The 679028-nt window shown below is 55.5% G+C and carries 532 protein-coding genes, 7 tRNA genes, 1 other RNA gene, 4 pseudogenes and 13 riboswitches (1 of these 557 running past the window's edge); of the genes and pseudogenes, 248 read left to right on the top strand and 296 right to left on the bottom strand.

Annotation, left to right across the window (positions count from 1 at the left end; all coding sequences use genetic code 11):
• Positions 1-285: 285 nt before the first annotated feature.
• The 3 genes from OHL22_RS14910 to OHL22_RS14900 form a co-directional block, all read right to left on the bottom strand.
• Positions 286-2685, bottom strand: a complete 2400-nt coding sequence (locus tag OHL22_RS14910; RefSeq protein WP_263338875.1) for a glycoside hydrolase family 15 protein — start codon at positions 2683-2685, stop codon at positions 286-288.
• 98 nt (positions 2686-2783) lie between these two features.
• Positions 2784-3299: a vitamin K epoxide reductase family protein gene (locus tag OHL22_RS14905; RefSeq protein WP_263338873.1), complete on the bottom strand. Its 516-nt coding sequence runs from the start codon at positions 3297-3299 to the stop codon at positions 2784-2786.
• Positions 3299-4309 carry an SDR family oxidoreductase gene (locus OHL22_RS14900; RefSeq protein WP_263338871.1) on the bottom strand — a complete coding sequence of 337 codons (1011 nt, stop codon included), beginning with the start codon at positions 4307-4309 and terminating at the stop codon, positions 3299-3301. The genes OHL22_RS14905 and OHL22_RS14900 overlap by 1 nt, the downstream gene beginning before the upstream one ends.
• Before the next feature lie 133 nt (positions 4310-4442).
• Here OHL22_RS14900 and OHL22_RS14895 point away from each other — a divergent pair, with 133 nt between their 5' ends.
• The 6 genes from OHL22_RS14895 (at position 4443) to OHL22_RS14870 (ending at position 12021) form a co-directional block, all read left to right on the top strand.
• A complete protein-coding gene (locus tag OHL22_RS14895) occupies positions 4443-5609 on the top strand; it encodes a M24 family metallopeptidase (protein ID WP_263338869.1) in 1167 nt (388 codons plus the stop codon).
• Positions 5610-5612: 3 nt separating this feature from the next.
• Positions 5613-6713 carry an enolase C-terminal domain-like protein gene (locus OHL22_RS14890; protein ID WP_263338867.1) on the top strand — a complete coding sequence of 367 codons (1101 nt, stop codon included), beginning with the start codon at positions 5613-5615 and terminating at the stop codon, positions 6711-6713.
• 72 nt (positions 6714-6785) lie between these two features.
• The gene (locus OHL22_RS14885; protein WP_263338864.1) at positions 6786-8537 is read left to right on the top strand and encodes a thiamine pyrophosphate-dependent enzyme; all 1752 of its coding nucleotides are present in this window, start codon (positions 6786-6788) and stop codon (positions 8535-8537) included.
• A 3-nt stretch (positions 8538-8540) separates the two neighbouring features.
• Positions 8541-9494, top strand: a complete 954-nt coding sequence (locus tag OHL22_RS14880) for a hypothetical protein (protein WP_263338861.1) — start codon at positions 8541-8543, stop codon at positions 9492-9494.
• The gene (locus tag OHL22_RS14875) at positions 9491-10288 is read left to right on the top strand and encodes a gluconate 2-dehydrogenase subunit 3 family protein (RefSeq protein ID WP_263338858.1); all 798 of its coding nucleotides are present in this window, start codon (positions 9491-9493) and stop codon (positions 10286-10288) included. Before OHL22_RS14880 ends, OHL22_RS14875 begins: the two co-directional genes overlap by 4 nt.
• The gene (locus OHL22_RS14870; protein WP_263338855.1) at positions 10285-12021 is read left to right on the top strand and encodes a GMC family oxidoreductase; all 1737 of its coding nucleotides are present in this window, start codon (positions 10285-10287) and stop codon (positions 12019-12021) included. The genes OHL22_RS14875 and OHL22_RS14870 overlap by 4 nt, the downstream gene beginning before the upstream one ends.
• A gap of 318 nt (positions 12022-12339) precedes the next feature.
• Here the strand turns inward: OHL22_RS14870 and OHL22_RS14865 are convergent, their stop codons facing one another.
• Positions 12340-12630 carry a TolC family protein gene (locus OHL22_RS14865; RefSeq protein WP_263338852.1) on the bottom strand — a complete coding sequence of 97 codons (291 nt, stop codon included), beginning with the start codon at positions 12628-12630 and terminating at the stop codon, positions 12340-12342.
• 52 nt (positions 12631-12682) lie between these two features.
• Between OHL22_RS14865 and OHL22_RS14860 the strand changes: the two genes are divergently transcribed.
• Positions 12683-13267: a hypothetical protein gene (locus OHL22_RS14860; protein ID WP_263338932.1), complete on the top strand. Its 585-nt coding sequence runs from the start codon at positions 12683-12685 to the stop codon at positions 13265-13267.
• On the opposite strand, the pseudogene OHL22_RS14855 reads toward OHL22_RS14860, so the two are convergent.
• Together OHL22_RS14855 and OHL22_RS14850 are read right to left on the bottom strand one after the other, a co-directional pair.
• Positions 13208-13879: pseudogene (locus OHL22_RS14855) on the bottom strand (LysR substrate-binding domain-containing protein). The gene OHL22_RS14860 and the pseudogene OHL22_RS14855 overlap by 60 nt on opposite strands.
• A gap of 89 nt (positions 13880-13968) precedes the next feature.
• A complete protein-coding gene (locus OHL22_RS14850) occupies positions 13969-14217 on the bottom strand; it encodes a LysR family transcriptional regulator (RefSeq protein ID WP_263338849.1) in 249 nt (82 codons plus the stop codon).
• Positions 14218-14568: 351 nt separating this feature from the next.
• On the opposite strand from OHL22_RS14850, the gene OHL22_RS14845 reads away from it, so the two are divergent.
• Entirely contained in the window at positions 14569-14847 is a 279-nt protein-coding gene (locus OHL22_RS14845; protein WP_263338846.1) for a site-specific integrase, read from the top strand.
• Positions 14848-14856: 9 nt separating this feature from the next.
• Here OHL22_RS14845 and OHL22_RS14840 read toward each other — a convergent pair.
• Positions 14857-14933, bottom strand: a tRNA-Met gene (locus OHL22_RS14840).
• Between the two features lie 673 nt (positions 14934-15606).
• On the opposite strand from OHL22_RS14840, the gene OHL22_RS14835 reads away from it, so the two are divergent.
• The 4 genes from OHL22_RS14835 to OHL22_RS14820 all read left to right on the top strand — a co-directional run bounded on the left by OHL22_RS14835 (position 15607) and on the right by OHL22_RS14820 (position 18675).
• A complete protein-coding gene (locus OHL22_RS14835) occupies positions 15607-15822 on the top strand; it encodes a YdcH family protein (RefSeq protein ID WP_263338844.1) in 216 nt (71 codons plus the stop codon).
• 114 nt (positions 15823-15936) lie between these two features.
• Positions 15937-16578 (top strand): phosphatidylserine decarboxylase, encoded by a 642-nt coding sequence (locus OHL22_RS14830; RefSeq protein ID WP_263338841.1) that lies wholly within the window; start codon positions 15937-15939, stop codon positions 16576-16578.
• Entirely contained in the window at positions 16575-17624 is a 1050-nt protein-coding gene (locus OHL22_RS14825; RefSeq protein ID WP_263338838.1) for a CDP-alcohol phosphatidyltransferase family protein, read from the top strand. The genes OHL22_RS14830 and OHL22_RS14825 overlap by 4 nt, the downstream gene beginning before the upstream one ends.
• 13 nt (positions 17625-17637) lie before the next feature.
• On the top strand, positions 17638-18675 hold the full coding sequence (locus OHL22_RS14820) for an Asd/ArgC dimerization domain-containing protein (protein ID WP_263338836.1): 1038 nt from the start codon (positions 17638-17640) through the stop codon (positions 18673-18675).
• Between the two features lie 269 nt (positions 18676-18944).
• Here OHL22_RS14820 and OHL22_RS14815 read toward each other — a convergent pair whose 3' ends face one another.
• On the bottom strand, positions 18945-20141 hold the full coding sequence (locus OHL22_RS14815; protein ID WP_263338832.1) for a deoxyguanosinetriphosphate triphosphohydrolase family protein: 1197 nt from the start codon (positions 20139-20141) through the stop codon (positions 18945-18947).
• A 191-nt stretch (positions 20142-20332) separates the two neighbouring features.
• Here OHL22_RS14815 and OHL22_RS14810 point away from each other — a divergent pair, with 191 nt between their 5' ends.
• Positions 20333-21322: a substrate-binding domain-containing protein gene (locus OHL22_RS14810; RefSeq protein WP_263338830.1), complete on the top strand. Its 990-nt coding sequence runs from the start codon at positions 20333-20335 to the stop codon at positions 21320-21322.
• Positions 21323-21393: 71 nt separating this feature from the next.
• On the opposite strand, the gene OHL22_RS14805 is transcribed toward OHL22_RS14810, so the two are convergent.
• Together OHL22_RS14805 and purH are read right to left on the bottom strand one after the other, a co-directional pair.
• Positions 21394-23661 (bottom strand): tetratricopeptide repeat protein, encoded by a 2268-nt coding sequence (locus tag OHL22_RS14805; protein ID WP_263338827.1) that lies wholly within the window; start codon positions 23659-23661, stop codon positions 21394-21396.
• Positions 23662-23850: 189 nt separating this feature from the next.
• Positions 23851-25428, bottom strand: a complete 1578-nt coding sequence (purH, locus tag OHL22_RS14800) for a bifunctional phosphoribosylaminoimidazolecarboxamide formyltransferase/IMP cyclohydrolase (protein WP_263338824.1) — start codon at positions 25426-25428, stop codon at positions 23851-23853.
• A gap of 193 nt (positions 25429-25621) precedes the next feature.
• Here purH and OHL22_RS14795 point away from each other — a divergent pair, with 193 nt between their 5' ends.
• Positions 25622-26509, top strand: a complete 888-nt coding sequence (locus tag OHL22_RS14795; protein ID WP_263338821.1) for a rhomboid family intramembrane serine protease — start codon at positions 25622-25624, stop codon at positions 26507-26509.
• A 17-nt stretch (positions 26510-26526) separates the two neighbouring features.
• Here the strand turns inward: OHL22_RS14795 and OHL22_RS14790 are convergent, their stop codons facing one another.
• On the bottom strand, positions 26527-26874 hold the full coding sequence (locus OHL22_RS14790) for a helix-turn-helix domain-containing protein (protein ID WP_263338928.1): 348 nt from the start codon (positions 26872-26874) through the stop codon (positions 26527-26529).
• Between the two features lie 327 nt (positions 26875-27201).
• Between OHL22_RS14790 and OHL22_RS14785 the strand changes: the two genes are divergently transcribed.
• Positions 27202-30417 (top strand): TonB-dependent receptor, encoded by a 3216-nt coding sequence (locus OHL22_RS14785; protein WP_263338818.1) that lies wholly within the window; start codon positions 27202-27204, stop codon positions 30415-30417.
• 56 nt (positions 30418-30473) lie between these two features.
• Positions 30474-32606, top strand: coding sequence for a VWA domain-containing protein (locus OHL22_RS14780; protein WP_263338814.1), 2133 nt, complete (start codon positions 30474-30476; stop codon positions 32604-32606).
• 49 nt (positions 32607-32655) lie between these two features.
• Here OHL22_RS14780 and OHL22_RS14775 read toward each other — a convergent pair whose 3' ends face one another.
• Positions 32656-32859: a DUF5522 domain-containing protein gene (locus OHL22_RS14775; protein ID WP_263338812.1), complete on the bottom strand. Its 204-nt coding sequence runs from the start codon at positions 32857-32859 to the stop codon at positions 32656-32658.
• A 185-nt stretch (positions 32860-33044) separates the two neighbouring features.
• Between OHL22_RS14775 and larE the strand changes: the two genes are divergently transcribed.
• From larE to solA, 4 genes are read left to right on the top strand one after another with little or no spacing between them, the layout of a single operon-like run.
• On the top strand, positions 33045-33926 hold the full coding sequence (larE, locus tag OHL22_RS14770) for an ATP-dependent sacrificial sulfur transferase LarE (protein ID WP_263338810.1): 882 nt from the start codon (positions 33045-33047) through the stop codon (positions 33924-33926).
• Positions 33923-35257, top strand: coding sequence for a nickel pincer cofactor biosynthesis protein LarC (larC, locus tag OHL22_RS14765; RefSeq protein ID WP_263338808.1), 1335 nt, complete (start codon positions 33923-33925; stop codon positions 35255-35257). Before larE ends, larC begins: the two co-directional genes overlap by 4 nt.
• Positions 35254-36003, top strand: coding sequence for a nickel pincer cofactor biosynthesis protein LarB (gene larB, locus OHL22_RS14760; RefSeq protein ID WP_263338806.1), 750 nt, complete (start codon positions 35254-35256; stop codon positions 36001-36003). Before larC ends, larB begins: the two co-directional genes overlap by 4 nt.
• Positions 36004-36060: 57 nt before the next feature.
• Positions 36061-37203, top strand: a complete 1143-nt coding sequence (gene solA / locus OHL22_RS14755; RefSeq protein WP_263338803.1) for an N-methyl-L-tryptophan oxidase — start codon at positions 36061-36063, stop codon at positions 37201-37203.
• A gap of 24 nt (positions 37204-37227) precedes the next feature.
• On the opposite strand, the gene OHL22_RS14750 is transcribed toward solA, so the two are convergent.
• On the bottom strand, positions 37228-37671 hold the full coding sequence (locus OHL22_RS14750) for a cupin domain-containing protein (RefSeq protein WP_263338800.1): 444 nt from the start codon (positions 37669-37671) through the stop codon (positions 37228-37230).
• 82 nt (positions 37672-37753) lie between these two features.
• Positions 37754-38953, bottom strand: a complete 1200-nt coding sequence (locus OHL22_RS14745; RefSeq protein ID WP_263338798.1) for a Gfo/Idh/MocA family protein — start codon at positions 38951-38953, stop codon at positions 37754-37756.
• A gap of 303 nt (positions 38954-39256) precedes the next feature.
• Here OHL22_RS14745 and OHL22_RS14740 point away from each other — a divergent pair, with 303 nt between their 5' ends.
• The 8 genes from OHL22_RS14740 (at position 39257) to OHL22_RS14705 (ending at position 55698) form a co-directional block, all read left to right on the top strand.
• Positions 39257-40432 carry a Gfo/Idh/MocA family protein gene (locus OHL22_RS14740; protein ID WP_263338796.1) on the top strand — a complete coding sequence of 392 codons (1176 nt, stop codon included), beginning with the start codon at positions 39257-39259 and terminating at the stop codon, positions 40430-40432.
• Between the two features lie 69 nt (positions 40433-40501).
• On the top strand, positions 40502-42382 hold the full coding sequence (locus tag OHL22_RS14735) for a CRTAC1 family protein (protein WP_377819482.1): 1881 nt from the start codon (positions 40502-40504) through the stop codon (positions 42380-42382).
• A complete protein-coding gene (locus OHL22_RS14730; RefSeq protein WP_263338792.1) occupies positions 42379-44142 on the top strand; it encodes a CRTAC1 family protein in 1764 nt (587 codons plus the stop codon). Before OHL22_RS14735 ends, OHL22_RS14730 begins: the two co-directional genes overlap by 4 nt.
• 371 nt (positions 44143-44513) lie before the next feature.
• A complete protein-coding gene (locus OHL22_RS14725; RefSeq protein WP_263338790.1) occupies positions 44514-48179 on the top strand; it encodes a carboxypeptidase-like regulatory domain-containing protein in 3666 nt (1221 codons plus the stop codon).
• 176 nt (positions 48180-48355) lie between these two features.
• Positions 48356-49546 (top strand): tetratricopeptide repeat protein, encoded by a 1191-nt coding sequence (locus tag OHL22_RS14720; protein ID WP_263338788.1) that lies wholly within the window; start codon positions 48356-48358, stop codon positions 49544-49546.
• Positions 49547-49550: 4 nt separating this feature from the next.
• Positions 49551-51191 (top strand): tetratricopeptide repeat protein, encoded by a 1641-nt coding sequence (locus tag OHL22_RS14715; protein WP_263338786.1) that lies wholly within the window; start codon positions 49551-49553, stop codon positions 51189-51191.
• A gap of 60 nt (positions 51192-51251) precedes the next feature.
• Positions 51252-52166 carry a tetratricopeptide repeat protein gene (locus OHL22_RS14710; RefSeq protein ID WP_263338784.1) on the top strand — a complete coding sequence of 305 codons (915 nt, stop codon included), beginning with the start codon at positions 51252-51254 and terminating at the stop codon, positions 52164-52166.
• Positions 52167-52368: 202 nt separating this feature from the next.
• Positions 52369-55698 carry an alpha-mannosidase gene (locus OHL22_RS14705; RefSeq protein WP_263338781.1) on the top strand — a complete coding sequence of 1110 codons (3330 nt, stop codon included), beginning with the start codon at positions 52369-52371 and terminating at the stop codon, positions 55696-55698.
• A gap of 79 nt (positions 55699-55777) precedes the next feature.
• On the opposite strand, the gene OHL22_RS14700 is transcribed toward OHL22_RS14705, so the two are convergent.
• A complete protein-coding gene (locus OHL22_RS14700; RefSeq protein WP_263338779.1) occupies positions 55778-56824 on the bottom strand; it encodes a LacI family DNA-binding transcriptional regulator in 1047 nt (348 codons plus the stop codon).
• Positions 56825-57271: 447 nt separating this feature from the next.
• Here OHL22_RS14700 and OHL22_RS14695 point away from each other — a divergent pair, with 447 nt between their 5' ends.
• Positions 57272-58303, top strand: a complete 1032-nt coding sequence (locus OHL22_RS14695) for an ROK family protein (protein WP_263338777.1) — start codon at positions 57272-57274, stop codon at positions 58301-58303.
• A 288-nt stretch (positions 58304-58591) separates the two neighbouring features.
• Here the strand turns inward: OHL22_RS14695 and OHL22_RS14690 are convergent.
• Together OHL22_RS14690 and OHL22_RS14685 are read right to left on the bottom strand one after the other, a co-directional pair.
• Positions 58592-58668 (bottom strand) — tRNA-Pro (locus tag OHL22_RS14690).
• Positions 58669-58781: 113 nt separating this feature from the next.
• On the bottom strand, positions 58782-59228 hold the full coding sequence (locus OHL22_RS14685; protein ID WP_263338775.1) for a DUF4112 domain-containing protein: 447 nt from the start codon (positions 59226-59228) through the stop codon (positions 58782-58784).
• 146 nt (positions 59229-59374) lie between these two features.
• Between OHL22_RS14685 and OHL22_RS14680 the strand changes: the two genes are divergently transcribed.
• From OHL22_RS14680 to OHL22_RS14655, 6 genes are all read left to right on the top strand, one after another.
• A tRNA-His gene (locus OHL22_RS14680) sits at positions 59375-59449 on the top strand.
• 55 nt (positions 59450-59504) lie between these two features.
• Positions 59505-60584: a YheT family hydrolase gene (locus tag OHL22_RS14675; protein WP_263338772.1), complete on the top strand. Its 1080-nt coding sequence runs from the start codon at positions 59505-59507 to the stop codon at positions 60582-60584.
• Positions 60574-61143, top strand: a complete 570-nt coding sequence (locus OHL22_RS14670) for a hypothetical protein (protein WP_263338770.1) — start codon at positions 60574-60576, stop codon at positions 61141-61143. Before OHL22_RS14675 ends, OHL22_RS14670 begins: the two co-directional genes overlap by 11 nt.
• A 37-nt stretch (positions 61144-61180) precedes the next feature.
• Positions 61181-61257 (top strand) — tRNA-Arg (locus tag OHL22_RS14665).
• Positions 61258-61300: 43 nt separating this feature from the next.
• Entirely contained in the window at positions 61301-62914 is a 1614-nt protein-coding gene (locus OHL22_RS14660; RefSeq protein WP_263338767.1) for an acido-empty-quinoprotein group A, read from the top strand.
• 167 nt (positions 62915-63081) lie between these two features.
• The gene (locus OHL22_RS14655; RefSeq protein WP_263338764.1) at positions 63082-64080 is read left to right on the top strand and encodes an aldo/keto reductase; all 999 of its coding nucleotides are present in this window, start codon (positions 63082-63084) and stop codon (positions 64078-64080) included.
• Positions 64081-64128: 48 nt separating this feature from the next.
• On the opposite strand, the gene OHL22_RS14650 is transcribed toward OHL22_RS14655, so the two are convergent.
• Together OHL22_RS14650 and OHL22_RS14645 are read right to left on the bottom strand one after the other, a co-directional pair.
• Positions 64129-64656: a DsbA family protein gene (locus OHL22_RS14650; RefSeq protein WP_263338762.1), complete on the bottom strand. Its 528-nt coding sequence runs from the start codon at positions 64654-64656 to the stop codon at positions 64129-64131.
• Between the two features lie 22 nt (positions 64657-64678).
• The gene (locus OHL22_RS14645) at positions 64679-65143 is read right to left on the bottom strand and encodes a redoxin domain-containing protein (RefSeq protein WP_263338760.1); all 465 of its coding nucleotides are present in this window, start codon (positions 65141-65143) and stop codon (positions 64679-64681) included.
• 216 nt (positions 65144-65359) lie between these two features.
• On the opposite strand from OHL22_RS14645, the gene OHL22_RS14640 reads away from it, so the two are divergent.
• Entirely contained in the window at positions 65360-66499 is a 1140-nt protein-coding gene (locus OHL22_RS14640; protein ID WP_263338758.1) for an MFS transporter, read from the top strand.
• Positions 66500-66807: 308 nt separating this feature from the next.
• The gene (locus tag OHL22_RS14635; protein WP_263338755.1) at positions 66808-70404 is read left to right on the top strand and encodes a TonB-dependent receptor; all 3597 of its coding nucleotides are present in this window, start codon (positions 66808-66810) and stop codon (positions 70402-70404) included.
• A gap of 472 nt (positions 70405-70876) precedes the next feature.
• Here the strand turns inward: OHL22_RS14635 and OHL22_RS14630 are convergent, their stop codons facing one another.
• From OHL22_RS14630 to OHL22_RS14575, 12 genes are all read right to left on the bottom strand, one after another.
• Positions 70877-71959 carry a LacI family DNA-binding transcriptional regulator gene (locus tag OHL22_RS14630; protein WP_263338753.1) on the bottom strand — a complete coding sequence of 361 codons (1083 nt, stop codon included), beginning with the start codon at positions 71957-71959 and terminating at the stop codon, positions 70877-70879.
• Positions 71960-72130: 171 nt separating this feature from the next.
• Positions 72131-73474, bottom strand: coding sequence for a glucoamylase family protein (locus OHL22_RS14625; protein ID WP_263338751.1), 1344 nt, complete (start codon positions 73472-73474; stop codon positions 72131-72133).
• A gap of 11 nt (positions 73475-73485) precedes the next feature.
• A complete protein-coding gene (locus OHL22_RS14620) occupies positions 73486-74994 on the bottom strand; it encodes a GH39 family glycosyl hydrolase (RefSeq protein WP_263338749.1) in 1509 nt (502 codons plus the stop codon).
• A gap of 240 nt (positions 74995-75234) precedes the next feature.
• Positions 75235-76806, bottom strand: coding sequence for an aldehyde dehydrogenase family protein (locus OHL22_RS14615; RefSeq protein ID WP_263338747.1), 1572 nt, complete (start codon positions 76804-76806; stop codon positions 75235-75237).
• A gap of 44 nt (positions 76807-76850) precedes the next feature.
• Entirely contained in the window at positions 76851-77648 is a 798-nt protein-coding gene (locus OHL22_RS14610; RefSeq protein ID WP_263338744.1) for a fumarylacetoacetate hydrolase family protein, read from the bottom strand.
• Positions 77649-77700: 52 nt separating this feature from the next.
• Positions 77701-79647 carry a YjhG/YagF family D-xylonate dehydratase gene (locus OHL22_RS14605; RefSeq protein WP_263338742.1) on the bottom strand — a complete coding sequence of 649 codons (1947 nt, stop codon included), beginning with the start codon at positions 79645-79647 and terminating at the stop codon, positions 77701-77703.
• Between the two features lie 82 nt (positions 79648-79729).
• On the bottom strand, positions 79730-81091 hold the full coding sequence (locus OHL22_RS14600; protein WP_263338740.1) for an MFS transporter: 1362 nt from the start codon (positions 81089-81091) through the stop codon (positions 79730-79732).
• Between the two features lie 206 nt (positions 81092-81297).
• Positions 81298-82134 carry a trehalose-phosphatase gene (locus tag OHL22_RS14595; protein WP_263338738.1) on the bottom strand — a complete coding sequence of 279 codons (837 nt, stop codon included), beginning with the start codon at positions 82132-82134 and terminating at the stop codon, positions 81298-81300.
• Between the two features lie 44 nt (positions 82135-82178).
• Positions 82179-84599 carry an alpha,alpha-trehalose-phosphate synthase (UDP-forming) gene (locus OHL22_RS14590; protein ID WP_263338735.1) on the bottom strand — a complete coding sequence of 807 codons (2421 nt, stop codon included), beginning with the start codon at positions 84597-84599 and terminating at the stop codon, positions 82179-82181.
• A gap of 259 nt (positions 84600-84858) precedes the next feature.
• On the bottom strand, positions 84859-86829 hold the full coding sequence (locus OHL22_RS14585) for an enterotoxin (protein WP_263338732.1): 1971 nt from the start codon (positions 86827-86829) through the stop codon (positions 84859-84861).
• A gap of 392 nt (positions 86830-87221) precedes the next feature.
• A complete protein-coding gene (locus tag OHL22_RS14580) occupies positions 87222-87710 on the bottom strand; it encodes an Lrp/AsnC family transcriptional regulator (protein ID WP_317890900.1) in 489 nt (162 codons plus the stop codon).
• Between the two features lie 164 nt (positions 87711-87874).
• The gene (locus OHL22_RS14575) at positions 87875-88930 is read right to left on the bottom strand and encodes a YihY/virulence factor BrkB family protein (protein WP_263338729.1); all 1056 of its coding nucleotides are present in this window, start codon (positions 88928-88930) and stop codon (positions 87875-87877) included.
• A 319-nt stretch (positions 88931-89249) separates the two neighbouring features.
• Between OHL22_RS14575 and OHL22_RS14570 the strand changes: the two genes are divergently transcribed.
• Both OHL22_RS14570 and OHL22_RS14565 read left to right on the top strand, forming a co-directional pair.
• Positions 89250-92126, top strand: coding sequence for an outer membrane protein assembly factor (locus tag OHL22_RS14570; RefSeq protein WP_263338726.1), 2877 nt, complete (start codon positions 89250-89252; stop codon positions 92124-92126).
• Positions 92127-92154: 28 nt separating this feature from the next.
• Complete coding sequence (locus OHL22_RS14565) at positions 92155-96207, top strand: translocation/assembly module TamB domain-containing protein (RefSeq protein ID WP_263338724.1); 4053 nt, start codon at positions 92155-92157, stop codon at positions 96205-96207.
• A 73-nt stretch (positions 96208-96280) separates the two neighbouring features.
• Here the strand turns inward: OHL22_RS14565 and OHL22_RS14560 are convergent, their stop codons facing one another.
• The 3 genes from OHL22_RS14560 to OHL22_RS14550 are packed head-to-tail and all read right to left on the bottom strand — an operon-like array spanning position 96281 to position 97817.
• Positions 96281-96931, bottom strand: coding sequence for a CoA transferase subunit B (locus OHL22_RS14560; protein WP_263338723.1), 651 nt, complete (start codon positions 96929-96931; stop codon positions 96281-96283).
• On the bottom strand, positions 96932-97633 hold the full coding sequence (locus OHL22_RS14555; RefSeq protein WP_263338720.1) for a CoA transferase subunit A: 702 nt from the start codon (positions 97631-97633) through the stop codon (positions 96932-96934).
• Positions 97617-97817 carry a hypothetical protein gene (locus OHL22_RS14550; RefSeq protein WP_263338718.1) on the bottom strand — a complete coding sequence of 67 codons (201 nt, stop codon included), beginning with the start codon at positions 97815-97817 and terminating at the stop codon, positions 97617-97619. Before OHL22_RS14550 ends, OHL22_RS14555 begins: the two co-directional genes overlap by 17 nt.
• 234 nt (positions 97818-98051) lie before the next feature.
• On the opposite strand from OHL22_RS14550, the gene OHL22_RS14545 reads away from it, so the two are divergent.
• Entirely contained in the window at positions 98052-99686 is a 1635-nt protein-coding gene (locus tag OHL22_RS14545) for a M28 family peptidase (RefSeq protein ID WP_263338715.1), read from the top strand.
• 87 nt (positions 99687-99773) lie between these two features.
• On the opposite strand, the gene OHL22_RS14540 is transcribed toward OHL22_RS14545, so the two are convergent.
• Positions 99774-101135, bottom strand: coding sequence for a protein kinase family protein (locus tag OHL22_RS14540; protein ID WP_263338712.1), 1362 nt, complete (start codon positions 101133-101135; stop codon positions 99774-99776).
• A gap of 271 nt (positions 101136-101406) precedes the next feature.
• Here OHL22_RS14540 and OHL22_RS14535 point away from each other — a divergent pair, with 271 nt between their 5' ends.
• A complete protein-coding gene (locus OHL22_RS14535) occupies positions 101407-101841 on the top strand; it encodes a hypothetical protein (RefSeq protein ID WP_263338710.1) in 435 nt (144 codons plus the stop codon).
• A 96-nt stretch (positions 101842-101937) separates the two neighbouring features.
• Here OHL22_RS14535 and panD read toward each other — a convergent pair whose 3' ends face one another.
• The 3 genes from panD to OHL22_RS14520 form a co-directional block, all read right to left on the bottom strand.
• Positions 101938-102291: an aspartate 1-decarboxylase gene (gene panD / locus OHL22_RS14530; RefSeq protein ID WP_263338707.1), complete on the bottom strand. Its 354-nt coding sequence runs from the start codon at positions 102289-102291 to the stop codon at positions 101938-101940.
• Between the two features lie 308 nt (positions 102292-102599).
• Positions 102600-102676, bottom strand: a tRNA-Pro gene (locus OHL22_RS14525).
• Between the two features lie 132 nt (positions 102677-102808).
• A complete protein-coding gene (locus tag OHL22_RS14520) occupies positions 102809-103984 on the bottom strand; it encodes an acyl-CoA dehydrogenase (protein ID WP_317890899.1) in 1176 nt (391 codons plus the stop codon).
• A 173-nt stretch (positions 103985-104157) separates the two neighbouring features.
• On the opposite strand from OHL22_RS14520, the gene rpsU reads away from it, so the two are divergent.
• On the top strand, positions 104158-104355 hold the full coding sequence (gene rpsU, locus OHL22_RS14515; protein WP_263338703.1) for a 30S ribosomal protein S21: 198 nt from the start codon (positions 104158-104160) through the stop codon (positions 104353-104355).
• 381 nt (positions 104356-104736) lie between these two features.
• Positions 104737-105021: a zinc-ribbon domain containing protein gene (locus OHL22_RS14510; RefSeq protein WP_263338700.1), complete on the top strand. Its 285-nt coding sequence runs from the start codon at positions 104737-104739 to the stop codon at positions 105019-105021.
• A gap of 131 nt (positions 105022-105152) precedes the next feature.
• On the opposite strand, the gene OHL22_RS14505 is transcribed toward OHL22_RS14510, so the two are convergent.
• The 5 genes from OHL22_RS14505 to ygfZ form a co-directional block, all read right to left on the bottom strand.
• On the bottom strand, positions 105153-105911 hold the full coding sequence (locus tag OHL22_RS14505; RefSeq protein ID WP_263338698.1) for a DUF4397 domain-containing protein: 759 nt from the start codon (positions 105909-105911) through the stop codon (positions 105153-105155).
• A 304-nt stretch (positions 105912-106215) separates the two neighbouring features.
• Positions 106216-107217, bottom strand: a complete 1002-nt coding sequence (gene ribF / locus OHL22_RS14500; protein WP_263338695.1) for a riboflavin biosynthesis protein RibF — start codon at positions 107215-107217, stop codon at positions 106216-106218.
• Positions 107214-108119: an MBL fold metallo-hydrolase gene (locus OHL22_RS14495; protein ID WP_263338693.1), complete on the bottom strand. Its 906-nt coding sequence runs from the start codon at positions 108117-108119 to the stop codon at positions 107214-107216. Before OHL22_RS14495 ends, ribF begins: the two co-directional genes overlap by 4 nt.
• Positions 108120-108123: 4 nt before the next feature.
• Positions 108124-108762 carry a DUF1844 domain-containing protein gene (locus OHL22_RS14490; protein ID WP_263338691.1) on the bottom strand — a complete coding sequence of 213 codons (639 nt, stop codon included), beginning with the start codon at positions 108760-108762 and terminating at the stop codon, positions 108124-108126.
• Positions 108763-108771: 9 nt separating this feature from the next.
• A complete protein-coding gene (gene ygfZ / locus OHL22_RS14485; RefSeq protein WP_263338689.1) occupies positions 108772-109899 on the bottom strand; it encodes a CAF17-like 4Fe-4S cluster assembly/insertion protein YgfZ in 1128 nt (375 codons plus the stop codon).
• 147 nt (positions 109900-110046) lie between these two features.
• Here ygfZ and OHL22_RS14480 point away from each other — a divergent pair, with 147 nt between their 5' ends.
• Positions 110047-111663 (top strand): hypothetical protein, encoded by a 1617-nt coding sequence (locus tag OHL22_RS14480; protein WP_263338687.1) that lies wholly within the window; start codon positions 110047-110049, stop codon positions 111661-111663.
• On the opposite strand, the gene OHL22_RS14475 is transcribed toward OHL22_RS14480, so the two are convergent.
• Both OHL22_RS14475 and OHL22_RS14470 read right to left on the bottom strand, forming a co-directional pair.
• The gene (locus OHL22_RS14475) at positions 111655-113232 is read right to left on the bottom strand and encodes an EAL domain-containing protein (RefSeq protein ID WP_263338684.1); all 1578 of its coding nucleotides are present in this window, start codon (positions 113230-113232) and stop codon (positions 111655-111657) included. The genes OHL22_RS14480 and OHL22_RS14475 overlap by 9 nt on opposite strands.
• The gene (locus tag OHL22_RS14470; protein WP_263338683.1) at positions 113229-114812 is read right to left on the bottom strand and encodes an EAL domain-containing protein; all 1584 of its coding nucleotides are present in this window, start codon (positions 114810-114812) and stop codon (positions 113229-113231) included. The genes OHL22_RS14475 and OHL22_RS14470 overlap by 4 nt, the downstream gene beginning before the upstream one ends.
• A gap of 362 nt (positions 114813-115174) precedes the next feature.
• Here OHL22_RS14470 and OHL22_RS14465 point away from each other — a divergent pair, with 362 nt between their 5' ends.
• From OHL22_RS14465 to OHL22_RS14430, 8 genes are read left to right on the top strand one after another with little or no spacing between them, the layout of a single operon-like run.
• Positions 115175-116041 carry an S-methyl-5'-thioadenosine phosphorylase gene (locus tag OHL22_RS14465; RefSeq protein ID WP_263338680.1) on the top strand — a complete coding sequence of 289 codons (867 nt, stop codon included), beginning with the start codon at positions 115175-115177 and terminating at the stop codon, positions 116039-116041.
• A 13-nt stretch (positions 116042-116054) separates the two neighbouring features.
• A complete protein-coding gene (locus OHL22_RS14460) occupies positions 116055-116996 on the top strand; it encodes a PfkB family carbohydrate kinase (protein ID WP_263338677.1) in 942 nt (313 codons plus the stop codon).
• Positions 116997-117051: 55 nt separating this feature from the next.
• Positions 117052-118755 carry a glycosyltransferase family 39 protein gene (locus tag OHL22_RS14455; RefSeq protein WP_263338675.1) on the top strand — a complete coding sequence of 568 codons (1704 nt, stop codon included), beginning with the start codon at positions 117052-117054 and terminating at the stop codon, positions 118753-118755.
• Positions 118756-118791: 36 nt separating this feature from the next.
• The gene (locus OHL22_RS14450) at positions 118792-119526 is read left to right on the top strand and encodes an MgtC/SapB family protein (protein WP_263338672.1); all 735 of its coding nucleotides are present in this window, start codon (positions 118792-118794) and stop codon (positions 119524-119526) included.
• 4 nt (positions 119527-119530) lie between these two features.
• Complete coding sequence (gene dapF / locus OHL22_RS14445; protein ID WP_263338669.1) at positions 119531-120433, top strand: diaminopimelate epimerase; 903 nt, start codon at positions 119531-119533, stop codon at positions 120431-120433.
• A gap of 5 nt (positions 120434-120438) precedes the next feature.
• Entirely contained in the window at positions 120439-121395 is a 957-nt protein-coding gene (locus tag OHL22_RS14440) for a S66 peptidase family protein (protein WP_263338668.1), read from the top strand.
• A complete protein-coding gene (gene mpl, locus OHL22_RS14435; protein WP_263338667.1) occupies positions 121392-122879 on the top strand; it encodes a UDP-N-acetylmuramate:L-alanyl-gamma-D-glutamyl-meso-diaminopimelate ligase in 1488 nt (495 codons plus the stop codon). The genes OHL22_RS14440 and mpl overlap by 4 nt, the downstream gene beginning before the upstream one ends.
• A complete protein-coding gene (locus tag OHL22_RS14430) occupies positions 122876-123586 on the top strand; it encodes a lysophospholipid acyltransferase family protein (RefSeq protein WP_263338665.1) in 711 nt (236 codons plus the stop codon). Before mpl ends, OHL22_RS14430 begins: the two co-directional genes overlap by 4 nt.
• 36 nt (positions 123587-123622) lie before the next feature.
• Here OHL22_RS14430 and OHL22_RS14425 read toward each other — a convergent pair whose 3' ends face one another.
• The 6 genes from OHL22_RS14425 to OHL22_RS14400 form a co-directional block, all read right to left on the bottom strand.
• Positions 123623-124366, bottom strand: a complete 744-nt coding sequence (locus OHL22_RS14425; protein ID WP_263338662.1) for an SPOR domain-containing protein — start codon at positions 124364-124366, stop codon at positions 123623-123625.
• A gap of 43 nt (positions 124367-124409) precedes the next feature.
• The gene (locus OHL22_RS14420) at positions 124410-125207 is read right to left on the bottom strand and encodes a slipin family protein (protein WP_377819306.1); all 798 of its coding nucleotides are present in this window, start codon (positions 125205-125207) and stop codon (positions 124410-124412) included.
• A 34-nt stretch (positions 125208-125241) separates the two neighbouring features.
• Positions 125242-126603, bottom strand: a complete 1362-nt coding sequence (locus OHL22_RS14415) for an NfeD family protein (RefSeq protein ID WP_263338659.1) — start codon at positions 126601-126603, stop codon at positions 125242-125244.
• 105 nt (positions 126604-126708) lie between these two features.
• Positions 126709-128427 carry a tetratricopeptide repeat protein gene (locus tag OHL22_RS14410; RefSeq protein ID WP_263338656.1) on the bottom strand — a complete coding sequence of 573 codons (1719 nt, stop codon included), beginning with the start codon at positions 128425-128427 and terminating at the stop codon, positions 126709-126711.
• A 62-nt stretch (positions 128428-128489) separates the two neighbouring features.
• A complete protein-coding gene (locus OHL22_RS14405; protein WP_263338653.1) occupies positions 128490-130232 on the bottom strand; it encodes an ArnT family glycosyltransferase in 1743 nt (580 codons plus the stop codon).
• Positions 130233-130398: 166 nt separating this feature from the next.
• Positions 130399-130701, bottom strand: a complete 303-nt coding sequence (locus OHL22_RS14400) for a DUF3467 domain-containing protein (protein ID WP_263338651.1) — start codon at positions 130699-130701, stop codon at positions 130399-130401.
• A 182-nt stretch (positions 130702-130883) separates the two neighbouring features.
• On the opposite strand from OHL22_RS14400, the gene OHL22_RS14395 reads away from it, so the two are divergent.
• Entirely contained in the window at positions 130884-131951 is a 1068-nt protein-coding gene (locus tag OHL22_RS14395) for a HoxN/HupN/NixA family nickel/cobalt transporter (RefSeq protein WP_263338647.1), read from the top strand.
• A 501-nt stretch (positions 131952-132452) separates the two neighbouring features.
• On the opposite strand, the gene OHL22_RS14390 is transcribed toward OHL22_RS14395, so the two are convergent.
• Positions 132453-132980, bottom strand: a complete 528-nt coding sequence (locus OHL22_RS14390) for a DUF190 domain-containing protein (protein WP_263338644.1) — start codon at positions 132978-132980, stop codon at positions 132453-132455.
• Positions 132977-134689, bottom strand: coding sequence for a chloride channel protein (locus OHL22_RS14385; protein WP_263338641.1), 1713 nt, complete (start codon positions 134687-134689; stop codon positions 132977-132979). Before OHL22_RS14385 ends, OHL22_RS14390 begins: the two co-directional genes overlap by 4 nt.
• Before the next feature lie 248 nt (positions 134690-134937).
• Positions 134938-135008, bottom strand: a riboswitch (Fluoride riboswitch).
• Between the two features lie 227 nt (positions 135009-135235).
• On the opposite strand from OHL22_RS14385, the gene OHL22_RS14380 reads away from it, so the two are divergent.
• The 7 genes from OHL22_RS14380 to OHL22_RS14350 all read left to right on the top strand — a co-directional run bounded on the left by OHL22_RS14380 (position 135236) and on the right by OHL22_RS14350 (position 147556).
• Entirely contained in the window at positions 135236-136420 is a 1185-nt protein-coding gene (locus tag OHL22_RS14380) for an MFS transporter (protein ID WP_263338638.1), read from the top strand.
• A 107-nt stretch (positions 136421-136527) separates the two neighbouring features.
• A riboswitch (Fluoride riboswitch) is annotated at positions 136528-136611 on the top strand.
• 132 nt (positions 136612-136743) lie between these two features.
• On the top strand, positions 136744-138375 hold the full coding sequence (locus OHL22_RS14375) for a UxaA family hydrolase (RefSeq protein WP_263338634.1): 1632 nt from the start codon (positions 136744-136746) through the stop codon (positions 138373-138375).
• 479 nt (positions 138376-138854) lie between these two features.
• Positions 138855-142550: a chromosome segregation protein SMC gene (gene smc / locus OHL22_RS14370; RefSeq protein WP_263338631.1), complete on the top strand. Its 3696-nt coding sequence runs from the start codon at positions 138855-138857 to the stop codon at positions 142548-142550.
• A gap of 88 nt (positions 142551-142638) precedes the next feature.
• Positions 142639-142720: riboswitch (Fluoride riboswitch) on the top strand.
• Entirely contained in the window at positions 142701-143531 is an 831-nt protein-coding gene (locus OHL22_RS14365; RefSeq protein WP_317890898.1) for a metallophosphoesterase family protein, read from the top strand. Its footprint overlaps the riboswitch before it by 20 nt.
• Before the next feature lie 40 nt (positions 143532-143571).
• Complete coding sequence (locus OHL22_RS14360; RefSeq protein ID WP_263338626.1) at positions 143572-144852, top strand: SAM-dependent methyltransferase; 1281 nt, start codon at positions 143572-143574, stop codon at positions 144850-144852.
• The gene (locus OHL22_RS14355) at positions 144849-145811 is read left to right on the top strand and encodes a HEAT repeat domain-containing protein (protein ID WP_263338623.1); all 963 of its coding nucleotides are present in this window, start codon (positions 144849-144851) and stop codon (positions 145809-145811) included. The genes OHL22_RS14360 and OHL22_RS14355 overlap by 4 nt, the downstream gene beginning before the upstream one ends.
• 44 nt (positions 145812-145855) lie before the next feature.
• Positions 145856-147556, top strand: a complete 1701-nt coding sequence (locus OHL22_RS14350) for a dynamin family protein (RefSeq protein WP_263338620.1) — start codon at positions 145856-145858, stop codon at positions 147554-147556.
• Between the two features lie 10 nt (positions 147557-147566).
• On the opposite strand, the gene OHL22_RS14345 is transcribed toward OHL22_RS14350, so the two are convergent.
• From OHL22_RS14345 to OHL22_RS14335, 3 genes are all read right to left on the bottom strand, one after another.
• Positions 147567-148313, bottom strand: a complete 747-nt coding sequence (locus OHL22_RS14345) for an AAA family ATPase (protein ID WP_263338617.1) — start codon at positions 148311-148313, stop codon at positions 147567-147569.
• Positions 148314-148340: 27 nt separating this feature from the next.
• Positions 148341-148868: an inorganic diphosphatase gene (locus tag OHL22_RS14340; protein WP_263338614.1), complete on the bottom strand. Its 528-nt coding sequence runs from the start codon at positions 148866-148868 to the stop codon at positions 148341-148343.
• A 51-nt stretch (positions 148869-148919) separates the two neighbouring features.
• Positions 148920-148988: riboswitch (Fluoride riboswitch) on the bottom strand.
• Between the two features lie 62 nt (positions 148989-149050).
• A complete protein-coding gene (locus OHL22_RS14335) occupies positions 149051-149482 on the bottom strand; it encodes a universal stress protein (RefSeq protein ID WP_263338611.1) in 432 nt (143 codons plus the stop codon).
• Positions 149483-149516: 34 nt separating this feature from the next.
• Positions 149517-149587: riboswitch (Fluoride riboswitch) on the bottom strand.
• A gap of 223 nt (positions 149588-149810) precedes the next feature.
• Here OHL22_RS14335 and OHL22_RS14330 point away from each other — a divergent pair.
• Both OHL22_RS14330 and metK read left to right on the top strand, forming a co-directional pair.
• Positions 149811-150410: a histidine phosphatase family protein gene (locus OHL22_RS14330; protein WP_263338608.1), complete on the top strand. Its 600-nt coding sequence runs from the start codon at positions 149811-149813 to the stop codon at positions 150408-150410.
• Positions 150411-150444: 34 nt separating this feature from the next.
• A riboswitch (SAM-I-IV-variant riboswitch) is annotated at positions 150445-150562 on the top strand.
• 70 nt (positions 150563-150632) lie between these two features.
• The gene (gene metK / locus OHL22_RS14325; RefSeq protein ID WP_263338605.1) at positions 150633-151793 is read left to right on the top strand and encodes a methionine adenosyltransferase; all 1161 of its coding nucleotides are present in this window, start codon (positions 150633-150635) and stop codon (positions 151791-151793) included.
• A 576-nt stretch (positions 151794-152369) separates the two neighbouring features.
• Here the strand turns inward: metK and OHL22_RS14320 are convergent.
• Both OHL22_RS14320 and OHL22_RS14315 read right to left on the bottom strand, forming a co-directional pair.
• Positions 152370-152669, bottom strand: coding sequence for a hypothetical protein (locus OHL22_RS14320; RefSeq protein ID WP_263338602.1), 300 nt, complete (start codon positions 152667-152669; stop codon positions 152370-152372).
• Positions 152670-152710: 41 nt separating this feature from the next.
• Positions 152711-152950 carry a hypothetical protein gene (locus tag OHL22_RS14315; RefSeq protein WP_263338600.1) on the bottom strand — a complete coding sequence of 80 codons (240 nt, stop codon included), beginning with the start codon at positions 152948-152950 and terminating at the stop codon, positions 152711-152713.
• Positions 152951-153146: 196 nt separating this feature from the next.
• Positions 153147-153222, bottom strand: a riboswitch (Fluoride riboswitch).
• Between the two features lie 347 nt (positions 153223-153569).
• A riboswitch (Fluoride riboswitch) is annotated at positions 153570-153640 on the top strand.
• A gap of 172 nt (positions 153641-153812) precedes the next feature.
• Between OHL22_RS14315 and OHL22_RS14310 the strand changes: the two genes are divergently transcribed.
• Complete coding sequence (locus OHL22_RS14310) at positions 153813-155345, top strand: MutS-related protein (RefSeq protein WP_263338597.1); 1533 nt, start codon at positions 153813-153815, stop codon at positions 155343-155345.
• Positions 155342-157033 (top strand): MutS-related protein, encoded by a 1692-nt coding sequence (locus OHL22_RS14305; RefSeq protein ID WP_263338595.1) that lies wholly within the window; start codon positions 155342-155344, stop codon positions 157031-157033. The genes OHL22_RS14310 and OHL22_RS14305 overlap by 4 nt, the downstream gene beginning before the upstream one ends.
• Before the next feature lie 133 nt (positions 157034-157166).
• Here the strand turns inward: OHL22_RS14305 and OHL22_RS14300 are convergent, their stop codons facing one another.
• From OHL22_RS14300 to OHL22_RS14250, 11 genes are all read right to left on the bottom strand, one after another.
• Positions 157167-157532: a HEAT repeat domain-containing protein gene (locus tag OHL22_RS14300; RefSeq protein ID WP_263338592.1), complete on the bottom strand. Its 366-nt coding sequence runs from the start codon at positions 157530-157532 to the stop codon at positions 157167-157169.
• Between the two features lie 3 nt (positions 157533-157535).
• Positions 157536-159305 (bottom strand): dynamin family protein, encoded by a 1770-nt coding sequence (locus OHL22_RS14295; protein ID WP_263338589.1) that lies wholly within the window; start codon positions 159303-159305, stop codon positions 157536-157538.
• Positions 159306-159333: 28 nt separating this feature from the next.
• On the bottom strand, positions 159334-159696 hold the full coding sequence (locus tag OHL22_RS14290; RefSeq protein WP_263338586.1) for a DUF190 domain-containing protein: 363 nt from the start codon (positions 159694-159696) through the stop codon (positions 159334-159336).
• 38 nt (positions 159697-159734) lie between these two features.
• Positions 159735-161498 carry a dynamin family protein gene (locus OHL22_RS14285; RefSeq protein WP_263338583.1) on the bottom strand — a complete coding sequence of 588 codons (1764 nt, stop codon included), beginning with the start codon at positions 161496-161498 and terminating at the stop codon, positions 159735-159737.
• Between the two features lie 5 nt (positions 161499-161503).
• Positions 161504-161851 (bottom strand): DUF190 domain-containing protein, encoded by a 348-nt coding sequence (locus tag OHL22_RS14280; protein WP_263338581.1) that lies wholly within the window; start codon positions 161849-161851, stop codon positions 161504-161506.
• A gap of 14 nt (positions 161852-161865) precedes the next feature.
• A complete protein-coding gene (locus OHL22_RS14275; RefSeq protein WP_263338579.1) occupies positions 161866-162615 on the bottom strand; it encodes a DUF190 domain-containing protein in 750 nt (249 codons plus the stop codon).
• Between the two features lie 10 nt (positions 162616-162625).
• Positions 162626-162859 (bottom strand): hypothetical protein, encoded by a 234-nt coding sequence (locus OHL22_RS14270; RefSeq protein ID WP_263338577.1) that lies wholly within the window; start codon positions 162857-162859, stop codon positions 162626-162628.
• A gap of 332 nt (positions 162860-163191) precedes the next feature.
• Positions 163192-163554, bottom strand: a complete 363-nt coding sequence (gene crcB, locus OHL22_RS14265; RefSeq protein WP_263338921.1) for a fluoride efflux transporter CrcB — start codon at positions 163552-163554, stop codon at positions 163192-163194.
• Between the two features lie 15 nt (positions 163555-163569).
• Complete coding sequence (locus OHL22_RS14260; protein ID WP_263338575.1) at positions 163570-165672, bottom strand: dynamin family protein; 2103 nt, start codon at positions 165670-165672, stop codon at positions 163570-163572.
• Between the two features lie 90 nt (positions 165673-165762).
• A complete protein-coding gene (gene eno, locus OHL22_RS14255; protein ID WP_263338573.1) occupies positions 165763-167064 on the bottom strand; it encodes a phosphopyruvate hydratase in 1302 nt (433 codons plus the stop codon).
• 277 nt (positions 167065-167341) lie between these two features.
• A riboswitch (Fluoride riboswitch) is annotated at positions 167342-167419 on the bottom strand.
• Between the two features lie 74 nt (positions 167420-167493).
• Positions 167494-167916 carry a DUF5990 family protein gene (locus OHL22_RS14250; protein ID WP_263338570.1) on the bottom strand — a complete coding sequence of 141 codons (423 nt, stop codon included), beginning with the start codon at positions 167914-167916 and terminating at the stop codon, positions 167494-167496.
• Positions 167917-168034: 118 nt separating this feature from the next.
• Positions 168035-168105, top strand: a riboswitch (Fluoride riboswitch).
• Between the two features lie 154 nt (positions 168106-168259).
• Between OHL22_RS14250 and OHL22_RS14245 the strand changes: the two genes are divergently transcribed.
• Complete coding sequence (locus OHL22_RS14245; protein WP_263338567.1) at positions 168260-168508, top strand: superinfection immunity protein; 249 nt, start codon at positions 168260-168262, stop codon at positions 168506-168508.
• A 329-nt stretch (positions 168509-168837) separates the two neighbouring features.
• Here the strand turns inward: OHL22_RS14245 and OHL22_RS14240 are convergent, their stop codons facing one another.
• From OHL22_RS14240 to OHL22_RS14150, 20 genes are all read right to left on the bottom strand, one after another.
• Positions 168838-170991, bottom strand: a complete 2154-nt coding sequence (locus OHL22_RS14240) for a phosphocholine-specific phospholipase C (protein WP_263338565.1) — start codon at positions 170989-170991, stop codon at positions 168838-168840.
• 100 nt (positions 170992-171091) lie between these two features.
• On the bottom strand, positions 171092-172120 hold the full coding sequence (locus tag OHL22_RS14235; RefSeq protein ID WP_263338562.1) for a metallophosphoesterase: 1029 nt from the start codon (positions 172118-172120) through the stop codon (positions 171092-171094).
• Between the two features lie 90 nt (positions 172121-172210).
• Positions 172211-172861 carry an urea amidolyase associated protein UAAP2 gene (locus OHL22_RS14230; protein WP_263338559.1) on the bottom strand — a complete coding sequence of 217 codons (651 nt, stop codon included), beginning with the start codon at positions 172859-172861 and terminating at the stop codon, positions 172211-172213.
• 415 nt (positions 172862-173276) lie between these two features.
• A complete protein-coding gene (locus OHL22_RS14225) occupies positions 173277-173828 on the bottom strand; it encodes a YncE family protein (protein ID WP_263338557.1) in 552 nt (183 codons plus the stop codon).
• Positions 173825-174211 carry a YncE family protein gene (locus OHL22_RS14220; RefSeq protein ID WP_263338554.1) on the bottom strand — a complete coding sequence of 129 codons (387 nt, stop codon included), beginning with the start codon at positions 174209-174211 and terminating at the stop codon, positions 173825-173827. The genes OHL22_RS14225 and OHL22_RS14220 overlap by 4 nt, the downstream gene beginning before the upstream one ends.
• An 88-nt stretch (positions 174212-174299) precedes the next feature.
• Entirely contained in the window at positions 174300-177371 is a 3072-nt protein-coding gene (locus OHL22_RS14215) for an efflux RND transporter permease subunit (protein WP_263338551.1), read from the bottom strand.
• Entirely contained in the window at positions 177368-178606 is a 1239-nt protein-coding gene (locus OHL22_RS14210) for an efflux RND transporter periplasmic adaptor subunit (RefSeq protein ID WP_263338548.1), read from the bottom strand. The genes OHL22_RS14215 and OHL22_RS14210 overlap by 4 nt, the downstream gene beginning before the upstream one ends.
• A complete protein-coding gene (locus OHL22_RS14205) occupies positions 178603-179832 on the bottom strand; it encodes a TolC family protein (protein ID WP_263338545.1) in 1230 nt (409 codons plus the stop codon). Before OHL22_RS14205 ends, OHL22_RS14210 begins: the two co-directional genes overlap by 4 nt.
• Before the next feature lie 134 nt (positions 179833-179966).
• Positions 179967-180030: riboswitch (Fluoride riboswitch) on the bottom strand.
• 568 nt (positions 180031-180598) lie between these two features.
• Positions 180599-182278 carry a dihydroxy-acid dehydratase gene (ilvD, locus tag OHL22_RS14200; protein WP_263338542.1) on the bottom strand — a complete coding sequence of 560 codons (1680 nt, stop codon included), beginning with the start codon at positions 182276-182278 and terminating at the stop codon, positions 180599-180601.
• Between the two features lie 64 nt (positions 182279-182342).
• Positions 182343-182822, bottom strand: a complete 480-nt coding sequence (locus tag OHL22_RS25090; RefSeq protein WP_377819302.1) for a DUF3830 family protein — start codon at positions 182820-182822, stop codon at positions 182343-182345.
• Between the two features lie 61 nt (positions 182823-182883).
• Positions 182884-184878 carry a proton-conducting transporter transmembrane domain-containing protein gene (locus OHL22_RS14195; RefSeq protein ID WP_263338540.1) on the bottom strand — a complete coding sequence of 665 codons (1995 nt, stop codon included), beginning with the start codon at positions 184876-184878 and terminating at the stop codon, positions 182884-182886.
• Complete coding sequence (nuoB, locus tag OHL22_RS14190) at positions 184868-185674, bottom strand: NADH-quinone oxidoreductase subunit NuoB (RefSeq protein ID WP_263338537.1); 807 nt, start codon at positions 185672-185674, stop codon at positions 184868-184870. Before nuoB ends, OHL22_RS14195 begins: the two co-directional genes overlap by 11 nt.
• Positions 185675-185684: 10 nt before the next feature.
• A complete protein-coding gene (locus OHL22_RS14185; protein WP_263338534.1) occupies positions 185685-187178 on the bottom strand; it encodes a hydrogenase large subunit in 1494 nt (497 codons plus the stop codon).
• Positions 187175-188638, bottom strand: coding sequence for a proton-conducting transporter transmembrane domain-containing protein (locus OHL22_RS14180; RefSeq protein ID WP_263338531.1), 1464 nt, complete (start codon positions 188636-188638; stop codon positions 187175-187177). Before OHL22_RS14180 ends, OHL22_RS14185 begins: the two co-directional genes overlap by 4 nt.
• An 8-nt stretch (positions 188639-188646) precedes the next feature.
• Positions 188647-189327: a hypothetical protein gene (locus OHL22_RS14175; protein ID WP_263338529.1), complete on the bottom strand. Its 681-nt coding sequence runs from the start codon at positions 189325-189327 to the stop codon at positions 188647-188649.
• Between the two features lie 10 nt (positions 189328-189337).
• Positions 189338-190285 (bottom strand): respiratory chain complex I subunit 1 family protein, encoded by a 948-nt coding sequence (locus OHL22_RS14170; RefSeq protein ID WP_263338527.1) that lies wholly within the window; start codon positions 190283-190285, stop codon positions 189338-189340.
• Positions 190286-190386: 101 nt separating this feature from the next.
• Positions 190387-190447, bottom strand: a riboswitch (Fluoride riboswitch).
• Between the two features lie 90 nt (positions 190448-190537).
• Entirely contained in the window at positions 190538-191383 is an 846-nt protein-coding gene (locus OHL22_RS14165) for a hypothetical protein (RefSeq protein ID WP_263338525.1), read from the bottom strand.
• A 19-nt stretch (positions 191384-191402) separates the two neighbouring features.
• Complete coding sequence (locus OHL22_RS14160) at positions 191403-195719, bottom strand: hypothetical protein (RefSeq protein ID WP_263338523.1); 4317 nt, start codon at positions 195717-195719, stop codon at positions 191403-191405.
• A gap of 37 nt (positions 195720-195756) precedes the next feature.
• Positions 195757-196293: a hypothetical protein gene (locus OHL22_RS14155; protein ID WP_263338521.1), complete on the bottom strand. Its 537-nt coding sequence runs from the start codon at positions 196291-196293 to the stop codon at positions 195757-195759.
• Between the two features lie 22 nt (positions 196294-196315).
• Positions 196316-196558 (bottom strand): DUF4258 domain-containing protein, encoded by a 243-nt coding sequence (locus OHL22_RS14150; RefSeq protein WP_263338517.1) that lies wholly within the window; start codon positions 196556-196558, stop codon positions 196316-196318.
• Between the two features lie 146 nt (positions 196559-196704).
• On the opposite strand from OHL22_RS14150, the gene OHL22_RS14145 reads away from it, so the two are divergent.
• Positions 196705-197928 carry a hypothetical protein gene (locus tag OHL22_RS14145; protein WP_263338514.1) on the top strand — a complete coding sequence of 408 codons (1224 nt, stop codon included), beginning with the start codon at positions 196705-196707 and terminating at the stop codon, positions 197926-197928.
• 355 nt (positions 197929-198283) lie between these two features.
• Positions 198284-199972, top strand: a complete 1689-nt coding sequence (locus OHL22_RS14140; RefSeq protein WP_263338511.1) for a hypothetical protein — start codon at positions 198284-198286, stop codon at positions 199970-199972.
• Here the strand turns inward: OHL22_RS14140 and OHL22_RS14135 are convergent.
• Positions 199969-200622 carry an HD domain-containing protein gene (locus OHL22_RS14135; RefSeq protein WP_263338508.1) on the bottom strand — a complete coding sequence of 218 codons (654 nt, stop codon included), beginning with the start codon at positions 200620-200622 and terminating at the stop codon, positions 199969-199971. The genes OHL22_RS14140 and OHL22_RS14135 overlap by 4 nt on opposite strands.
• 292 nt (positions 200623-200914) lie before the next feature.
• On the opposite strand from OHL22_RS14135, the gene OHL22_RS14130 reads away from it, so the two are divergent.
• From OHL22_RS14130 to OHL22_RS14105, 6 genes are all read left to right on the top strand, one after another.
• On the top strand, positions 200915-202210 hold the full coding sequence (locus tag OHL22_RS14130) for an alkaline phosphatase family protein (RefSeq protein WP_263338505.1): 1296 nt from the start codon (positions 200915-200917) through the stop codon (positions 202208-202210).
• Positions 202211-202339: 129 nt separating this feature from the next.
• Positions 202340-202699: a hypothetical protein gene (locus OHL22_RS14125; protein WP_263338503.1), complete on the top strand. Its 360-nt coding sequence runs from the start codon at positions 202340-202342 to the stop codon at positions 202697-202699.
• 36 nt (positions 202700-202735) lie between these two features.
• Positions 202736-202924: a hypothetical protein gene (locus OHL22_RS14120; protein ID WP_263338501.1), complete on the top strand. Its 189-nt coding sequence runs from the start codon at positions 202736-202738 to the stop codon at positions 202922-202924.
• A 30-nt stretch (positions 202925-202954) separates the two neighbouring features.
• Complete coding sequence (locus OHL22_RS14115; RefSeq protein ID WP_263338499.1) at positions 202955-203254, top strand: hypothetical protein; 300 nt, start codon at positions 202955-202957, stop codon at positions 203252-203254.
• Between the two features lie 188 nt (positions 203255-203442).
• Positions 203443-204012: a sigma-70 RNA polymerase sigma factor region 4 domain-containing protein gene (locus tag OHL22_RS14110; RefSeq protein WP_263338497.1), complete on the top strand. Its 570-nt coding sequence runs from the start codon at positions 203443-203445 to the stop codon at positions 204010-204012.
• A 38-nt stretch (positions 204013-204050) separates the two neighbouring features.
• Positions 204051-204785: a hypothetical protein gene (locus OHL22_RS14105; RefSeq protein WP_263338494.1), complete on the top strand. Its 735-nt coding sequence runs from the start codon at positions 204051-204053 to the stop codon at positions 204783-204785.
• Here the strand turns inward: OHL22_RS14105 and OHL22_RS14100 are convergent.
• Positions 204772-205107: a helix-turn-helix domain-containing protein gene (locus OHL22_RS14100; protein WP_263338492.1), complete on the bottom strand. Its 336-nt coding sequence runs from the start codon at positions 205105-205107 to the stop codon at positions 204772-204774. The genes OHL22_RS14105 and OHL22_RS14100 overlap by 14 nt on opposite strands.
• Before the next feature lie 319 nt (positions 205108-205426).
• Between OHL22_RS14100 and OHL22_RS25085 the strand changes: the two genes are divergently transcribed.
• From OHL22_RS25085 to OHL22_RS14085, 4 genes are all read left to right on the top strand, one after another.
• A complete protein-coding gene (locus OHL22_RS25085) occupies positions 205427-206647 on the top strand; it encodes a sensor histidine kinase (protein ID WP_377819294.1) in 1221 nt (406 codons plus the stop codon).
• A gap of 1783 nt (positions 206648-208430) precedes the next feature.
• A complete protein-coding gene (locus OHL22_RS14095) occupies positions 208431-208625 on the top strand; it encodes a hypothetical protein (protein WP_263338489.1) in 195 nt (64 codons plus the stop codon).
• 48 nt (positions 208626-208673) lie between these two features.
• Positions 208674-209447 carry a hypothetical protein gene (locus OHL22_RS14090; protein ID WP_263338487.1) on the top strand — a complete coding sequence of 258 codons (774 nt, stop codon included), beginning with the start codon at positions 208674-208676 and terminating at the stop codon, positions 209445-209447.
• A complete protein-coding gene (locus tag OHL22_RS14085; RefSeq protein ID WP_263338486.1) occupies positions 209444-210016 on the top strand; it encodes a hypothetical protein in 573 nt (190 codons plus the stop codon). The genes OHL22_RS14090 and OHL22_RS14085 overlap by 4 nt, the downstream gene beginning before the upstream one ends.
• A gap of 18 nt (positions 210017-210034) precedes the next feature.
• On the opposite strand, the gene OHL22_RS14080 is transcribed toward OHL22_RS14085, so the two are convergent.
• The 4 genes from OHL22_RS14080 to OHL22_RS14065 form a co-directional block, all read right to left on the bottom strand.
• Positions 210035-210868, bottom strand: coding sequence for a helix-turn-helix domain-containing protein (locus OHL22_RS14080; RefSeq protein ID WP_263338483.1), 834 nt, complete (start codon positions 210866-210868; stop codon positions 210035-210037).
• Between the two features lie 33 nt (positions 210869-210901).
• A complete protein-coding gene (locus OHL22_RS14075; protein WP_263338480.1) occupies positions 210902-211168 on the bottom strand; it encodes a hypothetical protein in 267 nt (88 codons plus the stop codon).
• A gap of 165 nt (positions 211169-211333) precedes the next feature.
• Positions 211334-212608: a S41 family peptidase gene (locus tag OHL22_RS14070; protein WP_263338477.1), complete on the bottom strand. Its 1275-nt coding sequence runs from the start codon at positions 212606-212608 to the stop codon at positions 211334-211336.
• 36 nt (positions 212609-212644) lie between these two features.
• Entirely contained in the window at positions 212645-215224 is a 2580-nt protein-coding gene (locus OHL22_RS14065; protein ID WP_263338475.1) for a CHAT domain-containing protein, read from the bottom strand.
• A gap of 874 nt (positions 215225-216098) precedes the next feature.
• Between OHL22_RS14065 and OHL22_RS14060 the strand changes: the two genes are divergently transcribed.
• Entirely contained in the window at positions 216099-217394 is a 1296-nt protein-coding gene (locus OHL22_RS14060; protein ID WP_263338473.1) for a PAS domain-containing protein, read from the top strand.
• Here OHL22_RS14060 and OHL22_RS14055 read toward each other — a convergent pair.
• Entirely contained in the window at positions 217381-219255 is a 1875-nt protein-coding gene (locus OHL22_RS14055; RefSeq protein WP_263338471.1) for an ABC transporter ATP-binding protein, read from the bottom strand. The two genes, OHL22_RS14060 and OHL22_RS14055, sit on opposite strands and share 14 nt — an antisense overlap.
• Positions 219256-219893: 638 nt before the next feature.
• Between OHL22_RS14055 and OHL22_RS14050 the strand changes: the two genes are divergently transcribed.
• The 8 genes from OHL22_RS14050 (at position 219894) to OHL22_RS14020 (ending at position 227126) form a co-directional block, all read left to right on the top strand.
• Entirely contained in the window at positions 219894-220394 is a 501-nt protein-coding gene (locus OHL22_RS14050) for a helix-turn-helix domain-containing protein (protein WP_263338469.1), read from the top strand.
• A 285-nt stretch (positions 220395-220679) separates the two neighbouring features.
• Positions 220680-220940: a PqqD family protein gene (locus OHL22_RS14045; RefSeq protein WP_263338467.1), complete on the top strand. Its 261-nt coding sequence runs from the start codon at positions 220680-220682 to the stop codon at positions 220938-220940.
• Positions 220941-221539: 599 nt separating this feature from the next.
• Positions 221540-222322 carry an aminoglycoside phosphotransferase family protein gene (locus OHL22_RS14040; RefSeq protein ID WP_263338465.1) on the top strand — a complete coding sequence of 261 codons (783 nt, stop codon included), beginning with the start codon at positions 221540-221542 and terminating at the stop codon, positions 222320-222322.
• Positions 222319-224370, top strand: coding sequence for a prolyl oligopeptidase family serine peptidase (locus OHL22_RS14035; RefSeq protein WP_263338462.1), 2052 nt, complete (start codon positions 222319-222321; stop codon positions 224368-224370). Before OHL22_RS14040 ends, OHL22_RS14035 begins: the two co-directional genes overlap by 4 nt.
• Entirely contained in the window at positions 224370-224750 is a 381-nt protein-coding gene (locus OHL22_RS25080) for a lasso peptide biosynthesis B2 protein (RefSeq protein WP_377819292.1), read from the top strand. The genes OHL22_RS14035 and OHL22_RS25080 overlap by 1 nt, the downstream gene beginning before the upstream one ends.
• Positions 224750-226636, top strand: coding sequence for an asparagine synthetase B family protein (locus tag OHL22_RS14030; protein WP_263338459.1), 1887 nt, complete (start codon positions 224750-224752; stop codon positions 226634-226636). The genes OHL22_RS25080 and OHL22_RS14030 overlap by 1 nt, the downstream gene beginning before the upstream one ends.
• Positions 226637-226728: 92 nt before the next feature.
• Positions 226729-226878 (top strand): hypothetical protein, encoded by a 150-nt coding sequence (locus OHL22_RS14025; protein ID WP_263338458.1) that lies wholly within the window; start codon positions 226729-226731, stop codon positions 226876-226878.
• A 98-nt stretch (positions 226879-226976) separates the two neighbouring features.
• A complete protein-coding gene (locus tag OHL22_RS14020; protein WP_263338457.1) occupies positions 226977-227126 on the top strand; it encodes a hypothetical protein in 150 nt (49 codons plus the stop codon).
• Between the two features lie 83 nt (positions 227127-227209).
• On the opposite strand, the gene OHL22_RS14015 is transcribed toward OHL22_RS14020, so the two are convergent.
• The 6 genes from OHL22_RS14015 to OHL22_RS13990 form a co-directional block, all read right to left on the bottom strand.
• A complete protein-coding gene (locus OHL22_RS14015; protein ID WP_263338455.1) occupies positions 227210-229531 on the bottom strand; it encodes a hypothetical protein in 2322 nt (773 codons plus the stop codon).
• Between the two features lie 98 nt (positions 229532-229629).
• Positions 229630-232809: a TonB-dependent receptor gene (locus OHL22_RS14010; protein WP_263338453.1), complete on the bottom strand. Its 3180-nt coding sequence runs from the start codon at positions 232807-232809 to the stop codon at positions 229630-229632.
• A 45-nt stretch (positions 232810-232854) separates the two neighbouring features.
• Entirely contained in the window at positions 232855-235824 is a 2970-nt protein-coding gene (locus tag OHL22_RS14005; RefSeq protein ID WP_263338452.1) for an RNA polymerase sigma factor, read from the bottom strand.
• 351 nt (positions 235825-236175) lie between these two features.
• On the bottom strand, positions 236176-236913 hold the full coding sequence (locus OHL22_RS14000) for a response regulator transcription factor (protein ID WP_263338450.1): 738 nt from the start codon (positions 236911-236913) through the stop codon (positions 236176-236178).
• A gap of 383 nt (positions 236914-237296) precedes the next feature.
• Positions 237297-237629 carry a helix-turn-helix domain-containing protein gene (locus tag OHL22_RS13995; protein ID WP_263338449.1) on the bottom strand — a complete coding sequence of 111 codons (333 nt, stop codon included), beginning with the start codon at positions 237627-237629 and terminating at the stop codon, positions 237297-237299.
• 130 nt (positions 237630-237759) lie between these two features.
• Positions 237760-237954: a hypothetical protein gene (locus OHL22_RS13990; RefSeq protein WP_263338447.1), complete on the bottom strand. Its 195-nt coding sequence runs from the start codon at positions 237952-237954 to the stop codon at positions 237760-237762.
• A 393-nt stretch (positions 237955-238347) separates the two neighbouring features.
• Here OHL22_RS13990 and OHL22_RS13985 point away from each other — a divergent pair, with 393 nt between their 5' ends.
• Positions 238348-238614 (top strand): helix-turn-helix domain-containing protein, encoded by a 267-nt coding sequence (locus tag OHL22_RS13985; protein ID WP_263338445.1) that lies wholly within the window; start codon positions 238348-238350, stop codon positions 238612-238614.
• 35 nt (positions 238615-238649) lie between these two features.
• Here OHL22_RS13985 and OHL22_RS13980 read toward each other — a convergent pair whose 3' ends face one another.
• Both OHL22_RS13980 and OHL22_RS13975 read right to left on the bottom strand, forming a co-directional pair.
• On the bottom strand, positions 238650-238970 hold the full coding sequence (locus tag OHL22_RS13980) for a helix-turn-helix domain-containing protein (RefSeq protein WP_263338443.1): 321 nt from the start codon (positions 238968-238970) through the stop codon (positions 238650-238652).
• Between the two features lie 181 nt (positions 238971-239151).
• Positions 239152-239364 (bottom strand): ribbon-helix-helix domain-containing protein, encoded by a 213-nt coding sequence (locus OHL22_RS13975; RefSeq protein ID WP_263338441.1) that lies wholly within the window; start codon positions 239362-239364, stop codon positions 239152-239154.
• 96 nt (positions 239365-239460) lie between these two features.
• On the opposite strand from OHL22_RS13975, the gene OHL22_RS13970 reads away from it, so the two are divergent.
• On the top strand, positions 239461-240879 hold the full coding sequence (locus tag OHL22_RS13970; RefSeq protein WP_263338438.1) for a toll/interleukin-1 receptor domain-containing protein: 1419 nt from the start codon (positions 239461-239463) through the stop codon (positions 240877-240879).
• A gap of 2 nt (positions 240880-240881) precedes the next feature.
• Positions 240882-242393, top strand: a complete 1512-nt coding sequence (locus OHL22_RS13965) for an argonaute/piwi family protein (protein ID WP_263338436.1) — start codon at positions 240882-240884, stop codon at positions 242391-242393.
• 42 nt (positions 242394-242435) lie between these two features.
• On the opposite strand, the gene OHL22_RS13960 is transcribed toward OHL22_RS13965, so the two are convergent.
• Positions 242436-243731, bottom strand: coding sequence for a YiiX/YebB-like N1pC/P60 family cysteine hydrolase (locus OHL22_RS13960; protein WP_263338434.1), 1296 nt, complete (start codon positions 243729-243731; stop codon positions 242436-242438).
• Between the two features lie 193 nt (positions 243732-243924).
• Between OHL22_RS13960 and OHL22_RS13955 the strand changes: the two genes are divergently transcribed.
• Both OHL22_RS13955 and OHL22_RS13950 read left to right on the top strand, forming a co-directional pair.
• On the top strand, positions 243925-246279 hold the full coding sequence (locus tag OHL22_RS13955) for a phospholipase D-like domain-containing protein (RefSeq protein WP_263338431.1): 2355 nt from the start codon (positions 243925-243927) through the stop codon (positions 246277-246279).
• Between the two features lie 2 nt (positions 246280-246281).
• Positions 246282-247790, top strand: a complete 1509-nt coding sequence (locus OHL22_RS13950) for a hypothetical protein (protein WP_263338429.1) — start codon at positions 246282-246284, stop codon at positions 247788-247790.
• On the opposite strand, the gene OHL22_RS13945 is transcribed toward OHL22_RS13950, so the two are convergent.
• Both OHL22_RS13945 and OHL22_RS13940 read right to left on the bottom strand, forming a co-directional pair.
• Positions 247784-248476: an RES family NAD+ phosphorylase gene (locus OHL22_RS13945; protein ID WP_263338424.1), complete on the bottom strand. Its 693-nt coding sequence runs from the start codon at positions 248474-248476 to the stop codon at positions 247784-247786. The genes OHL22_RS13950 and OHL22_RS13945 overlap by 7 nt on opposite strands.
• Positions 248466-249434 (bottom strand): hypothetical protein, encoded by a 969-nt coding sequence (locus tag OHL22_RS13940; protein ID WP_263338422.1) that lies wholly within the window; start codon positions 249432-249434, stop codon positions 248466-248468. Before OHL22_RS13940 ends, OHL22_RS13945 begins: the two co-directional genes overlap by 11 nt.
• 102 nt (positions 249435-249536) lie before the next feature.
• Here OHL22_RS13940 and OHL22_RS13935 point away from each other — a divergent pair, with 102 nt between their 5' ends.
• Entirely contained in the window at positions 249537-250478 is a 942-nt protein-coding gene (locus OHL22_RS13935) for a DUF2971 domain-containing protein (RefSeq protein ID WP_263338419.1), read from the top strand.
• 106 nt (positions 250479-250584) lie between these two features.
• Here OHL22_RS13935 and OHL22_RS13930 read toward each other — a convergent pair whose 3' ends face one another.
• Entirely contained in the window at positions 250585-251595 is a 1011-nt protein-coding gene (locus tag OHL22_RS13930; RefSeq protein WP_263338417.1) for a DUF4238 domain-containing protein, read from the bottom strand.
• A gap of 175 nt (positions 251596-251770) precedes the next feature.
• Entirely contained in the window at positions 251771-253840 is a 2070-nt protein-coding gene (locus OHL22_RS13925) for a tyrosinase family protein (protein ID WP_263338415.1), read from the bottom strand.
• 387 nt (positions 253841-254227) lie between these two features.
• On the opposite strand from OHL22_RS13925, the gene OHL22_RS13920 reads away from it, so the two are divergent.
• The 4 genes from OHL22_RS13920 (at position 254228) to OHL22_RS13905 (ending at position 257574) form a co-directional block, all read left to right on the top strand.
• On the top strand, positions 254228-254917 hold the full coding sequence (locus tag OHL22_RS13920) for a hypothetical protein (RefSeq protein WP_263338413.1): 690 nt from the start codon (positions 254228-254230) through the stop codon (positions 254915-254917).
• A gap of 64 nt (positions 254918-254981) precedes the next feature.
• Positions 254982-256127, top strand: a complete 1146-nt coding sequence (locus OHL22_RS13915) for a hypothetical protein (protein WP_263338411.1) — start codon at positions 254982-254984, stop codon at positions 256125-256127.
• A gap of 112 nt (positions 256128-256239) precedes the next feature.
• Positions 256240-256896 carry a hypothetical protein gene (locus OHL22_RS13910; protein WP_263338410.1) on the top strand — a complete coding sequence of 219 codons (657 nt, stop codon included), beginning with the start codon at positions 256240-256242 and terminating at the stop codon, positions 256894-256896.
• A gap of 90 nt (positions 256897-256986) precedes the next feature.
• Entirely contained in the window at positions 256987-257574 is a 588-nt protein-coding gene (locus OHL22_RS13905) for a class I SAM-dependent methyltransferase (protein ID WP_263338407.1), read from the top strand.
• A gap of 62 nt (positions 257575-257636) precedes the next feature.
• On the opposite strand, the gene OHL22_RS13900 is transcribed toward OHL22_RS13905, so the two are convergent.
• The 4 genes from OHL22_RS13900 to OHL22_RS13885 all read right to left on the bottom strand — a co-directional run bounded on the left by OHL22_RS13900 (position 257637) and on the right by OHL22_RS13885 (position 261641).
• On the bottom strand, positions 257637-258122 hold the full coding sequence (locus OHL22_RS13900) for a YybH family protein (RefSeq protein WP_263338405.1): 486 nt from the start codon (positions 258120-258122) through the stop codon (positions 257637-257639).
• 414 nt (positions 258123-258536) lie between these two features.
• The gene (locus OHL22_RS13895) at positions 258537-259676 is read right to left on the bottom strand and encodes a TlpA disulfide reductase family protein (protein ID WP_263338402.1); all 1140 of its coding nucleotides are present in this window, start codon (positions 259674-259676) and stop codon (positions 258537-258539) included.
• Between the two features lie 118 nt (positions 259677-259794).
• Entirely contained in the window at positions 259795-260529 is a 735-nt protein-coding gene (locus OHL22_RS13890; protein WP_263338400.1) for a LytR/AlgR family response regulator transcription factor, read from the bottom strand.
• Positions 260526-261641 carry a sensor histidine kinase gene (locus OHL22_RS13885; protein ID WP_263338397.1) on the bottom strand — a complete coding sequence of 372 codons (1116 nt, stop codon included), beginning with the start codon at positions 261639-261641 and terminating at the stop codon, positions 260526-260528. The genes OHL22_RS13890 and OHL22_RS13885 overlap by 4 nt, the downstream gene beginning before the upstream one ends.
• 369 nt (positions 261642-262010) lie before the next feature.
• On the opposite strand from OHL22_RS13885, the gene OHL22_RS13880 reads away from it, so the two are divergent.
• The 3 genes from OHL22_RS13880 to OHL22_RS13870 all read left to right on the top strand — a co-directional run bounded on the left by OHL22_RS13880 (position 262011) and on the right by OHL22_RS13870 (position 263713).
• Entirely contained in the window at positions 262011-263024 is a 1014-nt protein-coding gene (locus OHL22_RS13880; protein ID WP_263338394.1) for an alpha/beta hydrolase, read from the top strand.
• 168 nt (positions 263025-263192) lie between these two features.
• Positions 263193-263357 (top strand): DUF5996 family protein, encoded by a 165-nt coding sequence (locus tag OHL22_RS13875; protein ID WP_317890897.1) that lies wholly within the window; start codon positions 263193-263195, stop codon positions 263355-263357.
• A 92-nt stretch (positions 263358-263449) separates the two neighbouring features.
• Entirely contained in the window at positions 263450-263713 is a 264-nt protein-coding gene (locus OHL22_RS13870; protein ID WP_263338392.1) for a hypothetical protein, read from the top strand.
• A gap of 163 nt (positions 263714-263876) precedes the next feature.
• Here OHL22_RS13870 and OHL22_RS13865 read toward each other — a convergent pair whose 3' ends face one another.
• Complete coding sequence (locus OHL22_RS13865; protein WP_377819481.1) at positions 263877-267968, bottom strand: chemotaxis protein CheB; 4092 nt, start codon at positions 267966-267968, stop codon at positions 263877-263879.
• A gap of 347 nt (positions 267969-268315) precedes the next feature.
• A riboswitch (Fluoride riboswitch) is annotated at positions 268316-268377 on the bottom strand.
• A gap of 367 nt (positions 268378-268744) precedes the next feature.
• On the opposite strand from OHL22_RS13865, the gene OHL22_RS13855 reads away from it, so the two are divergent.
• On the top strand, positions 268745-269095 hold the full coding sequence (locus tag OHL22_RS13855; RefSeq protein ID WP_263338390.1) for a PadR family transcriptional regulator: 351 nt from the start codon (positions 268745-268747) through the stop codon (positions 269093-269095).
• A complete protein-coding gene (locus OHL22_RS13850) occupies positions 269088-270545 on the top strand; it encodes a S41 family peptidase (RefSeq protein ID WP_263338388.1) in 1458 nt (485 codons plus the stop codon). The genes OHL22_RS13855 and OHL22_RS13850 overlap by 8 nt, the downstream gene beginning before the upstream one ends.
• A 173-nt stretch (positions 270546-270718) precedes the next feature.
• Here OHL22_RS13850 and OHL22_RS13845 read toward each other — a convergent pair whose 3' ends face one another.
• Together OHL22_RS13845 and OHL22_RS13840 are read right to left on the bottom strand one after the other, a co-directional pair.
• Positions 270719-271438, bottom strand: a complete 720-nt coding sequence (locus OHL22_RS13845; RefSeq protein WP_263338386.1) for a formylglycine-generating enzyme family protein — start codon at positions 271436-271438, stop codon at positions 270719-270721.
• A gap of 230 nt (positions 271439-271668) precedes the next feature.
• Positions 271669-272601 carry an alpha/beta fold hydrolase gene (locus OHL22_RS13840; RefSeq protein ID WP_263338383.1) on the bottom strand — a complete coding sequence of 311 codons (933 nt, stop codon included), beginning with the start codon at positions 272599-272601 and terminating at the stop codon, positions 271669-271671.
• Between the two features lie 429 nt (positions 272602-273030).
• Between OHL22_RS13840 and OHL22_RS13835 the strand changes: the two genes are divergently transcribed.
• The 4 genes from OHL22_RS13835 (at position 273031) to OHL22_RS13820 (ending at position 276455) form a co-directional block, all read left to right on the top strand.
• The gene (locus OHL22_RS13835; protein WP_263338332.1) at positions 273031-273402 is read left to right on the top strand and encodes a PadR family transcriptional regulator; all 372 of its coding nucleotides are present in this window, start codon (positions 273031-273033) and stop codon (positions 273400-273402) included.
• The gene (locus OHL22_RS13830; protein WP_263338329.1) at positions 273399-274130 is read left to right on the top strand and encodes a hypothetical protein; all 732 of its coding nucleotides are present in this window, start codon (positions 273399-273401) and stop codon (positions 274128-274130) included. Before OHL22_RS13835 ends, OHL22_RS13830 begins: the two co-directional genes overlap by 4 nt.
• Complete coding sequence (locus OHL22_RS13825) at positions 274127-275200, top strand: esterase family protein (protein ID WP_263338327.1); 1074 nt, start codon at positions 274127-274129, stop codon at positions 275198-275200. Before OHL22_RS13830 ends, OHL22_RS13825 begins: the two co-directional genes overlap by 4 nt.
• A 178-nt stretch (positions 275201-275378) precedes the next feature.
• Positions 275379-276455 (top strand): alpha/beta hydrolase, encoded by a 1077-nt coding sequence (locus OHL22_RS13820; protein ID WP_263338324.1) that lies wholly within the window; start codon positions 275379-275381, stop codon positions 276453-276455.
• Between the two features lie 140 nt (positions 276456-276595).
• Here the strand turns inward: OHL22_RS13820 and OHL22_RS13815 are convergent, their stop codons facing one another.
• A complete protein-coding gene (locus OHL22_RS13815) occupies positions 276596-279253 on the bottom strand; it encodes an ABC transporter permease (RefSeq protein WP_263338320.1) in 2658 nt (885 codons plus the stop codon).
• Between the two features lie 11 nt (positions 279254-279264).
• Positions 279265-279609 carry a PadR family transcriptional regulator gene (locus OHL22_RS13810; RefSeq protein WP_263338317.1) on the bottom strand — a complete coding sequence of 115 codons (345 nt, stop codon included), beginning with the start codon at positions 279607-279609 and terminating at the stop codon, positions 279265-279267.
• Between the two features lie 610 nt (positions 279610-280219).
• Between OHL22_RS13810 and OHL22_RS13805 the strand changes: the two genes are divergently transcribed.
• A complete protein-coding gene (locus OHL22_RS13805) occupies positions 280220-281206 on the top strand; it encodes a DUF3500 domain-containing protein (protein ID WP_263338314.1) in 987 nt (328 codons plus the stop codon).
• A 178-nt stretch (positions 281207-281384) separates the two neighbouring features.
• On the opposite strand, the gene OHL22_RS13800 is transcribed toward OHL22_RS13805, so the two are convergent.
• The gene (locus OHL22_RS13800) at positions 281385-283094 is read right to left on the bottom strand and encodes a SulP family inorganic anion transporter (RefSeq protein WP_263338311.1); all 1710 of its coding nucleotides are present in this window, start codon (positions 283092-283094) and stop codon (positions 281385-281387) included.
• Positions 283091-283399 (bottom strand): ArsR/SmtB family transcription factor, encoded by a 309-nt coding sequence (locus OHL22_RS13795; protein ID WP_263338309.1) that lies wholly within the window; start codon positions 283397-283399, stop codon positions 283091-283093. Before OHL22_RS13795 ends, OHL22_RS13800 begins: the two co-directional genes overlap by 4 nt.
• 224 nt (positions 283400-283623) lie before the next feature.
• Here OHL22_RS13795 and OHL22_RS13790 point away from each other — a divergent pair, with 224 nt between their 5' ends.
• Positions 283624-283896, top strand: coding sequence for a hypothetical protein (locus OHL22_RS13790; RefSeq protein ID WP_263338306.1), 273 nt, complete (start codon positions 283624-283626; stop codon positions 283894-283896).
• A 794-nt stretch (positions 283897-284690) separates the two neighbouring features.
• On the opposite strand, the gene OHL22_RS13785 is transcribed toward OHL22_RS13790, so the two are convergent.
• On the bottom strand, positions 284691-287372 hold the full coding sequence (locus tag OHL22_RS13785) for an ADOP family duplicated permease (protein WP_263338303.1): 2682 nt from the start codon (positions 287370-287372) through the stop codon (positions 284691-284693).
• Positions 287369-287716 carry a PadR family transcriptional regulator gene (locus OHL22_RS13780; protein WP_263338914.1) on the bottom strand — a complete coding sequence of 116 codons (348 nt, stop codon included), beginning with the start codon at positions 287714-287716 and terminating at the stop codon, positions 287369-287371. Before OHL22_RS13780 ends, OHL22_RS13785 begins: the two co-directional genes overlap by 4 nt.
• 996 nt (positions 287717-288712) lie before the next feature.
• Here OHL22_RS13780 and OHL22_RS13775 point away from each other — a divergent pair.
• Positions 288713-289174: a helix-turn-helix transcriptional regulator gene (locus tag OHL22_RS13775; RefSeq protein WP_263338301.1), complete on the top strand. Its 462-nt coding sequence runs from the start codon at positions 288713-288715 to the stop codon at positions 289172-289174.
• 92 nt (positions 289175-289266) lie between these two features.
• Positions 289267-291192 carry a S9 family peptidase gene (locus OHL22_RS13770; protein ID WP_263338299.1) on the top strand — a complete coding sequence of 642 codons (1926 nt, stop codon included), beginning with the start codon at positions 289267-289269 and terminating at the stop codon, positions 291190-291192.
• Between the two features lie 43 nt (positions 291193-291235).
• Here OHL22_RS13770 and OHL22_RS13765 read toward each other — a convergent pair whose 3' ends face one another.
• From OHL22_RS13765 to OHL22_RS13755, 3 genes are all read right to left on the bottom strand, one after another.
• Complete coding sequence (locus OHL22_RS13765; RefSeq protein WP_263338296.1) at positions 291236-292249, bottom strand: ketopantoate reductase family protein; 1014 nt, start codon at positions 292247-292249, stop codon at positions 291236-291238.
• Positions 292250-292405: 156 nt separating this feature from the next.
• Positions 292406-292915 carry a hypothetical protein gene (locus OHL22_RS13760; protein WP_263338295.1) on the bottom strand — a complete coding sequence of 170 codons (510 nt, stop codon included), beginning with the start codon at positions 292913-292915 and terminating at the stop codon, positions 292406-292408.
• Between the two features lie 123 nt (positions 292916-293038).
• Positions 293039-295189: a S9 family peptidase gene (locus tag OHL22_RS13755; protein ID WP_263338293.1), complete on the bottom strand. Its 2151-nt coding sequence runs from the start codon at positions 295187-295189 to the stop codon at positions 293039-293041.
• A gap of 143 nt (positions 295190-295332) precedes the next feature.
• Between OHL22_RS13755 and OHL22_RS13750 the strand changes: the two genes are divergently transcribed.
• Positions 295333-296292 (top strand): LysR family transcriptional regulator, encoded by a 960-nt coding sequence (locus OHL22_RS13750; RefSeq protein ID WP_263338290.1) that lies wholly within the window; start codon positions 295333-295335, stop codon positions 296290-296292.
• A 39-nt stretch (positions 296293-296331) separates the two neighbouring features.
• Here the strand turns inward: OHL22_RS13750 and OHL22_RS13745 are convergent, their stop codons facing one another.
• Genes OHL22_RS13745 through OHL22_RS13735 form a run of 3 tightly spaced genes read right to left on the bottom strand, consistent with a single transcriptional unit; the run spans position 296332 to position 297850 of the window.
• The gene (locus OHL22_RS13745) at positions 296332-297237 is read right to left on the bottom strand and encodes a PhzF family phenazine biosynthesis protein (RefSeq protein WP_263338287.1); all 906 of its coding nucleotides are present in this window, start codon (positions 297235-297237) and stop codon (positions 296332-296334) included.
• A 23-nt stretch (positions 297238-297260) separates the two neighbouring features.
• Positions 297261-297641: a Rid family detoxifying hydrolase gene (locus tag OHL22_RS13740; protein WP_263338284.1), complete on the bottom strand. Its 381-nt coding sequence runs from the start codon at positions 297639-297641 to the stop codon at positions 297261-297263.
• Between the two features lie 23 nt (positions 297642-297664).
• On the bottom strand, positions 297665-297850 hold the full coding sequence (locus OHL22_RS13735) for a zinc-binding dehydrogenase (RefSeq protein WP_263338281.1): 186 nt from the start codon (positions 297848-297850) through the stop codon (positions 297665-297667).
• 277 nt (positions 297851-298127) lie between these two features.
• On the opposite strand from OHL22_RS13735, the gene OHL22_RS25075 reads away from it, so the two are divergent.
• Both OHL22_RS25075 and OHL22_RS13725 read left to right on the top strand, forming a co-directional pair.
• Complete coding sequence (locus tag OHL22_RS25075; protein WP_377819279.1) at positions 298128-298523, top strand: SDR family NAD(P)-dependent oxidoreductase; 396 nt, start codon at positions 298128-298130, stop codon at positions 298521-298523.
• Between the two features lie 721 nt (positions 298524-299244).
• On the top strand, positions 299245-299910 hold the full coding sequence (locus OHL22_RS13725) for an HAD family hydrolase (protein WP_263338277.1): 666 nt from the start codon (positions 299245-299247) through the stop codon (positions 299908-299910).
• Between the two features lie 118 nt (positions 299911-300028).
• On the opposite strand, the gene OHL22_RS13720 is transcribed toward OHL22_RS13725, so the two are convergent.
• The 6 genes from OHL22_RS13720 to OHL22_RS13695 all read right to left on the bottom strand — a co-directional run bounded on the left by OHL22_RS13720 (position 300029) and on the right by OHL22_RS13695 (position 305374).
• Complete coding sequence (locus OHL22_RS13720; RefSeq protein WP_263338275.1) at positions 300029-300367, bottom strand: DUF3175 domain-containing protein; 339 nt, start codon at positions 300365-300367, stop codon at positions 300029-300031.
• A gap of 18 nt (positions 300368-300385) precedes the next feature.
• On the bottom strand, positions 300386-301705 hold the full coding sequence (locus OHL22_RS13715; RefSeq protein WP_263338272.1) for a Gfo/Idh/MocA family protein: 1320 nt from the start codon (positions 301703-301705) through the stop codon (positions 300386-300388).
• A gap of 120 nt (positions 301706-301825) precedes the next feature.
• Positions 301826-302863, bottom strand: coding sequence for a DUF2252 domain-containing protein (locus OHL22_RS13710; protein WP_263338269.1), 1038 nt, complete (start codon positions 302861-302863; stop codon positions 301826-301828).
• Positions 302864-303063: 200 nt separating this feature from the next.
• A complete protein-coding gene (locus OHL22_RS13705) occupies positions 303064-303612 on the bottom strand; it encodes a YciE/YciF ferroxidase family protein (protein ID WP_263338267.1) in 549 nt (182 codons plus the stop codon).
• 111 nt (positions 303613-303723) lie between these two features.
• Entirely contained in the window at positions 303724-304884 is a 1161-nt protein-coding gene (locus OHL22_RS13700; RefSeq protein WP_263338264.1) for a Gfo/Idh/MocA family protein, read from the bottom strand.
• 58 nt (positions 304885-304942) lie between these two features.
• On the bottom strand, positions 304943-305374 hold the full coding sequence (locus OHL22_RS13695) for a PPC domain-containing DNA-binding protein (RefSeq protein ID WP_263338262.1): 432 nt from the start codon (positions 305372-305374) through the stop codon (positions 304943-304945).
• A 172-nt stretch (positions 305375-305546) separates the two neighbouring features.
• On the opposite strand from OHL22_RS13695, the gene OHL22_RS13690 reads away from it, so the two are divergent.
• From OHL22_RS13690 to OHL22_RS13665, 6 genes are read left to right on the top strand one after another with little or no spacing between them, the layout of a single operon-like run.
• Positions 305547-307292, top strand: a complete 1746-nt coding sequence (locus tag OHL22_RS13690; RefSeq protein ID WP_263338260.1) for a thiamine pyrophosphate-dependent enzyme — start codon at positions 305547-305549, stop codon at positions 307290-307292.
• A gap of 27 nt (positions 307293-307319) precedes the next feature.
• Positions 307320-308429 (top strand): enolase C-terminal domain-like protein, encoded by a 1110-nt coding sequence (locus tag OHL22_RS13685; protein WP_263338257.1) that lies wholly within the window; start codon positions 307320-307322, stop codon positions 308427-308429.
• Positions 308426-309088: a cyclase family protein gene (locus OHL22_RS13680; protein ID WP_263338255.1), complete on the top strand. Its 663-nt coding sequence runs from the start codon at positions 308426-308428 to the stop codon at positions 309086-309088. Before OHL22_RS13685 ends, OHL22_RS13680 begins: the two co-directional genes overlap by 4 nt.
• Positions 309085-310044: a hypothetical protein gene (locus tag OHL22_RS13675; RefSeq protein WP_263338252.1), complete on the top strand. Its 960-nt coding sequence runs from the start codon at positions 309085-309087 to the stop codon at positions 310042-310044. The genes OHL22_RS13680 and OHL22_RS13675 overlap by 4 nt, the downstream gene beginning before the upstream one ends.
• Positions 310041-310790: a gluconate 2-dehydrogenase subunit 3 family protein gene (locus OHL22_RS13670; protein ID WP_263338250.1), complete on the top strand. Its 750-nt coding sequence runs from the start codon at positions 310041-310043 to the stop codon at positions 310788-310790. Before OHL22_RS13675 ends, OHL22_RS13670 begins: the two co-directional genes overlap by 4 nt.
• Entirely contained in the window at positions 310790-312484 is a 1695-nt protein-coding gene (locus OHL22_RS13665) for a GMC family oxidoreductase (protein WP_263338247.1), read from the top strand. Before OHL22_RS13670 ends, OHL22_RS13665 begins: the two co-directional genes overlap by 1 nt.
• Here the strand turns inward: OHL22_RS13665 and OHL22_RS13660 are convergent.
• Positions 312481-313479, bottom strand: coding sequence for an SDR family oxidoreductase (locus OHL22_RS13660; RefSeq protein WP_263338243.1), 999 nt, complete (start codon positions 313477-313479; stop codon positions 312481-312483). The two genes, OHL22_RS13665 and OHL22_RS13660, sit on opposite strands and share 4 nt — an antisense overlap.
• Before the next feature lie 107 nt (positions 313480-313586).
• Here OHL22_RS13660 and OHL22_RS13655 point away from each other — a divergent pair.
• Positions 313587-313952 (top strand): annotated as a pseudogene (locus tag OHL22_RS13655) (trehalase-like domain-containing protein); the annotation flags it as partial.
• Between the two features lie 222 nt (positions 313953-314174).
• Positions 314175-315323, top strand: coding sequence for a glycoside hydrolase family 15 protein (locus OHL22_RS13650; protein WP_263338912.1), 1149 nt, complete (start codon positions 314175-314177; stop codon positions 315321-315323).
• Between the two features lie 19 nt (positions 315324-315342).
• Here the strand turns inward: OHL22_RS13650 and OHL22_RS13645 are convergent, their stop codons facing one another.
• Both OHL22_RS13645 and OHL22_RS13640 read right to left on the bottom strand, forming a co-directional pair.
• Positions 315343-316056 (bottom strand): MgtC/SapB family protein, encoded by a 714-nt coding sequence (locus tag OHL22_RS13645; RefSeq protein WP_263338240.1) that lies wholly within the window; start codon positions 316054-316056, stop codon positions 315343-315345.
• Between the two features lie 168 nt (positions 316057-316224).
• Complete coding sequence (locus OHL22_RS13640) at positions 316225-317022, bottom strand: histidine kinase dimerization/phospho-acceptor domain-containing protein (RefSeq protein WP_263338238.1); 798 nt, start codon at positions 317020-317022, stop codon at positions 316225-316227.
• A gap of 288 nt (positions 317023-317310) precedes the next feature.
• On the opposite strand from OHL22_RS13640, the gene OHL22_RS13635 reads away from it, so the two are divergent.
• From OHL22_RS13635 to OHL22_RS13620, 4 genes are all read left to right on the top strand, one after another.
• A complete protein-coding gene (locus OHL22_RS13635; RefSeq protein ID WP_263338235.1) occupies positions 317311-318468 on the top strand; it encodes a glutathione-independent formaldehyde dehydrogenase in 1158 nt (385 codons plus the stop codon).
• Positions 318469-318535: 67 nt separating this feature from the next.
• Entirely contained in the window at positions 318536-319546 is a 1011-nt protein-coding gene (locus OHL22_RS13630) for an SDR family oxidoreductase (RefSeq protein WP_263338232.1), read from the top strand.
• 57 nt (positions 319547-319603) lie between these two features.
• Positions 319604-320131, top strand: a complete 528-nt coding sequence (locus OHL22_RS13625; protein WP_263338229.1) for a DUF1440 domain-containing protein — start codon at positions 319604-319606, stop codon at positions 320129-320131.
• Positions 320132-320159: 28 nt separating this feature from the next.
• The gene (locus OHL22_RS13620) at positions 320160-320318 is read left to right on the top strand and encodes a DUF3309 family protein (protein ID WP_263338225.1); all 159 of its coding nucleotides are present in this window, start codon (positions 320160-320162) and stop codon (positions 320316-320318) included.
• Positions 320319-320404: 86 nt separating this feature from the next.
• Here OHL22_RS13620 and OHL22_RS13615 read toward each other — a convergent pair whose 3' ends face one another.
• From OHL22_RS13615 to OHL22_RS25070, 3 genes and pseudogenes are all read right to left on the bottom strand, one after another.
• Positions 320405-320803, bottom strand: a complete 399-nt coding sequence (locus OHL22_RS13615) for a response regulator (protein ID WP_263338222.1) — start codon at positions 320801-320803, stop codon at positions 320405-320407.
• A gap of 433 nt (positions 320804-321236) precedes the next feature.
• Positions 321237-324980, bottom strand: a complete 3744-nt coding sequence (locus OHL22_RS13610; RefSeq protein ID WP_263338219.1) for a chemotaxis protein CheB — start codon at positions 324978-324980, stop codon at positions 321237-321239.
• 1197 nt (positions 324981-326177) lie between these two features.
• A pseudogene (locus tag OHL22_RS25070) lies at positions 326178-326378 on the bottom strand (hypothetical protein); the annotation flags it as partial.
• Between the two features lie 241 nt (positions 326379-326619).
• Here OHL22_RS25070 and OHL22_RS13600 point away from each other — a divergent pair.
• On the top strand, positions 326620-327258 hold the full coding sequence (locus OHL22_RS13600) for a response regulator (protein ID WP_263338213.1): 639 nt from the start codon (positions 326620-326622) through the stop codon (positions 327256-327258).
• Between the two features lie 178 nt (positions 327259-327436).
• Here OHL22_RS13600 and OHL22_RS13595 read toward each other — a convergent pair whose 3' ends face one another.
• On the bottom strand, positions 327437-327928 hold the full coding sequence (locus OHL22_RS13595; protein ID WP_263338210.1) for a DUF4142 domain-containing protein: 492 nt from the start codon (positions 327926-327928) through the stop codon (positions 327437-327439).
• A 246-nt stretch (positions 327929-328174) separates the two neighbouring features.
• Between OHL22_RS13595 and OHL22_RS13590 the strand changes: the two genes are divergently transcribed.
• Positions 328175-328573, top strand: a complete 399-nt coding sequence (locus OHL22_RS13590; RefSeq protein ID WP_263338208.1) for a DoxX family protein — start codon at positions 328175-328177, stop codon at positions 328571-328573.
• 116 nt (positions 328574-328689) lie between these two features.
• Positions 328690-329973 carry a sigma factor gene (locus OHL22_RS13585; protein ID WP_263338205.1) on the top strand — a complete coding sequence of 428 codons (1284 nt, stop codon included), beginning with the start codon at positions 328690-328692 and terminating at the stop codon, positions 329971-329973.
• 1096 nt (positions 329974-331069) lie between these two features.
• On the opposite strand, the gene OHL22_RS13580 is transcribed toward OHL22_RS13585, so the two are convergent.
• Both OHL22_RS13580 and OHL22_RS13575 read right to left on the bottom strand, forming a co-directional pair.
• Complete coding sequence (locus OHL22_RS13580) at positions 331070-331456, bottom strand: transcriptional regulator (RefSeq protein WP_263338203.1); 387 nt, start codon at positions 331454-331456, stop codon at positions 331070-331072.
• Positions 331449-332159 (bottom strand): hypothetical protein, encoded by a 711-nt coding sequence (locus tag OHL22_RS13575; RefSeq protein ID WP_263338200.1) that lies wholly within the window; start codon positions 332157-332159, stop codon positions 331449-331451. Before OHL22_RS13575 ends, OHL22_RS13580 begins: the two co-directional genes overlap by 8 nt.
• A 603-nt stretch (positions 332160-332762) precedes the next feature.
• Between OHL22_RS13575 and def the strand changes: the two genes are divergently transcribed.
• Positions 332763-333365, top strand: coding sequence for a peptide deformylase (gene def / locus OHL22_RS13570; RefSeq protein ID WP_263338197.1), 603 nt, complete (start codon positions 332763-332765; stop codon positions 333363-333365).
• A gap of 122 nt (positions 333366-333487) precedes the next feature.
• On the opposite strand, the gene OHL22_RS13565 is transcribed toward def, so the two are convergent.
• Complete coding sequence (locus OHL22_RS13565) at positions 333488-335164, bottom strand: sensor domain-containing diguanylate cyclase (RefSeq protein ID WP_263338194.1); 1677 nt, start codon at positions 335162-335164, stop codon at positions 333488-333490.
• Positions 335165-335390: 226 nt separating this feature from the next.
• On the opposite strand from OHL22_RS13565, the gene OHL22_RS13560 reads away from it, so the two are divergent.
• The gene (locus OHL22_RS13560; protein ID WP_263338190.1) at positions 335391-335684 is read left to right on the top strand and encodes a hypothetical protein; all 294 of its coding nucleotides are present in this window, start codon (positions 335391-335393) and stop codon (positions 335682-335684) included.
• Positions 335685-335709: 25 nt separating this feature from the next.
• On the opposite strand, the gene OHL22_RS13555 is transcribed toward OHL22_RS13560, so the two are convergent.
• From OHL22_RS13555 to OHL22_RS13530, 6 genes are all read right to left on the bottom strand, one after another.
• On the bottom strand, positions 335710-336315 hold the full coding sequence (locus OHL22_RS13555) for a siphovirus Gp157 family protein (protein ID WP_263338188.1): 606 nt from the start codon (positions 336313-336315) through the stop codon (positions 335710-335712).
• A 66-nt stretch (positions 336316-336381) separates the two neighbouring features.
• Positions 336382-337590 (bottom strand): vWA domain-containing protein, encoded by a 1209-nt coding sequence (locus OHL22_RS13550; RefSeq protein WP_263338185.1) that lies wholly within the window; start codon positions 337588-337590, stop codon positions 336382-336384.
• Complete coding sequence (locus OHL22_RS13545) at positions 337587-338531, bottom strand: hypothetical protein (RefSeq protein ID WP_263338182.1); 945 nt, start codon at positions 338529-338531, stop codon at positions 337587-337589. The genes OHL22_RS13550 and OHL22_RS13545 overlap by 4 nt, the downstream gene beginning before the upstream one ends.
• On the bottom strand, positions 338528-339538 hold the full coding sequence (locus OHL22_RS13540) for an AAA family ATPase (RefSeq protein WP_263338179.1): 1011 nt from the start codon (positions 339536-339538) through the stop codon (positions 338528-338530). Before OHL22_RS13540 ends, OHL22_RS13545 begins: the two co-directional genes overlap by 4 nt.
• Before the next feature lie 122 nt (positions 339539-339660).
• On the bottom strand, positions 339661-340308 hold the full coding sequence (locus tag OHL22_RS13535) for a cation transporter (protein ID WP_263338177.1): 648 nt from the start codon (positions 340306-340308) through the stop codon (positions 339661-339663).
• A gap of 1940 nt (positions 340309-342248) precedes the next feature.
• Positions 342249-342479 (bottom strand): hypothetical protein, encoded by a 231-nt coding sequence (locus tag OHL22_RS13530; RefSeq protein ID WP_263338173.1) that lies wholly within the window; start codon positions 342477-342479, stop codon positions 342249-342251.
• A 125-nt stretch (positions 342480-342604) separates the two neighbouring features.
• Between OHL22_RS13530 and OHL22_RS13525 the strand changes: the two genes are divergently transcribed.
• Positions 342605-343138, top strand: a complete 534-nt coding sequence (locus OHL22_RS13525; RefSeq protein WP_263338171.1) for an NAD(P)-binding protein — start codon at positions 342605-342607, stop codon at positions 343136-343138.
• Between the two features lie 121 nt (positions 343139-343259).
• Positions 343260-344801 carry a hypothetical protein gene (locus tag OHL22_RS13520; RefSeq protein ID WP_263338168.1) on the top strand — a complete coding sequence of 514 codons (1542 nt, stop codon included), beginning with the start codon at positions 343260-343262 and terminating at the stop codon, positions 344799-344801.
• Positions 344802-344862: 61 nt separating this feature from the next.
• Here OHL22_RS13520 and OHL22_RS13515 read toward each other — a convergent pair whose 3' ends face one another.
• Entirely contained in the window at positions 344863-345174 is a 312-nt protein-coding gene (locus tag OHL22_RS13515; RefSeq protein WP_263338165.1) for a hypothetical protein, read from the bottom strand.
• Positions 345175-345203: 29 nt separating this feature from the next.
• A complete protein-coding gene (locus tag OHL22_RS13510; RefSeq protein ID WP_263338163.1) occupies positions 345204-345347 on the bottom strand; it encodes a hypothetical protein in 144 nt (47 codons plus the stop codon).
• A 103-nt stretch (positions 345348-345450) separates the two neighbouring features.
• Between OHL22_RS13510 and OHL22_RS13505 the strand changes: the two genes are divergently transcribed.
• The 4 genes from OHL22_RS13505 to OHL22_RS13490 all read left to right on the top strand — a co-directional run bounded on the left by OHL22_RS13505 (position 345451) and on the right by OHL22_RS13490 (position 349028).
• Positions 345451-346308 (top strand): hypothetical protein, encoded by an 858-nt coding sequence (locus OHL22_RS13505; RefSeq protein WP_263338161.1) that lies wholly within the window; start codon positions 345451-345453, stop codon positions 346306-346308.
• Positions 346309-346336: 28 nt separating this feature from the next.
• A complete protein-coding gene (locus tag OHL22_RS13500; RefSeq protein WP_263338158.1) occupies positions 346337-346969 on the top strand; it encodes a hypothetical protein in 633 nt (210 codons plus the stop codon).
• A gap of 14 nt (positions 346970-346983) precedes the next feature.
• Positions 346984-347535, top strand: a complete 552-nt coding sequence (locus tag OHL22_RS13495; protein WP_263338155.1) for a hypothetical protein — start codon at positions 346984-346986, stop codon at positions 347533-347535.
• Between the two features lie 794 nt (positions 347536-348329).
• Positions 348330-349028 (top strand): hypothetical protein, encoded by a 699-nt coding sequence (locus tag OHL22_RS13490; RefSeq protein ID WP_263338152.1) that lies wholly within the window; start codon positions 348330-348332, stop codon positions 349026-349028.
• A gap of 25 nt (positions 349029-349053) precedes the next feature.
• On the opposite strand, the gene dnaN is transcribed toward OHL22_RS13490, so the two are convergent.
• From dnaN to OHL22_RS13225, 53 genes are all read right to left on the bottom strand, one after another.
• Positions 349054-350214, bottom strand: coding sequence for a DNA polymerase III subunit beta (gene dnaN, locus OHL22_RS13485; RefSeq protein ID WP_263338149.1), 1161 nt, complete (start codon positions 350212-350214; stop codon positions 349054-349056).
• Between the two features lie 155 nt (positions 350215-350369).
• Positions 350370-350798, bottom strand: coding sequence for a hypothetical protein (locus OHL22_RS13480; RefSeq protein ID WP_263338147.1), 429 nt, complete (start codon positions 350796-350798; stop codon positions 350370-350372).
• Between the two features lie 41 nt (positions 350799-350839).
• Complete coding sequence (locus OHL22_RS13475) at positions 350840-351676, bottom strand: DNA methyltransferase family protein (protein ID WP_263338145.1); 837 nt, start codon at positions 351674-351676, stop codon at positions 350840-350842.
• Between the two features lie 92 nt (positions 351677-351768).
• Positions 351769-352356 (bottom strand): PRTRC system protein E, encoded by a 588-nt coding sequence (locus tag OHL22_RS13470; protein ID WP_263338143.1) that lies wholly within the window; start codon positions 352354-352356, stop codon positions 351769-351771.
• A gap of 65 nt (positions 352357-352421) precedes the next feature.
• Positions 352422-353246, bottom strand: a complete 825-nt coding sequence (locus tag OHL22_RS13465) for a PRTRC system ThiF family protein (protein WP_263338141.1) — start codon at positions 353244-353246, stop codon at positions 352422-352424.
• Positions 353236-353967 carry a PRTRC system protein B gene (locus OHL22_RS13460; RefSeq protein ID WP_263338139.1) on the bottom strand — a complete coding sequence of 244 codons (732 nt, stop codon included), beginning with the start codon at positions 353965-353967 and terminating at the stop codon, positions 353236-353238. The genes OHL22_RS13465 and OHL22_RS13460 overlap by 11 nt, the downstream gene beginning before the upstream one ends.
• Positions 353924-355051, bottom strand: coding sequence for a hypothetical protein (locus tag OHL22_RS13455; protein ID WP_263338135.1), 1128 nt, complete (start codon positions 355049-355051; stop codon positions 353924-353926). The genes OHL22_RS13460 and OHL22_RS13455 overlap by 44 nt, the downstream gene beginning before the upstream one ends.
• A 205-nt stretch (positions 355052-355256) precedes the next feature.
• Positions 355257-357926 carry an ABC transporter permease gene (locus OHL22_RS13450; RefSeq protein WP_263338131.1) on the bottom strand — a complete coding sequence of 890 codons (2670 nt, stop codon included), beginning with the start codon at positions 357924-357926 and terminating at the stop codon, positions 355257-355259.
• A complete protein-coding gene (locus tag OHL22_RS13445; protein ID WP_263338128.1) occupies positions 357926-358267 on the bottom strand; it encodes a PadR family transcriptional regulator in 342 nt (113 codons plus the stop codon). Before OHL22_RS13445 ends, OHL22_RS13450 begins: the two co-directional genes overlap by 1 nt.
• 106 nt (positions 358268-358373) lie before the next feature.
• Positions 358374-358586, bottom strand: a complete 213-nt coding sequence (locus OHL22_RS13440; RefSeq protein WP_263338125.1) for a PRTRC system protein C — start codon at positions 358584-358586, stop codon at positions 358374-358376.
• A 102-nt stretch (positions 358587-358688) separates the two neighbouring features.
• Positions 358689-360080 carry a hypothetical protein gene (locus OHL22_RS13435; RefSeq protein WP_263338123.1) on the bottom strand — a complete coding sequence of 464 codons (1392 nt, stop codon included), beginning with the start codon at positions 360078-360080 and terminating at the stop codon, positions 358689-358691.
• Positions 360081-360165: 85 nt separating this feature from the next.
• The gene (locus OHL22_RS13430) at positions 360166-360336 is read right to left on the bottom strand and encodes a hypothetical protein (RefSeq protein ID WP_263338121.1); all 171 of its coding nucleotides are present in this window, start codon (positions 360334-360336) and stop codon (positions 360166-360168) included.
• A gap of 1 nt (position 360337) precedes the next feature.
• Positions 360338-360586, bottom strand: a complete 249-nt coding sequence (locus OHL22_RS13425; RefSeq protein ID WP_263338119.1) for a hypothetical protein — start codon at positions 360584-360586, stop codon at positions 360338-360340.
• The gene (locus OHL22_RS13420; RefSeq protein WP_263338117.1) at positions 360546-361220 is read right to left on the bottom strand and encodes an HNH endonuclease signature motif containing protein; all 675 of its coding nucleotides are present in this window, start codon (positions 361218-361220) and stop codon (positions 360546-360548) included. The genes OHL22_RS13425 and OHL22_RS13420 overlap by 41 nt, the downstream gene beginning before the upstream one ends.
• Before the next feature lie 28 nt (positions 361221-361248).
• Complete coding sequence (locus tag OHL22_RS13415) at positions 361249-363546, bottom strand: SNF2-related protein (protein WP_263338116.1); 2298 nt, start codon at positions 363544-363546, stop codon at positions 361249-361251.
• Between the two features lie 169 nt (positions 363547-363715).
• The gene (locus OHL22_RS13410; RefSeq protein WP_263338114.1) at positions 363716-363892 is read right to left on the bottom strand and encodes a hypothetical protein; all 177 of its coding nucleotides are present in this window, start codon (positions 363890-363892) and stop codon (positions 363716-363718) included.
• Positions 363893-364077: 185 nt separating this feature from the next.
• A complete protein-coding gene (locus OHL22_RS13405; RefSeq protein WP_263338112.1) occupies positions 364078-364725 on the bottom strand; it encodes a hypothetical protein in 648 nt (215 codons plus the stop codon).
• A complete protein-coding gene (locus OHL22_RS13400) occupies positions 364691-365746 on the bottom strand; it encodes a DUF6094 domain-containing protein (protein WP_263338110.1) in 1056 nt (351 codons plus the stop codon). Before OHL22_RS13400 ends, OHL22_RS13405 begins: the two co-directional genes overlap by 35 nt.
• Before the next feature lie 127 nt (positions 365747-365873).
• Positions 365874-368081 (bottom strand): AAA family ATPase, encoded by a 2208-nt coding sequence (locus OHL22_RS13395; protein ID WP_263338108.1) that lies wholly within the window; start codon positions 368079-368081, stop codon positions 365874-365876.
• 323 nt (positions 368082-368404) lie between these two features.
• The gene (locus OHL22_RS13390; RefSeq protein ID WP_263338105.1) at positions 368405-369313 is read right to left on the bottom strand and encodes a Rad52/Rad22 family DNA repair protein; all 909 of its coding nucleotides are present in this window, start codon (positions 369311-369313) and stop codon (positions 368405-368407) included.
• 151 nt (positions 369314-369464) lie between these two features.
• Positions 369465-369971 (bottom strand): single-stranded DNA-binding protein, encoded by a 507-nt coding sequence (gene ssb / locus OHL22_RS13385; protein WP_263338103.1) that lies wholly within the window; start codon positions 369969-369971, stop codon positions 369465-369467.
• Positions 369972-370281: 310 nt separating this feature from the next.
• A complete protein-coding gene (locus OHL22_RS13380; RefSeq protein WP_263338102.1) occupies positions 370282-370521 on the bottom strand; it encodes a hypothetical protein in 240 nt (79 codons plus the stop codon).
• A 162-nt stretch (positions 370522-370683) separates the two neighbouring features.
• The gene (locus OHL22_RS13375) at positions 370684-371169 is read right to left on the bottom strand and encodes a hypothetical protein (protein ID WP_263338101.1); all 486 of its coding nucleotides are present in this window, start codon (positions 371167-371169) and stop codon (positions 370684-370686) included.
• Positions 371170-371223: 54 nt separating this feature from the next.
• Positions 371224-371901 carry a hypothetical protein gene (locus tag OHL22_RS13370; protein ID WP_263338100.1) on the bottom strand — a complete coding sequence of 226 codons (678 nt, stop codon included), beginning with the start codon at positions 371899-371901 and terminating at the stop codon, positions 371224-371226.
• Positions 371902-371913: 12 nt separating this feature from the next.
• Complete coding sequence (locus OHL22_RS13365; protein ID WP_263338097.1) at positions 371914-372885, bottom strand: TOTE conflict system archaeo-eukaryotic primase domain-containing protein; 972 nt, start codon at positions 372883-372885, stop codon at positions 371914-371916.
• A 136-nt stretch (positions 372886-373021) separates the two neighbouring features.
• Positions 373022-373384: a hypothetical protein gene (locus tag OHL22_RS13360; protein WP_263338095.1), complete on the bottom strand. Its 363-nt coding sequence runs from the start codon at positions 373382-373384 to the stop codon at positions 373022-373024.
• 14 nt (positions 373385-373398) lie between these two features.
• Complete coding sequence (locus OHL22_RS13355; protein WP_263338093.1) at positions 373399-373692, bottom strand: hypothetical protein; 294 nt, start codon at positions 373690-373692, stop codon at positions 373399-373401.
• Positions 373693-374203: 511 nt separating this feature from the next.
• On the bottom strand, positions 374204-374992 hold the full coding sequence (locus OHL22_RS13350) for a replication-relaxation family protein (protein ID WP_263338091.1): 789 nt from the start codon (positions 374990-374992) through the stop codon (positions 374204-374206).
• Complete coding sequence (locus OHL22_RS13345; protein ID WP_263338089.1) at positions 374989-375489, bottom strand: hypothetical protein; 501 nt, start codon at positions 375487-375489, stop codon at positions 374989-374991. Before OHL22_RS13345 ends, OHL22_RS13350 begins: the two co-directional genes overlap by 4 nt.
• Positions 375486-376169, bottom strand: a complete 684-nt coding sequence (locus OHL22_RS13340) for a hypothetical protein (RefSeq protein ID WP_263338086.1) — start codon at positions 376167-376169, stop codon at positions 375486-375488. The genes OHL22_RS13345 and OHL22_RS13340 overlap by 4 nt, the downstream gene beginning before the upstream one ends.
• 8 nt (positions 376170-376177) lie before the next feature.
• On the bottom strand, positions 376178-376939 hold the full coding sequence (locus OHL22_RS13335) for a hypothetical protein (RefSeq protein ID WP_263338084.1): 762 nt from the start codon (positions 376937-376939) through the stop codon (positions 376178-376180).
• Positions 376936-378732 (bottom strand): type IV secretory system conjugative DNA transfer family protein, encoded by a 1797-nt coding sequence (locus OHL22_RS13330; RefSeq protein ID WP_263338082.1) that lies wholly within the window; start codon positions 378730-378732, stop codon positions 376936-376938. Before OHL22_RS13330 ends, OHL22_RS13335 begins: the two co-directional genes overlap by 4 nt.
• Before the next feature lie 2 nt (positions 378733-378734).
• Positions 378735-378971 (bottom strand): hypothetical protein, encoded by a 237-nt coding sequence (locus OHL22_RS13325; protein ID WP_263338080.1) that lies wholly within the window; start codon positions 378969-378971, stop codon positions 378735-378737.
• Entirely contained in the window at positions 378968-379813 is an 846-nt protein-coding gene (locus tag OHL22_RS13320; protein WP_263338077.1) for a TrbG/VirB9 family P-type conjugative transfer protein, read from the bottom strand. Before OHL22_RS13320 ends, OHL22_RS13325 begins: the two co-directional genes overlap by 4 nt.
• A gap of 82 nt (positions 379814-379895) precedes the next feature.
• Complete coding sequence (locus OHL22_RS13315) at positions 379896-382487, bottom strand: hypothetical protein (protein WP_263338074.1); 2592 nt, start codon at positions 382485-382487, stop codon at positions 379896-379898.
• Positions 382488-382729: 242 nt separating this feature from the next.
• Positions 382730-383023 (bottom strand): hypothetical protein, encoded by a 294-nt coding sequence (locus tag OHL22_RS13310; protein ID WP_263338072.1) that lies wholly within the window; start codon positions 383021-383023, stop codon positions 382730-382732.
• 12 nt (positions 383024-383035) lie between these two features.
• Complete coding sequence (locus OHL22_RS13305; RefSeq protein ID WP_263338069.1) at positions 383036-383743, bottom strand: VirB8/TrbF family protein; 708 nt, start codon at positions 383741-383743, stop codon at positions 383036-383038.
• A gap of 35 nt (positions 383744-383778) precedes the next feature.
• Positions 383779-385557 (bottom strand): hypothetical protein, encoded by a 1779-nt coding sequence (locus tag OHL22_RS13300; RefSeq protein ID WP_263338067.1) that lies wholly within the window; start codon positions 385555-385557, stop codon positions 383779-383781.
• Positions 385558-385563: 6 nt separating this feature from the next.
• Positions 385564-386463, bottom strand: coding sequence for a hypothetical protein (locus OHL22_RS13295; RefSeq protein WP_263338063.1), 900 nt, complete (start codon positions 386461-386463; stop codon positions 385564-385566).
• A 12-nt stretch (positions 386464-386475) separates the two neighbouring features.
• Positions 386476-387300, bottom strand: a complete 825-nt coding sequence (locus OHL22_RS13290) for a hypothetical protein (protein ID WP_263338062.1) — start codon at positions 387298-387300, stop codon at positions 386476-386478.
• Positions 387297-389945 (bottom strand): TraG/VirB4 family ATPase, encoded by a 2649-nt coding sequence (locus tag OHL22_RS13285; protein WP_263338061.1) that lies wholly within the window; start codon positions 389943-389945, stop codon positions 387297-387299. Before OHL22_RS13285 ends, OHL22_RS13290 begins: the two co-directional genes overlap by 4 nt.
• Positions 389936-390136 carry a hypothetical protein gene (locus OHL22_RS13280; RefSeq protein ID WP_263338060.1) on the bottom strand — a complete coding sequence of 67 codons (201 nt, stop codon included), beginning with the start codon at positions 390134-390136 and terminating at the stop codon, positions 389936-389938. The genes OHL22_RS13285 and OHL22_RS13280 overlap by 10 nt, the downstream gene beginning before the upstream one ends.
• A gap of 5 nt (positions 390137-390141) precedes the next feature.
• Entirely contained in the window at positions 390142-390486 is a 345-nt protein-coding gene (locus OHL22_RS13275) for a hypothetical protein (RefSeq protein WP_263338058.1), read from the bottom strand.
• A 2-nt stretch (positions 390487-390488) separates the two neighbouring features.
• A complete protein-coding gene (locus OHL22_RS13270; RefSeq protein ID WP_263338056.1) occupies positions 390489-390944 on the bottom strand; it encodes a hypothetical protein in 456 nt (151 codons plus the stop codon).
• A 10-nt stretch (positions 390945-390954) separates the two neighbouring features.
• Entirely contained in the window at positions 390955-391617 is a 663-nt protein-coding gene (locus OHL22_RS13265; RefSeq protein WP_263338053.1) for a hypothetical protein, read from the bottom strand.
• Positions 391618-391629: 12 nt separating this feature from the next.
• Complete coding sequence (locus tag OHL22_RS13260) at positions 391630-392058, bottom strand: hypothetical protein (RefSeq protein ID WP_263338046.1); 429 nt, start codon at positions 392056-392058, stop codon at positions 391630-391632.
• Positions 392059-392757: 699 nt separating this feature from the next.
• Entirely contained in the window at positions 392758-394038 is a 1281-nt protein-coding gene (locus OHL22_RS13255; protein ID WP_263338041.1) for a TrbI/VirB10 family protein, read from the bottom strand.
• Positions 394035-394997: a hypothetical protein gene (locus tag OHL22_RS13250; RefSeq protein WP_263338037.1), complete on the bottom strand. Its 963-nt coding sequence runs from the start codon at positions 394995-394997 to the stop codon at positions 394035-394037. Before OHL22_RS13250 ends, OHL22_RS13255 begins: the two co-directional genes overlap by 4 nt.
• A complete protein-coding gene (locus OHL22_RS13245) occupies positions 394994-395482 on the bottom strand; it encodes a lytic transglycosylase domain-containing protein (RefSeq protein WP_263338034.1) in 489 nt (162 codons plus the stop codon). Before OHL22_RS13245 ends, OHL22_RS13250 begins: the two co-directional genes overlap by 4 nt.
• Complete coding sequence (locus tag OHL22_RS13240) at positions 395479-396399, bottom strand: AAA family ATPase (protein WP_263338031.1); 921 nt, start codon at positions 396397-396399, stop codon at positions 395479-395481. The genes OHL22_RS13245 and OHL22_RS13240 overlap by 4 nt, the downstream gene beginning before the upstream one ends.
• Positions 396400-396855: 456 nt before the next feature.
• Positions 396856-396939: transfer RNA gene (locus tag OHL22_RS13235), tRNA-Leu, on the bottom strand.
• Positions 396939-398030, bottom strand: a complete 1092-nt coding sequence (locus tag OHL22_RS13230; RefSeq protein ID WP_263338028.1) for a tyrosine-type recombinase/integrase — start codon at positions 398028-398030, stop codon at positions 396939-396941. The genes OHL22_RS13235 and OHL22_RS13230 overlap by 1 nt, the downstream gene beginning before the upstream one ends.
• Positions 398017-398256 (bottom strand): helix-turn-helix domain-containing protein, encoded by a 240-nt coding sequence (locus OHL22_RS13225; protein WP_263338026.1) that lies wholly within the window; start codon positions 398254-398256, stop codon positions 398017-398019. The genes OHL22_RS13230 and OHL22_RS13225 overlap by 14 nt, the downstream gene beginning before the upstream one ends.
• A 1025-nt stretch (positions 398257-399281) precedes the next feature.
• Here OHL22_RS13225 and OHL22_RS13220 point away from each other — a divergent pair.
• Positions 399282-400079: an FG-GAP repeat domain-containing protein gene (locus tag OHL22_RS13220; protein ID WP_263338022.1), complete on the top strand. Its 798-nt coding sequence runs from the start codon at positions 399282-399284 to the stop codon at positions 400077-400079.
• 85 nt (positions 400080-400164) lie between these two features.
• On the opposite strand, the gene OHL22_RS13215 is transcribed toward OHL22_RS13220, so the two are convergent.
• Together OHL22_RS13215 and OHL22_RS13210 are read right to left on the bottom strand one after the other, a co-directional pair.
• Positions 400165-402102 (bottom strand): hypothetical protein, encoded by a 1938-nt coding sequence (locus OHL22_RS13215; protein ID WP_263338020.1) that lies wholly within the window; start codon positions 402100-402102, stop codon positions 400165-400167.
• A 418-nt stretch (positions 402103-402520) separates the two neighbouring features.
• The gene (locus OHL22_RS13210; protein ID WP_263338017.1) at positions 402521-405298 is read right to left on the bottom strand and encodes a PIG-L family deacetylase; all 2778 of its coding nucleotides are present in this window, start codon (positions 405296-405298) and stop codon (positions 402521-402523) included.
• A 76-nt stretch (positions 405299-405374) separates the two neighbouring features.
• Between OHL22_RS13210 and OHL22_RS13205 the strand changes: the two genes are divergently transcribed.
• The 7 genes from OHL22_RS13205 (at position 405375) to OHL22_RS13175 (ending at position 414788) form a co-directional block, all read left to right on the top strand.
• The gene (locus OHL22_RS13205) at positions 405375-406838 is read left to right on the top strand and encodes an APC family permease (protein ID WP_263338015.1); all 1464 of its coding nucleotides are present in this window, start codon (positions 405375-405377) and stop codon (positions 406836-406838) included.
• A gap of 88 nt (positions 406839-406926) precedes the next feature.
• A complete protein-coding gene (gene proC, locus OHL22_RS13200) occupies positions 406927-407802 on the top strand; it encodes a pyrroline-5-carboxylate reductase (RefSeq protein WP_263338012.1) in 876 nt (291 codons plus the stop codon).
• An 18-nt stretch (positions 407803-407820) separates the two neighbouring features.
• Positions 407821-408963: an acyltransferase family protein gene (locus tag OHL22_RS13195; protein ID WP_263338009.1), complete on the top strand. Its 1143-nt coding sequence runs from the start codon at positions 407821-407823 to the stop codon at positions 408961-408963.
• Between the two features lie 85 nt (positions 408964-409048).
• On the top strand, positions 409049-409876 hold the full coding sequence (locus OHL22_RS13190; protein WP_263338007.1) for a glycosyltransferase family 2 protein: 828 nt from the start codon (positions 409049-409051) through the stop codon (positions 409874-409876).
• 218 nt (positions 409877-410094) lie between these two features.
• Positions 410095-412503: a phosphoketolase family protein gene (locus tag OHL22_RS13185; RefSeq protein WP_263338006.1), complete on the top strand. Its 2409-nt coding sequence runs from the start codon at positions 410095-410097 to the stop codon at positions 412501-412503.
• A 32-nt stretch (positions 412504-412535) separates the two neighbouring features.
• On the top strand, positions 412536-413771 hold the full coding sequence (locus tag OHL22_RS13180; protein WP_263338004.1) for an acetate/propionate family kinase: 1236 nt from the start codon (positions 412536-412538) through the stop codon (positions 413769-413771).
• Positions 413772-413831: 60 nt separating this feature from the next.
• Positions 413832-414788, top strand: coding sequence for a COX15/CtaA family protein (locus OHL22_RS13175; RefSeq protein ID WP_263338002.1), 957 nt, complete (start codon positions 413832-413834; stop codon positions 414786-414788).
• Positions 414789-414815: 27 nt separating this feature from the next.
• Here the strand turns inward: OHL22_RS13175 and OHL22_RS13170 are convergent, their stop codons facing one another.
• From OHL22_RS13170 to OHL22_RS13155, 4 genes are all read right to left on the bottom strand, one after another.
• The gene (locus OHL22_RS13170) at positions 414816-415970 is read right to left on the bottom strand and encodes a M24 family metallopeptidase (protein ID WP_263338000.1); all 1155 of its coding nucleotides are present in this window, start codon (positions 415968-415970) and stop codon (positions 414816-414818) included.
• 130 nt (positions 415971-416100) lie between these two features.
• Positions 416101-417528: an L-fucose/L-arabinose isomerase family protein gene (locus OHL22_RS13165; protein WP_263337997.1), complete on the bottom strand. Its 1428-nt coding sequence runs from the start codon at positions 417526-417528 to the stop codon at positions 416101-416103.
• 111 nt (positions 417529-417639) lie between these two features.
• Positions 417640-417858, bottom strand: coding sequence for a hypothetical protein (locus OHL22_RS13160; RefSeq protein WP_263337995.1), 219 nt, complete (start codon positions 417856-417858; stop codon positions 417640-417642).
• A gap of 10 nt (positions 417859-417868) precedes the next feature.
• Entirely contained in the window at positions 417869-419674 is a 1806-nt protein-coding gene (locus OHL22_RS13155; protein ID WP_263337992.1) for a sodium:solute symporter family protein, read from the bottom strand.
• A gap of 399 nt (positions 419675-420073) precedes the next feature.
• On the opposite strand from OHL22_RS13155, the gene OHL22_RS13150 reads away from it, so the two are divergent.
• Positions 420074-421291 (top strand): pyridoxal phosphate-dependent aminotransferase, encoded by a 1218-nt coding sequence (locus OHL22_RS13150; RefSeq protein ID WP_263337989.1) that lies wholly within the window; start codon positions 420074-420076, stop codon positions 421289-421291.
• Positions 421292-421320: 29 nt separating this feature from the next.
• Here OHL22_RS13150 and OHL22_RS13145 read toward each other — a convergent pair whose 3' ends face one another.
• A complete protein-coding gene (locus tag OHL22_RS13145) occupies positions 421321-421872 on the bottom strand; it encodes a chemotaxis protein CheX (RefSeq protein ID WP_263337987.1) in 552 nt (183 codons plus the stop codon).
• A gap of 356 nt (positions 421873-422228) precedes the next feature.
• Between OHL22_RS13145 and OHL22_RS13140 the strand changes: the two genes are divergently transcribed.
• Together OHL22_RS13140 and xylB are read left to right on the top strand one after the other, a co-directional pair.
• On the top strand, positions 422229-423575 hold the full coding sequence (locus tag OHL22_RS13140; protein ID WP_263337985.1) for a reverse transcriptase family protein: 1347 nt from the start codon (positions 422229-422231) through the stop codon (positions 423573-423575).
• Positions 423576-423640: 65 nt separating this feature from the next.
• Positions 423641-425116, top strand: coding sequence for a xylulokinase (gene xylB, locus OHL22_RS13135; protein ID WP_263337984.1), 1476 nt, complete (start codon positions 423641-423643; stop codon positions 425114-425116).
• A gap of 13 nt (positions 425117-425129) precedes the next feature.
• Here the strand turns inward: xylB and OHL22_RS13130 are convergent, their stop codons facing one another.
• The 5 genes from OHL22_RS13130 to phoU form a co-directional block, all read right to left on the bottom strand.
• Positions 425130-425765 carry a YceI family protein gene (locus OHL22_RS13130; protein ID WP_263337981.1) on the bottom strand — a complete coding sequence of 212 codons (636 nt, stop codon included), beginning with the start codon at positions 425763-425765 and terminating at the stop codon, positions 425130-425132.
• 8 nt (positions 425766-425773) lie between these two features.
• Positions 425774-427024, bottom strand: coding sequence for an NAD(P)/FAD-dependent oxidoreductase (locus OHL22_RS13125; protein ID WP_263337978.1), 1251 nt, complete (start codon positions 427022-427024; stop codon positions 425774-425776).
• Complete coding sequence (locus OHL22_RS13120) at positions 427024-428085, bottom strand: type III polyketide synthase (protein WP_263337976.1); 1062 nt, start codon at positions 428083-428085, stop codon at positions 427024-427026. The genes OHL22_RS13125 and OHL22_RS13120 overlap by 1 nt, the downstream gene beginning before the upstream one ends.
• A 132-nt stretch (positions 428086-428217) precedes the next feature.
• Positions 428218-429627, bottom strand: a complete 1410-nt coding sequence (locus OHL22_RS13115) for a class-III pyridoxal-phosphate-dependent aminotransferase (RefSeq protein WP_263337973.1) — start codon at positions 429625-429627, stop codon at positions 428218-428220.
• Between the two features lie 227 nt (positions 429628-429854).
• The gene (gene phoU, locus OHL22_RS13110) at positions 429855-430526 is read right to left on the bottom strand and encodes a phosphate signaling complex protein PhoU (RefSeq protein WP_263337970.1); all 672 of its coding nucleotides are present in this window, start codon (positions 430524-430526) and stop codon (positions 429855-429857) included.
• Between the two features lie 191 nt (positions 430527-430717).
• Between phoU and OHL22_RS13105 the strand changes: the two genes are divergently transcribed.
• Positions 430718-431365, top strand: coding sequence for a flavin reductase family protein (locus tag OHL22_RS13105; RefSeq protein ID WP_263337966.1), 648 nt, complete (start codon positions 430718-430720; stop codon positions 431363-431365).
• A 149-nt stretch (positions 431366-431514) separates the two neighbouring features.
• Here OHL22_RS13105 and OHL22_RS13100 read toward each other — a convergent pair whose 3' ends face one another.
• The 4 genes from OHL22_RS13100 to OHL22_RS13085 all read right to left on the bottom strand — a co-directional run bounded on the left by OHL22_RS13100 (position 431515) and on the right by OHL22_RS13085 (position 436995).
• Positions 431515-434163, bottom strand: a complete 2649-nt coding sequence (locus OHL22_RS13100) for an ABC transporter permease (RefSeq protein WP_263337965.1) — start codon at positions 434161-434163, stop codon at positions 431515-431517.
• Positions 434164-434208: 45 nt separating this feature from the next.
• Positions 434209-434541: a PadR family transcriptional regulator gene (locus OHL22_RS13095; RefSeq protein ID WP_263337963.1), complete on the bottom strand. Its 333-nt coding sequence runs from the start codon at positions 434539-434541 to the stop codon at positions 434209-434211.
• Between the two features lie 147 nt (positions 434542-434688).
• Positions 434689-435633, bottom strand: a complete 945-nt coding sequence (locus tag OHL22_RS13090; RefSeq protein WP_263337962.1) for a hypothetical protein — start codon at positions 435631-435633, stop codon at positions 434689-434691.
• Between the two features lie 90 nt (positions 435634-435723).
• Positions 435724-436995 (bottom strand): MFS transporter, encoded by a 1272-nt coding sequence (locus OHL22_RS13085; RefSeq protein WP_263337958.1) that lies wholly within the window; start codon positions 436993-436995, stop codon positions 435724-435726.
• Positions 436996-437267: 272 nt separating this feature from the next.
• On the opposite strand from OHL22_RS13085, the gene OHL22_RS13080 reads away from it, so the two are divergent.
• Together OHL22_RS13080 and OHL22_RS13075 are read left to right on the top strand one after the other, a co-directional pair.
• On the top strand, positions 437268-437843 hold the full coding sequence (locus OHL22_RS13080) for a YceI family protein (RefSeq protein ID WP_263337956.1): 576 nt from the start codon (positions 437268-437270) through the stop codon (positions 437841-437843).
• Positions 437844-438082: 239 nt separating this feature from the next.
• Entirely contained in the window at positions 438083-438580 is a 498-nt protein-coding gene (locus OHL22_RS13075) for a MarR family winged helix-turn-helix transcriptional regulator (protein WP_263337954.1), read from the top strand.
• Between the two features lie 93 nt (positions 438581-438673).
• Here OHL22_RS13075 and OHL22_RS13070 read toward each other — a convergent pair whose 3' ends face one another.
• The 3 genes from OHL22_RS13070 to OHL22_RS13065 form a co-directional block, all read right to left on the bottom strand.
• A complete protein-coding gene (locus tag OHL22_RS13070; RefSeq protein WP_263337950.1) occupies positions 438674-439432 on the bottom strand; it encodes a LuxR C-terminal-related transcriptional regulator in 759 nt (252 codons plus the stop codon).
• Positions 439433-439446: 14 nt separating this feature from the next.
• Positions 439447-439740 carry a PilZ domain-containing protein gene (locus OHL22_RS25065; protein ID WP_377819478.1) on the bottom strand — a complete coding sequence of 98 codons (294 nt, stop codon included), beginning with the start codon at positions 439738-439740 and terminating at the stop codon, positions 439447-439449.
• A 290-nt stretch (positions 439741-440030) separates the two neighbouring features.
• Positions 440031-441305 (bottom strand): hypothetical protein, encoded by a 1275-nt coding sequence (locus tag OHL22_RS13065; protein ID WP_263337949.1) that lies wholly within the window; start codon positions 441303-441305, stop codon positions 440031-440033.
• Positions 441306-441488: 183 nt separating this feature from the next.
• Here OHL22_RS13065 and OHL22_RS13060 point away from each other — a divergent pair, with 183 nt between their 5' ends.
• The 3 genes from OHL22_RS13060 to OHL22_RS13050 all read left to right on the top strand — a co-directional run bounded on the left by OHL22_RS13060 (position 441489) and on the right by OHL22_RS13050 (position 443219).
• Positions 441489-441779, top strand: a complete 291-nt coding sequence (locus tag OHL22_RS13060; RefSeq protein WP_263337942.1) for a hypothetical protein — start codon at positions 441489-441491, stop codon at positions 441777-441779.
• A gap of 439 nt (positions 441780-442218) precedes the next feature.
• The gene (locus tag OHL22_RS13055) at positions 442219-442689 is read left to right on the top strand and encodes a hypothetical protein (protein WP_263337940.1); all 471 of its coding nucleotides are present in this window, start codon (positions 442219-442221) and stop codon (positions 442687-442689) included.
• Positions 442689-443219: a hypothetical protein gene (locus OHL22_RS13050; RefSeq protein WP_263337937.1), complete on the top strand. Its 531-nt coding sequence runs from the start codon at positions 442689-442691 to the stop codon at positions 443217-443219. Before OHL22_RS13055 ends, OHL22_RS13050 begins: the two co-directional genes overlap by 1 nt.
• 79 nt (positions 443220-443298) lie before the next feature.
• On the opposite strand, the gene OHL22_RS13045 is transcribed toward OHL22_RS13050, so the two are convergent.
• The 3 genes from OHL22_RS13045 to OHL22_RS13035 form a co-directional block, all read right to left on the bottom strand.
• Positions 443299-444276 (bottom strand): aldo/keto reductase, encoded by a 978-nt coding sequence (locus OHL22_RS13045; protein ID WP_263337934.1) that lies wholly within the window; start codon positions 444274-444276, stop codon positions 443299-443301.
• 46 nt (positions 444277-444322) lie between these two features.
• Positions 444323-445363, bottom strand: coding sequence for an aminopeptidase (locus OHL22_RS13040; protein WP_263337932.1), 1041 nt, complete (start codon positions 445361-445363; stop codon positions 444323-444325).
• Between the two features lie 437 nt (positions 445364-445800).
• Complete coding sequence (locus OHL22_RS13035) at positions 445801-446259, bottom strand: DUF1772 domain-containing protein (RefSeq protein ID WP_263337929.1); 459 nt, start codon at positions 446257-446259, stop codon at positions 445801-445803.
• A gap of 108 nt (positions 446260-446367) precedes the next feature.
• Here OHL22_RS13035 and OHL22_RS13030 point away from each other — a divergent pair, with 108 nt between their 5' ends.
• On the top strand, positions 446368-446712 hold the full coding sequence (locus OHL22_RS13030; RefSeq protein ID WP_263337927.1) for a winged helix-turn-helix transcriptional regulator: 345 nt from the start codon (positions 446368-446370) through the stop codon (positions 446710-446712).
• Positions 446713-446739: 27 nt separating this feature from the next.
• Here OHL22_RS13030 and OHL22_RS13025 read toward each other — a convergent pair whose 3' ends face one another.
• From OHL22_RS13025 to OHL22_RS13005, 5 genes are all read right to left on the bottom strand, one after another.
• Positions 446740-447501 (bottom strand): hypothetical protein, encoded by a 762-nt coding sequence (locus OHL22_RS13025; RefSeq protein ID WP_263337925.1) that lies wholly within the window; start codon positions 447499-447501, stop codon positions 446740-446742.
• Positions 447502-447510: 9 nt separating this feature from the next.
• Entirely contained in the window at positions 447511-448380 is an 870-nt protein-coding gene (locus OHL22_RS13020) for an alpha/beta hydrolase (protein ID WP_263337923.1), read from the bottom strand.
• Between the two features lie 116 nt (positions 448381-448496).
• Positions 448497-450371 carry a glycoside hydrolase family 35 protein gene (locus OHL22_RS13015; RefSeq protein ID WP_263337920.1) on the bottom strand — a complete coding sequence of 625 codons (1875 nt, stop codon included), beginning with the start codon at positions 450369-450371 and terminating at the stop codon, positions 448497-448499.
• 170 nt (positions 450372-450541) lie between these two features.
• Entirely contained in the window at positions 450542-451318 is a 777-nt protein-coding gene (locus OHL22_RS13010; RefSeq protein WP_263337917.1) for a hypothetical protein, read from the bottom strand.
• Positions 451319-451404: 86 nt separating this feature from the next.
• Positions 451405-452514, bottom strand: a complete 1110-nt coding sequence (locus tag OHL22_RS13005; protein WP_263337915.1) for a carboxylate-amine ligase — start codon at positions 452512-452514, stop codon at positions 451405-451407.
• Positions 452515-452609: 95 nt separating this feature from the next.
• Here OHL22_RS13005 and OHL22_RS13000 point away from each other — a divergent pair, with 95 nt between their 5' ends.
• Positions 452610-453254: an alpha-ketoglutarate-dependent dioxygenase AlkB gene (locus OHL22_RS13000; protein WP_263337912.1), complete on the top strand. Its 645-nt coding sequence runs from the start codon at positions 452610-452612 to the stop codon at positions 453252-453254.
• A gap of 365 nt (positions 453255-453619) precedes the next feature.
• On the opposite strand, the gene OHL22_RS12995 is transcribed toward OHL22_RS13000, so the two are convergent.
• Positions 453620-454426 carry a nuclear transport factor 2 family protein gene (locus OHL22_RS12995; protein WP_263337910.1) on the bottom strand — a complete coding sequence of 269 codons (807 nt, stop codon included), beginning with the start codon at positions 454424-454426 and terminating at the stop codon, positions 453620-453622.
• Between the two features lie 489 nt (positions 454427-454915).
• On the opposite strand from OHL22_RS12995, the gene OHL22_RS12990 reads away from it, so the two are divergent.
• Positions 454916-456883, top strand: coding sequence for a glucosidase family protein (locus tag OHL22_RS12990; protein WP_263337908.1), 1968 nt, complete (start codon positions 454916-454918; stop codon positions 456881-456883).
• Here OHL22_RS12990 and OHL22_RS12985 read toward each other — a convergent pair.
• Complete coding sequence (locus OHL22_RS12985) at positions 456843-457916, bottom strand: AI-2E family transporter (protein WP_263337906.1); 1074 nt, start codon at positions 457914-457916, stop codon at positions 456843-456845. The two genes, OHL22_RS12990 and OHL22_RS12985, sit on opposite strands and share 41 nt — an antisense overlap.
• A gap of 373 nt (positions 457917-458289) precedes the next feature.
• Between OHL22_RS12985 and OHL22_RS12980 the strand changes: the two genes are divergently transcribed.
• The gene (locus OHL22_RS12980) at positions 458290-459906 is read left to right on the top strand and encodes a S10 family peptidase (RefSeq protein WP_263337903.1); all 1617 of its coding nucleotides are present in this window, start codon (positions 458290-458292) and stop codon (positions 459904-459906) included.
• 211 nt (positions 459907-460117) lie between these two features.
• Entirely contained in the window at positions 460118-460984 is an 867-nt protein-coding gene (locus tag OHL22_RS12975) for a universal stress protein (RefSeq protein ID WP_263337901.1), read from the top strand.
• A gap of 105 nt (positions 460985-461089) precedes the next feature.
• Here OHL22_RS12975 and OHL22_RS12970 read toward each other — a convergent pair whose 3' ends face one another.
• Entirely contained in the window at positions 461090-462310 is a 1221-nt protein-coding gene (locus OHL22_RS12970) for a glycoside hydrolase family 99-like domain-containing protein (RefSeq protein WP_263337897.1), read from the bottom strand.
• A 195-nt stretch (positions 462311-462505) separates the two neighbouring features.
• On the opposite strand from OHL22_RS12970, the gene OHL22_RS12965 reads away from it, so the two are divergent.
• On the top strand, positions 462506-463006 hold the full coding sequence (locus tag OHL22_RS12965; protein ID WP_263337894.1) for a (2Fe-2S)-binding protein: 501 nt from the start codon (positions 462506-462508) through the stop codon (positions 463004-463006).
• Complete coding sequence (locus OHL22_RS12960; protein ID WP_263337893.1) at positions 462993-465149, top strand: xanthine dehydrogenase family protein molybdopterin-binding subunit; 2157 nt, start codon at positions 462993-462995, stop codon at positions 465147-465149. The genes OHL22_RS12965 and OHL22_RS12960 overlap by 14 nt, the downstream gene beginning before the upstream one ends.
• A gap of 83 nt (positions 465150-465232) precedes the next feature.
• On the opposite strand, the gene OHL22_RS12955 is transcribed toward OHL22_RS12960, so the two are convergent.
• The 3 genes from OHL22_RS12955 to rimO form a co-directional block, all read right to left on the bottom strand.
• Positions 465233-466513 carry a pentapeptide repeat-containing protein gene (locus OHL22_RS12955; protein WP_377819249.1) on the bottom strand — a complete coding sequence of 427 codons (1281 nt, stop codon included), beginning with the start codon at positions 466511-466513 and terminating at the stop codon, positions 465233-465235.
• A gap of 91 nt (positions 466514-466604) precedes the next feature.
• On the bottom strand, positions 466605-466943 hold the full coding sequence (locus OHL22_RS12950; protein WP_263337890.1) for a hypothetical protein: 339 nt from the start codon (positions 466941-466943) through the stop codon (positions 466605-466607).
• A 20-nt stretch (positions 466944-466963) separates the two neighbouring features.
• Positions 466964-468478, bottom strand: a complete 1515-nt coding sequence (gene rimO / locus OHL22_RS12945) for a 30S ribosomal protein S12 methylthiotransferase RimO (RefSeq protein ID WP_263337886.1) — start codon at positions 468476-468478, stop codon at positions 466964-466966.
• A 47-nt stretch (positions 468479-468525) separates the two neighbouring features.
• On the opposite strand from rimO, the gene OHL22_RS12940 reads away from it, so the two are divergent.
• From OHL22_RS12940 to OHL22_RS12900, 9 genes are all read left to right on the top strand, one after another.
• Positions 468526-469203, top strand: a complete 678-nt coding sequence (locus OHL22_RS12940) for an XAC2610-related protein (RefSeq protein ID WP_263337883.1) — start codon at positions 468526-468528, stop codon at positions 469201-469203.
• A 129-nt stretch (positions 469204-469332) separates the two neighbouring features.
• Positions 469333-470307 carry a metallophosphoesterase family protein gene (locus OHL22_RS12935; RefSeq protein ID WP_263337881.1) on the top strand — a complete coding sequence of 325 codons (975 nt, stop codon included), beginning with the start codon at positions 469333-469335 and terminating at the stop codon, positions 470305-470307.
• Entirely contained in the window at positions 470307-470720 is a 414-nt protein-coding gene (locus OHL22_RS12930; protein ID WP_263338908.1) for a c-type cytochrome, read from the top strand. Before OHL22_RS12935 ends, OHL22_RS12930 begins: the two co-directional genes overlap by 1 nt.
• A gap of 22 nt (positions 470721-470742) precedes the next feature.
• Positions 470743-471291, top strand: coding sequence for a sigma-70 family RNA polymerase sigma factor (locus OHL22_RS12925; protein ID WP_263337879.1), 549 nt, complete (start codon positions 470743-470745; stop codon positions 471289-471291).
• A 1-nt stretch (position 471292) separates the two neighbouring features.
• Positions 471293-472012, top strand: a complete 720-nt coding sequence (locus OHL22_RS12920) for an anti-sigma factor family protein (RefSeq protein ID WP_263337877.1) — start codon at positions 471293-471295, stop codon at positions 472010-472012.
• Positions 472013-472105: 93 nt separating this feature from the next.
• An RNA gene (gene ffs, locus OHL22_RS12915) (signal recognition particle sRNA small type) lies at positions 472106-472203 on the top strand.
• 83 nt (positions 472204-472286) lie between these two features.
• Positions 472287-473315: a beta-ketoacyl-ACP synthase III gene (locus OHL22_RS12910; RefSeq protein WP_263337875.1), complete on the top strand. Its 1029-nt coding sequence runs from the start codon at positions 472287-472289 to the stop codon at positions 473313-473315.
• Positions 473316-473633: 318 nt separating this feature from the next.
• Positions 473634-474749, top strand: a complete 1116-nt coding sequence (locus OHL22_RS12905; RefSeq protein WP_263337874.1) for a WD40/YVTN/BNR-like repeat-containing protein — start codon at positions 473634-473636, stop codon at positions 474747-474749.
• Positions 474749-475096 carry a MoaD/ThiS family protein gene (locus OHL22_RS12900; RefSeq protein WP_263337872.1) on the top strand — a complete coding sequence of 116 codons (348 nt, stop codon included), beginning with the start codon at positions 474749-474751 and terminating at the stop codon, positions 475094-475096. The genes OHL22_RS12905 and OHL22_RS12900 overlap by 1 nt, the downstream gene beginning before the upstream one ends.
• A gap of 24 nt (positions 475097-475120) precedes the next feature.
• Here OHL22_RS12900 and OHL22_RS12895 read toward each other — a convergent pair whose 3' ends face one another.
• The gene (locus OHL22_RS12895) at positions 475121-475633 is read right to left on the bottom strand and encodes a DUF1697 domain-containing protein (RefSeq protein WP_263337870.1); all 513 of its coding nucleotides are present in this window, start codon (positions 475631-475633) and stop codon (positions 475121-475123) included.
• A 137-nt stretch (positions 475634-475770) separates the two neighbouring features.
• Here OHL22_RS12895 and OHL22_RS12890 point away from each other — a divergent pair, with 137 nt between their 5' ends.
• Together OHL22_RS12890 and OHL22_RS12885 are read left to right on the top strand one after the other, a co-directional pair.
• Positions 475771-476766 carry a M48 family metallopeptidase gene (locus OHL22_RS12890; protein WP_263337866.1) on the top strand — a complete coding sequence of 332 codons (996 nt, stop codon included), beginning with the start codon at positions 475771-475773 and terminating at the stop codon, positions 476764-476766.
• A gap of 27 nt (positions 476767-476793) precedes the next feature.
• Positions 476794-477921 carry a toll/interleukin-1 receptor domain-containing protein gene (locus tag OHL22_RS12885; protein WP_263337864.1) on the top strand — a complete coding sequence of 376 codons (1128 nt, stop codon included), beginning with the start codon at positions 476794-476796 and terminating at the stop codon, positions 477919-477921.
• A gap of 2 nt (positions 477922-477923) precedes the next feature.
• On the opposite strand, the gene OHL22_RS12880 is transcribed toward OHL22_RS12885, so the two are convergent.
• Positions 477924-478319, bottom strand: coding sequence for a hypothetical protein (locus OHL22_RS12880; RefSeq protein ID WP_263337861.1), 396 nt, complete (start codon positions 478317-478319; stop codon positions 477924-477926).
• Between the two features lie 124 nt (positions 478320-478443).
• Positions 478444-480423 carry a PP2C family protein-serine/threonine phosphatase gene (locus OHL22_RS12875; protein ID WP_263337858.1) on the bottom strand — a complete coding sequence of 660 codons (1980 nt, stop codon included), beginning with the start codon at positions 480421-480423 and terminating at the stop codon, positions 478444-478446.
• 128 nt (positions 480424-480551) lie between these two features.
• Between OHL22_RS12875 and OHL22_RS12870 the strand changes: the two genes are divergently transcribed.
• Positions 480552-482282 (top strand): alpha-L-fucosidase, encoded by a 1731-nt coding sequence (locus tag OHL22_RS12870; protein WP_263337856.1) that lies wholly within the window; start codon positions 480552-480554, stop codon positions 482280-482282.
• Positions 482283-482322: 40 nt separating this feature from the next.
• Here the strand turns inward: OHL22_RS12870 and OHL22_RS12865 are convergent, their stop codons facing one another.
• From OHL22_RS12865 to OHL22_RS12855, 3 genes are all read right to left on the bottom strand, one after another.
• A complete protein-coding gene (locus OHL22_RS12865; protein ID WP_263337854.1) occupies positions 482323-483105 on the bottom strand; it encodes an endonuclease/exonuclease/phosphatase family protein in 783 nt (260 codons plus the stop codon).
• Complete coding sequence (locus tag OHL22_RS12860) at positions 483081-484385, bottom strand: phospholipase D-like domain-containing protein (protein ID WP_263337851.1); 1305 nt, start codon at positions 484383-484385, stop codon at positions 483081-483083. The genes OHL22_RS12865 and OHL22_RS12860 overlap by 25 nt, the downstream gene beginning before the upstream one ends.
• A 208-nt stretch (positions 484386-484593) precedes the next feature.
• On the bottom strand, positions 484594-485298 hold the full coding sequence (locus tag OHL22_RS12855; protein ID WP_263337847.1) for a TetR/AcrR family transcriptional regulator: 705 nt from the start codon (positions 485296-485298) through the stop codon (positions 484594-484596).
• Positions 485299-485432: 134 nt separating this feature from the next.
• Between OHL22_RS12855 and OHL22_RS12850 the strand changes: the two genes are divergently transcribed.
• Positions 485433-487046 (top strand): DHA2 family efflux MFS transporter permease subunit, encoded by a 1614-nt coding sequence (locus tag OHL22_RS12850; protein ID WP_263337845.1) that lies wholly within the window; start codon positions 485433-485435, stop codon positions 487044-487046.
• Between the two features lie 166 nt (positions 487047-487212).
• Positions 487213-488451 (top strand): carboxypeptidase regulatory-like domain-containing protein, encoded by a 1239-nt coding sequence (locus tag OHL22_RS12845; RefSeq protein ID WP_263337842.1) that lies wholly within the window; start codon positions 487213-487215, stop codon positions 488449-488451.
• An 18-nt stretch (positions 488452-488469) separates the two neighbouring features.
• Here the strand turns inward: OHL22_RS12845 and OHL22_RS12840 are convergent, their stop codons facing one another.
• Positions 488470-489180, bottom strand: coding sequence for an esterase family protein (locus OHL22_RS12840; RefSeq protein WP_263337839.1), 711 nt, complete (start codon positions 489178-489180; stop codon positions 488470-488472).
• A 313-nt stretch (positions 489181-489493) separates the two neighbouring features.
• Here OHL22_RS12840 and OHL22_RS12835 point away from each other — a divergent pair, with 313 nt between their 5' ends.
• The 6 genes from OHL22_RS12835 to OHL22_RS12810 all read left to right on the top strand — a co-directional run bounded on the left by OHL22_RS12835 (position 489494) and on the right by OHL22_RS12810 (position 493732).
• On the top strand, positions 489494-490396 hold the full coding sequence (locus OHL22_RS12835) for an alpha/beta hydrolase (RefSeq protein ID WP_263337836.1): 903 nt from the start codon (positions 489494-489496) through the stop codon (positions 490394-490396).
• A gap of 589 nt (positions 490397-490985) precedes the next feature.
• Positions 490986-491234: a 30S ribosomal protein S16 gene (gene rpsP / locus OHL22_RS12830; protein WP_263337832.1), complete on the top strand. Its 249-nt coding sequence runs from the start codon at positions 490986-490988 to the stop codon at positions 491232-491234.
• A gap of 311 nt (positions 491235-491545) precedes the next feature.
• The gene (locus tag OHL22_RS12825) at positions 491546-491809 is read left to right on the top strand and encodes a KH domain-containing protein (protein WP_317890896.1); all 264 of its coding nucleotides are present in this window, start codon (positions 491546-491548) and stop codon (positions 491807-491809) included.
• Positions 491810-491881: 72 nt separating this feature from the next.
• Positions 491882-492532, top strand: coding sequence for a ribosome maturation factor RimM (gene rimM, locus OHL22_RS12820; RefSeq protein WP_263337829.1), 651 nt, complete (start codon positions 491882-491884; stop codon positions 492530-492532).
• A 157-nt stretch (positions 492533-492689) separates the two neighbouring features.
• On the top strand, positions 492690-493502 hold the full coding sequence (trmD, locus tag OHL22_RS12815; RefSeq protein WP_263337825.1) for a tRNA (guanosine(37)-N1)-methyltransferase TrmD: 813 nt from the start codon (positions 492690-492692) through the stop codon (positions 493500-493502).
• Between the two features lie 47 nt (positions 493503-493549).
• Complete coding sequence (locus OHL22_RS12810; protein WP_263337822.1) at positions 493550-493732, top strand: hypothetical protein; 183 nt, start codon at positions 493550-493552, stop codon at positions 493730-493732.
• 35 nt (positions 493733-493767) lie between these two features.
• Here OHL22_RS12810 and OHL22_RS12805 read toward each other — a convergent pair whose 3' ends face one another.
• Entirely contained in the window at positions 493768-495354 is a 1587-nt protein-coding gene (locus tag OHL22_RS12805; protein ID WP_263337818.1) for an L-lactate permease, read from the bottom strand.
• Positions 495355-495494: 140 nt separating this feature from the next.
• Here OHL22_RS12805 and OHL22_RS12800 point away from each other — a divergent pair, with 140 nt between their 5' ends.
• Positions 495495-495983, top strand: coding sequence for a GNAT family N-acetyltransferase (locus OHL22_RS12800; protein WP_263337816.1), 489 nt, complete (start codon positions 495495-495497; stop codon positions 495981-495983).
• Positions 495984-496070: 87 nt separating this feature from the next.
• Here the strand turns inward: OHL22_RS12800 and OHL22_RS12795 are convergent, their stop codons facing one another.
• Together OHL22_RS12795 and OHL22_RS12790 are read right to left on the bottom strand one after the other, a co-directional pair.
• Entirely contained in the window at positions 496071-496469 is a 399-nt protein-coding gene (locus OHL22_RS12795) for a VOC family protein (protein WP_263337814.1), read from the bottom strand.
• 407 nt (positions 496470-496876) lie between these two features.
• Entirely contained in the window at positions 496877-497374 is a 498-nt protein-coding gene (locus tag OHL22_RS12790; RefSeq protein WP_263337810.1) for a hypothetical protein, read from the bottom strand.
• 233 nt (positions 497375-497607) lie between these two features.
• Between OHL22_RS12790 and rplS the strand changes: the two genes are divergently transcribed.
• From rplS to OHL22_RS12775, 3 genes are all read left to right on the top strand, one after another.
• Entirely contained in the window at positions 497608-497964 is a 357-nt protein-coding gene (gene rplS / locus OHL22_RS12785) for a 50S ribosomal protein L19 (protein ID WP_377819244.1), read from the top strand.
• A gap of 176 nt (positions 497965-498140) precedes the next feature.
• Positions 498141-498935, top strand: coding sequence for a ribonuclease HII (locus tag OHL22_RS12780; protein WP_263337808.1), 795 nt, complete (start codon positions 498141-498143; stop codon positions 498933-498935).
• A 3-nt stretch (positions 498936-498938) separates the two neighbouring features.
• A complete protein-coding gene (locus OHL22_RS12775; RefSeq protein WP_263337805.1) occupies positions 498939-500153 on the top strand; it encodes a carboxypeptidase-like regulatory domain-containing protein in 1215 nt (404 codons plus the stop codon).
• 77 nt (positions 500154-500230) lie between these two features.
• On the opposite strand, the gene OHL22_RS12770 is transcribed toward OHL22_RS12775, so the two are convergent.
• The 6 genes from OHL22_RS12770 to OHL22_RS12745 all read right to left on the bottom strand — a co-directional run bounded on the left by OHL22_RS12770 (position 500231) and on the right by OHL22_RS12745 (position 506413).
• Positions 500231-500578 carry a hypothetical protein gene (locus OHL22_RS12770; protein ID WP_263337803.1) on the bottom strand — a complete coding sequence of 116 codons (348 nt, stop codon included), beginning with the start codon at positions 500576-500578 and terminating at the stop codon, positions 500231-500233.
• Positions 500579-500950: 372 nt separating this feature from the next.
• Positions 500951-501571 carry a protein-methionine-sulfoxide reductase heme-binding subunit MsrQ gene (locus OHL22_RS12765; RefSeq protein WP_263337800.1) on the bottom strand — a complete coding sequence of 207 codons (621 nt, stop codon included), beginning with the start codon at positions 501569-501571 and terminating at the stop codon, positions 500951-500953.
• Positions 501572-501658: 87 nt separating this feature from the next.
• Entirely contained in the window at positions 501659-502645 is a 987-nt protein-coding gene (gene msrP / locus OHL22_RS12760; RefSeq protein WP_263337796.1) for a protein-methionine-sulfoxide reductase catalytic subunit MsrP, read from the bottom strand.
• 176 nt (positions 502646-502821) lie between these two features.
• Positions 502822-503751: a sigma-54-dependent transcriptional regulator gene (locus OHL22_RS12755; protein ID WP_263337794.1), complete on the bottom strand. Its 930-nt coding sequence runs from the start codon at positions 503749-503751 to the stop codon at positions 502822-502824.
• A gap of 429 nt (positions 503752-504180) precedes the next feature.
• Positions 504181-504939, bottom strand: coding sequence for an ABC transporter ATP-binding protein (locus OHL22_RS12750; RefSeq protein WP_377819241.1), 759 nt, complete (start codon positions 504937-504939; stop codon positions 504181-504183).
• A 100-nt stretch (positions 504940-505039) separates the two neighbouring features.
• Positions 505040-506413: an efflux RND transporter periplasmic adaptor subunit gene (locus tag OHL22_RS12745; protein ID WP_263337793.1), complete on the bottom strand. Its 1374-nt coding sequence runs from the start codon at positions 506411-506413 to the stop codon at positions 505040-505042.
• Positions 506414-506658: 245 nt separating this feature from the next.
• Between OHL22_RS12745 and OHL22_RS12740 the strand changes: the two genes are divergently transcribed.
• Together OHL22_RS12740 and OHL22_RS12735 are read left to right on the top strand one after the other, a co-directional pair.
• Positions 506659-508470: a GWxTD domain-containing protein gene (locus tag OHL22_RS12740; protein ID WP_263337790.1), complete on the top strand. Its 1812-nt coding sequence runs from the start codon at positions 506659-506661 to the stop codon at positions 508468-508470.
• Positions 508471-508586: 116 nt separating this feature from the next.
• Positions 508587-510332: a carboxypeptidase-like regulatory domain-containing protein gene (locus tag OHL22_RS12735; protein ID WP_263337786.1), complete on the top strand. Its 1746-nt coding sequence runs from the start codon at positions 508587-508589 to the stop codon at positions 510330-510332.
• A gap of 13 nt (positions 510333-510345) precedes the next feature.
• On the opposite strand, the gene OHL22_RS12730 is transcribed toward OHL22_RS12735, so the two are convergent.
• Positions 510346-511869 (bottom strand): ArnT family glycosyltransferase, encoded by a 1524-nt coding sequence (locus OHL22_RS12730; protein ID WP_263337784.1) that lies wholly within the window; start codon positions 511867-511869, stop codon positions 510346-510348.
• 197 nt (positions 511870-512066) lie between these two features.
• On the opposite strand from OHL22_RS12730, the gene OHL22_RS12725 reads away from it, so the two are divergent.
• Positions 512067-512142, top strand: a tRNA-Lys gene (locus OHL22_RS12725).
• Between the two features lie 55 nt (positions 512143-512197).
• Here the strand turns inward: OHL22_RS12725 and OHL22_RS12720 are convergent.
• The 4 genes from OHL22_RS12720 to OHL22_RS12705 form a co-directional block, all read right to left on the bottom strand.
• Positions 512198-512887, bottom strand: coding sequence for a hypothetical protein (locus tag OHL22_RS12720; protein ID WP_263337781.1), 690 nt, complete (start codon positions 512885-512887; stop codon positions 512198-512200).
• Positions 512888-512965: 78 nt separating this feature from the next.
• Entirely contained in the window at positions 512966-514315 is a 1350-nt protein-coding gene (locus OHL22_RS12715; RefSeq protein ID WP_263337778.1) for a GntP family permease, read from the bottom strand.
• 9 nt (positions 514316-514324) lie between these two features.
• Positions 514325-514717, bottom strand: coding sequence for a RidA family protein (locus tag OHL22_RS12710; RefSeq protein ID WP_263337773.1), 393 nt, complete (start codon positions 514715-514717; stop codon positions 514325-514327).
• A gap of 28 nt (positions 514718-514745) precedes the next feature.
• Positions 514746-516200 (bottom strand): N-acyl-D-amino-acid deacylase family protein, encoded by a 1455-nt coding sequence (locus tag OHL22_RS12705; RefSeq protein WP_263337770.1) that lies wholly within the window; start codon positions 516198-516200, stop codon positions 514746-514748.
• 51 nt (positions 516201-516251) lie between these two features.
• Between OHL22_RS12705 and OHL22_RS12700 the strand changes: the two genes are divergently transcribed.
• From OHL22_RS12700 to OHL22_RS12690, 3 genes are all read left to right on the top strand, one after another.
• Positions 516252-517481 (top strand): amino acid deaminase, encoded by a 1230-nt coding sequence (locus tag OHL22_RS12700; RefSeq protein WP_263337768.1) that lies wholly within the window; start codon positions 516252-516254, stop codon positions 517479-517481.
• 259 nt (positions 517482-517740) lie between these two features.
• Positions 517741-518601, top strand: a complete 861-nt coding sequence (locus OHL22_RS12695; RefSeq protein WP_263337766.1) for an acetamidase/formamidase family protein — start codon at positions 517741-517743, stop codon at positions 518599-518601.
• A 155-nt stretch (positions 518602-518756) separates the two neighbouring features.
• Positions 518757-520796: a glutaminase family protein gene (locus OHL22_RS12690; RefSeq protein ID WP_377819477.1), complete on the top strand. Its 2040-nt coding sequence runs from the start codon at positions 518757-518759 to the stop codon at positions 520794-520796.
• 149 nt (positions 520797-520945) lie between these two features.
• On the opposite strand, the gene OHL22_RS12685 is transcribed toward OHL22_RS12690, so the two are convergent.
• Positions 520946-523363, bottom strand: coding sequence for a c-type cytochrome (locus tag OHL22_RS12685; RefSeq protein WP_263337761.1), 2418 nt, complete (start codon positions 523361-523363; stop codon positions 520946-520948).
• A gap of 493 nt (positions 523364-523856) precedes the next feature.
• On the opposite strand from OHL22_RS12685, the gene OHL22_RS12680 reads away from it, so the two are divergent.
• Both OHL22_RS12680 and OHL22_RS12675 read left to right on the top strand, forming a co-directional pair.
• On the top strand, positions 523857-525425 hold the full coding sequence (locus tag OHL22_RS12680; RefSeq protein WP_263337756.1) for a porin: 1569 nt from the start codon (positions 523857-523859) through the stop codon (positions 525423-525425).
• 236 nt (positions 525426-525661) lie between these two features.
• Entirely contained in the window at positions 525662-526996 is a 1335-nt protein-coding gene (locus tag OHL22_RS12675; protein WP_263337751.1) for a hypothetical protein, read from the top strand.
• A 10-nt stretch (positions 526997-527006) separates the two neighbouring features.
• Here OHL22_RS12675 and OHL22_RS12670 read toward each other — a convergent pair whose 3' ends face one another.
• Both OHL22_RS12670 and OHL22_RS12665 read right to left on the bottom strand, forming a co-directional pair.
• Entirely contained in the window at positions 527007-529475 is a 2469-nt protein-coding gene (locus tag OHL22_RS12670) for an ABC transporter permease (protein ID WP_263337748.1), read from the bottom strand.
• A gap of 186 nt (positions 529476-529661) precedes the next feature.
• Positions 529662-530237: a glutathione peroxidase gene (locus tag OHL22_RS12665; RefSeq protein WP_263337746.1), complete on the bottom strand. Its 576-nt coding sequence runs from the start codon at positions 530235-530237 to the stop codon at positions 529662-529664.
• Between the two features lie 192 nt (positions 530238-530429).
• On the opposite strand from OHL22_RS12665, the gene OHL22_RS12660 reads away from it, so the two are divergent.
• The 4 genes from OHL22_RS12660 to rfbD all read left to right on the top strand — a co-directional run bounded on the left by OHL22_RS12660 (position 530430) and on the right by rfbD (position 533454).
• The gene (locus OHL22_RS12660; protein WP_263337744.1) at positions 530430-530921 is read left to right on the top strand and encodes a MogA/MoaB family molybdenum cofactor biosynthesis protein; all 492 of its coding nucleotides are present in this window, start codon (positions 530430-530432) and stop codon (positions 530919-530921) included.
• 210 nt (positions 530922-531131) lie between these two features.
• The gene (rfbA, locus tag OHL22_RS12655) at positions 531132-532025 is read left to right on the top strand and encodes a glucose-1-phosphate thymidylyltransferase RfbA (protein WP_263337742.1); all 894 of its coding nucleotides are present in this window, start codon (positions 531132-531134) and stop codon (positions 532023-532025) included.
• The gene (rfbC, locus tag OHL22_RS12650) at positions 532022-532567 is read left to right on the top strand and encodes a dTDP-4-dehydrorhamnose 3,5-epimerase (protein WP_263337739.1); all 546 of its coding nucleotides are present in this window, start codon (positions 532022-532024) and stop codon (positions 532565-532567) included. The genes rfbA and rfbC overlap by 4 nt, the downstream gene beginning before the upstream one ends.
• On the top strand, positions 532567-533454 hold the full coding sequence (rfbD, locus tag OHL22_RS12645; protein WP_263337736.1) for a dTDP-4-dehydrorhamnose reductase: 888 nt from the start codon (positions 532567-532569) through the stop codon (positions 533452-533454). The genes rfbC and rfbD overlap by 1 nt, the downstream gene beginning before the upstream one ends.
• On the opposite strand, the gene OHL22_RS12640 is transcribed toward rfbD, so the two are convergent.
• The 5 genes from OHL22_RS12640 to OHL22_RS12620 form a co-directional block, all read right to left on the bottom strand.
• Positions 533451-534872, bottom strand: a complete 1422-nt coding sequence (locus tag OHL22_RS12640) for a hypothetical protein (RefSeq protein ID WP_263337734.1) — start codon at positions 534870-534872, stop codon at positions 533451-533453. The genes rfbD and OHL22_RS12640 overlap by 4 nt on opposite strands.
• Before the next feature lie 214 nt (positions 534873-535086).
• A complete protein-coding gene (locus OHL22_RS12635; protein WP_263337732.1) occupies positions 535087-536145 on the bottom strand; it encodes a glycosyltransferase family 2 protein in 1059 nt (352 codons plus the stop codon).
• Positions 536146-536467: 322 nt separating this feature from the next.
• Positions 536468-538711: a GumC family protein gene (locus OHL22_RS12630; RefSeq protein WP_263337730.1), complete on the bottom strand. Its 2244-nt coding sequence runs from the start codon at positions 538709-538711 to the stop codon at positions 536468-536470.
• A 94-nt stretch (positions 538712-538805) separates the two neighbouring features.
• Positions 538806-539861 (bottom strand): polysaccharide biosynthesis/export family protein, encoded by a 1056-nt coding sequence (locus OHL22_RS12625; protein ID WP_263337727.1) that lies wholly within the window; start codon positions 539859-539861, stop codon positions 538806-538808.
• Positions 539862-539978: 117 nt separating this feature from the next.
• Positions 539979-541166, bottom strand: a complete 1188-nt coding sequence (locus tag OHL22_RS12620) for a glycosyltransferase family 2 protein (RefSeq protein ID WP_263337723.1) — start codon at positions 541164-541166, stop codon at positions 539979-539981.
• Positions 541167-541772: 606 nt separating this feature from the next.
• Here OHL22_RS12620 and OHL22_RS12615 point away from each other — a divergent pair.
• Positions 541773-542324, top strand: coding sequence for a serine O-acetyltransferase (locus OHL22_RS12615; RefSeq protein WP_263337721.1), 552 nt, complete (start codon positions 541773-541775; stop codon positions 542322-542324).
• Here the strand turns inward: OHL22_RS12615 and OHL22_RS12610 are convergent.
• Entirely contained in the window at positions 542209-543681 is a 1473-nt protein-coding gene (locus tag OHL22_RS12610) for an O-antigen ligase family protein (RefSeq protein ID WP_263337719.1), read from the bottom strand. The two genes, OHL22_RS12615 and OHL22_RS12610, sit on opposite strands and share 116 nt — an antisense overlap.
• A 132-nt stretch (positions 543682-543813) precedes the next feature.
• Here OHL22_RS12610 and OHL22_RS12605 point away from each other — a divergent pair, with 132 nt between their 5' ends.
• On the top strand, positions 543814-544569 hold the full coding sequence (locus OHL22_RS12605) for a 4'-phosphopantetheinyl transferase family protein (RefSeq protein WP_263337714.1): 756 nt from the start codon (positions 543814-543816) through the stop codon (positions 544567-544569).
• Between the two features lie 84 nt (positions 544570-544653).
• On the opposite strand, the gene OHL22_RS12600 is transcribed toward OHL22_RS12605, so the two are convergent.
• Entirely contained in the window at positions 544654-545421 is a 768-nt protein-coding gene (locus tag OHL22_RS12600) for a thioesterase II family protein (protein ID WP_263337711.1), read from the bottom strand.
• Between the two features lie 568 nt (positions 545422-545989).
• Here OHL22_RS12600 and OHL22_RS12595 point away from each other — a divergent pair.
• The 11 genes and pseudogenes from OHL22_RS12595 to OHL22_RS12550 all read left to right on the top strand — a co-directional run bounded on the left by OHL22_RS12595 (position 545990) and on the right by OHL22_RS12550 (position 567945).
• Complete coding sequence (locus tag OHL22_RS12595; RefSeq protein WP_263337708.1) at positions 545990-547381, top strand: oligosaccharide flippase family protein; 1392 nt, start codon at positions 545990-545992, stop codon at positions 547379-547381.
• A 76-nt stretch (positions 547382-547457) separates the two neighbouring features.
• Positions 547458-549026, top strand: a pseudogene (locus OHL22_RS12590) (amino acid adenylation domain-containing protein); the annotation flags it as partial.
• A 42-nt stretch (positions 549027-549068) separates the two neighbouring features.
• A complete protein-coding gene (locus tag OHL22_RS25200; RefSeq protein WP_449489627.1) occupies positions 549069-549422 on the top strand; it encodes a phosphopantetheine-binding protein in 354 nt (117 codons plus the stop codon).
• On the top strand, positions 549419-557431 hold the full coding sequence (locus tag OHL22_RS12585; protein WP_263337702.1) for a non-ribosomal peptide synthetase/type I polyketide synthase: 8013 nt from the start codon (positions 549419-549421) through the stop codon (positions 557429-557431). Before OHL22_RS25200 ends, OHL22_RS12585 begins: the two co-directional genes overlap by 4 nt.
• A 46-nt stretch (positions 557432-557477) precedes the next feature.
• Positions 557478-558389 carry a hypothetical protein gene (locus tag OHL22_RS12580; protein WP_263337699.1) on the top strand — a complete coding sequence of 304 codons (912 nt, stop codon included), beginning with the start codon at positions 557478-557480 and terminating at the stop codon, positions 558387-558389.
• Positions 558390-558423: 34 nt separating this feature from the next.
• Positions 558424-559878 (top strand): alpha/beta hydrolase family protein, encoded by a 1455-nt coding sequence (locus tag OHL22_RS12575; protein WP_263337696.1) that lies wholly within the window; start codon positions 558424-558426, stop codon positions 559876-559878.
• A gap of 336 nt (positions 559879-560214) precedes the next feature.
• A complete protein-coding gene (locus OHL22_RS12570; RefSeq protein WP_263337694.1) occupies positions 560215-563046 on the top strand; it encodes a condensation domain-containing protein in 2832 nt (943 codons plus the stop codon).
• Between the two features lie 20 nt (positions 563047-563066).
• Positions 563067-563987 (top strand): cupin-like domain-containing protein, encoded by a 921-nt coding sequence (locus tag OHL22_RS12565; protein WP_263337692.1) that lies wholly within the window; start codon positions 563067-563069, stop codon positions 563985-563987.
• Positions 563988-564156: 169 nt separating this feature from the next.
• Complete coding sequence (locus tag OHL22_RS12560; RefSeq protein ID WP_263337690.1) at positions 564157-565113, top strand: hypothetical protein; 957 nt, start codon at positions 564157-564159, stop codon at positions 565111-565113.
• A 489-nt stretch (positions 565114-565602) separates the two neighbouring features.
• Entirely contained in the window at positions 565603-566406 is an 804-nt protein-coding gene (locus tag OHL22_RS12555; protein ID WP_263337688.1) for a glycosyltransferase family 4 protein, read from the top strand.
• On the top strand, positions 566407-567945 hold the full coding sequence (locus OHL22_RS12550; protein ID WP_263337685.1) for a hypothetical protein: 1539 nt from the start codon (positions 566407-566409) through the stop codon (positions 567943-567945).
• A gap of 170 nt (positions 567946-568115) precedes the next feature.
• On the opposite strand, the gene OHL22_RS12545 is transcribed toward OHL22_RS12550, so the two are convergent.
• Both OHL22_RS12545 and OHL22_RS12540 read right to left on the bottom strand, forming a co-directional pair.
• The gene (locus tag OHL22_RS12545) at positions 568116-573038 is read right to left on the bottom strand and encodes a chitobiase/beta-hexosaminidase C-terminal domain-containing protein (RefSeq protein WP_263337683.1); all 4923 of its coding nucleotides are present in this window, start codon (positions 573036-573038) and stop codon (positions 568116-568118) included.
• Positions 573039-574050: 1012 nt separating this feature from the next.
• Positions 574051-575379: an O-antigen ligase family protein gene (locus tag OHL22_RS12540; RefSeq protein WP_263337681.1), complete on the bottom strand. Its 1329-nt coding sequence runs from the start codon at positions 575377-575379 to the stop codon at positions 574051-574053.
• A 242-nt stretch (positions 575380-575621) separates the two neighbouring features.
• Between OHL22_RS12540 and OHL22_RS12535 the strand changes: the two genes are divergently transcribed.
• Positions 575622-576716, top strand: a complete 1095-nt coding sequence (locus tag OHL22_RS12535) for a glycosyltransferase family 4 protein (protein ID WP_263337678.1) — start codon at positions 575622-575624, stop codon at positions 576714-576716.
• 95 nt (positions 576717-576811) lie between these two features.
• Here the strand turns inward: OHL22_RS12535 and OHL22_RS12530 are convergent, their stop codons facing one another.
• Positions 576812-583069, bottom strand: a complete 6258-nt coding sequence (locus tag OHL22_RS12530) for a chitobiase/beta-hexosaminidase C-terminal domain-containing protein (RefSeq protein ID WP_263337675.1) — start codon at positions 583067-583069, stop codon at positions 576812-576814.
• 849 nt (positions 583070-583918) lie between these two features.
• On the opposite strand from OHL22_RS12530, the gene OHL22_RS12525 reads away from it, so the two are divergent.
• Positions 583919-585907, top strand: a complete 1989-nt coding sequence (locus OHL22_RS12525; protein ID WP_263337672.1) for a S9 family peptidase — start codon at positions 583919-583921, stop codon at positions 585905-585907.
• Between the two features lie 66 nt (positions 585908-585973).
• Here the strand turns inward: OHL22_RS12525 and OHL22_RS12520 are convergent, their stop codons facing one another.
• Both OHL22_RS12520 and OHL22_RS12515 read right to left on the bottom strand, forming a co-directional pair.
• The gene (locus OHL22_RS12520; RefSeq protein ID WP_263337667.1) at positions 585974-586444 is read right to left on the bottom strand and encodes a hypothetical protein; all 471 of its coding nucleotides are present in this window, start codon (positions 586442-586444) and stop codon (positions 585974-585976) included.
• A 120-nt stretch (positions 586445-586564) separates the two neighbouring features.
• Complete coding sequence (locus tag OHL22_RS12515; RefSeq protein ID WP_263337664.1) at positions 586565-587749, bottom strand: WecB/TagA/CpsF family glycosyltransferase; 1185 nt, start codon at positions 587747-587749, stop codon at positions 586565-586567.
• Positions 587750-588364: 615 nt separating this feature from the next.
• Here OHL22_RS12515 and OHL22_RS12510 point away from each other — a divergent pair.
• The 9 genes from OHL22_RS12510 (at position 588365) to OHL22_RS12470 (ending at position 599343) form a co-directional block, all read left to right on the top strand.
• Positions 588365-589636 carry a glycosyltransferase family 4 protein gene (locus tag OHL22_RS12510; RefSeq protein ID WP_263337661.1) on the top strand — a complete coding sequence of 424 codons (1272 nt, stop codon included), beginning with the start codon at positions 588365-588367 and terminating at the stop codon, positions 589634-589636.
• 235 nt (positions 589637-589871) lie between these two features.
• Entirely contained in the window at positions 589872-590483 is a 612-nt protein-coding gene (locus OHL22_RS12505; RefSeq protein WP_263337659.1) for an acyltransferase, read from the top strand.
• Positions 590483-591550 (top strand): glycosyltransferase family 2 protein, encoded by a 1068-nt coding sequence (locus OHL22_RS12500; protein WP_263337656.1) that lies wholly within the window; start codon positions 590483-590485, stop codon positions 591548-591550. Before OHL22_RS12505 ends, OHL22_RS12500 begins: the two co-directional genes overlap by 1 nt.
• A complete protein-coding gene (locus OHL22_RS12495; protein WP_263337654.1) occupies positions 591547-592140 on the top strand; it encodes an NUDIX domain-containing protein in 594 nt (197 codons plus the stop codon). The genes OHL22_RS12500 and OHL22_RS12495 overlap by 4 nt, the downstream gene beginning before the upstream one ends.
• A gap of 130 nt (positions 592141-592270) precedes the next feature.
• The gene (zwf, locus tag OHL22_RS12490; protein WP_263337651.1) at positions 592271-593644 is read left to right on the top strand and encodes a glucose-6-phosphate dehydrogenase; all 1374 of its coding nucleotides are present in this window, start codon (positions 592271-592273) and stop codon (positions 593642-593644) included.
• Between the two features lie 396 nt (positions 593645-594040).
• Positions 594041-594433, top strand: a complete 393-nt coding sequence (locus OHL22_RS12485) for a BlaI/MecI/CopY family transcriptional regulator (RefSeq protein WP_263337647.1) — start codon at positions 594041-594043, stop codon at positions 594431-594433.
• A gap of 19 nt (positions 594434-594452) precedes the next feature.
• Positions 594453-596555, top strand: a complete 2103-nt coding sequence (locus OHL22_RS12480; RefSeq protein ID WP_263337644.1) for a M56 family metallopeptidase — start codon at positions 594453-594455, stop codon at positions 596553-596555.
• A gap of 130 nt (positions 596556-596685) precedes the next feature.
• A complete protein-coding gene (locus tag OHL22_RS12475) occupies positions 596686-597402 on the top strand; it encodes a hypothetical protein (protein WP_263337642.1) in 717 nt (238 codons plus the stop codon).
• Positions 597403-597666: 264 nt separating this feature from the next.
• The gene (locus OHL22_RS12470; RefSeq protein WP_263337635.1) at positions 597667-599343 is read left to right on the top strand and encodes a DUF3300 domain-containing protein; all 1677 of its coding nucleotides are present in this window, start codon (positions 597667-597669) and stop codon (positions 599341-599343) included.
• Between the two features lie 42 nt (positions 599344-599385).
• On the opposite strand, the gene OHL22_RS12465 is transcribed toward OHL22_RS12470, so the two are convergent.
• Positions 599386-602112 carry a glycoside hydrolase family 3 C-terminal domain-containing protein gene (locus OHL22_RS12465; RefSeq protein ID WP_263337631.1) on the bottom strand — a complete coding sequence of 909 codons (2727 nt, stop codon included), beginning with the start codon at positions 602110-602112 and terminating at the stop codon, positions 599386-599388.
• Positions 602113-602355: 243 nt separating this feature from the next.
• On the opposite strand from OHL22_RS12465, the gene OHL22_RS12460 reads away from it, so the two are divergent.
• Positions 602356-603699 (top strand): TrbI/VirB10 family protein, encoded by a 1344-nt coding sequence (locus OHL22_RS12460; protein ID WP_263337630.1) that lies wholly within the window; start codon positions 602356-602358, stop codon positions 603697-603699.
• A gap of 24 nt (positions 603700-603723) precedes the next feature.
• Here OHL22_RS12460 and OHL22_RS12455 read toward each other — a convergent pair whose 3' ends face one another.
• Positions 603724-604518 (bottom strand): IclR family transcriptional regulator, encoded by a 795-nt coding sequence (locus tag OHL22_RS12455; RefSeq protein WP_263337628.1) that lies wholly within the window; start codon positions 604516-604518, stop codon positions 603724-603726.
• Between the two features lie 458 nt (positions 604519-604976).
• Between OHL22_RS12455 and OHL22_RS12450 the strand changes: the two genes are divergently transcribed.
• Positions 604977-606326: an alpha-L-fucosidase gene (locus tag OHL22_RS12450; RefSeq protein WP_263337625.1), complete on the top strand. Its 1350-nt coding sequence runs from the start codon at positions 604977-604979 to the stop codon at positions 606324-606326.
• A 108-nt stretch (positions 606327-606434) separates the two neighbouring features.
• Here OHL22_RS12450 and OHL22_RS12445 read toward each other — a convergent pair whose 3' ends face one another.
• A complete protein-coding gene (locus OHL22_RS12445) occupies positions 606435-609920 on the bottom strand; it encodes a TonB-dependent receptor (RefSeq protein ID WP_263337624.1) in 3486 nt (1161 codons plus the stop codon).
• Between the two features lie 864 nt (positions 609921-610784).
• Between OHL22_RS12445 and OHL22_RS12440 the strand changes: the two genes are divergently transcribed.
• Entirely contained in the window at positions 610785-612347 is a 1563-nt protein-coding gene (locus tag OHL22_RS12440) for a tetratricopeptide repeat protein (protein WP_263337622.1), read from the top strand.
• A gap of 13 nt (positions 612348-612360) precedes the next feature.
• Here OHL22_RS12440 and OHL22_RS12435 read toward each other — a convergent pair whose 3' ends face one another.
• Positions 612361-614238: a CRTAC1 family protein gene (locus OHL22_RS12435; RefSeq protein WP_263337620.1), complete on the bottom strand. Its 1878-nt coding sequence runs from the start codon at positions 614236-614238 to the stop codon at positions 612361-612363.
• A gap of 166 nt (positions 614239-614404) precedes the next feature.
• Between OHL22_RS12435 and OHL22_RS12430 the strand changes: the two genes are divergently transcribed.
• Positions 614405-616927, top strand: coding sequence for a tetratricopeptide repeat protein (locus OHL22_RS12430; protein ID WP_263337616.1), 2523 nt, complete (start codon positions 614405-614407; stop codon positions 616925-616927).
• 71 nt (positions 616928-616998) lie between these two features.
• Here OHL22_RS12430 and OHL22_RS12425 read toward each other — a convergent pair whose 3' ends face one another.
• On the bottom strand, positions 616999-618345 hold the full coding sequence (locus OHL22_RS12425) for an alpha-L-fucosidase (protein ID WP_263337613.1): 1347 nt from the start codon (positions 618343-618345) through the stop codon (positions 616999-617001).
• Positions 618346-618498: 153 nt separating this feature from the next.
• Positions 618499-618822 carry an L-rhamnose mutarotase gene (locus tag OHL22_RS12420; RefSeq protein ID WP_263337611.1) on the bottom strand — a complete coding sequence of 108 codons (324 nt, stop codon included), beginning with the start codon at positions 618820-618822 and terminating at the stop codon, positions 618499-618501.
• A gap of 162 nt (positions 618823-618984) precedes the next feature.
• Between OHL22_RS12420 and OHL22_RS12415 the strand changes: the two genes are divergently transcribed.
• From OHL22_RS12415 to OHL22_RS12385, 7 genes are all read left to right on the top strand, one after another.
• Positions 618985-619671: a GntR family transcriptional regulator gene (locus tag OHL22_RS12415; RefSeq protein ID WP_263337608.1), complete on the top strand. Its 687-nt coding sequence runs from the start codon at positions 618985-618987 to the stop codon at positions 619669-619671.
• Positions 619634-620428 (top strand): SDR family NAD(P)-dependent oxidoreductase, encoded by a 795-nt coding sequence (locus OHL22_RS12410; protein ID WP_263337605.1) that lies wholly within the window; start codon positions 619634-619636, stop codon positions 620426-620428. The genes OHL22_RS12415 and OHL22_RS12410 overlap by 38 nt, the downstream gene beginning before the upstream one ends.
• Before the next feature lie 8 nt (positions 620429-620436).
• Positions 620437-621687 (top strand): enolase C-terminal domain-like protein, encoded by a 1251-nt coding sequence (locus tag OHL22_RS12405; RefSeq protein WP_263337601.1) that lies wholly within the window; start codon positions 620437-620439, stop codon positions 621685-621687.
• The gene (locus OHL22_RS12400; protein ID WP_263337598.1) at positions 621688-622701 is read left to right on the top strand and encodes an L-rhamnose/proton symporter RhaT; all 1014 of its coding nucleotides are present in this window, start codon (positions 621688-621690) and stop codon (positions 622699-622701) included. It abuts the gene before it with no gap.
• Positions 622702-622798: 97 nt separating this feature from the next.
• Complete coding sequence (locus OHL22_RS12395; protein WP_263337594.1) at positions 622799-623149, top strand: DUF6596 domain-containing protein; 351 nt, start codon at positions 622799-622801, stop codon at positions 623147-623149.
• 357 nt (positions 623150-623506) lie between these two features.
• Positions 623507-629818 (top strand): HAMP domain-containing protein, encoded by a 6312-nt coding sequence (locus tag OHL22_RS12390; protein WP_263337590.1) that lies wholly within the window; start codon positions 623507-623509, stop codon positions 629816-629818.
• Between the two features lie 103 nt (positions 629819-629921).
• Positions 629922-631523 carry an ATP-binding response regulator gene (locus OHL22_RS12385; protein WP_263337587.1) on the top strand — a complete coding sequence of 534 codons (1602 nt, stop codon included), beginning with the start codon at positions 629922-629924 and terminating at the stop codon, positions 631521-631523.
• 442 nt (positions 631524-631965) lie between these two features.
• Here the strand turns inward: OHL22_RS12385 and OHL22_RS12380 are convergent, their stop codons facing one another.
• The 4 genes from OHL22_RS12380 to OHL22_RS12365 form a co-directional block, all read right to left on the bottom strand.
• Positions 631966-632622, bottom strand: coding sequence for a RusA family crossover junction endodeoxyribonuclease (locus tag OHL22_RS12380; RefSeq protein WP_263337584.1), 657 nt, complete (start codon positions 632620-632622; stop codon positions 631966-631968).
• Between the two features lie 35 nt (positions 632623-632657).
• Positions 632658-633953, bottom strand: coding sequence for a type II toxin-antitoxin system HipA family toxin (locus tag OHL22_RS12375; protein WP_263337582.1), 1296 nt, complete (start codon positions 633951-633953; stop codon positions 632658-632660).
• Positions 633953-634264, bottom strand: a complete 312-nt coding sequence (locus tag OHL22_RS12370; protein WP_263337580.1) for a helix-turn-helix domain-containing protein — start codon at positions 634262-634264, stop codon at positions 633953-633955. Before OHL22_RS12370 ends, OHL22_RS12375 begins: the two co-directional genes overlap by 1 nt.
• A 216-nt stretch (positions 634265-634480) precedes the next feature.
• The gene (locus tag OHL22_RS12365) at positions 634481-635086 is read right to left on the bottom strand and encodes a hypothetical protein (RefSeq protein ID WP_263337577.1); all 606 of its coding nucleotides are present in this window, start codon (positions 635084-635086) and stop codon (positions 634481-634483) included.
• A gap of 724 nt (positions 635087-635810) precedes the next feature.
• On the opposite strand from OHL22_RS12365, the gene OHL22_RS12360 reads away from it, so the two are divergent.
• The 4 genes from OHL22_RS12360 (at position 635811) to OHL22_RS12345 (ending at position 641994) form a co-directional block, all read left to right on the top strand.
• Positions 635811-638222, top strand: a complete 2412-nt coding sequence (locus tag OHL22_RS12360; RefSeq protein ID WP_263337576.1) for a DEAD/DEAH box helicase family protein — start codon at positions 635811-635813, stop codon at positions 638220-638222.
• On the top strand, positions 638219-639403 hold the full coding sequence (locus OHL22_RS12355; protein ID WP_263337573.1) for a restriction endonuclease subunit S: 1185 nt from the start codon (positions 638219-638221) through the stop codon (positions 639401-639403). Before OHL22_RS12360 ends, OHL22_RS12355 begins: the two co-directional genes overlap by 4 nt.
• Positions 639400-641334 carry an N-6 DNA methylase gene (locus OHL22_RS12350; protein ID WP_263337569.1) on the top strand — a complete coding sequence of 645 codons (1935 nt, stop codon included), beginning with the start codon at positions 639400-639402 and terminating at the stop codon, positions 641332-641334. Before OHL22_RS12355 ends, OHL22_RS12350 begins: the two co-directional genes overlap by 4 nt.
• A gap of 279 nt (positions 641335-641613) precedes the next feature.
• Positions 641614-641994, top strand: coding sequence for a hypothetical protein (locus OHL22_RS12345; RefSeq protein ID WP_263337567.1), 381 nt, complete (start codon positions 641614-641616; stop codon positions 641992-641994).
• Positions 641995-642222: 228 nt separating this feature from the next.
• On the opposite strand, the gene OHL22_RS12340 is transcribed toward OHL22_RS12345, so the two are convergent.
• Positions 642223-642390: a hypothetical protein gene (locus OHL22_RS12340; protein ID WP_263337564.1), complete on the bottom strand. Its 168-nt coding sequence runs from the start codon at positions 642388-642390 to the stop codon at positions 642223-642225.
• A 635-nt stretch (positions 642391-643025) separates the two neighbouring features.
• Here OHL22_RS12340 and OHL22_RS12335 point away from each other — a divergent pair.
• Positions 643026-643292: a hypothetical protein gene (locus OHL22_RS12335; protein ID WP_263337561.1), complete on the top strand. Its 267-nt coding sequence runs from the start codon at positions 643026-643028 to the stop codon at positions 643290-643292.
• Positions 643293-643318: 26 nt separating this feature from the next.
• On the opposite strand, the gene OHL22_RS12330 is transcribed toward OHL22_RS12335, so the two are convergent.
• Together OHL22_RS12330 and OHL22_RS12325 are read right to left on the bottom strand one after the other, a co-directional pair.
• Positions 643319-646339 (bottom strand): RNA-directed DNA polymerase, encoded by a 3021-nt coding sequence (locus OHL22_RS12330; RefSeq protein WP_263337559.1) that lies wholly within the window; start codon positions 646337-646339, stop codon positions 643319-643321.
• A gap of 131 nt (positions 646340-646470) precedes the next feature.
• Complete coding sequence (locus tag OHL22_RS12325) at positions 646471-647646, bottom strand: tyrosine-type recombinase/integrase (protein ID WP_263337556.1); 1176 nt, start codon at positions 647644-647646, stop codon at positions 646471-646473.
• 470 nt (positions 647647-648116) lie between these two features.
• On the opposite strand from OHL22_RS12325, the gene OHL22_RS12320 reads away from it, so the two are divergent.
• Complete coding sequence (locus OHL22_RS12320) at positions 648117-648698, top strand: nucleotidyl transferase AbiEii/AbiGii toxin family protein (protein WP_263337554.1); 582 nt, start codon at positions 648117-648119, stop codon at positions 648696-648698.
• A 181-nt stretch (positions 648699-648879) separates the two neighbouring features.
• Here the strand turns inward: OHL22_RS12320 and OHL22_RS12315 are convergent, their stop codons facing one another.
• Positions 648880-649497, bottom strand: a complete 618-nt coding sequence (locus OHL22_RS12315; RefSeq protein ID WP_263337551.1) for a LytTR family DNA-binding domain-containing protein — start codon at positions 649495-649497, stop codon at positions 648880-648882.
• Between the two features lie 159 nt (positions 649498-649656).
• Complete coding sequence (locus OHL22_RS12310; protein WP_263337548.1) at positions 649657-650277, bottom strand: TetR/AcrR family transcriptional regulator; 621 nt, start codon at positions 650275-650277, stop codon at positions 649657-649659.
• A gap of 444 nt (positions 650278-650721) precedes the next feature.
• On the opposite strand from OHL22_RS12310, the gene OHL22_RS12305 reads away from it, so the two are divergent.
• The 3 genes from OHL22_RS12305 (at position 650722) to OHL22_RS12295 (ending at position 652936) form a co-directional block, all read left to right on the top strand.
• Positions 650722-651996 (top strand): hypothetical protein, encoded by a 1275-nt coding sequence (locus tag OHL22_RS12305; RefSeq protein WP_263337545.1) that lies wholly within the window; start codon positions 650722-650724, stop codon positions 651994-651996.
• A gap of 336 nt (positions 651997-652332) precedes the next feature.
• A complete protein-coding gene (locus tag OHL22_RS12300) occupies positions 652333-652530 on the top strand; it encodes a hypothetical protein (protein WP_263337542.1) in 198 nt (65 codons plus the stop codon).
• 142 nt (positions 652531-652672) lie between these two features.
• On the top strand, positions 652673-652936 hold the full coding sequence (locus tag OHL22_RS12295; protein WP_263337539.1) for a hypothetical protein: 264 nt from the start codon (positions 652673-652675) through the stop codon (positions 652934-652936).
• On the opposite strand, the gene OHL22_RS12290 is transcribed toward OHL22_RS12295, so the two are convergent.
• From OHL22_RS12290 to OHL22_RS12270, 7 genes are all read right to left on the bottom strand, one after another.
• Positions 652893-656030 (bottom strand): efflux RND transporter permease subunit, encoded by a 3138-nt coding sequence (locus OHL22_RS12290; RefSeq protein ID WP_263337537.1) that lies wholly within the window; start codon positions 656028-656030, stop codon positions 652893-652895. The two genes, OHL22_RS12295 and OHL22_RS12290, sit on opposite strands and share 44 nt — an antisense overlap.
• A complete protein-coding gene (locus tag OHL22_RS12285) occupies positions 656030-657631 on the bottom strand; it encodes an efflux RND transporter periplasmic adaptor subunit (protein WP_263337535.1) in 1602 nt (533 codons plus the stop codon). Before OHL22_RS12285 ends, OHL22_RS12290 begins: the two co-directional genes overlap by 1 nt.
• Positions 657628-658890, bottom strand: a complete 1263-nt coding sequence (locus tag OHL22_RS12280; protein WP_263337534.1) for a TolC family protein — start codon at positions 658888-658890, stop codon at positions 657628-657630. The genes OHL22_RS12285 and OHL22_RS12280 overlap by 4 nt, the downstream gene beginning before the upstream one ends.
• A 92-nt stretch (positions 658891-658982) precedes the next feature.
• Positions 658983-659354: a hypothetical protein gene (locus OHL22_RS12275; protein ID WP_263337531.1), complete on the bottom strand. Its 372-nt coding sequence runs from the start codon at positions 659352-659354 to the stop codon at positions 658983-658985.
• 161 nt (positions 659355-659515) lie between these two features.
• Positions 659516-659740 carry a dienelactone hydrolase family protein gene (locus tag OHL22_RS25060; protein ID WP_377819476.1) on the bottom strand — a complete coding sequence of 75 codons (225 nt, stop codon included), beginning with the start codon at positions 659738-659740 and terminating at the stop codon, positions 659516-659518.
• A complete protein-coding gene (locus OHL22_RS25055; protein WP_377819226.1) occupies positions 659736-660086 on the bottom strand; it encodes an isochorismatase family protein in 351 nt (116 codons plus the stop codon). Before OHL22_RS25055 ends, OHL22_RS25060 begins: the two co-directional genes overlap by 5 nt.
• Before the next feature lie 42 nt (positions 660087-660128).
• Entirely contained in the window at positions 660129-660794 is a 666-nt protein-coding gene (locus OHL22_RS12270; RefSeq protein WP_263337528.1) for a hypothetical protein, read from the bottom strand.
• A 130-nt stretch (positions 660795-660924) separates the two neighbouring features.
• Here OHL22_RS12270 and OHL22_RS12265 point away from each other — a divergent pair, with 130 nt between their 5' ends.
• The 9 genes from OHL22_RS12265 to OHL22_RS12225 all read left to right on the top strand — a co-directional run.
• Positions 660925-661599 (top strand): response regulator transcription factor, encoded by a 675-nt coding sequence (locus tag OHL22_RS12265; RefSeq protein WP_263337525.1) that lies wholly within the window; start codon positions 660925-660927, stop codon positions 661597-661599.
• Entirely contained in the window at positions 661596-663032 is a 1437-nt protein-coding gene (locus OHL22_RS12260; RefSeq protein ID WP_263337524.1) for a HAMP domain-containing histidine kinase, read from the top strand. The genes OHL22_RS12265 and OHL22_RS12260 overlap by 4 nt, the downstream gene beginning before the upstream one ends.
• A 451-nt stretch (positions 663033-663483) precedes the next feature.
• Positions 663484-666534 carry a TonB-dependent receptor gene (locus OHL22_RS12255; RefSeq protein ID WP_263337521.1) on the top strand — a complete coding sequence of 1017 codons (3051 nt, stop codon included), beginning with the start codon at positions 663484-663486 and terminating at the stop codon, positions 666532-666534.
• Positions 666535-666794: 260 nt separating this feature from the next.
• Positions 666795-669362, top strand: a complete 2568-nt coding sequence (locus OHL22_RS12250) for a TonB-dependent receptor (protein ID WP_263337519.1) — start codon at positions 666795-666797, stop codon at positions 669360-669362.
• A gap of 391 nt (positions 669363-669753) precedes the next feature.
• On the top strand, positions 669754-672774 hold the full coding sequence (locus OHL22_RS12245; protein WP_263337515.1) for a TonB-dependent receptor: 3021 nt from the start codon (positions 669754-669756) through the stop codon (positions 672772-672774).
• 24 nt (positions 672775-672798) lie between these two features.
• A complete protein-coding gene (locus tag OHL22_RS12240; RefSeq protein ID WP_263337513.1) occupies positions 672799-674646 on the top strand; it encodes a YncE family protein in 1848 nt (615 codons plus the stop codon).
• Positions 674647-674712: 66 nt separating this feature from the next.
• Complete coding sequence (locus OHL22_RS12235; RefSeq protein WP_263337511.1) at positions 674713-675147, top strand: PepSY domain-containing protein; 435 nt, start codon at positions 674713-674715, stop codon at positions 675145-675147.
• Positions 675148-675214: 67 nt separating this feature from the next.
• A complete protein-coding gene (locus OHL22_RS12230; protein ID WP_263337508.1) occupies positions 675215-677950 on the top strand; it encodes a bifunctional YncE family protein/alkaline phosphatase family protein in 2736 nt (911 codons plus the stop codon).
• 80 nt (positions 677951-678030) lie between these two features.
• Positions 678031-679028, top strand: the 5' portion of a protein-coding gene (locus OHL22_RS12225; RefSeq protein ID WP_263337505.1) for a hypothetical protein. The gene runs 4 nt beyond the window's last position; the window shows 998 of its 1002 coding nt (coding positions 1-998); the start codon lies at positions 678031-678033; its stop codon lies beyond the right edge, outside the window.

Genomic DNA, 679028 nt, shown 5'->3' with positions numbered 1-679028 from the left:
TCATCCTTTGAGAGTGTCGCAGCTTCCATCCGGGAGTCAGTTATGCCACTGATGCAGCCTGAAATCCTGAATGGTGAAGGTCGCCTCCATTGGGAACCGTCAAAGTCTTGGGCCGCAGCGTGACCAGCGACGAAGCGCATGACACATCGCATGCTACATCGGTCCTTCGTGCCTGACGACAGCTTCTCAGAATTCTTCTGCTTATTTGAGTGACATGCCGGTGCAATGCCGCAGGTTCAATCCGAGTGGCGAAGTTTAGTCAAGTTGAGGCTCGTTAACAACGAATCACTGGATGGTCACAATGTAATCCTTTTCCTCCCAGCAGCTCGTTTGGGTCCAGAAGAAGGTAAAGCGAATGATGGTTGATGCGGAGGATGCGCTTTCAGGCAGATCGGCGTAGTCGATCTGAAGTGCGTTTCGAGTTGAGTGGGTGTCATGCACCGACTGCCAATTATCGTCCGACCAATGAAGAACAAATGGCGCATTCCCGTGTACTCTCAGGATTTCGCCATGCTGCATAAAACGTACGTGGCGGTTGGGCTTCCATACCTCCAACCGCTTTCGCCTGCTACGCTTGCCGAGATATCGTCTAGCAACTTCCGGAATAGCGTCGTAGACTTTGCCGTCCGCGGTGGATCGGAGGAGCTTTATGTATTCGGCATGAGCCCACATGAGTGGCATCGCTGAACCAGTGGGCTTGCCGAGCCACATATGGATCTCAGGGCGGTCAGCTTCATCCCACGATTGCTCGGGAAGCAGGCCCGTATTCGACGCGAACCCTTCCATCGCCCGAATGTAGGGCTCTGTACTTCGTCCAGCTGCCAATTCGTAATGACCACGCTCACCGGCGAGGAGGGGCCATATGCGCCCCACACCGTACTTTGTAAATGGTTCACCAGGGGCCTGCTGGCCATAACCGTCGTGGTTGTAGCGATGCCACGCCGGGCCCGCCGGTGTATCTGTTTTGAGCACTGCGTCGATAACCTTAATCGTGTCGACGATAATCGGATCATCGACGCGACGGATGCCATAGCGAACAAGTTCGAGAAACCCTCCGTCGACAACGTTGCGAGCAGGAAAGTCACAAGGTTCTCCGGGAGCATGATTGGCAATATGCAACATACGGAGTTCCTTGTCTTCTCCCGGATGCGGCTGCCCAATCTGTTCCGGCAGGATGCGCATGTAATAGGTTGATACGCCATCGAGCAGCGAGCCTGTACGGGTGACGGTCCAAGTCTCTATGTGACTCTCCAGGTAGTCGGCGTATTCCTCGATGAAGTTCGCAGTTTCTTCGTCGCTCTTATCGCGGCACATTGCAGACGCACAGATGAGAGCGGCGATATTTGAGGCGAGCGTCGAAGGCGAATATCCGGAAGCTTCTTCCCATCGTTCCTGCTGCGTGACCGGGCCATTGCGAATAAGGTATGCCGCTCCGTTTAGAACCATATTGGATGGATCGAAATCTGCAAGCGCCTTCTCGCGACGAAGACGCCACGCAAGCAGCATGGGAAAAGCCACCTCATCCAGTTGGATGCCGTGCAGGTAGGCTTCCCCGTTCACCCAGAAATTCTGCGCAAAGCCGCCGTCAGCGTGTTGCGCAACGGCAAGATAAATGAGGGCGCGGAGTGGTGTGGCGGTATCGCCCGCAGCGAGCAGTGCTGTCGCGCTGTTGACCATGTCACGTGTCCAAACGAGATGATAGCCGCCGTGATCGTTGTCCCCTTTCGCTTCGCCCCAGGGGATGGCGAGAGATGCGACGAGCGCGCCGGCAAACGACTTGTCCTCATGGGCAAGCAACAAACTGCAGCTGTTGTTGTACAGGTTGCCTTTGTCAAATGAAGCGCCTTTCAAGGGCTTCAAATGAGATGCAGCCTCATCCCACTGCCTCTTATACCGGTCCAGGTGTTTTTCAAACGGCGTAGCCAAAGACTGAAAAAGATTGGCAACAGCTCGCTGCTCACTATCGCCAAAGGCAAGCCCGAGCGTAAATTCGCGGGTCTCGCTGAGGTCGAGTTCGCCGGTCAATGCAACATTTCCATCGCTCGCAATTTCGAACTCCCAGTCCATGGAGAAGTCTTCGTGGAGATCAGTCCAGCCATCGCTTGCGCCGACGTATCCGCATGAGAGCCGGGAGAACGGAACGGTCGCAGCCATGGCCATCCATTTGCTGCCTTTCTTCGCCATCAGTATGCGTTGACCGTTGGCGACAGCTACGTAGCCGCAGTTGCCCGCACCTCCGGTCTCCAGGTGCGGAGCGCACAGGGTAAAGAGCTTCAGGTCTGCCAGGAGTTTCCGGTTCCTGCTTTTCAGCATTGTTCTTTGCAGGAGACACGGCAGGTGCGGATCGACGATGACTTCCTTGGTCAACGTGTACCGCTCTTCGGGGTCAGCGTTAACGACTCGATACCCTAAGGCATGATCGGAAATGCGCTCCGTGGAAACGGTGAGATCGCGCTTCTCTTCGTGAAAGAAGGTATGGCCGTCGGTTACGAGATACTGCAGATCGCGAAGCTGCGGGCGATCGACGGTAGGATGATAAACCTCAGTAACGATGCCATTCCAGATGGTGAACCAGAGATGGCTCGAAGCGGAGTAGGCAGTGCCCACGCCGGTTTTGTTGCTGTGTGTCCAACGAGGTTCAATCCCCGGTTTCCCGAAGGCTTCTTTGCCGATGACCTGTTGCATGATTGATCCTTACCTTGATACGAAACGCGTGATGCGTGCCGCCGTCGTGAAAGCGAAGAGGTCACTTCCCATGAATTGAATATTCGGAATCAACCATCTCAATTGGGAGGAAGATCGACGATCGTGTACTCGCAGGAAGTGGCACCTATCTTGCCGGTTGCAGCCGCTTTCAGCAAGGTATCCCGAATGGCAGTGCGTCCGGCATACGCCATTACTCCGGTAGAGATTGCGGTTCCGGTGCACCAGGAGCAGAGCTTTCCAAAACAGAACACCTGGCGGCCCACATTGAACGCCGCCGCCGATGCATCAAGGATGAGCTTCGCCCCAAGCAGGCTTCTCGCAGTTCTATGCCGCCGGGCGAGAATCGCCAGCGTGAAGGTAGCACTAAAGCTGACCAACCCTAGCAGCGCATCTGGTATGCCCATCGGGTGTGCGACCTTCGACATGGCTATCCGATTAGAGTCAAACAGGCTCATCGGCGGATCGGGAAGCCGCGATATGACACCGGTCTGATAGAGCCCAACAGGTATAAGCGTGGCAAGAGCGGAACAGCACGCCCCGAGTAAAAGCGCATCATGAGCCGCTGTCTTTCTTTCAACATCCAGCGGCGTCATCAGGAATCGCTCCGCCTTGCCAAGATCACTCCACCAACTGCAGCAAGCAGCGCCGTCACGCCCAGGGTGACGGTGTCCCGGTTGAGCGACAGGAAGATTTCGGCGCTTGTTTTCGAGGACCGGTCACCGAACTTACCCCGCGCGCTATGTCTACCCGGAACATAATCGTAAAGATTATTCGGTGTATTCGGATCCTTGGGTTCGTTTGGTATCTGCTGGGAATCATATCCAGTTCTGCCCAGATAGATATCCAGCAATCCTGGGAAAAGTTTTTGGCCGACGATGGCCATGACGGTGGGAGCTCCGACCCAGTATTCACGTCGTGGATTTTTCGCCAGTCCGGCGGTGATTACAGCCTTAGCGGTGAGCTCCGGATCATAGATGGGAGGCACAGGCTGCGGATCGTTCGGCAAGCGATTCTTCACCCAGTTGAACTGAGTCGTATTCATCGCAGGCATGTGCACCGCTGTCAGCTTCACGTGGCTTCCATCGTGATGAAGCTCGCAACGCAATGAGTCCGTGAATCCGTTGATGGCGTGTTTGCAGGCACAATAGGCTGACTGCAGCGGGATGGAACGATACGAGAGCGCCGAACCAATCTGAATGATGGTGCCGCGATCTCTAGGAAGCATCCGCTTCAATGCAGCAAGCGTTCCGTGGACGAAGCCGAGATAAAGCACATCGGTCACGCGCTTGTAGTCGGCAGCTTCCATCTCTTTAACAGGCGAGAAGACGCTGACCATCGCATCATTGACCCATACGTCGATCGGCCCGAACTCTTGCTCAACGCGGGCTGCAGCCGCGTCGACTGCGCCAGCATCCGACACATCTACAGGAACCGCGATTGCCCGGCCACCAAGCGCCTCGCACTCTTCCCTTGCTGCATTGAGTGCCTCGGGATTCCGCGCCAGCAACCCGATGTGTGCTCCGCGTTTCGCAAAGCCGTGGGCAATCGCCCGCCCAAGCCCAGCAGAGGAGCCTGTGATTACAACTACAAATGCATTGGACATGATTTCCCCAACGTTCATGCAAGAGAACGCGCTTTTCACTCTTCATTTGAGTAGGATGCCGATTTGTTCAAGCGGGACATCCCGCAGGGTACGAATTGTCGTCTACGTAACAGAAGAGGGATGTGAACACATTATGGCTATCGATACCGAGCGGCAGAAGCGGACGATGAGCCTGCTATCCCATTCTGGTTACGATGCGTTGATCTGTTCGTCGGCAACAGAAGTTCTATTGCTGACTGGCTATTGGCCAGTGATGGCTCAGACTGTTGTAGTGTTTTCTGCCGACGGCGCTGTCACGGCCATCGTTCCCGAGGACGAAGTGGGGTTGGCCAAGAAAACTTCGGCGACTGAGATTATCCCCTATCAACCGGCTACGCTAGACACCCTCGACAGCCCACTGTCTCGTCTGAGAGAACCTCTTCGCCGCGCTTTAAAGAGCTTCTCTGCATCAAAGGCAAGCGTGGGGATTCAGATGGAACAGGGGTTGCAGCCCGCCAGTTATGCAGTGTCTGCGGTATTCCGTCCTTCCTTCGCAGCTCTGCTCAGCGAGTTGCTGCCTGAGGCAAAGCTTTCAGGTTGTGACGAGCTCGTGGAAACAATGAAAGCGGTAAAGACAACCAGGGAGCTAGAGATACTGCACACGGCAAGCATCGTCGCGGCGGCTGGATTTCAAGTGGCGGAGAAATGCATCAAAACCGGACGGCGTGAGAACGAGATAGCCGCGGAAATTCAGACGGCCTTCGATACGGCGCACGCGGCCGAATGCTTGCAGCGGAGCTACGGATACTTCTTTTGTATGTCCGGACCGAATTCCGCCACTGCGGCCGCGGCCTATGCTCGAACCAGGCATCGGGTTATTCAAGAAGGTGATCTGGTGATGATCCACGCGAACACGTGTGCCGATGGTTACTGGACCGACATTACGAGAACATATTGCGCAGGAACTCCATCAAGACGCCAGGAAGAGATGCGCTCTGCCATCGACGAGGCGCGGGCAGAAGCTCTGCGCTCTGTTCGTCCCGGGGCGACAGGAAGTGAGATCGACTCGGCTGCGCGGTCAGTGATGGAGGCAGCGGGTTTTGGCAAGGAATTCAAACATGCGACCGGTCATGGCGTGGGCTTTGCAGCTGCAAACCCGAACGCCAGACCGCGTATTCATCCCCTGTCTAACGATGCGCTCGAAGAGGGGATGACATTCAATCTCGAGCCCGCAGCCTACTTCGAAGGCTACGGTGGCATGCGCCACTGTGATGTGATTGCGGTGACAGCTCGTGGCGCCAAAGTCATCACGGATTTTTGAGTCATGGTCATACAAGGAACACCGATCCGCGCGAGCAAAGTACTCGTATACAGAGTGCCCACGGACGCGCCTGAGGCGGACGGAACTCTTGCATGGGACAGTACAACGATGGTGCTTGTGATGCTGGAGGCCGGAGATCAGTGCGGCCTCGGCTATACCTACGCGGATAGCGCGACAGGCAAGCTGGTGAAGACGCTGCTTGAGAAGGTAGTGCAGGGACGGGACCCATTCGACCACGGAGCCATTCTTCAGGAGTTATACATGCAGGTTCGCAACGCGGGAGAAACCGGCATTAGCAGCATGGCAATCTCTGCGATCGACAACGCTCTCTGGGATCTTCGCGCGAGATTGCTGGATACGTCACTGGTCAGTCTGCTGGGTTCGGTGCGCGACGGCATTGCTGTCTATGGCAGCGGAGGCTTTACCTGCTACAACGACGCGCAGCTCAGCGGGCAACTCGGTGGATGGGCTGAGCAGGGCTTCGGCATGGTGAAGATGAAAGTCGGCTCCAACGCCGACGACGATGTGAGGAGAGTAACCGTTGCGCGCGCGGCGATCGGCGAAAACACAAAGCTGTTTGTAGACGCCAACGGCGCTTACACGATCACGCAGGCGCTGCAGTTGGCGAATGCCTTTGCTCACTCCGCAAATGTTCTCTGGTTCGAAGAGCCGGTAAGCTCAGACAACCTGCCGGGACTCAGCGAGGTGCGTGCGCGGTCTCCAGTGGGAATGGATATTGCAGCCGGAGAGTATGGATACACCGCGTGGTACTTCGATCGCATGTTGAAGGCGAGGGCGGTCACCGTGCTGCAGGCTGATGCCACGCGCTGCGGCGGCATCAGCGGGTTTCTGAGTGTAGGAGCGATCTGCTGGGCCGCGAATACGCCGCTTTCTTCCCATTGCGGACCAAGTATGCATTTGCATGTATGCTGTGCTGTCCCGCGCGCAATCCATATGGAGTTCTTTCACGACCACGTGCGCATCGAGCGTATGTTTTTTGACGGATTCTGTGAACCGGTCAATGGAGTTATGTCTCCCGATCGCACTCGTCCGGGCATGGGTCTGGCTCTGAAGGAAAAGGATGTCGAACGCTTTTTGACTTAAGACGCGCGCCGATTGCGTGCATGTTGCACTCTATGCGCCCCACGGCGCCTCAACAGAAGAAGAGGAAATGCAATGGCGAAGCAGGTATCGGATCTAATTGTGGAGCGGCTGGTTGAGTGGGGAGTAGACACGATTTTTGGCTTCCCCGGCGATGGTGTAGACGGCTTTTTCGAGGCGCTGAGGACGCATCAGGACAAGCTCAAGTTCATCCAGGTCAGGCATGAAGAGGCAGCCGCGTTCGCTGCGGTCGGGTATGCAAAGTACACGGGACGGCTTGGCGTGTGCTGCGCGACTTCCGGACCCGGCGGCGTACACCTGTTGAACGGGCTCTACGACGCCAAGTGCGATTTGCAACCAGTGCTCGCAATTACCGGACACACCTTCAGTGACTTGATCGGGATGGACTATCAGCAGGATGTCGATCTGGACAAGCTGTACATGGATGTTTCCGTTTTCAACGAACGTGTGATGGGCCCTGCGCACGCCGTCAACGTGGTGGATATGGCTGTGCGCACGGCATACGGCCGTAAAGGCGTGGCGCACATCTGCATTCCCAAGGATATTCAGGAGTGGGAAGTCACGGACAAACACCGCAGCGGCGCGAATGTGGCGCATCACAGCGGCGACTGGAGCGTCCCATCCTCTGCCAAACCGGCGCAATTGCTGATACAGAGAGCAGCCGATGTGATCAATGAGGGATCGAAGATAACGATCTTCGTGGGACGCGGCGCTTTGGCCTGTCGTGAAGAGGTTTCGCAACTGGCGAAGACGGTGGGTGGTCCGGTGGTGAAAGCGCTGCTGGGGAAAGCTGTGCTTCCCGATCGCAGTCCTTACACGACAGGAGGCATCGGTCTGTTGGGCACAGCGCCTTCTGTCGATGCGATGGAAGAGTGCGACACGCTGATCATGATCGGCACCAGTTATCCGTACATGGAATTCCTGCCCAAGCCAGGGCAGGCAAAGTGCGTGCAGATTGAGATAGACCCGACACGCGTCGGCCTTCGTCACCCGGTGGATGTGGGGTTGGTGGGCGATGCAAAGAGCGTCTTGACCGCGCTGCTGCCACTGTTGAAACCGAAGAAGGACAACTTCCTGAAGAAGTCACAGGAGCGGATGAAGAGCTGGTTCGATTTGATGGAAGAGCGCGGCACCCGTAGCGACATGCCGATGAAGCCGCAAGTCGTAACGCATACGCTTAACAAGCTGCTGAACGACGACGCGGTCGTCTCTTCCGATAGCGGCACTATCGCCACTTGGACGGCTCGGTATGTGGACATTCGCGGGTCTATGCAGTTCTCCCTGTCGGGATCGCTGGCTACCATGGCTAACGGCTTGCCATACAGCATAGGCGCGGCTGTGGCTTATCCGGGGCGGCAAGTGGTGTGCGTTGTCGGCGACGGTGGGCTGACGATGCTAATGGGTGAGATCGCCACTCTTGTGAAGTACAAGCTGCGTGTCTGCGTGATCGTGATCAAGAACAATGTGCTGGGGCAAATCAAGTGGGAGCAGATGATCCTCGAGGGCAACCCGCAGTTCGGCGTGGAACTGGAGCCCATCGACTTTGCGATGGTTGCGAATGCCTGCGGTGCGAGAGGTTTCACCATAGAACGGCCTGAAGATGCCGAAGGCGTGTTACGCGATGCGCTGGCGCACCAGGGGCCGACTGTCGTGCAGGCTGTCGTTGATCCCAACGAACCTCCAATGCCCGGCAAGATTACAACCGAGCAGGCGTTGCATTTTGCTAAAGCTCTGGCACGCGGGCAAAAAGATGCATTGAAGATCATCAAGACAATCGGCATCGATAAACTCCGTGAGGTCCTTTAAATCATGGCGAACGAACTATCCCTGACTCCGCCGGTGCTGGACATGAAGATGGTCGCGAATTATGTTCGGGAGGGCCGCTTTCAACGCAGCCTCGCGCTGCTTACGGCGGCCACCAGCGTCATCAGCGGGCTTGAGGTCGCCTATGAGCACTATCGGGGAAGCTATAGCCGCCGCGTGATGTATACCCCAGTGATATTGAGTGGGCTGCTGGCCATAGCAGGTGTGGCGGCATTTTTTAGCCGCCGCGCCGCGCGGACCGTACTGCGGCTGGTGTCAGTGGTCACTCTGATCGATGCACTCGCCGGATTTTACTTTCATGTGCGCGGCATTCACCGCAAGCCGGGTGGCTGGCGGCTGCCCATGACGAACATGATCATGGGGCCGCCGATCTTTGCCCCGCTGCTTTTCGGCACGAGCGCATACCTCGGCCTCATTGCTTCGTACCTGCAACGCGAAGAGAGTTCCGGCATGCCCTCTACATCGGGAAGAGATATATGGTTCGCGCGGCTTTTACCCCCTTCAGCGGGCCGCGAACTCTTGTCCGCCGAGCAGGACATGCGTGAAGGCAGATTTCAACGCCAGGTTGCCATAGTGACCGGAATCAGCGCACTTCTCAGTGGTTTCGAAGCCTACTACTCGCATTACAAGAATAACTTTCGCTATGCCATGCAGTGGTCTCCGGTCGTGATCGCGCCGGTGCTTGCTGGCGTAGCTTTCAGTTCGATCAAGAGCCGCAGGCTGGCCACTACTGCATTGCCGGCTGTATCGGCTATCGCGGGTGCAGATGCTGCTATCGGCTTTTATTACCATGTGCGCGGCGTGCTGCGCAGACCCGGTGGAAGAAAGCGTCTGCTGTACAACGTCATGTACGGGCCGCCGATCTTTGCGCCGCTGTTGTTCGGCGCTGCGGGAATGCTCGGCGTACTGGCAAGTCTGCTCCGCCGGAGGCGCGTATGAAGTCGCATTTCGACGGTGTAGATCCCATCCTTTGCCCGCGCGATCCGAAAACCGGCGAGCCGCTTCCACCGCGTTCGCAGCCCGGCTACTATCCAGGCTTCAGCACTCTTTCGCAAGGCGCATTCTGGGATACTGCGACACGCGCGGTCGTCGACAAACGAGTGAAGCATCCGCCGGAACCTAAATTCTTTGCGGCGGAGGCGTGGACCTTCTGGACCACCGTGTTTGCGCATCTGATTCCGCAAACCGATCGAATACCGGAGAGGCAGATACCGATCGTTGCTACTCTCGATCATCGTCTCGCGAACGATCAGACCGCCGGCTATCGCTATGAAACCATGCCGCCGGATCGCGTGGTGTACGAGATTGGGATTGAGGCTATCGATCGCGAGGCGCAACATCGGTATCGCGGCAAGTTTCTGGTGCTGCCCTATCTCGAACAGGACCTCGTGCTCAAGGCCATTCACGACGGCAAGCCCGAAGCCGCCCAGGAGATATGGAAGCACATGTCAGTGCACCGCTTCTGGCAGATGATCATGGGCGATGCGATTGACGCGTACTACGCGCATCCGTGGGCCTGGGATGAGATCGGCTTTGGTGGTCCGGCTTACCCGCGTGCATACACGCGCCTGGAACGCGGCGAGCCTGAGCCCTGGGAAGTAGAAGAGCAACGCTACGTCTGGCTCGCGCCGGCCAACTCTGCGTCCGCCGAGGTTGACTCTTCGCCAAGCCACCATGCCGAATCCGGACAGCACAGTCTTCCGGTTCGCTCATCCAAAGGAGCGCGGCGTTGAAGAAGCCTCTTCTCGGAGAATTCGAGACGCCCTCATCGAACAAGTATCGAGTGGGCCCGTTGCAATCCATTCACATGCCCATGCGACGTTTTCGCGAGTATGAGGACGTCGATTATGTCATCGTTGGCGTAGGTTCAGCTGGTGGAGTTCTCTTGCAGCGGCTGGCGCGTGCGGGCTTCAACGTGGTGGGGCTTGAGGCGGGTCCGTTCTGGGATACGGAACACGATTGGGTCAGCGACGAGGCCGGCTCGCATGAACTCTACTGGACGGAGCCGCGCGTGACAGGTGGTACTGATCCATTAGCTCTCGGAGCCAATAATTGTGGGAAAGGAGTCGGCGGAGGTTCCGTCCACTGGGCCGCATTTACGCCGAGGCTTCACCCCTCCGATTTCGAAATCTACACACGCGACAGCGTAGGTGCGGACTGGCCGATTACATACGACGAGATCAGACCCTACTACGAGCAGCTTGAGCTGGAGATGCCTGTTTCAGGACCCGCCTATTATCCGTGGGGACATCCGCATGGTTACGCCTACGGTCCACACCCGATGGGCGGCGTGGGCAATGCACTCATCAAAGGTTGTAGTGCATTGAATATTCCTGTCTCGATCGGTGGTCCGGTCGCGATCCTTTCCGGCTCTCACGGAGACCGCCCGCATTGCATTTATCGCGGCTTTTGCATACAGGGATGCAAGGTCGGCGCGAAAGCCAGCACTCTCGTGACCCATGTACCCGACGCTATCAGGACAGGAGCCGAGATTCGCGATCGCAGTATGGTTTCAAGGATCGAACTCGGCAAGGATGGCCGCGTCACTGGAGTCCACTATTTCGACAATGAAGGCCACTCGCACTTTCAACGCGCGAAGGCTGTCATCGTTTCAGGTTACGCGATTGAAACTCCGCGTCTTTTGTTGAATTCCGCTTGCCCAGGTCATGAAAAAGGACTTGGAAATTCGAGCGGAACCATCGGCCGCTACCTGATGGCGCAGGCTGGAAATGTTGTGTTGGGTAGATTCGAACAGCCTGTACGCATGTACAAGGCGCCCCCGGCGCATGCTCTCACGGAAGAGTTTTATGAGACGAATCCGAAAAATGATTTTGCTCGCGGCTTTGCCATCCAGACAGTCGGGCCGCTGCCAGTGGCTTTTGGTAAGCAGGTGCTCGCAGCCAAGAAGGCCTGGGGCTGGGGACTGCGCCGCGAAATGATGGATTACAACCACTGGGCGGCGTTCGGTCTGTTGGGAGAGATACTTCCCTGGAAAGATAACGCCGTCACGCTCTCCGAAGACAAAGACTGCTTCGGTCTGCCCATCGCGCACGTCACATTCAATCTTCACGAGAACGACAAGAAACTGATCAAAGCAGCAAGAGAAAAAACCGAAGAAGTGATGCAGGCAGCGGGTGCGACCGAGGTAGTGCAAGAAGCGCGATACGCACACCTGGTCGGCGCCTGCCGGATGGGATCAGATCCTCGCACATCGGTGGTCGATAAGTTTGGCCGCAGCCACGATATTCCGAATCTCTTCGTTTGCGACGGAAGTCTGTTTCCCACACAGGGCTCGGCAAATCCCGGACTCACCATCCAAGCTCTCGCCGCGCGTACTGCGGATTATCTGGTCTCACAAGGGGAGCGTATCTTCACCAGCAACGAACGCGACATGACTACGACGCCGATCCGACGAGAGCTAGCGCCCCCGGAGACGTGGGGCAAAGGCGTTCCGCGTCTCAAATAGTAGATGGTTCAATATGGCCACTGTTGCAGCCTTCTTGCCGTGAGAAATATCCCAGCGAGACCCAATTTTAGCGCGAGCTGCAGAATTCTTAAGTAGAAGGGATGAACGACAGATGCCGGGGATCTTTGCGCGCGACAGAAGATTCCTTAACCGGTCATCTGGATCACTACCCTCTTTGGGGTTGCGTTTCAGATAGGCGCGGTACCGTTTAACAACATCCGGAAGCCGAGTTTATTCAATTGACACAAATTTACTCGATGTTTTTCGATCGATCTACCCCTGCTCCAATAACAACAAGCTTGGAGAGTTGGTATTTGGTCACTTGTGGGCAACTTTTTTCTCGCTGGGCAACTCCGTTGCATTCCAATCTCCGCCCAAAGCAGTAACAAGCTGGACTGCCGCAGTCATCTGGTTGGTCTTGAGGGTTGTGAGAGTTTGCTGTGTCGTCAGGACGTTATTTTGTGCGGTGAGTACATTTAGATAGGTGTCGATGCCGAGCTTATAGCGCTTTGTGGCGATAGCCTCATACCGTTGTGCCGCTTTAACTGCAAGTTCCTGGCGCTGAATCTGCTCGACTAGGCGCCGATCGGCTGCGAGATAATCCTCCACTTCTTTGAACGCGTTTAAGACGGTCTGACGATATGAACATAGAGAAGCAGCGATGCGAGATCTGTTGTCGAATCTACCCAGGACAAACGAACATCCAACGCTCAAAACTCTGCTTGAGGTTGTCGATGTTTGCTCGTTGACCCTAGAGGGCGTGCACCGATTATTCGGCTACAACCTTGAAGAGCTAAGAAGTTTTGATTTTCGACTCAACGGTGGAAGGACGCACATTGAAAGTTTGCATGAGCGTTTGCGCACCAGAGAAGTCCATCGTCCCTTGTGCGTGAGCAGCTCCCGCGAACGAGAGCGCGACCATCGTCGGCCCTATCACGCGGATCACCCGAAGCAGTTGGAATGTGGAAACAAGGTTGCTCAGTCGTCTGCAGGGAAAAGCGACAAAAGCACCAAAGACGGAATTCTTATTGAGAAAGAATCGGCTGTTGCGGGACATCGGCACCTTCATCGACTGGTCTCAGTCGGGATATGCCGTGATCATTTGGCAAGTCCGATGTCGCATCCAATACTTCCTATTTATCGGGCGATAATCCGCAATTATCGCTCCGTCTTATCTGAAGTTGAATCAGATGATTTCTTTAGAAAAAGACAGTTGAACTGGCGTCTCTTGAGTCGGCTCAACTGATCTTGTCTTCGTAGGTAGTTGGGGTTGCGAGACCGGAGAGTGTGCGGATTTTCGATCGATTTTCATTATATGCCGCCTGAGCGCTCTCACGAGAGCGGGGATATTTCTTGAGTGATTGTCTTTGTGATAGATGGTGGCGGTATCGACCGTCCAGTCCACACTCGCAATCGGCCGAGTGACCAAATCATCGGGCAGCGTTGTTCCTTCGCGAATGAGAGCAATACCGTGCCCTTTTCTGACCAGACTCTGCACCTCGGACGGATGCGATGCGCGCGAGAATTCTTCTACAAAAACTCCCACACCACTCAGGAGTTCCAATAGTCTCTTGTGAGCTCCTGGATGACGCTGTGGGTGATAAAAAATCGTGAGATTACTCTGCAGATCTAATGCTGGGAGGGTAGCCTTCGAGGCCAATGGATGGTCTCTTCACAGGCAGACAACTATTCGCTCGCGTCGAATTTCTTCGATATGCAGTTCGGAATGCTTGAGAGGTAATGTAATGATCGCGGCATCGACGATGCCAGCGAGCACTTCTTGAGCAAGTTGGGTCGTATCCCCGTGGGTAGGCCGGATGACACAGGCCGGCAGTAGTTCCTTGTGTAGAGCACACACCCTTCGGAAGACGTTCTCGTCTACTAGCGGTGTTGTCCCCAAGCGCACTGAGTTGAACTCGTTTCGCTCGATAGCAACCACCGCATCGATCACTTCGTCTCGGTATTCAAGCAGGTCGCGAGCGAGAACGACGAAGGCCGTACCTGCTTTCGTCGGTAAAAGCTGGCCACTTTTCGTTTTATGAAAGAGCGCACGGATGCATTGTCTTGAAACTGCCGTGCCTGCACGGTCAAATTCGGTTGAGACGTAAACAACTCTTCTGCGGCGGGACGGAAGCCGCGCTTTTCAAGAATTTTCAACAAGTATCTAAAATGACGAAATTCGGCCCAATCGTACATAGCCCTTCAACTCAGCTGCAAAGAGCGATGCCACTCAGGAATCGGACAAAACTACGATCCATCTGTAGAAATCTTGCCTCCGCATCCTCAAAGGCGCAATAAGGGCAAGACATTTTGGCCAAATTTACGCCAGACTCTAGGGGTTTGCTTTCTGTAATGGCGTCCCCAAAAGATGTAAACATCAACGCAATCTTAGAGATAGTAAACCCCGATAACTCGCAGTTATTGGCCGATCAATAGGAAGTATTGGACCTCGGCCGGACAGAGGGACAGTCTGGTTCTATTCATGTTTCCGGTTGCCAAAGCTCCGCGGATGGGAAATCGCCAGAAGTGGCGCGGTAAGGGAGGTGATTGGGCATTCGAGGACCCGGATGGCATGCGCTGCGGCACACCTACCGCACGCTGCTTGACGAGACGGGGGCACCCGTAGGCGTCCAGCAGAAGCTGATGCGGCACGCCTACGTCAGCACCACGATGAACATCTATGGCTCATCGAGTCACAAGGCAAGAGCCGAGGCAAATAACCGCGTGGTTCGGATGTTTGTACCAGTAGAAAAGCCCTCCGATTCGGCGGAATCAAAAGGCAATGCGCACTCAGAATCCTTATTGTGGGGTTCTGTGGGGTCGTAATTTCCTAAATGGTTGCGGGGGTCGGATTTGAACCGACGACCTTTGGGTTATGAGCCCAACGAGCTACCGGGCTGCTCCACCCCGCAAATTGATTGTAACAATGGGGTTCCCGGTGGGTCAAACCTGGACATGAACAGGCAATCGAAGAGATCGGTTCACGAGTTCAAGTAGGGTGTTCCAGGGCACGGGTCTTCGATGTATTTGCGCGGCAGCAACCCGGTAAGCAACTGAATTCGAAAGCGATAATTGCTGTTCTGTTTATGCTCTGATCTGCCTTGGTAGTGCGGTCAATGATGATCGGAGGCTGGTGTGAGCCTTTGAGTGCAATGATTCGCATTGAATGGTGTGGCACAGATCATTGCTCGGGATTTTCTCTGTGTCTTTTGAATTTCTACGCGACTCGAAGGCAAGAATCTGACCTTGAAGCTGCGGTTGCGATCGTTGTGGGGTGGTTATCTCGCGATAATGCAAAGTTTCTCGTCTGTCTCATGTCTCGGATCAATACCGGCTCCATAGCCTACCGATTCCCTTGTCCTAAATCAGGAAATACGTATCGTGGGAGAGATGATGCAGAGCTGTTTGTGCCTATCGGGCGATGAGGGACTGAAACTGGAGCAGTTGTCGGCATTTCGCAGGTGAGAGGTCGGGTATTACGGAAGGGATATCCACATTTTCGATGTGAGATTAAGTGAATCTGGGGTTGCTCTCTGCAATTCATCGGGCGTATACATTAATGTTCGATATCAGACGAGGTGTCCTATGGATGAACTTCTCGAATCGCAAGCGAGCGCAGAGATTCACCGCCTTTTGACCGAACATCAACGGTACTCTCTGCGCTTAGACGAGCTTCAGAATAAGCCATATCTCTCATCGGATGAACAGTTGGAGGAGGTTCGGCTGAAGAAGCTGAAACTTCACGCCAAAGACCTGATTGCCGCGATCGAACACCACGCGGCAGTAGTGGTTTCGGCTTAATTATTTATTGATACTTGCTTGCTCGATCGCGATGACTCGGTTAACGGGGTGAACGCGTTCTGAGAGGATGAGTCTGCCGCTGGTGGTTCAGCACCCGTATAATCGTTGGGAACTATGGTTCGAGACGGTTACTTTTACGGGTTGGGTTTGTTGGCGGCGGCTGCGGTTGTTGTGTGGCTTGCGGGCTGGCCTTGGGCAATTATTCCTCTTCTGCTTGCTGCGTTTTTTCTCTGGTTTTTTCGTGATCCAGAACGGACCATTCCAGGGGAAGCCGGCCTCGTTGTATCTCCTGCTGACGGGCTGGTAACGGAAACAATTTGCTTGGAGACCGAGCATGGACCGAAGCAGAGGATAAGTATTTTCCTAAGCGTATTTGATGTCCACGTCAACCGGTCGCCTATTACCGGAACTATTTCTGCTGTTCTCTACCGGCGCGGCAAGTATCTGAACGCGATGAATCCGGCATCTGCGGGACAGAATGAGCAGAACATTGTTACGGTGCGCGGTGAAACCGGAGTCGAAGTGACATTTAAGCAGATCGCCGGTTTGCTTGCACGCCGTATTGTCTTTGTTCCTCGGGAAGGTAGCAGGGTCGAGCGCGGCGAACGAGTGGGTCTTATCAAGTTTGGGTCACGCGTAGATGTCTTACTGCCAGCGGAAGCAGTGCTTCAGGTCAAGCCCGGGGTCCGTGTGCGGGGAGGTTCATCGGTTTTGGCGACTTTGCCCAGAGGCATGAGTATAGAGGTACTTGCTTGAACTCGCCTTTTGTGAGGCTGGATAAAGAGCAACGTGCGGCGCGCGTACGTCGGGGTATGTTTCTACTCCCGTCGTTATTTACGGCTGGCAGTATCGGCGCTGGCTATATTGCCATTACACAGACTCTGGACTCGGTCAATGCCACCGGTTCTGTATCAGCCGCGCAGCATCTGGATTGGGCCGCGATTGCTATATGCATCGCGATACCGTTTGATTCGCTTGATGGCCGCATTGCACGCTTGACGAATACCGCCAGTGACTTCGGTAAAGAACTGGATTCGCTGGCCGACGCAATTACGTTTGGGGTTGCGCCAAGTCTGCTGGCGTTTGTGTGGGGATTTCGTGGACTGTCGACAGATATAAATCCCGATCTACGTAGAACGCTTTTGCAGATCGGCTCATTTGTCTGTTTCCTATTTCTCCTGTGTGGCGTGTCGCGGCTGGCACGGTTCAATACCAGCAACAACCCGAAGCCAAGAAATCCAGGCAGGCTGGATCGTAAATATTTTGTGGGTATGCCGATCCCAGCGGCTGCAGGCATGATTGCAACTACAGTGCATTTTTGCTATGGCTATCCGGTTCCATATGGGTGGTTCCCTCTGCTCTGGGCTGGGCTTGTCGGGCTGCTGGGATTTCTTATGGTAAGTACCTGGCGCTTTTGGTCAGGGAAGGAGATCAATCTTAGCAGCCGCCAGCCATTTCAGCTCTTGGTGTTGCTGGCGATTGTGCTATTTATCGTCTTTCGATTTTCGAGCGGAGCGCTTTTTATCCTGACCTTGGTGTATATGTTCTCGGGAATCTGGGCGAGGGCGGCTTACTCGTGGTCAAGACGCAGGCGTCAGATGCCGCGTAGTCAAGGTGCCGGCACTGTACCCGCTTTTGCGAGTGAATATGAGCAAATGGTTCATAATCCCGGTCAGGAAGAGGACCGCGACGCCAGCAGCGATGTTCGGCATGACGAATATACGCGCTCGCACGGATATCTGTACGGCGCTCCACATGCAGATGATTCGCAGCCGCATTCCAGCAATGGTGATGAGATTTAGGATTTGAAGCCAGATGACTATTGATTACAAAGTTGCGTTGGTAGGTGCTTCCTCACTGGTAGGCAAGGAATTGAAGGAATGCCTGACGGAGTCCCCGTTGGCTGGAGCACGATTTGTGCTGCTGGATGAGGCAGAGGCGCAAGGGCAGCTGGAGCAGATCGGCGATGAGGTTACGCTGGTGGAGGCTGTTAGCGATGATTCATTTGACCAGATCGACTTTACGTTCTTCGCTGGAAGCGAGGAAATGACTGCGCGCTACTGGAAGCGCGCAATGGCCGCTGGATCGACAGTCATCGATCTAACATCGACGTTGGATGGCGAGGCAGGAGTGCTGATTGAAGCCCCATGGCTGGGGGAGGGGGCCAAATCGCCAGACCTTTTGACCAAAGCGGTGGTACCTGCTAATTCCGCTGCGTTGACACTGGCTCTGCTAATGGATCGGCTTAGCATCCTGGCGGATTTACGGTTCGTAGCCGCAACCGTGTTACAACCGGCGTCTGAGTATGGCAAGAACGGCCTGGATGAGCTACATCAGCAAACGGTAAGTTTATTGAGCTTTCAAGGTTTGCCACGAGCGATTTTTGATACACAGGTAGCCTATAACGTGCTCGGCAGTTTTGGTGAAAGTGCATCGGCTAACCTTGCGCGGTCAGAAGCGAAAATCCGACGTCACTATGCCGCTCTAGCTGGTGACAGGTTGCCACAGATCCGACTGCAGGTGTTGCAGGCGCCAGTGTTCCACGCGAATGTTTTCTCCATCTGTGTGGAATTAGACCAGGCGGTGCCGATTTCGTCTCTTGAGGATGCGTTCGGAGGCGATCACATTGACCTGGTGCTCGAAGAGACCGATTCTCCGTCAAACCTGGCTGCTGCCGGACAGAACGATGTATTGGTGTTGCTTAAACCTGAGCCACCTGTGGACCGGTTGTCGGGTGAAACTAGCCGTTTCTGGCTGTGGGCTGCGAGCGATAATTTACGTTTGGCTGCGCAGAATGCCGTCGAGTGTGCGCTGGATATGCGCAGGCTGAGACCGCAGGGGAAAGTACAGTAACGGGTATAATCCCGAGTTTGTTGGTGCTGTAAGTTTTCAAATCACGCCGACCATGCGGTCTGTGCCGGTAAATCAATGCCGCAACTTCAGCAGTTGCGTTGTGGAACGCTGCCGGTGCTGAGATCCGGGACTTGCTTGTGGAGCTTGCATATCCACTCTGCAACTTCTTGGCGTTCTGGTTGGAATAGCCGCGTTGTTTGGCTGGATCAACGAGCGCTGGCTTGGATGCCGATCACGACCGGGACGATGTTGCTTCTTTGCTCTTCTCACTAGTTGCGAGAAATGAGGTAAGACTGCCATGCCTGTTCGATGTACGCATCGGTCATGCCAGCGATGTAGTCTGCCACAGCTCTTGTAACTCCCTCGGCTTCTACACGTCGCTGATGATCTTCAGGCAGATGAGAGGGATCTTTGACCCAGACGGTGAACAGAGTTTTTATGACTTCGGAGGCGTGAGCATGCTCTACGGCCAGGTCGGTTGAATTGTACAGGTGTTTATAGAGATATTGCTTGACCTGAAGCCGGTTGGATTCCATTTCAGCGCTGAATTGTGCCACTCTGCAGGGAGCCTGACGAAGTTGCTCCAGCGTCTCGATACCTAGTTCGCATGTGGTGCGATAGGTCTCACTCATCAGATCGGTTGCGAAGTTATTCAGCATTTCCTTGATCGCTTCATTGCTGCGCAAACGGGGAACTGCTGTGGGGTACCTCTGCGTTGCGGTATCGAAGAGCGTTGCGAACAAATGGAGCTCGCTGCGCATATGCTCAAGATCGAGAATGCCGGAGGCGAGACCATCCTCGAGGTCTGCGGTCAGATAAGCAATCTCATCTGCCAAGTCGATAATCTGCGCTTCAAGAGGAGGGAACTGATCCAGAAAGTACTCCTTCAGCTCAGGGAAATTAGCACAGGAATAATCACGAGAATGCTTAATGATGCCTTCACGTACGCCGAGAGTGAGATTGAGCCCAGGAAACGCCGGATATCGCTCTTCAAAGGTCGTGACGATGCGAAGGGCATGCAGATTGTGATCAAAGCCGGTTTGAGCACTGTATGCATCGTACTCGGCATTTGCGCGGAGGATTTCGTCAAGAGCTTTTTCTCCTGCGTGTCCGAAAGGAGGATGCCCGATATCGTGCACCAGCGCAAGAGCCTCTGCCAATTGCGCGTTTAGGCCGAGATTCGATGCAATAGTTCGCGCGATTTGCGCCACCTCAAGCGTGTGAGTCAGCCGGCTGCGGGTGTGGTCGCTCTCGGAGTTAAGCCGAGTGAATACCTGGGTCTTTCCGGCAAGCCTGCGAAAGGCCTTAGCGTGGAGTATCCGTCCGACATCTCTCAGAAATGGAGAGCGGTAGGAGTGATCGGGTTCTGGCCATGCGCGACGAGATAGCTCCACGGCGGAATTTGTATGAACGCCGACAGATGGCAGGAGAGTAAAGAGCGAATCGTCCGTTGGCATTTTCGTCATGGCTCAAGCCCCCTCTAGAGTACCGTGTTGCTGCGCGTGAGCGGAAACGCGTTGGACATTGTTTTCGAAGCGGAGTACACTTCCCGGTTCTTTGAAGCAGCGATCTAAGCCTGTTTCGAAAGAGCTATCACTTCTTACGGAGATCATGCTATCGAGTAGCGGCTTCATATTCAGCCAGGAGGGATACGATTATGCCATCGGTCAAAAGAGTGATTGCCTTTGTGCTTGCCCCAACGTTGTTATTGCTCACGAGCTGCAGCCGCCACTCTAAATCTGAAACCTACTATCTGATTGCAGCGAATCTAAATCTCGATTATTGGAAGACGGCAATTGGCGGATTCAATGCTGCCGCAGCGCGATACCATGTGACCGCACAAGTCGCAGGACCCGATAACTACGATCCTCAGGCGGAGTTGAAGGAGTTGAATCGTGTCGTCTCTGCGAAGCCCTCTGGCATTCTGATATCCGTTGCAGATGAAGCCCTGCTAAAGCCTGGAATTGATGCCGCTGTTAACGCCGGAATTCCGGTCATCACATTTGATTCAGATGCACCATCAAGCAGGCGACTATTTTTCATCGGCACAAACAATCTGGACGCTGGCCATCTGGGCGGCGAGCGCGTGGCTGAGAAAATCGGCGGTCGAGGAAATGTGGTCTTCTTCTCTATGCCGGGACAACCTAATCTGGATGATCGACTGAAGGGATTCAAGGATGTTTTCGCGCGCTATCCCGACATCAAGATCCTGGATGTGGTCGATATCAAAGGCGATGCGCGGAATGCATTTGACAATACGCAGCAGTACCTATCTCAAACGGGTGTGGCGCGTATAGCAGCGTTCGTTTGTCTGGAAGCTTCTTCGGGTAAGAGTGTTGCGGACGCTGTGCGCCGCCAGAAGGCCACTGATCGTACTGTACTCGCGTGGGACGTGCAGCCAGATACCTTGAGCGAGATCAAGGATGGAACGATTGAGGCGACAATTTCACAGAAGCCTTACACAATGGGTTTTGTTGGTTTGAAGGAACTGGATGAGATATTCCACAACAAACCCACCTCGTTGACCAAGGATTATTCTGTGGATGCGTTCTCCGAGTATCCAGTATTTATCGACACAGGTTCCGCACTGGTCGATAAGGCGAATGTGGACATCTATGCCAAGTCGGCGTCGGAGCATCAGCAGTAAGGATGCCGGGCGGTCAAATGAAAGAGCCGCGGTTAGGTTCGCGGCTCTTTACGTCAGGGAACGATTGAACTTTATGGATTCTTGTCGTTGCTGATGTTTTCTTGTTTGGCCAGTTTGACTCGTGCGCCTTCCAGCTTTTTCTGCACCTTGGCAACTTCGGATTGTTCCACATCGGCAGGCGCGGACTTCGAAAATTCGCTCAAGGAGATCTCCCATTGCGCAGCCGCGAGGCGAATACGTCCGGTTTTTTCGTACAGGTCGCCCAAATGATCGTGGACCGTGGGGTCGGTTGAGGTACGCTCGACAGCCTTACGCAGGTTGTCTTCCGCAGATTCGTATTCGCCCATCTTGAAGTAGATCCAACCTAAGGAGTCGAGGTAGGCTCCGTTCATTGGCTCCAATTCAACTGCTTTGCGAACATACTTCAGGGCATCCTGGTAACGATTAGTTTTGTCCGCCAGCATGTAGCCGAGATTGTTAAGCGTGATGGCATTGTTGGGGTCGATTTCCAGTACCTTGTGGAAGTACTGTTCGGCTTGATCGTAATGCTTTTCCTGTTCGGCTAGGGAGCCTTTCTGGAAGATCACATTGATCTTATCCTCGTCCTTCTGGGCGAGCGGTTCAGCCCTGGCGAGAGCATCTTCAGCTTCCTTCCAGTGTTTCTGACGAGCCTGCATCTGCGAGATCTGCAAGTAGACTTCGCGATCGGAAGGTTTGCCGTTTAAGACGCTGCTGGTAATGCTTATGCCTTCGTCAAGTTTGCCGGTGTCGGCCAATTCCCAGGCAAGCAGGAGTTTCAGGTCGCGGTCGTTCGGATTGGCTGCTACTGCCTTGCGGCAGACATCGGTCGCCTGATCGAACATCTTCGCATCGCGATAAGTATCGACTTCACCCTGATAACCACGTTTTGCATATTCGCCGCCCAGATCAATCATCTTCTGGTAGGTCGCAATGGCTTCCGTCGTCTTGTTTTCTTCGTGATAGACCGCGGCCAGACGCTCGAGGAAGATGCTGCGATTAGATTTCTCCTCCGCCGTGTAGGCGCCATTTGCATGCTCGGTAAGCTCCACCATCTTTTGATAAGTGGTGATCGCGTCGTCGTACCGGCCCAAAACATCAAGCAGTAAACCCTCGTTGTATCCTGCCTCCAGAGAATTCGGGTCTTTGGTACGCGCCTGACGGATGGTGGTGAGCGCTTCGCTGTATTTGCCCTCCCTGCGCTGGATCTCAGCGATTCGAACCAGCGAGCTTGTATCTTCGGGGTCGGCATCAACCAGTTGCTTGAACTCCTTAAGGGCCGCGTCGAGCTGGTTGTCATTCAAGAGAGCTTGAGCAAGGGCGTGAGCTGCGTCCAGATTGTCCGGCTCCATATCGATGGCGCGCTGATAGGCAGCGATCGCCTTCTTGGGCTGCTTAAGCTGCTCGTAAGCGGCGCCGAGAGCATACTCTTCCTTGGTGGTTCGGTCATCGACGGGAACCGACTCGACAATCTCGGTTGCATGCTTCAGGTCACCGGACTCAGCATAAAGACGAGCCAGGCTGAGCACAACCTCTTCGGAGGCCGGTTCTATATCGCGAGCAGCTTTGAACTGCGCCTCGGCTTCGGTGCTGTCGTGCTTAACGGTATAGAGTTGCCCCAGGAGTAGATGATCTTCAACACTTTTCGGTTCTAGCGAGACAATCTTCTGGAACTCCGCGATGGCTAGATTCAGCATTTCAGCGCCCGGTGCAGAGTTATCGCCGGAGTCCTGCTGGCCGAGGGAGCGAAGATAGATGCGTCCCAGAAGCTTATGAGCTTCTAGGTCATTGTCGTCCTTCTTGATCAGATCTTTGGCGGTTTGAATAGCCTCGGAGATATGGCCAGAGCGTAGGTATACCCCGGCAAGCCCGATCGCCAAATCTGAAGAATTGGGATCTGCATTGAGAGCGTACTTGTATTCATCGATGGCGCGCGCAAAGTAATCCGGACGGCCGTAGTTTGTGGCCATGTCCTCATAGGAATCTGCCAGCGTGGCGTGGTAATAGGCCGATGCGCGATCGACTGTTTGACCGCTGTTCCCGGAAGGAGTAGTTGCAGCAGATTTCGCCTGAGCTGGGGGAGTCGCAGGTTTACTAGGCGTTTGAGATGTAGAGCTGCTGCTTTGCGCAAAGGCAACCGGCATAAGGCATGTGGCCGTGATCGCGGTGGCTATTGCCCATTTCAAATTTTGGCTCGGGGAGGTGGTTGACTCGGAGTGCTGCAAGTCCGTCATCTTAGGCTGTCCCATACTCTCTTCCGCACTTAAGGATTGCTGCGGGGTCTTGATGGGTTTGCCGGGCTGGCGTGAGGCTGCAGCCACTGTTTGCTGGTCTGCTGGTTCAGGCCCACGAAGAATCTAGGCATACCCATCGTATTGGACGATTGTATCCCGCAAAAGGTTCAGATGGCTCGCTGGCGGGCAAATAGGCCAAACTGCCCTGAAGATAGGGCAATTTGGCGTTCCCAAATAGTACATATTTCGGCATGGATCGCCATATTAAGCGACGTCTCAATGCCGGAAGTGGCGAACTCCCGTAAAGACCATGGCAATTCCCAGCCGGTCCGCAGCGGCGATCACTTCGGCGTCCTTAACCGAACCACCGGGCTGAATGACTGCCGTAGCTCCAGAGGCTACGAGAACTTCGAGGCCGTCGGGGAAGGGAAAGAAGGCATCAGAGGCGGCGACACATCCGGTCAGAGGTAAAATCGCCTTCATTGCGCCGAAACGAGCTGCATCGACACGGCTCATCTGGCCAGCACCGATGCCAAGTGTCTGTCCGCCCTTTGCGTAAACGATCGCATTTGATTTGACGTGTTTGCAGATACGCCATGCAAAAAGAAGACTGGCCATTTCATCAGGTGTAGGCTTGCGTCCGGTGACAATCTTCAGGTCGGCTTCCGAAATTTGCGCTGCGTCGGAATCCTGCAACAACATGCCTCCTGAAACCTGCTTGACCACTGGAGATGCTGGGGCTGGTTTCACTTCCACCAGGCGCAGATTCTTCTTGGTGGCGAATACAGCTCTCGATTCGGATGTAAAGGATGGTGCGGCGATAGCCTCAACGAAGAGTTTTGCAATGACCTCGGCTGCCTCTGTATCTACTTCGCGATTGATTCCGATAACGCTGCCGAAGGCTGAAACCGGGTCGGCCGTGAGAGCTTTTTCATAGGCATCGCGGACCGTTGAGCCAGTGGCAGCGCCACAAGGGTTTGTATGCTTAATGATCGCGACAAAAGGATCAGGGAACTCGGAAGCAAGCGCCCAGCATGCTTCCAGATCGACCAGATTGTTGTAGCTCAATTCCTTACCCTGGAGCTGGATTGCGTTAGCGATGCCAAGTCCGGAGCCGTCGGCATAGAGAGCAGCCCGCTGGTGTGGATTTTCGCCGTAGCGCAATGGCGTAACCTGCGGCAGGTTGATGCGCAGAGTTAATGGAAGCGCAGATGTTTCGAAGGCGGCTGGAGCTTCAGGGGAGGGTACTTCTTGAACCCGGTCCAAAGCATTGGCGATGGCCGTGTCATACGCGGCGGTGAGAGCAAAAGCTTTACGAGCTAGACGCCACCGTGTAGCCCGGCCGAGGCTTCCCTGGTTTGTGTGAAGTTCTTCGGCCAAAGTGATGTAATCGCCGGGATTGGTGATGATGGCAACGTCTTCGAAATTCTTGGCAGCCGAACGCACCATTGATGGGCCGCCAATGTCTATGTTTTCAATGAGATGGCCGAAAGCGACTGCGGGCTGCGCGGCTGTCTTCTCAAATGCGTACAGGTTGACCACGACCATGTCGATGGGCTGTATGCCATGTTCGGCAACGGCAGATTCATGCTCGGCTTTGCCGCGGATATATAGTAAGCCGCCGTGCACGCGAGGATGCAATGTCTTGACGCGGCCATCGAGCATTTCCGGAAAGCCGGTTAGTTCGCTAATGTCGAGAACCTTAAGGCCGGCTTCGCGGAGAGTGCGGGCAGTGCCACCAGTGGAGATGAGTTCAACGCCATAGGCTGCCAGTGCCTGGGCAAAGGGAATGAGACCGGTTTTATCAGTCACGCTAAGGAGCGCGCGGCGTATGGGCTTCAGATCAATACTCATAGAAAATTAGATGATTTCTCTCGGAAACGATGCGGCTGTGGGGTGTCCTGCAGATACTTTAGTTCTGAGGGTGGCGGAGATGGATTATGCACTTCTCAGGGTACATCGAAAGAGCTGCCTGATTCTGGCTTGTTTGGTCTCATCTGGTAGGCGGTGCGTTGCCAGTCTTGCAGAAGGTCACTAGAGTAAAGTTATGGGCAGTTTTTCTCCAAATCCCTCACCGGGTTACCCGGCCCAGACACCCGAGATTCTGCCTCCGGAATCTCAGGCCGGCTTCGATTCTGTTCGCGATCCGTTGCCAGGCCAGACTGAAGCGCCTGTCCGAAAAAGCATAAAGCGCTCATGGGCCTATGCACCTGCAACTTATACGCTCGTTGGGATTAACTGTGCGGTGTTTCTCGGCATGCTGTTCACACATGCGTCCCTGATGGCTCCGAATGTCCGGCAATTGCTGCTTTGGGGCGCCAACAACCCCTATCAGGTTCTTTACTACGGTGAGTGGTGGCGTATCGTGACAGCGATGTTTGTTCATGTGGGCATCATCCATCTGGCTACAAACATGTGGTGTCTTTGGAACCTTGGCCTGCTGGGAGAGCCTCTTATCGGTCCATTTGGCGTGCTGGCAGCGTATGTACTGTCTGGAGCGGCCGGCAATCTGCTCTCGATTGGGGTCGATATGGCTTTCGGCTCGGGCAGCCTCGTTGGGGCTGGAGCCTCCGGAGCGGTTTTTGGTATCGCTGGAGTTTTGATTCTCTTGCTGAAGTCGCCGAGACTGCCGGTTCCGCCATCTGAACTGGCCGGGCTTCGGCGAATGGTCATTTACTTTGCTGCTATTAACTTTGTAATTGGTTTTGGCAGTCTTGCAGTGGGTACCGCAGTGCGCATAGACAATATGGCCCACCTGGGAGGTTTTCTCGGCGGAATTCTGTTTGCATTGCCATTAGTCCCGAAACTCGGCTCTCCCAAACCGCTGTTTCTGCTGCGCAGACGCGTTGCGATTGGGATGATGACAGCAGTGCTGGTGTTTTTCGGATTCTATCTGAGTTCCGTGTTTCCCAAGTCGGTCTGGATCACGCGGTAGCGGCAATCTGCGCTCTATCAATGCGCCGCGGTGGCAGCAAACTTTTTGACCATCGCGAGCAAAAGTTTCCGGTCGCTCTCATTCAGATTGGTGGAATAGCGGCGAATTTGCGTAAGAAAGCGTAGTTCATCATCCGAGAGCTTTTGCGTATTCAGTTCCCGGTTGAGAGAGTCTTCCGCAAAAAAAGAGGCGATGGGCAGGTCGAGCGCCAGGGCGATTTTTGCCAGTGTATCGAGCGAAGGAACGGTGTGCCCGTTCTCAACCCTGGAGAGATAACAGCGAAGCAAGCCGGTCTTCTTCTCGATGTCGCCCTGCGACAATCCTTTCTGCAACCGATGACCGCGGATAGTGGTGCCAATGTTCATAATGAAACCCCAGGTTATGTCTCGCGCCCGGAAATCGTAAGGGATAGCGATCTGTCCGGGTGTTGATTTAATAGTTAACATGTGATTTCGGCGAACGCAATAGCTCTCAAGGAACTTTCACGTGATCCGGTACCGGAGCGGCATTATTGGAGTAGGTCGCTGAGACAGTGGGGAGGTTTCACGAACCGTAAACCTTATTTGTGTCATGTACGTCAGACCAGAGCAGACGGGCTACCACTGGAGCGCAGATTGAGTTCAGCCAGAATGTGCGGCAATCGACACTACAGGAGTTCCCTATGCGGAACGCGCCTAATCAGCGCAGCCTTAATGCTTACAGTTATGCCGTACCTCTTTCCTGCGTTGGTTAAGGCCCAGACGGTGCCGCCAGTTTCGCAGACAACCGGTGCTGTTTCCGCAAATGCAGGAGGCGTGCTTCGTGGAACGATCAAATCGGGCAACGTTCCTTTGCCAGGCGTTGCCGTGACCGCCACCAATACCTTGACTGGCAAGCGCTTCGCCACGACGACCGATATCACGGGTGCGTGGTCGATGACGATTCCTCAGAACGGGCGTTACGTCGTACGGACGGAGTTTGCGGCGTTTGCTCCTGCGACACATGAGGCGCTGCTGAATGCGGCGTCGCACGAAGCTGTGTTGAACTTCGACCTTTTGCTTGCGTCACGAGCTGCACAGCAGACGGCGCGTGAGGACCAGCAAGCGCAGGCGCAGCAGGTTACACAGGCGATTCGCCAGCTAACAGGTAGTGGAGCAGAGAGCCTGAATTTGATTAATTCGCTGGCAGCAGGAACGGACGCGGCTGAGGGCGGCACGACCGCAACCGGTGCAGCTTTGCCATCGGCGGCTGAGAGCACGTCCGCCGGATCTGATTCGGTGGCAGTGAACGGACAATCGGGTCAGGTAAGCCCGTTGGCGGGACTCGACCCTGACCGGATTCGCGATGCCATTGAAACGATGCGCTCGCAGGGTGGCGGCGGATTCTTTGGTGGGCCGGGCTTTGGCGGACCCGGTGGATTCGGCGGTGGCCCAGGCGGGTTCGGCGGATTTGGAGGCAGAGGGAACTTTCGCGGCTTTCGTCCTGACCAGCCGCACGGAGCCATCTACTGGAACGGCAACAACTCGGCTTTGAATGCCGAGCCTTTCAGCCTGCGCGGACAGGAATCCACTCAGCCGAACTACGGTTCGAATCAATTCGGGATCACATTAATGGGAGAGCCGTTCATTCCCAAGCTGGTTAAGCCGAGCGGCAAAGATACGGTCTTTCTCAACATATCCGGAACGCGTAGCTCAACTCCCTTCGATCAATACGCGGTTGTACCTACTCAGGCCCAGCGCGGATCCTGTTCCAATACACTTACCTCGTCGCAGTCGGCGGCTTGCAACCTGCTGACATTCTTCCCGTTGCCGAATCTTACGAACAACGAGAGCTACAACTACTACTTCGCATCGACCGCACAATCAAACTCCACCCAGGCCGGATTCCGCTATATGCGAGCCTTCGGGCCGAACGCAAGTCTGCCGTCCGGCGGTGGCCGTGGAGGCGGCCGTCGTGGAAACAGCAATCAAGGGCTGCGTCAGAGCGTGAATGCGAACGTCAACTGGAGTGATTCAGCCAGCGACAACGTCAACATCTTCCCTGAATTGGGAGGCAAGACCGCATCCCATAATTACTCTGTTCAGACGGGCTATTCTCTGGGTTACAAGCGGATCAATGACAATCTGACCGCAGGCTGGAATCGTGCGGTAAGCCAGGCGACGAACTTTTTCACCAACGGCACGGATATCGCGACTCAGATCGGGGTACTCGGCCCGAGCGGTACGGCGCTTAATGCAAGCCCTCTCAACTATGGTGTGCCCAACATAGTTCTGAGTGGCACAACAGGTCTCAGCGAACAGCAGCCAAGCTTCCGTATTCAGCAGACAATCAGTGTTTCCGACGTTTTCAGCGTCCGGCACGGCAAGCATAATTACCGTTTCGGTGGAGATTATCGGCGTGTACATCAGGATGTGCTCGGCAGTTCCAATGCGACCGGAACGTTCAACTTTACAGGAGATACGCCGGACGACGCGATTGACGCTCTGCTGAATGACCAGCCCACTTCCAGCACAATTCAGTCAGCTATTGCCAAAGACTACCTACGCCAGAACACCTGGGATGTTTACGCGCTTGACGACTTCCGCGCTCTTTCATATCTCACGCTGAATTATGGTGTTCGCTATGAGTATTTCTCGCCTGTTTCGGAAAAATTCAACCACTTATCCGAGATTGCCGCGAATCCCGATTTTACGCAGATTACGGAGATATATCCCGGATGCACCGGACTCTATTGCGGCTCGCTGCCCAGCACGCTCGTCTATCCATTTCGCACTGGTTTCGCTCCGCGGGTCGCAATTGCGCTGCGTCTGCCGAAATCGACTGTGTTGAGGGCTAGCTATGGCATCAACTTCACCAACAGCCAGTTCGCTTCTTTCGCTACTTCGATGGCTCATCAGCCGCCTTTTGCAAATGTGCAGACCAATACCACTATCCCAATTACGCTAGAGAATGGATTTCCGGTGCCGGAGAGCGAACAGGCGCCCAATTACGCCGTTTCGCCACATTACACCTTGCCTTATATCCAGGTGTGGAACATAGATGTGCAGAAAACACTGCCGTGGGGCATCGTAATCAACGCGGGTTACAACGGTTCCAAGGGGACGCATCTGGACGACAAGATCGCGCCTTATCCCGTTACCCAGACTAGTTCGTTTGCTCAGAATCCGCTGCCTTTTCAGTATGAGTTCTCTTCGGCTTTTTCAAACTTCAACAACGCTACTTTGCGTGTGCGGAAGCGCCTGGAACGTGGTGTATCCCTCGGCGCTTATTACCAGTACTCACATTCGATTGACGACGCGGGCGCACTTGGCGGAGCCTCGACTGTAGTCGCGCAAAACTGGCAGAACATCGTGGAAGATGAAGGCAATTCCTCGATCGATCAGCGCCACCGCCTCACCGGCGACTATCTCATCGAACTGCCTTTTGGCAAAGACAAAGCGTTTCTCACTGGCGGTGGCTTCGCGTCGCGTGCCTTGGAAGGACTCTCGATTTCGGGAAGCTTTACATTCGCAACGGGTACACCTTTAAATCCGACATTTCAGGCGACAGGCTCAGAACTTCTCACAAATACCGCAGGTTCCGAGCGCCCAAATCGGACTCCTGGTATATCGTTTACCACTGGTGGCGGGTCGCAGCTTCGCTGGTTCAACACTGCGGCTTTCAGTACCAGTCCGCCCGCCAATGGCATCGGTAATGCATCGCGAAATTCAATTCCCGGACCGGGGACGGTCTCCAACAACATGTCGTTCTCAAAGACAGAACAACTGGGTGATACACGCAGCTTGGAAGTGCGGGCAACCGCTAACAATGTTTTCAATACAGTGCAGTTTTCTGGCGTTGATACGAATGTTCAATCACCGACCTTTGGGCAGGTCAGTACAACGACGGGCATGCGCTCGTTCCAGTTTCTGGCGAGATTCCGATTCTAAGTGCACTTGAAACCAGGACCCATAGGAGTGAGCAGGTGAGGCATCAGGCGAAAGCTATGGTCGCAGTAGGACTGGCGATGCTTCTTGCATTGCCGTTGCAGGCGCAGACGAGTGCGCAGCAGAGCTCTTCTGGCCAAGGCTCCACGAGCCAGGATTCTGGTTTCGTTTTGCGCGCTGAAACCGACCTCGTTCTCACCAATGTTGTTGTGCGCGATAGCAAGACAGGTAGAGTGGTTGAGGGGCTCAAACGAAGCGACTTCACCATTATTGAAAACGGCAAACCACAGCAGATTACAGATTTTGATTTTGAAAGCGTGGATATGGCAAAGCCGCTTGATGAGGCAACTATCAGTGGTCTTGCTTCGACGACAAATGGCAAAGGCGCTGTGGGAACGGTAAGACCTGAGGATCTGAAGAATCATCGGCTGATTGTGTTCTTTTTCGATCTCACCTCCATGCAGCCTGAGGATCTGGACCGCAGCGTGGATGCGGCGAAGGATTTCTTGCAGCATAAGATGCAGCCAGCGGATCTGATTGCTCTTGTTTCTCTGGACACTGAACTGAAGGTCGATCAGGATTTTACGTCTAACAAAGATCTGTTGATCGGCAAAATAGGCATGTACAACGGAACGGAAGGCGCCGCCTTTGCTCAGGGAGCCAACGCAAATTCCAATCAGGTTGAAGATGCCAGCGGTTACACGCCCGATGAAACCGAATATAACGACATCAATACTGATCGCGAATTATTTGCATTGAGGGCCGTTGCTCAATCACTGGAACGAATCAATCAGAAGAAGTCGCTCCTCTACTTTTCCGGTGGCCTGACGAGAGACGGTATGGAGAACCAGGCATCTTTACGCGCAGCAATCAATGCCGCGGTGCGCGCAAACCTTTCGATCTATAGCCTCGATACGCGAGGATTGCAGGCTGTTTCCGCACTCGGAGACGCATCGACAGGAAGCCTGCGCGGTTCAGGTGGATTCAACGGCGTTTCGATGCAGAACAATATGAACGCAAACTTCGACTCACAGGAGACACTGACAACGCTGTCGGCGGATACGGGTGGTAAGGCTTTCCTCGATAACAATGATTTTTCTCCGGCATTTGCGCAGGTTCAGCGAGATTCGGCTGAGTATTATGTCGTGGGATTTCACTCGAACAATCCAGCGCGCGATGGAAAGTTTCGCAAGCTGACGATAAAAGTCAATCGGCCGGGTGTGAAGCTTGAATATCGCCCCGGATACTATGCTCCGGCAGACTTTAAGCATTCTGGCAAGGAAGATCGGGAGCGTGAACTCGAAGATGAGCTTGCAAGCGATCTGCCAGCTACCGACGTAGCGCTTTATATGGATGCTTATTATTTCCGGCTTAATGAAAATCGCTTCTACGTACCGGTTTCCTTGCTCGTTCCCGGCTCACAGATTCCGTTCGTCAAAGGTGGCGACAAGGATAAAGCAACGCTGGATGTGATTGGTGAGGTGCTGGATGAGGCGAAACGTCCGATCGGGCATGTACGCGATACTGTCAAGCTTGCTGTAAATCAGCAACTAGAGGCGCGGCAGAAGAATATTCAGTATTCGACCAGCTTTAATTTGCCACCTGGCAAATATCATTTGAAATTCGTGGTCCGTGAAAACCAGGACGGCCACATGGGTTCATTCGAAGCGGATATAGTTTTGCCTGATATGCGCAAGTCTCCGATGAAGATGAGCTCGATCTTGCTGGCGTCGCAGCGTGTTCCAAGCAAAGCATCTAATCCTTTGGTACGTGAAGGCGAACAGTACATCCCAAACATCAGCCACGTCTTTCGACAAGGACAGCACTTATATCTGTTGTACGAAGTGTATGGACCCGCCAAAGAAAAGGCCGATGCTTCGGGGAACGGAACAGCCAAGACCGTTAAGGGAGCAATCAATCTTATCAGCAGCCTTGAGTTGATTCACGGATCGACTAAAGTCTTTGAAACTCCAGTGGTGCGAGCTACCAGTCTGAATGAAGCAAACCGCGATGCTGTCGCCCTCGAACTCGATGTACCGCTTGATAAGCTTGGACCAGGCTCGTACATCGGGCAACTGAACGTGATCGATGATGCCGGAGGCAGCTTTGCTTTCCCGCGCTTTGCGGTTCTGGTTCGTAGTAACCAGAATGCGACGGGCAATGCAGCCGATGGCAGCGCACAGAATCAATAGGCTGTCTTTACTTTGGGTGAATGAGCAGCATCTGAGCGAGAAATCGTGTTCATTTGAGAGCCGACGATTGCGTAGCGCCTTTGCCAAACCCGTAAGGGCAGTGGAGGCACCCGGATTCGCAGCACCAGCCACGCCGCAAATGGTAGGCGGCAGTGAACACCATATAAGGACCGTCCATGTAGTAATCCTCAGGCTGCAAATCAGATGTATTGCAGTCTGCTTCGGGAAGGTTTTGTGACGTCTTTGAATCCATATTCTTATTCGAGAATTACGTTCTAAGTGTACTCTCGGCACGATTTGCACCATCGCGGATCGAAGATTCGATACTCCAGCCTGCGAGTGCGAGATAGCTCATCTCGGAAAGCGTTCTTGGTGTGCAGGTAACACAAAACACAAGGCCAGCGTAAAATGATCTTTCGATGACGGGAGGGCTCAGCAATGCCTGCGAGCGAATGCTTATCGAACGAACTCGAAGCGAAGAGACATGCTCTTGATCTTAGACTGATAAGTGCCGGACGTTTGATGATTGCCTATTCAGGGGGGACGGATTCAGCCTACCTCGCACATGCGGCGCACAGAGTTCTGGGCTCTGAGATGCTGGCAGTGCTGGCTGATTCTCCCAGCTTGTCAAGATCGCATCTGCACGATGCTGTCGCATTTGCGGAGGACTGCGGGATCCCTTTGAAGGTCATCGATACGCACGAATTGCAATCTGATGCGTATGTCCGCAATGATTCGAACCGGTGCTTTTACTGCAAAGACGAGCTTTTCAACGTCATGGGCCGGTTGGGAAGTACCCTCGGATTTTCAGCTATTGCCTACGGGATGAACGTGGATGATCGCGGCGATTTCCGGCCTGGACAAAAGGCCGCGGCCGAGCATCAGGTGATAGCTCCGCTTATGGAGGCAGGGCTTACAAAACAGGAGATTCGGACCTTGGCGCAGATAGAAGGTTTACGTATTTGGGATAAGCCAGCCTCAGCCTGCCTGTCCTCACGCATTGCCTACGGATTACCCGTGACTGAGGAAACTCTGACGCGCATTGAAAAGGCAGAAGCCTCGCTCTCCACTCTCGGGCTCAAGCAATTTCGTGTGCGTCATCACGGAGATCTTGCTCGAATTGAGATTGCGCAAAGTGAGATGCCACAGTTTTTAATGTTTAATATTTTCAGCAAGATAAGCAGCGATCTCAAATCTCTTGGTTATAAATACGTAACACTCGATTTAGAGGGATACCGCTCTGGATCTATGAATGAGTTGTTGCCCATCTCACAGATTGCGGGTGCTTCCGCCCGCGATAGCTCAAATGGTGTTCAGTGAAAATTGCTTATCTCGATTGCTTTTCAGGCATCAGCGGCGACATGCTGCTGGCGGCTCTTGTGGATGCAGGTGTGCCATTCTCTATCCTCGAAGAAGCTGTCAGCGCAGTTGGGTTGGAAGCCCATCTTCAACTGCACCGCGTAAATCGCAGCGGTATCGATGCCGCCAAAGTAGATGTGATATTGTCCACTGGTGAATCAGCGGAAATGCATGCTTCGGATCATGCGCGCGCTGCGGCAGATCACGATCATCCTCATGCCTCCGAAAATATGCACTCTCACTCCCATGAACACAGCCATGCACATCAAGAATCACATAAGCACGATCATCCGCACGGACGTTCGCTATCGGTGATTCAAAGCATGATCGGTCAATCGAACCTTTTACCGGGAGTGAAAGAAGTTGCACTGGAAGCCTTTCGCCTGCTTGGAGAAGCGGAGGCGAAGATCCACAATGTTCCAGTCGAAAAAATTCACTTCCACGAGGTCGGGGCAGTTGATGCAATAGCCGATATCGTAGCTGCTGCTGCCGGCTGTGCGTGGCTCGGAGTGAACCGATGGTTTTGTTCACCGCTCAATGTCGGCGGAGGTCACGTGCATTGTGCGCATGGCATATTTCCAGTGCCTGCTCCGGCAACACTTGAGTTGCTCCGTGATATGCCTGTCTATTCTGACGGTCCGCAAAAGGAGTTGGTTACTCCCACAGGAGCTGCGTTGCTACGCGCGCTGCAAGCATCTTCATCAAATTTTCCGACAATGCAAGTGCGTATGACAGGCTATGGCGCTGGCTCCCGGGACCTGGAGGTACGGCCCAATGTGTTGCGGCTTGTGATTGGAGAGACAAGTGGACGGCAACAATCTTCTGAACTGGGAGCGTCGATTGCAAGAGTAGGCGTCATCGAAGCCGCGATCGACGATGCAACACCGGAAGTGCTGTCCTTCGTGGCTGAAAGACTTCTTGCTACAGGAGCGATCGATGTCTACAGGACTTCGTTACAGATGAAGAAGGGAAGATCGGGGACGCAATTAACGGTTCTGTGCGCTCCCGAAATGTCTGGCGCAATACAGGAGCTTTTATTTGAAGAGACTACGACAATTGGTCTGCGCTATCGCGAAGAAGAGAAGATCAGCTTGCGGCGTGAATTCGTTACTGTGGAAACGCAGTGGGGAGAGATTAGGGTCAAGATCGCCATACGTGGAGATGGGAGCGTGATCAACGTGGCTCCTGAATTTGAAGATTGCCGGCAAATTGCAGAAGGCCGGGGTGTACCACTAAAGCAGGTAATGCAGGGTGCGGTGGCTGCATATTGGTTTAAGGATTCGTGCGCATGAATAGAGAACAACTGCATCAGTTGATGAGTGCTGTTGAAAGCGGAGAAGTCAGCCCAGAAGCAGCCTGCGACAGGTTGAAGACGTTGCCTTTCGAAGATCTAGGATTTGCTAAGGTAGATCACCACAGGCCTATTCGCACCGGCATGCCTGAAGTGATTTATTGCGAAGGGAAAACAACAGAGCAGGTGGCAAAGATATTCAACAGTCTTGCAGCATCGGGTGTGAATGTTCTCGCCACGCGCGCCAATGCTGAGCATCGTCAGGCAATATTTGCAGCAGAGCCACGCTCAGTTGAACATGTTGCCGCTCGTTGTGTAACTCTCAAGCAAAATGATCTGGCTCCGCGACCGGGCAGGATTGGCATCGTCTGCGCTGGAACCAGCGACCTTCCGGTTGCCGAAGAGGCGCGTGTAACAGCGGAGCTAATGGGCAACCAAGTCGATCTTGTGGCCGATGTAGGCGTCGCGGGCTTGCATAGACTGTTGTCACAACATCATCGGTTGCAAGAGGCATCCGTGCTCATCGTGTGCGCTGGTATGGAAGGGGCGCTTCCTTCGGTTGTTGGTGGACTGGTGGGAGTGCCCGTGATTGCTGTTCCAACCAGTGTGGGATACGGAGCCTCCTTTGGTGGATTGGCGGCGCTTTTGGGTATGCTGAACTCGTGCTCACCAAACATTGCGGTTGTGAATATCGATAACGGATTCGGTGCCGCTTATGTGGCGACGCTCATGAATCGTGCATATTAATCAGCTAGTTCTTAGTTCCACCTTCGTGCTCATGGCTTGAAGGAGAGAACATCACGCATGAGAAAACCGAAGGTCGCAGTACTTGGGCTTGGTATAGCAGGAAGCAGCATCGCCGCGACACTGGCTACTCGTGGATACTCCGTTGTCGCCTTTGAACAATTCGTTCCTCTACATGAACGCGGATCGTCGCATGGCGACACGCGCATCTTTCGCCGAGTACCTCATGAGGGTGCCGTATATGTCGAACTCGCTGAGAGAAGTTACGAGGGGTGGAAGAGATGGAATAGCACGGCGCAGGCTCAACTCTTCTGGGAGTGTGGGGGCATCGACGCCGGACCGGATGGCAGTCCTATGGTGCAGGCTGCCGAATCATTGTGCCGACAGTACGAACAGCCATTCGAACTGCTTGATGGAAGGGAATTCAATCGTCGCTATTCCTATTTCCGGCTGCCTGATGCGTGGAGGGTTGTGTATCAGCCAGCAAGCGGTGTCGTATGCCCGGATGCAACGAGAGCCTTTCTGCACGAAATGGCTCGCAATGCAGGTGCGCGGCTTGTGCACGATGCCCGTATTCTCGATATAGTTGCCTCGTCTCATGGAGTGCGCGTTCGCACAATTTATGAGCAGGTTGACTGTGATGTGCTCATCGTTGCAGCGGGCAGTTGGCTGCCCAGGATTTTTCCAGAGCTGCGAATTCCACTTTTTCCAGAACGCCGTGTGATTGCGTGGTACCCATTTCAGTGTCCTGCGGGATCTGCATTTCAGCGCTCGCCTGCTTTTGTTTTTGATTCGGGCGGAGGATGGTACGGAATGCCAACGCCAGACGGACAGATCAAGATTGGCCACGACAAGCATTTCAATGAGCCAATCGATCCCGAAGTGCCTGTGCGCGATCCTGACCAGCGTGATGCCGAGTTGCTCTCTGATTGCATAAAGCAGTATTTCAACGGAGTAGACAACGTGCCGGCCGCCATAAAGTCATGCATCTACACCAACACTACAGATCGGCATTTTCTCATCGATCGTCATCCAGATCACAAGAACATATTGTTCTTCAGTTGCTGCTCTGGCCACGGATTCAAATATGCGCCGGTTTATGGAGAGATCGCCGAGAGCATGTTAACGGGTAACACCTGGTCCGGCATGGATTTATTTCAACTGGATCGCCGATCTACTGCTATCACGCGTTTCAGCGATTGATACATCTTTACGACGATAACGCTCCTATTCTTTTGGTGTTTTGTCCGTTCGCCAGCTGACGACGTGATATTGAGCGGGAGTTTGCCCCACGTTGCGCAGGCCGTGGAGCACGTTGGACGCGTTCAAGATAACGGAGCCGGGCCCGAGCCGCTTCCATTGGCCATTGATAAGCGCCTCTACCGTGCCCGAATCAACCAGGATCAGCTCTTCATTGGGATGGTGATGCGGAGGATGTGAGGCCATGCCAGGGTTAAGAGTCGTCACGTGCATTTCAAGTTCATCAAGTGTCGCAGTTGGACCTTTGACGATAGAGCGTACTTCGCCCACGGGCGTCTTCTTCGTAACGAGAGTATTCCAGTCCCACGCCGTCTCGCCAATAATAGGACTCGCCGCATCAGCCATTGCTAAGGCAGTTACGGTCAAGGCTACAGTCGCCACGCAAATTGCGAAATCGCGTCTAGTAAACATCGAGCCTCCATCGAAAGGGTTGGCATTGCATTCCAGTAGTCAAAATCTTCAACTTCCGTGAGCCGGAATCGAAGTAAAAATATCATGTGCTTAAGTGGACCATCGCTGCGTTGCGCTGCGCCTTGATTGCGAGTTCAGCGGCCAGCAGGCACTGCGCCTGATCCTGCGCGGTGTGAGTTCGATTAACGATATCGGAGACAAACTGAGGACCGAAGGGAAGAGTCACGTTATTGCAGTCGATGTAGCGCGCTTGATGCTTATCTACTATGAACAGATTGTTTCCAGTCTTGCTGACTGCGACGTTGGTGTATTTGCGGACTTCGATATAGCCCTCGGTTCCAAGCACAAACAGGCGTCCATCACCCCAGGTTCCCAACCCATCAGGCGTAAACCAATCAAGCCGGACATAGCCAACGCCCCGATTGCCGCGCAGCATCATATCGCCGAAGTCCTGAAAGCGGGGGTGTTCGGGATGTGCCACATTTGCAATCTGTGAGGCGACTACTTCGGCATCTGTGGAGCCGGTGTAGTAGAGAAATTGATCCACCTGATGCGAGCCGATATCGCAAAGGATGCCACCGTATAAGTCTGGATTCCAAAACCAATCTGGCCTGCTGCCACCGCCACCAGCGTCGCCTTGGTGCTGATAAATCTGATGAGGAGCGATGTTGATCGTTTGAATGACGCGACCAATTGCACCGGACTGGATCAACTCGCCGGCCTTAACGGCTGCTCGCACTTCAAACCGCTCACTGTACATGATTCCGTAGATGCGATTAGTTTCCGCAATCGTTTTACGCACCTCGGCAAGTTGTTCCAGAGTGGTTATGCCCGGTTTGTCGCTCAGATAGTCCTTGCCGTGGCGCATAACTCGAATACCGAGAGGAGCGCGGTGACTCGCGATGGTGGAGCTGAGGACAAGCTGAATGGAGGCATCGTTTAGGATCTCGTCTTCGGATCTGACGATCTTGACGCCGGGGAATCGTTTGATGAACGTCGCTAGCTTCTCTGGCTCCTCGCCATAGGCGGCGATGAGAATACCTCCGCCTCGCTGAATGGCGCCGACCATTCCGTAAATATGATCGTGGCTCATGCCACAAACGGCGAACTTGATGGAATACTTCGGAACTGCATCTTCAGCGGGATCGGGTGATGCAACTTCGCACGTTGTGCCAGAGTGGGCTGGATGGGAAGAAAAGCTACCTTCGGGTAGGGCGCTCAATAACCCTGTCGCGCCGACGGTGCGAAGAAAGATCCTGCGGCTCAGACCATTGGTATGCATAGTGTTGTGATCACGTCTGCAATAGAGGCCACCCGCTCCTTTGGAGCAAAATGGCAAAGATAGTTTGACGCTCGCGATACATTAGTTGCGATCTCAAACTAAAATTGCAGACAGCAAGCACTCTATTCCAGTCAATGTGACTTTAGCAATCACTCTTCCATTGAGATTGTCGCAACTGGCGGCGCCGTAGCCGAGAAGCTTGCTCGGCCCTCTCCTCGTCTTTCGATAGACTCATATGGCTAGTAGTGATTGAAACCGATTTCGATCCGAGACAGATTGTGCATCCGCGAAGGGGACAAAGACATGGCAGAAGCGGTTCGTGTGGGCATTGTAGGGGCGAGGTTTGCGGCAAGTTTTCATTACGATGGTTTACGGCGCGTTTACGGAGTTCCAGTAGAAGTCGTCGGTGTCTATTCAAAAACCACTGAGGCATGCGAAGCCTTTGCTAAAGCGCGAGGGCTTAATACTTTTGCGAGCATGGGTGAACTTTGCTCTGCAGTCGATGTAGTCGATCTATGTACGCCCCCTTCCACGCACGAACAACTAGCGACTCAGGCCTTCCAAGCGGGCAAGCATGTGGTTATCGAGAAGCCACTTACGGGCTGCTTCGGTGCGGGTATCGAGAAGTTTCGCGGGAATACTCACTCGAAAGAAGAAATGCTTCGCGAAGCAGTGGGAAGTTGCGAACGGATTCTGTCGGCTGCACGGGCAAGCGGCAAATGCGCTTGTTATGCCGAAAATTGGGTATACGCACCTGCAGTACAGAAGGAGCGCGAGATTATCGTGGGCTCCAGTGCACAGATTCTATGGATGCTGGGAGAACAATCACATAGTGGATCACATTCACCGTATTATGGTTCCTGGCGGTTTTCAGGCGGCGGTTCGATGGTAGGCAAAGGGTGTCACCCATTGAGCACGGCGCTGTATCTGAAACGCGTGGAGGGTCAGTCTCGCAACGGAGTTCCTATACGTCCGGTGAAAGTCAGTGCGCGTACCCACGAGGTCTCGCGGCTGAAAGAATATCGCGACGAAGGCTTTTTACGAACCGAATATGAAGATGTGGAAGACTATGCGCAGATGCACATCGTCTTCTCCGATGGCACTATCGCAGACATTTTTGCTTCGGAACTAGTAATGGGCGGAGTGAACAATTGGCTCGAGGTGCGTTCCAATAACCATCGCACACGGTGCAACCTCAATCCGATAAACGCACTGGAAACCTACAATCCTTGTGAAGCAGGATTCAGTAACATCTACGTGACAGAAAAGATCGGAACGAAGCAGGGCTGGAGCCATCCGGCTCCGGATGAACCGTGGATGCACGGCTATCCGCAGGAATTTCAGGATTTTGCGGAGAGCATTTACTACGGCCGAGAGCCCGCTTCAGGTCTGGAACTGGCGCGTGATACTATTGCGGCCATCTATGCCGGATACCTTTCTGCGGAACGCAATGGTGCTGAGGTCCATGTTCCCTTGTAGTGAACAGTCGCTGTTCGCTACTTTGCAGGGCCTCGATCGCAGGGTCGGCAGTGCGTTGGAGATCGAGTGGTGCGTTGGGTAGGTAAAGTCAGCTTCGGTACGGCGTTTATCATTGCATGTCACATATATATATGTTCTCCGCTGTTAGGCCTGCAGCAGGCAACGCAGGATTCGGCATCGAGTCAGCCAACCTCTGTCAACGCGCATAAAGCATCAGCGACGGCGAGCGGCTTCGTGGATTCCGGTACTGTCATATTTGAAGATGTGACAAAAGCGTCCGGTCTCTCAAATTGGAAGCATGTCATGGGAGCGGCGGACAAGCGGCTAATCATCGACACCAACGGCTCAGGTCTTGGATTGATTGATTACGATAATGACGGTTGGCTCGACATCTATCTCGTGAATGGATCAACGTTCGCGGCTGAAGACGGAAAAGAAACTCCCCCTCATGCAGCGCTTTTTCACAATAATCACGACGGCACCTTTACGGATGTTGCCGCGAAGGCTGGAGTGACGAATGATCGATGGGGCTTCGGTGTAGCGATTGCTGATTATGACAACGACGGCTGGCCCGACATCTTCGTTGCTAACTGGGGCAAGAATCGTCTGTACCACAACAACCACGATGGCACCTTTACAGATGTTGCAGAAAAGGCAGGCGTGACGCTGGGCAACTGGTCTGCCGGTGCTACGTGGGGTGACTACGACGGAGATGGTTTGCTGGATGTGTTTGTCACGGGATATGTCCATTTTGACCGCAACAATCTGCCTTACGAAAAGACCGAGGCCACAGGGTATTCCTACTGTGAGTTTCGCGGAGAACATGTTATGTGTGGTCCCCGCGGACTGCAGGGAGAACCGGATCACCTCTTTCATAACAACGGCGATGGTACGTTCACTGACGTAAGCGTGAAGGCGGGTGTTTCTGATCAGGTCAATAAATACTATGGAATTACACCGCTCTTTGCAGACGTAAACAATGATGGCAAGCCAGACCTGCTCGTCGCCAATGACTCCACTCTCAGCTACCTGTATTTGAATCGCGGTAACGGAACATTTGAAGATGCAAGTCTCTCATCTGGATTCGGCCTTAATGAAGATGGCAGGGAAGTTGCCGCGATGGGGATCGCCGTCGGCGACTATCTGAACAACGGCAACCTCGACTTTGCCATCACCGATTTTTCCGATGAAGAGAAGCTGTTGATGAAGAATGACGGCAAAGGCGCGTTTACTGAGGCATCCTTTGCAGCGGGTCTTGGTCATAAAACAGTTCCGTTTCTGGGTTGGGGCGATGGATTTCTAGATTTCGATAATGACGGTTGGCTCGATCTCATGTTTATCAATGGTCATATATATCCAGCGGCAGATCGTCTGGATTGGGGTACATCCTATGCGCAACGCCCGGAGCTGTTCCGCAACATGGGTGACGGCAAATTTGAAGAGGTGCTTCCGGTTAAAGGCTCGGGTTTAGCGCAGATCGTTTCGGGGCGGGGCGCCGCTTTCGGCGATCTGTTTAACAATGGCAAAATAGATGTTGTGATCAGTCCAATCGATGGCCCACCGGTTTTGCTCAAGAACGTGAATCCCGACCATCATCATTGGGTTGAATTAAAACTGATTGGCGGCTCAAAAAGCCCGCGTGACGCTGTGGGCGCGACCGTTTACTTGAGCGCAAATGGAATGAGGCAGCGTCAGGATGTCTTAAGCGGGGGTAGTTATTCCTCTACAAACGATCCTCGTGTTCACTTCGGTCTAGGCGATTCGACATCTGCAGCCTCTGCGGAAATACACTGGCCTTCGGGGGCAACGGAGAAGATCGTATTGCCGGCTGTTGATCGGATATACACCGTTACAGAAGATAAAGGGATTACAGCGAGTCTTTGTGAGGACAACCCATGTTCAGTCGCTATCTCGGCTATTGCTCCAGATCCCCGACGGGGCAAACCGTGAGGCGACATGCATTCCTGAAAACCGGGGCACTTTCGATTGCGCTAACCGCGGTCCTGCATATCAATGCAGATTGCCTCATCGGTCAGATCAAAGGCAGTGCGGGTTCCACTTCAACCAGTTCAGAAGATGTGCCGGGTAAGTTCGTCGATATTACTGCTAAAGCAGGCGTCCACTTCCTCCATGTAGCTCCCCATACTTCTCGCAAATATCTCATTGAAACGATGGGATCTGGTGCGGCGCTTTTCGACTGCGACAACGATGGCCGCCTTGATCTCTACCTGCTCAATGGAGCTCCTTACACAGATCCAACCCCCAAGGGATTTATTCCTAAAAAGAGCGGCCCACAGGATTGGAACCGCATGTACCATCAGAAGTCCGATGGAACGTTTGAAGACATTACCGAGAAAGCGGGGCTCGAGGGAGTCGGTTATGACATGGGCGTGGCTGTGGCCGACTACGACAATGACGGCTACGAAGACATTTTCGTAACTGGCTATGGCGGTAACCGGCTTTACCACAACAATGGCAACTGCACTTTTACCGATGTGACGGAGAAAGCAGGTGTCGCGGGAAGTGGCTGGTCTACCTCGGCTACGTGGATCGATCTAGATAACGATGGTCGGCTCGATCTCGTCGTCGACCGGTATGTGACGTGGGACTGGGACGATGTGTGGTGCGGCGAGCACCGCCCAGGCTACCGAGGGTATTGTCATCCCGATGTCTTTCCCCCCATCACCATGCTCGCCTACCACAACGATGGCAACGGCCACTTTACAGAGATCACGCACAAGATAGGTCTTGACAAGCCAGCAAAGGCGCTGGGGATTGCCATAGCAGATTATGATCACGATGGGCTTACCGATATTTTCGTTGCCAATGATTCGATGCCCGAATTCCTGTTTCATCACAAGGCGGACGGTACGTTCGAGGAAGTAGGCCTGGAGTCGGGTGTTGGCGTCAACGCAGATGGGCAGACCTATGCGGGGATGGGCATTGATTTTGCAGACTACGACAACGATGGCTGGCCCGACATTGTTGTGACTGATCTAGCCAATCAGCGGTATGCCCTCTATCGAAACAATCGCGACGGAACCTTCGATTACGCGACTCCGCAAAGTGGCCTTGGCAACATTACGCTCTTGCACTCCGGTTGGAGCCTGCGATTTTTCGACTACGATAACGACGGCTGGAAAGACCTGCTGATCGCCCAGGGGCATGATCTCGACACGATCGAGAAGACGATGCCTCAGCTTCATTACAAAGAGCCGATGATGCTTCTTCGTAACACCGGCAAGCGCTTTGTCGACGTTTCATCGACTTCGGGGGACATCTTTCATGAGGCGTGGGTGGGCCGTGGCATGGCGATCGGCGATATTGACAACGATGGACGCATCGATGCTGTCGTTACCACCAATGGCGGCCAGGCATACATGCTTCACAATGAGACGAAGTCCACCAATCACTGGATCACCCTCCATCTGACAGGGCACACCAGCAACCGGGATGGTATAGGTGCTGTGGTGAAGATGACTACTTCTCAGGGATCGCAGTGGGTTACCGCGACGACCTCAAGTGGCTATTTGTCTGCGAGCGATCCGCGGGTGCATTTCGGTCTTGGGGCGAGTCCGGTTGCGGATACGATTGAAATTCGCTGGCCGAGCGGAATCGTCCAAACACTCAAAAATGTTCAAGGCGACCGGCAGATACAGGTAGATGAACCATCGGCGAGTTCGGAGTCACGGCCGCAGAGCAGACCCTGATTTTCTTGCTTCTCTTGCTTTCGCTTTTTTGTAGAAAAAAACTAAGAGAATCCAACTTCTTGTAGCTTCAGGGGATCTGGATATATGTTATTTATAATCTTATACTTGCAGTAAGTAAATGCACGCGTCAAAAGGCGCTCCTTGTCTTTTTTTTAGGCTCAGGCAACCTTCTTGCGATTGGTGGTTCTTGATTATAAAAATTCCTTGACAGTCGATTTTTGGGGCAAGTATAGTTCCGCAGTGGAATCGGTACCACCATGAATGGTATCGATTCCACTGCGGAGCAGCGAGCGTGATAGGTATTTGAGCAGTCGTTGCCCGTGTTCCCATCCACGTTTGAACCAGAACTGAGATGTATGCAAGGAGATCCAGTGAGACACATTCCCATACCCAAGGAGCGCCAGCGACGACGTCTGCCCAGCCCACAAACATGGGCGGCATTCGCACTCGCAGTAGCTTTCGGTTTTCTAGCTCTGATGGCTCCGCGGACCGCCTCCGCGCAGGCCAGCTCGGGCGTAACCGGTACAGTCACTGACAGCAGTGGTGCCGTTATCTCGGGCGCCAGCGTAACCATCACCGATGAATCAACTTCGGTGACTGCTCATACCGTGACGGAAAGCGCCGGCACGTATTCGTTCAGAGGCCTTAATCCTGGCAAGTACAAGATAAGCGTGGACGCGCCTGGATTTAAAAAGGCAGTGAAGAGCGATGTGACGCTCGAAGTTAGCCGAGAAGGCACTGTCGACTTCACTCTATCGACAGGCGCCACTACCGAGACTGTACAGGTCACAGCCGATCAAATCGCGCTGAACACCACTCAGCCTGAATTGGGCAGCACCATCGAGCCTGTGGTCGTCGAAGCGTTGCCTTCTGAGGTTTCAGGGCGCGGCCGCCAGATCGATTCTTTGCAGTTCCTGGCCCCCGGCGTGACGGGCAGCACGTTCTCCCACCGCGTTAGCGGCGGCGCCGACTTTGAAGAAGAAATTGTCTACAACGGCATCCCGGTCCCGCAATCGGAGACTGAAGGTTATACCACCAACTACGATCCGCCGTACGACTTCGTGCAGGAGTTCCGCGTTGAGCGCACCACATTCTCGGCGCAGTTTGGCCTGGGGCAAGGCGCGCTGACGTATCAGATGAAATCGGGTACAAACCAGTACCACGGCAACGCGTTTGAAATCAACCGTAACAGCTTCTTTGACTCGGTTGGCTTCTTCAATGGTCCAAACTTTAACTCAGCCAACGTCGATGACAAGGCGCCTGTTGACCACGAAAACAACTATGGCTTCTCGGTTGGCGGTCCCATTCGCATTCCTCACCTGTACGATGGCCGCAACAAGACCTTCGGCTATTACAGCCAGGAGTGGTACAAACAGAACACCGAAAATCTTACGAACGGCACCGTGCCGACTGTGGCAGAGAAAACCGGTGACTTCTCCAATTACTTGGGAACTAATAAAGCGGGTGACCAGATCGTTGTCCCCATTTATGACCCAACGACTGGCAAGCAATTTCAGTGCAACGGCGTACTCAACGTCATCTGCCCAGATCGCATCAGCCCCATCGCTGCTTCTCTGCTTCAATACATTCCCGATCCCGACAATTCGGGCACGGGAGTTGGTGGACAGACCAACAACAAGAACTTTGTACCTTTCATCTCTCCGCAAATCCAGCACATCTGGGGTTTCACGGTAGACCAGACGCTCACTCCAACCCAGAGCCTGCACTACTCGGAGTGGCGCAACACGTTCCACAATTACGGCTTTGACAACGCCCCTATCGTGCAGCCATTCGGGAACCCAGTCAATCCGCTGGAGAGCCTGCGATATTACCCGAACGTCGGCACTGTTTTCTTGCTGAACTACAGCAACACCATCACGCCTCACCTCGTGATGACCGCTGGCGCTGGCTGGATTGGTGAAATCAACAACCAGTTCAACGTCAATAAGTTCGCTCCTGTGGCCGTGTTCTACGGCGTGCAGCAGGAAGACATCATGCCCAGCATCACCTTTGATGGCCAGCATGCAACGACTTCCTTCGGTACAGGCGGCTCGAACTCAGGTTCGGTCAACCGCAAACTGGGCCTTGCAGCCGTGAACAACTGGCTTTGGACCAAGGGCCGCAACACCTTCAACATCGGCGGTGAGGCTCGCCGCTCGTATCAGGACGATAACGAAGAGCAGACCGAGGGCGGACACTACGCTTTCAGCCAAAGAACAACGTCGATCGAAAATATCGCCGATCCCAACTTCAACAACTATGGCAGCTCCTTTGCCAGCTTCCTGCTAGGACTTCCGGACGAAGCAGACCGGTCCAATTCTCTGGAAGAGAGGCTGCGTAACTTCGACATTTCTCCGTATGTCATGGACGACATCAAATTATCGCCAAAACTCACCGTCAACATCGGTGTTCGTTGGGATATTCAGGTACCCTTTACGGAGAATCACAACCAGATTGTCTTCTTCAATCAGGACAATCCAGGAACAGATCCTTCAGCTATTGGACCTAACGGTCCCATTGCTGGATCGGCAAGCAAATTCGGAGACTGTACCGGCTGTGCAGGCTTCAATCGCGCCGATATTCACTGGGGACACTTCGGTCCGCGCTTCGGTCTGGCCTATAAGCTGAATGACAAGACCGTTCTCCAGGGCGGCTTTGCCATTGCCTTCCTGAACGGCGGCGCTTACGAGTACGGCACGAACAAGGTTGCAGTCAACGACGGCAATCTGCTCGTTGGTCAGTTCCACAGAGCCAGCTCTAGCACCTGGGTTTCTAACCCCGGATCTTGGGATATTACAGCGAACCAAATTACGCCAACCACCCCGGTGACTTTCGGTCCGGGCATCGGCGGAGGTAACCAGATCGAAGCGTTCAGCAAGAATGACGGTTACGCCCCCTACAGCCAACAGTGGAACATCAACCTTCAGCGTGAACTGCCATACAACATGCTGCTCACCGCAGCCTGGGTTGGCAACCGCGTTATCCATCTGCCTAGCCAGTTGAACCGCATCGATCAGATGGACCCTGCTTTTGATGCGCAATACGGAAATGTCCAGAGCAGTTGCAACCCGGGAACTTCGGTGCTGTCGGATAACTTCGGTCCTTACGATCCGATTCTCAATCCCTCCGGTTGTGCGGCCGCGGATGGCTTCTCCATGCCGTACACCAACTTCTACAACGACTTCGGCAACTCGTCTTCGGTAGCCCAGTCGCTGGTACCTTACCCGCAGTACAACTACATCTTCAACAACTTTGAAGCGAAGGGTACTGACTTCTACAACTCAGCGCAGATCGAAGTGGATAAGCGCTTCTCCAACGGTCTTTCCTTCCTCGCTGGCTATACCCTGTCACGGCTGATGGCCAACGCAAACAGCGGCTTCTCTAGCTTTGCCAATGGTGGCATAAACAAGTACAACCAGGGCGTAGAGTATACGATCGACAACAACGACGAGACGAACACCGTGAAGATCAGCGGAACTTACGAACTGCCGATCGGTCCTGGCAAGAAGTTCGTCAACAATCACAAACTGGGCAATGTCGTGGGCGGCTGGCAGGTCGGTTGGGTTCTCGACTATGAGTCGGGTACTCCTTTCGGGGTTGGTGAAAGCGGTACACCCTTCCCGAACGGCTTCAATCGTCCGAACCGCAACCCCGGTGTAGGTGTGCAAATCGCTTCCTATGACAGAGTGCGGGATTACTTCACCAAGCAGGGTGGTCAGGGTACTGGGCCATCGATGTTTAACTCGGCTGCCTTTAGTACTACGGCAACCCAATATGTGATCGGCAATGCGGTTAGAAACTACTCTGGACTTAGAGGAGCGCCATTACGACAGGAAGCCTTCAATGCCAGAAAGCATTTCTACATTGGAGAGAAGGTGCAGGCGATCCTCCAGGTAGACTACTTCAACGCATTCAACCGCACGCAATTCGGCGGACCGGACACTAACGCAAGCGACGGCACCTTCACCCAGGACACGTCCACGGGTTCAGGCCTCAGCAACCGTCAGGGTCAAGTCAAACTCGAGTTGCAGTTCTAAGCAACCGAAAGCAATTACGTCACATTCGTGACGCATGCTGTCTCCTTCCATACCGGACTGCCGCAAGGCAGTCCGGTTTCTTGTCTTTGGGGATCTCAAGTTTTCCGCCTGAAAGGCGGTGACGTCGCGCGAAAGGTCGGGTCCTGAAATTTACGAATCTACTATAATGGCAAGCTATGAAGAGGTACTGGGCACGAGGATCGCTCTATCGATTGCTGTCGTTCCTGACTGCGTGTTTTCTGATGATTTTCACGTCAACGCGTCTGGCTGCTCAGGGTGAAGATGAAGTTACTCCTGAGGTACAGCAACTCTACGCACAGGCAAAACAGGCGCAACAGCGTGGCGACGATACGACTGCGATAGAGAAATACAAAGCCATGCTGAAGCTGGCGCCGCATCTGGCTGCTGGTTATAACAATCTCGGAATGCTGTACTTCAATGAGCATGACTATACCCACGCTGCTGAGACGCTTAGACGCGGCCTGGAGTTGAACCCCAACATGCCATCGGCTTCGGCAATGCTCGGCATGAGCTATTTTCAGATGGGTGAAGATGGAAAGGCCGAGCCGCTTCTCATTAAAGCTCTCAAGGCGAAGCCCGATGATGACCAGGTTGAGATGCTGCTGGTACATGCTTTCATCAACGAAAAGAAGCTCGATGAGGCTACTTCGTATCTGAACAGCTTTCTGGCTCGCAATCCCAAGAATCAAGAGGCGTGGTATCTGCTCGGCAAAGCGTATCTACAGCTGTCGGAAAACGCACTCAAAAAGATCAATGAGATAGATCCGGACTCAGTCGTAGCGCATGAAATCACAGGTGAGATTGACGAAAGCATGCACAACTACGATCTCGCGCTGGTTGAATATAAGAAGGCAATCGATCTTGCGCCAAATCAACCGGGTACCCACATGCACATGGGTGATGCCTTCTGGAATATGAGTAAATGGGAGTCGGCGCAAGGCGAATTCCGAGCTGAGATCACAAACGATCCGAACAATTGCATGGCACATTGGAAATTGGCCGATGCGATTCTTGAGGGAAATGGCTCGAACGATGATGCCCTTAATGAAGCGAATAAAGCTGTCGAGCGTTGTCCTGCGCTCATGCAGGCTCGCGTAGATCGTGCCCGCGCGCTGGTCCGCCTCGGCAGACAGCCCGAGGCGCTTCCTGATCTGCTGATGGCCGAGAAAGATAGCCCTAACGAGCCATCAATTCATTTTCTTCTTGCCGCTGTCTATCGCGCGCAAGGCAAGAGTGCAGAAGCTCTAGCAGAGATGAAAACTTACGGGGCGCTCGATCGCGAGGCGCGCGCTACGGTGGCCACGCAGGCGCAAGAGGCAAACAGCATCAAGAGCACGTCTAAATAAACACATGTATCTGCGTCATGTAATCATTCCTGCGCTGCTGTCTTTATTGTGCGCGGCCTCACACAGCGAGCCGCCAAAGGCAACGTCTGTGCATGAAGCCGATGCGAAGTGCGCATCCTGCCATCGAGAAATTTATGACAGCTACTTGAAAACCCCGATGGCGAATGCCAGTGGTAGCGCGGCAGAGAACCTAAAGACGACGTCCTTTATTCATGCGCCATCGGGTATGAAGTACGTCGTTGGGGCCGAGGACGGAAAGGTCGAGCTCAGTTTTTACAAGCCATCTACTCCAGATCTAAAGACTACTGTTCAATTGGATTATTTTCTTGGCTCCGGGCATCTGGGGGTTACATATCTTTATCTGAAGGGTAAATACCTGTTTGAATCCCCGGTGGCTTGGTATGCCCGTAATAATGCGTACGATATGAAACCCGGCTACGGGCAGATTGCATACATGCCTCCGGCCCTCCCGATGGAGGCAAAATGTCTTCGCTGCCACATGAGTGCGGTTCAGGCAAGTGACGCTGGCACTTTCAATCGATACAGTAATCTGCCTTTTCTGCATACGGGCATTACTTGCGAAGAGTGCCATGGTGATCCACAAAGACATGTGGAGACACAAGGCAAGGCAGCTATCGTCAATCCAGTTAAACTTGCGGCCGAGCAGCGGGATTCCGTTTGCATCAGCTGTCATCTCGAAGGCGATGTCACTGTTGAACGCGCTGGGCAATCGGGTCTTAATTATCGCCCCGGCGACTCCATCTCGAAATATCTGACGTACTACGTTCGTGTTGGGGAAAATCTGACAACCCGCGGAGTTAGCGAAGTCGAGCAGTTAAGCGAAAGTACGTGTAAGAGAGTGAGCGGCGACAAAATGTCTTGTGTGACATGCCACAATCCACATTTCACGCCAACCGCAAGCGAGAAAATCGCATACTACCGCAGCAAATGCCTTTCCTGCCACACTCAGCCAGGCTTTGTTTCTACGCATCATCCCGAAAATCAGGATTGCACCAGTTGTCACATGCAGCGCCTAGCGGCAGAAAACATTCCTCACGTTGCATGGACAGACCATCGCATTCTGCGGGTGCCTGAGGCTTCAGATGTCGACCATGCTTTGAAGGGAAACATGACGCTGAAGGCCATTTTTTCTCCTGATGCCACTGCGCGCGATCAGGCTATGGCTTATTACCGAGCTCTTATGGAAGGTGATCAGTCATTTGAAACCACGGCATGGAATCAGTTGCGGCAACTTGAACCTCAGATTCAAAATGACAAAGAAGCTTTAGATGCTCTTGGTAATTTAGCCGCAGGAAGAAAGAATTTTGATGTTGCCCAGCGCTGTTTCGAGAGAGCCTTACAACTCGACGCAGTTGATTCAACGGCGCTCTCTAATCTTGCGGTTTTGTTTGCACGGCAGGGAAGAATTGTGGATTCGGAAGAATTATTACAAAGAGCCTTCGATCTCAATCCGGATGTGCCCGGTCTGGCAATGAACCTGGCAAGAGTGCAATGCAGTGCAGGAGACAAGCAGGCTGCAGTACAGACGTTGCAAACTGTAATCAGCTATAACCCGCAACAGGAATATCTGAAAAAGCAGCTCGACCCTGTTACGGGAATCTGTGGTGGAGAGGCTATCAAGTAGACGGCAATGCGACGGATTTATCAATGCTCGAACAGGTGTGTGATTCTTTTGATATTCGCAATGGCTCAGGGGGCTTGGTCACAATCGTCCTCTGATCAGCTTGCGAATGCGCGTGAGTACGCCTCTACAGGCCGGCTTGCCAATGCAGAAAATGCTCTTCACTCATATATCGCAGACAACCCATCCTCCGCCGAAGCTTATTTTCTACTCGGATATGTTCTTTTCCGCGAACAACGCGCCAAAGATTCCCTTGCAGCGTTTACTGAAGGTGCAAAGTATCAGCGACCAGGAGCAGGCGAGTTCAAAATAGTGGCATCTGATTACGTTCTGCTTGGCGCCTATAGTGATGCAGATAAATGGTTTTCTCAGGTCATTACGCAGAATCCGGATGATGCTGAGACTTGGTATTTGCTGGGTCGCACAAAATACAACGAAAATGACTTCAGCGCTGCGGCGACCAGTTTCGAGAGATCGTTGCAATTACGTCCAATGCATATAGAGGCGGAAAATAATCTAGGTTTGTGCTGGAAAGAGTTAGGCCAATTAGACAAGGCCAAAGCCGCATTCCAGTTGGCGATTGAGTGGCAAGGTGCTACACCGGCTGATGCGCAGCCATACCTTAATCTAGGGACGCTGCTCTCCGAGAATACAGACGAACCGGCGATGCGCCAGTCCCTCACTTATCTGGCCGAGGCAGAATCGCTGTCGCCCGATAATCCCAAAGTGCATGAAACGCTGGCAGATGCTTACTCTTCTTTGAAAAATCTCCCGCAAGCTCAGAGGGAGCTTGAAAAAGCGATTGAGCTTGCACCCGGAACCTCGGCATTACATTACAAGCTCGGGCAGATCTATCGAAAGCAGGGTATGCGTGAGCAGGCGCAGCAGCAGTTTGCCATCTGCGAAAAGCTAAGTAGTGCTCATTCCTCCAACAAAACCCCAAACCCTCTCGAACCGGATCATCCGAATTCAAAGTAGAAGCTTCCTGGTTAGAGCTTTGAGCGCTACGTTAGTAGTCCGAACTGTGTACAAGGCTGAGGGAGCGAGCAGGAAATCCGATGGTATCGTTTCCATTCTGTACTCATGGCTCGGTATAATTCGCGGAGACGTTCCGATGATGGCAGCATGGACGGAAACTGGGGACCATTGTCGTTCGCGTACTGGATCAGGAGATTTCACAATGAAGCAAGTGTTTGGCGTCGTGAAAAAGCGGCGCGGTTTTGGCTTCGGCCTGATGGCTGCCACGCTGTCGGCGATAGCAGCTGGAGCCTTGGTGAGCGTGGGTGCGCAGGCGCAATCGGCGCAGCAGGCGACCGAGATCGTCAAGGCTCTGGGCAGTGGCCCGCAGCTTGTGGTCACCAGGCTTTCCGAACTGGACAGCCTGCCTGCCGATGAGTGGCGGTTCCATGATGGCGACCTGCCGCACGGAGAGTCGACAAGTCTTGATGATTCTTCCTGGCAAACGGTGAACCTGCATTTCCAAACCGGTAAAGATGCCTCATGGTTTCGCCGCTGGATCGAGGTTCCGAAAGATCTCCATGGCTACGATCTCACCGGTACGAGAATCTGGTTCTCCTTCAGGGCAGACGCGGATGGCGCCATGCCGGAGATCATCTATTTCAACGGCCGTCGTGTTGCATTGGGAGAAGATCTGGAGCCGATCGTTCTCTTCGACAATGCCAAGCCGGGTGACAAGGTTCTCGTTGCCGTGAAATTGCTGAACAACAACGATAAGAAGACCTTCAATGGCACCGAGCTGAAGATCGACTTCGCGGAGAATCGTCCCAACCCTGAAGACATCCGCAAAGAGATTCTCTCCGCTGCACTCCTGGTCCCAAGTGTTTCCAAGAATGTTTCTGCCGACACGACAACGCTCCAGAAAGCTGTCAGCGATATCGATCTGAGCGCGCTTGATGCAAAGGATCAAGCTAAGTTTGATGAGTCCCTGAAACAGGCTCAGTCAGATCTGGATACTCTGAAGCCTGAGATACAGAGTGTAACGGCGCATATTACTGGTAACTCGCACATCGACGCAGCATGGCTTTGGCCATGGACTGAAACCGTTGATGTAGTGAAGAGGACCTTCTCAACTGCATTGCAGTTGATGAACGAATATCCGGATTACACCTACACGCAATCCGCTGCGGCGTACAACTCATGGATGGCGGATAAATATCCGGAGATCAACGACCAGATCAAGAAACGTATCAAGGAAGGTCGCTGGGAGGTCGTGGGCGGCATGTGGGTTGAGCCAGATCTGAATATGCCCGATGGCGAAGCTCAGGTACGGTCGATTCTTGTTGGCAAGCGCTTCTTCCAGAAGGAATATGGCGTCGATGTCCGCATCGGCTGGAACCCCGATTCGTTTGGTTATACCTGGCAGCTTCCTCAGATTTACAAGCGTTGTGGCATCGACTATTTCGTTACGCAGAAGATGACTTGGAGCGATACCAATCAGCTTCCATTCAAGCTTTTCTGGTGGGAATCGCCAGATGGTTCGAAGGTTCTCACCTACTTCCCGCATGACTATGCCAACAACAATCTGAACCCGGTTCGTCTCAGCTATGACCTGGCACAGGCTCGCGAGCGTGCGCCAGGCACGACCGAGATGATGGATCTCTATGGAATCGGTGACCACGGCGGTGGTCCGACCCGTTCGATTCTGGATGAAGGCGTGCATTGGTCGCAGCCGAATAAAGTAGCTCCGAAGTATCAGTGGGGCACTGCGCAAAGCTTCTTCTCCAGTGTTGAAAAGCAGATCGCGCCTGAGTCGAAGACTTGGGATTACACTTCGATTGCAAAGGGATATCAGTTTCCGGCGGCGCCGCCAGCAGGAGAGATCTCGATTCCGACGTGGAATAGCGAACTCTACCTTGAATATCATCGTGGCGTCTTCACCACGCAAGCCAATCACAAGCGCAACATGCGCAACAGTGAAGAAGAAGCGATTAATGCCGAGAAGTACGCTTCTCTTGCATGGCTTGATGGCAATCCATATCCCGGAGACCGCTTGACCGATGATTGGAAGAAGATCACGTTCAACGACTTCCATGACCTGGCCGCAGGATCTGGTATAGGCATTATCTACAAGGAAGCACAGGAAGATTACGACAAGGTTCGCCTCGACACGAACGATATCTCGGAGACGGCAATTAAAACGCTATCTTCGGATATCGACACAAAGACGACCGGTGAGCCGGTTCTCGTGCTCAACCCTTTAGCGTGGGACCGCTCAGGTGATGTAACGGTCGATGTGCAAATGGCTTCTCCCGCTACGGAAGTGTCAGTGCTCGATGCTGAAGGTCACGTACTTCCGTCCCAGATCATCAGCAAGGATGCAAAGACCAACAGTTTCAAACTTTTGATTCTAGCTGGCAAGGTTCCTTCGCTTGGATATAAGGTGGTGCATGTTGTTCCCGGTGTAAAACCGTACGCAAGCGATCTAAAAGCTGAGGGGTTGACTCTCGAGAATGCCAATCTGAAGGTTGTGGTCGACAAACAGAATGGCTGCATCACAAGCCTCTACGACAAGCGCACCCATTTTGAGTCGATCGCTGCGGGCAGCTGCGGCAATCAGCTGCAGACATTCAAAGATCTTCCGAAAGATTACGACGCGTGGAACATTGATCCTGGAACGCTCGATCATTACACCCCGATCGAAAATGTCGATTCGGTGGAGCTGATCGAGAAAGGACCGCTGCGCGCAGTGATTCGTGTAGCGCGCACCTGGCAGAGTTCCAAGTTCGTTCAGGACATCACGCTCGAAGCCGGCGCTGATGAAGTGAATGTCGTCAATGATTTCGATTGGCATGAGACGCATGTGCTGTTGAAAGCTGCGTTCCCACTGGCGGCCACAAGCAACGAGGCTACCTACGAGATCCCGTATGGCACGATCAAACGCGCGACAACTCGGAACAATAGCTGGGAGAAAGCGCAATTTGAAGTTCCGGTTCTACGCTGGGCTGATCTCGGTGACGACCAGCATGGCTTCAGTCTGATCAACAACTCGAAGTATGGCTATGACGGCGTAGGCAATATGTTGCGTTTGTCTCTGCTTCGTTCTCCTACATCGCCCGATCCTGAAGCTGATCGTGGTCATCATCACTTCACATACGCACTCTACCCACATGGCGGCGATTGGAAGCAAGCTCTCAGTGTGCGTCACGGTTACGAATACAATTACGTGCTCTCAGCTGCACAGGTTGAATCCCACTCGGGTAGTCTTCCCGCGGAGCATGCCTACGTGACTGTAAAGCCCGAGGACGTAGTATTGACGGCGCTCAAAAAGGCAGAAGATGCAAACGGGCTAATCTTCCGCGTGTATGAGTGGGCTGGCAAATCTGGCGATGTGACGATCCATGTTCCCAAGGGAGCCACTGATGCTACGGCCACGAATCTAATGGAGAAGCCAGAGGGCCAGCTCCTCAATGTTGTTGACGATACCGTTACCGTCCCCATTCACCCGTATCAGATTCTTACCGTTCGCGTTGATTACCCGACACAGAAGTAAGCAATCCCAAAAAATGAGAGGGCGTGGAGTCACCGACTGGCTCCACGCCCTCTTGTTGTATTTGAAAGAATCTTCTCCCCTAGATTGCTGGAGGAGTGCATCCGCAGGAACTGCGTTGGATCAGTCTCGTTTCCAAAGTGAGCCGTTTGGCTGTGCGTGCCCCGGTTGCATTTGCCGCTTTCCGGTCCGTCAGCAACAGATCAAATAAGAGTTCTGCAGACCGTCGGCCGATTTCCTCGGCGGGCTGTTGAATGACGCTGATAGAAGGTCGCAAGGTCGAGGCAAGTTCAAAGTCATCGAACCCCAACAGCGCGACAGTGTCCGGAACGCGGATATTGAACCGTTGCAAAACCTCGAAGGCAAAGATCGTGGTGCTATTTTTCGTTGAAAAAATAGCATCTGGCGGATTTGCCCCGTCCAGCAAGCTGAGAATGGCATATTCAGCGGACTTATAATCTTTCACCGATGCATCCAGAATGCAAGGCAGGTGTGCCGTTTCCATGGCTTTCCGGTAGCCCCGGATACGCTCATGAAGCGTATAGAGTGCCGACTCGCCAGTTAAACAGGCGATGCGCTTATACCCATGATCGATCAGATGCTTTGTGGCCGTGATAGCTCCTTTGTAGTTATCCACAACTACGGATGCGATCGAGGTGTCGGCAAGAGGACGGTCGATTGTGATGATTGGCATCGCGGCGTGAACGAGCACATCGCGCAAGGCAGGACTTTGTGAGTTGGCCGGCACGATCAACAATCCATCGACCCGATGACGAATGAGGACTTTCAGGCTGTCAAGCTCGGTCCGCGGGTCATTTTGGGTTGTGGTAACGATGAGCAGCGAATCATTGTTGCGGGCGATTGCCTGCGCCGCCTCAGCGCAACTCGAAAAAAATGGATCGGCGATCGAGGGAATGATCAGTCCGATTGTTTTCGTGCGTTGTCCTTTCAACGTACGGGCCGCCTGATTTGGCATGTAGCCCAGGGACTCAATGACCCGTCTGACGTGAGCCAGGGTTTCGGGACTGACTCGTTCCCCGCCATTGATCACCCGCGAAACGGTTGTCGTGCCGACGCCTGCTTCTCGCGCCACTTGGCTCAAGGTTGGATGCGTGTTCTTCTTTGTCATGCGAGATGTGTCCGTATCTCTTGCCGTATGACAAGTCTATTCGGTCTTGGTTCTGTTGGAAGCAAATGATTCGATCGATTGTGCACTCCATGTGGCCGGAGTTCGGCCATTTGATAACTATTACTTCCTGTGGAGTACGTCCTTTCGAAGGTCTAATCCGCGCGTTCGATTCATGGTCCGTACTTCGCTTTGTTTCTGTTCGAAAAAGAAGCTGCTTATCGCAGTATTTTTCTGCTTCTCGACACAGATCCAATCTGTGTGCCGAGGGATAGGTGATTGTGGTATCTTCGCACATGTGGTACCGTTTCCACGGGCCAATTTACGGTATGGACGAGGCAATTCCTGCGTGTGTCTTCCGGAAGGAGCGACCGTATCTTCTGGTTCCTCTGAAACTACCTAGAACGCATCGTTGCCGCACATGATCTTCCCTGATGCCCCGGAGTGGCCTTGAAGAAAGCGCAAGTACTGACGATAGGTGTAGACCTTGGTGGTACCAATCTAAGAATTGCCGCTTATATGCCTGAATTAGGCATCGTAGATTCTGTTGTTTTACCAACTCGTCTTCATGCTGGCCCTCTGGCTGTCGTTGATGACATGTGCGAAGTGGTTCACCGGTTCATCGACCAATACTCTGATGGAAGAGATGTGGTTGGCGTGGGCGTCGGCTCCCCGGGACCATTGGAGTTACCTGCTGGCCGGTTGCATCGTCCGCCAAATCTGCCAGGATGGGATGGCTTTGAGCTTCTCGCCGAAACATCGAAACGGATCGATCTTCCCGTCATGCTCGAAGGCGATGCGAATGTTGCAGCTCTCGCCGAGTATGAACGAGGATTGGGAAAGTCACTCGGTGTCGATTCGCTTTGCATGCTGACCCTCGGGACCGGGGTAGGCAATGGGATCATTCTGAATGGGAAAGTATGGCACGGGGCGAATGGCATGGGTGGGGAAGCTGGTCATATCACCGTAGTGCCTGATGGTCCGGTATGTGGCTGCGGCAACAACGGCTGTCTTGAAGCATGCGCCTCTGCAACCGCTCTGGTAAATGCGGCGGAGCGGTTGATTCAATCGGGCGCGGCTCCGGGTCTAGCGCGTCTCAAGGTTGCAGGCTCCGTGCTGACCGCTGCCGATTTGGCTGAAGCGGCAAAGCACGGAGATCCAGACGCGCAGCGAATCTATGCGGATATGGGACGCGCTCTCGGTCTTTGCATTGCAGACCTCATTAATGTGCTTAACCTGCCGCTTTATGTGGTGGGCGGGGGGGTAGCTAAGTCTTGGGACTTGATTTCGGAGTCGCTGTTTGAGGAACTAGATCGGCGTAGTTACGTTTACGCGTTGACGGCTCCTGGGAGACCGGCGGCAGGAGGCATCCTGGGTGGAGGGACTCGCGTTCTTCCCGCCAAGCTTGGTGCAGAAGCTGGTTTGCTGGGGGCCTGTATTTTACCGTTGCAGGTAACGAAAGATGTAGTCGTAAGTTTGTAGCTGCGGATGTGTGAGTGCTCTATTAGCTTGTGTAACTTCTAAGCGACTATTATGAGACAACCAGATATTCTCACATTTAGGTTTTGAAATGCCTTATAGGGTTTAGCGGAAAATCAAGCAGGTAAAGAAAAAAGAGAGCATGGGACTGATAGATTTAAAGCAATAATCAAGTGCCCGCTCGTAGGAACTTTAGCGAAGCATAATATTTCGAAAATGACTGTTTGCGATGTGAACAGTAAACAATTTGCAAAATTCAACGCTATTTCGCTAAATATCTAAGCCTTATATTGGTCGGGGCGGAGGGATTCGAACCCCCGACCCTCTGCTCCCAAAGCAGATGCGCTACCAGACTGCGCTACGCCCCGACGTGATGCTCTGCTGGCAAAGGCCGCAGAACCGTTCCTCTTTGATTGTACCCTGATCGCGTTTCTTAATGCAGCTTCGGCCAACCAACTTCAGATGCTCGCTTCTCGTCTGGCTACGATCGGAACAGCAACACAATCAGCCACGCCACCAGGATCAGCGGAATTGCAAAGAGTACGGTTATACCTGCTCCTAGAAGCAACAAAAATACCCAGTCTCGCCAAGTATGGCGGCGGGGTTCTGCAATCGAGCGAGTCAGCAATCGATAGTTGCGCCGGTTTGCTTTCCAAAAGACGTCAAACGCATCGCCCAAAATCGGAATTGTCCCGACGAGCAACCCGATCGCCACATTGATTAACATGCGGACGACTGTGACGTATGGCACACCGCGCACCCAGGCGGCAAAAGGGATAAGCAAGGAAAGCAACCCCGCAAGGACATCGCCTAATCCCGGGATCAGTCCGACTATTCCGTCGATGCCAAACCGGATATTGGTCCCTGGGACAACAAACGCCTCATCCAGCAGCACTTCCAATTGGCGCAAGCGTTCATTGCCGAGCAATCGTCCACCTCGACCCCATCGATCACTTCCGGCGGCGGATTCGGCCCTGATCTGAGGTCCTCCTGTTACCACGTGTTTTTTCCCTCCGAGGTTTGCAGGCGGCATTTCCATTCCTGCTTCGATGCTACAATCGATAAGTGCGCATGGCGGCTATAGTTCAGCGGCAGAACGCCTGACTGTGGCTCAGGATGTCGTGGGTTCGATCCCCACTAGCCGCCCCAATAGACACTCTCGGCGCACGACTCCTCAGCTCTCCCAGATGAATTTCAATTTCCCATGGCCAGCCTGATCCTGAAGGACACTCCTCAATCCAAGGCGAGCCCACGTATATCCGTTGCGGCCTGGCACTCGGAATTCCGTGTCTTGCCATGGCTTCGCTCCGGCCATGCTCAAACCTTGGTAGGTAATTTCTGGCGTCGTCAGCCATTCACGCTTGCTTCGGAAGCTATTCCGGTCGTGGTCGACCAAACAAACAATAGCCGCGTTTTGACCCACTGCCACTGGCAGCCGCAATCTGTCCGGGCCAGCCGCCTGACATTAGTTCTGCTCCATGGTCTCGAGGGATCGTCCAACTCCCGCTATATCACTGGTATTACTGCTCTCGCCTGGGCCGCAGGCTGCAACATCATCCGCATGAATATGCGTAACTGTGGCGGCACCGAATCCTGGACCCCGACACTCTATCATTCGGCTCTTTCCGGGGACGTAGCTGCAGTTCTCCAGCATTTTGTCGCCCAGCAGGCCCTCACGCGCGTCGCCTTGGTTGGCTACTCCATGGGCGGCAATCTCGTTCTCAAATGCGCTGGCGAGTTCGGCGAGAGTCATCCTGACTGGCTCCGCGCAGTTGTTGGTGTCAGCCCTGTCGTGGACCTGGCCGAAAGCGCCGACGCACTGCACGATCCGCAGAACCGCCTGTACGAGTGGCACTTCCTTCGCAACCTGATGAGCCGCTTCAGGCGAAAAGCCCAGCTTTTTCCAGAGATCTATGGCACCAGGTCCGCGCCCACTGTTCGCAGTATCCGCGAATTCGATGATTTAATCATGGCGCCTTTCAGCGGCTTTGCCGGAGCTGACGACTACTACTACCGCGCCGCCAGTGCCCGGGTAGTCGGCAAAATTGCCATTCCTACGCTTATTCTCCACGCACTCGATGATCCATTTATCCGTCTCACGCCAGCGACTCGGGTCTTACTTGAGACCAATCCATGGGTGACTCTTCTTGAATCCGCCCATGGCGGCCATTGTGCATTCCTCGGTCAGACTGATATCGCCTTCTTCCCAGCCAGCCGTCACTGGGCTGAAGCGACGCTCATCCGGTTTTTGATGGCGCAAGTCGGCCACGCTCATGGAAGCTGATTGGGAAATCGAGATCTCTCTCGAAACGCCGGTCATTGATGCGCACTGGTCCGGTTTTGTTGATCTGCGAACCCGTCCGGATATTGTCGCAACCCTTGAGGAAGTGCAGCACTTCCCGCCTCTCGGCATCATCCTGCTCCGCCTCAACGGCCCAAGTTCCGCAGATATTCCTAGCAAGCCGATCCTATTTTGGAGCGCCAAATGCGACCTCTGGACCCCCGAATCCATAGATCCCGACGAGATGGAGGCCAGTCCAGCTGAATCTGCTTTCGTACGTGCTTGTTACATCGATCTTATTCCCGAAGACGACACGCTATTTGCATCCCTTCCCAGCCTCGAATCACATGCCCGACGGATTGTTGCCTATCTCCGTACCACTCCCGTTCGTTGCAGCCGTGTTGACCTCGTTCTTCGCCAGGCGGTTACAAGAGACAGCCGTGGTTTTGGCATCACCGCATACACCACCGTTTGCGGCTCCGACGGCGCTGTCGCGGAACAGGCTCTGGAGACTGCCCTTGATGCTCTCGTTGAAGCTATTTGCAGCGTCAAAACGTCATAGCCCCGCACGAACGATACAATAACGAGTGTCGAGCCATGGGCGAGTAGCTCAATTGGATAGAGCATCAGCCTTCTAAGCTGAGGGTTACAGGTTCGATCCCTGTCTCGCCTACCATTCTCTGACCCCGGTGATTTACTGTGGTTCCTTGGATTTAACTATGCCGAAAAAACTTGCCTTGGATTCCGTACTGCGTCTGCTCTCGGTAGCGGCGCTCGGCTCGATTGTCACGCTTCCCAACCTTGCCGCTGCGCAGAATCTCACGAATCAGGATATCCTGCATCCCTCGAAAGACAGCTGGCCGAGCTACCATGGCGATTACACAGGCCGCCGCCACAGCAGCCTGACGCAGATCAATGCGCACAATGTGCATGATCTAACGCTGGCTTGGGCGTTCCAGACGGATCAGCCCGCCACGATCAAATCATCGCCGCTTCTGGTCGATGGCATTTTGTATTTCAGTGTTCCGGATAATGTATGGGCTGTGGATGCCCGATCCGGCCACATGATCTGGCATTTCAACCATCCCACTACTGAGGGAGACCACATCGGCCACCGTGGAGTGGCCATGTACAAAGATTCGCTCTTCTTTGTCACCCCGGATGCGCACTTGATCTCGCTGAATGCCAAGGACGGCACAATCCGCTGGGATAAGGTCATTGCCGATGTGAAAAAGGGCTATTGGTCTACAGTTGCTCCGCTGGTGGTGCATAACCACGTCATTGTCGGCGTTGGCGGCGATTTAGACAATATCACTGGTCTTCTAAGGTCTTTCGATCCGGAGACTGGAGAAGTGCAGTGGGAGTGGGATGCGACGCCACCGCCAGGCACGCCGGGAAAGACAACTGGCGGCATGACCTGGATCACAGGCACCTACGATCCTGAGTTAAACCTGCTCTACTGGGGGACCGGCAATCCTACCCCTGTGCTCAACGGCAAGCCGCGTCCAGGAGATGATGAGTGGACCTGCAGCATCGTTGCACTCAACCCGGATACAGGTAAACTCGCCTGGGGATTTTCCGCATCGCCGCACGACACGCACGATTGGGACGCTGTAGAAGTTCCAATGCTGGTCGACGCCAACTTCCACGGCCAGCCGCGAAAGATGCTGATGCAGAGTTCGCGCAATGGCTATTTCTTCGTTCTCGACCGTACCAACGGAAAGAGCCTGCTGACTACGCCTTTTGGACCGGTGAACTGGGCTCTCGGGATCGACAAGGATGGCCGTCCTATTCCTAATCCAGATAAAGAGCCCAAGCCAGATGGCCGCCTGATCGCTCCGGATGAGGGCGGCATGACAAACTATCGGTCTCCCAGCTTCGATCCTAAGACAGGACTGTTCATTGTCGACGCTCATCCGAGCTGGAGCGTGTATTTTGCCAAGCCGGCCGATGGCGATTATGGGTGGGCAGGCGCCGACTACGGCCTCTGGGGCAAAGGTGTGATTGAAGCCATCGATTATCAGACCGGCAAGATTCGCTGGTCGCATGATGTTGGCCGGGGCGGTTCTGGGGCCGGTGTGCTGACAACCGACTCGGGACTCACCTTTACAGGTGATGGTGAAGGCAACTTTATCGTTCTTTCCACTGACGACGGCAAGACGCTTTGGCATGCAGGCACAGGCTCCGGCATGCAGACGTCACCCATCACATACGAACTCGATGGGCGGCAATATGTGCTGGAGGGTTCGGGAAGTGTGATGTTCGCGTGGGCACTGCCGCAGAGTGTTGCGGGAAGCGGTGCACATTCTTCTGAGGCCCGCGGTTCAAGGTAACTCGGAACCTATCTTCCATAGGAAAGGTCCATCGCGTGGTGGGCCTTTCGTTTTGTGATGGACCTTTCGTTTTTGACATTCATCTTGTCTGCACATCTTGCTGAGTATGCCGAACATCCAACGGATCGAGTTCGACAGATCGCACAATTGTTTCTGGAGTAGCTTTGATGGACTATGTAAACCTTGGGACGACTGGTGTCAAAGTCTCACGCCTGTGTCTGGGCATGATGACCTACGGTGCCAAATCGTGGCGTGAGTGGGTGCTGGAAGAGGAAGAATCCAAGCCGCTGATCCGCCGCGCTGTTGAGGCTGGCATCAATTTTTTCGATACAGCCGATATGTATTCGCTCGGTGTCAGTGAAGAGATCACTGGACGCGCACTGAAAGAGTTCGCAGGACCGCGCGAAAACCTTGTCATCGCGACGAAAGTTTTCAACCCGATGTCAGACAATCCCAACGATCGGGGTCTTTCGCGCAAGCACATACTAACCGCGATCGATAAGAGCCTCAAACGCCTGGGAACCGACTATGTGGATCTCTACCAGATCCATCGTTTCGATCCCCGCACTCCCATCGAAGAAACCGTCGAGGCTCTCAACGATGTGGTGCGCGCAGGCAAAGCGCTCTACATCGGTGCGTCTTCTATGTACGCATGGCAGTTCCTCAAGATGCTTGAAACGCAGCGCAGCCATGGTTTCGCACGTTTCGTGACTATGCAGAATCATTACAACCTCGTCTATCGCGAAGAAGAGCGCGAGATGATTCCGCTCTGTCTTTCCGAAGGCGTCGGCTTGATTCCCTGGAGTCCGCTTGCCCGTGGCTTCCTGGCTGGCAATCGCAAACCCGATGAGGACAAGAAGCAAAGTGAAACCACGCGGGCCCGCACAGACGAGTTCGCACACAGTCTTTACTACCGTTCGTCGGATTTCACTGTAGTCGATCGCCTGTCAGAGATTGCTCAGGCTCGTGGAGTCAAGAATGCGCAGGTCGCCCTGGCATGGATTCTCTCCAGGCCCGGCGTGAGTGCTCCCATTATCGGCGCCAGCAAAATGTATCAGCTTGAGGACGCACTTGCCGCGCTCAGCACTCAACTATCTCCCGAGGAAATCGCTCGGCTTGAAGAGCCGTACGAGCCGCATCCCGTGCTAGGCCACAGTTACCGCTGATTATTGAGCACTAAATAGCAGGGCAGGGAATCGGGGATGCGGCAAAGCTTATTGTCTGATCGCGTCCTCGATTGCCTGTGACAAATGCTCGAAATCTTTTGGGCCATTAAATCGTTCATCGTTCACGAAGAACGTCGGTGTTCCATTCACGCCGCTGCGCACGCCTCCGGCAAAATCGTCCCGCACACGCTTCAAAAATACCTGTTGTTGCAGAGCATCCCGCAAGTCTGCGAGTTGAAGCCCGCACTGTTCCCCAATCTCCGCGTAAAGCGCATCTCCCAGCCGCAACTGGTTTTCAAGTAGTAGGTCATGAACTTCCCAGAACTTGCCATGCGCACCTGCAAACTCCGCTACCTGAGCAGCATTCTCAGCTTCAGCATGCAATCGGGTCATAGGAAAGTTCCGGAAAACAAATCTGAGCTGCGATCCGAAATGCCGCTGCAAGCGCTTCACCAGAGGATAGGCCGCGCCGCAATTCAGGCACTGATAGTCTCCATACTCCACGAGTGTGCAGCGCGCGTCAGTCATGCCCTCCGCATGATCCTCTTTACTGACAGGAACTGTAAGCTTTGGCATCAATTCCTCTATGCGTGGCACTCTAAGGCAGTTCTTCAAGCGCTTGCAGAATGCCCTCTGCCCCCGGATTTTCGCCTAGAGGAGCGCAATAGCTCCAGCGAATCACTCCGTCCTTATCGATAACGAACAGCGCTCTCTGTGAAAAGCCAGCCGGTGCGAAGTAGGCTCCATAACTGCGTGAAACCGCACCCTTCGGCTCAAAGTCGGCCAACAAAGGAAACTCGAGCTTATGATCCTCCGCATAAGCCATGTGGCACCACGCACCGTCGACCGAAATCCCGATCAGCTGTGCGTCGTGACGCTGAAACTCCGGGAGTATCTCGTTATACAGGGCCATCTGGTCTCCGCAAACCGGACTCCAGTCAGCGGGATAAAAGGCGAGAATCACCGGTTTTCCTCGCAGATCGCTCAGTTTCAATTTGCGGTCAGGGGTAACCGGCAGCTCAAAATCCGGCGCCTGTGTTCCTGGTGTCAGCAATTCGGACATAATGGTCTCCACCGATTACTCAGCGTGAATCCTAATTAAACGCGGACCTCCCTAATCTCCGCAAGCCGCTCGTGGAATCATGCATTGCCAGAATCTTCCAGTCCTTATCCATTCAGGCAACAAGAAGAGGATCTATCTCCTTTCGCTGTATCGTGTCCCGCAAAGTAAGATCGTTCAGGCGGCAACGTCACTGCTAGTTCACGAACACTACACACTATGTCCTTGCCCTTTCGAATCCTTTCACGGCTGATCATCTATCTCGGGTTTGCCGCGACTGGCATCGGCATGGCCTTACCCGGTTCTGTCATGCCAGTCATGATCGCCCGGTGGTCGCTGTCGGATCGCCAGGCCGGTATGCTTCTTTTTCTCGGCTGGCTAGGATCTTCACTCGGTGCGCTCGCCGTGCGTCCTTCCCGCAGTCAATCGCTTGCAGCAGGAGCATTCCTCTCCGCAGCAGGCGCATTAGGCATGATCTTCAGTGCTCGCTGGAGCAGCTTCCTGAGCATGTCCATCTTCGGCCTCGGCCTTGGCCTTACGATGACAGCAACCAGTTTGCTTCTGGCGGCACGATACCAGCATCGGCGCAGTGCTGAACTCAATCGCCTCAATCTCGTCTGGGCGCTCGGCGCATGTATTTGCCCCAGACTTGCTGAGCAGTCTCTCCGCGTCACGAGCATTACCGTTATCTTCGCAGGCGTCAGTTTCCTTTTCTGCCTTGTTGGCCTATGGGCGATGCTGGCTGAACAAGATACACCCCATTCAGATGCGGCAACAATCGCTCCCCGGCTTCAATGGAGTTTGACCGCATGGCCTTTGACTCTTATGCTTATCATCCTTCTGCCCACTGGCGTTGAAAGTTCCATGGGGGGATGGATCGCTGCATACGTGCAACGCACGCAACACACTGTGACTACCACCGTAACGGCAGGCACGTGCTTCTGGGCTGGTCTCATGATCAGCCGTACACTTGCCTCCACGCTGCTATATCTGCGACGTTACGAACGCCCCGTGCTGTTCGAGAGTTTCATCATCGTCATTGTCGGAGCTGCGCTGCTCGTTAGCATGCAGTCTAACCTTGCTATCCTCTGTGGTGTCTTTCTCACAGGTTTTGGATTGGGACCTATCTACCCGTTGCTGTTGGCCGCAGCTCTTCAATACTCAGAAAATACGCTCATCTTCTTTATCGCAGGCATAGGCTCAGCTTTTCTGCCCTGGGTCACAGGCATTGTCTCCACCACAGCATCTTCCCTGCGTGCAGGTCTCGCTGTTCCGTTCGTCGCCGCTGTCCTGATGCTCCTGCTGGGCATCGCGCTCCCGCGCGTACCGATAGCAGTCTCGCAACGCTCCATCCTTTGATGGATGACACTCGAAGTAATCGGTTCACGATTTTGCGAACAAATTTCTCGTGTGTGCATCTTAAAAGTACAAGCAGTTGAGGAGATGCCGACGGGAAATTAAGCGCTTTTTCGCTCGTCGCCCAATCGGCTGACCGATCAACTTGACTATCGTTATTTCCGGGTGCTATCACTTATATCCGGTTGCGCAATCGCTTGCGCATTAGGCTTCGTGCGCCGCCGCTCCTCCTCTTTGACCGAGCTTCTGCGACGCGACATAAGAACAAGAAATTGCCTGAGCAATTCCTGCTGCCAAATTACGGAGGTCCAATGCAACGCACAACGCATGTAACTTCGATTGCAAGTAATCGCGCCATCTTGCAGAGCAGGCGGATTAGCCTGAATACCCTGCCAGGATGGCTTATCGCCGTTCTTATCCTCGTCACTGCGCCCCTTGCGCAGGCTCAGTACCGCACATCCATTCAGGGCACCGTAACCGACACAACCGGCGCCGTCGTTTCGGGTGCTACCCTCACCCTGACGAACATTGGCACGAATGAAAAACAGGTTCGTACCAGCGATGCCAAAGGTATTTACAACTTCAACGCACTGCCCGCCGATACCTTTAAGCTCGAAGTCACTAAGACGGGGTTCCAGACCAAGGTTCTCGATCAGCTTCAACTCATTCCTGAACAGGCAAACGGCATTGATGTTGTTCTCTCTGTCGGAACTGTCGAAGCTACCGTCACGGTCAACGCGTCAACGACGCCAGCCATCGATACGGAAACCGCCAACAATGGCGCGGTTATCGATCAGAACCAGATCCAACATATGCCTTCCTTCGAACGCGATGTAACCAGCCTCATCCAACTCGCACCTGGCGTGCTCGCGGATGGCTCACAGGACGCAGGCGGCGGTGGCTTCCAGTCACCTGGCACACAGACGAATGTTGCCTCTAGTGGTGGCGGAAACCTGGGGCATTCAAGCAGCATCTTCGCTACGGAGAATGGCGCTTCCGCCAACACCAATGGCGGTCAGTTTCAAAACAACGGTTATACCGTGGATGGCATCAGCACCTCCAGTGTGGTCTGGGGAGGCTCCACGGTCATTACTCCCAGTGAAGACTCGATCAGCAATGTAAAGGTTGTAAGTAACGCCTATGACGCGGAGAATGGCCGCTTCAATGGCGCCATCACTGAAATCACCTCCAAGAGCGGCACCAACGATTTTCATGGAAGCTTTTTTGTTCAGGTCACGCGTCCCGGCCTCAATGCCTATCAGCGCTGGAATGGCCCGAACTCAGTGCAGGCCTACGATCCGACAACCGGGGATAAGCTCACTCCAGACGAGCGCGGACTGCTCCGCGATGAAGACCGCTACAACCAGTGGGGCGGTAGTATTGGCGGTCCCATCTGGAAGAACCGTATCTTCTTCTTCTTCAACTATGAGGGGCAGAGCCAGAACATTCCATCGACCAGTACTCAGTGGTTTCCCACCTCAAACCTCACATCGCTCGCACCCACCAGTAGCATCGCGGCCACCTATCTCAACTTCAAAGGCGCGGCTGTACTTGGAAGTCCAATCAGTTCGGTCAACTGTGCGAGCGCAGGCCTCAATGAGGACCCCACAAAAGGTCCCGTAACCTGCCATACCATCACCGGTCAAGGTCTGAATATTGGCTCGCCACTGACTTCGGCCCTGGGCACACAGGACCTCACTTATGTCGACAGCAGCAATCCCGGTGTGGGTAGCGGATTCTCCGGTACGGCCGACATCACGCAGTACACCATAAAGAATCCAACCGACAGCGACTTCAAGCAATACAACGGTCGTCTCGATGCGGATATCACGCAGAAGGATCATGCCAGCTTCGCCATCTACTGGGTTCCTTCGTCGGTCACCTCTTACAACGGTGGTCTCGGCTACCAGCTCTTTAATCACGATCAGGTCAACGATGCATTCTCCGTCATCTGGAACCACATCTTCTCGCCGACCTTCCTGAATGAAGCACGCGCCAACGCCGCAGGTTGGCGCTGGAATGAGCTCTCGACCAACCCGCAAGCTCCATTTGGCCTTCCGCAGGACAACGTCTCGGAGATTGGCAACATCACCCTTGGCAATCTCGGCGTCAGCTCTCCCTCCATTTACGATCAATGGACCTACGGCTATAAGGATGTCGCCACGAAGGTTTTCCACTCGCAAACCTGGAAGTTCGGCTTCGACTGGACTCGTCTTTACTACCTCAACGATCCCATCGGCGCACCGAACTACACCTTCTACAATCTCTGGGACTTCCTTAACGATGCCCCTGAAGCGGAAGGTGGCCCATTCCAGGCCAAGACCGGCCTGCCCGGCGGCTACCGCAACGACAACCGTGAGAACATGTTCGGCATCTTCTTCCAGGATGATTGGAAGGTTCGCCCAAACCTTACTGTGAGCGCAGGCCTTCGCTACTCCTACTTTGGGCCTCTCACCGACAAAGACAACAACATGGGTGTCCTTACCTTCGGTAGCGGTGATGCTCTGCTCACTGGCATTACCATTCGCACCGGTATCGATGCCTGGAATGCGCAGAAACTGAACTTCGGCCCTCAGGTCGGATTCAACTGGAGCCCGCTTTCATCCAACAACAAGATCGTTTTCCGTGGCGGTTATGGTCTTAACTACAACCAGCAACAGATCGCTACGGCAAACAACTATGACGGCAACCCGCCCGGAACCAGTTCTGTTCCCGGTACCAGTACGGGGCCCACGAACATCAACCCAAACATTCTGTATGCTGTGTCGAGCAGTCCAACCAGCATCACCGGTTATCCGGTGAATCCCAATGCCATCACCACGTTTAACACTGCCGGGCTTCCGACTGCCGGAGGAGCAAACATCGGAGGCCTGCCTCACAACTTGCCTACTGAGTACGCACATCACTACTCATTCGACATGGAGTGGGACATCGGCTGGGGTTGGGTTGCGAATGTAGGATACGAAGGTAGTTCGGGCCACCATTTGCTCTACAACTACGACGCCACAGCTCTAGGCCAGATCCTGGGCGCGCCACAGAACCCACTGGTCAACAGCGTCAATACCTTTGGCAGTCAGGGCAAGTCCAACAACAATATGCTTCTGGCTGGTCTGAAGCATGAATTCTCACACACCTTTTCCGCCGAAGCTCAATACACGTGGGGCAAGAGCCTGGATACCAACTCGGGTCCATACTTCCGCAGCGCGTATCTGTATAACCCTAACTACTCCTATGGCCGTTCCGACTTCGATGTCAACCAGAGCGTCAAAATCTTCGGTATCTGGCAGCCGGTCATCTTTCACAGCAACAACTTCGGACACAAAGTCGCGGACGGCTGGTCGATCAGCGGCATCTATACCTTCCATACCGGCTACGGTTGGACTCCGGTCTACACCGCACCGCATCAGATCTACTGCAATACCTGCAATTACGGCTACCAGAGTCTTCGCCCCATCTATCTCGGTGGGGCAGGCAACAGCACCAGCAACGAAGCCTTCAAGACTGGAAGCAATTTCACCAACCCTGGCACGGCGAATACTGGAACCAACAACGATCAGTTCGCCAACAACTACTTTCAAATTCCGAATTACGCCGCTGCCATCACAGACAATCCTGGCCAGTCAACGAATGCCTACATCCCAGCTCCCGGTGTAGGCCGCAACTTCTTCGGTGGACCGGACTACCGCAATGTCGATCTGAACCTCGCCAAGTCCTTTGGCCTGCCAAAGATGCCAATCCTAGGCGAGAACGCCAACGTGGAAATCAAGGCCAACTTCTTCAATGTCTTTAACCTCTTGAACATCAACCCCAGCAGCATCTCAACGAACATTCAGAATTCTAATCTCGGTCAGGCAACCTCCGCACTTGGATCGCGCACTATCGACTTCCAGGCTCGGTTCAGCTTCTAATCTTGAAGTCCATGGACTTGGCAAAAACAAGAATGGCCCGGCTTGCCGGGCCATTCTTCATGTGTGGAACAGCTTGGGACGCTGGTTAGGGGCCTGTAAAGACTCATTCACTGCATTCGCATATCAGATCCTCGAAAAGATATAGCAGGTGCTTCTGTCAGGACAATGCATGTGCGATGCCCAATTACCGATAATTATCCAGCCTTATTGCAAAATAGAAGAGACGTGGAACCGAAAGCAGAGAGGAGCGTATCCAGACGTCAATAGCTACTTGCAGATAAGTTAACCTGTGATCCCCAAAAATTTTCCTGGAAAATTAATTACCCCCTCCCCCTCCCACAGCTTATCTTCTTTCGAATGAACAAACGCAGCCTGAAGTGTCGTGCAAAACGATAAGAGAAGGAAAACGGTATTTGAAACGTCGTACGAGGAAAAGCAACTGTAGTGTCACCCTCGTGGCGGCAAACTCGCATCAGTGCTGCAAGCGTGCTGTAGACCTTCGCACCACGAGCTCCGGATACACAGTGATCACCGATCCGGCTGTCATTTCTCCATCGCCTCGAATCATTCCTAGCAGCGTGCTCGCTGCCATCTGGCCCATCTGGCGCAGTGGCTGTCGAATAGTCGTCAGTGGTGGATGGCTTGATGTAGCAAACAATACATCGTCGAAGCCCACTACGGAAACGTCACGCGGCACCTGCAGACCCGCTTCGCGAAGAGCACTGACAGCGCCAAACGCAGTCATGTCGTTGAAGCAGAAGAGCGCCGTAAATGGAACTTCCTGTGCCAGCAATTCCTGTGTCGCCAGATGTCCCGGCTCCGGTCCCGGCTCTGGGCTTTTCAACTGAACCGTCAGCCCTGGAATGATCGCAATGCCGAGCTCTCCTGCCACGTCTCGTATGGCCTTCCAACGCCGGCTTGTGTCGGAGCTGAACGCCTGCCCCTTGATAAATGCAATTCGTTTATGACCCAGCTTCTGCAGGTGCTCCAATGCCTGATGTGCGGCCATGCGATGATCCAGTTCCACACTGACGGCATGCTGATTGTGCCAATGACCAGAAACTGCCACTACTGGAACCGGTACATCCTCGCCGATCTTCGTATCGACCGCGATGATTCCATCCACAGCTCGCGAAATCATCAACCTCGGATACGCTTCCAGTAAATCCTCATGATGACGATGGCTTGCCACGAAATAGAACAGGCCTTCCTTCAACAGGCCATCTTCAATTCCAGCCAGCACCGCCGTCGAATAGCCTTCGCTGATTTCCGGAACAAGCACACCCACGGTAAATGTTCGCTTCTGCCGCAGACTGCGCGCAATGATGTTGGCCTCATAGCCAAATCGCGCTGCGGCTTCCAGTACTCGCTTCTGCGTAGCCTCAGCAATGCGATGTGCTTTCGCTTCACCGTTAATAACGCGCGAAACAGTCGATTGCGACAGGCCAAGATATGCAGCGAGCTCCTTCAGTGCGATCGATCGTCGCTTCACCGGGGCGCTATCGTTCTCCGTAATTTTCTTGGATGGACCGAAATTCAGCAGAGGCTTCTTCATCGAATTATTTCTGAATACATATCGCCGCGATCGCTGGCGTATCTTTCCACGTCAAAAAGGCGGATCACTTACGCAAACAGCACGGCGGTCAAGAGTAGTTCGTCTTGTGTGCTGCAATTCTATCCCAACTGCATTTGTTCCTGGCTGACAAACGGTCGTATGGATAGTCGTTTAACCCGCGACAAATCCAGCTTTCTTCATCGCTCCTACTGCTTCAGGATTGCGCATGAATGTCTCCCAAACGAGACTGCTGCGCAGATTCTCCGCCATGATTACCGAGATGCCGAGGTCAATCCCCAGCACGTCGGGGTCATACCAGTTTGCCTCTGGATGAAACGCGTCGCAGAATCCATACCGGCCCCACGCTAGTTTTCCCCACTTTTCCTTCATGGCCTTCTGCACATGCAGGCAATCCGCAGGCACAAAAGCGAGTGATCCAGCCGTCGCGTTGGGTACTACACTTCCATCAATCGGCCCTTGCGGTGGCGGACCACCCCACGCGGTATAACCGCCTTGATAATCCGAAGCACTGATACCCCAGTAATCCTCCGAGTACCACTTCGGCATCGAGAGGCAGAACGCTTTATGAGCCTTTGTAGCGGCCACCGAATTGCGGAAGTAGTTGGTATGCCGGTCATGCTTGTTGCGGAAATCAAACCATGCCTGTGAGTACTGATGTGTAAAGATGGGATCGTTGCCGCTGATGTAATGAAATCCTTTGTAGTCAATAACTGGCCGCGTCCACGCTTCCCAGGTCTTCGGGTCCACTGGATGCGTCGGAGATCCAATCGCCAGCAGATAGATCATCATCAATTCGCAGTAATGAACCCAGCGTGCATCCAGAAATCCCTTGTCCGGGAACCATCCCATCGAAAACGTCGTGCCGCCATTCAACATCCACGGCCAGTCCACGCGCTCGTAAATCTGGGTCGCGTACTTGTGAATTGCGTCATCCTGAAAATATGTCTGCGCAGTCAATACGCCGCACAACAGCAGCGATGTATCAATCGACGAAACCTCCGAACCCGGAAACGGTGTCCCATTTTCAATGTCCGTGAAGTGATAGAAAAATCCATGCTCCTGATGAAATTTCTCCGCATGCCATTGCAGCGTCGCGCGCACGCGTTCAACAACCTTTGCGTGTGGCAGCCATCCGCGCCGGTCTGCAATACACAGTGCCGTCAGCCCAAATCCGGTCGCCGCAATGCTTGCCATTCGGCGGGGATCGCGCGTTCCCGCAGCTAAATCATTCCGTGCCCGGTCCAACACCTGTCCGGTGATCGAGCTGGCCTGATCCCAGAAAAACATACACGCGCGCCGCTGCATCTCGTCGAGAAAAGTCTCATCCTCATGTGTCAACCGATAAGCCTTGACTGCTTCCTCAGGTGTTATTTCCGCCAGCGCCGCATGCTCTGCCAGCACGGATGCAGCCGCCACTCCTCCGATCAATCCGAGCGCATGACGGCGAGTTAACCGCATCAGTGAGTTTTCTCTCTTTTGTTCGTACTTTCGCATCTTGGCCTCCATCACTTTACTCGAATGGTTACAATCGCCAGTCCATTTACCGGTATGCTCACGTCAAGGATTCTCCCTTTCAACTGCACCTGCTCCGGTGCAGGCAGGGAAGATGCTTCATTCATTCTGGCGATCTGTACTTGTGTTGAATACTGTGGACTGCCCATCGTTTGATATGTTGGCAGAGGATTGCCATGCTTCTCATCTGTTCGCTCAATGGTTGCTGTTTGATTGTCGGCCAAGCCTTCAAATTCCAGGCGCACTGTCTTATCCTTGCCATCCTTTGCGCGGTCCAGATCAAGCAGATTCCACAGCGCAATCACCAGTGCTCCATCCTTGCGCCGCGTCACGATCACATCGTCAGCGGCGTTCTTCAACCGTTCGTCCCCCAGTTCGTGTAGCAATGAGAATCCATAGAAGCTAGGCTTTTTGATGCCATCTTCTGTAATCAGACCAAAGCCTCCATGAAACGGATCGCTGGGCGGTCCACCTTCTTCGAAGACATCGTCAAAGGTCCAGAACGACATTTCTCTGACGTATCCATTGCAGTCATGTACATCCTTCGCCAGCGCCGCACCGACATACCAGCTGTCGCGCGCATTCAGATCGCCATACGAAGGAACATTCCATTCCGTCCAAAACAAAGGCAGCTCCGGCAGAGCCGATTTCGCAATCTGCCCATGTACCATCTGGATCGCTCGGCACACACGGTCGCGCATTGGAATTTCTTCGTTCATCCCGAACATATCTTCGACTGTGTCATCCGCATACCCATGTGTTGAGATGAAATCGATTGGTGTGTGCTCCTGCGCTACATGAGAGATGAATTCGTGGATCCAATGCGCCGCAGCCGTCGCGGGGCCGCCCACGCGCAGCCGCGGGCTTACCGCCTTCAGATCACGAGCCGTATGGTCGTACAACTCAAAGTAGGTCGCCTGCTTCGGTTTCCCTGCCCAGAAGTCTATATTCGGCTCGTTCCATATTTCGAAGTACCACTGGCCCACCTCATCGATGCCATAGCGATCTACCAGGTGTTGTGCAAAGGCGCGAATCAGCGCGTCCCACTTCGAATAATCCTTTGGCGGCGAGACGTTCTGCTTATACCAGAAAGGATGAATCGCATCCTTATCCGAAGCCAATTTCTTTGGCATGAAACTGATCTCCACAAACGGCCGTACACCGCGAGACAGCAACCCATCGTAAATCTGATCTACATAAGTGAAGTTGTAGATCGGCTGCCCCTTGTCATCCTCGTCATACACTCCATTCTCGTCATGCAAAATCGCGTGAAACCGCACATAGCGCATACCGACATGGTCGTGAACTTCGGTCAGGTCTTTCCGATACCCTTCACGCAGTGACAGATTGGCACGCCCCGATCCGAAGACGGCCTCCCAAAAGTGAGGCAATGGTGAAACTGACGCGTGTACATCAATCGTCCGCACCTCTTCTTGCGCATGTGCTGAAAAGCAGAAGGCTAAGAGCAAAGTCGCAACGGAAAACTTACCAGTCGCTGACATCAGAGCCACGATCCTTCCTGGCGGGCGATAGATGGAAGAAACAATTAAGAGAGGAGGAAATCTCAGAAATATCAATGCGCAATCGCTTGCGCAAATCTGTTGATACCACTCTTCTCTCAACACTGTCAACTGAGAGAAGGGTAGTACGAACAGCCTAGTGGTTCATGCCGATTCGCCCATCGTTAATACGATGATTGTGAGTACAATGAGTGGTCAAGAATCTCGTAGAGACTTTACTTTTTACCCGCGCACCCACGCACCGTCTATCGATCGCCATGTCTCCGAGTTCTTGATCTTGTCACGCAGAATTTCCGGAAGCCGCCCTTCGCGCACTCCGTCATAGCATTGCAGCATTGCAAAGCGGCTAATCGATGCAGGAATGCCAACAGACGTAAACCCAGGATGCGACGTTGCGGGAAACGGACCGCCGTGATTCATCGCCGGACTTACCGCAACGCCAGTAGGCATCTTGTCGTTCAGCAACCGCCCTACCTTCTGGCGTAGCGTCGACTCGATTCGTGCGTATACTGCATCGTCTTTGCCCGACTTCGCCGAGTAGATGGTCCCTGTGAGATTTCCTTCCATTTTCTCCAATATCGCGGCGAGTTCCTTCTCATCGCTAACCGTGGTAATCATTGTGACATTGCCAAACACTTCGCGCTGCAATTCATGCGGCTTGGCAAGCATATCCTTGCCGCTTGTTCGCAATAGCGTATTGGTAAACCTGTAGCCCGGCCCTGAAGCATTCTTGCCACCAGTCACCAACTGCGCTCCGCCATCGATGAACGCCTTGGTTCCTGACGACAGTTGATGCGGCGCGTTCTGCGACAATAGCGGCTGCGGCGCTCGCTCATTAAAGATTGCCGCTACAGTGCTAATAAATTTCTCGCTCGTCTGGCCATTCCAGAGCAAGATCAAATTCGGGCTCGTACAGAACTGCCCAGATGCAGCAAGGCAGCTATCAGCAAGTTCCTTCGCAAGAACTTCGGCGTTCTCTTCCAGCGTGCCAGGCAAAAAGATCACCGGATTAATGCTCGACATTTCAAGATAGATAGGTTTGCCGGCTTCTTCCGCAGCGCGTTTTAGATGGATGCCAGCATTGCGGCTTCCGGTAAAGCCTATTGCACCCACGCGAGCATCGCTTACCAGCTTCAATCCATCTTCGTTGCTCACGTGATACAGCAATTGCACCAAGCCCTTTGGCATTCCAGTGGCATCGGCTGCCATCTGCGCCTGTTCGGCAAGCAACCTCGTCGTGTTTGGATGTAGCGGATGTGCCTTCGCAATCACCGGGTTTCCTGCGACGATCGCCGCAGCAAAGTCTCCGCCACTGATGCCGTTGAACGCCAGCGGAAAGTTGTTCGGCCCGAACACAACCACAGGCCCAATCGCCGCGAAGGATGAGCGGATATTGCGCGCCGTATCGATCGTTGCCTGCTTCCACGATTCCTCGCGTGCGGCCGCTGCGGCTTGCCGCAATTGGTTCGTCGTCCGTGGCAGTTCCACATCTTTCAAGCGCGGACTGGCGGGCAACCCAGTTTCTTCATTTGCTGCCTTCACGATCTCATCCGCAGCAGCTTCAATCGCCGCGGCATATTCTTCCAGAAACGCTGCAATCTTTGCAGGTGCGATATCGTGTAGTTCCTTTACAGCAAAAGCAGCAGCAGCGAGCGCCCGTTCGCAGTCTTCCCATTTGCTCACGGGAAACTGCATTGCAAGTGCTTCACCGGTTGCCGGATTGTTCGCACGAAAAAAGGAGCTCGCTTCGGCTTCTACCCACTTACCATGAATCAAAATGCGCGCCACGCTCATCTATTGTCTCCAAACTCTGATCAAGCAATATTGCATTGCAATCGTTAAGCTACCGTGTTTACGAGCGTGCCAATGCCATCAATCGAAATATGAATCTCGTCACCATGCGCGAGCGTAAAGTCATCGGGGGGCACAATACCCGTGCCTGTCAACAAAAAGCTCCCATACGGGAAACTCTGATCACGATAGAGGTATTCCACGAGAGACTTCGGATCGCGCCGCATCTCGCTCCACAGAATCTCGGCGGCAAATGCAATAACCCCTTCACGCCAGATCTCCAGAGCGATTCGAGTTTCGGCCGGCATGGGCTCTGACCGCACAAGAATACCTGGTCCCAGCGCACAACTCCGGTCATACACTTTCGCCTGCGGCAGATAGAGCGGATTTGTTCCCTCTATATCTCTTGAGCTCATATCGTTCCCAATTGTGTAACCAACGATCTCTCCGCGCGGATTGATCACGAGCGCGAGCTCCGGTTCTGGAACAGACCATTTCGCATCGTTGCGAATGCACACTTCGCTGTTAGGTCCAGCAACCTTGTGAGCGACCGCTTTGAAGAACAACTCTGGTCGTTCTGCCGTGTAAACACGATCATAAAAATCACCGCCGCCCGCGTCCTTTGATTCCTCCATGCGAGCGCTGCGGCTGCGGTTATACGTCACGCCTGAAGCCCATACTTCCTGGCTCTCAATTGGCGCCACAAGATCCTCAATCGCATCGCTCGTGACTGCATTGTTTGATGCTGCCACAGTATTCAGAAACCCCGCCAGATCATCCAGCGCCAGCAATTCATCCAGTGAGCTTTCTTCCAGTTCAAAATAGCTGCTATCTTGTTCCAGCATTAAACCGTGTTTCGTCTGATAGAGAATCAAAGCTTCGTCCCCCTATTTCACTCTACTGTCTTCCGATTCCTTTGTGCAGCGCGGCGATAATAGCATCGGTATCGTAGACGCACCCAGCCCACACACCACCGCTCGCCTGTACCAGTGCCGCCCACAGCCGCGTATCGTTCGGAAGTTCCGGATGCGGCCTGAGATCGCTTCGCGCCGGTCTTCGTTGCAACTCTACAGCTCCCTCCTCGGCATTCGACGTTCGCTGCGTTGTCCCGACAAGATTCACTGTCCCGTGCAGCGTCACGCGATCAATCACAATCTCAATCCAATCCCCGTCGACGATCTTTCCGAGCGGGCCGCCCGCCAACGCCTCTGGAGAAATATGCCCAATGCATGCCCCTGTCGATACGCCACTGAACCGCCCATCTGTCAGCACGGCCACGTGCTTGCCAAACGGCAGCGCCTTCAACGCCGACGTGATCTGATAAATCTCTTGCATTCCCGCACCCGCAGGCCCGCTGCAAATCAGCACCATTACGTCTCCAGCGGCAATTGCGCTGTTTTTGATTGCTTCGATTGCTGCTGCTTCCGTCACAAAGACCTTCGCTGGACCGGTATGCCGGTAGACTCCATCTGCACCGACCACGGAAGGATCGATCGCGGTGCTCTTGATTACAGAACCCTCGGGCGCGAGATTGCCAATCGGAAAACAGACTGTTGAAGTCAACCCACGCGATTTTGCGCGGTCTGGATTCATGATCACATCATCTGCATCAATGCCATCGCGTTCCATCAGCGTCTTCTTCAGCAACTGCCGGCGTTCGCTTTGCTCCCACCAATCCAGGTTCTCGCCCACCGTCTGGCCTGTCACAGTCATCGCACGCAAGTCCAGTAACCCCATGCGTCTAAGGTGCAGCATCGCCTCGGCAGCACCGCCGGCAAGAAATACCTGCACCGTCGCAAATCCAACCGGCCCATTCGGCAGAGCATCCACCAGTCGTGGAACCTGCCGGTTTACATGTGCCCAGTCAGCGGCTGCAGGCCGTTGCAGCCCTGCTGCATGTGCCACTGCTGGCACATGCAGCAGTAGATTTGTCGATCCGCCAAACGCCGCATGTACCGTCATCGCATTGTGTAATGCGGCCTGCGTCAGCACATCACGAGTGCCTATGCCCAAAACGAGCAATCGCAATATGGCCGTCGCAGAACGCCGCGCCGCGTCGAGCCAAATCGCATCTCCCGATGGAGCCAGCGCGCTGTGTGGCAGCGCCATACCCAGAGCTTCGGCCACTACCTGCGAAGTTGCGGCCGTCCCTAGAAACTGACATCCCCCGCCTGGCGACGCGCACGCGCGGCAGCCTACCTCTGCTGCATATTCGAGCGTGATCTGCTCCTGGGCAAACCGTGCTCCAATCGTTTGCACTTTGCCCGCGTCTTCCCCGTGCTCTGGCAGAAGCGTCACCCCGCCGGGTATCAGAACGGTGGGAATACTTCCGGCCGAAGCCAGCGCCATCATCATCGCCGGCAATCCCTTATCGCATGTCGCGACGCCGATCACGCCTCTCCGTGTCGGCAGAGAACGCATCAGCCGCCGCAGCACCACTGCTGCATCGTTGCGGTAGGGCAGGGAATCGAACATCCCTGTGGTTCCTTGCGTTCGCCCGTCGCAGGGATCGGTGCACGCTCCAGCAAACGGTACAGCATCCATCGCTGCAAGCTGTCGCGCAGCCTCGGCTACCAGCAATCCGACTTCCCAGTGTCCAGTATGAAAGCCGAGCGCGATCGCTTTGCCATCTGCATCACGCAGCCCGCCATGCGTGCTTAGTATGAGCACTTCCGGTCCCAGCAGCTTCGCTGGATTCCACCCCATGCCCACATTCAGGCTCAGACCAAACAGATTTCCCGATGGCTGATGCAGTAGCATCTCCGGCGTAATCGGCAACTGCCCTGCTGGCCCCGCCGCATGCGTTCGCACAGCGTCGAAGGACAACCCTTCTGTTTCGAGCACTTCTCTTACATGAATGGCCAAAACTCGCGAGCTCCCATTTGCAGTCTATTGGACGATTGCGCGCCTAGTCCCGCGCGGCATATCAATGCTGCGCCTCTTGCAGCCCAGGCGGCATCGTCGACAGCGTGTCCCGTGAGGCCGTATTCAACGCGTAGATGATGATTCCGGAGATCACCAGCGAAATCGACATAGCCAGAAATCCCGCGCGCCCGTTGCCTGTTTTCGCTTCCAGCACGCCGACAAGATACGTTCCTGCAAAGCCGCCTAATGCGCCGCAGCTATTCACCAGCGCTGTTACCTCACCGGCAACATTGCGCGGCATGATTTCGGGAACGATGGCGAAAAATGGGCCATAGGGTGCGTACATTGTTCCTCCAGCCACAATCAGGAACATATATGCCCACCAGAAACTTACGCCCGCCATCATGAATGAGCCAAACAATGCTGCTCCTGAAATCACCAGAAACGGCCAGATAAACCGCTTCCTTCGAAAGCTGCGATCAGAGAAATACGCTACCAGCAGCATCAGCACAATCGCGAACAGATACGGCACAGCGCTCAGCAGCCCCGTAATCGCAATCCCTTTTGCTGCGCCCTTTTGAATCACAGTTGGCAACCACAGCACAAAACCATACACGCCAATGCTCCAGAAAAAGTACTGCACATTCAACAGCGCTACGCTGGGGTGCTTCAGAGCTTCCGCAAAGCTGCCTATTTTCGGCAGCATCCACTGCTCTCGATTCAACTGGTCTTCAAGAGCGTTACATGTACTTTTATCGAGCCAATGCACTTCGTGCGGATGATCGCGCACTACCATCACCCAGATCACGCCCCACAGCACCGAAGGGATTCCTTCGAGTACAAACGTCATCTGCCATCCCACCGCGCGAATCAAGTATCCGGTAGCCACCGACATCCATAACACTGTGACCGGATTTCCCAAAATCAGTAGCGTGTTTGTGCGTGACCGTTCTGCGCGCGTAAACCAGCTCGTCAATAAGTTCAGCATCGCCGGCAAGATGAAGCTCTCGGCGACCCCCAGCAACATCCGGTCCGCCGCCAGCAACCAGAAGTTGCGAATCACTCCCGTCAGCGCAGCCAGCACACCCCAGCTGATCAACGCGATACAAACCAGTACCCGTGCGCTGCGTCTACGCGCAAACGCTACGCCTGGCACTTGAAACAGAAAATATCCGAGGAAGAACAGCGCGCCCAGCAATGCTGATTGCGAACCTGAAATATGCAATGTCTGAGCGAGCCCCGCCGCCGCTCCAAAGCCGTAATTCGCGCGATCCAGATACGCGAGGCTGTAGGTGATGAAAACAACAGGCAACAGAAACAGCCACCGTTTCTGTGCATCGGGGCCGGCTAAAGTTCGATTTAGTTCTTCTGAACTCGCCAGAGGCGCAGTCGAGGCCGCCGGCAAAGAGAGCTCGTCTGCCAATTTCACCTCCAGCTGCGAGAACGGTAAGGAAGCGTAAGCAACTCTCGTGATTCACCCGAAACCACTGGGAAGAAGTGCCGCCGTATCCGCGTATAAATCGCTTTATTTCAGAAGGATCTAACGCACTTACTCTATTCGGCTGGCCAGACTCTTGTAAACATCTTTAGCTTTCCGCGGAACGCCGGCATTCTACATAGTAAAAACGCTCAGGTTGTGGAGGCTTGAGAGCAGACAGTTCTTTTCCATCGGTTGAGAAATCTCCGCAACTCCTCAGGGGGCTTAATCCATGCCTGAGCTGCCGTAGATCGCCACACCTTCCGCACCAGTACGCTGAGGCCCTCATCGCCAAGCGCCTCAAATGCATCTTCGTCAGTCGTGTCATCGCCCAGGTAGGCAACAGCGGCATCATCCGAAAGTTCTGCGCGGATCGCTTTCACCGCATCGCCCTTATGATTGCCGGCGCGCAGCTCGAATCCACCATCGAATCTGAGCAGCTTGACCGTGGGGATATGTGTGTATCGCCGCATCAGATCCCATGCCTGCTCTTGCGCGATTTTCGACGATTCGAAAGCTTTTCCGCGCCAATGCACTCCCACAGAATTCAGCTTATGCTCGACGCGAAATCCAAGATGAGCTTCTTCAATCGCTTCTCGCGCGTCTTCTATGGCTTGCATGGCTACCTCAGCCTGCAGCATGCGTTCCAGCGTTCCGTCCGGCAACAGATGTTCAGCTCCATGCAGTCCCCATATCTCAGGCTTGCGTTTCAACTGCAACAGTCTTGCCGCCGAATGCGCGGGGCGCCCCGTCACAAATACGACGCGCGCCCCCTCACACTCTTGAATTGCCTCAATCAGCGCCTCAATGCCTGCCCAGGGCCGTGCTTTTGAAGCATCTACTCGAAATGGAGCCAGCGTGCCATCGTAATCCAGCAGCAAGGCACTTTCGGACGCCCTGGAAAGTTTTGAAAAGAAAGCGTCTAACCGCTTCGTCGATTCCTCTGCTTCAGGCGCGACCTGCATCTGTGTCTCAAGTAAGGTTGTCATTCGCAAATCGATCTTATATGGATCATACGCAGAATAAAGAAGCCTTACGCTGTTACCGGATGCTGGTGACGCCCGGGATCAGCAAGCACTTCACCCTCGATTCGAACCGCGCATACATCGGTCAATACCATTGCAGCCCAACGATACACGTTGTGTTCTTTGATCTGCTGGCGCATGCGGTCAATGCGCAGCCGCCGCTCACCGGGACTCATCTCCAGCCCGGTGCGTATCGCTTCTGCAACTTGTCTGACATCGTACGGATTCACCGTCAGTGCATCGCGTAATTCCTGCGCCGCACCTGCAAACCGGCTCAGGATCAATACGCCGTCACCGTCTGATCTCGCCGCAAGAAACTCCTTCGACACCAGGTTCATTCCGTCATGCAATGACGTCACCAGACAGATATCCGCAGCCTTGTAATAGCGTGTTACTTCTTTATGACTGCATTGTCGTTCAATCAGAATCACAGGCTTCCAGCCCGACTTCTCGAATTTGCGATTGATTCGCTCTACCGTCTCTTCCACCTGCGCTTTTAACGCGATGTAGCTCGGCACGCGGGTTCTGCTAGGCGCTGCAATCTGTGCAAAGACAATCTTTTCTAGATACCAAGGATGCTCATCCAGCAGATACTCCACCGCCAGCAACCGCTCGACAATACCCTTTGTGTAATCCATGCGGTCGACGCCGACAAGCAGATGTTTGCCTTCAATTCCAAGCTCACGATGCAAGTCGCTGTGCAGTCGCTCATCGCTGTCAGGCAGCCGGTTCCACGAGTCCTCCGCATCCTTCTTCAGGCCCGCGCCATTCAAACTTCCGTGATGCACGTTTTCTGCCTGCTCTGTCATGTGCTCGTCCCACGCTACGCTGATCGGGAACGGCTTCACCAGGGAAGTATGGCCGCCGCGCAGGATACTGAACTGCTCCCAATCTGTTCTTGCTTCCAGCGTGCGGTCCACCGTGTCCAGAAAGTTGTTGCAGTGTGACTGGATGTGGAACCCTATTACATCCGCACCCAGCAGACCATCAAGCAACTCTGCCTGCCACGGGCAAATGCTGAAAGCCTCTGCGTTCGGCCACGGAATATGCCAGAAGATTGCTACCCGCGCATCCGGTCGCAGATTCTTCACCATCCGCGGCAACAGCGCAAAGTGGTAATCCTGAATGAACACCACTGGATGTTCAGTATCGCGCATCTCTTCCACGAGCACTTCTGCAAACTTTGCATTCACCTGCTGGTAGTACTCCCAGTCTTGAACACGAAAGATTGGTCGCGTATGCGCCATGTGGCACAGGGGCCAAAGCCCTTCGTTTGAAAATCCTTCGTAGTGTCCGGAGACTTCTTCTTCGCTGAGCCACACGCGCCGCAACGTGTACCGTGGATCGTCCGGCGGCACTCGCAGATGATCATGCTCATCCACAAACGCTGCATCTTCACTGCCGCTTCCATGTGCAATCCACGTCCCGTCACATGCCTGTAGCACCGGTTCGAGCGCCGTCACCAGCCCGCTGGGGGGTACAACGCATTCCACGGTCGAGCATTGCTTCACATGCATATAAGGCTCACGATTCGACACCACATATAGCTTACCGTTACCCAGTTTCTCGCGTACATGCACTGCCAGCCGATGCGCTGTCCACACATGCTCTGCTGCATCGCGCAGTCGCGCTTCGGTTTCCGCTGCGGCACGCGCCTTCGTTAGGTGCTCCGCCAACGAAGTCACCTCATTTGCAATCGGAACAAGATAACCAAACTCCTTTGCCGCTTCGCCAATATGCACCTTACCCTGGCGCAACTGCCGCAGCCACTCTGCCGCGCGTGTCACAGGCTCCTGCAGGAACCACCGCACCATCAGCAGTGTCACTACAACAACCAGAATGACCATCGCTGCAATGTTGAGGAAGCTGCGTCGCCATACATCCACGCTGGCCTGGCGGATATAGTCGGCATCGGCCACCATGACTAGCGCGCCGACCGTAAGTTGTCCATTATGCAGAGGGATTGCATATTCATACCACAGCCGCACCGGACCATAGCCTGCCGGCTCTGCCGAGCGCTTATCTGAGGCTAGCGATAGCAAGCCCCTCGGAGGAAACTTCACAAACGCGGCAATTTCCTTGCCCTCGGTTAATGGCCGCTTCAAAAAATTCTGAGATATCGTGCGCAATGGCGTCACATTGCCCGTGGCTGCTACAAGCTGTCCATGTGTGTCATACACCGCGAGGCCTGGCTGATCGGGATATAGCCGAAGCCGTTGCAGAAGCTGCGGAACGGCCTCCGGATGGGCCATCGTCATCTGTTGTTCGACTTGCGGTTGCAGACTCGCCCCGTACCACTTTGTGCGCCGCTCCAAGTCCGTAGACAGATTGTGCTTATGCGTTAGCACATCAAAATACGTTGAGCCTACGGAGATAAGCGTTATGCCCACCAGGAGAGCCGCGACCAGACGTAGTCGAAAGAAGTGCATGCATGGCTCCTCTGGAAATGGCCGCGCCTGTGCGCGGTCCCGAAATCTTTATTTCTTAGTTTTGCGCCTGTTTGCGCGCATCTTGCTCCCGCGCATTAGATATGCATTGGATCCCCGAAAAAATTCCTGCTACCAACTCTATTAGATGCAGATTTTAACGAATGAGCTTCCTCGTCGCAGTCGATTGATTTCAGGTGACTTAGTGAAGTGAAACAACGGCTCTGAAGAGTCCTCGCGCGACCGCTGCGTCATACTCCATTCAATTCATTTGCGGAACGGTTTCCAGTGTCATTACCTGGAACGGAGCTAGCTCTATCGCTGTTGGATGCCCCGCCCACATATCTATTGCAGGCTTGGCTGCGTCGTCGCGCCATGGACTCTTGGCCACGAAATGCCCCGGTGCTCCCGCTGGCAGCTCAAACGCCTTTGCCACATCTAGTACAAACGTCTGCGGCTTATCGCTGGGGTTTCGCAGCGTGACAATACCCTTTTCGGGCGACCAGGCAGCCCATCCATATACCTCAAGCCATCGCGGATCACCGCCAATCCAGTGTGTGTCCTTCAGCGTCTCAGCATTCCTCCGCGACCACTTTGCAGCTTCTGCCAGCACGTCCCAATCTTCACTGCTCAATAGCGACGGCGTGATGTACATCTCCTGTAGTTGTGTTCCAGTTCCAAAATACGATCTCACTTCGTTACGAAAATCATGTCCCGGATCTGTCTCAAGATGTGGTGCTTTCTGTGCGAACACGATTCCGTGCAGCATCAGTGAATTGAGCGGAAATAGATGACCCTGTTTCACGATGCCGCTATACGTATCAGCGTCTCGATACGTAATCCATCGCTCGCGGTCAGTTCCCACTCCGGCAAACTCCGTGTCGTCGCCACCGCGCCAGATCGAATCCGCATAACGCAACCAGAACGGCGAGGGATAGGTCCCCGTCGTCAGGTTGATATACATATCCGGCTTTACTTTGCGCACATCTTCTATTAAATGAATCGCTGCATCGAAGTCGCTGCTGAACTGACTTCCTTTCACGACCTGATCCGCGTTGCCCGTGCCGTCAAATTTGAACTGGTTAACACCGTAGCGCGTTACCATCTCCATCACCGCATCGTGAAAACGCTGATAATACTTCGGGCCAGAGAGGGCCATGCCGCCATTCACAATCTCATATCCGTCGCGTTTAGCCGTTGCCACTCGCTCCTTCTTCGCTGGTCCGTAACCACCCCACGGCGAAAGCCAGATTCCTGGCGCAGTCCCATACTGAGCGGCTGCCTCCTTCAGCGGTGTTAAGCCATCCTTGAAGTCGCTGCGGATCTTCCACAAATCGTTATGATCGTCCCATCCATCATCGAAGAGATAGGAGTCTAGCGTTACGCCCCTTTTTACATGCAGCTCTTCACCGATTGCATGAATTCGGTTGAGCGCGTCTGCCTGTGTGTACGGCGTAAAGAACCCAATATCAAACCAGCTGTTGTAATGCAGAAATGTTCTGTATGGATGCGCTCGCTCCCGTTCTACGTACGCGGAAAACGCGCGCCGCATCTGTCCTGAAGGTGCGACGCCCATCACTGCCGAATATGTGACAGTCTGGCCTGCTGGAACCGGCACTCCACGATGCAGTTCGCATACTGCATGTCCGTGTACCACACTGCTCTCTGAGAGCGGAGATTCAAACCCAAGATAGTAGTTGCCTGCAATGATCGGAGTACCCAGTACCGTTCCTGTAAGCATCGCTTCTGGCGCATCGAAATCAACCATTCGCACGCCGCCCAGCATTAAGGGCGCGTCACCCGCATCAACGGTGAGCTCCTGCCGCACATACTCCGATGCGGAGCGCATGATTAATGACCATTCCACATGTACCGATCCGTCTGTCAGGGCAAATCGCACAACGCTTCCCGGCAAACGATCTGAAAGCCGCGAAGCGTTGGGCTGCTCCTCAAGCGCTTCTACAGAGGGCTTACCTGCGATTGAAAAATCTTCGGTGCGCAACACTCCAATTCCATGAATAGCCAGAGAGAACGGTTCACGCGTCTTGAGCGAAGCCTCTTCCTTGAGCCCGTGTATTACCAGCGTCGTAATATGTCCTTGTTCGATCTTCCACTCAGCAGAAATCGCATGGTCCGCAATCACCCCACCACGCGGACCGTCGACGTGCACAGCAACATCGTTTGGCGTCGCACCCAGCCCCCAGCCAAGACTGCAGTAAGCAAGCGCAAGCATTGAAATCAATGCTGCTTGTCGTGAGTGCGATCCCTTAAACACTGGTTTTCCTTTCAATACTCAAAATCGGTTGAGGCTTATTCACATATCGAGGAAAGCTCTTGGTTATCTCATCGCTAACGAACAGCACCGTCGGCCCGGTTTTCCTGCAACGCATATAAATCTATATCGCATTCGTCCGGTCGCGGGAGGCACACATCATTTTCATCTCATTTTGCAAGCCATATCTGCGATCTTAGACCATGAATACAACAGCTACCGCGTAGCAGGTGCTTACGAAAATCGTGTTTCGCGACGAAAGGAATCGTCGCCAGGACATGGTCAGGAAACATCTGTTCTATCAAGCGCAAGACCTTTCTACTTGCGCAAAAACCGAATATTCGTGGCATGAATCACAAGTGCTTCTCCAGCTTTTCGATCTCCACGCGGCAATACTCTCGCCGCTCCACCGGACACGACAGTACTGTTGAAGTTGCCGTTGTTCCCAATGACGAAAGCTTATCGATCAGCTCCTCGAGGTGCCGTACAGAAACCACATCAGCCTCGAGCACAAATGACTCCTGCCCTGTTACCCGATAGCATCGCGCCACCTCGGCCATCTCGCGGATTACAGCAATCGCTCGCTTCACCTGCAGATCGCCTCCATGAATCGTGAGGCGGATCAACACCCGAATAGGCAAACCTAGCTTTGTGATATTCAGCGCTGCGTGGTAGCCCGTTATTACGCCGGCATCTTCCAGTTTCCGCACGCGCTCGGCAACCGCAGGCGTCGACAAGCCAATCTTACGTCCCAACTCTGCGAAGGAAATCCGCGCATCTTTTTGCAATAGCTCCAGGATCTTCCATCCGGTTGAATCCATTCGCACGGGTTGTTGAATCATTCGAGTTGCTCATCTTTCTATTTACGGAAAAATATCGTAATCTCTTACAAATATTAAGTAAACATTGTTATTAACCTTTAAATTGTATTAAAAGCGTTCAGCTTATCGTAGGGAAGTCCGCAGAAGGCCGGCACGAAGTCATGCAGCGGACAGGGTTCCACGCCTCACAACACCGGTTCTAATCCTGTGGCAGTACTTGCTCTCAATGCTGAATCCTTAATCTCTCGATTGATCTCGGCGCCTACCAGTAACATCAGCCCGGAGATATAAAACCATGTCAGCAAGATGATTACCGCGCCCAGCGATCCGTAGGTGAGTGAGTACGAATTGAAAAAATGCAGATAAACACGCAGTCCCAGTGAAGCCAGAAGCCATCCGGCGATTCCAAACAGTCCGCCAGGCGTTAGCCACTGCCATCGCCTCTTCTTTTTCCAGTCCGGAGCCCAGTAGTAGATCACCGCAAAGAATAGTGTCAGCAGAATTGCTGCCAGCAGCCAGCCAAGCGTCCGGCTCGCAACTGCGACAATTTGTGCCACCCAAGGGGCGTGAATTCTTCCATAACTGCGCGCCGCGAAGAAATCTCCTACAAGCATTGAGCTCAAGGCAACCGTGAAAATGGCAACGAGCGTAATCGTGAGTATAATCGCCTGCATCCGCGCCATTACATACGACCTCGATTCTTGAATCTTGAACACGCCGTTTAGCGCGTCCTGAATTGCCGATACTCCAACCGAGGCGGACCATACAGCAACTACCAATCCAAATGTGATTTTTCCTGAACTAGCTCTTGCCGTCGTCTCATTAAACGTATTCACTACCATGCCCAGCGCCGAGGTCGGAATCACCAGTGCAAGGTACTGCAGCAAATGGTCATAAAATTGGCTCACTGAACGCGCCGCCAGACCAAGAATCGAACTCGCGCAAAACAGGGCAGGAAATAGCGCAAAGAGAAAATAGAATCCTAGCTCGGCGGCTCTATCGAACAAACGATCGGCTAGAATAGACCTCCACGTCCCCTGTACGATGGTAACCAATGGTACCTGTTGCAGGTTCCACGCAGATCGTAATGTTGAGCGCCAAATCAAGCCTCCCACCTCAAAACCAGTAACATTGATCTGAACGAATCGAAATCCGCTTCTTATCAAGTCTGACAATCCAATTGGATGAGCATAATTTGCGGCATCCTTATCTATGTGTACATTTTTTCTGATTCGATGCATCTGTCTCGATTCTGGCAAGAGGCAGATGCTCTATTGAAGCAACGAATTCTCTGAACGACACCCAATGCAAGTTCAACATCAGATCAATCCTCTCACTCAGACCTGCACAACAAACCACACGACTCTAACGTGCATCGAAATTCAGATGATGTTGCGCGCAGGCTCATCAGGTTCCTCTGCCGAGGAATCGGCGGATTCCTGTCTCTTCCGCAACGATGTGCGGAGAGCAAACATCATCGTTTTTTTTGTGGCTTTTCTTTTTTCTGTGTTACCGACTGTTCCAGCCTGGACGCAGACCAGTCAGTCTGCTGATGCGCAGATGCCAAAGACAGCGCCGTTCACCGAAGACACTCTATCCTCATACGAAGGTCAAACAGTCACTCGGGTCGAAATCGCTGGTCGCCCTGACCTTCAGTTTTCACAGATCGCTCCGCTCATTACCCAGCACGCCGGTGAATCTTTTTCCGCTGACAAGGTGCAGCAGTCTCTCCAGGCCGTCAAAACATCAGGTAAATACAAAGAGGTTCAACTCCAACTCACTCCAGATGCCAGCGGCGTCCGTGTCATTTTTGTTCTTGAGCCTGCTGTGTACATCGGGCTGTTTGAGTTTCCCGGAGCGCAGAATTTTGCTTACTCGCGTCTCGTACAGGTTTCCAACTATGAGGCTCAGGCACCCTACAACGCTGAAGATGTCAAACGCGAGCAGCAGAGTCTTCTGCGCTTTTTCCGTCAGGAAGGTTACTTCCAGGCCACCGTTGATCCAGAAGTCAAATTTGATGCTGACCATGATGTAGCCAACATTGTCTTTCACGTCGATCTCAAACATCGTGCTGAGTTCGGCAGTATCGTTATCGCAGGCGCTACGCCAGAGGATTCCGCCAAATTAAACCACGATCTTCAGACCTTCTGGGCGCGGCTGCACGGCGCTGCTATACGCCCTGGCAAAAGATACAATCATTCCACAATAAATCACGCCAACAATTACCTTGAGAAAAGACTTGCAAAACAGGGTAATTTAGCTGCTGATGTCAAGCTTTCAGGCGCTGAATATCACGCCAGTACGAATCGCGCCGACATTCATTTCATAGTTAAAACCGGCCCTGTAATCGATGTTGAAATCAAAGGCGCTCATCTCTTCAGTTGGACACGCAAGAATCTGCTCCCCATGTATCAAGGCATCCCAGTTGATGACGAATCTATCGAAGAAGGCCGCCAGGCACTGCTTTCCTACTTCCAATCAAAGGGCTACTTTAACGCTGCCGTCGGCGTGCAATCGAATGCTGGCACACAGCGGGATACGGTCGTCTACACCATAAATAAAGAGAAGAAACACCGGGTCCCGGATGTGCAATTTATCGGAAATAAAAATATTGCAGAAGACGAGCTTAGATCCCATGTCCCTCTTCAAGAGTCACACTTTCTTTCCCATGGAAAATACAGTGAAAAGTTGGTGCGAGACAGTGTCAAGAACATCAAGGCTCTCTATCAATCTGAGGGATTCAGTGATGTTGCCGTCGTCTCCAAAGTCAAGAATGATGGGGGCGACATCACAGTCTCTTTTCACATAACCGAGGGGCAGCGCGACATTGTCCGATCGCTCACGATCGATGGCGCCGATACCTTCCCGCGAAAGGATTTCGCTCCCGACGGTCTCAAGCTCGCTGAAGGTAAACCCTACTCACAATCGCTCGTCGAGTCGGATCGCGCCAGCATCATCGCACACTATCTTCAGGCTGGCTATCTCACATCGAGTTTTCGCCAAACCGCCACGGTTGCATCAAAAAATGATCGCCATCACATCGATGTTGTTTATCATATCTACGAAGGTCCACGTGTCTATACGGGCGCCATCGAAACTCTAGGTCGCTCGCACACCCAACAACGTCTCATCGATGAAGATGTAAACACTCTTCACGCTGATGCGCCTATGACCGAGAGTGCTCTTCTCACGGCCGAGAGCAGACTTTATAACCACACCGGCATCTTCGATTGGGCCGAGGTCGATCCTAAGCGCTCCATCACTACACAGACCAAAGAAGACGCGGTCGTCAAAGTTCACGAAGCGCAACTCAACCAGATCACCTACGGCCTGGGCTTCGAAGTCATCAATCGGGGCGGCAGCATCCCAAGTGGTACCGTTTCCGTTCCCGGTCTGCCACCTGTTGGCCTGCCATCCAACTTTCAGACCAGCCAGCAGACTTTCTATGGACCGCGCGGTTCATTCCAATACACGCGTAATAACATGCGCGGTAAAGGCGAGTCGTTCTCCTTTACAGCTTTCGCCGGCCGTCTCGACCAGCGGGGCGCCATGTACTACATCGACCCAAATTTCTTCTGGTCGAAGTGGCGGTCGACATTCTCTATCTCTTACGAGAAGAACGAAGAGAATCCAATCTACTCGTCGCAACAGGAGCTCGGCAGTTATCAGGTGCAGCGCACCATCGATCACGCCAAGGCTGATACCGTGTTCTTTCGTTATAGTTTTTCCAAAACCAATCTCACCCGCGTCCTCATCCAAGATCTGGTTCTGCCTCAGGATCGCAACGTACGCCTTTCTACACTTGCGGCAAATTTCACTAGAGACACGCGCGACAACCCGCTTGATGCCCACAAAGGGATGCTCGATACCGTTGAGATCGATGTGAACGATACGCATCTAGGCTCCAGTGTCGATTTCGCCAAGCTCACCGCTCAGGCCGCCTATTACAAGAGTTCCGTGCGCAAAATCGTCTTTGCTAATAGTCTTCGTATTGGCCTAGCGCAGCCTTACTCCAATAGCCGTGTGCCACTTAGTGAGGCGTTTTTCACTGGCGGCGGTAATACTCTACGAGGCTATCCATTGGATGGCGCTGGACCTCAGCGGTCCGTTGAAGTCTGTCCAAACGGACAGCCTGGCTGCAATCAGTTCATCAATGTTCCAAGCGGAGGTAATGAACTGCTGCTCGTCAATTCTGAGGCTCGCATTCCGCTGCCATTCAAGAAAGGCCTTGGCTTGGTTGTCTTTTACGACGGCGGCAACGTCTTCCCTAACGTTGGCTTCCATAACTTCACGTCTCTTTACTCAAATAACGTCGGGCTCGGTCTCCGTTACAACACGCCCGTAGGCCCTGTTCGCGTCGATATCGGGCACAATCTTAATCCTGTGCAGGGTATCAACTCAACGCAATACTTCGTCAGCATAGGGCAAGCATTTTAGGAATAGTCCAGAATAAGCGAGGGCAAACATGTCAGACGAAAAGCCCAACATTCATGCGAACAAGAAAAAGCGCTCTTTCTGGCTCAAGGTTGCGATATGGGCTGGAGCGTCCATTCTCTTACTCATTCTCATTGTTGGCGTAACGCTCTCGATCCTACTTCACAGCGAACGCTTCCACAACTATATGCTTCGCACTGCGCAACAAAAGGCCACGGAAGCGCTTGGCGTTCCTGTTCGCCTCCAGAACTTCGCCGTCAATCTAAGCCACCTTGATCTAGATCTTTATGGCCTCACGGTCGAAGGCGCCGCTCCCTACGCAAATCCAGCACTGCTTCAGGTAGATCATGCAGAAGCCGGCGTGCGCATCGTCTCATTCCTCCAGCGTACCTGGTATCTCAACAGTATTCGCGTCGACCGCCCCATTGTGCACCTCTATGTAGACAAGCAAGGGCGTTCTAACCTCCCGACATTTCAAAAGAGCAGCTCCAGCTCAAGTAATACCAGTGTCTTCGACCTGGGTATTCGGCATGCGATTCTCGATCGCGGCGAGGTCTACTACAACGATCATCGTAGCGATCTCTCTGCTGATCTTCATAATCTTGCTTTTGAAGCCTCGTTTAATAGCCTGCTCCAGAAATATTCCGGTAAGCTTTCCTACCAGGACGGGCACGTGATTTCGGGCGCATATCGCCCCATACCTCACAGCCTAGCCGCTGAATTCGATGCTACCCGCACTGCATTTCATCTCATGCACGCGGAGCTTCAATCTGGCCAATCGCGCCTGACTCTTCAGGCGTCCATGCAGAACTACTCGCAGCCCAACGTTCAGGCGCATTACGACCTCGTCACTATCGGTAATCAATGGGCGCAGCTACTCAAGCTGTCTTCCATTCCCTCAGGTGAGGTGCACGCATCCGGAGATTTTCAGTATCAGCAAAATCCTTCGCATAGTCTCATCGAGTCCATAGGTTTAAACGGAGAGCTGGACAGCAAGGCTCTTGTAGTTAAGACTGCATCACTACGCACACAGGCCAGCAATCTTGTAGCACATTACAGCCTTGCGAGTGGTAATGCGACACTCAACGATCTTCACTTCAACATTCTGGGCGGCTACCTGACTAGCTCTGGAAGCCTGACAAATCTAGTCGGTTCCCAACACGCCAACTTCAGCGCTAATCTTCGCGGAGTCTCTCTTGCTCGGCTGGAAAATATCGCCGGCCGGCCGACCTCTGTCCAGAATGTCGCTGTCAGTGGATATGTTAACTCAAAATTCACCGCCGAGTGGGTTAACAGCGTTAGCAGTCTTATCGCTCATGCAGACGTTACACTCGATGGCCAGGTGCAAAAAGCACATTCCGCCAGTGCGGCTGCTGCTAACAATGCGGCCTCGGGTGCGCAACCCACTGTTCCCATCGACGGTGTCGTTCACGCCGTTTATCGCAATGACGATAAGCAGCTCGCGGTCAGTAATAGCTACGTGCGCACGCCTCAGACAAACATCACACTCAATGGAACCATCAGCAAGCATTCCAGCTTAAGTTTTGATGTTCAGGCTCAAGATCTCGCTGAAATCGAGTCGATCGCAAATCTCTTTCGTACACAGTCTTCTGGCCAACCAAATCCATCGCTTGGCCTCTCAGGTGTGGCCTCTGTCCACGGTTCCATTGATGGTATAATTTCCGCGCCGCACATCACAGGAGAGTTCACTTCAACGAATCTGCACATCGCCGGCAGCGAATGGAGACTCATCCATACCAATTTTGCTGCCGATCCATCCAATGTTGTGATCCAGAATGCCGATCTGCAGCCAGCCCTCCGCGGTCGCATCACGCTCTCAGCCAGTGCGGGTCTCAACAAATGGTCCTTTGAAAAGACCAGCCCCGTACAGATCGATCTCAATGCTGCCCAACTCAACATCGCAGACTTTGAAAAGCTCACCGGAAAGGCCATTCCCGTTACTGGCACACTCAATGCAGCCGTCAAATTGCATGGCTCTGAATTGCATCCAGTCGGCAACGGCAACCTGTCCATTACCCATCTAACCGCCTACGATCAGCCTGTCGATTCGTTGAAGGTTGATTTCTCCGGAACTGGAGAAGAAGCGCAAGCCAGCCTCGACATCCAGCTTGCTGCGGGAACCATTCACGGTTCAGTTAGCACGCGCCCTGCTGACCGAACGTATAGTGCGCAGCTCGCGGCCGATAAGGTTGATCTCAGCAAAGTCCAGATCTTAAAAGCTCGAAATCTGGAAGCCACAGGTCAAGTTACTCTTCATGCCAAGGGGCAGGGAACTTACAATAATCCCGCCGTTGATGCAAATATTGAAATACCCAAGTTGGTCGTACAACACGAAACCATCTCTGGCATCACTCTCAACGCTAGTCTCGCAAATCACATCGCCAATGCCACGCTTGCATCCTCGGCGATTAGTACGAAGATTCAAGCAAAGGCCCGTGTTGAGCTGACGGGAGACTATCCAGCAGATGCCTCCATTGATACGCAGGCCATACCCTTTGCGCCACTACTAGCCGCATACGCTCCGGAAGAGGCTGCTGACATCACAGGCCAGACAGAGCTCCATGCTACTCTGCACGGCCCGCTCAAGAATCGAAGCCAGCTCGAAGCACACGTGACCATCCCTGTTTTAAATGCCAACTACGCCAAGACCGTCCAGATCGCCGCGACAAGTCCTATTCATGTGGACTACAAAGATGGTGTCGTCAACGTTCAACGCACGTCCATTCGTGGCACAGATACAGATCTCCAGCTTCAAGGTTCTATTCCAATCAACGGCCTAGCTCCATCGTCGGCTCAGATCGCTGTCATGTTGCAGGGAACAGTCAATCTGCAACTCATCCAGCTTTTCGACCCCGATCTACGTAGTTCCGGTGAGCTCAAATTTAACGTCAACTCTACCGGGGCTGCTAATGGCTCTAGCTTCGGTGGCCAGGTTGAAGTCGTCAATGCAGCTCTTTCATCCGTCGATCTTCCGGTAGGTCTTCAGCATGGCAATGGAACCATCACTCTCACGCCGAATCGCCTCAATATCAATAAGTTTGAGGGAACCGTCGGCGGAGGCACTGTGACAGCGCAAGGTGGCATCGCGCTTAGGCCGCGCCTTCAATTCGATCTCGGATTAAATGGCCGTGGCATTCGCATGTTATATCCGCAAGCCATGCGCGAAACTGCCAATGCCAATGTGCGCCTTTCTGGTTCACCGGAATCAGCCATTCTAAGCGGATCGATCAATCTCTCTGATCTTTCTTTCACTCCTGCATTTGATCTCAGCTCTTTCATCGCTCAGTTCTCTGGAGGTGTCGCCACTCCTCCCACTCCCGGCTTCAGTCAGAATCTCCAGCTCAATCTCTCCCTTCGCTCCAGCAATGACATCGATCTCGTCAGTCGCACTCTCAGCGTCAACGGCAATGCCAATCTTCAGGTGCGTGGTACAGCATCAAATCCGGTCATTCTCGGGCGAGTCAATCTCAATAATGGAGATGTCATCCTCAACGGGGATCGCTTCGTTCTCAACGGAGGAACAATAGAATTCGTCAATCCCTCGGAGACGCAGCCAGTACTGAATGTTTCGCTCAAGACCACCATCCAGCAATACGACATCTATCTCCGCTTCAACGGCCCATCGGATCAGTTACGAACCGAATACAATTCCGATCCCGCGCTCCCGTCTGCTGACATCATCAACCTTCTTGCTTTCGGTCAAACCACTGAAGCAAATTCTGCCAACGCATCCACGCCTGCCAATCAAGCCGCTGAGTCCTTGATTGCTTCACAGGTCAGCAGTCAGATTACGAGCCGCGTCGCCAAGATTGCGGGCATCTCGCAGCTTTCGATAAACCCAATTCTCAACGCTGGAAACTCATCAAGTACTGCTGATGCAACTGTCACGATTCAACAACGGGTCACAGGCAATCTCTTCGTCACCTTTTCCACTAATGTCGCGTCAACCCAAAATCAAACCATTCAAGGCCAGTATCAGCTCAATCGCCGGGTAGCTCTCAGCGCTACACGCGATCAAAATGGAGGCGTTGCCTTCGACGCGCTGATTAAGAAATCCTGGTAGCAGTCTCAACGTTATCCAGTTGTCAGAGGTTATGTTGAAACCTCAGCGGCCAGTTCATCTTTGATACCGTGCTTTACTGAGCAGTGAAATCTCCTGGTATCAAAATCGGAGCCTCAGTCCGGCTACGCACCATTTCTAATGTTCCCGGTTCTGCAAGTTCCACCAGCGACAGGCCCTGTTGCGTTACATCCAGTACACAGAGATCTGTGATGATCCTGTCCACTACTTCCGCTCCAGTTAATGGAAGCGTGCATTGTTTCAGAACCTTCGCCGCCCCGTTTTTCGCGGTGTGTTCCATCATCACGATGACGCGCTTTACGCCCGCGACCAGGTCCATCGCGCCACCCATGCCCTTCACCATCTGCCCCGGAATCATCCAATTCGCAAGATCGCCCTGTTCAGAAACCTGCATAGCCCCCAGGATCGCAAGATCGATATGTCCGCCACGAATCATTGCAAACGAGTCAGCGCTTGAAAAAAAGCTCGCTCCCTTAGTCGCCGTTACTGTTTGCTTTCCCGCATTGATCAGGTCCGCGTCTATCTCGTCGTCGGTAGGAAAGTCGCCGATTCCCAGCAACCCATTCTCCGATTGCAGCGTCACTTCCATTCCCGCTGGAATGCATCCCGCAACCATCGTGGGCATGCCGATGCCCAGGTTCACGTAGAATCCATCGCGCAGTTCTTTTGCCGCGCGTTGTGCCATTTCTTTGCGCGTCCACGCCATCTATGCCGCTCCTCGCGTCACTCGATGTTCAATCCGTTTTTCAGAACGTGGCGTCAACACGAGCCCGTCCACATAAATCCCCGGTGTATGCACGTGATCTGGATCAATCTTTCCGGCTGTTACCACTTCTTCCACCTCTGCAATCGTCACGCGTCCGCACGCTGCAACCATCGGATTGAAATTCCTCGCTGTCTTTCGATAGACGAGATTGCCGGCTGTATCCGCCTTCCATGCCTTTACCAGCGATATATCTGCACGAATCCATCGCTCCATGATGTACGTCTTTCCATCAAACTCGCGATGCTCCTTATCTTTCGCCACCAGAGTGCCGACACCGCTGCGCGTATAAAACGCCGGAATTCCCGCTCCCCCTGCGCGCATCCGCTCCGCCAGCGTTCCTTGCGGGCAAAACTCCAGATCCAGCTCGCCCGCGAGATACTGTCGCTCAAACTCTGCATTCTCACCTACGTAGCTAGCAATCATCTTGCGAATCTGTCTGGTTTGCAGCAGTAGTCCCAAGCCCCAGCCATCCACGCCTGCGTTATTGCTCACGGCCGTAAGGTTTTTCTTGCCGGTATCTCGCAGTGCTAGTATCAACTGTTCCGGAATCCCGCATAGCCCAAATCCCCCCACAGCGATCGTCATGCCATCTTCTACCAAGCCGACAAGCGCTTCGTGTGCATCGCTATAGACCTGCTTCATCGCTCATCTCCGTCACTGGCTGCTCCGTTGCGACGACACAAATGTATCGCGTCAAATCCACCCCATCTGACCGCCCCGCGAGTATATCGCTCATCCGTGAGGCTTCGCTAATCGTCTCTGTGCAGTTGGTAGCAACTACGGCATCAACCAAAAGCTGTAGGGCGAGCACCGGATAGTCCAGCACAGCGCTTCTTGGCGGGGAATTGTCAGATCAGTCCGCAGATTTTCCAACCCGCAACCTTCTAATCATCGCTCGATGTCACTTTTTGTTGCATTATCCACGCAAATTCAATAGCTTTTACCCATCTCGAAATTTACAGAGTCTGTCACATTCCCTGCCAAACGCACGATCAGGCCAGGTCTCTCTTCTTTTGCAACTCATCAGGAACCACACCTCATTTTGAAAGGGAGAATCATCGTGAACCTGCATCACATCAAACTGGCCTCCGCGGCGTGCACCGTGGCTCTGTTATTGGCCTCTGGTGCGCCTGGACAGCAACAAGATGGCGACAAAGTCGATCTCAACGCACTAACCCAAATCAAGAGCGAAGCCTTCGAGCACTCACAGGTCATGGAAAATCTCTTTTACATCTCTGAGGTCTACGGCCCGCGTGTGAACAACAGCCGTAATCATCGCGCTGCCGCTGAATGGGCCATGAAGCAGATGAAAGAGTGGGGTCTGCAGAATGTGCATCTGGAGCAGTGGGGACCCTTCGGTTATGGCTGGCAGATCAAGAAGTTCTACGGCGCACTTGAAACCCCAGCCTACGCCTCGCTCATCGGTTTTCCGCTCGCCTGGACCCCCAGCACCGACGGTCCCATCACTGCTGAAGCTGTGCTCGCCCCGCTCCATTCCGAAGCTGACTTCGCCAAATATAAAGGTAAGCTTAAGGGCAAGATTGTCCTCATCTTCGATCCTCGCGAGCTATCTCTCCATACCGAGCCCGAAGCCCGTCGTCTCACCGATGCGGAAGTAGAAGAACGTACCAAGACTCCCGATCCGTCGCACAACGGCTTCGGTCCGCCGATGCGCTCCAATGCACCTGCGCCGCGTCCCGGCGAATATACCCCGCAGTCGTTGTCCACTGCAGCACCCAGCGGACGCATCCTGCGCAACCAGGTCAATGCTTTCCTCAAGGAAGAGGGTGCGGCCGTAGCCCTCACACCTGGCTATAACGGCGACGGTGGCACCATCTTCGCTTCCTATGGAGGCTCGCAAGATCCCAAGGATCCCGTTGGTCCTCCCATGGCAGCCATCACGCCCGAGCAGTACAACCGTATCTGCCGCCTGCTTGAACATGGCATCACACCCAAGCTCACCTTCGACATCCAGACCGAATATCAAAAAGATGACCAGATGGGCTTCAATGTCGTCGGCGAAATCCCAGGAACCACCAAGTCCGACGAAGTCGTCATGGTCGGCGGCCACTTCGATAGCTGGCAGGGCGGTACCGGCGCCACAGACAATGGCACCGGCTCAGCCGTCGCCATGGAAGCTGTACGTATCCTCGCCACGCTCCACAAACCCATGGCCCGCACTGTCCGCGTAGCTCTCTGGGGTGGCGAAGAAGAAGGCCTCTACGGCTCACTTGCCTATGTGCAGCAGCACTTCGCCCCACGTGACACCATGAAGAAAACCCCCGAGTACGACAAGCTCGACGTCTACTTCAACGACGACTCCGGCTCCGGAAAATTCCGCGCAGTCTCCGCGCTCGGCAACGCTGAGCTCGCGGCCATCTTCCAGTCATGGATCAATCCCATTAAAGACTTGGGACTGGACGCCGTTGTCGGTCTCAGCTCAGGCCCCACTAGACAGCCGGGCGGTACCGACTCCACCAGCTTCTCCTGGATCGGTCTCGACGGTATCGGCTTCATGCAGGATCCCCTCGAGTACGGCTCTCGCACCCACCACTCAAACATGGACCTCTACGACCGCGTGCAGAAAGGCGACGTTATGCAAGGAGCCATGATTGAAGCCTGGTTCGCCTACAACGCCGCCACACGTCCTGATATGCTTCCCCGCATCGAAACCCCAGAACCTACGGCGAAATAGTATGCTGGAGCGATAATAGCAACAAGGGCGAGGCCGAAAGCCTCGCCCTTGTTACGTGTTCGCCAGCTGGTTTGGATGATCTCCATCTCACTTCGCACTGTAGTTCTGCGCATAAGTATCGTGCGGCAACCCCGCATTGCGTGACTGCCGCGCGAACGCGTACGCCTGATCCCTGCTCATCACCCCGCCAATCGTCACCAGATAAGGCGCACGGTGAGTCGGCGTAAATACCTCCGGCCGCAGCTCGGGATGCGCTTGCGCAATACTCTGCGCCTTCTTCTGTGCTTGGTCCTGGCGGTAGTATGTATACGCGATCACCCGCCACTGCGCGCGGTCTCCCACATTATTGCGAGCTGCCGAAGAAACAGTCGCCGATCCGGAAGTCATCACGCCGGCTGGAGATTTAGCTTGGTTAGTCGCATCTGCGGCCACTGTTGCTGGGGGAACAGACGCCGCTCGCACAGCATCTGCCTGATCGGCATTTTTCGCGTGAAGGAAATGCCACCCTAACCACAGCGTGATAACGAATACAACTACCGCGAACGCTAGGGCGCCGATCCATTTTGCTTTTGCTTCCTGTGTGACGCCGTCTAACAATTGCTCGATACGCAAAGGAGGCCGCTCGGCTGCCGTAGCCACAGGCATCTGTTTTGCGTTGGGCATTGCCTGTGCTGCTTCCGAAACGGGCTTTACCGCAGGCACTGCAACTGACCTATCCACGGAAGTCTTCGAGGATACGCTATTTACCGAGGCAGCCGTGGGTTGCTCGCCCTCGCCTTGTAATGCCTTCACGATCTCGCGAATACCCCACGCCCCATTCATGGCATTCGGCACGATTCGATCGAAAGGCGCGGGAAGAGGACGTCTGGTGACAGCCAGCTCCAGTGTTCTCGTCTGCGTCAAAGCATCGAGCAGCAGCACTGCCAGATCATGCACATCCCGCTGCTTCGCTTCCACTCCACTCTCACCCTCTGGAGCCTCCCGAATGCAGTCGCTCCGCACCTTGACAGTCTCCCCCACAGCAAACACATTCTCAGGAGCAATATGCTCGTGAACGAAACCATGCGTATGCAGCGTTTCGAGAGCAGAGGCAACGCTAACCGCCAACTCTGTCGTCTCCGTGACAGTCAATCGCCGTTCGGCCAGCACCTGCGCCAGATTCGCCTCTACCCGCTCAAGTACGGCATAAATCACCGTGACATTGTCCAGTGTTAACTGACCGCTTCGCTCCAACCTGACAAAATTGGGATGCCCCCAAGCTTCCACACCTCGCCAGCGCGCAAGAATCTCATCTTCGTCGAAGTGGCAGGCGATAAGCCGAATTAGTCTCGCGTCATCTTTGTCGATGAAGGTTGAGAAGAACGCGCTTCGACCCTCGGGCAGCAACAATTTGTTCAGTGGGAATGCGCCATCGATCGTGATGCCTTCGTAGTCCGTCCATAGTTCCATAGGTACTTCCTGTTTTAGGGGATGGAACCAAGACAGAATGCCGGTCGGCAAATCGAGCAGTAGGGGCGTCGCGCACACGATCGACGGGCACGCATCTTTAACCGCCACACATAATTATCATCCATTGCGGCCAAGTCAAACGCGAAGATATTTACCACCTGTGTGCCTTTCACAAACGTTGCAATCGGAAGCGGCTTCGCATCACTCGGTATTTCTCTGATTGTTCCCGTTGGAACATCTTCTACCGTCAACGATCCCTATACTGGCCTCAATGTCGACTACTCCGCAACAAATCGACTGGGTCACGAAGCAGGCCCAATGCAACGCACAGAAGGTCTTTCGTGAGCTTTGCGAGGGAATCGAAAGTGACGTCCAGCGGATGAATTCCATCGGACAATTTCCTCTGCGTGAATCCTTCGTTGTTGAGGTCAATCCCGAGGGCACAACCATAGGCGTAGGCAAACCTCACCTGACACCTCGCCGCAGGGTACTTCTCACGCTCGACGGAAACGCGGTCAAGGTGCACCTCGATGGCGTCGAGAGAGATTGGCAGGCCTGCGTAAGCCTCAACGATCAGTGGCGATGCGTTCTCAAACTCGACGACGGTACAGAATTGGAGCAATGGCAATTCCGCAAGAAGGCCCTCGAACAGCTGTTCTTTGACATAACTCCGTGCCCCGTACCTGCCGATTCTTCGAAAAAGTAGACCCTCTTACCAACCCTTCCACTCTACGAAGCCATCACGGCCACTGCAAAAGCTCATTGTTCCAGTGCAATCGCTATCTCACTCGGGCCTGAGCGTCTAATCCGGAAGAATCCGATTCTGTTCATCCAGCAGAACGATCCCAGGCTTGAAATCGCGAGCCTGGCCTTCTTCCATCCAGCAGAAGCTGGCCACAATGATCCGGTCGCCTGTCTGCACTAGGCGCGCTGCGGCACCATTGACACAAATCTCCGCCGAGCCACGTTCTAACTCGATGGCGTATGTCTCAAAGCGAGCGCCATTGTTCAGGTTCCACACGTGAACTGCTTCAAAAGGAAGAATTCCGCTGGCTTCAAGAAGAGTCGCATCGATGCCAATGCTTCCTTCGTAGTTAAGATCCGACTGAGTGACCGTGGCACGGTGCAACTTCGTCTTCATGAGCTTAATTAACATCGAGAAACCGCTACCTCAACTCCCAGTCTCGCATAGAACGTTGTCGCTCCATCCCGCATGCAGGCAAGCGTTTGCGTCCCAGAAAAACAATCCCTTGATGCTTTCAGCTTTCTCATGCGAGAACGCTGAAGCATGTGGCGGCGCATCTGGAAAAGAGGACAGAATCCACGACTCGCAGCCCTACCATAGCAACCGAGTAAAACCGGTTCAGGTTCACTCACGATTTCAACCCATGCGTAGTCACGCATGCCATAACTCACATGCCGTCCCGTAAAACTGGCTGACCAAATCAGGATTTGTGCGAAGAATGGTCGGGGAGAGAGGATTCGAACCTCCGACCCCCTGGTCCCGAACCAGGTGCTCTACCAGGCTGAGCCACTCCCCGAACACGCGTGGATCGCGACATCCATCTCTGCTTTCGCCTGGTGAATACGGCAGCTGGATGCGCTTTTACGAGTGTACCAGAATCCCCAGCCAATCGCCGGACCGCCCCAACGCGTTACCTGGCCCACTAGCCTTATTCGCCAAGCACCAGCTTCCCAATCGTCATCAGCTGCATATTCGACGTTCCTTCGTAGATTTTCCCGACCTTCGCATCGCGGTAATACTTCTCCGCTGGATAATCCCGCACATATCCATTTCCGCCGAAGATCTCGACGCACTGACTCGCTACCCGCTCGGCCACTTGAGAAACAAACAGCTTCGTCATAGCTGCCTCGGTGACAAACGGCAACCCCGCATCCTTCCGCCGTGCAGCGTTATAGACCATCAGCCGTGCAGCTTCAATCTCCGTAGCCATCTGCGCCAGCGAAAACCGCACCGCCTGGAATTCTGCAATTGCCTTCCCAAACTGTTTTCGCTCCTTTGCATACTTCGTCGCGTGGTTCCACGCGCCCTGCGCCAGCCCGAGCATCTGCGCGCCAATGCCGATGCGCCCTTCGTTCAGCACCTCAATTGCAATCTTGTATCCCTTGCCTTCCTCGCCCAGCAGGTGATCGGCCGGAATCTCGCATCCATCAAAGAGCACCTCACAGGTACTCGAAGCCCGAATCCCCAGCTTCTGCTCCTTCTTGCCAACCGTCAGGCCCGGAGTGCCCGCTTCAACCACAAACGCTGTAATCCCCCGATACCCCGCATCAGGATCCAGATTCGCAAATGCCAGAAACAGCCCTGCTTCGCGGGCGTTGCTGATCCACATCTTCCGTCCGTCCAGGCGGTAGCCCACTTCCGTCTTCCTCGCGCGCGTTTTCATCGCAAACGCATCCGACCCGGACTCCGCCTCGCTCAGCGCGTAGGAACACACCGTCCCCCCAGCCAACCTCGGCAGCCACCGCCGCTTCTGCTCCTCTGTTCCCCATCGCAGCAATGCATTGACGCATAAGGTGTTTTGAATATCCACCACCAGCCCGACGGAAGCATCCATCTCCGAGAGCGCCTCGACCGCAAGAATCGCCTCAAAGAAGCTCCCGCCGGCTCCGCCCAGCTCCTCCGGAACCTCAATTCCCAGCAATCCCAACTCTGCCAGTTTGCTTAACAGCCCCGGTGCATACGCTTCGGCTTCGTCCATCGCTCGCACCTGTGGACCTATTACCTCTGCCGCAAATCGTCGTACGTTCGCCTGCAGTAGCCGCTCTTCTTCAGCCAACTCTGTCACCGACAGCGATCGCGCATCCATAGCACCAAAAACAGGCAAGGGAACTACCTCCATCGCAAATCCCCAAAAATCACGGAAAACAATTCAGCCTACCACCAGCGACGGACCACCAACCACTGTTCGCTGCCAATCACTCGCTGCCCTCTCGCATAAATCTCCAATTTACCGTATTCTGTAATGAGCCACACGGCAGGTTGGGAGGTGTAAACCCATTGGCAGAAGTTCGCGTACAAGAAGGCGAGCCGCTCGAGAATGCGCTCCGCCGTTTTAAGCGCAAAGTACAGCAGGAAGACATCATCAAGGAAGTTAAGCGTCACTCCTACTACCTCAAGCCCGGCGAAAAACGCCGCGTGAAAGAGGCATTGGCGCGCAAGCGGAACCGAAAAAAGGCACGCAAAGAGCAGGATTAGCTCTCGATCTTTATGAACGCCTTATGCCCGGTCGATGTATCTTACATCGACCGGGCATTTTCATCCGTCGGTGAAAACCCTTCAGACGGGTAGCTGAACAATTTCTGGACCATAGACGATATGTGTCCTGACAGTTCCGTTAGTCACTCGTTCGATCTCTTCAACCGACCCTCCTTCACTCCACATGCGCGTCCATCTCCCGGGGCGAGGCGCCTTTTCCCATTGGTCTACCAGGGTGTGTCGTGGACCATGCATCGGCCGCCGCATCGAGTGTGGCCAGGACTCCAGTTGTGAAATCACAAGGGTGGTTCCGGCGGCTGGCCTTCCTCGTTCTCAACACTGTTCCATGGCCTGACATTCGCCGGTATCAATGTGCCGGAGATGGACTTTTCAGATCGAATCCTGAAGTGCGTAGTCTGCGGAAATGACTTCGTGTTTACCGCGGATGAACAGCGTTTTTTTCACTTGAAGCAATTCACCAACGATCCCAAGCATTGCAAATCCTGCAAGGCAAAGCGGGCCACTAAATCTGTGCGTGCCCGCCCTGAGACCCGCACCACCTGTGCCGAGTGTGGTCAGCCAACGACGGTTCCTTTTAGGCCGAGTCAGGGCAGGCCGGTTCTCTGCCGCGCCTGCTTCGAAAAAAAATCCACCCCACCTGCCTGACTCATCCGGCAACTCTCGATTCCCATCCGAATCTGGCAAAGGATTTGTCTCTCCATGCCGCAAAGCTCCGGACAAGAAAGCCTGCCAGTTGGCAGGCTTTTCTGATCTCCGGTCTTTATTTCTTGCCTTTTTCAATCCACATCGTCTGCGACGTATACCACCACCGGCTCCGTAGCCAACTGCGGATCGACGATCAGCACTGTGCGTACCTCGCCGCCGGTCAAAGCAAACGCAGCCGACGAATAGATAGTCGTCACGCTATTTTTAAGTGTCGTTCCCGTTGGTGCAATCACCATGTATAGAGTTGACGATGGAATAGTTACATATCCAGAGGTTGCTCCCACAGGTAAGCCGGTAATGACCGGTTTTGCCGTCGCATACACCTGATCGGAAGTGCCCGGCAGAAAGTACACATCCACAGCCCCTGTCGAAGGCGCCTGATTCAGCATTCGAAACTCGGAATGCCCCGTCGGAGCAGGTGTTGCTTGGTCTTCCAGCACCGTTACTTGATAGCCGGCATTCAAGTCTGAAATAAGAACCGACTGGCTCGTGCCGGCGCGAAGCGAAGTATTGGCAGAAGCCAGTATCGTCGTTGCAGTGGTCGCCGTCACTTTAATCAGCGCATTGTTTGTCGGTGCGAGCTGCGCATAATCCGTGATGCTGCCTTGTCCCAGATTTCCCGCCAGCAGCGTGCTACCGACGTACACATTGAGTGCAGGTGCATTGTATGAGGCATCTAGAATCCGCAATTGGCTAATAGAGGTTCCTCCCGCTACCGACTGGCATCCGGCCAGCATAAGCGAACCCGCGAGACTAGCCACCGAGACCACACCAAGCCAGAGCAGTCCTCGCCGTCCTTTTAGTCCGCGCCGGGTAACGTCTCTTTGCAATTCGCCTCGCTCCAAAACAGCTACATCAACCCAATCCAAATCTGTTTGCCGCAACCGCGCTCTGCATCCAAACCAGATTGCATACCACTCATTTTGCAGCCGTTTCTGCGATTGTATCGACTTCTGCCTGCCATCGCGTAGCACAACCGCTTAACGAACCAAATCCCTCATCATGGCGAGCGATGCGACAGTGCGTTGGGAAAAGAAACTGCTTCCAGGTTCGCTGTTCACTGATTGTTCAATTGTTATCTGATTGGCCGATACTGCAGATTCAGCCTCGTCGGCGCAGGTTCTGCGTCATTGGTTAGACCTGCATGCTGTTGCGGCTTGACTCCACCTGAGCTAGCCGGTGAAACCGCTTCGCCTTCGCTACATCCTTCATGATCTGCGCCTTCAGTGCCTCGGGCGAGGGCCACGTGAGCTCCGGCCTCAATCTATACAGAAATTCAAGTTCCAGCGGAGTTTCTTCCGTTAGCTCGACAGGTTCGAAATCGAGCAGGTGCGACTCGACGGAGAAAGAAGGTTCGCCAAACGTAGGCCGGTCGCCAACATTCGTTACCGCCTGAAAACAGCGTCCGGATTCGGCATCTGCGGACGCAAAAACGGTGAGCCGCGCCACGTATACGCCTTTGGCTGGCAGCAATTCCGGATAGGGAGCTAGATTTACTGTCGGCACCAGCAGCTTTGTGCCGATACCGCGCCCGCGCGCTGGTGTTGATCGGATAGCAAACGTATGTCCCAACATCCAGCGGGCACGCCGTATATCGCCCGCAGCAATGCGCTCCCGAATCGCCGAACTCGAAACCGTCAGTCCGTGCGAAACCACCGCCTGGTGCACCGTCAGCGAGAATCCAAACTCCTGCCCAAACTCGGCAAGCTCCACTACCCCCGCTTCAGCACAGTGCCCGAATCGAAAGTTTGCACCCTCATGGATCGATCGTATTTGGAGTCTCTCGACAAGAATAGTCTGGACAAACTCCCTCGCTCTCATCAGGGAAAGCTCTCTGTCAAACGAGAGCACCAGTACAGCATCGATTCCCGTCTGCGCCATCAGCCGGAGACGCTCCGGAATAGGCGCAAGAAGCTTCGGTGCGCGATCTGGCCGCAGAAAACATTCCGGATGTGGGTCGAAGGTAATGGCAATCGACCGCCAGCCGTTGATCCGTGCCTCGGCGGCAATCGCAGACAATACTTCGTGATGTCCACGATGAACGCCATCGAAGTTTCCTACCGCGACCGCGGATGGTCCAAACTCCGCAGGTATCTCGCCGAGTGAGCGAAAAACACGAATTGAATCAACCGTCATGCCAATGTCACCGGAACGGTCAAACCGTCATAAGCCAGCGCCATACCCTTAGGCATCCGCGCATTCGTTTCGGCATGGCCAAGCTCGTGTGAAATATGCGTAAACCATGTGTCCCGTGCACCGATTCGTTTTGCCCAGCGTACTGCCTGCTCTACATTAGCGTGGCTCGGATGGGGCGTATGCCGTAGCGCCGAAAGCACCAGCACCTCAAGTCCTTCCAGCAATGCGAAACTTGACTCTGGTATAGAGCTGACATCGGTAAAGTAAGCGGCGTTGCCAAACCGGTAGCCCATGATCGGCAAGTTGCCGTGCATTACCGGAACCGGAACAAACCGAACCTCATGTACCGCAACCGGCTCGCCGTCGCGTAGGTCATTAAGCTGCACACGGGCCCGGTTCGGATACTTGGCGTCTTCTGCAAAGGTGTAGTTGTAAATACGCTCTAGCACAGTCCGCGTTTCCGGATCCGTATGCAAAGGGATTGGCCCGCTTTCTCTGTGCATCAGGTAGCTTAACGGCCTCAGATCGTCCAGGCCAAAGATGTGGTCGGCATGCGAATGTGTGTAGAAGACTGCATCCACACGCTTCAACCCGGCAGTTAGCGCCTGCTGACGAAAGTCGGGACCCGTATCGATCAAAACCGCCCGTCCGCACGGTCCGCTCTCCTCCGGAAAAGGAAGCAGGCCCTTACGCGCCTTCATCGGCTTTTCCGTCCGCTCGGTTCCCTCCGGGCATGGCCAGCGCACCAGCACGGATGGTCGCAGCCGCTTGTCGCGTGTATCGGCAGAGGTGCATACCGCACAGGCACATGCAATCGTAGGCACGCCCATTGACGTTCCCGTGCCCAGAAAGGTCAGTGTTCCCTGCACGCGTGCCCTAGGATTGTTGCCTGCATCAGACATCCGATTAGCGCTTCACCCCACCTGGAGGTGGGGGCAGCGGTTGTGCCGAGATCATCCGCGTCAGCTCAAGGAAGGTTGCACGTAGCTCAAACAGCACTACCTCGAGACTGCGAGCCTCTTCTGCAGTCAGATTACCTTTGCATTTTGACTCCAGCACTCCGAGCAGATCGATTGTTTGGCGTGCGCCGAGAATATCGACACGTGGCCTTTGGCCCTCCGGAGTGCCTGCGCCCATCTGCATCAGTGCGGACAGATAAAGCTGCTGTACCAGATGTTCAAAGCCGATCTTTTCGGGGGCAGGCGCGCCAGGATTCTGAGCGCGGATCAGGTCATCGATTCGGTCGGCAGCGCGGCTGTAGTCATCCTTCAACTGGCTGATTTCCTCCTCGGTCGGCCCAAGCGGTGATTGTTCTTCTTCCGCTTCAGGCGTCACCAACACCGGGTCTGAATCAACAGGCTCTTCCGCCTTAACTGGTGTCTGTGGAATGCGCTCTACCAGCCGTGGTCCTGAAGAGGAAGCTGCTGCTGGCGGTGTGGCAGGTTTTTGTTCAGGCGTGGCGGCTATTTCAGCAGCGGGGGCAGCGTCGTCATCGGCGCGAAACTTGCGCCGGTCAACGACCGTAAATTTTGGTGTATCGCTCATACCGTCTCTCTAACGAATTTCAATCTCATTGCGCAGTTTCGGTGTGCCATCCAGGATGAGGGCAGCTCCATTGGCAAATTCAAGTGTTTTATTGCCCACTTCCGCTTCGGCGCGCAGCATGGCAATGGCAAAGATGCGCGAACTGCCTTTAAGATGCAAGGCGGCGGCGCTGGTGATTGTTCCAACTGATTTCGCGTCGGTTCCACTTCCCGCGATCCGCAGTTCCGTGCCTTTGACCGGAAGGGAGTCCGCATCGTCCAGGTTCAGCTCAAGAGAGCGCAGATGCCGGTGTACTTGACCGCGGGAGCGTACGCGCTCCACGATCTCCTGCCCCAAATAACAACCCTTAGCGAAGTTCAGCGCGCGGATTTGAGATGTCTCCTGTACCAGATCGCGGCTTTCGATATCGACTTCATACGCTGGAATTCCTTCCACAATGCGCAACGTCTCAAGAGCCTCTGTGCCAGCAAACGCTGCTCCAGCGTTGTGCAGAGCAGACCATAGTCGCGGAATCGCCTCGGTGGCTACCCACAGCTCGTAATGGGGAACCGTCGTGCCGTACGTGCGCCGGATCTGAACTTCTATTCCGGCCGCAATACCTCGTATCCAGGTCATCACTGATACTTGGGCGGTAAGTCCGAGAACACTGAGAATCCGTGCGGAATCAGGGCCGGTCAACCCCAGCGCCGATTGTCCTTCCATCGGAGCCAGTTCTACATCATCCATGATGATGTAGCGGTCGAAATGCTCAAGAAGCGCGGGCGACTGCGCGGCGGTTAGCTCAAGCTCCAGCGAGTCGCCATTGCGCCAAACCCAGGCATCGCCCTGAATCCGTCCCTGCGCGTTGAGGATGAAATTGTAGGCTCCGCCGTCTTGTGGCAATGTTTCAACGGCATTCGTGACCATGCCGCTCAACCAACGGAAGCGATCTTCGCCGCGTACCTCGATACGGCGGAGCCACCCGAGATCGTGTACCGCAGCGTCGAATAGAAGTGCTGCGGTTTCATTTCCGATAGCGTCTAACTGCTGTGGGGTGAGTGCGCCCAGGTAGCTCTGAAGCTGCGGCGGTGAAGAAAATGCAGCTCCGGCGAGAAAGTCGGCCAACGGAGTTGCTTTAGTTTCAATTAGTTGCGTCATGCCGGTCTCGCGGGTACAAAAGCTTCCAATAATGGCTTTGTACCAGGTTTGATTATAGCTTGGGGTATATTGCGGCATAAGGCATGCAATCGGCGGCAGGCATCCAGGTGCCGCATTTGAGTTCAGACGGAAGGTCGGGAAACCTAAATGATCGGCAGCAGATTGGAACGTGAAGTCGGGCATACGGATGCCGCTACGGGTCGCGCGCTAAACAGCGGTATGCGCAACATCGGCGTACTCGCCGTGCTGGGCCTTTCGGTCGTATTCGCCGCTGCGCAAATCACTCCGTCGGGTTCACCGAATACGGATAACGGCCAGAAATCAGAGAAGCCGCAGACGGAAACCCACATTACTCCCGATCAAGCCAAGCAACTCTTCCAGAGTGTCGATGAGCTTTTGCATTTTGCCTCCGACGATACGGGATTACCCATCAAACATGAGGTTAAGCGCACTCTGACTACCCGCGCCGATGTCGAAAAGTACCTCCTCGACAAGATGAACGACGATGAGGACGCCAAGCGTATGCAGCGCGGCGAAATCGTTCTCAAGAAATTTGGTCTTCTCGATCGCGACTTCAACCTGAAGCCGTTTATGCTTGCTCTCCTCAAGGAACAAATCGCCGGCTATTACGATTCAAAGACGAAGACGGTGTACATGCTCGACTGGGTCGATCCGGAAACTCAGAAGCCTGTGCTGGTTCATGAGCTGACCCACGCGTTGCAGGATCAACACACCGATCTGGAGAAATGGAACAACCAGACTCCAGATAATCCCTCGCATACTGTTGCGCAGGACAACGATCACTTGGCCAAAGATGAGTTGGACACTGCCCGCACGGCGGCGCTTGAGGGCCAGGCGATGGCGGTTTTTGTGGACTACTCGCTTAAACCCCTGGGCAAGAGCCTGGTGAAGGATCCGGAAATTCTGGATCAGATCAACAGCATGACCTCGGCCTCCACCGATGACTCTCCCGTACTTGCCCGCGCACCCCTTCTGTTGAGCGAATCCCTGCTTTTTCCATACAAAGAGGGCCTAAGTTTTGAGCAGGACGTCTGGATGGATAAAGGTAAACAGGCTGCCTTTGCGGGCGTACTCGACCGTCCGCCGTCATCCAGCTGGGAGGTGATGAACCCACGCAACTACGAGCAGCAGAAACCTTCTCCAATTCTCGTAATGCCCGACATTCATCCCCTCGTCGATAAAACCTACCGGGCGTACGACATCGGCCAGGTGGGCCAGCTCGATCTTCGCATCCTGGCTACGATCTATGGTGGTGAAGGCGCCGCGCGAGATCTGACGCCCGCTTGGGATGGTGGCATTTACTGGGCCGGGCAGAAACTTAGCGCAAAGACAGCAGCCGAACAGGCCTCTACCAACTCCGTGGCGCTCTTTTACCTCTCAGCGTGGAAGAGCCCTCGCGCCGCTGAAGCTTTCGCCCGGATATACGGCGAGGAGATTGGCCGCACGTACTCAGGTGTCAAGCTCGATACCGCAGATGCTCAGCCCGATTCCGGAGGCGGCCAGGAAATCATCTACTCAACCAATGAGGGACCGGTAGTTATCACGGTTCGAGACCGTTTCGTCTTCGTCTCTGAAAGCTTCGATCTGTCCACGGCGCGCAAGCTGGCTGACATGCTTATTGGCATTCAGGGTACTGGCGAGATTCGTACGGCGAGGCTATCGATCCCGGGCCACACCCTGTCGCAGAGCACCATCAGTTTCCTTCACTCTTGCGGCATCATGCGTGCGGCATTGTTACGCTAACAGCTTTTCTGCTTCTCGGCTCTCGAAAAGCCGCATAAGGTCTTTGGCCGGGATGGCTTCGCCGAAATGCCATCCCTGTGCAAGGATATGCTGCTGTAAAGCAGCAAAATAAGCTGATTGCTCAGCACGTTCCACGCCTTCCACCACTACCGTTACGCCCAGTGTGGCGGCCATGGAAAGAATCTGCGGCACAATGGCTGCTGTCAACGATCCTGTGCCGATGGCGTCGGTAAATGCACGATCGATTTTGATCGCATCCACGGCGAGTTGATTCAGGTAGGAGAGGCTTGAATAGCCGGTGCCGAAGTCATCGATGAAAAACTGATGGCCGCGCTCACGCAGCTTATGAATTGCCGAGATAGCCATGTGATGGTCAGCGGTCGATCGTTCGGTCAATTCGAGATTGATGCTTCTGGTGGCTATGTCATGCGTGCGCAGTACATTTTCGAGCGCTGGTAGAAACTGAGGATCTGCAAGATCCGCTGCGGCGATATTTACACTGATATAAAATTGCGGATGAGATCGGAGATGCTCGCCAAGCTCAGTGACCACGCAATCCAGCACAACGCGTGTCAGTTTTCCGATGATACCGAGTTCTTCCGCCGCAGACACAAAGACATCCGGTCGCACATAGTTGCCGTCTTCGTCTATCCATCGCGCCAGAGCTTCTGCTCCAACGATCTTCCCCGTTTTGATCTCAACAATTGGTTGATAGACAACCGTGATCTGGTTGTAACGCAGCGCGCGGCGTAACTGAGCCTGAAGGCTGCGATCGTTCCAATGCAACAGATTCATCGAGGCAAAAACTACACCCGCCAAAACTCCAATAAGAGCAAACCCCCCGATGAGTGAACTATTCATCAGCCAGGCTTTATGGAGCGTGATGCTCGTGACCATACATGGGGCAAATCGCTCGGAACAACGAGCGACGTAAAAGGTGTCGCCACGCAATAGCTCGCGCTCCGCAAGGACTTCCTGATTGGTCAGCTTCAGAGGATCGCCGGCTGTCGGGAGCACCTTACCCGTGACATGATTTGCCAACGTTGTCGTGTATCCCATGGGATCTTCCCGAAGATCGCCAAAGGCATTCTGCGCCGCAATAAAGTCCGCTTCACCGTATTGCGTGATGTCACCCCTCATTCCGGGAACGGAATAAAGTGACTTGTTTAGCCAGATACTTTTTCCTGAGGGAGTGACGAGATCGGCGGGAGTCTCCTGTATCGGATGATCGAGCCGGCCATTGACTGAGGTGCAATAGAGCATGTTGTTGCGGACCCGGCCTATCTCCTTCACGATGTGTCCGTGATACACAAGCTCCCGGAGACGGTTGATGTCCTGATCGGAGCAAAATGGGTGAGGTGATGCGTTAACTTCATCCAAAGTTGTGATGATTTCGCTGTTGTAGGCCTCAGCGTACGCTATCAACTGGCGTCCATAGTGATCGAGTTTCAGCTCAGTGGATTGGTAAGCTACCAGACCGCCCACAACAAGCCCTGTGACGGTGCAAGCACAAAGCACAGCCAGACTTCGTATCGCGATCGGAATTCGGTGGTTTGCAGTCATCCTCATTCCGACTTCTCCATACACAGATAGATCAACCCTCTTGCCGGCACAGGAAGGCCAAAGAACCATCCCTGGCCGAGGATGCTCCTGTCTTCTCCAGAAAAATATATTGCCTGGTCCTCGCGTTCGATCCCTTGCACTACTACTTTCAGACTCAACGCTTTGGCTACCCCGAGAATTTGCGGCACAATGGACGCGGTGACTGCTTCCGTGCCGATGGTGGCTATAAATGAGCGATTGATTTTAATGCCGTCGACATGCAGTTCTGTCAGATACGCGAGATTGGAATACCCGGTTCCGAAGTCGTCGATGAAGGTAGCGTGCCCGCGATCGCGCAATCGGCGGATTGCACCGATCGCTGTTTCACGATTGGAGGTAGCTCGCTCGGGCAGTTCGAACGCAATATTTGAGGGCCGCACTCGCTGGCCGTCGATACACTCATCAAGCAGCAAGAGCAACCGCGGGTCCGCAAGATCGGAAGGGGCTAAATTGATATTCAGCCGAAACTCTGGATCGATGTCAAAGATGGATTGTATCTCTGTGATCGCTCGCGTAAGCACAAACCGTGTGATTTCACTGACAAACCCTTCGGCTTCGGCAAGTTCAATGATCGTCTCGGGGCGGATACTGTCGCCCTCTTCATCGGTCCATCGCGCCAGCGCTTCGGCTCCTACGATGCGTCGCGACCGCATCTCTACAATTGGCTGATATACGACCGAAAGACTATCCATCAGGATTGCGCGCCGGAGCTGATTTGTATGGCTGCGTCGTTTGCGGCCCACGATCAGAAGCCCAACGGCACAACTCAGGCCAGCAATGCCGCCTGAAACAACGAATCCACTGAGAAGGGCTTGATTCTGTTGCCAAACCTCGTCGAGAGACATGTATGCGACAGCGCAGTCGGGATATTGACTCGAACACGAAGAACGATACAAAGATCCGTGGTCGCGCACCGTCTTGTTTGTTTTCAGAATGCCCTTTGGCAACGTTCCGAAATGAGCAACGCCTGCACGAAGGATTTCACTCGATGGTTCGTCAGGAGACGGGCCGATAATGCCCACGGCATAGTGGATCGGCGACTGAGGGTAATCGAGGAAGATATCGGGGCCTATCACCATGTCCGCATTGCCAGAAACCGCAACATCGGCTCTGTCGCCTGCGGGAACCATTAATGGAAGGCTGTTGTAAATATGATCTCCGCTGGGCAACACGAGATCGGGAACCGGCATGGAAATTGGCGCTGGCAGTTTACCTACCGTTGCCGAGCATAGAAATGCCCCATCTACCATGCGCCCTGCATCTTTGATGAACCGGGCCTGAAAGGTAATACGCCGCAAGAGGGTGATGTCGTCAGGCGAACATGGCAGGTAAGGAGAAGCGTTCGCATCCTTTGCAACCTGCACCGTCTCGGCGCTTATGGCCTCCTCATGATGCAGCAATCGATTGGCATAGTCATAAAGCCGCGCACCGGTTGAAATAAGGATCGATTCACGGCCCACCAGGAGCCCTGCCGCGATGCCGAGCACGATTGCAAGAGGTGCGAGCCAGTAGCGGTCGAAGCGGCGAAGCTGGCGGAAGACGAGCATATTTAAGCGCCTTCACCTTCTTGCAGCTCGCGCTTCGCAGTGCTGCTCACGTGTCCTGTAGTGGAACATAGTAGCGGTGGCTGCAGAAGGGTATGTGATTGCAGAGCTGATCGCGTCCGCACACCTGCCGTCGGCTTGCACCGGTTCCGCATATCTAGCGTGTCGCCCTTCCGTGAAAACACAAATGACCGCCAAACGCAGCCTGCAAACGTGAGGTGATAGATTGTTCCGCCGTCGGTATTGGAGGAACAAATCCCCTGATCCGGTGCAATGTGTTGGTAACCGGCATCAGTATACTAAGCTGTCGGAACTTATTCAGAAGCGCGAATTGCCCCACGTGGGCTTCGCGGTGGGAGCTCTGTTTGCAGGAAGCAGCGATCGGAATCATTGGAGGTAGTGGGCTTTATTCTATGCCCGGTCTTACGGATGTCCATGAAAAAAAACTGACTACGCCCTTCGGAGACCCTTCCGATAGTTTCGTTCTGGGCACCCTTGAGGGGAAAAAAGTAGCATTTCTGGCGCGTCATGGCCGCGGACACCGCTTGTTGCCATCCGAGTTACCTTTCCGGGCGAATATTTATGCCATGAAGATGCTCGGGGTCGAGAGAATCCTGTCGCTTTCCGCCGTTGGCTCGCTCAAGGAAGAACATAAGCCGACCGACTTCGTAATTCCAGATCAGTTCATCGACCGCACTTTCCTGCGTACCGCGACCTTTTTCGGCGACGGCATCGTCGGTCACGTGGCCTTCGGCGATCCCGTGTGCGGAACAGTCGCCTCGGTCGCCTCTGACGCTTGCTCTGCCAGAGGCGTCCCTTCAAAGAAGGGTGGTACCTATGTGTGCATGGAAGGTCCGCAGTTTTCCACGCGCGCAGAGTCGTTCCTGTATCGCAGCTGGGGCGCGGATGTTATCGGCATGACGAACCTGCAAGAGGCAAAGCTCGCCCGCGAGGCTGAGATTTGCTACGCCACAGTCGCCATGGTCACAGATTACGATTGCTGGCACGAAGCCCACGATGATGTCACGGTGGACCAGATCGTCGCCGTGCTGCACCAGAACGCGGCCAATGCGGCCAAGGTGGTTCGGGCAGCGGTGGTAGCCATGCCATCTGAGCGCACCTGTCCCTGCGCCAGCGCACTGCAACACGCAATCCTGACGCAGCCTGATGCAATTCCGGCTGCGACGCGCGAGAAAATGAAGCTGATCTTCGGCAAGTATCTTAACTCTTAAGCAAGGACATTACATGGCAATTACCGTTGTAGGTAGTGTTGCGTTCGATACGGTCGAGACCCCATCCGGGCGCATCGACCGTTGCCTAGCTGGAGCAGCGACGTATTTTTCACTCGCAGCTAGCTATTTCACCGACGTGCGTGTCATCGCAGTGGTTGGCGAAGACTTCACGGAGAAAGAAGAGGCTGTCTTTGCCACGCACGGTATCGATACGCGTGGCTTGGAGCGCGCCGAGGGCAAGAGCTTCTTCTGGCAGGGCTCCTACCTCGATAATCTCAACGAAGCAAAGACGCTGCAGACCGACCTCAATGTCTTCGCCAGTTTCAACCCCAAGATTCCCGATGTATACCGCGACTCGGAATATCTGTTCCTCGCGAATATTGATCCCGTATTGCAACGACGCGTGCGTGAGCAGATGCCGGATGTGAAGCTGGTAGGCGGCGACACCATGAATTACTGGATCAACGACCATCGCTCCAACCTGCTGGAAACGCTCAAAGGCGTCGATGTACTGTTGATCAACGACACCGAATCGAAGCTGTTGGCTGGTACACGGAACCCTGTAAAGGCCGCTCATGATGTGCTGACCATGGGGCCGAAGTCGCTGGTCGTAAAACACGGCGAGTACGGAGCGACAGCTTTCTTCAGCCCACGCTCCTTCCACAGCGGCGTCGCCCCGCATCCATTTCGCGCCCCGGCTTTGCCATTAGCCGAAGTTGTCGATCCTACAGGCGCGGGCGATAGCTTCGCTGGCGGTTTCTTTGGTTACATAGCTTCGCAGCCAGACCTGACGCCCGAGGTCTTCAAACGCGCTATGTTCTACGGCGGCGTAATGGGCTCATTCACTGTCGAGCAATTCGGCACGGGACGGCTACAGCAGCTGACTCGTGACGAAATCGAAGAGCGGTTCGCAATCTTCCGCGAACTGACGCATCTGGAGTCGCAGCGTTCGTGATCCAGAGCGCGGCAATACATCCGTCTTGCCGCGGCACCGCGTCAAACACCCAGTGATGGCAAATACTCCAACCAGCAACGGAGCCTCCGGGCGCGAAGTTCTCATCGTGTTTTTCACGACACTGATCGCTTCGCTCACAGCGCTCTGGTGGAGTTGGACAAACCACGCATTTCTGCTCTACGGCGATGCCGAGGCGCACATGCACATCGCGCGTCGCCTCTTCGATTCACATCGACCGGGAATCACTCAGCTCGGCTCGGTCTGGCTGCCGTTGCCGCATTTGCTGTTGGTTCCGTTTATTGCTGTCGATCCATGGTGGCGTAGCGGCTTCGGTCCTGCCATTCCCAGTGCCGCTTGCTATCTGCTGGCTTGTCTCGGGCTTTACAAACTCGCCCGCCGCTGGCTGGCGCCTTTATCTTCCAGCCTTGCGCTGATCCTCTTCGCCTGCAATCCCAATCTGCTTTACCTGCAGACCACTGCCATGACTGAGCCGCTGTTTCTCTGCGAGCTCATTTGGGCGGTGCTGCTGATGGTGCAATGGTACGAGGCGTTGGATGCGGATGAAAAGCGAACCAGCCGGATAATGTGGTCGTTGATCGCCGTACTGGTCGCGGCTGTCTACACGCGCTATGACGGCTGGATTCTCGGCTTCGGTGCATGGCTGGCGATGGCAATTTGCCTCTTCCGGCGCGGCAAGCTTTTCCGTCCTTCGTTTATTACGGTATCCGTAGTGTTGCTTCTTGCTCCTGTCAGTTGGATGATCTATAACGCTGCTGTCTTCGGCGACTGGCTGGATTTCATGCGCGGTCCCTATTCGGCCTACGCCATCGAGCAACGGACAGCTTCTTCTTCAGTCGATCCCCATCCAGGCTGGCATAATCTCTGGATTTCGCTGGTTTACTACGCCAAAGCTTCCGAGATGGATGTGGCGGCTTTAGGCTGGGGCGAATCCATCTTCACACTCGCTGCTCTTGGCACCGTCTGGGGATGGCTGCAGGCGCGTAAAGCAAAACGGCACTCCGGGGCAATTCAGCATCCGGCCGCACTTGCAAGTTGGTCATGGACACTCTTTCTCTGGCTTCCGCTGTCGTTTTATGACTATTCCGTCAGCTACGGTTCCGTGCCGATCTTCCTTCCCGTCTGGAAGCCGTTCTCCTGGTACAACACTCGCTACGGGATGGAGATGCTGCCGGGATTTGCGCTCTTCTTCGGCTTCGCGCTGGAAGCGGGATTCCGGTGGCTCGCTGCGAATCGTCCCCGATACCGTATTCCCGCAGTCGCAGTTCTTCTCGCATTGCTGACAGTAAATTTTGCTCTCATGCTGCGTGAGAAGCCTCTGGTCTATGAAGAAGGCAAGAAGAATTACGAAGCGCGTGGATACTATAACGCGATCCTCTCTGAGGCAATGGGGCATTTACACCAGCTTGATCCCAAGGGTCTGGTACTGATGGATACCTCTACATATTCCATGATCGTTCCGCTCGCTGGGATGACCTACCACGACACGATCAACGAAAGCGACAAGCAGTATTACAAAGCGGCGCTAGCAGCCCCCGCCGAGCATGTCGATATAGTCCTGGCTTATGCGGGGAGCGAGATCGCAGCCGCAGTGAAGGCTCATCCTGAACACCTGCGCGTGTATCGCCATTTTCATTCCCGCGGTCATGGCTGGGATCAGCTCGACGCGACCCTGTACGTAACAGATACCTTTCCATTGCCACCTGGCGACCCAGTCGAGTCAGCCCAGCCGGGCCAGTGATAGCATCGGGCATAGGAGTTCCACTCGCAAGACGTAATGATTTCTCAGGCCGCCATTCACGCGACGGTAATGCTCATGCAGCCCTTCAATTTTGGGGATCTCGAGCAGAAGCTGATGAGCAACGAGGCGGTGTTCCGCCTGCTTGTGGCCTGCGTCTTTGGCGCCCTTATAGGCATCGAACGCGAATGGAAAAACAAATCCGCAGGTGTGCGAACCAATCTGCTGATCTGCATGGGCTGCGCCTTCTTCACGCAGATGTCGCCGATCCTGGCTGGGGACAACGGCAACAATCGCGGTCAGGTTGCCGCCAACATAGTGCAGGGCATCGGATTTCTGGGCGCCGGCTTGATCCTGCACAATCGCAACCGCGTAAGCGGATTGGCTAGCGCTGCCAGTATTTTCGTCGTCGCTTCCATCGGCATGGCATGTGGAGCCGGCCTGTTTCTACCTGCGGCCATCGCCACTGGAATCGTGCTCGCAGCACTGTGGTTGGTTGGCATTGTGGAGTGGCGCATCAATCTGAAGACCTATCCGCTCATCTACGAAGCCAGGGGCACAGATTCAGCGCGCATGATGACATCGATTCTAGACGCGATGGACCTTGAGAACCAGCACTTGGAAGGTGTGGAGCGCGACACCATCGGTATCATCGAGCGCGCCTGTTTCACAGTACAAACGAGCAAGCGCGGCCATGAGCGGCTCAGGAAGCGTCTGGCCGAGGAACCCGCAATCGACGCATTGAAAACATTCCGCGATCCGGAGGAAGACTGATCCTTTGATTCCCTTTACCAAGGCGCATGCTTGCGGCAACGACTTTCTCATCATCAACCTGGAAGATGTGAAAGGCTACGACCTGGAAAGCCTTACGCAACGGCTGTGCGAGCGCAATACCGGCGTTGGCGCAGACGGCATTGAGTTCTTTGAATGGACCGGTGAAAGCTCCGGCAAGATTACTCTCTACAACGCCGATGGCTCCATCGCAGAGATCAGCGGCAACGGCACCCGCTGCGTGGCTGCGTGGATGGCGGAAGAGCGCAATGCGCAGTTGGGCGACGAGTTTGCCATCGAAACGGATGCGGGCGTTCGCGTCTGCACTGTCCGTGAGTTCCGAGATTCAAACGCCGGAGGCCCGACGGTATTGGTTACCACCGACATGGATGTGCCGGAGTTCGAGCGGATGACGATTGAGCTTGCCGACGGCACCAGCATCGATGGCGTGTTTGTATCTATGGGCAATCCGCATTTCGTTATCGTTTTTGAACCCTCGCCGCGTGACCTGTCCGGAGGCTACGATCCACTCGATGTCAGTGCGCGCAGCCTAGCCATGCTGGACTATTCCATCAACGGAAGAGATTGGGAAGAGCTTGGTCAGGAGATCTGCTTTCACGCTGACTTTCCAGATCAAACCAACGTCGAATTCGTGCATCCGCTCGGCAGCGTTTCGGAGCCATTGAATCAGGTGGCGCTCAGAATCTTTGAGCGAGGCGTTGGTCCCACTTCCTCGTCGGGTACTGGAACATCGGCGGCTGGTACCGCAGTGATCGCCTATTATGAAGGGCAGTCGCCGCTGGAAGTAGCCGCGCCGGGAGGCATCCAGACCGTTGAGTGGCAGGGCGAAGGAGAACGTCTCTATCTCACTGGCCCTGCGACGCTGGTCGCTCGTGGTGAGGCCTGGTGAGTGCAATGACCGATCTGCTGAGGCCGCGTGCAGCTGCCGTGGGAGTCAAAGCAGCAGTATTTTCGCCGGCCTCGACTCCTGACCCAGCCAAAGTAGAACGGGGTATGGAAGCCTTGCGCTCGCTGGGTTTTTTGCCGGCCGAGGCTCCGCACATGCTCACGCGCGGACCGCTCTACTTCGCCGGCACGACTGAGCAGCGTCTGCTCGATCTGCACGCGGCATTTTCCGATGAGATGGTGCGTGTCATCTTCGCCACACGTGGAGGCTATGGCGCGAACTACCTGCTCGAAGATCTTGACATGGATGTGCTCGCGCAACATCCGAAGCCGCTCTTCGGCTACAGCGATCTCACCGCATTGCAGGTGACGCTGCTCGATACACTCAATCTTCCCTCATTCCACGGGCCAATGATCTCCCCTGATTTCGGGCGTGAAGATGGTGTCCATCTGCCGAGCCTGTTGGCCGCATTGGCAGGCGAGCCGTACAAAGTTGGCTCAGCCGAGGGGCTGCGATTGTTACGTCCAGGCAGCGAACCAGATGAAGCGTCGGAGCCAGCGCGCGGAATTCTCTACGGCGGTTGCCTCAGCATTCTCACCGCTCTGCTGGGTACTCCATACGAGCCGCAGACAGAGGGCAAGCTGTTGTTTTTTGAAGATGTATCAGCCAAGCCCTACCAAATCGATCGCATGCTATGGCAATTGAAACATAGCGAGAAACTCGATGGCGTAAAGGGCATCATCTTTGGTGAAATGTTCGATTGCATTTCACCGGGAGCGAAGCCGGATCTATTGGAGGAAGTGATCCTCAACGCGCTCGAAGACTTTGAAGGCCCCATTGCATTTGGCCTGCGAAGCGGCCATGTTTCGCGGGGCAACGTCACGCTCACCTTCGGCGTCGAGGCAGAACTGGCCGTCTCGCCCGAACCGGAACTGCGAGTGCTCGAACCGGCGGTAGAGCGATGACGCTCGCTGGAGCGAAGCATATTCATCTAAGCGGCATCTGCGGCACTGCCATGGCGTCGCTGGCGGGGCTGCTGCTCGCAAAGGGCCATCGCGTCACGGGCTCCGATGCAGCAGCGTATCCGCCGATGAGCGACCTTTTGCACGAGATGGGCATTCCCGTCGCACAGCCGTACGCGGAGTCAAACCTGATCGATTCCTCCACTGGAAAGGCTCCCGATCTCGTCATCATTGGCAACGCGCTCTCACGTGGCAATCCTGAGGTCGAACGCATTCTTGACGAGCGCATCCCATTCGCATCGATGGCAGCTGCTTTGCACGAAGAGTTTCTACTGGGCCGCGAAACACTTGTCGTCGCTGGTACACACGGCAAGACGACAACCACCAGCATGCTGTCGTGGATTTTTCAAGCCGCGTCGAAAGACCGTCCCGAGCTAGAGCCATCCTTCCTCATCGGTGGCGTAGCGGAGAACTTCGGCACTAGCTATCAGTTGCGCCCAACGCGCAAGTTCATTCTCGAGGGCGATGAGTATGACACGGCCTTCTTCGATAAAGGGCCAAAGTTTCTGCACTATTTCCCTGACGGACTGATCCTCACCAGCGTCGAGTTTGACCATGCCGATATCTACGCCGATCTCGATGCGGTCAAGACTGCATTCAAGCGGCTCGTCAACCTGATTCCGCGGCGTGGCGTCATCGTCGCTTACGATAGTGCAGCCAACGTGAGTGAATGCGTAAGCCATGCGCTCTGCCGCGTCGAGCGCTACGGTTTCAGCGGTGATGCAGAGTGGCGCATTGCCAACCTGCGTCATGAGCAGGGCAGAAGCTTCTGGGAAGTGCATCATGCTGGCCAGCTCTGGGCTGAGTTCCAAATGCCCGTCGCTGGCGAACACAACGTGCTGAACACAACCGCCGCGGCTGCGCTTGCTTCGCATTACGGCGTATCTGTCAAAGCGATCCAGGAAGCGCTGGCCATGTTTCGCAGCGTCAAGCGCAGGCTTGAGGTCAAGGCCGTTATCGACGGCGTTACCATCATCGATGATTTCGCGCATCATCCCACGGCTATCCGCGAAACACTACGTGCCCTGCGCGAAGCATATCCGCATACCAACACCGATGCGGGACGCCTGATCGCTGTCCTTGAGCCACGTTCCAATACGCTCCGGCGTAACGTCTTCGAGCGCGAACTCGTCGAAAGCCTTGCGCTGGCTGATCGCGTCATCGTTGCTGCCGTGTATCAGCAGCAGCGTATTCCGGAGCACGAGCGGCTGCATCCCGAGCAGGTAGTAGCAGCCATCAATGCAGAAGGCACTCCGGCAGAACTTGGCGCAGACGTTGATGCAATCGTGAACACACTGGACGAAGAAGTCCGTCCCGGCGATGTGATTGCTCTTCTCTCTAACGGAGGCTTCGATGGCATTTACGAAAAGCTTCCAGCGCGGCTCCGGCAACGGACCTCATCGGCAGCGGCAACAGGCAGACGATGATCGCGTCGCTCGTGGTCCTCGCCGTATTTGTGGCGCTCGGATTGCCTGCTGCTGTCGTGCTTTTTCCGTACACGCTCATCACCGGCGACGTGATGCCGCTCTATCGCATCGGTACCGGCATCGCGAAGCTCGGCTTGCGCGCTGCAGGTATCCGGCTTCAGATTGAGGGCCGCGAGCGCGTGCCGCAAGGACGAGCGTGCATCTTTATGGCGAATCACATCTCCAATCTCGATCCGCCGCTGCTGATCCCAAATCTTCCCGGCCGCACGTCGGTATTTCTCAAGCGTTCGCTGATGAATATCCCCATACTTGGCTACGGCATGAAGCTCGGTGAGTTCGTGCCGGTTGACCGTAGCGGCAACTACGAAGCTGCAATCCAAAGCATGCGCCAGGCGATGCTAGTGCTTGAGAAGGGAATACACATCACGACTTTTGTGGAAGGCACGCGCTCACGCGATGGTCGCATGCTCCCATTTAAAAAGGGTCCGTTTTATCTGGCACTGGAGTCACGCGCGCCGATTATTCCCGTTTCCATCTCGGGAACAGAATCGATGATGCACAAAGGAAGCATGCGCATCTACCCCAGCACAGCACGCATCGTTTTCCATGCTCCAATCGATCCTGCAGGATATGAAGATCGCGACGCGCTGATGGCCGCTGTCCGTGCATCGATCGCTTCAGGTCTGCCTGAATGGATGCGTACATAGCAACTTCTGTTGTGACGAGGAAGCTGCTGACGCCAGCTATTTCAGGATCGCGTTATATCCCTCATTCAACAGCTTCTGCCGCATTGCGATCGCATCAGAGCGATTGGTAAACGGTCCCACCTGCACATGAATTAGTGAGTCGTTCGGCTCATGCCTCGGCACTGCATTGAAACCATGTTTCTTCAGGGCATCAATCAATACTTTGGCGTCAGCGGGGTTGGAGATTGCGGCAATCTGCACCATGATGCCTGAACCTGCAGCAGAAATAGCGGGCTGCGCGGTAGTTGTCGTATCAGGCAACGCTGGTTTTACGGTTGGAGTCGATTGCACGGGCTGTGCCATTTTTGTGGTGATGGCGGGTTTAGGCTGCGGCGCCGGGGTAGTCGCGGCAGGGATAATCGCTGGCTTGACCACCGGCTGGGGAGTCGTTTCCGTCTGAGGGGTCGCCGAGCCGTCTCCATCGGCTGTTCCATCCGCAGGCTGCGCATCGCTAGTCGCCGGCGTAGCCGCTGCGCCCGTCTCTCCCGCGGAGGGCTTCGCAATCGTATCGGCTGGGTGTGGAGCAGACGCGTTTGCAGCTGTTTCAGTGGTTACAGCCTCCGGCGCGGACCGGCGGCCAAGTGAATAGCCAAGAGCAAAGAAGAAGCCGCAAACCAGCACCAGGCCAAAAAAGATCGCCAGCAAAGTAGTCGAACTGATCGTCAGTTCACGGTCCTGGCCTTCTTCACGGTCAATTTCCGGTTCGGCAATATCCTCTTCTTCGTCAAAAACGGTTCGCATGCATTTGTCCTTCAGTTATTCGACTGCATCGGCAGCGCCAGGGTTATGGTTCCGTCGTCGGCTTCGCAGCCGGTTTGATTATGGTTCCTGCAGACTCGCGTATCAGTGAGAGCAGGTCAACAGGCAAAGGGAAGACGATGGTGGTGTTCTTCTCGACGCCGATCTCGGTCAGAGTTTGCAGATAACGAAGCTGCATCGTCAGGGGCTCCGTCGCGAGCAGATGAGCCGCCTCCACCAGCTTTTGCGCAGCGTTGAACTCGCCTTCGGCGTGAATGATCTTCGACCGCTTTTCACGCTCAGCCTCGGCCTGCTTGGCCATGGCGCGGAGCATCTGTTCGGGCAGATCCACCTGCTTCACTTCGACTGACAGCACCTTGACGCCAAACGGCTCGGTGCGCTGGTCAATGATGCCCTGAATACGCAAATTGAGCTTGTCGCGATGGCTCAGTAGTTCATCCAGTTCAACTTCGCCCAGCACCGAGCGCAGCGTCGTTTGCGCAAACTGCGAGGTCTGATAGGCGTAGTTCGCTACTTTTACGACCGCCGGAATCGGCTCGATTACCCGCAGCGTCACCACGGCATTCACCTTGATGGTGACGTTGTCGCGCGTAATCACATCTTGTGGCGGAACTTCCATCACTTCTTGCCGCAGCGAAACCCGCACCATCTGATCGAATGGACGGAAGACGAAGAAGATACCTGGCCCCTTCGGTTCCGGTAGCGCGCGCCCCAGTCGAAAGATTACTGCGCGCTCATACTCCCGCAAAATCTTGATGCAGTTCAGCAGATACAGAACTACAATCAGGACAACGATCAGCAGCGGATAGCCCACGAATCCCACAGTATTTTCCCCCGTACTGGAGGGATTGTACTCCTTACGAAGGCCAAGATTTCGGCGAAGAACTGACTGCAGATCCAGGCTGAACCTCAAGAATATCCCCATGGAATCCGGTCACTCGCACTGGAGCCCTCTCCGGGATCGGCTCACTGGAGGTCGCCTGCCATATCTCGCCCTGCACCTGGATGCGCCCAATCGGCTCCGTTCCGGGCAGCCAGATCGGCTCCATTGCCGAGCCCTCGGAACCGACCAACGCAGCCGGACCCGTTAGTGCCTTCATCCGCCTCGCCTTCACCGCCAGCCGCAGCAGCACGACCGTAATGATTCCAAAAGCCAGACAAAGCGAGATCGCAATCGTGGGCTGCACCCGCATCTCCGGAATCGGCGCATCGACCAGTGTCAGCGTACCAAACGCCAAGCAGACGATGCCGGCAATGGCGAGCATGCCATGGCTTGCAAATTTCACCTCCAGCACCATCAGCACTGCCGCGGCAATCAGCAGAAGCAGCGCCGTATGCCGTATCGGCAGCAGATTCAGTGCAAAGATAGCTACCAACACCATCACCGTTCCCAGTGCGCCGGGCACGATCGTTCCGGGAATGTTGAATTCGAGATAGATCAGCAGCCCCCCGCCCACCAGCAAAATCAGCGCAATGTTCGGGTTAGCCAGATAGCTCAATAACTGCTCGCGCAGTGTCGGCTCAATCGTGACAACGTGAGCTCCGCGCAGGTGAAGCGTCACATCGGTTTGGCCGTTGTCCGTATCACGGTGAATTGTCATACCATCGATCGAATCGAGCAACTGCGTCTCACTGCCGGCAACGCGGTCGATCAGGTGTTGGTTGAGAGCTTCATCGGCAGAAAATGATTTCGAGGTGCGGACAGCAGTTTCAGCGACCTCGGCGTTTCTGCCCCGGCGCGAAGTGTAGGAGCGCAGGAACGCCGCTGCGTCGTTCTCTATCTTTTGCCTCATTGTGTCGTCAGGCGTGCCGGACTCGAGCACGGGATGCGCCGCGCCCGCATTCGTCCCCGGAGCCATCGCTGCTACATCCGCCGATTCCAAAATGAAGAATCCGGCAGAGGCTGCCCGTGTGCCCGCAGGAGTCACATATACGATCACCGGCACACGCGAACGCAGAATGTCTCCCACCATTTGACGTGTCGAATCAAGCAGCCCGCCGGGAGTGTCCAATTCCACCAGCAGGGCAGATGAGCCATCTTTGCCCGCCTTCTCGATAGCACGGTCCAGCCTTCCCGCCGAGATCGGCTGAATCGTGTCGTGAATTTCAATCTTGTCTACCTGCGGCGCAGTCGCGGCAACGACTCTGGCGGAAGACCCAAATAGGTAAAGGACTGCTGGAGCAACAACAGTGCAGAGAGTGCTAAACCTGGGAAGCATGCGCATTTCGTTGCTCCTCCGTCATGGGCGAGAGCTGACAGGCCGCGACTCAGAATCTGTGACCGGCATCAGCGCGCTCTTGCCTGTTCGCAACTTTACCGCAGATCACGGTGTTGTAGGTCCAGATCCGCCGACAGGTTTCGGGTCCCCTGTGGGAGATCCTTGAATGCGCGCATCGATCGTTTTGCGAAGCTCCTTCGCGGCACGGTTGGAGCTGTCCAGCTTTACCGCTTGTCCCGCTTCGTCCCGGGCTTCGGTCAAATGATTCGCGGCCAGATCAAGCCGCGCGAGCACCAGGTACGCTCCCACGTTCGCCTGGCTTGCCAGTGAAGCCTGTGCTTCTTTCCGCGCCGCATCCACGTCGCCCGCCCGCTCGCGTACCTCTGCCAGCCCGGCATGTGCCTCGGCGCTGTGAGGGTCCGCAGACAACGCCGCCTGATAGCTGCGCTCGGCTTCCAGCAGCAGTCCGCGGTCAAGCTTTTCATGCGCCAGGCCAGCTAATTTCGCTGCACGCTGCGGCCCAGGCAATACGGCCAGCCGCGTTTCCTCTACCTGCTCGGCTATCAGCGATGCCTGCCTAAACTCGGCTCCGTTATAGGTGCGCTTGATACGCTCCAGAGGTTCCGGCCCCGGCGTCACCGGATTTGCCTGTCCCTGCCAGGCCACTTGCAGCGACTTTGCTTCGCTGTCGTTCGGGCGCAGCTTGACTACTTGCGCCAGCTCCGCGAGTGCTCCCGCAGTATCTCCGTGCCGGTGCAGCGTCACGGCAAGATTGAAGTGATAATCAGCGTCATTCGGATCGGCAGCTTCCGCCTGCCGGAACAATGCAGTTGCGTCATGCCCACGCCGGCTCTCGGCCACTCCCTGGTTATTGACCACCTCCGGCAATGGCAATTCACGCGCAACTGCCGCAAAGGCTTCGTCGGCACGCGGATAGTTGCCGGAGAAAATCAGGGACAAACCGCGATAGAATCCAGCCTCCAATGCCGCCGGATCATTCTTCGTCACCTTGTCAAAGGAAACAGCCGCCTGTTCATACTCGTTGGCCGCAAACTGCGCTTTGCCCAGCGCCAGCCATGCATCGGTAAAGTCGGGACTGAGTTCCAGGGTCTTCTTCAAATGGCTTATCTGCTCGGGAATGTCCGGATCAGTCAGACCGCGAATGTACTGCTCAAACGCATCCAGCCGAAGGTTCGTTCCAGCGGCTCGGAAGGTTTCTTCGGCCACTCCAAAGTTCGGATCGAGCTTGCGCGTGAGCTGCCAGGCCAACGTATTCAGCAACGGAATCAACTGTTGCAGCGGCCCGCTCTCTGTGACCGGATCAGAGAGCCGCAGTTTTGCCACATCGATAATCCGTGCTTCAAGAGTGAGCGTGTTACCGTTGACTCGGAAATCCCCAAGCAGCAAGGAGTTTGCGTCCAGTGTCTGTGCAATGCGTAGCGCCATCGCATGGCTCGGCTCAAAGGTTTCCGGCAGTCCCAGATGATCCAGTGCATACAGCCGGTCTTCGCGAGTAAGCGGCAGAAATCCCGCTGATGCAAAACGGCTGTTAAGCACTACAGGAACCGCCTCGCGAATCCACTCGAGGGTCGCTGGATTCGGAGCCTGACGTGGAGCTTGATTCGGCGCGGAGCCAGCGCTATCAGCAACGCTTGAGTTGTGATCAGAAGAGGTTTCCGTCAGATTATCGAACGGGAGCACCAGCAGGATGCGCCCATTTCCGACGGAGTCCGTGACATCGGAAGTGCTCGATCCGGAAGCCGAATTCTGCTGCGCAATTGCCTCTGGCGTCAATCCGGCGCAAAGTGCAGCCGTTGCAGTCAAAGCGATGATGAATCGGGTTCGGGAAAAAGTGAACACTACACCGTGATTATAGGCGTTGCAGACTATCGGCTCGCCGAGAGCGATGTGTCTGGGTGCTCTTGTTTTGCCTCAACGGCTCGCTGGAAACGCAGTACTGCGGCCCACTGCAGCCCATCGCTGGCTTGCCACGAAATCTCGCCATCCAGCTTGCGCGCAATCTGCGCTGGAGAAAGATCGCGGTGCATCCCAAAGTATTCCGCTTCCATTTTCGCGCTATCCAGACGTAGCGGCACTGCCGGCTCCTCTTTTGTCGAAAACACCAGAGCGGAGGAGTACTTTTCCGCTTCTTCTGCAGCCCGGTCGATTTGTCCTGACGTAAAGTCATCGATCGACTCGACATCGAACGGCGTCGTCACATATCCAAGCTCTGGCCGTCGCAACTCATCGCTCACCGGCCAAGCCGTTAACACCGTTGATCCCGGATATCGCGATACAAGCTGTCGGATTGCCCGCTGATGCAACCGGATCACATGCGCATAAGTCAGGTTGTCCTCCGGCGCAAATCCGTATGGCGGATTGATGAAAAGCGCCACCACAAAAGCCGCTGCGGAAAACACGGCCAGCAACTGCCAGTAGCGCACCCTGCGATTGAATGTGGAAACCGCAACCAGCAGCACCAACGGATACATCGGCAACAGATAGCGCGTAAGCAGCGCGCCGCCCAGGACAGAAAAAGCAAGTGCGTTGGCCAGCAGCAGAAAGTAAATGCGTGCCTGTACTGTGAAGCTGATGCGATCCGGAGATTGTCCGTAGGCATCTTTGCGCGGGTCTAGCACCATTGCCGCCGCCGTGCATAGCACCGGCACAAACATGTTCATATGCGCAAACAGATGCAGGAGCCGGTGTCCAAATGCGGCCAGGATGCGCAGCGGATCGAGAGTAGACGTCGCGTTGTAGCGTAGAAACTCTGGATTGCCGAACAGGAAGCCTGTTTTTGAATAGTGATAGGCGTACCACGCCGCCAGCGGCAGCAGACACACCAAATACCAGGCCGCAATCTGCAGTCCTCGCTTGCGCACGGGACGGGTCGCACGGAGCGCGGCTCCGATCTCAAACCCAGCTAGCGCAAGCGGCGTAATGATGGACGTCTCCTTTGCCAACGCAGCGACGGAGAACCAGACGGCAGCAGGCCAGAGACTGTGTGTGCCAGGCCTGCGCGCGCTGTCCGGCAGCGCATAAACAAGCCCCCACAGCGTCGCTGCAGCGGCAAAGATATCTGCATGGGCTAGTGTGCTTTGCGCGAACCAGATGGGATAAAGCGCCGTCAGCACCAGCGTCCAGAAAGCCACCAGCGGATTAGGATTGAGGCGCTGCGCGAGTCTCCAGACAGCCAGCAGTCCCAGCGACGCCACGATCAATACCGCTTCACGCGTCACCGCCGGATGAAACCCGCAGAGCTTCCACCACAACGCCAGATAGATCGACGGCAGCGGTGGATGCGCATTCGTCAACGTTGATGTTGGGATCAGCGTACCGGTACGGAAAAAGTCCCATGCCGCGGGTATGTAATAGCCCGCTTCATCCCAATAGTAGGGCAGGCGCAGCAGGCTCAGGTGCGTCACATAGAGCGCCACAAAGATGACCGGGAAGATCATCCACAGCGGAAACGGGGCATCTGGTCTCGGCGCAAGGTCGGCAAGAAATAACCGCAGCCGGAACCTGCGGCGCACGCGTGCTCTCTGCCGCATTCCATTGCCTGAGCCCTGCTCCGCGCCGTTGGAGTCGGAACAATTGCGCGCGGGTCCGGATTCAGGAGAAAGATTCATCGTGCTCTGCGAGCCGCGCGCCACTGCGAAAGCAGTTCTCCTTCCGGGGTAGATTGCGTAACACCGGGTTAGATTGTGTGACGGAGACCGTCGAGGTTTTCTCGTGAACGCCCGCACGTCGCAATATCGCGAACGCAACGTAGAGACAGAACCGCTCTAGCTGGCGTTAGTTTACGATGTTTTGCGGAAAGTCCGGAATCTGCGGTTCGAGGTTAAGCTCGCCAAACGCCTGCTCGTATTGCACAATGTTCTGTCCAAGCACATTCCAAAGCGCCTTCGCCTGCTGCGGGCTGAGATAGATTCCCTGATGGTTCTCGATACTCAATTGCTCAGGGCTCTCGCTGTTGGCCTGACCAAAAACAAGATGAAAATCCCATACGCTGACGCGGATTTGCACGCTGTTTGCGTAGGTATCGCGGTAATCGGAGGCTTTGACGAGCTGGACACGGGCTGGCAGGTTCTGACTCATGGTCTCCTCAGCTTACTCTTTATGGCGTCATATATGCGAACCAGTACCCTGCATATATTGTCGTCGTAAAACGGATTGTGATTGCGCAACACATCCTTCGGCACCGGTTGACCTATACAATCTGGCTTGACACGGTTTATGGCGCGCGTTGTACTGCGTCTACGCTCGGAAGGCAGATAGTGATGGGAGTGCTGAATATCTTCCGCGACAACAGCGGTGAAACCCGCGCGAAGGTTGTGTCTATCTATGCTTTCCTGCTGTCGTTCAATCTCTTCGCATGGCTCTGGACCTTTAATGTTTTTCGCGGTTATCCACTGCTGATCGGCACTGCATTTCTCGCCTACAGCTTCGGTCTTCGCCACGCAGTCGACGCCGATCATATTGCTGCCATCGATAACGTCACACGTAAGTTGATGCAGGAGGGCAAGAAGCCCGTAGCCGTCGGCTTGATGTTCTCTTTTGGCCACTCTACGGTAGTTGTCTTTGGATCACTCGCTATTGCCGCAACCGCGCTCGCCTTGCAACACCGCATAGAGGTTTTCCGCGAGATCGGTAGTCTGATCGGCACGCTCGTCTCAGCTCTCTTTCTCTTTGCGATCGCGTTCGTCAACCTGGTAGTCCTACGCTCTGTTCTGCAAGCCTTTGCCCGCGTGCGGCGCGGCGAACCGTATCTTGAAGAAGATCTCGACCTGTTGTTGAGTGGTTCGGGTTTCCTCGCTCGTATCTTTCGGCCTGTCTTTCGCATGATCCAGAGCAGTTGGCACATGTACCCACTAGGCCTGCTCTTTGGTCTGGGATTCGATACCGCAACCGAGATCGGAGTTCTCGGCATCTCCGCCGGCGAAGCAGCCAGGGGACTGCCACTCTGGTCTATCGCTGTTTTTCCCGTTCTTTTCGCGGCAGGCATGTCGCTGGTCGATACAACAGACAACATTCTCATGCTCGGCGCCTATGGATGGGCCTTCGTCAAGCCGGTACGCAAGCTGTACTACAACATCACCATCACGGCGGTTTCTGTGCTCGTGGCGCTGGTGGTTGGTGGTATTGAGGCGCTCGGTCTGCTGGCGGACCATCTGCATCCGAGCGGAGCCTTTTGGGATGCTGTCGCCTCGCTCAATTCCAACTTTGGTCTGCTCGGCTACTGCATCGTCGGCGTCTTCGCCGTCAGTTGGATCGTCTCTATCGCCGTATACCGCTGGCGAGGATATGACCGGCTTGAACCTGGACAGGCCGAATCCGTTGCCGATTGATTTGTAATTGGAGGGGTGGTGCGGAAGAGGGGACTTGAACCCCTATGGGTTTCCCCGCCAGATCCTAAGTCTGGTGCGCTAAGCCTCTATCCCTAGTAAATTCAGGCATTTGAGGGACTCTAAAAACGCAAGTGGCAGTTGTGATGGCACTTCGATTTTCAGAGGTAAAGCACGCAGACCCGCACGTCACGCCCACGAATCCCCGTTTCCACCAGCCCAGTTTACACCGCACCGTCAATCATCGCTGGATAGCAAGTCCGCAGGCGACGCTTCTCCGGGCCAAAATCGAAAAGCTGGAACTAGAAAGCAGCTGCTTTAGTGGGAAATCTGGGCCGGCTATTAGAAACCGGGCGTCAGCTCCCATCAACCCAATTTGGTGAGATGGGCGCGGAGAATACGTCGTATTCGCCGCGCCGGACAGTTTGGGGCTGCTGCAAGGGTGTCTAGTCTAGTGGCGTTCCAAGGAGCCCTCCCATCGTCTTTACACCAGGAGGCCCCGCTTTAGCGCTCGCTCTCGACCGTCTCCGCGTCGTAGTCGCCGTCGATGGCCGCTTCGATAACGTCTTCTTCAGCGTCCACATGCTCGACTTGAAGTTCCGTGTTGTCGGCGCCTCGGATGTACTCCACCGAGTGGGGGTGCTTCTCGATCGTCTCTTCGATCTCTGCCAAGAAGAGATCTGATATGTGGACTCCGTCGACCAACACGAGAGTGGTGTTTTTCAGGTGGCCGGCCTGCTCACGTATGAACTGTTCCAGCAGCCGCTTTGGCGCTAGGAGTTCAACGCAAACGGGCAGAGCGCTCACTGGGATCTCCGAATGATCATGGCTGACCCGCGTCGCGTCCCGAGTATACCCAACGTGCGAAAGATTCACCGCAGCGTGCGCAATCCCGGTCTGCATTGCGGACTCCACCAGATATGTGGAAAGAGGCTTCTCCACAAGGCGCTGCCACCAGCGCTGACTTTTCTTGACATCGCCTCTGCGAAGATAAATGCGAAGTGCTGATATTGAGCTGAAATGTTGATTCACTGGGTCTCCTTTGTATTGATGATGGTTTGTAATCCCGCCTTCGGAAGCGCTGCCTGTCTCGCACGCGCAGCGTCGTCGACGCGCATCCGCGCACGAAGAACATCTCTTGCAGAAAGAATGCCGATCAAATGATCCGTCGCGGGATCAACCACCGGCACATAGTCGTGAGACCCGTGGGCCAATTCCTGCTCCACAATCTTCATCGAGTGGTATGCGCAAACGGTTCTGGCTTGGCGATCGATGATTGACGTAACAGGCAGGGACGCCCATTTTTCCTGGGGCACCATCCTCAAAGACTTCATTGCGGCGATACCTAGGTATGTACCGTCCTTCGCAACGACTGGAAGTTCGTCGAACGTGTGTTCAAGAACCGCTCGATCATGAAAGTGAGCGAGCGTCTCGGTCGGCGACGCAACCACAATACGCCTTGTCATCCACTTGCTGCATGGCATTGTGGACAACTTGCCCTCATCTGTGATGCGATGTTCGCGTTGCGCTTCGGAATTGGAGATCCCTGCGGCAACAAGAAACGCCGCGGAGGATGCAATCAGTCCGGGAACAACCAGTGCAGGGCTTCCGGTGGCCTCCGCGACGAACACTGCCGCAAAGAGGAGGCTGTTATAGCTCGCGCCGGTGAAGGCCGCGATGCCGATCAGCGTGAACAGTCCCGGTTGGCTGGGATGAAACATCGCATCGCATGCGGCCCCAAGTGCCGCACCAATTGTCGCGGAAGGAACGAACAAGCCACCGACTCCGCCCATCCCGAAAGTGATGACTGTAGCCACTAGTTTGACCGCAAAGAGAAACAGACACGCCCAGAGAACGTATTTGCCGTTAAGAAGAGCATTGGCAACAGGCAATCCTGCTTGCAGCGTGGCTGGAGAGTGCACAACGTGCAGCGTGAGCAAAGCGATACAACACAGCAGGATTCCCCCAAGAAGATTCTTCACGACACGTGGAGCGGTCCACCTTGAGTATCGCTTCTTCATTCTGGCCAAGAGTGCGAGAAATAGGTGGGAAGCCAATCCGCCGAGGATTCCGACTGGCAGGCAGAGCAAGAGATCTCGAATGTGAATGTGATACGTAAATTCGATTGGGAAGTACGGCGTCGCTGGACGAAGAAAACTGAATGTTGCGTAGCTAGTCGCGGATGCGACCAAACCAGGGATCAAAGCCTCGTGAGCGAGATCATGCTTATATGGTGATTCGATGCCCATGATCGCTCCGGTCAGCGGCGCACGAAAGATCGCCGCAATTCCCGCAGCGGCGCCCACCATGAGCGTGATCTCGGACTTTGCACGTAGAAATTGCAACCTGGGACTTGAGTTGATCTTCCGTTGCAAGTATGAGGTGATTGTTCCTCCGAGCCACTTGCTCGCTCCCTCCATGCCCGCGCTCGCGCCAAAGCCCATGGTTGCCACGGAGGCGGTTAGTTTTGGCAATGCGGCTTTGTATTCCATCTGCTGGTCCGGCCGATGATAGGCACGGACGACCTCGTCGGCCATTGACGACGACTTAACCCGGAACAGGCTCATGATTATGCCCGTCAACAGCATCGCCACGATTGGCAAGAAACAAAGTGCGAACTCGGACAGGTGTTCGGTACAGGTTTTCCAAAGCAGCTCATTTACGACAAAGTCGTAGCCCGCGATAGCAGCACCCACGATAACGCCAAATGGAGCCGCCACCAGGAATACATGTCGAGCCATCCTGAAATGCTCGGTCAGATTGTCAGCGAATCCACTAGGGCGTTCGCCAGCAAACACGGATTTGAGAGAACGCGGCATGAGGTGTCCTTACGTACACTTCGGCCAATAGATGGATCCAGTCGGAGACACTCGTGCTATTCGCGGCCAAGGCCTCGCAGAGCGAGTTTATGAGCGCAAAAAGCACTGGTCCGGAGATCCAGCTCAGTGCCGATTCAATTGTCAGGTGGTAGGCGGGGAAACACTCCTACCGGGAAGTAGGAGTCATCAGCCGTTCCATTTCGGAGGGCGCTTGAAGGCGGATTCCTTCGCCTAGATGCAATATACGTGATGCGGAGCGACGGATCAACACGCGGTTTCGCTCTGTAAGACTGATCGAATGAGCGGAACCAAGACTGCAACCGCAGAGAGAGTGCAGAGGATGATTGGAGAACAATCTGAATCGCGTCCACGAAAAAGGAATAGAAATGTCATCTGGAATGGACCTGCCATTCCAAACCGCAGTACAGTGACAGAGATGTCGCTGGAATCAACTCGAGAGGGAATTGCGTGGCTGGGAAGGCCTATGACAACGAAGCCATGCGCAGGAGTGCGCTCAAATTTGTACTGATTACTGGCGTCGTGAGCCTATTCGCCGACTTCACGTATGAAGGCTCGCGCTCAATCACTGGTCCATTCCTCCAAACACTCGGAGCAACTGGCTCCATTGTCGGGGTCGTAGCCGGTTTCGGCGAATTGCTCGGATACGGACTCCGATTTATCTCCGGGCGGATCAGCGAACGTACGAGACAATTCTGGTCAATCACATTCCTCGGATACATCATCCAGATGGCCGCAGTTCCACTTCTTGCATGGGCAGGTGGATGGAAGACTGCTGCTCTTCTCATCCTGCTCGAAAGAGTGGGTAAGGCGATCCGCAATCCGCCTCGCGATGTGATGATTTCTCACGCGGCGAAGGAAATCGGTTTCGGTTGGGGCTTCGGAATTCATGAAGCGCTCGATCAGTGCGGAGCACTACTTGGTCCTTTGTTGGTCGCTTTCGTTCTGGCTCACAGGGGCCAATATCGACTTGCCTTTGGAACGCTCCTGGTTCCAGCGATTGTGACTCTCTTGATGTTATCGGTCGCAAGGATCCTTTATCCGCGACCTGAAGATCTAGAGACAGGCGTCTCGACCGTCAAAGGCGAGGGATTGACTCGGACTTTCTGGATCTACCTTGTTGGCGCTTCCCTCGTTGCGGCGGGATTCGCTGATTTCCAGCTCGTCGCATTCCACTTCCAAAAAGTTGGTGCCATGACGACCGTGTGGATTCCGGTGTGCTACTCGGTCGCTATGGCTGTGAGCGGCGCCGGGTCGCTTGTCTTCGGAAGACTGTTCGACCGCTTTGGGATTGTTGTGCTGATTCCGTTGACACTTGTTTCGACGTTGTTCGCGCCCCTCGTGTTTTTCGGCGGGTTCTCGCTGGCTCTTCTTGGTGCAGCGTTGTGGGGACTCGGGATGGGTGTGCATGAGTCGATTATTCCGGCCGCGGTCGCATCGATTGTCCCGGCAAATCATAGGGCCTCAGCTTATGGCTTCTTCACGGGGGCATACGGACTGTCCTGGTTCGCCGGGAGCGCTATAATCGGCTTTCTTTACGACCACTCCGTTGTCTCGGTAGTCGCGTTTTGCATCGTTTGTCAACTCGCCTCCGTTCCGGTTCTACTCGTCGTTCGGCAACGAATGGCCAACTAGTCCAAATTAGGGTCGAGCGTGAGAGAACGACTATCAATCCTGAGAATGCGCCGCTTTTCTTACGTCATCGATGGGAAAACTGATATGCTCGGGTTGCTGAAAATAACCTGATACAGGGCGAAGGGGTTCGCCAGAACCGCTGCTTGATCCCGAATCAATCCTGATCGGCAGATGATGACTCCTGATGCAAATTCGTCGGGGAGCCGTCTGCCCACTGAAGATTCCCCGCAACCTGAACGCCACAAAGTACAGTGGGCCGCGTGAGGCGCGCATAGGGTGAGCGATGCCTCAACCGTCATTATCTGACGATGGAGGACTCGGGAATGTCTCCGGCCACTTTGCAACTTGATCCGCGCGACAATGTAGGCGTCGCGCTCGCTACTCTGGCGCCAGGCACAACCATTAGAGTCAATCACGCTGACTGTCCTGTCGTTGAGTCAATACCAGCGAAACACAAGATAGCTTTAGTCGAACTGATGCCGGGTGATCTGATTCTCATGTACGGCATGGTCGTTGGTGAAGTTATGAGGCCAATCCCACAAGGAGGGCTGGTCTCAACCAGTAACGTCCGTCATCGAGCGGCCAAATATACAGAAGAGCGCCAACCGGCAGCCAATGAATCGGTGGACTCCTCGCTCTGGCGTAACCGCACTTTCATGGGCTATCGCCGTGCTGACGGCCTCGTCGGAACCCGCAACTATTGGATCGTTGTACCTCTCGTGTTCTGCGAAAATCGCAACGTTGAGCAAATGAGGGAGGCATTCGAGGAGGAACTGGGATACGGCCGCGGGCAGAACCAGTACCGGAAGCGCGTCCGTGAACTCATCCAGTCGAGATCGATGAGCCAAGGATTACTCGGAGAGTTCGCCAAAGAACGAGCAGAGCGTGTGTTTCCTAATCTCGATGGCATCCGTTTCCTCACTCATCAACTTGGTTGTGGCGGCACGCGCCAAGATGCCCAAGCGCTCTGTGGATTGTTGGCCGGTTATATTCATCATCCCAACGTTGCCGGCGCAACCGTCTTGAGTCTCGGATGCCAGAATGCGCAGGCGAGCATTTTGATGGATGAGTTGCGAGCGCGCGATCCCGAACTATCCAAGCCGGTACTGATCTTCGATCAACAAAAGTCGGGCCGCGAAGAATCTCTTCTCAACCAAGCGCTGGATCAGACTTATGAAGCATTAGTGGAAGCGAACCGAGCCACTCGCTCCGCTGCGCCCGCTTCCGAATTGACGGTTGGCCTACAATGCGGCGGCTCCGACGGATTTAGCGGCATTTCGGCTAATCCAGCTGTTGGATACGTGTCGGATTTGATTGTAGGGTTAGGGGGCAAGACCATGCTGTCAGAATTCCCAGAGCTACACGGGGTGGAACAGGAACTAATCAATCGGTGCGAGACAGACGAACTAGCGGAACGCTTTGCACATCTGATGCAAACCTATGCTCAACGCGCCAAAGCTGTGAATTCGGGATTCGATTTCAATCCGTCGCCTGGAAATATTCGAGATGGCCTAATTACGGATGCCATGAAATCTGCTGGCGCCGCGCGGAAGGGAGGAATTTCACCGATACGCGATGTAATAGACTACCCGGAGTTTGTGCGGCATCCTGGACTCACACTACAGTGCACGCCCGGTAATGACGTAGAGAGCGTTACCGCACAGGTGGGGGCTGGTTGCACCGTTGTGCTCTTCACCACAGGGCTTGGCACACCTACCGGCAATCCGGTCGCTCCGGTGGTTAAGATCTCAAGTAACTCGCAACTCGCCGAGCGGATGCCCGACATAATTGATTTCGACGCCGGCGACATCGTAGATGGCTCAATGACAATTAGCGCCTCCGCTGAGCGATTGCTCGATCTATCAATCCGGATTGCAAGTGGTGAATGCCTCACCAAGGCGGAACTGCTTTGCCAATACGATTTCATACCCTGGAAGCGCGGAGTCTCGTTGTAAGCTTGTCCAGCTTGCCACCAAGGTCCCGACTTCTGCTCCCAGTCGAGCGGCGGGTGGCCAACTAGCGAAAACACGGCGAAGTAGCCGGTATTTACTAGGTAGATACAGCCCTGACATCCACCGTTCGGACTCGCTTTTCAACAGCGCCGCCGAGCACAAAAACTGTTACGCTCATGGTGCATCGGCAACGTCTGATGCAGAGGGCGAAGGGGTTCGCCCAAAACGCTGTTCCATCCTGATTGTTGGGTGGGCGGATGATGACCCCTGGCGAGGTTTTCGTCGGGAGTCTCCTGCCTCCCAGACGAATTCCTTAGCAGAACTTAAGCGCATATTCGGACGCGATAGTCCGTCGTGCGTGCTGGGGGTTCTATGAACACCATCCTCACGGCTCTTATTCAGACTAAGCTCTCGATACCAACCTTAGCGGAGTTGCAGTCCCTCAGTTGCTCACTCTCAGCAGTCTCTGATGGGAGCTGTTCATGCTGAGACTGAAGAAAATCTCCTTCATCGGCTTCAAGACGTTCTGTGATCGCACAGAATTCATCGTACCCGGGAGCGGCATCGCGGTAATAGCCGGGCCAAACGGATGTGGGAAGTCCAACATCCTTGATGGGATGAGTTGGGTACTGGGTGAGCAAAGAGCGAAGAGCCTGCGTGGCGTTCAAATGCAGGACGTGATCTTCGCTGGAACGCCCGGCCGAAGACCATTGACGATGGCTGAGGTCACCCTGACTCTGATTGATCCTGGCGTGTACGAAGAACTTCTGCCAGAACAATCGAATTTCGAAGACGAGTCATCGAAATCGCTGGATTGGGATGAGGATGCGGTGCGACGGCAACGAGCCGCAGAGGCCGAAAGTATAGCGGCCTCCCCTGCCGAGCATCAGCCTCTTTTGCGGCAAAGAGAGATCGCAATCACCAGAAGGCTCTTTCGCTCCGGCGAGAGTGAGTACCTTCTCAATGGTAAGCTGTGCAGGCTTCGTGATCTTCAGGAGATTCTTCTGAGCACTGGGCTAGGACAGGACACCTACGCTGTCATCGGGCAAGAACAAATTGGGCAGCTACTCAGTACAAAACCGAACGACCGCCGGGCTGTGATAGAAGAAGCAGCCGGAGTTGGCGGATTCCAGACGAAGAAGAGGTCTATTGAGGCGCGGCTGAATGGCGCTACGGATAGTCTCGCGCGCGTGGATGACATTCTCGAGGAAGTCTCGAAACAAGTGATCAGCTTGAGACGCCAAGCTGCAAAAGCAGAACGTGTCTGTGTGGTGCGTGAGGAATTGCGTCATCAACTGATTGTCGTGACTGCGAGCCGCATCGCGCTCATTGACATACAGCTCGAACAGCTGCAATCGGGAGTCGTGGAGCTTAACACACAAATTCAGAAGGAATTGACAAGGACCGAAGAGAGCGAAACGGCGAGGCAGACCCTCATTCAAGAGGGCTATGAACTTGATCGAACAGTTCAGGAAACACAGAGCAGAGCAAACGCTCTTGAGGTGGAACTTGAACGTAACTTAGCGCGCCTGGCCGACAATACCAAACGACTTGAGGAACTCGACCGAGGTTTGTGCGAAACAGCCAGCGAAGAGAAACACGGCAACGCTGAATTAGCGGATGCGCTCCTGGAACACGAAGAACAAGAAGCATTGTCGACCTCCGCAAGCGCAATGTTCCTCACCTCTCGGGAAAAGGTAACGGCGCGGCAGGAAGAAGTGCGACGAGCAAACGCAGCAGTGTTTGGGATGGAGCAGCAGGTCGAAGTTCTTCGGCGACATGCTGCGCTACTCATGACGCGTACCGGGGAGATTCGCAATCGGACCATTCGCGCTGAGGAAAGCTTGGCGATGTTGGACCGGGAAGCGGATCGACTCACCTTCGAGATCAGAGACGCACGAGAGACCCTTGCAAACCTTGACTCTGAGAAAGTTACAACCACAAAGCGAATTGAAGAAGCCATCACTACGATCGGCAGGATCGAGCGTGAGACTGCGATGCTCGACGAGAGATTGCGAGGTAGCCGAGCCAATGAAGTGGCCGCGAGGACGAGGGCAAACATCTTGCGGGCAGAACAAGCTGCGGTTCTAGGACGGCATCATGCGTTGGATGCCCTACTTCGCGATCACGGGTACGCAACGGAAACGGTGCAGAAGTTGCTGCGGGTTGGAACCATTCTGAAACCAGCTTCCACTCTGGCAAGCTATCTGGAGGTGGACGAGCAGCACGAACGAATCGTTGACGATTTCTTGCTGGACGAACTTAATTATGTTGTAGTCCAGAGTTGGGATGCGGCCGAGGAGGGAGTTCGGCTTCTCAAGTCGACCATCGATGGGCGCGCTACTTTTCTGGTCCATCCTCAAGTAGTTGAGCAGGGCCCCAATAATAGAAATCATCATTTATTGCCGAGGCCGGGGATTACACCACTCAAAAACCAGATTCGTGTTCTGAATGGACTTGCGGAGTCTCTGGAAATTGCGCTGCCGAAGCTGAAAGATGGATACCTCGTGGATAGTCCGGAAGAAGCCCGCGATCTGGCAGCCGAGTTTCCAGATGCGTTCTTTCTGACCTCAGATGGTGAATGCTTCCACAACGCGACCGTGACTGGCGGCTCGCCCGCGCGTGAGGGGCCGCTAGCCCTCAAGGGCGAACGAAAGATCACAGAAATGCGGCTTGCCACTATCGAACACGAGCTGAACCAGGCCGAAGCGGATGGCGATGCGCAAACTGTCACGATTGAACAGATATCGGAAGAACTTAAGACTATAAATTCGAGAGGCCAAGAGGTAGAGACGGATCTTGCAAATCAGCGCGCCACTCTCAAACAAGAGGAAGTCTCGATGGCCCGCATAGAGCGGGAGTTGCAGGACCGTACATCGCAAGCAGCACGCAACGAAGAAGCTCGTGAGACAAAGCGAATTGGTATCGTCAATTCTTCCCAGGAAGCTGAAGCGCTGGAAACTGCCTACCACGAGGCGGAGACCACGGTTGAGCTGCGGACTGCCGAACTGGCTGCCCTACGCACAGTGCACGATGATTTGGTGCAAGTTCTTGCTGCCGATAATGCGGAACTTGCGAGACTCTCTGAGCGGCTACGCGCGACGGAAGCCTCTTCACAGAGTTCGAAGGATCGGTACACCAGCCTCCAGCAACGATTGCTTGCAATCAAGGGGCGTCAGACTGCGGCAGAATCGGAGCGCTTAGACAGATTGAGCAAGGCAGCAGAACTGACGAACCAGATTCAATTGCTTGCGGCAGACGTAGCGGAATCGCGCAGCCTCCGAGAGGGCGACGAGTCCAAGCTCAACTCATTGCGCCAGCATTTGGCTCACCTTGAGTCAGAGCTCAAAGCGTCCAGATCTGCGCTCGAGCGATTGCGTGAAGATCGGGACCGTCGTTCCCAGGAGATTGCCAGGCAACGAGCAGATTTGGAGCACTATGCGGCAACCTCATCCACAAACCTTGGTATCGACGCAGAGACGCTACGGAAAGATCTGTCCATCACACGCCTGTCGGCACATGATCTTAAGGCAGCAGAAGAAAGCTGCAGACAGTTGCGCATGCGGATAGAACAGATGGGGCCACTCAACATGATGGCGCTCGACGAATATAAGGAGACAGCCGTTCGCCACGAGTTCCTTCAGACTCAGCGCAGGGATTTACTTGCCGAAATTCAATGCGCTCAAGTGGAGGTAAAGGAGATTGATCGGGTTATAGAAACCAAGTTTGCCGAAGCCTTCGCCCAGATTAATGCAAACTTCGAGCAGGTATTCGCGCAGCTGTTCTCTGGCGGCCAAGCGGAACTGCGAGCGACACAAGCGGAGAACCAACGGGAGGCCGGGCTTGAGATCGCCGCATCACCCCCCGGGAAAAGACTCCAAAATGTCTTGCTGCTCTCTGGAGGAGAAAAGGCTCTGACCGCTCTCGCCTTACTGGTAGCCATTTTTCAGTATCGGCCAAGCCCCTTCTGCGTTCTCGATGAGGTCGATGCCCCATTGGACGAAAGCAACATCGGCCGTTTCGCCGATTTCATGAGGTTTCTCAGCCGGGACACTCAATTCCTGGTTGTCACCCACTCGAGAAGAATGATGCAGGTTGCCGATATGATCTTTGGCATTACCATGCAGGAGCCGGGAATCTCCAAGGTGTTGAGCTTACGGCTCCACAGCGAGGCCTGACAGACGAATCCGCAGCCAATCTTGCCATCGAGGGGTTGACGTCCATAGTTGAGAAACTGATAGACTTAAAGGTGCATCAGTAGTACTAGATGCGTAGGGCGAAGGGGTTCGCCTGAACCGCCGGGTGTCCATACTTGATGGACGAACCGGATGATGACCCCTGACGAGGTATCGTCGGGAGGTCTCCCGCCCGCACGAAAACCTTGCCAAAATCTGGACCGGTCGATTTGCTCGCGCACGAGGGCGTGCGCTGTTCGAACGGAGGTTTTTGTGAAGGTTGTCATCATTTCCGATATTCACGGGAACTTGTCTGCCCTAGAGGCTCTTCCCGAAAAAGACTTCGATCAACTTTGGTGCATAGGCGACCTAGTTGATTACGGACCTTGCCCCCATGAGGTTGTCAGGTGGGTGAAGCGAACAGCCACAATTACCGTCCGTGGCAATCACGATCATGCGGCGGGGCTCTCTGTCGATCCTCAATGCTCGCCACCCTACAAACACCTCGCAGCTGAGACATTGCGATATACGCAGACGATTTGTACGGAGGAGGACCTCCGGTTCTTGAGGAACCTTGAGATTCAATTGGAAACCAATGTCGACGCGACGCGCTTCTATCTCGTGCACGCCACACCGACTGATCCGTTGTTTGGATATTGTCCAGAGAATTCCGATCGCTGGGAAAATCAGGTGGAGTGGGCTGGCTCCGATGTTCTTGTCGTGGGGCATACCCACACTCCATTTATCCGACACGTTGGTGAAACGATCGTGGTCAATCCTGGAAGCCTCGGGCAGCCTAAGACTGGTAGACCGCTTGCATGCTACGCGGTCTGGGCGGATGGCCATCTGTCGCTGAAGGAATACGAGTATCCAATTGAGAATACGATCCGGCAAATTCGTACGATGCCGATCACTGAAGAAGATCAGGATGCGTTGATCGTGGTACTTAAGACCGGCTTCTTGCCTGCAGGTACGAGCGCGTAGCGAGGCTGGCTGTTCGCATTGCGCCTTGGAGGAAAGATATATGCTCCAGTCCGTCGCGTCGCAAATGGAGAGCACGCTGAATGCACTATTTGCGGGTTATGAAGGACCTGCATTTGCCATCCGGCTCTGGGATGGCTGGCACTGGTCGTCATCAGTTGTCGAAAGGCCGGTATGCACGATCGTGGTGCACAATTCACGTGCGCTAAAGACGTTGATCGCCGAACCGAACGAGGTTGCTCTTGGCGAGGCTTTTATACATGAGGATCTCGACGTGGAAGGAGATCTCTTCTCCGTTTTCTCCATCGGAGAACACCTGCTTGATCGTCCCCGTACTTTGCGCCAGAAAATCGGGGAAGCAGCAGTGCAAACTCTATTCGGCCTAGGCCAGCGCCTTAAGCACGGGGGGCGCCATTCCATGCGGAGAGACCGAGCATCGATCGCGTACCACTACGATCAGCCATGTGCATTCTATCGGCCCTGGCTTGGCCGATCGCTCGTTTATTCATGCGCGTATTTTCGTAGTCCGAACGACACACTCGATACGGCACAGGAGCAGAAGCTTGAGCTTATCTGCAAGAAATTGCGTTTGCAACCACTTGAAAGCTTCCTCGACATTGGATGCGGATGGGGCAGTCTTCTTCTGCACGCGGCGACCAACCATCAGGTCTACGCTCAGGGAGTAACTCTCAGCAAAGAACAGGCCGCTATCGCACAACAACGCATCGAAATGGCCGCTATGGAACGACGATGCACAGTTAAGATCAGAGACTATCGGATGTTGGAGTCGGTGACTCCATCCTTCGATAAGATCGCTAGCGTCGGTATGTTCGAACATGTCGGTCTCGAGAACCTTCGCCAGTATTTCGGGACGGTTCAACGATTGCTGAGACCCGGAGGAGCCTTCCTTAATCACGGTATCGCTCGTTCAGCACTGTCACCGATTCGCAAGTCCTCGTTTATCGACCGGTACGTCTTCCCGGATGGCCAGCTCGTGACACTAACCCAGGTCATCGATGCCGCCGAGTCACAAGGCCTTGAAGTACGAGACGTTGAGAACCTTCGAGAACACTATGAGCTCACTTTGCGCCGATGGGTTGAAGGATTGCGTCAGAACTCGGACGAGATTCTGCAGCACGTGTCCAACGTTACCTACAGAATATGGCTTCTCTATATGGCAGGATCTGCGGCCGCGTTTCATAGAGGCGACATTGCCATATACCAGGTCTTATTTACTCGTTCGAGCCGTGACCGAGTTCGACGTGCGCTGACACGGGAAGACTGGTACGGTTGCGCTTCCCCTCAGCTGGAGATGCAGACGTGACCGCGCCTCTGAGCCAGATGTCCGAAGAGCAGATCGAGAATCTTGTCGAATCTCTCGGTTCATTGCAAGATGGCGATCTTGCGGTCGACATGCTGGTTAGGTGTGGCACAAAAGCAATTCCGGCCCTCTCCGCATTCCTCCTGAAGCGCCCTCCCCGAACAATCGCGCTGCCGCGCTGTCGAGCGGTCCGTGCGCTTGGTGAACTTGGCGCATCTGCGACTTTGATTGCCTATTTCAAGCAATACACACGCCCAATTGATAGCGCGGTACTCTTCGCCGAAGACGGAGTTCGTAGTGAAGCAGCTCGTCAGTTGTCGAGATATCCATCGACCGACACTTTTCGAGTATTGCTCGAAGCGGCTTGGGATCGTGCCACGGGCGGGCTTGTCGTCGCCTTAGGTGAGTTTCACCGTCCCGAGGCAGTGCCACTCCTGTTCGAGGTTCTTGAGGACGATCTCTGCCGCGAAGATGCGATGCAGAGTCTCCGCAAGCTTCCCGAGGCCGTGCGTCAGTTCGGGATTTTGTCCGTGCGCGGATTGACGGGCGTGACTCTCGATGGTCCTGGGGCGGTCCGCCGGCGGCGTGCCACCGTACAACTCCTGAGTGAAGTTGGAGTCGCCCCAAGTGATTGGCCGGATCTGCGTGGGTACCTCCTCGTGGACGATGCGGCAACGGTAGTTGCCGTGGCCAAGATCGGGTTCGTCGAGACCGGCGAAGCCGATTGGCCCGCAATCATAAGGACTCTATTCAAGATTGCAGATCATGTGAACTCTCTTGAGGAAGAGGAGATCGAGGAGTTGCTGGATAAACACTCGGGGCCTTCTCATTGGGTCGCCATGGAGATCGCGAAGGAGAGGCAAAATCGCGGAGAGAATCCTCATTGGCTGTCTCCATTTTGGAGACTCCTCAATCACGCTCTGGGTGGGGCGCTCAATACGAGATCGCCTTCACGCTCATAAAGCTTGAAGTTTTTTCGGGTCAGGTCAACGCGAACTGGAGGCATATGGACCTTAAAGGTTACGAGCAAGAGAAATTTGGCATCGCCGATATCATCCGGTCGGCTCAGGCTGTCGATACCAAGGATCAGGATCTGGCCCAAGAATGCCGCGATCTTCTCACTCGGCTCGCAGAAGATCGGTTCAACTTGCTGGTTGTAGGCAGATTCAGTCGTGGCAAGTCGACATTGATGAACGCAATTCTTGGAGGCGATCTACTCCCAACAGGAATTGTCCCGCTCACATCCGTCATCACAACTGTGCGGTACGGAAGCAGAAAGCAGGTTGTCCTCCATTTCAATGGCCGCGGACTGACGCGCGATGTGCCACTGGCTCAACTAGGGGAGTATGTGACACAACAGTCTAACCCAGGCAACATCAAGAATCTTGCCTATGCAGAAATCGAGTTGCCGGTCGAAATTCTTCGACGTGGCTTCTTCTTCGTGGACAGTCCAGGACTTGGGTCGGCCATTGTCGAAAACACCGAGACTACGGAACGATTCCTTCCGGAAGCAGACGCCTTTGTTCTTGTGACGAGCTACGATAGCCCTCTATCCGAAGAGGAAGATCGCATTCTCCATCGGATACGAGTCACCAATAAGCGGCTCTTTGTGGTGGTGAACAAGCAAGACACCGTTCGCGAAGAAGATCGGAAGCAGGCTTTCACGTTTATTGCTGAACGGCTGAAGCGGTTTGCATTCTCCGAAGCACCTCAGATCTTTTCACTTTCCGCGCGTGAGGCGTTGCAGGCAAAGTTGGCGACTGATAAGTCGGCCCTCGAAGCAAGCGGCCTCCAATCATTTGAAGACGAATTGCTGAGATTCCTCACCGAGGAACGCGCTCAGGCCTTTCTTGCAAATCTTTATTCCCGCACAGGGACATTACTTGCGCAGTGGTCGCAACGAATGCAAAAGCCTGGGCTAGACGATCCATTCATGCCGCTCATGGAACGGTTGCGGGCCCTTAGGGAAACCGACGTCGTGCCGGCAGAGAGACAAGGATCCTCTATCGAGGGAGAAACCCCCAAGAGCTCCGTCTCACTTCAGTTTGAACGGCGCGCGGGATGCAGAATTTGTGGCGCTGTACTCAATGACATCTTCCAATTTCTCAGCAAGTACCAATACGAGATGACCATCAATCCTGAAGCGCAGCGGGAACATGCCGTGAGAGGCGGATTTTGCCCTCTGCACACATGGCAGTACGAGAATATTTCGTCGCCGTATGGCGTTTGCACTTCTTATCCCCAACTCGTTCATCGGATTGCCGGCGAACTCGAACACATAGCTGTCTCCGGGCAGGACGCAGGCTCACTATCATCCGAAATGAAAGATCTGCTCGCCACAGCGAAAACTTGTAAAGTCTGTGAAGTACGTGTTGGATCCGAGAGAAGGGCGATCCGATCGGCAGCCACTGCAGCTCATGAGGTAGCGTCAGCTGGAAGGGGTGGGTTGGGCGCGTGTTGCCTTCCTCACCTAGCGGCGGTCACTGCGGCTTTGGGCCCTGGGGAGGCGGCCCAAACATTACTTCACGCGCACGCCTACCTGCTCGAGAGAACCGCGGAAGACTTGCAGCGTTATGCTCTCAGGCACGACGCACTGCGGCGATATTTGACAAGCGAAGAAGAGCGCAGAGCTTCCGAAGTGGCGCTTTTACTCTTGGCAGGTCATCGTAGCGTGAACGCGCCCTGGTCCGTTGACACGATTCTCTGATGATGCTCGTTCAATAACGCCCCATACGGTAATCCAGGTATAGGATGTGCGCCTTAATCTGATCTCCAACCTGATACTGGGGTAGGCGCGCCATCTTCAGCATCTGGACGATCGCTCCCGGATTGCCGTCGCTCCACTCAACGAGCGATGGCAAAATCGAACCAATGTTCGCCGCCGATATTTCGTCTTTTTCAGCTTCACGCTGAGCGAACTCAAGGGCTATGTGATGAGGCCAGTTCTTTATCTCTAGTCGCTCCGATTTGAGGGCACAAAGCGGTTGCAGGGTCCCGATGTCTTCCATGTGAGGTGAGCGCGCGGCGAAGATCACGGGCGTGCGTCCTAAGTAGTGAAGGTCTTTAACGACGCCTGTCGCGACACGCGACGGGCCCTCGAGGTGATCAAGAACCATCTGAAAGGGCTTCGTATCGAGTGCGCGATGGATAATGCCCTTAAGCGAAGAGGACGACAGTCCAGAGACGTTTGCCGGCAGTTTGATTCGTGGGTCAGCCGAGCGCAGGGCGTCTAACAAAGAATGGAGTAATTCGCTGGGTGAACGCATCTGCGGTACGTACAGCGCCAGCGGTTCGTGCTGGATGAACTTTTGGAGCAAGCGAGTCTTGCCCACTCCCTGCGGTCCAAAAACTAGTAGCGATTTTCGAGCCTTTGCTTGAGCCAAAAGGCGTTCCAATTCCTCTTCGCGGTCGACATGAGCCGCGTACTCAAGCAAGCGACCATTACGTGCAGGCGATGTGGGCATGAGGCTGACCTCTTTCTCTAGGAAGGCCTAGCCAGTTTTCCGTTCCATGTATCGCTCGTGACTCGAACGGATCACCTGATGCGCCGCCTCGCGACCTTTCCAGCCAAGAGCCTTGGTTCGCTTGCCCTCCAGGTCTTTATAGACCGAGAAAAAGTGCTCGATCTCACGCAAAACATGGGGTTGAACTTGGGTATAGCTCTCCACATCCTGGAATCGGGGGTTACCTGTTCCGTAGGCGACGACCTTCTCGTCTGGTATGCCCTGATCCAGCATCTCAAAGAGGCCGATAGGGCGCGCGTTCAGCAGGCATCCTGGAAAGGTTTCACTGTCTCCCAGGATCAAGATGTCGAGGGGATCGCCGTCCTCAGCCAGTGTTTGTGGAATGAAGCCGTAATCACCCGGGTAGTGCACTGGCGAATGCAGGGTGCGGTCAAGCTTGAAGACATGCAACTGTTTGTCGTACTCGTACTTGTTGGTGCCATCGAGGGGAATCTCGACGACGACTGCAACAATGTCGGGAGACTGCTTGCCGATCGGAAGGTTGAGGTAGTCCATTGTTCTGCTCCTTTGCAACGAGAGAGCACAGGAGCAGGTGGCGCACTCCTACGCTTCGTAGGAGTCATTAGCCGCCTGTTTCAGGGGCAGTTAAAGGCGGATTCCATCGCCACTGACCATCATGCCATTGTCTGCTTCACAGTGGCAATAACACATCCCGGCCGCTCTCCGCAGCAAGCCAATCAGCGAGCGACCATCACCGAACAATGGGCTACCCGGACGACAGTCTCCGAAGTCGATCCGACGAAGAAACGCATCAGAGGAGATTTGCGATGCCGTCCGACGATAATGAGGTCGACATGTTCGGCGGCGGCGCGTCTTCGTATTTGATCAGCTGGCCTACCGTCCACAACATCCACATCCACGTCCATTCCGAGTGATTCTCCAAACTTCCTGAACCGCCAGAGACGATCCTCCAGCTTGCGCCGAAAGACCGCCGGGTTGTAACCCGGCGGTCCCATCATCGGATCGATGTTCTGGGGAGGGACAACACCGAGCAATAGAACATCCGCCTTTAGCCGGCCCCCGAGTTCCATCGCGGTATAGGCTGCGCGCTCACCCTCGGGAGTGCCATCGTCGGCAGCAAGAATCTTGTGGATCTCACAATCCGGCACTTCGCATCTCTCCGCGCAAACAAAAAACCCCTACATCACTGTAGGAGTCATCAGCCGTTCCATTTCGGTAGGCGCTTGAGGGCGGATTCCTTCGCCAATTAAGGTTTAGCACAAAGATCTTCAGCACCGCAAGGTGTTCAGTTCCGAAATGTCACTGTGTGCCAGATCTCTAGTCTGGAGGAGACAGGCAAGAAGAGTGCGCTACGCCTTCCTAATTTGTGGGAGCCTCGCAGTTTTGTGTAGTTGCTGCCGCTCCGGAAGGTCCGTTCAATTCATCAAATCCCAAGCAGTGGGAACAGAAAAGACAACAACTAGGAGGAGTTGATCGATGTCGGAACCCCTACAACTCTGGCTCATCCGTCATGGAGAAACACAGTGGAGCGCATCTGGAGCTCACACGAGCTACAGCGACATTCCGTTAACGCCCAGAGGCGAGAAGTCAGCAGCAGCGGTCGGTTCGTGGCTGGCAGGTAAGCCATTTTCATTGGTCCTGGTCAGCCCCCGGCAGCGAGCTTTGGAGACTTCGAGAATTGCGGGGTACGGTGCCCTAGCGCTTGTGGATCATGATCTCTCCGAGTGGAACTATGGAGAATTCGAAGGCCGGACGACTGCCGATATACGCTCAGAAAAGCCGGGGTGGTCGATTTGGACGGAAGGACCAACCAGTGGAGAAACAGTGGAGCAGGTCGGTGCCAGAGCGATAAGGGTGATCGAGCGAGCTGAGGCTGTAGGCGGATGTGTCGGCTTGTTCTCCCACGCTCATTTCCTTCGCATTCTCGCGGCAACTTGGGTTGGTCTTCCCCCCAGAGCCGGAAGCCTGTTCGCTCTGAGCACCAGTTCAGTAAGTGTGCTTGCTTTTGAGCGAGAGACACGCGTAATTCAGATGTGGAATAGATCGTTCGAGGAGGATCATCCGCCCTTGCAGTAATTGACAGCGGTTCCAAGCGACTCGTAGACTTAATGCGAAGCATCAGGAGTGACTCAACCGACAGGTGAGTCCGGCAACCGGTCTTGGAGACGTACGGTGCCTGGGCGAAAGCCCGATGCGCGGAATGGATTTTCCGAACAGAGTCTCCACCCTAGAGGGTTCGCTCGACTGTGGGCTTATAGGGTCTCCTGATGCATGCTGCGAACAATGGAGCGTGCGTCAATGGCAACAGTTCTTCCAGGACCAACCGCGGTTTCCCCTTCTTCTCTTCCAAAATCCTCAACTTACACGTTCACCTCCGAATCCGTATCCGAAGGTCACCCTGACAAGGTGTGTGACTTCATTGCAGATTCCATTCTCGACTCCTACCTTGAACAAGATCCCACGTCAAGGGTTGCTTGTGAAGTGCTCTGCAAAGAGGACACAGTCGTTCTCGGAGGTGAGATCAGCTCCCGAGGTCATGTCGACCACGATGCGGTGGTGCGTGAAGCGATACACCAAATCGGCTATACAGACTCGGGCGCTGCTTTTAATGCGGACGGAGTGAAAGTGTTGAAGCTCATCTCGAGGCAGTCTTCTGATATTGCGCAGGGTGTCGATGTTGACACCAACGCGAATCACGAACAGGGCGCCGGCGATCAGGGAATCATGTTCGGCTATGCTTGCAGCGAGACGCCCGGATTGATGCCCTTGCCGATCTTTCTTGCGCATCGCTTGACTAGAGGTCTCGCCGACGACAGGAGATCCGGAAATTATCCATGGCTTCGTCCGGATGCAAAGTCGCAGGTTTCTGTCCTCTACGAACACAACAAGCCAACCGCAGTGACCGATGTTCTCGTCTCGACGCAGCACAGTGCGGATATAGAGCGAGCCGAGATTGCTGATTACGTGCGAGGTGACCTCGGACCCCGAGTCCTTGGCGAGTGGTTCCAAAGCAAAATACAGTTCATCGTCAATCCCACAGGGAGTTTCGTTCTCGGCGGGCCTTCGGCGGATTGCGGAGTAACAGGCCGAAAGATTATCGCCGATACCTACGGTGGCGCAGCGCGTCATGGTGGAGGCGCCTTCAGTGGCAAAGACCCCTCGAAAGTGGATCGCAGCGCCGCGTATTTCTGCCGGTATGTCGCGCGACAGATCATCAAACAGGGTCTCGCAGCAGCTGTTGAGATCCAAGTTGCCTATGCGATAGGCATCGCTAAGCCGATCTCCCTCAAGGTTGAGACTTTCGGCACGGGAGACAGCCGAGAGGCTCTCGAATTCGCATATCGATTCGATTTCCGTCCCTCGGCAATCATCGAGAGACTAGGCCTGCTTGCGCCGATCTATCGCCAAACGACAAATTATGGCCACTTTGGCAGGCCTGGGTTGAGTTGGGAGAGCTGAAGCTGTGACAAGCTGCCGCACTCGGTTGAAGCACTTGGGCGCACTCCATTCCTCCAGTGGAGTGCGCCCATTTTGTCAGCGATGAGATCGTATGCCCCATGCGCTCCTGCTGGAGAAGCCGTGGCGGACGCAGCCAGGAGAAGCTTTTGTGGCCTGCTATCAGTATGTCGGCTTAGTATCGTGAGCCACGGAGTCGCAAACACGATGATGACCCGTCGCAGCAGAGTCCAGTTCGCCGGAGATACCCAGCTCCGCTATCGGGCCTACGCGCGCGATCACGGCATGACTCCGGAGCAGATCCGTTCCAATGACCGCGAGATTTGTCCTGATAGCCTATTGCTGCCATATCTTTCATGGCTCAGCAAGAAATGGTATGAATGGGGTAAATTGAACCCGGATCGAGCAATTCGCGGACCTAAAGAGCACGCAGACTTCGACAGATGGCTAGAGGAGTTGACTCCCGGCTTGAACGCAATCACTTGTGAGTGCCACATGAGATTGGCGCGGCGTAGGACGTAAGCAATTGCTACGCTTCCGATTCCAAGGTCTTCGCTGTCGGGAAAACCTCCGGAGCTTCTATGACTTCTCCTGCTCGGACATTGTTGGAATTTCCGCACAGTAAGCCTCCGCAAGGTCCGGATAGCGGGCAAGCCAATGAGTGATGTTGACGAGATGGCTCCTTTCTAACGCTCGCCTCAGCTTTTTGTTTCGCAAGCCGCGCCGCAGAATCATTCGTTTCACCTCGTCCTCATCTCCCATTTCGAAACAACAGTTGAATGCGCCTTCGTTGGTCACGCGGTCACGTAGGATCACCGTGATTGCGTACCGCACGCGATAGTCCCGTGCAGCGAGGTCGTAGATCTTTTGAAGGTACATTTGAACCGCCTCGTTCCGTATGGAAGCAAGGAAAATCCAGGTCAGAGTCCATCCATGCGATGAACTCCAAGAACCGCTCCGCGCACATCATACGCAGTGAATTGATGCCACTCCTCACCCGGCTCGCCTAGGCAATAGACCATCCAAACGATCTTGTCGATCTTCCGGCAGATATCCTCTGGCCACCAAGGTCGAGGATGATTCGTCTTCCCTGAAAGGCTGCCGGTTCGCGCGATCTGGCGAGCTCGCTCGTGGCCGAATGTGCTCTGTACATAGGGCATCGGCTAGCTCACACTTTCGGGAAGGCGGCTCGCGTGCGGGATAGTCGCAGCGTCCGAGGCAGTGCTCGGCTGCGAAGTTTGAAGTACTTGCTCGCGCAACCAAGCTGGCCAGGATCTCAATGCGCGGGAAGTAGCCCGGTTAGGGTCGTAGTGAGGGAGGTAACGGGTGATGGGCACGCAACAACTCCTCAGAAAGTGAGTTCGAGGAGTCATCAGCCAGACTTCGGTTTCAAGATCGGCGGTTAAAGGTGGACTTCATCACCCTTCAATTGCTATCAGTCTATACTTGACGCGTCTCCCATGTCATGGGTTTGCCTTGTTTGAGAACTCCCCATACTCATTTCGAACGCGGAACACCGTTGCGCATAATCCTGCGGGATGGCCGGACGCTGTATGACCATTACGAGGACCACGGTTCAGGTCACATGAGGCTGCGCAAAGCCGGCAAGCTGCAACTTCGACTAGTCAAGTCCGTTACGGTTTGGAAGGGCAAGGTGAACGTGGAGCCTCCTCCATCTGATCCCGTAAGGGCCCCACGAAAACGAAGCCCTTACGCACAAGAGGAGACACCGAGCAACGAGACCCTCCAAATCGATGCGGCGGACGAAGTGGGTGGTAAACTAATGAAGGCGAAGGAATCCGCCTTGAACCGCGCTCCGAAACGGAGTCGCTGATGATTCCTACCGGTCTGGTAGGAATCTGCATTCCCTACCAAAACTGAAATCGCGGTACGTGAGGAGGGGTCCGTCTTCAAGAATTGCGGGTTCTGGCTACCTCGTTCCGATTGAGATGTCTCGGAGCAACGGTAGCTGTCGGCGTTCAACTCCTCATCCTTGACTCAGTTGTATCCAAGGTATGCACTATGGCCTTTCGCAGCATACTGTTCAAAGAGACGAACGAAGCCGCGAAGACCTCTGAGGAAGAGCCTGCATTCTTCGGAGATCTGAATCTCGATCAATTTGTGAGCAAGATCACCAGCGATTTTCAGGAATATGACCTCGCGACTTTCTATTACAGCCAGTTGCCCGATCTCGATTCAATTCTCTACCGACAGGAGGTTGTACGTGATCTCGAAAATCAGTCGGTTCTTGCGTCGATAAAGTCATTCGCCGGGCAGATGCGACTAATGCGTCAACGCCTCGAGCAGGGGAAGAAGGCATTCTACAAATACGCCATTCAGAAGGGTTTCCTTACCGCTGTTGACATCTATTGCAGCGCGGTTGAGCGACTGGCACTCGATATTTGCGCACGAGCGCTTGAATCGACGGGCATGCGAGCCTTTCGCGGCTATCTTGCCAACTACGTTTCGTCGCCTCATTTTCGTGGGCTTGTAAATGAGATAAGCAACTTGAAGACGAGTCTAGCGAAGATTCAATACTGCCTGTTGCTACGCGGAGACGCCGTTACCGTTCGGATCCCGGAAGATGAGAGCGACTACAGCATCGCAGTTGAGGACACATTTGAGAAGTTTCGACGTGAACCAGATCAGCGGTATCGCGTGACTGTGCGGGAGATCGACCCGGTCAACCATATTCAGGCACAGGTCCTTGAGGGGATTGCGAAGTTTGATCCGGGGACGTTTGACGCTCTAGATGCGTTTTGCTCAAGCCGTGTCGATTTTATCGATTCCACGATTTCCCGCTTTGATCGCGAAATTCAGTTCTATTTGGCCTTCCTCAACTACGTCGGAAAGCTACGCGGCGCTGGTCTGAAATTCACTCTTCCGACGCTTTCAACGACTTCGAAGGAAGTCAACGCGCAGGAGACCTTCGATCTCGTACTCGCCGGTAAGCTGCTGGATGAGAAGGCCGCTGTCGTCTGCAATGATTTTTCGCTTTCGGGTGCTGAGAGGATTCTCGTCGTATCCGGGCCAAATCACGGTGGTAAGACGACGTTCGCCAGAACCTTCGGCCAATTGCACTATCTAGCGGTTTTGGGTCTGCCCGTTCCAGGGAGGAATGTACAGCTGTTCAAGTTCGATCAACTCTTCACGCATTTCGAACGGGAAGAAGATATCAGCAGCCTTCGTGGCAAGCTCCAAGACGATCTGCTTCGAATCCACGAAATCCTTCTGCACGCAACATCCCAAAGCATCGTCATCATGAACGAGATCTTCTCTTCGACGACTTTGCAGGACGCCATCTTTCTCGGCAAAAAGGTCGTTGATCAACTTTCAACGCTCGATGTGCTCTGCGTATGCGTTACGTTCCTCGACGAATTGGCATCTTTTGACGAAAAGACGGTGAGCTTTGTCAGCACTGTCGATCCTATCAATCCCGCCGTGCGGACATTCAAGCTGGAACGAAAGTCGGCGGACGGCCTCGCGTATGCGTTGGCTATCGCAGAAAAGCATCGCGTCACGTATGACCTGCTAATGGAGCGCATCAAGGGATGAAAACACTACTCATGCATCCCGATCGACCGTTCGACGCTCAATTCCCATTGCCATGGGGCGAGCCGCAGCTTACGCAGGATCTCGAGTTGAATACGCTGCTGGATGCCATGGCGGATGGAGACCGGTTCGTTTACGAAGTCAGTCGCGCGGCTCTTTTCTCGGGATTTCAAAACGACGTCAGCACAATCCTGTACAGGCAGGAGGTGATCAGCGACTGCCTTGCGAATCCGGATCAAATACGTGCTCTCTACACGCTGACTGTCGAGGCTACGGACAATACGAAGCGGATGTGGTGGGATTTGTCGAGTCAGTACCCTGACTCTGTTCTTTTCGGCGCGATTTCACTTCTCGAATTTCTGAGAAATTCGCTTCGAAAGCTTCGGCAGCTCGCGGAAGGCGCTGGCGACCAATTTCGCTCCAGGGCCTTCCTGGCACTGTTCGCGATGCTGAGAAATGAATTAGGCGACGAGTACCTGGCTACGATCGACCAGTACCTCAACGACATGAAGTTCCGGAATGGAACGCTGCTGACTGCGGAACTGGGTGAGAACAACGAGGGTACGAACTATACACTAGCCAGGCCGCCAAAAAGAGAACCCAACTGGTTCCGGCGAATACTCACCAAAGCTTCTCCCGGTTATACATTCCGTCTCGACCCTCGTGACGAAGGCGGCGCGCGCATCGTAGGGTCCATTCGCCAACGTGGAATCTGCAGAGTCGCGATTACGCTTGCGCAATCAGCCGGCCACGTCCTCAACTTCTTTAAGGCGTTGAAGACGGAGTTGGCGTTCTATATCGGTAGCCTGAACCTTCACCAAAAACTATCAGGCAAACAGGAGCCCGCTTGCCTTCCGGTTCCAGCTCCTTCCACAGAGCGGAAGCATCGCTTTACCGGTCTCTATGACGTTTGCCTGGCTCTTCACTTAGAACGGCGCGTCGTTGGCAATGATGCCAACGTCAAAGAGAAGAGTGCTGTGGTCATTACAGGTGCAAACCAAGGCGGCAAGTCTAGCTTCTTGCGGAGTATTGGTCTTGCACAGCTCATGATGCAGAGCGGCATGTTCGTTGGTGCGGAAAGCTTTGAAGCTGAACTATGTCCCGCACTCTTCGCTCACTACAAACGAGAAGAGGACGCGACTATGAAGAGCGGAAAGCTTGACGAGGAGCTTGCCAGAATGAGCGATATCGCAGATCACATCCTACCGAACTCGATACTGCTTCTGAATGAATCATTCGCGGCGACGAATGAACGAGAGGGATCGGAGATTGCAACACAGATCGTGGGAGCCATGCTAGAGAAAAGGGTCAAGGTGTTTTTCGTGACCCATCTCTACGAATTTGCACACCGCTTCTTTACGACAAGATCTGACGACGGGTTATTTCTCCGTGCCGAACGGCTTCCCGACGGCACGCGGACTTTCAAGCTGGTCGAGCGTGAGCCCCTCGAAACGAGCTACGGTGAGGACCTGTATCGCGAGATATTCTCGGATCATCAGCATTCACTCTTGCAAACTACAGACGGCTCCATTAATCCAAGTCGAGATCGGCTAGGTATCTCAGGAAGGTCGGCTTCGAACTTGAGCCGGGAGCACTTGGGTTCTGACCAGAGTGTGGCGGAGGCCCCAACGTCCGAAAACTACCCTTCGCATCGCGGCAAGGAGTTTGCGAAAATAATTGAGACACGATAAACGCGACTCTCGCGAGGCACGAAAAGAAAAGTCGGCGCGAAACGGCCAATCCACTGATACCACAATCGGAAGATGGCGATTGGATCGCTTCCTGAGACGCTTTATCGTTACTGTGTTGTTCATCTGAACGTTATCAGGTTCTCAGGCTCTTACTCGCAGCCACTGCAAGCAAGCGGTTCTGCCCTCTGCTCATCGACCGCAGAAACCTGTCAGAGCGCGGATCAGCGATCGCGCCTAGGGCCTCAACTGCGGCCTTCTGCACATAAATATCCGGATCGCTCTCCGCGATCTCCATCAAACGTGGAACCGCTCCACGGATGCTGTTTTCACCGATTAGCCAACAGATGCGGGCCCTAGCTTGCGGCAGCGGATGCCGAAGCGCATCGACAATCTTCTCATCGTAGGTCCGCAGGTCAGACGCCTGATTGGCGCCACAGGCCGGGCACTCTTTGATTCGATCGTCAATCTCTGTCCAGCAGCGTGTGCAGAAAGCGATCATTGCTTAACCGGCTCCAGTAGCAGAGAATTCGGTGGACAGGTTCTCTCCGCACAGCAGCGCAGAGCATTGAGCAATGATCGGATCGAGTTCCTCCAATGGAGAACCCGTCGTAGCTGTCTCATCTACTCGGCGGTCCAGCACGAGGCGAAGATTATCGGAGACGAATCCGACGGCTGACTTCAGATCGTGTTCGAAGGTCGCGACAGACCTTTCCAGCCGGTCGACGTAGTCGACGCGTATCCTTCCGGAGTTTCGCCTGAGTTCCAGATCAATGAAAGCGCCCATCCGGCGAAAGACGATGGGGCGCAACAGGAATCGCGGCAGCGCAAAGACCAACTTATCCAGCTGAAAGTGAAAAACCGGCTCTGTGTAATAGTGAAGGTGGCTTTCCATCGTAAGAGACGTAGTGAAGCCGATATGCGAAACGGGAACATCGAATAGAGCCCCGGCCGCGTTTTGCAAACGCACCAGAACAGCATTGGTTCGTTCGATAAACCTGTGTGAGAGCTCCCCCAACCGGGTTTGCACGTATTGATCTTCCCGGGCGCACCAACCGTCAAAGGAGAGCTCAACCTGATCTCTGAGGAATTGATCCAACAGCCTCCCAAGTCGGTGCCGGGTTTCAGTTGGATGTTCGTTCTTGAGCCTCAGCAAGTTCTCGCGTGCGCGTGGCGTCGTAGAGGCAACATGATCCTTAAGATCCTCCTCAACTGTTTTCGCGATAGTAGCGACGTCTTGTCGAAGCAAGTGTCGCAGGTCTGCGAATTCCTGTTCACACCTGGAGAGTGCGGATTCAAGAGCACGCCTCTTGGATTCGAGATCGTCGCCACTCATCGAGCGCGCTCTTTCCCCAACGAGAGCCGCGAAGCGTAGTGTGCCGGCCAAACGGAGGATATCGAGCCCAACGGACTGGAGAAACGTGTGCTCCCGCTCCTCGGCAGCAAAGTGATGCAATCGCTTAGTCAATTCGCGAAGACCGCTTAGGCCCTCAGAATTCTGAGATTCCCGCTCCTCCATCGCTCTTCTGGCGGAGAATGGAAAGAGCTCCGGGTTTTCTATACCTACGCGATTCCGAAGTTCACCTTCCAGGAATCGACGAACGGACTCTGACTCCGCGGGAGTGACAATGTCGGTCTTATTGATGACGAAGAGGAGCTTCGGTACATCCTTACGGATACGCCGAACAAAATCGGACTCAAGGGTTGTGATAGGCGGGTCGACTGAAAGGACAACAATGCCCGCGTCGATTTCATTCAGATAGCTCTCGGTAGTCGAGGTGTTATGCAAATGCGTTGAGCCTATTCCCGGAGTATCGATGAGATCGATCCCCATCCGCAAGAAATCGGAAGGGTAGGCCACCTCTGCGGATGCCACGTCCTTCCAGTTTCCCGGATTATTAGCTTCTGTGATGTATTCGCTGAGTCTGTGAAGCTCGATCGGTTCGGTGTGGCCGGATTTATACCGAATGGCGGCTTCTGCCGCTTGGCCGAACTTTACTCGGGTGATGACAGATGTGAGAGGGAGAATCCCAGTCGGCAGGATCTCGGCTCCCAAGAGCGCATTCACAAACGAACTCTTGCCGCGCTTCATTTGTCCCAAAACCGCAAGATTGAAGCGATCCTTCTTCAACTTTTCGGAGAGTGTGGTCAAAGACGTCTTCAGATCGTCGCTATTGTTGCGGAGGGCAAAAGCGGAAAGAACCTCAATCGAATTTAGGAGAGCTCGTCGATCGGTCCGCAGGGATGAGCGGATATCGTGTATATGGCCTGTCATGCTGTAGCCCTCAATATTCTGGAGTGCATCAACCGATTGGGAAATCCTGCGACCAGGTAGCCGATGGCTTCCTGGAATACCGTAAGACCTCCACAGGGGACATCGCGATGAGGCCTTCCTCGACCATCGCGTCGAGATGGGGAAGAAGTTTCTGAATCTGTTCGTTCCTATCGATAAGGCTGAGCATGATGGGGGCATTCCGCGAGAGAGTTCCGGAGTTTCGAATTCTCGCACTGGCGCCATAGCCCTCAATTCCTCGGTAGACGATGGCTCCGGCCATCTCCAGCTCTTTGCATTTCGCAACGATCGCCTCGTAGAGGGGCTTATTCTGCCATTTGTCGCTTTCGCCAAAGTGAATCCGTAACATGCGAGCGTGAAACTGTTCTTTCATGACCTACTCCATTCGCGTCGTTGCCGCTCTATATCTCTCTAACGGAACGACAAGAGCGCCAAAATGTCCCGTTCTATCCGGGCAAGCCGTTCAATTGCGGACCGGACAGCGGGAGCTCCTTCCTCTCGAACTTTCCGTGCGCGATCAAGCGCCTGCTCCGCGACGCGACTGATTTCGTGCAGCAGTTTGCGGATCTCGACTTCTAGGCGATCTCTGCTTTCCTGAATGCGGTTCAGGACGTCGTTTTGCACGCGGGAAGTGTTCGTTTCCAACAGATGCTCCAGAAATGCCCGAGCTTCGTTGGTGATTAGTTTGCGACCACCCACGAGCGGCAAAAAGACATCGGCGAGCCACCGTAGTGGAGATGGAGGATCTGCTGTACCGAGGAAGTCCTCAAAAGTGAACCTGGACCGCACGCGTAGACCCTTCTCCGCGTCAAGCGCGTGTGGCATCCGGGCCAGTTCGGTAAGCCCGGCATCGGTCAACTTCTTCAGGAAGCTGTTGCCCAGTTCCACAAATCGAGCGGCAACGGCCCGATATTGGAGTTCTCCTTCCTCTTGTTCCACTTTGAGCCAAGGGGTAACCCTGCGCCGCGACACTTCTTGGGCGAAGTGCATTAGTCTACGCCTGTAGCTAGGGCCAAAGCCGACGTGAACGGATCGAAGCTCCTCATCAAATTCCTGTTGAGATTCCGCCAAGGCGCTACCGACAAACCGGTGGCGCCTATCGACAAAGAAGTCCGAGATTCGCTGTTGCTCTGCCATAAAGAGGAAACCAAGCTCTCGCATCGACCGCTCGGCTTCGCCGATGGTTTCTTTCATCAAGGCGATCCGTCGTTCGGATTCTCCGATCGGGCGTTGAAGTGCATCGCGATCCTCACTGGCAATCGCCAGGAGTTGTTCGCTCAAGCGCTGGAGGCCCCGGTCACAGGCGGCGCGAACTAGATTTCTGCCAGAGTCTTCGACAAGATGATGGAAGCCCGCCAGCAACTTCTCCCAGTCACGCAGAGGACCGCGGTTTTCAATCCGCTCAACTGCACTGATCTCAAACACCTCTCCGATGGATCGTTGCAGCCGCTTCTCGAGAATCTCGCGCGTGAATTTCGCGGCCGCTGCGCGTTCAGCGTCGCTGGTGCGGTCGGCTTTATTGATCACCAGGATTAAGTCTTGAACCTGCTTGCCGACCGCCTCTACGAGCGCCAACTCTTCGCCTGCAATAGGGGGATCGGCCCCCACCACGACCAGGGCCGCATCGATGTGAGGAATGAATGCTTGGGTAGTTGCGGTGTTTCCGGTAAAGACTGAACCCAATCCCGGCGTGTCCACGAAACACATCCCGGAAGATAATAAGGCGCTTGGGACGAATACTTCGGCCCCCTCTACGGCCTTCCTGTTTTCCGGGTTTAGCTCCTCGGTCACGTATTCCTTCAAGTCAGACATGGCGATCACGCGCCAGGATCCGTCCTTCATGCGAACGCGAGCTTGGAGTTGATCGCCAAACCGAATAACCGTGGGCACAGCTGTGACTGGAATAAAACCGGTCGGCACGACTGCGTAGCCGACCAGAGCATTGAGCAAAGTGGATTTGCCTCTCTTGAACTGACCGATACAGGCAACATAGAAGCGTCCCTCCGAAACCCTTTTAGCGAGCTCCCGGGCCTCCTCCGCTACAGGTTCAGCACCGAGTTCCTGAGCCAATTCGGCGAGGCGCAGCAGACGGGACGCGCCATCCATTGCGAGGTCTTTCTGAGGGAGAACGCTGCCGTAATCTTGCAGTGTCGAACTGCTGTCGTACTCTTGCATCTCTCTTATCCCTGGGAGGGAGCACCTTTCGGACGAAAGAATCGAATGACTTCGACGTCCGAGATGGCGATGAGGCCCTCTTCAACCATTGCATCGAGATGAGGAAGAAGCTTCTTGATCTGTTCGTCTCGATCGATGATGCTCAGCATGATGGGGGCATCTCGCGAAAGAGCTCGGGCGTGCCGGATTCTCGCGCTTGAGCCATAACCCTCGATTCCCTTGTAGACAATCGCGCCAGCTAGTCCTAGCTCTTGGCACTTGGCAATGATGGCTTCATAGAGTGGCTTGTTCTGCCACTTATCGCCTTCGCCAAAGTGAATCCGTAGCATGCGAGCATTAAACTGTTCCTTCATGGTTGAGCCTCCTCTCAGGCTGAACCGGTTTCCGACCCAGAATGAGCCTCCGGCAATGCCACTTCCGAGGCACGGTAGGAATACTTGATGATGTCCACGTTGGACAACACCACGAGCCCCTCTTCGACCATCTGCTCCACAATAGGGAGAAAGGCCTGGAGCTTTTCTTCGAGGTCGATGACTGACAGCATGATCGATGCATCGTGAGACATATGCATCGCTTTGTCTCTGTGCACGCGCCCGTGCGCACCGTATCCCAATATCCCCCGATACACTGTGACTCCCGCGATATCATGCGCCCGCATAGCCTCCACAAGCGCAATATGAAGAGGCTTGTCCCGCCAACGGTCCGCTTCATCGATGTAAATTCGCATCAGCTTGGCTTTTCCCTCGATCTTTAGATGAGCCGGCATCGTCTGTTTTTTAGGCTTCGAGACTTGAGCAGCCTTTGCCACAGTTGTCTCTTGAATCTCGATCATCCCGGTTCCGCACAACTCCTCTAATTTGCCGAGCAGTTCATTGACCTTCTCGCGGGATTCGATGAACTCGACTTTGAGAGGCAAGTGATCGGAGATCTCCACGTAGCTGGCAGAATGCATGTGATGGTCGGCGCCAAATCCTGCGACGCCCTTCAACACGGTTGCGCCTGAGACGCCACGGTAGAACAGAAAATCGAGGATGCTCGAGTAAGTGGGCGCACCGTGGTGCGTCGACCCCTCACTCACATAGATCGTCACTTTCAAGGCTTTTCCGGGACTCAACATTCGAACTCCTTTATGCGTGCAGGCCACGTTGCGCAACCAAGAACTCTGCCGCTCTTCCTAGTGCGCCCCAGCCGGGCCTGTCCGCCTGTGGCGTATTGCGTAAGGTTTCCAACTCTTCGACCAACTGACGGCGGCTGTTTTCCAGAATCGTCTCAACCCGGGCGCTCAATACCAGCGGCAGCTGACGCCGCAGCTTCACTCCATGTGGGATGCAGAGTACCGCGTCCTGTCTCAACCAATCCACAACATTCCTTCGATGAACACATCCTACGAACTCACGAACTCGGCGATCCTCCTCCGCTGAGATTTCCAGACAGAGGTCGCACTCTACCTTGCCTTCAGCTTTGACTGATGCAGCCTCAACTAGGTCAATAAATACCTGTGCTGCCGTTAGAGCGTTTTGCACTGCTGCGAGTCCCCATGTGTGGAAGCTGCACAGGCTGCGGATACGGTTCTCAGAGTGATGCTGCAGCCTTGCCGCCTGGTAATCCTTCAGAAAACGGCAAAAGGGGCATCCAGGCTCTGAAAGTGGATCAAGGATCGACTGGTAAAAGGCAAGTTGTTTGTGGGTTCTCATTAGATCACCTCAGCGAGAACGGACCCGCCCCAAACCGCAATGAGTCCAAGAACAAGGCTGCTGATTGCATAAAGCAGCGCCATCAGGAAAGCTCCGGTTCGCAGTGTCGAAAGGGTCTCCCACTCATATGTGGAGAACGTGCTGTAGGCGCCGATGAAGCCGACCGGGATTAGGAACCTCCATGCTGGATTGAGTTCCGCTCTCTTGGAGAGCAACGTTAACGAGAAGCCGATAATGAGGCATGCCGTGATGTTGATAACGAACGTCCCATATGGGAACTTGGTTCCCAGGCGGCTAGCAACGTTCACTCCTACCCAATACCTCGCCATTGAACCAAGTGCTCCTCCTATCGCGATGAACAAGTATTTCTGCAACGCTTAGGCCCCCCTCACAATCATGTCGCGCATTTCAGTCCTCTCATCGGGCGCCCAAGTCTTTAGAAGAGACAGGTCTTTCTCAAGCTGGGGCGCGTCGACGGTGTCACTGGAGGTCCCTGCGATCCGGTGCAGTTGAACGCGGTATGCACTCGCATAGGAATTCACGAAGAGCACGATCTTGCTGACAAACTGTTCGCTCCACCGAGACAGAGCCTGGCCGTAGAGGTGCAACTCCTGCTTAAGAAGTTCCCCGACGCTCCCTTCAAGCGAACTTCGCACTTTATGGCGGAGGAAGCGCTGGCCCAATATCGTCCATCCTGCGAGATTGATGTTTTCAGGCAATGCGGCGAGCTCAAAACGCGGCACATCTCGCAAGAGGCTCTCGATCTCATCCGGGGAAGGTACGTCCGTTCGACCCATCTCTTGAGCGACAGTTTGGAGTGTGAAGATGGCGCGCTGGCAGACGGCGCGCGTCTCTTCGAGATTTCGCGCCATAGCCTTCCAAATAGCTTCATGCAGCCATTCTGAAAGCTGCATTGAGGTGAGGTGGGAATTCTTCGTGTCCGCAAACCAGGCAACTGCTGAGTCCGCCGCCTCAGAGAGAATTGCCTGAGGCATCTCAGCGAGCCTGAAGAATGCATGGCTAAGGATCGAGCGCTGTTCGCCGATTTCGCCGGTAATGAGGCGCAGTTGCTCTTCAGATTCGTGAAGGTCAGTTGGCGCTTCCTGACCTCTGCGTTTTGTCTGTTCGAGGATGGCTGCAAGGGCTGCGGCGATCGCATCCCGCAGAGCTCCAATCTTTCTTGCGATCGAAGCGTTTCTGAGAGACCGGGCCTGTTCGAAGCGCGGCAATAGCTCGCGCTCAAAGAAGTGATCAAGTAGGACGCTGCGGTCGGGTAGTGAACTGACTGCGTGTACCGCCATGTCCAGGCCGAGTTCTGCTCGTAGCTGCTCCTGGATATAATGCGTTGCCTGATGAAGGTCTCCGGATGCCAAAAGGTCAGCCTTGCTCAGCAGAACAATGGCGGGAATGCCCCCCTCGTAGAGTAGGCGCAGCGTTCCGATGTCTTCGTCATTCAAGGCCGTGCCGGCGTCGATAAGCAGCAATGCAAGGTCGCAAGAGGGGAGATAAGCGAGAGTCTCGGCGGCTCCGCGCCGGGCAAGAGAACCGAGGCCGGGTGTATCCACGAGGACAATGCCCTGCTTGAGCCGCGGAGAGGGTACCTCTACCACGGCTCGCACGACATTGCGAAGATTGCCGGGGTTTCCCTGTTCGGTGACTAGCTTTGAGAGCTCTTCGATTGTGACGATCTCCTCTGTGCCTGTTCCGAAGGCTACTGCTGCACGGAGGGTAGGTCCGTAGAACAATTTGGTTGGCACTGCCGTGATCGGGTTGATGCCCACGGGAAGAACATTCGTGCTCAGCAGTGCATTTAGCAGAGAGGACTTGCCGCTGCTGACCCGACCGAAAAGGGCGACTTCAAGATTGTTGTCCTCGAGGCGCGCGGCCAGGGATTCGATTCGAGCTCGAAATTCGACGAGTCCGTGACGTGTGACAAGCTCTTCAATGAGCCGCAGAAGAGCCACATCGTAGCCAGTCGTCTCGAGCTTGCGCAGGCGCGATTCGAGGTTGACCCCAAGTTCCTGGCGAACGTATCGATCCATGCCCAGAACCAGAGATCGGAGTTCATGAACCACGCCGTTAAGTTCCTCGACTGCATCATCAGGCACAGCGCCGCTTCCACGCATGTAGCTCGGCCGGAGTTCCTCGATCGCAATATCGACAAATGCCAGATCGGTTGTAATCGCCCGCGTTACCGGGATCTCCGCTGGTTCGGGCCTCATGTGCTGCCAATCAAGCGCTCGCAGCAACTGGGAACGGATTTTCCGAATGTGGTCTTCCAGCACCCGCGTTTGAGCTGGCGTGACATCGACGACATAGCGCGGGAAGGGTGAGAGAGAGGATGCCGAGTGCAGTGCGTGCTCGACACTGTTCAGCAACTTGTCGATGTACTTGCAGGTGATGGCTAGACGCCGCTGTTGCGCTTCATTTAACTCGCCGGGGCGTCGGGATGTGACGATCTCGAGGTTCGGTTTAGGCATTACCCCTCCAAGTGTTTGGCTCCCGAGGAGTCATCTGCCCTAGCGAGCGATCCGAGGTGGACTCCAACACCCAAATTGGTTTTGGCTTTCCTACGCCTTCACCGCCTGCCAGCGTTCATACACGCTGGCGCCTGCATAACGGGCTCTTGCCCCGAGTTCTCGTTCAATTTCGAGAAAACGGTTGTATTTGGCTATACGTTCTCCGCGACTGACAGATCCGGTCTTGATTTGTCCCATACCAGCAGCCACCGCGAGATCCGCGATGCTTGTGTCGTCGGTCTCTCCAGAACGGTGCGAAATGACCGCTCCGTAACCGTTCTCGCGTGCGATCTGAATGCATTCCAGAGTTTCCGTAACAGTGCCGATCTGGTTGAGCTTGATCAAAATCCCGTTGGCAATGCCGTCCTTGATCCCTTGCCTAAAGATCTTTGGGTTGGTCACAAAGTTGTCGTCACCGATCAACTGGATGCGATTGCCCAACGCCTTCGTCAACTGCTGCCAGCCACTTCGGTCGTCTTCTGCGGCACCATCTTCGAGCGCCCAGATTTCGCGATATTGATCGAGGAGTCGTGTCCAATACTCGATCATTTGCTCTGGAGACTTTCTGCTCTTATCAGATTTCGCGAAGACGTACTCTCCGTCTTCGAACAGCTCGCTGGTAGCTGGATCAAGCACGAGGACGACATCGATACCCGGTTGATGTCCGGCTTTGAGAATGGCCTCAAGAATCAGTTCGACGGGTTCCTCGTTGGATTTCAGCTGCGGCGCGAAACCGCCTTCGTCACCCACGGCCGTGCTGTATCCCCGCTTCTGCAGAATCGCTTTCAGGGCGTGGAAAGTCTCAGCCGCCACACGCAGCCCCTCGCTGTAGTTTGGAGCCCCGACCGGAGAGATCATGAACTCCTGAAAGTCGACGCTGTTGTTGGCATGTCTTCCGCCATTGAGCACGTTGAACCACGGAGCCGGAATCAGGTTTGCGGACTCATTGCCGAGGCTGGCGTACAAAGGGAGGCTGCGATCAGCCGCCGACGCTCGAGCCACCGCCAGGGAGACACCAAGGATCGCGTTCGCCCCAAGGCGCGCTTTATTGGGCGTCCCATCGAGATCACAAAGTGCCTTGTCCAGCGCAGCCTGGTCGTTTGCGTCAAAGCCGCGGACGCGGTTCTGAATTTCGGTTTCGACATGGGCTCTAGCTTTTAGGACGCCTTTGCCGTTGTAGCGCGCCAGATCGTCGTCGCGCAGTTCGACCGCTTCTCGTTTTCCCGTGGATGCACCGGAAGGCACCTTCGCTGTTGCCTTCACACCGTTTCCCAAAGTTGCGGTTACCGCGAGTGTTGGATTCCCTCGGGAGTCGAGAATTTCAAGGGCATCAAGTCGTGCAATCTCAGACATTGTTCTTACGCTTTCCCGGCCATGAGGCCGCCAGTTGTGAGACCTTCGATGGAATAGCAATCGCGTGCGCGAGAGACGCACGCCTTCAGCAGCGTTCTGGGGAAGCTCAAAACTAGGGAAATGGAGAAAGCCGCGGTTCCGACACGGACCGCTAGAGGCGAAGCCGCCAACCGAAAGTACATCCCGAAAGCAGACAAAATCCGGGCGCTCAGCATGAACGCAAACCTCTGGATTTTCTGATCAGGGATCTCGCCGTGACATGACTCCGCGACAGGACCACCTGTCAGGAGTCATCATCTGTCCGGCCTATTGGATGGGACAGCGGTTAAGGGTGAACTCCGTCACCACCGAAAACAGTATATCATACACCGCTGTAAGGCTGCGATCAAGCAAAACAAATCCGCGCTCTGGTCGACCTCCGGTTTCGCACTAGCCCAAGTACCAGGCGACGAATTTTCTCGTGTCACCGGGTGACCACCCGCTCAAGTCTGCCGTGATCGGCCTGTTTTGTTCCTGGGAATCTCGGACCATTGTCCAATCGATGCTCGCCAGACGGGCTTTGATCCGATTAATCCACTTGCCACTTTCTGCAGCGCGCCACGACAGGTAAACGAAGCGATCCTCGCGAGGGCCGCTCGCGAATGAGCCTGTGAATACGGGCTGCTCGCCCTCTCTTTCTTGCTTCACCTTCAGCGAAAAGTCGAAACTGATCGTTCCGTCGGTCTCTTGGGTCCCCGCGATCAAATTGCCTGTTGTGTTCTGCAGGCCGAACCGATAGGCCAAACCGAATGGATTGGTTGGCGGAACGTCATTGTTTCGCAACAGTCGAAAGCGCACCTCATCCTGATTCATGAATGCTCCAATCCACACCCTAAACTCTCAAAGTGCGCATATCTTCAAAACTACAACGCTGCCTTATGAGTCTTAAGCACTCGTCATCGGGTTTGAACTCTGGGCTTATCTGTCATATAGTGGGGGCGGCGAAGGAATCCGCCTTGAACCGCCTTCCGATACGGAACGGCTGATGACTCCTATCGATCTGGTAGGAGTCTGTATACCCTACCAAAACGTGATTTGAACTCTTGCCACGAGCAAACGATCATCTCGCTCGATTTGCGCTGTGATTGACCTTCGAGTGCACTGTGCCGCTCAGTCCGCGGAGCATTTCTGAGATGCACGGTTGGGATTTGCCTCTATGCAAACTGCAATGCTGTTGGCTTACCTACTGGCAATCGATGATGGCGAGACCACTTTTGCCCTCGGTCGTCGCCTCGCATCGCAAATCGTGATCGTCCTTGTGTATCTTGCACCCAGCATCATTGCGCAGCGCTACCAGCACCCTAGGCAACCTGCCATCCTCATGTTGAACATGGCGCTCGGATGGACGATTGTCGGTTGGGTAGCTGCTCTCATTTGGGCACTCAATGGACGGCGGCAGGAGTAGATGACAGCAGTCTGTCGCTCGCACATCTCCCGTCGCCATACTCAGGTTTCAATTGGAAAGAACTTTCATGCGATCTGATCTTATTTTTGATGCTCTTGGAAAAGTAGAGAGCCGCTACACCCTCTGTCGAGTATGTGCAAAGGGAACCCGAACGCTTCATACCCAGACTGGCCGTATTGAGGACACAATAAACGATGTTCTGATGATTCTGGCAAGACGCGCGATGTATTGCCGGTTGGATGCTCCCGAGAACTCCGTTTGGCTAAGCGCCGCCAGCGCGACTCTCGGCGCCTATACTGATGCGTGGGACGGGCACGGGACGGCCGGCTTCAGGCCTCTTCAGTAAACATGGCAGGATCACTTGTGCTTGATCGCCCTGTTTCGACGTGCCCGGCGAACCGCCGGAGAAATAGTGGAGCCTCGTCCGCGGTAATGGAGAGATCAAACCATCCTGAACTGGCGCCTAAAGTCCAAACGTCTATGTCCTCTGCGCCCGGCGAAAGATGATAACTGTGGATGGCACCGGGTTCAGAGTACTGATTGGCAATATGTACTGTGCATTGCGCGCTCCCGGCGTTAGATAACCGAAGCTGGATATTCTCAGCGTCGCTGTCATATTGAACAGCGACCTCTGGTTTTTGCTCCTGGAAGTTTGTGGCCACGCCTCGAAAATGCGCGTAGTAGCCGTTAGGACCGTGGAGAGACAGATCGTAGTCGGGCGTGGATCCGAGACCAGCCTCGGCGCAGTACCAGAAATCGGAGAGTGCCCTCGATGCCGAGACAGAATATCTGCGCGGTGGCTCCTGCGGAAGGAGTCCGTTGCGAATGCAGAAAGCGGCTCCCGTCTTCCCCACGTTCTTAAGATCAATCCACACCTTGCGATGATTCATTTCCAGCCGGCAGTGGGCATAGATTTCATAAGGCAGGGCGCGCGCCGGTCGAGTTCCCGGTTCCTGGCGAGGCATGGACTGCACGGTTGGGACCCGGTAGGGCTTCTTCTCAGACCTGAGAACGGCGGGCACATTGAACGATTTAATGGTAGTGTCGTTCGCACCAGAGAAATCGAACGCCGAGGTTAGATCGCCGCAGATGGACCGACGCCAGGCGCTGATGTTTGGTTCAGACACGCCGAAGCGGGCCTCGAGAAACCGCAGCACCGAGGTATGATCGAAGACCTGTGAACACACCCACCCACCTCGGGTCCATGGTGAAATAAGCAGGAGCGGTACTCTTGGACCCAGTCCGATGGGCTGAGGTCCGCCAGGGTCGGTACCGGGCACGATAGGGCTCAGTTCGTGAGGGTATTTGTCAGTATCGACGATTTCGTCGGCAAGAGATGCTAAGAGGTCATCGGAGACAAGCCCTCCCGAATTCTCATTCTGAACGAGTGGCGGCATGGGCGGCACAACATGGTCGAACAGACCATCGTTCTCGTCATAGTTAATGATCAGGACAGTCCTGCTCCAAACCTCGGGATTCGTGGTGAGTGCATCTAGCACGAGGTTGATGTAGTAGGCGCCATTGCGGGGGGAGGCTTCGGGATGTTCAGAGTACACGTACGGCGGGACTAGCCAGGAAACCTGCGCAAGTTGGTTGGATTCGATGTCCTTCCGGAAGTCGGCAATCGTGCGATCAGCGATTCCCTTGCTCACCAGCGGTCCATCGGGTGAGGCGCCTTCGCCCACTTGATAGGCGGCGAAGAACTCGAGTGAGTTGTCGGTGAAATTGTCCGTCGGAGTGCCAGGTTCGCCAGTGCCTCCCTGATAGAGCCGCCAGCTGATGCCGGCGGCCTCAAGGCGCTCTGGATAAGTGGTCCAGGTATAACCGTTCGTCTTATGCCGCTCGTCGAATCCGGGACCGTTCGCTCTCCTGCCCTTACTGTTCTGCGCGTCGATCGTCCCGGACCAAAGATAAATGCGGTTCGGCGCTGTGTCCGCATGCACGGAGCAGTGGTATGCATCGCAAATCGTAAAGGCATCAGCAAGGGCGTAGTGAAAGAGGAGATCATCACGGCGTAGATAGCCCATGGTGAGAACGTCTTGTTTATGGTTCACCCAGCCATCGTAGTGGCCGTGGTTCCAAGCTAGGTGACCGCTGCTCCATCCATGGTCAGTGCCTGCTTGAAACTCGGTCGTCCGCTTGGGGTTGATGTAAAAGGGCAACACGTATTTGGCATCCGAGCTCAAGCCGCGGCCATGGTAATGCTTCGTTTTGACGCTGGCTGTGGGTTGATACCAAACAGGCTTGCCATTAGGAAGTAAGGCGGGACGGGGATCGCTAAAGCCGCGCACTCCGCGCAAAGATCCAAAATAGTGGTCGAATGAACGATTCTCCTGCATCAGGATCACGACGTGCTCCACATCTTTAATCGTGCCAGAGGCTCGACTCGCGGGAATCGCCAAAGCTTTCTTGATACTCGCAGGAAATACGGCAGAGCCCGCAGCGGTAGCGGCTAAGCGCAGAAAATCGCGTCTAGTTCTCATCAATTGCCCTCTTGCTGAACTCAATCGGCTGGAACTCCATCCTGCCACGACAAAGGTGTATTTCCCGGCGAGACGATCTCGGCCGCTATGAAGCTCGTAGCTAGCTTGAAAGTAGGGCGACCTGGCCAGCCGGCGTTTTGGTGAAGGCGTGCAACAAACCACCGGTACTGTCGAAGTGGCGAAGAGTGAGTTCTTTTGGCGTAACGGAGAGGTGACTAAAACCGTACAACTTCTGTCCGTACGGACCGCGCTTACCCGGATCGATCTTCAAATCGTACAGGTCAGCTCCGCCGCCGCCGGAGAGAAAGAAGCTCGTCGGATGTCCCTCAAACTCCAGATGCTGCAAGTCGTGATCGTGCCCGGCAAGGTAGAGCGTGACGTTGTTCTTGCGGAAGAGCGGATCCCAATCCTGGATGAGCGTGGGGTGATCGCCGTGTGGTCCATTCGAATAAACCGGATGGTGCGCAAGAACCGCCAGATACGGCGTTGAGCGAGGACTCTTTAGCTCTTCCTGGAGCCAGATTAGCTGCTGATCTTTTTCCTCGCGAGTGAGAGTAAAATCGCGGCTTCCTGGGGCCAAGGGCTTCGCGTGTGGCATGTTGCTGTCGAGGGCAATGAAAGTGATGAGCGGATTCTGCTTTGGAAATTCGAAGGTGTACCAGCGCGAGGGCAGCGTCCAACGGGTTTTACTCGCGCGCGCGTAGGCAAGCTCGGCCTCAACTTTACTGTCGGGCCAACGCTGGTAGTCGTGGTTGCCGAGCACGGCGTAGGCAGGGCAGTCAAATATATCCGCCGGATACATAGTCTCGAAACCGGCGTGCCAGCGTGAGGACTTTACGCCGCCGTCGAGAGCCCCATACCAGTTATCACCAAGAAGAAAGAGAGCATCGGGACGAATCGAGTTCTTCCGAATGTAAGCGGCCATACCCGTCGCCACCTTAGCTTGGGCGGCCGTGTCCTCATACCCCCAATCGCCGATCATCAAGATCTCATTCGCACCGGGAGTTGTCGTAGGAACATCCGCAAAGCCAACTTGATTGCCAATCGCAGCTACCGCACTGAACGCTACGGTCTGCTTGAGAAAGCGACGGCGGCTGACGAGAGAAACTGAAAGCGCATCGGAATCCATACTTGTCTTTTACCCTCCTTCTGTTAACGGTTGACGTAAACGATTGCCCTTTGGAATCGCGGCGTCTCATTGCCGAAAGGCGCACCACGCCTATGCGTCCCAGATGAGAATCTGTAAGGGCGTGGGGTTGAATGCGTTACAAGGATTGTTCAACTGCGGGCAGTTGCTGACCAACAGCAGAACATCCATTTCTGCCCGGAGCTCGACGTATTTTCCGGGCCCAGACACACCGTCGGCAAAAGTAAGCTCGCCTTCTGGCGTCAAAGGGACGTTCATGAAGAAGTTGACATTGCTCGCGATATCTTTCTTCTCCAGTCCTCGCTTCCATTGCTGGATTCCTTTCACGAAGCTCTGTCGGCAAGCGTGCATGTGGCGCTTCTCGATCGCATACCGGACCATGTTGCTTTCGACCGAACAAGCTCCGCCGAGCGTATCGTGGCGACCACAGGTATCGGCCACGATCGTAAGCAGCAGGCCACCTTCGCTCGAGAGCAACCGGCTCCCCGTAGTCAGATAGACGTTGCCCTGTTCGCGAATCGTATCCTGCGCGCTGTAGCGATCCGAGTAATCATGAGCGTTGTAGAACATTGTGTCTGCGGACTGATTGCCCTCCACATCGACGATCCGAACAACCTGACCCCTGTGAACCTCACGTACAAATGGGTCACCAGCAAGGACGACAAAACTCGATGCTGCCTCTTCTGGCTGCAGCGAACTCCATTGAAACTTCAAACCGGACATGATTTAGACTCCTTCTGCGCGAACGCAATGGCTGACGAGCATTAATGCGCAGGCGGATATCTTGCTTCGAGAGAGGCAAGCCTGCGACACCAATGCAGATCGAGATATTTTCTTCGGCGAGGCACCGCCGATGGCGCGGCGCACGACTTCCTCAGCGCGCATGCACAAGTGCATCCGCCAATTTATCTCAACCCGAAAATAATCTGGATATAAGTGAGAGGCTAGGCGCGTGGGGGGCCGCAGCAAACGTCCATGTGCGTGATCCGCAACAGCACGCGGAGAGAGGTACGCCGGGAAGCATGCGGGACTGTCATATCGGCAGAGAGTAGCACAAAAAAGCATCGGCTGCCATGGGAAATATGGCATCGAATTGTAACGGCAATCGCTCAGGACGACACCTCCTCGTCGGACTCCTCTACTTATCGATCGTGAAGACCATTACGTGAGCCGACGAAGCAGTACTCGGCGAAGGCACCGCAACCACAAATCTTCGTTCAGAGCTGATTAGCATACCCGTTCTTGCCCCTGGGCCGGTCTTGACCTGTTGCAGAAGCCGGAGCCCTTCCGAACCGCTGGCATCGAAAACTGCGAGAGCGCCGTCTCCGGGAACGTATATCTGTTCCGTCGCGTCGTCGAAGCCGATGTCATCGGGAATTCCCGGCGTTGCTATGGAAGACTCCAGGGCTCCAGTTTCAGAGTTGAGTTCCATCAGAATCCCGGGGTCTGTAGCGACTACGAACAGACGATGGCGCCGAAGATCAAGCGCGATCGGGGAGTTCCTGTGCCCGACTGGCAGCTTCCAAGTCTCTAGCGCCCGCAAAGTGTTTCTGTCGTAGATCGCAATCGCATCCTGATCCGCCAAGTTTACGAACAGTCGATCTGTTGAGGGGTCGAGCGCCATGGGCTGAAGGTGAAGCGCTGCGACGTGAGTAGACACGAGGACGCGCCCCGTATCCGAGTTAATCAATTGGAGCCTCGAATCGGCCTGATGAACTCGATCCCCGCCAGCCGTGACATATGCTCGGTGTTTTGCGGATCATCGAGAATGCAATTCGCTCCGAGAGCAAGCGGAAGCTTCCGTATTACGCCTAGTTTCTTGCTGTCAACGAAAGCAGATGCGCCAGGTCCGCTGTCTGTGACGAGTATCCGCGAGTAGTCTGGTAAGACAAGAATGCTGTGCGGATTGGTGAAGCCACCGATGCGGCGGACTTGGTTGCCTCTAAGGTCGATCGCCGCTACTACGCCTTGGTCAGACGCTGCGAGAAACAACTCGCCAGTCGAGCTATCGAAAGCAAAATGATCGAAGTCACCCTGAATTCCTGGAAGCTCGATTACGCGATCGAGTTTCATTGGAGATCCTGAGTTCTGCCCAAATGACATGAAGCAAGACAGGAATAGAGATGCCCAAGAAGTAAATCGGACCAGACGCTTCATCACTTCAGAGCCCTCTCTTTCGCAGTGAGTAGAAAAGAGCTGGCGTCACTACAAGCGAAAGGATCATGGAGATCGTTACGCCTCCGATCACCGCAATCGCCAAAGGCTGAAGCATCTGCGCTCCGGATCCGATCCCGAAAGCGAGAGGAAGCATACCGCAAATGGTTGCGAGCGCAGTCATCAGAATGGGCCTGAGTCGGCGGCGGCCCGCTTGAAACACTGCGTCTGTCAGCTCACAGCCTTTTGCAGTGAAGTGGCCTTCGGCATCGAGCATAAGAATGCCGTTCTTGTGAACGATGCCAATCACCATGATGATGCCCATGAAGGACGAGATGTTGAGCGTGGTTCGAGTGATGAACAAAGCCAATAGGCTGCCGGAAGTGCACAGGACCGTGGCGATGAGGATCGCGATTGGATGCGAGAAAGAACGGAATTCGAAAACCAGAATGATGAAGATCAGCAGCATCGATGCCAGCAGGACGTGGAGAAGTCCAGCGAATGACTCCTGCTGGATCTGATAGAGTCCTCCGAATTCGACGTCGGTGCCGGGTGGAAGCTGAACCTCTTTGAAGAGCCGCCGTTGAATTTCGTTCATTGCTGATCCGAGGTCGCGGCCTTCGAGCTGAGCGGTCACCGCATCGAGGTTGCGGAGATTTTCCCGGCGAATCTCCGTCTGATCGGGCGCTACCTCCTCATGGGCTATCGTGGAGAGCTCTACCGTTTGGCCAGTCGGGGACGTTACAAGTTGATTTTCTAAGTCCGCGAAGGTGCTTACTGCATCTCTCGGATACTGAACGCGAAGGCCAATCAGGCGGTCGCCCTGAATGATGTTCGACGCGGGCTGCCCTTCCAACATGGCAGCCTGGATATTGGCGACATCTCGTGTGGAGAAGCCGGCCATCTCCGCCCGTGCGGGATCAATCCTCATGTTCATGCTTGGGCCAATGGTGACGACCTGATCTTCGACGTCAACTACGCCCTTTACTCTTGGAAGCCACGACTCGATCGCCTTTGCTGCTGCTTTATAGCTCGCTTCATCGTGGTTGGACACTTTGATCTCAATCGGTTCGGGAGACCAGGCGAGGTCACCGACCAGATCCTCGAGAATATGTGGAAACTCCACCTGAATTGCAGGCTCAGTGTGATTAATCTTCTCCCGCAACTGAGAGGTCACTTCTTCGAGAGACCGCGAGCGCTTTGCGCGCAGCTTGATCAGAAAGTCGCCTGTGTTGGGCTCAGCAATAGCCAGCGCCAGGCGGGCTCCGGTTCGCCGCGAGTAGCTTTCCACTTCAGGCGTTTCTCTCAGGAATTGCTCAATGTGTTTCAAGATGCGGTTCGATTCGGCGAGGGAGGTGCCGGGAGGCGTTCGATAGTCGAGAACGAAAGCGCCTTCATCCATATCCGGAAGGAAGCCGCTCCCAAGTGAGATAAACAAGAGCACACTCACGGCGAGCACCCCGCTGGCTAGCCAACCGACCTTAGTGGCATGTCCGAGAGCCCAATGCAAGATCCGCTCGTATTCAACAGACAGTCGACGCATTATCGGGCCCTCTTCAGACCGCTCGGCCTCTTCGAGAGTAAGGTTCTTCTCGATCTTTCTGGGACGAAGTAATGCTCCCGCGAGAACCGGAGTAAAGAAGATGGCTAAGACGAGAGAGGCTCCAAGAGCCGTAACCAGGGTCATAGCCAAGGCCCGAAAGAAGACGGCGGTGATTCCACCCAGAAAGACAAGTGGGACGAAAACCACCATCGGCGTTAGGGTCGAACCGATCAGGGCGGGGGTGAGCTCCTGGATTGCGATCGACGAGGCTTCCCACGGGGACTTGTTCATCGACAGGTGCAAGGAGATGTTCTCGACGATGACGATGGCATCATCAATGACGACACCGATGCACGCTGCAAGGCCTCCCAGCGTCATCAGGTTGAAGCTCATATGGAACAGTTTGAGAAATACGACCGCAATTAGTGCGGCAATTGGAATCACAACCGCCGCAACGAGCGTCGTACGCCAATTCTTCAGGAACAACGCGAGGACTCCAACCGAGAGCAGCAAGCCGATGACAATGCTCTCAGTCACGCCAGATATCGCATCACGGACAAGCAAGGACTGGTCGTAGTACTTGGTAAGATGAACATCGGGCGGAAGTGTCTTTCTCACCTGATCCAACTCCGCGTTCACCGCATCGGCAATCTGAACCGCATTTCCATCTGGCTGTTGAAGAACATTGACCAGAACTGCTGGCTTACCGTCCGCCGTGACTATGTTGTAGACGGGCTCTTCTCCCGGGATAACGGTTGCGATGTCCTTGATGGTGACAGGAGTTCCTTTCACGACATCAACCACGACACCTTCGATATCCGCCTCGCTCCGAAGCAACCCAGTAACTGTTGTCAGGTAGAGATGGTAGTTTTCCTGCATCATCCCGGAGGGCTCAATGATGTTGCTGTTCCGAACCGCTTCGACAACTTTGGTTAGCGGCAGCCCCAGACTATTCAGCTTTTGAGGATCGACGACAATATGGAATTCCGGCTTGCGGCCACCGACGATTCGCGCCTCGGCGACTCCGGGCAAACGATAGAGCCGCGGGGCGAGATCGTAATAGGCCAGGCTCCAGAGATCGGAGAGGCTTCGACTGTCCGATGTGATGCTGAAGCCGATGATCGGAAAGACAGAAAACGTCAGCCGATTAATGTAAAAATGCGTACCTGCCGGTAGCGTAGTGGAAATCTGACCGATGCGGCCCTGGACCAGGTGAAGCGCATTCAGGATATCCACGTCCCATCGAAAGAAGATATTGATCTCGGTCGACCCGCGCCCAGTGACTGACCTGACGGTCGTGATCCCTGGAACCTGGCGAACTGCTTCCTCAAGCGGACGGGTCACCGTCAGCATCTGGAGATCTATTGGCGTGATGCCGTTGTCGACAAGAATCACAACGCGTGGAAAATTGGTTTCCGGAAAGATAGAAACCGGAATAGACGGAATCATGAAGGCGCCGGCAAGCGCGAAGCTCAGGACAATCAGAACTAAGCCACGGCCTTGCGCATGAACGAAGCCTGCTAGGCGACCGGTCACTGTCGCACCTCGTCGAAACTCACCTTCGTCTCGTCCGGCAGGCCGTACTCCCCTTGCACGATCACGATGTCCCCCGGCTTTAGCCCGGAGAGTACACGGACGCGGTCATCATCGACATGCACAGCTACCACCTCTAAGAGATGGGCCACACGTTGAGCATCAACGGTATAGATTTTTCCTCTGTCGGTCCCCTCGTCGAACTCAATCGCCGATGAGGGAACAACGATCGCCCCGTGTGCCTGACCGACAATGACTTTCACGGAACCGAAGACGCCGGTCTTGAGCTCATGGTCGTTGTTTGGAAGCTCACACCAAACTTCTACCGCATATCGCGCAGGATCGACGGCCTGATTGACGACTGTGACTTTGCCAAAATGCGGCGGCTGAGGCGAGTTCTCGTTGCGCCTTTGCTCAAATTCACAGGCCTGTCCTTTAGAGACCGGAGCGGCCTGATCGGCGTTCACCTGCGCTCGCGCGACCGCTGACGAAAGATCCGCGACGGTGAATGCAGGCACGTCTGGTTTCGCCATATCGCCCGCGTAGATGGTCTGATCGGTAACGAAACCATCGGTAGGGCTTCGCAATTCCGAGAAGTTCAGGTCAGCCGTTGCAAGGTCGTGCTTTGCCTTGGCTTGGGCCAACGTGCTCTGCGCTATTTTCAGATCGGCTCCGCTTATTTGCCGCTCTAGGAGTTCCAGCCGCGTCTTGGCAGCATCAAAGTCAGCTTGAGCCTGGATCTCCGACATGTTGCTGACGTCGAGATCCCTCCCGGAAATCGCTCCCTCCGCAAACAGACGCTGCCGACGTTCGTGGACTTTCTTGGCGAGATCCAGGGCGGCAGACTTCGCGGTAAGATCGGCATGGGCTTGACTGAGTTGATCGGGAATGTGACCTGCCTGCGCTTGTTCTAATGCCGCCTCTGCGAGCGCCACCCCAGAGGTGGCGTTCGCTTGCTCCGCCTCAAGGTCACTCCTGTCGAGCACAGCCAGAAGTTGTCCCTTCTTGACCGCGTCGCCCTTATGAACCAAAACTTGGCGCACCGAGGCCGTGATCCGGGGCGCAATATGGGCTTCAGATCGGCCAAAGAGCGAGGCAGGCGCGCTGACCTCGAGCGGCACATCTTCGACCGCAACACGCTGTACGGTCACCGCAACGACGGGTTTCTCTTCGCCCTTGTCACCCGAGCGGCAGCCGGGCATCAGGATCAACAGTAGGAAAAGGGAGAAATACTTCATTGTCCGCTCGCTACTTTCAGCGCGGATTGCGCATTGAGATAGTTTGCTCGAGAGCTGTAAAAATCGATCTCGGCTTGGACCAGGAAGTTTTGCGACGTCACCACATCGAGCGCGGAGCCTTCACCGTTCTGAAATCGAAGCTGGCTCAGACGCAAGTTGTCCTTGGCCAGCGTCACTTCGCGCTCTGTCGTTTGAGTCTGCTGGTAGGTTGCTGTCACGCTCGAGAGGGCATCCTGGTACTCCTTCGAAAAAAGACGCGTCGCAATGGCTCGGTCCGTATCGACTGCCCGGGCCTGGAATTGGAACTGCCTCTGCTCTTTCTTCGCACTGAACCAATCCGAGACGGGAATTTCCAAATGCGCGAAGCCGGCATAGCCGCGGTTTCTGCTTGTCCATTGCGAGGCATCCAGCCCATAGTGGAAGGCCAAGTTGATCTGCGGCAGCATTCGAGCTCGAGCCTGCCGTGAATCCGCAAGGTATCCTGCCTTCTGCGCATCGAGAAGTCGGAACTCGGGACGCTTGAGGTAGGGTGCGTCAAGAGCTGCGATCTGCTGCGGCACTGGTTCGTGGTCAAGGTCATCCGCCAGAACCAGAGGCTGATCTACGTCCGTAGTCCAAAACGACGCCAGGTCATGGTTTGCATTCTGAGCTTCGAGGTCCGATGCTTGCGCGGTATTCTCGAGCACCACCACCTCAAGTGATGCTTTATCCTCATCGGCCCGCGATGCTTCCTCGCCGGCGACGAGTTTTCTGACTCTTTGTTCGAAATCCTGAGCCGCATTGAGATTTTCATGAGCTGAGGCCGCGAGACGTCGTGCGAGGAGGAGATGGTAGTAGGCAACCGCTATCGCGCGCGTGAGGTCTCGATCGGAAAGAGCCACGTCGGTTGCAGCAATCTGCTCATTTGCCCGGGCGCGATCCAAAAGCGCGCGGAGTCTGCCTGCCGAATCAACCTCAAGAGAGGAGGTCCCCAGAGTCGAATATTCATGAACTGCGTTTAGAGCGATGAAGCTGAATCGGTTTCTGTCGTAAAGAAGCGGGCTGTTGTATGTGAACGTATTCGAAATCGAAACCTTTGGCAGGAAGTTCGATTCCGCGGCAAAGACCTCTTCCCGGGCGGCGGCGAGTTGCTGTCTTGAATGCTGCACCGTCGACGGAGCGCTTTTTGCGAGGGAGATGCATTGATCAAGGGTGAGTGCTGCTGGCGCCTGAGATCTTGCCGCCACGGAAAGAAGACACGCCGCTAGTGATACGATTTTGGCTGCGCGAATCGCACTAGTGGATCTCGGGGCATGGCGGTGCACGGTCGGGAGAAGGGTTGCGGGATCGGCCAATCTACGCTGCATGAGGGCTCACCGTCAGCATCGTAGGAGCCATCAGCCAGCGCGCCGGCGGTTCCGGTGAGCCCCATCACCATGGATTGTTGACACTTTGAGTCTGAAGAGACCGAAAGAAGTAGACTTGAAGATCGAGAGGCGGTTAGAGGATTAGTGGGTTGCGTTTCATCCGTTCAGCAGCAAGGCTGGCACTCCTGGACAGTATGATCGTCTGAAGGAAGTTTCTAACGCCGCCTCACACAGTGTCTTCCTGTTCCAGCGTCTCTGCGCTGCTTTCTTGTCCGTTAGCCTGGACAAGTCTTCTTTTTCTATCGCGTCGATCCCATTATATCTCGACTTGTCACATGAGAAATTGAGCTCTGACGAGCCGTACGCGGAACATCAGGCGCTGGAGTCTCAACCGGTATGTCGTCGGCGACGAAAGACCGTACGCGGTGCGCGACGCAGTATTCTCGCCGCTGGGCCAAGGAACCGACGAGTGGGGGCTAACTTTTCAATGAGCGCATCGAGTATGAATTCCTCGACTGAGATACCTTCGATCGCAGTAATCTCAATGAGTCGAGTTTCGAGCGAACGCGGCAGCTCGAGATATAGCATCTCATCGTTTGTTCCGTTCTCCATGTTTTACCCCCTGCTCGTACCGTTGACCGCAAACCTATTCATCCGTAACACAGCCTAGGCTGGCATTCCTGACAGTGCGAATGTATCTTCCGAGTGTTCCCCGTTCGGCCTTATAGGGCGGCATCTTCCAATTCTTCCGTCTCTCGGCGAGTTCCTCTTCAGAAGCGCGTACTGATATTTCATTCGTGGTCGCATCGATGCTGACTATGTCGCCGGTGTTCAAGAGGGCAATTGGGCCGCCCTCCTGGGCTTCCGGTGTGACGTGACATACGATAAAACCGTGCGACCCTCCGGAGAAGCGTCCATCAGTGATCAAGGCTACATCTTTTCCGAGCCCAGCTCCCACGATAGCCGATGTGGGCGTTAGCATCTCTGGCATCCCAGGCCCTCCTTTCGGGCCCTCATATCGGATCACGATTACTTCACCCTTGCTGATCTTTCCAGTTTCAAGAGCTTCGAGCATCTGTTCTTCTGAGTCGAAAACGTTGGCGGGACCGGAGAAACTGAGTCCTTCCTTTCCGGTAATCTTCGCCACTGCTCCATCCGGGGCGAGGTTTCCTTTCAGAATCTGCAAGTGGCTGGTTGGCTTAATCGGGTCCGAAAGTGGGTGCACTATTTTCTGACCTCGCGGCAACTGAGAGGCATCCTGCACATTCTCCCTCAAGGTCTTTCCAGTCACGGTGATGCAGTCGCCGTGCATCAGGCCCGCATCGATCAGGATGCGGATGACAGCAGGAAGACCTCCGATTTCGTGGAGATCTTCCATTACATAGGGGCCGCTCGGCTTAAAATCCGCGAGCAGAGGAGTCTTGTTGCTGATTTGCTGGAAGTCGTCTATGCCCAAGGGCAAGTTCACTGATCTGGCCATCGCAATCAGGTGGAGAACGGCATTTGTCGATCCGCCCATTGCACACACGACCGTGATTGCATTCTCGAAGGCCTCCCGGGTCATGATGTCGCGTGGCTTCAGATCAAGCTCAAGGAGATTTTTGATAGCCTCCCCGGCACGAAAGCATTCATCATGTTTCTTGGAGTCCTCTGCCGGCGTAGATGCGCTATACGGCAAGGACATTCCGAGAGCCTCGATTGCGGACGCCATCGTATTGGCGGTGTACATTCCACCGCACGCACCGGCGCCCGGACAAGCGTGTCGTACGATTGCCTGGCGCTGCTCTTCATCGATCGAGTGCGCGATAAATTGGCCGTAACTTTGGAATGCTGATACAACATCCAACTTCTGATGATCGTGCATCCCGGCGCGGATCGTTCCACCGTAGATCATCAAACTCGGCCGGTTCAACCGGCCCATGGCCATGACGCAGCCTGGCATGTTCTTATCGCATCCAGGAATGGATATGTTCGCGTCATACCACTGAGCGCGCATCACGGTTTCGATGGAGTCTGCAATCAGATCACGGGATTGCAGTGAGAAACTCATGCCCTCTGTGCCCATCGAGATTCCATCGCTGACGCCGATCGTGTTGAACCGGAGGCCGACAAGTCCGGCTGCGGCTACTCCCTCCTTCACTCGCTCCGAGAGTTGAAGGAGATGCATGTTGCATGGATTTCCTTCGAACCACATGCTGGCGATCCCAACCTGAGCTTTCGCCATGTCCTTTTCGCGCAACCCAGTTGCATAAAGCATTGCCTGGGAAGCTCCCTGCGATTTTGGCTGAGTGATCGTCGCGCTGTATTTGTTTGTCGATTCTGTCATGGTCGAATGATGGTGCCACCTCTCCTAGGATTCGGTATTGAACGACGAAGTCCAACGTGCGGTGCTACCCCGCACTGATCTTCTCGATCGTGCAGTCCTGCGCTCCTTGCCAGAGCGCCAAGCGGTGAAGCTCGAGGAGCGCATTTCCTCCCTCCACGATTGTTGCAAAGTGGTTTCCACTCAGAACTCCGAATCTGCTGTTGAAGAGACACTGTCCGCAAGGAATGAGGAGTTCGGGTTCACTTGGATCTCCGGGGTAGAGCAGTAACTGTCCGGGCTTAGGATGACTCGTCTCCTGCTCTTTGGGCCAATGCGCGTCCCATTTCTCCAGGGGGACCCACACTCCCTCGCCGCTCCAAGAACAATGGATGATCTTCGCCCGCAAGGGAAGGAGCCCGCGGAAGAGATCGCAGGTTCTCGGGGCTCCTACAGTCTCCCACTGTGCAAAGAAATCCAAATGGCCGACGTGAATCCAGAGTCTACCCGCCGCGGCCGCAGCAGCCAGAATCTCGTCTTGTTTTCTGATTTCAGGCGCGCGCGACATTTTGTTCTCATTTCTATCGTTAAGGATCGCCAATCGGAAGGTGCTGGTTAGAATCGCGAAGCTATCGATAAAACAGGGCCACGCCGAGTATCAGCACAAGAAGCATGCCGATGAGGGCATTGTAGAAATTCAAATACCCGGATTGGAGGATGCTGACTTTGTCCGCCATTTTTCGCACCAGCCGCACGAGGGGCGCAAAGAGGTAAGGGCCGAAGATGGGAGCGACCTCTTGGTTGAAAATCAAGCGCTTCACAAAGTACGGGCCGTGATCATACTCTCTTTCGAGGTTGTGGGTTGGGCCGTAGATGAAGCCATAAAATGTTCGCAGCGCGTTGGAGAAGGCCAGAGGGGTTGTCGCAATGCGTCTCGCATCTTCGCGGCGACCGCCGGACCATACCGGCACACGGCGGAGATGAAACCTACGCCGGCTGATCAAGTAAAAGCCAATCGGAATCAGCGCCAGTAATGGACCGGCAATGACCAGTTTGGTCGGAGAGATAAACGCAAAGTGCCCGCTCAAAGGAACGAGCAGCCAGTCGTCCTTCATTGCACTCGGTGCATTGACTCCGAAAAGCGACTGACTCGCGGGTCCAAGGCTCTGCACCCACCACGGCATGCCTACCGCAAGCCCCAACACGCACAGTCCGAGTATGAAAACTGCACCGCATCTCAATCCGGACAGGTGCGTCGGCACCGAATGCCCGTCGCCGAGCAGGCCAACGCCAAAGAGTTTCGCAAAAGTTGCCAATGCAACAGCAACGACCAGGGCGAGTCCCGCTGCGGCGAGCGCAAGGGTCAGCCTTGCCGCGATCGTGTCCGACTGCATTCCATGAAAGAGACTCTGGAAGACATACCACTCACTCACAAAGCCAGATTGCGGAGGCAGCGCGGCCAAACTCATTGCGGCGAACAGTGCGCCAATACCGAAAAAGGCCGAAGTGTTTCGTAGCAGCCCCGTTTGGCGGATAAAGTAACTGCGGTTGACAGTAAAGACGCCGTCGGCGGTAAGGAACAACGTACCTTTGGCGAGACTGTGGCCCGCAAGGTGGATGAGGCAGACGATCCAGGCTAGCGCTGCAGGTCCAGGTGAACCGATGACAGCGAACAGCAGGGACGCGCCCAATACACCGACAGCGACGCCTGCATTTTCGGCCGAAGACAGGCTTAGGAGACGCCTCCAATCCTCTTCTTGAAAGGCCATGAAGATGGTGAGAATCGCACTGATGACGCCCACCGCGATCATGATGATCGCAACACTCATCGCCCATTCGCCGTGATGCGGCAACCACTGGAGCACGCCGCGCGACAGAGCAAAGAATGCGGCATTCAGAACGATTCCTGAGAAGATGACGCCGGTCGCCCCACTTCCCGAACCGTACGCAGCAGGAAACCATTCGTAGAAAGGAAGCATGCCGAGCTTCGCTCCGAATCCGAACAGAAGGAGCAGGCCGACGATAAGGGTTCCGACCGTTGAGTCTTGTTGCGTCGGTGCAAGGCCGACGAACGTCCACGATCCAGTCCGGTTCCCAAGCAGGAGCAAAGCAAAGAGTACCCCGACGGCCCCCACTTCAAGCAATGCGAGCATAAAAAGCGTGGGGCCGCCCCTGTTTTCAGCGACCCGTTCTCCCAGGATCATGACGGCCCCGCCTAGACTCATCACTTCCCAGGCGATGAGGAAGGACATTGAATCCTGCAGGCCGAAGACGCCGAAGGCGCCCAGCAAGGTCATGGAAAGACCGGCGAGCCAGCACCTCGAGCACGATCGTGACGATGCAGTTGTACCAAGGCCCGCCGCAAAAAATGCCGGCAAGAGACCGAACAGCAAGAGCCAACGGGCTCCATTATCGAGTTGAAATTGCACCGGAGTATCGCTGACACGGAATCCAAGCGAGACCGACGGTACTGTTCCGGGCAGGAGCATCAGGATTGATGCGACGCCGCAGGCACACCCAAGGGCAATCCCAACACGTGACGGCGTTGCGGTGGGCAGAAACAGGGCGGCGAGGAAGGACAATGCCCACAAAATGATCATCGCGATGAGCAAATCACTTGGCATAGTGCCCTCCCTGGACGTGCTGAGCGGCTCGGTTAAGGAGGACAAGCAGTGCGTGGATCATCGCTGCGGGATTCGGCGGGCAGCCGGGGACATAGATATCGACTGGCAGGACACCCTCGAGACCATGTGCGCAGCTATAGCCTCCTGCTGTTGCGCCCCCCGAGATTGCGCAGGTCCCCATCGCCATCACCCAGCGAGGTTCAGGCATCCCGTTGTACGTTTCGAGCAATGGCTCGCGCATCGCATAAGTGACCGACCCCGTAACCAGCAGGAGGTCGGCAAATCTGGGGGAGGGCGTAAAGAAGATTCCGAGTCTGTGAAGGTTGTAGTACGGATTATTCAGAGCCTGCAGTTCCGATTCACATCCGTTGCAGGAGCCGGCATCGACGTGGCGGATATGCAGACTTCGTCCGAAGCACTTCTGAATCTTCGAGGTCAGTTCCTGGGCCGGCTGGGAGGCTAGTGCTTCGGCCCAGACCAAGTCCTCGCGTTTGCGGACACCGAATGCCCAGTCACTGGATTTGTTGAGCGCATCGGTGGGACAGACCTCAGTGCAAAGTTGGCATGCGATGCATTTCCCGTAGTCAAGGGTCAGGCGTTCACCTGAGGAATCAGACTCAACCCCGATCGCCCCCGGCAGGCACGAATCCGCGCAGGCTCGGCAATTCTCCTGGCAGTGATCAGGGAGGAATTTTGGCATGCCCAGAAGTCCACTCTGGAGGTCCGGATCTTCTTTGCCAGGCCACGCACTCGTTGCGACTCCGCGTTTTACCCCGAACAGAGTCCAGATCGGCATATCGGTTCCTCTAGCGATCGCAGCCGGCCATTGTCAGGCCGAAGCTGGCTTCATTGATCGCATAATCCATCATGTTGGTGTCGTGCACCGTAAACGGAAATACACGCCAATTCGAAAACGAAGGCGACTTGACCTTCACACGCGCCAGCGCACCGTTGGCGCCAAAATGAACGCAATAATACATCGATCCCCGTGTTCCTTCGCACCAGCCGAGACCCTCAGCTCCTGCTGGCGCGCTTAGCTTTGTCTCCACCGGCCCCTCCGGCATGTTGTCGATCGCCTGCAGCAGGAGAGAAAGGCTGTTATTGATTTCCGCCATGCGAACTTGGGCACGAGCGTGTGCGTCTCCATCGGTTCGCACCGGTATGTCCATCGCCAAGCGGTCATAAGCGGCGTATGGATGATCACAGCGCAGATCCCGGTCGATTCCCGAGGCCCGTTTGATCGGACCGGTGGCGCCTTGGTCGAATGCGAGTTGACGGGGTAAATGGCCGGTCGTGATCAGTCGGTCGAGATGACTGTTGGTCACCTCAAGCTCCTGCATGTAGGTTGTAATTTCGGGTTCCAACATGCGGAGACGGTGGGGGAGGGCCTCTAAATCGATGTCGCGCCGCAAGCCGCCGGGCTTGATCAGACCGCGAAGAAAGCGACTGCCGGTGAAGATAGCATTCAGCTGCTTACACTGCTCCGCGAGAAGCTTTCCTTGTGCTTCGCCTACTTTGAGCGTCGTGGTGTGACAAAGGTGTCCAAGGTAGTGCAGGTGGTTGTAGAGACGTTCCAACTCCGCAAGGACGACGCGAAGATATCTGGCTCTCTCCGGAATTTCACACTCGCAAGCTGTTTCGACGGCCTGGCAAAAGGCGAGCGAATGAGCTACGCTGTCAACTCCCGATATGCGTTCAGCCAATAGTGTGGCCAGAAGTGGCTGAAGCCCTTCAAACCGCTTCTCCATCCCTCGATGCTTGAAGAAGAGCCGCGGGTGGCAGTGAAGGATCGCTTCGCCGATGTAGTAGAACACGATCTGGGCCGATTCGAGCACATCGCCGCGCACTGGGCCGAAGGGCAACACCTGAACATCGCTGCCTTCAACGGACGGCAACTCCCAGGGCTCTGAAGAGTAGGCAATCATCGATTCCTTGGGATAGCGAGGGTCGAGCGGTGGAATCGAGGGATGCGCGCCCTCGTGGAGCACAAGCGGATGAGGCTCAGGATGTCCCTGAAACGATATTCCGCAAAGGTCGGTAATCTCACGCTCATACCAACCGAGCAGTGGGATCTCAGGCGCCAGAGAAGCAAGTTGCTCTCCGGCAGCGCTCAACCGGCAACGCAGCAGTGGAAATGGCTCATGCGGTTTCCTATCAGCGAGGTAAAGCACCTCGGGCGGTTCACCGGGCTCGGGAAACCAAGCGTAGGCCATCTGCAGACGGGCGCCCTCCTCAGAAAGTTGCTGGCAGGCTCGCGGCACCGCACTCGGCGAAAGAGTTCTCTCGTCTGTACCGTTCACTGGGCGCCTCCCATCAGGTCGTGGCAAATCCTGGCGAACACATCCCATAGGCTGTGCGGCCACCAGAGTCCAAGCACCAGCAGCGGTATGAATGCCAGCCACATCGGAAGCGTTCTCCAAACGGTGCCCGAGAGTCGCGGAACCTCTTGTTCCGTGGCCTCGTCGAAGTACATTGCGCGAAAGTGCGAAAGGAAGCCAATGAAGACGACGATCAAGAAGATGACGAAGACGATCACCGCCCATCGATAACGGCTGCCAATACCTGCCCTCAGGATCGTGAACTCGCTAAGGAAGAGTGCGAAAGGCGGCGCTCCCGCGATCCCCACCGCACCTAGCAGCCAAAGCGTGCCACTCACTGGAAAGACACTCAGCACGCGGCGAATACCGGGAATGTCTTTGGTTCCATAAGCCCGCATCGCATTGCCGGCACCGAAGAACATGAGAGATTTGTTCAAAGAGTGATTGAGCATGTGATAGAGAGCCCCGGCAACCCCGAAGACACCACCGAAGCCAAGGCCCAGGGCCTGTACGCCAATGTGCTCAACGCTCGAATACGCCATCAGCCTCTTTATGCCGGTTTGCCGGACAATGAAAAGCGATGCGATGACAAACGAAAAGATCCCGAAGCCGACCACTGCAGAATGCGCAAAACCGTCGATGGACGCGCCTCGCACTACTCCCAAGAACCGCGCGATCCCGAGCATTGAGGCATTCAGCAGAGCGCCGGACAACATGGCAGAGACTGGTGCCGGAGACTCGCTATGCGCGTCGGGAAGCCATGTGTGCATGGGAGCCAAGCCGGCCTTGGTGCCATAGCCGACCAGCACCAGCAAGAAGGAAACCAATAGCAGGGGCGGATATACCTCCGGAGCAGCCTTGTGGAGGGCCGCCCACGTCATCGCGTAGCTTGGCCCCAGCACAAAGGAACCGCCCCAATAAAACAGCACCGTGCCAAGAAGCGCGAGGCTGATACCGCCAGAGACCACAACAATATACTTCCATGCGGCTTCCGTACTTTCCGCTTCTCGCTCAAAGCCCACAAGGAAGGTACTAATCAAGGTCGTGAGTTCGATTGCGATCCAGAAGACACCGACGTTGTTCATGATGCAGGCTGCAAGCATCGTAAAGGCGAAGCCCGAGAACAGCCCGTAAAAGAGAGGAAGTCTTTCGTCCTCGTTCAGCAGGCGCATGTAGCCGATCGCATAAATTGATGCGAGCGTGTAGACGATCGAGATGCACACGATCACCCATGCGCCAAGCGGATCAACCTGTATGTAGTTGTGGGCAAGTGTGATGGGCCCACCTAGGGCACTGATAAGCAGAGGAATGCTGATGACAAAATCGGTAATGGCCGCCAAAACCGTCACATACTCCGAAAGCCGCGACGAACGCACCGCAAAGGACAGCACAACGGCTGCCAAGGGGGCGGCGAACAGAATAAGGAGCAGATATTCAGCCATTGGGGCCTTCAGCCTACGAGCCGATTGAGTTGCCGGCTGCTTGTTGTGCCTGCATGAACTACCAAGAATCGAACGAGCATGCCGAAGCATGCGACGACTATCAACAGATCGAAAAGAATCACGATCTCAATCAGAAGTGGCATCCCGGGAACCAGAATCTGCGATCCGAGAAAGATTCCGTTCTCGAGAACCAGCAGGCCGAGTATTTGGCTGACAGCCTCGTCGCGAACGGCCAGCATTAGGAAACCGAGGAATTTCATCGACAGCATGATGGTGAGCGCCATCACCACGACGTGAGCAGCGAGAAACGATTGCCGGTTCATGTGATTGGCGATCACAAAGGCGAACATTACTAGCAGAGCCCCGAGAACCAAGCTGGAACTCGGTTGGAGCACCGCGTGCAGCTCGCGCTTCGCGTTGAGTCGCCCAATGATCCGCATGAGCAGATAGGGCAGAACCAGACCCCGGAACAACGCAGTGAGGACCGCGATGACGTAGAGCTCGGGATAGCCGGCGAAGTAACCCACCGACGCTGAGAGTGCTGCAATCAGCCAGGATTGCACTGCGAAGGCATAGACGTAGTTCTGCAGCCAGTGCGAACCCAGCATCACGAAGGTGAGAAGCAGGCTGACAACGGCAAGCGAACTGAAAATCGACGCCTGCAACGGGTTGACATGTTCGAGAAACACGCGCGTCACCTCACATGAGCTGGCTCGAAACAATCGCCAAGACGGCGAAGAGAAAGCCCGCGGCCAGAGGTTCCTGGTAACGGTAAAAACGCAGACGAGACTGGACAGTCTCGACAACGATCACGACCAAGGCTACGAGAAGGAACTTCACTAGCAGGGCGACAACAGAGCCGAATTCACCGAACGGTGTTCCAACCTGCGACATGCCCCATGGCAGCAGGAAGACGTTACAGAAGATCGTGTAGAGGATGAACTGCTTCATCATCGACGCCCACTTGAGCAATGCCAATAACGGGCCCGAGTATTCGAGAATCCGGGCCTCGTCGATCATGTAGATTTCGAGATGAGTTGGCGAGTGGATCGGTAGACGGTCCGTTTCAACCAGAAGAAGCACCAAGAACGCCAGGATCAAGAACAGGTGGGCGGGGCTCCAGTAGGTGGAAACGCTGCCAAGCAGGAGATGATTCACAACAAAGGGCAGCATCGCTTTGGCGAGCAAGCTGATTCCGACAAGAACCAAAATCAAAGTCGGCTCGGCCAGAATCGCCAGCATCACTGCCCGGCTCGAGCCAATTCCTCCGTAGACATTTCCAGAATCGAGCCCCGCGAGAAGGATGGCAAACGATCCGAGGGTCAAGATCATGCCTCCGCCGAGCATGTCTCCCATATCGGATTGAGGCAAAGGACGGTCCGTCAGGACAGGAATGAGGATCGGAACGATCAACATTGCCGTGAAGGCGACAAGCGGAGCGATCATGTAGATCCAGGAGGCCGACTCCGGCACAACTGTCTGTTTATGAAAGAGTTTCCAGAGATCCCGATAGGGTTGGAGTATGTTTGGCCCACGGCTACGCTGAATCCGCTCTTCGGCCTTCAGAATGAATCCCTGAAGAAGAGGCGCGAGCAGGAGAACGCATAGAACCTGGCAGATCTGAAGGACAACGTTGGGCAGGATCACGGCATTCTCCTGCCGTGAGATGGGCTCAATGTTGAATGGCCGGGAAGGACACAGTATGCTTCGGCGGGTGGTTCCAGGCTTTTGATCTTCACAAGACTCCTCCAGTGGTAGGAGTCATCAGCCTGGAAGGCGGTTAAGGTGGACCTCATCACCCACGCGAATTGTGTGACTTAGAATCTTGATTCAAAAGACCATGGCTTGTCAAGGCGAGGCGCGGCATCGAAGCCGCAGATCGAACATCTGAGTGCAAAATCACATCGGATATGGCACTCCATCCTTGGAATGCCCGACGAGTACGTTGTCATGAAACGCGATCGTCGCCAGCAAATGGTCGCCGTTGCGTAATTCGAAGTCCACATGACCACCCTGCTTGTAGAAGACCGTCTCGACATGCCAAATCTCGTCGACCTGCTCCAACAATGGAAAGCTTGAGCGCTGGCGCTTGATCTCGTTAAAGATCTGATCGGGAAAGAAAGTGAATTGATCGCGTTCGAGGAATAGCACGTGCCGATCGGCTTGCGTGTTTACAAGCTTCGGCAACTTCTTTCGCAGTGCCTTTTCGATCACTTTGTCGAGATCGTTCTTCACTTGCTGTCGTCGAACTAAAATGGAGCCCGGATCGGGCCGCGGAAGTCCGAATTTGACTTGCTCCACGTTGAGCGTCGCTGCGGGCATCCCCGGTACGTTGCACTGATACTCGTGTTTGCCCTCACGTAGATGTAGTCGGTTGGTTGCGATCCAGGAGTGGATTGCCCCAACGATCACGTTCCTATTTGCTGATTTTTGGCCATCGAGAATTCCGACCGGGACGTAGACAGTGATTCCAGTGTTCGGAACAGCAAGTGATTTATCATCTTCGATCTTCAGGAACGCCTGCTCGAACATCGCGTAGTCGCGTTTGTCGCCCACGAATGGCTCGATGAGCGTGTGTTCGATCGCCATTGTTTGGCCATCGGGCCGCGTGATCAGGGCCTCTATCGCTCCATCTTCTTGCTCGTCGAGGTGAATGATCTCCGAGCCAGCCCATGCGAAGTTCTCGTAAGCTGACACAAATAGTCTAATGAGGTCCTGTTCGTATTTTCCAGGCTTCGCAGGCACACGTTCTCCGATATCCAGCTCACTCCACTTCCTCGTCCTGCAATTCCTCGCGCAGGCCGGGGAACACAATCGGTCCAACGCCAGCCAGGCTAGAGTACAAGCGAAACGCAGGGCTGTGCGGCTCAAATGAAGCGAGTTGAGACTGGGCTCTCTCGCTCAGCCCGGCGTGAAATTGCATCGGCCCGCCACCTACCGCGAACGCACCTCGTATTTGTGTTGTATTCGCAACAAACGCATCGCGGACTCTCCGTTCGAGATCTTCGCCACGTCGCGCACAAATGTTCAAAATTCCCTCAACGAATTGCGGGTGCGTGAAGACGACCTGAACAGGCCCTTCATAGAGCAAGCCAATGACAACTTGCTGGTCAGCCTCGTCCTCCGACTCCAGAAGCGGATCGAGAACCGAGAGCGTGGTGTCATCCGCGGCTCCAAATCGCCAAAAGAGCTCCTCGAGGTTGACAGAATGATCCCGGTATCTTCGGAGCAGGTTAAGGAGTCTCTGGAGCGATCGAGCATAGTCCTGAGACTTGCGGACTGCGGTCAGAGTTGACCAGTGCGATGTTGATGGCGCTGGAATCGGTTGATAAATGGGGCCAGCGTCGTCGTCGGAGATGCGTTGTGCATGCTCGAGCCGCGCTTCAAAGAGCTCGACTACAGCTAATGGCGTGCGTCCGCAGATGTGGTAGAGGAAAGTGCCGAAATGATATCCGTCGAGTTCGTGCACCAAGACGAGCTTTCGGAGCATCGCTTCGATCGCCGCGAGGCTAAGCGCCTCGGGCCTCACTTTCATCGGTCCCGCTCCGACGATGTCGCAGTAGGCCTCCACCAGCCCATAGTGTGCGCCGATCTCGATGTCCAACATCAGAGATATTGCTTTCTCGGTCCATTGAGCTTGTCTTGAGAGAGCGCCCAGGCCATGGAAGAGATTCATGAGGATCCACGGCTCGGTCCTCTGTGCCAGAATCGAAAGGATCTCAACCTCAGCGGGTGTAGCAATCCTGTACGTAAAGTCCGAAGCTGCGACGGCGCCGGCAGCAACCGCAATCTGTTGGCGTGAAGATCGTGCGAATGCGGAACCATAGAACAAAAACTCCGTCGAGCTCCTGACCCTCCACGCTCGCAGCGGCACGGACGCGTAGCCGGACAAACGCGGGAGTTCATTCTCCTGAAGACGGCGAGACAATATCCTTAGAAAGCCTTCGTCTTCGCATAAAGCGGGCACAATACTCAGGCCACTGTTGATCTCAATGCCAGCTTCCGTTGCCTCTTGGAGGATAGCTTCGAGAGCCTCGACCCGCTCAGATGGAACAACGTAAGTCTCGGTCATTATGGCCACGGCCTCAGCATCGAGGCGGTGGCGATACTCCGAAACAAGGCCATCAGGCGTGCAATCCTCCCACTCTTGGGTGCAGAGCACATGGAACACCGTGAAAAGCGGGAACTGAGGGAGTTGTCCAATCAGCCTGCGCCCTTCCCCTTTCACTTTTTCGGAATGGAGCTCGCTTTCCTCCACGCAGCGCAATATCTTGCGGAGCATCCACACCTGCGGAAGTGAGATGTTCGAGGATTCCAATCGGGCTTCCAGCAAGCCGAGAGCCTTTAGCCTCTCGTCGTCCTGCCATGCCTGCTCTTCATCTGTCGGTCCGTTGCGCATCCTCGGTCGAAACTCCGAGATCGCTTTTCCGAGAGATCGAGTTGCACGGACTGCCACACAGGGATACTCGGAACTAAGCGCTCTCGAAATCAGAACAAGTGCACGTTCTCGAACTGGTTTGAAATATGCGGGATTGATCGGCAACGCCCCGACCCGGAAAGATCTGCCGACCCACTCTTGATCGTCCATCTCCCGATCAAGCAAAGTGTCGATAAGGTCGAACGGTGTGAACTTTTCTGTATAGGCTCCCGGGTCCAGGGCAAGTTCCTCGACAAATGACAAAATCCGCTCGTTGAACTCGACGTCCTTATATTTGTGGTAGCCAATTGAGCTCTTAAGCACGCCTTCAGCCTGACGCCGTATCTCTTCGTCCGAGGAATGAGCGAGTCGCCACAATCGATCAAACGCGTCTCTCGACACGTTGTCGCTGAGAATCGTGACGCCAAGAAATGCTGGCAACCGTCGCAGCACATCTCTTTGGTTCATTCGAAAGAGCACAGACCGCCTGGCGGGCAGCGCTTCGTTATCCATCGCTATCTGAACGATGGCGTGAATCCGTTCCGGCTGATACCGGGCGATTGTCTCCATCCGGTGAAGAAAACTCGCTCGATCGGCAGCATCCTGTTCGACAAATCGTGTCGTGACTGTTGACCAGATTCTGTCCAGCAGATGCGAACCGTTGTCGCGCTGCGTAATACGCCAGTCCAACCCTGCCAGATTCTTGAGCAGGTTTGGCAGATGATCCTCTCCGAAATTTTCAAACACGTCCTCTGGGAAACCGATAAGCGTCCCATCGGGCTCGAGTGAGGCACGCTCCAGCATATAGTCGGCCAGCAGGTCCGGAACGATCGCTGCTTTGCCGGCGCGGCGCAGCATTACACCGCCCTCTTCAAGTGCGGAGAGACTCCGGCGAGCCTGGCTCTCATGAAGCCCAAGGTAACTCTTGACTCCCTGATAAAACGACGGTGTGTTTTCCGAAACGGGCTGCAGCGCTGTTACAACTTCCATGAAGCTCTGCTTCAGCACGCCTCGTGTAAGAATCTGGCCTTCGTACTGGCTCGCAAGGTGGCCGAGTACAACGGTTGTGAACTCTTCGTCGTTGTTCAACAACTCCGGCTCGATCTTCCTGCGAGCAATCAGCCGTCCACCCGCGACTGTAATCAGTGGAGTATCGTGCGAGACTCGTGCCAGCTGGTCGGTGTAGTGTCCATAATCAGTTCCAAGGACCTCCGCGGCCAGATTTCTCACCTCTGGACCCCTCAGTGGCTTGAGCGGGTCGAATCGGGTCACAATGCTGCCGTCCATGATCGTTGCGAGCGCCTGTTTCAGGTAATCGTTGCCACTTGGTCTAAGGGAGATGATGAGCTTGATTGTGCCGCCAGCATGGCGTAAGGCGAGTTCGAGCAGACGTTCGAGGTCATCGTAACGATGCGCATCGTCCAGGATGATCAAAGTATTTCCGCTTGGAATCTCGCGCTCGGTCCCAGGATGCCACTGCGCAACTCCAGGCGCCGTCCATAGCACGTTCCATGGATTCTGCCGGCAGGACCAGTCCCGTAGCAATTTGGTTTTGCCGATTCCACCTCGTCCAGGAAGGACAGCAATCAGTTTTGACTGATCGGCAAGAAACTGATCGAGACTTTCCTGTATCAGCCTTCTGCCCTGAAGCTGCTGTTCAAAATCGTAGAGGAACTGCCCCCGGTGAGGGGCGCGAAAGAACTCGTCATGGGGATAGAAGGTGCGGCCTGCATTGGCAGTCTCTTCCGCCCGTTCCTGAACAATTGTCTGGATCGCGGCACCTTGATCGTGGACAGTCGATTCGAGCGTGGTGACCCTTCCCTCCAACTGGTCGAGACGAGTCATGAGGCGCAGTACCGACCCGAGATTCTCTTCGTCCTCCGTAATGCGGGTCAATTCCATCCGAAGGTTGTCGGCATCGAGAATCTTCTGTCCGGGTTCGCTGAGCCGACTGAAAACAGCCGCAAAAAGACGATCAAACATTCTTTCGGCTTCACGGACAGAACCGTTTGTCTTGGAGTGCTTCAGGAGGGTGATCACATCTTCTTTTGCCTGACGATGATTGCCGTGTGCCGTCGTCCACTCGAAAGCCCGGATGACATCCAGAAGCTCAGAACTGTCGGCGCTGTCGAGAACCGCTTTCAGACGGTGCCATGATCTCAGGGGAAACTTTGCTGGGCGATCGCAGGCGCGCAGGAACTCCCTGATTGCTTCCAAACCCAGCCGAGTCTCTTCCGGGCTTAAATGATCCTGCCTGATCCCTTCCCACATCTCAATCGCTGGGACTTCGCCAGACCATCCTTGCTCTTTGCCGACGGGTAGGGTCGTTATGAAGCGGAACCGGAGTTTCCAATCCGGATATGTCTCGCGGTGATAGCAGAAGTTGGCAATAGACTCCAACGAATCTCTGCTTCTGAGAGTCACGGACCCGCCTGTGCCATGATGCTTGGGTTGCAGGAACAACCGTTCGGGCGCGAACTCCGATTCGCCCGAGGCTTGACGGACAAGGTCGATGTCTTCTCCAGCTTCTAGCTCAAGATACTCATGGTCCGATAGCCGCAGCCAATGGAGAATCGTCAAGTTCACCTGAAAGACGAAGCCAGCGATCGTTGCACACGCATCGTTACCTGGCCTTGTGACAGTGTTTTCTCGAGGACTCGTCATGGTTCAATCCACCAGAGGCTGAAAACCAAACGGGAACTTAGGCGGCTGCCCTGAGATCGTATGTGTACCCGTCCTCAGCGTGATCCAATTGCATTTCTATTGGATTCACGTCGGGTCCGATCTCGCTTAGCCTTCGAAGGACCTCATCGTGGCGGCCCAGCCGCTTCAACTTCTGTACAAGCGTTGGATCGTGCACCAGAGCGAGGGTGCGCACTAAACGATCTGTCTGACGGCTTATCGCCATTGCTCCGTTTTCTACTCTTGAGAGATGCGACCGATCGATACCAAGCATCTTCGCAAACGAGATGCTTCCTTCGCCCAAGTACTTTCGAAGAAACCGGACCTCATCTCCAGCCAACTCATACGGCTTGTCCACAAGTGCCACCGCAATGGTTCGCATCAAGTCATCATGATTGGGAATTCTCGGGGATTCGCCCTTGCATCCCGCACAGACCACAATCTCAATGTCTTTAAGAAACACGTTGTTCAAGCCACTTTCGATAAAGCGATAGTCCTTGCGAACGACATGGGCTTTGCCGCCGCACTCCCGGCAGACTCTCTGCTTTGCTTTCATGACATTTCCCTCTTCATCCGTGTTACTGGTTATCCAGCATGACCGTGATGACGAGCACCTCATCCCTTTCCAAGAACGTGATCACGACTTTCAAGTTCTTCTCTGCGTCCGGCGGCTTGCCTTCGACCTTGTACCGCCACTCCTGAAAACGAACGTTCAACTCCGCTTCATCGTAGATCACTCCCTTCCGCAGGACGTACTGTGCGTCGAGCGGATCAATTCCACGATCCCGGCAACGCTGGGCGAAGTGGGGGTGGTATTCCACGATTCCGGTTTCCAGACACTCTCGCAACAGTTTCAGTGCATCCGATCTGCTGAGCCTGGGAACCATTCAATGTGATAATATATCACATAACCTGGGAGTCTGCAGAGCGGCGAGGCCGCCTGGCGACCGGGAGGAGAAGGTGTAACGTGGCATTGACCCAGTCCAGAACTCAATGGGCCGAACGGCAGGCGGAGGAACTGCTTGCAGTTCCGTTCATTTCGGAATTCGTTTTTCGCAGCCCGCAGATGATCGACGCGTCGCAGAAGGAAGTCGCCGATCTGCTTATCCTCCACAAGGGCAGCGGTTTGCTTGTCTCGCAGAAGGCGCAGGAAGATCCCGAAAGCAGAAGTGACGGCAAGAATGAGCTTTGGGTCTTCAAGGCGGCGCGCAAGGGGGTCAACCAACTCCTTGGGGCGATGCGCCCGTCATCGAAGGCAATCTGGTGCGACCATCCGCGACGCGGAAGGGTGGATTTTCCCGCAGGCCTTCCAACGATCGCGCACGGCCTGGTGACGTTGGAAACCCTCCGACCAGTGGATCTGCAGGCAGCGGCCAAGGATCTGCCACTTTCCAAGGACGGGGCGCCGATCTCGTATTTTTCATTGAGCGACTTCTTCAACGTGGCCCTGCAGCTCAGGACGGTGCCCGAATTGATGCGGTATCTCGATGCACGAAGGGATCTGCCAGAGGCCGCGCAGCGAATGGTAGGTGACGAGCTTGTCCTCTTCGAGTTCTACCTGCTGCGCGGTACATTCGCCGGTTGCCTTGGCCACGACCACGCCAGGGCGACTGTCGGCGCTGCCGCGGACGAACTCGATGCAATACTGGAGCGGTTCGAAGAGTACCGCTACTTCAGCGGACTACTCGAGCATGTCGCCGATTCCCTGGCGACCCGCTCGGAGACCTGCCTTGACGGCCTCAGTCCCGAACTGGCGGCCCATTTCGACGCGCCAGGCCAGAGAGAGAACTATCTTCTAATGCAGGAGGTGCTTGCCGACCTTCCGCTTCGCGAGCGAGCTGCCCTCGGGAAGCAGTTTGCAGAGGTCTGTGCACGGCTTGAACTCACTGGAGGGTATTGCCAGGCGACCGCCCACATCGATTCCAGGCCCGAGTGGATCTTCGTCTTCGGCGCGTCGCGCGGATGGTCGAGAAACGGGATGTTGAACTCCGTTGAGCGGGTCATGCGCGCCGCGCTCGCGCACTACCGGAAGGAAAAGTGCATGGTTCTCATCGATCGGGAGGGCCAGGGATACGAGGTCGCCATCAAGCGGCCCGGGGAACTCTTCCTTCCTACCGCAGAGGACCTGCTCAACGGCCGGACGCTCTTTTCACGGTTGAGCGTGAAGTCCGTAGCGCTCGAAGGATTCTGATCGGCCGGCCTGAAGCTCGCTATAATGAGGACAAGGCTTGGAGGTCCTTTACTCTTGACCAAGCTTTTGTCAACGCCGTGCTCTTCGACTTCACCCTTCAACGGGGTGTACTGACCTGGGCGGCTAATCACTCAGGGACGCCTTCGGGATAAGAGCTTACATGCTGCGAGAAGCCCGCCTTACCGCGGGCTTTTCCTTTCTGCGCGCGATCCCGCGTTCAGTCCTCCAGCCGGTTTTCGGATCTCTTCGTCCGGAAATGGGCCGATGGAGCGCTGCTTGGCTTAAGCTCATTTTGGGATCAACACGTATCGCGACCACGCCAAATGGTTGCGAAGCGCGGAAGGCGCTTCCTAGAATGGGAGACGGCTCGACTCAATTGCAGGAATGGGTGCCATGGTCGGTTCTAACGGGTACGCCACGGGCTACCTTGGCCGAGTTGCGGGCACTGTTGCGGAAGTATTCGCGAACTTCGCTCCTGACGGCGTGCGCGCGACTCGGAATCGGCTTCGGATTCGGCCCCGAAGCTGAAACCGCGGCGGATTTTGAACGGACCGGCTTCTGGGCAGGGCTCCTGCTGCCACCGGAGCTCATCCCGAAGGTATTCTCCTTCGCGAAGCAAGGCCGGCCAATATTCATGCAGGCACAAATCCGATCTCTCGCAGCCGAGGTAATGCGACTCCCCATCTCGGCTTCGGACGGCCTGGAGACCGTCCCTGACCAGCAGATCGGCGAACTCCTCCTGCGCGCCGGTGAAGCCCTCTACAAACCCCTGGTCAAAGTCGAGGGGCTGATGGAGCAGTTGGCGAACTACATCGCACTCTTCCTGCCGTATTACGAACTGAATGGTCCGGGCGATCCGATCATGAGCTTTCTGCGGTTCTATATATTCCTCACCATCAACATTCCCAGATTGCCGCAGGAATTGAGGAACTTTGATGTCTTTGCTCTCTTCGAGGCTGAGTTTGGCTTCTCGCTCACACTCTACTGCGAATTCATTTTTGCATTCATCAACCATGCCATCTTGGAAAGAAAGAACCTGACCGGTTCCGGCCGTCTGGATGGCGCGCTGCGCAAAACGTGGTTTCAGAAGACGACACTACTTGCCGACCAGATCGAGAAGATGTTTGCTACGGTGAGCTTCGGTTTGAACGACCTTCCCGACATAAAACCATCGGTCGGTTTTGCCGACTTCGAGTTTCTTCGTGACCGGCCGTATTTTGCTACGGACGAAGCGCTCTACTGCCTCGACTATGAATACGCAGTTGCGAAGCTCGAGAGCGGGGCTCTGTGGCGTGTTCTGCGAACGCTGCCCGAGAAGAAGAAGGGCGCCTACCTCGGGTTCTGGGGCAATGTTTTCGAAGACTACATTGCGTGGCTATTTGAAAGCTATTCCAATGGACAAGTCAACGCGTTTCACGCTTCGCCACTCTATAAGAACGGGGACAAGCCAATCTGCGACGCCATCGTGGTATGTGGCACAACTGCGGTTTTGATTGAGGCGAAGCTCGGGACGTGTCCTGCGAAGGTACGCTATGCCGGCGATGCCCAAGCAATGCAGAACTACCTCGAGCAAAAGCTTGTCACAGGGACGGATCGTCCCGTCGGTGTCGCGCAACTCCTTACCGCCGTTAAAAGTCTTACCGTAGACCCCATGGAAAGCATTCCCACAAATCTGCGCGGAATCACGAAGTTCATTCCGCTTATCATCACCAAGGACGAAATTGGATCGAGCTGGGTGATCAACAACTACGTAAACAAACGATTTCAGGAGCAGCTAAAGCCGGAGTGGACAGCCCAACATGCGGTCACGTCGTTGGTTACGATGAATATCTCGAGCCTTGAACGTCTCATGCACGCCCTGTCCAGCAATGCTCTGAGTGACATCCTCGAGCAGAGAATTGCCGAGAATCCGGAATTGAATCTTGCTTTCGAGTCTGCGTGCAAACATATCCCGGCCGGGGCAACGATAGGATTGTCACGACACGTGGAAATCATGAAAAGCCTGGCAGACGAAATCGTGAAAGATTTTGGCATGACCGACTAAGCCCCGCCTGTAACTTCCGCGAGCATGCCTTCGTAGAAATTTGCGAGCGCTTTTACGCGGACTACTGCAAGAGCCTGGCCCGTGGCTGTGGTGAAGTTGGCGCCGAGCTTGAGCAGCTTTTGCGGGAAGTGGTCGAGAGCAAAATGGCGGTCGTTGAGAGGGCGAGCGTTGGCGGTTGGATCCGCTGGGTTGTAGAGCTGGGAGTGCATGCGGCCGGCAGTGTAGAAGCAGCGTGCGATGCCAATGTAGCCGATGGCGTCGAGGCGGTCGGCATCCTGCAGAATACGGCCTTCAAGGGAAGTCGGGGTGCGGCCAGCTGAGTAGCCGTGGGTGCGGATAGCATCGCAGACGATCTCGGTACGCTCCGCGGACCAGCCCTGGGATTGCAGGACGCCCGCGGCCTCCTTAGCGGCGAGTTCGGATGCTTGGCTTCGTAGTGGCGATTCCTTGGGAACAAGAACGCAGTCGTGAAGGAGGACCGCGGCGGCCAGCAATTCCAGGTCGCCGCCTTCCTGGGCCTGGATGGCTTTGACGGTATTCCAGACACGAAGGAGGTGGTCGTGGTCGTGGGAGCCGTCGGTGGTCTGTGGCAGGTGGGGGATGATGGCTGCAGCCAGGGATTCGAACGGAGTGAAATGGGATGGGTGCATGGCTTCAATCAGGCTATCGCTACAAACTCATTGAGCCAACTTGCCCCGGTACCATCCATTTTCAACCTACTAAAGCAAAATGGACTGAGCGTGAACGCTCTGGATATCCGATTCACGTGGTTGCCATTCCGTGCAGCAGCGTCATTTTCATCTCACGTTCATGTCTTCCAGCTTCCTGAGACAATGTACTGTGATCATGATGTACCGGATTCGAAAATGTCTTAGTCCTGCCTTCCTGGCATTTGCGTTCCTCATCTTCTCTCTCTCGACGCTGCACGCGGCGCCAGTTCTGATGATCTCCATAGATGGTCTCAAGCCGGAGTACGTCACTCACGCCGCTGACCATGGAATGCACATCCCAATACTGCGCAGGTTTCTTCAAGAAGGCTGTTATGCCGACGGTGTGATTCCCGTTCTTCCTTCTGTAACCTATCCCGATCACACAACTCTGATTACCGGCGTCTGGCCAGCCGAGCACGGCATCCTGAACAACGCACTCTTTGATCCCGATCACAAGTTTGGCGGAGCATGGTATTGGTACGCCGGCGACATCCATGTGGCGACTCTCTGGGACGTCGCACACCGCGCGGGCATCGGGACCGCAAGTGTGAGCTGGCCCGTCAGCGTCAACGCAGATAGCGTTGATACACTCATTCCCGAGTATTGGAGAGGCACAAATGCCGCAGGGGGCTCAAATCCACAGGATCGCGAGTTGATGGCCGCGATTTCGCGGCCGGTAGGACTGCTTGGACAGATGGAGCAACGCCTCGGACCCTACATGATGGGAAACGACACCATGGTCGATGGTGATCGAACCCGTACACGCTTTTCGCTAGACATCCTTGAGCACCGAAAGCCGGGTTTCATGACGATTCATCTGAGTTCACTCGATGAGTCGGAGCACCTATTTGGTCCTTTCAGCCAGGAGGCTGATCAGACGCTTGAGGCCGTCGACGAAATGGTCGGCAAACTGATCGCAGCGGCAACGGCAAATGATCCGCGGACGGTTATCGTAATCGTCTCCGATCACGGATTCGCCAGCGTCGATCACGCTTTGAATCTGGCCATTCCCTTCATTCAATCAGGACTCATTCAGACCGGCCGAGATTCAAACGGTGCGAACACTGTGACATCTTGGGAAGCTGAACCCTGGTCGGCCAGTGGACTTGCAGCCATCATGCTTCATGATCCGTCTGACTCTGCGACACGTGAGAAAGTTCGTGCGCTGCTCACTAACCTTGCAGCCGATTCGGCGAACGGAATCGCCAAGATCCTTGAGCCGGCAGAGATCAAGGAGATGGGCGGTTTTCCTGACGCGGCATTTGTAGTAGCCATGAAGCCGGGATATACGATCGGATCAGCGACGACCGGCGCCCTCGTCAGCGAGAAACCCCCTGTCAAAGGTACACACGGCTATTTGCCGTCGTTCCCACAGATGCATTCGTCCTTCTTCGTCATGGGAGAAGGTATCGCGCATGGACGTGACCTCGGCATTGTTGACATGCGGCAGATTGCTCCGACTGTTGCTGGCATACTGGGCGTGAGTCTTCCCGACGCCAAACAGCCGAAGCTAAGCGTCGCGCAGTGATCCAACACTCCGACATCGCGCTCCTGCCCTCCGATTTGTCGCACGCGTCAGTTGAGCTCCCAATCGTTGAGAGGTTCATGCCAGGGAGGATCGGGTATAAGGCCTTGGTGATGATCTACGATCCACTGGATGCCGAAGTATGCCGCAGGACCAAGAATGATTGCCAAGGTGAGGGCGCAAGCCACGCTCTCAAGCACGTTCTTCCCTGATGTCTCGCGCGAGGCGGGAACGATCTGCCGGCAGAGTTCGCAGCGCCGCGCTGCGTTGGGATCGTTACAACTCGACGCGTTCATTCTCTGCCTGAAGGTCAAGATGATACCGGCTATCATCTTCCTCTTCATCGTCTTCTCCAGTTCCCGCGCTATCCTTCGTACCCCGCGACGCATCAAAGGACGCTCGTTCTTTCTTGTCTCGTCGCACACTCAACAGTTGCGTACCCAACGTGTGCTTTGGAGAGAAGCAATATTGAACGTAGGCCTCGAACAATGAGAGATTTCGTACGCCACGAGCCAAAAGATCAGACACATGGCGCTTAAACATTTCGTGCAGAGACTCGGGGGTGATGATGTGAATACGCCGCGAGCCGTGCGATTCAACCGCCGCTTGAAGCCATCCTTGATCGATCCAGAATTGAATCTCGCTCTTTCGAATGCGAAGCGCGATGGACAGACTTTCGAGAGAGAAACGGTCGCATCGGATGTCTCGAAGACTTAAGCGGTGACGCCGCAGGAGACTGCGAATCGCATGAGGTGTTCGTTTGTGCTTCTTGGCGACCTCTTCGACGGAATTCTGAACCAACTCTTCCCGAAGCTGGTCAAATTCCTCGTCGCTCCAGCGGCGATGGTCCGTCTGTCGCTTAAGACCGTGCTGAATGATAAAGCGCCAGCATTGGTCTTTCGTGCGTCCGCTCTTGCGCTGGAGGCGAACGACCAATTCCTCCAGTTTGTGTCCAGACAAGACCCTGGCCTGCTCCGCCATGGCATGCGCCTCGGGATTCCAGCCCGAAGCAGTTTTCGACGATTGCGCGCTCGTGGCCATGAGTGACTCGCCCTCGTTCGATCAAGAAAATGCCCTCTACAAATAAGCCGTCGAAAACGACGAAATCGAACATGTCAATCTGGAAATTTAGGCGGATTTGTGGAAAAGGAATAGGTTTTCGGGTAATGTGACTATACGAAGAGTACGCCGCCCGTCATTCCGGGCAGTTCGAGAATGCTGCTGCAGGCGAGCTTATGTTTTCACCTTCCCCGTCCGACCTCGTCTGGGTCATAAGTTTCACGCCCCAGGGCAAATGGATTGCGCCCATTGTTCGCGCCGCTGTCAGACTTGGGTGGCAGGAAGCACGCGACGTGGCCATCACGCAACTGGGCGACGATTCCCTTGCCCCGGAATTGATGGAGCTTGCGATTCAGCAGACCGCCGAGCATCTCGCGGGTCTCTCTCCGATCGAGGCCGATGAAGCGTCCGAGATCCTGCTGCACTTCTACCGGAATGCAGTCCGCAGAAGACAGCGCAGCGATGCCCATCTTCACTTCCTTGGCACCAATGCAGAGGTTGAAGTGCTATCGCGTTCAACGGACGGCTTACAAAAGTCTGTTGAAGCGGAAATCGATCTCGATACAATACTCGACGACACGCCTCCCGACGTCCGCTTGGCCTTGTTGATGCGCCTCGGCGCTCGTCGCAGTTGGAAAGAGATTGCCAGGACAACGTCAAAATCAGTGGACGCGATTCGAATGAGCTGCAAAAGAGAGCTTATTCGCATTCGGAAAAAACTCGGAATTCGGGATCCTGAGAATTAGTTTGAGTTCGGGTTGCCTCGGTTCCTCGAAGGTCTTCAGTGAGTAGCGAGCGGCGCTTTACGAAAGACGATGAAAATGACACTCTCCTGTTCGAGAGGTGGGAAGCTCATGTCATCGAAAAGCATCCAAATCCTGAACGCATCGGTTGCCCATCTCACGAGGTCTTGGCATCGTTTGTCGACAAACCTGGAAGCATTACGCTCGACGATCTGAATGACACTCACATCACAAGGTGCCGCGAATGCACCTTAGAGTTGAAGGAACTCCGCCTCCTTCGCGAAGAGAGGCTTGAGAAGTCCGCATCGCAACTACATCTTCGGTATTGGATGGGATGGAGATCGGCCGCTGCATTGACATTTTGCCTCGTACTGGCGGTTGCAATTGTCGTATGGCAGCGTCATCGGAGCGCCTCTCAATCCTATACGGTCGCTAACGAAGTCGTAACACTCACGGTCGATCTCAGTGGCGACGGCGTCAGCCGTAGCCCTGCCCCGGAAAGTCACGCAAGCCCCTTCGGACTTCCCAGGAAGATTGTCAATCTTAATCTGATTCTGCCGTACTTCAGTCCGGATGGTGATTACCAAGTCACAATCGCGAAGGACAGAAATGATCAAGTGCTTGAAACAGTCCACTCACGAGCTGTCGCTCAGGGCGCTCGTACGCAGGCACAACTTCAACTCGATCTCAGACTGCTCCAACCGGGACGCTATTACCTTGGCATTCTGAAGACCGGTGAGTCCGCGACCTACTTCTATCCCTTCACACTGAATTAGCACTCTCGGCTACCGACGTCGACTTTTTCGGCTTGCGAACGAAGAGGTGAGACTTGCGAGGAGCCTTAGGGAGTCGTGGCGGCATGATGCGATCGGGATCGGGGTCGAACAGATCCTTCACGCGCACCCGCAGGAACCTCGCGATCGGTTTCAGAGAGTTCACGTCCGGGAATGCCTTCCCGTTCACAATCCGGGAGATATTGCGCGGATCGATTCCAAGGAACGACGCGAGGTCTGTCTGGCGTTTCCCGGAAAGCAAAAGCAGTTCCTCGATTCGCTCGCCCAACTCTTGTTTGATTGTCTTTTCAATCTTGCGCGTCACTCATTCAGTCTTGATGAGTGAGGCCGAATATGACATGATGTGATACATAGATAAGAGGATGTAGCACATCATGTTATCTATGTTGATACGGCTTGTTGCGCACGAAGAGGCTCGCAAGAAGTAGAAGGCGCGGGTCACCGAAACTGATTGGCAGCGGTGAGAACGGGGGAGCCAAGGTCACAGATTGACGGCCTTCAATGATGAATCACATTCGCGTCGCGTTCACCGCAAGCCCCTATGATTGGACCTGCCGGCGATCCACCACTGTTTCCGGACCCTCTTCTGTGACGGCGCCAGAGATCTTCAGGTCGAACCGAGAATGATCATCTTCAGGCCATTTCGCTCTACGATCTTTCTTACCGTGCGGCCGAGGGAGACCTCCGCGTTCGGACTCATCGTCAATCGGATGCTTCATCGCTGGTCTCTTGGCTCTCTCAATGTGAGCAGTTGTACCTCTTGGTCTAGGAGTGAATCGAAAAACGCTGTTGCCCTGTTCCCGTGCCTTGGGCTAATCGTGTTTGATCCGCTCGAGGTGACGAGCCTGGAACTCGCTGTGCTCCTTGGCTTTGTTTTGTTTCTTGTTGCCGTCATCCTCGCACTTCATTGGCGTGCATATCTTCAGATTCGACGCCGCATACATGCTTTGTCCGAATCGTTGAGCAGGTTCGCTCCCCCGGCTGGCATCGATTCCTTGATCAATTCCCCAGCCGAATCTTCGCATTTGTCGGGATTCGTCCGGTGGTTAATCGAGCCAACCAGTGCGATTGGAACTTTGGAGAGAGCCGCCACGAACCTAGCCGATGGATTACAGGAGAGCAAACGGCAGATGCGGGAACGAGAGGCTCGTAATATCCTCTGGCTCTCGTTCCTCTGCCACGATCTGTGCGCACCGCTGGTTAGAATAAGGTCCCGCATTGAAGGGCTGCAGTCGTCGGGATATGCAGATGCTGAACAGCAGCGAGAAGTCCTCGAATCAGCACGTATCGACGTGCTCCAAACGACGGAACTGATATCGTCGGTCAGCGACTTCGCACAGACAGATCGAGACCTGGAGCGAACCTACGAGCCCACGGATTTGCGTCAGATTCTCGAATATGCTCTGACCGTGTTCGAGTTTGATGCGGGCCGCCGGAACATTGAGCTCGACCTTCGAGTTCTTCCGGATGTTGGCGAAGTTCGCATGCATCGGGTTCTCGTTCGTCGCGCTCTCGAGAATCTCATCTCAAACGCCCTCCGGTTTGCGCCCGAGGGAGGATTGATTTGTCTTCGCGCCGAGCGATGCGGAGAGGTGGTCCACATTCGGGTCTCGGATACCGGTCCAGGTATACCTCCGGAGCAAATGAGTCACATCTTCGATTACCGATTTCGCGCGGAAACCAAAGACACATCGTACCCACATTCGTCAGGCCTCGGTCTTAGTCTGGTTCACAAAGTGGCCGATCTTCATGATGGGGAGGTAAGCGTCCGAAATCTGGAACCGAACGGCGCAGAATTCACGATCTCGCTCCCACTGTCGGGGCCCTCTGGCTTGTCCCGTTGACTCTCACAACCGATACCCTCTACGGACTTACACCCCTCTCCCTCGATCCGTTGGGCAGCGAGATCCATCTGTCGCGCCATGACCCGAGCATAGCTTTGAAAAGAGGGCCACTGTCTTTGGCCGCCTGTAAGCCAATCTCGCCGACAGCAAAGAAGGGACGCCAGGGCAACCAAAGGCGCGAGCGTGAGGGCTTCTCGAAGTCGATCCACGGAAAGCCAATCCCCCCATACGCGCAAATACGTTCCCTGCAAAAGTGGAACAAGATTGCGGACCTCGTGATCCTGAGCGAATTGGCTGCAGAGGTTCTCGAAAGTGATGAATGGGTGCCCGACGCCTGCATGCGCCCAATCGATGAAGACGCATCCCGTGGGCCCAGCCAGAATGTTCTCAAAGCCGATGTCGCAATGGATGAGTGTATCCGGGATGCCTATACTTTCTAGCCTCTGTGTCGCTTCTACGATCAGATCGGCGATTCGGCGCAGACGGCCCGCATCGATGCGGGCGCCAATATGCTCACCAGGTTCGCACATCGCTTCTTCCAAACTGGGGAGGATTTCAGATATCTGCTCACGAAGTATGGGCAAGCGATGATCGTCAGCGCCTTGGAGAAGAAGCTCTCGGACGCAGGGTGCTGTCGCAACCTGTAGCTCGCCGAGCCGCCGTATGACCTCGACCGCGTGGTCAGACATGCTGGCTGACGATGACAATGGAACGCCGGCATCCCGCATAAGCCAGCCGTTCCACTTGTTATGAGAAGCAACGATCGCCGGAACATATCCTGAACAGCTTCGTGCGAGCGTTGTAGTGATGCTACGTTCGTTCGGGTGGGAACCTCCGCAGGCTTTGAACCAATAGCCGTCGCCTCTTGTTGAAGAGATGTGAACCAACGCATCCGCCGCGGCAGCGTTTAGTTGCACCGCCTCGTCAGAAAGCTGCGAGCGTTCCAGCCCGAGCTCTCTGCTGGTCCATGCCAAGAGCTCTTCGATCCAGCCGATTCGGGAGAATGGTCCCCGGCCCGTCGAACCTTCCGCAAGTAGCTTCTCAACGACAGCTCGTTCCTCCCTGCTCAACTCACTCGAGGGTACGGACCGCAGTGGACCCCAGGCGGTGCCAGATGCGCCGAGCCCCTTGTGCTCATCGGCACGGGTCGCGATGACAACATTACCTCCCCCAGGATGATCCCCGAGGAAGTCAATGATTATCCCTTTCGCGTTCCATCTCTCTTTGATTTGTATCGTGATGCTCCGCGCGGCTCGCGTCCAACGTGGGACGAGAAGCTGAGGAAGAGAGAGCGTGCTCATGTTCTCCTCGAGCAGAACCTTTCGCGTTCGAGGGGATATGAGGACGAGCCGATAACGGTCGAATTGTGGATTCAGAATCGACATGGGCCGACAGAGACTTGCATTTGCCCGAATCTCTCCTGACGGGCCAAGTCAACTCCATGCCGGCACCGATCGCTTTGAGAATGACACTGACTGATGAAACCAGACAATTCGTAAAAGCGGACTTTCGGAGCAAAGCGACCATCACCCCGCTAAGTTTTCACGCGCCCAATAGTCAATGGCCCTGTTCGACTCGTTGTGCATGGGCAACGCAGCTGCGAAATCGCTAGGTAATTGAGCTGACGTCGTGCACTCGCTCACCCGCCTCACAACACATCTACATCCGGACGCACAACATTGCTCACGTTTCCCATGCGAAACGGAGGATGTAAATCGGTCGGTTTTCGCGACATGAGTACCTAGTCTCCGCCCAGCGCTACCCGCGCTCAAGGAGACGACTCATGATCCGAAATGCTTCGCGCAAGTTTGCTCTGGCGATGACGCTTCTCGTCCTCGCCGCGCCAATCGGCCGCGCCGTCGCGCAGTCAAGTACAACCCAACCGGCTCCGACTGACCCGAGCGTCATCACGGGGACGAACCCGGAACCTCAAGATGACATCGTCGACGAAATACTTGCACTCCTGTTCTTCGCATAAGATAAACAGCAAGCGGGTATCGAGGGGCCGCTCGGCGGAGGAGTCCGGATGCATCTGAGCGGAACGATTCTCGTGTTCTGGGCGGCCGGCCTCGTAGGACACAGCCTGCTTCTGATCGTTCTCCTAGTACGCCACCGTACACGAGCCTTTCCCATTTTTACGGCGCTCATCCTCTGTAATGTTCTGAATGCAGTGGTTCTTTACCTGGTGGCGGTATATGGATCAAAACACGACTACCTCGTCACGTATTTCGGCTTCGCCATTATTGACTTCATCTTGCAGTTGGGCGTGACATACGAATTGGCTAGACACTTGTTTTGTCCGACTGGAACCTGGGCGCCAGACGTGCGGATGGGCATAATGCTTTTGTCGGGAGTAAGCGTACTGGTAGCTCTAGCCCTTGCCTCTCTGCCTGTGCCACCTGAGAGAACAGTACTTGGCACTCTGCTTGATCGCGGTAATTTGCTTTCCTCCGCCCTTCAATGCCAGCTGTTCGTGGGGATGATCGCTTTCTCGACGATTGCCAATCTCCCCTGGAAGACTCACGTGGCTCGAATTGCTCAAGGGCTGGGCCTTTATGAACTGATCGGCATACTGACGGAGGCTGGCCACAATTTGACAGTCCGGAACTCAATGGCGTTCGAGTCCCTGACGTATGTGAGGATGTCGGCATATCTGGCATGTCTGGCATACTGGATCGTCATGCTATGGCGCGATGCGCCTGAGCCGAGAGAGTTGCCAGAGGACATCAGAAAGTTCTTCTTCACTTTGCGCATCAAGGTGGAATACGATCTTCGGAAACTTCGGGCGTTCAAGAGATGATCACGATTCGCACCGTCTATTTCGTTGTTGTGCTAGTCGTCTTTCTAGTGGCACTCCTTGGCGCCGCAATGTACTACCTCATCAGAAATCGTCAACGCAAAATGTACCCCTACGGCAAGTGGGAAACGCTCATCCGAAGGCTCGCGGCAGTCGATCGCGACAACATTGTTCTTGTAGCTAGAGACCTTGTTGACGAACATGGCGAGCGGCGAACAGACGATGACGAACTGGACCTCGATCCATCTCAAATCTGGCCGCTCGTCGGCGGGATGAAAGGCCTTGAGATTCTTGAGCGCAACTGCCAGGTGCTCGTCGACCTGGTGTTCTATGCGCAGCAGTGGTATCCCGAGGTGATCGTAGTGACCGAACAGCTGCGTCAGCAGGCGCGTGAGATCGAGCTTCATATCCAACGGATCAAGGGAGCGGAAAAGCAGGGAGCGCTCGAGTCGTGGTATCCAAACTATGCGCAACGCGCCGTTGCCACGTACTACGTCATGACCCAGCGGGTGCTCAATCTGTACGAGCAATTGAATCTGCCAGGCTTGGCTGAGTTGCAGAAGAGCCTCTAGAGAGATCGACAGGATTTGTTAGTGCGATCTTCTGGCTCGTCGCGTGCAGAACCAGTCGACCGCTCCGATGACTTCAACTTCTCTCCTGTATCGCCAGCGCCGATCTCTCGGTGCGGGTGATAGGGGGTGCGGTACAAGTACGAGCCATTCCTGTTTCCTATCGAGTTCGCAGAATCCGCAAAAGTAGCCGTCATGAGCCAGAAGGAAATAGATCGGACGATCATAGTCGCTTTCCCAGTCTTTTCGACCCGCAATGGCGCGCTGCTGCGTGTCGATCATGACAATCGAGCCCGCAAGGAGTAGCGGTTCCATCGTGCGATCGTATCGCCCGATGATGCCGCGCTTGAAGTTGGCTGCAAATGCTTGCTGCTCCGATGTAAGCAGGGTTGTATTCTCCGGCGGGGACATCGACACTAAGGTGTCGGGAAGCCGGACACGTGCGTGTTGGGCCAACAATCCGTCTTCGAGAAGAAGAGTCGTGTTCGGGCTCGGCAATGGATCTGAGGGCGGTGGAGTGTCGCTCACGCCGGGGCAGAGGGCCAGGATCTGGTCGTTTGTCAGGTTGTACACGCATGCGAGAACGATGAGCTTCGCTCCGGCCAAGCCGCGGTTCTCACGCTCCACGCGGTCCAACCAACTGGCTGACATACGGTAGCCGGGAACTCCCACGCGTTGAGCGAGGCGGCCCGTGTGCTCTTCAACATCGCGCAGACTAAAGCCAAGACGTTGCCGAGCAGCGCGGAGTTGGCTTCCTATGCCGTCCATCCGAGTACCTCCAGTGGGATTCACATTCATCTTGTCGCTAAGAAGCACTTCAGGATCATCGACATTTGTTGAGTCGTCAGGGCTCAAGCACAGTCCTCAGGTACAGGCGATCCATCCGCCCTATTCTTCGGCAAATCCGGACAGCTTTCTTCCGAGATCGAGGATCGTCTCTGGGAATGCGAACGCGTCAGACGTGGTCAGGTTGAAGACACTTGCCATCGCGATCAAAGGCAGTGCTGATAGTATTCGGCTTTCATTCAAATCTTGATTAAAGGAGCTGTGAGACTTCGAGTTTCCGGAATGTGCTGTCGGGAATTCCAGCAGCTTTGGAGGGCGTCCTCGCGGACGATCACCTATATCGTGCACTTGGGAAGAAACTTCCTTCATCCGTCCGTCCCTCAAGGGTCTGAGCAGAAGACTCTATTGAACGGGCGAAAATGCTTCCGATTCGAGCGTAGCCCAGCTCAATGAACACAGAGCTCTCCGCCAGCATCGCACTCAAGCTCCAATCCGGCAATTCGTAAAAGCGGACAATCTGCAAATTCTCTCCAATCAGAGCTGGCGAGCCGTTGCCACTGCTTGGTCCATCTGCGGATCAAGACCTTCTCTTGCTAGGTCCGGATCAAAGGGAACTTCGATATCAGGCTGAATGGGGTGGCCCTCCAAAATCCAGTCCCGCGCCGTATGGTAAGCGGCGATGGGTAATGCGACTCGATAGCCGTACCCAACCCCGAACGCGCTTCCCTGCAGAACTCGTCCGGGAGTGGCTTCCCCTACCACTACAGCAAGGTCGTGCTCGCGCGCGAAGGCAACTAGAATTTCAGCGGCGCTTGCTGTGTGACGATCCGTCAGCAGCACGACGCGTTTATGAAATGGCTGTACACCCAATCCCTCAGTTCGTAGGAGGATAGGCTTCAGGAGCGAGCCAAACAGGAGGGGCTTGATATGAGGAAGAAACATCAGGGCACGAAGGCGTAGCTCTTTGGTGGTGGGGGGTATGCGGTCAAAGACCGAAAAGCGATCCAACTGGCCGACGAGCTTCAGTTGTTTGCGGTTGACGCTATACCCAACCGGCAAGCGCTCTGGAGTAAGCAGGCTCATCACTCGAAGCACGCCGGCGCCGCCACCGGTATTGCCGCGGACATCAATGATGAGCCGCTCGGTCTGGGACAATTCATCAACTGCGGCCGAGACAGCGTTCGCCACGTCCACACCTGCGATGCCGGGGAAGCTCGATATGCGGATGTAGCCGAGTGATTCATCCAGGCGCTTGTGGACAACAAGCGCTGCAGCCGCCTGTGGCAGTTGAAATCGCTTCCTCGCCGGGAGAGGCACAACCAAATGTCGTGTCTCGCGGCGCATTCCGCGCGTAACGATCTTGATTGCAAGTGTCTTTCCGGTTTCGAAGATCGGGTGTTCGGGAGGCTTGAACTCTCTGTCATCGATCGAGAGCAGAACGTCTCCAGGAAGCAAACCGCTCACTGACGCAGGCCCACCTTTGTGTACATCCTGGAATGTCCAGCGGTCTTCACCATTCAATGGGAACGGCGCATAGCTAGCGCTGATCGCCAACTTTGCGGTACCCCGAGGCGGATGCTTTCGGAAAACGCCCACGTGAGAAGCCTTCAGTTCAGACAGAAGGGCCGTTAGCTCGCGCTCAAACTGTTCTCCCGTCAGAGCGCTAAGGACTGCTTCGCGATGCGCTGCGACAGCGGCACGCCAATCAACTCCTCTCAAAGTAGGATCGTAGAAGCAGTCGGCAACCACCTTTTCGATTCTCTCCAATATCTTGGTACGCTGCGATCGGTTCAGCTCTTCTTCGCTCACTCTGGTTCTCCTTGTGCGAATCGTGGGCAACTCAATTTAGAGACCTCCTGCAGTGTCACCGGCGATCTCGAAACCGGCCCAATAGTAGGGCGCAAGCCCGTCGTACACAAAAGTGAGCTGTGCATTGCGGAGCGCCAGCTCTTTACTCTGACCATCAACGAGATTGCCGTAGAACTCAGTCATGAGTCTCCCCGTCGACCGATCTTCGAGATCCCATAGAGCTGCAACAACGGTTTCTGACCCGGCCTCGATGAAGGCGTTCGTCAGGTTCGATATATCTACTGCGCCGATTGGTCCAACTCCGGTGTTGCAGGCCGAGAGGGTTACCAAACGAGCGTCGAGCGGCAGTTGCCGAATCTCGCGTACCTCAAGAAGCCCATCATCCGGACCGTTCTTCTCGGGCGCAAATACGAGCGCAGAGCGGTCCGGATACTGGAGATCTGCGTAACCATGTAACGCGAGATGGAGAACCCGATATTGAGAGAGAGGTAGTCTCTTGAACCTCGTCTCAGTGGCGTCCGCTCCCAGCAGTAGTGTCTTTGAGGCTGGAAAATCGCGCGCAACCTTCTCCACCTCGTCTGCGCTGCCGGGAAGAGGAGCAAGTTGTTCGTTCGCTGCGGAATCCGCCGCTCGTACGACGAAGCTCTGTTTGGCAGACTGATCCGACGAAGCTGCAACTCCGACATACTGCAATGAGTCTTTCAATGTGCCGGCCTCCCGCTCACGGAGGAGACACAGAACCGTCGAGGAAGGACTGTTGCTCAGGTTGTGATCGCTCAGAATGTAAGAGCCGCGATTGACCAGCGCCGAAAACGGCAGCAGATGAAGTGCGCCGTCTGGAACAATGATGATCGACTCGCTAATTCGAAACTCGGGAATCGGCGCGATTAGCTTGTTGAAAAGCTCTTGGGCGAGCGCAGGATCGGCCTTCCTCGCGAGGATCGTCTTACGGTATTGGCTGGCATCGGCCTCGATGACCCCCTTTGGTGCAAGGTCATATTTGTGCACCGTGGTGCGATTGATTGCAAGGACCCATGAGGCAGGATCCGAGAGCACGTATTCCAGGATCAGTTCTCCGGGGCGGAGATGATGTTGGACATCCTTCACGGAGAGAGGTTGTGTAGCCGTCCTAGAGGCGAGTTGTGGACGATCGGATACGTCTTCCGTGCTGCGGAGAGCGGTCTCAACCTCGCCGGCGACGCCGGGATCGTCCGCCTTGAGCAACTGGAGATCCAACTGCGTAATTCTCTCTTCATGCTCCGTGCGAACATGAGGAAGTTGCAGGGCGTGATCTTCAAGCGCCTCAGCCTCAATTCTTCCACGCGCCTTCTCCACCGCTTCGAAGGCCCCTGCAAGGTCGCCTCGTCTAGCCAGTGAGTCGAAATAACCCGTGTACACTATGCCGAGTTCCGAGAGGACGTCTTCCTCCAATTCGGGTGTGGGCGCCGTAGCAATCAACGAGTCGATCAGCGCAAGGCTTCTCTCATAGAGCATGCCGGACTCGTTCGCGCGTCCTAATTTATCGAGGATTCTGGCTTTGATGGCGAGATTGCCGGGCGCGAAATAGAGCTCACGAGGAAGTTGCGCATTTGCCGCCAGCGCCTCATTGATGACGTCCAAGGCCGTGGTCAGCTGACCCTCCTCCATATAGGCCAGCGCCAGCAGACCACCGGTCTGGGCAATGCCGCGCCAGTAGTTTAGGTGTCGCGCATATTGGAGGGCCTTGTCATACTCGCTGGCGGCTTCGCTCCAGCGCTTCTGATCCGCGAAAATCTGACCTCTTGCGGTCAGAATCTGGAAGAGATGAGCGTCCAGTGACGCGTGCGGTAAGCGGTTAAGCGCTTCTGAAGAGAGAGCCAGCGCGTCATCATACCGATGAAGCCCCCTAAGGGCATCGATCTTCGCGTTAATGGCGATGCTTGGGTATGCCACTCCAGAGGAAGAGTCAGCGGTCTGTATGGCTTCATCCAGCGTCTTCAGGGCTTCGCCATAATGATGGAACTCAACGAGCCCTGCTCCGAATGCGCTTGCATAACGGACGTGGGCTGCTGGATCGTGGAGCAACTTCGATATCAACCAGGCACGGCTCACGAGCTTCTTCGCCGTTGCAATGTCACCGAGCAAAAAGGCGGCTATACCTTCTTCGCCCCAGGCGCGAGCCATCAACAAGTAATGTCCATGCAGTGCGGCGGCGTGCTCGATCTGCATCCACGTTGCCTTCGCCATCGATGCGTCGTAGTTGGTTTCGATCATCCCCTCGATCAGGAGAATCCGGAGATGCGTGTTCTGATTTTGGGCTTCCGGAAGATCTTCGTCCTTCCTGAGCTCATAGAGCAGATCGGGTAGCGATTCATTTTCCGCTCGAGGAATGAACTGGCTCACATGCGCATAGAGGGCCTCAGATTTGCGTCCTTGCTTGCGGAACAGTGCTTCGGCATTTGCGTATAGCGGCGCCGCGCGCATCCATTGGTTGTTCCACGCAAGCTCGTCCGCCTTATCCAGGATTAGATCTGCTGAATCCCGCCGGCGCAGCCATCGGTAAGCAATCACGCTGCCGAGCAGCATGAGAAGTATAGAGAGAATAACGACCCGGCGAGCGGCTGAGGACGTATGCATTGGAGCACCTCGTTTCAGTCGGGCTAGTCCAGAATTAGACGAAGTCGATACGCGGCTGGCGATCAATGACATTTAAGTCGATGTAAAAACTCGCAAAAGGGTTTCAGAGTTTGTTTGCGTTTAACTATATTGGCGAAGTTTTCACGAGTGACAAGCAGGAAGTGTTGCGCATAGGAAACAGCAGCCCCTAGCCGGACGACTGTCATGGAGCGGAGCCATAATGGAGTTACTCGACGCGTATTAAACAACTGATTACGTCAAGAGGATTCTAAGGATAGGAGGAAGCGCAGCGAGCCCCCGGTGGTGAATCGTCGGCCTAGCTTCGCGTTGCAAAAGAAAGCGATTTGCTGTTATCGTCTTTTGCAAGCGAGCCGAAATGCCCGCGAGCGAAGCAGATTCGATGCAAGCTCCGGACTTTCACCCTCGCACCGAAAGGCTCCATCAGAAGAGACATCGACCTACGCGAAGAAGCTGTCAAAGTCGGTCTTCATTCGACTGTAGTCCTCCCCCATCCCCTGATCTGCGTTGCGCAGGACACTAACACATCCTCCCGGACGATACGTCCTTTTCGCGACGAACGGACCCTTGAGATCGCGCAGATGTTAGCTCGGAGTATTCCACGGACTTTCTTGTAACGCTTCAACAGCTCGATCGACCATATCCATGTAGCGTACGGCTCAGCCTGCAACATTAAGGCGAGAGTCTTGAGCTTTAGTGAAGGAGCGTTGTCAAGCACGCGGTATTTGTCGGGCCCGCTTCGTAAGCGAGTGTGTCTCCGTGATGCGTTCCGTTGATGCCGGAGCGTGGCCGAAGCGACGTCGGGGGCGTTGCAATCAGTATGGGCTGAGAAGGGAGCGCATTTCTGAACGAGGCCATGTGTTCCATCGCGATGATTGGCGACCTGGGCTGGGTCCTTCCGTGGCTCGGAGAGGGGCCGGCGCTTTCGGCATTAGTATTCTTGTGCCTCGTCGCACTCAGTGCCTGCCTCTATCTCTACTGGAGGGTCAGCGCCTTCAAATCTCAGAACGACGTTCTTCGTGCGCTTGTCTATGATCGGCCTGATGTCGGAGTTGCGGAGTTCCGGTTCGGCCGCCTGGTGGAGCGCTGCAACGATGCCCTAGAGCGCATTTTCGGCATGAGCCGTGAGGAGATCATCGGAAAGGCTCTCCCACTACCGGACTCTCGGAAATCGCAATGGGAGGAGCTTGAGGCACGCCTGCGCGCTGGCTTTCCGTACTGGAATGTCGAGACCATCAGGGTTCGTGGAGATGGATCTGTCTTTCGAGCCTATATTTCCGCGTTCCCGATCTTCTCCCGAAATCGACGCGTTGTTGGCTATCTGGGGATGATTACGGAGGAACGATGGATGTCCAGCCTCGAGGCAGAAGCTTCGAGGCTTGCCGCACTCGCTGACAACAGTTCGGATTTCCTACTTCTCCTCGATCCAAACCTTCGCATCATCTATGCCAATCCGACGGTGGCGGCGATGACCGGCATCGACTTCGATTCGATCGACGGCACCGATGTTCTGGACTGCTTCGCCCCAGATGACCGCCATTCGGCCCGCCACTACTTCGATGTCTTGAAATCCGGTATGAACGATGAGTATTCACCGAGATTGAAGTTGAAGCATCGCGAGACCGGTAGGGAGACCCTCGTGCAGTTTGGGATCTATCCGCTGTTTGAATCTCCAAACGAGGCACCGTCTGCCATTGCGTGCGTCGCCAAGGATCGAGCCGATGAAGTTGCCCTCGGGAAGAAACTGCGATTGAAGCAGAGGGAAGTCCAGGTTGTACTGGAGCGGTTGCCAGTCGGCATTGTCATGGTCGATCTCAATGGAATCGTGGGGACGAGCAATAGACGCTTCCAGGAATTACTGGGGTATGCAACCGAAGAGATTAGCAGCACCCCTTTTGCTCACTTCGTACATCCCGAAGATCTTCGCGAAGGACGTCGTCGTTTTCTGGAACTTGCGGCTGGGCACCTCGACCACTACGAAGCGGCCAAACGGCTAGTCCATAAGGATGGGAGAGTCATTCGGGCCCGAATGACTGTATTGCTAGTCCGCCGAGAGGACGGCGCAGCCAATCACATCATCAACATCGTTGTCCCTGTCGAGGATGTGCCGCCGGCCGACGACATCGCAAAGGTGCTTTCTACTTTGAACTGACCCGCGATTGGAACGCGATCGTTTGCTCTGCGTCATTGGACCGGCCCCCAGCTCGGAGTACGCCGAGTCGGGTCACCGCCGTTTCTTCCACCGGCTCAGGGCCCTCGTCCTTCTCAAAGAGACGCCGATACGCTGCGGACTGACGGTAGAGCAGCTCGTGATTGCCCTCCGCGACAATCCGCCCCCGATCCAGCAGAATGATCCGGTCGACCCAGGTAATGGAGCGCACTCGATGTGAGATGAAGACGATCGACTGATTGGCGTTCCATCTTGAGATGGAGTTTAGTATCCGCCGTTCGGTGGGCATGTCGAGTGCAGATGTAGCCTCGTCGAGGATCAGAATCGCCGATTCTCGCAGCAGCGCCCTGGCGACTGCAAGGCGCTGACGCTCTCCTCCCGAGAGCGAGGATGCGCCGGGGCCGAGCAGGGTGTCGATCCCCTTTGGGAGTCGTTCGATCAGGGCTCGTAGCTGTGCGGCTTTGAGTGCGCTCTTCATTTCTTCTAGCGAGGCGTGCTCCCTGGCGTACTGGAGATTCTCTCGAATGCTCCCAGAGAATAGAACGGGATGCTGCGATACGTAACAGATCGCGCGCCGCACCGCGGCGAGAGTGTAATCCTGCAGCGGCATTCCCTCGAATTCGATCTCGCCGGCTTTAGGGTCCGCCATGCGAGCGAGGAGCAGAGCAAGTGAAGATTTGCCAGAACCGCTCTCACCGATAAGAGCGATCCTCTCTCCCGGCGCCAAGTGGAATGACACCTGCCGCAGCACTTCGTTATCGGAGGTGTAGCGAAACTCCAAATCTCTGCAGGCAAGTCCGAGGCGTAGGCGCGGCTCTTGCCCGATGTCAATGTGCCCGAAATCGGGGACGCTGGTGTCGGTCTCGAGGACATCACGGACACGACGGATACTCGCCATCATGCGCTGGGAACGCGAATAGAGCTCCATCGCCGTCGATACTGGGTCAAAGACTCGGGTGACGTACGCATAAAAGGCAACAAGCGTACCGATGGTCAACGATCCCTCAAGATATTCGTGGCTCCCGAGACCAAGCAGTAGCAAAATCCCGAAAGCCATTACGGCCGTGACTGCCACGGAAAAGGCGATTTCTGCCCGTCTCTGTGACCACTGGGCCCCCATCATGTCTCTGCGCACCTCGATGGATCTGTCGATGCACCGCTGTTCCGCGCCGAGCGCCTGGATCTCGGGAACCGCGTTCAGATGTTCGGCGAACTGACTCGACGCCTTGCCAAGCTCTGCCTGAGCCCTGTCGGCGCGGGATGCAATTAGCCTCCTGAACCGCCATCGCACAACGAAGAAGAGTGGCAGCAGCGGTAGTACGGTAAGAGCCATCCGCCAGCTTAGCGTGAACATAATGACGAGGTTGAGGAGAAAGAAAATCAGCGATCGCAGGACCGTCCCGAGAGCGTCGGCGGAGAACTGTGCGATCTGCTCGGTGTCTTGTTCAATCCGGCTCAGCTTCTCGCCTAGCAGCGTATTCTCATGCCAATCAGCCGACAACCGCGTCATGTGTTCGAGGAGTTCGCTGCGCAAATCGTGACCGAGCAGCTGACTCACGCGAAATCCAAGAAGGGATGCGAGGCCATTGATGGCCGTTCGCCCGATGAAGCAAAGAGCAATGAGAGCAACCATCACAAGCGAATTGACCAGCTGCCGCTGAGGAAGAGAAATGTCCAGCCAATGGCGCATTAAGAGAGGATCTGCATTCGCGATCAGCCCGGCCAGGGACGCAAGAAGGAAACTGAGAATGAGATGCCCAAAGTATTGACGGATTCGTTTTGCAATCCAATGCGTTGTGCTCAGCGGAGCGTCTCCCGGTGTTTTGCGAGCAACGACAGTCATCTGATCAATCTCACTTCACTGATGACTTCTGTCATCCCTTGCGTGAATCGGTAACGGTTCCCGCCGCGTCTAATATTGGATTTATGGACGTGAGAGCTGTCAGTCACAAGAGAGGCTGTTTCGCAAATGCAACATGACGATAGCTCACCGTTGCTTATAGGAAACACGAGCCTGTCACAGAGGCTGTCTCGGTGTTTCAAGATACTTTGCTTTCGTGTTGTTTCGCTCACTACATCGAACGCCATCCTGTGAGAGGAGAGCCAAGCGCTATGCAAGCTGCCAATGATTCTCCGGCAACATCCGGGAGGCACTCCGTTCAAGGCGAGATGCACGCGGGATTGGTTTGCACCGAGCGAGGCTCCCCGATGCAGCAGCCCCGGCGCGCTGATTGCCGCAATGCAAGAACGGTTGCTTTCTTGGACACCGGGCATAGTGAAGAGGCACGTTCTTTGTCGCGCAGGCTCAGGAGGTGTCGCATCACCATATAGCACGAAAAAGGCCCCCGGCAAGACTTCCGCAACAGCGAATTCGTTGGAGTACGATGCGCTGACCATCCGGAGAAGATTCTGGATCTGGCAGTTCATTCCGGGATTCCAACTCTGCTTGACCGCTGCTGATTGCGCGACAGGGGACCCTTTGTGGCCAGACAGAAGACGAATCATCCAAACAGTGTCGAGAAGAAAGTGATTGCAGAGATTCGCGAGCGTCGGCGGTATCCATCGGGAGATCCGAGACGTGGAGCACTCGACGATCCAGCTGCCCTCATCTATGACATCATCGACAGCGAACACGCGAATGCGCGGCTCACCATCGGTGTTATCGCGCGAGAGATGGGAGTCTCGGAGAAGACGTTGCGTCGAAGGTTTGAGACGCGATACGGCATGAGTCTGCAAAAGCGCCTTGCAGCTGTGCGGCTTGACTATGCATTGTCGCTGCTCTCCTGCTATCCAGTCACGAAAGTAGCTGAAGTCGCACGGGATCTCGGCTACGCCGACATACGAAATTTTTATCGTTTCTTCCAGGATCATATGCATATGTCGCCGATCGAGTGGTGCCGGCAGAGCCAGGCGCGAGCTGACGAGGAAATCGCCGAAGCGGCGCGCGAGAATGATGAGTCTGACGATCCAGACTTACTCTAACTCGACTCGCTTGTCGATCGAACAAGCTCTCTGCATTTTGTCCACTTCTACGAATTGTTTGTAAGTGTCTTCGAGTGGCACACTCCTTTGCACAGTTGGATCGATCGAGTTTGAGTTCCAGCACATGTCCGGAGTGAGAATCACGGGTCTATCGCTGCGGGCAGACTAAGGACCCACCACCCTTGCCATCTGGTGCGCGCCTCATCTTCTCACCGGCGCGGCAGATCGCAGCAATGCGTTCCCGCAATGACGTTGTGAGATTGATCTCCGATCCGGAGGAACGAAATGGAATTTCCAACCCCACAGCTTCGCTCGGTAGTCGACCAGGATGGCGGAGTCATCCTGGATATTAACTCGGACCAATTCTTCAGTCTGAATCCGATCGGGGCCCTGATTTGGACCCAACTCGCCAACGGCAAAACCCTCGAACAAATCAAAGATGCGATTGCAGGTCAGACCGGCATGGACCGCGCAGTGATTTCCACTGACGTGGACGAGTTCGTTGCGGACCTCAAAGCCAAACGCTTGTTTCACTTCTGCGTGTAGCGTACGACCTGTAGCAAAATGAGGCTCCCGTGATGACGATGTTCGACAGATCAAATTCAATCGAGTACAGGGTGGTCGTCATTGATCCGCAATCCATGCAAATTGTGGTGTCACAGACTGAGTCAGGACCGGTTCTGCTACGGAGCCCGATCCAACTACATGTTCGCACCGCGGATGCTTTAACAGAGTCCCTTGTGCAGAATCACGCTCTCCATACCCTGCAACTTGCGCTGCTGCCAAGTTCGCTCCAGCAGAACCACTGCGCGGTACATGAGTTAATTGATCCTCCGAAGATGATCTCTCGAGCTTACGCACTCACACCGCTCCACAGCGTACCGCCAGGCGAGCTGTCCGAGGAAGAACGAACAATGGTGCGCCAAATAATGCACGGGGAGGCCACTGAGTTGGGACGATTTGCTCGTTTGGGATGGATCAATGAATTATTTGCGATTCTTGGTTACAGGAATTGGCGTAACCTCTCTCCGCATTTCCGCCATATGAACCAAGGAATCAACTTTTGCCTTCTCTCGTTTGCGTTCGGTGGTGGGAGCAGCAAATGGTTCAAAGCGGTGGGACATCCCAACACACATGAGTACGCCTTGACTGCGGAACTGACACGGCGCTTTCCTCAGTATTTGCCGAAAACGTTAGCGACTATCCCCGAATGGAATGGCTGGCTCATGCAGGGTGTTCAAGGAGTTCCATTGAACGAGTCGAATGATGTGCGGCAGTGCGAACAGGCTTTAGCTGCTCTTGCCACGATGCAAAAAGAGCTCGCCGTCGATACGTGCTCCTGGTCAATCCTGGGTGCAAAGGATTGGACATGCCAGCGAATAGCGTCCTTATTGGAGCTCTTCTTTGAGGACGCACAGCAGGCCATGCTCGCGCAAGAAGTGACCATTCCTAAGCCTCTGACGTGTGTAGAGCTAGAGAGTCTGCAAGATGATGTGCGGTCGGCCCTTCAAGAGTTAACGAGTGCTGGCATACCGGAGACATTGGTACATGGGGACATTGGGCACGGAAACGTCATTGCCGCGCCTGGGGGGCCGGTCTTTCTAGATTGGGCTGAGACCTACATCGGTCACCCCTTCATGTCCGCGGAGCATCTATTGGCGGATCTCGCCCGATCGAGTCCGCTTGTTGCCGATAGCCATAGCGCACTGCGCCGATTCTATGCCGACTATTGGAGAATGCACACAGCGACCGCGCTTCTGGAAAAGACGATCTCAGTCGCTCCTTCCATCGCAGCATTCCTCTACGGTCTCGTCGCTTGGGCGGCAAATCGCAACCGGCCAGATCCCACTCTTGCGTGGCCTCTCTTGCGGTCGATGCTGCGGCGGACGAAGTGGGAGCTAGCAAAGGCGTCGGAGGTGGCCGCATGAGCGCAATGTTGGACCCCTCTTCTTATCGGCCCGAGGCCGTGTACGAGGTATTGCATGGGATCGAAGTGGAAGACACTTTCCGCTGGCTCGAGGAACAGGACTCTCTCGCTACGCGTGCATTTATTCGTAGTGAACAGGAAGCATATCGCAAGTACCTCCACGGTCACGATCAGCTCCGGTCTTCAATCGAGGAACGCGTGATGGAATTGCTGTCGGTAGAGGTTATTGATCTCCCAATATCTGACAGACATGGCGGGCTGCTCTATCTTAGGCGCAGAGCAGATGAAGAGCAAAAGGCACTCTATCATCGCAATGACGGTGGAATGGAGACACTTCTCCTAACGAACGAGATCCTTGGCCGGGACTCAAACACGTCCCTCGCAATCCTCCAAGTCTCTCCAGACGGCCGCTATCTCGCATTTGCCCTTCGAATTGGGGGAGAAGATGTTCAGGAAATTGCTTTCTACGACCTGGACAACGGACTGCTCTTGCCAGATTCGCTCCCACGGGGTTTCTACCGAGGTCTGGTATTTGACAATGACGGGAGCGGCTTTCATTACGTCCACGAAGAAATCGAGGGGGTATATCAGACCCGTCGTGCCGCCAGACATCATCGTTTGGGAGAAGCTTCAGTCTCGGACAGTGAGGTTTTTTATGCGGGAGATGGCCCCTCACTTCGACTGATCATACAGGGATCTGAAAACGGTTGTTCGCTGGGGTACACGGTGGTATCCCTGGAATCGGCGTCCCAGACTCGCTTCTTTTTTCACGAGGCTCCCTTTTGCCAGCCTCCTCGAAAGCTCGTTGATCTTGAAGGCAGAAGCTTCAGCGCCTGCCTCAGAAAAGACTCGCTGGAAGCGATGACAACACACGACGCACCGCTCGGGAGAATTGTATCTATTAGTCTTGAGAGACCTGAACCTAAGGCTTGGGACGATCTCGTACCGCAGTCTCGGAAACACCTCCACGCGTTTGAACACTGGAATGACTCCCTCGTAGCACACTATCTGGACGGCTGCGAAATGACGACCCGTCTATATTCGGCGACTGGCGAGTTTCAGCGGGAGATTCATTACCCACCAAGCGGCACGTCCAGGCTAGGCCAACTTGATACGCTTCATGGACGATTATTTTATTCACATAGCGATATCACGGCTCCTCCATCGATTTATGCAATCGACCTAAAGACAGGTGCGAGTTCTCTATGGTGGCGTCAGTCTATCCTGCCCACATTGACAGAACCAGATGTTGAGGAGCGATCGTATCCTTCGGTGGATGGAGTCAATATCCCAATCACGCTCATTCGTCCGTCCGGGTGTTTAGGTCCTCGGCCGACGCTTCTAAGCGCATACGGTGCTGCCGGTGTAAACAACACTCCAAAGTTCAGCGCTCTACTAACCATCCTCATTGAAGCTGGATTCTCCTGCGCAATCGCTCATGTCCGCGGAGGCGGAGAGGGCGGGCGACAATGGCATCTGGCCGCACAGAAACAACATAAGCAGACATCGGTCAACGATTTGATTGCTGCGGCGGAATGGCTGATGCAAAACAATTACACGGCTTCCGATCATCTCGGAATAGCTGGTCAGAGCGATGGTGCCCTGTTAGCCCTCTGCGCTGTAACTCAGAGGCCGGCTCTATTTCGTGCAGCCATGGCCCTTGGGCCGTTGGCAGATTTGGTTCGCTTTCATCTCTTCGGAGTGGCTCGTGGATTCGTTAGGGAGTTTGGATCGCCTGATGATCCGGAAGAATTCGCCGCTCTCTACGAATTATCTCCCTATCATCGGGTTGTCGACACTGTCAATTATCCTGCGGTGCTGATCATATCCGGCGACCGCGACAAACGCTGTGATTCGCTGCATGCGCGCAAGATGATTGCTCGGTTGCATCAATCCCCATCATCAGAGCGCCCTGTGCTGCTCGATTACTCCGAGAATCGTGGGCACAAACCTGTGCTTCCCCTGACGGAGCGAATTCGGGCACTCACTGCCCGCCTGACTTTTTTGATTGCAGAACTCGGCATGGTCCCACGAAGGGAAATCGGTTGATGAGAGACCTCCTTCTTTTTCTCGAAGCGTACGCTAGGCTTATTGGACATGATCTGTTCTTGTCTAAGAATGGCCTGGCGGCATTGCACGGGGCTATAAAACGATACCCGCTACGGTCACGAAGGCGACAGAGCATTTCCATCGAACACATGAGCTATTTGGTCGACCTTGCGTGCGCTTTTTATCCTAAACGGGCGATGTGCCTACAACGCTCTGCGGTGCTAGTGAAAATGCTTCGGAGACACGGAGTTCCGGCCCTACTAGTCATCGGTGCTCAGAAGCTACCCTTCAGAGCGCATGCTTGGGTCGAGGTAGAGGGCAAGATTATTAATGATCGACTCGCATTGCGTGAGACGTTCCTCGTGATGGAGGTATGTTGATGAGCGCATTGGCGGGTATCTTCAAATTTGATCCTCGTAACGTTGTTCACGAGTCTGACCTCGTGGCGTTAGCGGAGGGCATCCGGACAATTGGACCGGATGGCGGTGGGAGTATAAATCGCTCCAATCTTGGTATGGCCTACAGGGCACTCCATAGTACTCCGGAGTCGCGCTTCGAGAGCCAGCCCTTGGATCGTCCAGGAAGCACTCTCACATGGGACGGCCGCCTCGATAATCGAGATGAAATTCGGGAGACGGTCTCCGAGAAATTCGAGAGAATCCCAACCGATGTAGAGCTGGTGTCAGCGGCATACAGAGAGTGGGGTACAAAGTGTTTTTCACGGCTCCTCGGTGATTGGGCGATTGCGTTATGGGATGACGACAGAAAACAATTGATTCTTGCGAACGACTATATAGGTGTGCGACGGCTCTTCTATCGGGTAGACGATGACGGGGTCTCATGGTGTACTGTCCCTGAGCCCCTGGTTCTGTTGGCGCCGGCCAAGTTGCATCTCAATCTCGATTATTTCTCTGGCTGTTTCCATACACGACCTCCTTTGGGAACAACCCCTTACCGTGAGATTCGTGGAGTTACTCCGGCACACTTTCTGATCTTTCGTCTGGGAGGACAAATCGAAGAGGCTCGCTATTGGTCAATCAATCCCAATGCAATCATTCGCCACTCATCTGATGAGGGTTACGAAGAGGAGTTCCGAGCGGTACTGAGAAGGTCTGTCTGCCGGCGCATTCGCGCTGATGGAATCATCACGGCGGAGCTTAGCGGGGGCGTCGACTCCAGTTCCATCGTTTGCATCGCCGATGACATTCGACGTGCTGAAGTTGGGCCGGCCATCGAAACGCTGTCGTATTACAACTTGGATGAGCCTAGCGGGGACGAGCGTCCTTTCTTCTCGGTCATTGAACAATATCGAGGTCGCACTGGAGATCACATCTCCATGGACAAGGTATTCCAGCAATTGACCAATCGGGCGCTCGCTCCTCTCCCGAAGGAGCATTTCCTCGCCGCACCAGGTTACTTTATGAGGTCGCTGGCATGGAGCCGAGCAATCCAAGAGGTGTTGGAGAGATCGGGTTCTAGAGTCGTGCTCTCCGGCTTAGGTGGTGACGAGCTGCTGGGAGGTGTACAGTACGAAGCCCCTGAACTGGCGGAATATCTCGTAGAAGGAAAGATTGGGTTGTTTTGTCGCGCCTTGATTGCGTGGAGCGTCTCGAGAAAAAAGACTGTATATAGATTGCTTCGCGAAGCATTCGGGCTCCTCATGTCGCGGTACAACCCCTCTGCCTTAGTCAGCGGGTCCACAGATCACTGCAGATGGGTAAGACTCTCGCCCCCGAATTCGCGGAAGATAATTTCTCATTTCACAAACTGGAATAAGCTCGGGCCGACCCAAGCAAATGCGGAAGGCGTTCGTTATAGCATTGCAAGTCAACTAGCATGCACGGATCCTCCGCTGACAGGTGAGTTCGAGCGTCGCTATCCGTATCTAGACAGGGACGTTTTTGAATTTGTCGCGGCTGTGCCAAGAAACCAGATTGTCAGTCCGAATCTACGCCGATCCCTTATGCGACGGTCTTTGAAGGATCTTGTTCCGCACCAGGTATTGTTCCGTAAGACCAAATGGTTCGGCAGTCGAAGTCCCCTTGCGGAACTTCGCGACCAGATGCCCTATCTTCACCAAATGTTCGACACGCATTGGCTGTCGGATGGGATCCTGATTGATGCGGGGCACTTGCTCGATGAACTCGGCAATTCTGGTCATGGTCCGACGACGCCGAGTTCTCACACTTTGTTAGCTATAAGCATCGAGCAATGGCTTCGGGATCAAGTTGACCGAGGGCTACTGGATATGAAGGTTCCACCCTGATGCCTACGCAAAAGCTAAAGCTGCGCGTATTGCGACTGAAGCTCTGACATGTTAGCCAGAGGTACAACAATCCTAAGGAAAGGAGAAAAACGATGAACTACAGCAAGCCAACCGTTCTTGCGTTATCGTCTGCTTCGGCAGCGATTCAGCAAGTAGGCCACAAAGGCTCCGCGGATCCGGATACCGATACCAAGGCATCCAATCCGCAGAGCACCGGCGGCTCCTACGACCTCGATGAGTAACGAGGAGCGCGTGATATGTGGGTGGGCAGGCCTCGAGTGGATGCTCACTCGCATAGCCGCTTGTCTGAACTTTCATCGTTTCGACCACGGAGTGAGAGATGAAATATATGAAACCATCGGCCCAGCAGCTTATCTCAGCTACGGCTTTGATCCGGGGACTCGGCAACAAGGGCCTCGCTTCGCCTGAAGGTGATGTATCATGCTCTAACCCCCTCAGCAGCGGCGGTTCTTATGACGTCGATGAATAGACCTGGCGCGCTACATCAGCCCAAACGAGGGCCAGGCGGTTGATTGTCTTTCAGGGCGTCGAGGTACAGTTGACTACGATCGCCTATTGAGACGGTGTCCTATTCGCACTCGCTTTGCGAATGTCCCTCCATCGCCGATATTCTTCCGCTTTCGTCGGGTCTGGATCCTCATAGCCTTGTAGCCAGTAGCGGAACCAATCGACATTACCTCCCTGCGCTGCAAGCCGAATGGCGGGATCGGTAATCACATGTTCGTTCGTTTGAAGCTGCAAGAACTCCACCGGCCGGCCCATCTCGCGCAGCAGAGCGTAGGGTTCCCACATGGCTATGCTACCCAAAGCTCCTCGGGCCACTATGCGGGTAGGAGTCGTCACCTTGTCCAAGTTGAATTCTGGAGACCGAGCGATCCAATCGTAGAGGCCTGGACCGTACGGAAGAGCACCAATCATTGATGAGATTTGATCTTCCCAGGCAGTGGCACCCATGTTCGCCACTTGCTGAAAGTACCCTAGGTTGATGCCATCGTATACGGACGCTGCCTTGAAGTGGAGTGTACTCGTTGATAACGCAGCCAAGACGTAGGACACTGTTCGACTGAAGCCGATAATGCCGACGTTCTGGGGGTCAACAAGTCCGGAGTGGCTAAGCTGAGCAACTGCGGATTCATAGCCCATCACGTTACATGGGAGCTCTTGCGGGGTTCCTCGCCCGGCGCAGTCGCGCATCTGAAGAACCATGATTCCCGCCCCGGCGAGTTCTTGCGCGACGAACGCACTCGGAAATCCCCCACTGGGTGAGAACCGGCGCTCGTCAAAACCATGATTTTGTATCACGAGCGGATATCGCTTTCCCACCACGTAGTTGATTGGTGTGTATAGGAGAGCAGACCAGGCCCTGCCCGTTTCGTCATTCCACCTGTACGGCGAAACTTTCCCCAGTGCGATATCTCGAAGCTGCGGATTGGGATCCCATATTACCTTCGTGATCCCTGTTTTTGTGTCCTCGCCCACAAGGGTTGGTGGTTCGTCAAAACCCATCTTGACTTCGATTCGTAAAGATGAAGCCGAGTGCGGAATCGGTGCGTCTGATTCCACTCTCCAGTTCCCAGTTGCGTCTTTCTGATACGTCATAAAGCCATCCCGTGCCGCAGTGCCTTCGAACGCCAAGTAGGAAATGTCAATGCGATCGTTACGTCCAGGTTCAAACTTTACGCTCAGAATCCTCTTATATTCGGGTTCAAACCCATGAGACAGATTGCGCTTCAAGGGAACGACACATTGTAGTGAGCCTTTCGCGGACAATTCTCTGACGGCCACGCAAGGGGGCGTATCGTCGTTCGACCCGTTCGGAACAAAGGCACCCGGTAGGATGATCCATTGCCCATCGCTCGACCAAGCAGGAGGCGCGAAGTTCGCCCACCATCCCGCTCGCAGTGCAGTGGGTCCATCCGTCAGCAGCGTAACTATGCCTCTCTTTAGATCGATGGCCGCGTATTCGCTGACAAATGAGTACCCCCGATTGCTGAGTAGATTTTGCTCGCCTGAGACAATGGGAGTAGGGAACTCTCGATATGGTGGAAGATATCTTGTCTCCCATGCCCTCGGAATTTCTGGGACAGGGAGCGCGATGAGTAGTGTGCGACCGTCAGGCGACAACGTTAGGTTATCTCTCCCCTCAGGATAGACTGCAACAACGCGCCCAGTTGCCGTGTCGAATATAGGCGATGCCTTGCCGCCAACTGCAGCCCACAACTCGCTTCGGTCAACCGGCATCATCTGTGGAGAAAACACAGCGTCATATAGGGTGTCGGATGCTCCGAGCACTGTTTCTGCTTCTGCATCGCTATCTCTGTGCACATCGCCCGCTTCGGAGGTTACGGTGAATGCATAATGGTCCGGGCTTCGAATGTCATAAGCAGTGACGTCTTGTTCAGAGGGCGTAAGCGCGACCACGGAACGTGAACTAAGCTCTGCAATACGCAATTCCATATGACCGCTGGAGTTCTTTAGCAGATACGCAAACCCACTGGAGTCACTCAACCATCGAATATGTTGTACTAAGGTGCTTTCACCGCCGTCTTTGTAGGTAGCTTCGTGAATGGTCCAAATCGGCAGGGGTGCCCGATCTCCCGCACCGTCCACATAATCGCCCAATTGCGACATGTCGTAAACGCGCAGTTCGTCGTGAAGTCGATCGTCGTCAAGTGATCCATATTCCGATTGGATAACAACGAACTCGTCATCAGGTGACACCAACACTGGCGATGCCCCTTCGCCGTAAAGGTCACCGAACGTAACCAGGTCGATATCATCTCGCACATTAAGGCCTCTGCGCTGACCAAGCAGGTGGCTGTTGTTCCATGAAATCAGCGCGAGCACGCACAATATACTTGATAAGCCCTTCATCCATACATCCTTTAGTGAATTACGGTGGGACCGCGATTCGGCATCGTCTCAGCAACGGTGCCAGCTCGCACCAATGATTGGGACCGACATAGATCGAGTCAGAATAGGAGCTTGAGGGATAGCTGAAGCGACCGCGGGCCGCCTACTTGGTAAAGAGGGTTTAGTCCTCCAAGGAAACTGTTTAGTGTGCTGTACGCATAGCCAAACTCATTCGGTCCATCGTTAAGCGAGTTGTAGATCGCGCCGAAAATGGGGTGATTAAAGGCATTGAATGCCTCCGCTTTGAACTGAAGGCTAACACCTTTTTCAAGGAGAAACTCCCGGTGAAGCGCAGCATCTAATTGAACGGCATCCAAGCCATTGACGACGTTTCGCGGGAGGTCGCCGTTCGTATCTGCGGCTGCAGTTTGGAACGCACTATAGTTAATCACACGTTTCCCGGGGTATCGTTCCCCGTAGATGTAAAGAGGCTGTCCAGAAACATAGTTGGGCTGAAATGTCATGTAGTCGCCGCTGCTTGGATCTATGGTCAAAGAACCGGTAACGTTTACTGGGAGGCTCGACCTCGCCTGAAGGCGGAGATCTAGACCCCATTCACTGAGGAGCGCGCGCTGAAGGCGACTGGTTTGGATTATGGGAACATCGTAAGTTAATGCCGCCTGCAAATTATGACGAATATCAAAATCTGAGCTCGAACGAAGAAGCTCATACACGGCAAAATTACTCGAATCGTCGTCGATCGAATGCGACCAGGTATAGGATGCTAAGCCCTGTAATCCGTGAATGAGAGCGCGTTGATATTTAATTTGGAGTGAGTTGTAATTTGAAGAGGCCCTTCCCTGAGTCAACTCTAGCTCTCCGCTTGAAGCAAAGTTTGGATTTCCGACACGGCCTGGAAGTGAGGAGAACAGCGTGAGGAGTTTGCGGCCTCCTGAGCCTACATAGTTAAAGGTAACGCTCTGTTGCTTGCCGAGCGCTTGCTCGACGCCGAGATTGTACTGGAGTGAGTACGGAAGTCTCAGGTTGGGATCGAATGCAAAGACAGTGCTGGTATAAGGTGCTGCTGCACTTGCCGGAGGGACCTGCAGTTGCGACGAGGTCAAAGGAAAGCTCGCGGAAGAGAGTCTCGTCAGCGACCTAATACCTATTCCTTGATAACCTTCGGAGCCTTGGGTATTACCCATGTCATAGAAGATTCCGAAGCCCGCGCGCAATACGGTTGCCCGATTTGGGTCCTGGTGAAGTTGGTAAGCTACTCCAACCCGAGGCGCAAACCCCAGCCAGTCCGTGTGCCAGAGAGGTGTGCCTTCAGGCGCAAGTTCGGCTGTCAAAAGATCCGTGATCTGGTTCAGAGTGTACGGGGAGGGCCCTTCGGAGCTGTGAGGGGCCGGATTAATATCCCAGCGTAAACCGAGCGAGGTAGATAGCCTGCTACTTACCTTCCATTCATCCTGAACAAAAGTCGAGAACGCTGTATAGACCGGCTTGACAGCAGTGGGTGCCTGTTGCTGAACGACGGTTACAGCTGTTGTGCTCGCTAGTATCTGCGGCTCTGAACTGAAGACATATTCCGCTTCCGGGTTGATAGGGGTCAATGTTGTCGAAAGAAGACGCCAATCAAGACCAAATTTGAGAGCGTGTTTCCCTAAGGAGATTGTATGCGTGTCAGTAATGTTAAATTGATGCTGGCGGGAAGGAATGTTCTCGAGTTCGAATGTGGGCTCTCCGCCGAATTCAAAAAGCGCAACCAATTCAGACCCATCACTCGGGAACCCATTCCCATTTGGTCCCGGAAGGTTCGAGAGAGCCAAGGGCACTGCTCCGCCTAGACTGGTAGAAGTCGCAGCATAGCTGCCATCTGCCTTGGTGAAGTTAAACCGGAGTTCATTGGCTTGCCGGGCCGAGACAAGACTTGTTAGGCCAAGCGTGGCCGCATCATTGCTCGCGCTTTGCACCTGTTTGATGGCCGCGCTATAAGAAGTAGTATCGGAGGGGGTGGCTGCGAACCGACCAAATATCTTGAAGTGGTCGCCCAAATTCTGGTCAAGTCGGATACTGGTGTTGTTCAGGTGTGCTGGATAAGATATGGCTTCAATATAGTATGCAAGGCCGTCGCTAAGACCATCCTCGCCTCCATTAGCGACCGGAAATGCATTGAGAAGCGGCTGAATGGGTGCTGTGGATTGTTGTCGGAGATTGCTGTCGGGAACAGAAATTGCAGTCGCTGCTTGCGGCGCGTCTAGGCGAAGACCCTCGTAAGAGAAGAAGAAAAAGCTCCTATTCTGTCCGTTGTACGCTCCGGGAATCACTAGCGGGCCGCCGACTGTCCCACCAAAATCGTTTTGGCGCTCCTTCCCTTTTGGGTAGCCATAATAGTCGTTAAACCAGTTGCTGGCATCCAGTGCATCATTTCGGAGATAGTCAAATAAAGTCCCGTGCCAGTCGTTTGTACCTGATCGTGTACTGAATGAAAACTGGCCTCCAGGCGTGCGACCGAATTCCGCTGAGTATGTCGATGTTGTCGCACGAAATTCCTGAAGATCGTCGATGGATACTAGGCTTTGAGTTGTACCAAGTGCGGTCTCACCTGCTACTGCGCCTGATGCGCCAGCACCAGTCCCAAAACTGATTGGGGAAACACCTGTATTAGCGCTTACTCCGTCGACCGTGAAGTAGTTTGATTCAGTGCGTTGGCCGTTTACGACTATTTCACCGGTCATGCCAATAATACTTCCGGTTGATTCCGTCGACGGAGGTGGGATCTGAGAAACACCAGGAGCCAAGGTCATCAGGCTTTGGAAGCTCCTGCCGTTTAGTGGAATGTTCTCTACAAAATTTCTATCGATGACCGTACTGACTGAAGCATCCGTTGTATTGATGTTGAGGCCGCTGGCATCGACAGTGACATTTTGGCTTGCGCTCCCGACCTTGAGCACGAGTTGAATGTGCTTGTCGTCTCCGACGTTCAGGAGGATGTTTGCGACAGTGACATCCGAGAATCCGTTCTTGGATACCGTGAGGGTATAACGCCCCGGTTTCAAGAAGGGAAAATCCGCATTTCCGGTCTTACTGCTTGCGGACATCTGTTGTTGGTTGGTATCGCTGTTGCGAAGGGTCGCGGATGCGTCAGGGATGACGGCGCCGGAAGGGTCCGAGATTGTAATAGTGAGAGTAGCGGAGTTGGCGTCTGCATAGGAAAAGTTTGGAGCTCCCAAGCAAAACGCGGCTGCAAACATCCCGGAAAGAAATTTACGCACAAGCGCTGCAATGTAAGACATAAATCTCCTGAGGCTTTCACAGCCGAAACTGAAGGGTGCTGTTCGTTACTCTTTGACGTCAGCTCTCTCCGACAGATAGAGGCGCTCGATGGTTTCACGAAGCGACCGCTCTTCGGTTTCGAGATTGGATGTCAATTGCGTGACGGTAGCAAGGTTGACGTTCGCGGGGAGTCCGGATGGCGATAGCGTAAAGCCGGCCGTGAGCAGACGGTCCAGCCTTTCTGTGTTGTGGTTAAGGAGAACTGTGGCTCTACCTAGTTCGTCAGGGTTGGGCAACGGTGAGATCGCGATCGGCGTTGCGGGCGAACGTGCATTGGGGTCTTGTTGCACATGAGTGAGATCTGAGCGAAGGAGCGCGTTCTGCTGCTCGAAGCTTTGGAGATGTTTGTCTAGCAGCGTCAGCCAGAGCATCTGGTCTTGCGGCGCCATCTGTCGAAGCTCATCGGACGTGAAATCAGTAGCCGCGATTTGACAGATTGACCACGCTTCGCGATGGAGTTGAGCGCCGCGAGTGGCAATACTGCTTGCGACTACGCGAACGCGGTCATCGAGCTGGGTGCCCACGAACCCTTCAGCCGTTAGCCCTGTGCGAAGCTCCGGATCAAATGGAATTCGCTGTGACCCAAGATCGACAGGTGCCAGCGATTCGATACTTATCGGACGGGATGTGGCTGCTGCGCTTGTAGGCTCATCGCTCGCGTGAAGGGAGAGTCGGAGTTTCTGGCCTCCGTGAAGCGCTTCGAAAATATGCTCGACCGAAGATTTCTGGGATGAAGTCGGAAAGACTCCATTCAATGTAATTGTCCCATCCGGCTTGCGCTCCAGATTGACAATCTGCTCCACGTGCGATCCAAGATTGTCGAGGAGCTGCAGCGCTTCGAGAGCGAGGTGCGCTGAGTCTCCACCGGATCTCTGTGGATCGTGAGGACTCGTGGCACTGCTCTCCAATATCGAAGGGGCCGGCTCGAAATCACGATCAACCACTCTGTTGGAGGGGAGCACCTCGTATCTCAATTCACGGAACTGATACTGAAGTGTCATGTCTCCGTCGCGTAGGAGGAGCGTTTCGCGAACCGGGCGCATGGAGTCGGCAGTGAGCACTAGGTCAGCTGAGACGAGAGCCGTACTCCGATTCGCGATGTCATGATTCTCAAATGTGATGTCGAAGGCGTTCGTGTCGCGTTTGACGCGCAGGTCTTTCGCATCGGCACTCAGTTCCTCGAAGTCTTTGGCTTCGGGAACATGTGTCCATGCGTTGGACGAAGTAAGTTGGGTGGTTTCGCCAGAAGGACGGTGAATACCAGTTTTCCTTGAGTAGGTGGTTACGCTTCCCGAAGAATCCTCCCAACGGCCCGCGAGAAGGTTCCCATGAGCGTCGTGGTATCGGGCGGCGCTGCGCTTGGGGGAATTGCTGTGGAGTGTGTCGATCGTGCCCGACTCGATGACGCTACCATCTTGTGAGCGAATCTCAAGAGAGAACGTTCGATGAGCGGCTCCCCTGAGAGGGATCGCGCTGTCCGCTTTACGTTGAGACTCAGCGAGAAGTTCTATCGCCTGAGGTTGAACAGGAGATTTGTGTTCAGGTTGGCTGATCCAAAGAGCCCCGAACGCGATCAGACCGACTACGGTAGTAGCACCAAGCACACTCAGGGGCCAACTAGAATCAGACCTCGCGAACCACGAAGAGAGTATCGATCTGACTCTCCGTACCAGCGCGGGCTCTCGAGTAGGCGTTGCTGACGTATGTGTCTTGGGGTAGACCGGCGGGCGCAACTCGTCTTCATGCGCCCAATCGTCATTGAGGGGTTCGAGAATCGGATCGTAATAGCTCACATCTACGATCGGCACTCCACCTCCAAGATCGAGTTCGAGGGAGAGAACTCGATCATCACTCAGAGCGGCTTCAGCTTCGAGTTGAATGACTTCGGCCGCGTCGTAGTTCTGAACATCCAGGCACAATAGACGAACTCTCTGTTCGCTTCTCACCTCAATAAACCGCGGTATTGACGACGAGTTGAGCTTGATTTGGAAGTGGCTCTTCGCCGAGGTAATTTGCTGGGCGCTATAGACCTCGCCGTCAATCACCAGCTCGAGATTCCTCGGACGGTGTTCATGGACGTCCCGTGCCTTTTTCCGCATTCGGGTCAACGGTTCCTGCTTGGCACCTGAAGACCGTGGTGGTTCACCGTCATTAGGATCGTTGAAATCCGAGAACCATGGAGGAAGGCCTAGTAGTCGAAGCAAGTGGTTTGCCCTTTCAAGACATGTGCGACAGCTCGCCAGGTGGGCGACGTCCCGAGTCGTCAACTGTTCTTGAGAGTCTGAAGCATAGAGTTGCTCGAGACGGCCCGGAGCGAAACAGGCGCCTTCCGGCTCGGCGAAAATGCGCCGCTTTAGCTCGGCGAAAAGAGCGGTCGGTGACTCGGGAAGAAAACGCCGCGAGAATGAGCTTGAGGGGCGGGCGTTAGACCCGAGAAAGTGGAGCCCCTCTGGGCGTGTGAGGAACGCCTTCGCTTCGAGTCTCCCTGTTTCGGTCAGCTTGTAGACGGCAGCACTTGAAATCTTCAGCAGGCGTACGATCTCGGATGGATAGTAGTTGAGAAAGAATCGGAATATTAGAACACTCCCCGCACGAGATGTCTTGCGGCGTAGACAACAGTAGTCGCAGATTCCCGCGAGATCGCTACGAATATAGAGAAGGTTTGAGCGGTCCACGGATGTGAGGGCAAACTCCGCCGAGTCGTAGTCCACCACTTCAAGGCTGCTGAAGGCATCGCGCCCCTTGCTCTCGTAGTTTGAATGCGCCAAATGTTGAAGTGTCCGGTGAAGGTAGCCTCGCAAGCGGTCTTCGTCGTCCAACTGAATGTCGGAGGACGCCTGGACAAATCGGACATAGCAATCGTGAACCAGGTCCTCCGCTTCTGTACGCTCACCGCGAGAAAGTCGAAGGGCGCGGCGGAACAGCCATTCATACTGATCGAGAAAGACCTTTTCTCGATCCGCCGCTCGTTCCACTCGATGAATCTTGTGTGAGCCCAAGATTGTCCCCTTTACCTTCATCTACGGATTGGAACGCGTTTTCTGATGTTTTGCGAACACTGTGTACTCACACGTAGGTTGCTCGCGTCCGTCCTCTCTGGCTCCGCAAGAAGCGACAGTTCTGCAAGATCGTGAACTTTGCAACTCGAAGCAGTGCTCAGCCTCAAGGAAAGATCTATTTCGTCTGCTCGGGTGAGCAGGAGTCCGCGTCAGGTGAGGATGGAATGCCGAGCCTTAGGAGAGGGCGCACCGGTCTTGAAAGCGCGGATGATCCGGAGCAACCAGGCTTGCACCAGGAGGAGAATTGGAATCGGTTACTGAAGGCTGTTACTGGGCCGCTGCCACGCTGGTCACCGCCAGCCGGTAGCCCTGTCCCCGGACATTCTCAATCAGGTCCTGGACATTTGCCTTTTCGAACTTTTGGCGAAGGCGATAGAGAATCGTATCGAGCGCGGATGTTTCGCGCCGTACGTCCTTCCCCCATGCGATCGCGAGCAACTCTTCGGAAGTGAAGATCTTTGACGGACTCGCTGCGAGGGCGGCCATGATCTTCGTCTGCTGCACGCTCAATTCGATGAAAGTAGTGCCAACTGCCAGCTGCCTCTCCTGGCGGTCCACCTTGATCTGATTCGTCGCGACCCACCGCGTCGTGGGCGATTTTGTCCCAAGTAGTCGCTCATCTCGTCGGAAATGGGCTTGAATACGAGCCAAAAGCACCCGGAAGGATTCGCCGCGCTTGATGATGTATTCGTCGGCTCCTGCATCGAGCGATGCGGTCATGTGAAACTCACCTGACATCACGGAGTGGACGAGTATCGGCACATTGATGCCGGCGGCGCGAAACTGCCGCACTAGCCCGGTCCCGTGAGCAGGGTTAGGACTCCCCTCGTTTTCCTCTTTCAGGTTGAGGTCGAGGATGATCAGATCGAAATGGGTCTTATCTACCAGATCCTGGGCTGACTCAACGTCTCGGGCCAGCTCAACGTGGAATTTGGCCCTTTCAAGCTTTCGCTTAATTTCGACACTCATCTCCAACTCGTCATCGACGAGAAGCAGCGATTTCATAGAACTCCGTGCGGGGGAGTCGCAGTCTGGGTCAGGATCGAGCGGGATAGCCGATGCAATGCGCGTTGCCTGTAGTCGGATTATATCCGCAACTGGCAAAATACTACGCTTCAAGTATGCCAGTATTGCCAGAATCTGAGACACACTTCGGTGGCGCTTTTCAAAGATTTTTCACTTGTGCACACGCCGTTATCCTCTCAGTTCCCGGAGTCCGTGATAACCATGCGTTTCAATCAAAGACGTTTGGGGCAGGACTAAGAGCGGTGACTGGAAGTCGTATGAAAAGCGAGGCAGTCGCGCCCCGAAAATTTGGCACTGGGTACCGGCTGTGACCAGATTAGCGCTTTTGCGGTGGGCCGGCCGATGGGACAATTGTCTCAGGACTAACGGTCGCGGTATTTCTTTGGGCGCCGGCGATTGCCTTCTGCTTCGAGAATCTGTTGAATACGAGTCCGAGGCATGATCTCAAAGCCAGCCTCCCTTTCGATCCGCTTCATAACGGTCGACGGACTTAGGCCAAGGACTCCGAAGAGATTGAAAATCGCGGCCAGGGAGGCATTGCGGGTTCCATTCTCGATTTTTCTGATCGAGGATTGGTCGTAGCCGGCGAGGAATGCCAGTTGATCTCGGGACAGGCCCAGTCGATTCCTTCCCTTGATGATCACAGCCCGAACCGCATCTTGCGGGGTGATCGTTTGTCGTTCGCCCTGAGCCATAGATCAAGCATGGCCGGGCGGGGACAATTGTGCTGGGACAATTGTCCCACAGAATCGCAATCGATTCAGCGAGTTAGATTCTATGCGGAGTCGCTCATCGAATCGCTAAGCCCTATCTTCGAATGGCAGGTCAGAGTCCAGACTTCGCCTTTGACCATCTGCGCCGCTGCGCCTCCGCAATTCTGGCGCGGGCCTCCGGACTCAGGGTGCGCTTCTTTCGCCGCGTGGCCGGTTGCGAGGGGCTGTTTCCGGCCAGGAGCTCACGGACTTGCCTGAGCCGGTCGATCTCATTGTCAATTTCGAGCAGCAGCTTCGCCAGATCCATGCGCCTGATTCTAACGTGGATTCATTATTCCCGTGTGGAGAAGGGCACAAGTTGGCGCGCGCATACTGAGCGCAAGGCACCAAAGAGGATGTCAAAGAAGAGGGTTCGGGAATGCCGAACCCCCTTTGAACCTTGAGACGATGGAGAAGCCCGGCGCTTCACTCCCCGGAAGCCCTGGAATTCGGATCGTCACGACAGGTAGTAGCAAATCACTTCGCCCCCGCTCGGAACGAAGTGGCGCATGCAAGTATGTTTACCAGTCAGAGTCGCCAATTGTCTACATTTTCTCGACATGGCTTTTTCGAAGCAAGGAATTGCCGTTTGGTCGACAGACGCTCCCACGCGGGTAGTCCTTATTAGGTACTTTAACGTGGGTTGGCAAAACTGTCATCTGTGAAGAAAGCCAAGCCCGCAGAGACTCGAAAATCACGCAAAGCGAGGACGGCCAAGTTCCAAGGGGCCTACGACACGCTTTTGGAACGACTCATCGCTGCGCGCGAGAAGAAGGGTTTGACGCAACATCAGGTCTCCAGCATGATGGGTCGCTCACCGAACTTTATGACCAAGTGCGAGAGTGGCCAGCGCACGATAGACGTGACGGAACTGCTGGAATTGGCGCAGATTTACAGCAAACCTGTAAGTTACTTTTTCCCATCTTGAAGCGGCTAGGCGCCCACGAGGCTAGGCGGTCACGATTATCTCTTGAACTTGGCAACACGCTTTCGCTTGAGAAGGCCTATCGCCAGCTGCTGTTCGGAAATGAACTCGAACCCTGCCTCTGCCTCAATCGCCCGCATTGTCGCCGATGGCGTAAGGCGAAGCACGCTGCAAATGTTCAGGATTGCTGTGAAGGACGGGTTACGTTTGCCTCTTTCCACCCTGTTAATGTACGTGCGGTCGTATCCGGTGAGAAAACTAAGCTGCTCCTGGGTGAGTTCGAGGCCTTTACGTTTGTCGCGGATAATGGCTCGCAGAGAGTCCAGTGGAGCGATCGTAGTTTTCGGACTTTGAGCCATCTACCCAGCATCATGTCTGGATGTAGCCAATTGGTCAGTGGCCAATTGGCTACTCGACGACCGGCGACCTGCCCCCAAATAGCTCTTTACCCTTTTGATGTGTTTAGTATACGGACCTCGACTGAGCGGGGTGTGTGATCGATCCATGTTCCGAGCCGCCGCGATGATGCAGCTGGTTGTGTCAGGGCTTCTCCGCCAGATTTACCGGCAATCGTTCGACCGCCGCGTACCGCTCTGCCGCTTCACGGATCACCCAGGCCAGAGAGACCTTCTTGTGGTGGGCGATGTCTTCGAGCAGTTGATACAAGTCGGGAGGGAAGCTCACCGAAGCGCGAACCGCCGTTCCACCGGCAGCTGAAACGACTCCGCCTTTTCTGTGCTTTGAGGACGGCATTGTGCTCCGCGCTGATTCATGCACCACTTTACACCATAATGGTGTAATATTCAATTGAAGATCAAAACGACCTCGTACAGAAAGTTCAGGTGTGCGGTGGCAACAGCTCTAGCGCATGCACAGCGGGACACGCTCTTGCTGAGTCATGCCAACCCCGAAGATAACGAGTTCACGTTGTGGCTGGCGCTTCAGCTTGCCAATGAGGGATATAGGGTCTGGTGCGACCTCACTAAATTGCTGGGGGGCGAGGTCTTCTGGGACGACATTGAGGCGGTTATCCGCCAGCGGGCGGCCAAGGTGCTTTATGTCCTCTCCCGTACCTCAAATACCAAGGATGGCCCACTCAGAGAGCTGCATCTGGCGCAATCACTGGCTCGCAGGGAGCAGCTTAAAGACTTCATCATTCCTCTGCACATCGATGATCTGCCGTATGGAGACGTCACGATTGAACTGACGAGAGTCAACTCGGTGTCATTTGAGAGGTCTTGGGCATCGGGGTTAGCCACCCTCCTCGAGAAGCTGGAACTGGATGGTGTTCCGAAATCATCATCGTTCGATCGGTCCGCAGTCAACCAATGGTGGCGGACACAGTTCAGCGCTTCAGCTGGCATTCGGAGCGAAGAGGAAGAGCTCTGGTCCAATTGGTTCCCGATAGTTCAGCTTCCATCGGAGGTCTATTTCCACTCACTCAGCCGACACGGCATCGGCAAAGTTGAGGCAACGGAAGATCTCCCCTACCCCGCATTCCAAGATGGAATTTCCTTGGTGACGTTTGCCGACGCGTCCGACTTCGAAGGCAGGCTTGGGTCCGGCATCTACATCGCAGAAGAGTCGAAGCCATTTGAAGTGACCAAGCTACGCGAGGAGACCGACTTTGGGAAAAGTCTCTTTCGGCTTCTGCGAATGGCGTGGGAACAAATGATCGCAGAACACCTGTTTCCGATCTACGAGCTCGCCAACAAGGCAAAGAGCCTCTATTTCAGGAAGGATCATATCCCGTTGGATAAGGCCTTCTTCACAGGGACTCAAGGGCAAAAGACATATCGCTCGATGGTCGGATACAGCACGCGCAAGAATCCGACGACAGGTGAAACAAAGAAGCGATACTGGCACTTCGGAGTGCAATCCCGTCCCCTTGTTCATCCGATCTTTCCCTTGGCTTACATCATCAAGCCCCATGTTCTGTTCAGCAACGACGGTTCGAGCCTTTGGGAGAGCAAGAAACGCTTGGCTGCTGCTCGCCGAAGTCAATGCAAGGATTGGTGGAACGACACGTGGCGCGATCGAATGCTTGCCGCAATGGCACAGCTTGCCGACGAAGACGGTCTGATACGGGTGCCTCTGGGGAGCAACCGCTTTGCTGAGGTTTCTTCGAAGCCTTGCCTCTTTACGAGCCCCGTGGCCTACACCGATCCGCAGGATCTTGTGCCTTCCGCTGATGTTGAAGAACCTGTCGACTACGGTCGCGACGAAGACGAGGATGACGTCTTCGAAGATGAGCAGGAGGCTGTATAGCGATGAGAAACCTGCTTCGAATCGAGGAACCCCTCCTCCTGTTTCGCCACCAACAAGCACTCGAGGACCCACGCGACGGCCTCACCCTCTTCGGCCCTCTCGACCCCGGCAAGCCATATGGTGTACGCGCTGGTGTAATTGGCACGACGGCTGGAATCGCGTCATTTGAACGGTGGGTCAAGTGGGTACAAGGACCGGTCCTCACCGCGCCTGCTCAACGCGGACGTCCGCCGTTCCCCGGATTTTCCGCCGCATTCCGGACGATCTGGGAAGCGATACCCCTTTTGCGCGTAACGGTAACGGACGAGGAAATCGATCGTTTTCTCTATCTCGACGATCCACATCAGCGCGTATACGGAACGGTGAGTCTCTTCGCCGAGCGCATTCTGGAAGCTAAGCGTGAGGAGGAAAGCAAGCCGGAAGTCTGGTTTGTCGTTGTTCCGGATCGAATTTGGAAATATTGCCGGCCAAAGTCCTTCATCGAGCCCGAGATCAGGCAAGCGGCAATTCGCATGTTCAAGGGGCCGCGCAAAGCGAAAGAGTTTCTCTCCGCCGGCTCCCTCTTCGCTGACATGGAGAAGGATGCGCTGCCCTACGCGTACGAGGAGCAATTTCACAACCAGTTGAAGGCCCGTTTATTGAAGGACATGGTACTCACCCAGATTGTCCGAGAGAGCACGATCAGCAACGTGGCGCGGCCGAGCGATCCCAATGCTGACAAGCGACAAGTTGCGCGGCAATCCGAGATCGCCTGGAACTTGTGTACCGGCATCTTCTACAAGATCGGTGGCCGTCCGTGGAAGGTTGCCGATATCCGGGAGGGTGTGTGCTACCTCGGATTGGTCTACAAGAAAGATTCAACCTCCGGAACAGAGAAGAACGCCTGTTGCGCCGCGCAAATGTTCCTCGACTCTGGAGACGGCATCGTCTTCAAAGGAGCTCTTGGTCCGTGGTACTCTCCGGAAACCGGTGACTTCCATCTCAGCTATGCGGCGGCAAAGGAGCTCGCTGAGGTCGCTATCAAAGCCTACAAGAAAAAAGTGGACCGTCCTCCCAAAGAGATGTTCATACACGGCCGCGTGCGCTTTGAGGAAGAGGAGTGGCAAGGATTCGTCGATGCCGCCGGCAGCGAGACGAACATGGTTGGCGTGCGCATCCGCGATGAGAAGGATCTCAAACTTTACCGCAAGGGGTGCAACCCGATCCTGCGAGGACTCGCACACATCAGAAGCGACTGGAGCGCCCACCTCTGGACGAAGGGCTGGACTCCTCGGTTGCAGACATACCCCGGTCGAGAAGTTCCCAATCCGTTGCTGATTGAAATCAGCCGCGGCAAGGCGCCAATCGAACTTGTGATGCGCGACATTCTTGCTCTGACGAAGCTGAATTACAACACATGCATTTTTGGCGATGGCGTTCCCATCACTCTGAAATTCGCCGATGCCATCGGTGAGATCCTGACCGCCGGTCCAGTGAAAGATGTCCCTCCACTGCCGTTCAGTCACTATATATAAGGCTACGGGCGTTCGGAGATGAATGGTCCGCACCGGGCCTGCCTAACAATCCGATCCATCGAGAGGAATGAACGGTTCGCCCATTCCATGGCGGATCTCGAGACAATCTGAGCAGAGCCGCAAAGTATCCACGCCTCCTGCTGACCGATGCCTGGCCGGCAAATAGTAGACTTGTGCCGGATCGTCGCCGCAAATGGAACAGACATTTGGATTTCCTGCCAATTCAAGTACCCTGCGCGTCATCATTGCCTGGGGGAGATCCCACCGTTCCAGGACAGTGAACCATTCGGGCGAATGCGGCATGAGGTGCGATGACGCTTGCTGTGGCAAGCGGCCATTTGCTTCGAGCCATTTGGCAGCGATATCCACGCGCGTGCGATGAAGAGATGCGAGATGTTCGTAAAGGTCCAGCATGACCTGGAAAAACTTCAAATCGGACTGCAACGTAAAAAGCCGATAGCCACCCCGGTTGACGAAATACCGATTGGGTCCGGCCTGCTCATTTTTCAGAACGCTCCAACAGTATTCCTCGACCGAATCTGCAGGTCCGGCGCTTAGAAGCTCGAGGTCATACTGCCAGGGATTCTTCTCCTTCTCGATCGCCCAGATCGAGAGATAACCTGAAATCTGAAGCAATTGGCAGAAGTCGACATCGTCTTCCGGATGCTGTATCAAATGCGCGTGGATGTCATCGAAGGTTTGAATCGTGGGATTATGTCGTCGAGCCCCAAGGAGGACTGTATTGATTGCGTCTCGCATCCGCTGTGGAACGTCCTCGATATCCTCCCAGAAAGCGGCTTCCTTCGCCGAGACCATAACGGTCGAGTTCCCAACCGGTACCAAGAGAGGGCTATTTTTGATGTCGGCTGGAGAGCAATAGTTTGGATCAGGCACGAGAGCGATGCCGGCCGACTCGAAGGCTTGAGCGACGAGCCGGGAGCAAAATTGCTTGCTGGTCCAGGTACGTGCTCCTCCGAGAGCAGTTAGCACGGCTTCTTTTGTCGAATACTCTGCACCGACTTGGCCGCGTACGTAGGTGACGATTGTGGCGAGTTGAGTGGGGGAAATGCCGCCTCTGGGGCGCATCACATGGACGGCACATTCGTCCTCGAAATAGAGCCGCTGCGTGTTTCGTGCATGAACACCTTCCCCAGTTGCGTCCATGACGGAGCGATCTTCCACGTAGACCATAGCGTGCGAGATGTCGCTACGAGTTGCAACTCTGATGGTTTTGCTGACGGCCGCGGTTGTAGTTGTGAGTATGATGTCTCCGGGCGCCAGCACAGCATCATTCAGCCGCCTCAGCCCACTCAGCTCAGTTTTAGTAGACGGAATCATCGTCATACCTGTCAGCAAATGTATAGCAGGTCCCGCTTTTGTTCCGCTGAGTCCTCTTCCCCGCCTGGTTACCGTTGATGAGCTGCGGACGTAAGATCGATCGACAGAATCGCCCGTCACTTCCTGCCTGCGGCATGATCGTGCGAAGCTAAATTAGCTTCTTCCTTAAGAACCTCTCCGCGAAAGGCTACCGATGGCGGACTTTGCGGTTCGCGACCTGCTAGGCGCTCACAACTGGTCCCGACTGTTCTTCACTACCTATGCGCTTAGCGTCTCGTTCTTTGAAGCGGTCATTTTAGACGCGATTGTCCGCCAGCAGGTAGACTCGGCACTCATCCTCGCGGATGAGGCAGGCGTTCGAAGCGCGATGAACGAGTTCGGCGCGCAGGGCGTGGGCCGTTCGTACGATCTTGAGCCTGTCGTCATTTCCGGCGGCTGCTTCCATTCGAAGCTTTTGGCCCTGCTGTCCCACGATGAAGCCCATCTCGTTGTCGGTTCCGGCAATCTCACGTTCGCCGGTTGGGGTTCAAACCTGGAATGTGCAGAGCACTTACATCCGAGCTTTGCTGCAACTGCCTTTCTCGATGCGGCAAACTTCCTCCGACTGCTGGCTGCCTCTCCTCGCATTAGGCATGCTGCCTCTGAAGCGTGCGTTGAACTGGCGGACGATCTGGCCGGACGTGCCGTGAGCATTGCTAACCACAATCCTTCGATTCGATTGATTCACAATCTCGACCGCTCGGTTTGGGAACAGTTGGGGATGGCCGCTGCCGACATGGGCGGGGCGCGGCGCTTGACCGTAGTGTCCCCTTTCTTCGATCCAGGCGGCGTCAACGCTTTGTGTCTGGCATTGGGTCTATCCCACGCCTGTATCCATTCACATCCTGCCGGCTTCGTCGCGGGGACTGCGGGCAGCAATTGGCCTTCAGGAGCGTCGCTCGGTGTGGCGCGAGCGGTAGAGGTCGATCATATCGGCTCAGACGATCGAAGACTGCACGCCAAAATGTTTGAGATTGTGTGTCGGCGCGGCCGTCTGATTCTGTCTGGAAGCTCGAACGCGACGGCGGCGGGCCTTGATGCCGCCCGCAATGTAGAGCTTTGTGTACTTCGTATGCAGACTGAGCCATCGATCCGCTGGACAATGCGTCCCTCACAACCACCGACCTTGATCGTCGAGATCGAGCAAGGCTGCGATGACAGTAAGGAAGAGTTCGCGATCCTGCGTGCCACGGTCAGCGGTGGCGCGCTCGTCGGCCAGGTCTTGAATTCTTTCCCTGAAGGCCAAGCTGAGGTGTCATCGAGAAGTGCATTGCGCTGGTCGACACTAGGACGGACGAGCATTCGCTCCGACGGTCGGTTCAGCCTGAAGCTCAGGGACAGCTGGTCTATCGCCAGCTCCGGGCAGCTCCTGGTTCGAGTCGAGAGCGCATCTGGCTCGATTGCGCAGGGGTTTGCAGCGCTTCCAGAGCTTCGCGAATTGGCTCGACGGCTTGGCAGATCCGCGCCGCACTTCTTCAGTTTGTTGCAAGGACGTGAGACCGTCTCGGATGTGATTGCAATTCTCGAATATATCCAGTCGCACCCTGAATTCCTGCCGGAAGTGCCGGCTCATGCCTCCGGGGAGCGCATGGAGAAAGAGGCGAGTGAGGAGTTGGTGGATGTTGCCAAGACATTCACGTTGGGTGACTCGCAACCGCACAATACGCATTTGCCATTTCAGTCGGGAGGCGCGGAGAACTTTTTATATTCAGTCCTCGCAGCGTTTCGCGAGCGTCGAGGCCCCATCGACTCTGCGACCGACAAGCAGAGGGATAGCAACAGTAGTGACGATGATGAGGGATCGGAGGAGCAATCGCCCGATGAGACCGCCGAGCAAACCGCAGTTGCCACGAAGACACTGGACCAGCTTCTTGAGCGGTTGATCGAAGTCCCCGCCGAGGATCGGCAGCCTATGCGTGCCACCGATATAACGCAATACGTATGTGAGCGGTTGAAACTAGAACAATACCTGGTACGGGCGTACGTAGACAGGCTGGTCCGCGCGTTCGTGCCGCCCCTCCCCGAGAGAGAAGATCAGCTCGTTTATTCTGGCCTCGCGCTGCTCTGGGCGAGCCAATTGAACGGTGCGACTGACTTGAGAGCGAGAGCACTACGGCGGTTGATTCTGCGCGTAGGGTTGGAACCGGGTTTGGAGTTTCCGTTATCGGCCAGGTTAGGCGGCTTCGAGCGACTCCTTCCGACCCCGGAGGGTCTCGGATCACTCTCGGTCGCAGCCGCAGAATGCCGGACCATTCAGGAGGAAATGCGGCTCTTCTGGGCAAGTCCCGTTCCTCCTAGAAGTGACGAACTGCCGCTACTCAGCCGCTCGGAATATTGGCACTTATTGAGCAATGGCCATTTTTCTCGCGCCGTTTTCAGGATGAGCAAATATTCGGATTATTGTCCCCACTGTTTTACCAGGCTCTCTGCGGTTCAAGCTTCGCAGTTGAGGACCTCGGGGATCGGCACATGCAATGCCGGAAAGCTCATTCTTTGTGAGGAGTACTAGCGATGCCACAGCCGACACTAGTCGACCTCATCGAAAATGCAGCCGGGTCGAACGAGCCGCGATCTGCTGCAGAACTTAAGATCGCGACAGGTGGAGTCGACCCGCTCGGCCTTCGTCAAATTAACTTTCAACTCATGGACCTGGTCTTGCCGGGTCTAAACAATGTCGCCAGACACATCCGGCCTTACACGGTGATTGCATGGGCTTGGAGACGCGCGGCGCACTGCGCCCGGGCGACTGGCAGGGCCGTCATCCCAGACACTGAGATCGTTGATTTCGTCGATCGTGTCGAGGTGCTCTTCACCTGGTCGCAGTTACTTCGAGATGCAGGCGCCGATCTGCCCGGACGCGATTTTCTCTCGCATCTCAAGAACCGTGAACGTTTCGCGTTTGGTGGCACTGCGTGGAAGAAAATGTGCACAGCGCGCCGCTATTCAACGGCATTAAGCGCACCTGTAAACTACGGTCCCGCAGTCAAGTTTCTGGGGTGGATCGAACCCACAGATAAGCGCCGAATCTTCAAGAGTTCTGACAGAGTTCAGGCAGCCCTCGATGCTTTTGAAAAAGGACTCCGAAAAGACATCCACCATCCCGCTTTCAATCGGTTCGGCCCAGTTGAGGTTACACAAGATGAAGTACTGCGATGGTCCGACGTTTGGGATCTTACGGATCCCACGGATGAGGAAAAAGCAGCTATGCGGGCCTCCTTGGACGGAGTTGAGGGTAATTCCGCGCTTTCGCGCGCGTCGCGCTGCATTGCAGAGCAGGTGGAGTTCCGAAAGGGTAAAACCGGTGTTGCCGAAATTCGAAGTGATCTGTGCGGCGTTCCAAGTGCATTCCTGCCGAGTCCTGAATTGGCTGATCTGAGCGCACACTGGCGCAACATTCAACTACGTCAGCTTTTTCGGTTGTCTCTGGAGGCAATACTGTATTGGGCATCAGCGATGACCAGCGAGCGCCCGTATGAAACAAGCGAGCTGGTTCGGGCCTTCCTTGCGAAAGCGGGCTCAGCTCGCACCGCCTCGAAGTGGCTGCACATCGATGCCGATGACGAAGTTGATATCCCTGAGTTGCTCGAGACGCTTCAGGCCTGTCTATACCAAGGTCCTGAGTCGGGCAAGTTAGCGGTACAGATCCGGCGGAGTCTGGCGGTTAGCCTTTTTGAGAAGTGCGAAGACGTTGTCACGCAGAACCGGGAGCGCCTTCCGCTTTCGCGCGCCCGCGAAGAGATGGAGGCACTATCGAGCCAATCTTCCTCGGTATTCTTAGAGCACGTTTTTAATTCCTGGGTCTTCGGCCAACATGTCTATTGGGCAATCGGACGTGGTTTGGGAGACGCGAGGAGCCGAGGGAAAACGATTCTACGGCTGAGAGTTGTTCCCGATGAGGGCGGGTGGACGCTCGCTCCTGGTGCAAATGCGCGGTCAGTACCCCGGGCCACTCCGGATCGTCTTGAGACTGCTGTGTGCCTGATGCAAGAGGCAGGAATGATTGGCGCCAAGAGTCAGTGATCTATGATGCGAATGCTGGCCAGTTTCGCGACCTGCTCCAACTCAAGAAAGCCGGAGCCCGAATTGACTTCGATCGCGATCGGTTCGGCCCGCAACGCGCCTGTTCCGCATCGATCGCCAAAGAACATGTACGCCCACCCGATGCCTCCTAGTCTCGGTCGCCACGCCAGACCGTCGAGCATTGGCAGACTCTCGTGAAGAAATCGCCCCCAGGTACGCGTGTTCGGATATTCGGAGGCAGGTGTGTGAATCAGTTCGCTTTCGGTGAGAGAGATGGAACGGCCAGGAACCGGAATCTGCCGAAGATGCGGATTGGTCAGATCGAGGACCGTCAGCTCTCTGAGAGTCTCCAGGTGGCTATAGCGCCAGTCAGTTAGTTGACTCCGGATGTATGCAGGAGATGGCTCATGTTGAACAGCGTGGAACACGCTTTCGAGTGCTGCGGCCTGGAGGGTGTCCGCGGCGTAGAGCGTGGGCACATTCGAAGATGGATATCCCGGGAACGGGTTGAACCTCGAGCCGTGTTCGGGAAGATCGATTCTCTTACCCGTGTTGGGATTGAAGGAATCGGCTGGGTACGCCGTGCCGTGAAAGCGGACGAGTTGGGCCCCCACCTCGATCTTCTTGGTCTGGACCGTCAGGCGAGGGTCTGCATCGGCGGGTGCCTGCGGGCAATTAAAAGACATCGGCAGGGTGCGCGAATGCCTGCGCAAGGGAGAGAACCCGGTCGGGATTCGTTTTGATCAACTCGAGCGGCTTACGTCCTCCGATATTTGCATTCGGAGTCGTAAAGAAGAACGCAAGCTCCCAACCCGTAGCATGCTCGGGGAATGTTTTGATGACCTCGCCCACAATAGGAACCGGCATTCCGTCCTGAAATTGGAACTGCGGAAAATACTGCTGCGCTTGGTATCGTAGGCCGAAGATTCGGTTTTCCCTCTGCCAGCGCGAGGCAATTGCGGCGCGATTTCTCGCTGTGCTTGTGCTCTGTGTCGCAACCTCCGCGGAAGTCCAGGAAGGATAGTTCCGCATAAACTCCTGGCGCCATTCCAACGTATCTCGCGCAATCGCGTTCTCAACCTTCTCTTCTTGTGGCGTGACGAGCTCTTCGATTCTGGCAGGCGCGGAAACAGAGACTGACGCGGCCGGCTCGGTAGCGTTCTCCACGAGCATCACCAAGGGCAAGTCGCGAAAACGCGGAGGAAGTTGAGGAAGGTTCAGCGACTTAAGCAAGGTTGGACCCAGATGGGCAGTCATGATGTAAACGCCCGGAAATGCTTGGACCCTTTCTTTGAGGTCTTTTTCCGTTGCCCTGCCAAAGAAGAAGCGGACATGCTCGAATCTTTTCGCTTCGAACAACTCGAAATTTACTCCATTTGCGCGCCCGATGAAATCGGGAATCTGCTCCAGCGCCTTCCACGCCACGCGGTAGGCTCTTAAGAACGTCTGCACCGCAACCAGCACATTTTGCTGGGGCTCCGCCAAGGGCTGACCATACACAAGTACCCCATAAGCGGAGCCTGAGCTGGCTCTGTTCTTTAGAAGAGGGGCGACAACCTGCTTCATCGCGCTTCCTACATCAAGCGTTTGAATGCCCTCAGGCTCGAGCACCGTGGCCGATCCGAAAGCGGTGGAATTCAGCATATCGTTACACCCGTTATTTACATGATACACATGATTCTAGTAATGTCAATGATGCGGAATCTGGAACGGACAACCCATGGGAGCAAAAACTAGGAGATCAGCATGACCGAAAGCGGACACCATTTTCTCGCGCCTCTTGGGGAAATCTTCGGCACTAATCCAACGAAGCCTTTGTTTCACTACACCACGATTGCCGGGCTCCGAGGGATTATCGAATCGAGGACGATGTGGGCCACCGATGCCCGCTTTCTCAATGACTGGTCCGAAGTTCGCTACATCGCTTCAATAGCCGGTAGCAGTCTGGAGAGGCGAAGGGATCTGGAGCCCGAACGAGGCGATGATTTGCGAGCGCTGCACGCAGGATTGAACCGCTGGGTTCAATCACACTACAGATCTCACGGAGTCTACGTCTGTTCATTGAGCGAGAACGGGAACCAATTGAGTCAGTGGCGTGGATATTGCCCCGATGGTGGGGGAGTCAGCATAGGATTCGACTCCGTTGATCTTCACACATCCCTTTTTCTCCATGGGGTCGTCACGGTGAAGGTCTGCTACGAAGCCGTGCGACAGCAGCAGATTGTGGACGGAATATTGGACCATCTTCTTCACGATGAAATCTCAGAGGCATACATGGGCGCAGGCCGTCTGGAGTCCATGCAGGAGGAGTTTCTTCAACTGCTGTCAATGTCTGCTCCGCTGCTCAAGCATCCAGGGTTCAAAGAGGAGGCAGAGTGGCGACTCATCTATTCCACTCCGACGTATCTCCCGGTCTTTCGACACATCGCTGGGAAATACCCCGACGTTTTCGAGAATCCGCCGTCACCGCTCAAGACAGAATATCGCGTAAAAGACCAACGATTGATTCCATACGTGTCCCTGCCGCTTACTGGAAACTCCCAGGATCAAATGGCCTTTGATTCCGTCATTCTCGGCCCATCGGCGGAGCCGGAGCTCTTCGAGGAGACAATGAAAGGTTACTTGCGATCGGCAGAAGTCGTCATTCAATCAATGACATCTTCTGGAATTCCATTACGGGTGCCCTGAGCCCTGTCCACCAAGCCGCGGCTTGAAACCACGTGATGAGGAGTGATCGCGCTCTCCCGCTCCGAATTCGAGCGAATCCGGATTCCCTCGTCGACGGCGGCTGCGCCTACTTGACTTGCACGCCGTAGACGGACTGCGACGATGAGTACACCGCGTGATGACACTGATAGACAACATTCTGGTTATAGCGGGCCAGAGCGGCGAGGTCGTTGGTAAATGGGATAACCCGGACTTGCTTTTGTCTCGTCCGATACAGCTCAAGCACTCCGGGGGGAGGCTTGAATGGGAGATTTAATTCGTGAATCGCCGCAAACAGATAAATGATGAAAGCGGTTGAAGTGAGATTGAAGCTGAATGACAGATGAGGCTCTTGGGGTAATGGATTTGAAAAGCCTCGATCGGAAAGCAGGCATCTCTTGTCCGCGTGTTCGCCGCCGTAGCGATAGACACACACCATCGGAAACCCTGAGGGTCTCTCGAAGACCGCTTTGACGGTGCTCTCCATGAAATTCGGTCCCCCGGGGATGGGCTGCAACATCATCATGAACAACGCGGCCAACCACATTCGATAGCGCTCAGGATCGATGCCCAGTTGTGCACAGAGATGAGCCTGGTGTGGCTTCCGTCCCGTGAGTACAGCTTTGTATTGTGCTAGAAGGTCTGGATCCGTGGGCTCGAAACGCAAGAGGTCGCCGACCGTGTTCAGCACCTTCTCAACCGAGAATGGGTTCCGCAGAAAGTTCATAAACTTTGCCACGAAAATCTCCAGGATCTCCCGTTTGAGATCCGTTGAGCCTCCGTCCAATTTTCGTAACAAGGAGGAGGTATTGGTTTCCATATTTGCTTCGTATTGTTGAAAAAGTGTCTCGAAGTTCAGGCGCAAAGCGCCGGTGGGGATCACGTCGAAACTGAAGAGATCTCGAAGGGCAAGGGTCTTGGAGATAAGTCTTCCTTTGGCGGAATCGAGCGAAATGGCAAAGGTCTCTCGATCAACCAGCGTGTGGCAGTAGATACGCTGATTCTCCGGCGCCGCATTCGGGTTTAGTGAATTGAGGCGCTGTTCCACTTGAGAGACATAGTGTTGATTCGCAGTATCATTCGGGTGCTGAATGCCCATTTAGTCGCGAACCTCTCCTTCTAGATTCGGCCAACAGATTCCTTTTCACCATACCGAGAGTTCAACAAAGGCGTAGACAGGTAGTGCTTCCGTAGCTCCGAAGCCTCGATGGAATTCACGAGGTCTGAGCTCTTGGCGCCAATTGCGAGCAGCGTTTGCGATTTCGGACTGGATCTCAAATGTTCTTGCAGCGAATCCTAATGGGCCTCGACGACCAGTTGGAAAATGATTGGGCGGTGTTCCGGATTGGCATTCGGAACGGGCGGTCAAATGGATATCCCATCGCGGTCTTGTCGGGATATTCCAGACTTTGGAGACCACAATAGCTGATCGATGTGCAGCACTCTGGATGGTCCGGCATGATCAAGTCATCCCCGCTCGAACACAGAACGAGGAGTCGGAAGTCCATTCCTTCTCTAGTGCCTCGCGGAAGCAATACGGTGTACGGCCACCCGCAATCACACCATGCCTGCGCTTCGCGGGCCCGCGTCGCCCCATCCTCGTTGGTCAGGTCATCAGGTCGCAGAGCCGGCTTTCGGATCACGGACGACTGATCTGCAGAACGAAATACCACCACCCGCCCGCCAGCGCCGATTTTGGACGCGAACCGGTCCATTTCAATCCATGCTCTTCGGTCCGCGGACTCGGATTCCGGCGCCAGGAAGATCCTCACGGCAACTGTCTGATCGTGGTCATCATCGTTCTGCAATCGGATGAAGTAGTAGAAGTCGTCGTGTGAGAGGTATTGGATCGTCTCTTCCACCTTCTTCCCGCCGTCTTGTTCGAGTACAATTTTGCGGGTCAACATCTCTGTGACAAGCTCATCGGTTGTAGTGATGGTTTCGCCACTTTTGAGTTGAACGGAGCCGTGTGAGAAGTCATTGTGCCATTCCGCCCCACCGAACGCGGCCGCAGCAAGGTCGTTGTAGGCTCTGCTTCCGAACTTATGGCCCGCGATCGAGGCGGGCAGGCCGTCTCCGAGACAAAGGATGACGTCCGAGACGCCGCTCACATCCTTTTTGCGGATTGTGACCTTGGGACCGACGGAAAAGTCGTAAGCAGAGAGCGTCTCCTGATAGGAGAAGTAGATGTCGTCGATCAGCTTGTGCCAACGAAAGAAAATCGGATCCCTGATTGCCGTCGTTGTCGCAGCCATCACTCCATAAGGAGCGATGTTGTCGTACAGCATGAAATGGATATGGCCGTCATTATGAAGATTGCCGTAGAGAGGATGATTCGCCGGCGGATTGGTGTCGACGAAATCGACGGCATTGATATTGGCCTCGACAGTATTGCCGAGATTGTCAGCATTGACAGCCTTGCCCCCGGCCGAAGCGTAGGTGCCGGTCGTGGCAGCCACCATCGCTGCATTACCAAAGCTAACCTGTTGAGATAGCTTTGCTCCAGGCCGGATTTTGCCCCAATTCGGGCCGCCAGTGGAACTCTCATCGAGCGTCAGGTCGGAGATGGATGCTCCCGCGGGTCGTGCTCGGAAGGGATACGGTTTTTCCCCATCCCAGAGCTTGAGGGGTCCGGGATCGTAGCCTTCCGCAATCGGAACGCGGAATTGGGATTCTGTGTAAGGGGTCACGGCAAACGGGTTCACTCGCGCGTGTCCCAGTGCGAGGCGTTCTGCATCGTACCGCGCGATCATCTGTTGGTGCATGTAGAAAAACAGCTCCCCATGGCGATCGCCAATTGGATAGCCCGAGGCGGTTGGCGCAGGCAGAGGACTCAGGCTCGTGGGGTAGACCAGGTGCCAATGCTCATGGTGTTCATTGATCAATGGATCTTCGCGCCAGTAGCCAAGACCATCCGGGGGAGTTGGGCCTGGGGGAGAAGTTCTAGATCCGGCAGTGGATGCCGCCAAATTGGCAGAAGAGGAGGACAGAACGAGGTCCGGTTGGCGCATCTCAAGCGGCTTGATCTTAATCTTGCTGCGCCCCTGGGGATTGTGGGTAAGGAACAGCAGCACTGAATACTGCACGAGACCAACGACCGACTCTGCTCTGAGCGCTTCACCTATCGCCCCAATCGCTGCATCGAGACCACTTTCATTGGTTACCTGATCGAAGCGATAAGCGAGTTCGAGCGCCTGGCGAAGATGCTGGTCCACAAATGCGCTAAACAGGGGAGGGGGCTCGCCGGGCAGCGCCTCAAGGAATTGTCCGCGGGGGAGGCGAAACTCAGGGGCGAGTCCGCGGCCAGCCAGTACCGAGTCGATCGTCGCTTGCTGTTCTGCCATTGCAATACTCCCACCACGGCGTTCATCATGCGTTCACGAGACATTGGTCCAAACGGGCTATCAACTTGTGAATTGTCCGGGGGATATCAGTCTGGGCCCGGGGGAGGCAGAATGTCCAGAGGAAGTATCTATTATCTCTAACGACTTCCTGCCATGTTTCCCTTTTCTGGGGTGAATGTTTTCGAAAGATCGAGTTTCCGGGAGTCTCCCGCCGCGTTCAGAGGAGCAGAATCCGAAGCTAAGCGACGTTGATCCGGATCTGTTTCCGGGGCTGGTCTCTATAATTCTTCCTACTGGAAAACTAGCCAAGCAGACAGCTGGAACTCGATTAGGGTCCACTAGATGTGCTCCCTGTATCGTCGAGCTGCCCCAGCCTGGAGGTCTTCTGTGTCCGAGAATCAGCTGGGAACGAGTTCGATCGTCGAAAAGCACGTCGATCAAATGGAACTGATCGCGACCACGTTCATTGTTCCGGCTCTGATTGTCCTCCTGGCAGCAGCAGGAGTGACCAAGGGGTTCGATGTCCTCGGACTACATCTCGATACCGACAACGCCTATGGAGTGGTTGTCGCGATCTTTGACTGCTTGCTCCTCCTGTTCACCATCACTGGCTGGAAGGCTGGCGACTTCTTGAAGATGTGTCCGGAGTCTGAAGCTGGCCGCGCGATAGCCGCCGTATTGACTCACAAATGGTTCCTGAATCCCTTTTGCTACTCAGGAAGGGGTGTAGCGAGCGCCGTAACCTGCGGGGTCGGGTCAGGGCTACTGATAATGATCTGGTGTATCGGTCTCTGCAGCCTCCAGTTGCTTTCAACTGTGACACATGGCAGAGGCGGTGTTGAGAAAGTGCTCTTCGCCCTCTATTTGATTTTTGGAGTCACGTCAGCTCTCGGAATCGTTCGCTTGTTCAGGCTGATCCTCCAACGCATCGATCGCGCTGAAGACACTTCTGACGAGTTTGTCCCGTTGACGGTATCTGACATTAAACTCAACATCGTTTTGAAGTCGGCGTTTGCGGTAACGGCTATCATCGTTGGATTTTGGCTGTACTATTCGTTCGCCCACATTGGAATCTAAACGAATGCTTAAGTATCCGGCGAGTCGAAATTGAACGTCTGACAAGTGAGTTGAAGACAAGAGCATGCCACTTTTTGAAGTCTCGACCACACCGGTCGGTCAACGGCCAAAGCAATTCGGCGAATCTAGCTACCTCTATTATCGGGATAGCGAACGAGCATCGGTAAGGGTGTTGCGCGATCTGCTGGAACGGTGGTTCGAGGAAATACCAGTACAAGAAAGACTCGACCTGCAGCAACGATTTCGTTCGCGGAACGCTAGTCAGCATCGCTCTGCACTTTTCGAGCTCTTTCTCCATCATCTGCTGCTTCGTTCGGGATATCAGGTCAGCTTCCATCCCGAGATACGAGGCGTAACGACCCATCCCGACTTCCTGGTTAGCCGTGATGGGCAAGCGCAGTTCTATCTCGAGGCCATCGCGACGTCGGCTTCCGAGAGGGAGGAAGCTGAAGAGAATCGGCGCAATCGGGTCTATGACGCGCTGAACAACTTGCGTTCGCCCGACTTTTTCCTGGCTCTTCACATTGAAGGTGCTCCCGAAACCTCACCGTCGGGTGCTCGACTACGAACGGATCTCACGCGATGGCTTCAAGGACTGGATCGAGATGCAATATTGGATAGTTACATTGGCCAGCGATATGACGAAATTCCTAAGTATCCATGGAATCACGAAGGCTGGAGTATTGTGTTCGAGCCGATTCCGAAGAGCGACGACTCAAGGGGAACGACAACAGCGAGGCCGATCGGCCTCACGGCGCCGACCTGTGCCACGCAACTCACACTCGATGAAGAGTTGCGGGATGCGGTCATATTCAAGGACCGATACGGGAATTTGGCCCTCCCGTTCGTCGTCGCGGCGCAGGTTGTGAACGAGTTCGGAATTGACGAAATCGCCGTGATGGATGGGCTTCTGGGGCAAGAGACCATCTCGGGTCGGAGAATACCGAACGGTGCATGGACCTCGAACAGAGGCGCCAGACATACGAACATTAGTGCGGTAATGGTATGGCCAACGCTGGATCCATGGCATGTCGCGCTCATTGAGCCAATCCTCGTCCATAACCCTTGGGCCACACATCCACTTCCCAATGATGCGTTCAGCCTGACACAGCGTATCGTCGATCGACAAACTGGTAACCTGGTGGTTCAGCAGGGCACCGGGATGCCGGAACTGCTCGGACTTGAGCCGTACTGGTTCCCTGATGACTAAGATGGTGATTCGTCGGATGCCTCGTCATTGGAGTGTTTACCTGCCGTCGCCCGAATAGAACGTCAGGTCTCACACGGCTTATCGTGAGAAACCATGTGATCGGAGAGAGACTTTGACGGTCATCGTTGCATGCCGAGCGGCAAGCGGAATCATCGTCTTCGGCGCCGATCGTCAGATCACCGCTGATGATCAGATTCGTTACGGAACGAAGCTTTCGTTTCATGCCTTCCAGAACGGAAGAGCATTGATCGGGATGGCCGCGCGCGACGTCAACGTTGGATTTCAGCGCAAGGTCGAACTATTCCGAGCTATGCGTCATGTGAGCCTCGATCAAGATCCCGTCGAAGTGATTCAGAGGAGAATGACAAATACGGGTGAGAGTACGGACGCGGAAGTCCAACTTTTGTGTGCGGTTGCTTCACGCACCGTTAAATCGCCAAGGCTGTTGGGGATCTCCGATAAAGAAGTTTTCGATTTTAGTGAGCGGAAGTTCTGCTGTATCGGCAGCGGAGATGGCGCAGCTCTCGCCATCCTGAAACAGGCCGACCAACGCCTTCAGACTTTGCGTGATGTTCAGGTTGCCGTCTGCGCGTCTGTTTGGATAGCAAAAGAGTCCGACCCCCTTTGCGGAGGGCCTACTGACATCTGGTGGCTCACTTCCGATCTAGGTGAAGAAAAGCTTGGATGTGAGTGCATCCGAAACTGGGAAGACTACTTCAAGAGCTCATTTCCGAATGTTCTGGCTCGATGGCTGGAAGGCGCTCAATGAATCAATAGTCTAGCGAAGATCGGATATCATGCGGCCCCGCTTCTCTGGATCGGGTTGCCTGCTAGTTTTGAGCGCTAAACTTGTGGAATCATGTCACACCCTTCCTGGAATGAGAGCTATGCCTCGGGAGAGCTTCCCTGGGACACGGGCGAGCCGGAACCGTTGCTGATCGAGTTCGTCACCTCGGGTCGCATTCAACCCAGCCTGACGCTGGAGGTTGGTGCCGGTACGGGGACGAACGCCCTTTGGATGGCTGAGCGCGGCTTCAACGTCCTGGGCATCGATGTTGCCCCGCTCGCGGTCGAACGAGCCACGCAGAAACTGGATGGGCGCGCTCTCGATTGCCGTTTCCAAACCCTGGACTTTCTCACCGGCGCTCCGCCCGAGGATTCCTTCGAGTTCGTCTTCGACCGTGGCTGTCTTCATGTCTTCGATGAACCGGAGGAGCGGGGCCATTTCGCCGCACGGATCGGGACGACCCTCGCTCCCGGAGGGCTCTGGCTAAGCCTCATCGGCTCGACCGAAGGCGGCCCGAGGGAGTTCGGGCCGCCGCAGCGCTCGGCCCGTGAGGTCGTTCTTGCCATCGAACCGGCTCTCGAAATTGTCGAACTGCGTGCCGCCGAATTCCGCGATCACGGTGCCAAGGCTTGGTTATGCTTATCGCGGCGGCGGCTTTAGGACGGTAGCGAGCCCCTCTCTCGTCTTGCCGCCCATGCATTTGCTGAGTTTCTTTGAGATCTTCAGGAGGCTGGCTTGCGATCTTCCGAATAGTGCACGTGGACAAGTCGCCACTTTCCCTCTTCTTTTCGGTAAACCTGGGTCTCGACGCCGTGCGTTGTCACCGCCGAGCCGTCCTTGCGCAACGTGGCCTGAAAATCCCAGTGGAACTCCGACCACGCGGAATCGCCATTCACATAGATTGCCACGTCATGCATCTTAAGATCGCGCGCCGAGAACATGCCTCCCATGACAGACTCAAAGACATGTTGCTCAATCGCGTCGAAGCCGTGTTCTTCGCCTAATGGATAGATAAACGAAACATCGGGAGAATGGGACCAGATCTGCGCCAACAACTTGAGATCAACCGTGTCGACAGCTTGGGTATACTCCCCGAGCAGACGGTGAATCGCCGCGCCATCCGCGGCCGCGGATCCAGCACCAGCTTGGCCACAGGCAAAAGCCGGAAAAAGGAAACCAACGGCCGCTATAAGGATTCGGGCGCGCATGCGTTCCCTTTATCTTATTCCCAGAGAGCAGTGGGGGTGGTGGCGGGACTTGTACAGGGGATGGCAACGACTGGCGTACCCGTGTATGTTCCGCTGCCGCACAGTATCGCGGAAGATCTTCGCAACGTACCGCCCGGCCCAAACCGAATCCTCGGTACTTCTTCTGGAGTGGCAACGGGAAGCAGATCGCCCTTCTCGAAGAGAGGCTAGGCTTCATTCTCCTTGTGCGCAATTCAAAGAGCGTGGAGCTGACGGAAGCTTGCCGAGCTGACGTCGAAGAGGCCCGTGCAAGCCTTCTCCATACGGAGAAGAATCGAACACCACCTTGCTCTCATCATCAGGCCAAGACTCCCTGGGACAAAGATCGGGCGACTATCCCTCGTTTCCGCGGCCCGCGTTTGTCCTTCGAGCCGACTATCGTAGACCTATCTGCTGAAGGGCTCGTTTGAGTCCATCTATATCCATCCCCGCTGTCCGGTAAACGATGCGTCCCTCCGCATCAAGCAAATATGTTTGGGGGAACTCCTCGGAAACCTTGTAGTTTGCGAAAACACCGGGTCTTCCGAATTCCCCGCCCAGTGCGATTGGAAACTCCAAACCTGCTCTATGGGCATAATCGGACACTGTCTTTGCTGAGTCTCCACGGTTCACCGCCACAATCGTGAAGCCCTGTCCCCGGTATTGTTCATATAATTTTTCGAATTCAGGGAACTCAATACGGCATGGGGCGCAGTTGTAGTACCAAAAATTTACTAAGGTTGCCTTCTTGCCTTGCAGCTGGGTTGAGAGCGTCAGTGGCTTGCCCTCCGGCGTCGGTAACGTGAAGTCTGGAGCCTTTTCTCCAATCGCAAGCATGCCACTGGAGATCGACGCTGGTTCTTGGCCGGCAACGGGCACGAAGTGAAAGGACCTGGCCGAATAGGTCACGTTCACATGCACGTTGCTCAACTTTGCTTCGAATACCCCGGACTTTGTCCCCGAACTGAATTGCACGATAGTCCGTTCTAATACATCCCCGAAAAAATAGAACTGAGCCTTGTACTCGCCCATTGGGCCATTTCCGTGGGCCTGAAGAACACGAAACTGCCGCCCATCAACCGACTCACTAAGGACGGTGTCTAACTGTTCGGTCGCATTCGTAACAGTGGCGAATGGATTGAGGCTTTGCCCGAAGAAGAAGCGGAAAGGAAATCCCCACCAGGGCGTGTCTATCTTTTCCCCGTGCGGGTCGATGGGCTCCTGTGTATAGCTCTTGTCGTCTGGGGCAAGGTACCGAGTCGTCCCGTCGGAAGCGAGCAACCGTAATGGGTAGTCTCCGGTCAACTTGATCAGGGCATAGTTGGGCTTCATCAAACGGATGGTGCCGCTCGCCGCTTTCGTTCCGGTGCTCGTCTTCCAAATAAATTGGATGTCCGCATTCAGGGTTCGTTGGTTGTGGGCAGCCTGAGACATCTTCTGAACGAAGATCTGCGCCGACTCCTGCGCCTCACAACTGAGCGTTACGCTCATTGTCAACATAACGGCAACCGCTAGTCTCCACCAGATTTCTCGCACGATTGTCTCCTAAAAGCATACCCACTTCGTCGGCTGCCACTAAGGAGAGTAGGCTCTCAGGGCTGCTCCCTCTGAACTATTCGGCGAACAGGCTGCGAGCTTCGGTGACTGGCCAGGACTAGAGATGGAGGGCTTGAATTGCGGATGTCCGTGAGCGACTCGCGATCACTTGCGAACCATCCGAGAGCTCAATCGTGAATCGGCGGTCTGTCTGTACGGCTCTATGGATGTGATTCAGGTTCACGATATTGGAGCGATGCACTCGCAAGAACGATTGAGGATTGAGCCTCTTCTCAATCTCCCGCAACGGGATATGAATCAGGTATCGCTTGCCCTTCAAGTGAATCGCTGTATAGTCATCGTCGGCTTCGAATCTCAAGACTTCGGAGGCGAACACAGGCAAGGTCTGACCGCGATGTCGCACAAAGAAACGCTCCAGATACGCGCCTTGCAAATTAGCGTCGATACGTTCTTGAATCGTCGGCTCACTTTCAGTTGACCCGAGCCTCTCTGCAACCCGATCGATCGCGACGTTGAACCGCTCTGCTTGAAATGGCTTCAGAAGATAATCGAACGCTCCCAGCTCAAAAGCCGTAAGCGCATAGGTGTCGAATGCAGTTGTAAAGATAACCGCCGGATTCCTCTTAATTCTATGTAGAACCTCCACGCCGGAGCATTCCGGTAACGAGATGTCGAGGAGCACCAGATCGGGAATCAAATCATCGATTAACCGGATGCCGGCGAGACCATCCGTTGCTTCCCCAACGAGGTCGATGTCGGAACGCCTCGCAATAAACGAACGGAGAACGTTGCGAGCAAGAGGTTCATCCTCGACGATGAGCGTGCGCATCATGGATGGTTATCTCTCCCGACCGTTTCGCCAACCGATAAGTTCTCTTCGTCGGACGCGTCTAACGGAAGCACGATTGAAACTGCGAATCCACTTCCGGGTGTTCCTTCTATTTCAAGCGTCGCCGCCCCTTTGCTGTATAGCATCAAGCGTTGCCGCACCGTGCGAATCCCTGTACCAGCGGCGGTTAAGGCTCGCGCCGTCTCTGCTCCGACCCCGTCGTCAGAGACGACGATGGATAGAGCGTTCTGTTCTCGCCTAGCGGTCAAAGTCAAGGTTCCTCTTCTGGATCGCGGAGCAATTCCATGCCGAATCGCGTTTTCAACGAGGGGCTGAATCGTGAGGGCGGGCAACCTGCATTGCAATGCTCCGGGATCGATACAGCGCTCTACGTGTAGACGGTCGCCTAGTCGAAGCCTTTCAAGCGCGAGATACGCCTCGGCAAAATGCAACTCCTCGCGAAGGCTCACATCATCTTCGTTCCTTGCCGGATCGCTTCTTAGCGCGTAACGCAGCATATCGGCTAGTTGTGTGAGGGCCTTCTTGGCGTCCTCCGTGTTCTGATCCATCAAGCCCAGAAGCGAGTTCAAAGTATTGAATAAGAAGTGCGGATTGAGCTGCGCGCGAAGGGCCGCCAACTCAGCTTTCGCCTTGAGTGCTTCCGCAGCTTCACGCCTTCTTTCTTCCTCACGCAGGTTCCGGTTGACTTCCGAAACATAGGTGAAGCCTGCGATGTTTCCATAGACCATGAGGCCGCTGAAGAATTGCCACTGAAGAGCGTACGAGCTGAAGTGCCCGAAGATAAATTTGTGAGAGATGAGCGCGTTACCGAGACTGCTGACCACGAGAACGGCAATCAACCAGGTGAGCGAATAAATCGCCCCGGAGAGAATCTGCAGTGGGTAGAACCAGGGACGGCGATGGAGCCATGGGATTGCCTGACACCATCGCAACGCGGCCAGGCCCAAGAGGAAGGCCGGAGCGATGTTGTAGAAAGTTTCGACTGCGGCTGCACGGCGCAGCGAAGGATTCGCGGCGAACAGAATGTAGTAGCTGATGGCGTAGGGGGACCATGCGGCACTGTACAAGATCCAGAATCGGTAGCGTTTCAGCATCGCATCCCCTTTCTTATTGTGCTCGCTCACGGACCGTGCATGGAAGACATCGGCGAAATCGGCAGTTTGGTCGGTGAATGGGATGAGCTAAGCCCGGTCTTACCCTTGACGCTGTCTGGATAGAATCGTTCTCGCCTCCGTCGTCAACCCAGGTTTGCGATTCATGCGAGATGCTTGCTGAAGAGGTCAACCACGCTCTGGGGGCGGTATCGTCGAAAAACCGTCCAAGGTTCAGTGCATTTTCACGAGCAAACTTCTCACTTCGGGGGACCAACGGTGACACGTACCTACCAGAAGAGGCTCGACAATTGAGCGGAACTTTATTCCCCCCGTCTCCGTACAGGGAAGGAATGGAGGGAACGGAGAGGAATGGTCGTCGCTCGTTTGAAGGCCGGGCTTAAAATGGCGGTCCCTGCCACCGTCTTTGCCATGCTCTGTACATCTTTGCCGCTTGAGCGCAGCTTGGCAGCCCAAACTGGTGAACAAAAGGCAGGAGAGATTAGAGAGCGAATCGTCCAAGTTCAGACCAACGACAATGTTACCGATGCAGGAGCGCTCTTCACTCCGCCGAAAAACGAGGCCAAAGAAATCGCAGTCATTTGGGTACATGGAGCGACGATTAATTTTTATTCTCCAACATACGTTGCGATCAGCCGAGCCCTGGCAAATCGCGGTTTCACCGTTGTCACTGGGAATACCCGGATGCACGATCTTGGGAACGACGAGGCATGGCCAGGAGGAAAGCGAATCCGTGGTGGCACTTATTGGGGAATTCCCAGCGAACAAGTACGGGACATAGCAGCTTGGATCGACTTTGCGCAGCGTCTTGGGTTCAAACACGTCGTTCTCGTAGGCCATAGCGCGGGCGCGAATGCCGCACGTGAATATCAAGCGAAGACACAGGACCCCCGCGTCGCGGGACTGGTGCTGGCTTCAGGAGACGTCCGTCCCGACACCAGGATTCCGCCCCCTGAATGGGTCTCGAAGGCAAAGCAGGACATTAGTGACGGAAAACCGGAAGAACTGGTGCAAGGCCCCTTTCTGAGTGCCGGCACATTTCTGGATCTAGTCAACAGACCACCCGGATTCAAGGATTTTTTTGGAGCTCTGAGCAACGATGCTGGTGTCAGTCGTATCCAGTGTCCACTGCTCGTCCTTTTAGGAACAGACGGAGACGTTGGAAACGAAGAGGATCTGAAACAGATCAAAGCATCAATTGAACGGTTACCTACTCACCCAAGTCGCGTGGATACTTCTTTGATCCAGGGTGCCGATCATATGTATGACGGGCATGAGGACCGCGTGGCCCAGGTTATTGCGAGCTGGTCCGACACACTGCTATCAGCGAACGCGGAAAAAGGCGGAGCTCCCAACAATCCATAAGCAAATAGGAATACCTCGATAAGTGCCTCATACATCGCCAATTCGCTCATCGAGCGAATGTGGATAAGTGATTCGGGCTGTCAGTGCCAGTTGAGAACTTGCATTGGGCAGACAGAATGATGGAGCGACAAGCGACCGGCGTTCGATTTCGGACATCCGTTTACGTGAATGAACAAGATGGGTGAGTTTGTGCCCTATGAAGTGAGGCGTCTCTCTGCCGATCCTGATTCAACTCTGCTTGAGTTCCTTGAGAGCACCAATGATGCAGCAGCAAATTGTGGGCGCTGGGACCGGCTTGCTCTTGAGGTCGCAACAACAGCAGTTGTCTCCTAGGCGATTCGAAATGAGACTCTTGCAGTCTTGGGACGCGTCGACTGGAGCCGGGAGAGTTCGTGAGCGGAGTAGAATCGGGCAAGGAGCATCGCATGGATTACCGGAAAATCAACGTCGAAATCGTCGTATTCGCGGATGAAGCCGATGCAGTTGTTGCGGAGCTGAACTCGGCGATCGACCGGATGGAGGATGCGCACACCATTTTCGGCGGTGATATTGAGGCTGTCCCGATCGAGAAAAGCGTCGCGCGAAGGAAATCTGCGCTCGTACACACTCTGGCTGCAGGTGACGCAGTAGTGGCTGCGGTCAAATTGGCAAGCGACAAGATTGCCGGCGCCTACAGAAGAGTTATTTGACCTGACATGGTTCGTCAGATCGGAACCAAAAACGACTGGGCGTTCGGTCTGGAAACACGATAAGAACTGTGCGCGTCAATTGAGAAGGACCGCCGAATTCCTCTCATTCAACGGACCAGACGGTACAGTCCTTCGTCGCCCGCGTTAGGTTTACGAACTCTCGTCAAGATTTTGTGGGCAAAAAGATCGAAAAACAAGTTCCGTGCCTTCCAGCACGCACGCTGCTCCGGATCAGAATCGAACCACCCGAACGGTCTACAATCCCGCTCGCCACCCAGAGACCCAGCCCGGTTCCATTCTCACCTTTTGTGGTAAAGAATGGTTCAAAGATGCGAAGTATATTCTGCGCAGGAATGCCCATTCCGTTGTCGGCGATGGTCACCCTAACACCCCGAAGCGATCGCTTTTGCCAATGGGCGGCTTTACGAGCCCGGACAGCGATGGCGCCCCCTTCTTCGACGGCCTCTATTGCATTCAGGAGCAGCGTCGAGAGTACCTGGCGAATCTCGCCTGGATAGGTCTTGATCGTCGTACTGCCCACTTGGTATCTCCTTGTGACATTGATCCCCTTGGCATCAATTCGCTTGCGATAAATGCCCAGGACGTTGTCGATCAATTCTCCTAGATCAACGTTGGTTGGGGAGACCGACTCTCTGTAAAAGCTCAGAGACTGTTGAGTAAGATGGCTCACCCGGCGCAGTTCGCTCTCCGCCATCGCCGCATGTGCCTGACCCTGTGCATCCAACCCGGGAGTTTGCGCCAGCATGCTTACCAAATTCGTCACGGCTTGAAGTGGGTTATTTATTTCATGAGCCAGTGTGGCCGCCAGCCGCCCCGCAGCAGCCAGCTTTTCCGATTTGATCAAAGCAGCTTCCGCCATCTTGCGCGCGCTGATGTCACGTGCGATTTTCGATGCACCCACTATCTGACCGTGCGCATCCATGAGCGGTGAAATAGTTAAGGAGACGTCAAGCAACCTCCCGTCCTTGTGCCGACGGACCGATTCGTAGTGAGTGATATGCTCCCCGCGACGGATGCGTTTCAGAATAGCTGCTTCCTCGTCGACCCGATCTCGCGGCATCAACATCGTGATGGGCTGCCCGATGGCTTCCTTCTCTTTATATCCGAAAAGCAGTTCCGCACCGCGATTCCAAGTCTGGATAATTCCATCAAGGTTCTTGCCAATGATAGCGTCGTCTGAGCATTCGACGATGGCAGCCAGCCTTGCGAGGTCCATCTCTGTGTTCTTGCGTTCAGTGATGTCCTCGATGGCCAGCAAAATCATCGGCTGCGATTGGTCTAATTGGACGAGTCGTCGCGCGTTCAGAAGCATCTTCCTGTGGCCGATGCTTTCAAAGTCGTGGTTCACTTCAAAGTCCGTTACGATTTCCCTTTTGGGCAATACTCGGTCCAGCAACTTGCGTAGCTCCGGGATATTCCATTGGCCGTTGCCAAGCTCATAGAGCATCCTGTTGACGGTCTGCTCTAATGAAACCTCGAAGGTGCTCAGAAAAGATTCATTCACCGCAACCACTCTCTGCCCGTGGTCGAGGACCAGCAGTGGCTCCCGCACCGTGTCGATGATGCCATGGAAGAATGCCGCAGATTTCGCCAGTTGTTGGTTGGCAGATTTGATTGCGTGGATGTCCTGCACCGCCAACACCACGCCATCGATCTTGTTGTCCTGCGTCCGGTAGGGCAGGATGCTCAATCCGTGCCAGTGGCCTTCGAGGTCCCGCACTTCGCGCTCGATCGGCTGCAGAAGGTCCAAGACTTTTGCAATCTGCAGTTCGAGATCGTGAGATGTCATGTCGGATGCTTCGATATTGAGCTTGATATCGGCAAATGGTCTTCCGAGATCGGCAGGACGTGTCCTGAACAGGTTGGACTCCGCCGGCGTGATCCGTCGTATGTGAAGCTGTCGATCGAGCATGACGACCGGAATCCGCGTGCTGTTCAGAAGGTTCGAAATGTCGTTGTTCAAGTCGTGCAGCTCGTTGTTCTTGTTATGGAGCTCAGCATTCAGCGTACCCAGTTCCTCGTTGGCCGATTGCAGTTCTTCCTTCGAGGTTTCCAACTCCTCGTTCGTGCTCTGCAACTCCTCATTCGCGGAGAGAATCTCCTCGTTAGCAGACTGAAATTCCTCTTTTAGCGAGTCTTCGGATTCAATCGCGGAGCGCAGGGCATCGCGCGTACCAGCAAGCTCCTGGTTCAGTCGTTTGGATTCCTGATCATTCTCTCTGCGGCCTTTGGTTTTGCGTTCAGAAGTGGCATCGAGGGCCTGGGTCCATTGCGAGGTGACATCATCGAACAGAACCAGGAAAAAGTGCTTCTCCCGGGACTCGTTCTCTGTCGGTCTCTTCTCTCCTAGCGGCGTTATCGAGAGGTTCAGCATCCGCTTCTGTCCGCTCTCGAAGAACGCGATGCCGCTTTTTCTGGCGATTCCACCCTTTTTCTTCGCACTGAGAATCAAGGCGCGCAGCTCAATAGCCAGGCCATTCCGCGCCAGTTTCAAAACATTCACGCTGGGTCTGCCCGGCGGAGGCGCAAGATACGGCGCTGTTTGGCCGCGGAACTGGACAACTTCCATATCGCGGTTAATTACCACGCCGACAGGAGCGTGTTCCCGCAATACTATGCGGTCGGCCTCGGCCTGTATATCCACTTCATCCTTGTCGCTCGGCTGGACGTCGCGCACCTTGCCGGGGATACTGATCCCACTTTGCAGGGGATAATAGCTCTGGACAAAGTCGTAGTGTAGCCGTGATGCGATGGGCTTCTTGGCATAAATCTTGTGCTTCTTGTCCACCGTGGAGAACAGCTCGGGGAATGCGGAGACGCTTTCCGAGCTACCCAATATAAGAAACCCAGAAGGCTTCAACGCATAATGCAGGATGGGAATAATCTTCTTCTGCAAAGCCGGCTGGATGTAGATGAGCAGGTTGCGGCAAGCGACAAGGTTCATCTGCGAGAAGGGTGGATCGTTCGCCAAGTTTTGCCGGGCAAAAACGCACATATCGCGCACTGCTTTGTTGACGCGGTATCCACCCTCCACCTTGACGAAGAAGCGCGCGATGCGCCCCGGCGAGATCTCGTCTGCGATGCTTTCCCGGTAGACGCCGGCGCGCGCCTTTTGAATGCTTTTATCGTTGAGGTCGGTGCCGAAGATCTGCACCTGGAAACTGGAGGCTCGGTCACCCAGGCACTCCAGCAGGATCATGGCCAACGAATAGGTCTCCTCGCCCGTCGAGCATCCCGGCGCCCATATCCGGATCACGCCCTTGTTGCCCTTGTCCTTCACGATGGCTGGAAAGACCTGAGTTTTCAAAGTCTCGAAAGCCTCAAAGTCGCGGAAGAAGCTGGTCACGGGGATGAGCAAGTCGTCGTACAGCTTCTGACCTTCTTCAGCGTGCTCCTTCAGATAGTCGGCGTAGTCTCGAAGTGAGTCGATCTTGAGCAGCAGCATGCGACGCAAGGCTCGGCGGTGAATCGTGTTCGGTTTGTATTGGCTGAAGTCGACGCCGCTTGCCTTACGGAGTTGAGCAAGGACCGCGCTGAAATCTCTCGCGTGAGAAGACGGAGCTACGGATTCATCCAGTTCTCTGCCTTGTTCCTCTTTAGCTGACTCTTCAACAGCAGGCTTCTCTGCGCTTAGATCCTCAACATCTTGTTTTTCCGCACGCACGTAGGGATGGTGCTGGATACGCCGCAACTCTGTCGCTATGTCTCTTGGCGCAAGAATGAAATCGGCGCATCCGGAATCGATGGCGCTTCGCGGCATTCCATCATATTTCGCAGTGGCCGGGTCCTGGGCGAAAGTGATGCCCCCTTCCGCCTTGATGTTCTCCAAGCCCGCAGTGCCATCGGCGCCTGTGCCCGAAAGAATGATCCCAATGGCGCTCCCTTTTCGCTCCTCGGCGAGAGACCTCATGAAGAAGTTAACCGCGAGATGCTGCCCCGCCGCTTTGCGCCGCGGCGACAGTTGAAAGACGCCGTCTGACAACGCCATCAGGGAATTGGGCGGAATGACATAAACGTGGTTGGAACGGATGGAAGCACCCGATCGGACCTCCTCGACTGGCATCGTCGTAGCCTTCGCTATGATTTCCGTCAACATGCTTTCGTGGCTCGGGTCCAGGTGCTGGATCAGCACGAACGCCATCCCGGTGTCGGACGGCAGTGCATGGAAAAATTCTTTGTATGCTTCGAGGCCCCCCGCTGAAGCTCCCACGGCGACTACAGGAAAAAGATTCATCACCTTGGCGGTTTCTTTCCGCTTGCGCGGGGGGAGCGCGGAGGCTGGGGTTTTGGACGGACGGGATTTCATCTTCGCTTTGCTCCTGCTTCTCTCGCTGTATCTTGCAGCGCGCGAAGTTCTGAATCCCTATGCCGAAGAGACTGATTGGCCTGAGGATATCGTACAGAATCCCTGGGGGCAGGGGGCCGAAAGGAGAACGGATGGAAACTGACAGACTTGGCAGACAAGGGCTGATGGGATCACGGCACTCCCCTGCCGTGAGATTGGTTCAATCGGGGATGTGCGGAACTGACAAGGGCGGATTGCGGGAGCGTTTCGAGGCGTTTGATACTCACAAGACTCCTCCAGCGGTAGGAGTCATCAGCCTGGAAGGCGGTTAAAGGTGGACACCATCACCCACGCGAATTGGAACTATAAGCTTGATTCATAAAGCCTTACTTGTCAAGACACAACCTCTACGGGCCTGGTGAAGGACAGCAAATCACAAGCTTGCTCGCTCAGGAGTGATTGAGTCTCGTAAGCGACGGCGTCACTGCGATGTGCGCTCCCAACCAAAGTTCCGGAACATCGATTGATCAACGTATCAGTGGTTTCGATATCGCCCAATATCAATTAGCGCTCATCAAAAGGATTTAAGCTCCTGCGATCTTTGCTCGGTATCGGAGCACCGTTAAGTCTCAGGATGAACCTTCGCCGCAGGCTGAAATCGAGATTGACAGGTGTTTTACAATTCGCTATGCTCGATCATCGATATATCGATCATCGAGCAGAGCATGCCAAAGCGAAAACTCGACCCTCTGCCCTCGGCCGCGTTTCAGATTCTGCTTTCGCTCGCCGATGAAGACCTCCACGGCTACGGAATTATGCGAAAGGTGGAGGGACAAACGAACGGTCGCATGAGGCTGGGGCCCGGAACGCTTTACAGCTCCATCCAGGCACTGCTGGAAGATGGCCTGATTGAAGAAGTGATTCGGAGCAGGTCTGCGCGGGGTGGCGATGAGCGGCGCCGTTTTTATCGCATCACTTCGTCCGGTCGAAAGCTCGCACGCTCTGAAGCTGAGAGGCTGGCCGACTTGCTTCGCGTAGCACGAGCCAGGAAGATTCTCGGAGGCGAATATGTCTGAGAGGATATACGCCTGCCTGCTGCGTCTCTATCCAGCTTCGTTCCGCGAAGCCTACGGCGATGCTGCGATGGAGCTCTTCCGCGAACGCCTCGAAGATGAACGAGGATTCTGGTTGCAGTTGCAGCTCTGGCTCGATGTGCTGTTCGATCTTGTATCGTCAGTTCCGCGAACACACCGTTGCAGCCGGCGGGCGCTCGTCCACGGATCGGCACAGAAAGTTTGCGGGTCACCTTCGTTCGATGTTCTGGAAGACGCCCCCCTGCGACCGAGCGCAATCCTTTTCGGAGGCGCCCTGGCTTTAGCCGGGTTGAGCGGATTATCTGTGCTGATCGGCCGCACTGACGCATACAGGCCGTTGCTTGCAGAAACGCACAGTGCAGTCGCATCGCGCCGATTGAATTCACTTTTGACGGGAAAGCCCCCGCTACTTGGCTCCGACGACGACCCGGATCAGGCTCGAATGGCCGGTGTTCCAGGAGAGCCCCAACCTCGCTCAAAACCGCAACTGATCGAGGCACTCTTTCTGGTCGCGCCTGCAGAGACGAAGCTTGACGCTGCGGAACGCGACCGCGTCGTCGAGGCGGCCGCAAACAATCTCAAAGAGCACTACTTCGATCGAGGCGCGGCACAGAGGATGGCAGCGGCCCTGCTTTCCCATGAGAAAAATGGCGATGACAACTCCACCACGGACGGCTCCGCCTTTGCGGACCTGCTGACGAAGCAGATGCGAGAGGTAGGCAAAGATCCGCACCTGATGGTCACCTGGAGCGCGGAGCCGTTTCCGGCCGGACCACCCGCACCTCCGCCCGGAGCCATCGAGCGCTACCATGAAGCACTACGGCAGAACAACTGCACGTTCGAGAAGATTGAGATATTGCCGAACAACATCGGTTATCTCAAACTCAACTCGTTTCCGGACACTTCCGTCTGTGAATCAACGGCGGTAGCCGCGATGGCGCGTTTGAATAACGTAGATGCGATCATCTTCGATCTGCGCGATAACGGGGGCGGCTATCCCGAGATGGTTTCACTCCTCGCGTCTTATCTCTTCAATCACCCGGTTGATTGGTACGATCCGCGGAGCGATACGAGCGGGCCATCGCGGACGCAATCTCCTGTTCCAGGAAGCCGATTTGCAGACAAACCGGTCTACATACTGACCTCGGGAAGAACGATATCCGGCGCTGAGCAGTTCTGTTACAACCTGAAGATGCTGAAGCGCGCAACGCTGGTCGGCGAGACAACGCACGGCAGTGCACATATCGGCAACTTCTTCCGTCTCGACGATCATTTTGGGATGGGTATCCCGGAGACGAAGCCGGTCAACCCGTATGGAAGACCGGATTGGGAAGGCACCGGCGTTGAGCCGGATGTGAAGGTCAGCGCCGCTGACGCACTGGAGACAGCGGAGAAGCTGTTGCAAAACAATGCGAGTCAAGAAGAACAATAGGGTCGTTCAATCCCTTCTACAAAATGAAGCACGGCCACGGTGGCCTATCTTTGCGGACGACAAATCGCCGAGTCACGTTTCCAGACCGCAGCTGTTCTGGAAACGTGGTTTGGCCTGTAATCATCCACTGAGGCAGGCACACTCTCACCCGCGCAGGTTCTGGAGCAGTGTCATCACGGGCGCGTCGAATTTCCGGTCGGAAATGTCTCGGCAGGAATTGAAGACGAGGCGCAACGGAAGCCTAGATCGCGGTGGCGAAGATCGGGCGGCGCGCTCATCCGACCCGACACTCGCACATCCCGCGAGATGTTATAAAACGATCCGCCTTTGAGGATGTGCTCGCCGGGCCCTCTACCGGCGCCCTGCACCCATTCCCAAACATTTCCTAACATGTCGTACAATCCGTATCCATTTGGCAGCTTTGTCGCTACGGGATGGGTGCTGTCGCTGCTGTTCGCGTCGTACCACGCATAGGTCCCCAACGGTTGTTTGGGCAGTTCTGGAGTTCCTCCGTAGGCAGCCCATTCCCACTCGTACTCTGTCGGCAGCCGCATACCGATCCGGCTGCAGTAGGTTGACGCATCCTGCCACCCGACGCTGTCGACTGGGCGCTTGGCGCCCTTGTAACGCGAGGGGTCGGCATGCATGACCTGCATATATGCCGCCTGGGTCACCTCGGTGCGGCCGATCCAGAAACCTTGGCCGATTGAGACCTTCTCGCGGTGTCGTTCGAGACCATAGCAATCCACATCACCGGGCAGACAGCCCGTGTAGTAGCTGCCGGGCGGTATCCATTGATACGTCAGGCCGTCGCGGAACTTGATCTTGGAAGAGCCGTCGGGTGTTTCGGGAAGAGCAGCGATACAAACCGCCTCAATCACCGCTAGGCCCAATATGCAGAGCCCCCTCTTAAACTCAAAAACCACATTGCGATGTACCCTCCCGCGCGTTGGTGAAACAGGGAGGCAGTCTCCGCCTTCGAGCACACGGCGCGTTTGGCAGCTCCCAGGATAGGTCATAATACAACTTACGCCTCATCGCCAATTCGCTCATCGACAGAATATGGATGAGTGACTCGGCTGTTGTTATCGACGGTTGACATCCCGGATGACTAAGGCCAGACTCACTTCGTGTTCCGCTGGCTCTTGACGAAGACCTCTATATCTCGCACAACATCAGCTTCGTTGCTTCGAAAAATGTAGTGGTCTGCGTCAGCGATTCGAATAATCTGCGCATGAGGAACTTGAGTTTCGAAGGCCTTCACCTGATCTTCCATGGTGCGTCTGAATGGGGGCGAATGGGGGACGTTGAAGATCGCAAGCACGGGAACCTGAATTCGGGTGTACTCTCGCTGCCCATCGAGAACAGCGACGCTGACGGGATTGTCTATAGGATTAGGTTTGGAGAGTTGAGCAAGGTCGTCCTTTCGCTGTTGAAGGTCGCTTTCGACCTTTTGAACCTCTTTGAGCAGGTCGTCAACCTCTTGGGGCTCCCTCGGAAGCGTGCCAATATGCAATCCGACCAGTTGCGTTCGTAGCGCTATGCTGTCAAGGACCAGATCTCCGTGTGTCTCATCGTAAAGTGCGTATGGATACCCGGCATCGATGTATATCAGAGCTGAAACCTTGTCCGGATGACGGGTTCCGACCGAGCTCAGCACCTCACCAGCAACGGAATGTCCAGCAAGGATTGGACGATCAAGCCTCAGAGTGTCGATTACCGCGACAACGTCGTCTCCAAGCCGATCGGCAGAATAGTTTAGAGGTTCTGGTGGCGGCGCGCTCGATGTACCAAAACCACGGGGAGTGATTCCGAAAACGTGATACCTGAGCGTGAGCTTAAGTGCGAAGCTGTCGAAGACGTGCGCGGTGTCGCCTAAGCCCGGGAGAAGAATGAGCGGTTGTCCCGCGCCTCCCCAATCGAGAACTTCCAACTTAACGTTCTTTTCCACGCGGACATAATGAACCTTGTGAGGACTGGAATCGATTTGGGCTTGAACAGCTCCGACAAAACACAAGGCGGCGACGATCAAGATCCAGTTTCTGAACGACTTCAATTTGCACGCTCCCAGGAGGCGAGGTTTAACGAAGCGCAGCGGGACCGACCCTAGATGGCTCTCTCACATGGCCTCATCAGTTGTCCAGCAATCCAACTGCCGAAGCACGCTGTCCTATCTCTTTGAAAGGAACGTCTCGCGCTAGCTATTCGCTGCAGTTCTGCGCACGACTCCGTGCGCCACCGTTCGCAATTGGACAGAACGCCGATGAGTTCATTATCGCCAAGGCGCATTTCCAGGCAATCTCGGTCTGCAAACGTGCGTTCGCCTGTTGTCGCCACGTGATGTTGAAGTTGTCGACGATTCTTTCTAGGAAATCAGCTTTCGCCTTAGTAGCAGGGGCATTGCAAGTTACTCATTACAGATCGGCTCGGCAGACTGTCCGTCTCGTTTCTGGACCTTCTCGGAAGTGCTTCTATCGAGCCTGATTTGACAAGTGCGGCCGATTACAACCACAATGTAGTTCTTATTATGCTTGGAGAATTCGAATACCTCATCCTTACAGTTGCCGCCACGCTCGATGAAGACGCCTACGGCGCTGCCATCCGACTGCAGATCGAGCAGAAGACGGGGCGCCGATGCTCCATTGGGGCACTCTACACGACCATTGAACGGCTGGAAGCCAAGGGCCTGCTCAAAACCTGGATGGGCGATGCCACACCGCAACGCGGAGGCCGCTCCAAACGCATGGTGCGCGTCACGCCAGAAGGCACCCGCGCCGCCAAACAGTTTTACGAGGCCATTACGAAGATCAGCGTCGGGGCGGCCTGGGCCTCGCATCGGCCTGGAGCAAAAGTATGAACCGCGCGATTCTCGATCTCGTCGCGGTTCTGCTCCCACCCTGCGACCGCGAAGTCATCCTCGGCGACCTTGCTGAATCCAGCGCATCCCTCGTGTCTTCGCTGTTCGCAATCATTGGCTTCGCACTCCGTCGTCAGATGCTCTGCTGGCTATCGTGGCAGCCGTGGCTTGCTGCGATTGGTCTTGCTGCGACCACAACATGGTTGCTCATGAGCAATTCTCTGGATGTCGCCCTGGGCGCAATGCAATGGTACCGCGCACCTGCTTCCTGGCATTATGCGTCCCAACACCTGACGGACTTCACGTTCTCTCTTCTGCGGCTTTCTGCGGCTGCATGGTCTGCGGGGTTTGCTGCAGCTCGAATTTCACGCAGAACAGTTTGGGGCAGCATGCTGGTACTTGTTGGCCCCTCGATTCACTGTTTCAGATTGTTCCACGTAGAGACTCGCGTGGGTGATCACATCATCCAGCTCTCGCCATTCGTCCTGTTTCTTTATCTGCCGTTGATGGCTTTCGGCATACGCGCCGGGCTGCGTCGCCTGCGCCCACGCCCCTGGCCGGCGCTGCTGTTGATCATTCCCTACTGCGTGCAGTTGATTCTCATGACGAAAATCCAGCACGGGCCAACCTTTATCTTGTTGACTCTCATCCTGCTCTGGCCATGCTGGTATCTCGTATGGCTGACACTTCCCTCGATTCGCCATAACAAAGAAGCCTACTCGCTATGATTCGCGCTCCTCGCCTATTTGCAATCGCCGCGGCTTTTTTCTTGCTCGCCGTTTCGTCCTTCGCTGCAGACTCCGGCACTCTCGTGGACCGGGAAATTCACTCGGAGAATCTCACCCACAATCTCATCGGAGTCGATCCCACGCGCAAGCTCACCATCTATCTGCCGCCCGGATACAACACCTCCACGCAGCGTTATCCGGTCATCTATTTTTTGCCGAACCCCTTTGGCGGTCATCACGATATCTTCGATCAGCACCACGCCGCCGAACTCTTCGACCGCGCCATTGCCGCCAATCAGATCGGCAAATTCATTCTCGTCTCCGTAGACATGCGGACGCCCTTCGGCAGCACCTGGTACGTCAACTCGCCCGTCACCGGCAACTGGCAAGACTTTTACATCCGCGACCTCGTGCCCTACATCGACGCCAACTTCCGCACTCTCGCCACGCGCAATTCGCGCGCCCTGCTCGGCGACTATATCGGTGGCTACGGCGCACTTCGCTTCGGCATGGCGTATCCCGACATATTCAGCGTCGTCTACGCCATGCATCCCGTCGGCACCGGTTCCGGCGTACAAATGCTCGTTTCGCGCCCTAACTGGTCCGCCATCGCTAACGCAAAATCGCTCAGCGACCTGAACAGCGACGGCTTCACGCCCATCTTTGCCAGCATGTTTCAGGCGCATCTGCCCAACCCCGCCAAAGCGCCGCTCTATTTCGATCCGCCCGCGCATCTCATCAACGGCAAGCTCGTCATCGACTCCGCACAGATGGCCCGTCTGCGCGATAACTTGTTCATTGAATCCCTTATCCCAAAATACGCCGACAATCTCAAATCTCTCCACGGCCTGAAAATTGACTGGCCCCGCAGCGACGGCATATGGGACCATGTCTTCGCTAACGAGGCTCTTACCTACAAGCTCAATGAGTTCGGCATTCCGCACGAAGCGGAAGAGTTCAACGGCACGTGGATGAACGGCACATCGGGCGGCGATCCCTACTGGGACGGCGCTGATAGCCGTGTCTACAACGAAGTTTTGCCCTTCTTCCGCAATCATCTCGACTTCTAAGAATTTCTCCGCAAAGAAAACCCCACTCAGCCCATATCGATTCAGGCTCGCATCCGGCGGTAGCCCGATACAAGGGAACTGGTGATGGCGACTTGGCTGAGAACTTCCATTGCGTAGAACAATGAATGAAAAAGGGATCGCCATAATGGATACTCGGTGTCAAAACGAAAAGATGACGATGAGCCGTCGGGACTTTGGTATCGCAGCTTGCGGCACTACGCTCGCGCTTATGTTGCCGTTGGACACGGCGGCGCAACCTGGCCCTTCGCAAGCCGGTGGAAAGGAGTCCGAAGCGATCGATCCTGCCTCTCTAGTGGATCCGGAACTCTTACCGTTCTTACAGCCATTTATTGCGGCAGCCGCGAAGGAGCCGCATCCGGTTCGAACTCTCGCGAGTTATCGCACCGAATCCGCAGAAGCGCAGGAAAAATATGCTTTCAGCCCGTCGCCTCCTGTTGAAGACCGGACGGTATCCGGACTTCCGGGACAGCCCGATGTGCGCGTCTTTATCGTTGGTGCGGCACCAGGAAAACGGAAGCCTGCGATGTTGCACCTCCACGGAGGCGGCTACATAATTGGTCATGCAGGCGATGCTGTTCCCAACATGCAGAAAGCCGCGACTCGGTTCGGATGCGTGGCGATGAGCGTCGACTATCGGCTTGCACCGGAGACGCCTTTTCCTGGTCCTCTTAATGACAACTACGCCGCCCTGTTGTGGCTTCACCGCCACGCCGCAGAACTCGGTGTCGATCCTGACCGAATCATCGTGGCCGGAGAGAGTGCCGGAGGAGGTCATGCGGCGATACTGGCGATCGCGGCTCGCGACCGTGGAGAGGTGCGTCTACGCGCTCAAATTCTGACTTACCCGATGCTCGATGATCGCACAGGCACATCTCGTCCCGTTCCTCACCATATAGGTGCATTCGTTTGGCGCCCAGAAGACAACCGCCTCGGTTGGAGTTCGATGCTGGGACAACCCGCAGGAGGGGACACCGCGCCCTCCGGCTCAGTCCCAGCACGTGTGGTCGATCTTCGGGGACTACCTCCTACCTTCATTGGGGTCGGCTCTCTTGATCTCTTCGTTGAGGAAGACATGGAGTATGCACGGAGGTTGTTGGACGCAGGCGTTCCAACCGAGTTGTACGTGGCACCTGGCGCATATCATGGCTTCGAAGCCTTCGTCCCAGAGGCCGAGGTGTCGATGATCTTTCGCGAGGCGCGGGACGGAGCAATTCGGCGAGCATTTTCGACCTGAACAAGATAGCTAGATCGTCCTCCGGCAGCGACTCGCTGCTGGATCGGCGCTTCACTATAAGCGAACTCGCGTAGACATCCAGTCCGACCATGAAAATGCCGTCCCGAAGAGGCTCCGCCAAGAATTGCCCCGTGTCACTATCATTCGGCACGCAGAGTCTGCATCGGATCCATTCGCGACCCACGATGTGCTGGTACCCAAACCGCGATCAGCGCGACGCAGCTCAGAAGCATTGGCACCGTCAGAAATACAGCCGGATCCCAACTCTTCACCCCGAACAAAAAGGTCGCTATCAGGTGGGTAATAGTCAACGCCGCACCCACTCCAATGACTGCTCCAGCAAGCGCCAAACGCATCCCTTGCCAGATCACCATATTTCGGATTTTTTCGCGATCCGCTCCGAGCGCCATTCTGACACCGATCTCCTGCGCTCGCTGTTGGACGGAGTAGGCCATCAGCCCGTAAATGCCGACCGCTGCCAAAAGCAATGCCGATACGCTAAAGATGGAGAGCAATTGCATGTCGAAATTCTGCAGTGCGATCGAGCGGGATACGATGTCCCGCATGGTGCGAGTTTCCGAGGTTGGAATACCTCCGCTAGCCTCGAGCAACTGCTCTTTGACACTTGCGTTGAGCTGCTGCGGCTCGACGCTCGTGCGCAACACCCAGTGGATGGGTTCCATGCGATCGCTGATGTCCGTTATGCCGTCCGGAACCTGTGCCTGCGGAACGATCGCCATCGGCTGAACAGTCGCGTCTAGCCCATCGGTCAAAACATCTCCCACGATTCCGACCACCTCACGCGGCCGATCGGCGAACATCGGCGGCATTCCTTTTCCCAATAGGATCTGCTGGCCCAGCGGATTCTGCCTGGGCCAAAACATCTTGCCCATCGTTTGGTTAATGATCACGACTGGAGGCGATGTTCCGCTGTCGTTCTGGTTGAAATCTCTTCCGCGAAGAAGCGGTATCTCGAAGACCGAAAGGTATCCGGGCGAAACAGCGAGCCACTGGGTAGAGCCTGTATTCGGCGCGCTTCCTGCCGGCCGTCCCAGGACATCTACCGGAATCCGATGCACTGCTTGCAAGGGTAGAGAAGCGGTCGTAGCGGAGTTCATTACCCCGGGGAGTGCGTTTATCCGTTGGCGAGCTTCGCGCACCAGCTGCGCCACGGGAGCGGTCTGGTGAAAGCGTGGCCCGGTCAGCGCCATTTGCATTGTAAGGACGTTGTGCGAACTGAACCCCGGATTGACGGACTGGAGCGCGATGAATGTTCGGATAAACAGCGCAGCGCATACTGTAAGCACAACCGCCAGCGCTGCCTCACCGACTACGAGCAACGCTCTGGCTCGTTGCTGATGAAAACCAGTTCCCGCGGCCCGGCCGCTCTCTTTCAAGGCGGTGCTTAGATCGAAGTTAGATGCACCGCGCGCGGGAGCCAGACCGAAGGCCAGACCTGTGAGCACAGACAGAGTCAAGGTAAAGGCGAGTACACGCCAATCCAGCCCGACCGCTGAGCCGTTGACGCCCAGGCGAGGTATATCTCCCGAACTAACCGTCAGGAGCAGACGCACGGCCAGTTCGCCTAGCCCGAGCCCCAGCAAGCCGCCGATCAGCGAAAGCAGCACGCTCTCCGTCAGCAACTGACGGACGATTCTCCCTTGCGACGCTCCCAGCGAGGCGCGGATGGCGAACTCGCGCTTGCGGCCTGAGGCGCGAATCAATTGCAAACTGGCCAGATTCGCACAAGCAATCAAAAGGACGAAACCGACCCCTCCAAGCAAAAGCAGCAGAGAAGAACGTGAATTGCCTACGATGGCATCTTGCAGCGGGCGCACGACGAAGTACATTCGCCGATTTACCGCTGGGTATCTGCGGCGAAAGTTGACCGCCGCAAGCTTCAACTGAGCGTTCGCTTGAATAAGGGTGACACCCGGTTTCAGTCTGCCCACTACTCTGAAAAACGGCGTAACATCCGTGCTGTTGGGATCAGCCTGCAAGGGCAGCCAAAGGTCCGCCCCAAGTTCTGTCTGAAATTGCTGGCCGGCTACGCCGATCACGGTGTAGGGGTCGCCGCCCAACGAAATGCTCTTGCCCAAGATGCTTGGATCCGAAGCAAAGTGATTCTTCCACAGGTCATAACTCAAGACTGCTGTCCGGCCGCCGTTTAGATTTTCCTCTACCGTAGTAAAGGTCCGCCCGAGGACTGTTTGCGCTCCGAATAAATGAAAATAGTTCTCCGTAACGTGAAGCCCATGGACCACCTCGGGATGGTCGCCCGCAAGGTTCAAACCAACGCTATCCGTATCTGAGGCCGAGAGATCCTGAAACAGGTTGCTCTGCTCCTGCCAAAAGTGGAATTCAGGAATCGAGACGGCCGAGAACTCTCTCTGTCCATCGGTCTCAAAGAAGAGAGCGAGGCGGTCCGGATCGGGATAGGCGAGCGGTTTGAGAAGAACAGTGTTGACCACGGAGAAGATAGCGGTGGTCGCGCCAATCCCCAATGCGAGCGTGGCCAACGCGGTTAGAGTGAAGGCAGGCGATGCCATGAATTGTTGCAATGCAAGCCTCAGGTCCGCCCACACGCTTTCCAGTTTCGGCCATTGCCACACTTCACGGCTGCGCTCTTCAATTCGCGTCACGTTGCCAAATTCAAGCCGCGCCGCTCGCGAAGCCTCTTCCCGCGACATGCCCTTCTCCATCAAGACTTCGATCTTTTCTTCCAGGTGCTCTTGAATCGACTGAGAGACTTCGGCGTAAAGACGATCGCGACGGAAGATTCGATTCAGCCAGTCCATGAGGACATCTCCTAGGTTTTGCTGATCGCCAGCACTCGGTTGATCCCGGCAAACATCCTCTCAACGCTGGAGCGCTCCTGTTCCAGGTGTTTTCTGCCCAGCGCCGTAAGCTTGAAGATTCGTACCGGCCGGTCCCTGGCGGAAATGCCCATTGCGGATTCCAGCCAACCTGCCTTCAACATGCGCTGCAAGGCGGGATAGAGAGAACCTTCCTCGATTTGCAGCAAATCGTCGGACAGGTTCTTGATGTGCTGGGCAATGGCATATCCATGCATCGGCTTGGTGCGGAGCGTCTGCAAGATCATTATTTCCAGGGCCCCTGGAAACAGGTCGCGGTGTTGAGAGTCTTTCGTCATGCAGCACGTTGATACTCTATTCGAAAGACTATTGTCAAACCAGCCTATTCCCCGGTTACGCAACACAAAGGCCACACATCGGTCCCCAGCAGTCTCGTATTTACAGATAAGCCGCGGTGCGAATGGCCGAATCACCGGCTTCATGAACGGTGATCTTTGGCGATTGAGTCGCTACCAAGCTCTCGGCGAGTGGTACATCGCCAATCTCCTCATCGAGGGAATCTGGATGAGCGCCAGGGCCTGTGTGTAACGGCTAAGACTCAGAGCGAGAATTCGCGTCTATCAAGGCACGGGAAGAACGCCCCGAGGCCGTCACTTCCTCGCCTGCACCGTCTGGTATTGAGCGGCTGACGAATACCCCTAAATATCTCCGCACGAAGGTGCTCCAATGAATCGTCGTTCGTTTCTCATTTCGACCGCTGCCGCAGGGGGCTCGTTAATATTGCGGTCCTGGGCGATGGGCCGAGACTCGTCGCACGCTATGCAATCTTCCCATGCGTCCGAGCAATCGGATGCGATTCGCACTGCCGCATCGCGCTTCGTGCGAACACTCGCACCAGAGCGTCAAGCCGGGATCCTTTACCCATTCCCTTTCCATGAGACGCCCATTATGGCTAAGTTCACCAGACAAGGTGGACCGGGTGGTCCAGGCGCAGGTGGCGGTCCTGGCCCTGTTGGTCCCGGCGGACCAGGTGGACCGAGCGGTCCTGGTGCACCAGGCGGACCGGGAGGCTTCGCTTTTGTTGGCGAAAAGTATGGACAGTCGGTGTGGACAAACTTCCCAGTCAGTGATGTGCCACGGCCGGGACTCCGGATGGGCGGACTGACCGTCACCGAGCAGGACGCCGCTCATGGACTGCTGAAAGTCGTTCTCAGCCCGATGGGCTATCAGAAGGTGCTCGACATCATGGCTGCTGATCAGACGCTGGACGATGCGGGCACACCGTACGCCTCCGGTTACGATGCCTACACCGTCGCGCTCTTCGGCCAGCCGGTAGCGTCTTCGCCTTGGATGCTGCAGTTCGGCGGCCATCACCTGGGGCTGAACGTCACATTCGTGGGAGACAAAGCCGTTTGTGCTCCGCTCCATACGGGTATCTTGCCATCCAAGTTTGTGAAGAACGGGAAAACCATCCGAGGACTGGGCCGCGAGAACGACAAGGCGTTCGATCTGGTGGCCACGCTCACGCCAGATCAACTGAAAGCTGCCACGATTGACCATGACGTGAGCGACCTTGTCTTCGGCCCCGGCCACCCCGACGTGAAACTCGCTCCTGAGGGCCTGCTCGGCTCCGCTATGTCTGAAAAGCAGCGAACGATCCTGTTCAGCCTGGCCAGCGAATGGGTTGGCATATTCAACGATGCCCATTCCGCACAGCGCCTCGAAGAAATTCGACGATTGCTGCCCGATACACGGTTCGCGTGGAGCGGACCGACGACACATGAACCGGATATGAATGGCGAATCATACTTCCGCCTCCATGGTCCCAGCATCCTCATCGAGCATGCCCCACAAGGTAACCAGGGTGGATACAAGCTCCACGTTCACACCGTGATGCGCGACTTGGGCAACGACTACGCGAAGCAGCTAGTTTAGCCCGATTGTAGAGATTTCAACTGCATTGGCAGGCTCAGGAGCTACCCTGGTCGGGATCGTGCTGTTCTTCACGGCGGCGATGAGGGACTTCGCGATATTTCAGTGTCACGCATTCGCAGTTGAGAATCAGCAGCTCCTCGGGCCGGACAGTGACCTGCGTCTATGTCTCCACGTTCCTTCAGAGCTTCATTCGCTTGAGGTCTGCGGCCAGTTCCGGCCCGATTCCGCTAAAGGCGGCCGTTATTTCACGAGCCCGGCTCAGTGCCGTCTCGACATTTGGCAGAATGTTCTCCTCGCCGACGCGATTCACGAACTCCGATCCGGCAAGCAATTCTGCAGGCTGTTCGCGAGCCCCGCATAGCAGCAGAGTACGCCCCGATTTGTGCAGACGTCCCGCGAAGGTCTCGATAGCATGAAGCCCAGTCGCATCGAGGGCGGTCATATTCCGCAGCCTCAGAATCACAACCGATGGAAGAAACCGCAGCTCTCGTGTAGCCTCCACTAGCTTCTCCGTCGTGCCGAACAGAAAGGGACCATGAATGCGCAAGATCGTCACATCCGGTGGAATCTCTTTGTCATGCAGGATGTGGACACGTCCGTCGCGTAGGTATTCCTCCGTGACAGGAGCGACAGTCGTGGTTTCGGCGATCCGATAAATGTAAAGCAGCGCCGCAAGCGCCATCCCCACTCCAACGGCGACAGTCAGATCGGCAACAACAGTCAAAGTGAATGTAACCAGCCACACCGCGATGTCTGTCTTCGCCAGCCGGAGGATGGACGAAATCTCCCGCCACTCCCCCATATTCCAAGAGACGACGAACAGCACCGCGGCGAGTGTCGCTAGTGGCACAAAGCGTGCCAGCGGCGCTGCGACCAGCAGGATTGCCAACAGGGTAAGAGCATGGATCATCCCAGAGATCGGCGTGCGTGCACCGGACCGGATATTGGTTGCAGTACGCGCGATCGCTCCGGTTGCGGGAATGCCGCCGAAGAGCGGTGAGACGAGGTTGGCCACGCCTTGCGCGATCAACTCAACGTTCGAATTGTGCTTGTCTCCACTCATCCCATCAGCGACAACTGCAGAAAGTAGGCTTTCTACTGCAGCCAACATTGCAACCGTGAACGCCGAAGGTAGCAGCGGAAGCAGGTGTTCGATACGCAGATGCGGAAATGTGAAAGGAGGAAAGCCCTGCGGAATTCCTCCGAAACGCGTGCCGACCGTCTCGACTGGAAGATGCAGTAGCGGTACCGCGAGAGTCGCGACAAACAGTGCAATGATCGATCCAGGGATGCGTTTATTCCAGCGTGGCCAGAGCAGGATGATCGCGAGAGAAAGAGACGCCAGCGTCACTGTCTGCCATTGGATCGTGCCTAGATGCGCTACCAGCACCTCCATCCGCTTGAGGAATTCGCTGGGCACCGCTGGCGTGCGGAGGCCAAGAAAGTCTTTGACCTGGGTCGAGGCAATCAACAGCGCAATGCCGTTGGTAAACCCGATAATCACGGGCCTCGGGATAAACTTGACCGCTGTTCCGAGGCCGGTCGCTCCCATCACCACTAGGAGTACGCCAGCAATCAGTGTGACCAATGAGAGGCCCGAAATGCCAAATTTCGCGATGATGCCTGCGACGATGACAACAAACGCTCCAGTCGGCCCTCCGATCTGAGTTCGTGAGCCTCCCAATGCCGAAATCAGGAAGCCTGCGACCACAGCGGTGTACAGGCCGGCCTGCGGCGTTACCCCTGATGCAATACCGAAGGCCATCGCGAGTGGTAACGCGACAAGCCCAACCGTGATCCCCGCGACTAGATCATGGGTAAACTGCTCGGCGGTATAGCCACGCAGGCAGAAAATCGACCGAGGCAGCCAATCTTCTTTCCTGATCATTTCGAGGCTTCAACCTCCTCGAGCATGGTCAGGACTTCGCTCAGATGTTTCTGGAAGTAAGCGCGCATCAGGTCCAGGACCTGAATAATCAGGGGATCCCGCACGGAATAAAAGACCTGATTGCCCGCCTTCCTATTGACAACGATTTGTTTCGCCCTGAGCACCGCAAGATGCTGAGAAACATTGGCTTGTTCCATTCCAAGCCTTTCAATGATGGTTCCTGCGGCGAATTCTCCACCTCGGAGCTGCTCGAGGATCGCGATCCGGGTGGGGTGAGCAAGGGCCTGGAAGAACTCGGCTTTCAAGCGTCTTAGAGTCTCGGGCATTCAATTATATTAGCATATTCGATTGTTAATATATACTCTCGACGTCTTTCTCAAATTCGGGAATCTCTGGTCCGAACCGAGGTGATTCACATCACATTCGCTTCATCGATTCCCTCATATCCTTCCGCTACCTTTTGCCGAAGCATCTTGCTTCGCCAACTCGCTTGACCTTGTGCTTGAGAATTGGAGGTCTGCCAACCGAGATGGACGAGCTGCGAACAGTTCGTATGGTGATCCAGCAAGTCGGACTTGAGAAGCCGACGTATCACCTAGTCATTTACGGCGATCAGGAAAAGCCGCGGCATTCAGAATTCTTGAACGTTGACCGTCTCTTGGAGGCTCTGCGAACTGCTGTGCCCAGCCTCGATCTCTCCGGGTACTCACTCAACCCGGTGAGAGACGGCCTCGGTTCCATTGTCTTTGCCGGAGAACTGTTATTGAGCGCGACACAAATTGCCGCTTTGGGACTATCGTGAGTCGTTGGAGGAGTTTGGCTCGATAATGACAACCGCCGTCGAATGAACGTAGCTTGTGGCGATAATGAGTCATATGGCTCCGTTGATCTGCCTGGTCACCAGCTTTCTCCTATTTCTCCTTATGGGTCTCTTTGTTCCGTATTTCGCAGACTGGCATTACGCGCTCCGCGCGGCATTGGGCGCCATGTTCCTGCTGACTGCCTCTGCGCATTGGGGACCGCGGCGCCCAGACTTGATACGCATGGTTCCGCTCGGCGTCGGGAATGCAGGAGTCTGGATCACCATGACTGGCTTGGCAGAAGTTGCACTTGCCATCGGATTGCAGATTCCGCAACTAGCCAAATGGTCAGCCTGGGCTGGGATCGTCATGCTCTGCTGCCTCTTCCCGGCAAATCTAAGAGCGGCAAGAGAGCACCTTACAATCGGCCGAAAGCCGGTCTTGCCGACTCTGCCACGGTGGACTAGCTGGAATCGGAACAGCAAGGTCGGGACTCTGGGTTCTGGCTGCTGCTTTCGCCCTCTACGTGGTTTCCATCGTTTGGGGTGGACAGCTTTGGAAGCGCTCCCTGACTGCTTAGTCAAATAACTCGTCTCTGGTCGAGTTTTTTGAGCAGGCTACTCTTAACGAGGTTCGCGGAAATGACCGACGGGAAGGATTCATAATAGCCAAAGCGCGCTTTGAGGCGCGGCAATTCTGGAAACGAGGTTTGGCCTGATATCAACAGTTGAATTCGGCACCGCTGGATCATCTGCGTCTGCCCGTCCAAGTGTCATTGGCACCGGGTCAGCGCAAGTCATTCGTAACGCAGTGCGACGACCGGATCAACTCGGATAGCACGCAATGCGGGAAACAGCATAGACGACACGGCGGAACAGAAGAATAGAGACGCTGTGCCCAAGAAAACTACCGGATCGATCGGGCTGACGCCAAAGAGCAGGCCATTACTGGCCAGCAGAACGGCAGATCCGGCTGCGAGGGCAAGCCCAGCAACCAACCCGATGGCGACAAGCTTCACTCCCTGGCTAAGAAGCAGCACTAAGACATCATGACGCCGCGCTCCAAAGGCTATGCGGATACAAATTTCACGCACCCTCTGACTGGTAGCCAAAGAAACCACGCCTGTGACACCCACAACAGCAAGCACCAACGCCAGCAAGCCGAGGGCGCTCACTAGAATGGCACCACGGCGCGCGGGCTGGAGTTGTTCGCTGAGGATCTGCTGATAAGACTCGGTCGTAACCGTGACGTTGGGATCGATTTGTCGAACGACGGCCGGAATAGCGGAAACCGCACTCGAAGCATCTCCGTTTACACGGAGGAACATTTTGGCATCCGCTGCAGCGCCGGTGTCGGCAATGAGCCCATAGAAGAGAGGACCATCTTCCTGACCCAGATGCAGCGTGCTCACGTTGGGAACAATCCCAAGAACCTGATACCTCCGATTCTTCCCTGCCAGGAATTCCTTGCCGAGGGGATTCTCAGCAGGCCAGAACCGCTGCGCCATGGCGGTGCTGACGAGCGCGGGCAATGGACCACCAGCGTGAAACTCTTCTCCGGTAAATCCGTGCCCGCGGAGGATAGGGATCTCCATCGTTCTGAAATAATCCGCGGAGACGTAATTGGCAAGGACCTCCTCCTCTGGTTGGTCTCTGCCCGGAATCGTGACTCCGGTAAGATCGGCACTAATGCCAGGAAGCACGGTTGAGGTGGCCACCCCACCCGTCCCAGAAAAAGCTCCCAGACGCTCACGAAGTTTACGCTCGAATTCGAGAGCACGTGTTCCGTCGTAGCCGCGTTCGGAGAGATCGAAAGAGAGGACATAAACACTCTGGGTTGCAAAGCCTGGAGCGATGATCTCGGTACGACGCAAACCGCGGGCAAGAAGTCCGGCTAGCACCAGAAGCAAAGCACAACCTGCGACCTGCGCGATGACCAGAAGGTCACGGAGGCGCGCTCGCCGGCGACCGTGTCCCGCGGCTGCTCCACCCTCTTTCAATGCGGTGAGCAAGTTTGGGCCAGTTGCCTGGAGCGCCGGTGCTACACCGGAAAGAAGCGCCGCCGTGAGGGTTGCCACGAGAGCAAAAAGTAACGTTGCAAAGTTCGGTGTCAGATCCAGTGGTAGAGGGCCGGAGGGCATTCCCGGAAGTACATGGGCGATCACGTGCGTAAGCCAGAGCATAACGGCGACTCCGGCCAGTCCGCCAAGCGCGGACAGGAGCATATTCTCTGTGAGGAGTTGGGTGAGCAGCCGGCGGCGGGTGGCGCCGAGCGCCAGGCGAGTCACCAGTTCCGGCTGACGTCTTGCACCCCGTGAAAGGAGCAGGTTCGCAAGGTTGGTGCATGCCATCGTAAGAACCAGAGCTCCCAACATGAACACTGCAACGCCGATCCAGAGACCGTCGGCACGCTCTTCGGGATTGTTCACAAATGAGCCCGCGTTTATGATGACGACTGTTTGCCGGCCCGGATAAATTGCATCCATTTGGCGGGCTAGCACTGACAGTTCGCTCTGCGCGGCCCGGCGCGAAATGCCGGGTTTTAGATGGCCGATGACTTGAAGCCAGCTCACATTGCCCAAGGCTAGCCAGTCACGCGAACCGAACGTAATCGGCAGGAGTTGAGGAGCCGCCGTAACCGGGACCCAGACGTCCGGAACCTGGAGTTCCGTCCCGGAAAACCCGGCAGGTGCCACACCGGTGACGGTAACGGTCTGACCGTTGAGAGTGAGCGTATTGCCGATCACACTGCGACTTTCGCCGTAGTGGCTTCGCCAGAATCTGTAGCTTAGGATCGCAGCTGGCGCAGCCGAGGCGCGACAATCGTCTGAGTTGAATCCACGTCCAACGCTGAATTCGTCACCAAGTACAGAGAAATAATTGCAGGAAACCAATTGTCCTGATACGGGCTGCGGATCGGTACCCCCAAGCGCGAATCCAGTTTCGGCGTATGCGGCCAAACCGGAAAATGTGCTATTGCGATCACGGTAATTCGCGTATTCGGGATAAGACAAGTAATACGGTGAGCCGTAGACGCCGCGTGCATGGACCTGCCCGCGATACTGCTGATAGATGCTAACGAGGCTCGCCGAGTCTTTGACCGGCAGGTAGCGGATGCCCATCGCGTAGATCAGCGAAAACACGGATGCGTTCACGCCCACACCGAGGCCCAGAGTAATGACCGCAGCAATGGTGAATCCAGGCGATCGGGACAACAGGCGTGAAGCAAAGCGGATATCTCGCGCAAGCTCTTCGAGGAGTGGAAGCCCCTGTTCGGCGTGATACTTTTCGCGGACTGACTCCACGGCTCCGAACTTCAGCACCGCTTGGCGACGCGCCTCATCCCTCGGCATGCCGGCGCGAACGTACTCCGTGGCCTGCTCGCGTAAGTGCTCTTCCATCTCTTCCCGCAGCCGCAGATCGTCTCGCTGCGTGACAAAGTTGGCCGCGCGGGCCAAGAAGCGCCTCAGTATTCTCACGTCAAATCCTCCGCGGTCAATTCGAAGAAGCGCCCCAGCATTGCGGTCGTCTGCTCCCAGTCTCGAGTCTCAGCCTGGAGAAGTTTGCGCCCGGCTCGCGACATCCGGTAAAACCGCGCCCGACGGTTGTTCTCCGATGTGCCCCACTCAGACTCAATCGCACCTTCCTGCTCCAGCTTTAACAGCACAGGATATAGAGTGCCCTGATTGACGGCTAGCAAATCCCCACTGATCTGCTCGATTCGGCGGGCAATTGCGTACCCATTCAACGGCCCGAGCACGTCCAGGGTCTTCAAGACCATTAGTCCCAGCGTTCCGTGGGGAACATCCGTCCTCTGCCTCATGTCCTTCATTTTGTCTACCAACAGGAGAGTATTTCATAGCTCCAGTGGGAAGGCAACAGGTAGTGTACTTTCGCTCCTAGCCGCCTTCGCTCCTCTCTCCAGTCGATGCAGACTTGGAAACTTGGGGGCAGTTTGTCGTTTCTTGACTTGCGAGGCAGAAATTCAGGCGACAACGTTTCGACGAGCGAATTATCGCCAAGTCACTCATCGAGCGAACAATTTGTGACCTGTAATCGGTCTTCAGTTTTCGAACGTCGTATATCGCGATTGCTTGAAAGCCGTCCAGAGTCCCGCGGCCTTTAAGCGCGGCGATGGCAATTCTGTGTCTGATTCTCCGCCCAAGTTCCAAGACTTTCGCTCATTTGCGTATTTATATGCGGACCGGCATAGTGTTCGCTAGGTTAGCCTTCCACGGCACAATGCGCCTCGGTGGACGGGCGCACTTGGGGTTGCCCGCCATTGCATTCGATCTGCCCTTTGCAACGGTTCGCAGAGCGTACATGGTTTCCCCATTAGCCGTTCAGCGTGTACCGGCCACGATCTGTAAGTTTCGCGGTCGTTGCTTCTGCCCCCAGCTCGCCGGCCGCGCGCCGGGAGTCAAGCGCTTGGGATTCGTCGATGCATCTAAAGTTGTTGAGGACAACGATGCAGCGTTCAGCAGACTCACTCCCGGTCACAGGCACAATCACGAGACGGCAAGTCTTTGAGGATTGCGCCCTCGTCGCTACCTACCATCATCCAGGTTCACGACTGGAGAACCATCGACACGAGAGCGCCTTCTTCGTTGTAGTCCTTGAAGGAGCGTATTACCAAACTTGCAGAGGGCGGGAAGCTCTCTGTGATGTAAACTCTGTGCGTTACTTGGCTCCGGACGAAGTGCATGCGAGCAACTTTAGATTAGGATCACTTTGTTTGAACCTTGAAATTCGGCCGCATCACTTCTGCGAGATTGAGGCACCATTGTCAAAGATAGATAGTGGAGAAATTCGGCATAGTATGGCGACTAACATTTGCCGAAGCCTATGGAATGAGTTCAGCTCTCAGGACAACCTGGCTGGATTTGCAGTACACACGGCCATACTGGACCTGACAGGGCTCTTGAATCGCGTCAAAATCGGGCGCGCTATCTCGCCGCCCAACTGGTTGGAGAAAGCTCGTGAATACCTGGATGCATACTGTACCTCCTCCATGAGCCTGCCGCAGCTTTCGCGTGCAGTAGAGCGTCATCCGACTCATGTATCGAGAGAGTTCCGGCGTTGGTACGGCAAGAGCATGATCCAGTTCGTTCGGGAACGCAGAATACTTCGGGCGCGAGAGATGCTCCTTTTGCCCGAACGATCAATCGCCGATATTAGCTCTGCATGCGGGTTTTACGACCAGAGTCATCTGACGACCGCATTCCGGCGACAGTTCGGCTATACACCCGCTCAGTATCGGCTGACTCGTGTTCATGGATAGCGGCGAAGGCATTCTAATCTGGGATCGGCCCACGCTAAGAATTTCCAAGCTTTTCCATGGGCTCCCAGAGCAAAATCTTAGTAGGGTGATTCATGATCATTTCTTGGGTCAAATCCGGCTTTTATAACGCCTTTTTACTTTTTGTGGGGTACGTTCTGCTGCTTGACGGCCCTTTGTGTCGCATTCTAGACGCCCAGGATTCGGCACAAGCGCAGCAAGATTTCATCACGGCTCTGTCTGGAATTTCTCGCTGCCATATGCCATCGTTCTCGGCTGATAGCCGACGACTCGCCATGATCTGCGACATCAACGGCATTCCTCAAATATGGGTCACTCCGGCAGAGGGTGGCTGGCCGACCTTGGCCGTGGCCTCGAAGAATGAGGTGACCAGCGTCTACTGGTCACCGACTCAGGATTGGCTCGCATACTCAGAGGCGCCGGAAGGTGGCCTGAATGAACAGACCTTCATTGCGCGGCCAGACGGAACTCAAGTTCAGCGTGTCACAACGAGCGATAAAGCCGATAACTGGCTTGATGGTTGGAGCGCCGATGGGAAACGCCTTCTCATTGCCTCGAATATGGGTGGAAGCACCGGTATGAATGACTACGTTGTTGACCCACAGGCACCCACGTTTCAACCCAGTGCATACAACACGGGAACAGGGGATTTTTTGGACGTGACCGCAGATGGCAAGCTGGCGCTCCTATACCGGCTCCATGATAGAGGGAATGAGGATTTATACCTCGTTCGACTGGCGGACAAAAAGGAAACTCTGCTCACATCTCATACCGGATCAGGCCAGTTTTATGGGCATATCACGCCCGACGGGCGCACTGTATTTGCGCGATCGGACGCAGGACGCGATCGCTTGGCATTCGTGCGAATCAAAGTTTCCGCAGCCGGTGAACCCGGTCCGATGGAAGTCCTTGAAAGCCGCGATAATGCGGAATTGTGGAACGTGGTCATCAATCGCTCCGGCGATCTGGTCGTCCTTTTTTGGAATGTTGGTGGGCGTGCAGAGATCGAGTTCTTTCATCCGCAGACGGGGAAGTTCTCGGCTGGACCAACACTGCCCACAGAAGAAGCCGATGCGGTTGAAGTTTCCTTTTCCCCAGACGGTAAATTGCTCGCTCTGAACCTGTACGGCTCGACTCAGGCACCCAATATCTGGACGTTGAACCTCACCACCATGCAGCTTCGACAAATTTCGTTAAGCAATCATCCGGGCGTCGACACAGATGAACTTGTGCGTCCGGAACTGAAGCAGTTCAAGGCAAGCGATGGGCTGCCGCTTTCCGGTTGGCTTTACCTCCCGAAGCCCGGTTCAAAGCCTTTTCCGCTCGTTATCTCTATTCATGGCGGGCCAGAGACCCAAGAGTTGGCTACCTTCCACTCGGACTACCAATCGCTTCTCGCTCAAGGGATTGCCGTGTTTGCTCCGAACATTCGAGGTTCAGCAGGATTCGGGAAGGCCTTCATGAATCTGGACAATGGTGCTCTGCGCGTCAACGCCATACGAGACGTGAAAGATACAGCCGACTTCCTCGTAAGCGCAGGCATTGCGGATCCTAAACGCCTTGGCATAATGGGGGGCTCTTATGGAGGATACATGACGATGGCCGCACTCTCGACATATCCGCGCCTGTTCGCCGCGGGAGTGGATATGTACGGCATGGTGAACTTTGAGACATTTTTCAAGAACACTGAAGGCTGGATGGCGGCTGTCTCAAAGACGGAGTTCGGAGATCCAGACACGCAAGCGGACCTCCTGCGCTCGCTATCTCCAATCAACCACGTTGACAAGATCATCGCCCCGACCCTGATTTTGCACGGCGACCACGATACAAATGTTCCGGTTGGAGAAGCAAAGCAGATGGCGTCTGCGCTCGAAAAGAACAGAGTGCCAGTTCAGTTGGTGATCTTTCCTGGAGAGGGCCATGGATGGAATCAGACTTCGACGCGCATCAAGTCGAATCTTCTTGTTGTGCAGTGGTTCCACAAGTATTTGCAACATTGAAGAACGTGGTATCCACTCTTACTGGCGATTAACGCACTTTATTCTAGGAAGCCCTCGCGATGATTGCACTGAGGTGATCCGCTGATGGACGAGTATCTCCGCCAGCGATTGCCTTAACTATCGCAACAATCACCTCATTGAATTCAACGTTTATTCCGTTCTGCTTCCCAAGTCCGACGACATAGCCATTAATAAAATCGATTTCAGTCGAGCGGCCACGCTCAAAATCTTGGAGCATTGAAGGCTTGGTGTCGCCATAGTTATCAACTATCTTTTGAAACCAGCCCTCATACGCTTGAGATGTATCACCGCTTCCCGTCCTACACGGAGGAATCGGCTCGACCAGCATCGTTTCTGGTTGTTCTCCAAGGGCCAGCACGACATTGAGTACTTCCGAGTAGATCTTCTCGAATACCTCTCGCCCCAGTGGAAGCTGGACGTATTCCCGCATCGTGCAGCCAACGATTGCGCCAATGGTGGTTACAGAACAATTGAGCAGCAATTTCGACCACATGGAGCCACGGAAATTGCACGTTGTTCGGACACTAATCCCTTGAGCAAGCCATTGATCCACCGCGATGGTACGTCCGCTATTTCCTCCGCGAAGTTCGCCGATGAGAATGTGCCCCGCATTTCGCTGTTCATATACCCCATGAGTAATCATGGTGGCTCCGAGATTCGAAAGGCCTCCCAGAACGTATTCCTCTCCGACTTCGTCTGCCAAAAGACGCGGAATGCCACCGTTTTGGATGGGCAACAACGTCCCGCCCGGTGCAAGCAGAGGGATCAGTTGCGGAGCAAGTTCGATGGCCGACTGAGCTTTGGTCGCCAGCAGGACGAGATCGAAGGACTGGCCCCTGTAGTCTGACAATGGTGCAACGCGGTTAACATCAACCATGACGTCACCTTCTACTCCACTGATGCGTATTCCACTCGTCAGCAGCCGATCAGATGAAGTACGGTCTCGCGTCGCGAGCGCAACCTCAACGCCAGCATCTAGCAAGCGCCCCGTAATCACTCCGCCTAACGCTCCAGCCCCGACAATCAACGTATTCATGAAACCCAATCCTCCTCGCGTTCCATTCTGGCTTAAGCCAGATTCTCAAGCGTGAAGAACCGGGCATGAACTCCCAATAGGTTTAGGGGAAAGGGAGTTGTCTTGTGCGAAGTTGCGCGAACCTTCCCCAGCTCTCTGCTTTTGAGCTTGCTTCCCTTACGGTAGATATTCCTTGGGAAGTGGTGCAGTGGCCGACTCAGCCTGCACCAGGATGCTTGTAACTCGCCAGCCGCCGGTTTCTTTGATTGCTTGAATGCTGTTGATGCCGCGCGCGATTCGCTTGCCGTCGCTTTCGAGCGTGTAGCTGCTCCATAAGTGCGCGATGTTGCCGTAGCGCTCAATGCGAAATTTCAGTTGCTTTTCTTCGAGCACGGCGTGACCACGGGCTTTGACGCGGGCGATCCAATCGTCCAGGTTCTCGACCCTGTAGGTTGGCGCTCCGTCAGCGCCGAGTGAAACAAACATCAGGCGTGCTTCGGGTATTAAGAGGGCCTTCATGCAGCCTCGATCTTTGTCCGCGGGCCCGGTAATTGCCGCATCAAGCGCAGCGGGAATGTCCTTGGGGTCTGAAGGCAACGCACAGGCGGCATCTGGCGCCTGTGCCATCGTCGCAGTTCCGGGTAGTACGCCGGCCAGAATCGCCGTTGAAATTAGTGTTTGCAGCATTTTCTCTCCCTTGCAAATTGCGGGCAGTTCTGCCCATACCTTCCAAAGGCGCCATACCTGGTTTTTCAAAGCCTCAGCGAATGGCCCACACACCGTGGATCAAAACCGTAGTAATGGATCTGCTTACGGATCTGGCGCGCTCCGCTTGCCCAAATACCGATCGAAGTACACATCCGCCGCATTGAACAAAATCATCCACGATGAGTAGCGCGCGAGGTCATGAATCTCGTTCGGGATCATGATTACGTCATGGTCGATGTTGTGCGACCTCAAGCCTTCGATGAGTTCGGCGGCCTGCGGGGAGGGTACAACGTCGTCGTCGTCCGCCTGCACAAGCAGCACGGGCGAGTGCCACTGGTCGATGGTCGCGATGGGGGAGGATTCCACCGCCCGGCGGTTCGCATCGCCTCCGTCGATTGGGTCGCCCACCGAGGACAGGAACGTCGACCAGTTATGTATGCCCGCATAATCGACACCGGCCGCGAATGCATCTGAGGCGCGCGCGAGACCGAGAGCCGTCATGAGTCCCCCATAGCTTGGCCCCCAGATGCCTAATCTATGGGAGTCGACGTCCTGTCGGCCTCGCAGATAGGTGATAGCGCCGAACAGGTCATTGAGTTCGCTGCTGCCGCCGGGGCCGAGGTTGTCGGCCTCTCTGTAGTCAAGGCCATAGCCGGTACCACCGCGATAGTTGACTGACAGCACGATGTAGCCCTCGGCCACGAGGTACTGATTAAAGGCGTATATCCAGCTATACGAACGGTTGGTATTGAACCCCAGAAACATCTGTCTTTGAGGGCCGCCGTGAAAGAACAGAATCGCCGGGTGCGGCTTGGAGGTGGTTTCGCGTGGTAGGAACAGTTGCGCGTGCGCTTCCTGGCCATCCTTCGCCGTAAAGGTCACGGCCTGGGGCATGACGAGCTTGGAACTCGGGAAGGAGGACGGGATGGTTTCCGGAGCGAGCCGCTGCCATTGCCCCTCCGCACTCAACGCGATCGGATGCAGCGGTTGGTTGCCGTCGCTCTGCAATGCGAAAAGAGCGCCATCGGCGCCGATCTGCGGATAATCTTCGATGGCCTGGCTCTGGGCGGTGCGCACCGCCGAACCGTGCTCGGCATCGACCGTCCAGATATGCAACCTGTCGGTGTCATCCTGAGTGGACGAATAGACCAGGCGCTTGCGGTCCTGGCTGAAGACGACGTGTGTGACCTCGAACTTTCCCACCGTGAGTGCGCGGGCCGCGCCGCCCCGCACGGGGACGGCATATAGATGCAGCCAGCCGCTTTTCTCCCAGGGGAACACGAGATCATCATGGTTGGTCCAGAACAGGTTTGTCGCCGAGTCAACGTCGGGAACGTCGTTCGTCGCCGAGCGCGTTGGATGGAATACACTTCCGGGTCCAGCGTCGGCAATCCAGACACGTCGCCCCTGGCCGGTTTTCACGTCCGCCGTCCAGATCGACCACGGCCGTCCGCTGCGTTGGGAGAAGAATGCGGGGGGAGTTTTCTGGGCCGGCACATGAACAAAGGCGATCCGTGCGCCGTCCGGTGAGAACTCGGGAGAGCTGTCGTAGTCGAGACTCGGACTCAACCAGACGATGGTTTGGTCAACGAAATCGTAGACACCGATCAGCGAGTGGCTGGCTCGATGGCTCACGAACGCCAGGCGCTTGCCGTCCGGCGCCCATGTTAGCGAGTCCACTGTTCCCTGATCGATAAGCAATGGCTGCGCGGCGCCATCGCCGCTCGCGGCCACCGTCAGAATCGTCTTCTTGTCGACAAACAGCAGCCGCCTGCCATCGGGCGAGAAGATAGGAGAGTCTCCCGCGCCGACCTTATGCGGCGCGCCGCCGGCCGTAGCAACGACCCATACTTCCTTGGGAAGCGGGCCTTCCGGGGAGTTATTAACATTGGACGGAGTCTCATCCTCAAGACTCTGGCCCCGTGTGAAGGCGATCGACTTCGTATCCGGCGACCACGCCAGTTCGCCGATATCGAAACCGTCGTCCTCTGTGTACGGTGTGATCTGACGCGCTTTCGCGTGATTGGAAGGGTCTGCCACCCAGATATTACTGCAGCCCTTCGCGTTAACTACCCACGCCACGGATGTGCCCCTGGGCGCGGCCAGCATGTCCGACGCAAACGGCGCCTGCATCACATCGTTGAGTGTAAAAGCCGGTCGATGGGCGGTTTGTGCGCCGGCCAGCGTTACGGTCATCCCGAGCACCGCCAAGCCGGCGACGGCCACCATCACTCTATACACGGATCTGTTCACGCTATCTCCACTGCCCCTCCTCACCGGTTCTAACGGACAATCGATAATTCCACAAGTTCATTATTATCACTATGATATTGCTGTCAGCGCACGATTCTGCTATTCGTTGAGGGAAGATTCAGGAGTAATTTAGGAGGGCCCCCTTGCTCGATGATTTACACGCGCTCGTAGAGTTTGCCCAGGCTGGGTCCATTGCCGGTGCAGCCGATCGTCTATTCCGGACACCATCCGCGATAACCCGGCAACTGCAAAGGCTAGAGGCTGAATTGGGGGCTGAGTTGCTCGACCGCTCAGTAAAGCCGCCGCGCCTGAACTCGCTGGGCTCCAGGATACTTGAACAAGCGCGCGACCTGTTGCGGCGGACAGAGGCGATCAAATCTGTTGCGTCGCGCGACGCCGAACCTCACGGCCTCTTGCGCATCGGGCTCGCGCATGCCTTGGCCGAGGGGACGCTTATCAAACCTATTCGCGCGCTGACTGAAAAATACCCCAAGGTCCAGCTGCGGCTGTTGAGCGCACTTACCGGTGAATTATTTCAGCGACTGCTCGCCGGTGAACTCGACGTGGCTGTCGTGTTTTTGCCCGAAGGTAAAACCGCGCCTTCGCCTCTTGTAACGAACATCATCGCCAATGACCGCATGGAGATCGTTCAAAGCGCCGCAGGCGTCATTCATGGCGATTGGGAAAGTTTGAGCAGAGCCCCTTGGGTGCTCAACCCGTCTGGGTGCTTGCTTCGGGCGAGCCTCATCGATCAGATGGAACGCGCCGGCTTCACCCCGATAGTTGCGGCTGAAATCCACTACAACATACATTTGCAGCTGGCCCTGATTCAGTCAGGATATGGAGTCGGGCTGCTGCCGGCCCGCTTTATCGCCAGGAAAAATTGTCGAGACACGGTTGAAGTGCTGCGCCCCCCATCCTTTGACTTGCGCCTATCCGTAGCGATAGCGCGGATTGCACAACTGGGCGCCCTGGAGAAGGCCGTCGAACTGCTGGAAGACGGCACTCGACATTTGTTTGAGCCAGCCAAGACAACGAAAGCTATATCCGCGAGCCGAAAGCGTGTACTCGCGAGCCGGCCGACGTCGCGACCGCACAAGTAGCGGCCGAGCGGTTCACGTGCACTGAGCGCACTCGACGTTCTAAGACACGAGCGCGGACGGCGGCACCTCGATTTCGCCGCTTGCGATGTATGCCGTGGCGCCCCCCACGCTGACGGAGAGCACAACGCTGCCGCTCTTTCGCGCTTCGGCTTCAATTTCACTTGGGCGCCCCATCGAGACACCTTGCTGGATCGAAAGACGGTAGCCCGTCCCGCCAAAATCGGGCTTTAATGCCATCGCCCCGACGAGGGCTGCACACGCGCCGCCCGTCGCGGCATCTTCTTCAACGCCCAGCGCGGGTGCCCACATGCGAGCATAGAGCTTGCCGCCGTCCTGTAGATGTCCCGCAAAAAAGAAGATGTGGGGAGACCACGCGCGCGAGAGCGTTGCTGCCCAGGCAGACCGATTAATCGCCGCCCGATCGACAGCCTCGTTCGACTTCAGCTGCGCAAAACAGAGCGGAACACCGACGCCTGCGAAAAAGACTTGGCTCACCTCGGCGGGCTCGATGGATAGGACGGCGGCGAGATCAGTCGGAGAGGGTGCGCCGGTCGGTGCCTCAATCTTCCCCGATAACGTCAACGTGCCGTGGAAGCCCCCGTTTCGCTGGGCGACATCGACTATCACGGGACCGACATTCTCCTCAAGAATCAGCCGGATTGGATCACTAAGCCGTACGTGCTGCTTCATCACGAGTGCACAGGCTGTGCCGACCGAGGGATGCCCCGCGAAGTCAAGCTCCGTCCGAGGGGAGAAGATGCGCACACGATACGTATTGAAATCGTTCTTGGGCATGACGAAGGCCGTTTCGCCGAAATTAAACTCGCGAGCAATCTTCTGCATGCCCTCTGTCGAAATACCCGCCGCGTCCGGCAAAACCGCCAGTTGATTACCGCCGAACGGTGTCGAGCTGAAAACATCGACGATGTGAAATGTGTATTTCATGAGATCAGCCTCCCTGCGTCGCCTCAGGCCACGACGATGAGGTCCATCTCAACGCAGGCCCCAAGCGGGAGCGCGGCCACCGCGATCACTGTACGCGCGGGGAATGGCTGACTGAAATGTTTGGCGTAAATGCCATTCAAAGCCACATAATCACTGATGCTCGTGAGATACACACCAGCGCGGACGACGTCATCGAAACTCTTGCCAGCCGCCTTAAGAACTGCCGCGAGATTCTGGAAGATGCGCTCGGTTTCGGCCACAATACCTCCCTCCACTAGCCTGCCCGTCGTGGGGTCTTGACCGACCTGACCACTGAGATAGATGAAACCGCCGACTTTGATCGCTTGGGAAAACGGGCCGACAGGCGGCGTGAGTTCAGACGAGGTAATTGCGATTTTGCTCATGGAAAACTCCTATGAATACTGGGTTAGATGGTCAGGATGGTGGTGCCCGAGCTTGCGCCTACTTTCCATGCCTTGTGGGCGTCAGCAGCATCCTTGAGCGCAAAGCGCTGATTGATCTTAATGCGCACCTTTCCGGAAGCCACCACATTGAACAATTCGTTAACGGAAGCTTCAAGCTCTTCTCGGCGCGCGACGTAGTGGAGGAGCATAGGCCATGCAGAAAAGGCAAACCTTTACTGTTTCTAAGCGAGAATCGACAATTCCACAAGTTCATTATTAGCAGCATTATATTGCTGTTTTCGCACGATTCTAGGGTACAGGCGCATTCTGGCTCAGTAAGTGCGTCGCCCTGGAGTCACTGAAAAGCAGGTGCATGTATTCGGCCATTTCCATACCATAAAGCTGCACTAGGATTTCTTTGCGCCGGCGGTCCGGCGAAGCACGCTTGGTTGGAAGCGGGACTAGCCATCCAAGTCTGGTATACCGTTGGAACTGGTTCGCAACTATCAAGGCCGAGTCGCCGTAATCACCGGAGCGGGCAGCGGTCTGGGGCAAGCGCTGGCGACCGAGTTCGCGGCTCGCAATTGCAATCTTGCGTTAGTCGACGTCGATTCTTCCGTGATCGCGCAAACGAAGACGGAGCTCACGCGACCCGGTATTGTCGTGACGGATCATTGCGTTGATGTTGGTTGCGAACGAAACCTTGAGCTTGTCGCTAGGGATGTGGAAAATATCCACGGAGCCATACATCTGCTCATCAATAACGCTGGTGTATCGGCCTCCAGCACACCAAAAGCCGGTCCTAGGCATTGCATGTGCGGTCTAAGGATGCTGGTTCCCAGGGGTGAGCTTCACGGTTCTGCCCGCCCGGCGTTCTCGTAACGTCTCAACGAACGCCAGTGCTCATCGAGCGAGCATGGATGAGTGATTCGGCTTGATATCGACAGCGGCCAACCAGACGCATTTGTCAGGCTAGGCCGTTTTACGTCCACGTGGACTGGATTGGCGAACACTGGCCGACATTTCGTTCCTTATCTGTTCGTCTTCATATTCTCGATCGCTTCGCGACTACTGGTATTCGGCTGTTAACCGAGAGGTTGGGGGTCCGAATCCCTCCTGAGGAGCCAATCCCCTTTATATTCAATAGAATTGACTAGCTCTTAATTCGATGATCGTCGAAACAAAAAGACAGTTGGTCCAAGTTGGACCAAATCCTTTCAAACTGGGTTCGAACCCGAGGGCATACGGCTGTCTATCGCCTTCCTTTTCTTTGTCAGAAGGCACGAAGCCGAGACCCTCGGCTATCGAATTAGACTTTCGCCCGAATGGTTGTAAGAGAGTGGCGACAAGCACCATGTTCGAAGTCTATCTTCGAAGCCGGATAGGCTCGCTTCCGCTGATCTCGAAATTAGTTCGAAATACGGGAGGGCGGCGACCAATACGTCAGGGCTCGGGATCTGAGTCTATTCGACACTGCGGCTACATTGCGACAATCCAACGTCGCGACTTCCGACACGGCTATCACGAGACCGATCTCCTCACGCCAAGGAAAGTCGGCAGCTAGTCGAGATTCGCGTTGTCGCAGAGCGCATCCAACATCTCTATGAGTTTGAAGGCCGTATTGTTGGACATTGACGGCACGCTACTGGACAGCAACAGCTTTCACGCAGAGTCATGGATGCGCACACTGAAGCGTTTCGGATACAACGCCACTTTTGACGCCGTCGTGAAGCAGATCGGAAAGGGCGGTGAGTATCTGTTGCCCAACTTCGTTCCGATAGACAAACTGCGCTCTCAGGAAAAGGAGATTAACGCCTTCCGCAAAGCGTTGTTTCACCGCGAGTACATCGATCGCATTGTGCCCTTCGCGGACGCGCGCAGGCTGCTTGAACTCATGCGGAAGCGACATCTGCGGATTGCTGTAGCGACATCCAGTGAAAAGAGTGATCTTGAGGTGTTCAAAACGCTACTCAAGATTCATGACCTGGTCGAAGAGGATGCCACGGCAGACGAAGCGGAGAAGCCGAAGCCTGCCCCCGACATCTTCCAGGCCGCTCTTAATTTCCTCGGAGTGGAAGCGAGTGAAGCCTTGGCTCTTGGTGATACTCCTTGGGATGTGGAAGCAGCAGGTAAAGCGGGGGTCAGAGCCGTGGCCGTACAGTCGGGCGGTTGGCAGAAGGAGCAGTTGCAAGATGCAGGTGCGATCGCGGTCTATGCGGATGCTGCAGACATCGTACGGAATTTCGATCAGTCGCCGTTCGCACGTTGAATAGAATGAGATGTGCGGAAGCTCACTTGTCTACGTCGCAAAACGCGAGAGCTGAGATAACCGGAACGAGAAGGCACGGGCCGAGCGATAAATGAAGGCGCATCAGTTCTAAGGCAAATTAGCCTTTTGCAGGCGTTTTGTGAGTGGCTGCTTTCGACGTGGCCTTGCCTTCCTTGCTCCGAAGGATTGTCTTGGCCATTTCAAGTGCACGCTTGCGTTCTTCGGATAGATTCTTGCCACCGCGGTTCTCGTAGAAGCTCAACATCTGCATCGCTTGGCCGGGTCCTTTGGGGCTTACTGCTTTTTTGGCGAGACCCTCAGCGATGGCTTTACCACTCTTCTTGAAGAGACCTGGGCCTGGTTTGGTGGAATCGGTAGTGACTTTGGCGGACCAGCGCTTCGATGGTGGTGTGGAAGACTTCTTTGCGGATTTCTTCGCAGACTTTTTGGTTGCCATGGTTCCCCTCCATAACGACTACGATTCGCTTAAACCCGGACCCCGCGTTGGCGATGGCGGCTGCGGAAGTTTGACTGGCCGGTTAATACGCGCGGATTCATAAATCGCCTCGATAATCCGGATATCCTGGGCACCTTCCTCGCCCGGCGTATGCGGCTGCCGATCGCGCATGACGCATTCGGCCATATGATCCATTTCGAGTGCAAACTGATCCTTCTCATTGATGCTTGGAAGGAAATCAGTTCCGTGGCTTTCCAGAAGTCTGTTGTACTGTAACTTGAGGCCGCTATAGCCAAAAGATGGAGAGAGCTGAATCCAGCCTTCGGCTCCTTCCATTCTGGCGAATGAGCTTCGATGGGCAGCGTAGCCCGCATTGCAGGAAGCGAGGAGACCGGAAGGAAAGCGCAGCGTAAAATTGCAGGTCGCTTCGACCTCAGTGAATCGTGGATCGTCTTGTGGTTGAAATGTTTGACCGAATACTTCAATCGGCTCTTCGCCAGACCAGAAACGTGCGGCATTGAGGCAATAAATTCCCACGTCAGGAAGGCATCCGCCACCAGCCAGCGCTTTATGCAGACGCCATTGGCTTGGATCGCCCTGGTTCTGAGTAAGGGTGGCCAGAAAACTACGCAAGGTTCCGACCTTGCCTGCTCGTATCATCTTCAGGACTTCTCGGTTCATGGGCTCGTATTGCTGACGGTAAGCGACCATCAGCTTGACCTTCGCGGATCGGCAAGCCGCAATCATCTTTTCGCAATCAGCGACCGAAGTAGCCATCGGCTTTTCAGATAAAACGTGCTTGCCGATCTTCGCCGCTCGCGCGGTGTACTCAGCGTGCATGCTATTGGGCAGCACGATATAAACGACCTTGACGTCCGGATTTTGACCCAGCCGTTCGAAATTCGCGTAGCTATAGATCGACGTTGGTTTGACGCCATATTGAGCGGCTATTTTTAGCGCCTTGTCCGGACTCCCGCTCACGAGAGCCACCGGTTTGCAGAATTCGCTGCGTCCAAAAGCCGGAAGGATCTGATTGATGGTCAGATGACCGATTCCAACGATGGTGAAACCAATACGCTGGTCGGAGGATTCGAAGGGGCCTGGCGCTTTGTCCTCACCTTCCGTTTTGGGATCCTCAATAGGAGGAAGAGAGACGTAGTCCTGACCATTCGATGCATCCTGGAGATTTTGCCCAACGCCGAGTGGGCTGAGACCAGCAGCGGCGAGCATTCCTCCTGCACTGTGCAGGAACTGCCGTCGACCAACAGAATGGGAGACCGAAGCCTCGGACGGTGTCAGAGGGCGTTCGACATCAGGGCTGTAGGCATCAGCGCTCATGCGTATTCAGATGCCAATTTGAATATTGTGAGCATTTCTATACCCTCACAGGAAGCTCGAAAGTGGCTGCGCGCTTCACAAGCAGCAGGCCGTACCGAACAATCGTCCGAAAATACGCGGTCAAGTCTCGCGATACCGCTTCCAGTCTTTTTCGAGAATCCTCGCCATCCGAACAGCAGCGTCCTCAAGCCAATTTCGTTTTCGATCTTTCAAATCCATCAGAATTTTCGCGACTTGGTGCTTCGTGCCCAAATGCACATTTGCCGTTTCCGAACCCATGGCCGCAAGAAGCGTTTCTTCGTCACTGTGCTTGGGAAGCGTTTGTATATCGATGGGATTGGAATCGGGAGACAAACGGCGGATCAGCCACAATCCATCAATCACTTGAAATGGGTCAGGCGACCGGACGGCAGAACTGATGGCTTTTTCGTACCAGGGTTGGCCTTTCTCGCCCCGATCATGCAGCCACGAACATGCTGAAGGAACCATCAGCTTCGCTTCGCGTGCGATGAACCCACCTTGCCACTTCGCGATTGCGACGAATCGTTCCTGCCCAAGGCTCCCCAAGCCTGCCTGCCGCCTGACAACCTTGTGCTCGATACCGGCTTCGGGTAACGTCCTTTCAAGAGCGCGCTTCAGATCTTTGGCGAGCGGCCGGCGAACTGCGGGAAGCCGATTCAATTTTGCCCAGAAGTTGGAAGGCGGCTTAAAGCTATCGACTCCCAGCTTTCCGAGTTTCTGCTCTCGTTCGGCGAGAACGATCGGACATCCTCCCTCGTGAAGGGATTCCGAATACCCTCGGAGGATCGCATCGCAGCCGTCCTTGAACTTGATCGAAAGGCCATCTGCATCCACCACAATTTTCAGGCTGGCCGCCAGGCGAACCAGGTCATTTGTATAGGCCAACGGAAAGGCTTCGTCGAAGTCATCTACGCCCCAGCAAAGCCGTCCCTCGGCGTCTCTCCACGTACCGAAGCTGTTTACGTGCAGGTCGCCGACCGCGAGAACTTTGGGAGCGCCGCAGACATCGGCGCACACAGATGACCACAACTGAGCCCACCTATAGAAGGTGCCCCTCAGGAATCCAAACGGACTTCCTTTCATCAGGTCGTGCTTTGTGCGGAGATCTGACTGAATAACGGTCGAACAACTTCGCATCCATGCTTCGTATCGAGCAGTCGCGCTTTGAATGTCGCGGTCATGCGCTACCTTCTGGACTCGCCGTTTTCGGGCTTGTGATTGTCTCAAGGCTTACACCGAGAATGCTTGCGGAGAGATACCCGATGACGCACAGTTTGATTGAACCTGGACTTCGAATGGTGTTGCACTCGAAGCCCAGTAACCCGAGCTAGCTTGGATTATGCAGCGTGATGCGATGCCGTCTTCTTTGTCGATGCCTCGACCCTCTTGCTCTGATTCTGGCCGTCTGCGGCCGTTGGATTCACTTTCTTGGATAGAGATGTCAACTTAGCATCCGTTTCTTTCTCTTCTTCCAGCGTTTGTTCGAGCAGCTTGGCGTGGCTCGATTCGCCCAATTGCTTCGCCATCGCGATCACGGTTCCATAGCCCGCCATCTCGTAGTGCTCGACCCGTTGAGCGCCGCCGATGAGCGCGGCATCGCGAACCGCGCCTTCGTATTCCTCGATGGCTTCGGCCCCCTCTTCCACAAGCCCTTCCATCCCTTTGCATTTTTTCCCTTTGGGATCTTCTCCCAATTTCACGAAAATGCTTTCGAGGCGTTCTACGTGACCCTTGGTTTGCTCGAGATGTTCTTCGAAGCCTGCTTTGAGCTCAGGAAATTCCGACGCCTTCGCCAACTTCGGTAACGCTTTCACCAATTGGTTTTCGGCGTTGTACAGATCTTTGAGTTCGTCAATGAAAAGCTCTTTCAGTCCCTTTTCCGGCATAATGTGTCCTCCTCGGATCGCCGTGCATGTGGTTGGATGCGAAATTGCGCTTCTTGTGGGCCGGGATTCGAAGAAGAGCGAGACTCCGAGCCGGAGCGAGACGGGCAGCAATCAGTTCTTTGGCTTCTTGTCCGTGTCTCTGCCAGGATTGCTGGCATGGACGAGTTCGGGAGTGGAAACCGCCCTTAGATCGACCTTCTGGCGTTCGGTATCAATTCGCCGCGTTTTCTGAAACGGAGTCAGTTCGACGGACTTTCCACTCTCCAGCGCTGCCAGAATGCCCTCCAGCACACGAACGTCGGCAAAGCCCTCTTCTCCGTTTGGCTCGGGGTCCTCATTATTCAGAATGCAATCGGAGAAGTATTTGAGTTCACCGCCGAAGTGATCGGTATTCTTGAACGAATTCTCTTCTGTTTTTTCACCGATAGCGATTACCTGCTTCAGCCCCTTGCCGAAGGTGTACGAAGGATCGAGTTCCAGGGTCCCCTTAGTACCGACGGCGACCAGCGAACTCGATGGATTGCCGAAGTAAGACAGGTTGAATTGTGCCAGTCTGTTATTCGGGAAGCGCAGCGTTACCGCCACTGTGTCATAAAAGTCCTGCGGAAAGCCGGAATCCGTGTGTTTCGTTCCGACCGCGGATACGACTCCTACCGGCTCGTCTTCAAAGACGTAGCGCGATGCATTGACCGGGTAAGGCCCCATGTCAAAGACCGGACCGGCAAGTTCTCCATTCTTAACTCTATGATTCTCAGGGTCGACCAGCTGCGAGAAAGTCGATGCAAACAAATGGACTTCGCCCAAGGCACCGGATCGAATTCTGTCAATCGTGTCGAGCGTTGCCGGTTCGAAGTGAAGCCTGTACGCGACCATGAGCTTGGCCGTCGATGTGGCTTGTGCATCGAGAATTTCTTTGCACTTAGCAGTCGAGATTTCGAGCGGCTTTTCCGTAAGAACGTGGATGCCGGCCTTCAGAGCAGGGACAATGAATTCTGCATGACGCCAGTTCGGGGTGGCCAAATAGATCGCGTCGAAGGTTCCGGAGACTAGCGCCTCAGGGAACTGCTCATAGGCAAAGACCGCCCCCGCTTTGTACTTCTCTCCCAACTCTTTTGCTTTCACCGGATCCGAGGTGACAAGCGCGGTGATTTCCGAGTTACCCGTATGATCAACGCCGGGCATCATGTCCTCTTGAGCGATATCGCCGAGTCCAACGATTGCGTATCGAATCTTGCGGTCGGATTCCATTCCAATCAATTCTTTGATCCCCATAAATGTCCTCTTTTGATTCAAGGATGCTGTAAGCGCGCACGGGTGACCAGTTCATTGCTCACGGGCGAATCAGAGCAATACCAGATTCAGGATCGATCTCTTTCTGAAGATGTTTGGGGCTTTCGGTAATGACGATCTCGCAGGTTGGACGAACGGTTGCGCTCAGCAGGTGACCGCCATGAGCTGACCCATCCTGTCTTCCAATGACCAGATGTGCATGGACCTGCGGTTCACCGTCTTTGAGGGCGATGTCTCCAATGAGTGACAAAAGCTCAACCTGCTCCTGAAGGTTGACCGCAGTCTCATATTTCTTGGTCGTCCAATTGAACCAGCCCAATTCGACCGCACTGAGAGCGCCTATGGCCTTAAAGCTACTGGCTGCCAGATGTTCCACTCCCGCCACCGATTTGAGCGCGGCTAGTATTTCATCTCCGGTATCGAGGATGACGACAAGAGTTTTGGGATTTTCGGCAACCTGGCGTGATCGCATTCTTACTCCTGCGCCTTGGATGCTGAGGTTGGAAGCTGCGTTCGATCAGTCTTCTCGATTGATATTGAGGAGCTCACCAACTTTCCCGATTTACACGCAAATGACTTAGAAGAGGAAATGCGCATCCAACCGTCTGTCCGCACCGTAGGACCATTCTGTTCCGGAGAGCAAGATGACAAATGCATCGGACGTACTTGTAGAACGGCTACTCGCTTGGGGTGTTGACACCATCTTCGGCCTACCCGGCGACGGCATCAATGGGGTCTTTGAGTCGCTCCGCAAAGAAAAAGAACGGATTCGCTTCATTCATGTCAGGCATGAAGAGGCAGCCGCATTCATGGCGTGCGCTTATGCCAAGTTCACCGGCAAGCTAGGAGTGTGCATCGCAACCTCAGGTCCGGGAGGAATTCACCTGCTGAACGGGCTCTATGACGCAAAGATGGACCATGCGCCGGTGCTGGCGATCACCGGACTCCAGCACAGCGATTTGATCGGCACGTTCACTCAGCAGGATGTGGCCTTGGACAAGCTCTTCATCGATGTGGCGGTATACAACGAGCGGATCATGAGTGGAGCGCATATGGAAAGCGTGGCCGATCTGGCGATCCGCACCGCTCTGGCTTCCCGCGGCGTCGCACACATCACTATTCCAGTCGATGTTCAGGTTCAGGAAATCAAGAAGGGCCGGTCGGAGCGAAACCCTGTTCATCACACTTCGGCTGTGCCGGCCTACTTTGATCAGCTTCCGGCCCGAATCGAGCTGGAACATGCGGCGGGCATTCTCAATCGCGGAAAAAAGATTGCAGTTCTCGCTGGGCAAGGCGCGCTACATGCTACCCAGGAACTGGAGGAAATTGCTGAGACGCTCGGTGCGCCCATTGTCAAAGCTCTGCTCGGCAAGGCGGCCGTGCCGGACGACAGCCCTTACACCACGGGCGGGATAGGCCTGCTTGGCACCGAACCCTCACAGGATGCCATCGAGGCCTGCGACACATTATTGATGGTGGGAACATCATTCCCGTATATCGAATTCCTCCCTGAGCCAGGCTCGATCAAGTGTGTCCAGATCGATATCGATCCGCAACGCATCAGCCTTCGCCATCCAGCCGACGTTGGTCTGGTGGGAGACGCGAAAAATACCCTGCGAGCACTGCTGCCGCTGCTTGAAAAGCACGAGAAGGGCTTCCTCGAGAAAGCCCAGAAGGGCAAAGCGGAGTGGCAAAAACTCATGGAAGAACGCGGAACCCGGAGCGACAAACCGATGAAGCCGCAGGTCGTAGGTTGGGAGTTGGGAAAGCGCATCTCGTCGAATGCGATTGTCACCTCGGACTCAGGAACCATCACAACATGGTGGGCGCGTTATGTTCCAGCTTTGCGCGGCCAGAAGCATAGTTGCTCAGGTAATCTCGCCACAATGGCATGTGGCCTTCCTTATGCCATTGCCGCCGCCGTAGCTTATCCGGACAGGCCGGTGTATTGCGTCATCGGTGATGGTGGCCTGAGTATGCTGCTGGGCGAGTTGATTACCGTCGCCGCCTACAAGCTCAACATCAAGATCATCGTCATCAAGAACAATACACTGGGACAGATCAAATGGGAGCAGATGGTCTTCCTGGGCAATCCCGAATATGCGTGCGACCTTTACCCCGCCGATTTTGTCACGATTGCCCGTGGCGCTGGAATCGATGCGATCCAGGTCGAAGATCCGGCAACATGCGGATCTCAATTAGAGAGTGTAATGGGCCGTCCAGGTCCGGTTCTCATCGAGGCGGTTGTCGATGAATTTACGCCGCCTATGCCGGCAAAGATCAAGGCCGGTCAGGCACTGAAACTGGCTGAGGCTCTGGTTCGCGGCGAGCCAAACCGCATGAAGATCGTTCTGACGAACGCGCACGATAAGGTTCGTGAACTAGTGTAATCACGCAAATGAGGAGCCGCCGCCAATATGACAATGTCGGACGTTCCGGTAGGAAAAGTAGCTGTCTCCGCCTATACGATTCCGACGGATGCTCCCGAAGGCGATGGTACTTTCGAGTGGGATTCGACCACTCTCATCGTTTGCGAAATCCACGCTGCCGATCTTGTTGGGCTTGGATACACCTACGGCAATCAAGCCACCGCATTTGTGGCTGAACACCTCGCAAAGAAGTGCCTTTTGCATCGCGCGGCTCTCGATGTGTCGGCGCTTTACGCGACGATGCTCAGGCAGGTGCGAAACGACGGGAGCCGCGGGATTGCTTCGATGGCGATATCGGCTCTCGACATCGCACTCTGGGATTTGAGGGCAAAGCTATTGGGCCACTCTCTGGTCGATCTTCTCGGGCCGCTTCATTCGAGCGTGGCTGCCTATGGCAGTGGTGGCTTTACCACGTACAGCAATACGCAATTGGCGAAACAACTGTCCGGCTGGTCTGAACAGGGATTGAAGAGCGTCAAAATGAAGATCGGCGCGGAACCAGACGCAGATCTTGAGAGAGTTCGTGTGGCGCGCGAAGCCATCGGCGCTTCAACCAATCTGTTTGTGGATGCGAATGGCGCTTACGACACTCGGCAGGCAATCGCTTTTGCGCGGAAGTTTGTTGACTTCAATGTTAGGTGGTTTGAGGAGCCTGTCAGTTCCGATGACCTGGACGGTTTACGTCGGGTGCGCGATCATGCTGCCGGCGTGATGGAGATAGCCGCTGGCGAATACGGCTACGATTCCCTCTATTTCAGGCAAATGCTTGAGGCGCAGTCGGTCGATGTCTTGCAGTTGGATGCGACCCGCTGCAAGGGATTTACTGGTTTCCTTGAAGGCGCAGCCATCGCATCGAGCTTTGGCTATCCCATCTCGGCGCATTGTGCACCATCCCTTCACATGCACATCGGTTGCGCGGTTCCGAAGTTCCGGCACGTCGAGTACTTTCACGATCACGCACGCATCGAGGAGATGCTGTTCGATGGTTTCATCGCACCCAAGGATGGCGAGTTAAAGCCCGATCGTTCGCGGCCCGGCATGGGCCTGATCTTCAAGCATCACGATGCGGAGCGGTTCCTCGCCTGGAGGAACAAATGATTTACGACCTGAGCCAGCCGATCTTCAATAATGTTCCGCAATGGCCGAAGTTTCGTCCCACCACGATGACCATCCCGCATCTCACTGCCATCGAATCGGCAAATGTCGAGCACCTGGACTTGATGACCCACACCGGAACACACGTGGATGCTCCATTCCATTTCTTTCCAGAAGCAGAGACCATCGACGCCCTTCCGCTAAGCCACTTTCATGCGCCTTGTATTGCTCTCGACCTGCGACACAAAGAGCCCGGCAGCGACCTTGCCGCGAGAGATTTTGAACGGCATGCCGATCAAATCAAGGCGGGAATGATCGTGTTGCTCAAGACCGGCTGGGCTGAAAAGCGGGCTCTTACCAAAGAGTTTCTTACCGCGTGGCCCTATCTCACCGGCGAGGGAGCGGAATATCTGATCTCGCTCGGTATACATGGCGTGGGGATCGAAGGACTGAGTATCGGCGGGTATGACGATCCGGAAAAGGAGACGGCCGCTCACAAAGTATTGCTGAGTAGAAAAAAGCTCATCATCGAAGATATTCGCGTACCGGATGCCATGATTGACGGGCGAATACGCCATTTTGCTGCCTTTCCGGTGCTGATTCGGGGAGCAGGTGGGGCATGGACCAGGGCCGTCGCCTGGGACACAGGTGAGCTGGCATGACGTTTATCCTGACCGATACGTTGGAGCAGAGTGCAAATCGGAATCTGCCCGCTCCTTTAGCTGAAACACTCACGTCGGCGCTTGAGCATCTGCGCGAAGGCTGCTTTCAGCGCAGCCTCTGTCTGATCGTCGCCACGACGAGCGTCGCGAGCGGACTCGAAGTTGGCTACGAGCATTACAAGGGCAGCTATAGCAATCCGGTGATGTATACGCCGGTCGTTCTGAGCGGAGCGCTTGCCGGCGCCGGCCTCGTGGGAGTGTTTAGCCGATTCGCTGCTCGCACTGTTCTTCGTTGGATCAGTATTGTTACGCTCGCTGATGGGGTCATTGGATTCTTTTTTCACATCCGAGGCATTGCGCGGAAGCCGGGCGGATGGAGCCTGCCAGTCACAAACATCGTGATGGGTCCGCCGATCTTTGCGCCGCTGCTGTTCGGAACAAGCGCCTATCTGGGATTGATGGCATCGTACCTGCGTCGAGAAGAGGACTTGGAACCGACCGTAGAACGGGTAGGCGCAGCAATCGAGTCTGAAAGTTCCGGCTGGCGGAGTGACCTTCGTCATGGCAGATTCCAGAAGCATCTTTCTGCCCTTACGGTTCTATGGGCATTCTTCAGCGGCTTTGAGGCACTCTACTCCCACTACAAGTCCAACTTTCGCTTCAAGGCTCAGTGGACGCCAGTACTGTTGGCGCCCCTCGTTATGGCTGCAGCAGTCGGAGCAGTGAGAAGCCGCCGCATTGCCAACACCGCTTTGCCGGCTGTGTCCGCTTTGGCGTTGGCCGATGGCGCGATAGGTTTTTACTACCATGCCCGCGGCATTGTCCGCAGGCCGGGCGGCATCAAAAAGCCGCTCTACAACACGCTTTACGGTCCTCCCATCTTTGCTCCACTCTTATTCGCTGCCTGCGGCTTTCTTGGCCTGCTAGCCAGTCTTCTGCGAAGGGAGAGGCGATGACGAAGAAATCGCTTCCATATCTCGCGACAGGCGGCGACCTGAAAGATTTGGAACAACCGGGGTTTTACCCCGGCTATAGCACGATGGCGCAAAAAAGGAGTTGGGAAGATGCGACGCGAAAGACTGTTACCAAGCGCGTCACGGAGACGGCACCTATTCGATTCTTTTCTGAGAAGGAAGCAACTCTGCTCCGCGCGGTCATCGATCGCGTAATGCCTCAGGATGATCGCGCAGAAGAGCGAACGATTCCGATCCTTTCCGTTCTCGACGAGCGACTCTACAAGAATTCGCTCAACGGCTTTCGATATGAAGATATGCCGCCGGACCGGGAAGCCTATAGGCTTGCGATCAAAGCTATCGAAGAGATGGCCCAACATCGCTTTCAACAATCGTTCCATGCCCTCACCGTGCATTGGCAGGAGCTGATCCTGATGTCGCTCCACGATGGAAAACCGGAGCCCGCCAACGCGGCATGGCAAGAGATGCCGGTACGCCGATTCTGGGCAATGCTGATGGAAGATTGCGTAACGGCTTATTATTCGCACCCGTGGGCATGGGATGAGATCGGTTTCGGCGGTCCGGCATATCCACGCGGATACATGCGGCTTGAAAACGGTCTGCCGGAACCATGGGAGAAAGACGAACGTCGTTACGAGTGGAATGCGCCGGTCGATTCGCTATCGGAATTGCGGGAAGAAAGCGCTTCTAAGCGAGGCTCAGAGCACGATCACAAAGGAAGTCACTGATGCCGCACCGTCTGGGCGCCATGCAGACGCTTCCATCGCCAATGCGTCGTTTTCAGGAAAACGATCTCGTAGACTACTGCATCGTCGGGGTCGGCAGCGCAGGCGGAGTGCTGGTGCAGCGTTTGGCTCGTGCCGGATTCCGCGTGGTTGCCCTCGAAGCTGGTCCCTTCTGGGATACCGAGAAAGACTGGGTGAGCGACGAAAAAGGTTCGCATGAACTCTACTGGAACGACCTGCGCATCACCGGCGGAACAGATCCATTGGCGCTCGGTTCGAATAATTGCGGCAAAGGTGTCGGTGGAGGTTCCGTACACTGGGCCGCCTTTGCGCCGCGCTTTCATCCCTCCGATTTTCGGGTCTACTCTGAAGATGGCGTAGGCGTCGACTGGCCCATGTCGTATTGGGATCTGAAGCCCTACTACGAACTGCTGGAACGCGAAATGCCGGTTGCAGGTCCGGCCTGGTTTCCCTGGGGAGACCCACATGGCCATCCTTACGGACCGCATCCGCTGAGTGGGCGGGGTGACGTGCTGGTTCGCGGCTGCACGAAGCTTGGCATCCGTTCGGTTGCCGGGGGTCCAGTCGCAATTCTCTCCGCTTCTCACGGCGATCGCCCACACTGCATCTATCGTGGCTTTTGCATCCAGGGATGCAAGGTTGGGGCGAAAGCCAGCACCCTAATCACCCACGTGCCCAATGCCATTTCGCATGGCGCTGAAATTCGAGCCCATGCAATGGCGTCACGAGTGAGTGTGCGACAGGATGGCCGAGTCGATGGCGTCTTCTATTTCGATCGCGAAGGAAAAGAACAATTTCAGAGGGCGCGCGCAGTAATCGTCTCTGGCTATGCCATTGAGACGCCGCGCCTGCTCCTGAACTCCGCATGTCCCGGCCATCGTCAGGGTCTCGCGAACTCAAGTGGCACGCTTGGCAAGTATCTAATGGCCCAGGCCGGCAATGTTGTCGCCGGGCGCTTCGAAGAGCTGATTCGGCTCTACAAGGCCCCACCTGCGCACGCTTTGAGCGAAGAATTCTATGAGACTGATCCGCGTCGAGGATTCGCCCGCGGTTTTGCAATCCAGACGGTCGGACCGCTGCCCGTTGCATTTGCGAAACAGATGGTCGCGGCCATGGGGGCGTGGGGGTGGGGTATGCGCCGCGTCATGATGGACTATAACCACTGGTCGACTTTGGGGGTCCTGGGCGAGATCCTACCGTGGGAGGACAACTGCGTTGAGCTCGCAGAAGAGAAAGATCAGCATGGCCTGCCGGTTGCGAAGGTAACGTTCAATTTGCATGACAACGACAAAAAGCTCATTGAATTCGGAAAGCAAAAGGTGATGGAGATCATGTGGGCCGCCGGGGCGAAGCAAGTTGTGCAGGAATCTCGATTTGCTCACTTGGTCGGTGCTGCGAGAATGGGACGCGATCCCTCCACTTCGGTCGTGGACAAATTCGGTCGCACGCATGATATTCCGAATCTTTTTGTCTGCGACGGCAGTATCCTCCCGACGCAAGGCTCTGCGAATCCCGGCCTCACGATTCAAGCCCTGGCCGCGCGAACGGCCGACTACCTCATCAAGCAGGGCGATGCGATTTTCTTTTCAAACCGCCGCGATTTGAGTGAGCCGGGTATCCGTTATGATCTCAGCCCGCCCTACACTCGCTTCAAAGGCAATCCGCGTATTGCCTAGCGCGCGAAAAATCTCTTCGCGCAGAGCGCCGCACCAAGCAGTCCACATCCCAAGACAAACCAGCCGCGATGTTTCGACACTTCAGCCTGCAGGCTGAACGAACGCGATTTTCTATCAAACGGCCCATGCGCGCCGAGCGTCGTTGAAACAGGATGCCAAACATTGTCTTGCCGGTCGGGAGAATCCGGTTCCTCACGTTGCTGCGCTTTATACCCGGTTTTGCCAAGATAGTAGTCCAGCAAGCCTGGAAACAACTTCTGTCCGACAATCGCCTTTACAGTCGATCCGCCAACCCAATACTCTCTTCTCGGTGACGAAGTGCAAGCCGCATGCACAATCACTCTTGCACCAACTTCCGGCTCGTAAATTGGGGGCACAGGTTGCGGCAGATTCGGAAGTCGGCTCTTTACCCAGGTAAACTGCGGAGTATTCATCGCCGGCATGTGGACCACAATTGCTTTCACGTCGCTCTCGTCGTGATAGAGCTCGCAGCGCAGCGAATCTGTGAAACCCACAATGGCATGTTTGGTGGCGCAATAAGCAGACTGCAAGGGTATGCTTCTGACCGCGAGCGCCGAGCCCACCTGGATGATGCGACCCCGATTTCGAGGAAGCATTCTCCGCAGCGCCGCGAGAGTGCCGTGAACATAGCCAAGGTAATTTACCTCGGTGACGCGACGGAACTCGGGAGCCTCCATTTCTTTAATGGGGGAGAACACTGAAACCATCGCGTTATTAACCCAGATGTCGATAGGCCCGAGGCGTTCTTCGAAATAGGCAGCCGCCTTCTCCACGGCCCGATCGTCGCTCACATCGGCCGCATAGGTAGCTGCTGTGCCGCCAAAATGCTCGACCTCCACGCCGGTCGCTTCTAGCGCTGCATGGTCACGCGAGATCAGGCCGATTCGAGCGCCGATTTTGCCGAATTCATGAGCAACGGCGCGTCCGAGCCCAGCAGACGCTCCAGTAATGACCACCGTGAGGTTCGATCCCATCTCATTGCCTCCATATGCACGCGGCACAACGTCTTAGATGCGGGTCGTGCAGACCAAATCGGCATCTAACATCTCGATCGATTCCTGGATGAGCGAGGGTTGCGGCGATGTCTCTTGAAATCGAAGATTACGCCCTGATTGGTGATTGCGAGACAGCTGCGCTTGTGGGAAAGAATGGATCGATAGATTGGCTGTGCTGGCCCGATTTCTCTTCACCAGCCTGCTTTGCGGCGCTCGTCGGAACCGAGCTAAATGGCAGATGGCTGCTTGCACCGAGAGGCAGCTGCAGAAAAGTCACAAGGCGGTATCGGGAGCGCACGTTAATTCTTGAAACCCGATTCGAAACGGCTGCAGGCGTCCTCTTACTGACCGATTTTATGCCGGTGCGAGAGACTCATTCCGACGTTGTTCGGATCGCCACGTGTGTCGAGGGCTCAATAACCGTTCAGATGGAACTGTGCCTTCGATTCGATTATGGCCGCACGGTTCCATGGACGGGCAAGCGAGACGGAAATACTTGGACAGCAGCCGCTGGTGTCGGAATCGCATACCTCCGTACTAAGCAACCGATCCAGACAAAAAGCGAAATTGCGACTGCGGAATTCACGCTAAAACGAGGTCAGTACCGTTCTTTCGTTCTGACCTATGCCAATGCTCAAGAGGGACCTCCGCGACGGGTCAATGTGCAAAAGGCATTGACGGAAACGAAGCGGTTCTGGACGGAATGGTGTGCTCAAAGCAGCTATGACGGAGCATGGCAGGGAGTCGTAGAGCGATCTCTGATCACCCTCAAAGCGCTCACCTATCGGCCCACTGGCGGGATGGTCGCTGCTCCTACCACCTCTTTGCCGGAGTATTTTGGCGAGGGTCGAAACTGGGACTACCGCTACTGCTGGCTCCGCGATGCTGCGTTTGCGCTTGAGTCGCTACTCTCGGTTGGTTTGACTGAAGAGGCTAGGGCTTGGCAGGAATGGCTTCTTCAGGCTGTGGGAAGCGATGCGCAAAGATTACAGATCATGTATGGTATGCGGGGTGAGCGGCATCTTCCCGAGTGCGAGCTTCCATGGCTCCAGGGATATCGAGGGTCGCAGCCAGTCCGGTTGGGAAATGCAGCATCCGATCAGCTGCAATTGGATGTGTACGGTGAGGTCGCAGATGCCATAGTGAGCATGAAGCGGGCCGGTCTTAATCTAGACAGGCGCCTTCACCGTTTCCAAAACGACCTGACAAATTGCGTTGCTGCCAACTTTCGTCAGCCTGCCTCGGGTTTATGGGAGCAGCGGGATCACAAAAGGCACTATACCTACTCGAAGGCGATGGCCTGGCTAGCTCTCGATCACGGCGTCAAAAGCACAAGAGGAAGAAGCCAGGAGTGGAAGATGATTAAGGATCGCTTGCACCGGCAGATATGCCGCAGAGGATTCAACCGTCGACTCGGTAGCTTTGTTCAATCTTTCGATTCTGCGGTTCTTGACGCCTCCGTTTTACTCCTGCCGATCTTTGGGTTCCTTCCCTTCGGAGATGAGCGTGTCAGGAGCACGATGGATGTGATCCAGAAAAAGCTATCCAAAGACGGCTTGATTTATCGGTTCACGCCGAATTCTCGCAAGAATCGTGAATCCGCCTTTATCGCCTGCTCCTTCTGGATGGTCCAGAATCTTGCTGGAGCCAAACGATGGAGCGACGCGGAGAATCTTTTTGAGAGAGTCGTCGATCTGCGAAACGACGTCGGGCTTTTGTCGGAGGAATATGATCCGGATCGCGCTCAATTCATGGGAAACTTCCCCCAGGCGTTGTCCCATATTGCTCTTGTCAATGCCGCGAGAATGCTGGCCTCTCGTTAGATGTAGACGGCAGGCGTGACTACTCCTTCATCGGCTTTCCAGTACCGCTCCAATCGCACAATATTATCCCGGGCAATTGCCGCAGGCGCTCAATGACATCGGGCATGTCGGCGGGGTCTTCTCTGTGCCACCTTATTTCGAATTGGAACCTGTTCCGATGTTCTGTTTCCTCATAGCGTGCGGACGCGGACTTTATATGGATTCGTTCGGAACGCAGAAGGCGCGACAACGATTGGGCGGAAACATGATTGCCCTCGCTGACGACCGTCAATGCACCCCTCTGGTAGGTCTCTAAGCGTTGCTCCGCGAAACGGAGCGCCCAAAGAACCAGGTAGCCAATCACGGTTGCCGTGCTGCCCAGAACCAGTTGTCCCCCGCCGAGACACAACCCAACCACCGTTGCAAACCACATGGTTGCTGCGGTGGTGATGCCGAGCACCATCTCGCCCTTCCGAACGATCGCTCCCGCGCCAATAAAGCCGACACCGGTAAGGATGCCGAGAGGCAGACGCATCAGATCCATGACTGCGTAGGAATTCGAAGGTTTCCCGTTTGTCTGAATCAGCAGATTCATCTGGATCATGGCGATTGACGCGGCGAGCGTCACAAGAAGTGTCGTCCGCAGTCCGGCAGGATGACCGCTTTTGCTGCGCTCGGCTCCCAGTGCAGCTCCCGCGATGATCGTCAGGAGGAGCCGAAATGCAATCGCGGGCCAATGAACGTCAGTGGTCATAGTTGAGAATTGTATGACACGGCAACCAATGCCGAAGCGCCACGCGGCGAGAAGCGCAAAGAAAACATATCAAGAGTCTGATGCTGAATTCCTGTCACCAACACTCGCCCAGCGACGAGTCAGCGGCTTCAAGGTTACAGCCTGGGGGAAATTCCCAAGGGCGATTCCTTATTTGGACGACGCTGCGGGCCATGACTGTTTCTTACTCACTAATAGCGCGACAAGATCAGACAGCCTCTTTAATTGTTCCGCGGCAGTCTTGAGGAATTCCGAATTATCGCCGGGATTCTGTTCGGCCAAGAAAATTGTGTTGGAAATGCTCTGAAGGGGGTTATTGATTTCATGGGCGAGTTCCGAATTCCTCTCGTCCCGCCCCTCTTGCAGATCGTGATTTCGATCTGACCGATGTCTGGAATCGAATGCGACCGCAACGGAGACAATTTCAGCGACCATCGAAAGGAGCTCGAAGTCGCTCATATCGAATTCCATTGCTGAGCGATGGGAAACCAGCCATATCGTCCCCTCCCCATCAGGGCCGTGCCACGGGATTAAGATGCCGTCGAGGATCGGTTCGGCGTACACGCCGAGAAAGTCGTAATACGGCTTAAACAGCCGATAATGCTGCGGGGAGTTGCGATCGAGGCAGGTCCCGCAGGGACTGTATCCACGCGGAGTGGTCCCACCGAGATACCGTGAAAAGCTGCCGGCAACAGCAACCCAACGGAATTGGATCGTGCCATCCGGTAGCTGCTCTTCGAGGCTCACTCCGGCGCTGTCTCCGTTGCATTCCTCCACCGCGATGTTGACCAATTCCTGGAGTGCGTCACCTGGACGTTCCGCAAGGAGATGAGCAATTCGTCGAAGAACTCGAACCTTGCGCTCGGCATTGTCGGGGTGAAGATGTCGAGACAGGAAATCCTGCGACGAATAGAGATTCCGTGTGTCCATCCCGGTGTCTACGGTCATCGGCACACCGCCCTTTACCGGGATGTCCCGAGGCCATTCTTCCGTTGCAGCGCGGGGACAAAACTGGTTTGTCCAGCATATATCTCTTTGTCCTTGGAACTCACCTAGGAACACTCCTAGGCGGAAGTATCTCGATTGCATTTCGAATGAACGCCGCCGAGCCCGCGTGCATCCTATGCAGAAGCTTGGTGTGTTCTGGCCCTCTCCGAACTTCGCAGCGGACCCCGCTAAAGCTGAATCAGAATTGTCCGTGTTGGGTAGCCACCTGCGGGACTCAGGAGAAATGTCATGAAGGCACTTGTATATCACGGGCCTAAGAAAGTTTCGGTCGATAATGTTGCAGATCCGAAAATCGAAAAGCACACCGATGTGCTACTCAAACTGACGACCACCAATATCTGCGGTTCTGACCTGCATATGTACGAGGGGCGCACAAATGTCGAGAAGGGCAAGATTCTCGGGCATGAGAACCTCGGGGAGGTTGTTGAAGTGGGTGACGCAGTGGACACCGTAAAGGTCGGCGATAAGGTCGTCCTTCCTTTCAACATCGGATGCGGCTTCTGCGCAAATTGCGAGCGCGGTTTAAGCGGCTACTGTCTCACTTGCGCCGATTCGTCTGTGATGCCCGGCATGGCCGGAGCGGCCTATGGCTTTGCCGGCATGGGGCCATACAGCGGCGGTCAGGCCCAATTCGTGCGTGTTCCTTACGCTGACTACAACTGTTTGCAACTTCCCCCGGACGCAGACGAAAAGGAGACCGACTATGTGATGTTGTCAGATATTTTCCCGACAGGCTGGCATGCTACTCGCCTCGCTAACCTCGAGCCGGGGCAGTCCATCGTAATTTACGGTTCTGGACCAGTGGGGCTGATGGCCGCAATGTCCGCGCGCATACAAGGGGCGGCACAGATCTTCGTCGTCGATGATATCGAGGAAAGACTGGCACTTGCTGACAAGATTGGCGCCACTCCTATTCACACGAAGAAGGGCAATATCGGCGATCAAATTCGTGAGGCTACCGGAGGCTGGGGAGCCGATTGCGGGGCGGAATGTGTCGGTTATCAATGTACAAATGGCCGAGGAAAAGAGATTCCGAATCTCACCATGAATGCCCTCGTGGATGCGGTGAAAGCCACGGGACAGATTGGAGTGATCGGGGTGTTCATTCCGCAGGACCCAAAGAGCGAAGATGAGCTTGCGAAGAAAGGTCAGATCGCGTTCGATTTCGGCAAGTTCTGGTTCAAAGGCCAGAAGATGGGCACGGGACAGTGCAACGTCAAAGCCTACAACCGTCGCCTGCGCGACCTGATTCATCAGGACAAGGCCAATCCATCTTTGATCATCTCGCATGAGCTGTCGCTCGAAGAAGCTCCCGACGCTTACATGCACTTTGACAACCGTGACAAGGGATGGACCAAGGTGGTTCTCCATCCAAATGCGGCTTAGTTCTGTGGCTCTTCCCGAGACAAAACCAATACCCCCCTGCTGCACACCGGAAGTTCGGAGAGGAACGATGAGCCTTTCAGACAAATTTATTTCCCGGCGCAATCTCGTTAGCCATGTCGGAGCGGGTCTGGCCGGTGCTGCGCTCAGCTCTGCAATCCCCACGGCGGGTGCCCAGACTTCGACTCAGGACACAGCGGCGCCTTTTGTCGACCCCACCACGAAGTATCCAAAGCCACCTTATCCGGGCCAATCACAACCGTGGCCAGGACTAGCAAGCAAAATGAATCCCCGACCCGACCATGGCGAGACGAGCTACAAAGGCACCGGGCGGCTAAAAGGAAGAAAGGCACTCATCACAGGTGGCGATTCTGGCATGGGAAGAGCCGCAGCCATCGCATTTGCGCGAGAAGGGGCGGATGTTGTCATCAGTTACTATCCGACCGAAGAGCCCGACGCCGACGAAGTCATCCAGCTCATCAAAGCCGAGGGGCGTAGAGGGATTCCAGCGCCCGGAGATCTGCGACAAGAAACGTACTGCAAAGAACTCGTTGCTAAGGCGATCGCGGGATTAGGCGGCCTCGATATTGTCGTCTCCAACGCGGGCCGACAACAGCAGTGCGAAGACATCCTGCAACTCACGAGCGAAGCATTCGACGCAACCATGAAGACGAACATCTATGCGCCCTTCTGGATTATCAAGGCAGCCCTTCCTCACCTGCGTCCTGGCTCCGCGATCATTGCGACCACCTCTGAGCAGGCGTACGACCCAGCTGGCAATCTCTATGACTATGCGCAAACGAAGGCTGCGACGATGAATTATGTGAAGTCCCTTGCGAAGCAGTTCGGGCCTAAAGGGATACGCGTGAATGGCGTCGCACCTGGCCCAATCTGGACACCCCTGCAAGTTTCCGGTGGTGCGACGCAAGACCATCTGATCCATTTTGGTGAGACATATCCGCTTCGTCGAGCCGGTCAGCCGGCGGAACTGGCGAGCATCTATGTGCAGCTTGCCGCCAATGATGCCAGCTACACCACGGGGAATATCTATGGTGCTGGCGGCGGTGGGGGACAACCTTAGCATCGCGTAGCGAATTGAGAACGCTCTATTGGGTGCGGGACAGCAAGGGAGATTGTCATGGGTCAGGAGAGACATGTAGCGCGCGGGATCGTTGCGGGTTTGGCTGCCGGATTGGTGGCCTCATGGGTGATGAATGAATTCATGGCAGGCCCGGGACAAATATTGCAGCAGGCAGTGCAAACTCCAGAGGAGAATGAGCGCGAAGCAATTGAAAGCGAAGAACCGAAGGAAGACGCCACAATGAAGACCGCCGACGCTATCGCAAGTGCGGTGACGGGCGGCCAACACCTTTCCTGGGAGGAAAGGCAGAAATCGGGTCCAATCGTGCATTATGCATTCGGCGGTCTCATGGGAGCCCTATACGGCGCATTCGCTGAGCTCTGGCCCGGAATTCGGGCTGGATTCGGAGCAACGTACGGATCGCTTCTCTTTACCGGGGCCGACCTCATTGCTGTTCCCGCTCTAAAACTTGGGCCGTCACCAACGGATCAGCCCGCAACTGCGCAGGCTTCGCCACTTGCTGCTCACCTCGTCTACGGCATAACTACGGAATGCGTTCGACGCATAGCTCGAAGCCTTCTTTAGAGGGCGGATCACATAAGCGGAGGAATTCATGTTCATCATCATCTTGATAGTGCTCATCCTTGCGGTTGGCGGCGGCGGATATTACATGGGACCTGGAATTGGCTACTACGGTGGCGGTGGTCTCGATCTCATCCTGATTATCGTTTTGCTATATCTGCTGTTTGGGAGAAGCCGCACGCGACTATAAATAAATTCTAATTTCGGAGGATTCGCGTGGGCCTCCGTCCAGCACCCGTCGGGCGACTTTCGGGGCTCATTGTTGCGACGATGCTGTCACTTCCCATCCACCGCCTCAAGAGTGTCGATTGCCTCAATGGCAGCAAGCAAATCCGAGGGATGAACTGGCTTGGTGAGCAGGTTAAAATTATGTCCGTTTTTCCGGGCAGTCTCCAGCAGGTCCGAAGTCGTTGCTTGGCCCGAGAACAACAGAATCCTGCAACTGGGAAAAATCGCCTTGAACTGCACCCCTAAATCGATGCCGTTCAGCTTTGGCATCATGACATCCGAGATCAAGAAATCTGGGCATTGTGTCTCTGCGGCCCGCAACGCTTCCAGAGGGTCGGTGAAGACAGTCGCCGAAAAGCCGGACGAGTTCAGGATCATCCCGAGCGTGGAAGCAATCGTTGGCTCATCGTCAACTACGAAGATGCGAGGTTTTCCGTTTGCTGGCATTCATTGTCCTCTCGAGCCGGAAGCTTCGTTAGCACATCGTACTCGTGGAATTGGCAATGACAGGCCACGGCGCGCACTCTGATCCCAACTTCGAAAAAGAACTAATGGACCAGTGCTCCACTCCATCTGCCCTCATCCTATTTTCCATAGTCCCCAAAAGGTAACTAGGAGCACTCCTAGGAAAGGCTAGGGAAGCCGAGCCTTCGTGTTGTCGCGGTTGTTTCGACGCCTGGATGTCGGCGGGCTTTTTGACGATACGGAAGTCGCATCGGGTACTAGGGTTTTCCCTAGTAGGAGGGTATTGCATCTAAGCGTTTGATGGATGGTTGCAACGACGCTCGGAATGATCCTGCGGTTCACCCGAATACTCTTATCGAAATGGTCACAACGATACTCGAGAAGTGACTTTAATTGCGATCTCGCACAGAGCTCCTCAATGAGGCGTCTCTACGGGAACGCGCACAGTAACAGTAGTGCCGTTGTCCGAGCTTGATTCGATGCGAAGGGTTCCGTTCACCAGCCGAGCTCTCTCGTTCATGCTCAAAATGCCCAAGCCTCCTCCCAGCCTTATCTTGGCGATATCGAAGCCTGGTCCTCCGTCGCGAACTGTGAGTTGCACAGCGCTGTCTTCAACCGCCAAGGCGAGCTGAATTGGTGCTCCCGGCGCATGTTTAAGGATGTTTCTGAGTGCCTCCTGAGCCACGCGGTAGAGGGCCGTCGTCGCATCGACCGTGAGCGAAGGTATTTCGTCGGGCAATTTAATACTGACCTCAGTGCCGTCATCTCGGTATCCATCAATCAGGCTACGCAGGGCAGCCAGCAAACCAAGATCTTCAAGGACCGAGGGATGTAGGCTGTGCGATACCTGCCTTATTTCCTGGTTGAGTGTGGAGATTTCTGCGCGGATTCTCTGGAGCAACTCTTCCGCTTCCTTCGGACTTTTCTGCAAATGTTCGAGTGCACGATCGGTATGGAGGCTCAAAAGCGCCATGCGTTGACCGAAATCGTCATGCAGCTCCCGCGCAAGTCTCTTCCGCTCCTGTTCCTGAGTGTTGATGAGATAAGCGGAGAGCGCTCTGAGTTCGGCGCGTGATTGACCAAGTTCACCCGATGCCTTATGGACTTCGCCCTCCAAGCGCTCGCGCTCATCCTCCTGCGCTTGCTCTTGAAGCAATCGCTGAGTCACGTCTGCGAAGATTACGACAGCACCCTCAGGTTGACCCGCCACAACAATCGATGCTGACGAATCTTCGATCGGAGTGGTCTGCCCGCCGCGCGAACGCAAGAGGAAGCGCTCTTTGCTGGTCTTGAATGGAACCGAAAGCGCTTTCAGTGGTTGAGATTGCTCGACAGCCTGCCCCGTCATCGTGCGCAGGTTATAAATTTCGTCGATGTACCTGCCTAACGCTTCGGGTCGTCGCCAGCCGGTCAGATGCTCAGCTCCAGGGCTCAGATAACTGACTTTCGCTTCACCGTCGATTGCGATGATTCCATCGCTCAAGCTATCGAGCAACGTCCGAAGCCACGCACCTTCGGCGAACAACTCGCGCGCCGATGCGCGGACAGCGTTTTCTGCTCTTTTCTGCATGGTGATATCGATGAAGGTAAGGACGATCCCTTCGATGCGATCATCTGTACTGCGGTAGGGGAGAACTCGTGTGAGGAACCAGTGGCCGGAGTCGTCCTCGATCTCTCGTTCGACGGGAACCAATCGGCTCAGCACCACCTCCGCATCGCCTCGTAGTTCTTCATATCCCAACCTATGTGTCAAATCGGAGATGGGGCGGCCCCGGTCTGTCACGCGGATGTTGAACAATTCGGCGACGCGAGGCGTAAACCGCAGGATTCGGAGGTCGCGGTCAAGAAATAACGTGGCAATCTCCGTTGCGGAAAGGAGGTTCTGCAGGTCGCTCGATAGTTGAGAGAGTTCCTCGACCTTATGACGATTCTCCTGGTTTACGGTCTGAAGTTCCTCATTGATGCTCTGCAGTTCCTCCTTCGATGTCTCTAGTTCCTCCATCGTGGAGCGCAATTCTTCATTCGAAGATTGCATCTCCTCATTGGAAGCCTTCATCTCTTCGCGGCTGGTTTCATACTCTTCGATGATGGCCTGGAGGCGCTGGTGTGCGACGTTGAGCTCCGTCTCAAGCTGCGCAATTCGTTCGGCCTCATGTCCCGAGGGTAAAGCAGCACCGGGTTTTGCTGCCGCGTCCTCATTCTTGATATCGGGTCGCTCATCGAAGATAAGCAGGACCAATCCCTCCTGCTCTGTTTCCCGTGCTGGCCGTACGTGCATTACTACGGGAACGGGATGTCCGTTAAAACGTACCGGAATAACTCTCGAGTCCAGAGGCTCTCTTTTGTCTCTGGCCTGCTGAAGCAGAGCGCGCAATTCAATCCGAAGTTCTTCTCGAATCAATTTCACGACACTAGCGGTGAGCGTTCCACCTGGGTGAATCAGATATCGTCCCGCATGTTCGGAGAGATGAACCAGTTTGTCGTCGGGACCTACCAATATGCTTGGAGGCGCATATCGCTCCAGCATGTTTTGATGAAGGACCTCATAGGGTATCGTTCCCGGCGAGTATGCTGGCGTTGGAACAGCTTCTCCTCCTGTGCTGAGGCGGGCAAGCGGAAAAACTGGAAGGCGCGGTTCCGGCGCCGGCACATTGCGTTTGCGGAATAGGCAAGTTTTCTTATCCTCTGTCTTGAAAAGCTCAGTGGCTTCGACGGTCTCTGAAGTCCCTAAGAGCAGGTATCCGTCCGGACATAGTGCATAGTGAAAGAGATCGATCACATCGTGTTGAACGGAGCGATCGAGGTAGATTAAGAGATTGCGGCAGGAGATCAGGTGTATTCGGGAAAACGGTGGATCTCCAAGCAGGTTGTGAGGAGCAAATACCACCAGATCTCGGACTTCTTTGCGAATGCGATAGCCGCCGTTTTCTTTCTGGAAAAATCGCTTCAGCCGCTCTGGACTTACATCGGCTTCGATATCACCCGGATAGATCCCATCGCGAGCCGAATCCAAAGACCGTTTGTGCAGGTCAGAAGCAAACACCTGGATTTGTGGAGGCGCCTCTCTCCGCCCTGCTGCTTCGATCAAAAGCATTGCCAGAGAGTAAGCTTCTTCACCTGTTGCGCAACCGACCGACCAGGCACGCAGATGGTCCTTGGAACTTTTACCCTCGAATAGTTTCGGAAGGACCTCTTCTTCAAGTTTCATGAAGACGTCCGGATCGCGAAAGAAACTGGTGACGGTGATCAAAAGATCATCCGCGAGCGCGCGAGCTTCTTCGGGACTTTCTCTCAGCCTTTCCAGGTAATGATTAGAATCCTCAATGTAGTTCAGCTGCATTCGTCTGGCGATGCGGCGCAGAATCGTAGCTGGCTTGTAGCGGCTGAAATCTCGCTCCGTCCGAGTCTTGAGAATCGCCAGAATCTTCGGCAGAAGGATTCGCTCGTTTTGCTCGCCTTCTTTCCCATCCTCAGGCACTGCTACTCGCGGGTCGGTTCTGACATACCGGAGCAGCGCTTCGGGAATTTCTGCGAGAGGAAGAATCCGGTCAACCTGTCCAGTGGCAATTGCGCTTTGCGGCATTCCGTCAAATTCGGCCTCATTCGGATCCTGGACAATGATCAGTCCACCCTTTGCTTTGATCTCCTTCAGTCCCAGCGTGCCGTCGGAACCGGTGCCGGTCAAAATGACGCCTATGGCATTGCCGTCGTGAGTCTTTGCGAGCGTCTTGAAAAAATGATCGATCGGAGCGCGTCCACGTCGCAGTTCCTCCAGTTTCGACAAACGCAAGTGGGTATCGATGGCGCTCAGATTGGCGTTGGGGGGAATAACGTAAACGTTATTTGCTTCAATCAGCGTGGTCTCGGTGACTTGCCTTACCGGAAAGCGCACTTTGGGCTGAAGTAAATCGGGAAGGAAGCTCTTATGCTCCGGCGAAAGATGAACAACCACCACGAACACCAAGCCACTGTCGGACGGCACGTGCTCAAACAAGTGCTTCAGGGCGTTTAACCCCCCGGCAGATGCTCCGATCCCGACCACGATCGGTTCTTGTGGCGGCTGAGATGATTTCGCAGTCAGTTTTTTCTGATTTTTGGGCTTTTTGTTCACAAACCACCTTCCGAGCCGGAGCTGGCCCGGTCGCGCGGCCGTGGCCATTGTTGCCCAGCGAGGATTTCGCGACGACGCCTCGTACTGCGTCCCGATTTGCTTTGGATTCTAGCACTCGAACACAGGCGGAATCAGCAACCTGCGGTGCTCAGCACGGCAGGGAGAGGCTGAAGGGAAAGAGGCGTCAAGTCGCGTCTACCGGGTGAACTTAATGACTTGTATAGGAAATCACGCTGTTCGGCGAAAGAGGCCGCTCCGAGCAAAGACCAAGTCGCGACCCGAGAAGAGCCACCGCTAAAGGCTATACGAGGAGCATTTGTGGTCAATTTTATGATCGTGGATTTGCCGCCGAACATCGGCGAGCTCTCTTCGTGCGTCTTCGCAATCAGCCTTGGCTGCGAGAAAAGTTGTGTGGTTTTTCTCTATAAGGTGTGTCAGCCTGGTCGTCAAAGCAGAAAGCTTGCTGACCAATCGAATCCGGCGCTCTTCCAGGGAACATCTGGTTGAGCAATCTGCGGTATGAATTCCCATAGCTTGCTCCTCTTCAAGAGGAGCAAGCCGGGTCAGCGGTTAACGGCTCTTGATTGCAAGGTTAGATGCAGCTTGGGTGAAAAGCGCCGAAACTACGAAGGATCGTCAGCATTTGTCTAGAATTCAGCACACATATTCTCTCTTTTGAACACCTGAGCCGTCGTTATGAAAAGTTTCCAATACGGACGCCAAACGGTCGGCACTACACTCGTGCGCCTTCTCAAGAACGTCGAGTTCTTCGGCCCGGCGCTTGACTGAAACGACGGTCATGCACGTGCGGCAGAAAGAAAACACGGTACCATCGGGGTTCGAAACATGAGAAAACTTTTGGGGAGGGCGGATCATCGCGGAATCTCTTAAGCGAGCTGTTCACGGTCATCAAACATGGCAGTATTTCAGAACCCACCGCGAATAGAACCTAGGAGCATTCCCAGCTCAGCAATAGCGGCTTTGAGTGGACTTCACAGCTTTGAAGTAGCACAGAACGCGCGCGATCTGGCGATCGACATGTTTCGCAAGCGGAATGGGCTAGTGGAAGTATCCTGCGTGCGCCATGCTCTGCGGCAAGTGCTCGACGGTCACAGTGGCCTCAAGTTCCTTTATCAGGTCCTGCGGTCTGCTCGACAGTACCCTGTCGGTGAGGCCGGCTTGGAAATCCCCCGAAGCCGAAGAAACAGTACAAATTGGAACATGCGAACCGGCGGAGCGAATGAATCGGACGATTCGATCACGGTCGTTCAGCGGAAGGGAATGGCATAGAAGAATGAGATCAAAGTCGCCATTTTGAAACAATTCAATCGCCTCAGCAATGGTTGAGGCTTCCCGCGCCGCATAGCCTGCAGAGCGCAGGATCGAAGAGCGCGTTTGGAGGATTACGGGATCTTGGCCGACCACCAAAATAACGACGAGTGGCATAGGAATCTCCTGAGACGCGGATTCAACCCTCCAGTTTCACGAGGACTTGCCTTGATGTTGCAGATCCGATGCTGCGATTTCCTTTATCCTAGGAGTTGAAGACGCTCGAACGTAACTAGGACCGCTCCTAGGGATGATGCACACGGAGATCTAGAAAGACCAGTGACGGCAGATTGGCTTTCCGGCATCAGAGTAGTCGGGGCGGCGCATCGACTCGGGCATACTGGCGCGCTCTATGGGCATGAAGACAGTTCTCATCGCGGACGATCATCCTCTCCTTGTGGAAGGGATCTCCAGTCTGTTGCGCTCGGAGTTTCAAGTCCTCGGCAGCGCTTCAAATGGACGTGATTTGGTTCTCCAAGCGGAACGCCTTCGTCCGGATCTCATCACCCTGGATATCGGAATGCCCGCAATGAATGGAATTGAAGCAGCGACACGGCTGAAGGTCTCCTGCCCTGACAGCCGGATCGTTTGTGTCACTCAGCAGAATGACATCGAATACCTGTTGGCGGCGTTTCGCGCTGGGGCTGTGGGCTTTGTTGCCAAGCAGGATATTCTCGGTGAACTCGTCGATGCGTTCCGAACAGTGTTGCAAGGGCGCACCTATGTCACGCCTTCGCTACGTGAAGCCTACGCCAGGCTCGTACGCGAAAATTCTGACAAGCTAAGAATTGTCAGTTCCCCCCTTACTCCAAGACAACGCGAAGTTCTGCAGCTGATCGCAGAAGGCAAGTCAACAAAGGAGATTGCAGCAGCACTCAGCATCTCAGCAAAAACTGTCGAATTTCATCGCGGCGGCATTGCGGAAATCCTCGGGCTTTCTTCTATTGCGGACTTGACTCGATATGCGCTACACCATGGCATCACACAGCACCGTTAAACGCTGACAACGACCGATCGGACTTATTGGAATTGTCCGCGACGATACGCCGCAAATTTTCAGGCGTCGTCGCCCGGTCGCAAACTCCCCAAGCGAGAGTCTCCTTGGCACACACCCGTGGAACGCAACTTCGCACGCATTTTTCAGCAGGAAGTGGACGGTTCGGTCCGAATTCATCCTACATTGTGTTCAGCCATCCCAGATGAGCTGCCACTAGCGCTGCCGTATCGTGCGCAAATTGTTGATACGATGCACTCCCGTGCTGTGCTTCCTCGACAAACAGTCCGTGATCCTTGTTATGGATTTGCTTCATGTCATTCCAGTAATAAGAGTCAAACTGATCCGTAGCGACGGCTTTGAGCTTCGCAAGCCTTGCCGAGAATTCTGCGTTTAGCGCATTTGGAAAGGTAACGCCTGACGAGTTTGCCACACGTTTCAGATTTGCCCCTACACCCTCGTGGTCATGAGATTCCAGCACCCCAAAATTGCGAACTACAGCCACGGTCCCTCGGGTTGCTGCCACCTTGCCCGCCTCCACTTCGTACATCCCGCCCTGCGAAACCTTGGCCACAAAATCCCGATCAGTTTGTGAAGCTTTCTGCGCCACGACTGCCCCTGATCCCACGAGGCCCGCCACCATCACCAAGGCAACTATCCATCTCTGCTTCATGGGCCCTCCTGCACCGTAGGATGCATGCGCCTTATCCGCAGTCGTCGCGATGTGAGTCGTTCCTCGGCCTGCTCCGAACGTATCTGGCCATACAAATTGTCGATTCGCATAGAGAGTTCACCAGAACGGATAGTTTTTCCTCCGTGCTGACCGCACCTCATCACTCTTTGGCTGCTTTTCACGGAGTCGCTTCGCACCCTCAGCAAGTCCACGGTCTATGTCGGCCAAATCCGCATCCGAACCAGCATGCGGTTAGACCGGATTTCGCTTTATGCGCAAACATTGCTCTATATTCTCGGCGGTATGAACCATTTCTGGCATTCGGAGTTCTATTTGCATGTCATGCCTGACCACTATGCGCATCCAGAAGCCCTGGTGCGCGCAAGCGGAGTTGCGGAGATCCTGGGAGGAGTCGGGCTTCTCGTGCCAGCAACTCGACGGTTTTCCGCGGCGGGAATTGTATTGATGCTGATTGTGTTTTTCGATGTCCATCTGTTTATGCTCAGTCATCAGCGACGATTCCCGGAAGTGCCAATCTGGCTGCTCTGGGCGCGCATACCGCTCCAGTTCGCTCTGCTCGCCTGGGCGGCGATGTATTGCGTTACTAGGAGAACTCCTAGTGCACAGCGACCTTTGACGTACTGATAATAGAAGTTTGTCGCTGTCCGATCGGCCACGGACGGGATGAACATAAATTTGCCTCTTCAAGCCGCCTCGCGTTCGCGTTTTCGGTGTGGCTCTTGTCCCGGCTGGGTCTGGCAATGACTAAAACGCGGGACAATGACGATTCCTTGCTGTTGGAAAGAACTCGGCTGGGTGATGTGCAGTCGCTCGCTTGTCTTTATGACCGATATTCCGGTTTCGTTTACTCGATCGCTCTCCGGATCCTCCGCGATCAGCCCCGGGCGGAGCAGGTTGTTTCAGATTTATTTTTTCAGATTTGGCGCAGCCCGGACCGCTTTGAGCGATTCACCGCTAATCTCGCCCTTGCGCTCGTGGTAGTCGCTCGCAATCGGGCATTGGCTGTACTGGCGCAGAAATCATCGGATCTCGATTTCTTGGTTCCTGAATGGATCGCAAACTACCGTGCCAAGGATATTACGCGCGAACAGGCCCGCGCCGTCCTAGAGAATCTATCCGCGGATCGCCGGAGTATGCTCGAACGTACTTTTTACGAAGCTACAAGGCCGACGACCTCTAGCCGTTCGACGACGAATTCGACAATGCCTGGAGAGGCTCCGTCGACAACAACCGCAGTTTCCAAACTGGTAGGCACCGGCCTTGAAGTGATCGATCTTGAAGCCGATGACGCCTTTGCACGGCGCCGCTTGCACGTTCGCGATTCGATCCTGCACCTCCAGGGCATGAATCGCCTAACTCGAACCTTCATCGATGGTTCGCAGTCCATTCTTCAGGAGTTGGTGACCGCAGCTGTTGAGTTGTGCGGAGCAGACAGTGCAGGCATCAGCATCGTTCAGGAGAACAGCACTGAAGAGGACTATTACCAGTGGGTCGCGACCGCTGGTCAGTATTCCGGTTTCTTAAACGCGAAGCTTCCACGCTATCCCAGTGCCTGTGGCGTGACCCTCGAACGGCGTCGACCCCAAATCTTCCGGGTATCGCAGAAATTCTTTGATCTCATGGGCATTCAGGCTCCGATTGTTACCGACGGACTTCTGCTTCCATGGGAGGTTGAGAATGGACGAGGAACAATCTGGATCATGGCCCACGGCCGTGCGGAAGCCTTTGATAGGGAGGACTGCAAAATCATGGAGGTACTGTCGAATTTCGCAGCGTCAGGAGTGAGGCTTCAGCGCCAACAAAGGACACTACTTGAACAGGCACGAGTGGCCGGAGAAGCCGCACTGGCGAATAGCATCGCCCAGCAAATTAATCGTCCGCTCGAGGAGCTTAGGCGGAGCGTTTTTCTCCTCTCTCAAAGGGATCCAGGATCGGATTCTTTCGCTCAGATGATCTCCGGGGAACTCACGAAGCTGAGCGAGATTCTCAACCAACTTGTGCCAGGTCCGAAACCATGCAATTAGAACCGGCGCCAGGGAACTCAACTCACCGCGTCCACGGTTCCGACGAGTTCCAAGTGACTTGCCTGTCGAAAATGGGACCATTGATTTTCCACGAACTTGACAGAAGGCTCTTGCCGCGAAGGGACAAGCGTTCGTTTATAAGCGAGTTCACAGGATTCTTGACGAAGGCAGTTTCGTCCTCATCGTCGCGGAGGTACGCTCGACGGGAGCGTTCACGGGCATCTACGATCTCTTCCGTATCGAAGACGGCAAAATTGTCGAGCACTGGGACACGCTTCAGAGTATTTCAACCGCCGCCGACTGGAAGAATGAAAACGGAAAATTCCAAGCGTCGTACGGAGAGAAGGAAACTTAAGTCGCCAAATCGACAGCCGCCGCACACTCAAGACCACGGGTTCTCTTATCTTCACAATCGCGGCAAGACTCTCTTTCGGGCGATGAATGCGTTATTCGATTGGGCTGTAACCTTTCCCAAAACGGGCGAATCGTTCCGGCGTGAACCGAGAAGAGGTCAAACGATTTTTAAGCAGCCGAGGACTTACCCAGACAAGAGGTGGTTGCCGATTTCTCCACGATCAGGTAGCGAGAACCGGAACTTTGCTAGCTGGAACTTGGTCCAGAACTTGGTCCAATTGGTTGCCGAAAAGGCTCCGATAACGCCCATTCGTTCCTGTCTACTCCGTTGAAAACATTGATACTCCGGCCTTTAGTTCTCGGCTGTTAACCGAATGATCGTAGATGGGAAATACGAATTCATCCGATTACTCCCCTCAAACGGTCCAAGATTCCGCGATCCATCTTGCCGTAAAGTCGCCTATGGTGACTTGTGCGTGGCCCGGTCGGAGACTATTCATCACGCATTTGGACGAGCGGTAAATCGCCAAGTCACTCATCGAGCGAAGGATTTGTGATCTGAAATCCGTCTTGGGTTTAGTCTAGAACGTCGCATATCGTGATTGCTTAAAGCCGTCGCAGAGCCCCGCGACCTTTAAGCGCGGCGGTGGCAATTCTGCGTCTTATTCTCCGTCCCAAGTTCCAAGATGTTCGCCTATTTTGCGCATCTATTTATGTGCAGACCGGCATAATTTTCGCTAGGTTAGCCTTCCACAGGCACACTGCGCCTAGGCGGCCGGGCGTGCTTAGGGCTGTCAACAGTTGCCTTCGATCTGCCCTCTGCAACAGTTCGCAGGGCATTCATGCCTTCCCAGTAGGCGTTCAGCGTGCGCCGGCCGCGATCCGTAAGTTTCGCGGTCGTCAGGGTTCGTTTGTGTTCGATCTTCTTTTCAATTTCAATGACGTCGGCGTCCTCGAGACGAGTGAGTTGAACAGAGAGATTCCCTCGTGAGAGTTTCGTGGCGCGCTCCAGGAAGAGAAAATCGGCCTCTTCGCATGACGAGAGTACAGTGAGGATCGCAAGCCGCGCTGGCTCATGGATAACGCGATCAATCTCCGGCATCTGGAAGTTGTCGTCGTCTTTATTCATGGATGCCCTCCGTCGAATCACCATTGAGAAGGTGATTGAGTAGCCAGTGATCATAGAGGTCGAGCAACAGAAGGAAGCTTAGCAACAGAGCCATCCAGGTCCACAAATCTATCCGAGTGAAGCGATATTCGAGATAGATCCCGACCATGGCGATCAGCGCAGTAGTTGCGAGGATGCGGCGCAGAAAAACGGACCAGTTGTAGGGTACGGGATGAATACATCTCGGAAAGATTTGGTATGCCGCGAGTAGAAGGGCAAATAATCCGGGCTGGGCACGATGGCCAAGAAACATTCCTGGTATAAACATCAATGCCCACAGCAGTAATAACACCGCATTTATACCGCTGAGGTATCCATAACGCGGAGTCGGAGGATTGGAAGCACCCTGCGGTCGAGCTGCCGGATGCATGATCGAGATCAGGCCGGAGGGAACCGCCGGTTCCGGTTCTTTGACGACGCCATAACGTTGCTCATACCAGCGTCCGCCCAAATAAAGCCACCCAAATTGCACCCCTGTCAATACGGCTGCCGCCCAAGCCAGATGCACTCTCGAAAACGAACTTGTCGCCGCCAGGCTTACCAACACCAGAAGCGCTCCCCAGAAAGGCGCCATCCGAAGCCCCTGCAGATCTCGGAAGTGCGCCGTCACATAGCGAAGTTCTCGGCCTTGGCTCGAAGCATCATTGAGAGTCCCTGTCTGCATTCTCGCCTCCAATAGGTAAACCCTCACAAATCGATTTATATCATAAACCGGCAAGGCACAAATGCACGCGGGAAAGAATTTCTTCTCGTGACACCGCCAGCAGTTCCTCTATCCGCAGAGCAGCAACCACAAAGCCTGCAGGTTTTTCCCGCATCCCTCATCCGTGGCTTTTGGCCCCCCGCTCGCCGGCCGCGCGCCGGGAGTCGAGTGCTTGGGCCGGGAATCGGAAACGCTGGGGTCTGGGTCACCATGAACGAATTAGTAGAAGTTGCACTCGGTGTAAGATTCCAGTTTCCGCAATTGGCCAAAGGCGTGGCCCCCGCGAGAATCGCTATGCTCCGCTGCCTCTTCCCGGCAAACTTGAAGCCGCAAGGGTGCACCTGACAATCAATCGAAAACCGGTGATGCCCGCTCTGCCACGTCTGCTCTTGCAATTGATATTCATTGCGGCCCTGATCGCAGCGGTATGGGGTCGATGAATTCACGCTTCGAAGAAGGAGGGTATCAGGTCCCGCCAGCCCGACACCTTTCAGCTTCATGCTTTGGGAAACCGGCGTCGTGAGGTTCCGCTGGTAGTGTATTCGTGTGCAGTGAGGAGAAGTTGTGAAATTGAAGATTGTTGCTGTTGGGGAAGCGGTACTCAGGGTACCCACCCGCCCATTAACGAGCGAAGAGATTCAGAGTGCGCAGATTCAGGGACTCATCGAACACATGCGAGAGACTCTCTATGACGCGCCTGATGTGGGCCTCGCCGCCCCGCAAATCGGGTTGCCCCTCCAACTCGTGGTAATTGAGGACAAAATCGAGTATCAAGCGACGGCTTCTGAGGCGGAGCTTCGGGAACGTGAGAGGAGCCCGGTGCCCTTCCATGTGCTAATCAATCCTAAACTCGAACTGCTGTCGCAATCTGAGATTAGCTTCTATGAAGGTTGTCTCAGTCTACCCGGCTTCACCGCTGCGGTGCCTCGTACAAGAAAGGGGACGGTGGAGGCATTCGATCATGCGGGACAGCCAGTTCACATCGAAGCTACCGGTTGGTACGCGCGGATACTTCAGCACGAGATCGATCACCTCCGTGGCACGCTATATATAGACCGCATGCGCAGTCGTAGCTTTTCGACTCTCGACAACTACAACCGCTATTGGAAGACAAGACCGCTGGGAGAACTGCTGGAGCTGCTTGACAGCCACACTTCCAGAGAGTGATTTGCCCAGGCATTCCCGGCCACTTGTTGAAACCCCGATTTCCATTGCGTAGTGTTACCAGGAGGGTGTGCAAGCCAAAACAGGTCTCGGGGCGGCGCGTGGGACTGGCCATGCCGCTTGCGTCAAGCCATTTTGACGAAGCCATCGTTGCTGATACAAGTTCGGTTGCGCCCCTCGTTCTTCGCACGATAGAGAGCTGCATCTGCCTGCCGCAACAGCGAGTCAGAAACATTTCCGTGTGCTGGGAAGAGCGCCACGCCGATTGAGACAGTGACTTCGGAGTAAATGTCGCTACCCAGATTTGAATGCAGAGATTCAACCGACCTTCGAAGATTTTCCGCTCTCTCCATCGCGTGGTTCTCTGTGATTTCCGGAAGAATGACAGTGAATTCTTCGCCTCCATAACGGCACACTACGTCCTCGGCCCTCACAGCGCCCTGCAAGGTCTTAGCCACTTCGCGAAGCACGGTGTCGCCGGCGGCGTGACTGAAGCGGTCGTTAAACTCCTTGAAGTGGTCGACATCGATCATGAAAACAGCGAGACCGTTCTTCCGTCGAATCGCGCGTGCGAGCTCCCGATCAAGCGCGATCTGCATGAAATGGCGGTTGAAAAGGCCGGTAAGTGAGTCCCGAATCGATTGATTTTCCAGCTTGGATCGAAGTTCAAGCGATGCGTGAGCGATCGCCGTAAGGTGCACGAGCTGTCGAAGCGTCTCCGGGCGGTTCCCTATCTCTGAAGCTATTTCTTCTGTCGGGCACTCGATTGAGAGCACTCCGAGAGTTTCTCCCTGGGCTGCCAAAGGTATGCAAACGTACCGGTCAGGGGGCGGTCCTACAAAATGAGAACAATCGATCTCCGATTCACCTGGTCCCCGCCAGCGGACCTGACCGCCTCGTAAACCGCAGCACGCGTTTGGTGTGAAGATTTCCGACACAACACTGCCGGGATTGCCCCACGTAGCGAGCTTTTCAACAGTGTCCCTCGAATTGTTAATTACCGCGAACGCCCCATTCGTTCCCGGAAGCAATTGAGGGAAACGTACAGACGCGGAACTGTATACCTCCGAGAGAGTAGCGCAGAGCTGCAGTTCATCTCGGAAAGCGGCAAGCAATGTCGCTTGCTTCGCGTGTTGCTCAAGTGCAGTCATTGTCTGAGCTAGCTCACGGTTGCTTTCCTGCAACTGACGATTGGTCTCGAGCCACTGACGCGCAATGCGGGCGCGAAACAGTGCATCCCGAGCGAGCAGAGAGAATAAGACTGCTATCGCCGCGAGAGACAAAGCAGCGAGCGAGAGCTCAGTCACGACTGACATTTGAGATCGCTCCGATGACGTCGCAGTTCGTTCGCCGAGCAGCTCATTTTCCTGCTCCGTCATCAGGGCTAAGGCCTGCCGGCATCGCAACGTCTCTGCCTTCACTGCATCCAACTCGCCGGGAGCATTAAGGGTTCTAGTCAAAGCACTGGTACAGGAGAGAAGCTCTTGAATATTCGCATCTTGGTTGCGGTTGTCCGAGACGAGTTGCTTCAGGTGCAATGTGCTGGTCTGCAGACGGATTGCGTCTCTTTGGGCGGCTTGTACACTCTCAGCGTCTTTCGTCGCTATAGACCATTTCGTTTCAGCCTCAATTCGATCCGTCTGCTGGGAGGCTCGCTGAACAGAAAGCAGCACCTCTTGAGTGTGCTCGATCCACTCACGGGCTGAAACGAGCCTGCGGTCGTTGTGATACAGGAAAATTCCGGCGCCGATGGTAAAGCAGACCGCGCCAATCGCTGCCAGAATGATCAGCGTTATAGGCACTCTCGAGTTGGCCAGCCTCTCCATTCAACTACCCAGGGAACGCGGCCCTCCCGCGACAGATGCACACTTTTTCGTGCCATTTTCAGATTACTATTCAGGCCGCCGAAGTGGGAGAAAACCTTGAAATCCATGATGGTTGACAATCAGTGATCGAGCGTGGGCGCTGGAATCATGGACCAATCCTGTCTGTCGACATTGTCGGTGTTACGCTTATCGGGGAGGCGCAATGAGCATCGAAGCAGCAGCGAAGGAACTGACCAAGGAAATCGAACGGCTAACGAAAGAGGCGGAACGTCTCACTAAATTCAGAGACTCGCTTCTGTCGGGTGCTGTATCCGCAAATTCGACAAGCGTCCGAACTGCCTCTAAGAAGAGCGTTGCAAAGAAAGCCGCTAAGAAGACCGCGGTGAAGAAGGCTGCACCGAAGAAGCGCACGCTTTCTGCAGCAGGAAGAAAGGCCATTTCTGATGCAGCGAAGCGTAGATGGGCTGAGAAGAAAAAGGCGGCTGCGGCGAAGTAGAACAGCTTTATGAAGTACTTGAACGCTAGGCAACGCGGAGATGCTCCCCGCGCTTGACCTCGGCCCCCGGCACGACTTCATTCCTTGAGGCGGCAAGCCTGATCGCGTTGTTGTCGGGTGTTGACTCCTGGACGGCGCTTCTTAGTGCGTGCTTGAGTTCGCCAGGCACCGCTTCGACAATCGCGTTCCAGACCTTGCCATTGATGGCAATTCCAACGTTCTTGTATTCGATCGGAATTTGCTGTTCATCATGGATAACCACGCTGTCCTGTGAATTCGCCTGAATTCTCAGCGTGAATTCCTGGCCTTCGATCCTTCTCAGATTCCGGACCTTGAGAAAGTAAAGGACCATTGATTTTGTGCGGAGGGTCTTGTTTTCCGCGCTTCGTGCACGCTCGGAGAGTCGCTGTGCCTCGGCGCGGCAATGCTGAGTCCGCGCTTCCATCGAGCGCACAAATCGTCCGATCCGGTCGACCTTTTCGCCATGAGCCTTGCAGAATTCCTCGAAGCGCTCTACGAGTGCGGCGGAGGCTTCTCCCTTCGAGGAAATCTCTTCTTGGATCTCCTCCACGACCGTGTCGAGTTCCTCGTCGATCTCGAACAGAGAGATGGATGACGCAATGGATGACATGATGACCTCGCGGTGTGCGGTCATGCGCCCGGACGGAGTCGCATGACCGTGTGAGTTCGTTGGGGCTTATGCCGCTGCCATTGGAATGACCTGACCGAAGGGGGCTGCCAGCTTGGAGGTGGAGGCCCATAGAACCGGGTACATAGGTTCCTCGCGGGGAAAGGAGCCTTCGAGGTCGGTGAGAAAGACCATCGTCTGCGGAACGATCCCCTGCTCATCGAGCCACTCGAAGCACGGTTCGAACCTGGTGCCTCCCCCTCCAACCGGAGTAAGGCGGATCGGTTCTCCCGCTTCGTACGTGTCGACGCGGTGAACTACGGCATCGAAGTAGAGGACGTAAACCCGGGAAGGTCGTTGTCCTTCAAGGATCGACCGCGCCGCGGCCTCAAATAGACCAAGCTGTCGCTTACTGATCGATCCAGAACAGTCCACGGCGATTGCAACCTCGCCAACGCCTTCTCGAATCACGCCCGGGAGGTAAAGGCCGTTCCAGACGTGCCGGCGACTCGGCCGCATCCAGCTGTAATCGGCAGGCGTTGTCTCCGACCAGAGACGGCGGAGCAACTCCCCCCAATCGACTGCGGCGTCTGTTCCCGCGTCAAGCGTGCGTTGAAGTCCGGCGGGCGCCTTTCCGGCCAGCTTCGCAAGAGTCTCGGCCTGCTCGACGGCGATCTTCCAGTCCCTCGCTTGCTCTTCCGGTGTCTGCTCCTCGGTTCCGGGCTCAGGTTGCGGCGCATCGAGCACTTGCCCGACACCGCCAGGTGTATCGGGCGATTCGTCCCCAATGTTCCGCTCGCCGCCGGCTCCTGCGCCATCCCGTGGATCGCCCTGCTGGTCTTCCGTACCCGGTCGTTGCTGAACGTTCTCTTCTGACTCGATGAGATTGTAGATCTGTTCGGCGCTCATACCTTGAAATCGCCGATCGATGAGCACTCCTTGAGGCAGCGTGAGCCCCGCGTCCATAAGCAGGGGGTTGATGGCGTAATCGCATGCCATGTTCCAGCGCTCTTTGGAGCGGTTGCCGCGCCGTGTGTGGTGTTGGAGGGCAGGATGCATGACTTCGTGGGCTAGAGTCCCCCGGAGTTCCGTCTGCGTAAGCCCCGCCACAAAGTCGGGGTTGAAGAAGAGCGACACACCGTCTGTCGCCATCGTTTTGATCGAACGTCGCTCCTGCCCCTGTAGCCGAAACAGAAGCGTTCCGAAAAACGGATGATCGAGCAGCAGACCGGTACGCGCTTTCTGAATGAGGAGAGCGGCTTCGGTTACATGCTTCATGCGGCGGACTGTGCCTCCATATATGCGGACATGTGCGCGAAAATGTGATCCGCACTCGGCGCCTCTGGCATCGCTGGAACCTCGGCCGTCCTGCGCTCGCTAAGGACGGTATCTATCGCGGCAACGATGCCTGCAGCCTCCGAGGCTGTGGCGACGCGCAGGTCCTCATTCTTCTTCAGGTCTCGCGCCGAATGATTGCAGAGACTGTCCCGAACCTGGGTTGCGAAGCGATTCAAATCGGCATCATCGGCCACATTGAGCCGCGGCAGTATCTCCACCAGATCGATAACATTCGTGACAAGCGAGGAGTGGAAGCGGGACTCAGGATCGTTCAGTCGATCGACCATGTGCGACACAACTTCTCTGAGCCGCTTCCACAGATCATCGTTTCCGCGCGTCAGAGCTTCCCGAACACCGCGATCGATATCGCGCGCGACGCGGGCTTGTTCTTCGGCGGAAAGGTCTACGCGAAAATCGTTGCCGCTCGGGATCGGAAGGAATTCGAGCTTGACGCCAAACTTCTTTCTCAGCTTGTCGGCGGAAGGATAGTCCTCTGCCTGGAAGAGACCGTTCAGGCTGGGACGGACCTGTTCGATGTATGAAGGGTAGACCAGAAGGAATGCGTCCACCGCAGCCTGAAAGCTAGCGTCGAACTCTCGCATTGCTTTTGTGAGGTCGAAGTAGAGGTGTGCCGGCAGCAGGCGGAATCCTTCGTCCGACCATGGAAGAGAGACCTTGTAGAAGTGTTGTCGAATCTGTCCGGCCAACGTCCGGATTTCTTCGAGCTTCTCAGCCCCCATCAGAAGTTGCTTGTTGTACCGGCCGGCGCTTGTGCTGGCTCCATGGCTCCTTGCAACCTCGTTGCTAACTTTCTTGTCGTGTTTGACGGCTGTCCATATGCTGACATGGACGGCGGCGAGCATCGCTCGTTCGGTAATCATTGAATGACCTCCGCGTGTTCTACGCCGAAGCGAACGAACTCCGGCGTGAAGGTGATGGCGCGGTCGCGGGCAGAGGCGTCGCGCATGGCAAGCACGCGCATCTCAGTGGGCATGCGATTGAGGTACTTCATGCCCTTGGCGACCGAGTTGTCGGTGAGTACCCGGCCAAGAGCGGTGGAAATGGCAATCTGTGCCGACGGCTCTGCGGGAAGCGGGGCGCTCTCCGGGTTGAGCAAGATCTCGTCGATCGAAGGAAGTTGACGGAAGAGCCTTAGGAAGCCTAAGAACTCGGTCGTGGCCGCGGGTCCGATGGCTCCTTCGAGAAGCTGAGCTTCGATCTCGGAGGATACTGTCCCAACATGGCTCCTTCCATGCTGATCGAACGCTTTGATCACATTCGAAGCCATCTCCCACGAGCGTGGGGTAGGCCATGCATTGACGTCTGAGGTGGCGTCCGCATCGTGGAGCAGGTCTCTCTTGAATCGCAGAAAAGCGATTACTTCAGGACGGATCGATGCCCTCAGAGCCCAATGGCACCAGTCGTCGAAATCGACATCGAGCGTGAGATGCACGAAGCGGTTACGCAGCGGGCGTGGCATCGAGAAGTGAACTCCCCGTTCGGAAGCGGGATTGCCCGCCGCGATCACGACCCACTCGTCCGGGAGGATGTATTCTCCGAGCCTGCGGTCGAGGACCAGTTGATAGCAGCCGGCCTGGGTCATTTGCGGTGCCGACGTGAGTTCATCAAGAAAGAGGATGCCTTTGCCGCCGGTGGGGAGGAACTTCGGGGGTACCCATTGGGTTTGGTCGGAGAGGATGCGGGGCAGACCACGCAGATCGACGGGATCGAGTTGCGTGGCGCGGATGTCGCGGAATTCGTATCCCAAGTCCTGAGCGACCTGAAAGACGACCTTGGACTTGCCGACCCCGCACGCGCCCCAGATGTGGATTGGCACACGTTCGCAGATCAGCGCGGTCAGCGCCTCGTACAACTGGCTTGGTTTCATGAATTGTCCTTTGGGTGGATAAGTCTGGATGGGTGCATCAAACGGTACTGAACTGCGGAGGCCGCGGGGACGCGTCCTCTCAGGTATTCTTCAATCGCTAAAGACGAGGTTGTATAGACAAGTTATGGACAGCAATTACAACTGTGGCCCTTCCATGCGGACCTACCCTCTTTGAGCAGGATGGGAACTGCGGCAAGTGCAGCTAGGGCGTCAAACCAGCAGATGCGAAAAATCGCATTAACGGCAACGCCGATCAGCGCGATCAGAGCAAGATAAGCGCAGGTGGCGGACTGCGTTGCATCTGCAGCCAAAGCGGCGTTTGCAGATCGTCGGGCTTCCTGGCGCTTGAGCCATGCGAGGACGGGCATCGCGATCAACGCTGCGAGCGTAATCGCAATGCCAGCGCGGCTGGACTCAGGATGAAGCCCGAGCAGTAAGGACGCAAGTGCCGAACCTCCTACAACCAGAGCAAGTGTGAACAGGAGAACTGAGGCCGTGCAGGCCGCCTTGCGTTCCGAAATGGCTACAGCTGGAATCCACTGCAGAAGGACAACGACAGCCAACAATAGCTCCACAAGACTATCGGAGCCAAAAGCCAACAGAACCGGGCTATGGGCTGTCGCTGCAGCATACGCGGCAACTGCGAACTCTATAAGCATCCACATCAACGTCACGCCCTGAAGCCAGAAAACGCGCGTTCGCGGCTCCTTAGGAGCATATTCAGCTGATGTCTTAGTGGACGCAGCGCCAATTTGCACCACTCGCGTCATGACCTCATGATCTCCGTCTCGACGGACAGATGCAATACATGAATGTAATGCGGGCAATTCGGCCCGATGCCTCGCGCGTTGGAGCTATCGGCGCGCGAAGTAGCCGTATACGCATCGTGTGCCACTCCGGGAACAATTGTGAGTGTCATGCAACTGGCCGTCGATCACCGCCGTCAAGTGTCTCGAAACGCGCACGACCAAGGTTCCGGCGGGAAGTTCGGAAGTCCGAAGATGGACTCGGCAACCTGAGCCGACAGACATTGTTGGCGTCCAGTGCCAGCCCAGAGATTCGAGATAGCTACTGTACGTGCACCGAAAGACGCCGTCACGGCTGTTGGACTTCCTTTTCTTCCGTTTTCCGATCCTTTCTTTGGCCGCCAGAGCGTTTAGAGCGTCGTAGACTTCGCGGTAAGGCTTTCTTGTTGCAATGGCGATCGCACGCGTGACGCAGTCTCCAACGCTGCCGCTGAAGCCCGCTGCGGCTCGCCCACCGTCGTCGAAGATAAATTTCATTGGATCCTCTCGGGCAGGCTTTACGCGGTCTGCCTCTGTCGTCCCCTCCGCGCGAGATTTCGTAGGAGGAGTTGAGCGTCGGTTTGGCTCGCAAGACAGGCCAGTAGACACAAGGCTCTGCCCGGCAACCGGATTTTCATGATTCGTGGGTTAGGAATCGCTGTATAGTGGCTGTGCCAGGTCTTCTGCACGGTTGGGAAGCCGTGCCGCCCGGGTGACCTACCCGGCGCGCCAAGCTCACTGGGGAGGATGCTGGCTGAGGCTGCGGCGTGAGATGTGCCGTGTTTTGTTCGCGCCTTGCATTCTTCCGATACCTCTTGCGGTTTTTGGGGCAAACTCCCAGGTCAGTGCGGCGTCCGCGCAGGCCAAGAGCACCCAATCTGCCACCTCTGCTACCCGACGCGAGTCGCGCAGAGATCGGACAAGTGCTAGATGTCCACCGGCGCAGCGCAAAGTCTTGTATTTCCTTGTTCCAAAATCCCGGCCGATCGCTTCACGGGGAATCCAGGCCTCCACTCTCCATGGTTCACGGCGCGTCGTGTAACTTGGAAACGAAAACGGACGGACGGCGTCTTGGATATAAAGGATGTCTCCTACCCGGATAGTCCCAACCTTTCTGCCATCGGGAAGGCAGCGAAACCGTGAGGGATGATATTGATATTCCATCTTCTTCTCCGGAGTGCGCGAGAGCTCGCGTCAATGATTTTCAAATCTTGAGTGCGTGACGATTGCAGGTACTCTCGTGCTCCGCTAGTCCTTCATGAGCATTCGAAACAGCCGATCGACTCGAGCGGCCGTGCGTGCGCGAACCCTCTTCTTTCCGAGTTGGAGCGATGGACTCTGATACCCAAGTCTCCGAGCGAGTTCTGCTTTTGAAAAGCCTTCGGCAAGCAGTCTCTTGATCTGTCTCCACGCCACGTTGGCCCGGATAAGGGCCCCGTCACTCGGTGCTTGATTGCTAATTGCCAGAAGTCGTTCCTCAGTGCTCCTACGGACGTTGACCTGTTTGCCTGATCGAATATTGGCGATCACTCTCTCAGCCACATCAGAAGCTGCAGCAAGCGCTCGGCGCCCGACACCTTGCGCTGAGAGTTTCAGAATGTGCTTGCGCGCGGCCTTCGCAGGGACAAGATCATTCCAGCGCCCGGAAGTGCGGTCCTTAGCGCGTGTGGTTTCGTACCGCGCGTTCGCGGCCTTGCATAGGAGGCAACGGCAGCCAGCTACGTATCTCTGACGGCTACCATGCGGTTTCTCCTTTATGAGCCTTGGCGGGTTTGGGGATTTTCTGAATTGCATGGACATGGCTCCGCCCGTGGCGCATTGGGACAACGCACCCAGGTCGTAGGGATTCTTCGGTGAACGTCGGGATTGCGATAAAGGAGGGGAAGAGCTAGTTGAGTCTACCTTCTAGGAAAAGCCTCAAGCCATCACCGGGCGGTTTCACGCTCAGTTCCGACGGCAAGGCAAGCTGTCGATTCAGCTTCGAACAGAATTTCCAGTGCAGAGATGATGAAGAGGTGTTGTGAGCCTTGGTGCTTGGAATAATTCCGGGCCGCCTGCTCGGCAGAGTGAGGTGTGATCTCTTTGCCGCCTTTAAGCTGTTGGGTCGCCCAGCGTCTGCCTGCATTCATGGCCCTGCGTATTCGATCGGCCACCATGAAACTCTCCTTTTGGTCACGAGGTGATGTACCTTGCTCTACTTTCGAGTTGCAGTTTGAAGCTGGCCGATGCACTCGTATCCGGACACACGTTATGATTGCTACCATCCAGAGGGACATCACACATGCCAGAACGAATTGCAGTCCTCGGAGGAGGCATCGGCTCACTTAGTGCCGTTCTCGATCTCACCTCTGAGCCGAATTGGCAACAAAAGTACGACATCACGGTGTATCAGATGGGATGGCGACTCGGCGGGAAGGGAGCGAGTTCGAGAAACCCCGCCGCCGGCCAAAGGATCGAAGAGCATGGACTTCATATCTGGCTCGGGTTTTACGAAAATGCGTTCGAACTTATGCGTCAGTGCTATTCCGAACTGCCCTCGGGATCAGGCACATTCAATTCCTGGCAAGACGCATTTAAGCCCCACAGCCTCGTGGTCCTTGAAGAGAAAACCACGGAGGGTTGGCTCCATTGGCCCGCAGATGTGCCGACCAATGATTCCCTTCCTGGAGATGGCGCCCCCGTTCCGACCTTGTGGGACTACGTTCTGATGGCATTTGAGATGCTCGAAGATGCATTGGACCAGTTGCATCAGCACGTTCCAGCAAAGGGCAAGGTGGAGTTGGTCCAGTTGGTCGTCGACCATTATGGACGATGAGTTGACGAAGAAGGAGCAGTCCACTTTGCCGTTATCAACGCGGCTGCTAAAAGCCGCCCATCGACATGCTCGCAACGTGCGACGCCACCGAGAGCCGTCAAGACGCAAGGAAGTTTCGGCCGTGATCGACGACTTTCAACGCACAGTGAACAGTGCCGTCGACCCTCGCCTCCTTACGGACACAAATGTGAGGCGTCCATATATCTTTATCAACATCTTCAGCGCCATAGTAAGGGGCATCATCGCAGATGGGGTAATCTCCAGCGGGTTCGATGCGCTCGATGAGTTTGAGCTTCGTGATTGGCTCGCTCGTCATGGAGCGTCCCCTATCGCCGTGAACTCGGCCGGAATGCGAGCTGCGTATGATCTCGCGTTCAGTTTCGAGGACGGTGATCCTCTGAAACCCAACTTGGCTGCCGGCGCCGGTCTTCGCGGCACGTTGCGCATGCTGCTCACCTACAAGGGAGCGATGCTTTGGAAAATGCAAGCAGGCATGGGGGAGACTGTATTCACCCCAATCTACAAGGTACTTAAGAAGCGCGGGGTGAAATTCCAGTTCTTTCACAAAGTCGATGAACTCACTCTTTCGGCGGATCAGAGCAGTGTCGCGACGATTAAGATCACGAAGCAGGCAACGGTGCGATCCGGAGAATATCAGCCATTTCGCCGCGTTAAGCAGTGGGATTGCTGGCTCCGTGAGCCGGACTACTCTCAGCTAACCGAGGGAGAGGCGCTCAAGGCTTCCGAAGCGAACCTTGAATCAAACTGGTCCGCTTGGCCGGGCGTGGGACGTCTCGAGCTGAAAACTGGAGCTGATTTCGACAAGATCATTCTTGGAATCCCGATCGCTGCGCTTAAGACAATCTGTCAGCCGCTCGCAGAGGCTCGTCCCGACTGGAAAGCGATGCTCGCGAATGTGAAGACCACTCAAACCCAAGGGTTCCAGGTTTGGTTGAGCAAAGGTCTCACCGAGTGTGGGTGGAGTCTGGGAAGCCCAATCCTGGGCTCCTATATTGAGCCGGTCGATACGTGGGCAGATATGTCGCATCTCATCGATGCTGAAGACTGGCCGGCAGGCAACGCACCTCAGCAGCTAGCCTACTTCTGTGGCGTCATGAAAGAACCAACATCGGTGCCACCGTCAAGCGATGCGTCTTTCCCCGAAGCCGAATATGCGAGGACTCTCAAGCAAGCCACGGATTTTCTCGAACAATACGTCGGCTACCTCTGGCCGCACGCACTGCAAGAAGGCAAGTTCGATTGGAACATTTGCTTCGGGAGTGCCTCGACGGTCGGTTCTGCGAGATTGCAAACCCAATATTGGCGGCCAAACATCGATCCGTCAGAGCGCTATACGCTTGCGGTCGCCGGATCAACAAAGTATCGGCTCACCGCGGATCACTCCGGTTTCACCAATCTCATTTTGACGGGAGATTGGATCCGAAACGGATTGAATGCCCCAGGTTGCATCGAGTCGTGTGTGATTTCCGGTCGGCAAGCCGCGCGTGCGATCTCAGGGGTACACCGCGAGATCATTGGGGAATCTGATTTTCCACCAACTCCTTCACTCTTTGCGAGAGTGCTCATTTGGTTGGCAGACCTTTGGGTACATTTCACGTCGCGATCGCTGCGGCCCTCCCTCAGAGGTGCCAATCGGCAATGACGTGTCGGAGCGCTGTGTGAACGGCGGATCGGTCCAATTGCTTGTTGGACATGAAGAATCTTCAGGCGGCATCGATCAGGATCGAGGGTTGCGACTCGAAGAGCTGGGGCAATTTGGGATAGACCTCTTCTTCGGAAGCCAGTCCCTGCTCAAGGATTGCGTCCTGGATGTAATCGATCATGTTGAGCATGCCCTCTGCCGCTTCTTGCTGGTCGAAGGTGACAGTTGACCCTTCGCTCAGGCCGATTAGGGCGCGCTTCTGCTTTCGGACAAGCGAAAGGTCAATCGTGAAATCGAGTGTGACTTTGACGCCTTTCCCACTCCGTGCGTGGTTGCTGTCGTCGATGAGACGGCCTGCGCTGTTTCCGGACATGATGACACCTCTGATTTGAATGATGACGGCTAGTAGCCCGCATCTGTCATTGCCTCGCAGAATTGGTCGAGGGCTTCTTCGGCTCGCTTCAGCGACTCAACGTCCTTCTGGACTTCGCTGACAGTCGTTGAGTACATCGCAGCGATGAATTCGATGATGGCAGTTTTCAGCATTGGGGAACTCCTCACGAGTGCGGTGACCGCTGATCGTCCCGCGGCCCCCGCCCAAGATTTTGCGTATTCTTAAGTGATAACGATGAAGGTGGGATCGTAACCGATGTGGATCACGGAGTGGCAGGCGATAAGCGCGAGGATCACGGGGCTGGTGGGAGCGGGGACGTTTTTTCTCCAGACGCGGGAGAACGACGATTATTCCGTGTCTGAGGACCTCATTCAAAACGCCACGCGCACCGCAAAAGATGTGGTCGTTTTTCGCGATCGTTATGCAAAGGTTTTTCGACCTCAGGCGTTCCAGTGCATTGAGAATTTTGTCCGCGCCTACGACGGTCGGTTCTACATATTGCCGACGCAGAAAGTTTCCCCCAAGCCCAACGGGTTTTCTGGCGTTACGGTTGCCATTACGACCCTGGAGTCATTCCGCATTGAATTCGACCACTTGATTGCAGACGTCGATGAGCTCACTCGAAGCCTCGCCGTGCGATCCTTTCTCCATCTACAGCGCAGCATTGTGGCCGACGATGCTGTCCGTGAACGCTGGACAGCCGCGTACAAGGCAGGCGAAACAGCGTGCGAAAAGCTGGGAGCGTGCCAACTCCTCCTCCACGGCATCTGGGCTTTCAAGGCAGTCGGTACTGGTGAGCAGACGGATCTGGTTGTGAACGAACCGATGATAGTGAACGATGATATTAGGCGTTCTTCTCACGGGCTGGTGCTCACCGAGTGGAAGATTGTGCGATCCCAGGAACAGCTGAGGTCACAATGCGAGGCTGCATTCAAGCAAGCCAGAAGCTACACCGGAGGCATTCTTGCAGGCTTTCCGGTGGCGTCAACCCGATACCTGGTCATGGTGTCGGAGGATGTGTTGCACATGCAGGAGTCCATCGTCGACGGAGAGATCATCTACGAATACCGCAATGTGGCGGTGAACCCCAAGACGCCGTCGAAACGGAAGTAGCGGCCAGACAGGCACGGAGATTTGAGTCATGCTCGCTGCCACGGGTCTTAAGAGAATTCACCTTCTTTTTCGAGGCCATGCTGTCGCGATTCTTATTACCCTCTGCACCCTTACGTCCGCCGTCGGTGTGTCCGTTGTTTTCGGAGCCGGTTCACCACCGGTCCTCGTTTACAGTCTCGACAAACGGTCTGACAAGGCGGACCGCGATTATTATGGGATCACCTTTTCATATCGAAAGGGGGGATCGATCTTCGGCCACGCGCTCGTGTCCTGGTTCTATCGCCCCGCAACCCGCGCCGACGATCAGAACGAAAACCAGATGATCGGTTTTTATCCTTCACCCCTCTTTTTGCGAACGAAAGTCGCAACTGGCACCGCTGGTCAACTTGAAGACGACGCGGCGGGTCTCATCAAGCATCGGGATGTCGAGAGCATTTCCGAGATATTGATTGTGAGAGTAGATCGGGCAACTTATGAGGCGACTCTCAGCCAAGGCAAACTATGGGTAAATAAGCGATATGAGTTGTTGTCGTCTGACTGCGTGAGTTATCTGGCGTCAATCGTGCGCCAGATTGGAATCGCCGAGCCTACCCGATTCCTTTCTCCCACCCCAAGTTTGTATGTGCAAGGCTTAATTGAGAGCAACGCGTTCCAATACTAGGAGGGACCATGAATATGCCAGCCAAACCCCACGATACGAGCAGCTATCTCGGGTCCGTTGCTTTGGCGTGTTTTATCGCCGCATTCGAAGGACTCGCACTAACCCGCCATGACATCACTCCCGAAGTCGGAATGACACTCTGGATCGTCTTTACTCTCGTGCTTGGCCTAACTATCGATGTTCCGCGCCCGCCAACTGCGAAACAATTGACGGTTGCATCTTTGCTGCCCGCACTGTGCCTCTTTCTCGCCCTCGTGTTCAAGGGTGCTCTCCAAATTGTGTCGAAGAGTGTCTACGTCACTGTTGCCAGTATTGGCAATGTGCCCGACGATTTCTATCAGCAGCAGCAACATCTGCAACGCTATGGTCTTCTTTATGGTGTCATATTCCTGATTACCATTCCCGGAATCATCGCGGCAATCTATGCTCGGCAAAAGTTGATTGATCTGTTGTCGTCTCTCATATCACTTAAGCCAGACTCGGTAAAGCGAGTCGAAACGCTTACCAAACTGATTCTGGGGATTCTTGGGACCGTGGGTTCCGCGGCTGCAGCGTTTGTGAAGTGATCGATGCTTACATCCGAGCCAGTTGGTACTTCTGCGCCGGCCGATGCCGAGCCCGGCAGAGGGCATAGATGCCTCTGCCGTTGTGGATCGCGAAAACGACGGAGGCTGGAGGGGTGGGCATGGTCTGAATATGACGCCTTAAGCTGATGTCAGAGCATTCTGCTGGCCTCCCCCGAAGAATGTGCAATCTGGAGGCAAAAAGCAAGCGGCCCGCCTTCGGAGCGGGCCGCTAGAGATTGGAGCGGGGTGAGGAATCGAACCTCATTCGTTGCTCATTGGGCGGCCGCCACTTGGCGATTCAATGCAGTCCTTCGATTGGGGGAGCGCTGATACCACCACGGCCCCGCAGCAACGCCGCTCCCATCCACCCGGTTTTCGCGTTGCCAGAATTGCGTGCAGGCCGAGGCTGTCTCTTCCCGTGACTGCGCGCACCGTGATTGCTGGTTCTGCAGTGGGAAGTATTCCTCGAATTGCTTCTGACGTCGCTATTGATTGAGATTGTCATGTGTGCTGTCTCCTGTGCTTTTGCAGAAATATGCGCGGCGACGTGAGCAGTACCAACTCCCCCAATCGAGACCCACATCGAGGCTAGTAAGACGACCTTTGCCCCCAAGCCTCAGACTCCTAGTTTATCGCAGACCGCGGAGAGACTCGGGGCTGAGTCACGACGGCGTAGAACCTGCTGAAAGCGGGATAATAGTCTCAGCCCAATGATTGGAAAATGTAAGTTGTGCCTCACGGACGGTGTAGAGCTCCAGAGCAGTCATTTCCTGCCCGCGGCCGTCTACAGAGCCATGCGGAGCAAGTCCAGCCCAGGGAATCCAAATCCCTGGGAAGTCACTCCCAGCTCTGCAAAACAGACCTCACGTCAGGTGAAGGCGCCGCTGCTTTGCCGGGATTGTGAGCAGCGATTCTCAAGCAACGGTGAACGATGGGTTTTCACGCATGGCCTGAGGAACGATGGCACGTTTCCGCTCGCAGCCATTCTCGCGTCCCGGGTGCCGGTCGCATACAATCCCTCAATTTCCTCGACAAAGGTTTATTCCGCCGCGCAGATACCCGAAATCAACCAAGCCGCGCTGACCTATTTCGCGGTCAGCATGTTCTGGAGGGGATCGATTCATCCCTGGAAACGGGATGGAACCTGCCCGGTTCCGCTCGGTCCGTATGAGGAGCCCGTTCGGCAGTTCCTCCTCGGAATCGCTGGCTTTCCCGTCGACGTTACTCTGAACGTTGTCGTGCGTGAACCGAGCGGGATCCGTTACCTGACCCACGAGCCATTGGGTGAGTGGCGTGGCGATCTCTTTGTGTCAAAATTCCCGATGCCTGGCCTTGCATTCGCCCTGAACGCCGGCAAGGCGCTGCCGGCTCCACTGCGCAACACTTGTTTCGTGCGTGGCTCAGGGAATCCCATTGTGCTTAGCGGCACGCTGGAGCAGCCGATTCTCGATGAAAGTGTCAGGATGATCAAGAGCGGGCGCCGCAAGCCCTGATTGTCATGATCGAGCGTGGGGTCGTCTAGGTCCGCATCGGCATGACGACGTAGCGCTGCTGGTACTCGAGGTTCATGCTCTCTGGAACAAGCATCCCCGCGGTGTTCCCATCCTTGAATGAGAGTCGCATCGCCCCCTTCTCTCCGATGGTGCGGAGGAACTCCACCAGATAGCTGCCGTTGAACCCCACAGTGAGCGGCTCGCTGCTGTAGCTCACAGCCAGCGTCTCTTCCGATTCGCCAAGCTCCGGGGTCGAGGAACTGATGGTGAGCGTGTTCTCGGCGAGGTGAAGTCTCACCCCGTTCGAGCGAGCATCCGCGAACTCGAGCACACGCTGAATGGAGGTCAACAGGTCGGCCGACCGAACCACCGTCGAGTTGGGGAGGTCTTTCGGCATGACGCCCTCGTAGTTCGGAAACTGCCCTACGAGCTTTCGAGCACTTAACTGGCGCGAGCCAATGCGGAAGAAGAGGTTGGCCTCATCCTCGCTGAATTGCAGCTTCTCTTCCTTCGTCGCCGACAGCAGGGCGAGCAAATCGGTGAGACACTCGCGCGGGATCAGCGATTTCTGGACGTTTTCGACTGGAATGCCCTCTTCCGGAACCACGACGAACGACAGTCTATGCCCATCGGTCGCGACCATGCCTGCGCGGTCAGGACGCAAAAGCAATTGGGCAGCCCTCAACAGGTAGCGATCTTCGCCGGTCGAGACCGCGAAAAGACTCTGACGCACGAGCGTCCGCAGTACGCGGCAATTGAGACCGATAGCGTGCCCTGACGGGGAGGGCATCTTCGGAAACTCGGAGGGCGCGCGTCCCGGCATACGTGTACGTGAACTGCCGGCGTTCACCTGGAGATGGGAATTCGCCAGAACCTTGAAATGAACGGGGCCACTGGGCAGCAGTTTCAAGTAATCCAGGAATTGCTGCGCGGGCACGGCCGCGGTACCTGTAACCTTGATCTGCGCCGGGCATTCTGTCTTCAGCGAGCGCGTCAGATCAGTGGTGCTGATCGAGAGCCTGCCGTCTGCGCTCGCTTCGAGCAGCAAGTGCGTAAGGATCGGCTGCGTGGTCTTGGTCTCGCTGATGCGCGCTGCGATCGTAACCTCAGCGAGGAGATTGTTGCGGTCGACGCTCACTTCCATGAGCGGTGTGTCGGTCTTAGGTGTAGTGTTCGAAGAAGCCATTTGCGTGCTTTCCTTTCGATGGTGGCGGGACGAGCACAGCTCATCCACGCCGCGCGGGCTCCCGCCGTGCCGGCGCGAAGATTGGACAATGATTGACCGTTTTGGATGGTTGTTGATCGGAAGTGGCTAAGCGCTGACCGTACAGCCTCTGAGCTTCAGTAGCTGCAACGAGTGATCCGATGTACATCGGACTGAAACTCAGTTGCGGCGCGCTGGTAGACGTCGTCGAGCGTGACTTCGACCGTTCTGCCCGTATGATCGACGGCGACGGCGATTCCTGTCAGATAACGGTGCTTCTCTGCACCGATCTCCATGAGCACCGCGATCTGCTCCTCGGTGAGATGACGAGCCAGCTCTGCATAGAGATCGATTGAGCCGTCGCCTGTTTCTTCCTCGAGTTCAACATCTGAGGAGGGCCACCCTCCATACTCGTCTTCTGAGTAAATCCCAAGGAGAGCAGGTGATTCTGTGGTGCGGGGTGCTTCAAACACCTGCAGGTTGCGTTTCTCGGCCCATGCGCGAAAGGCGATTTCATCCCGAACTTGAAAATAGTTGCTGCGTGCAGTACCGCACCAATCGGCCATCGTATGCCTCCGTTTATGAAGTGTTCCGCCGCCGATCCTTCTCATGCTGCTCTCGGGAGAGTTCCGCGATCTTGCGTCTCCAACTCCCCAGAGGGAGCCCTCGAAGCGTCGAGGATCTTTTCCGGAAACGGGAAAGACAGCCAGGGCGCGTAGAAGGCTCCGTTGCAAAGGCAAATACTCACGACAAGTCTGTCGATGTCCATCCCGAAGAGGCGATACGAGTAATTGCTGGCGGAGAGCAGCATCCTGCCAGTTCCAACCGCCGGTTCCTGTACCAGCCGGAGGCGGGGATCACTACGAGGCGTCTCTCCGCCTTCGAACACCATCATCGCCATCGCATCGCACAGAGAGTGCGGCGTCGGATAGTACGCGTTGGGGTTCCACCCCTTGCTTCTCCGCTCGGCAAGATAGTGGCCCAGGTAGTCATGTGGGTGGAGGATCAGAGGCTCGAAATTGAAAGTGCGATAGAGAGCCTCCGAGGTAGCTTGCTCGATCTCGGGCATGACCTTTGAGACGGAGAGCCCCCACGCCAGCCATGCAACGAACTTCTCAAATGCGGTCCAGGATGAGTCGCGATAGGACAACAGCTCGACGCATTTTTCGATCATCTTCAGCCCGGCTGGGAAAGGCATCGAGCTGAACTCGATGCGCGGGATAGGTTCGTCGAGCAGGCGTCCTGCCTCGAAGGTGCGCAGGTAGTGAATCCACCGTCCAGGCGCTCCGGGATGTGCATCGGCGAATTGAACTTGAAACAGGAGCCAGCCTCGATAGCTCCAGGGTGGGATCGGGTCGCTCAAAAACGGCATCCGTCCGTGCTCAAGAACAAACCGGTTGACGTCGAATTCCGCGGGATTCTCCGCGTGCGTAGCAAGGCGCATGAGAACCTCCGCGGTGCGGCTTGAGATTAGTTCGGGAAGAGGATGAGGGCGCAGGCCTGACGGGGACGCTCCACACCTGCGGCTGCTTTAGATTAGGCGGCGGGATCAAGCTCGTCGTCCGACGGTTCGTTCTCCGCAATCTCAGCCAGAATCTCTTCGTCGTCTTGCGCGTCGTCGCTCGATTCGACCGGAGCGGCAGCGGACGTGGTGGCAGGCGCAGCAGCAACTGACGCAGCCGTTGGCGCCGCACCAAAATCGAACAGGTTGGCAGTCGTCGGTATCGCCGGTTTCTTCGGCTGCTCAGGCTTCACAGCCTCCTTTGCTGGCTTCGTCTCGGCGGTCTTTGCTCCCGGCGATCCGGAGGTCTCCGGTTTCGAAGCCGTCTTGGCCTTCGCTCCCTGCCGCGCAGCCTTGGCTGCTTCGGCCATCTCTTCTTTGGCGATCTCAAGGGTGTTCTTGAGGTCGAGGTGTGCTCCGACAAATTGCGTCAATGTGGATGGCAACTGCTCGTCGAGTTCCGCCGGCGTCCCAGTGACGCTGACTGGAGTGGAAAGCGCAGCGTTCTCGCTATCGTTGAGCCTCTTGGGCATGACGATCACGCGAATGACATCGCCTTCGAGTGGATTGGCCAGAATGACGAGGGAGCGCTGCTGAAGCAGAGGAGCCAGTTCCTTGAACATGGTTCTACCTTCCTGTGAATGGAATTGTGAAGTGGTGTTGTCTCCTGGGTGAGGAGGCGGCCCCGCTATGCGGCTCGCTTCTTCGCGGACTGGAGGAGTCTTCGAGACCGTCTCCGGATTGTTTTCCAGAGACCGGGGTCTACAGGAATCGTGCTCATACGGCCCGTGGCCGCGTTGTAGAACGCGCCGTGGTGCGCGATGGCTCCGTAACGGAAGAGTCGCGCCAGCATTGCTAGAGCGCTGGTTGCCAACACATGGTTGATGTAAGGCTCCTGGCGCTCTAACGCCTCGGCCGCGCTGCAACTGGGCAGTGGATCTTCTCCAATCTGGGGAGCAGCGATCTCGGGGTAAAGCTCAACGACGGTACGCAATCGTGATCCAATGCGACGATTGCGGCCGTTCGCGGGCTGGCCGAGAACGAATTGACCGCTGGCCGCATTGTTCCCGAGGTCGAGCCAATAGGTGATGTGGCTCCCAGATCTGGTTAGGACGTGCGCGATCGTTTCGCGGGCGGCGCGTGTGTCGACGCAGCTGATCACCAGTTGCGGCTGGGCAGTATGGTCCTTCAACGAATCCTTGCGAAAGTGGTGGGGAAAGGCTTGCCAGGTGAGGCCCCAGAAGAGGTTCACGCGATTCACCAGCACAATCGCTTTGTTTAGCCCGATGTCTGAGCTGGCAAATGGCTGACGGACACAATTGGTTTCTGACACCATGTCGCCGTCGGCAAGCGTCACGCTCAGGCCCGCATGTCCCCACACGCGCAGGGCTTGGTGCAGATAAGGGAGATGAAGGAAAACGGCGCTGCCGTTCCCTCCGGCGCCAATGACGAGAAGGCTGATCGGTTGCGAAGACTTGCGCAGCGATTCGGCAAGAGCGTGTTCAATAATCATTGCTGCGCCTCTTTTGTTGAAGAAACTCCTCAGCTGTTTCCGGGAGTTCAATCAGTTGCTCCACCGGGAACGCATCTTTGTCCGCCAATTCTTTCCACAGTCCCTCAAAACCGCCCGCATGACGTGTTACGCGTCCTACGTTGCCGTGCGTGAACTCGCTCTCATAGAAGCTCTTCTCCCATTGCCCGATAGAAGCGACGGTTGAGACCTTTGGAGCGCGCATCGATCCGATGCACACGCTGCCGCTTTCATAGAGATTCCAGTAGGGGGCAACCGAGAGCCCGCTTGCCGCGGAGGGGCGGCGGTTCTCCTTGAGCGCCCGCACGAAAAGCGAACTATCCTGGGTCAGCCATATCAGCGCCGGCTGCGGAAAGTTGCGGCCGTTGATCCCTTGAAGATCCCCCTGCGTGTCGCCAAAGAACATCGGCCGTATCTGCGCCGGCGTCCACCAGGCGATCGTTCGATCGGTACGTGCCATCACGTTGTCGGGGAGGAACTCGATGGGGATTTGGCCACCGAGCGAGTGGAGCAGCGACTGCAGAAAGTCGACAGTTAGCGGATTCGCTGGCCCCAACTCCGGCTTCTTCGTGCCCTTTGTCGCCACTGGATGGTGAGTCACAAACGTGTTCCCCATCTCCCAGTAGTGACGGTCCGTTGAGTGGTAGATCAGGAGAGCTTCACGCAGCTCGAAGTGCCGGTTCTGTCCGATCTCTAGGCTCACGTGCATGTTGCTTCTCCCAGTCGTTTAGCAGGTTGACCAGCCCGGCGAGTTCCATGTTCAGTCTGAGAAAGATGTGCATGGTGCGCAGCGCGGCATCGAACTCCTCCGGATGGTCTGGACGGAACGCTACCGTGCACGCCGGTTCGTTGCTGGCCTCGTTGTAGTGCTCCGCTTCGTAATCCCAGCACGCGTGGATCGCGTCGTTGTCTCGAAAGACGATCAGGACACTGGGAACGGGCAGGTCGTCATACTCCTGCTCGAGACGGACAGCGTCGCTCCTGAGGCGCGACAGACGCATGACGTTAAAGAGCTTCTCGATCCAGGCGCCATGGGCACCCTTCAGGTGTTGTCGCAAGAGCCTGCGGGCCGCCCGAATGTCCCACTGATCGACGATTTTCACTGAAGGCGGAGTTGCTTCCTCCACCGGTGGGAACTCGTAATTGTCGCGGCTTTCGGGGTCGTCCTCCTCCATCATTTCGTGAAGCCGCTCGTTGTACCACTCGGCAGCAAAATGGTCGTAGATGGGCATCCATCGCCGCAAGGCGCGGCCAAGGACAAGGTAGAAGGCCGCACCGAGGCACGGGTCCTGGTTATCGAGTTCCTGCATTGCCGCGCCGATGATGAGAAAGCCGGCCGTCTGTAGGTCGAATTGCGCCACGAGTTTGCCGGTGCCGACGCTCTCACCACGATGGTAGCCATCCCCGAAGTGATCTCGGATCTCACAGGCGTATTCAAGGTTGTCCTTGAAAATGTCGCCGCAAAGTTGTTCGATCATTTTGTCGATTGCGTTGCGCGCGAAGACGACAGGAATCTTTCCAGATGCGAGCCACAACTGTTCGTCGACAAGCTTCCGCTCTACAAGCGCAACGCACAAGCGGTAAAGAAGCTCTCCGTTTGTTTCGATTTGATATGTCGAGGGCACGGAGCCGAGAGCTGGCAGCGTCTCGCCCGAGCCAACTCCGAGAAGCATCAGGCCAGAGGAGGGAGTAGCTCGGTTGGAGCTGTCAGGATTGAGGCTGACTTGGCTAGGGACCTTCGTGCCGCTTCGGCGACGGCATGGGAGAGCCTGATGGATTCTTCGCATTGGAGGTGCCTCGCGATCAGGCGATTGGCCTTCTTCGGTGGAGTATGCTCGAGCGCACGAAGCTCGTCGAGGACTGTGCGTGACTTCGGCGGCCGTTTGTGAGGCATATGGCCCTTTCTTCGGAGCAGGGATCGATTCAATACTCCAGCGTCGCGGCTAACGCGCGCCGAGCGGGCATTCGAATCCAACCATTGATTTCCTCTCTCTACTCGGTGCGCAGGGCGCAAATCGGGTCGATCCTGGCGGCTTTCCAAGCTGGAAGGAGGCAGGCGAACGTTGCGGAAAGCAGCAGGGTTGCGATAACCGAGAGATATACCGCGGGGTCGAGCGGGCTTGTTCCGTAAAGCACGGAGCTGATAAGACGCGTCACGCCCAAACTGGCTGCGACGCCGAGGACGAGACCGAGCGCCGCAGGTCGCAGGCCGTCCAAGAGCATGAGCCGCAATACTCCTTCGCGTTTTGCTCCCAAAGCCATACGGATACCGATCTCCACGGTACGCTGGGTCACCAGATAGGCAAGCACGCCGTAGAGGCCCACCGCCGCCAGCAACAAAGACAGTGCCGCAAAGCTCAATACCAGGGTCGCGCTGAAACTCGAATTCGCCGTCGACTCCCCGACGATTTGATCCATGGTAAGAACATTCTTGACAGGAAGATTTCGGTCGAGTGACGCGATGAGCCTTTGAATGGGAACTCCGAGCGGCAATACATCTCGCGCCGAGCGCACCACCAGCACTGAGTCGCCTGAATTTCCTGGGATGCCCGAAAGAATCGGAAACCACATCATTGGGCGAACCGGCTTGCCAATCTCGTAGATCGTATTGCCGACGACACCGACAATCTCGTAGCTCTCGCCTTCCGGCGTCCTCCACTCGACACGCAGATGTTTTCCGATTGGATTTTCGTCGCCCGGAAAGTACTGCCTCACCAATTCCTCGTTCACAATCACGAATTTGTCCCGCTCCATGCGCTCATCGTCGGAAAAGAACCGTCCACGGACCAGACGAATCTGCATTGCGGAAAAATAGCCCGGATCCGCAGTGCGGTACGCTGCAAACCGATGGACTCCGGTTGCCTCCGCAGGATGCTCGGGAATCCAGACCTCATGATCGCCGTAGTATCCACCGCCCGGGACCACATTCGTCAGTCCGGCGGCTTCGACACCTGGCAGATGCCGCACTTTATCCAGCAACTGCGTATCGAAGTCGACAATCTGTTCCGGCTTCGAATACTTCTCTCCGCGCAGAAAATACGTCATAGTCAACACGTGCTTCGTCGTGCAGCCGAGATCGACCGTTCGTAGCCGCACAAAGCTCTTGAACAGCAGTCCGGCGGCGATGAGCAGAACGACAGTCAGTGCCACTTCCGCAGTCAGCAGGGCTCGGCGTAGCGAAACGCGCGCTGCATTTCCTCCAACACCTCGCGAACCATCCTGCAAAGCCGCCAGGATAGGACCGCCGGTCGACGAAATCGCTGGTAGCAGGCCAGCTAGAATTCCAGCCAGCAATGTGATCGCCAACGCGAAGCTGACGGCAAGCCCGTCGGGACGGACATCGTAGGCGCGTGGTAGCTCGGTCCAGTGCCCTACTAACCACCTTGTTGCACCCACTGCAAGCAGCACGCCGAGACCTCCGCCAGCGAGGCAAATCAAGAGGCTCTCCGTCAATTGTTGTCGGATCATAGAAAGACGGCTGCTTCCTAATGCGCTGCGAATGGCCATTTCACGCCTGCGTGCAGCTGACCGCGCCACAAGCAAGTTCGAGAGGTTGAGACACGCAATTGACAGTAAGCAGACTACCGCCGCCAGCAACACGTAGAGTGGGGTCTTCACATCGCCCACGACATCTTCAAGCAGTGGTATTGCGACGACGTCTTGCTCCATCGGCCCTGATCCGCGTAATCGCGTATAGAGCTGCTGCTCGACGGCGCTGACTTCCTGAAGGGCCGCAAAAGCGGAAGCGCCATCTTTGAGTCGCGCCACGACATGAAAGATGTGGTTGAAGTGGGTCAGAACCTGGTCCGTGGTTACATCGACTTGCCACGGAACCCATAGTTGAATCTTCGGATCGGGATATTGAAACCACTCCGGCAGTACTCCGATCACGGTGTACATTCGGCTGTTCAGGCGAATCGTTCTGCCGAGAATTCCCGGATCACCGTTAAACCGTCGTTTGAAGAAGCTCCAGGACAGGATCACGGTCGGTTCCGCACCAATCTGGTCGTCTGTCGGCGTTGACAATCGGCCCAGCGCTGGATTGACGCCAAGCGTCGCAAACAGATTCCACGAACAGGTGCCTGCGTTGAGGAACTCAGGAAGGTCCCCACCGTTGCTGGACATGTTGTACCCACTCCATCTCCAGATCGCCATCTGCTCATAGCCGTGCGAGACCTTCTCCCAGTCGTAGAAATCTCCCGGAGCTGTTAAATTACCGGTGCCGGGCTGCGATCGCTCGTCGTGACTGTACAGCGTGACCAAGCGATCAGGACGTGGAAAGGGCAGGGGGCGAAGGAGCACAGAGCGCACAACAGTAAACAGGGCAACGCTGGTTCCTATTCCAAGCGCCATGACCAGGATCGCGACGAGGCTGAAACCGGGCGTTCTCATTAGCGTACGCATGGCGTACTTCACGTCGCGTGCCCATCCTTCTAGGGAAGGTAAACCACGCCGGTCTCGAACCACCTGTCGAACCTGTTCCATGCCTCCCAGTTCGATCAGGGCTCTGCGTCGAGCCTCTTCCTCGGTTACTCCTGTACGTCGCAGATCGTCGATGTGCATTTGCAAGAGACTATCCAGTTCATCTCCAACATCGCCGTCCCGATCCTTGGCGCCGAGCGCCGTGCAAAGACGCCTCCACGCTCCTCGCAGCGTCATCATCAGACCTCCTCAGCCGGCGCAAGGAAACGGGCCAGAATCGCAGTCGTTTCCTGCCAATTGCGAGTTTCGCGCTCCAAGTGCTTTCGGCCCACTTGCGTGATCTTGTAGAACTTCGCCCGGCGATTATTGTCTGAAATTCCCCATTCCGATCGGATCGCACCATCCTGTTCCAGCTTTAGAAGGGCCGGATAAAGAGTTCCGTAATTCAGTTGCAGCTTGTCCCCGCTGGTCTGCTCGATCCGTCTGGCGAGTCCATATCCGTGTTGAGGCCCCATGGTCGAAAGCGTGCGAAGCACCATGAGCGACAACGTCCCCAGCCACACATCATTCTTGGTTCCCATTCTTTCCTCTTGGACTCCCATATATACCAAATTTTCATATGGGGGTGCAATAGGAGCTTGCAGGTTTAGTCGATGGGGTCGAGTCTGGTACGAAAAGAGAGTCGAGCTAGCCTTTGCTCCCAATCGCACGGCTGAAGGTGTAGCGGGCAGAGTCACTCTTGACTTCCGGGCCGGACAGCGCAGCGGTGGCGATCTCTGGATAGGCCGCGACCAGCGTATCCCGCACTTGCTCAGGGGACAGTGAGGGGTTGGGATCAGGGATGACGGTGCCGTTGTAGACGAACTCGCGGCGAAGAGCGGACGCAGTGAGACTGGCCATGCCAGAGCTCCTTTTCTGGTGTTTGGATTGTTGGGAATTGAACTGCTTCTTGCGATGGAAGCAGGTTTCTTGCGCGAACTGGCTGAGACTGTTCGCAGTGCGCTACTTGACCGAGCGATCGCGTCTCGGAAAGGTTTCTCCGAGCGACTCGCGTTCCTTTTTGCGGACTTCCTCGAAATCGACGGATATGCTCACACGGCTGCCATTGACATAAATCGTCGCTTCGTGGATGAGGTCCAGCAGGCCTGTGCGATGTTCACCATACTCGTGCAGTAGGTCGCGCTTGAATCCAGTGATCACCTGTGCGCGGCCGTCTTCGTGGATCTCTGCAACTTCATAGACATCGGCCAACTGGCCATACACGGCTTCGGCGACTATCGCATAGCGGCTCAGCCTCATCACTCGATCACGTATCTGTTGATCGTCAGAATCGTCGAGGCCTGCGGCTGGAACCTCCACCCTGAGAACTTTTCGCTCGGAGGAATATCTGATCCCTCGCAGCGGCATCTCTCTCAGAGAGCAATTCTTCTTGAGCACAGACATGAGCGCCTTGAGCTTGTCCTCAACACTCATGTCGTTAGCGCTTCTAATCTGATCGAGCGTTGCCTCGCTCTTTGCCCGCATCATGGCTTGTTCTTCCGGAGACGTGGCATAGTGAAGGGCTTGAGAGCGGAGTTCCCAGTCACTCTCCAACAGATCAACTATGTCGAGTCCGAAGATTCCCACGGCCGCGTCAATCGAGAGAATGCATTCGTGCAGGCTGGTGATGTTGTTAAGGAGCTCATCCTCCGTCCACTCAGCAGTGTCGACCGCACGCGCGGCTCCTCTCTTGATATTGCGGAAGAGCACGCTTCCCGATTGATACGTGACGCCGTGAGATCCGCTGTGCGAGACCGCATTTCGGACGAGCGGGCTATACCCGGACAATATCCGGACTTGGGGATCTTCGTTCTTGATCCTGGCCGTAAGGTACTCGTCCTTATTGCGTTCGCCCTGGCCGAAGTTTGCGGCCTCGAGATCTGTGAAGCTCCCTTCCACAAACTGATAGGAGGCTACAAGAAGGGTCAAGTACGGGTCGATCAGATCAGCCACGATGCTGCGATAGATATTTACGAGATGCGCATATTCTTCGTGCGTGCCCGGCGTGTAGGAGCCGGTCTTGGCGAATTCGTCAAGAATCCGATTTCGGTTGATCGCAAGCCGTCTACGGATTCCGACCCATGGCAGGAAAACCCCCAGGAGGAACTGTCTCGCATCTTTGCCGCGAGCTTTATGCAGGAGAGGGAGTACGAGGTGGAGATTGGCTAGTCGCAGTTCTAGGTCACCAGGTCCGTAGACATCGCGCAACAGCTCTTTGCGTTGCATCTGGTCCAAATCGTCAAGACTCTTTCGGAGATAGAGCAACGAACTGGGGATCAGCGCATTCAGCACAGCGTCAAGCTCGGCTTTGGACCGATCTGCGCGAGATTCCTGGTTCTCCGGGGGAACGTCCATTGAGGGCCTTCTCCTTCATTCCAGCATGCCAGGAGCCGAATCTACAACAGTCCAGACCACACCAGGGGAAAGCTGGTGCAAATCCTCAGGTGGTGGAGTGAAGGGAGTCTTCGTTTTCAAGCGGGACACCCCCCACTTCAAGATAGGCGTCGCCGCCGATTTCAATTAGAGTGAGCCCACCCTCATCAATTGCGACCTCGGAAGCCTCAGGAAGGGATTCGATCCATCTACGCAGTTCCGCCGCCCCGATTGCCACACTAGCCTCCTACCTGACGCGCAGGCCGATTTCCTGGTAGAGCGAGCAGCGGCGTGTCAAAGAATTTCGAAGCTTCCCGATCGCCCATCAGGTCGAGGTACTGGAGTTCCATCTTGCCCGACTCGATGAGCTTGCCAGCTGCCTCGCTGATCGCACGTGCGCGGTCGACGGGCATTGGGTTTTCGTCGTCTTTGAGCGCTTCGATCGTCTCAAACAGATGATTGCGAAGATCCGTCAGCGTGTTTCTCATCGTGTTCTCTCAGTCTGCGCTTGAGTGCTCCGTTGAGCCTTATGGCGTCAGCCAACTGCGGCGGGAAGCGATGGATGGTGTTGCGCCGCATCAATTCGCGCCGCGAGATAAGCTCGAAGTTATCGAGCGCCAGGTGTGCTTTGTTGCCGTCCTTGAAGGCGACGGCAAAGCCTTCCGGCACCGGCCCATGCGCCTTCCTCCACATCAGGATGTGCTCCCCGACCCAGTCGCGTGGGGGATAGCCGGTGTCCGAAACCTTTCGTTGGAGATAACCTTCTTTCGAGTAGCGGGTCGTGCCGATCGGCTTCCAGGTGTGCGGTTTGTTGCCCGGTTTGAATTGCGTCTCGGCCATGCGGCCGCGAGACCATCCCGGCCTTCGCAATCCCTTGTTGGCCGGGACATGGCCTGGAAGAAAGCGGTGCGCGGCTCCGACATTGTCGCCTCTCCGCAGCCGGCAGGCATCCCGACTGGCTAGATACTTTGCGGACTTGCGCAATCCCAGGAGGATGGCGCGCTGGTAGACCGAGGTAATGCTTCGCTTCAACGTCTTTGCAAGCCTTGCCGTTGGTTTGTGCGGATAGTCTGCACGAACCAGATCGATTTCCCATTCCTTCCAAGGGCGTCGCTTGCGCATGCAGGCCTCCTGGGTTTTTTCGAAAGACTCAGCCGAAGAGTCTCAGCTGCTCTCCGATGACGTAACCGGTAGGCCAGATGGAATCGGGCTCCTCTTTCTTTTGTTGCTTGGAGTGAACGAGCGTGAGGCCGGAAGGATGAGCCTGCGGTGAGTCAAACAAGCCCTCGCCAAATCCCGATGCTTGCTCGTCAGTTCCATCAGATAGTTGGGGCTTTGGAGTGGCTGCTAGTTGCGAGGCTCTCTCTCGTTTCAGCTCCTGCCAGACGGCATCTGCGGATTGCCCCACGTCGCTTTGTTCGACAAGTTCACGCGCCATCGCAGCGACTAGGTCCTCCTCGATGCCCATGGAGTGGATCCCTTCGCCTGAGAACTTGCCCTCGAGCATCAAGGCTACGAGCATCTTGCGGCCCATGAGGCGCAGGCACGCCATCTGTGTGGTGCCTGCGTAGACGAAGAACTTCACGTGCACATCGAGGAACTGGCCGATCCTCCACGACCGGCGAGACGCTTGTCTCAGTGTGTGCAGCGAATATCCGGTCTGGTAGAAGTAGATCGTCGGGAACCAAAGAAGGTCGAGGCCCGTCTCCACCAGTTTCGGGTGACAAATGACGACGTCGACTCCCTCCTTGATCTGCTTCTCATACCAGAGTTCTCTCTGGAGAGGCGGGACGGTGGGCCGAAGCACGGCCACGCGGAAGCTTGCATTCTGCAACACATGCTGCAGTCGGGCAAGAACGTCATGTTCGTGGGTAAACGTCGCGTAGATCTGGCACCGTCTGCCGCGGCTCAACTCACTCCGAATGTCGTCGATGAGCTGTTGTTCTTTCGGGTAGACGACGCTGCGAGGCAACTCGGGTGCCGTTGTAACTAGGAACGGCACCATTTTCTTCTGCTTCGGGTCAAACACCTTGCCCCAGATCTCTCCGATGCCGAAGGGATGATCCGGATAGAGAATCAGCCGATGCATCATGAGGCTCATCAGGCTTCGATTCTTCCGGTTTTCCTTGAGCGCGGCCCGGATATCCTCCTCGATCTTTCGATAGGCCGCGGATAGGGTGTCATCCATCTCAACCTGAAGCACGCTCTCCTCGTAAGGAGGCAGGAAGTCCGCAATATCTTCCAGCGAGACGAACACGGTCGAAGACATGAGGAAGCGGCCAAAAAGAAGCGGAGACGCACCGGGCCTTCGTACCAGCCGGACCGTGCTCTTTTCAGCATTGCTGCAGGCGTTGTCGGAGTCCGGGATACGCTCGATCGATTCGAGCACCCCATAGAGCGCCTGGAATTCAGTTTCCCCCGCACTGGAGGCCTCAAAACCCTCCTCGACCATCTTGCGAGGATTCATGCGGAACAGAAGTCGAAATAGATCCGAGGCATACCCGCCCATCAAAGTTCCCGTGGCGCCGATCAGTTTCCGCGCGCAGCGGCGGAGAACATCGAGGTTGTTACCTTGGGCCGTGTCGTTCGCAAGCTGATGCAACTCGTCGGCGATCGCATAGTCCCAGTAATGCCGCATATAGCGGCTGATGAAATCGAGGGGCGCCATCCGCTGGATCTTGGCGTTGTCTGCCTGCCAGAGAGCGGCGTGCCCCTTCGTCCCAACGCGCGCTCGCTCAAACTTCTCAGAAAGTTTGACATCTCCAAAGTCCGCTTCATGGAGATAGCCGCCGTCGGCGTTGGGGATCGGCAAACCAGTGTCTGGATTTGTGACTAGCCTTCGTTCAAGCCGCGAGGCGCGTACGGAGTAGGCGTGTTTCCAGTAGTAGCTGAGTTTGCCCGTTTCGCGACTGACGATGAAGTAGGTTGGCGTGGCCCACCTGCGCCGCCAGGCTCTGCGCCCGATGCGACGAAGATCGGAGAGCGTCGTCTTCTCTCCCTTGGAGACTGCGTGGCCATTGCGGAGCCGCATTTCTACTACTCCGTGAGGCTTCTTTTCATCCCCTCCGTTGCGAAAGTCGTAGATAACGAACACGCGTGCATTAGGAACAGTGATGAAAATCTCACGCGCCCACTTGAGTACCAGATGAGGAGGGCACATGACGATCGTGCTGTAAGGCTTCCCTGCGGCGTGCGCATGAACAATGCCGGCCGACATAAGTGTCTTTCCCGTGCCACACTCGCCCACGATGTTCACGGACTTCGCTGTCGTGAGATACTTCGCACATCCCGTGATTGTCATTGCCTGCACTGGGAGCGGCTTGCGCAAGAGCGTCTTCAGCTCAGCCGCCAGATCATCTTTCGGGCCCTGCAGGGGTGGATACATCTCGACAATGCGTGAGCCCAGCTCTGATGCGTAGGCGCGGAGATAGTCGTAACAGGTTTCCACGCGACTCTCCTTCGACTAGTTTTCGGTAGCGAACGAAAAGCCAGCTTTTGCTGGCTTGGGGACGTGACTGGTGAATGCAGCAGAAAGTCTCGAAAATCGAACTCGGCATTGGCTGTCGCCCGCGCGTATCTCCGAAACGGCGGCCATCAACGCGCACCTGAGTGGAGAGCTATGGCCTAGCCTGGTCGCGCCTCTCGATCAGATCCTGGTGAAGATGATTCAGTTCCTCGATCGCGTCGGCTCCGCTGACCGCTTCGTTTTCATTGCCGAGCCACGGAAATCTGTCTTCTAGAAGGGCGAGCACCATCTCGACGAACGTTGGCGTTTCGGGATTGTCTTTGGACATGAGCGACCTCCGTGGGGCGGGAGCTGTCGGGTAACTTTGTGGCAGTCTGTAGAGAACCCAATCGCGACCTCGCCTCGCGAGGTTCCTCGCGGGTCCGGTTTCGATTTCACGAGAAAGGTGTGGTGCGCGTGCCGGATCGGCACAGTGCGCGAGAGGATGAAGCTGGGATGAGATGATGGTCGCGCTTAGGCGACGCGAAGGAGCTGCTCCAGCGAGAAAGTCGGCCACTGGACGGGACCGTTCTTCTCTGGAAAAGGCAGCATGCCGTCAATGAGTGCTTTGCCAACGCGCGCAAGAAGATCGGCTCGCGTGGCTTGGATGATCACAGGCTCGCAACCGATACCCGTGATTCGCCGTACGCGATCGTCGACATCAAGTTGAGCGAGGATGTAACCGGCCCAGCGCGGATCGGCAGGCAGGCCGAGCAAGCTAACGAGGGTCGACCACGCAAGATCGAGTGTTTCCTCTTCATAGTTCATGAGGATGGTTTTCCCGGCACTGCCATTACTCTGAAGCGAATGCGAGGACACCAGGAGGTGTCGTACGGGGCGAGGATATCCGGCCGGTTTGAGCAGTCCTTTGTGGCATGCAACGTGTTTACCAAAGCGTGCGGTGCTCTTCGAGCCATCCGGCGAAATCAGTTCCAGTTCGTGATCTTCATGGATTGCGGCAGTCACCGCTCCGACCTCAGCGTCGTTGCCGAATGCGCTAAGCAGGTGAGCCTGTTGTCCCTCGCCAATGTACCGATCGACGTGCAGCCAGATTCTGGTCTGCTGCTTACCGCTATTGCGTTGATACTCAAGCCTCCCGAGTCGCAGGTGTGCATTCTCCATTCTCTTCCCCCTTCCTCTTATCAGTGAGTACAAGGGTTCTCCCGTCTTCATAAACGAGGGCGACCTCATTGGAGAACCGCTCCTGCCGATGGACTTCGGTATATCCCTCCTCTTTTTCGGTGAACGTCGTTTCGTATTTCCTGGTCTGCCAACGCGCGATATGGCGATCAGCACCTGCGCCAGCTACTCCATTCAACATCCCAGCGGTGCAAAGGAGCCCGACATGGCCAGCATGGAGCGGCGTGATCGGCCTCTCGATCGGCATCTGTTCTTTCGGGAGAAGCTGTGCAGCGACTCTCCTCCATGCGGAGGATTGCACGGCCAGATCTTCCAACTCATCGAGTGGGAGCCCTCGATAAGCAAGGTGCGCCGCGCGCGTTGACGGCAGCGCAAACTTTGGTTCATTGCCGGTGAGGATCGGCAGTGCATTCGCATAAATTGCGCTTTCAAGCGCTTTGCGGTTGCTTTCCTGAGCATCGGCAGCGATGCGCCTGCGCACCGCCATCAGTACAACTTGATTGAATCGTACAGACTCTGGTTCTGTGAGTCGCAAAACACAGAACCATCCAAAGTGCGCCGATAAAAGAGGTATGCACTGTTCAAGCTGTCCCTGCTGAACCACAAACACGAGTACGCCGCTGAGCGCAAGCCATCGATAGGTGTGCTTCAGAAACAGATACTCCATACGCTTGTTTTCGAATGTGCCTATCTCCGAGTCGTAGGGCGGATTGAGATAGAGGAGCGAAAAGCTCTCGACTGGTGCGCTGGCTCCAAAGAGGTTGCCGTGGATGGTGAAGATGCCCGCTTCGCTGGCCCGCTGTGCGCGAGTCACATCCAGTTCGACGCCATAGCGCGAAACAGCGGCGCCGGAGGTGATCTCTAAGAGCGGAGCCCCAGTCCCCACGCATGGGTCGAGTACACTGGCTCCTTCTGCTGGAAACTCGAGCAGGTTGCGTAGGCGTACAGCCTCCCTGTCAGGGAGGGGGTAGTAGCCGAGTTTAAGCCTGCCTGCGTTACGCATGGAGCCTCCAATGAATGTTTTCTCTCATGGTGTTGGTTTATGAGTATGGTCGGAGCGGCAGGGATGGCGGGTATTCAGGAAGTGCTCGGGTCTCGTGCAAAGTCCGAAGCCCGATCTTCCGATCTGGTTAGGTCTGGCTGTCGTACAGGATCTCGAAGTCTTCCAGATCGATCCGCAAATGTTCCGGTCCGCCATCTCGAATCGCCCTTGTCAACGCTCGTTGTTCCGCAGCCTGGACGTATCGGGCGAGGTCGCCCGCGCTGGAGTTGCTATCATTGAACCTTTTTGACAAGGTAAGAACTCCGTCCGCCAGCAAGAAGCCTAGCTTCTTGCCTCTAAGCAGGGCAGCCAGCAGGCGTACACGCAACTGGGCGTTCGGCAATGGAACCTCGATTTGTTCGTCGAAGCAACTCAAGACGTCTTCATCGACAAGATCGGCATTGCGCGTGGTTCCGATGAGGAATACGCGACCACTGGCATTTGGTGATGAGTTCATCTCCTGCTGGATTTGGGAAGCGATCTCCTCGGAGAGGCGATCTCTGTGCTCGTACGATGATTGCTTCGGCGTCAGCTTAGCGAGGTTGTTGAGGAAGATGACGACCGGAGCCATTGAGCGCCCGCGCTCGAAGAGTTGCTGAACCGCATTGGCGCTGCCGCCCAGGATTGTGGCCTTCAACTGTGCGATGGTGGGCGCTAGAAAATTCAAACCACCCTCTCGTGCGAGGGTTCTTGCGGCGCGTTCCTTTCCTGTTCCCGGCTCGCCAATCATTAGGAGGCCCTTCGGGACAGATACTCCGTGCGCGCTCCAATCGTCCGCACGCTTCAACAGAGCGCATAGAATCTTGAGACGCTCGAGGATGGCGTCCTCAAGGATAAGATTCTCCCAGGTGAACTGCTCGTCGACGCTGCTATTCCGTAATCTTCGGATTGAGGTGACCGCTTTGCGAATTTCTTCCTCAGTTGGATCATTGGACGCACGGTCCGAGCACAGTGCCGCGGCGAGATTCAATAGATCGCGGCCACTCATCCCCTGTGTCAGCGCTCCTATGTCTGCAGTAGGCCGTGCGGTCACTCCAAGCGCTCGAACTTCCTGGGCGAATATCTCGCTGCGGTTCTCGCTGTCGGGAAGTTGAATTTCCACCACCCACCCGAAGCGGGAGACAATCGCATCGTCCAACAGATCGGGCCGGTTTGTTGCCCCAATCAACAGAATTCGGGAGCGTTCGCGCGCTCCATCCCATTCAGGAAGGAAGGACTCTACGATTTCCTCGCTGATTTTGTCTGCCTGATTTGCACCACGGCGCGTGAGAACGCCTTCGCAATCGTCTACGAACATGATCGATGGCTGGTGACTGCGAGATTCATTCCACTTTGCACGAACCTCTTGTGCACTATCGCCAAGATTCGGTCGCTTGAAGTCAGGAAGCGAAAGAATCTGGATGTGGCAGTTCAAAGTCTCAGCAATCGTGCGCGCGATCCAGGTTTTCCCGGTACCGGAAGGACCTTTGAGCAACAAGCCACGTGGTGCGGCCGGATCACTATCCTCGAACAGTTCCAGCCGCCGGAGTAGTTCGACCTTCTGGTGCTCCGGAATATGGACGCGCCCCCAGAGTTCGGAGGAGCGGTCGATTCCTTCAAGTTGCTTCCTGGCAAGCGCCAACTGATCCGCGGCTTCCCACGTCCGACGCAGTGCGGCAAAAGCGTGTTCCGCAGCGTGAAGGTCGCCGCTGACCTCCGGAAGTACGGAGAGGAAAGCGCGCGGAAGGATATCAGCTGTGTTCCAGCTTGCCTTATCTACGTTAACCACGAACGTATCTAACTCCACGAACTCCAAGGAAGGCAGGAGCAGTGCAAGGTCCCGCCCCTTCCAATTCACGGCAATGACTGGCTTGCCAGGTTCTGAAACCGTGTCGTATCCCCCGTACTCGACAACGTCGTAAGAAGTGTGGACGCCAGGCACGCGTACAACACGGCTCAGATTGTGGCCGAGAGGTATTCGGATTTCGAGTCTGGCGTCTCGCTGGAAAAGCGAACGCGCGTCGCGAGCGAAACCGCGGTTCCAGTGCAGCTCAGTCAAGAGTGCTTGCTCGAAGGCCTCCGCACCAGTTCGGATCAGCCTGGTCAGAAAGCCGAGACGCTGGCGGCAGTACATTTCCCAGACGCGCCCGGCCTCGTTATTCTCGGCAAGCGCCTCCAGGCGCTCGACGGCCTCTACGCGGGAGGCCTTCCGCTGGATCCAATATTGGTCAAGTGCTGCGCTCATGTCATCCGGCTCCGCGATGACATAGCTATTGTAGGACGGATCGGCGATTGCGTTCTGCGCTACTGTTTCCATCGCACCCTCCCCAGTGTTTCCGATGAGCAACAATTCAGGCGGCCCGGAGTAAATGCTCAAAGGCGGGTGTAGGAATAACTGGCTGTGCCGGCGCCGGTCCTGAGTCCGGTCCATCTGGTGGATCGCTCGTAGGAGCGATAACTTTCGAAAGCGTTTCGCCACCGCAACCACCGCAGCTGTCATTGGCCGAGTTGTTGACCGCGTTGCATCTGGAGCAATACATCGCTTCTTCGATGGGAATGGTCACAAAGTTCGGCTCCGCATGGAACCGGTAAACATTGGCCATAATCACCTCGTGAGTTAGAGAATTGCGTGCCTCGTCGCTAGGCGATTCGTCGTGCGGCGATGGTTCCCAGATGCTGAACCAATTGCGCCAGCACCTCGAGGCTTGGGATTTCCGCGACAGTGCGAATGTTGAGATCTTCCATCTCTGCCATTAACTGGCCCGTACCGAGTCGGCGGGTCAATGCTCCGACCCGCCGTACAAGGCCAGCCGCTGTCTGCATTTTTCGGAGCACTTGAAGCTGGCGCAGACGGGTACGGATCCCACGGGCAACATCACATTGCCCTTCGTTAATCAGAATCTCGGCATAAATCGCATCCCCGAGCGTGCTCCTGAAACTCTCGATCTTCCGGGTCGTCCCCATATTAAGAAGCGCGGGACTGCTCGTTGAAATCGGAACCACCTTGAGTTCGGGAGCGCCCGACACACGATCCCTCCTTGGCCACGCCCACTGTGGGAGTTCCGGCACCACGGTCGGTTGTCCATCGCGGTCAAGGGGAACCCAGCATGGCCCGAGGTCGTAGAGATAGCGGCCCAGCCCAAACCGGCTGCAGGCACGCTTAAGCGCCTGGGCGTCGGCCTCCATCATTGCATTCGGGTCATCTGCCCAGCGTTCGCCAGTACCGGATCGGGTGCCCAGACCATCGATCCAAAGCGTACAAGCTGCGAAGACCTTACCGCTTCGAGCCGTTTCTCCGTTGCGCACTCTTGATAGTCCATCGAGTGTGCTGACGGAGTAATTTTCGCTCCAACTTGCTGCGCCAACCACATCGTTCAGACGATCCGTGTATGCGCGGGCGTCGGCGTAAGCGAACAATTTGCCTTTGGCGCCGTTAGCAGCCTTGTCGACTACGAGCCATCGGATGAGGGAGACAGGAAACGGATCGCAGAGATTCTCGATCAGCTTCGCCCGCTGATCAGCGGCAAGCCGGCGTTCTTTGCCCTTCATGGGTCTACTCCTGGAGGTTGACGTCGATCACGGGGGAGTTGGTCGAAATGCCTGTCTCGTAGCACGGCCCGTTGTTGCGCTGTCCGGCTGCCGAACTTGGACGGGGGGGATTCAGTATCGAGTGCATTGCCTCAGGAGAATGCTTCTGTCCTCAGAATGGTATTTCGTTCGGGTCTCCGCCCTGTTCTGAGTACGCGTAGTCCTGCCCGGGATGCTGCTGTGTGTTGGATCGCCGCACTTGTCTTGCGCCATTCCCGTTCTCGCTGCTGTAGTCTGCTCCGTTCTCGTTGCCGTTGTTGAACGACAAGAGGGTGAGATCCAGGATGACGATCTCCGTCCGGTACTTCTTCTGTCCGGTTTCTCGGTCGTCCCAGGATCTTGTCCGGAGCTTTCCCTCAACGTAAATCCGAGAGCCCTTCTGGACGTAGTCCCTCACAACTTCGGCCGTCCTGCCAAACGCCACCAAGTTGTGCCACTCGGTGGTTTCATGCGATTCGCCCATCCTGTCCCGGTAAATGTCGTTGGTGGCGAGCGTGAAGTTCGCCACAGTGTTGTCGGCTTGCAAAACGTGAATCTCCGGGTCTTTGCCAACATGGCCCAGAAGAATGCTCTTGTTGACCGTCTTGCCCATATCTTTCCTCCTCTTGTCGGATGGCATAACTTCTCTGGCTCTGCTTTTGAAAATTCAGGTCTGCTCGTAGGAATCTGCCCGGCATGGAGTAGACTTCGCGCACAGCTACAACTGGCTGAGCAGTACAACAAAGCCTGTTGCACCAGTTCAATCAGTAACGAAGCTCTCATCCGTAGTGCGCTTTTCGGGGAACGTTGTCCTTGTGCACGGGGCATTTATGTAATCAACTGGCGCGCAGCGATCGCCGCACAATCATGTGAACGCGTTGCAGGGCGGACTGCTCACAAATGGCCGCGAGCAGCAGTGCGTCGGCCTGAAGGCGTTCCACTCAGATCGGTCAACTGTAAACGTGCTCGAGCGCTACGTCGCGTCCGATCTCAGACATCCCCTTCTCGTCATATCGATAGAAGCGTCCCGTGATCCGATCGATATTGAGGTATCGACGGGTGCGCGAGTGCTTGTACAGAATGATCTGGCCGGACCTCCCCACATACATGAACTCGGCGCATTTTTCGGACGAAAGCACCGACTCCAGTGGCTTCCAGTCCGGTACGTTGACTGCAACAATAGGCTCCATATTCGGTCTCCGAAGCTACCCGTAAATGAATCGATAGAAAATTCCGTTCTTCTCCGCCGTTACGACCCGCGTGAGCGGTCCGGATGAATCGTATTCACCCATAGAAAAGCGAATGTTGGCGTATCCGAGTTTTTCAAGCAATGGCGTTGCCGTTTCGTCTTCTCATCTCCAGTAGGACCGGGAGCAAAATTCCGGTTCTTCGGCGGCGGCGTCTCCGATCACCTCGAGGAGGTCGAGTATCTCCGGCCCCTCCGTTGCGCTTTCATTCGTCTCCGTGCGGGAGTGGATTCTCATCATGGCTCGCCTTACCACAGTCATGAGGCGAGTGCTCGGGCTATGAACTCTATCGCGTGCCGGCTCGACTGTGTAGTGCTCCACTCGGTTGCCGACACGCTGCGCCTGATCCGACTTCACTTCGGTGAACATTACGTCAGGAGCGTCGATACCAAGTTGCCGCAGCACTGGTCTGAAGTAGTCGACATCCTGAAGGTCTGTTCCGGCCATCTCGTCATCCAGGTTTGAATAGATAACGTCGCCGTCTGCGTCCATGACCGTGCAGAAGACATAATCCAACGGTCGGTCATACCCCAATGTGACGGTGACCTCGCGTCCACGGCTTGCTGTCGTCGACAGGATGTGTTGCGACATAGAGTCTCTCCCCTCTTCGCTGTCAGGCCGCAATGTTCTTGATGTATGGCTGCGTCAGGAGCTTTGATCAGCGGGGCCGGAAGTTGCGGTCTTCGGACGAACTGCAATGTGGGTGTGCTTGCAGCGAATACACGAAACCGCTGCGGTTATGGCGCAAATTGCCTTATGGAATTCCGATGGAGCCAATTGCAACTCGCCCGCTACGGTATAGAAAGTCGGCTGCACGTCGCGCCCTGATTGTCCGCCGCCCGCGAGGAGTTCTGGCGACAGCGTTCCTGCCTTGCCCCGGAAGAGAACCGTCGAGCGTAGGTGAGGGCGGGTGGCGCCGTTCGATGGCTCGAGAGCATGGCGCGAGATTAGTAGCTCATAGGTGCGCTCAATCCGCAGCATTTCGATTCGAACAAGTTCGGCCGCGATGACAATGGCGTGCCGTCCACTGCCGCCGAATGAGTCGAGTGGCTGCAGCCACGGGATCGGCTGACCACCCTTATTGAGGTAGCCGCAGTAGCGTCCCATACCCTCGACCGCTCCGCCGGATTCGGTGCCCTTGAGAACAAACCGGTGGGCGAGATGCTGGTGCTCGACCGAGACTCCAGGGAAACAGTAGATCCCGTTCTTCTCGAAAGCTCGCAGTATGGCTTGCGGGAGCGAGAGCCCATGCCGCCCCAGCCGCTCGTTGGCGGCTGCATGCAGGTCCTTCGGCGGATTCTTATGCGAACGATTGGGTGTCATACGCATCGCTCCCTATGCCGTGTGGCGGCGACGGATGGGTCTGCCGAGTGCTTCGCGGATGTCTTCTTTGCGGCAACCGGCGAAGCACTTGTAAACGAGCGGATTGGATTTCAGGATTTTGAGATTGTCGCCGTGGCGGTCCCGGCCCGCACTTGCGCACGATGGACAGCGTGCAACCCAGTTCTTGGGATCGCGTTCGCGCGTGTTGATCTGGACATGTTCGAGAATCCGGAACTCCTTGTATCCGGGTGGGAGGACCGGGGGAATGTATGGCTCACGCTTCGGCGGCAAGTACGCCTCAGGCAGCGTCATCCCTTGGATGAACGTTTGAAGTTCGACTTCTGTCAGCTTCTTGAGGCCACGGATGTAGTCGATCTGCGCTTCCGGATTCGGAGCCGACTCATAAAACCAGTAACGCCGGTTAGACTTCCGATGCACGCCCATCGGTGCGCGGATGGCGTTCCCGTACTCGCCATCTTCAAGGCGATCCTGTTTGGGAAAGACTTCGATGCCCCGTTTAAGACCCGCACCAACGATCGGAACGCCGAGACGCAGGGCGAGATTGTATATATAGATGCGCGCCTCGGAAGCCAACAGTGGCGAATGCCCAAATATCCAAAGGTGGCCACCGCGCCGGGACTGTTCTAGGGCCGCTTCGACGCCGTCCTGCTTCAGTTCCCACTGCAACCTGGAAAGTGCCTCAATTGCGCCGTCGAAATCCGCATCGATGGCGACCCACTTTGTACGCTGGGTCACCGGGTTGATGGAAAACAGATTGATAGTGATGTCGCCGTTTAGATGCATCCGAATAACATCGGCATTGAGTGGCTTAGGTTCGTCCGTGGTTTTATCCTTCGCGAGAAAGTAAGGGAAGCTGCCGTCGGCTGCCGGACGTATGAACTGCATCCCGTACGCCAAGCGGTTCACGAAGAGCTGGATGTACTCTCGAGCCGTTTCGCGGCTAACGCAGAAGTGTTCGTACATGGCGGTCCCTCCCGATTCCGGCAGTGTTTGTAACCCGCTTCCAAAACTCGGTCAAATTCGTGCGAATTTTGTAGTTTGCACGCCTCGGGAGGGGCCGTTGTTGGCTACAGACCGGCGGACATGCGGTGAGATCGGCTCAGGCCTCGGCCAGTTCCCGCTCCTCGATCAGCAGTTCGGGGCGATCGACAAATCGGAACAGGTCGTACATTTTGAAGGTCAAGTCGAACGCTTCGGCGCTGAACCGGTCGTCGTAGATGTCGTCGAAGGAGAGCATGAACATGTCACCGGATTGCCGATCATAGACGTAGATCGCGCCCGATTCCGCATCGCCCGGAACCATGGAGAGGATCATTGCTCCCCGCGGTCCCTGGATGAGGCGGGAGAGTACTGCCTCTCCGGTTGTGAGAAATGCGCTAACAGTTTGCTCGATGTTGTGGCCGATAGCGTGGCGCCAGTTGAGTAAGTGGTGGGCTGACAGCGTTCCGAATGGACCGTTCATAGAAACTCCTTTCCTTAGGTGCAAGGTGGTTCGTTGAGATGACGGATCCGAATGGCCTCACGGAATGCGCGAAACGTAAGGACCCAGAGATGCAAAAGGGTTGTGAGCGCGCCGGCTAACAGGACCGGCAGCAGTGCGCGTTCAAGGTGGTTGAGGTACGGAGCGACGTCCGGCTCGCGCATCAATCGGAACCCGTACCAGTCGAAGACGGTGAGTCCCAGAGTGGTGGCAAGCCGGACAACGGCAAGTTTGGTAAGCCGGGACGCGGTCTGAAGGTGCATGGAAGGCCGAGCAATGTTGCTAGGCATAGGTGTTCTCCTGGGACTGTTGTGTGCGGTTAACGGGCGGTAGATTGTTGCAGATCGGCGGTGTAGCGATGAGACTTCGAATTATTTCGAGGTTCGGTGAGGAGTAATGTTCGGCAGCTTCGCCGCTGGCCCCTGCTTGCGAGAGGTCATCCGTGCGGCTTCTCGATAGGGTTTGAATAGAGATTTGTGCAGTAGAGTGCTGTGCTGCGGGTCCCTGGAGTCGTGGTCTGGAGTGCCGAACTTCAAGACACGTCGCAGGTGGGTTAGGGTGTTTCTCTAATGGAGCGTGATCGCCGCGCCAACCCGCACACGGTTACCGCACCATCACGGCCAGCCCTTCCTCTCAATGGCCTTGTGTTCCAAAGCCTCCAAAAACAACGGGTAGTCAGAATGTATGTTCTTGCAAGAACAAGAGATGGCGGGAGTCGTTTCCGCTCAATGGGAAGAAGCTGGCAGGCAATGGGAAGTCAATCGAGATGAGACACCGTGCAGCCACTGGAGCGAAGATGCTCTACGAATTGCGAACGGCGGGAACGGCAAAAATCATTCTGAACGGCACAACTTCGGATTCTTCGCCGCTCAAAAGCGTGTTCGCATCGAGTGGATTCTGTCGAAAGGATTCGCTCAGTGCAATACCCACTCTCTTCTTCGCCGTGCGCATTTCGTCGGCCAGCAGGTACAGCACATTGCGATCCGATGCCAGATAGAGCGCAACATCGACGGTCTTGTCGCGGTCGAGCATCTGCCGAATCTCCCTATACCGGGTTGCGCCCTTCGGCGTTCGCTCGTATTCAATGCCCACTGCACGCAATTGCCCGTCGACAACAATCTCGGCCACTGCGTCGTAATCCTTCGACTCCCCGGCGGGCAAAACCGTATTGCGGGAAGACACTTCCAACTCGCTGAGCCACGACCGGAGGATGCCGTGCTGCGCGAGCGCAAGACGAATTCGCACCAGTTCGATTGCGTGCGGCACCTGGGAATGGTGGAGGATCTGTTCGGCAGAAGAGGGCAGGGACACGAGAGAATGCCCGCGCGACTCGAGGACCCGCAGCCCATTCGGAGTGATCACGAAGAACGGCTCGCCGAGAAAACCGTCTTCTTCGATCCGTTCGACAAGGCCATGATGCTGCAGCCGAGTGACACGCCAGTCGGCGCTGCGGCGCGTCTTCTCGATTCCTTCAAGGAGCAAAAGCAGCCTCAGCTGCCGGAAAGAGATCGCGCGCGCATTCCGGATATGAATCAAGACGGGCAGATCTCGCTCGTTCGAGATGTCGATGAAGCCCTTGAAGTATCTCATGCGCACTCCTGGCCAGAGGCTTCTATCAGGCTCAAGGCGCGGCTGCGTGGAACCATCCGCCAGGTTCCTAACTCGCTCCTGATCCAGGCATCCGGCCGCATGAGGAGCATGGCTTCGAACCGCGTTCCCCTTCGGCTGATCGAGATGGGTTGCACGCCGGGCGAACTCCAGTCCGAGTTGTCGAAAAAAACCTGGCCTTGTATACCGTCTGTGACCGTGACCAGATACTCGTCGGGTTCGGCGTTCGGGCACTTTTCCCTCACCAGCAGGTGGGTTCTGCCTCCGTAGATTTTCGGGATCCCACAGACAAAAGTCGCGCCAACGGCGCGGAGGGGGAACTCGGGATGAAAGCCGCTCGAACGGTTGAAGCGAACCTGCCCGGCCCAGATCCAGTTGTGATCGATTCGGCTTCCGTGACGGATTCCAGCCGAGTTGAACCAGGCTGGCTGGCGGCCGGCTCTACGGCCAGCCCACCAGTTGCTCCCGAAACCGATCATGCACACGCGCACGGTGCGATCGCCTCGAGCAAATCCTGCACCAGGAGACGGGCCGCAAGATTGCGTTCCGCTCCGGCCCGCTCGCGCCCAATGGCGAAGAGCCTGATCTTCAGGAGTGAATCGACGGTTTTGTCTTGCTCCTGAACCTGGCGCAGCAGTTCACCTAGTTGTCCCATGAGAAGGATGAATTCGGCCTCCTCGTTTTCCTCGCGCGGTACTAGCGTGCACACGTATTCGCTCCACTCCGGGACATGCGAATCGCTCAGCCGCGCTCGCTTATAGCTACGCCAGATCGCGAAAGCAGGGCTTTCTTTTTCGAGGCGAAGGATTAGCCTCTCCATCACCAGCTTGGGTGACTCCGCTGTGATCGCCGCGGGCTCGGCGGGCGCTGCCTGCATCATGAGTCGCGTCATGTCGGCAAAGATCCTGTTATTCAGCGTCACCAATGCCCGGGTACGCGCAGGCTCATCGAACGCCTGGAGGCGATGCAGTTCTACATCCACTTCCAAGGGTACGGCCAGGTTGCGTACCGCATAGAACTGCAGATAGAGCGTTGTCATCCCGAATGCCGTGATGTACCCGCGGTCCTGGGACGGAACATCTGTTTCGATATAGGCTCGCCATGATTCGGCATTCTTGAATTCGAGGCGAGAACGGAATGGAGAGGGGGATGTCGGCATGCCGTAGTCTATGCTCCCTTGAGCGTTCGATTTCGCTGCCGCTCCTGTTCGAGCAGGGCCGTCGTTTGGTTCAAACGCTCCCTCAGATTCTGCTCCGTATTCTGCATTGCTTCAATTCGCCGCTCGAGCAAAAGAGCCTGCTGTTCGAGATCCGAAGTACTCGCCATATCGTGAGTCGCTGCCGACTTTCGTGTGCCAGCGGGTGTGGGAATCATCTGCTCCGTCCTGGCAGCAGCTCTTGGCCCCTCGATCAGGCGCTCGACTTTTCGCTGCGTTCGCACGTCGGCCCGGCTCTCTGAGGATGATTTCCCAGCAGCTTGGTCGGCGGCCAGAGCTAGAGCGGCGTTGTGTTTCTCGACAAGAAGGTTGTATTCCTTTGTCCGCCGCGCAATCTCGGCGTGGTCGCTGACTCTCCCATTCCAGAGTTCCGTGATCAGACAGGCCGCAATCAGTTCCTTCTTCTCATTCGATCCGAGGCTGAGGATGTACAGGGTTGCGACCGAAGCGAAAAGAGAGAGCCCAATTGCGTTCGACCAGAAGAGAAGATTGTCCAGAGTTTTCGCGACGACGGCCGCGCGCTCCGCCGTTACTTGCCCGCCGTAGTCCACTTGGCCGGGATTCACTTTTCCGAGAGCATAATCGAAGAATCCCTGATGGCTCTTGGCCGATTCTCCCGCAGCCTGCGGAGTTAGTTGCGTCTGCGCGAAGGCTGCCCCATGTAGCCAGAATCCCGCCAGCACCACAAACAGGGTCGAACGCGCCCAATTCATTCTCGACCTCCCGTCAGCCTGGACAGCGACACTCCCGACGATCTCCGCTTTGCGCGCGCTTCACTTTCTTCTTTGAAGCCCAGATTGGCGCCGATATTCGGATCGACAATGCTGTTCATGCGCGGGTAGAGGTCGAGGTCAAAGCCCGTCAGGTGGAACGACGGTTGACGGCGTGCGTGAAGATGAGAATGTAAAGTTCCTTCCCGCGGATCGGCCATTAGAATCTCCATCTGGCCGACAGGAAGATTCTTGATGTGCTCCTCCCGGGCGCGCGTTTCGCGTGCATCGCTCTCGCTGCCCATCCCGGTCTCCATATACTTTGTGGCAAAGATGCCCGTACGGCGAACCGAAAGTGTACGCCGCTTGGTCGCCACGCGCGACGACGCCTTGAGGAACCACTGTACCGTGTTCTCTTCTGAGCCGTGCATGATCATCTTTGTTGCAGGCGCGGAGATCACTTCGTCAGCAAATGCTTGGCCCAGTTTTTGGAATTGGGGAACGGCCTGCGTGGAGAAAAGCATCATGACTCTGGCGCCGCGCGCGGTCTGAAGACCGTGGGGAAAATCCGGAAAGACGAAAGGGCCGATCTCATCGAACAGGACGCTCAGGTACGGTTCGTTGGGGTCGCGCTGCGCGCGGGACTGCGAGTATCGTTTGCCGATCGTCAGTTGGATGTTCTTGAGAAGGATCTTTCCGAGCGCTTCGCACGCCCGCTTGTTCTTGTTCAGATTGAGCGCAATCCACAGAATCAGCCCTTCATCGACAACCTGGTCCGTTGTGAGATTGTCCTGATAGGAGCCGGTAATTATGGAGAGGTTGTCCTCCAGAAATGTGACCAACTCGTTCAGAAGGCCCTGAATCTTCTCGATTCTGTCCCTGTCCTTGAAGGACCGGAGAAGCATCTTTGCCGACATCTCGAAGGTTTGACGCGCCTGAACAGAGATATTGGGAGTGGATGCGATCCGTTTTCTGGCGATCTCGATTTGTTCTGTCAGGACGTCTTCTTCGAGTGCCATAACCAGAACATCGAAGGTGTTGAACACCTTTCCGGTGTAATGGAGGATACGCACGAGATCGTAGAGGTAGGCTTCCTGATGTCCCTCAAAGAAATCTTTGGCCAAGCCAAAGCTCTGAAACACGAAGTTCACATGCTCCTGATAAAGGTCTTCTGGAGAGACGAAGGGGTTGTACTTGGCCGACCTCTGAGGACTTGTCGGGTTAATCACCCGGAGGTCCTGCATCCTGCCGGCCGCAGTAATTTCCGGCAACAGATCTTCGAGAAACTCCTCGTCACCCTTGCCGTCGAAGACGATCATGGGCATCGGGCGGCCTCCGTAGGTGCGATGCAGGTCCTGGACGATGATGTTTTTGAGGAAGGTCGACTTTCCCGCGCCGGTTCCGCCGGCGATGATCCCATGCCGGGTCCGTACAGCATCTGGCCAGAGCCAGGGTTCCCCGTGGACGTTGTATCCGAGGACAGTGGCTCCCGTTTGCCGCGCGTCGTCGACGATTTTCTGGTCCTTGCTCGCCGCAATAAAGAGAGGCGGATGGGGCCAATGGGACTCCTTGCGCATTCTCCTGCCGATAAAATGGCTCAGCACCAGCATCAGTCCAAATAACGAAATGATGGCGTAACAGAAGATTTCAAGGCACTGCGCATTTGTCATGTGCAGCCGCGACATCGCAACATACCAGAGCCCAGCACAGATCGCGCAGCCCAGAAGGATGACAGCGCCTGTGAGATCGTCAGCGGATGGCGTAGACGGCCGGCCGGATTGGTACTCGGGACTCATCTTTATCTCGTAACACTGAAGTAGACGAATACACCGGCAGCAGTGAGGCCGACTCCTGCCAGAATGACGAGCAACTTGCTGGGTCTCCACCTTCCACGCGTATCGATGGGTGTAAGGTCATCTTCGAAAAGGCGCAGCAAGCTGCTCTTGGCGCTGCTCTCGGGGTCTTCGCGGTAGAGCAAATGGAGTGCCCGCCGAACATCCGCCAAGATTACATAGCTTTGGCCTTTGGCCGTCACAATACGACCTCGGCTGTCAGCGCGTTATTTTGAAAACTCCCGAAATCCAACTCGTAAAGCGTCGGCGCACTTTGCTCGCTGCCACTGATGGTGATAATGCCAGTCGTGGCTTGCCCCGGTTCGAGGTTCGGAATCAGCACCTTAGCCTGGATCACATCGATGGGGGATCCCTTCGTTGCCTTGAAACGGGAGGCAGTTTGCTGGTTGAGTTGGTGATCGCGGAGGCTCAGAAGCGAAATCGGGATTTCTGTCGGGCGGGGCTGAAACACGTCGGGCGTGTTCACGCGGAACGGATCGGTCGATTGATTGCGGAGAGAGAAGCGAATAACAAGTTGGTCTTTCGAACGTAGGACCTCTTCAATGCGCACGGCGATTTCGCCGGGGTGCTGCTTTTGATCGTCCAGAGTGATATTCTCCGAGCGCATCAATGCCTCGTCCTCCTCTTGCATCGATAGTTGGCGGCGATTTTCAGCTGAAAGGGAGGCGGTTACCGCACTCTGCTGTGCGGTATGCGCTGACGGCGGAATCCGCACGAGCATATCCATCTTCGACAAATCGCCGGCGGGGTCGATCTCGTAGATCAATTGACGCGTTGTCGTCCAGATGAAGAGGTTTGTGGCTGCATTTTCCCGCAGAGGCTCAACGAAGAGCTTGTCTCCGCTACGCTCAATCGCGAAGCTGCTGTGATCGGCGATCGCGAACATCGAGATTGGTTCACCTGGGTCGATCACAGTGAAGTGATTCAGCGTCGTGTGAATGTGGGGCGTCTCGGGGAAGGTCGTGGTCTGGGCAGCGGCAACCAAAGAGAAGGCGCCGATCGCAATCGTGGCGATAACTTTCATAACGAACTCCTCTGCCTTCACACCGAGCGTGGAAGGCTGCCCGGAGAAGCTGCGCAGTTGGCCAGCTTCTCCGACGCAGGGGTTAGGCGCTTTCCAGAAATTGCGGAATACGCGTGTCTTCGAATACAAGTGTGCGCTGTCCCGTGTACTGCCACAGGAAGAGCCACTTCTCTCCAATTGAGCCATCCGCATTCTCGATACGCTCGACCAGATAGGCTCTCTGCTGGTCGTCAAATCGGACGTATCCGTCGACAGTTTCCGGCATCCGCACGGGCACACTTAGGCCGTTCGTTTGTCGAGCAAACGCATCAACGATTTCCTGCGGAAAGGCGTGAAAGAGTACAGCTCCAGTGCCCTCGCCATTTGAGATGACGGTGTTCAGCGCCTGAGCCCAGCCGTTTCGATTCTCAACCTTCCCCTGGGCCCAATAGTGGAGCCAGAGGTGAAGGTCGCGGAAACGCTTCCTAGAGTACTCTTCGTTCTTCCAGAATGCGGCCTGGGCCTTGTTTCGTGCTTCCCATGCCTCAGTCCGGAGCTTCTTGTCCTCACACTGACGCAGCTCATTCCACTGCGCTTGCGTGGCTTCAAGGGTGTCCTTGAATGGTTGTGCTTCGTTAAGAATCTGGTGCACAACATCTCCGTAGATCGAGTTGACGAGTTGGCATTCCGTGAACATCTGTTCGGTATAGAAGTTCCCCTCAAAGAGTCCGCGGAAGTCCTCGATGTTCCTCTTTTCTTCGAAGACGTTGCCTAGTTCCTTGCGAAGGTAGTTGTACAGCCTGCCGACTTTGTCGGTGCCCGCGATTTCGAGGTACATTGGTAGATCGGTTACGCGCGTCGCCTGTTTCAACTGCAGCCAGGGGGCATCGGCAACCTCTCCACGAATGCGGTCCACTACCTCTTCTTCGACCTTGACGCCCCACTTCAGCGCATCGAGAGCATTCTGCAGCTGAACAGCGAGTTCTTCGGACTCCTGAACCCGTCCCGCGGCAATACAGGAGGTCTTGAGGTTGGTGATGGCACCAATGCTGTACCTCCCGCTTCCGCGAGCATTCATTGCAATATGTTCCAGATTCCACCAGAGTGCGTGGGCCTTCTTGGTCTTGTTTTTTCCGGTATTCTTCTCGCCGGCATCGAATTGACATTCGGCTGCAAACCGCCCCTCGACGAACTTCGGGAACATGTCGGAAGGAATGGCGCAGACGGTGTCGAAGTCGAAGTCTCCTCCATTGCGTTTCGCGGTTTCCGAGTGGAGGATGTACGCTCCATCCATTCGAAGCTGCCGCTCAAGGATATGGGTGACGAGATAGTCCGGGAGGTCGTTCGATCCCAATGCCTGTTTGAACAGTGGGATCAGTTCGCTGTCGCTGAGATGCCGAACTGGAAGCAAATCGCGTTCGGATCGCACTGGGTAGCGGACACACAGACTCCTATCCGCACTCAGCGAGGTGATGGCGCCATCTCGCGGTAACCAATCGGAAGCCGCAAAGATCTTGCCTTCATGCTCGATGAGTATCCCGTCATCTACGAGCGCAAACGAGGGCAGAAAGAATCCGCTGCTCACCAGCATTCGGTAGATCTTGCGTGCGAATTTCCGATTGAGATGGTTGAGGACGTGAGGGATTCGAATTGCGATTCCACTCTTGTCCGCCATCAGCACTGCGTCAACCGGATCCCAGGTTTCGATTTCAGTCTCTGATTCCCGATCAAGTGCGTCCGGGTCGAAACTGGTGTCGTCAACTTTGACGTCCAGATTCGGGCTCTCGGATTTCCCAAGGAGCTTCAACAGACCGCTGTAATCGCCGGTGTCGAATGCCTTGGTGATGGATCGGATATTCTCGATCCCTCTGACTTTGATTTCAGTCTCGAAGGATTCGAGCGATGCGTTCTCGACGAGAGATGCGCTCGAGGAAAACTCTGATTGTTTCGACCACTGCCGAAAGCCGAGCACTGCCGGACCATTGAATAAACGGCCCGAAGTGCGCAGCTTGGGTAGGAGCCGTACGGGTTCCTTGAGTTCAGGTTTGCAGGCGCTCTCAGGAAGAATCATGTCCACTTCGAGCAGATCGGCAGCATGATCGCTGAAAGGCTTGACCGCGCCCTTAAACTGGAGTTTGTCGCCAAGCGTGTAGCCTAACCGGAACTGGGTGAACCAGGTCGGGAGAAGCTGCGCTTTGCGATAGAGGGATTTACGAAGCCAGCCGCGGCAGTCGTTTGTTCCAAGAACGTGATCCTTGACAACCACGACGCGAAGATCGGCCTCCTCCAAGATGACCCGGCAATCGGAGATCAGGACGGAGAAGTACGTCACCATTGCCTCTGGCCAGCGCTGGTAACGTTTCGCAATTGCCTCGTGATGTTCGGCGTCGACAAAGTAGAAACGTGTTTGCTTTGCCGAACCGCTTACCCCTGCCAACTTGAACAAGATGCCTTCGTAGTCGAAATTCTTCATGCGCTTCTCGACTTCGGCTTCTTCATACGCTGACAGGTATTCAGGCGTCGTGACGCGCGCCACTCGGATACCCGGATAGAGTCGTCCGAGTAGTTTGTCGTCAAGCCTGTCCTCACGGCCAGGTTTGACTTCTTTCGGCTTGACGTCTCCAGTTGCATCGATTTCAAGTTCGACAATCACTTTCCAATCGTCTGCAATTTGCTGAGTCGTTTGCGTAGTCATCGTTATCTCCTCACTCATCTGGCGCATCAGAAGGCTGAGAGACTGTGCTGGACCAGCAATGTCTCCAGACGCCTGGCGCCCACGTTTTGGGTGGGTGTTTACTGAGCCAGGCTTCAGGTGCCAAAGCTGGTCAGCGGAATTCCTCGCCACACAAGTGACAAGGTTTCAAGAGAGGCAGACATCGACCGGATGTTCAGGCGTGTTTCCTCTTTGAATCCCGTTGCTGACCGTTATTGTCCCTGCTATTTCTGCAGCGGACGCTTCACAAGAGTTGGGGTACCTCCCTGTATTTCTGCTTCCACGCGGTAGGACATGAGCACATGGATCACGCCTGATTGCTGGAATGCCTTGATTAACGCCTGATTCTCATCTCCCGCTTCTTCACCCAGTTCCGGGCGTCCATTTTGTCCTCCGGCTTTGCTGAGAAAAAAGCGTGGCGTGCCCTCGGCCGATTGCTTTGATTTCCGCTTCTTTCGAGTATCAGACGAAACGTGCTCCGGCTTTACCTCGGGCAGTTTAGCGATGGTTGTATCCATGAATTCGCCTTTCTACTGCTGGGAATTGGGCGTGTCCTGTGCGGCGAGGATCTGATCTCTGCGTTCTCCGTCAAGCTGGCGTTCGTTGTATCTCGAGATCCAGAGTCCGTCCGGATTCGTCTTCGAGCGCTGATCGGTGACCAACTGGATCTGGTACTCGCCGACGAAGTGATCCGTAGTTTCCGCGCCGTTTACGACGTGATGCACGTCTTTGACGCCGTATGCGACATAGGTAAGGTATTGGCCGGAGACTTTGTCGAGTTCCCGAAGATGGAACACCGATTGAATCTGATCGCTGTCGATCTCGCCGCGGGCATTTGCATCGGTAAGTGCCTTCCTCGTCATGCCGCGGAGATTCTTCTCCATCATGTTGAGGCTGATCATCCAATGCTCATCGACGTTCGCAGGCGTGTAGTTGAGGTAGTTTGTGAGGAATCGCTGAACGAACGTCTGGTTCAGGAACTCGTCATTGCCCGGCTTTACCGTCGCAGCGACATTCTGCGAAGCATCATTCCCGATGACCGTTGTCTCTCCATGCGGACCGATTCGGATCACCGTCTCCGGTTTCATCCGGACACAGATCGCGAACACTACGGCGATCACCGTGCTCAGAAGGGACAGGACGGTGATGACCCACCACCGGTTGCGGCTCGCAATATCGGTGCCGTTCACTTCGTAGTACTCCGGGCGGACGTCTTCAACAGTGCTTCTCGTGGCCATCTTTGGCTCCTTCCATCTGAATCTCGAATCAGAGATCATCTCTGCTCGTCGCGTTTCTTTTCGTAGGAACTGGAGAACTCACTGCCCACCTTGGTTGCGGCGTCCCGTGCGGTGGTACCCGCGTGCTTGGCTGCGGATACTACGGCCGCACCGGCGTTCTGAATGCCGCTCCGGATCGTGCCGCCCATCTCACCAGGGTGGGTAACTGCATGGGCCACGGAGCTGCCGGTCTTTCCCATGCTGGCTGTTGCGTTGACAACTGCACCTGACGCGGTCCCAGCCGCTGCGCCGAATCGACCGGCGGTTTCGATCGGATGAGTAATCGCATCGGCAGCACCGCTAACTGCCCGGCTTGCCTGATAACCGCCCTTGACCGCGCTAGATGTCGCAAGGCGCGCGATGTGATAAGCGCCCCACGTCGATAGGCGGTAGGGAAAGATAGAAGGGCGCTGACTCGATGAACCCCGGCCTGCCGCTCGCCCAGATCCTTGCCGCGGAGTGGTGCTCCCTTTCAGACTGCCAGGCTGTCCCGTTGTTGCAGCACTAGTTGCGGCAGGCTGCGCAACACCGGATGTACCCAGCGATGATTGGGGGGCTCGAGGTTTTCCTGCTGCTACTCTCATGCGTTCTGCATGCTCTTCGGCCATGCTCGGAGAAGAGTCCTGCGCGAATGCATCACTACTTCCACGAACCGCCGACGAGCTATTCGTCGTTGTTGCAGCCGGCGCGCCTGGCGCATTTTGCCCAGTCGGGGACAGCCTCTGCTGTGGTGCCGGCTGATTGCCCGGCGCGCCTGCGAGTGTCCGAACGGTCGAAGCGCCAATCGTTGAAGAGGCGGTGGTTCCTTGCCCGGAGGCCAGTCCTCCAGACGGCAGGCTGGCTTTTCCTGCTGTTACGCCGGCAACTGCCCCTTCCGTAGCGGCAATACCCGCCGTCAACGCAGTTGCAGCGGCCCCCATTAAAGCAACGGCGCTCGATCCGACCTCACCTGAGACGATGCGCTTGGCAATGAAGGGAATCACCGCGATAGCCAGCGAGTAGATAATGCTGGCGAGTCCTATGAGCACAGATCCCTCGAGGTTCCCGAGAGCTCCGAGAAAGTCATTTTGACTGAGCATCTGGCCGATTTGACCCATTTGGATGGCGTTCAGCAACGCTCCGAAGCCTGCATAGAGGATGGCCCAGGCATTCCAAATGAACACGTTCTCGGCGTAGGACTTTGCGAGCCGATTCACGGCCCCGAGGGGCAGAAGTGCGATGACGATCGGTCCAAAGATATAGAGGATGCTGCCGTAGAGAATATAGAAGAACCCGAAGATGGCAACGACAAGCGGATAGAGGACATAGGCAACGATGATCAGCAATGCATCGATCAATGCTGGTAGATCGGCTGTTACCAGGCCCCACAGTTTCTGGAATCCGACTTGGTTGAACTGTGTCTGGAGATCGTTCGCCCAGTTGTCGAAGAGATTTCCGGCGCCGGAAGCGTCGTTGATCCAATTGCTCGCGTTGACAAAGCCCTGATTGATGGTGGTAAACACGGCATGGTAGTTCATCACTACCACCGCCGTTGCAACGTACTTGATAAGATTGGTCCCCAGGCCGCGCACGTCGCCGCCATGGAGAGCCGATTGGTAGACCTGCCAGAGAAATCCGATGACCAGGACAACGTAGGCAACATTCTGCATGCCCGCGGTGATGCTCATCGAGTCGATGCCTGAGACAGCCTGTGTCAGGAACCGCTCAAAGAGGTTCAGCTGCGTGCTTTGGAAGAAAGCAAGCAACGATGCCGCGGAATGAAGAAAAGCTGTCATGGCGAATCAATGCTGCGTCAAAGCCCCGTTGATTAGACCGTTATTATTCTGATTGTCTGCCGCCCCAAGTTTTGCGAGCTTGCTCTGGTTGGCGATGTCAATGCCGCGTGTACGCATCAATTCGGAGAGCGCCGCTTGCGTGTAGGCGTTGGCGCGCACTACCCAGACGTCGGCTTCCGCCTCGAGGATCGGCGCGCTTCCGGGCGCAGCTGCGGCAATCTGCTGCCCCATCTGGTCAGCTTCCGCCAACTCGGCATCGGCCAGGGCATCGATTTCGATGGCACGCTTCATGGCGTCCTGGGCCTGCGCATCGGTCATGTCGGTCATATTGCGCACTTCGGGGGAAGCCGCGTTCTGTGCCATGACCACTCCGTAGACGTTCTGAAACTGCGAGGACACCGACGGTACATTGCCCGCGTTCCGGGACAGAAGCAACGATTCGAGACTCTGCGATTGCGGCAGCGTCGCGCTCGATACATTCGTGCGGAACAGACTGCGGATCTGAGTGAACTGGTTCTCGAACTGATTGACCGAGTTCTTAGCCTGATTGATCGCCGCAATCGGGTAGATGACCTCTTGTTCATACTTCGTGATGCTCTGCTGCGTCTGGTTGATGTCCTTGAGCGGAGCGGCGACAAATTTGCTCATCAGCGATTCGACCTTCGACAGAGCCGCGATGATCGCCGCAAGATCGATACCGAACTGCCCATGGGCAGCTGCTGGAAGAAAGAGGGAGACGAGGAGTGCGGCGCCTGCCACCTTGACCGTGCAGGCGCGAAACCATTTGCGGCCGGGTTGCGAAGACAACGTTGGCGACGGTTTCGCACACTCTTCGGCCGCCCGTACCTTCCGGCGCCAGAAGAGCGGTTTCCTGATCTTGTCTGTGATGCGTTTGAGGTCTGCCATTCTGCTCCTCCGTTACCGGTTGTTAAGCGCTCCCGAGATGAGTTGGTTGAGGTTGCCTGCCGCCGCGGCTCGGCGCTTCACGCGAGCATTGTCGTGAGCGATGCGCCCGGCCTCCTGGCGTAATTCGGCGGCAAGCATCTTCTGCATGAATGCCTGGCAGCGGAGATTCGCCACCTGGGCTTGCGCCGTGAGATAGGGATTGGAGCCGGGCGTGCTCACCGCAAGCTGGTTTTCCATCTGGTCGGCGGTCTGAAGAATCATGTCCTGGCCTTGATCGGCGATCAATGTCGTCTTGAGGCTCTCCTGCCCCAGCGCGTCATCGATGTCCATCATGATCCGATCCTGCGGTGAAGCATTGTTGACCTGCGGAATCGAACCGTAGTTGGTCGTGAAGCTGGTCTGCAGCGCGGACGTCTGGGCCGAAGACCGGCTCTGAAGGATTGTTTCGAGTTGCTGTGGATTCGTGAGGGTAGCACTCGGGGACGAGAAGTGAAAGACCTGGGTCATGTATCCGCGGTAGCTGGTAATGGAATTCGAGACGAAGCCACGCGCCTGGTTTACGACCGCCAGTGGCCAGACAACCTCCTGGCGGAGCTGCTGCATTTCCTGGGTCATCTCGTTGATGGACTTCAACGAGGAGCCCATGTCGTCCTGAATGGTGTCGAAGATTTCGTCGAAGACTCCGAAGATGCTGGCGTGAGCCTTTGTGGGGAGCGCGAGCACAACGGTGACCGTCAACAGTGCCGTAACGGCGTGAGCGCGCCAGCGCCCACAACCTCGGTGCGCAGCCTGATCTTGAGTCCGTTCGGTTGTTTCCTGTTTCCTTGTGTCTGTCATACTGTGGCTGCCTCCAGCACCTCACCCGAAAGTTCTTCCGTAAGCGGCGCGAACTCCGCAAGACCGCGAGGATAGCGGGCTGCCAGCTCCTCATACACTGACAACAGGGGCGCGTTCTCATGCGTTCTTAGCCACCACTTGCGATAACTTCGCTCTCGCGGATACGTGGTCGTGATCCAATAATCGACAGGCGTCGGGACGATGCGAATGACGTGGGTCGATTCCGCTTTTTCGCCGATGGCGATCAGGAACTCGGCGCTTTGTCCCTTCTTTGGCTGCGCGAAGGCCTTGATCTGATTGATGGTGGTTTCATTCAAACTGAGATGCTCGCGGTGCGCCGCCATTGAGCCATGCTGTTTGCCGATGATCTTCGTGGAAGCGCTCTTGATGATTCCGAGGCCGTGCGGATTTGGCTTCTCATGGGTGCCGACGAATTGTTCAGGGATCTGGCCGATAGCCCAGACACTTGCGTAGCGTTTGCGCGCAGTGAGAAAGTCACGTTCAACCTGCTGCGCGAGAATGGGTGTGTCGAGGATGATCTTGCACTCGTCCATCATGCTCAGGCTTGGCCGGCCGCTCTTGCCCGAGGTGCGGTGAATGGCTGCGTGGGCTATCTGAAGACTCATGGCGCCTTCGAGGCGCGGATCGCTCTTGAGCTTCTCGATGTTGAAGTAAAGCCACGTGCTGTCGAGAGGGACAGTTGTTGGCCTGTCGAATAGACGCGCATAAGGGCCATCGTCTACCCACGCTCTGAGCTTGGCAGCAGCAATCCTGGCCATCTCGTTGATTCGCTGATTGCGATCGCGGTCCTGCCAGTGAGCGAGTTCGGCGACAAAGTCTCCATAGACAGGAATCGGATTGGCGGCCTTGGCGCTGCAGCGCTTATAGGTTGAGATCGTCGCTTCGAGCAGGACGCTGTCCAGCAGGTCAATATCGAAGTCCGAGGGGGTGTTTTCACCCAGCATGTGCCGAGTAAGATTCTTCAGGTAGGAGAGCTGGTCGTTCGATGGTCTGAACTCTCCTTTGGGCAAGTCCCAGGGGTTTATCGTTGCGTCGCTATCGAGCGACACCTCGATCATCCTGCTGCCCATCAGTTCGATGAGCGGCCGATAAGAGTCTCCACTTTCGATTATCGAAATCAGCGCGCCGCTGCGCGCGGCCATCAGCAGTAGTTGTTGCGCCAGAAGGGTCTTGCCCCCGCCCGTGCTAGCCATGAGCACTCCATTGGCATCCGGCAGATCCGGATCGAACATGGAGTACGGGATCAGCTGACGGTATGGAGTTTCGATGAGGATGAGCGGACTCCGGCGCGTACCACGCCAAGGCATTTCGATTGGAACCAGATCCGCTGCATTTGGCGTGAGTAGGTCCTGCTCGCGCTTGTCGGTCTCGCCCATGCCGGGTAGCGTACCGATGAAAATGCGTCGTTTGGCCAGAGTTTCGAGTTGAGCTTTGGCGCCGTTCATCTGCGTGAAAGCTGTAAGCGCCTCTTCCACGCGGTTGTTAAGTTCCCGCTCGCAGATCTCACGATCGGCTGTTGTGATCTCCGGCCTCGATGTGCGGACGACAATCGATACGGATACAGCCGCTGTCTTTAATGAACTTGAGATCAGATCTCGCTGAACCTGAAGAAGCTGCGCCTGGGAAACTTCGGCCTCCGCGTTGAACTTGAAATTGCCCTCGGCGTCTTTCTGCGCGGCCACCATCTTCTGCATCCGTTTCTTGTAGGCCTTGAGAACCTTCACCTGATTCGGGATCACGACCTGCCCGCTGATAACCAGCGGGAAGCCGAGGGTTGAGAACTTTTGGAGCATGCCCGGGAGCGTCGCATCCGGCAGCTCTTTCAAAGTGAGAACGGAATAGAGATAACCGTCGATGTTGAGGTAGGTCTCGGTCTCTCTCCGGATGCTTGCCTCAGCGGCTTGCTCGCGCGCGCTCCGGTAGCGCAACCAATCTTCCGCAGCGATGTACGGGCGGACATCGCGCCTGGTCGGGTGCTGGGCATTCTTCAGATTTTCGAACAGTTCCTGACGGGATAGCCGTCTTGGTCCCAGTGAAGCCGCCTCCATACCGCTTTCGACGCCGCGCAGGATCGACTCAAACTCTGCCACGTAGTTGTCATGCTGTTGTCGGCTGCGCTGAATGGCCTTTTTCTGGCTCAGCGTGAATGAGCCGGCCGAGTCTCTCTTCTGTGCCGGGTGGTAGAGCTTCGCGTGAATGCGCGGGTCCCAGATGAAGTAGATGTGTAGCCGGTTGTCGAAATAGAAACCTGCGCGCTCTTTTTCGCGCCACATCTCAAGCCGATGCGCATCGAGCGCCATAACTTCAGCCTGCTCGGCACGCTGTTGCGTAACATAGCGCTCGAGCAGATCGCCAAGGTGCTCGGATATCTCGTACCGGAATTGAATTCGCATACTGACATCGGGAACGACACGGAACAGCGCCTCGATTCTGTCTTTCGCCTCGTTTCGCTCATCATCTGTAGCGAAATAGGAGAGCACACCTTTAAGCTCATAGCCGGCAACGAAAGCGCCGTTCGTTCTAACGAATATGTTGTCGCGCCGGGGGATATCTCGCAGCGGCAGCAATTCACAGATGCCGGGCAGTTTCAGTCTCTTATCGTGTTCGACATAGGTCATCGGCATAGGGATCTCCCCGAAGTCACCGGCGCAGCCCGCTCTAGTTCCAGTCCCTGCTCCGCAACCGCCGCAAGTGGTGCGATGTTCTCGCTAAACCGGGAAGCGAAGAGGATACTGGCGAATACAGCGCGGGCAGCCTCGTCATCAAGCTGGAGAGCGATGGTTCCGTCGTTCCTGGTCTGAAATGTGGCTCGCATCCTGGTCACTCCGCGTCGTCGTGAATGTAAGGATGGTCCAACTCTGAATCTCGCTCAAGTGCGCTCCAAGCTTTGGGGGCGATGAGCGAACGCGCCAAATCGGTCAGATATCCGCGTGGACGGCCGTACTTGAACAGAATCAAGAAAGGCACAGCGAGGAGAGGCACCACGAATTCCATAAAAATGTTCAGAGGTATCCCGAACACGTGCGCCGTATTGCTCACGAAGTGGGCGAGCAGGTTCATCAGTGCCGCAATGGCGAGTACCAGGATCAGGTCCTCGAACTCCAGTCCGAGAAACTGAACCTTCGTGTGAAGGTTTCTATGCACCTGCGTGATGTTGAGACTCATGTTTAACCCCCGATCCCCTGTGCGTGGCTCACCAGCGATTCGGCAAGGCGAAGAATGCCGGATACACTCAACGCTCCAATCGCTGCAATGAACTTCCGAATCCATGTAGAGCCCGGGTAAATCTCTGTAAGGACGCCACCCATGTGAAGTGCCATTGCGCCCAACTGAGTCAGAGCAAAGACGGGAAGGATTACGTTGGCGGTGTAGTCGGTGAGCGTCATAAGGGCGATCCAATAGCCGTCGGAACTGGTTGGTCCGGCATGTTGCACGAATCCCTCGAGTGCGCGGAGAATGCCCGAACAGGTGAGCGAGGCAAAGCCGCCATAGAGGAGCTGTTCGAAGGCCTCTCCCTTGCTGTACCGGTAAACGGCCCCAGCAAAAAACAGCCCGGCCATGGTCGGCATGATCGTGTTCCCCGCCCATGAGGCGAGATTCGTGATTGCGCCGTCGAGACTCATCGGCAAATCCTTATGCGGCCATGGCCTGCAGAAGCTTGAGAAGCCCGGTTACGGTCAGGAATGCTATCGCTGCGAAGATCAAGCGCACCCAAGGCCTATGACGGACGTAGTTGATGACGGCGCCGACGCATGCGAGCCCCGCTGCTGACGGCATGATCTTGCCCGCAACGTAGTTCCAGAGCGAACTGAGCATGTCCGTAGTCGCATATTCGTCGCCCGAATTCCATCCCTGAAGGAGCTGCATCGTCGCAGAGATCGACATCAGGAAGAGCGCGGCGATAGCGGAGCCGAGCGGGCTCTCGCCCGCGGCGCCATCGAGAGTCGCTTTCAGGACGAAATAGCCGGCAAGTATCGGAACAAACTTGGCGACGACGATATCGCTGACAAAACTTTTGAAGACTGTTTCCATGCTCGCGAGCCAACTGGTGCCGACCGAGCCGCTTGCAGAGGGAACCGTGATGCCTTGTGCCGCAACCCAGGAAAGAATCTGGGGAAGAGTAAGCAGAATGACGGTCCACAGAATCCACTTGCCGAACCGTCCCCCGACGTGAAAATTCGTTCCTCCCTCATACCGCAGGCTGACGCCGGCGGCTGCGAGAGTGCAGAAAGCCGCGGGAACGGCTAGGTCAAACAAGAGTTGCAGCAGATCGAGAAGGAATTGCGGCACAGGCATCTCGGTTCTCCGCTACTGAATGCCTTGCGCCTGGGTGATGAAGCCCTCGGCCATGCGCCCGAGACCGGAGATGACCATGAGAGCGACGCCGGTGACGCCCCAGCCGAGATACCCGCGGCCGGATTTGAAATGCCAGCCAGCCACGCCCAGGCATGCCACGGCAATCACGGGGGCGATCACATTGCAACCCCAGTTCACTATGTTCAGGACTGTGCCTTCCACAGTAGTGGCCTGCTGGCCTTGGACCGCCTGGCCGAATTGTGGAGATGTTCCCAGATTTTGCGCGGTGACCGTGAACGGCGCGATCGCGTAACCCAGCAGCATGAACCCGAGAGCGACTTTCACGGCCAGTTGAATCCAGTTGATTTCTTTCGGCCGGTAGATAGTTGAAGTTTGGGCTGACCCGACGGAGCCGCGCCAGACTGCGGATGCAGTTCTCATAGGTTTTCTCCTGGACTCGGCTGCTCGGGGCATCCGTGTCGAAGGAGAAAGTGCGGCCAGTTGAAAACTCGGTCAAACCAAACGCTGCGCCGTGAATTACTTCAATAGGGATGGAAGAATTGCAATTCGATGAGCAATATGGGCAACTGCCTCCATCGGCAATGTCTCTAAGAGAAGCGTGATTGTTGGCCCATGTATTAGTCGGAGCCCCGGAGTAGACGTTTATCGCCCTATTCGTTCGAGAGCAGCCATGTTTATGTGGTTACGAGCATGTTTCTGGCCCATATGATGTGATGTTGGACCGATGCGCGCAGTGATACAAACCGCTCGATGCTGGCTCAACGGAGCAGTGACACAAAAGCTACGACAATACGTCGCCGGGAGCAGTGAATCATTCTGCCCGATGCCGCAGCGTGATTAGCAGTGACACATCGAGGCCAAACTTGGGTGGAGTCGTGCAGTGACATAGAACGTGCGAGGATGGACCGTTGACGAGACGATACCCACCGTTGAACGTGCCAATAAAAGGCAATAAGGCGGGGAATGGTGCAGTGGCTCCGGCGGGGGCGGGTTTAATGGCTATCGGCGAATCGGGATCTCCGCATCGGTCACACGATTTCACGCTTCTGTGTTCGGATGCGCGAAAAAAGCCCCTGGCGAGGGGTGCCAGGGGCGTTGAAAGCATTCATTCGGAGTGTTCTAAGGGCCGACCTTGTGCAGAGTGGGTGAACCTTCCTCGTGCTTGGTAAACACGACGTAGATCCTCGTTTCAGCGGGAACGGAAACGTATTCGCGGCTGTTGAGGGCCATGTTCATGATTTCGGAATCCCCGGCCGTCCCGATGTTCTCCGCCAGGCGTTCGCGAATCAGGTCGTCCTCAGAGAATGCTGAGCTCGTGTTGTTGCCGAAGACCATCGCGAGAGTGGAGCCGATCCCGGACACGCTCCTGACCAGCAAGTTCTTGCCCGTGTTCTTTCCGTAGACCTTCCCCTTGATTGGTCCCATGTCGAGCCCTTTCCCGACGGCTTCGATTTTTTCTCTGCTGCCATCGAGAAGATCGACCTCTTCAAATTTCACGGAGACGTTCCCGGCGCGATCCGCCTGTTGAATATGGCCGTAGATCTCGGCGCCAGCGGGAAGGATCGTTTGATCTCCAATTGCGTAGGTATACTCCACCTGCGCGACAACCAGAGTTGCGTCTGCGGTAGAAATCTCTGTCTTCAATTTGGCAAGGATTCGGGAGCCCGGAGTGACGTCGAGAAAAGGCTCATCCATTGTCCCCAATCCCGTCGAAGAGTTCGGAATTGTCTGTGACTGAGTCTGCGTTCGCACAAACACGATGGATGATTCCTTGAGAAGCGCCTGTTCCTGTTGCGCGGCCGGGGCCCTGTTGTCGCGGCTTTCTCCGTACGGGCGAGGTTCTTCCCATTTCTGTTGCGTCTCGGCGAAGGAAGGCACTGCCGCAAGAGATTCGTTGCCGCCAGCTGCTTTTGAAGTGTAGGGCGTGCGCTTCGCCTGCGGCGCACTGCTGGAGCTATCTGGCGAGCGCATCCGCTTGATGTCGTCGAGCGTGAGTTGGCCGTCATTGTCCGCCGTTTCCGGTTTGTTCACCGGCTTCATGAGTGGCGCAATACCGGCAAGCGGTTTCGCGCCTCCTTGCTGCGGTTGCTGAATCAGCGTGGCGGCCCCCTTGTGGGGCTGCCGCGCCACCAGCATCGTGAAAACAAAAAAGAGCACGGCTGTGGCGAGGCCGCCGCCGAGGAGCAGCGCTCTGTTCTTGTCGAGGCCAGGCTTGATCTCGGAAATTGCCGCGGGTTCGAGCACGGACGGTTCCGATTGGGCGACCTGGTCAGCGGCCGTTTGAGACTCCGCCGGAACTGCTGGCGGTTGCGGACGCGGGACTTCGTTTGCAGGCGAAGCGTGCAACGCTTCCTCCGAAGAGGCGCTGTGCTCGTTGCGATTGAGTTCGCTAGTACTCATCGTTGTTCCTCCTTGGCTGGATTCCCGGAGAACGGCGGTGTGAATGGAAGGTGGATGAGAATGGGGCGATCCACCTGGTCCGCCTGTGAGATCTGGAGGAAGAGCTTCTCGGTCGACTGCTTAAAGTTCGGCCGATCGAAGACAACTACCCCGTCGGCTCTTTCGCCGGCCCCGAGCCTTGTTGCGCTGAGTCGGTAGTCCCGGATCTCCAACTGGTCGGAGATCACTGTCGCACCCTTCTTCTTTTTCTTCTGTTTGCGTCCAGCGATCTGGATCTGCGGCGGAACGATCTCAACTGGGCGAGCCGAGCGGTTCAGGACCGAGAACGAAACGGCGGTGCGATTGCCCAATTGCCGAATGTCTCCCAGCGACGTCTCAATCTGCTCGCCATCCCAGTGAGCCCATGAGGGAGCGTTGACCCGCATTTCAATCGCGTATTCTTCGTCGAGTTCCGACCTCGGCAGCGTGGCTCCTCGATTGCCGCCGTCTGCATTTCGCGTGCGCGCTTCGGCAGCGCCGGCACCAGTAGAATCGGAATCCGAACTGGCGGAGATGAGGAAGCTGTGTGGAAGGTCGTATTCCAGGAGAAAATCAACTGCGAGATCCGAACTCGGGTCCTTATCTCCATCGCTGATGAGTTCGAGCGTCACGTGCAAGCCTGATTTCGTCGCGATGACCAGGTTCGATTGCGCCGGCTCCTTGGTGATGGGCTTGACGTAGACATATCGCGGCTCGCCTTCGCTGTGGTCCGCCGAGAACTCCGTACGACTGCCGAGGGCCACGGAGTTGATCTCCTCCGGCATGCGAATGGTTGAGATGAAGCCGGGCCGAAGATGAAGCGGCGTTATCGCAGCCGGATCGATAAGGACCGTCTCGATCCGCGCCTTGACGGGCGTCTCCAATGCGCTAAGACTCAGCGGAACCAGTATTACTAGCAGAATCATCCAGCGATATCTCATCTTGCTGGTACCTCCTTGAGAGAATTCGATTGCTGCAATCTGCGGGCGACGTATCGTCGCCGGACAGCGCGGACATAGGAGATGACATCTGGGTTGCGGTAGTTGAGTTGGGCCTCGCCAACCCAGCGGTCGCCTGCGTAGTACGCCGCTGTCACCAGTCGAAGATCGCCGTGAAACTCCCACATCAGGGTGGTGACGTAACGGGTGCCTGCCGCGACGTTCTGTTCAATGTCGAAAGGTTGCGCAGCTCCGAAACGGCGTGCCGTGGACGGCATCAATTGCATGAGTCCCATGGCACCCATGGCGGACACAGCACGGGGATTCCAACCGGATTCGATGTCGATCAAAGCGGCGATCAGCTCCGGAGGAACGTTATAGTGCCTGGCATAGTGTTCTACACACCGCTCGGCGAACGATGGTCCTGTTTGGCTGTGCGCCGGCATGCTAAGCAAAAAAACGCTGAAGATTGTCAGAATACGGGTCATGCGTGCGATCCTCGCGTGGTTTCAATTTCCCGGGCATACTTGGCTCCATCGGCGAGAAGGCTGGTGAACCCTTCACGTAGTAGCAGGTGACGCCGGTCCTTCTCCGTTTTGGCCAGGAAAGGCAGGAGCCAGTCTCGATCATCCGCCTGAATGTTTGGGGCTCCCAGGAGTCTCAGCGCGAGCGCGGTGTCGATAATCTCAGAGACCGATGGCGGCTTCTCCAAGCTGTAATTCCTGAAGGCTCGCGCCAGACCGGCGATCTCGCGATGAAACTCAGACGTGGCGTCCGGAATGCGATTGGAAATGATCTCGGCTTCCCGCTCCGGCGTGGGGTGCTCGACGCGAATGTAGAGGCAGCGACGTCGAATCGGATCACCTAGTCGCCGCTCTTCGTTGCTCGTTATGATGACGATGGGGATGCTTTTCGCTTCGACCGTGCCGAACTCCGGAATCGAGAGTTGCCAGGCCGAGAACGCTTCCAACAGCATCGCCTCGATCTCTTCCGGTACCTTGTCGAGTTCATCGACGAGCAGCACGCAGGGCGATGACATTTCGAAGGCTCGCATCACCGCGCGGGGGCGGTAGAAGTCTCTGCCTGTTAGGTTCGCGACAATTTCCTCCCAGGACATGCCCTTGTCCCTGCAGAACTCCATGTGGAGTCGCTGAAGACCGTGGTCGAATTCGCCGATGACTTGCTTATCGGTGATTCCGGGGTAGCACTGAAGGCGCTCCACATGTGTTTTCGCCGCACGCGCCAACGAGACAGCAAGTTGGGTCTTCCCGCTGCCAGCCGGACCTTCGAGCAAGATCGGTTTCCGCAACGCGACTGCGAGAAACACCACCTTAGCCATCAGTGGATCGATGAAGTAGCCGGTCGCTGCGAGCTTTACCGACAGAGCCTCAACGGAATCAAACATGGTGCTCTCCTTCCGACGCCACCATCGAGAGCTGCGGGGCTGGCGGGATCGTAGTAGGGGCTTTAGGTCGCGACGATCGCCATGCGGCCTCCCAAAGGTTGGCAAGCGATTTACCCAAGGCGAATAGGAGGACCGTTATCGTAACCATGAACGGACGGTTTGTCTCCGACGCTTCACATGCAAGTGGAAAGTAGTGAAGGAATACTGCTAGGTCTGCTGCCGTGACAGTACAGGCTAACGGCCGATAGAAGGCGCTCTCGGACATACGGAACCCTCCGCTCGTAGGTGTTGAGCATCAGGGCAATCGAAAACTCAGTCAAATCGACTGAAACTCTGCTTGGGAGGCACAATGAAGCCGCAGTTGAGAAAGGGCCGCTGAACTGGGCCAATGGAGGGGCACAAAACGAGGAAAAGACTCAACTAAGGGAGATGTATTTACACAAGACTATAGAAAGTTGGTGCGGGAGAAGGGACTCGAACCCCCACGGATTTCTCCGCTTGGACCTAAACCAAGTGCGTCTGCCATTTCGCCACTCCCGCTAAGCCGCCCTCCGCGGAACCCGTTTGGCTGAACGACCTTTACTGGTTGTCCTGTCCAAGCGAGACACCGCCTCGTGCTTGTGATCTGCCGCTAGATGAGCATAGCGCATAGTCATCTGAAACGTTCGATGGCCGAGGAGCTCACCAACTGTGCGGAGATCGACGCCTTTCATAACCAGTCTACTGGCGAAAGTATGCCTGTTGCAATGCCAGGTATAATTCGGAAGTTTTGTTGCTTCGAGAACTCGGTCGAACCAATCTCGCTGGCTTTTCAACTGTCCTCCTTCGGAATTCAGGAAGACCCAGGGCAGTTGGGACCGTTTCTTAGAAAGCAAGGTTAGCGCAGCGAATGCGGTTTCATTGAGAGGGAGGTAGCGAATGTCGCCGTTCTTGGTTTTGGGTATCGTTAGGATTCTTCGTTCGAAATCGATATCATTCCATTGCATCCGAAATTGTTCCCCGGCCCGGATTCCGGTGTGAACGCTGACGAGAAACGCCGGTACGTGCGCGGGATAATGTTCTTCGATGTATTGAAGAAGGATATTCTCCTCGCTGTCGGTGAGGAAGCGGATGCGGCCATTATTCTCCGTTCTCTTCTTGATTTTTGATGCCGGATTCAGAGCAATCTTTTCATTCTCGACTGCGACTCGGAAGACGAGAGAAATGGAAGTCTGCCAGCGATTGTAGCTGGCGGCAGACCATTCTCTTTCGTCTGCGAGATCCATGAGAAAGCGCACGATCTCCTGTTTGTTGATGCTTTCCGCCTGGCGATCGCCGAAATACTCGCGGAGCACTTCGAACTTCAGGCTGTGGTTGTAAGTTGTTTCGACCCCGTTTTCTGCCCGGCTGACTTCGAGCGCATCATCGAGCAGATCTCTAAATAGGACAGGTCCTCTCCGAACGCTCTCAGGAAGCTTTTTCCCTTGAAGCTTTTCCGTCTTTCTCTTGGCGAGGAGCGTGATCGCGTCGGATCGGCGTCCGGCCTTCTCTCGTCGGCGATTCCCGTTGATATCGAAGTACTGGATGAAATAGATTCCCGAATCAGGAGGCATCTCATAGATGCCCCGGAGCTTCTGCTCATTGCGTGCCATATAGCCGTTCCTCATGTCGGACTTTGCCGCTGGTTCGAATGCGTTCCGGGTGGTCCGCGCGGGCGAAGCGCTTGACGTCGCCGACGGGAATGAGGGTTTTTCTGCCGACCCTGCGCTTGGTTAGCTTTCCTTCAGCGATCAGGTAATCCACGGATCGAACGCTGATGCTGAGCGCGGCGGCCGCATCTTCGCGCGAGTAGAGAAGCTTCTCAATCTGGTTATCCATAACCCCTCGCTTCGAACAGTCGGAATCGGACCGCTCGGGCGACTCGAGTGTCCGAGTCCTGGAGTGTGATCCGGAATGTGCGGTAGGTATAGGGCGATCCGGGGATTCAGTCAATTCCCGAGCTGACCCGCTACCCCACTCGAGCACGATTTGACGGGTATGGATTGTTTGAGAAACTCGACCTGCTCTCGGGCGGAGGGATGCATTAAGGTCGTCACCCTGTCGAGGTGTTCTCTCGGCGATGCCTGCGATTCGCCACTAGGCGTTTGTTCGTTCTCCAGTCCAGCCGCCTGCACGCGCGGCAGCGAACGAGAACATTGTTCCCTCGGCGTTCGACGACCGCATTATCGGCGTCGATGAGGTGGCCCTTGGGACAGATGCGGCGCGCGAACTTGATCTCGTTGAAGCTCTGCTCGACCGTAAGGTGGGCGGGACTGCAGCATCGTGCCCCGATGCACTTTTCGGGCGCAAGAGCGTGCTTGAGCCGAGCACGTTGGGGAAGCGGGCCAACGAATACCTCAAAGTAAACTCGTGGAGCCTTTCTCTCTTTACCGGCGATGAAGACCCGTCCGTACCCGTTGGCATCGCAAGGGCCACAGTACTCCCAGCATCCGGTCTTGGGATGAAGGCGAACACGGGCGCGCAGAGTCTCCTGAGTGAGTTCCATGGGGTTAATCGTACTATCACGTACTATCCACCAATTGCCACTGTCCGAGTGGCAGTTTTGGTGGCAGTTGGGTTCGGAACTGTGTGCGCTTGGGGGCGTCTCGGTGCGAGGCATGATCTTCTCCTAAACATACGATTTTTTGTGGTTTAGGAGGTCCGGTGCGCTTCGGTGCGGGTCAGTGCTAAGGACGAAAATTCAAGTCCTAAGTCTGGTGCGTCTGCCAATTTCGCCACTTCCGCTCGATTCCCAGTTTACACCGCCCGTGAATTGCGGATCGAGATTGCGCTCCCTTTGTCTGTTTCTGTGCGCGGCGACACCGGGCGGTCCTCGGGAGTAGTCTTGCAATGGGGACGAAGCAATGGCCATAAGACGGCAGCGAATCGCCGATATCGTGACTTTAATGGCGGCTATGGGAATTCCGGGGATCATCTCTCCTATTTATGCGAAGTCGCTTCCTCCGCCCGGAGGAACATTTGCTCTGGTAGCTGCAGCCGGCAGCGATGACGATGCAGATGCCGCCCCAGTGCTGACCGTTGTCGCGAATCTCGACAAAGACGGCATTCCTGATCTGGTGGAAGCACGAGCTCCTCAGCCCGGAGTGCCCGGTAATGGCGAGCTTATTGTCCTTCTCGGACGCAAAGACGGCAGTTATGTGAGGAGTTCAGTTCTGCCTTTATCAGGAAGTGATCCCACGTCGATTGTTGCAGGTGATTTCAATCGCGATGGTGTTTCAGATGTGGTGATCGGGTACGGCAATGGATCGTTGACTGAATTTCTTGGCGATGGCAAAGGCGGTCTTATCTCTGCGGGCGAGATCGCTCACGTTTCATCCGTTGTTTCGATCGCAACCGCGGACTTTAATCACGACGGCAAACTCGATTTGGCGGTTTCCGATTCACACACCGGCACGGTCTCAATTCTGCTCGGAGACGGCGCAGGTTCTTTCGGTGTCAGCTGGTCTTTCCGCCTGCCGATGCCCGGCTCCATCTATCGCCTCGCTGCCGCTGATTTCAATCACGATGGCCTTGTCGATCTTGCCGTCACGAACGATGACGGAGATGCTTATGACGTGATGCTGGGCAACGGCAACGGCACTTTCACTGAGTCGCCGGAACTAAGTCATCTCAAAGATCCAAATGCTCATTGCGTCGCGTGACGAAAACCCCGCTCTAATCAATTCTGTGGGCAAAAGAAGAAGGGCGCTCCTGTTGGAGCGCCCTTCGCGTCTCAAGCCAAACAGGCTATGGGATGTAGTAGCGGAAGCTGGTCCAGACCATGTTCTCGATGCCCTTTGGCGAAACATTGCCGGGAGTAAGGAGCAGGTTGTCCCAGATCAAACGCTCGCTGTAGCTGTACTGGATGCCCTGGCGCAGGCGGCCCTTCGGTCCCTTGTAGAAGTCATACCAGTAACCGATGGTGCCTTCCTGTACGTCGCGGGTCTGGCCCGTGCAGCCAGAGTTGGCAGCGGGGAAGCTTGTCGAGGTCGGCAGGCCTTCCGTTCCGCAACCCGTGAATGCTTCGCCGAGGCCATAGCCTTCCACCTTGCCTGAGGCTGTCGTGTAGAGCGTCTTGTAGATGTAGTCCCCACCATAGTTGGCATAGATATCCAACCGTGGCGTGGCGTGATACTCCAGTGTGCCCAGTGCCGAGAAGGCGTGTAACGGCGAGAAGCTGCCATCCGGACGAACCGTAACGTCGGCGATCGTGGTATTGCCGTAACGGCCAACGCCGGTGCCCCACAGACCCTTCAGACCCACATCGAGGTGCTTGGCAAACAACGGCACGCGAAGGCTACCGCCGAGTCCGCCACCCACTTCGGTGTCGTTGTAAGCATTGTTGACGGTGTTTGTGGTGACGCCGTTCGTTGTTGTGCTGGTGTAGTTGAAAATACGGTCGCGGAAGAGACGGCTGATGCCGAAGATTTCATAGTGACCCCAGCCTGGATCAAACGTGACCTTTGCGAGAAAGTCAGGAGCCGGGTTGATCGCGTAGGTCGTCAGCCCAGAGGGAACAATCGGGCTGCAGGTGGTGGTAGCGACTAGAGTGGTCGGGTTGACAGTCGTCGTGCAGGAGGGCGAGATCGTAGAACCATCGCTCACTGCGCCATTATAGAGACCACCGTTTGCACCCGGCTGGCCCCAGAGGTAAGCAACTCCGGAATTGAGGGTGATCGAACCACCAGGTCCAAGTACCTGCGGGTTCTCAGCGGAGACGCCGATGGCCCACTTCTTCTGCGAGTACGTCGCGCGGAAACCATACTGACGCGTCCAGACGAAGCCCGCGTTATAGTTCGGGTCTATGGTCTGAGGAGTAAGGATGTCGCCCGACAGATTGGAAATGCCTGTCTTGTCTTCCGTCGCCAACGACCAGAGTTGACCACCCGTGAAAGCCAATCCATTATTCAGAGCAGCCTGACCCCAAATCACGCGCTGGCGAAGTACATAGCTGTTCGACTGATTGTTATTCGAGGTAGTGCCGCTGCCCAGCCAGTCAGCCTCCCAGTAGCCACGAAGAGTTCCCCAATCCGTCTTGCCGGTAACCATCATCGAAACACGGGACTGGCGTGCGGTCGAGTACCATTCGCTCATGTGCGCGGCGTTCGTTCCATCAAATGGAATGGCGCTGAACGGCGTAGCGATGTCACCGCCGGTTGCACGGCTGCGGTACACAGTTTCAGCTGCGGTGTAGCCGCCCGGCGTAATCAGTACTCCCTTGTAGTGGAGCGCATCTGGCGACTCTATTGCCTTCTTGACGGCAGTCTGATCGTCCTGAATCGTCGTTACCAGATTGGTCTGATTGGTTTTCAGATCGCTGACCGTCGATTGCAGCGTCGAGACCGCGCTTGCGTTCTCCGTCAAAGACTGTTGCTGCTGATTCGCCGTTGCCTGGGCGGCCTGCGCAGCGGCCTGGGCAGCCGCTGCTGAATCCTGCGCCTGCTTGAGCTGGCTATCGCGATCGGAAAGCTGCTGTTTCAGCGTATCGATCTGCGTCTGCATCTCCTGCTTGAGCTCCTGAAGCTCTGCGGCAGTCGCGGCCGGTACTGGCTTCGGCTTGGGAGCCCGATGGGTGACATGCTTCTTCGGCGCGGGCGCCGCAGTATTGTCCTGCGCCTGAGCGAGCGAAGTGGTGAGTCCCGCCGCGAGCAGCACAGCGGTCATCGCTTTGATTGAAATATTCATTGAGCCTCTCTGGATAGATTGCATGTTGACAATGCAACGTCTGCGTTGAGTGCGGAGTTACAGATACCGCGCAAAATTCCGCCGGAATAACAAGAGCGCATCCGAAAACCTAAAGCGCCGTCCGGGGGTGAAGACGCATCGCTGGCAAAAGTTCAAAACAAGCTTCCCGCGCGATCGAGCCGCACTCTTTGCATGAAGAGGCGCGGTTGTAGATGACATCCCGTCGCTTGGGAATCCTTTTCGAGAATTCCAGAGTTGTGTGAATATTTAACGAACCTGAAGCAAGGCCATGTTGCAGCTATATGAATTTACCGTCTATTAAAGATGGTGGCGCCGTGAGTGTTACGGGGATGTAAATAAGTGCACTGGTTTTTCAGCTTGCCGGGCAAATCAGCTATATGTTCTGGGTGCTGTTGTCTTATCGGGGCGCTTTTGGCGCGCTCAATAGATTCGCGAGGATGCGATAAGCTCCTGGAACAAGCTCAGGCAGTTGCCGGTAAATTGCGTAGGAGATATATACGTATGTGCCCTTGCCTGGATGCGCAACCAGCCAGCCGCCATGCTGCGGATTCTGCCCATGATCTGCGGTTTCGGTCAATGCGGTATACGCCGGATCCCAGGTATCAAGGAAAGAGTGTCCACGCTCTTCCACCCATCCATCGAAATCATGCGCCGTTATCTGGTTTGGCCAGCTGAGCTGCGTGTCACTTGCATCCAGAATCTTGACGGGTGCATCTTCCTCAACCACCCGTTCCGGTGTGCGGCCCATCTGCAAAGCAAATGGGGCAGGGAAGGTGTTGCTCTGATACTGCACGACGAGAGTTCCGCCATTCTCAACCCACGCGTTCAGCCGGGTCTGCGCCGCTGCCAGCTCCGGCCGCACCGAGTAAGCGCGAATGCCAACCATAATCACGTCGTAAGCTGAAAGATCGCCCGACGTCACTTCGCTGGCAGAAAGCAGATGCGGTGTAATGCCGAGCCCTTCAATAGCTTGCGGCACCATATCGCCCGTCCCCATGATGTATCCAACACGAAGTCCTGGAGCCAGCTTCACGTCGACAGCGCGCGTCTTCATCTCCGCTTTACGATACAGGTTATAGGGCCGCAATCCTGGGTAGCCAACCGTGCGCCATCCGCTCGTAAATGCGTGACCGTCGATCCGCGCCTCTGCCTGAATATTGATCTCACCATCGGGAGCTTTAGACGCGTCCGACGGCTTTACCTGAAACAGTGACGGCTCACTGTCTCCCGCAGAACTGCGCTTGAAGGTCGCTTCTTCTGGAGTGGCCATCCATCCCGCTGGCAAGGTCAACCGTACCGTACCTGATGCCGCGCGTTCGGTATGTACGGTCACGCGCACGGGAAGAGCGCTGCCATCCAGCGGCAGAATACGCTCAGCTGGCTCGACAATTACCCCAACTTCAGGAGTAATCACAAGCGGTTCGAAAATGCCGCCACGGCCTGGCTCGCGGCGCATCGTCTGCACCACCTCACTCAATCGAACCGGTACGCCTTCGTAGTCGAACTCAGCCCATGCAGCTAATGGATAAGGAGAAAACGGCTGATCACGATATGCCGCATTCGCTACATCGTAATAAGGCTGCTCAATCGTTGGCCGGGAGAAATACGGCTCCGTAGGCTTCGCATCTTCCGGCACCGTGGCCTTCACCACCTGGTCTGCGCCGGGATTCTCCACGGGCTGCGACTTCCATGGCTCTCCGCTTGCCCCATCCAATTCGTCCCCAAGCCAAACCCGTCTCAGTTTCGCTTTTCCAAACCCATTGCCCGTGTGAATCACCACCTGAATCTGCTGCCCCGGAACCACGCTACGCGGCGTCTCTTCCACGCCGCTTCCGCCACGCGTAGTAAATGCCTGCAGGTCGAGACCGAGAGCGTTGCCCAGCGCAGCCTGAAACTGCTGCATCTTGATGCTCAGCTCAAACGCAAGGTCATATTTCTCCAGGTCTTTCAGTTCACTGGACGCAACGCGATCATCAAGCGCCTTGGTCGCCTCATATCCAGCCTTCAATACAGGCGCAATTGCATCCGGCTGTTCCGGCTTGTACTCCCGGCTGGCTCGTTCCACATCTTCTGCAATTGTCTTCAGCCCACTAGCGAGCCACGTTGGAGCGGGGCCAGATACGAGCGACGTCATTCCCTCGATTCCGGTTGGAATGCCTTCAAAATAGCTGCTCTCTTCGCCGCCTTTTTCAGCCACACGCGAGCCATAGCGGTGATACTCTGACCCACCGCCGCCAGAGAGCGTTGGATTCGCGCCACCATACTGAGACTTCTGTTCGCCCCACCCCTCGCGCGATATCTGGACATAGCTGCGTCCAAGCACCGGATCAAGCTTGCCCGAAGGAATGCTGACGTCGGCAGATGGCGCTGTCGTCGTCCACTGCTTCGTCACGTAGTTGTAGAACTTTGCCGGAGCCCACTTGCCGGTGGCGTAGTCGAACATTCCCTTGTCCGTCACTGGCGCAAAAGGCGCCCGCGCATACACCTTGCGAGGCGACCACGGCTTCAATCCTGCGGCAATCTGCTCCGGGCACACCTTCGGATTACCTGCATCGAGATATGCCTCTTGGCTCACCTCACCCGATACCTGATGCTGTCCGTGTCCGTCCGTGATGCCACCGACAAACGTCGAAACCAGAACTAGCGGCCGCTCTTCGCGCACGGCCAGCACCGTATCGCACAGCACGCGTTCATGACCCCAGCGCTCAAAAGACTCTTCCTGCGTCTTTGAAAACCCAAAATCGGCTTCCGTCCCGAAGTACTGCTTCACTCCATAGAACTCGTCGGCACGTAGCAGCTCATTGGTGCGAATCAGCCCCAGCGCATCGTAATCATCCGTACCCATCGCATTTTGCCCACCCTCGCCGCGCGTCAGCGTCATCAGCGAAGCACGCACACCCTGCCCGCGGCTCTCATACGTCAGCATCGCTCCGTCTTCGTCATCGGGATGCGCCACGATATCCATCACGCTGGCCCAAGTGCTCAGCCGCTTCAGGCTCTGCTCCAGAGCCGCTGCTCCGCGATCTTCCGCGAGAGGCAGTGCAATCGGCGTCGGCTCATGATCTGCGGCAGTGTGAGGCGTGGCCGGCGACTGTTGAGCAGGCGCGTAAACGGAAAGCAGACTGGCCATGGCCAGCCACGAGGCAAGCTGTTTGGTGACGGTAGGAAAGCCCATGCTTCCTGTCAGTGTACAATCCGGGCAGTCCTGCAGCGTGTGAGCCGGCTTGTGGACTTATTGCATCTCTCAAAATATGAATTCCCAGCCAGACTCGCACAAGCCGGTCCTCACCATGCGTGACCAGGGCGGACATGACTTCGGCTTGTCCCGGCGCATTGGCCTGTCCTCAGCCGTCGTCCTCAACATGATGGACATGATCGGCGTTGGCCCCTTCCTCACGCTGCCCCTGGTCATCGTTGCTGCAGGCAGCCGCTACGCCATCTGGGCGTGGCTGCTCGGTGCGGCAATCGCTGTATGCGACGGCCTGGTCTGCGCTGAACTCGGCGCCATGTTTCCGCAGGCCGGTGGATCATACGCATTTCTCAGCAACATTTATGGACCCAAGGGCGCAGGCCGCTGGGTTTCGTTCCTCTACGTCTGGCAACTCAGCTTCTCCGCTCCGCTCTCCATCGCCTCTGGATGTATCGGTCTCGCGACTTTTCTGGCGTTTCTCTTTCCATCCCTGGCCGCGCAGCCGATTGCGGCATTGCCCTTTCTGCATGGAACCAACTTCATAGCAGCCGCCACGTGCGTTTTCGTTACTGCACTCCTCTATCGCAACCTGACATCCATCGCTAAAACCGCATGGATTCTCTTCGGAGGTGTTCTGCTCACGCTGATTGGAGTCATCGTCTCCGGAGCGGTCACGGGCAGCCGCATGCAGGCGGGCGCTTGGCATCTCTCGCACCTTGCCGCATGGCCTTCTGCCGGATTGCTGCCAGCCCTGGCGCAGGCCACGCTCATCACCTGTTACGACTATTGGGGCTACTACAACATCTGCTTCCTGGGCTCAGAAGTGAAGCGCCCGGAGAAGACCATTCCCCGTGCAATCCTCATCTCTATCCTTATCGTCGCAGCGTTCTATGTCGCGATGAACCTAGCCGTGTTGCCCGCCATGGGCAGCAGTTCTCCGCTTGCACTGAAAGGCGATGCACACGGCCGTCTCGCTCTCGTCGCCGAAATCGCCCAATCCGCCTTTGGACGCACCGCAGGCCAGATCCTCGCAGCGCTTATCCTCTGGAGCGCCTTCGCTTCCGTCTTCTCGCTTTTACTCGGTTACTCTCGCGTGCCATACGCAGCCGCCCGCGATGGCAATTATTTCGGCAAGCTCGCCGCGCTGCATCCCCGCCATGGATTCCCCCATCGGTCGTTGCTGGCGCTCGCCGGGGTGGCTACCATCTTCTGCTTCTTCTCGCTCAGTCAGGTCATTGCGCTGCTGGTCGTTATTCGCATCTTGCTGCAGTTCCTGCTCCAGCAGGCCGGTGTCCTCTGGCTTCGCCGTACCCAACCCAACCTAAAGCGGCCCTTCCGCATTCCGCTCTATCCGCTGCCGCCATTGGCAGCCATGGCTGGATTCTTCTTCATCCTCATCTACCGGCCCAATCCCCTGCTGGAACTCGGTGCTGCCGCCGCTATCGCTGCCAGCGGAACCGTAATCTACATGATCCGTGCCCGCCGTCGTCGCGAATGGCCATATCGTCCGCAAGAACTTGCCTGACCTCTTTCCTTCGAGTCTGAATCAACGCGCCACAGAAGGTATCCTGAATAGAACGCACCGGTGTTATCTCCATCTGCAACGCGCCGGAATGAGCGAAAAGGAACCGATCGTGTCAGAAATCCCAGTCGTACCTCAAGAAATCCCCGCGCAATTGCCCAATGTGCGCATTGCCGTGCTCGGCACAGGCAAAATGGGCGGCATTCTTCTCCAGGCATTCCTCAAGCAGAATCTCTTCGCTACCGACCAGATTCACGCCACCGTGGCTCACGAGGAAAAGGCCATGGCTCTCTCCACGCAGTGGGGAGTCGATGTCTCGACCGATAACCTGGCCGCCACCCGCGATGCCGACCTTATCCTCCTCGGCGTCAAGCCATTCCAGGTACCGGATCTTATTGCGCAGATCCGTCCCGCGCTGACAAAGAAGAAGACGATTGTTTCTTTTGCCGCGTCGGTAAAAACCGCTGCCATCGAGGAGGCGGCAGGTATCGACATCCCCGTCATCCGCGCCATGCCTAACACTCCCTCGGCGCTCGGCGCTGGCATCTCCGGCCTCTGCCGTGGCCGTTACGTTACAGACGAGCAGATGGAACTCGCCCGCCGTATCTTCGAGACAGTCGGCCGCACCGTTACCGTCGACGAGAAGCACATGGACGCGGTCACCGGCCTTTCCGCCTCCGGCCCGGCTTTTATCTACATCATTCTCGAATCATTAGCAGAAGCTGGCGTGAAAGTCGGTCTCCCGCGCGACACAGCCACCCTGCTGGCGGCTCAAACCACTCTCGGCGCAGCCAAGATGGTCCTCGATACCGGTTACCACCCCGCCCTTCTCAAGGACGCCGTAACCACCCCCGCCGGTTGCACAATCGACGGTATTCTTGAGCTCGAAGAAGGCGGATTGCGCGTTACTCTCATCAAAGCAGTTATGCGCGCCACGCAGCGGGCTAAGGAGCTTGCTGCGGGGTAGCGCCCGTTTTCCCACAGCATGTCCCAGATCGCCGTTCAACGTCCGCTTCACAATCCGGAACTAGGCGCTGCGCCCGAGACCACTACATCGCCTCAGGTGCAGCGTCCCGCGTGGCTGCCATCCTACATTCCAGAACTGCAGGGCCTGCGAGGTATCGCCGTGTTGGGTGTGGTCATTTACCACAACCATCCGCTGCTCACAGGTACGCCGTTCTATTACGCCTCTCTCTGGGGATGGGCCGGCGTCAATCTCTTTTTTGTTCTATCCGGCTTCCTCATCACCTCAATCCTGATCGAGGCCCGCGACAAACCGCATTACTTTCGCAACTTCTACGCCCGTCGCGCTCTGCGTATCTGGCCTGTTTACATTCTGTTGCTGATCCTCTGCTACTCCATCCCGGACTGGTTCCTCGGCGACAAGCTCGCCAACCAAACCCACTGGAAGACACTCGTCGCCTACGCGCTCTTCCTGCAAAATTTGCGCCACACACCGCTTCCCGGCACTCTGGGTCCTACATGGTCGCTGGCGATAGAAGAGCAGTATTACTTCCTCTGGGCTCCAATTGTCCGCATCAGTAAAGGCCGCATAGGACGTTGGCTCCTGCCCATCCTTTTGCTTTCTCTCGTCGTTATCTCTCCTCTCATACGGTTCAGTCACGCGCACTGGCTCAATCCGACGCACACACTGATTCATCTTGACGGCATCGCCATGGGCAGCCTGCTTGCGCTCGGCATCTACAGCCTGCGTTTCACTCGTCGTACATGGCTCTGGATCGGCGTCATCGCCAGCGTTGCAGGTATTGCGCTCGCCGCGACGTATGCCGGAGGAACATCTTTCCTCGATTCAGCTCTGGCATTGGCGTTTACCGGCGTCGTGCTTCTTGCCATCGGCGGTACAGGAGCGCGCAATCCTCTGGCCCTTGTATTTCGTCGCGGCCCACTCGCATATTACGGCCAGATCAGCTACGGCATGTACATGACACACATTTTGGTCTTCGTATACTTCGGCTCATTCGATGCGCGGCTTGACCACATGGGCATCACCGGAAACCTCATCATCCTTGGCCTCCGCATCGTAGTCGCAACGGTTGCGGCAACTATCCTGTGGTACGGATTCGAATCACGCATCCTGAAGTTAAAGCGCTATTTCATGACGAAGTAGAACATTACCTGCGTTCTCATCTCAGCATGGTCTGGCCACTCTCTGCGCCGGATAAATCTGCCGTATCGAATACCATCGAAGTTATATGCGTCCATCTGTCATCGTACTTTCATTTAATTCTGAAGAAACGCTGGGCGCCACGCTGGCCAAAGCTCGAGAGGTCTCCGACGAAGTATTCGTTGTCGACTCTTTCAGTTCCGACGGCACAGTCGCGCTCGCCGAGTCCTGCGGCGCAAGAGTGGTACAACATGCCTTCGAGAACTACGGAGCGCAACGCAACTGGGCAATTGATAATCTGTCGATCACCAATTCGTTTCAGCTTCACCTCGATGCTGATGAAGTAATGGACGCGGAATTAATAGCGGCCATACGCGAACTCCCCGACAATCCCGAACACGCCGGATATTTTGTACCGCGGTATGTAAAGTTCCTCGGCCGAGTCCTGCGTCACGGCGGCATAAGCCCCACTTGGCATCTTCGTTTGTTCCGGACAGGAGTCGGCCGATGCGAAGATCGCAAGTATGATCAGCACTTCATGTTGCTGTCCGGCTCAACAGGCCAATTGCGCGGGGTCATGGTTGACGACATAGCCATGAGCCTTTCCGAATGGACAGCCCGGCACAATCGTTGGGCTGACGGCGAAGTAGCGGAGCTGGATGCAAGGCAGGAAGCCGGTCGTCTGGTTGCCGACGCAAAGGGCAATCCAGCACAGCGCAAACGAGCGTTGCGAGAAAAATACAACAAGCTGCCGCTCTTTGTTCGCCCATTTGCTCTCTTCGCATATCGCTTCATCTTCAAGCTGGGCTTCCTTGACGGTACGGAAGGCTTTATCTTCTGGGTGCTTCAGACTTTCTGGTTTCGCTTTCTCATCGACGCCAAGATTTGGGAAAAACGAAACTTACGCCGCGCTTAAGAATCATAGGCTTGAGAATCCTGGAAATGCCCTGTCGGCAGAATGTTCGGCTGAAGCCCAACCGCAGCCCCGCGAGAACACAGCGAACTGTCTATCGGTCTTGTGGCTAGACTCGATGTGAGCGTAATCACACAAACCTTTAATGCAACACTGTTAGCATCTGCTTGAACAGACAAGGCTGGGATCCTCCAACATCTTTCTGTCCGGCGAGGTGGCGTGTGACCAATGAAACCAATTCCAATGTTGAAGTTCCGACCCAGGCCCCGCGGCAGCTACTGAGCCCGGAGCTGCTGAACAAAATGGACGCCTATTGGCGGGCAGCCAACTACCTCTCCGTAGGCCAGATCTATCTCAAAGACAATCCGCTGCTGCGGAAGCCACTCACGCTCGATGATGTGAAGCCGCGTCTGCTCGGCCACTGGGGAACCACACCCGGCCTCAATTTCATCTATGTGCACCTCAATCGCGCCATCTGCGAACGCAATCTCAACATGATGTACATCATCGGTCCTGGTCATGGTGGCCCCGGCATCGTTGCTAACACTTATCTTGAGGGCTCCTACACCGAGCTTTACCCCGCCGTCGAGCAAAATGCGGACGGCATCAAACGCCTTTTCCGTCAGTTCAGTTGGCCGCTCGGCATTCCCAGCCACGTTGCTCCGGAAACGCCTGGCTCCATCCATGAGGGCGGCGAGCTAGGCTATTCGCTCGTGCATGCTTATGGAGCCGCACTCGACAATCCTGATTTGATCGTCACCTGCATCGTCGGCGATGGTGAATCGGAAACCGGCCCTCTTGCAACAAGCTGGCACTCTAACAAATTCCTCAATCCCGCCACCGATGGCGCGGTGCTACCCATCCTGCACCTCAACGGATACAAGATCGCCAACCCCACGATCCTCGCGCGCATTCCGCACGCCGAGCTCGAAGACCTGATGCGTGGCTACGGCTATGAGCCCTTCACGTTGGAGGGGCACGAACCGCACACCATGCACGAGCAGATGGCCCAGGTGCTCGACACTATGCTCGATCGCATCGCCGCGATTCAGAAGGCCGCGCGCGAAGAGGGCAATACCGAGCGTCCGCGCTGGCCCATGCTCATCTTCAAAACGCCCAAGGGATGGACCGGTCCCAAGACCGTCGACGGCAAGCCTGTAGAAGGCACTTGGCGCGCGCATCAGGTACCATTCGCGGAGCTCTTCGAGAAACCCGATCACCTGCGCCTGCTGGAAGAATGGATGCGCTCCTATAAGCCGCAGGAGCTTTTCGATGAAAAAGGCCGCTTCCAAACAGAGTTCGCTGATATTGCGCCCAAGGGTCGCCATCGCATGGGCATGAATCCGCATGCCAATGGCGGCCTGCTGCTAAAACCGCTGGTTGTACCCAGCTTTCGCGATTTCAAAGTTCCAGTCAATCCCACCAGTCGTGGCGATAAGCTCATCGAATCCACGCGCGTGCTCGGTGAGCTGTTGCACAGCACAATGGAAGCCAATCTCGCCGAGAAAAACTTCCGTGTATTTGGTCCCGATGAGACGGCCTCGAATCGTCTGCAGGCCGTTGAAGAAGGTGTAGGCAAAGCATGGATGGCCGAGACGCTTCCTGTCGATGAACTGCTTTCGCCAACCGGCCGCGTCATGGAAGTTCTCAGCGAACATCTCTGCCAGGGATGGCTCGAAGGCTATCTGCTCACAGGCCGTCACGGCTTTTTCTCCTGCTACGAAGCCTTCATCCACATCGTCGATTCCATGGTCAACCAGCATGCAAAGTGGCTTAAAGTCACGCGTGAAATTCCCTGGCGCAAGCCGATCGCATCGCTCAACTATCTCTTAAGCTCCCACGTCTGGCGTCAGGATCATAACGGATTCTCACATCAAGACCCCGGTTTCATTGATCATCTCTTAAACAAGAAATCAGACATTGTCCGTATCTACTTGCCGCCCGACGCCAACACACTCTTGTCGGTTGCCGACCACTGCTTGCGCAGCCGTAACTACATCAATCTCATCGTCGCCGGCAAGCAGCCTGAGCCGCAGTGGCTCACCATGGATGAAGCAGTTCAGCACTGCATTGCCGGTCTCGGCATCTGGAATTGGGCATCTGACGAAGGCGAGCCCGATGTCGTGATGGCCTGCTGTGGTGATGTTCCGACGCAGGAAACCCTGGCCGCAGCAATGCAACTGCGTGCTGACGTTCCTGGCATCAAGGTTCGCGTCGTCAATGTTGTTGATCTCATGACATTGCAGCCAAGCTCCGAGCATCCGCATGGTCTGAGCGATGAAGAGTTTGATCTGGCCTTCACAACGGATAAGCCCATCATTTTTGCGTTCCATGGGTATCCCTGGGGCATTCACAGCCTCACCTATCGACGCCATGGCCATGACAATATCCACGTGCGCGGATACAAGGAAGAAGGCACCACAACCACTCCATTCGATATGTGCGTGCGCAATAATATTGATCGCTATCAGCTCACGCTTGACGCCATCAAGCGTATTCCGCGCCTGGCAGCGACAGCTGAAAATGCAAGCGAAACCTACTATGAGCGCATTCAGAAGCACCGCCTCTACGTCGCTGAATACGGAGAGGATCTCCCTGAAATTCGCGACTGGAAGTGGTCGTTCCGATAGCTGCATCTAACGATTTGTTGCAAGGACTCTCTATGCCCGGTCTTCCCGTACTGGTTCTGAACAGCGGCTCCTCTTCTATCAAGTTCTCCATGTACGAGTCCGGAGAGAGTGCACGGCGCAAGTTGATGGAAGGAGCAGTTGACGGAATTGGAAGCGGCGAGAAAGAGGGCAAATTCTGGATCAAAGATCCAAATGACAGAAAGATCGTTGACCAGTCATCTCATGTTCCCGATCTCGCCTCAGCTTTCAAGCTCGTAGAAGACGCCTTGCTATCCGCGGAGAAGCATTCAGGGGGTGAGCAGACATGGCCTCATCCCGCAGCCATCGGGCATCGCGTCGTATGTGGCGGTCCCACCATTACCGAGAATCAGCGTGTCAGCCCAGAGCTGATCGAAGAGCTGGAGCGTTATGTTCACTTCGCTCCGTTGCACAACCCGGTTGCGCTCTTCATCATCCGCGAAACGTTGAAACTCTTTCCGGAGGTGCCCAACTTTATCTGTCTCGACAGCTACTTCCATCGCAATCTGCCGGAAGTCACGCGACGGCTTCCGGTCCCGGCTAAATATACAGAGATGGGCGTGCAGCGCTTTGGTGCTCACGGCATCTCGTATGAATCGATCATCGAGCAGCTCAAGCCCAGCGTGCCATCGCGGCTCATTGTCGCTCATCTCGGCAACGGTGCCTCCATCGCCGCAATTCGTGATGGCCAGTCCATCGACACATCCATGGGTCTTACTCCCACCGGCGGCATCATCTCCGGTACACGCACAGGAGATATCGATCCCGGAGTTCTCCTCTTCATTCTGCGCGAACTTCTGAAAGCATCCGACGACGGCAAGCACGCAGCCGATGAGCTTGAAGACGCGGTCAGTAAACAGGCCGGCCTTCTCGGTGTAAGCAAGACCACCAACGATATGCGCGATCTTCGCAAGGCGATCGTCGCTGGCAATGCAGACGCGCGGCTCGCCGTCGATCAGTTTACCTACACCATCCGCAAGTTCATCGGAGCTTACATCGCCGTTCTCGGTGGCCTCGACATGCTCGTCTTCACCGGAGGCATCGGCGTCAACGATTCGGATTCGAGAGCCGAAATTTGCTCCGGCCTCGAATGTTTCGGCATTGTTCTCGACGCGCAACGCAACAGCGCGCGCGGCGACGTTACGATCTCTCCCGATGATTCATCTGTAACAGTCCGAGTCATCCCACCGGAAGAAGACCTCATCATGGTGAATCACGTATACCGGCTGATGGCCGAATCATCTCACTAGCTGCCACACAGTCTCAGCTACCGTGATCTAAACTTGAGAGGTGCGGGAGCCGCATAATCCATGACCATTGCAGCCATTCGCATCTCCGACCGTATGCCATCGGCAGCGCTGCGCCGTTTTGCGTGGGGAGTGCTGGCCTACTTCATTGCGACCATCCTCTGGGGAACCATCGTTCGCGCCACCGGCTCAGGTGCGGGCTGCGGCGATCACTGGCCGCTCTGCAATGGCACCGTCATCCAGCAGTCGCCGACTCTGCAGACCATCATTGAATTCACGCATCGCATCACCGCCGGCCTCGATCTCATCTTCATCGTAGGCCTGCTCATCTGGACATGGCGTCGCACCGTGCAGGGCCATCTCGCGCGATGGGCCGCAGGCTCTGCCCTTTTCCTCACCGTCACGGAAGCCATACTCGGCGCGCTCCTCGTCAAGCTAGGCCTCACAGCAGGAAGCCGCTCGCCGCTGCGCCCACCGTTTGAAGCGCTGCATCTTTCAAATACCCTCCTGCTTGTCGCCACACTCGCGGCAACCGCCCATTTTCTCGGCCGCCGCATAGGTTATCGCTGGCGCGATGTGCACATCACAGCGCCCGTCGGCACCACAATCGGCATGCTGTCCATCATGATCGTAGGTGTAACAGGATCGCTGGCTGCTCTCGGCGACACGCTCTTTCCCGCAACCTCCCTGAGCGAGTCACTGAAGCAGGATTTTGCGGAGAAGAGCAACTGGCTGCTGCGCTGGCGATGGACCCATCCCACCATTGCAATCCTTGCCAGTATTTTCCTCATCTGGCTACTTATCCGTGCTGTGCGGCGCAGTGGCCCATGGGATAACCGTGGTCTTTCGGCGCTTGTTGTCGGTCTGCTCGTGTTGCAGTACGTGCTCGGCGCGCTCGATGTCTACCTGTTGGCTCCGATCTGGATGCAGGTAGTCCATCTGCTCGGCGCCGACCTGCTGTGGTCAGCCCTCGTAGTGCTCACTATGAGAATGACGCTGCTGCCAGCCCATACACGCTAGTACGAAGCCTACGCTCAGTACACAAACCTACAGAATCAATACACCCGTAGCTGGATAGCTGTTCCCATTCGCGCTCGATGCAAGGGCAGGCAATTCCGGTGTCAATGTAAGCACCTCGATCTTGCCATCCGTCAGCAGCGCTGTGTCTTCCACCTTGCCGCCGCGCACACTCGGGTTCCACGCAAAGACCTGGTTGTTCACGACTTGCTCACTGCCCGTGGGTGTCGCAACCCACTCACGCTCCCAGTAGCCCGTCGCCCCGCCCTGGTGATGCAGCTGCTCGTCTCCGGCAAAGCCCTCGTGCGCGTACGCATCCGCCGCTACTTTGAAGAGCTGTGCTGAAGTCACGCCCACACGCGTCGCGTCCAGCAACGCCGCATTCACCTGCGCAGATGCATGAAACTTCTGCTGCAAATCCTCCGGCACCGCACCGAAGTGTGCAAACCGCGTAATGGAAACCGTAAGCCCCCACTTGCGCGCACAAAGATTGATCATGCCGTACTTCTCAAGCTTCTTTCCGCGAGCGACCGCATGTTTGTATTTCACAATGCGCTCGTCTACGGCCATCAGATATACCGAGGGCAGAATGCCGCGGCTCAATAGTTCCTCCGCGACGTGACCCTCCATTTCGTACTCGGTGATACCCGGCTTCAGCTGCTTTAACACCTTCGTCACCGCATCTGAGGTCTGCTGCCCAAGCCAACGAAATCGCGCAATCTCGGTCGGCTGCAGTGATGCTCGCAGGGGATAAACATGCGCATGCGCAAAACCCGTACCGGGCACATCGCAAGCTACTTGCCCACGCGCAAGCTCCAGTGCCTGCTGGTCAGTATCGTTGTCATACCAGGGAAAAATCACCGGCTCAAAATCTAGCGCGCCAAACTCTTCATCATGCAGCCGCGGAGCTTCATTCGCCGTTGTGAAGTAGTAACGCCTGCCCTCAGCCGTAACCAGAATCGCAGCCACGCCCGTTTCACTCGGCGTCAGCACACGCAGCTCAACGGCGCCGCCCGTGAGCCACGCAATATTCTCGTTGCGCTTCAGCAGCAGCCCATCCAGTCCTTCGCCCCGCAGCCACTCGACCACCTGGTTGTGCTTCGCTTCTAACTCCGCGTTCCACGCCTCTTGTGTCACCAGCGTTGTTCCGTTCACCACCAGGCTCTTACTGATTCTTGCCCCCATCGCACCCTTTCCTTTTCAAAGCACTACCAATGTACCAACCGCGCCCGCACTTACGGAAACGGTTTACTAGGGGCAAAAATAAAAAGCGCTGGCAAACATCGCCAGCGCCTCTCTGCTTCTTTGTCTCGATTTAGTCTTCCAACTCCGGGTGGTAGTAGCTCTCCCATCCCAAATATCGCGTCGCCGCCTCATGTACAGCCTTTGAAACATCACTGAAGTTCGCCGCCACATGATGCTCAAAACCCTCGCGGCAGATATGTTTCAGCAGTTTCTGCAGCTTCGGAATCTCCGCAACACCCGCGCCGCCAAAGGTAAACAGCGGATCGTCAGTGAATTTGCCCGGCCCCGTATAGCCGCGAATCACGCCGCGCCGGTCATCTGTCGAGAAGCGCGCATAGCTCATCGCCCCAGCTTTTACACGCCCTACGCAGGTGCCGAATGTGTTGTCCTTGCCCACTGTTCCGGCAATGATCTCTTGGTAATCCATCTTCACATCCTGGAAGAAGTGCTTCGGCAGATTCGAGCAGTGGAAGCACACGCACTTGTCCGGATTGTTGCCGTAGTTGTTGTTCCAGTCCAGTAGTGCGGACGGCGTGCCCGACGCCAGCGCAAGCATGTACATGCTCAGCGTTCCGGGCACATCCACTTCACAGGCCGAAGGAATGAGATCGTTCGACATCATGCTCATGATCGTGCACGGCACCACGCCGAAATATTCTTCCAGCGAAGTCCAGCACTGCACCGCTGAGATCGTTGCTTCCACTTCTTTCATCCAGCCGTCAATCACCGCGCCCAGCTTGGCCATCTTTAAAAGCGCCGCCTCCGGAATACCCGAAGTCGTCACGTAACTCTTGATCGCCGCCAGCTTGCCCTGCGCCGCATCGTCCATATCGCCCATTTTGTTGATGCGTCCCAGAATCTCTGAAAGATCAATCGGAATCACCGAAATGCCGCTGGTCTCCAGAATGCGCTCCGAGTAGCGAACAGTATTGAACGCCTGCGGCCGCGCGCCGATCGATCCGATGCGCAGATTCTTCAATCCCTTCACAATGCGGCAGACCGCTCCAAACCACTCAAGATCAGCCTTGAACTCCGGCGAAGTCGGCGCCTCTGTGTGCAGTGTCGTCAGCGAGTAGGGAATGCCATACTGCATCAGGTTATTGCACGCGCTCATCTTGCCGCAGAAACTGTCGCGCCGCGTTGCAATCGTCATCGCATCGGCGCGGTCCGGCGTCGCCTGCACCAGCACCGGAACCTTTAGCCCAGAGAGACGCAGCGCATCAGCCACGCCGCGCTCATCGCCAAAGTTCGGCAGTGTCACAATGAGGCCATCAATCTCTGCCGCATGCTTGTTAAACAATTCCGCGCAGCGCTTGGCTTCCGCGAATGTCTCTACCGCTCCAAACTTCGATTCTTGCTCCGTAAGAACAATGGCTTTATCGCCAGAGGCTTCGATCGCCGCTATCATCTCTTCGCGGCCCGTCTTCGCCAGGTGATCGGGGAAGAATCCGCGATTCCCCACCACTACTCCGTAAGTCATCGTTCGTTGTGCAGCCATTGCCATTGCTCCTTGTTGTAAGCGCGAGGTTATATTGCGCGCATGAATTCAAATCAATTGGTGGAGTGCATCATGAGGATACCGGACACACCGCCTGCTGAGAGTTTCATCCTACCTGCCGGGCCTGAAACGTACGGCATAGAACAGTCCCAGCAGCAGCATTAAAGCACCCCACCACACAGGCGCGTGCAGCTGGTTCAGAACCACGTTGGCCATATTGTTCGTTGCCCACTCCCAGATCCCGTAGCACAGGATGATCGCGCCGTAAGCCGTCAACAGCACGCCGATAAAAAACCAGATTGAGATTTCGCCTTCAGCGCCGGTATGCATCGCCTGCTCCTTACCAGAAAATCACTTGCAGCACCAGGAAGATCACGATAGCTATACTCGTCCAGAACCATTCATTTTTGTAGAACGGTACCGGTTCTTCCTTGGGCAGCTTGGTTGCTCCATAGACCAGCCCATCGAGTTCCGCAATAGCCTTAGGCCGCGTTGCTAGGCTTACTACAACCGTAACAATTGCCGTTACGCCAAAAGACCACAACGCGCGATACATATTCTCGGCCATGTCTTTCGCATCGGGTGATAACGCGACATAGCGCAGTGCTGAGGGATCAAAATGAACCCACAGAAATAAGCCCACCGATGTCAGCGTGCCTATCAACAAACCCCAGAATCCACCCTCTTTCGTTCCTCGCGTCCAGAACATACCAAGCAGTACCGCACCCAACAGTGGAGCAATAAAGAAGCTAAACAGCGCCTGCACATAATCCATAATGCCCGGTGCATTCTGTACCGAGTAAGCCGCGACAATCGAGATGATCACGCCGAGAATCGTCGCCCATCTGCCCACCGCCACATAATGCTGATCGCTTGCCTTTTTCACGATGTGCGGCTGATAGAGGTCGTATGTCCACACCGCGGAGAAGGCGCTCACATTGCCTGCCATGCCGCTCATGAATCCTGCGATCAGCGCCGTAATGCCAAGTCCCAGTAGTCCAGGCCCAAGATAGCGCACCATCATCAGCGGCAGCACATCGTTGTAGCTGTGCAGTCCCTGCCCCGCATGCGCCGCAACATAGTTTTCGCCGTGCAACAGCATGTGGGTTCCATCGGGATTCTGAAGCACCACCAGTCCCAGCAGGCCCGGCAGTATGACGATGAACGGTACTGCCATCTTGAAGAACGATCCAATCACCGGAGCCAGCCGCGCTGATCGCAGACTGTTCGCCGCAAGCACGCGCTGCACCACCAGAAAGTCCGTGGTCCAGTAACCGAAGCTGATCGCAAATCCCAGGCCAAAGACGATGCCGGTCCAATGCACGCCCATCGGGTTATCCGCAAAGTGGCCCATGCTGCGCCACATATGCGTGTAGTCACCGGCGGGAATCAGCTGCTGCTGAATATTCGTCGCAATGCGTGCCTTCAATCCCGTCCAGCCGCCTGTCTCCCACAGTCCAAGAATCGGTACCAGCAGCGCGCCGCCCCAGATCAGCACAAACTGCAACACCTCATTGAAGATCGCAGATCGCAAACCACCCAGTGCTACGTATGCTGCCACAGACAGCGATGACACAACGATGGAGAAGGTCAGGTTCCACCCCAGAACAATCTCCATCACCTTCGCCATCGAGAACATGTTCACGCCGCTCATCAGCACCGTCATGAACGCAAAGGAGACAGCCGCGACAGTGCTCGATCCCTGTCCGAACCGCAGCTTCAGATATCCCGGCACCGAGTGCGTTTTGCACACGTAATAAAACGGCATCATCACCATGCCGAGAAAGAGCATGGCCGGAATAGCGCCGATCCAGTACCAGTGCGCCGCCAAAATTCCGTATTGATAGGCAGACCCCGCCCATCCCATCAACTCCAGCGATCCCAGGTTTGCCGAGACAAAGCTCAATCCCGCGATCCACGCCGTCATCTCGCGCCCAGCCATGAAGAACTCTTCACTGGTGTTCGCGCGCTTCTTCAAATAGAAACCGATCCAAATCACCATCGCGAAGTAGATGGCAATGACCGTAATGTCGAGCGGTCCAAGATGCGCCAGCGACGGCACTCCTCCGGTCTTGAGCGCCAATGCGTCCGTACTTGGGAAAGCAAATCCTGCTGGATTGTTTGAGACGGCAGTTAAACCGAGCATTCTGTCACCTGCAATAGGTCGTACGATTCCGGAACAACGGGGACGTTCTGGAGGCGCGAACCTTAGTAAATGGGTTTACCTCAATACCTGTCAAGGAAAATGCGAGGTTTTCCGGTAAACTTCTCGCACTGTCCATAGCGTCAATTCTCTCCCAGCCCGAAAACGCGAAAACGCCGGATTCGATTGGAGAAACATTTGAGAAATCGTTTACCGAACCAAGCCTAACATGACGTGATTCAGTCTGGCGTGGTCTTTCCCAATTTCTTCCTTGTCTTCCACAATGTCCGGCGATACCTTGAGGTATGGGGCACAATCTCTCCGTCTCGCATGGCTGTTTCGACAGCATTGCCGCGCCTCTCCGGCGTCATTCCTCACCGAATACATCCAGGAGCCACATCTATGCCCACTCCCACTGATCTCGTTGACTGTAGCGGCGTCTCTCGCCGTTCCTTCCTTCGCCTCGCCGCAGCCACCTCCGCCGTTGCTTCTATTCCGATGTTTACTGAGGCTCGTCTGGCCTACGCCGATCGGCCCAAATTCGCCGACCCCAACAAAGGCATTCACATCGATGCGAACGAGAACCCGCTAGGACCCTCGGAAGGTGCACGTGCTGCCATGGCCAACATCCTTCCCAAGGGAGGCCGCTACGAATTCTCCATGCAGACGGAGTTGGAGGAGACCTTCGCCAAGATGCAGGGACTTGATCCAGAATCCGTCAATGCCTATGCCGGCTCTACAGAACCCCTGCACTACACGGTCCTGGCTTACACCTCAGCCAGCAAACCATTGGTGATTGCAGATCCTGGTTACGAAGCCCCCATGTGGGCCGCCAAGGCTTCCGGTGCCGAGGTCATCAAGGTGCCGCTGGCCGATCCTCAGGGTGCGGCAAGCCACGACATAAAGGCCATGCTTGCGGCGTCTCCAACTCCGGGTGTTATCTACGTTTGCAACCCCAACAATCCTACCGGCACAGTTACGCCTAAGGAGGAGATTGATCAACTGGTCGCGGGCGTACCAAAAGGCACCATCGTCCTGATCGACGAAGCCTACATCCATTTTTCCGATACGCCCAGCTGCCTGCATATGGTGAAAGAGGGCAAGGATGTCATCATCCTGCGTACGTTCTCCAAGCTCTACGGTATGGCCGGTATCCGCATGGGCTTCGTCATAGGCCGTCCAGACCTGATTAACAAGCTTCCGTCACTCGGCGGTCAGAACTCGCTGCCGATCACAGCCATGGCCGCCGCCAAGGCCAGTTTGGAAGATCCGGAGCTGGTGCCAACCCGCAAAAAACTCATCGGCGAGATCCGCACTGAGAATCTCAACTGGCTCAAGAGCAAGGGTTATCACGTTACGCCGTCCGACAGTAACTGCTTCATGCTCGACGTAAAGCGCCCGGGCAAGGAAGTGCTTGCCGCTATGGCCGCCAAGGACGTTTACATCGGCCGCATCTGGCCAGCATGGCCCACCAGCGTCCGCATCACCGTCGGCTCCAGAGAAGAGATGGCGATCTTCCGCAAGACCTTTGAAGAAGTTATGAACTCTTCAACCGCCGGTCTTGAGCCGCAACCGCTGCATCCGCGCATGCGCGAGACGCCATTCAGCTACCTCTCATAAATTGCCAGATGTTCCAAGATATTGATACTTCAAGGTGATGAAGAGCCCTGGGTCGCACCAGGGCTCTTCTGCGTTTCCAATGCATATCCGGCAGACATTGCTTCGGAATTCTGCAGCTTCTCTCGAACCTGAACTAGCATCTCACCGGCATCGTGGCGCAGAAAGACGTTCATCGTGTCGGGTGTTCGGGGAATCACGCAGAAATCGTCGTCTTCAATCCGAGCTTCCGGTATCGTCATAAGACAGGGACGAGGCAAAGCCGATTTAACTGCGCCTGCAATCATGTTCGTGATCTCGCGGACGGCGTCCAGCATATCTGCCGGATCAACGGTCTCTGCCGGTAGCATCAGCATAGCTGCAGTGGCAGCGCGTGCCAGATTCCCGGAGAGACGCACCTCAATCGATCCATTCCATTGGCCGCTCAGCCCGCATCGGCCCACCAGATGTTCTTTGCCAATGCACCTATGCGCGCCTTCATCATCCGCGGTCCACGGAATTCGCTCCATCTCCATGGCCAGCATTTGCCCCCAGAACAGGACGTTGGCTCTCTCGATACTTTCTTCGCTGATAATCGCTTGCACCGAACATGATCCTTAAATTCGAGAGTGTTTTCCCGAGGGAGTGTTAGCCACATCGAAGTGACAACTCACCTGATTCATCGGTTGGGAACGATCTCTCGTTAGCTGCCGGAGGGAGCAGGAATATCCGCACTGCCAACGCAAACGCGATTCAAGGATTTCCGTTGAGGTATGATCGCTGACATCGGCGGCGCGGCTCCAAGCTCCGGCGCAATAGGAACGCAAGTTCGATTTCGCCTCTCCGGGGTTACCCCGGAGCATCGTCTCTACTGGCATTGCAACTCGTGTCATCACAGGGCGCGCATGCGCCCAACTTGCCACGACAGGTTAGACTCGTTGGAGCCGGTCCGCTGATAGCAATGACCAAGCAGTTTCTCGCCTCAATTGTTGCCCGCGCCATGCTCGCCGGTCCGCAAGAGATCGGCAGCATCATCGAGCGCGTCCGGCAGACAGCCGGCCATCGCGGATTACCCGGAATCTCTCGCCGCTATCTTGAAGCCTTCGCAAAGCGGTCTCATCCGCGTCGCCGCGAAGTCATTCAATTCCTGCTCAACGATCCCGGTTTCCAGCGGCTACGTGTGTCATCCCGCAAGGCCAACGTTTCAGCAATAGAAAGCTGGCCGCAGCCAGTCATGCGTCCCTCTGAGGCGGCGGAGGCTTGGTCCATACCGCCCATCCTCACAACGGGCGATCTAAGTGCGCGTCTCCGCCTCACGCCCACGGAACTCGATTGGTTAGCCGACAGCAAGCAACTCACCGTCAGACCCAGCGCAGCCAGACTTCATCACTACTACTATTCAGCAGTGCGCAAGCGATCCGGAGCTTCACGCCTTATCGAATCTCCCAAGCAACACCTCAAGCTCCTGCAGCGCCAGATCCTGCGCGACATCCTCAATGGGATCCCGTCGCACCCCGCCGCTCATGGATTCATCCGTGGCCGATCGATCCGCACCTTCGCCTCACCACATGTCGACCAGCGCATCGTCCTGCGCATGGATATCGAAAACTTCTTCCCCTCAATCACCGCATCTCGCGTTGCCGCATTCTTCCGCACCGCCGGCTACCCTGAGCCGGTTGCGGATGCACTGGCAAATCTCTGCTGCAACGCGGTGCCTGAACACGTCCTGAAGAAGCTTGAAATTGCTCAAGAAGACAAGTCTCGCGACGCGGACATCAGGAGCATGTATCTTCGCACCCATCTTCCGCAGGGAGCACCCACTTCGCCCGCACTCGCCAACATCTGCGCATATCGGCTCGACTGCCGCCTTCAAGGTCTCGCGGCGGCCAGTGGGGCCGTCTATACGCGCTATGCCGATGATCTGGCTTTTTCCGGAGGGGAAGTCTTCGAACGCTCTGTCAACCGGTTTGCAGACCACGTTGGCGCAATTCTGCTCGAAGAAGGCTTCTGCGCCAACTACCGCAAGACGCGAATCCAGCGCCGGTCCACGCGCCAGCAACTCGCCGGTCTCATCGTTAATCAACGGCTCAACACACCCCGCCGCGAATTCGACACACTCAAAGCAATCCTCACCAACTGCATCCGGCTCGACCCCGCCAGTCAGAATCGCGATCAAGTCTCCGATTTCAGAGCCCACATGCTTGGTCGCATTGTCTTCGTCGAAAGCATCCATCCAAGCCGCGGCGCAAAGCTGCGCAACCTCTTCGACCAGATCATCTGGTCTGACTCCTTCCGCGCAGACAGTTAAAGCTGCTATCCTTTCCCCGCATCTTCATCAGGTTCTAGAAAACCGATTTACGAAAGGCGGCTGGCATGTGGTTTCTCGGAATGGACGTAGGCACCGGAGGCACCCGTGCGGTGCTTGTCGATGAGAAGGGAAGAGTCATCAGCTCCGCATCCGAAGAACACGCACCATTCCGCACGCCGCACCCCGGCTGGGCTGAGCAGGATCCAGAAGATTGGTGGCGTGCCGCCCTCGTCGCCATCCGTGCCGCTATCGCAGCCGCTCCCGAACCACGCCAGCCCATCGCGGGCGTAGGCCTCACCGGCCAGATGCACGGTGCCGTTCTGCTTGACAAAGATGGCGTCGTCCTTCGCCCCTCGCTCATCTGGTGCGACACCCGCACTCAGCCTCAGTGCGACTGGCTCACAGAAACCATCGGCTACGACCGTCTAATCGAGCTAACCTGCAACCCAGCGCTGCCCAACTTCACGCTGACAAAACTGCTTTGGGTCAAAGAACACGAACCCGAAATCTTTGCCCGCACCGCACACATTCTCTGTCCCAAGGATTACGTCCGCTTCCGCCTAACCGGCGCCTACGCGATCGACGTTCAGGAAGCCAGCGGCACGTTGCTGCTCGACGTCACGCATCGCCGCTGGTCCTCCGAGGTCGCCGCTGCTTCAGGCATCCCCGAAAGCTGGCTTCCCGAAGTCTTCGAGTCGCCCGATGTTTGCGCTCAGATCTCAGCCGAAGCAGCAACGCTAACCGGCCTCGCCATCGGAACACCTGTCGTCGCAGGCGCGGGTGATCAGGGTGCGGGAGCCGTCGGCATGGGCATCCTGCAGCCCGGATCGGTCTCAGCCACGATCGGCACCTCCGGCGTTGTCTTCGCGGCCACAGCCAGCCCTGTCAAAGACCCCAAAGGCCGCCTGCACACCTTCTGCCACGCCGTTCCCGGCCGCTGGCACGTCATGGGTGTCACTCAATCCGCTGGACTCAGCCTCCGCTGGCTCCGCGAAACCTTCTTCACAGGGCAGGACTACGACCAGCTCACCGCCGCTGCGTCCGCAATCGCGCCCGGCAGCGACTCACTCGAATGGGCGCCCTACTTACTCGGCGAACGCACTCCACACCTTGATCCCACAGTCCGCGCCGCCTTCACTGGCATCTCCACCATCCACACCGCCGGACACTTCGTTCGCTCTGTCCTTGAAGGTGTAGCGTATTCGCTCAAAGACACCTTCCATCTCTTCGACGGCCTCGGCATCCCCGTCAGCGGCATTCGCCTCGGCGGCGGCGGCGCACGCGGCCCCCTCTGGCGCAAAATCCAGGCCGGCGTCTATGGCCACGCGGTAGAAATCCTCACTGCCGAAGAAGGCGGAGCTTTTGGAGCAGCCCTGATGGCAGGAGTTGGCGCCGGAGCCTGGCCGGATCTCGACGCAGCCTGCGCCGCCGGCATCACCGTAGCCGAAACTGTCCAGCCAGATCCAGCATGGCTGGCGGCATACGCCTCGGGCTATGAACACTGGCGCAAAGTCTACCCTGCACTGGCAACACTGCGCTAAGTCCGGGGGAACGCTACTCGCTGGTCAGCGTCCCCTTCGCCTTCACATCTATCCCTACTTCCTTTTCCACCCGTACAACCGCAAAGCTCGGGTCCTTGATTCCCCAGGCCACGTACGGAATCAGAAAGTGCGTCGTGGCCATAGCCTGCTGTCCGTCGTGCTGCACCAGAAATTGCATGACCATCGCGTGGCTCGCCCCGTGCAGCGTAAAGTTTCCGCTCACAGAAATCGTCTGGGTTCCAAACTTCTCGTCAAAAGCCACCCCGGTGCTGCCTGTGACCAGGTGCGGCTCAAACATCGCAACTGGAAACTGCCCCACTTCCAGATATTCGCGCTTCATCTTCCCATCGCGCGTATCATTCCCGCTCTCTCCAGAAGTTGCATCCACCTCAATCTTTCCATGCGCTTCGCCCGTCTTCGGATCGAAGTACACGTCCCCAGCGTGCATGTGAAACGTGCCATGAACCGTATGAATCGTATCTTTAAGCGTGAACTGTACTGTAGTCGCAGTCGGGTCAAGATGCAGATGCAACTGCTTCGCCGTACCCTGCCCGGAACAAATCACTGGTACGGCGGTCAGCATAGCCGTCACCACGATAAGCCACGCTTTCAATCGCTCCGCCCGCATCATCGTTCTCTTAGTCTTCATGGAGCCTTTCAAAACTTTGCCGCAAGAGCTTCCTTGCCATAGCCATCATCGTCGGTCCGTATAGAAGCCAGTCTCCAAGCCACCTCAAACCCTTTCGCAGCCAGAAAACGTGGCATCGCCTCAACACCAAGATGGACGCCGAGCATGCGCGCAAAGAGTCCGGGTTTTTCTCCCAGCACTGCAATGGCGCGATCCCGAAAACCCTCCCAACGGTCCATCAGCAGCATAATGCGCGCCATCGTCTGCGGTAGCTGCAGTATCTTCGGATGCAACTGGTTATACCGCGCCATGCCGCCGCGATCCCAGTCTCCGATGCACTCAGCCAGCAGCAACCCTTGCCGAAAACCCATCCCCATACCTTCGCCGGTAATGGCATCCGCCGACCCCGAAGCATCGCCCACCAGCGCCACTCGTCCGCGCGCTACTTGCCGCAATCGCCGCGTAGTCGTCAGCGCGCCCCGCTCCGCATCCAGAGCATCCAGCGGCATCTCCAATCCGCCGGCCAGTCTTTCCCGTAGGATCGGTAGATCCTCCAAAATTGCGCCAAGGCGCAACCGGGGATGTCGCGTCATCACCGCCACGCATACTTCGTTCTCGGCGACCGGTGTTACATAAGCCTGCCCCATGCGTCCCCAGTGCACCTCTACGTACGGGCTCCATGGCTTTACGCGAAAATGCTGCCGGAACCCAAACCGCTGCGTCAGTATGCGTCCGCGATCCAGATCCGCCCACGCTCGCACCGGTGAGCTTTGGCCATCAGCCCCGATCAGCCATCCATACTTTGCTTGGCAGCCATGCGCTATCACATGCCCGTCGCGCTTCAGTTGTGCCTGCGTCTGCCAGCGCAGTTCCACGCCGGCGCCCTCCGCGGCATTTACCAGCTTCTCGTGCAATCGCAGCCGATGCAGGCCCACACCAACATTGCTCGGGAAACGCTTATCCTCTGGGAACTCCGCTGTAGCCATTCCGCGAATACGCATCGTTCCCGGCTCGCTGCCATGATTCACAAACCGAATCCCCTGAAATGGCGCACCATCTTCCGGTGTCAGGTCTACGCCCAGAGTTGCCAGTTCACGCAGCGAGTCCGGCATGATGCCTTCGCCGCATGCCTTATCGATCGGAGGTTTGCGCGCATCTGCCACCGTCACTTTCACGCCACGCTTCCGTAGCGCCAACGCTGCCGTCAATCCTGCGGGGCCGCCCCCAATTATCAGCACATCTGTTGTAATACCGCTCAAATCCACCCTCGTAGTTTTCATCACCACTTCAAAAGCAACATCTCAGAACAAAACCCCGGTCCCATTGCCATAAGCACGCTATTCGTCCCCGGCTTCGGACGATGCTCCCGCATCACATCATTCAGCACCATCAGCACCGATGCCGATGAAAGATTGCCCGCGCGCCGTAGAGCATCCCAGCTCAGCGCAAAATCCTCGCGCTCCAGCCCGAGAGCTTCCGCATTCGCCTCCAGCACCTTCGGACCACCCGTGTGCATGATCCAGCACCCAATATCGCCGCACGTTAGGCCGTTTGAACCCAGAAACCGGTCCACATCTTTCCCCACGTTCTGCTTCACCACCGTCGGCACATCTGCCGACAGCACAATGCCAAATCCCTTCTCCGAAATCTCCCAGCCCATCACATCCTGCGAGTCCGGATAAAACGTCGCCTCACTTGCCACTACGCGCGGTCCTTCTAATCCTAGGTCTGCGGCAAGATCAGCCCCGGCCACGAGCGCTGCTCCACATCCATCGCCAAACAGTCCCGACGAGATCAGGTTCGGCATTGAGATGTTGTCCCGCTGCCACGTCAGCGAACACAACTCCACACTTAATAGAATGGCGGCCTGATTCGGATACGCCCTTACGTAATCCGCCGTACGCGCAAGCCCCGAAGCGCCGGCCACACACCCCAGCCCAAAGATCGGCACGCGCTTGATATGCAGTGGGAGCTTCATTCGGTTGATCAACCGCGCTTCAATCGACGGGCAGGCAATCCCTGTGACGGAAACAGTAAAGATCGAGCCAATCTTTTCAGCCGGTACGCCGCTTTCGCGCAACAGCGTTCCAAGCGCCTGCTCGCCCAGATTCATCGCTGTCTCAATCCACACATCGTTTGTCTTACCCCAGGTGTCGAGTGCGTAATACTCCTCGAGCGGTCTGCTGAAATAGCGTCCTTCCACGCCCGTCCGCGAGTGTAACCTCTCCAGCACTGCGGCATTCTCCAGGCCTTTGTCCCAATAGGTCTTCAGCGCTGTTAGCACTTCACTCTGCGTGAAGTAATGCGGTGGAAACGCCGTCGTCGTCGCAACAATCTTCATCTTGTCTTTTCACTCATTTCAAGCAGCCCAGATGTCCGCACTTTGCGGCGGTGGCCGCTGCCTAATTCTAGGCGTCTATTGCGCGCCATCATTCCTTATAAACAGGAGAATGACAATGCTTTGACAATCGCTTCAGATACGTGCCGCGCGTGAAGCAAGGCGCAAAGCATCTGCCCAGAAGCTCCGCCCCTTATGCACAAACTCCATCGTGCTCCGCATCGCCTCGACAAACGCTTCCAGCGAAGATCCTGACGCATTCAACGGTGGAGCAGCTTTGAGCACCAGAAAGTTATTCCCACATATCTGGGTCAAAATTCCATGTTCGCGATACAGCCGCATCACCAGCATCTGCCCAAACATAGCCGGATGGACTCGCATAAACGCCTCAAAACTCAGCCGCAGCGTAAGTGATTTTGGTGGCCCGAAAACAATGCCCGAGAAGTACCCAATTCCGCGCACTTCCTGCACCATCTCAAACGGCTCCAGAGCCGCCCGCAGCGCTCGGCGAAACGCCTCGCCCTCACGTAGCGCATGCTCTCCAAGCTGTTCACTCTCTAGTACATCCAGCGTTGCCAGCCCCGCGCGCATAGCCAGCCCGGATTCCGAATAAGTGGACGTATGCACGATCGCCCGCTTCAGCGAGTCATACACGCTGTCATAAATAGCGTCCGTCATCAGTACTGCGCCCACTGGCACCAGTCCCCCACTGAGCGCTTTCGCCAGCACCACCATATCCGGCTCGACACCATAATGATGCGCCGCCAGAAACCGCCCCGTGCGCCACAACCCGGTCTGCACCTCGTCCAGTACAAACACCGTGCCATACTTGCGGCACAACTCCTGTGCGCCCTTAAGATACCCCTCCGGAGGCAGCACAATGCCCGCCTCGCCCATCACCGGCTCCAGAATCAAAGCCGCATGTTTGTGTGTCGCGAGCTTCGCCTCAAGTTGTGCCAGATCGCCAAAGTCCACAAACTCCGCACCCGGAATCATGGGTCCAAAACCCGAAGACCAAAACCCCGAATCCATCAGCGCCAGCGCCCCGCAGGTCAATCCGTGAAAAGCGTCCCGCGCGGCAATTAGCCCAGTCCGTCCCGTATGCGCCCGCGAAAATTTAATCGCGGTTTCCACCCCATCGGAACCGGAAGTTGAAAAGTACACCTTGCTGACCTTGCCGCCTGCCAGCTTCAGCAATCGCGCTGCTAGTTCTCCGGCCGTCGAGTTCACATGGCTCTGCAGCATCGACGGACCGGCTTTATCTAGCTCACGGTGCAGCGCATCAATAATCCGCGGATGATTATGCCCAGCGTTATAAACGCAGTAGCCGCTCAGAAAATCCAGGATCTGTCGCCCATCCGCCGTGTGCAGCACCTCACCCCTGCACTCCGTGTAACTGGCGTTCATCTGCAGCAGTTCCAGCAGCCGCACCCACTGCGGATTCACATGTCGCTCGTATTCCTGGGTTCCACGGGCTATCTGTATAGTTTCTTCTATCTCGGGCTCAGGGATGGTGCCGGAACCAGCCGGCGTAAAAGACTGCATGGGAAATCCTCTTTCTCAAACGGCCGGATCTGCACTTCTGTCCTTACCGAATGGGCAGCCATCCTGTCTTCGCCGTTGCAACGTGCCGGAAAGCCTTCGCTGCGCCGCTCGTCGGCTACGCATGGAGGATTTTGGCGTCACTAGCAGCTATAGACGTACGACTAAACTTTACGTCACAAAGCTAAAGCCTACACGCATGAGAAAGGAAAAATTCGTTTTTGACGTGGTTAATCGCTCGCCAGGCTCAGTTCATGCCGCACATCCGCACCTCGGATCCAGAAAATCACGTCCGTCGCGATGTTCGAGGCATGATCCGCAATTCGTTCCAGATTCCGCGCAATCAGGAGCGCATTCAGCGCTTGCTGCGTATCCTCCGGCTTGCGTTGAATCCGCTCCAGCAGGTCCCTCTGCGCCGCGTGGTTCATGCGGTCAATCTCGTCATCCATCTCCCGCACCAGGTCCGAAAGCTGCGCGTCCCCATCCAGCAGCGCCTGCAGCGCCGACCGGATCATCCGGCTCGCGTAGTCACCCATGGCCGCGATATCCACCGGAAGATCCATCACCGGCAGGTCCATCAGATCCTGCGTGCGAATCGCGATACTCATCGACTGGTCGCCGATCCGCTCCAGATCCCCATTAATCTTGATCACCGCCAGAATGAACCGCAGGTCGACCGCCATCGGCTGCTCTTTTGCCAGCAGCTCGTAAGCCATTTCGTCCAGCTCCCGCTGTGCCGTATTGATAGCTGTCTCGTTCTCGCGCACATACTGGCACAACCCGGCATCGCGCCGCACGTAGGCATCTACTGAAGACTCAACCGCCTGCTGAGCCAGGGCGGCCATCGCCAGAATCTTGTCTTTCAGCTCCGCGAGCTGTTGTTGAAAATGAATCCGCGGCACCCCGGCGTCTCCCCCTGTAGAGAACGGGTCCGCCCATCAGCGGCACCCTATTCATACGATTGTGCATGATCGGTTGTTACCAGATCGCTAATTTCCATCTATGGAATGCTTTCAGCGCATCAAATCGGTCATACTTTCCGTCCGTCGACTCGCGATAGTTCCAATCGTTACTGAAACGTTAATCTAAATATATGTCGTCCATTCTTCGCCCTATCGTCAGCATGCGCACCGTGGACCCCGCCGTCCACAGCATGATGGACACCTATAAGCTCATGGTGGGCCTCATCGTTCCTCGCCCGGTAGCGCTTGTCTCCACGATCGACCTCGCCGGCGTCCCAAATCTGGCGCCTTTCAGCTTCTTCAGTGGAGTCGGCTCCAATCCCCCTACCGTCATGTTCTGCCCCACCCACAAGCGGGGCGAAGAGCACCGCAAAGATACCCTCCGCAACGTCGAACAGACCGGCGAATTCGTCATCAACGTAGTCTCCGCCGCGCTCGCCGAGGCTGCCAATATCGCCGCCGCGGACGTAGGCCCCGAGGTCGACGAGTTCGAGCTTTCCGGCCTCACACCAATCCCCAGTGAAGCCGTCCGCCCACCCCGCGTCGCCGAATCCCCAGGCCACATCGAGTGCAAGCTCCTTCAGATCATTCACACCCGCAAAGACCCAGCTCCGGGAGCAGGTGTTATCGTCCTCGGTGAAATCGTCCGCATCCACATTGACGCCGAGATCGAAGACAACTTCCGCGTAGACGCCGACAAGCTAGATGCCGTAGGCCGCATGGCCGGTAATACCTGGGCTCACACCCGCGACCGCTTCGATCTTACCCGCCCGAGATAAGCGAATAAGAAATCGAACTCGAAACATTGCGCGACGAGAACCATGGTCGAACGGTGTCTTTTCAGGGCCAAAGGCCCGACAACATCCCAGCCCATCGGGCTGGGTGTGAGATACCTTTCCGGCGTTAAGGGCTGAAAGCCCGTCCTAAACTACTCCTCCCGCAGCGTTGCCGCCGGATCGATCTTCGCAATCCGCAGCGCCGGAGCAGCCCCCGCAGCCACTGTCACCAACGCCAGCACAGCAACCGTTGCCATAATCGTCGGCCCGTCGTACACGCCCACGCCATACAGCACACTCCGCATTGCCCTCAGTGCCACGGAGCACAACAGCAGCCCCAGCACCAGTCCCGCTGCCGAGGCTCTCACGCCAGGCGCGCCTACATGCACCATCGCCCGCTTCAGCGTCGAGCCCAGCGCCATCCGGATACCGATCTCCCGTGTCTTCTGCGCCACCACATTCGCCACCAGCGCAAAGATGCCGACTGCGCTCAGCAGCAGCGCCAGTCCAGCCATCGCACTCAGCAGCGCTACCTCCACCCGCTGCGTAGCCAGCGCCTTCGCCTGCAGATCCTTCATGCTGTAGAACCCCGAAAACGGCAGGTTCGGATCAACACTCGCCAGCGCTTTCTGCATCTGCCCCGTAAGCCCATCCACCGGCCCGCGTGTCCGTACAATCCAATCGGGTTGAAACCACGTATGCACCAGCGTCAGCCCTTGCGCATTCTGCTGTGCCGCCGGCTCATAGATCGACTCCTCGCTCATCAGCGGAGCCAGCACTTCCAGCCCAGGCTCAATCGGCACATCCGCCACCACTCCGACAATCCGCATGTTCTTTTCGATGTGCCGCCCAATCGGGTTCTCACCATGAAAAAACTTCCGAGCGAATGTCTGGTTCACAATCACCACTGGTTCCGTATCCGGCCCATCCGAATCGGTAAAGTACCGCCCGGCCAGCAGCCTCATCTGCAGCGCCTGAAAATACTCCGGCGTCACATAAACCATCCCCGACATTACCTGCGTTCCCGCATTCGGACCCTCGCTCAGCGTGATGCCGTCATTCAGCGCACGCTCATAAGGCACGCTCAACCCCACCGCCGCATACTTCACTCCCGGAATCTGCCGCATCGCCGCCGTTCCTTCATCCATCAACTTGCGAAACTCCGCGCTATCCCGATAACGCACATCGTCCAGCGGCGCCTTCGCCGTCATTACGCCCGTCGCGTCAAATCCCGGCGGCAGCGTCTCCAGGTGTACCAGCGAGCGAATCAGCAATCCCGACCCCGCCAGCAGCACTACCGTCAGCGCTACCTCACCAGCAATCAGAGCCTGCCGCACGCCAATGCGGTCACCGCCATGCATCCCACGGCTGGCCAGCGCCGACCGCAGGTCAAAATCCCGCAAAGCGAGCGCCGGCAGCATGCCAAACAGCACACTTGTCACCACCGATACCGCCAGCGTAAACAGCAGCACCCGCCCATCCAGCGGCACGCTCGCCGTCGGCAGATAATGCTCCGGCAGCAGCACTATCAACTCACGCAGGGCTCCATAGCCCACCAATACTCCCGCAGCACCGCCCAGCAGTGCCAGCATCAGATGCTCTACCCATATCTGCCGCCGCACCTGCCATCGCGAAGCACCTAGCGCCAGTCGTGTCGCCATCTCCGGCCCGCGCCGCATCATGCGCACCAGGGTCAAGCCCGCAAGATTTGCGGACGCAATCAGCAGAATGAACCCTGCCGCCAGCATCAGCCCCGTCGCCTGAGGTCTCACCGCCTCCGTCTCACCCTTTTGCAGCGGTACCGAGTAATAGCTCACCGCGGCTCCCTGCGGCTCATAACGGCTGTGCCGTGCGAGCCATGCGCGATTGATCTCCGCATCCGCCTCCTGCCACGTCGCCCCATCGCGTAACCGCGTGATATCCGTAAAATTCGTCCCACCGCCCTCACCGTTCTGGCTCGCCTGGATCGTCGTATACAGATCCGCCTCGATCGGCGTCGTTGCCCCTTGTGGCAGCACGCCAACCACCGTATACGGCTCGCCCTTCAACAGAATCGGCTTGCCAACAATATTCGGATCAGACTCGAACGTGCTCTGCCAAAGGCCATAGCTCAGGATCGCGACCTTCGCTCCATTCGGCAGATCTTCAGTCTTCGTAAAGTTGCGCCCCATCAGCGGCTGTATCTCCAGCACATCCAGATAGTGCGCCGATACCCGCGAATAGTGCAGATACTCCACATGCGATCCTGCCCTCATATCCACGCCCGTCGCGTGTCCATTCGAGATCGCCGAAATCAACGCCGGCACGCGGTCGCGCAGCAACTCCCACTGTTCGCCATTGATGTGGTGCCGCTCATCCTCGGATATAGGTCCAGTGATGCGCGTATAAATCGTTCCCAGCCGCTCCGGATGCGCATACGGCAGCCGCGTCAGCATCAGCGCATTCACAATCGAAAAGATCGCCGTATTCGCACCAATCGAGAGCGCCAGCGTAAACAACACCGTCGCCGTAAATCCAGGGCTCCGCCATAACTGCCGCGCACCATAGCGCATATCCATCCAAAGCTGTTCCATACCTGCCCCCGCGCGCCGATCACGCACCGCCTGCTTCACCTGCTCCACACCACCAAACTCACGCATCGCAGTCCGATGCGCCTCTGCACCGGACATGCCTTTGGCAATACGCTCTTCCTCAACCATCCGCACATACGAGCGCACCTCCGCATCAAGTTCCAATTCCGCCTCACGCCTGCGAAAAAGATTGCGAAGGATTCTAAGAATGCCGCGTCGCTGTCGTTTCATGCTTTCCTCTGCTGCGTTATCAGCAGTTCTTCTTGTCTTTCACGCTCAAACAGCTTTCAGCGCACTAGCCATCGCGCCAGCCACCTTCTGCCACTGTTCCGTCTCGACTTCCATCTGCGCCTTGCCGGCTTTGGTCAGCTTGTAATATTTCGCGCGTCGGTTATTCTCCGACTCACCCCAGAACGAGCTGAGCCATCCTGCCTCTTCCATGCGATGCAGGGCAGGGAAGAGCGACCCTGGTTTCACCAGGAACGTCCCCTTCGTGATCTGCTCAATGCGGCGCGAAACCCCCAGTCCATGCAGCTCACCGGTCGCAAGCGCCCGCAGAATCAGCAGATCCAGCGTTCCCTGTAGTAAATTCGTCGCGTTATCGCCCATGCCACCCATTCCTATCGTTCGTCTATACGAATCACTCCAAAAGAATCTTCCATCTCCTATCGAATGTCAATAGGGGATGGCACTGCTAAGTTATGGCCGATAGACAAGTGGTGGTATTTAGTCCGGGATCGACGCAGACTGTCTCGGTTAATGCGCGCTCGCCGCACCCTGTGCAGGATCCCGTGCCGGATTGCAGGAAACTTCGTGCATACTCACCGTTTTCACGGAATAGTTTTCTGGAGGAGCAAAGACAGAGATATCGGGCTCACTCAAATTCAAGTCAATCAACTCGTATTTAGTCGAGATAATTCCCAACGAAGAACTTGGACGTTCGGTTATCCTACGTAGCGCAAATTGCGTGTTGTGCTTCACCGTACCGATCTTAGCCAGCCATAGTTCTGAGTGATAGGTTCCATCCGTTGCGGTGACGGTAACACGGCAACCATGCGCTACAACATGGTTTATCGTCTCGTCGCCGAGATCGTCGTCCTTCTCCGAAATCTTTTGTGTCGGCATGTTCTCGGAATGCACATGCTTCAAACAGTCTTCATAGCTGGGTTCAGGTACAGGTAAATCCCCATCCGGCGGTGGCACTGCTTCGCCATCTTCATGGCAATACGGAAATTGGTGCTGTCCCTCAGGCATACAGTGCGCCGAAATCATGCCGAATTGAGCTTCTCCACGTGTCAACCGCTGGTCGTCAGGCGCAATTTCCCAACAGGATTCACGCCCCTCAACAGGCGTTGGAAACAGCAAAAGTTTTGTCTGCGGGCTGCTTGTATTCCATACCGTGCGAGTTCCCTTTACCGGATCGTCAGCAACCGAAGAACTAAATCCGTTCGCCAGAGAGGTTGTTCGCAGCAGATGGCGCCACTGCGAGTCGAATGCGTTTACTTCGTCCATTTCTTGGGTCACGATTGTGCCGTCGCGGCTTGTCTGCACTGTGGTAATTCGAAACTCCGTGGTGAACGGTATCTGCGTCCAACGCGAAGTTTTTCTGGATGCATTGGAAGAACGCTCTCGACGCGTCTGACTCGTCAAGGGGAGGGTCAACGACGCCAGGGCAAGAACCACTACGATAAGAGATTTCATGCGCATATCTTCCTCCGCAGTCGTTAGTCGCACGATGTCGCTAGTGTGGCGCGTGATGCGAGTCAGATCAAGCGGAATGCGCAATTTACCTCACACCGCCTCCAACTCCACCCCACGGCTCTCCCGCCCCAGCGCCGTAACAATGGCCAGCGTCACGGCCACCACCACCACCGTCCCCGCCAGCACCGGCGAATAGCTCCCAAACCGCACCGCCAATTTGTCCTGCACATACAGGTTGCGTGACGTAACGAGATTCCCAAGCTGATAAGCAAACCCCGGCAGAATCGCCCGCACCGGCCCCGGCGAAAGCTCCGTCAGATACGCCGGCACCACACCCCAAGCGCCCTGCACCATAAACTGCATCAGAAACGCGCCCACCCCCAGCCACAGCGGAGAATGCCCATACGCAAACAGCGGCGCAATCGGAATCGCCAGCAGCGCCGCGCAGATAATCGCGCGCTTGCGTCCCCATTTCTCCGACAGCGTTCCAAAGACAAAACCGCCCGCCAGCGACCCCACGTTATAGACGATTCCCAGCAGTCCCACCATCCCCGCCGTAAACCCGCACTCCTTCGTCAAAAACGTCGGATACCCATCCTGCGTCCCATGCGAAAAACTGCAGAACGCCGACATCAGAATCACAAGAAAAATAAAGTTCGGCGCATACGATTTAAGCTTCGGCAGCACCGGCTCTTTCCTGCCCTCTGCTTTGCGCAGCTTCGCTTCCTTCCATGCAGGCGACTCCTCCACGCGCGACTCGACAAAGAAGACCAGCAGCGCCGGCGCGGCGCCCACAATAAACAGCCCGCGCCATCCGATCGGCAGCGAGAATCCACCTATGTGGATGCCATTAAACAGCAGCCCAAACAGTGCCGCTGCCAGCAGATATCCAACTGCGTATCCCTCCTGCAAAATCCCCGAAAACACTCCGCGTCCCTCGCGCGGCAGCGACTCAAAGGTCAGCGCCGCGCCTACCCCCCAAACACCACCCATAGCGATGCCAAACAGCGCTCTCAAGACCAGCAGCGCAGTCAGCGAAGGAGCAAATGCGCAGCTCAGCTCTACGGCCGAATAACAAAGGATGTTGATGATAAGCGTGGGCTTCCTGCCGATCCGATCCGCCAGCGCTCCAAACAGAAATGCACCCAGCGGTCGAAAAACCAGCGTCAGAAACACCGCATCCGCTACCGCTGAAACGGGCACGCCAAAATCCTTCGCGATCGCCGTCCGGCACATAATCAGCAGAAAGAAATCCAGCGAGTCCAGCGACCAGCTCAGGAACGAAGCCCAGAAAGCATAACGCTGCGAAGGAGTGAGACGGGCAAAGTGCTCTCCCACGGCGCGAAACGAGGCAGACGGCATACGCCGGAGCATACCAGACAGATCAGACTATCCACTGCCCACTCTCTAGGGTTCGTACATTGGAAAATATTTGTTGCAACAACTATTCCTATGCTGCATCCTATCCACCAGAGTTCATGCGGCACGGATACACTCATCCAAGGTTCCGCCCGCTACGCAGTTTTGTTATATTCGTCCGGCTCATCGCCATCATTCGGGTGCAGGCAGGGACGCGAACGATCAACACCGAATACCCCGGCCTTGCCGCCGGTCTTTGCACGAAAGGAACATCCATGAAGCTCGTGAAAGTAGCCTCTGCGATACTGGCCCTTGCGGCCCCTCTCGCTATCGCGCAACCCTCCACCTGGAAGTCCGATTCCGCCCACAGCGATGCTGAATTCGTCGTCAAGCATCTCGGCATCTCCAATGTTCATGGTCGCTTAGGCAAAGTGAACGCCACCATCACGCTCGACGATACGGACATCACCAAATCCACGGTCAATGCCATCATCGATGTGACCGGTCTGGATACCGGTAATTCCTCACGCGACAACGACGTCAAGGGAGACAACTTCTTTAACGTAGTCAAGTTCCCGACGGCAACCTTTGTCAGCACCAGCGTGGCCAAGGGTGGGCTCGGCTTGTTGGTCACTGGCAATCTCACCATCAAGGGCGTGACCAAGCCAGTTGTGCTGAATGTTGCTGGCCCTAGTGCTCCCATCACCGGCATGGACAAGAAGCCGCACATTGGCTTCGAGGCCACCACCACGCTCCATCGCACCGACTTCGACATCGCTGCCAAGATGCCCGCCGCGGTAGTGAGTGATGACGTAGCCATCACCATCGACCTCGACGCCGCCAAGCAGTAACTTCTGCAGCACCGGCTTTAGTGTTTCCGTGAGAACTTGTGAATCACTACAAATCGGAGTGGGCTGCCAATAGGCCGAAGTTCAAAATCAGTTCTCACGCAACCTCTGAAGCCGCATTCCTTCAGCCGAATCTAATTCAACGGCGAACAACATCAGAGAAATGGGGCTGACGAAACTCGCAGCCCCATTTCCACGCGGTTGGCATCGAGCTTATTTCCACACCGCGATCAGGAGTAATCATGAGCGCAAATTCTGAGGACAACAGCCGAGCCCCAGGCTTTTCCGGTCCTGAAGAAGAAGCGCTCATCAATCTCATGCGCACCGCCGACCAGCTCCAGCGCGAAATGCAGCATCGCCTCAAGCCCGTCGGCCTCACCCTCACCCAGTTCAACGTCCTGCGCATACTGCGCGCCGCTCGTCCGGCAGGACTCACATGTTCCGCCGTCGGCCAGCGTATGATCACGCCGGAACCGGATGTCACGCGACTTCTCAATCGCCTGAAATCACAGGATCTGATCGATCAGGAGCGCGATTCTTCCGATCGACGCGTCATCTGGAGCCGCATCACCGCGGATGGTCTCAAATTACTTGCCAAACTCGATCCCATCGTCGAGCGCGCCCCGCGCGAGATCCTTGGGCACCTCACCCGCGAAGAACTTCAATCGATGACACGGCTGCTGAAGAGTGCCCGCTCAGGCCCGGAACCACCCAGCAGTCCGGCAGCAATTCTCCTCTGATATCAGGTTCCCGACAGACTAAGTTCCCAATCAATCCACAAAGCAAAAGGGGCGAACCTCGCGGATCGCCCCTTGCCATGATGTGCTTTGTTCCTAGTGCGATACGACCTTGGCGACAATTTGCTCCTCTTCGCCATCTGCGTGAATCAGCTTATGATGCAGGCAATAAAGCGCCAGCTCCAGGCGGTCCGATACGCCCAGCTTGTCGTAAATCTTGCGCAGGTAGTTCTTGATCACCTGCTCCGTAGTTCCAAGTTGATAAGCGATCTCTTTGTTTCGCTTACCCTGCGTAATGCAGGTGATGATCGCCATCTCTTTCGGCGACAGCCGAGGCTGGCTTCGCGGGCTCACCAGCGCCGCTGCCTGCGAGCGGTACGCCTCAATCACCAGGTTGATGGACTGGTTATCGATCCAGGTCTCCCCTGATGCAATCTTGCGCACGCATTTCACCAGCAGATCCGGCGAAATAGCTCGCGAGATAATGCCTCGCACGCCTCTGCGGTAGAGTTCCACCGTGTGGTTGTCGTCCGTTATAGAGGTCTGCACGATGATCTTGATGTTCGGCGCGAGCCTCAGCAACTCTGGAATCGCGTTGGCCACTCCAGCTAGCATGCCGCCCTCCAGCAGTACCACATCCGTTGGGTAGCGCTGAATCGCGGCCTGCAGATTCTCAAGCGAGTCTGCCTGTGCGACTACGCGGACATCGTCTTCCAGAGCGAAAACCTTGCGGATACCCACGCGATAAATAGCCTGTGAATCCGCGAGGATTACGCGAATGGCGCCAGGCTTGGCGGAATCCTGAATTTCTCCCTCTGGTGTATCTTCCAGAAAGTCCATCTTAATGACTGCCATGTGTGCCTATCGAGTCACTGATCCGCAAATCGGTACTCGTCAATTGTCGCAGCGGTGTGAAAACCGGGTTGGTTTGGAAAACAGCGTACCACACGCCCGCTGCAGTGAACTAAAACATCTCGCGGAGTGCCTAGGATCGTACTAGGCATCCGCAGCGAAAAACCAATTTGCGCTCCCGTCGTCACTCTCCGGTCGGTATGGAAAAGCACTCCGCTGGCTGACACATTCACTGTTGCAGCGTCGAACTCTTCCTGGTCGGTGGACAGAACCACGGGCAAACTTAACGGAAACCGTACTGCGCAACGCACTTCTTGCCGAGTTGACTCGTCGGTGCTTGCAGGCGAAACAGACAACGCGGTGATCGGTGGATTCGTCAAACGGAAACCCTCCCAGGATTCGATAACCTACTCTACCGTAAACCTGATGCGGAGAGCCGCAATCCTGGATGCACCAAAGTTTGTTCTACTTTGCCTCACCTTATCGCAATTCGCACATACCTACTATCCCTCAAACGGGTTACTTATGCGCGGAAAATGGTAACAAATTTTCTAGAAGTGTGTTTCATATTTTGTCAATAGACTCGGTCGGGGTACTTTGCTTAACGCCAGAACGCCGCCGAGGCGCCCACCCACTCCAGATCACGGTTATGGTCCACGCCCATCATCTTCCCGCGCCCCAGCCGAACCAGCGAGAGCGCAGGGGTCAAATTTCCTTCATCGGGCCATATATATAGGATGCGGATCTCGGCCTGCGTCCGGCCGTGGGGAGTTTCGATCGTCGGCGCAAAATGCATCCGTTGCTGTACCAGATAGTTCTTCCGCTCCGCTTCGGGAATAGCCTCCAGATCCGCTCGGGTCGGGGCGAACTGAATTCCTTTGCCCGCAAACGAAAACAGCGGTTTTAGCAGAAGTGATTCATAGACCGTTGCCCGGTCATCTCCGGCCCGCAGCGGAACCCCCGCCTCAGCCAGCCTCGTCAGCCCGGGTCCTGCCAGGAAGTCATCCACAAACGCCGCCGGCGGTATAGTTCTGCGCGCATCCGTCACCTTCCCCGTCGCCGTCAGCCAGGGCAGGGAAAACTTGCTCACCAGGAAATACCAGTTCGGATGCCCTGCCCATTCCACATCCCAGCTGGAGGTCAGGTCGAAAGGCAGCTCGATCCCTCGCACAATAATTTCGTCCGCAATCGCCCGGTTGTAGATTCGGTGAATTGGCGTCAGACGTCCCGCTTCGTCTCGGTAATACAATTTCCGTCCCGCAGGCTCGATAGTGGCAATGTCCACAACCGGAATTCCTAATCGCTTCGAAGTCAGCAGAAAATCCGGCAGAGTCTTCTGGTGCAGCGGATCCACCTCGGCCAAGACCACATTTTCAGGCGCATACTTGCCCAGCACCGCCCTGCCCATAAGCTCCCAGAACCCATCTTCATCCAGCCCACTCAGAAAAGTTCCGAACGACCGGTCAATCCCGAAGACCTCTCTATATTGATGGCAGAGTAGCGCCTGGTATCCGAATACCGAAGGAAACGCTTGTATCTCCACTAGCTTTGGCTCTAGTTTTCTGTCCGTTCCCTCGACCAGAGCGAAGTCTGCGGTCAAAAAGTGCGGATGCGCTGAATCTCCAGCCACGTCATAACCGGCCGGAATCGCCTTTCGCGCCGCTGTCAGATACTCCGGCCAACTCATCAGCCGCTGCGTAAGCTCTGCTCCGGCGTTTGCCATCTCATCCAGCATTTCTCGGGTCAGAAATATCGGCGTCTCTGCCACCCGGAACCCGATGTGCGTACCGGCCTCCAGCTCCAGATTCTCAAGCAAACGCAGGTATTTCTCTGGACGAAATGCCCGATTATATGCGGCGCGAAATTCAGGAATCAAAGTAACCCTCACGCATCTCGAAAGTAATTCGATTTCGCGGATCAAAAGTGCATTACCACGTTCCGTCCGTAAAGTGAAGACGATTTCGAACAAAAACGATCAATTTGCGACTATCGTTGTATCCCAAACGCAACATTTAGGTTACTCTTTTCCTAGCTTCCAGGCTAAATAGGAGATTTTGCTATGAAAAATGTATTCGTTTCCGCCGCCGCTACCATTAGCTCTTTAACTTTATTAGTCGGCTCCGCCGCTGCTTTTGCTGGCCCTGGCACCGTTCCAGTCGATCCTTCCACGATTAAGTCAATCGCCGCAGTGAGCTTTGGCCCCGGCACCGTACCTGTCGATCCGTCGACCATCAAGTTTGGCCCTGGCACCGTTCCAGTTGATCCTTCCACGATTAAGTCTGTCGCCGCAGTGAGCTTTGGCCCCGGCACCGTTCCGGTTGATCCCTCTACGATTAAGTCAGTCGCTTAAATTAAAGTTTGGTTGATAACCCGGCTTTGGTAGAACTACGGGGCAATAGTTGTAGATTGACAAATAGCTTGGGCTGCTAGACTCTTTTCTGGAGGAGCCTCGTGCTCGATCCGAGAGGTACACGGCCATCGATAATCTACTCCTGATCGTAGCGATTCTTGCAGAGATCGCTGTATTTGGCCTTCTGCTCCACCGTAAGGTGTACCGCACTCTTCCTGTATTTACTGCTTATATTGCTTGGACCATCCTTACAGACGTAGCTAACTACTTGATTGCGCATTGGTTCCCTGGACTTTACCTAAAGGCTTATCTCGCAGAAATCGTTCCGGATTCCATCCTTCAGCTATTTGTGCTTATTGAGCTGGCATGGTCAGTTCTCAGGCCCAGCAGATCCATACTTCCTCGTGGAACCGTATATCTGATAGCAGGTCTGGTTTTAGTGGCCGGTCTGATCGTATGGCCCTTGGCCGGTATGACAATGCCGCCGGGACTCTCCAAACATGGGGAACTCTATGTCCATTTCCAGCAGACAGTTGCAATTCTCCGCGTTGTCTGCTTCCTCTTCATGGCCGGATTTAGCCAGGTTCTTTCTATTGGCTGGAAGGATCGTGAGCTGCAGGTCGCCACTGGCCTTGGTTTTTTCTCGATTGTCACTCTCATCGTCGCTGTCCTCCATTCACACCAGGAGGCTGGAACCCTTTACTATCATTGGCTTGATCGTGCCACTACCTGCAGCTACATTGGTTCACTTTCGTATTGGATCGTCAGTTTCGTTACTAAAGAGCAGGAACGCAAAGAATTCAGTCCACAAATGCAAGAACTTCTGCTATTAATGAGTGGAGGTGCCCGTGCGAGTAGAATCGCACTCGGCGAACTTCCCTCAGATCAACAGAGGAAGAGGATTAAGTAATGCTGCTTCCATTGCTGCAAATCGCAATTGTCAGTGCCTTGCTGATCTACTTCGGTAAATGGCGCAAAAATATGCGCCGTCGCAATGTTCAGAGCTGGGATAGCCTGCTCTGCCAGTTGCGTACCGATTGGAGCGCCCGCGATCTAAGCGACCAGTTCCTCTGGAAAGAGGGCCTGAACGCCACGACCGAGGATATCTGGCAGCGTCTCAACGGACCTCATGGACTCTGGGCCATGTACCAGAACGCTCGCGTTCTGCTCGAGATGGCTGACTATGCCAATCGCAACATGTTGCCCGGTGCCGAGCCAATCGATCCGATGGTTCTCGAAGCGCTCCGCAGCGATGCAATGCAAATTCGACTCTGTGTTCTGATGGCCCTCGCGCAATACGCTCTGAGCCAGGCCACTGAGGGGGTCAAGGTCAATGCCTTCCGTGCCGCCAATATCTACAGCAGCATGGCGGCCCGCATGACCACCCTACTTCAGAACCACGCTGCCACGGTTCTCCCGGATTTCGTCGCCGCGATGTAATCGCCGCCGATCCAATAACCAAGGCCCGAGTTCTTCTGAACTCGGGCCTTTTGGCTTTTACCCAAATCTGAAGCGTGGCTTAAACAGGATTCGCAGCTAAAAACGCACCGATCTTCGCAAATTCCTCATCGTTCAGCCGCAAACGCAAAGCTGGAGCCAACTCTTTCACTTGCTCTTCGCTGCGCCCGCCCACAATCGCCGCCGTAATCGCCGGATGATGCAGTGTCCATGCCACCGCCACAACCCCAGGCTCAACGCCATGTTTCGAGCCAATCTCCCGCAGTAGCTCCACCAACCTCAGATTTCGGCTCAACCGCGGCTCGTTAAACTCCACCGCTTTTCGACGCCAGTCATCCGCAGGCATTGCGGCTACGCGCTGTGGTGTCATCTTTCCTGTCAGCAGTCCGCTCACCATCGGCGAGTAGTTGATCACACCAATCCCTTGCTCCTGGCAATACGGCAAAATCTCATGCTCAACCGCCGGCCGCAGCATCGAGTAAGGTGGCTGTAGCGAGGTAATAGGAGCAATCGCCTGCGCACGCTTCATCTGTGTCACATTAAAATTCGACACGCCAATCCAGCGGATCTTCCCGGCCTTCTGTTGCCGGGCCATCTCCGCCCAGCCTTCTTCAATCTCGTCCTCCGGATTGGGCCAGTGAATCTGGTAAAGGTCGATCGTTTCCACGTCAAGCCGTCGCAGAGAGTTGTCCAACTCCTCAGCCACCGACGCCGCCTTTAATGATCGATAGATCTTACGTTCGGCATCCCAGCGCATCGAGCACTTGGTAAAGATCAGCGGCCTCTCCGCCAGTCCTTTAACCGCCCGTCCGACAATCTCTTCCGAGTGTCCCAGCCCATACACCGCCGCCGTATCAATCCAATTGATACCCATATCCAGCGCCGCATGGACCGCTTCAATCGAAGCAGCGTCATCCTGCGCTCCCCAACCGAAGTCCCAGTTGCCGCCGCCGATCGCCCAAGCCCCAAAACCAATCGGGGTAAGCTTAAGATCGGAGTTGCCTAATGTGCGAAATGAATTCGAAGACAAGGTCGCCATGCAGTCATCATAGACCGCGCAACCCTTCTGTTTTCTGTCGCAATTCTTACGCCGCGATCAAAAATCGCCCGTCGCGCATGATCTGTTCTTCTCCGGCCTCCGACTCCAGCCAGATATTGAATCCCAGACCCACAACGTCAATGTGTGTGCTCGACCGCCAGGGCGCGCCCGTATGTTCGCCATACGGATTTCCAAACGCAATATGGATTCCCGGAAACTTTTCATCCTGCAGAATATTCCCGATCACCCGCTCTACCCCTAGATTCGTCCCAATGGCAAACTCGCCCACTCGGTCCGAATTCTCGTCCGTGTGCGTATACGCCCAAAAGTCCTGCTCCAAAGCCTTGTTTTCGCTCGAGCAGCTTACAATCCGGTTCCCCTCAATCTCAATCGTCAGCGGTGCCGCATGCAGTAGCCCATACCGTGCGCAGAGCCAGTCACCCACCACACCATCTACTACAAATGTTCCATTTACCTCACCAGGCGAAGTAAAGCACTCCCCACCCGGTAGATTTCCCCACTTCTCCGGACTGATAATCCCGCTCGTCTTAAACCACTTGTAGCCGGGATTCATTTCCGCAGTAATGTCTGTCCCTGCTGCCGTAGTCGCCCGGATGCGCGTCGCCTTTCGCACCCGCTCCAGCACCTGCTGGCTCAGCCGGTCTACCCGGTCAAAATCTGCCCGCATGCCCTGGCACATAATCTCAGGCGTAATGTTCACCATGTGCGCATGCCGCATTCGCCGCCGGTTGACCACATCCGTCATCTGCATGCGTGACCGCAGTTCGTTCTGCTGCACCTGCACAGCAAAAATCGAAACTTGAGAGCTCTCCATGTCTTCGAGCACTGCCTGCGGCATATCTACCAGCGGTCGTGGCGCAAGATCTTCCAGCCGAAACGCATTCCATTTGCATCCACGTTCTGCCAACTGTTCTGCGATTGATGCCGCAATCTCTTCTGTTGCCTGATCGGTTATCAGCGTCACTTTTTCCGCAGGATCAATCCGCAGGCAAGTTGTCACTGCCGAACGAGCACCATCTGCAAATTCGGCGGGATAATCGATTCGCAGCAGTTCGTTCGTGGTCATCGTTCCTCGCAAATATTGGTGAAATCAAAGAGCGTAGCCACCCGGCCCGCATAACCTGAGCGTAACTGAAAATTCATGTGATTGAAACCGAGAAACCTGCGCAAATTATCTCGTCAGCAATGATTTCCACGGTAGCAGGTCAATACGCGAAACGCGTATCTCATATGTAAATGACGAAATAAGAGCAACTTAACCGTGCTTTTCACCAGCCTCAGAAGCGGCCGATTAATTGCCATGGGATTTTAAAATTGCCTCAGGGTGGGATGAAAAGAATCGCAGTACAAGGCCTGACTCTTGAGCCGGTGTGCCATTCCCGAAGGGAATCGCTTCACCTTTACGCATGGTGCGAACCTATTGACTTGCCCCAACCACAAACCGGAGTGACTCATCCATTCAGCGCACTTTACTGAATAAGTGGGTAACAGCGGTTGATCGATTCATGCGCACTTCACTGCGCCAATAGCGACAAGCAACAGCACCGTCGCCACCATCAGCGCCGCAATCCGCACCCGATGCCGCAAATCCCACACATGATGCTCCGCCTTCATTGCCCGCGCAAACGCCCCATCCGGCATCGCCGCGATCCGGTTATTAATAGGCACCAGAAACATCAGTGTCAAAGCAATCACTGCAGCCCACACTCCGCACGCCGCATATAAAAAAGCAGAGCCGCTCTGCCCATGCCGCATCACCGCTTCGCCGGCGAGCAACAGCATATTCCCCACATACCAGAACGGCATCATCCGCCCCAGCAGCCGCGCAAACGCCCGCGTCGCAAAGGCCTGAGCCCCATCCTCCATCGTCAGCACCACCGGATTCACAAACGCGGAAACCGCAAACTCCACGCCCGTCATCATTCCCACGCTAACAATCGTTGCAATGTCCAGAATCAGCATCGTCCACTCCTAACCATGCGATAGCATCGAAGCGTCCGCCGATGCAGAACCACGTACTGACAAAGTTGTCAGCAGCCGCACCGCATCAGCCCTGAGAGGATCAAAGCAGTGCCTGTTTCGAAAAAAGAGATATCGCCATGCCCCCTCGACGCCGCTCTCTCCATCGTCGACGGCCGCTGGAAAGGCACCATCCTCTGGCGTCTCTCACAGCAACCTATGCGCACCAGCGAACTGCGCCGCAGCATACCTGGCATCACAGAACGCATGCTCATCCGCCATCTGCAAGACCTTGTACGCGACGGCATCATCGAGCGCATCGAGGAGTTAGCCACCCCCACCCGCGTCCGCTATCAGCTAACAGCCTACGGCCTGACCCTCGCCCCGCACCTCGAAGCCCTATGCGCCTGGGGCCGCATCCATCTGGAGAGAACCAAGCCTGTGAATCAGAAGTAGTCTTTTTTCGCTTGCCAGCATTGCTTTCTACGACTCGTGCTTCTCCAGCCACACACAAGATCGCGTGAAGTAATCTCTAACCGCCGTCTCCAGATACCGATCCCACACGGGCTTACGCTCACCTCGTTCTCTAGCAAACTTAGCTAGCGCATACCCAAACACCTGCTCTGGAAGATATCCGAGCTTCTGCATCGACCAGCCCTGCTTCTGACCATCCTGATACTGGCTGAATCGCGCCGCCGCGTTAGCAGTGAAGACTCCGAAGCCAAGAAACACAGTGAGAAGATCCGTCATCGGTTCATGATCCACCACATCTGGATCGATCAGCCCACCTTCAAGCAGAATCACATGACATAGCTCATGCGCGATCACAGCAACCAGACCCACTGGATCCTTCAAGCGGCCCGCATTTACAGCAACAACGCAGCGTTCGCTAGTCTCCGCATCGGGCGCACTCGGCATATACAAGCCACCGGTATTGGATTCAGGTCGAGCACTCCATTCTGGAAGCAACTCGCGCAGGCTCCGCTGATCATCTCGCATGAGTTCAAAGTCAATCTTTTCGCCGTCAACTTCCATGTAACCGCAGATCCGCTCAAACATTCGCTCCGCTGCCGCTTCACTTCCATCAAAGCGATCCGGAAAATCCGCATCGACAGGCAAGCGCACCTTCGCATCCAGCATTCTCTGCCGTCCCACCATTCCTTCAAGCCGCGCAAATCCCTCATCCACCCATAGGCGATCTTCATCGGTCACCGGCAATTTCACGCGAGACGAAAATAGAAACAATCGGCCTTCCTATGTGCGGGGTGTTCGCACTACAGATTTATCTTTAGCGCTAAACGAGTCAACACTTACGAACTTCCGAAACGCCTCCAACCCTTGCTCCGAATCCACAGCCTCGTTATGCCCGGCACCCGGCACACTCACAAACTGTTTCTGTTTCGCTGGACAAGCAGCAAACACTTCGCGCCCTTGCTGAATCGGCACCAACGAATCATTCTCACCATGAATCATCAATAACGGAGCGTTACTGCGAGCAATCATCCCCACTTCATCAAATGCAGTCTCCGCATCCGAGGAAGGCGTCATCCTCGCAATCGAAGAAGCACTAAGTCCGGTAGCCCGCGCAAACACAGGAAACTCTTCATCGGCTCGTGCAATCGTCCCGGCAAGAATCAATCCCGCAATCTTCCGCTGTGAAGCCACGTATGTCGCCATCGCTGTTCCGAGCGAAAACCCATATACAATCACAGGTCCAGCGGCAGCTTCCTTGTCGTAAATGGCCAGTGCGTCTTTGCGGAACTGCATCACATCAGCTTTGCCCTCACTGAATCCATAGCCACGATAATCAAATGCCGTTACTTCTGGCCCCTGTATCGCAAGCTGGTGATAGACAGACTGCGCTGTATCAATTTCCATCGCATTACCGTTGAAGAACAGCACATGAGGCCGTCGGGTATCGTGCTTGCCAAGATAAAACGTCCACCCTCGCAGTACTGCACCGGGCACTTGCAGCGATTCAACATCCCGTCCCACTGCTGCAGTCCAATGCGCTAACGGAGCAACAGGTGGAGATGATGGCAGCACCTCATTCACAGGCACCGTAACCTTCACATCAGATGAGCAGGCAAAAATTGCCACACTCATCAACGTTAGGGCGGTCAATCGAATTGCTCGTGTATAGCCAGAGCGTTTGAGTTTCATCTAACCAGGACTAGGGCTCGTATTCGAAATGATCACAAACGACGCAAAGGTTCGAAACAAAGTTTTGAAGAAATCCACTACTCCTGTATCGGCGCATCCAAAATTGGCTTATCCAACCCCGGCAGCCCAGGCGCATTCGTCAGGTTCAGATCCAGCACCGTAAGCTCATTCGCTCCGGGCTTCAGCCACACTCCCGGCACATACAGCGTCTCCTGCGGACCCACCTTCCACGTCCGTCCCAGCGGCCTGCCATTGAGCCACACAAATCCCTTCGTCAGCCCCGCTGAATCAAGAAAAGTATCCGCATCCGCACCGCCCGCATACCCCGGCGTAAACCGCCCGCGAAAGACACACGGCGCCGCCTTGCACCCGCCCGCGCTGAACTTCCACCCATCCACATCCGTCAGCGGCAGCGGATAAATCCTCCAGTCATGCAGCACAGTTCCGGCCACCGTCACTGATCCCAGAATCCCCTTGCGTTCCCCCCTAAGCTCCTTGCTGAAATTGATTCGCCCCGAGTTCTCTACCAGCAGATCGATCCGTGCACCCTTCACCACAGCCACCGAATCCAGCTTTGACTGGTTCAGCCGGCGATCCACCGTTCCCGCCAGCTTCCCATCCACATACACCTGCGCATAATCATGCAGCCCATCAATCGCCAGCTCGCCCTTCGCGTCCGCATGAGCAGTCGTGCGATACAGAATGTACCCATACGCCTGCCCCAGATCCTCCATACTCTTCAGCTCATGCGAAATCACCGGCTGCGGCAGGTTGTCCCACAGCGAAGCTGACTCAGTCAGCGCAATTGGCGCAACCGCCTGCGGAGCCGCCACACTCGGTACTACAGGCAGCGCCAATCCCGTAGCCTTCACGATTGCATTGCGAAAAGCGAAGTACTTCGCACGCGGCCTCCCGCTCTCATCGATCCCTGTGTCGTAGTCGTAGCTGTTCACGTCGGGCTGATAGTGCTTGCCATCCCAATTCGCCCCATTCATCCAGCCAAAACTAGTGCCGCCATGCACCATGTAGAGGCTCACCGAATACCCCTGCTGCAGCATCCAGCCCAACTCTTCTGCCTGCTTCGCTCCATCGGTCGTCTGGTGCTTCTCACCCCAGTGGTCAAACCACCCCGCCCAATACTCCCCGCTCATAAACGGGCCCTCCGGCCTCAGCTTGTGCAGCACCTCAAACCCATGCTTCGCCTCACCGGTTCCGAAATTGATCACCGCAGGCAGTTCCGGCAAGCTCCCATTCGGTATCTCTTCTGGACCATCCGCCGTATACATCACCGACTTCCCAAATCCAGCATCGATCAGCGCATGGTGAATCTGTTCCATGTACGCATGATCCTTATCGAACGACCCATACTCGTTTTCTACCTGCACCGTCAGAATCGGGCCGCCATTGGCCAACTGCAGAGGAGCCAGCTCTTTGCCCAGCCGCATTAACCATCGTTTTGCCGGCTCCATAAACTTCGGATCAGAACTGCGCACCACAATTCCCGGCGTCTTCAACAGCCAGTAGGGATAGCCACCCCACTCCCACTCCGCGCACGAATATGGCCCCGGTCGCAGCAACACCCAAAGCCCCTCCTGCTGCGCCTCGCGAATAAACTCTGCTACATCGTTCTGCCCCGTGAAGTCATACTTGCCCGGCTCCGGCTCATGCACGTTCCAGAAGACATACGTCGTCACCGCATTCAGTCCCATCGCTTTCGCCATCCGCAGCCGCGCCCGCCAGTACTCCCGCGGAATCCGCGGATAATGCATCTCGCCGGAGATGATCTGAAACGGCTTGCCATCCAGCTCAAAATGTCCATCGCGCACAGCAAATGTGTGCGCACGGCCATCGTTAGACTGCGCTCGCAACGGAGAGCACGTGAGCGCCAAAACCACAGCGCAGGAAGCGAGCAAAATCCATTGCCGCAAACGAGACGGAAGCACATTCGGCATAAAGCAGTCCTGTGAGATAGAGATAGATAGATCAAGAGCCGCGATAATCCAGCAAGCCCAAATGGGATTGTAGAACGCAGCTTCAAGAGAGGTCAGGCATACATCCGACTAGTGACAGGGCCATAGCGAGGTACAAGTCACTCTCCAGAGCGCTCGGCGCGGAATCTTCTTTACTCGACGCCACTTATGATCTTGTATTCGCGTCCGAGAATGTCAATTGCACCTTTTACCAGCACCACATTGAACCGCTTGAAGTACTTGAAGAATTGTTCAAGAGTGAGTTCCACGCGGACCTTCTTAACTTTAATTGGCGCGATCTGATCTTTCTGAAACTGTTCGTTCAACGATGGATACCAACCACTCCCGTTTTCTGCTGGTTTGGGATGGAAGTACCCAGACACGTATAAACTCCCCTCGATGTTATAGAACTCAAATCCGATCATTATTTCTTCTTCGAGATCTACGTTACCCGTTGCCTCGAATAATTCATCAAATGAGCTATCCGCACCGAATTCATCCGCCGCCGCCGTTCCCTTCCAATCTCCATATTGCGTAGATGCCTGAAAACTTTCCGACATAGCGGAACTCCTTTTTGCGATTGTGGTTAATTCTGAAATGCTCTGAGCGCCTTGTAGACTTTCAGCAATCTTGATGGCGACCTTGGATGTAACACCGTACATTTCTAGGAACGCAATCAATTCCGGCTCTTGTACATGTTGCGGGTTTCCAGGACCTCCGCTTCCTGTTGGCCCAACTGGAGAAAATATCACCGTTAAGTCTTTGCTGTGAGACGAGGAACGAAGTACATGCACAAAGACATTCATCAGCTTCACCCTTTCTCTAAGAAATTCGGTGAACAGCGCAGAGATACTCTGGCCCAGTTGTGCTTGTGCCAAATCCCATAAACCAAGATCGCTGTCGCGAACATATAAAGTTTTGTTTGCCATATGATTATATTTGCACGTATACGTATATTTTTCAAGAGAAGCTCCGTGGTAAATGCAGTTTATGAATTTTTTTGCATACGGGAACCCTAAAACAACCCCGCTGCAGTCTCCTCAGCCATGTAATCCACCACGGCCTTCAAGTCCTGGCCCGACTTCTCAAACACTGCAAGCTGCCGGTCAGCGCCTGTGCCCGTCTCAAGGATTGTTCTGATTCCGTTGATCGCCTCGCGGCTTCCTAACTCATCGACCACCGGATCGATCATCTCCAGATACTCGCGGATCAGATCCCGCTCCGGCACTTCAGCCTCTTTGCCAAAATCGATCAGCTGCCCATCCAGCCCATACCGCACCGCGCGAAACTTATTCTCCATCAGCAATGGGCGTGAGTAGTGCCGAAAGTCCTGGTTGCGCTCATGCAGGCGGTACAGGTACGCCGCCGTCGCCTGTATCAGCGCCGCCACCGAAATCGTCTCCTCTGCCCGTAGTGGAATGTCGCACGCCCGCACCTCCACCGTGTTGAAGTACGGATGCGGCCGGATATCCCACCAGATTTTCTTTCCGTTATCGATGCAGTTCGTCTTGATCAGCAGATTGACGTAGTTGTCGTACTCCGAATAACTAGAGAAAGCATCCGGAATTCCAGTCCGCGGAAAGTTCTCAAAGACCTTCGCGCGATAACCCTTATAGCCAGTATTCAACCCCAGCCAGAACGGCGAATTCGTTGTCAGCGCCATGATGTGCGGCAGAAAATACCGCATCGAGTTCATGATCCGGATTGCCGCCTCGCGGTCCTCGATGCCGATATGCACATGCAGACCAAAGATCAGGTTCGACCGCGCCACTAACTGCAGATCCTTCACCACCTGCCTGTATCGCGGGTCAGGATAAATCTCCTGCGTTCGCCAGTCCGCAAACGGATGCGTTGCCCCGGCAACCAGCGTGAGGTTGTTCTCCTTCGCGAGGTGAATCATCTGCCGCCGCAGGTCGTAGAGGTCCTCACGTGCCTCTTCCACGTTTCGGCAGACCCGCGTTCCCACCTCCACCACCGACTGGTGCATCTCGGCCTTTACGCGCTCTTCCAGCCGCATCTTGCCCTGCGACAGCATTTCCGTCGCAATATGTGACCGCAGATCCCGCGTCACCGGATCGATGGTCTGATACTCCTCTTCAATGCCCAGTGTGAAAGATGGCCGCATGGAGTCTCCAGATTGGTTTTGGCACTGCGTTGGGGCAATTGTACGAGTCCGAATTATTTTCGCCTAATTTTCGCTTTTTGGATTAGAATGCGTTCATGAGCAGTCTCGCAATGAATCTCTTCTCCCAGCTCCCCGCTGAACCCACTCACGAAGAGCTCTTCCCCGGCGCAATCCTCATGCGCGGTCTCGCTCTTGACCAGGACCGCGAATTCTTCGCCGCGGCTGAAGAGATTATGGCCGCCGCGCCCCTTCATCACGCTGTTACGCCCACTGGCCTGCCAATGCAGGTCATGGTCACTGACAGCGGCGACCTTCGTGCTTTCAACCATCGCTGGGTTCCTGAGCGCGACTCGGGCAAGCTTTGGCCGCCGATTCCCCGCATTCTCCGCGAATTCGCCATCCGTTGCGCCGTCCGCTCCGGCTTTCCCAACTTTCGGCCTGACTCATGCCACATCAACCGCTACCAGGCGGGCACCAAACTCGGCCTCCACCAGGACCGGCACGAGTGCGACTGGACCCAGCCCATCGTCTCTGTCTCTTTCGGCCTGGAATGCGTCTTCCTGTTAGGTGGTCTCAACCGCACCGACAAGCCCAAACGCATCCTGCTGGAGCACGGCGACGTCATCGTGTGGGGCGGACCATCACGCATGCGTTTCCATGGCGTCCAGCCGCTCAAACCAGGCCACCACCCGCTCACCGGTCCCTACCGGTACAACCTAACCTTCCGCAAAATCGCGTGAAGGTGGATCGCGCGACTCAGCATGAAAATTGCTCCACGTGGAGCAATTTGGGTTGATATGGGCTGGACGCAGAAATTGCTCCGCGTGGAACATTTTGACCTGTGAGCCCGATGGATGGAGAGCGGTGTCAAGTAGAGATGAGGGTAAGTTATTGCCGAGGGGAGGAAGAATGTTGCGTGGAATTATGAGGTTTTGTGCATGCGTGCCGGCGTTGCCTGGAAAATATGTCTGTTGTGGTATGTTTCACGCGCGACGATGCTCAAGATGCAGGAACGAGATGATGAGAGTTAGATGTCAGGTTTCAGGGATCAGGTTTCAGGATTCGTGCGCAGCACGGACCCTCCACGATCGGCCCACCAACTTCATCATTGCCCCGGCGCGGCCTCATGGTCATAACTGATAGCCCGTGTCATCTGCCAAGTACCGTCCTTATAACGCCAGATCGTGATGAACTTCGCCTGACCCACGCCATCCGACGGATTGTTCGGATGCGTAAACCGGTGCATCCCGATCTCCACTGCGCCAAATCCCGCCAGCCGGTGTACCTCCAGTGTTCCCGGCAGCAACTCCCTGTGCACCTTGCCGCAGATGTTGTTCTTGATCGCATCCAGAAACACCTGCTTGCCCACTGCGAGCCCAGTCTTATCGTGATAAAACTCGAGATCGTCCGCCGTCAGCTTGCTCATTGTCGCCAGATCGCAAGAGTTGTAAGCATCGAATAACTCTTTGTCGAGCGCGGCGACATTGGCGAATAGCTGATCAGTGGTATGCGGTACCGGCTCCGCGGTCTTCCAATCCGCGTCCGCCTTCCGCGTTTCCACAACAATCCGCGTTCCCGCATCCGCTGGCAATCCCGTCGCTGTCCCACTAAGCCGGTCACCGGCAAGCGTCAGTGCAAAATGCACTACGTTGCCAGACCCCGCAGGCACGTCGAACCGTACATTGTTTCCATCCACGCGCGCATTCGCCACATTCGACATCTTATTGAGCGCGCTACCCGCCGAACCTGAAAGCGCACTGTTCTCGATCTTGAAATCAAAAAACGCATTGTCCGGATCGACGGTTCCATCCCCATGAACGCTGTCCAGCACGCCAACCCACTTGCCAGCGAGCGAAGAAGAGGAAGACTGGCTAATCGCCGGCACAGTGGCCGCGACCAACAGGCAAGACAAGAATCCGCGCAAAAGCAACATAGCCACCCCGCGATGCAAGGTAGCTACGTGCAATGCGACTCAAATGTTCCGTCAATCAGGCGGCCGCATCCAGGTCTTATCGATTTCGCCCACAAAATGAGAATGCCTAATTGCCTCTATCCATAACCCTCACAGGTTTCGATAACCCAGTGAACAACGTCGGCCTGCGGTCTGCCGACCGGGGTGCACGATCAATTGTGCTCATCGATCGATCCCAGCTTCGCCGAGGCCAGAGGGAACTTTATGCCATCCCATGATCAATCCCTTACCCGATTCTCGCTTGAGCTGTTGGACGGCCGTCTCCAGCTCTCCGCGTACCAGTTCCGCGTTCCAGGTGCCCCGTCAAGGGTGCTCGACAGGACGTGCTTTTGTTGCGTCTGTGGTTGGATGGCCATAAGTTGAACAGTGTGGCGCGATATGCTGCTTGGGAAATAGTGTGAGTTGATATCGAGCGATGATTGGAGAGGCATGAGGGCATTGGTTATTGTGTCCCTGTTGGTGGGGATGTGTGGTGGCGCGGTTGCGCAAGGGAGTGGAGCGAGTGTCGAGAGCGCATGGAAGCCTCAGGGGATTTTGCAGGCGGTGGAGAATGCCTCGGTTACTGCGACAGGGGATGAGCTGCGGGTTGTGCGCACGGATGCTGATGCGCCGGTGAAGATGGTGTTCGCGCATTGCACGGGGATTGGTGTGGAGCGGGAAGCGGATCAGTGGTGGGTTTTGCCGATTGGCGTGCTTGCGGGAGAAGAGCATGCAGAGATTCGCGCGAATGGTGCACTTTGGGTGTTGCCTTTAGATGCGGAGTCAAAGGATCACTCGTGGTATCTGAAGCTGGATGGCGGCGAAGTGAGTGCAACGAAAAGCGATGCAGGGTTAACGGTGCTGGTGAATGCGGACCATGCAACGCTGCGTGAGGCTGAGGCGCGGCCGCATAGCGATCCGTTGGGGAACCGGTTCTCGATTGCGATTGCGGGCGGCGAGGGGTTGGAGGATGCGCTGGCGGGGTTTTATTGGGGCACGATGCTGCCTTCGGTCGTGGAGAAGACGATGGCGGCGCATTTCAAATACAGCAGCGGATATGTGCTGAGCACGCTGAATGTGAAGTCGTATGCGGGATCGTATCCGGCGGTGGATCACGAGTTCCAGATCAAGGGGCGGCTGGCGATGGGGTCGGAACTGGATCTGGATGTGGTGAAGCGGATGATCGGTCTGCAATTTCAGTTGATGAAGGACGATCCAGAGGGGTTGTTTCGCGCGCCTTGTTCGGTGCAGCCGGATGGCAGGCGCGAGTATCACGTGCGCAGAAACAGTGAAGACAATCGCGTGAATGCGGCGATGTTTCCGGTGACGGGGAATATCGAAGTAGTAGAAGAGGCCTGGCGTTACTACGAGGCGCGCAAAGATGCGGCGTGGCTGAAGGAGAACATCGGCAACCTGGAGAACGCAGCGGGATGGACGCTGGCGCATGTGGACCGGTATGGACGCTTGTGGAGCGATGTGTATTACGAAGACCAGGTGATGAAGGATGGCCGCGTGACGCAGGCGCAGGGATTTGCGGCGCGGAGCTTTGCGTTGATGGCGAAGATGGAACGTGTGGCGGAGCGCGAGGCCAAGGCCGCGGAGTATGACGGCATTGCTGGGAAGATGGCGAAGGTGCTGGTTGCTCCGTTGCCGATGGGGTACTGGGATGAGAGGAATCAGCGGTTCATCGACTGGGTGGATCGCGATGGAAGGGTGCATGACCATATTCACCTGGTGGCGAATGCGCTGCCTGTGTTGCTGGGATATGCGACGAAGGAGCAGGCGGCTGCAGTGCGGAAGCTGATTGAAGAGAATGCTGGGCAGTTTGAGCGGTTCCCTAGCTTTTTGTCTGCAGATATTGCGGGATATACGAGGTCGGAGATTGGCAGCGGCGGACCGTATGATCTGAGCGCGGCGGGGCGGTATTGGTACTGGGATGCTGCGTACCGGGAGTCGCAAGGGGAGGGCGCCGTGCTGCTGGATCAACTAAAGAAAGTTGCCGCGGAGGGCGCGAAGAATAACTACCTGATGGGCGAGCGATATGACATGGACTATGTGTATTACATCGACGGCAAGAATGCTCATGGGGCGGAGAGATATTACGAGTATCCGAATGTGTTTACGGCGGTGTTGATTGGGAAGTGGCTGGGAGTGACGAAGGCGGCGGATGTGGATGCGGCAGTGGCTCCGCACATTACAGGGTATGGAGATGTGGAGTTACGGCAGCCTGAGTATGCGCTGCGGTATCGCTACAGCAGCGACGGATTTGTGCTGCGGAATTTGTCGGACAAGACTCGGCGGTTTGCCGTGGATCTGTCGGCGTTTGGTGGTGCACACTTCAGGTTGATAGGAAAGCACGGCGATACGCGTGGTGTGATTACGCTTGGTCCGCAGGAAGAGGCGCACTGGGTGCAGTGAGTTGGCTGCGCCAGACGGCGATGAGACTGTCGGCCAGTGAGAAGATGAGCGGGCCGAGGATGATGCCGGATACTCCGAAGAGGCTTACACCGCCGAGGATGGAGAGGAAGATGATGGCGGTATGGCTACGGAGACGGGAGCCGACAACAAGTGGGTAAAGGATGTTGTCGATAAGACTGACGCATCCTCCTCCCCAGATGACGAGGATGGCGGCTTTGATCCAGTGATCGCTGAGGCCTAGATAGAGCGCAATAGGTCCCCAGATGAGCAGAGCTCCGAAGCCCGGAATAAGGCCGGTGAGAGCCGTGAGGAATCCCCAGAAGACAGCGCCGGGAACACCGAGGAGCCAGTAGGCGAGTCCGCCGAGGATGCCCTGGGTGGCGGCTAGTACGAGGCGTCCGAAGCCGGTGGCGAAGATGGTGTCATGCAGACGATGGAGGACGGTATCGGCTTCTGATTCGTTCATGGGAAGAAGCATACGCAGAACGCGGATGGCAATCTGCTGGTCGCGCCAGAGGAAGAACAGCAGAAAAAGCATAACGACGACTTGAACTACGAGAGAGGTGGAGCTGCCTATGAAGCCGAAGAAATGACTGGCGCTCCAGACCGCTGCGGAGTGTGTCGTGGTGTTGACGTCGACGAGGTTGATGAGCTCTTGTAGTCTGTCGGCGAAGACAGGGTGACGGCCAGCGAACGTCAGGATCCAGTCGCCTGCGGCTCCGTTTTGCAGTGCGGTGATGAGAGACGCGGCTTGAGAGATGAGTTTCAGGCCGATGATGACCATTGGGACGATGCCGACGAAAAGCAGCACCATAAGGGCAACGGAGGCGCAGAGGGTTCGATTGCGAATGCGCGCGGCAAGCCAGCGGTAGGGATGTTGTGTGCAGACAGCGATGGTGACGGCGAAGGCGATGCCGGCAAGAAAGGGCTGGACGATGAACGCGCACAGCACAATGGCGGTGAGGGTAAGGAGGAAAAACGCCCACATTTGCCATCGGGAGCGGCTGCGGATTGTCTGGTCTTGCTGGGTCAATGAATATCTATCCTGGCAGTTCTGTACTTAGGGGTGATGCTGTCCTTACAGGAGTTGGATGCGGGATTGAGGATTTGGTGGAGCAATGATGCTAATTGTGGAGGCGATGTGAGACTTACCGTACCGGTCAAACCGTCCATGACGGAAAGTCCGTGTTTCGGTGAGACGTTGTTATGGGAGGCAGAGATCTGTTGTCTTTGACCTCGCTACGATCTGTGAAGTCTGAAAGTGCCTTAGAAGGCATAGCAGAGGCGGTAGCATCCGGGCGCGGCTGGAAAGACAGTGCAATGAGGAACAGGTGTTGCGGCGCACTGTTTGCCGCGGCATTTTGTTGTGCGTTGTTGATTTCATAATCTCAAAGGAGACCGGGCGTATGAAGTGGAGCAATGCAGTGAAGGCCGGCGCAGCGTGCGTTGGGATGCTGATGATGGTGAGTGTGGCGGGAGCACAGGCTCCGTCGACGGAGCAGAGACCTGAGATCACGGTGCCTCCGGGGCAACAGCCGCAGCAGGGCGGACAGCGGCAGCAACAGAGGCCGCGCGGTGAACAGGCGGCTGCGGAGAATGAAGGCGGGGCTGCGGGAAGGCGTGAGGGAGCGGCAGCTCCAGCGCCGGAAGAGAAGACGGTGGTGACGCACCACTCGGCGAGGATTGGCGGGCAGACAATCAACTATACGGCGACGACGGGAACGTATGTGATTCGCGCGGACAATGGGACGCCGAAGGCTACATTCTTCTACGTGGCTTATACGAAGGATGGGGTGACCGATCCGGCGTCGCGGCCTGTTTCGTTTGTGTATAACGGCGGGCCAGGGTCAGCGTCACTGTTTACGCATATGGGCTTTGGGCCGAAGCGGGTGGTGTTGACTCCGGATGGGCAGGGGATGGAGCAGCCGTATCGCACGGTGGATAACGAGGACTCGTTTCTGGATGCGACGGATTTGGTGTTTATCGATGCGGTATCGACGGGGTATAGCCGGCCGGTGGCGGGGCAGACGCCCTCGCAGTTCTACGGGATCATCGAGGACGCGAATTACTTCTCGGACTTCATTTATCAGTATCTGAACCGCGCCGAGCGATGGCTTTCTCCGAAGTACCTGATCGGCGAGAGCTATGGAACGACGCGGTCTGCAGAGCTGTCGGGCGTGCTGCAGGAGCGGCATGAGATTTATCTGGATGGCATTGTGCTGGTGTCTTCGGTGGCGTTTACGGATGTGAGCGGCGATGACCGCAGCGCGTTCTTTTTGCCAACGTATGTGACATCGGCCTGGTATCACCATTTGCTGGCGCCGGATCTCGAGAAGCTTTCGATTGAGGAAGTGGCGCAGCAGGCGCGGGATTTTGCGCATGGAGAGTATGCGCAGACGCTGGAGAAGGGCGACCTGGCGACCGCGGATGAGAAGCAGAAGACGATAGCGGATATGGCGCGGCTTACGGGGCTTTCGCCGAAGTATATCGAGGAATCGAATCTGCGGGTTTCGCCGCAGCGGTGGTTTAAGGAGCTGGAGCGCGACAAGCGGAAGACGGTGGGACGGCTGGACTCACGTTTTGAGGGCTACGACGTGGATGCAGCGGGTGAGCGCGTGGAGTACGACACGAGTGAGGCTTCGTATCTGGGCGCGTATGCAGCGACGTTCCATGACTATGTGAGGCGCGAGCTGGGATGGAAGTCGGATGAGTATTACACGATTACGGCGAATGTGAGGCCGTGGGATCAGACGGGGAACACGCAGGTAGCGGAGGTGCTGCGGTCTGCGATGACTTCACAGCGGCATCTGAAGGTGCTGGTGGTGTGCGGGTACTATGACCTGGCGACTCCGTTTAATGGCATTGAACGCACGGTGGACCATATGCATCTGGAGCCGGAGTTCCGGAAGAACTTATCGTTCTCTTATTACGAGTCGGGGCACATGGTGTATATCGACGAGAAGGCGCACCACAAGCTGCATAAGGATGTGGATGGGTTTATTGAGTCGAGTTATGTGCACTGAGAACAGAGTTCAGAGTTCGCTGCGTGCGGAGCTTTGATGTAAGCGACTGTGGTTCCCATCTTTTCTGCAAATCACGGAGAGGATGGGAGCCCGAAGGTTTGTGGTCTTCCGGGTCTCAACGGTGAGACATTGAGCGCCCGATGCCACTCTGAAAGCAGGAAAATGCGCCGAAATGCTGTCAAGGCGAATCCGAGGTTATGGGAGGAAGTGGATGGCCCTGATCTCGAAGATTCTTTTTCCGGTGGACTTCTCGACATCGAGTATTGCCATGGCGGCCTATGTCAAAAGGGCGGCGGCAATTCTTGGGGCGCGTGTGTCTTTGGTGCATGTTGTCAATCCGGGCAGTTATAGCGGATTGGAGCTTTATGTAAGGCCGCTCTCCGAGGTTGAGGATGAGCACCTGAGCATTGGCAGGGAACGGCTGGATTCGTTTCTGACGGAGGAGTTTTCGGCGGCTGAGTGCTCGAGAATCGTCCGCTTCGGTGATCCTGCTACGGAGATCGCTCAGGCTGCTAGAGAGGGTGCGTTCGATCTGATTCTTATGCCGACGCATGCGGGGAAATTCCGGCAGATGCTGCTGGGTTCGACGACGGCGAAGGTGATCAATGATTCGGATTGTCCAGTGCTGACGAGCACGCATGCTGAGACGATTGCGCCGCGGCCTCTGCAGCACCGGGAGTGGTTGTGTGCGGTGGGGTTGAGCGCGAATTCGGAACGGGTGCTTCGCTTTGCCGCGCGGGGTGCTTCGCAGGCTGGCGCCAGGCTCACGATTATCCATGCTGTACAAGGGGTCGATCCCGAATCGTCGCTGGTGCTGGATCTGAAAAAACAGGTCTTTCTGGCGGAGAGGAAAGAGGCCAGCCGGCGCATTGCCGAACTGCAGCAGAGGGTAGGTATGGATGCGCCGGTTCGCATTGAAGTGGGACCGCTGAAGGAGGCGCTGCTGCAGGCTGCGCTGCAGTCGGATGCGGACGCGCTGATTATTGGCAGAAGCCCCCAGCCCGGAGCTCAAGGACGGTTGCGGGATTTGACGTATGCCATGGTGCGGGATTCACCGTTTCCGGTGGTGAGCGTTTGATGGGCTGATTGCGAACGCCGGGATTGCTGGATTCGGGCGATTTGTGGTTTACGCCAAAGAGTTCGCATGGCGGAAGTGAGAAATGGGTCGCGTGGCTCTTGGTAATCAGGATGTCGAAAAGACTTTGCTAATGGCTCCCAGGTAGGCAGTACCGTGCTCTCTGTCCGGCTCCAGGTAGCTTCCCTCTGTCCACTCATTCCAGGAGTTGATGGTGATGAGGCGTTTGCCTTGCGGCAGTTGCGTGGCTGCGAATCGTTTTGCCGAAACGAGGGCTTCTTCAAAGGCCTGCGGAGTATTGTTGACCACGACGGAGGTGTATGGATACGCAGCGCGGCGGAAGTTGTCTGTCTGGCAGGTGCGCGGTGTGGAATCCCAGCCTACAGTGACGTTGGGAAAGTAGGGACGGCTGAACTGGGCTGCGGCTTTGTCGCGGTAGCTTTCGTATTGGCTGCGAATGTCGGAGTATTCGGTGATATTGGCGTCGGCGAATCGCGTGTGATGTATCCAGACATACGAGGTGGTACTGTCGATCTCAAGCCGCTCCAGTAGCTCTGGCAGATTGCTGACTTCACTCTGGCCGGGCAAAATCTGAACTCCCCAGGTGACGGCATTGACATGCACGCCGGGAAGGCCCACTGCTTTGGCTTTCGCGCGAAGAGCATTGAGTGCATCCGCTGCCTGACGAACGCCGCCAAGCCCCGAGATGAAGCGGTAAAGCTCATAGATGGAGAAGTAGGGTGCGCCGTCGATGGTGAGATAAGACGGATGTTGGAAGAGCTGGAGAAAGCGGTCTGAGATTGTGTCGAAAGTTGCGCGAGTGATGGCACCGGGGAACTGGAGGCTGGGCGGCGCGGTTAGCTTGGCGGGATGAATGTCGTACCAGTCATGATTGGCCCACATCAGGGCAAACTTGAGATCGCGGTTATTGGCCGCACCAAGGAAGCCGCGGTCGAGAGCGCCGTTTAAGAACGGACCGTCGTTGTACCAGTACCAGTCAAAGATAAGAGCGCTGAGATGGTTGGCGTGGGCGGAGGCGATCTTGTGTTCGAAGACGCGGGGATCGGACTCGTCGGCGTAGCCCCAGAGAGGAACTTTGGGCTGGTGATGGCCGGGGAATCTTGGCATGGCGGCGCGGACGAGGTTCCACTCGGTCCATTGCGGGCCGTGGGCTTTTTCATTGCGGGGGTCGATGTGGAAGTTGCCGAAGTAGTAGGCAGCGGTGATGAAGTCGCTTGAGTCGGGTGACGCGGCGGATGCGGAGCTTGCCTGAAGGCTTTCGTTGAGAGCGAGCGCGCTGGCTGCGGTTAGGAATTGGCGGCGATTCATTGAATGTCCTTGGGGTGAGCTTATGGTTTCGACTCAGCCGAAGGATAAGTTTTTCATAGGCGGGCTACGCCGATTGCCCGATGCGCTGCGCTGAGGCCATGCTGCTGTACAAAGCCGAGCATCGGCTGTCGTGTGGCGGGCGTATGCTGTTGGCGCACGGATTTCGATTCTTTCCGCAAGAAAAGGAGCATCGCTATGAACGATTTCCTGCTGAAAATCAATGGCGCAGATGTTCCCGTGCGTGCTCCGGGCGAAGAGACACTGCTGTCTGTGCTGCGCAACCGGCTCCATCTTACCGGCACGAAGTATGGTTGTGGCGAGGGCCAATGCGGCGCGTGTACGGTGCTTATCGACGGTGTGGCGACGCGCTCATGCCAGGCGAGACTGGCGACCAGCACCGGGGTTTCGATTACCACTATCGAAGGGCTGGAGCATGGCGGCTTGCTGGGCCCTGTACAGCAGGCCTTCCTGGACGAGGGCGCGTTTCAGTGCGGGTATTGCACTTCGGGTATGATCCTTTCGGCGACCGCGTTGCTGCACGATCATCCGCGCCCGACAGATGCGCAGATTGTCGGCTATATGGATGGGAATGTTTGCCGCTGCGGGACGTATCCGCGCATCACGGCTGCGATCCATCGCGCTTCGCAACTGGCGGTTGCAGGCGAGAAAGGAGGGTCTGGGCATGCCCACGAGTGAGTTGATGAACGATTTACTGGCCGAGGCCGCGCAGCAGGAGGTGATCGGGCGATTGCACCGGTTTCAACTCGACCGCCGCGATTTGCTGAAAGCGCTGGGCGGCGGGTTGTTAGTGAGCCTTGCCGGAGGATCGGCGCTGGCGCAGGAGTCCGGACGCAGGTCTGGCGAGCATGAGCTGCCACAGGACGTGAGCGCGTGGATTCATATTGGGGCAGACGGCAGGGTGACGGTGTTTACCGGCAAAGTGGAGGTAGGACAGAACATCCGCACCTCGCTGGCTCAGTTGGTGGCTGAGGAGCTGCGCGTGCCTTTTCGCGCGATCACGATGGTGATGGGCGACACCGATCTGACGCCGTGGGATATGGGCACTTTCGGCAGCCGATCGACACCGACGATGGGGCCGCAGCTGCGCAATATGGCGGTGACAGCGCGGCAGATGCTGATGGAAGCCGCGGCGCAGCGATGGAGCGCTGATGCATCGGGACTGGCTGCGGCGGATGGGCGTGTAACCGATCCGAAGTCGGGGCGGTCGCTTGCTTACGGGGAGATTACTCGAGGGGAGAAGCTGGAGCGGGTGGTTTCCGGCGATCCGCCGTTTACACCGGCTATCGAGTGGAAGATAGCGGGGACGGCGGAGCCCAAGGTGAATGGGAGGGATTTTGTCACCGGAAGGCATCAATATCCTTCGGACATCGTGCGGCCTGAGATGGTCTTTGGCAAAGTGCTGCGCCCTGCGGGATTCAACGCGACGCTGGTTTCGGCTGATACGGCGAAGGCCGCGAAGATGGACGGCGTGCAGGTGGTGCGAGACGGCGACTTTGTCGGTGTGACGGCGGCCGATCCATGGGTTGCGGAGCAGGCGCTGGCGGCGATCGATGCGAAGTGGAATGTTCCGCAGCAAATCTCGAACCGGGAGCTTTTTGAGTATCTCAAGAACAACCCCGAAAATGGCGGCCATGAGCGCGATGACGTGGAGCAGGCTACACCGGCTGAGTTGCAACAGGCGATGGCCGGCGCTGACGTAAAGCTGGAGCAGAACTACACGGTGGCCTATATCGCACATGCTCCATTGGAGCCGCGAGCTGCCGTGGCGGAGTGGAGCGGCGGGCGACTGACGGTGTGGACGGGGACGCAACGGCCTTTTGGTGTGCGGGAAGAACTGGCCGAGGCTTTTCGTATTCCGGAGTCGCGGGTGCGAGTGATTCAGCCGGATATGGGCAGCGGATACGGCGGGAAGCATACGGGTGAATGCGCGATTGAAGCTGCGCGGCTTGCGAAGGCTGCGGGCAAGCCGGTGAAGTTGGTGTGGACGCGAGAAGAGGAGTTTACCTGGGCGTATTTCCGGCCGGCTGGATGGATCGAGATTCGCAGCGGAGCTCGGCGCGATGGGACGATCGTGGCCTGGGAGCACCATAACTACAATTCGGGCCCGGCGGCTATCGCTTCGCCGTATAACGTTGCGCATCAAGTGAGCCAGTTTCATCCCACAAAGTACCCGCTGCGGCAGGGGTCGTATCGCGGACTGGCGGCGACGGCGAACCACTTTGCACGCGAGTCGCACATGGATGAGCTGGCGCATGCGGTGGACATGGGGCCGCTGGAGTTTCGTTTGAAAAATCTGACCGACGAGCGACTACGCGCTGTGCTGGAGGCGGCTGCGGAGAAGTTCGGGTGGGGGCATGCGAAGGCTGCGGCTGGGCATGGATTTGGTATTGCCGCCGGGGTGGACAAGGGCGGTCATGTGGCCGCATGCGCCGAGGTAGAGGTAGATGGGGGCGGCACGGTTCGCGTGCGGCGTGTGGTGCAGGCATGGGAGTCGGGGGCGATTGTGAATCCCGACGGACTGCGGAACCAGACGATGGGCGCGATGGTGCAGGCGCTGGGCGGGGCGCTCTTTGAGGCGGTGCAATTTGAGAACGGGCGGATTTTGAATCCGCACTTTGCGCAGTACCGCGTGCCACGATTCAAGGACATGCCGGAGGTTGAGGTGGTGCTGCTGGATCGGAAGGATTTGCCTTCAGCGGGCGCGGGCGAGACGGGGATTGTGGCGGTGGCGCCGGCAGTGGGCAATGCAATCTTTGCGGCGACTGGGAAGCGGGTGCGCTCGATGCCGATGGCGGCGGGAGGGGAGCTGAGTAGTTGAAGACTTCTGAGATGTACGGCTATTTGGTGCGTTTGCGCTGAGAAATCAGGGAAGCTGTGACGATTGGATAATTTCTCTTCGTTTCAGTGAAGATGATGGATAACTTCGCCTAATTGGCGCAAGAGACTGAACCAGTCGGCTTCGGCGGCTTTTTCGCCGAGTTTGCCTGCGCCTTTGAGGATGGCTTCTTTGGGGATGGTTTTGAGGAAGTCATAGAAGCCGGATAAGCGGGATTTCTGCGGTTCGGGCTTTTGAAGTTCGGCTTTGGCTTCTTCTACTTCTGAGCTTTGAGCTGCGGTTAGTTCGGTGTTGCGGGTGAGGAGTTTGTCGATTAGCTGGATGAGAGCGGTGTTGTCGTTGAAGGTTTGGTGAAGTTCTACTTTGGCGTTGCCGCTGGGGATTGCGGCTGTGTGGACGGGAGCGTTGAAGGTGATTTGTGGCGCGCTTGAGGCGAGCATGAGGCGGATTGTTTCTCGATGCTGTTCGCGCAGGAGATCATTTTGAATCTGGAGGCGAAGATTTTCGTTATCGCGCAGTGATAGCTGGGCTCTGACTATCTGCACAGCGTCGGCTTCGATCTTGTCTTTAAGGGATTCGTCCGCATCTCCGAGGCTGATTGTGATTTTGGCTCCTCCACCAGTTTGTTCGATGGTCTTGAGATGAATGCTGGTGTCTGGATGTTTTGAGGCGAGGTGTTGCAGTAGAGCGGGAAGAGTGTTGAGCTCAAAGGAGGAGATGCCGCCTTCGTAGAAAAGCTCGATGGTGGTCTGGTCGGAGTAGAGGTGCTCGAACTCGCCGGGTTTGTATACCGTTGGTGATTTGGCGAACTGATCCCAGAAGACGCTTTCACATACGACGTCATCGATGTTCCATTCTGCACGCTGTGCCTCCCATAGCTTTGCACCGGTTAGAGTGGCCTTTGACAGGCCGGTTCCCTGAAGGTTGGCATTTCGCAGGTCAGCGTTGGAAAGGTTCGCTTCATACAGGGTTGCCCAACGTAGATTTGCACCATATAGGTCCGCGCCGCTTAAATTGGCCCACCAAAGATTAGCTCTGTGTAGATTGGCTTGTCTCAGGTTAGCTCCGCTCAAGTCTGCGTGATTGAGAGTTGCTTTGACCAGTTTGGCCTTGAATAGATCTGCTTTGGGCATTGTTACCCCAGCCAAGTGGACGCCGATAAAATCGGCTTCTCCGCCAAAATTTACTTTAGAGAGATTCACATCGTGCAGATTGGCGCCGCGTAGTCTTATTCCACTTAAATCTGCCCCAGAAAGATCGGGTTTGATCTCTGAATTCTGTTCACGCCAAAGATTCCAGGCCTGCTGCCCTTGTTTAATTTTTTCGAGATGCTCTGAATTTGCCACGCGGGAAGGATAGCAAAGAACGGAAGTAGATTCCTTGCGGAAATAACGGTATGGAGTACAAAGCAAGAGGATTTCAGTGGCTATCAAAGACCTATTCAAGCTCTTTGATTTTTCGGTATCTGAGCCACGCTCTCGCGACTGCGAGCATCTGCAACATCCATGCCAGGTGGATAACTAGGAAGACTGCGAGAAGGGTGATCGCCCATGGTGCGTGTTCGCGAAGTGCACGGCCAGACATGGGGGTCAGGAGCAGCCCACAGTTCAATAGCCATGCCAACGAGACATAGAGGGCGCGTTTCTGCTGCTTGCGGAATGTTTTGTGAGAGCTCTGGATTGCGGCTACGACCTTCTTTTCGCGGCGAACTCCATGGGATGACAGGACGTCTGCCAGCGTCACCTCATCGTTTTTGTCGCGTTGCAACGGGCTCATCGAATTACAGCCTCATGGAGTTATTTGACGATGCGCGCGACTACGTCGTAGTGGTGGCTCTCGGTGATTTCGCAGCGGTAGAAGGTGCCGGGGATCAGGTCTTTGTGGGGGCCGAAGTCATTGATGAGGACTTTGCCGTCGATCTCCGGGGCGTGCATCTGGGTGCGGCCTTGCCAGAGGAGCTCGGTTTCGTCGCTGGGGCCTTCGACTAAGACGTCCATCTGCTTGCCGAGCCAGTGGAGTTGGCGGCCGGCGCTGATGGTTTGCTGCAGCTTCATCAGGCGCTTGCGGCGGGACTCGATGGTGCGCTTGGGGACTTTTTGATCGAGCGAGAAGGCGGCGCTGCCTTCTTCATCGGAGTAGGGGAATGCTCCGACCCAGTCGAGTTTGGCTTCGGCGAGGAAGGTGTGGAGCTCGTTGAATTCTTCGTCTGTTTCGCCGGGGAAGCCGACGATGAAGGTGCTGCGCAGGACGATGTTGGGGACGATGCTACGGGCCTTTTCGATGAGGCGCATGAAGATTTCGGGGCTGCCGCCGCGCTTCATGCGTTTGAGGACGGATGGACTGGCGTGCTGCAGCGGGACGTCTAGGTAGCTGGCGATGTTGTCGTGGCGCGCGATGGTTTCGAGCAGATTGTGGGTGACTTTGTTGGGGTAGGCGTAGAGGAAGCGCAGCCATTTGAAGTCGCCTGAGTCGGGGAGGCGCGTGGCGAGGGTGTCGAGAAGCTGGGCGAGACCGTCTTTGAGGCCGAGATCTTCGCCGTAGCAGGTGGTGTCCTGGCCGATGAGCGTGATTTCGCGGACGCCCTGGCGGACGAGGTTTTCGGCCTCGGCGACTACGGATTCGAAGCGGCGGGAGCGGAACTTGCCGCGTAGCTGCGGGATGATGCAGAAGCCGCAGGGGTGATCGCAGCCCTCGGCGATCTTGATGTAGGCCGAGGAGCGCGGGGTGGAGAGGATGCGCGGGGTTTCGTCGGTGTAGAGGTAGTTGGGGAGCTGGGCGATGGCGCCCTGCCAGTCTTCGCGGCTGAAGCGGCCCTGGGATTCGCGGAGATCGCCTTCTGGGCGGCTGTGTTTGTTGACGGCGCTTGAGGCGCGGTCGACTAACTGACTGCCGCTGAGGATGTTGAAAGGTGACGGGTTCTGAATAGGCGCGGGGCGGTTGAGGCCTGCGGCTTCGAGGATGGATTCGAGCTCGCCAGTGCCGACTACGGCGTCGACCTCGGGGATGTTTTTCTGAATTTCGTCGCGGTAGCGCTCGACGAGGCAGCCGGCGACGATGAGTCGTTTGGCTGAACCTTCGGTCTTGAGGCGGGCCATCTCCAGGATGGCGTTCACGGACTCCTGCTTGGCGGAGTCGATGAAGGAGCAGGTGTTGACGACGAGGATTTCAGCGTCTTCGGCGCGAGGGGTGAGGCGGGCGCCGGCGCGGTCGAGCAGGCCCATCATGACTTCAGAGTCGACGAGGTTTTTGGGGCAGCCTAACGAAACAAAGCCCACGGATGGCGCCGTGGGAGTGATAGATTCCTTGGACACTCTTCTATTGTACGGGGAAGTGAATTTTGGCGCTGAGGGAGGGCTAGATGCGGCTCTGGATGGCAGCGGTGGCGGTGCTAGCAGTGTTGCAGGGGGCGACGCCAGGGAATATGCGTGAATTTTCGGGGCGGGTAGGGCCGGAGATGCCGAACTGGACCTTTCGCAGCACATTTGGGGGAAGCACAGCAGCCTCTGAGGATCAAATAGGGGATTTAACACGCGTTGATGTTTTAAGCGGAGGTCAAACCCTGCAGTCTATTGAGTTTTCGGATGACGAAAGCCCAGCAAGTTTCGGTCCGCCGGAAGAGCAGGTTGAGTTACGAGATGTGGATTGTGACGGGTACAAAGATCTGCTGATTCTTAAATCGGTTGGGTATGGCGGCGTAAATACCTGGAATTACCTGTATCGCTATAACGTGCACAGTGGCAAATTCGAGCGCTATCCACCTTTTGAAGAGCAGCCTTTTGTGGACGTGAACTGCAAGACTAAGACCGTCCACTTCTACGATCGCGATGGCTGGGCTGGATGTCTTTATGAAGAGCAGTATTCGCGTTGGGTTGGTGGTGAGCTTAAGCCCGCGAGGCTCGTAATACAGGATCCTGAGGGAGACGACCGAGTGATGCGCACGATCTACATCTGGCGAGGTGGAAAGAAGGTCGTGCTGTCAAAGAGGTCATATCCGGTGAAGGATTGCCATGCGAACGAGAGCAAGTTCATGAAGTGACGCAATCGTTGTGCCGGCTTTCGTTTCTGTTTTCAAAAAATCTCCACAACTCTGGGAATAAATCGCGCGGAAGTCAGTTTTCGTCTGTGAGCAGTTGAGATTCATGGACGAAAGTTGAGGGATGGTGCGATGGAAGAATTGTTGTCTTCAGCAGAAGCGGAAATGTCGCGTGATGGCGATGTCTCCAACGATGGGATTGACCGGCGTGGGTTTTTGAAGTGCATGGCATGGGCTGGGACTGGGTTGGTGTGGAGTTTTGCTGGCGGAGTGCCGACATCGCGGTTGTTTGCGCAGGGTAGAGGGCATGAGAAGGCTGCGGACTTTACGTTTGTGCAGATCAGTGACAGCCATCTGGGTTTTAACAAGCCGGCTAACACGGATGTGGCGGGAACCTTGCAGGTGGCGCTGGATCGCATCGACGGACTGAAGGGGGCGATGAAAATGGCGCCGGATTTTCTGATTCATACGGGCGATTTGACGCATGGGTCGAAGCCTGCGGAGTTTGACCAGGTGGCGCAGATGCTGGGCAAGCGGCAGGTGTTTTATGTGCCGGGCGAACATGATACGTCGATTGACGATGGCAAGGCGTATCTGGAGAGGTATGGCAAGGGGACGAAGGGCTCGGGTTGGTACAGCTTCGACCATAAGGGTGTGCATTTCATTGGGCTGAACAATGTGCTGCAGCTTGAAGGGATGGGAAAACTGGGCGAGGAGCAGCTGGCGTGGCTGAGGCAGGATCTGGCGGCGGTGAAGAGCAGCCAGCCTGTGGCGGTGTTTGCGCACATTCCGCTGTGGGCGGTGTATCCGGAGTGGGGATGGGGTACTGCGGATGGCGAGCAGGCGCTTGCGATGCTGAAGAAGTTTGGATCGGTTACGGTGCTGAATGGGCATATTCACCAGGTGATGCAGAAAGTGGAGGGAAATGTCACGTTTCACACAGCGATGTCTACTGCGTTTCCGCAGCCCGCTCCTGGTAGCGCTCCGTCGCCGGGCCCGATGAAGGTGCCGGAAGAGAAGTTGCAGAGCATGCTTGGGATTACGAATGTGAGTTTTGCGGCGCAGCGTGGAGAGCTGGCGGTGGTGGATGCGCCGCTGGGGGCGTGATGCTTAGGGTCGGGTTGGTTTTTCTTGCGGTGCTGGCGTTGGCCGCATCGACACCTGGTTGGAGTGGGCAGTCTGATACGGATGCGAGTGTGATGCGTGGAAAGGCTGCATTTGAGCGGCGGTGTACGGGCTGCCATGCGTTGGATCGGAACCGCGAGGGGCCAAGATTGAGGGGTGTGATTGGAAGGCCGTCGGCCAGCGTCGGAGATTTTCCGTATTCAGATGCGTTGAAGGCGTTGAAGATTACCTGGGACACAGCAAAGCTGGAGAAATGGCTGAGCGATCCCGATGCGATGGCACCGGGGACGGACATGGATTTTCACGTTGCGAATGAGTCGGAACGAAAAGAGATTGCGCGTTATCTCGATGCGGCGTCGCACACGATGGTTTCGGGAAGCGAGTCGGTGCGATGATGGCTGAACGGAAAGCGTAGGTATGGAACGCGAGCAGTTCGAACAGTTGACGATGCCTCTCTTCGATCAGCTTTACAACTTTGCGCACTGGCTGAGCCAAAACCGGGCGGACGCGGAGGACCTGGTGCAGGAGACCTATGCCAAGGCGCTGAAGGGCTGGAAGAGCTTCGAGGAGGGCACGAATCTACGGGCGTGGATGTATCGAATCCTGCGGAACACCTTTTTGACTTCAAAAAGCGGGCTGAAGGCTTTGGCCACGATGCAGCTGGATGAAGAGGAGGTGGGGGCGACGGGCGTGCTGACGCATGGCAGTACGCCCGAGTTGCTACTGCTGCAGCAGGAGAGTCACGATGCGATGCTGGAGGCGCTTGCGGGGCTGCCGGTGATCTATCGCGAGGTGGTGCTGCTGTGCGAAGCAGAGGAGATGAGCTATCGCGAGATTGCGCAGGTGGTGGCGATCCCTGTGGGCACGGTGATGTCGCGCTTGGCGCGAGGGAGGCGGATGCTGCGGGAGGCATTGACAGCGCGAGTTTCGAGTGGGGCGACGGAGGCGCGGCACGATGCAGTGTGAGATGACGGAAACAGCACGCGCTGCTTACGTGGATGGCGAGAGCAGCGGACCAGATGCAGCGGCATTTGAGTTGCATCTAGCGACCTGCCCAGTGTGTGCGGCTCAGGTAGCCCTGCTACTGCGCATGAAGCGTGAGATGCGCGCGGCGCGCGGAAGATATGCGGCGCCGGCGGCACTACGCAGTACGATCAGGCGGCAGATTGCGGCGGACACGGGTAAGCCCGCGCGATGGCTGTGGCCAGTGCTGGCGACGGCGTGCTTGGTGGTGTTGGCTGCGGTGTTGACGGTGGGCTTTGAGCCTCGACAGGGGGTGTGGAACGAAGTTGCGGACCTGCATGCGTCGGCACTGGCGAGTACTAATCCGTACGACGTGGTTTCGTCGGACCGGCATACGGTGAAACCCTGGTTCCAGGGGAAGATTCCGTTTTCGTTCAACATTCCGGAGCTGGGTGGGACTGGCTACGCGTTGCTGGGTGGGCGGATGGTGTATCTGAAGCAGGAGCCTGCGGCACAGTTGATTGTGGGGATGGGGCAGCACAGAATTTCGGTTCTGATCGTGCGTGCGGGTGTGGGGGCCGATCCGGCGATGTTTGGCGGGGGACATACAGGGTTTCACACGGAAAGTTGGCGCGAGGGGGAGCTGCGGTTTTACGTGGTGGGCGATGCGGAGGAGGATGCGATTCGGAGGCTGGCAGAGCTAATTCGGAAAGCGAATTCATGACGAACCGGAGGCGCTGCTTTCAAGACGTGGAGTGCCGGCTTCGAGGAGAAACCAGCGGGTAGTGCACCCTTGGCGGATGGTATCATCAGATAGTGCCGGGCCCTACGCGACGCAATCCCGCCAACCCCGCCAGGTCCGGAAGGAAGCAACGGTAACGGGCTAGTGCGGGCGCAGTAGGTCACCCGGTACTTTTTTGGCACGCGTGACCGAAGCGGTTGCGGCTGAAACTTCTCCGCTGTAGCTGCCGGGGCGTTTGTCATGAGGAGAGTTTCGATTGAGCTCCAGCTCGAGCAAAGATTTTCGCTCGCCGGTTTGCACTCGCGCCAAGATCAGCGCACTCGGCACTTACGTTCCCCCCAAAGTTTTGACTAATGCGGATCTCGAGAAGATGGTCGAGACGAACGATGAGTGGATCGTCTCCCGGACAGGGATCAAGGAACGGCACATTCTGGAAAAAGGGCAGGGCACGAGCGATATGGCCGCGGAGGCTGCGCGGCGCTGCCTGGCTGCTCGCGGGATTGAAGCTTCAGATGTAGAGGCGATCGTCGTTGGAACGGTGACGCCGGATATGTTGTTCCCCTCGACGGCGTGCCTGGTGCAGACGAAAATTGGAGCGCATGGTGCCTGGGGTTTTGACGTTTCGGCTGGATGCTGCGGGTTTGTGTTTGCGCTGCAGGCTGGGGCGAAGCTGGTGGAGAGCGGTGCTCACAAAAAAGTGCTGGTTATCGGCGGCGACGCGAACTCGACGATTGTGAATTACAAGGATCGCACGACTTGCGTGCTCTTCGGAGACGGTGCCGGTGCGGTGTTGCTGGAACCTGCCGGTGAGGGCGAGATCGGGCTGATCGACTTTGTGCATGAGATCGATGGATCGGGCGGTCCGGCGCTGAATCTGGCGGCGGGCGGAAGCCTGAATCCTGCGAGTGCGGAGACGGTGGCGGCGGGAATGCACTTCATCCACCAGGATGGGCAGACGGTGTACAAGTTTGCCGTGCGCAAGATGGCTGAGGCCACAGTTAAGGTGCTGGAGCGGAACGGCGTTGAGGGCAAGGAGCTTGGATGTTTCATTCCTCACCAGGCGAACAAGCGGATCATTACGGCGACGGCGGATCGGCTGGGCATGGAAGAAGACCGCGTGATTATCAACATCGAAAAGTATGGCAATACTTCGGCGGGGACGATTCCGCTGGCGATGGGAACGGCGCTGGAGCAGGGGAAGCTGAAGAAGGGTGATCTGGTGCTGCTGGCTGCTGCCGGTGCTGGGTTTACTGTGGGGGCGGCGCTGCTTCGGTGGGAGATTTAGGAGCGGCGGAGTTAGCTGAGCTTCGCGTGGTTAGCAGGTTGGCGAGTTAGCGGCCTTTGTCCCTTTGGGATGAGGGCCGTTGCATTTGCGACGGGTTCGCGCTGACGCGCGAAGGTGAAGCGGATTCCCTTCGGGAATGACAGAAAGAAAAGCAAAGACAACTGCAAAAGCAGATCCTTCGCTTCGCGAGGATGACAACCTTTAGATGGCACGATTCGTGAAGGAAAGGAATGCTGGACTGTGTGGTTTGGGGTTGACTGGGGCTGGGATTGGTTGATATCAACTCTTTCGTGAGAAAGTTGGGTTGAAGGAGAGCGTATGAGCAAGGTGCGGTTGCTGGTGGGGACTAAGAAGGGCGGGTTTGTGCTGACTTCGGATGAGCGGCGGAAGGAGTGGAAGGTTTCGGGGCCGCACTTTGCGGGGTGGGAGATTTATCACATGAAGGGCTCGCCGGTGAATCCGGAGCGGGTGTATGCGTCGCAGAGTTCGGGGTGGTTTGGGCAGGTGATGCAGCGGTCGGATGATGGTGGTGAGACTTGGGCGGCGGCGGGAAACAAATTTGCGTATGAGGGCGATGCGGGGACGCACCAGTGGTATGACGGGACGCCGCATCCTTGGGAGTTTAAGCGTGTATGGCACCTGGAGCCTTCGCTGACGGAGGCAGATACGGTGTTTGCTGGTGCGGAAGATGCGGCGATGTTCAAGTCGACCGATGGCGGACAGAACTGGGTGGAACTGAGCGGGCTGCGGAAGCATGGTACCGGGCCCGCCTGGCAGCCGGGTGCGGGTGGGATGTGTCTGCATACGATTCTGCTGGATCCGACGGATGCGGAGCGGATGGTGATTGCGATTTCGGCGGCGGGGGCGTTTCGCACGGATGATGGCGGGGCGAACTGGAAGCCGATCAATAAGGGGTTGTATTCGAAGTACATTCCGAATCCGACGGCGGAGGTGGGGCATTGCGTGCATCACATTGCGCGGCATCCGGGGAAGCCGGAGGTGCTGTTTATGCAGAAGCATTGGGATGTGATGCGGTCGGATGATGCGGGTGAGAACTGGCGCGAGGTGAGCGGGGATTTGCCGACAGATTTTGGATTTGTGATTGATGTGCATGCGCACGAGCCGGAGACGGTTTATGTGGTGCCAATCAAGAGCGATCAGGAGCATTTCCCGCTGGATGGGCAGTTGAAAGTGTTTCGAAGCAGAACAGGTGGAAATGATTGGGAGCCGCTGACGAAGGGGCTGCCGCAGAGCAATTGTTATGTGAATGTGCTGCGTGATGCGATGAGCGTAGACACGATGGATGAGTGCGGCGTGTACTTTGGGACGACGGGCGGGCAGGTGTATGCGTCGACCGATGCAGGCGATAGCTGGGAGGCGGTGGTGCATGATCTGCCAGCGGTGCTGTCGGTGGAGGCGCAGGTGATTCCCTGATGGCTATGGTGCGCGTAGAGCTGCCGTATGGGTTGAGGGTGCTGGCGGGTGTGGAGCGCGAGATTGCTGTTGAGGTGGAAGGACCGGTGACGATTCGTTCGGTGCTGGATGCGATTGAGATGCGGTATCCGATGCTGGAGGGGACGATACGGGATCATGGGACGAAGCAGCGTCGGGCTTTCCTGCGGTTCTTTGCGTGCGAGGAGGATTTGTCGCATGCGGGAGCGGATGAGTTGCTGCCGGAGGCGGTGGTTTGCGGGGAAGAGCCTTTGCTGGTGATTGGGGCGATTGCGGGCGGATTGATGGGTTCGCGTTTTGAGGGAGAAGCAGATCCCCTACGGGGATGACAGACAGAAAAGCAAAAGCCTGGTCTACAGGGCGGCGGCCATTTCGGCTAGTTTGGCTACGGTGTTCATGTTGCGGGCTGTGCCGGTTTTGGCTGCGGGGATCTGGAGTTTCGATGTACCTTGACCGTCGGGGTAGTAGGCGTAGATTTCGCGGGTGCCCAGGCGAAGCTCTTCGCTGACCTGATTTTTAGCGGTGGAGAGCGCATTGGCGGCTGGTGGGCCGTCGAGGAAGATGGCGACGGTTTTGTTGCCGGGCATTTCAGAAAAAGGATTGTTGGAGCCGACGGCGGTCATTTCTGCGGCGGTGCGGACGAGGACGCCGACGGGCTTGCCGGCGTAGGCTTCGAGGGCTTTTTCGAGAGCTTTCTTTACCTGCGGTTCGGATTTTGCGGAGAGGAAGACTACGTTGCCGCTGGCGATGTAGGTCTTGACGGATTTGAAGCCGAGTTCTTCACACATGGCTTTGAGGTCGGTCATGGGGAGCTTGCCGGTGCCACCGACATTGACGGCGCGGAGAAGAGCGATGTAAGCGGACACGTGCGTTCTCCTTTGGGCTACGAGCCATGATCGCACAGGCAAAATGCTTCCGGTTACGGAGTTTGCTTCGAGTTTGTAAGACCGCTTCTCGCGGATGATGTGGGGAGTTATGCTGTTGGACACCGGAGAATGGCGCGATGGCGGGGATCAAGCTGGAAGGATTGCGGCTACAGGCTTACGAGCATCCGAGCGATGCGGCGGCGTTGAATGCGCTGACGCATACGGCTGGATTTGACACGCTGATCACGAAGCTGAATGCGTGGGGGATCGAGCGGTTTCTGCGCGTGCAGTTGACGGGAAGCTATCTGAAGGTGACGCAAGATAGTTTTCCGGATCTGTACCAGATCTACCTGGTGATGAAAGAGCGGCTGGATGTGCCGATCGAGGTGGATCTGTATATCGCTTCTGGCGGTGAGATCAATGCGTTCACGGTGGGCGTGGAGCGACCGTTGATTGTGCTCACCACAACGGCTGTGGAACAGCTTGCTCCGTATGAGATGGCCTTTGTGATTGCGCATGAGCTGGGGCACATCAAGAGCCGGCATGTGCTGTACTACCAGATTGCCGAGTTTCTGCCGCTGATAGCTGGTGTGGTGGGCAGCATGACGTTTGGCATTGGCGAATTGTTGAGCGCAGGAATGCAGATGGCGCTGCTGAACTGGAAGCGTATGTCGGAGTTTACAGCGGATCGGGCGGGGCTGCTGGGATGCCAGGATGCCGAGGTGGCGTGGCGCACGATGATGAAGCTGGCGGGATTGCCGCCGAAGTATTTTGCCAGCGTGAACACTGAGGATTTTCTGAAGCAGGCGCGGGATTTTCAGGCACTGGATGCGGATACGATTTCGAAGATTGCGAAGTGGCTTAACTCGGTGGGCGCGATGCATCCGTGGACGGTGGCGCGGGCGCAGCAATTGCTGCAGTGGATCGAGAGCGGGCAGTATGAGGAAGTGCTGAAGCATCCGCAGGGGCCGGCGTATGGAGCTGCGCAGGCGATGAAGTTTTGTAATGTGTGCGGGAATCAGTTGAAGGGCACGGAAGCGTATTGTCCGCGATGCCGGAATGCGGTGACGGGGTATGGGCCACCGCCAGCTCCGCCGTTGCCACCGGGGATGCCACCGCCGTTTGTGCGGTAGATTTATCTTTCAAAGCAATATGAGGGAATGGCGTTGCTGCGAGCATTAGCGGTGCTGGCGAATCCGACGGATCTTTACCGGTACGATGCGGATTTTCTATGGCAGCAAATGGCCGATGTGCTGGAGGGGTTGCGCAAGCGCGGCGCGGCTGCGTATGAGCGGCTGCAACCAGCTACGGCGGCAAAGCTGCGCGAGCGGCTGGAGGCGGTGGAGCGCGATGTGGTGCATATTGTGGTGCACGGACAGGAGATGGCCGCGGCACACTATGCGACGGTGGCGCTTGAGGCTTCGGACGGGCGCGCGGGTAAGATGTCGGTGCAAGCTCTGGCTGCAGTGATGACGGCGAAGAAGGCTCCGGCGCTGGTGGTATTGCAGGCAGCGGCGAGCGGGCCAACGAATCTGGAGATTGCGGCGCGAGAGATGCTGGCGCATGGAGTGAAGCATGTGGTGGTGGCTCCGCGATTGAACGAGCATGCGCAGGGAATTTTGCTGGCGAAGGTGTATGGTGCGATTGCTGGGGGATTGACGCCGATTCAACTGGCAATGGACTTGACGGCGGCTGCGTCGAATAGCGGTGCGCCGGGGCTTGGGCTGGTTGCTGTGAAAAGCGCGGAGCCGCAGAGTGCGATTTTGCCATCAAGGGCGACGGACGAGAAAACGCAGGCGCCGGGTGTGGGGCAGACGGCTACGTCGCGGGTGTTGGCGGAGTGGCGCGAAGTGTTGCGGCGCAAGCGTGATGCGAATGCGTTTGATGTGTTCCTGTGCCATAATTCGGCGGATAAGCCAGCGGTGCGGCGAATCGGGGAAGAGCTGAAGCAACGTGGTATATTGCCGTGGCTGGATGTGGAGGAGCTGCCGCCTGGAGTTCCGTGGATGCCGCTGCTGGAGCAGCAGATTCACCAGATTCGTGCGGCTGCGGTTTGCGTGGGATCGGCGGGGATTGGGCCGTGGCAGGAGCAGGAGATCATGGGGTTTCTACGGGCGTTTGTGAAGCGGGGAGTGCCGGTGATTCCAGTGGTGCTGGCGGATGCGATGATGACGCCGGAGCTGCCGGTGTTTTTGTCTTCGATGACGTGGGTGGATTTCCGGAGGGTGGATCTGGATCCGATGGAGCGGCTGGTTTGGGGGATTACGGGGAAACGACCGGATGCGTGAGGTCAACTTTCGTCGGCTCGAGGATAGTTTCTAGCTGGCCGGTTATTCGGGATTGGATCAATATCGACATGAGCAAATCCTGTGATGTCTGCAGCAGCGATCACTTTGCCTAAGACATTTCCCTTGTCTTCATTGTCGAGACCTTTATCTACTTCGTCGGGTAAAGATGGCTGACCTTTAAATGCGCAGACATGGGAGTGACTCCAATCGTTTCCCGCAATGATCGGAGACAAAAATACCCACATCGATGCGAGCGGATGCGAAGGTTCCTCGACTCGGCCTAATACTCTTTTGAGCCCGTAATTCTCAGCGATCACTACGTCCAGGATAAACGGCGGCGGCACCCTTGCGGTCACTCCATTACGGTAGGACCAGCCCCACCCGTAAATTGGATCCACGCGGATTCTCACGACTTCGATAATAGCAAGGTCGCATGGGCGGCATATTCCGAGTGAATGAACGGCTAAACGAAGATTTCAGCTTCTGTTGTAGCGAGAAGAGAGCCTTGCGGAAAGGATTGTGTCATGCGGGGATGAGGTAGACGGCATTCCAGTCGAGGGTGATGACGGTGATGTCGTCTTCCTGGCCGAAGTGGTGGGCTGTGTCGGCGATTTCAGAGGCGGGACGGCGGCTAAGCTCGGAGGTGCGCTCGAAGCCAAAGAGCTCGCCAGTGCGTGAGCGGGCTTCTACGACTCCATCGGAGAGCAGGGTGAGGCGTGCGACAGCGGGCAGTTCGAATTCGCGCTGTTCATAGGAGACTCCGGAGATGATGCCGAGCGGAAGGCCGCTTTCGACGAAGATTTCTGCCCCGTCGAGGTAGGGGGAGAGATGGCCGGCATTGGCGATGGTGACTTCGCCCAGTTCCGTGAGAACCATGCAGAGACAGGTGATGAAGCCCTCGCTCTGTGTGCGCAACAGAACCTGGTTGAGACGCTCGAGGGCAGCGGCGGGTGGCAGGAGCTCATCAGCTACGGAGCGCAAGGCGCCAACGGCTAATGCGCCGAGCATGGCTGCCTGCAGGCCCTTGCCGCTGACATCGCCGATGGCGACGAGGATGGAGCCATCGGGACGGGGCAAGACCTGGCAGAAGTCTCCGCCGACTTCTTCGGCGGCTCGATAGACTATCTCGGCGCGGAGGCCGCCGATGGTTGGAATGTCGACGGGAACGAGCTTGTTCTGGATGTCGTGCGCGGCCTGGAGCGCGGAAGCCAGACGCTGCTTTTCGCGGCTGGTGATGGCGAAACGATAGACGAGGGCGGCCAGAAATCCAAAAAGAGCGATGAGGGTCTCGAGCTGCGCGAAATTGAAGGCGAAAGGATGATGGAACACGAAGTAGCGAGTCGGGATCAGCTTGAGCCCGAAGCGGATGTTCAAGTCTAGGAGGAAGTAACCGATGTTGTTTCCGAGATCGCCGAGGGTGTGAATTGCGAGCGGGAAGATGAGGAGCTTCGCGTAGAAGTTACCGGATCGGAGGCTGCGGATGAGGTACCAAACGAGGACGAGGCTGGAAGATCCTTCGCAGACGCAGTAGGTGATATCGGCAGCGGTCTTTGAGAAGTTGAATGCCAGTACGAGCACGATTGCACCGTCGGCGATGAGCATGAGGAGCGCTGGAAGGATGGCCGGCTTCCAACTGCCGGGATAGAGCGCGTCGACGATGAAGAGGATGAAGAAGACGGCGGTGACGATGTCGAGGAGGATGTTGGAGTAGGTGTAGAGGGAGAAGTCCCACGCCTGATGCGCGGAAATGAGGTCGCTCAGGAAAAAGCATGCGTCAACAAGGAGGGTAATGGCGTACCAGAGATAAAAGCGTTCGCGGGTGAGCCAGAAAAGTATGGCAGCGGAGAGACCGACGATGAGCTTGACGACATCGATGGTGTAGATGGAGCCATCGGAGAGCAGGTCGGCGGATTTGGTGGCGGTGAAGTGATCGAGAATGGTGTCGGAACTGCCGATGAATACTGAGCCTTCGACGATGCTGGGGCGCGTGCCGGCGAAGTGGGGGTCCTGCCAGAGGCGCAGAGTGATGGCGACGTCTTTGGGGTGTGGGCCGGAGTTGACGGGTATGGTGAAGACCCGGTACGCGCCGATGACGTTGTGGGCTGGTCCTGGAGGCAGCGTGCCGACCTGAGCAATGAGCTGGCTATCGGCGAAGAGTTGATAGCTTTTGGGGATGGTGGGGAGCTCGATTACGAGAGAGCCTGTGTGTGCCGCGACGCGGAGATGGAAACGGAACCAGACAAACTCGGTCCCGGTAGGAATGCCCTGGGTTGTCCAGTCTTCGGTGGGCTTGAGTGTTTGCCAGGTTGAATCGTCGAAGGCCGGCTGCGACCACTGGGGATTATCTCCGAGATGGAAGCGCCACGCGGAGTCGATCTGGGTAATGGGAAGACGGCCGGAGTCGAGATCGAAGGTCTGCGCGCGTGATGGATGAGGTGCGAACGCGAGGCATAGCAGGACGGCGATGAAGAGACGCAGCGATCGAGATGCGGATGGTTTCATCGTCTGGCCCAGGATGACGGGAATTGCACGCGGAACTGCGGTCCGCAGGCGGTGGGTTTGGACCTGCTGCGTTAGGTAAGGTTAACTCGCCAGGGCGGGGATGCGAAGGAAATCCTGTATGGTGATCGATGTTAGATGGACGTGACTTTGTGGTGTTGCCTGGAGTGATTGCGATGGAACGATTGAGGGATGGTGTTGTTGCTTTGTCGTTGGGGCTGGTGATCGGGGGTGTCTGGGCGAGGCCGTTGTTGGCGCAGCAGGTTTCTTCGGGGACGGTCGCACCGGGGTCGATTGCTTTGGAGAGCGATCCGGAGAAGGGATCGCTGAATAAGGCGGAGCGGCTGGAGTGGTTTCGCGATCAGGGATTTGGGTTGTTTATTCACTGGGGCGTGGATGGGCAGCTTGGGGTGGTGATCAGCCACTCGCTGGTGGGAGCTTCAAAGGAGTATACGGATCGGTATTTCAGCGAGTTGCCGCAGACGTTCGATCCGGATCAGTTTCGTCCGCTGGACTGGGCGCGGCTGGCGAAGCTGGCGGGGGTGCGATATGTGATGTTCACGACGAAGCACCACTCGGGCTTTGCGATGTGGGATACGGCGACGACTCCGTTTGGCGTGATGCATACGCCGTTTCATCGCGATATTACGAAGGAAGTGTTTGATGCGTTTCGTTCGCAGGGGATTGCGACGGGGGTGTACTACTCGCCGGATGATTTCTGGTGGCTGCATCAGCATGGGATTCGGATCGAGAGGGCTGTGCCGGCGGTACAGCCGAAGAGCAATCCGGAGTTTATGAAGTATGACCAGGAGCAGATACGGGAGCTGCTGACGAAGTATGGAAAGATCGATGCGCTGTTTCTGGATGGGGATGCGACAGGGTTGCGGGATCTGGCGTGGAAGATCGACCCGAACATTATCGTGACGCGCGGAGCGATCAAGACGCCTGAGTTGACGGTACCGGGGATGCCGATGCCGGGGGCGTGGGAGACGTGCATGACGATGGGTACGGCGTGGCAGTACCAGCCGCAGAACGAGCACTACAAGAGTGGTGGAGAGCTGATTCGGCTGCTGGTGGAGACGCGCGCGAAGGGCGGCAACCTGCTGCTGAATGTGGGGCCGAAGCCGAATGGTGAATTGCCGATTGAGGAAGAAGAGCGGCTGCGCGAGATTGCGGAGTGGATGTTTGTGAACTCAGATGCGATTTATGCGGTGAGGCCGTGGGTGATCACGAACGAGGGGAATATCTGGTTTACGAAGAAGAAGGATTCGAGCGCACTGTATGCGACGGTGGAGAGCGACGCGCCGTGGCCGCGGGCTACGTGGAAGGAGTTTGTGCTGCACTCGGTGAAGGCTACGGATAAGACGCAGGTGAGCGTGCTGGGGCAGAGCGACGAGGTGGTTGAGTATCACCCAGAGATTGTGCCGAAGACGACGTGGCACCAGGAGAAGGATGGGCTGCATATTCGTGCGCTTGCGGCGCAGAGGCTGCAGGATAACTTTCGCTGGCCGAATCCGGTGGTGTTGAAGATTACGAATGCGGAGCCGGCGCTTGCGCCTCCGCGGGTGCAGACGGTGAGTGCGGCGGCTTCGGGGCAGGGCGAAGTGTTTACGGGTGATGTGCTGGATATGGGGGATCAGTCTGCGCTGCAGGTAGGGTTTGAGTACCGGTCGATTGCGGGGGAAGATGCGAATTCGCGGAATGCGGTGTGGGTGGCGACTCCGATACAGACGGTGACGAAGATTGGGCAGTTTACGACAACGGTGAGCGGGCTGGATACCAAGGGGACGTATGAGTTTCGAGCTGTGATTCAGCATCCGCTGTTGACGTTGTATGGGGCTGAGGTGCGGACGAAGCGGTGAGGTAGGTGTTCTTCGGAGCGGACTTCGATGCCATGGTTGATCAGGAAACGGAAAATGCAGGAAGCTGGAAATCTGCCAGCAGCGGCAGGTGATCGGAGGCCACGAGTGCGGTCCTGCTTCGCCACAGCATCGTTTCCTGCAGTTCGAGCGGGGGCTCGTAATAGCAGTGATCCAGCGTGGTGAAGGGCAGCATGCCTGGGAAGGTATTTGGGAACTTCAAGGCATGCCGAGGCTGGAAAGTGCTGAAGCTCTCGCGCATGAGTCTTGTTGTCAGGCCGTTTGTCCACTCGTTGAAATCTCCGAGTACGAGGCGGGATTGGTGCAGTTGCGGATCGCCAAGGATGTCCTGGCTCATCAGACGTTTTGCCTGATACCTGCGCTCCATGTAACCGGTGCCGAGATGGACGTTGAAGGTGTGCAGGAGCCGGTCTCCGCCGAGGGACAAATCCGTTCGCAGGACGCCGCGGGGTTCACGCTTTTGCGTGATGTCGGTGTTTTTCCATGCAAGTACTGGAAGACGACTGAGCGTGAGATTGCCATAGGTGCCGTTATAAATTTTGCGATTGGCTCCGAAGCAAGGCGTGAAGTCAGGAAAAGCGCGTGCAATGTCGCCGGCCTGATCATAGCGGAGACCGTGGTCCGGAGCGTTCACTACTTCCTGTAGGCACATCACGTCCGCATTCAACTCTTGAAGGACTGAAATGATGCGTTTCGGCAGAACCCGGCGATCGAAGCCGCGGCACTTGTGGATGTTGTAGGTGACTACTCGCAACCGGCTCGATTGTGCGCCTTGTTTCATTACTGTTGCCGCTCGATGATCCATCCCAGCAACTCCGTGGCGCGTTCCGTCAAGGGCCGATGTTCCCAGTCTGCCAATGATACGCGCCTGCTTTCCGTCAGATCATGATCCATGTCACGATCCAGACGCGCTGCAAAATCCACATCACGCACGGCCATGTTGACTTCGTCGTTGATGCCGAAGGAGCGGTTGTCGAAATTAGTTGAGCCGACGACTGCCCAGGACCCGTCGACGACCAAAATCTTGGCGTGAATCATCGACGGCCGATATTCAAAAACTTCAGCCCCTGCGCGCAAGAACGGCCCATAGCCACCTCGGCTTGTGCTTCGCGTGAGCGCATGGTCTGACTTGCGACCCGGCACGAGGATCCTGAGGCGCACGCCTCGCTCGATGGCGCGACAGAGCTCCTGCACCAATCCTTTGTCAGGCAGGAAGTATGGCGTGGTGATGGAAATAGTTCGTTGCGCCGATGCGAGCAACATCTGAAAAAGAACCCTGGCGCGGGTTGAGCCCCCAGGTGTCGGTGTGCTGTTGATAATCATCGCAACGATTTTGTTGTCGCAGCGAATTTCCGGAAAGTATCGCGGGCCGCAGAGCAGTTCGCCATGGCTGGTGAGCCAATTTTCAGCAAAGGTTGCCAGAAGATTCGTGACAGCCTCTCCTTCCACGCGAACGAGCGTATCACGCCATCGGGGGCTCTTTCCTACTCCTTTCCACCATTGATCTGCTACGCCCGCGCCACCGATGAAGCCGATGCGTCCGTCCACGATCAGCAACTCGCGGTGCGTGCGGTTATCTACTCGGGACACGTTGTACCAGCGAATCTTGTTGTACCGCTCGATCCTTCCTCCGGCATCTATCAACTGCTTGAGAAATGCTGTGTTTGTTTTCCAGCTACCAAAGGCATCAAGAACCAGATTGACCTGAACGCCGGCCCTCGCGCGCTCTGCCATGGTCTCAATATAGAGACGGGCGATCTCACTGGGCTGAAAGACATAGGCTTCAAGACAGATGCTCTGTTGCGCCGAGCGCATGGCATCCAGTGCAGCGGTGTAGAAAGATGGCCCGTTGGTCAACACGTCCAGAGTGCCTGTCCTGTTGATCCTGGCGTCCACCAATGACTCCAACACATTCAGAAAGCCATCGGAGCCGTTTGCAGGCAGATCATCCGGACAGGAGATCGAGTACTGAGGTACGGGCCCGATGACTCCAGCGAGCAAAAAAAGGAGAACAAAAAGCAGGCAAAGGCCACCAACAATAGCCCAACCGGTGGAAATTACGATGCTCAGCAACAAGGCTGTCATTACGCTGCACCTCCCATTTGGCGCAGAAAGAACTCGGCCTGTTGGATGCCGCGAATGAACCTGAGGGCTTTAGAGATGGGTGATGATTGTTCCGATTGGGTTACATGCAGAGTCAAACGCGGCTTCGATCTCGAGAGAGCGTGGGGGGCGAGCAGTATTGAGCATCCCTGCTGAGGAATATCCAACCCCCGCGTGGAGCACCTTTCAATCATTGTCCTGCGTGCGAATACTTCGTGGGGCCACCAATGCGGGTGGAGTAGGCACGCAGGAACATTTCAACGGCGGCACTGACGCGACGTTTTTTTTCTTTCAGACTGACATTGTCGGGAAGCCCGAGCATTGTCCAGCGAACGTATCCACCGGTAATGAGGCTCATCAGATGTTCTGCCATCATCTGAGGGCTTTCCTTGACCAGGCGGTGGCGCCTGATTTGTTCTTCCATGTAGCTGGCGAGGAAAGCAACGCCGCGGCCAGGGCCGAGCTCATAGAAGCGCTTTGCCAGATGCGGAAACTTCGATGATTCCATGCTTATCACCCTGACCATTCCGCGTTGGTTTTCGGAAAGAACCAGTTGAAGAAGATCGAAGCCATATTCGTTGAGCGTCTGTTCAATGGGTGGATCAGGCTGCAACGTTGTTGCAAACTCACTCAGAATCGACTCCATGCGTCGTTCCACTACGGCGAGAAACAGCTTTTCTTTGGTGGGGTAGCGGGCATAAAGAGTCGTTTTTGAGCAATTGCCACGGCGTGCGATCTCGTTGGTGCTGGCTCCCTCGAAGCCATGCTCGATAAATACTTCCGCAGCCACATCCAGAAGCTCGGAAACACGGTCATCATCAAGCCGCGTTTGAATGGACGCACTCGCGCCTTTTTTACTTTCGGTTTCTCTTTTCGCTGGTGAGGTTGTTTTCATCGGTATTTATCTTACCGATGTTTTTCTGCATCCGGTCATTGAGGAATACATCAGATACAGTACCATACGGTATCGTTGCGTGGAAATGGATCCTCTTGCATGCAGCCGATGCCGATTCTGAGGGCTTTTCATCGATGGCAACAGAGACTCTGGTATTGGAACAATCGGTTACGGTCACACAGCAATGGAAGCCAGCAATCAATCCGTGGCTGATCGCGGCTACCGTAGCTCTTGGCGCATTTATGGAGGTGCTGGACACCTCGATTGCCAATGTAGCGCTTCCTCATATTGCGGGAAGTCTTGGCGCGAGCGAGGACGAGAGCACCTGGGTGCTTACGGCCTATCTTGTTTCCAATGCTGTCGTGCTGCCAATGGGTGGTTGGGCGGCAAGCATTATCGGACGCAAGCGTTTTTTTCAGCTATGCCTGATCGTCTTTACCATCAGTTCTTTCTTGTGCGGGATTGCGCCCACGCTGCCCATACTTTTGCTATGCCGCGTCATTCAGGGGGCTGGTGGCGGCGGTCTCCAGCCGATGGCTCAGGCCATCATGGCTGATTCCTTTGAGCCTCATCAGAGGGGACTGGCCTTTTCTCTCTATGGGCTCGTTGCCGTGCTTGCTCCGTCAATTGGACCAACGCTCGGCGGATGGATTACCGATAACTACAACTGGAACTGGATTTTCTATATCAACATTCCAGTGGGAATATTGTCGATCCTTCTGACGCAGCGTCTGGTCGAGGACCCGCCGTGGATGAAGGCCGATAAGAAGAATCTATCCAGGATCGATTCGCCGGGGCTGATTTTGCTTGTCCTGTCGATGGCGTCTTTGCAGATCATGCTGGACAAGGGCGAGGAAAAAGACTGGTTCCAGTCATCCTTCATTCAAGTCTTCGGTATTACTTTTGCAATTACGTTTCTGGCGCTGATTATCTGGGAATGGCGCCCTAAACAGCCACTTATGGACTTGAAGCTTCTGAAATCCAAGAACTTCGCGGTGTGTTGTTTTCTGATGCTGATCACCGGAGGTTTGCTTAACGCATCCACGGTGCTGCAACCGCAATTTGAGCAGGCAAGCCTCGGATACACGGCAACGGTCGCCGGCCTGTCTCTCTCTGCGGGAGGCGTTATTCTGCTGGTTTTGATGCCGATGGCTGGGCAGGCTCTTGCGAGAATCCCGGCGCGCAATCTTATTCTCTTTGGTTTTGCAGTCTATGCCGCGGGGTATTTCTATACCGCAACACATCTCAACCTGGGATTGAGCTTTGAGACCAATTCGTGGCTGAGGGTGATACAGGTCGTGGCTATTCCGTTTGTATTTATTTCCGTGACGACTGCTGGTTATTTCGGGATGCCCTCGGAGAAGAGTAACCAGATCTCCGGTCTCATTAACTTTGTCCGGAATATTGGCGGAAGCATCCTGATTTCCTTAACCGGGGCTGCAATAACGGAGAGGGGACAGTTCCACGCTCATGAACTGCTGAAGTATGTAACGCCCAGCAGTCCTGTATTTCAGACTCAGCTCAGGTCATTACAAAATTCCCTCTCGGGCTTTTTCGGCACGGCAAATGCAAACTATCTTGCCCAGGCGCAAATCTACAATCGGCTGCAAGCCCAGGCAAGCCTTCTTGCATACGTGGATGTCTACTTTATTTTGTGCGTACTCTCGCTGTTGATGATTCCACTGACTTTGCTGCTTCGGCGGAATAATCCGAAGGAGAGCGCGAAAAATAAGGTTGCTATTCACTAGAACCGGTCTGGTTGAGGTGACACGGTTGAAGCGGGTCGGCTGCTGATGCAGTACGGGGCTGAGGTGAGGACGAAGCGGTGAGATTGAGTGCGAAAGAGATGTCGTCCAGCTGAATTGCAAAGGTATAAACTTCTTCTGCTAAACGAGACTGTTTGAAGAGGTTCAAGTGAAGGCACTTCTACTTGTCGCGATCTTCTGTGTTACTGCATCGCTCGCAGCTGCTGATACACATCCTGGTCTTTCCGGTACAGTTGTCGATGCGAATGGCGATCCTCTTGCGGGTGTGACCGTCATGGTTTATCACGCAGGTGTCAAGTTCGGTTACAGCACATTCTGTCCGAGTTGTTACATTGACTGTGGCAAGCATGCCATCACCGATGCCAAAGGTGCATTCAAATTCAAAGATCTTTCACCGGACCTATGGTTTACACTGCTGGCCGCGCGCGACGGATACATTCCAGAGATTACCCAGCATATCGATCCGTTCAAAGCTCCGACGGTGACCTTGAAATTGGCCACCAAGCCCGCCGTCACCGATTTCAGCGGGACCGTGCGCGGGCGAGTTGTTGATGAGGACGGTTCGCCCATTTCGTACGCAGTTATCAATCCCACAGGTCTAATTATCGGGAAAGGAAGCACCTACGGCACGGTGCCCGGGCTTGAACCCATCTCCGTTTCTAACAAACAGGGCGAATTCGAAATTAGCTACGCGAAGCCCACGCCAAAGATGCTGCTGGAAGTGGAAGCGCGTGCTTTCGCCCCGAAGTTTGCCGTTCTAGAGACAGGGCCGGAGCGCCATGCTGTAGCTCTTAGTGTTGGGGGAACCATCACGGGCCGTCTAATGCAAGATGGTAAACCAGTGTCGGGCGCGCAGATCGGTCTCATTGCCAAGGACGGTGGTGGTTTCGGCATGGATCTCAAACTAATCGGCAATCCATATGAAGTGGTGCGCATCGGCACGGACGAGAAGGGAAACTTCTCTATTCCTAATGTTCCTGCGCCCGTGGATTGGTATGTTTATCCCACGATGGATTCCGTTTCGAGCCGTGGCGCGGTCAGCCCGATTGGGGTTCGCATCAGCAAAGACGAAGAGCATGTGCAGACTGCGGACATGGTTATTGAGCCCGGCTTGTATATTCGTGGCACAGTCATTGCCAGCGATAAAAAGGCCATTGAGGAGGGGATGCGGGTGACGCTGACATCGGAAACGGTGTGGGATTCGCAGACCGTCCTGATTGGCGCAGATGGGCACTTCGAGTTCAAGAACGTTCCGGCTGGGAAATACGCTGTCGGTGCGTCTGTGCGCGGCTACCATGAAAACACGCCGCGGTACGGACCAGAGCCTTTTGAGGCCGATCACAACATTGATAACTTGAGCATCACCGTCTATCCGAATGTTCCCTAGATTGGGAAACGAGGATTGTCAGAGATACTCGTTCATCATCATCTTCCAAGTAGGCCAGTCGTGGCTGTTCCATGTGTCCCAGATGTAGAGCTTGTGGGGGATTTCTTTCCAGCTCAGGATGCCGTCGAGGTATTGGTTGTCGCCGAGGCATTGGTCGTCCCAACCGGTGCCGAGGATGTAGGTGTTGCGGCGGTAGCGCTCGAAGAACCACGGGTCGGAGAGGTTTTTGAGGTACTGAGGCGGTGTGTTGAAGTAGACGTCGTCGTCGTGGTAGCCATGCATGAATCGCGACATGTCGAATGCGCCTGACATGGAGAGCAGGCCGGTGAAGACGTCGGGATGGCGGAAGGCGATGTTGGTGGCGTGGAAGCCTCCGAAGCTGCAGCCGAGGGCGACAAGGTTCGGGTTCCAGTTTTTGTTGCGGATGAGGGGGACGACTTCGTGGATGAGGTAGTCCTCGTACTGGACGTGGCGGGCGATGCGCCAGCGTGGCGAGACGTTACGGTTGTACCAGCTTTCCATATCGACGGAGTCGACGCAGTAGAGCTGGATTTCGCCGCGGTCGATTTTTCCACCGATGGATGAAACCATGCCGCGGTCTTCGAACTCAAAGAAACGTCCGCCGGAGGTGGGGAAGACGAGGACGGGCACGCCGGTATGGCCGAAGACTTGCAGCTCCATGTCGCGGCCGAGGCGGGATGAGTACCACTTGTGATATTCACGGTTCATTGAGTTACCTCGTTGCCGGCGGTTTTGTGGAGATAGATTGGATCGTTGAGAAAGCCCGGGGCTAAAGCCCTCGGTCGTTGCGAGAGCTGATTCCGGGGGTTGAAACCTCCGGCTCCCTTCACTTCCATTCCGAGGAGGTTCGTCGATTGACGTTTCTCATGAAGACCGATGGAGGAGGCTGCCGGGATGGGCGTGTTTTGCACGGTTTGGGGCATTTCTGCAGGACGGCTGTTTTTGATACTGTAACAGCCACAGGCTACGAAAATTCACATTTGCCGGCTGGTGTTGCCGGTTGAGTGTGGGGTTTGAGCCGATGCCTAAAAAGAAGCCGGGACGGAGGAAGACAGGGTTGGAGCAACGCGGGGAGTTTGAAGCTCAAGTTTCATCGATTCCGTTGCCGGGGTGGCATGCTCCGACGGAGCGGATGGAGGCTGAGACTCCGCATGAGCGGCTAAAGGTGCACCGGGGATTTCGGAGCCGGTTTTTGCCGGATGCGCGGGATGTGATTGTGTATTTGCCGCCGGGGTATGAGGACGATGTGCGGCGGATGTATCCGGTGCTGTATCTGCATGATGGGCAGAATCTGTTCGATCCGGCGACCTCGTATGTGAAGGGTAAGACGTGGATGGTGCGGGAGCACGCGGACGCCGCGATTGAGGCTGGCGAGGTTGAGCCGCTGGTGATTGTGGGCATCTACAACACGGGCGACCGGCGGCTGGCGGAATATACGCACGAGCGCGACTGGCAAATGGGCGGAGGCGAGGCGGACTCGTATGGGGCGCTGCTGACGCTGGAGCTGATTCCGTGGATTGCCGAGCAATATAGAGTGCGCGTGGAGAGGGAGTTTACCGGGCTGGGTGGGTCGTCGCTAGGTGGACTGGTGACGATGTACCTGGGATTGAAGAATGCGGAAAGCTTTGGGAAGCTGGCGGTGCTGTCGCCGAGCGTTTGGTGGAATCACCGGAGCATTCTGGGTGTGGTGAGCGAGCTGGGGCCACTGCTGGAGCATAGGCCGAGGGTTTGGCTGGACGCCGGGGATCATGAAGGCAGGATGACGCTGAAAGATGCGCAGGCGCTGGCGGAACGGTTGCGGGATAACGGCTGGGTGGATGATGAGACGCTGCACTTTGAGCGGATTCGTGGCGGGACGCATGACGAGGCCAGCTGGTCTACACGTGTGCGGCCGATGCTGAGGTTTTTGTTTCCGGCGAAATAGACAATTTCACGGAAAATCAGTGCAATGAGGCAGTCTCGGCGATGGGTTTGGGTGGACTGCGTCGAAGAAGGAAGGCGACGCTTCTTGTGACGGTAGACCGGTCAGTGGACTATCATGCAGAGCCAAGGATGGGGGAATCCAATGAGCGTCTCATGGCAGACGGAAACAGGCCGTCTCGAATGCCGGTGGTCCGGTATTAGAAACAACCTCCGATACAGCGCGCCGTGGATTCAAGAGCCATACGAGGTCGAAAATATAACAGCGCAAAGCCCAGACTTCGCCGCGCACAGCCCCTTTGGATCAGGGGAGTGGTTCGCGCCTTGGAATCTGCGATGGAGTCTGGCGGCCAGAGAACCCATTTACCGGCCCTGAAAGGCAATTCATACGGACCTACTACCCTGCGCTGTGAATGGTTGCTAGAACGACCGATTTCAGCGATACTTAGTTGTTGTGTCTTGTGCGGCTTACGTGTGATCGGTTGGGCTGCGCGACCGGCGGAGGGCTTTCGCGCCTATCCCCGCTTCCTTGGTAAGGATTTCCAGGCACAAACGTATTTGCAAGATTCGAAAGGACAAGCATCACTGTGGTCATGATTCGCCTGGCGCGCGTAGGCGCCACCAAGAAGCCCTATTATCGTGTGGTTGTGATTGAGAAGGATCGTGCTCGCAATGGGCGTTCGATCGAAGTGGTTGGCACGTACAACCCCCGCACTAACCCGGCAACCGTTGACTTGAAGCACGACCGCATCCAGTACTGGGTGGGCGTTGGCGCGCAGATGTCAGAGACGGTCGGGAAACTGGTGAAGAAGTTCCCGGCTGCGGCGCCCGCTGCTGCTTAAGACAACGGATTTTTTGCAAGATTTGCTTTTGCAAAGATGTAATCGTGTATGATTCCGAAAAATCCGTTCTTTTTGAGGCACTTAAGTTCCAGACAGAAATGTCATGGCAGCTTCCGAATGCTGACGGCGGAACGGAGATGCTGTTAGTATTTCGCGCAGTCAATCGAAGCTCAGATCCGGGAGCTTTGTTGTGTGGTCATCAGAGAGTGGTGTGCTTTGATGGCGTGCGAACGGGAATGGAACGGTATGCGGTTTCGTTGGGTGTATATATCACTTGAAGTGCTGGTTGGCTTTGGGGATGGAGCACGTGCATGACCCAAATGGATATGCTTTCTGTGGATGATCTGGTGCGGGAGATCGCCAAGGCCTTGGTGGACGCGCCGGAAGCGGTGGAAGTTGAAACGGTCAGCCGGGAAGAGAACACAGTTCTTCGGTTGCGCGTAGCTCCGCAGGATGTGGGCAAGGTGATCGGGAAACAGGGCCGGACCGCGCGATCGGTGCGGACTATTCTTGGCGCGGTGAGCATGAAGATGCATCACCGGTATACGCTCGATATTCTTGAAGAAGAAGACTAAGCTGCCGCCGGGTTGGCTTCTTTGACTGCGGTAGCCGCGTGATTCGACGGATCTGGATTCGGCGAGTCTGGGATGGGCGGCGCGGTCTGTTGTGTCCCGGGGTGTGACGGCGCGATGACGAGTGAGCCGCAGCAGATGGACGCGTGGGTGTGGCTGGCGCGGATTCGCAGGGCGCAAGGGCGCAAGGGCGAGGTGCTCGCCGAAGTTCTTACTGATTTTCCCGAAAAATTTGCTGAGAGAAAACGGGTCTGGTTATTGCCGGGCGAGGGCGGTCGTGTGTCTGGCGCGAAAGGCTTAACCGGCGTGGGACGGCCGCGTGAGGTGGAGCTGGTTTCGTACTGGATGCACAAAGCTGGACAGACGGGCGATGTGGTGCTGCACTTTGCCGGGGTGAATTCGATTTCGGAGGCGGACGAGTTGCGGGGGCTAATTGTGGCTATTCCGCGAGGCGAACGAGCAGCACTGGGTGAGGATGAGGTTTATGTTGGAGATCTGATCGGCTGCCGGCTGGTGGATGTTTTTGGTGGGATGGAGCGGGTTATCGGTGAGATTGAGGATGTGGACCGCGAATCTGGGCCGGTGGCGCTGCTGGTGGTGAAGGGGGCTGGCTACGGGGAGATCCTGGTTCCGTTTGCGAAGGCTTATTTGAGGCGCATCGATCTGGATGCGAAGCGGGTGGAGATGGCTTTGCCTGAGGGGCTGGTGGAGTTGAACGCGAGTTGAGAGAGAAGCAGATCCCCCTGCGGGGATGACAGACAAAAAACAAGAGCAAAGACGGTCGTATGGTAGTGCAAGCTGAGGTGGTACCCACCCTTTCGGCACAGAACGCCGAAAGAATGGGGCACCCGGAAATGCGGGCTGGAATGGTGGCGAAATTCCGATGCGATTTGAGATTCTGACCATTTTCCCGGAGTTCTTCCGGGGAATTTTCGAGCATGGAATTGTGCGCCGGGCGCAGGCTGCGGGATTGGTGGAGATTTCCATCGTCGATCTGCGGGAGTTTACGCATGACCGGCACCGGACTGTGGATGATCGTCCATTTGGCGGCGGCGAGGGAATGGTGTTGAAGCCGGAGCCGCTTGCGGCGGCGCTGGCTTCGATTGGCGTGCTACCGGTTTCCGATCGTGGCGAAGGCTCGAACGAGAGTGTGATTCTGACTTCGCCGCAGGGGCAGCGGTTTGCGCAACCTGTTGCCCGGGAACTGGCGGGGCTGGAGCGAGTGCTCCTGATCTGCGGGCGGTATGAGGGCGTGGATGAGCGGATCAATGAGATGTATTGCGACCGCGAGATTTCGATTGGAGATTATGTGCTGAGCGGCGGGGAACTGGCGGCTGCGGTGGTGGTGGATGCAGTGGCGCGGCTGGTACCGGGGGTGCTGGGAAATGAGGCTTCGAGCGAATTTGAGAGCTTTGGGGCGTCGGATACGGAGATTGATGCGGATGGGGGGGGGGTGCCACGGTCGCAGTATGGGGCGGGCGGATTGCTGGATTATCCGCATTACACACGGCCCGCGGAATGGCGGGGGATGGCGGTGCCGGAGGTGCTGATGAGCGGTGATCATGCGGCAGTGCGGAAGTGGCGGCGGGAGCAACAGCTTAAGAAGACGCTGAGGAATCGGCCGGATTTGCTGGAGAACGCGGAGTTGACGCGGGAAGATGAGGAGATTCTGACGCGATTGGGGGGAAACGTGTAGCTGTTGTTTTTTCAAGCTGAAGTCACATCATGATAGGATCTTTCTCCATGCCGAAGATCATCCGCTATCAGTTCATGGGGAATTGGTTTATTTTCTGGTTCCTTTGCATTACTGGAGTGGGTATTCCTTTGGCCATCTTGTACCTGCTGAACGGAACGCTCAGAGTAGAGCATGAGATGGCTGACCCCGAGCAATTCATTTCTGATTACAGGGCGGGCAAGCGGAATTAAGGTTGCTCCGAAGCGCGGCTAGGTGATCTATAGGTCTATGGGATCATCCATTGGAGCCAGTAGGCCTGAGCGAAGGCTATGCAGCTGATGATGGTTGCCAGCAGAAGGCTGTGGAAGAAGGCTGAACGGAGGACTTTGCCTTCCTGGCCGATGAGGCCGACGGTAGTGACTCCGACGGCTATGTTCTGGGGTGAGACCATCTTGCCGGCTACTGCTCCGCAGGTGTTGGTGGCGGCTAGCAGGATGGGGCTGAGGTGAAGCTGGTGTGCCGCGGCGACCTGCAGGTTGCCGAAGAGCAGGTTACTGGCGGTGTCGGAGCCGGATAGGAAGCAGGCGATCCAGCCTAAAAATCCACTTAAAAATGGGAACGCGGGGCCGACCTGTGCGATGGCTGCTCCTAGCGTGTAGGCCATGCCGGAGTAGTTGTAGAGGTAGGCGAGCGCGACGATGATGAGCACCGTCAGGCCGGGCTTGAGAAGTTGGCGGAAGGTTACGAGGCCGCTTGAGAAGAAGCTGCGGGCGGAGGCGCGCAGGCAGATGGCGGTGAGGATGGTAGCGACGAGCGCTGCGGTTCCGGCGGCGAATGGTTGAAAGGTATAGAGCGCGGCGTAGGGCCGGTGGTAGAGGGTGATGAGCACTCCGTTGTGCAGGTTGGGGATGGGCCAGAGGAACTGCGCGGTAGGGATGAGCTTGAGCCAGGTCCAGAGGATGACGATACCGGAGAGGAGTGCCCAGGGAAGCCAGGCGAGAAAGGATTCGCGCGCGGTGAGTGGTTGGGCTTTTGGGGCGGATTCGGCGACGGTGCTTTGCGGGCGGAGCTTGAGGAAAGCGACAGTTGCAACGATGGAGATGCAGGCGGCGAGGACATCGGCAAGGTAAGGACCGGCGAAGTTGGAGACTAAAAATTGGGTGAGTGAGAAGCTGAGGCCGGTGACGAGGGCGATGGGCCAGCGTTTGCGCAGACCGGTGCGGCCGTCTGTGACGAGGATGAGATAGGCGGGGAGCAGCAGCGAGAGGACGGGGACCTGGCGGCCAGCCATGGCGGAGAGTTGGTTGAGCGGGAGTCCGGTGACGCCGGCGAGGGCGAGGATGGGGATGCCGAGCGATCCGAAGGCGACTGGGGCGGTGTTGGCGATGAGCGCGGTGAGGACGGCGCGGCGCGCGGGGTGGCCGAGGCTGACGAGCAGGAATGCGGTCATGGCGACGGGCGCGCCGAAGCCGGCGGTGCCTTCGAGGAGCGCTCCGAAGCAAAAGGCGACGAGCAGGACCTGGACGGCGGGGTCGCCGGAGGCATGCTGCTCGATCCAGCGGCGGAGCAGGTCGAATTTGCCGGTGGCCTGGGTGAGGTTGTAGAGCCAGAGCGCGGTGAAGACGATCCAGAGGATGGGCCAGATGGCGTAGAGGACGCCATAGAGGGCGCTCCAGGCGATGAGCGGCGCTGGCATGTGCCAGAGGAATAGGACGAGTGCAGCGGCGGTGGCGAGGGCGCAGAGGGCGGAGAAGAGTCCGCTGCGGCGGAGGATGCCCATGAGGATGAGGATGACGGCGAGCGGAAGGGCAGCGGCGAGCGCAGAGAGCGGGAGCGAGCCGAGAGGGGCGATGGGCTGCGGCCAGGGATTCATGGGTGTTGGGACGAGGAACGGACGGGCGACTCCATCCTAACGCATGAGGTTGAGCTGGATCGGATGGACGGGAGGTTCTCGCTTGAATTCCCAACAGTCTCATGCTTGTTTGCGGTATAACGCCATGTTCAAATCGAGTGGTGATTGACATTCGCGATGAAAGCTCCCGCGACTGGCAGGCCGTTTTCCGGGTCATTTCATTGGCCTTTGGTCAATCGGCTGAGGCGGAACTCGTTGAAAGATTACGAGCAGCCGGTGACAGCGTGATTTCGCTCGTCGCCGAAGATGACGAAGAAGTTGTTGCCCATGTTCTGTTATCGAAAATGGATGCTCCATTCCCGGCATTGGCTCTTGCACCGGTATCGGTAATTCCCGCAAGGCAGCGCAGCGGTATTGGAACAGCTCTGATTCAGAGTGCGATTGAACGCGCCCGCAGCGAAGGCTGGAGTGCAGTCTTCGTTCTGGGTGATCCAAATTACTACAAAAGGTTCGGTTTTGAGCGGCCAGCCGCCGCAGGCTTCACGTCTCCATACGCCGGACCCCATTTCATGATGCTCAGACTCTCGCTGTCGCTCACGGTTACGACAGGTGAGCTGAAACACGCGCCTGCGTTCGCCGCCGTCGATTGAGTCAGCTGGTTTCGAGGATGCAGGCTGAGAGGCGACGGAACCGTCCATGGGAATCGCGGGACTCGGCGTGAGGAATGTTGTATCGGCTCAGGCTGCGGGCGTGTCAGGGCGGCCGAAGAAGAGGATGTACTGATCAGGGTCGCTGATTTCGAAGCCTAAGAGGTTTTCGGTGGTGATGCCGAGGGGTTTGAGGAAGATGGCGCCGTTGGTGGTGAATTCGGCGGCTAAGGCTTCGGGATCGGGGACCGAGAGGTAGGCGTCCCACTTCATGTAGTGGTGGTTGAGGTGGTTTGGCTGGGGATGCGCTTCGCGGTCGCTCTTAAGGAAGAGCATGATGTTGCCACGTTGGACGATCGCGAAGAAGGGGTTGGTTTCGGGGTCCTGATACATGACTTCGAAACCGAGGCGGTCGCGGTAGAAGGCGATGGATTGGGTGACGTCGCTGACGATGAAGCAGGGTGAGATGGAGTCGATGCGGGCTGACATGGTAGCGAATAATAGCAGGGATATGAGTTTGGAGCATTACGGAGAATCAGCGAGAGAGAGCAAAGTAATGTCCCGTTAGTATGTCGCTTGTCTAAGAAATTGCGGTGATGATGTCACGCACTCTGGCACGAGCTGCAAGTCACACCCTTATCTCCTTGCATTGAGCGGTGAAAAGCGCCAAACTATCTGTGGGTTAGGGCCTGGGTACTCCGCACTTTAGGTTTGTCCCGCTACCTGTTAGCACAGATAGCGGGCGCTGATTCTGAGGTTTAGATTAACGCGGAGGCTCAACGGAAATCTCTACCGTCTGCCCCGTCACCTTGATTGTGATCTTCAGCTTCATCAAGTGATCCCTCTTTCCCTTACGGCCTGGGCGTTGCAGCGTCTAGGCCGTCCGTGTATTTGACTCAATCCGACTTATCTTCACTCTCGTTACTGCACAAAACCTCCGCTGCCCAAGCTTCGGGCCAGTTGTGCTCACTTGCAGCACCTGCAAAAAAGTCGTTCAGCATAAAGGTTCTGTTTTTCTTCTTTCCTTCCCACTTCACATCAATCAGGAAGACTTGATTGGGCTCGATATTCAAAGCTTTTAGTTGTTTTGAAAGACCGCTAATTACTCCGGCCAACGCAACCTCCGACTTCAGGCACATTTTCTCGAGTAATTCTGTGCTTGAAATTCGCTTGTTGTCCCAAATAAACATGAGAAGCCGATGTTGAAGCTTTCCGATCCCGTTCATTACGTCCATTACTCGATCAGGAGTCCAGAACCGAAATTCTTTGTCCATCTCCTGATGAGGATCTGGGGGGAATCGAACCGAGTATTCAAGCTTGGCGCGGAGCGCAATAGCCTCTTCTGGAGTATCTGCTTCCCACTCTTCGCCATTAAATTTGAATCGGATCGCCATGGTAAAGCCTTAAGGTATACCCTTAAAATCATAGGAATACCTTAAGGCTTTGTCAAGCTAGCTAAATGCAAATTTATTAATTGAGGGGTGGTTTGTAGTTCATCCCTCTTTCTGTTTAGCAGGGCAGTTGTAGGACAGCGACTAGAAAACGGGCGCGAGGACGAATTCTCTGTTAAACTGAGAATTCTGGGTCTAGTGACTGACCGAATCAGTAGGAAAAGCAGGAACGTACTATGTCGATTCATCCCGTAATGCAGCGCCTGGCGGACAAACTGAAGCGTACGGATTTGCCGGAGTTCAAGGCTGGCGACCAGGTTCGCGTGCAAGTGAAGATCAAGGAAGGCGATAAAGAGCGCCTGCAGGCCTTTGAGGGCCTGGTAATTGCCGTGAAGAATGGGCCGCAGGGCAGCTTTACGGTGCGCAAGATGAGCTTTGGCCAGGGTGTCGAGCGTATCTTCCCCTTTAACTCGAAGGTTGTGGACAAGGTGGAAAAGATTCGCAGCTACCGGGTTCGCCGGGCGAAGCTGTTCTACATTCGCGGACTGCGTGGCAAGGCGGCGCGTATGCGCGAAGTGGGCCGCGACGCGTAAGAGGGTGTTGGCTTAGGCATCCCTAAAAGCAGATCCTTCGCTTTGCTCAGGATGACAATCTTGAGAGATATGTGAAGAGGAAAGTTCAGAGAGCCCCGGTTTTGCCGGGGCTTTTCTGCGTTTGGAGGAATGTAGCGGGTGAGTTTTCCTCTGAGTGGGTTTCTATACTGGAGTGCATGAGTCCACGGGACAAAGTTAAGCCGAAGGTTGGAAAGAAAAGCGCTGCTGTCGGCAACGGTAAGGCTGCAGGCAGGCTGAAACTGAAGCCCATTCTGGTGGAAGAGACTGTTTGCGAATGGGTGTGCGGATGGGAGTTTGAGAGGACGGCTCGGGCTGAGGGTTCGCTGCGGGTAGCAGGTGTGGATGAGGTGGGGCGTGGGCCGTTGTTTGGGCCGGTGGTGGCGGCGGCGGTGATTTTGCCTCATGATGCGGAGCTGGATGACCAGCTTGACGGGCTGAATGACTCGAAGAAGCTGACGGAAGAGGAGCGGGAGCACTTCAGCGAGCGGGTGCGGAAGGTGGCACTGGCGTGGTCTGTGGCTGAGGTGGATGTGGCGACGATTGACCGGATCAATATATTGCAGGCTTCGAAGCTGGCGATGTGTCTGGCGGTGGATTCGTTGGGACGGCAGGGATGGGGTCCGGATCATTTGCTGATTGATGGGAACCAGAAGATAGATGCGGTGTGCCGGCAGACGACGATTGTTTCGGGGGATGCGCGGAGTTTGTCGATTGCTGCGGCGAGCGTGATTGCAAAGGTACATCGGGACAGGCTGCTGTGTGAGTTGGATGTGCAGTATCCGGGGTATGGGCTGGCGCGGAATAAAGGGTATTCGACGCCGGAGCATAAAGAGGCGCTGATGAGGCTGGGGGCGACGGAGATGCATCGGCGGAGCTTTGCGCCGGTAGCGGAGCTGTTTGAGCTGGAAGTCGAGACGATTGATATCGAGATGGGGTTGTTTAAGGAGTGAGGGATGGCGGCTCCTTTGCGCCGGGTGATCTTGCTGGTAGTGGTGCTGGTGCTTGCGGGTTTCGGTTCGCTGGCGCAGCCTGCTAAGACCGCTGGCGCTGGTTTGGGATCGGTAAGTGGCAGTGTGAGCTGCTCGGACACGAATGCTCCGGCGCGGTTTGCGGTGGTGACACTGCTGCCTGTTCCGGGGGAGGGTGCGGCGAAACAACCGCAACAGACTTCGAGTGCGATTGCAACGACGGATCTGGATGGGCGCTTTGCGATGGCGCGGGTGCCGGCGGGAAAGTATTTTGTAGTGGGGCGGTTGGCCGGGTATCTGAATCCGCTGGCGGCGTTTGGTACGGATCAATTGCAAAAGATGTCGGAGGATACGCGCAAGGAACTGTTGGCTGCGATTCCGGTGGTGACGGTGCAGGCGGATCAGCCGGTGTCGATTGATGTGCGGCTGGAACATGCTGCGATGGTCGCGGGGACGGTGCTGTATGACGATGGGAGTCCGGCTGTGGGGCTGGATGTGGGTCTGATTCGCAAACGGGCGGATGGGACGCTGGAGCAGATCGAAGGGGACCTGGTGAACAATGTCAATCCGTTTGAAGGCGCGCATACGACTACGGACGATCATGGGCACTATGCGCTGATTGGATTGCCTGCGGGTGAGTATGCGGTGGTGGCTATGCTGCCGACTACGGGGATTTCGGCAGACGCGAAACTAGATGGAACGGGGACGACGCTGTCGATTGTGAGCCATGATGGGAATGCGATGGCGGTGTATTCGGGAAATGTGTTTCGCAGGCGCGATGCGAAGTTTGTGAAGCTTGGGAACGGCGATGTTGCAACGGGCACGGATATTGGTATTCCGCTGGGCGGACTGCATGTGTTGCGTGGGGTGGTGACAGCGAAGCGGGATGGGCATGCGTTGAACAAGGCGCATGTGGCGCTGCTGTATGCCGATGATCGGACGCAGATGCGTGCGGTACAGGTGGGGCAGGATGGCAGTTTTGAGTTTGGATATGTGCCGGAGGACCGGTACATTTTGCAGGTGACGGCGGGGCAGGATGTGGAGCAGGTGCAGATGCATCAGTTCAACAGCAACTACACCGATGAGAAGGTGGTGGGACGGTATGGTTCTGCTGAGTTGCCGGTGGTGGTACAGGGGGATATGAGCGGGATTGATGTGGCTTTGCCGGACGTGGCGGCTGCTGGGATGGCGCAGCAGTAATGTTGGAGTCGATAAGCAAAACACCCGATGCCTTGCGGCTATCGGGTGATCTGCGAATGAAGATAATAGATTGAAATTTAGTTGTTATAGACGGTCCAGGTGTCCATGGTGCAGACGTTGAGGCGGCGGGTTACTGCTGTGCGTCCATCGCGCAAAACTGCCTTGATGTCGAAGAGGCAGTGGCCGGAACCATCATCCATGTTGAAGTTCATGTACTGGTTGGTGTCGATGCTTTCGAAGAGACCGAGCTGGTCGGGTCCCCAGTTTCCCTGATCGACGTTGGAGACGTAGAGGTGATAGATGGGGCTGGAGGCCTCATTGATCACGCGTACTACGCGGTTTTCACCGGATTGAGCCTGGGCAGCGATCGCGCTGAAGGTGAATACGGCGATTGCCAGAAGCATTAGTTTGCGAAGAAATGTCATTTGAGTCCCCCTCCTTGTTCCGAAATTGGTTTCGGTTTGTTGCTGAGATTTGTGCGGTGGCAGCAGCTTTTGACGATGTCGTTTCAAGGCTGCAGGCCTTATGTCCGTCACTCAGAACAGCGGGGATCTGTGGGGAATTTGCGGGAAGTTTAGAAATAATTTTTGTGTGTGAGTGAGTATAGGCACTGCGAAGGGCCCACGGCTGAAGCCGTTTTTCTTTGTGCCGAGATTTCAGGGGCATGAATGCCCCTGCTCTCTCCGGTTCGCGCTTTCGCGCGAAGGTGAAGCGGATTCCCTTCGGGAATGACAGACGAGAGAAGCAAGTGCAACAGACAAAAAAGCAGATGCAAAGGCGGGTTCAAGCTTTGCGCTTCAGGCGGCTTGTGCGGTGCGGCCTTTTTGCTTTTTCCACCAGGTGAGGATGGGGCGGGCGAGGAAGAGTGCGGCCATGATGAGGGTGATCCAAAGAGGGGTGAGCACGCCGGATTTCACTTGCCACCAGTAGTGTAAGAGGCCCAGGCATACTGCGATGTAGACAAGTTTGTGAAGCTGATTCCACCGCTTTCCGCCGAGGCGGCGGATCCATCCTGTTGTCGAAGTGATGGCAAGGGGAACGAGCAGGAGCCAGGCTGCTACACCGACAGTGATGAAGCGGCGCTTGGCGATGTCATCGAGGATGGTATGAGGATCGAAGTAGGCATAGAGGCCGACGTAGGCGAGCAAGTGGATAGATGCGTAGAAGATGGCGAAAAGGCCAAAGAGACGCCGGAATTTGATGAGCCAACTCAAACGCGACCAGAGTTGACGCAGCGGGGTGATGGCGAGCGAGATGACGAGCAGGTTGAGAGCGGTGTGGCCGGTGGCGAATTCAATTTGTGCTGTGGGGTCGGGGCCGAGGTTGTTGGTGATGGAGCCCTGGACGAGGATGGCGAGGGGGATGAGGCAGCAGATCCAGGTGAGAGTTTTGAGGAGGATAAGAGCGATCTTGGACATGGGTCAGTAAGAAACAAATTCCCTTCGGGAATGACAGAAAGAAAGACAAAGGCGACTGCAAAAAGGACGTGAAATTGCAACGCTGTCTCAATAGTATTTGCGCAGGTCCATGCCGTTGTACATGGAGGCTACGAAGTCGCCGTAGCCATTGAACAGGAGTGTGTTCCTGCGCTGGGCGTAGAAGGGTTTGCCGATGACGCGTTCGGTTTTCTGGCTCCAGCGTGGGTGGTCGACGTTGGGGTTGACGTTGGAGTAGAAGCCGTATTCGTTGGCGGCCATGTCGTTCCATGTGGTGGCGGGCTGCTTGTCCACGAACTTGATGCCGACGATGGACTTGGCGGACTTGAAGCCGTATTTCCAAGGAACGATGATGCGGACGGGTGCGCCGTCCTGGTTGGGGAGCACATCGTCATAAAGGCCGAGGGTAAGCAGGGTAAGCGGGTTCATGGCTTCATCCATGCGCAGACCCTCTTTGTAGGGCCACTGGATGGTGCTCTCGGGCCACCATTTTTCGATTTTGGCGTTGAAGTAGCTGGTGAACTCAACGTACTTGGCAGATGAGAGCGGCTCGACCTGTTTGATGAGCTCTGAGAACGAGTAGCCGACCCAGGGAATGACCATGCTCCAGGCCTCGACGCAGCGGAAGCGATAGGTGCGGTCTTCGAGAGGGCGGAGCTTGAGCAGGTCGTCGATGTCGAAGGTCTTGGGGGTTTTGACGAGGCCGGAGATTTTGATGGCCCAGGGGCGCGTTGGGAGGGCTCCGGCGTTTTGGGCCGGGTCGGATTTGTTTACGCCGAACTCGTAAAAGTTGTTGTAGTGGGTGATGTCCTGAAAGCTGGTGAGCTCTTCGCCGGTAGTGGTGAGAGGGCTTTTGACGGTCTGGAGTTTACCTGCAGCGTGAACCTTTGTGGGCGGCGCGATGAGGTTGCCGATTTCTCCGGCGACTAGTGCGGTGGCGCTGGTGGCGACTGCTCCGGCGAGGAAGCTGCGGCGGTTGAGCCACTTCTCTTTAGGAGTGATCTCGGAGCTTGGGATGTCGGAGCCGGTGAGCGGGCTGGGTTTACGAATCAGCATAGAAGCAACCTCAAAAAGCAGTGAACAGGGATCAGAAAGACAACAACCCGTGCCCGAACTGTCTCTACGTATTAGACAGCAGGCCGCCAAGATGAGTTACAGAAAGGCAGGCAACAAAGGGGATTAGATTGCGTATGACAGGAAGAGATGACTTGAGTGCAAGGCTGGTCTGCGCATTAAGGTTGCAGTGCATCACCGGCAAGGATGCGGTAGAGAGTGGAACGGCTTATGCCAAGCTGCCTGGCCGCGCGTAATTTATTGCCGTGGTTGAGGTCGAGGACGAACTGGATGTGCCGATGAATGGCTGCGTCCAGGGTGATAGGAACAAGGGGTTCTGCAATCACGGAAGGCGGCGGTGAGGCAGGGACAAGGCTGAGTGCCTCCGGAGGGATGACTGCAGAAGGGCAATCGAGGATGCAGGATTCGAGAACAGAGGCCAATTCGCGGATGTTGCCGGGCCAAGAGTGTTGGATGAGATGTTGCAGCGCGCCAGGGCCGAGGGTTGCGATGGGCTGCTGGTAACGGTGACAGATGCGCTCGAGGATGGCCTGGGCGAGCGGGCCGATGGCTTCGCGATGTTCGCGCAGGGGCGGCAACACGAAACGGACTGCAGCGAGGCGGAAGGCAAGATCGGGAAGGAAATGACCGTGGCTTGCCAGGTAGAGCAGCCGGGCGTGGGATGAGGTGAGAACGAGTAAGCGCGGATTGGGCTTCGCTTCACTCTGAAGGCTCTTGAGGAAGCCGAGCAGAAGATGCTGTCCGGTGGTGGAGAGCAGGTCGATGCGGTCGAGATACAGAGTTCCGCCGATGTCGGAGATGACGGCCTCGGTTGCGAGCCATTCCCGGGCATCGCGGCGCAAAAAAGGAGCGGTGGCAAACGGGCTTTTCTGACGGAGTGTTTGGGCGAAGAGATGTTTTCCGGTTCCTGGCTCACCTTCGAGGGATGCCAGATGGAGGCGCGGAGCTACCATCTCAGCCTGAAGGAGCAGACGCCGAAGCGCTGGGCTTGCGCAGATAAAGGACTCCGGATTGGAACTGTACGGTTCCGATGTGGGCCGAATTGCGGGAACGATGGCGTGCTGAGAGTTGGGAGAGCCGTTGAGCATAAGAACCGCATTGCCGGATTACATTCCGCTCCGGCGAAGATCTGGTGAAATTGCGATACTTGGGCTTTATCGGCCAATGTCTGTAAAGACTTGAGGCGTGGAGTGATGGGCGATACGAAGCAGGAATGCTTTGCTGGAGCGGGATGGAAGATTAATCTTCCGACTCCGTCTTTTTGAAATTGTTCTGGTCGATCAGGAAACGTTTTGCACGATGAGTATAGGGCGGGCTTTCAGCCCTTTGTTGCGCGGCGGTATCTGCTACCCAGCCCTTCGGGCTGGGCTGGGATGTTGTCGGGCCTTTGGCCCTTGACCTAGCTCTGCAGACGGCTGGTGTCTCATCTGAGGATGGCTGACGAGACAAGACATCCTTCCAGAAAAAAAGACGGCGTTCGGATTGGTTGTCTCCGTTACGCCATACCCAAGTTTGTGTTAGCGGAAGCGCTTAGAGGGCTCGTCGGAGGCGATTTCACCGTCGCGGATGTGGACGACGCGGTGGGCGTACTCGGCGATGTCGGGCTCGTGGGTGACGAGGACGATGGTGTTGCCCTTGGCCTGAAGCTCGTCGAAGAGGGCCATGATTTCGACGCCGGTTTTGGAGTCGAGATTGCCGGTTGGCTCGTCGGCGAGGATGATGGAGGGACTGTTGACCAGTGCGCGGGCGATGGCGACACGCTGGCGCTGACCGCCGGAAAGCTCGTTAGGCTTATGGTGCATGCGGGTTTCGAGGTTGACGTTGCGTAGAGCTTCCTTGGCGCGTTCGATGCGTTCTGCGGCCGGGGTGCCGTTATAGATGAGCGGCAATTCGACGTTGTGGAGGGCAGTGGCGCGAGCCAGCAGGTTGAAGGTCTGGAAGACGAAGCCGATTTCCTTGTTGCGGATACGGGCCAGTTCGTCGTCGTCGAGTTCGCTGACGAGCTGGTTGTTGAGCCAATACTTGCCCTTGCTGGGGGAATCGAGGCAGCCGATCAGGTTCATAAAGGTGGACTTACCCGAGCCGGAGGGACCCATGATGGCGACGTACTCGTTTTCCTTGATGCGAAGCGAGATGCCACGCAGAGCGCTGACCTGTTGCTCCGAGCCCATGTCATAGGTCTTCCACAGGTCTTCGACGACGATCATGTCGCGCTGTGGGGTTTCCTGGGCTTGTGCCGGGGCGATCTCGGTGCTGGTCATGGTGTTAGTTGCCATCCTTGAACTTCCTTTTGGATCCGTCGTGCTTTCTTCAGTGTATCGAGTGCTCCAATCCAGCACTGCGCTGGTTTTGCGGCCTGTCTAGCGTACTCAGCCATTAAGATGCCGGGTTGGCGGCGGCTGGCTTGTCTGTGTCGCGTTTCAAGAGAGCACCGCCTTTGAGCGCGCGCAGGGTTTTGTAGGGGCCGGTGACGACTTCGTCGCCCTGCTCAAGACCGGAGACGACTTCGATATCGGTGGCGCCGGTGATGCCGGTTTTCACGGGGACGAAGACGGCGCGCAGCTTACCACCCATATTGCGAACTACATAGACACCCTGAACGGGAGCCTGTTTGGGAGTTTCGGCTGAAGCGGCTGTGGAGAGGATCGGCTTGCCGTTGGAGTCAAGCTTTTCAGGCACGGCGTTGGTCAGGGATTGGATGGGTAGCGCCAGCACGTTGGCTTTATGCGCGGTGGTGATCTTGGCGGTGGTGGAGAGACCGGGACGGAGCTCCGAATCGGGCTGATCGAGCGTGACGACGACCTTAAAATCCTTAGCTTCTTCGGTGCCAGTGGTGCTCTGGGATGTGGCGACGCCGGTGGAGCGGAGGATGGCCTGGTCTCCGACGAGAGTGACATGGCCTTTGAAAACGCGACCCGGAAGGGCATCGACTGTGATGTCGGCTGGCTGGCCGAGCTGGACGTTGACAATGTCAGTTTCGTCGACTTTAACTTCGGCCGTGATGACGCTCATGTCGGCCAGAGTCATCAGCGTAGAGCCTTCCGCGTTCTGGATGCCTTCGACGACCGTCTCGCCTTGCCGGACGGGCATGTTGGTTACGATGCCGTCAAAGGGAGCAACGGCATAAGTCCGGTTGAGCATGTCCTCATTGACCCGCTGCGTGGCGACCTGGGTTTGCATGTGTCCGCGGGCTGATTCGGTTTGCGCCTTGGCCTGGTTGAGGCCCGCGACCGATTGGTTCACTGTGGCGACATCGGTGTCGTAGGCTGCTTTCTTGGCGTCATAGTCCTGTTTCGACATTACGCCGTCCTTGTAGAGGCCCTGGGCCCGGTCCCAATCAAGCTTCTTCTGCTCGAGGTCAGCCTGGGCGTGCTCGACGTTGGCTTGAGCGGTCTTTTCGGCGGCGAGGTAGGAGTTGATGTCAGTTTTGGCTGCGTCGATGGTAGCCTTCTGGGCGTCGACGGTTGCCTGCTGCTGGACATTCTCGATGGTGGCGACAACTTCACCCTTCTTCACATGGTCGCCTTCTTTTACGTAGAAGTGGGTAACGCGCCCCAGCATCATGGCGCCGAGGTTGACGTAGTTTTTGGGCTTGATCTGGCCAGTGCCGCTAACGACAGTAGACAGGTCTCCCTTGACGACCTTGCCGGTGAGGACCTTTGTGTACCCGGATTGCGCCTTCCAGACCATAAATCCGACGAGGGAGGCGACGACGACGAGCACAAGAATGCCGATGAGAACTTTTTTCATAGCTGGTTTGCTTGCGGAAGTCTCCGCAGACAGTGTACGCAACGATCGCGCCGGGAGTTCCCAGAAAGAGCCGGAATTGGCGTCAGACGCGAGGTTTAGAGATTGGCACGAGGCTGGTGGAGGATTTGTGAAGGAGAAAAAGGATGACTTTTTAGGGGAATCAAAGTCGAACAGACACCCCCATCCTTGCCGCGTCCCTTATCCGACCTTAGAATAGGGGAATTGCAGGAGCAGGACAAACGGTTATGCAGCAGACTGTACGCACGGTTTCCGGAAGCGCATGGCGCGGGCCGGTGATGTTGGCGTTGGGACTCGGATTGCTCGGTGTCGCCCCAATGAGCGCCTTGGCTTGGGCAGGGCAGGAGCAAGCGGCCCAGCAGACAACAGGCGGGACTGCCACTGTGACAAGTGGACAAGCGGGCTCGTCGGACGGTACACGGCAGGAACTGCCAAAGCCGGAGGGGGTTGATCCGCTCAAACGGCCCTTGTCGGATAAGCAGAAGATAACCCGTCAAAAGGAGCTACATCAGGAGCTTTCGGATACCTACAAAACCTGGTTGAACCAGGATGTGGCGTACATCATCTCCGATGAGGAGAGGAAAGCGTTCAAGAACCTGAGCAATGATGAAGAGCGCGATGCTTTCATCGAGAACTTCTGGCAGCGCCGGAATCCGAACCCGGATTCACCGGAAAACGAGTACCGCGACGAACACTACCGGCGTATTGAGTATGCCAACGAGCATTTTGCGGCTGGCAAACCAGGATGGAAGACCGATCGCGGGCATATTTATATTGCGTTTGGCAAGCCAGATTCGATCGAGTCTCATCCGGCAGGCGGCAGCTATGACCGGCCGATGGACGAGGGGGGCGGCGAGACTTCGACTTTTCCGTTCGAAACATGGCACTACCGGTACCTGGAAGGCATTGGCGACAACATCGATATCGAGTTTGTAGACACCTGCATGTGCGGGGACTACCACTTTACGATCGACCGTTCGGAGAAGGACGCGCTGCTGCACGTGCCGGGAGCCGGTGAGACGCTCTACGAACAGATGGGACAGGCAAAGAAGGCGGACCGGTTCAAAGGAGGCATCGAGAACCTGGGCAATGGGCCGATGAGCGCGGGAACCGAAGGCAAGGAGTTTGACCGCATCGAACTGGCGGCCAAGCTGTTTGCGCCTCCTCCGGTTAAGTTCAAGGATCTGGAGAGCTTTATCTCCGACCACAAGCTGATTACCGGGCCGATCTTTCCGTTTGATGTGCGCACAGATTTTGTTCGCGTGACAGAAGATGCGGTTCTGGTGCCGATTACATTACAGATCAAGAACAAGGACATAACGTTTAACACCAAGGATGGTGTTGCACACGGAGTGGTGAACATTCTGGGCAAGGTTTCGACGATTACGCACAAGGTTGTCCAGACATTTGAAGATACGGTGGAAGTAGACGAGCCAGCGGAATTGCTGCAGCAGGCTATGAATCAGCAGAAGGTGTATTGGAAGGCACTGCCATTGCGTCCGGGGGTGTACCGGCTTGATATCGGCATCAAGGATGTGAATAACCCGGACCATGTGGGTATTTATTCGCAGAGCATCAGTGTTCCCAAGTTTGACGACGAGAAATTGTCGACTTCGTCACTGATTCTGGCGGATTCCATGTATAAAGTGCCGAGCCAGACAATCGGCGCGGGGAACTTTATTTTGGGCAATATGTATGTGCGTCCACGGGTAAGCCCGAATGCGGCAACTCCTGTGACGTTTCATCGCGATCAAAAGCTGAATTTCTGGATGCAGGTGTATAACCTGGGCATCGACGACAAAACGAAGAGCAATGCGGCGACGGTGACTTACGAAATCCAAGATGCAGCGTCAGATAAGGTGCTGCTGGAGACGCATGAGGACTCCAAGGACGTAAGCGCGCACAGCGATCAGTTGACAATGGATCGAACTGTACCGCTCGCGGGGCTGCAGCCAGGGAAATATAAGGTGGTTATTCGGGTAAACGACTCGATTTCGAAACAAGAGATTGCGCAGTCGGCCCCGTTTGTCGTGGAATAGAGATATCCCCCATGTAACGGCACAGCCGGGCAAAGGATCCGGCTGGCTGGATTGGTTTTTCGTTTCAGGAGAATTTCCGTATCGGAAGATGCCGAGGCGCAATTCAGCCGACAACTGTGAAGCGTAGCTCAAAACAAACCGCAGTCTCGCAACTCGTTGCAGCTTTGGCCGTGTTGGCCACGGCGGGGGTATTCAGCCTGAATGAGGCGGCATTTGCGGCCGGCGCACCAAGCAATGCGACGGTCTCAGGAGTCGTGCGGGATGTGAGCGGTGTTCCGCAGGTGGGTATTGAGGTCGATCTGCTAAGGGCAGATGCGACGGTGGTAGCGAGAGTCTTCACCAATGCGCGCGGCGCGTACAGCATTTCCTCTATTTTCCCCGGACACTATGCACTGAAGGCGGCAGGCGGAGATTTCATTCCGACGCTGAAGGAAAATCTGCGTTTGCGGGCGAAGACGGTTGTGGACCTCACGCTCAGCAATATCTACGATCTGATGCAGGTGGCTCCGCGATTGCAGCGAGCCCGCGCGAATGGACAGGACGACTGGGCGTGGACGCTGCGGTCGGCGCAGAATCGGCCGCTGCTTCGCTGGCAGGAGGACGGATCGCCAATTCTGGTATGGGACGGTTCCGTTGAGACCCGTCCGGGGGCGAACCGGAAGCAAAAGCTGAAAATAAGTGGGGCGGCTGGTAACCGGCAATTTGGCATGGGCGGCGAGGCGGTATCGGTTGCTGCACTGCGGGATGGCTCGGCTCAGCGGCGGACAGCGATGAGCGCAGAGATGGCTCCGGATGCTTCCGGTGTGATTGACGCCATGATGGGATTCCGGCAGGAGATGTCGAGTTCCGGTATCGGATCGCGCTCGATGCAGAGCCTGGTGGCTGTGATGGCCGATCCGGAGGTGATTGCCGGCGGCCAGGATGGGCTGCAGGCGGCTTCGCTGCGAACCTGGGAGTCGCTGGATCTTGGCGGGTTGCAGGCGGAAGCTGGATCGAGCCAAGTAATTGCGCGCGCTGGAGACGGATCGGAGATATTGGCTGCGCTGCCATTCGCCACGATCACGATGCAGCATGGGCAGGGCGCTCTGGCTTATCGTGTGGCGACGGCGAGAAGTGCCGATCCGACAGCCGGCGAGGAGATGCCGCAGGCGTGGTTGCCGATCCTTTCTGAGCGGAACGGGCAACTGGTGCTGGAACACGGCATGCACCAGGAGTTGGGATGGTCGACGACAACGGGACCGGCGGAGATGCAGGTGGTGATCTACGGAGACCATATCGACAATCCAATGATTGAGGGCTCGGGAAGGTTAAGCGCGGAGGCGGTTGCGGGACCCTGGCTGCTGGTGGATGGAGCCAGTGGCTTGATTCGGACTGCAGGACCCAACTATTCGTCGGCGGGAATGCTGGCTTCGGTGGAAGGGCAGCTGCCGGGACACAATCGCATCAAATTGAGCTACGCCAGTGGCGATGCTCTTGTGATGCAGGCGAGCGGGCACCCGGCGGATGTTGCGACGATTCTGCAGGGAGTGCATTCCCGGCGTGCGCAGATGTATTCCCTGGTGCTTTCTGGTACGACAGAAGGCACAGGAACGCACTGGCGAGCCAGCTATCGGTGGCAGCCCGAGTCGACGGTGACTGAGGTAGCGCCTTATGCGGTGGATGCCGCGGAGCCTTATTTGAATGTCTATATCCGGCAGCCGATCCGGATTCGCCACGAAGGGCCTGGCGGTGTTGAGGCGCTGATCGACCTGCGAAATCTGCTGGCGGAGGGCTATCAGCCTTTTCTGACGAGCGACGGGTCGCATCTCTATTTTGCACAGGCGCAGCGCAGCATCAGCGGCGGCCTGGCTTTTAACTTCTGATTCTTTCCCCGGCTCATCCGAAGCCGAGAGCAATCTTCCACAATTCAGGCCAGGGCAGGCGGGGTGGTCCGCAGAGGTAGATTTCTGCGTGGTCGTTGGACTCTTCGTTGTTCTGACCGGGTGGATAAGGGACATGCGCCGCGAGACGGCAGCCGGTGAATTGCGCTTCCCGGTCGTCGTCGCCTACGCCGAGAACGATGTTGGTGGTGGGTTGACTGGAGGGGTAAGAGCGGAGCCAGAAGGAGTTGGTGCCGGCGATCGGTGGCGGAAGGTGGTATTGAGGGCCGAGAATTTCTACGGCTCCTGCTTCGCCGTAGTTACCGAGGACGAGCCCCAAGTGGGCCTGCTGGTCAGGGGACAGAGAGTCGCGGACCTGCGCGATGGAGTGGAGCATGATGTCCCAGCCGGTTTCTTCGCGGAGGTCACCGTTGCGAGCCAGGGCGAAGCTGCGCAGCGGACCGGAATCGGCAAGCGGAACGAGGATGGCGCAGGCGTAGGCTCCGATGGCGGCGATGCTGGCGAACGCCAGTGTGGCTAGAGAGCGTCGAAGGATCGCGTGGCGGGGTGCAAGCCAGCGCTCCCAGGCGGCTGCTCCGGCAGCGAGAAGCATGGGGTAGAGCGGGGCGGTGTAGTATCCGCGGCCTTTGGCGATGGCGAAGAGGGCAAGCGTCAGGACGAAGAGCCACGCGATGGGCCGGTATGTACGGCTGCGGAAGGTACTGAAGAGGCCGACGAGCGCTATGGGAACCGCGGCGAGGTTGAAGCAGATGATGAGTTGATCGTGAAAGAAGCCACCCGTGCGGCCGATGCGGACGTCGCGGGCATGGATGTGCTGGAGGAAGCGATAGGAGATGAAGTTGTGCTGGAGTTGCCAGATGGCGTTGGGAAGCACGATGAGGAGGGTAAGGGCGACGCCGGCCCAGAACCAGCGATTGAAGAACCAGCGGCGGGCTGAGGTGAGCAGCATGGCTCCGATGAGACCGGCGATATAGAAGAGGATGGAATATTTGGTTTCGAGGCCGAAGCCGAGCGATGCGCCGATCAGCAGCCACCAGCGCGGGTTTTCGTCGCGGAGAAGGCGGATAAGAGCCCAGGATGCGAGTACCCACCAGAGATAGTCGAAGGATGAGTATTGGAATTCGGTGCCTTCGAAGAGCGGGAGCGGTGAAAGCGCGACTGCAAAAGCGGTGAGGGCTTGCGCGGTGGTTCGTCCGCCAAGATCGCGGGCCATGGCTCCAGCGATGACGATGGCTGTGGCTTGCGCCAGGACGGAAAAGAGGCGTAGGCCGGGCAGCCAGAGGCCGAAGATGGCCATGGAGAGGCGTTCGATGGCAGAGGTGAAGGGTGGATAGGCAACGAAGCCCCAGTCGAGGTGACGAGCGTCGGCGAGGAACTGGAATTCGTCGCGATGCAGACCATAGCGAGTGTTGGTAATGATGTGCAGGAGCGCGATGGCGACTGCGATGGCCAGAGTGATGCGGCTGCCGAGGACGTCCGAGTTATTTGGGGCAGCGGCGACTTGGGCAGGAGGCGGCATGAGGGGCTCCGGCTTGGATTCTAATGAGGCAGAGGAAAGTACGTGCGGTGCACATCGAAGGTTCCTTACTTGGGTGCGCCGTGTTTTTGCGGTCTTCGAATGGCGGATTCGGTATTCAAGAAATGCACAGAGGGAATTTCGATCCCGAGGGCTAAAGCGTTGTTCCAAAACCAACACACTGCTATACTCTTCTACGGGGACCTGTAGCTCAACTGGCAGAGCATTCGACTCTTAATCGACAGGTTGTGGGTTCGATTCCCACCGGGTCCACCATCTCTTCCTTCGGCATTTCTGCCGTAATTTTCTAATTGAAAATCTGAATTCTCAACTAAGGCGCAAACGGATAGCTGCCTGAATTTGTGGGAATGTTCTCGACGAGCATGTCGTCAACCAGTGGAACGACGCACTGTGGTGTTCCGGGGATCGGCATCATGCGCAGATGGGTCATTACATCTCCAGAGTTGCTTATCGCGGTTTTACCGTCGGGCCTGTTGCCGCCTGCAGGGGTTAGCATGGCTTGCCAGTTACCTTTGCCGCGGACCACCACGACAAACCCGCCGGCAGGTATGGCCAAGCGGCAGATCGCTGTCATATGGTTCCACTCCGGAAGTACGAAGTTCCCGGAACGCATGAATTCGAGAAACATTTTGCGCGGGTCGGCGGTGCTGGCCGCGGCGGTCCACATGGAATCGACAACTGATCGTTCTACCCAGCAGGCACCGAGAGTTCCAGCGGTGTAGCGGCTTTTGCTGGGATTGATAGGGTCCTGGTATTTTCCCGATCTGCCGTCATGGACTCGGTAGAGCTGGACGGGACCGCGCCATTCCTCGACAAAAACGGGATCAAGAAGGGCGTGACTTGCCGCCAGATAGGCGGAAATGCCGGTTGCGACAGTGGCAGGCGACTCAGGCGATGATCCGGGCTTACGAAACTGATTGCGGCGATAGAAGAGATTGGAATAGTGAGGGCGGGAGAGTATCTCTTCAAGCTCGCGCTTGATCCTGTGGGGATCGGGCATGGAACGCATTCCTCTCTGTCTTGTCTTGCCGCGAGGGTGGTTTCCAATGTAGCAGAAGAAGATAAAAAGGCTTTGTAATCAGATGGCGAAAGACAGGGCCATGGTCAGCAGGAGGGCGACGACGGAGATGATGGTTTCGCAGATGGACCAGGTTTTGATGGTGTCGGTGACGCTCATGTGGAAGTACTCTTTGACGAGCCAGAAGCCGCCGTCATTGACGTGCGAGAAGACGAGCGAGCCTGCGCCGGTGGCGATGGCGAGCAGTTCCGGGTGGACGCCTGCGGTATGAAATGCGATGGGCGCGACGATGGCGGCGGCGGTGGTCATGGCGACTGTTGCCGATCCGGTGGCGAGACGCATGAGGGCGGCTAGGAGCCAGGCCAGTAACAGAAGCGAGATGTGGCTGTGCAGGGCGAGAGCGATGATGACACCGGAGACACCGCTGTCCTGAAGGATGCGGCCGAAGCCGCCACCTGCGCCGACGAGGAGGGTGATGGTAGCTGTCGGAGCGAGGCTTTCGTTGCTGAATTTGAGGATGGTATCGCGATTAAAGCCGCGCATGGAGCCGAGGGTGACGAAGCTGAATAGGGCTCCGATGAGCAGGGCCATGTCGTCGTTGCCGAGCAGGCGGATGGCGGAGTTGAGGCCGGAGCCGGGGGCAGAGATGGAATCTGCCCAACTGCCGACGAGCATGAGCAAGACGGGGAGCAGGATGGTGGTGACGGTGAGGCCAAAACTCGGGAGGACGCGCTCTTTCTGGTGGCTGGCGAACTGCTCGGCCATGGGGTTTTCGTCGGCGAGCTTGATGTGAGGGGCGATGAGTTTCGCCCACAGCGGGCCGGCGACGATTGCGGTGGGGATGCCGACGAGCAGGGCGTAGAGGATGGTGCGGCCTACGTCGGCTTTGTAGGTGGTGACGGCCAGCAGTGCGGCGGGGTGCGGCGGGACGAGGCCGTGGACTACGGAGAGTCCGGCGACCATGGGCAGGCCGACGAGGATGAAGTTGGTGTTAGTGCGGCGAGCTACGGTGAAGGCGATGGGTATGAGGAGGACGAAACCGACTTCAAAAAAAGCGGGTAGGCCGACGATGAGTCCGATGAGCATCATGGCCCAGGGGATATTCTTTTCGCCGAAGATGCGGATGAGGGTAAAGGCGATCTGATCGGCGCCTCCGGACTCGGCCATCATTTTGCCGAGCATGGTGCCGAGGGCGACGACGATAGCGATGTGGCCAAGGGTGCCACCTACTCCGGCTTCAAAGGAGTGGATGATCTTGTCCGCCGGCATACCGGCAGCGGCTGCGAGTGCGAGGGCGGCGATGAACAGCGACAAAACAGGGTTGAGCTTGAAGACGGCGACGAGCAGGATCAGGCCTATGACTGAGACCAGGGCGGCGATGAGCAGAAAGAGGCTGTGTGGATCCAGCATGAAGTTGGACTAGTCCTTGGGAGATTTATAGGCTACGCACTCGATCTCTACTTTGCAGTCGACGACCATGCTGGAGACGACGCAGGCGCGGGCTGGTGGATGTTCGCCGAAATATTCGCGGAAGACGGCGTTGAAGGCAGAGAAGTCGCGCGGGTCGTCAAGCCAGACGCCGCAGCGGATGACGTGCTCTGTGCCGTAGCCTGCTTCTTTGAGAATCGCGAGCAAGTTGCGAATGGCCTGGTGCGACTGGGTGGTGATGTTGCCGGGGATAACTTCTCCGTTGAGCATGGGAACCTGGCCGGAGACGTAGAGCCAGCCGTCGGCTTCGACGGCGCGGGCGAAGGGAAGATGCTGGCCGCCGGTGCCTTTGCCGCCTTCGACGCCGTAACGCTTGATGCTCATGATTGCTCCTTGATATGAGGGATGAAATTTATTGGACCCAGGTGATCTTGCCGCGGGGGACGAAGCGTCCGCCGCGATTGCTGGTGATGCCTTGCGCAGTATATGCGAGCGAGCCATTGACCCAGACGGCGGAGATGCCGGATGAGGGTTGAATGGGGTCTTCGAAGGTTGCTTTGTCGAGGATGGTGTTTGGGTCGAAGAGGACGAGGTCGGCGTGTGAGCCTTCGCGAATGAGGCCGCGATTGGTGATGCCGAAGCGCTGCGCGGGAAGACTGGTCATCTTGCGGATGGCTTCGGGCAGGGTGAAGAGCTTTTCTTCGCGGCTGTAACGGCCTAGAACCCTGGGGAAGGTACCCCAGAGGCGCGGATGCGGACGCGGGTCGTTTGGCAGGCCATCGGAGCCGATCATGGTGGCGGGATGGCTTAGGATGCGACGCATGTCTTCTTCGGAGATGCTGTGATAGATGGCTCCGGCGGGGCGAAGCTGACGCGCGGCTTCGATTTGGCTGAGATTCCAGATAGTGGCGATTTCAGCGAGAGTTTTACCAGACATTTCCGGGTGAGGATCGCTCCAGGTGATGGTGATGCGGACGCGCTCGTCGACCTGGCGGAGGTCGAGCGTGCTGGAGCCGGCGGCGTAGGGGTAGCAGTCGCAGCCTGCCGGTTGTGATGACTGCGCGGCTTCAAGCGCGGAAAGAACTTCGGAGCTGCGGCCCCAGTTGGCGATGCCGGCGCACTTGAGATGCGAGACGATGACGGGTGCATGGTTGGCGTGGCCGATCGTGAAGGCTTCACTCATCGCTTCCAGGATGGGCTCTGTTTCCGAGCGCAGATGAGTGGTATAGACGGCGTTGGCTGCGGCGAGCGGTTCGGCGAGAGCGAGGACTTCTTCGGTGGTTGCGGAGTTGGCAGAGAGATAGGCGAGGCCGGTGCTTAGGCCGAGTGCTCCGTGATTGAGAGCGTCCTGCAATTGAGTGCGCATTGCGGCGACTTCGCCGGATGTGGCGGGGCGGTCGAGGCGGTCCATGTGGTTGTTGCGCAGGGCGGTGTGGCCGACGAGCGCGGCGACGTTGATGGATGGATGCGAGGTGTTCACGGTATCGATGTATGCAGAGAAGGTAGCGTAGCGGAAGTCGCCGGATTCGCCGAGAAGATTCATTGGATCGGGCAAGGAGCCGTGGAGATGGACGGGCGAAGCGCTTATGCCGCAGTTGCCGACGATGACAGTGGTGACGCCCTGGGAAAGCTTGGGCAGCATGGCGGGGTCTCGCAGGATGGCGATGTCGTCGTGGGTATGGGTGTCGATGAAGCCGGGGGCGAGGGTTAGGCCGTCGGCATCGACGGTGGAGCTGGATTGGTAATCGAGGCGTGGATGGATGGCGAGGATCAGGCCGTCTTTGATTGCCACGTCAGCCAGCTCTACGGGTGAGCCGCTGCCGTCGAGGATGTGTGCGTTGCGAATGAGTGTGTCGCAAGTCAGCATAGATACTCCCACAGGATAAAGGCCGGGGGCAGGATATAGGCTAGAGGCACTATGGATGGATTTGAAAAGGGCCTGGGTATTGGCGAGCGCGGGGCAGATGGGAAGTGGCCTGCGTGGAGTTTGCTGGATGAGGAATTGAGCCTGCCGACGGCGGTGCTCTATGCGGAGAAGATGGAGCATAACTTGCGGTGGATGCAGCGATTCATCGACGCGTATGGTGTGAAGCTGGCTCCGCATGGGAAGACTACGATGGCTCCGAAGCTTTTCCAAATGCAACTAGAGCATGGAGCATGGGGTATTACGCTGGCGACGGCGCAGCAGACTCTGGCGGCTTACGAGCTTGGCGTGCGGCGCGTGCTGATGGCCAATCAGCTTGTGGGCCGGGTGAATATGGAGATCGTGGCGCGTCTGCTCGAGCGCGGCGATTTTACGTATTACTGCCTTGTGGATTCGGCGGAGCAGGTGGAGTTGCTTGGGGCGTTCTTTGGCGAGCGTGGGCTGCGGATCAACGTTCTGCTCGAGATTGGTGTCGACGGTGGACGCTGCGGTGTGCGTGACGACGCGCAGATTGCAAGCGTGTTGGAAGCTTTGCAGCGATCGCAGGGCACGGTGATGCTCTGCGGGGTGGAGCTGTTCGAGGGAGTACTGAAGGTTGAAATTGATGTCTGGGCGCTGCTCGAGCGAGCTGTTGCTATTTTGCGACGGCTGCTGGAGGAGCGGAGGTTTACGGGATCACCGGTGCTGCTGACCGCTGCTGGTTCGGCCTGGTACGACGTGGTGGCGGAGATCTTTACCGCGGCAGAACTGGGGAATGCGGTCGAGATCGTATTGCGGCCGGGATGTTATGTAACGTATGACGTCGGGGCGTATCGCGAGGCGCAAACGAGGATACTGGCGAATAACCCAGTAGCGCAGGAGATGCATGGGGGGTTGGTGCCGGCGCTGCAATTGTGGGCCCATGTGCTGTCGAGGCCGGAACCGGAGACGGCGATCATCGGAATGGGAAAGAGGGATGCTTCGTTTGATTCGGGACTGCCGACTCCGGTGCTGCGGTACAGGCCGGGAATGGAGGCTCCGACTGCTGTGCCTGAGGGATGGGTGCTGACACGGATGATGGATCAGCATGCGTTTCTGTGGGTGAGCGCCGAGGATGATGTGCGCGCAGGCGATATGATTGGCTTCGATATCTCGCATCCATGCCTTACGTTTGATAAGTGGCGCGCGCTGCCGGTGGTGAATGAGCAGTATTGCGTTGTGGATGTTGTGGAGACCTATTTCTGATGGAGAGCCTGCGTCTGGCCTTCGGTGTTCAGACGTTGCAGCGCGCTTCTGCATTTGTGATGGATTGATTCTGTAGTTGATCTTTACTCCTGTTGTGGAGGCGTGTATGAGATCTTTGTCTGCTGTATTGCTTACGTTGCCGCTAATGGTCGGTGCGCAAACGCCTACGGCTACGCTGAATGCGACTCCTTCGACGGTGGCTTGGGGCTATTACTGATCAAAGGCCAAGCCTGCGCTTACGGTGCATTCAGGAGATACGGTGCGCATACAGACGCTTTCGACGTGCGGGTCGAATGATCGGCTGGAGAAAGAAGGCGTGGCGGCTGCGGATATTCCGACGTATAACGAGCCCATTTTTCAAGAGGTGAAGGATAAAGGGCCGGGCGGGCATATTTTGACGGGACCGGTTGCGATTGCGGAGGCGGAGCCGGGCGACGTGCTGGAGGTGCAGATATTGAAGATCGATATCGATGCGCCGTTTGCGTGTAATGGGTTTGGGCCGGGACGAGGATTTCTGCCGAATGATTATCCGTATGGAAAGACGAAGATTATTCCGCTGGATCGCGAACGGATGATGGCGAAGTTTGCGCCGGGGATTGAGATACCGCTGCATCCGTTCTTTGGCAGTATGGGGGTTGCTCCGCCGGAAGGTGCGGGACGGATCGACAGTGCGCCGCCGTGGATGCATGCGGGGAATATGGACAACAAGGAGCTTGTGGCGGGGACGACGCTTTATATCCCGGTGCATGCGCCGGGTGCTTTGTTTGAGGTAGGGGATGGGCATGCGGGGCAAGGGAATGGCGAGGTCGATATCACGGCGATGGAGACGTTTCTGACGGGAACGTTTCGCTTTGTGGTGCACAAGGACCAGCATCTGCTGTGGCCGCGCGCGGAGACTCCGAAGTATTACATCAGCATGGGATTTTCGCCGGACCTGAAAGAGGCGACAACGCTGGCGGTACGGGACATGATTAATTTTCTGGTGGAAGAGAAGCATTTGAGCCGGGATGAGGCTTACATGCTCACGAGCGTGGCTGTGGACGTGGATATTACGCAGCTCGTGGATGGGAACGTGGGAGTGCATGCGATGTGTCCGAAGAATATTTTTGTGAAGCAATAAGAAGTGGCAGGTTCTCGCAGCGGGGCTCAAATTGAGTGTGTAAAGTGGATAGTGCTTAGAGTCGGGGACAAACCGCGCTCGAAAAGGTAACGTTTCCATTCAGGGATTTCTGGAGGTTGCAAGTGAAAGTAGCCGTAGCTTTTCTAACCGGTTGTATGGCGGCTGGGCTGTGCGTGAGCACAGCAATGGGGCAGGAGCGTGCACCGGCAACGCCGCTGATTGCGCATGATCCGTATTTCAGCGTGTGGTCGTTCTCGAATGATCTGACTGGATCGAACACGGTGCATTGGACAGGGCACGAGCAGCCGATTGCCGGAATTGCGCAGATCGATGGCAAGGCGTATCGGTTCATGGGGCGCGATCCGGATAATGTTCCGGCGATGCAGCAGGTGGAAAGCAAGATTACGGCTACGCACACGCGCTATGTATTCAAGCAGAGTGGAGTGGAGCTGGATCTGACGTTCTTTACGCCCGCGATGATGGATGATTTGGATGTACTGTCGCGGCCGGTGACATATGTGACGTGGAGCGCTAAGTCGATCGACGGGGCGGGGCACCAGGTGTCAGTGCTGATCGATGTCGATCCGGTGATTGCGGTGAATGATCGCGGAGAGAAGGTGGTTACAACGCGTAACCAGACTTCATCGCTGAATGTGTTGTCGGTTGGATCGAGAGATCAGGAGATTCTGAACCGGTCTGGCGATAATCTGCGCATTGACTGGGGCTATTTTCATCTGGCTGTGCCGAAGGATGAGCAGGCCATGACGGCTGTTGCGGCGCATACCGTCGATGACTTTGTGAAGGATCGTACGCTGCCGGCGAACGATTCGATTGGATTGCCGGAGGCAGCGCGGGATGATGTGGCGCATCTGGCTGTTGCGACGGATCTGGGTTCGGTGAATGCGACTCCGGTAGAGCGCCATGTATTGGTTTCGTATGCGGATGGGTTCTCGATTCAGTATCTGGAGCGGAATCTGCGGCCTTACTGGCAGCGCAATCACAAGACTGTCGCGGCGATGCTGGACGAGGCTGCTGCGCAGTATGGAGAACTGGAGCAGAAGGGCGCGAAGTTCGACAGCGAGTTTGAAGCGGACATGACGAAGGCCGGTGGCGAGCACTATGCGTGGATTGCGACGCTGGCGTACCGGCAGGCGATTGCAGCGCATAAGCTGGCGGCGGATGTGTCGGGCGAGCCGATGTTGTTTCCGAAGGAGAACTTCTCGAATGGATGTATCTCTACAGTGGATGTGATCTATCCATCAGCGCCGATCTTTTTGTTCTTCCAGCCGAAGCTGGTAGAAGCGCTGCTGTTACCGGTGCTCGAATATTCATCTCTGGCGCGATGGAAGTTTCCGTTTGCGCCGCATGATCTGGGGCAATATCCGCTCGCCAATGGACAGGTGTATGGCGGCGGCGAGAGGACGGAAGACGATCAGATGCCGGTGGAAGAGAGCGGCAACATGATCATCCTGGTGGATGCGCTGGCGCGGGCGCAGGGCAATGCGCACCTGGCTGAGAAGTACTGGCCGCAGCTAACGAAGTGGGCTGACTTTCTTAAGGCGAAAGGGCTTGATCCGGAGAATCAGTTGACGACAGATGACTTTGCAGGGCATGTGGCGCATAACGCGAATCTGTCGGTAAAGGCGATTGATGCGCTGGCTGCGTATGCGGATCTGGCCAAGATGCTGAAGCATGAAGATGTTGCGAAGGAGTATCGCGCGACGGCGGAGAGCATGGCGCAGAAGTGGGTTGGCATGGCGCAGGAGGGCGATCACTACAAGCTGGCGTTCAACAGTCCGGGAACGTGGAGCCAGAAATACAACCTGGTTTGGGATGAGGTGCTGGATTATCACCTGTTCCCGAATAAGGTGCGCGATACAGAGATTGCCTATTACCTGACGAAGCTGAACCAATATGGATTGCCGCTGGATAGCCGCAAGGATTACACGAAGCTGGACTGGACGATCTGGACGGCTACGATGGCGTCTTCGCCGGATCAGTTCAAGCAGATCATCGATCCTGTGTACAAGTGGACGAATGAGACGACGACACGTGTGCCGTTGACGGATTGGTATGACACGAAGAACGGGAAGCAGATCGGGTTCCAGGCGCGCAGTGTTGTTGGCGGTGTGTTCATCAAGGCGCTGGCGGATAAGGAGCTGACGGCGAAGTGGAGGGAGAAGGCTGGGCACTAACGGCAAGCTCGCCTCAGGGCCTGAAGGCCGATTCCTTGAAGTGAGCGGAAGTGCCGGGGATGAATCCCGGCCTACCAGTTCAACCAAACCTTTGAGAAGTAACGACGGCCACCCTTTGCAGGGATGGCCGTCGTGTTTTTGAGGGTTTTTTATTTGGTGTCTGGAAGGGCGAAGGCTATGTATTCGCCGCCTGAGGGGACTTTAGGATCCCGGCCACCACCCGCTGCGATGACTACGTATTGCTTGCCGTCGATTTCATAAGTGGCTGGGGTTGCAGTGGCGGAGTAGGGGAGTGTGGTTTCCCATAGGAGATGGCCGGTACGGCTGTCGAATGCGCGGAATTTGCGATCGTAGCAAGTGGCTCCGATGAAGAGAAGGTTGCTCGCGGTGATGATGGGGCCACCGTAATTTTCTGAACCGGTGCTGGTCATGCCCTTGGCGGCCAGATCGGGATAGGCTAGACCTGGGTATTCGCCGAGAGGAATCTGCCAAAGGTATTTGCCGGTATTGAGATCGATGGCGCTGAGTGTGCCCCAGGGCGGGGCAATGGCTGGGTAGCCGTCCTGATCGAGAAATTTGCGATAACCGGTGAAGCGGTAGCGAAGGGGATTCTCTTCTGCGTTGGTTGCTGTAGCCGGTTCGGATGAAATGCCGAGATATTGGAGGAGAGCTTTGAGCTCTTCTCCGTCGAGGGTTGGGAATGCCGGCATGGGCGGCTTGCCATGATGAATGAGAGCTGCGACCTCGGCACTGGTTTTGCGTGCGCCAACGCCTCTGAGAGATGGGAAGGATGGAGCGATCCCTTGCATATCGCTGCCGTGGCATACGGCGCAGTGTGCAGCGTAGCTTTTTGCACCGACAGCATTGGTTTGCGGGGATTGATTCGTTGAGGCGCTCATTTCCTGCTTACTGCTCTGGTTTGCGTCTCCAGATTTCAGGTAGTCGAGAAGTGTGACGATGTGAGCGTCATCGATCATGGGGAAGGATGGCATGCGGCCTTTGCCCTGATGGATGGTGTTGATGATGTCGTTGTCGGAGAGGCGCTTGTTTACGTCGATGAGCGATGGGAATGCAGGTGGCGAGCCTTGACGTCGGTCGCCATGGCAGACGCTGCAGAGAGTGTCGTATGTGTGTTTGCCGGGACCGCCTTCGTCTGTGTTTTCAATGAGGCCACCTGTCCATGCCATTTCATTGGCGTTGACGTAGAGGATGCCACGTTTCACATCGACGGCTGGTCCACCCCATTCGGCACCTCCATCGAAGCCGGGAAAAACGACGGTCTGCTGACCGACGGCGAGAGGAATGAACTGGCCATTGCTGCGGAAGGTACGGAACTGATCGAGGGCGTATTTGTGCGCTTCCGGCGTGCGGTTGGTGAGCATGTCTTCAGTGAGGCGCTGGCGGGCGTATGGCGCAGGCAGAGTAGGTTTGGGCTGGGTGGGTGAGGCGACTTCGCCAGGGACGGTGCTGGGGGGATAGGGAAGTTCTTCGATCGGGAAGAGCGGCTGGCCTGTGACGCGGTTGAAGAGGTAGAGGTAGCCCTGTTTTGTGGTTTGAGCGATGGTGTCTACTTGCTTGCCGTCGTGGTTGATGGTGACGAGAGCAGGGCGAGATGGGAAGTCGCGATCCCACATGTCATGGTGCACGTCCTGGAAGTGCCAGAGGCGTTTGCCGGTGGAGGCGTCGAGTGCGAGGAGGGTGTTGGCGAAGAGATCGTTGCCGACGCGGTCTGCGCCGTAAAAGTCGTCGACGGCAGAGCCGGTGGGGACATAGAGGATGCCGCGCTCGGGATCGAGCGACATGCCGGCCCAGTTGTTGGCCGCGCCTGCGGTAAGCCAGGCATCTTTGGGCCAGGTTTCATAGCCGTATTCGCCGGGATGCGGAATAGTGTGGAAGGCCCAGCGTAGTGCTCCGGTATGGACGTCGAAGGCGCGGACATCACCCGGCGGCGCAGGATGGGTTTCGGGGTTGCGTCCGCCGACGATGATGAGGTCTTTGTAGATGATGCCGGGCGAGGTGAGGACGATGGATTGCTTTGTGTAGTCGCCGCGGAGGTTTTTGCGGAGGTCGATGCGGCCGTTTTCGCCGAAGGATGCGATTGGATTGCCGGTGGCTGGATCGAGGCAGTAGAGGAAGTTCATGACGCCGACGAAGAGACGGCTTTCTGTGCCCTGTGACCACCAGGTGAGGCCGCGGCCGGGCTGCGTGCCTTTGACACCTGAGTCAAATTGCCAAAGCTGTTTACCAGTGACTGCGTCGAGGGCAAAGATCTTTTGCGACGGAGTGATGCCATAGAGGACGCGGCCGATGATGAGCGGGGTGGTCTGCAAACCGCCGGTCTCGTGTGTGTCAAAGGTCCATGCAACTTTGAGTTTGGTGACGTTGCGCTGATTGATTTGTGTGAGCGGAGAGTAGTGGTCGCCTTCGAGTTGTCCGCCGTAGACGGGCCAGTCGGAAGGGGAATGTGATTGAACGGCGTGGACTGCAGGTAATGGTGCAAAGCCATCGGCTGTGAACAGCAAGGCTGGAAGAAGAACAAGCAAAGGACGCACGCAGTTGAGATTCATCTGACAGGCGCGACCTCTTCTGGATTTGAATGCAATGCGAAAGCTGGAAATTGCATGCATCCCTTATACGCTCCTTGGGTGGCCCTTACGCGTCTCTTATGGCCCCAATGGTGAGATCGGAAGAGTGCAATTCGGTGGCGGTGCAAGCTCCTGCTTCAGCTGCTGGAAGATGTCCGGTAAAAACTTTGCGGGAGCTGATTTTGTACCGTCTCGTTGCGGAGGAAGCAGGCGTAGTGCGATTGTCTCGCGAATCGAAACGCACGTCATGCAGCTTTACCGCGGTGCAAGATCAGGTGCTCAGCGGAAGAGAGTTTTCCGGGGTGAGCCGGAGAGAGAGTGTTGTTCCTTGAAGCCGGGATTATTGAGAGGTCTTTTTTTATCTGGTTTGATCGTGATTTTTGCCGCAGGTGCGATTTCATTAAGGGGGCAAACCAAAGCTGATGGGAGTGGGAAGGCAGATGAGGCCGCCGCAGATGTCTCGGCATCGAGTGAGTTGCCGGCGTTAACGGATGGGAGTGATAGGTCGGTTCCAACCGCTCCTTTTTTCAAGCCAACGGATGGCTTTTTTACGCGATGGGGGAAGGCTTATTTAGCGGACTGGACGGGAACAGCGCCGAGCGATCCGAATGCACCGCAACGACGCGGGACGCCGGCCCCAATCAGCTCTCCACCGTTTCCCGCGTCGGATTATCCGATTGGTGGAACGCAGGTAATTGGCGCTCCTGACACGCAAACTTACATGCTGCAGCAGGCGATCGATAAAGACCCTGTGCATTTGAGCAAGGTCAAGTGGTATGGATGGATTTCGGTTGGGGCGAATGGCTCGACGAACAACCGTGGCAATGCAGGCAAGGGGATTCCCGCGAATCTGCCATCGGCATACGACGAGTTTCCTAATATGGTCGTTCTGGATCAGTTGGCCCTTTACACAGAGAAGCTTGCTAATACAGTGCAGCGGGATCATTTCGACTGGGGATTCCGGATCACGAACCTTTACGGACAGGATTACCGGTTCACCACCAGTCATGGCATTTTCAGCCAGCAGTTGCTGGTGAAGAATGCGCAGTATGGATATGATCCAGTGATGTTTTACGTGGATCTGTATTTCCCGAAACTTGGGCAGGGGTCGGATCTGCGCATCGGGCGCTACATCTCGCTACCGGATATCGAAGCACAGCTTGCTCCTAACAACTACACCTATTCGCACTCGATTTTGTATACGTATGACTGCTATACGCAGTTGGGCGCAAACCTGACGACGAAGATAGACGATCACTGGACGATCCAGGCGGGTATTTCCCCGGGGTGCGATACTGCTCCGTGGACCACGGACGCCAAAGTCACGGGGAACGGATGCCTTGTATACACATGGCACAACGGTGGAGACGCACTGAATACATGCGCCAATAGCATCAATGATGCGAAATACGCCTATAACAATCTTTCGGCGTACTACGAGACCTGGTATCACAAGATCAACGAGCACTGGCACACGGACACTGAGGCCTGGTATCAGTACATGCGGGATACGCCCAATATGTACTGGTACAACACGGGTGTTCCGAATGGTCCGCTGTCGATGTTTCAATCGCCGACTCCATGGCCTGAACACAACGGAGCCGGATCTACTTTGAACTTCGGCGCTGTTTGCGAAGATCCACGGTTGCCGGCATCGCAGCAGTCGGCACGCTGCCTTGCGAATGAGTGGGCGGTCACCAACTATGTCGAGCATGATTTCTGGAATCACCGGGCGTCGCTCAACATCCGGAATGAAGTTGTGGATGATATGAAGGGACAGCGCACTGGAACTCCAGGAGTGTTTGAGGAGCACATGGTGGGCTTCGATTTCTGGACGGGATCGACAGTGACGTTCCGGCCTGAGCTGAGCTATACGCACAGCTACAGTCCATATGGATTGAGGGCTCTGGATATCAATCCGGGGGCGAGCGTGGCGGCTCTCTCGAATTTGACTGTTGGCGAAACGGCGCAGCAAGCGATGCGGGCTATCGGCGCCAAGACTCAGTCGCTTACGCTCGCTGCCGACCTGATCTGGCATTTCTAGCGAAAGCCGGACTGCCCATCACACGAAAGTACCAGAGTTAATATCACTTAGGCGTTGAGGATTGTATTACTGAGAGGTATTCTGAATAAGCCAAGAAAGAATGCAGCTCGCACTGGCAACCGGCAATTGACGGCGATGCGTCGTTAAAGAGCCGGTTGTAGTGTCTTCGGGCTTAGAAATATAGAAAGGCGCTAAGGGCACCTGGCCGGTTGCCTGGGCGTGATGGCGAAGCTGGTATGAAGCCATTGAGCGAAGGGTTGAAGATCGTAAGCCCGGAGAACGTTGAGTTTTCCAAGAGATCACCTGTGCGCTCTGGAGACGCTTCGCAGGAACCTGAAGGCAATCCCGAGCAATTGATGGAATTGCTGGGCGATATGGACAACCTGAAGGTTGAGATTCAGGAGAGAATTCGTCGAATGGAGGCGGTCAAGCAGGCAAAGTCCGTGCTGCTGGAAGATGCTGTGCGAACCGAAGCGCTTAGTAAGAAGCTTGCCCAGTTTGGGAAGGTTATGAGTGGAGCACAGTTGGGGTTTCTGGCGGGATTGGAAGAGGGGCTGGAACTTGGGCCGCCGCGTATTCCGCCACGGGAAGAGCGCGGCGATATCGACGCACTCTCCATGGCTAGAGCGACAGTCGAGAGCATAGCGCTTCCGTGGCCTAAGCCCGACGATATCGAAAAGGGAGATGACGAGACGGTTCCAAGCAGGGCAGATTCCGTTTCCGATGCCGCCGCGGGTGAGCGTGCGGTACATTTTGTGGCGCCTGCCGAGTTGGACGGGCGTTTTGCGGAGCTTTCTGCGCGTATCTCTGGGGCGGAGAACTCGTGGCAAAGTCAGCGGGATGAGTTTGAGCAAATCGCCTCAGCGGTACAGGGCCGTCTGGAGAGCATCCAGCAGAGCGTAGCGGAGTTTGAGAGACAGGAGCAAACAGATCGCCAGGAGTTGCAGGCTCTTCAAGAGGTTGTGCGGCAGGCGATTGAAGCGCTGGAAGATCGCATAGCTCACGCAGAGGAGAGTTTGCGGCGATCGGAGCACGCAGAGATAGAAGCCAGGAAGCTGCTGGAGGAGTCAACGGCGCAGTTGCACCAGGCTCTCGAGTCTGGGAGGGAATCGACAGCGAAGATTCTGGCTGCGGAGGCATCCTCAAAATCTGCGATGGAATCGGCTGCGCAGCGGGTGCACGAGGCAGAGCTGTTCTGGAAGCAGCGAGATAACTCGACCCTTGACTCAAAGAAACAGCTTGACCAGGCGACGTTTGCACTGACCCAGGCGCATGCGAAGGAAGAGTCGGCGACTGCGGATCTCATATCGGCCCGGCAGGAGCTGATGACTGCTTATCAATTCGCGGCCGTGGCAGCGCAGCGCAGATTGGACGCTTCGGAGTTTTTCCGGAAGGCGGCTTTCTGGGCAGTGCTTGGAACGGCATTTTCCTGGATCGGAATGGTTTGGACGGCCTGGTTCTCTGTTCGCGGATGGCTGCCGGTGTGGGCGCCGGCTGCTGCGACACTGATAATCGTCGCGCTTGCAGTTTCGTTCAGCAAGCGACGTAAGCAGGAAGCTCAGGGCGATTAGCGGTCCCGGCTTACGAGTTGCGCAATGTGCGTGCTGGATCGACTGTAGCGGCGCGCAAGGCGGGGATAAGGCTTGCCATTGACGAGACTGCGATTAGAAGCAGGCTCATTCCAAGAAAAGTCAGAGGGTCCAGAGGCTTCACGCCGTAGAGCAAACCAGCCATGGTTTTCGTAAGAGCCGTGGCAGTGAAGAGTCCGGCACCTAGGCCCAGCGACACCATCGTGAGTCCACGAGACAACATAAGGCTAAGGATGCTGGCTCGCGGCGCGCCGAGGGCCATGCGCAGTCCCAACTCCGGTGTACGCAACGCGACCATGTAGCTGAGCGCCGCGTAGAGGCCTAGTCCTGTGAGGGCGAGTGCAATGAAGGCGAAGGCGGTCAGCAGAGTAGTCTGAAATCGCTGCTGGGCTGTGGTGCGAGCCAGATCTTCGCGATAGCTCTGAAAACGATAGACGGGTAGGGTTCGGTCCATCCGCGCTACTTCTGCACGAACTAAGTTGTAATAACGGCTGGGATCTCCTGATATGCGAAGTGCGATGTTCGGTGTAGCAACCGGAGCCTGCTCAAATGGAATGTAGTATTCGGGCCGGTCTGCTTCGGTGGGGCTGGCGCGCTTGACATTACCGACGACGCCAACGATTTCTCGTGCGGGCGGTGTATCACCGATGCCGAGGCCGGAAGTCATGTGCTGGCCGATGGGATTTGCACCGGGAAAGAAGCGGCGTGCGAAGGCTTCATTGACAATGACGACGGGTCGTCCGTTGGCGTTATTTTCTGATTCAAGGAAGAAGCGGCCTTGTTTGAGAGGAATGCGGAGCGCCTGGAAATAGTTCAGCTCAACTAATGAGACACGTGCGCTTGGTTCTTCTCCCGCAGGCGTAGGACGGCCTGCGATGGTGAAGGAGATGTTGATATCCCCTTGCGTGAGAGGCAGCGGGAAAGCAGCGGTGGCGGCCTTGACACCTTGAAGAGATTGCAGGCGAGCAAGGAGTTCATGAATGAACTGGCCTTGTTTTTCAAGACTCATGTGTCGTGTCGGGATAGAAATACGGAAAGAAAGCATCTGGTCCGGGTCGAAGCCGGGATCGATGCGAAGAGTACGATCGAAGCTGCGAATCAACAGGCCGGCAGCAATCAGCAGGACGAGCCCTACGGCTGTCTGGGTTACGACGAGCACGCTTTGCAGGCGGAAGTGACGGCGTCCAGCAAAGCCACCGCGTGCCACATCTCCGAGGGATTGTGCTGGGTCCTGACGCGAGGCCTGCCACGCAGGAAGAACACCGAAGAGTGTGCCGGTGAGTAAGGACACACCAATCGCGAAGAGAAAGACTTCGGAATTCGCGGAGATTTCGGAGGCGCGTGGCAGATTGGCCGGTAGAAACGCCGGTAGAAATCTAAGAACAACGGAGGTGATGGCGAGACCGATGAAGCCGCCGGCGAGTGCCAGCGTGAGCGATTCCATCATGAGTTGACGAAGGATCGTTACTCTGGATGCGCCGATGGCGGAGCGGATCGCAAATTCATTACGACGCAAGCTGGTGCGGGTCAAGAGTAGTCCAGCGACATTGGCGCAGACTATGAGAAGCAGGCAAGCTACCGCGGAGAACAGAATACGGAGCGGAGTTTGGACGTTGCCGACGAGATCCTGCAACTGTGGCACGACGCTGACGGAGGTCTCTTTCGCGTTGTTATCTGGATAGCGGGCTGCCAGTTGCTGCGCAATGGTATCCATGTCGGCTTTTGCCTGTGAGGCTGTGATGCCGGGACGCAGACGGCCGACGATGGAGAGTTGATTGTAACCGCGTTGCTGCATCGAGGGATTCGAGCCTTCAGCGTCGCGTCCGGTATTGAGCCAGAGTGCTGCGGGATTATTCGATACTGGGAAACTGAAGCCAGCAGGCATGACACCGATGACGGTGCACTGTGCGTCATTGAGCAGGATAGTGCGACCAACGATGGAGGGATCGGCAGAAAAGTTGGTACGCCAGAAATCGTAGCTGAGGACGACGGTTCGTGTGCCGGCCTGCTCATCGGCGGGTTGAAAGTCGCGGCCAAGTTGCGGCAGGACGCCGAGAGTTGCAAAGAAACCCGCAGACGCTTCGGCACCGTTGATGCGTTGCGCTGAAACACCGGATCGTGCTGCGAAGACCAAGCCTCCAGTCTGGTAGGCGGCCATAGAAGAGAAGCTCTTATTCAAGCTGCGCCAGTCATAGAAATTGGGATAAGAGGTGTCGTTGGGCACGACGCCTGCACCACGGCTGTTGTCCGGGCTGTCGACTCGTTCGAGTGTTTGTAGCGAGATCAGCTTGTCCGCTTCGGGAAAAGGCAGTGGGCGCAGTAAAACTGCATCGACAAGGCTGAAGATGGTGGTAGTGGCAGCGATGCCCAGAGCGATGGTTGCGATGACGATTGTGGCAAAACCAGACGAACGGCGAAGCTGGCGCAACGCAAAACGCAGATCATAGAGGACGGCTTGCACATTTTCCTCCCGGCACGCACAAACGATTGCTGCAAGTAGAAGCCCTCGTTTGCGCTTGCAGAATCAGAGACTTATGGTGCGCAAGCGAGGATTTCTGTTCAGAAACGAAAAGCCTCTGTCCATTTTGAGACAGAGGCTTTAGAGATCAATCAAAGAAATTGACGTTGTGTTGAGGGGATCGAAAAATCAGTGGGATAGTGCTGATTCTATCGCAGAGATCACTTCTGGCGAATCTGGAGTCACCTTGGGCTCAAAACGAGCGACCGGGTTCCCGTTGCGGTCGAAGAGGAACTTGGTGAAGTTCCATTGGATTTCGCCGCCGAATTTGGGGTCTTCCTCTGTGCTGGTGAGGAACTGGTAGAGCGGGGTCTTGTCATCTCCTTTTACAGAGAGCTTGGACATCATTGGGAAAGAAACGTTGTATTTGCGGGTGCAGAAGGTCTTGATTTCCTCGTTGGTTCCTGGTTCCTGACCGGCGAAATTGTTGGCTGGAACGCCGACGATGACCAAGCCGCGATTCTTGTACTTTTCATAGACAGATTCGAGCGCCGTGTACTGCGGAGTGAATCCGCAGCGGCTGGCTACGTTGACCAGCAGGACAACTTTGCCGTGATAACCGGAAAGCGGAGTAGGCTGCCCATCGATGGATTTGAGCGTGAAGTCGTAGATGCTTTTGGGAGCAGCAGAGGCGGCTATAGCGCAGGATAGGGCGAGAGACGCGGCAAACTGAAAAACGCGGCGAGTGGGAAGTGAGATTCGCATGATGTCTCCGTGAGTGGGTGGGTGTTGATGGATGGGGAAGAGGTTTGCGCAGAATTCAGATTGCTATGTACCGGCGATGATAACGGATTTTTGGTTGACCTCAAGAAGATGGGAGACTGATCAGAAAAGTTACAGCAGACGAAACATTCGATTGCAGCGTCCAGAGAGGAGGATCAATTAGGATGAGTGGGTATGGCGGGGATTGCCGTGGTGACCATTTCGGATCGATGCGCTGGGGGCATGCGGGAAGATAGATCCGGACCTGCGGTGGCGACGCTCTTGCAGCAGCTTTGGCCGGACGAGACTATTGGGCGGGGGCTGGTTCCTGACGACGAAGAAGCCATCGTAACTTTACTGAGTGAACTATGCCATCAGGAATACCAATTGGTGGTGACGGTAGGCGGCACGGGATTGGGACCGAGGGACATTACGCCCGAAGCGACACGCAGGGTAATTGAGCGGGAGGTTCCGGGATTGCCGGAAGCGATGCGGACTTTTTGCGCACCATCCTATAAATTTGCGTGGTTGAGCCGTGCCATTGCAGGGTTGAAGGGAAAGACTTTAATTGTGAATGTGCCGGGAAGCGAAAATGGTGCGAAAGAAAGCGTGCAGGCGATTTTGCCGCTACTGAGTCATGCCCTGGAGATCACCTCTGGTGGCACGGAACATCCCAAGAGGGGATAGGCAATCACTCGACTGGTGAGGTGATGGCACGAAAGAAGAATGGTTGCTCCAGAGGGATCTGGATACTCTTGGTTTGTAACCGGATCAGTTTTCGGGGGAGGGCTGGTTCGGGTTGCAACCGGGGAGCCCAGGCTTTGGAGATAAGTCCTGGGCTCTCGGTGTGTATGGGCGCTTTGGCTTCAAGTGATTCCTAAAAGGAATGAGGAAACGATGAAGGGAATTCTTCTCGCCGGAGGTTCGGCGACGCGGCTGTATCCGGTAACACATGTTATTTCGAAGCAGCTGTTGCCGGTGTACGACAAGCCCATGATTTACTATCCGCTTTCGGCTCTGATGCTGGCGGGTATTCAGGAAGTTCTGATCATTTCGACACCGCGCGATACGCCGAGTTTTCAGGCGTTGCTGGGAGACGGCAACCAGTGGGGGATGAAGCTAAGCTATGCGGTGCAGCCCAAGCCTGAGGGGCTGGCGCAGGCGTTCGTCATCGGCCGTGAGTTTATCGGCAATGACAATTGCGCGCTGGTGCTGGGGGACAACATCTTTCACGGACAGACGCTGGGGAATCTGTTATCTGCTGCGGCGAAACGCAGCGAGGGAGCGACGGTGTTTGCTTATCCGGTGACCGATCCTGAGCGTTATGGTGTGGTGGAGTTCGGTTCGGATGGCCGCGCAATCAGCATTGAAGAGAAGCCGGCAAAACCGAAGTCGCGTTATGCGGTGACAGGTATTTATTTCTATGACTCCTCGGTTGTGGAAGTGGCTGCGGGGTTGAAGCCTTCGCCGCGCGGGGAACTCGAGATCACTGATGTAAACCGGCACTATCTGAATGCAGGCACATTGCACGTCGAAGTAATGGGGCGCGGCATGGCATGGCTCGACACCGGCACGCACGACTCGCTGTTTGAGGCGGGTCTATTTATCAAGACCATTGAGCAACGGCAGGGATTGAAGGTTGCCTGCCCGGAAGAGATTGCGTACCGGCGTGGATGGATCGACGCCGAGCGGCTGAAAGAGCTTGGCAGCCGTGCGCAAAAGAGCGGTTACGGAGAGTATGTCTTGTCATTGCTGAATGAGCCGTTTGTGCAAGGTGGTGGATTGCTGTGAATGTAATCGAGACATCGCTGCCTGGCGTGATCGTGATTGAACCGCGCGTATTTCGCGATGATCGCGGATATTTTTTCGAGACATTTAACCTGGCGAAGATAGTGGAGTTTGGGCTTCCTAACCAGTGGAAGCAGGACAACTTTTCTGTATCGAAGAAGAATGTGATTCGCGGCATTCATTATCAGATTGGCGAGCCGCAGGGGAAACTGGTGCGTGTGGCATCAGGCGCGGTGCTGGATGTGATTGTGGATCTGCGTAAAAGCTCGCCGACATTTGGCAAACACACAACTGTCGAACTCAGTGCTGACAATCTGCGGATGGTATGGATTCCGGTTGGTTTCGGGCATGGGTTCGCCGCGCTTACGGATAATGTTGGTTTGAGTTACAAGGTGACGGATTATTACTCGCCGAAGGCAGAACGCACAGTGTTGTGGAATGATCCGGCGTTGGAGATTGACTGGCATGTCGGGCCAGAAGACGCGATTCTTTCGGTGAAGGATCAGGCAGGGTTGCGGTTGGCCGATGCTGAGGTTTTTGACTGATGCCGCGAATTTTGTTGCTCGGGGCTGGTGGTCAGTTAGGTAAGCTGCTGGAGCGAAAGCTGCAGGCCGGGTCAGAATTGATTGCTCTGACACATGCTCAACTTGATCTGGCGGATGCGGATGCTGTGCGCGAAGCAGTACGTACGAGCCAGCCGGAGATTCTGATCAATGCCGCGGCTTACACGGCGGTGGATCGCGCGGAGCAGGAGCAGGATCTTGCGCATCGCGTAAATGCGATCGCTCCTGGCGTGATGGCTCAGGAGATGGCTGCGCTTGGCGGATGGCTCATTCATTATTCGACGGATTATGTCTTTGATGGATCCGGAACGAAGCCGTGGGTTGAGACAGATGAGACTGGTCCGCTGAATGTGTATGGGCAATCGAAGCTGGATGGCGAGAAGGCGATTGCCGATGCACGAGGGCAGCACATCATTCTGCGCACGAGCTGGGTGTACGCGGCCGAGGGCAAGAACTTTCTGCATACGATGTTGCGATTGGGCAGGGAGCGTAGCGTGCTGAAGGTGGTTGATGATCAGATTGGCGCACCAACGACTGCCGAGGCCCTCACGGATGCAACTGCGGCAGCGTTGCGGACGATAGCGAAAGCGGATGTCGATGCCCACGAGATCATCGGGACGTATCACCTAAGCTGTGCTGGAGAGACAAGCTGGTGCGGATTTGCGAAAGCGATCTTTGCGGAGTTTGCATCGCGTCAGGCTGCGCCTGAAGTAGTGCCTATTCCGACAGAGGCGTTTCCTACGCCTGCGCAGCGCCCGCGCAACAGCCGATTGTGCTGCGACAAGTTTGCGGGCAAGTTCGGCTATCGGATGCCGGAATGGCGTGACGCGCTGCACAACATAAGCGCAACCCTGCTTGCGACAAACTAACGCCGCGTGTTCTGGCTGCCTTTCCAGATGCGAGTACCCGCTGCAGCGCGTCGCCGTTGATATTCGGTTTCGAGCTTCGCGTCCGATCCAGACCAGATGGTCATGCCTCCGATGACGAGCATGAGTGGAAGCAGGATCGACCAGTTGAGCAAACTGTCGATTGCCGAGAGAAGGATTGCGGCTGAAAGCGTGTGGCGCATATTGGTGTAACCAATATCGGAGCGGGCGAGGGGAAACCAGACGGCGCGCAGGACTGGGATTAGGAGCAGGGTCTCTAACGAGATGAGGCCAACGCTGCCATACATGCCGAAGACGAGCAGCCAGAGGCTCCAGGGGCGCTGATAGCCGTTGTCCCACCAATTCCACTGGCCATATCCAAGAATGGGTTCCTGCAACGCAGTTTCTATATGGCTGTCGTCTTCCCGGAGACGCCATCCGAGCGATCCCTTGCCGATGTGTCTGAGATAGCGATCCAGGCTGTGGACTGCTGGGTTTTCTTTAACCAGATCCTGCCATGAAGCAATGTCGGACAGACGAAATGCAGCGAAGGCGAGAATGCACACGATTAGCGCAATGCTATAGCTGCGCGAGAGATGACGCGGATCGACGAAGACAAATGGAGTGAGAGCCAGGAGAAGAATAATGGCTCCGGTGGACTGGCAGAGGATTGTTACTACGAAAAGGGAAGCGGCGACGATGGGGATCGGGATGCCCAGGATGGATTGCGCGGTGCGGCGACGCCAGAGCCAGAGCGCAATAAGCGATGCGGTAGCCATCCAGATGCCGAGCTGATTGCCGTTTTCAAGGAAGACGATGGGGCGGAAGCCGATGAAGCGTTTGGCTCCGTTCCATTGAAATGGAAGGTAGCCGTAGACCCACTCATACATGTGCGGGCCGATGATGAACTCGAAGATACAGAATGGAATGTAGGCAAGTCCGCCAATCACGAAGGCTTTCGCGACCAGGCGCAGCGACTGAGTGTCTGTGAAATAGAGCCGGCCAATGAGATATGGGCTGCCCCAGGCGAGCAGTTGATAGCATTCGCCAACCCAGGCTTCCGCACCACTGTCTGGGTTAGCTATGCCTGAGAGAAAGGGTGCAATGAGCCACATGCCCATCGCCAGATCCCAGACGGTGAGGCGAAACCTCTTGAGGCTTGGGCGGTCGAAGATGAAAAGTCCGAGCAGCGCTGTGAAGCCGATAATAGTGGCTTTGGTTATGAAGTAATCCGATTCAAGGCTACTGCCTGTGAACCAGTAGGGGAACAAAGCGTCTGTTCGCGGATAGTTTGCAACCGGAAGGACTGCCCAACCGCCAATGAAGTTGATGAGAATGGCGATCCGCACCGGGAGTAGCCGGTACGCAATGAGACATAGAGGTATCCAGGCGATCAGGGCTGCAAGAGGGGGAATAATCATGAGCGATTCCTGCCATCACCGTGCCATCGAGGGGTTGTCTCGACAGGGTTCATCTTAAAGCACAACATGAAGTTATGGTTGTCTTATTCGATTCGTTTTCACCGACGTGCTGATTTGGTACCGGATCATACATCCTATCGCTTGCGGCTTGCTTCGTGGCGTGGATACAGGGTTGTATCAAAACGAAAGGGAAGCGGCCTCAGATGTGGAGGCATCAGTCCAGTGTCCATGGGCGCGGTGGGGATATGCGACCGCCGTTGGTGTCCTGCCAGGCCTGAAGCATCAAGCGCGACAGCTTGCGATTGATCTGGACTTTGTCTTTGCTTTCCTGGCTGGAGCTAAAGCTATTTCGGAGAGCGATGAGCTTGTAGAGGAGCAACTCAAGCATTTTGGCGCGCCATGCTGTCGAGCCATGATGCTTGCGGTAGTAAAGTAAAGTGCTGCGCATGCGCCAGCGGGTCAGTTGTGCTCCTACATGAGACATTTCGAAAGAATTCATCTGGCGTGAAGATTCGCCGCCAATGTGAATGATCTCGATGTCCGGCCAGTACATAATGTTGAAGCCTGCATTCTTGATTCTGCGGCAGAGATCGACTTCTTCAGAGTAGAGAAAGAAATCAGGGTCGAAGAAGCCCACCTGTCTTAAGGCGTCGGCGCGGATGATGGAAAAGGCTCCAGGTACCCAGTCGACTTGGGCGGGTTCGGTGGGATCGGCCCAGGTGCGATCGCTGTAGCCGAAAAACCGCGAGTCGCGGAAACGATGCGCCAGTCCGGACATAGCGAGGAAATCTGATCGGAGGCTTGGGAACATGCGCGCCGAGGGCTGCCATGAAGAATCGCGGCTCATCAGGCGCCCGCCGGCAAGCCCGACTTTGGGAGCATTTTCCATGTGCTGGAACGCGAGCCTCAGGGCATCCGGACGAAGAAACGCGTCGGAGTTTAACAGGACGATGTATTTTCCACGTGCTTGTTTGAGCGCGAGATTATTTGCCGCGCCGAAGCCGAGGTTAACAGCACTGGATAACGCAAGCACGAAGGGGAACTCGGAATGGACCATCTCGACGGAGCCGTCGCGAGAGTTGTTATCCACGACGAAAACTTCGATTTTGAGATTGCCGGTTTCCTGCACTACGGTCTGCAGAGACTGGCGCAGGACGTCCCGGGTATTGAAGGAGACGATGACGATCGAAATATCGAATAATGCCGCGCGATCGGGGTATCCCGGCCGAGGTGCTGCAATATCTGTACTGGCAATACTTTCTGTATCAAACATGCATCGTTAATCCCGAAGTGGTTCGTCCCGTCGAAGCCTTCGTAAGGCATCGATGGGAATTGCTTGAATCGCTTCCGTGATGACTTTTGTGCTTTGAAGCGTAAGGTTGTTTTTGCAACACGACTGACTTATGGCTGACATACATCGATTCAGCCGAGAATCACCTTGATTCTTGTTTCGACTTGATCTCCGCGAGTTCGCCTGGAAGGGAGAGTGTATACAAGATAACCCAGGTTTCGCGGATGTTTGCCGGTATCCGAGCACGCAGCACTATATGGACATCGGGAGAATATGGAGACAGGTTTGCGACGGCGACTTTGCATCAGCTGATATTTCGAGCGTAGACGACGTCTTCCTCATTTTTCTGATTGCCGTCGTGGTTGTCGTTGCCGTTCAAACCGAGCGTCGCCAGATCTGTCCGCGTAGAGTTCTTTGCTGGTTTCCACCATTGCTGGAGGTTGATCCTGTCGGAGCGCAATTCGAATTCGCGAAGATCTTCCTTCAGAGCCTCCTCAGCTCGTGCAGGATGAACCTTATTGACTATCGCTGCCGCGCCTGCAATTCCGAGCCGCTCAAGAAGCCTGGCCGCACGCGTGAGCCATGCTTTTCTGGTTTTACCGGCTTCGACTACGAGAACAGTCACGTCGGCCATGCGCGCCAGATATTCTGTTTCTGCCGAGATCAATGCTGGGGCGGCGTCGATAAGAACGATGTCATATTCGGCCGCAATGCGCTGAAAACCTTCAAACCCGAGGCTATGCACCGGCGCCAATTTTGACGGAAGCACCCGGTTTGTTGTGGTGAGTTTTGAGGCCTCCGCATTGGTAGTTGCAAGACTGGTCGAAGAAGCAGCGCCAAGGGCGACAGGCTTTTTCTCCAGTCCAGAGCCCAGCGCGGCGAACGAAATTGGATCAGAGTTGCCGGATGGGTCGATGGCGAGAGCTTTGCGGCCCATCTTGGCAAGAATGGTTCCAAGATGCTCGACGATCGAGGTTGTCCCGGCCCCGGAATTGACCGCTGTGATCACGAATGTCTTAGCGCCTGTGTTTCGGGAGGCATGTTCAACGCCTGCTGCGAGACGCAGCGCGCACTCATCAAAGACGACCTGGTTCACTTCACGGTCGTCGAAGAGCATGCCAATTGGCGCGAAACCAAGAACAGCTTCCACATCGGTGGCGTTGTAGACGCGTGGATCCAACAGCTCAAGAAGTATTGCGGTGGCAAGGCCAGCCAGGATGGCAAAGGGGAAGATGACCACGATCATCGCACGGATCTTGCTGCGTTCGGGCGTGAGCGGGGTCATGGCCGGCGAAAAGAGATGCACGGCCCCCGGGGAGGTGCTCTCAAGTTCAATGTTGCTCATGCGCTCATCGACAGCAGCGTAGCGTGTTCCGAGCTGTGTTAGCTCCGCTTGGATTTCCTGGGCACGCTGCAGTTTAGGAGCGGTGTCGACCGCCTGACGGGTGCCGCGTTGCAGGTCCGCATTGAGACGAGATTCGATCATCTGCGCCTGATTGAGCTTGGTGCGGAGCTTCTGTTCGAGCTGTGCCGCGGCTTTTTGCCGCAGGTTATTCTGCATGTCCTGAAGCGCTTTATTGATCTGGGCAAGTTGTGCTTCGGTCTGCTTACGCTCCGGATGATTTTCCGTCATGCCATTGAGCTTGCCGACGAGGTCAGCTTGATGCTTGCTCAGGTCGGTGCGCAACGTCTGCAACTCTGGATCGTTGGCGATGATCTCATCAGCGGCCGCGCTGAGAGCAGAGTTCGGTGCGGAAGGGTCTCCATCCGTGAGTGCCTGTAAAGCAGCTTCGGCTTCGATGCGCTGTTGGTGGGCTGCGATGAGTTCAGACTGAACCGTGGAGTTTTCCGTGTCGATTGCGCCAGCATCCTTGCCTGTAACGGAAGCGACGCCGAGCGCACGGCTAATTTGATTCTGTTCCTGCAGGAGGGAATCTGTTTCGTTCTGAATGCGTGCCTGTTCAGCCTTTAATGCACTCAGCCGTTCATCGCGGCCATAGAACTCGTCGGATTTTGCTTTCTCAACATAAGCAGAAGTGAGCGTATTGACAATGTCCGCGAGATGCTCCGGACGAGCACCGGAGATGGAGATTGCTACCTGGTAGGTCTGCCCTATTCGTTCTACATTGAGCGACTGTTGAAGGCGAGTGACGGCGGAGCGTTCTGATTCATCGGGGAATTGAGCGACGCCGGGAGGTAGGCGATGAAGAGTTTCGGCCAGAACTGAATATTGTGTGACATCGCGCATTACTTCCTGAATGTAGGAGTCGTATGGACGGTCGAGTTCGCGATCATCCACCAGGGTCTTGGGATTGGTGGGGGAAACATAGATTACGCTGGTAGCGACGTAGAACGGCTTATGGGATGCGATGACCGCCAGGCCCAGCCCGAGAATCAGCAGCGTGACAAGCAACGTTGCAACAGGATGAAACCGCACGCTCTTAAATACATTGATCCGGAACGGATTGGCTTTAGCAGCCGGACGCAATGGATATTGCGCCGAAGTGGGGGTTCGCGGCTCCGGGTTGTTCGTGGCTGTGGTGTGCATAACTTAAGTCCTTATGAAAACTGAACTCGTCTGTTGAATGGATCGTAAGGCGTATTGCGATGTGCTCACACTGTTCTTGAATTTCAGTTCATTCTCAGTAGCTCGCGGCCAGGACACCGACAGTGGCCATAGTTGCAATTGGGCTTAGTTTCTCAAAAATGTATGTCAATTTATACATGGTGGACTTTTGGATGTAGATCAAATCGCCTGAGTGCAGCGTAATTTCCTGTCCCCCGTTCAATGTCATGAGCTTCTTGTATTCGAAGGTATATTGCTTTCCTGTTGAACGCTGTAAAACGTGGATCTTGGGATTGAAGCCGGCAGTTTCCGTGCAGCATCCAGCTTCGGCAAGGACAGAGATCAGAGTGGAGTCCGGAGTAAGCGGAACATTGCTTACCTTGCCGACTTCACCGAGCACGGAAACAAACTTCTGATTGGGCTGGGGCACATAGACGATGTCGTTCCGGCGTAAGCGCAAATCGGCCAGAGTACTTCCCGACATCAGGAGTTTTCGCAACTCAACCTGAACGGCAGTGTCGTTACCGCGGTAAATGGTGCATGTTTCCGGTACGCCGGGTCCAACATTGCTGGCGCCGCCGGTTGGAGAAGTGGTTGTAGGAGATATGAGGCCGGCTTTGCCGATCGCATCCAGGAGCGTTGGGGTGTCGTCGAAGAAAATTTCGCCAGGGTGCTGGACATATCCGATGACACGGACTTTATTTGCGCTGTACTTATCGATGCTGACGGTGACGGAGGCGTCGGAGTAGTACTTGGAAAGCGCGTCGACGATGGCCTTAGCGGCTTGTTCGCGGGTGAGATCAGTGATCCGCACGGCGCCGGCGTATTTAACGGTGATCAGACCATCCGGACCAATGGCCATCTTGTCGTTGAGTTCCGGGTGTCCGGGGAAATCAAGAGAGATCTGATCGCCCGCGCCCAGCGTATATTCCGTATTCGCGGCAGGCTCAAAGTCTTTGAGCACCTTTTCATCGCGGACTGTCAGCGCGGGATTTGACGGCTGCGTGGTATCTACCGGAATGCTTGTAACTTCAGGCGATGCGGGGTGCGGGGTCGAATCCTGTTGTGCTCGCAAGGTAAATCCCGCAGAGAGAACCACCAAGGCGACACTTGAAAATCGAAACAACTTCATTTCTGTCCTCCGGGCTAAAAGCCCACCCAGTGCATCTCCGCACCAGCTCCGAGCAATAGACGCTGACGGAGCCTCCCCGTTTCCGAGTATCGGAGAAGCCACGCTCATCCTCAATCCCTACAACGTGTTATTCCGCTCCGTGCGTATCCACGCGGCTTTTGCGCTCGCTCCGCGAGCTATTCCGGGTATCATCCAGAGTTTGCGAAGGATATAAAGGGGAGCCAGCGCAAGTAACTTCAGTGTGCCAAGGAAATCGTCTCCAGCCCACGCGGCTGTTAATACATGCACCAACACGGTACCAAGGGAAAAAGTTGCATACCATCGCAGCCATGTTAGCGGAAGGCAAATGGCAACGAGTAAAGCGAACACTCCGTAGGCTAATGGCAAACCTGTCAGGTCGCAAAGAGGTTCAAGGAGACGGATCTGTCCGGAAAGAATCTTACCCACAAGTGGCATGGCCCATACGCGAGCAGTGCGGAATCTGCCGCCCTCCCAACGAGAACGCTGGACTTGCTCACCGGAACGTGATTCGGGGAATTCCGCCGAGACCAGTACCTGATCCAGATAGTGAACGCGTTCACCGGCCATGACAAGGTGAAGATGATATTCGAGATCCTCGACAACTGAGAATGCTTCGTAAGGATTCGCTTCGAGGACTTCACGAGCCATTGCAAAGCCATTGCCCAGAATGCCGGCGGAGAGTCCCAGGTTCTGCCGACCCCGCGGCCGCACGACGTTGAATCCTCGAAAAGCGAGAGCGGCCAAGCGAGTGCCAGCAGCCCCAGAGGCGCTGACCATCTCATAACGGCATTGGACTACACGCGATCCCTGAACGAAAGCTTTTACAACGGCGGGGACAGTGTCCGGGGAAACGGCGGAGTCGGCGTCTACGACCATGACTGCCGAGGCTCCCGCGGCAAGCGCCTTTTCAAAGCCGTAACGAAGAGCGAATCCTTTGCCCTTCTTGCCGGGATCATTCAATTCCAGCACGTCGGCACCGGCAGCAGCGGCGCGGGCTGCGGTGGAATCGCTGCAATTGTGGGCGATTACCAGAATGCGGGTTGCCGATGTTGCCGATGTTTTGAGGCTTGTTACGCAGTGGCTGACCAGGAGCTGCTCATTGTGCGCGGGCACAATGACGGTCAAAGGGAAGTTGGATTCCTGGAAGTTGTCTGCGACGGATGGGGCATTTTTGCGGCCACGCAGCAGATTCGCGCTGGTGACAATGAACAACTCCAGGACGAGAGGCAGCGTGATTGCGACGAGCGCAATTCCAGCCAGTGTTAGGAGGAGGTGTAATGTCACTGACGGGAACTCCCTTCCGAGGTTGAGCGAGAACGCTCGATTTTGCGATGGCTGAAAGGCTGCTAATAAGGGCCAGACGCCGTCCGTCTCCAGCCGGGAATCGCTCGTGGAATGTATTCAACCGTAGAGCGATTCATTGCAGTGAGGTTTCGCTGACGAGTGATGGATGACCACCAATTGTCATGTTGCCCTTTGAATTCTGCCCGGGCATGTCTCTCATCGTAGCTATCGGGCAGTCGTTCCGCAATTGCTGAGTTTGTGTGATGACGCACGCTGAAGGTGGTATATCGTCCAGAAGTTTGTGTGTGCTGAAAGCAACGCGTATCGATTATGTAGCAATATGTGGCTAAGAAAGACCAGAAATGCTTCTGGAATGGCCTTTAGGTAACTTTATGGAGTGACCTGCGTATCGCGGCTAGGTGTGACTTATGTGGATGGGATATTACAGGCGCAGGGGTGGCGGTTGCTGTTCGGGAAGAAAATTTGTTCATAGTGTAAGGTGGAACGCCGATTGGTAAGCGGTTGAAGATCGAGGACGCGAGGATGAGGCACTCCAGTACAATCCAAGCGAGGGTAGGCAAAATGCCCGCGGCGAGGAGCTAAAGGATGTTCGACAACCTTCGCGAGGACTGGTGCGTTTACGAGCGCGATTGGACTCGCCAGGGTATGTGGGTGATGGTTGTGTACCGGTTTGGGAACTGGCGGTACGGCATACGGTCTCGCGTGGTTCGCGCTCCCTTCTCCTTTGCATACAAACTACTTAAAGTGATTTCGGAGATCCTTACGGGGATCGAGCTTCCTTGCGAGGTGAAGCTTGGCCGACGGTTCAGGATCGATCATTTTGGGGGCATTGTCATCAGCGGTGATGCGGTGTTTGGCGACGACTGCGTCATTCGGAACGGTGTCACCGTGGGGCTTCGCCATACCGGGCAGCGTGGGGCTCCGGTGATCGGCGACCGCGTCGATATTGGGGCCGGAGCGAAGATTCTCGGGTCCATCCGCATTGGAGACGATGTGGCGATCGGCGCGAATGCAGTGGTGATTACTGATGTACCGTCGAATTCAGTTGCGGTAGGCGTGCCGGCGAAGATTTTACCGCGCCGTGCGGCGAAGATGGCTCCTGCCGACGATGAGGATCCGGTACTGACTCGGGAGTGAGGGGAACGGTGGATGACTGGGGGGAGTGTCTCCAGGCTGCCATCCCTCCCATTGCAATCAGGTAAACCAAAATGAAATCGCCGTTAAGCAGAGCATCGAAGGCGCTCATCAGGATCGCGGCAGCGAGGGCCCGGAAGAGATAACGGGAAATCGCTTCGCCTTTGAGTTTCGGCGACCGTGCGAAGCGAGTTAGAGGAAGCAGAAACATACTTCCCAGCGCCATTACGCCGAAAAGCCCGTACATGCCGAAGACCAACAGCCAGAGGCTCCAGGGGCGGGCATCGCCTGTGCGCCACCAGTTCCACTCACCTGAACCGAGCCATGGATGCTGCATGGCGATTGCCAGATGACTTTCATCGCGTGCAAGGCGCCATACGAAGGAATGCCTTCCAATCTCTTGGAAAATGCCTGCGATGTGGCGGACGAAGGTGCTGGAGGCTGCGATGGCTCGCAGCGAAGGATGAGGTACAACGAGGAAAACGACAAAGGCTGCAATTCCAACGACGGCAGCGCCTAAAACTACCCGCATAAACAAGCGTTGCCGCAGCAAAACAAGCGGGAAAAGGCATATCAGCAGCACAATACTGCCAACCGATTGACAGAGCAGTGTCGAGATGGTGAGGACGATGGCTGCCCATGTCATGGGAATCCGCCATACTTTCAAGGCCAGAAGATAAAAAGCAAGCGAGATTGCCAGGAGAGAGGCAGTAGCCATCCAGATGCCAAGCTGGTTGCCGTCTTCGAGCAGACCGACAGGACGGTAGCCAAAATAGCGGTCAGCGCCAACCAGACGATATGGTTGATAGCCATAGAGAAAGTGATAGATCTGTGGGCCGGAGATCCATTCGAACAAGCAGACCGGGACGTAGCAAAGACCGGCAAACACACAGGATTTTGCGAAGAGGATGAGACTGGCGCGATCTGAAAAGTAGATGCGACCCAATATCCAGGGAACAGCCCACGCAAGCAGCTGATACACGGCGCTTGAAGAGCCGCGCGCCAAGAGGCTCCAATGGGCATGGGTTGCCAGTAACGGAGCGGAAGACCATAAGAGCACGGGCAGATCTGTCCTCGCCGGAAGCCATCGTCTCCAGTCTCTGCGATGGAATAAAAGCATGCCTGCCAGTGCAGATAGACCCACGGCTGTGGCCTTGGTGAGGAAGTACGTTGAAGGCAGGCAAATACCGAGGATCCAGTAGGGGAAGTCAGCGGTTGTGGGAACGTACGGAGCGCCGGGCAGGATTGCCCAGCCAAGGAAGAAGTTTGCCAGAATGGCAATCCGTACTGGAAACCGCCCGAAGAGAAGGGCTGCCAGGGGAATCCAGGCGATGAGGGCGGCAAATGGTGGCAGGTGCATGATGACTTGTATTCCGGACAGTCAGCATGTACCCCATCGGGGCAGGGGAAGGGAAAGAATAAGGCTGAGATACTCTGACTATGCGGACATCATAACAGCCGCAATGCGTGTCTTTGGTTGAGATCAAACTCCATGAGCGACGAACTTCCATGTCCTGGGCTGCCGCCCGCCAACACGATCGATGTGTGGCGCATCGATCTGGATGCGGGGAACGAATTGCCGTTCGAGACTCTTTTGACCCATGAGGAACAGCTGCGCGCGGGGCGGTTTTTGACGGAGCGGCTGGCTTCGCGATTTCAAGTGGGACGGGCCATGTTACGCCTGGGATTGGCGCATTATTTGCGCGTGCACCCTAAGGATGTGGTGTTGCAGAGTGGAGTGCATGGCAAGCCTCAGCTGGCAGGAATCGCACGACTGCATTTCAATGTGTCGCACACGGGCAGCCTAGCGTTGATCGCGTTCACCGCCCTCAGGGATGTGGGGATCGATGTTGAAGCGATTCGGGATAACGTGGAGGGGATGGAGATTGCCTCGGCTTATTTCACTCCCCTTGAGACAGCGGTGATTGCCAGCGCTTTACCGGAGGAGCAGTCGCTTCGATTTCTTCAGTTATGGGTAAGAAAGGAAGCGGTTCTCAAGGCTTCAGGACGGGGTATTTCTGATGGACTGGATTTGTTTGAAGTAATAGAGCCGGGCAGAACTGTACATCTGGGAGAAATCGCTGGTAAGTTCGGGCCTTCATCCTGGGTAGTACAGGATCTGGATGCTCCGGAAGGGTTTGTCGCGGCGATTGCGGCAGCACCTGGAGATTGGCGGACTTGCGATTGGGCCTTTACGAATGAGCGCAGTATCGAGCGGCTTTATGACAGTGTGATGCGCGAAGGGTAAAGGTGCATCGAAACGGGCTTTTGATGGAGAGCACCGGTTGGATTTGCTGGCCGATGTTGTTTCGGGGGCGTGTCTGGGCGGTAGTCATACGCCGATTAACGGTAGCTCTAAGAGCGTTTTGGACATTGCCTGCAGAAGAGAGTTGTGTGGATAGAAGTGCCCACCGGGAAGGATCTGAGTCTGAAAACGCGCGGAGGTGTGGAGTTTCCAGTCCATGATCTCGTTCCATGAGATGCTTGTGTCGTCGGCTCCAGCAAAGACGGTGATTGGGATGCTCAGCGGTTCTTGCTCCTGATAGCGGTAGGATTCAATGACGCCAATGTCAGCGCGCAAAATCGGGAGGTAGAACTCGAGAAGTTCGGGATTGCTAAGAACCTCATCTGGGATACCGCGATAACGCTCATTCAGTTCTGAGAGAAATTCTTCATCAGGTTTGTTGTGTAAAGGCGATGAGATGGGCGGGGTTTGCGGAGCGCACCTCCCCGATAAAAAGAGCCAGCCCGGCATAGGGCAGTGATTTCGCCGCAGTTCGCGAACCCATTCGAAGGCCAGAAGCGCTCCCATGCTGTGCCCGAAGACTACGAATGGAAGATCGAGCCAGGGCCGAAGATGGCGCGTAATAGAGGCCAGGAGCATGGAAAAGTCATCGATGGAAGGCTCGGAGACCCTGTTTTCCCGGCCTGGCAGTACGATCGGGCAGACCTGCACAAAGGGCGGCAGGCTGCGGTTCCAGGGATAGTAGACCGTGGAACCGCCGCCGGCATGCGGGAAGCAAAACATGCGCATTTGCGGGGTTTCAGGGGTGGGGCGAAGCTGGAGCCAGGGAGTGGAATTTTCTCTAGGGAGTTTCATTCATGTCTGCTTAGGATATATGTTTCATGCCGATGTTCTTCGGTTATCGCATTGGAAGTTACTTGTGTGTAAAAGCGGAGCGCCGAGTCGGGCCTCTTGTAGCACGGAAGCAGCTTTTTGATGACCTGTAAGCGGCAGTGTTAAGCACTGATAAATGCAGAGGGTTCTGTTATTGTTAGGGTAATCCAGTCAAGGCTGCGGTACAGACCGCAACGGTCGATCCCGTAAGCAGCAGATTTGAGGTTGATTTTTCACTACCAACCTCCTGAGATGGCTTTCGCGACAGGGAACCAAGAGCCTGCACTGTTGAGGTAACAGAGGAGATGAGGCTGAATCACATGGCCTCCGGGGGCGAAACTCCTCGGGTCTTCAACAGAAGATGAATCAATCTAAGCGGTGGATCGCAAGCATGCATTGGCTCTGTGGTCTCCTTATCTCCGCTACGCATGACACGATAGCAGCATTGCACTCACCATCACCCTGCGGTGCACCATAGTTTCAGTAGACGAAAGCAGAATTATCACATTTACAGCTTGAGGATGCGGTGTCAGTAGACGAAACCATTGGGATGTCTGCGCTTGCGGAGCCGGATGAGGCGCGGGCGATTGAAGCAAGCGCCGAGGCGGAGGAGCGCGCTCGTAAGGGGCTGGAGTCGACCGCAGTGCGTGCGACCTTCTGGACCGTTATGGATTATGGGATCTCGATGGCCCTGCGCGTGGTCAACAGTTTGGTGCTTACGCACCTGCTTGCTCCTGAGTTCTTCGGCCTGATGACGCTGGTTTCGACGCTGGTGGTTGGCATCAGCCTGATCTCCGACATCGGGCTTGGACCAAGCGTTATTCAGAATGCAAATGGCGACGATCCGGTGCTGTTGAACACCGCATGGACACTGCAGATTCTGCGTGGAGTGGGAATCTTCGCCGTGGTGCTGGTGCTTTCCTGGCCGATGTCGTTGTTCTATCACGAGCCACAGTTAATTGGCTTAATGCTTGCCCTCGGGCTAAATATTGTGCTGGGTGCATTTAACAGCACCAATATCCTTTCAATGTCGCGGCACATGGGGGTACGCCGCCAGTTTGCGCTGGATATCTCGACCCAGATTTTCAATCTTCTGGTGACGGCTGGTTGCGCAGTCGCTATGCGTTCTGTGTGGGCGCTGGTGATTGGGACGTTGGCCAGCACGTGTTACAAGCTGATTCTGAGTCATAACCATCGCGTGCTGCCGGGTATCCGCAACAAATTCTGCTGGGATCCGCCAAGCGTGCGTAGTCTGGTGCAATTCGGTAAATGGATTCTGCTGGCCACGGCCCTGTTCTTCTTTGCCTCCCAGGCAGACCGGCTGATCATGGGAAGACTGATTAGCTTTGCCCTGCTGGGCGTGTATGGGGTGGCATACCAGGTTTCGGATATTCCGCGCGCGGTCATCAATGCTTTTTCCAACCGGGTGGTTTTTCCTTTTATTTCCAAGATGACTCACCTGCCGATTGAAGAGTTTCGGCAGGTATTTCTTGGCTATCGTCTTCGTGCGCTTCTCGCTGGTTCAGTGCTGCTGGCGCTTATGGCGCACCTGGGTGGCTTTGTGGTGACGAAGGTATATGACCATCGCTACCACGAGGCATCGTGGATGGTGCCTGTTCTGGCGCTGGGGCTGTGGCACACATTGCTGTACTCCACGACATTTCCGGCGCTTTTGGCTTTGGGTAAGTCGCGCTATGGCGCGATTGGAAATGGAGCATACCTGGCAGCCGTCGCTACAGCAATTCCATTGGGCTTCCATTTCTACGGTATGTTCGGCGCGGTAGTTGCGGTTGCGGCCGGAGATTTTCCTTTGTATGTAGTGGGTGTATCGGGAGCGAACCGGGAAGGTGTTTCGACCTGGAGGCAGGATATTCAACTGACAGTGTTGTTTGCGGTGTTGCTGGGGATCGGACAGGCAATTCGCTACGCAATTCTCCACTGATGGGTGATTGTGGAGAGTTTGCTTTGTCATTCATGATTGACGGAAGAGTGCAAGATTGGATTCGGGGCAATCAAGCATGAGTTTATTTAGCGTAGAACGGGAAATCGCGCGGTTTGATAAGGCGAAGAACCTGGACGGTTCTTTGGAGTTGGGTTCTACGACGCTGAAGCCTTTGTGGCAGAGCTTTGACGAAGTTGCGCAGCGGCATACTGAGCGGATCGCTATAAGTATGGGTGCAGAGCGGTTGACTTATGGTGAGCTGAATCGAAGGTCGGCCGGGCTTACGAATAAACTGCGCGCCATGGGCGTTGGCCCTGAGGTAATGGTTGGGGTTTATCTCGAGCGGTCGATTGAGTCAATAGTGGCGCTGATTGCGATTCTCAAGGCTGGCGGTGCCTATCTGCCTCTTGATCCTGCGTATCCTATGGAGCGAGTCGAGATTATTCTTGAAGACGCGCGGCCGAGGGTCATTCTTTCGCAGGAAAAATTACTGCACCGGCTTTCCGCGCATGAAGAAGCAGAAGTGATCTGCCTCGATGCGGAGGATACATGGGGCGATGCGAGCGATACGGAAATCAGTGATCCGGGATCAACGCTCGAAAGTCTTGCGTATGTGATCTACACTTCGGGTTCGACGGGAAAGCCGAAAGGCGTTATGGTGACGCACGGCAACGTAGCGCGCTTATTGACCCAGACCGATGCGTGGTTTCATTTTTCCGAGCAGGATGTGTGGACTGTCTTCCACTCGCTGGCCTTTGATTTTTCAGTATGGGAGATATGGGGATGCCTACTTTATGGTGGGCGGCTGGTGGTTGTACCGTTCGAGGTTTCGCGCTCTCCTGAGGACTTCTACGAATTGCTTGAGCGCGAGCAGGTGACGGTGCTGAATCAGACACCATCGGCGTTTTATCAGCTCATCAATGTAGACAAGGTGCGACGATCGCCGAAGCTTGTGCTGCGTGTAGTCGTGTTTGGTGGCGAGGCGCTGAATTTTCGCTCGCTGCGTCCATGGTTTGAGATTCACGGGGACCGACGGCCACGGCTGGTCAACATGTATGGAATCACTGAGACAACTGTCCACGTGACGTACCGCGAAATAACTGCTGATGAGGCTGCAGAGGGAGTGCCGAGCCTGATTGGAGTGCCGATTCCTGATCTGCAGTTGCATCTGCTTGGTGAGAATGGTGCGCCAGTAGCTGCAGGGGAAGTTGGCGAGATTTGTGTGAGTGGTGCAGGCGTGGCGCGCGGTTATCTGAACCGGGCGGAGTTGAGCGCTCAGCGCTTTGTGCCGGATAGCTTCTCGGATATTCCGGGAGCGAAGTTGTATCGTTCAGGTGATCTGGCTCGATATCTGCCGAATGGAGAACTTGAGTATCTGGGGCGTGGCGATAATCAGGTAAAGATTCAGGGTTTCCGTATCGAGTTGGGAGATATCGAGGCAGCGCTCGTCGAGCATTCTGCCGTTCGCGAGGCGCGTGTTACGACGCACACGGATACGGACGGAACGAAGCGGTTAGTTGCGTATTTTGTAGCCGAGGGAGATGTGACAGTTCCTGCGCAGGAACTGAGCCGGTTCCTGAGTGAGAAATTGCCGCCTTGGATGATGCCCTCGGTCTATATTGCGATTACGGCCTTTCCGCTCACTGCTCATGGCAAGGTTGATTACGCGGCGCTACCCGCTCCTATATTGGGCTCTGCGCGTGATGTCAAAGAGGCACCTGCATCCGATTGGCAGCAGCAGGTCGCGGGGGTATGGAAGCAGGTGTTACGCGCCGAGCATGTCGGTCTGGACGACAATTTTTTCGATATCGGCGGAACTTCGCTGCTGCTGGTCTCGGTGCATTCCAGATTGCAGGTGTTGCTTGATCGCAAGATTCCGATTGCCGATTTGTTTGCGTATACGACGGTACGAACATTGAGTGAGCGGCTGGGCGGAGCAGCTTCGGCTGTATCGAGTGGAAACGTTGCTGCGCAGTCACTGGCGCAGAAACAGAGGGCGGCCTTTGCGAAGGCTCGCGCTGCAAAGAAGGCAACTGCATGAGTGATCTCGATCAAGAGAAGAATCTCGATGGGGTAGCTATTATCGGCATGTCCGGCCGGTTTCCGGGCGCTCCGGATCTGGAGACGTTCTGGGCGAATGTGCTTGCGGGCAAGGACACGATCAAGCGCTTCACTCGTGAGGAACTAGAGGCGCGTAATACTGCTGCGGTTGAATTTGGTTCGGACTATGTACCGGCGCACGGAGTGCTGGAGGATGCGGAGTATTTCGATTCATCCTTCTTCGGTATTTCGCCACGCGATGCGGATTATCTCGATCCGCAACATCGCGTATTTCTTGAGGCGAGCTGGAGTGCGCTGGAGGATGCGGGGTACGATCCGGCAAAATTTCCGGGACAGATCGGAGTGTTTGCCGGATGCAGCCTGAACACGTATTTGCTCGCGAATATCAGTGCGGATCGTGCATTTCTCGATGAATTGACAGGGAACTATCAGGTTGGCGAGTTCCAGGCTGCGCTTGGGAATGACAAGGATTTCCTGTGCACCCGTGTGGCATACAAATTGAATCTGGGTGGGCCTTGTCTGAGTGTGCAGGCGGCATGCGCAACTTCTCTGGTGGCTATCAGCCAGGCCGCGCAGAACCTGCTCACGTATCAGTGCGATATGGCGCTGGCCGGAGGAGTATCGATTACGTTTCCGCAGCATCGTGGATACACATATCAGGAAGGCAGCATGGGTTCGCGCGATGGAATGTGCCGGCCCTTCGATGCAGATGCTACGGGAACTATCTTCGGCCATGGCGTCGGCGTTGTAGTGCTGAAGCGTCTTGAGGACGCGGTAGCCGATGGAGACCGGATCGATGCGGTGATCCGCGGGTTTGCCGTGAACAATGATGGCGCGGCAAAGGTTGGTTACATGGCGCCCGGTGTTGATGGGCAGTCAACGGTGATTGCCGCCGCGCAGGCAATGGCTGGAGTGAGTGCCGATGATATTTCGTATGTCGAAGCGCATGGCACCGCCACGCCACTGGGCGACCCGATTGAAGTCGCGGCGTTGACGAGAGCGTTCCGTGAGAGTACGAAACGTGTAGGTTACTGCGCGATCGGCAGTACCAAGGCCAACATTGGACATCTGGATGCAGCGGCTGGCGTGAGCGGCGTGATCAAGACGGTGCTGGCGATGCGCCACAAGACGATTCCGCCGGTTGCACACTTCCAGACGCCGAACCCGCGCATCGATTTCGCCAGTACACCGTTCTATGTGAATCGCGATGCCATGGCATGGGAACCTGGACACAGTCGCGTTGCAGGTGTGAGTGCGTTTGGCGTAGGTGGAGTGAACTCGCATCTTGTGCTCGAAGAGTTTGCGGTAGATGAAGCGAGCCAGTTATCTTCGCGTCCTGCGGAGTTGCTCTGTGTTTCGGCGCGCTCCGAGTCTGCTTTGCAGACGGCGCTCAGCAATCTTGGCAGGCATCTCGAACAGCATCCCGAGATAGACCTTGGCGATGTTGCTTATACGCTCGAGACGGGACGGCGCGCTTTTGACTATCGAGCCGCGGTGGTTGCGGAGAATGTCGCTGAAGCGATTCAACTGCTTAAAGAGCCTGCAAACCGCCGAATCGCGATTGGGCAACGTGGTGGAAGCTCCAGCAGCGCTTCACCGGGTGCAGCGTTTCTGTTTACCGGGCAGGGATCGCAGTTTCCAGGTATGGGGCGTGTGCTCTATGAAACCGAGGCTGTTTATCGGGATGAAGTGAATTCGTGTGCCGCGTTTCTAAAGCCACTGCTCGGCGTCGATCTGCGCACGCTGCTTTTTCCTGAGAGTGGGTCGGCAGACAGTCACGCAGAGGCGTTGGCCGAGACGCGGATTGCCCAACCAGCTCTCTTCGTGACCGAACTGGCGATGGCACAGTTGTGGCAATCGTGGGGCATTGAACCGAAGGCGGTTGCCGGGCATAGCCTGGGTGAGTTTGTGGCTGCTGTGGTGGCTGGCGTGATGAGCCGTGAAGACGGACTGCGGCTGGTGACTGCACGCGGCGATCTGATGCAGAGGATGGAGCGCGGATCGATGCTCTCCGTTCGGCTCAGTGAAGAGCAGATCGTCAAGTATCTGAATGAATCGTTGTCGATCGCTGCGATCAACAGTCCGATGCTTTGCGTCGTTTCGGGGTCCGACGATGCGATTCAGGCGCTTGAAGAGAAGTTGACAGGCGAGAACATTGGTTGCCGGCGTCTGCGGACATCCCATGCATTTCATTCCGCGATGATGGAGCCGATGCTGGATGAATTTGAAGCCGAGGTCAGGCGAGTCGCTTTACATGCTCCAACGATTCCGTATGTCTCGGCTGTGGCGGGGCAGTGGATTACTGCTGAACAGGCTACTGATCCGAAATACTGGCGCGAGCATTGCCGCAAGCCGGTGCGATTTGCCGATGTGCTGAACCTGTTGCTCGATCAGCCGGATACAGTGCTGCTTGAGGTTGGGCCGGGACAGACTTTGACTACGCTGGCGCATCAACAGCGCGGTAGCCGCAAAACAGCTATTGTGGCATCTATGCCTGACCGCGAGGCAGAGAATCTGGCCTCATCAACAATGCGCGAGGCGCTGGGAAAACTCTGGATTGCAGGCATTGAGCCTGATTGGAAGCGATTCTGGAGTGGCGAGTCCCGGCGACGTGTTTCCCTGCCCACGTACCCATTTGAACGAAGAAAGCATTGGATTGAGCCGCCCGTCAGGACGACTGCAGTTGAGTCGACACATATCCCTTCCACGTTTCCAACACAGACCGACATTCGAGCTGAGAGAGAGCCTGTTATGCCTGTTAATGCACAACCCGCGGTTGCGGAGAGGAAGATTCGGTTGCAGCCGATTGTAGCCGGCTTGTTTGAAGAACTAAGCGGTGTTGCCACAGGGCCTGAATCCTATGATGCTTCGTTCCTGGAATTGGGCTTCGACTCACTATTCCTGACCCAGGTGACGCAGGCATTGCAGCGCCGGTTCAAGGTGAAGGTGACATTCCGTCAGATCGTCGAGGAATTTTCCAGTATTCGCGCGCTGTCTGAGCATCTTGACGCCAAGCTGCCAGCGGATGCATTTCCGGCTGAGACACCGCAGACGGCGTCTGCTCCTGTTGCCGCAAGCACCTCAGTTGCTGCAGCGTCTGCTGCTATTCCGTCGGCTCCGATTGCGGGTTTTACAACGCCACCGGGTTCTGCATTGGAAGAACTGATGCGTGCGCAGATGCAGGCCATGACGCAACTGTTCGAGCAACAGCTTGCCGCGGTGAGAGGAGTGACCGCTGTTGCTGCTCCTCAACAGGCTGCTGTTGTTACGACGCCGGTGACGGCTCCCAAGGTAGTAGCTCCCGCAGCGGCGCCGTCTGCCGCGTCTTCCGGCGAGATCAAGGCACATGGTCCATTCAAACCAGTGCAAGCTGGATCGAAGGATGGGCTTACGGATCAGCAGCGTGAGTTTGTTCAAAAGCTGACAGAGCGGTATACGAAGCGCACAGCCAAATCAAAAGCCTATACCGAGACGTACCGGCCGCATCTGGCCGATCCACGTGCGGTAGCGGGTTTCCGATCGTTGTGGAAGGAAATGGTCTATCCCGTTGTTGCTAACCGTTCAAAGGGATCACGTATCTGGGATCTGGATGGGAACGAATACATCGATATCGTCAATGGTTTTGGTGCGATCATGTTTGGACACAGCCCGGACTTTGTGACGGAAGCTGTGCGCCACCAGATCGATCTTGGAGTTGAGATCGGGCCGCAGAGCGCGCTGGCGGGTGAAGTGGCAGCGATGATCTGTGAGTCGACAGGGCTGGAGCGCGCAGCGTTCTGCAACACAGGATCGGAAGCGGTGATGGCTGCGATGCGAGTGGCGCGCACCGTTACTGCTCGTGATACGGTGGTCTACTTTACGGGAGACTATCACGGGACCTTTGATGAGGTGCTGTTGCGGGCGACGCCGAGCGGCGCTCAGCCGATAGCTCCGGGTATTCTGGCCAGCGGCAAGAACAATATCGTGATTCTCGAGTACGGCGCAGAGGCGTCGCTCGAATATATCCGTAAGCACAGCGATGAAATTGCAGCGGTGATGGTTGAGCCGATCCAGAGCCGTCACCCTGAATTACAGCCACGTGCGTTTCTTCATGAGCTGCGCAAGATCACGGCTGATGCCGGAACTGCGTTGATATTCGATGAAGTTGTCACGGGTTTCCGCGTGGCGCTTGGTGGTGCACAGGAGTATTACGGCATTCGCGCTGATCTGGCGACGTATGGCAAGGTGATCGGTGGTGGATATCCCATCGGTGTGGTTGCCGGCAAGCGCGAGTATCTGGATGCGCTTGATGGTGGTCAGTGGCAGTATGGCGATGACTCCGCTCCAGAAGCAGGCATGACCTTCTTTGCGGGCACTTTTGTACGGCATCCTTTAGCCATGGCCGCGGCAAAATCAGTGCTCGGCTATCTGAAGAAGGAAGGTCCTGAGCTGCAGCAGACCCTCGCACGTAAAGTTGCTGCTGCGGCGCGTGGTGTGGAAGACGGCTTCCGCGAGGCGGAACTCGATATCGAGGTTCATCCATGCGGCGCATGGTTCATGTTCCACATGCCTTCGGATGCACGCTTTGGAAGCCTGCTGCATTACCTGATGCGTGAGAAGGGCGTGCACGTGCTGGAAAGCTATCCGTGCTTCTTTACTACATCGCATTCGGATGCAGACTTTGCACGCGTGGTAGAGACTTTCCGCGAGGCAGCGCTGGAGTTGCGGCGCGGTGGAATGCTGCCTGATCCTGTTGGCACAACCGTATCGGTGCCCGAATCACTCGATGCCGCAGATGAGATGCATGCAGAGGCGCGGCCAGGAAATCCTGATGGTGTGCCGCTGACAGAGTCGCAGCGTGAAATCTGGTTAGCCGCAGCTTTGAGCGACGAAGCGAACTGCGCTTTCAATGAGTCGATGACGCTTCGCCTGCATGGCGTTGCGGATGAGAAGCAAATAGAGAAGGCGCTCGAAGCGGCCATTCACCGACATGATGCGTTACGTTCGACGATCGATCCCGACGGGGAATGGTTGCGTATTGGATCCGAGGTGAAGATTGAGATTCCGTTTGTTGACCTGAGTGCGCTTTCGGCCGAGGATCGCGCAGCTGTGTTGGAGAAAAGAGCGGCTGAGGAAGCGAGCCTTCCGTTCGATTTGGTCAATGGCCCGCTGCTGCGAGCCACATTATTCCGCACGGCTTCGAATGAGCTGGTGCTATTGATGACAGGGCACCATATCGTTCTGGATGGCTGGTCGGCCAATCAGCTTCTGGAAGACATGGGATGCATTTATGGCGCGGCTTTGCAACATGGCAAACCGGCACTGGCGCCATTACTTCCCTTTAGCAGCTACGCGCTGAGGGAGCAGGAAGATACACAGGCTGGAGCATACGAAGAGAACGAGCGCTACTGGGTCGATATGTTCAACGGGCGAGCTCCGGTGCTCGATCTGCCGTTGGACCGGCCACGATCCGCGGTCAAGACCTATGGCGGTTCCACGCTCAATACGAAGATTGGGCCCGAGCTATATAACGAACTCAAGAAGGCCAGTTCGAAGCTGGGATGCACGCTCTATGTGACGCTGCTTTCGGGGTTCCAGTTGTTGTTGCATAAGCTCACTGGACAGCAGGAAGTAGTAGTGGGCATTTCCGCGGCGGGGCAGTCGGTGTTTGACAATTCAAGCCTGGTAGGACACTGCGTGCATTTTCTGCCGATGCTGAGTGAGCTGCCGAAGCCCTATGCTGCAAAGGACCACATCTCTGTTACGCGCAAGAGATTGCTGGATGCATACGATCACCAGGAGTTTACGTATGGAACGCTTCTGCGCAAGCTGAAGATTCCGCGCGACGCTAGCCGTCTGCCTTTGATTGAGGTGCAGTTTAATCTTGAGAAACTGGGATCGAATGTGCATTTCGAAGGATTGCGCGTAGAGATGAACGCCAATCCCAAGGCGTTTGTAAATACCGATCTCTTTCTCAATATCGTCGAGAGCAATGACGGGTTGTCGCTGAGTTGCGACTACAACGCGGATCTGCTGGATCAGAGCACTCTTGAGCGATGGATGTCTTCGTATGCCACGCTGCTGCATGAGATTGCTGTCGATGCCGGCCGCGATGTCGAGGGGCTTAACATCCTGGATGCTGCGGAGCGTCAGCTTGTCGTTGAAGAGTGGAATCGCACAGCAGTAGATTTTGGGCGATTTGAGGCGGTTCATAGAGCATTTGAGCGGCAGGCTGCGCAGACACCTTTCCGTGTTGCTGTTGTTTGCAATGGCGAGGAGTGGACCTATCAACAGTTGAACGAATACAGCAATCGCATGGCAAGGCATCTGCGACGCAACGGCATTCAGGATGGTTCGCTGGTAGCGATTTGTGTGGAGCGGTCGCATTCGATGCTCGGTGCTGTGCTTGCTGTGCTCAAGGCCGGTGCGGCGTATCTGCCACTCGATCCGAGCCATCCGACAAGCCGACTGGAGATGGTGCTGGCGGATGCACAGGTGGCTCTGGTGCTGACTCAGGAACATCTGGCGCACAGCCTGCATACGAGTTCACGCGTGGTATGCGTGGATAGTGAGCAGCAGCTGTGGGCGCGAGAAAGCGGAACCGATCTGGATGGAGCAGATTCTCCGAATGCGCTGGCCTATGTGATCTACACATCCGGTTCGACAGGTAGGCCGAAGGGAGTCGCCATCGAACATGGGGCGCTTACCAATCTGCTGCGCAGCATGGAACAAAAGCCGGGGCTGCAAAGTCAGGATGTCTGGGTTTCTGTCACCACCCTCTCTTTTGATATTGCAGCACTGGAGATATTCCTGCCGTTGATGGTGGGCGCTCGCGTGGTAATTGCGACACGTGATCAGGTGATCGATGGTAATCAGCTCCTGAAACTAGCGGAACAGTCGCAGGCGACGGTTTTACAGGCAACACCCTCTGGATGGCGCATGATGCTCGAGGCTGGATGGCAAGGACAGCCACGTCTCAAGGTGCTATGCGGCGGTGAGGCGCTTCCGCATGATCTGGCGGAGCAGCTTCTGGAGCGATCGGACGAGGTTTGGAATATGTATGGTCCGACAGAGACGACAATCTGGTCTTCGGCTACAAAACTCGAAAAGCCTGTAGGACAGATTTCGGTTGGGCCACCTATCGCTAACACTCAGTTTTACGTTGTCGACGACCGGCTGCAGCCTGTTCCGATGGGAGTCGCGGGCGAGCTTTGCATTGGTGGCGACGGTCTCGCGCGAGGCTACTGGCACAGGCCGGAACTTACTGAGGAGAAATTCGTTAACAGCCCGTTCGACAAGGGGCGCATCTACCGGACAGGCGATCTTGCCCGCTGGCATGCGAACGGACGGATTGAGCTGCTTGGCCGCACGGATTTCCAGGTGAAGATACGCGGCTTCCGAATCGAACTGGGCGAGATTGAGGCAGCGTTAGCCAGTCATCCGGAGGTGCGCGATGCTGTGACATTGGCTGTCGAGGTGCGGCCTGGAGACAAGCGACTGGCTGCATGGGTTGATTCGGCGTCGCCTGAGCCGCCAGCGGATTTAAGTGATCAGCTCTACGCTCTGCTCGGCGCGAAACTACCTGAATATATGCGACCGGCTGTGATTACTATTTTGCAGTCGCTCCCGCGCACAGCTAACGGTAAGATAGACCGCAAAGCGCTACCCGCACCCTCGTTTGCAGCGAACGTACAGCAACGGGTATACCATGCGCCAGAGACGCCAGAGCAGGAAAAGCTGGCCAGAATATGGGCGGATGTGTTGAATCTGGAGCGGGTGAGCATTACTGACAGTATTTTCGAGCTTGGCGCGGATTCATTGCTGATTTTTCGAATTTCAGCACGCGCAGGGCGCGAGGGGTTGCCGATCCAGCCGACGCAGATTTTCCAGCACCGGACGATCGCAAACCTCGCTAAGGTGATCGGGGAAGCCGAAGCTACCGAAAACGGGCCCAAATCGAAAGCAATCACAGCAGTAGCAAGAGATCGATTCCGAAGGTCAAAAATCTAAGGGGCTGCGAATGGCGGTGCCGTGCCGCAGGCCCCAGGAGGGTCGCATGGCGATCGCGTCGGGACTGCCGATGCACGTGGGTGTTTTTCCCCACGATGCAGAGACTCGCAGCCAGTTTGCCGTCAATTTCGATCATCACCCATTCTCGTTTTCGCATAGCCTGCACGAGAATGAACTCTTCAGTATGCCGGCGTTGATTGAACTTGGCCGGCGCGCGATGAGTAAGTTGAACCGCAGCCACCATGAGTCGGGCGATGTAACGGTCAGAGACTATTTCAATGCTCCACCTAAGGGTGTTTCTATCGTGGAGGCATTGGAAGATATCGAGAGCGGCAAATACTGGGTCATTTTGAAGCGGATTCACGAAGAGCCGGAGTATAAGAAGGTTCTGGATGAGTTCATTGACGAACTTTCCGATCTGACCTCTATCGATATTCGAGGCGATTACTACGATCCGATCACGACGATTTTTATTACTTCTCCGAACCGGCTTGTGCCGTATCACATGGACGGAGAGGCCAATTTTCTGTCACAGATTCGCGGGTCAAAGTTTGTTTACCTTTACGACGCGAACGATCCCAAAGTCCTTAGCGAGCAAGATCTCGAGCGCTACTGGACGGGGCATTTCAATGCTGCCAGATATCCTGAGCACCTTCCTGAGGGAACATGGAGTTACTACATCACTCCGGGTATTGGTGTGTTCAATCCTGCTTCATTTCCGCATTGGGTGAAGAACGGAGACGCCGTTTCCGTGTCTGTCAGCTTGAATGTAAAACGACGCAAAAATGTTCCATTGAGCGTTTATCGAACGAATTATTACATGCGAAAACTTGGAATGCGGCCTAAGTCGCCAGGGCGATCCTCGGGGCTCGATGCATTCAAGCATCTCGCGTTTGGCACGCCATATAACGCTGCCAGGAATCTGCGGAGATATGCACGCAATCATTTCGGTATTTAAGCACCGAGGTGGTTGTTCGTTGTAAACAGGAGATATGCGAACTTTTGACCTGCTGGCTGTCATTCTGGTGTTGGTAGACGCAGTTCTTCTTTTACGATTCAGATTAGCGGGTTCACTGCAACGTTTCATTCTGGTTGCGGTTGTGCTGCTGCTGGTTGCCCATCTGGTTGCGGAGGGTGCGCGATGGCAGATGGCCCCAGCCTATCTGGCGGCACTGCTACTTTGCATCGCGGGAACCGGTATCGCTCCACAGGGAAATGTGAGCCGCATCGCGCTTATCTCAGGCATAGTGCTGCTTGGGATTGCCAGCATAGCGTTTTCAATTGTGTTGCCCGTCTTTCAACTTCCAGATCCAACGGGTAAATACGCGGTAGGGACCACGACTCTGGAGCTTACCGATCCGAGTCGCGTCGAAGATGCAGGATCGCAGGCAGGCACTAAGCGAAGAGTGGTCGTTCAGCTCTGGTACCCGGCCAATCCGTCGGGAAAGCCAGTCGCCCGGTATATGAAGCTGGCAGAAACGTTCGCTCTAACTTCCTATCGGTCCGTAGTCCCAACTAACTCGCGCATCGATGCGCCTATTGCAACGGATGGCGCCCCTTTTCCATTGCTTTTGTTCGGGGGAGGATGGCGAGGGCGGCGCACGGAGTCAACGTTTCTTACAGAGGATCTCGCGAGCCATGGCTATGTGGTTGCAGCGATCGACCACCCATACAATGCTCACCGGGTTGCGTTCTCTGATGGCGCCGTCGTCGACTCTACAATAACTGCGGCGATTGGCGGTTCCTTTGATATTGCGCCACCCGCCTTTATTCAGGCCTGGGATAAGGAGTTAGCGAAGTGGATCGCAGATGAACGATTTGTGTTGGACACGCTCCTGGCGATGAACGACGATTCCAAGAGCCGATGGTTCCATCAAATGAATCCCAACGAGATTGGGGCGGTGGGGCATTCGTTTGGAGGTTCTGCGGCAGTGGGAATCTGTTCTGAAGATCCTCGGGTCCGGGCTGCAGTCAACATGGATGGCTATCTTTTCAGCGCGCTGGATGAGCGCTCTACCGGTCAAAAGCTGATGGTCATCCTGGAAGGTGCGCGGGTATACCGGTCAGACAATCCGCTCGACAAAGCGTTAGGAACCTATGATTTTGCCAAGCTGGATGAGTCTCTGAGAAAGTTTGGCGGGTATGTATTATTTGTTGACGGCGCGAATCATGAAGATTTTTCGGATCAACCGCTGATGTCCCCGTTTCGGCGGATTTCGCAGGCCGGCACTTTACCCGCTGCTCAGACGCACGCAATCGTCAGAGCTTACGTGCAGGCCTTCTTCGATGAGGCTCTCCTCGGGCAGCATTCTGCGCTGCTGGAAGGGCATTCACACCCCTACGTAGCTGCCACATTCGAAAGGTGGACTTCAGACGATCCGCCACCCATGTCGATGACGTTTCCGATAACTCCTCCCGGTGCATCTGACTTAAATTCAAAGAAATGAGATACTGAGTCAGGATTAGGTTACTCATGCGCAGAAGTAACCCAAAACGTTCTGCATCTTGCGTGCTATACAATCGCAGGTACCGGAAATGGCATTCTGCTGTAGTATCACGGAATTCAGCAACAAGTCTGAACCTGAATGCTTCCCTGTTTGCGATCGTCTAGCCGAATTTTGCGGCAGACAACAACGATTTAATGAAGTATTTTTTGTTTGATCCTGGTCGGGGAACTTGTATGGGTGCGTGCATTGCCTCATCGAGTGCCGGGATGTAACGAAAGCTCTCTCGAACTCTCCATTGTTACGAATGTAGAGATTCTCCATTTTGAGATGACATCGGTGACAAGCAAACTTCAACACGAGACGGAAGCTCAAAATCGCGAAGCCGATGTTTTTGTGTTGCCGGTAACGCCGAATCAGCGGCGTTATTGGTCGCTCGATCAGCTACGGCCTGGAAATCCGGCATTGAACATGCCCCTGGCGTGGCGATGCGGGGGGGCGCTCAACCAAGGTGTGGTTGCCGAGGCGCTGACGGAGTTAGTGGCCCGTCATGAGACGCTCAGAACAACCTTCGATGTTGTCGATGGTGTTTTATCCCAGATCATTCATCCGCCTTGCGCTGTTGCGCTGCCGTTGGAAGATCTGGAATCGCTACCGGAATCCGATCGACAAGAGGCTGCGGACGAGATCATTCGGCAGGAAGCCAGAATTGCGATGGACCTGAAGCAGGGCCGATTGTTCTTCGCCAGATTGATTCGCTTGGCAGTGGATCACCACATCCTGCTGGTGACAATGCATCACAGCATTTGCGATGGGTGGTCGAACGGTGTAGTTCTCCGGGACTTCGCGGCGATCTATGATGCGCTCGTTGCAGGGGTGAGCCCCAACTTGCCAGAACTACCGATTCAGTATGGCGATTACGCGGTGTGGCTCGAAGAGTGGCGTCAAGGTAGCGGAGCAGTGGCCTCCATCGAATACTGGAAGCGGACGTTGGGAGGAAGCTTTACGCCACTGAAGTTGCCGCGTACCGCATCGCATGATTCGAATGCCGAGGGACAGATTGAGACTCTTCTGCTCTCTCCTGAGTTGGCAAAGACAGCGCGAGACTATTGCTCGCGGGAGAATGTCACGATGTACATTCTCTTGTTCAGCATCTTTTCAGTTTTTCTACACCGTCTCGCGGACAGTTCGGATTTCCTGATTGGTTCTCCCTGCGCCAATCGGCATCCGGAAGCCGAGGATCTCATAGGGTCTTTTGCCAATCCTCAAGTGATGAGGGCGCGCGTCGAGCGTGGAGATAGTTTTCGAGATGTGTTGGCGAAGGTTGTCGAGTGGACGCAAGGCGCGCTGGCAAATCAAGATCTGCCATTTGAGGACTTGATAGAAGATCCACACTTTGTAGCGCGCGAGAACCATATTGAGCTTCAGGTCTATTTTCTGTATCAACGTGCATTTATGCAGGAGCAGAGCGCAGGTGGACTGAGAATTGTCCCAATTCGTTCGGTCAGCCCTGGAGCGATGTTCGATCTGATGTTGAGTGTCGTTGAGCGTAAAGAAGGACCGCGCCTGCAACTCGAATACAATCCACGGAACTATAGCAAGGAAACGATAGAGAACTATCTGCGTGGCTATGTCGCTCTACTTGAAAAGGCGATCACCGATCCTGCTTGCTCCGTTGACGCTTTGCAACTGCCGGAACTGTTTGCCGATGATGATAAGGCGGCAGTGAGTCTTGCTCTTAAGCCTGTCTGGAATGCCGCTGGAATTACGACTGTTCTCTCGACCCATACTTCTGTACGCGATGTGGTGGTGACGCGAGCTTCCGATGCGACGGGCCGAGAGAGATTTCGTGCATACATCGAGTTGAACGCGGCGGGTGGAGCTTCGCCCATTACGCCGGATCAACTTGTGACCTGGTCCGCGTCTAGGCTTGGTGGCAGCCCATCTTCGCTTGTGGTAGCAGTTGTGGACAAGTTGCCGCGGCTGGCTAATGGATTGATCGACCCTGTGAAGCTGGAGGCGCTCGATGATTCGGAAAATGCGGCGTCCAGGCAGTTCATAGAGCCGCGTGACGACATTGAACGAAGGCTATTGCATGTCTGGAAGTCGGTTCTTGGGTTGGATCGGATTAGTGTGCGAGCAGATTTTTTTGATCTTGGTGGAACCTCGCTCCTGATCTTGAGATTGATCGCACGAGTTAATGCTGAATTTCAGTCACTGCTTCCCATTCCAACCATCTATACCGCTCGCACGATCGAGAAGATGGCTGAATTGCTGCGAAAGCCGGAAGAAAAGCAGTTCGTTTTGGCGTTGCAGCCGTCAGGCTCCAAGCCACCGCTCTTCATGATCCAGTCGTACCACCTCTACCGGGCGTTGCCTGCTGCGATGGGCACTGACCAGCCGTTCTATGGAGTTCGAGAGCTGGAGCTGGAAGATCGCGGATTTCCATACACGCTTGATGATTTGGCGAAACGTTATGTGCAGCACATGCGAGAGGTCCAACCGACAGGGCCGTATTATCTCGCGGGCTTTTGCTTCTTCGCGGTGCTTGCATTCGCTGTTGCGTCAGAACTGGAGGCTCAGGGAGAGACGGTCAGCTTTCTGGGATTGATCGATGCCAATTGTCCCTACTATTGGCGCAAGAGCACGCAACCAAGGAGTCCGGCAAAGCGGTATGGAAAAGTGCTTTCGTACCATTTCAAGAAGATGCACGATCTTCCGTTGACATTGAAGATTCAGTATTTCACACGTTTTTTTGCTCGCAAGAGTTGGAATCAATTGCTCAATGTCTCGCTGAATGTAAGGTACCGTCTATACGGGCACTACATGGGAAATGGTCTGCGATTGCCACGGTGGCTGCACGATAAAGTCATGGTCACTCGTATGGCCGCTCGACGACACAAGGCGCAGCCGATCCATGCAAATATTCATTTGTTCCCAGCCCAGGATCAAGCATTTCCGAATGGCTACGATCCCTCGCTGGGATGGGCCGAAATGACTTCGGGCGCTGTTAAAACTGTTTGGTTACCTGGCAATCATGAAGACATGTTTCTGGATAAGAATCTGGATGTCATGGCGGAAAAAATGATGGCCGAAATGAACGCCATTATGCACGATCAAACCGATGCGGCAGGAACCACGATCGCAAGCCGCGTTGGATCGATTGGCTAAGAAGAATTGGAGGATCGATCATGTCAACCATGAACCCTGTTGCCTCGCAGCTGGATAGCTGCTGGATTACGGATGCTGATGACCATCTGCGTGATGATTTCGATCAAAGACCATTTGAATTCGAGCACAACCTGACGGATCATCCGCTCTTGCAGTTACCGGAATTGATGAAACTAGCCGACCGCTCGATTACGGACAGGCCAGGATCGATTTACTACGACATGGGAGATATACCGGTTACTCAGAGATGGGATGAAGTTCCTGAGCGGCGATTTTCAGCTCTTGAGAGCATGGAGCGGATCGAGACCTGCGGAGCGTGGTTTTTGTTTAAGAAGATCCAGCAGGACCCGGTGTACAAAGAGGTCCTGGGCCGTGGTTGGCAGGAGATCAAGGCCAGAATTGCTCCCAACCTCGATTCAAAGATCCTTCGGGAAGATGCTTTGGTTTTCATCACATCTCCGAATCGGATTGCCCCCTATCACATTGATCGAGAGTGCAGTTTTTTGCTGCAGATACGCGGAACGAAGAAGATTTATATTTTCGATCGTTCGGATCGCGATGTGCTGTCAGAGGCAGAACTGGAACGTTACTGGACTGTAGATCACAACGCGCCGAAATATAAACCACATCTGCAAGATCGCGCGATTGTGTACACGCTTCGTCCGGGGATGGGAGTGCATATTCCGGTGAATTGGCCCCATTGGTTGCAGAACGACGATAACGTGTCCGTTTCGCTGAACGTAAACGTGCAGTTCAAGGACACCCAACGCGCCAATGTTTATCGAGCGAACTATCTTTTGAGGCGCATGGGCATGCGTCCTTCACCTCCGGGAGTTCATCCCGGCGTGGATCGTGTAAAAGCAATCTCGATGATTCCAGTCATGGCGACAAAGCCGATGATCAAATCATTGAGGGATGCTACTCGGAAAAAGGCACATTAAGATCGGCGTGCAGGAATGAACAAAGAGCGATCGACATCGCAGATTGGCAAGTCTTGAATAGCATGAAAGACCAGGAGAGGCTAACGCCGATTTTCGAGAAGACGGGTGAGAGAATTTTGTCTGCTCTCTGTGTGTTTGCACGGACTCTCGAGCCAGCCTGGAGAGCGGCATGACAAAGCCTCGTCAAGTATATATGGTTCTGTCTCCGCGTTCCCTTAGTTATGCTCAAGGAGCGCTGGAGAGTCTTCTATCTAATTCGGTGGAGCCGATGCATCTGCATCTCATTACCGATTCGGATGAAGACGCCGAGTTGTTGCGCCAGGCGACGAGCCGGATCGATGCATCATCACACACTGTCATTGTTTACACAGGTGCGGATCTGGATGAACGAGAAGCGGAGTTGTTTGCCCGGCACACCAATTTACGCGCGTTTCGTCGCGGACATCCATGTTGGAGAAAAATTACCGACCCGTTGTTATTGAGCGAGCCGGGTGAAGAAATGGTTCTGCTTGATCCGGATCTTTACTTCCCCAATCATTTTTGTTTCGAGACAACGCCTCAGAGTGGGCTCCTCCTAATGTGGCAATTGCCCAACTGTCTGTATCCACCTGAGATCGTGAAAACTGCGATGCAAAGCGATGTGCGACTGGCTCATCATGTCGATATTGGAGTTGCCCACTGGCGAGCGAACGTGGATCTGGATTGGCTTGATTGGCTAGTGGAAACTTTGGGAGGCGCGAGCCTGCCGCGCCTAATGCATGTTGAGGCAATTGTCTGGGCGGCTTTAGCTATGCGAATTGGCGGCGGACATCTCGATCCTACTTACTGGAAGTGTTGGAGGCGGTCGCCGGCAAAACGGATCATGCGTAAGCTTGGCGTCGGCGGTTTGCAAATTCTGAAATCAGAAGATTGGGCGAGCATGAAATGCTTTCATGCTGGCGGAGAAGCCAAAAACTGGTTGAAAGAAGCACGGGAGAATGGACTGCTGGAAACCGGCTCCGTACAGAATAAACCTGGCCCAATCGTGCCATTCATTGAACTGACTCCCGAGCACTATGCTCGTGAAATGGCTTTCAAACGGTTGTTGCAATCGCTTGGATACTATCGGATTTTTCGTACGGCCTAGATCGATATGCGTATTTGTATAGTTGCAGAACATGCCTCGACGCGCTTTGGAGGAGAAGCGATTCTTCCCATCCACTACTTTCGCTTATTGCGTGAGCGCGGTATAGAGGCCTGGTTGGTGGTACATACTCGTACCCGCGAGGAACTGGTCGAACTTTTTCCCGCGGAGATGAGCCGGATTCGATTTGTTCCAGATCTCCGGATTCATCGAGTACTTTATCGTCTTTGTCGCCCACTACCTCGCAGACTTTCCGAGGCTACCCTCGGATTGCTGAATCAGCTCATAACGCAGTATTGTCAGCGGACCATCGTTCGGGCTCTCGTTCACGCCGAGGGTATCGAAATTGTGCATCAACCAATTCCGGTTTCCCCACGTTTTCCGTCTGCGTTGTACGGCCTTGGTGTTCCGGTTGTGATTGGCCCGCTCAATGGTGGGATGGAGTATCCAGCCGCCTTTCGTCATTCCGAGCCGTGGATCAGCAGGGCTGCTGTGGCTGTGGCCAAACTATTTGTAGATTTGGCGAACACAGCAATTCCAGGTAAGAAACAGGCTGAGGTGGTGCTGGTTGCAAATGAACGAACCCGTAAAGCTCTTCCGCCGGGTTTGCGCGGCAAGGTGATTGATTTAGTAGAGAACGGAATCGATGCGGAGATGTGGCGCTCAACGGATTCCTACGGTGATAACAAAAGCCGCCGCTTTGTATTTCTTGGACGGTTGGTGGACTGGAAGCGAATCGATATTGTTATCCGTGCTCTCGCCCAGGTTCCATCAGCAGAGCTTGAAATTATCGGTGATGGGCCGATGTCAGGGCCCTGTAGTGCATTAGCTCGAGAGCTCGGCGTACAGGAAAGAGTGTTTTTCGCAGGGTGGGTACCGCAGCAGGAGTGTCCGGCACGATTACAATCGGCTCTTGCGCTTGTTTTGCCCAGTATTTACGAGTGTGGCGGAGCTGTCGTGCTCGAAGCGATGGCCATGGGCAAGCCGGTTATCGCAAGCAGATGGGGTGGCCCCGCTGATTATCTGAACGAAACATGCGGAATTCTAATCAATCCAGACAGCGAAGCCGCTATGGTAAAAGGTTTTGCTGAGGCGATGGAACGGCTCATTGATTCCCCGGGCCTGGCTCGCGCCATGGGCAACGCAGGACGGCAACGTGCACTTCGAGATTTTGATTGGCGAACAAAGATCGATTTTGTTCTGGAAATATATCGCTCGTTAGTACCAGAGGAGAACGTAACCATAGAAGCTCAGGAAGAAGAGGCTTCAGCTGTAGCTGTGTCGGAGCATAGCTGAATGCTGCTTCCTTCCACGGCCCTGGATAGAAAGGTAGGCCGGGGACTGTCAGAAGATGACCGGCAAACAATCATTCATTTCTCATGGATTGCTGCGTCTTTTCTGATTATCTATCTGTTCTCATGGCGTGAGGTATTTTCACTGAATCTCTGGGTATTGAAGGATCGGGGAAGCTTCCTGAATCTGGACTACCTGCAAGCGCAGCATCTCCGGCTTGGCGTTGACACTTTCTACTCCTATGGGCTGCTGCCTGTCGCACTGCAACATGTATTGTTTCTGTGGTTCGGCAGGGGTTATTGGTCAATGCTTGGATGCGCCATGGTAACGCTGTTACTCGTGGCCGTGTTTTGTGCGCTTCTTCTACGGGTCTTGCCCCGCGGATGGATTTGGTTTGTAGCTGTTCTGGCTCTCTCGCGGATCATGAATCTCGTAGTGCCAAATTTGCCTTACGAACCTGTGCAGCTATCGCTGATGTACGGCATCTTATTTGTGCTGTACCGAAGGCTGGACCTCGCATTGGCTGTATCCGCAATCGGATGCTGGAGTGTTCCCTCGCTGTCGCTCGCTATGGCAGGAATGTTGGCGGCCTTGTTGCTTGGACAATGGTTTCTTAAGCGCCAAGAGCCTATCTTATGCCTTCTTCGTTCCTATATTCCGGGGGTAGTCACCTACCTTGCAACTGGCGCTTTCCTGAGATGGGAGTTTGGCTGGCCCTCGGTTGCCGCGACAGCGACGCCAATGGCCGGTATGCGTTTTTACAAGCAGGTGGGGTTCGGAACGCCTCTAGCGTTTATGGAGTTCCTGCACCCGCCAGGGTTTGGCCTCATTCATGAAGTGGTTTATATATTTGCCTGCCCTGTGGTGTGGTGGGTTTTCAGCATGCTTTGCCTGCTTGCTTTCACTTTTCACGCTTGCCGCAGAGTGTGGATGAGCAAGAAACTTGAAGGCCGTGACACGGCGATCTTTTTATGCGCGTCGATCGAGGTTTTGCTTGCTGTTGTAGCGTACGGATCCCGCCATCAACACTACATATTCGATCCGTTGTTGATCAGCGGCATGCTTTTAGGACTATCGACAATGCAACCCGGACAGAGAAGAAACGTGCTCATGTCAATTTTTGTTTTGCTGGGAGTTATGGGGCAGGCAGCCCTGTTGCGCACAGACATTTTGAGTTGGGAGATGCAGAAATCCCCAGGCATAACAGCGGGTCTTTATGCAGATTCCGAATGGATCAGGGAGTGGTCCCCGATCCTAAATTTATCCAAGCGCGAAAATGTGCTTTTGTTATCCTACGGTACCGGTGCTCATCATTATTTCCCCACCGTACATTCGCCTGAATTGTGGACCCTACAGGTAGGTCAATTACTTCCTGCGGATGAAGATCGCATGCTTCGCCAGATCGATGCTGCTCAGGTTGTAGTTCTGGATCGAAGCAGCCCTGTATATGCCTATGCAGATGGACGTGTCCAACAGCGTTTGTCGCACTTCAACAGAACTTCCCTAACGGAGTATTTCGAAGTATGGCAACGTACTCCGTAGTTTTGGACACGCGCTTCTTTCACCCATTTGAATGGTTGCCGGTGTGCCTGGGATGATCTTCAAGGTATAGGCTGCCGGTGGCGATTTGCCGTCGAAGAGTCAATGCAAAACAACAAAAAGGGCGGAAGCCACTAAGGTTTCCGCCCCTGTTTCAGATTCTCTTTGCCGGTCTACTGACCGGTGTAAGTCCAGCTCAGTACTTCCTGTGTTGCTGTCAGAGCGCCGGTGGCGCCGGTAAATCCGATATACGCTGTTGTAGAGCCAATCACAGAAGGTATGTCGATGCTGAAGGAGTCCGACACGCTTGCTCCTGTCACCGTGTCGGTGAGGGTTACGGTAAGCGTCGAGTTGCTGTATACGACATGAGCTTTTATCAGGTCGCCGCTCTTCAGATTGAGATTGGTCGTGCTCAGATCGATGCCACTGCTTGAGGTTGGAGCATCACCCCATTGCGCAACGCCAAATGAGTCTGTGCCGGAGCCGACCTGGTCAAAGATATCGAACGTTACGGCCATGCTGGCGCCAATGCCTTGATACCCCAAGCCGCTTCCGGAATAACCAACAGCCCATTTGCCCTTTGAGGAATTCTGGATGGTAAAGGTAAATCCGTTTGCTTTTGCATTTAAAAGCTTGAACGTGAAGTCATTGGTAAAGGAATTGACCGGCACTGCTTTTGGATAGAAAGCTGTGCGCTGTTCGACAGTGCCGCCATCTGTCAATACCAGTGCTCCATTGGTCACTGCGGCACCGTTGTTCAGACTGAGTTGGCTGGCACTAATGGCATTGCTTGCAAAGTTGACGTAAGTCGTTCCAGTCGGTGTCGCCGTGGTTGTGACCGCTGAGATCACATATGTAGCCGAAGTCACAGGGCTATTGGTGTATCCGGATTCGATTGCGATGGCTTCCAGGGTTTCGGAAGCGCTCACTGAGATTGCACCGGAATACTTGGTGGACGACGTGGTGGGCGTCGATCCATTGGTGGTGTAGTAGATGGTCGCTCCAGAGGAAGCATCCGAGATCGTTACAGACTGTGCGTTTGTGTAGGTTCCGCCGCCAACACTGAATACTGGCGCCGTGGTTGTGTTAGATAGATTGATCGTGAATGTCGCCTGGCCTTCGGTGCTGGTGGTCATTCCTTTTTCGACGGCAATTGCCTTGATGGTCTCTGTGGCGCTCACAGTGATAGGCGAAGTGTAGATTGCAGAGGAGGTCGTCGGGCCAGTGCCGTTGGTGGTGTAGTAAATCGTCGCTCCCGCCGTGGCGTCAGAGATGGTGACGCCTTGTGCAGAGGAATAGGTACCAGTCGCCGGCGAAAAGGTTGGAGTCGACAGAACCTTGCCGATCGTGTACACCGCTGATGTTACGGGACTATTTGCGTAACCTGATTTGACTGCAATCGCTTCGAGGGTTTCGGAAGCGCTGACAGAGATCGCTCCAGAGTATTTGGCCGACGATGTTGTTGGCGTTGTGCCATTGGTGGTGTAGTAGATCGCTGCTCCAGAGGTAGCATCCGAGATCGTTACCGACTGCGTACTTGCGTATGTGCCGCCGGCAACACTGAACGCTGGCGCTGCGGTTGTGTTCGGTAGGTTGATCGTGTACGCCGACGAACCCACAGCGCTGTTAGTGTAGTTGGTAGCGACAGCTATCGCTTGAACCGTTTCGGTTGTTCCGACAGTGAACGATCCTGTGTACTTCTGAGAGGAAGTAGTGGGCGTTGCGCCGTTGGTGGTGTAGTAGATCGTTGAGCCAGCAACGGATTCAGCAATCGATACAGTTTGAACTGACGTGTAGATACCAGGGTGTGGTGAAAAGGTTGGTGTCGGCAACACTGGCGCAATCGTGAAGGTGCCGGAGAGGACAGCACTGCTGGTCGAACCGGACTTGATCGCGATGGCCTTGATGCTGGTGTTAGATGAGAGCCATAGAGGTCCGCCATAGAAGGTTGAGGAGGCCGTCGGCGTCGAACCGTTGGTCGTGTAATAGATGTTGGCTCCGGAGGCGGAATCGGAAATAGCGAGTTGCTTCGACGAGGTGTAAGTACCTGGCGCAATCGAGAAGACAGGGGTGGGTAACTCCGCGGCGATCGTGTATGCCGCTACGGCTACTGTGCTGTTTGTGTAACCGGATTTAACCGCCAGGGCCTCGATGGTTTCCGTGGCACCGATCGTGGTTGGACCGCTATAGACCGTCGAAGATGTGGTAGGTACAGTTCCATTGGTCGTGTAGTAAATCGTACTTCCAGAAGTGGCTTCACTGATCGATACAGTCTGCGTTGTCGCATAGGTGCCGCCAGCGACCGAAAAGGCCGGAGTGGCGAGTTGAGGCGCGATAACGTAACTGGCCGAGGACACCGCGCTGCTCGATGAGCCGGAAGCAATGGCGATTGCGTTGAGGGTCTCATTTGCACTGACAGTGATGGCGCCACTGTAAAGATGCGATGAAGCCGTTGGCGTTGAGCCATCCGTTGTGTAGTAAACGGAGGCTCCCGATGTTGTATCGGTGATTGTTACCGACTGGGTTGTGGCATATGTACCGGCAGCGGGACTGAATGTGGGCATTGCTGTAGCAGCGGCGCCACCGGCCGTATAGTCCAGCGCCGTTGCCGAATGCGGTGGCAGGGTGATGGATGTGGGGCTCGAAAGTGAAGATGTTTCAATCGATACGGTAGCTGGCGCTTGCGTCGTAACAGTGCCTGTCGAGGTTTCGTTCATCGTATCCAGGCTGGAGGGCGCGATCTGACGCTGAGTCACCGCGCCTGTAGGCACGTTGGAACCGGTGAAGCTAATGCTGTGGCTGTTAGTCAGGTCAGTGTTGATCAGAACCAATGAGCGAGATGTTCCGTTCTCGAAGCAGAATGCATAGAGATAAGGAACGTTCGTCATTGCGGGCATTGCCGCCACTCCATTTGGAGATCCCGCAAAATTGTAGGTAACGTTATTGTTGATCGAGCACGAGTACATGGGACCAATGATGGATTGGTTGATCAGCTGTACTCCGAGGAAAGTGGGACGTGCGTTGTTTGTCGCGCCACCCATATCGACGACGTTGCCCCAAAGCTTCGCCGTCATATTGTTGCCTACCGGGTTCCTGAATTCTCCCAGGGCGAAGAAAGACTGTGGCCCGATGCCGTAATACTGCATATTGAGCAGTGGTTGCAATGCCATAACGGCCGCTTCTCCGCCGCCAGCATTGATGTAGTCCATGTGCTGCTGGTCAATCGAGCCGCTTACCGTTCCTTGGCCCCACTCATAGATATTGACCTTGCACTTGCTTGTGCCTGTAGCACCGCAGGTATTCTGCGATTGATAATCGTGAACCGACTGGTAGAAGTTGCGAATGTCAGATGGGTTCGTGACCTTTTCCCACGGATCAACCATGGCTGGCTGCCATAATGCGGCGTCGGTCGCGAAAGAGCTGACGGCTCCATAGGTGTAATCTTCAAGTTCGATAGAGTCTGGATGGGCGCGAGCAATCGCAGTGTCCGCGCTGTAGTTCACTGCGGTCTGGGCATTGAGGACGAGATCGAAGGAAGAGGCAGAGTAATAAGCATCGCCACGCATCGCTGCGAAGATGTCGCGTGCGCGGACGCTGTAGTCATAGTAGTACTCGGAGTTTGGGGAGGTGGAGCGATCCGGTAGCCCCTGACCGATGAAGGATGAGGCGTTCCAGCACTCGTTGCAGAAAGAGAGATGGATGACGCTGAACTCGTCTGTCCAGGGATTGATCTGTCCAAGAGCGGCGCGCTTCGCACCGTAAGTTGAGTTGGACGGACCTGCCAGAAACTCGATCAAGCTGGCGGCTTCGGAAGTGGAGAGTGTTACGGGAACCTCGAGGTAGGGAGAGGCATTCAGATACTTGCAGATGACGAGATAGTCTTCAAGGGAGAGGTTTTCAGAGCCAGCGCCACCTGGGCCGACGAAATATCCGGTGCCGCCGCTGGTGGGCATGTGCGCGTAGTCGGGCTGGGTCCAGTTGCTGATCGACTCCGCATTCTGGTTGACCCAGTAGCGCAGTGTTCCGGGATTGTTTTCATTGGAGGGACCGTAAAAGGTCTGAAGAGTCTGGACTACTTCATCTCGAAGAGCAGTTGTGTTGTTAGGATTGCCTGACGTTTTTTCAAAGCTGACGTTATCCAGATAAACCGAACCGGCTGTTGCTGTGAAGGAGAGGCCCCCTGCTGCTGGTGTGGTAGAGGAAGTTTCCGATGCCGTGCACGTCCACGTGTATTGTGTCCAGGTTGATGTCAAAGTGGGAGTATATGAACCACAGTTAAAGCCGTTGGACGATTGGCGGCTTGCAGAGACGACTAGTTTTGGAGTGCCTGAGGCTGCCTTGGCCCAGAACGATATCTGATAGGTACCGTTCATCAGGACGAAGATGTTATCTGTAGATTCGCTATCGAAGTACCAGGAGGCGCCAGCCGCCGAGCCGGATGCTGCGGCATTCATGTTCAAGGCCTGAGTGCCGCAGGTGGAACAAAGATCGGTCGTATCCGACAGTAATTGTCCGCCGCCGGAAACTGAGCCCGACAAGCCGCCGTGACCACCTGATTCCCACCACGATTCTGGCGTGGGGAACGTTATTTTGCTGAGGACGATAATGTCGCCGACCTGAAACGGAGCGCTGCATGGAGTAGCTGCAGTGATTGTGGGCGAAACCCAGGTTGTCACGCTGCTTGCCGGGTAGTTCGGACCGGTATTTGAGATGATTGTTCCTGAGCAACCAAGCTCAGCTCCGCCATTCTGCGACTCTACAACGGTGAACGATGCTCCGGTCCAGTAGTTTGCCGGAACTGTGTCATAAACGTCAGGAACTGTAAATGTCGTCGTCGTTCCTGAGCTCGTGAGAGCCCAGATCTGCCGGTTCTGTAGTGGCTCCATGCCTGGATTGGTGGAGCCAACCAGATTCTTTAGAATCTGGCCATTATCCCAATAATCAACTGTGCCGATGTTGACGCCGACGCGGCTGGTAGATGGCTGAACAATAGCACCATCGTTGAGAGTCAACGTCTGGGCCGCGACAGGTAAAGCGGAATTATGAATGGCGAGTACAGCAATAAAAGCCGCCAGACCAGATAAAAATTTCCTCATAAAAACTCTCCTAAAAACAGCCGCATGCACGGCAAGTTACCTTTCAAACCAAAGTCATCAATGCAGCAAAATATTCCGGCACACAAATCTTTGAACGCCGCGGTTGACGATCAGACCGTTAGGCGTCTTTGAATGCCAATCAAGTGCTTATGGGGCAACAAGTTAATCAAAGAATTGCCGACTCGTACGTTCCAACGCTGAAGTCATTCGACCCTGTTGGTTTGTACTGATTGAATCGGCAGCATGCAGCTGGACTACAACTGAAGTGTCATATTTTGGATACTTAGGTAACTATACCAAGGGAATCACATCAAAGGTACCTAAGTGTCAAAAAATCTTGACGAATCCAAAAAATGATGGCTAATTGTTCCGTTATTGAACTGGAAAGTCGATTAGAGGCAAAATAAAGGCGAAATGTCAGGTTACTGCGTTCAATTGCGGACTTCTCCATGCTTCCGTTGGTCATTATTAAGCTGCTGCGGCGAGACAGGTGGCACCAAGATTGCAAACACACTCCTAGGGACCGATGTAGCAGCAGTTGATCGGTCTGCAATTTCAATGGATTGCTGATGCCAAGGCGGGAAGAGAGTATTGCAAGTAGTCAGGTTAAAAATTCACCCAACCAGTCAGCTCTCGCTGCACATTCTGAGCAAAGACATCAAGCCCGATTCGATAGAGTCGGCAAAGGTTCTCGGGTTGCCGAGTATCAAAGGATCAACGCCCAAGCTCTAGATATGCTTTATGAACATATGACACCATATCCCCCCTCGTGTGTGCAATAGAAGGGATTGTCAACTTAGAAAATTAATCAATCGCTTTATGACGATGGGTCTGCCACTTAGGAGGCAGTAAATTCGGCTGAAGAGCGCCTGGCAACCTGCTGGAGGAAGTGGCTGGCTCCAGCACAAATGGGTAAACAGAGATATGCCGTGGTGGATATTCGTTGCATCGATGGACGAAGCAAACGGAAACAGCCGCGGGAACGGGAATAATCTTTGATGTTCCAGACGCGTTATTGAAAGACACGCTGAAAAGAGAAGCGTGCGTTTTCTGTCTCTTTGTCGCCAGCTACCTGGAGAGCAGAAGGAGCTGCAGAGAGGCGCGTCCAACCGATCAGGAGAAACGCGAGTTGAGGTATTTGCTCTCCCATATACACGGTGGTGAGGGATACCCAAAGCACCGAAAGTGCTGCGAGTAGTGAGAAGGCAAAAGCCTGGTCAAGATTATCGCGTGCGGTCCAACAACGCTTGATAGTGCGTCGCAAAGATTCTGCGACTATCAATATTAGAAGTACATAGCCCGCATCGCCATAAGCGATGTGGACCAATAAGAATTCATTGTCGATGGACGCCATGCTCGGGAGAATCGGGCGACTGAGCATGCTCCAGCCAAACATGCCTCCTTGCTTGACAATCGGGACGTAGAGCTCGTTCATGCGCCGGCGATACAATGCACTGCCCTGTTGCTCATTCTTGACATCGGCGCTGCTGGAAACATTTGTATAGCTTTTGAAATACGTGAATGCAGCGATACCGCCAACACATAAAATGAGTGCGACCAGTATCATGGCTGTTCGTTTATTCTTGAATCTCGGAATTTGAACGATGAGGTATCCGGCAGCTACAGCAATCATTGGGCCGCGCGATTGAGAGAGATAAATATAGAGGAGCAGAACCAATCCGGGAATGTGGTATTTCTCCATCCACGAGAACCGTTTTCCCAATATTTGCGTGCTTGCCGGGCTCCACTTGCGCCAGTAGAAAAGGCATACATTCAAGACCGCGCCTAACGCGAACGCGATGCCAGCCAATTCCGCATCATTAAAAGATCCTGACATTCTTCCATGTCCTGCTCGTATCTGAACTTGAGGATGAACGGTCCCTACGCCAAAAAGCTTCATCCCAAGTACACCATAGATGTTTTGTCCCAAGCGCCATTCGATTAGACCGACGGGCCCCAACAGCAACAATAAGATAGTGATTCGTTTGATTGTGACCAGGCGGAGATCCGAATCCGCAACGTTGCGGCCAACCACATAGGTGAGACCAATCGAAACGCACGTCATTATGGCGCTGAAAATGCCATCGTTCAGGATGTTTTCCTTCAGTACTTCACTGATGCTGGTGGAGATCAGGAACAGCAGAATGAGAAGATCCAGGAAGTTTGGAAATCCTTTGGGACGTCTTCGAAACAGCGCGGCTATGCCGAGCGGGATCAAGGCTGCCTGTGCCGCTGAGATGGGCGGAAGATGTGGCAAACGGCAGTAGTACCCATCAGGAGTCAATAGCAGTAACGGGAGATATACCGACAGAAACGCAGTCTCAATCTTGCCGCGAAGCACGAGAATCAGTGAGATGAGTCCTGGGAGGAGGAACAGTATACTCATTATTTCAGGGTAGCTGATCCGGAGAGTCCGGCGGCAGTAGCATGTATCCCCAATTGGTGCTACTTTAGGCCCATGAATCCATCCAGCAATGAGCATCCCGATGCAGGATAGGCTCTGGGTGTGGACTTATTGGGCGAAGATGTTGAGAGGAGCTCAGGGATTTTGAAGTTGCATTACTGCTCGACGCGGGATATCGCATGAAGCTCGTTTTCCTTCTTCCTCAGGAAGGGAGTTTCCCGATTGGTGGTTTCAAGATCGTTTATGAATACGCCAATCGATTAGCAGCGCGAGGCCATGACGTTACTGTAGTTCACGTGGCGCATATGTACCTTGCAGGGGCAAAACGAGGAATCTCAGACCGGCTCAGACCGTTTCGGTGGCTCGGTTTTGCGCTGTCTGGCAAGTGGAAGCCGCATCAGTGGTTCAAGTTTAATCCTTTAGTAAAGTTGTCTTGGATTCCTACTCTCATCGAGCAGTTCCTGCCGAAAGCAGATGTGTACGTGGCAACCTGGTGGACCACGGCAAATCGCCTCGCATCAATGATTGGTTTGCCGGGCAAGAAGCTTTATTTGATCCAGCACCTCGAAACCTGGCTCGGATCGGATAAGGAAGTGATGGCCACCTGGACCGCTCCTCTTGAAAAGATCGTCATCGCACGCTGGCTTGCCGATATTGCGCGTGAATTAGGGGAACAGTGTCATTACATCCCAAACGGGCTCGATTTCAGCCGTTTCGGATGCGATGAGCCCATCGAGAATCGAATTCCGACAAGGGTCGCCATGATGTTCAGCCATAGTTTGTCCTGGAAGGGTTCTTATGATGGGCTTGCCGCTTTAGCGAAGGTCAAGGAACAATATCCGGATTTACAAGTAGAGACCTTTGGTATCGAACCACGCCCCGACAATCTGCCCGACTGGGTCGAATATCATCGAACCCCCGCTCAGGCAGCGTTGCGCCGAATCTATAATCGAGCGGCAATTTTTGTAGCCCCAAGCCATAGCGAGGGCTGGGGGCTGCCGCCATGCGAGGCGATGATGTCTGGAGCCGCTGTTGTAGCCACTGACATAGGAGGGCACCGCGAATTTTGTTCTCCGGATGAGACTGCGTTGCTGGTACCGGTGCAGGATGCGGAGTCCCTGGCGAATGCGATCAAGACGCTGATGCAAGACAATAGCTTACGGATAAGAATTGCCGACAATGGGCGTCAGAACATCCAGCGGTTTACCTGGGACGCCGCTGTCAGCGAGTTCGAGCGGGTCATGAAAATCGAGCCGGATTCTGGTAAAAAATAAGACGTCTGTTCACTGTGCGCCCTCAGAAAATGAAAGGCTGCTCTGACAATAGAGAGCAGCCTTTCATTTTGGAGCAAAGGATGTTGAATCGTATCCTACGGGGCGGTGTAGCTCCAGGTAAGAACATTCTGTGTCGCCGAGAGTCCACCAGTGCCTCCAGTGAATCCGACATAGGCTGTGTTGCCACCTACAGCAGATGGGATGTTCACCGGATAGACCTCCGTTACCGAAGCGTTCGTTACTGTGTCTGTCAACACCAGTGTGAGGTTTGTGCCGTTGTAGGTGATGTGCGCGTGCATAATGTCTTCGCTATGGAGATTAACGCCCGTTGAGCTGAGATCTGTGGAGGGAACCGTTGGCGAAGCTCCGCCTGTGTAGAGTCCAGTAGAATCGTTACCCTCACCGGCGTTGTTATAAAGGTCGAACTTGACGGCGACGCTATTGGAAATGCCTTGATAGCCGAGGCCACTGCCGGAATATCCAAGGGCCCATACATTGTTGCCTTGGATTGTGAACGTCATGCCGTCTGCAGTGGCGTTCAGCTGCTGGAAGGTGAAATCGGTCGTGAAGCTTTGCACGGGAACTGGTGTGTTGAACCATGCAGTGCGGTTTTCATTTGATCCGCCATCAGTCAGTTGCAACAAGCCATTGGTGACGGTGGCGCCATAGTTGAACGACAGCAAGCTTGAATTAAACCCACCGCTTGCATAGTTGATGTAGGAAGTGCTGCCGGAAGAGATTGTGTATGCGGCAATCGCAACGGCACTGTTTGTGTATCCGGACTTCACCGCGATAGCCTCGAGAGTCTCCGACGCGCTGACCGTGATGGCTGCGGAGTAGACGGTGGACGACGTGGTCGGCGTGGTTCCGTTGGTTGTGTAGTAGATGGTGGTTCCCGCGGTTGCGTCGCTAATGGTGACCGACTGAGCCGAGGTATAGGTGCCTGCGGCAACCGAGAAAGTGGGCGTCGGTAAGGTTGTATTTATGGTGTACGCCGCAGAGGCGACAACACTGTTTGTGTATCCAGACTTCACGGCGATGGCTTCGAGTGTTTCTGAAGCGCTGACCGTGATGGGTGCGGAGTAGACAGTAGATGACGTGGTCGGTGTAGTTCCGTTGGTGGTGTAGTAGATGGTGATTCCGCTGGTTGCGTCGCTGATGGTGACCGATTGGGCCGAGGTATAGGTGCCTGCGGCAACCGAGAAAGTGGGCGTCGGCAAGGTTGTATTTATGGTGTACGCCGCAGTGGCGACAGCGCTGTTTGTGTATCCGGACTTCACGGCGATAGCTTCGAGTGTCTCTGAAGCGCTTACCGTTATGGCTGCGGAGTACACGCTAGACGACGTGGTTGGCGTAGTTCCGTTGGTGGTGTAGTAGATGGTAGTTCCGCTGGTTGCGTCGCTGATCGTGACTGTCTGTGCCGCGGTGTAGGTTCCTGCCGCAGGCGAGAAGGTTGGTGTGGGCAGCGTCGGTGTGATTGTGTACGCAGCCGAGGCGACGGCGCTGTTTGTATACCCGGACTTCACGGCGATGGCTTCGAGTGTTTCTGAAGCGCTGACTGTGATGGCTGCGGAGTATACGCTAGACGACGTGGTCGGCGTGGTTCCGTTGGTGGTGTAGTAGATGGTGGTTCCGCTGGTTGCGTCGCTGATGGTGACCGACTGAGCCGAGGTATAGGTGCCTGCGGCAACCGAGAATGTTGGCGTCGGCAAAGTTGGAGTAATGGTATACGCCGCAATGGCAACGGTGCTATTGGTATAGCCGGATTCGACAGCGATAGCTTCAAGGGTTTCTGAAGCGCTCACCGTGATAGCCCCGGAGTATACGGCGGAGGAAGTGGTTGGTGTAGTTCCGTTAGTGGTGTAGTAGATGGTGGCTCCGCTCGTCGCGTCGCTGATGGAGACTGATTGAGCCGAGGTATAGGTGCCCGCGGCGACCGAGAATGTTGGAGCGGGCAGTGCAGGAGCGATCGTGTAGCTTGCCGAAGTGACGGGGCTGTTCTGGTCGCCAGATGCTGCCGCCATGGCTTGCAGCGTTTCACTTGAACTTACAGTGATGGGGCTTGAGTAGACCGAGGACGACGTGGTTGGCGCGGTTCCGTTGGTGGTGTAGTAGATCGTTGCTCCACTCGTTGTGTCGCTGATGGAGACGGTTTGTGCCGAGGTATACGTTCCACCTGCGACGCTGAATACAGGCGCTGCGGCAAAGCTGCCGGCCGGGCTGACGAAACTCCATGAAAGAACATTTTGCGTAGCTGAGGAACCGCCTGTTCCGCCGGTGAAGCCAACATAGGCCGCGTTGCTTCCCACCAAGCTCGGAATATTGACCGGGAAGACCTCGGTTACGGTGGCGTTGGTCACGGTATCCGTAATAGTGAGAGCGAGATTTGTTCCATCGTAGACGATATGGGCGTGCATAATGTCGCCACTATGGAAGTTAATGCCAGTTGAGCTTAGATCAATGGCAGGTACCGTTGGAGAAGCGCCATCGGTGTAGAGCCCAGTGGAATCGGGGCCCTCGCCCGCATTGCTGTAGAGATCAAATTTGACCGCGACACTGTTAGGAATACCTTGGTATCCCAATCCTCCTCCGGAATACCCGAGAGACCAGATGTTATTGCCCTGGATGGCGAACGTCATGCCGTCGGCAGTCGCGTTGGTTTGCTGGAAGGTGAAGTCGGTGATAAAGCTCTGAACTGGAACAAGGTTTGTAAACCAGGCAGAACGATTTTCGTTGGTGCCCCCATCTGTCACGTTCAGCACTCCGCTATTGACTGCGGCACCATAGTTCAACGAGAGTTGCTGAGCGGTGAAACCGCCGCTTGGATAATTGATATAGGTCGTCTGGCCGGAACCGATTGTATAGCTGGCTGTGGCCACCGCGCTGGTGGTATAGCCGGACTCCACAGCAATCGCTTCTAGCGTTTCGTTGGAACTGACGGTGATGGGCGCCGAGTAAACACTGGAAGATGTGGTAGGCGTGGTTCCGTTTGTTGTGTAGTAAATAATCGTTCCAGCAGTCGCGTCTGCAATGGTTACTGACTGGGAACTGCTGTAACTTCCGCCTGCCGGTGAGAATGTTGGTGTGGGCAGAACGGCGGCGATAACATAACTACCGCTCGTCACCGGGCTGTTGTTGTAGCCGGATTCCGCTGCAATTGCTTCCAGTGTTGTGCTCGCGGAAATTGTGATCGGGCCGGTATACAGCGTTGAAGCCGTTGTCGGTGTAGTTCCGTCTGTCGTGTAGTAGAACGACGCGCCTGCGGTTGAGTCGGAGATTGTTACTGTCTGTGCGGCTGTGTAGGTTCCTGGTGTAGGTGAAAGGGTTGGCGCCGGGAGTACAGGAGCGACACTGTAGGCGGCGACGTTGGGAGCACTTGCTGAATAGCCTGGAGCCACGGCAATCGCTTCCACAGTCTCCTGGCCGTTGACCGTAATTGGCGACGAATAAACAGTCGAAGAGGTCGTAGGCGTGGAACCATTGGTCGTGTAGTAGATAGTAGCTCCGCTCGATGAGGTTGACATCGAAACTGTCTGCGCGGTGCTATAGTTGCCGGCTGGAGGGCTGAACAACGGAGACGTTGTGAGAGGAAGCGAGGTATCGCCTGTGTTGTAGCTCCAGGACAAGATCTTTTGACTGGATACCAGGCCACCCGTGCCGCCTGTGAAGCCGACATAGGCAGTATTTCCGCCAACGATTGACGGTATGTTTACCGTCCAACTGGTCGAATAGGAGGCTCCGGTAACCATATCGTCGAGATACATCGAGAGGATGGTTCCGTTGTACGAGAGTGTCACCTCAATGGTGTCGTCACTATGCAGATCGATGCCGGTATTGGTGAGGTCGATCGCAGGAACGGTCGGGCTTGCGCCATCTGTATATAAGCCGGTCGAATCGTTGCCTTCTCCCGCATTGTTGTACAGGTCAAATTTGATAGCAACGCTGTTTGGGATGGATTGATATCCGAGTCCAGCTCCGCTGTAGCCAAGAGAATAGATGTTATTGTTCTGGATCGTGAAAGTAATGCCGTCGCCTGCAGGGTTTGAGAGCTGGAAGTGGAAATTTGTAGTAAAGGATTGAACGTTAACGGGCTGGTAGTACCATGCAGAACCAGCCTGTCCCTGGGCGCCGCTCGTCAACTGCAGGCGAGAGTCGTTCAGTTGAGTACTTCCATTCAGATCGACGATGCCAGCTGTGCTCGCGAAACCTGTTGGGAAGTTGATGCCGGTCTGGCCTGTTACGAGCGTATAGGTTGCGCTGGAAACATTGCTGGTTGTGTAGCCTGATGCGACGGCGATCGCATTCACGGTGGTTGTGGAGCTGAGCGTGAACGCGCCTGTGTATTTGGTGGACGATGTGGTTGGAGTAGATCCGTCCGTGGTGTAGTAAATGGTTGCTCCAGTCGTGAAGTCGCTCAGCGTAACAGAGATGGGCGGCGTATAGCTGCCTGCAGCGGGGCTGAACGTCGGTGCGCTGACCTGAGCGGCATTTGTGTAGGTAGCTGAAACCGGTTCGCTCTGCAGATACCCACTGGCGCTGGCTATAGCTTCGATTGTGGTTGTCGCAGAGATAGAAATAGGTCCTGTATAGACCGTGGATGACGTAGTTGGAGTCGCCCCGTTGGTCGTGTAATAGATGGTTGCTCCGGGAGTCGAATCGGTAATGCTTACACTCAATGTTCCCGAGAAAGACTCTGTTCCAGGACTCAAGACAGGTGTCGCTGTAAGCGAAGCTCCGTTGAGCAACCCGTAAGTGCTGATTTGAGTTTGTGTGCCGACATAAACTTTGCCATTCACCACGGTCGGAACCGCAAATTTTACGGCATTGCCTGGGTTATCTCGAGTGGAGTTGGTGGCGCTTGAGTAGAGCGTTGTCGCTGCATTGCTGGCACTGTGAGCCTGGAGCACCGCTGGTCCACTGGTGTTGTAAGCGTCTGTTTCGAGTGACCACACAATACCCTGCGTGGTGCCGTTTGCAGAGACGACTGGATTGGCTCCGGGGTATCCGTAGGTTTCACTCGATACAGCGGTAGGTCCGGTCAATTGGCCCTTGACCAACGGAAAGGCCTTTAGTGTGTCATTGGTGCCCCAGTAATACACTGTGCCGTTCCAGTAAGCGGCCGAGCTCCAGGCTCCGTTTACGCCGACTGTGTAATTCATTTCCTGGACAACCTGATCGCCGGCCGTGTTGTAGCCTCCCAGATTCTCCCGGTTGAGCAGGTAGACCGTGCCGGTTTTGCCCGTCTGCACCAGAAGGTTGGGATAGCTGCCGGTGGTTTGGGTCGGAGCAAGCATGATGCCGCCAGAAGCCAGATCTTCGTCATAGGCGTCCATGTTCGCCTGATTGTAAGGAGTGAACTCATCCGTTACAGTAGGAACGCCGTTGGTGAGATCAAGATTCAGAACGCTGTCGCCGTAATCCATCGAAGACGAATACGGCTTCGTTGCGGTGTAGTCGCCGTTACCGGTTGGAATGAACATCCGGCCATAAGGATGATTTACAGGATCGTTAATTTCGGCCGCCAGGCCCCCGCCGGCCATCCACACGCCAGCGCCTACACCGTTGGGCGAGGTGCAAAAGACGCCGGTTTGTTGCAGCGTCGCGGCGTTATAGCCAAAGATCCATCCGTGCCAGGGCCCGTTGTCTCCGTGGGATGCGAAACCGATATAAACAATTCCATTTTGCAGCAAAAGGCCAGGCCGCTGATTCTGCCAGAGATTGTCAAACGTGAGTGATCCACCTGAGCTGCCATTGCCGGTTCCTGAAACAGTTGCGGTGATCACAACCGGGCCACCGAATTTCTCCGCGCCAGTCGTGACATCAAGCGCATGTAGACGCTGAACATAGCCGCTACCCTCAGCTGTCGCGCTTACTACATAAAGAGTTCCGCTTGTCGGATCTATCACCGGAGTACCGGTGATGCCGACTTGAGGGATGATGTCGGTGCCGACCGTGTTTGAGGAAATCGTAGTGGCTCCTGCAGCAGCACCGTGCGCAGCCGAAAGCATCGAAGCAAACCATAGCGGATTCGCATTCGCGCCGCCATTTGTGTCTGCATCGAATGCGTAAACACTGTCGTTTTCTGTCGCAACGTAAACGACGTTATGAGTCTGTCCGCCGATGCTGACGTTTGCAAGATACAGCGGTTCCGCATAGACATACCCGTCTACTGCATGAGAAAAAAGCAGACCAAACTGGCTTGTGTTTACATCACTGGGGTTAAGAATGGTTTCATTCAGGTTTTGCCCCGTACGGCCGTTGTCGTAACGCCAAGTGGTTACGTTTACTTGGGCGTTTGCAACCGCAAATCCCATCCACGCCAAAATTGCTGCAAAGACAAACCTGTTTCGCATTCTTGATCTTCCTCGAAGGTTACTTGCCAATTTCGTCATAGTTCCCCAGTCGCTGGCCATGTCATATTGCGGCAGAAAATCAGCATCCCAGCGGCAGTGCTGCAATTACGTCCTGTTCATGTCTATAAAGCCGTGATAGAGCGCAAAAATCTATTTACGGCCCGGTCAAGGCACAGAATCAGACCGGAGAGTCCCAGAGTTTACCGCAGAACCCAGTTACCGCTTGCCATGCTCACGGAATGAACCCCGGGGCGGAAACGACATTCGAAGATTCGGTGAAGACGAACAAATATGAGACTGAACTCCACCGGTTCGAACTACGCATCCGCCGACGTTCTCACACCAGGTCCTGCATGCTGAACGAGAGAATGGCGCTATCTTCCGATAAGGTAAACTGGCGATGCAATCTCGCACATCGCCCGTTCGTAACAACCGATGGTGACAATTTGGGAGTGCCCTTGTGCTTTTCTACAACACTATAGTGGGGTTGTGTTCGATGTAACGGGCTTTTCGTACGAATCACGAGAAGCTCCATGCACCGGTTCACTATAAAAGTGCAGCATATGATCTCGTTGACCAGAGCGGTGACATTCCTTGATGAACATCTGTAAACAATTCCTGCGAGGCTTGATTTGGAGCTGTGCAGTATTCCCGCTTGCGCCGCTGGCTTTCTCGATGTATGCACAGTCGACACCCAACGTGATCACCATTCCTGCGGTGGCCGAGGAGCGGGAACAGATAAACGCTTTGCCGCACGCGTTCGTTTGGCGACCGGATGGGAAAGTTCTGGCATGTATACGGAGAGTTCGAAGCCGCGTAAAGGGGCAACGGCCCGAACTAGGCGCGGAAGTGGATTCCTATCTTGCCGCAAACGGCGAAAAATCCGTGCTCGTGACGGACGATGAGGTGAGGACTGGCTTCCGGAGCGAAATTAAGACCGGACCATTTGTAGAAGAGGAAGAAATTGCCTTGCGAGGGCAACTCCAAAGCCTCTTATGGTCGAAATCTGGCGATGCTCTCATTTTGACCTCGCACTTTTCTATCGTTTGGTTTGATTTGCCAACCCATAAGGCCACTGTTCTGGTCACGGGTGAGTCCTTCATCAGTGATTCGCAACTCAGCCCGGATGGACATACCGTCAGCTTCATTCGCGATCATGCCATTCAATTCGTGGATACGACGACGCGAAGGGAATCGAATCCAGCAGGTGAGGGTACTGAGGATCATTTGAAGGGCGAACCCGATTGGTCCTATCGCAACGAGTTGGGATTGAGTTCCGCTTACTGGTGGTCTCCGGATTCGAGATCGATTGCGTGGCTCGAAACCGACGATTCCAAGGTTGCGAAGTACGTGTTGCGACCTTCTTCTGGTGAAGAAGGGTCAATTCCATATCCGAAGCCTGGTGGCGCTATTCCATCTGTGAGGCTCATTGTTCAGTCAATCGCAACGGGAAAACGAGTGCCGATAGAACTGGGTACCGGCGATGCCAGTTACCTGGCGAGGGTTCAATGGTTGCCGGATGGGAAGCAACTGGCGATAGAGCGATTGAGCCGGGACCAGAAGAAGCTGGAACTGCTGCTGGCAAACCCGCGTACAGGCCAAGCTCGAACCATTGTGGCCGAGACGGATGCCTATTGGATCAATCTCTCCAATGATCTGCGGTTTTTGAGTGATTCGAAGCGATTCCTCTGGTTAAGCGAGCGCGATAATTACCGCCATCTGTATCTATACGATGTGTCAGGACACCCGATTGCGCAACTTACCCACGGAAATTGGGCAGTCACGTCTGTGGCAGGTATCGATGAGACAGAGGGCGTTGTTTACTTTACGTCGACTGAGTCAGGCTCGCGTGAGCGGCAACTGGATCGAGTAAAGCTGGACGGCACGGGTTTCGAGAGAATCACCCATGACCATGGGACGCATGAGCCCATGCTGTCTCCTGCGCGAGACTTCTTTGTTGATACCTGGTCAAGCCATTTGTCGGCACCGAGAATTCAGGCTCTCGGTACCGATGGCTCTGAGAAGTGGCAGATCGCGGAAGTCGAACCCAACAGCAATATCGCTGCGCCTTTGCAGAATATGGAGTTTATTACGCAAAAGACTCACATGGGTGTTGAGCTCAATGCGTGGATGATGAAGCCCGCCAATTTTGATCCCTCAAGAAAATATCCAGTGATCTTTTATGTTGCGGGAGGCCCGGGAGAGCAAATTGCTGCTGACGCATGGGGCGGAGATAAGGTGATGTGGCTTGCTCTCATGGCGCAGAAAGGATACGTCATCTATGCATTGGATAACCGCGGCTCCGGCGGGCGCGGCCATCTTTTCGAAGAGCCGATTCATTTGCGCTTTTCGAGCGCAGAGATGGCCGATGTAAGAGATGGCTTCCTCTATTTAAGTGCGCAGCCCTGGGTGGACAAGGGGCGAATTGGCCTGTGCGGATGGGGCTATGGCGGTTTTCTTGCAATTCACGGAATGCTCGACCGTCCATTGTTATTCAAGGCGGCCTTTGCCGGCTCCGCAGTTACGGACTGGCATCTGTACGACGCAATTTTTACGGAGAAATACATCGAGGATCCAACGCGCAATCAGGATGGTTGGCTTGCGTCATCGCCAACGGAGAACGCCAAGAATATAAGCGGCAAGCTTCTGCTCGCACAGGCGACACTTGATGAAAAAGTCCATAACGAGAACGCACTGCAGCTTGAGGATGAAATGCTCGACCAAGGCAAGTACGTCGACATTCTTCTTTTTGCTGATCGAAAGAGTCTCTTTGACGATAGGCAATCGCGACGCGTGCTTTTTGAACGGCTCACCGATTTCTTTTTATCAAATTTGTAGCGGTAGTTGGAGCTTGCTGGGAAAGTTCGTACCGTCAGAAGCGGATAGATCAACGGCTGTGGCAGCCTATCGGGGATGATAATCCATTGTGACCGAACACGACTCAGAGCCATCGTCGGCCCACGTGGTGTCGTCCGAATATGTTAATTTTTCCACCAGTGCGGAAGCGCCGGTGCGATGAATATCAACCGATTCCGGATCGAGCTTCCAGGTACCTATTTTAGTTTTGCCAGGTTCTAGAACAGCGTTGTAGATAAACTCGTGCGCATATTCACGTGGGTACCCGCCCGAATCGAGAAGCATAAGCTTAAACACTACGTTTGAGACCGGCTTGCCGCTCTCATTTTGAAAACTGAGTTGCAGTTGGGGCTTGGATTCTCCGCCATCATGCCGGTAGCTGACCTCTACCCTGCCAAGTGCGACCGGACACTTAGGCTTAGGCGATTGGGCGAGGATGGTGGCGCTTAGGTTTAGCGCCGACAACAGAAGCACCGATTTTAATAAATTGATTTTCATGATGAGCATATAGCCAGACACGGATGCCAGAATCTTTGGCTTCGCGGCTAGTCTGAGTCTGAGCTTTCACTGTATAGGTGTCAATGAACAAGCGCTCTTCCACGTGCTTGCCTGATTGTCTTGAAAAGCGCTTGCGATTGATTAACTTTCGCTCTCCGCAGGGATTCGCGGATCTTTACCGGAAAACCTTGCAAAGCGTACTTCCTGCGTGCGGTCTGCATCGGCAAAGCCTTTGGCGGGTATGCGGAACTCATCAAATAGCGGTTCGAGGCACCAGGCCGACATCAAAATTCTGAATCGCAGCGGTACACCTGCGAGAGTTACAGAAAGTCCCGATGCGAGCATGCGCTGCCTTGCGTCGAGCAAGGCGCCCAGTCCTTCCGGTCCGGCAAAGGTCAACTTCTTGAGATGTACAACAAGCAGGTTGCCATTGACGACGCATTCCGTAACCGTGCGATCAATTGTTGCGGTCACAGTTGCGCCTAGCTTGCCGCGAACGTGCAGATGAACAACTCCTCGATCCTCGGTCCGTTGCACTTCGGAAACCGACTGACGAGGGGATTGGAGTAAGCCTGCTAGCAAGGCTCCTGGAAGCCTCACTGCCAGTCCACCGAAGTTGCGGGCGTAACGAGGCATCAACCGGCCCGGTTCCTGGATGGTTCGCCCAAGCCATTCAAGGCCGCTTCGTCGCATCCAGCTTGGAGCACGTTTCACAGCGCCAATCAGAATGTCCATGCTGCCACCGATACCAATGGAGACTGGTACTCCGAGACGACGCGAGTGCATCCTAATCCATTTTTCCTGCTTGGGGTTACCAAACGCAACCAGCAGAATATCCGGCTTTGCCGCGCGGATGCGCTCCAGCGTATCGCCGTGGTCCATTCGCTCCAGATCGGCAACCGGAGGAGCATGATGCCCCACAATATTCACGCCGGGATACATCTGTTTGAGTGTTTCGCTGGCGCGGGCGGCAACATCCGGACGGCCGCCCAGCAGATAAATTCCGTAACCCTTGCGCGCTGAAAGCTCGGCAAGCATGGGAACCAAATCGACCCCCGACACGCGCTCTTTGAGGGGCTTGCCCAGCAGCCGCGAAATCCACACAAGCGGCATGCCATCGGCGACCACGAGGCTGCACCCCGCAAGTATGCGGTGCAGATCAACGTCTCCCAATGAGTTGCCCCAGAAATCCAGATTGGCGGTGGCGACCTGATGGCTTCCACCGGAAAGAATTAACTGCTCGATTCTTTCGACAGCTTCGTCTGCTGTCACATTCGCCAAGGGCAATCCCAAAACTGCTACAGAGTGTTGCAATTCCGTGCTCATATTGTCCTGCCTAATGGTGTTGGCAACGTCGTTTGCGTTGCTCTGGGCTAGGTTTTTTACATACTCCCGCTACTCACATCCTGATGTGTATGTGTTCTGAATCCAGCGGGACGTCTGATGTCTTCTCAAAGGTATAGTCAGATGATTGCTAAAACAATGGCGCAATGGTGGGCGATTTTCCGAGGTGGCTGTAACCATTCGGTACCACAAAAATGCTGCTGCAGTAATACATTAGGAGGGTTACTTAATGGACGTGGCTAGACAGGTGAGATTGGCTAATTCGTCCTATGGATCAAATCGCAAATTCTGAAAGGAACATGCTGGGCCTGAATCAATCGAGCGTATCGCAGTTCTCTTCATGTGATTAGCATCCGGGGGTTCACAAGTTTCTCAGTTCAGACATCGAATGATTGTTGTTAATACTCGCTGATTTCGGCGAAGATGCTTTAACGTAAGCAGCGCTTTGGGAATACATCTGCATCCACGTCCGTTTCATGCACGCGGCGCTTGAAAATAATCGGACGTAATACGATTCGTGTAGTCTTTTCAATCATTGGGATTACCCGTTGATTACCAACGTCAAGCCGATCGAGTACCGCCTATACTGAAGGCATCTTGGAAAATCCACGTCAGACAACAGATGCTGCTTCACAGGCGCCGAGGATAGCCTATCTTCTGAGCCGATACCCGGCCATTTCGCATACGTTTTTCCTGAAAGAGATTCTTGGATTGCGCGATCGAGGTATCGCGATTGAGGTTGCATCCATCAATCTGCCGGATCGCCCCAAAGATCGATTGCCGAAGGTCGAAGCCGCAGAAGCGGAGAAGACTTTTTACGTAAAACCAGACAGTGCGGCTAAGGCCTTGACGCGTCTGTTTATGATCGCGTTTCGAAATCCTCTGGTTTTATTTCGCGGACTCGGTTTTGCGCTGGCGATGGGTGGCTGGGACCTCCTGGCCCGCGCGTATGCATTGTTTTATTTGGCAGAGGCGCTTCTGGTTGGGGATTGGATGCGCCGTCGAGGTCTTTCGCATCTGCATGTGCATTTTGGAGGCGCGGTGGCAACGGTGGGCATGATTACCGCTCATGCGTGGCGCATTCCATGGTCGCTCACACTGCATGGCCCGGACGAGTTTTTCGATCAGGAGAAGTTCTATCTGCGGCAGAAGATCGAGTCTACCGCTTTTGTTATCTGCATTAGCGATTTTTGCAGGAGTCAGGTGATTCGTATTGCTCCTCAGATCGATGACAGCCGAACCGAGATTGTTCGATTGGGAGTGGATTGTGACCAACTCAAGCCTCTGGAGCATTTCCTTAAGGCTGATGAGCCAAGAGAGATACGGTTCGTTTGCACAGGGCGGCTTGTTGCCGCGAAGGGGCATCGAATCTTTATTGAGTCCTTATCCCGGTTGGCTCAGAATGGAGTGTATTATTCCGTGGTGCTAATCGGCGATGGCCCGGAGCGGGCAGCCCTCCAGAGCCTTATAAATGACCGCGGTATCGCTGATCGTGTTCAATTTGCAGGAGCGATGGATCACGGTTCAACGCTGGATGAGGTCGCAAAGGCAGATGTTTTTGTGCTGGCCAGTTTTGCCGAGGGGTTGCCTGTAGCTCTTATGGAAGCGATGGCGTTGGGGATTCCTTGTGTAAGTACGACAATCGCGGCCATTCCTGAGTTGATAGGCGATGGAAGCAATGGCCGGCTCGTTTTCCCGGCCAATGTCGATGCACTGAGCGATGCGCTGCAGAACCTTACAGAGAATCCAGACTTCAGGGCCTTACTTGGTCGAGAAGCCCGCCATACGATAGAAAAGGAATATAACCTTAACGCGAATCTTGAGAAGCTGGCCGCAGTGTGGAGGCGGCGGTTGGGAGGCAGGATCTGATGCAAGCTGTCCAAGACAGGATGATTGGGTGTCTCCATTTCGCGATAGCGTAGAGTATCGCGGTTTCAAAATGGCAATTATGCAGATTTAAAGCCATGGATTTTGTAGTGCGCCAAACGAGTGATGTACAGGCGCTTAAAAATTTGGAAAGCTGAATGATGGTTGAGGCAGGCAACGCTGCTTCCGTTGAACGCCGCCCTCACCTTCAGGCAAAACATTCGCCGAGGAATCCAGCATGGCCTCTGGCCTATTGAAAGACACTCTGGCGGCCCCATTTGTGGCCGTTCACAGAGTATTGGCAAAACCGATCGACTATTGGCAACGACTGCGGGCTTTTGCCGCGTTGCGTGCATCTCTGGCCTATCCTTTGCCATCGACAGTGGTAATTCTGGGCCAAGCACAGGTCTATGGATCAGGACGGGTACGATGCGGCAACGGGTTGTTGATTTATCCGCAACAATATTGGGAGACTTGGGAAAGCGGCGAAATCAGCATCGGTGATGGAGTCGTGCTTTCGACCGGAGTTCATCTGGTGGCGTACGCAGGAATAGCGATCGGGAAAGGCACGATGATTGGTGAGTACACAAGCATCCGAGATGCTAATCATACCCGCGAAGAAGGGATGACGTTGCGCGGCTCGGACCATTATGCGAAGCCAATTTCTATCGGTAAAGAGGTCTGGATTGGCAGAGGTGTTGCTGTATTAAGCGGCATCACAATCGGCGATGGCGCAACTATCGGAGCGAATGCGGTAGTGACCCGGGATGTGCCGGCTGGGGCGGTGGTTGCAGGCGTTCCGGCTGTTCCGATCCGGCGAAGAGCGGAAGTTCTTTCGGAGATGCGGTGATGACTGCATCGCAACTTCAGCCCAATTTGTATCCCACTCTTTCGGTCGTCATCATCGGACGGAATGAAGGAGAGCGTCTGAGGCGTTGTATTGTTTCTGCGCAGTCCATCCAGAGTTGGAAGCCGTCGGAGATTCTCTATGTCGATTCAGCCTCTACCGATGGCAGTCCTGCGATGGCGGCCGATCTGGGGGCGACGGTGCTTACGCTTCCGCCCGGCGCTTTTACAGCGGCGCGCGCGCGTAATCTGGGTTGGCGATCGGCAACAGGTGAGCTGGTGCTATTTCTCGACGGAGATACGATCCTCAATGCGGATTTCCCACTCTCGGCACTGGCAGAGATGAACAAGGATGCAGCGAATGCAGCCGTTTGGGGGCATCGGCGCGAAGCATCTCCTTGCTCATCTGTGTACGTAAGGGTGCTTGATCTCGATTGGGTCTATCGTCCAGGAGAAACCCCATTTTGCGGCGGAGACGTACTGATCAGGCGTGCTGCTCTCGATGCGACAGGAGGCTATGACGACACGCTGATTGCTGGCGAAGAGCCCGAGATGTGCCGAAGAATGCGCAAGGCTGGATGGCGTATCCAGCACATCGATCATCCAATGACCCTGCATGATCTGGCTATTACGCGATTCCGCCAATACTGGCGGAGATCCCAACGGGCTGGTTACGCTTACGCGGCGGTGTCGTCGCGTTTCCGGCATACGAGCGATCCGTTCTGGTCAAGCGATGCGCGCGGAAACAGGCTGCGAGGCTTGTTCTGGATACTGTCTCCACTGCTTGCTATCGCGGCATGTTTTGTGTGGGCTTCCTTGTTTCCTTTTGCGCTCTGGATTCTTTTGCTCCTGGTGCTGGCTGTGCGTACGGCGTGGCAGAGCCGTTGGAAGAGTACATCGGCGCGGACTTTATTCCTGTATGGTTTGCACTCTCACCTGCAACAGATCCCGATTTTGAGTGGACAGATCCAATTTCTGATGAATCGAAACAAGACATTGATGGAATATAAGGATGTATCGGGTACGATGCAGGAGCAGTCACCGGAACAGCCACAGGCCAATCGTCCATGAATCTTCCAAATTCCTCTGATTCCGAAGACAACAAACAACCGCACAGCATCACGACGCTCTCCACCCGTGTCGTCTACCGCAACCCGTGGCTTTCGTTGCGGGAGGATGAAATTCTGCGCTCCAACGGCCGGCCAGGCATCTACAGCGTTATCGATAAGCAGGACTGTGCAGTTATCATTCCGATCGATTTCGACGTGGAGGGTGGCCGGGTCTGGTTGGTGGAGCAGTTTCGCTATACAGTGCAGGAGCGCTGTCTCGAACTGCCACAGGGTGGCTGGGAGATGGATGATGTTGATCCAGAGGAACTGGCTCGCGGGGAGTTGAAGGAAGAGCTTGGTTTGCATGCTGAAAAGATGGTCTATCTCGGCTGGACATGGATTGCCTACGGCTTTGCCCGGCAAAAGCAGCATGTCTATCTCGCGACTGGTTTAAGCCAGACAGAAAAAGATCCCGATCCTGAGGAGCATGATCTGGTCGTTCACTCGATGACGGTGCGTGAATTCGAGGAACGGATGCTGGATGGAACAATCCGCGATGTCTGTACGCTGGCGGCGTGGGGCCTTTATTTGCTCTGGAAGGCCCGGCAGTAACGATAAACTGAGTGCGGCCCGACCGGCTTGGAGCACGATTCAAACCAACGCTATTCGTTGACACCAAGTCGTTCCGAATTGCATCCGAAGAGTGGAGCCGTCTGCGTGAATGCGGTTCCAGAGGAGACCGATGAGCACCGCATATTCCGACGCGTTCGTATTTCTTGGCGCAACCGGCGATCTTGCCTATAAGCAGATTTTTCCCGCGTTGCGCGGGTTGATTCGCGACGAAGGTTTCAACCTTCCCATCATCGGAGTAGCCAAGGCCGGATGGAATCTGGACCAGTTCAAGGCGCGTGCGAAAGACAGCCTTTCGCATCATGGATGCCCGGATGATGAGAGCTGCGCCAAGCTGATCGATCTGTTGCATTATGTCGACGGAGACTATAACGACCCCAGCACCTTTGAGCAGCTAAAGAAGGAACTAGGTGATGCGCAGCGGCCTCTGCACTATCTGGCAATTCCACCGAGTCTTTTTGGTGTGGTAGCCGAGCATCTCGCGCAGGCCAGTTGCGCCAACAATGCGCGGGTTGTCGTTGAAAAACCGTTTGGACGCGATGTCGAATCGTCGCATCAACTGGGCATGACGCTGCAGAAATACTTCCCCGAAGGGAACATCTTTCGCATCGATCACTACCTGGGCAAAGAGCCGGTTCAGAACATCCTGTATACGCGCTTTGCCAACCCGATGTTTGAGCCGATCTGGAATCGCGAGCATGTGCGCAGCATTCAGATCACGATGGCTGAGAACTTTGGCGTGCAGGACCGCGGCAAATTTTACGACGAAGTAGGAGCGCTGCTGGATGTGGTGCAGAACCACATGCTGCAGGTGGTGGCGAATCTTACGATTGATCCTCCTACGGGGGAAGACCACGACAGTGTGCGCAACCGCAGGAGCGAACTGATGCGGGCGATCAGGCCGCTGACTGCGGAAAATATTGTACGCGGCCAGTATGAAGGGTACCGGTCGGTGCCGGGTGTCAGGCCGGGGTCGCCGGTGGAGACTTTTGTGGCGGTCAGGTTTGAAATTGATAGCTGGCGTTGGGCGGGGGTACCGATTTACGTGCGAGCCGGCAAGATGATGCCGGTGACCTGTACGGAGGCGGTTATCGAATTCAAGCGTCCTCCGCGAGAGACCTTCGGAGAGCTGGTGCCAAATACATCGGCACACATGCGCATCCGGCTCGGCCCGGATATGCAGATCGCAATGGGCGTTCGGGTGAAGACGCCAGGCGAGCGCATGGTAGGCCGCGATGTGGAGCTGGAGCTGCACCGCGAGGCGGTAAGGGATATGCCCCCGTATGAGCGGTTGCTGGGGGATGCAAGCCGAGGCAACAATGAACTCTTTTCCCGTCAGGATCTCGTTGAGGCGCAATGGCGGGTTGTCGAGCCAGTGCTCGGTTTTGTCACTCCGTATTACAGCTATGCTCCGGGCAGTTGGGGGCCAGAGGAAGCTAATCAGCTGATCGGCAACGACGGTCCATGGCTTGATCCGGAAGTTTGAGCTGCAACAGCCTGCCTTGAATATGTCATTCATTAGTCGCTAGGCGAAGAAGTGGAGAAATAATAGAGGGGAGGGGGTAATTATTTATTTGAGCAACGCTGCCCGCCGCTCTCATACACGCCGAAATCAGGTAGATGCCTTTATTTGAGTGGTTTGCCTGTTAACTGATTGATTAAAATTGGCGATATCGCGATGGCGTCGCGCCTTTGGCGCTGGTGATATCGTTCTTTCCTCGTCGGCCTGCGGTCTTTTCATTTCTCAAAATGCGGGCCTTCTTATTTATTGTGCGCCTTTGAGCCGAAATTCTCTGCAGTCGCTTTGCAAGGGAAATTTTGGCGGATATACGAAAATCTTCGTTGACAAATACGAAAGTCATCGTATATCTTTCGGAGCATGATGAAGAAGCAAGAAATACCGCGACCGACGGAAGGCGAACTGGAGCTGCTTGGAATCCTGTGGGATCGCGGACCGTCGACAGTACGGGAATTATTTGAAGCAGTGAATGAGAAGCGCGATGTGGTGTATACGGGCGTGCTGAAACTGATGCAGATTATGACGGCGAAGGGATTGGTAGTCCGCGATGAAAGCGAGCGTGCACATGTGTACCGCGCCGCCGTTTCGCAGGAGGACACTGAACTCCGCTTTCTGCGTGAGCTGAGCGACCGGTTTTTCGCGGGAAGTGCGGCGCAGTTGGCGATGCGGGCGCTGGAGATGGAAAGCGCGAGCGACGCGGAGCTGGATGAGATTCGAAAGCTGATTGCTAAAAAGCGGATGGCGCAGGCCGGGTAACAAAACGCTGGAGGAAGCAATGCAGGAAATGGCGTGGATGCATGAATGGCTGACTCGCGAGGAGTCGCTGGCGCTGGGATGGACGCTGCTGCATTTCTGCTGGCAAGGCGCGGCGATTGCCGCTGTATTTGCCGTGGTGGACCGGATAACGGTGCGGGCGCAATCAGGGGTGCGTTATCTGGTGGCGCTTGCGGCTCTGGGACTGATGCCATTGGCTGTCATTGCCACTTTTGCGAAAGAAATGCACTCGTTTGCTGTGCTGCCAAGTGCGGTATTGCCAGAGGCTTCGGGGTTGGCGACCGGGCATCCGTTGCTTCTGCCCGCGGCTGTTTCGGCGATGGCGGAAAAAGCTGTTGCAGCTCCAGCGCAGCAGTGGTGGCTTGACCTGCACGCGGAGCGAATTCTGCCGTGGCTGGATGTTCTGTGGCTGCTGGGGGTTGTGCTGCTGGCTGTGCGAGCGCTGGGGGGATTGCGGCAACTGGAGCGATTGAGGCGCTCGGCTCGCCGGGCTGTGCCGCCTGCTCTTGAAGAGAATCTGCGCGCCGTTTGCGCGCGGTTGCGGGTCACTCGCAGGGTTGCACTGCGGATCTCCGATGAGGTGATCTCGCCGATGGCTATGGGTGTGTGGCGAGCGACGATTCTGTTGCCGGTGAGCGCGGCGATGTTCTTGGCTCCTGAAGAGTTGGAGGCGATTCTGGCACATGAGCTGGGACATATCCGGCGTTGGGACTATGCGTGCAACCTGGTGCAGACGGCGCTGGAGACGGTGCTGTTCTTTCACCCGGCAGTGTGGTGGCTGAGCAAGACGGTGCGCTACCGGCGCGAGGTGTGCTGCGACGAGATTGCAGTGGCAAGCTGCAGCGATGCGCTGGTGTATGCGCAGACCCTGTTGCGGCTTGAGGAGCAGAAAATCGAGCATGCGCAGCTGGCGATGGCGTTGCACGGCAACGGGTCGCTGCTGGGACGGGTGAAAAAGATTCTGGGAGAAGAGGGGCAAATGGAGAACAGGATGACGAGCGGAGTGAGGGTTGCAGTAGCCGGTGTGGTTTTGCTGGGATTGACGCTTGGACCGAAGTGGAATGCGGCAGTGGCGGCGGTGAGTCCCGCAGTACATCACTCGATTGCGGCGATTGCCGCAGTCACGCAGAGCGTGGCTCCGAAGCCTGCGCCGGGTGTGAAGGTGGATGCGGCCGCGAAAACAGATGCAGACGTGACTGCAAAGACACAGACGGATGTGACCGCAAAGGTTGAAACAGACGCTTCGCCGGACAGCGCAGCCGAGGGGCAGGATGCAGCAGGCTCTTCAACGGACAAACATTCTGGGACTTCGTATATCGAAGGCATGCGCGAGGCAGGGTATGCGATGGATCTGAACAAGGACTTCGATACGCTGGTTTCGATAAAGTCGGTTGGAGTAACGCCGGAATATGCGAAGCAGATGGCTTCGGTGGGGTACGGCAAGCCGACAGCGCATGAGTTGATGTCGCTCAAAGCGATGGGGATTACACCGGAATATCTGGCGGAAATGAAGCAGAGCGGGTTGGCTCCGAAAGATCTGCATGAAGCGATTTCGGAAAAAGCTGTAGGAGTGACACCAGAATACTCCCGGGAGATGGCGCAGAGCGGATTCACCAATCTCGATGTACGGCAACTCATTTCATTGAAGGCGCAAGGTGTAACACCGGAGTATATCCAGCAGATGGACTCGGTTGGGTTCGGCAAGCCGACCGCTCACGAGGTGATGTCACTCAAGGCTCTGGGGGTTACGCCGGAGTATCTGGCAGAGATGAAGCAGAGCGGGTTGGCTCCTAAGGACCTGCATGAAGCGATGAGTGAAAAAGCCGTTGGCGTCACTCCTGAATATGCAAGGCAGATGAAGCAGAGCGGCCTTGGCGATATGAATGTAGAACAGTTGATTTCGCTGAAGGCGCAAGGTATGACGCCGGAGTACGTGACGTGGCTCAAGAAGGAGTTTCCGCAGATCACGGTTGAGGAGCTGAAGAAGGCCGCTGTCTTTCATCTCGACGATAAGTTTTTGGCCGATGCGCGCAGCCATGGCTTTGATGGCAAGGACATCGACAAGCTGTTGCGGCTGAAGATGTCGGGACTGCTGGACGAGTAGGTCTGCGCCGCTCGCGACCGTCTCTATTCAAAATTTCTTATCTGATTTTCTTGCCCCTGCAGGGCGAGGGAGGAAAGTTATGCGCTCAATTTTGCTTGGCATGTGTTTGTTGGCAACGGCAGGAGTTGCTTTGGCGGAAACGGGCGGCTACTGTTCGATTCGAAAATCGGATTGGGGCGACCGGCTGGAGTTTCACTTTGAGCAAGGGGATTGCGGCGGCGATCGAGGGCACTGCTCGGACAATACGAACAACATGCATTGGGAGCGCTGGAGCGGGGTGACGCCGGAAGACCTGACGCATGAGGGCGCCCACGTGGACGCCCGGATGAAAGCAGATGCGGGCGAAGTGCGGTGCGTGGGAACGGTACATGACGGTGAACTGCATGGAGATCCGTCGTTCACGCCGAACGAAGATTTTGTGCGCCGGATGCAGACGATGGGCTTTGACGGGTTGAACGAGGATCGGCTGCGGACCTATGTGTTTCTGGATGTTTCGCTGGATTGGGTGAAGGGCATGCAGGACGCGAAGGTATCGGGGATGACATCGGAAAAGCTGATTCCGCTGCGCGCGCTGAAGGTCGATCCGGCGTATGTGCGGGGGATGGCCGAGTGCGGTTATCCGGAACTCGAAGCCGATAAGCTGGTCAGCATGAAGGCGGTAGGGGTCTCACCGGAGAAAGTGAAGGCGGTGCGTGCGATGGGTTTCTCGCCGACGAAAGAAGAGCTGATCCAGATGGCGGTGTTTAAGATCGACGCGCCGTTTGTGGAGCGGATGAAGGAGCGGGGATTTAAGAACCCGACGATTTCTCAGTTGGTGAAGATCAAGATTTTCAAGCTGGATGAGTGATCGGCGATGACAAATCAGCGCCGAGCCAGCCCTAAATTCGTGCAAGACAGCCTTTACGCGAAATATTCATGATTCTGCGGATGAGAGCGGAACTTATCGCGGTATCGCGGGTCCACACAAAGGACTCATTCGCCGGACTGGATCAATAGAAGAAATAGCGGCGGATGAATTCGACGTGGATTTTGCGCTCCGGCCATCGTGTGGAGCGCCTTCCTGCATCTGAGGCTTGGATGTGGGTGGAGCGATCCACTGAGAGGCAGAAAGATGGATTTCCGCAATTGCGCTTCGCTCTCTCGTAGTGTTCCTGTTGGACAAAAGGTAAACGGTCGATCCGGCCGTGATCGGGGAGGCTCCCTGATCGCTAAGTCAATGGTGCTGTTTGGGTTGCTGACGGTTACTGGCGTATTGATGGCCCAGCAACCTTATGGGCAAGGGGCTTACCCTCAACAATATCCACAGCAATACGGGCAGGGCGGCTCGGACGGATATGGTGTTCCCGATCCCCCGGATGAGCCTTCCTATCCACAGCAATACGGTCAAAATCAATACGGTCAAGGCCAGTATGATCAGGATCAGTATGGGCAGATGCCCAACTATAACCAGCAGTACGGGCAGCCGGGATATGGACAGTATTCGGGTTCGGCTCAGGCAATGGGGCGTCAACAACTCGAACAGTTGTTGGCTCCGGTAGCGCTGTATCCGGACGGATTGCTGGCGCAGCTGCTTGCTGCATCGACCTACCCGGCGCAGGTTTCGGATGCCGCGCAGTGGCGGCAGGCTCAAGGGAATGCCGCTCCAGATCAGATTGCATATGGTGCGGATCAGCAGAACTGGGATCCGAGCGTGAAGGCGCTGACGGCGTTTCCACAGGTGCTGTCACAGCTTGCGCAAAACATGAACTGGACGGTCGCACTGGGGAATGCCTACTACAACCAGCCTCAGGATGTGATGGATACGGTGCAGGAGCTACGCGCGAGAGCGCAGCAGGCTGGCAATCTACAGAACACGCCGCAGGAGTCGATGAATTACGACGACGGGTCGATTGATTTGCAGCCAGCGAATCCGGACGTGGTGTATGTGCCGACGTATAACCCGTGGACAGTCTATGGCGCATCCATTCTGCCGTATCCCGGATTTGTTTATTGGGGTGGGACGGCGGCTTATTGGGGATTCCAGGGAATCCGATTTGGGATTGGCTACGGGATTGAGGCCTTTACTCGATTTCTGTGGGGATGGCACGGCTGGGGTATGGACTGGCATGCGCATTCGGTGATGTTCAATCATGCAGGCTACTTTTCGCATAGCCGTAGCGTTCGCGATTGGGGGCTGCCGCATGGAGGCGCCCGGGCAGGCTACGGTGGACGGTATAACGCCGGCGGCGGCCAGGGATATGGACGGCAGGGATATGGTTCGAATGGCTATAGATCATACGGCGGCTACCAACAACGCGCGGAGAACGGTGGTGGCTTCCGGTATGGCGGAACGGCGCAAACGCCGTATCGCGGCTACGGGATGAGCGGTACGCAGCCTGGGCGGCTTCCGGCGCAGGGATACAACGGAATGCCGCAGCGAATGACGCATCCAGAGGCCGGGATACAGGGTGGTTATGGCCGTCCCGGCAGCTATGGTGGCTACTCGCAGGGTGGATACCGGATGCAGTCGCCGGGTAGCTTCGGAGGTCGCCCGAGCTCAGGTTTTGGAACTCCGGTACAGGGCTATCGGCAGCCTGGAGGTTTTCCGAGGACTTCTTACAATGGGTTCTCGGGACACGCTGCCCAGCCGCAGCACTTCTCGGGCTTTGGTGGCGGCGGGCATAGCTTCAGTGCACCACATGCGCAGAGCTTTTCAAGTCACGGCGGCGGGGGTAGCTTCCACAGCGGTGGTGGCGGACATAGTGGAGGGCATGGCGGCGGTGGTCATGGTGGTGGACACCATCGTTGATTGTGATTGATTGTTCAGTTGTGGTCGTTTAAGCAGGAGCTGCTATCTTGGCAGCTCCTGTTTCCCTTTTATGGCAAAGTTCTTTGTCACTACGCTCTGGGCGGCATCGCCTGTGGGCTGAGAACTGCCCAGCGATAGACGGTATTCTCCGGCGGTGACGGCTCGGATGCCTTTGTCATCGACTTGCGAGAGCGTACGTGGGTCGAGATGGAAGGTGATGTGTCTGGTTTCTCCAGGAGCGAGATGGATGCGCTGGAAGCCGGCGAGGGCTAACTGTGGTGAGACATCGGTATGCGGGGGCTTGAGGTAAAGCTCGGCTACGTCATCACCGGCAGAAGATCCGGTATTGGCAACGTCTGCTTCCGCAGTCAGCGTGTCGCCTGCGCTCAGATCGGTTGTGGAGAGCTTCAGGTTTGAGTACTTGAAGGTGGTGTAGCTGAGGCCGTCGCCGAAGCGATAGAGAGGATCGCCTTTGAAGTAGCGGTAGGTGCGGTTTGCCATCGAGTAGTAGTCAAAGGCTGGGAGCTGATCGATGCCAGTGTAGAAGGTGACAGGCAGGCGGCCTGCGGGATTGTTTTTGCCGCTGAGTGTCTCAGCGATGGCCTGCCCCCCCGATTGGCCGGGATACCAGGCTTCGAGGATGGCGGCTGCATTCTTTGCCGACCAGTTGACGGCGAGGGCGCTGCCATTAAGCATAACGACGATGATGGGCTTACCTGTTGCGGCAAGGGCCTGCAGGAGCTGTTGCTGCACGTCTGGCAGGACGATATCGGTGCGGTCGCCGCCGGAGAAACCCTTAGCCTTGACTGGCATCTCTTCGCCTTCCAGACGCGGATTGAGACCGACGAAAGCGAGGATTACGTCGGCTTTCTTCGCTGTAGCGATCGCCTCAGCACGCAATTGGTCGGCGTCGGGGTTCCACTCAAGCGTGATGCCGCTGTCTTCAATTGGGCCGCTCTGGATGTACTCCATGCGCAACTGATGTGAGAGAGTATCTGTGAATGAGATAGGGAAGTGCTGAATGGGACCGTCAGCACGTGCCTGAGAGTGGTTATCGCTGTTGTAGGGCGAAGGTTTCAGGAGCTGGCCATCAAGATAGATGGCGAAGCTCACCTTACCGCCGCAGGGATAGCAGTCGGGAAGATGGATCGTGAAGTCTTTCGTTTGCGCGGGAGATTGAGTGATGGTTCCGGTCCAGAGAACGGCGAAGCTGGTTGCCGTGGTGTCTGTCCAGTGGCTGGGTACTGGGTTGGCGTGACTCCAGTTGAAGTCGATTTCTTTGTCTGTGCGCGTTAGTTCAGGATTACCTTCAAAGCTCGGGCTGGCGAAATATTCGCCAGTGAGTCCTACGGTCCCGGAATTGGGAGTGGTGCGAAACATCGTGCGCGGCACGGGGACTGCTCCTCCAGGAATGAAGGGCGAACCTTCTGCATAGAGAACGTGTTCCGAGTCGAATTCAGTGGCGATGCCATCGATGGGAAGAATGGGCTGGCGGATAGTGCCGTTGTAGTTGCCTTCGAGAGCGATACGGGAGTTTGCGAGAGGACCGATGACGGCTAGAGTTTTGCCTGCGGCTGGACGGATCGGGAGAAGTCCATTTTGATTTTTCAGCAACACCATCGACTCACGTGCGGCGCGGAGAGCAAGAGCCTGATTCTCGGGAGAGTTGACGACCGAAAAGGGGATGGATGCGTAAGGAACTTGTGATGGCGGATCGAACATGCCGAGTTTAATGCGCGCGGTGAAAAGACGTTTGAGTGAGACATCAAGCTGAGACTCAGCGATGAGCTTGTCATGAACCGCTGAGGTCAGCGCTTTGTATTCGGTGCCGCAGTCCGTATCGGTGCCGGTTTCGATTGCAGCTACGGAGCCGGTCTCATTGGAGGAAGAGTAGTGATGGCCGATCTTTGAGGAGAAGTCGTCTACGGCGCCGCAGTCTGAGGTGATGAATCCCTGAAATCCCCAGTCCCCACGCAGTATTTGTTGAATCAGTAGCTTGTTGGCGCATGCCGGAACGCCATCGACGGCATTGTAGGCGCACATCAGTGAATCCGCTTTTCCCTCGGTGATGGTTGCGCGGAAGGCGGGCAGATAGGTATCCCAAAGGTCGTGCGGGGTGGGATCTACGTTTGCTCTGTGTCGTGTTGACTCAGGGCCGCTGTGCACGGCGAAGTGCTTGGGAGTGGCGATGGCGCGAAAGTAGTTTGGGTCGTCACCCTGTATGCCTTCGACAAACGCAGTGGCGAGGCGTCCAGTCAAGAAAGGGTCTTCGCCGTAGGTCTCCTGCCCGCGGCCCCAGCGCGGGTCGCGAAAGATGTTGATATTGGGCGACCAGATCGTGAGTCCGAAATAACGATCGTGGTTGTTGTGGCGGATAGCATCGTTGTATTTGGCACGGGCTTCAGTGGAGACCACTGTGCCGATCTGCTTCAGCAGCGGAGTATCCCATGTGGCAGCATTGCCAATGGCCTGCGGAAAGACGGTGGCGTAGCCGGAGCGAGCGATACCATGCAATCCCTCATTCCACCAGTTGTATGCTGGCACGTCGAGCCGAGGGATGGCTGCCGCCTGATCGGTCAATTGCGAAACCTTCTCTTCCAGAGACATGCGAGAGACGAGATCATCAACGCGCTGGGAGATGGGCAACGATGGGTTGTAGAGTGGCATATCCGCTGGTGGTTGCGACTGCGCACTAGCCGACGATGACGAAATAGCAAAAGGTACGAGAACTGACAGGGCGGCTGCGAGATAAATCGATTTGTATGGCATCTTCAAATGCTCCGGCGAGCCTATATTAAGTGGTTGATCTTCAAGAAAACAAATGCTGCCGCACATCCGCTTCTGCGATGGCCAATTACGGGGTTGTATTTTGCGGAACGATCACTCCTGACGGTATGTAGGGCACGAATAGACGACTCGACTAGAAGTATCCGACACCAGCTAGCCTTTTCACTCCGGCTTCGTCTTACGGTTAGGTTTGCAATGCAAAGTAAGTTCGGAGTACGGGCGATCGTGTGCGGATCCCATCTTCTTGCTGGCGGTTGGTTGTTGTTGGGAACAACTCTATCGGGGCAGTCACTTAGCCAGAGGCCGGCAACGACCGCCACTGCACCTTCTGTGCAGGAACAACAACAGGATCGCGCGGCGTTTTTGCCTGCTGGAACGAGCATGCAGGTAGAGGTTCTTCGCAATTATCCGATGAAGGCCGGAGAGGCTCTCGATGGCGAACTGGTTTATCCCATTTACGCCGATGGACGGCTTGTGGCGTCAGCGCATACGCATGTTCGCGGCAATGTAACGAGTCTTGAGCCTGACCAAAGGACACGATGGCATGGCCGGCTGCGCGGCGATTTCACTCCATTTCATATTGCCTCGGTGCAATTCAATGAGATCGATCTTCCCGGAGACTTACAACCGATCAAGGCCTTGCCTGTTTCGGATGGAGCGCCTGTACTGCATCTGACGACGCCCGGCGTTGCACCTAAACGATCTTTTTTCATAAGGCAAATGGCGACGCTGAAAGATCAGCTACATAACCAGGCAGCGCTGATCACAGCGCCAGGTCTGAAAGACAGGGCGCTGCAAATGCTCTATCACCAACTGCCGTATCATCCGGAACGGATTCGTGCGAAAACGGCATGGACTTTTGAATTAGCAGAGCCTGTAACGCTGACGGCCGTGCCACCGGTCCAGACGGATACCGAGGCGAGAGCGCAGGGAAAGCCAGAAACCTGGCATGTGAACGCGACACTTGATCAAGGGATTTCTTCCGCAACAGCGAAGACAGGAGACGCGGTTACAGCGCTGGTTGTCGAGCCTGTCGTTGATAAAGATCGTCAACTTGTAATACCGCAAGGCTCCAAGTTGCTGGGCCACGTGACTTATGCCAAACCGGCGAGGTCTTTGGGCAGAAACGGCAAGCTGCGATTTACTTTTCAGTCCATACAATTTCCAACCGGGATGGGAACGCAGATAGAGGGCGCGCTTGCTGGGGCCTCCACCGAAAAAACACAGGACCTGAAGCTTGACGCGGAAGGCACAGTGAGCCCGCGCAATCAATCGAGCGCGGTTGCTCCCTTATTACTCACCCTGCTGGCGGGCAGAGCTCTGGATGATGATGGCAATCTCACCGCGCAGACCGGGGTTGCGTCCAACGGATTCGGATTGGTGGGGCGGGTGGCAGGGATAGCCGCCCGCGATCGTAATGTGGCTGCCAGCATCGGCTTTTATGCTGCAGGGCTGTCGTTTTATGAGAACTTTCTTCGCCCTGGGCATGACGTAGTCTTTCGCAAAGACACGCGAATCGAGATTCAAACTACTCCACTGCGTGCTCCAGTACTGACACCCAAGAATTGATGGTGTGTCAGTACACGATGTATTTCAGAGCGAAAGCGCCTGAAGCCGAGAAGCGATCTGCGCGGCTGCAGTCTTTAGATAGCCTGCGATAACAGGAACCTGGGTGCGGGTAAGGCGCACAGTAGGTCCTGAAACACTGATACCGCCAATCACTTTCAGGTCTTTATCGAGTACAGGAGATGCGACGCAGCGGGCGCCAGCTACGGCTTCTTCTTCATCGAGCGCATAACCGCGCCGATGTACCTTGATGAGCTCCTTGCGTAGCTCGTCGGCTGAAGCAATCGTGTTATCTGTAAACTTTTCAAATTTGATGGAGCTAATGATTTTGCGCTGTTGTTCAGGGGGCACGTGAGCAAGAACTGCCTTGCCGAGGGCGGTGCAAAAGATCGGCCGTCGCGTGCCCACCTGTGAAACCATGCGGAAGGTATGGAAGCTCTCAAAGACGCTCAGGTAGAGGATTTCGTGCCCATCGAGAACTGCAAGATTTACCGTTTCGCCGGTAGTTGCATTCAGCTTCTTAAGGATCTCTGCGCTGGTGCGGCAGAGCGTGGCCTGATAAGTAGAGCTGGTGCCCAGCTTCGCGAGCTTTGGACCTACCATGTAATAACCGTCGACATCGCGAAAGACATATCCCTCGTTAGCGAGATGCGAGAGAAATCGATATGCAGTGCTTTTATGAATGCCAGTCGAGTCAACGATCTCGCGCAGCAACAATCCTCCTGGCGCCTGGTCCAGTCTTTCCAGAATTTGAATGACCTTTCCTACTACTCCGACTGGAGCAGATTTGGATCTACGGACTCGCTCGGCTACCAATGCCATGCTTGTTACCTCCGTTGTATTGAGGTCTCTTACAGCTATCAGAGCGGAGAGACCTTCTTTATTCCTTTATGAATGCCAGTTCCCACTTACTTTGGAGCTCTATTCAGATCGGCAGTTTTGCTGCGTCCGAGAGACACCTGAATGTTTCATTCCACTGTATCAGGGGGTCCGTCTTTGTGTGGACTCGATGTCAGACAGCTTTGTCTTGACAACCTATATCTCCGGAAACGATAGTGGTGTGCCTGAGCCGTCTTAGGCAAAATTCGAAACAAACAGTTCAATATGTAAAACGATAAGGCTGAGGGCAAATCCTTTTTCGAGGATGGATTTTTAGCCAGCTCGAGCAACAACAAGGGTTTGATCCAGGCAAATCTCGCCGCTTGCAATCGACGACGGCCAACATGGAAGGGCAAGCGCATAACACAATCATTTTCAATCTGCAGAGAGGATCTATGCACATGACTCCACTTACACGGCGCAGCGTACTGCAAGGTGCAGGCGCTTCGCTCCTGGCTGCCGCGGCGGCTGGTAACGGCTATGCCGGTATAGCCTGCGCTCAGGAACCTGCGAAGACTCTTCCTCCTCAACCCGGAGATGCCACGCGGGCTGAGCGCATGCGCTGGTGGCATGCAGCGCGTTTCGGTATGTTCATTCACTTCGGTGTTTACAGCACGATCGGCCGCCACGAGTGGGTGATGGAAGAGGAAGGAATTCCGGTGCCGGAGTATGTACAGCACGCAACGATATTTCATCCGTATCCCGGCGCGCCGCGTGCATGGGCAAAACTGGCGAAACAGGCCGGCATGAAGTACATGGTGATGACGACCAAACATCACGAAGGATTTTGTAACTTCGACACAAAACTCACTTCTTATTGCGCACCCAAGCAGGGACCGGGACGCGATACTGTTCGCGAATATGTGGAGGCTGCGCGAGAAGAGGGTATGCATGTCGGCTTCTACTATTCGCTGATGGACTGGCATCATCCAGATGGCGCGCTGTGCGCGACCAATGAGGACTCGCGTAAGAGGTTCGTTGATTACACGCATGGATTGATTCGCGAGATTCTCTCGAACTACGGCAAGATCGATGTGCTCTGGTATGACGTGGACTGGCCGCTCGACGCCAAGGGGTGGGAGTCGGAGCGGATGAATGAGATGGTCTTTCAGTTGCAACCGGAGATCATCGTGAACAATCGCAACGGACTGCCAGGTGACTTCTCGACGCCGGAGCAGCACATCACTGCTGAGTCGGGCGGTCGCGCGTGGGAATCGTGCATGACGATGAATGATAGCTGGGGATATCAAGCGGCGGATGATGACTGGAAGAGCTCGAAAACGATTGTCCGCAACCTGATTACATGTGCGCGTGACACGGGTAACTATCTGCTCAACATAGGGCCCAAAGCAGATGGGTCGATTCCGGAGCCATCGGTGCGGGCGCTGCGTGAAGTCGGCGAGTGGATGGCTGTGAATGGTCATACAATCTACGACTCGGAGACATGCCAGGTAAGGCGCTCGACTTACGCCAGCTTTACACGCATCGGGAATACGCTTTATATGCATGTGCATTTCTGGCCCGGTGAGTATGTTGCCATCGGTGGTTTGATGACTAAGGTGAAGTCGGCAAAATTGTTGAAGACTGGCGAATCGATTCCGTTCAAGCAGGATGAGTTCCGGGTGAAGTTTACGGATCTTCCAATGGAAGCTCCTGATTATCCGGTGACGACGATTGCGATTGAGTGCGAATCCGAGCCGAAGCAGGATACGGACTTTGTGAGGAAGAACAGGCCTCGCATGGGGGTTTAAGTTCTCAATGGAGGGCGGCGTGGGTTCAGACTTGCGCCGCCGGTTTTTGAAAGGAAGAAAGAGGCCCATCGGAAATCCGATGGGCCTTGGTTTTTGTGGGTTGATGGATCAGAAAACGATCTTGCCGCTGAATTGCATTTGCCTTGGACCGTTAGCAGTATTGCTGATTGACCCGAAGCCCGAGCTGTTGACATCACCATTGGGTATTCCGAAAACGGGATGGTTGAAGATGTTGAAGGCCTCAGCCCGGAACTCGAATCTCCTGCCTTCACCCCAGAACGGGAAGGAGCGTATGACCGACATATCCATGTTGATCCATCGCTGAGCCTGAAGTGAGTTTCTGCCTGCGTCGCCGAAGGTGTATCTCGCAGGGATGGCAAAAGCATTTATATTGAACCATTCGCTGGTGGTGCGATGGTCGAGATGTGGGTCCCCGACTTGGTTGGCGCGCTGACTTCCACCTCCGATGTTCGCCTGATCACCGTTGTTTGCACTGTCCGAGGCGGTGAAGTTCTGCCCATTGCGGAAGGTGAAGATGTCGTTGAGCTGCCAGTTGCCCAGGATATAGTCCCCGATTTTGTTTCCGGTGGAGAGACGCTTACCTGGACCTACCGGAATGTCATAGAGACCGTTTGCTGAGAAGACATGCGGCAGGTTGGTTCCCGACAGACCATACGAAGCCTGAGGGTCGTAGGGATTTTGGACAGTTTCACCCTCGACCCCGAACCAGCCATCATCTTCCGCGAGCGACTTAGACCACGTATATGCCACCTGATAGGAGAATCCGTTGGCGTAGCGCTTATCGAGCTGTACCTGCAGAGCGTTATAGCTTGCCGTACCGATGCTTCGGTCATAGAAGGTTGGGATGCTGTAGGGATATAGGGCACGAGGCTGCGTGTCGCCTGGGCCTGGCGTGAGAGCTGTGTTGTAGAGGCCACCAACATTGGTGCGGTGAGAGCCCGATCCAACATAGTCGACGCGCAGTACCAGCGAGGGGTTTAACTGGCGTTGGATTCCGAAATTCCACTGCTCCGAGTACGGGTTCTTGATGTGTGGATCATAGAACCATTGATTGCTGGTGAATGGTGATGTAGGTGGGAAGAGGCTGCTGGCGCCGCTTCCGAAAGGGTTTTGGGCTGTGACTGTTGGAGTTGGATTACCAGAGGTTGGAACGTTCGTCGAGACCGGGGCGATTTGCTGACCAATATCAGGCCATGAGCCTTCTATGTTTTGTGCCATTTGCGTAACAGCGGCCCAGTCATCAAAGACTATGCCGAATGCCCCATGAACCACGGTTTTTTCGTCAGCTTGCCAGGCAAAGCCGAAGCGAGGGCCGAAGTTGGAGTGGACGTTATGTGAGATGTGTCCGAAGGGCGCAACAACAACGTGTGACCATATAGCAGGATCCGCCACAGTCGCATCGGGAATGCACGGGGCATGGCCGCGCACGCTGCACAACGGCGGTTCTTTCTGCAAAATATAAGTACCGTTGCTGAAGTCTATGTCGCCAGTCTCGATACCACCTTGTTCCCCTATCGTGGCGTTGGTGCCGTAGGCCGGGATGAATGGGTAGTCATATCGGAGACCATAGTTGAGGGTTAGATGGCGCATCGCTTTCCAGGAGTCTTGCAGGAAGAACGCCAGCAGGCCACCAGGACGTTCGGTCTCATACACGTTTCGGCGGCTACCTCCGGTGGGAACGTTCAGGAGGAAGGAGGAGAGCCCATCTCCCGTCGAGGCGGTATCGTTTGGGTTTGGATCATCAGTGGGTTGAGTGCCAAAGCTAAGACCAATCTGTGAGAGAGGACTCAGGAAGCCGGTGGCAATATAGCCACCACCAAACTTGATCTCGTGGTTGCCGAGGATTTGGGTGTAAGTTCCTTTGTACTCGAAGCTGTTAGTGGCCTGCGGTGTGTCGTCGATGCTTTCGCCGCCGTTTGAAAGATTGTTGATTCCGGGGCCGGGGATGAGAAATCCTCCGCCCGCACCGGCGAAACCATTAGCGAACGAGTCGGCAAATCCGACGGTCGAGTAGATGCTTGAGGTTGAGGCCGCGAATCGAGTCGTCGAGTTATCTAGGACTGAGGTCTTGGCAAATTGGCCCTGAATAATCTTGGTGGGGCTAATGATGTGTACATAGCTGCCACCCCAGTCGCGAGCATGGATGATCAATGTCGAGGGCAGCCCGGGCAGTCCACCTGATGATGTAACTTTTTCGTTGATGGCGCTGAGGCGGAACCATCCAGAATCCTTCGGGCCGAAGGTCTGGTCAATGCGACCGTTCAATTCATTCTGATCCTGAACGAGGGGAGTGGTGTCCACTGCGTTGTACAGAAATCCGCCATGACCGTTTGGACTGAAGAAGGAACCGGCCTTGGGGAAGATGAACTGCGCGTATGCGACCATCCTGGGGTCGATGAGGTTGGAGGGAATCTGATTGTTGGTGAACGCAGGGCGTGTAAAGAAGTTCCCAGAGGGTACGGTCTCATAGGGGTTATAGATAGGCAACTGTCCATTATCAGCCTCGTTGCCAGCCAGTTCGGCGTCTGTTGGAACTAATAGGTTGTTGTTGCTTGGGCGCGAATAACGCCAGCCCTGATATGCACCGAAGAAGAAGGTTTTGTTCTTGCCGTTGTAGAGCTTAGGGAAGACAACTGGTCCTCCGCCGGCCGCGCCAAACTGATTCTGATGGAAAGCGTTGGAGGTGCCTTGCGGCAGGAAATAGTTGCGTGCGTCGAAAACGTTGTTGCGGATGTACTCCCATGCCGAGCCGTGGAGTTCGTTGGTGCCGCTCTTGGTCACGACATTGACTACGCCGCCGAGTACGTCGCCATATTCGGCGTTGTCGGTGTGGGATACGACTTTGAACTCCTGGATCGCATCAATGATCGGCGGGACTGCGTAGGTGCTTTCGAGCGTGCCGTAGTTGTTGAGACCGTCCATCAGGAAGTAGTCGCTGCGGTTGGTCTGGCCATTGATGGATGGAAATGCGTAATCGGCACCGATGGCGACTGGTGCGCCGAAACCGCCGCCGCCGTTCATGCCCGCATTCTGGCCGGTCATGATTGGAACAACGCCCGGTGTTAGCGCAAGCAATGCGGTAAAATTTCGTCCATCCAGAGGGAGGTCGTTGACCTGCTTGGTTTCGATGACGGTGCCGAGGTTTGCGCTGGTTACGTCGAGCTGAGGCGCGAGCGCTTCCACCGTAACCACCTTCGTATCCGACCCGATTGCCAGAGCGAAGTCAAAGGTTGCAATCTGGTCGACGGCGAGTACGAATTGTGAGATTTGCTGAGGATCGAAGCCTTTAGCGGAGGCCTGGAGGGTATATTTGCCGGGCGTAATGTTAAGAAGAACGTATTCGCCGCTGCCGTTCGTGACGGACGTGTGATCGACGGAAGTATCCACATTGTGAAGAACTACGGTGGCTCCCGGTACAACCGCGCCCTTTGGATCGCGAACGACGCCGTTCACTGACGCCGTAGAGAGCTGAGCGAAGCTGGGAACCGCCAGTAATGCAACTATTGCCGCCAAGATGCAGACAACCCAATGAATCCTGGCCGCTCGTAAGGCTGGCGCGCCTGTAACCTGCATAGATGGACCTCCAAATGATTCGTCCGAAGTGATTCTGATTTCCGGTCAAGCGTGATCCTGCCGGAATCCCGTTCTCGTTTTGCCCTCGAACAGCTCCTTTACTGGGCTGTTCCAGAGCACGTTCAGTTGCCAGAGTATTGAAACCTTAATTGCCAATCAGCGAAACACAGGGACAGCATTTTTCGAATCGGAATGTTCCACCGGGAACGGGAATCATTTGTAAAAGCTATTCTTCCGAGGCCGCTTGCTGAAAGCGCGGGGACTCGCGTTTTCAGGAGCTTACGGAAGCGGCAAAACAACCGATGGTGGCAACATATACTCAATCGAAAGGTGGACTGTCAAGGTAATTCTTTGTTCGCGTGATTCTGATTGTGAAATCGATAGTTCAAGTATTGAAACAAAATCAGCTGGGGCAATCTGAGGTTCCGACGGTGAGTGTCTGGACGGAGAAAGGGCGGATGGGATTCACATCGGCCGTGTGTGCTTCCGCCGGGTTGTGTGCGGTAAGATTGACCACATCTTGGGAAGCTAAGTTCTTTCAAAACACTAGCGTTATGGCACTGAAAGCCTACACTGTCTTCGGGCAGTACTAGGTTTTTGCGCGGAGATGGAGCGTCCATGAACGGACAGTCTCGTTCAACAACACGGACCAAAACCGTTGTAGTGCTCGTTGGCATATTGCTGGTTGCGCTGTTTGGGTTTCGAGAAGTATTTCGTACTCAAACCGTGTATGCGTTTCAAAGAATGGAATCGAAGGTTCCGTCCGCGAGCGCCCTTGAGGGACTTCGCAAGGAGGGTTATGTCGGCTCTCAAGCCTGCGCGCGGTGCCATGAGGGAATCTACAGGGAATATGAGAAGACAGCCATGGGACGGTCAATATCGGTGGCGGTTCCCGATGTTTTACCCAATGGCAGCATGCCTGCGCAGGTTTCCAACGAACGGCTGAACCGGCACTTCGATATTTTCAGCCAGGATGGGAAGGTATATCAGAGCGAATTTGCCACGGGGTCGGACGCGAACGAGATTTTCCGAGACACACGAGAGGTGAGGTGGTTTATCGGTTCCGGCATCAACGGGTACGGACCGGTGGTAGAGCGGGACCACTATCTGTTTCAGGGGCCAGTGTCGTTTTACACCAAACCGGGACAGTGGGGGGCATCACCGGGATACGAGTATGCCGATCTCGGGTTTAACCGGCCAATTCTGCCAGGGTGCATGTTCTGCCACTCTGGGCGTACCAGCGTCGTCGAAGGGGCCAACGGCGAATATGGCGATCCAGTGTTTCATGAAGCCTCGATCGGTTGTGAAAATTGCCACGGACCCGGAGCGGCGCATATTGCAGCCATGAGCAAGCCAGGGATGATGCCAGCGAGCACTGCGATTGTGAATCCGTCGCGACTAACGCCGTATATGGCGGACAACGTCTGCATGGCGTGCCACCAGACGGGCGATGTGCGTGTGCTGAAGCCGGGCAAGAGCTATGCGGATGTAAGGCCGGGGAAGCCTTTGGATAATGTGCTGTCGATCCTGCTGATTCCGCCGACGCGCGAGCATCCTCCTGATGCTGATCATGTGGAGCACTACTACTCGATGATGCTCAGCAAATGTTATCGCGCTAGTGGTGGAAAGCTAAGTTGCATTACCTGTCACGATCCGCATGTGCAGCCGACCCGCGCGGAAGCGCCCGCATACTTTGCGAAGAAGTGCATGACCTGCCACACGAATCAGAGTTGTAAGATTCCGCTGGAGCAGCGCTTGAAGCAGACGCCGGCGAATGATTGCGCAGGTTGCCATATGCCGAAGCGCGATATTCAAGTGATCTCACACTCGAGCGCGACGAATCACCGTATTCTGGCGCGACCAGATGAGCCTTTTCCCGAGGAGACGTTCAAGCAGACGACGGCGTCGTTGCCCGATCTTGTGGATCTTGATCCGGCGCCAGAAGCGAAGAATGCGCCGCTACCGAAGCTAACGTTGCTCGAGGCTTATGGCACGCTCTCCACGGATCATCCGGAATATACGGAAGCGTATCTGAAGCTGTTATCGGAACTGGAACAGTCGATGCCTGACAGTGTTCTAGTGCAGGCGGGCGCAGGCAGGCGTGAATTGCAGAGCAGAAACTATGCCGCAGCAGAAGATCACCTGCGGCGCGCTGTGAAGCTCGGGCCGCCGCGAGCGACAACATATGCCGATCTTGCTGAGGCGCTCAATCAGCAAGGGCGCAAACAGGAGGCGCTGGATGCGCTGAATCAGGCGTATGCGCTGGATCCGTTTAATCCGCAGATTCAGAAAGCGCGCGTCGGCAGGCTGATCGATCTGAAGCAGTATCGCGAGGCGTTAGCTGCCATTGAGCATTATGTTGATGTGTTTCCGCAGGATGAGTTCATGCGTCAGATGCTTGCGAGGGCGCGTCAACAGCCGCTGTAATTCTGAGCAAGGGTTATTGTTTGATGGAAGTGTAGAGCTTTTTCTGAACGATGCCCTTGCCCTGCTGAATGGTCACGACTTCGTCTGCGGCCACTCCTGCAAGGGTTTCAGTCTTGCCGTCAGACCAGCGGACGGAGATGTCCGCTGTGGTTGCTTTGCCGAGTCCGAAATGAAGGCGCAGATCGTTCTGCGAAATGTACGATCCGCCACTGCGAATCTCGTCCATCTGCTTTACCTTGTCGGCGGTCACGGTGATGCGGGCTCCGATGGCGTCGCGTCCCGTAGCCGTGAGTGCTCGAATAAGAATGGAGTGGCCGAGAGACGGAGCGTTGTTGCGTAGAAGGCTTGGCGCTTCGCCCATGTTGACGATGACGATCTCTTCGCGGCCATCGTTGTTGAGGTCTCCAACGGCGAGACCACGCGACGCGTGCGGCGTGTTGATGCCGGGGCCGGCTTGCGGCGAGAGATCATAAAATTGTCCGTCGCCACGGTTCCAGTAGAGCAGGCGTTTCTGCTTGAACGCCTCGCTGGTGTGGCCGGAGTCAACTTCGGGATAGACATGGCCGTTGGCGAGGATCAGATCTTTCCATCCGTCGTTGTCGAAGTCGATTGCGGCAGTGCCCCAACCGAGGTAGCGCGTATTGACGGCAAGACCTGTGTCGATGGTGTCGTCGGAAAAGTTGTTGCTGCCCTGATTGCGATAGAAGGTATGAGTGTCGTCGGCGAAGTTGGTTTTGAAGATGTCGAAGCGGCCTTTGTGAAAGAAGTCTGCCGCGGCCGCGCCCATGCCTGCTTGTTCACGGCCCTCATCGTTGTAGGCGAGTCCTGAGGAGACACCGATCTCTTCAAAGCGTTTGCCGCCAAGGTTGTGGAAGTAGAGGCTTGCTGTGGAGTCGCATGCAATAAAGATATCGGGCCATCCATCATTGTCGAAATCATCGATGACGGGTGAGAAGCCGTAATAGTTTTTGGGCGTAGTGATGTGCATGGCGTCAGAGACATCGGTGAAATGTCCATGACCGTCGTTCTGGTAGAGCGTCACTGTTTCCGCGGGCAGACCGCGCGGACCGCAGATGACGGACATACCTTTCCACTCGCATTGTGAGCGTTCGCCGGGGTGCGGTGTCTTAGCTGGATCGAACTCAATGTAGTGGACGACGATCAGATCGAGGAAGCCATCGCGATTGAAGTCGAAGAAAGCGCAGCCGGTACTCCAGCGCGTCTGAGGGGAGGCAAGGCCGCGGCTTTCCGTTTCATCGCGGAAGGTGCCGTTGCCCTGGTTGTGATAGAGAACGTTGCGTCCCCACTCGGTGATGAAGATGTCGTTATAGCCATCGTTGTCGATGTCACCGGCGCAAACGCCTTGTCCCCAGCCAGTGTGCGTGAGGCCTGCTTTTTGCGTGACATCTTCAAACTTGAAATTGCCGAGATTGTGATAGAGCACCGCTTCGGGGGTTGCTGCGCCGGATTGGAATTTGCCGCCATTGACGAGCAGGATATCGGGAAGGCCATCGTTGTCGTAATCAACGATGGCGACGCCGTTGCCTGTGGTTTCAACGATGTATTGCTTGTTTTTCTCGGCGCCTGAGACATTCACTGCGGTGAGTCCTGCTTGTGCAGCGATGTCTTCGTAGTTGACAACTGGCGGCTTCATGCCTGGGGGTAGCGGACGCGCAGGCACGGCGACACCATTGCCGGTGGCAACACCCATCTGAGACCAAAGCCCATGAGGAAGCAGAAGAAAGAGAGACGCGACAATCAGCGTCAGGGAAGCGTGGCACCGTAATTCCATATCCTGCGCGGGATTGTAGCAGTGCGTGTGGGATGCTGCGAAATGGCGGTTGCGGCATCGTGCCGAGTGAATAGCGGCCATGGTATAAATGGAAGCCAATCGCCCCGAAGCTCAGATGTGCTCTCGGACGGTTTCACTCTGTGACACGGAGATTTCACAAATCTTGCCTAAACCGGCGCAGACTTCGAGTTCTGTTACATGGCCCTCGGAGCCGAAACGCGGGGCGGCGCTGAGAGTGTGGAATCTATGGGGAGGGTGTGCCGCCGTGCTTGTGTTCTCGGCGGTCCCAGGGCTTGCTGCGGCGCAGGCGACTTCTCCGTGCCATGGTCCCGCGGACATTGAGAAAGCAATCGCAACGCATCCGACGGCAGCGGCTTATGATGCGCTCGGAGCGCATTTCGCAAGTGAACAAAAATTTGGATGCGCGATTTCAGCTTTTGAATCAGCGGTTAAGCTCGACCCGGGTTCATGGCAAGGGCATTACAACCTTGGTGTAGCGCTGTTTACCAGCGGTAAGGCGCAGCGGGCTGCAGTGGAGTTGAGTGCGGCTTCAAAGTTGAATCCCGGCACGGAGCAGATTCTGCTGCCACTGGGATTTGCACTGAGCAAGACAGGGAAGAATGACGAAGCAATTCAGGTGTTTCAGCAGATCCTTGAAAAGGATCCGCAATCGGTAAAGGCGCTGGATGGATTGACGAAGGCTTATATCGAAGAGAAGCGTTATACGGCGGCGATTGCAGCCTTGAAGAATGCACCTGCGGATGAAGTGCTTCAGCTTAATCTGGCGATAGCTTATTCGAAGAATGGCGATACCGATTCCGCGCTCAAGACGATGCAGGCGATCGTTCAGGAACATCCGGATTACGCGCAGGCACATTTCAATCTTGGAATCGTGTACACCCAGCTTGATCGTTTCGGCGAGGCTGCGCCGGAGTTCGCGCAGGCGTTGCGCATTGATCCGTCCGATGATGTGACTAGGGTATCTTATTTGAAGGCACTGGTGGTGCTGGCGCAGTTTGATAAAGCACAGCCGGTCGTGAGCGAGTATCTGCAACGAAAGCCGCATGACTTTGACGCGCTGTATCTGAGCGGCGTAGTGAATCGCGGACTTGGCAACTATACGGATGCGGAGAAAGAATTACGCGCGGCTGTGCGGATGAAGCCCGCAGATTTTGACGCATCGTACAACCTCGGTTTTGTGCTGGCGCATGAGGGCAAGGCGGCCGAAGCAAAGCCTATACTGGAGCAGGCTTTGAAAGTGCAGCCGAACTCGAGCAAGGCGCGGTTTCAGCTCGCCAACGTGCTGCGTACTCTGGGTGATGCGGAAGAGTCGAAAAAGCAGCTTGCCCTCTTTGAGAAAGAGAAAGCAGCCGAGGGGCAGGAGATTGCTGCTAATGTAACCGCCAACCAGGGCAATCAGGATCTGGAGACAGGAGACGCGCAGACAGCGGTTGCGAAATATCGCGATGCGATTACGAAAGATCCAAACAACGCGCGCACCTATTACAATCTGGCGTTGGCGTTGGATAAAACCGGAGATGAGAGCGCCGAACATGACGCGCTGATAAAGGCCGAGCAACTCGATGCCAATCTGGCCCCGGTTCACAACCAGCTGGGGATGCTTGCCCTGAAGGCGAACCGCGCAGCAGAGGCCGAGAAGGAGTTTAAGACCGCGATCTCTATCGACCCGGAATACGCTGAGGCACAGAACAATCTCGGAGTGCTGTACGGACAGACGAATCGCGGCTCCGAAGCGGAAGAGCTTTTCCGCAAGGCGACAGAGAATAATCCGAAGTACGCGCAGGCGTTTGCGAATCTCGGCATCATTCTGGCAAGCGAAGGAAGCTTTGCCGATTCGGCGCAGGCGCTGGATAGCGCGACGAAGCTGGAGCCGAACAATCCTGCGTCGCTGAGTGCCTATGCGATGGTGCTGGTGCGGTTGAATCGCAGCAGTGAGGCGATGCCTCTGTTTCGTAAGGTTGTGACACTCGATCCTAAATCTGTCGGTGCACATTTGAATCTTGGCATTGCTCTTGCAGATGGGTTCGATCTGAATGGCGCGCTTGCTGAGTTTTCGACAGCAGCGCAACTCGATCCGCAGAGCGCAATGGCCCATTACAACAAGGGACGTGTTCTGCTCGATTTGCAGCGTAACACAGAGGCAAAGCCAGAGCTTGAGACTGCGGTGAAGCTGGATGCGGGGCAGGCAGATGCCTGGTATTTGCTCGGATTGATCGCGCGGCAGGCGGGTGAGACCGATACGGCAATCGCGACACTCCGCAAGTCAATCCAAGCACGGCCAGACAATGCCGAGGCTGAGTTTATGCTGGGCAAGGAACTGGAGCATAAGGGAGATTCCGCTGGCGCGGCGGAATGTTGGCGCAAAGCTATCCGGTTGCGTCCCGATTACAGTGAGGCGCTATACAGCCTGGCTCGCATCCTGTCGCAAACGAATCCGGATGAGGCAAAGCGGTTACAGGCGCAATTTGAGCAGTTGCAGCAAGAACAGCACATCATGGATCGAGCGCAGTCGCTGGGCAACTTTGCACTTGCCTCAGCCGACGCGCACGATTGGCCGCAGGCTGTTTCGCAGCTGAAGGAAGCGATTCAGGTATGCGGCAATTGCAGTGCAAAGCCGCTGCTTCACAAAGACTTGGGACTGATCTATTGCCATTCTGGAGACATGAAAAACGGTCGCGTCGAACTTCTGGAAGCACAGAAGCTGAATCCCTCGGATGCAGATGTTGCCAAAGCGCTGCGGGTAATTGACACGCCGTCACGGCCCTAGCAGCCTGAACAAATATCTAGATTGAGAAAGATTGTGGCCATCACTCGCGAGACTGACGACCACGTGTGGGATCAGAACGTCTTGAGTGCGATCACTGAGACGTTGGGATCAGGTGCCTCAGTGGGCAGATCGATTTCGAGATTACCGTCGGTCTGGCGGAAGGTGAGCGGCCTGCCGTTGGCAAGCAGCCGTGCTGAAAGGACGCGAGCATCGAGGCCGGGAACGGCGCACTTTCCAGAGGGCCAGTCAAAGAGATGAACGTAGAGTGACTTGCCGCTGGCGGTCGTACGCAGTCCTGTGACGCCTTGTACCGGACCGTACGTGGTGTCGTAAATGGAGTCGCCATTGAGCGTGAGCCAGTTGCCGATGACATGCAGGCGATCCTGAAATTCCGGCTGGATTCGTCCGTCGGGCTGTGGTCCAACGTTGAGCAGGAAGTTGCCGCCGCGGCTGGCGACCTCGACTAGTCCGCGAATGAGTGTTTGCGACGATTTGTAGTTGTGATCGTTTTTGTTGTAGGCCCAGGTGTCGTTAATGGTCATGCAGGTTTCCCAGAGGCGAAAGTCTTCTGGGCGCGGCACGCTGTTCTTGAGCTTGCTTGAAACGCTGGGGGCGATACCGGTGAGTCGCACGCCCTTGGTTGGAATGGCAGTGGGGATGAACTGCTCGGGGGTTTCGTAGTCGCCGTCGACGCCGATGCGATCATTGACCAGCGTTGCCGGCTGCAAGTGGTGGATCATTTCGAGTACGCGAGCACCGTCGTACTTTTCCTGGTGATAGAGACCGTCGAACCAGATGAGTGCGGCAGGTCCGTAGCGAGTGAGCAGTTCGGTAAGTTGAAGCTGCATGTACTGCAGATAGATGGGCCACTCCGGACGGTCAGGCTCGCCGTTCCAGTTGTCGGCGGCCAGTTTGCCGGTGTCGCGAAAGTCGGGATGGTGCATATCCGGCGGAGAGTAATAGAAACCGAGCGGCATGCCGTCCGCACCGCAGGCCTTTGCGAGCATGGCGACGATGTCTTTGCCGTAGGGAGACCTGGTGATTTTGTAGTCGGTGTAGGCCGAATCGAACATGCAGAAACCGTCATGGTGCTTGGTGGTGAAGACCATGTACTGCTGCCCAGCGCTGCGTGCGAGATCGACGAAGGCCTCTGGATCAAAGTTGACGGGGTTAAAGGTCTTGGATAGCGCGACATACTCCGCCTGGGTTATGCCGCCGGTTTTGGGCCGCATGATCGGCCACGAAGCTTCTATGCTGGCCTGTGAGTACGGTCCCCAGTGGATGAACATGCCAAATTTAGCTTTGCGATACCAGGCAGTACGTTCGGTTTCCGATTCTTCTCCGAACCCAAGCCTCGGCAGGAACGGCAGGCAAGAGGCAGCCGCAGCCGACGCGAGAAATTGACGGCGGGTAGACATATAAGCACTCATATCGATGAGAACGCTAGACTTCCGGTGATGAGGTTGTCAAGATAATCCAAAAATAAGCGATTTCTTGAGATCTACAGTTGTTCAACTTTGTCGGTCCAAAAATTTAAGTGCTTAAATTTGGTAATCTGTTGAAGATCCAGCCTAATCCAGATGGAAGACTTCTTCCATTTCAGCCCACCATTCTCCGGGCTTTCGCGTTTCCAGGGGATCCTGAAGTGGCTCCATAACAGCCCACCATTCCTGGGTCTTCTTATGCGCGGCCATGCGAGCCCAGTCGCCGGCGAGATCTGTTCCGTGGTACTCGAAGTAGCCAAAGAGCAGATCGTCTTTGAAATAGATAGAGTAATTGCTGATCTTGCAGTCCTTGATCATCTCAAGCACCTCTGGCCAGACCGCCGCATGATACTGCCGATATGCTTCAGCGCTGCCGGGTTTCAGTCGAATCACCATTCCAAAGCGTTTCATAGTGCTGAACTCCTGTAGAAAGTGCGAATCAGCGCTTTATATAGGGGGCCATTGAGGATATAGGCCCAGTCTCAATAGATCGTTTTGCAAGCGCTTAAATTTATACTTGACGAGCGCAAATTAAGCAATCTAGGATCAATCTTCTAAAAATGAGTGCTTAAAATGCAGAAATCGTCAGTTACTAAATCCGAAGGTCTGGTAAAAGATGCGTTAGCAGAGCGGCTGCGCAGCGAAATTATGCGCGGAGCGTTGAAGCCAGGCGCGCGCATTGTGGAAGGCAAATGGGCGGCGACGTTTGGCGTTGCGCAGGGGTCGATTCGTGAGGCGATCAACATTCTGGCGCAGCAGGGGTTTGTGACCAAGGCCGCTGGCCGCAGCGCGCGGGTGATGCATTTGACCGAGCGCGATGTGGTGCAGATTTACGAGTTGCGCGGTGCTTTGGAAGGTCTTGCGGCAAAGTTGTCTGCAAGCCGGGAGGCTGATTTCAGCGTGCTGCAGGCGTCTGTGGATGGCATGCGGCGCGCGGCGAAAGCGAGTAAGCCGGATGAGCTGCTGGATTGCGATGCGCTCTTTCATCGCGAGCTATGCGAGCTGTCCGGAAACCCATATCTCATCGAACATGCGCGAAGGATTCTGCTGCCGTTCTTCGCGTTTGTCCGCATGCGCGTAGCGGCAAGCGGACAGAGCACCAGCCCTTGGGACAGGGATCTCGAGGCGCATCAGCGTATTCTCGATCTGCTGCGCGAAGGCGAAGGCGAAGTTGCCGAGCAATATGTGAAGCATGCGATGGAGCGCTTTGCGAAGACAGCGTATGCCAACTGGGAAAAGCGAGCTATCGATGGAGCGTGATCTTGAGAAGAAGATTATTGTTGTTACGGGCGGGGCGGATGGCATCGGCCGCGAGTGTGCGCTCGCGTATGCGCGAGAGGGCGCATCGGTCGCGGTGCTCGATGTGGATGGAGCGAAGGCCGAGGCGACGGCTGCGGAATCGGGTGGTGCAAGCATCGGACTTGTTTGCGATGTATCGAAGGGCGCGGAAGTCGAGACCGCACTAAAAAGGGTGCTGGCCTATTATCGGCGCATTGATGCGGTTCATAACAATGCCGGTATCGCGAGCCCGTCGAAGCCGCTGCACGAGACGAGTGAGCAGGAGTGGGACGATCTGCAGCGGATCAATCTCAAATCTGTGTACTGGACGACTCGCTATGCCTTTGCGGCGCTTGCTGAGAGCAAGGGAGCCATTCTCAACACTGCGAGCATGGTGGGGCTGATTGGGCAGCAGAACCATGCGGCATATGTGGCAACCAAGGGCGCGATGATTTCGCTGACGAAAGCAATGGCAGCGGATTATGCGGTTCACGGCATTCGCGTGAATGCTGTGTGTCCGGCAGGAGTGTGGACACCGATGCTTGAGCGGTGGTGCGAGGAGCAGCCAGATCCCGGCAGCATTCGTAAATATCTGGACGATATTCATCTGCTCGGCGCCTGCCCGCACGGAGATGTAATCGCTGATGCGGCAGTGTTTCTGCTTTCAAACAAGGCGCGCTTTATTACGGGCTGTATCTTGCCGGTGAGTGGCGGCGCGGAACTAGGCTACAGGCGATAGGCGGAATGATGAGTTGCGTGATTCGAAGTGTGCGGTCAGTGGATGCCCGCTATACTCTTCCTCCCGGAGCGGGATCGGATTCGGTGCATACCGATCCGGAATATGGCATGGCCATCACGCGGCTGGAGACTGACGGAGCGATTTCCGGATCGGGCATCGCTCTGACGCTTGGCGCAGGAAACAGACTTGTTTGTGATGCTATCGACAGATTGGCCGGCCGGCTTGTGGGCCGCGAGATCAATGAGCTGATGGCGCAGTTTGGAGCGTTTTCACGGCAGCTTGCGGATGATCCATCATTGCGCTGGCTTGGGCCTCATAAGGGTGTTGTACATTTAGCCCTCGCGTCCATCGTCAATGCTTGTTTCGATCTTTGGGCAAAGAGCCGCGGCGTGCCGCTGTGGAAGCTGCTGTTGGATATTACTCCGGAAGAGGTACTGGCAACACTCGATCTCAGCTATGTGGAAGATGTGCTGAGTGAGACTGAGGTGCTTGAACTGTTGCGCGCGCATCGATCGAGCCGTAGCACACGTGAGCCGATTCTTCGTTCCGGATATCCAGGGTACGACACCTCGGTGGGCTGGATGGCGTATGACGATGCCAAGGTGCGCGAGCTTACCAAACAAGCCATGGATAAGGGCTTTCGCGCATTCAAGCTCAAAGTAGGTTCTGCTGACGAGGCGCGTGATCTGCGCCGGGCTGCAATGCTGCGTGAAATCGCAGGTGACGACGGCATTGTGATGTTCGACGCAAACCAGCGGTGGAACCTGCCGAAGGCGCGTGTGATGTGCCGCCAACTCGCAGCATTTCGTCCGTTGTGGATTGAAGAGCCGACCCATCCTGACGACATTGCCGGGCATGCTGCTCTGGCACGCGAGATTGCCCCGGTTTATATCGCGTTAGGCGAGCATGTTTCCAATCGCGTGCTCTTCAAGAATTTTCTGGAATACAAGGCAGTGCATTATGTGCAGGCCGACTGCACGCGTCTTGCAGGCGTAAACGAATTTCTGGTTGTCAGCCTGATGGCAAAAAAGTTTGGATTGCCTGTCGTGCCGCATGTTGGGGACATGGGCCAGATTCACCAGCATCTGGTGCTGTTCAACCATATTGCGCTTGATCATGAAGTTGTTTTTTTGGAGCACATTCCTCATCTGCGCGAGCACTTTGTTTATCCGGCAGAGGTCGCAGGTGGAGTCTACAGAACTCCGCAGCAGCCCGGCGCGTCGACAGACATGATCGTGCCAAAGGCGGAGGGCCGCTGAGTGGCGCCGCATCTTTCGCTGGGAATCGTGTTGACGTTGATTGCCGGATTGATGTCGGGCAATTGCATGCTGCCGATGAAATTCAGCCGAAGCTGGCAATGGGAGCACATCTGGCTTGTCTTCAGCATTGTCTCGTTGTTGATTCTTCCGTGGGCGTTGGCTCTTATGCTGGTCGATCAGCTATTCGTGGTGTATCGCGGGCTTTCGCTGGCTGATATTGCAGTACCGTTTCTCTTTGGGGCTGGATGGGGTATTGCGCAGATCTTATTCGGCATCTCGGTGCGGAGGCTTGGGCTTGGGCTTGCCTATGCCATCATTGTTGGTCTGGGCACGGTGCTGGGGACGCTGGTTCCACTGCTCGTGCAGCACGGATCGCAGGTAAGCACGCATGCACTGATCGAGGTATTTGCCGGCGTGGTTGCGATGATTGTTGGCATCGCGCTCTCCTCGTGGGCTGGTCAGATTCGCGATCGGGATGATAAAGCTGCTTCGCAAAGCAGCAGTGCAAACCGATATGGCAGCGCGGTGTTGATGGCCATCGTGTGCGGATTGATGGCGCCGATGCTGAACTTCTCATTTGCCTTTGGGCAACAGATAGCGGAGCGGGCTGTAAGCATTGGTAACTCCGCGCCGCGTGCAGCTTATGCTGTGTGGCCTGTCGGCCTGCTTGGCGGCTTTTTGCCAAATATTCTGTACAGCCTTTATTTGCTGCAACGCAATCGAAGCTGGAAAGGCTTCGGACGCACAGCAACAGACGCGTTTTTGCCGACTTATATGGGCATCCTGTGGATGGGGGCCTTTGCTCTCTACGGCATGAGCGCGGCCTATCTCGGCACGCTGGGTACCTCTGTAGGCTGGGGATTGTTCCAGATCTTTATGATCCTGACGGCGACGCTATCAGGTGTACTTACAGGAGAGTGGTCGAAGGCGTCGGGCAAGTCAAAGATGCTGCTGGCTCCGGGGCTGCTGTGCCTCGTCTGCGCCACAACGTTGCTGGCCGTGAGCAATCGTTAGCCACTGATTCGCGACGCCCAGCTCTATCACGTTTCTGAACGTCCGGATGGAAAACGATGGGATGGTATGGAGTATCGGGATCCAAAGCGCGGCAGGGGTGTTTTCTACGCGTTTCTTCACTGCGTGCCATCCGGTGCTTCCCGAGGAAGGACGCATCGCGCTCACGTTGCGTCTGATCGGCGGACTCACCACGACGGAGATCGCCTCGGGCGATGAATGGATGCGGGAGCCTCTATCTGAGGAGGCGCCGCGTCTCGCGCATGCTCGTGCAACTTCTCCGGAAGAATCGGAAGTTCACGCACTTCTTGCTCTGATGGAACTGAATGGGTCGCGCACCGCGGGCCGCCGGGGAAGCAATGGTGAGGCGGTCTTGCTGCCGGATCAGGACCGTTCCTTGTGGGCAGGTTCTCTGGGGGGCGTGAAGAGATTCAACGCGCCATTGCAATGACAAAGAACCTGCGGGAACAGGAATTGCTGGCGAACAGGTTGAAGCGGTTGGAGAAGTAGACGTCTCCGTTTAAGCCTGGTTCATGTGCCCATGCCACCGCCGTACGAGTCCCCGGAAGTTGATTGACTCAAATTTCGGCTGCCCTTACTCATCCTGAAATCGCAACATTTAGATATAGATAAAGAAATTCGATCCAACCGACGCAATCTGGGTGTGTGCCCCTGGATGATTTTGGAGCCCAGACAACTCGTCCAAACCGGCTCGCATCAGAGCCATCAATGGCTTCGTATAGCTTATTTTCAGTTAAGCGATCGCAGATTCTTGCCTACCCTTCCTTTTGAATCCGGAGAGAAAAATATGAGCACAGCTGTGGAGGACTCCGTTGGCGGCCAGCAAGGGCCCACGTCTAACGACGATGGGACTTTAGAATCTACATCCCAGGAATATCTCGCCGCGATTCTCGGAAGTCTGCAAACAATGAAGAATGGCGATTTCAGCGTTCGCCTTCCTGGTACGTGGATTGGATTGCCAGGCAAGATAGCCGACAACTTTAACGAGATTGTTGCGGCCAACGAACAAATGGCCATGGAGTTAAAGCGAGTCGGCCAGGCGGTGGGGAAAGAGGGCAAGACCCGGGAGCGGATTCGTATACAGCAACGCCGGGGTGCGTGGGATGACATGGAAGTGTCTGTCAACACGCTGGTAGAAGACCTGCTACGCCTGACAACCGAGGTTACACACGCCATCGCGGCGGTAGCCCAAGGCAATCTCACACGCACAGTGCGGCTCGACGTGGATGGACGCCCTCTCGAAGGCGAGTTCCTGCGCTCGGCAAACATCGTCAACACCATGATTCAGCAGCTCGGCGTGTTTACCGAAGAGGTGGGGCGTGTGGCCCGCGAGGTAGGTACGGACGGTAAACTCGGCGGACAGGCAAAGGTGCCTGGGGTTGCCGGCACGTGGAAAGATCTGACGGATTCCGTCAATTCGATGGCTTCGAACCTAACAGGCCAGGTGAGAAACATTGCCGAAGTTGCCACGGCTGTGGCCAGCGGTGACCTTTCCCGCAAGATCACCGTCGATGTGCGAGGAGAAATTCTGCAGCTGAAAGAGGCCATCAACACCATGGTCGACCAGTTGCGCTCCTTTGCCTCGGAGGTGACACGCGTAGCCCGAGAAGTGGGTACGGATGGCAAGCTTGGCGGCCAGGCGGTTGTGCCCGGCGTGGCCGGCACGTGGAAGGACCTGACAGATTCAGTCAACGCGATGGCCGGGAACCTGACGGCGCAGGTAAGAAACATCGCTGAGGTAACGACGGCCGTGGCCTATGGCGATCTCTCGCGCAAGATCACCGTGGATGTGAAGGGCGAAATTCTGGAGCTGAAAGACACCATCAACACGATGGTCGATCAGCTTAATGCCTTCGCCGGAGAAGTGACGCGCGTGGCTCGTGAGGTGGGTACAGAAGGTAAGCTGGGAGGCCAGGCCAATGTGCCTGGCGTCGCCGGCACGTGGAAAGATCTCACCGACAACGTAAACTTCATGGCCGGAAACCTCACCGGTCAGGTGAGAAACATCGCAGAAGTAGCAACCGCCATCGCTAACGGCGACCTTTCGCGCAAGATCACGGTCGATGTGCGTGGAGAAATTCTGCAGCTCAAAGAAACCTTGAATACAATGGTTGACCAGCTCAACCGGTTCGCCGGCGAAGTGACACGCGTCGCCCGCGAAGTAGGCACCGAGGGCAGGCTTGGCGGACAGGCAAATGTGCCTGGCGTGGCTGGAACATGGAAGGATCTGACGGACTCGGTCAACTCGATGGCTGGCAATCTGACTGCGCAGGTGAGAAACATTGCCGAGGTTACAACAGCTGTGGCTCGCGGCGACCTTTCCCGCAAGATCACTGTGGATGTGAAGGGCGAAATTCTCGAGCTCAAAAACACCATCAACACCATGGTCGATCAGCTCAATGCCTTTGCTGGCGAGGTAACCCGCGTCGCCCGCGAGGTCGGCACCGACGGCAAGCTCGGCGGCCAGGCACAGGTTTCGGGCGTTGCCGGCACTTGGAAAGACCTTACCGACAACGTGAATTTCATGGCTTCAAACCTCACAGGCCAGGTGAGAAATATCGCTGAGGTAGCCACCGCCGTGGCCCGTGGCGATCTTTCGCGCAAGATCACCGTAGACGTGAAAGGTGAGATTCTCGAGCTCAAAGACACGATCAACACCATGGTCGATCAGCTCAATGCATTCGCCAGCGAAGTAACCCGTGTTGCTCGCGAAGTAGGTACAGAAGGAAAGCTCGGCGGACAGGCGAAAGTATCGGGCGTGGCCGGCACATGGAAAGATCTCACCGACAACGTCAACTCGATGGCCTCGAACCTGACAGGCCAGGTAAGAAATATTGCCGAAGTGGCCACCGCAATCGCGAACGGCGATCTCTCCAAGAAAATCACCGTGAACGTAAGCGGCGAGATTCTGCTGCTGAAAGAAACCATCAACACGATGGTGGATCAGCTGAACCGCTTCGCGGGCGAGGTAACGCGCGTGGCCCGCGAAGTTGGTACGGACGGACGTCTTGGCGGACAAGCCAACGTTCCCGGCGTAGCCGGAACATGGAAAGACCTTACCGACTCCGTGAACTCGATGGCCTCTAATCTTACCGGGCAGGTGAGAAACATCGCAGAGGTAACGACAGCCGTAGCTCGCGGCGACCTTTCGCGCAAGATCACGGTCGACGTAAAGGGAGAAATTCTCGAGCTGAAAAACACCATTAACACCATGGTCGACCAGCTCAATGCGTTTGCCGGCGAAGTGACTCGCGTGGCTCGTGAAGTAGGCACCGATGGAAAGCTTGGCGGACAAGCCGCGGTGCCTGGTGTGGCCGGCACATGGAAAGATCTCACCGACTCGGTGAACTTCATGGCCGGTAACCTTACCGCACAAGTGCGCAACATCGCAGAGGTGGCGACTGCCATTGCGAACGGCGATCTCTCGCGCAAGATCACTGTTGACGTCCGCGGCGAAATTCTGCAGCTCAAAGAAACGCTCAACACCATGGTCGAGCAGCTTCGCTCGTTTGCAGCCGAAGTCACGCGCGTAGCTCGCGAAGTTGGATCGGAGGGGCGGCTCGGCGGACAGGCGAATGTTCCCGGTGTCGCCGGGACATGGAAGGACCTGACTGATTCCGTGAACGCGATGGCCGGTAACCTGACTGCGCAGGTGAGAAACATCGCTCAGGTGACAACGGCAGTGGCACGCGGCGACTTGTCACGCAAAATCACAGTCGATGTAAAAGGCGAGATTCTTGAGCTCAAAGACACTATCAATACCATGGTCGATCAGCTCAACGCATTTGCAGCTGAGGTCACGCGAGTCGCTCGTGAAGTGGGAACCGAAGGTAAACTCGGCGGCCAGGCACAGGTACCGGGCGTTGCCGGGACGTGGAAAGATCTAACCGATAACGTTAACGTAATGGCGGCCAACCTCACCGAGCAGGTGCGTGGCATCGTCAAGGTGGTTACAGCCGTTGCCAATGGCGCCCTCACGCAGAAACTCACCGTGAACGCCAAAGGAGAAGTGGCGGCCCTCGCCGAAACGATCAATAACATGACAGACACACTGGCGACATTTGCCGACCAGGTGACGACCGTAGCACGTGAAGTCGGCGTGGAAGGACGTCTTGGCGGGCAGGCCAATGTGCCTGGAGCTGCCGGAACATGGAAGGATCTGACCGGCAACGTGAACCTCCTTGCCGACAATCTCACCAACCAGGTACGTGCAATCGCTGAAGTTGCAACCGCAGTGACGAAAGGCGATCTCACCCGATCCATCCAGGTCGAAGCCCGCGGCGAGGTTGCCGAGCTCAAAGACAACATCAATACGATGATTGACAACCTGCGGCTCACCACTGACCGCAACACCGAGCAGGATTGGCTTAAAACCAATCTTGCTCGGTTCACCGGCATGTTGCAGGGACAGCGCGACCTTGGCACTGTGGGCCGCATGCTGCTTTCCGAGTTGGCGCCTCTAGTGAATGCGCAGCAGGGCATTATCTATCAAATGGGCGGCAGCGAACCTTCGGCGGAGACCGGTGCGCTCGTATTGCTCTCGACTTATGCGGACACACCTGAAGGCCACATTTCGGAAATCAGAATTGGCGAAGGTCTGGTGGGTCAGTGTGCATCAGAGAAGCGGAGGATTTTGATCACCGACCTGCCGAAGAAGACCTCGCCCATTCGCTCCGGGCTGTTCAAAACACCGCCGAAAAATGTCATTGTGCTACCCGTACTCTTTGAGGACCGCGTCAAGGCAGTAATAGAACTTGCCAGTCTGAGCATATTTACTGCGTCACACCTGGCGTTTCTCGAGCAGCTCACGTCGAGCATCGGCATCGTTCTCAACTCGATTGAAGCGACCATGCAGACCGAGGGTCTGCTGAAGCAGTCGCAGCAGCTTGCAGCCGAACTGCAGACGCAAAAGAAGGAACTGCAGCAGACCAACGAACAGCTTGCTCAGAAGGCTCAGCAGCTTGCTGAACAAAACTATGAAGTCGAGCGCAAGAACCAGGAGATTGAACAGGCCCGGCGCGCGCTCGAAGAAAAGGCACGGGAACTTGCCCTGACGTCGAAATACAAGTCCGAGTTCCTGGCTAACATGTCCCACGAGCTACGTACTCCGCTGAACAGCATCCTAGTGCTGGGCCAGCAACTGGCGGAGAATCCCGATGGCAGTCTCTCGCCTAAGCAGGTGGAATTCGCCCGCACCATCCATGGCGCCGGAACAGACCTGCTCAATCTGATCAGCGACATCTTGGATTTGTCGAAGATCGAATCAGGAACGGTTTCTGTCGAAGCTGAAGAGGTCTTTTTCAGCGCGATGCTGGATGGAATTGCTCGCCCATTCCGGCATGAGGCCGAGAATCGCAAATTGTCCTTTGAAGTGGCAGCCGATCATAAAATGGGCCGCAGTCTGGTCACAGATTCGAAGCGCCTGCAACAAGTCTTGAAAAACCTGCTCTCGAACGCCTTCAAGTTCACCGACCATGGAAGTGTAAAACTCTTGGTCTCGAAGGCTACCTCTGGCTGGAGTACGGATCATCCGATTCTGAACGGCGCGGGCTCCGTCATTGCGTTCGAAGTAAGCGACACCGGGATCGGCATTGCGCCTGAAAAACAACGCATCATCTTTGAAGCATTCCAGCAGGCAGATGCCGGCACCAGCCGAAAATTTGGCGGAACCGGCCTGGGGCTCGCTATCAGCCGTGAGTTGGCTAACTTGCTCGGAGGCGAGATTCAGCTGAAGAGCTCACCCGGTCAAGGAAGTACGTTCACGCTTTATTTGCCGCAGACCTATGTCGGTCCAGCAGTGCCAGTAGCGCAACGGAACAGTGAAAAGAGTAACGCCCCTTCGAATACACCGGCCTTTTTGACCACTGTTGCGGTGGTCGAGCAGGATGTGCGAATTGAGGATGATCGCGACAATTTGCAGCCTGGTGATAGTGTGTTGCTAATCGTCGAAGATGATCCACACTATGCTCGCGTGCTGTGCGATCTTTCCCGAGACAACGGTTTCAAAGCTTTGATTGCCAGTACCGGAGCCGAAGCGTTGTCGTTGGCGCACGAGCATAGTCCGACGGCGATCTCGCTGGATGTGTTTCTTCCAGACATGCTCGGCTGGACAGTATTGAATCATTTCAAACAGGATCCAGGAACGCGACATATCCCAGTTCAAATGCTCACGTTGGACGAGGATCGGCATCATGGGTTGTCGCGTGGCGCTTTTGCCTACGTCACGAAGCCTTCGACAACGGAAGAGCTTGATGCAGCTCTAGCTCGTATCCGGGACTATTCGCAGCGCCGCCGCAAACGGCTTCTGGTAGTAGAAGACAATCCAGCGGAACAATTTGCCATTCACGAATTGCTCGGGTATGAAGACATCGAAATTGATATCGCTTCTTCCGGAAGCAGCGCTCTTCACTCTCTGTCAAAAGGAAGCTACGATTGTGTTGTTCTCGACCTCCGTCTTCCCGATATGAGTGGTTTCGACGTACTAGCTCAACTTCGCGATGATCCGGGACTCAAAGACATACCGGTGGTCGTCTTCACTGGAAGGGCGCTCACTCCAGAAGAGGACGCTCAACTTCATACGCTGGCCCGCAGCGTGGTTGTCAAGGATGTCGAGTCGCCCGAACGATTGCTAGACGAAACAGCGCTATTTCTGCACCGAGTGATCGCCGATCTTCCCCGTGAAAAACAACATATGCTCGATCGTTTGCACAGGTCGGATGACGCGCTCTCTAGCCGCAAGGTGCTCGTCGTCGACGATGATGTGCGCAATATTTTTGCTGTGAGTAGCGTACTGGAACGTCGTGGCATGGAAGTGCTATCGGCGGGAACGGGCCGCGAGGCAATTGAAATGATCGAATCGACCCCAGATTTGGCCATCGTGCTCATGGATATCATGATGCCAGGAATGGATGGATACGAAACCATGCAGGTTATCCGGCAAAATCCTACGTTGCGGCGACTACCAATCATCGCGCTCACAGCAAAAGCGATGAAGGGTGATCGTGAAAGATGCCTGGAGGCTGGCGCATCCGAGTATTTAGCCAAGCCAGTCAACACAGAACAACTACTTACTGCTTTGCGGACGTGGTTGCATCGTTGAGATGAATCTATGTTTGAGATCGTTCTCCAAAGCCTGATCGCACGTCCAACATTAGATTCAAATTTAAGGGCCGAACAATAGAGTGAACCAAGGAGCAGCAGCGATGACCGCCGATGACAAAGTCAACATCCTAATGGTGGACGATCAGCTGCCTAAGCTCCTAAGTTATGAGGTGATCCTTGAAGATCTGGGCGAGAACCTGATCAAGGCGCGCTCTGCGAACGAGGCTCTTAGTTTCTTATTGAAGAATAACGAAGTTGCTGTCGTTCTCATGGATGTGAGTATGCCCGAGGTCGACGGCTTCGAGCTTGCCGAAGTCATTCGCCAACATCCTCGCTATCAGAAAACGGCGATCATTTTCATCTCAGGTGTTCACCTTACGGATTCAGATAGGATCCTGGGATACAGCCGAGGTGCCGTTGACTACATCTCCGTGCCAGTCGTCCCTGAAGTGCTGCGCGCAAAAATCAGTGTCTTTGTGGAGCTGTATCGCAAGACTCGTATGCTGGAGGCACTGAACAAAGACCTTGAAAAGCGGGTGGAAGATCGGACTGCAAAACTCAGGCAGAGCGAAGCTGAATTTAGAATGCGGGCGGAGCTACTGAACCTCGCATCCGAGGCCATCATGGTGCGTGCGATGGATGGCGACGCCCTCCAGTTCTGGAATACTGGCGCGGAAAATCTTTTCGGCTGGCGGCGTGACGAGGTGATTGGCCTCGATATGCACAAGCTCTTGCAAACCGTCTTCCCAGTTTCGAGAACGGAGATCGATCGCGCGCTGCGAGAGCATAAATTGTGGGAAGGCAATCTGATCCAAAAAACAAAGAATGGATCGACGATCATCGTCGCATACCGGAAGACTGTGAATGAAGAGAGTAACGCTGTCCTTGAAGTGGGACGCGACATCACAGCACAACTACGTGCTGAAGAAGCTCTGCGGGAGACAGAAAAGTTGGCGGCGATGGGTCGCTTGGCCAGTATTATTGCGCACGAAATCAACAATCCTTTAGCGGCGATCACCAACATTTTTTATCTGCTTCGCGAACACCCCTCGCTGAGCGAAGAGGCGCGGTCGCTTGCAGAGTTGGCAGAACAGGAGCTGTTGCGGGTCAGTCACATCACGCGGCAGACATTAAGTTTTTATCGGGAATCGAAACACCCGATATCGATTTATCTACCGGATCTTCTGGATAGCGTACTCGAATTGCAGCAACGTGCTTTTTCCGCAAGCAGTATCACCGTACGCAAAAAGTACTCACCGGTACCGTGGATAAACGGATTCCCAGTAGAGCTACGGCAGGTATTTCTTAATTTGATCGGAAATGCAATTCAAGCAATGCCAAACGGGGGCACTCTCGGCATTTATGTACGCGAGACTATGGACTGGATGCGTAATGAGCGGGGAGTCATGATCTCCATCATTGATACGGGCATTGGTATCCAACCCGAAGATGCGGACCGTTTGTTTCAACCCTTTTTTAGTACGAAATCAACCAAGGGCACTGGCCTGGGGTTGTGGATCAGCAAGGGCATTATTCAGAAATATGATGGACGAATCAGCTGCAAGAGTTATCGGCGAGGGGAAAGATGTTTCACCTGTTTCCGAGTTTTTCTTCCTAGAGCCACAATGTCACCTCAAAACAAGATGCCGAGCGAGGAGACAGCCAAAATCGATTACGCGGTAACCACAAGTACCAGACTTTAGAACTATCTATGACGGACCGTTCCCCTTTGTCCTGCTGAGAAGCTCGGCAATGGCAATTCCTACAGGACTTTTCGCACACGCTCACATCAATGCCGCGCTTGCCCAATTGGTGCCATGAGCCGTTTGGTCACAAAACGGTCATAAATTTGGCTGCAAAAGATCAGTGCCGCTTTGATCGTTTCTCTAAGTGTACGAAAAGTATGGCGGCTACCGATGATGACGCCAGTTTGTGTCGGATTCTCAGGAATTTCCAATTTAAACTATTGAAAATAAATAATTTGAAATTATGGTGGAGGCGGCGGGAGTCGAACGATTTTTCCACAGTTTAGATTCAATAACTTATCTATTTTCAATTGCTTACAAAACCGCCCAAAGGCCCAAAATGCCGTTTTCTTGGTACAGTTTTGGTACAGTTCTCCGTCTTATTTACGACCTTGTCTCCTTATCTACCAGCCGCGTCGATTTCTTCTTTGAGCTCTTGCTTGAGCTGCCCAAGCAGGACAATCGGAAACTTCTTGACTACTCGCGACTTGTGGAAAGGCCGGACTATTGACATCACTCCCTGTGCTGAATACCAATCCCAACCACTAGCTAATAGTGCGTCGCGCGTTTTGAACATCATTTCCCACGTTTCCAAAAGGAGCAGTTGCGCTTCCCTGGCGCCGTCTTCAATAAGTGGCATGCAGAGGTACTTCTGAAACTCCACAAAACGGAGTTTGCCTCTGCGAAACCAATCATCTGGTCTGTGCCGAATCGAAATGGATACCGCCTGGTCCCGCACGGGTGAATCGATCCAATTGCAAACGATCTCTTGGACCTGACAATCATCGATGAGAAGAGAATCCGGCCCCTGTAGTCCGTCTAATAGAGGTTTGATGATGTTGTCCACGTCCGGAGCCGAATCAGTCTCGTAACGATCCTGCTCATGGATGCTCCACTCAATATGGATCTTTACCTCACCGTGCAGCGTGATCGGGAAAGCCTCCATCGCCTGTCTACAGGCCCGCGTAAAGGCGTCTTTCGTCGCTCTCTTGGACTGCTGCGACGTGGGAGGAAGGCCGATCACAAATGAGATCAGACCAGTTGGCTCGAATTGCACGCTCCACCTCTCTCGTTGTAAATCTCTTGGTTACTTCATACGAGGTGAAAATCCGAAGCCACGCGGTCGCGCAAAGACGTCTCTAGCCCTGCTTGCGAGGCAAATTCGGACCAGCCCTCCAAGGCAGATCGGACTTCGGCAAGTATCTGCCGCGGCTTCCTCACGCCGAACCGGTCGGCGTCCTCAAGCAAATCGTCCCGCGTAATTCCCTGGAACTTTCCGTTGACGCTCATAAGGTGCTGGTATGTCCATTCGCCCTTAGGGTTGTAAGCATGGGTGACATCGTATGCAGGAGCCAGTTCCCACGCCCTGCCTTGTTTCAGAAGGAAGGCGAAATTTTTCGTGTGATCGTCGCAATTGCGAGCCATCACATTAAAGGCCATGCGCCGGAATGCCTGGGTCACTGCCTCATCGCCAAGATCGAGTTTCGCTATCGTCAAGAAGAGTTGGGCATAGGCGTGAGTCCCACGCTGCCTGAAATCGAGGTGATTCATCGCGCAGAGTGTTTGCAGGTGGTGTTTGTGCGTATGACCGCGAGCCGTAACGTCACGATCGAAGCGTCTGGTCATAAAATGCGCTCGACCGTTTTCCTCCAATAGCCGGCAATCGGACATCGAGATTCCCGCCGCCTTCGCCATTAGCGAATAGGCATATTCGATACGGCCGTACCCTTCGCCGGTTCCCAATTCTTTGTCTTTGCCGATGCCGTCGAATTTAAGCAGCCAATGCTCGAATCCTGGCGCCGCATCGAACTGCCCGCTGCGCACTTCATCAGTTTTTGGATTCCAAGCGATTACCGCCTTCGCGCGCGCGCCGCCCGCTGAAGTGCCCACCTTGATGATGTTGGCGAGCGCGGCTTTGGCCTCGGTATCGACCGAGAAGTTGCCCTGAACCAACCGGCGTGCTTCCTCTACGAGTTGCCGCATCGCAATCGGAGTTGCGCTTTCCTTGTGCGATCCTCGTGCCGGTCGAAACTCCAATGCGCCCATGCCGCGCTGGCCCATGTAGGCCAGCCGATCCAAAACCGTGATGGAACTCCTGTCGATGCCTTTCGTTGCCATCCAGGCATCAATCAGTGCATTGCCAAAATCATCGGGAAGCGCATCGGCCAGCATAGCGGGCAGTCCAAGGTACGTTGCTTTCGGAAGCGCGGGAAACACAAATGTCCCACGTCGGTCTGCGAGAGGCATTGTTAGTGGCGCTACTTCGATTTCTTTCCGTTTCCATGCCGGATCGTAGGCAAAGGCATAACAGTCGAGGCTTGGATCTGGCGCGACAGCACCAACCCGGCTGCCCCACATCCGAACTTCAATTACTTGGACCGGTTTCATCAGTCGTGCCTTTGAACCGTGCGAGGATGGCGAACCCGTTGGCGCATTTTTGCGTTGCGTAAAAGCGCGAGAGGATTGACCGATGGCTTGGGCGCAAGCATCTCGATGCCTTCCAGCGAGTCCAGCGCTTTGAGAACCCTAAGGAGTGATTCCACGGTGGAGCCACGCCCGGCTTCCAGATTTCGCAGCGCCTTTTCGGAGATTCCAGCCTTTTCAGCAGTGGTATGCTGATCCAGATTCTTGGCCAGGCGGAGGCTGTGCAGTTGTTCTCCGAGACTTCTTTGAAGTTCGTCAATGGATTTAAATGGCATTTTGTCCATATCGGTATAATATTACCGTTTGTGATGTTTTTCAAGCATAATTGGTATCATTATGCCGTTTATGTGGATGTCTATCATAAGCGCGCGCCGCGCGTTGGATGGTCTACGATAATCAGCATAATTTTACCTTTTATTGGCTTCGTTGGCGATAATCGGTAAAGTTGTGCTTTTTATGTGATAATGCCTGCGCTCAACTTCCCGGTCAGATCAGAACTTGTAACGGTCCACAAAAGACGCGACTCCCTTATTCAAGGGGTCATTTCCCGACGCAACCCAGTTGGCCCATTTGACCCAGCGAGCCATTTCAGGCGTGTTTTTCTGCTCCTCAGAAGCCTGGCTCAACACCTGAGCAATAAAGGAGCGCAGGTCCACCGCAGTCCGCCAGCTTTGCATATCTGAATCCATTTGCTGCCTGCGAGCCCGTTCCAAATCGCGTTGGCGAAATTCTTCGTGTATTTCAGCGTTTCTGCGCTCACACTCAAGCCGATCTTTGCGGATGGCCGCACTCAATTCCACAAGGGAGGGCATCATGTCATTAAGCTGATCTTCCAGCAATCGCCGAGCACCATCCGCCCACGTTTTTCGATAACCCTGAGCCCAATAGGCATGAATGCGAAAGACGAGCCTTGTTTCGAGCGCATTTTCGGAATCGGTGCTCTGTTTTCCGTTTGCAGCTAATCTCGCATCAGTTTTTTTCTTCTCTTCGTTCAGCGAGAATTGCAGTGGTTCGTCGTTGATGATGACAACCGAGCCACCACTTGTCCCGGAACGCACTTCAACCTTGAACCCGCGATCCTCAAAGGCGTGGAGCATTGTGCTGAGGAGGCTGAGAGCCCTATCCTGCGATGATCTGCCGACGTGGACAGCCAATGACAGCTCCTTGTCACTCTGTGAACTTCTGCCGTTGAGAATGGTGCGCGTCTTACGCACGAGAGGGTGCAGCTCTCGATTCGGATCGCTGGAGATTCGGTGCCCAGTATCGGCTTCGAACTCCTGTTGTTTTACGACTGCGTCCGGAATAGCACGCGAACGGGGCAGAACGGGGGAAATAGTGGCTTCCTCTTGCGCCCCATCAGGCAGTCTCGGAAGTTTGGGGTGCGAGATTTGCTGACCGTGCTGGATTCTCGCCCAGTAGCCGCGCTGCGGAATCGGCACCTGAAGCTTGCGGCAAACCTTCGCCAACGCTACGTCTGATACGTTGTAGCGCACGGCGAGTTTTGACATAGGTTCTTCCCAAACATCCTTGTAGAGCTTTTCGCGATGAACCTTTATCTCTTGCATAGTTCTTGAACATATTAACTGGACAAACCAAAGCGAAACGAAATGGCCAACGGACGACGCGGCCAGTCGGTCGCGTTGACGGATGCCTTGCTTGATTCGTGCAAGGGCCGGAGCGCGAGGAAGCGTTCGATCGGGAAAGTCCAGATCGAGTTAGACCAGATTGAAAAAACGTCATGTTGTCGTAGTCGGATTACGACAAATAGAATGGAATCAAACAGCGTGCAAGGCTTCATGGTTGTGAATGGCGGGAGAGGCCGTGGGCTATAACGAACAAGAAACTCGCTTTTTCCTCATCGATCCAAAACTACGCGACAAGGGCTACACCGACCACGAGCACCTGAAGCTGGAGACCCCGGCTCCCGTGGAACCAACCGGCCCCAAAGGTCGCCGCCGGAGCGGTCCCGGACGCACCGACTACCTGCTTTGCGTTCGCGTCGGCGACATGCCCAAATCGTTGCCCGTTGGCGTGCTTGAAGCGAAGAAGGAAACAGAAGATCCACTCAAGGGAATGCAGCAGGCCAAAGGCTACGCGGACTGCCAGCGTTTTGACGTGAAGTACGTCTTCGCGACAAACGGCCATCTCTACGGAGAGTATGACTTTTTCACCAGCCTGCAGGCCGGCCCTCATCCGTTCGACAGTTTCCCGACTCACCCCGACTTAACTGCCCGCTACGCGAAGGATACGGGAATCCACGTAGAGGAGCCTCAGGCGGCGATCCTCTTTCAGTCTGACAGCCCCGCTTGGTCACAGGCCCGCTATTACCAGGACGCAGCCATCCGCGCTGCATTTGAGAAGATCATTCTTCAGCGCCAGCGAGGGGAAATTCCGCGCGTGCTGTTGACCCTCGCGACCGGTGCGGGAAAGACCATCATTGCTACCAACCTGCTGTGGCGTCTAAGCCAGGCCGAGCAGCTACCCAAACCCGCACTCTTTCTCTGCGACCGTGACGAACTGCGGGAGCAGGCGTACACCAAGCTCAAAGCCGCCTTCGGCGACAACGTGCGAATCGTCAAAACCGAGAGGGGCGAAAACGCAGCCAAAAACGCTCGTATTCACGTTGCGACCTATCAGACTCTTGGTCTCGATGACGAAGAGGGTTTCGCTAGTTTCCTTAGGGAGCACTACAGCAACGACGCCTTCAGCGTCATCATCATCGACGAATGCCATCGCTCCGCGTGGGGCAAATGGTCTGAGGTGCTCAAGCGCAATCCGAACGCGATTCATATTGGCCTGACCGCGACGCCGCGCCGCCTAGAAGAATCGAAACACGCAACCCAAGAAGATAAGGAAATCAGCGCCAATAATCACGAGTATTTCGGCGATCCGGTCTACGAATACGCGCTCATCCAGGCGCAGGAAGACGGCTATCTGGCAGCTTGCGAGATCGTGAAGCGAAAGGCGAGCATCGACAACCGCATCTTCACGCGCGAGGAGATTCTCAAAGCCGGTGTCCGCGACCTCCGCACCGGCAGGCTGCTGACGGAAGACGATCTGACGAAAACCGAGTACACCGGTAAGGATTTTGACGACGAGCTGTTCATCGAGCTGCGCACTCCTGCCATGTGCCAGGACCTATTTCAGTTGTTATGCCAGAACGGTGGCCCGGAACAGAAGGTCATCATCTTCTGTACGCGCGAGATTCACGCCGACCGCGTAGCGATGCACATGAACAATCTCTACACGCGGTGGTGCAAGGAGCAGGGACAGACGCCGAAAGACCACTACGCGTTCAAGTGCATGGGTGGTGCCAACAACGGAGCAGACATGATCGAGCCCATGCGCGGTTCCGGGGAGCGGGCCTTTATCGCATGCACGGTGGACTTGTTGGAAGCCGGTGTCGATATCGAACGGTTGAACGCCGTGGTTTTCTTTCGCTATCTGCAATCGCCCATCAAGTTCTACCAGATGGTCGGTCGTGGCACGCGCATTCACGAGGAGACGCAGAAATACAAGTTCTGGCTCTACGACTACACCGATGTCACGCACCTCTTCGGCACCGACTTCATTACTAAGCCGCCGAGGGAAGGCCCTACCGGTCCTGACGGTCCGGGCGATCCTCCGACTGGCGGGGGTGGAGACGGCGGCGACGGCGATCCGCCCGCTGTCGGGGAGATGGCAGGCCACGCCGTCATCATCAACCCCCAAGGCCGATTCATCCTCAGCCGCCGCGATGGCCGCGATACGCCGATTCCTGTGGACGAATACCGTCGCGGGATGATCGAACGAGTCGTGAGCGAGGCGCGTAACCTGAGCGACTTCCGCGCGCTTTGGATCGAGACTCAGAAGCGTCGAAGTCTCATCAACCATTTACTCGGCGACAGCTTTAGCCCCGACCTGCTCCGCGAGATCGAAGGCATGAACGACTTCGATCTTTACGATGTATTCGGACACCACGGCTATCACGCCCGCGCGCTGAAGCGCCCCGAGCGCGGCTCTCTTTATGTCAGCCAGAACGAAAGCTGGTTCAGCGGGATGGAGGGCAAAGCAGTCACGGTGCTCAAGAGCTTCGGCCAGCAATTCGCACAGGGTGGAACCGACGCGCTCGAAACCCCGGCATTGTGGGAGGTGCCAGAGATCAGGGTTGCTGGCGGCCTTGATGCTTTGCGGGTTCTGGGCGCACCCACCCAAGTCATGCGCGAGGCAAAGGAAAGACTATTCGGAATATGAGCAAAGTAGTACGCCTGGCAGACCACACCCTCAAGATCGGAAGCGGGCAAACTCCACGTGGCGGCGAGAGCAGCTATGCGAAGACCGGAGTCCCACTCATCCGTAGCCAGAATGTGCTAATGGGAAGTTTTTCGAACGACGGTCTCGCATATATCTCGGCTGCCGTCGACGAATCAATGAGCGGGTCGCGTGTAGCTCCCGGTGATGTTCTTCTGAACATCACCGGGGCATCGATCGGGAGAGTCTGTGTTGTGCCCGAGGAGATTTGTCCGGCCAATGTGAATCAGCACGTGTGCATCATCCGCTGCGATGCAACGTTGAACCCGGAATATGTGGCGACTCTTCTTGCCAGTCCTCGATTCCAATCGTTCATCTGGGGACGCCAAGTTGGGGGCACTCGACAGGCCCTTACCAAGCAGATGATCGAAGAATTCGAGATCCCCTGGCTTCCACTTTCTTCTCAGATGAGTATTGTGGGCCGCTTGCGAACAAAGGTCGCAGAGATTGATGTGGCACGTGAGGCCGCCAAAGTACAACTGCAGGAAGCTAACACTCTACGCAACCGTTTATTGGTGCAGTCATTGAGCCAACTGAATGCTCCCCTCAAGCGCCTCCAAGATGTAGCAGAAATCCAGCTCGGGAAAATGCTTTCTCCAAAAGCAAAAACCGGATCAAGCCCTTATCCATACCTCCGTAATCAGAACGTCCAATGGCATCGATTTGATTTAAATGACATGGCGACGATGGACTTCTCGGAACAGGAGCGAGAAAAGTTCGCATTGCAGCTCGGAGATTTGCTTGTTTGTGAAGGCGGAGAACCCGGTCGTTGTGCTATTTGGCGTGAAGAAAGGCAGGACTGCTACTATCAAAAGGCCTTACATCGAGTTCGCCCGATGACCGGAGCGGTTGATTCCGAGTTCTTAGCCCTCTGGCTTCATTTCCTGGCTCTTACAAACGCCTTCGAAGATCAGAACGCAAAAACGACTATCGCGCACCTGCCGCTGGTTCGGCTCGAACAATTGCCGGTTCCAGATATCGACATTTCAAAACAGATTCGAATTGCGGGCGAACTTAAAGAAGTTCTGTCCAACGCAAAAGCATTAGTCGAGGCTTCAGAGAGGCAAGTCAAAGAGCTTCAGAAATTGCCTAGCCTAATTCTTGCATTGGAATTTGAGAGATGAATTCGAAACCGACGCAAACGCTAAATTCTAAGCGCAAAAAGTTTGAGTCCTCTCAGTCGCTTTCCGCTTTCGTGATGAGTATCTGCGATGTGATGCGCCGCTCCAATTGCGCCAGCGCGTTGCAGTACGTGCCCGAGCTTACATGGATTCTTTTCCTCCGCATCCTGGACGCCAAAGAGACGCGTGATCAAGAGGAAGCCGAGGTCGTAGGCGCGAGCTTCTCACCCGCGCTTCGCAGCCCCTATCGCTGGCAGGATTGGGCAGCGCCATACTCCGATAAACCGGACCACCCCAAGACTAGCGATGGCAAACCACAAGGCTGGAAGCGCCAGGAACTTTTCGCCGCTGGCGACCGCAAGCTCTTCGACTTCATCAACGGCGAATTGCTCCCGCATCTCCACGGCCTGGATATAGACCCAAGAACCAAGCTTCCGAACCCGGCAGCCAGCCGCAAACAGCGCATCATAGGCCGCACTTTGACCGCCGTAGAGAAAGTGCGCGTAGACAGCGAAACCAACCTCCGCGACATACTTGATCGCGTTCACCAAATCAAAATCGAGGGCATCGACGATACCCACTTCTTTACCCTGTCACAAGTTTACGAAGACCTGCTGCTGAAGATGGGTGAAAAGAACTCCGATGGTGGCCAGTTCTTCACGCCGCGCGAAGTCATCCGTGCGATGGTGCACACGGTTAATCCCACGCTAGGAAAGAAAATTTATGACCCGTGCTGCGGCACGGGCGGCTTCCTCGCCATCGCTTACGAGCACATCGCGCGCAAGCTGGGCGCAAGCGCCACCAGTACCGATCTGGACACGTTGAAGCACGAAACTTTCTTTGGCCGCGAGAAAGAAAACCTCGTCTTTCCGATTGCGCTGGCGAATCTGGTTCTGCACGGGATCGACCAGCCAAACATCTGGCACGGCAACTCGCTGACGCGCCGCGCCACCTACGCCGCGCTCTTCGAGCAGGCCCCACCCACCTTCGATGTGATCCTTACCAATCCGCCCTTTGGCGGCAAAGAAGGCACCGACGCCCAGAAGAATTTCTCCTATCGAACCATCGCCACGCAGGTGTTATTCGTGCAGGACATCCTCAGCGAACTGGCTCCCAAAGGCACTTGCGGCATCGTGCTCGATGAGGGATTGCTGTTCCGTACGAATGAGAGCGCTTTCGTCGAAACGAAGCGCAAGCTGGCGGACGAATGCGCCCTGTGGTGCATCATCAGTCTGCCCGGAGGCGTCTTCTCTACGGCGGGCGCTGGCGTGAAGACGAACTTGCTTTTCTTCACCAAGGGGAAGAAGACAGAGACGATCTGGTACTACGACCTATCGCACGTCAAAGTCGGGAAGAAGGCGCCATTGACGCTCGCGCATTTTGGATTCGATAAGAATGGCGGAACCCTCCCGGACGATGCTCTGCCTTCCACCCTAATTGCCGAATGGAAAGCGGAGGAATCCAGCGAAGGGAAACCCTTCCCGAGCTATGCTCGTATGCTGGCAAAACGCGGTAAGAAGGAAAGCGAGAGCCGTTATTCATGGTCCGTCGATTTCGCCGCGAGACGAGCGAATGCTCGCGAGGAGATGCAGCCTCTCCAAGACCAGGCCGCTTCGCTGCGTCATACAGTTGCCGACCTTAAAGAACAGGTCAAGCAATTGAAGCGAGAAAAGGCTGCGGTGTCGAAGGTTGATGCGCTGGCTACTCAGATTGCGGAGAAAGAGAAAAGTGCCCGCGAGTTGGAAGCTCAAGTAGCTTCTATCGATGCCGCTGTTTTCGATCTCAAGGCTGTAAATCCGAATGCGGTCGTGAAGGTCGATACGCGGACGCCTGAAGAGATCATTAAGAGCATCGCGGAACAGGGAAAGATCGTGTCGGAGGCGCTGGCCCGACTTCGCACTTTGCTGAGTGAAAAGGGCGGCCCATCGGCCTGACCCTGGCGCTGCCAGTTTCTACTAGATAGCGCGCTGCATTCGCCTGGATAAGCTGGCCGGTTCTACCCGACGATCCGTGCGCAGTGCAGCCGCCATGCTTCGCATGGGATGAATTTCGACACTCCACCCCTCACAGGGTTGCGCCAGGGAGCCCTGCGTGCGACAGATGTGTACCTCTGGCGCATCTATGAGATGGAAGGGGTCGGGTTTCCCTGAGGAATCCTGCGTTTCCATTCGGAAACGCTGCTGGGCCGCCCTTTTCGGAGTGGAGATTGGGCTATGGCGATCCTTGGCGAGAAAAATCTAGCGGCGGAGATGGAGCGGCGAAAGAAATTCCGGGTGAATCATGTTGGAACCAAGCTAAATGAGGCCGAATTGCATGACCTGGAGGCGCTGGCAGCCAAACGCGGGCAGACGCACGGGGAGCTGATCCGTGGGCTGATCCTGCGCGAAGTTGAGGCGAGCAGAACGACGCATCGAGCCAGTGCGGAGATGGTCGAGATCACAGCCTGCCGGTTGCTCCTGACCAATGTCCTTCGTCCGTTGGCTACCGGTCAACCGATGACAGAGCAGGCGTTCGACGGGCTGATAGATGAAGTGAAGAAGCACAAGGCACGGGTCGCCGAGGACCGTCTGAAAGAACATCAAGCGCGGCGCTGAACATCGAAGGCAGAGGGCCACTGTGGTGGCCCGTACCCTTCACTGCGACAGCCGTCAAGGGTCTACGCTACGCTTCGATGAACGCGCCAGAGAACGGCGCGCCCTTGACCGCCGTTCTCGCTGCGGGTGTTAGCCAACTATGAGAAGCATGTCTGCTTCTCTGTTCTCACGAGAACCAAAGACAACGTTCAGCGACGGTCATCGATAACCAGCGCTGGATTGGACGGCCTACTCTTCGACGTTGTAAGCAATGTTCAGTGCCCAAATCTGGTCCAAAAGCAAGCCACGTTCGGGATCGTCGGCGGCCAGCAGGTCGTGTTTTTTAATGAGTGCGTCGAGCTTCAGGGCGATGCGTTCCCGACGAATGCGGTAGCGGTCATTATTCTCAGTCTTCATGGAGTGCCTCCGTGGAAAGAGTCCACACCAAGGAAGCGGAAGTTCTCTTTCGCGTTTACTTATGTTTTGGACGGGGGCCGTGAAAGGATGGCGGCCCAGGGGAGGATCGAGGCCAAATGCCGGCCCATCTTCAGCGCGGCTTCCCCGACTTGAGCACGTGTTTCGGGTTCTCTCCAATTGAGAACGTGAGGTGAATTCTTCATGCAGTTTCTCGGCAGGGGAATGGGCACGCATCGCAGCCTAATTGCAGGCTGGAATAGGGTGATAATCCGGCATCAATTCGCCCGTCATTTGCAAGTAGTTCGAGCCCCATATTCGCTCGCAAATGCGTGGGCGATTGTCTTGTGAACGCGCGGTGTAATCCGGTGCCTATCGGCGCACCAATTACTCAAGTATTGGCACGAGGAACGTTCCCGGTATTGGCTCCGCAATCGAATGTGAAACGCAAGTTCAATGCGCGGCTGAATCGATTCGTAATTAGCGCTTGAATGGAAATCGCCAGTGTTCATGCGGGTTTTCTTCGCGCATTCCAGTTGACTTCGTGACTGCTTTTACTCATACTGAGCTCAGTTTGACGCGTGCGAAGATCGATATCTAGCAACCGCGCGCTGTGAACCTACCCAGGGATTAAGAGTATGGCTTTCACTTCCTACGTTCCGAAAAAGCCGGTACAGAGCGTGTCGGTTGATTCAATCGCTCTGGAGCGGCACTACAGCGTTCTCCAGATCGCGGAGATGTGGTCACTGAGCGAGAAGACCGTTCGCCGTATGTTTGAAAACGAGGAAGGCGTACTGCTGTGGGGCAGTCCTGAAACTCGGCGCAAACGCGGTTACATCACCTTGCGAATTCCTGAGAGCGTTATGTTGCGCGTTCACTTCCAACGAACTAGGCGCGCCGGGTGACCTCCAAGGCGCTACGCGACGAATGCCTATTTGACCCTGCGACGTTGAGACATTGTGAATCCGATTGGAGTCGGCTTGAATATCCTGGGACTCTTGCGCCGTTGCTCCTGGCGCAACGACTGATAATCGATCTGGCCCAGCACATAGTAATCGCTGATGCCACCTTTGACCTGGACGACATCCCGTAGATAGTCTTCCTTGGCCGGCACGCGGATTCGACTGTCACCATAGAGGCGATTGTTGACTTGCACGACAAACGTGTGGAGGTCCATAGCTGTTGCTTCAACGAGGCTGGAGAATGTCTTGACATCAGAATTCCACTCAAGGACAAAAAGCGTATCGAGTTCTCCACACAAGACGCTTCGATTAGCGATCGTCGTCAAATCACTACAAATTAGCACCGAGAAGCAATATCCCCTGTGCACGTATAGAGTCGGCAACGCCAAATATCCTGTCGGACGATAGAGCGATTTGTTTCGGGTCGGGTCAACCCGTCGAAGCCCTACAGCTTCTTGATGGGCAGCGGCGAACTTCGACTGTAAGCGAACTACATGGCTGGCGTAACCGGGCCAATTCGTCACAAGGGATACAAGACAGTCATTTCTCAGGACGCTTGGCCGTGTATCACGGTGATACTCAACTCCAGACAAGAAAGAGACGCGGTTGGATGCTAGTTTCTTCGCAAAACGCAAAGCCCATCTCAGCGGAATGCTCAGTTCTGGGAAGACGATATAGTCCGGCCGAACGGGCTCTGTGAGCATTCGGTTGATCAAGTCATTTAAGCCACGATATCGCAGCAATGAACGGTCGTGTCTGCCCAATGCGGCAGCTTTCCACTGATCCTCTGTTGTCTTGTAGCTGCTTATACCGATGGTAATTCTCTCCCGAGGTGCACCTGGAACCACGAATGTGGTGAACGCCTTTGGAGAGGGCGGCTCGGGTTCGATTCCTATGCGGGCGGACTCCAGCACTCGGGCCCCGCGAAGGGCCATAATCGCCTTTCGATAGGCATTGGGGTCGTTGAGAACGTCTGGGGCTGCTAAAGGGATCTCGTCGACGCGAAGCGGTCTAGTCGGAAATGCCAATGCGGGCCAGTGAGGAACTTTCAGCCGACCTGCCAGCTTTCTAAAGCGACGAATGGCCCCAAGTCTCAACTTGCGGCGCACTTCAGTTTCCCGTGGGACCGGCGGACCAGATTCATCAGTGGATTGGCTCATGTACCAGAATTCTTTGTAGGGACGGCTGCCCCAATCCGCCAGGAGAAGTTGATGAGCAAGGCGACCAAGCCTTTCCGATGATGACGGGAGCGATACATCTGGATCGAGCAGCCGTAGCTTGCGGAGCACGGATAGGTACCGAGAATCGAGCTTGCTGGTTTGCCTGGTCGCCGCTTGCAAAGCAGTCTGGCGAAAGGCCTCGGTGCAATGTTTCATACAGAGCATAAACCGTGACTGCTGTTTTCCCTTGCCAACGGTCGAAGTCTCTTGGAGCAGCTCTGCAACTTGCGCAAACACGGAGATAAAATCTGAGGCTGCGTCGAAGTCGCCGCAGCCGAGCATTATGCCGAAGACCCTTGGAAGGTATGTAGCAAATTCGAAAAAACCGAAAGGTGTTAGAGCATGTCGAGTAATAAGGGCGTAGAACTCGCGGCGGACAACGCTCCACGAGGACGGTCTGAGATCCGAGGCATATATCTCGATGTCACCCAAGAGAAGAGATAGGCCTAAGCGCCTGACTGAGACGGAGTCTGCCTTTCGAAGAGCATCGACGTGCCGAGTCGCATCGTGACTAGCAAGAAGAGCCCTTGATGCCATCTCGGCTCCGGACTCGGGAACGACGGGAAGCAGTCTGTGTTCACTCGATTGGAGCCGAATCTGTTCACGTATGTGTTCAATCAAATCAAGTCCATGCGGCGAAGACAGGGCAAATATTTTCTGCTTGGGTCCGGCAAAGATAAGCTCCGAATCACGCGCATAAGCGAGATCTACGCGAAGAGACGGCGATTTACTAGAGTCACGCTTTGGCTTCAAGAGGGGAGCCAAAGTCTTCGTGAGCCACGCTGCGACAGCGCGCCCCCCATCAAGTTGCTGGGTATTCTCGAAGACCAAGAAAATGTCGTCAACGTAGCGACCATAATATAGAGGGCGGATATTGGTCGCGATTGCGTCGTCGAGTTCAACCAGCAAGACGTTGGCGATTATCTTCGATGCAGACAAGCCGACGGGAATGGCTCCAAGCGGTCGATCCGCGTAGTCGGGCGTTGATCTATACCATGTCTCGATAGCTTGTAGTAGAGAATCAGTTAGCGATCGCTCAGCTCGCGAGAGGCGCAGTTGGATGGCGGAAAGAAAGCGTCGTCTAAGAAGAAACCGTGGACAAACCCGGTGGTAAAACTGCTCTATGTCCATCGTGATCGCAAGGATGCTTTTCCCTCGCGATAGAGCGTCTTCCATCGCCGCTAGTCCCTTCTCTCTCCACTGTCGATACGCCGAGAAATAGGGAACGAAAAGCCCAGTTGCAGAGAGATTTATGTCCTCTCGTCGGGACTCATCTGAAGAAACAACGCGTGATCGTCGCAGGCGGTTCGCGTAAGAGAGAGCGGGGTTGAGCGAAGCGTCAAAGAGATGATCAACCTTCATAATCCATAGCGCTGTTATAACCTGAAAATCTACAGAGGGACGGATTATCAGCCTCAGCTTTGCTTCCGCTCTTTTTCCCGATTCATCAAATCGACGCTTCCAGTCAGCTATTGGGTCTACAGCGCTGAAATGACCGCCACTGTGATCATTCCATGCAGTCGCTTCGATGGATTTAGGCAGGTATGCGTATGTGCCAATGAACTCTAGGTCGGAAGACCAAGTTTCTTCCTTGTCGAGCAAAATCCGGTGCAGACGCGCGAGATTCTCCGCGAGATTCTGCTCGTATTCAGTAAAAGCGAGCGCTTGTACATGTGTGTTTTCGTAGTACGCCTCGACCTTCGCTTTACGATATGCAACGTATAGGTCTCCGAGCGACACGTCTCGCTTCAATAGAGGCATCTTCCCCATACCCCTTCCGGTTCCGGTTGCTTAGCTTGAACTAGCAAAGGGTAGCAGACTCGCGGGCCGGTAGGCTGGCGCTTTATAGGAGATGCTTGCCGCGACTCAGCAGAGATAATTCCATGAATGCATAGTTGTAATTAGCCTGCATTGGCTGTTTCGCCGCGCCGTCCCTGCCACGCTGACTGCACACTCTTCTCAAGCTGATCCTGGCGAGCACGAACCCACGGTGAATAGTGCTTCTCTGTGACGCGAACGCTGGCATGGCCGAGAAGGATCGACACCTGATCGATGGGAACGCCGGCCAACAGCATTTCGACGGCGAAGGTATCACGGAACATGTGGCAATGGCTACGCTTCGATGTACCGTCGGGTTTATGGAGATCGGCAACTTTGAAGAGGCGGCGATAGGCCCTCTGCCAGTTGGCGACGAACGTTTTTGGGAGACCGTTGCCGGACCAGAAGAAGTAATTTGGATTCGGCTTCAGACCGGGTGGGATGGAGCGGAGCAAATCGGCGACGTGGGGTGGAAGTGGCACGAAAACCGGCGTCCCCGTTTTGGCCTGATAGAGCATGAGCTTGTTTTCTACGAGCCGCGCGCATTCGAGTGTTACGGCGTCGCGGATGCGTAGGCCGCTCCAACGCATCAGCTCTGTCAGAGCGCGGATACGGATGCCGCGCTTTTCTGGAGCCCAGGAGCGTTCGGCGTGTTCGCCAAGCCGGTAGGTGGCGTCGATGATGCGCTTATATTCGTCGGCGGTGAAATAGTCCGTCGGTACATGCTTGGCAATCACCCGCCCCATAGTTGCGGTGGGATTTTCACGAAGCCAGCCCTGTCGGACGCAATACCAGAAGAAGCCGATCACGCGCTCGAACTTCTTTTTCCGGGCGAGTTCCTTCTCTTTCTTCCAGGTTTGCCGCCATTCGGTGAGGTTACGGGGATTGAATTCTCGCAGAAAGGTGACGCCGGACTCTTCTGCGAACCCGACAAGTTGAACCTGGAAGATGCCGCGCAGCTTTTGCAGGGTAGCGGGAGCCAGACCACGCGCCTCGGCATCGCCGAGGAAGACTCCGACAGCTTCCTTGACCGTTGGCATCTTCGCCGGCTTCAGTTCTTCTCCGCTGAGGGCAGAGTTTTCATATTTGCGGGCGACGAGTTCTGCTTTTTCCCAGGACTTCGTTTTCGCTGAGACGCGGAAGCGTCCACTGCGACCGGGGAGAGTGCCGTCCAGCCACTTGGGACAGCGGCAGCGGCGATAGGTGGAATCGTCTTTTTTCGCGCAATCGGGGTGATGGCGGGTGTAGACGGACAGCATAATGCCGTCAATCTAGCACGAAAACTCGGTTGGTACAATTCTGGTACAGTTTAGCGATCTGTTGATTTTTCCACAATTTAAACTATTGAAAATAAATGATTTGAAATTATGGTGGAGGCGGCGGGAGTCGAACCGGACATTCGCCTTGAAAACACGCAAGTTATTGATTCTGGGAATGTCCTAAATGGCTTGACTGCCATGATTTCCAAGTTGCCTGTACGGTCGCTGTACGATCATTGCCCAGAATGTTCACAACTCATCAAACTCCACCTTCGGACGGCCCCAATTTGCGACAGGAGCATTCTGAAGTTCGGCATCAGTATTTCACAAAATCTGCGAAGCGCGCTCGCCGAAGATTTGTGGCCTAGATCTTCATGCTCAACATACTGCGGGCGATCTCGGGACCAATCCCGCTGAAGTTGGCTCCGATCTCGAGGGCGCGGTCGAGGGCGGCTAGCACGTTCAGCAAAATGTTCTCGCGGCCAACCTCCTCCACAAAGTTGGCCGGGGCAAGAGTTCTGCCGGCTGATCGCTCCCCCCGCACAGAAGCAGCGTTCGCCGTCTTTGGTGATGCCGTAACGCCGGGTCCCATCGAAACGGACTTTCCAACATTGCTGCAAAGCCCTGCACCGCAGCTACTTTACTATCCGCGCAAGACAGTCATTGCCGAGAAATTTGAAGCTATGGTCAAGCTTGGAATGGCAAATACGCGTATGAAGGACTTTCACGATCTGAAGACCTTGTCGGAGCTTTTCCACTTCGAGAGTGAGCTGCTTGTTAGCGCGATTCAACGTACCTTTCGACGCCGCAAAACGGCTCTTCCGATCACTGAAACGCCCACAGCTTTGACAGAAGAGTTCTTCAAAGACACGACAAAAGTGGCACAGTGGAACGCATTCGTCGTCAAAAATAAGTTTTACATTCAACCATCATCCTTTGAGAGTGTCGCAGCTTCCATCCGGGAGTCAGTTATGCCACTGATGCAGCCTGAAATCCTGAATGGTGAAGGTCGCCTCCATTGGGAACCGTCAAAGTCTTGGGCCGCAGCGTGACCAGCGATCAAGCGCTTGAGGTCCAGACATCGCTAAGGCAGCTGCGAACTGTTAGCTCGGTCTTGACCTCTCTGTGTGGAACTTGCGCAAAGTGGTGCTGCGCTCGCTTCTTCATGGGAACAGCCTGCTCCTTCTTCGGAGCACCGGCTCATCCCACTTTTTTATGAAACTATACCTTCTGTCATCTGCAAAGCCGTTCTGTCCCTACCCAGAGCTGAGCCAGATCTCTGAGGTTGCGTTTGTACGTACGTGTTACTAAGTATTCCCTCCCGTCTCTTATACGTAGCCTGTATTCCCCCGTAGGTAGAGGTTGGATCTCCTCAACTGCCGAGATGTTCACAACGACCGATCGGTGGATGCGAATAAAACCATAGGGTTTGAGCTTATCCGCCATGGAGGAGAGGGATTCGTGAACCAGATAGGAATGAGGACGGTGTTGCAACAAGACGTAATTACCTTCGGCTTGCACCGCCACAATATCGAATAGATCCAACAATAAAATAGTGCCCTTTGCCTTGAACGCGATTCGCGGACCCTGTCTTTTCGCCATGTTCTCCAACTGCCGCGAGACTCGCATGAGGCTCGCAGCATCAACTCGAATGACCGGAGGCGATGATGAACCTACAGCTTCGAAACACTGGTCCTCCGTCGTTCCAGACCTAAGGCCCCTTTTACTTTTGACGGAGAACATCGCCGTCCCCCGAAGTGGACCAGCCGGGGCGATTGCATCCACTTGAGCAGCTCGCTGAACAAAGGTTTTACGGGCAACGGCCTGGTCCTGAATCGTGCGGGCGCTCATGACGAACCCCTTGTTCTTTCGTTTCGATTTCTGCTGCGCGATTGAGGATGACGCACGCGCTACTTCTACATGAACTCGAGTGACTTCTGGGATAGAGCGAACCTCAGATAACGTGCGATCGCCGATTTCCTTCGACTCATGGCGTTCCCTAAACTGAAATCATCGCCCTAGCTGGACAACACGCCTTTTAGCGGCCGGCCGTCTGCCTTTTGGAGATTGTCGTGGCGCGCGAAGAGACCTCAACCACCCCACGATGTTTCTAATTCCCACTTCCCACACCTTGGCATCTTGAGCATTCTTCGCCAACGAGGCGTAACCCTCGACCATGGCAACCAAAAAACTGGCACTCTCCTCTGGATTCAAGTCGCGGCGAACTGTTCCTTCGGACTGTCCTCTTCGCAAAAGCGCAGCTACGCCTTCCTGCCAGGCAAGGAAAAGCTTCTCCAGGCGCTTGCGGAACTGCTCGTCCACAGGAGACATCTCGGTTGCTAAATTGAGCAGCGGACAACCGGTTCGAATGTCTTCGGGCCGAACTGATATGCGCCGGACGATGCCAATCAAGATGTCAATTGGCTGTCCGCTGGCAAGCAGAGGACTTAACCAACCGTCGTGAACAATCTTTGCGATGACTTCGTCGACGATGGCATATCCAAGAACTTCTTTGCTACCGAAGTGATAATAGAGCGCTCCCTTGGTGACATTGGTGGCGGCGAGAATTGTATCGATGCCGGCACCCTGGAAGCCTGATCGGTGGACCTCCCGAAAGGCCGCTTGCAGCAAGCGTTTCCTAGTACGCTCTGGATCACGGAGCTTTGGCGTCTTCGCGTGAGCGATCAACATACCGACAAGTATGTATGTTGATCGCTCGCCTGTCAATCACAATGGAATGCGTTGAGTCATGCTCGCCGGTATTCTCGATTTCGTAGCCCTCAGGCCGATGTCTATGGAAAGTTGGAAAAAAACATCGTCCGCCGTTTGAGACCAGGTCCTCGATATTGTGAGCCGGTCACTCGTTTCCTGCCTCTGAAGAGTTGAACCTGTAGGCTCACGTAATCGTTGGAAAGATGGAAGGCCACCTGCACTTCACACAAAGCAGGTGTTCTGTGAATTTGTGAGCTACCTATATTCCCAACTGCATGCTAACGGTCAGAGCACCTAGAGGTGCATGACTGAAGTCGCTTGTCATCCCGGTCTACGACTTTACGGAGAGGAAGAGAGGAAGATATGAACATCCTTAGTCAGCGCAATTTCCGAAAACTATGGGTTACGACGATTGTTGTGGCTTGCTTCAGCGATGCGTTCGCTCAAACGCACTACAAAGTCACCGATTTGGGACATCTAGACAACTCGAATTTAGGTTGTGCCATGGGTCTCAACAATCGCGGATGGACGGAGATCATGGAAGGACAAATGCCGCCGGGAAAGGAGGATTTCGTCGTGGCACTTCTAGGAGGCCGTGCAGCGATAGACATCGATGGAATCAACTTCGACCTCGGCACGCTCGGAGGAAAGAACAGTTTTGTGAACTATGGCGGGATCAACGAAAGGGGTCAGGCAGTGGGTTATGCGGAGACGGGTGTAAAGGACCCCAACGGCGAAGACATTTGCGCCTTCGGCACGGGGCTGACGTGCCGCCCGTTTTTCTGGCAAAACGGAAGCATGAGCGCTCTGCCAACGCTTGGAGGGAATAATGGGCAGGCCAGCGCAATCAACAATAGCGGACAAGTGGCAGGATTTGCGGAAAACGGCGACGTGGACTCGACATGCCCGGCGAACACGACCAATAATCGGATTGACCTGGGTGTGTTGTGGGAAAACGGCAAAGCTCAAGTTCTTCTTCCTCTGGGTAACGATCAAGATTCAGAAGCGGTCGACATCAATAGTCAAGGCGATACCGTTGGCTACTCGGGAACTTGCAGCGGCACAGCCAATCACGCCGTGTTATGGGAATATGGGAGTCCGATCTCGCTTCCTGATCTCGGGTTTTTGGGATCTAATGAGGCCTATGGCATTAACGACCAGGGCCAGATTGTTGGGACAGTCAGCAACGGCACATTCTTCTCCGCCGCTCTTTGGGAGGACCAAACGCTCACTGTCCTCAAAGCCTTGCCGGGAGATATTCTCGCCCTGGGCGAAGCCATCAACAACCAGGGTCTAGTGGTGGGAAGCGCGTTGGACTCTCAGTTCAAGTGGTCTCATGCATTGATCTGGATAAACGGCAAGCCGATCAACCTCAATAAGCTGTTTCCAGAAAATTCTAACCTCTACGCAACCATGGCCAACCAGATCAACGATAAAGGCCAAATCTCGGGTATGGCGGTCGTACTCCACGGGCCGCATACGGGCGAGATAGACGCCTTTGTTGCTACGCCTGTTGACGAAAGTTTTGGCAGGTCTGTAGCGGACGTCGTAGGAGAGCATCCGCAGTTTGATCCACCCGCGGATTTTAAGAAGCTGCTGTTATCGAGAACCGCCGGACATGGTCAATCGGTGCGATAGGGACATTTTCGGAGCTCGATATCATGTAATTCCAACCTGTGTTGTGTGAAAGTCCAGGCTGGAGGTTGTGAGAGAGATTCTGGGTCACGTCAGATACCGAGTGGCCCAGGATGCACCACGTCAGACGACAGTAGAGAAGGCCTGTCTACGCTGGAGTCCCCTTTAAACAAATTTGGATCGAGGATAAACAATGCGTATTCGCACTCTGGTTCTTGCAGCTGCTGGGATCTCGTGTGGTAGTGGGCAGTTGCGCTCACAGGCGAGAGGACACCACCGTCCCCACCGGTGGGTACAAAGGAAGACCCCGCGAAAGCGCTGAACGGTTCGCTATCCACGATGGAATTTCAAGTAGTCGAGGCAGCAAAGGCGATGCCCGCTAATAAGTACAACTTCGTACCAGCGCAAGGTATCTTCGCCGCGAACCAGACGACGCAATTCGACACTGTGCGCACCTTTGTGGCGCAGGTGACCCACCTGGTGCAGGCGAATTACTTCTTCTTCGGTTGGAGCGGCGTTAAACCTGACCGGATGTGAAGGCGATCCGGTCAATTACGACTAGAAACGACGCGGTGGCGGCCCTGCAAGCTTCATTCGTCTATGCACACGGGGCCATAGCGACCATTGCGGCAGAAAATGCGTTTGTGGCCATTAAGCCGATGACGGGTTCAGTACAAGGGTGACGATCGCCGCATTTGCCGCTGCACATGGGAATGACTACTACGGCCAAATGGTGGAATATCTGCGGATGAACGGCATTGTGCCGCCGGCAACCGCGAAGCAGAAGCTCACGGCAGAGTTGGAGCAAAATGCTCAGATACTAGCCACCATGAATGCGGCGATGAATGTCCATACGTTCCCAGTATCGAATCACTCCCGCCGCCGAAATCCTGATTTCGCTAGTGCAGGTGTTCTTTCCGTAGCTCCCGCTCCTTCATCATGACGAAGAAGACAGGCACCAGAATCAAGACATGAATCGTCGAAGTGATCATGCCGCCGACAATCGGCGCGGCGATAGGCTTCATTACATCGGAGCCGATACCGGATTCCCAGAGAATCGGAACCAAGCTGGCGAGAACAGCGCAAACAGTCATCAGCTTTGGCCGAAGACGGTGGACGGCCCCCTCAATGGCAGCTTCCTCCACATCCTGATTTGTGAGTGGTTTTCTCGCCTGCCTTCTGCTCTCAAGAGCTTCATGGAGATACACGACCATAACCACGCCGGTTTCTACAGCGATGCCAAAGAGAGCGATGTAGCCCACCGCAACCGCAACGCTGAAGTTGTACCTCAGAAGCCACTGGAGTAGCAGCCCTCCGCTCATTGCATAAATAGTTGGGAAGATGAGAACCAACGCCTCCGCAACGGAGTGAAATACCAGATAAAGCAGCAGGAAGATCACGAAGAACACCACCGGTAGTATGAGCTGCAGTCGTTGTCGCGCACGTTGTTCCAGTTCGTATTCACCCGACCATTGGAAAGAATAGCCAGCGGGAAGAGTCAGCTTGTCATGCAGTAGCCTGTTTGCCTGAGTGACGAAGCCGCCATAGTCGCTGTTTTTGAGGTCGATGTAGATGTAACCGGTAAGTGAGCCGTCCTCATCTCGAATCATGGCGGGCCCACGACTGAAGGAAATTCTCGCTACTTGCCCCAGCGGGATCTGGGCTCCGGTTGGAGTGCCGATCAGGACGCCGCGCATCTTGTCGATGTTGTCGCGAAAGTCTCGCTGGTAGCGGACGTTGATGGGATAGCGCTCCCGACCCTCGATAGTTTCTGCAATGTTCTCGCCCCCGATGCCGGAAGCAACTGCAGTTTGAACATCCGCGATGGTTAGGCCATAGCGGGCGGCTTCGGGCCGATTCACATCGACATTTACATAGAAACCCTGTGCGACCTTCTCGGAGAAAACCGACCGAAGCGCAGGCAGGCCGGACAAAAGACTCTGTATCTGCGAAGCGAGCTGTTGGATGCCATTTACGTCTGCGCCCTGCACCTTGAGGCCCAACGGAGTCTTGATTCCGGTCAACTCCATATCGAGTCTGTTCTCAACCGGCATTGTCCATGTGTTCGAGAGTCCCGGAAACTGGAGCTTGTCGTCCATCTCCTGGATGAGCTTCTCGTAAGTCATGCCCGCAGGCCATTGCTCGCGCGGCTTGAGCATCACGGTGGTGTCGTACATATCGAGAGGCGCGTTGTCTGTGGCGCTATCGGAGCGGCCCACGGCGCCGAATACGCTGGCTACCTCTGGGAAGCCATGAAGAATCCTGTCCTGCTGCTGGAGCAACACCTTCGCTTGCTCGATAGAGATGCCTGGAAGAGCCGTAGGCATATACAACGTCGACCCTTCAAAGAGCGGCGGCATGAATTGGCTGCCTAGCTTTGTCGCCATGGGAAAGGTTGCAACTAGAAAGATCAGGTTGACGGCGATGGTTAGCCAGCGGTGCCGCAGACACCAACGAAGAATCGGCAGATAGATCGCCTGTGTGACTCGTGAGATTGGATTCGTGTTCTCCGGTCGCAATTTCCCACGAATGAGCAGCACCATCAGGACCGGCACCAGGGTGATGGCCAAGATGGAAGATGAACCGACCGCCAGTGTCTTGGTCCAGGCCAGCGGACGGAACATGCGTCCCTCCTGTGCTTCCAGTAGAAAGACTGGCAGGAAGGAAACCACGATAATGAGCAGCGAAAAGAACAGGGCTGGACCGACCTGTTTGGCCGCGTTGATAAGAATTTCCCTTCGCTCCGGCTCCGACACTAGCTCTGAGCTATTTTCCTGCCTCTCCGACAAATGACGATATCCGTTCTCGACCATCACAATCGAGGCGTCTACAAGCACGCCAATCGCCAGCGCAATACCGCCCAGCGACATAATGTTCGAGGTCACGCCCAGCCAGTACATCGGAACAAACGCCACCAGCACCGCGATGGGTAGAGCAAGGATAGCGATCAGGGCAGAACGAAAATGAAAAAGAAAGACAATGATGACGACACTGACGATAATGGCCTCTTCGACGAGGTCACGTTGCAGCGTCTTGATGGACGCATCGATCAGCCCGGATCGGTCGTAGCCCGGCATGATTTCGACACCGGGAGGCAGCGACGGTGCTACCTCGCGCATCTTCTGTTTCACGCCATTGATAACGTCCAACGCATTCATGCCCTGTCGCATGACGATGATGCCACCAACGGTTTCGCCCTCGCCGTTCCACTCGGCAACACCTTCGCGGATGTCCGGACCAAAGCTCACTGTCCCCAGATCGCGGAGGAGTACCGGGGTTCCATTCTTGGCGCCGACTGCCACTGTTGCGAGGTCATCCAGAGAACGCAGGTATCCGAGGCCGCGAATCATGTACTCCGCGCCGCTCAGATCGAGCACGCGTCCGCCAACTTCGTTCGTGCTCGCTTTGACCCGGTCTATTACCGTCGAAAGCTGAATGCCATAGGCGAGCAGCTTATTGGGGTCGAGTTGCACCTGGTACTGGCGGACGAAGCCACCGATGCTCGCTACTTCAGCGACTCCCGGTACGGTTTCGAGGGCATAGCGCAGACGCCAGTCTTGCAAACTGCGCAGATCGGCAAGGCTGTGTTTGCCACTCTTATCAACGATGGCGTACTCATAGACCCAGCCAGCCCCTGTTGCATCGGGACCAATCGAAGGATGGACATTTTCCGGCAGTCGCCCGCTGATCTGCTGTAGGTATTCAATGACGCGTGATCGTGCCCAATAGAGATCCGTTCCATCCTGAAAGACCACGTAGACATAGGAGTCGCCAAACATCGTTTGGGCTCGCACGGCCTTGACATGTGGCGCAGCCAAGAGACTCGCGACGATAGGGTACGTTACCTGATCTTCAATAACGTCGGGCGGTTGTCCCATCCAGTTCGTGTGAACGACCACCTGCACATCGGAGATGTCAGGCAGCGCGTCTAAGGGCACGTGCTGAAGCGACCAGATACCAGCCAAGGTCAGCATCAGGACGGCAGCGAAGACCAGAAAGCGATTGCGCGCGCAGAGTTCGATTATTCTCGACAGCATCACATGCCTCCCGTCGCGTTTACGCGCAACTGCTTCGAAGCGATGGTCTGACCGTCCTTCTGGGCTGTGACGGTCACCTGCCATGTACCTCCGGAACCGAGAGAGCCATTTCCTTCATAGAGGCCGTTGCCTTTTTCCGTCAGCGTTGCACTGGCATTCATCGCAGCCATGCCCATTGCCGGCATCGCGGCCATATAGAACGTGACCGTTACGGATGCACCAGTGATCGGCGTATTTCCGGGTCCGGTCAGACGGACGCGAAGGATGTTATTGCCTCTGTTCGCCGGGTTCGGATCGGTGGTGAAGTTGACGTTCACCTGTGCAGCCGAAGGAGCATTTGCGGTAGGAGCATTGTTTCCCGCACCGGGAGGAGGTGGCTCGAATGACCCTGCTGCCGCTTGTAGCTGGCTTTCGGAGTCGATGAGGAAGTTGGCCGACGTGACGATGGACTGATGAGCTTCTAAACCTTTGAGCACCACAAAGTCATCGCCGACTCGCGGGCCTACGGAGAGTTCCTTTGGTTCCAGGCTGCCGTTTCCGTGGTTCAGAAAGACCAGTTGCCGTGTGCCAGATTGGAAGACCGCCGATGCAGGTACAACAAGCTGGCGGCCCAGGTTTGTCTTCAGTCCCACATTGACAAACATTCCCGGCTTCAATTTGAGGCCTGGATTGTCGATCGCCAGACGCACTCGAACTGTCCTAGTTGCCATATCCACTTGCGGCAGAATGTCTTCGATCAGACCTGCGAAATTGCGGCCCGGATAGGAGTCCACTGTGATGACGGCGGCATCTCCCGGTTTTAGGAGACCGATGTCGTCCTGAAAGATTTGCGCATTGACCCAGACTCGGGAGAGGTCGGCCACGGTATATAGCCGAGTCGATGGCTCGACATACAGATTCGGCAGAGCGTTGCGTTCGGTGATATAACCCGACACCGGTGAATAGATTGTGAGATCGGTGACTGGCTTGCCCGTTTGCTTTAGTTTGGCGATTTCATTCGCGGGAACGTCCCATTGCTCTAAGCGTTGCTCGGCGGCGTTGGAGAGCGTCGCTGCTCCAGACGCCACGCCATCGACACTGCTTGACTGCAATGCCTTCTGGTTCTGTTGTGCCAGTAGATATTCCTGTTGGGTTGCCACGAGATCCGGACTGTACACGGTAAAGAGCGGTTCCCCTTTATGGACGTACTGATAAGTTGCATTGGCGAAAACCTGGCGGATATAGCCGGGAAACCGTACTTGCACGTAGGAGAGAAGGCGCTCATCAATATCCACGGTGCCTGTCGCGCGGATGTCGTCGCTCAGTTGCTTGTACTCGACTGTACCTGTCTTGACGCCAATGCTCTGCATCCGCTCGGTCGTAAGCTGCACGGGAACGAGAGCCGCATCCTTCGCCTCTGGCATGGACATTCCGGGCATGGAGGACGGAGACTTTTCTGTGCTCGAAGCAGGCCCGGCAGCGACGGGCTGCACATCGCCTGATATTGGCGTAACCATCGCATGAGGAGAATGACTTGAACGGGAGCGATAGACCCACACGCTGGCAAGAATTGCCAGCACCGCGATCCAGACCAGTGATGTTCTCAAGACATATTTGTTCATCGCAGTGTCGCTCCTGTCAGAGATTCAAGGTGGGCCAGCGCAGTCTCGTGATCGAGGAGAGTCTGCGTGTAGTCGAGTTTCAAATTGAGAAGCTCGGTGAAGTGGGAAAGCGCATGCGTGAACTGGTCTTTGTTCGAGGCATACGCGCTCAACGTTGCTCGATACGCTGCGTCCGACTGTGGAACCAGCCCATCGCGGTATTCCTTCAGTTGCTCCTCATCGCTCGACGCCTGCACGTAGAGTTGCTGCACCTGTGCGAGTTGTTGCTGAAGATGTGCGTCGAATGTCTTCTGCGATGCAATGCGCTTTTCCTGCGCCTCGGCGATCTCCGCATCGACACGTTTCTTCCTTGGAAAACGCACGTCGAAGGTCAGCATGTAGTAGTCCCGGTACTTACGATCGGTATTCTGATACATATAACCGACTTCAAAGTCAGGCTTGCCTTCGCGTTTCGCCGAGGCCACTTGCGCATCCTGTTTCTGGATCGCGCTCGCATCCACCTGAATCTGCGGATTGTTCTTTTGAACTAACGCAAGCAATTTACTGGAAGTGGATTTCAGAGGGGTTTCGTTCAAGCTTTCCGTAACGATGTCGGGGGAAGCTTGATCGCGATTGAGCAGGCCCTTAAGATGCGCCTGTATTTGTCCCATCTGCTCGTGGTGCATGGTGATCTCACGCACGATCTTGGTTCGGTTCAACTGCGCTTCGAGCACATCCTGCTGCAATCCCTTGCCGACTTGATAGTGAGCTGTCGCATCCTGAATTAGCTGATCGAGGACAGTTTCGTTTTGGCGCAGTATGCTGAGCGTTTGTTGCAGATAGGCGAGCTGCAGATAATCGGCCTTGACCGCGTCGGCAATGCCTGCGCCAAGGACTCCGATCTCTGCCTGCTTTGTGTCTGCGTCACGGTCGGCTACCTGTCCGCGGAGTCGCAGTTTCCCCGGATAGGGCAGTTCCTGCGATGCTCCAATCGCGACGTAGGCGAAGTCGCTGTCGGTGTACCCCGCGAAAGGCTTGGGGCTCCCGACACTGAATTGTTGGTACGTCAACTTCGGGTCAGGCAATGAAGTCGCTTGCGGAACCATCTGCCTGGCAGCTCGCGCCTCATGGTCGGCTGCGGAGAGCTGAGGGTTGTTGGCCTTGGCTTCAGCCAGAAGTTGAGACAAAGGTATAGGCGTGCTTGCAGCCGTCTCTTGTCCAATGGTGGAAAGAGCACTGGCAAGCACGAGCGTGGCGGTCACACAAGCGACCACGTTCATACTGACTCCAATCTCGATTGCTGTTCAAAACGTCACCGACGCGCAGACACACTTGTCCGCACTCGGCGAAAGCAGAGCGAGAAAGGGCGAGGCTAGATTCTAAGAATGGAGATCGAACTGGGTGGGGGCTGTGGAGGCGAGGTGTCGGCGTATTCGACCAATCCCATAGTGACAGGATTGAGATTCAGGCGCTCCATAACAGAAAGCCAGATGACGGCTACAACAACGGAATGGTAGGCCACCGCCTTGGTAGCCACCGCATTTTCCTGAGCACTCTTGGGCGCTTTCTGGCAGCAGCCATGCGAGGCAGACATTCCCATCTGCTCGCATTGGTTTTTCATAGCCCGGCAGCAGGCACGTTCCTCGGCGTTCATGTGCACATCCGAAACCACACAGGCCATTGCTGGTGTCAGATAGGACACCAGCAACAACAAAACGATCCCGAATTGGCGTGCCGCCTTCATGCTTCGACTAATAGGATAGCCCAAATCGGAATTGGGTTTCACGGAATACCGATAAGTAGGCCGGCGCTCATTCCGATGGATTGTTGATGACCGCCGGCAAAGCTGTAGTTGTAAGCTGGCTCGAAATACTAGCCTTGATTCCTCGAGATCGAGCTTTCCGATCACTCCTGCTCTTTCGCCGTCGATTGCAATTGAACTATTGCCCGCGATGACGTAGTTTCGCTAGGAACGTCCAGCAGACATGGCAATTGGCGGTTCAGGAATTCGTTCGTCCGACCGTTGGCAAGGTGAGCAGCGGCGGCGTTATAGTGTTTTCCGTTATGGCGGGAGAAGGCATGACGCTGCCCCGGGTAGCTGTACACCGTTGCGTTTGCTTTTTTTTCAATGCCGCTTTGATCTCTGCTTGCGCTGCCTTGGAAATGAACTCATCCTCCCCGGGCCGGCTTCTGGCACGAGATTGTCCTTGAGAATCTCCACCATCAATGTGCAATAGTCTGAGACCACTACACCGGCCTGGACCATTCGCAAAATCCCAGTTTGGTGCTTGGTCTCGCTGAAAGATCCGCACGCGTCCACGGGTACATACGCGTCGAAACCTTTGCTGACGGCGGTCATGGCCGGGAGAGCTGCGCATACTTCCAGAGAGAGGCCGGCGAAGATGAGCTTTTGTTGTCGGAGAAGGGTGCTGGCGCCCAGTTTAAGTCTATTCGGATGCGGGCCTGGGGACGGCACCTTGCAATGACGCTAGCACGGCGCCGTCCAGGCGATTGTGGCTCACTGTTGATAAAGTGCGCTTTTGCTGGGAATCTGGCGTTGAACCTCGTCACGAATGCCGACGCCAATCTTCAGAGCTTCCTCTTCGTTGCTGGCCTTGGAATACGGAACTTCCATCACGACGAATCCCCCATCCAGGTCACGGCCCTTCGAGTCGGTAACTGGGATCAACAGATCGAATGTCTGATCCTTTTCTTGACGAACTGCAATAGGCTTGTTCTGGGCTAGTTTCTCGAGATCCTTGGCGGAGGATTTCTTGCCGATTTTAGAAGCAGTGATGTTGGCGATGATGACGTTATCTGCAGCTCCTGGAGGAACCGCGTGGAGACCGAGCTTGACGATGTCATCATGCCGGGATTTGACCTTGATCAGAATCGACTGCGCGAGAGGAGCATTGACGTGCATGTACGTTGATGGGTCTTGGGCTTTATCCTTCTCCGCTTTTGGGGCCTGGGCATGGGTTGGGAGCGACGAGGCGCTGGCGCAAAGCAAGAAAGCGACCAAGCCATTTACAAGGGGACGCAGCATGAGTGAAATCTCCTTAATTATGGATGAGCATGACAACGGAGCTTGCGGATGCAAGTAAAGGGGGTTGAGTTCTTCGACTTGAATGCGCCAGCCGGAAAAACACGTCAAAGGCATGTTGGCGAACGCCGTCTTCCGCAATTACGCGAGCAGCTCCGGCAAAACCATTTAAGCTAACGAACCTTAGCAAGCCCTTAGGACGGCCGGATTGTCATATAACATTTACATGTCTGAAGCGAATTTTTCACGCTTTGGAGTTCGAATACCCTTCATGAATGTGCTGATTATCGAGGACGATAAACGCATCGCAAATGTTCTGAGGATGGGGCTTCTCGAAGACGGGCACCAGGTGCAGTTGTCTTATCGTGGAGACGAGGGGCGCGACTTGATCGCGAGCGAAGGGTTCGATGTGGTTGTGCTGGACGTTATGTTACCTGGAGTAGACGGGTTCAGCGTTCTGAAGCATGCACGCACGACGAAGTGTGCTGTTCCGATCCTGATGCTGACGGCGAAGGACTCCATGATGGATGTTGTTCACGGGTTGGATTTAGGCGCGGACGATTATCTCACTAAGCCATTTCATCTGGAGGTGTTCCTTGCTCGAGTTCGTGCTGTGGGTCGGCGCGGCGACATTCCTCAGCTTCCGCAGCTTTCGGCCGGCACTCTCATTCTTGACCGGAACACTCGTATGGTCATTCGAGGCGAGGAGCGGATCGAGTTGACCAAGAAAGAGTATGTGATTCTGGAACTGCTGATGCGGCGTGTAAATCAGGTAGTCACACGCGATCACGTCATTAACGCGGGCTGGGGATACGATACGGATGTGCGCGACAACACCATAGATTTCTTCATGTATAGCCTTCGTCAGAAGATTGACCAGAAAGGCCGACCCAGCACGATCCGGACAGTGCGATCGCTGGGATATTCCATGGTAACTTCCGAATGAGATTGTCTTTTCGCTCCTTGCGTGTTCGTCTGGGCCTTCTGTACAGCGTTTTCATGATGACATCGATGGCCGGACTAGGCTTCTTTTCTTATTGGAACATCGACCGCGTCATTGCCAGCGCGAGACAACAGACCATGGTGAAGCGCGAGGAGCGCATCGTGGCTTTTGTCAACAGATGGCCGAAAAACGATAGGTCTTTGGGTCTCGACGAAAAGCTGAGACAACTGAGCATCGCTATAGCCGAGACGGACACGATTCAGGTCTACGATCTTCGCGGCAACGTCTTGTATTCTTCGCCTGGAGAAGAGATCTACAAAGTAGGATGGCCAGGAGGGGAATGCGCACAACACTGCTATGCGGTTGTACAGCGTGGACCTTATACGATCAGAACTTTGAGCCACACGGTCACGCTCGATGGACAGAAGGTGAGGCTTTCGATCGGAGGAATCACCAATGAGCATCTTGAAACCTTGCGGGCCATTCGGGACTCGTATTTGATCTCCTGCCCGATGCTGCTGATAGCTTCAGTGGCAGGCGGATTCATTCTGAGCCGGCGGGCCCTGAAGCCTCTTCATCGCATCACCAGTGAAGCTCGGGCCATCGGCATTCAAGATTTGAAGCATAGGCTGCCTGTTCCTAAAACTGGCGATGAACTTCAATTGCTAGCTGAAACATGGAACGAGTTATTGGCACGCCTCGAAGCTGCCGTTGCCCGTCTGACGCAGTTCACCAGTGATATTTCTCATGACTTGCGAACCACCATCACCGTTATGTTGACGACTGCCGAATTTGCTCTGCGGAGGAGCAGGTCCGAGAGCTACTATCGTGAAGTGTTGACGACGATCGCCACCGAATGCCGCACAACCTCCCGGCTTCTGGACGATCTCCTGGCGGCAGCCCGCGCGGATATCGTGCAGAGAAAGATCGATTGGCAGCCAGTCGATTTCACGGAGATTGCCCTGGAGGTCTGCGAGCATCTTCGTCCGAAGGCTGAAATCAGGCAGCAGTCGCTTCGTTCGCACGTCTGCAGTGACGCGTGGACGCGTGGAGACATCTCCATGCTTCGGCGCATGCTCAACATATTGCTCGACAACGCCATTAAGTACACGCCAGAGCAAGGAACAATCACCATAAGCGTCGAAAAGGCAGACGATCGATTGGAGCTGAAGGTAAGCGATTCCGGCATCGGAATTCCGCCCGATGCGTTGGCGCGTATCTTCGATCGCTTTTATAAGGTAGATGAATCACGTAATCAGGAAGATGGCAGCAGCGGTCTCGGTCTGGCCATCGCCAAGTGGATCGTCGAAGCTCATGCCGCCACGATACAAGTAAATTCAAGCGTGAATGTGGGCACAACATTCACAGTGACTCTGGTTGAATACTCAGACGCGTTCTCATCGGATGCACGAGCGCAAAGAGCCGTCACTATCTGATTGAGATCTTGCCAATATAGGGACTATCGTTGCGTATGCATTCTTAGGCTCCTCGAGTGCCACATGTCCTTTTCTCCAGAGGCATTTCTCCTTTCCCTTTCATTGCAATGAGAATTGAGTTCGCACGAGCCTGCCCACCCTCTTGTGTTCTCAACATATTTCCACTTCTCTCAGGTGTTGATGCAAGGACGCTTCGCGCCTTCGCATTTGAGCTCGTGCAAAGAGCCGTGTGAATTCTGTATGACAAGCGGACTTTCCTAAGGCGGACCTAAGGGTGGTCCGGTTGAATGACCCTACAAGGCGTGGCTGGCGATCTGATCGGAACGCTTCGGCATGTGCCTAGAGCGCAGGCACATGTCTCTCCATCCTCATATTTGGACTTATTGGAAGGACTCTGCTCGCAACTTTTTCAACTCCATCCACACATCCTTGAAGCACAAAAGGAGCCGCTATGAAAAGACTATGGGCGCTGTTTCTCATGTTCTGTTCCATCTCTTTGATGGCGCAGACGGACCGCGGTACTATCACCGGAACGGTAAGGGATCAATCAGGAAGAGTCATTGCCGGCGCAAATCTTGTTATTCGCTCTCTTTCCACGGGCTTGGAATACCGGACCGTAACCGATGGAGCGGGTGTCTATGTTGTGACCTCGCTTGTGACAGGAATCTATCAGGTGACGGTGCAGTCGGAGGGTTTCGTTCGCCAGCAATTCAACGATGTCAATCTCGACGTAGGGCAGACCCGTACACTCGATGCGAAGCTCACTGTGGCTGGAGGAGTTACACAGGTTGAGGTGCAGCCGGACTCGGGCCTGTCCAAATCGTCGGGGGAGATCGGCGGCGTGGTCAACTACACGCAGGCGGCGGATCTTCCTATCAATGGTCGCAGCTTTACGGGCCTGCTCGATCTCATTCCCGGAGCCATGGACTCCGGCACTGGACAGATGCAGGATATTCGCTTTGGCGGCTTGTCGGATGAGGACAATACCTGGCATCTCGATGGCATCGACAATTCTGGTATCAACAATCCGTTCGTGGATGTGAACATGCGGTTGGAGGTATCTACCGAAGCGATCGCCGAAGTGCGCGCAAATGCGGTTGCGTACAGTGCGGATCAGGGTGGCTCGCCGGGCGGCCAGATCGAAGAAGTATCCAAAACCGGCCGCGATAAGTTCACCGGATCGGCGTGGGAGTTTATTCGTAATAGCGTATTCGATGCATCGCCATGGGACGCTGCTGGTCAGCTTCCTGGATTGCACTATAACGACTTTGGCGGGAATCTGGGCGGTCCGATTTCTAAGAAGAGGAAGATCTTCTTCTTCGTCAACTATGAAGGATCCAGGGAATCGATCAATCAGATTCTTACCGGCATTATTCCGACTATTGCATTTCGAAACCAGGTTGCGGCCTTGCCACTACCTTCCGCGCAACTGTCTCCTCTAACCCAGATAATCAATTCATTTCCGGTGCCAACCCCGCAAAACTCGTCCCCGATTGATCCGATTTCCGATCAATGGTTCGGCAGCGGACCACAGCTTACTGCGGAAAATTCGGGGCTGGCGCGCGTGGATTGGAAGATCAACGATAAGATGAGCGTCTTTGCGCGATTTAACGATGACGCATACACGGAGTCGCGGCCTGATCACATCAATCCTCTCACCGGGTTCCACAACGAGAGTCAGCCGAGCGCAGTCATCGACGTGCAAAACACCTTTACGCCTACTATTCTGAACGACTTCAGGTACGGCTTCAACCGCACTGTTTCGCTCGAAGGGCAGAGCACGCAGCTTCCTTATCTGGTGAGCATTTCCCCGTTTACGCAGCTCGATACATCGAGTGGGACAACGCGCAACGATAACAGCTACTCGTTTATCGACAATGCCACGTTTCTTCACGGAAAGCATACGATTAAAGCCGGCGTCAGCTTTATCGCGATGCAGGAAAACAAGGCCTCACCGAACAGCCCTGACTGGGAGTTGACGTTTAACAACACCACAGACTTCCTCAATAACTACATCGATCAAGTCTATTTCCGCGGTTCGAACCCGCTGACCGGTGCGCGCATGAAATGGACGTTTGGTTACGCGCTAGACGAGTTCAAGGTGAGCCCGACGCTGACCATGAACGTCGGCCTGCGCTATGAGTACTTCGGCCAGGACCATGAAGTGCTCGGCCGCGGCATCAGTGTCGATCCGCTGCACTGCCCGAATGTTGTTTGCCCTAAATCGGTTCCGTGGTATTACCCTGACCTTCTGGATCTCTCGCCTCGTGTCAGCGCCGCGTGGGCTCCTGCTTATCTCCATGGAAAGACCGTGATCAGAGCGGGATATGGGCTCTACTATGGGGACGGCCAGTTCGGCAGTCTGGGCGACCCCATTGGTAATATCAGCACGGATTACAACCTATATAACCAGCACTTCCCGATCCTAGAAAATGCGACCGCCGGCACCAACACGAGTCCGACCGGCGCGGACATCCATCGGAAGGATACAGGCGCTCACGAATGGACATTGTCGGTTCAGCAGCAGGTCGCTCCGCGCACCACGTTTCAGCTGGCTTATTTCGGAACCGCAGTGGAGCACGTATTCAATGACACGGTGACGAATCCTTACAATCCAGCTACCGGGTTGCCTGCTTATCCGGCATACGATATAGGTTTCGAATATAAAGAATTTACGAATCACGCCAGCACGAATGCATTCCAGACTAGCCTGCAGCGCGACTTTTCGACGGGTTTGCAACTGTCTATCAACTACGAATGGTCTCATTCCATCAACAATGGAGGCATCGGAGGCGGCGAGTCCGACACGCCCGAGAACCCGAATTGCATGACTTGCGAACGTGCTTCGAGCGATCAGGATATGCGGCACTATTTCACGGCGAGCACGGTGTGGCAGGTTCCGGTCGGCAGGGGCCGCGCATTGCTCAATAACGCTTCACGCCCCGTGGATGAGATTCTCGGTGGATGGCAGTTGAGTGCTATCGGTTATGTCCGCAGCGGTCTTCCGCTCAACGTGACGCTGAACCGCTCCAATACTGATCTTCCAAATCAGATCAATCAGAATGAGCGGCCCAACCTCATTCCGGGAGTGCCGCTTTACCCGGCGCACAAAACAACCAATCTCTGGTTGAATCCGGCAGCCTTCGCGTATCCCTTTTCTTGTCCAAGTGACGGTTCCGCGTGCGTTGTGCCACCCGGTGTTTCACCCTGGGGTAATCTCGGCCGCAACGCTGTCCGCGCGCCGGGTGTATGGCAGATCGATCCCTCTCTGCAAAAGCACTTCAAAGTTGGAGAGCGAGCGACGCTTATGTTCCGTGCGGAAGCCTTCAACGCGCTGAATGTAGCTCAGTATGGTCAGCCTAATACCAACTGGGCTCCGCCGGACCCGGGCGTTTCCGACAATCCCAATTCTTATGGCCTGATCAGCAATTCCTACAATACCAATCCGACCGGAACGGGAACGCCTCGCGAGTTGCAATTTGGCTTAAAGGTCGAGTTCTGATCTGCACAGGTGCACTTGCGGGCTGTCAGCGTCTCGGGCGCTGGCGGCCCGCAGTTCAGCGAGAAGTGCGGCCGAACGACGTTGTAGCGGACACGCCTAGAACCGAGTTCCGAGCCATCGGCGGCATGCTAGCGAGCCAGCGAATGTGGATCCACGTTGGGGCTTGTATTGGTCTTGTTCGCTTGTGGATGCCGGCGGGACCGGTAGCAGGCCTTCAGGCATTCAGCGAATCTTCAGGGAAGGTGGGCTATGGTTGACGCATGATAGCCAAAAGGGCATTCTTCTTTTTTCTTTTGCTTGCATCGGGTTTTGTTTCGCGTTCGAGCTGGGCTCAAGTCACGGTGAAAGGACAAGTCTCAGATTCTACCGGAGCCTTGATTCCTGGAGTGCCTATACACTTTACGCGCCTGGGTGGTTCGTTCACAGAACAGGCTGTCTCCGACAAGGGTGGACAATTCCGGCTGGCCGATATACGCCCGGGACGCTATATGCTTACCACTGAAGCTCACGATGGGTTCGCGGCCTTCTCCAAAATTGTTGAGGTTGGCGAAGCCGCTCCGCCTCTCATCCTGATTGAGTTAGCTGTTGCATCGATAACTCAAGAGACCAGTGCGGATGCCTCCGATCGGCAACTCTCTACCGACCCCTCCGATAATCACGATCAAGTTGTGGCCTCCGGAGACATGTTGGCGCATGTCCCCGTGCTGGATCAAAACTATATCGCTGCATTAACTCCATTCCTCGATCAAGCGGGTATAGCAACCAGTGGCGCGAGCATCATTGTGGATGGCGTGGAGATGAAGGGGACTGGGGTGTCCGCTTCGGCTATTCAGGAAGCGCGTATTAACAACGATCCGTACAGTGTCGAAACGAATGTGCCGGGCAAGGGGCGAATTGAGATCATGACCAAGCCGGGTACTCCAACCTTGCACGGAAAGTTTAATTTCGGATTCCGCGATTCTGCGGTGGACGCGACTACGTACTTTGCGACCGTCAAGCCGCAGGAGCAGAAAAGAATATATGAAGGCTCCATCACAGGCCCTGTCTTTCATCTGCCCAGGACTATGTTTCTCGTCTCGGGAACCCGTCAGGAAGACGATCTGCAGGCGATCGTGCATGCTATCGATCCCAGCGGTCCGATCGATCAGAACGTACCGACGCCTATTCGCGATACAGAAGTAGCAGTGCGGGCTACGTATGATTTCACGCCCATGCATCGTGCGTCCTTTCAGTACAACGTATCGGATGTGATTACGAGGAATCAGGGTGTTGGCGGGTTGGTCGAGGCTCAGTCCGGAGTGAATGCTCAGGCCCGCGAAGACGACATCATCTTCAACGACCGGATGATTCTGGGACCTACGCTTCTCAACCAACTGATGTTCATGCTGGAGAAGGATCACAATCCGACACGAAGTGTTTTGGAAGCGCCGAAGATCGTCATCGACGGGTCGGCAACCTTTGGCGGTGCTCAGGCCGATATTTTGAATACGGAAAACAACATGAAGTTCAATGATACGGTCAGTTGGAGCCATGGCCGGCATTACTTCAAATTCGGAGTCAATGTGCCGAACGTCAGCCGCAGAGCTTGGGAGGATCACTCCAACGAGCTGGGAACCTTCAGCTTTTCGAGCGTTCAGAATTACGATGCAAGCGCTCCCAGTCCTTATGCGTTCACGCAACAGCAGGGGCCGGGCCGCAGTGTGTTCTGGTGGGTTGAATTTGGAGCCTTTGCCCAGGATCAGATCAAGCTGAGCTCGAATCTACAGCTCTCGGCGGGGATTCGTTATGACTGGCAAACTTACTTTCCTTCGGCTCGTGATGTTGCGCCGCGGGTATCGCTGGTCTATTCGCCAGGCGGGCGTTCGACCGTGTTGCGCGCCGGCGCGGGACTATACTACGACCGCTCCGGCGCACTTCCCATTGCCGACCTTACGCGATACAACGGCGTTATCCTTCGCTCTTATACGATCTTGAATCCGGGGTATCCGAATCCGCTTCCATCGGGAGAATCGCTCTCCAATCTTCCTACGAATCTAGATGAGCTGGAGCGCGCATCGCATATGCCGATGACGCTGCACTACAGCGCCGCCATCGAACACGCCATTCAAAAGAACGCGACGCTCTCTGCGACGTATCGGGGGATGGCAGGAGAAGACCTCTTCCGATCGCGCGACGTGAATGCGCCTCTGCCGCCCTCTTATATCACCGTGCCCAATCCTCAGTTGGGATTCGTCCGCCAGATTGAATTTGAAGGAAGGCAGTTGCAGAATGCGCTTGATCTAACGTTGGAAGGCAAGATCGATCGCTGGTTTTCCGGAGTGGCGCAGTATACGTGGAGCCACACGAACAACGATACGGGCGGCATCGCCTGGTTTCCTGCCAATCAGTATGACAATAGCGGCGAGTATAGCCGCGCTAATTTCGATCAGCATCATCGCTTTAACCTTCTCGGAACCTTCAACGAAGGACATTGGGTGAATCTGGGGTTGGCTGTGAACTTGTATTCGGGAACTCCTTATACCGAGACCTCCGGGGCCGATACTTACAACATAGGTCTATCGAACGCCCGTCCCGCGGGCGTTGCGCGCAACACACTGCAAAGCGGTGGATACGCAGATGTCGATGCGCGTTGGGCGCGCGACGTGTACTTCACACACAAGAAGTCGGACGCAGACCCGCATATGTCTATCTCGCTCGACAGCTTCAATCTGCCGAACCGCGTTAACTACTCATCGTATGTCGGTAATATTCAGTCGGCTTTCTTCGGCATGCCCACTACAGCGCTTCCGGCACGAAGGTTGCAACTTACGGTGGGATTTACTTTTTAACTGGTTCGCAACTCGATATTCATGGAATGGACGCAGCGCTGAAAAGGCCGATCTGTATCGTTTTTCCTGTAATTGTCAGAATGGAACAACCTCGGATGGCTAGTCTAAAAGCGCTATCAATATTGCGTGACAATTCGTTTCCTGTTCCGAATCCTCAGGAAATCCTAAGAAATGAGCACTAGGGTTCTTCTTATAAGAGATTCGACATGCCGGGATGGTTGCACGACGCTTCCCGGAAAACGCGCAGTGTGTCTGGTCCTGTTGCCGTTCCAGATGTGATGCCTGCATAACGTGTCTTCGCTATGGATGGCGAAGGGCGCTGGGGCTCTGTCCTGGTAAGGGCAGTTGGGCAGTTGTGTGATGGCGAACTCTTCCTGTTCAGGAGAAGAAGATGCGCAGAGTTGGTCTTGCCCTCTTACTGTTGTTTCTTTGCCATTTGCCACTTGTGGCGCAAAACGATCATGCAATGCTTTCCGGTACCGTGTCAGATGCGAAGAATCATCGCATTCCCGCGGCCGAGATCGAAGTCAAAGCTTTAGCGACTGGTTTGGAATATCACGCAGTTTCGAATTCCGCAGGTGTGTATGCTGTCAACGCGCTGCCCATCGGCGACTACACCGCGGTGGTGATAGCGCCGGGGTTCGAGAAACTCGAATTCGAGCCGTTCACGCTGCAGGTAGGCGAGAACCGCGTGCTCAACATCTCGATGGCGGTGGCTAAGGTCAACACTGTGGTGCAGGTTGCCGCCGAAGACGATCTGAATAGGGCCTCTACTACTGTTGGCGGTGTTATCGGGGGTACGCAGATCAGCGAACTGCCGATGGACGGACGAAGCTTCGAACGCCTTGAATCGCAGGTGCCTGGCGCAATCGACGATGCGGGCAGCACTGAGGATCAGATCCGTTTCGCAGGTGAATCTCAGGAAGACAACAACTTTCAGATGGATGGCATCGATGCGGGCGGCATCAACCACCAGTTTGAGAAGGTAGATCTTCGTCTTCAGGTTCCAGTGGAGGGCATTGCAGAGTTCAGGGCAAGCAGCTTTGCTTATAGCGCAGACCAGGGCGGCGCTGCCGGGGGCCAGGTTCAACTTGTGACCAAATCCGGAACGAGCGAGTTTCACGGCTCTGTCTGGGAGTACTTGCGCAACAGCGATATGGACGCTACGACGTGGAATTCAACGGGACATCCGCAACTCCAGTTGAATAACTTCGGCGCTAATTTTGGCGGCCCGGCAATCAAAAATAAGGTATTCTTCTTCGCCAACTGGGGTGCATACCGCCAGCGACTGGCGCAGCAGGTGACAGGCCTTGCGCCGACGGCAGCATATCGATCGGCGGCAATTGCGGTATCTCCGGCGCTGGCGCCAATCATTAATTCGTTCGTTAGCGGAGGCGTGCCCACGACCGATCCCAATGCGCTCTCCTTTAGCGGATCGGGAAGCAATCCTGTGGAAGAGAACGCAGGCATGGCGCGCGTGGATTACAAGATAAGCGACCACACCTCAGTGTTCGCGCGCTATGCGACAGACCACTACAACTACACGTCTCCGAATGGAATCGAGGTCAATTCCAACGGGCAGCTTTCCACACAGTTCAATTCTCTGACCTCTCCGAACGTTGTGTTGGATGCTACCCATACGTTTTCGCCAACGATCTTTACCGACGCCCGCGTGGGAGTGAACCGCGATGAGTACCACGAGGGCGGCGACCAGGTTCTTACAACCAACTTCTCCGTGACTGGCTTCAGCACTCTTTCGACCCCGGCGGCCGACGACCGATTCGATACTTCGATCAACTTTGTGGACGATACAACGTTCGTGAAGGGCCGCAATGTGATCAAGACCGGAGGCCTTGTGCGCCGCGTTCAGGAAGATAAGAACACGCCGAAGATTCCGGTCATCACGGCAACGTATATCGGGGAATCGCAGTTCGAGAACAACCAGATGGATTCGTATGCGTATCAAGGATTCTCTAACATGACAGGGCAGCGCCAGACGGAGTACGGCGTTTATGCGATGGATACGATCCGGATCAAGCAGAACCTGATGGTCAATGCAGGCATTCGGTACGACTACTGGACCGTCGACCACGATGTGTTGGGACGCGGTGTTGTGGTCGATCCCAATACTTGTCCGAGTCTTGTATGTCCCGCGAAGAGCTCGTGGTATTTTCCTGACTACACCAATGTCGGCCCGCGCCTGGCTATGACATGGTCGCCCGAGTTCATGCACAACAAGATGGTAATCAGCGCGGGCGGCGGCATTTTCTACGGGCAGGGACAGTTTGGACATCTGGGAAGCGCGGTGGGCAATATTCCCCAGAACTACACGCTTCTGGAAACCTCGATTCCGGCTCTGAGCTATCCGGTGACGCCGTATCTTGGCGCCGCAGCTTACAGCGCCAGCTATACCGGACAGAATCGCAATCGACAGAACTTTGCGGTGGATGAGTGGACCCTTGGGATTCAACAGGAGATTGCGCGCGAAACAACTGCTACGGTGACCTATATCGGGAGCTCGGGCTCGCATCTGTGGTCGAACACAATCGCGAACGGTGTTAACCCTGCGACGGGAACCAGGCCATTTGCGGGCTTCTCTACCTTTACCGAAGAAGCGTCACAGAGTCATAGCAGTTTCAATGCTCTGGAGGCAGGCATCCACCGTAATCTTCGCACTGGCCTGATGCTGGCTGCGAATTATCAGTGGTCGCACGCTATCGACGATGACTCGGTGGGCGGCGCGGAGGCTACAACTCCTCAGAACCAGGCATGCCTCTCCTGCGATCGTGCGTCAAGCGTCTACGATATGCGGCATTACTTCACCTCCAGCGCTATCTGGCAGATTCCGGTTGGACGCAATCATGCTGTGCTCGGCAGCGCGGGCCCGGTGATGAATGCAATCGTGGGGGGATGGGAGCTTTCCGGAGTTGGCACGAGCCGCGCGGGCCTGCCACTGAACATAACGATCAGCCGCTCGGCGAGCGCGCTGCCCGATCAGATCAATAGCAATCAGCGTCCGAACATTGTACTGGGGACATCAATTTATCCCACCCATCGCACGCCGCAAAATTGGCTCAACTATGAAGCGTTCTCGGTTCCAGCCAACAAGACCTGGGGTGACGAGGGCGCAAATATCGCGAACGCGCCTGGCCACTGGCAGATGGACACGGCCCTGAGAAAGCAGTTCCAGTTGGGAGAGCGGATGTCAACGACCTTCCGCGCTGAAGCATTCAACGTGTTCAATGTGGCGCAGTACGGAAACCCGGTCGTCAAGCTAACGACGCAAACGGTAGGCGGCCAGTTGCAGGTCGCGCCAGGGACCTTCGGTCTGATCAACAGCGCATTCAATACGAACCCAACCGGAAGCGGCACGCCGCGTCAGCTTGAACTGAGCCTGCGGTTGGATTTCTAACGAAATAAGAGGACAAAAGAAACAATGAAGCTACTTATTTTCCTCATGCTGGGCGCGGCGGTTTCCGCCGCGCTCCCAGCGCAGACCGTCTATGTTCCCGTGAACGCTCCTTATGCCCAGAAGCTGCTCATCGCGGAAAAGGAGGCTCATCCCGAATTGCAGAAGCTTGGACTGCATGCGATTCCGCCCGGACAACAGGCATATGCCATTATTGCCAATCCTATTTGGAGCAAGATCGGAAAGCTTTCCAGTAAGAACGACCTTGCTGTTATCACTTCCGGCAAGGCAACTGTGGAGGACAACGGTAAAGAGAGGTTCTACGATCTCCGGCTTCCGATCTCCGATGCATCGGGCAGTCCCATCGGATTGACCGTAATGGAGATTCCGTACGGCTCCGCAAGGGACGCGAACGATGCGTTGACTAAGGCCACCGTCATCCGCGACGAGATTCAGAAGAAGATTTCGGGACACGATCAGCTCTTCGAAACCGTTGATGCTCCGATGACTGTGATGCCTGCGATCCCGTTCGACGGCTCCATTAAAGGCCACTTCGATCACTTCGGCGTGGACATCAAGCATAACCGGCTCTTTACCGCGGCCGAGGACAGTCATGCTGTGGTGGTGTTCGACCTGGTGAATGGGACCGTTCTGAAAGAAATCAATGGGCTGGCTCGTCCGCATGCCGTGCTGTATCGCGACGATCTCAATCGCCTCTATGTCACGGATGGCGGCGATGGCGCTCTCAAAATCTATGATGGCAAATCCTACGAATTGATCGGCATGGTTCCGCTTCAAAAGGATGCCGATTCGATCGGCTATGAGCCTTCGAGCAAGTATCTTTTTATCGACAATGGCGGCAAGGACGCGGGAAACGGCTTTTCCTATGTCACCAGCGTCGATACCTCCTCGGGGACCAAGGTCGCGGACATTCGCGTCGAGAGCGAGACGCTGGAAGCGATGGCTGTCGATATCTGGCGGCCACGGATCTATGTGAATGACGCGACGCACAGTCAGGTCACGGTGATTGACCGGGTGAAGAAAGCGGTCATCGCTTCATGGCCGCTAACGATGGCCAAAGACAACGTAGCGATGGGCCACGATGAGCAGCGCCAAAGACTGTTTGTTGGATGCCGCAGCGGCCAGATCGTAGTGATGGACTCGAACACGGGCAAAGAGCTGCAGACGCTTCCGATCTCAAAGGGTGTCGACGACGTAGAGTTCGATCCCGCCAGCAAGCGCCTGTATGCGATAGGGAACGGCACATTGGAGGTCTTCGAAGAGACGGATGCGGACCACTATCGTTCTCTTGCAAGCTTCTCTGTGGGCGCTGACGCAAGGACCGGCCGCCTGGCTGCCGCCATCAACCGGTACTTTGCGGCAGTGCCCGCTTCGGAGAATGCGCCCGCCAAAGTCGCGGTTCTTCAGCCTGTAAATACTCCGCTGCCCGCGGCTGTGTCCTCGGAAGTACCTCAGCCCGTTACGGCCCCACACGCTCTGAAGCTTGTGCTGGAGACGATGTCTGCTCATCCCTACTTGCGCAAGATGGGATTGCACGCCATTCCTCCAGGTGGCAAAGACTCTGTCATTATTGCCAATGTCAATACTTCCCGCATCGGCAATAAATCGTCACAAGGCGATCTGGATGCGGTGAAAGATGGCAAAACCTATACTGCGAAGAAGACTGATGGCTCATTCATCAACGCGAAGCTTCCCCTCAAGGATGCTTCCGGGAATGTCATCGGTATTCTCGTGATGGAGATTCCTCTCACGTCGGCGCCGACCGAAGAGCAAGCAGCGCAAGAGGCCGAAAGTATCCGTGAGGAACTCTCGCAGAAGATTTCTGACTATCAATCGCTCTTCCTTCCGAAGTAATTCGCAACGTAGTTTCAAAGAGCACCCGGCGTGCCAATAGCGCGCCGGGCCTTCGAGGATCGATCCGTGAAAAAGCTGCGTATCCTGCACCGCTATATGGGGCTCTTATTTTCGCCGGCAATCCTGTTCTTCGCCTTCAGCGGGGCTTTGCAGACCTTTGACCTGCACTCGACCAATAAGAGCACCGGCTATGTTCCTCCACTATGGTTGGTGGAGATGGCGCAGCTTCACAAGAAACAGACGCTGACCCTTAACAAGGCAAAAAGCAAGCCCGCACAGGCTGATCAAGGATCCAGCGACCCCGGCAGCCAGAAGAAGGATGTTGCAGCGAAGAAGTCGCCGCTGCCGCTCAAGTGTTTTGTTGTGGTCATGTCGGTGGGGCTGATGGCGACAACGTTGCTGGGAATTTACATGGCGTTTCGTTTTGGGGGAGATGGACGGCTAGTCTGGGGAATGTTGGCGATCGGTACACTTTTGCCGATTGCGATGATGTTTTTGTGACCGTCTTTTCTACGGAATGGATGGTGTTGCATAAAACGGTGGATTGTCTTTAGGAGGAGTTGGTTTGATGATTGTCAGGTTCATGCGCGCCGCATTGAGGACGGCCGTAGTTTCGATCTGCATCCCTCTCGCGATGTATGGAATAGCCAGGGCTCAGGACACGGGATCGCCGGCATCAGGCGCGGCGGCGCCCAAGATGGGTCCGGTGGGAGAACAAGACGCCAAGCCATCGAAAGCTACGCCGCCTGCAAACTCCGTTGTCGATCCGGGAATTATCCCCAGCCGCCAGTCGATCTCTCCTGCCGGCTGGCAGAGCGTTTTCGAGGGCCGGGTGAACGGTGTTGCCTTCGGAGAACATGGCGATACGATCTATGCAGCGACTGTCGGCCAGAAGAACTCCTATATCTACCAAATCAGCCTGAAGACCAACCAGATGATGGCAGTTTTCAGCACACCAGCCACGGCTGGGATGCAAGGACTGACTTACGATCCAGTCACTCACATCCCGCTGATGAGCGGCTTGGCGGGAAATAGCAAAGCGTCCATTGGACAACTAATTGCTGTAGACAAAAGCAGCACTGTGATGGCGGATGGTCTGGGAACGAAGCAGATCGGCGGCATTGGCATGGGGCTGACTAAGAACTCAGCAGGGCATAGATTTGCGGTTACAGCGCTGACCTTTGACGATGAGGCTGATGTGGTCGATCTCGATACCAAAGAGATCGCTGAAAAGATCAGGACAGGTGTGGCTCCGTTTGGGGTTGCTGTCAGTGCGGACAGTTCTGTTGCGTACATCAGCAACTGGGGCGGCCGTTTTACTCACACAGGCGAAAGGACTGCAGCGACGGGATCGGAGCCCAATGCCGATCAGGTGCTAGTGGATGACCGGGGCGTGGCTTCCAGTGGAACCGTGACTCGCATCGATCTCGTTACGGGGAAGGTGACGGCTCAAATCAACGTAGGGCTGCATCCTTCGGGGCTTGCGTGGGATGAGGAGCATCATCGGCTGTACGTGGCTAACAGCAACTCCGACACGATTTCGGTAGTGGATACTGCAACGAACAAGGTGGCCGACACGATCGCGCTCGAACCATTCGCCCGTCCTGTCGCAGGTGTATCGCCTGAGTCGGTGGCGTTGTCTCCGGATCATGCCAGGCTCTATGCGGCGTGTGCTGGCATCAATGCAGTGGCGGTGTTCGATCTGGTTGGAGCGCATCCGAAGCTGTCGGGACTGATTCCAACAGGGTGGTATCCGGATGATGTTGTTGTCAGTCCGGATGGAAAGTACCTTGCGGTGTCGACCCTTCTTGGCGTTGGGTCCGGATGGAACAGTCCCAATCTTCTGGCACGGGAGCGCCGCGACGGCATGAAGCCGGAACTGAATATGCACCGCCGCTATGTTCACGCCGATCGCGGAACCGTGCACATCATCGCGGTTCCCGATGCGGATGAACTCGATCGCTATTCGATTGCAGTGGCCGAGAACAATCATCTACAGCTGCACGGCGAGTTATCGGCAGCTGCCGGCATTGAAGAAAAACCACGGCCTGGCATCACGCCCAAGCCTGTGCCCGGCCGCCTGGGCGAACCCTCGACGATCGACCACGTGGTTTACGTGATCAAGGAAAATCGCAGCTACGATCAGTACTTCGGATCCTTGGGCAAGGGGAATGGCGATTCCACCCTGAATCAATATGACGAGAGCGTCATTCCCAATCAACGCAAGCTGGCGCGTGAATTTGTGCTGCTGGATAACTTCTATGCCAACGGTGGAAACAGCGCCGATGGACACCAGTGGGTAACGCAAGCAGCCGAGACCGACTACACCTACTGGCCCGGATACAACGGGCGCAGCTACCCGAAGAATGGAGATGATCCGCTGGCTTTTGCAGGGTCCGGCTTCTTGTGGGACCATCTGGTGACACATCACAAGACTTTTGCCGACTTTGGCGAATACGAGGGCCAGATGGGCGGCAAAGACGGAGATCGCCGCGCCAAGCTGCTGGAGCAGTACAAGCAGGGAAGTGAGTTTACGGATACGTTCGCGACCAAAGCTCCCATTGCCCGCTTGAATCAGTATGTGGTCAAGGATTTTCCCAACTACAGTTTGAATGTTCCCGACGTCGTGCGGGCGCGTATCTTTCTTCGCCATCTGAAGGGCTGGGAGAATGGGGGCGCCATGCCGAACCTGGTCATGATTCAGTTGCCCTCGGACCACACGCAGGGAACCACGCCGGCATTCTCCACCCCGAAGGCCTGCCTTGCCGATAATGACCTGGCGGTGGGACAGATTGTGGACGGCATCTCGCACTCGAAATTCTGGAAGTCGACACTGATCCTGATCGTGGAAGACGATGCACAGGACGGGTTGGATCACGTGGATGGGCATCGCACCGTGGCCCTCGCAGTGAGTCCCTATACCAAGCGGGGCTCGGTCGATTCCACGTTTTATTCCCAGGTGAGCATGGTCAAGACGATTGAACAGATCATGGCGGTTCCACCGATGTCGATTTTCGATAGGATCGCCAACGATATGCGCGCCAGCTTCCAGACGGCGCCGGACTTGACGCCATACAGGGCCATCGAGCCGGTGCAGTCTATCTACGAGATGAACCCAAATGCAGATGCGCTTACCGGACAGGCCAGGTTAGACGCCATCGCTTCCAGCAAGATGAACTGGCGTGATCCGGACGACGTTCCCACCGAAAAGCTCAACCGGATTCTGTGGCGCAATGCGATGGGCACAGATTATCCGATCTCGAAGCAAGGCTCCTCGGCATTTCAATCTGAAGCGGGGAAATAACGACGCACCGGCTCGCGCGACCACAACTCTTATCACTGTTTACTAAGCCAACCAGCGCCTATAGACAATGGAGATTCGCGATGAAGAAGACTATCCTTGCGGCAAGCTTTGCCCTTGCCACCGCAGCCTTTGCTCAACATGGTCCGGTCGCGCCAGGGGCCCGTACCATCATGCTGGCGCACAATGCATATCCCGATCACGGCAAATACGCCGACCGCCTCGACCAGGCGCTTGCGTCCGGACATCCGTTTGCTGTGGAAGAGGACCTGGCATGGACGGACGGCCAGTCGCTTTTGATCCATGGCTCCAAGAATGCATCGGGCGGCGACCCAACCCTCGATTCCTATTTTTTCCCTAAGGTCACGCCGGTTATGGAGCGGGCTCTTAAGGAAGGCAAAAAAGCAGATTGGCCTCTCATTACGCTTTACCTCGATATCAAGAACGATCCGCCAGAGCACCTTGCGGTCATCAATCAAGTGCTGGACAAGTACAGCGCATGGTTGACTACCGCCGGGAAGACGGACGATATTCTGCGGGTATCGCCGCTCGATGTGAAGCCCATGATGGTGTTGGTCGAAGACAAGCAAAACGATATCAACAAGCAGCGCGCCTTTTATGACGATGTGCCTGTTGGGGGAAGAATTCGTGTCTTCGGAAGTATGCCGAAACTGGATCCCAATCCGGGGAAAGCGGTTGCCAAACAGGAGGCAATCGATCGTCAGGCGTCAGTGAATGTAGACGATCTGATTCTTGGAAGAGCAGACAACTATCATCGCTGGATTGGATTTGACTGGGCTTATATCGAAAAGGGTGGCGAGGCAAATGCAGGGGAGTGGACAGAGGAAAAGGAGAAGCGGCTCAAAGACTTCGTCAACTACGGGCACAAGCTAGGATATCTTGTGAGCGTCTATTGTCTGGACGGCTATACCGCTGAGCAAAACCAGGGGTGGGATGCGGACTATAACTTTGGCTCGCGCGATGCTGCGATGATCCGCTGGAAGGCCGCCGTCAAGGCGAAGGCGGATTTCATCTCCACAGATCACTATCAGCAACTCGCTACGATGATTGCCTCCGCAAA

Origin of the sequence: Acidicapsa dinghuensis, from assembly GCF_025685685.1 — a bacterium.
GTDB lineage: Bacteria > Acidobacteriota > Terriglobia > Terriglobales > Acidobacteriaceae > Acidicapsa > Acidicapsa dinghuensis.
This window is presented reverse-complemented; position numbering and strand designations above follow the sequence as displayed.

Bases quoted from the DNA above. Each gene is read 5' to 3' on its own strand.
- OHL22_RS13160 (WP_263337995.1), bottom strand. From the start codon at position 417,858: ATGCATACCGGCGCTGAAGGCGAAATCTCAATCTGGTTTTTTATCGGC.
- OHL22_RS13905 (WP_263338407.1), top strand. From the start codon at position 256,987: ATGTCACACCCTTCCTGGAATGAGAGCTATGCCTCGGGAGAGCTTCCC.
- OHL22_RS13085 (WP_263337958.1), bottom strand. From the start codon at position 436,995: ATGCCGTCTGCCTCGTTTCGCGCCGTGGGAGAGCACTTTGCCCGTCTC.
- OHL22_RS14235 (WP_263338562.1), bottom strand. From the start codon at position 172,120: ATGGATTCCGATGCGCTTTCAGTTTCTCTCGTCAGCCGCCGTCGCTTT.
- OHL22_RS13165 (WP_263337997.1), bottom strand. From the start codon at position 417,528: ATGGCTGCACAACGAACGATGACTTACGGAGTAGTGGTGGGGAATCGC.
- OHL22_RS13725 (WP_263338277.1), top strand. From the start codon at position 299,245: ATGAGTTTGAAGGCCGTATTGTTGGACATTGACGGCACGCTACTGGAC.
- OHL22_RS13265 (WP_263338053.1), bottom strand. From the start codon at position 391,617: ATGCCTGTGCCGCAATTCCTTCTCGATCTGCTGCAACTCTTGTTTGAC.
- OHL22_RS13455 (WP_263338135.1), bottom strand. From the start codon at position 355,051: ATGCGAAGAATCCATCAGGCTCTCCCATGCCGTCGCCGAAGCGGCACG.
- OHL22_RS12405 (WP_263337601.1), top strand. From the start codon at position 620,437: ATGAGTTGCGTGATTCGAAGTGTGCGGTCAGTGGATGCCCGCTATACT.
- OHL22_RS14475 (WP_263338684.1), bottom strand. From the start codon at position 113,232: ATGAGGATGACTGCAAACCACCGAATTCCGATCGCGATACGAAGTCTG.
- OHL22_RS13040 (WP_263337932.1), bottom strand. From the start codon at position 445,363: ATGACCACGAACGAACTGCTGCGAATCGATTATCCCGCCGAATTTGCA.
- OHL22_RS14720 (WP_263338788.1), top strand. From the start codon at position 48,356: ATGAAGAGGTACTGGGCACGAGGATCGCTCTATCGATTGCTGTCGTTC.
- OHL22_RS13425 (WP_263338119.1), bottom strand. From the start codon at position 360,586: ATGAGAAACACGCTGACGGATCTTCGCAATCATCTGTTTGAGACGATC.
- OHL22_RS13335 (WP_263338084.1), bottom strand. From the start codon at position 376,939: ATGAATTGGGCGCGTTCGACCCTGTTTGTGGTGCTGGCGGGATTCTGG.
- OHL22_RS12630 (WP_263337730.1), bottom strand. From the start codon at position 538,711: ATGCACACCACAGCCACGAACAACCCGGAGCCGCGAACCCCCACTTCG.
- OHL22_RS14055 (WP_263338471.1), bottom strand. From the start codon at position 219,255: ATGACTGTCGTTGCTCGCAAAACACCGGGAGACGCTCCGCTGAGCACA.
- OHL22_RS12335 (WP_263337561.1), top strand. From the start codon at position 643,026: ATGGCTTTCACTTCCTACGTTCCGAAAAAGCCGGTACAGAGCGTGTCG.
- OHL22_RS14310 (WP_263338597.1), top strand. From the start codon at position 153,813: ATGGCCTTTCGCAGCATACTGTTCAAAGAGACGAACGAAGCCGCGAAG.
- OHL22_RS12730 (WP_263337784.1), bottom strand. From the start codon at position 511,869: ATGCCGCCTCCTGCCCAAGTCGCCGCTGCCCCAAATAACTCGGACGTC.
- OHL22_RS14775 (WP_263338812.1), bottom strand. From the start codon at position 32,859: ATGGATTCAAAGACGTCACAAAACCTTCCCGAAGCAGACTGCAATACA.
- rimM (WP_263337829.1), top strand. From the start codon at position 491,882: ATGGGCGGCGCGGTCTGTTGTGTCCCGGGGTGTGACGGCGCGATGACG.
- OHL22_RS12975 (WP_263337901.1), top strand. From the start codon at position 460,118: ATGGCCCTGATCTCGAAGATTCTTTTTCCGGTGGACTTCTCGACATCG.
- OHL22_RS12530 (WP_263337675.1), bottom strand. From the start codon at position 583,069: ATGCGAAACAGGTTTGTCTTTGCAGCAATTTTGGCGTGGATGGGATTT.
- OHL22_RS12450 (WP_263337625.1), top strand. From the start codon at position 604,977: ATGACTCCACTTACACGGCGCAGCGTACTGCAAGGTGCAGGCGCTTCG.
- OHL22_RS13060 (WP_263337942.1), top strand. From the start codon at position 441,489: ATGAAAAATGTATTCGTTTCCGCCGCCGCTACCATTAGCTCTTTAACT.
- OHL22_RS13855 (WP_263338390.1), top strand. From the start codon at position 268,745: ATGCCAAAGCGAAAACTCGACCCTCTGCCCTCGGCCGCGTTTCAGATT.
- OHL22_RS12765 (WP_263337800.1), bottom strand. From the start codon at position 501,571: ATGTCCAAGATCGCTCTTATCCTCCTCAAAACTCTCACCTGGATCTGC.
- OHL22_RS14035 (WP_263338462.1), top strand. From the start codon at position 222,319: ATGAGCGCAATGTTGGACCCCTCTTCTTATCGGCCCGAGGCCGTGTAC.
- OHL22_RS12505 (WP_263337659.1), top strand. From the start codon at position 589,872: ATGGCCTCTGGCCTATTGAAAGACACTCTGGCGGCCCCATTTGTGGCC.
- OHL22_RS14160 (WP_263338523.1), bottom strand. From the start codon at position 195,719: ATGACGAGTCCTCGAGAAAACACTGTCACAAGGCCAGGTAACGATGCG.
- OHL22_RS12665 (WP_263337746.1), bottom strand. From the start codon at position 530,237: ATGCGAATCTCACTTCCCACTCGCCGCGTTTTTCAGTTTGCCGCGTCT.
- rpsP (WP_263337832.1), top strand. From the start codon at position 490,986: ATGATTCGCCTGGCGCGCGTAGGCGCCACCAAGAAGCCCTATTATCGT.
- OHL22_RS13450 (WP_263338131.1), bottom strand. From the start codon at position 357,926: ATGATGACGCTGCGAGGAGCGTGGAGGCGTCTTTGCACGGCGCTCGGC.
- OHL22_RS14400 (WP_263338651.1), bottom strand. From the start codon at position 130,701: ATGAGTCAGAACCTGCCAGCCCGTGTCCAGCTCGTCAAAGCCTCCGAT.
- OHL22_RS14250 (WP_263338570.1), bottom strand. From the start codon at position 167,916: ATGAATCAGGATGAGGTGCGCTTTCGACTGTTGCGAAACAATGACGTT.
- OHL22_RS14615 (WP_263338747.1), bottom strand. From the start codon at position 76,806: ATGAGCGTGGCGCGCATTTTGATTCATGGTAAGTGGGTAGAAGCCGAA.
- OHL22_RS12900 (WP_263337872.1), top strand. From the start codon at position 474,749: ATGGCTATGGTGCGCGTAGAGCTGCCGTATGGGTTGAGGGTGCTGGCG.
- OHL22_RS13140 (WP_263337985.1), top strand. From the start codon at position 422,229: ATGACCAAGCAGTTTCTCGCCTCAATTGTTGCCCGCGCCATGCTCGCC.
- OHL22_RS12560 (WP_263337690.1), top strand. From the start codon at position 564,157: ATGACAAAGCCTCGTCAAGTATATATGGTTCTGTCTCCGCGTTCCCTT.
- OHL22_RS14115 (WP_263338499.1), top strand. From the start codon at position 202,955: ATGAGGTGTTCGTTTGTGCTTCTTGGCGACCTCTTCGACGGAATTCTG.
- OHL22_RS13865 (WP_377819481.1), bottom strand. From the start codon at position 267,968: ATGAATCTTTTTCCTGTAGTCGCCGTGGGAGCTTCAGCGGGGGGCCTC.
- OHL22_RS14460 (WP_263338677.1), top strand. From the start codon at position 116,055: ATGGCAATTACCGTTGTAGGTAGTGTTGCGTTCGATACGGTCGAGACC.
- OHL22_RS13080 (WP_263337956.1), top strand. From the start codon at position 437,268: ATGAAGCTCGTGAAAGTAGCCTCTGCGATACTGGCCCTTGCGGCCCCT.
- OHL22_RS14470 (WP_263338683.1), bottom strand. From the start codon at position 114,812: ATGCTCGTCTTCCGCCAGCTTCGCCGCTTCGACCGCTACTGGCTCGCA.
- OHL22_RS13220 (WP_263338022.1), top strand. From the start codon at position 399,282: ATGGCCATAAGACGGCAGCGAATCGCCGATATCGTGACTTTAATGGCG.
- OHL22_RS13980 (WP_263338443.1), bottom strand. From the start codon at position 238,970: ATGGCTCAAAGTCCGAAAACTACGATCGCTCCACTGGACTCTCTGCGA.
- OHL22_RS25080 (WP_377819292.1), top strand. From the start codon at position 224,370: ATGAGAGACCTCCTTCTTTTTCTCGAAGCGTACGCTAGGCTTATTGGA.
- OHL22_RS13315 (WP_263338074.1), bottom strand. From the start codon at position 382,487: ATGACTACGCAAACGACTCAGCAAATTGCAGACGATTGGAAAGTGATT.
- OHL22_RS13495 (WP_263338155.1), top strand. From the start codon at position 346,984: ATGCCAGCCAAACCCCACGATACGAGCAGCTATCTCGGGTCCGTTGCT.
- OHL22_RS13515 (WP_263338165.1), bottom strand. From the start codon at position 345,174: ATGTCCGGAAACAGCGCAGGCCGTCTCATCGACGACAGCAACCACGCA.
- OHL22_RS12255 (WP_263337521.1), top strand. From the start codon at position 663,484: ATGAAAAGACTATGGGCGCTGTTTCTCATGTTCTGTTCCATCTCTTTG.
- OHL22_RS13360 (WP_263338095.1), bottom strand. From the start codon at position 373,384: ATGAACGGTCCATTCGGAACGCTGTCAGCCCACCACTTACTCAACTGG.
- OHL22_RS12535 (WP_263337678.1), top strand. From the start codon at position 575,622: ATGAAGCTCGTTTTCCTTCTTCCTCAGGAAGGGAGTTTCCCGATTGGT.
- OHL22_RS13405 (WP_263338112.1), bottom strand. From the start codon at position 364,725: ATGGAGAATGCACACCTGCGACTCGGGAGGCTTGAGTATCAACGCAAT.
- OHL22_RS13555 (WP_263338188.1), bottom strand. From the start codon at position 336,315: ATGTCATCCATTGCGTCATCCATCTCTCTGTTCGAGATCGACGAGGAA.
- OHL22_RS14590 (WP_263338735.1), bottom strand. From the start codon at position 84,599: ATGCACTTCTTTCGACTACGTCTGGTCGCGGCTCTCCTGGTGGGCATA.
- OHL22_RS14085 (WP_263338486.1), top strand. From the start codon at position 209,444: ATGATCACGATTCGCACCGTCTATTTCGTTGTTGTGCTAGTCGTCTTT.
- OHL22_RS13575 (WP_263338200.1), bottom strand. From the start codon at position 332,159: ATGCAGACAGGGACTCTCAATGATGCTTCGAGCCAAGGCCGAGAACTT.
- OHL22_RS13780 (WP_263338914.1), bottom strand. From the start codon at position 287,716: ATGAGGCAGAGGACGGATGTTCCCCACGGAACGCTGGGACTAATGGTC.
- OHL22_RS12805 (WP_263337818.1), bottom strand. From the start codon at position 495,354: ATGAATCCCTGGCCGCAGCCCATCGCCCCTCTCGGCTCGCTCCCGCTC.
- OHL22_RS12470 (WP_263337635.1), top strand. From the start codon at position 597,667: ATGGATTTCCGCAATTGCGCTTCGCTCTCTCGTAGTGTTCCTGTTGGA.
- OHL22_RS14575 (WP_263338729.1), bottom strand. From the start codon at position 88,930: ATGCATCGAATCAGAAAAAATGTACACATAGATAAGGATGCCGCAAAT.
- OHL22_RS13150 (WP_263337989.1), top strand. From the start codon at position 420,074: ATGCCCACTCCCACTGATCTCGTTGACTGTAGCGGCGTCTCTCGCCGT.
- OHL22_RS13960 (WP_263338434.1), bottom strand. From the start codon at position 243,731: ATGATTCCGTCTACTAAAACTGAGCTGAGTGGGCTGAGGCGGCTGAAT.
- OHL22_RS13390 (WP_263338105.1), bottom strand. From the start codon at position 369,313: ATGAAGGGCAAAGAACGCCGGCTTGCCGCTGATCAGCGGGCGAAGCTG.
- OHL22_RS14280 (WP_263338581.1), bottom strand. From the start codon at position 161,851: ATGAAGGAACAGTTTAATGCTCGCATGCTACGGATTCACTTTGGCGAA.
- OHL22_RS13015 (WP_263337920.1), bottom strand. From the start codon at position 450,371: ATGCCGAATGTGCTTCCGTCTCGTTTGCGGCAATGGATTTTGCTCGCT.
- OHL22_RS13915 (WP_263338411.1), top strand. From the start codon at position 254,982: ATGCCACTTTTTGAAGTCTCGACCACACCGGTCGGTCAACGGCCAAAG.
- zwf (WP_263337651.1), top strand. From the start codon at position 592,271: ATGAGCACCGCATATTCCGACGCGTTCGTATTTCTTGGCGCAACCGGC.
- OHL22_RS12685 (WP_263337761.1), bottom strand. From the start codon at position 523,363: ATGAATCTCAACTGCGTGCGTCCTTTGCTTGTTCTTCTTCCAGCCTTG.
- OHL22_RS13930 (WP_263338417.1), bottom strand. From the start codon at position 251,595: ATGGGCATTCAGCACCCGAATGATACTGCGAATCAACACTATGTCTCT.
- OHL22_RS13630 (WP_263338232.1), top strand. From the start codon at position 318,536: ATGAGCCTTTCAGACAAATTTATTTCCCGGCGCAATCTCGTTAGCCAT.
- OHL22_RS13640 (WP_263338238.1), bottom strand. From the start codon at position 317,022: ATGACCGTAGACACCGGGATGGACACACGGAATCTCTATTCGTCGCAG.
- OHL22_RS12740 (WP_263337790.1), top strand. From the start codon at position 506,659: ATGCAGCAGACTGTACGCACGGTTTCCGGAAGCGCATGGCGCGGGCCG.
- OHL22_RS13990 (WP_263338447.1), bottom strand. From the start codon at position 237,954: ATGGATCTGGCGAAGCTGCTGCTCGAAATTGACAATGAGATCGACCGG.
- OHL22_RS12285 (WP_263337535.1), bottom strand. From the start codon at position 657,631: ATGAACAAATATGTCTTGAGAACATCACTGGTCTGGATCGCGGTGCTG.
- OHL22_RS14795 (WP_263338821.1), top strand. From the start codon at position 25,622: ATGGGCAGTTTTTCTCCAAATCCCTCACCGGGTTACCCGGCCCAGACA.
- OHL22_RS13965 (WP_263338436.1), top strand. From the start codon at position 240,882: ATGAGAAACCTGCTTCGAATCGAGGAACCCCTCCTCCTGTTTCGCCAC.
- OHL22_RS12925 (WP_263337879.1), top strand. From the start codon at position 470,743: ATGGAACGCGAGCAGTTCGAACAGTTGACGATGCCTCTCTTCGATCAG.
- OHL22_RS13005 (WP_263337915.1), bottom strand. From the start codon at position 452,514: ATGCGGCCATCTTTCACACTGGGCATTGAAGAGGAGTATCAGACCATC.
- OHL22_RS12640 (WP_263337734.1), bottom strand. From the start codon at position 534,872: ATGATTATTCCCCCTCTTGCAGCCCTGATCGCCTGGATACCTCTATGT.
- OHL22_RS13225 (WP_263338026.1), bottom strand. From the start codon at position 398,256: ATGGATAACCAGATTGAGAAGCTTCTCTACTCGCGCGAAGATGCGGCC.
- OHL22_RS12690 (WP_377819477.1), top strand. From the start codon at position 518,757: ATGGCGGCTGGGCTGTGCGTGAGCACAGCAATGGGGCAGGAGCGTGCA.
- OHL22_RS14705 (WP_263338781.1), top strand. From the start codon at position 52,369: ATGAAGCAAGTGTTTGGCGTCGTGAAAAAGCGGCGCGGTTTTGGCTTC.
- OHL22_RS12575 (WP_263337696.1), top strand. From the start codon at position 558,424: ATGCGAACTTTTGACCTGCTGGCTGTCATTCTGGTGTTGGTAGACGCA.
- OHL22_RS13825 (WP_263338327.1), top strand. From the start codon at position 274,127: ATGATTCGCGCTCCTCGCCTATTTGCAATCGCCGCGGCTTTTTTCTTG.
- OHL22_RS13585 (WP_263338205.1), top strand. From the start codon at position 328,690: ATGACTAAAACGCGGGACAATGACGATTCCTTGCTGTTGGAAAGAACT.
- OHL22_RS12320 (WP_263337554.1), top strand. From the start codon at position 648,117: ATGTTCTCGCGGCCAACCTCCTCCACAAAGTTGGCCGGGGCAAGAGTT.
- OHL22_RS13595 (WP_263338210.1), bottom strand. From the start codon at position 327,928: ATGAAGCAGAGATGGATAGTTGCCTTGGTGATGGTGGCGGGCCTCGTG.
- OHL22_RS14195 (WP_263338540.1), bottom strand. From the start codon at position 184,878: ATGCCAAGTGATTTGCTCATCGCGATGATCATTTTGTGGGCATTGTCC.
- dnaN (WP_263338149.1), bottom strand. From the start codon at position 350,214: ATGGCTTCTTCGAACACTACACCTAAGACCGACACACCGCTCATGGAA.
- OHL22_RS13095 (WP_263337963.1), bottom strand. From the start codon at position 434,541: ATGGGCGATAACGCGACGAATTTACTACAGGGAACGCTGGATCTGCTG.
- OHL22_RS12350 (WP_263337569.1), top strand. From the start codon at position 639,400: ATGAATTCGAAACCGACGCAAACGCTAAATTCTAAGCGCAAAAAGTTT.
- OHL22_RS12240 (WP_263337513.1), top strand. From the start codon at position 672,799: ATGAAGCTACTTATTTTCCTCATGCTGGGCGCGGCGGTTTCCGCCGCG.
- OHL22_RS13170 (WP_263338000.1), bottom strand. From the start codon at position 415,970: ATGGGGGCAAGAATCAGTAAGAGCCTGGTGGTGAACGGAACAACGCTG.
- OHL22_RS14610 (WP_263338744.1), bottom strand. From the start codon at position 77,648: ATGCTGGAACAAGATAGCAGCTATTTTGAACTGGAAGAAAGCTCACTG.
- OHL22_RS12965 (WP_263337894.1), top strand. From the start codon at position 462,506: ATGAACGATTTCCTGCTGAAAATCAATGGCGCAGATGTTCCCGTGCGT.
- OHL22_RS12250 (WP_263337519.1), top strand. From the start codon at position 666,795: ATGATAGCCAAAAGGGCATTCTTCTTTTTTCTTTTGCTTGCATCGGGT.
- OHL22_RS12770 (WP_263337803.1), bottom strand. From the start codon at position 500,578: ATGACATTTCTTCGCAAACTAATGCTTCTGGCAATCGCCGTATTCACC.
- OHL22_RS12585 (WP_263337702.1), top strand. From the start codon at position 549,419: ATGAGTGATCTCGATCAAGAGAAGAATCTCGATGGGGTAGCTATTATC.
- OHL22_RS13800 (WP_263338311.1), bottom strand. From the start codon at position 283,094: ATGATCAGGAAAGAAGATTGGCTGCCTCGGTCGATTTTCTGCCTGCGT.
- OHL22_RS12710 (WP_263337773.1), bottom strand. From the start codon at position 514,717: ATGAGCATCAAGCGTTACGGCGTCGAAGGCGGCAAAGGCACCGGCGGC.
- OHL22_RS12265 (WP_263337525.1), top strand. From the start codon at position 660,925: ATGAATGTGCTGATTATCGAGGACGATAAACGCATCGCAAATGTTCTG.
- OHL22_RS12840 (WP_263337839.1), bottom strand. From the start codon at position 489,180: ATGAACCGTGAATATCACAAGTGGTACTCATCCCGCCTCGGCCGCGAC.
- OHL22_RS13645 (WP_263338240.1), bottom strand. From the start codon at position 316,056: ATGACCACTGACGTTCATTGGCCCGCGATTGCATTTCGGCTCCTCCTG.
- OHL22_RS14875 (WP_263338858.1), top strand. From the start codon at position 9,491: ATGAAGTCGCATTTCGACGGTGTAGATCCCATCCTTTGCCCGCGCGAT.
- OHL22_RS12920 (WP_263337877.1), top strand. From the start codon at position 471,293: ATGACGGAAACAGCACGCGCTGCTTACGTGGATGGCGAGAGCAGCGGA.
- OHL22_RS14340 (WP_263338614.1), bottom strand. From the start codon at position 148,868: ATGGACTACCTCAACCTTCCGATCGGCAAGCAGTCTCCCGACATTGTT.
- OHL22_RS13615 (WP_263338222.1), bottom strand. From the start codon at position 320,803: ATGCCAGCAAACGGAAAACCTCGCATCTTCGTAGTTGACGATGAGCCA.
- OHL22_RS14360 (WP_263338626.1), top strand. From the start codon at position 143,572: ATGCTCCAGTCCGTCGCGTCGCAAATGGAGAGCACGCTGAATGCACTA.
- trmD (WP_263337825.1), top strand. From the start codon at position 492,690: ATGCGATTTGAGATTCTGACCATTTTCCCGGAGTTCTTCCGGGGAATT.
- OHL22_RS14120 (WP_263338501.1), top strand. From the start codon at position 202,736: ATGGCGCTTAAACATTTCGTGCAGAGACTCGGGGGTGATGATGTGAAT.
- rfbD (WP_263337736.1), top strand. From the start codon at position 532,567: ATGCCGCGAATTTTGTTGCTCGGGGCTGGTGGTCAGTTAGGTAAGCTG.
- ilvD (WP_263338542.1), bottom strand. From the start codon at position 182,278: ATGACAGAATCGACAAACAAATACAGCGCGACGATCACTCAGCCAAAA.
- OHL22_RS12750 (WP_377819241.1), bottom strand. From the start codon at position 504,939: ATGGCAACTAACACCATGACCAGCACCGAGATCGCCCCGGCACAAGCC.
- OHL22_RS12465 (WP_263337631.1), bottom strand. From the start codon at position 602,112: ATGCCATACAAATCGATTTATCTCGCAGCCGCCCTGTCAGTTCTCGTA.
- OHL22_RS14110 (WP_263338497.1), top strand. From the start codon at position 203,443: ATGTTTTCACCTTCCCCGTCCGACCTCGTCTGGGTCATAAGTTTCACG.
- OHL22_RS13510 (WP_263338163.1), bottom strand. From the start codon at position 345,347: ATGCTGAAAACTGCCATCATCGAATTCATCGCTGCGATGTACTCAACG.
- OHL22_RS14230 (WP_263338559.1), bottom strand. From the start codon at position 172,861: ATGTCCGGTTTGAAGTTTCAATGGAGTTCGCTGCAGCCAGAAGAGGCA.
- OHL22_RS13370 (WP_263338100.1), bottom strand. From the start codon at position 371,901: ATGACACCCAATCGTTCGCATAAGAATCCGCCGAAGGACCTGCATGCA.
- OHL22_RS13410 (WP_263338114.1), bottom strand. From the start codon at position 363,892: ATGTCCAAAGACAATCCCGAAACGCCAACGTTCGTCGAGATGGTGCTC.
- OHL22_RS14090 (WP_263338487.1), top strand. From the start codon at position 208,674: ATGCATCTGAGCGGAACGATTCTCGTGTTCTGGGCGGCCGGCCTCGTA.
- OHL22_RS13350 (WP_263338091.1), bottom strand. From the start codon at position 374,992: ATGAGATACTTCAAGGGCTTCATCGACATCTCGAACGAGCGAGATCTG.
- OHL22_RS14570 (WP_263338726.1), top strand. From the start codon at position 89,250: ATGCCAAAGACAGCGCCGTTCACCGAAGACACTCTATCCTCATACGAA.
- OHL22_RS14365 (WP_317890898.1), top strand. From the start codon at position 142,701: ATGATGACCCCTGACGAGGTATCGTCGGGAGGTCTCCCGCCCGCACGA.
- OHL22_RS12615 (WP_263337721.1), top strand. From the start codon at position 541,773: ATGTTCGACAACCTTCGCGAGGACTGGTGCGTTTACGAGCGCGATTGG.
- OHL22_RS14430 (WP_263338665.1), top strand. From the start codon at position 122,876: ATGATCGCGTCGCTCGTGGTCCTCGCCGTATTTGTGGCGCTCGGATTG.
- OHL22_RS14655 (WP_263338764.1), top strand. From the start codon at position 63,082: ATGGACTATGTAAACCTTGGGACGACTGGTGTCAAAGTCTCACGCCTG.
- ygfZ (WP_263338689.1), bottom strand. From the start codon at position 109,899: ATGACGCAACTAATTGAAACTAAAGCAACTCCGTTGGCCGACTTTCTC.
- OHL22_RS14900 (WP_263338871.1), bottom strand. From the start codon at position 4,309: ATGTCCAATGCATTTGTAGTTGTAATCACAGGCTCCTCTGCTGGGCTT.
- OHL22_RS13525 (WP_263338171.1), top strand. From the start codon at position 342,605: ATGCCAGAACGAATTGCAGTCCTCGGAGGAGGCATCGGCTCACTTAGT.
- OHL22_RS13940 (WP_263338422.1), bottom strand. From the start codon at position 249,434: ATGCTGAATTCCACCGCTTTCGGATCGGCCACGGTGCTCGAGCCTGAG.
- OHL22_RS12365 (WP_263337577.1), bottom strand. From the start codon at position 635,086: ATGCTCCACGCCTTTGAGGATCGCGGGTTCAAGGTTGAAGTGCGTTCC.
- OHL22_RS13240 (WP_263338031.1), bottom strand. From the start codon at position 396,399: ATGTTTGATTCCGTTGAGGCTCTGTCGGTAAAGCTCGCAGCGACCGGC.
- OHL22_RS12600 (WP_263337711.1), bottom strand. From the start codon at position 545,421: ATGAAACTCCCTAGAGAAAATTCCACTCCCTGGCTCCAGCTTCGCCCC.
- OHL22_RS13580 (WP_263338203.1), bottom strand. From the start codon at position 331,456: ATGAATAAAGACGACGACAACTTCCAGATGCCGGAGATTGATCGCGTT.
- OHL22_RS13600 (WP_263338213.1), top strand. From the start codon at position 326,620: ATGAAGACAGTTCTCATCGCGGACGATCATCCTCTCCTTGTGGAAGGG.
- OHL22_RS13540 (WP_263338179.1), bottom strand. From the start codon at position 339,538: ATGAAACCAAGCCAGTTGTACGAGGCGCTGACCGCGCTGATCTGCGAA.
- OHL22_RS13620 (WP_263338225.1), top strand. From the start codon at position 320,160: ATGTTCATCATCATCTTGATAGTGCTCATCCTTGCGGTTGGCGGCGGC.
- OHL22_RS13260 (WP_263338046.1), bottom strand. From the start codon at position 392,058: ATGAGAACTGCATCCGCAGTCTGGCGCGGCTCCGTCGGGTCAGCCCAA.
- OHL22_RS13125 (WP_263337978.1), bottom strand. From the start codon at position 427,024: ATGAAAACTACGAGGGTGGATTTGAGCGGTATTACAACAGATGTGCTG.
- OHL22_RS14745 (WP_263338798.1), bottom strand. From the start codon at position 38,953: ATGCATACCAATGGTCTGAGCCGCAGGATCTTTCTTCGCACCGTCGGC.
- OHL22_RS14220 (WP_263338554.1), bottom strand. From the start codon at position 174,211: ATGAAACTCGATCGCGTAATCGAGCTTCCAGGAATTCAGGGTGACTTC.
- OHL22_RS13395 (WP_263338108.1), bottom strand. From the start codon at position 368,081: ATGGAAACAGTAGCGCAGAACGCAATCGCCGATCCGTCCTACAATAGC.
- OHL22_RS12930 (WP_263338908.1), top strand. From the start codon at position 470,307: ATGCTTAGGGTCGGGTTGGTTTTTCTTGCGGTGCTGGCGTTGGCCGCA.
- OHL22_RS13950 (WP_263338429.1), top strand. From the start codon at position 246,282: ATGCCACAGCCGACACTAGTCGACCTCATCGAAAATGCAGCCGGGTCG.
- OHL22_RS14675 (WP_263338772.1), top strand. From the start codon at position 59,505: ATGGCCAGCCTGATCCTGAAGGACACTCCTCAATCCAAGGCGAGCCCA.
- OHL22_RS13820 (WP_263338324.1), top strand. From the start codon at position 275,379: ATGAGCCGTCGGGACTTTGGTATCGCAGCTTGCGGCACTACGCTCGCG.
- OHL22_RS13690 (WP_263338260.1), top strand. From the start codon at position 305,547: ATGACAAATGCATCGGACGTACTTGTAGAACGGCTACTCGCTTGGGGT.
- OHL22_RS12660 (WP_263337744.1), top strand. From the start codon at position 530,430: ATGGCGGGGATTGCCGTGGTGACCATTTCGGATCGATGCGCTGGGGGC.
- OHL22_RS12385 (WP_263337587.1), top strand. From the start codon at position 629,922: ATGACCGCCGATGACAAAGTCAACATCCTAATGGTGGACGATCAGCTG.
- OHL22_RS13770 (WP_263338299.1), top strand. From the start codon at position 289,267: ATGATCATTTCTTGGGTCAAATCCGGCTTTTATAACGCCTTTTTACTT.
- OHL22_RS14375 (WP_263338634.1), top strand. From the start codon at position 136,744: ATGTCTCCGGCCACTTTGCAACTTGATCCGCGCGACAATGTAGGCGTC.
- OHL22_RS12330 (WP_263337559.1), bottom strand. From the start codon at position 646,339: ATGGGGAAGATGCCTCTATTGAAGCGAGACGTGTCGCTCGGAGACCTA.
- nuoB (WP_263338537.1), bottom strand. From the start codon at position 185,674: ATGCCGATCTGGACTCTGTTCGGGGTAAAACGCGGAGTCGCAACGAGT.
- OHL22_RS14830 (WP_263338841.1), top strand. From the start codon at position 15,937: ATGGTTCGAGACGGTTACTTTTACGGGTTGGGTTTGTTGGCGGCGGCT.
- OHL22_RS12905 (WP_263337874.1), top strand. From the start codon at position 473,634: ATGAGCAAGGTGCGGTTGCTGGTGGGGACTAAGAAGGGCGGGTTTGTG.
- OHL22_RS13660 (WP_263338243.1), bottom strand. From the start codon at position 313,479: ATGGGATCGAACCTCACGGTGGTCATTACTGGAGCGTCTGCTGGGCTC.
- OHL22_RS12865 (WP_263337854.1), bottom strand. From the start codon at position 483,105: ATGGATCATCGAGCGGCAACAGTAATGAAACAAGGCGCACAATCGAGC.
- OHL22_RS13230 (WP_263338028.1), bottom strand. From the start codon at position 398,030: ATGGCACGCAATGAGCAGAAGCTCCGGGGCATCTATGAGATGCCTCCT.
- OHL22_RS14095 (WP_263338489.1), top strand. From the start codon at position 208,431: ATGATCCGAAATGCTTCGCGCAAGTTTGCTCTGGCGATGACGCTTCTC.
- OHL22_RS13550 (WP_263338185.1), bottom strand. From the start codon at position 337,590: ATGAAGCATGTAACCGAAGCCGCTCTCCTCATTCAGAAAGCGCGTACC.
- metK (WP_263338605.1), top strand. From the start codon at position 150,633: ATGGCAACAGTTCTTCCAGGACCAACCGCGGTTTCCCCTTCTTCTCTT.
- OHL22_RS14440 (WP_263338668.1), top strand. From the start codon at position 120,439: ATGACCGATCTGCTGAGGCCGCGTGCAGCTGCCGTGGGAGTCAAAGCA.
- OHL22_RS13205 (WP_263338015.1), top strand. From the start codon at position 405,375: ATGAATTCCCAGCCAGACTCGCACAAGCCGGTCCTCACCATGCGTGAC.
- OHL22_RS12610 (WP_263337719.1), bottom strand. From the start codon at position 543,681: ATGCACCTGCCACCATTTGCCGCCCTCATCGCCTGGATTCCCCTGGCA.
- OHL22_RS13850 (WP_263338388.1), top strand. From the start codon at position 269,088: ATGTCTGAGAGGATATACGCCTGCCTGCTGCGTCTCTATCCAGCTTCG.
- OHL22_RS13720 (WP_263338275.1), bottom strand. From the start codon at position 300,367: ATGGCAACCAAAAAGTCTGCGAAGAAATCCGCAAAGAAGTCTTCCACA.
- OHL22_RS13440 (WP_263338125.1), bottom strand. From the start codon at position 358,586: ATGGCCAGTCTCACTGCGTCCGCTCTTCGCCGCGAGTTCGTCTACAAC.
- OHL22_RS12565 (WP_263337692.1), top strand. From the start codon at position 563,067: ATGTCAACCATGAACCCTGTTGCCTCGCAGCTGGATAGCTGCTGGATT.
- OHL22_RS13805 (WP_263338314.1), top strand. From the start codon at position 280,220: ATGGCTAAGTTCACCAGACAAGGTGGACCGGGTGGTCCAGGCGCAGGT.
- OHL22_RS14535 (WP_263338710.1), top strand. From the start codon at position 101,407: ATGTCGACTACTCCGCAACAAATCGACTGGGTCACGAAGCAGGCCCAA.
- OHL22_RS12515 (WP_263337664.1), bottom strand. From the start codon at position 587,749: ATGAGCACGGAATTGCAACACTCTGTAGCAGTTTTGGGATTGCCCTTG.
- xylB (WP_263337984.1), top strand. From the start codon at position 423,641: ATGTGGTTTCTCGGAATGGACGTAGGCACCGGAGGCACCCGTGCGGTG.
- OHL22_RS12390 (WP_263337590.1), top strand. From the start codon at position 623,507: ATGAGCACAGCTGTGGAGGACTCCGTTGGCGGCCAGCAAGGGCCCACG.
- OHL22_RS12230 (WP_263337508.1), top strand. From the start codon at position 675,215: ATGATTGTCAGGTTCATGCGCGCCGCATTGAGGACGGCCGTAGTTTCG.
- OHL22_RS13280 (WP_263338060.1), bottom strand. From the start codon at position 390,136: ATGCGAGCCACATTTCAGACCAGGAACGACGGAACCATCGCTCTCCAG.
- OHL22_RS12745 (WP_263337793.1), bottom strand. From the start codon at position 506,413: ATGAAAAAAGTTCTCATCGGCATTCTTGTGCTCGTCGTCGTCGCCTCC.
- eno (WP_263338573.1), bottom strand. From the start codon at position 167,064: ATGTCTGAGATTGCACGACTTGATGCCCTTGAAATTCTCGACTCCCGA.
- OHL22_RS14710 (WP_263338784.1), top strand. From the start codon at position 51,252: ATGGCTCAGGGGGCTTGGTCACAATCGTCCTCTGATCAGCTTGCGAAT.
- OHL22_RS13045 (WP_263337934.1), bottom strand. From the start codon at position 444,276: ATGGCGACCTTGTCTTCGAATTCATTTCGCACATTAGGCAACTCCGAT.
- OHL22_RS14580 (WP_317890900.1), bottom strand. From the start codon at position 87,710: ATGATTCAACAACCCGTGCGAATGGATTCAACCGGATGGAAGATCCTG.
- OHL22_RS14305 (WP_263338595.1), top strand. From the start codon at position 155,342: ATGAAAACACTACTCATGCATCCCGATCGACCGTTCGACGCTCAATTC.
- OHL22_RS14905 (WP_263338873.1), bottom strand. From the start codon at position 3,299: ATGACGCCGCTGGATGTTGAAAGAAAGACAGCGGCTCATGATGCGCTT.
- panD (WP_263338707.1), bottom strand. From the start codon at position 102,291: ATGTTAATTAAGCTCATGAAGACGAAGTTGCACCGTGCCACGGTCACT.
- OHL22_RS14415 (WP_263338659.1), bottom strand. From the start codon at position 126,603: ATGCTTCCCAGGTTTAGCACTCTCTGCACTGTTGTTGCTCCAGCAGTC.
- OHL22_RS13355 (WP_263338093.1), bottom strand. From the start codon at position 373,692: ATGCCTAGCAACATTGCTCGGCCTTCCATGCACCTTCAGACCGCGTCC.
- OHL22_RS12860 (WP_263337851.1), bottom strand. From the start codon at position 484,385: ATGACAGCCTTGTTGCTGAGCATCGTAATTTCCACCGGTTGGGCTATT.
- OHL22_RS13815 (WP_263338320.1), bottom strand. From the start codon at position 279,253: ATGGACTGGCTGAATCGAATCTTCCGTCGCGATCGTCTTTACGCCGAA.
- OHL22_RS13345 (WP_263338089.1), bottom strand. From the start codon at position 375,489: ATGATCGGTTTCGGGAGCAACTGGTGGGCTGGCCGTAGAGCCGGCCGC.
- OHL22_RS14820 (WP_263338836.1), top strand. From the start codon at position 17,638: ATGACTATTGATTACAAAGTTGCGTTGGTAGGTGCTTCCTCACTGGTA.
- OHL22_RS13875 (WP_317890897.1), top strand. From the start codon at position 263,193: ATGAACAAGATGGGTGAGTTTGTGCCCTATGAAGTGAGGCGTCTCTCT.
- OHL22_RS13090 (WP_263337962.1), bottom strand. From the start codon at position 435,633: ATGAAATCTCTTATCGTAGTGGTTCTTGCCCTGGCGTCGTTGACCCTC.
- OHL22_RS14290 (WP_263338586.1), bottom strand. From the start codon at position 159,696: ATGAAAGAACAGTTTCACGCTCGCATGTTACGGATTCACTTTGGCGAA.
- OHL22_RS13435 (WP_263338123.1), bottom strand. From the start codon at position 360,080: ATGGACGTTCCCCCGGAGAACCAGGAATCTCGCGCAGATCGGTCCAAA.
- OHL22_RS12550 (WP_263337685.1), top strand. From the start codon at position 566,407: ATGCTGCTTCCTTCCACGGCCCTGGATAGAAAGGTAGGCCGGGGACTG.
- OHL22_RS13285 (WP_263338061.1), bottom strand. From the start codon at position 389,945: ATGCCGATGACCTATGTCGAACACGATAAGAGACTGAAACTGCCCGGC.
- OHL22_RS13340 (WP_263338086.1), bottom strand. From the start codon at position 376,169: ATGCCGACATCCCCCTCTCCATTCCGTTCTCGCCTCGAATTCAAGAAT.
- OHL22_RS12485 (WP_263337647.1), top strand. From the start codon at position 594,041: ATGAAGAAGCAAGAAATACCGCGACCGACGGAAGGCGAACTGGAGCTG.
- OHL22_RS13685 (WP_263338257.1), top strand. From the start codon at position 307,320: ATGACAATGTCGGACGTTCCGGTAGGAAAAGTAGCTGTCTCCGCCTAT.
- OHL22_RS14130 (WP_263338505.1), top strand. From the start codon at position 200,915: ATGATCTCCATAGATGGTCTCAAGCCGGAGTACGTCACTCACGCCGCT.
- OHL22_RS13365 (WP_263338097.1), bottom strand. From the start codon at position 372,885: ATGTACGAACACTTCTGCGTTAGCCGCGAAACGGCTCGAGAGTACATC.
- OHL22_RS12960 (WP_263337893.1), top strand. From the start codon at position 462,993: ATGCCCACGAGTGAGTTGATGAACGATTTACTGGCCGAGGCCGCGCAG.
- OHL22_RS13305 (WP_263338069.1), bottom strand. From the start codon at position 383,743: ATGGCCACGAGAAGCACTGTTGAAGACGTCCGCCCGGAGTACTACGAA.
- OHL22_RS14030 (WP_263338459.1), top strand. From the start codon at position 224,750: ATGAGCGCATTGGCGGGTATCTTCAAATTTGATCCTCGTAACGTTGTT.
- OHL22_RS12305 (WP_263337545.1), top strand. From the start codon at position 650,722: ATGAACATCCTTAGTCAGCGCAATTTCCGAAAACTATGGGTTACGACG.
- OHL22_RS12315 (WP_263337551.1), bottom strand. From the start codon at position 649,497: ATGAGCGCCCGCACGATTCAGGACCAGGCCGTTGCCCGTAAAACCTTT.
- OHL22_RS12245 (WP_263337515.1), top strand. From the start codon at position 669,754: ATGCGCAGAGTTGGTCTTGCCCTCTTACTGTTGTTTCTTTGCCATTTG.
- OHL22_RS14650 (WP_263338762.1), bottom strand. From the start codon at position 64,656: ATGCCAAAGCTTACAGTTCCTGTCAGTAAAGAGGATCATGCGGAGGGC.
- OHL22_RS13475 (WP_263338145.1), bottom strand. From the start codon at position 351,676: ATGCGCCTTGCTACGCACGCGGAGAATCCCGCGGAATTCGACGTCAAC.
- OHL22_RS13935 (WP_263338419.1), top strand. From the start codon at position 249,537: ATGACCGAAAGCGGACACCATTTTCTCGCGCCTCTTGGGGAAATCTTC.
- OHL22_RS13115 (WP_263337973.1), bottom strand. From the start codon at position 429,627: ATGCAGTCTTTTACGCCGGCTGGTTCCGGCACCATCCCTGAGCCCGAG.
- OHL22_RS14585 (WP_263338732.1), bottom strand. From the start codon at position 86,829: ATGCTTGCGCTTGCTTACTGCAGTCTTGGCTGGGGGCTGGGTGCGACG.
- OHL22_RS14640 (WP_263338758.1), top strand. From the start codon at position 65,360: ATGTCCTTGCCCTTTCGAATCCTTTCACGGCTGATCATCTATCTCGGG.
- larE (WP_263338810.1), top strand. From the start codon at position 33,045: ATGCCTGCGAGCGAATGCTTATCGAACGAACTCGAAGCGAAGAGACAT.
- OHL22_RS14240 (WP_263338565.1), bottom strand. From the start codon at position 170,991: ATGAGAACTAGACGCGATTTTCTGCGCTTAGCCGCTACCGCTGCGGGC.
- OHL22_RS13180 (WP_263338004.1), top strand. From the start codon at position 412,536: ATGCCCGGTCTTCCCGTACTGGTTCTGAACAGCGGCTCCTCTTCTATC.
- OHL22_RS13695 (WP_263338262.1), bottom strand. From the start codon at position 305,374: ATGCGATCACGCCAGGTTGCCGAAAATCCCAAAACTCTTGTCGTCATC.
- OHL22_RS14715 (WP_263338786.1), top strand. From the start codon at position 49,551: ATGTATCTGCGTCATGTAATCATTCCTGCGCTGCTGTCTTTATTGTGC.
- OHL22_RS13120 (WP_263337976.1), bottom strand. From the start codon at position 428,085: ATGAAGATTGTTGCGACGACGACGGCGTTTCCACCGCATTACTTCACG.
- OHL22_RS13925 (WP_263338415.1), bottom strand. From the start codon at position 253,840: ATGGCAGAACAGCAAGCGACGATCGACTCGGTACTGGCTGGCCGCGGA.
- OHL22_RS14835 (WP_263338844.1), top strand. From the start codon at position 15,607: ATGGATGAACTTCTCGAATCGCAAGCGAGCGCAGAGATTCACCGCCTT.
- OHL22_RS12545 (WP_263337683.1), bottom strand. From the start codon at position 573,038: ATGAGGAAATTTTTATCTGGTCTGGCGGCTTTTATTGCTGTACTCGCC.
- smc (WP_263338631.1), top strand. From the start codon at position 138,855: ATGCTGAGACTGAAGAAAATCTCCTTCATCGGCTTCAAGACGTTCTGT.
- OHL22_RS25090 (WP_377819302.1), bottom strand. From the start codon at position 182,822: ATGTCGCGCGCGCCTGAAATCAGAAAACAAGACGAGATTCTGGCTGCT.
- OHL22_RS12595 (WP_263337708.1), top strand. From the start codon at position 545,990: ATGTCTGCGCTTGCGGAGCCGGATGAGGCGCGGGCGATTGAAGCAAGC.
- OHL22_RS12675 (WP_263337751.1), top strand. From the start codon at position 525,662: ATGAAGCCATTGAGCGAAGGGTTGAAGATCGTAAGCCCGGAGAACGTT.
- msrP (WP_263337796.1), bottom strand. From the start codon at position 502,645: ATGCTGATTCGTAAACCCAGCCCGCTCACCGGCTCCGACATCCCAAGC.
- proC (WP_263338012.1), top strand. From the start codon at position 406,927: ATGAGCGAAAAGGAACCGATCGTGTCAGAAATCCCAGTCGTACCTCAA.
- OHL22_RS14405 (WP_263338653.1), bottom strand. From the start codon at position 130,232: ATGAATCTTTCTCCTGAATCCGGACCCGCGCGCAATTGTTCCGACTCC.
- OHL22_RS12715 (WP_263337778.1), bottom strand. From the start codon at position 514,315: ATGCTGGATCCACACAGCCTCTTTCTGCTCATCGCCGCCCTGGTCTCA.
- OHL22_RS13420 (WP_263338117.1), bottom strand. From the start codon at position 361,220: ATGCGCAAGCGACGCCCTTGGAAGGAATGGGAAATCGATCTGGTTCGT.
- OHL22_RS13500 (WP_263338158.1), top strand. From the start codon at position 346,337: ATGCTCGCTGCCACGGGTCTTAAGAGAATTCACCTTCTTTTTCGAGGC.
- OHL22_RS14245 (WP_263338567.1), top strand. From the start codon at position 168,260: ATGCAAACTGCAATGCTGTTGGCTTACCTACTGGCAATCGATGATGGC.
- OHL22_RS13830 (WP_263338329.1), top strand. From the start codon at position 273,399: ATGAACCGCGCGATTCTCGATCTCGTCGCGGTTCTGCTCCCACCCTGC.
- OHL22_RS13035 (WP_263337929.1), bottom strand. From the start codon at position 446,259: ATGCTGATTCTGGACATTGCAACGATTGTTAGCGTGGGAATGATGACG.
- OHL22_RS25085 (WP_377819294.1), top strand. From the start codon at position 205,427: ATGATCATCTTCAGGCCATTTCGCTCTACGATCTTTCTTACCGTGCGG.
- OHL22_RS13270 (WP_263338056.1), bottom strand. From the start codon at position 390,944: ATGAGTCTCGACGGCGCAATCACGAATCTCGCCTCATGGGCGGGGAAC.
- OHL22_RS14155 (WP_263338521.1), bottom strand. From the start codon at position 196,293: ATGAAAGCAAAGCAGAGAGTCTGCCGGGAGTGCGGCGGCAAAGCCCAT.
- OHL22_RS14780 (WP_263338814.1), top strand. From the start codon at position 30,474: ATGGTCGCAGTAGGACTGGCGATGCTTCTTGCATTGCCGTTGCAGGCG.
- OHL22_RS13195 (WP_263338009.1), top strand. From the start codon at position 407,821: ATGTCCCAGATCGCCGTTCAACGTCCGCTTCACAATCCGGAACTAGGC.
- OHL22_RS13715 (WP_263338272.1), bottom strand. From the start codon at position 301,705: ATGAGCGCTGATGCCTACAGCCCTGATGTCGAACGCCCTCTGACACCG.
- OHL22_RS12870 (WP_263337856.1), top strand. From the start codon at position 480,552: ATGTTAGATGGACGTGACTTTGTGGTGTTGCCTGGAGTGATTGCGATG.
- OHL22_RS13215 (WP_263338020.1), bottom strand. From the start codon at position 402,102: ATGAATATTTCAATCAAAGCGATGACCGCTGTGCTGCTCGCGGCGGGA.
- OHL22_RS14850 (WP_263338849.1), bottom strand. From the start codon at position 14,217: ATGTACGATTGGGCCGAATTTCGTCATTTTAGATACTTGTTGAAAATT.
- rfbA (WP_263337742.1), top strand. From the start codon at position 531,132: ATGAAGGGAATTCTTCTCGCCGGAGGTTCGGCGACGCGGCTGTATCCG.
- purH (WP_263338824.1), bottom strand. From the start codon at position 25,428: ATGAGTATTGATCTGAAGCCCATACGCCGCGCGCTCCTTAGCGTGACT.
- OHL22_RS13530 (WP_263338173.1), bottom strand. From the start codon at position 342,479: ATGGTGGCCGATCGAATACGCAGGGCCATGAATGCAGGCAGACGCTGG.
- OHL22_RS13885 (WP_263338397.1), bottom strand. From the start codon at position 261,641: ATGCTGAAACGCTACCGATTCTGGATCTTGTACAGTGCCGCATGGTCC.
- OHL22_RS14785 (WP_263338818.1), top strand. From the start codon at position 27,202: ATGCTTACAGTTATGCCGTACCTCTTTCCTGCGTTGGTTAAGGCCCAG.
- OHL22_RS12410 (WP_263337605.1), top strand. From the start codon at position 619,634: ATGCCAACTGGGAAAAGCGAGCTATCGATGGAGCGTGATCTTGAGAAG.
- ssb (WP_263338103.1), bottom strand. From the start codon at position 369,971: ATGCCATCCGACAAGAGGAGGAAAGATATGGGCAAGACGGTCAACAAG.
- OHL22_RS13870 (WP_263338392.1), top strand. From the start codon at position 263,450: ATGGATTACCGGAAAATCAACGTCGAAATCGTCGTATTCGCGGATGAA.
- OHL22_RS13560 (WP_263338190.1), top strand. From the start codon at position 335,391: ATGAGCATCGAAGCAGCAGCGAAGGAACTGACCAAGGAAATCGAACGG.
- OHL22_RS14010 (WP_263338453.1), bottom strand. From the start codon at position 232,809: ATGTCTTACATTGCAGCGCTTGTGCGTAAATTTCTTTCCGGGATGTTT.
- OHL22_RS12605 (WP_263337714.1), top strand. From the start codon at position 543,814: ATGAGCGACGAACTTCCATGTCCTGGGCTGCCGCCCGCCAACACGATC.
- OHL22_RS14630 (WP_263338753.1), bottom strand. From the start codon at position 71,959: ATGAAGAAGCCTCTGCTGAATTTCGGTCCATCCAAGAAAATTACGGAG.
- OHL22_RS13710 (WP_263338269.1), bottom strand. From the start codon at position 302,863: ATGCGAAGTTGTTCGACCGTTATTCAGTCAGATCTCCGCACAAAGCAC.
- OHL22_RS13680 (WP_263338255.1), top strand. From the start codon at position 308,426: ATGATTTACGACCTGAGCCAGCCGATCTTCAATAATGTTCCGCAATGG.
- OHL22_RS12780 (WP_263337808.1), top strand. From the start codon at position 498,141: ATGAGTCCACGGGACAAAGTTAAGCCGAAGGTTGGAAAGAAAAGCGCT.
- OHL22_RS13245 (WP_263338034.1), bottom strand. From the start codon at position 395,482: ATGACCCGTATTCTGACAATCTTCAGCGTTTTTTTGCTTAGCATGCCG.
- OHL22_RS14295 (WP_263338589.1), bottom strand. From the start codon at position 159,305: ATGACAGGCCATATACACGATATCCGCTCATCCCTGCGGACCGATCGA.
- OHL22_RS13810 (WP_263338317.1), bottom strand. From the start codon at position 279,609: ATGACGAAAGACTCTCAACACCGCGACCTGTTTCCAGGGGCCCTGGAA.
- OHL22_RS14750 (WP_263338800.1), bottom strand. From the start codon at position 37,671: ATGTTTACTAGACGCGATTTCGCAATTTGCGTGGCGACTGTAGCCTTG.
- OHL22_RS12290 (WP_263337537.1), bottom strand. From the start codon at position 656,030: ATGCTGTCGAGAATAATCGAACTCTGCGCGCGCAATCGCTTTCTGGTC.
- OHL22_RS14455 (WP_263338675.1), top strand. From the start codon at position 117,052: ATGGCAAATACTCCAACCAGCAACGGAGCCTCCGGGCGCGAAGTTCTC.
- OHL22_RS12825 (WP_317890896.1), top strand. From the start codon at position 491,546: ATGACCCAAATGGATATGCTTTCTGTGGATGATCTGGTGCGGGAGATC.
- OHL22_RS13155 (WP_263337992.1), bottom strand. From the start codon at position 419,674: ATGCTCGGTTTAACTGCCGTCTCAAACAATCCAGCAGGATTTGCTTTC.
- OHL22_RS12890 (WP_263337866.1), top strand. From the start codon at position 475,771: ATGGCGGGGATCAAGCTGGAAGGATTGCGGCTACAGGCTTACGAGCAT.
- OHL22_RS13310 (WP_263338072.1), bottom strand. From the start codon at position 383,023: ATGGATACAACCATCGCTAAACTGCCCGAGGTAAAGCCGGAGCACGTT.
- OHL22_RS13740 (WP_263338284.1), bottom strand. From the start codon at position 297,641: ATGAGCAAAATCGCAATTACCTCGTCTGAACTCACGCCGCCTGTCGGC.
- OHL22_RS14330 (WP_263338608.1), top strand. From the start codon at position 149,811: ATGTCGGAACCCCTACAACTCTGGCTCATCCGTCATGGAGAAACACAG.
- OHL22_RS13210 (WP_263338017.1), bottom strand. From the start codon at position 405,298: ATGGGCTTTCCTACCGTCACCAAACAGCTTGCCTCGTGGCTGGCCATG.
- OHL22_RS14490 (WP_263338691.1), bottom strand. From the start codon at position 108,762: ATGAGCGATACACCAAAATTTACGGTCGTTGACCGGCGCAAGTTTCGC.
- OHL22_RS12500 (WP_263337656.1), top strand. From the start codon at position 590,483: ATGACTGCATCGCAACTTCAGCCCAATTTGTATCCCACTCTTTCGGTC.
- OHL22_RS13445 (WP_263338128.1), bottom strand. From the start codon at position 358,267: ATGGGAACCAAGAATGATGTGTGGCTGGGGACGTTGTCGCTCATGGTG.
- OHL22_RS13010 (WP_263337917.1), bottom strand. From the start codon at position 451,318: ATGGCAAACAAAACTTTATATGTTCGCGACAGCGATCTTGGTTTATGG.
- OHL22_RS13320 (WP_263338077.1), bottom strand. From the start codon at position 379,813: ATGAAAGTTATCGCCACGATTGCGATCGGCGCCTTCTCTTTGGTTGCC.
- OHL22_RS13295 (WP_263338063.1), bottom strand. From the start codon at position 386,463: ATGGCAGACCTCAAACGCATCACAGACAAGATCAGGAAACCGCTCTTC.
- OHL22_RS14020 (WP_263338457.1), top strand. From the start codon at position 226,977: ATGAAATATATGAAACCATCGGCCCAGCAGCTTATCTCAGCTACGGCT.
- OHL22_RS13130 (WP_263337981.1), bottom strand. From the start codon at position 425,765: ATGAAGACTAAGAGAACGATGATGCGGGCGGAGCGATTGAAAGCGTGG.
- OHL22_RS14815 (WP_263338832.1), bottom strand. From the start codon at position 20,141: ATGACGAAAATGCCAACGGACGATTCGCTCTTTACTCTCCTGCCATCT.
- OHL22_RS13000 (WP_263337912.1), top strand. From the start codon at position 452,610: ATGAGCAGTCTCGCAATGAATCTCTTCTCCCAGCTCCCCGCTGAACCC.
- OHL22_RS14425 (WP_263338662.1), bottom strand. From the start codon at position 124,366: ATGCGAACCGTTTTTGACGAAGAAGAGGATATTGCCGAACCGGAAATT.
- OHL22_RS13545 (WP_263338182.1), bottom strand. From the start codon at position 338,531: ATGATTACCGAACGAGCGATGCTCGCCGCCGTCCATGTCAGCATATGG.
- OHL22_RS13765 (WP_263338296.1), bottom strand. From the start codon at position 292,249: ATGAATACGTTGATTGTCGGGGCTGGAGCGTTAGGCGGAGTGATTACG.
- OHL22_RS14075 (WP_263338480.1), bottom strand. From the start codon at position 211,168: ATGAAGGAAGTTTCTTCCCAAGTGCACGATATAGGTGATCGTCCGCGA.
- OHL22_RS13505 (WP_263338161.1), top strand. From the start codon at position 345,451: ATGTGGATCACGGAGTGGCAGGCGATAAGCGCGAGGATCACGGGGCTG.
- OHL22_RS14125 (WP_263338503.1), top strand. From the start codon at position 202,340: ATGCCGAAGTATGCCGCAGGACCAAGAATGATTGCCAAGGTGAGGGCG.
- OHL22_RS13955 (WP_263338431.1), top strand. From the start codon at position 243,925: ATGGCGGACTTTGCGGTTCGCGACCTGCTAGGCGCTCACAACTGGTCC.
- OHL22_RS13675 (WP_263338252.1), top strand. From the start codon at position 309,085: ATGACGTTTATCCTGACCGATACGTTGGAGCAGAGTGCAAATCGGAAT.
- OHL22_RS14065 (WP_263338475.1), bottom strand. From the start codon at position 215,224: ATGCATACGTCCTCAGCCGCTCGCCGGGTCGTTATTCTCTCTATACTT.
- OHL22_RS13490 (WP_263338152.1), top strand. From the start codon at position 348,330: ATGCGGAGCAAGTCCAGCCCAGGGAATCCAAATCCCTGGGAAGTCACT.
- OHL22_RS12855 (WP_263337847.1), bottom strand. From the start codon at position 485,298: ATGAAAACAACCTCACCAGCGAAAAGAGAAACCGAAAGTAAAAAAGGC.
- OHL22_RS13945 (WP_263338424.1), bottom strand. From the start codon at position 248,476: ATGTCTTTTAATTGCCCGCAGGCACCCGCCGATGCAGACCCTCGCCTG.
- OHL22_RS13400 (WP_263338110.1), bottom strand. From the start codon at position 365,746: ATGCGTAACGCAGGCAGGCTTAAACTCGGCTACTACCCCCTCCCTGAC.
- OHL22_RS14910 (WP_263338875.1), bottom strand. From the start codon at position 2,685: ATGCAACAGGTCATCGGCAAAGAAGCCTTCGGGAAACCGGGGATTGAA.
- OHL22_RS12580 (WP_263337699.1), top strand. From the start codon at position 557,478: ATGGCGATCGCGTCGGGACTGCCGATGCACGTGGGTGTTTTTCCCCAC.
- OHL22_RS14300 (WP_263338592.1), bottom strand. From the start codon at position 157,532: ATGATCGCTTTCTGCACACGCTGCTGGACAGAGATTGACGATCGAATC.
- OHL22_RS13635 (WP_263338235.1), top strand. From the start codon at position 317,311: ATGAAGGCACTTGTATATCACGGGCCTAAGAAAGTTTCGGTCGATAAT.
- OHL22_RS13705 (WP_263338267.1), bottom strand. From the start codon at position 303,612: ATGCCGGAAAAGGGACTGAAAGAGCTTTTCATTGACGAACTCAAAGAT.
- OHL22_RS13465 (WP_263338141.1), bottom strand. From the start codon at position 353,246: ATGATTATTGAACACGCTCTTGCCGAATCGCTGCGCAAGTCTTCGCAA.
- mpl (WP_263338667.1), top strand. From the start codon at position 121,392: ATGACGCTCGCTGGAGCGAAGCATATTCATCTAAGCGGCATCTGCGGC.
- OHL22_RS12420 (WP_263337611.1), bottom strand. From the start codon at position 618,822: ATGAAACGCTTTGGAATGGTGATTCGACTGAAACCCGGCAGCGCTGAA.
- OHL22_RS12445 (WP_263337624.1), bottom strand. From the start codon at position 609,920: ATGCAGGTTACAGGCGCGCCAGCCTTACGAGCGGCCAGGATTCATTGG.
- OHL22_RS14450 (WP_263338672.1), top strand. From the start codon at position 118,792: ATGATTTCTCAGGCCGCCATTCACGCGACGGTAATGCTCATGCAGCCC.
- OHL22_RS14885 (WP_263338864.1), top strand. From the start codon at position 6,786: ATGGCGAAGCAGGTATCGGATCTAATTGTGGAGCGGCTGGTTGAGTGG.
- OHL22_RS13190 (WP_263338007.1), top strand. From the start codon at position 409,049: ATGCGTCCATCTGTCATCGTACTTTCATTTAATTCTGAAGAAACGCTG.
- OHL22_RS13760 (WP_263338295.1), bottom strand. From the start codon at position 292,915: ATGCTGCAAACACTAATTTCAACGGCGATTCTGGCCGGCGTACTACCC.
- OHL22_RS13900 (WP_263338405.1), bottom strand. From the start codon at position 258,122: ATGCGCGCCCGAATCCTTATAGCGGCCGTTGGTTTCCTTTTTCCGGCT.
- OHL22_RS13275 (WP_263338058.1), bottom strand. From the start codon at position 390,486: ATGAGTCTCAACATCACGCAGGTGCATAGAAACCTTCACACGAAGGTT.
- OHL22_RS12440 (WP_263337622.1), top strand. From the start codon at position 610,785: ATGGGACGGTCAATATCGGTGGCGGTTCCCGATGTTTTACCCAATGGC.
- OHL22_RS12950 (WP_263337890.1), bottom strand. From the start codon at position 466,943: ATGAGCCCGTTGCAACGCGACAAAAACGATGAGGTGACGCTGGCAGAC.
- OHL22_RS13880 (WP_263338394.1), top strand. From the start codon at position 262,011: ATGGTCGTCGCTCGTTTGAAGGCCGGGCTTAAAATGGCGGTCCCTGCC.
- OHL22_RS12790 (WP_263337810.1), bottom strand. From the start codon at position 497,374: ATGGCGATCCGATTCAAATTTAATGGCGAAGAGTGGGAAGCAGATACT.
- OHL22_RS14315 (WP_263338600.1), bottom strand. From the start codon at position 152,950: ATGCCCTATGTACAGAGCACATTCGGCCACGAGCGAGCTCGCCAGATC.
- OHL22_RS12990 (WP_263337908.1), top strand. From the start codon at position 454,916: ATGAGGGCATTGGTTATTGTGTCCCTGTTGGTGGGGATGTGTGGTGGC.
- OHL22_RS12355 (WP_263337573.1), top strand. From the start codon at position 638,219: ATGAGCAAAGTAGTACGCCTGGCAGACCACACCCTCAAGATCGGAAGC.
- OHL22_RS12625 (WP_263337727.1), bottom strand. From the start codon at position 539,861: ATGAAGTTGTTTCGATTTTCAAGTGTCGCCTTGGTGGTTCTCTCTGCG.
- OHL22_RS13100 (WP_263337965.1), bottom strand. From the start codon at position 434,163: ATGAAACGACAGCGACGCGGCATTCTTAGAATCCTTCGCAATCTTTTT.
- OHL22_RS12325 (WP_263337556.1), bottom strand. From the start codon at position 647,646: ATGCTGTCCGTCTACACCCGCCATCACCCCGATTGCGCGAAAAAAGAC.
- OHL22_RS14540 (WP_263338712.1), bottom strand. From the start codon at position 101,135: ATGGAACTATGGACGGACTACGAAGGCATCACGATCGATGGCGCATTC.
- OHL22_RS14620 (WP_263338749.1), bottom strand. From the start codon at position 74,994: ATGTCAGCGACTGGTAAGTTTTCCGTTGCGACTTTGCTCTTAGCCTTC.
- OHL22_RS14210 (WP_263338548.1), bottom strand. From the start codon at position 178,606: ATGAAGTATTTCTCCCTTTTCCTACTGTTGATCCTGATGCCCGGCTGC.
- OHL22_RS14285 (WP_263338583.1), bottom strand. From the start codon at position 161,498: ATGCAAGAGTACGACAGCAGTTCGACACTGCAAGATTACGGCAGCGTT.
- OHL22_RS12720 (WP_263337781.1), bottom strand. From the start codon at position 512,887: ATGCCCGATCCCCACAGGATCAAGCGCGAGCTTGAAGAGATACTCTCC.
- OHL22_RS13380 (WP_263338102.1), bottom strand. From the start codon at position 370,521: ATGGAGCCTATTGTTGCAGTCAACGTACCGGACTGGAAGCCACTGGAG.
- OHL22_RS12415 (WP_263337608.1), top strand. From the start codon at position 618,985: ATGCAGAAATCGTCAGTTACTAAATCCGAAGGTCTGGTAAAAGATGCG.
- OHL22_RS14555 (WP_263338720.1), bottom strand. From the start codon at position 97,633: ATGAAGCAGGTCTATAGCGATGCACACGAAGCGCTTGTCGGCTTGGTA.
- OHL22_RS14560 (WP_263338723.1), bottom strand. From the start codon at position 96,931: ATGGCGTGGACGCGCAAAGAAATGGCACAACGCGCGGCAAAAGAACTG.
- OHL22_RS12280 (WP_263337534.1), bottom strand. From the start codon at position 658,890: ATGAACGTGGTCGCTTGTGTGACCGCCACGCTCGTGCTTGCCAGTGCT.
- OHL22_RS14645 (WP_263338760.1), bottom strand. From the start codon at position 65,143: ATGTCCGAATTGCTGACACCAGGAACACAGGCGCCGGATTTTGAGCTG.
- OHL22_RS13330 (WP_263338082.1), bottom strand. From the start codon at position 378,732: ATGAGTCCCGAGTACCAATCCGGCCGGCCGTCTACGCCATCCGCTGAC.
- solA (WP_263338803.1), top strand. From the start codon at position 36,061: ATGAGAAAACCGAAGGTCGCAGTACTTGGGCTTGGTATAGCAGGAAGC.
- OHL22_RS13375 (WP_263338101.1), bottom strand. From the start codon at position 371,169: ATGTCGCAACACATCCTGTCGACGACAGCAAGCCGTGGACGCGAGGTC.
- OHL22_RS12940 (WP_263337883.1), top strand. From the start codon at position 468,526: ATGCGGCTCTGGATGGCAGCGGTGGCGGTGCTAGCAGTGTTGCAGGGG.
- OHL22_RS14890 (WP_263338867.1), top strand. From the start codon at position 5,613: ATGGTCATACAAGGAACACCGATCCGCGCGAGCAAAGTACTCGTATAC.
- OHL22_RS13735 (WP_263338281.1), bottom strand. From the start codon at position 297,850: ATGCTCCTCCACTACGTCGCGCGCCGAGAAGAGCTTGAAGCTTCCGTT.
- OHL22_RS14595 (WP_263338738.1), bottom strand. From the start codon at position 82,134: ATGACAACCTTACTTGAGACACAGATGCAGGTCGCGCCTGAAGCAGAG.
- larB (WP_263338806.1), top strand. From the start codon at position 35,254: ATGAATAGAGAACAACTGCATCAGTTGATGAGTGCTGTTGAAAGCGGA.
- OHL22_RS13700 (WP_263338264.1), bottom strand. From the start codon at position 304,884: ATGGGGATCAAAGAATTGATTGGAATGGAATCCGACCGCAAGATTCGA.
- OHL22_RS14345 (WP_263338617.1), bottom strand. From the start codon at position 148,313: ATGCCCACATCGCCTGCACGTAATGGTCGCTTGCTTGAGTACGCGGCT.
- OHL22_RS12795 (WP_263337814.1), bottom strand. From the start codon at position 496,469: ATGTCAGCCCGCATCGACTCCATCTCACCCTGCTTCATCGTCAGCGAC.
- OHL22_RS13535 (WP_263338177.1), bottom strand. From the start codon at position 340,308: ATGACGCGAGTGGTGCAAATTGGCGCTGCGTCCACTAAGACATCAGCT.
- OHL22_RS12480 (WP_263337644.1), top strand. From the start codon at position 594,453: ATGCAGGAAATGGCGTGGATGCATGAATGGCTGACTCGCGAGGAGTCG.
- OHL22_RS12850 (WP_263337845.1), top strand. From the start codon at position 485,433: ATGGCAACAGAGACTCTGGTATTGGAACAATCGGTTACGGTCACACAG.
- OHL22_RS12755 (WP_263337794.1), bottom strand. From the start codon at position 503,751: ATGCTCAACGGCTCTCCCAACTCTCAGCACGCCATCGTTCCCGCAATT.
- OHL22_RS12370 (WP_263337580.1), bottom strand. From the start codon at position 634,264: ATGCCATTTAAATCCATTGACGAACTTCAAAGAAGTCTCGGAGAACAA.
- OHL22_RS12705 (WP_263337770.1), bottom strand. From the start codon at position 516,200: ATGCTGACTTGCGACACACTCATTCGCAACGCACACATCCTCGACGGC.
- OHL22_RS13745 (WP_263338287.1), bottom strand. From the start codon at position 297,237: ATGAAATACACATTTCACATCGTCGATGTTTTCAGCTCGACACCGTTC.
- OHL22_RS14275 (WP_263338579.1), bottom strand. From the start codon at position 162,615: ATGTTGAGTCCCGGAAAAGCCTTGAAAGTGACGATCTATGTGAGTGAG.
- OHL22_RS13480 (WP_263338147.1), bottom strand. From the start codon at position 350,798: ATGGCCGATTGGTGCGGTACTGCACGCAGCAACTATTTTCAAGTTCGG.
- OHL22_RS12700 (WP_263337768.1), top strand. From the start codon at position 516,252: ATGGATGGATTTGAAAAGGGCCTGGGTATTGGCGAGCGCGGGGCAGAT.
- OHL22_RS13790 (WP_263338306.1), top strand. From the start codon at position 283,624: ATGGACGAGCTGCGAACAGTTCGTATGGTGATCCAGCAAGTCGGACTT.
- OHL22_RS14495 (WP_263338693.1), bottom strand. From the start codon at position 108,119: ATGTCTGATGCAGGCAACAATCCTAGGGCACGCGTGCAGGGAACACTG.
- OHL22_RS14740 (WP_263338796.1), top strand. From the start codon at position 39,257: ATGGCAGAAGCGGTTCGTGTGGGCATTGTAGGGGCGAGGTTTGCGGCA.
- OHL22_RS14395 (WP_263338647.1), top strand. From the start codon at position 130,884: ATGGGAGTGCTGAATATCTTCCGCGACAACAGCGGTGAAACCCGCGCG.
- OHL22_RS12635 (WP_263337732.1), bottom strand. From the start codon at position 536,145: ATGTTTGATACAGAAAGTATTGCCAGTACAGATATTGCAGCACCTCGG.
- OHL22_RS13070 (WP_263337950.1), bottom strand. From the start codon at position 439,432: ATGGCAGTCATTAAGATGGACTTTCTGGAAGATACACCAGAGGGAGAA.
- OHL22_RS13290 (WP_263338062.1), bottom strand. From the start codon at position 387,300: ATGACAGACACAAGGAAACAGGAAACAACCGAACGGACTCAAGATCAG.
- OHL22_RS14000 (WP_263338450.1), bottom strand. From the start codon at position 236,913: ATGAAATCGCTGCTTCTCGTCGATGACGAGTTGGAGATGAGTGTCGAA.
- OHL22_RS12775 (WP_263337805.1), top strand. From the start codon at position 498,939: ATGGCGGCTCCTTTGCGCCGGGTGATCTTGCTGGTAGTGGTGCTGGTG.
- OHL22_RS12885 (WP_263337864.1), top strand. From the start codon at position 476,794: ATGGCGTTGCTGCGAGCATTAGCGGTGCTGGCGAATCCGACGGATCTT.
- OHL22_RS13610 (WP_263338219.1), bottom strand. From the start codon at position 324,980: ATGGCCACGGCCGCGCGACCGGGCCAGCTCCGGCTCGGAAGGTGGTTT.
- OHL22_RS14025 (WP_263338458.1), top strand. From the start codon at position 226,729: ATGAACTACAGCAAGCCAACCGTTCTTGCGTTATCGTCTGCTTCGGCA.
- OHL22_RS12935 (WP_263337881.1), top strand. From the start codon at position 469,333: ATGGAAGAATTGTTGTCTTCAGCAGAAGCGGAAATGTCGCGTGATGGC.
- OHL22_RS12875 (WP_263337858.1), bottom strand. From the start codon at position 480,423: ATGAAACCATCCGCATCTCGATCGCTGCGTCTCTTCATCGCCGTCCTG.
- OHL22_RS14790 (WP_263338928.1), bottom strand. From the start codon at position 26,874: ATGAACATTGGCACCACTATCCGCGGTCATCGGTTGCAGAAAGGATTG.
- OHL22_RS13250 (WP_263338037.1), bottom strand. From the start codon at position 394,997: ATGAGATATCGCTGGATGATTCTGCTAGTAATACTGGTTCCGCTGAGT.
- OHL22_RS13470 (WP_263338143.1), bottom strand. From the start codon at position 352,356: ATGTTCAAGGAACTGGCTCCTCTGCTTCAGCAGCGCTCCCTCGTCATT.
- OHL22_RS13255 (WP_263338041.1), bottom strand. From the start codon at position 394,038: ATGAGTACTAGCGAACTCAATCGCAACGAGCACAGCGCCTCTTCGGAG.
- OHL22_RS12425 (WP_263337613.1), bottom strand. From the start codon at position 618,345: ATGTCTACCCGCCGTCAATTTCTCGCGTCGGCTGCGGCTGCCTCTTGC.
- OHL22_RS12260 (WP_263337524.1), top strand. From the start codon at position 661,596: ATGAGATTGTCTTTTCGCTCCTTGCGTGTTCGTCTGGGCCTTCTGTAC.
- OHL22_RS14880 (WP_263338861.1), top strand. From the start codon at position 8,541: ATGGCGAACGAACTATCCCTGACTCCGCCGGTGCTGGACATGAAGATG.
- OHL22_RS13105 (WP_263337966.1), top strand. From the start codon at position 430,718: ATGTCGTCCATTCTTCGCCCTATCGTCAGCATGCGCACCGTGGACCCC.
- OHL22_RS12495 (WP_263337654.1), top strand. From the start codon at position 591,547: ATGAATCTTCCAAATTCCTCTGATTCCGAAGACAACAAACAACCGCAC.
- OHL22_RS13890 (WP_263338400.1), bottom strand. From the start codon at position 260,529: ATGATGCGCACGCTCATCGTCGAGGATGAACCTCTTGCTCGCAACGTT.
- OHL22_RS14510 (WP_263338700.1), top strand. From the start codon at position 104,737: ATGGACTTTTCAGATCGAATCCTGAAGTGCGTAGTCTGCGGAAATGAC.
- OHL22_RS14565 (WP_263338724.1), top strand. From the start codon at position 92,155: ATGTCAGACGAAAAGCCCAACATTCATGCGAACAAGAAAAAGCGCTCT.
- OHL22_RS14320 (WP_263338602.1), bottom strand. From the start codon at position 152,669: ATGTACCTTCAAAAGATCTACGACCTCGCTGCACGGGACTATCGCGTG.
- OHL22_RS13670 (WP_263338250.1), top strand. From the start codon at position 310,041: ATGACGAAGAAATCGCTTCCATATCTCGCGACAGGCGGCGACCTGAAA.
- OHL22_RS12340 (WP_263337564.1), bottom strand. From the start codon at position 642,390: ATGAAGACTGAGAATAATGACCGCTACCGCATTCGTCGGGAACGCATC.
- OHL22_RS14180 (WP_263338531.1), bottom strand. From the start codon at position 188,638: ATGGCTGAATATCTGCTCCTTATTCTGTTCGCCGCCCCCTTGGCAGCC.
- ribF (WP_263338695.1), bottom strand. From the start codon at position 107,217: ATGACGGTTGATTCAATTCGTGTTTTTCGCTCACTCGGCGAGATACCT.
- OHL22_RS14895 (WP_263338869.1), top strand. From the start codon at position 4,443: ATGGCTATCGATACCGAGCGGCAGAAGCGGACGATGAGCCTGCTATCC.
- OHL22_RS13775 (WP_263338301.1), top strand. From the start codon at position 288,713: ATGGCGACTAACATTTGCCGAAGCCTATGGAATGAGTTCAGCTCTCAG.
- OHL22_RS14060 (WP_263338473.1), top strand. From the start codon at position 216,099: ATGTGTTCCATCGCGATGATTGGCGACCTGGGCTGGGTCCTTCCGTGG.
- OHL22_RS14625 (WP_263338751.1), bottom strand. From the start codon at position 73,474: ATGCGAAAGTACGAACAAAAGAGAGAAAACTCACTGATGCGGTTAACT.
- OHL22_RS14670 (WP_263338770.1), top strand. From the start codon at position 60,574: ATGGAAGCTGATTGGGAAATCGAGATCTCTCTCGAAACGCCGGTCATT.
- OHL22_RS14860 (WP_263338932.1), top strand. From the start codon at position 12,683: ATGCGAGATCTGTTGTCGAATCTACCCAGGACAAACGAACATCCAACG.
- OHL22_RS14385 (WP_263338641.1), bottom strand. From the start codon at position 134,689: ATGGCTCGACATGTATTCCTGGTGGCGGCTCCATTTGGCGTTATCGTG.
- OHL22_RS12275 (WP_263337531.1), bottom strand. From the start codon at position 659,354: ATGAAGGCGGCACGCCAATTCGGGATCGTTTTGTTGTTGCTGGTGTCC.
- OHL22_RS12810 (WP_263337822.1), top strand. From the start codon at position 493,550: ATGCCGAAGATCATCCGCTATCAGTTCATGGGGAATTGGTTTATTTTC.
- OHL22_RS14260 (WP_263338575.1), bottom strand. From the start codon at position 165,672: ATGCCTAAACCGAACCTCGAGATCGTCACATCCCGACGCCCCGGCGAG.
- OHL22_RS12835 (WP_263337836.1), top strand. From the start codon at position 489,494: ATGCCTAAAAAGAAGCCGGGACGGAGGAAGACAGGGTTGGAGCAACGC.
- OHL22_RS14135 (WP_263338508.1), bottom strand. From the start codon at position 200,622: ATGCACCCATCCCATTTCACTCCGTTCGAATCCCTGGCTGCAGCCATC.
- OHL22_RS14810 (WP_263338830.1), top strand. From the start codon at position 20,333: ATGCCATCGGTCAAAAGAGTGATTGCCTTTGTGCTTGCCCCAACGTTG.
- OHL22_RS13995 (WP_263338449.1), bottom strand. From the start codon at position 237,629: ATGGCTCAGGGCGAACGACAAACGATCACCCCGCAAGATGCGGTTCGG.
- OHL22_RS14700 (WP_263338779.1), bottom strand. From the start codon at position 56,824: ATGACAAAGAAGAACACGCATCCAACCTTGAGCCAAGTGGCGCGAGAA.
- OHL22_RS13175 (WP_263338002.1), top strand. From the start codon at position 413,832: ATGACCATTGCAGCCATTCGCATCTCCGACCGTATGCCATCGGCAGCG.
- OHL22_RS13975 (WP_263338441.1), bottom strand. From the start codon at position 239,364: ATGCCGTCCTCAAAGCACAGAAAAGGCGGAGTCGTTTCAGCTGCCGGT.
- OHL22_RS14045 (WP_263338467.1), top strand. From the start codon at position 220,680: ATGGAATTTCCAACCCCACAGCTTCGCTCGGTAGTCGACCAGGATGGC.
- OHL22_RS12970 (WP_263337897.1), bottom strand. From the start codon at position 462,310: ATGAATCGCCGCCAATTCCTAACCGCAGCCAGCGCGCTCGCTCTCAAC.
- OHL22_RS13625 (WP_263338229.1), top strand. From the start codon at position 319,604: ATGGGTCAGGAGAGACATGTAGCGCGCGGGATCGTTGCGGGTTTGGCT.
- OHL22_RS14140 (WP_263338511.1), top strand. From the start codon at position 198,284: ATGGGAGACGGCTCGACTCAATTGCAGGAATGGGTGCCATGGTCGGTT.
- OHL22_RS13075 (WP_263337954.1), top strand. From the start codon at position 438,083: ATGAGCGCAAATTCTGAGGACAACAGCCGAGCCCCAGGCTTTTCCGGT.
- OHL22_RS12455 (WP_263337628.1), bottom strand. From the start codon at position 604,518: ATGGCATTGGTAGCCGAGCGAGTCCGTAGATCCAAATCTGCTCCAGTC.
- OHL22_RS12300 (WP_263337542.1), top strand. From the start codon at position 652,333: ATGGAATTTCAAGTAGTCGAGGCAGCAAAGGCGATGCCCGCTAATAAG.
- OHL22_RS14350 (WP_263338620.1), top strand. From the start codon at position 145,856: ATGGACCTTAAAGGTTACGAGCAAGAGAAATTTGGCATCGCCGATATC.
- OHL22_RS12375 (WP_263337582.1), bottom strand. From the start codon at position 633,953: ATGAAACCGGTCCAAGTAATTGAAGTTCGGATGTGGGGCAGCCGGGTT.
- rplS (WP_377819244.1), top strand. From the start codon at position 497,608: ATGTCGATTCATCCCGTAATGCAGCGCCTGGCGGACAAACTGAAGCGT.
- OHL22_RS14480 (WP_263338687.1), top strand. From the start codon at position 110,047: ATGATCGGCAGCAGATTGGAACGTGAAGTCGGGCATACGGATGCCGCT.
- OHL22_RS13590 (WP_263338208.1), top strand. From the start codon at position 328,175: ATGCGGTTAGACCGGATTTCGCTTTATGCGCAAACATTGCTCTATATT.
- OHL22_RS14015 (WP_263338455.1), bottom strand. From the start codon at position 229,531: ATGAAGGGCTTATCAAGTATATTGTGCGTGCTCGCGCTGATTTCATGG.
- OHL22_RS14635 (WP_263338755.1), top strand. From the start codon at position 66,808: ATGCAACGCACAACGCATGTAACTTCGATTGCAAGTAATCGCGCCATC.
- OHL22_RS12980 (WP_263337903.1), top strand. From the start codon at position 458,290: ATGAAGTGGAGCAATGCAGTGAAGGCCGGCGCAGCGTGCGTTGGGATG.
- OHL22_RS13300 (WP_263338067.1), bottom strand. From the start codon at position 385,557: ATGACAGCTTTTCTTCATTCCGCGGCATCGTTGCTTGCTTTCTTCCAA.
- OHL22_RS13665 (WP_263338247.1), top strand. From the start codon at position 310,790: ATGCCGCACCGTCTGGGCGCCATGCAGACGCTTCCATCGCCAATGCGT.
- OHL22_RS14660 (WP_263338767.1), top strand. From the start codon at position 61,301: ATGCCGAAAAAACTTGCCTTGGATTCCGTACTGCGTCTGCTCTCGGTA.
- OHL22_RS12345 (WP_263337567.1), top strand. From the start codon at position 641,614: ATGGCGATCCTTGGCGAGAAAAATCTAGCGGCGGAGATGGAGCGGCGA.
- OHL22_RS13050 (WP_263337937.1), top strand. From the start codon at position 442,689: ATGCTGCTTCCATTGCTGCAAATCGCAATTGTCAGTGCCTTGCTGATC.